The 922,746-nt window shown below is 55.5% G+C and carries 856 protein-coding genes, 5 tRNA genes, 1 other RNA gene, 8 pseudogenes and 1 other annotated feature (2 of these 871 only partly in view); of the genes and pseudogenes, 368 read left to right on the forward strand and 502 right to left on the reverse strand.

Annotated elements, in window-relative coordinates:
• Both ELK40_RS10070 and manA read right to left on the reverse strand, forming a co-directional pair.
• Window positions 1–675 carry the 5' portion of a YdgA family protein gene (locus ELK40_RS10070; protein WP_127730545.1) on the reverse strand. The gene continues 858 nt to the left of window position 1, outside the view, so the window shows 675 of its 1,533 coding nt (coding positions 1–675); its start codon is at window positions 673–675; the stop codon falls past the left edge of the window.
• 98 nt (window positions 676–773) lie between these two features.
• On the reverse strand, window positions 774–1,949 hold the full coding sequence (manA, locus tag ELK40_RS10075; RefSeq protein WP_127730547.1) for a mannose-6-phosphate isomerase: 1,176 nt from the start codon (window positions 1,947–1,949) through the stop codon (window positions 774–776).
• A 199-nt stretch (window positions 1,950–2,148) separates the two neighbouring features.
• On the opposite strand from manA, the gene fumA reads away from it, so the two are divergent.
• A complete protein-coding gene (gene fumA, locus ELK40_RS10080) occupies window positions 2,149–3,795 on the forward strand; it encodes a class I fumarate hydratase FumA (protein WP_024909338.1) in 1,647 nt (548 codons plus the stop codon).
• Between the two features lie 182 nt (window positions 3,796–3,977).
• The gene (gene fumC / locus ELK40_RS10085) at window positions 3,978–5,372 is read left to right on the forward strand and encodes a class II fumarate hydratase (RefSeq protein WP_115874882.1); all 1,395 of its coding nucleotides are present in this window, start codon (window positions 3,978–3,980) and stop codon (window positions 5,370–5,372) included.
• Here the strand turns inward: fumC and tus are convergent, their stop codons facing one another.
• From tus to ydgH, 7 genes are all read right to left on the reverse strand, one after another.
• Window positions 5,373–6,302: a DNA replication terminus site-binding protein gene (gene tus / locus ELK40_RS10090; protein ID WP_127730550.1), complete on the reverse strand. Its 930-nt coding sequence runs from the start codon at window positions 6,300–6,302 to the stop codon at window positions 5,373–5,375.
• Between the two features lie 73 nt (window positions 6,303–6,375).
• The gene (gene rstB / locus ELK40_RS10095; protein WP_127730552.1) at window positions 6,376–7,674 is read right to left on the reverse strand and encodes a two-component system sensor histidine kinase RstB; all 1,299 of its coding nucleotides are present in this window, start codon (window positions 7,672–7,674) and stop codon (window positions 6,376–6,378) included.
• A gap of 75 nt (window positions 7,675–7,749) precedes the next feature.
• Entirely contained in the window at window positions 7,750–8,010 is a 261-nt protein-coding gene (locus ELK40_RS10100) for a hypothetical protein (RefSeq protein WP_115874885.1), read from the reverse strand.
• A gap of 237 nt (window positions 8,011–8,247) precedes the next feature.
• Complete coding sequence (gene rstA / locus ELK40_RS10105) at window positions 8,248–8,964, reverse strand: two-component system response regulator RstA (RefSeq protein WP_021241154.1); 717 nt, start codon at window positions 8,962–8,964, stop codon at window positions 8,248–8,250.
• Between the two features lie 110 nt (window positions 8,965–9,074).
• Entirely contained in the window at window positions 9,075–9,797 is a 723-nt protein-coding gene (gene folM, locus ELK40_RS10110) for a dihydromonapterin reductase (RefSeq protein ID WP_111965687.1), read from the reverse strand.
• A 39-nt stretch (window positions 9,798–9,836) separates the two neighbouring features.
• A complete protein-coding gene (locus ELK40_RS10115) occupies window positions 9,837–11,219 on the reverse strand; it encodes an amino acid permease (RefSeq protein WP_127730554.1) in 1,383 nt (460 codons plus the stop codon).
• A gap of 185 nt (window positions 11,220–11,404) precedes the next feature.
• Complete coding sequence (gene ydgH, locus ELK40_RS10120; protein ID WP_111965689.1) at window positions 11,405–12,349, reverse strand: DUF1471 family protein YdgH; 945 nt, start codon at window positions 12,347–12,349, stop codon at window positions 11,405–11,407.
• A 535-nt stretch (window positions 12,350–12,884) separates the two neighbouring features.
• On the opposite strand from ydgH, the gene pntA reads away from it, so the two are divergent.
• A complete protein-coding gene (gene pntA / locus ELK40_RS10125; protein ID WP_115874887.1) occupies window positions 12,885–14,414 on the forward strand; it encodes a Re/Si-specific NAD(P)(+) transhydrogenase subunit alpha in 1,530 nt (509 codons plus the stop codon).
• Window positions 14,415–14,424: 10 nt separating this feature from the next.
• Complete coding sequence (gene pntB, locus ELK40_RS10130; RefSeq protein ID WP_032668239.1) at window positions 14,425–15,813, forward strand: Re/Si-specific NAD(P)(+) transhydrogenase subunit beta; 1,389 nt, start codon at window positions 14,425–14,427, stop codon at window positions 15,811–15,813.
• A 63-nt stretch (window positions 15,814–15,876) separates the two neighbouring features.
• Here the strand turns inward: pntB and uspE are convergent, their stop codons facing one another.
• The 7 genes from uspE to ELK40_RS10165 all read right to left on the reverse strand — a co-directional run bounded on the left by uspE (window position 15,877) and on the right by ELK40_RS10165 (window position 23,051).
• Window positions 15,877–16,827: a universal stress protein UspE gene (gene uspE, locus ELK40_RS10135; protein ID WP_032640084.1), complete on the reverse strand. Its 951-nt coding sequence runs from the start codon at window positions 16,825–16,827 to the stop codon at window positions 15,877–15,879.
• Window positions 16,828–16,936: 109 nt separating this feature from the next.
• Entirely contained in the window at window positions 16,937–17,119 is a 183-nt protein-coding gene (locus ELK40_RS10140) for a hypothetical protein (protein WP_014883604.1), read from the reverse strand.
• 146 nt (window positions 17,120–17,265) lie between these two features.
• Complete coding sequence (gene fnr / locus ELK40_RS10145; RefSeq protein ID WP_006174991.1) at window positions 17,266–18,018, reverse strand: fumarate/nitrate reduction transcriptional regulator Fnr; 753 nt, start codon at window positions 18,016–18,018, stop codon at window positions 17,266–17,268.
• A gap of 183 nt (window positions 18,019–18,201) precedes the next feature.
• The gene (gene ogt, locus ELK40_RS10150; RefSeq protein WP_115874888.1) at window positions 18,202–18,717 is read right to left on the reverse strand and encodes a methylated-DNA--[protein]-cysteine S-methyltransferase; all 516 of its coding nucleotides are present in this window, start codon (window positions 18,715–18,717) and stop codon (window positions 18,202–18,204) included.
• Window positions 18,718–18,727: 10 nt separating this feature from the next.
• Window positions 18,728–20,254 carry a p-aminobenzoyl-glutamate transporter gene (gene abgT / locus ELK40_RS10155; protein WP_127730556.1) on the reverse strand — a complete coding sequence of 509 codons (1,527 nt, stop codon included), beginning with the start codon at window positions 20,252–20,254 and terminating at the stop codon, window positions 18,728–18,730.
• Window positions 20,255–20,295: 41 nt separating this feature from the next.
• Window positions 20,296–21,741 carry a M20 family metallopeptidase gene (locus tag ELK40_RS10160; RefSeq protein WP_115874890.1) on the reverse strand — a complete coding sequence of 482 codons (1,446 nt, stop codon included), beginning with the start codon at window positions 21,739–21,741 and terminating at the stop codon, window positions 20,296–20,298.
• Complete coding sequence (locus ELK40_RS10165; RefSeq protein WP_115874891.1) at window positions 21,741–23,051, reverse strand: M20 family metallo-hydrolase; 1,311 nt, start codon at window positions 23,049–23,051, stop codon at window positions 21,741–21,743. The genes ELK40_RS10160 and ELK40_RS10165 overlap by 1 nt, the downstream gene beginning before the upstream one ends.
• 175 nt (window positions 23,052–23,226) lie before the next feature.
• Between ELK40_RS10165 and ELK40_RS10170 the strand changes: the two genes are divergently transcribed.
• Both ELK40_RS10170 and smrA read left to right on the forward strand, forming a co-directional pair.
• Complete coding sequence (locus ELK40_RS10170) at window positions 23,227–24,138, forward strand: LysR family transcriptional regulator (RefSeq protein WP_111965698.1); 912 nt, start codon at window positions 23,227–23,229, stop codon at window positions 24,136–24,138.
• Between the two features lie 355 nt (window positions 24,139–24,493).
• A complete protein-coding gene (smrA, locus tag ELK40_RS10175) occupies window positions 24,494–25,057 on the forward strand; it encodes a DNA endonuclease SmrA (RefSeq protein ID WP_127730558.1) in 564 nt (187 codons plus the stop codon).
• 27 nt (window positions 25,058–25,084) lie between these two features.
• On the opposite strand, the gene ELK40_RS10180 is transcribed toward smrA, so the two are convergent.
• Window positions 25,085–26,746 carry a methyl-accepting chemotaxis protein gene (locus ELK40_RS10180; protein WP_127730560.1) on the reverse strand — a complete coding sequence of 554 codons (1,662 nt, stop codon included), beginning with the start codon at window positions 26,744–26,746 and terminating at the stop codon, window positions 25,085–25,087.
• Between the two features lie 144 nt (window positions 26,747–26,890).
• Here ELK40_RS10180 and ELK40_RS10185 point away from each other — a divergent pair, with 144 nt between their 5' ends.
• The 3 genes from ELK40_RS10185 (at window position 26,891) to umuC (ending at window position 29,597) form a co-directional block, all read left to right on the forward strand.
• Window positions 26,891–27,757, forward strand: coding sequence for an aldo/keto reductase family oxidoreductase (locus ELK40_RS10185; RefSeq protein ID WP_115874893.1), 867 nt, complete (start codon window positions 26,891–26,893; stop codon window positions 27,755–27,757).
• 159 nt (window positions 27,758–27,916) lie between these two features.
• Window positions 27,917–28,351, forward strand: a complete 435-nt coding sequence (gene umuD / locus ELK40_RS10190; RefSeq protein ID WP_127730562.1) for a translesion error-prone DNA polymerase V autoproteolytic subunit — start codon at window positions 27,917–27,919, stop codon at window positions 28,349–28,351.
• Window positions 28,335–29,597, forward strand: coding sequence for a translesion error-prone DNA polymerase V subunit UmuC (umuC, locus tag ELK40_RS10195; RefSeq protein ID WP_115874895.1), 1,263 nt, complete (start codon window positions 28,335–28,337; stop codon window positions 29,595–29,597). The genes umuD and umuC overlap by 17 nt, the downstream gene beginning before the upstream one ends.
• Before the next feature lie 12 nt (window positions 29,598–29,609).
• On the opposite strand, the gene ELK40_RS10200 is transcribed toward umuC, so the two are convergent.
• Window positions 29,610–29,879 (reverse strand): hypothetical protein, encoded by a 270-nt coding sequence (locus tag ELK40_RS10200; RefSeq protein ID WP_111965704.1) that lies wholly within the window; start codon window positions 29,877–29,879, stop codon window positions 29,610–29,612.
• A gap of 82 nt (window positions 29,880–29,961) precedes the next feature.
• Entirely contained in the window at window positions 29,962–30,849 is an 888-nt protein-coding gene (locus tag ELK40_RS10205; RefSeq protein ID WP_127730564.1) for a LysR family transcriptional regulator, read from the reverse strand.
• A gap of 97 nt (window positions 30,850–30,946) precedes the next feature.
• Between ELK40_RS10205 and ELK40_RS10210 the strand changes: the two genes are divergently transcribed.
• Window positions 30,947–32,002 (forward strand): SDR family oxidoreductase, encoded by a 1,056-nt coding sequence (locus ELK40_RS10210; RefSeq protein WP_127730566.1) that lies wholly within the window; start codon window positions 30,947–30,949, stop codon window positions 32,000–32,002.
• Between the two features lie 40 nt (window positions 32,003–32,042).
• Here the strand turns inward: ELK40_RS10210 and ELK40_RS10215 are convergent, their stop codons facing one another.
• Complete coding sequence (locus ELK40_RS10215; RefSeq protein WP_127730568.1) at window positions 32,043–33,023, reverse strand: nitronate monooxygenase; 981 nt, start codon at window positions 33,021–33,023, stop codon at window positions 32,043–32,045.
• Window positions 33,024–33,158: 135 nt separating this feature from the next.
• On the opposite strand from ELK40_RS10215, the gene ELK40_RS10220 reads away from it, so the two are divergent.
• A complete protein-coding gene (locus ELK40_RS10220; RefSeq protein ID WP_127730570.1) occupies window positions 33,159–34,043 on the forward strand; it encodes a LysR family transcriptional regulator in 885 nt (294 codons plus the stop codon).
• On the opposite strand, the gene ELK40_RS10225 is transcribed toward ELK40_RS10220, so the two are convergent.
• Window positions 34,015–35,469: a PLP-dependent aminotransferase family protein gene (locus ELK40_RS10225; protein WP_127730572.1), complete on the reverse strand. Its 1,455-nt coding sequence runs from the start codon at window positions 35,467–35,469 to the stop codon at window positions 34,015–34,017. The genes ELK40_RS10220 and ELK40_RS10225 overlap by 29 nt on opposite strands.
• A 96-nt stretch (window positions 35,470–35,565) precedes the next feature.
• Between ELK40_RS10225 and ELK40_RS10230 the strand changes: the two genes are divergently transcribed.
• Window positions 35,566–36,333 carry an arylamine N-acetyltransferase gene (locus ELK40_RS10230; RefSeq protein ID WP_111965710.1) on the forward strand — a complete coding sequence of 256 codons (768 nt, stop codon included), beginning with the start codon at window positions 35,566–35,568 and terminating at the stop codon, window positions 36,331–36,333.
• A gap of 22 nt (window positions 36,334–36,355) precedes the next feature.
• Here ELK40_RS10230 and ELK40_RS10235 read toward each other — a convergent pair whose 3' ends face one another.
• The 4 genes from ELK40_RS10235 to ELK40_RS10250 all read right to left on the reverse strand — a co-directional run bounded on the left by ELK40_RS10235 (window position 36,356) and on the right by ELK40_RS10250 (window position 42,545).
• Window positions 36,356–39,433, reverse strand: a complete 3,078-nt coding sequence (locus tag ELK40_RS10235) for an efflux RND transporter permease subunit (RefSeq protein ID WP_127730575.1) — start codon at window positions 39,431–39,433, stop codon at window positions 36,356–36,358.
• On the reverse strand, window positions 39,430–40,578 hold the full coding sequence (locus tag ELK40_RS10240; protein WP_127730577.1) for an efflux RND transporter periplasmic adaptor subunit: 1,149 nt from the start codon (window positions 40,576–40,578) through the stop codon (window positions 39,430–39,432). Before ELK40_RS10240 ends, ELK40_RS10235 begins: the two co-directional genes overlap by 4 nt.
• Before the next feature lie 78 nt (window positions 40,579–40,656).
• Complete coding sequence (locus ELK40_RS10245; protein ID WP_127730579.1) at window positions 40,657–41,853, reverse strand: ATP-binding protein; 1,197 nt, start codon at window positions 41,851–41,853, stop codon at window positions 40,657–40,659.
• The gene (locus ELK40_RS10250) at window positions 41,850–42,545 is read right to left on the reverse strand and encodes a response regulator (RefSeq protein ID WP_127730582.1); all 696 of its coding nucleotides are present in this window, start codon (window positions 42,543–42,545) and stop codon (window positions 41,850–41,852) included. The genes ELK40_RS10245 and ELK40_RS10250 overlap by 4 nt, the downstream gene beginning before the upstream one ends.
• Before the next feature lie 123 nt (window positions 42,546–42,668).
• Here ELK40_RS10250 and ELK40_RS10255 point away from each other — a divergent pair, with 123 nt between their 5' ends.
• Entirely contained in the window at window positions 42,669–43,454 is a 786-nt protein-coding gene (locus ELK40_RS10255; protein ID WP_127730583.1) for a MipA/OmpV family protein, read from the forward strand.
• A gap of 35 nt (window positions 43,455–43,489) precedes the next feature.
• On the opposite strand, the gene yajD is transcribed toward ELK40_RS10255, so the two are convergent.
• On the reverse strand, window positions 43,490–43,837 hold the full coding sequence (gene yajD / locus ELK40_RS10260; protein WP_023617218.1) for an HNH nuclease YajD: 348 nt from the start codon (window positions 43,835–43,837) through the stop codon (window positions 43,490–43,492).
• Between the two features lie 178 nt (window positions 43,838–44,015).
• Here yajD and ELK40_RS10265 point away from each other — a divergent pair, with 178 nt between their 5' ends.
• Complete coding sequence (locus ELK40_RS10265) at window positions 44,016–45,041, forward strand: LLM class flavin-dependent oxidoreductase (protein WP_127730585.1); 1,026 nt, start codon at window positions 44,016–44,018, stop codon at window positions 45,039–45,041.
• A 25-nt stretch (window positions 45,042–45,066) separates the two neighbouring features.
• Entirely contained in the window at window positions 45,067–46,014 is a 948-nt protein-coding gene (locus ELK40_RS10270; RefSeq protein WP_115874906.1) for a zinc-dependent alcohol dehydrogenase family protein, read from the forward strand.
• 3 nt (window positions 46,015–46,017) lie between these two features.
• Here ELK40_RS10270 and ELK40_RS10275 read toward each other — a convergent pair whose 3' ends face one another.
• Window positions 46,018–47,052, reverse strand: coding sequence for an AI-2E family transporter (locus ELK40_RS10275; RefSeq protein WP_111965717.1), 1,035 nt, complete (start codon window positions 47,050–47,052; stop codon window positions 46,018–46,020).
• A 421-nt stretch (window positions 47,053–47,473) separates the two neighbouring features.
• On the opposite strand from ELK40_RS10275, the gene mdtJ reads away from it, so the two are divergent.
• The 3 genes from mdtJ to ELK40_RS10290 all read left to right on the forward strand — a co-directional run bounded on the left by mdtJ (window position 47,474) and on the right by ELK40_RS10290 (window position 50,398).
• Window positions 47,474–47,836, forward strand: a complete 363-nt coding sequence (gene mdtJ / locus ELK40_RS10280) for a multidrug/spermidine efflux SMR transporter subunit MdtJ (RefSeq protein WP_029739354.1) — start codon at window positions 47,474–47,476, stop codon at window positions 47,834–47,836.
• Window positions 47,823–48,152 (forward strand): multidrug/spermidine efflux SMR transporter subunit MdtI, encoded by a 330-nt coding sequence (gene mdtI, locus ELK40_RS10285; RefSeq protein WP_045910373.1) that lies wholly within the window; start codon window positions 47,823–47,825, stop codon window positions 48,150–48,152. Before mdtJ ends, mdtI begins: the two co-directional genes overlap by 14 nt.
• 83 nt (window positions 48,153–48,235) lie before the next feature.
• Window positions 48,236–50,398, forward strand: a complete 2,163-nt coding sequence (locus ELK40_RS10290) for a bifunctional diguanylate cyclase/phosphodiesterase (protein WP_127730587.1) — start codon at window positions 48,236–48,238, stop codon at window positions 50,396–50,398.
• 1 nt (window position 50,399) lies between these two features.
• Here the strand turns inward: ELK40_RS10290 and ELK40_RS10295 are convergent, their stop codons facing one another.
• The 8 genes from ELK40_RS10295 to puuD all read right to left on the reverse strand — a co-directional run bounded on the left by ELK40_RS10295 (window position 50,400) and on the right by puuD (window position 59,317).
• Window positions 50,400–51,221: a serine protease gene (locus ELK40_RS10295; protein ID WP_127730589.1), complete on the reverse strand. Its 822-nt coding sequence runs from the start codon at window positions 51,219–51,221 to the stop codon at window positions 50,400–50,402.
• 279 nt (window positions 51,222–51,500) lie between these two features.
• A complete protein-coding gene (gene asr / locus ELK40_RS10300) occupies window positions 51,501–51,875 on the reverse strand; it encodes an acid resistance repetitive basic protein Asr (RefSeq protein WP_032668244.1) in 375 nt (124 codons plus the stop codon).
• Between the two features lie 230 nt (window positions 51,876–52,105).
• The gene (locus ELK40_RS10305) at window positions 52,106–53,593 is read right to left on the reverse strand and encodes a carboxypeptidase M32 (protein WP_127730591.1); all 1,488 of its coding nucleotides are present in this window, start codon (window positions 53,591–53,593) and stop codon (window positions 52,106–52,108) included.
• A gap of 151 nt (window positions 53,594–53,744) precedes the next feature.
• Window positions 53,745–55,016 carry a 4-aminobutyrate transaminase gene (puuE, locus tag ELK40_RS10310; protein WP_127730593.1) on the reverse strand — a complete coding sequence of 424 codons (1,272 nt, stop codon included), beginning with the start codon at window positions 55,014–55,016 and terminating at the stop codon, window positions 53,745–53,747.
• A gap of 25 nt (window positions 55,017–55,041) precedes the next feature.
• Window positions 55,042–56,322, reverse strand: a complete 1,281-nt coding sequence (locus ELK40_RS10315) for an FAD-binding oxidoreductase (protein WP_063621496.1) — start codon at window positions 56,320–56,322, stop codon at window positions 55,042–55,044.
• Window positions 56,319–57,812, reverse strand: coding sequence for an aldehyde dehydrogenase PuuC (gene puuC, locus ELK40_RS10320; protein WP_127730595.1), 1,494 nt, complete (start codon window positions 57,810–57,812; stop codon window positions 56,319–56,321). The genes ELK40_RS10315 and puuC overlap by 4 nt, the downstream gene beginning before the upstream one ends.
• A gap of 157 nt (window positions 57,813–57,969) precedes the next feature.
• Window positions 57,970–58,527 (reverse strand): HTH-type transcriptional regulator PuuR, encoded by a 558-nt coding sequence (gene puuR, locus ELK40_RS10325; protein ID WP_111965724.1) that lies wholly within the window; start codon window positions 58,525–58,527, stop codon window positions 57,970–57,972.
• Between the two features lie 25 nt (window positions 58,528–58,552).
• On the reverse strand, window positions 58,553–59,317 hold the full coding sequence (gene puuD / locus ELK40_RS10330) for a gamma-glutamyl-gamma-aminobutyrate hydrolase (protein ID WP_045910614.1): 765 nt from the start codon (window positions 59,315–59,317) through the stop codon (window positions 58,553–58,555).
• Window positions 59,318–59,531: 214 nt separating this feature from the next.
• On the opposite strand from puuD, the gene ELK40_RS10335 reads away from it, so the two are divergent.
• Entirely contained in the window at window positions 59,532–60,950 is a 1,419-nt protein-coding gene (locus tag ELK40_RS10335) for a glutamine synthetase family protein (RefSeq protein ID WP_127730597.1), read from the forward strand.
• 356 nt (window positions 60,951–61,306) lie between these two features.
• A complete protein-coding gene (locus ELK40_RS10345) occupies window positions 61,307–62,698 on the forward strand; it encodes an APC family permease (protein ID WP_008502450.1) in 1,392 nt (463 codons plus the stop codon).
• Window positions 62,699–62,773: 75 nt separating this feature from the next.
• Here the strand turns inward: ELK40_RS10345 and ELK40_RS10350 are convergent, their stop codons facing one another.
• Window positions 62,774–64,027: an MFS transporter gene (locus ELK40_RS10350; RefSeq protein ID WP_127730599.1), complete on the reverse strand. Its 1,254-nt coding sequence runs from the start codon at window positions 64,025–64,027 to the stop codon at window positions 62,774–62,776.
• A gap of 121 nt (window positions 64,028–64,148) precedes the next feature.
• On the opposite strand from ELK40_RS10350, the gene ELK40_RS10355 reads away from it, so the two are divergent.
• From ELK40_RS10355 to bioD, 3 genes are all read left to right on the forward strand, one after another.
• Window positions 64,149–65,081, forward strand: coding sequence for a LysR family transcriptional regulator (locus ELK40_RS10355; protein WP_127730601.1), 933 nt, complete (start codon window positions 64,149–64,151; stop codon window positions 65,079–65,081).
• A 94-nt stretch (window positions 65,082–65,175) separates the two neighbouring features.
• Complete coding sequence (gene mlc, locus ELK40_RS10360) at window positions 65,176–66,396, forward strand: sugar metabolism global transcriptional regulator Mlc (RefSeq protein WP_127730603.1); 1,221 nt, start codon at window positions 65,176–65,178, stop codon at window positions 66,394–66,396.
• Window positions 66,397–66,526: 130 nt separating this feature from the next.
• The gene (bioD, locus tag ELK40_RS10365) at window positions 66,527–67,222 is read left to right on the forward strand and encodes a dethiobiotin synthase (protein ID WP_127730605.1); all 696 of its coding nucleotides are present in this window, start codon (window positions 66,527–66,529) and stop codon (window positions 67,220–67,222) included.
• Here bioD and clcB read toward each other — a convergent pair.
• From clcB to ELK40_RS10395, 6 genes are all read right to left on the reverse strand, one after another.
• Window positions 67,157–68,467, reverse strand: a complete 1,311-nt coding sequence (gene clcB, locus ELK40_RS10370; RefSeq protein ID WP_127730607.1) for a voltage-gated ClC-type chloride channel ClcB — start codon at window positions 68,465–68,467, stop codon at window positions 67,157–67,159. The two genes, bioD and clcB, sit on opposite strands and share 66 nt — an antisense overlap.
• 102 nt (window positions 68,468–68,569) lie before the next feature.
• Window positions 68,570–69,718, reverse strand: coding sequence for an osmoprotectant ABC transporter ATP-binding protein OsmV (gene osmV, locus ELK40_RS10375; protein WP_127730609.1), 1,149 nt, complete (start codon window positions 69,716–69,718; stop codon window positions 68,570–68,572).
• Window positions 69,718–70,365, reverse strand: a complete 648-nt coding sequence (gene osmW / locus ELK40_RS10380; RefSeq protein WP_006808875.1) for an osmoprotectant ABC transporter permease OsmW — start codon at window positions 70,363–70,365, stop codon at window positions 69,718–69,720. The genes osmV and osmW overlap by 1 nt, the downstream gene beginning before the upstream one ends.
• Before the next feature lie 8 nt (window positions 70,366–70,373).
• Window positions 70,374–71,273, reverse strand: coding sequence for an osmoprotectant ABC transporter substrate-binding protein OsmX (osmX, locus tag ELK40_RS10385; protein ID WP_127730611.1), 900 nt, complete (start codon window positions 71,271–71,273; stop codon window positions 70,374–70,376).
• An 18-nt stretch (window positions 71,274–71,291) separates the two neighbouring features.
• A complete protein-coding gene (gene osmY, locus ELK40_RS10390) occupies window positions 71,292–72,002 on the reverse strand; it encodes an osmoprotectant ABC transporter permease OsmY (protein WP_127730613.1) in 711 nt (236 codons plus the stop codon).
• A gap of 275 nt (window positions 72,003–72,277) precedes the next feature.
• Complete coding sequence (locus tag ELK40_RS10395; RefSeq protein WP_127730615.1) at window positions 72,278–73,225, reverse strand: NAD-dependent epimerase/dehydratase family protein; 948 nt, start codon at window positions 73,223–73,225, stop codon at window positions 72,278–72,280.
• Between the two features lie 91 nt (window positions 73,226–73,316).
• Between ELK40_RS10395 and ELK40_RS10400 the strand changes: the two genes are divergently transcribed.
• Complete coding sequence (locus tag ELK40_RS10400; protein WP_045910390.1) at window positions 73,317–73,766, forward strand: MerR family transcriptional regulator; 450 nt, start codon at window positions 73,317–73,319, stop codon at window positions 73,764–73,766.
• Here ELK40_RS10400 and ELK40_RS10405 read toward each other — a convergent pair.
• The 3 genes from ELK40_RS10405 to ELK40_RS10415 form a co-directional block, all read right to left on the reverse strand.
• A complete protein-coding gene (locus tag ELK40_RS10405; protein WP_127730617.1) occupies window positions 73,716–74,453 on the reverse strand; it encodes a YoaK family protein in 738 nt (245 codons plus the stop codon). The genes ELK40_RS10400 and ELK40_RS10405 overlap by 51 nt on opposite strands.
• A gap of 159 nt (window positions 74,454–74,612) precedes the next feature.
• Window positions 74,613–75,236 (reverse strand): glutathione S-transferase family protein, encoded by a 624-nt coding sequence (locus tag ELK40_RS10410; protein WP_127730619.1) that lies wholly within the window; start codon window positions 75,234–75,236, stop codon window positions 74,613–74,615.
• Window positions 75,237–75,379: 143 nt separating this feature from the next.
• Window positions 75,380–75,934, reverse strand: a complete 555-nt coding sequence (locus ELK40_RS10415) for a VOC family protein (RefSeq protein ID WP_244599405.1) — start codon at window positions 75,932–75,934, stop codon at window positions 75,380–75,382.
• A 9-nt stretch (window positions 75,935–75,943) separates the two neighbouring features.
• Between ELK40_RS10415 and ELK40_RS10420 the strand changes: the two genes are divergently transcribed.
• Window positions 75,944–76,504, forward strand: coding sequence for a TetR/AcrR family transcriptional regulator (locus tag ELK40_RS10420; RefSeq protein ID WP_127730621.1), 561 nt, complete (start codon window positions 75,944–75,946; stop codon window positions 76,502–76,504).
• Between the two features lie 54 nt (window positions 76,505–76,558).
• On the opposite strand, the gene asd is transcribed toward ELK40_RS10420, so the two are convergent.
• The 3 genes from asd to ELK40_RS10435 form a co-directional block, all read right to left on the reverse strand.
• Entirely contained in the window at window positions 76,559–77,677 is a 1,119-nt protein-coding gene (gene asd, locus ELK40_RS10425; protein ID WP_127730623.1) for an aspartate-semialdehyde dehydrogenase, read from the reverse strand.
• Between the two features lie 305 nt (window positions 77,678–77,982).
• The gene (locus ELK40_RS10430; protein WP_059365166.1) at window positions 77,983–78,300 is read right to left on the reverse strand and encodes a YebG family protein; all 318 of its coding nucleotides are present in this window, start codon (window positions 78,298–78,300) and stop codon (window positions 77,983–77,985) included.
• Between the two features lie 70 nt (window positions 78,301–78,370).
• Window positions 78,371–78,724 (reverse strand): helix-turn-helix domain-containing protein, encoded by a 354-nt coding sequence (locus ELK40_RS10435; protein ID WP_115874926.1) that lies wholly within the window; start codon window positions 78,722–78,724, stop codon window positions 78,371–78,373.
• 336 nt (window positions 78,725–79,060) lie between these two features.
• On the opposite strand from ELK40_RS10435, the gene ELK40_RS10440 reads away from it, so the two are divergent.
• Entirely contained in the window at window positions 79,061–80,236 is a 1,176-nt protein-coding gene (locus ELK40_RS10440; RefSeq protein WP_115874927.1) for an efflux RND transporter periplasmic adaptor subunit, read from the forward strand.
• Between the two features lie 24 nt (window positions 80,237–80,260).
• The gene (gene oqxB / locus ELK40_RS10445) at window positions 80,261–83,416 is read left to right on the forward strand and encodes a multidrug efflux RND transporter permease subunit OqxB (protein WP_111965742.1); all 3,156 of its coding nucleotides are present in this window, start codon (window positions 80,261–80,263) and stop codon (window positions 83,414–83,416) included.
• A gap of 67 nt (window positions 83,417–83,483) precedes the next feature.
• On the opposite strand, the gene ELK40_RS10450 is transcribed toward oqxB, so the two are convergent.
• From ELK40_RS10450 to ELK40_RS10460, 3 genes are all read right to left on the reverse strand, one after another.
• On the reverse strand, window positions 83,484–83,963 hold the full coding sequence (locus tag ELK40_RS10450) for an Rrf2 family transcriptional regulator (RefSeq protein ID WP_029739386.1): 480 nt from the start codon (window positions 83,961–83,963) through the stop codon (window positions 83,484–83,486).
• Window positions 83,964–84,100: 137 nt separating this feature from the next.
• The gene (locus ELK40_RS10455) at window positions 84,101–85,489 is read right to left on the reverse strand and encodes a HAMP domain-containing sensor histidine kinase (RefSeq protein WP_127730625.1); all 1,389 of its coding nucleotides are present in this window, start codon (window positions 85,487–85,489) and stop codon (window positions 84,101–84,103) included.
• Window positions 85,489–86,166, reverse strand: coding sequence for a response regulator transcription factor (locus ELK40_RS10460; protein ID WP_111965744.1), 678 nt, complete (start codon window positions 86,164–86,166; stop codon window positions 85,489–85,491). Before ELK40_RS10460 ends, ELK40_RS10455 begins: the two co-directional genes overlap by 1 nt.
• Window positions 86,167–86,369: 203 nt before the next feature.
• Between ELK40_RS10460 and ELK40_RS10465 the strand changes: the two genes are divergently transcribed.
• A complete protein-coding gene (locus tag ELK40_RS10465) occupies window positions 86,370–87,206 on the forward strand; it encodes a MipA/OmpV family protein (protein WP_127730627.1) in 837 nt (278 codons plus the stop codon).
• Between the two features lie 107 nt (window positions 87,207–87,313).
• Here ELK40_RS10465 and ELK40_RS10470 read toward each other — a convergent pair whose 3' ends face one another.
• Complete coding sequence (locus ELK40_RS10470; RefSeq protein ID WP_223582071.1) at window positions 87,314–87,862, reverse strand: hypothetical protein; 549 nt, start codon at window positions 87,860–87,862, stop codon at window positions 87,314–87,316.
• 257 nt (window positions 87,863–88,119) lie between these two features.
• On the opposite strand from ELK40_RS10470, the gene ELK40_RS10475 reads away from it, so the two are divergent.
• Both ELK40_RS10475 and ELK40_RS10480 read left to right on the forward strand, forming a co-directional pair.
• A complete protein-coding gene (locus ELK40_RS10475) occupies window positions 88,120–88,545 on the forward strand; it encodes a VOC family protein (protein ID WP_127730629.1) in 426 nt (141 codons plus the stop codon).
• A gap of 479 nt (window positions 88,546–89,024) precedes the next feature.
• A complete protein-coding gene (locus tag ELK40_RS10480; RefSeq protein ID WP_127730631.1) occupies window positions 89,025–90,740 on the forward strand; it encodes a SulP family inorganic anion transporter in 1,716 nt (571 codons plus the stop codon).
• Between the two features lie 40 nt (window positions 90,741–90,780).
• Here the strand turns inward: ELK40_RS10480 and dmsD are convergent, their stop codons facing one another.
• From dmsD to ELK40_RS10500, 4 genes are all read right to left on the reverse strand, one after another.
• A complete protein-coding gene (gene dmsD, locus ELK40_RS10485; protein ID WP_127730633.1) occupies window positions 90,781–91,395 on the reverse strand; it encodes a Tat proofreading chaperone DmsD in 615 nt (204 codons plus the stop codon).
• A 93-nt stretch (window positions 91,396–91,488) separates the two neighbouring features.
• On the reverse strand, window positions 91,489–93,927 hold the full coding sequence (gene ynfE / locus ELK40_RS10490) for a selenate/tellurate reductase subunit YnfE (RefSeq protein ID WP_127730635.1): 2,439 nt from the start codon (window positions 93,925–93,927) through the stop codon (window positions 91,489–91,491).
• A 131-nt stretch (window positions 93,928–94,058) separates the two neighbouring features.
• Entirely contained in the window at window positions 94,059–94,328 is a 270-nt protein-coding gene (locus ELK40_RS10495; RefSeq protein ID WP_021241220.1) for a DUF1161 domain-containing protein, read from the reverse strand.
• A 131-nt stretch (window positions 94,329–94,459) separates the two neighbouring features.
• Window positions 94,460–95,248: a hypothetical protein gene (locus ELK40_RS10500; protein WP_127730637.1), complete on the reverse strand. Its 789-nt coding sequence runs from the start codon at window positions 95,246–95,248 to the stop codon at window positions 94,460–94,462.
• A 63-nt stretch (window positions 95,249–95,311) separates the two neighbouring features.
• On the opposite strand from ELK40_RS10500, the gene ELK40_RS10505 reads away from it, so the two are divergent.
• Window positions 95,312–96,022 (forward strand): YnfC family lipoprotein, encoded by a 711-nt coding sequence (locus ELK40_RS10505; RefSeq protein WP_206529380.1) that lies wholly within the window; start codon window positions 95,312–95,314, stop codon window positions 96,020–96,022.
• Window positions 96,023–96,039: 17 nt separating this feature from the next.
• On the opposite strand, the gene speG is transcribed toward ELK40_RS10505, so the two are convergent.
• Window positions 96,040–96,600, reverse strand: coding sequence for a spermidine N1-acetyltransferase (gene speG / locus ELK40_RS10510; RefSeq protein ID WP_048030664.1), 561 nt, complete (start codon window positions 96,598–96,600; stop codon window positions 96,040–96,042).
• The gene (locus ELK40_RS10515) at window positions 96,600–96,938 is read right to left on the reverse strand and encodes a DUF1283 family protein (protein WP_008502414.1); all 339 of its coding nucleotides are present in this window, start codon (window positions 96,936–96,938) and stop codon (window positions 96,600–96,602) included. The genes speG and ELK40_RS10515 overlap by 1 nt, the downstream gene beginning before the upstream one ends.
• A 152-nt stretch (window positions 96,939–97,090) precedes the next feature.
• Here ELK40_RS10515 and ELK40_RS10520 point away from each other — a divergent pair, with 152 nt between their 5' ends.
• The 5 genes from ELK40_RS10520 (at window position 97,091) to ELK40_RS10540 (ending at window position 102,901) form a co-directional block, all read left to right on the forward strand.
• Window positions 97,091–97,417: a YnfA family protein gene (locus ELK40_RS10520; protein WP_127730641.1), complete on the forward strand. Its 327-nt coding sequence runs from the start codon at window positions 97,091–97,093 to the stop codon at window positions 97,415–97,417.
• Between the two features lie 111 nt (window positions 97,418–97,528).
• Window positions 97,529–98,743, forward strand: coding sequence for a D-mannonate dehydratase ManD (manD, locus tag ELK40_RS10525; RefSeq protein ID WP_127730643.1), 1,215 nt, complete (start codon window positions 97,529–97,531; stop codon window positions 98,741–98,743).
• Between the two features lie 14 nt (window positions 98,744–98,757).
• Window positions 98,758–99,777: a Zn-dependent oxidoreductase gene (locus ELK40_RS10530; RefSeq protein WP_127730645.1), complete on the forward strand. Its 1,020-nt coding sequence runs from the start codon at window positions 98,758–98,760 to the stop codon at window positions 99,775–99,777.
• A 72-nt stretch (window positions 99,778–99,849) separates the two neighbouring features.
• Entirely contained in the window at window positions 99,850–101,217 is a 1,368-nt protein-coding gene (locus tag ELK40_RS10535) for an MFS transporter (RefSeq protein ID WP_127730647.1), read from the forward strand.
• A gap of 220 nt (window positions 101,218–101,437) precedes the next feature.
• A complete protein-coding gene (locus ELK40_RS10540) occupies window positions 101,438–102,901 on the forward strand; it encodes a mannitol dehydrogenase family protein (protein ID WP_127730649.1) in 1,464 nt (487 codons plus the stop codon).
• A 43-nt stretch (window positions 102,902–102,944) separates the two neighbouring features.
• Here the strand turns inward: ELK40_RS10540 and ydfZ are convergent, their stop codons facing one another.
• Entirely contained in the window at window positions 102,945–103,148 is a 204-nt protein-coding gene (ydfZ, locus tag ELK40_RS10545) for a putative selenium delivery protein YdfZ (RefSeq protein ID WP_014883679.1), read from the reverse strand.
• Window positions 103,149–103,435: 287 nt separating this feature from the next.
• Here ydfZ and ELK40_RS10550 point away from each other — a divergent pair, with 287 nt between their 5' ends.
• Window positions 103,436–103,867: a universal stress protein gene (locus ELK40_RS10550; RefSeq protein ID WP_111965759.1), complete on the forward strand. Its 432-nt coding sequence runs from the start codon at window positions 103,436–103,438 to the stop codon at window positions 103,865–103,867.
• A gap of 33 nt (window positions 103,868–103,900) precedes the next feature.
• Here ELK40_RS10550 and ELK40_RS10555 read toward each other — a convergent pair whose 3' ends face one another.
• Both ELK40_RS10555 and ydfG read right to left on the reverse strand, forming a co-directional pair.
• Window positions 103,901–104,587: a GntR family transcriptional regulator gene (locus tag ELK40_RS10555; RefSeq protein WP_014883681.1), complete on the reverse strand. Its 687-nt coding sequence runs from the start codon at window positions 104,585–104,587 to the stop codon at window positions 103,901–103,903.
• A 91-nt stretch (window positions 104,588–104,678) separates the two neighbouring features.
• Window positions 104,679–105,425 carry a bifunctional NADP-dependent 3-hydroxy acid dehydrogenase/3-hydroxypropionate dehydrogenase YdfG gene (gene ydfG / locus ELK40_RS10560; protein ID WP_023292548.1) on the reverse strand — a complete coding sequence of 249 codons (747 nt, stop codon included), beginning with the start codon at window positions 105,423–105,425 and terminating at the stop codon, window positions 104,679–104,681.
• Window positions 105,426–105,567: 142 nt separating this feature from the next.
• On the opposite strand from ydfG, the gene dcp reads away from it, so the two are divergent.
• Both dcp and ELK40_RS10570 read left to right on the forward strand, forming a co-directional pair.
• On the forward strand, window positions 105,568–107,601 hold the full coding sequence (dcp, locus tag ELK40_RS10565; protein ID WP_127730651.1) for a peptidyl-dipeptidase Dcp: 2,034 nt from the start codon (window positions 105,568–105,570) through the stop codon (window positions 107,599–107,601).
• Between the two features lie 316 nt (window positions 107,602–107,917).
• Complete coding sequence (locus ELK40_RS10570; RefSeq protein ID WP_127730653.1) at window positions 107,918–110,500, forward strand: EAL domain-containing protein; 2,583 nt, start codon at window positions 107,918–107,920, stop codon at window positions 110,498–110,500.
• A 60-nt stretch (window positions 110,501–110,560) separates the two neighbouring features.
• Here the strand turns inward: ELK40_RS10570 and ELK40_RS10575 are convergent, their stop codons facing one another.
• Complete coding sequence (locus ELK40_RS10575; protein ID WP_127730655.1) at window positions 110,561–111,232, reverse strand: MgtC family protein; 672 nt, start codon at window positions 111,230–111,232, stop codon at window positions 110,561–110,563.
• A gap of 455 nt (window positions 111,233–111,687) precedes the next feature.
• Here ELK40_RS10575 and ELK40_RS10580 point away from each other — a divergent pair, with 455 nt between their 5' ends.
• Window positions 111,688–112,896, forward strand: a complete 1,209-nt coding sequence (locus tag ELK40_RS10580; RefSeq protein WP_127730657.1) for an MFS transporter — start codon at window positions 111,688–111,690, stop codon at window positions 112,894–112,896.
• A gap of 19 nt (window positions 112,897–112,915) precedes the next feature.
• On the opposite strand, the gene ELK40_RS10585 is transcribed toward ELK40_RS10580, so the two are convergent.
• Window positions 112,916–113,905, reverse strand: coding sequence for a 2-hydroxyacid dehydrogenase (locus ELK40_RS10585; RefSeq protein ID WP_127730659.1), 990 nt, complete (start codon window positions 113,903–113,905; stop codon window positions 112,916–112,918).
• 210 nt (window positions 113,906–114,115) lie between these two features.
• Between ELK40_RS10585 and ELK40_RS10590 the strand changes: the two genes are divergently transcribed.
• From ELK40_RS10590 to ELK40_RS10600, 3 genes are read left to right on the forward strand one after another with little or no spacing between them, the layout of a single operon-like run.
• The gene (locus ELK40_RS10590) at window positions 114,116–116,755 is read left to right on the forward strand and encodes a YdbH family protein (RefSeq protein ID WP_127730661.1); all 2,640 of its coding nucleotides are present in this window, start codon (window positions 114,116–114,118) and stop codon (window positions 116,753–116,755) included.
• Window positions 116,752–116,943 carry a YnbE family lipoprotein gene (locus ELK40_RS10595; RefSeq protein WP_014169918.1) on the forward strand — a complete coding sequence of 64 codons (192 nt, stop codon included), beginning with the start codon at window positions 116,752–116,754 and terminating at the stop codon, window positions 116,941–116,943. Before ELK40_RS10590 ends, ELK40_RS10595 begins: the two co-directional genes overlap by 4 nt.
• Window positions 116,944–116,950: 7 nt before the next feature.
• On the forward strand, window positions 116,951–117,268 hold the full coding sequence (locus ELK40_RS10600) for a YdbL family protein (RefSeq protein ID WP_127730663.1): 318 nt from the start codon (window positions 116,951–116,953) through the stop codon (window positions 117,266–117,268).
• Here the strand turns inward: ELK40_RS10600 and feaR are convergent, their stop codons facing one another.
• Window positions 117,269–118,177: a transcriptional regulator FeaR gene (feaR, locus tag ELK40_RS10605; protein WP_127732775.1), complete on the reverse strand. Its 909-nt coding sequence runs from the start codon at window positions 118,175–118,177 to the stop codon at window positions 117,269–117,271. It abuts the gene before it with no gap.
• Between the two features lie 241 nt (window positions 118,178–118,418).
• On the opposite strand from feaR, the gene ELK40_RS10610 reads away from it, so the two are divergent.
• Window positions 118,419–119,918, forward strand: a complete 1,500-nt coding sequence (locus ELK40_RS10610) for an aldehyde dehydrogenase family protein (protein ID WP_115874950.1) — start codon at window positions 118,419–118,421, stop codon at window positions 119,916–119,918.
• Between the two features lie 39 nt (window positions 119,919–119,957).
• On the opposite strand, the gene ELK40_RS10615 is transcribed toward ELK40_RS10610, so the two are convergent.
• The 3 genes from ELK40_RS10615 to paaZ form a co-directional block, all read right to left on the reverse strand.
• Complete coding sequence (locus ELK40_RS10615; protein ID WP_127730665.1) at window positions 119,958–121,064, reverse strand: GGDEF domain-containing protein; 1,107 nt, start codon at window positions 121,062–121,064, stop codon at window positions 119,958–119,960.
• A gap of 118 nt (window positions 121,065–121,182) precedes the next feature.
• On the reverse strand, window positions 121,183–123,456 hold the full coding sequence (tynA, locus tag ELK40_RS10620) for a primary-amine oxidase (RefSeq protein ID WP_127730667.1): 2,274 nt from the start codon (window positions 123,454–123,456) through the stop codon (window positions 121,183–121,185).
• A 598-nt stretch (window positions 123,457–124,054) separates the two neighbouring features.
• Window positions 124,055–126,097, reverse strand: a complete 2,043-nt coding sequence (paaZ, locus tag ELK40_RS10625; RefSeq protein WP_127730669.1) for a phenylacetic acid degradation bifunctional protein PaaZ — start codon at window positions 126,095–126,097, stop codon at window positions 124,055–124,057.
• 285 nt (window positions 126,098–126,382) lie between these two features.
• On the opposite strand from paaZ, the gene paaA reads away from it, so the two are divergent.
• The 14 genes from paaA (at window position 126,383) to ELK40_RS10695 (ending at window position 138,390) form a co-directional block, all read left to right on the forward strand.
• A complete protein-coding gene (gene paaA / locus ELK40_RS10630) occupies window positions 126,383–127,312 on the forward strand; it encodes a 1,2-phenylacetyl-CoA epoxidase subunit PaaA (RefSeq protein WP_244599406.1) in 930 nt (309 codons plus the stop codon).
• Window positions 127,313–127,325: 13 nt separating this feature from the next.
• On the forward strand, window positions 127,326–127,613 hold the full coding sequence (gene paaB, locus ELK40_RS10635; RefSeq protein ID WP_003857353.1) for a 1,2-phenylacetyl-CoA epoxidase subunit PaaB: 288 nt from the start codon (window positions 127,326–127,328) through the stop codon (window positions 127,611–127,613).
• A gap of 8 nt (window positions 127,614–127,621) precedes the next feature.
• Complete coding sequence (paaC, locus tag ELK40_RS10640) at window positions 127,622–128,368, forward strand: 1,2-phenylacetyl-CoA epoxidase subunit PaaC (RefSeq protein ID WP_127730671.1); 747 nt, start codon at window positions 127,622–127,624, stop codon at window positions 128,366–128,368.
• A gap of 11 nt (window positions 128,369–128,379) precedes the next feature.
• Window positions 128,380–128,877: a 1,2-phenylacetyl-CoA epoxidase subunit PaaD gene (gene paaD / locus ELK40_RS10645; RefSeq protein WP_115874957.1), complete on the forward strand. Its 498-nt coding sequence runs from the start codon at window positions 128,380–128,382 to the stop codon at window positions 128,875–128,877.
• A gap of 7 nt (window positions 128,878–128,884) precedes the next feature.
• Window positions 128,885–129,955 (forward strand): 1,2-phenylacetyl-CoA epoxidase subunit PaaE, encoded by a 1,071-nt coding sequence (gene paaE / locus ELK40_RS10650; RefSeq protein ID WP_127730673.1) that lies wholly within the window; start codon window positions 128,885–128,887, stop codon window positions 129,953–129,955.
• A complete protein-coding gene (gene paaF / locus ELK40_RS10655; RefSeq protein WP_127730675.1) occupies window positions 129,952–130,719 on the forward strand; it encodes a 2,3-dehydroadipyl-CoA hydratase PaaF in 768 nt (255 codons plus the stop codon). The genes paaE and paaF overlap by 4 nt, the downstream gene beginning before the upstream one ends.
• Complete coding sequence (paaG, locus tag ELK40_RS10660; protein WP_127730677.1) at window positions 130,719–131,507, forward strand: 2-(1,2-epoxy-1,2-dihydrophenyl)acetyl-CoA isomerase PaaG; 789 nt, start codon at window positions 130,719–130,721, stop codon at window positions 131,505–131,507. Before paaF ends, paaG begins: the two co-directional genes overlap by 1 nt.
• Window position 131,508: 1 nt before the next feature.
• Window positions 131,509–132,933 (forward strand): 3-hydroxyacyl-CoA dehydrogenase PaaH, encoded by a 1,425-nt coding sequence (paaH, locus tag ELK40_RS10665; RefSeq protein ID WP_127730679.1) that lies wholly within the window; start codon window positions 131,509–131,511, stop codon window positions 132,931–132,933.
• Window positions 132,923–133,345, forward strand: coding sequence for a hydroxyphenylacetyl-CoA thioesterase PaaI (gene paaI / locus ELK40_RS10670; RefSeq protein WP_127730681.1), 423 nt, complete (start codon window positions 132,923–132,925; stop codon window positions 133,343–133,345). The genes paaH and paaI overlap by 11 nt, the downstream gene beginning before the upstream one ends.
• On the forward strand, window positions 133,345–134,550 hold the full coding sequence (gene pcaF, locus ELK40_RS10675) for a 3-oxoadipyl-CoA thiolase (protein WP_127730683.1): 1,206 nt from the start codon (window positions 133,345–133,347) through the stop codon (window positions 134,548–134,550). Before paaI ends, pcaF begins: the two co-directional genes overlap by 1 nt.
• A gap of 27 nt (window positions 134,551–134,577) precedes the next feature.
• A complete protein-coding gene (gene paaK / locus ELK40_RS10680; RefSeq protein ID WP_024908034.1) occupies window positions 134,578–135,894 on the forward strand; it encodes a phenylacetate--CoA ligase PaaK in 1,317 nt (438 codons plus the stop codon).
• Between the two features lie 102 nt (window positions 135,895–135,996).
• The gene (gene paaX / locus ELK40_RS10685; protein WP_127730685.1) at window positions 135,997–136,932 is read left to right on the forward strand and encodes a phenylacetic acid degradation operon negative regulatory protein PaaX; all 936 of its coding nucleotides are present in this window, start codon (window positions 135,997–135,999) and stop codon (window positions 136,930–136,932) included.
• Between the two features lie 9 nt (window positions 136,933–136,941).
• Entirely contained in the window at window positions 136,942–137,538 is a 597-nt protein-coding gene (gene paaY, locus ELK40_RS10690; RefSeq protein ID WP_025757959.1) for a phenylacetic acid degradation protein PaaY, read from the forward strand.
• 102 nt (window positions 137,539–137,640) lie between these two features.
• A complete protein-coding gene (locus ELK40_RS10695; protein WP_127730687.1) occupies window positions 137,641–138,390 on the forward strand; it encodes an SDR family oxidoreductase in 750 nt (249 codons plus the stop codon).
• Window positions 138,391–138,400: 10 nt separating this feature from the next.
• Here ELK40_RS10695 and ELK40_RS10700 read toward each other — a convergent pair whose 3' ends face one another.
• Window positions 138,401–139,642 (reverse strand): serine hydrolase domain-containing protein, encoded by a 1,242-nt coding sequence (locus tag ELK40_RS10700; RefSeq protein WP_244599407.1) that lies wholly within the window; start codon window positions 139,640–139,642, stop codon window positions 138,401–138,403.
• A gap of 136 nt (window positions 139,643–139,778) precedes the next feature.
• On the opposite strand from ELK40_RS10700, the gene ELK40_RS10705 reads away from it, so the two are divergent.
• Complete coding sequence (locus ELK40_RS10705) at window positions 139,779–140,261, forward strand: glutathione peroxidase (RefSeq protein WP_127730688.1); 483 nt, start codon at window positions 139,779–139,781, stop codon at window positions 140,259–140,261.
• A 555-nt stretch (window positions 140,262–140,816) separates the two neighbouring features.
• Here the strand turns inward: ELK40_RS10705 and ELK40_RS10710 are convergent.
• The 3 genes from ELK40_RS10710 to ELK40_RS10720 all read right to left on the reverse strand — a co-directional run bounded on the left by ELK40_RS10710 (window position 140,817) and on the right by ELK40_RS10720 (window position 143,456).
• Complete coding sequence (locus tag ELK40_RS10710) at window positions 140,817–141,467, reverse strand: GNAT family N-acetyltransferase (protein ID WP_127730690.1); 651 nt, start codon at window positions 141,465–141,467, stop codon at window positions 140,817–140,819.
• A 308-nt stretch (window positions 141,468–141,775) separates the two neighbouring features.
• Window positions 141,776–142,213, reverse strand: coding sequence for a VOC family protein (locus ELK40_RS10715; RefSeq protein ID WP_127730692.1), 438 nt, complete (start codon window positions 142,211–142,213; stop codon window positions 141,776–141,778).
• An 82-nt stretch (window positions 142,214–142,295) separates the two neighbouring features.
• Window positions 142,296–143,456, reverse strand: a complete 1,161-nt coding sequence (locus tag ELK40_RS10720) for an MFS transporter (protein ID WP_127730694.1) — start codon at window positions 143,454–143,456, stop codon at window positions 142,296–142,298.
• 130 nt (window positions 143,457–143,586) lie between these two features.
• Here ELK40_RS10720 and ELK40_RS10725 point away from each other — a divergent pair, with 130 nt between their 5' ends.
• Both ELK40_RS10725 and ELK40_RS10730 read left to right on the forward strand, forming a co-directional pair.
• Window positions 143,587–144,123 (forward strand): MarR family transcriptional regulator, encoded by a 537-nt coding sequence (locus ELK40_RS10725; RefSeq protein ID WP_127730696.1) that lies wholly within the window; start codon window positions 143,587–143,589, stop codon window positions 144,121–144,123.
• Between the two features lie 24 nt (window positions 144,124–144,147).
• Window positions 144,148–145,071 (forward strand): LysR substrate-binding domain-containing protein, encoded by a 924-nt coding sequence (locus ELK40_RS10730; protein ID WP_127730698.1) that lies wholly within the window; start codon window positions 144,148–144,150, stop codon window positions 145,069–145,071.
• Window positions 145,072–145,118: 47 nt separating this feature from the next.
• Here the strand turns inward: ELK40_RS10730 and ELK40_RS10735 are convergent, their stop codons facing one another.
• Window positions 145,119–145,589 (reverse strand): hypothetical protein, encoded by a 471-nt coding sequence (locus ELK40_RS10735; protein ID WP_127730700.1) that lies wholly within the window; start codon window positions 145,587–145,589, stop codon window positions 145,119–145,121.
• A gap of 250 nt (window positions 145,590–145,839) precedes the next feature.
• Here ELK40_RS10735 and ELK40_RS10740 point away from each other — a divergent pair, with 250 nt between their 5' ends.
• On the forward strand, window positions 145,840–146,517 hold the full coding sequence (locus ELK40_RS10740; protein WP_127730702.1) for a DUF1963 domain-containing protein: 678 nt from the start codon (window positions 145,840–145,842) through the stop codon (window positions 146,515–146,517).
• Between the two features lie 140 nt (window positions 146,518–146,657).
• Complete coding sequence (locus ELK40_RS10745) at window positions 146,658–147,134, forward strand: WbuC family cupin fold metalloprotein (RefSeq protein ID WP_127730704.1); 477 nt, start codon at window positions 146,658–146,660, stop codon at window positions 147,132–147,134.
• 65 nt (window positions 147,135–147,199) lie between these two features.
• Here the strand turns inward: ELK40_RS10745 and ELK40_RS10750 are convergent, their stop codons facing one another.
• From ELK40_RS10750 to ELK40_RS10780, 7 genes are all read right to left on the reverse strand, one after another.
• Window positions 147,200–147,742, reverse strand: a complete 543-nt coding sequence (locus ELK40_RS10750) for a cysteine hydrolase family protein (protein ID WP_127730706.1) — start codon at window positions 147,740–147,742, stop codon at window positions 147,200–147,202.
• Between the two features lie 284 nt (window positions 147,743–148,026).
• Window positions 148,027–148,626, reverse strand: coding sequence for an NAD(P)H-dependent oxidoreductase (locus tag ELK40_RS10755; RefSeq protein WP_127730708.1), 600 nt, complete (start codon window positions 148,624–148,626; stop codon window positions 148,027–148,029).
• A 74-nt stretch (window positions 148,627–148,700) separates the two neighbouring features.
• Window positions 148,701–149,294, reverse strand: coding sequence for a TetR/AcrR family transcriptional regulator (locus ELK40_RS10760; protein WP_111964699.1), 594 nt, complete (start codon window positions 149,292–149,294; stop codon window positions 148,701–148,703).
• Window positions 149,295–149,328: 34 nt separating this feature from the next.
• Window positions 149,329–152,418, reverse strand: a complete 3,090-nt coding sequence (locus tag ELK40_RS10765; protein ID WP_127730710.1) for an efflux RND transporter permease subunit — start codon at window positions 152,416–152,418, stop codon at window positions 149,329–149,331.
• Window positions 152,415–153,524: an efflux RND transporter periplasmic adaptor subunit gene (locus tag ELK40_RS10770; protein ID WP_127730712.1), complete on the reverse strand. Its 1,110-nt coding sequence runs from the start codon at window positions 153,522–153,524 to the stop codon at window positions 152,415–152,417. Before ELK40_RS10770 ends, ELK40_RS10765 begins: the two co-directional genes overlap by 4 nt.
• A gap of 74 nt (window positions 153,525–153,598) precedes the next feature.
• The gene (locus ELK40_RS10775) at window positions 153,599–154,213 is read right to left on the reverse strand and encodes a TetR/AcrR family transcriptional regulator (protein WP_127730714.1); all 615 of its coding nucleotides are present in this window, start codon (window positions 154,211–154,213) and stop codon (window positions 153,599–153,601) included.
• A gap of 132 nt (window positions 154,214–154,345) precedes the next feature.
• The gene (locus ELK40_RS10780) at window positions 154,346–155,257 is read right to left on the reverse strand and encodes a LysR family transcriptional regulator (RefSeq protein WP_127730716.1); all 912 of its coding nucleotides are present in this window, start codon (window positions 155,255–155,257) and stop codon (window positions 154,346–154,348) included.
• 99 nt (window positions 155,258–155,356) lie between these two features.
• On the opposite strand from ELK40_RS10780, the gene ELK40_RS10785 reads away from it, so the two are divergent.
• The 3 genes from ELK40_RS10785 (at window position 155,357) to ELK40_RS10795 (ending at window position 157,792) form a co-directional block, all read left to right on the forward strand.
• Window positions 155,357–156,472, forward strand: a complete 1,116-nt coding sequence (locus tag ELK40_RS10785; protein WP_127730718.1) for an alkene reductase — start codon at window positions 155,357–155,359, stop codon at window positions 156,470–156,472.
• Complete coding sequence (locus ELK40_RS10790; protein WP_127730720.1) at window positions 156,469–157,188, forward strand: SDR family oxidoreductase; 720 nt, start codon at window positions 156,469–156,471, stop codon at window positions 157,186–157,188. The genes ELK40_RS10785 and ELK40_RS10790 overlap by 4 nt, the downstream gene beginning before the upstream one ends.
• Before the next feature lie 64 nt (window positions 157,189–157,252).
• On the forward strand, window positions 157,253–157,792 hold the full coding sequence (locus ELK40_RS10795) for an ester cyclase (RefSeq protein ID WP_127730722.1): 540 nt from the start codon (window positions 157,253–157,255) through the stop codon (window positions 157,790–157,792).
• Between the two features lie 39 nt (window positions 157,793–157,831).
• On the opposite strand, the gene ELK40_RS10800 is transcribed toward ELK40_RS10795, so the two are convergent.
• Window positions 157,832–158,299 (reverse strand): DUF1348 family protein, encoded by a 468-nt coding sequence (locus ELK40_RS10800; RefSeq protein ID WP_115874983.1) that lies wholly within the window; start codon window positions 158,297–158,299, stop codon window positions 157,832–157,834.
• 103 nt (window positions 158,300–158,402) lie between these two features.
• On the opposite strand from ELK40_RS10800, the gene ELK40_RS10805 reads away from it, so the two are divergent.
• Complete coding sequence (locus tag ELK40_RS10805) at window positions 158,403–158,981, forward strand: TetR/AcrR family transcriptional regulator (RefSeq protein WP_127730724.1); 579 nt, start codon at window positions 158,403–158,405, stop codon at window positions 158,979–158,981.
• 49 nt (window positions 158,982–159,030) lie between these two features.
• Here the strand turns inward: ELK40_RS10805 and ELK40_RS10810 are convergent, their stop codons facing one another.
• Window positions 159,031–159,810, reverse strand: a complete 780-nt coding sequence (locus ELK40_RS10810; RefSeq protein WP_127730726.1) for an SDR family oxidoreductase — start codon at window positions 159,808–159,810, stop codon at window positions 159,031–159,033.
• A gap of 90 nt (window positions 159,811–159,900) precedes the next feature.
• Here ELK40_RS10810 and ELK40_RS10815 point away from each other — a divergent pair, with 90 nt between their 5' ends.
• Window positions 159,901–160,239, forward strand: a complete 339-nt coding sequence (locus ELK40_RS10815) for a winged helix-turn-helix transcriptional regulator (protein WP_115874985.1) — start codon at window positions 159,901–159,903, stop codon at window positions 160,237–160,239.
• A gap of 69 nt (window positions 160,240–160,308) precedes the next feature.
• Window positions 160,309–160,710 carry a VOC family protein gene (locus ELK40_RS10820; protein ID WP_127730728.1) on the forward strand — a complete coding sequence of 134 codons (402 nt, stop codon included), beginning with the start codon at window positions 160,309–160,311 and terminating at the stop codon, window positions 160,708–160,710.
• Window positions 160,711–160,777: 67 nt separating this feature from the next.
• On the opposite strand, the gene ELK40_RS10825 is transcribed toward ELK40_RS10820, so the two are convergent.
• Complete coding sequence (locus ELK40_RS10825; RefSeq protein WP_115874987.1) at window positions 160,778–161,566, reverse strand: hypothetical protein; 789 nt, start codon at window positions 161,564–161,566, stop codon at window positions 160,778–160,780.
• 1 nt (window position 161,567) lies between these two features.
• A complete protein-coding gene (locus tag ELK40_RS10830; RefSeq protein WP_023311615.1) occupies window positions 161,568–161,765 on the reverse strand; it encodes a hypothetical protein in 198 nt (65 codons plus the stop codon).
• A 257-nt stretch (window positions 161,766–162,022) separates the two neighbouring features.
• Between ELK40_RS10830 and ELK40_RS10835 the strand changes: the two genes are divergently transcribed.
• From ELK40_RS10835 to ELK40_RS10870, 8 genes are read left to right on the forward strand one after another with little or no spacing between them, the layout of a single operon-like run.
• The gene (locus ELK40_RS10835) at window positions 162,023–162,457 is read left to right on the forward strand and encodes a nuclear transport factor 2 family protein (RefSeq protein WP_127730730.1); all 435 of its coding nucleotides are present in this window, start codon (window positions 162,023–162,025) and stop codon (window positions 162,455–162,457) included.
• The gene (locus ELK40_RS10840; RefSeq protein ID WP_127730732.1) at window positions 162,454–163,173 is read left to right on the forward strand and encodes an SDR family NAD(P)-dependent oxidoreductase; all 720 of its coding nucleotides are present in this window, start codon (window positions 162,454–162,456) and stop codon (window positions 163,171–163,173) included. The genes ELK40_RS10835 and ELK40_RS10840 overlap by 4 nt, the downstream gene beginning before the upstream one ends.
• A complete protein-coding gene (locus ELK40_RS10845; protein WP_127730734.1) occupies window positions 163,170–164,429 on the forward strand; it encodes an FAD-dependent oxidoreductase in 1,260 nt (419 codons plus the stop codon). Before ELK40_RS10840 ends, ELK40_RS10845 begins: the two co-directional genes overlap by 4 nt.
• 1 nt (window position 164,430) lies before the next feature.
• Complete coding sequence (locus ELK40_RS10850) at window positions 164,431–165,153, forward strand: DUF1365 domain-containing protein (protein ID WP_127730736.1); 723 nt, start codon at window positions 164,431–164,433, stop codon at window positions 165,151–165,153.
• Window positions 165,150–166,370: a cyclopropane-fatty-acyl-phospholipid synthase family protein gene (locus ELK40_RS10855; RefSeq protein WP_127730738.1), complete on the forward strand. Its 1,221-nt coding sequence runs from the start codon at window positions 165,150–165,152 to the stop codon at window positions 166,368–166,370. The genes ELK40_RS10850 and ELK40_RS10855 overlap by 4 nt, the downstream gene beginning before the upstream one ends.
• The gene (locus tag ELK40_RS10860) at window positions 166,367–166,852 is read left to right on the forward strand and encodes a DUF2878 domain-containing protein (protein WP_127730740.1); all 486 of its coding nucleotides are present in this window, start codon (window positions 166,367–166,369) and stop codon (window positions 166,850–166,852) included. Before ELK40_RS10855 ends, ELK40_RS10860 begins: the two co-directional genes overlap by 4 nt.
• Entirely contained in the window at window positions 166,849–167,373 is a 525-nt protein-coding gene (locus ELK40_RS10865; protein ID WP_115874994.1) for a hypothetical protein, read from the forward strand. Before ELK40_RS10860 ends, ELK40_RS10865 begins: the two co-directional genes overlap by 4 nt.
• Window positions 167,370–167,897, forward strand: coding sequence for a DUF3833 domain-containing protein (locus ELK40_RS10870; protein WP_111964680.1), 528 nt, complete (start codon window positions 167,370–167,372; stop codon window positions 167,895–167,897). The genes ELK40_RS10865 and ELK40_RS10870 overlap by 4 nt, the downstream gene beginning before the upstream one ends.
• Window positions 167,898–167,899: 2 nt before the next feature.
• Here the strand turns inward: ELK40_RS10870 and ELK40_RS10875 are convergent, their stop codons facing one another.
• Together ELK40_RS10875 and ELK40_RS10880 are read right to left on the reverse strand one after the other, a co-directional pair.
• Window positions 167,900–168,358 (reverse strand): DMT family transporter, encoded by a 459-nt coding sequence (locus ELK40_RS10875; protein WP_127730741.1) that lies wholly within the window; start codon window positions 168,356–168,358, stop codon window positions 167,900–167,902.
• A 3-nt stretch (window positions 168,359–168,361) separates the two neighbouring features.
• On the reverse strand, window positions 168,362–168,796 hold the full coding sequence (locus tag ELK40_RS10880; RefSeq protein ID WP_127730743.1) for a DMT family transporter: 435 nt from the start codon (window positions 168,794–168,796) through the stop codon (window positions 168,362–168,364).
• Window positions 168,797–168,891: 95 nt separating this feature from the next.
• Between ELK40_RS10880 and ELK40_RS10885 the strand changes: the two genes are divergently transcribed.
• Window positions 168,892–169,824 (forward strand): LysR family transcriptional regulator, encoded by a 933-nt coding sequence (locus ELK40_RS10885; protein WP_127730745.1) that lies wholly within the window; start codon window positions 168,892–168,894, stop codon window positions 169,822–169,824.
• Window positions 169,825–169,828: 4 nt separating this feature from the next.
• Here ELK40_RS10885 and ELK40_RS10890 read toward each other — a convergent pair whose 3' ends face one another.
• The 3 genes from ELK40_RS10890 to ELK40_RS10900 all read right to left on the reverse strand — a co-directional run bounded on the left by ELK40_RS10890 (window position 169,829) and on the right by ELK40_RS10900 (window position 172,455).
• On the reverse strand, window positions 169,829–170,857 hold the full coding sequence (locus ELK40_RS10890) for a methionine synthase (protein ID WP_048030571.1): 1,029 nt from the start codon (window positions 170,855–170,857) through the stop codon (window positions 169,829–169,831).
• A 23-nt stretch (window positions 170,858–170,880) separates the two neighbouring features.
• The gene (locus tag ELK40_RS10895) at window positions 170,881–171,855 is read right to left on the reverse strand and encodes a DUF1852 domain-containing protein (protein ID WP_127730747.1); all 975 of its coding nucleotides are present in this window, start codon (window positions 171,853–171,855) and stop codon (window positions 170,881–170,883) included.
• A gap of 123 nt (window positions 171,856–171,978) precedes the next feature.
• On the reverse strand, window positions 171,979–172,455 hold the full coding sequence (locus ELK40_RS10900; protein ID WP_127730749.1) for a GNAT family N-acetyltransferase: 477 nt from the start codon (window positions 172,453–172,455) through the stop codon (window positions 171,979–171,981).
• 140 nt (window positions 172,456–172,595) lie between these two features.
• Here ELK40_RS10900 and ELK40_RS10905 point away from each other — a divergent pair, with 140 nt between their 5' ends.
• The gene (locus tag ELK40_RS10905; protein ID WP_115875000.1) at window positions 172,596–173,135 is read left to right on the forward strand and encodes a DUF2058 domain-containing protein; all 540 of its coding nucleotides are present in this window, start codon (window positions 172,596–172,598) and stop codon (window positions 173,133–173,135) included.
• Window positions 173,136–173,142: 7 nt separating this feature from the next.
• On the opposite strand, the gene ELK40_RS10910 is transcribed toward ELK40_RS10905, so the two are convergent.
• A complete protein-coding gene (locus tag ELK40_RS10910; protein WP_127730751.1) occupies window positions 173,143–173,829 on the reverse strand; it encodes an RluA family pseudouridine synthase in 687 nt (228 codons plus the stop codon).
• A gap of 90 nt (window positions 173,830–173,919) precedes the next feature.
• Window positions 173,920–174,525 carry an FMN-dependent NADH-azoreductase gene (gene azoR / locus ELK40_RS10915; protein WP_008502313.1) on the reverse strand — a complete coding sequence of 202 codons (606 nt, stop codon included), beginning with the start codon at window positions 174,523–174,525 and terminating at the stop codon, window positions 173,920–173,922.
• Window positions 174,526–174,730: 205 nt separating this feature from the next.
• Between azoR and hrpA the strand changes: the two genes are divergently transcribed.
• A complete protein-coding gene (gene hrpA / locus ELK40_RS10920) occupies window positions 174,731–178,633 on the forward strand; it encodes an ATP-dependent RNA helicase HrpA (RefSeq protein ID WP_127730753.1) in 3,903 nt (1,300 codons plus the stop codon).
• Window positions 178,634–178,703: 70 nt separating this feature from the next.
• On the opposite strand, the gene ELK40_RS10925 is transcribed toward hrpA, so the two are convergent.
• The 5 genes from ELK40_RS10925 to ELK40_RS10945 all read right to left on the reverse strand — a co-directional run bounded on the left by ELK40_RS10925 (window position 178,704) and on the right by ELK40_RS10945 (window position 185,050).
• Window positions 178,704–179,363, reverse strand: coding sequence for an O-methyltransferase (locus ELK40_RS10925; RefSeq protein WP_127730755.1), 660 nt, complete (start codon window positions 179,361–179,363; stop codon window positions 178,704–178,706).
• A gap of 75 nt (window positions 179,364–179,438) precedes the next feature.
• On the reverse strand, window positions 179,439–180,818 hold the full coding sequence (locus ELK40_RS10930) for an efflux transporter outer membrane subunit (protein WP_127730757.1): 1,380 nt from the start codon (window positions 180,816–180,818) through the stop codon (window positions 179,439–179,441).
• On the reverse strand, window positions 180,818–181,897 hold the full coding sequence (locus ELK40_RS10935; RefSeq protein ID WP_111964667.1) for an HlyD family secretion protein: 1,080 nt from the start codon (window positions 181,895–181,897) through the stop codon (window positions 180,818–180,820). Before ELK40_RS10935 ends, ELK40_RS10930 begins: the two co-directional genes overlap by 1 nt.
• A gap of 22 nt (window positions 181,898–181,919) precedes the next feature.
• The gene (locus ELK40_RS10940) at window positions 181,920–183,572 is read right to left on the reverse strand and encodes an MFS transporter (RefSeq protein ID WP_127730759.1); all 1,653 of its coding nucleotides are present in this window, start codon (window positions 183,570–183,572) and stop codon (window positions 181,920–181,922) included.
• A 158-nt stretch (window positions 183,573–183,730) separates the two neighbouring features.
• A complete protein-coding gene (locus tag ELK40_RS10945) occupies window positions 183,731–185,050 on the reverse strand; it encodes an MFS transporter (protein ID WP_127730763.1) in 1,320 nt (439 codons plus the stop codon).
• 328 nt (window positions 185,051–185,378) lie between these two features.
• On the opposite strand from ELK40_RS10945, the gene ELK40_RS10950 reads away from it, so the two are divergent.
• On the forward strand, window positions 185,379–186,173 hold the full coding sequence (locus ELK40_RS10950; protein ID WP_127730765.1) for a YdcF family protein: 795 nt from the start codon (window positions 185,379–185,381) through the stop codon (window positions 186,171–186,173).
• A gap of 55 nt (window positions 186,174–186,228) precedes the next feature.
• Here ELK40_RS10950 and gap (ELK40_RS10955) read toward each other — a convergent pair whose 3' ends face one another.
• Window positions 186,229–187,230, reverse strand: a complete 1,002-nt coding sequence (gene gap, locus ELK40_RS10955; RefSeq protein ID WP_023311641.1) for a type I glyceraldehyde-3-phosphate dehydrogenase — start codon at window positions 187,228–187,230, stop codon at window positions 186,229–186,231.
• 189 nt (window positions 187,231–187,419) lie between these two features.
• Here gap (ELK40_RS10955) and cybB point away from each other — a divergent pair, with 189 nt between their 5' ends.
• Window positions 187,420–187,950, forward strand: a complete 531-nt coding sequence (cybB, locus tag ELK40_RS10960; RefSeq protein ID WP_127730767.1) for a cytochrome b561 — start codon at window positions 187,420–187,422, stop codon at window positions 187,948–187,950.
• Between the two features lie 44 nt (window positions 187,951–187,994).
• Here the strand turns inward: cybB and ELK40_RS10965 are convergent, their stop codons facing one another.
• Both ELK40_RS10965 and ELK40_RS10970 read right to left on the reverse strand, forming a co-directional pair.
• Window positions 187,995–189,062 carry an oxidoreductase gene (locus ELK40_RS10965; RefSeq protein ID WP_127730769.1) on the reverse strand — a complete coding sequence of 356 codons (1,068 nt, stop codon included), beginning with the start codon at window positions 189,060–189,062 and terminating at the stop codon, window positions 187,995–187,997.
• Between the two features lie 13 nt (window positions 189,063–189,075).
• Window positions 189,076–189,819 (reverse strand): DeoR/GlpR family DNA-binding transcription regulator, encoded by a 744-nt coding sequence (locus ELK40_RS10970; protein ID WP_127730770.1) that lies wholly within the window; start codon window positions 189,817–189,819, stop codon window positions 189,076–189,078.
• A 741-nt stretch (window positions 189,820–190,560) separates the two neighbouring features.
• Here ELK40_RS10970 and ELK40_RS10975 point away from each other — a divergent pair.
• From ELK40_RS10975 to ELK40_RS10990, 4 genes are all read left to right on the forward strand, one after another.
• A complete protein-coding gene (locus ELK40_RS10975) occupies window positions 190,561–191,898 on the forward strand; it encodes a TolC family outer membrane protein (RefSeq protein WP_127730772.1) in 1,338 nt (445 codons plus the stop codon).
• A 121-nt stretch (window positions 191,899–192,019) separates the two neighbouring features.
• Window positions 192,020–210,025, forward strand: coding sequence for an Ig-like domain-containing protein (locus ELK40_RS10980; protein ID WP_127730774.1), 18,006 nt, complete (start codon window positions 192,020–192,022; stop codon window positions 210,023–210,025).
• A gap of 177 nt (window positions 210,026–210,202) precedes the next feature.
• Window positions 210,203–212,383: a type I secretion system permease/ATPase gene (locus ELK40_RS10985; protein WP_127730776.1), complete on the forward strand. Its 2,181-nt coding sequence runs from the start codon at window positions 210,203–210,205 to the stop codon at window positions 212,381–212,383.
• Complete coding sequence (locus ELK40_RS10990; protein ID WP_115875014.1) at window positions 212,380–213,555, forward strand: HlyD family type I secretion periplasmic adaptor subunit; 1,176 nt, start codon at window positions 212,380–212,382, stop codon at window positions 213,553–213,555. Before ELK40_RS10985 ends, ELK40_RS10990 begins: the two co-directional genes overlap by 4 nt.
• Before the next feature lie 35 nt (window positions 213,556–213,590).
• Here ELK40_RS10990 and ELK40_RS10995 read toward each other — a convergent pair whose 3' ends face one another.
• Window positions 213,591–214,475: a MarR family transcriptional regulator gene (locus tag ELK40_RS10995; RefSeq protein WP_127730778.1), complete on the reverse strand. Its 885-nt coding sequence runs from the start codon at window positions 214,473–214,475 to the stop codon at window positions 213,591–213,593.
• A gap of 276 nt (window positions 214,476–214,751) precedes the next feature.
• Here ELK40_RS10995 and ELK40_RS11000 point away from each other — a divergent pair, with 276 nt between their 5' ends.
• Window positions 214,752–216,215 (forward strand): EAL domain-containing protein, encoded by a 1,464-nt coding sequence (locus tag ELK40_RS11000; RefSeq protein ID WP_127730780.1) that lies wholly within the window; start codon window positions 214,752–214,754, stop codon window positions 216,213–216,215.
• A 29-nt stretch (window positions 216,216–216,244) separates the two neighbouring features.
• Here the strand turns inward: ELK40_RS11000 and ELK40_RS11005 are convergent, their stop codons facing one another.
• The 3 genes from ELK40_RS11005 to ELK40_RS11015 all read right to left on the reverse strand — a co-directional run bounded on the left by ELK40_RS11005 (window position 216,245) and on the right by ELK40_RS11015 (window position 217,906).
• Complete coding sequence (locus tag ELK40_RS11005) at window positions 216,245–216,517, reverse strand: CsbD family protein (RefSeq protein ID WP_023311651.1); 273 nt, start codon at window positions 216,515–216,517, stop codon at window positions 216,245–216,247.
• 119 nt (window positions 216,518–216,636) lie between these two features.
• Window positions 216,637–217,305 carry an epoxyqueuosine reductase QueH gene (locus ELK40_RS11010; protein ID WP_127730782.1) on the reverse strand — a complete coding sequence of 223 codons (669 nt, stop codon included), beginning with the start codon at window positions 217,303–217,305 and terminating at the stop codon, window positions 216,637–216,639.
• 124 nt (window positions 217,306–217,429) lie between these two features.
• Entirely contained in the window at window positions 217,430–217,906 is a 477-nt protein-coding gene (locus tag ELK40_RS11015) for a GNAT family N-acetyltransferase (protein WP_127730784.1), read from the reverse strand.
• Window positions 217,907–217,996: 90 nt separating this feature from the next.
• Between ELK40_RS11015 and ELK40_RS11020 the strand changes: the two genes are divergently transcribed.
• Entirely contained in the window at window positions 217,997–218,926 is a 930-nt protein-coding gene (locus tag ELK40_RS11020) for a LysR family transcriptional regulator (protein WP_127730786.1), read from the forward strand.
• Window positions 218,927–219,009: 83 nt separating this feature from the next.
• Here the strand turns inward: ELK40_RS11020 and ELK40_RS11025 are convergent, their stop codons facing one another.
• The 3 genes from ELK40_RS11025 to ELK40_RS11035 all read right to left on the reverse strand — a co-directional run bounded on the left by ELK40_RS11025 (window position 219,010) and on the right by ELK40_RS11035 (window position 220,626).
• The gene (locus ELK40_RS11025) at window positions 219,010–219,507 is read right to left on the reverse strand and encodes a surface-adhesin E family protein (protein ID WP_244599408.1); all 498 of its coding nucleotides are present in this window, start codon (window positions 219,505–219,507) and stop codon (window positions 219,010–219,012) included.
• Window positions 219,504–220,127, reverse strand: coding sequence for a hypothetical protein (locus ELK40_RS11030; RefSeq protein WP_127730788.1), 624 nt, complete (start codon window positions 220,125–220,127; stop codon window positions 219,504–219,506). Before ELK40_RS11030 ends, ELK40_RS11025 begins: the two co-directional genes overlap by 4 nt.
• Before the next feature lie 178 nt (window positions 220,128–220,305).
• Window positions 220,306–220,626, reverse strand: a complete 321-nt coding sequence (locus ELK40_RS11035; RefSeq protein ID WP_127730790.1) for a hypothetical protein — start codon at window positions 220,624–220,626, stop codon at window positions 220,306–220,308.
• Window positions 220,627–220,918: 292 nt separating this feature from the next.
• Here ELK40_RS11035 and ELK40_RS11040 point away from each other — a divergent pair, with 292 nt between their 5' ends.
• From ELK40_RS11040 to ELK40_RS11055, 3 genes are all read left to right on the forward strand, one after another.
• Entirely contained in the window at window positions 220,919–221,194 is a 276-nt protein-coding gene (locus tag ELK40_RS11040) for a metal/formaldehyde-sensitive transcriptional repressor (protein ID WP_021242544.1), read from the forward strand.
• 30 nt (window positions 221,195–221,224) lie between these two features.
• Window positions 221,225–222,343: an S-(hydroxymethyl)glutathione dehydrogenase/class III alcohol dehydrogenase gene (locus ELK40_RS11045; RefSeq protein WP_100122611.1), complete on the forward strand. Its 1,119-nt coding sequence runs from the start codon at window positions 221,225–221,227 to the stop codon at window positions 222,341–222,343.
• A gap of 160 nt (window positions 222,344–222,503) precedes the next feature.
• Window positions 222,504–224,198 (forward strand): methyl-accepting chemotaxis protein, encoded by a 1,695-nt coding sequence (locus tag ELK40_RS11055; protein ID WP_127730792.1) that lies wholly within the window; start codon window positions 222,504–222,506, stop codon window positions 224,196–224,198.
• 89 nt (window positions 224,199–224,287) lie between these two features.
• Here the strand turns inward: ELK40_RS11055 and ELK40_RS11060 are convergent, their stop codons facing one another.
• From ELK40_RS11060 to ELK40_RS11075, 4 genes are all read right to left on the reverse strand, one after another.
• On the reverse strand, window positions 224,288–226,669 hold the full coding sequence (locus ELK40_RS11060) for a membrane-bound PQQ-dependent dehydrogenase, glucose/quinate/shikimate family (RefSeq protein ID WP_127730794.1): 2,382 nt from the start codon (window positions 226,667–226,669) through the stop codon (window positions 224,288–224,290).
• 256 nt (window positions 226,670–226,925) lie between these two features.
• The gene (locus ELK40_RS11065) at window positions 226,926–227,849 is read right to left on the reverse strand and encodes a LysR substrate-binding domain-containing protein (RefSeq protein WP_127730796.1); all 924 of its coding nucleotides are present in this window, start codon (window positions 227,847–227,849) and stop codon (window positions 226,926–226,928) included.
• A 180-nt stretch (window positions 227,850–228,029) separates the two neighbouring features.
• Window positions 228,030–228,914 carry an SDR family oxidoreductase gene (locus ELK40_RS11070; protein ID WP_127730798.1) on the reverse strand — a complete coding sequence of 295 codons (885 nt, stop codon included), beginning with the start codon at window positions 228,912–228,914 and terminating at the stop codon, window positions 228,030–228,032.
• Between the two features lie 64 nt (window positions 228,915–228,978).
• Window positions 228,979–229,368, reverse strand: coding sequence for a YdeI family stress tolerance OB fold protein (locus ELK40_RS11075; RefSeq protein WP_045910503.1), 390 nt, complete (start codon window positions 229,366–229,368; stop codon window positions 228,979–228,981).
• Between the two features lie 138 nt (window positions 229,369–229,506).
• Between ELK40_RS11075 and ELK40_RS11080 the strand changes: the two genes are divergently transcribed.
• The 4 genes from ELK40_RS11080 to ELK40_RS11095 are packed head-to-tail and all read left to right on the forward strand — an operon-like array spanning window position 229,507 to window position 232,000.
• Window positions 229,507–230,010, forward strand: a complete 504-nt coding sequence (locus ELK40_RS11080) for a hypothetical protein (RefSeq protein WP_127730800.1) — start codon at window positions 229,507–229,509, stop codon at window positions 230,008–230,010.
• Window positions 230,011–230,019: 9 nt separating this feature from the next.
• Window positions 230,020–230,466: a YetF domain-containing protein gene (locus ELK40_RS11085; RefSeq protein WP_127730802.1), complete on the forward strand. Its 447-nt coding sequence runs from the start codon at window positions 230,020–230,022 to the stop codon at window positions 230,464–230,466.
• Window positions 230,467–230,477: 11 nt separating this feature from the next.
• Complete coding sequence (locus tag ELK40_RS11090; protein ID WP_045910504.1) at window positions 230,478–230,996, forward strand: 2-oxo-tetronate isomerase; 519 nt, start codon at window positions 230,478–230,480, stop codon at window positions 230,994–230,996.
• A 17-nt stretch (window positions 230,997–231,013) separates the two neighbouring features.
• Window positions 231,014–232,000: an SDR family oxidoreductase gene (locus tag ELK40_RS11095; RefSeq protein ID WP_127730804.1), complete on the forward strand. Its 987-nt coding sequence runs from the start codon at window positions 231,014–231,016 to the stop codon at window positions 231,998–232,000.
• On the opposite strand, the gene ELK40_RS11100 is transcribed toward ELK40_RS11095, so the two are convergent.
• The 8 genes from ELK40_RS11100 to ELK40_RS11135 all read right to left on the reverse strand — a co-directional run bounded on the left by ELK40_RS11100 (window position 232,001) and on the right by ELK40_RS11135 (window position 238,539).
• Window positions 232,001–233,626 (reverse strand): alpha-amylase family protein, encoded by a 1,626-nt coding sequence (locus ELK40_RS11100; protein ID WP_127730806.1) that lies wholly within the window; start codon window positions 233,624–233,626, stop codon window positions 232,001–232,003. It abuts the gene before it with no gap.
• An 8-nt stretch (window positions 233,627–233,634) separates the two neighbouring features.
• On the reverse strand, window positions 233,635–234,645 hold the full coding sequence (gene cydB, locus ELK40_RS11105) for a cytochrome d ubiquinol oxidase subunit II (RefSeq protein WP_023292453.1): 1,011 nt from the start codon (window positions 234,643–234,645) through the stop codon (window positions 233,635–233,637).
• On the reverse strand, window positions 234,645–236,048 hold the full coding sequence (locus tag ELK40_RS11110) for a cytochrome ubiquinol oxidase subunit I (RefSeq protein WP_127730808.1): 1,404 nt from the start codon (window positions 236,046–236,048) through the stop codon (window positions 234,645–234,647). Before ELK40_RS11110 ends, cydB (ELK40_RS11105) begins: the two co-directional genes overlap by 1 nt.
• Before the next feature lie 67 nt (window positions 236,049–236,115).
• Complete coding sequence (locus ELK40_RS11115; protein WP_127730810.1) at window positions 236,116–236,988, reverse strand: manganese catalase family protein; 873 nt, start codon at window positions 236,986–236,988, stop codon at window positions 236,116–236,118.
• A 17-nt stretch (window positions 236,989–237,005) separates the two neighbouring features.
• Window positions 237,006–237,512, reverse strand: a complete 507-nt coding sequence (locus tag ELK40_RS11120) for a ferritin-like domain-containing protein (protein ID WP_014883791.1) — start codon at window positions 237,510–237,512, stop codon at window positions 237,006–237,008.
• Window positions 237,513–237,537: 25 nt separating this feature from the next.
• Entirely contained in the window at window positions 237,538–237,741 is a 204-nt protein-coding gene (locus ELK40_RS11125; protein WP_043951627.1) for a hypothetical protein, read from the reverse strand.
• A gap of 23 nt (window positions 237,742–237,764) precedes the next feature.
• Complete coding sequence (locus ELK40_RS11130) at window positions 237,765–238,259, reverse strand: ferritin-like domain-containing protein (protein ID WP_111964638.1); 495 nt, start codon at window positions 238,257–238,259, stop codon at window positions 237,765–237,767.
• Window positions 238,260–238,353: 94 nt separating this feature from the next.
• Window positions 238,354–238,539, reverse strand: coding sequence for a general stress protein (locus tag ELK40_RS11135; RefSeq protein ID WP_004150795.1), 186 nt, complete (start codon window positions 238,537–238,539; stop codon window positions 238,354–238,356).
• Window positions 238,540–239,067: 528 nt separating this feature from the next.
• Here ELK40_RS11135 and ELK40_RS11140 point away from each other — a divergent pair.
• Together ELK40_RS11140 and ELK40_RS11145 are read left to right on the forward strand one after the other, a co-directional pair.
• Complete coding sequence (locus ELK40_RS11140; RefSeq protein ID WP_127730812.1) at window positions 239,068–240,411, forward strand: VOC family protein; 1,344 nt, start codon at window positions 239,068–239,070, stop codon at window positions 240,409–240,411.
• Between the two features lie 43 nt (window positions 240,412–240,454).
• Entirely contained in the window at window positions 240,455–241,960 is a 1,506-nt protein-coding gene (locus ELK40_RS11145; RefSeq protein WP_127730814.1) for a carboxylesterase/lipase family protein, read from the forward strand.
• Here the strand turns inward: ELK40_RS11145 and ELK40_RS11150 are convergent.
• Window positions 241,947–242,789, reverse strand: a complete 843-nt coding sequence (locus ELK40_RS11150) for a LysR family transcriptional regulator (protein WP_127730816.1) — start codon at window positions 242,787–242,789, stop codon at window positions 241,947–241,949. The two genes, ELK40_RS11145 and ELK40_RS11150, sit on opposite strands and share 14 nt — an antisense overlap.
• Window positions 242,790–242,903: 114 nt before the next feature.
• Here ELK40_RS11150 and ELK40_RS11155 point away from each other — a divergent pair, with 114 nt between their 5' ends.
• The 4 genes from ELK40_RS11155 (at window position 242,904) to rimL (ending at window position 247,361) form a co-directional block, all read left to right on the forward strand.
• Window positions 242,904–244,073 carry a pyridoxal phosphate-dependent aminotransferase gene (locus ELK40_RS11155; protein WP_127730818.1) on the forward strand — a complete coding sequence of 390 codons (1,170 nt, stop codon included), beginning with the start codon at window positions 242,904–242,906 and terminating at the stop codon, window positions 244,071–244,073.
• 22 nt (window positions 244,074–244,095) lie between these two features.
• On the forward strand, window positions 244,096–244,869 hold the full coding sequence (locus ELK40_RS11160; protein ID WP_127730820.1) for a transporter substrate-binding domain-containing protein: 774 nt from the start codon (window positions 244,096–244,098) through the stop codon (window positions 244,867–244,869).
• A 242-nt stretch (window positions 244,870–245,111) separates the two neighbouring features.
• A complete protein-coding gene (locus tag ELK40_RS11165; RefSeq protein WP_127730822.1) occupies window positions 245,112–246,767 on the forward strand; it encodes a glucan biosynthesis protein in 1,656 nt (551 codons plus the stop codon).
• Window positions 246,768–246,812: 45 nt separating this feature from the next.
• Window positions 246,813–247,361, forward strand: a complete 549-nt coding sequence (rimL, locus tag ELK40_RS11170; protein ID WP_127730824.1) for a 50S ribosomal protein L7/L12-serine acetyltransferase — start codon at window positions 246,813–246,815, stop codon at window positions 247,359–247,361.
• Here the strand turns inward: rimL and ydcK are convergent.
• A complete protein-coding gene (gene ydcK / locus ELK40_RS11175) occupies window positions 247,356–248,336 on the reverse strand; it encodes a YdcK family protein (RefSeq protein WP_127730826.1) in 981 nt (326 codons plus the stop codon). The genes rimL and ydcK overlap by 6 nt on opposite strands.
• A gap of 133 nt (window positions 248,337–248,469) precedes the next feature.
• Between ydcK and tehB the strand changes: the two genes are divergently transcribed.
• A complete protein-coding gene (gene tehB / locus ELK40_RS11180; RefSeq protein ID WP_127730828.1) occupies window positions 248,470–249,063 on the forward strand; it encodes a tellurite resistance methyltransferase TehB in 594 nt (197 codons plus the stop codon).
• On the opposite strand, the gene pepT is transcribed toward tehB, so the two are convergent.
• Window positions 249,060–250,289, reverse strand: a complete 1,230-nt coding sequence (gene pepT, locus ELK40_RS11185; protein ID WP_127730830.1) for a peptidase T — start codon at window positions 250,287–250,289, stop codon at window positions 249,060–249,062. The genes tehB and pepT overlap by 4 nt on opposite strands.
• 111 nt (window positions 250,290–250,400) lie before the next feature.
• Here pepT and ELK40_RS11190 point away from each other — a divergent pair, with 111 nt between their 5' ends.
• A complete protein-coding gene (locus ELK40_RS11190) occupies window positions 250,401–251,996 on the forward strand; it encodes an ABC transporter substrate-binding protein (RefSeq protein WP_127732779.1) in 1,596 nt (531 codons plus the stop codon).
• A 135-nt stretch (window positions 251,997–252,131) separates the two neighbouring features.
• Entirely contained in the window at window positions 252,132–252,806 is a 675-nt protein-coding gene (locus ELK40_RS11195; protein WP_127730832.1) for a DUF3313 domain-containing protein, read from the forward strand.
• A gap of 34 nt (window positions 252,807–252,840) precedes the next feature.
• On the opposite strand, the gene ELK40_RS11200 is transcribed toward ELK40_RS11195, so the two are convergent.
• The gene (locus ELK40_RS11200; RefSeq protein WP_127730834.1) at window positions 252,841–253,737 is read right to left on the reverse strand and encodes an EamA family transporter; all 897 of its coding nucleotides are present in this window, start codon (window positions 253,735–253,737) and stop codon (window positions 252,841–252,843) included.
• Between the two features lie 173 nt (window positions 253,738–253,910).
• On the opposite strand from ELK40_RS11200, the gene ELK40_RS11205 reads away from it, so the two are divergent.
• Entirely contained in the window at window positions 253,911–254,783 is an 873-nt protein-coding gene (locus ELK40_RS11205; RefSeq protein WP_111964624.1) for a response regulator transcription factor, read from the forward strand.
• Here the strand turns inward: ELK40_RS11205 and ELK40_RS11210 are convergent.
• On the reverse strand, window positions 254,763–255,929 hold the full coding sequence (locus ELK40_RS11210) for a benzoate/H(+) symporter BenE family transporter (RefSeq protein ID WP_127730836.1): 1,167 nt from the start codon (window positions 255,927–255,929) through the stop codon (window positions 254,763–254,765). The genes ELK40_RS11205 and ELK40_RS11210 overlap by 21 nt on opposite strands.
• A 92-nt stretch (window positions 255,930–256,021) precedes the next feature.
• Between ELK40_RS11210 and ELK40_RS11215 the strand changes: the two genes are divergently transcribed.
• The gene (locus ELK40_RS11215) at window positions 256,022–256,549 is read left to right on the forward strand and encodes an XRE family transcriptional regulator (RefSeq protein WP_111964622.1); all 528 of its coding nucleotides are present in this window, start codon (window positions 256,022–256,024) and stop codon (window positions 256,547–256,549) included.
• A gap of 80 nt (window positions 256,550–256,629) precedes the next feature.
• Window positions 256,630–258,594: a U32 family peptidase gene (locus ELK40_RS11220; RefSeq protein WP_127730838.1), complete on the forward strand. Its 1,965-nt coding sequence runs from the start codon at window positions 256,630–256,632 to the stop codon at window positions 258,592–258,594.
• Here the strand turns inward: ELK40_RS11220 and ELK40_RS11225 are convergent, their stop codons facing one another.
• Window positions 258,595–258,825: a DUF2554 family protein gene (locus tag ELK40_RS11225; RefSeq protein WP_115876065.1), complete on the reverse strand. Its 231-nt coding sequence runs from the start codon at window positions 258,823–258,825 to the stop codon at window positions 258,595–258,597. It lies immediately after the preceding gene.
• 244 nt (window positions 258,826–259,069) lie between these two features.
• Between ELK40_RS11225 and ELK40_RS11230 the strand changes: the two genes are divergently transcribed.
• Window positions 259,070–259,432 (forward strand): hypothetical protein, encoded by a 363-nt coding sequence (locus tag ELK40_RS11230; protein ID WP_115875040.1) that lies wholly within the window; start codon window positions 259,070–259,072, stop codon window positions 259,430–259,432.
• Window positions 259,433–259,594: 162 nt separating this feature from the next.
• Here the strand turns inward: ELK40_RS11230 and ELK40_RS11235 are convergent, their stop codons facing one another.
• Together ELK40_RS11235 and ftrA are read right to left on the reverse strand one after the other, a co-directional pair.
• Window positions 259,595–260,131, reverse strand: coding sequence for a dihydrofolate reductase family protein (locus ELK40_RS11235; RefSeq protein ID WP_127730840.1), 537 nt, complete (start codon window positions 260,129–260,131; stop codon window positions 259,595–259,597).
• A 40-nt stretch (window positions 260,132–260,171) separates the two neighbouring features.
• Window positions 260,172–261,179 carry a transcriptional regulator FtrA gene (gene ftrA / locus ELK40_RS11240; RefSeq protein ID WP_127730842.1) on the reverse strand — a complete coding sequence of 336 codons (1,008 nt, stop codon included), beginning with the start codon at window positions 261,177–261,179 and terminating at the stop codon, window positions 260,172–260,174.
• A gap of 73 nt (window positions 261,180–261,252) precedes the next feature.
• On the opposite strand from ftrA, the gene ELK40_RS11245 reads away from it, so the two are divergent.
• The 8 genes from ELK40_RS11245 (at window position 261,253) to zinT (ending at window position 269,272) form a co-directional block, all read left to right on the forward strand.
• On the forward strand, window positions 261,253–261,666 hold the full coding sequence (locus ELK40_RS11245; RefSeq protein WP_127730844.1) for a rhodanese-like domain-containing protein: 414 nt from the start codon (window positions 261,253–261,255) through the stop codon (window positions 261,664–261,666).
• A 156-nt stretch (window positions 261,667–261,822) separates the two neighbouring features.
• Window positions 261,823–262,926: a cobalamin-independent methionine synthase II family protein gene (locus tag ELK40_RS11250; protein WP_127730846.1), complete on the forward strand. Its 1,104-nt coding sequence runs from the start codon at window positions 261,823–261,825 to the stop codon at window positions 262,924–262,926.
• 203 nt (window positions 262,927–263,129) lie between these two features.
• Window positions 263,130–264,401: an urea ABC transporter substrate-binding protein gene (gene urtA, locus ELK40_RS11255; RefSeq protein WP_047958573.1), complete on the forward strand. Its 1,272-nt coding sequence runs from the start codon at window positions 263,130–263,132 to the stop codon at window positions 264,399–264,401.
• Window positions 264,402–264,425: 24 nt separating this feature from the next.
• The gene (urtB, locus tag ELK40_RS11260) at window positions 264,426–266,000 is read left to right on the forward strand and encodes an urea ABC transporter permease subunit UrtB (RefSeq protein WP_127730847.1); all 1,575 of its coding nucleotides are present in this window, start codon (window positions 264,426–264,428) and stop codon (window positions 265,998–266,000) included.
• Entirely contained in the window at window positions 266,000–267,073 is a 1,074-nt protein-coding gene (gene urtC, locus ELK40_RS11265; protein WP_127730849.1) for an urea ABC transporter permease subunit UrtC, read from the forward strand. The genes urtB and urtC overlap by 1 nt, the downstream gene beginning before the upstream one ends.
• On the forward strand, window positions 267,073–267,870 hold the full coding sequence (gene urtD / locus ELK40_RS11270; RefSeq protein ID WP_127730851.1) for an urea ABC transporter ATP-binding protein UrtD: 798 nt from the start codon (window positions 267,073–267,075) through the stop codon (window positions 267,868–267,870). Before urtC ends, urtD begins: the two co-directional genes overlap by 1 nt.
• A 9-nt stretch (window positions 267,871–267,879) precedes the next feature.
• On the forward strand, window positions 267,880–268,578 hold the full coding sequence (gene urtE / locus ELK40_RS11275) for an urea ABC transporter ATP-binding subunit UrtE (RefSeq protein WP_111964612.1): 699 nt from the start codon (window positions 267,880–267,882) through the stop codon (window positions 268,576–268,578).
• Window positions 268,579–268,630: 52 nt separating this feature from the next.
• Window positions 268,631–269,272: a metal-binding protein ZinT gene (gene zinT, locus ELK40_RS11280; RefSeq protein WP_127730853.1), complete on the forward strand. Its 642-nt coding sequence runs from the start codon at window positions 268,631–268,633 to the stop codon at window positions 269,270–269,272.
• A 46-nt stretch (window positions 269,273–269,318) separates the two neighbouring features.
• Here the strand turns inward: zinT and ydeE are convergent, their stop codons facing one another.
• Window positions 269,319–270,512 carry an efflux MFS transporter YdeE gene (ydeE, locus tag ELK40_RS11285; RefSeq protein ID WP_127730855.1) on the reverse strand — a complete coding sequence of 398 codons (1,194 nt, stop codon included), beginning with the start codon at window positions 270,510–270,512 and terminating at the stop codon, window positions 269,319–269,321.
• Window positions 270,513–270,706: 194 nt separating this feature from the next.
• Here ydeE and eamA point away from each other — a divergent pair, with 194 nt between their 5' ends.
• On the forward strand, window positions 270,707–271,612 hold the full coding sequence (gene eamA / locus ELK40_RS11290) for an O-acetylserine/cysteine exporter (protein ID WP_127730857.1): 906 nt from the start codon (window positions 270,707–270,709) through the stop codon (window positions 271,610–271,612).
• A gap of 32 nt (window positions 271,613–271,644) precedes the next feature.
• Here the strand turns inward: eamA and marB are convergent, their stop codons facing one another.
• Genes marB through marR form a run of 3 tightly spaced genes read right to left on the reverse strand, consistent with a single transcriptional unit; the run spans window position 271,645 to window position 272,733 of the window.
• Complete coding sequence (gene marB, locus ELK40_RS11295; protein WP_115875048.1) at window positions 271,645–271,863, reverse strand: multiple antibiotic resistance protein MarB; 219 nt, start codon at window positions 271,861–271,863, stop codon at window positions 271,645–271,647.
• A gap of 33 nt (window positions 271,864–271,896) precedes the next feature.
• The gene (gene marA / locus ELK40_RS11300; protein WP_008502237.1) at window positions 271,897–272,277 is read right to left on the reverse strand and encodes an MDR efflux pump AcrAB transcriptional activator MarA; all 381 of its coding nucleotides are present in this window, start codon (window positions 272,275–272,277) and stop codon (window positions 271,897–271,899) included.
• Between the two features lie 21 nt (window positions 272,278–272,298).
• Complete coding sequence (marR, locus tag ELK40_RS11305) at window positions 272,299–272,733, reverse strand: multiple antibiotic resistance transcriptional regulator MarR (protein WP_111964608.1); 435 nt, start codon at window positions 272,731–272,733, stop codon at window positions 272,299–272,301.
• 255 nt (window positions 272,734–272,988) lie between these two features.
• On the opposite strand from marR, the gene ELK40_RS11310 reads away from it, so the two are divergent.
• Entirely contained in the window at window positions 272,989–273,654 is a 666-nt protein-coding gene (locus tag ELK40_RS11310; protein WP_023335699.1) for a MarC family NAAT transporter, read from the forward strand.
• A 44-nt stretch (window positions 273,655–273,698) separates the two neighbouring features.
• On the opposite strand, the gene ELK40_RS11315 is transcribed toward ELK40_RS11310, so the two are convergent.
• A complete protein-coding gene (locus tag ELK40_RS11315) occupies window positions 273,699–274,895 on the reverse strand; it encodes a sugar transporter (RefSeq protein WP_127730859.1) in 1,197 nt (398 codons plus the stop codon).
• Between the two features lie 177 nt (window positions 274,896–275,072).
• Here ELK40_RS11315 and ELK40_RS11320 point away from each other — a divergent pair, with 177 nt between their 5' ends.
• The 3 genes from ELK40_RS11320 (at window position 275,073) to ELK40_RS11330 (ending at window position 277,254) form a co-directional block, all read left to right on the forward strand.
• On the forward strand, window positions 275,073–275,861 hold the full coding sequence (locus tag ELK40_RS11320; protein WP_127730861.1) for a PhzF family phenazine biosynthesis protein: 789 nt from the start codon (window positions 275,073–275,075) through the stop codon (window positions 275,859–275,861).
• A 27-nt stretch (window positions 275,862–275,888) separates the two neighbouring features.
• Window positions 275,889–276,680, forward strand: coding sequence for a PhzF family phenazine biosynthesis protein (locus tag ELK40_RS11325; RefSeq protein ID WP_127730863.1), 792 nt, complete (start codon window positions 275,889–275,891; stop codon window positions 276,678–276,680).
• Window positions 276,681–276,771: 91 nt separating this feature from the next.
• A complete protein-coding gene (locus tag ELK40_RS11330; protein ID WP_127730865.1) occupies window positions 276,772–277,254 on the forward strand; it encodes a GNAT family N-acetyltransferase in 483 nt (160 codons plus the stop codon).
• On the opposite strand, the gene ELK40_RS11335 is transcribed toward ELK40_RS11330, so the two are convergent.
• A complete protein-coding gene (locus tag ELK40_RS11335) occupies window positions 277,208–278,086 on the reverse strand; it encodes a LysR family transcriptional regulator (RefSeq protein WP_127730867.1) in 879 nt (292 codons plus the stop codon). The two genes, ELK40_RS11330 and ELK40_RS11335, sit on opposite strands and share 47 nt — an antisense overlap.
• A gap of 98 nt (window positions 278,087–278,184) precedes the next feature.
• On the opposite strand from ELK40_RS11335, the gene sad reads away from it, so the two are divergent.
• From sad to ELK40_RS11380, 9 genes are all read left to right on the forward strand, one after another.
• Window positions 278,185–279,573 (forward strand): succinate-semialdehyde dehydrogenase, encoded by a 1,389-nt coding sequence (sad, locus tag ELK40_RS11340; RefSeq protein WP_127730869.1) that lies wholly within the window; start codon window positions 278,185–278,187, stop codon window positions 279,571–279,573.
• Between the two features lie 111 nt (window positions 279,574–279,684).
• Window positions 279,685–281,274 (forward strand): methyl-accepting chemotaxis protein, encoded by a 1,590-nt coding sequence (locus ELK40_RS11345; RefSeq protein ID WP_127730871.1) that lies wholly within the window; start codon window positions 279,685–279,687, stop codon window positions 281,272–281,274.
• Window positions 281,275–281,336: 62 nt separating this feature from the next.
• Window positions 281,337–282,263 carry a glutaminase B gene (gene glsB / locus ELK40_RS11350; RefSeq protein WP_111964600.1) on the forward strand — a complete coding sequence of 309 codons (927 nt, stop codon included), beginning with the start codon at window positions 281,337–281,339 and terminating at the stop codon, window positions 282,261–282,263.
• Window positions 282,263–282,619 carry a DUF4186 domain-containing protein gene (locus ELK40_RS11355; protein WP_111964599.1) on the forward strand — a complete coding sequence of 119 codons (357 nt, stop codon included), beginning with the start codon at window positions 282,263–282,265 and terminating at the stop codon, window positions 282,617–282,619. Before glsB ends, ELK40_RS11355 begins: the two co-directional genes overlap by 1 nt.
• 113 nt (window positions 282,620–282,732) lie before the next feature.
• The gene (locus ELK40_RS11360) at window positions 282,733–284,172 is read left to right on the forward strand and encodes a GGDEF domain-containing protein (RefSeq protein ID WP_127730873.1); all 1,440 of its coding nucleotides are present in this window, start codon (window positions 282,733–282,735) and stop codon (window positions 284,170–284,172) included.
• A 119-nt stretch (window positions 284,173–284,291) separates the two neighbouring features.
• Window positions 284,292–285,257, forward strand: coding sequence for a sensor domain-containing diguanylate cyclase (locus ELK40_RS11365; RefSeq protein ID WP_127730875.1), 966 nt, complete (start codon window positions 284,292–284,294; stop codon window positions 285,255–285,257).
• 82 nt (window positions 285,258–285,339) lie between these two features.
• A complete protein-coding gene (locus ELK40_RS11370; RefSeq protein ID WP_115875056.1) occupies window positions 285,340–285,867 on the forward strand; it encodes a GNAT family N-acetyltransferase in 528 nt (175 codons plus the stop codon).
• Window positions 285,868–285,984: 117 nt separating this feature from the next.
• Window positions 285,985–287,436 (forward strand): tagaturonate reductase, encoded by a 1,452-nt coding sequence (locus ELK40_RS11375; protein WP_127730878.1) that lies wholly within the window; start codon window positions 285,985–285,987, stop codon window positions 287,434–287,436.
• 201 nt (window positions 287,437–287,637) lie between these two features.
• Complete coding sequence (locus ELK40_RS11380) at window positions 287,638–288,552, forward strand: bestrophin family protein (protein ID WP_111964594.1); 915 nt, start codon at window positions 287,638–287,640, stop codon at window positions 288,550–288,552.
• On the opposite strand, the gene ELK40_RS11385 is transcribed toward ELK40_RS11380, so the two are convergent.
• Window positions 288,540–289,088, reverse strand: a complete 549-nt coding sequence (locus tag ELK40_RS11385; protein WP_111964593.1) for a GNAT family N-acetyltransferase — start codon at window positions 289,086–289,088, stop codon at window positions 288,540–288,542. The two genes, ELK40_RS11380 and ELK40_RS11385, sit on opposite strands and share 13 nt — an antisense overlap.
• 176 nt (window positions 289,089–289,264) lie before the next feature.
• Here ELK40_RS11385 and ELK40_RS11390 point away from each other — a divergent pair, with 176 nt between their 5' ends.
• The 8 genes from ELK40_RS11390 to ELK40_RS11425 all read left to right on the forward strand — a co-directional run bounded on the left by ELK40_RS11390 (window position 289,265) and on the right by ELK40_RS11425 (window position 296,301).
• Entirely contained in the window at window positions 289,265–290,227 is a 963-nt protein-coding gene (locus tag ELK40_RS11390; protein WP_032674783.1) for a hypothetical protein, read from the forward strand.
• Complete coding sequence (locus ELK40_RS11395; RefSeq protein WP_023292418.1) at window positions 290,227–290,814, forward strand: hypothetical protein; 588 nt, start codon at window positions 290,227–290,229, stop codon at window positions 290,812–290,814. The genes ELK40_RS11390 and ELK40_RS11395 overlap by 1 nt, the downstream gene beginning before the upstream one ends.
• 11 nt (window positions 290,815–290,825) lie before the next feature.
• The gene (locus ELK40_RS11400; protein WP_126303312.1) at window positions 290,826–291,296 is read left to right on the forward strand and encodes a GNAT family N-acetyltransferase; all 471 of its coding nucleotides are present in this window, start codon (window positions 290,826–290,828) and stop codon (window positions 291,294–291,296) included.
• Window positions 291,297–291,308: 12 nt separating this feature from the next.
• On the forward strand, window positions 291,309–291,749 hold the full coding sequence (locus ELK40_RS11405; protein ID WP_127730880.1) for a GNAT family N-acetyltransferase: 441 nt from the start codon (window positions 291,309–291,311) through the stop codon (window positions 291,747–291,749).
• Between the two features lie 145 nt (window positions 291,750–291,894).
• The gene (locus ELK40_RS11410; protein ID WP_127730883.1) at window positions 291,895–292,890 is read left to right on the forward strand and encodes an alpha/beta hydrolase; all 996 of its coding nucleotides are present in this window, start codon (window positions 291,895–291,897) and stop codon (window positions 292,888–292,890) included.
• A gap of 44 nt (window positions 292,891–292,934) precedes the next feature.
• Complete coding sequence (locus ELK40_RS11415) at window positions 292,935–293,675, forward strand: response regulator (RefSeq protein WP_111964589.1); 741 nt, start codon at window positions 292,935–292,937, stop codon at window positions 293,673–293,675.
• Window positions 293,672–294,973, forward strand: coding sequence for an ATP-binding protein (locus tag ELK40_RS11420; RefSeq protein ID WP_127730886.1), 1,302 nt, complete (start codon window positions 293,672–293,674; stop codon window positions 294,971–294,973). Before ELK40_RS11415 ends, ELK40_RS11420 begins: the two co-directional genes overlap by 4 nt.
• A gap of 137 nt (window positions 294,974–295,110) precedes the next feature.
• Entirely contained in the window at window positions 295,111–296,301 is a 1,191-nt protein-coding gene (locus ELK40_RS11425) for a cytochrome c biogenesis protein/redoxin (RefSeq protein WP_127730888.1), read from the forward strand.
• Window positions 296,302–296,306: 5 nt separating this feature from the next.
• On the opposite strand, the gene tam is transcribed toward ELK40_RS11425, so the two are convergent.
• The gene (gene tam / locus ELK40_RS11430; RefSeq protein WP_127732781.1) at window positions 296,307–297,065 is read right to left on the reverse strand and encodes a trans-aconitate 2-methyltransferase; all 759 of its coding nucleotides are present in this window, start codon (window positions 297,063–297,065) and stop codon (window positions 296,307–296,309) included.
• Between the two features lie 436 nt (window positions 297,066–297,501).
• Between tam and ELK40_RS11435 the strand changes: the two genes are divergently transcribed.
• A complete protein-coding gene (locus tag ELK40_RS11435) occupies window positions 297,502–298,140 on the forward strand; it encodes an acyl-homoserine-lactone synthase (protein ID WP_127730890.1) in 639 nt (212 codons plus the stop codon).
• A 14-nt stretch (window positions 298,141–298,154) separates the two neighbouring features.
• On the opposite strand, the gene ELK40_RS11440 is transcribed toward ELK40_RS11435, so the two are convergent.
• Together ELK40_RS11440 and ELK40_RS11445 are read right to left on the reverse strand one after the other, a co-directional pair.
• Complete coding sequence (locus ELK40_RS11440) at window positions 298,155–298,847, reverse strand: LuxR family transcriptional regulator (RefSeq protein ID WP_127730892.1); 693 nt, start codon at window positions 298,845–298,847, stop codon at window positions 298,155–298,157.
• A 305-nt stretch (window positions 298,848–299,152) separates the two neighbouring features.
• Window positions 299,153–299,737 (reverse strand): GDP-mannose pyrophosphatase, encoded by a 585-nt coding sequence (locus tag ELK40_RS11445; protein ID WP_127730894.1) that lies wholly within the window; start codon window positions 299,735–299,737, stop codon window positions 299,153–299,155.
• A gap of 86 nt (window positions 299,738–299,823) precedes the next feature.
• Here ELK40_RS11445 and ELK40_RS11450 point away from each other — a divergent pair, with 86 nt between their 5' ends.
• Window positions 299,824–300,597, forward strand: a complete 774-nt coding sequence (locus ELK40_RS11450) for a DeoR/GlpR family DNA-binding transcription regulator (RefSeq protein ID WP_127732783.1) — start codon at window positions 299,824–299,826, stop codon at window positions 300,595–300,597.
• A gap of 38 nt (window positions 300,598–300,635) precedes the next feature.
• Here the strand turns inward: ELK40_RS11450 and ELK40_RS11455 are convergent, their stop codons facing one another.
• The 4 genes from ELK40_RS11455 to ELK40_RS11470 form a co-directional block, all read right to left on the reverse strand.
• Complete coding sequence (locus tag ELK40_RS11455) at window positions 300,636–300,998, reverse strand: DUF4406 domain-containing protein (RefSeq protein WP_115875067.1); 363 nt, start codon at window positions 300,996–300,998, stop codon at window positions 300,636–300,638.
• A gap of 149 nt (window positions 300,999–301,147) precedes the next feature.
• Window positions 301,148–301,519, reverse strand: coding sequence for a VOC family protein (locus ELK40_RS11460; RefSeq protein WP_127730896.1), 372 nt, complete (start codon window positions 301,517–301,519; stop codon window positions 301,148–301,150).
• Between the two features lie 94 nt (window positions 301,520–301,613).
• Complete coding sequence (locus ELK40_RS11465) at window positions 301,614–302,057, reverse strand: PACE efflux transporter (RefSeq protein WP_127730898.1); 444 nt, start codon at window positions 302,055–302,057, stop codon at window positions 301,614–301,616.
• A 75-nt stretch (window positions 302,058–302,132) separates the two neighbouring features.
• Window positions 302,133–303,095, reverse strand: coding sequence for an NAD-dependent epimerase/dehydratase family protein (locus tag ELK40_RS11470; RefSeq protein ID WP_127730900.1), 963 nt, complete (start codon window positions 303,093–303,095; stop codon window positions 302,133–302,135).
• A gap of 94 nt (window positions 303,096–303,189) precedes the next feature.
• On the opposite strand from ELK40_RS11470, the gene ELK40_RS11475 reads away from it, so the two are divergent.
• Complete coding sequence (locus ELK40_RS11475; protein ID WP_127730902.1) at window positions 303,190–304,098, forward strand: LysR family transcriptional regulator; 909 nt, start codon at window positions 303,190–303,192, stop codon at window positions 304,096–304,098.
• A 290-nt stretch (window positions 304,099–304,388) separates the two neighbouring features.
• A pseudogene (locus tag ELK40_RS11480) lies at window positions 304,389–304,825 on the forward strand (carboxymuconolactone decarboxylase family protein); the annotation flags it as partial.
• A 28-nt stretch (window positions 304,826–304,853) separates the two neighbouring features.
• On the opposite strand, the gene ELK40_RS22690 reads toward ELK40_RS11480, so the two are convergent.
• The 7 genes from ELK40_RS22690 to ELK40_RS11510 form a co-directional block, all read right to left on the reverse strand.
• Entirely contained in the window at window positions 304,854–305,135 is a 282-nt protein-coding gene (locus tag ELK40_RS22690; protein ID WP_164850606.1) for a hypothetical protein, read from the reverse strand.
• A 2-nt stretch (window positions 305,136–305,137) separates the two neighbouring features.
• Window positions 305,138–305,425: a hypothetical protein gene (locus tag ELK40_RS11485; RefSeq protein ID WP_127730905.1), complete on the reverse strand. Its 288-nt coding sequence runs from the start codon at window positions 305,423–305,425 to the stop codon at window positions 305,138–305,140.
• An 85-nt stretch (window positions 305,426–305,510) separates the two neighbouring features.
• Window positions 305,511–306,242: a GTP pyrophosphokinase gene (locus tag ELK40_RS11490; protein WP_127730907.1), complete on the reverse strand. Its 732-nt coding sequence runs from the start codon at window positions 306,240–306,242 to the stop codon at window positions 305,511–305,513.
• Between the two features lie 396 nt (window positions 306,243–306,638).
• Complete coding sequence (gene silA / locus ELK40_RS11495) at window positions 306,639–309,803, reverse strand: Cu(+)/Ag(+) efflux RND transporter permease subunit SilA (RefSeq protein ID WP_127732785.1); 3,165 nt, start codon at window positions 309,801–309,803, stop codon at window positions 306,639–306,641.
• A 10-nt stretch (window positions 309,804–309,813) separates the two neighbouring features.
• On the reverse strand, window positions 309,814–311,064 hold the full coding sequence (locus ELK40_RS11500; protein ID WP_127730909.1) for an efflux RND transporter periplasmic adaptor subunit: 1,251 nt from the start codon (window positions 311,062–311,064) through the stop codon (window positions 309,814–309,816).
• A gap of 11 nt (window positions 311,065–311,075) precedes the next feature.
• Entirely contained in the window at window positions 311,076–311,414 is a 339-nt protein-coding gene (cusF, locus tag ELK40_RS11505; RefSeq protein ID WP_127730911.1) for a cation efflux system protein CusF, read from the reverse strand.
• Window positions 311,415–311,442: 28 nt separating this feature from the next.
• Window positions 311,443–312,828, reverse strand: a complete 1,386-nt coding sequence (locus ELK40_RS11510; protein WP_127730914.1) for an efflux transporter outer membrane subunit — start codon at window positions 312,826–312,828, stop codon at window positions 311,443–311,445.
• Between the two features lie 162 nt (window positions 312,829–312,990).
• On the opposite strand from ELK40_RS11510, the gene ELK40_RS11515 reads away from it, so the two are divergent.
• Window positions 312,991–313,674, forward strand: coding sequence for a copper/silver response regulator transcription factor (locus ELK40_RS11515; protein ID WP_127730916.1), 684 nt, complete (start codon window positions 312,991–312,993; stop codon window positions 313,672–313,674).
• Window positions 313,664–315,118, forward strand: a complete 1,455-nt coding sequence (locus ELK40_RS11520; RefSeq protein WP_127730918.1) for a Cu(+)/Ag(+) sensor histidine kinase — start codon at window positions 313,664–313,666, stop codon at window positions 315,116–315,118. The genes ELK40_RS11515 and ELK40_RS11520 overlap by 11 nt, the downstream gene beginning before the upstream one ends.
• Before the next feature lie 4 nt (window positions 315,119–315,122).
• Here the strand turns inward: ELK40_RS11520 and ELK40_RS11525 are convergent, their stop codons facing one another.
• On the reverse strand, window positions 315,123–316,028 hold the full coding sequence (locus tag ELK40_RS11525; RefSeq protein WP_127730920.1) for a LysR family transcriptional regulator: 906 nt from the start codon (window positions 316,026–316,028) through the stop codon (window positions 315,123–315,125).
• 117 nt (window positions 316,029–316,145) lie between these two features.
• Between ELK40_RS11525 and ELK40_RS11530 the strand changes: the two genes are divergently transcribed.
• Window positions 316,146–317,561 (forward strand): MFS transporter, encoded by a 1,416-nt coding sequence (locus tag ELK40_RS11530; protein ID WP_127730923.1) that lies wholly within the window; start codon window positions 316,146–316,148, stop codon window positions 317,559–317,561.
• A 31-nt stretch (window positions 317,562–317,592) separates the two neighbouring features.
• Here ELK40_RS11530 and ELK40_RS11535 read toward each other — a convergent pair whose 3' ends face one another.
• The 3 genes from ELK40_RS11535 to ELK40_RS11545 are packed head-to-tail and all read right to left on the reverse strand — an operon-like array spanning window position 317,593 to window position 320,303.
• Window positions 317,593–318,588, reverse strand: a complete 996-nt coding sequence (locus tag ELK40_RS11535) for a DUF2891 domain-containing protein (RefSeq protein ID WP_127730926.1) — start codon at window positions 318,586–318,588, stop codon at window positions 317,593–317,595.
• A gap of 9 nt (window positions 318,589–318,597) precedes the next feature.
• The gene (locus ELK40_RS11540) at window positions 318,598–319,584 is read right to left on the reverse strand and encodes a DUF979 domain-containing protein (protein WP_127730929.1); all 987 of its coding nucleotides are present in this window, start codon (window positions 319,582–319,584) and stop codon (window positions 318,598–318,600) included.
• The gene (locus ELK40_RS11545) at window positions 319,581–320,303 is read right to left on the reverse strand and encodes a DUF969 domain-containing protein (protein ID WP_023327494.1); all 723 of its coding nucleotides are present in this window, start codon (window positions 320,301–320,303) and stop codon (window positions 319,581–319,583) included. The genes ELK40_RS11540 and ELK40_RS11545 overlap by 4 nt, the downstream gene beginning before the upstream one ends.
• Before the next feature lie 200 nt (window positions 320,304–320,503).
• Between ELK40_RS11545 and ELK40_RS11550 the strand changes: the two genes are divergently transcribed.
• Window positions 320,504–321,049, forward strand: a complete 546-nt coding sequence (locus tag ELK40_RS11550) for a winged helix DNA-binding protein (RefSeq protein ID WP_127730931.1) — start codon at window positions 320,504–320,506, stop codon at window positions 321,047–321,049.
• Here ELK40_RS11550 and glgX read toward each other — a convergent pair whose 3' ends face one another.
• Genes glgX through treZ form a run of 3 tightly spaced genes read right to left on the reverse strand, consistent with a single transcriptional unit; the run spans window position 321,050 to window position 327,393 of the window.
• On the reverse strand, window positions 321,050–323,125 hold the full coding sequence (glgX, locus tag ELK40_RS11555; RefSeq protein WP_127730933.1) for a glycogen debranching protein GlgX: 2,076 nt from the start codon (window positions 323,123–323,125) through the stop codon (window positions 321,050–321,052). It lies immediately after the preceding gene.
• A gap of 15 nt (window positions 323,126–323,140) precedes the next feature.
• On the reverse strand, window positions 323,141–325,609 hold the full coding sequence (gene treY / locus ELK40_RS11560; protein WP_127730935.1) for a malto-oligosyltrehalose synthase: 2,469 nt from the start codon (window positions 325,607–325,609) through the stop codon (window positions 323,141–323,143).
• Complete coding sequence (treZ, locus tag ELK40_RS11565) at window positions 325,606–327,393, reverse strand: malto-oligosyltrehalose trehalohydrolase (RefSeq protein WP_127730937.1); 1,788 nt, start codon at window positions 327,391–327,393, stop codon at window positions 325,606–325,608. Before treZ ends, treY begins: the two co-directional genes overlap by 4 nt.
• A gap of 132 nt (window positions 327,394–327,525) precedes the next feature.
• On the opposite strand from treZ, the gene ELK40_RS11570 reads away from it, so the two are divergent.
• The 4 genes from ELK40_RS11570 to ELK40_RS11585 all read left to right on the forward strand — a co-directional run bounded on the left by ELK40_RS11570 (window position 327,526) and on the right by ELK40_RS11585 (window position 330,943).
• On the forward strand, window positions 327,526–328,053 hold the full coding sequence (locus ELK40_RS11570) for a GNAT family N-acetyltransferase (RefSeq protein ID WP_041909946.1): 528 nt from the start codon (window positions 327,526–327,528) through the stop codon (window positions 328,051–328,053).
• Between the two features lie 90 nt (window positions 328,054–328,143).
• A complete protein-coding gene (locus ELK40_RS11575; protein ID WP_127730939.1) occupies window positions 328,144–328,902 on the forward strand; it encodes a 5'-nucleotidase, lipoprotein e(P4) family in 759 nt (252 codons plus the stop codon).
• A 141-nt stretch (window positions 328,903–329,043) separates the two neighbouring features.
• Entirely contained in the window at window positions 329,044–330,030 is a 987-nt protein-coding gene (locus ELK40_RS11580; protein ID WP_127730941.1) for an MBL fold metallo-hydrolase, read from the forward strand.
• A 1-nt stretch (window position 330,031) separates the two neighbouring features.
• The gene (locus ELK40_RS11585) at window positions 330,032–330,943 is read left to right on the forward strand and encodes a LysR family transcriptional regulator (protein WP_127730943.1); all 912 of its coding nucleotides are present in this window, start codon (window positions 330,032–330,034) and stop codon (window positions 330,941–330,943) included.
• Here ELK40_RS11585 and ELK40_RS11590 read toward each other — a convergent pair.
• On the reverse strand, window positions 330,934–331,818 hold the full coding sequence (locus ELK40_RS11590; RefSeq protein WP_008501665.1) for a LysR substrate-binding domain-containing protein: 885 nt from the start codon (window positions 331,816–331,818) through the stop codon (window positions 330,934–330,936). The genes ELK40_RS11585 and ELK40_RS11590 overlap by 10 nt on opposite strands.
• Window positions 331,819–331,931: 113 nt before the next feature.
• Here ELK40_RS11590 and ELK40_RS11595 point away from each other — a divergent pair, with 113 nt between their 5' ends.
• A complete protein-coding gene (locus ELK40_RS11595) occupies window positions 331,932–333,422 on the forward strand; it encodes a UbiD family decarboxylase (RefSeq protein WP_127730945.1) in 1,491 nt (496 codons plus the stop codon).
• A 25-nt stretch (window positions 333,423–333,447) separates the two neighbouring features.
• Here the strand turns inward: ELK40_RS11595 and ELK40_RS11600 are convergent, their stop codons facing one another.
• The 5 genes from ELK40_RS11600 to opgC are packed head-to-tail and all read right to left on the reverse strand — an operon-like array spanning window position 333,448 to window position 337,554.
• On the reverse strand, window positions 333,448–333,873 hold the full coding sequence (locus tag ELK40_RS11600; RefSeq protein WP_127730947.1) for an ATP-binding protein: 426 nt from the start codon (window positions 333,871–333,873) through the stop codon (window positions 333,448–333,450).
• Window positions 333,874–334,212: an STAS domain-containing protein gene (locus tag ELK40_RS11605; RefSeq protein ID WP_023292380.1), complete on the reverse strand. Its 339-nt coding sequence runs from the start codon at window positions 334,210–334,212 to the stop codon at window positions 333,874–333,876.
• Window positions 334,202–335,416, reverse strand: coding sequence for a SpoIIE family protein phosphatase (locus ELK40_RS11610; RefSeq protein WP_127730949.1), 1,215 nt, complete (start codon window positions 335,414–335,416; stop codon window positions 334,202–334,204). Before ELK40_RS11610 ends, ELK40_RS11605 begins: the two co-directional genes overlap by 11 nt.
• A 9-nt stretch (window positions 335,417–335,425) precedes the next feature.
• On the reverse strand, window positions 335,426–336,325 hold the full coding sequence (locus ELK40_RS11615; RefSeq protein ID WP_115876070.1) for a hypothetical protein: 900 nt from the start codon (window positions 336,323–336,325) through the stop codon (window positions 335,426–335,428).
• A gap of 11 nt (window positions 336,326–336,336) precedes the next feature.
• Window positions 336,337–337,554 carry an OpgC domain-containing protein gene (opgC, locus tag ELK40_RS11620; RefSeq protein WP_127730951.1) on the reverse strand — a complete coding sequence of 406 codons (1,218 nt, stop codon included), beginning with the start codon at window positions 337,552–337,554 and terminating at the stop codon, window positions 336,337–336,339.
• Window positions 337,555–337,834: 280 nt separating this feature from the next.
• Between opgC and ELK40_RS11625 the strand changes: the two genes are divergently transcribed.
• The 9 genes from ELK40_RS11625 to ELK40_RS11665 all read left to right on the forward strand — a co-directional run bounded on the left by ELK40_RS11625 (window position 337,835) and on the right by ELK40_RS11665 (window position 350,842).
• A complete protein-coding gene (locus tag ELK40_RS11625; RefSeq protein ID WP_127730953.1) occupies window positions 337,835–339,661 on the forward strand; it encodes a cellulose synthase catalytic subunit in 1,827 nt (608 codons plus the stop codon).
• On the forward strand, window positions 339,648–340,967 hold the full coding sequence (locus tag ELK40_RS11630; protein ID WP_127730955.1) for a DUF3131 domain-containing protein: 1,320 nt from the start codon (window positions 339,648–339,650) through the stop codon (window positions 340,965–340,967). Before ELK40_RS11625 ends, ELK40_RS11630 begins: the two co-directional genes overlap by 14 nt.
• Window positions 340,964–342,511: a DUF3131 domain-containing protein gene (locus ELK40_RS11635; protein WP_127730957.1), complete on the forward strand. Its 1,548-nt coding sequence runs from the start codon at window positions 340,964–340,966 to the stop codon at window positions 342,509–342,511. The genes ELK40_RS11630 and ELK40_RS11635 overlap by 4 nt, the downstream gene beginning before the upstream one ends.
• On the forward strand, window positions 342,496–343,890 hold the full coding sequence (locus ELK40_RS11640; RefSeq protein WP_127730959.1) for a DUF3131 domain-containing protein: 1,395 nt from the start codon (window positions 342,496–342,498) through the stop codon (window positions 343,888–343,890). The genes ELK40_RS11635 and ELK40_RS11640 overlap by 16 nt, the downstream gene beginning before the upstream one ends.
• Window positions 343,887–344,312, forward strand: coding sequence for a globin (locus ELK40_RS11645; protein WP_127730963.1), 426 nt, complete (start codon window positions 343,887–343,889; stop codon window positions 344,310–344,312). The genes ELK40_RS11640 and ELK40_RS11645 overlap by 4 nt, the downstream gene beginning before the upstream one ends.
• 10 nt (window positions 344,313–344,322) lie before the next feature.
• A complete protein-coding gene (locus ELK40_RS11650) occupies window positions 344,323–346,989 on the forward strand; it encodes a response regulator (RefSeq protein ID WP_127730965.1) in 2,667 nt (888 codons plus the stop codon).
• On the forward strand, window positions 346,986–349,160 hold the full coding sequence (locus ELK40_RS11655) for a glycoside hydrolase family 2 TIM barrel-domain containing protein (protein WP_127730967.1): 2,175 nt from the start codon (window positions 346,986–346,988) through the stop codon (window positions 349,158–349,160). Before ELK40_RS11650 ends, ELK40_RS11655 begins: the two co-directional genes overlap by 4 nt.
• A gap of 94 nt (window positions 349,161–349,254) precedes the next feature.
• Window positions 349,255–349,542: a VF530 family protein gene (locus ELK40_RS11660; RefSeq protein WP_023292372.1), complete on the forward strand. Its 288-nt coding sequence runs from the start codon at window positions 349,255–349,257 to the stop codon at window positions 349,540–349,542.
• A 7-nt stretch (window positions 349,543–349,549) separates the two neighbouring features.
• Entirely contained in the window at window positions 349,550–350,842 is a 1,293-nt protein-coding gene (locus ELK40_RS11665; RefSeq protein ID WP_127730969.1) for a glycoside hydrolase family 10 protein, read from the forward strand.
• A gap of 39 nt (window positions 350,843–350,881) precedes the next feature.
• Here the strand turns inward: ELK40_RS11665 and dsbG are convergent, their stop codons facing one another.
• The 15 genes from dsbG to ELK40_RS11740 form a co-directional block, all read right to left on the reverse strand.
• A complete protein-coding gene (gene dsbG, locus ELK40_RS11670) occupies window positions 350,882–351,640 on the reverse strand; it encodes a thiol:disulfide interchange protein DsbG (protein WP_127730971.1) in 759 nt (252 codons plus the stop codon).
• A gap of 41 nt (window positions 351,641–351,681) precedes the next feature.
• Window positions 351,682–352,293, reverse strand: coding sequence for a DsbA family protein (locus ELK40_RS11675; protein WP_127730973.1), 612 nt, complete (start codon window positions 352,291–352,293; stop codon window positions 351,682–351,684).
• Between the two features lie 7 nt (window positions 352,294–352,300).
• On the reverse strand, window positions 352,301–354,325 hold the full coding sequence (locus ELK40_RS11680) for a protein-disulfide reductase DsbD domain-containing protein (RefSeq protein WP_127730975.1): 2,025 nt from the start codon (window positions 354,323–354,325) through the stop codon (window positions 352,301–352,303).
• 48 nt (window positions 354,326–354,373) lie between these two features.
• Window positions 354,374–354,742: a hypothetical protein gene (locus ELK40_RS11685; RefSeq protein ID WP_127730977.1), complete on the reverse strand. Its 369-nt coding sequence runs from the start codon at window positions 354,740–354,742 to the stop codon at window positions 354,374–354,376.
• Window positions 354,743–354,829: 87 nt separating this feature from the next.
• Entirely contained in the window at window positions 354,830–355,390 is a 561-nt protein-coding gene (locus ELK40_RS11690) for an RNA polymerase sigma factor (protein ID WP_127732787.1), read from the reverse strand.
• A gap of 5 nt (window positions 355,391–355,395) precedes the next feature.
• Window positions 355,396–355,815, reverse strand: coding sequence for a hypothetical protein (locus ELK40_RS11695; RefSeq protein ID WP_023327517.1), 420 nt, complete (start codon window positions 355,813–355,815; stop codon window positions 355,396–355,398).
• Window positions 355,816–355,964: 149 nt separating this feature from the next.
• A complete protein-coding gene (locus ELK40_RS11700; RefSeq protein WP_115875124.1) occupies window positions 355,965–356,477 on the reverse strand; it encodes an AAA family ATPase in 513 nt (170 codons plus the stop codon).
• Between the two features lie 117 nt (window positions 356,478–356,594).
• Window positions 356,595–358,145, reverse strand: coding sequence for a methyl-accepting chemotaxis protein (locus ELK40_RS11705; RefSeq protein ID WP_127730979.1), 1,551 nt, complete (start codon window positions 358,143–358,145; stop codon window positions 356,595–356,597).
• Window positions 358,146–358,234: 89 nt separating this feature from the next.
• On the reverse strand, window positions 358,235–359,251 hold the full coding sequence (locus ELK40_RS11710; RefSeq protein WP_127730981.1) for a LacI family DNA-binding transcriptional regulator: 1,017 nt from the start codon (window positions 359,249–359,251) through the stop codon (window positions 358,235–358,237).
• A 28-nt stretch (window positions 359,252–359,279) separates the two neighbouring features.
• On the reverse strand, window positions 359,280–360,686 hold the full coding sequence (locus ELK40_RS11715; RefSeq protein WP_127730983.1) for a sucrose-6-phosphate hydrolase: 1,407 nt from the start codon (window positions 360,684–360,686) through the stop codon (window positions 359,280–359,282).
• On the reverse strand, window positions 360,686–362,056 hold the full coding sequence (locus ELK40_RS11720) for a sucrose-specific PTS transporter subunit IIBC (protein WP_127730985.1): 1,371 nt from the start codon (window positions 362,054–362,056) through the stop codon (window positions 360,686–360,688). Before ELK40_RS11720 ends, ELK40_RS11715 begins: the two co-directional genes overlap by 1 nt.
• Window positions 362,057–362,122: 66 nt before the next feature.
• Window positions 362,123–363,640, reverse strand: coding sequence for a carbohydrate porin (locus ELK40_RS11725; protein ID WP_127730987.1), 1,518 nt, complete (start codon window positions 363,638–363,640; stop codon window positions 362,123–362,125).
• Window positions 363,641–363,813: 173 nt separating this feature from the next.
• On the reverse strand, window positions 363,814–364,704 hold the full coding sequence (locus ELK40_RS11730; RefSeq protein ID WP_127730989.1) for an aminoimidazole riboside kinase: 891 nt from the start codon (window positions 364,702–364,704) through the stop codon (window positions 363,814–363,816).
• Window positions 364,705–364,792: 88 nt separating this feature from the next.
• The gene (locus ELK40_RS11735) at window positions 364,793–366,004 is read right to left on the reverse strand and encodes a diguanylate phosphodiesterase (RefSeq protein WP_115875136.1); all 1,212 of its coding nucleotides are present in this window, start codon (window positions 366,002–366,004) and stop codon (window positions 364,793–364,795) included.
• Window positions 366,005–366,099: 95 nt separating this feature from the next.
• Window positions 366,100–367,581 carry an alpha/beta hydrolase gene (locus ELK40_RS11740; RefSeq protein WP_127730991.1) on the reverse strand — a complete coding sequence of 494 codons (1,482 nt, stop codon included), beginning with the start codon at window positions 367,579–367,581 and terminating at the stop codon, window positions 366,100–366,102.
• Window positions 367,582–367,847: 266 nt separating this feature from the next.
• Between ELK40_RS11740 and ELK40_RS11745 the strand changes: the two genes are divergently transcribed.
• From ELK40_RS11745 to ELK40_RS11775, 7 genes are read left to right on the forward strand one after another with little or no spacing between them, the layout of a single operon-like run.
• Window positions 367,848–368,702, forward strand: a complete 855-nt coding sequence (locus ELK40_RS11745) for a MurR/RpiR family transcriptional regulator (protein ID WP_115875140.1) — start codon at window positions 367,848–367,850, stop codon at window positions 368,700–368,702.
• A 12-nt stretch (window positions 368,703–368,714) separates the two neighbouring features.
• Window positions 368,715–369,290: a D-alanyl-D-alanine dipeptidase gene (ddpX, locus tag ELK40_RS11750; RefSeq protein ID WP_115875142.1), complete on the forward strand. Its 576-nt coding sequence runs from the start codon at window positions 368,715–368,717 to the stop codon at window positions 369,288–369,290.
• Between the two features lie 15 nt (window positions 369,291–369,305).
• Entirely contained in the window at window positions 369,306–370,838 is a 1,533-nt protein-coding gene (locus ELK40_RS11755) for an ABC transporter substrate-binding protein (protein ID WP_115875144.1), read from the forward strand.
• Window positions 370,839–370,860: 22 nt separating this feature from the next.
• Entirely contained in the window at window positions 370,861–371,883 is a 1,023-nt protein-coding gene (locus ELK40_RS11760; RefSeq protein WP_115875146.1) for an ABC transporter permease, read from the forward strand.
• Window positions 371,880–372,773 (forward strand): D,D-dipeptide ABC transporter permease, encoded by an 894-nt coding sequence (ddpC, locus tag ELK40_RS11765; RefSeq protein ID WP_115875148.1) that lies wholly within the window; start codon window positions 371,880–371,882, stop codon window positions 372,771–372,773. The genes ELK40_RS11760 and ddpC overlap by 4 nt, the downstream gene beginning before the upstream one ends.
• Window positions 372,773–373,759, forward strand: coding sequence for an ABC transporter ATP-binding protein (locus ELK40_RS11770; protein ID WP_115875151.1), 987 nt, complete (start codon window positions 372,773–372,775; stop codon window positions 373,757–373,759). Before ddpC ends, ELK40_RS11770 begins: the two co-directional genes overlap by 1 nt.
• Window positions 373,752–374,681, forward strand: coding sequence for an ABC transporter ATP-binding protein (locus tag ELK40_RS11775; protein WP_127730993.1), 930 nt, complete (start codon window positions 373,752–373,754; stop codon window positions 374,679–374,681). Before ELK40_RS11770 ends, ELK40_RS11775 begins: the two co-directional genes overlap by 8 nt.
• Here ELK40_RS11775 and ELK40_RS11780 read toward each other — a convergent pair.
• Window positions 374,678–375,427, reverse strand: coding sequence for an SDR family oxidoreductase (locus ELK40_RS11780; RefSeq protein WP_008501706.1), 750 nt, complete (start codon window positions 375,425–375,427; stop codon window positions 374,678–374,680). The two genes, ELK40_RS11775 and ELK40_RS11780, sit on opposite strands and share 4 nt — an antisense overlap.
• A 114-nt stretch (window positions 375,428–375,541) precedes the next feature.
• On the opposite strand from ELK40_RS11780, the gene ELK40_RS11785 reads away from it, so the two are divergent.
• On the forward strand, window positions 375,542–376,447 hold the full coding sequence (locus ELK40_RS11785) for a LysR family transcriptional regulator (protein ID WP_127730995.1): 906 nt from the start codon (window positions 375,542–375,544) through the stop codon (window positions 376,445–376,447).
• A 23-nt stretch (window positions 376,448–376,470) separates the two neighbouring features.
• Here ELK40_RS11785 and ELK40_RS11790 read toward each other — a convergent pair whose 3' ends face one another.
• Complete coding sequence (locus tag ELK40_RS11790) at window positions 376,471–376,899, reverse strand: OsmC family protein (RefSeq protein WP_023311893.1); 429 nt, start codon at window positions 376,897–376,899, stop codon at window positions 376,471–376,473.
• Between the two features lie 115 nt (window positions 376,900–377,014).
• Between ELK40_RS11790 and ELK40_RS11795 the strand changes: the two genes are divergently transcribed.
• Window positions 377,015–377,974 carry a hypothetical protein gene (locus ELK40_RS11795; protein WP_115875157.1) on the forward strand — a complete coding sequence of 320 codons (960 nt, stop codon included), beginning with the start codon at window positions 377,015–377,017 and terminating at the stop codon, window positions 377,972–377,974.
• Window positions 377,975–377,993: 19 nt separating this feature from the next.
• Here ELK40_RS11795 and ELK40_RS11800 read toward each other — a convergent pair whose 3' ends face one another.
• Window positions 377,994–378,869, reverse strand: coding sequence for a LysR family transcriptional regulator (locus tag ELK40_RS11800; protein WP_115875160.1), 876 nt, complete (start codon window positions 378,867–378,869; stop codon window positions 377,994–377,996).
• Between the two features lie 110 nt (window positions 378,870–378,979).
• Here ELK40_RS11800 and ELK40_RS11805 point away from each other — a divergent pair, with 110 nt between their 5' ends.
• The 12 genes from ELK40_RS11805 (at window position 378,980) to ELK40_RS11860 (ending at window position 392,955) form a co-directional block, all read left to right on the forward strand.
• The gene (locus ELK40_RS11805; RefSeq protein WP_127730997.1) at window positions 378,980–379,831 is read left to right on the forward strand and encodes a Vmh family MBL fold metallo-hydrolase; all 852 of its coding nucleotides are present in this window, start codon (window positions 378,980–378,982) and stop codon (window positions 379,829–379,831) included.
• 232 nt (window positions 379,832–380,063) lie between these two features.
• A complete protein-coding gene (gene bdm, locus ELK40_RS11810; protein ID WP_013096534.1) occupies window positions 380,064–380,279 on the forward strand; it encodes a biofilm-dependent modulation protein in 216 nt (71 codons plus the stop codon).
• 95 nt (window positions 380,280–380,374) lie between these two features.
• On the forward strand, window positions 380,375–380,512 hold the full coding sequence (gene sra, locus ELK40_RS11815) for a stationary-phase-induced ribosome-associated protein (RefSeq protein ID WP_008501714.1): 138 nt from the start codon (window positions 380,375–380,377) through the stop codon (window positions 380,510–380,512).
• Between the two features lie 176 nt (window positions 380,513–380,688).
• Window positions 380,689–382,386: an NAD-dependent malic enzyme gene (locus ELK40_RS11820; protein ID WP_023335794.1), complete on the forward strand. Its 1,698-nt coding sequence runs from the start codon at window positions 380,689–380,691 to the stop codon at window positions 382,384–382,386.
• Window positions 382,387–382,768: 382 nt separating this feature from the next.
• On the forward strand, window positions 382,769–384,481 hold the full coding sequence (locus ELK40_RS11825) for an ABC-F family ATP-binding cassette domain-containing protein (RefSeq protein WP_127731000.1): 1,713 nt from the start codon (window positions 382,769–382,771) through the stop codon (window positions 384,479–384,481).
• Between the two features lie 198 nt (window positions 384,482–384,679).
• Window positions 384,680–385,690, forward strand: a complete 1,011-nt coding sequence (adhP, locus tag ELK40_RS11830; protein WP_032647362.1) for an alcohol dehydrogenase AdhP — start codon at window positions 384,680–384,682, stop codon at window positions 385,688–385,690.
• Between the two features lie 150 nt (window positions 385,691–385,840).
• Window positions 385,841–387,460 carry a TIGR04028 family ABC transporter substrate-binding protein gene (locus ELK40_RS11835; protein ID WP_127731002.1) on the forward strand — a complete coding sequence of 540 codons (1,620 nt, stop codon included), beginning with the start codon at window positions 385,841–385,843 and terminating at the stop codon, window positions 387,458–387,460.
• 10 nt (window positions 387,461–387,470) lie between these two features.
• Window positions 387,471–388,415 (forward strand): ABC transporter permease, encoded by a 945-nt coding sequence (locus tag ELK40_RS11840; RefSeq protein ID WP_127731005.1) that lies wholly within the window; start codon window positions 387,471–387,473, stop codon window positions 388,413–388,415.
• Window positions 388,412–389,263: an ABC transporter permease gene (locus ELK40_RS11845; protein WP_115875177.1), complete on the forward strand. Its 852-nt coding sequence runs from the start codon at window positions 388,412–388,414 to the stop codon at window positions 389,261–389,263. The genes ELK40_RS11840 and ELK40_RS11845 overlap by 4 nt, the downstream gene beginning before the upstream one ends.
• Window positions 389,260–390,867 carry an ABC transporter ATP-binding protein gene (locus ELK40_RS11850; protein ID WP_127731007.1) on the forward strand — a complete coding sequence of 536 codons (1,608 nt, stop codon included), beginning with the start codon at window positions 389,260–389,262 and terminating at the stop codon, window positions 390,865–390,867. The genes ELK40_RS11845 and ELK40_RS11850 overlap by 4 nt, the downstream gene beginning before the upstream one ends.
• Window positions 390,864–391,853, forward strand: a complete 990-nt coding sequence (locus ELK40_RS11855) for a putative FMN-dependent luciferase-like monooxygenase (RefSeq protein WP_127731009.1) — start codon at window positions 390,864–390,866, stop codon at window positions 391,851–391,853. The genes ELK40_RS11850 and ELK40_RS11855 overlap by 4 nt, the downstream gene beginning before the upstream one ends.
• Before the next feature lie 10 nt (window positions 391,854–391,863).
• Complete coding sequence (locus tag ELK40_RS11860; protein ID WP_127731011.1) at window positions 391,864–392,955, forward strand: alkylhydroperoxidase domain protein; 1,092 nt, start codon at window positions 391,864–391,866, stop codon at window positions 392,953–392,955.
• 6 nt (window positions 392,956–392,961) lie between these two features.
• Here ELK40_RS11860 and araJ read toward each other — a convergent pair whose 3' ends face one another.
• Window positions 392,962–394,137, reverse strand: coding sequence for an MFS transporter AraJ (araJ, locus tag ELK40_RS11865; protein WP_127731013.1), 1,176 nt, complete (start codon window positions 394,135–394,137; stop codon window positions 392,962–392,964).
• Between the two features lie 188 nt (window positions 394,138–394,325).
• Entirely contained in the window at window positions 394,326–394,832 is a 507-nt protein-coding gene (locus tag ELK40_RS11870; RefSeq protein WP_127731015.1) for a YbjP/YqhG family protein, read from the reverse strand.
• Between the two features lie 338 nt (window positions 394,833–395,170).
• On the opposite strand from ELK40_RS11870, the gene ppk2 reads away from it, so the two are divergent.
• The gene (ppk2, locus tag ELK40_RS11875) at window positions 395,171–395,989 is read left to right on the forward strand and encodes a polyphosphate kinase 2 (RefSeq protein WP_127731017.1); all 819 of its coding nucleotides are present in this window, start codon (window positions 395,171–395,173) and stop codon (window positions 395,987–395,989) included.
• A 59-nt stretch (window positions 395,990–396,048) separates the two neighbouring features.
• Here ppk2 and fdnI read toward each other — a convergent pair whose 3' ends face one another.
• From fdnI to fdnG, 3 genes are read right to left on the reverse strand one after another with little or no spacing between them, the layout of a single operon-like run.
• Complete coding sequence (gene fdnI, locus ELK40_RS11880) at window positions 396,049–396,705, reverse strand: formate dehydrogenase-N subunit gamma (protein ID WP_032647378.1); 657 nt, start codon at window positions 396,703–396,705, stop codon at window positions 396,049–396,051.
• On the reverse strand, window positions 396,698–397,582 hold the full coding sequence (gene fdxH / locus ELK40_RS11885; RefSeq protein ID WP_127731019.1) for a formate dehydrogenase subunit beta: 885 nt from the start codon (window positions 397,580–397,582) through the stop codon (window positions 396,698–396,700). Before fdxH ends, fdnI begins: the two co-directional genes overlap by 8 nt.
• Window positions 397,583–397,593: 11 nt before the next feature.
• On the reverse strand, window positions 397,594–400,641 hold the full coding sequence (fdnG, locus tag ELK40_RS11890) for a formate dehydrogenase-N subunit alpha (protein ID WP_127731021.1): 3,048 nt from the start codon (window positions 400,639–400,641) through the stop codon (window positions 397,594–397,596).
• A gap of 221 nt (window positions 400,642–400,862) precedes the next feature.
• On the opposite strand from fdnG, the gene yddG reads away from it, so the two are divergent.
• Together yddG and ELK40_RS11900 are read left to right on the forward strand one after the other, a co-directional pair.
• The gene (gene yddG / locus ELK40_RS11895; protein WP_115875195.1) at window positions 400,863–401,741 is read left to right on the forward strand and encodes an aromatic amino acid DMT transporter YddG; all 879 of its coding nucleotides are present in this window, start codon (window positions 400,863–400,865) and stop codon (window positions 401,739–401,741) included.
• A gap of 630 nt (window positions 401,742–402,371) precedes the next feature.
• Window positions 402,372–403,481, forward strand: coding sequence for a porin OmpC (locus ELK40_RS11900; RefSeq protein WP_115875197.1), 1,110 nt, complete (start codon window positions 402,372–402,374; stop codon window positions 403,479–403,481).
• 54 nt (window positions 403,482–403,535) lie between these two features.
• On the opposite strand, the gene ELK40_RS11905 is transcribed toward ELK40_RS11900, so the two are convergent.
• Window positions 403,536–404,480: a LysR substrate-binding domain-containing protein gene (locus ELK40_RS11905; RefSeq protein ID WP_127731023.1), complete on the reverse strand. Its 945-nt coding sequence runs from the start codon at window positions 404,478–404,480 to the stop codon at window positions 403,536–403,538.
• A gap of 170 nt (window positions 404,481–404,650) precedes the next feature.
• Here ELK40_RS11905 and ELK40_RS11910 point away from each other — a divergent pair, with 170 nt between their 5' ends.
• From ELK40_RS11910 to ELK40_RS11940, 7 genes are read left to right on the forward strand one after another with little or no spacing between them, the layout of a single operon-like run.
• Window positions 404,651–405,601 (forward strand): branched-chain amino acid ABC transporter permease, encoded by a 951-nt coding sequence (locus ELK40_RS11910; RefSeq protein WP_127731025.1) that lies wholly within the window; start codon window positions 404,651–404,653, stop codon window positions 405,599–405,601.
• 8 nt (window positions 405,602–405,609) lie between these two features.
• Window positions 405,610–406,716: an ABC transporter ATP-binding protein gene (locus ELK40_RS11915; RefSeq protein WP_115875203.1), complete on the forward strand. Its 1,107-nt coding sequence runs from the start codon at window positions 405,610–405,612 to the stop codon at window positions 406,714–406,716.
• Entirely contained in the window at window positions 406,713–407,480 is a 768-nt protein-coding gene (locus ELK40_RS11920) for an ABC transporter ATP-binding protein (RefSeq protein ID WP_127731027.1), read from the forward strand. The genes ELK40_RS11915 and ELK40_RS11920 overlap by 4 nt, the downstream gene beginning before the upstream one ends.
• Window positions 407,473–408,192, forward strand: coding sequence for an ABC transporter ATP-binding protein (locus ELK40_RS11925; RefSeq protein ID WP_127731029.1), 720 nt, complete (start codon window positions 407,473–407,475; stop codon window positions 408,190–408,192). The genes ELK40_RS11920 and ELK40_RS11925 overlap by 8 nt, the downstream gene beginning before the upstream one ends.
• Before the next feature lie 28 nt (window positions 408,193–408,220).
• Window positions 408,221–409,378 carry a branched-chain amino acid ABC transporter substrate-binding protein gene (locus tag ELK40_RS11930; protein WP_127731031.1) on the forward strand — a complete coding sequence of 386 codons (1,158 nt, stop codon included), beginning with the start codon at window positions 408,221–408,223 and terminating at the stop codon, window positions 409,376–409,378.
• 17 nt (window positions 409,379–409,395) lie between these two features.
• Window positions 409,396–409,878 (forward strand): L-2-amino-thiazoline-4-carboxylic acid hydrolase, encoded by a 483-nt coding sequence (locus ELK40_RS11935; RefSeq protein WP_127731033.1) that lies wholly within the window; start codon window positions 409,396–409,398, stop codon window positions 409,876–409,878.
• Window positions 409,875–411,101, forward strand: a complete 1,227-nt coding sequence (locus ELK40_RS11940; RefSeq protein ID WP_127731035.1) for a Zn-dependent hydrolase — start codon at window positions 409,875–409,877, stop codon at window positions 411,099–411,101. Before ELK40_RS11935 ends, ELK40_RS11940 begins: the two co-directional genes overlap by 4 nt.
• Window positions 411,102–411,136: 35 nt before the next feature.
• Here ELK40_RS11940 and ELK40_RS11945 read toward each other — a convergent pair whose 3' ends face one another.
• Complete coding sequence (locus tag ELK40_RS11945) at window positions 411,137–413,020, reverse strand: KUP/HAK/KT family potassium transporter (RefSeq protein ID WP_127731037.1); 1,884 nt, start codon at window positions 413,018–413,020, stop codon at window positions 411,137–411,139.
• An 89-nt stretch (window positions 413,021–413,109) separates the two neighbouring features.
• Window positions 413,110–414,597: an MFS transporter gene (locus ELK40_RS11950; RefSeq protein WP_127731039.1), complete on the reverse strand. Its 1,488-nt coding sequence runs from the start codon at window positions 414,595–414,597 to the stop codon at window positions 413,110–413,112.
• Between the two features lie 116 nt (window positions 414,598–414,713).
• On the opposite strand from ELK40_RS11950, the gene ELK40_RS11955 reads away from it, so the two are divergent.
• Complete coding sequence (locus ELK40_RS11955) at window positions 414,714–415,307, forward strand: TetR family transcriptional regulator (protein WP_127731041.1); 594 nt, start codon at window positions 414,714–414,716, stop codon at window positions 415,305–415,307.
• Window positions 415,308–415,341: 34 nt separating this feature from the next.
• Here ELK40_RS11955 and nhoA read toward each other — a convergent pair whose 3' ends face one another.
• The gene (nhoA, locus tag ELK40_RS11960) at window positions 415,342–416,187 is read right to left on the reverse strand and encodes an N-hydroxyarylamine O-acetyltransferase (RefSeq protein ID WP_127731043.1); all 846 of its coding nucleotides are present in this window, start codon (window positions 416,185–416,187) and stop codon (window positions 415,342–415,344) included.
• 108 nt (window positions 416,188–416,295) lie between these two features.
• Between nhoA and ELK40_RS11965 the strand changes: the two genes are divergently transcribed.
• Window positions 416,296–416,868, forward strand: a complete 573-nt coding sequence (locus ELK40_RS11965) for a flavin reductase family protein (protein WP_127731045.1) — start codon at window positions 416,296–416,298, stop codon at window positions 416,866–416,868.
• Between the two features lie 35 nt (window positions 416,869–416,903).
• On the opposite strand, the gene fusA is transcribed toward ELK40_RS11965, so the two are convergent.
• On the reverse strand, window positions 416,904–419,003 hold the full coding sequence (gene fusA, locus ELK40_RS11970) for an elongation factor G (protein WP_127731047.1): 2,100 nt from the start codon (window positions 419,001–419,003) through the stop codon (window positions 416,904–416,906).
• Between the two features lie 160 nt (window positions 419,004–419,163).
• Between fusA and ELK40_RS11975 the strand changes: the two genes are divergently transcribed.
• Window positions 419,164–419,466 carry a helix-turn-helix domain-containing protein gene (locus ELK40_RS11975; RefSeq protein WP_111963644.1) on the forward strand — a complete coding sequence of 101 codons (303 nt, stop codon included), beginning with the start codon at window positions 419,164–419,166 and terminating at the stop codon, window positions 419,464–419,466.
• A 68-nt stretch (window positions 419,467–419,534) separates the two neighbouring features.
• Here ELK40_RS11975 and ELK40_RS11980 read toward each other — a convergent pair whose 3' ends face one another.
• Window positions 419,535–419,990, reverse strand: coding sequence for a GNAT family N-acetyltransferase (locus ELK40_RS11980; protein ID WP_127731049.1), 456 nt, complete (start codon window positions 419,988–419,990; stop codon window positions 419,535–419,537).
• Between the two features lie 163 nt (window positions 419,991–420,153).
• Between ELK40_RS11980 and ELK40_RS11985 the strand changes: the two genes are divergently transcribed.
• On the forward strand, window positions 420,154–421,632 hold the full coding sequence (locus tag ELK40_RS11985) for a PLP-dependent aminotransferase family protein (RefSeq protein ID WP_127731051.1): 1,479 nt from the start codon (window positions 420,154–420,156) through the stop codon (window positions 421,630–421,632).
• Between the two features lie 27 nt (window positions 421,633–421,659).
• Here ELK40_RS11985 and ELK40_RS11990 read toward each other — a convergent pair whose 3' ends face one another.
• Complete coding sequence (locus ELK40_RS11990) at window positions 421,660–422,295, reverse strand: helix-turn-helix domain-containing protein (protein ID WP_127731053.1); 636 nt, start codon at window positions 422,293–422,295, stop codon at window positions 421,660–421,662.
• A gap of 121 nt (window positions 422,296–422,416) precedes the next feature.
• Complete coding sequence (locus tag ELK40_RS11995) at window positions 422,417–423,748, reverse strand: 2-hydroxycarboxylate transporter family protein (protein ID WP_045399995.1); 1,332 nt, start codon at window positions 423,746–423,748, stop codon at window positions 422,417–422,419.
• Window positions 423,749–424,154: 406 nt separating this feature from the next.
• Here ELK40_RS11995 and ELK40_RS12000 point away from each other — a divergent pair, with 406 nt between their 5' ends.
• Both ELK40_RS12000 and ELK40_RS12005 read left to right on the forward strand, forming a co-directional pair.
• Window positions 424,155–425,102 (forward strand): AEC family transporter, encoded by a 948-nt coding sequence (locus tag ELK40_RS12000; RefSeq protein WP_127731055.1) that lies wholly within the window; start codon window positions 424,155–424,157, stop codon window positions 425,100–425,102.
• A gap of 32 nt (window positions 425,103–425,134) precedes the next feature.
• On the forward strand, window positions 425,135–426,820 hold the full coding sequence (locus ELK40_RS12005; protein ID WP_115875232.1) for an NAD-dependent malic enzyme: 1,686 nt from the start codon (window positions 425,135–425,137) through the stop codon (window positions 426,818–426,820).
• A gap of 44 nt (window positions 426,821–426,864) precedes the next feature.
• Here ELK40_RS12005 and ELK40_RS12010 read toward each other — a convergent pair whose 3' ends face one another.
• From ELK40_RS12010 to ELK40_RS12065, 11 genes and pseudogenes are all read right to left on the reverse strand, one after another.
• Window positions 426,865–427,866 (reverse strand): Kdo(2)-lipid IV(A) acyltransferase, encoded by a 1,002-nt coding sequence (locus ELK40_RS12010; protein ID WP_127731057.1) that lies wholly within the window; start codon window positions 427,864–427,866, stop codon window positions 426,865–426,867.
• A 184-nt stretch (window positions 427,867–428,050) separates the two neighbouring features.
• Window positions 428,051–428,281, reverse strand: a complete 231-nt coding sequence (gene pptA, locus ELK40_RS12015) for a tautomerase PptA (RefSeq protein ID WP_008501760.1) — start codon at window positions 428,279–428,281, stop codon at window positions 428,051–428,053.
• Window positions 428,282–428,318: 37 nt separating this feature from the next.
• Window positions 428,319–428,936, reverse strand: coding sequence for a glutathione S-transferase family protein (locus tag ELK40_RS12020; RefSeq protein WP_127731059.1), 618 nt, complete (start codon window positions 428,934–428,936; stop codon window positions 428,319–428,321).
• 41 nt (window positions 428,937–428,977) lie between these two features.
• Window positions 428,978–429,865 carry an ABC transporter substrate-binding protein gene (locus ELK40_RS12025; protein WP_127731061.1) on the reverse strand — a complete coding sequence of 296 codons (888 nt, stop codon included), beginning with the start codon at window positions 429,863–429,865 and terminating at the stop codon, window positions 428,978–428,980.
• A 9-nt stretch (window positions 429,866–429,874) separates the two neighbouring features.
• Entirely contained in the window at window positions 429,875–430,648 is a 774-nt protein-coding gene (locus ELK40_RS12030) for an amino acid ABC transporter ATP-binding protein (RefSeq protein ID WP_127731063.1), read from the reverse strand.
• Window positions 430,632–431,558 carry an amino acid ABC transporter permease gene (locus ELK40_RS12035; RefSeq protein ID WP_115875243.1) on the reverse strand — a complete coding sequence of 309 codons (927 nt, stop codon included), beginning with the start codon at window positions 431,556–431,558 and terminating at the stop codon, window positions 430,632–430,634. Before ELK40_RS12035 ends, ELK40_RS12030 begins: the two co-directional genes overlap by 17 nt.
• 9 nt (window positions 431,559–431,567) lie before the next feature.
• Window positions 431,568–432,077: a GNAT family N-acetyltransferase gene (locus ELK40_RS12040; protein WP_032656866.1), complete on the reverse strand. Its 510-nt coding sequence runs from the start codon at window positions 432,075–432,077 to the stop codon at window positions 431,568–431,570.
• A gap of 9 nt (window positions 432,078–432,086) precedes the next feature.
• A pseudogene (locus ELK40_RS22860) lies at window positions 432,087–434,350 on the reverse strand (NtaA/DmoA family FMN-dependent monooxygenase).
• A gap of 16 nt (window positions 434,351–434,366) precedes the next feature.
• Window positions 434,367–435,488 carry an amidohydrolase gene (locus tag ELK40_RS12055; RefSeq protein WP_127731065.1) on the reverse strand — a complete coding sequence of 374 codons (1,122 nt, stop codon included), beginning with the start codon at window positions 435,486–435,488 and terminating at the stop codon, window positions 434,367–434,369.
• A complete protein-coding gene (locus ELK40_RS12060) occupies window positions 435,485–436,486 on the reverse strand; it encodes an LLM class flavin-dependent oxidoreductase (protein WP_127731067.1) in 1,002 nt (333 codons plus the stop codon). The genes ELK40_RS12055 and ELK40_RS12060 overlap by 4 nt, the downstream gene beginning before the upstream one ends.
• Before the next feature lie 110 nt (window positions 436,487–436,596).
• The gene (locus tag ELK40_RS12065; protein WP_115875251.1) at window positions 436,597–437,136 is read right to left on the reverse strand and encodes an AAA family ATPase; all 540 of its coding nucleotides are present in this window, start codon (window positions 437,134–437,136) and stop codon (window positions 436,597–436,599) included.
• A gap of 344 nt (window positions 437,137–437,480) precedes the next feature.
• Here ELK40_RS12065 and ELK40_RS12070 point away from each other — a divergent pair, with 344 nt between their 5' ends.
• The gene (locus tag ELK40_RS12070) at window positions 437,481–439,016 is read left to right on the forward strand and encodes a methyl-accepting chemotaxis protein (protein WP_127731069.1); all 1,536 of its coding nucleotides are present in this window, start codon (window positions 437,481–437,483) and stop codon (window positions 439,014–439,016) included.
• Between the two features lie 435 nt (window positions 439,017–439,451).
• Window positions 439,452–440,948, forward strand: coding sequence for an L-asparagine permease (gene ansP, locus ELK40_RS12075; protein WP_111963662.1), 1,497 nt, complete (start codon window positions 439,452–439,454; stop codon window positions 440,946–440,948).
• 50 nt (window positions 440,949–440,998) lie between these two features.
• On the opposite strand, the gene ELK40_RS12080 is transcribed toward ansP, so the two are convergent.
• Window positions 440,999–442,060 carry a YncE family protein gene (locus ELK40_RS12080; RefSeq protein ID WP_127731071.1) on the reverse strand — a complete coding sequence of 354 codons (1,062 nt, stop codon included), beginning with the start codon at window positions 442,058–442,060 and terminating at the stop codon, window positions 440,999–441,001.
• Window positions 442,061–442,302: 242 nt separating this feature from the next.
• Here ELK40_RS12080 and pqqU point away from each other — a divergent pair, with 242 nt between their 5' ends.
• Complete coding sequence (gene pqqU / locus ELK40_RS12085; RefSeq protein ID WP_127731073.1) at window positions 442,303–444,417, forward strand: TonB-dependent receptor PqqU; 2,115 nt, start codon at window positions 442,303–442,305, stop codon at window positions 444,415–444,417.
• Window positions 444,418–444,536: 119 nt separating this feature from the next.
• Here pqqU and ELK40_RS12090 read toward each other — a convergent pair whose 3' ends face one another.
• The 3 genes from ELK40_RS12090 to ELK40_RS12100 all read right to left on the reverse strand — a co-directional run bounded on the left by ELK40_RS12090 (window position 444,537) and on the right by ELK40_RS12100 (window position 447,142).
• The gene (locus ELK40_RS12090) at window positions 444,537–445,205 is read right to left on the reverse strand and encodes a GntR family transcriptional regulator (RefSeq protein ID WP_111963665.1); all 669 of its coding nucleotides are present in this window, start codon (window positions 445,203–445,205) and stop codon (window positions 444,537–444,539) included.
• Window positions 445,206–445,460: 255 nt separating this feature from the next.
• Window positions 445,461–446,504 (reverse strand): NADP-dependent oxidoreductase, encoded by a 1,044-nt coding sequence (locus ELK40_RS12095; protein WP_206529384.1) that lies wholly within the window; start codon window positions 446,502–446,504, stop codon window positions 445,461–445,463.
• Window positions 446,505–446,566: 62 nt separating this feature from the next.
• The gene (locus tag ELK40_RS12100; protein ID WP_008501301.1) at window positions 446,567–447,142 is read right to left on the reverse strand and encodes a helix-turn-helix domain-containing protein; all 576 of its coding nucleotides are present in this window, start codon (window positions 447,140–447,142) and stop codon (window positions 446,567–446,569) included.
• 148 nt (window positions 447,143–447,290) lie between these two features.
• On the opposite strand from ELK40_RS12100, the gene ELK40_RS12105 reads away from it, so the two are divergent.
• Both ELK40_RS12105 and ELK40_RS12110 read left to right on the forward strand, forming a co-directional pair.
• Complete coding sequence (locus ELK40_RS12105) at window positions 447,291–447,809, forward strand: GNAT family N-acetyltransferase (RefSeq protein ID WP_127731077.1); 519 nt, start codon at window positions 447,291–447,293, stop codon at window positions 447,807–447,809.
• Window positions 447,806–448,255 carry a DMT family transporter gene (locus ELK40_RS12110; protein WP_115875264.1) on the forward strand — a complete coding sequence of 150 codons (450 nt, stop codon included), beginning with the start codon at window positions 447,806–447,808 and terminating at the stop codon, window positions 448,253–448,255. The genes ELK40_RS12105 and ELK40_RS12110 overlap by 4 nt, the downstream gene beginning before the upstream one ends.
• A 3-nt stretch (window positions 448,256–448,258) precedes the next feature.
• Here ELK40_RS12110 and ELK40_RS12115 read toward each other — a convergent pair whose 3' ends face one another.
• Both ELK40_RS12115 and ELK40_RS12120 read right to left on the reverse strand, forming a co-directional pair.
• On the reverse strand, window positions 448,259–448,492 hold the full coding sequence (locus ELK40_RS12115) for a YdcY family protein (protein ID WP_127731079.1): 234 nt from the start codon (window positions 448,490–448,492) through the stop codon (window positions 448,259–448,261).
• Between the two features lie 50 nt (window positions 448,493–448,542).
• Window positions 448,543–450,141, reverse strand: coding sequence for an ABC transporter substrate-binding protein (locus ELK40_RS12120; protein WP_115875270.1), 1,599 nt, complete (start codon window positions 450,139–450,141; stop codon window positions 448,543–448,545).
• A 283-nt stretch (window positions 450,142–450,424) separates the two neighbouring features.
• On the opposite strand from ELK40_RS12120, the gene ELK40_RS12125 reads away from it, so the two are divergent.
• The 3 genes from ELK40_RS12125 to ELK40_RS12135 are packed head-to-tail and all read left to right on the forward strand — an operon-like array spanning window position 450,425 to window position 456,931.
• Window positions 450,425–451,771, forward strand: coding sequence for an SrfA family protein (locus tag ELK40_RS12125; protein WP_127731081.1), 1,347 nt, complete (start codon window positions 450,425–450,427; stop codon window positions 451,769–451,771).
• Between the two features lie 4 nt (window positions 451,772–451,775).
• Complete coding sequence (locus ELK40_RS12130) at window positions 451,776–454,757, forward strand: virulence factor SrfB (protein ID WP_127731083.1); 2,982 nt, start codon at window positions 451,776–451,778, stop codon at window positions 454,755–454,757.
• On the forward strand, window positions 454,754–456,931 hold the full coding sequence (locus ELK40_RS12135; protein WP_127731085.1) for a virulence factor SrfC family protein: 2,178 nt from the start codon (window positions 454,754–454,756) through the stop codon (window positions 456,929–456,931). The genes ELK40_RS12130 and ELK40_RS12135 overlap by 4 nt, the downstream gene beginning before the upstream one ends.
• Before the next feature lie 71 nt (window positions 456,932–457,002).
• Here the strand turns inward: ELK40_RS12135 and ELK40_RS12140 are convergent, their stop codons facing one another.
• The 9 genes from ELK40_RS12140 to ELK40_RS12180 all read right to left on the reverse strand — a co-directional run bounded on the left by ELK40_RS12140 (window position 457,003) and on the right by ELK40_RS12180 (window position 465,521).
• A complete protein-coding gene (locus ELK40_RS12140) occupies window positions 457,003–457,758 on the reverse strand; it encodes an alpha/beta hydrolase (RefSeq protein WP_127731087.1) in 756 nt (251 codons plus the stop codon).
• A gap of 87 nt (window positions 457,759–457,845) precedes the next feature.
• Window positions 457,846–458,019 carry a GhoT/OrtT family toxin gene (locus tag ELK40_RS12145; protein WP_013096478.1) on the reverse strand — a complete coding sequence of 58 codons (174 nt, stop codon included), beginning with the start codon at window positions 458,017–458,019 and terminating at the stop codon, window positions 457,846–457,848.
• A 182-nt stretch (window positions 458,020–458,201) separates the two neighbouring features.
• Window positions 458,202–459,626 carry an aminobutyraldehyde dehydrogenase gene (patD, locus tag ELK40_RS12150; RefSeq protein ID WP_127731088.1) on the reverse strand — a complete coding sequence of 475 codons (1,425 nt, stop codon included), beginning with the start codon at window positions 459,624–459,626 and terminating at the stop codon, window positions 458,202–458,204.
• A 24-nt stretch (window positions 459,627–459,650) separates the two neighbouring features.
• Window positions 459,651–460,457, reverse strand: a complete 807-nt coding sequence (locus ELK40_RS12155; protein ID WP_029741505.1) for an ABC transporter permease — start codon at window positions 460,455–460,457, stop codon at window positions 459,651–459,653.
• Window positions 460,447–461,391, reverse strand: coding sequence for an ABC transporter permease (locus ELK40_RS12160; protein WP_127731089.1), 945 nt, complete (start codon window positions 461,389–461,391; stop codon window positions 460,447–460,449). Before ELK40_RS12160 ends, ELK40_RS12155 begins: the two co-directional genes overlap by 11 nt.
• 1 nt (window position 461,392) lies before the next feature.
• Window positions 461,393–462,406, reverse strand: coding sequence for an ABC transporter ATP-binding protein (locus ELK40_RS12165; protein ID WP_115875285.1), 1,014 nt, complete (start codon window positions 462,404–462,406; stop codon window positions 461,393–461,395).
• 17 nt (window positions 462,407–462,423) lie between these two features.
• Window positions 462,424–463,569 carry a putative ABC transporter substrate-binding protein YdcS gene (ydcS, locus tag ELK40_RS12170; protein ID WP_127731090.1) on the reverse strand — a complete coding sequence of 382 codons (1,146 nt, stop codon included), beginning with the start codon at window positions 463,567–463,569 and terminating at the stop codon, window positions 462,424–462,426.
• A 271-nt stretch (window positions 463,570–463,840) separates the two neighbouring features.
• Window positions 463,841–465,250: a PLP-dependent aminotransferase family protein gene (locus ELK40_RS12175; protein ID WP_127731091.1), complete on the reverse strand. Its 1,410-nt coding sequence runs from the start codon at window positions 465,248–465,250 to the stop codon at window positions 463,841–463,843.
• Between the two features lie 82 nt (window positions 465,251–465,332).
• The gene (locus ELK40_RS12180; RefSeq protein ID WP_028013309.1) at window positions 465,333–465,521 is read right to left on the reverse strand and encodes a hypothetical protein; all 189 of its coding nucleotides are present in this window, start codon (window positions 465,519–465,521) and stop codon (window positions 465,333–465,335) included.
• A gap of 392 nt (window positions 465,522–465,913) precedes the next feature.
• On the opposite strand from ELK40_RS12180, the gene ELK40_RS12185 reads away from it, so the two are divergent.
• The 4 genes from ELK40_RS12185 to hslJ all read left to right on the forward strand — a co-directional run bounded on the left by ELK40_RS12185 (window position 465,914) and on the right by hslJ (window position 469,014).
• A complete protein-coding gene (locus ELK40_RS12185) occupies window positions 465,914–467,314 on the forward strand; it encodes a cytochrome ubiquinol oxidase subunit I (RefSeq protein WP_115875297.1) in 1,401 nt (466 codons plus the stop codon).
• Window positions 467,314–468,324 carry a cytochrome d ubiquinol oxidase subunit II gene (gene cydB / locus ELK40_RS12190; protein WP_115875298.1) on the forward strand — a complete coding sequence of 337 codons (1,011 nt, stop codon included), beginning with the start codon at window positions 467,314–467,316 and terminating at the stop codon, window positions 468,322–468,324. Before ELK40_RS12185 ends, cydB (ELK40_RS12190) begins: the two co-directional genes overlap by 1 nt.
• On the forward strand, window positions 468,324–468,452 hold the full coding sequence (locus ELK40_RS12195) for a DUF2474 domain-containing protein (RefSeq protein WP_008501283.1): 129 nt from the start codon (window positions 468,324–468,326) through the stop codon (window positions 468,450–468,452). Before cydB (ELK40_RS12190) ends, ELK40_RS12195 begins: the two co-directional genes overlap by 1 nt.
• A 124-nt stretch (window positions 468,453–468,576) precedes the next feature.
• A complete protein-coding gene (gene hslJ / locus ELK40_RS12200; protein ID WP_115875300.1) occupies window positions 468,577–469,014 on the forward strand; it encodes a heat shock protein HslJ in 438 nt (145 codons plus the stop codon).
• On the opposite strand, the gene ELK40_RS12205 is transcribed toward hslJ, so the two are convergent.
• Window positions 469,015–469,281: a DUF333 domain-containing protein gene (locus ELK40_RS12205; RefSeq protein WP_115876072.1), complete on the reverse strand. Its 267-nt coding sequence runs from the start codon at window positions 469,279–469,281 to the stop codon at window positions 469,015–469,017.
• Window positions 469,282–469,552: 271 nt separating this feature from the next.
• On the opposite strand from ELK40_RS12205, the gene nifJ reads away from it, so the two are divergent.
• From nifJ to ELK40_RS22975, 3 genes are all read left to right on the forward strand, one after another.
• The gene (nifJ, locus tag ELK40_RS12210) at window positions 469,553–473,077 is read left to right on the forward strand and encodes a pyruvate:ferredoxin (flavodoxin) oxidoreductase (protein WP_127731093.1); all 3,525 of its coding nucleotides are present in this window, start codon (window positions 469,553–469,555) and stop codon (window positions 473,075–473,077) included.
• Between the two features lie 388 nt (window positions 473,078–473,465).
• Window positions 473,466–474,575: a porin OmpC gene (gene ompC / locus ELK40_RS12215; protein WP_127731094.1), complete on the forward strand. Its 1,110-nt coding sequence runs from the start codon at window positions 473,466–473,468 to the stop codon at window positions 474,573–474,575.
• A gap of 147 nt (window positions 474,576–474,722) precedes the next feature.
• Window positions 474,723–474,848: a hypothetical protein gene (locus ELK40_RS22975; protein ID WP_258525023.1), complete on the forward strand. Its 126-nt coding sequence runs from the start codon at window positions 474,723–474,725 to the stop codon at window positions 474,846–474,848.
• A gap of 62 nt (window positions 474,849–474,910) precedes the next feature.
• On the opposite strand, the gene ELK40_RS22865 is transcribed toward ELK40_RS22975, so the two are convergent.
• The 7 genes from ELK40_RS22865 to ELK40_RS12245 form a co-directional block, all read right to left on the reverse strand.
• Window positions 474,911–474,988, reverse strand: a complete 78-nt coding sequence (locus ELK40_RS22865; RefSeq protein ID WP_223239581.1) for a hypothetical protein — start codon at window positions 474,986–474,988, stop codon at window positions 474,911–474,913.
• 68 nt (window positions 474,989–475,056) lie between these two features.
• On the reverse strand, window positions 475,057–475,479 hold the full coding sequence (locus ELK40_RS12220; protein ID WP_127731096.1) for a GFA family protein: 423 nt from the start codon (window positions 475,477–475,479) through the stop codon (window positions 475,057–475,059).
• A 3-nt stretch (window positions 475,480–475,482) separates the two neighbouring features.
• Window positions 475,483–475,680, reverse strand: coding sequence for a hypothetical protein (locus tag ELK40_RS12225; RefSeq protein ID WP_023312007.1), 198 nt, complete (start codon window positions 475,678–475,680; stop codon window positions 475,483–475,485).
• A 90-nt stretch (window positions 475,681–475,770) separates the two neighbouring features.
• The gene (locus ELK40_RS12230) at window positions 475,771–476,802 is read right to left on the reverse strand and encodes a methyltransferase (protein ID WP_127731098.1); all 1,032 of its coding nucleotides are present in this window, start codon (window positions 476,800–476,802) and stop codon (window positions 475,771–475,773) included.
• Window positions 476,803–477,060: 258 nt separating this feature from the next.
• Window positions 477,061–477,510 (reverse strand): hypothetical protein, encoded by a 450-nt coding sequence (locus tag ELK40_RS12235; RefSeq protein WP_127731100.1) that lies wholly within the window; start codon window positions 477,508–477,510, stop codon window positions 477,061–477,063.
• Between the two features lie 100 nt (window positions 477,511–477,610).
• Window positions 477,611–477,958, reverse strand: a complete 348-nt coding sequence (locus ELK40_RS12240) for a DUF1294 domain-containing protein (protein ID WP_127731102.1) — start codon at window positions 477,956–477,958, stop codon at window positions 477,611–477,613.
• 476 nt (window positions 477,959–478,434) lie between these two features.
• Window positions 478,435–479,958: a cyclic diguanylate phosphodiesterase gene (locus tag ELK40_RS12245; RefSeq protein ID WP_127731104.1), complete on the reverse strand. Its 1,524-nt coding sequence runs from the start codon at window positions 479,956–479,958 to the stop codon at window positions 478,435–478,437.
• A 680-nt stretch (window positions 479,959–480,638) separates the two neighbouring features.
• On the opposite strand from ELK40_RS12245, the gene ELK40_RS12250 reads away from it, so the two are divergent.
• The 3 genes from ELK40_RS12250 to ELK40_RS12260 all read left to right on the forward strand — a co-directional run bounded on the left by ELK40_RS12250 (window position 480,639) and on the right by ELK40_RS12260 (window position 484,132).
• Window positions 480,639–481,049, forward strand: a complete 411-nt coding sequence (locus tag ELK40_RS12250; RefSeq protein WP_127731106.1) for an ASCH domain-containing protein — start codon at window positions 480,639–480,641, stop codon at window positions 481,047–481,049.
• Window positions 481,050–481,600: 551 nt separating this feature from the next.
• On the forward strand, window positions 481,601–482,278 hold the full coding sequence (locus ELK40_RS12255; RefSeq protein WP_127731108.1) for an SOS response-associated peptidase: 678 nt from the start codon (window positions 481,601–481,603) through the stop codon (window positions 482,276–482,278).
• Between the two features lie 78 nt (window positions 482,279–482,356).
• On the forward strand, window positions 482,357–484,132 hold the full coding sequence (locus ELK40_RS12260; RefSeq protein ID WP_164850624.1) for an AAA family ATPase: 1,776 nt from the start codon (window positions 482,357–482,359) through the stop codon (window positions 484,130–484,132).
• 33 nt (window positions 484,133–484,165) lie between these two features.
• On the opposite strand, the gene ELK40_RS12265 is transcribed toward ELK40_RS12260, so the two are convergent.
• The 25 genes from ELK40_RS12265 to ELK40_RS12385 all read right to left on the reverse strand — a co-directional run bounded on the left by ELK40_RS12265 (window position 484,166) and on the right by ELK40_RS12385 (window position 508,756).
• Window positions 484,166–485,434, reverse strand: coding sequence for a Y-family DNA polymerase (locus ELK40_RS12265; protein WP_127731112.1), 1,269 nt, complete (start codon window positions 485,432–485,434; stop codon window positions 484,166–484,168).
• 2 nt (window positions 485,435–485,436) lie between these two features.
• Window positions 485,437–485,856: a translesion error-prone DNA polymerase V autoproteolytic subunit gene (locus tag ELK40_RS12270; RefSeq protein WP_045336357.1), complete on the reverse strand. Its 420-nt coding sequence runs from the start codon at window positions 485,854–485,856 to the stop codon at window positions 485,437–485,439.
• A 219-nt stretch (window positions 485,857–486,075) separates the two neighbouring features.
• Entirely contained in the window at window positions 486,076–487,308 is a 1,233-nt protein-coding gene (locus ELK40_RS12275) for a tail fiber domain-containing protein (RefSeq protein ID WP_127731114.1), read from the reverse strand.
• Window positions 487,309–487,353: 45 nt separating this feature from the next.
• Window positions 487,354–488,307: a DUF6453 family protein gene (locus tag ELK40_RS12280; RefSeq protein WP_127731116.1), complete on the reverse strand. Its 954-nt coding sequence runs from the start codon at window positions 488,305–488,307 to the stop codon at window positions 487,354–487,356.
• A gap of 2 nt (window positions 488,308–488,309) precedes the next feature.
• Window positions 488,310–491,528, reverse strand: coding sequence for a DUF1983 domain-containing protein (locus tag ELK40_RS12285; protein WP_127731118.1), 3,219 nt, complete (start codon window positions 491,526–491,528; stop codon window positions 488,310–488,312).
• 53 nt (window positions 491,529–491,581) lie between these two features.
• On the reverse strand, window positions 491,582–492,298 hold the full coding sequence (locus ELK40_RS12290) for a YnfC family lipoprotein (protein ID WP_087822680.1): 717 nt from the start codon (window positions 492,296–492,298) through the stop codon (window positions 491,582–491,584).
• A gap of 53 nt (window positions 492,299–492,351) precedes the next feature.
• Window positions 492,352–492,942, reverse strand: a complete 591-nt coding sequence (locus tag ELK40_RS12295; RefSeq protein WP_087822681.1) for a tail assembly protein — start codon at window positions 492,940–492,942, stop codon at window positions 492,352–492,354.
• Window positions 492,942–493,664, reverse strand: coding sequence for a C40 family peptidase (locus tag ELK40_RS12300; RefSeq protein WP_127731120.1), 723 nt, complete (start codon window positions 493,662–493,664; stop codon window positions 492,942–492,944). The genes ELK40_RS12295 and ELK40_RS12300 overlap by 1 nt, the downstream gene beginning before the upstream one ends.
• A 1-nt stretch (window position 493,665) precedes the next feature.
• A complete protein-coding gene (locus tag ELK40_RS12305) occupies window positions 493,666–494,421 on the reverse strand; it encodes a phage minor tail protein L (RefSeq protein WP_127731122.1) in 756 nt (251 codons plus the stop codon).
• Entirely contained in the window at window positions 494,418–494,765 is a 348-nt protein-coding gene (locus ELK40_RS12310) for a phage tail protein (protein WP_127731124.1), read from the reverse strand. The genes ELK40_RS12305 and ELK40_RS12310 overlap by 4 nt, the downstream gene beginning before the upstream one ends.
• A gap of 54 nt (window positions 494,766–494,819) precedes the next feature.
• Entirely contained in the window at window positions 494,820–495,623 is an 804-nt protein-coding gene (locus ELK40_RS12315) for a DUF6694 family lipoprotein (RefSeq protein WP_059357639.1), read from the reverse strand.
• Window positions 495,624–495,698: 75 nt separating this feature from the next.
• Window positions 495,699–498,611, reverse strand: a complete 2,913-nt coding sequence (locus tag ELK40_RS12320) for a phage tail tape measure protein (protein WP_127731126.1) — start codon at window positions 498,609–498,611, stop codon at window positions 495,699–495,701.
• Complete coding sequence (locus ELK40_RS12325; protein ID WP_127731128.1) at window positions 498,608–498,922, reverse strand: DUF1799 domain-containing protein; 315 nt, start codon at window positions 498,920–498,922, stop codon at window positions 498,608–498,610. Before ELK40_RS12325 ends, ELK40_RS12320 begins: the two co-directional genes overlap by 4 nt.
• On the reverse strand, window positions 498,919–499,230 hold the full coding sequence (locus ELK40_RS12330; RefSeq protein WP_127731130.1) for a phage tail assembly chaperone: 312 nt from the start codon (window positions 499,228–499,230) through the stop codon (window positions 498,919–498,921). Before ELK40_RS12330 ends, ELK40_RS12325 begins: the two co-directional genes overlap by 4 nt.
• 65 nt (window positions 499,231–499,295) lie before the next feature.
• Complete coding sequence (locus tag ELK40_RS12335; RefSeq protein WP_127731132.1) at window positions 499,296–499,967, reverse strand: phage tail protein; 672 nt, start codon at window positions 499,965–499,967, stop codon at window positions 499,296–499,298.
• Between the two features lie 66 nt (window positions 499,968–500,033).
• A complete protein-coding gene (locus ELK40_RS12340) occupies window positions 500,034–500,444 on the reverse strand; it encodes a DUF4128 domain-containing protein (protein ID WP_047652148.1) in 411 nt (136 codons plus the stop codon).
• Window positions 500,441–501,025: a hypothetical protein gene (locus ELK40_RS12345; protein ID WP_127731134.1), complete on the reverse strand. Its 585-nt coding sequence runs from the start codon at window positions 501,023–501,025 to the stop codon at window positions 500,441–500,443. The genes ELK40_RS12340 and ELK40_RS12345 overlap by 4 nt, the downstream gene beginning before the upstream one ends.
• A gap of 1 nt (window position 501,026) precedes the next feature.
• Entirely contained in the window at window positions 501,027–501,377 is a 351-nt protein-coding gene (locus ELK40_RS12350) for a hypothetical protein (protein ID WP_127731136.1), read from the reverse strand.
• Window positions 501,377–501,859 (reverse strand): DnaT-like ssDNA-binding protein, encoded by a 483-nt coding sequence (locus tag ELK40_RS12355; RefSeq protein ID WP_127731138.1) that lies wholly within the window; start codon window positions 501,857–501,859, stop codon window positions 501,377–501,379. The genes ELK40_RS12350 and ELK40_RS12355 overlap by 1 nt, the downstream gene beginning before the upstream one ends.
• A gap of 317 nt (window positions 501,860–502,176) precedes the next feature.
• Window positions 502,177–503,130, reverse strand: a complete 954-nt coding sequence (locus ELK40_RS12360; protein WP_127731140.1) for a major capsid protein — start codon at window positions 503,128–503,130, stop codon at window positions 502,177–502,179.
• 11 nt (window positions 503,131–503,141) lie between these two features.
• Entirely contained in the window at window positions 503,142–503,912 is a 771-nt protein-coding gene (locus ELK40_RS12365) for a hypothetical protein (protein ID WP_127731143.1), read from the reverse strand.
• Window positions 503,913–503,992: 80 nt separating this feature from the next.
• Window positions 503,993–505,090, reverse strand: a complete 1,098-nt coding sequence (locus ELK40_RS12370) for a phage minor head protein (RefSeq protein WP_127731145.1) — start codon at window positions 505,088–505,090, stop codon at window positions 503,993–503,995.
• Window position 505,091: 1 nt separating this feature from the next.
• Window positions 505,092–506,480, reverse strand: coding sequence for a DUF4055 domain-containing protein (locus tag ELK40_RS12375; protein WP_127731147.1), 1,389 nt, complete (start codon window positions 506,478–506,480; stop codon window positions 505,092–505,094).
• Window position 506,481: 1 nt separating this feature from the next.
• On the reverse strand, window positions 506,482–507,789 hold the full coding sequence (locus ELK40_RS12380) for a terminase family protein (protein WP_127731149.1): 1,308 nt from the start codon (window positions 507,787–507,789) through the stop codon (window positions 506,482–506,484).
• A complete protein-coding gene (locus ELK40_RS12385) occupies window positions 507,767–508,756 on the reverse strand; it encodes a terminase small subunit (protein ID WP_127731151.1) in 990 nt (329 codons plus the stop codon). Before ELK40_RS12385 ends, ELK40_RS12380 begins: the two co-directional genes overlap by 23 nt.
• Window positions 508,757–509,409: 653 nt before the next feature.
• Between ELK40_RS12385 and ELK40_RS12390 the strand changes: the two genes are divergently transcribed.
• Window positions 509,410–509,772, forward strand: coding sequence for a hypothetical protein (locus ELK40_RS12390; protein WP_127731153.1), 363 nt, complete (start codon window positions 509,410–509,412; stop codon window positions 509,770–509,772).
• 27 nt (window positions 509,773–509,799) lie between these two features.
• Here the strand turns inward: ELK40_RS12390 and ELK40_RS12395 are convergent, their stop codons facing one another.
• From ELK40_RS12395 to ELK40_RS12475, 16 genes and pseudogenes are all read right to left on the reverse strand, one after another.
• Entirely contained in the window at window positions 509,800–510,093 is a 294-nt protein-coding gene (locus ELK40_RS12395) for a hypothetical protein (protein WP_069719107.1), read from the reverse strand.
• 82 nt (window positions 510,094–510,175) lie between these two features.
• A complete protein-coding gene (locus ELK40_RS12400) occupies window positions 510,176–510,637 on the reverse strand; it encodes a lysis protein (RefSeq protein WP_127731155.1) in 462 nt (153 codons plus the stop codon).
• A 47-nt stretch (window positions 510,638–510,684) separates the two neighbouring features.
• Window positions 510,685–510,756, reverse strand: a pseudogene (locus ELK40_RS12405) (lysozyme); the annotation flags it as partial.
• 2 nt (window positions 510,757–510,758) lie between these two features.
• Window positions 510,759–510,974, reverse strand: a pseudogene (locus tag ELK40_RS12410) (terminase small subunit); the annotation flags it as partial.
• Between the two features lie 450 nt (window positions 510,975–511,424).
• Window positions 511,425–511,838: an Ivy family c-type lysozyme inhibitor gene (locus ELK40_RS12420; RefSeq protein ID WP_127731159.1), complete on the reverse strand. Its 414-nt coding sequence runs from the start codon at window positions 511,836–511,838 to the stop codon at window positions 511,425–511,427.
• 387 nt (window positions 511,839–512,225) lie between these two features.
• Window positions 512,226–512,744, reverse strand: coding sequence for a hypothetical protein (locus tag ELK40_RS12425; RefSeq protein ID WP_127731161.1), 519 nt, complete (start codon window positions 512,742–512,744; stop codon window positions 512,226–512,228).
• On the reverse strand, window positions 512,741–513,277 hold the full coding sequence (locus ELK40_RS12430; protein WP_127731163.1) for a lysozyme: 537 nt from the start codon (window positions 513,275–513,277) through the stop codon (window positions 512,741–512,743). The genes ELK40_RS12425 and ELK40_RS12430 overlap by 4 nt, the downstream gene beginning before the upstream one ends.
• On the reverse strand, window positions 513,277–513,579 hold the full coding sequence (locus ELK40_RS12435) for a hypothetical protein (protein ID WP_127731165.1): 303 nt from the start codon (window positions 513,577–513,579) through the stop codon (window positions 513,277–513,279). The genes ELK40_RS12430 and ELK40_RS12435 overlap by 1 nt, the downstream gene beginning before the upstream one ends.
• Before the next feature lie 197 nt (window positions 513,580–513,776).
• Window positions 513,777–513,944, reverse strand: coding sequence for a hypothetical protein (locus ELK40_RS22705; protein ID WP_164850625.1), 168 nt, complete (start codon window positions 513,942–513,944; stop codon window positions 513,777–513,779).
• A gap of 715 nt (window positions 513,945–514,659) precedes the next feature.
• Complete coding sequence (locus tag ELK40_RS12440) at window positions 514,660–514,851, reverse strand: hypothetical protein (protein WP_127731167.1); 192 nt, start codon at window positions 514,849–514,851, stop codon at window positions 514,660–514,662.
• Between the two features lie 193 nt (window positions 514,852–515,044).
• Window positions 515,045–515,878, reverse strand: a complete 834-nt coding sequence (locus ELK40_RS12445; RefSeq protein WP_127731169.1) for an antitermination protein — start codon at window positions 515,876–515,878, stop codon at window positions 515,045–515,047.
• Window positions 515,875–516,237, reverse strand: a complete 363-nt coding sequence (gene rusA / locus ELK40_RS12450) for a crossover junction endodeoxyribonuclease RusA (protein ID WP_127732789.1) — start codon at window positions 516,235–516,237, stop codon at window positions 515,875–515,877. The genes ELK40_RS12445 and rusA overlap by 4 nt, the downstream gene beginning before the upstream one ends.
• A gap of 2 nt (window positions 516,238–516,239) precedes the next feature.
• Window positions 516,240–516,446: a hypothetical protein gene (locus ELK40_RS12455; RefSeq protein WP_063149571.1), complete on the reverse strand. Its 207-nt coding sequence runs from the start codon at window positions 516,444–516,446 to the stop codon at window positions 516,240–516,242.
• Window positions 516,446–517,048, reverse strand: coding sequence for a DUF1367 family protein (locus tag ELK40_RS12460; RefSeq protein WP_127731171.1), 603 nt, complete (start codon window positions 517,046–517,048; stop codon window positions 516,446–516,448). The genes ELK40_RS12455 and ELK40_RS12460 overlap by 1 nt, the downstream gene beginning before the upstream one ends.
• A gap of 388 nt (window positions 517,049–517,436) precedes the next feature.
• Window positions 517,437–517,661, reverse strand: coding sequence for a DinI family protein (locus tag ELK40_RS12470; RefSeq protein WP_127731173.1), 225 nt, complete (start codon window positions 517,659–517,661; stop codon window positions 517,437–517,439).
• Between the two features lie 365 nt (window positions 517,662–518,026).
• Window positions 518,027–518,476: a VOC family protein gene (locus tag ELK40_RS12475; protein ID WP_127731175.1), complete on the reverse strand. Its 450-nt coding sequence runs from the start codon at window positions 518,474–518,476 to the stop codon at window positions 518,027–518,029.
• A 489-nt stretch (window positions 518,477–518,965) separates the two neighbouring features.
• On the opposite strand from ELK40_RS12475, the gene ELK40_RS12480 reads away from it, so the two are divergent.
• The gene (locus ELK40_RS12480) at window positions 518,966–520,147 is read left to right on the forward strand and encodes a diguanylate phosphodiesterase (protein WP_127731177.1); all 1,182 of its coding nucleotides are present in this window, start codon (window positions 518,966–518,968) and stop codon (window positions 520,145–520,147) included.
• Between the two features lie 850 nt (window positions 520,148–520,997).
• On the opposite strand, the gene ELK40_RS12490 is transcribed toward ELK40_RS12480, so the two are convergent.
• The 6 genes from ELK40_RS12490 to ELK40_RS12515 all read right to left on the reverse strand — a co-directional run bounded on the left by ELK40_RS12490 (window position 520,998) and on the right by ELK40_RS12515 (window position 525,117).
• On the reverse strand, window positions 520,998–521,663 hold the full coding sequence (locus tag ELK40_RS12490; protein WP_127731179.1) for a class I SAM-dependent methyltransferase: 666 nt from the start codon (window positions 521,661–521,663) through the stop codon (window positions 520,998–521,000).
• Window positions 521,664–522,359, reverse strand: coding sequence for a hypothetical protein (locus tag ELK40_RS12495; RefSeq protein ID WP_127731180.1), 696 nt, complete (start codon window positions 522,357–522,359; stop codon window positions 521,664–521,666).
• 291 nt (window positions 522,360–522,650) lie between these two features.
• On the reverse strand, window positions 522,651–523,337 hold the full coding sequence (locus ELK40_RS12500) for a replication protein P (RefSeq protein ID WP_127731182.1): 687 nt from the start codon (window positions 523,335–523,337) through the stop codon (window positions 522,651–522,653).
• Window positions 523,334–524,251: a replication protein gene (locus ELK40_RS12505; RefSeq protein WP_164850626.1), complete on the reverse strand. Its 918-nt coding sequence runs from the start codon at window positions 524,249–524,251 to the stop codon at window positions 523,334–523,336. The genes ELK40_RS12500 and ELK40_RS12505 overlap by 4 nt, the downstream gene beginning before the upstream one ends.
• Window positions 524,252–524,335: 84 nt before the next feature.
• Window positions 524,336–524,887, reverse strand: coding sequence for a toxin YdaT family protein (locus ELK40_RS12510; RefSeq protein WP_127731186.1), 552 nt, complete (start codon window positions 524,885–524,887; stop codon window positions 524,336–524,338).
• Between the two features lie 2 nt (window positions 524,888–524,889).
• Window positions 524,890–525,117, reverse strand: a complete 228-nt coding sequence (locus tag ELK40_RS12515; protein ID WP_127731188.1) for a YdaS family helix-turn-helix protein — start codon at window positions 525,115–525,117, stop codon at window positions 524,890–524,892.
• Between the two features lie 102 nt (window positions 525,118–525,219).
• Between ELK40_RS12515 and ELK40_RS12520 the strand changes: the two genes are divergently transcribed.
• The 11 genes and pseudogenes from ELK40_RS12520 (at window position 525,220) to ttcA (ending at window position 535,037) form a co-directional block, all read left to right on the forward strand.
• Window positions 525,220–525,603: a helix-turn-helix domain-containing protein gene (locus tag ELK40_RS12520; protein WP_127731190.1), complete on the forward strand. Its 384-nt coding sequence runs from the start codon at window positions 525,220–525,222 to the stop codon at window positions 525,601–525,603.
• An 88-nt stretch (window positions 525,604–525,691) separates the two neighbouring features.
• Window positions 525,692–526,432: a HipA family kinase gene (locus tag ELK40_RS12525; protein ID WP_127731192.1), complete on the forward strand. Its 741-nt coding sequence runs from the start codon at window positions 525,692–525,694 to the stop codon at window positions 526,430–526,432.
• Complete coding sequence (locus ELK40_RS12530; protein ID WP_127731194.1) at window positions 526,429–527,247, forward strand: DUF3037 domain-containing protein; 819 nt, start codon at window positions 526,429–526,431, stop codon at window positions 527,245–527,247. The genes ELK40_RS12525 and ELK40_RS12530 overlap by 4 nt, the downstream gene beginning before the upstream one ends.
• A 320-nt stretch (window positions 527,248–527,567) precedes the next feature.
• Window positions 527,568–527,723: pseudogene (locus tag ELK40_RS22875) on the forward strand (hypothetical protein); the annotation flags it as partial.
• A complete protein-coding gene (locus ELK40_RS22710; protein ID WP_164850627.1) occupies window positions 527,716–527,880 on the forward strand; it encodes a YdaE family protein in 165 nt (54 codons plus the stop codon). The pseudogene ELK40_RS22875 and the gene ELK40_RS22710, both read left to right, overlap by 8 nt.
• Before the next feature lie 141 nt (window positions 527,881–528,021).
• Window positions 528,022–531,159, forward strand: a complete 3,138-nt coding sequence (locus ELK40_RS12535) for a RecE family exodeoxyribonuclease (RefSeq protein WP_127731196.1) — start codon at window positions 528,022–528,024, stop codon at window positions 531,157–531,159.
• Between the two features lie 9 nt (window positions 531,160–531,168).
• Entirely contained in the window at window positions 531,169–532,254 is a 1,086-nt protein-coding gene (locus ELK40_RS12540; RefSeq protein WP_127731198.1) for a RecT family recombinase, read from the forward strand.
• A 38-nt stretch (window positions 532,255–532,292) separates the two neighbouring features.
• Complete coding sequence (locus tag ELK40_RS12545; protein WP_126328689.1) at window positions 532,293–532,535, forward strand: DUF4060 family protein; 243 nt, start codon at window positions 532,293–532,295, stop codon at window positions 532,533–532,535.
• A 64-nt stretch (window positions 532,536–532,599) separates the two neighbouring features.
• Complete coding sequence (gene xisR / locus ELK40_RS12550) at window positions 532,600–532,812, forward strand: excisionase family protein (RefSeq protein WP_014884030.1); 213 nt, start codon at window positions 532,600–532,602, stop codon at window positions 532,810–532,812.
• Between the two features lies 1 nt (window position 532,813).
• A complete protein-coding gene (locus ELK40_RS12555) occupies window positions 532,814–534,052 on the forward strand; it encodes a site-specific integrase (protein WP_063149584.1) in 1,239 nt (412 codons plus the stop codon).
• 49 nt (window positions 534,053–534,101) lie between these two features.
• Entirely contained in the window at window positions 534,102–535,037 is a 936-nt protein-coding gene (gene ttcA, locus ELK40_RS12560; protein WP_127731200.1) for a tRNA 2-thiocytidine(32) synthetase TtcA, read from the forward strand.
• Window positions 535,038–535,079: 42 nt separating this feature from the next.
• Here ttcA and dbpA read toward each other — a convergent pair whose 3' ends face one another.
• From dbpA to ELK40_RS12580, 4 genes are all read right to left on the reverse strand, one after another.
• A complete protein-coding gene (gene dbpA, locus ELK40_RS12565) occupies window positions 535,080–536,453 on the reverse strand; it encodes an ATP-dependent RNA helicase DbpA (protein ID WP_127731202.1) in 1,374 nt (457 codons plus the stop codon).
• 27 nt (window positions 536,454–536,480) lie between these two features.
• Entirely contained in the window at window positions 536,481–536,645 is a 165-nt protein-coding gene (locus ELK40_RS22880) for a hypothetical protein (RefSeq protein ID WP_320718313.1), read from the reverse strand.
• A 291-nt stretch (window positions 536,646–536,936) separates the two neighbouring features.
• Complete coding sequence (gene zntB / locus ELK40_RS12575; protein ID WP_127731204.1) at window positions 536,937–537,920, reverse strand: zinc transporter ZntB; 984 nt, start codon at window positions 537,918–537,920, stop codon at window positions 536,937–536,939.
• Window positions 537,921–538,074: 154 nt separating this feature from the next.
• Window positions 538,075–539,217: a methyl-accepting chemotaxis protein gene (locus tag ELK40_RS12580; RefSeq protein ID WP_127731206.1), complete on the reverse strand. Its 1,143-nt coding sequence runs from the start codon at window positions 539,215–539,217 to the stop codon at window positions 538,075–538,077.
• Between the two features lie 457 nt (window positions 539,218–539,674).
• Here ELK40_RS12580 and ELK40_RS12585 point away from each other — a divergent pair, with 457 nt between their 5' ends.
• The 4 genes from ELK40_RS12585 (at window position 539,675) to ELK40_RS12600 (ending at window position 544,125) form a co-directional block, all read left to right on the forward strand.
• Entirely contained in the window at window positions 539,675–541,804 is a 2,130-nt protein-coding gene (locus ELK40_RS12585; protein ID WP_127731208.1) for a bifunctional diguanylate cyclase/phosphodiesterase, read from the forward strand.
• A 92-nt stretch (window positions 541,805–541,896) separates the two neighbouring features.
• Window positions 541,897–543,129 carry a sensor domain-containing diguanylate cyclase gene (locus tag ELK40_RS12590; protein WP_115875325.1) on the forward strand — a complete coding sequence of 411 codons (1,233 nt, stop codon included), beginning with the start codon at window positions 541,897–541,899 and terminating at the stop codon, window positions 543,127–543,129.
• A 74-nt stretch (window positions 543,130–543,203) separates the two neighbouring features.
• Window positions 543,204–543,344: an Ecr family regulatory small membrane protein gene (locus ELK40_RS22715; RefSeq protein ID WP_143345725.1), complete on the forward strand. Its 141-nt coding sequence runs from the start codon at window positions 543,204–543,206 to the stop codon at window positions 543,342–543,344.
• A gap of 217 nt (window positions 543,345–543,561) precedes the next feature.
• Window positions 543,562–544,125 carry a DJ-1/PfpI family protein gene (locus ELK40_RS12600; RefSeq protein ID WP_127732791.1) on the forward strand — a complete coding sequence of 188 codons (564 nt, stop codon included), beginning with the start codon at window positions 543,562–543,564 and terminating at the stop codon, window positions 544,123–544,125.
• 107 nt (window positions 544,126–544,232) lie between these two features.
• Here the strand turns inward: ELK40_RS12600 and ELK40_RS12605 are convergent, their stop codons facing one another.
• Both ELK40_RS12605 and ELK40_RS12610 read right to left on the reverse strand, forming a co-directional pair.
• The gene (locus tag ELK40_RS12605; protein ID WP_127731210.1) at window positions 544,233–544,979 is read right to left on the reverse strand and encodes a hypothetical protein; all 747 of its coding nucleotides are present in this window, start codon (window positions 544,977–544,979) and stop codon (window positions 544,233–544,235) included.
• A gap of 120 nt (window positions 544,980–545,099) precedes the next feature.
• A complete protein-coding gene (locus ELK40_RS12610) occupies window positions 545,100–546,716 on the reverse strand; it encodes a peptide ABC transporter substrate-binding protein (protein WP_115875332.1) in 1,617 nt (538 codons plus the stop codon).
• Between the two features lie 185 nt (window positions 546,717–546,901).
• On the opposite strand from ELK40_RS12610, the gene mpaA reads away from it, so the two are divergent.
• On the forward strand, window positions 546,902–547,615 hold the full coding sequence (mpaA, locus tag ELK40_RS12615; protein ID WP_111965078.1) for a murein tripeptide amidase MpaA: 714 nt from the start codon (window positions 546,902–546,904) through the stop codon (window positions 547,613–547,615).
• Here the strand turns inward: mpaA and ycjG are convergent.
• Complete coding sequence (gene ycjG, locus ELK40_RS12620) at window positions 547,606–548,571, reverse strand: L-Ala-D/L-Glu epimerase (RefSeq protein ID WP_127731212.1); 966 nt, start codon at window positions 548,569–548,571, stop codon at window positions 547,606–547,608. The genes mpaA and ycjG overlap by 10 nt on opposite strands.
• A 107-nt stretch (window positions 548,572–548,678) precedes the next feature.
• On the opposite strand from ycjG, the gene tpx reads away from it, so the two are divergent.
• Window positions 548,679–549,185 carry a thiol peroxidase gene (tpx, locus tag ELK40_RS12625; protein WP_127731214.1) on the forward strand — a complete coding sequence of 169 codons (507 nt, stop codon included), beginning with the start codon at window positions 548,679–548,681 and terminating at the stop codon, window positions 549,183–549,185.
• 275 nt (window positions 549,186–549,460) lie between these two features.
• Complete coding sequence (locus ELK40_RS12630; RefSeq protein WP_127731216.1) at window positions 549,461–550,669, forward strand: aldose 1-epimerase family protein; 1,209 nt, start codon at window positions 549,461–549,463, stop codon at window positions 550,667–550,669.
• A gap of 37 nt (window positions 550,670–550,706) precedes the next feature.
• Here ELK40_RS12630 and tyrR read toward each other — a convergent pair whose 3' ends face one another.
• The 3 genes from tyrR to ELK40_RS12645 all read right to left on the reverse strand — a co-directional run bounded on the left by tyrR (window position 550,707) and on the right by ELK40_RS12645 (window position 554,807).
• Window positions 550,707–552,248, reverse strand: a complete 1,542-nt coding sequence (tyrR, locus tag ELK40_RS12635) for a transcriptional regulator TyrR (protein ID WP_023312028.1) — start codon at window positions 552,246–552,248, stop codon at window positions 550,707–550,709.
• A gap of 112 nt (window positions 552,249–552,360) precedes the next feature.
• Window positions 552,361–553,413 (reverse strand): YcjF family protein, encoded by a 1,053-nt coding sequence (locus tag ELK40_RS12640; RefSeq protein WP_127731218.1) that lies wholly within the window; start codon window positions 553,411–553,413, stop codon window positions 552,361–552,363.
• Window positions 553,410–554,807 (reverse strand): YcjX family protein, encoded by a 1,398-nt coding sequence (locus ELK40_RS12645; RefSeq protein WP_127731220.1) that lies wholly within the window; start codon window positions 554,805–554,807, stop codon window positions 553,410–553,412. The genes ELK40_RS12640 and ELK40_RS12645 overlap by 4 nt, the downstream gene beginning before the upstream one ends.
• Before the next feature lie 155 nt (window positions 554,808–554,962).
• Between ELK40_RS12645 and ELK40_RS12650 the strand changes: the two genes are divergently transcribed.
• Window positions 554,963–555,973: a LacI family DNA-binding transcriptional regulator gene (locus tag ELK40_RS12650; protein ID WP_127731222.1), complete on the forward strand. Its 1,011-nt coding sequence runs from the start codon at window positions 554,963–554,965 to the stop codon at window positions 555,971–555,973.
• A 34-nt stretch (window positions 555,974–556,007) separates the two neighbouring features.
• On the opposite strand, the gene ELK40_RS12655 is transcribed toward ELK40_RS12650, so the two are convergent.
• The 15 genes from ELK40_RS12655 to pspA all read right to left on the reverse strand — a co-directional run bounded on the left by ELK40_RS12655 (window position 556,008) and on the right by pspA (window position 570,442).
• Window positions 556,008–556,922, reverse strand: coding sequence for an OmpG family monomeric porin (locus tag ELK40_RS12655; protein ID WP_127731224.1), 915 nt, complete (start codon window positions 556,920–556,922; stop codon window positions 556,008–556,010).
• A gap of 66 nt (window positions 556,923–556,988) precedes the next feature.
• Entirely contained in the window at window positions 556,989–558,071 is a 1,083-nt protein-coding gene (locus tag ELK40_RS12660; RefSeq protein WP_127731226.1) for an ABC transporter ATP-binding protein, read from the reverse strand.
• Window positions 558,072–558,084: 13 nt separating this feature from the next.
• Window positions 558,085–558,750, reverse strand: coding sequence for a beta-phosphoglucomutase (gene pgmB / locus ELK40_RS12665; protein ID WP_127731228.1), 666 nt, complete (start codon window positions 558,748–558,750; stop codon window positions 558,085–558,087).
• Window positions 558,740–561,019 carry a glycoside hydrolase family 65 protein gene (locus ELK40_RS12670; protein ID WP_127731230.1) on the reverse strand — a complete coding sequence of 760 codons (2,280 nt, stop codon included), beginning with the start codon at window positions 561,017–561,019 and terminating at the stop codon, window positions 558,740–558,742. Before ELK40_RS12670 ends, pgmB begins: the two co-directional genes overlap by 11 nt.
• A complete protein-coding gene (locus tag ELK40_RS12675; RefSeq protein WP_127731232.1) occupies window positions 561,013–562,071 on the reverse strand; it encodes a Gfo/Idh/MocA family oxidoreductase in 1,059 nt (352 codons plus the stop codon). Before ELK40_RS12675 ends, ELK40_RS12670 begins: the two co-directional genes overlap by 7 nt.
• Before the next feature lie 11 nt (window positions 562,072–562,082).
• Window positions 562,083–562,871, reverse strand: a complete 789-nt coding sequence (locus ELK40_RS12680) for a sugar phosphate isomerase/epimerase family protein (protein ID WP_127731234.1) — start codon at window positions 562,869–562,871, stop codon at window positions 562,083–562,085.
• Between the two features lie 17 nt (window positions 562,872–562,888).
• Window positions 562,889–563,941, reverse strand: coding sequence for a zinc-binding alcohol dehydrogenase (locus ELK40_RS12685; RefSeq protein WP_127731236.1), 1,053 nt, complete (start codon window positions 563,939–563,941; stop codon window positions 562,889–562,891).
• A 28-nt stretch (window positions 563,942–563,969) separates the two neighbouring features.
• Window positions 563,970–564,812, reverse strand: a complete 843-nt coding sequence (locus tag ELK40_RS12690) for a carbohydrate ABC transporter permease (RefSeq protein ID WP_127731238.1) — start codon at window positions 564,810–564,812, stop codon at window positions 563,970–563,972.
• Window positions 564,799–565,680, reverse strand: a complete 882-nt coding sequence (locus ELK40_RS12695; protein ID WP_114977065.1) for a sugar ABC transporter permease — start codon at window positions 565,678–565,680, stop codon at window positions 564,799–564,801. Before ELK40_RS12695 ends, ELK40_RS12690 begins: the two co-directional genes overlap by 14 nt.
• Before the next feature lie 22 nt (window positions 565,681–565,702).
• On the reverse strand, window positions 565,703–566,995 hold the full coding sequence (locus ELK40_RS12700) for an ABC transporter substrate-binding protein (RefSeq protein ID WP_127731240.1): 1,293 nt from the start codon (window positions 566,993–566,995) through the stop codon (window positions 565,703–565,705).
• Between the two features lie 14 nt (window positions 566,996–567,009).
• Window positions 567,010–568,707, reverse strand: a complete 1,698-nt coding sequence (locus ELK40_RS12705) for an alpha-amylase family glycosyl hydrolase (protein ID WP_127731242.1) — start codon at window positions 568,705–568,707, stop codon at window positions 567,010–567,012.
• A gap of 196 nt (window positions 568,708–568,903) precedes the next feature.
• A complete protein-coding gene (gene pspD / locus ELK40_RS12710; protein WP_111965095.1) occupies window positions 568,904–569,128 on the reverse strand; it encodes a phage shock protein PspD in 225 nt (74 codons plus the stop codon).
• A 12-nt stretch (window positions 569,129–569,140) separates the two neighbouring features.
• Window positions 569,141–569,500 (reverse strand): envelope stress response membrane protein PspC, encoded by a 360-nt coding sequence (pspC, locus tag ELK40_RS12715; protein WP_127731244.1) that lies wholly within the window; start codon window positions 569,498–569,500, stop codon window positions 569,141–569,143.
• Window positions 569,500–569,724, reverse strand: coding sequence for an envelope stress response membrane protein PspB (pspB, locus tag ELK40_RS12720; RefSeq protein WP_023312045.1), 225 nt, complete (start codon window positions 569,722–569,724; stop codon window positions 569,500–569,502). Before pspB ends, pspC begins: the two co-directional genes overlap by 1 nt.
• A gap of 49 nt (window positions 569,725–569,773) precedes the next feature.
• Entirely contained in the window at window positions 569,774–570,442 is a 669-nt protein-coding gene (gene pspA / locus ELK40_RS12725) for a phage shock protein PspA (RefSeq protein ID WP_023617933.1), read from the reverse strand.
• Window positions 570,443–570,608: 166 nt separating this feature from the next.
• Between pspA and pspF the strand changes: the two genes are divergently transcribed.
• From pspF to sapF, 6 genes are all read left to right on the forward strand, one after another.
• On the forward strand, window positions 570,609–571,586 hold the full coding sequence (gene pspF, locus ELK40_RS12730) for a phage shock protein operon transcriptional activator (protein WP_127731246.1): 978 nt from the start codon (window positions 570,609–570,611) through the stop codon (window positions 571,584–571,586).
• Between the two features lie 87 nt (window positions 571,587–571,673).
• A complete protein-coding gene (gene sapA, locus ELK40_RS12735; protein ID WP_111965097.1) occupies window positions 571,674–573,314 on the forward strand; it encodes an ABC transporter substrate-binding protein SapA in 1,641 nt (546 codons plus the stop codon).
• Complete coding sequence (sapB, locus tag ELK40_RS12740; protein WP_069719064.1) at window positions 573,311–574,276, forward strand: putrescine export ABC transporter permease SapB; 966 nt, start codon at window positions 573,311–573,313, stop codon at window positions 574,274–574,276. Before sapA ends, sapB begins: the two co-directional genes overlap by 4 nt.
• Entirely contained in the window at window positions 574,263–575,153 is an 891-nt protein-coding gene (gene sapC / locus ELK40_RS12745) for a putrescine export ABC transporter permease SapC (RefSeq protein ID WP_127731248.1), read from the forward strand. Before sapB ends, sapC begins: the two co-directional genes overlap by 14 nt.
• A complete protein-coding gene (gene sapD, locus ELK40_RS12750) occupies window positions 575,153–576,145 on the forward strand; it encodes a putrescine export ABC transporter ATP-binding protein SapD (protein ID WP_008501228.1) in 993 nt (330 codons plus the stop codon). Before sapC ends, sapD begins: the two co-directional genes overlap by 1 nt.
• 1 nt (window position 576,146) lies before the next feature.
• Window positions 576,147–576,953 (forward strand): putrescine export ABC transporter ATP-binding protein SapF, encoded by an 807-nt coding sequence (gene sapF, locus ELK40_RS12755; protein ID WP_115875370.1) that lies wholly within the window; start codon window positions 576,147–576,149, stop codon window positions 576,951–576,953.
• Between the two features lie 45 nt (window positions 576,954–576,998).
• Here sapF and ELK40_RS12760 read toward each other — a convergent pair whose 3' ends face one another.
• The 5 genes from ELK40_RS12760 to ELK40_RS12780 form a co-directional block, all read right to left on the reverse strand.
• Window positions 576,999–577,553 carry a hypothetical protein gene (locus ELK40_RS12760; RefSeq protein WP_115875372.1) on the reverse strand — a complete coding sequence of 185 codons (555 nt, stop codon included), beginning with the start codon at window positions 577,551–577,553 and terminating at the stop codon, window positions 576,999–577,001.
• Window positions 577,550–579,925, reverse strand: a complete 2,376-nt coding sequence (locus ELK40_RS12765; RefSeq protein WP_244599385.1) for a fimbrial biogenesis usher protein — start codon at window positions 579,923–579,925, stop codon at window positions 577,550–577,552. Before ELK40_RS12765 ends, ELK40_RS12760 begins: the two co-directional genes overlap by 4 nt.
• Window positions 579,926–580,046: 121 nt before the next feature.
• On the reverse strand, window positions 580,047–580,760 hold the full coding sequence (locus tag ELK40_RS12770; protein WP_127731252.1) for a fimbria/pilus chaperone family protein: 714 nt from the start codon (window positions 580,758–580,760) through the stop codon (window positions 580,047–580,049).
• A gap of 147 nt (window positions 580,761–580,907) precedes the next feature.
• Window positions 580,908–581,567 carry a DUF1120 domain-containing protein gene (locus ELK40_RS12775; RefSeq protein WP_127731254.1) on the reverse strand — a complete coding sequence of 220 codons (660 nt, stop codon included), beginning with the start codon at window positions 581,565–581,567 and terminating at the stop codon, window positions 580,908–580,910.
• 520 nt (window positions 581,568–582,087) lie between these two features.
• Window positions 582,088–582,747, reverse strand: a complete 660-nt coding sequence (locus ELK40_RS12780; protein ID WP_127731255.1) for a DUF1120 domain-containing protein — start codon at window positions 582,745–582,747, stop codon at window positions 582,088–582,090.
• Window positions 582,748–583,028: 281 nt separating this feature from the next.
• Between ELK40_RS12780 and ELK40_RS12785 the strand changes: the two are divergent.
• From ELK40_RS12785 to ELK40_RS12795, 3 genes and pseudogenes are all read left to right on the forward strand, one after another.
• Window positions 583,029–583,180: pseudogene (locus ELK40_RS12785) on the forward strand (peptide ABC transporter ATP-binding protein); the annotation flags it as partial.
• A gap of 1 nt (window position 583,181) precedes the next feature.
• Window positions 583,182–583,295, forward strand: a pseudogene (locus ELK40_RS12790) (peptide ABC transporter ATP-binding protein); the annotation flags it as partial.
• Window positions 583,296–583,552: 257 nt separating this feature from the next.
• Window positions 583,553–584,494, forward strand: a complete 942-nt coding sequence (locus ELK40_RS12795; RefSeq protein ID WP_127731257.1) for an ATP-grasp fold amidoligase family protein — start codon at window positions 583,553–583,555, stop codon at window positions 584,492–584,494.
• Here ELK40_RS12795 and ELK40_RS12800 read toward each other — a convergent pair.
• Together ELK40_RS12800 and ELK40_RS12805 are read right to left on the reverse strand one after the other, a co-directional pair.
• Window positions 584,475–585,539 (reverse strand): ATP-binding protein, encoded by a 1,065-nt coding sequence (locus ELK40_RS12800; RefSeq protein ID WP_127731259.1) that lies wholly within the window; start codon window positions 585,537–585,539, stop codon window positions 584,475–584,477. The two genes, ELK40_RS12795 and ELK40_RS12800, sit on opposite strands and share 20 nt — an antisense overlap.
• Window positions 585,536–586,240 carry a response regulator gene (locus ELK40_RS12805; protein WP_111965101.1) on the reverse strand — a complete coding sequence of 235 codons (705 nt, stop codon included), beginning with the start codon at window positions 586,238–586,240 and terminating at the stop codon, window positions 585,536–585,538. The genes ELK40_RS12800 and ELK40_RS12805 overlap by 4 nt, the downstream gene beginning before the upstream one ends.
• A 270-nt stretch (window positions 586,241–586,510) precedes the next feature.
• Here ELK40_RS12805 and ELK40_RS12810 point away from each other — a divergent pair, with 270 nt between their 5' ends.
• The 3 genes from ELK40_RS12810 (at window position 586,511) to ELK40_RS12820 (ending at window position 591,034) form a co-directional block, all read left to right on the forward strand.
• Complete coding sequence (locus tag ELK40_RS12810; protein ID WP_164850628.1) at window positions 586,511–586,897, forward strand: transporter; 387 nt, start codon at window positions 586,511–586,513, stop codon at window positions 586,895–586,897.
• Window positions 586,898–587,022: 125 nt separating this feature from the next.
• Window positions 587,023–587,934, forward strand: coding sequence for an ABC transporter six-transmembrane domain-containing protein (locus tag ELK40_RS12815; RefSeq protein WP_164850629.1), 912 nt, complete (start codon window positions 587,023–587,025; stop codon window positions 587,932–587,934).
• Window positions 587,935–587,938: 4 nt separating this feature from the next.
• A complete protein-coding gene (locus ELK40_RS12820) occupies window positions 587,939–591,034 on the forward strand; it encodes a multidrug efflux RND transporter permease subunit (protein WP_127731263.1) in 3,096 nt (1,031 codons plus the stop codon).
• A gap of 34 nt (window positions 591,035–591,068) precedes the next feature.
• On the opposite strand, the gene ELK40_RS12825 is transcribed toward ELK40_RS12820, so the two are convergent.
• The 9 genes from ELK40_RS12825 to ELK40_RS12865 are packed head-to-tail and all read right to left on the reverse strand — an operon-like array spanning window position 591,069 to window position 598,596.
• The gene (locus ELK40_RS12825) at window positions 591,069–591,998 is read right to left on the reverse strand and encodes a fimbrial protein (protein ID WP_127731265.1); all 930 of its coding nucleotides are present in this window, start codon (window positions 591,996–591,998) and stop codon (window positions 591,069–591,071) included.
• Between the two features lie 11 nt (window positions 591,999–592,009).
• Window positions 592,010–592,519, reverse strand: coding sequence for a fimbrial protein (locus tag ELK40_RS12830; RefSeq protein ID WP_127731267.1), 510 nt, complete (start codon window positions 592,517–592,519; stop codon window positions 592,010–592,012).
• Window positions 592,516–593,058, reverse strand: coding sequence for a fimbrial protein (locus tag ELK40_RS12835; protein ID WP_164850630.1), 543 nt, complete (start codon window positions 593,056–593,058; stop codon window positions 592,516–592,518). Before ELK40_RS12835 ends, ELK40_RS12830 begins: the two co-directional genes overlap by 4 nt.
• An 11-nt stretch (window positions 593,059–593,069) precedes the next feature.
• Entirely contained in the window at window positions 593,070–593,594 is a 525-nt protein-coding gene (locus ELK40_RS12840) for a fimbrial protein (RefSeq protein WP_127732793.1), read from the reverse strand.
• Window positions 593,594–594,163 carry a fimbrial protein gene (locus ELK40_RS12845; protein WP_127731271.1) on the reverse strand — a complete coding sequence of 190 codons (570 nt, stop codon included), beginning with the start codon at window positions 594,161–594,163 and terminating at the stop codon, window positions 593,594–593,596. Before ELK40_RS12845 ends, ELK40_RS12840 begins: the two co-directional genes overlap by 1 nt.
• A 4-nt stretch (window positions 594,164–594,167) precedes the next feature.
• Complete coding sequence (locus tag ELK40_RS12850; RefSeq protein ID WP_127731273.1) at window positions 594,168–594,920, reverse strand: fimbria/pilus periplasmic chaperone; 753 nt, start codon at window positions 594,918–594,920, stop codon at window positions 594,168–594,170.
• A gap of 27 nt (window positions 594,921–594,947) precedes the next feature.
• Window positions 594,948–597,437, reverse strand: coding sequence for an outer membrane usher protein (locus ELK40_RS12855; RefSeq protein ID WP_244599414.1), 2,490 nt, complete (start codon window positions 597,435–597,437; stop codon window positions 594,948–594,950).
• A 49-nt stretch (window positions 597,438–597,486) separates the two neighbouring features.
• Window positions 597,487–598,005, reverse strand: a complete 519-nt coding sequence (locus ELK40_RS12860; protein WP_127731277.1) for a fimbrial protein — start codon at window positions 598,003–598,005, stop codon at window positions 597,487–597,489.
• 54 nt (window positions 598,006–598,059) lie between these two features.
• On the reverse strand, window positions 598,060–598,596 hold the full coding sequence (locus ELK40_RS12865; protein WP_127731279.1) for a fimbrial protein: 537 nt from the start codon (window positions 598,594–598,596) through the stop codon (window positions 598,060–598,062).
• 360 nt (window positions 598,597–598,956) lie between these two features.
• Between ELK40_RS12865 and ELK40_RS12870 the strand changes: the two genes are divergently transcribed.
• Window positions 598,957–599,694 carry a helix-turn-helix domain-containing protein gene (locus tag ELK40_RS12870; protein ID WP_127731281.1) on the forward strand — a complete coding sequence of 246 codons (738 nt, stop codon included), beginning with the start codon at window positions 598,957–598,959 and terminating at the stop codon, window positions 599,692–599,694.
• A 31-nt stretch (window positions 599,695–599,725) separates the two neighbouring features.
• Here the strand turns inward: ELK40_RS12870 and ELK40_RS12875 are convergent, their stop codons facing one another.
• On the reverse strand, window positions 599,726–601,384 hold the full coding sequence (locus ELK40_RS12875; RefSeq protein ID WP_127731283.1) for a Wzy polymerase domain-containing protein: 1,659 nt from the start codon (window positions 601,382–601,384) through the stop codon (window positions 599,726–599,728).
• Window positions 601,385–601,644: 260 nt separating this feature from the next.
• On the reverse strand, window positions 601,645–602,175 hold the full coding sequence (locus ELK40_RS12880) for a hypothetical protein (protein WP_127731285.1): 531 nt from the start codon (window positions 602,173–602,175) through the stop codon (window positions 601,645–601,647).
• Between the two features lie 886 nt (window positions 602,176–603,061).
• On the opposite strand from ELK40_RS12880, the gene fabI reads away from it, so the two are divergent.
• The 4 genes from fabI to pdeR all read left to right on the forward strand — a co-directional run bounded on the left by fabI (window position 603,062) and on the right by pdeR (window position 609,327).
• Window positions 603,062–603,850 (forward strand): enoyl-ACP reductase FabI, encoded by a 789-nt coding sequence (fabI, locus tag ELK40_RS12885; protein WP_127731287.1) that lies wholly within the window; start codon window positions 603,062–603,064, stop codon window positions 603,848–603,850.
• A 153-nt stretch (window positions 603,851–604,003) separates the two neighbouring features.
• A complete protein-coding gene (locus ELK40_RS12890) occupies window positions 604,004–604,990 on the forward strand; it encodes a CMD domain-containing protein (protein ID WP_127731289.1) in 987 nt (328 codons plus the stop codon).
• An 88-nt stretch (window positions 604,991–605,078) separates the two neighbouring features.
• Window positions 605,079–607,013 (forward strand): exoribonuclease II, encoded by a 1,935-nt coding sequence (locus tag ELK40_RS12895; RefSeq protein ID WP_127731291.1) that lies wholly within the window; start codon window positions 605,079–605,081, stop codon window positions 607,011–607,013.
• 322 nt (window positions 607,014–607,335) lie between these two features.
• Window positions 607,336–609,327, forward strand: coding sequence for a cyclic di-GMP phosphodiesterase (gene pdeR / locus ELK40_RS12900; protein ID WP_115875422.1), 1,992 nt, complete (start codon window positions 607,336–607,338; stop codon window positions 609,325–609,327).
• Here the strand turns inward: pdeR and ELK40_RS12905 are convergent.
• Window positions 609,324–610,193 (reverse strand): crotonase/enoyl-CoA hydratase family protein, encoded by an 870-nt coding sequence (locus ELK40_RS12905; protein ID WP_111965956.1) that lies wholly within the window; start codon window positions 610,191–610,193, stop codon window positions 609,324–609,326. The two genes, pdeR and ELK40_RS12905, sit on opposite strands and share 4 nt — an antisense overlap.
• A 193-nt stretch (window positions 610,194–610,386) precedes the next feature.
• Here ELK40_RS12905 and ELK40_RS12910 point away from each other — a divergent pair, with 193 nt between their 5' ends.
• The 3 genes from ELK40_RS12910 (at window position 610,387) to osmB (ending at window position 611,847) form a co-directional block, all read left to right on the forward strand.
• A complete protein-coding gene (locus ELK40_RS12910; RefSeq protein WP_111965955.1) occupies window positions 610,387–610,569 on the forward strand; it encodes a hypothetical protein in 183 nt (60 codons plus the stop codon).
• A 43-nt stretch (window positions 610,570–610,612) separates the two neighbouring features.
• On the forward strand, window positions 610,613–611,365 hold the full coding sequence (locus tag ELK40_RS12915) for a DNA-binding transcriptional regulator YciT (protein WP_127731293.1): 753 nt from the start codon (window positions 610,613–610,615) through the stop codon (window positions 611,363–611,365).
• 263 nt (window positions 611,366–611,628) lie between these two features.
• Window positions 611,629–611,847: an osmotically-inducible lipoprotein OsmB gene (gene osmB, locus ELK40_RS12920; protein WP_008501216.1), complete on the forward strand. Its 219-nt coding sequence runs from the start codon at window positions 611,629–611,631 to the stop codon at window positions 611,845–611,847.
• A gap of 105 nt (window positions 611,848–611,952) precedes the next feature.
• On the opposite strand, the gene yciH is transcribed toward osmB, so the two are convergent.
• From yciH to pgpB, 5 genes are all read right to left on the reverse strand, one after another.
• Complete coding sequence (gene yciH / locus ELK40_RS12925; protein WP_111965953.1) at window positions 611,953–612,279, reverse strand: stress response translation initiation inhibitor YciH; 327 nt, start codon at window positions 612,277–612,279, stop codon at window positions 611,953–611,955.
• A complete protein-coding gene (gene pyrF, locus ELK40_RS12930; protein ID WP_023335943.1) occupies window positions 612,279–613,016 on the reverse strand; it encodes an orotidine-5'-phosphate decarboxylase in 738 nt (245 codons plus the stop codon). Before pyrF ends, yciH begins: the two co-directional genes overlap by 1 nt.
• Window positions 613,017–613,201: 185 nt before the next feature.
• Complete coding sequence (gene lapB / locus ELK40_RS12935) at window positions 613,202–614,371, reverse strand: lipopolysaccharide assembly protein LapB (protein WP_115875429.1); 1,170 nt, start codon at window positions 614,369–614,371, stop codon at window positions 613,202–613,204.
• A gap of 6 nt (window positions 614,372–614,377) precedes the next feature.
• Window positions 614,378–614,686: a LapA family protein gene (locus ELK40_RS12940; RefSeq protein ID WP_127731295.1), complete on the reverse strand. Its 309-nt coding sequence runs from the start codon at window positions 614,684–614,686 to the stop codon at window positions 614,378–614,380.
• A 148-nt stretch (window positions 614,687–614,834) separates the two neighbouring features.
• The gene (gene pgpB, locus ELK40_RS12945; RefSeq protein WP_115876076.1) at window positions 614,835–615,602 is read right to left on the reverse strand and encodes a phosphatidylglycerophosphatase B; all 768 of its coding nucleotides are present in this window, start codon (window positions 615,600–615,602) and stop codon (window positions 614,835–614,837) included.
• A 197-nt stretch (window positions 615,603–615,799) separates the two neighbouring features.
• On the opposite strand from pgpB, the gene ribA reads away from it, so the two are divergent.
• Window positions 615,800–616,390: a GTP cyclohydrolase II gene (ribA, locus tag ELK40_RS12950; RefSeq protein ID WP_008501210.1), complete on the forward strand. Its 591-nt coding sequence runs from the start codon at window positions 615,800–615,802 to the stop codon at window positions 616,388–616,390.
• A 37-nt stretch (window positions 616,391–616,427) separates the two neighbouring features.
• Here ribA and acnA read toward each other — a convergent pair whose 3' ends face one another.
• The 6 genes from acnA to topA all read right to left on the reverse strand — a co-directional run bounded on the left by acnA (window position 616,428) and on the right by topA (window position 623,913).
• A complete protein-coding gene (gene acnA / locus ELK40_RS12955; RefSeq protein ID WP_115875433.1) occupies window positions 616,428–619,103 on the reverse strand; it encodes an aconitate hydratase AcnA in 2,676 nt (891 codons plus the stop codon).
• A gap of 161 nt (window positions 619,104–619,264) precedes the next feature.
• Window positions 619,265–619,363, reverse strand: coding sequence for a small membrane protein YmiC (gene ymiC, locus ELK40_RS22885; protein WP_032623144.1), 99 nt, complete (start codon window positions 619,361–619,363; stop codon window positions 619,265–619,267).
• A 138-nt stretch (window positions 619,364–619,501) separates the two neighbouring features.
• Window positions 619,502–619,672, reverse strand: coding sequence for a hypothetical protein (locus ELK40_RS22720; RefSeq protein WP_032656727.1), 171 nt, complete (start codon window positions 619,670–619,672; stop codon window positions 619,502–619,504).
• 2 nt (window positions 619,673–619,674) lie between these two features.
• On the reverse strand, window positions 619,675–619,815 hold the full coding sequence (locus tag ELK40_RS12960) for a YmiA family putative membrane protein (protein ID WP_213327741.1): 141 nt from the start codon (window positions 619,813–619,815) through the stop codon (window positions 619,675–619,677).
• A gap of 338 nt (window positions 619,816–620,153) precedes the next feature.
• Window positions 620,154–621,128, reverse strand: coding sequence for an HTH-type transcriptional regulator CysB (cysB, locus tag ELK40_RS12965; RefSeq protein WP_008502814.1), 975 nt, complete (start codon window positions 621,126–621,128; stop codon window positions 620,154–620,156).
• 187 nt (window positions 621,129–621,315) lie between these two features.
• Window positions 621,316–623,913, reverse strand: a complete 2,598-nt coding sequence (topA, locus tag ELK40_RS12970) for a type I DNA topoisomerase (RefSeq protein ID WP_115875434.1) — start codon at window positions 623,911–623,913, stop codon at window positions 621,316–621,318.
• 399 nt (window positions 623,914–624,312) lie between these two features.
• Between topA and ELK40_RS12975 the strand changes: the two genes are divergently transcribed.
• Window positions 624,313–624,564, forward strand: a complete 252-nt coding sequence (locus ELK40_RS12975; RefSeq protein WP_003856804.1) for a YciN family protein — start codon at window positions 624,313–624,315, stop codon at window positions 624,562–624,564.
• Window positions 624,565–624,598: 34 nt separating this feature from the next.
• Here the strand turns inward: ELK40_RS12975 and sohB are convergent, their stop codons facing one another.
• Window positions 624,599–625,645, reverse strand: coding sequence for a protease SohB (gene sohB, locus ELK40_RS12980; protein WP_127731297.1), 1,047 nt, complete (start codon window positions 625,643–625,645; stop codon window positions 624,599–624,601).
• A gap of 251 nt (window positions 625,646–625,896) precedes the next feature.
• Here sohB and ELK40_RS12985 point away from each other — a divergent pair, with 251 nt between their 5' ends.
• A complete protein-coding gene (locus tag ELK40_RS12985) occupies window positions 625,897–626,658 on the forward strand; it encodes a YciK family oxidoreductase (protein WP_127731299.1) in 762 nt (253 codons plus the stop codon).
• Window positions 626,655–627,245: a cob(I)yrinic acid a,c-diamide adenosyltransferase gene (gene cobO, locus ELK40_RS12990; RefSeq protein ID WP_045908891.1), complete on the forward strand. Its 591-nt coding sequence runs from the start codon at window positions 626,655–626,657 to the stop codon at window positions 627,243–627,245. Before ELK40_RS12985 ends, cobO begins: the two co-directional genes overlap by 4 nt.
• Before the next feature lie 35 nt (window positions 627,246–627,280).
• Here cobO and rluB read toward each other — a convergent pair whose 3' ends face one another.
• The 3 genes from rluB to rnm all read right to left on the reverse strand — a co-directional run bounded on the left by rluB (window position 627,281) and on the right by rnm (window position 629,751).
• Complete coding sequence (rluB, locus tag ELK40_RS12995) at window positions 627,281–628,156, reverse strand: 23S rRNA pseudouridine(2605) synthase RluB (RefSeq protein ID WP_127731301.1); 876 nt, start codon at window positions 628,154–628,156, stop codon at window positions 627,281–627,283.
• 96 nt (window positions 628,157–628,252) lie between these two features.
• Window positions 628,253–628,873 carry an L-threonylcarbamoyladenylate synthase gene (locus tag ELK40_RS13000; RefSeq protein ID WP_003856793.1) on the reverse strand — a complete coding sequence of 207 codons (621 nt, stop codon included), beginning with the start codon at window positions 628,871–628,873 and terminating at the stop codon, window positions 628,253–628,255.
• On the reverse strand, window positions 628,870–629,751 hold the full coding sequence (rnm, locus tag ELK40_RS13005) for an RNase AM (protein ID WP_115875441.1): 882 nt from the start codon (window positions 629,749–629,751) through the stop codon (window positions 628,870–628,872). The genes ELK40_RS13000 and rnm overlap by 4 nt, the downstream gene beginning before the upstream one ends.
• 160 nt (window positions 629,752–629,911) lie before the next feature.
• Window positions 629,912–630,006: a sequence feature (Trp leader region), on the forward strand.
• Window positions 630,007–630,029: 23 nt separating this feature from the next.
• Here rnm and ELK40_RS13015 point away from each other — a divergent pair.
• The 7 genes from ELK40_RS13015 (at window position 630,030) to yedF (ending at window position 638,185) form a co-directional block, all read left to right on the forward strand.
• On the forward strand, window positions 630,030–631,592 hold the full coding sequence (locus ELK40_RS13015; RefSeq protein ID WP_063621873.1) for an anthranilate synthase component 1: 1,563 nt from the start codon (window positions 630,030–630,032) through the stop codon (window positions 631,590–631,592).
• The gene (trpD, locus tag ELK40_RS13020) at window positions 631,592–633,187 is read left to right on the forward strand and encodes a bifunctional anthranilate synthase glutamate amidotransferase component TrpG/anthranilate phosphoribosyltransferase TrpD (protein WP_127731303.1); all 1,596 of its coding nucleotides are present in this window, start codon (window positions 631,592–631,594) and stop codon (window positions 633,185–633,187) included. The genes ELK40_RS13015 and trpD overlap by 1 nt, the downstream gene beginning before the upstream one ends.
• A 3-nt stretch (window positions 633,188–633,190) precedes the next feature.
• Window positions 633,191–634,549: a bifunctional indole-3-glycerol-phosphate synthase TrpC/phosphoribosylanthranilate isomerase TrpF gene (trpCF, locus tag ELK40_RS13025; RefSeq protein ID WP_127731305.1), complete on the forward strand. Its 1,359-nt coding sequence runs from the start codon at window positions 633,191–633,193 to the stop codon at window positions 634,547–634,549.
• Window positions 634,550–634,559: 10 nt separating this feature from the next.
• On the forward strand, window positions 634,560–635,753 hold the full coding sequence (gene trpB / locus ELK40_RS13030; protein WP_024907111.1) for a tryptophan synthase subunit beta: 1,194 nt from the start codon (window positions 634,560–634,562) through the stop codon (window positions 635,751–635,753).
• A complete protein-coding gene (gene trpA, locus ELK40_RS13035; protein ID WP_045334893.1) occupies window positions 635,753–636,562 on the forward strand; it encodes a tryptophan synthase subunit alpha in 810 nt (269 codons plus the stop codon). The genes trpB and trpA overlap by 1 nt, the downstream gene beginning before the upstream one ends.
• 181 nt (window positions 636,563–636,743) lie before the next feature.
• Complete coding sequence (gene yedE / locus ELK40_RS13040; protein ID WP_127731307.1) at window positions 636,744–637,955, forward strand: selenium metabolism membrane protein YedE/FdhT; 1,212 nt, start codon at window positions 636,744–636,746, stop codon at window positions 637,953–637,955.
• On the forward strand, window positions 637,952–638,185 hold the full coding sequence (gene yedF / locus ELK40_RS13045) for a sulfurtransferase-like selenium metabolism protein YedF (RefSeq protein ID WP_003856774.1): 234 nt from the start codon (window positions 637,952–637,954) through the stop codon (window positions 638,183–638,185). Before yedE ends, yedF begins: the two co-directional genes overlap by 4 nt.
• 156 nt (window positions 638,186–638,341) lie before the next feature.
• Here yedF and ELK40_RS22725 read toward each other — a convergent pair whose 3' ends face one another.
• The 3 genes from ELK40_RS22725 to ELK40_RS22730 all read right to left on the reverse strand — a co-directional run bounded on the left by ELK40_RS22725 (window position 638,342) and on the right by ELK40_RS22730 (window position 639,719).
• Window positions 638,342–638,551: a hypothetical protein gene (locus tag ELK40_RS22725; RefSeq protein WP_164850632.1), complete on the reverse strand. Its 210-nt coding sequence runs from the start codon at window positions 638,549–638,551 to the stop codon at window positions 638,342–638,344.
• Window positions 638,552–638,696: 145 nt separating this feature from the next.
• Window positions 638,697–639,329: an outer membrane protein OmpW gene (ompW, locus tag ELK40_RS13055; protein WP_127731311.1), complete on the reverse strand. Its 633-nt coding sequence runs from the start codon at window positions 639,327–639,329 to the stop codon at window positions 638,697–638,699.
• A gap of 114 nt (window positions 639,330–639,443) precedes the next feature.
• Window positions 639,444–639,719: a hypothetical protein gene (locus tag ELK40_RS22730; RefSeq protein WP_164850607.1), complete on the reverse strand. Its 276-nt coding sequence runs from the start codon at window positions 639,717–639,719 to the stop codon at window positions 639,444–639,446.
• Here ELK40_RS22730 and ELK40_RS13060 point away from each other — a divergent pair.
• The 4 genes from ELK40_RS13060 to yciA all read left to right on the forward strand — a co-directional run bounded on the left by ELK40_RS13060 (window position 639,612) and on the right by yciA (window position 641,881).
• Window positions 639,612–640,016, forward strand: a complete 405-nt coding sequence (locus tag ELK40_RS13060) for a YkgJ family cysteine cluster protein (RefSeq protein ID WP_021240310.1) — start codon at window positions 639,612–639,614, stop codon at window positions 640,014–640,016. The genes ELK40_RS22730 and ELK40_RS13060 overlap by 108 nt on opposite strands.
• Before the next feature lie 25 nt (window positions 640,017–640,041).
• Entirely contained in the window at window positions 640,042–640,785 is a 744-nt protein-coding gene (locus tag ELK40_RS13065) for a YciC family protein (RefSeq protein ID WP_033145752.1), read from the forward strand.
• Window positions 640,786–640,841: 56 nt separating this feature from the next.
• Entirely contained in the window at window positions 640,842–641,381 is a 540-nt protein-coding gene (locus ELK40_RS13070) for a septation protein A (RefSeq protein WP_025756566.1), read from the forward strand.
• Window positions 641,382–641,485: 104 nt separating this feature from the next.
• On the forward strand, window positions 641,486–641,881 hold the full coding sequence (gene yciA / locus ELK40_RS13075; protein WP_008502796.1) for an acyl-CoA thioester hydrolase YciA: 396 nt from the start codon (window positions 641,486–641,488) through the stop codon (window positions 641,879–641,881).
• 38 nt (window positions 641,882–641,919) lie between these two features.
• Here yciA and tonB read toward each other — a convergent pair whose 3' ends face one another.
• On the reverse strand, window positions 641,920–642,642 hold the full coding sequence (gene tonB / locus ELK40_RS13080) for a TonB system transport protein TonB (RefSeq protein ID WP_127732795.1): 723 nt from the start codon (window positions 642,640–642,642) through the stop codon (window positions 641,920–641,922).
• Between the two features lie 220 nt (window positions 642,643–642,862).
• On the opposite strand from tonB, the gene ELK40_RS13085 reads away from it, so the two are divergent.
• Entirely contained in the window at window positions 642,863–643,159 is a 297-nt protein-coding gene (locus tag ELK40_RS13085) for a YciI family protein (RefSeq protein ID WP_023327637.1), read from the forward strand.
• 793 nt (window positions 643,160–643,952) lie between these two features.
• Here ELK40_RS13085 and leuE read toward each other — a convergent pair.
• On the reverse strand, window positions 643,953–644,588 hold the full coding sequence (gene leuE / locus ELK40_RS13090; protein WP_045404924.1) for a leucine efflux protein LeuE: 636 nt from the start codon (window positions 644,586–644,588) through the stop codon (window positions 643,953–643,955).
• Between the two features lie 110 nt (window positions 644,589–644,698).
• Window positions 644,699–644,872 (reverse strand): YciY family protein, encoded by a 174-nt coding sequence (locus ELK40_RS13095; protein WP_086379783.1) that lies wholly within the window; start codon window positions 644,870–644,872, stop codon window positions 644,699–644,701.
• A 158-nt stretch (window positions 644,873–645,030) separates the two neighbouring features.
• Here ELK40_RS13095 and cls point away from each other — a divergent pair, with 158 nt between their 5' ends.
• Both cls and ELK40_RS13105 read left to right on the forward strand, forming a co-directional pair.
• Window positions 645,031–646,491: a cardiolipin synthase gene (gene cls, locus ELK40_RS13100; protein ID WP_008502791.1), complete on the forward strand. Its 1,461-nt coding sequence runs from the start codon at window positions 645,031–645,033 to the stop codon at window positions 646,489–646,491.
• Between the two features lie 33 nt (window positions 646,492–646,524).
• The gene (locus ELK40_RS13105; RefSeq protein ID WP_006810881.1) at window positions 646,525–646,854 is read left to right on the forward strand and encodes an HI1450 family dsDNA-mimic protein; all 330 of its coding nucleotides are present in this window, start codon (window positions 646,525–646,527) and stop codon (window positions 646,852–646,854) included.
• Between the two features lie 31 nt (window positions 646,855–646,885).
• Here ELK40_RS13105 and ELK40_RS13110 read toward each other — a convergent pair whose 3' ends face one another.
• The 7 genes from ELK40_RS13110 to ELK40_RS13140 all read right to left on the reverse strand — a co-directional run bounded on the left by ELK40_RS13110 (window position 646,886) and on the right by ELK40_RS13140 (window position 654,771).
• Window positions 646,886–647,755, reverse strand: coding sequence for an ion transporter (locus ELK40_RS13110; RefSeq protein WP_181899754.1), 870 nt, complete (start codon window positions 647,753–647,755; stop codon window positions 646,886–646,888).
• Window positions 647,756–647,769: 14 nt separating this feature from the next.
• A complete protein-coding gene (gene oppF / locus ELK40_RS13115; RefSeq protein WP_045404928.1) occupies window positions 647,770–648,774 on the reverse strand; it encodes a murein tripeptide/oligopeptide ABC transporter ATP-binding protein OppF in 1,005 nt (334 codons plus the stop codon).
• Complete coding sequence (locus tag ELK40_RS13120; protein WP_045404931.1) at window positions 648,771–649,784, reverse strand: ABC transporter ATP-binding protein; 1,014 nt, start codon at window positions 649,782–649,784, stop codon at window positions 648,771–648,773. Before ELK40_RS13120 ends, oppF begins: the two co-directional genes overlap by 4 nt.
• A gap of 11 nt (window positions 649,785–649,795) precedes the next feature.
• Window positions 649,796–650,704 (reverse strand): oligopeptide ABC transporter permease OppC, encoded by a 909-nt coding sequence (gene oppC, locus ELK40_RS13125; protein ID WP_008502787.1) that lies wholly within the window; start codon window positions 650,702–650,704, stop codon window positions 649,796–649,798.
• Between the two features lie 12 nt (window positions 650,705–650,716).
• Window positions 650,717–651,637, reverse strand: a complete 921-nt coding sequence (oppB, locus tag ELK40_RS13130) for an oligopeptide ABC transporter permease OppB (protein ID WP_008502786.1) — start codon at window positions 651,635–651,637, stop codon at window positions 650,717–650,719.
• Window positions 651,638–651,721: 84 nt separating this feature from the next.
• Complete coding sequence (oppA, locus tag ELK40_RS13135) at window positions 651,722–653,353, reverse strand: oligopeptide ABC transporter substrate-binding protein OppA (protein WP_008502785.1); 1,632 nt, start codon at window positions 653,351–653,353, stop codon at window positions 651,722–651,724.
• 770 nt (window positions 653,354–654,123) lie between these two features.
• Window positions 654,124–654,771 (reverse strand): YchE family NAAT transporter, encoded by a 648-nt coding sequence (locus ELK40_RS13140; RefSeq protein ID WP_008502784.1) that lies wholly within the window; start codon window positions 654,769–654,771, stop codon window positions 654,124–654,126.
• Between the two features lie 478 nt (window positions 654,772–655,249).
• On the opposite strand from ELK40_RS13140, the gene adhE reads away from it, so the two are divergent.
• Window positions 655,250–657,928 carry a bifunctional acetaldehyde-CoA/alcohol dehydrogenase gene (adhE, locus tag ELK40_RS13145; RefSeq protein ID WP_059446810.1) on the forward strand — a complete coding sequence of 893 codons (2,679 nt, stop codon included), beginning with the start codon at window positions 655,250–655,252 and terminating at the stop codon, window positions 657,926–657,928.
• Window positions 657,929–657,996: 68 nt separating this feature from the next.
• Here adhE and tdk read toward each other — a convergent pair whose 3' ends face one another.
• Window positions 657,997–658,611 (reverse strand): thymidine kinase, encoded by a 615-nt coding sequence (gene tdk, locus ELK40_RS13150; RefSeq protein ID WP_111965933.1) that lies wholly within the window; start codon window positions 658,609–658,611, stop codon window positions 657,997–657,999.
• Between the two features lie 549 nt (window positions 658,612–659,160).
• Here tdk and hns point away from each other — a divergent pair.
• Window positions 659,161–659,574, forward strand: coding sequence for a histone-like nucleoid-structuring protein H-NS (hns, locus tag ELK40_RS13155; protein ID WP_008502781.1), 414 nt, complete (start codon window positions 659,161–659,163; stop codon window positions 659,572–659,574).
• Window positions 659,575–659,776: 202 nt separating this feature from the next.
• Here hns and galU read toward each other — a convergent pair whose 3' ends face one another.
• From galU to rssA, 3 genes are all read right to left on the reverse strand, one after another.
• Complete coding sequence (gene galU, locus ELK40_RS13160) at window positions 659,777–660,685, reverse strand: UTP--glucose-1-phosphate uridylyltransferase GalU (RefSeq protein ID WP_008502780.1); 909 nt, start codon at window positions 660,683–660,685, stop codon at window positions 659,777–659,779.
• A gap of 200 nt (window positions 660,686–660,885) precedes the next feature.
• Window positions 660,886–661,899, reverse strand: a complete 1,014-nt coding sequence (gene rssB, locus ELK40_RS13165) for a two-component system response regulator RssB (protein WP_127731313.1) — start codon at window positions 661,897–661,899, stop codon at window positions 660,886–660,888.
• A gap of 91 nt (window positions 661,900–661,990) precedes the next feature.
• Complete coding sequence (gene rssA, locus ELK40_RS13170; protein ID WP_115875457.1) at window positions 661,991–662,893, reverse strand: patatin-like phospholipase RssA; 903 nt, start codon at window positions 662,891–662,893, stop codon at window positions 661,991–661,993.
• A gap of 114 nt (window positions 662,894–663,007) precedes the next feature.
• On the opposite strand from rssA, the gene ELK40_RS13175 reads away from it, so the two are divergent.
• From ELK40_RS13175 to ELK40_RS13195, 5 genes are all read left to right on the forward strand, one after another.
• Complete coding sequence (locus tag ELK40_RS13175) at window positions 663,008–663,466, forward strand: YchJ family protein (protein WP_127731315.1); 459 nt, start codon at window positions 663,008–663,010, stop codon at window positions 663,464–663,466.
• 46 nt (window positions 663,467–663,512) lie between these two features.
• Complete coding sequence (gene purU / locus ELK40_RS13180; RefSeq protein WP_023312104.1) at window positions 663,513–664,355, forward strand: formyltetrahydrofolate deformylase; 843 nt, start codon at window positions 663,513–663,515, stop codon at window positions 664,353–664,355.
• A gap of 158 nt (window positions 664,356–664,513) precedes the next feature.
• Window positions 664,514–664,598: transfer RNA gene (locus tag ELK40_RS13185), tRNA-Tyr, on the forward strand.
• Window positions 664,599–664,633: 35 nt separating this feature from the next.
• Window positions 664,634–664,718: transfer RNA gene (locus ELK40_RS13190), tRNA-Tyr, on the forward strand.
• 45 nt (window positions 664,719–664,763) lie between these two features.
• Window positions 664,764–664,894, forward strand: a non-coding RNA gene (locus ELK40_RS13195) — RtT sRNA.
• Window positions 664,895–664,990: 96 nt separating this feature from the next.
• Here ELK40_RS13195 and ELK40_RS13200 read toward each other — a convergent pair.
• On the reverse strand, window positions 664,991–665,434 hold the full coding sequence (locus ELK40_RS13200) for an Lrp/AsnC family transcriptional regulator (RefSeq protein ID WP_127731317.1): 444 nt from the start codon (window positions 665,432–665,434) through the stop codon (window positions 664,991–664,993).
• 107 nt (window positions 665,435–665,541) lie between these two features.
• Here ELK40_RS13200 and ELK40_RS13205 point away from each other — a divergent pair, with 107 nt between their 5' ends.
• Window positions 665,542–666,438 (forward strand): DMT family transporter, encoded by an 897-nt coding sequence (locus ELK40_RS13205; protein ID WP_127732797.1) that lies wholly within the window; start codon window positions 665,542–665,544, stop codon window positions 666,436–666,438.
• Here the strand turns inward: ELK40_RS13205 and narI are convergent.
• The 5 genes from narI to ELK40_RS13230 form a co-directional block, all read right to left on the reverse strand.
• Complete coding sequence (gene narI, locus ELK40_RS13210; protein WP_115875462.1) at window positions 666,435–667,112, reverse strand: respiratory nitrate reductase subunit gamma; 678 nt, start codon at window positions 667,110–667,112, stop codon at window positions 666,435–666,437. The two genes, ELK40_RS13205 and narI, sit on opposite strands and share 4 nt — an antisense overlap.
• Window positions 667,112–667,822, reverse strand: coding sequence for a nitrate reductase molybdenum cofactor assembly chaperone (gene narJ / locus ELK40_RS13215; protein ID WP_047741766.1), 711 nt, complete (start codon window positions 667,820–667,822; stop codon window positions 667,112–667,114). The genes narI and narJ overlap by 1 nt, the downstream gene beginning before the upstream one ends.
• Complete coding sequence (gene narH, locus ELK40_RS13220) at window positions 667,819–669,354, reverse strand: nitrate reductase subunit beta (RefSeq protein ID WP_115875464.1); 1,536 nt, start codon at window positions 669,352–669,354, stop codon at window positions 667,819–667,821. Before narH ends, narJ begins: the two co-directional genes overlap by 4 nt.
• Window positions 669,351–673,094 carry a nitrate reductase subunit alpha gene (locus tag ELK40_RS13225; RefSeq protein WP_127731319.1) on the reverse strand — a complete coding sequence of 1,248 codons (3,744 nt, stop codon included), beginning with the start codon at window positions 673,092–673,094 and terminating at the stop codon, window positions 669,351–669,353. Before ELK40_RS13225 ends, narH begins: the two co-directional genes overlap by 4 nt.
• 380 nt (window positions 673,095–673,474) lie before the next feature.
• A complete protein-coding gene (locus ELK40_RS13230; RefSeq protein WP_115875468.1) occupies window positions 673,475–674,872 on the reverse strand; it encodes a NarK family nitrate/nitrite MFS transporter in 1,398 nt (465 codons plus the stop codon).
• Window positions 674,873–675,181: 309 nt separating this feature from the next.
• Here ELK40_RS13230 and narX point away from each other — a divergent pair, with 309 nt between their 5' ends.
• Window positions 675,182–676,978, forward strand: coding sequence for a nitrate/nitrite two-component system sensor histidine kinase NarX (gene narX / locus ELK40_RS13235; protein WP_127731321.1), 1,797 nt, complete (start codon window positions 675,182–675,184; stop codon window positions 676,976–676,978).
• Window positions 676,971–677,621 (forward strand): two-component system response regulator NarL, encoded by a 651-nt coding sequence (gene narL, locus ELK40_RS13240; protein WP_008499531.1) that lies wholly within the window; start codon window positions 676,971–676,973, stop codon window positions 677,619–677,621. The genes narX and narL overlap by 8 nt, the downstream gene beginning before the upstream one ends.
• 3 nt (window positions 677,622–677,624) lie before the next feature.
• Here narL and ELK40_RS13245 read toward each other — a convergent pair whose 3' ends face one another.
• From ELK40_RS13245 to nasR, 7 genes are all read right to left on the reverse strand, one after another.
• Window positions 677,625–679,031, reverse strand: a complete 1,407-nt coding sequence (locus ELK40_RS13245) for a YchO/YchP family invasin (protein WP_127731323.1) — start codon at window positions 679,029–679,031, stop codon at window positions 677,625–677,627.
• A 47-nt stretch (window positions 679,032–679,078) separates the two neighbouring features.
• The gene (locus ELK40_RS13250; protein WP_127731325.1) at window positions 679,079–681,604 is read right to left on the reverse strand and encodes a nitrate reductase; all 2,526 of its coding nucleotides are present in this window, start codon (window positions 681,602–681,604) and stop codon (window positions 679,079–679,081) included.
• Window positions 681,601–685,587 carry a nitrite reductase large subunit NirB gene (gene nirB / locus ELK40_RS13255; RefSeq protein ID WP_127731327.1) on the reverse strand — a complete coding sequence of 1,329 codons (3,987 nt, stop codon included), beginning with the start codon at window positions 685,585–685,587 and terminating at the stop codon, window positions 681,601–681,603. The genes ELK40_RS13250 and nirB overlap by 4 nt, the downstream gene beginning before the upstream one ends.
• 13 nt (window positions 685,588–685,600) lie before the next feature.
• Entirely contained in the window at window positions 685,601–686,389 is a 789-nt protein-coding gene (locus ELK40_RS13260) for an ABC transporter ATP-binding protein (protein ID WP_033145769.1), read from the reverse strand.
• A 9-nt stretch (window positions 686,390–686,398) separates the two neighbouring features.
• Window positions 686,399–687,277, reverse strand: coding sequence for a nitrate ABC transporter permease (gene ntrB / locus ELK40_RS13265; RefSeq protein ID WP_127731329.1), 879 nt, complete (start codon window positions 687,275–687,277; stop codon window positions 686,399–686,401).
• Window positions 687,278–687,279: 2 nt separating this feature from the next.
• On the reverse strand, window positions 687,280–688,527 hold the full coding sequence (locus tag ELK40_RS13270; protein ID WP_127731331.1) for a CmpA/NrtA family ABC transporter substrate-binding protein: 1,248 nt from the start codon (window positions 688,525–688,527) through the stop codon (window positions 687,280–687,282).
• A gap of 227 nt (window positions 688,528–688,754) precedes the next feature.
• Window positions 688,755–689,939 carry a nitrate regulatory protein NasR gene (gene nasR / locus ELK40_RS13280; RefSeq protein WP_127731333.1) on the reverse strand — a complete coding sequence of 395 codons (1,185 nt, stop codon included), beginning with the start codon at window positions 689,937–689,939 and terminating at the stop codon, window positions 688,755–688,757.
• A gap of 72 nt (window positions 689,940–690,011) precedes the next feature.
• Here nasR and ELK40_RS13285 point away from each other — a divergent pair, with 72 nt between their 5' ends.
• The 3 genes from ELK40_RS13285 to ELK40_RS13295 all read left to right on the forward strand — a co-directional run bounded on the left by ELK40_RS13285 (window position 690,012) and on the right by ELK40_RS13295 (window position 692,708).
• The gene (locus ELK40_RS13285) at window positions 690,012–690,365 is read left to right on the forward strand and encodes a DsrE/DsrF/TusD sulfur relay family protein (RefSeq protein WP_127731335.1); all 354 of its coding nucleotides are present in this window, start codon (window positions 690,012–690,014) and stop codon (window positions 690,363–690,365) included.
• Between the two features lie 106 nt (window positions 690,366–690,471).
• Window positions 690,472–692,256 carry a methyl-accepting chemotaxis protein gene (locus tag ELK40_RS13290; protein WP_127731337.1) on the forward strand — a complete coding sequence of 595 codons (1,785 nt, stop codon included), beginning with the start codon at window positions 690,472–690,474 and terminating at the stop codon, window positions 692,254–692,256.
• Between the two features lie 212 nt (window positions 692,257–692,468).
• Complete coding sequence (locus ELK40_RS13295) at window positions 692,469–692,708, forward strand: hypothetical protein (protein WP_115875488.1); 240 nt, start codon at window positions 692,469–692,471, stop codon at window positions 692,706–692,708.
• 30 nt (window positions 692,709–692,738) lie between these two features.
• Here the strand turns inward: ELK40_RS13295 and ELK40_RS13300 are convergent, their stop codons facing one another.
• The gene (locus ELK40_RS13300; RefSeq protein ID WP_061097960.1) at window positions 692,739–693,434 is read right to left on the reverse strand and encodes a gamma-glutamylcyclotransferase; all 696 of its coding nucleotides are present in this window, start codon (window positions 693,432–693,434) and stop codon (window positions 692,739–692,741) included.
• Window positions 693,435–693,611: 177 nt separating this feature from the next.
• Window positions 693,612–693,842: a putative cation transport regulator ChaB gene (gene chaB / locus ELK40_RS13305; protein ID WP_045908986.1), complete on the reverse strand. Its 231-nt coding sequence runs from the start codon at window positions 693,840–693,842 to the stop codon at window positions 693,612–693,614.
• 270 nt (window positions 693,843–694,112) lie between these two features.
• On the opposite strand from chaB, the gene chaA reads away from it, so the two are divergent.
• The gene (gene chaA, locus ELK40_RS13310; RefSeq protein ID WP_039024239.1) at window positions 694,113–695,213 is read left to right on the forward strand and encodes a sodium-potassium/proton antiporter ChaA; all 1,101 of its coding nucleotides are present in this window, start codon (window positions 694,113–694,115) and stop codon (window positions 695,211–695,213) included.
• 89 nt (window positions 695,214–695,302) lie between these two features.
• On the opposite strand, the gene kdsA is transcribed toward chaA, so the two are convergent.
• From kdsA to hemA, 6 genes are read right to left on the reverse strand one after another with little or no spacing between them, the layout of a single operon-like run.
• Window positions 695,303–696,157 (reverse strand): 3-deoxy-8-phosphooctulonate synthase, encoded by an 855-nt coding sequence (gene kdsA, locus ELK40_RS13315; RefSeq protein WP_115875490.1) that lies wholly within the window; start codon window positions 696,155–696,157, stop codon window positions 695,303–695,305.
• 36 nt (window positions 696,158–696,193) lie between these two features.
• On the reverse strand, window positions 696,194–697,003 hold the full coding sequence (sirB1, locus tag ELK40_RS13320; protein ID WP_024907069.1) for an invasion regulator SirB1: 810 nt from the start codon (window positions 697,001–697,003) through the stop codon (window positions 696,194–696,196).
• A 3-nt stretch (window positions 697,004–697,006) separates the two neighbouring features.
• The gene (sirB2, locus tag ELK40_RS13325) at window positions 697,007–697,399 is read right to left on the reverse strand and encodes an invasion regulator SirB2 (RefSeq protein ID WP_111965916.1); all 393 of its coding nucleotides are present in this window, start codon (window positions 697,397–697,399) and stop codon (window positions 697,007–697,009) included.
• Window positions 697,396–698,226: a peptide chain release factor N(5)-glutamine methyltransferase gene (gene prmC / locus ELK40_RS13330; protein ID WP_127731339.1), complete on the reverse strand. Its 831-nt coding sequence runs from the start codon at window positions 698,224–698,226 to the stop codon at window positions 697,396–697,398. The genes sirB2 and prmC overlap by 4 nt, the downstream gene beginning before the upstream one ends.
• Window positions 698,226–699,308: a peptide chain release factor 1 gene (prfA, locus tag ELK40_RS13335; protein WP_021240360.1), complete on the reverse strand. Its 1,083-nt coding sequence runs from the start codon at window positions 699,306–699,308 to the stop codon at window positions 698,226–698,228. The genes prmC and prfA overlap by 1 nt, the downstream gene beginning before the upstream one ends.
• Window positions 699,309–699,349: 41 nt before the next feature.
• A complete protein-coding gene (gene hemA, locus ELK40_RS13340) occupies window positions 699,350–700,606 on the reverse strand; it encodes a glutamyl-tRNA reductase (protein WP_024907067.1) in 1,257 nt (418 codons plus the stop codon).
• A 201-nt stretch (window positions 700,607–700,807) separates the two neighbouring features.
• Here hemA and lolB point away from each other — a divergent pair, with 201 nt between their 5' ends.
• From lolB to dauA, 4 genes are all read left to right on the forward strand, one after another.
• Window positions 700,808–701,419, forward strand: coding sequence for a lipoprotein insertase outer membrane protein LolB (gene lolB / locus ELK40_RS13345; protein ID WP_127731341.1), 612 nt, complete (start codon window positions 700,808–700,810; stop codon window positions 701,417–701,419).
• Window positions 701,416–702,285, forward strand: coding sequence for a 4-(cytidine 5'-diphospho)-2-C-methyl-D-erythritol kinase (ispE, locus tag ELK40_RS13350; RefSeq protein ID WP_111965913.1), 870 nt, complete (start codon window positions 701,416–701,418; stop codon window positions 702,283–702,285). Before lolB ends, ispE begins: the two co-directional genes overlap by 4 nt.
• A 125-nt stretch (window positions 702,286–702,410) precedes the next feature.
• Window positions 702,411–703,358: a ribose-phosphate diphosphokinase gene (gene prs, locus ELK40_RS13355; protein WP_003856663.1), complete on the forward strand. Its 948-nt coding sequence runs from the start codon at window positions 702,411–702,413 to the stop codon at window positions 703,356–703,358.
• A gap of 124 nt (window positions 703,359–703,482) precedes the next feature.
• A complete protein-coding gene (gene dauA / locus ELK40_RS13360) occupies window positions 703,483–705,162 on the forward strand; it encodes a C4-dicarboxylic acid transporter DauA (protein ID WP_115875494.1) in 1,680 nt (559 codons plus the stop codon).
• Here dauA and ELK40_RS13365 read toward each other — a convergent pair.
• Window positions 705,148–706,206 (reverse strand): MerR family transcriptional regulator, encoded by a 1,059-nt coding sequence (locus ELK40_RS13365; RefSeq protein WP_127731343.1) that lies wholly within the window; start codon window positions 706,204–706,206, stop codon window positions 705,148–705,150. The two genes, dauA and ELK40_RS13365, sit on opposite strands and share 15 nt — an antisense overlap.
• A gap of 121 nt (window positions 706,207–706,327) precedes the next feature.
• Complete coding sequence (ychH, locus tag ELK40_RS13370) at window positions 706,328–706,603, reverse strand: stress-induced protein YchH (protein WP_111965910.1); 276 nt, start codon at window positions 706,601–706,603, stop codon at window positions 706,328–706,330.
• 274 nt (window positions 706,604–706,877) lie between these two features.
• On the opposite strand from ychH, the gene pth reads away from it, so the two are divergent.
• Window positions 706,878–707,462 carry an aminoacyl-tRNA hydrolase gene (gene pth, locus ELK40_RS13375; RefSeq protein WP_023336005.1) on the forward strand — a complete coding sequence of 195 codons (585 nt, stop codon included), beginning with the start codon at window positions 706,878–706,880 and terminating at the stop codon, window positions 707,460–707,462.
• Between the two features lie 126 nt (window positions 707,463–707,588).
• The gene (gene ychF / locus ELK40_RS13380; protein WP_127731345.1) at window positions 707,589–708,683 is read left to right on the forward strand and encodes a redox-regulated ATPase YchF; all 1,095 of its coding nucleotides are present in this window, start codon (window positions 707,589–707,591) and stop codon (window positions 708,681–708,683) included.
• 52 nt (window positions 708,684–708,735) lie between these two features.
• Here the strand turns inward: ychF and ELK40_RS13385 are convergent, their stop codons facing one another.
• From ELK40_RS13385 to ELK40_RS13560, 34 genes are all read right to left on the reverse strand, one after another.
• Window positions 708,736–709,029 (reverse strand): YciI family protein, encoded by a 294-nt coding sequence (locus ELK40_RS13385; protein WP_127731347.1) that lies wholly within the window; start codon window positions 709,027–709,029, stop codon window positions 708,736–708,738.
• A 99-nt stretch (window positions 709,030–709,128) separates the two neighbouring features.
• The gene (locus ELK40_RS13390; RefSeq protein WP_244599386.1) at window positions 709,129–709,416 is read right to left on the reverse strand and encodes a hypothetical protein; all 288 of its coding nucleotides are present in this window, start codon (window positions 709,414–709,416) and stop codon (window positions 709,129–709,131) included.
• A 93-nt stretch (window positions 709,417–709,509) separates the two neighbouring features.
• Window positions 709,510–709,890: a hypothetical protein gene (locus tag ELK40_RS13395; protein WP_127731349.1), complete on the reverse strand. Its 381-nt coding sequence runs from the start codon at window positions 709,888–709,890 to the stop codon at window positions 709,510–709,512.
• Window positions 709,891–709,971: 81 nt separating this feature from the next.
• On the reverse strand, window positions 709,972–710,448 hold the full coding sequence (locus tag ELK40_RS13400; RefSeq protein ID WP_127731351.1) for a hypothetical protein: 477 nt from the start codon (window positions 710,446–710,448) through the stop codon (window positions 709,972–709,974).
• A gap of 26 nt (window positions 710,449–710,474) precedes the next feature.
• A complete protein-coding gene (locus ELK40_RS13405) occupies window positions 710,475–710,957 on the reverse strand; it encodes a hypothetical protein (protein ID WP_070533130.1) in 483 nt (160 codons plus the stop codon).
• A 146-nt stretch (window positions 710,958–711,103) separates the two neighbouring features.
• Entirely contained in the window at window positions 711,104–711,349 is a 246-nt protein-coding gene (locus ELK40_RS13410; RefSeq protein WP_126304651.1) for a hypothetical protein, read from the reverse strand.
• A 17-nt stretch (window positions 711,350–711,366) separates the two neighbouring features.
• A complete protein-coding gene (locus tag ELK40_RS13415) occupies window positions 711,367–711,570 on the reverse strand; it encodes an RHS domain-containing protein (protein ID WP_071881494.1) in 204 nt (67 codons plus the stop codon).
• Between the two features lie 943 nt (window positions 711,571–712,513).
• Window positions 712,514–716,992 carry an RHS repeat-associated core domain-containing protein gene (locus ELK40_RS13430; RefSeq protein ID WP_127731353.1) on the reverse strand — a complete coding sequence of 1,493 codons (4,479 nt, stop codon included), beginning with the start codon at window positions 716,990–716,992 and terminating at the stop codon, window positions 712,514–712,516.
• A 3-nt stretch (window positions 716,993–716,995) separates the two neighbouring features.
• Window positions 716,996–717,436, reverse strand: coding sequence for a DcrB-related protein (locus ELK40_RS13435; protein ID WP_127731355.1), 441 nt, complete (start codon window positions 717,434–717,436; stop codon window positions 716,996–716,998).
• A gap of 75 nt (window positions 717,437–717,511) precedes the next feature.
• Window positions 717,512–718,588 (reverse strand): hypothetical protein, encoded by a 1,077-nt coding sequence (locus tag ELK40_RS13440; protein WP_127731357.1) that lies wholly within the window; start codon window positions 718,586–718,588, stop codon window positions 717,512–717,514.
• A gap of 3 nt (window positions 718,589–718,591) precedes the next feature.
• On the reverse strand, window positions 718,592–719,158 hold the full coding sequence (locus tag ELK40_RS13445) for a hypothetical protein (protein WP_115875504.1): 567 nt from the start codon (window positions 719,156–719,158) through the stop codon (window positions 718,592–718,594).
• A 63-nt stretch (window positions 719,159–719,221) separates the two neighbouring features.
• Window positions 719,222–719,719: a hypothetical protein gene (locus ELK40_RS13450; RefSeq protein WP_244599387.1), complete on the reverse strand. Its 498-nt coding sequence runs from the start codon at window positions 719,717–719,719 to the stop codon at window positions 719,222–719,224.
• Window positions 719,712–721,634 carry a type VI secretion system tip protein TssI/VgrG gene (gene tssI / locus ELK40_RS13455; protein ID WP_127731359.1) on the reverse strand — a complete coding sequence of 641 codons (1,923 nt, stop codon included), beginning with the start codon at window positions 721,632–721,634 and terminating at the stop codon, window positions 719,712–719,714. Before tssI ends, ELK40_RS13450 begins: the two co-directional genes overlap by 8 nt.
• A 65-nt stretch (window positions 721,635–721,699) precedes the next feature.
• Window positions 721,700–723,118, reverse strand: coding sequence for a serine/threonine-protein kinase (locus tag ELK40_RS13460; protein ID WP_127731361.1), 1,419 nt, complete (start codon window positions 723,116–723,118; stop codon window positions 721,700–721,702).
• A 24-nt stretch (window positions 723,119–723,142) separates the two neighbouring features.
• On the reverse strand, window positions 723,143–725,758 hold the full coding sequence (tssH, locus tag ELK40_RS13465) for a type VI secretion system ATPase TssH (RefSeq protein ID WP_127731363.1): 2,616 nt from the start codon (window positions 725,756–725,758) through the stop codon (window positions 723,143–723,145).
• Window positions 725,759–725,796: 38 nt separating this feature from the next.
• Complete coding sequence (gene tssG / locus ELK40_RS13470) at window positions 725,797–726,840, reverse strand: type VI secretion system baseplate subunit TssG (RefSeq protein ID WP_127731365.1); 1,044 nt, start codon at window positions 726,838–726,840, stop codon at window positions 725,797–725,799.
• On the reverse strand, window positions 726,837–728,708 hold the full coding sequence (gene tssF / locus ELK40_RS13475) for a type VI secretion system baseplate subunit TssF (protein WP_127731367.1): 1,872 nt from the start codon (window positions 728,706–728,708) through the stop codon (window positions 726,837–726,839). The genes tssG and tssF overlap by 4 nt, the downstream gene beginning before the upstream one ends.
• A gap of 2 nt (window positions 728,709–728,710) precedes the next feature.
• Window positions 728,711–729,274 carry a type VI secretion system baseplate subunit TssE gene (tssE, locus tag ELK40_RS13480; RefSeq protein ID WP_111964760.1) on the reverse strand — a complete coding sequence of 188 codons (564 nt, stop codon included), beginning with the start codon at window positions 729,272–729,274 and terminating at the stop codon, window positions 728,711–728,713.
• On the reverse strand, window positions 729,267–730,079 hold the full coding sequence (locus ELK40_RS13485; protein WP_127731369.1) for a type VI secretion system accessory protein TagJ: 813 nt from the start codon (window positions 730,077–730,079) through the stop codon (window positions 729,267–729,269). The genes tssE and ELK40_RS13485 overlap by 8 nt, the downstream gene beginning before the upstream one ends.
• A 9-nt stretch (window positions 730,080–730,088) precedes the next feature.
• Window positions 730,089–731,087 (reverse strand): hypothetical protein, encoded by a 999-nt coding sequence (locus ELK40_RS13490; protein ID WP_127731371.1) that lies wholly within the window; start codon window positions 731,085–731,087, stop codon window positions 730,089–730,091.
• 16 nt (window positions 731,088–731,103) lie between these two features.
• Window positions 731,104–731,901 carry a protein phosphatase 2C domain-containing protein gene (locus ELK40_RS13495; RefSeq protein WP_014884226.1) on the reverse strand — a complete coding sequence of 266 codons (798 nt, stop codon included), beginning with the start codon at window positions 731,899–731,901 and terminating at the stop codon, window positions 731,104–731,106.
• Entirely contained in the window at window positions 731,898–733,661 is a 1,764-nt protein-coding gene (tagH, locus tag ELK40_RS13500) for a type VI secretion system-associated FHA domain protein TagH (RefSeq protein ID WP_127731373.1), read from the reverse strand. The genes ELK40_RS13495 and tagH overlap by 4 nt, the downstream gene beginning before the upstream one ends.
• Before the next feature lie 81 nt (window positions 733,662–733,742).
• Complete coding sequence (locus tag ELK40_RS13505; RefSeq protein WP_111964764.1) at window positions 733,743–734,150, reverse strand: putative T6SS immunity periplasmic lipoprotein; 408 nt, start codon at window positions 734,148–734,150, stop codon at window positions 733,743–733,745.
• Window positions 734,141–734,683 (reverse strand): hypothetical protein, encoded by a 543-nt coding sequence (locus ELK40_RS13510; protein WP_021240381.1) that lies wholly within the window; start codon window positions 734,681–734,683, stop codon window positions 734,141–734,143. The genes ELK40_RS13505 and ELK40_RS13510 overlap by 10 nt, the downstream gene beginning before the upstream one ends.
• 56 nt (window positions 734,684–734,739) lie before the next feature.
• Window positions 734,740–735,222 carry a type VI secretion system tube protein Hcp gene (locus ELK40_RS13515; RefSeq protein WP_008502640.1) on the reverse strand — a complete coding sequence of 161 codons (483 nt, stop codon included), beginning with the start codon at window positions 735,220–735,222 and terminating at the stop codon, window positions 734,740–734,742.
• A gap of 361 nt (window positions 735,223–735,583) precedes the next feature.
• Window positions 735,584–737,083 (reverse strand): type VI secretion system contractile sheath large subunit, encoded by a 1,500-nt coding sequence (gene tssC / locus ELK40_RS13520; RefSeq protein WP_014884232.1) that lies wholly within the window; start codon window positions 737,081–737,083, stop codon window positions 735,584–735,586.
• Window positions 737,084–737,086: 3 nt separating this feature from the next.
• Entirely contained in the window at window positions 737,087–737,611 is a 525-nt protein-coding gene (gene tssB / locus ELK40_RS13525; RefSeq protein WP_008502644.1) for a type VI secretion system contractile sheath small subunit, read from the reverse strand.
• Window positions 737,612–737,686: 75 nt separating this feature from the next.
• On the reverse strand, window positions 737,687–738,703 hold the full coding sequence (gene tssA, locus ELK40_RS13530) for a type VI secretion system protein TssA (protein ID WP_115875525.1): 1,017 nt from the start codon (window positions 738,701–738,703) through the stop codon (window positions 737,687–737,689).
• A gap of 11 nt (window positions 738,704–738,714) precedes the next feature.
• Window positions 738,715–739,431 (reverse strand): type VI secretion system-associated protein TagF, encoded by a 717-nt coding sequence (gene tagF, locus ELK40_RS13535; protein ID WP_029740102.1) that lies wholly within the window; start codon window positions 739,429–739,431, stop codon window positions 738,715–738,717.
• A gap of 16 nt (window positions 739,432–739,447) precedes the next feature.
• Window positions 739,448–743,068 carry a type VI secretion system membrane subunit TssM gene (gene tssM / locus ELK40_RS13540; protein ID WP_127731375.1) on the reverse strand — a complete coding sequence of 1,207 codons (3,621 nt, stop codon included), beginning with the start codon at window positions 743,066–743,068 and terminating at the stop codon, window positions 739,448–739,450.
• A gap of 3 nt (window positions 743,069–743,071) precedes the next feature.
• Complete coding sequence (locus tag ELK40_RS13545) at window positions 743,072–744,310, reverse strand: DotU family type VI secretion system protein (RefSeq protein ID WP_127731377.1); 1,239 nt, start codon at window positions 744,308–744,310, stop codon at window positions 743,072–743,074.
• Window positions 744,311–744,327: 17 nt separating this feature from the next.
• Window positions 744,328–745,671, reverse strand: a complete 1,344-nt coding sequence (gene tssK, locus ELK40_RS13550; protein WP_127731379.1) for a type VI secretion system baseplate subunit TssK — start codon at window positions 745,669–745,671, stop codon at window positions 744,328–744,330.
• A 28-nt stretch (window positions 745,672–745,699) separates the two neighbouring features.
• A complete protein-coding gene (tssJ, locus tag ELK40_RS13555) occupies window positions 745,700–746,203 on the reverse strand; it encodes a type VI secretion system lipoprotein TssJ (RefSeq protein ID WP_127731381.1) in 504 nt (167 codons plus the stop codon).
• A gap of 23 nt (window positions 746,204–746,226) precedes the next feature.
• Window positions 746,227–746,721: an SH3 domain-containing protein gene (locus tag ELK40_RS13560; RefSeq protein ID WP_111964770.1), complete on the reverse strand. Its 495-nt coding sequence runs from the start codon at window positions 746,719–746,721 to the stop codon at window positions 746,227–746,229.
• A gap of 1,001 nt (window positions 746,722–747,722) precedes the next feature.
• Here ELK40_RS13560 and ELK40_RS13565 point away from each other — a divergent pair.
• Together ELK40_RS13565 and ELK40_RS13570 are read left to right on the forward strand one after the other, a co-directional pair.
• Window positions 747,723–750,011, forward strand: a complete 2,289-nt coding sequence (locus ELK40_RS13565) for an FdhF/YdeP family oxidoreductase (protein ID WP_127731383.1) — start codon at window positions 747,723–747,725, stop codon at window positions 750,009–750,011.
• A gap of 22 nt (window positions 750,012–750,033) precedes the next feature.
• Entirely contained in the window at window positions 750,034–750,930 is an 897-nt protein-coding gene (locus ELK40_RS13570; RefSeq protein ID WP_127731385.1) for a LysR family transcriptional regulator, read from the forward strand.
• Here ELK40_RS13570 and ELK40_RS13575 read toward each other — a convergent pair.
• Both ELK40_RS13575 and ELK40_RS13580 read right to left on the reverse strand, forming a co-directional pair.
• Complete coding sequence (locus ELK40_RS13575; RefSeq protein WP_127731387.1) at window positions 750,909–751,667, reverse strand: PhnD/SsuA/transferrin family substrate-binding protein; 759 nt, start codon at window positions 751,665–751,667, stop codon at window positions 750,909–750,911. The genes ELK40_RS13570 and ELK40_RS13575 overlap by 22 nt on opposite strands.
• A complete protein-coding gene (locus tag ELK40_RS13580) occupies window positions 751,660–752,631 on the reverse strand; it encodes a fatty acid desaturase (RefSeq protein ID WP_127731389.1) in 972 nt (323 codons plus the stop codon). Before ELK40_RS13580 ends, ELK40_RS13575 begins: the two co-directional genes overlap by 8 nt.
• A 149-nt stretch (window positions 752,632–752,780) precedes the next feature.
• Between ELK40_RS13580 and ELK40_RS13585 the strand changes: the two genes are divergently transcribed.
• Window positions 752,781–753,761 (forward strand): helix-turn-helix domain-containing protein, encoded by a 981-nt coding sequence (locus ELK40_RS13585; protein WP_111964774.1) that lies wholly within the window; start codon window positions 752,781–752,783, stop codon window positions 753,759–753,761.
• 78 nt (window positions 753,762–753,839) lie between these two features.
• Window positions 753,840–754,850, forward strand: coding sequence for a type I glyceraldehyde-3-phosphate dehydrogenase (gene gap, locus ELK40_RS13590; RefSeq protein WP_127731391.1), 1,011 nt, complete (start codon window positions 753,840–753,842; stop codon window positions 754,848–754,850).
• Between the two features lie 41 nt (window positions 754,851–754,891).
• On the opposite strand, the gene ELK40_RS13595 is transcribed toward gap (ELK40_RS13590), so the two are convergent.
• Window positions 754,892–756,079, reverse strand: a complete 1,188-nt coding sequence (locus tag ELK40_RS13595) for an MFS transporter (protein WP_127731392.1) — start codon at window positions 756,077–756,079, stop codon at window positions 754,892–754,894.
• A gap of 115 nt (window positions 756,080–756,194) precedes the next feature.
• Here ELK40_RS13595 and ELK40_RS13600 point away from each other — a divergent pair, with 115 nt between their 5' ends.
• Both ELK40_RS13600 and ELK40_RS13605 read left to right on the forward strand, forming a co-directional pair.
• Entirely contained in the window at window positions 756,195–757,151 is a 957-nt protein-coding gene (locus tag ELK40_RS13600; RefSeq protein ID WP_127731394.1) for an AraC family transcriptional regulator, read from the forward strand.
• Window positions 757,152–757,253: 102 nt separating this feature from the next.
• Window positions 757,254–758,939, forward strand: coding sequence for an alpha,alpha-trehalase (locus ELK40_RS13605; RefSeq protein WP_127731396.1), 1,686 nt, complete (start codon window positions 757,254–757,256; stop codon window positions 758,937–758,939).
• A 64-nt stretch (window positions 758,940–759,003) separates the two neighbouring features.
• Here the strand turns inward: ELK40_RS13605 and ELK40_RS13610 are convergent, their stop codons facing one another.
• Together ELK40_RS13610 and ELK40_RS13615 are read right to left on the reverse strand one after the other, a co-directional pair.
• Window positions 759,004–761,106, reverse strand: a complete 2,103-nt coding sequence (locus ELK40_RS13610; protein WP_127731398.1) for a TonB-dependent siderophore receptor — start codon at window positions 761,104–761,106, stop codon at window positions 759,004–759,006.
• Window positions 761,107–761,218: 112 nt separating this feature from the next.
• Window positions 761,219–761,473, reverse strand: coding sequence for a GlsB/YeaQ/YmgE family stress response membrane protein (locus ELK40_RS13615; RefSeq protein ID WP_008502662.1), 255 nt, complete (start codon window positions 761,471–761,473; stop codon window positions 761,219–761,221).
• Between the two features lie 208 nt (window positions 761,474–761,681).
• On the opposite strand from ELK40_RS13615, the gene ELK40_RS13620 reads away from it, so the two are divergent.
• A complete protein-coding gene (locus tag ELK40_RS13620; RefSeq protein WP_023312174.1) occupies window positions 761,682–762,413 on the forward strand; it encodes a flagellar brake protein in 732 nt (243 codons plus the stop codon).
• A gap of 37 nt (window positions 762,414–762,450) precedes the next feature.
• Here ELK40_RS13620 and emtA read toward each other — a convergent pair whose 3' ends face one another.
• The gene (gene emtA / locus ELK40_RS13625; protein WP_024909815.1) at window positions 762,451–763,062 is read right to left on the reverse strand and encodes a membrane-bound lytic murein transglycosylase EmtA; all 612 of its coding nucleotides are present in this window, start codon (window positions 763,060–763,062) and stop codon (window positions 762,451–762,453) included.
• Window positions 763,063–763,168: 106 nt separating this feature from the next.
• Between emtA and ldcA the strand changes: the two genes are divergently transcribed.
• Window positions 763,169–764,083, forward strand: a complete 915-nt coding sequence (gene ldcA, locus ELK40_RS13630) for a muramoyltetrapeptide carboxypeptidase (protein ID WP_127731400.1) — start codon at window positions 763,169–763,171, stop codon at window positions 764,081–764,083.
• 97 nt (window positions 764,084–764,180) lie between these two features.
• Window positions 764,181–765,914 (forward strand): potassium/proton antiporter, encoded by a 1,734-nt coding sequence (locus tag ELK40_RS13635; protein ID WP_111964781.1) that lies wholly within the window; start codon window positions 764,181–764,183, stop codon window positions 765,912–765,914.
• A 47-nt stretch (window positions 765,915–765,961) separates the two neighbouring features.
• Here the strand turns inward: ELK40_RS13635 and dadX are convergent, their stop codons facing one another.
• Both dadX and ELK40_RS13645 read right to left on the reverse strand, forming a co-directional pair.
• Window positions 765,962–767,032: a catabolic alanine racemase DadX gene (gene dadX / locus ELK40_RS13640; protein ID WP_127731402.1), complete on the reverse strand. Its 1,071-nt coding sequence runs from the start codon at window positions 767,030–767,032 to the stop codon at window positions 765,962–765,964.
• 9 nt (window positions 767,033–767,041) lie between these two features.
• Window positions 767,042–768,340, reverse strand: a complete 1,299-nt coding sequence (locus ELK40_RS13645) for a D-amino acid dehydrogenase (protein WP_127731404.1) — start codon at window positions 768,338–768,340, stop codon at window positions 767,042–767,044.
• A 321-nt stretch (window positions 768,341–768,661) separates the two neighbouring features.
• On the opposite strand from ELK40_RS13645, the gene ELK40_RS13650 reads away from it, so the two are divergent.
• A complete protein-coding gene (locus ELK40_RS13650) occupies window positions 768,662–770,194 on the forward strand; it encodes a SpoVR family protein (RefSeq protein ID WP_023293929.1) in 1,533 nt (510 codons plus the stop codon).
• Between the two features lie 44 nt (window positions 770,195–770,238).
• Here ELK40_RS13650 and fadR read toward each other — a convergent pair whose 3' ends face one another.
• Window positions 770,239–770,958, reverse strand: coding sequence for a fatty acid metabolism transcriptional regulator FadR (gene fadR / locus ELK40_RS13655; protein ID WP_023336056.1), 720 nt, complete (start codon window positions 770,956–770,958; stop codon window positions 770,239–770,241).
• Window positions 770,959–771,158: 200 nt separating this feature from the next.
• On the opposite strand from fadR, the gene nhaB reads away from it, so the two are divergent.
• Window positions 771,159–772,697, forward strand: coding sequence for a Na(+)/H(+) antiporter NhaB (nhaB, locus tag ELK40_RS13660; RefSeq protein WP_127731406.1), 1,539 nt, complete (start codon window positions 771,159–771,161; stop codon window positions 772,695–772,697).
• Between the two features lie 143 nt (window positions 772,698–772,840).
• Complete coding sequence (gene dsbB / locus ELK40_RS13665) at window positions 772,841–773,371, forward strand: disulfide bond formation protein DsbB (protein WP_063408593.1); 531 nt, start codon at window positions 772,841–772,843, stop codon at window positions 773,369–773,371.
• Window positions 773,372–773,486: 115 nt separating this feature from the next.
• Here the strand turns inward: dsbB and ELK40_RS13670 are convergent, their stop codons facing one another.
• The 3 genes from ELK40_RS13670 to ELK40_RS13680 all read right to left on the reverse strand — a co-directional run bounded on the left by ELK40_RS13670 (window position 773,487) and on the right by ELK40_RS13680 (window position 775,003).
• Window positions 773,487–773,927, reverse strand: a complete 441-nt coding sequence (locus ELK40_RS13670; RefSeq protein ID WP_024909872.1) for a YcgN family cysteine cluster protein — start codon at window positions 773,925–773,927, stop codon at window positions 773,487–773,489.
• Between the two features lie 93 nt (window positions 773,928–774,020).
• On the reverse strand, window positions 774,021–774,680 hold the full coding sequence (locus tag ELK40_RS13675) for a fumarylacetoacetate hydrolase family protein (RefSeq protein ID WP_127731408.1): 660 nt from the start codon (window positions 774,678–774,680) through the stop codon (window positions 774,021–774,023).
• 47 nt (window positions 774,681–774,727) lie between these two features.
• The gene (locus tag ELK40_RS13680; RefSeq protein WP_029742143.1) at window positions 774,728–775,003 is read right to left on the reverse strand and encodes a YcgL domain-containing protein; all 276 of its coding nucleotides are present in this window, start codon (window positions 775,001–775,003) and stop codon (window positions 774,728–774,730) included.
• 123 nt (window positions 775,004–775,126) lie between these two features.
• On the opposite strand from ELK40_RS13680, the gene minC reads away from it, so the two are divergent.
• From minC to minE, 3 genes are read left to right on the forward strand one after another with little or no spacing between them, the layout of a single operon-like run.
• Window positions 775,127–775,834 carry a septum site-determining protein MinC gene (minC, locus tag ELK40_RS13685; protein ID WP_111964785.1) on the forward strand — a complete coding sequence of 236 codons (708 nt, stop codon included), beginning with the start codon at window positions 775,127–775,129 and terminating at the stop codon, window positions 775,832–775,834.
• Between the two features lie 23 nt (window positions 775,835–775,857).
• Complete coding sequence (gene minD, locus ELK40_RS13690) at window positions 775,858–776,670, forward strand: septum site-determining protein MinD (protein WP_023312187.1); 813 nt, start codon at window positions 775,858–775,860, stop codon at window positions 776,668–776,670.
• 3 nt (window positions 776,671–776,673) lie between these two features.
• Complete coding sequence (gene minE, locus ELK40_RS13695; RefSeq protein WP_008500504.1) at window positions 776,674–776,943, forward strand: cell division topological specificity factor MinE; 270 nt, start codon at window positions 776,674–776,676, stop codon at window positions 776,941–776,943.
• A 74-nt stretch (window positions 776,944–777,017) separates the two neighbouring features.
• Here the strand turns inward: minE and rnd are convergent, their stop codons facing one another.
• From rnd to ELK40_RS13720, 5 genes are all read right to left on the reverse strand, one after another.
• Window positions 777,018–778,145 (reverse strand): ribonuclease D, encoded by a 1,128-nt coding sequence (gene rnd, locus ELK40_RS13700; protein WP_127732801.1) that lies wholly within the window; start codon window positions 778,143–778,145, stop codon window positions 777,018–777,020.
• Window positions 778,146–778,216: 71 nt separating this feature from the next.
• Window positions 778,217–779,902 carry a long-chain-fatty-acid--CoA ligase FadD gene (gene fadD / locus ELK40_RS13705; protein ID WP_072253790.1) on the reverse strand — a complete coding sequence of 562 codons (1,686 nt, stop codon included), beginning with the start codon at window positions 779,900–779,902 and terminating at the stop codon, window positions 778,217–778,219.
• A gap of 203 nt (window positions 779,903–780,105) precedes the next feature.
• A complete protein-coding gene (locus ELK40_RS13710) occupies window positions 780,106–780,687 on the reverse strand; it encodes a Slp family lipoprotein (protein ID WP_111964786.1) in 582 nt (193 codons plus the stop codon).
• Window positions 780,688–780,724: 37 nt separating this feature from the next.
• A complete protein-coding gene (tsaB, locus tag ELK40_RS13715; RefSeq protein ID WP_111964787.1) occupies window positions 780,725–781,420 on the reverse strand; it encodes a tRNA (adenosine(37)-N6)-threonylcarbamoyltransferase complex dimerization subunit type 1 TsaB in 696 nt (231 codons plus the stop codon).
• 66 nt (window positions 781,421–781,486) lie between these two features.
• The gene (locus ELK40_RS13720) at window positions 781,487–783,397 is read right to left on the reverse strand and encodes an ATP-dependent DNA helicase (protein WP_127731410.1); all 1,911 of its coding nucleotides are present in this window, start codon (window positions 783,395–783,397) and stop codon (window positions 781,487–781,489) included.
• Between the two features lie 133 nt (window positions 783,398–783,530).
• Here ELK40_RS13720 and ELK40_RS13725 point away from each other — a divergent pair, with 133 nt between their 5' ends.
• The gene (locus ELK40_RS13725) at window positions 783,531–783,875 is read left to right on the forward strand and encodes a RidA family protein (RefSeq protein WP_008500498.1); all 345 of its coding nucleotides are present in this window, start codon (window positions 783,531–783,533) and stop codon (window positions 783,873–783,875) included.
• A gap of 6 nt (window positions 783,876–783,881) precedes the next feature.
• On the opposite strand, the gene ELK40_RS13730 is transcribed toward ELK40_RS13725, so the two are convergent.
• Window positions 783,882–784,064: a YoaH family protein gene (locus tag ELK40_RS13730; protein ID WP_008500497.1), complete on the reverse strand. Its 183-nt coding sequence runs from the start codon at window positions 784,062–784,064 to the stop codon at window positions 783,882–783,884.
• Window positions 784,065–784,125: 61 nt separating this feature from the next.
• On the opposite strand from ELK40_RS13730, the gene pabB reads away from it, so the two are divergent.
• From pabB to ELK40_RS13755, 4 genes are all read left to right on the forward strand, one after another.
• Window positions 784,126–785,451 (forward strand): aminodeoxychorismate synthase component 1, encoded by a 1,326-nt coding sequence (pabB, locus tag ELK40_RS13735; RefSeq protein ID WP_127732803.1) that lies wholly within the window; start codon window positions 784,126–784,128, stop codon window positions 785,449–785,451.
• Window positions 785,452–785,457: 6 nt separating this feature from the next.
• Entirely contained in the window at window positions 785,458–786,036 is a 579-nt protein-coding gene (locus ELK40_RS13740; RefSeq protein ID WP_127731412.1) for a CoA pyrophosphatase, read from the forward strand.
• Window positions 786,037–786,220: 184 nt separating this feature from the next.
• Window positions 786,221–787,585, forward strand: a complete 1,365-nt coding sequence (gene sdaA, locus ELK40_RS13745) for an L-serine ammonia-lyase (RefSeq protein ID WP_023312197.1) — start codon at window positions 786,221–786,223, stop codon at window positions 787,583–787,585.
• 130 nt (window positions 787,586–787,715) lie between these two features.
• The gene (locus ELK40_RS13755) at window positions 787,716–789,314 is read left to right on the forward strand and encodes a cyclic diguanylate phosphodiesterase (protein WP_127731416.1); all 1,599 of its coding nucleotides are present in this window, start codon (window positions 787,716–787,718) and stop codon (window positions 789,312–789,314) included.
• A 6-nt stretch (window positions 789,315–789,320) separates the two neighbouring features.
• On the opposite strand, the gene yoaE is transcribed toward ELK40_RS13755, so the two are convergent.
• Entirely contained in the window at window positions 789,321–790,880 is a 1,560-nt protein-coding gene (gene yoaE / locus ELK40_RS13760; RefSeq protein ID WP_111964792.1) for a CNNM family cation transport protein YoaE, read from the reverse strand.
• Window positions 790,881–791,343: 463 nt separating this feature from the next.
• On the opposite strand from yoaE, the gene manX reads away from it, so the two are divergent.
• The 5 genes from manX (at window position 791,344) to mntP (ending at window position 795,500) form a co-directional block, all read left to right on the forward strand.
• Window positions 791,344–792,309 carry a PTS mannose transporter subunit IIAB gene (gene manX, locus ELK40_RS13765; RefSeq protein ID WP_111964793.1) on the forward strand — a complete coding sequence of 322 codons (966 nt, stop codon included), beginning with the start codon at window positions 791,344–791,346 and terminating at the stop codon, window positions 792,307–792,309.
• A gap of 47 nt (window positions 792,310–792,356) precedes the next feature.
• Window positions 792,357–793,157 carry a PTS mannose transporter subunit IIC gene (manY, locus tag ELK40_RS13770; RefSeq protein WP_008500490.1) on the forward strand — a complete coding sequence of 267 codons (801 nt, stop codon included), beginning with the start codon at window positions 792,357–792,359 and terminating at the stop codon, window positions 793,155–793,157.
• Window positions 793,158–793,169: 12 nt separating this feature from the next.
• The gene (locus ELK40_RS13775) at window positions 793,170–794,021 is read left to right on the forward strand and encodes a PTS mannose transporter subunit IID (protein ID WP_028018668.1); all 852 of its coding nucleotides are present in this window, start codon (window positions 793,170–793,172) and stop codon (window positions 794,019–794,021) included.
• Window positions 794,022–794,076: 55 nt separating this feature from the next.
• Window positions 794,077–794,535, forward strand: coding sequence for a DUF986 family protein (locus tag ELK40_RS13780; protein WP_111964794.1), 459 nt, complete (start codon window positions 794,077–794,079; stop codon window positions 794,533–794,535).
• Between the two features lie 398 nt (window positions 794,536–794,933).
• Complete coding sequence (gene mntP, locus ELK40_RS13785) at window positions 794,934–795,500, forward strand: manganese efflux pump MntP (RefSeq protein WP_127731419.1); 567 nt, start codon at window positions 794,934–794,936, stop codon at window positions 795,498–795,500.
• Here mntP and rlmA read toward each other — a convergent pair.
• The 7 genes and pseudogenes from rlmA to mgrB all read right to left on the reverse strand — a co-directional run bounded on the left by rlmA (window position 795,497) and on the right by mgrB (window position 800,730).
• Window positions 795,497–796,312 carry a 23S rRNA (guanine(745)-N(1))-methyltransferase gene (gene rlmA, locus ELK40_RS13790; RefSeq protein ID WP_127731421.1) on the reverse strand — a complete coding sequence of 272 codons (816 nt, stop codon included), beginning with the start codon at window positions 796,310–796,312 and terminating at the stop codon, window positions 795,497–795,499. The genes mntP and rlmA overlap by 4 nt on opposite strands.
• 65 nt (window positions 796,313–796,377) lie before the next feature.
• Window positions 796,378–798,084 carry a peptidoglycan glycosyltransferase FtsI gene (ftsI, locus tag ELK40_RS13795; protein ID WP_127731423.1) on the reverse strand — a complete coding sequence of 569 codons (1,707 nt, stop codon included), beginning with the start codon at window positions 798,082–798,084 and terminating at the stop codon, window positions 796,378–796,380.
• A 231-nt stretch (window positions 798,085–798,315) separates the two neighbouring features.
• Window positions 798,316–798,525, reverse strand: a complete 210-nt coding sequence (gene cspE / locus ELK40_RS13800; RefSeq protein WP_001062678.1) for a transcription antiterminator/RNA stability regulator CspE — start codon at window positions 798,523–798,525, stop codon at window positions 798,316–798,318.
• 13 nt (window positions 798,526–798,538) lie between these two features.
• Window positions 798,539–798,683, reverse strand: a pseudogene (locus ELK40_RS13805) (DUF2627 domain-containing protein).
• Between the two features lie 525 nt (window positions 798,684–799,208).
• Complete coding sequence (locus ELK40_RS13810) at window positions 799,209–800,198, reverse strand: MBL fold metallo-hydrolase (protein ID WP_127731425.1); 990 nt, start codon at window positions 800,196–800,198, stop codon at window positions 799,209–799,211.
• A 23-nt stretch (window positions 800,199–800,221) separates the two neighbouring features.
• On the reverse strand, window positions 800,222–800,512 hold the full coding sequence (locus ELK40_RS13815) for a YebO family protein (protein ID WP_127731427.1): 291 nt from the start codon (window positions 800,510–800,512) through the stop codon (window positions 800,222–800,224).
• Between the two features lie 74 nt (window positions 800,513–800,586).
• On the reverse strand, window positions 800,587–800,730 hold the full coding sequence (gene mgrB, locus ELK40_RS13820; RefSeq protein WP_013096124.1) for a PhoP/PhoQ regulator MgrB: 144 nt from the start codon (window positions 800,728–800,730) through the stop codon (window positions 800,587–800,589).
• Between the two features lie 161 nt (window positions 800,731–800,891).
• Here mgrB and ELK40_RS13825 point away from each other — a divergent pair, with 161 nt between their 5' ends.
• The gene (locus tag ELK40_RS13825; RefSeq protein WP_127732805.1) at window positions 800,892–801,131 is read left to right on the forward strand and encodes a YobH family protein; all 240 of its coding nucleotides are present in this window, start codon (window positions 800,892–800,894) and stop codon (window positions 801,129–801,131) included.
• 62 nt (window positions 801,132–801,193) lie between these two features.
• Here the strand turns inward: ELK40_RS13825 and kdgR are convergent, their stop codons facing one another.
• Window positions 801,194–801,985, reverse strand: a complete 792-nt coding sequence (gene kdgR / locus ELK40_RS13830; RefSeq protein ID WP_111964800.1) for a DNA-binding transcriptional regulator KdgR — start codon at window positions 801,983–801,985, stop codon at window positions 801,194–801,196.
• 179 nt (window positions 801,986–802,164) lie between these two features.
• Between kdgR and ELK40_RS13835 the strand changes: the two genes are divergently transcribed.
• Window positions 802,165–803,538 carry an MFS transporter gene (locus tag ELK40_RS13835; protein ID WP_127731428.1) on the forward strand — a complete coding sequence of 458 codons (1,374 nt, stop codon included), beginning with the start codon at window positions 802,165–802,167 and terminating at the stop codon, window positions 803,536–803,538.
• A gap of 50 nt (window positions 803,539–803,588) precedes the next feature.
• Here ELK40_RS13835 and htpX read toward each other — a convergent pair whose 3' ends face one another.
• The 4 genes from htpX to ELK40_RS13855 form a co-directional block, all read right to left on the reverse strand.
• Window positions 803,589–804,470 (reverse strand): protease HtpX, encoded by an 882-nt coding sequence (htpX, locus tag ELK40_RS13840; RefSeq protein WP_127731430.1) that lies wholly within the window; start codon window positions 804,468–804,470, stop codon window positions 803,589–803,591.
• Between the two features lie 193 nt (window positions 804,471–804,663).
• Window positions 804,664–806,712 (reverse strand): carboxy terminal-processing peptidase, encoded by a 2,049-nt coding sequence (gene prc / locus ELK40_RS13845; protein WP_127731432.1) that lies wholly within the window; start codon window positions 806,710–806,712, stop codon window positions 804,664–804,666.
• 19 nt (window positions 806,713–806,731) lie between these two features.
• Window positions 806,732–807,418, reverse strand: a complete 687-nt coding sequence (gene proQ / locus ELK40_RS13850) for an RNA chaperone ProQ (RefSeq protein ID WP_028018656.1) — start codon at window positions 807,416–807,418, stop codon at window positions 806,732–806,734.
• A gap of 96 nt (window positions 807,419–807,514) precedes the next feature.
• The gene (locus ELK40_RS13855) at window positions 807,515–808,012 is read right to left on the reverse strand and encodes a GAF domain-containing protein (protein WP_008500476.1); all 498 of its coding nucleotides are present in this window, start codon (window positions 808,010–808,012) and stop codon (window positions 807,515–807,517) included.
• Between the two features lie 132 nt (window positions 808,013–808,144).
• Between ELK40_RS13855 and yebS the strand changes: the two genes are divergently transcribed.
• The 4 genes from yebS (at window position 808,145) to ELK40_RS13875 (ending at window position 813,897) form a co-directional block, all read left to right on the forward strand.
• Window positions 808,145–809,428, forward strand: coding sequence for a membrane integrity lipid transport subunit YebS (gene yebS, locus ELK40_RS13860; RefSeq protein ID WP_045908227.1), 1,284 nt, complete (start codon window positions 808,145–808,147; stop codon window positions 809,426–809,428).
• A complete protein-coding gene (locus ELK40_RS13865) occupies window positions 809,397–812,030 on the forward strand; it encodes a PqiB family protein (RefSeq protein WP_164850633.1) in 2,634 nt (877 codons plus the stop codon). The genes yebS and ELK40_RS13865 overlap by 32 nt, the downstream gene beginning before the upstream one ends.
• Window positions 812,031–812,101: 71 nt before the next feature.
• Window positions 812,102–813,550 carry a 16S rRNA (cytosine(1407)-C(5))-methyltransferase RsmF gene (gene rsmF, locus ELK40_RS13870; RefSeq protein ID WP_205734053.1) on the forward strand — a complete coding sequence of 483 codons (1,449 nt, stop codon included), beginning with the start codon at window positions 812,102–812,104 and terminating at the stop codon, window positions 813,548–813,550.
• Between the two features lie 107 nt (window positions 813,551–813,657).
• Window positions 813,658–813,897, forward strand: a complete 240-nt coding sequence (locus ELK40_RS13875) for a YebV family protein (protein ID WP_008500472.1) — start codon at window positions 813,658–813,660, stop codon at window positions 813,895–813,897.
• Between the two features lie 34 nt (window positions 813,898–813,931).
• Here ELK40_RS13875 and pphA read toward each other — a convergent pair whose 3' ends face one another.
• A complete protein-coding gene (gene pphA, locus ELK40_RS13880; RefSeq protein WP_127731436.1) occupies window positions 813,932–814,576 on the reverse strand; it encodes a protein-serine/threonine phosphatase in 645 nt (214 codons plus the stop codon).
• Between the two features lie 167 nt (window positions 814,577–814,743).
• Between pphA and ELK40_RS13885 the strand changes: the two genes are divergently transcribed.
• Window positions 814,744–815,685 (forward strand): VirK/YbjX family protein, encoded by a 942-nt coding sequence (locus ELK40_RS13885; RefSeq protein WP_115875582.1) that lies wholly within the window; start codon window positions 814,744–814,746, stop codon window positions 815,683–815,685.
• 173 nt (window positions 815,686–815,858) lie between these two features.
• On the forward strand, window positions 815,859–816,755 hold the full coding sequence (locus tag ELK40_RS13890; protein ID WP_127731438.1) for a benzoate transporter: 897 nt from the start codon (window positions 815,859–815,861) through the stop codon (window positions 816,753–816,755).
• A gap of 442 nt (window positions 816,756–817,197) precedes the next feature.
• Here ELK40_RS13890 and ELK40_RS13895 read toward each other — a convergent pair whose 3' ends face one another.
• From ELK40_RS13895 to yobA, 3 genes are read right to left on the reverse strand one after another with little or no spacing between them, the layout of a single operon-like run.
• Window positions 817,198–817,536: a YebY family protein gene (locus tag ELK40_RS13895; protein ID WP_111964807.1), complete on the reverse strand. Its 339-nt coding sequence runs from the start codon at window positions 817,534–817,536 to the stop codon at window positions 817,198–817,200.
• A gap of 16 nt (window positions 817,537–817,552) precedes the next feature.
• Window positions 817,553–818,422: a copper homeostasis membrane protein CopD gene (copD, locus tag ELK40_RS13900; RefSeq protein ID WP_127731440.1), complete on the reverse strand. Its 870-nt coding sequence runs from the start codon at window positions 818,420–818,422 to the stop codon at window positions 817,553–817,555.
• Window position 818,423: 1 nt separating this feature from the next.
• Entirely contained in the window at window positions 818,424–818,795 is a 372-nt protein-coding gene (yobA, locus tag ELK40_RS13905; protein WP_115875680.1) for a CopC domain-containing protein YobA, read from the reverse strand.
• Between the two features lie 137 nt (window positions 818,796–818,932).
• Here yobA and ELK40_RS13910 point away from each other — a divergent pair, with 137 nt between their 5' ends.
• From ELK40_RS13910 to exoX, 3 genes are all read left to right on the forward strand, one after another.
• On the forward strand, window positions 818,933–819,163 hold the full coding sequence (locus ELK40_RS13910) for a DNA polymerase III subunit theta (protein ID WP_008500465.1): 231 nt from the start codon (window positions 818,933–818,935) through the stop codon (window positions 819,161–819,163).
• A gap of 110 nt (window positions 819,164–819,273) precedes the next feature.
• Window positions 819,274–819,924 (forward strand): carbon-nitrogen hydrolase family protein, encoded by a 651-nt coding sequence (locus ELK40_RS13915; protein WP_115875681.1) that lies wholly within the window; start codon window positions 819,274–819,276, stop codon window positions 819,922–819,924.
• Between the two features lie 24 nt (window positions 819,925–819,948).
• Window positions 819,949–820,611 carry an exodeoxyribonuclease X gene (exoX, locus tag ELK40_RS13920; RefSeq protein ID WP_010432611.1) on the forward strand — a complete coding sequence of 221 codons (663 nt, stop codon included), beginning with the start codon at window positions 819,949–819,951 and terminating at the stop codon, window positions 820,609–820,611.
• Here the strand turns inward: exoX and ptrB are convergent.
• Window positions 820,608–822,668, reverse strand: coding sequence for an oligopeptidase B (ptrB, locus tag ELK40_RS13925; RefSeq protein ID WP_127731442.1), 2,061 nt, complete (start codon window positions 822,666–822,668; stop codon window positions 820,608–820,610). The genes exoX and ptrB overlap by 4 nt on opposite strands.
• 85 nt (window positions 822,669–822,753) lie before the next feature.
• Window positions 822,754–823,401, reverse strand: a complete 648-nt coding sequence (locus ELK40_RS13930) for a DUF533 domain-containing protein (protein ID WP_111964812.1) — start codon at window positions 823,399–823,401, stop codon at window positions 822,754–822,756.
• A gap of 171 nt (window positions 823,402–823,572) precedes the next feature.
• Between ELK40_RS13930 and purT the strand changes: the two genes are divergently transcribed.
• Window positions 823,573–824,751 carry a formate-dependent phosphoribosylglycinamide formyltransferase gene (gene purT, locus ELK40_RS13935; RefSeq protein ID WP_127731444.1) on the forward strand — a complete coding sequence of 393 codons (1,179 nt, stop codon included), beginning with the start codon at window positions 823,573–823,575 and terminating at the stop codon, window positions 824,749–824,751.
• 41 nt (window positions 824,752–824,792) lie between these two features.
• On the opposite strand, the gene kdgA is transcribed toward purT, so the two are convergent.
• The 3 genes from kdgA to zwf form a co-directional block, all read right to left on the reverse strand.
• A complete protein-coding gene (gene kdgA / locus ELK40_RS13940; protein ID WP_127731446.1) occupies window positions 824,793–825,434 on the reverse strand; it encodes a bifunctional 4-hydroxy-2-oxoglutarate aldolase/2-dehydro-3-deoxy-phosphogluconate aldolase in 642 nt (213 codons plus the stop codon).
• A 39-nt stretch (window positions 825,435–825,473) separates the two neighbouring features.
• Window positions 825,474–827,285, reverse strand: coding sequence for a phosphogluconate dehydratase (gene edd / locus ELK40_RS13945; protein ID WP_115875686.1), 1,812 nt, complete (start codon window positions 827,283–827,285; stop codon window positions 825,474–825,476).
• A 233-nt stretch (window positions 827,286–827,518) separates the two neighbouring features.
• Complete coding sequence (zwf, locus tag ELK40_RS13950; protein WP_127731448.1) at window positions 827,519–828,994, reverse strand: glucose-6-phosphate dehydrogenase; 1,476 nt, start codon at window positions 828,992–828,994, stop codon at window positions 827,519–827,521.
• A 356-nt stretch (window positions 828,995–829,350) separates the two neighbouring features.
• On the opposite strand from zwf, the gene ELK40_RS13955 reads away from it, so the two are divergent.
• On the forward strand, window positions 829,351–830,220 hold the full coding sequence (locus ELK40_RS13955) for a MurR/RpiR family transcriptional regulator (protein WP_115875687.1): 870 nt from the start codon (window positions 829,351–829,353) through the stop codon (window positions 830,218–830,220).
• 140 nt (window positions 830,221–830,360) lie between these two features.
• Complete coding sequence (gene pyk / locus ELK40_RS13960) at window positions 830,361–831,803, forward strand: pyruvate kinase (RefSeq protein WP_008500455.1); 1,443 nt, start codon at window positions 830,361–830,363, stop codon at window positions 831,801–831,803.
• A gap of 45 nt (window positions 831,804–831,848) precedes the next feature.
• On the opposite strand, the gene lpxM is transcribed toward pyk, so the two are convergent.
• From lpxM to znuA, 3 genes are all read right to left on the reverse strand, one after another.
• Entirely contained in the window at window positions 831,849–832,820 is a 972-nt protein-coding gene (gene lpxM, locus ELK40_RS13965; RefSeq protein WP_127731450.1) for a lauroyl-Kdo(2)-lipid IV(A) myristoyltransferase, read from the reverse strand.
• Between the two features lie 121 nt (window positions 832,821–832,941).
• Window positions 832,942–834,261, reverse strand: coding sequence for a murein DD-endopeptidase MepM (gene mepM / locus ELK40_RS13970; RefSeq protein ID WP_045326742.1), 1,320 nt, complete (start codon window positions 834,259–834,261; stop codon window positions 832,942–832,944).
• A 15-nt stretch (window positions 834,262–834,276) separates the two neighbouring features.
• Window positions 834,277–835,221: a zinc ABC transporter substrate-binding protein ZnuA gene (znuA, locus tag ELK40_RS13975; protein ID WP_127732807.1), complete on the reverse strand. Its 945-nt coding sequence runs from the start codon at window positions 835,219–835,221 to the stop codon at window positions 834,277–834,279.
• Window positions 835,222–835,298: 77 nt separating this feature from the next.
• On the opposite strand from znuA, the gene znuC reads away from it, so the two are divergent.
• Together znuC and znuB are read left to right on the forward strand one after the other, a co-directional pair.
• Window positions 835,299–836,054 carry a zinc ABC transporter ATP-binding protein ZnuC gene (znuC, locus tag ELK40_RS13980; RefSeq protein ID WP_023312233.1) on the forward strand — a complete coding sequence of 252 codons (756 nt, stop codon included), beginning with the start codon at window positions 835,299–835,301 and terminating at the stop codon, window positions 836,052–836,054.
• Window positions 836,051–836,836, forward strand: coding sequence for a zinc ABC transporter permease subunit ZnuB (gene znuB / locus ELK40_RS13985; RefSeq protein ID WP_127731452.1), 786 nt, complete (start codon window positions 836,051–836,053; stop codon window positions 836,834–836,836). Before znuC ends, znuB begins: the two co-directional genes overlap by 4 nt.
• A 59-nt stretch (window positions 836,837–836,895) precedes the next feature.
• Here the strand turns inward: znuB and ruvB are convergent, their stop codons facing one another.
• The 6 genes from ruvB to aspS all read right to left on the reverse strand — a co-directional run bounded on the left by ruvB (window position 836,896) and on the right by aspS (window position 842,150).
• The gene (ruvB, locus tag ELK40_RS13990) at window positions 836,896–837,906 is read right to left on the reverse strand and encodes a Holliday junction branch migration DNA helicase RuvB (RefSeq protein WP_008500449.1); all 1,011 of its coding nucleotides are present in this window, start codon (window positions 837,904–837,906) and stop codon (window positions 836,896–836,898) included.
• 8 nt (window positions 837,907–837,914) lie between these two features.
• Window positions 837,915–838,529, reverse strand: a complete 615-nt coding sequence (ruvA, locus tag ELK40_RS13995) for a Holliday junction branch migration protein RuvA (protein WP_023617042.1) — start codon at window positions 838,527–838,529, stop codon at window positions 837,915–837,917.
• A gap of 79 nt (window positions 838,530–838,608) precedes the next feature.
• The gene (gene ruvC / locus ELK40_RS14000) at window positions 838,609–839,130 is read right to left on the reverse strand and encodes a crossover junction endodeoxyribonuclease RuvC (protein WP_003859749.1); all 522 of its coding nucleotides are present in this window, start codon (window positions 839,128–839,130) and stop codon (window positions 838,609–838,611) included.
• 34 nt (window positions 839,131–839,164) lie between these two features.
• Window positions 839,165–839,905 carry a YebC/PmpR family DNA-binding transcriptional regulator gene (locus ELK40_RS14005; RefSeq protein WP_008500447.1) on the reverse strand — a complete coding sequence of 247 codons (741 nt, stop codon included), beginning with the start codon at window positions 839,903–839,905 and terminating at the stop codon, window positions 839,165–839,167.
• Window positions 839,906–839,932: 27 nt separating this feature from the next.
• Window positions 839,933–840,376 carry a dihydroneopterin triphosphate diphosphatase gene (nudB, locus tag ELK40_RS14010; protein WP_008500446.1) on the reverse strand — a complete coding sequence of 148 codons (444 nt, stop codon included), beginning with the start codon at window positions 840,374–840,376 and terminating at the stop codon, window positions 839,933–839,935.
• A 1-nt stretch (window position 840,377) separates the two neighbouring features.
• Window positions 840,378–842,150 carry an aspartate--tRNA ligase gene (gene aspS, locus ELK40_RS14015; RefSeq protein WP_111964818.1) on the reverse strand — a complete coding sequence of 591 codons (1,773 nt, stop codon included), beginning with the start codon at window positions 842,148–842,150 and terminating at the stop codon, window positions 840,378–840,380.
• A 263-nt stretch (window positions 842,151–842,413) separates the two neighbouring features.
• On the opposite strand from aspS, the gene ELK40_RS14020 reads away from it, so the two are divergent.
• From ELK40_RS14020 to cmoB, 5 genes are read left to right on the forward strand one after another with little or no spacing between them, the layout of a single operon-like run.
• Window positions 842,414–842,980, forward strand: a complete 567-nt coding sequence (locus ELK40_RS14020) for a hydrolase (RefSeq protein ID WP_127731454.1) — start codon at window positions 842,414–842,416, stop codon at window positions 842,978–842,980.
• The gene (locus ELK40_RS14025) at window positions 842,977–843,795 is read left to right on the forward strand and encodes a DUF72 domain-containing protein (RefSeq protein ID WP_127731456.1); all 819 of its coding nucleotides are present in this window, start codon (window positions 842,977–842,979) and stop codon (window positions 843,793–843,795) included. The genes ELK40_RS14020 and ELK40_RS14025 overlap by 4 nt, the downstream gene beginning before the upstream one ends.
• Before the next feature lie 51 nt (window positions 843,796–843,846).
• Complete coding sequence (locus ELK40_RS14030) at window positions 843,847–844,242, forward strand: MAPEG family protein (protein WP_021240443.1); 396 nt, start codon at window positions 843,847–843,849, stop codon at window positions 844,240–844,242.
• 40 nt (window positions 844,243–844,282) lie between these two features.
• Complete coding sequence (gene cmoA / locus ELK40_RS14035) at window positions 844,283–845,026, forward strand: carboxy-S-adenosyl-L-methionine synthase CmoA (protein WP_111964821.1); 744 nt, start codon at window positions 844,283–844,285, stop codon at window positions 845,024–845,026.
• Complete coding sequence (gene cmoB / locus ELK40_RS14040) at window positions 845,023–845,994, forward strand: tRNA 5-methoxyuridine(34)/uridine 5-oxyacetic acid(34) synthase CmoB (RefSeq protein ID WP_111964822.1); 972 nt, start codon at window positions 845,023–845,025, stop codon at window positions 845,992–845,994. Before cmoA ends, cmoB begins: the two co-directional genes overlap by 4 nt.
• A gap of 205 nt (window positions 845,995–846,199) precedes the next feature.
• Here cmoB and cutC read toward each other — a convergent pair whose 3' ends face one another.
• Window positions 846,200–846,943 carry a copper homeostasis protein CutC gene (gene cutC / locus ELK40_RS14045; protein WP_115875693.1) on the reverse strand — a complete coding sequence of 248 codons (744 nt, stop codon included), beginning with the start codon at window positions 846,941–846,943 and terminating at the stop codon, window positions 846,200–846,202.
• A 77-nt stretch (window positions 846,944–847,020) separates the two neighbouring features.
• Window positions 847,021–847,581, reverse strand: coding sequence for a VOC family protein (locus ELK40_RS14050; protein ID WP_127731458.1), 561 nt, complete (start codon window positions 847,579–847,581; stop codon window positions 847,021–847,023).
• A 239-nt stretch (window positions 847,582–847,820) separates the two neighbouring features.
• Between ELK40_RS14050 and argS the strand changes: the two genes are divergently transcribed.
• Entirely contained in the window at window positions 847,821–849,554 is a 1,734-nt protein-coding gene (gene argS, locus ELK40_RS14055) for an arginine--tRNA ligase (RefSeq protein ID WP_127731460.1), read from the forward strand.
• Between the two features lie 56 nt (window positions 849,555–849,610).
• Here the strand turns inward: argS and ELK40_RS14060 are convergent, their stop codons facing one another.
• Genes ELK40_RS14060 through flhB form a run of 3 tightly spaced genes read right to left on the reverse strand, consistent with a single transcriptional unit; the run spans window position 849,611 to window position 853,222 of the window.
• Entirely contained in the window at window positions 849,611–850,003 is a 393-nt protein-coding gene (locus ELK40_RS14060) for a flagellar protein FlhE (RefSeq protein ID WP_111964826.1), read from the reverse strand.
• Complete coding sequence (gene flhA / locus ELK40_RS14065) at window positions 850,003–852,081, reverse strand: flagellar biosynthesis protein FlhA (RefSeq protein WP_111964827.1); 2,079 nt, start codon at window positions 852,079–852,081, stop codon at window positions 850,003–850,005. Before flhA ends, ELK40_RS14060 begins: the two co-directional genes overlap by 1 nt.
• Window positions 852,074–853,222, reverse strand: coding sequence for a flagellar biosynthesis protein FlhB (gene flhB, locus ELK40_RS14070; RefSeq protein WP_127731462.1), 1,149 nt, complete (start codon window positions 853,220–853,222; stop codon window positions 852,074–852,076). Before flhB ends, flhA begins: the two co-directional genes overlap by 8 nt.
• A 503-nt stretch (window positions 853,223–853,725) precedes the next feature.
• Between flhB and ELK40_RS14075 the strand changes: the two genes are divergently transcribed.
• The 4 genes from ELK40_RS14075 to ELK40_RS14090 all read left to right on the forward strand — a co-directional run bounded on the left by ELK40_RS14075 (window position 853,726) and on the right by ELK40_RS14090 (window position 858,850).
• Window positions 853,726–854,301 (forward strand): fimbrial protein, encoded by a 576-nt coding sequence (locus tag ELK40_RS14075; RefSeq protein ID WP_127731464.1) that lies wholly within the window; start codon window positions 853,726–853,728, stop codon window positions 854,299–854,301.
• A gap of 135 nt (window positions 854,302–854,436) precedes the next feature.
• Complete coding sequence (locus tag ELK40_RS14080) at window positions 854,437–855,129, forward strand: molecular chaperone (protein WP_127731466.1); 693 nt, start codon at window positions 854,437–854,439, stop codon at window positions 855,127–855,129.
• A gap of 9 nt (window positions 855,130–855,138) precedes the next feature.
• A complete protein-coding gene (locus ELK40_RS14085) occupies window positions 855,139–857,673 on the forward strand; it encodes a fimbria/pilus outer membrane usher protein (RefSeq protein ID WP_127731468.1) in 2,535 nt (844 codons plus the stop codon).
• 97 nt (window positions 857,674–857,770) lie between these two features.
• On the forward strand, window positions 857,771–858,850 hold the full coding sequence (locus ELK40_RS14090) for a fimbrial protein (RefSeq protein WP_244599388.1): 1,080 nt from the start codon (window positions 857,771–857,773) through the stop codon (window positions 858,848–858,850).
• Between the two features lie 48 nt (window positions 858,851–858,898).
• Here ELK40_RS14090 and cheZ read toward each other — a convergent pair whose 3' ends face one another.
• From cheZ to ELK40_RS14145, 11 genes are all read right to left on the reverse strand, one after another.
• Window positions 858,899–859,543, reverse strand: coding sequence for a protein phosphatase CheZ (gene cheZ / locus ELK40_RS14095; protein WP_111964828.1), 645 nt, complete (start codon window positions 859,541–859,543; stop codon window positions 858,899–858,901).
• Window positions 859,544–859,553: 10 nt separating this feature from the next.
• The gene (gene cheY, locus ELK40_RS14100) at window positions 859,554–859,943 is read right to left on the reverse strand and encodes a chemotaxis response regulator CheY (RefSeq protein WP_008500431.1); all 390 of its coding nucleotides are present in this window, start codon (window positions 859,941–859,943) and stop codon (window positions 859,554–859,556) included.
• 17 nt (window positions 859,944–859,960) lie between these two features.
• A complete protein-coding gene (locus tag ELK40_RS14105; protein WP_008500430.1) occupies window positions 859,961–861,010 on the reverse strand; it encodes a chemotaxis response regulator protein-glutamate methylesterase in 1,050 nt (349 codons plus the stop codon).
• Window positions 861,007–861,873, reverse strand: a complete 867-nt coding sequence (gene cheR / locus ELK40_RS14110; RefSeq protein WP_008500429.1) for a protein-glutamate O-methyltransferase CheR — start codon at window positions 861,871–861,873, stop codon at window positions 861,007–861,009. The genes ELK40_RS14105 and cheR overlap by 4 nt, the downstream gene beginning before the upstream one ends.
• A 19-nt stretch (window positions 861,874–861,892) precedes the next feature.
• Complete coding sequence (gene tap, locus ELK40_RS14115; RefSeq protein ID WP_127731472.1) at window positions 861,893–863,494, reverse strand: methyl-accepting chemotaxis protein IV; 1,602 nt, start codon at window positions 863,492–863,494, stop codon at window positions 861,893–861,895.
• A 44-nt stretch (window positions 863,495–863,538) separates the two neighbouring features.
• The gene (gene tar / locus ELK40_RS14120) at window positions 863,539–865,206 is read right to left on the reverse strand and encodes a methyl-accepting chemotaxis protein II (RefSeq protein WP_115875701.1); all 1,668 of its coding nucleotides are present in this window, start codon (window positions 865,204–865,206) and stop codon (window positions 863,539–863,541) included.
• A gap of 84 nt (window positions 865,207–865,290) precedes the next feature.
• Complete coding sequence (locus ELK40_RS14125) at window positions 865,291–866,253, reverse strand: spore coat U domain-containing protein (RefSeq protein WP_127731474.1); 963 nt, start codon at window positions 866,251–866,253, stop codon at window positions 865,291–865,293.
• Window positions 866,250–868,634, reverse strand: a complete 2,385-nt coding sequence (locus ELK40_RS14130; RefSeq protein ID WP_127731476.1) for a fimbria/pilus outer membrane usher protein — start codon at window positions 868,632–868,634, stop codon at window positions 866,250–866,252. Before ELK40_RS14130 ends, ELK40_RS14125 begins: the two co-directional genes overlap by 4 nt.
• Window positions 868,610–869,365 (reverse strand): molecular chaperone, encoded by a 756-nt coding sequence (locus tag ELK40_RS14135; RefSeq protein ID WP_127731478.1) that lies wholly within the window; start codon window positions 869,363–869,365, stop codon window positions 868,610–868,612. Before ELK40_RS14135 ends, ELK40_RS14130 begins: the two co-directional genes overlap by 25 nt.
• A 16-nt stretch (window positions 869,366–869,381) precedes the next feature.
• Entirely contained in the window at window positions 869,382–869,930 is a 549-nt protein-coding gene (locus ELK40_RS14140) for a spore coat U domain-containing protein (protein ID WP_127731480.1), read from the reverse strand.
• 12 nt (window positions 869,931–869,942) lie between these two features.
• Window positions 869,943–870,515 (reverse strand): spore coat protein U domain-containing protein, encoded by a 573-nt coding sequence (locus ELK40_RS14145; protein ID WP_115875706.1) that lies wholly within the window; start codon window positions 870,513–870,515, stop codon window positions 869,943–869,945.
• A gap of 430 nt (window positions 870,516–870,945) precedes the next feature.
• Between ELK40_RS14145 and ELK40_RS14150 the strand changes: the two genes are divergently transcribed.
• Window positions 870,946–872,211, forward strand: coding sequence for a dicarboxylate/amino acid:cation symporter (locus ELK40_RS14150; protein ID WP_111964836.1), 1,266 nt, complete (start codon window positions 870,946–870,948; stop codon window positions 872,209–872,211).
• Window positions 872,212–872,315: 104 nt separating this feature from the next.
• Here ELK40_RS14150 and cheW read toward each other — a convergent pair whose 3' ends face one another.
• The 6 genes from cheW to flhD all read right to left on the reverse strand — a co-directional run bounded on the left by cheW (window position 872,316) and on the right by flhD (window position 877,751).
• Window positions 872,316–872,819 (reverse strand): chemotaxis protein CheW, encoded by a 504-nt coding sequence (gene cheW, locus ELK40_RS14155; RefSeq protein WP_023312262.1) that lies wholly within the window; start codon window positions 872,817–872,819, stop codon window positions 872,316–872,318.
• 19 nt (window positions 872,820–872,838) lie between these two features.
• Window positions 872,839–874,878, reverse strand: a complete 2,040-nt coding sequence (cheA, locus tag ELK40_RS14160) for a chemotaxis protein CheA (protein WP_127731482.1) — start codon at window positions 874,876–874,878, stop codon at window positions 872,839–872,841.
• A 4-nt stretch (window positions 874,879–874,882) separates the two neighbouring features.
• On the reverse strand, window positions 874,883–875,812 hold the full coding sequence (gene motB, locus ELK40_RS14165) for a flagellar motor protein MotB (protein WP_109845187.1): 930 nt from the start codon (window positions 875,810–875,812) through the stop codon (window positions 874,883–874,885).
• Window positions 875,809–876,696, reverse strand: a complete 888-nt coding sequence (motA, locus tag ELK40_RS14170; RefSeq protein WP_008500417.1) for a flagellar motor stator protein MotA — start codon at window positions 876,694–876,696, stop codon at window positions 875,809–875,811. The genes motB and motA overlap by 4 nt, the downstream gene beginning before the upstream one ends.
• 123 nt (window positions 876,697–876,819) lie before the next feature.
• Window positions 876,820–877,398 (reverse strand): flagellar transcriptional regulator FlhC, encoded by a 579-nt coding sequence (flhC, locus tag ELK40_RS14175; protein ID WP_013096051.1) that lies wholly within the window; start codon window positions 877,396–877,398, stop codon window positions 876,820–876,822.
• Window positions 877,399–877,400: 2 nt separating this feature from the next.
• Window positions 877,401–877,751, reverse strand: a complete 351-nt coding sequence (gene flhD, locus ELK40_RS14180) for a flagellar transcriptional regulator FlhD (RefSeq protein WP_008500415.1) — start codon at window positions 877,749–877,751, stop codon at window positions 877,401–877,403.
• A gap of 794 nt (window positions 877,752–878,545) precedes the next feature.
• On the opposite strand from flhD, the gene uspC reads away from it, so the two are divergent.
• Window positions 878,546–878,974, forward strand: coding sequence for a universal stress protein UspC (gene uspC, locus ELK40_RS14185; protein ID WP_115875708.1), 429 nt, complete (start codon window positions 878,546–878,548; stop codon window positions 878,972–878,974).
• A gap of 15 nt (window positions 878,975–878,989) precedes the next feature.
• Here uspC and otsA read toward each other — a convergent pair whose 3' ends face one another.
• The 5 genes from otsA to araF all read right to left on the reverse strand — a co-directional run bounded on the left by otsA (window position 878,990) and on the right by araF (window position 884,945).
• Window positions 878,990–880,414 carry an alpha,alpha-trehalose-phosphate synthase gene (gene otsA, locus ELK40_RS14190; protein WP_127731484.1) on the reverse strand — a complete coding sequence of 475 codons (1,425 nt, stop codon included), beginning with the start codon at window positions 880,412–880,414 and terminating at the stop codon, window positions 878,990–878,992.
• Entirely contained in the window at window positions 880,389–881,192 is an 804-nt protein-coding gene (gene otsB, locus ELK40_RS14195; protein ID WP_115875709.1) for a trehalose-phosphatase, read from the reverse strand. Before otsB ends, otsA begins: the two co-directional genes overlap by 26 nt.
• A 176-nt stretch (window positions 881,193–881,368) precedes the next feature.
• Window positions 881,369–882,355 carry an L-arabinose ABC transporter permease AraH gene (araH, locus tag ELK40_RS14200; RefSeq protein ID WP_023312268.1) on the reverse strand — a complete coding sequence of 329 codons (987 nt, stop codon included), beginning with the start codon at window positions 882,353–882,355 and terminating at the stop codon, window positions 881,369–881,371.
• A gap of 14 nt (window positions 882,356–882,369) precedes the next feature.
• Complete coding sequence (gene araG / locus ELK40_RS14205; protein WP_127731486.1) at window positions 882,370–883,884, reverse strand: L-arabinose ABC transporter ATP-binding protein AraG; 1,515 nt, start codon at window positions 883,882–883,884, stop codon at window positions 882,370–882,372.
• Between the two features lie 71 nt (window positions 883,885–883,955).
• Complete coding sequence (gene araF, locus ELK40_RS14210) at window positions 883,956–884,945, reverse strand: arabinose ABC transporter substrate-binding protein AraF (RefSeq protein WP_003859687.1); 990 nt, start codon at window positions 884,943–884,945, stop codon at window positions 883,956–883,958.
• Between the two features lie 788 nt (window positions 884,946–885,733).
• On the opposite strand from araF, the gene ELK40_RS14215 reads away from it, so the two are divergent.
• Together ELK40_RS14215 and ELK40_RS14220 are read left to right on the forward strand one after the other, a co-directional pair.
• Complete coding sequence (locus ELK40_RS14215) at window positions 885,734–886,237, forward strand: non-heme ferritin-like protein (protein ID WP_111964842.1); 504 nt, start codon at window positions 885,734–885,736, stop codon at window positions 886,235–886,237.
• A gap of 157 nt (window positions 886,238–886,394) precedes the next feature.
• Window positions 886,395–887,738: an anaerobic C4-dicarboxylate transporter gene (locus ELK40_RS14220; protein WP_111964843.1), complete on the forward strand. Its 1,344-nt coding sequence runs from the start codon at window positions 886,395–886,397 to the stop codon at window positions 887,736–887,738.
• A gap of 41 nt (window positions 887,739–887,779) precedes the next feature.
• On the opposite strand, the gene ELK40_RS14225 is transcribed toward ELK40_RS14220, so the two are convergent.
• Both ELK40_RS14225 and azuC read right to left on the reverse strand, forming a co-directional pair.
• Window positions 887,780–888,031: a DUF2766 family protein gene (locus ELK40_RS14225; RefSeq protein WP_008500405.1), complete on the reverse strand. Its 252-nt coding sequence runs from the start codon at window positions 888,029–888,031 to the stop codon at window positions 887,780–887,782.
• Between the two features lie 107 nt (window positions 888,032–888,138).
• The gene (gene azuC / locus ELK40_RS14230; RefSeq protein WP_014884364.1) at window positions 888,139–888,222 is read right to left on the reverse strand and encodes a stress response protein AzuC; all 84 of its coding nucleotides are present in this window, start codon (window positions 888,220–888,222) and stop codon (window positions 888,139–888,141) included.
• 234 nt (window positions 888,223–888,456) lie between these two features.
• Here azuC and yecR point away from each other — a divergent pair, with 234 nt between their 5' ends.
• Both yecR and ftnA read left to right on the forward strand, forming a co-directional pair.
• Window positions 888,457–888,795: a YecR family lipoprotein gene (gene yecR, locus ELK40_RS14235; RefSeq protein ID WP_127731488.1), complete on the forward strand. Its 339-nt coding sequence runs from the start codon at window positions 888,457–888,459 to the stop codon at window positions 888,793–888,795.
• A 204-nt stretch (window positions 888,796–888,999) separates the two neighbouring features.
• Entirely contained in the window at window positions 889,000–889,497 is a 498-nt protein-coding gene (gene ftnA / locus ELK40_RS14240; RefSeq protein ID WP_014884366.1) for a non-heme ferritin, read from the forward strand.
• 36 nt (window positions 889,498–889,533) lie between these two features.
• On the opposite strand, the gene ELK40_RS14245 is transcribed toward ftnA, so the two are convergent.
• Entirely contained in the window at window positions 889,534–889,875 is a 342-nt protein-coding gene (locus ELK40_RS14245; protein WP_127731490.1) for a hypothetical protein, read from the reverse strand.
• A gap of 229 nt (window positions 889,876–890,104) precedes the next feature.
• Here ELK40_RS14245 and tyrP point away from each other — a divergent pair, with 229 nt between their 5' ends.
• Complete coding sequence (gene tyrP, locus ELK40_RS14250) at window positions 890,105–891,316, forward strand: tyrosine transporter TyrP (RefSeq protein ID WP_127731492.1); 1,212 nt, start codon at window positions 890,105–890,107, stop codon at window positions 891,314–891,316.
• A gap of 622 nt (window positions 891,317–891,938) precedes the next feature.
• On the opposite strand, the gene ELK40_RS14255 is transcribed toward tyrP, so the two are convergent.
• Window positions 891,939–892,607, reverse strand: coding sequence for a YecA family protein (locus ELK40_RS14255; RefSeq protein WP_127731494.1), 669 nt, complete (start codon window positions 892,605–892,607; stop codon window positions 891,939–891,941).
• A gap of 425 nt (window positions 892,608–893,032) precedes the next feature.
• On the opposite strand from ELK40_RS14255, the gene ELK40_RS14260 reads away from it, so the two are divergent.
• The 5 genes from ELK40_RS14260 (at window position 893,033) to ELK40_RS14280 (ending at window position 898,039) form a co-directional block, all read left to right on the forward strand.
• Complete coding sequence (locus tag ELK40_RS14260; protein ID WP_127731496.1) at window positions 893,033–894,154, forward strand: branched-chain amino acid ABC transporter substrate-binding protein; 1,122 nt, start codon at window positions 893,033–893,035, stop codon at window positions 894,152–894,154.
• Between the two features lie 99 nt (window positions 894,155–894,253).
• Entirely contained in the window at window positions 894,254–895,168 is a 915-nt protein-coding gene (locus ELK40_RS14265; RefSeq protein ID WP_115875715.1) for a branched-chain amino acid ABC transporter permease LivH, read from the forward strand.
• An 11-nt stretch (window positions 895,169–895,179) separates the two neighbouring features.
• The gene (livM, locus tag ELK40_RS14270; protein WP_127732809.1) at window positions 895,180–896,454 is read left to right on the forward strand and encodes a high-affinity branched-chain amino acid ABC transporter permease LivM; all 1,275 of its coding nucleotides are present in this window, start codon (window positions 895,180–895,182) and stop codon (window positions 896,452–896,454) included.
• Window positions 896,451–897,326 carry an ATP-binding cassette domain-containing protein gene (locus ELK40_RS14275; RefSeq protein WP_127731498.1) on the forward strand — a complete coding sequence of 292 codons (876 nt, stop codon included), beginning with the start codon at window positions 896,451–896,453 and terminating at the stop codon, window positions 897,324–897,326. Before livM ends, ELK40_RS14275 begins: the two co-directional genes overlap by 4 nt.
• Window positions 897,323–898,039 carry an ABC transporter ATP-binding protein gene (locus ELK40_RS14280; protein WP_111964853.1) on the forward strand — a complete coding sequence of 239 codons (717 nt, stop codon included), beginning with the start codon at window positions 897,323–897,325 and terminating at the stop codon, window positions 898,037–898,039. The genes ELK40_RS14275 and ELK40_RS14280 overlap by 4 nt, the downstream gene beginning before the upstream one ends.
• 280 nt (window positions 898,040–898,319) lie before the next feature.
• Here the strand turns inward: ELK40_RS14280 and ELK40_RS14285 are convergent, their stop codons facing one another.
• A complete protein-coding gene (locus ELK40_RS14285) occupies window positions 898,320–898,997 on the reverse strand; it encodes a DUF2076 domain-containing protein (RefSeq protein WP_127731500.1) in 678 nt (225 codons plus the stop codon).
• Between the two features lie 273 nt (window positions 898,998–899,270).
• Here ELK40_RS14285 and ELK40_RS14290 point away from each other — a divergent pair, with 273 nt between their 5' ends.
• Window positions 899,271–899,726 (forward strand): hypothetical protein, encoded by a 456-nt coding sequence (locus ELK40_RS14290; RefSeq protein WP_232057351.1) that lies wholly within the window; start codon window positions 899,271–899,273, stop codon window positions 899,724–899,726.
• A gap of 494 nt (window positions 899,727–900,220) precedes the next feature.
• Here ELK40_RS14290 and ELK40_RS14295 read toward each other — a convergent pair.
• The 6 genes from ELK40_RS14295 to uvrY form a co-directional block, all read right to left on the reverse strand.
• Window positions 900,221–900,307: transfer RNA gene (locus ELK40_RS14295), tRNA-Leu, on the reverse strand.
• Window positions 900,308–900,318: 11 nt separating this feature from the next.
• Window positions 900,319–900,392 (reverse strand) — tRNA-Cys (locus tag ELK40_RS14300).
• 46 nt (window positions 900,393–900,438) lie between these two features.
• Window positions 900,439–900,514, reverse strand: a tRNA-Gly gene (locus tag ELK40_RS14305).
• A gap of 152 nt (window positions 900,515–900,666) precedes the next feature.
• The gene (gene pgsA / locus ELK40_RS14310; protein ID WP_008500348.1) at window positions 900,667–901,215 is read right to left on the reverse strand and encodes a CDP-diacylglycerol--glycerol-3-phosphate 3-phosphatidyltransferase; all 549 of its coding nucleotides are present in this window, start codon (window positions 901,213–901,215) and stop codon (window positions 900,667–900,669) included.
• A 56-nt stretch (window positions 901,216–901,271) separates the two neighbouring features.
• Complete coding sequence (gene uvrC, locus ELK40_RS14315) at window positions 901,272–903,104, reverse strand: excinuclease ABC subunit UvrC (protein ID WP_127731504.1); 1,833 nt, start codon at window positions 903,102–903,104, stop codon at window positions 901,272–901,274.
• Window positions 903,101–903,757: a UvrY/SirA/GacA family response regulator transcription factor gene (uvrY, locus tag ELK40_RS14320; RefSeq protein WP_111964857.1), complete on the reverse strand. Its 657-nt coding sequence runs from the start codon at window positions 903,755–903,757 to the stop codon at window positions 903,101–903,103. The genes uvrC and uvrY overlap by 4 nt, the downstream gene beginning before the upstream one ends.
• A 466-nt stretch (window positions 903,758–904,223) precedes the next feature.
• On the opposite strand from uvrY, the gene ELK40_RS14325 reads away from it, so the two are divergent.
• On the forward strand, window positions 904,224–904,448 hold the full coding sequence (locus ELK40_RS14325) for a DUF2594 family protein (RefSeq protein ID WP_008500345.1): 225 nt from the start codon (window positions 904,224–904,226) through the stop codon (window positions 904,446–904,448).
• Between the two features lie 66 nt (window positions 904,449–904,514).
• Here the strand turns inward: ELK40_RS14325 and sdiA are convergent, their stop codons facing one another.
• The 9 genes from sdiA to ELK40_RS14370 form a co-directional block, all read right to left on the reverse strand.
• A complete protein-coding gene (gene sdiA, locus ELK40_RS14330; protein WP_127731506.1) occupies window positions 904,515–905,237 on the reverse strand; it encodes a transcriptional regulator SdiA in 723 nt (240 codons plus the stop codon).
• A gap of 221 nt (window positions 905,238–905,458) precedes the next feature.
• Window positions 905,459–906,211 (reverse strand): L-cystine ABC transporter ATP-binding protein TcyN, encoded by a 753-nt coding sequence (tcyN, locus tag ELK40_RS14335; protein WP_008500343.1) that lies wholly within the window; start codon window positions 906,209–906,211, stop codon window positions 905,459–905,461.
• Window positions 906,208–906,876, reverse strand: a complete 669-nt coding sequence (tcyL, locus tag ELK40_RS14340; protein WP_014884380.1) for a cystine ABC transporter permease — start codon at window positions 906,874–906,876, stop codon at window positions 906,208–906,210. The genes tcyN and tcyL overlap by 4 nt, the downstream gene beginning before the upstream one ends.
• Window positions 906,877–906,897: 21 nt before the next feature.
• Complete coding sequence (gene dcyD / locus ELK40_RS14345) at window positions 906,898–907,884, reverse strand: D-cysteine desulfhydrase (protein WP_111964859.1); 987 nt, start codon at window positions 907,882–907,884, stop codon at window positions 906,898–906,900.
• 106 nt (window positions 907,885–907,990) lie between these two features.
• Entirely contained in the window at window positions 907,991–908,791 is an 801-nt protein-coding gene (gene tcyJ / locus ELK40_RS14350) for a cystine ABC transporter substrate-binding protein (RefSeq protein ID WP_023336163.1), read from the reverse strand.
• Window positions 908,792–908,877: 86 nt separating this feature from the next.
• Window positions 908,878–909,429, reverse strand: a complete 552-nt coding sequence (fliZ, locus tag ELK40_RS14355; RefSeq protein WP_008500339.1) for a flagella biosynthesis regulatory protein FliZ — start codon at window positions 909,427–909,429, stop codon at window positions 908,878–908,880.
• A gap of 54 nt (window positions 909,430–909,483) precedes the next feature.
• Complete coding sequence (locus tag ELK40_RS14360) at window positions 909,484–910,203, reverse strand: RNA polymerase sigma factor FliA (RefSeq protein ID WP_014170714.1); 720 nt, start codon at window positions 910,201–910,203, stop codon at window positions 909,484–909,486.
• A 129-nt stretch (window positions 910,204–910,332) separates the two neighbouring features.
• Window positions 910,333–911,538: a flagellin lysine-N-methylase gene (gene fliB / locus ELK40_RS14365; protein WP_127731508.1), complete on the reverse strand. Its 1,206-nt coding sequence runs from the start codon at window positions 911,536–911,538 to the stop codon at window positions 910,333–910,335.
• Between the two features lie 62 nt (window positions 911,539–911,600).
• Complete coding sequence (locus tag ELK40_RS14370; protein ID WP_111964862.1) at window positions 911,601–912,425, reverse strand: flagellin; 825 nt, start codon at window positions 912,423–912,425, stop codon at window positions 911,601–911,603.
• Window positions 912,426–912,826: 401 nt separating this feature from the next.
• Here ELK40_RS14370 and fliD point away from each other — a divergent pair, with 401 nt between their 5' ends.
• The 4 genes from fliD to amyA are packed head-to-tail and all read left to right on the forward strand — an operon-like array spanning window position 912,827 to window position 916,597.
• A complete protein-coding gene (gene fliD / locus ELK40_RS14375; RefSeq protein ID WP_127731510.1) occupies window positions 912,827–914,251 on the forward strand; it encodes a flagellar filament capping protein FliD in 1,425 nt (474 codons plus the stop codon).
• 21 nt (window positions 914,252–914,272) lie between these two features.
• A complete protein-coding gene (fliS, locus tag ELK40_RS14380; protein ID WP_033145898.1) occupies window positions 914,273–914,677 on the forward strand; it encodes a flagellar export chaperone FliS in 405 nt (134 codons plus the stop codon).
• Between the two features lie 5 nt (window positions 914,678–914,682).
• On the forward strand, window positions 914,683–915,057 hold the full coding sequence (gene fliT / locus ELK40_RS14385) for a flagella biosynthesis regulatory protein FliT (protein WP_033145899.1): 375 nt from the start codon (window positions 914,683–914,685) through the stop codon (window positions 915,055–915,057).
• 52 nt (window positions 915,058–915,109) lie between these two features.
• Entirely contained in the window at window positions 915,110–916,597 is a 1,488-nt protein-coding gene (gene amyA, locus ELK40_RS14390) for an alpha-amylase (RefSeq protein ID WP_111964881.1), read from the forward strand.
• A gap of 102 nt (window positions 916,598–916,699) precedes the next feature.
• On the opposite strand, the gene yedD is transcribed toward amyA, so the two are convergent.
• Together yedD and fliE are read right to left on the reverse strand one after the other, a co-directional pair.
• Complete coding sequence (gene yedD / locus ELK40_RS14395) at window positions 916,700–917,113, reverse strand: lipoprotein YedD (protein WP_127732811.1); 414 nt, start codon at window positions 917,111–917,113, stop codon at window positions 916,700–916,702.
• Window positions 917,114–917,187: 74 nt separating this feature from the next.
• Entirely contained in the window at window positions 917,188–917,502 is a 315-nt protein-coding gene (fliE, locus tag ELK40_RS14400) for a flagellar hook-basal body complex protein FliE (protein ID WP_008500329.1), read from the reverse strand.
• Window positions 917,503–917,730: 228 nt separating this feature from the next.
• Between fliE and fliF the strand changes: the two genes are divergently transcribed.
• The 5 genes in view from fliF to fliJ are tightly spaced (at most 21 nt apart) and all read left to right on the forward strand, a layout consistent with a single transcriptional unit that may run on beyond the window.
• Window positions 917,731–919,410, forward strand: coding sequence for a flagellar basal-body MS-ring/collar protein FliF (gene fliF / locus ELK40_RS14405; protein WP_115875726.1), 1,680 nt, complete (start codon window positions 917,731–917,733; stop codon window positions 919,408–919,410).
• The gene (gene fliG, locus ELK40_RS14410) at window positions 919,403–920,401 is read left to right on the forward strand and encodes a flagellar motor switch protein FliG (protein WP_059346984.1); all 999 of its coding nucleotides are present in this window, start codon (window positions 919,403–919,405) and stop codon (window positions 920,399–920,401) included. Before fliF ends, fliG begins: the two co-directional genes overlap by 8 nt.
• Window positions 920,394–921,101 carry a flagellar assembly protein FliH gene (fliH, locus tag ELK40_RS14415; RefSeq protein WP_111964865.1) on the forward strand — a complete coding sequence of 236 codons (708 nt, stop codon included), beginning with the start codon at window positions 920,394–920,396 and terminating at the stop codon, window positions 921,099–921,101. Before fliG ends, fliH begins: the two co-directional genes overlap by 8 nt.
• Window positions 921,101–922,471, forward strand: coding sequence for a flagellar protein export ATPase FliI (gene fliI / locus ELK40_RS14420; protein ID WP_127731512.1), 1,371 nt, complete (start codon window positions 921,101–921,103; stop codon window positions 922,469–922,471). Before fliH ends, fliI begins: the two co-directional genes overlap by 1 nt.
• Before the next feature lie 21 nt (window positions 922,472–922,492).
• Window positions 922,493–922,746: the 5' portion of a flagellar export protein FliJ gene (fliJ, locus tag ELK40_RS14425; RefSeq protein WP_023312304.1), read on the forward strand. 190 nt of this gene lie beyond the right edge of the window; only the first 254 of its 444 coding nucleotides appear in the window; the start codon lies at window positions 922,493–922,495; its stop codon lies beyond the right edge, outside the window.

Consider the following 922,746-nt stretch of genomic DNA (forward strand, 5'->3'; position numbering starts at 1 on the left):
CATGCGGCTGTTACCGTCGGCTTTCAGGTTATTGAAGGTGAGCTGAACTTTTTGGTTATATTCGTTAACGGCATTGACCAGGCCGCTTTCCGCTTCACCCGTCAGGGAGAACACGTTTCCATCGCGGTCAGCATCGAGTTTGAAGTGACCGCCGCTGAAGGCGACTTTCTCATTCTCTTTCTCGTAGTTCAGCGCTTTCAGAGCAATATCGGAACTCGTGTCACCGGAATAGCTAATGCGGGTATTAATGTCGAAAGGCGATTCATTCTTCGCCAGGTCAAAAAGCGGTTTGGTGACGTCATTATTCACCAGCACGGTATGGACGGACGCCATCGACGGGATCAGGTTAAAGGACTTCAGCTGCGCCAGCGGCAGGGGACCGTGGCTCACCACCTCGTCCAGCACCACGCTCTGGCCCGGTTTCAGCCAGCCGTTTGCAGCACCGGCAACCGGCTTCACTACCAGCTGCATGCGGCTGGTAAACACGCCGCGGTGATAGTTCTGGTAGCTCAGCTCAAGGCCCGCCTCCGGCGCGCTGCGCTTAATCTCTCCGTTAGCCTGCGCCACCATCTCAGCCAGACGGCCTTCCAGCTGTTTCCCGGTAAACCAGGAAGCACCCGTCCAGACCACGCCTAACGCTACAATCACTCCAACCGCTACGACCGATTTTTTCATTGCGACTATCCCTAAAATGAAACCAGGCGGTAAAACCGCCTGGAGATATTAAGCCTGCAACTAGCTTAGCAAGAGTTGTTAAAAAATTCAGTAAGTGGTTAAAGCTTATTGAAAACGCGCGCCAGGCGACCGGTGCCGCTTACGCTAACCGGAGACTCATTGGCTGCAACGAAGGCTGACTCACCGGGCTTAAGCACCAGACGCTGTTCGCCTTTGTGCAGCGTCGCTTCGCCTTCCACGCAGAACAGGATCGCCGCGCTCTCCTGCGCGATGGTGGTTTCGGCCTGGCTCAGGTCGTGCAGGGAAAAGGCAAAATCTTCAACCGGAATCGGGAAGTCCAGCTCTGCGCCGTTTTTCACCGGCTGAGTCAGCAGCTCCGCGGCAGGTTTCGCCACGAACTTCACGTTGGCTACCAGCTCAGGGATGTCGATGTATTTCGGCGTCAGGCCCGCGCGCAGCACGTTATCGGAGTTGGCCATCACCTCCAGCGCCACGCCCTGAAGGTAGGCGTGCGGGGTTTCCGCGAAGAGGAACATCGCTTCACCCGGATTGAGCTTCACCACGTTCAGCAGCAGAGGGGAGAACAGGCCGCTGTCGTCAGGATAGAACTGCGCAATAAGGCGGATGGTCTCCCACGGTTCACCTTGCTGGCTGTCCAGGGCGGCTTTCAGCACCGCCAGGGCGTGGGTTTTCTCTTCATCCTGCATATTCAGCAGGCTGGCAAACAGCTGGCTCAGCGCATCGGCGTTCGGGTTTTCAAGGAAATGCGCGATGGCTTTATGGGCACCCGCGACCGGCTGCAGCAGGGAGATAATTTCTGAAAACTCGCGGAACGCGTTCATCGCCAGGAACGGCGTCAGCGCGAACACCAGTTCCGGCTTGTGGTTAGGATCTTTGTAATTACGCTCGGCAGCATCTAATGGAATACCCGCCGCGTTCTCTTTCGCAAACCCGATTTCTGAGGCTTTCTTGTTCGGGTGAACCTGGATGGAGAGCGGCTGGTCAGCGCACAAAACTTTAAACAGGAACGGCAGTTCGCCAAAGCGCTGAGCGACTTTGTCACCCAGCAGCGCGGCTTTATCGGCATTAATCACGTCTCGCAGGCTGCGTACCTGGCCGCTGGCGTCTTCAATTTTTGAGCTGCTCTTCGGGTGCGCACCCATCCACAGTTCCGCCATCGGCAGGTTGTTCGGGTTCGCGATACCGTAGAGATCCGTTAACGCAGTTTTACTTCCCCAGGCGTAGTTTTGCACTGAGTTAATGAGTTTTTGCATTATCAAGCCCTGATTCAATTGTGGAATTAACTCCGGGTATTAAAGCAATAAACCTCATGGAAGTAACCTGTGGATGTAAAAAGTCGTACTAGTCTCAATTTTTGTTAAAAAATTGTGTAGGATAAGCTGACTCGCTTTTAAGCCGGGCAGCGGAACATCTGCCCTGAATAAACAGACCGAAGCAGTAAGTGAGAGACCAATGTCGAATAAACCCTTCCATTATCAGGATCCTTTCCCCCTCAGTAAGGATCAGACCGAGTATTACCTGTTAACCCGCGATCACGTCTCCGTCTCTGAATTTGAAGGACAAGAGATCCTCAAGGTGGATCCGCAGGCGCTGACGCTGCTGGCGCAGCACGCTTTCCACGACGCCTCGTTTATGCTCCGTCCTGCGCATCAGCAGCAGGTGGCCGATATTCTGAGCGACCCGGAAGCCAGCGAAAACGATAAGTACGTTGCCCTGCAGTTCCTGCGTAACTCTGATATCGCGGCGAAAGGCATTCTGCCAACCTGTCAGGATACCGGCACGGCGATCATCGTCGGTAAAAAAGGGCAGCGCGTCTGGACCGGCGGCGGTGACGAAGCGGCGCTGGCACACGGCGTTTATAACACCTACACCGAAGACAACCTGCGCTATTCGCAAAACGCGGCGCTGGACATGTATAAAGAGGTCAACACCGGCACCAACCTGCCTGCACAGATTGACCTCTACAGCGTCGACGGGGATGAGTACAAATTCCTCTGTATCGCCAAAGGCGGCGGTTCGGCCAACAAAACCTATCTCTATCAGGAAACCAAAGCGCTGCTCACCCCGGGTAAGCTGAAGAACTACCTGGTTGAGAAGATGCGCACCCTCGGTACCGCGGCGTGCCCGCCGTACCATATCGCGTTTGTGATTGGCGGCACGTCGGCTGAAAGCACGCTGAAGACCGTGAAGCTGGCCTCAACCAAATACTACGACGGCCTGCCAACCGAAGGTAACGAGCACGGCCAGGCGTTCCGCGACGTTCAGCTTGAGCAGGAGCTTCTGGAAGAAGCGCGTAACCTGGGTCTTGGCGCGCAGTTTGGCGGCAAATACTTTGCCCACGACGTGCGCGTGATCCGTCTGCCACGTCACGGTGCTTCCTGTCCGGTCGGGATGGGCGTCTCCTGCTCTGCGGATCGCAACATCAAGGCGAAGATCAACCGCGAAGGCGTGTGGATCGAAAAACTGGAAAACAACCCGGGCAAATACATTCCGGAAGAGCTGCGCAAAGCGGGCGAGGGGGAAGCGGTCCGCGTTGACCTGAACCGTCCGATGAAAGAGATTCTGGCGCAGCTTTCGCAGTATCCGGTCTCGACCCGTCTCTCCCTGAACGGCACGATTATCGTGGGCCGCGACATCGCGCACGCGAAGCTGAAAGAGCGCCTGGACAACGGCGAAGGGCTGCCGCAGTACATTAAAGATCACCCGATCTACTACGCGGGCCCGGCGAAAACGCCTGAAGGCTACGCCTCTGGCTCGTTAGGCCCAACCACGGCGGGCCGTATGGACTCGTACGTTGACCAGCTGCAGGCCAACGGCGGCAGCATGATCATGCTCGCGAAAGGCAACCGCAGCCAGCAGGTGACGGACGCCTGCCACAAGCACGGCGGCTTCTACCTCGGCAGCATCGGCGGCCCGGCTGCGGTTCTGGCGCAGGGCAGCATCAAGAGCCTGGAGTGCGTGGAATACCCGGAACTGGGTATGGAAGCAATCTGGAAAATTGAAGTGGAAGATTTCCCGGCGTTCATCCTCGTGGATGACAAAGGCAACGACTTCTTCAAGCAGATCCAGTCGTCCCAGTGTTCGGCGTGTGTGAAGTAAATCTGTAAATTGCCGGGTGGCGCTGACGCTTACCCGGCCTGGATTTTCGTAGGTCGGGTAAGGCGCAGCCGACACCCGACATCAAAAAGAGCGCACAAAGCGCCATAACGTTTCTCAGAAGTCATCAATACTTATCCCTTAAGCATGTGAGCTATCCCTCTTTTGTTATCAAGGAGAAAGTAATGACCACGGTACGCCATGAGAAAGACTCGATGGGCGCCATCGACGTCCCGGCCGACAAGCTATGGGGCGCGCAAACCCAGCGTTCGCTGGAGCATTTCCGTATCTCGACTGAAAAAATGCCCGTCTCGCTGATTCAGGCGCTGGCGCTCACCAAACGTGCAGCCGCGAAAGTGAACCAGGATTTAGGCCTGCTGACGGCAGACAAAGCGACCGCCATCATCAACGCCGCCGACGAAGTGCTGGCGGGCAAGCATCCCGATGAATTTCCCCTCGCTATCTGGCAGACCGGTTCCGGCACCCAGAGCAATATGAACATGAACGAAGTGCTGGCGAACCGGGCAAGCGAACTGCTGGGCGGCGTGCGCGGCATGGAGCGCAAGGTTCACCCGAACGATGACGTCAACAAAAGCCAGAGTTCTAACGACGTCTTCCCGACGGCCATGCACGTGGCGGCGGTGATTGCTATCCGCGAGCAGCTTATCCCGCAGCTCAACGTCCTGAAGTCTACGCTCAACGAGAAGGCGCAGGCCTTCCGCGACATCGTCAAAATTGGCCGTACGCACCTGCAGGACGCCACGCCGCTGACGCTCGGCCAGGAGATTTCCGGCTGGGTGGCGATGCTGGAACACAACCTGAAGCATATTGAGAACAGCCTGCCGCATCTGGCGGAGCTGGCGCTCGGCGGGACGGCGGTTGGGACCGGGTTGAACACCCATCCGGAGTATGCGGTGCGCGTGGCGGAGGAGCTGGCAAACATCACCGGGCAGCCGTTCGTCACGGCGCCCAACAAGTTCGAGGCGCTGGCGACCTGCGATGCGCTGGTCCACACCCACGGCGCGCTGAAAGGGCTGGCGGCCTCGCTGATGAAAATCGCCAACGACGTGCGCTGGCTGGCCTCGGGCCCGCGCTGCGGCATCGGTGAAATCAGCATTCCGGAAAACGAGCCGGGCAGCTCCATCATGCCGGGTAAAGTCAACCCGACCCAGTGCGAGGCCATGACCATGCTCTGCTGCCAGGTATTGGGCAACGACGTGGCCGTCAACCTAGGCGGTGCGTCCGGCAACTTCGAGCTGAACGTCTATCGCCCGATGGTGATCCACAACGTTCTGCAATCGATTCGTCTGCTGGCGGACGGCATGGAGAGCTTTAACGAACACTGCGCGGTGGGGATCGAGCCAAACCGCGAGCGCATCAGCCAGCTGTTGAACGAATCGCTGATGCTGGTGACCGCGCTCAATACCCATATTGGCTACGACAAAGCCGCCGAGATCGCCAAAAAAGCGCATAAGGAGGGGCTGACGCTGAAAGACTCCGCCCTGGCGCTGGGCTATCTGACGGAGGCGGAGTTCGATGCCTGGGTACGTCCCGAGGCGATGGTTGGCAGCCTGAAATAATCAACTCGCTACGTACAGGTGCAGCCGCGGAATAATCAGCTGAAGCGGCTGCGCCTGAGGTCGGTAACGGTGCTGGACATTTTCAGCATCGTAATTCAGCAATTCACCAATATCCGGCACTATTGCCCCCCGATCGTCATCATAGAGCGCAATCAGCGGCGTTGGGCAGGCATACTGCACCTGTTTTTGCTGGCCGGAATACCAGACGCGGGCGATAGGCTGAACCTTCACCGGGCGCTTAATTTTGAGGCGCGTATCCGCCGGCAGCGAGGCGATGCTGTGGTACTCCTGTTCGAGGCGCTCAATCCACTGCTCACGCGACCACGGCGCGACGGTGCGCGGCGTCTTCAGGCTCTTTTCCAGCTGCGCCAGAATTTCATCCCGGGTGAAGTTTTTAATGATGTGCTTATTCGCCCAGCCGAAGCGCAGCGTGGCGGGATGACGCAGTACCGTCAGCGTGCGATAGGCATTCAGGGTAATTAACCCCGGAAGCTGACGGTGCACCCACTCAAACCGGGCGGCGGGGGCCAGGCCCGACTCTTCGGTAACGATTTTCTCAAATACCGCTTTCAGGCTGTTTATATGGGTAATCTGGCTTTCCAGCGCGTCGCGCGCTGCGGCATCGGTTTGCAGGCAGATCACGCCGGGCAGCCGCACCGCCGCTTTGCTGCTGCGCTGTTCAGACTGCTGCTGGATAAAAAAATGGCGATAGTGCTTCATCGCCAGCTCCAGTGCGGCCTTGCCGATGTGCTGCTTCACGTCGATGGTGTCCAGCGGATCGTGCTCGGCTCCTTTGACCACCTCGGGCAGGGTAAATACGCGCGCGGCCAGCAGGCGGCAGGTCTGCAAACGTTCTGTCAGGGTTAGCAGCTCGTGTTCTATTTCCCGGAACGTGCTGTTCAGCCGTTCGATGAGATCGTAGGTCGCCATAAATACTCTCATTAGTTACAACATACTTATCATATAGCACAGCACGCCGGGTCAGGCCAGCGTGCGCTTGAAGTCAGACAGGGACGGGAAGGGCGATGTTATGGTACACCGGCCAGCTAAAGCAGAAGCGCGCGCCGCCGAGCTCGCTCTCCTCGCAATGCACCGTACCGCCCATGGCCTGGGCGATAGAGTAGACAATGGCCAGCCCCAGGCCGCATCCTCCGGTGGCGCGATCGCGGCTGGGATCGAGGCGGACAAACGGTTCAAACACGGTTTCGCGTGCCTCCGGGGCAATCCCCGGTCCGTCATCCTCTACCGTCAGGCTGGCCTGGTTTCCCTGCAAATCCAGCCCAATCTGCAGCGTACTTTCGCTGTAGCGCATGGCGTTGTTCATCAGGTTGTCCAGCACGCGCTCCATCAGGCGCATATCAAGCGCGCCGTAATCACCCGGCGTGACGCGCGTTAACAGCGTGCGCTGCGGGTTTACGCTCTGAACATCGTCAATATGGGTTTGCAGCCACGCGGGCAGATCCGGCGTGCTGAGGTTCAGTTCGTTTTGCGGGCGATCGAGGCGCGCATAGGTCAGCAGCTCCTCAATCAGCGCTTCGAGCTGGCCAATATCGCGGTTCAGAGCCTGAGACTCCGCTTCCGTCAGATTCTCGCTCATCTCCAGACGATAGCGCAGGCGCACCAGCGGCGTGCGCAGCTCATGTGCAATCCCGTCGATCAGCTGTTTCTTACTGGCTATCAGGGCATTAATGTTATCGGCCATCTGGTTAAAGGCCACGCCAAGGCGTTCAAAGCTGGAACCGCTGTCGAAGTGAATACGTTCGGTGAAATGCCCTTCGCCAAAACGCTGCGCGGCGGATTCCAGTTTCAGCATGTCCTGCCAGTGGGGGCGCATCCAGATAAAAACCGGAAAAGCGAGCGAAATGGCGATAAAGGCCATCAGCGCCATGTCCAGCAGACGCATCTGGTGCAGATAATAGAGATAGGGCACCGGCCCGACGGCAAGCACGTAATGGCTGCGAGGAATACGCTGGATAAAGGTGTATTTCTCATCCAGCGCGACGATGTCCCCGTCGCGCAGACGCTGCATGGCGGGCGGGTCCAGATCGAAATCTTTCAACGGCTCGATGCGTAAATCGAATGACAGATTCAGATCCAGCTCTTTCAGGGTTTTCGCCCAGTCGTGTGGCGGGATCTCTCTTAGCTCGCTGCGCATCAGATAGAGCGAGCTTTTCATCAGATCGTCCAGCGACTGCCTGCCCGCACGTTCGGCGGTAAATTTATAAACCAGCCCGACCAGCATGGTCATCACCAGGAAGCAGACAAACAGTAAAAGATAAAACTGCACAAACAGCTTTTTCATTGGATCTCACCGCAAAAACGCTATGTGCAGAATATACATGAAAACCCTTCGAGTTTTTCACGTCTGTCGAGCGTGTTATATGGCTTTCGCGCTGTTTTTTACCTTGGCGATGAGTTTTTCGGTCATCGCCAGTCCTTCAGCAATATGCGTATCAATCACATCCGTCCCGTATTCGCTGATGAGGTCCAGCAGTATTTCGTAAGACTGGATGAGTTCCAGCAGGTCAAAGAGCGCTTTTTGATCGGTTCGTGAGGGGGAGACGTGGTTAAGGGTTGCCTGATTAACAATCCACTCAAGATTGGTTTTTATCGCTTCTACCTGACCGTAGCTATACATATGTCATGGGCTTAAATCCTCATTTCAAGATTTATTGGAGAGATGTCGTGAAAGCTTCACGGCGAAAATGAGTAAAACGATCGCAAGAGCGGGGCGAGCTGAAGAAAGGAGAGTCGAGAAGGTAATTATGGAATAGTTCGCGTGCTTAGCAAGTAAATTGTTGCGCAAACGTAAAAATAAACATACGAAAGAGAAGGCATCGTCGCGCAATGCCTTCATTTCTTTCAGGTTATCTTCTCAGGTTTCCCACGCATGTGGGGCAAACAGATAACCCTTATTACGCACGGTTTTAATGCGGTAGGGCTCGGTGGCGTTATCCTGCAGTTTTTTGCGCAGACGCGAAATCGCCACGTCAACGCTGCGGTCCATTCCGTCATAGCTCACGCCACGCAGGTTTTTCAGCAGCGCGTCACGGTCCATAATCTGTCCGGCATGCGTTGCCAGCTCCCACAGCAGGTCAAAATCTGCGGTAGAAAGGGCGATAAGTTCGCCAGAGAGCAGCACCTGACGATTAATCGGATCAATAGACAGCGTCCCGAAGCGCATCGCTTTGTGCGGCGTCAGAGACGGCGCCGGTGCTTCGCGTTCGATACTGGCGTGCTGGCGTAAATGGAGGCGCAGGCGAGCAAGCAGGACGGCAGGCGGTGTGGTTTTCAGAATGTAGTCATTGGCACCCATCTCCAGCGACAAAATGTGGTTCATATCGCTGTCCAGCGAGGTGAGCAGGACAATAGGGCCCTCCCACCGGGCGCGCAGGTCACGGCAGAGCGTCATGCCGTCTTTGCCTGGCAACATGATATCCAGCAGCACCAGATCCGGGTTTTCACGGACGACCACCTCTTCGGCACGATCGCCGCGAGGTTCAACAATGACGTCCATATCATGTTTACCCAGATAGGCGGCGATCAGCTGCCCGACTTCGGGTTCGTCTTCAACATAAACAATCTTATTCATACAGCGTCTGTTTTCGTGAAAAAAGCCAACATACACCGCGAAACCTTAACCTTCCATTAATCTTTCTAAATTAACGCCGGTTCCGTAATTCTGGCTGTTATTCGCTTTCACTAGCGCAGCGGACGGCCACCGTCCACGGCAAAGGTTCTGCCGGTGACGTAGCAGCTGGTGAGCAGGTAATCCACGAGGTCGATGACCTCTTTCTCGCCGGGGGCGATTTTCATGAGCGACTTATTCAGCGCCTGCTGGCGATACTCTGCATCATCGTTTTCGTTAAACAAAATCATCGCCGGGGCGATGGCGTTCACCTTCACCTCCGGGGCGAGCTTGCGGGCAAACGAGCGGGTCATGTTATCCAGCGCGGCTTTACTGGCCGCGTAGGCGATGTGCTTGTCGCTGCCGCGCTCCACTACATAATCGGTGAAATGAATGATGTCGCCCGCAGCGTGCCCGTGGCCGCGCAGCAGGTCCTGCAGAGCGTGGTTAAGCAGATAAGGGGCATTGACGTGGATCTGCAGCATGGAGGAGAGCGTTTCGCTAAGTGACGTACCGGGTTTTTCGGCACGCCATGCGCTGGCGTTATGGATCACGGCGCGCAGACCCGTCGTGGTGGCTTTTACCGTTTCCGCGAAAGCCAGAATGCCTTCATCGGTTGAAAAATCAGCCTGAATGCAGACCGCCCCCGCTTTGCGTAACCCTTCAATCGACGGGTATTCCGTACGGTAGCTGACAATGACCGGATGGCGAAGGTTGAGAAAGTGATGGGCGAGGGCGAGGCCGATACGGCGGCCTCCACCGGTAATCAGTATTGGGCGAAGCGGTGCATTTCCCATCGTATTCTCCTTTACAGTTCAACAATGGGAAAGGCGATGCTATCCCATTAACATCCAGGTTGCCGGTAGGGCAGCAACCAGTAACAGTCCAATCAATGCCATCTCACGGCGTTTCAGCGCGTTCTCCAGCTGATGCGTGCGGCGGGCATAGATAAACACCAGCAGACCCGGTGCGTACAGCACTACCGACAGTAGCAGATGCATAGGACCGGAAGCATACAACAACCACAGGCCGTAAATACAGGCTCCGACACCCACAACATAATGCGCCGGGCGTGTGGCAATTTTTAACAGATACGCACCCACTAAGAAATAGGGTACCAGAATCATCTCCGAGGCGATGGTCAGCAGGGTGTTATAGTGTGAACCTGTGAGCCAGATCAGCACCAGACAGACCTGAACGCTGATGTTGGTCAGCCAGAGCGATGCCGACGGCGCGCTGTTTTGGTTTTGACGGGCGAACAGGCGTGGAAACGCTTTGTGCGTCGCGGCCAGGAAAGGCACTTCAGCCGCCATGATGGTCCAGCTCAGGTACGCGCCGCAGACGGAGATGATAAGGCCAGCCGCAATCACCACGTCGCCCCAGGGGCCGAGCATTTTCACCATCAGCCCTGCCATTGACGGGTTACGCATTTCAGCCAGTTCAGGACGCGCCACCACGCCCAGCGACAGCAGCGTTACCAGCAGATAGACCCCGAGCGCAGCGAGTACGGCCAGCAGCGTGGCGCGGCCCACATCGCGTTTATTTCGGGCTCGGGCAGAAACCACGACCGCGCCTTCTACACCGATGAACACCCACAGGGTAATCAGCATCGTGTTTTTCACCTGCTCCCAGACGGGGACGCCCAGCGCAACGCCGCTGAAATCAAGCTTAAACACGTCCATACGGAACGCAATGAAGGCCAGAACGATAAACAGGCCGAGCGGAACCAGCTTCGCGAGCGTCGCTACCAGGTTGATGCTGGCGGCCGTTTGTACGCCACGTAACACCAGCCAGTGGACGAACCACAATAACACCGAGGCACCCACAATAGACTGCCATGTATTTCCGTCGCCAAAGAGGCGCAGCTCAGGCGTGTCGGTAAAGAAACTGAGCGCCGAGAAGACGATTACCAGATAGGAGACGTTGGCGATAACGGCACACAGCCAGTATCCCCACGCGGAACAGAAGCCAATCAGCTCGCCGAAACCTTCACGCGCATAGGTGAAAATACCGCCGTCCAGATCCGGGCGAATGCGGGTGAGCAGCAGCATAGCGAAGGCCAGCAGCAATATTCCGACACCCGTAATGCCCCAGCCAATGATGAGCGCAGAAGGGCTCGCGACTGCCGCCATATTTTGCGGCAAACTGAATACGCCCGCACCCAGCATTGAGCTTAAAACGAGTGCAGTCAGAGCACTCAGGCCAAGTTTCTTTTCCATTGGCTTCCTGTTATGAAAGGTCAAAATCCAGAATAATTATTTCGCTCAGGCGCATAAAAATGGTGGATCACACTAAGGCGCGGGATTTTACGGAGTGTAACGAAAGCATGCAATGACGTGAGGCAGAAAATCAAAAAAAGTAACAAAAAAGGCGGCATTGCGCCGCCTTTCGTAAACGACTTTTGTTACTTGTACAGATCGGCGCTGATGGTCACGTTGTTACCACGTTCCTGCCACTGGCGGGTGATGTGGTAGTACTTCGCCCCTTTCTTCGCCGCACGCTTCGCGACCTGGTAAGAGACTTCCGTCATGTTGCCGTAGTTACCGGTAAATTTGATGCTGTCGAACGGCACCATCTGCGCTGCAGTGGCGTTGTTCAGCTCTTCAATTTTGGTACCGTCCGGCAGCGTAACGGAGTAACGGCCACCTTTCGTGGACTGCGTTTCAAAGAAACGACCCACTTCAGCGCTTGGGGCCGCCGTCGTTGCGACGCCTGGAATTTCAACTTTCTTCGCGGCTTCGCCGCCTTTCGCTATCGCCGCGCGACCCGCTTCTGAATTCGCCGGGATGGCATCCGGGCTTTGCAGAACACGTTTTTTCGCATCTTTTTTATAGATGAACGCGGTAATGCGCTGGTTGCCACCCTGGTTAGCATCGACCTGACGCACGATGTAGAAAGAATAAGCTCCTTTCTCTTTCGCGGCTTTGGTGATGGCATCGTTCACTTCAGGCTGGCTGCGGTAAAAGCCCTGAACGGTGACGGTGTCGTAGGGTTCCAGCTCAATCGCCTGATCTTTCGGCAGTTCAACAACACCGTTGATCACGCGGTTTTTCGGTGCGTCAGCTTTTGGCGCATTGTCTTTGAATAGCGCGATGGTCACGCGCAGGTTACCGCTGTTGCCGTAATCGGACTGGTCAACGACATAAAACGAGGCCGCCCCGTTTTTATCAGCAGCTTTTGATGCAGCGGCGACGGCGTCGCCAATAGAATTATAACGACCCACAATGACCGTATGGTCAAAAGGTTTTAACGCTGCCGCTTGCTCCGGCGTTAACTCTGTTGCGGCATTCGCAGACAGGGCGGTCGCGGAAAGAAGTGCGGACGCCAGGAGTGTGTTCTTAAGCTTCATAAAAATGATCCTTCGCCTTGCGCAAACCATGTACTGGTATTGTTGTTAATTTGAGACGGTCCCGATTATTGCATTTAAAACCCGTCGCTGTCTGCGCCATTTTTCACTGCCTGTGCTCACTGAATCACCTTATTCGATAACATTTAGTGATATGTTGAAAAAACACGCGTTTGACAAGTAAAACTGATAAAGCATATGACTTTTGCAAGTTAATTTAATGTTAATAAGTTGTTCTCTTACGGCGCTATATCATGTTTTTACCGCTTCGCTTGCGCGATTTATCGGTTCCGGCGATGAATTTAAGGTAAATATCACTGTCAGTGACGCCGATCGCTTATTTTTCACAGATAAAGTAAGAAATAGTGTTTTCTGGCGGTAGATCACGGGCGCTATTTTCAGTAGGTTATAGACAGTTTGTTACTGTTTTATTTTCCGGGGTTAATCATATCTCGTCGCTGGCGCGATGGTGAAAATTGAAACAAACCGCGGGCATTTATCGATAAACCATCATCAAGAACCGATGGAAGGGAAAACTATGCGTATTGGGGTACCAAAAGAACGGTTAGCCAATGAAACCCGCGTAGCGGCAACACCGAAAACGGTGGAGCAACTGCTTAAGCTGGGTTTTACGGTCGCGGTTGAAAGCGGCGCGGGCAAACTGGCGAGTTTCGATGACGAGGCCTTTATCCAGGCTGGCGCGGAAGTGGTCGACGGTGCTGACGTCTGGCAGTCGCAGGTGATTCTGAAGGTCAACGCACCGGAAGAGGGTGAGATTGCGCTGCTGAATCCGGGGACAACCCTGGTGAGCTTCATCTGGCCTGCGCAAAACCCGGAGCTAATGGAGAAGCTGGCGGCCCGTGGCGTGACCGTAATGGCGATGGACTCAGTGCCGCGCATTTCGCGCGCGCAGTCGCTGGATGCCTTAAGCTCCATGGCAAACATTGCTGGCTACCGCGCCATTGTTGAAGCAGCCCACGAATTTGGTCGCTTCTTTACCGGTCAAATCACCGCCGCGGGTAAAGTCCCTCCGGCGAAAGTCATGGTGATTGGCGCGGGCGTGGCGGGCCTTGCTGCAATCGGTGCGGCAAATAGCCTGGGCGCTATCGTACGTGCCTTTGACACCCGTCCTGAAGTAAAGGAACAGGTTCAGAGTATGGGAGCCGAATTCCTTGAGCTGGACTTCAAGGAAGAAGCCGGCAGCGGCGATGGTTACGCGAAGGTGATGTCCGAAGCCTTTATCAAAGCCGAAATGGAACTCTTCGCCGCTCAGGCGAAAGATGTCGACATTATTGTCACCACAGCGCTTATCCCGGGTAAACCTGCGCCAAAGCTGATTACCCGTGAGATGGTTGATTCCATGAAGCCGGGCAGCGTGATTGTCGACCTGGCCGCCCAAAACGGCGGTAACTGTGAATATACCGTACCGAATCAGGTGACCACGACCGCTAACGGCGTGAAGGTGATCGGCTATACCGATCTGCCGGGCCGTCTGCCAACGCAGTCTTCTCAACTGTACGGCACTAACCTCGTCAACCTGCTTAAGCTGCTCTGCAAAGAGAAAGACGGCAACGTCACCGTTGATTTCGACGATGTGGTGGTGCGCGGTGTGACCGTGGTCCGTGAAGGTGAAATTACCTGGCCTGCGCCGCCTATTCAGGTTTCTGCTCAGCCTCAGGCGGCACCAAAAGCGGCGCCTGAGCCAAAAGAACCTGCTAAACCGGCTTCACCGTGGCGTAAATACGCGATCATGGCGCTGGTAATTATTCTGTTCGGCTGGCTGGCTGACGTCGCGCCAAAAGAGTTCCTCGGCCATTTTACCGTCTTCGCGCTCTCCTGCGTCGTAGGCTACTACGTGGTGTGGAACGTCTCCCATGCGCTGCATACCCCGCTGATGTCGGTAACCAACGCCATCTCCGGGATCATCGTGGTGGGGGCGTTACTGCAGATTGGTCACGGCGGCTGGATCAGCTTCCTGAGCTTTATCGCGGTGCTGATCGCCAGTATCAATATTTTCGGTGGTTTCACCGTGACTCAGCGCATGCTGAAAATGTTTCGTAAAGGCTAAGGGGTAGCATATGTCTGGAGGATTAGTGACAGCCGCATACATTGTTGCTGCAATCCTGTTTATTTTCAGTCTGGCGGGGCTTTCCAAACACGAAACGTCTCAGCAGGGGAATAACTTTGGTATCGCCGGGATGGCGATTGCGCTGATTGCCACCATCTTCGGGCCGGATACCGGCAACGTAGCGTGGATCCTGGTGGCGATGATCATCGGCGGCGCGATTGGTATTCGTCTGGCAAAACGCGTTGAAATGACCGAGATGCCGGAGCTGGTTGCCATTCTGCACAGCTTTGTGGGTCTGGCCGCGGTGCTGGTGGGCTTCAACAGCTACCTGTATCACGAACCGGGTCTGGAACCGATTCTGGTCAATATCCACCTGACTGAAGTGTTCCTGGGTATCTTCATCGGTGCGGTGACCTTCACGGGCTCCATTGTCGCGTTCGGTAAACTGCGCGGGAAGATCTCCTCTAAACCGCTGATGCTGCCAAACCGTCATAAGCTGAACCTGGCGGCGCTGGTGGTGTCATTTGTTCTGCTGGTGGTCTTCGTGCGTACCGAAAGCGTCGGTCTGCAGGTGCTGGCGTTGCTGGTAATGACCATCATCGCGCTGGCATTCGGCTGGCACCTGGTGGCATCCATCGGTGGTGCGGATATGCCGGTTGTTGTCTCAATGCTGAACTCCTACTCCGGTTGGGCGGCAGCGGCGGCAGGCTTTATGCTGAGCAACGACCTGCTGATCGTCACCGGTGCGCTGGTGGGTTCTTCCGGTGCGATCCTGTCTTATATCATGTGTAAGGCGATGAACCGTTCGTTCATTAGCGTAATCGCCGGTGGTTTCGGGACAGATGGATCTTCTTCCAGTGCTGATGAAGAAGTGGGTGAGCACCGTGAAATTTCTGCGGAAGATACCGCAGACATGCTGAAAAACTCGCATTCCGTTATCATCACCCCTGGCTACGGCATGGCGGTGGCGCAGGCGCAGTATCCGGTTGCGGAAATCACCGAGAAGCTGCGCGCGCGGGGCATCAAGGTTCGCTTTGGTATTCACCCGGTGGCAGGGCGTCTGCCGGGCCACATGAACGTGCTGCTGGCGGAAGCGAAAGTACCTTACGACATCGTGCTGGAAATGGATGAGATCAACGATGATTTCGCCGACACCGACACCGTGCTGGTCATTGGTGCCAACGATACCGTTAACCCTGCTGCACAGGACGATCCGGGTAGCCCAATCGCCGGTATGCCGGTTCTGGAAGTGTGGAAGGCGCAGAACGTAATCGTCTTCAAACGTTCTATGAATACCGGTTATGCCGGGGTGCAGAACCCGCTGTTCTTCAAAGAGAATACCCACATGCTGTTTGGCGATGCCAAAGCCAGCGTGGATGCGATTCTGAAAGCGCTGTAAGTTACGCTGAAACGAAAAAACCGCCGAGTTTGGCGGTTTTTTTATTGTCGGGCGGCGCAGGTGTTAATCGTCTTCCGGATCGTCCAGCTCAACCGGCGTCTGGTACTCATCCGGCTTAATGACCAGCAGGTCGCAGCGCAGATGGTCGATCACCTGTTCAGCGGTATTGCCGAGGAAGGCGGCAGAAATACCGGTCCGGCCGATAGTACCCAGCACCACAATCCCCGCCTGCAGGTGTTCCGCCAGGTCCGGGATCACCTCTTCAGGCAGCCCTTTTTCCACGTGGGTCATTTTCTCATCAATGCTGAATTTCTGGCGCAGCGCTTTCATGGCCAGCAGATGCTGACCGCGGATCGCGTCGTTGTACACGCTCGGGTCAAATTCAGGTAGCTCAATGGCAATGTTAATAGGGGTGACCGGATAGGCACCTACCAGGTGCACTTCAGTGTGATTGACCTGGTCGGCAAGCTGGATGGTCTCCTTCACCAGCTTCTCGTTCAGGGAGTTGTGGTAATCCTCTTCGCTAGCGAGGTTTACCGCCACAACGGCTTTCCCGCCTTCAGGCCACGGCTGGTCTTTCACCATCCAGACCGGGCAAGGGCATTTGCGCAGCAGGTGCCAGTCGGTCGGGGTGAAGATCACGGATTCCAGCTTGTCGTGCTGGTGCGCCATCTTCAGCAGCAGATCGTGCCCACCGGCGACAACTTCCTGGATGATGGCTTCGAAAGGTCGGTTGTGCCAGACCACTTTAATATCAATGGGAACACCCGCTTCCAGGTAATACTTCGCCTGTTCTCGGATCCACGCGGTACGCTGGCTGATGACGCCCTGACGCATAGCGGTGCGCTCGTCAGGCGACAGAAGGGTGGTCATCTCATACGAGAAGTCATAGATCGGCAAAAACGCTTTGATTTTGCCACCAATCCGTTGATGTAAATACACAGCACGTCGTAATGCCGGCTGATCGTCCTGGTTCGGATCGATAGCTACCAGCATGTTTTGATACTTGGCCATACAGGTCTCCTTACTACTGTCACCACAGTCTGTAATTAAAAGAGTAACCTATATATCCTGAATGAAACAGAGGGGAGGTTTTGCCAGATCAATATTTCATGAAAATTTATCAGAGGAAAAGTACCGTCGTCGTCACCGCGATAAACGCAATAAACAGCAGCACCATCACTGCTATCGCAAAGGTCGTGGAGTCCTGGACGTAGGTTTTTTCTTCCCCCTTCATTGGGCCGACAAGCATGATCCAGATGAAGATAAAGGTCACTGAGGCAATCACGACTGAAACGAAAAACAAACTTTCTCTCAATTCATAACCTCAACGAGAACCTTTCGGGCGCTGTGTGGGGACGTACTACGGTGAAAATATCTTGAAACGGAAGTGATTACACCAGACCAATAAATCACAAGAATTTATCAGTCTGGTCATCAATATGCGGAGTGTTACGCCACGTTACGGGCGTGCCCGGCAAGAACGGCCAGCGCTTCACCGTTTTCGATAGTGATGTATTTACCCTTAACGGCCAGCATCCCGCTTTTCTGGAAACGACCCAGCAGACGGCTGATGGTTTCCACGGTCAGACCCAGGTAGTTGCCGATATCGCCACGCGTCATCGTCAGACGGAATTCACGCGGCGAGAAGCCACGCTCGGCGAAGCGGCGGGAGAGGTTGTAGATAAACGCGGCCAGGCGCTCTTCGGCATTCTTTTTAGAAAGCAGCAGGATCATGTCCTGATCGCCTTTGATCTCACCGCTCATCAGACGCATCATCTGCTGACGCAGGTTAGGCATCTTGCCGGACAAATCGTCCAGGGTTTCAAACGGAATTTCGCAAACCATCGAGGTTTCGAGTGCCTGAGCAAAGCTCGGGTGGTGGCCCGTACCGATGGCATCAAAGCCTACCAGGTCACCCGCCAGATGGAAGCCGGTGATCTGCTCATCGCCCTGTTCGGTGATGGTGTAGCTCTTGATGGTGCCAGAACGGATAGCATAGAGCGATTTCAGTTCGTCTCCCGCTTTAAACAGCGTCTGCCCCTTCTGAATAGGCTTCTTACGCTCGATGATATTATCAAGCTGATCGAGTTCATGCTCATTCAGGGTAAACGGGATACAGAGCTGGCTGATGCTGCAATCCTGGCAATGGATAGCACAACCGCCAGACTGAATGCGTCGTATAATTCGCTTTTCCGGGATCATAGGTTTGCTCAAGCCTTAATTGATATTGGTCAATTTTAACATCTTTTTGGTAAGTACGTAAGCCTGACAAACCCTCAATAAGGACAAGAGACGACAATGCGTCGCCATCTTCTTGAAATTCCACAGCTTGATTATGGATTTTTAGCCTAACCGGTAGAAAATTAAGCACAAAAAGCCTGGGAACTAGAGCAAGAGATACCCTTCGTGACGCAGCAACCACTCTTTTCGCTGCACGCCACCGGCATAGCCTGTCATGGTACCGTTGCGGCCAATGACGCGATGGCAGGGCACCACGATGCTGACCGGGTTAGAGCCATTAGCGGCACCCACCGCGCGTGCAGCGCCTGCGCGACCTAACTGCTCCGCGAGCTGGCCGTAATGCATGACCTGCCCGCAGGGAATCGACCGCAGCGCCTGCCACACTTCACGCTGAAAAGGCGTGCCAGCCGTGGCGGTCGGCAGAGTATCAATGATGCTGAGATCGCCTTCGAAGTACGCCGCAAGCTTGTCGCTCAGCCCACCCGGGTTGGTGGCGCTGATACGTTCATAACCCTGCAGGCGGTAATGAATATTGAGCAGCTCTTCCATGCGGTCGCTGTGCTCTTCCCACTCAACGGCGCGCAGGCAAAACTGCTCGTCCGCGATCACCCACAGCGGCCCAAGCGGCGTCGCAATCTTATCTTCGAGTAATCTCAGCATCCTCATTCCTTTAGTTCAGCCTCGGGTATATTCCCGGCCCAATCGGCAGGCCGACAAGATACCACGCCACCAGCATCACCAGCCATACCCCTAAAAAGATAAGCGGGTAGGGTAAAACCAGCGAATAGTAGGTACCCAGTTTGGCCTCGGGTTTATAGCGCTGGAGGAAGCCTAAAAACAGCGGAACAAACGGCGAAACCGGTGCCAGCGGTATCACCGAGGAGTCCGCGATACGGAACAGGATCTGGGCAAACGCCGGGTGAAAACCCAGCATCATAAACATCGGCACGAAGATCGGGGCCAGAATCGACCAGATGGCGGAGCCGCTGGCGATAAACATGCACAGCAGGGATGACAGCAGCGCCAGGCCGACAAACGCCGGTACGCCGCTTAGCCCGGCAGCCTCCAGCGCGTCGGTCAGGCCCACGGCCATAAACTTGCCCATGTTGCTCCAGTTAAACATCGCCACAAACTGGGCCAGCGGGAACACCATCACGATAAAGCCCGCCATCTCCTTCATCGGCTCGATCATCAGCTGCGGCAGATCGCCCTGGCGGCGGATTTTACCGGTGGCGATACCGTAGGCGAGCGAGACGACAAAGAAAAACAGAATAATCAGCGGCACGATGCCCTGGATAAACGGCGAAGGCAGGACCGTATGTTTAACCGGATCGCGCAATATGCCGTTTTCCGGCACCACCATCAGCGCCACCAGCGCGATAAAAGCCAGCGAGACAATCCCCGCCACGCGCAGGCCAAAGCGCTGCTCTTTGTTCAGGGTTTCCAGCTTTTCATCACTGCGGCCTTCCCATTTGCCCAGGCGCGGCTCGACGATCTTATCGGTAATCAGCCCGCCGACAATCGTCAGGACAATGACCGAGCTTGCCATAAAGTACCAGTTGTCGATCACGCTGACGTGCATGGCCGCATCAATGGTTTTCGCCGCCTCCGTACTGATGCCCGAGAGCAGCACGTCGGTGGTGACGATCAGCAGGTTGGCAGTGAATCCACAGCCCACGCCCGCAATCGCCGACAGCAGGCCCGCCACGGGGTGGCGCCCGACGGCGAGAAAGATCAGCGCCCCCATCGGCGGCATGATCACCAGCGCGGCGTCGGAGGAGATATGGCTGAAGAAGGCGATAAACAGCACCATATAGCTCGCGTAGCGCGCGCTGACGTGGGAAGCCATTTTCACCATTAACGCGGGCAGCAAGCCCACGCGTTCCGCCAGCCCGGCGCCCAGCACCAGCGCCAGAATGGCGCCCAGCGGGGCGAAACCGCTGAAGTTCTTAATCACGTTGGGTAAAAACCAGTGCAGCCCCTCAACGCTGAGCAGGTTTTTCACCGCCACCAGGCTGCCGTCGGCCGGGCTGCGCACGCTGACGTCAAAGGCGGAGAGCACGGCGGTGGCGACCATCAAAATCACAATCAGATAGATAAACAGCAGGAAAGGGTGCGGCACTTTATTGCCGATCCTTTCAACCCAGCCATAGAGCTTACCGGATGGGGAATGCGAAGGTATGGATGACATACTCATGGGCGTTCCTCGGGAGTGTTGTTGTGTTGTGTTGTGTTTTTTTATTTTAAAGGTGACGGTGTCACGCCCTGTGGGATCGGACACGCGTACGGTTTTTCTTGTATTTGCTGTTCAAACTCTTCACGGCATTTTTTCAGCAGCGATGCGTCCTGCAGCAGATTGAGCGCGGTTGCTCCCATCACTTTTCCGGCCAGCAGCATGCCTTTGTGGGCAATAGAGGTTCGCCCCTGAGACACCAGCTGCCAGGTGTGCAGCGGCGTGCCGACGGTAAAGCAGGGGCTGAAGCACTGGGCCACCGGCATTTTCCAGCTGACGTCGCCCACGTCGGTTGAACCCGCCAGCACGTTGTCGGTGACGGCGTAAGGCGCGACTTCATCCACCAGCAGCGTCGCCTGATGACGACGGGCAAAGGCTTTACCCGCGTCGCCACCCGTGGCGGCAATATTTTTCAGGCTGTTTTGCAGATCGTTGGGCGTCAGCGTGGCGCGGATCTCGCGGGCAAACTCTCGCTCTTCGTCGGTCCACTGCGGCGTGCCGTAGTGCTGCAGGGCGCGATACATCGCCGCCTCGAGCGTGCGGTTCGGCAGGTAGCTGGAGCAGGCTTTATCAAAACGACACTCGACGGTGGTTTCGGTCATCATCGCCGCGCCCTGGGCAATTTTCTCGATGCGCTCGTAGATCTGCTGTGCATCGGCCATCTCAGGGGCGCGGATCAGGTACAGCACCTCGGCCTGCGCCTGCACCACGTTGGGCGAAATCCCGCCGGTGTCGGTAATGGCGTAATGGACGCGCGCTTTCTCGATAATATGTTCGTTAAGGAAGTTGGTGCCGGTGGTCATCAGCGTCACGGCGTCCAGCGCGCTGCGTCCCAGGTGAGGAGAGTTGGCCGCATGCGCCGCCACGCCGTGAAAGCGCCAGGCGGCCTGAATATTCGCCAGCGTGCTGACGTTAAACATCCCGGCAAAGGCTTCCGGGTGCCAGGTGACGGCGGCATCGACGTCATCAAATAGCCCTTCGCGCACCATAAAGGTTTTCCCGGAGCCGCCTTCCTCACCGGGACAGCCGTAAAAACGCACCGTTCCGCTGCCGCCGTGCTGCTCCAGCCAGCTTTTCACCGCCACAGCGCCCGCAAGCGCCGCGGTGCCTAAGAGGTTATGCCCGCAGCCGTGGCCGTTAGCCCCCGGCGTGGCGGTTTGCGCGGTCGCGCAGTGTGCCTGCTGGCTTAACCCGGCCAGCGCGTCGTACTCGCCCAGCAGGGCGATAATCGGTTTTCCGCTGCCGAAGCTGGCGATAAAGGCATTTGGAATACCGCCTGCCTCGCGGGTCAGCGTGAAGCCTTCTGCTTCGAGTTCGCTGGCCAGTCGTTCGGCGGACCAGAACTCTTCAAAGCGGGTTTCGGGACGATCCCAGATCGCGTCGGCAATATCGGTTAACGTCCGACATCGCGTGTCGATCGCATCGGCAATAAAAGCGTAGTTCTCCTGCATTACACACCTCGCGTCCACGGGAAATTAAGCGCAGTTCGCGCCAGCGTTTCGATGGCGACAGGCATCACCTGCTCATCGAAGTCGAATTTTTCGTTGTGATGCCCGGCGCTCAAATCCGTGCCAAACACCATATAGGACGCCATGCCGCCGTTCTGCTGCACGCGGGCCATCATCAGCGTGGCGTCTTCGGAGCCCGCTGGCGCTTTCACCTTATCGATGGCGTGAACAACCCCGGAAACCTGGCTCGCCTGTTCGCGCAGATAATCAACCCAGGCCGGCGTCGGCGCGCTGGAGGTGGCTGCCCCCATCAGGCGCATCTCCGCGCTCACGCCGTAGAGCGCCGCCGCGCCGGTAATCACCGCCTGCGCGCGTTCAAAGACATACTGATTAATCGCTTCGCTTTCGCCGCGGGTTTCAACCTTCATCAGGGCATTCGCGGGGACCACGTTGCGCCCGCTGCCCGCCTGCATCACCCCGACGTTCACCCGGGATGCGCCGTCGCTGTGCGGGGCGATGCTGTGCAGGGCGAGGGCGGCCTGCGCGGCGGCGAGCAGGGCGTTACGACCGTCCTCCGGCTTACCGCCCGCGTGCGCGGCCACGCCGGTGAAGCTCACGTCGAATTTGGTGGTGGCCATAAAGTTATCGCTGCCGCAGATTACCGTCCCGGCAGGTACGCCGGTGCCAATATGGATAGCCGTGAAATGGTCCACGTCATCCAGCGCCCCGGCGGCAACCATGGCGCGCGCGCCGCGCGTTCCTTCTTCGGCAGGCTGGAAGATCAGCTTTATGGTGCCGTTGAGCCGGGCTTCATTCTGCTTAAGCACCTGTGCCAGCCCCAGACCAATCGTGGTGTGGCCGTCGTGCGCGCAGGCGTGCATCATGCCCGGATTGCAGGAGGCAAACCCGTCGCGGAACGGGCGATGGCTGTCGTCAAGCGCTTCGCTTAAATCAAGGGCGTCCATGTCGACGCGAAATGCCAGGGTTGGGCCCGGGCGGCCGGTATTCAGGGTGGCGACAATGCCGGTGAACCCGCCTTCAAAGGGCGCCAGCCATTTCTCAGGCGCGCCCTGCGCCCGCGCGCGGGCAAACTCTCGCGCCAGGGTTGTGTCATCGGGTAACCCCATCCGGCTTTCGGCATCGACCACGTCGCGGCCCATCGCCAGTGCGTAACCCAGCGAGTCCAGTATTTCCGCGACTTTCGCGGCGGTACGAAACTCTACCCAGCCGGATTCCGCAAAATGGTGAAAATCGCGACGCCACGCGCTCAGCTGCGGCGTTAACGTCTGGATGTACTGCGCCAGTGTGTCCATATCTGTTCCTGTCATCATTAAAATATGTGAACTGCTTCACGCTGTGATAGTTTTTACTTATCACTAACCGATTTTTCACAGTTTTAACCGTTCAGGAATTACCCTCGCACATCCCTTTCCATTAATGTAGATGACAGTTTCTTTACTCTGATAAACAACGGTTATCGGTCGGGCTATGACATTCCAGATTAAATTTCATCAAATCCGGGCGTTTGTTGAGGTTGCGCGTCAGGGCAGCATTCGCGGTGCCAGCAGGACGCTGAATCTTTCGCAACCGGCGCTGACCAAATCCATCAAAGAGCTGGAGGAGGGCATGGCGGCGCAGCTTTTCGTGCGCAGGAGTAAGGGCGTCGCGTTGACCGAATGCGGTGAGGGCTTTTACCAGCGCGCCCGGTTGATTCTGGAAGAGCTGCGTGCCGCGCAGGATGACATCCGTCAGCGGCAGGGTGAGCTGGCCGGGCAGATCAACATCGGAATGGGAGCCAGCGTTTCGCGCACGCTTATGCCCGCCGTTATCACACGCTTCCATGCGCAGCATCCGCAGGTCAAGGTGCGGATAATGGAAGGGCAGCTGGTGTCGATGATCAATGAATTACGCCAGGGCGAGCTGGACTTCACCATTAACACCTATTATCAGGGACCTTACGACCAGGAATTTACGTTTGAAAAACTCTTCGAGAAGCCGTTTGCGGTATTTTGTCGCGAAGGGCATCCGGCAACGGGGGCAACGTCGATTAATGAACTTCTGCATTATAACTGGACAATGCCGACGCCGCGGGGAAGTTATTATAAGCAGTTAGAAGAGGTATTTAGCCATCGCTCGCAAATACCGCGAATTGGTGTGGTCTGCGAAACATTTTCTTCCTGTATTAGCCTGGTCGCGCAAAGTGATTTTTTAAGCATATTGCCGCAGGAGTTAGGCTGTGACCCGCTTCTGGCGCACCGCCTGGTCATGCTGCCGGTTGTCGAATCGCTTCCCAAAGCAGCATATTATTTAATTCAGCGCCGTGATTCACGTCAGACGCCCCTTGCTGAATCATTAATTACGCAATTCAGGAGAGAAGCGAGGAAAATAATCGTGGCGTGAAAGTGAGATAATAAAAAAACAGGATCTGCCCGACATCAGACAGATCCTCCAGTACACACAGCAGTGCGTCCTTTCGCCAATCCTGAGTATTATATCCATGAAGCAGGTATATTTAGGTATAACACCTTTTTAGCAAAATGGAAGGGTATTGAGTGCTTGATTTTACGAAAATTTAACACAAATCACTTATTTCATTCTTGCTGAAATTTTAGTTAAGTCATATTTAACTTTATTTTATAAATACTATATATATTCATCAGGTTAATATTTGTTGCGCACGACGCCCGTAACGGTGATTGAGGCCTGTCTCAGGCGCAGGTATAGTACCGTCCTCAGTTGTAGCCGGAGGATATCCATGAACCCTGACGACAAATCCTTTTTTCTTGACGCCATGGAAGATGTCCAGCCGCTGAAGCGTGGCCCGGATATTCACTGGCAGCCCAGCCGCAATACGCGGACGCGCCAGGAGGTGGATAGTGAACAGCTGGATAACTTCCTGACGCTGGATTTTCTTGACCTGCTTCCCCTGGAAGAACCGCTGGCGTTCCAGCGCGAAGGGGTGCAGCAGGGTGTTATCGATAAGCTGCGCTCGGGTAAATATGCCCGCCAGGCCAGCTTAAACCTCCTGCGCCAGCCCGCCGAACGCTGCCGTCAGATGCTCTATTCTTTTATCCGCCAGGCCGGACGTGACGGGTTACGTAACCTGATTATCATTCACGGGAAAGGGCGGGAGCAGAACTCACATCCTAATGTGGTGCGCAGCTATCTGGCGCGCTGGTTAACCGAGTTCGAGGAAGTGCAGGCCTTCTGCGTGGCGCTGCCGCATCACGGCGGCAGCGGGGCATGCTACGTTTCACTGCGTAAATCCGATGAAGCAAAACAGGAGAACTGGGAGCGACACGCCAAGCGCAGCCGCTAGCGGGCGATATTCTCGCCCGCCTGAAACTCAGAAGGTTTCCCAGTTGCTGTCGGTGGCGGCGTTTGCGGTTGCCGGGCGCAACAGCTGGGGCGTTTTCACGCTGGCCGGGCGCGGGGCTACCGCTTTTTCTTTGCCGTTCAGACGAAACGCGGCTACCGCCTGGCGCAGCTGCTCGGACTGATCTTCCAGCGCCGCCGCCGCCGTGGCGGATTCCTGCACCAGCGCGGCGTTTTGTTGCGTCACGCTGTCCATCTGCGAAACGGCCAGGCTCACCTGCTCAATACCGCGGCTCTGCTCGTCAGAGGCAGAGGAAATCTCGCCCATGATATCGGTCACGCGGGTAACGGCGGCGACGATTTCCTTCATGGTGGTGCCCGCCTCGCTGACCTGCTCAGAACCGGTATTCACCCGGCTGACGGAGTTTTCGATAAGCCCTTTGATCTCTTTCGCCGCCTGCGCGCTGCGGCTCGCCAGGGTACGGACTTCACCTGCAACGACCGCAAAACCACGGCCCTGTTCCCCGGCGCGTGCCGCTTCCACCGCGGCGTTTAGCGCCAGAATATTGGTCTGGAACGCGATGCTGTCGATCACGCCGGTAATATGCGCAATTTGCTGCGAACTGTCGGCGATTTCGTTCATGGTGCGAACCACGTTATCCACGACGTGACCGCCGCGCGCGGCCGTTTCAGAGGCGTTTTTCGCCAGCAGCGTGGCCTGACGGGCGTTATCGGAGTTCTGCTTAACCGTCGCGGTCAGCTCTTCCATGCTGGCAGCGGTCTCTTCGAGCGAGGCGGCCTGCTGTTCGGTGCGAGCGGAAAGATCGTTGCTCCCTGCGGCAATTTCACCTGCGCCGGTGTAGATGGAATCCGTACTTCCCCGTACGGCGCTGACGGTGGTCACCAGCGACTGCTGCATCTCATGCAGGCCGGCGGCCAGCTGACCCATCTCATTGCGACCCGAGATAGCGATCTCCTGCGTCAGGTCGCCCCCTGCAATGGCGCGAATATGGTTCATAATGGAGTGGAGTGGTTTTAACAGCAGGTGCTGTAACCCCTGCCAGATGACCACCAGAACCGCGATCACGGCCAGCAGAATAGCCGCCAGCGTCCACTGCATCTGCGTGAAGCTGCTCTGGTTCTCTTCGGTTGCCGCCTTCAGCAGGGTATTGTTTTCGGCGCGCCAGCGGTTATAGACCGCTTCCATCTCGTCCTGTGCCTGCTGGGCGTCCAGATCGCCATAGGCCTGATAGTTGTCGGCGCGCAGATACTCAATTGATAAACGCATGACTTCGTGCATCTGGTTCCAGGATTTCTGCATCTCGTCGGTCAATGCCGCCTCCTGGCCCTTAACCTGCGGCAGTTTCTGCCACTCTTTGTTATAGGCTTCGGCTTTTGCCAGCGAGTCGCCTGCGGTGCCCAGCAGTTTATTGATCGCCGCAAGGGAAGCCGGGTCACGCTGGTTTTTCAGGTAGCGGATCGCCACGCGGGTGACGGTTACGCGCGTTTTCACCAGCGTGTTCACGCTGTCGCTCAGGCTTTCCTGCTGGGCGTTGAGCACGCCGGAATTCTGGAAGTTATGGCGATCGTTGCTGACGGCAGAGTAGAACAACCCTCCCGTGACAACTTGCAGCAGACAGAATATGGTGAGGGCAAAGATAATTCCGGTAATCACGTGCAGATTTTTCAGCATAGCGGTCGTCCGTTAGAAAGGATGCAGAGGTACACCAATACTATCGTCGTATAGAATTTAAACTTTAATTTAACTCGCGCTTAACTAAGGGCTCCGGTGAGGAACCTGTTGTAAATCCGGATCATTTTTATGAGGAAGGTCAACATGAGCAGCATTGATAAAAGCGGGACGTACGCGCTCGGGACGCGGACGGTTAATCGGCTGGGCTACGGTGCGATGCAGCTCGCCGGGCCGGGCGTCTTTGGCCCACCGAAGGATAAGCAGGCCGCGCTGGACGTGCTGCGCGAAGCGGTGACGGCGGGGGTGAACCATATTGATACCAGTGATTTTTATGGTCCTCATATCACCAACCAGCTGATCCGCGAGGCGCTTCATCCTTACCGGGACGATCTGACGATCGTCACCAAGATTGGTGCCCGTCGCAACGACAAAGGCGCCTGGCTGCCGGCCTTTTCCGCACAGGAACTGACGCAGGCGGTGCATGACAACCTGCGTAATCTGCAGCTGGACGTGCTGGACGTGGTGAATCTGCGGATCATGTTTAGCGCACACGGGCCTGCGGAAGGGTCGATTGCTGAACCGCTCTCCACCCTGGCAGAATTACAGCAGCAGGGGCTGGTGCGGCATATTGGCCTGAGCAACGTCACGGCCACCCAGGTTGCAGAAGCGCAGAAGATGGTGCCGGTGGTGTGCGTGCAGAACATGTACAACATTGTGAACCGGGGTGACGACGCGCTGGTGGATCTGCTCGCGCAGCAGGGGATCGCGTATGTACCGTTCTTCCCGCTGGGAGGCTTTACGCCGCTGCAATCTTCCGGGCTGAAGGCTGTCGCGGATTCACTGGGCGTCACGGCAATGCAGGTTGCGCTGGCATGGCTGCTGCAGCGTTCTCCGAATATTCTGCTGATCCCGGGCACCTCTTCCGTGGCGCATCTGCGGCAAAACCTCGCGGCGGGGGAACTGCAGCTGCCGCCTGACGCGCTGGAAACATTGAATACGCTGATGGACTGATCGTCACAGGCGCAAAGCCCGACATGCGCTTCCGGGCTTTGCGCGTTTTAAATCTTCTGACACTTCAACGCGTTTGGGTTCGCTTCCGGAAATGACCTTGATCCTTGTCCACAATCCGTAATACTGTATTTATATACAGTATTCGGCGAGAAAGGCATTATGGACACTCTCTTTTCTTATCAACCAAAACAAATCATTGAATTACCTTTGTTTTTAGAACGTGTTGCCTGTGGGTTCCCCAGCCCGGCGCAGGATTATGTGGAGGATCGTCTCGATCTTAACCGGCTGGCAGTAAGGCACCCCAGTGCGACCTATTTTATCAAGGTGAGTGGCGACTCCATGATTGGCGTGGGGATCGGCGATGGCGATCTGCTGGTGGTTGACCGCTCGTTAAATGCCGAACACGGAGATATCGTCGTGGCGTCGGTCGCCGGTGAGTTTACGGTGAAGGAGCTACAGACGCGCCCGGTTCTGAGGCTGTTGCCACATAATGTCCGCTATCAGCCGATTACCTTTCAGTCCGAAGAGGAGCTGCAGATCTTCGGCGTCGTCACCCACACGCTTAAAACGCATAAACATGTTCGCGCTGGTTGATGTGAACAGCTTCTACGCCTCCTGCGAGCGGGTCTTCCGCCCCGATCTGGAGGGGAAGCCCATCGTGGTGGTTTCCAATAACGACGGCTGCATTATTTCACTGTCGCGGGAGGCAAAGCAGTTCGGCATAAAAATGGGTGAGCCGTATTTTAAATTCAAAGAAAAGCTATATCCGTCAAAAATTTACGTCTTTAGCTCGAATTATGCGCTGTATGCCGATCTCAGCAGTCGGGTAATGCAGACGCTGACCGATCTCGCCCCGGCAATAGAGATTTACTCCATTGATGAGGCGTTCGTGAACGTTTCAGGGGTCAGTCACTGCCTGTCACTGGAAGCGTTTGGTCACCAGATGCGCTCGCAGGTCTTTAAAAATACGGGCTTAACCGTTGGCGTCGGTATTGCCCCGACCAAAACGCTGGCGAAGCTGGCCAACTATGCGGCGAAACGGTGGTCCGGCACCGGCGGCGTGGTCGATCTCTCAGGCCGCGAGCGGCAGCGTAAACTGCTGGAAAAGGTTCCGGTAGAGGAGGTGTGGGGGGTAGGCCGACGCATCACGAAAAAGCTCAACGCGATGGGGATCACCACGGCGCTGGAGCTGGCGGAGGCCTCCTCGTGGGTCATTCGCAAACATTTTAACGTGGTGCTGGAGCGTACGGCCCGCGAGCTTCGCGGTGAGCCCTGCCTTGACCTGGAGGAGTTCACCCCCACGAAGCAGCAAATTATCTGTAGCCGTTCGTTTGGACACCGTATTACGCAGTACGAGGAAATGCACCAGGCGATTTGCGCCTACGCGGAACGCGCCGCAGAGAAACTGCGCGGCGAGCATCAATACTGTCGTTTTATCAGCGTGTTTGTGCGCACCAGCCCGCATGCGGACAACGAAATTTATTACGGCAATCAGGCTTCGGTCACCCTGATGACGCCCACCAATGACTCGCGCGATATCATCCGCGCCGCCACGGAAGCGCTGGGGCGGATATGGCTCGACGGGTATCGCTATATGAAGGCCGGGGTCATGCTGGCGGACTTTTTCAGCAGCGGCGTCGCCCAGCTTAACCTGTTTGACGATAATCGCCTGCGCGCCAACAGCGCGGCGCTGATGGAAACGATCGACAGCCTGAATCATTCCGGCAAAGGGAAGATATGGTTTGCCGGGCAGGGTATTGAGAAACCGTGGGCGATGAAGCGGGAAATGTTGTCACCGGCCTATACAACGCGGTACGCCGATTTGCCGGTGGCGAGGTAGAGTATCGTTGCGTTATTTCTTTTGAATCAACCAGGTTGCCGCAGCCGCCAGCGCGCCGATCAGCGGCATTTCGCCCGCACCGGCCAGGAAGTTATGACGATCGATCTCACTATTTTTACGGATATCGGCAAGGCGAGTAAGCGCCTCTTTTTCATCCGCGGCGCCGATCTCCTCGAACTGTTTTTCGAACCCCTGGGCGATGAGCTGTTCAGCCGCATCGGTGTTTGCGCTTTCGAGTGCTATGAGGTTTGGGCCTTTTTGGAAAAAACAGTACTCCGGCATAAGAGCTCCAGAAAAAGGGGATACGGTAAAAATACTCTATTCCTGGCGGTTGAAAAATGCACGTAATTTACGGGGGGAATCATCAGCATTTCTTTAGTATTTCAGGCAGTAACTGCTCAATCACGCTGACGACCTTTCTGACGCGCTGCGGAATAAAGCGGGCATCAGGATAAACGGCAAAGAGGAAGCGATCGGGTAACCGCCAGTCGGGCAGCACCGGTACCAGCGTGCCCGCCTGCAGCGCTCTGGCCACGAGCGGTCGCTGCATGCCGCCGATACCCATGCCGGATTCCAGCGCCTGCAGCAGCGCGTCGCTGGTGTTGGCACGGAAAACGGTATTCACGTTGACCTCGACCGTTTCCTCGTCAGAAATCAGGCGCAGGGGGGCATCCAGCGGAATGCCGCTGAACCGCACGTGTGGGAGCGTCGCCAGCTCGCTGACGGCGTGTACCGCCTGAAAATCGGGAGCGGCAAACAGCGCGGCCTCAATACGCCCCAGCACGCGAGCCGCATGCGCCTGCGGAGGCTCGCTGCCCAGCCGTATCGCGATATCCACGCCCTCCGTCACCAGATCGGCAAGGCGGTCATCGAGAGAAATCATCAGCTGCAGTTCGGGATGCAGGCGCTGCAGCGCCAGCAGATGCGGTAAAAATATCTGGCCCAGGCCGCTCGGTAACTGGACATGGACCCGTCCCTGAACGCTATGATCGGCAGGATGTAAACGCCTCTCCGCTTCCCCCATGGCGTCCAGCACAAGCTGCATATCACGCCGGTAACGTTCACCCTGTTCGGTCAGCTTCATCGTACGCGTCGTTCGGTGCAGCAATACCACACCAAGCGCTTCCTCAAGCGCCGCGATCTGTTGACTGACGGCGGACTGCTTAATCCCGGTCTGACGGGCGGCCGCTGAGAACGAGCCTGCTTCAGCGACGCGTAGAAAGGTAGAAATGGCGGTGAACTTGTTATTCATTTAATGATTCTGCTTATAAGTGCCATCGATTTCAGGGAGTATTTGCAGAAAAAATAATATATCACACTGTGGCTGTCACCCTTTACGGAGAAACACCATGAGTAAGAGGCAGCAACACAACGTCGCCCTGGTCGCGGGCGCCAGCGGCATTGTCGGCAGGCAGCTGGTCAACACGCTCCTGAACCATCAGTGGGAGGTGATTGGCCTTAGCCGTCATGCCGGGTCGCATCCTGACGGCATTCCGATGGTCAAGGTCGATTTACTGGATGAACAGGACAGCGCCCGGGCGCTGCGCTCCCTGAACGGTGTCACCCACATCTTTTACAGCGCCTGGGCGAACGCGGCGAACTGGACGGACATGGTTGAGCCGAACGTCACCATGCTGCGCAATCTGGTCAGCACCCTCGAAACAGCGGCACCTTTGCAGACGATAAGCCTGATGCAGGGGTACAAGGTCTACGGCGCGCATCTGGGGCCGTTTAAAACCCCGGCACGGGAAAGCGATCCCGGCGTGCCGGGGGCCGAGTTTAACGCCGCACAGCTCACGTGGCTAAGCCAGTTTCAGCGGGGAAAACGCTGGCACTGGAATGCCATCAGGCCGGGCGTGGTGGGGAGCGCGGTGCCGGGCAATGCCATGAACCTTGCGCTGAGCATCGCCCTGTACGCCTCCCTGTGCAAGGCGTTGGGTTTACCGCTGCGTTTTCCCGGTTCGGAACAGACCTGGCACAGCATTGTTGACCATACCGACGCCGGGCTGCTGGCCGAGGCAACGCTGTGGGCCGCCGCGTCGCCTGCGGCACAGAATCAGGCCTTCAACGTAAACAATGGCGATATCTGGCGCTGGAGCGAGCTGTGGCCGCGCATCGCACGCTGGTTTGAACTGGACTCTGCGCCGCCGGTGAGGCTGTCATTTCATCAGCTGTTTAACGACTATCGCAGCGTATGGCGCGAACTTGCCGAAGAGCGGCTGGTGGAAGCGGATATTCTGCAGCTGAGCGACGGGCGGTTTGCCGATTTTGTCTTTAGCTGGGATTACGACATGTTCGGTGACGGGAGCAAGCTGCGCAGGGCGGGTTTTACGCAAATGCAGGCGACCGATGAGATGTTTTTCCGCCTGTTTGCGCAGCTGAGAGCCGCGCGGATTATTCCCTGAGAACACAGGGCGTCCTGATAACCGTCAGGACGCCAGGGGCTTACTCAACCGCTAACATATTGACGATCTCGGCCACGCTTTTCACGCTGTGGATGTTCCCAATCCCTGTGCCGAGCGCGATATAGCCTTCATCGGTGTTATCTTCCAGCATGCCCAGGCGCAGGCCCCGTAATCCTCCCATCGCCTTGCCCAGCGCTTCGTTGCTTGCGCCTGCTTTATCCATCGCCGCCAGTTTTTCCGCCAGCTTTCCGGGTAGAGAGCGGTAGTAATGGGGCACGGTCCGGAAAAGCAGCAGGTCCAGGCCGTTGGCGGCAACAATTTTCTCTTTGACTCCCTGCGGCACGCGGCTTTCTTCGGTGCTGATAAAGACCGAACCGGCAAACACGCCTTCAGCGCCTAACGCATGAGCCGCTCTGGCGGTGCGATTATCGGTAATGCCGCCCGCGGCCATCACCGGGATATGCTTCACGGCATCGGCAATCAGCGGCACGATGGAAAAGGTGCCAAGCACCGTTGCGGGCAATGTTCCGCCCTCGTCAAAACCGGTGGCGACGATAATGTCTGCCCCCATTTCTTCTGCGAGACGGGTGTTTTCCGGCGTTGGGTTGATGTCGCGGTAGATAATGGCAATACCCGCCTCTTTTAACTCACTAAACAGCGCGGGAATAATGCTGCCTTCCCCATAGCCCGTATACACCACGACTCTGACGCCTTCCTCTTTTACCACCTGAAGAATAGGCCCTGTCCAGACGTCATTAACGGCGGTAGGGATCAGGTTCACACCAAACGGTTTTTCGGTCAGCCGTTTGGTTTTACGAATTTCTTCCCGCATTTTTTCGGCGGTCTCTTCCGGCGTGGAGACCGCGGTATCGGCGGTTAACCCAGCGTTGGGCCCCAGCACGCCGAGCCCTCCGGCATTGCTGACCGCAGCGACCAGGCGGGCGTCAGTAAGCCAGGACAATGGCCCCTGAATAACAGGTTTTTCGATACCCAGGACCTGACAAATACGGTTATTTTTCATAGCAGACTCTCCCTTACGTTTGAATGGGGAAGAGTGTAGGGCGCAGTATTGTTAGGAAAAATAGCCAAAAATATTCATCACTGTTATAAGATTAATAACAATAACTTTATCCTGCTCGCGGCAAAAACATCCCTTATGCAAATAAACCTCTTTGAATCTATTCGGATTTTTATTGAAATTGTCGAGTCAGGCAGTCTTACCCAGGCGGCGGAGAATCTGCAGGTCCATCGCCCGGCGGTCACCAAAGCGCTGCAGCTTCTTGAGCAACACAGCGGCACGCGGCTCCTGCAGCGCACCACGCGTCGGATTAGCCTGACGCCGGATGGAGAAGCCTTTTATCGCCGGAGTAAGCCTCTGCTGGCGCAGGCGGACGAATTACTGGAGTCGTTTGGTACGGATCGGGCAATACATGGCCAGCTTAGAGTCGATATGCCGGTCTCGTTTGCAACGCTGCGGGTGATACCCAATCTGCCTGACTTTTATCGTCAGCATCCCGGGATCGACATCATTCTGAGCAGCTCTGACCGCCGTCGGGATATGCTGCGGGATGGACTGGACTGCGTGCTGCGGGTGGGTGAGCTGGAGGACGGCGATTATATTGCGCGTAAAATCGGGAAAATCAAAATCACGACCTGCGCCAGCCCGGCCTGGCTGGCAAAACACGGTGTGCCAGAAACGCCGGATGATTTACGCAAGCATCAGGCCATCAACTGGATTAACACCAGCAGCAGACACATTCATCCGTGGACGTTTACCACGCCAGAAGGCGTCGCGGAGATTACCCTGCCCGGTAAGCTTGTCGTGGATAACTCCGAGGCCTACATCGCGGCAGGCATGGCCGGGCTGGGGTTAATGCAGGGGATGAATCTTTTTCTCCAGCCTTACATAGACCGCGGTCTTCTGGTTGAAGTCTTGCCAGGCTATCGCTCGCCGGACCGCAAGCTGTCACTGCTCTATCCACACCGTCACCTCTCCCGCAAGGTGCGGGTTTTTACCGAGTGGCTGGAGAGTCTTGTGTGAAAACGGCCAGCTCGTGGCACAGCGCACCAATTTGTTCCACGGCGTTCAGCAGGCGGGGCGTGGGTTCGTTTGCGCAGTTCAGCCGCAGAAAGTGCGTTAATTCGGCGGCAGGGGAAAACAGGGGACCGGGGCTGACGCCTATACCCAGCGCCAGCGCGCGACGATGCACCTCCAGCGCGTTGACCTGCTGAGGCAGTTCTACCCACAGCAGGAAACCGGCAGCGGGCACGTTAACGCATGTACCGGGTGGAAAGCTCGCCTTGACCTGTGCCACGACGCCGCGAACGCCCTCTGCTATCCGGCGCTTCAGCCGCCGCAGGTGACGATCGTAGTCGCCGCTCGCCAGGACGTCGCTCGTCGCCGCTTCCAGCAGCGGCGCACCGGCCCAGTCTCCGGCCATGCGGGCCTGCAAGACCTGCGGGGAGTAGCGTCCGGCGGCAATCCAGCCGATTCGCCATCCCGGCGCAAGCGTTTTAGACAGGGAGCTGCAGTAGATCACATTTCCGCTCTGGTCGAATGCCTTGCAGGCCGGAGGGCGTTGCCCCTCGCCGACCAGGTCACCGTAAACGTCGTCCTCAATCAGAGGAATACCGGCTTCTTCAAGCAGAGAAACCAGTTCCTGCTTGCGCGCGACGGGCATGCTGGCACCCAACGGGTTTTGCACGGTGGGCGAGGCCAGAACGGCCGCGGGGCGGTGGCAGCGGATGGCGTCCGCCAGCGGTTCCAGCAGCAGGCCTTCCACAGGGTCGGTGGGGATCGCTAAAGCCTTCAGGCCTAAATCCTCCAGCAGCAGGAGCGTGCCAAAGTAGGCGGGCTGCTCAATCGCCACCACATCTCCCGGCTGGCATACGGCCCGAAGGGCCAGGCGCAGCGCCTGCGTCGCGCCTGCGGTAATAATGAGATCGTCCGCGCTGAAACGGGCTCCCCACTGCGCAGAGCGCGCGGCAATTTTACTTCGCAAATCCCGCCTTCCCGGAGGCAGGCTGTAGCTCTGTCCATGTGCGTCCAGACGACGGCCCGCAGAGTGTAACGCCCGCTGCAGCGCATCTCCCGGCAGCCACGCGGGATCGGGCAGGGCGGCGCCCAGCGGGATCAGCCGGGCTTCTGCACTGCTGAACAGCGACCGGGCCACGGCGGACATCGTGACGGGGACCGGGCCGGGTGGGGAACGCGCGGGCTCCACGCGCGGAGGGAGGCTGGTCTGGCGGATGTAATAGCCTGAACGCGGACGCGCAACGATCAGCCCTTCAGCCTCAAGGCAGCGAAGGGCCTCCAGCGCCGTCGGAAGGCTAACGCGCTCGCGTTCGGCCAGTTTGCGCGCGGAGATCATCCTGTCACCGGCGCGCAGCGCGCCGGACGTAATGGTAAGACGCAGCATATCCGCAATACGGCGATAGTGAGGAGAGGAGTGGTACGGCGCAGACATGGATAACTGTTCAGGCTAATTTTCGATGAAACTGACTATACAGCCAATGATGTGTGCCATCTATAGTGTCCGGCATGTTCAGGACAAGGAGGCATTATGCACAGCGATAATTTCAACATTTCCACCTATTTCAAGCGCATAAACTACACCGGACCGGCGGCTGCCGATACGGCCACCCTGCATGCGCTGATGCGCCATCAGCTCTTTTCCGTTCCCTTCGAAAATCTGGACGTGCAGGCGGGCAAAATTGTCTCGCTGGCGCCAGACGAGATTGCCGATAAGGTGTTAAAGAAAGGGCGCGGCGGCTACTGCTATGAGGTAAACGGGCTTTTTGCGATGGCGCTGGAGGCGTTAGGGATACCTTACCGTTTTGTGGCGGCGCGCCCGATGTTCTACCCCGCGCGGCGGCCGAAAACCCATATGGCGCTCATCGCCGAGGTGGAGAGCCGCCAGTGGCTTTGCGATCTCGGGTTCGGCAGCTACGGCATCCGCGCGCCAATGGCGCTGGACACGCTTGACGTGGAAATCACCCAGGATTTCGACACGTTTCGCCTGAGCCGCAGCGCGGAGGGAGAGTATTTGCTTGAGGCGAAGGTTGAGGGAGAGTGGGCCCGGCAGTACGGCTTTGATCTCACCCCTCAGGAATGGATTGACTTCGTTCCGGCCAACTACCTTAACTCCACGCACCCGGATGCCATCTTTGTGCAGAAGCGGGTGGTGGTGCAGCACAGCCCGGAGGGACGCCAGATTTTACTGGGCGATATGCTGAAAACCATTACGGCGAACGGCACTGAAACGCGGAAACTGGCGGAGGATGAAATCCGCCATGTCCTGAAAGACCGTTTTGCGCTAACCGCTGCGTAATCTGCCGGTGAACGGTAGGGCCTCAGCGCGGTCCGTCTTCTGCGGCTTTGCGCTGAGCTCCCCGCTGTAACAGCAGGCTAAACGACGCGGGTAACACGGTCAGCGTCACCAGCGTCGCAGCCAGCAGCCCGCCGATAATGGCATAGGCCATTGGGCCCCAGAAAACCTGATGAGAGATCGGGATCATGCCCAGAATGGCGGCGCAGGCGGTCAGCCAGATGGGTCTGGCCCTGTGCTCCGCTGCCGCCATAATCGCGGCATCATTTGCCATCCCCTGGGCAAGATTGCTGTCAACCTCGCTAATCAATATTACCGCGTTACGCACGATCATCCCCGCCAGGGCGATAACGCCCAGCAGCGCAACAAACCCCATCGGCGTTCCGCCGGGCAGCATAGCCAGCACGATCCCCGGTAAACCAAACGGGGCCATCAGGAGTGCCAGCAGCATCCGGGAATATCGCCGCAGCTGAAGCATCAGCAGCAACAGCATGATGACCAGCGTTACCGGAAGAACGGTAAAGACGGAGCTGTTCCCCTTATCCGATTCGGCAACCGCGCCGCCTTCTTCAATGCTGTAACCTGCGGGCAGGCTCGCGCGCAGTTTATCCACCGTCGGACGCAGCGCGGCGGATACCGCTTCAGCCTTCAGCCCCGGGGCAAGGTCGGTTTGCACCGTGATAAAGGGCACGCGCTGGCGGCGCCAGATGACCGGATCGTCCACGCCCCAGACCGGCGTCGCGACGGCGCTGAGCGGAATTTTTTTACCGTCATTCCCCTGAATCGTGAGCGAGGAGAGGGTGGCGGTGCTGTGGCGCGCGCTGTCCTCGGCCCGCAGCACCACGTCGACAAGGCGGTCATTATCCCTGACCGAGGTGACGACGCTGCCGGACCAGACGGTATTCAGCGTGCGGGCGAGGCTTTCGGACGATATTCCCGCCGCCCTGGCCGCCGTCTGATTTACCTCAAGGGTAATGACTCTCTCCGGCTCTCCGGCCGTCTGGTTAACGTCGCGTGAGAACGAAGACCGGCCAATCGCGTCCGTGAGACGGTTCGCAAACGCCCGGACCTGCAGATAATCCGGCCCGCTCACCCGGTATTTGATGGGCCAGCCGACGGGAGGCCCCAGCTCAAGGGGCGACACGCGGGTGATGATGTCGCTAAATTGCGTCGCCAGGATCGTGTTGAGCTGTGCGTGCAGACGATCCCGCGCCGCAAGATCCTTCGCGACCACAACCATCTGGGCGATATTTTCATTTTCCAGCAGCACGTCCATCGGCAGGTAAAAACGGATGGCGCCTGAGCCAACGTACGTCGAAAAGCGATCGATATTGCTGTTGTCGGCCAGCGCCTTTTCCAGCTTTTCCACCTCTCTGAGCGTTTCCGGCTGCGACGCGTTGGCCGGAAGCGTCAGGCTGACCAGCAGCTCGGGCCGGTCCGAGGCGGGGAAAAACTCGCCCTGCATAAACGTCGTGCCGTACGCTGACAGCCCCAGCGCGGAAAGGGCGAGCAGCACGGTAGCGACTCGGTGACGCAATGCCAGGCGTAAAAGCCGTCCGTACCCGCGCGCGATCCTTCCGGGTTCTGCCGCGTGATGTCTGATTGTTTCCGGCAGCAGCCACGTACCCGTTAGCGGCGAAAACAAGATCGCGACAACCCAGGAGCAGAGCAGGGCAATGAGCACCACCGCAAAGAGGGAAAAACAGTATTCCCCGGCGCTGGAGGCCGCAAAACCAACGGGAATAAAACCGGCAATCATTACCAGAGTCCCGGTGAGCATCGGGAAGGCCGTCGTTTTGAATGCATAGGTGGCCGCGTGCCGACGGGAATCCCCCGCTTCCAGCCGGGAAACCATCGTTTCGACGGCGATCATGGCGTCATCCACCAGCAGGCCCAGGGCGATGATCAGCGCCCCGAGCGAGATACGCTGAAGGCCAATACCTGCGAGCATCATGCCGGCAAACGTCATGGCGAGCACCAGCGGAATGGCCGTCGCCACCACCAGTCCGGCCCGTAAACCCAGCGAGACAAATGAAACCGCCAGCACGATAACAACGGCTTCGATAAGCACCCGGATAAACCCGCTTACCGCGTCACTCACCACCGCGGACTGATCGGAGACTTTCACCATCTCGATACCGTGCGGCAGCCCGGCGCTGAGGGCCGCCATTTTTGCGTTCAGCGCAGCGCCGAAACGCAGCATGTTGCCCGTTGGCGCCATCGACACCGCCAGCCCGATAGCCGGCTTGCCGTTCACCCGGTAGGCCGGAGCCGGTGGCTCGGCGATTTCACGGGTTACGGTGGCAATATCGGTCAGCGGAATATAGCGATTGTTAACGTGCAGCGTGACGGCGCGTAAGCTCTCTTCGGTGGTGAGCGCTCCGCTGACCTTTATCGCCATGTTCTCCTGCCCGGTTCGCATAACGCCAGCCGGGACAACCGCGTTTTGCGCCCGGAGGGCGTCAGCAACTTCCTGAATATCGAGCCCCATACCGGCCAGGCGTGCCGGAGAAAAGGCGAGAACCCACTGCTCCTGCTGTTCGCCCAGCAGGGTGGTCTTACCCATATCCGGCAGGGACATGAGCTCGCGACGTATTGTCTCTACGCGATCCCGCACCTCCCGCAGGGTAAAACCGTCGGGAATAAAGGCATAAATAGTGCCGAACGTGTCGTCAAACTCGTCGTCCACGGCAGGCCCCTGCACCCCGTCAGGCAGGGACGGCGCGATGTCCTGCATTTTTTTGCGAACCTGATACCAGATATCGGGCACGCGTTGCGGGGGCGTATCGTCACGGAGGTTGACGTGGATAACGGTGCGCCCGGCACGGGTTTCACTTTCGAGATAGTCCAGCCAGGGCGTTTCCTGCAGCTTTTTTTCAAGCGTATCGGTCAGCAGGCGGGTGGTATCCGTCACGGAGGCTCCCGGCCACTGCGCGGAGACGACGGCCGTTTTAATGGTGAACGCCGGATCTTCATTACGCGGCAGCTTCTCATAGCAGAACACGCCCATCGCAAGCACCAGCAGCATGAAAAAGCTGACCATCTGCTGGTTCTTAAGCGCCCAGGCGGAGAGGTTAAATTTGGCTTCCGCTCCGGTACTCATGGCTGAACCTCCCCTGGCACCACCGGCTCGCCGGATCGTAATGTGCTCACGCCCGCCGTAATCACCCTGTCGCCGGGCTCAAGGCCGGAGGCAATCATGACGGAGGTGGCCGTATAGCTCGCGGGCACTACCGCGCGCAGCTGCGCCCGCGACTGTGAAGCGATCACAAAAACGGCCGGTTTGTCGCCGACGCGGGTCAGCGCCGACGCGGGAAGGGTGTACCCGTGCGGGGATGACGATGGCAACGTAACGGTGACACTGGCGCCCAGCGCCATAGCCTCCGGCGGGTTTTGCAGGGTGGCTCTGACGCGCCACGTGCGGGTCTGAGGATCGGCCTGCGGGGTAATATCCCGCAGTACGGCAGAGGCCTGTACCGACGGGTCGCTGAGGAGGGAAACCCGCAAAACCGCCTTATCCAGAGGTGGGATCGCATCGGGCGTGGCAATATCAAACGCCACGTCACGACCTTCTCCGGTCGCCAGCGTCAGCACGGACTGGCCGTCGCTGACAACCTGCCCCGCTGAGGCATTCACGGCCGTGATGACGCCCGCTTGCGGGGCGATCAGGCGCGTCCAGCCGAGGCTTTCGCGAGCATTTCGCCACGCGGCCTCGCTGCTTTTTAAGCGCGCGCGGGCGACAAGCCAGTCCGCACGGGCGCTGTCGAGCTGCGTGCGGGCGATAGCACCCGTTGGCATGAGCTTTTGCATTCGACTAACGTTAAGCGCGGCGACCTGGGCAGAGGCTTTGGCGCTTTCATAGTCGGCCGCGGCGCCGTCGAGCTGGTTTTGCCCGGTCGTATTATCAAGCGTGGCCAGCAGCTGTCCGGCAGTGACCCGGTCGCCAATATCAACGCTGCGCGTCAGTACCCGGCCTCCGGTACGAAAGCTCAGGGTCGTTTCATCGTGGGCATGGATCTCACCGGTTCTTTCCAGCGCGGGAAGGGTTTGGGCGGTGCCAACGACGACGTAGCGTACCTTACGCACTGGGTCAGGTTTGTTTTCGTGTTTATCACCGCAGCCGGTCAGCGGAAAAATCGCCAGCGCAAGCAGGGCCAGGGGAAGAAAATGCAGCCAGGAAAGGGTGCGCGCCACGCCGTACAAATGATGCAGGCAGTGGCGGAGGGAGAGAAAAAATTCGTCTGACATAACGCCGCTCCATAAAGTGAATGGCGTTATTAAATGCGCGGCACGTCGAGAAAGATTCGATGTTCTGTCAAGGCTGTATCAAGAGTGGAAATTTTCATTACCGGACGGGTGCCAGGGCAATACGATGCGTACGGCGAGGCCGCCGGTTTCGGGTAATGACGCGCTAATCTCACCCCCATGCGCCTCGCAAATTGCCCGGGCGATGGACAATCCGAGGCCGCTACCGCCGGAATGCCGCGCGCGGGACTGCTCCTCGCGGCTAAAGCGTTTAAACATTTCCGGTAAAAACTGGGGCGAAACGCCCGGCCCGTCATCGGTGAATTCGAGGATGTAACGCCCGCTGGCGTAACGCAGCGTCACCTCAAGATGTCCGCCCTCGCGCCCGTAGCGTAGCGCATTTTCCATGAGGATAGTAAATACCTGCCCCATGCGGAAAGCATCGCCTCTGAACGGGCACGTACGCGGGTTACGCAGCGTAATCGTAAAATGATGCGCTTCGGCCTGCGGCATAATCCAGGCCGCCCGCTCCTGAATAAGCTCATCCAGAGAAAAGGCCTGCTCTTCCAGCACCAGATTTCCCGCGTCCGCTAACGAGAGAAGGTGAAGCTCATCGGTCAGGCGATTAAGATGCTGAAGCTGTTTCATCACCATGCCCAGCTGTGCCGGGCTGGCATCAAACACGCCGTCCAACATGCCCTGCAGACGACCAATGGCGGCCGTCAGGGGCGAGCGCAGCTCGTGCGCCATCGCGACGTGCGAGGCGCGGAGCTCTTTTTCATAGCGGGCGAGTTGCCCCGTCATGGAGTTAAAGTCGTTTGCAAAGCTGACCATTTCCGCTGGCGCATCCTTGACGAGTTCAGCCTGACGGCCAAACTGCCCTTCGGCGACATCCTTTGCCGCATCGCGAAGGCGGCTGAACTGCAGCGCCAACGGCCGGGCGTGTTTGAGCCCCATCACCACGATAAAAGGGATCATCACCAGCACCAGCAGGGCCACCGTAACCCAGTCCGCAGAGGCGATGGATGGCGTGGAATAACTCAGCCCCCACCAGGTATCCACAATCGAGTGGAAGCGGGCCGGATCGGCCTGTGGGTTCTGGCTGAGCGTCAGAAATTCCTGCCGGACCGCCGGTGGCATCCTGCCCATGATCCAGTAGTTCTGGACCGCATAGCGCAGCCACATGCAGGTGGCAATGACGATCACGCTGCCGATAGCCAGCGCCAGGATGCGCGCGCAAATCCAGCGCCACAGAGAGGAGTGCCGGTTTTTTATCATGGCTGTCTGAACCTGTAACCCACGCCGCGAACGTTGATCAGCACGCCGGAGATGCCCGCCGCTTCGAGTTTTTTACGCAGGTTATAAATATGGGTGTCCACCACGCGCTCCAGCGCCTCGCTTTCCGGCAGACAGTGTTCCAGCAGGTACTGACGGGAAAAGGGGCGTGCGGGAGAGCGCAGCAGCGTTGCCAGAAGCGAGAATTCCGTTGGCGTAAGATCGAGCATCACGGGCGCGTCGTCGCCGTTATCCACGCTCGCCACAATGGCGGCGACATCCACCGCCAGCGTTTGCCAGCGAAGGATCTCGTCGTCTGTCTCTTTTTTACTGCTGCGCCGCAGCACCGCCTGTACGCGAGCCACCACTTCGCCCGGATGATAAGGCTTCACAACGTAATCATCGGCACCGTAACGCAGGGCGCCAATGCGATCGGGAGTATCCCCCATGGCCGTAACCATAATCACCGGCACATCGCTTTTACGACGCAGGCCAGCCAGCACTTCGGTGCCGTTAAGCCCCGGCAGCATCACGTCCAGCAGAATGAGGTCTGGCTTCCACCGCTGTGCCATATCCAGCCCGGAATGACCGTCCCCGGTAATGGTCACGTCGTAATTTTCCCGCCGTAAATAGGCTTCGAGCACGCCAGCCGCATCGGCGTCATCTTCAATAATCAGCACTCTTCTGGACAACATCCGTTCACCTTGACCATTTCTTAACACTATCCCGACGATTCATTGATTCAGCCAAATCATACTGCGCCAACATTGTGTGGCCGTCCTGTATCAGGAGACGCCAGCGTCTGTATGGAGAGCAGTATGATAGCGATAAAAAAAGTCCTGTATATGTCCGTCCCGTTTCTGATGGCCGTGGCTTCCGGCGCGCAGGCGGATGATGGCACCGCTTCCGATTCCCTAACCGTCGGGCTGGGAGGGCAATACGCCCCGCGTTACTCAGGCTCAGACAAGCAGGTGTGGCAGGTGGTTCCTGTGCTGCAGGGACGCAAAGGCGCTTTCTTCGTTGATGCGCAAAAAGGGGTGGGGTATGACCTGCAAAACGACAGCGGCTGGTATTTCGAACACACGCTGGGCTACGACTTCGGAAGGGCTGATAAAAATTCTGGCTGGCGTGAGGGTGCAAACAACCTGAAAGGGATGGGGGACATTGATGCCACCCTGAATACCGGCCTTGCCGTCGGCTGGGAGGCCGCGGCATGGCTGAGTATGGAAGGCAAAGCGACGCTGCCGTTAACCGACAGCCAGGGGGCAAGCTATCAGGCCTCCGTTACGCTGATCCCGGTACAAAATAACCAGGACACGATCGCCTTGCAGTCTGCGGCCCTGTTTGGCGACAGCCGTTACCTGAATACCTGGTATGGGGTCAGCGAGCAGCAGAGCCGCCGCACCGGCTATCGCCGCTATGCTGCGCCGGGTGGATTTTACGGCGTCGACACCAGCCTGACCTGGAGCCATCAGTTCGATGCCCACTGGGGGACGGTCCTGAGCGCGGACTATACCTGGCTTGGCGACCATGCAAATGACAGCCCGATAGTGCTGCGGCGTAATGAGGGGTCTGCAACCGCCGCTATCACCTGGACATTCTAAATTCGTGGATCACGATGTGAGCGAGAGGGAGAGGATTACTTCTTCTTATCCATCATCGCCTTTAAATCGGCAAACGGGTTAAACGTGGCGACGCCCACGTCTTTTTGCGCGTCTTCCCCGGCGACCACGGTGGTGCCGTACCGATCCGCTTCGGTGTATTTCGAATGCTCGTGATCGTGGCAAAACAGGCACAACAGCTCCCAGTTGCTGCCATCTTCCGGGTTGTTGGTATGGTCGTGATCGATATGGTGAACCGTGAGTTCGCGAAGATTGGAATAGACAAACTCGCGCGAGCAGCGTCCACACACCCATGGATAGATTTTTAATGCTTTTTCGCGATAGCCGCTTTCCAGCCGCGCGTAGTTTTTGGGGATCAAAGCCATTGCCGGTTTTACCTGCCATGAAAAGAGTGGGGAAGATTATATCCCATTATGGGGCGGAATGAAGAACCGCGCTATTCTGTCAATTTATTTGATGCTTTCCGTTAAATAAACGGCATTTATTCTTATCGGGTAATGCGTAAAGTGGACAGAACGCAACGTATTATCAGGAAAAATGGTTATGAAAAAGATCGGATTTTTATCCTTTGGTCACTGGACGCCTTCGCCACAGTCGGGCACGCGCTCGGCGGCAGACACGCTGCTGCAGTCCATTGATTTAGCCGTGGCGGCTGAGGAGCTGGGGGCAGACGGCGCCTATTTCCGCGTGCACCACTTCGCCCGACAGCTTAGCTCGCCGTTCCCTCTGCTGGCCGCTATTGGTGCAAAAACGAAAACCATCGAAATCGGCACCGGCGTGATCGACATGCGTTACGAAAACCCGATGTACATGGCCGAGGATGCGGGCGCGGCGGATTTGATTTCCGGTGGTCGCCTGCAGCTCGGCATCAGCCGCGGCTCCCCGGAGCAGGTTATTGATGGCTGGCGTCATTTCGGCTATGTCCCGCAGGAAGGGGAAAACGAGTCGGACATGGCGCGCCGTCATACCGAGGTGCTGCTTGAGGTGCTGCGTGGGGAAGGGTTTGCCAAACCGAACCCACAGCCAATGTTCCCTAATCCGCCGGGGCTGCTGCGCCTGGAGCCGTATTCTGAAGGGCTGCGCGAGCGTATCTGGTGGGGCGCCGGTTCCAATGCGACGGCCGTGTGGGCGGCAAAACTGGGCATGAACCTGCAAAGTTCAACCCTGAAGGACGATGAAACCGGTGAGCCGTTCCATATTCAGCAGGCAAAACAGATCCGCGCGTACCGTCAGGCCTGGAAAGGGGCGGGGCATACGCGTGAGCCGCGGGTGTCGGTCAGCCGCAGTATTTTTGCGCTGATGGACGACCGTGACCGGATGTATTTCGGGGCCAGCCGCAACGACAGCGATAGCGTGGGTTATCTTGATGAGAAAACGCGCGCCATCTTCGGGCGCAGCTATGCCGCGGAGCCGGACAAGCTGGTTGAACAGCTGAAAAAAGACGAGGCGATTGCCGAGGCGGACACGCTCTTACTGACCGTACCGAACCAGCTGGGTGTGGATTATAATGCGCACGTGATTGAGTCTATTCTCAAGCATGTCGCACCGGCAATGGGCTGGCGCGAGTAGTTCCGCTATCAGCCTTGAGATCGTAATGGAAAATCTGGCCCTCTGGTATCGCCGTTTTGGCGAGCCAGAAACCGTTCTGCAACCTGAAACCGCGCCCCCGGGCGCGCTTGCGCCGGGACAGCTCCGCGTGCGGATGCTGTTTTCTCCGGTGAACGCGTCCGATCTTATTCCCATCACCGGCGCCTATCGCCACCGAACCCCGTTACCGGCGATCGCGGGGTATGAAGGTGTTGGGGTTGTCATCGAGGCTCCCGCCTCGTTTAAGCACCTGGTGGGTCAGCGCGTCCTGCCGCTGCGCGGTCAGGGAACCTGGCAGCGCTATGTTGATTGCCCGGCAGAGTATGCGATACCCGTTCCGGACACCGTCGACGCACAGCTGGCCGCGCGGGCCTATATCAACCCGCTGGCGGCGCAGATGATGCTGACCCGCTACCCGCCTCGTGGAAAGCGGGTCTTGCTCACGGCTGCCGGATCGGATTGCGCCATTCTGCTGGGGCAGTGGGCGCGTCAGGCGGGGGCGGAAGCGGTGTACGGCATTCACCGTTCTGCCGTGCATGCTGAACGGCTGGAGGCGATGGGCATCACGCCTGTCGCGCAGCATGACGCAAACAGAATCGGCATCGTCGCCGCCCGTAGCGATATCGTCTACGATGCCACCGGCGGACCGCTTGCGGAAGCGATCCTCAGCGTGATGCCCGAGCAGGGCATGTTTGTCTGCTACGGGCTGCTCTCCGGGCAAGCCTTCACACAGCGGCGGCCTGCGCCGCGCGTGGCGTGGTTCCATATCCGAAACGGTCTGGATGCGCTCGGCGTTGAGGCGTGGCGCGCGGAGTTCGAGCGCATCTGGCTGACATTGCCCGACAGTGAGTACAGCGACGTTACGGTATACCCGCTGGCGGATTGGCAGAGGGCGCTCAGCGCTTATCGTGAAGGTGGAAGGACCCGCAAGCCCCTCCTGTCGATGGAGGACTGAGCGCTATTTATGGCTCATATCGCTCAGCAGCACGGCGATACTTTGCCCGCCGGCCGTCTGTTCCAGACCAATCTTGACGATGATGGTGAGTGGAACGGAGAGCAGCATCCCAACTGGCCCGAGCAGCCAGCCCCAGAATATCAGGGACAAAAAGACCACCAGCGTGGAGAGCCCCAGGCCGCGACCCATCATGCGTGGCTCAAGAATGTTACCGAACACAAGATTGATGACCAGGTATCCGGCAAGCAGGATCAGCGCGTCATAAAGCCCGCTGAAAACCAGCACCTGGAGGATAGGGGGGATCGCCGCCAGCACGGAGCCAATGTTGGGAATGTAGTTGAGCGCAAACGCCAGCAACCCCCAGACAAATGCAAAGCGAACGTCCAGCGCCAGAAGCATCAACCAGACGACAACGCCCGTCACCAGGCTAATGGCGGTTTTCAGCACCAGATAGCGGGAAACGCTGTCCAGCGCGCGTTGAATCGCCCCCATTCCTTCGACCGGACGGACCATCATCTGCTGCAGCTTTGCTGGCAGCTGCGGCACCTCCAGCAGCATGAAAACCACCGTTAAAAACAGCAGGAAAATGGAGGTCATGGCATTGGAAAGCTGCGCCAGCAGGCTGGTGACGATCGTCATCGCCGCGTTGGGGTCGATATATTTCAGCAGTTCTTCCACCGAGACTTCGATACCCGCCCGCTGCAGCCAGGGCTCCAGCTGCAGCAGGGGGATAGCCAGCGAAGAGCGGTATTTTGGCAGCGTTCGCGCCAGTTCATTGAGCGAGGTACCCAGATAAGCCACCAGCAGTACCATCGCCACAATAATGATGCTGATAAGCAGCGTGATGGCCAGCACGCGCGGAATGCGTAGCCGCGTCATGCGCTGCACCAGCGGGTTGAGGATCACCGCAATAAACAGGGCCAGAATAAAGGGCACAATAATGTCGGCGGCGAAGCGCACGCCTGTCAATATGATCACCAGCATGCCCAGCATGATGACAATTTTTAACCCGTTCAGGGTAATGATGGGTTTAGCCATGGTGACTCCGAAATTTTCTTTATATTTATAATAAAGGTGAAAGGCTTTGCAATAAACTAACCAAAATCAAACGGAGTGGGTAAAGAATTGCAAAGACTTTGAGTAAAATCCTGGCTTATGGTACAAATTCGGTGTGTTTAACTACCGAGGACAATTTTCATCCGCAAAGACGAGAAGCAACAACGCGGATAATTGTAATTTTATGGACAATATGTTCAGGACGTACTCTTCAAACAATACTGCTGTATACTCCACTTCTTTCTGCCTGCTTTCCGGTGAGCAACACTGGCGCACCGCACTATAGTCATTTCTTCTGCCTGAGCTGGCGCTAAGCGCTTAGCTGTCTGATTTCAATTCTTATTTTTGGGTTTGCTGCACGCAGCGGGCCACGATGGATTATATTCTCAAGCAGGAGAAAAACATGTTTTACTGGATTTTATTAGCGCTGGCTATTATCGCTGAAATTACCGGCACGCTGTCTATGAAGTGGGCAAGCGTCAGCGATGGCAACACCGGTTTTATTTTGATGCTGGTGATGATTTCACTGTCTTATATTTTCCTCTCGTTTGCAGTGAAAAAAATTGCGCTGGGCGTCGCGTATGCCCTGTGGGAGGGGATCGGTATTTTGTTGATTACGCTGTTCAGCGTGCTGATATTTGACGAAACATTAACAACAATGAAGGTCGCCGGTTTAACGACGCTGGTCGCGGGTATTGTGCTGATTAAGTCCGGTACCCGTAAACCTGGCAAACAGCAGAAGGAGCAGAACCATGCAACAGTTTGAGTGGGTTCATGCGGCCTGGCTGGGGTTCGCCATCGTGCTGGAGATCCTGGCGAACGTTCTGCTGAAATTCTCCGATGGTTTTCGTCGTAAATTCTACGGCCTGATGTCAATTGCGGCGGTTCTGGGGGCGTTCAGCGCGCTGTCCCAGGCGGTAAAAGGTATCGATCTTTCGGTCGCCTATGCGTTGTGGGGCGGTTTTGGTATCGCCGCCACGCTGGCTGCAGGCTGGGTGCTCTTCGGCCAGCGCTTAAATAACAAGGGCTGGATGGGGCTCATCCTGCTGCTTGCCGGCATGATCATGATAAAACTCGCCTGACGGTCATAAAGCCATCCTTTACAGGCAGCGAAATTCGCTGCCTGTATTACGCTTAGAAAAGCAAAACATGAAGAGGATGGCTGATGTATCGCACATTAAGCTGGCGCAATATTCCCAATGCGAGAACGTTGTTTGCCATGGTCTTTATGGCGGGCATCGGCTTAATCATCTCCGTCGTCGCACTCCTCTATCTTTCCCTGCATCTTATCAGCACCAAAACCAATGAAATTGATGAACACCGCACGGCGCTTTCCGTGCAGGGGGCTATTCAGACATCGGTTAACCGCGTCTCATCTCTGGTGCTTGACAACGCTGTCTGGGACGATGCTGTGCGGGAAGCCTACCGTCCCACGCTTAATACCGACTGGCTGTACGACACCTGGGGCACCGGCTTTAAAATTAATAACCTCTATGACGGCACCTTCGTGCTGGATGAACATTTCAACGTCCTCTGGGGATCGTTTAAAAGTCAGCCTTTTCAGGAGACGAATCTCGATTTTTTCGGTAAGGGGCTGAAAGCCCTTATTGCTCAGCACGCGCGCGCCTTATCAGGCGATAAAAATATCTATGCCGGGATCAGCAAAACGCGAAGCGGCGTCGCCTTTGTGGGCATTGGGCTGATTCGCCCAATGGTCGGAAGATTACAGGTTACCGACGGAACGCGCCGCTATCTGGTGATCACCCGTCATCTGAACGCCAGAATCTTATCCGACCTGGGGGCGACCTTTCAGATCGATAACCTTCACTTTACGCCCGATAAAGTTAACGAGATGAGTATGCCGCTGCGCAGTTCGGCTGGGGAGCTGCTGGGCTATCTGAACTGGCAGGCGCGTCTTCCGGGGGCGCAGGCCGCCCGGGCGGCATCCTCTGATATCACGCAGATTGTTGTGCTGGCATCGGCTCTGATCCTGCTCTTTATTCTGGTGAGCAGCGTGGGGCTGTACAAGCTTGCGCGAGGAGAAAGCCAGGCACGTCTGGTGGCCAGAACGGACTGGTTAAGCCATCTGCCGAACCGGCGAGCGCTTATCGAGGCGCTGGATCGGGTGAGCTTACGCGGAGATATCGACGTCAAAAGCGTGGTGTTTATCGATCTGGATGGTTTTAAAGATGTGAATGATATCTACGGCCACAGCGTGGGGGACGATCTCATCGTGGCGATTGCGAAAACGCTGAGTGAACGGGTGCCGCCGGGCGGGATGCTGGCCCGCATGGGCGGGGATGAGTTTGCCATGACAATCGGCGGTGATGATGCAGAGGCCCGAGCCACCGCGTTTGCCGTTTCGGTGCTGGATTACCTCGCCACCCCGGTTCAGCTGGGGGAACGCACCATCCATATCGGGGCCAGCATCGGTATCGCCAGCGGAACTCTGATTGAATGCACCAGCTCAGAACTGTTTCGCCGCGCCGATATTGCCATGTATCACGCCAAAATGAGTGGGAAAGGGCGGATTACCCACTACGATGCGGAGCTGAACAGCGTCCGGGAACGCAAGCTGGCGATTGAAAATCAGATCCGTAGCGGTCTGGAGCGCGATGAGTTTGAGGTCTGGTATCAGCCGATCGTTGACGCCCGCACTCAGACGATGAGCAGCGTCGAAGCGTTGGTCCGCTGGCCGCGTCGCCCGGAAGGGCCGCTGGGCCCGGATACCTTCATCGCCATCGCGGAGACCAGCGGTCTGATTTACAAACTGGGCCAGTTTGTGTTGCAGCGCGCCTGTCAGGATCTCCAGCCATACGGTGACTTAAAGCTTTCCGTTAATATCTCTCCCGCGCAATTTCGCGATCCCGCCTTCGAAGACAAAGTGGCCAGCGTGCTGGAGAGTACCCGTTTCCCGGCCCACCGGCTGCAGCTTGAGGTAACGGAGAGCTATGTGCTGGAAAATCCGGATCGTGCCCGCATGGCAATAGCCAATCTTAAAGCGCTGGGTACCGCGGTGGCGCTGGATGACTTTGGCACCGGCTATTCCAGCATTGGCTATTTGCGGCGTTTTAACTTCGACACCATCAAGATCGATAAATCCCTGGCCGGGCTGGTGGACAACGATGAACAGGCAGCCGCGCTGGTGAGCGGCACGGTGCGGATCGCCAACGCGCTGGGGATGGCGGTGGTCGCCGAAGGGGTGGAAACCGAGAAGCAAATGAAACTGCTGCGGCTGGCTGGCTGCGATCAACTGCAGGGTTTTTGGTTCAGCCAGCCGATGCCGATTGAGTCAATCAGGGCACTGCATCAGGTCAGACGATGCTGATTTATTGCTGTGCCAGCGCTTCCAGCTTGTCGCGAAAACCGGTCACGGACAAGGCCCGGTTATCTGCGCGCCAGCGATCTTTCGCCGCCGGTGCAGAGCTCTGCACGCCAATCAACTGCCAGCCGTTATCTGTTTTCAGCATTAGCGGTGAGCCACTGTCACCCGGCAACGTATCGCACTGGTGCGAAAGTACGCTGTTTTGCGCCCAGCCCGTCACAATACAGTCGGTGTGGGTGTAAAGCGTATCCAGATGGTCGACAGGATAGCCGGACTGCGTCACCTTTCGGTCAGCGGCTTTCAGGGCAGCGGTGAGTGCGTCTTTGTCGCCGTCAAATAACGGCAGCGGCGTAATGCCGGAAGGGGGGTAGCGTAAAACGATCAGGCCAAAGTCCCATGAGGCGGCCGCCGGTGGCACGATCCAGCCGTCACCATCCGGCTTCAGGCGTTTGCCGAGAGACGGATCGACACGGCCTTCAATACCGTGGATTTCATAGCGCCAGGTCCCTTTTTGCGACACAAACCGCAAGGCCACCGCTTTATCCGGCTTGCCGTTTGGCGGCGTTAACAGACAGTGGCCTGCCGTCAGGGCAAGCTGAGGGGTGATCAACGTCGCAGTACATAAGTTACCGCTGGCGGTTTCCAGTTGACCTATAGCATCCCAGGGCGCCTGGGTGGGATCGGTGACGCGCGTGCGGTCGTCATGATTGAAAAAAAGCGTCTTGAGCTCTTTCGCGCTAATGGTGTCATCACCGCCATCATCCGCATGTGAGAATCCAGAAAAAAGACCAAACGTTCCCAGTAACAACACAACAGATTTACGCATATCTCACTCTGGTGGGGGGTAATTATGATTATTAAAAGTGAACCCTATGAAAATACTATAGACGGGACAGCGCTAAAGTGGGAGTAAAATCAGCGTGCTACAATCAGGAAAGATAAAAATGGCTGGCAATGAGCGCGCATAAAATAAGCAGGATCAGAATCAGCTCAAACCGATAGCGTCGCAGCATACGCCCTCCGGATAAAAAAAACGGCGCGGAACCTGTCCGGTTCAGCGCCGGTTTACCAACGTGCCCCGAAGGGCACGGTTAAGCTTGTACTCTTACGCAGCTGGCTGTGCAGCTGGTTTAGCAGCTTCGTGTTTTACTGCTTTTTTGTGATGCTTTTTAGCAGCCTGAGCTTTCTGTTCTACAGCCGGTTTGGTCGCTTTTTTGTGATGCTTTTTAGCAGCCTGAGCTTTCTGTTCTACAGCCGGTTTGGTCGCTTTTTTGTGGTGCTTTTTAGCAGCCTGAGCTTTCTGCTCTACAGCCGGTTTAGCGGCTTTATGATGTTTCTTGTGATGGACAGTTTTTGCTGGCGCCGCGGTGGTCGTTGCAGCAGGTGCCGCAGCAGCCGGTGCAGCAGTGGTTTCAGCAGCGAACGCAGCAGAAGACAGACCCATAGCAGCGGCAACAACCAGAGCTAATACTTTTTTCATGTTCATACCCTCGAATTTGGTTTTTCATTTAACCCCACTGCGGGGCCGTTGAAATAACTATATCCCTGTAAATTCGGGGTTTCCGTGAGTGATTGGTATCGGCGTGTAACCATATGTACATTGCCGGGGTCCTGCACAGACGGCTCCCTCTCCCATGAGGGGGTACGGGCTGGGGTGAGGGGGAACATACGGCTCTTTTACCTGAGGTCCCTCACCCCCGGCCAAACAGATTACAAATAGCGGGAGGTCAGATGCTCGCGGAAGTAACGGATATTCAGATCTTCACCCGTCGCCTGGGTGATTAACTGCGACGTGCTGAAGCGACTGCCGTGCTGCCAGATGTTCTGGCGCAGCCACTCAAAGAGTGCGGAAAAATCGCCCTCAGCGATGGAGGCCTGCAGACCCGGAAGCGCCGTTTTCGCGGCGTGGAACAGCTGTGCGGCATACATGGCCCCCAGCGTATATGACGGGAAGTAGCCAAAACCGCCGTCGGTCCAGTGGATATCCTGCATGCAGCCGTTGCGGTAGTTGTCTTTGGTGGACAACCCGAGCCAGGCCTGCATTTTCTCGTCCCACAGGGCGGGAATATCGTCTACCTCAATCTCGCCGTTGATCAGCGCCCGCTCAATCTCATAGCGCAGCACCACGTGTGCCGGGTAGCTCACTTCGTCCGCATCGACGCGGATATAGCCCGGCTTCACGCGCTGGTTCCAGGCAATAAAGTTCTCTTCGCTGAACGCCGCCTGGCTGCCAAAACGAGCGTGCACCGCAGGGAGAAGATGTTTGAGGAAGGCTTCACTGCGGCCCAGCTGCATCTCAAAGAACAGGCTCTGGGATTCGTGGATCGCGGTTGAGCGGGCCAGCGCAATCGGCTGTCCTGCCCACGCGCGCGGCAGGTTTTGTTCGTAGCGCGCGTGTCCGGTTTCGTGGATCACGCCAAACAGCGCGCTGAGCAGTTCATCCTCGTCGTAGCGCGTGGTGATGCGCACGTCTTCCGGTACGCCGCCGCAGAACGGGTGCGCACTCACGTCGAGGCGACCGCCGTTAAAATCGAAGCCGAGCATCTTCATGGCTTCCAGGCCCAGTTCACGCTGTGTTGCCGTCGGGAAGGGACCCTGCGGGGGAATAAATGACCGTTGAGCCTGTTTTTCCACCACGCTTGCCAGCAGGTCCGGTAGCCAGGACTTCATGTCGCCGAACAGAACGTCCAGACGCGCGCTGGTCATGTCGGGTTCAAAAATGTCCAGCAGCGCGTCGTACGGCGTACAGCCTTTGGCTTCAGCCCGCAGGCGAGCCTCTTCGCGGCTGAGTTTAACCACCTCTTTCAGGTTGGCGGAAAAGCCCTGCCAGTCGTTGGCGGGGCGCTGAGTACGCCAGGCGTGTTCACACCTGCTGCCCGCCAGAGATTTGGCTTCCACCAGCGATTCCGGCAGCAGGGTCGCCTGCTGGTAGTGGCGCGTCATTTCGCGCAGGTTGGCCTGTTCGACGTCATTCAGATCTTCCCCTGCCGCCGCGGCTAACAGCTCGCCGACTTTTTTATCGGTCAGGATCTGGTGCTGCAGGACGCTCATCTCTGCCAGCGCCTCGCCGCGCGCGGCGCTGCCGCCGGGCGGCATCATGGTGAACATATCCCAGCTGGCGATGGAGGAGAGGTGCGAGAAGCGGGAGAGACGCTGAAAGGTTTTCACAAGTGACTGATAGGCTGATGTTTTTTGCAATTCTTATTTCCTCATGCCGGGGTTGTGTTTCAGGGAGCATACAATGAAACCGAGCAAATTCCCCAACATTTCCCACACGGAGGAAATCTGTGCCGATCTCCTCCGTAGAAAACCGTCCCCGGCATTCCGGGAGACGGTTTTCGGTGGGCACTCAGGACTTATCGCGCATAACCTGTTGCAGGATCGCCAGCGCCTGGTTGAACTGGGCATCCGGAATGGTCAGCGGATAAAGGAAGCGGATCACGTTACCGTACTGGCCGCAGATCAACAGCAGCAGGCCCTGGGCGAGCGCCTTTTGCTGGATCGCCTGCGCGATGGCGGCCGACGGTTCACGGCTCTCGGGATCAAAAAACTCCGCCGCGATCATCGATCCTCTTCCCCTTATCGCCACGAGCGCAGGGAAGGTGCCCTGAATCTCCTCCAGCGTGGCTTTCAGCCGATCGCCCAGCTGACGGGCGCGCGCGCACAGCGACTCGTTGTCGATAATCTTCAGCACCGCGTGCGCGGCGGCCACCGCAAGCGGGTTGCCTGCATAGGTCCCCCCCAGACCGCCGGGAGCCGGCGCGTCCATGATTTCGGCGCGGCCCACCACGCCGGACAGCGGCATTCCGCCTGCCAGGCTTTTAGCCATCGTCATCAGGTCGGGTTTGTCCGCGTAGTGTTCCATCGCAAACAGCTTACCCGTTCGGGCGAAGCCGCTCTGCACTTCGTCGGCAATCATCACGATCCCGTGCTCATCACAGATACGACGGATGGCGGCCACCAGCTCTGGCGGGGCGACGTTGAATCCGCCTTCACCCTGAATGGGTTCAAAAATGATCGCCGCCACCTGTTTCGCCTCAATATCCGCTTTGAACAGGCGTTCTATCGCCGTGATGGCATCCTGCGTCGTGATGCCGTGCAGCTCGGAGGGATACGGCACGTGATAAACCGAGCCCGGGAAGGGGCCAAATCCCAGCTTGTAAGGCGCGACCTTGCCGGTTAAGGCCATGGTCATATAGGTTCGGCCGTGAAAGCCTCCCCCGAAGGCAATCACACCCGGTCTGCCGGTGTGGGCCCGGGCGATTTTAATGGCATTTTCCACCGCTTCCGCGCCCGTTGTGAAGAACGCCGTTTTGGCCGGGCTCTGCACCGGGGCCAGCTCGTTCAGCTTTTCGGCTAATGAAACGTAGCTTTCATACGGCACAATCTGGTAGGCCGTGTGGGTGAACTGGTGAAGCTGTTTTTCAACTGCGGCCACCAGTTCAGGATGGCGATGGCCGGTGTTCAGTACCGCGATCCCGGCGGCGAAATCAATATAGTCGTTGCCTTCCACGTCGGTAAGCGTGGCATTCTCCGCCGTGCGGGCAAAGAAATCACACATTACGCCTACGCCGCGCGGGGTGGCAGAAAGTCTGCGCTGATGAAATTCCTGGTTACTCATGTCAGATACCCTTTTGTCGAAACGATCATACGCCAAGACGATCGCGCAGGCTGTAATACGCCGCGCCCATCGCCGTGAATGGAATCCGCAGGCTGCGGCCGCCCGGGAAGGGGTAGTGCGGGAGGTTGGCAAACGCATCAAAGCGCTCTGCGTCACCGCGCAACAGTTCCGAAATCAGCCGTCCGGCCAGGTGGGTGCAGGTCACGCCGTGGCCGCTGTAGCCCTGCATGTAATAGATGTTTTTATCCAGACGACCAAACTGCGGCATACGGGACAGGGTCAGCAGGAAGTTGCCCGTCCAGCGGTAGTCGATTTTGACGCCCGCCAGCTGAGGGAAAGTTTTGAGCAGCTTTGGCATCACCAGGCGCTCGACATCGTCCGGATCGCGCGCGCCATACACTACGCCACCGCCGTACAGCAGGCGGTTGTCGGCGGTGAGACGGTAGTAATCCAGCAGGTAGTTACAATCTTCCACGCAGTAGTTATTGGGGATGAGCGTGCGGGCGACCTCTTCCGGCAGCGGGGCGGTGGTCACCACCTGGGTGCCGCAGGGCATGCTGCGTTTTGCCAGTTCCGGTTCGATCTTATCGCCCAGATAGGCATTCCCGGCGACGATCACGTAGCGGGCCGTCACCTGGCCATGCTGCGTGCTCACCACTGCCGGGCTGGTGTGCTGAATGGCGGTCACCGGGGACTGTTCATACACCCGCCCGCCGTTCAGGCGAATGGCGTCCGCTTCGCCGATCGCCAGGTTCAGCGGATGAATATGCCCCCCGCTGCGGTCCAGCAGCGCGCCGGTATAGCGTTCGCTGTCGACTTCCCGGCGAATGGCGCTGGCGTCCAGCAGCTCCAGCTGCGTGTTGCCGTAGCGTTCCCAGTTGGCTTTTTGCTCCTCCAGCGTCTCCAGCTGCTTATGGTTAAGCGCCACAAACAGCCCGCCGGGACGATAGTCGCACTGGATCTGATAGCGCTGGATGCGTTCCCGGATGATTTCCCCGCCTTCAAACATCATGCTCCCGAGCATTCTGGCGGCATCGGGCCCGTAGTTTTTCTCGATCACGTCGATATCGCGGCTGTAGGAGTTAACCAGCTGGCCGCCGTTGCGTCCGCTGGCGCCGAAGCCGATGCGCGCCCCTTCAAGGAGCACCACGTCGTAGCCCATTTCGGCGAGATGCAGCGCGGAGGAGAGGCCGGTATAGCCGCCGCCCACCACGCACACGTCACAGCTGATCGACTCGTTAAGCGTCGGGAAGGGTTCGTAAGCGTTCGCGCTGGCCGCGTAGTAGCTGGTGGTATGTTCGGTCATGATTGAGGCTCCAGGGCAATCCAGATGGTTTTCAGTTCGGTAAATTTTTCCAGCGCATGCAGGGACTTATCGCGACCGTTGCCGCTCTGCTTATAGCCGCCAAAGGGTACGGTCATATCACCGTCGTTATAGTTATTGACGAAGACCGAGCCTGCCTTCAGGCGGCGGCTCATGCGGTGCGCCCGGGAGAGATCGCGGGTCCATACCGCCGCGCCAAGCCCGTATTCACTGTCGTTGGCCAGCGTTAAGGCTTCCTCTTCGGATTTAAAACGGGTGACGACCAGCACCGGTCCGAAAATTTCTTCCCGGCACAGCGGGGAGGCGGGGTCGATGTCGACAAAAATGGTTGGACCGACTGCGCAAGGCCATGATTGTTCCCGCCCGTCCAGCAGCAGCGTGCCTTTCCGGGTTCCCTCGCGAATGAACGTGTGGACGGTATCGGCGTGCGCAGCGTCGATGAGCATGCCCATCGTGCTGTCCGGGTCGAGCGGATCGCTAGGCTGCCAGTGACGAGCCTGCGCTTTTAGCCTGGCCAGGAACTCATCGGCGATGCTGTCTTCGAGCAGCAGACGGGTACCGGCGATACAGACTTGCCCCTGGTTATAAAAAATCCCGGCGGCGGTCGCGCTCACGGCCTTGTCCAGGTCCGGACAGTCGGCAAAGATAATGTTGGCGCTCTTGCCGCCTGCCTCCAGCCAGACGCGCTTCATGTTACTTTCGCCTGCGTCCTTCAACAGCTGCTTGCCGGTACGGGTAGAGCCGGTAAACGTCAGCACCTCAACCTCCGGATGCAATGCCAGCGCCTGGCCCGCTTCGTGGCCGTAACCGCTTATCACGTTCAGCACGCCGTCCGGCAGGCCCGCCTCTTTCGCCAGCCCGGCCAGCCGCAGGGCGGTGAGGGGCGATTTCTCCGACGGTTTCAGTACCACGCTATTGCCCGCGATCAGCGCCGGGCCCAGCTTCCAGCAGGCCAGCAGCAGCGGGAAGTTCCAGGGGACGATGGCCGCGACAACCCCGATGGGCTCGCGCACGATCATCGCCAGCTCGCCTGGCCCCGTAGGCGCCACTTCGCCGTAGACTTTATCCGCCGCTTCGGCGTACCAGCGAATGGCGCGCGCCGCGCCGGGAATATCGTCGCGCAGGCTGTGGCGGATGGGTTTACCGGTGTCCAGCGTTTCCAGTAAGGCCAGCTCTTCGCTATGGCGTTCCATCAAATCGGCGAGCGTATTTAGCACGGCCTTGCGCTGCGCCGGAGACGCCTGCGACCAGTCACCGCGCTCAAATACCTCGCGCGCGGCCTGAACCGCGCGGTCCACGTCCGCCTGCTTGCCCCGGGCGACGTTCGCCAGCGTCTGCCGGGTCGCGGGATTGACGGTTGCAAACGTGGTGTTATCGGCGGCGTCACAATAGGCACCGTTAATAAATAACCGGGTCTCAATGGCGCTGTTTTTTGCTTTATCCTGCCAGTAAGTCAGGTGCTGAAAATGCATATTCACTCCTTTCTTTCGCAATCAGATAAATAAAGGCATGGCCGTTTCAGGCAATACGAAGCCGTGGGGCATCCCGGGAATTAACCCGTTAAATGCCGACAGCGATCGTTTTTATATTTCCCGGCGTAAGCGCGCTTACGCCGGGACTGAGTGGTAATTAGAACGTGGTGGGGGTGTGGGCACTGATAATGCGGCAGACGCCTGCCGAGGTGTTGCTGAAGCTGTGCGGTATGCCGGTATTGATGGCATAGCTTTGCCCCGCAACCAGGTGATACTGCTGGCCATTAATGGTCAACAATATTTCACCTTCCAGTATCGTACCGATCTCCTCACCCTGATGTTTGATCCTCTCTCCGGTCGTGGTTCCAGGCTGGTAAGTTTCAAAAATCATCGCCAGCGTACGGTTCGGATTTCCGTTATGAACCAGCTTCATCGAAACTCCCTGACTGCCTATTTCGATAAGGTCTTCCTGATTAATAACCACCTGCGGTTCATCAGGTTTTTCCGGTTCCGAAAAGAATTCCGAGAGCGACAGCCCATAGACTTTCAGCAGCTTTTGCAGCGTACTGATAGCAGGACTGACTTTGTCCTGCTCAATGGTGCTGATGGCACTGTGTGTTAACCCAGACAGTTCGGCGGCACGCCGCTGCGAGAGACCCAGCTGCTGGCGGATCTCAGACAGACGTTTCCCTGGCGCCAGTCCGTCATCGCTCATAGTTGCATTTCCTTTACGGTAGTGGTCAAAGCCGCTGCTTCTCGGCAATGTGGCTTTGACAGGCGGTGATAAAACCTTCAAACAACATACGGGACAGGGCGTACTCGCTGCTGTTCCATTCGGGGTGCCATTGCACGCCGAGGGCAAAAGGGTGGTCATGAACGCTGACCGCCTCGACCAGCCCATCCGTCGAGCGGGCCTCCACGCGAAGCCGTGGTCCTAACGTCCGTGCACCTTGCCCGTGTAACGAGTTTACCCAAAATGTGTTACAGCCTGGTATTAATTGAGACAGCAGTCCTCCCTCCTGAACCTGAACTTCATGAGACGGAGCGTATTGTAGCTCAACCGGCAGTTCAGGATCTTCCCGGTGCTCGAGCAGGTCGTTCTGCTCGAACAGGCGGCGATACAGCGTCCCCCCCGTCGCAACAACCAGCTCCTGCAGCCCCCGGCAGATGGCGAAAATGGGGATGCGCCTTTCGAGCGCGGCGGCAATCAGCGCCATACTCAGAAGATCTCGCCCGGGATCGGCGTTAGGCTCATCGCCGTTTTCACCATAAAGGTGCGGCTGCACGTTACTTGGGCTGCCCGGCAGGTAAATCCCGTCCAGGGTGGGCAGCAGAGCGGTAAGGAGCTCTGGCTCTGCCAGCGCATGCGGTAAGGCAATCGGTAAACCCCCCGCGTTAATAATGGCATTCAGGTACTTTTCTTGCAGGGTCTGGGTCTCATGACCCTTAAGCCTGTTTCTACACATCACCACGCCAATAACTGGCTTGTTCATTATATTTTCCATGATCGCCCTCACAAAGTGGACTAAATTTAGGCCATTTTCGCCTGATAAACGGCCTTTTCGTTCAATATTTTCTCAATCTAGCAACGGGATCTGCCTTTTGCAAACTTAATTTAACATTTGACAAACAATTTATTTGCATACAGATTCGATAGGGTGGACATTATATTTGACAGTCCAGAGCAGCGAACGCAAATCCCAAAAACGGTGGTAAATCATGGAAACCAATATCGTAGAAGTTGAGAACTTTGTTCAGCACACGGATGAGAGGCGGGGCAGCGCCTTTACGCAGGAAGTGAAGCGCTATTTAGAAAAGTATCCTGACACCCAGTTTATTGATGTCCTCCTGACCGACCTGAACGGCTGTTTTCGCGGCAAGCGCATCCCGGTTGCCGGACTGAGCAAGCTTGAAAAAGGCTGCTATTTCCCGGCATCGGTTTTCGCCATGGACATTTTGGGTAACGTCGTGGAAGAGGCGGGCCTGGGACAGGAGCTCGGCGAGCCGGACTGTATCTGCGTGCCGGTACCGGGCACCCTGACGCCGTCCGCCGCCGACCCGGAATACATTGGTCAGGTGCAGCTCACCATGGTCGATGAAGATGGCGCTCCCTTTGACGTTGAGCCGCGGAACGTACTCAACCGACTCTGGCAGCAGCTGCGCCAGCGCGGCCTGTTCCCCGTGGTAGCGGTAGAGCTGGAGTTCTATTTACTTGACCGTAAACGCGATGCCGACGGCTATCTGCAGCCACCCTGCGCGCCGGGCACCGACGTGCGCAACACGCAGAGTCAGGTCTACTCGGTTGATAATCTGAACCACTTTGCTGACGTGCTGAACGACATTGACGAACTGGCGCAGCTGCAGCTGATCCCCGCCGACGGGGCAGTGGCTGAGGCCTCTCCGGGCCAGTTTGAGATAAACCTGCACCATACGGAAAACGTGCTCGATGCCTGCGATGATGCGCTGGCGCTAAAACGTCTCGTCAGGCAGATGGCAGAAAAACATAAGATGCACGCCACGTTTATGGCAAAGCCGTATGAAGAAAATGCGGGCAGCGGGATGCATATCCATATCAGCATGCAAAACAACCGAGGCGAAAACGTGCTCGCAGACGCCAGCGGCGAGGATTCCGCGCTGCTGAAACGCGCGCTGGCCGGGATGATCGACCTGATGCCTGCGTCCATGGCGCTGCTGGCACCGAACGTCAACTCCTACCGCCGTTTCCAGCCGGGAATGTACGTGCCGACGCAGGCGTCATGGGGACACAATAATCGCACCGTTGCCCTGCGTATCCCCTGCGGCGATCGCCATAACCATCGGGTCGAGTACCGGGTAGCGGGCGCTGACGCGAATCCGTATCTGGTGATGGCGGCGATTTTTGCCGGCATTTTACATGGCCTGGATAACGATTTACCGCTGCAGGAAGAAGTGGAAGGCAATGGTCTGGAGCAGGACGGACTGCCGTTCCCGATCCGTCAGAGCGATGCGCTGTGGGAATTTATGCAAAACGATAGCCTGCGCGAGCGGCTGGGCGAACGCTTCTGCCACGTCTATCACGCCTGCAAAAACGATGAATTACTGCAGTTTGAACGCCTGATTACCGAAACGGAAATTGAGTGGATGCTGAAAAACGCCTGATGACGTGCCCCGGTAAGGGGCCGCTTTGTTTCATCCCATACGTATCACCAAACGGCCTGCGCGGAGCCTGGCCTAACTGTTTGCTGGCACGCCAGCTATCTCCCGGGAGTCGCGTTATGGAGCGCAGGCGGCACAGGGATTTTCTTAACGACACTGTGTGACGAGGTAGGAAATGATGCAGATGTTCAACTATCCGCAGGGCGAAGGGGGCCAGTCAGGCGCCTGCTGTGAGTGCGAGCCAGAGACGGTGCGCTGGTACGATCGCGTGTGTTCTTTACAACTTCCCCCTTTGCTAAGCAGGTTTGCGTTAAGGACAGCGCGATTGCAAACCACGGTAAGCATGGGGGGGACGGTTTATGGCGACTAACACCTCTCTTGACTCGCCGCGCATGGCCGGAAGAACCCGGCTGCGCAGTTCCCTCAAGCTCTGGCAGGTGGTGATGATGGGGCTGGCTTATCTCACCCCCATGACCGTGTTTGATACCTTCGGCATTGTGTCCGGTATCAGCAACGGCCACGTGCCCGCCTCGTATCTCCTGGCGCTGGCTGGCGTCATGTTTACCGCCATCAGCTACGGTAAACTGGTACGACAGTTCCCGGAAGCAGGCTCTGCGTACACCTACACGCAGAAATCGATCGGACCCCACTTAGGCTTTATGGTCGGCTGGTCATCGCTGCTGGACTATCTCTTCCTGCCGATGATCAACGTGCTGCTGGCGAAGATCTACCTTTCCGCGCTGTTCCCTGAAGTCCCGCCGTGGGTTTGGGTGGTGGGGTTTGTAACGATCCTGACGCTGGCGAACCTCAAGAGTGTGAATCTGGTCGCCAACTTTAACACCCTGTTTGTGCTGGTGCAGATCGCCATCATGGTGGTGTTTGTCATACTCGTGGTGCACGGCCTGCACAAGGGAGAGGGCGTCGGCACCGTCTGGTCGCTCCAGCCGTTTATCAGCGAGAACGCACACCTGATCCCGATTATTACCGGCGCGACTATCGTCTGCTTCTCTTTCCTCGGCTTTGACGCGGTCACCACGCTGTCGGAAGAGACGCCAAACGCGGCGCGGGTGATCCCCAAAGCCATTTTCCTCACCGCTCTGTATGGCGGGCTGATATTCATTGTTGCCTCGTTTTTCATGCAACTCTTTTTCCCGACGATAGCGCGCTTCAAGAACCCGGACGCCGCGCTGCCGGAAATAGCGTTGTACGTGGGCGGCAAGCTCTTCCAGTCGGTGTTTCTGTGTACCACGTTTGTGAACACGCTCGCTTCAGGCCTGGCCTCGCACGCCAGCGTCTCGCGCTTACTGTACGTGATGGGGCGTGACAACGTGTTTCCGGAGCGGGTGTTTGGCTACGTACATCCGAAATGGCGTACGCCGGCCCTGAACGTCATTATGGTTGGGATAGTGGCGCTGTCGGCCCTGTACTTCGATCTCGTGACCGCGACGGCGCTGATCAACTTTGGCGCGCTGGTGGCGTTTACGTTTGTTAATCTCTCGGTGTACAACCATTTCTGGCGGCGTAAGGGGCTGAACAAAACGTGGAAAGATCGTTTCCACTATCTCCTGCTGCCGCTCATCGGTGCCGTCACAGTCGGCGTGCTGTGGATAAACCTCGAAGCGACGTCCCTGACGCTTGGCCTCATCTGGGCGGCACTGGGGATCCTTTACCTGACGTGGCTCACGCGCCGTTTCCGAAAACCGCCTCCGCAGTTTGAAGCCGGTAAGATAGAACAGGCCTGGGATTCCTGAACGTGAAACGGCACCAGTACGCTGGTGCCGTTTTTCTGGATGGCGCGCCTTAACGGACATCAGCCCGCAGGCGTATTATCTCAGACGTTTATGAAGGCTTGCGCCCACCAGTAGCGCGGCGCACAGCATCAGCGCGATAAACCCGCCCACGCCGTTCCAGCCGTAGTTATGCCAGAACACGCCGCCGAGCGTCCCGGCGATGCTGGACCCAAGGTAATAGCTAAACAGATACAGCGACGATGCCTGACCTTTGGCGCGACGGGCGCGCGGTCCAATCCAGCTGCTGGCGACCGAATGCGCGGCGAAGAACCCCGCGGAGAAGAGCAGCATGCCGGCAAAAATCAGCCACAGGGAGGAGAAGAGCGTCAGCAACAGGCCGACCAGCATCATCGCCGTGAAGAACAGCATGACCGGGCCGCGGCCATAGCGTGCGGTCATCGCCCCGGCCTTCGGCGAGCTCCAGGTGCCGGTAAGGTACGCCACGGAAAGCAGGCCGACCACCGCCTGGCTCAGATGCCACGGCGAGAGCATCAGGCGGTAGCCAATATAGTTAAACAGCGTGACGAACGAGCCCATCAGCAGGAAGCCGGTCAGGAACAGGCGCGGCAGCCCCTTGTCGCGCCAGTGCAGGCGGAAATTGATAAACAGCATTTTCGGACGCAGCGAGGTCGGGCGGAAATGACGCGATTCCGGCAGAATTTTCCAGAACATCAGCGCAGATGCCAGCGCAAAACACCCGATGACTGCCAGCGCAATACGCCAGTTAAAGAAGTCCGTGAATACCCCGCTCAGCAGACGTCCGCTCATTCCGCCAATCGAGTTCCCGCTGATGTAAAGCCCCATAGAGAAGGCAACAAAGCTCGGGTGGATCTCCTCGCTGAGATAGGTCATCCCGACCGCCGCCACGCCGCTGAGCGAGAGCCCAATCAGCGCGCGCATCACCAGAATACCGTGCCAGCTGGTCATCATGGTAGAGAGTAACGTACAGACCGAGGCCAGCATCAGCGCGGTTACCATCACCGGTTTACGGCCAATGGCGTCGGACAGCGGCCCGGTAAAGAGCAGGCCAATCGCCAGCATGCCGGTAGAAATAGAGAGTGAAACGCTGCTGCTGGCAGGCGATACGCCAAACTCATGGGAGAGAACGGGCAGGATCGGCTGTACGCAATAGAGCAGGGCGAAGGTAGCCAGACCGGCGGAAAAGAGCGCCAGCGTGACGCGCATAAATTGGGGAGTACCACGTTTAATGAACTGAACCGGCTGCGATGCTGCGGGTAAATCATTGATATCTCTGGCCGGATCGATATCAATAGTAGTTGTACGACTCACACAGTTTCCTTGCTTAAACATCCCCGTGATTTCTGGTGACGGGTATGACCACCTGTTAAGGGTAGGAAAATGTAAATATTCCGTCTAATATATTAATAATCTTAAATGATACTTTATAAATATGAATATCGAGCTGCGTCATCTTCGCTACTTTGTCGCCGTCGCCGAAGAGCTGCATTTTGGCCGCGCGGCGGCACGGCTAAACATCTCTCAGCCACCGTTAAGCCAGCAGATTCAGATCCTGGAGCAGCAGGTCGGGGCGCGCCTGCTGGCCCGCACCAACCGCAGCGTGAGCCTGACGGCGGCGGGTAAGCAGTTTCTGAACGACAGCCGACAAATTCTGAGCATGGTCGATGACGCCGCCGCCCGGGCAGAACGGCTCTATCTCGGGGAAGCCGGAGAGTTGCGCATCGGGTTTACCTCGTCCGCGCCGTTTATCAGCGCCGTCTCGGAAACCCTGTCGTCATTCCGCCGCCATTTCCCGGATGTTCACATTCAAACGCGCGAGATCAATACCCGCGAGCAGATTGCGCCGCTAAATGAAGGTTCGCTGGATTTGGGGCTGATGCGTAATACCCAGCTGCCGGACTCGCTGGCGTGGGAGGTGATCCTGCGCGAGCCGCTGATGGCCATGATCCCGCACGATCACCCGCTGTCGTCGCGTCCGGCGGTTTCGCTGGCAGAGCTGGCAAAAGAGCCGTTTGTCTTTTTTGACCCGCAGGTCGGAACGGGTCTGTATGACGATATCCTGGGGCTGATGCGCCGCTACGATCTTGCCCCGGTGATCACCCAGGAAGTCGGGGAAGCGATGACGATTATCGGCCTGGTCGCCGCCGGGCTGGGCGTCTCTATTCTTCCAGCCTCCTTTAAACGGGTACAACTGCGCGAAATGCGCTGGGTAACCATTGCCGAAGAGGATGCCGTTTCAGAGATGTGGCTGGTCTGGTCAAAACATCGAGAACAGAGCCACGCCGCGCAGCGTTTCAAACAGCAGTTGATGAACGCCTCTGCCGGGCAGCATTTTCAGGCAAAAGTGGGCAAAAATGTGCGGTAAATCACATGGCTAAGTAAATATTTGACGGCAGCCATACAAGTGCTTCACCATAGCCAACAGTTTATTTCGAAGCTCGAAAATAAGGGAGTACGAGGTGGTCGCGGATAGTCAGCCAGGGCATATTGATCAGATTAAGCAGACCAACGCTGGCGCGGTGTATCGCCTGATTGATCAGCTTGGTCCGGTTTCGCGTATCGATCTTTCGCGCCTGGCACAGCTGGCACCTGCCAGTATCACCAAGATAGTCCGCGAGATGCTGGAAGCGCACCTGGTTCAGGAGACGGAAATTCAGGAGCCGGGCAGCCGTGGCCGTCCGGCCGTTGGGCTGGTGGTGGAGACGGAAGCCTGGCACTACCTGTCGCTGCGCATCAGCCGCGGCGAGATCTTCCTTGCGCTGCGCGACCTGAGCAGCAAGCTGGTGGTGGAAGACCGTCTTGAACTGCCGCTCAACGCCGAGGAGTCGCTCCTTGAGGCGATTGTCTCGCACATCGATCGCTTCTTTATCCGCCATCAGCAGCGCCTTGAACGCTTAACGGCGATCGCCATCACCATGCCGGGCATTATTGATACCGAAAATGGTATTGTTCACCGTATGCCGTTCTACGACGATGTGAAAGAGATGCCGCTGGGAGAGGTGCTGAAAAACCATACCGGCGTGCCGGTCTATATTCAGCATGACATCAGCGCCTGGACGATGGCGGAAGCGCTGTTCGGCGCATCCCGCGGCGCGCGGGATGTGATCCAGGTGGTTATCGACCATAACGTCGGGGCGGGCGTGATTACCGATGGACGACTTCTTCACGCCGGGAGCAGTAGCCTGGTGGAAATCGGCCACACCCAGGTCGACCCATACGGTAAGCGCTGCTACTGCGGGAACCACGGCTGTCTGGAGACCATTGCCAGCGTGGAAAGCGTGCTTGAGCTGGCGCAGGTCAGGCTCAGCCAGTCCATGAGCTCCTCGCTGCACGGACAACCCTTAACGGTGGATTCTCTCTGCACCGCCGCGCGCCAGGGCGATCTGCTGGCGAAGGACATTATTACCGGGGTGGGGAATAACGTTGGCCGCATTCTGGCCATTATGGTGAACCTCTTCAATCCGCAAAAAATCCTCATTGGCTCACCGCTGAGCCAGGCGGCGGAAATCCTCTTCCCGGCGATCTCGGCCTGTATCCATCAGCAGTCGCTTCCTGCCTACAGCAAAAATATTGCGGTAGAAAGCACCCAGTTTTCCAACCAGGGCACGATGGCAGGCGCGGCGCTGGTCAAAGATGCCATGTATAACGGCTCGCTGTTGATCCGCCTGCTACAGGGTTAACTCTTTTCCGCTGATGTAAGAAAAATTGCGCTATCTCAAGCCGGGTAGCGTACGCATCCCGTAGACTTCCTCCACTGAATTATTTACCTGGTTTATATTTTCGAAGCATACCCAAGAGGTGGAGTGAGTCATGCTTAAGCGTTTCTTTGTTACTGGTACAGATACCTCTGTCGGCAAGACCGTCGTATCCCGCGCATTGCTGCAGGCGCTGGCAGCAAGCGGTAAACGCGTGGCAGGGTACAAACCGGTCGCAAAAGGCAGTAAAGAGACGCCAGAAGGATTGCGTAATAAAGACGCCCTGGTGCTGCAAAGCGTCTCGTCGCTGGAACTGCCTTATCACGCGGTCAATCCCATTGCGTTAAGCGAAGAGGAGAGCAGCGTAGCGCACAGCGGCCTGATTAATTATCCCCTGTTGTCCGACGGACTGGAGAACCTGAGCGAGAAGGTTGACCACGTAGTGGTTGAAGGGACGGGCGGCTGGCGCAGCCTGATGAATGATTTGCGCCCGCTGTCTGAATGGGTCGTACAGGAACAGCTGCCGGTAGTGATGGTGGTGGGCATTCAGGAAGGGTGCATCAACCACGCGCTGCTGACGGCGCAGGCGATTGCCAATGACGGCCTGCCGCTTATTGGCTGGGTGGCAAACCGCATCAACCCGGGCCTGGCGCACTACGCCGAGATTATTGACGTGCTGAGCACCAAACTGCCTGGACCATTAGTGGGCGAGCTGCCTTATTTGCCACGTGCCGAGCAGCGCGAGCTAGCGCACTACATCGATCTCTCTGCCCTCGGTGGCGTGCTGACCGTAGACAGAGTCGTGGCGTAACGTCCGCGACAATACGGACGCCACCACGCAGGCGACCAGCAGGCCGGGCAGTAAAAAATACTGTCCGGTCATTTCACAGACCATCAGTGCCGACATAATGGGCGCATGCGTGGTCGCGGCGAGTAGCGTTGCCATCCCTGCCAGCCCCAGCAAAATAGCCGTTTCAGAACCCGGCAGCCACAGCGCGAAAAGCTGTGCAAACAGCATGCCCGTCGCCATGCCGACAAACAGCGTCGGCGTGAACACCCCGCCCGGCGCGCCCGACCCGCTGCTCGCCAGCACTGCCAGCAATTTACAGATGAACACCCCGGCAATCACCGACAGCAGCGGCGGCGCGAGCAGAAAAGCCTGCACCACGCTGTAGCCGTTCCCCCACACCTTCGGCGTCAGAAGAGACAGCAGCCCAACGATCGCACCGCCCAGCGCCAGCTGCCACGGCGGCGAAAGCTTGAGGCGCAGGAAAAGCCCGTGGCTGAAGTCCATCAGCCACATCAGCAGCGGTCCGCAAAGGCCCGCCACCAGCCCCATCGCGACGAGAAGAGCATAATCTGCCGCGGTGAGTGTGCCGCTCAAATGGACCGCGTAGAGCGTGCCGGTACCCGGCGCCAGGAGCTGCGTGGTGAGCAGCGCCACCACCGCCGCGATAATGACGGGGCCGAGCGAGGCCAGCATCAGGGTGCCAAACAGAATCTCCGCAATAAACAGGCTTCCGGCTAACGGAGCATGGTAGGCGCTGGCCATCCCGGCCGCGGCGCCGCAGGCGATCCATAACTTCCATTCGGATTTGGGCGTAAAGCGCCGGGCAAAAAAGGAGGCGGCGAGGGCAGCAAGCAGGATCATCGCCCCTTCACGCCCGATGGCGCTGCCGCTGGCAACGACAAGCAGAGAGGCAAGAGATTTCACCAGGCTGGCGCCGTAGTCAAACTGGCCGTCGCCCGTCTCCAGCGCTTCCATGTAATCGGTGGGGGCATGAGGCCGCTGGGCGGTCAGGCGCTGCCATCCCCAGAGCAGCAGCCCGGCAGCCAGCCCGCCCAGCGCGGGCGTCAGCGCGCGCCGCCAGGGCGAGAGCGACGCGGCGGCATTCACCAGGCTGCCGCTGTCGTTGCTGAGAAGCAGCCACTCCAGCAGATACATGCTGTGGCGGAACACCGCAACGGCCAGCGCGGCCAGCACGCCGGTGACGGTTGCAATCAGCAGTCGACGAAACATCGCGCGGATGTCGGGGTAAGTATGAAGACGTTGCATGAGTCGCGAGTAAACGGGGACGATACAATATTGTGGCGGCAAATCGCGGGGTTAGCAAAAGGTATGCGTGCGAAAAAGCCGGGCGATGCCCGGCCAGAAAGGTTAGCTGTCGCTATGAATATTCAGCGCCCGACGCGTACGCCCTGAACTGAGATACTCGGCAATATAGTCCTGAGAAATCTCGCCGTTGTAGCGACCGTCCTCATCCACGATCGGCATCCAGCTGGTGTTGCTCTCATACAGGCGTGACAGGACCACGCGCAGGTTGTCTTCCGCCTTGCCGGTCATGCGGAACGGATGCAGGATGTCGGCGCAGCTTCCGCTGGCGTTACGCGCTTCGCGACGCTTCACAAAGCCCAGCGGTTTGCCGTGCTCGTCAACCACGGTAATCGCGCGAATATCGTTATCATCCATGGTCGCAAAGGCTTCAGGGAGCGGAGTAGAGCCCCGCACCGTAATGGTCGGCTGCTGGTCGGTGACGTCACCCGCCGAGACCAGCAGCAGGCGCTTCAGCGTGCGGTCCTGACCGACAAACGAGCCGACAAACTCGTTCGCCGGTTTCGCCAGCAGTTCGTCCGGGCTGGCGCACTGCACGATTTTCCCCTGACGGAACACCGCAATACGGTCGCCGAGCTTCAGGGCTTCGTCGATATCGTGGCTTACCAGCATGACGGTTTTTTTCAGCTTGCGCTGCATCTCCAGGAACTGGTTCTGGATCACCTCGCGGTTAATCGGGTCAACCGCGCCGAAGGGTTCATCCATCAGCAGCACCGGCGGATCCGCCGCCAGGGCGCGGATCACGCCGATGCGCTGCTGCTGGCCGCCGGACATCTCGCGCGGATAGCGATTCAGGAACTTATGCGGATCCAGCGCCACCATATCCATCAGCTCTTCGGCGCGGGTTTTACAGCGCGCTTTATCCCAGCCCAGCATGCGCGGCACGACGGTAATGTTCTCTTCGATGGTCATGTTAGGGAACAGGCCAATCTGCTGGATCACGTAGCCAATGTTGCGGCGCAGTGTGACGGTGTCCATCCCGCTGGTGTCTTCACCGTTGATGAGGATCGTCCCGCTGCTAGGGGTAATGAGGCGGTTAATCATCTTCAGGGTGGTGGTTTTCCCGCAGCCGGACGGGCCGAGCAGGACGCACATTTCCCCTTCGGGCACGTTCAGGTTGACGTTGTCGACGGCCTTAAAGGTCTGGCCGTGCTTCTGTGAAAATTGTTTGGTGAGGTTTTCCAGTTTTATCATTATCGAATCCCCTTTGGAGTCAGAACCACCTGCAGACGGTGCAGCAGCCAGTCGAGCACAATCGCTAAAAGACAAATCATCAGCGCGCCCGCAATCAACATGCGGATATCACTTCCGCCGATGCCGTTGAGCAGCAGCAGGCCCAGACCGCCCGCGCCGATCACCGCGGCAATCGCCATCACGCCGATGTTCATCACCACGGCGGTGCGGATCCCGCCGAAAATCACCGGCAGCGCCATCGGGATTTCGACCCAGCGCAGGCGCTGCCAGAAGGTCATGCCGATGCCGCGTCCGGCTTCACGCAGTCCCGGCGGCAGGCTGTCGAGCGCCGTATGGGTGTTACGCACGATCGGCAGCAGCGAGTAGAGAAATACCGCCGTGATGGCGGGCAGGGCGCCAATCCCCTGACCGATCAGCGAAAACAGCGGGATCATCAGGCCAAACAGCGCAATGGACGGAATGGTCAGCACGATGGTGGCAATCCCCAGCACCGGCGTTGCCAGCCACTTGTGGCGAACAATCAGAATGCCGAGCGGTACGCCGATGATGATGGCTAAACCTACGGCCAGCGCCACCAGCCACAGGTGCTGCAGCGTCAGGGTTAAGAGGTAATCCCAGTTGTCCAGAATGTAGTGAATCGTCTCCATAGTGCCTCCTACAGCAGCTGTTTGCTACGCAGGAAATCGCGGGCGACCTGCTGCGGTGATTGATGGTCGATATCCACCTTTTTGTTTAGCTCGGTGATAACGTCGTTGTTGAGCTGGGCCGAGAGGGTGTTGAGCGCCTCTTCCAGGCCGGGGTTGGCCTCCAGCGTGTCTTTACGTACCACCGGCGTCACCGCATAGCTCGGGAAGAAGCCTTTATCGTCTTCCAGCACCTTGAGGTCGAAGCCTTTCACGCGCCCGTCGGTGGTGTAAATCAGCCCGGCGTCGACGAAGCCGTCGCGCACCGCGTTATAGACCAGTCCGGGGTCCATCTGACGGATCTGCGGGCGGTCCAGGTCCATTTTATAGGCGGCCTGAAGCGGCTTCATACCGTCGCTACGCCCGGCGAATTCCAGGTCTAAGCCCAGCAGCCAGTTTTTGTCCGGGTTGGTTTTACGGATCTGCTCAATCTTCGCCACCATCTCCGACATGGTGTTGATATGTTCCGCCTCGGCGCGCTTGCGCTGCATGGCGAACGCATAGGTGTTGTTCATGTCGGCGGGCTTGAGCCAGACCAGACCGTGCTTCGCGTCCAGGCGTTTCACCGTCTCGTAAGACTCCTGGGGCGACATGCGCTTGTTGATGTGGTTAAAGATGATTAATGACGTGCCGGTGTACTCCCAGGTCATATCAATCTGCTTGTTGATCATCGCGTTGCGGGAGATCACCGTGGCGATATTGGTTTGCGGCTGCACCTGGAATCCTTTCTTCTGCAGGTACTGCACGGTCATCGCCGAGAGAATGTGCTGCTCGGTAAAGCTCTTGGTTGCCAGAATCAGCGGGGCCGCGATGGTCTGGCCGGTGAACAGCGCCGCGGCACACAGCGCCGCCAGGCCGTATATCAGTCTCATAAAAGCTCCTTGTTATTATTATCGGGGGAGATGGGGACTCATCACGCGACCCAGCGCCGCCAGCAGGGTATCGAGGATCAGGGCGAAGAGGGCGGTGGCCGCCGCGCCGAGGATCAGGGTCGGGAAATCGTTCAGATAAATGCCGGGGAAAATCAGCTCGCCGTAGCTGCTGGCACCAATCAGGAACGCCAGCGGTGCGGTACCGACGTTAATGGCGGTGGCGATGCGGATCCCCGAGAGCATCACCGGCCAGGCGGCAGGCAGCTCAACCTGGCGCAGACGCTGCCATTTGGTCATCCCGATGCCGTTTGCCGCTTCCAGCAGCGACGGCGGGACCGAGCACAGCCCGGCATAGGTATTACGCACGATCGGCAACAGCGAGGCGAGGAACAGGGCGATGATGGCGGGCGTATCGCCGATGCCGATCACCACCATCGCCAGGGCCAGCACGGCCAGCGGTGGCAGCGTATTGCCGACGTTGAAGATTTGCATTACATATTCGGCGATACCCCGCGCGGCCGGGCGGCTCAGCAGAATACCCGCCGGAATACCCACCAGCAGGGCAAAGAACATCGATGAGAAAACCAGAATCATATGCTGTTGCCCGAGATAGATCAGGTCAACCTGTCGCGCTCTGAGGGTCTCCAGCCCGATCCCCCAGACGAGGAGGGCGAGGACCACAATAATGGCGCCGACAAACAGCAGCGAACGTTTGAGTAAAGGGTGCATTGCGGTGTGTCTCCCTGTGCGCATGCGTTATAGCAACCACCGGTTGCCTGTTGTTATGCCATGTTTCGGCAGGGGTATTTCACCTATAGCAAGCGTTTGGGAAGGGTTCCAGCGAAGGGGTAAAATCAGTAACCCTATGAAAATAGTGACAACCTCAGGTTAACCCTTAAGGCGTAAGGGCTGATTGAGGGGCAGGCAGAATAGTCCTAAAGACGAGAAGTGAAAGTGACGTTGTCACGAGTAATGGCCGCACCTCTGTCGGTGCGGCAGTGCATTTACGCTGTTTTGTGCGCTTTTGATCTCCATTCCTGCCAGATGTTTTCAAGACCCTGCCGGTATGAAGTGACGGGAAAGTCGGGAAAATGCCGCTTAAACTTCGTCGAATCAAACAGGTTGTCAACGTCGTATCTGGGCAACAGCTCCCGCATTTCGCGCGCGCCCTGCGAAAACAGCGCCGTCGCGGCGAAGGCCAGCTTGCCCAGCACGGCGTAGTCCGCCTTCTGGCCGAAGATATCGCAGGCGAGGGTAACAAACTGTTGATACGTCAGCCTTTCATCGCAGCAGGGCAAATGCCACGTCTGCCCGTAGGCCTCAGGGGTATTGCCCAGCAGAGCGAGCGCGCGACTGGCATCCGGCGTCCAGATGAGGGTGCGAAGCGTGTCGTCACGCACCGGAACGCGCGGACGCTTATGCTGCTTAAGCCTGTCGATAATGAGCGTATTGGTGAAGCTCTGCGTTTTCTCAGGCCCGTAAAACTCCGGCGCCCGACCGATGAGGACGGGAATGTCGCCCCGTTGCATTTCGTCAAGCACCCGGTTTGCCATCAGGGCGCGCACGTGGCCTTTCCGCCCCCGGGGCGCAAAGTGCGTCTCTTCGGTTTGCGGCACGTTACTCTGGGGGTACATATAGGTGTTGTCGAAATAGACGAATTTTGCCCCCGCCTTACGCGTGGCCTCCAGGGCATTGTCCAGCATGGTCGGAAAATGAAGCTCCCACAGCGCGGAATCAGGCGGCAGACCGGCGGTAAAATAGACCGTATCGCTACCGTTAATCGCTACCTGCGTCTGCTGCGCATCCAGGAGATCGGCTGCAACCGTGCTATCGCTGGCGTTGACTTTCTGCGGATGGCGGCTGACCAGCCTGATCTCGTCGGTATATTCGCGTTTAAGCTCGCGGGCAAGTTCACGGGCAATTTGCCCGCTGGCGCCCAGAATAGTGTGCATTTTAGCTCCTGATGAGATGACGATCCGGTTGACCGCATAAAAAGTTTAAGCTTAAAGTTAACTTTAAGGTCAATATGCCAGAGCGGACGAAATGAAAATTGGCGAGCTGTCGAAAATGACGGGAATTACCCCGTCGCGCATTCGGTTTTATGAGGCGGAAGGCTTACTGCCGCGACCCGTCAGGCAGGGGAACGGGTACCGTACCTATTCCGCTGATGCGGTTGCGCTGCTGAACATTATCGACAATGCACAACGGACCGGGTTCACCCTTGAGCAAATACGGCGCTTCTTGCCGCAGCCGCAACAGCGCTGGGATCATGAGGGACTGATCCAGTCCCTGAAGACACGCATTGCTGAAATAGAGGCGATGCAGAAGCAGCTGGAGGAAAACCGAAGAGAGCTGCTGGACCTGGTCACGAGTATCACCCACAGGCCGGAGGGCATCACCTGTGATGACAACATGCAGCGCCTGCTGGGGCAGTTGCAACCCTCAGACGCCAGCGCGAACCCGTCGAACCCGCGACGAGACGGTGATAATTGAGACGGTGGCGACAACCGCGAGCATCAACCCCAGCGCCAGCATGGCGTTGAAGCCAATCCATCTGAACAGCAGCAGCCCCGCAATACCGCCCGTAATGAATGAAAATAGGGTGGTTAAGTGGGTTTTTAGCTGACTTTTTTGCGCCGCCGTATCTTTGGAGTAATCCCGGCGCAGCATCGCCACCATGACGGAGGCCAGGGAAATCCCCGCGTCCGTTAGCGTGCCGGTAATGTGCGTCGATCTTACCCGTCCGCCGGAAAGCTGCGTGGAGGTGGAATTATGAATGCCCATCAGAAAGCAGAGAAAAAGAATAATCTCGCGATTGCTGGTGAGCGCATGGAAATACATTTCGTAGAAGGAAACGCCGGTCAGTAATATCCCCTCGACAAAAAGGATCTGGCAAAAAACCAGCCTGACGTTATGGATAATACCCCATATGACGATCGTGCGCGCAATAATGGCGCCAGCCACAAAAGAGAGAATTATCGAGCCGAAGAAAATAATATCGCTCAGATCGGTAGAAGAAACTTCGCTGGATAACTGTGAGGTGTTGCCGGTCATGTGTGAGGGAAAAAAACCAAATGCCCCGAGGGCGATGGCGTTCAGCAAACCTGCTGAGGTCGCCAGCCAGAGAGCAAGCCGGCGATCCTCCTTATGCGTTCGTTCTTTCTTGAGCCTTATCAGCAAGAATACCTCCGGGTTGAGCTTTGCCTGCCTATTCAGGCTAGCAAAGCGATTCAACGGGCTGTCCAGGATAGAGCTTAATTATTATTCCCTCTGACGACTTTCAGGGTTTCGTAATTAAATAAAACAGCCTCGTTGCGGTATTCATTCAGGCATTAAGTTTTACACCATGCCGTTATTGCCGTGACGCAAAAATGCCGGACGCTGGTTAAGGCGCTCGAACCACGCCTCAATGGCGGGCACGTCTGGCTTATCAAACGGCGTCATTTTCCAGCGATTCACCGACAGCCCAAGCACCATGTCCGCAAGGGTAAACGTCTCGCCCGCCGCAAAAGCCCCGGTGCGCTGCAGCTGGTTTTCCAGAATGGTGATGCAGTGGTTCCACTCTTTGATTCCCGCTGCAATGCGCTCAGGGTCGTTAAAGTCCGGGTTTTTACCCCCCAGGGCCGGGAAGACATAGCGCCAGGCGTTGTTAAATTCAGTGGCCTGCCAGTCCATCCAGCGCTCAACGTTGGCGCAGGCCTGCGGTTCTGTGGGCAGTAGATCGTGACGTTCGGCCTTGCGCGCCAGATAACGGCAGATGGAATTGGACTCCCATAGCACGAAATCGCCATCAATCAGCACCGGCACCATGGCGTTGGGGTTCAGGGCGCGGAAGGTATCCGTTTCCGTCGAGGCGAAACCGCTACCGTAATCTTCCTGCTGATAGGTTATGCCCGCTTCTTCGCAGGTCCAGAGCACTTTACGAACGTTGATGGAGGTGGTTTTGCCGAGGATGGTGATCATTGCGCAGGTGTCCTTTAGAGGAATGAATTGTTTTGAAACAATACACCCGTTGTGCGTCAGAGGCTGGGGCAAAATTTGGTGGGGGCAGCTGAAGGTAGTAGTGCGAAGCACTTTCGGAGAGCACTTCGCAGTCTAAAACTGATTTAAACAGGCTGTTGGCTACAGTGGCTGGTATAGAAACTTATACCGTTTCCATCCGGATCCTGCAGGGAAAAATAATGATGTCCAAATAGCGTTTCCTGCGCAATTTCCTGAGCTGAATATCCCTTTGCGATGAGGCCAGTTCGATACGTTTCAAGTTCCGATCTGGAATGGCCCGCGATCATGAGATCAATTTTTTCTGCAGCAAAATCTGGCCGCTGACCAACGCGGCTGATATGCAGACTCTGCGTTTCAGGCACATCCTTTCCGGTCAACAATAAATGGGTGCCGCCGCGTAACTCAATAATCGCCATGCCCGGAAATTTGTCGAGCGCACGCAGGCCTAGCCCCTGGTAAAATGCATAGCTGGCATCAACATCGTTCACTTTCATCACAAAATGTGCGAGTGCTGCAGAGGGTAATAATTCATTCATTTTCTTGCCTTTCATAGGTTTATCAGGGAATGAACGCATTGCAATCTTGTCGGGCAAGGCTTGCAGTGCTAATGTGACTGGCCAGTCGAAAACATTATCCGACTGATCAGTCGAATTAAGCAAGGGGAAATCGTGACGCGCAAAAAAGAAATCGATCGGGAGCAGGTTTTAGATGCTGCTGAAAGCATCATCCTTGAGTCTGGAGGGCGCGTATTTACGCTGGATGCCGTCGCGGAACGTGCTGGCATCAGTAAAGGCGGCCTTGTGTATACCTTTTCATCAAAGGATGGCCTGATATACGCCGTGCTTGAGCGCGAAGTGACGCGTTTCCAGCAGGCAGTCGGTCAGCGTCTTACAGCTACCGCCGCAGGGCCACGAGAATTAATTCTTGCGCACATCGAGGAAGCGCTGGAGGAAGAGGATGCTGTAACACAGATGGCGGCGTTTCTTATTACGGCTCTCGTGCATGCGCCAGGTATGCTGGCGCCCGTTCGCAACCTGTATCGCACACTCCTCGAACCGTTACGCGAGGCTGGAGAGGAGATGGCCGATGTCAGGCACGCGTTTCTCGCTGTAGAAGGCATATTCCTGCTACGCGGACTGGGGCTCGCTGATATCCCGGCAGGCGAAATAAAATCGGTATTGCGTCACGCGCGTGAAATGATTTTGGCGGCGTTGGCACGAACCTGCTGAGACAATACAATAAAAGCACCTGTTCAATAGATGCTTTTATTCAGAAAATATGTCTTAGATTTTGCCCAGCAGAATATTCAACATGCGGCGCAAGGGCTCCGCCGCTCCCCACAATAGCTGATCGCCAACCGTCAGAACCGAATATATTGGATCGTTGTTGAGTGACATTTTCTTGTAACGGCCAATACCAACCTGAAGCGAACCGCTGATATAAGCCGGGGTCAATTTACTGACGCTTTCAACCTTGTTATTGGGCACATAGTTAACCCAGGGATGAGAATGCGTCACTAACGCTGCAAATTCTTCTTCGCTGACGTCACGCCTGAGCTTCAGGGTGATTGCGGCGCTGTGGCAGCGTATCACGCCAACACGAATACACAATCCATTTACCGGGATCGCACCAGGAGACAAACCAAGAATTTTGTTTGTTTCGGCTTCACCTTTCCACTCTTCACGGCTATTACCATCCCCTAAATCGCTGTCAATCCACGGTATAATGCTGCCCATTAAAGGCGCGCCGAAATTCTGTATCGGCATGTCAGCGCTGTTAATTAACGCACTGACTTTATTGACTAAAGGCAGCACTGAACCTGATGATGCCAGTTCATCAGAGGACAAATGCTCACTGATCCAGGCACTTTGAACAATTAATTCCCTGACATATTGCGCCCCCGCACCTGATGCAGACTGATAGGTCATAACGCTCATCCATTCGATCAGGTCAGCCTTAATCAACCCTGCCAGCCCCATAAGACTCAGCGTGATGGAACAGTTGCCACCGACAAAAAGTTTAATTCCCTCTTTAACGGCACGATCAATCGTGGGGCGATTGACGGGGTCGAGAATAATGCAGGCTTTCTCATCCATCCGTAGCGCTGAGGCCGCGTCAATCCAGTAGCCTTGCCAGCCACAATTAATCAAAGCAGGATAGATTGCTTTTGTGTAATCACCGCCCTGACAGGTAATGATGATATCCATTTCGGCCAGGTCACTGATGGAATTAGCATCTTTGAGTGTGTAGCTGACGCCGCCAATGACTGGACCGGCGGCCCCGGCGCTTGAAGTACTGTAAAAATGCGCTGAGATATCGTCGAAGTCGTTCTCTTCGACCATTCTCTGTAATAAAACAGAACCAACCATTCCTCGCCAACCAACAATACCAACCTGCTTCATTTGTTTAGCCTTATCAACGTTACAAGAATGTTAATTTCCGCAGCAGGTTATATCTCATCCAAACATGAAGATCACTACGAACTGCAGCTAATTCCTTAATTATTAAAATGTTTCATAAGACATCAGCAATATTTATACCTGATGAAGCCATCAGTTAAAAAACGATCGCAGGCATGACGTGCAATGACTGTCAATTAAGAATGAAAGAGCAATTATTAAGAAGCGAATCTCTGGCAAAGGGGGAGCCCGGAATTGGCTGCCGGGCCTGGTGAATAGTTCAAAATTGGTGATGATTGTTCAGACAATCAGGCCGCTTTCACAGCCCTGATTTTTTTCGTGTCAGCCGCATCGGATTCTGTTTTATCCGCTACCGCTGGAGCAGTGAGATCGGGAAGCTTGCTGGTACGCAGAATATGCTGCACGGTCTCTTTCTGCTCGGCGAGATACAGGCCAAGATTTTCAGCCTGCGTTTCATCCATCTGCATTCCGCTTTGCAACAGCCAGTCGGTGAACGCGTCGGCCATATCAAGCAGCTTGTCGTGAGCGTCAGCCTCTTTCTTACTGGCAAATGTCATTTTCTCTTCACCTTTTCTTACGACAACAAATTTTGTTTCAACAGCCATCGTGCACCTCGCTATACTGTGTTTATATACAGTATAGCAGCACCGGTTCGATGTTGCAGCAAAATATGCATTACTGGCGAAGCTGCTGCGTTTCGGGGCCACCTATACTGCGCCGCCATGCCCCAGGCGCCTGACCATACTGACGCTTAAAGCTGCGGTTGAAGGACTGTTGGGAGTCAAAGCCCAGCGCGATCGCCACGTTCAGAATCGGTTCGTCGCTGTGGGATAACCGCTCAACCGATTTTTGCAGCTTTTGCGCACGAATATACCCGGCGAGGGGATAGCCCGTATGCTCTTTGAACAGGCGCTGGAGGTGCCATTTCGAGTAGCCGGAACGCCTGGCGACGGTCTCAATGTCCAGGCGACTGTCCAGGTTGTTGTCGATCCAGTCGAGTAAATCATGCATAAATGCGCCAGTGTTCATCTGGTTACCCCCACGCAGCGGATGAAAAAGTATCTTTGTCTGTTGCATTTAAAGGTGGCGCGTTTTTTCAGTAATTGCAAGTTTTATTGTTGCATTTAAATCCCTGACCGAAACGGGTCTTTTCACATCCGCTCAAATAGCACATAAAGTGCAACAATTATTCTTGCACTTAGTTAAGCGCCTTCCTACAATCGCCGCGAATAGTGTATTCGCAACTGTTACAGTTTTGTGGCGATGAACGACACAAATGGCCTAAGACAGCCCCCGGACAAAGGAAGTGGCGCGGTGCCTCCTGCTGCGTCTTGCCCGGTGGCGACAATTACTGGAATAAAAATAATGAGCCTGCAAAAAACCTGGGGTAACTCTCCTCTGAGCGCGCTGGGGGCAATATTGCTCTCCGTGCTGCTCGTCGGATGCGATAACAGCGTCGCGCAAAATGCCGCGCCACCTGCGCCTGCCGTGAGTGCCGCTGACGTGGTGGTGAAATCGATTAGCCAGTGGGATAGCTTTAACGGCCGGATTGAAGCGGTGGAGAGCGTTCAGCTGCGCCCGCGCGTCTCCGGCTACATTGATAAGGTGAATTACACCGACGGCCAGGAAGTGAAAAAGGGCGAGGTGCTGTTCACTATTGATGACCGTACCTATCGCGCCGCGCTGGAACAGGCGCAGGCGAACCTGGCGAGAGCCAAAACGCAGGCCAGCCTGGCGCAAAGTGAGGCTAACCGTACCGATAAGCTGATCAATACCCATCTGGTCTCACGGGAAGAGTGGGAGCAGCGACGTTCGGCTGCCGTTCAGGCGCAGGCTGACATTCGCGCCGCGCAGGCGGCGGTTGACGCAGCCCAGCTCAACCTGGACTTCACCAAAGTGACCGCGCCTATCGACGGTCGCGCCAGCCGGGCGCTGATCACCAGCGGCAACCTGGTGACTGCGGGCGACACTGCCAGCGTCCTCACCACTCTGGTCTCGCAGAAGACGGTGTACGTCTACTTTGACGTGGACGAGTCAACCTACCTTCATTACCAAAATCTGGCCCGCAGCGGGCAGGGGGCGTCCAGTAATCACACGGCGCTGCCGGTTGAGATTGGCCTGACGGGCGAGGAGGGTTATCCCCATCAGGGCAAAGTGGATTTCCTGGATAACCAGCTCACGCCGAGCACCGGGACAATCCGCATGCGCGCGCTGCTGGATAACTCACAGCGTCAGTTCACGCCGGGACTGTTTGCCCGCGTACGCCTGCCGGGCAGCGCGGAATTCAAAGCCACGCTGATTGACGACAAGGCGGTGCTGACCGATCAGGATCGTAAATACGTTTATATCGTCGATAAAGAGGGGAAAGCGCAGCGTCGCGACATTACGCCGGGTCGTCTGGCAGACGGTTTACGCATCGTGCGGCAGGGGCTGAATCCTGGCGACAAAGTCATCGTCGAGGGTTTACAGAAAGTGTTTATGCCGGGTATGCCGGTTAACGCCAAAACCGTTGCCATGACCGCCACCAGCGCCCTCAACTGATCCCTTGACCTGAGAATCCAACCCATGGACTTTTCCCGCTTTTTCATCGACAGGCCGATCTTTGCTGCCGTCCTGTCGATTCTGATTTTTATCACAGGGTTAATCGCCATCCCGCTGTTGCCGGTGAGCGAATATCCTGACGTCGTGCCGCCAAGCGTGCAGGTGCGCGCGGAGTACCCGGGCGCTAACCCGAAAGTGATTGCCGAGACCGTGGCGACGCCGCTGGAAGAGGCGATCAACGGCGTTGAGAACATGATGTACATGAAGTCCGTTGCGGGCTCGGACGGCGTGCTGGTGACCACCGTTACCTTCCGTCCAGGGACTGACCCCGATCAGGCGCAGGTTCAGGTACAAAACCGCGTCGCGCAGGCCGAGGCGCGTCTGCCGGAAGACGTGCGGCGTCTGGGCATTACCACCCAGAAGCAGTCGCCCACGCTGACGCTGGTGGTGCATCTGTTTTCGCCAAACGGTAAGTACGATTCGCTGTATATGCGCAACTACGCCACGCTGAAGGTGAAGGACGAGCTGGCGCGTCTGCCCGGCGTCGGCCAGATCCAGATTTTCGGCTCAGGCGAATACGCGATGCGCGTGTGGCTGGATCCAAATAAAGTGGCGGCACGCGGGCTGACCGCTTCGGACGTGGTCACGGCGATGCAGGAACAAAACGTACAGGTTTCCGCCGGTCAGCTTGGCGCCGAGCCGCTGCCGAAAGAGAGCGATTTCCTGATCTCCATTAACGCCCAGGGGCGTCTGCACACCGAAGAAGAGTTTGGCAATATTGTCCTGAAAACGACGCAGGACGGTACGGTCGTCCGCCTGCGCGACGTGGCGCGGATTGAAATGGGCTCCGGGAGCTATGCCCTGCGTTCCCAGCTGAACAATAAAGACGCGGTCGGGATTGGTATCTTCCAGTCGCCGGGGGCGAACGCTATCGATCTGTCTAACGCGGTGCGCGCGAAAATGGACGAACTGTCGACGCGCTTCCCGGCGGACATGAAGTGGGCGGCACCTTACGATCCGACGGTCTTTGTGCGCGATTCGATCCGTGCGGTGGTGCAAACGCTGCTGGAAGCCGTGGTGCTGGTCGTGCTGGTGGTCATTCTGTTCCTGCAAACCTGGCGCGCGTCGATCATTCCGCTGATCGCGGTGCCGGTGTCGGTGGTGGGTACCTTCAGCATTCTTTACCTGCTCGGCTTCTCGCTGAATACCCTCAGCCTGTTCGGGCTGGTGCTCGCCATCGGTATCGTGGTGGACGACGCCATCGTGGTGGTGGAAAACGTAGAGCGAAACATAGAAGAGGGGCTTGCGCCGCTTGCGGCAGCGCACCAGGCGATGCGTGAAGTGTCCGGGCCGATTATTGCGATTGCGCTGGTGCTGTGCGCGGTATTTGTGCCGATGGCGTTTCTGTCGGGCGTTACCGGTCAGTTCTACAAGCAGTTTGCGGTGACGATCGCGATTTCGACGGTGATCTCCGCTATTAACTCGCTGACGCTCTCTCCGGCGCTGGCGGCACTGCTTTTAAAGCCGCACGGCGCGCCGAAGGATTTCCCGACCCGGCTTATCGATCGTCTGTTCGGCTGGATTTTCCGTCCGTTTAACCGCTTTTTCCTCCGCAGCTCAAACGGCTATCAGGGGCTGGTGGGTAAAACGCTGGGACGGCGCGGCGCGGTATTCGTGGTTTATCTGCTGCTGCTTTGTGCCGCAGGCGTCATGTTTAAAGCGGTGCCCGGCGGGTTTATTCCGACGCAGGACAAGCTTTACCTGATTGGCGGTGTGAAGATGCCGGAAGGCTCTTCGCTGGCGCGTACCGACGCGGTGATCCGCAAAATGAGCGAAATCGGGATGAATACCGAAGGCGTGGACTATGCGGTCGCGTTTCCGGGGCTGAACGCGCTGCAGTTCACCAATACGCCGAATACCGGTACGGTGTTCTTTGGCCTGAAGCCGTTCGATCAGCGTAAACATTCCGCTGCGGAAATTAATGCGGAAATTAATGCGAAAATCGCGCAAATCCAGGAAGGCTTTGGCTTCTCCATTCTGCCACCGCCGATTTTAGGGCTGGGTCAGGGGTCGGGCTATTCTCTGTATATTCAGGATCGCGGCGGTCTGGGCTATGGCGCGCTGCAAAACGCGGTGAACACCATGTCCGGTGCGATTATGCAGACCCCGGGAATGCATTTCCCGATCTCAACCTATCAGGCTAACGTTCCGCAGCTGGACGTCCAGGTTGACCGCGATAAGGCGAAAGCGCAGGGCGTGTCGCTGACCGATCTTTTCGGGACGCTGCAAACCTATCTGGGCTCGTCGTACGTCAATGACTTCAACCAGTTCGGACGAACCTGGCGCGTGATGGCGCAGGCCGACGGGCAGTTCCGCGACAGCGTGGAAGATATTGCGAATCTGCGCACCCGCAACAGCCAGGGCGAAATGGTGCCGATTGGCAGTATGGTGAAAATCACGACCACCTACGGGCCGGATCCGGTGATCCGCTACAACGGTTACCCGGCGGCGGACCTGATTGGCGATGCCGACCCGCGCGTGCTTTCATCTGCGCAGGCGATGACGCAGCTGGACGCGATGTCTAAGCAGATCCTGCCAAACGGGATGAACATTGAATGGACTGATCTGAGCTTCCAGCAGGCCACTCAGGGCAATACGGCGCTGATCGTCTTCCCGGTGGCGGTGCTGCTGGCGTTCCTGGTGCTGGCGGCGCTGTATGAAAGCTGGACGCTGCCGCTGGCGGTGATCCTCATCGTGCCGATGACCATGCTCTCCGCACTGTTTGGCGTCTGGCTCACCGGGGGCGATAACAACGTCTTCGTGCAGGTGGGGTTGGTGGTACTGATGGGGCTGGCCTGTAAAAACGCCATTCTTATCGTGGAGTTTGCCCGCGAGCTTGAAATTCAGGGCAAAGGCATCATGGAGGCCGCGCTGGAGGCTTGCCGCCTGCGTTTACGCCCGATTGTGATGACCTCCATCGCCTTTATCGCCGGGACCATTCCGCTGATCCTCGGTCACGGCGCTGGCGCAGAAGTGCGCGGCGTCACGGGGATCACGGTATTCTCCGGCATGCTTGGGGTGACGCTGTTTGGTCTGTTCCTGACGCCGGTGTTCTACGTGACGCTGCGTAAGTTCGTGACGCGCGGGAAAAAAGAGGAAAGGGACGTTTTGCCCGCGTAAGGACGTTGCCGATAATAAAAAACCGCCTTCATAGTGAAGGCGGTTTTTTTTCGCATCAGGTAAAACGTTATGACGTTTTTTGATACTGGGCAATAAGGTCGGGGAGTGGATCCCATCCGCTGCTGTCGGCGTTTTTCACCGCTTCCAGGGCGCTTGCCACGGTATGGCGGGCCAGTACTGCTAACGAAGCCTCTTCGGCTTCTTCAGAAATTGATTTGAAGTACCAGCAGGCGTTGGCGCTGACCACGCAGCGGGCCGGCACGTCAGGGCGGGAGGCCCACAGCTTTTTATCTTCGATGACCGAAAGATAGATGTCGCGCAGGGTGATCTCTTCCGGCGGGCGACCAAGATGAATGGAGCCGTTACGGCCAAGCGTTGAGACGATAATGCCGTCTCGCGTCAGCGGAACCATCAATTTGCGGATGAAGCTCGGGTTCGCTTCCAGGCCGTAGGCCAGAATCGCACTCGTCGAACGTTCACCCAATTGCTCCGCCATCGCTACGCTGAGAACCATCTGCAAAGCTGTCGGGAAGCGGTAATCTAACATTTCTCTGTCCTGGGTTGCGGTGAATCTTGTTCTTTTTGGCACCGCAGAGGTGAATAAGCAATAAACAACAATATAACAAACACGGTAATTTTTTTGAAGCAATCTGCGGCATTTGCGATCAAACCCCCTGTTCTGCTTTAGCTAAACGTGCGGTTCGGGAAGTCTACCGTCACCAGGAGGCCACCTTCTGCAGAGGTTGTCAGGTTTACGCTGCTGTTGTGTTGCTGCGCCACCGCTTTAACGATGGCAAGCCCCAGCCCGCTGCCGCTCTGCACCTGATTGGGATCGCGGAAAAAGCGGTCGAACACGCGCTCCTGCAGCTCGACCGGAATACCAGGGCCCGCATCGGAGACGCGCAGCTGGACGACGCGATCGCCCGCCCGCACGTCGACCTGAATCCGCCCGCCCTCGGGGCTGTACTTCACCGCATTCTCAATAAGATTATCAATCAGCGACACCAGGCGTTCCCTGGCGCCAGGGATCCAGACTTCATCCTCGGCAAAGAATTCCAGCTCGATCCTGCGCGCAGACGCTAAGGGCTCCAGCTCGGCCATGCGCTCCTGGACGAGCGTCGTCAGCGGCACGGGCTCCATGACCGTATCAATACTCGCTTCACTGTGCATCATCAGCAGAAGCTGATTGACGAGACGCGCGGCGCGGCTGTTGCTGCGGATCACGCCGGCAAGCAGCTCCTGCTGGCTTTCGCTGATGACCCAGGACTGCAGCGCCTCCACGTTGATGCGCATCGCCGCGAGGGGCGTACGCAGCTCGTGCGCGGCATCCGCGATGAAAACCCGCTCTCTTTCCGCGCTTTCACGCACCCGGGCAAGGAAGTCATTGATCGCGTCCACCATCTGGCGAAGCTCTCTGTGCTTCGGTACGGCTTTTAAAGGAGAGAGATCGTCCGGCGTGCGTAACGTAATTTCATTGACCACCTTATTCCACGGACGCATCGCAATGCGGATGGAGAACCATGCGGGAAACAGCAGAAAAGGGAAACAAACCAGCAGCGGCAGAATGTAGTATCCGCGCGAGTTCAGGTAGATAAAGAAGTTCCAGCCGCTGGCAGGGGTGAAAAGGGTTACCTCCACGTCGGAGTGGGGCGATTTCAGGGTTCGGCTGGTCCAGATGCGACCCTCACTTTGAACGTGCTCCATTTCACCTTGTCGGGTATTTGTTACCCCTGCGGGTGCTCCGTCGGATGAAAAAATAACGGTATTATTTTTGCGAACGATGAGGTTAATCGACAGCAGGGGATCTTCCCCTCCGCCGTAACCTTCACGCAGCGCCTTGCTGAAGGCCTCCAGCACGGCGGTACGGTCCTGCGGGCGTCCGTCCATACGCTCAGCCAGGGTAAAAACGGTTTCGTACGTTTTGCTGCCCGTGATGATAGGAGGGCTACGCAGGTCCTCCCACAGAATGAAGGTTAAAAAAAGACACCACAGCAGGGTAAGCAGCAGCATCTGGGCGATGATAATTCGCCGTACCAGCGTCGGTCGCCTCAGGTGATACCAGACGTTTTGCATCAACCGGTCACCTTCTGTATTGAGACGGTATCAATAACGTACCCGACGCCCCGGACCGTTCGCACATAGCCGTCGCCGATTTTTCGCCGTAAATTACCCATATGCACGTCGAGCGCGTTGCTGAGGTTCTCTTTGTTGCCGAATATCCTTTCTTCCAGAAACCGCCGGGTCAGCACGCGGTCCGCGCGCAGCATCAACGTCTCCAGCAGCGCGTATTCACTGGCCGTTAAATCGATATGGCGCGCGCTCACCGTCACGCGACGCGTCGGTATATGAAGAGAGAGCCCGCGAATTTCTATCGCCTCATTCTCAAAACCGTAGCTGCGCCGTGCAAGAGCCCTCACTCGCGCCAGCAGCTCGGCGAGAATAAAAGGTTTGACGAGATAGTCGTCCGCGCCGGCATCCAACCCCCGCAGGCGATCCTGCAATGTTCCTCGCGCCGTCAGGATGATGACCGGGATCCCCTTGAGCTGCTGACGCAAACGCGTCATCAGGCTCATGCCATCTCCGTCGGGCAGCCCGAGGTCGAGCAAAATAAGTTCCGGCACGCAGACGTCAAGCTGATGCAGCGCATCCTCTTTACGGCGAACCCATATGACGTCAAACCCTTGATCTGAGAGAGCGATACGTACGCCATTGCCGAGATCCAGGTCGTCTTCGATTAGTAGAATTTTCACATTGGTAACGGTATCAACCGTGAATGAAGAACATCTTAAGAAAAAAACGGTATCAGGAAATCAGCCTGGTATACAGCACCTGCTTGCGCTTCAGCGTTTCTTCATTTTCGGCTCACAAGAACCTTAGGGTGAGTATTCAAAATGGGCGTTCTGGCGGTTAACCGCATGCATCGTCATCATTTGAATCCATAAGGACTTCCTTAATGAGAAACATCAAACTGCGTCATACGTTCCCTCATTTACTTTCGGGCCGCTGCCTGAAAACCATCGTCCCGGGCGTCGTTCTGGCGTTACTGGCTACACCTGTACTGGCGGAAGAACAGCGGCAGGGTAACGTCTTAACCCTGGGGGGCGGCGTGGACGTAGGACCACGCTATTCGGGTTCAGATAAAACCCGCGTCTCAGCGGCTCAGGTAGTGGATTATTCCATGGAAAATGGATTCTTCATCGGTACCACGCGAGGGATCGGTTACGGTAACAACATCGGCAACCTGGACTACAGCGCCGCGCTGAGCTATCGAATTGGCCGTAAGGATAAAGACGTGAGCAGCGATTCGATCGGCTCCGGCAGCGACGAGCTGCGAGGAATGGGGGAGATTAAAGGCTCGGCTATCGTAGTGCCCGGGCTTGAGTACAAGGTGACCGACTGGCTTCACCTGCAGCTGCAGGCTGAGGTACCGGTTTCTGAAAGAGACAACGGTGAAGCGGTACATTTTGGCATTTCCAGCCCGTTCTACACATCACCAAAAAATGAGGTGGCGCTGGCGCTGACCGGCAGTTGGGGATCGGACAAGTATATGCAGACGTACTACGGGGTAAACGCCGCCCAATCGGCCGCATCGGGTTTTGCCCGACATGACGCCGGGGCCGGGATTTATGCCTGGTCGATGAACCTTGACTGGACCCACAAGCTCACCTCGCGCTGGAGCGTACTTGCCTCAGCGGGTGTGACGCAGCTGACGGGGGATGCAGCGGACAGCCCGATCGTGCAACGCAAAACGTCACCCACGGGGAGTTTGAAGGTGACGTATAGTTTTTAGCTTGTGGTTTTGAGCGTGCACCAGCGGTAATTTAAGCCCCTCCGGTTGAGACGGTGGGGCGGTTTCCCTTACAGACAGTTACAGCACTGCACACATGGTTGACGGATTTATCTAAAGCTCCATTGGGCCGTGATGACAAAAACGGAGGGGATGATAATACCCACATCCATACCAAAATAAGACGTAAAATTATACTGAAATCCATGATATATGTAGGGAGAAAAACCTATCCCTGTTACTTTTTTAAAATCATGGTATGAACCATGGTCGCCACAATCATCGAAAGTATCAAAGAAAAATTCGCCTACATATCCATAGATTCCCTTAAAAACCCAACCGTTATTCCATCCAGCCCAGTCTCTTCTTACACCGGCGGCCAGACATCTATCATTAAAGCTGTTTTTCATTGTGCCTAGCACAACACTATATTTCGACGTATCCGAGAATTTCCGCTCCACGGATATAAACTTGTTTTCAAAGTTCTCCGTGTATTGTCCGTGATTATTTGTCAGATGATAAACGTATGAGCCAGTGTTAATTGAATACAGATTTATTTCATCTGCAGAGCAATTCAATGTCGCCAGATAAAAACTTCCGCACCAAAGCCATGCGGGGTATCTTTTCAGGACTATCTGCTTATGTGGAATATTATCCATATTCGCTCGCTTTGGCTAACGTACTGAAATTTTAAAGGGTGATTTTCGATCTGCAGTTGCAAAAATTTTAGCATACATACGGAAACTTGAGATACTCACGTAATGGGGCGGGGGATGAGATCGCCTTACAGAACATGTTCAGCAAACCATTTCGCCCACACGCTTACAATGCTCAAAATCCGCTTTTTTATGGCCCCTTAATTCATAGCCCCAGGTATAATGTCTGCTCAGATAAACGGCAAAGAGGATGTGATAAGATGCTGACATATATCACCATAGGTACAAATGACCTTCAGCGCTCCGTGGCGTTTTATGACACTGTTTTTAACGTGCTTGGCTATTCACGTTTGCCTGCCTGGACAGAGAGCTGGGCAATGTGGGGAGATGAAAATAATCCGGATGAGGGATTCAGCTTCTGTATTTGCCCTCCTTTTGACGGGCATCCCGCAACGGCGGGAAACGGGACAATGTTCGCATTCCGAGCAGATAACGCGGACCTTGTCAGACGTTTCCATGCAGCAGGACTTCTTGCGGGAGGGAAAAATGAAGGCGCACCAGGGACACGAACCGCGTACGGCCCCGATTTTTATGTTGCCTATCTGCGCGATCCTGACGGGAATAAGCTGGCATGTGTTTTTCAGCACTATTCGCCGGAAGCAGATGAAAATTCAAAGGAACAATAGTTACTCCATGGATGAAATTTTGGGATGTTTAGCGGTGACGAAATCAGCCGTGCAATAAAGCTATATCAATAAAGGTGTCTACCGCAAATTGTGAAAATAACGCTGTTGTTCCATAGTTGCTGAAGCAGTTTTGAGCGAGGAGTGGACGCTGGCCTTTTATACTCGCCGATCTGTCTGACGTATGTATCATAGATTCATAGGCTCATGACTATAGTTTTCTCGACTCTATGACATCGCTATTCCAGACGATATGAGAGAAGGTGAGATTGCCAGCGTGCAGCACTGCAGCGTCCGGCCAGGCCAACCCCGGCTAAGGGGTAGTTTATGAACTATGTTTAATACCAGTCAGAAAAGTACGATGGCTGTAGTTTTATCAGGAACTGAGAGGCGGCGGCCTCAGTCCGGAGCATTTGAAAGCCAGAACCTCACTGAGAAGTGTGCCAGCATGACGTGGCAAATATCCCTGTCCGGAGAAGAATGTGTTCGGAAAACTATTGTTAAACTACATGCCAGGTTTACAAAATTTGTTAGCCTACGATAAAAGCTGGCTAAAACATGATGTTAAAGCCGGGTTATCCGTTGCGGCTGTAGCGCTACCCGTTGCGATTGCTTACGCTGAGCTGGCGGGTGTTGGGGCAATTGTAGGGCTCTATTCCTGCGTTTTACCAATGATAGCTTACGCACTGTTTGGCTCTTCACGCCAGCTTATTGTGGGCCCAGATGCAACGACATGCGCGGTGATTGCGGCCGTCGTGTTTCCGCTTTCTGCGGGGAATCCCGAACTGCACTGGCAGCTGACAATTATCATGACATTGATGATGGGCGGGTGGTGCCTGCTTGCCAGTAAATTCCGCCTGGGCGCACTTGCCGATCTGCTTTCTCATCCCATTCTTACCGGCCTGCTTAACGGCGTAGCGGTAACGATTATTGTCGGGCAATTAGGCAAGGTGTTGGGGATTAAGCTTGATGAAGCGCAGGTTATTGAAAAAATAATCGCCCTGCCAGGCCGACTTTCAGATAGCCATTTATTAACCGTAGGGATATCCCTTTTTACGTTAATTATTTTAATGGCGATTAAAATGTATCGCAGCCAGTGGCCAGCACCTTTAATTGCTATTGTGATAACAACGGCGCTGGTATGGGTGACCTCTGCGCAACAGTATGGAATTGCCACGATTGGGGGAGAAGGCTTCCAGCCAGGTTTACCCGTCGTTAACTGGGGGGCGTTCCAGCCAGGTCCGATGCGTGATTTAGTGATCCCGGCGCTGAACCTGGCGTTGGTCAGTTTTGTCAGCCTGATGCTGACCGCCCGCAGTTTCGCCGCGAAAAATGGCTATGAAATTAATGCTGATGCAGAGTTCCGCGCGCTGGGTATTGCGAACATTATGTCGGGGTTATCTCAGGGGTTTGCTATCAGTGGCGCCGATTCCCGGACCGCGGTTAATGATTCGGTTGGGGGGAAAAGCCAGCTGGTTTCGGTGGTCGCAGCTTTGATCATCGGTATTGTCGTGGTGTTTTTCACTCAGCCATTACAATACATTCCGGTATCTGCGTTAGGTATAGTTCTAATGTATGCCTCGTGGTCATTAATCGATTTACGTGGATTATGGAACCTGAGGCGCAGAAATAAGCAGGCATTTCGTCTGGCCTTCTTCACGTTTGGCTGCGTTTTAATTATCGGCGTTATCCAGGGGATTGGCCTTGCGGTGTTGCTTGGCCTGTTACAGTTCCTTCGTACAGTGTTTCGTCCCTCTGAGCACTTACTGGGCACTGACGACGATGGAATGATTCACTCATTAGGAAATACGAACGATATTAAAATGGTCCCGGGCGTGCTGATGTATCGATTTAACTCACCGTTGACCTATTTTAACGTGGCTTATTTTAAACGCCGGGTATTGAACCTGGTTGATGGGGCAGCCTTACAGCCTAAATGGGTGGTCATTGATGCCGTTGCCTGCTTCACCTATTCAGACATCAGCGTTCTGGCAACCATTAATGAGTTAAAGCGCGATCTGAAAGGTCGACAGATTAAATTAATCCTCGCGGGCAGGAAAACGGAGTTAACCCGCTGGTTTAAAGAGAGTCGGCCAACAATGAATGATGATGACATGATTCTGGCGCCAGACCTCTACCTGGCACTTCGGTTCATTCAAAGTAAAGAGAGCGTGAGTGAATCAGGTGGAGAGGTATAAGATAAAGGCTTGCCCGCCAACCGCGAGCAAGTCATATCTCCTAGCGGTACAGCGTCTTTTCCGCAACCGGAATAAGCAGCCTCGATCGCCAGTCCGCGAGCGTCAGCTGCGCAAGCCTGCCCAGCGCGGTATAAAACGGATGCCCGGCGTTGTCGACAAACACGGACAGGAAGCGGGTGCTCCACGGCAGCAGGTGCCACGCCAGAAGCCGATCGCACTCAGCATCGCGACCATTCTCGGCAAGCCACGCTGCCAGCAGCAGCAATGTCCCAAAGTGGTCTTCCGGTTCGTTCTGCTGCATCTCAAACGCGATATTGTTCTCCCGCATCCACTGACGCAGGGCGAGGGTCGAGTCGCCGAACAGCACGGATTCGCGGTCGAGCCAGACGGAGCCCCACGGCGGAGCGGGTAGGGCGTAAGGGCCAATAAACAGCCGTTGCCACGCGTCCGTCAGCGGCTCGTCGGCAGGCGAGGCAAAGGATTCGGCAATGGGCTGCAGCGTTTCCGGCGGCAGAGGCCAGTCCTGAACCCAGTCGCCCGCGGTTAGGGCCTGGACCAGCGGAGCAGCCTGCTCGCTGTCGGGTGAAAAATAAAACAGCGCGCCCAGTACGCGGGCGCTAAACGCGAACGATTCACGCTGTGAGACGTCTTTCATTACATCTTCCTTGCTCGCGCGGATTTCGCCCGCGCGACTGTGTTAAACCAATTTATAGACCATAGAATAAACAACGGTCATGCGCTTCACTTTTTAGACCTTCTCGATCTGCACCAGATTGGTGTGCTGCGGGTTGCCTTTTGCCAGCGGCGACGGGCGGTGCGTGGTAAGCGTGTTGATGCATGAGCCGTGGTCGATACGATCGCCGTTCATGTTGGCGTCGTGCCAGGCACCTTGGCCCATGGCGCTCACGCCGGGCATGATGCGCGGCGTGACTTTCGCTTCAATTCTCACCTCACCGCGATCGTTAAACACGCGCACCGTATCCCCGTTCTTAATACCGCGTTTTTCGGCATCAACAGGATTAAGCCAGACCTCCTGGCGGCAGGCTGCTTTAAGCACGTCGACGTTACCGTAGCTTGAGTGGGTACGGGCTTTGAAGTGGAAGCCAAACAGCTGCAGCGGGAACCGCGCGCGCTCGGGCGCATCCCAGCCGTCAAAGGTCGAGGCATAGACGGGCAGAGGGCTGATGGTCTCATCTTTTTCAAGCTCCCAGGTGGCCGCAATCTCCGCCAGCTTGCTGGAGTAAATCTCAATCTTGCCCGAAGGCGTTTTCAGCGGATTGGCATCCGGGTTTTCGCGGAACTTTTTATAGGCCACAAAATGTCCGTTCGGATCTTTACGCTTGTAAATGCCCATTTTTTTCAGCTCGTCATAGGACGGCAGCTGAGGGTCTTTTTCGAGCATTTTGGCATACAGATACTGCAGCCACTGCTCCTGCGTGCGTCCTTCGGTAAATTTCTGATGGATATCCGGCCCGAGGCGTTTCGCCACTTCGCTCATGATCCAGTAGATGGGCTTGCGCTCAAACTTCGGCGCAGTCACGGGCTGGAGGAAAATCAGGTAGCCCATATTGCCCGCATAATCGTTAGGAATGATGTCTTCCTGCTCGACGGTCATCAGGTCCGGCAAGATGATATCGGCGTATTTCGCTGACGACGTCATGAAGTTATCGATGACCACAATCATTTCGCACTTGCTTTCATCCTGCAGGATATCGTGGGTTTTATTGATATCGGAGTGCTGGTTGATGATGGTATTGCCCGCGTAGTTCCAGATGAACTTAATCGGCACGTCCAGCTTATCCTTTCCGCGTACGCCGTCGCGCAGGGCGGTCATTTCCGGCCCGCGGGCGATGGCGTCCGTCCAGCTGAAGCAGGAGATTTGCGTTTTGACCGGGTTATCCGGCAGCGGCATACGCTCAATGGTGATGGTGTAGGTCGACTCTCGCGCGCCGCTGTTCCCGCCGTTGATCCCCACGTTTCCGGTGAGGATCGGCAGCATCGCGATGGCGCGCGAGGTCAGCTCGCCGTTCGCCTGACGCTGGGGTCCCCAGCCCTGACAGATATAGGCTGGCTTCGCGGAGCCGATTTCGCGGGCAAGCTTAACGATGCGATCCGCCGGAATGCCGGTGATGCGTGAGGCCCACTCCGGCGTTTTAGCCGTGTGATCATCGCCCTGGCCGAGAATATACGCTTTGTAGTGACCGTTAGCGGGCGCGCCTTCCGGCAGCGTTTTTTCGTCGTAGCCAACGCAGTATTTGTCCAGGAACGGCTGGTCGACCAGGTTTTCGTGGATTAATACCCAGGCAATACCCGCCACCAGCGCGGCATCGGTTCCAGGGCGGATCGGGATCCATTCATCTTCGCGTCCGGCTGCCGTGTCGGTGTAGCGCGGGTCGATAACAATCATGCGCGCGTTGGACCGCTCGCGGGCCTGCTCAAGATAGTACGTAATCCCGCCGCCGCTCATGCGCGTTTCCGCCGGGTTATTGCCGAACATCACCACCAGTTTAGTGTTTTCGATATCCGAGGTGCTGTTGCCGTCGTTGCTGCCGTAGGTGTAGGGCATCGCGCAGGCAATTTGCGCCGTGCTGTAGGTGCCGTAGTGGCTCAGGAAACCGCCGTAGCAGTTCATCAGGCGCGCCACCAGCGAAGCGTAGGGGGAAGAGCGGGTGATATTGCCGCCGACAATTCCGGAAGAGTAGTTGATATACACCGCTTCGTTGCCGTATTTGGCCACCACGTCTTTCAGGCTGGCGGTGATAGTGTCGAGCGCTTCATCCCACGTGATGCGTTCAAACCTGCCTTCGCCGCGTTTGCCCACGCGCTTCATCGGGTAGTTCAGACGGTCAGGGTGATTGATGCGGCGGCGGATTGAACGTCCGCGCAGGCAGGCGCGCACCTGGTAATCGCCATACACATCCTCGCCGGTGTTGTCCGTTTCGACCCAGTACACTTCGTTGTCGCGCACGTGCAGACGCAGCGCACAGCGGCTGCCGCAGTTGACAGAGCAGGCGCCCCACACGACGGTATCTACAGGGGGCTGGACGGCTCCCTTCACCGCGCCGGCAGCGCGTTTAAGACCAAATGGAAGCGAGAGCCCACCAGCGGCAAGCGCCAGAGAACCTATCGCCGTAGATTTCACGAGAGTTCGACGGCTAATTCCGCCGTGATGTTCAGCATCGGACATGGCTCACCCCATCATTATAATTGCGTATTATTTTTCCCGAAATGATATCCGGGCTAATGATGGGGTGAGTGTCACTAATTTGGGGGGACTAAATATTAATCCTTATCAAATCAAAGTGGATTGAAGCTCAATTACTGAGGTTCAGCTGCCGCACCGCTGCCTGTGCGGGTGTACAAAATCTTAAACGTGTCGTTAGCGCAGTGGCCTACCACCTGCGTGCCCGGCTGGTCGGCCTGGTCGTTCGGCACGATGTTCAGCGTAAAACCTGACTCAGGCACGCCGTTGTTGACTATCTTCTGCTGAATGTCGCTTTTCACGCGCTCGCAGGAATCCGGTGCCGCCAGCGCGGCCGTCGAGGCACTCATTAACAGCAGGGCGGTAATCCAGGGTAACCGTTTCATCTGTAGCTCCTTTTCTCTGTGTGTTGAGTTAGTGTAGCAGGGGAGGCGTAAGTCTATGTTTTTATCTGTAATTTTCTGATTAATCTTAATGCTGTTACGCGTAGCTGGCTCCCCCGCGCGGCGAGCCGCTATCATTTAATCGAACGAGAATGCTCTGGTGAGACATTCTCAAATATTTCATCAAAAAAACGATGAAACGCATTAAAGCACTCAGCAATCATCTGGCTGGCTTTATTTCTTTCCTCTTCCGTTAAATTCAGGGTATCTACAATTTCATCCTCGCTCCCCATTGAATGTCCAGTCTCATGACTCAAATGTAAATGACCGCAGTATTCCAGCTGTTTATCCGTGCCCTTTGTTATGGATGCCAACGTATCAAATGTCGCATTGCCGGTTGCCTCCATGACTTCAATCACAATTAAACGCATTTTGGCGCTTTGATTGTGAAGGGCCTGAATTAAATGGTAAGTCAGCTTTCGGCTGTTAATCAGGTTATCAGACCACAGAAAGCTCAGGTGTTCTGTGAGGCTAGCGGCGGAATTTTGCCCGCTGGTCTGCAGATCGTTTAGAAACCAGGGCCAGTGTTCGGCATCCTCCCTCGCATGGGTATTCACTGCCCGTTCCAGCGCATTGGCGGGCGTCGCAAACGGCAAAATATATTTATTAATATCGGCAAAGCTCATGACAAAATGTGAAATATAGGGTAAAAACCTCAGGCGCTCATCAAGCGATAATGCATCGTCATTGAGATAATTAAATAACGGATGATTCAGGAAGTTCATTTTGTGATATTCAATCTCTTTTGAAATGCCCGTCATAATATATCCTTTAGCGTTGACCGTTCCCCATAAAATATAGCCTGGTTTCCCGTCTGCGTGGGCGAAGCCGGTTTTCTCCGCGTTCAGATGATTCGTTTTCACTATCGCGTAAGCCGCTGTATTTGCTAATATGATTGGGAATAATCTCCCTGTACGGAAATGAATGTGAAGATATACGCAGCGATAACGCTACTGGCAGCAACACTGGTGGGGTGCGACAACAGCACCGCGCCGCTGTCGTTTACGCCCGAGATGGCGAGTTTTTCAAACGAGTTTGATTTTGACCCGCTGCGCGGCCCGGTCAAAGACTTTACCCAGACGCTGTTCAACGAGAAGGGCGAAGTGTCCAAACGCGTCACCGGCACCGTCTCGACGGAAGGGTGTTTCGATACGCTGGAGCTGCACGACCTGGAGGCCAACACCGGCGTGGCGCTGGTGCTGGATGCCAATTACTATCTTGACGCTGAAACCCAGCAGCGCAAAGTGAAGCTGCAGGGTAAATGCCAGCTGGCCGAACTGCCGTCAGCCGGAATAACGTGGGATACCGACGACAACGGTTTTGTGGTGGCGGCGCACGGCAAAGAGATGGAAGTGAAGTATCGCTACGACGCGGATGGCTACCCGCTGGGCAAAACCACCGTTTCCGGGGATCAGCACCTGTCCGTACAGTCGACGCCGTCTAAAGACGTTCGCAAAAGAATGGATTACTCGGCCGTGAGCATGTTGAACGACAAGCCGCTGGGCAACGTGAAGCAGAGCTGCGACTACGACCGCCACAATAACCCGGTGAGCTGCGATCTGACGATCACGGACGACAGCGTCAAACCCGCCGTTGAGCGCAAGTACATCATCAAAAATACGATTGAATACTACTGAGAATAAAACCGCGCAGGTTACTGCGCGGTCGGTTTCAGCAGGCTGGCGCCAGACGGTTTATGTCCGGCCAGGTGCTGATGCTGGAAAATGCACATGCGAATGGTATTGCGGTATTCACCGTTAATAAAGAATTCGTGAATCAGCTCGCCTTCCACCATAAAGCCCAGCTTGCGATAGATATGGATCGCTTTCTCGTTCTCTTTATCCACAATCAGGTAAAGCTTGTAGAGATTCAGAACGTTGAATCCGTAATCCATTGCCAGCTTAGCCGCCCGTGACGCAAGGCCCTTTCCCTGATGTTCAGGGGAGATGATGATCTGGAACTCCGCCCGACGGTGAACGTGGTTGATCTCAACCAGCTCCACCAGCCCGGCTTTTTCACCTTCACACTCCACCACAAAACGACGTTCACTCTGATCGTGAATGTGTTTATCGTAGAGATCGGACAGCTCGACAAACGCCTCGTAAGGCTCTTCGAACCAGTAGCGCATCACGCTGGCATTGTTGTCGAGCTGGTGTACAAAGCGCAGGTCTTCACGCTCCAGCGGACGGAGTTTGACGTCGCAGGACACCGACATTACGGGGCTACCGTGCGGCCAGTGCGGCGATCCAGGCAGCGCAGGGTGTTTGGCTCCCAGTACGCATTGACGTTTGCACTTTGCTGACACTTATCGCGTGCGTCAAAAGCAACATCTTCTTTGTCCCACTCTTTTTCGGCACGTTTGTTGACCTTCTGGCGAAGGCTACGGGTGTCATTCCATTGTTCTTTGTCCATAGCGGCGTTCTGGCGGCTTTGCGCGCTGTCACCAGACTCAATAATGAGCTTGCTGGTTTCCGCTGTCGCAGAGGCGGCAAAGGCGAACGATGACAGCGCCAGCAGGGCTGTCAGACAAAGGCGTTTGCTTAATGTGGTCATAGCGTTTCCTTTTAAATGGGTGCAGGTAATCAGGTTACCCCGTACAGATTCTACACTAATGCGAAATGACGGCATACCCGCGGGGCAAGTATGGAAAAGTAAAGGGCATCATCAGGTATGATGGTTAAATAAATCCTCACCTGACGTGAAATATGCTTAAAACGACGCTGCTTTTTTTTGTCACCGCGCTATGCGAAATCATCGGCTGCTTCCTGCCCTGGCTCTGGCTGAAAAAGGGGGGAAGCGCACTGCTGCTGATCCCGGCGGGCGTCGCGCTTGCCCTGTTTGTCTGGCTGTTAACGCTGCATCCGGCGGCCAGTGGTCGCGTTTACGCGGCTTACGGTGGTGTTTATGTGTGTACAGCGCTGCTGTGGTTGCGCGTCGTGGACGGCGTCAAACTCAGCGCATACGACTGGGCCGGGGCGCTGATTGCCCTGTGCGGTATGCTGATTATTGTGGTGGGATGGGGGCGCGCCTGAGCCCCCGGTTTTTGTGACCGTTAGCTGATTTTATGATCTTTATACTTGTATGGTAGTAGTGTAGTTGCGTAAATTTCCAGCATCACAACGAGCGATGTAAGGAAAAGAATTATGAAGATTGTCGCGGCTGACGTGTTTGTTACCTGCCCGGGGCGGAACTTTGTCACCCTTAAAATCACCACCGATGAGGGGATTGTCGGTCTCGGTGACGCTACGCTAAACGGGCGCGAGCTCTCCGTGGCCTCATACCTGAAGGATCACCTTTGCCCGCAGCTGATTGGCCGCGATGCGCACCGCATCGAAGACATCTGGCAGTTTTTCTATAAAGGCGCCTACTGGCGTCGCGGCCCGGTTACCATGTCGGCCATCTCCGCCGTAGATATGGCGCTGTGGGATATCAAAGCCAAAGCGGCCAACATGCCGCTCTACCAGCTGCTGGGCGGCGCCTCCCGGGAAGGAGTGATGGTCTATTGCCATACCACCGGCCATACCATTGACGACGTGCTGGAAGATTACGCCCGCCATAAAGAGATGGGCTTCAAGGCGATCCGCGTGCAGTGCGGCGTGCCGGGCATGAAAACCACCTACGGCATGGCCAAAGGGAAGGGGCTGGCCTACGAGCCTGCGACCAAAGGCGACTGGCCGGAAGAACAGCTCTGGTCCACCGAAAAATACCTCGATTTCACGCCGAAGCTGTTCGACGCGGTGCGCAGTAAATTCGGGTTCAATGAGCATCTCCTGCACGACATGCACCACCGCCTGACGCCCATTGAAGCGGCGCGCTTCGGCAAGAGCATCGAGGAATTCCGCATGTTCTGGATGGAAGACCCAACGCCTGCGGAAAACCAGGCCTGCTTCCGCCTGATCCGCCAGCACACAGTCACGCCGATTGCCGTGGGGGAAGTGTTTAACAGCATCTGGGACTGCAAGCAGCTCATCGAAGAGCAGCTCATCGACTATATCCGCACCACCATTACCCACGCGGGCGGGATCACCGGGATGCGTCGCATCGCGGACTTCGCCTCGCTCTACCAGGTGCGCACCGGCTCACACGGCCCGTCCGATCTCTCGCCCGTGTGCCACGCCGCCGCGCTGCATTTCGACCTGTGGGTGCCGAACTTTGGCGTGCAGGAATTTATGGGCTACTCCGAACAGATGCTGGAGGTCTTCCCGCACAGCTGGCGCTTTGATAACGGCTATATGCATCCTGGGGATAAGCCGGGGCTGGGCATCGAGTTTGATGAAAAGCTGGCGGCGAAATACCCCTACGATCCGGCCTATCTGCCGGTCGCCCGTCTCGAAGACGGCACGCTGTGGAACTGGTAAGCGAGGAGCGAACGATGAAAAGCGTAGTGATTCAGCAGCCAAACCAACTGGTGATTGAAGAGCGGCCACGCCCGGAACCAGGCGCAGGCGAAGTGCGCGTCAAGGTTAAACTGGCCGGGATTTGCGGTTCAGACAGCCACATTTACCGCGGGCATAACCCGTTTGCTAAGTACCCACGCGTCATTGGCCATGAGTTCTTTGGCGCGATCGACGCCGTAGGCGAGGGCGTTGATGCTGCCCGCCTGGGCCAGCGCGTCTCGGTTGACCCGGTGATCAGCTGCGGGCACTGCTACCCGTGCTCGATGGGAAAACCGAACGTCTGCACCTCGCTGGTGGTACTGGGCGTTCACCGTGACGGCGGCTTCAGCGAATATGCAGCAGTGCCCGCACAAAATGCCTGGCCCATTCCGGATGACATTCCTGATAAACACGCCGTTATGGTGGAGCCCTTCACCATCGCCGCCAACGTGACGGGGCAGGCCAGTCCCACCGGGCAGGACGTCGCGCTGATTTACGGCGCAGGCCCGATGGGGCTGGTCACCGTGCAGGCGCTGAAAGGCGTCTATCAGGTGAAGCAGGTTATCGTGGTTGACCGCATAGACGAGCGCCTGGCGATGGCCCGGCGCAGCGGCGCGGATTGGGTCTTTAATAACGGCGAGCAGTCGCTGCAGGCCGCGCTGGACGAAAAGGGCATCAAACCGACGTTAATCATTGATGCCGCCTGCCATCCAGCTATTTTGCAGGAAGCGATAACCCTGGCCTCTCCGGCGGCGCGCATCGTGCTGATGGGCTTTTCCAGCGAGCCGAGCCAGATTGTTCAGCAGGGCATCACCGGCAAAGAGCTGGCGATCTTCTCCTCACGCCTCAATGCCAATAAATTCCCGGTCGTCATCGACTGGCTGAAGAAGGGGCTGATCGACCCGGAAAAACTGATCACCCATACCTTTGACTATCAACATGTAACAGACGCCATCGAACTGTTTGAAAAAGACCAGCGGCAGTGCTGCAAAGTCTTACTCACGTTCGGCCAATAATCAAATACGCGGTTAAGAGCCTGCGCAGACAGGCTCTGGTGGTACGCATCTTACCTTTCAGAGATAGCCATTATGACGCAAGCACAACCTCAAAGAACCACCTCCGATCTGGTGAAAGCCGCCGTTTCCGGCTGGCTGGGCACCGCTCTGGAGTTTATGGACTTTCAGCTTTACTCGCTGGGGGCCGCCCTGGTCTTTCATGAGATCTTCTTCCCGGAACAGTCCGCCGCGATGGCGCTGATCCTGGCGATGGGGACCTACGGCGCAGGCTATATCGCACGCATTGTCGGCGCCTTTATCTTCGGCAGAATGGGCGACAGCATTGGTCGTAAGAAGGTGCTGTTCATCACCATCACCATGATGGGGATCTGCACCACGCTGATTGGCGTCCTGCCGACCTACGCGCAGATCGGTATTTTTGCCCCGGTTCTGCTGGTGACGCTGCGCATCATTCAGGGCCTGGGCGCCGGGGCGGAGATCTCCGGGGCCGGGACCATGCTGGCGGAGTACGCGCCAAAAGGGAAACGCGGCATCATCTCCTCGCTGGTGGCGATGGGCACGAACTGCGGGACGCTAAGCGCCACTGCGATCTGGGCGGTGATGTTCTTTGCTCTCGATCGAGAAGAGCTGATTGCCTGGGGCTGGCGCGTGCCGTTCCTCGCCAGCGTCGTGGTGATGATCTTCGCCATCTGGCTGCGTATGAATCTCAAGGAGAGCCCGGTCTTTGAGAAAGTAAACGACGCACAAAGCGTGCAGCCGGATACGTCGCTGGGTTCGATGGTGAAAAGCAAATCCTTCTGGCTGGCGACCGGCCTGCGGTTTGGTCAGGCGGGTAATTCGGGTCTGATCCAGACGTTCCTTGCCGGGTATCTGGTCCAGACGCTGCTGTTCGATAAGGCCATCCCGACCGATGCGCTGATGGTAAGCTCCATTCTCGGGTTTATCTCCATCCCGCTGCTGGGCTGGCTTTCCGATAAAGTGGGGCGCCGTCTGCCGTATATTATTCTCAATATCTCCGCCATTCTGCTCGCCTACCCGATGCTGTCGATCATCGTCGATAAGAGCTATGCGCCGGGGACGATCATGCTCTCTATCATCGTTATCCATAACTTCGCCGTGCTGGGGCTGTTTGCGCTGGAAAATATCACTATGGCGGAGATGTTTGGCTCGCGAAATCGCTTTACGCGTATGGCCATCTCCAAAGAGGCGGGCGGTCTGGTGGCGGTGGGCTTTGGTCCGGTGCTGGCAGGGATCATCTGCAATATGACCGGCTCCTGGTGGCCCATTGTTGCCATGCTGGTGGCCTATTCCGCGATCGGGCTGGTCTCGGCGATCCTGATGCCGGAAGTGTGCGACCGTGATTTGAGCGCGGCGCATGACGCAGCCGAGTCTGCGCCAGAAGAGAGTGTGGGTTACGGTGCTGTCTCTTCGCGACGCTAGTGGTATACAGCCTGCGCGACCTGTCACACAACTTTATTTTTATGTCACACCAGATGAGCAAAAGTTAATATATATCAAAAAATCAAACGGCAGTATCGGTATGGTTGATGGCAGTTCTCTTTTTACTCCAGCTGCCATTCTAGTTGGTGTAGTCAGCAGGCGCTGCCGCTTCAAAAAGAGCGGCAGCGATCCACAGCTTTCTAATTAACGAGTCTTAATCATGGAAAACACGTTATTACAGGCCAACGCGACGCTGCCTCAGTACGATCGCGACAGCCTCAAAGCACGCATTGTACATTTAGGCTTCGGCGCATTTCACCGGGCGCACCAGGCGGTGTACGCCGACATCCTTGCCGCTGAACACGGCAGCGACTGGGGCTATTGTGAAGTTAACCTGATTGGCGGCGAGCAGCAGATTGTCAATCTGAAGGCCCAGGATAATCTCTATACCGTGGCGGAGATGTCTGCCGATGCGTGGACTTCCCGCGTGGTGGGCGTGGTCAAAAAGGCGCTGCATGCGCAGGTTGACGGGCTGGAGACGGTGCTGGCGGCGATGTGCGAACCGCAGGTGGCGATTGTCTCGCTGACCATCACTGAGAAGGGGTACTGTCACTCACCGGCGACCGGGCAACTGATGCTCGATCATCCGTTTATCGTCGCAGACCTGCAAAACCCGCACCAGCCAACATCCGCGCCAGGTGTCGTCGTGGAAGCGCTCGCGCGCCGTAAGGCGGCGGGTCTGCCGGCGTTTAGCGTGATGTCCTGCGACAACATGCCGGAGAACGGTCACGTGATGCGAAATGTCACCTGCGCGTACGCCCGAGCGGTAAACGGTGAACTGGCGGACTGGATCGAATCCCACGTCACCTTCCCGTCAACTATGGTGGATCGCATCGTGCCCGCGGTCACTCCCGATACGCTGGATAAAATCGAACGACTGACCGGCGTGCGCGATCCGGCGGCGGTGGCCTGTGAACCGTTCCGCCAGTGGGTGATCGAAGATAACTTTGTGGCGGGTCGGCCCGCGTGGGAAAAAGCCGGAGCCGAGCTGGTGTCGGACGTGATCCCGTTTGAAGAGATGAAGCTACGCATGCTCAACGGCAGCCACTCGTTCCTGGCGTACCTGGGCTATCTGGCGGGCTATCAGCATATCAACGAGTGTATGGAAGATGAACATTACCGCATCGCCGCGCACGCGCTGATGCTCAACGAGCAGGCGCCCACGCTGAAGGTCAAAGGCGTCGATTTAGGACGTTATGCCGATCTCCTGATTGCCCGCTACAGCAACCCGGCCCTGCGCCATCGGACCTGGCAAATTGCGATGGACGGCAGCCAGAAGCTTCCGCAGCGCATGCTGGATTCCGTGCGCTGGCACCTGGTGCATCAGAAGCCTTTCCCGCTGCTTGCACTGGGCGTGGCAGGCTGGATGCGCTATGTCGGCGGCGTGGACGAGCAGGGCAACGCGATTGACGTAAGCGACCCGCAGCTGGCTGTGATTCAGGCGACGGTGAAGGGCAGTGCGGAAGGGGAAAACCGGGTCAGGGCGCTGCTCGGCCTTGAAGCCATCTTTGGCAAGGAGTTACCGCGTGAAGCCGTCTTTGTTGACGCGGTGATGAAGGCCTACCTGACGCTGCTGCAAAAGGGAGCGATAGCGACCGTGGAGCAGTACGTGTCTCAACGGTAATTCAGCACATGCCGCCGTGCGCGGCGGCATGTCCGCGCACCGTTTAGTGCATACCCAGGCGAATCAGCTCAATCGGTTCGAACTTACCTTCGCATCCTTCCACTTCAACCGTTTTGCTGCGGCGCACCTGCGCGGCATCCAGCCCGTCGCTGTGGATCGCTTTAATCACGCCAGTTTTGCCCGTGCCGCTAATCATGACGCGGCTGCCGGTTGTGATTGCATTGCGGTTACGGTCGTATGTCATCATGGTATTTTCTCCTCTCTAACCTGTTCGTTACGGCGTTATTTCAGGGGTGCCGTTCACGGAGCATATAAATACGCCTGTCTGCATCACATGTTTTTGTTTTTGATCAAACTCACACTTTTTTCTTTATTGTGCCGGGCGCTGACGGTTCACGACAGCAATTGACAAAGCAGACCGTTATTTTCATTAAATGATAGTTTCAGCAGGGAAGCGTTGAGGGTTGGTTTATATTCCTGATGCCATTCTGGGTACAGGAAATAACCCTTTCATCGGAATAAGGAGTCAGGCTTATGTATAAGAAGATTTTGATGCCTGTTGATGTGTTTGAAATGGATTTGAGCGACAAAGCGGTTCGCCACGCGGCAAACCTTGCGAAGGCGGAGGGCGCCTCGATTACCCTGGTCAATATTCTGCCGGCCAGCAGCCGATCCCTGCTGCGTGGATTTAACGCCGATATTAAAAAGTTCGAAGAGTATATGACGGAGGAATCCGGTAAGAAGATGAACGCGTTAAAAAGACTTTTCGATATTTCGCCGGAGAAAATTGACAGCCTGGTTCGCTTTGGCAACGTCCGCGATGAAATCATCAGGCTGAGCAAAGAAGGGGAATATGACGCGATCGTCATCGGGTCGAAAAATCCGGGCATCAGCACCCATCTGCTGGGATCAAATGCGGAATCTATCCTGCGCTACGCCACTATTCCGGTGTTAGTCGTTCGCTAAACCCATCGCCGCGTCCGAAAGGGGCGGCGAATATTACTCTTCGCTAAACCACTCGCTATTTTCCTGACGAATCAGCTGCACTGATTCGCTAATTTCCTGCAGATGCAGCGTCATCGCTTTTTCCACGCCGTCCGGGTCGCGTTTTTCCAGTGCGCTGAAAATATCATGATGCTGTCGAAGCAGCATTTCCGGCGGGGAGACGTGATCGAGGCTCATATAACGCACGCGGTCGATGGTGGCCTTGATGTTTTCGATGGTGTCCCAGGCAAGCTGGCAATCCGCAATCTGCGCCAGTTTCTGGTGGAATTCATCATCAAGCTGGAAGAAATCATTCAGCTGCTTACGGTCAATCGCAATTCGCTGCTGATGCAGGTTTTGCTCCAGCAGATAACACTGGTTGTCGTTGATGAGCGTTGCGGCACGGCGCGCCACCGCGCACTCAATGGCCTGGCGAACAAAACAGCCGTTGCGCACCTGAGAGAGTGAAATTTTGTTCACGTAGCTGCCGCGCTGCGGGCGGATCTGAATCAGACCGTTTTCAGCAAGCTTAATAAACGCTTCACGCACCGGCTGACGGGAAACGTCAAAACGCACGGACACCTCTTTTTCAGAAAGCGGCGTTCCCGGAGGGATCAGGCAATGGACTATATCACGTCGCAAAATGCGATAGATTTGCTGGTTTACGGGCTGGGTGGGGTTGAGTTGCGATTCAGCGGCCATGAGTTGTCATTTCTCAGAGAGTTAGCCTGAACATACTACCATTCTTTTATAGACCGAAACAGACCCGGCCCGCAGGCCGGGAAGGGCTGATTTAGCCGCGATGGACGCTCAGTCCGGCAAAACTTTGGCTGACCGGCATCATTTCTACTGTATTGATGTTGACGTGTTTTGGCAGCGTCGCCACCCACCAGACCGTTTCGGTGACATCTTCCGGCGTCAGGGCGTTAGCGTTTTCGTAGGTTTTGTCTGCTTTCGCGTCATCGCCCTTGAAGCGCACGTTGGAAAACTCGGTGCCGCCCACGAGGCCCGGCTCGATGTCGGTGACGCGAATGGCGGTGCCGTGCAGATCGGTCCGCAGGTTAAGGCTGAACTGGCGCACAAACGCTTTCGTCGCGCCGTAGACGTTGCCGCCCGCATAAGGCCAGCTTCCGGCGGTGGAGCCGATATTGATAATGTGGCCGCGATTACGTTCAACCATGCCCGGCAGCACCGCGCGGGTCATATAGACCAGCCCTTTATTGTTGGTGTCGATCATGTTTTCCCAGTCTTCCACGCTGGCTTTATGGGCGGGCTCCATGCCCAGCGCCAGACCGGCATTGTTGACCAGCACGTCGATGGCGCGCCACTCGGCGGGCAGGTTAGCAATCATCTCTTCAATCGCCGCGCGGTTACGCACGTCCAGCTGCGCGGTCAGGATGCTGTCGCCTAATTCGTCCTTCAGCTCCTGCAGACGTTCCTGACGACGGCCGGTCGCAATAACCTTGTGCCCGTTGGCGACGAAGCGACGCGTGATGCTTTCACCAAAACCTGCCGTTGCCCCGGTAACTAAAATAATCATCTCACTGTTCCTCAACGCTTTTTGTGTTGTACTAACATAGCACGGCCGCAGAGGGTGCGTTAAGGCAACATTTGTATGACGGCGTTGCAGGGGATGGCGGCCTGGCCTACTCTGGGAGGATACCCGTACTCAGGAGCGAAAGATGACGGCCACGAATCCTTTTTTTGAAATCAGCCTGCTGCCTTACCAGGCACCCCATTTTGATAAGATCGACGACAGCCACTATCGTCCGGCCTTCGATGAAGCCCTTCGCCAGAAGCGGGCGGACATTAACGCTATTGTCTCTCAGGCCGCTGCGCCTGACTTCACGAACACCGTGCTGGCGCTGGAGAAAAGCGGCGCTTTGCTCGCGCGCGTCAGCAGCGTGTTCTTCGCCATGACTTCCGCGCACACCAATCCGTATTTACAGGAGCTGGAAGAACAGTTCTCCACCGAGCTTGCCGCGCTGGCAAACGATATCTGGCTGAATGACGTGCTGTTCGCCCGCGTGGAAAGCGTCTGGCAGGACCGTGCCGCGCTGGACGCCGAATCCCGTCGTCTGGTCGAAGAGACGTATCAGCGGTTTATTCTGGCCGGCGCGCGTCTGAATGAGACAGAAAAGGCCGAGCTAAAGGCGTTGAATACCGAGGCGGCCTCCCTGACCAGCCAGTTTAACCAGCGTCTGCTGGCTGCCGATAAAACGGGTGGGCTGGTGGTGGATTACGCGCACCAGCTTGACGGGCTCAGCGCCGGTGAGATTGCTGATGCGGCGCAGGCTGCCGCGGAGCGAGGGCTAAACGATCGCTGGCTGATCCCGCTTTTGAACACCACCCAGCAGCCCGCGCTTTCCGCGCTGCGCAATCGTCAGACGCGCGAAAACCTCTTCAACGCAGGCTGGACGCGCACCCAGAAAGGGGATGAAAACGACACTCGCGAGCTGATCCTTCGTCTGACGGCCCTGCGCGCCCGGCAGGCCCGCCTGCTGGGCTTTGAGGATTACGCCAGCTGGAGTATCGCCGATCAGATGGCGAAATCCCCGGCCGCCGCGCTGGAATTTATGCGCGGCATTGTGCCTGCCGCCCGCGCCCGCGCGGAACGCGAGCAGGCTGATATTCAGAAAGTTATTGACGAGGAACAGGGCGGTTTCACCGTCCAGGCCTGGGACTGGGCGTTTTATGCCGAACGCGTGCGCCAGGCAAAATATGCCCTTGATGAGTCGCAGATCAGGCCCTACTTTGCGCTCAATACCGTGCTGCAGGATGGCGTATTCTGGGCAGCCAGCCAGCTGTTTGGCATTCGCTTCGTCGAGCGCTTTGATATCCCGGTGTATCATCCGGACGTCCGCGTATGGGAAATTTTCGACCACACCGGTGAGGGCATGGCGCTGTTTTACGGCGACTTCTTCGCCCGTGATTCCAAGCAGGGCGGGGCATGGATGGGGAATTTCGTCGAACAATCCTTCGAGTTTGCTTCTCGTCCGGTTATCTACAACGTTTGTAACTACCAAAAACCGACGAATGGCGGGATCGCGCTTCTCTCGTGGGATGACGTGATCACCCTGTTCCACGAGTTTGGCCATACGCTGCACGGTCTTTTTGCCAGCCAGCGTTTCGCCACGCTTTCCGGCACCAATACGCCGCGTGATTTTGTTGAGTTCCCGTCGCAAATCAACGAGCACTGGGCCAGCCATCCGCAGGTGTTTACCCATTATGCGCGCCATTACGAAACCGGTGAGCCGATGCCGGACGCTCTGCGGGAAAGCATGCTCAACGCGACCCATTTCAACAAGGGGTATGACATGACGGAGCTGCTGGCTGCCGCGCTGCTGGACATGAACTGGCACGGCATCGGCGAGGCCGTTTCGGACGTTGAAGGCTTTGAAGCGGCAGCGTTGAAAAAAGAAGGGCTGGATCTGCCCGCCGTACCGCCGCGCTACCGCAGCAGCTATTTTGCCCATATTTTCGGCGGCGGGTACGCGGCGGGGTATTACGCCTACCTGTGGACGCAGATGCTGGCGGATGATGGCTATCAATGGTTTGTCGAGCAGGGCGGCTTAACTCGTGAAAACGGGCAAAAATTCCGTGAGGCGATTTTGTCTCGTGGTAACAGCACGGATCTGGCTGAACTTTATCGCAGCTGGCGCGGGCGCGATCCGAAGATTGAACCGATGCTGGAGAATCGCGGGTTGAGCGAATAGCGACAGTTTCGTCAGAAAAAAGAGCCGGGCTTTACGCCCGGTTTTTTAATTTCATCTTGCTGGTAAATGCTTTAGCAAAAAAGTTTTAACAGGCATTCTTTATAAATAAAAAATGTGAGATTAAAACTCGCTTCTACCGGTATATATAATTTTCCAAGTCTAGTCTGTAAGTGAGTGAATAATTAATACTTTGATCTGGATTGTAAAAATAAAAAATCTTTTAACTGCGAATTTTTAGCTATAAATTTTTATTATTTTGTGCCGATATATGAAAATGGCATAAGAATCGACGCAGTAGCAGTCAAGAAGGCGAAAGATGACCCTACCTCTGAACAATCCGGGCTTCACGGATACCGAGCCTTCTAAAGGCCTGATAAATAAAACTTTTAGCTATATAGTAACGTTGTTGATAAGTATTTTTATTGCAGCAATAATTTCCCTGCTCATAATAAAAGATAATGTTAATGAAATCAGCGACAAGCACGATGAATTTTTGCTAAGGAAGGCCCTGGATACCCGCCAGGAAAACATGCGAAGTCATTTGAAAGACAATGCCGAGTGGGGAGATGCCTACAAACATCTTCATCTGACCACAGACGTTCACTGGGCATGGGATAAGCAGAATCTGGGTAAGTCCCTGTATGACAACTTTGGCTACGAAGGGGTGTTTGTTCTCTCTCCGGAAGGGAGCACGCGATACAGCGTGGTTGACGGGAAACTGAAGCTTCAGGATCTGGAGCGCTGGTTAGACAAATCAACCAAAGACCGTTTACTGCATGAGATAAGCATAAAAAATGGATTGCCGGTTTCTGTACTAACGCTTATCAATTCGGTCCCGGCCATTGTTTCTGCCGAATGGATAACGACCGGCGATGATACGAGCGTGCAACCCTTACCGGGGAAACCTTCGACAATGGTGTTTATAGATAAGTTAACGGCTAAAAAACTCCTCACGATTGGGCAGGATGCCGGCATTCTGAATGTTCGTACCTCACCGGCTACAGTGACTTCTCAAATAAATAATCAGACGGAATTTACCTTAAGTACCCAGAATGGTGATGTGCAAATTATCTGGGACGGTGAAAATCCCGGCCAGGCGTTGATAATTTATTTTTTGCCATTACTCATTCTTTCAGTCGTTCTGACGGTATCAATGACGCTAATATTAATGCGTCATATTATGCACAAGGCGAGAATGCTTGACGAAAATAGCTTTCTCCTTGAGCAGGCGCGATTAAATCTAATTACGAGTGAAAAACGATTCCGGGACGTCAGTGAAACAACCAGCGACTGGTTCTGGGAAACAGATTTATCGTTAAAAATAACATGGCTGTCAGGTCGTTTTACTACAATAACGGGATATGAAAATAGCAAATGGATAGGCCGCAGCCTGGATGAACTCTTTCCGTCGACAAGCGGGTTATCACATGCCTGTGCCAGTCAGCGGGACTTAACTGAGCGCTTTGAATTTAAAAACTGTCCTTATACTCACGCGCAACAAACCACGTCATATTGCACGCTCCTGGCAAAATTTTCTGCTCAGCCTGATGGAACGGTGGTTTTGCGAGGCGCGGCAACCGATGTCTCTCAGGAAGTTGAAGCAACAAAACGTGTGGAGTTCCTGTCACGTCATGATGAATTAACCGGTCTGCCGAACCGTTATCATATTAAGGAATTTCTGGCAGGTCAGCTGGCTAAAGAAGACCTTAACCATTATCCCTTTGCCATGATTTGTCTCGATTTAGACAAGTTTAAACCCGTCAATGATATTTTTGGGCACTCTACTGGGGATGCTCTGCTCGGTGAGGTCGCTTCACGTCTTAAATATTGCGTTCGACGAGGTGATTTTGTCGCACGGCAGGGAGGGGATGAATTTATGATTCTCCTCGGCAACACCAGCCAGCAAGACCAGATTGAAGAGGTGTGTCGCCGCATCGTGCAAGAACTGAACCGACCTTTTTCCATTGAAGGAAATGAGGTAGCGATAGGCGTAAGCATGGGCATCGCACAGGCTCCCCGGGATAGCAGCAGCGCAAACGATCTTCTACGCTATGCAGATATTGCGCTGTATCAGGCAAAGCAATCCGGCAGAAACCGATGGGTCTATTATCGCCCGGATATGTCGGAAAAGCTGACCGAACGCAGGAAACTGGAATTAGAGCTGAAGACCGCGATTCGCGAAGAACAACTCTACCTGGTTTACCAACCCCGTTATAACCTCCGGTATTCTAAAATAGAGGCCGTCGAAGCGCTGGTACGCTGGCAGCACCCGACTCGGGGGACCATAATGCCCGACCAGTTTATTCCGCTGGCAGAAGAAACCGGGCTTATTATTAGCCTGAGCAACTGGGTCATACGCAAAGCGTGTGCGGAAACGAAAGATAAATTGCCGGGATTATCGGTATCCGTAAATATTTCTGCTATCGAATTCCAGGCAAGCGATCTTGCTGAAAGGATAAAAGAGTTACTTCACGAAACAGGGCTTGAATCCAACCGGCTGGAAATAGAAGTGACGGAAAACGTAACGCTTTCCGATCCTGAAAAAACGCTGCAGACCATGAAGTCTCTCAAAAAAATGGGCGTCCGCATTCTGATTGACGATTTCGGAACCGGCTACGCCTCTCTGAGCTATCTGCGGAAGTTTCAGTTTGATGGGCTTAAGCTCGACAAGAGCTTTATTTTTACCCTGGGTGACTCGCCGCAGAACCAGTCAGTCGTGGAGAAAATTATCGACCTGGGGAAAGCCTATTCCATGGCGGTAACCGCAGAAGGGGTGGAGACCGTCGAACAGCTCGCTTTTCTTAAAGAAAATAAATGTGATGAGGTTCAGGGCTACTTGCTTGGAAAACCGGTCGCCATTACGGACTTAAATTTAAACGCAAGCAGAGTAAATCTCTAAAGCGTGCTTTCATTCAGGGAAGCGTAACTGAAAAACCGGGCTTCTCGCCCGGTTGAGTATTTACATTGCGTGACAGCTAACGGACGCGATAATTTTATTCCCGCCCATATTGCCCATAATCAGTTCGAGTAATTTTCGGTATTCCTCACGGGTCATCACCTCAGCCCGAATTTCGGTTTTTCCCTCAGCCTGCGCCGTGGCGGAATAAATCGCTTTCAGACTTAACGTCAACTCTTTCGCCATATTAACGATGCTCTGCCGCACCGCATCTTCATGCTCGTCAGCACAGGTGATTTTCAGAACATAGCTTTTTTCGCCTTCATGGAGCACGGGCAGCTGATTAATCCGCTGCGCGGCTTCGCGAAGCAATATGTTGGCGCAGAGAATAATTAAGCTGGCCATGGCGGCATTCCAGAACTGGCCTAAACCACATAGCACGCCAATTCCGGCCGAGCACCACAGCGTGGCGGCGGTGTTCAGACCACGAATATTCATTCCTTCACGCATAATGACGCCTGCGCCAAGAAAGCCGATACCGGAGACGATCTGCGCTGCGATACGCCCCGGGCTATCAGGAGAGGTGGATACCGAGCTTAAGATGAACACTGCCGCGCCCGTGGCAACCAGTGCATTGGTACGAAGTCCCGCCATACGCTGGCGCCACTGTCTTTCCGCGCCAATAATTGCGCCCAGCAGCATCGCTGCGAGCAGATGAGAGATATAAGGGAACATCAGCCTGTCGCCTGTAAACGTTAATAAATAATAAGCGTCAGTGCTTTGCTAAGCACATCATAACGCCGTTTAAATGCTAAACGTGTCAGGACGACGGTGGCGGAAAGAGTGAATGTGTAAACATGAACATGCGATGCCCCACAAATTGAGTGGTTTTACTATTTCGGGATACAATCGCTTAAAGAGGATTGCTGCCCACCCTTTCAGGTAAGCAGCGAGAAAATTGCGCTAGCTTACCTTCGTATCGACGATAAAATGACTTTCCAACGAAGGTCTCCTGTGAAAATTTATTGCCAGTATAGTCAGGCGAAATAATGAGTAAAGCGAAAAAACAGCCTCCGTTATGAATTGTTTAAGTTCGAAAGGCATATTTTTAAGACGTCATCTGATTTTCAAAAATACCCGGTATACTACATTTCCTTTTTTTCAGGCGATAACAGACAAAGGCAGGAAGTATGTCTCTTCGTTCGCTGCGGGCATTGTGCCTGACAAGTTTTTTCATCGCGGATGTCCGCGATGGCCTGGGGCCTTTTCTCGGTATTTTCCTGACCGAACGCCACTGGACCCCTGATGATATCGGCATCCTGATGACGGCCGGTGGGCTGGCGGGATTACTGGCCACGCTGCCGGCGGGATTCATCACCGACACCTCACGCAGCAAGCGGACCGTGCTGGCGCTGGTGTGCCTGCTCATCACCCTTAGCACGCTCCTGCTCTGGTTTAGCCAGCAGAGCGGCGTTGTCGCCGTGTCGCAAATCGTCACCGGTATCTGTGCGGCGTTTGTCGGCCCGCTGATCGCCGGGATTACGCTGGGTCTGACCGGCCAGAGCGGGTTCAGCGCGCAGATGGGTAGAAACGAAGCGTTCAATCACGGCGGCAACTTTGTTACCGCACTGATTGCAGGCGGCATTGCCTGGTACTGGGGCGTCGGCGGGATTTTCCTGCTGATGACCTGTACCACGCTGTTAACGCTCTGCGCGCTGCTTGCCATTCGCAACCGGGATATCGATAACGACGCGGCGAGGGGGCTCTCTTCTTCAGCGAGCCTGCCGGTCCCCGGTTTTGCAGTGCTGATGAAAAACCGGGCGTTGTTTGTGACAGGCCTGACGCTGCTGCTGTTTCATCTGGCGAACGCCGCGCTGCTGCCGATGCTGAGCATGAGGGTGGCCGCGGCACCCGCATCGATCAACCCCGGTTTGTACGCGGCGGGCACCGTTATCATCTCTCAGGCCGTGATGATCCCCGTCGCCATCTGGGTCGCCCACCGAATAGACCGCTACGGCTACTGGCGCTTGATTATGCTGGCGCTGCTGGTGATGCCGGTGCGCGCCGCGCTGGCGGCGTCTACTGACGCGCCGCTCATGATGATCCCGGTACAAATTCTTGACGGGCTGGCCGCAGGGATCCTGGGCGTCGCGGTACCATCGTTTATCGTGGTGCTGTTGCGCGGGAGCGGGCACGTCAATGCCGGGCAGAGTGTGGTGATGCTGATGCAGGGGATTGGGGCATCCATGAGCCCGGCGTTAACCGGCACGATTGCAGGTCATTACTCATTTGCCACGGCATTCAGTGTCCTGAGCGCGCTTGCGCTGGTGGCCGTCCTGCTCTGGTGGCGCGTTGCGCACCGGAGCTGGGAAACGGACAGTACGCCGGGTGGGCCATAGCCGCCACCCGGCGTCACGCTTATGCCAGTTCGTTAGGGCACGCTTCGCCTTTTTCCAGCTGCTGCAGGTTCCCCAGCGTGGTTTCTGAAATGCTGATCAGCGCTTCGGCAGTCAGAAACGCCTGGTGGCCGGTAAACAGCACGTTATGGCAGGCAGAGAGGCGACGGAATACGTCGTCCTGGATCACATCATTCGACTTATCTTCAAAGAACAGATCGCGTTCGTTCTCATACACGTCCATCCCCAGCGCGCCAATTTTCTGGGTCTTCAGCGCTTCGATAGCGGCCTGAGAATCAACCAGCCCGCCGCGGCTGGTGTTGATGATCATCACGCCATCCTTCATCTGGTCAAATGCTGCCTGGTTAAGAAGGTGGTAGTTCTCCGGCGTCAGCGGGCAGTGCAGGGAGATCACGTCAGACTGGGAGAACAGCGTCGGCAGGTCGACATATTCCACGCCCAGATCCAGCGCTGCGGCGCTCGGGTACGGATCGAACGCCAGCAGACGCATGCCAAAGCCTTTCAGAATGCGCAGGGCAGCCACGCCAATTTTACCGGTGCCGATCACGCCGGCGGTTTTGCCGTACATGGTAAAGCCGGTCAGTCCTTCCAGCGAGAAGTTGGCGTCACGGGTACGCTGATAAGCGCGGTGAATACGACGGTTAAGCGACATCATCATGCCAATCGCATGTTCAGCCACCGCTTCCGGGGAGTACGCCGGAACGCGCACCACCTTCAGACCCAGCTCTTTCGCCGCATCGAGATCCACGTTGTTAAAGCCCGCACAGCGCAGGGCGATGTACTTCACCCCTTGTCTTTTCAACTCTTCCAGCACCGGGCGACTGCCGTCATCGTTTACGAAAATGCAGACGCCTTCACAGCCGTGCGCCGTTTTGGCGGTTTTTTCGGACAGCAGAAAGTCGAAAAATTCAAGCTCAAACCCGTAAGCCTCGTTAACATGTTGCAGATACTTTTTGTCGTACTGCTTTGTGCTATATACCGCGAGTTTCATAAGACTTTCTCCAGTGATTTTGCATTCACGTTAGCATGATTAAAATTATCTTACAATTTCTTAAATATTATTTAATTCAATAAGTTCTATCAATTATTCTAGAGCATCTATCCTTAAAAATGGCATTCCCTTCAACTGACTGGCTAAACATGCGACAATGATCGGCACTGCCGGCTTAATTCTTTCGCTAAATCAGGATATTAACTGCCCATGAAGGGTAAATACAAAGCCGCTCTTGCGCTTTTACTGCTGTTCATACTGTTGCCGCTGACGCTGCTGATGACGCTCGCCCAGTGGGTCCCGACGCTCGCCGGGATCTGGCTGCCCGTGGGGACGCGCATCGCGTTCGAAGAGAGCCCGAAACTAACCCGCCACGCGCTGGTGATCCCCAATCTTCGCTATCTGGTTGAAGACTGCGAAATTGCCCGCATCGATAACGTGACGCTGTCACATCCGAGCCGCTGGAAGCTAGATATCGGCGCGCTGGATTTAAATTCCGTCTGTCTGAGCAAAATTCCTCAGTCAGCGCCTTCAACGGTCGCCCCGAAAACGCTCGCGCAATGGCAGGCAGTATTACCCAATACCTGGCTCACGATTCACCGTCTGACGCTCTCTCCCTGGCAGCAGTGGCAGGGCGAGCTGCGTGCGTCGCTGACCCCGTCCAGTCAGGAGATCGCCTATAAAGGCGAGCAGGTCAGCATTAAAGGCACGCTTCGCGGTCAGACGCTCTCGGTCAGCCAGTTCGATGTACAGCTCCCGGACCAGCCGCAGCCGATTAAGCTGGTGGGCGAATTTACCCTGCCGCTGGTACCGGATGGCGTACCGGTGAAAGGCCACGCGGTCGCGACCTTTAACGTGCCACAGTTGACGTCTCTGGTCGATGCCGATCTGGACTGGGAAGACAATCAGGGACAGCTGGTGGTGATGGCGCGGGACAATCCCGATCCGCTGCTCGACCTGCCGTGGCAGATCACGGCGGAACAGCTGAACATCAGCGACGGGCGCTGGAACTGGGATCTCTCGGGTATGCCGCTGAGCGGGCGGGTGTCCCTTCGCGCCGACAACTGGCAGCAGGGGCTGGAGAAAGCCACCCTGACCGGACGACTGAATGTGTTGACGCAAGGCGATGCGGGTAAAGGCAACGCGGTACTGAATATTGGGCCCGGCAGGCTCAGCATGGAAAACAGCGACATGCCTCTGCACCTGAGCGGCGAGGCAAAGCAAAACGATCTCATTCTTTACGCTAAATTGCCCGCAACGCTGACCGGCAGCCTGTATGAACCGCAGCTGGCCTTTGAGCCGGGCGCGCTGCTCCGCTCGCGCGGGCGCATCATTGACTCACTTGATATCGATGAAATCCGCTGGCCGCTGGCGGGCGTGAAGCTCACCCAGAAGGGCGTGGACGGCCGTCTGCAGGCTATTCTGCGCGCCCATGAAAACGAGATGGGCGATTTTGAACTCCACCTGGACGGTCAGGCCAGCGACTTCTTACCCGATAACGGCCTGTGGCAGTGGCGCTACTGGGGGAAAGGCGGTTTTACGCCGATGCATGCCCGCTGGGATGTCGCCGGGAAAGGCGAGTGGCGCGACAATCTTATTGAGCTGACGGCGCTCTCCACCGGTTTTGACAAGCTCCAGTACGGCACGATGGAGGTCAGCAAGCCTCGCCTGGTGCTGGATCAACCGGTGCGCTGGTTACGTGACCCCGAAAAACCGACCTTCAGCGGCGCGCTGTCGCTTAACGCCGGGCAAACCCGTTTCTCCGGCGGCAGCGTGTTGCCGCCATCGGTCCTGACCTTTAGCGTCGACGGCAGCGACCCGACTATTTTTCAGTTTAAGGGTGACCTCCACGCGGACAAAATCGGTCCGGTACAGGTAAACGGGCGCTGGGATGGCGTACGCCTGCGCGGGCAGGCCTGGTGGCCGAAACAGTCTCTCACCGTATTCCAGCCGCTGATCCCGCCTGACTGGAAAATGACGCTGCGCGACGGGGAACTGTATGCGCAGGTCGCCTTCTCGGCGGCGGCCGATCAGGGTTTTGAAGCGGGCGGGCACGGCGTGCTGAAATCCGGCAGCGCCTGGATGCCGGATAACCAGATTAACGGCGTCGATTTTTTGCTGCCGTTTCGCTTCAGCGACGGAACCTGGTCTCTGGGCACGCGCGGTCCGGTGACGCTGCGCATCGGTGAAGTGGTAAACCTGGTGACCGCGCGCAACATTACTGCCGATCTACAGGGGGACTACCCCTGGACGGAGGACAATCCGCTGCTGCTCACCAACGTGAAGGTAGAAACCCTCGGCGGGAAGATCACCATGCAGCAGCTGCGGATGCCGCAGCACGATCCGGCCCTGCTGCGGGTGGACAATATCTCTTCGAGCGAGCTGATTAGCGCCGTTAATCCGAAACAGTTTGCCATGTCGGGGCCAGTCAGCGGGGCGCTGCCGTTCTGGCTGGACAATGAAAAATGGATCATTAAAGATGGCTGGCTGACCAACCCGGGCCCAATGACGCTTCGCATCGACAAAGATACGGCCGACGCCATCGTTAAAGATAATATGGTCGCGGGTGCCGCGATTAACTGGCTCCGCTATATGGAAATTTCGCGTTCGTGGACGAGAATCAATTTAGATAATCTGGGTGAGTTGACCATGCAGGCGACCATCAAGGGGACCAGCCGGGTGGATGGCAAAAGCAGCTCCGTCAACCTGAACTATACCCATGACGAGAATGTCTTTACCCTCTGGCGTAGCCTGCGCTTTGGGGACAACCTGCAAACCTGGTTTGAGCAACATGCGGCGATACCTGCTCCCCGCAGTTTGACCGGCAAGGAAAGTGAGGAACAACAATGAAAAAGATGGCTGGTGTGCTCACCGTTGCCGTTGCCGCGCTACTGACCGGCTGTACGCCGCGTATTGAAGTCGCTGCGCCAAAGGAGCCGATTACCATCAATATGAATGTCAAAATCGAACATGAGATCCACATTAAGGTCGATAAAGACGTCGAAACCCTGCTTAAATCGCGCAGCGATCTGTTCTGAGGACGCCATGAAACGAGTAGCACTGATTTTACTGGCGCTGGGGATGAACGTGCAGGCGGCTGCGCTCACCCTGAACGATGCCCGGGCGCAGGGGCGCGTGGGGGAAACCCTCAGCGGTTATCTTGCCCCGATTCAGCAGGACGCTGAAACGCTGGCGCTGGTCAATCGCATCAACGCGGCGCGCACGGAAAGCTACCAGAAGCTGGCTGACAGCAATAATTTGCCGGTCGATGAAGTGGCCAAAATGGCAGGGCAAAAACTGGTTGCCCGCGCGCAGCCGGGCGAGTACGTGAAGGGCATTAACGGGAAATGGCTGAGAAAGTAGCTAGCGGTAGCGCCTGCGGTATTCACCCGGCGAAATGCCAAAACGCTGCTTAAACGCCGTTGAAAAATGGCTATGGTCGGTAAACCCCCAGCTGTAGCCAATGCCCGCCAGCTTTTCATCATCCCCGGCCGAGCGCAGCACCTGCGCGCAGAGATCCAGACGACGGTTTTTAATGTACTGCGCGACCACCAGCCCCTTTTCGGCAAACATGCGGTAGAGGCTGCGCACGGACATACCGCTCTCGGCGGCAATCCATTCAGGACGCAGCGATTCAGACTGAATATGGTCGTCAATCAGCGCCACCACATGCTGGAACTGGCGCTCCTTGCGCGGCTGAATGATTTCACGCTGCTGGAAAGCGGGGCGCAGCAGGCAGATCATTGCTTCGAGCGCGGCTTCACTTTCACGATCGCTCAGGTCGGCATTGCTCATACTCTCCATCAACAGGCGATGGCTCAGCTGCACCGTGGGTAAGGTGCGGGAAAGGGCGGTCGCGCAGCTTATCTCCTGGAAACGACACTGCTGCTCAATAATCTGACGCGGAACCAGGAGCGAAATCTGGCGGGATTTTTCCTGCCAGTTGATTGAACAGGGACGCGACGCGTCAATCAGCGTGATATCGCCGGTTCTGAGCAGCGCGTGACGGTCATCCTGCTCAATTTCTGCACTCCCTTCGAGCTGGAACACGGTATAGAACCAGGCATCGTTACTCTGTTTGATCTCCTGACGGGAGCGGAACAGGTTAACGCCACCCGCGGTCACGGTACTGAGCTTCAGACTGCGCGCATAGCTGGTCTCCAGCTCGCCGTAGAATTTACCCCCGGTGGGCTGCGCGTTAAAACGCCCGCAAACCTGGTTAATTTGCGCCAGCCAATGCTGATACTGTTCCTGCTCGCTTGCACACGCCATCGTTTCTCTCACTGCACCGTCAACGTTTTCGCATTGTTGCATTTGTGTTGCATTTTGTCAGAGCTATGAGGCTGACTATAGGAAAGAACACTCACCGGTTACAGCGATATAAGCGGCAATTATCGCGATTTGCGGAGCTTGTCACAGGTGGCAAAGCGAATGTCACAGAGACAAAAGCGAGAATGCAAAACCCCTCTTAGACTGGATGAACACCCTGCGAAGAATAACGAAGGAGTATCCTATGTCTGAATCACAGGTGGCTATTCAGCCTGCCGTGCAGCAGTTTTTAGACCGACAGCATGGCCTGTGGATTGAAGGGCGTCAGGCCGCGTCGGACAGTGAAAAGCGGCTGAACGTCTACAACCCGGCTACGGGCGAGGTGATTGCCTCGACTGCCGATGCCAGCGTCGATGACGTTGATCGTGCCGTCATGTCCGGCTGGCGCGCCTTTGTGGCCCGCACCTGGGCCGGAAAACTTCCGGCGGAGCGCGAGCGGATCCTGCTCCATTTCGCCGATCTGGTGGAACAGCACAGCGAGGAGCTGGCCCAGCTTGAAACGCTGGAGCAGGGCAAATCCATCAACATTTCCCGTATGTTTGAAGTCGGCTGCACCCTGAACTGGATGCGCTATACCGCCGGGCTGACCACCAAAATTTCGGGTAAAACTCTCGATCTTTCTATCCCGCTGCCGCAGGGCGCCCGCTATCAGGCGTGGACGCGTAAAGAGCCGGTTGGCGTGGTGGCCGGGATTGTGCCCTGGAACTTCCCGCTGATGATCGGCATGTGGAAAGTGATGCCAGCGCTGGCAGCTGGCTGCTCTATCGTCATTAAGCCGTCTGAAACCACGCCGCTGACCATGCTGCGCGTGGCGGAACTGGCCAGTGAAGCGGGCATCCCGGATGGGGTGTTCAACGTGGTGACCGGGAGCGGCGCGGTGTGTGGCGCGGCGCTGACCTCGCATCCGCATATCGCGAAGGTGAGCTTCACCGGCTCAACGGCGACGGGTAAGCAAATTGCCCGCGCGGCGGCGGACACGCTAACCGGCGTGACCCTGGAGCTGGGCGGGAAAAACCCGGCAATTGTGCTCAAGGATGCGGACCCTGCGTGGGTGATCGAAGGCCTGATGACCGGCAGCTTCCTGAACCAGGGGCAGGTGTGCGCGGCGAGCTCGCGCATCTACATTGAGGCGCCGCTGTTTGACACGCTGGTCAGCGGGTTTGAACAGGCGGTGAAATCCCTGAGCGTCGGGCCAGGCATGTCGCCGGAAGCGTTTATTAACCCGCTGGTGTCGCGCGCGCATTGCGACAAGGTGCAGACCTTCCTCGATGAGGCGAAGTCGCGCCACGCGGAGCTGATCGTCGGTAACCGGGGGCCGGAAGGCAAAGGCTATTACGTTTCACCTACGCTGGTGGTGAACCCGGATGCCTCGCTGCGCCTGACCCGCGAAGAGGTGTTTGGCCCGGTGGTCAACCTTGTGCGCGTCGCCGACGGGGAAGAGGCGCTCCAGCTGGCAAACGACACCGAATATGGCCTGACGGCCAGCGTCTGGACGCAGAATATCAGCAAGGCGCTGGAGTATACCGACCGGCTGCAGGCGGGCACCGTCTGGGTGAACAGCCATACGCTGATCGACGCCAACCTGCCGTTCGGCGGCATGAAGCAGTCCGGTACCGGACGCGATTTTGGCCCGGACTGGCTGGACGGCTGGTGTGAAACCAAGTCGGTGTGCGTGCGGTATTAAAAAGCAAGCCGGGTAAGCGCAGCGCCACCCGGCTTTTATCTACAGCGACCACCGATCCCGCCCGGCCTCTTTCGCACGATACAGCGCCGCATCGGCACGGGCGATAATCTCGGTGCCCGCTAACCCCTCGGCCATGCTCGCAATCCCCATGCTCACGGTGACATGGTCGCTGACCGTCGAGGCGCCGTGCGGTATGGCTTCCGTACGCAGGCCGTCCTGAATACGCAGGGCAACCTTTTCCGCGATGTTCTCCGGGCAATTAAACAGAATCACCAGAAACTCTTCGCCGCCGTAGCGTGACACCACATCGTCAGGCGTGCGCACGGACTGCTTCAGCACGCGCGCCACGCGCGTCAGACAGTCGTCGCCCGCCTGGTGCCCGTGGGTATCGTTGTAGCGCTTGAAGTAGTCGATATCCAGCATGATCACCGAGAAGGTTTTTTTCTGCTCAACCGCGTTCTCCAGCACCACCTCCATTTTCCGGCGATTGGCGGTTTTGGTTAACGGGTCCTGATGCGCCAGCGCGTCCAGCCGCGAAATAAGCAGCTGATTTTGCTGGTTACGTCGCCAGGCTTCGTCAAACCAGCTCAGCAGAATGAAACGCCCGCAGATCAAGATCAGCGTAAACACGCTCCAGATAACAACGAAGTGTAGGTTGAGGCCATCGTTTCGTATCCAGCTTGCTATCGGCAGGGTGATCCAGAGCGGGAGCACAAAGGCGAGCAGCCCTTCAGGGTAGAAATAGAGCGCCGTCAAACCGGCGAGTAACAGAATAACGCACAGCGGCCAGACGTGCGGGAGCAGCAGCTGGGTGATAAACCAGAAGCAGGAGACCGACCAGATGGCGCTACAGATAAACAACACAACGCTGATACCGGCGATACGCCGCCAGGCCATGAGGATCAGCGCGGCCGAGAGGATGATAATACCGAGCATGGAGGCATCAACCATTCTCGTCAGCTGGGGCGAGTGGGGATAAAGGGGATCGCTGGGCTTAAGCAGAACGTGTCGCAGCAGAATCATCACCGCAAAGCTGATATTGACGAAGGCCAGCCACGGCAGGTTCATCGCCAGCCCGTGCATGACCATGGCATGGCGCGTTGGCCAGGTCGCCCGTTCCAGCGACGGTTTTTTTCTTTTTTCCATAAAGCCCTTTCCCGTCCGGGGGATAAATCATGTCGATGAGATATCTGTAACTATAAGCAAGCCAGGACGATCCTCAAACGTCAGGGCAAAAAAAACCGGGCTATTGCCCGGCGGGTGGTTATTTTTCGTCTTTTTTCTTCCCGAGCGTTGGCGTCTCGTCGAAGAAGTTCCACGGCTTAAGCAGGGTATGCACCCATTCCGTTGGCATGATCGGCCACTCTTCCGCGCGCGCCACGTGGGTGGTGCCGGTGGTCATCCAGACTACGTCGTCCCGATCGTTGAGCGACTCGTTATCCTTGCTGTACTGCCCGAGGCCCGTGTCGTGTACGGAGCGGTTAGGGAATTTCCCTTCCGGGTAGAGCTCATCAGGGTGGTAGCGGGTCACCCACAGCTGTTTGTCCATAAAGCTCAGGCGATGGTAAATCCACTCGTCCGGGGCAAATTTCGCGCCGGTCGCCACCGGGTGCGTACCGCCCGCGTAAGGGATGATCTGGTACGAGACCGGGTTACCCATGCGGTTCTCTTTACTTGTGTTGCTCAGCAGGCGAATCGTGCCCGGGTCGAACTTCTGCGCCGCCTGCTGCTCGGTATCAATATCATACTGATTGATCTGCATGGTGCTGGTGCGAGGTCCACCGGCGGTATTCGGCTTCACCTCCGGATCCATAGCCACCAGCTTGTTGTTGATGCCGTCCACATCCATATCAAGACGGAAGTTGTAGATGTGCTGGTGCGTGGTGCCCACGATGTTGTGGTCGATCAGCGTGCCGTATTTTGTATCGTCTTTGGCGGTGGCATCGTGCATGGTTTTTGCCTGCACGCCTTTCACCGCTTCGATACCCGTCGCGCCGGCGTCAATGCCGATGGTGCCATTTTCATGGAACACCCAGTCGAAGATGTAATCGTAGTTGCCCACGGTACTCACCCAGCGCACCACCAGCTCGCGGCGCTCGGTGCTGACGTTTGGCTGACCCATCTCCTGATGTTTGTATTCCGGCCCCGCGTAGCGTTCGAAAATGGCGATCGCGCGCGGGATCTCCATCGGCGCGCCGGTGTAATCCGGAATGGTTTCATTGAGCATCACGGCGTTGGACGGCACGTCTTTACCGCGTACCAGCGGTGAGGTCAGGGTGCCCATACCGTAGTCGCCGGAGTCGAGATAGGCTTTAAAGTACCAGCCCACGTCCGGATCGCCGTAAGGGACGATCATCCCGCCGAGCGATCCCTGATACATCACCTGGCGCTTTTTGCCGTTGTCGTTATACGTGACGGTTGAAATCATCGGACCGACGCGAGAGTCCAGGCTCAGGTGGAAATCCCAGTTCTGCCAGTGCACCATATCGCCGGTAATGGTGTAGTTCTTACCTTCCGGCTCGATGATGTCGAGCGGTTTTTTCGGCGTTTCTATACGATCGCGGCCATCGTAGGGGCGCGGCGTCATCGGAACCGGAACAACGGCACCTTCCTCAATCTTCTGGATTTTCTTCTGCTCAAGATCGACCACGGCCACCAGGTTTTCAATCGGGTGCGCCCAGTAGTTGCCGTCGCCCACATCCAGATAGCTCACCACCTTCAGCAGGCGATCTTCCTGCTTCAGGCCGTCTTTACCGTCGAAATAGCCGACGGTCAGCGGCGTGGTAATCACTTTTTTCGGGTCGGTGATGCCGTGTTTTTTAAGCACCTCGGCAAATTCCGTACTCTCGTTAACGATCTGCTGTACCGCGGTGAAATCATCCAGCAGCACCATGCCGTGCGCGTCTTTCACCGGCTCCCAGCGCAGGATTTTTTTATCCTTCAGATCCACCAGGCTTTCGATAACGTGCTTTCCATCGAGCATCACAATCTTTGCCTGACGCGGGGCATCCACCGCCGTACCGTTAAGCACAAAGTCCCACACTTTGGCTTTCTCTGGCTCTGCAAGGGCAATCTGGGTAAAGCGGGTATTAGGCTTAAAGTCCGCCGAGGCTTTCACAATCTCAACGGCCTGCTTAATTTCGTCCGCCGTTAGCGCGTTTAACGGGTGAGGGCGTTTTTCAACCTGGAAGGTCTGGTCAAGGCCGGACTGGAAAACATCGTTGATAAAGGTATCGGAAATAAAGGCTTTCTTGCCTTTCATCACCACCGGCACCTCAAGCCTGAGGGTTTTACCGTTGACGATGGCGGTTTTAGCGCCCGGCTTGACCTTCACGAAGGCACCGTCTTTCGCAATGGTGAACATCTGTGCGTAATCATCCCACTGAACGTCGGCGCCAAAGTCCTGCAGCGTTTTGTCCATCGGGACCATATGCGCCTCACTGCCGTGGGCGAAAACAGGGGATTGCCAGGCGCAACACAGCGCAACGGCCATAGCCAGCGCCGTTCTACGGGCAGAAAAAGAAGAATTGCTTCCCATCGTAGACCTCATCTTGTTGTGTTTATTGTGTTGTGACAGCCTTATCCTGACAGGCGCCTGAGAAAAGCGTTTGCCTGCATCTGCCAGATTATTTGCCAGTCTTGCCAGGTTAAAAAAAGAGCGGGGATACATCACATGCCGGGCCATTTCCTCTCCCCACAAATGATGTCAGCACAGGCGACCCCCTCTCCCTTGAGGGAGAGGGCTGGGGTGAGGGGGAACATACGGCTGTAGTGGTCATTCCGTTCACTTCATGTTCCTTGCTACTCTGTCACGACATGACCAGTGAACGTGCCAGGGCGGCTCAATCGCCGCCGCCCTGGCGACCCGGGCTCCCGGCGGTAAATCGCCGCTTCGCGGTGCCCTCAGCTTATTCCTTCAGGCTATCGGGTCGGGCATGAGCCTGCATCCATGCAGGCCACGCCCTCTCGGCGCATCCCTGCGCCTCGCCCCGGCCTTACGGAAACGCTTCGGCGATTTACAGCCGGACCAGGGTATCGCTGTAAGCCATTAATTTTCCTGAAGCAATTTATCGCTTCTGGTTAAAAAAATTACAGGGATTCCTCCCCCTTTGGGGAGAGGGTCAGGGTGAGGGGCGTTAGCTGAAATCTCCCTGCTGGCGCGCCACCAGCGTCAGAATGGAGTAAAGCGCCACGGCCTGCTGGTGCTGGTTGAAGATCTCAACCGCCCATTCCACCACGCCGGTCGGTTTTTCCTCGGCGGTGCGCTGTTTCTTCAGCGTTTTGCGCTTGCAGGTCAGACGCACCTGAATGGTATCGCCCGGTTTGACCGGCTCGATAAAGCGCAGGTTTTCCATGCCGTAGTTGGCAATCACCGGCCCGACGCCCGCATCAACGAATAGTCCCGCCGCGGCGGAGATCAGGAAGTAGCCGTGCACCACGCGCTCGCCAAAGATCGACTCTGCCGCGCCGATCTTGTCCATATGGGCGTAGAAGTGATCGCCGCTCAGGCAGGCAAAGTTCACGATGTCCGCTTCCGTGAGGGTACGGCGCGGCGTCAGCAGGCTGTCGCCCGGCTGTAGCTCCTCAAAGTATTTGCGGAACGGATGCACGCGATCTTCCTGCACCGTTGCGCCACGCACCCACTGCTTGCCGATGGCGGCCAGCATGGTCGGACTGCCCTGAATCGCGGTGCGCTGCAGGTAGTGCTTCACCGCACGCAGGCCGCCCAGCTCTTCGCCGCCGCCCGCGCGACCCGGGCCGCCGTGCACCAGCTGAGGAAGCGGGGAGCCGTGGCCGGTGGACTCTTTCGAGGCTTCCTCGTTGAGGATCTGAATACGCCCGTGGGCGCGCGCCGCGCCGAGAATAAACTGGCGGGCAATGTCCAGGTCTGCGGTGACCAGCGTGCCCGCCAGGCTGCCGCCGCCCGCGCGGGCAAGCTGCATCGCGTGCTGTGCATTGCGATACGGCATCAGCGTCGCAACCGGGCCAAAGGCTTCGGTTGAGTGGACTGCCGGAGTTTCATCCGGCTGCGGGCAGAACAGCAGCGTCGGCGGGAAGAACGCGCCCGCGGCCTGCAAATCCGCTTTGCCACCCAGTCGGACCTGGCAGCCTACGGCGATCAGGTGATCCACTTTCTCCTGCACGTCCGCACGCTGTCCGGCGTTGACCAGCGCACCCATTTTCACCCCTTCCTGCGCCGGGTCGCCCACCAACACCTTTTCCAGCCGGGCAATCAGCGCCTGGCTCACGGCCTCAATCTGGCTCTGCGGGACGATAATGCGGCGAATGGCCGTGCATTTTTGCCCGGCTTTGGCGGTCATCTCGCGGACCACTTCCCGGATGAACAGGGCAAATTCCGGCTGCTCAGGGGTGACGTCTTCCCCCAGCACGCAGCAGTTCAGGGAGTCGGCTTCCATCGTGAACGGAATCGAATTCGCCACGATATTCGGGTGCACGCGCAGGCTTTGCCCGGTGCTGGCGGAGCCGGTAAAGGTGACCACGTCCTGGCTGTCGAGCTGGTCGAGCAGATCCCCCGCGCCGCCGCAGATCAGGCTGATGGCACCGTCCGGCACCAGCCCGCTGTCGAGGATGGATTTCACCATCGCCTGCGTCACCTGGGCGGTGGCGGTGGCGGGTTTGATGATGGCGGGCATGCCGGCAAGCCAGGTCGGGGCCAGCTTTTCCAGCATTCCCCAGCAGGGGAAGTTAAAGGCGTTGATGTGCACCGCCACGCCGGACTTCGAGGTCAGGACGTGACGCGCGGCAAAGCCGCCTTCTTTTGACAGCGGAATTAACTCGTCTTCCGGCCACACGGTGTCATCCGGCAGCTCGCGGCTGCCCAGGCTGGCGTAAGTGAAAAGGGTGCCGATCCCGCCTTCAATGTCCACCCAGCTGTCTGCTTTAGTCGCCCCGGTCTGGGCGGACAGGGCATAAAACGTCTCTTTCTCGCTAAGCAGGTGCTTTGCCACCGCCTTCAGCATGGCTGCGCGTTCGATAAAGGTCATCGAGTGAAGCGCTTCGCCGCCGCGATCAATCGCATAGCGGCGGGCGGCCGCCATATCCAGCCCTTCGCTGGTCACGCTCCACAGCGCTTCGCCACTGATGGCGTGATGAATAGTGCGTTCGCGGCCCCGGCCAGACTGCCAGGAACCGGATAAGAAGCTGGCTAACTGCTGCATCGCTTATCTCCAAATGTTACGTAATTTACTCATTAATAGTTTAATCATGAATCATAAAAATCAAGCGGCGTTTTTAATGAATTGTTAATGATGTGATGTGGCTGGATGAATTTCAGAATACGAAGGCCCGCTTATCAAGGCTTTCAGCAAAAGGCTTGCGAGCAGCGTCACAGAATCAGGAAACAATTCTTGGGGTTATATTTAACCTTTGTGTAACTTTTAAAAAACAAAGTGATTCAACATTACGCTTTAATTTGCAAACTAACGAATCATAAAGGTGATGACGTGACGCAAGAACAACGGTTTGAGCAGCGCATAGCGCAGGAGACGGCGATTGAGCCTCAGGACTGGATGCCTGACGCCTACCGTAAGACGTTGATCCGTCAGATTGGCCAGCATGCGCACTCCGAAATTGTCGGCATGCTGCCGGAAGGGAACTGGATCGCCCGCGCCCCGACGCTGCGCCGAAAAGCGATCCTGCTGGCGAAGGTGCAGGACGAAGCCGGACACGGGCTTTACCTCTACAGCGCGGCGGAAACGCTGGGCTGCGCGCGGGAAGACATCTACCAGAAGATGCTCGACGGCAGGATGAAATACTCCTCCATCTTCAACTATCCGACCCTGAGCTGGGCCGATATCGGCGTGATCGGCTGGCTGGTGGACGGCGCGGCCATCGTCAACCAGGTGGCGCTGTGCCGCACTTCCTATGGTCCGTATGCCCGCGCGATGGTGAAAATCTGTAAAGAAGAGAGCTTCCACCAGCGTCAGGGCTTTGAGGCCTGCATGGTGCTGGCGCAGGGCAGCGAGGCCCAGCGCCAGATGCTCCAGGACGCCATCAACCGCTTCTGGTGGCCGGCGCTGATGATGTTCGGGCCAAACGACGACAACTCGCCGAACAGCGCCCGCAGCCTGGCGTGGAAAATCAAGCGCTTCGGCAACGACGAGCTGCGCCAGCGCTTTGTCGACAACACGGTGCCGCAGGTGGAGATGCTGGGCATGACGGTGCCCGATCCCGACCTGCGCTTCGATGACGAGAGCGGTCATTACCGCTTCGGCGAGATCGACTGGCAGGAGTTTGACGAGGTCATTAACGGGCGCGGCATCTGCAACCACGAACGCCTGGCCGCCAAGCGTAAAGCCTGGGAAGAGGGCGCGTGGGTGCGGGAAGCCGCGCTGGCGCACGCCGAAAAACAGCGCGCCCGTCAGGCCGCATAAAGAGGAAATAACCATGAGCAATGTCTACTGGCCGCTGTACGAAGTGTTCGTACGCAGCAAACAGGGGTTATCCCACCGTCACGTTGGCAGTCTGCATGCCGCCGACGATCGCATGGCGCTGGAAAATGCGCGTGATGCCTACACCCGCCGCAGTGAAGGCTGTTCTATCTGGGTGGTTAAGGCGAGCGAGATTGTCGCCTCCCAGCCGGAAGAGAGCGGCGAGTTCTTCGACCCGGCAGAAAGCAAGGTTTACCGCCATCCGACGTTCTACACCATCCCCGACGGCATCGAGCATATGTGAGGCAAAGAATGAATTCAGTGACTGCCTATGCCCTGCGTCTGGGCGACAACGGTCTGGTGCTTTCCCAGCGTCTCGGCGCCTGGTGCGGCCACGCGCCGGAGCTGGAAATCGACCTCGCGCTCGCCAATATCGGTCTCGACCTGCTGGGGCAGGCGCGCAATTTCCTGACCTATGCCGCGGAGCTGGAAGGCCAGGGCGATGAAGACACGCTGGCGTTTGGCCGAGACGAGCGCCAGTTCCGCAACGTGCTGCTGGTGGAGCAGCCGAACGGCAGCTTCGCCGACACCATTGCCCGCCAGTACCTGATGGATGCCTGGAACGTGGCGCTGTACGAACGCCTGACCCATAGCCGCGACGGCCAGCTTGCCGCCATTGCCGCCAAGGCAATTAAAGAGGCGCGCTACCACCTGCGCTTCAGCCGCGGCTGGCTGGTGCGTCTGGGCGACGGGACCGAAACGTCCGCGCAAAAAATGCAGCAGGCCATCGACAATCTGTGGCGTTTTACGGCGGAGCTGTTTGAAGCCGATGACGTCGAGCTGGCGCTGATTGAGCCCGGCGTTGCGGTTGACCCGCGCGTCCTGCGCCAGCCGTGGGAAAGCGAAGTCTTTGCCGGTCTTAATGAAGCCTGCCTGCAGGTGCCCGCCGAGGTGGCGTACCGCACCGGGGGCAAGAGGGGGCTGCATACCGAACATCTGGGCCCGATGCTGGCGGAAATGCAGTATCTCCAGCGCGCGTATCCCGGTCAGCAGTGGTAAAGGAGAACGCTATGCAACGCCTCGTCGACATCGCGCCCGCGCAAATCCCGCAAATCTGGTCGCTGTTAGGCCAGATCCCCGATCCGGAAGTGCCGGTGTTAACCATCACCGATTTAGGCATGGTGCGCAGCGTAAAGGCGCAGGGGGAAGGCTGGGTCATCGGCTTCACGCCCACCTACTCGGGCTGTCCGGCGACGGAGCACCTGCTGGGGGCGATCCGTGAGGCGATGACCGCGCACGGCTTTACTCCGGTGCACATTGTGCTCCAGCTTGAACCCGCCTGGACCACAGACTGGATGACCGCCGACGCGCGTGAGCGCCTGCGGGCGTACGGCATCAGTCCGCCGGTGGGGCATAGCTGTCACGCACACGCCCCAGCCGAGGTGAGCTGCCCGCGCTGCGCCAGCACCGACACCGCGCTTATCAGTGAATTTGGTTCGACGGCCTGCAAAGCGCTCTATCGCTGCAACACCTGCCGTGAGCCCTTCGACTATTTCAAATGCATTTGAGGCTGCCATGACAACGTTTCATTCATTAACAGTGGCAAAAGTGGAACCCGAAACCCGCGACGCGGTAACCATCACCTTTGCGGTGCCGCAGGCGCTGCAGGAGGCCTACCGCTTCCGCCCAGGCCAGCACCTGACGTTAAAAACGAAGCTTGGCGGTGACGAGCTACGCCGCTGCTACTCCATCTGCCGGAGTGCCGCCCCGGGCGAAATCAGCGTGGCGGTCAAGGCGATTGAAGGCGGGCGCTTCTCCCGCTATGCCCGGGATGAGATCAAAGCGGGCATGGCGCTGGAGGTAATGGTTCCTCAGGGGCAGTTTGGCTACCAGCCGCGGGCCGAACGCGAAGGCCACTATCTGGCAATTGCGGCAGGCTCCGGGATCACCCCGATGCTGGCGATTATCTCCGCGACGCTTGAGACCGAACCGAACAGCCATTTCACCCTGATCTACGGCAACCGCAGCAGCCAGAGCATGATGTTCCGCCAGGCGCTGGCGGACCTGAAGGACAAATACCCGCAGCGCCTGCAGCTGGTCTCCATCTTCAGCCAGGAACGGCTGGACAGCGATCTGCTCTTTGGACGCATCGACGGAGAAAAACTGCAGGCGCTGGCGAAAACCCTGATCAACTTCCGCCAGTATGACGAGGCCTTTATCTGCGGCCCGTCGGCGATGATGGATGACGCCGAAGCCACGCTGAAGGCGCTGGGGATGCCGGACAAATCCATTCACCTTGAGCGCTTTAACACCTCCGGAATCACCGTTAAGCGCGCGGCGCACGTGCAGGTGGATGGACAAAAAGTGACCGTTCGCCAGGACGGGCGCGACCGTGAAATCACCCTGACGGCGGACGACGAAAGCATTCTCGATGCCGCCCTGCGTCAGGGAGCGGATCTGCCGTATGCCTGCAAGGGCGGCGTCTGCGCCACCTGTAAATGCAAAGTGCTGCGCGGGAAGGTGGACATGGCAACCAACTACAGTCTGGAGCCGGACGAGCTGGCGGCCGGGTATGTGCTGAGCTGCCAGTCGCTGCCGTTAACCGCCGACGTGATCGTCGACTTCGACGCGAAGGGGATGGCATGAGCGGACTGATTGTTACCCGTCATGGCCGCGTGCTGCAGCTGACGCTAAACCGTCCGGCGGCGCGCAACGCCCTCAACAACGCGCTGTTGACCCAGCTTGCGGAACAGCTTGAGGCCGCCGCCGTGGATGCCGAGATTTCCGTCTGCGTGATTTACGGCAGCAAGCGCTGCTTTGCCGCCGGGGCCGATCTCAACGAAATGGCGGAGAAAGACCTGCTTGCCACGCTGAACGATATCCGCCCGCAGCTGTGGGCGCGTATCAATGCTTTTCCTAAACCGCTGATCGCCGCCGTAAACGGCTTCGCCCTGGGGGCGGGCTGCGAGCTGGCGCTGCTGTGCGACGTGGTGATTGCCGGTGACAACGCCCGTTTCGGCCTGCCGGAAATCACGCTGGGCATTATGCCCGGCGCGGGCGGCACCCAGCGTCTTATCCGCAGCGTCGGGAAATCGCTGGCCAGCAAAATGGTGCTGACCGGTGAGAGCATTACCGCAGAGCAGGCGCTGAGCGCCGGGCTGGTGAGCGATGTTTTCCCGGCAGCGCTGACGCTGGAGTATGCCCTGAAGCAGGCGGCCCTGATGGGGCGCCACTCGCCGCTGGCTTTACAGGCAGCCAAACAGGCGCTGCGCCAGTCTCAGGAGGTGCCGCTTCAGGCCGGTCTGGCCCAGGAGCGCCAGCTGTTTACGCTGCTTTCTGCCACCGAAGACCGCCGGGAAGGCATCAACGCCTTCCTACAAAAACGCACTCCCGACTTTAAAGGACGCTAATAGTGGAATTTATTCTCAGTCATGTAGAACAGGGCGTGATGACCATTACGCTGAACCGTCCGGAGCGTCTGAACAGCTTTAACGACGTGATGCACCAGCAGCTGGCCGAGTGCCTGAAACAGGCCGAGCGCGATGACACTATCCGCTGCCTGCTGCTCACCGGCGCAGGACGTGGTTTCTGTGCCGGTCAGGACCTGAATGACCGCAACGTCGACCCCAACGGCCCGGCGCCGGATCTGGGCATGTCCGTTGAAACCTTCTACAACCCGCTGGTGCGCCGCCTGGCAAAGCTGCCGAAGCCCGTCATCTGTGCCGTTAACGGCGTGGCGGCGGGTGCGGGCGCCACGCTGGCGCTCGGGTGCGACATGGTGATCGCGGCGCGCTCCGCCAGCTTCGTGATGGCCTTCAGCAAGCTCGGCCTGGTGCCGGACTGCGGCGGCACCTGGCTGCTGCCGCGCGTGGCCGGACGCGCCCGCGCCATGGGGCTGGCGCTGCTCGGGGACAAACTCAGCGCCGAACAGGCGCAGGCGTGGGGCATGATCTGGCAGGTGGTGGATGACGAGCAGCTCTCCACCACGGCACAGCAGATGGCCCTGCATTTTGCGTCGCAGCCGACCTTCGGCCTGGGGCTGATCAAGCAGGCGATCAATGCTTCGGAAACCAATACTCTGGACGCCCAGCTCGATCTGGAGCGCGACTATCAGCGCCTGGCCGGGCGCAGCGACGACTACCGCGAGGGCGTCAGCGCCTTCCTCGCGAAGCGCGCGCCGAACTTTACGGGGAAATAAGATGCTGAACATACGTACGGTCGCCGTGATTGGCAGCGGCACGATGGGTGCCGGGATTGCCGAAGTGGCGGCCAGCCACGGGCATCAGGTGCTGCTCTATGACATCTCCAGCGATGCGATATCACGCGCCATCGACGGGATCCGCCAGCGTCTGGCCTCCCGTGTGACGCGCGGAAAACTCTCCGCCGATGCCGTGAGCCAGACCCTTGCCCGGCTTGTTCCCGTCACGGAGATCGACGCGCTCTCCGCGGCCGATCTGGTGATTGAAGCGGCCTCAGAACGGCTGGAGGTGAAAAAGGCGCTGTTTGCCCAGCTGGCTGAGATCTGCCCGCCGCAGACGGTGCTGACCAGCAATACCTCCTCCATCTCCGTCACGGCGATTGCGGCGGACGTCCACCACCCGGAGCGCGTCGCAGGGCTGCATTTCTTTAACCCGGCGCCGGTGATGAAGCTGGTGGAGGTGGTCAGCGGGCTGGCGACCTCCCCGGAAGTGGCCGACGCGCTGTGCGAGCTGGCGCTGAACTGGGGCAAACAGCCCGTTCGCTGCCAGTCAACGCCGGGGTTCATCGTCAACCGCGTCGCGCGTCCGTTCTATTCCGAAGCCTGGCGCGCGCTGGAAGAGCAGGTCGCGCCGCCGGAGGTGATTGATGCCGCCCTGCGCGAAGGCGGCGGCTTCCCGATGGGGCCGCTGGAGCTGACCGACATGATTGGTCAGGACGTAAATTTTGCGGTGACCTGCTCGGTATTTAACGCCTTCTGGCAGGAGCGTCGTTTTCTGCCTTCGCTGGTGCAGCAGGAGCTGGTGCTGGCTGGAAGGCTGGGCAAGAAAAGCGGGAAGGGCGTGTACAACTGGCAGGGCGACAAACCTGACGTGCAGTGGGTTGAGTCGGTGAACGACAGCTATAGCCCGATGCGCGTGGAAAAGCGACGTGACGGTGTCACGGAAATTGATGATGTGTACCTGATTGAAACGCAGGGAGAGACCGCGCAGGCGCTGGCGCTGCGGCTCAACGGCCCGGTGGTGGTGGTCGACCGCATCGAGCGTGACGTGGCGGTCATTGCCGCCGCCGCCAGCAACCCGCATACCGCGACGCAAAAAGCCATCCGCTACCTGCAGCAGCAGGGACACAGGGTGGTGCGAATTGCCGATTATCCCGGCCTGCTGATCTGGCGGACGCTGGCGATGATTGCCAACGAGGCGCTGGATGCCCTGCAAAAAGGGGTCGCCAGCGAGAAGGATATCGACACGGCCATGCGCCTGGGCGTGAACTACCCGAGCGGGCCGATCGCCTGGGGCGAGCGCCTGGGCTGGCAGCGCCTGCTGACGCTGCTGGAGAACCTGCAGCGCCATTACGGCGAAGAGCGCTATCGCCCCTGTTCACTGCTGCGCCAGCGCGCGCTTCTGGAGAGTAGCTATGAGTCATAACGCCTGGCATAACGCCCGCACCATGTTCGAACGGGACGCCTGCGCCCAGGCGATGGGGATGGACATTGTCGAGATGGACGAGGGCTACGCGGTGGTGACCATGACCATCACCCCGCAGATGCTGAACGGCCATGAAACCTGCCACGGCGGACAGCTGTTTTCGCTGGCGGACACTGCCTTTGCCTACGCCTGCAACAGCCAGGGGCTGGCGGCGGTGGCCTCCGGCTGCTCGATTGATTTTCTGCGTCCGGGCTTCGCCGGGGACACGCTCACCGCCACCGCGCGGGTGAAGCATCAGGGCAAGCTGACCGGCGTATACGACATTGAAATCCAGAACCAACAACAGAAAACCGTCGCCCTTTTTCGCGGAAAATCTCACCGCATCGGCGGCAGCGTGACAGGAGAGGCCTGATGCGTGACGCATTTATTTGTGATGGCGTTCGAACCCCGGTGGGGCGCTACGGCGGCGCGCTTGCCGCAGTCCGAACCGACGATCTCGGTGCCGTGCCGCTGCGCGCGCTGCTGGCCCGCTATCCGCAGCTCGACCTCGAGCGGATCGACGACGTGATCTTCGGCTGCGCCAACCAGGCGGGGGAAGATAACCGCAACGTGGCGCGCATGTCGTCCCTGCTGGCCGGGCTGCCGCAGACGGTATCCGGAACCACCATTAACCGCCTGTGCGGTTCCGGGCTGGACGCGATTGGTTTTGCCGCCCGCACCATTAAAGCGGGCGACGGCGACCTGCTGATCGCGGGCGGCGTGGAGTCGATGTCCCGCGCGCCGTTCGTGATGGGCAAAGCCACCGCCGCGTTTCAGCGTCAGGCGGAGATCTTTGATACCACCATCGGCTGGCGATTTGTGAATCCGCTCATGCATCAGCAATTCGGAACTGACAGTATGCCGGAAACGGCAGAGAATGTAGCTGAATTGTTAAATATCAGCCGTGACGATCAGGACGCGTTCGCCCTGCGCAGCCAGCAGCGTACCGCGCTGGCACAGCAGAACGGCATTCTGGCGCAGGAGATCGTGCCGGTGCAGGTGCCGGGTAAAAAAGGGGCGGTCACAGCGTTCAGCGTGGATGAACATCCGCGGGCGGACACCACGCTTGAACAGCTTGCCGGGCTGAAAACGCCGTTCCGTAAGAACGGGGTGGTCACGGCGGGGAATGCCTCCGGGGTCAACGACGGCGCTGCGGCGCTGATCGTCGCCAGCGAGAAGATGGCGCTGGCGCAGGGGTTAGTTCCGCGCACGCGGATCGTGGCGATGGCGACGGCAGGCGTGGAGCCACGTCTGATGGGGCTCGGCCCGGTGCCGGCCACCCGCAGGGTGCTGGAGCGCGCCGGACTCAGCATTAACGATATGGACGTCATCGAGCTTAACGAAGCTTTCGCCGCGCAGGCGCTGGGCGTGCTGCGTCAGTTGGGCCTGCCGGATGATGCTGCGCACGTTAACCCGAACGGTGGCGCGATTGCGCTGGGCCACCCGCTGGGCATGAGCGGCGCCAGGCTGGTGCTGGCCGCGAGTAATGAACTGCACCGACGCGGCGGGCGCTACGCGCTGTGTACGATGTGCATCGGTGTGGGTCAGGGCATTGCCATGATCCTTGAGCGTGTTTGAGCATAAAAACAATGTGAGTACCCTACAATGACAAATACAACAAAGCTTGATCCGATTGAAACGGCCTCCCTTGACGAGTTACAGGCGCTGCAGACAGAGCGTCTGAAATGGACGCTGCATCACGCCTACAGCAACGTGCCGATGTACAAACGCAAGTTTGACGCCGCGGGCGTTCACCCTGACGATTTCAAAGAGCTGGCGGATATCCGCAAATTCCCGTGCACCACCAAGCAGGACCTGCGGGATAACTATCCGTTCGATACCTTTGCCGTGCCGATGGAGCAGGTGGTGCGCATTCACGCGTCTTCCGGCACCACCGGCAAACCGACCGTTGTCGGCTATACGCAGGGCGACATCGATAACTGGGCCAATCTGGTGGCCCGCTCCCTGCGCGCGGCGGGCGGCAGCGCGAAGGACAAAATTCACGTGGCGTATGGCTACGGCCTGTTTACCGGCGGGCTGGGGGCGCACTACGGGGCCGAGCGTTTAGGCGCGACGGTGATCCCGATGTCCGGCGGCCAGACGGAGAAACAGGCGCAGCTGATCCGTGATTTCCAGCCGGACATGATCATGGTGACGCCATCCTACTGCCTCAACCTGATTGAAGAGCTGGAACGCCAGATGGGCGGCGATGCCAGCACCTGTTCCCTGCGCGTGGGCGTCTTCGGCGCCGAGCCGTGGACGCAGGCCATGCGCCGGGAAATTGAAAAACGCTTAGGCATTACGGCGCTGGACATCTATGGCCTCTCCGAAGTGATGGGGCCGGGCGTGGCGATGGAGTGTATCGAAACCGTCGACGGCCCGACCATCTGGGAAGATCATTTCTACCCTGAGATCGTCAACCCGAACGACGGCACGCCGCTGGATGACGGCCAGCAGGGCGAGCTGCTGTTCACCACGCTGACCAAAGAGGCGCTGCCGGTGATCCGCTACCGCACCCGCGACCTGACGCGCCTGCTCCCGGCCACCGCGCGCAGCATGCGCCGTATGGACCGGATCAGCGGCCGCAGCGACGATATGCTGATCATCCGCGGCGTCAACGTCTTCCCGTCGCAGCTGGAAGAGGAGATCGTGAAGTTCGAACATCTTTCGCCGCACTACCAGCTGGAGGTGAACCGTCGCGGACATCTTGATTCACTTTCCGTGAAGGTGGAGCTAAAAGAGAGCAGTCTGACGCTGACCCACGAGCAGCGTTGCCAGGTGTGCCACCAGCTGCGCCACCGCATTAAGTCGATGGTGGGGATTTCCACCGACGTGACGATCGTGAACTGCGGCAGCATCCCGCGCTCGGAGGGAAAAGCCTGCCGGGTGTTTGACCTGCGTAAAGCGGCGGCCAACGGCTAAGTTTCCTCTCACCCCGGCCCTCTTCCAAAGGGAGGGGGTTAGGGTGAGGGGCTATCCCAGAATCCTATGCTATGATTCATCCAGGACAAAAATAACAACAGAATGAATCACATGAATAAACTCGACGCCTTTATCCAGCACGCGGTCAGCTCCGTTCCCGTCAGCGGGACCTCGCTTATCTCCTCGCTATACGGTGACGCGCTTTCCCATCGCGGCGGTGAGATTTGGCTCGGCAGCCTGGCTGCCTTACTGGAAGGCATGGGGTTTGGCGAACGGTTCGTGCGTACCGCGCTGTTTCGCCTCAACAAAGAGGGCTGGCTGGACGTCTCGCGCATCGGGCGTCGTAGCTTTTACCGCCTGAGCGATAAGGGGCTGCGCCTGACGCGTCGCGCGGAGAATAAGATCTACCGCGCGGAACTGCCCGCCTGGGACGGAAAATGGCTATTGCTGCTCTCAGAAGGGCTGGACAAAACCACCCTTGCCGACGTCAAAAAGCAGCTGATCTGGCAGGGGTTTGGCACGCTGGCGCCAAGCCTGATGGCCTCGCCGTCGCAGCATCTTGCGGACGTGCAGTCCCTGCTTCACGATGCTGGGGTGGCGGAAAACGTGATTTTCTTTGAAGCCCACTCGCCGCTGGCGCTCTCCCGCGCCGCGCTGCGTTCACGCGTGGAAGAGTGCTGGCAGTTAACCGAGCAAAACGCGATGTACGAGTCCTTTATCAGTTCGTTCCGGCCGCTGCTGCCGCTGCTGAAAGAGGCCGCGCCCGAGGAGCTGACGCCGGAACGCTGCTTCCAGATCCAGCTGCTGCTGATTCACTTTTATCGTCGCGTGGTGCTGAAGGATCCGCTGCTGCCGGAAGAGTTACTGCCCGCGCACTGGGCGGGGCAAAGCGCCCGACAGCTCTGCATAAATATCTATCAGCGTGTCGCGCCGGGAGCGCTGGAGTTTGTCAGCGAGAAGGGCGAAACCTCCGTCGGCGAACTGCCCGTGCCCGGCACGCTCTACTATCAGCGCTTTGGTGGTCTCACAAGCGCATAAGGAGGGAAGATGCCTGTTTATCAAATTGATGGCCTGACGCCGGTCGTGCCTGACGAGAGCTACGTTCACCCAACGGCGGTGCTGATTGGCGACGTGATTCTGGGCAAAGGCGTTTATGTTGGTCCTAACGCCAGCCTGCGCGGTGATTTTGGCCGTATCGTGGTGAAAGACGGGGCGAACATTCAGGATAATTGCGTGATGCACGGCTTCCCGGAGCAGGACACGGTGGTGGAAGAGGACGGACATATTGGCCACAGCGCCATTCTTCACGGCTGCGTGATCCGCCGCAATGCGCTGGTGGGCATGAACGCGGTGGTGATGGACGGGGCGGTCATTGGTGAAAACAGCATCGTCGGCGCGGCTGCGTTCGTGAAGGCGAAAGCGGAGATGCCCGCCAACCATTTGATTATCGGCAGCCCGGCCAAAGCGATTCGCGAGCTGAGCGAGCAGGAGCTCGCCTGGAAGCAGCAGGGCACGCGGGAATACCAGGTGCTGGTGGAGCGCTGCAAGCTGACGATGCATCAGGTTGAACCGCTGCGCGAGGTTGAGCCTGAACGGAAGCGGCTGACGTTTGATGAGAATTTAAGGCCGAAGTCGGCGGTGTAGGACGGGAAGTCTGCGCCAGGGCACTAACGGGAAGATGTGACCCCGCCTCATCATGCTATAAATCCTCCGACACAGACTCATCACGATAAAGGACGCAGAGTTATGCTGAGAGGAAAACGCGCTGTTATCACGGGCGGCGGCGGGGGATTTGGTCAGGCGCTTTGCGTCTGGCTGGCGCGAGAGGGCGTTGACGTTGATTTTAGCGCCCGTCGCGAGGAGGATATAGAAAAAACTTACGCCCTCATCGCGGCTGAAGGGGGGGTGGCAAGAGGGTATCTCTGTGATTTAGCCCAGCCGGAATCCGTTTCTCAGTTCTCTTCGCAAGTCTTACATTCAGACAGGCCAATCGATATTTTAATACTGAATGCTGCTCAGTGGCTGTCAGGAACAATAGACGAACAATCGAGCTCTGAAATCGTCAATACCGTTAGTTCAGGCCTGACAGGTTCAATCCTGCTCACCCAGATGCTGCTTTCAGGATTGCGACGCTCAGACGGCGCAGACATCATTGCGATTATATCCGCATGCGGTATTCCGAACTTTACAGATTCCATTGCCCATCCCGCTTTTTTTGCCAGTAAACACGGGCTCAGCGGCTTTACAACAAAACTGTCAGCACACTTATCCAAAGAAAATATTCGGGTAACCGGGTTATATCCGCCTGATTTTGAACTGACCGGTTTAGATGCGCCTGTCGAACGTCAAACAAGAATGGGGGAGCGTCTGGTGAATGGACGGTCCATCTGGGAAACGATGCGTTTTGTGCTGACTCAGCCTCGAAGTTGCCATATTAGTACCATCTACTTTCAGGGGCCGACTCGTGAAGATCTGGCGCATCATGCCTTAATCTGACGGCGGGCACTCACCGTAATTGCTGATAAACGCGTTCAGGCATCCCATTATTCGCAAAACGGTTGCCAGAGATAATAAGGCTGTCTTTTTTCGCCATATCCATCAACAGCGCGATGCCAATGTAATTACTCCAGTTAAAGGTATTTTGCAGCACCACCACCGCATTGCCTTTTTCTTTGTCATAACCGATAAAGCTGGAGTAGCCGCCGATATAGCCGACCTGATAGGTGATTTTTTCCAGACCGATAAAGTCGGTGGTCCAGGCAATACCCTGTACCCCGTCGGGACGTTGAATATCGGTATTTCTGACTTCGGCAAAGACGCTGTCCAGCAAGGGATTGTGGGTCGTCGATACGTGATAGCGCGCATAGGCCGCCAGATCTTCGGCGTTGCTGTATAAGCTCGCTGCCGCCACCATGTTGTTGGAAAAATGCCAGTCCGGCGTGAGCTGTCCGCGCGGGATGAATTTCGGCTGATCGCCCGCGTGGCCGAGGGCGCGCTGCGGGTATCCTTTTAGCTGCTGTGGCGTAAAGCTGCTGTTAGCCATTTGCAGCGGATGGAAAATATAGCGCGAGGCTAAACTCTGGATATCTTCGCCTGTTTTGTGTTTCAGGATATAGCCGATCAGCGCGTAGCCGGTATTGGAGTATTGCGGCACTTTATTCTTTGGCGCTTGCCAGTCGGCGAGGTAACGCAACACGTTATCGCTGTCCAGCTCGCCGTAGAAATTATCGCCCGTGCTTAAATAGCTGATGAATTTTCCAAGCATCGGAACATCCATATTCTGACGCGGCAGGCCGGAGGTGTGGGTTACCAGTTCAAGCAGGGTGATTTTTTGTGCATCCGCGCTAAGCGGGGTACCTGGCGGTAACAATGTTGCCAGGCTATCGTTCCAGTTCAGTTGCCCTTCATTGACCAGACAAGCCACCACTTCCGCCGTGATCCCTTTGCTGAGCGAGCCGAGTGCAAACAGGGTGTCGGGCCTGACCGGATAACGATTGACCGCATCGGTTACGCCCCAGGTGTAAAACTGCGGTGAGCCGTGATTATGAATGACCGCGACCGTCATTCCCGGAACGGATTTTTGCGCCATGTAGTGACGCACCACGCTGTCAACGTCGCCATCCAGCGAATCATGGGTGAGAAGTTCCTGAGTACCTTCCGGGGAGGACATTTGTGAAAGCGTGCCACAACCGCTGAGGAGTGGGAGAGTAAGCAGAAGCCAGCGAAATTTTTTTGTTATGTTCTGCATACCTGATAGCGAGTGTGGTGGTCATGGCGCGCCAGGAATGTATCACAAATAGCCTGCTTGAATGTAAACTTTCTACACGGTGACGGCCCTGCGGGTGGTCACCATGACTTTTCGGCCAGCTTTGAGGGATTTTAGTATGACTCGCTTTTATCAACTTACCGCCACCCGTCTGGATGGACAGCTTACCTCTATGGCCGACTATGCCGGAAAGGTGGTTTTGGTCGTGAATACCGCCAGCCAGTGTGGCTTCACGCCGCAATATGCTGGTCTTGAAGCGCTGTACAAGAAGTACGCCGATCGGGGGTTAGTGGTGCTGGGCTTCCCCTGCAACCAGTTCGGTAAACAGGAACCCGGCGGCGCCGACGAAATCTCGAAAACCTGTTACATCAACTACGGCGTGAGTTTCCCGATGTTCGAGAAGGTTGAGGTTAACGGTAGCGCAGCGCATCCGCTGTTTCGTTATCTGAAAAACGAATTACCCGGCGTGCTGGGTGAGCGAATTAAGTGGAACTTTACTAAGTTTCTTATCGGACGCGACGGTAAACCACTGAAGCGCTTTGCTCCGATGACTACCCCAGAGAAAATGGAGGGGGAGATTGTTGAGGCTTTGCGGAGGTAGGTGCTGTGGTGACTGGAGCATTCCACAAATCTAGTGCTAACGAAAATGAATTATATGGAAGCTGGCAACGGACGCCCCTCGATTGTGGTAGATCTTACTGCCTTTCCTTATGACTGCTTTGTGGCAGAAGCGGAAGTTGAGAGATTTTGGCAAGAACTCGTATCGTGGCAACATTTTGGCAACCGGTTCCCCAAGGTAGAAACCGATTTAGTTAACTATGGCACGTGTGTTAATCAACGGGGAGGAGGTCAGAATAAACAATAAATCCAGCTATATGGTTGTTAAATACTATCTTTCTGATCTTGACGATAATAAAAAGAAGCTCAGTTTTATTAGTATTATTTGAAATTCAACGCAGAAACTATCGTTGTGTTTAGGCTTGAGACCACTCCGCGCTCATAGCAGACCTGATGATTTCCTACCGACTAATGTGTACCAGATAAGGAACATTTCTCATCAAAAAATTATTGGATCATTATTTTACCGGGAACGATTTTATCTAAAAAATTGAGCCGCAGGCAACGATATATTGAATTAACCTGTGGCTCTTTAGAATTAGAGGTACATGCTCATCGGGATGCCCAGTCCTACCTCAAGAGCTGCTTTACCCATCCATGTATCATGAACAACAAATCCATATTTTTCAAAATGCTTTTTGAGTGGTATGTCAGCAGCGGTAAGATATATTTCCTGAATACCTTCTTGCTTACAATACTGTATGGCATTCTCCAGAAGCTCGGCGAAAAGCCCGAGGCCATGATACTCCTGGAAGTCATATTTTTGAGGGATTACAGGTTCATACGGATTGACTAGCAGTACATCGACGATCATTAAAATATTGGGGTAGGTGTGTGCTAATATGAGCTCTACCGTCTCTTTCTCATATAAGTCTGGATCCTGAACTTCTCCATGCACGTATAAAATGTCTTTAATGACATTTTCTTTTATATGCCTTGATACTTTTTTATACAATAACGGGTTGCTAGTTTGACATTCCTTTCCAAATATAAATTTATCTTGGTTAGGATTTGCATTGCAGAAACGGTCCCACGCTGCAATACCTATCTGAAAAAGATCATTTGGCTTATTTCTCGCCAGGTATTCTAGTCGATCAATTCCATACTCTGTGAATTTTACTGGGTTAGTGAATCTTTTGGTTATTGATTCAGAAGGAAGTATTGTGTTTAATTTTTTCTGGCTTTCCATATGTATACCTGTTAATTACCTCATAAAAATAAGTTAATCCTGCACCAAGAAAGGTAACATCGCCATAGTTTATTATCTGATCTATGACGCATATCAAGTATGATCGTATCGGAAGAAGGGTTAGCGAAAGATTATGCCAGTAGATTTGCTACAGATTTTAATAGCAGTTCTGGTGATGCTATGGTCTAGCATCAGGAAAATGATGAACCATGTGTTATGCGGATACGATACTTGATCATAACTACAGCTCCTCGCTCAAAGCAGACATTATCCTCATCCAAGCCTGCATCGCGCCAGGATAAAACCCATTACCCCCGCAGCCACGGCGTAATCGTCAGCCCGGTAAGCAAACCTTCCGGGCTGAGCAGGTGAGTGACGGTTTGCCCCCACGGCTCTATACGGTTAGCCACCAGCAACCGATAGCCTTTTTCGCTCAGAACGCGGGTAGCCGAGTCCAGATCCTGTACTTCGTACTCAATCCATCCCTGCGGTATTGGGTGCTCCGTGGGCCACTGTTCTTCTCCAAAACAGGACGCAGCCGCCTGTGCGAGCGGCCAGACGGCAAAATGCTTCACGCCTTCCAGCTGGCCCTCTTCAGTGAGCAGATATTCGCTGTTCCCCTCCATCGGCCTCAGCGGAAGGCCGAGTGTCTGGACATAAAACGCGGCGCTGGACTCCGTATCCCACGATATGGGCCCGAACCCGGCGACGAACAAGACATTAATACCCGGTAACGTCTGCAACATATCCACTCCTGAATGAGGTGAAATTCACCCTGAAATTATCTCACGATCGGCTGAAGTACGACTCTAAATTCTGGTATCGCATTCACCGTGCCTGAACGTCCACGACGGGTTTAAAATTCAGCGCGATGACGATCAGCAGCACGACTCCCGCACTCATGATCAACCATGCGCTGGTCAGCGAGACCGAACTGTCGCGAACGCTCCCCGCAATTAACGGCATAAGCGCGGCAATCATATATCCACCTCCCTGGACTTTAGACAGTAACTTCCCGGCCTGCGCGGGCGTTCGCGCATGATCGAACGTGACGATAAGCGACAGCGGGAAGAGGGCGCCGATCCCGGTGCCAAGCAGCAGCGTGGATAAGACGGGCGTTGTACCCGGCGAAAAGACCAGGCACAGGAGTCCCGCCAGCAGCAGCAACAATACGGCGATCAGCGGCACGCGGCGATCGGGGAATTTACCGATCAGCGCGGAGACGACAAACCCTGCAACAACCTCGGTTACTGTCAGCCAGGCCAACATGTAGCCGCTGCTGCGTGCGGACCATCCCGCCTGAATATAGAGCGGGGGCAGCCAGGCCAGTACCAGCGTGTAGGCTCCCGTTCCTACGCCGAAAAAGAGCAACAGTAGTGCCGTACGGGAGGACGAGAGCGTAACGGTTTCGCGTGCTGGTTTTTCCCCCTGAGGATGCTTAACCAGAGTTAACCACATTATCAACGCCAGCAGCGCTAACAGCCCTGCCATAGCCAGTGCGGGCTTGAGCGTGAGCCATGAAAACAGCGGCTCGGCGCTGGCGGCGGCGACTGCAGCTCCGGCCATAATGCCCGTGCTGAATAGCGACATAATCGTGCTGGCAGTTTGCGTATACTCCTTTTTTATCAGGGCGGGCATTAACGCCTGGATAGTGCCTATGCTGGCCCCGCCGAGTAACGCGGTGCACATAAGACTCTCCGGTGAGGCGCTAAAACCGCGTAATAAGCAGGCTACCAGCAGGATGAACAGCCCGAACATAATTCCCCGTACGGCGCCGACTGTGGCCAAAAGCCAGGGACCACACAGGGCGGCGAGTCCCATCATCGCCACCGGAAGGGTAGTCAGGAGGCTAAATTGCGTCGCGGTCAGTCCCGGTTCGCGCTGCAGCACGGAGAAAAGTGGTCCGACCGAGGCCAGAATGGGGCGCAGGTTCAGCCCGACGATAAAAGCGATAACGGCGAAGAGTAACGGCGATGTGCGTTTCAACATGGCATCCTTTTCGGTTGTGAATGGCCCGGGCAAATCGCCGCGAGCATTTATCTTAACGTTAAGATAAAATGTGTTTTTGCGTAAGATGTACCGCACAACAGGATAAATACCCACCCCATTAGAGGTGAAAATGAAAGACCATGTAGATTTCGTCGTCGGCCAGTGGGGCCGCGCCATGCCGGAGCTGGACGCCTCGTCGATGAAAATTTTTGGCCGAATGCTCCGGCTGATGAAGCATCTTGGAAAAGAATGGGCGGAGGCGATGGCGCAGTTTGGCTTTCGCGAGGGCGAGTTTGACGTCCTCGCCACGCTGCGTCGCGCCGGGGAGCCGTACTGCCTTTCGCCCACGCAGCTGTATACATCGCTGTTGATCACCTCCGGGGCGATGACGAACCGGCTCAACCGTCTTGAACAACAAGGGCTTATCAGGCGGATTGCCGATCCCGATGACAAGCGCAGCTCGCTCGTCAGCCTGACGCCGCGCGGGCAGGCTCTTATCGAACAGGCGCTGGTCGTGCACACGGAAACGCAGAATGCGCTACTGAGCAGCTTGTCGGACGCGCAGCGCGCGCAGCTAGAGTCCCTGCTGAGGGAATTGCTGCTGACGTTCCCGTCTGAGGAATTGGGCGACAAGTCACTGAGTGCCGATAATACAAAAACTGCATGATTACACCTTACAGAAAGGGAACGTATGTCTTTACCGCCACTGTATGCGCTGCGCGCGTTTGAAGTTGCCGCACGGCTGAACTCCTTCAGCAAAGCGGCTGAAGTCCTGAATATCACGCCGGGTGCGGTCAGCAGGCATGTCCAGACGCTTGAAATGTGGTTCGACTGCGAGCTGTTTAAACGACAGGGACCGAGAGTGGAGGTCAGCGACGCCGGGCGTATTCTGGCCGGTCAGCTTAGCGAAAGTTTCTCGAATATTGAGTGGGCCTGTCGCGCATTTAAAAGTGAAAACCACCTTCTGCGACTCAAAGCACCAAGCTCCCTGACGATGCGATGGCTTCTGAATGTGCTTAAATCCTTTCGCGAGAACCATGCGAAGCCGAAAATCGAAATTGCCAGCGTCTGGATGGACTTCGACACGGTTGACTTCAGCCGGGAACCTTACGATTGTGCGATCCTCCTCGGTAACGGCTATTTCGGCGAGTCAACAGAAAGCAGGCTGCTCTTCAGTGAATGGCTTATTCCGGTTTGTACCCCGTCTTTGCTGGAGTCTGCCCGGCATCAGCTTGCACAGTGCGAGCTTATCCACCCCTCACCGGACCGACGAGACTGGCGACGCTGGCTTAAAAGGACGGGCTTATTCCCCGGACTCGACATGAGTGGCGGGATCGTGTTCGACACCCTGGAGCAGGGAAGCCTTGCGGCCATGCACGGACATGGTGTTGCTATAGCCGATCTTCGACTCACGCTTGAAGCCCTGAAAAGCGGGCTGCTCGCATTGCCCTTCAGGGAAGCCATCGCAACCGGTGACGGCTACTATCTTGTCTGGCCCAAAAATTCGCTCAGAGGAGAGAGCATTGAACGGTTGCTGGCCTGGCTTAACCTTAATGCGCCTGTGGTGCCTTCTTTGGATATCGTCTGTCTTGATTTCAATGAAAAGCGGGTTTAATAAATAGCGGAATATGAATTGCGAGATATTCCGCATATTGAACGTATTTATGCGTAGGGGATATTTGCCATCTTTTTATATCTATCCGGCAGGGCGCTGTTCAGGTTGAGTAATTTATCCAGTATATAAAGCGCAGGCGTTCCCTTTGCGCGTTCAGCTTCGATCAGCGCAGAGCGTAACAGATTGGCAGCCGATGTCATTTCACGGAAGTACTCCTCAGATTCAGCCGTCTGAACTTCGCCTGACGCGGCGTAATGCACCCTTGGCCAGTCCGCAAAGTCAAGCAGCGGAAGGAGACCATCTTCTTTGGGCAAATGCGCTGAGAGCAACTCTTCAGCGTTACCCGGATTGCTTTGGGCGAAAGACAGAAGATGCAGTCGATGAATAAAGGGCGAAAGCATCTCAGCGCTATCGTTTTCTGACGAAAGTAACGTTATTAACGCATGAATATTTTCACCTGCGATGTTTTTTTCAGGTGAGATCATTTTCATTAGATGAAATAAAACATCGAGTGTCATACGTACTCCATATGCATGCAGGTGTATTTATTATTTGAGTTTCGCTCTCTGTTCCAGGTCAGGAAGAGACCGGGAATGAAGGGATGGTATTTCAATGAGATTACGTTTGAAAAACGAGAAATAGTGGGAATCAATGTGAGTTTTACTCAACATAGGTTTTATTATTCAATGAGATTCTCCAGATGTGATGATTAACTTACAATGATCAGCAGAATATCTGTCCGACAACCTTCTACAGAGGCGAGCAGACATGAGATTAGAGAGTGCGTCAGTTTTAGAAGAACTCCGGACCAGGCTAAGACCCGCATCAGTCGCGCAGGTCGGTGGGTTCCGGCCGCCTGAAGATCCCATTACGTCATGGTTTCTGAAGGGCGTTTCTCGTGCAGATGAAGGATTACCCACCTGGAAGGGCAAACCCATGTTTCCACTTCTTCAGATCAGGGTCGACGAGCTTCCTGTTATTCCTGACCAGTTGAAGGGCATAGCCCTTCTGGTGTTGTTTCACAATGTGGAACAACATCCCTTTGACGAACCGCACGGTGAAGGATGGTTAATTCGCGAGTATGCCAGCCTTGATGGGCTTCAGCCATTGCCTGAATTGGACACGCCGTATCGGCCGTTTCCAGTTCAATGGCTGAGTGTCATTGACGATGCTCCTGGATGGGAAGATGCCTGGGATATTATTGATCTCTCTTGCGTAAATGATGATGAGCAGGCCAGTGATAGTTTTTTTGAAGATTTCAATCGCTACAGGGGAACCAAGGTAGGGGGATTTCCGACTGAGATACAACACGGTGTGGGAATCGAAGAGTTTGTTTTTCAGGTTGGGTCAGAAGAAAAAGTAAACTGGATGTGGGCGGATAACGGTATCGGTTACTTTCACCGGTCATCAGAAGGGGAATGGCGGTTTTCATGTCAGTTCTACTGATGAGCTTCCTGCCGGGGGATTGACCACTCGCCCGGCAGTGATTTGTTTCACAAATCCCATCGCTCCTCGACCGTTCAGGATGGTATAACGTCCTGCGGCAACCGGGTTGCCGCAGACAGCCCACATACCTAAAGGTGTATATGAAACAAATTACTTTCAGTGACCTGCAGCAGCAAAGCGAGCAGGCGGCTAATTCCCCTCGCTTACGCGCCCATCGCAATTTACACCCTGAGCTGAGCGACCCGGTGCAGCGCCTGGCCATTGCAATGGAGCCCGGCACCTATGTTCGTCCCCATCGCCATCCGCACACCTTTGAATTGCTGACGGCGCTGAGCGGTCGCTTTCTGGTGCTGAATTTTGACGACAGCGGCAACGTGACCCGGCGTGTGGTGTTAGGCGAAGAGTGTAAAGTCCTGGAGATGGATGCCGGAATCTGGCATGCCGTGCTGTCGCTGGATAAAGGCGGCGTCATTTTTGAGGTTAAGCACGGGGGGTATCAGCCCGTGCCCGAGCAGGATACCGCCCCATGGTCACCGGCAGAAAACGAGCCCGGCACCGGGAAGCTGATGAAATGGTACGCTCAGGCACAGGTGGGTGACGGTGGGTTTACCCTGTAATTATTCTCTAATGTGCCCGGCGCGCGGAAAGGCGAGCCGGGTAAAGAGATAAGCGATCACCTGAGTCAACTCACCGTACTAAAAAGCCAGTCACGAGCAGTCGACAGCGTCACGAACGGACCGGCCAGCGTGCTGTTGTGATGGGCAATAATATCGCTGGCGGATAAATGGGCATTATCCATTGTGGTATGCGCATCAGAAATTAATACCGTCCTGAAGCCCAGCTCCGGTGCGGCCCGGCAGGTCGTATCGACACAAAACTCTGTTTTCATCCCGGCAATGACCAGCTGTTTGATGCCTCTCTGATTAAGTTCTCGCAGCAATACCGTATCCCGAAAACAGCTGGGATAGCGCTTGGTGAAAACCATATCCTGCTCCTGGACGTCCAGCTCGGGTATGAGCTGTGTTAACGGCCCATTCTCTGAGAGCGGTGAATCATCTGGTCCAATATGGCGGGCAAAAAAGACGGGCGCCTGAGCGTGTCGCGCGTTGGTGATTAACAGACGGATATTGGCCAGAACGGCATCGGCGGAACTGGGGGAAACCGGGCCCCGAAAGAGGCCCCGCTGCATGTCGATAATCAAGAGAGCATTGTCAGATGAAACCATTTTCTTTCTCCATTCAAAGGGTGGTGAACGGAGAGAGATTTCCCCGTCCTGGCCGGCGGGGAGTGAGGTTCTGTTTGTCAGTCGTTTGCTACAGATACGCTCGCACCGCCGAAGGTTCCGGTGGTGGTGAGGGTGGTTGTTGGCTGAACTGACTGATACATGCAATGACCTTTGTTTATTTCGCTGTTAGCGTAACTATCGCGTACAGTTATAGCGCTGGTGAGAGATTCTCTTCAATACACCAACATCAGTAGGTGCAACGTTAGCGTTGCGCCTGGCTGATATTATTTAATACTGTCGAGCCCTTTCAGGAAATCCTCAACCTGTTCAGGCGTCGCCGTGTCTGCCTGGTAAAGGATATCGAGCTTGACGTTCTTCAACCCGCAGAAGCCAAATACGCCTTCGATAATCTGCTTCTGAATCGCCGTCGAATAGCCGTGTTTATCAAATCCGGTCAGATCGCTACCGCCAGTGGCAATCAGGCGGACGGGAACATCCCATAAGTTGCCCACAATCCGGCCGTCGTCGGCCACCTTATACGCCCAGTTCAGGGTTAACACGCGATCGAACCAGCCTTTCAACAGCGCGGGAACCGACCACCAGTACACCGGGAAGACGAATACCAGCATATCCGCGCGCTCGACGCGCTGTTGCTCGCGCAGAATATCGTCGGGGAGGGCGCTCGGATTGCCGTGATACAAATCGAGATCGGCGCGGGTCATCGCCGGATTAAACCCTTCAGCATGCAGATCGGCGAACTCAACCTGCGTACCTTCCTCGCGTAATTTCCCGGCAATACGGGCTGCCAGCGTATGGGATAACGAATTGTCGATCGGGTGTGCCGTCACGATCAGCGCGTTTTTAATGGCATGTGTTGCAGACATAGCGACCTCCAGATGGGGGAGAAGTAACGCCTATATTACTATTGGTAACTTATGTGTCAATCCGCCCCCGGCGATCATTTTGTGCTATTCGCGTAGGTCTCCAGCACCCCGGTCATGGCGCCGCTGAGCGTATCTTCCGCCACGTTCCGGGCGAGCACGCCGTTGCCCGCCGCGGTGCTGAGCGCCTCCGCCGCGCCAATAATAGCCGTCAGTACCGCTTCCCCCTGAACGCCTTTTAAGACGATAAAAGGGGAAAGCGCGGTGCGCAGGCAGTCGGCACATTCGGCCACGCATGCTTCCCGAAACGTCTGCAGCGCGCGAGAACCGGACAGCGCCGCGGCGATTGGCCCGGTTTCAGGCCCGGCGGCAATCGCACAGTCGATATAGGCCGCGCTGAAAAAGCGGATCGTCTTCTCCAGCGTTTTGCTGTCGACCGCCAGCGTCTCGCGGAATTTCGCGAGCTGCCGATCGCTATAATCCTTGTACAGCGCCATCAGCAACCCTTCACGATCGCCAAAGTGGTCGTAGGGGATAGGTTTGGTCACGTTGGCCCGCTCGGCCAGGTAGCCAAGCGTCAGCGCCTCCGTGCCTTGCTGACGCACGATCCCTCGCGCAACCTCCAGCAGCTGCACGCGGCGATCCTCTTTTCTTAAGCGCTTAACAACCATGTTTTCCTCAGAAGTGTTATCTACTCATGGTAGTTTACACGTTTTCAGCAACGTGCTGCACGCGTTGTTCCGCGGGGCGGATCCGGAACCAGATCGCATACATCGCGGGCAGGAAGACGAGCGTAATGATCGTCCCGCCCAGCGTTCCGCCGATCAACGTCCAGGCCAGCGTGCCCCAGAATACCGAATGCGTCAGGGGAATGAACGCCAGCACGGCCGCCATGGCGGTCAGTAAGACCGGGCGTGCGCGCTGGACAGTCGCTTCAACCACCGCCTGGAACGGCTCGAGGCCGTCCTTCTGGTTATGATCGATTTGACCGATCAGGATCAGCGTATTGCGCATCAGAATGCCGGAAAGGGCGATCAGACCGACCAGCGCGTTAATGCCAAACGGCTGATTAAATATCAGCAGGGTCGGCACGACGCCAATCAGCCCCAGCGGCGCGGTTAAGAACACCATTACCATCGCGGAGAGTGAGCGCACCTGCAAAATGATGATCAGCAGCGTCAGGGCTATCATGATCGGGAACAGCGGCAACATCGCCTGCGTGGCTTTGCCCGATTCCTCAATCGAACCCGCCATGTCAATACGGTATCCGGCCGGCAGCGCATCAACGATCGGCTGGAGCTGCTTCATGATGGCGACCGACACGTCCGGTGGCTGAAGATTGTCGGCAATATCGCCCCGCACGGTAATTGTCGGGGTGCGATCGCGACGGCGAAGGACCGGGTCTTCCATGCCGACCTCTATCTTGCCAATTTGAGACAGCGGCACGCGCTGTCCCACATTGCCGACCAGGGTAAAGCCTTCGATTTTTGCCGGGTCAAGACGGATATCGCCCGCCGCGCGGGCAACGACGTCTACCGATCGAATATCTTCCCGCACGGAGGTGACAGGCACGCCTGAAAGCAGAAACTGAAGCTGATCGGCAACGGCGCTGGAGGTTAAGCCGGTCGCCTGCAGGCGGTTTTGATCGAGAGTGAAATGCAGGACGGGAACGCGTGACCCCCAGTCGGTGTTGACGGTTCGCATCATCGGGCTTTCCTGGAGCACGGCTTTCACCCGTTCGGCGATGTCCTGCACCTGTTTGACATCCGGCCCCGACACGCGCCAGGCAACCGGGAAGGGCGAGTAGGGGCCGAATACCAGCTGCGTCACCCGCACGCGGGTTTCGGGCGCAAGACCGCTGGCGACGGCCTCCCTGAGCCTGAACTTAAGCGCCTCGCGTGACGTCTCGCTGTCCGTCAGGATCACGATTTTCGCAAAAGAGGGATCGGGCAGTTCAGGCGCCATTGCCAGATAAAAACGGGGCGACCCCTGACCAATATAGGCCGTGACGATTTTGGCTTCCGGCTGCTGGCCCAGCCACGCTTCTATTTTTGCGGTGGCGGCGCTGGTTTGCGCAATCGAGGTGCCGTAGGGCATCTGTACTTCAACCAGCACTTCCGGGCGATCGGAGGTCGGGAAAAACTGTTTTTTTACCAGCCCCATGCCGAGCACGGCCAGAATGAAAATGGCGACCACGGAGCCGGCCACGCGCCACTTTCTGGCGATAACGCGGCCAAGCAGCTGGCGAAAACGGTTATAGCGAGGCGTGTTATAGATGGCGGCATGACCCCCTTCTACTTTGGGGATCGCCGGCAGGATCTTCACCCCAAGATAGGGCGTGAACACCACCGCGACAAACCACGACGCAATCAGGGCGAGACCGACAATCCAGAACATATTGCTGGTGTATTCCCCGGCGGTCGACTGGGCAAACCCATTCGGCATAAAGCCAATCGCCGTCACCAGGGTTCCGGCCAGCATGGGCGCGGCGGTATGGCTCCAGGCGTAGGCTGAGGCTTTGATTCTGTCGTAACCTTCCTCCATCTTCACCACCATCATTTCGATGGCGATAATGGCATCGTCAACCAGCAGGCCGAGGGCGAGGATCAGGGAGCCCAGCGTGACGCGGTCAAAGTTTATTCCCGCGGCCTCCATCACCACGAAGACGACCGCCAGCGTCAGCGGGACCGCCGCCGCAACGACTACCCCCACGCGCCAGCCCATGCTGACAAAACAAACCACCATGACCACAAGCAGTGCGACAAAGAATTTGATCATAAACTCATCGACCGACGAGCGAATATTGACGGACTGATCGGTGACTTTGGTCAGGGACATGCCAAGCGGCAGGCTATCATTAATTTTTGCCGTTTCCGCATCCAGCGCTTTACCCAGCGCCAGACCGTTCAAGCCTTCGCGCATTACGATGCCCAGCAGAAGGGCGGGTTCATGCTGATTGCGTATCAGCATCGTCGGGGGATCTTCGTAGCCTCGCTCAACCGTTGCCACATCGGACAGCTTGAGGGTTTTGCCCTGAGCGACAAAAGGCGTATCGCGGATTTTCTGCAGTTCATCGAACGCGCCGTCAAGGCGGATAAAAATCTGCGCTCCTCGGGTCTCAATCGAACCCGCCGCGGTCAACGCGTTCTGGCTGTTGAGGGCATTGAAAATATCCTGGGGTGAGAGCCCTATCGTCGCCAGGCGGTCGTGGGAGAAGGCGACATAAATCCGCTCGGCCTGTTCGCCGATAATGTTCACTTTCTTCACGCCGGGAACGTGCAGAATCTGCTGGCGCAGGCCTTCGGCATCGCGTACCAGCTGCCGCTGCGGTTCGCCTTTTGCTTTCAGGGCAAAGAGGGCAAAGGTGACATCCGAGAATTCGTCATTGATCATCGGGCCGATGACGCCCGCCGGGAGACGCTGCGATTCATCTCCAAGCTTCTTCCGCGCCTGATAGAACTCCTCCTGCACTTCGGCTGGCGGGGTTTTGTCCTGCAACGACAGCGTGATAAATGCCATGCCGGGGCGGGTATAGGTTTCGGTACGGTCATACCACTTGAGTTCCTGCAGGCGCTTTTCCAGCGGCTCCGCGACCTGATCCTGGATCTCCTGCGCGGTCGCACCCGGCCAGACGGTTATCACCGTCATTTGCTTTACCGTGAAGGGCGGATCTTCCGCGCGGCCGAGCCCAAAGAAGGCGTAAATTCCGGCAATCGTGACCAGAACGATCAGAAACAGCGTGATGGAACGTTCGCGGACGGCCAGCGCGGACAGGTTGAAGCGGCTTCCGCTCATGGCGTGTCCTCCGCCAGGGCGTTATTGCGTTGTTTCGCGAGCCTGACGACCTCACCTTCGTGCAGAAGATGTGCGCCTAGCGCAACAATCTTCTCACCGGGCTTCACGCCGCCCGTGACCTGCGCCGCATCTTCACCCACGCTCAGCACCCTGACGGGCGTCCATGCGACCTTTGCGGGCTGGGCGGAAATGCGCCAGACGCCGGGACCTTTTCCTGCATCATAGAGTGAGGCCAGCGGGACCTGCATGACCTGAACTTCCGCTTTATTATCCTGAATGTTCAGCGTAACGGTCGCCCCCAGCGGCGCGTTCGCCAGCAGGCCATCCAGCACGTAGCGGGCTTCATACGTGCGGGTCGCGGCATCGGCCGAGTCAGACAGCAGGCGCAGCGTTGCGGTGACCGGGTGTTTTTCATTGCCATAAAGCGTGGCCTGCGCTTCGCTGCCGACGGCAGGGCGCAATGTTTCCGGAAGCTGCACGAGCGCTTCACGCTGTCCCGCTCTGGCGAGCCTGATCGTCACCTGTCCGGCACTGACGACCTGACCCGGCTCGGCGAGCGTCTCCATCACCACGCCGTCTGAATCCGCCAGCAGTACGGCATATCCCGTGGCGTTTTGCGCCACGCTGGCCTGAGCGCGGGCGGCGCTGAGATCCGCCCTGGCCGTATCGGCCGCCGCTTTAATCTGATCGTACTCCGAGGCAGAAACGGCGCCGGACGCCACAAGTCCGCGATAGCGCGCCTCATCGCTGGTGGCTTTTCGCGCCCGCGCCTGGGCCGCATCCACCGCGCGCTGCTGCGCCTGAGCCTGTAATTTCAGGTCAACCGGATCCAGGCGCAGCAAGGGCTGACCCTGTTTAACGGTCTGGCCCGTATCAACCAGTCGCTCAAGGATTTTGCCCTGAACTCTGAAACCTAAATCGCTTTGCGTTCTTGCGACCACCACCCCCGTGAAGGTGCGGGCGCTATTGTTCGCAAGCTCGACGGATGCGGATCGGACAAGCGGTGGCTTTGTACGCGGATCGTCACTTGCGGAAATATCGCCGCATGCCACCAGGGCAAACGGCAGGAGACAAACGGCAACGCGGGCTGAAGTGAGCCTGAGCATGGGAAACCTTTTCGACGTAACAGGACGGTTTCCGCATTCTCTGACCAGTGACCAAAAATGTCAATGGTCACAAGTTAGGGGGCAAGGCTTCTTAAAATGAGTGAAGAGAGAAGCACCGCCGCGGTGGGAGCCATTTCGAGATTGTACTGCAGCTGAACGGGATTAATAAAAGGACACATCACCATGTGGATAGCCTGAGTGACCTCATCCAGCGGCGTTTTTCTTTCAAACTCTCCGGCCTGCCTGCCTTCGATAATGATGCTCTCAATCAGCTTCATCAGGCTTTCTGCATACCGCTCTGTCGACGGCCACTGCTCGCGCGCGGCGACGGCGGCGATGTCGTAAAGCTTACGATCGTGGAAAAACAGCTCGCTTCCCGCCTCGGTGAGCGCCTTGAAAAGACGGCGGAGTTTTTCGCTTGCTGACGGCGCATCCTCAATGGCGGAAAGCACCGCCGCCATGATCAGCTCCAGGCGGTTAGCGCAGATCACCTCGCCAATAGCCTGCTTGGAATCGAAGAACTTATAAATGTAGGATTTTGAAAAACCTATGGATTTAGCCAGCTCGGCGACGGTGGTTTTTTCATAGCCGTAGTGACCGAAGTGCTCAAAGGCCGCTTCGACGATTTGCTCTCTGACAGCGTGGTCAAGGGGACCGCGTGCTGATGGGGGATTCATATTTTTAGTCATTATTTAAGCTTAGCGTGACGGGCCAGGGTTGGCAACGAGTGACCATTTTGTACTTTGGTTACCGCCATTCACCATGAGCCGTTCAGATGGGACGATCAACCTGGTGGGGTAAGTGTATCACTGTTTTTTACGTTAATGTTTTTTAAGCCAGTCGAGAAAAAACTGGCTAAACGCCGTGAGCTGAAGCGGCTGCAGTTTGCGCTGGGGGTAAACAAGCTGCAGCCCGACATCTTTGCGATCGTATCGGCTAAACCCGGTGAAGCTGTCGGCAAACAGCACCGTGAGCCTTCCGGTTTCAACGTCGTCTTTGACGTCCCACCACGATTTCCCCGCGATGCCCGCTCCGCTGAGCGCCCACTGACGAAGCAATGCTCCGTCGTCGCACACCATGGCGGGCTCAACGCGAACAATGCTTTCCTCACCATTAGTTTCAAAGCGCCATTCATTCATCACCACGCCCTGCGACTCCAGCGCCAGGCACCGGTGCCGGGCTAAATCGGCAAACGTGGCGGGGACGCCGCGGTCATTAAGATATTCTCCGGAGGCGACCAGCACCCGACGGTTCGGGCGGATGTTTCTGACGACAAGACTGCTGTCCGGCAGGTTGCCAAAACGCACGCTCATATCCAGCCGGTTAGCGACCAGATCCTCAACGTGTTCTCTTAACGAAATGAAAAATTTAACGTCAGGATGGCGCCGGGAAAAATCAATGACGGCGGGGCTAAGATACTGTCTGCCAAAATCCGAGGGCGCGGAAAGGCGAATATTGCCGCTGAGCACGCCCTCTTTTTGCGTCAGTAACGACTCGGCATGATGCATCTCTTCCAGCACGCGCAGCGCGGCATGGTAAAACTCTTCCCCGGCGCGGGTCAGGGTGAGGGATCGCGTTGAGCGGTGAAACAGGCGCGTCTGGTAACGCTCCTCAATCGCCTTCAGCCTGGCCGTCATGGTCGCGGGGGAAAGCGACAGGCGTCGTCCGGCGGCGGAAAGACTTCCGGCCTCGGCAACTTCCACCAGTAAAGCCATGTCTTCGAGTTTACCCATTATTCATATTTTCCGAAAAGTGCATCTGCTTTTAGCGTAATTATCAAAATCAGATGCGGACTGTAAAGTGATTTTATCCAAACCATAAGGGATAAAATCATGCAATGTACCTCACTTTTTGAACGCTACAGGCTGGGTTCGCTGGACCTGAAAAATCGTATCGTCATGGCGCCGATGACCCGCGCGCGCTCCCTTCAGCCGGGAAATATCCCCTCCGCGCTGATGGCAGAGTATTACCGGCAGCGTGCCAGCGCGGGATTAATCATCACGGAAGCCACGCAGATTTCGCCTCAGGGCCAGGGATACTCATGGACACCCGGCATCCATTCGCCTGAACAGGTTTCGGGATGGCAACTCACGACGGGCGCCGTGCATCAGGCGGGCGGAGTGATTTTTTCGCAACTCTGGCACGTCGGGCGAATGTCGCACGCCAGTTTTCACCAGGATGGTCAGCCCGTCGCCCCGTCAGCGCTGGCCCCGGATGCGCTGGTGTGGGTGGTGAATGAGCGTGGGGAAGGCCAGATGGTTGACTGCCCGCAGCCGAGAACGCTCTCGCGCAAGGACATTCAGAACATCGTTGCGGACTATCGCCAGGCCGCTTTGAATGCCGTTCAGGCCGGGTTTGATGGTGTCGAGGTTCACGGCGGAAACGGGTATCTGATAGACCAGTTCCTGCGCCAAACCTCCAACAAACGCACGGATGAGTACGGCGGTACGCTGGTGAACCGCATCCGTTTTGCCCAGGAGGTGTTAAGCGCCATTGCCGAGGCCATTGGTCACGAGCGCACGGGCATCCGCCTTTCCCCATTTATTACCCAGCGCGGGATGAACGACCCGCAGGTCTCTGAAGCCATACTTGCGCTTGCGGCCTGGTGTGAACAAAAAGGTATTGCATTCATCCACCTGGCGGAAGCCGACTGGGATGATGCCCCTCAGGTACCCGAGCGTTTCCGTCAGTCCCTTCGCGAGACCTTCAGCGGAACTCTTATCGTCGCGGGTAACTATGACCTTGATAAAGCTGAAAAGATCCTTGCTGCCGACTATGCCGATTTGATTGCCTTCGGCCGTCCGTTTATTGCCAACCCCGATTTGCCCCACCGGCTGGCAAACCAGCTGCCTCTTGCCCAGGTGCGCGACCCCGCCACGCTGTTTGGCGGTACCGGCACGGGATATACCGATTACCCAACGTACGCTCTACAGGAGGAAACATTATGACCCGTAAAACCTTAATTATCGGCGGCGCTTCCGGCATCGGTTTCGCCGTGGGCAGCCTGCTTGCCGGGCGCGGTGAGGAGATTATTCTTGCGGGACGCGACAGCGCAAAACTGGACGCCGCGCGACAGCGGCTGAGCGCCCACGCCGCGTCCGTTCATACCCTCGTGCTGGACATCAGCCGTGAGGAAGAGCTTGTTGCGCTCGGTGAAACGCTGGGCGAGGTCAATAATATTGTCGTCACGGCGGGTTCACAGGCGCCGGGCGGGTTGCTTTCCGGACTGGATCTCCGTGCGGCAAGGCAGGCCTTTGATACAAAATTCTGGGGAAGCCTCAATGTCGCCCGCTATCTCAGCGGGATTATTGCCCCCCGCGGTACGTTGACGTTCACCAGCGGTTTCGTAGCGCGCCGCACCGTGACGGGCGCCATCGTAAAAACAACGATGAATGCCGCCATTGAAGCTGCGACAAAAGTGCTGGCGAAAGAGCTTTCACCGCTGCGCGTCAACGTCGTCAGTCCGGGGCTGACCGACACGGAAGCGTATGCGGGGATGGACGCCGCCGCGCGGGAAAAAATGCTCGCCGGCGCGGCGGAAACCCTGCCAGCCAAGGCCTGGGGAAGGGCTGAGGACATCGCGCAGGGGTATCTTTTCGCCATTGATAATCCCTTTATGACGGGATCGATTATTGATATTGAGGGTGGGGCGTTAATTAACTGATCCTCATTAAATTGGTGCGCAGGTCTTCGTCTGCGGGTGACGTAATACTCTATTGAGAAACAACATGAAATATACGACGTGTTTTCGTCCCGCTATCGCGGCGTTTATTTTTGCCGGTCTGTCGGGCAATGCTATTTCCTCGCAGGGGGAATGGCTGCAGCCGAAACAGCTTATTGTGGACAACAGTCTGTCACAGGCACAATTAAAGGCGAATGAAGCCGCTGCCAGAAAATATGCCACGTTCTGGAACACCGGTAATGAAACTCTGGCGCGTGATGCCCTGGCAGTAAACTTTATTGATAAAACGCCCCCGGAAGGACGTAAGCAAGGTCCCGAGGGCGCTATTCTAGCTTCCAGGGCGTTTCGGACAGCCGTGCCTGATTTGCGTTGTGACGTTGAGCAAATGATTATTTCAGGCGATCGCGTGGTTTCGCATCTACATTTTCACGGCACCTTCACCGGGACATTTGGCAAGCTGAAAGGACAGGGGCAGAAAATAGATTTTATCGCCACCGATATTTATGAAGTCGCTGACGGTAAGATTGCGGCAAACTGGCACATTGAGGACAACCTGACGCTGATGAAACAGCTCGGCGCGCTGTAAAGTCACCACTCCGGGGCGGCCCGGAGTGATGCGAAAATCCTATAAGCCAAGATCGCTCAGCGAAGGGTGATCGTCCGGGCGTCTGCCCAGCGGCCAGTGGTACAGCCGCTCGGATTCTTTTATCGGCATATCGTTTACACAGGCAAAGCGGCGCTTCATCAGGCCGTCCGGCTCAAACTCCCAGTTTTCATTGCCGTAAGAGCGGAACCAGTTGCCGGAATCATCATGCCATTCATAGGCATAGCGCACCGCGATCCGGTTATCCGTAAATGCCCAGAGCTCTTTAATCAGACGATACTCCAGCTCTTTTTTCCATTTCCGCTCCAGAAACGCCTGGGCTTCTTCACGGTTGGTGGCGAACTCTGCTCGGTTACGCCATTGGGTGTCCAGCGTATAGGCAAGCGCGACTTTCGCCGGATCGCGGCTGTTCCAGCCATCTTCTGCCAGCCTGACTTTTTCGATGGCGCTTTCACGAGTGAACGGCGGTAAAGGAGGACGAGTGTTCATGGCGATTACCTCAGTGTGATTTATGTAGACAGGTCTGTCTACTTGCGGTAATCTATGCCTGAAAAATAACGCTGTCAACACTCTTTTTGAGGCTGTCGAAAAAATGAAAACCGAACCCGCAGGTAACGAGACAAAAATCAGCGTCAGAAATAAAATATTACTCACGGCGCACGATCTTTTTTATTCCACTGGCTTCAGGGCGACGGGGGTGGACACGCTGATTAAAGCATCGAAAGTGACTAAGGTGACGTTTTATCGCCATTTTCCGAGTAAGAGCTTGCTTATTCTCGCCTATTTACACTATCGACATGAAATATGGATTAACTGGTTTGAGGCCACGCTTCGTCGACATCTCGTGGACGGCCAAACGCCTGCAGACGCTCTATCGGCTACCCTTTATGAATGGTTTATTTCGGCCGAGTTCCACGGCTGCGCGTTTATTAACGCCAGCGCGGAAGCCAAATCCGAAGAGATTGAAAGCGAAATAAAAGAGATTTGCCGCGATCATAAAATCGAAACAAAGAAGATTATTGCGTTGCTGACGAAGATTGCTGATGAGCGCGTCGTCAATGAAATCATGTTGCTCATTGACGGCGCAATTATTCATGCGCAAATGGGCATGGATACAGAAACGATAATAAATGCGTTAAAAAGGGTCTTAGCGGAACTGACCGGCCAGTGAGATTCCGGTGCTTAATCAACTCTTGCACCAGGTCGATTAAGCATCCGCGTTACACTGTTGGAATGGTGCCGCCATCAATCACAAATTCAGTACCTGTGATACTCGCAGCATGCGATGAAGCGAGGAAGACGATGAGGTTGGCAACCTCAATCGGTCGGGCAGGGCGTCCGAGCGGTATTCCACCTAACGCCTTCATAATGATCTTTTTGCCACCTTCATAGTCTGTGCCTGCCTGCTTTGCCAGTCTCTCCGCCAGTGCCACTGCCGCTTCAGTTTCGATCCAGCCGGGGGCAACGCGCACCACCCGAACACCTTTCGGAGAGACTTCCTTTGAAAGACTTTTACTGTAGGTTGAGAGGGCTGCCTTAGCCGCCGCATAACCCGTTGTTGAATCCGGTAAAGGCAGTTCGCGCTGGATAGACGTCACGTGAATAATCACCCCATTTCCCTGCTCAAGCATTCCGGGAAGCAGGGCGCGATCTAAGCGTACTGCAGGTAACAAATTAAGATTGAGCTCCTGCTGCCACTCGTCTTCGCCAAGTGCAGCAAAACCGCCACCGGGTGAGGTTGAACCGCCTGCAACATGGATAATTACGTCGACACCTCCCATCTGTTCCTGCACTGCGGATGCGACTGAGGCACATCCAGCGACCGTAGTAAGATCAGCGGCTACGAAAGTATCCGCGATATTTACGTCTGGATCGTGGCGCGCCGTGGTAAATACCGTTGCACCGAGTTGTTTTAAAAGTCCGACGACTGCTTTGCCGAGCCCTTTCGTGCCAGCGGTAACAAGCACGCGCTTGCCTTTAAAATCAATATCTAATGACATGGACTTTCGCTCCCATTATTTACAGTACAGGTATATTCAACATAGACTGAGTAATTGACAAGTACGCACGAAAAAGTGAGTTACTAAATTATGAGTAAGTTATATAGTCCGGAATCTGCCGCAAGCGGCGTGGAGCAAGTATTACGGTTGCTGGAAGGGCGCTGGAAATTAATTATTCTTTTTCATCTTTTCGACGGAAAAGTGCAGCGCTATTCTGATTTCGAAAAACTGATCCCCGGTATTTCCCAAAAGATGCTGGCGCAGCAACTTCGACAACTCGAGTCCGACGGTATCGTTTCGCGGATGGTTTACCCTCAAGTGCCACCGAAAGTAGAGTATCGCCTCACCGATTGGGGGCAGGCATTATGCCCGGCGCTTGATGCCATGCTGAAATGGGCAGAAAAACGTGAGGCTTACGCAAGCCTGTAAGCCTGGCGGTCAGCACGCTTCAATGGAATAGCGTTATCCGTAACCCATTTGTGCAAAGGAAACGAAAAAATGAGAACACAGAAACGATGCCTTGGCTGCGTAGCTATTGTGGTTGATGACTACGATCGCGCCATTGAGTACTACACCGACAAGCTGGGGTTTACCCTCGTAGAGGATACGCCCCAACCGGGAAAACGCTGGGTAGTCGTCTCACCCAACCCGGAAAGCGACTGCAATATCCTGCTGGCTCGTGCCTCTAACGAGAGGCAGGAAGGTTTTATCGGTAATCAATGCGGCGGCAGAGTTTTCCTGTTCCTTCAGACGGATGATTTTTGGCGCGATTACCATGCCATGAAGGCAAAAGGCGTTCATTTCTGCGAAGAACCTCGTCAGGAAGAGTACGGTACGGTGGCGGTGTTTGAAGATATTTACGGCAACCGCTGGGATCTTTATCAGACTGCGCAACCGTGAATACCACCGCAAATAATGTGTCATTCGCCTTTTGTCCTGTACGCTTCCCAGCAGAGCGTACTCAAAATTATGGGGATGTCTCTTTAGGGCCAGGGCTCTCGTCCCGCTGTGCCAGCGACAGCGCGCTGGCGCTTGCGGGATCGAACAGCGAGATGCTCTCAATCTGATTGAGTAAAATCACCTTGCGGAATGACATGGCGCTGCGGGGTTCAGAGTCGAGCGTAATGTCATGCTCCGCATACCACCTGCTGTAATTATTCTCGATGCGCAGGTTCATCGTCTTCGCATCCCGGTACCCGCTCAACATCGGGATCAGCACGATATTGGCCGTTTTTTCATATTCCAGCGTCGCGGTGTGGATCATGCCGACGTAAATCCGTCTCGAGCGGAGCGTGACCTGCGCCAGCTCGCCTTGTTCCATACACTGGTATAGCAGCTGTTCGATACCGCTCGACTGCGCCAGACGTTTGTAGAGCTTTTTCCGGCTTTCGCCGTCCAGCCTGGCGCTGCCTGCCCAGTTAGAGCGGTAGAGGCAAAACAGGATGGCGAACGCCAGCATCACGACAACTGGCGCCTGGATGCCCAAAAAACTCCAGTTCATAAAGTCGATTTGCCAGTCGGTGTATTTCGGTGAGGCAAAGTGAAAAGCGTTATTGGCGGCGGAAAGGGCGAGCAGCAGCAGCCAGAGCAGCCCCGTAGCAATCACCCCCTGCAAAACGAAAATACAGCCGTAAAGTGCAACGAGAAAATAGACATCCCAACCGAAGGAACGCTTGATTTTAAAGCGGGTCGACAGGTCGCGGCTGGTGTACCAGTACCCGCAGACCATCAGCACCATAAATATCGCCGTTCCCATATCAGGCCCTCTTCAGCATGTTGACGTGACGCAGAAAATCCTGCCGCACCTCGTTGCTTTTGTAGTTAACGGAGGCGTTCCCGTCCTGGTCGATAATGATGCGGTCGCCATCTTCGACGGCTTCAATAATTTCCTGCTGGCTCATCACCTGCAGTAAGGATTCCGGGCTGGAGAAAAGGGAGAGAAAGAAACGTTTCATGTCAGGCATCCTTATGAATAAAAAGGATAAGCCTGGAAGATGACCGCTGAATTTGCCTTAAGGATAACCTGAAAGTGAAAGCCGGGTGGCGGCTACGCCTTACCTGGCCTACAAAAACGTCAAATGATTGAGTTATCAAGTTGTTGATATTTATAAGTAATAAAAAATAAATTTGCACAAACTTGGACAAATAACGTTAATTGTGTAAGTTTTAAGTATGCGATTACGCCACGTTGTTTACAGCCAGGATGTGACCCATGAGCACTTTGCCCTCTGTCGTGAGTCGGTTTGTTGAGTACTACGCCGCACTGGATAGCCAGCCGCCGTCCGCGCTGGTCGGGCTTTACCATTCAAACGCCACGCTTGTCGATCCGTTCGGCGAGCATGACGGTATTTTTGCGCTCCAGCGCTATTTCACCCATCTGCTGGCCAACGTCGAGAACTGCCGTTTTTCTATCGATACGCCGCTGTGCAGTGGGAACCGGTTTGTTGTCACCTGGGTGATGCACTGGTCGCATCCGCGCATTGCCGGAGGTGAGCCGCTCGATCTGCCGGGGTGCTCGGTGGTGGAGACGGAAAACGATCTCATCACACGCCAGCGCGACTACTACGATGCGGGAGAGATGATCTACGAACATCTCCCGCTGCTGGGCTGGGCGGTACGCGGCGTGAAGCGGAGGGTTAAATCATGAAGACGGTGCTGATTACCGGCGCAAGCTCGGGCATTGGCGCCGGGCTGGCAAAATCCTTTGCCGCTGACGGCTACCATGTGATTGCCTGCGGGCGCGATCCGGCGCGTCTGGAAGCGCTGCATCAGACCTGCCCCAATCTTACCGTTCGTCTGTTCGATATGACGGACCGGGACGCCTGTCGCCAGGCGCTGACCGGCAGTTACGCCGATCTGATTATTCTCTGCGCCGGTACCTGCGAATATCTCGACCAGGGCGTGGTGGACGCAGCGCTGGTAGAGCGGGTCATGAACACCAATTTCCTCGGGCCGGTGAACTGCCTTGAGGCGCTACAGCCGCAGCTGGTTGCCGGTAACCGCGTGGTGCTGGTGAGTTCGATGGCCCACTGGCTTCCCTTCCCGCGTGCTGAGGCCTATGGCGCGTCTAAAGCCGCGCTGAGCTGGTTTGCCGAAAGCCTGCGCCTGGACTGGGAGCCAAAAGGCATTGCCGTGACGGTTGTTTCCCCGGGCTTTGTCGATACGCCCCTGACGCAAAAAAACGATTTCGCCATGCCGGGCAGGGTGACCGTCGACGAGGCGGTGAAGGCGATCCGTATCGGGCTGGCGGCTGGGAAAATGCACATCGCGTTTCCGTCCGGGTTTGGCTTCATTTTGCGGCTGCTCTCCGGGCTGCCTGCGTTTCTACAGCGCACGCTGCTGCGCAGGATGGTGCGTTCATGAACATTGCAATTATCGGCAGCGGCATTGCCGGACTGACCTGCGCCTGGCGCCTGGCCGGGCATCATCAGGTGACCCTGTTTGAAGCGGGATCCACACCGGGCGGCCATACCGCAACGGTTGACGTGACGACGCCCCAGGGCACATACGCGATCGATACCGGTTTTATCGTCTACAACGACCGCACCTATCCGCGCTTTATGGGCCTGCTCAGCGAGCTGGGCATCAGCGGGCATAAAACGCAGATGAGCTTTTCGGTACACAACCCCGAAACGGGGCTGGAGTACAACGGTCACACCCTGACGTCGCTGTTTGCCCAGCGTCGCAACCTGGTGAATCCGGCGTTCTGGCGTCTGCTTGGCGAGATCGTCCGCTTCAATCGTCTGGCAAAACAGGCGCTGGATGGGGTGGTGGACCCGAACGCCACGCTGCAGACGTTTCTGGACCAGCGCGGCTTTACGCCGTTTTTTGCGCGCCACTATATTTTGCCGATGGGAGCCGCCATCTGGTCATCCTCGCTGCAGGAGATGAAGCGCTTCCCGCTGCCGCTTTTCTTACGTTTCTTCCAGAATCACGGGCTGCTGGATATCACCCATCGCCCGCAGTGGTACGTTGTGCCGGGCGGCTCGCGAGAGTATATCCGTGCGATGCTGGACAAATTAGGCGATCGGCTGACGCTGCATCTCAATTCACCGGTGCAGCGGGTGAGCCGCCACGAGGACGGGGTTACGCTTCAGCTTGAAAACGGCAGCCATACTTTCGATCGGGTGATTTTTGCCTGCCACTCCGCCAGTGCTCTGGCGATGCTTGACGATCCCACCTCCGCAGAGCGCGAGGTGCTGGGCGATATTGGCTGGCAGCGCAACGAGGTGGTGTTGCACAGCGACCCGCGCTGGCTGCCGGTGCGGCCGCGGGCGTGGGCGAGCTGGAACTACCGCCTGAGCGCGCAGGAGCAGGCCAGCGCCTGTGTTACCTACAACATGAACATTCTGCAGGGGCTGCCTGCGGGCAGTCCGCTGTTCTGCGTCACCCTGAACCCTGACGCACCGGTAGATGAACGCTTCGTTCTGCAACGCTTCGTTTATGAACATCCGCTGTTTAACCCGCAAAGCTGGCGGGCGCAGGCGCGGCGCGGCGAGATCAACGGTCATAACCGGAGCTGGTACTGCGGGGCCTACTGGTACAACGGTTTTCATGAGGATGGCGTGCGCAGCGCGCTGGACGTGGTCAATGCGATAGCGGCCGGAGAGGGGAGCTAAGATGAACAGCTGCCTCTACCACGGCGTATTACGCCACCGCCGCCTCCAGCCGAAAAACCACGAATTCAGCTACAGCGTCTTTATGGCCTGGCTGGATCTCGATGAACTGCCGCTGCTGCCGTCCGTCGGCGTACGGCACAATCGCTTTGCCGCCGCCTCGTTCCACGACGCGGACTATCCGCTCGGCACGCCGCTTAAGGAGAACGTGCTCAGCAGGCTGGAGAGCCTGACCGGAGAACGTCCGGACGGGCGGGTCATGCTCCTGACGCAGCTGCGCTATTTCGGCTTTCATTTCAATCCGGTCAACTTTTACTACTGCTATGACGAGAAGGAGACGCTGCGCTGGGTGCTGGCGGAGGTCCGAAACACGCCGTGGAATGAACGTCATTACTATGCCGTCAACGGACAGAATGCACAGCCCACGGAAAAAGCGTTTCACGTTTCCCCCTTCAATCCAATGGACATGATCTACCACTGGCGCTTTAACGACCCGGATAACACGCTGCATATGCACATTGAAAATCATCAGGAAGCGAAGGTCTTTGACGCCACGCTGGCGCTGCGCCGGGAGCCTTTGACGCGCCCCGCGCTGCGTGGGCTTTTGGTGCGTATCCCGCTCATGACCCTGAAAACCGTTTTTGCCATTTACTGGCAGGCGCTGCGGCTCTGGCTCAAGCGCGTGCCGCTGTATAACCACACCGTCAGCAGGAGTGAACGCTCATGACCGATCCCGTCTTTGCGTTAGAACCCGATATCCCGCGCAACGTGCGCATCGCGCGCTGGCTGCTTTTTCGTCTGTTAAGCGGTATCCGCGGCGGCTCGCTCACCCTGCGTGAAGGGGCGCAGACCTTCCATTTTGGCGAGACATCCTCCGCGCTGCACGCCGACGTACAAATCCTCACGCCCGGCGTTTACTGGCGAGTTTTAATGGGCGGTAGCCTTGCTGCCGCAGAAGCCTGGATGGACGGCGAATGGGAAACCACGCACCTTACGCCGCTTCTGGAACTGCTGGCGCTCAACGGCGAGGTGCTTGGCCGTCTGGAAAACGGGTTCCGCCTGTTCGGCAGGCCGCTGGAGCGTCTGCGCCACTGGACGCGACGTAACTCCCGCGCGCAGGCGCGTGAAAATATTGCCGCTCATTACGATCTGGGCAATACCTTCTATGCCCATTTTCTGGATAAAGAGCTGCTCTATTCCAGCGCCTTGTTTACGGAGGACGAGCAGGATCTGACGGCGGCCCAGCAGGCCAAAATGGCGCGCCTGTGTGACCAGTTAATGCTAGAACCGAATGACCACCTGCTGGAAATCGGTACCGGCTGGGGCGCGATGGCGGAATACGCGGCCCGTCATTATGGCTGTCGGGTGACTACCACCACGCTGTCGCGGGAGCAATACGTCTGGGCGACCGAGCGAATTGCGCGCGCCGGACTGCAGGATCGGGTCGAGGTGCTGCTCTGCGACTATCGCGACCTCACCGGACAGTACGACAAGCTGGTCTCGATAGAGATGATTGAAGCCGTCGGTCAGCGCTATCTGCCCACGTTCTTCCGTACCTGCCAGGCGCGGCTGCGCCCGGGAGGACGGATGGCGATTCAGGCCATCACGATTCAGGACCAGCGCTATCGCGACTACAGCAAAAGCGTCGATTTTATCCAGCGCTACATCTTCCCCGGCGGCTTCCTGCCGAGCATCACCGCGATGAACGAGCTGATGACGCGCCACACCGATTTCGTGGTGCGCAATCTGTTCGACATGGGGCCGGACTACGCCCGCACGCTGGCGCACTGGCGGCAGCGCTTTGTCCACGCCTGGCAGGAGATTGAAAAGCTCGGCTTTGATGAGCGGTTTCGCCGCATGTGGCTGTACTACTTTGGCTACTGCGAAGCCGGGTTTAACGCCCGCACCATCAGCGTGGTGCAGCTGACCGCCGAGCGCGTATGAAACGATATCTTCAGGTCTTTCTGCTGGCTGTCGCGTTCGATCTTTACTGGACGCTGGTGGTGCTCTTTCGCGAAAAGGGCCTGATTATCTGGCTCGCGCTGGCGATCCTGGCGTGCCTGCTCTTGCCGTCTGTATATCGTTTTTACGCCATCGGGCTGGCCGCGGCGGGCAGTTTGCTGGATACGCTCTGGGCGCTGACGGGACTGATAGCCTTCACGGGCGAGTCTCTGATGCCGCTATGGATGGTGGCATTGTGGCTGATGTTTGCCACCGTCTGGACGCAGCTTACGCGCACCACCACGTTGCCCGGCTGGCTGCTGACCCTGCTTGCCGCCGTGGGAGGCCCGGTAGCGTACCTGATTGGCGAGCGGCTGGGTGCCATCACGTTTCTGGAGCCAACCTTTATCGTCGTCAGCTGGATGGCGCCGGGGTGGCTGGTATTGATGCTGTTTTTCCACCTGCTGATGGGGAGACAAAAATGAGAGCTGCATTTTTGCTGCTTTGTCTGACGCTGGTTGTTCCCGTTGGCCAGGCCGCCGACTGGCTGGCGTGGCGGAAGGTGGGCGACGCCACGCTTACCTGGGGGCCGTTCACGGTCTATACCTCCCAGTTGCGTACTCCGGATGGGCGTTACGGTCGGGAGGACCAGGATCAGGCGCTGATTATTACCTATGCGCGCGACATCGATCGCGATGAACTGGTCGAGGCGACCCGCGACCAGTGGCAGGCGCAGGGTATCCTGGCGCAGGAAGCGCAAAGCGAAGCCTGGCTGCGGATGCTCCAGTCGCTGTGGCCTGATGTCCGACAGGGCTCACAGCTGGCGTTTGTTCTCAACGATAAGCAGGGGCAGTTCTGGTATCGCGACCCGACCCTTCAGAAAACCTTTATTCCCCTGGGACCACGCCAGTCAGAAGCGTTCAGCACCCGCTTTCTGGCCATCTGGCTCGATCCCCGCACGCAATACCCTGAACTGCGTCAGCAGTTAATCGGAGGCCAAAAATGAAACGTTTCCTGATGATGGCGCTGGCATTGACGATGCTTCTGGCGGGCTGTAGCACGGAGGTGACCGAGTACCGCCAGCAGCAGCCGCGGCTGGATATCTTCCACTACTTCCAGGGTAAAACTGAAGCGTGGGGGATGGTGCAGGATCGCAGCGGCAAGCAGATCCGCCGCTTTCACGTTGAGATTGCCGGGGATGTAATTGGCGATACGCTGACGCTCAACGAGCACTTCGTTTATGACGACGGTGAGAAGCAGCAGCGAGTCTGGCATATCCGGCGCCTGGGGAACGATCGCTACGAGGGAACGGCGGGGGATATCGAAGGGGTGGCGACGGGGCAGGCCGCCGGCAACGCGTTCAACTGGCATTACAGCATGAACGTGAAGGCCAACGGGAGCACGTGGCTACTGAACTTTGACGACTGGATGTACCTGCAGGATGAGAACCATCTGTTTAATAAAACCGAGATGAAGAAACTGGGCGTCACCGTCGCCACGGTAACGCTGTTCTTTACCCGTAAGACATGAGTCTAGTCGCGGGTGCTGTGAATTTTACTGCTCGAGTAGATGAACCAGAGAGCAATACCCAGGCAGACTACCGCCCCCAGACGGCTCGGCGAAAAGGGAATAGCGGCATTACCCAGCCAGCCAAAGTTATCAATCAACATGCTCATGGCGAGCTGGCCGAATATGACCGCCACCGTGGCGACGGCGGTGCCGATGCGCTGTACGGCGAGGACCATTATCACGATATAGGGCACGCCAAACATTGCGCCGAGAAGCTGCCATTTCGGCACGTCCAGCAGGCTGACGGCCTGCTTAGGCTCAAAGAAGAAAATCAGCAGGGCGGTCACCAGCGCGCCGACGGAAAAGGTCAGAAACGCGCTTTTGAATACGCCCACGCTGCTGCCGAGCTGTCCGTTGATTGCGGCCTGAATGCTCAGCGTCGCGCCGCCGCATACGGCCAGAAGAATCATAATCAGTGTCATACGTTACCCCTGCGCGACCAGAACCAGTGCCGCAATAATGAACCCCAGTGCAATAATGCGCTTTGCGTTTATCTTCCTGTGCGGCGAACCCAGCAGACCATAGTGATCAATGATCAGGCTTTTAAAGACCTGGCCGGCCAGAATACCAATCATGGTCATGGCAATGCCGATGGCGGGTGTCGCCACGGTCAGGATGACCACGTATACCGGACCGAGCACGCCGCCGAGCAGCTGCCAGCCGGGCTGTGCGAAAAACGACGGGCTGTTGCGCGGGCTGAAAAACAGCATCAGCAGAAACGTCAGCGCGGCACCCACGCCAAAAATGCTGAACGTCGCCCATAAATCTCCGACTTTTCCCCCCAGCGGTCCCAGCAGCCCCGCCTCGACGGAGAGGCCCATCCCGCCAGCAATCACCAGTAAAATCAAAACAAACTGCATTCTTCTTCCTCCGTTTTCAGGCGAAGAAGATTACGTGGGTTGTCCAGTGAGAAAAATGCCATAATGGTGGAAACACCTTTGCGAGAAATGCATTAATGGTTGACGCCAGCAATATCAACATTCGCACGCTGCTGATCTTCATCGACGTGTATGAAGCGCAGAATTTCTCCGTCGTGGCGCGGCGGCAGGGCATTTCGGCCTCGCAGATATCGCGCGTGATCCACCAGCTTGAGGATGCGCTCGGGCAGCAGCTTTTCTATCGCAATACGCGGGCCGTCATTCCCACGGAAAGCGGTCATCTGTTTATCCGCTACGCCCGGTCAATGGCGGAAAACCTGGAAGAGGCGCGACGGGAGCTGGACGCGCGTGCGGTGGAACCGTCCGGTGCGATCCGCATTAACGGACCGGTGTTTTTCGGCCAGAAGCACATTGCGCCCGGCCTTCCCGGCCTGTCGGTACGCTATCCCCGCCTGAACGTAGAGCTGACGCTGACCGATGATTTTATCGACCCGCACCGGGATGCCGCCGACGTTATCTTCCGGATTGGCGTGCTAACGGACTCATCTTTTCACGCGCGGGTGTTCGGGCAGCAGGTGTATCATCTTGCGGCGTCGCCTGGCTACGTGCGCCGACACGGTGCGCCTGAAGGGCCGGACGATCTGAATCGCAATCACTGTCTGGTCTATCGCGGATCGTCAGGGCCCAACCGCTGGCTGTTGCGCAGGGCGGGCGAGGCGTGGAGACACTATCCCGTAACGCCTTTGATGACCTCGAATAATGCGGAAGCGCTTCTGGCTGCGGCGCTTGGCGGGATGGGGATCGTGCTGTTCCCGGACTGGCTGGTGAGCGAGCCGCTCCAGCGCGGTGAGCTGATTCCGCTCCTGCCCGCGCTGGAGTGTGCCATCAATACGGAACAGCAGGCGATCGCGGCGATCTACCCTGATGCCCGACATCCGCCCCTGAACGTCAGGGCGGTAATTGATTATTACGTTGAGCGTTTTGGTACGCCGCTTTACTGGCAAACGTAAGGGATTACGCGCCAAGCTCTTTGCGGATAATCTCTGCGCCAGCGCTGAGTGCTCTCAGCTTGCCGTTAGCCACCTGACGGGAGAGGGGAGCCATGCCGCAGTTGGTTGACGGATAAAGCTTGTCCGCATCGACAAACTGCAGCGCTTTTCGCAGCGTATCGGCCACTTCCTCCGGCGTTTCAACCGTGTTGGTTGCCACGTCAATCGCGCCAACCATCACTTTCTTACCGCGGATCAGCTCAAGCAGATCCATCGGCACGCGTGAGTTGTGGCACTCCAGGGAGATGATGTCGATGTTAGACGTCTGCAGCTTAGGGAAGGCCTCTTCGTACTGGCGCCACTCGGATCCGAGCGTTTTCTTCCAGTCGGTATTGGCCTTGATGCCGTAGCCGTAGCAAATGTGTACAGCGGTTTCGCACTTCAGCCCTTCAATGGCGCGCTCCAGCGCGGCGATACCCCAGTCGTTGACCTCATCAAAAAAGACGTTAAACGCCGGTTCGTCGAACTGGATAATATCCACGCCTGCGGCCTCTAGCTCTCGCGCTTCCTGATTGAGGATTTTGGCGAATTCCCAGGCCAGCTTTTCGCGGCTTTTATAGTGCGCGTCGTAAAGGGTGTCGATCATGGTCATCGGCCCCGGCAGGGCCCATTTGATCGGCTTGTCCGTGAGCTGGCGCAGGTACTTTGCATCGTCGACGAAGACCGGTTTCTGACGCGCAACCGCAGAAACCACGGTCGGCACGCTGGCGTCATAGCGGTTACGAATGCGCACCGTCTGGCGATTCTCAAAATCAACGCCGCTCAGGTGTTCAATGAAGGTGGTGACGAAGTGCTGGCGGGTCTGTTCCCCGTCGCTGACGATATCGATTCCCGCACGGATCTGCTCATCCAGAGACAGGCGCAGCGCATCCTGCTTGCCCGCCAGCAGTTCCTGATCCTGTAATTTCCAGGGTGACCACAGCGTTTCAGGTTGCGCAAGCCAGGTCGGCTTTGGCAGGCTGCCAGCGGTAGAAGTCGGGAGCAATGTTTTCATAATAAAAGACCTTTTTTAATGTATTAAAGCGTGTAGTTATCAGACCACTGCTCAAGAATGTGTTTGTAAGGCTTAATAAAGTATTCTTCGGTAAATCGACCCTGTTCAATCGCCAGACGGCTTCGCTCTTCCCGGTCATACACAATTTTGGTTAAGGAGTGATCCTGCTGGTTCAGATCCGGTCGGTAGCACAGCCCGGCCGCCGAGTTGGCGTTATAAATCTCCGGGCGATAGATCTTCTGGAACGTCTCCATCGTGCTGATGGTGGCGATCAGTTCGAGATCGGTGTAGTCGCTCAGCAAATCCCCGGTGAAGAAGAAGGCGAACGGCGCCACGCTGTGTTCCGGCATAAAGTAGCGCACGCTCAGGCCCATCTTCGCGAAGTACTGCTCCGTTAGCGATTCGCCGTCCGGCTGATACTCAACGCCCAGCACGGGGTGCTGGTTGCCGGTGCGGCGATAGGTATCTTTGCTGGAGACGCTCAGGCAAATCACCGGTCCTTTTGTGAAGTTCTCTTTGTATTCCGGTGAACTCACAAAATGGCGGAAAATATTACCGTGCAGTTCGCCAAACTTTTCCGGGATGCTGAAGTGCTGCTGGTTCTTGTTGTGCTCCAGCAGCAGGACGCTGAAATCATAATCCCGCACGTAAGACGAGAAGTTATTCCCGACGATGCCAGGGATGCGCAGGTTGTTTTTCTTGTCGACAATAGTGGTTTGCAGTATCTCAATAGCCGGGAACGGCTTTTCCGCGCCAATGTTCAAATCGACAGAGATGATTTCAAGCTCAACCGCATAGCGATCGGCGTTTGGGTTATCCCAGCGCGCCAGAGCGTTGAAGCGGTTGTTGATCATCACCAGCGTATTGCGCAGGTTTTCCTGACGTTTTTCCCCGCGCGCCAGGTTGGCAAAGTTGGTGGTCGTACGCGTATTTTCAGACGGGTTGTAATTCTCATCGAAGCAACTGCGCTTAAGGGTATATGTGAAAGCTTTGCTCATTGTGGTTATGCATCCTAAGTTCATGTTGCTAAGAAGTTACCAATGCATAATTTATGCCTGAGCCCGCGGCGCAGGGGAAGTGACTTAATTTCACTGCAACATGAGGGAAGTTCATGATGTTGATCACAAATTCCCACGACTCCCGTTTAGTGCCAGTTTTTTTGCTAAGCAGACGGCTTCTTGCCTGCCGATGTAGGGACCATAGTTGTCAATTACGCGGTAGCCATTTCGCTCATAGAATTTCACCGCACGAGCATTAACGTGTCGGGTTTCTAGCCAGATTTCGCTATAACCTAAACGCTGTGCCGACGCTTCAAGAAAAGCCAGTAAAACCTTACCAATACCCGGCTCGCTCCTGTCGGAATACATGCGTTTCAGCTCGGCAACCTGTTCGGAAAGTGGTCGTAGTGCGGCACATCCAACGGCATCACCTGTTTCATTCCTGGCGACCAACCACAGGGCGCGTTCGGCCATCATCGAGTCGACGTTAAAATGACGCGTACCGCCATCCCCGGTAATGTTCGCCAGTTCTGATGATAATTTTTCAATCAGACTCAGGGATTCAGAAGAGTGCAGGTCGGCTTTTTGAATCGTTATCATTGGAGTGTTCCATTGTGTTTTATTTTGCAGGCGTCAAATTATCAGACGGTTAAGGTGAACCGTCCTATGTTTTACTTATGTTTCGGCACGCCCTTAATGACGCTATAATCCCCAAATTTCCAACCGGTTTAGAAACAATCATGACAAAACTCACCTTACAAGAGCAGATGCTGAAAGCGGGCCTGGTCAGCAGCAAGAAAGCGGCGAAAGTGCAGCGCACGGCAAAGAAATCACGCGTTCAGGCGCGTGAGGCTCGTGAAGCGGTAGAAGAGAACAAGAAGGCGCAGATCGAGCGTGACAAGCTGCTGAGCGAGCAGCAGAAGCAGGCCGTGATGGCGAAAGAGTTTAAGGCGCAGGTGAAGCAGCTGATTGAGATGAATCGCATCACCGTGGCGAAAGGCAACATCACCTTTAATTTCACCGACGGTAATCTGATCAAAAAAATCGACGTCGACAAGCAAACCCAGGCTCAGCTGATCAACGGTCGTCTGGCGATTGCCCGTCTGGTGATTAACGCCAGCGGCGACTGCGAATACGCAATTATCCCGGCGGTGGTGGCCGATAAAATTGCCCAGCGCGATGCCGACAGCATCGTGTTAAACAGCGCGCTCAGCCAGGAAGAGCAGGACGAAGACGATCCGTACGCGGACTTCAAAATCCCTGACGATTTGATGTGGTAAAACGCGTTCAGAACGGGGCGGCGTGACGGGCGTTAACCGGCTCTCCGCTCACGGGATGAATAAAATTCAGCTCGCTGGCATGCAGCATCAGCCGGGGCGTTCCTTCAGCGCCCGGTACGTCAAGACCACCATACAGATCGCAGCCCAGAATCGGGTGCCCCAGCCGCTGGCAGTGAATACGCAGCTGATGGGTTCGCCCGGTCTCCGGAGTAAGTTCAACCCGCGTTAACGGCAGTCCCGTCTCCTGATAAAACCGTTCCACCACCCGATAGCGGGAGCGGGCGGGTTTCCCGGTGATGGCGCAGATCGACATCAGCGGGAACAGCGCCGGGTCTTTGGCAATCGGCGCATCAATAACCCCTTCATCATTTTCCACGTGGCCACAAAGCAGGGCGCTGTAGACTTTCTCCACGCTACGCTGGCTGAACTGCTGGCACAGTGCCGCGTTGATGGCCTTATTGCGCGCAACCACCATCAGCCCGGAGGTGCCGAAATCCAGGCGGTGTACCAGCGTGCAGCCAGGGAAGGTCTGGACCAGACGATAGTGAACGGAATCAAGGTTTTGCGGGTTTTTGCCCGAGAGGCTGAGCAGGCCGTAAGGCTTATCGATCAGCAGCAGATGTTCATCCTGCCAGAGGATCTGAATGTCATCGTGACACGGTGGGGCTATAAAAGAATCAATAATCGCAGACATCGGGCCGCCCGGCTGGAGAGTGGGAGCGGATGATAACGAAATGCGGGGGAAAAGAAAAACCCTCCCACCGGGCGGTGAGAGGGTGAAGTCTTACGCTGCAACCAGGCTGTCGATAGCGGCTTTCGCGTCGGTCTGCGCTTTGGTCGCCACTTCAGGACCGTAGGCGATGCCTTCAGCGAACACGAAGTTCACGTCAGTGATGCCGATGAAGCCCAGGAACAGGCTCAGGTACGGCGCAACCAGGTCGGTTGGGGTGTCTTTATGAATGCCGCCACGGCTGGTCAGTACGATCGCACGTTTGCCTTTCACCAGACCTTCAGGGCCATTCTCGGTGTAACGGAAGGTTACGCCAGCGCGTGCCACCAGGTCGAAGTAGTTCTTCAGCTGGGTAGGGATGTTGAAGTTGTACATTGGGGCGTTGATGACGATAACGTCGTGCGCCTGCAGCTCGGCAATCAGCTCGTCAGAGAGCGCCAGGGCTTCCTGCTGACGTGGGCTCAGCGGCGCATCGCTTGGGCGCAGCGCGCCAACCAGCTCACCATCCAGCACAGGAATTGGGTTTGCAGCCAGGTCACGCACGGTGATTTCGTCAGCAGAATGCTGTTCACGCCACTGTTCAACGAAGTAATCAGACAGCTGACCAGACTGAGAGTACCCTGCCAGAATACTGGATTTCAAAACTAATACTTTGCTCATGGGTGATTCCTGTTTTTGCATTTGATTGAAGGGGGTTGCCCCGTTGCTTGTTGACACTCTATTCACAATCCTGCCATAGAGATAGCGCAATATATCGAAGCCTATGTTCGAATTTTTTGAATAAGGCGCGAAAGGCGTCATTGTGGTACTCTATAGCAATCATTAAAAAGAGAATTTATCAGGGCGTGTACTGCCCTTTAACGCTATGACAGAACAACAAAAATTCACCTTCCCGATGCTCCTGCAACAGCTCGATTCTCTGATGCTGCGCGACAAACAGCGTTTCGCCCGCCGTCTGCACGGCGTTAAGAAGGTTAAAAATCCTGATGCTCAGCAGGCCATTTACCAGGAGATGGCGAAAGAGATTGAACAGGCGGCAGGGAAAGTCTTGCTGCGCGAAGCCGCGCGACCGGCGATTACCTACCCGGAAAACCTGCCCGTCAGCCAGAAAAAACAGGACATCCTTGAGGCCGTCCGCGACCACCAGGTGGTGATTGTCGCGGGTGAAACCGGTTCGGGGAAAACCACCCAGCTGCCGAAAATCTGTATGGAACTGGGCCGCGGGATCAAAGGCCTGATTGGCCACACCCAGCCGCGTCGTCTGGCGGCGCGCACCGTTGCCAACCGTATTGCCGAAGAGCTGCAGACGGAGCCGGGCGGCTGCATCGGCTACAAGGTCCGTTTCAGCGACCACGTGAGCGATAACACCATGGTCAAGCTGATGACCGACGGTATTCTGCTGGCGGAAATCCAGCAGGATCGCCTGCTGATGCAGTACGACACCATCATCATTGACGAAGCGCACGAGCGCAGCCTGAACATCGATTTCCTGCTCGGCTACCTGAAAGAGCTGCTGCCGCGCCGCCCGGATCTGAAAATCATCATCACCTCCGCGACCATCGATCCGGAGCGCTTCTCGAAGCACTTCAACAATGCGCCGATTATCGAGGTGTCAGGTCGCACGTATCCCGTGGAAGTGCGCTATCGCCCGATTGTGGAAGAGGCGGATGATACCGAGCGCGACCAGCTGCAGGCCATCTTCGATGCCGTTGACGAGTTGGGTAACGAAAGCGCGGGCGACATTCTGATCTTCATGAGCGGCGAACGCGAAATCCGCGATACCGCCGATGCGCTCAGCAAGCGCGACCTGCGCCATACCGAGATCCTGCCGCTCTACGCCCGTCTGTCAAACAGCGAGCAGAACCGCGTCTTCCAGCCGCACGGCGGGCGCCGCATCGTCCTGGCGACCAACGTGGCGGAAACCTCGCTGACCGTGCCGGGAATTAAATACGTTATCGACCCGGGCACGGCGCGCATCAGCCGCTACAGCTACCGCACCAAGGTCCAGCGGCTGCCGATTGAGCCGGTCTCCCAGGCGTCCGCTAACCAGCGTAAGGGCCGCTGCGGCCGCGTGTCGGAAGGGATCTGTATTCGTCTCTATTCCGAAGATGATTTCCTGTCGCGCCCGGAGTTTACCGACCCGGAAATTCTGCGCACCAACCTGGCGTCCGTTATCCTGCAGATGACCGCGCTGGGGCTGGGCGACATCGCGGCGTTCCCGTTCGTCGAAGCGCCGGATAAACGCAACATTCAGGACGGCGTGCGTCTGCTGGAAGAGCTCGGGGCGATTACCACCGACGAGCAGGCGACGGTCTACAAGCTGACGCCGCTGGGCCGCCAGCTCAGTCAATTGCCGGTCGACCCGCGTCTGGCGCGCATGGTTCTGGAAGCGCAAAAGCACGGCTGCGTGCGCGAGGCGATGATCATCACCTCTGCGCTCTCCATTCAGGACCCGCGCGAGCGCCCGATGGACAAACAGCAGGCGTCTGACGAAAAGCACCGCCGCTTCCACGACAAAGAGTCCGATTTCCTCGCCTTCGTGAACCTGTGGAACTACCTCGGCGAGCAGCAGAAAGCGCTTTCCTCGAACCAGTTCCGCCGCCAGTGCCGCGTGGATTTCCTCAACTACCTGCGCGTGCGCGAGTGGCAGGATATCTACACCCAGCTGCGCCAGGTGGTGAAAGAGCTGGGCATTCCGGTGAACAGCGAACCGGCGGAGTACCGCGAAATCCATATCGCGCTGCTGACCGGCCTGCTGTCCCACATTGGGATGAAGGACGCCGAGAAGCAGGAGTATACCGGCGCGCGCAACGCCCGTTTCGCCATCTTCCCGGGTTCTGGCCTTTTCAAGAAGCCGCCGAAGTGGACCATGGTCGCGGAGCTGGTGGAAACCAGCCGCCTGTGGGGACGCATTGCCGCCCGTATCGATCCGGAATGGGTGGAGCCGGTGGCGCAGCATCTGCTTAAGCGCTCGTACAGTGAACCGCACTGGGAGCGCGCGCAGGGCGCGGTGATGGCGACCGAAAAAGTGACCGTTTACGGCCTGCCGGTGGTCGCCGCGCGTAAGGTCAACTACAGCCAGATCGATCCGGCTCTGTGCCGCGAGCTGTTTATCCGCCACGCGCTGGTGGAGGGTGACTGGCAGACGCGCCACGCCTTCTTCCGCGAAAACCTGAAGCTGCGCGCGGAAGTGGAGGAGCTTGAGCACAAGTCCCGCCGCCGCGACATTCTGGTGGATGATGAAGCGCTGTTCGAGTTTTATGACCAGCGCATCAGCCATGATGTGATTTCCGCCCGCCATTTCGACAGCTGGTGGAAGAAGGCCAGCAAAGAGACGCCGGACCTGCTCAACTTTGAAAAGAGCATGCTGATTAAAGAGGGCGCGGAGTCGGTCAGCAAGCTCGACTACCCGAACTTCTGGCATCAGGGCAACCTCAAGCTGCGTCTGACCTATCAGTTTGAGCCAGGGGCAGACGCGGACGGCGTGACCGTCCACATTCCGCTGCCGCTGTTAAACCAGGTTGACGAGAGCGGGTTCGAGTGGCAAATCCCCGGCCTGCGCCGCGAGCTGGTGATTGCGCTGATCAAATCCCTGCCGAAACCGGTGCGCCGCAACTTTGTGCCTGCGCCAAACTACGCGGAAGCGTTTTTGGGCCGCGTCACGCCGCTGGAGCTGCCGCTGCTGGACGCGCTGGAGCGTGAATTCCGCCGCATGACCGGGACGACCATCGACCGCGACGACTGGAACTGGGATCAGGTGCCCGATCACCTGAAAATCACCTTCCGCGTGGTGGACGATAAAAACAAAAAGCTGCTGGAAGGGCGTTCGTTGAGCGAGCTGAAAGAGGCGCTGAAAGGCAAAGTCCAGGAGACGCTCTCTGCGGTGGCCGACGACGGCATCGAGCAGAGCGGGCTGCACATCTGGAGCTTTGGCCAGCTTCCGGAGAGCTACGAACAGAAGCGCGGCAACTATAAGGTCAAAGCCTGGCCTGCGCTGGTGGACGAGCGCGACAGCGTGGCAATCAAACTGTTTGATAACCCGCAGGAACAGCAGCAGATGATGTGGCGCGGGCTGCGTCGCCTGCTGCTGCTCAACATCCCGTCGCCGATCAAGTATCTGCACGAGAAGCTGCCGAACAAGGCCAAGCTGGGGCTCTACTTTAACCCGTACGGCAAAGTGCTGGATCTGATTGACGACTGCATCTCCTGCGGCGTGGACAAACTGATCCACGAGGCGGGCGGTCCGGTCTGGACGGAAGAGGGCTTTGCCCAGCTGCATGAAAAGGTGCGCGCGGAGCTGAACGACACCGTGGTGGACATCGCGAAGCAGGTGGAGCAGATCCTCACCACCGTGTTCAATATCAACAAGCGCCTGAAGGGGCGCGTGGATATGACCATGGCGCTCGGGCTGTCAGACGTGAAGGCGCAGATGGCCGGCCTGGTTTACCGCGGCTTTGTGACCGGCAACGGCTTCAATCGTCTCGGCGATACGCTGCGTTATCTGCAGGCGATTGAAAAACGGCTGGAGAAGATGGCCATCGACCCGCACCGCGACCGCGCGCAGATGCTGAAAGTGGAGAGCGTCCAGCAGGCGTGGCAGCAGTGGCTCAACAAACTGCCGCCTGCCCGCCGCGACGATGAAGACGTGCAAGCGATCCGCTGGATGATCGAGGAGCTGCGCGTCAGCTTCTTTGCCCAGCAGCTCGGTACGCCGTATCCGATTTCGGATAAGCGTATCCTGCAGGCGATGGAGCAGATTTCAGCTTAAAACCCTTGCCCGGTTTTCTCCCTCTCCCTGTGGGAGAGGGTCGGGGTGAGGGCATCAGCCCGCACAATTTTCACCCGTTCACAATCGCCAGCGTAAACCCATCCCATCCCTTAACCCCCACCGTTTGCAGCGCGGTGGCGGTTAAACGCGGATTATCCCCTATCATCTCAATAAAACGCCGCACCCCCAGCACGCGCGCGTCGTCGCTTTGCCCGTTAATGACCTCGCCATCGCGCACCACGTTATCGCCGATAATCACCGTACCGGGGCGGGAATAGTGCAGCGCCCACTCCAGATAGCCGGGATTGTTTGGCTTATCGGCATCAATAAAGATCAGGTCGAACGGGGGAACGTCGCCGAAATTCTCCAGCGAACTCAGCGCCGGGCCCTCAATTAATTCAATGCGTTCGTTTAACCCCGAAAGCTGAATATTCTCGCGCGCAACGCGGGCATGCGTGGGATCGGCCTCAAGCGTAATCAGCTTACCGTCCGGCGGCAGGGCGCGCGCCATCCAGATTGAGCTATAGGCACCCAGCGTCCCGATCTCAAGAACACGTCTTGCCTGCGTCATGCGCACGAACAGCGCCAGCAGCTGCCCCTGATTGGCCGCTACGTCGTGCTCGGGGAGCCCGGCGCGTTTGTTGTTTTCCAGAACCTGATTCAGTACGTCATCGTCAGGGATAAGAGAAGAAATCATGTAATTATCTACGGCAGACCATTTTTGTTGCATAGATTGACTCCTTGGGTTTTCTCCCTCTCCGTGTGGGAGAGGGCCGGGGTGATGGCATCAGCGCCCAAACCGGGTTTACGCGCTATTCCAGCCGCCGCCCAGCGCTTTATACAAATCAATCTGCGCAAGCAGCAGGTTGTTTTTCACCTGCACGACGCTGGTCTGAACCGAGTACAGCGTGCGCTGGGCGTCCAGCACGTCCAGATAAGAGGAGTAGCCGTTGCGATTGCGGTTCTGCGCAATGCGCAGCGTCTCCTGGGCCACCTCCTGCTGGGCAAGCAGCTCCGTCAGCTGTTCCTGATAGCGACTTATCGCATCAAGGCTGTTGTTCACTTCGGCAAACGCGTTACGCACGGTTTTTTCATAGGCGTAGAGCACCTGGTTACGCTGGGACTGAGAAATATCTACCTGCGCATTCAGCGCCTGGCGGTTCAGCAGCGGGGCGAGAATACTGCCCCCGACGCTCCAGAGCTGAAGCGGGTTGTCCAGCAGGCCGGAAAGGGTGCGATCCTGAACCGAACCGGTGGCGGTCAGGTTGATCGACGGCAGCAGGCTGGCGCGCGACGCCGCGAGCGAGGCGTCAGCCGCCACCAGCTGGCGTTCGGCCTGGACGATATCCGGGCGGCGGTTCAGGAGCGTAGAAGGCAGCTGTGACGGCAGCTTCAGGGGCGTCAGCGTCTCATAGCGTTCACTGCGAGCCACCGCGCCAGGATTGCTTCCCAGCAGCAGGCTGAGGGCATTCTCCTGCTGCGCAATCTGATGCTGCAACAAGGGAACTTGCGCCCGCGTTGAGCGCAGTTCGGAATCCGACTGCATTAGCTCCAGGCGTGAGCTGTAGCCCGTCTCAAACTGACGTTTCGCGAGGTTAAACGCCTCTTCGCGCGATTTCAGCGTGGATTCGGTCACGCGCAGCTGTTCGTCAAGCGAGAGCAGGGTGACGTAGCCGGATGCAACGGAGGAGGCAACGGTCAAATCCGCGGCCGCGGCGGCGGCTTTTTGCGCCGCCAGCGAGGCCTCGGCGGCATTGGCCGTGCTGCGGTTGACGCCCCAGATATCCACGTCATAGCTCGCCGTCAGGCTACCTCTGTACAGCGTGCCGTAGACCGGCAGCCCGGTCGCGGCGGACTGCGAACGGGCGCGCGTCCCGGTTACGCCCGCGTCAAGCGAAGGAAACAGGCTCCCGTCAGCTGCATAGACCCGCGCCTGATACTCGTTAATTCGTTCGCGGGCGATCAGCACGTCGCTGTTATTCTTAAGCGCCTGATCCACATAGTGATTGAGGTGGTTGTCATGAAAATTGCGCCACCAGAGCTGCTCCGCCGGGCTGGCAGGGCCGGAGACGGTGCGCCACTGCGCAGGAATTTGCAGCGTTGGCTGCGCCGGTTTTACGTCTGCGGACTGGCATCCGGCCAGCATGACCGCCGCCGCCAGCGCGGCAATCGGGCGAAGGATCATTACTTCGCCTCCCGCGTATCAATGGTCACCTGTACCGACATACCCGGACGCAGCAGCGCGGAGTCCTCAGGCTTACCGAGCACCTCAATGCGCACCGGAATACGCTGGGCGATTTTGACAAAGTTGCCGGTGGCGTTGTCCGGCGTGATGGCGCTGAACTCCACGCCGGTCGCCGGGGAGATGCTCTCCACGCGGCCCTGATACGCTTTGTTGTTCAGGGCATCTACGGTGAACTTCACCGGCTGGCCGACGCGCAGCTCTGCGAGCTGAGTCTCTTTAATATTCGCAATGACCCAGTGCTGAGGCGGCACCAGGGTGGTGAGATGGGTTCCGGCGGTCACGTACGCCCCGAGACGCACGGCGATCTGGCCGAGCTGGCCGTCGCGCGGGGCGATGATGCGGGTGTTTTGCAGGTCAATCTGCGCCAGCTCAAGCGCCGCTTTCGCGTTTTCGACATCCGCCTCCAGCGCGCCGCGGTTCACAATCACCGTCTGCAGATCCTGACGCGACATCTCAAGGGCGGCTTTCGCCTGGTCGATGTCGGCACTGCCCTGGGCGGCACTGGCCAGCGCCGCGTCGCGCTCGCGAATGGAAAGCGAGCCGTCAGAGGTCAGCTCTTTCACCCGCTTTAAATCCGCCTGGCTTTTCAGGCTCTGGGCGCGGGCATTTTTCAGCGCGGCGTCATTTTTGGCGATGACGGCTTCGGCGCTTTTACGCTGCTGCAGGTTGTTATTCAGGGCGGCAATTTTCATCGCCAGCTGCGCCTCGGCCTGATGCACGCGCTGCCGATAGATTCGGTCATCGATCTGCACCAGCAGGTCGCCTTTTTTGACCTGCTCAAAGTCCTGAACCTTGACTTCAGTGATATAGCCGTTTACCTGCGGGCTGATAAACGTCGTCTGACCGCGCACGTAGGCATTATCGGTAAACTGTGCGTGGCGGGTGAACGGCGGCAGCTGCCACGCGTAAAGGATCACCAGCACGCCAACAATACCGATGGCGGCGGCGGTAAAAACGGAAACAATGCGCACATTTTTGCGGGTGTTGGCCTGCTCTTTGGCGGCATCCTGCTGACTCATAAACTCTCCAGAACTCTATCAATTATTTGTTGCCGGTGGCGTTCTTCAGCGCCAGACGGGCAGTGATGCGCAGGCGCAGCAAGCGCCATAAAATCCAGACCAGCGTGGCGGCAGCGATGCTCGCCGTCAGCAGATAAGTATCGTTGTAAGCCAGAATATTCGCCTCCAGCGCGGTGACCGTTTGCAGCTGCGTTATCGCCTGGGTTCCCAGCAGCGCGCTGTCGCCAATCAGGCTTTTGTACATCTGGGTATAAAGCTGAATTCGCTCGTTGACCAGCGGGTTGAGCGTGGTGAGCTGGTCCGCCAGCAGGCTGGAGTGGTACTTCTCGCGCCATGTCTGGAAGGTGCCGAGGATCGCGGAGCCCAGCAGGCCGCCGAGGTTCTGGCTCATGCCAAACATCACCGAGAAGCTGACCAGGTTGCGCGGGTCGGCGATCACGCCGCCAATGGCGGCCAGCATGGCGGGCGCCAGGAAGAAGGCGCTGCCGAAGCCGAGCAGGAACTGGCTTACCATCAGCTGATCCGGGCGGGTCAGGTTGTTAGACTGGCTGTCCAGCAGCGAGGCAACAATCATCAGCGCCAGGGAGGTAATAATTGGCCACGCCAGTTTGGTGGGCTTGATGGTGAGACAGCTGGTGACGATCCCGCAGACGATCCCGGCGAAAATAGACCACGCCAGGTGCGTCATCTGCTCGTTCTGTAAGCCCACGTACTGCAGCCAGCCGATGACGCCGGTGTTTTGCTCTGCCAGCACGATACGGATCAGCAGCATAATCAGCCCCAGGCGGACGATGCTGCCGCTCGACAGCCAGCGGGTATTCAGCAGCGGGTTAGTGCGGTTATGTTCAAAGACGATGGCCGCCACAATCAGCACCAGCGATAGCGCCAGCGACCAGCCAATCCACGGCGCTTCGAACCACCAGTCAAGGCGGCCTAACGAGAGCACGGCGCAGAGCAGGGCCATCCCGGGGGCCATTAAAAAGAAGGTTATAAAATCCTTTTTCTCGAATACCTTGCGCCGGTCGCCCGGCGGCAGTTTTAAGGCTATCACGCAGGCCAGGGAGATCAGCGCCAGCCCCAGCTCGAAGAAATAGAGCCCGCGCCACTCGTCCAGCTGCAGCAGCTCGGTTGAAAACAGGCGCGCCAGCGGGATGGCGAGCGACGATCCGGTTATGCCGATGGTCAGCGCCTTCAGGCGGTGCTTCGCAGGCCAGGCCTGGATTTGATAGTAAATCCCCAGCGAGCTGAGCGCGGCGGCCACCATGCCGTGCGCGGCGCGCACCATCAGCGCCGAGCTGAGATCGTTAACGAACAAGTGGAAAAAGGTGACCAGCACGTACAGCACCAGAAACCCTTCCGTAAAGGCCCGCAAACCGTACTGCTGGCGGAATTTGACCAGCAGCAGGTTAATGGAGATGTTGGTCATCACATAGACCGCGGGCAGCCATGCGATTTCGGTCGACCAGGCGCCGAATGTCCCCTGCAAATTTTGCAGGTTGGCGGTCACCACCGCATTCCCCAGCGCCCCCGTCAGGCAGACCAGCAGGCCCACGACGCCGTAGGCAATGCGTTTTGGCGTACTGTGTTCGGGCGTGGAGGGCGAACCCAGCAGGGCGGGTTTCTCATGTGGCTGCCACTCGCGAGGAGCATAAGGGTCGCGTTCGGGCAGGCGCATAACGTCGTTTACCTTAGAAATGATTGAATAATTAGCGGGCTAGCGATTCTACGTCTGCCGCAAATGATAATTCAAGTGAATATGATTTATGCATGTTAATCAAATGATGAAGGGAAATTTAAGGAAAAAGAGCGGCCCGCAGGACGGGCCGGGAATGGTCAGAGACGTTCGGGCTGCGCCTGGATGAGTGTTGCACGCTTAACGCGGCTGGCGCAGAAAATCGCGATTAAGGAAATGGTTACCGTGACGGCAAGATACCAGGCTACCGGCACCCAGTCGCCGTCGTATTTCGCCAGCAGGCCGGTCGCAATCAGCGGGGCGGTACCGCCGGCCAGCGCGGCACCCAGCTGATAGCCGAGCGTAATGCCGGTGTAGCGCACGTGTGCACTAAAAATTTCAGAGCACAGCGTGCCGAGTACCGCCGTGACAGGGGCCCACAGCACGCCAAAGGCGATGACCGTCGCGAGCACGATGCCCCAGGTTGTACCTGTATTGAGCAGCATAAACCACGGTACGATAAACAGGCCAAGCACGAAGACGCTGATTGCGTACATGCGCTGACGGCCTATTTTATCGGAGAGCAGCCCCATCAGCGGGATCATAATGGTCGCCACCAGGGCTCCCAGCGTCACGGCCTCAAGCGCCTGTGATTTTTGATAGGCCAGCGTGCTGGTGGCATAGCTCACTACAAACGTAGAGAAGATGTAGAAGGGGGCGGTTTCAACCACCTTCAGACCGGCGGCGATCAGCACTTCACGCCAGTGATGCTTCAGCGTATCGCGCAGCGGGGCCTTAGCCACCTGACCGGACGCTTTGACTCTCTTAAAATCGGGCGTTTCATCAATATCCTTGCGGATCCACAGGCCGAGCAACACCAGAACCGAACTCAGCAGGAACGGGATACGCCAGCCCCAGGAGAGAAAATCCTCCTCGCTGAACAGAGTCATCAGCGAAACGATAAAGGTTGCCATCAGCATGCCGATGGTGACGCCCGCCTGCGGAATGCTGCCGAAGAAGCCTTTACGTTTTTCTGGCGCGTATTCATAGGCCAGCAGCAGCGCGCCGCCCCATTCACCGCCGATGCCCATCCCCTGAATGATACGCATCAGGATCAGCAGAGCGGGAGCCCACAGGCCAATCATCTCATACGTGGGCAGCAGACCAATCATGACGGTTGCACTTCCCATTAGTGAGAGGGTTAGAACGAGGGTTTTTTTACGTCCGATGCGGTCGCCAATATGGGCGAAAAGTACCCCGCCAATGGGGCGAATAAAAAAGGTTAATGAGAAAGAGAGATACGAGAGAATGAGACCGATCACCGGATCGACCATCGGGAAAAAGATCTTATTGAAGACCAGCGCGGCCGCCGTACCGTAGAGAAAATAGTCAAACCATTCAATGGCGCTCCCGGTAAGGCTGGCAATTAATACCTTTTTATTTTTTCGTAATACCGTCGTCGTACTTTCATGTTCTGTCATGACCTGAAACCCCGCCACGTTGATGATGAGAGAGAGGTGTCACCTGGCGCGCTTCAGGTGCAACCTGTGATGATGAAAAAGGTTGTGAAATTGTTAAGCAACTTAGGGTTGGATGTTGTTTTTGGCAAGCGAAGGGGGGATAAAACTGGTCAGATCACGGTGAAATAAGCAGCGCCGGGTGCTTTTACATAACGTCTGCACAATACAATGTTTTGTAAGGCTGGAAATCAAAAGCATAATAGGCAGGTGCAACCCGATGATTTTTGGATGTTTCTGGTTATTTCAGAAAATGATAAATTCGGCGCTTCAACAACGTGAGGAGTTCACCATGGTTCAGCCCCATTTTCCCGTTCTGGCGAATGCCACGCTGGCGGCCATCAATACTGTCGGCGTATGGCTGGCGCAGGACGAACTGAGCGTGACGCGTCAGGCCCCGGAGATAGATGCGGTGATTCTGGCTGGAAATGCGGTGATCCCAACCATTGACGTGGCCTGCCGTATTGCCGCGCAGAGAGAAATCCCGCTCCTGATTAGCGGCGGCATCGGGCATTCGACCACCTTTTTATATGCTGCCATCGCCAGTCATCCGCGTTACCACACCGTACCGGTCGCAGGGCGGGCCGAAGCAAGCATTCTTGCCGACATTGCGCGGGCGTTCTGGCAGATCCCGCAGGGGCATCTGTGGGTTGAGGATCAATCCACCAACTGCGGTGAAAACGCGCGCTTTAGCTGGAACATGCTGAAACAGCGTCATCGAACGGCCGGGCGGGTGCTGGTGGTGCAGGATCCGACGATGCAGCGCCGCACGATGGCGACGTTTGCCCGCGTTTGTCGGGATGAGTCCGAGTCACCGGAGTGGACAAGCCATCCCGGGTTTACGCCAACGCTGCAAAACGCAAAAGAGGGCGTGGAATTCGGTGAGGGCAACACCGGGCTGTGGCCCGTTGACCGCTATCTTTCTCTGGTTCTGGGGGAACTGCCGCGCCTGTATGATGACGCCAACGGCTATGGCCCGGCCGGGCGGGATTATATTGCTCACGTTGAATTCCCCGAGGCCGTCATGGCCGCATGGAAACAGCTGCAGCAGGATCCGGTCCTGAAGGTGACGCGAAAAATCATCTGAGCACGGAACAATTCCCTCGCCCCATTGGGGAGAGGGTTAGGGTGATGGGAAAAAATCACAGCGCCGCAAACTTATCCAGCGTCCGCACCAGTTGAGTGACGAAACCGTATTCGTTGTCATACCAGGCAACGGCTTTCACCAGCTGAAGTTCTCCCGCCTCTGACACCTCCGTCTGCGTGGCGTCAAACACCGAACCATAGTGCGAGCCAATCACATCTGACGACACAATTTCTTCGTCGGTATACCCAAACGATTTATTGCCCTGCGTCGCCTTTTTCAGCGCGGCGTTGATCTCCTCAACGGTGACTTTCTTGCCCAGAATGGCCACGAGCTCGGTTACCGAACCTGTTTTTACCGGCACGCGCTGCGCGTGGCCCTTAAGTTTGCCGCTGAGCGCAGGGATCACCAGGCCAATGGCTTTGGCGGCACCCGTGGTGTGCGGAATAATGTTCTCTGCCGCCGCCCGGGAGGCGCGAAGGTCTTTCCCGCGCGGGCCATCTACCAGCGCCTGCGTACCGGTATAGGCGTGAATGGTGGTCATGGTGCCCACCTTAATTTCAAACGCATCGTTCAGGGCTTTCGCCAGCGGAGCGAGGCAGTTGGTGGTGCAGGAGGCGACGGAGATGATGGTATCACTGGCGTCAATGGTGTCGTCATTAACGCTGTAGACGATAGTTTTCATGTCACCCGCAGGCGCAGAAATCAGCACTTTCTTCGCGCCGGCGTCCAGGTGCGCCCGTGATTTCTCTTCAGAAGTATAAAAGCCGGTGCACTCCACGACGATATCCACACCTGCGGCTTTCCACGGAATGTGCTTCGCCTCTTTCTCGGCGTACACCGCAATGGTTTTACCGTCCACAATCAGCGCATCCTCGGTGAAGTCCACGCTCCACGGGAAGCCACCGTAGTTGGAATCATGCCTTAGCAGGTAGGCCAGCACTTTCGGGGAGGTGAGGTCGTTGATGGCGACGACGGTATTACTGTCCTGGGTTTCAAGAAGGCGACGCAGTACAAGGCGCCCAATGCGTCCAAAGCCGTTAATGCCAATTTTACTCATGGTGTTCTCCTGTAAACGTGTCGATGCGACAGTTTGAACTCATCCAGGCTTAGACCATCACGGGCAGGGCGGCAATTGAAGATGCTTCATGCGGGAGGAAGTATTTGAAAAACCATACAGAAAAGTTAATGAATTTTTAAGGAAAGGGGATTATGTTGGCGCGGTAACTGTTTTTAATCGAGAAATCACATGCGCACTAAATATACAAGCCTGCAAATCGGCATCCACTGGCTGGTGTTTCTGTTAATCATCGTCGCCTACTGCGCCATGGAGTTCAGAGGTTTCTTCCCGCGCACCGCGCGCCCGGCGATCAACATGATCCACGTCTCTTGCGGTATCAGTATCCTGGTGCTGATGGTGACGCGTCTTCTGGTTCGCCTGAAGTTCCGCGCGCCACCGATTCAACCGAAGCCAAAAGCGATGGTGACGGGGATGTCCCATCTGGGGCATCTGGTGGTTTATCTGCTGTTTATTGCGCTGCCGCTGATTGGCATTGTGATGATGTATAACCGGGGCAGCGACTGGTTTGCTTTTGGCCTGACGATGCCGCATGCGGCAGAGTCAAATTTTGACCTGGTTGATGTGCTGAAAGAGTGGCACGAAACGCTGGCAAATCTGGGCTATTTTGTGATTGGCCTGCACGCCGCGGCGGCGCTGATGCACCACTATTTCTGGAAAGATAATACCCTTCTGCGCATGATGCCGAAAAAGCGTTCGTAGTCTTTAACGCTTGCCGGGTGACGATGCGCCACCCGGCTTGTTTTTTAACCCAGCAAAGCACGCTCTTCGGCAGTTAACGCCAGCCCCTGAGTTGACCCCGTCTCCGACGACTTCACCGCCGCTTCCAGCACGGCCATCACCGCTAATGCCTCAACAGGATGGACAGGATTGGCGATTTCCCCGCGTAGCGCATCACGCACGTTAATATAGTACTGTCGCTGATCGCCTTTCGGGGTAGGGATCGTCTGCGGCGCGCCGTCAGCGCCGAAGAACACCATACTGTCGCTGTCTTCGCCCCAGGTTTCACTGCCGGGAGTCACCCCTGCGAGCAGCTGTGCTTCCTGCTGATCGATTCTGGCCTTCACCACGCTGCCCTTGTCCCCGTGGACGGCAAAGCGCGCCGTACCGCCTGCCACCAGCATGCTGGCGTGCAGAATCACCTTATGCTCCGGGTAGTTTAAGACCACGTGCGCCCAGTCGTTAACTTCTGCGCCGTCGCGCAGCGTCGCGATATTCCCCTGAACCGACTGCGGCAGGCCAAAGAGCTGCAGCGTCTGGTCGATAAGATGAGGCCCCAGGTCAAACCACAGGCCGCTCCCGGGGACATTCTGCTCGCGCCAGCGCACGCGCACTTCCGGGCGGAAGCGGTCAATGTGCGATTCAAGGTGTTTGACCTTGCCGAGCGTGCCTTGCTCAATAACCTGCTTAATGCCGAGGAAATCGCTGTCCCAGCGGCGGTTGTGGAAGACGGAGAGCAGCAGCTGCTTTTCCTCCGCCAGCGCAATCAGGTCGCGGGCTTCCTGCATGTCGAGGGTGAAAGGCTTATCCACGACCACGTGTTTACCAGAGTTCAGGGCCAGCGTCGCCAGCGGGGCGTGCGTGGCGTTGGGGGAGGCAATCACCACCAGGTCAACATCAGGATGCTGAATAGCCTCTTCAGGGGTGGCGACCACCTGTACGTCCGGCAGATCGCGTTTTACCTTCTCTTCATCGCGAGAAGAGACAACTGCCAGCTTAAGCCCGTCCACAGACTGGATCAGCGGGGCATGGAAGGTTTTCCCGACAAATCCATACCCGATCAGCGCAATGTTGATTGTTTGAACTTTACTCATGACCTTCTCCACGTTAATTCGCGCACACCGTGACCTGCAATGCGCCAGAGTCCCCAAGCTCAGGCCAGGGACGATCTAAAAAGAGTTGTTGAATGTTGGATAACCCGGAAACCAGATACGGCTCGCAGCGGTTAATTTTCAGATGATCGGCGACAATCCAGTGCACGTGGCTTGCGTCGAGCATTGCGCGTTTAACCTCGGCATCCGCTTCTTTACCGGCGCTCAGACCGAGTTCGGCATGAATGGCGCACGCCCCGAGGATGGCGATATCTGCCCGATAACGGGACAGCAAAGATAACGTGGCGCTTCCGGCAAACAGGCGCTGCTGGTGGTCCCATTTGCCGCCGAGCAGGATCAGCTCAACGTCTTCCCGGTCGCTAAAGTGCTGGGCGATATCCAGCGACGTGGTAATGACGGTGAGCGGCCCCTGAAGAAAGGTGGCGACGGCCATCACCGTGCTCCCGGCATCCAGAAAAAGGGTGGAGCCCGGTGGAACCTGCTGTGCGACCTGCTTACCCAGGCGCTGTTTGGTCTCCGGCAGCAGCGTATTGCGGCCCTGACGGTTCATGGCGGAGAGATTCAACACGATGGCTCCGCCGTGGTTCTTCTGCGCCAGGCCCTGGTTCTCCAGGTCGGTCAGATCCCGACGGATGGTATCGGCTGAAACCTGCAGCTTTTCGGCCAGCTCGGAGATGCTGGCCTGGCCTTGCTCGCTCAGGATATCCAGAACGTAGCGTTGACGAGCGGTTTTGTGCATGGGGGTGCATTCCTGCAAAATGTCGCAATAGTTTGCATAATACAGCATTTTAACGCAGAGAGAAGGGCAATGTCGTTTTGATGTCGGGGAGTGAGGTGATGATTCAGATGCGTGATTATTAAAATTTTATTAAACAGGTATAAGCAAGCCGTTCTGAATGTTAATCATAATGTTATTGTTATGTTTTATTTAACAGTTTGGGTTATGTAACCACTGCACCATCATTGTCTGGGTTTTAATTCTGTTAAATGGTGATAGTTCGGTTTTTAATTACTTTAATTAGTTTTTTAATAGCATTAAATTTTAACTGGGTCTGTTTGGCTACTTAAATTGACACTTCTTTGAAAATCTTTGTGTCTGACCCGAGCGGAAATTAACGCAAAAATGTGCAGGGAGCAAATTAAGAATTTTCCTTAAATAACAGTCGGTTTATATGTTTCATCTGAAAGGTCATTTTAAGAGTTTTGTCCAGAAACCCCATATTTTTTCTTAATTGTAACACCGCCTTAACATTGAGGGTGTAGTGGCCTAAAACACATTTTGTTATGCTGCCAACCAGTTTAGGAAATAAGTAAATTCTTAATTTAAATAAGACGCAGGCAGATCTCATCTCCAGAGGAAATGGGTATGGGGGAGTTTTACCTAAAATACGGCAAGGATGCTAAATAAGATATTTGTCTAATTATCTATACCTCTTTTTGGGTAATTGCTTCAGTGTCACTCAGAGTCAGGGAGATAACAATGACGATATTACGAAAGCCTATGTTACGCCGATTTACAGCAGCACTGGCATTCATTTCATTAGCCATAAATACGGCGTACGCCAATAGCAGTCAGGTGGGCATTGCCCCGGTTGCCACGACAACCTTAAAAGAAAGTGTTCTTTTTGCTATCGACCGCGATCCGTCTATTAGTCAGCAGGCCGCACAATTAGGTATTGGCCAGGCACAAATAGATGAAGCGCGCAGCGGCTGGATGCCGCAAATATCGTTGAACGGGAGTACAGGGCACAGCCAGACCACCGATTCCAGCGGGTCGCTGAAGAATTCGGCCGCCTGGGGGCTGAGCCTGACGCAGCTGCTGTACGATTTTGGCAAGACCAATAACAGCATCAGCCAGTCTTCCGCCCAGCGCGATAGCTATCGCTATCAGCTGATGGGCACGCTCTCTGACGTGGCGGAAAAAACGGCGCTGAGCTACGTCGAGGTCAAACGCTATGCCGATCTGCTGCAGGCGGCAAAGGAGAACGTTCAGGCGCTGAAAAACGTTGAGCAGCTGGCAAAGCTGCGCGCCGACGCGGGCGTGAGCTCGACCTCCGATGAGCTCCAGACCCGCACGCGTATTGCCGGCATGCAGGCGACGGTCGCGCAGTATCAGGCCGCCTTAAACAGCGCCCGCGCGCGGCTTGCGGTATTAACCGGTATGCAGGCAGAAAACTATTCGCCTGTACCCGCAAACCTCGCGGTTGAACCTGATTCGCTCAACCGCATTGATTACTCGCTGATACCGGCGGTTATGGCCGCGCAAAACATGGAGCGCTCTGCCCAGTACGGCGTGGAAACGGCGAAGTCCCAGCACTGGCCGACGTTAAGCCTGAAGGGCGGGCGCACCCGTTATGAATCGGACAACCGTTCGTACTGGGACGACCAGATCCAGCTCAATATTGACGCACCGCTTTATCAGGGGGGCGCAGTTTCCGCACGAGTGCGGCAGGCTGAAGGAGCACGAGCGATGGCCTCCTCTCAGGTCGATCAGGCGCGTTTCGACGTCCTGCAAAAAGCCTCCGTCGCGCAGGCGGACTGGACCGGCGCACGGGGAAGAATGGAGGCCGGGAAGCAGCAGCTGGAAAATGCCCTGCGCGCCCGGGATGTTTATAAAAATGAGTACACCCTGAGCAAGCGGAGCATTAACGATCTGCTCAGCGTTGAGCAGGATGTCTGGCAGGCTACTTCGGCGAAAATAATCGCTGAGTATGATGGCTGGAGTTCGGCAATTAATTATGCTTCCGCGGTTGATAATTTAATGCCGCTTATTGGAATAGAGAAAAACGCTGCCGCAAAATTACCCGATTTGAGTTAATAAAAGACGCGCAGTGTTGCGCAAAGTAAGACTGAAAATAATGGGTGTTTTTTCCCAGGGATAGCTACATCCATCTGGTGGACATATCCACAGGAATCCGTACACCTGCAAGGAGAAGAATATGAGTAACATAAAAGTTGTTGATGTCATCATTCGCAAAACGGCGGAGAAAACGAAATTAACCGGCGAAGGAAATCTGTCGGTCTCTATTTCATCCCCGAGCGTGATTGAAATCCAGGGTTCTGCTCAGGATGTGGTGCGCTATGTCCGCCAGGGTAAAGACCTCCTTATTTATATGAAAGATGGCAGCGTTATCCGCTGCAATAACTATTTTGTTGAAGATCCTGAAACGCATACTCAGTCAGAGCTGGTATTCAACGATCGTCAGGAACTGACGCATATTTCTTTTGCCGATGCCGGGGACGCGTCAGGCGCTGCGGTGACCGAGTTAACCGCACAGGCCACACCGATTAGCAGCATTCAACCTTTCCTTGAACAGGAAAGCGTATTAAGCGACGCGCCGTGGGGCTGGATTGCGGGAGCTGCATTAGGTGGCGGTGCCATCGGGGCGCTGCTGGCAAACGGCGGCGACGGCGAAACTAAGACAAAAGTTATTGATAATACGAAAGAGGTGGAAAGCGCCACGCCAACCTTCCTGCTGTCGGATAAAGCGGGTGACAAGCAGGGCGTGCTGAGCGCAAACGAGATCACGGACGACAGCAACCCAACCTTTAGCGGTACCGGTCAGCCGGGCGCGACCATCCAGGTTAAAGACAGCAGCGGCAGCACCATTGCGAGCACGATGGTCGGCAAAGACGGCACGTGGACGGTAATGTTACCGACCCAGACGGACGGGGAGCACACCTGGTCGGTCGTGCAGATCGACGGCAGTAAAACCACCTCTGCGGGCAGTATCACCGTGACGGTTTCAACCGCCGATGCCGCCATTACGCTTGCCACCACGGCGGGCGATAACGTGCTGAACGCCAGCGAACAATCCGCGGGCTTTACGGTTTCCGGAGCCAGCAAAAACCTGGCGCAGGGTACCTTACTTACCGTAACGCTGAACGGCAAAACCTACCCGGCTGAAGTCGGGGCAGACGGCGCGTGGAGCGTGAACGTGCCTGCAGCAGACGCGCAGGCGCTGGGCGACGGCACCTGGACGATTAACGTCAGCGGCAAAGACGCGGCGGGTAATACCGTGAGCGGCAGCCAGACGATCGGCGTGGATACCACCGCACCAACCCTCTCTGTCGATACCCTCGCGCAGGACAACATCATTAATGCGGCTGAGCACAATCAGCCGCTGACCCTGACCGGTAAAACGAATGCGGAAGCCGGTCAGATCGTCACGGTCACGCTGAACGGTAAAAACTATAACGCTACGGTGGGTAGCGACGGCACCTGGTCCGTCACGCTTGCAGCGAACGACGTGCAGGCGCTCAACGAGGGCAATCACACTCTGACGGTTAACGTTAGCGACAAAGCGGGCAACGGTACGTCCGTGACGGGAGATTTCACGGTTGATACCACCGCGCCGGTCGTCACTATTGATACCGTGGCGGGCGACGATACCCTCAATATCAGCGAGCAGGGGCAGGCGCAGATTATTTCCGGGCAGGCGAGCGGCGCGTCGGCAGGCGATGTGGTCACCGTGACCGTTGGCGGACAGTCCTTCACCGGCGTGGTGCTGGCGGACGGCAGCTGGAGCGTAGGCGTTCCGGCGTCCGTGCTGGGCGCGTTGGGAGAAGGTAACCATACAATTTCAGTTTCCGTGACCGACGCGGCAGGCAACACCGGCAGCGCCACGCACGATATTACGCTGAGCGGAAACCCGCCAGAATTTACGATTGACGCCATCAGCCAGGACAACGTGCTGAATGCTCAGGAGGCAATGCAGCCGCTGAGCCTCACCGGCACCAGCAACCTGCCTGACGGCAGCGCTATCACCGTGACGCTGAACAACGTCAGCTATCAGGCCACCGTTGAAAACGGTATCTGGGCGGTCCAGGTGCCGGTTTCCGACGTGCTGAATCTGGCGAACACCCTTTACACCGTTAGCGTCAGCGGTACCGACAGCGTGGGTAACAGCGGTTCTGCCGGGGCGACGCTGCTGGTGGATACCGTACTTCCGCAGGTCATTATCAACACCTTTGCGGGCGACAACCTGGTCAATAACGCCGAAGCGGGCGTCGATCAAACCCTCAGCGGTCGCGTTACCGGCGCGGCGGCGGGCGATACCGTATCTGTCACCGTGGGCGGCAAGAGCTACACCGCAACGGTTGGCAACGACCTGACCTGGAGCGTGAAAATTCCGTCAGCGGATCTTCAGGCCTTCGGCGACGGGGATTTAACCTTTACCGCGTCGGTGACCAACGGGCACGGCAATACCGGCACCGGCGAGCGCGATATCAATATCAATGCTGAACTGCCGGGCCTGCGCGTAAACACCATTTCCGGCGATGACGTCATCAACGCGATCGAACAGCAGCAGGATCTGAGCGTCACCGGCTCCAGCACCCATCTGGCTGCCGGCACGCAGATTACCGTTACCATCAACAACGTTGATTACGTTACCGCGGTTAACGCCAGCGGCAACTGGCAGATCGGCGTCCCGGCGGCGGACCTGCAGGCCTGGAGCGCGGGAGGCATCACGGTTAGCGTCAGCGCGGTAGATGCCTGGGGCAACACCGTTGCGGCTGAACACCCGATTGAACTGGATCTGAACGCCGTGGCGGTCACCATTGATACCGTCTCCGGCGACGACCTGCTGAATGCCGCAGAAAAAGGGGCCGATTTAACCCTTTCCGGCCAGACGCAGGGCGTGGAGGCGGGGCAGACCGTGGTGGTGAAATTCGCCGACCAGACCTTCACCGCGCAGGTGCAGCAGGACGGCTCCTGGAGCCTGACCGTGCCCGCCAGCGCCATGGAAACACTCATCGACGGGCGCGCGCAGGTGAGCGTCAGCGTCACTAACGTCAACGGCAACAGTGCCGACGCGTCGCGCGTGGTCACGGTGGATACGCAGCCACCGGCGATTACGCTCGATAACCTGACCGCCGATAACATCATCAACGCGGCTGAAGCGCAGCAGGATTTACTGTTAAGCGGTAGCAGCAGTGCGGAACCCGGCCAGACGGTTACCGTGACGCTGAACGGCAAAACGTATCAGACTACGGTCCAGACGGACGGTACCTGGCAGCTGAGCGTCCCGGCGGCAGACGTCGGTGCCCTCAACGATGGCATCGTTACCGTGACGGCCACCGTGAGCGACGTGGCGGGCAACACCAGCAGCGCCGACCGCGTGGGGCTGGTGGACGCGACCGTGCCGCAGGTGACCATCAACAGCTTTGTCACCGACACCAACACCGTTAACCAGCTCGCCCATTCACAGGCGCAGGTCCTGAGCGGCTCCGTCACCGGCGCGGCAGCGGGCGATTTGGTGACCATCACCATTAACAGCATCGATTACACCACCGTGGTGGATGCGGCGGGCAACTGGAGCCTTGGCCTGCCGGCGTCCGTCGTGCAGGGGCTGGCTGACGGCACCTGGACAGTTGACGTCTCCGTGACCGACAGATCCGGCAATACCGGAAGCAGTTCGCTGGATGTGGTGGTGAATACCGTGACGCCTGTCATCGGTATCAACACGCTGGCGGCGGACGACGTGATTAACGCGACCGAGAAAGGCGAAGATCTGCAGATTTCCGGCACCAGCAACCAGCCGGAAGGCACGACTATTACGGTGACCCTGAACGGCATTCAGTACACGGCCACCGCTGACGCCAGCGGCAACTGGAGCGTGACCGTACCGGCGGCAAACGTGCTGGCGCTGGGCGAAGCGAATTACACCGTGACGGCGAACGTCACCGATAGCGTAGGCAACAGCGCCTCAGCCTCACACGATGTGCTGGTAGACAGCTCGCTGCCGGTGGTGACGATTAACACGCTGGCGGGCGACAATATCGTTAACGCGGCGGAAGTGGCGGCAGGGCAAACCCTGTCCGGCAAAGTCACGAACGCGGCGCCAGGTGACACTGTCACGATTATCCTTGGCGGCCAGACATACACGGCTACCGTGCAGGACGATCTGACCTGGAGCCTGCCGTTAAGCGAGAGCCAGTTCACCGCGCTCGGCAACGGGGATCTCACCGTATCGGCCAGCGTCACCAACGCGCACGGCAATACCGGTTCCTCTTCGCTCGACTTCACCATCGACGCCCAGCTTCCGGGACTGCGTATTGATACGGTCGCAGGCGACGACGTGATCAACGTGATTGAACACGCGCAGAACCTGATTGTATCCGGAACCAGCACCGATCTGGCGGCGGGCAGCGCCGTGACCGTGACCATCAACGGCAAAGCCTATTCCGCAACGGTGCTGGCGGACGGCACCTGGCAGGCAGCGGTACCTGCAGCGGACGTGTCCCAGTGGGCGGATGGCTCGCTGGATATCAAGGCAAGCGCGCAGGATGCTTCTGGCAACCCGGTAACCATCGGGACCGTCGTGGACGTCGATCTCGCGCCGGTCGCCATCACCATCAACAGCGTGACCGACGACAACGTGCTTAACGCGGCGGAAAAAGGCCAGGATTTGGTGCTGTCCGGCACCACTTCCAGTGTTGAAGCGGGTCAGACCGTGACCATCACCTTCGCAGGGAAAACCTACACCACGACGGTGGATGGCAACGGCGACTGGACCTGGACCGTTCCGGCTGCCGATCTGAGCGGCCTGAAAGACGGCGACGCCAGCGTGCAGGTTAGCGTCACCAACGGCAACGGCAACGCCGCGTCTTCGGCGCAGGCATTCAGCGTCGACACCACCGCGCCGACGGTGACCATTAACGCCATCAGCGGCGATAACATGCTGAATGCGGCAGAGGCGGCGCAGGATCTGACCCTGAGCGGGACCTCTACTGCCGAAGCGGGCCAGACGGTCACCGTGACCTTCAACGGCAATCAATACAGCGCGCAGGTGCAGGCGGACGGCAGCTGGACGCTGGACGTGCCTGCGGCGGATCTGGCGGGCATCACCGACGGCAGTGCCGCGGTCACGGCATCCGTGTCCGATAAAGCAGGTAACCCGGCCAGCGCGGGCTCCTCGGTGCTGGTCGACACCACCGTACCGCAGATTTCATTCAACATCGTTGCGGGCGATGACATCATCAATATTGCCGAGCACGGCCAGGCGCTGATCGTCTCCGGTAAGGTGACGGGCGCGCAGGCGGGTGACGCGATCACCGTGACCCTGAATGGTAAAGATTACACCGCCATGCTGGATGCGTCCGGCAGCTGGAGCGTGGGCGTTCCGGCGGCGGACGTGGGCGCGCTGGTCAACGGTGAGCAGACGATTTCTGCGACCCTCACCGACAAAGCCGGTAACAGCACCACCGCGACGCACGAGTTTGACGTCTCCCTGACCGCGCCGGTCATTGCCATCAATACCCTGGCGGCTGACGACGTGATCAACGCGACAGAGAAAGGCCAGGATCTGCAGGTGTCCGGCACCAGCAACCAGCCGGAAGGAACCGCCATTACGGTGACGCTGAACGGCATCAGCTATACGGCCACCGCCGACGCGAGCGGGAACTGGAGCGTGACCGTTCCGGCGGCAAACGTCTCCGCGCTGGGCGAAGCGAGCTACGTGGTGACGGCGAGCGTAACCGACACCGCGGGCAACAGCGCGGGCACCGGTCACAGCGTGCTGGTCGACAGCGCGCTGCCGCAGGTCACCATCAACCCGGTCGCCACGGACGACGTTATTAACGCGGCGGAAGTGGCTGCCGGACAGACCCTGAGCGGGAAAGTGAGCGGCGCGGCGAGCGGTGACACTGTCACCGTTACCATCGGCGGCAATACTTATACGGCGACGGTTCAGGACGATCTGAGCTGGTCGGTCAACGTGCCGTCCACGGTCTTAACCGCCATCGGGAACGGCGATCTGACCGTGTCAGCCAGCGTCACCAACGGCCACGGCAACACCGGAACCGGCGAGCGCGAAATCGTGATAGACGCTAACCTGCCTGGCCTGCGCGTCGACACCGTGGCGGGCGACGATGTGATCAACAGCATCGAGCACGCGCAAAACCTGATTATCACCGGTTCCAGCGAAGGCCTGGCAGCGGGCGAGGCGTTAACGGTGACCGTCAATGGTAAAACCTACGCCGCAACCGTGCTGGCGGACGGGACCTGGACGGCGGCCATTCCGGCGGCAGACGTCAGCGCGCTGAATGCGGGCACGGTCACCGTGACCGTGGACGGCCAGAGCGCGGCGGGCAATCCGGTTTCCATCAGCCATGACGTGAAGGTGGATCTGGCGGCAGTCGCCATCAGCATTAACCCGATTGCCTCTGACGACGTGATTAACGCGGAGGAGAAAGGCGCGGACCTGGTGCTGTCCGGCTCGACCTCCAACGTGGAAGAAAACCAGACCGTCACCATCACCTTCGGCGGCAAGTCGTACACCGCGACGGTCGATGCCGACGGCAACTGGACGGCTACCGTGCCGTCTGCCGATTTGGGCAGCCTGAAGGACGGCGATGCCAGCGTGCAGGTGAGCGTCACCAACGTGAACGGCAACAGCGCGTCTGCGGGCCGCGAGTACAGCGTGGACGCGACCGCGCCGACGGTGTCTATCGAGATCGTCAGCGACAACAACATCATCAATGCGGCCGAAGCGCAGCAGGATCTGGTGATTAACGGCGTCACCAACGCCGAAGCGGGTCAGACCGTCACCGTGACCCTGAACGGCGTGGACTACACCACCACCGTTGAGGCTAACGGCAGCTGGAGCGTGACCGTACCGTCCGCCGATCTGGGCGCGATTGCCGACGGGAACTACACCGTCAGCGCCGCCGTATCGGATAAAGCGGGCAACCCGGCCTCCGCGGATCGCGACGTGCTGGTTGATACCACCGTTCCACAGCTGACCATTCACACCGTTTCCGACGACGACGTGATCAACAGCGCCGAGCATGCGCAGGCCCTGATTGTCACCGGTTCCGTGACCGGCGCGGCGGCGGGCGATGTGGTCACCGTCACCCTCAACGGCAAATCGTACACCGCCACTCTCGACGCCACCGGCAACTGGAGCGTTGGCGTGCCTGCGGCGGACGTAACCGCGCTGGCCGCCGGGGATTACACCATCACCGCGGCGCTGACCGATAAAGCCGGCAACAGCAACAGCGCCACGCACGGCGTAGAGGTGAACCTGACCGCGCCGGGGCTGACCATTGACACCGTTTCCGGTGACGATGTAATCAACAATACTGAGAAAACCCAGGATCTGACCCTCTCCGGTACGGCTTCCGGCCTGGCGGCAGGCGCGGTGGTGACCGTGATGCTCAACGGCAAAGCGTACAGTGCGCAAGTGGACGATAACGGAAAATGGACCACCACCGTTCCGGCGAGCGAAGTCGGTCAGCTGGGCGAGGCGCTTTACACCGTCACCGCCTCGGCGACGGACGGCGTCGGTAACAGCTCCAGCGCGTCGCACACCGTGAACGTGGAGTCCGTTCTGCCGGGCGTGATCGTTAACACCATTGCGGGCGACGACGTCATTAACGCGGCGGAGCTGGCAGCCGGCCAGACCATCAGCGGTAAGGTGGTGAATGCCGAAGCGGGCAACACCGTGACCGTGACCATTGGCGGTAACATCTACACCGCAACGGTGCAGAGCGATCTCACCTGGTCCGTCGATGTGCCTGAATCTGTTCTGACGGCGCTGGGCAACGGCGATTTGACGGTGTCAGCCAGCGTGACCAACGGCGTCGGCAACAGCGGATCCGCTGAGCGCGATATCACGATCGACGCTAACCTGCCGGGCCTGCGCGTGGATACCGTGGCGGGTGACGACGTGATCAACAGCATCGAACACGGGCAGAACCTGATTATCACCGGTTCCAGCGACGGGCTGATGGCAGGCGCGGCGCTGACCGTGACCGTAAACGGCAAAACCTATCCGGCGACCGTGCTGGCGGACGGCACCTGGAGCGCGGCGATCCCGGCCGCGGACGTCGGCGCATTGAGTGCTGGCACGGTTACCGTGACCGTTGCGGGCCAGAGCAGCGCCGGTAACCCGGTTTCCATCAGCCACGATGTAACGGTGGATCTGGCGAGCGTTGCCATCAGCATTGACGCCATCGCCACCGATGACGTGATTAACGCGACCGAGAAGGGCGCGGATCTGGTGCTCTCAGGCACTACCTCAAACGTCGAAGAAAACCAGACCGTCACCATCACCTTCGGCGGCAAGAGCTACACCGCGACCGTAGGCGCCGACGGCAAGTGGACGACCACGGTGCCAGCGGCCGATCTGGCGGGTCTGAAAGACGGCGACGCCAGCGTGCAGGTGAGCGTCACCAACGTCAACGGCAACAGCGCCTCGGCGGGCCGCGAGTACAGCGTGGATGCGACCGCACCGTCCGTGACCATCAATACCCTGGCGACGGACGACATTCTCAATGCCACCGAAGCGAAGAGCGATCTGACGATTTCCGGCACCAGCACCGCCGAAGCGGGCCAGACGGTCACCGTATCGCTGAACGGCAAAGACTACACCACAACCGTCAGCGCGGACGGCAGCTGGACGCTGAACGTTCCGGCGGCCGATCTGGCAGGATTAACCGACGGCAGCGTCACCGTTACCGCATCAGTCAGCGACAAGGCGGGTAACCCGGCGTCCGTGGATCACAACCTGGCGGTAGATATCACCGTCCCGGCGGTGACCATCAATACCGTGGCGGGCGATGACGTGATTAACATCGCAGAACACGGCCAGGCGCAAATCATCAGCGGCACCGCCACCGGCGCGGCTGCGGGCGATAAGGTCACCGTCACCATCGGCGGCCAGACGTACACCACCGTGCTGGACGCGGCGGGGAACTGGAGCGTGGGCGTCCCGGCGAACGTGATTTCCGGCCTCAGCGACGGCACTGTGACCGTCACCGCGTCGGTTACCGACTCGGCGGGCAACACCGGTACCGGCAGCCATAACGTGACCGTCGATACCGGTCTGCCTTCGGTCAGCTTCAACGCCATCAGCGGCGATAACGTGCTGAACGCGGTGGAGAAAGGTCAGGACCTGAGCGTCAGCGGCACCAGCGCCAACCTGGCGGAAGGCACCGTGGTGACCGTGACCCTGAACGGCAAAAACTACACGGCCACGACGGCGGCAGACGGCACCTGGAGCCTGACCGTTCCGGCGGCGGATCTGGCGGGTCTGGGCCAGGCCAACTACACCCTGAACGCAAGCGCCACCAACGGCGTGGGCAACAGCGTGAGCAACACCGCGAACCTGCTGGTGGACACCGCGCTGCCAACGGTCACCATCAACACCGTGGCGGGCGATAACGTCATTAACGCGGCTGAAGTGGCGGCAGGCCAGACCCTGAGCGGCACCGTGGCGAATGCCGAAGCGGGCAACACCGTGACGGTGACAATTGGGGGCAACAGCTACACAGCGACGGTGCAGAGCGATCTGACCTGGTCCGTCAACGTGCCGTCTGACGTACTGACCGCGCTGGGTAACGGCAGCTTGAGCGTAACGGCGACCGTCACCAACGGCCACGGCAACACCGGTACCGGTGAGCGCGAAATCGCTATCGACGCTAACCTGCCGGGCCTGCGCGTCGATACCGTGGCGGGCGACAACGTGGTCAACAGCATCGAACACACTCAAAACCTGATCGTCAGCGGATCCAGCGACGGGCTGGCGCCGGGCACGGCGCTGACCGTCACCATCAACGGCAAAGACTATGCGGCCACGGTGCTGGCGGACGGCACCTGGAGTGCGGCTGTTCCGTCTACCGACGTGAGCGCGTGGCCGGAAGGCACCGTCAAAATCAGCGTGACCGGCGACAGCTCAGCGGGTAACCCGATTACCATCAGCCACGATGTGACGGTAGATCTGGCGACCGTTGCCATCAGCATCAATGCGATTGCGACCGACGACGTGATTAACGCGGCGGAGAAGGGCGCGGATCTGGTGCTGTCCGGTGCGACCACCAACGTGGAAGCCGGGCAGACCGTGACCATCACCCTGAACGGCAAAATCTACACCACCACGGTGGACGACAGCGGCAGCTGGACCTGGACCGTACCGTCTGCGGATCTGGCTGGCCTGAAGGACGGCGATGCCAGCGTGCAGGTGAGCGTCACCAACGTCAACGGCAACAGCGCCTCGGCGGGACGTGAGTACAGCGTGGATGCCACCGCGCCGACCGTCACGATTAACACCCTGGCGACGGACGACATTCTGAATGCCGCCGAAGCGAAGAGCGATCTGACCGTGTCCGGTACCAGCTCTGCAGAAGCTGGCCAGACGGTGACCGTGTCGCTGAACGGCAAAGACTACACCACAACCGTCAGCGCGGACGGCAGCTGGACGCTCAACGTCCCGGCGGCCGATGTTGCGGCCCTGACGGACGGCAGCGTGACCGTTACCGCATCGGTAAGCGACAAGGCGGGCAACCCGGCGTCGGTTGATCACACTCTGACGGTGGACGTCACCGTTCCTGCGGTGACCATCAATACCGTGGCGGGCGACGATGTCATTAACCTCGCAGAACACAGCCAGGCGCACATCATCAGCGGCACCGCCACCGGCGCGGCTGCGGGCGATAAGGTCACCGTCACCATCGGCGGCCAGACGTACAGCACCGTGCTGGACGCGGCGGGGAACTGGAGCGTGGGCGTCCCGGCGAGCGTGATTTCCGGCCTCAGCGACGGCACCGTGACCGTCACGGCGTCGGTTACCGACGCGGCGGGCAACACCGGTAGCGGCAGCCATAACGTGACCGTCGATACCGGCCTGCCGTCCGTGGCCTTCAACGCCATCAGCGGCGATAACGTGCTGAACGCGGTGGAGAAAGGTCAGGACCTGAGCGTCAGCGGCACCAGCGCCAACCTGGCGGAAGGTACCGTGGTGACCGTGACCCTGAACGGTAAAAACTACGCGGCCACGACGGCGGCAGACGGCACCTGGAGCCTGACCGTTCCGGCAGCGGATCTGGCGGGTCTGGGCGAAGCGAATTACACCCTGAGCGCGAGCGCCACCAACGGCGTGGGCAACAGCGTGAGCAACACCGCGAACCTGCTGGTGGATACCGCGCTGCCGACCGTCACCATCAACACCGTGGCGGGCGATAACGTCATCAACGCGGCGGAAGTGGCCGCGGGCCAGACCCTGAGCGGCACCGTGGCGAATGCCGAAGCGGGCAACACCGTGACGGTGACAATTGGGGGCAACACCTACACCGCGACGGTGCAGAGCGATCTGACCTGGTCCGTGAACGTGCCGGAGTCCGTCCTGACGGCGCTGGGCAACGGTGACCTGACCGTGTCAGCCACCGTCACCAACGGCCATGGCAACACCGGGACCGGCGAGCGCGAAATCGTTATCGACGCCAGCCTGCCGGGCCTGCGCGTTGATACCGTGGCGGGCGACGATGTGATCAATAGCATCGAACATACTCAAAACCTGATCGTCTCCGGCACCAGCGACGGGCTGGCGGCAGGCACAACGCTCACCGTGACCGTCAATGGCAAAACCTATGCGGCCTCCGTGCTGGCAGACGGTTCCTGGAGCGCGGCGATCCCGGCGGCAGACGTCGCGGCCTTCGCAGCAGGTACGGTCACCGTGACCGTTGCAGGCCAGAGCGCGGTGGGTAACCCGGTGACCATCAGCCATGACGTGACCGTCGACCTGGCGTCGGTGGCTATCAGCATCGATGCGATTGCCACCGACGACGTGATTAACGCGGCGGAAAAAGGCGCGGATCTGGTGCTCTCCGGCAGCACCTCGAACGTGGAGGAAAACCAGACCGTTACTGTTACCTTTGGCGGCAAGACGTACACCGCGAAGGTGGACGCCGACGGTAACTGGACGGCCACCGTGCCGTCTGCGGATCTCGCGGGCCTGAAGGACGGCGATGCCAGCGTACAGGTGAGCGTCACCAACGCGCACGGCAACAGCGCGTCGGCGGGGCGTGAGTACAGCGTGGACGCGACTGCGCCAACCGTGACCATTGATACGGTTGCAGGCGATAACGTGATTAACGCCAGCGAAGCGGCTGCGGGCGTTGCCATTTCCGGCACCACTACGGCAGAGGTCGGTCAGACGGTCACCGTGACGCTGGGCGGTAAGAGCTATACCGCGCAGGTGCAGCAGGGCGGCATCTGGAGCGTTAACGTTCCGGGCAGCGACCTCTCCACGCTGGCGGATAACGGCTACAACGTGCAGGCGAGCGTGAGCGACGCCGCGGGTAACCCGGGCAGCGCGGGCAAAACAATTACGCTTGATACCACGCCGCCGACCGTCAGCTTTAACGTTGTCGCGGGCGATGACGTGATTAACAGCGTGGAGCACGGCCAGGCGCAGATCGTCAGCGGGTCGGCAACCGGCGCGAACGTCGGGGATAAAGTAGTTATCACCCTCGGTTCGCACCAGTACACCACCACCGTTGACGCCAGCGGCAACTGGAGCGTGGGCGTTCCGGCCAGCGTGATTTCCGCCCTGACCGACGGCACCGTGACCCTCAGCGCAACCATTACCGACAGCGCGGGTAACAGCAGCACCCAGACCCATAACGTGGTGGTCAACACCGCCTCCGTGGCGCTGACGGTGAACACCGTTAGCGGTGACGACGTCATCAACGCGGCTGAAGCCGGTTCGTCACTGGTGATTAACGGCTCCAGCGCGCAGTTCGCCAGCGGGACCCAGGTCACCGTGACCCTGAACGGCAAGAGCTATACGGCCACCATTCAGAGCGACGGCACCTGGACGACTACCGTACCGGTTGCAGACGTCAGCGCCCTGGCCGATGGCGCCAGCTATCAGGTGTCCGTATCGGCACAGGACAGCGCGGGCAACAGCGCCTCCGCAACGCATACTATCAGCGTGGATACCACTGCGCCGGTGGTGAGCATTGGGACGCTGTCGGTTGACGACATGCTGAACGCCGCGGAAGCGCAGCAGCCGCTGACCGTGCACGGTTCTTCCAGCGCGGAGGCGGGTCAGACCGTTACCGTGACGCTGGGCGGCAAAACCTATACTGCGCTTGTCGGCAGCGACGGCACCTGGACGCTCGACGTGCCGGCGGCCGATCTGGCTGCCCTTAGCCAGGGCGAGCTGACGGTCACCGCCTCGGTCAACGACAAAGCCGGTAACAACGGCCAGACCACGCACACCTTAACGGTAGACACCGTTGCGCCAACCGTGACCATCAGCACCGTGGCCGATGACGATATCGTCAACAACGCGGAGCAGCTGGCGGGCCAGACGATCCGTGGTACGACCACGGCGGAACAGGGCCAGACGGTGACCGTCTCCTTCAACGGGCACAGCTATCAGGCGACCGTCGGGGCGGACGGATCGTGGTCGGTCTTCGTGCCGGGCCGTGATTTCCTCGGCCTGAGCGACGGGGAGTACACCATCACCGCTTCGGTGAACGATAAGGCGGGCAACCCGGGCAGCGCAACGCACGGCGTGACGCTGAACGGCGATGTCCCAACCATCACCATCAACACCTTTGCGCAGGACGATATCGTCAACGCCGCCGAGCACGGCACGCCGCTGGTCATCAGCGGTACCACCGACGCGCCTGCAGGCCAGAAGGTGACCATCACGCTGAACGGTAAAACCTATGCGGCTACCGTCCAGAATGATGGCACCTGGAGCTACACGGTGGGCAGCGCTGACGTGACCGCGCTGGCAGACGGCGGCTCGTACGTCATCAACGCGCAGGTGAGCAACACCATCGGCAACAGCGCCAGCGATAACCATACCGTCACGGTGGATCTCACCGCGCCGTCGATGGGGATAAGTATTGATTCGCTGCAAAACGATACCGGCCTGAGCGCAACGGATTTCATCACCAACGACAGCCAGGTCGTCGTCAACGGCTCGCTGACCGCGCAGCTCGGCAATAACGAGAAGGCGCAGATCAGCCTCGACGGCGGCGTCACCTGGATTGACCTGACCGTGACCGGCACCACCTGGCGCTACGCCGATGGCCGCACCCTGACGGACGGTACGTATCAGTACCAGGTGCGGGTGATTGATAACGCGGGCAACGTGGGGGCAACGGACAGCCAGGACGTGGTGATTGATCTGACGAAGCCTGCGGCAACCACCATTACCGTGGATTCCATTACGCAGGATACAGGCCTGTCCGGCAGCGACTTTATCACCAGCGACAACCAGATCAGCCTTAAAGGCACGCTGGGCGCGGCGCTGGGCAGCGGCGACCACGCGCAGATCAGCCTTGACGGCGGCGTCACCTGGACCGACGTCAGCGTCAGCGGCCTGAGCTGGACGTACGTCGATGGCCGCACGCTGGCCGACGGAGATTACAACTACCAGCTGCGCGTGATTGACGATGCGGGCAACATCAGCGCCACCGCCTCTCAGGTGGTGACCATTGATACCGTTGCGCCGGACGCCAGCAAAACGATCGCCATCGACAGCATCAGCGACGATACCGGCCTGAGCAGCAGCGACTTTATCACTCGCGACACGTCCCTGACGCTGCACGGCTCGCTCGGCGCGACGCTGGCCGACGGCGAATACGCGCAGATCAGCATCGACGGCGGCGTCACCTGGCAGAACGTGATTGTCACCGGCAACAGCTGGTACTACGTGGACGGCCGCACGCTGGGTAACCAGACCTATGACTACTACGTTCGCGTGGTGGATGCGGCCGGTAACGTGGGCGCCAGCGCCCATCAGCAGGTGACCGTCGATACGGTCGCCCCGGATGCGGCGATTACGGTGACCGTGGATAACATCACCGTGGATACCGGCTTCGACAATAACGACTTCCTGACCAGTTCGACCTCGTACACGCTGCACGGAACGCTCGGCGCAGAACTCGGCGCGGGTGAATTCGTGCAGGTGAGCATGGACGGCGGCAGCACCTGGGTATACGCCACCGTGAGCGGCACGCAGTGGAGCTACAGCGACACGCGTACTCTGACCGACGGCAGCCATAACTATCAGGTACGGGTCGTCGATCTGGCGGGGAACGTTGGGGCAACCACCTCGCAGGCGGTGACGGTGGATACCCAGGCGCCGCAGTACGGCGTCACCATCGACAGCATCAGCGAAGATACCGGCCAGTCCGGCAGTGATTTCATCACCATGGACACCACGCTGACCATTAACGGTTCGCTGGGCAGCGCGCTGGCAAGCGACGAGCGCGTCCAGATCAGCCTGGACGGCGGGAATACGTGGCTCGATACCACGGTCACCAACCAGCGCTGGAGCTACACCGATACCCGCGATCTGCCTGACGGCGACTACACCTACCAGGTGCGGATTATCGACCAGGCGGGCAACGTGGGTTCGACCGCGTCTCAGGTCGTCACGGTAGACACCACGCCGCCGACCACGGTCGGTACGGTCGTGAGCTACACCGACGGCGAAGGCGAGCGTCAGGGCACCTTTGGCAGCGCGGTGGCAACGGACGATAACTCGCCGCTGATCAACGGGACGCTGAACCGTGCCCCGGATGACGGCGAGATCGTGCAGCTCTACCGTGACGGGGTTCTGCTCGGCCAGGTGACCATGAACGGCAGCGCGAGCTGGTCCTTCCAGGACAACGGCCTGAGCGACGGGAATCACACCTATATCGTGCGCGTCACCGACAGGGCCGGTAACTACACGGAATCCGACGGCTTTGTGCTGAACGTCGATACCAGCATCCCGACCACCACGGCGGCGATCACCGCGCAGACCACGTCGGACACTACGCCGATCGTCACCGGTACCGTCTCCGCTGACCTGGTGAACGGTGAATATCTGGTGGTGACGGTGAACGGCAAAACCTACACCTCCCAGACCGGCGGTGCGGTGGTGGTCGACCCGGCTCACAACACCTGGTATCTGCAGATCCCGGACGGCGATGCGCTGAGCGTGGCGAGCTACAGCGTGACCGCGCAGGTGAAGAGCAGCGCGGGTAACGGCAATACCACGGGTACGGCGACCGGCAGCCTGGTGATTGATACCACCTCGGTGAATACCGACTGGGCAACTACGGCGGGGAACAGCAACAACTCCACCATGACCCTCGGCATGAACAGCAGCGGTCTGTGGAATATCATCGCTAACGGTCAGTCATACTCCAGCAGCGATAGCTCGACCTATGCCGGCAATACGCTGACCAACACCCGTAACTACTACGTGGTGAGCCAGACCGCCGCCGACTTTGACCGTAACGGCACGCAGGACATTTTCGCGACGGAAAATACCTACGCCGGTTCAACGCAGGTGATGTGGACCTACGATGGCAGCACCTATAACGCCAGCCAGCTGGCAATGGGTACTACCATCTGGTACGGCGGCGTGATTGCGTACGATAAAACCGGCGATGGCTATCTGGATCTGGCCTACGGTGACTCCGGCGCGGACTCCATTACGTACCTGATCAACAAGAACGGCGTACTGTCGCCGGATGGGACCAATGGCGGAGCAGGTTTCTGGGGGCAATTCACCACCATGCGTGAAATCTCCGGCGTCGACCTGAACAACGACGGCACGGTAGATATTGTCCAGCACACCAACCGCAGCGGCGCGTACTCGTTAACCGTGATCAACAACAACGGTAACGGCACGCTCTCCATCGGTCAGAACCTGACGAACGTGTTTGTGGCAAACGCCTCGAATACCACCACGGCGGCATCCATGACGTGGGCGGACTTCAACGGCGATGGCTACATGGATCTGTACCTGGGCAGCAGCTACAACAACAACGGCGGGGTGATCTACTACAACGACGGTACCGGAAAGCTCTCGGCCACCAAGAGCGCGGTAGAAGCCTCTAACGCAGCGGCGGGCTATTTGTCTGTGGCGGTGGACTGGAACGGCGACGGACAGATGGACATCGTCAAGCTCAGCACCTACGGCGGCTCGCAGACGGCGACCCTGTTCACCAACAACGGTTACGGCTCTACCTGGACCTCAAGCCAGCTGGCTTCAGGCCTGGCGAACGTCACCGGCGTGGCGGCTGTGGACTACAACTGGGACGGCGCGCAGGACCTGCTGGTTTCTCAGCAGAACGGCAAGGTGGTGCTGGTGCAAAACAGCAAAACCATTGCTGACGGCACCGCGATGCATCTGCACATTGTCGACAGCGAGGGCATCAACGCCTACTACGGCAACACGGTCAATCTGTACAACGCCGCGGGCGTGCTGGTGGCCTCGCAGATCATCAACGCCCAGTCCGGTATCGGTTCGAACGATACCTCTGCGCTGGTGAGCTTCTACGGGCTGGATCCGAATGAAACCTATTCGGCTGAGATCCTGAAGATCACCAACGGCGTGTCGGATAACGTCACCTGGAGCGGTCTGGAAGCGGGCAACGGCAAAGAGGGCTACGTTCTGACAGCCGAAGCGGCCACCGGTGGCCACAGCGGGACTATCACCGGGACCGGGTATAACGACACCTTTATCGCGGAAAACGGCACCTATACCTACAACGGTTCCGGCGGCTGGAATACCCATTCCGACTATGACACCTGGAGCAACACCGGTGGGATGGACGTGGTGGATTACCGCAATGCGACCTCCGGCGTAACCGTTGACCTGCGCCTCTCAACCGCGCAGGACACCGGGTTCGGCACCACGCGTCTGCTGAACATTGAAGGGATTAACGGTTCGGATTTCGACGACGTCATCACCGGCAACAGCGGTGATAACCAGTTCGAAGGTCGCGGCGGAAATGACACCTTCAACATCGGCAGCGGCGGTCACGATACGTTGCTCTACAAGCTGATCAACGCCTCGGATGCAACGGGCGGTAACGGCCACGACGTGGTGAACGGCTTTACGGTCGGGACCTGGGAAGGGACAGCGGACACGGATCGTATTGACCTGCGCGATCTGCTCTCCGGCAGCGGCTATACCGGCACGGGCTCGGCGAGCTATGTGAACGGCGTGGCCACGCTGGACAGCAGCGCGGGCAATATCAGCGATTACATCCGCGTGGTGCAGAACGGCAGCAATACCGAGATCCAGGTTGACCTGGACGGTACGGGCGGCCAGTTCTCGCCGACCACTCTGGTGACCCTGAACGGCGTGCAGACGGATCTGGCGACGCTGCTGGCGAACCATCAGCTGTTAATTGCGTAAAACAACGCCGCGGGGAGCGATCCCCGCGGCCTTTTGGCATTTCTTTACACGAATAGTCATAACCCTATATTTCACAAGATTATTTTGCGGGCTTGTTTAAAGAGCGTTCGATTTTTAATCACCCCGTAAAGGTATCATTTCAGGGCGAAATTATCGCCCTGGACAGGACGTAGCATTATGAAGACACATCCACTGTACGAACCCTGGCTGCAGGGCATGCTCATCATCGCGAAGCACTACCGGCTGGATTTTTCCGCGGAGCATGTTCGGGTCACAATTAACCATGAAAGCCAGTCTCCGCTCCAGCTGGTGCTGGAGGAGATGGCGCGCCAGCTTGGGCTGGGGATGCGTGTGGTGGCGGCTGAAGCGGTATCCCTCGATCCGTGGCGCCTGCCGCTGCTGGCGGAATTCACCGGCGGACAAATCGCGGTGATCAACCGCATGGACAGCGAAGGCAACGTCAGCCTGCAGTTCAGCGGCGATGCGGGGCTGGAGACGACGCTGACGCGCGAGGAGATCGGGTCGCGGTTAAAGGGCCTGATGGTGCTGCGCCCGCTCGAATCCACGCCGGATGCCCGCGTGGATGACTACATCAAACCGTACGAGAAAAACTGGTTCTGGCAGCTGGCGCTGAAGGACTGGCGACGCTACAGCGACATTATGCTGGTGGCGCTGGTCGCCAACGTGCTGGCGCTCTCAGGCATGGTCTTCTCCATGCAGGTGTACGACAGGGTGGTGCCGTCGCAGTCGGAGGCCACGCTGTGGGTGCTGTTTGGCGGCGTGATGATTGCCATCGTGTTCGAATTCATCATGCGTATGCTGCGGGTGCATATTTCTGACGTAGTGGGCAAGCGCGCCGACCTGCGTATCTCTGAACGCGTTTTTGCCCACGCGCTGCGGATTAAAAACGGCGCGCGATCGAAATCAACCGGATCGTTTATCGCGCAGATCCGCGAGCTGGAGTCGGTGCGCGAGCTGATCACTTCCACCACCATTGCGGCGATTTCCGATCTGCCGTTCTTCCTGCTGTTCGTCTTCATTCTGTGGATGATTGGCGGTCCGCTGGTGCTGGTGGTTCTGCTCGCCGTGCCGCTGCTGCTCATCCCGGGCCTGCTGGTACAGCGCCCGCTGGGGAAACTCTCCAGCGAAGGGATGCGCGAATCCGCCATCCGTAACGCCACGCTGGTGGAAGCGGTGCAGGGCATTGAAGACATCAAGCTGATGCGCGCCGAACAGCGTTTCCAGAACCAGTGGAATAACACCAACGACGTCGCCGCCAGCGTCGGCATGAAGCAGCGCTGGCTGACGGGCCTGCTGCTCACCTGGACGCAGGAGGTGCAGTCCATCGTTTATGCGGTAGTGCTGCTGGTGGGATGTTATCTGGTCATCAGCGGCGATATGACCACCGGTGCGCTGGTCGGGACCTCGATTCTGGCGTCGCGGACCATTGCGCCGCTGTCGCAGATCTCAGGCGTGCTCTCGCGCTGGCAGTCGGCGAAAGTGGCCCGCAAGGGGCTGGACGATCTGATGCAGCGTCCGATTGACGATCCGCAGCACGGCAAGAAGGTGCACAAGGCCCACCTGCGCGGCGACTATTCGCTTGAGGACGTTGGGTTTTACTACGACGAGGAAGAGAAACTCACCGTGCTCAACATCAGCAAGCTGCAGATCCGCGCCGGGGAGCGCGTGGCGGTGCTTGGACGCAATGGTTCCGGGAAAAGCACGCTGTTACAGCTTCTGGCGGGCATGCAGGAGCCGCAGCAGGGCAGCATTCTGCTTGATGATATTGCGCTCAATCACCTCGACCCGGCCGACGTGCGTCGGGACATGCAGCTGCTGAGCCAGCAGGCCCGGCTGTTCTTTGGCTCCGTGCGGGACAACATCCTGATGGGGAACCCGCTCGCCACCGATGACGAAATTCATCAGGCGCTGGTCAACAGCGGCGCGCTGGAGTTTGTGCGCAAGCAGAAAATGGGGCTGAACACCGTCATCAACGAGGGCGGAACGGGCCTCTCCGGCGGACAGCGTCAGGCGCTGCTGCTGGCGCGTGCCCTGATCACCTCGCCAAATATCCTGCTGCTGGACGAGCCTACCGCCTGGCTGGACGAAATGAGCGAGAAGCAGTTTATTCAGCATCTTCACAAATGGCTGGGTAAACGCCGGACGCTGGTCGTGGCGACGCATCGCCTGCCGATTCTGGACCTGGTCGACCGCATCATCGTGCTGGAAAACGGCAAGGTGGTGATGGACGGACCGCGCGACGCTATCCTGCACCAGCACGGTATGGCACCGCAAAAAGCAGCACAGCGCACCGTGACCATGAAGCCGGCGGCGGTTGTCGAGGAGGGCGCGGCATGAATGATTTGTCTCGTTTCAATAGCCGGCTGAAGGAGCCTCGCCTGCCGCGCTCTACCCTGGTGGCATGGTCGCTGTTTGCCCTGCTGGCGGTGTTTATCGCCTGGGCAAGCCTGTTCCATCTGGATGAGGTGACCACCGGCAGCGGTAAGGTGATACCGTCTTCGCATGAGCAGGTCATTCAGTCCCTGGAAGGCGGCATTATCCACAGCCTGATGGTGCGCGAAGGCGACATTGTGGAACGCGGCCAGCAGCTCGCGCAGCTTGACCGGACGAAAACCGAGTCGAGCGTGCTGGAGAGCGAGTCTCGTCTGAATGCGGCGCTGGCAACGGCGGCGCGCCTGAAGGCCGAGGTGAACGACACGGAACTCGCGTTTCCGGAAGAGCTGGATGACGACGTTGAGCTGGTCAAACAGGAAACGGCGCTCTACCAGTCCCGTCGTGAAAGCCTCGAAAAAGGACTGGCCGGTTTGCGTCAGGGGGCCGAGCTGGTGCAGCGCGAACTGTCGTTGACCCGTCCGCTGGTGACCCAGGGAGCGGCCAGCAAGGTGGAGGTGCTGCGTCTTGAGCGTCAGAAAAATGAGCTTGAGAACAAAATCACCGAGATGAAAAACCAGTATTACGTTCGCGCCCGTGAAGAGCTGGCGAAAGCCAATGCGGAGATTGAAGCCCAGCGTTCGGTGATGAAGGGCCGGGAAGACTCTCTGACCCGGCTGACCTTCAATGCCCCGGTTCGCGGGATCGTGAAGGATATCGACGTTACGACCGTGGGAGGCGTCATCCCGCCGAACGGCAAGCTGATGAGTCTGGTTCCGCTTGACGATCAGATGGTGATTGAAGCGAAAATTTCGCCGCGCGATGTGGCGTTTATCCATCCCGGACAGAAGGCGCTGGTAAAAGTGACGGCTTATGACTACTCCATTTACGGCGGGCTGGAAGGGGAAGTGACCATGATTTCGCCGGACACCCTGCAGGATGAGGTGAAAAGAGATGTTTATTACTATCGCGTCTATATCCGTACCGACAGTAACCATCTGACCAATAAGCAAGGTCAGGAATTCCCGGTCTTTCCGGGCATGATAGCTACCGTAGACATCAAAACCGGCAGCAAAACCATTCTGGATTATCTGTTGAAACCGCTGAACAAGGCAAAAGAGGCGCTGCGGGAACGATAGGTTAAGGGCGTTCGGAACACCGAACGCCTGGTGAATTATACGGTTGACGTCATGTTTTGAGCGTGGCGTCGCTCTTTAGGTACGACGTTGATGTAATGGGTAACATACGCAAAATATAATCCGGCATAATTTTCGACAAGTTCGAAAAACGCCGGGTATATCGACATTCGACCATCACCACGATCTTTAAGATAACCCGCCTCTTGTGCCGATTTAATAATTCGGTTGACGTGAATGCGCGAAACAAAAAATTCTTTTGCTAGCGTGCTTGCTGAGTATTCAATGACGGCACCATGGGCAGATTTGTTTTTCATGGCCTGCAGGTAAAGATAAAGCATAATCATACGCCCGCCATCTTTATCGATAAATAATCCCACTTCTGGCAGCACCTTTCGGAACGTTAATCCCCGAAAAAGATATTCAGCCGCACGGCGAAAAAAGTTGTTTCTCAAAATATCATTATCCAGCAGGTTAACATTAATGTTAAATGCTGGGTAAAGAATGCTGACGGGCAAAAAAGCACCGGACATATAACGCTTAAGTTCATTGAGACCTTTTTCAGTTGGCGCGATTCTCGTCTTACGCCGGTCTTCCGTGCAGCGCCAGGTTCTGATGCGCCCGGTGGTTCTGAGTATCGTAATGATCGCAATAACGCTGTTAGGGCTGGCTATCTTATAGCGAGAACATAACTCTTTAATCTCTGAAACTGACTCGGCCTGATTTCCAAAAATAAAGCAACACATGGAGAGAATAATATTGAATCGTGATTCCTGCAGCATTGTCTTGTAGAACAAAGGTTGTTTTTTGTAGATGGTGTCATTAATTGTGTAGTGCTCTAATATTGCCTCACCGAATCGCGGATTGCTCTTTATAACATCCCTTCGATGTAGCAAGGCCCTGGATGAGATATGATTATCCATAGCATTTTTCTCGTATTTGAATGAACCGATAGATGAAGTATCCAGTCTTCTTTTTCGGAATTTTCATTATACCCTGAGAATGAGATGTTTGTCGGGGTTATTTGAAAAGAAAAGTATATTTAAACCGCGGTGATTAACGCAAAGATGTTCCGGTGAGTTCAGCTGATAATTGTTTCGTACCCTGTGGCTGTATTGTAAAATTAATGATTATAAAAGGTGCGGTAAATTTTACGTATTCACAAATGGAAAAGGTGCGTTAGTGCCCAGGAGCAGTTTATGACCCACAAAATTTCTCACAGAAATGGGGCGTGCGATGAACAAAAATTTGTCATTTCAGCCTGCGGTTTTACGTTCCAGGGATATCGTCTGATCCTAAGCCAGTACGAAATAGAGGCTTCGCATCTGCACTTTGAGGGGGATGAGATATCCGAGCGGGATATGGAAAATATCCTTATAAATCAAAATGCTCATATCGTTGTCTTTCTTGGTAAGGGGGTCGTGAATCTCCTGGAAAGCCTGAAGCGTCTGGCATCCGTGCTCAATACACTTCCCGTTATTAGACGCGTCACCCTGTATGGTGACATACCGGATGGCTGGCTGTATCGCACCCTGGGCAGTCTTTTAAATAATAGTTATCAGTTATCATTGATTCGTATAGCCCGCGTTTCAGATATTATAACCTTTATTCATACGCACCATAATGTATTTAAGGACCGTTCGTACTTATTACGCGATCGTTACCGGGATAACTCTTCCCAGGAAAACGTAAAGTGGCTAACAAAAAGAGAGATTGATGTTTTATTAAATTTCTATCGCGGTATGTCAGTAAAAGAAATGTGCGAAAGAATGGGGTTGTCGAATAAAACGGTTTATACCCATCGGAAGGAGGGTGTGCTCAAATTAAACTTAATTAAGCGATGGCTACACGATCCGCATAATTTAAAAGCGGAAGGGCGAATTAAACATCAGCGCCAGAAAACAGAATTCACGGATAAGGAAACAGAAATATTTAATGCGCTACTTAAAAGAGAGATCTTCCCTGCCTATCAGATTATTACCGATCGTGACAAAAAGGGCGTAGGTTTTGAAATACTTATTCGCTGGAATAAAAATGGTAAAATTGTCAAGCCAGCCAGTTTTCTCACGGATATCTCAAATCATGAGATATGGTTAAAAATAACAGCGTTAGTCATCCATGCCGCCGTTTCGGGTATTAATAAGTATAACGGGAAATATTATTTTTCTGTGAACATCCCGCCTCGCCTGGCTTCCGGAAATGCATTGCCTGATATGGCACGCAAAGCCATCGATATGCTGCTCAAACCGCAGTGGGCCGAAAAGCTGGTCTTTGAATTTGCAGAGGATATTGACGTAACGAAGGACAAAAGGATCCCTGAAACCATGCGGCATTTACGTAATACAGGGTGTCGATTGTATCTGGATGACTGCTTCTCAAATCATCAAACCATGTTCCCGGTGCGCCAGGTGCATTTTGATGGACTTAAGCTGGATCGGGACATCGTTGAGCATTTTGTGGCAAACGACAATGACTATAACCTGATTAAAGCGATACAGCTTTATAGCGATATGACCGGAACGGACTGTATTGCCGAGGGGGTTGATAGTGAAGAAAAGTTTGAAAAATTAGTCGCACTGGGCGTCAAGAATTTTCAGGGGTATTATTTATCACGGGCCGTGAAAGAGGAAGAGTTAGACCGTATGATAAGATTGTTTAGTTAGGTAAAAATAAAGCCCCGAAGGGGCTTTTGTTATTTTCGACCCAGCAACAGACCGAGAACAATACCGACAGCACCCGCGGCGACGAGGCCGGTGAGGGGATTATTTCTGACCGCTTCTGTTACATCGGAAACGGCATCGCTGGCCTGCGCGGCATATTTTTTAGCTGCACCTTTTACCTGATGCTTCGGTGAATCAACGAATTCACCAAACTGCTGCTGCGCTGAGCCTGCGAGTTCATCAAATTTATTTTTTGCTTTATCTTCAGCAAACTGGGTGTTTTTATCAGTACCGAAATCAGACATTTTTGCCTCCTTTTGTTGATAATTAAAGGATAGCCGCTCTTTGTGGATACGGGAGACGCAAGGCTAAATTCGGCACCTGAAAGGGCGGTTTTCGGATATATCTCTATATCCGGAACCCGTTATTTCTCATTGTCATCCTGACCGTAAAACAGTTTCCCGATGCGGATCAGCGGGCGGCCCTGTGACTTACGGTGCAGGTTACTGTCTCTGAGCGAATAAACGCAGCCGCAGTATTCCTGCTGGTAAAACTGTTCCCGCTTGCTGATCTCAATCATGCGTGAAGAGCCGCCCTGTTTGCGCCAGTTATAGTCCCAGTAAACCATACCCGGATAGCGCGCGGCCGCACGCTGGCCGCAGTCGTTTATCTGCTGCATGTTCTTCCAGCGGGAGATCCCGAGCGAGCTGCTGATGACGCTGAATCCATTCTCTGCCGCATAGAGCGCCGTACGCTCGAAACGCATATCGAAGCACATGGTGCAGCGGACGCCGCGCTCGGGTTCCCATTCCATGCCTTTCGCGCGTTCAAACCAGTTATCGGTGTCGTAATCGGCATCAACAAACGGCACGCCGTGTTTTTCCGCAAAGCGTATATTCTCCTCTTTACGAATGAGGTATTCCTTTTGCGGATGGATATTGGGGTTATAGAAGAAAATGGTGTACTCAATGCCCGACGCCTGGATGGCCTCCATCACTTCACCCGAGCAGGGGGCGCAGCAGGAGTGCAGCAGCAGTTTGTCAGCGCCGTTTGGCAAGGTGAGTTGAGGGCGGATAAAAGGGGCTATCGTCATGGCGTTCTGCACTATGTTTATGAAATTTATGGAAGGGTAGCATAAATTCAGAATCTGTTGAGACGGGATCGACGCAGGAAAGAGCGATCCCGCGGGGCGGGATCTTCTCGGGTATGACGTGCCGCTATTCGGCAAATTTGAGCAACGCTTCTCCGTCAAGACGGTATCGCACCCATTCGGACTGCGGCAGCGCGCCAATGCTCAGATAAAAATCGATGGCGGGCTGGTTCCAGTCCAGCACGCTCCATTCAAGGCGGCCACACTGTCGTTTTACCGCGAGCTGACCGATATGTTTCAGCAGCGCTCTTCCCGCGCCTTTACCGCGATATTCCGGGGAAACGTAAAGGTCTTCCATATAAATCCCGTTGCGGCCAAGCCAGGTTGAATAGCTGGTGAAGAACACGGCATAGCCGGCGATCTTGCCTTCATACTCCGCGATCAACGCTTCGGTTTTTGTACCTGCGCCAAAGAGCGTTTCCCGGATCTCCTCCGGCGTGGTAACCACTTCTTCCGGGGCTTTTTCATACACCGCCAGCTCGTAAATCATGGCGTAAATGGCCGCCGCATCTTCGGGGCGTGCCTGACGAAGGGTGATGCTCATTGTTTTTCCTGCTTTTTAGCGTGTGTCCTGATTGATGGCGTTAAGCATACGGAGTATTGTCCGAAGAATTAAGTGCAATGAAATCAACATATGATGAATATTATGCATCCGGTCCTGAGACGGCTTGATTTAAACCTGCTGCCCGTTTTCGACGCGATCTACCGCCACCGTTCCGTTCGGCTGGCCGCTGACGAGCTGGCGATGAGCACATCCGCGCTCAGCCATGCGCTGTCGCGCCTGCGTGCCACCCTGAATGACCCGCTTTTTTTCCGCGAAGGGCATCGTATGTCTCCCAGCGTTTATGCCTCTCAGCTCGCACCTTCGATTGCTTCCGCACTCTCGTTCCTTAATCATGAACTGACCCCGCAGCCGGAGTTTGATGCGGCCAGCAGTACGGAGAGCCTGCAGATTGCGATAACGGACTTTACCGCGCTTTGCATTTTTCCGGCTCTGATGCACAGGCTGCAGCTTACTGCCCCGGGGTTACGCTTTGAATTGCGCTATCTGCCGCACAGTCCGGCGCTGACGGAACTGCTGGCGGGCGAGGTGGATCTGGCGCTGGGCTTCAGCACTCAGGATGATATCCGACACCCGGAACTGGAAGAGATCGACTGGTTTGAAGATGAGTATGTGGTCATCAGCAACGCGCGGCGGATGCGTCTGACGCTGGAGGATTATCTCGCGGCCCGACATCTGGTGGTGACCCCATGGAATGAGAAGCAGGGCGTTCTTGACGTACGGCTTGAGCAGTTAGGCTATACCCGGCAAATCGCGATCAAAACGCCGTCAATGCTCAGCGCACCGTTTATCGTAGCGGAAAGCGACCTGCTAATGGCGATCCCTCGTTACGCCGCTGAGAAGCTGGTTGCGGCAGCAGACCTGAGGATTTTTGCTTTACCGTTTTCGATACGCACGTTTGAAGTGAAAATTTACTCGCATAAGCGCAGCGGCCAGCGGGGCGCGACCCGCTGGCTGAAGGAGGAACTGCAGACGCTGGCGCAGGCTGTCAGGGGACGGTAGGCTATTTGTTAGCGGTCAGCCCAGCCCGCGCTTTAATATAGAGCAGAGCGAGTCTGTCCATAGAAGCTTAGGTCCTGAAGATTTTATTCATCCAGTAACGGTTTTCGATTATCTTTCGCTGGCTCTGGCTTGAGTTTTTCAACGGGAATACTGCACATGCTTTCCGCTATTATCCCAAAAAGAGAGTCTTTCGGGTAACTTTCCCATTGTCCCACATCCTGTGTCACATGTACGACATCGCCTTCCGCGAACGGTTTCGAAAAATAGGTTCGTGCCATAATAGCACGCTGGTTTTTGTCGCAGTTAATCACGTCGATTGCCCGGGAGCTCGCTATGTAGACGGGAGGATTTTTTATAATGAGTGTTTTCTCGGCGTAGTTATTGATGAAATAAAAGCGGCGCAAGTGGCCGTTACCCTGATAAGTTGAAATCACCCGAAAATCGATATACGAAGCAATTCTTTTATCTTCAAGGATTTTTATGACGCCTGCCGGTGGCTTAGGGGTAGACTGGGGCTGGGGTTTACTTGTCCCGGTACAACCTGTCAGCATAAGTAATACCAGCCATGTTAGCTTTTTCATTTCACATCCCCTGCGGATAAATCAGGTCGTAATGTCGTCAGCATGTCAGGCGTTACATTTCCCTGAACGGTACAGAGCAATAATGTCCCGTCTTTACCTTTGCTGAGCATTAACAGCTTTTCGGTACTTTCTTTTGCCGGAGCAATACCTGACACCGCCTGCGCGTTGTCTTCCCAGTCACTGTTTGGGTTGATTTTAATCATTGTCTGAGAAACATAATCATCTCCCGCCTTTTTCCAGGATAAATGATCAAGTCTGGACATTACTTCTTCTTGCGACTCTTTGAAAATGAGTCCCCAGTAATAGTACTTACCGTAATTGATTTCATCGAGATTGCTGGTTTGCAGGTAATATCCCGATACCGTCAGATTTAATTCATGCAGCGGTTGAGCAAACCAGATGGTGCGATTGCCGTCTTCAGGGGCTTTGAACCAGGCCTGCGAATGCTTGTTGAGCGTTAAGGGGGCTACGCGGCTGAGTTTGGCTCGCTGATGATAAATCTCGTTGAAAAAGGTTGAGTCGCAGCGGGTTAACGTTTGTGTCAACGTGCTGGCGTGAACCGCGGGTGTGGCTACAGCCATACCTGCTATGAGCCCAATGGAGGAGATGTGTTTACGCATGTAATATCCCTATATTAAAAAAAGACCCTATTTTTATCGGCTTATCAGGATGAGACTTTACGCTTTTTTATTTTGCTTCGTTATCAGGCGTATTGAATACCTAACCTACAGTCAGTTAACCCTGCTCATCGAGCATCTGGCGATGGGTTATTGCCTTCGTTTAAAACCCTGCGAAGTTTTAGTATCCATGAAAGAAGTAGCGAATCTTCAGGCCGATAAACTTCAGTACAGGCCAGACATAATGCTGAATTACATATAAGACAGGTGGCACAACCAATGTCGCACCAGTTGCGCAGATTGCGTATACCGCCGAATCCTTTGCAATTAACCCATAGTTTAGGTTAAGTGTTTCAAGATTAATTGCCTTGGCTGTATTCGAACCTACAAATCCAGAACTAAAAACGACCAGGAACACATAAAGTGATGCTGTTATGAGTTTTAAAATTAGCCAAAAAAATTTCACAATAATCACCTGCTGATTGATGCCACCATTTAACACAAAAACGTCCAGCTTAGCGAGTTTATGGTTTGGGTTGTTCTGAATAGTATTCAGATCATGACACCTCATCATCTTCCAGGAATGTCGCCGGGTATTTAATTCAGGCAGCAGAAAATCACTTTCAGATACCTCGTCACTATTTATCTGATGTCACGAATAGGGCAGAGAGAAAAGAATTGCGTAACGAAACTTTTTACATGTTAAGTAACTGGCTGATAAACGTAGAAAACATAAGGTTTACATAAAGCACCTTTAAAAGATACAATACCCCCCTATAGTATCAGGAGGGCGTATGCCGCATTCACCCGAAGATAAAAAACGTATTCTTACCCGCGTCCGGCGCATTCGGGGCCAGGTAGATGCCCTTGAACGCGCGCTGGAGTCGGGCGATCCCTGTCTGGCCATCCTGCAGCAAATTGCCGCCGTGCGCGGGGCTGCCAATGGCCTGATGGGCGAAATGGTTGAGATTCACCTCAAAGATGAGCTGGTAGCGGGGGAAACCACGCCGGATCAGCGTGCCGTACGCATGGCGGAAGTCGGCCATTTACTGCGCTCTTATCTAAAATAAATCCACATACCTGACAAGAAGGGAAGACATATGAAATCTCGCGCTGCAGTTGCATTTGGCCCTGGCCAGCCGCTCAAAATCGTTGAAATTGACGTGGCACCGCCAAAGAAAGGGGAAGTGCTGATCAAAATTACCCATACCGGCGTATGTCATACCGATGCGTTTACGCTTTCGGGCGACGACCCGGAAGGCGTTTTCCCGGCGGTACTCGGCCATGAAGGCGGCGGGATTGTGGTGGAAGTGGGCGAGGGCGTGACCAGCCTGAAGCCAGGGGATCATGTGATCCCGCTGTACACCGCGGAATGCGGCGAGTGTAAGTTCTGTAAATCCGGCAAAACTAACCTCTGCCAGGCGGTGCGCGCCACTCAGGGGAAAGGGCTGATGCCGGACGGTACTACCCGTTTCTCGTATAACGGCGAGCCGGTTTATCACTACATGGGCACCAGCACCTTCAGCGAATACACCGTTTGCGCGGAGATCTCGCTGGCGAAGGTGAACCCGCAGGCGCCGCTGGATAAAGTCTGCCTGCTGGGCTGCGGCGTAACCACCGGCATCGGCGCGGTGCACAACACGGCAAAAGTTAAAGAGGGCGATACCGTGGCGGTGTTCGGTCTCGGCGGCATTGGTCTGGCGGTGATCCAGGGCGCGGTGCAGGCGAAAGCCGGTCGTATCATCGCGGTCGACACCAACCCGGAGAAATTCAGGCTGGCGGGTGAAATGGGCGCGACCGATTTCGTGAACCCGAAAGATCACGAGAAGCCGATTCAGGACGTCATCGTTGAGATGACCGACGGCGGCGTGGACTTCAGCTTCGAGTGTATCGGCAACGTCAACGTGATGCGTTCCGCGCTGGAGTGCTGCCACAAAGGCTGGGGCGAGAGCATCATTATTGGCGTGGCCGGAGCAGGCCAGGAGATTAAAACCCGTCCATTCCAGCTGGTCACCGGGCGCGTATGGCGCGGTTCCGCGTTTGGCGGCGTGAAGGGGCGTACCCAGCTTCCGGGTATGGTTGAAGATGCTATGGTCGGCAAGATTCAACTCGATCCGTTCATTACCCACCGCTTACCGCTGGAGCAGATTAACGAGGCGTTCGATTTGATGCACGAAGGAAAATCCATCCGTACCGTTATCCATTTCAGCGACAAGTAACTCTTCTGCCAGCGGTTTTTCGCCGCTGGCATTTCTTTAATAATCTTCTCTAAAGTGTGACCAGTGCGGCGTTTTTAGCCGTAATCTAAATCTCTGCCGTGCCGATGACTATTTAACAGGCGTGTTTTTACGCATCTTACCTACAAGAGAGTCGACGGTCATGGACAACACTACTTCGATGCTGGCGCAGCGCAAGCTGGGCTTCTTGCATCACATCAGGCTGGTTCCGCTGTTTTCCTCCATTCTCGGTGGCATTATTCTTCTGTTTGCCTTGAGCTCGGGTCTGGCAGGGTATTTCCTGCTGCAGGCCGATAACGATCAGCAGGATGTCACATCCGAAATTCAGGTGCGTATGGGGCTGTCGAACAGCTCAAACCATCTGCGAACCGCGCGTATTAATCTGATCCACGCCGGTGCGGCTAGCCGAATCGCGGAGATGGATGCGATGAAGCAGAACATCAGCGAGGCGGAAACACGCATTAAGCAGTCTCAGGATAGCTTTACCGCCTACATGAATCGCGCCGTGCGTACCGCCGAGGGCGCAGCGCTGGATGCGGAGCTTAAGACCCGGTATGACGCCTATATCGCGGGCATGCAGCCGATGGTGAAATTCGCCAAAAACGGCATGTTCGAGGCGATTATCAACCATGAAAACGAAACGGCGCGCCCGCTGGACGACGCTTACAACGCCGTACTGCTGAAGGCAATTAAAATCCGTACCGACCGTGCCAATGCGCTAACGGCGCAGGCTCACAGCCGCACGCAGCTGGGCCTGATGTTTATGGTGGGCGCGTTTGCGCTGGCGCTGGTGCTGACGGCGATGACCTTTGTCGTGCTGCGCCGCACGGTAATCAATCCGCTGCAGCGTGCAGCGAAACGTATCGAGAATATCGCTAAGGGCGACCTGACGATGCCGGACGACGTGGCCGGGCGCAGCGAGATTGGCCGCCTGACGCGCGATCTGCAAACCATGCAGCACTCGCTTGAAAACACCGTAGGCACTGTTCGTCAGGGGGCGGAGGAGATCTACCGCGGCACCAGCGAGATTTCAGCCGGTAACACCGACCTCTCTTCCCGCACCGAGCAGCAGGCTGCCGCCATCGAGCAAACCGCCGCCAGCATGGAACAGCTCACCGCGACGGTGAAGCAGAACGCCGATAACGCCCATCACGCCAGCAAGCTGGCGGAAGATGCCTCCGGTAAGGCCAGTCGCGGCGGTCAGATGGTTTCCGGCGTGGTGAAAACCATGGGCAATATCTCCAGCAGCTCGAAGAAGATCTCTGAAATCACCGCCGTGATTAACAGCATTGCCTTCCAGACCAATATCCTGGCGCTTAACGCGGCGGTAGAAGCGGCGCGGGCGGGCGAGCAGGGGCGCGGATTTGCCGTGGTGGCAAGTGAAGTGCGCACCCTGGCAAGCCGCAGTGCGAATGCCGCAAAAGAGATCGAAAGCCTGATCAACGAATCGGTATCGCTGATCGACCAGGGTTCCGGCGAGGTTGTCGCCGCCGGTAACACCATGAATGAAATCGTCGAAGCGGTTAAACGCGTGACCGACATCATGCTGGAGATTGCCGCAGCGTCCGATGAGCAGAGCCGCGGTATCGTGCAGGTGAGCCAGGCGATTTCCGAGATGGATAAAGTGACCCAGCAGAACGCCTCGCTGGTGGAGGAAGCCTCCGCGGCGGCGGCGTCTCTGGAAGAACAGGGCGCGCGTCTGACCGAGGCGGTCGGCGCGTTTCGGTTGAGCAGCAAGACACAGGGGCGTACTCAACCGCAGAACTCCGCAGCGGTAAAACCGGCTGCACTACGTCCGGCGGTTGCAGATAGCGGGGACAACTGGGAGACGTTCTGAGTCGACAGCCGTGTCGGGTGGCGCTTCGCTTACCCGACCTACAAAAACTGACCTACAAAAAAGGGACCTTTCGGTCCCTTTTTCACATCTTATTTCTCATCGGGTAATGCGTACGCGATAACGTAATCACCGCGATCCGGCGACTGGCGGGCGCCACCGGCGTTAATGATGATGTACTGCTTACCGGTTTTCGGCGACACGTAGGTCATCGGTCCGGACTGGCTGCCGACAGGCAGACGGTCTTTCCAGATCTCTTTCCCGGTGGCGGTATCAAACGCGCGCAGGTAGAAATCCTGGGTGCCGGCGAAGAACAGCAGGCCGGACTGGGTAGAGAGCGACGCGCCCAGGGTCGGCATGCCGATTGGGATTGGCATGTGCATGCGAATGCCCAGCGGGCCGGTATCTTCCACCGTGCCGACAGGGACCTGCCACACCAGCTTGCCGGTTTTCAGGTCAACGGCTGACATGGTGCCAAACGGCGGCTTCTGGCACGGAATACCCAGCGGTGACAGGAAGCGTTCGCGCATCGCGCCGAACGGCGTGCCGTCCATTGGGACAATCCCCATCTCGATGCCGCTGGCATTTTTCGCCACGTTCGCGCGCGGCACCATATAGTTTGCCAGGCCCAGGCGCATATCGTTGACGAACATCAGGCTGTTGTTCGGGTCAACGGAGACGCTGCCCCAGTTCATCCCGCCGAGTGAGCCAGGGAACTGCAGGGAACGGTCGAGACCCGGTGGGGTGAAGACGCCCTGATGACGCATCTCTTTAAACTGAATGCGGCACAGCAGCAGGTCGACAGGCGTCGCGCCCCACATGTCGGATTCGGTCAGCGTCTGGTTGCCAATCATCGGCATGCCGACGGAGTACGGCTGGGTCGGGGAATAGCGTTCACCTTCAACATTACCAGCCGGAACGGGACGTTCCTCTACCTTCGCGACCGGCTTACCGGTTTCGCGGTTAAGCATGAAGATCATGCCCTGCTTGCTGGTCTGCACCAGCACAGGCGTGGTGCCGCCCTTACCGTCAGGCAGGTCGTACAGCAGCGGCTGGGAAGGCAGGTCAAAGTCCCACAGGTCGTGGTGGGTGGTCTGGAAATGCCAGCGGACCTGGCCGGTGGCCGCGTCGACGGCGACGATGGAGGAACTGTACTTATCGTCCAGCGCGGTACGCTCTCCCGCCCAGAAGTCCGGGGTGGCGTTGCCGGTTGGCAGGTAGATCAGGTTCAGCCTGGCGTCGTAAGACATCGCTGACCAGACGTTCGGCGTACCGCGGGTGTAGGTCTGGCCTTCCGGCGGCAGGCCGGTCAGGTTCGGATTACCCGGATCCCACGCCCAGGCCAGCTTACCGGTGTGAACGTCGTAGGCGCGCACCACGCCCGGCGGCTCGCCGGTTGAGTAGTTATCCGCGACGCGACCGCCGACGACGACAACGTTCCCGGCAACCAGCGGCGTGGAGGTTTGCTGATAATATCCGGGCTTAATCTCACCCATGCCGACGCTCAGGTCCACGGTGCCATGGTCGCCGAAGTCGTCGCAGACCTTGCCGGTATCCGCGTTGATCGCAATCAGACGGGCATCGGTAGTGGGCAGGAACAGGCGGCGAGGGCATGCCGCAGGCTGCGTTTCTGCCTGTGACGTTGTCACGCTGGAGTGGTCTTCAAAATAGCCCAGACCGCGACAGCGCTGCCAGTTAGGGGCCGTGGCTTTGGAATCGTAGCGCCATTTTTCTTTACCGGAATCCACGTCCAGCGCCACAACTTTACTGTATGGGGTACAGACGTACAGCGTGTCGCCAATCTGCAGAGGGGTGTTCTGATCTTCCGCACCCGAGCCGTTGCTCTGCGGAATATCGCCGGTGTGCGCAACCCACGCGACTTTCAGATCGCGGACGTTTTGCTTGTTGATCTGGTCCAGCGCGGCGAAACGGTCGCCGTGGGTGGTATTGCCCCAGTGCTCCCAGTTCTTTTGCTGCTCGCCAGGGGCGACGGGTTTCACCGGAACGGGCTCGTTGGCAGCCACGAGGGTCTGAGGCTTAAACATCCAGCCCAGGCTGGCCAGCATGGCCACCGCGAGCAGGGCCGCGACGCCAAAGGCGGGCGTCTTGTTCGGTGCAGCGTAGTTTGCCGTGCGCAGGAAGGGCCAGACGATGGCGCACAGGAACGCCAGTACGGCAAAGGTAAACAGGCGGGAGAAGAGCGGCCAGAAATCCCAACCCGCATCGCTTACCGCCCAGAATAGCGAGGCGATAAACGCGATGCCGTAAAGCACAATCCCGCTGGTGCGGTTGAGGAAAATCAGGATCGCGGCAATCACCATTACCACGCCCATTATCAGGAAGTAACTACTTCCGCCCACGGTGGCGAGCTTTAAGCCCAACCCGCCGACGGCCAGACCGATGAGCATCATCAGTCCGGCAAGAAGCCACTGCAGAATACGAGGTATCCCGCGCGGCGCGCTGCCAAATGCCATTTCTGTCTCCTTAGCTCCCCCCGCTGTGTCGGGTATGTACCAGTTGGGTAATAAATGCGGTGGGATTGATGGTTAATACCGGTGAATTCGTTTATATCAAATAATTTGCGAACCATTTGGTGAATTCGCCGCTATGATAAAACTGTTAAATTGTTTTAAGCAATTGTTAATGATTTATTCCGCATTATTTGATTAACGCACAGGTCAACCCCCTCGCCCCTGAGGGGAGAGGGTCAGGGCGAGGGGCAAAAAGGTTCTAAACCGGCATTGATTTACGGATGGCGCTCAGCAGCGTCTGCGCACCCGTTGAGAGTGGGGTGTCGACGCGGGTCAATATGCCGATAGGTTCACCGGGGCCAGGGGAGGTAATCGGCAGCGCGATCAGCGTTGCCTGGCGTAAATCATCTTTTACCGCCCCGGAAGGGACGAACCAGACGTAGTCATAATCCAGCGTAAGCTGGCGTGAAAGCGAGGCTGACAGCGTTTCGATACACCCTGAGGGCAGCGTACACCCCTGCATTTGCAGCAAGGTTTCGGCGGTCTGGCGCGGGACGGTCCCTTTCGGGCACACCACCACCGGCCACTCCATGACGCGGCTTAACGTCACCGTGTCCTGCAGCAGCGGGTGATCGGGACGAACCACCAGCTTCAGGGACTCCAGGAACAGCAGTTCGTAATTGAGACCCCCCATCAGTTCAGGGTCGGACATGCGGCCGATACCGATATCCAGCTCGCCCGATTTCAGCCCCGCGAGCAGCATGGTGTTATTCATGGTGGCAACCTGAATCGTGGTATGCCGTTGCTGCTTGTGGAACTGGCCAATCACCGGCGGAAGAATGCCGAGCGCGGCGGTGGGCAGGGCCCCGACGCGGACGACCTCGCTGGTGTGTTCTTCTTTTCGGTGCAGGGACTGGCCTGCGGTATTGAGCGCATCCAGCACCTTAACGGCGTGCGTAAGGAACTGTTCGCCCACGATGGTAAGCTGCGCCCCCAGCCGACCGCGGTCAAAAAGACGGGCGCCGGTCAGCTGTTCAAGCTCGTTGAGGGTTTTTGAGAGCGCAGGCTGGCTCAGGTTAAGAGTTTCAGCCGCACGCCCCAGCGTTCCCTGTTGAGCGACGGCCACAAATGTATGCAAATGGCGCAAGCGTATGCGCTGACTGAACAGACCATTTTTTTCCATAGGCGATGTTAAAAACAGAGCGATGCGGGTGACAAGTTAAGTTATTTAATTTTGATAACCTGATAGCAAAATATTTTTAACATTTGATCTGTTTGAGTTACAACATGTTTTTCGGCGGGGAATAAGAGCGAACGTCCTTGTTCATTTATTGCTCATTGCTGAGGGGAAAGGGTTAAGCGGTTAGATTACGCCGTCACCGCCGTCAGAACACCACACCTGGCCGGACGTAAACGAACATTCATCCGAGGCCAGCGTGACGTACAGCGGGGCGATCTCGACGGGCTGACCCGGACGTCCCAGCGGCGTATCGCCGCCAAACTCCTTCACTTTTTCCATCGGCTGGCCGCCGCTGGACTGCAGCACCGTCCAGTATGGGCCGGGAGCGACCGCGTTGACGCGAATGCCTTTCGGACCCAGCTGCTTGGCTAAGGATTTGGTAAATACCGCCAGACAGGCTTTGGTCTGGGCGTAGTCCAGCAGCACTGGGCTTGGCTTCACGGCCTGAACGGAGGAGGTATTAATGATAACGGACGAGGCCTTCAGGTGCCGCAGCGCCGCCTTCGTGATCCAGAAAGGGGCATATACGTTGGTTTTAAACGTCGCGTCAAAATCTTCGGTAGTCAGCTCTTCAAGGGATTCACGGAACTGCTGGCGACCGGCGTTGTTGACCAGAATATCCAGCCCGCCCAGCTTCGAGACGGCTTCTTCGACCAGGTTCTGGCAGAAGGTTTCGTCCCGAACGTCCCCCGGCAGCGCGACGGCGTTCCGGCCTTCGGCTTTGATCAGGTCGATGACCTGCGCGGCGTCTTTTTCCTCTTCAGGCAGATAGTTAATCGCCACGTCAGCACCTTCACGGGCATAGGCGATGGCCACTGCGCGACCGATACCCGAGTCACCGCCGGTGATCAGCGCTTTTTTACCGGCCAGGCGGCCATGCCCTTTGTAGCTGGTTTCCCCGTGGTCGGGTACAGGCTGCATTTCGGATGCCAGTCCCGGTGGCGTTTGTGGCTGTTCCGGGAACGGGGGCTGCGGATAAGCGTTCGTACGTTGTTGGGTATCACTCATAGCTGACTCCTTAAGCCAAGGGGTGAGATTTGATGGATAACTGCAGCGTTAACGCTTCGCTGAATTATTTCTGCAAACGATCGACGCGGACGACGGCAGGAGATGATTTTTTATCAAGCGAACCGTTGATGCTGATCATCTGGTCGGGTTTTACCGTTCTGCCATCGAAGACTGCCTGGGGAATAATAACGTCGATTTTTCCGGTTTTATCCTGAAATACAAACTTATCGCCGCTACCGTCAATAAGATTACCGCGCAGTGAAATGGTCGCACCGTCGTGCAGTTGTTTTGCCTGATCGATGGTCATAATACGCGCGTCATCGGTTCCGCGATATCCGCTATCCAGCGCATGGGGTGGCGGCGGAGCTTCACCTTTTTGTAACCCGCCGTTATTATCTGCGAAGGCGGCCGGAACCAGAAATATCATAAAAGCGGAAATAAGCGATAATTTCATCGGATATCCTTCATTTTGGGTGTCTTGACTTATTAAGTATTGTTGCTATTTCTTTATGTGGCAAATGTGATAAGTCCTAAAAACATTCGCGTGAGAAATCAAACTTATCGGATAATAAGCGAAACGGTGACGATGACCATGAAGCGTGAAAATGAAAAGTTGCCCGGGATAGATGAGAGTTTTCGCTTGCTGACGTTTGAATACGCGTTTCGTCAGGTGGGTTTTATTGTTCTGCTGGCTATTATCATCGCGGCTATCGCCGGTCTGTTTTCAAGCGGGTGGGTCAGCGATACGGTCAAAACCAATTCCGCAAAATCACTGACCATAAGCTATGAACGGTTCGGCCGACGGGAGACGGAGACGCGAATGGAGCTGGCGTTCCCGGTGCAATCAGAGGGTAAGTATGTTCTCAGTATGGCCAGCGAGAGCAACGATGTTTACGAGCCTGGCAGCGTCTGGCCGCAGCCTGACAGCATGTTCAGCCGGGGCAAGACCCTCTATTTTGTCTATAACAACCTGAAAAAGTCAGACCGCTTCGCGGTGTTATTCTTCACCACGCCTTCGAGAGCCGGTAAATGGAACACAACCATCCGTATTAACAGCGAGCCGGAGATAACCTTCTGGCAATTTATTTACCCCTAGGAGGCTGATATGGATATGGTCTTTCGTGCGCTGGCGATTTATCTGTTCCTCGTGGTGGTTTTTAAAGTGGCCGGGCGGCGTGCGCTGCTGCAGATGACCAGCTTCGATCTCATTCTGCTCCTGATAATTAGTGAAGCTACTCAGCAGGCGCTTCTCGGGCAAGATTTTTCCGTCACCGGTGCGATGATTACGATTACCACCCTGGTGGTAGTGGATATTATTTTTGGCCTTATGAAGAAGTATTTTTCCCCGGTGGAGAATATTCTGGACGGCACTCCAGTGATTCTTGTGGAAAACGGCGTACCCCTGGCTGATAAACTCAAAAAGGTCGATGTCTCTTGCGATGATATTCTGGTGTCAGCGCGTCAAAATAATGGTATTAACGAAATAAGCCAAATTAAATATGCCATACTGGAGCGCAATGGACATATTTCAATCATTCCATTCGAGAAATAAGAGGCGCAAAGATGAGCAATCTTTTTCACGACAACAATTATACCGTGGGTGAACTGACGAAAAAACTGGCGAGCAAATTAACCGATCTCGGGCTTCGCTTAACCACGGCGGAATCCTGTACCGGCGGAAAGCTATCGGTAGCACTTTGTGCCGAAGAGAACACGGCCGATTTTTATGATGTTGGCCTGGTCGTATTCAGCGACGAAGCCAAAGCACGGATCCTCGGCGTTCGTCCTGAGACGCTCGCGCGGTATACCGCGGTCAGTGAGCAGACGGTGACCGAGATGGCCGCCAGCATCCGCGACATCGCCCAGGCTGATATCAGTATCGCCATCAGCGGCTATGCTGGCCCGGAAGGGGGCGACGATGGCACGGCGGCGGGGACGGTCTGCTTTGCGTGGAACATCCAGGGCGAGACGCAAACCCGCACCGTACTGTTTTCCGGAGACTGTCAGGACGTGGTGGAAAAAGCGGTGCATTTTTCGCTGGCCGAGCTGGTGACAGCATTGTCGGACGGGCATAACGGTTGAGTTCACGTGGAGGTTCTATGGCTGTCATAGTAATTACCGGTGGGACGGCGGGCGTGGGAATAGCCACGGCGCTGCACTTTGCAAAAGCAGGTTACGATGTGGGCCTCATCGCCCGCGATGAAGCAAGCCTGCACTCCACCCAGGAAGAGTTGCGCCGCTTCGGCGTAAATGCACACGCCGTGCAGGCGGACGTCGCCGACAGTCAGGCGGTGGTGGATGCGGCTAACGAGATTGAGTATCGCCTCGGCGCGATTGATGTCTGGGTGAACAACGCCATGGGGGCCGTGCTGGCGCCGTTTCGCACCCTTACGCCGGACGAGTTTCGTCGCGTGACTGAGGTGACGTACCTCGGCTACGTGAACGGCACCCGCGCGGCGCTGGAGCTTATGGTTCCGCGCGACAGGGGCGTGATTATCCAGGTAGGGTCCGCGCTGGCCTACCGTTCCATTCCCCTGCAGTCCGCCTACTGCGGGGCCAAAGCGGCGATCCGCGGGTTTACCGATGCGGTGCGTACCGAGCTGATGCATGAAAACAGCCGGGTTCAGCTTTCGATGGTGCAGATGCCGGGGCTTAACACGCCGCAGTTTGAATGGGCAAGGAACAAGTTCGCGTGGGCAATGCGCCCGGTACCGCCGGTGTTCGAGCCTGAAGTCGCCGCCAGCGCCATCTTCAGGGTGGCGCAAAAGCCGGTACGCGAGCTGTGGGTTGGCAGCAGCACCATTCAGTCGATTGTCGGGCAGTTCCTCTTTCCGGGTTTTCTGGACAGGCTGATGGTGAAGAAAGCCTGGGAAGGCCAGATGACCGACGATCTGAACGCGCCGGACCGTCGGGATTATCTCGACCAGCCGGTTAACGACCTGCACAAAATCCATGGCCGTTTCACTGATGAAGCGAAAACCCGCGCGTCGTCCGTGACCTCCGGTATGCCGGGCAAAGTGGCGTTAGGGGGGCTGGCGTTGGCGGGTATTGTGTTGACGCGTTTGCTAACCCGCCGGAAACCATAATCAGCGCAGCGCGCTGCGGTGCGTCCAGAACCAGCGATAGCCGTAGCCGCCAAGGCTGAGCTCAACGGTTTTACCGCAAACCAGCGCGTCATCGTAGCGTTTGTCCGCAAGACAGGCGGTCCAGGTGGCGTTGCGGATCCCCTTGACGGTGAACCGTACCGGCTGGTCGCTGAAGTTAACAAAGGTCAGGATGCTGCGTTCTTCGGTCTCGTAATAGATTCCCAGCACCGCGTCATTATCGATCGTGAGGAGCCGAAAGGGCGCAACGGCGATTTCGGGGAACTCCGAACGGGTATTGGCGATATCAATGATCCGGTGCAGAAGCGAGTTGCGGTGGAGGAGCGAATCGGCGACGTTGATTTTCTGATAGCGATAAGGGCCGCGGTCGATAATCGGCGCGATAAATTTTTTCGGGTCGGCAGCCGAAAAACCGCCGCCTTGCGATCCCGCCCACTGCATCGGGGTGCGCACAGCGTAGCGCTCCTCCAGATCGAGGTCATCCCCCATGCCGATCTCATCGCCGTAGCGCATCACCGGAACGCCGGGCAGGGAAAATAGCACCGCATGGCAGAACGCCAGCCGCTTCCGATCGCCATTGAGCATCGGCGCCAGGCGGCGGCGGATCCCGCGCTGATAGACGTTCATCTCCTCTTCAGGGGCGAAGGTATCGAGGACAAACTGTTTGTCTTTCTGGCTAATGCCCTCCAGATCCAGCTCGTCGTGATTGCGCAGCCAGTTGGCAAAACAGCATGAATCGGGCGGGACGATCATCTTCTTCACCGCGTTGCGCAGCGGACGGGCGCTTTTGCGGGCCAGGCTGACGTAAAAATACTTGTTGAGCCAGAAATTGAGCACCAGATTCAGGCGGTCATTATTGCCAAAGTAGTCCTGATAGGCCTCCACCTCAACGTCGACCTCACCCAGCAGGATCGCGTCCGGGTTGTGTTGCTCGATAAGACGACGCATATGCTCGAGGATCCACAGGCCCTTTTTTTCATCACCGTTTCCCGCCTGGGTGGTCAGGTGGGACGCGGCATCCAGGCGAAATCCCGACACGCCCAGCTTGAGCCAGAAGAGGATGATGTTCTCAATCTCTTTCAGCACCGCGGGCGAGGTCAGGTTCAGGTCCGGTTCGTGGCGATAGAACATGTGCCGGTAGTATTGTCCCGCCTCGTCGTCCCAGCTCCAGATGCTCTTTTCGACGCCGGGAAACATGGGGGGCGTATCGTCCTCGTCACTATCTGACCAGAGGTAGTAATCCCGGTAGGGTGACGCCGGGTTGCGGCGGGCCTGCTGGAACCAGGGATGCGCGTCGGAGGTGTGCTGGATCAGCAGCTCGATAATGACCTGCATGCCCAGCTCGCGGGCCTGTTCGATAAAGGCGATGATATCGGCCAGCTTTCCGAATCGAGGGTCCACCTGGAGATGGTCGCTGACGTCATAGCCTTCATCAAGAAAGGGCGTGAGGTAAAACGGGGTGATCCAGATAACCGTCGCCCCCATGCGGCGAATGTAGCGCAGCTTGGCCGCTATCCCGGCGATGTCCCCGCAGCCATCGCCGTTCAGGTCATAAAAGAGTGCGGTATCAATCTGGTAAATAATGGCCCGTGTATGCCAGTCCGTCATAGCGTTCCTCAGTGATAGCCTTCAGTATCCGAAACCTTGCCCCGGAACACGTAATAGCTCCAGGCGGTGTACACCAGGATCACCGGAATAATCAGTAACGTCCCGACCAGCATAAACAGCTGGCTGGCAGGCGGGGCCGCGGCCTCCCACAGAGTGATACGCGGCGGAATAATGTTCGGCCAGAGGCTGATGCCCAGCCCGCTGAACCCGAGGAAGATCAGCCCCAGCGTCAGGAGGAAAGGGCGCGCGTGGCTGGCCGGATTGCGGGTCAGGCGCCAGATCAGCACGCTGAAGATCCCGACCAGCAGCGGAACCGGCAGGAACCAGAAGAAGTTGGGCAGGGTAAACCAGCGGTCGGCGACGTACTGCCAGCCGAGCGGCGTCCAGACGCTGACTACCGCGATAACTACCATCAGGGCCAGCAGCACGTGGCGGGTCAGCTCGCGCATGCGCTGTTGCAGCGCGCCTTCGCTTTTCATAATGAGCCAGGTGGTGCCCAGCAGCGTGTAGGCGACGACCAGCCCGATGCCGCAGAACAGGTTGAAGGGGGTGAGCCAGTCCAGCGCCGAGCCGACAAAACGTCGGCCCTCCACGTCAAAGCCGTTGATCACGGCGCCCACCACCACGCCCTGGCTGAAGGTGGCGAGCAGGGAGCCGCCGGCGAAGGAGTAGTCCCAGAATTTGCGGTGTGAGGGGGTGGCTTTGAAGCGGAACTCAAAGGCGACGCCGCGAAAGATGAGGCCGATCAGCATTGCGGTCAGGGGGATCGTCAGCGCATCAATAATGACCGCGTAGGCCAGCGGAAACGCGCCGAAAAGCCCCGCACCGCCGAGCACCAGCCAGGTCTCGTTGCCGTCCCAGACGGGCGCGACGCTGTTGACCATCACATCGCGCTCTTTCGCATCGCCCACGAAGTTAAACAGCAGGCCAATCCCCAGGTCGAAGCCGTCCATAATGATATACATCAGCGTGGCAAACACGATGATGGCAAACCAAATCACCGAGATATCGACGCCCATCAGATTCTCTCCTCTTCCGGAACAGACTCCGCGGCTGACAGCGGACGGGCAGGCGTGCCCGAGGTGTTTGACGTCAGCGTATCGACGGGCTGAGGACCTTTCTTAATCAGCCGGATAAGATAAACATAGCCCACGCCAAATACGGATGAGTAGACGACGAAGAACACCAGCAGGCTAATGCTCATCTGCAGGGTGCTGTGCAGCGATACCGCGTCGATGGTGCGCAGGTAGCCATAGACGACCCACGGCTGACGGCCCACTTCGGTGGTCACCCAGCCGGCGAGCAGCGCCAGCAGCCCCGCAGGCCCCATGCTGAGGGCAAACCAGTGGAACGGACGCGAGTGGTAAAGTCGATGGCGATAGCGCAGCCAGAGGCTGACCAGACCGAGGGTAATCATCAGCAGCCCCATCCCGACCATCACGCGGAACGACCAGAAAACGATGGTCGAGTTTGGGCGATCCTCTTTCGGGAAGTCTTTCAGCGCGGGGACCTGTTTATCCAGGCTGTGCGTCAGAATCAGGCTGCCAAGCGCGGGGATCTCCAGGCCGTATTTGGTGCGCTCTTCCTCCATATCCGGCAGGCCAAACAGCAGCAGCGGGGTGGCCTCACCGGGCGGATTTTCCCAGTGACCCTCAATGGCGGCAATTTTTGCCGGCTGATGCTCAAGCGTGTTCAGGCCGTGCATATCGCCCACCACCGCCTGAATGGGCGCGACCAGCAGCGCCATCCACATCGCCATCGAAAACATGGTGCGAACGGCTGGCGTATCGTTCCCGCGCAGCAGGTGCCAGGCGCCCGACGCGCCGACAAACAGCGCGCTGCTCAGGAACGCGGCGATAGCCATATGAATAAGACGGTAAGGGAAGGAGGGGTTAAAAACGATGGCCAGCCAGTCCTGCGGGATAACCTGCCCATTTTCGATAGTGAAACCCTGCGGCGTATGCATCCAGCTGTTGGAGGCGAGGATCCAGAAGGTCGACATTAGCGTGCCGAGCGCCACCATGCAGGTCGAAAAGAAGTGCAGCCCCGGGCCGACCTTGTTCCAGCCGAACATCATAACGCCGAGGAATCCGGCCTCCAGGAAGAAGGCGGTTAACACCTCATAGGTCAGAAGCGGGCCGGTAATGCTGCCCGCGAACTGGGAGAACCCGCTCCAGTTGGTGCCAAACTGATACGCCATAACCAGCCCGGAAACGACGCCCATGCCGAAGTTAACGGCAAATATCTTTAGCCAGAAGTGGTATAGCGATCGCCAGACGTCGTTTTTGGTGCGCAGCCACATGCCTTCCAGCACCACCAGATAGCTGGCGAGGCCGATGGTGATCGCGGGAAAAAGGATATGGAACGAGACGGTAAAAGCGAACTGAATTCTGGCCAGATGAAATGCATCGAGTTCGAACATGGTCCGTACCTCTGAGACGATGGGGCACGCGACTTGCCGGGCAGTTCAGGACTGCCCGGCAAACCGATTACGGTTTAGTCTTACCGGCACCCAGCTCGGCACCGGTCAGCGGGTCGGAATGTGGATCGGACTTCGTGCGGGCAGACATCGCCTTAACCAGGGTTGCCTGCTCGGTTGTGAGCGTCACGCTGGCACTGCCATCGCCGCCGTCAACCGCAGGCTGGGGGGACTCAACGTAATCGAAATGTTTATCGCTGTTCCAGCTTCCGCGAACCTCTCCACCTTCAGACATATTGTAGTACTTGTTGGTGAATTCCTCGATTGGCGGCAGTTTTCCCGGCGGGAAATTATTACGGATGGACTGCAGCGCCTTCTCAAAGGAGAGCTGATGCGCCGCCTCACGCGTCATCAGAAACGCCAGCGCGTCCTTAACGCCGGGATCGTCGGTCACGTTGATCAGCCGTTCATAGATGATTTTGGCTCTGGCTTCGGCCGCCACGTTCGAACGCAGATCCGCCGTCGGCTCGCCAATGGTGTCGACGTAGGCCGCCGTCCAGGGCACGCCCGCTGAGTTGGTGAGCGGAGTGCCGCCGCCGTAGAGCAGGGAGGTGATGTGGCTGTCATTCCCGTTTTCGGTCATGGAGCGATACAGCTCGGCCTCATTTTCCACTCCTTCCGCCAGCGCCCCCTTGGCACCTTTATTCAGCATACCGACCAGGGTGCCGATAATTTCGAGGTGGCTTAACTCCTCGGTTGCGATATCCATCAGCATATCCTTACGGCCCGGATCGTCATCGTTCAACCCTTGCGTAAAGTACCGGCAGGCGGCGGCCAGTTCACCCTGCGGCCCGCCAAATTGTTCCAGTAAAAGGTTGGCAAGGCCGGGATTCGGTTCGGCGACGCGAACCGTGTATTGCAGCTGTTTGACGTGTCGAAACATGCTCACTCTCCTGTGGATTATTTTTTCGCTTCGACACCCGACGCGTCTGAACGCAGCAGGAACTGTTCCGTCGTTTGCGGGATATGACGAATCAGCCAGTCGGCCATTTCGCGCTCTTCGGCGAGGATCGTCTCAATAGCGGGTATTGAAGCGGTATCGCCCGCTTTTTTCGCCGCCGCGAGCAGGGAGGTATAGCAGGCGATTTCAAACTGTTCGAAAACATAGCCGCTGATCGAGCCCTTCACGATTTCGTCGGAAGGGAACATGCCGCCGATGGATTGTCCCAGCGCCGCCATTTTGCTCATCGAGTCTTTTAAGACCGAACGAGAAATATCATTACGGTCGAGGATTTCCTCCAGCAATGTGATTTGCCGTTTTGTCTCATTAATATGTTGCTCAATTCTGGCGCGAACATCAGGATAATTATCGATACGGCTGGCCATGGATTCCAGCATTGATTCGGCTTGCTTTTCCATTGCATGGGCATCGCGTAGCCAGTCATGGTAGTGTTCTACGTGATTCATCATTGTATCCTCATTAGGGGTTCGCTTATTTGTTCTCACTTTCAGCAGCCTGATCGGCACGTGCGGCACTGTAGCCAGATAAATGGCCGACAATATTGGCATAGATACTGATGATAATGACCCATAGCACGCTGTTCTTCCACCATATTACGGAAGGGATAGCGAGTATGAACCATATTATAGCTGCCGTTAAATGGCACCGTTTAATTGTCCTGGGACTGATGCTCATTTTATTTAACCTGTGTTATAGCGTCATTTCTGCGCTTTTTGGTTAATATTGCCTACGGCCAGGTCGGTGAGTTTCAGGTCGGTCTCTTTTTCTTCTTCCAGCGTTTCGGCAAGAAGCTTAACGGCTTTTTTATAGCCCAGTTGTTCTGCTAATGTGGCAAGGGTACCGTAGCTGGCTATTTCGTAATGCTCGACTTTTTGCGCAGCGGCAATTAAGGCAGCATCACGCACTTCATTTTTTTCGGTGCTTTCGATCACTTCATTGGCTTCTTCAATTAAGCCTTCCATCGCCACGCACTTCATGCGTTTAATCTTAATTCCTTCTTCCTGTTCAACGATCTGGTCGATACGTTCGATCTGACCCTGCGTCTCCTCCAGGTGCGCGGTAAAGGCTGCGCTCAGCTTCTCGCTGGACGCGGCGCGGGCAAGCTTGCTAAGCGCGCGAGTCAGCTGTTTTTCCGCACTGTAGGTATCCGAGAGAAGATGAATAAATACATCCTCAACACTTTTCATATTCATAATAATTACGCTCCGGTAAAATAAAGAAAGGGTACTGCGAGCTTTTCAGCCCGCAGCATGCTCTCTGGTTTTATTAAAAGAGTACTAAATAAGATCAGGAGTTATCAGACTTACGGCCTCCGCCGTGACTGTTCTGTCCCCCTTTCTTACCCGCTTCAGATGCGCGTTGCGGATCGTTTTTAAAATTACCACCGCTGTGCTGGCCACCTTTACGTCCAGCTTCTGATGCTTTTTCACGGTCTTCAGCGAAATTACCGGAACCACCACGATGCTCTGCCATATTAAACCTCATAGTCATATATTGGTTATGTCAGTACGATACGAAAATATTCCGTATCACTCGTCGTTCGAGTAATAACTCTAGTCGCTGTGTGAGAACCGTCAAATGCGTTTTGCTATTTACGGCTGCGTTGTTTTTAAATATTTGTAAATTTGCGCTTCGCTTGCTTTGGAAATATGGATAGACAGGAAGGACTTGTAAACAACCGTTCAGATTATTCCTAACTTTGAGCTAAAAATTTGAAAGGTGAGGATAAAAATAATGACGCGTTAAAATTGGTTAATTTGCAGTCAGAGGAAAATAAAAAATACTCCTTTATAGCTAGAAAGCGAAACCCTAAATAATTATAAGGAAAATCCTGGATAAAAAGCGTCGGGCACGAAAGGGCGGGTTCGTTGAGGCTTGTTCAGAGGCCAGCCGCACACGGTTTGACCACTGTCGTCTTAAGATCACAAATCAGAAATCTTTCCCCCCGGAAGGAACGGGTTTCTCTACACTCCAGGTAATATTCACTGGAGGCATGACATCATGGCGAACACCATCACGGCTGATGACATTCGGGAACACTTTTCGCAGGCTATGTCGGCGATGTACCAGCAGGAAGTTCCGCAGTACGGCACCTTGCTTGAACTGGTAGCGGACGTAAACCTGGCGGTGCTGGAAAATAATCCACTATTACATGAACAACTGGCAAACGCTGATGAGCTTGCGCGCCTGAACGTGGAGCGTCACGGAGCAATTCGCGTTGGCAGTGCGCAAGAACTTTCAACCCTGCGCCGTATGTTTGCCATTATGGGCATGTACCCGGTCAGCTATTACGATCTCTCCCAGGCGGGGGTGCCGGTTCACTCAACGGCGTTTCGCCCGATCGATGATGCGGCGCTGTGCCGTAATCCGTTCCGCATCTTTACGTCGCTGCTGCGCCTTGAGCTGATTGAAAACGTCGCGCTGCGCGAACGTGCGGCGGAAATCCTCTCTCACCGGAACATCTTCACCCCGCGCTGTCTGGCGCTTCTCGATCTGTATGAATCGGAAGGGCAGTTTACTGACGAGCAGGCGCACGAGTTTGTGCAGGAAGCGCTGGAAACCTTCCGCTGGCACCGTCACGCGACGGTCGATCAGGAAACCTATCTTGCGCTGCACAACGAGCACCGGTTGATTGCCGATGTGGTCTGCTTCCCCGGCTGCCACATTAACCACCTCACGCCGCGCACGCTGGATATTGATCGGGTGCAGGAGCTGATGCCGAAGTACGGTATCGAGCCGAAAATTCTGATAGAAGGGCCGCCGCGTCGCGAGGTGCCCGTCCTGCTGCGTCAAACCAGCTTCAAGGCGCTGGAAGAGCCGGTGCTGTTTGCCGGTGAACATAAGGGCACCCACACCGCGCGCTTCGGTGAGATTGAACAGCGCGGCGTGGCGCTGACCCCGAAAGGCCGGGAACTGTACGATAGCCTGCTTGCCCAGGCCGGTACCGGTAAAGATAACCTGACCCATCAGCTGCATCTGCGCGAGATCTTTAGCGCCTTCCCTGACAGCGAACTGTTGATGCGCCGTCAGGAGCTGGCGTATTTCCGCTATCGCCTGACGCCTGCGGGTGAAGCGCATCGCCATGCGTTCCGGCCGGGAGACGATCCGCAGCCGCTGATCGAGCGCGGATGGGTGGTTGCCCAGCCGATCACCTACGAAGATTTCCTCCCGGTTAGCGCCGCGGGGATTTTCCAGTCCAATCTCGGGAATGAAACCCAGGCCCGCAGCCACGGTAACGCCAGCCGCGATGCGTTTGAAGACGCGCTGGGCTGCCCGGTGTATGACGAGTTTACCCTCTACCAGGAGGCTGAAACGCGCAGCAAACAGCGTTGCGGTTTGCTCTGAAATCGTTACTCTGCTGGGGTGTGATGGAAAAAATAAGGTCGTTATGCAAAATCCTTCCGCCCCTGTGGTTGAAACGCGCCAGGGCGCACTCTCTGGTTTAACCGATGAAAATGTCCACGTCTGGTGCGGTATTCCTTATGCTGCACCACCCGTGGGCGAGTGGCGCTGGCGCTCTCCGCGGCATCCTGAGCCGTGGGATGGCGTTCGCGAGGCCACCGCCTTTTCGGCCTCAAGCTGGCAAAGCAGCGAATATTGTCAGGAGCTGGGCGGGGGCGATCCCGGCCAGTTCTCAGAAGACTGTCTTTATCTGAACGTCTGGTCCCCCAAAGAGCGCGCCGGGGCGCTTCCGGTTATGGTCTGGCTGCACGGTGGTGGATTTACCATTGGCGCGGGGGGGTTACCGCCCTATAGCGGCAAAGCGCTGGCTACGCGCGGCGTTGTTGTCGTGACGATCAACTACCGTCTCGGCCATCTCGGCTTTTTCGCCCATCCCGCGCTGGAAGGCGAGGAAGATCGCGTGGTGCATAATTTTGCACTGCTGGATCAGATCGCCGCGCTCGAATGGGTTAGGGACAATATCACCGCATTTGGTGGCGACCCCGCTAACGTGACCCTGTTTGGCGAATCCGCCGGTGCGCGCAGCGTGCTTTCTTTGCTGGCATCGCCCCTGGCGGCTGGCTTGTTCCACAAGGCGATTGTGCAAAGCGGGTACACCTTGCCGGACACGCCGCGCGAACAGGCGCTGCAAAAAGGGGAGGCGCTGGCCGCCCATTTTGGCCTGGAGAAGGCGACTGCTGAGCAGCTGCGCGCCATTCCGCCGGACGCGTTCTGGCCGTTAACCGCGCCGCTGAACGTCGCACCGGCGCCCATCGTCGGGGACTGCGTTCTGCCCGAAGCGATGCTGGACGTCTTTTTCGCGGCCCGCCAGCATCCCGTACCGGTAATGATTGGGTCGAACAGCGATGAGGCCAGCGTGATGGCGGTGTTTGGCATCGATCTCGCCGGGCAAATCCAGAAGCTCCGCCGGGAGCGGCGCTTCGGACTGGGGCTGATTAAGCTGCTCTATCCGGGCGTCAAAGGCGATGAAGAGCTGGGCAGGCAGGTGTGCCGCGACATGGCGTTCACCACGATGGGCTACGTCGTGATGCAGGCTCAGCAGCGCGTCGGCGGATTGTGCTGGCGCTACTGGTTTGACTATGTCGCGGAGGCGGAACATGCCACCTATATCAACGGTGCCTGGCACGGCAACGAGGTTCCCTATGTCTTTGATACGTTAGGTCAGGTGGAGCCTTCACGTCAGTACGTCAACGAACGGGATCTGCAGTTTGCTGCCCACGTGGCCGATTACTGGGTGAGCTTTGCGCGTGACGCTGGTCCTCGCGAGATCCTGCCAGGGCCGACGCACTGGCCCGCATGCCGAAAAGGGCGGGACGTTTTGTTACGCATTGGCGTGAATAAACATGCAGGTTTCAGGCTTGAAAACCGCTTTATGCGCGCCCGGATGAGCCTCTTCAAACGGGTGATGAAGCACCACGTCAGCCTCGATTAAGCAAACAGGCGCGAAACGCCGCCAGCCCATTTTCCTCGCCTGGCGTTTCGCGCAGCACCAGCCGGTAGCTCGCGCCGGTTTTTATGCTGGTTTCATAAGGCCGCATCAGCCTTCCCGCGCGAACATCTTCGGCCACCAGCGTTTCGTCGGCAATGGCAACGCCCAGCCCCTGAATGGCGGCCGTGATGGCGAGATCCATCGTGTCGAAGTGTTGATTTTTGTGCATAGCAAAGCCCGGCCCTTCCTGTTTCGTCAGCCACAGCGACCAGTCTGTCTTATCTCTTGTCGGGTGCAGGAACGTCAGCGATCCCAGCGTTGCGCCCGCCCGCACCGGGCTTATCACCGGGGTGAGCGCCTCTTCGAACAGCAGGTCGCCTGCGCTCATGTGCGTCCCGAACACGATGGCCGCGTCGTAAGATTCGGTTTTGAAATTGACGTTGTGATCGGTAGTGGTGGTCAGGGCGATCTGCAGATCCGGCTGCTCACGCTCCACCTCCAGCAGGCGCGGCACCAGCCAGCGCATGGCGCAGGTGGGTGCCTTGAGCCGGATCACGGTCTGCTGGCTGCGGGCCTGGTCGGCCACGGTCAGCAATTGTTCAAAAGCAGACTGCAGCTCCGGAAGCAGGGCGCTGCCCTGCGAAGAGAGGCGCAGGCCGCGCGCATGGCGTTCAAAAAGCGGAAAGCCAAACCACGCTTCGAGGGACGCGATCTTGCGGCTCACGGCCCCCTGCGTCAGGCAAAGTTCTGAGGCAGCATGGGTTAGATTCAGGTGACGCGCGGTGACTAAAAATGCGTCGATGGCATTGAGCGGGAGCGAACGGCGCGACATGGAAAACCCTCAGCTATGCATTTTACTCATGGCTATTATGACAACAATTCGATTGTCCCGACAACAGAGATGTTGTTTGAATAGTTATGCAATGTCCATGAGAAGGGAAAGAGGATGACTTTACGAACGCCAGTGCAGACGCGCTCCAAACTGCCCGATGTGGGCACCACCATTTTTACCGTTATCGGCCAGCTCTCGGCGCAGCATAACGCGATTAACCTTTCTCAGGGCGCACCGAATTTTTCCTGCGACCCGAAGCTGATTGCGGGCGTCACCCGCGCAATGGAGTCGGGGCATAACCAGTATGCGGCGATGACCGGCCTGCAGCAGCTTAAAGAGCGCATTGCCGATAAAATTGCCACGCTTTACGGCACGCGCTATGACCCGGCCGGCGAGGTCCTGGTGACCGCCAGCGCCAGCGAAGGTCTCTATTCGGCGATTAGCGGGCTGGTGCACCCGGGTGATGAGGTGATTTACTTTGAGCCCTCTTTTGACAGCTACGCGCCGATTGTCCGTCTGCAGGGTGCAACCCCAATTGCCATCAAGCTGACCGTGCCGGATTTTGCCGTCAACTGGGATGAGGTCCGGGCTGCCATCTCCCCGCGCACGCGCATGATTATCATCAATACGCCGCACAACCCGAGCGGTCAGGTCTTCTCCGCCGACGATCTGCAGCAGCTGGCGGCGCTGACCCGCAATACTGACATCATTATTTTGTCTGACGAAGTGTACGAACACGTGGTGTTTGACGGTGAGCCGCACCACGGGATGGCCACGCACCCGCAGCTGGCGGAGCGTAGCGTGATTATTTCTTCTTTCGGAAAAACCTATCACGTCACCGGCTGGCGCGTGGGTTACTGTGTTGCACCGGCGGTGCTGATGGACGAGATTTGTAAAGTCCATCAATTTTTAATGTTCTCTGCCGATACGCCAATGCAGCACGCGTTTGCTGAACATATGGTCGACCCGCAAACCTGGCTGTCGCTGTCGGCGTTTTACCAGCGCAAGCGCGATCTGCTGCACAGTCTGCTGGCCGATTCTCCGTTTACGCTGCTGCCAAGCGCCGGCTCGTTCTTCATGCTGGCGGACTACAGCCAGTTCAGCGACGAGCGCGACAGCGAGCTGGTGAAACGGCTGATCGTTGAGTACGGTGTTGCCACTATTCCGCTGTCGGCGTTTTATGCGGACGGTACGGATAATAAATTGATTCGTCTCTCTTTTGCGAAAGATGAGGCGACGTTACGGGCAGGAGCTCAAGCCCTGTGTCGGGTTAAACCACGCTGAGATAGGCTCTGAGGAGTATGAGATGAAATTACGCGCGTTAGTTGTCGGCATGGCATTGCTGTGTACCTTTTCCTCCTTCGCAGCGTCCGAGCTGCGTTACGGTCTGGAAGCAGAGTATCCGCCGTTTGAAAGCCGCAATGCGGCAGGCGAACTGGAAGGGTTTGACGTTGAGCTGGGGAACGCCATCTGCAAAGCGGCAGCGCTGAAGTGCAGCTGGGTGGAAACCTCGTTTGATGCGCTGATTCCGGGGCTGGTGGCGAAGAAATTCGACGCCATCAACTCGGCGATGAATATCACCGAGCAGCGCCGCAAGAGCATTGATTTTACCCAGCCGATCTACCGTATTCCGTCGCAGCTGGTCGGCAAGGCCGGTACGGCGGTCGAGGCGACGCCTGAAGGGCTGAAGGGGAAAACCATCGGCGTGCTGCAGGGCTCCATTCAGGAAACCTATGCCAAAGAGCACTGGGAAAAGCAGGGTGTCACCGTGGTGTCTTATAAAGATCAGAATATGGCCTGGGGCGATCTGCTGAATGGTCGTATCGACGCCTCGCTGGTCATGTCCGCGGCCGGGCAGGCAGGTTTCCTCAGCAAGCCGCAGGGGAAAGGGTTTGGCTTCATCGGCAAGCCGGTGTCTGACGACGCTATCCTCGGCAGTGGGATCGGCTTTGGGTTGCGTAAAGGTGACGAGGCCACCAAAAAGCAGCTTGACGCCGCAATTGATAAAGTACGTGCCGACGGCACGATCGCCAAACTCGCTGATAAGTACTTCCCGGGTATCGATGTCAGCGTAAAATAACCACCTCATTAGCCCCGGCGAACGATGTCGCGCCGGGGCATTTTTCTACACATTTTCCAGGCTTTCTTTACACCACTTTCGGGCCGTTCTGGTCGACAGAAAATATTTCTCACTTTGTTCATATAATCACCGGCCAACAATTGGATTCTTAACCATTTTTGTTTAGGCTGTGCGTTCTTTCTTGCCGTCATTTCGCCGAGCGCGGAACACATTCACACGACCATAAGGACGTTTTTCCAGGCATGAATCGCAGACGTTTTCTAAAAGGCTCGCTGGCAGTGGCAGCCCTGAGCGGCACATCCGGCCTTGCCTCCCTGTTTTCCAAAGCGGCATACGCCGCCGACTCTGACATTGCTGACGGCCAGAGCCGTCGTTTTGACTTCTCCGTACTGCAATCCATGGCGCATGACCTGGCAAAAACCCCGTGGGGTGGCGCGCCGCGCCCGCTGCCGGAGACGCTGGCGACCATGACGCCGCAGGCGTACAACGCCATCCGCTACGATGAAAAGCAGTCTCTGTGGAACAACATTGAAGGGCGTCAGCTGGACGTGCAGTTCTTCCATATGGGAATGGGGTTCCGCCGTCGCGTGCGGATGTTCTCGCTGGACCAGTCGACCTCTATGGCGCGCGAGATCCACTTCCGTCCTGAGCTGTTCAGCTACGGTGAAACGGGCGTGGATACCAAACAGCTGGAAGGGCAAAGCGATCTCGGCTTTGCGGGCTTCCGCGCCTTTAAGGCGCCGGAGCTGGCGCGTCGCGATATCGTCTCCTTCCTGGGCGCGAGCTACTTCCGCGCGGTGGATGACACCTACCAGTACGGCCTTTCCGCCCGCGGTCTGGCGGTAGACACCTTTACCGACACGCCGGAAGAGTTCCCGGACTTTACCTCCTTCTGGTTTGAAACCGTCAAGCCAGGCGACACGACCTTTACCGTTTATACGCTGCTCGACAGCCCGAGCATCACGGGTGCCTATAAATTCGTGATCCACTGCGAGAAGAGCCAGGTGATCATGGAGGTGGAAAACCACCTCTACGCGCGTAAGGACATCAAGCAGCTCGGCATTGCGCCGATGACCAGCATGTTCAGCTGCGGTAATAATGAACGCCGCATGTGTGACACCATTCACCCGCAAATTCATGACTCCGACCGCCTGGCGATGTGGCGCGGCAACGGGGAGTGGATCTGTCGTCCGCTGAACAACCCGCAGAAGCTGCAGTTCAATGCCTATATGGACAAAAACCCGAAAGGGTTCGGTCTGCTGCAGCTCGATCGCGATTTCTCGCACTATCAGGACGTGATGGGGTGGTACAACAAGCGTCCAAGCCTGTGGGTGGAACCGCGTAACGACTGGGGTAAAGGCGCGGTTGGCCTGATGGAGATCCCGACCACCGGTGAAACGCTGGATAACGTGGTTTGCTTCTGGCAGCCGGAAAAAGCCGTCAAAGCGGGCGACGAGCTGGACTTCAAGTATCGCCTCTACTGGAGCGCGATGCCGCCTGTGCGCTCCCCGCTGGCCAACGTCTACGCCACCCGCACCGGCATGGGCGGCTTCCCGGAAGGCTGGGCGCCGGGCGAAAACTACCCGAAAGTATGGGCCCGTCGCTTTGCGATAGATTTTGTCGGCGGCGATCTGAAGGCCGCTGCGCCAAAAGGCATCGAGCCGGTGATTACGCTCTCAAGCGGTGAAGCGAAGCAGGTGGAGATCCTCTACGTGGAGCCGTTTGACGGCTATCGCATTCTCTTTGACTGGTACCCGACGTCGGATTCGACGGAGCCGGTGGATATGCGTCTGTTCCTGCGCTGCCAGGGCGACGCCATCAGTGAAACCTGGCTGTACCAGTATTTCCCACCGGCGCCGGATAAACGTAACTACGTTGACGACAGGGTAATGCGTTAACGATCGATTCCCTCTCCCTCCGGGAGAGGGTTAGGGTGAGGGGCAATGACCGCAGTAAAATCCGAAATTATCCCGGTATCTGACGCTCTCGAGCTTCGCGCCGTCGAAGAGCGCTATACCGCCGATCTGCACAACCTCGTCGTCAAAAACAGAATCTTTCTGCAAACCGCCTTTGACTGGGCGCAGCACGTAGGTAGCGAAGAGGATACCCGCCGCAACGTGCAGAGTAACCAGATGCTGCACCAGCGCGGCTACGCCAAAATGTTTTTGATCTTCAAGGATGATGCGCTGGTTGGCGTCCTGTCGTTCAACACCATTGAACCGACCAACAAGGCCGGGTACATCGGCTACTGGCTGGATGAAGCCCACCAGGGGCAAGGTATTCTCTCCCGGTCGCTGCAGGCGTTTATGCGCTACTACGCAGAGCGCGGTGAGATCCGTCGTTTTGTGATCAAGTGTCGGGTGGCGAATCAGCACAGCAACAACGTTGCCGTGCGCAACGGTTTTTCGCTGGAAGGGTGCCTGCGGGAAGCGGAATACCTGAACGGCCGCTTTGACGACGTGAATATCTACGGCAGAATTTATACCCTATAACGCACCCAGCAGCGGCGTGCGGGTGATGCGCTGGTCGCCGTTAATCACTTTTTCGCCGCGCAGGTGAATGCTCTCGCCGGCAAATGCTTCAATAACCGCATCGTCGGTGATTTCAACCCGATGTTCGATCAGCACATCCCCGCTGATGCGCGCGCGCCCCTGAATCACCACTTTATCATCCAGCATGATCGGCCCGCCGCGCAGCCAGGCCTGCCCGCCAATCAGGACGTGATGCTTGATGACGCAGTTGCCTTCGACCACGGCATTCTCCGCAATCTGCGAGCTGTAGCGCACCGTCGGGATGGCATCGTCGTCAAAGCCGGCTATCACGCGGGCGTTACCATAGACTTTAGCGCAGTCGCACACCCAGACGTTGTTCAGTTCGTTTCCCTCCAGGATCGCGTTGTCGAAGACTTCGGCCCGGTGTTCAACAAAAGCAAAATTAACCATCGCCTCGCCGTAGATTTGCGCCTGGTGCACAATCCTCGACTGGCTCACCGTCGCCTTGTCGTAGATTTGTAGGATCTGCTCATGGTCCGGCGTCAGCCCTTTGGCAGCAATGACCACGCTGTGATGCAGCACGCGCGCTTCGCCGTAGATATGACACTCGCCCCGCACGCAGGATTGCTGAATGGTGACGTTGTCACTTATTCGCGCCCCGTGGCTGACCTCCGCGCCGTCCAGCCAGCAGCTGTCGCCGATGTGCGCGTCATGGCTAATGATGCACGGCAGGGTAAGACGCGCGTTGCCGGAGACGACTGCCCCCGCAAACACCACGCTGTTTTCATCGTAGATCCAGCAGTCGCCGTCCTGCGCGAGGGCGCGCTCATCGTCAATCCAGCCGCCTCTCGTGCCGACTGTCACGTCGTTAAAGTCCGCCGTGGCGATAATCTGCCGCAGCGTGGTGGCGTGGGTGGTTTCGCCATTTTTCCATTGCCAGAGTCGGGTCTCGTCGCTGAGGCGATATTTGTTCATCTTTATTTCTCTGATAAGCGTCTTAACTAAACGTAGCAAATTTTTCGATTTTCGAGCGGCTGGCAACCAGACGGTAAACGCCTTAAAATAGCATCCAGGATGCACTTTCACTTTATGAGAACGTAGGAAAACAATGACTGTCGATGAGAATTACTTCACAGAGAAATATGGCTTAACCCGTACCCATTCAGAAGTGCTGTACAGCGCGGAGATTGTGAAGCCCGGTAAAACGCTGGATCTGGGCTGCGGCAACGGCCGTAACAGCCTCTATCTTGCAGCTAACGGCCACGATGTCACCGCGTGGGACAAGAACCCGATGAGCATCGATAATATCGAGCGCATTAAGGCGGAAGAAGGGATCGATAACCTCCACGCGGCGATTAAAGATCTCAACAACCTGAGTTTTGACGGCGAGTACGATTTTATTCTCTCCACCGTGGTGCTGATGTTCCTGGAGGCAAAAACCATCCCGGGTCTTATCGCTAATATGCAGCGCTGCACCAGGCCTGGCGGCTACAACCTGATTGTTGCCGCGATGGACACGGTGGATTACCCGTGCACCGTCGGCTTCCCGTTTGCGTTCAGGAGCGGTGAGCTGAGCAACTACTATGAAGGCTGGGAGTTGCTCAAATACAACGAAGACGTTGGCGAACTGCACCGCACCGATGAAAACGGTAACCGCATCAGGCTGCGCTTTGCCACGATGCTGGCGCGCAAGCCCGCTTAACGGGCGGCCAGCAGGCAGATCTGCAGGGCCGTATTGTAAGACGCTTCGAACGACGACAGCGGCAGGAATTCAAACTTCGAGTGGAAGTTATGCGCCCCGGTGAAGAAGTTCGGCGTGAGTAGCCCTTTTGCCGAGAGCGCCGCGCCGTCGGTGCCGCCGCGCATCGGCGTCGGTTTCGGCGTGATGCCGAGCGATTCCATCGCCTCGAACATCAGATCGATAGCGCGCCGGTCTTCACCAATCGCATTGCTGATATTGCTGTAAGTATCTTCAATGCGATAGTCCACTCTGGCCGTCGGATATTGGGCGGCAATCAGTGCGGCCACGTCGGCAATCTGCTGCTTGCGCGCGGCAAAGCTCTCCTTGTCAAAGTCGCGGATATTGGCCTTAAGAACGGCCTCGTTCTGTCCGGCCTGAATGCCGTTAAACCAGATATAGCCTTCACGTCCCTCGGTACACTCCGGCGTTTGCTGGCGGTCAAAATGGCTGATGTAATCAGTCGCCATCAGCAGGGGATTCACCAGCACGCCTTTGGCGGACATCGGGTGCGCCGTCACGCCGGTAAAGCGGATCTCCGCGGCGGCCGCATTAAAATTCTCGTAAACAATTTCACCCAGCTCGCAGCAGTCGATGGTCCAGGCAAAGTCGACATCGAAGCGCTTAAGATCAAGCGCCTTGGCACCGTTCAGGCCGATCTCTTCGTCAGGCACAAACGCCACGACGATATCCCCATGCCGATGCTCCGCCGTGAGGTTTTCCAGCACCGTCATGACCACCGTGACCGCCGATTTATTATCCGCGCCCAATACGCTGGTTCCGTCGCTGAAAATAATCTCCTCATTCGGATAAGCCAGAATTTCAGGGTGCTCGTTAACCCGCAGCCAGATGTCTTTCTCTTTATTCAGACAGAGATCTTCACCGGTAAACGTTAATATTTGTGGATGAATATCCGGTGAAAGTCCCACGTCGACGGTATCAATATGGGTAATAAAGCCGATGCGCGGCGCACCGGGCACGTTGCCTTTTTTTACCGCCGTCACCGTGGCGAATTCATCAATCACAATGTCGTCTAACCCCAGCTGTGCCAGCTCCTGCGCCAGCTCGCGCGCCATGTCATGCTGGCCCGGCGTTGAGGGAAGGGTTTTGACTTTGGGATCGCTCTGGCTGGTGATAGCCAGATAGCGGAAAAAACGATGCGTTAATTGTCTGGAAAGCGGCGAGCCCATAGTGATTTATTCCTTATTTATTTTTCAGGTGTTTGCCACATCACTTTAATGTTATTTATGAAATGGCAAAAGAATTAATTAGCCGTCGAATTAAAAAGACAGGAATAAATGATGACAAGCAAACTCACAACTATAGCGCTGGCGTTCGCTGCACTCACGGTCAGTTCCACCGTTGCTGCGAAAACGCTGGTGTATTGCTCTGAAGGATCGCCGGAAAACTTTAACCCTCAGCTATACACCTCGGGAACCAGCGTGGACGCCAGCGCCGTGCCGGTCTATAACCGTCTGGTCGATTTCAAGCCTGGCACCACGGAGCTGGTGCCAAGCCTTGCGGAGCGCTGGGAGGTGAGCGACGACGGCAAGGTCTACACCTTCTTTCTGCGTAAGGGCGTTAAGTTCCAGAGCAATAAATCCTTCACGCCAACCCGCGACTTTAACGCCGACGACGTGATCTTCTCGTTTATGCGGCAGAAAGACGTGAATCATCCCTACCACAATGTCTCTAATGGCAGCTACTCCAACTTCGAAAGCCTGGAGTTCGGCAGCCTGATAACCGCCATTGATAAAGTCGATGAGCACACCGTGCGCTTTACCCTGGCGCACCCGGAAGCGCCGTTTGTCGCCGATCTGGCCTGGTATTTTGCCTCAATCCTTTCAGCGGAATATGCTGACGCGATGCTAAAAGCGGGCACGCCGGAGAAGGTGGATATGGAGCCCATCGGCACCGGGCCGTTTAAGCTGGCGCAGTATCAGAAAGATTCCCGGATCCTTTTCACGGCGTTTGCCGACTACTGGCAGGGGAAATCGAAGCTGGACAGGCTGGTGTTTAGCATCACCCCGGATGCCTCCGTGCGTTTTGCCAAAATTGAGAAGAACGAATGTCAGGTCATGCCCTTCCCAAACCCGGCCGATCTGCCGCGCATGAAGGCCAACAAAGACATTAATCTGATGAGTAAGGCGGGGCTGAATACCGGCTTCCTGGCGTTCAACACGCAGAAGCCGCCGCTGGATAACGTGAATGTCCGTCAGGCGCTGGCGATGGCCATCAATAAACCAGCCATTATTGATGCGGTGTTCCACGGTACCGGCACCGCTGCGAAGAACCTGCTGCCGCCGGGCGTATGGAGCGCAGACAGCGAGCTTAAGGATTACGACTACGACCCTGAAAAAGCCAAAGCGCTGCTGAAAGAGGCCGGTTTTGCCAGCGGCGTCAGCATCGATTTATGGGCGATGCCGGTGCAGCGTCCCTATAACCCGAATGCGAAACGCATGGCGGAGATGATTCAGGCGGACTGGGCGAAAATAGGCGTGCAGACCAAAATCGTTACCTACGAATGGGGCGAGTATTTGAAACGCGTGAAGGGCGGAGAGCATCAGGCCGCGCTGATGGGCTGGACGACGGCAACGGGCGATCCGGACAACTTCTTCGGCCCGCTATTTACCTGCACCTCGGCAAACGGTGGGTCAAATTCGGCGAAATGGTGCTATAAGCCCTTTGATAAAATTATTGCGGAAGCAAAATCAACGACCGATCGCGATAAGCGCGTGGCGCTATATAAAGAGGCGCAGCAGATGATGCATGACCAGATGCCCGCGGTAATGATTGCGCATTCAACCATTTTCGAACCGGTGCGCAAGGAGGTGACGGGCTATGAAATTGACCCGTTTGGCAAACATCTGTTCTGGCAACTGGATATAAATCAGTAATTTTTCACTGCCCGGCACGCCTCCGGGCAGTCTTTTCGCAATTTGTGCTCTCCGCATCATTTTTTGTCACAACAAACCCGCCGGTCTTTTGCTATAACTTCAAATGCATACTTGCAGATAACATGGAAAACTATCATGCGTACTCAAACTTTTTTTAAAGTTGCAGTGCTTACTGGTCTGTTGGCGTTAGCGGGCTGTTCTTCGAAAGTCGCAGCTCCCGAACAATATTCTGGCTTTTTAAAAGACTATTCAGGCTTGCAGCAGAAAACGTCTGCGACGGGTAAACCAACGCTGCGTTGGGTTGATCCTTCCTATAACGAAGCTAATTACGACAGTATTCTCTGGACACCGATTACGTATTATCCAACGCCAAAACCAACCACGCAAATTGGGCAAAAAACGCTTGATGAGCTGTTGAACTACACCAATACAAAAATGAAAACGGCGATTGGCACGCGTAAGCCGATTGTGACCACGCCGGGTAAACACAGCCTGATTTTCCGCGGTGCAATTACCGGGGTGAGTTCGCAGAAAGAAGGTCTGCAGTTCTATGAGGTGGTGCCTGTTGCGCTGGTGGTAGCAGGTACGCAGATGGCAACCGGACATCGCACTATGGATACGCATCTCTTCTTTGAAGGCGAACTGATCGATGCGGCTACCAACAAACCGGTCATGAAGGTGGTGCGCAAAGGCGAAGGTAAAGATCTGAACAACGAAAGTACGCCGATGACCTTTGCTACCCTGAAGCAGGTTGTTGATGACATGGCGACGGACGCCACCATGTTTGATGTGAAAAAGACCGCGAAATAAAATAAAACGGCCTGCGTAATGCAGGCCTTTTTATTTACGCCATTCGTATGCGTCTGAACCAGGTTTCTGGTTTGGTAAACATCACCATATTTCCCCCCAGAATCAGCAATAACCCCACGATACCGTTGATATGCCAGACGTAGCCTTCATACACCGTAGAGATGGACAGCGCCACCAGCGGGAAGAGCAGCGTACTGTAGGCCGCTTTGCCCGGGCCAATGCGTCCCACCAGCGTGAAGTAGGCGCCAAAGGCAATCACCGAACCAAATACAGCCAGATAGAGCAGCGCGCCAATGTAGCTGATGGTCCACTCTGGCGCGAAGCTATCGCCTCTGAACAGCGCAATGCAGCCCATCACCAGCGTGCCGTAGAGCATCGCCCAGGCGTTGGTGGTCATGGTTTCCAGGCCTCTGCGCTGATGGCGCATGCTGATCATATTGCCCAGCGAGAAGCCGTAGGTGCCGAGCGCGGAGAGGCCAATCCCGGTCAGGAGCGATGCGCTCCAGCCGCTGGCCAGCAGATCGTCCCAGAAGAGGGTGACGATCCCGATCAGGCCCAGCGCCGCCGCCGTCCAGAAGCGCGCTGGCGGACGCTGCCCGAAGAAAATAAAGCTGTTGATGGCGTTATAGAGCACGGCCATGGAGAAGATCACCGACTCCAGCCCGGTATTAATGTGCGAGGCTGCGGTGTAAAAACACCAGAAGTTAAAGCAGAAAACGCAGCATCCCTGAAGCAGGCAAAAAAGGTGATCCCGCAGCGCCAGCTTGCGCAGGCGGCGCAGGGCGATTAACACCGCCATCATCGTGAGGCTGGCGACGGCGAAGCGCCAGAAAATCGACACCGGCGCCGCGACGGGGCCCTGCTGCAGGAAAATCGCAATCCAGGTGGTTCCCCAGATAATGACCACGAGTCCATATAATAATGCGTTCATAGTTCTCTCTTCTCAAACCGCGGAAGCCCGCAGTATGGCGCTGAAACTCGCGACGGGCTTTCACCGGGTTGCGGGTGACTTGCAAAATCTTGCGCTTTTTTCTTCCGGCGGGACTGGCAACGGGGGGCAACTCTTCTTAGACTGATATTCCCATCAATTATGCGCTAACGGTTATGTCTCACGCTTACGATACCTTTGAAACGCTTTGCCAACAGAATGCAGTCCTGCGGGAAACCGTCTCGCTGAATTCGGGTATTCAGCTGGCAGCGTGGTACAACAAGCACGATACGATTACGGTGAAAAGTAACCACCATACCCTCAGCCTGTACGTGGCGGACGGCTACGAAAGCTATCAAAAAACGCCGGGCGGCTGGAAGAACGGCGGGGGGCCGGACCGTTTCTGTCTGATGCCCAAAGAGAGCGAATCGACGTGGGATATCCGCGATGACCTTTCGTTTGTGCATCTCTACTGCACCGATGAACACCTGCGCGACGTGGGGGAAAAAATCTGGGACAAGCGCCCGCTTTCGCTGACCCTGGACGAGCGCATTTTTGGTAGCGATCCGAAGATCACCGCGCTGTATCGGCAGTTTTTGCTCGGCTGTGACTGGCAGCAGCACGCCAACCAGCTCACCCTGAGCACAGCCTCCACGCTGCTGCTGACCCATCTGCTGCAAAACTACTCTAACGTGCAGTGGAAGCTGCCGGTCGTCACCGGAGGGCTATCGCCATTCGTGCTGCGCAACGTGCTGGCCTTTATTGAAGAGAACCTGGGCCAGCCCCTGACGCTGGCCGAGCTGGCGGCGCAGGCCGCGCTCAGCGAATACCACTTTGCCCGCATGTTCCGCCAGTCGACGGGGCTGGCGCCGCATCAGTACGTGATGCAGAGGCGAATGGATAAAGCTAAGGCCCTCGTCCAGCATACGACGACGCCGCTGACGGACATCGCGCTTGCCTGCGGGTTCAACTCCGCCAGCCACTTCAGCAACCGCTTTCGCAGCGCGACGGGCATGACGCCTTCGCAGCTACGTGCGGCGAGTGCGTGAAAACAGGGCGTAGCACATCCCGCCCAGCACCAGTCCCCAGAATGCCGAACCGATGCCCAGGATTGTCACGCCGCTTGCGGTCATCAGAAACGTGACGATAGCCGCGTCGCGCTCCGCTTCATGATTCAACGCCTGATATAAACTCCCGCTGATGGTGCCCAGCAGCGCCAGACCGGCCAGCGTTTGGATCCAGCTGAGCGGCAGCGCGGCCATCAGCCCGGTAATGGAGCCCCCGAAAATTCCCGCCAGCAGGTAAAACCCTCCCGCAGCGATGGCCGCCAGCCAGCGTTTACCCGCATCCGGGTGTGCATCCGGGCTTTGACAAATGGCGGCGGTTATAGCCGCAATGCAGATGGAAAAGACGCCAAACGGAGAAAACAGCAGCGCCAGCCCTCCCGTGACGATGATGAGCGGTGAGACCGCCAGCGGGTAACCGGAGGCTTTCATCGTGGCGAACCCCGGCGCGTTTTGCGATGCCATGGTCACGAGGAAGAAGGGCAAGCCAATACTCACCAGGCTGGTGAAGGTGAAGGCGGGTGCAATAAATTCGGGCATTACCAGAGAAAGGGTGAGTTTATCCGTGACAACGTCACCTGCCGCCCATGCCACAATCCCGCCCACCAGCAGCGTGACCACGATGGCATAGCGCGGCGACAGCGCTTTTGCGATTAGCCACGCCGCAATCATGCTGCCGCACAGCAGAAAGTGCCCCTCAAGATGCGCAAACGCGTGGAGGCCAAACTGCAGCAATACCCCTGCCAGCATGGCGGCAGCAAGCGAATGAGGGATCAGCTTCATCAGACGGGCGAAGAGCCCGGTAATGCCGCAGAGCAAAATAAGCGCGTTAGCAAAGATGAACACGCCGATGGTTTCTGCCAGCGTGATCCCGTGCAGGCTGGTGGCGAGCAGCGCCGCGCCGGGCGTCGACCAGGCGGTCAGTACGGGCGCTTTGTACCACCAGGAAAGCGCCAGCGTGCTGACGCCCATTCCAGTTCCCAGCGCGGTCATCCAGCCCGCAATCTGCTGTGCGCTGGCGCCTGCCGCGGCGGCGGCCTGCCAGATGATGGCGGCCGAGCTGGCGTAACCGACCAGAACGGCGACAAATCCAGCCAGTGCGACCGGAATAAAGTGAGAGGAAGGGCGCATGAAAACTCCATTGTGCGTTATAACGTCCGGAGTAAGGTAGCACTGTGCGCTATAGCGTACAAGTGGTATGCTGATCGTCACCAGGAGGGAACATGGATATCACACTACACCTTGCAACAACGCTGAAAACGCTGCGCCAGGCGCGCGGCTGGAGTTTGTCGAAGCTCGCGGACGAGACCGGCGTGTCAAAAGCCATGCTCGGGCAAATCGAGCGCAATGAATCCAGCCCGACGGTGTCGACGCTGTGGAAAATTGCCACCGGGCTGAACGTGCCGTTTTCCGCGTTCATCACCCCAGAGGCGGACCGGCAGGCGGTATTTGACCCCCAGCAGCAGGCGATGGTCGTCAAGCCGCTCTTTCCGTGGGACGAGACGCTCGGGTTTGATTATTTCTCCATCACGCTGGCACCCGGCGCGCTGAGCGAATCCACGCCGCATGAGGCCGGGGTAATAGAACATGTCGTCGTAGTAAGCGGCGAGCTGGAGATGAAGCTTGGCGGCAAATGGCAGACGATTTCTGCCGATTCGGGCATCCGTTTCGCAGGCGATAAACCGCACGCCTACCGCAACAGCAGCGACCGGACGGTGCATTTTCACTCCCTGATTCATTATCCCCGCTGACGCTACGCAAAACTGTTTCGCTGACGCATACTTCTGACTACAATAGCCGCCATTTTGACCATAACGGATAACGACGAAGTATGCGCCTGCAATCCCATCATCTTGAACTTTTAAGCCCGGCCCGCGACGCCGCCATTGCCCGTGAAGCGATCCTTCATGGCGCAGATGCCGTCTACATTGGTGGCCCAGGCTTCGGTGCCCGCCATAACGCCAGCAACAGCCTGAGCGATATTGCTGAACTGGTGCCGTTCGCCCACCGTTTCGGGGCGAAAGTGTTCGTGACCCTGAACACCATTCTTCATGATGATGAGCTGGAGCCTGCGCAACGTCTGATTACCGATCTCTACCAGGCCGGGGTGGATGCCCTGATTGTTCAGGATATGGGCGTGCTGGAACTGGATATTCCCCCCATTGAACTGCATGCCAGTACCCAGTGTGATATCCGCACGGTAGAGAAGGCGAAGTTTCTCTCTGACGTCGGCTTTTCGCAGATCGTTCTGGCGCGTGAGCTGAACCTGAATCAGATCCGCGATATTCACCAGGCGACAGACGCGACGATTGAATTCTTTATCCACGGCGCGCTGTGCGTCGCCTATTCCGGTCAGTGCAATATTTCCCACGCGCAGACGGGCCGCAGCGCCAACCGCGGCGACTGCTCTCAGGCCTGCCGTCTGCCGTATACCTTGAAAGACGATCAGGGCCGCGTCGTGGCGTTCGAAAAACACCTGCTCTCCATGAAGGATAACGATCAGACGGCCAACCTGGGCGCGCTGATCGACGCGGGCGTGCGTTCCTTCAAGATTGAAGGGCGCTACAAAGATATGAGCTACGTGAAGAACATCACCGCGCACTATCGCCAGATGCTCGACGCCATTATTGAGGATCGCGGCGATCTGGCGCGCGCGTCCGCCGGTCGCACCGAGCATTTCTTCGTTCCGTCGACGGACAAAACGTTCCACCGCGGCAGCACGGACTATTTCGTTAATGCCCGTAAAGGGGATATCGGCGCGTTTGACTCACCGAAGTTTATCGGTTTACCGGTGGGTGAAGTGCTGAAAGTGGCGAAAGATCACCTTGATGTCCAGGTGACGGAACCGCTGGCGAACGGCGATGGCCTTAACGTGATGATTAAGCGTGAGGTCGTAGGCTTCCGCGCCAACACGGTCGAGAAAACCGGCGAGAACCGCTACCGCGTCTGGCCGAATGAAATGCCCGCCGATCTCTACAAGGCGCGGCCGAACGCGGCGCTTAACCGTAACCTCGATCATAACTGGCAGCAGGCGCTGCTGAAAACCTCCAGCGAACGTCGTATCGCTGTGGACATTGAGCTGGGCGGTTGGGAAGAGCAGCTGATTCTGACCATGACCTGTGAAGACGGCATCAGCGTAACGCATACGCTCGATGGCCTGTTCGAGGTGGCAAACAACGCGGAAAAAGCGCTCAACAGCCTGAAGGATGGGGTGGCGAAGCTTGGCCAGACGATTTACTACGCCCGCAACGTTGAGGTCAGTCTGCCGGATGCCCTGTTCGTGCCGAACAGCCTGCTTAACCAGTTCCGTCGTGAAACGGCAGAGATGCTGGATGCCGCGCGCCTGGCGCAGTATCCGCGCGCTAGCCGTAAAGCGGAAGCCGTACCTGCACCCATATACCCGGAGACACATTTATCCTTCCTGGCCAACGTTTATAACCATAAAGCGCGTGAATTCTATCATCGCCACGGCGTGCAGCTGATCGACGCGGCTTATGAAGCGCATGAAGAGAAGGGCGATGTGCCGGTGATGATCACCAAGCACTGCCTGCGCTTTGCGTTTAACCTTTGCCCTAAGCAGGCGAAAGGGAATATTAAGAGCTGGAAGGCAACCCCCATGCTGCTTGTAAACGGTGATGAAGTTCTGACTCTCAAGTTCGACTGCCGTCCTTGCGAAATGCATGTGATTGGCAAGATGAAAAACCACATCTTCAAAATGCCGCAGCCGGGCAGTATTGTGGCGTCCGTCAGTCCGGACGATCTGATGAAAACTCTGCCTAAACGCAAGGGCAGTTAATTACCGAACGTGGGTATCCGGTTTGCGCGATTTCTGCCACAGGTGGTGTTCGCGCAAACCCTCCGCCGACTCTTCCGCAGCGCTTCGTAACTCATCGCTGTCGGCTTCATGACGAAGCTGATGCGCCACATTCTTGACCCATAAATATTCGTGTCCTTTGTGCCCGGCCATAAGCTGGCCTGAAAAGAGTGCACAGATAAGCATGACGAGAGATAAGCCTTTTTTAATCATGAGATCGCCGCCGAATGACATTGCGGGGTAATCATGCCGATTATTTTTTAGTGTTATTATTTAATAATTCAAACTCGTGAAAAGAGATTGTCAAATATTGTGTGTCCGGAAAATTGTCCAGGACATTTCCTAAAAAGTCATGAATGTTTGTAAATTGCCATTTCTAGTCCATAATCGGATATTTGCATTAAGGATAAATCTTATATAATAGTTAATCTCTGGCTAAGGAACGGGTCATTAATAAATGAAAAAAATAATTGCGCTTGCGCTTCTGGCGGTTGCTGTTGGGGCCGTTGCAGGGATTCGTTATGCTGGTGATAACAAACCAGAATATATACAATCAGCAGAAATTCGCGTTGGTTCCTATTTGACCAGCGATTATGGAGCCGTAACCTGTAACAGTAAAAAAATTAACGATGTGCGTTGGGAATTAGACTGCACCCAGCAGACGATAGGAAAAACATTCCAGTTTGCGGCGTACCCCTCTGATAAAGCACCTTATGGAGTGGCGCGGTCATTTTATCTTGAAGCCATAAATGATGACGCAAAACAGAGCGCTGAACAGGGCCTTATGCGTTATTTGCAGATCAATACTCATGCAGGTTAATAAGACTGTTTAACCTTTGTTAAGACAACGGGTGTTAGGTTGTATGGGATCCGCAGCCCGGCCATGGAGTGTCGGGACGTAGAGACCAAAATACAAATCTATCCATGCAAGCATTTACCGCCATTTTTTGGCGGTTTTTTTTGCGCAGTGTTTACCGTCGTTTTATGACAGCAGTCGATAGTGCGACTGTACCAGACCCGAAGGGAAGCGGCGGCTGGATACCAGCGTCAAATCGATATCCTCTGGCAGGGCACCAAACAGCGATTTTCCCGAACCGAGCAGGACAGGAACGGTTGTGATCACCATATCGGCCACCAGTCCTTCTCGCAGGAACGACTGTATCACCTGCCCGCCATCGAGATAGACGCGATGGACGTTCTGCAACGCCAGGTAGTCGAGCACCTCCTTTGGCGTGCACCCTGAAAATTGTACTTTTCCCTTCAGCGCGTCGGGCACGGGCGTGTCGGCCAGCTGTCTGGAGAGCACCAGCACGGGCCGGTCATAAGGCCATGCGTCAAAGGTCAGCACTTTCTCATAGCTGCCTCGGCCCATCACTATCCACTCTTTGTCAGCGATGAACGCCGCATAGCCATGATCTTCAGTCGGATCATCGCGCTGCAGCAGCCAGTCGATATCATCATTGTGTCGGGCGATGTAACCATCAAGACTGGTTGCGATAAAAACGTGTGTGGTGACCATAAGGTTCCCCGTATTCCTGCGAAACCAAAAGACTGACGCCTCAGCGGGCTGTAGCGGAATGAGAAAATTGTTTGCGGTACTGGGCCGGGGAAATCGCGAACTGCTGGCGAAAGTGATGACGGAGCGTCGATGCCTGGCCAAACCCGGTCTGTTCCGCGATGCTGTCGATACTTAAACGACTGCTTTCCAGATAATCTTTCGCCCGCAGCAGGCGCTCATTGAGTAACCAGCGGGCAGGCGTCGTTCCTGTTGCCGCCTCGAAGCGACGAAGAAACGTGCGCTGACTCATACCGACACGACGCGCCAGCGAGTCGACGCTGTGCGGCTCGGTAAGATGCGTGTGCAGAAAATCAAACAGCTGGCCGAGGCGCTGGCTTTCCCGCAGCTGCGCCACCGGGCGGCTCAGCTGTTGCGGCTGAGAGCCATCCCGGTGAGGAGGAATGACCAGCCGCCGCGCCACGCTGTTAGCGGTTTCCATTCCATAATCCCTTCGTACAACGTGAAGGCAGAGATCGATCCCCGCCGCGCTGCCTGCAGAAGTCAGGATATCGCCTTCGTCCTGGTAGAGCACATCCTCGACCACGTCGATGTCAGGGTATCGGGCTTTAAGCGTCTCAATGTAGCGCCAGTGCGTCGTGGCTTTGCGCCCGTTGAGCAGCCCCGTAGCGGCCAGCACAAATACGCCCGAACAGATGGACAGCAGCTGGCATCCTCGCGCGCTGGCCTGACGTAATGCGTTGCAGAGCGCGTCCGGAACCGGCGAGTTCAGCCCACGCCAGCCGGGAACCACAATCAGGTCCGCAGACGCAAGCAGGCTTAAATCCCCATCGGTGACGATACGGATCCCGCCTGTTGCCCGAAGTTCACCGCTATCCACGCTCGCCACCGCAAAACGATACCATTCATCGCCCAGCTCGGGACGTGGCAGACCGAAGATCTCCACCGCTACGCCAAACTCAAAGGTACACAGGCCGTCATAGGCCAGCACCACCACCTGCGGGCGGGCAATTTGTCTTAAGTTTGTCATCTTTTTGCTGTTTTCTGGCATAAGCGAGCGCATTCACGTGCTGAATTTCTGGATAGAGTAGTGTTAACACAAACGCCAAAGATGAGGAAGGATCATGAGCTATGTTACTGAATTTCCGGCTGCCGAGCCGCAGGAAGCCGTCACCCATTTTCTGCGTCGCCTGAGCGTAGAAACAGACTGCGCCGATGTGCATCACGCCATCGCCAATAATGAGCAGGACTTTGTTTTGCTGCACGTGGTGGGGAGCCCGGAGCAGTTTGCCCGTCGCCATGTGCCGGGCGCTCTGCATATGCCGTGGAGCCAGATGACCGCTGAGCGCATGGCCCAATGGCCTGAAGGGACGCTGTTCGTCGTCTACTGCGCGGGGCCGCACTGTAACGGCGCGGACAGAGCCGCGCTGAAGCTGGCGCGTCTCGGGCTGCCGGTCAAAATCATGCTCGGTGGGGTCACCGGCTGGGAAGATGAACGCTACGCGTTTGCAAGCAGCGAAACCACTGCCGCGCTGTGAAGATGAATTTTTTTCAACACCCGTGAAATTTTCTCGTTTGCCGGCACCGGGGAGGTATGACATTGTTTTTGGACATTTAGACATCCAGAAGTCTAAAAGTTCAAATAATGAATTATCACTGCGGGCAATTATTGCCGGCAGACTGAGGAGATTTCCATGCAACGACACCACGCCCCGTACCGCGCCGACGTAGTCGGCAGTTTTTTACGTCCGGATGCCATCAAGCAGGCTCGCCTGCAATTTGCCAGCGGCGAGATTGACGCGAGACAGCTTCGCGCGGTGGAGGACGAAGCCATTCGCCACGTCGTTGAGCAGCAGTGCGCGTGCGGCCTGCATGTCGTGACCGACGGTGAGTTTCGCCGTGCCTGGTGGCACTTCGACTTCTTCGACGGTCTGCAGGGCGTTGAGCGTTACGATTCGCAGCAGGGCATCCAGTTTAACGGCGTGCAAACCAAAGCCCACGGCGTGCGCGTCACCGGCAAACTGGGCTTTGGCGAGCACCCGATGCTGGACGATTTCCGCTATCTGAAAAGCATCAGCGGTAACGCCCAGCCAAAAATGACCATTCCCAGCCCGAGCGTGCTGCATTTCCGCGGCGGTCGCAAAGACATTGATGCGACGGTGTATCCGGACCTGAACGTCTATTTCGACGATCTGGCGACCACCTGGCGCGACGCGATTCGCGCATTCTATGATGCAGGCTGCCGTTACCTGCAGCTGGACGATACCGTATGGGCCTACCTCTGTTCGGACGATCAGCGTCGTCAGATCCGCGAGCGCGGCGACGATGCCGATGAGCTTGCACGTATCTATGCCCGCGTCCTGAACAAGGCGCTGGAGGGCAAGCCGGACGATCTGACCATCGGGCTGCACGTCTGCCGCGGTAACTTCCGCTCCACCTGGATTTCCGAAGGCGGCTACGAGCCGGTGGCGGAAGTGCTGTTCGGAACGGTCAACGTTGATGCCTTCTTCCTGGAATACGATAACGACCGCAGCGGGGATTTCGCGCCATTGCGCTTTGTTCGCCCGGGCAAGCAGCAGGTGGTGCTGGGTCTTATCACCACGAAAAACGGCGAGCTGGAGAATCCGGAGGGAATCAAAGCCCGTCTGGAAGAGGCGGCGAAATACGTGGCGAAAGAGCAAATTTGCCTCAGCCCGCAGTGCGGCTTTGCCTCGACCGAAGAGGGCAACAGCCTGAGCGAAACCCAGCAGTGGGAAAAAGTCCGGCTGGTGACGCAGATCGCCAGCGAAGTCTGGTAAAACCTTCCTCCTCAGCGCTGCATTATAAAAGTGCAGCGCTGTGCCATTCTGAGACGTTCTCTTTACATCCTGCGCTCCCCTCCCGGAAATAGCGCTATCTCCATTCTGGCATTCTTTTTGCTCCTGCTTCGCTGACACATTTATTTCAGCGTCCACGCCGTAACGGACGTTTTCGCACAGCGTTCTTTTTCAGGAGTGAAAATATGCACCGTCGTACCTTATTAAAAGCCTTTGCGTTATCCGCGTCCGTCGTGGCGATGGGAATGAGTTTTGGCGTGCAGGCGGCCGATACCATCAAAGTGGGGATCATGCATTCTCTTTCCGGCACGATGGCTATCTCCGAGACCCCGCTTAAAGATGTCGCCCTGATGACCATCGATGAGATCAACGCCAAAGGCGGCGTGCTGGGCAAGAAACTGGAGCCGGTAGTGGTGGATCCGGCCTCAAACTGGCCGCTGTTTGCCGAGAAGGCCCGACAGCTGCTGAGCCAGGATAAAGTGGCGGTGGTATTCGGCTGCTGGACCTCGGTTTCGCGCAAATCCGTACTGCCGGTCTTTGAGGAGCTGAACGGCCTGCTGTTCTATCCGGTGCAGTATGAAGGCGAGGAAATGTCGCCAAACGTGTTCTATACCGGCGCGGCGCCGAACCAGCAGGCCATCCCGGCGGTTGAATACCTGATGAGCGAAGACGGCGGCGCGGCGAAACGCTTCTTCCTGCTGGGTACTGACTACGTTTATCCGCGCACCACCAACAAGATCCTGCGCGCGTTCCTGCATTCGAAAGGGGTGGAGGATAAGGATATCGAAGAGGTTTACACCCCGTTCGGCCATAGCGACTACCAGACCATCGTCGCCAACATCAAGAAATTCTCCGCGGGCGGCAAAACCGCCGTGGTGTCGACCATCAACGGCGACTCCAACGTGCCGTTCTACAAAGAGCTGGCGAACCAGGGTCTGAAGGCGACCGACGTGCCGGTGGTGGCGTTCTCCGTCGGCGAAGAAGAGCTGCGCGGGATCGACACTAAACCGCTGGTGGGTAACCTGGCGGCCTGGAACTACTTTGAGTCCGTCGATAACCCGACCAACCAGGCCTTCGTCGCGGATTACAAAGCCTATGCGAAGGCGCACAAGCTGCCGAACGCCGATACCGTGGTGACCAACGACCCGATGGAAGCTACCTATGTGGGCATCCATATGTGGGCGCAGGCGGTGGAAAAAGCGGGGACTACCGACGTGGATAAAGTCCGTGCGGCGATGGCCGGTCAGTCCTTTAAGGCGCCGTCAGGCTTTACGCTTACCATGGATGCCACCAACCATCATCTGCATAAGCCGGTCATGATCGGTGAAATCGAAGGTAACGGCCAGTTCAACGTGGTATGGCAGACGGAACAGCCGGTACGCGCCCAGCCGTGGAGCCCGTTCATCGCCGGAAATGACAAAAAGCCCGACCAGCCGATGAAAACCGCCAGCAACTAAGCCATTACCGCAGGGAGAAACGTCATGAACGCCATGCGCATGTTCATCGCTATTGTATGGCTTTCCGGACTGCTGCCAGGGATGGTGCAGGCATCGGATGCCGATCTTTTTGTTGCCGCCAGCCGCAGCCAGCAGGCGGATTTGTTGACGCAGTGGGCCGCCGCGCCGGATGCCGCCAGGCTTCCGCTGCTTCAGTCCCTGCAGAAGGAAAACCTGTATGCCGACAGTCAAAAGCACGCCTTTGCGCAGCGTAACGGGCAAATGGTGTCGCTTGGGGACGCCCGTGCGGCAGAAGCGCCAACCAAAGCCGTTCGTCTGACGAACCGGCTGCGCGTGCTGGCTGCGACCGCCATCGCCACCCATCAGCTGGTGAGTGACAGTGTCACCGAGAGGCGGGCGGCTGCGCGTCAGCTGCAGCGCGATGCCCAGCCCGGTATGCTCGCTTTTCTGGAAAAACGTGTGAACGATGAAACGGACGCCGTGGCGCGTCAGGCGCTGCTGCTGGCGGTCGCGAACCTCCAGCTGGCAAGCCCGCAGGCAGAGGTGCGCCGCAAGGCCGTCGAACTATTAGGTCAGTCCGACGATCCGGACGTACAGTCGAGGCTCACTCCGTTTACCCAGCCTGACACTGAGCCGGATGGCGGCGTGCGCGCGGCCGCAGGAGAGAGTCTTAGCCAGATCCAGCATCGGCTGATGTGGGGCGATCTGCTGGGCCAGGCGTTTATGGGGCTCTCCCTCGGGTCGGTGCTGCTGCTGGCCGCGCTGGGGCTGGCTATCACCTACGGCCTGCTGGGCGTCATTAATATGGCGCACGGCGAGATGCTGATGCTGGGGGCATATGCCACCTGGATGGTGCAGCAGGTGATGGCCGGGCTTGCGCCCCAGTGGCTGGCGCTCTATCCCGTTATCGCCTTGCCGGTCGCGTTCTGCCTGACGGCGGGCATTGGAATGGTGCTGGAGCGCACGGTGATCCGTCATCTGTACGGTCGTCCGCTGGAAACGCTGCTGGCGACGTGGGGCATCAGCCTGATGCTCATCCAGCTGGTGCGCATGACCTTTGGCGCCCAGAACCTCGAGGTGGCGAACCCGGCCTGGCTCTCCGGCGGGGTGCAGGTTTTTGCCAACCTGACGCTGCCGTGGAACCGCATTGTGGTGCTGGGCTTCGTGCTGCTGGTGCTGTTCTTTACCTGGCTCATTCTGAATAAAACCCGTCTGGGGCTCAACGTGCGGGCGGTGACGCAAAACCGCAGCATGGCCGCCTGCTGCGGGGTACCGACAGGGCGCGTCGATATGCTGGCGTTCGGGCTTGGCTCCGGGATTGCGGGTTTAGGCGGCGTGGCGTTATCGCAGCTCGGTAACGTAGGGCCGGAGCTGGGCCAGGGCTATATCATCGACTCCTTCCTTGTGGTGGTGCTCGGAGGCGTAGGCCAGCTGGCTGGCAGCGTGGCCGCGGCGTTTGGTCTGGGGATCTTTAATAAAATCCTTGAACCACAGATGGGGGCGGTGCTGGGCAAGATCGTGATTCTGGTGGCGATCGTGCTGTTTATTCAAAAACGCCCGCAGGGGCTGTTTGCGCTGAAAGGGAGGGTGATTGACTGATGAGCCAGCCGCTGACCTTAACGCTGGCGCGCAAAGCGCCACGCACTACGTATATTGCAGGCAGCCTGCTGGTGGTGTGCTTGCTGATATTGCCGTTTTTCGCCTTACTGCCTGCGACGCATCCGCTGGCGCTGTCAACCTGGATGCTGACGCTGACTGGCAAGATCCTCTGCTATGCCATCGTTGCGGTGGCGCTGGATCTGGTATGGGGCTACGCCGGGATGCTCTCTCTCGGGCACGGCATCTTTTTCGCCCTGGGCGGCTACGCGATGGGCATGTACCTGATGCGCCAGGCCGCGGGTGACGGTCTGCCCGCGTTTATGTCGTTTCTTTCCTGGAGCGAGCTGCCGTGGTTCTGGTGGGGAACCCAGCATTTTACCTGGGCGCTGGTGCTAATTGTGCTGGTGCCGGGGCTGCTGGCGCTGGTGTTTGGCTGGTTCGCCTTCCGCTCGAAGATCAAAGGGGTCTATTTTTCGATTATGACCCAGGCGCTGACCTATGCCGGGATGCTGTTGTTCTTTCGCAACGAAACCGGCTTTGGCGGCAATAACGGCTTTACCGGCTTCACCACGCTGCTCGGGTTTTCAGTAACGGAAACGACCACCCGTATCGCGCTGTTTCTGGCGACCGTGCTGTTGCTGCTCCTGGCCCTGGGCTGCGGATTTGCGCTGGCGAAGAGCAAGTTTGGCCGCATTCTGACCGCCGTTCGCGACGCCGAAAATCGCCTGACGTTTTGCGGCTACGATCCGCGCGGGTTCAAGCTGCTGGTGTGGACGCTCTCTGCCGTACTGTGCGGTCTGGCGGGGGCGCTCTATGTGCCGCAGGTGGGCATTATCAACCCGGGCGAAATGTCGCCGACGAACTCGATAGAGGCCGCCATCTGGGTGGCGCTTGGCGGGCGCGGCACGCTGGTGGGGCCGGTGATTGGCGCGGCGCTGGTTAACGGGGCGAAAAGTTTCTTCACCGTCGCGATGCCGGAATACTGGCAGCTGTTTCTGGGGCTGATTTTTATCGCCGTTACGCTGTTTTTACCGCGCGGAGTCTACGGACTGTTTCGTAAGGGAGAAAAATAATGCAGCCAGCCGAAGGGTTATTCACCCGCCAGCTGCCCGGCGATCGCTACCGGGACCAGACTGATCCTGTACTTCAGCTTGAATCCATTAACGTTAATTTTGATGGCTTTCAGGCCCTGACCGATCTCTCGCTGAATATCGGCGTGGGCGAGCTGCGCTGCGTGATCGGTCCCAACGGGGCCGGTAAAACGACGCTGATGGACGTCATCACCGGCAAAACGCGTCCAGAGAGCGGCAGGGCGATTTACGACCAGTCCATCGACCTGACAGCGCTGGAGCCTGCGGCCATCGCCCGCCAGGGCATCGGGCGTAAATTCCAGAAGCCCACGGTCTTTGAGGCGCTGACGGTGTGGGAAAACCTGGAGATCGCGATGAAAAGCGATAAGTCCGTCTGGGCGAGCCTGCGGGCAAAACTCAACGGCGCGCAGCGCGACCGGATCGATGAGATGCTGGTTTTACTGCGGCTGACCGCCGAGCGCGACCGCCGCGCCGGGCTGCTTTCCCATGGACAAAAGCAGTTTCTGGAGATCGGCATGCTGCTGGTGCAGGACACGCATCTTCTGCTGCTGGATGAACCCGCAGCCGGGATGACCGACGCGGAAACCGAATACACCGCAGAGCTGTTCAAAACGCTGGCAGGCAAGCATTCCCTGATGGTTGTTGAGCACGATATGGGCTTTGTCGAAACCATCGCCGATCGCGTGACGGTGCTGCATCAGGGGCGGGTGCTGGCGGAAGGTTCACTTCGCGAGGTGCAGGCCAACGAGCAGGTGATTGAGGTCTATCTGGGACGTTAAGGAGCGATGATGTTACAGGTTAATGAACTGAATCAATATTACGGCGGCAGCCATATCCTGCGCGGCGTCAGCTTTGAGGCCGTAACCGGCGAAGTCACCTGCCTGCTGGGGCGCAACGGCGTAGGGAAAACCACGCTGCTGAAGTGTCTGATGGGGCTGATCCCGGCCAAAACCGGGGAGGTTATCTGGCAGGGAAAAACGATCACCCATAGCAAACCGCACCAGCGGGTGCAGTCTGGCGTGGCGTATGTCCCGCAGGGCCGAGAGATTTTCCCGCGCCTGAGCGTAGAGGAAAATCTCCTGATGGGGCTGTCGCGATTTTCCGCACGCGAGGCGAAGCAGGTGCCGGAGGAGATCTGGCAGCTGTTCCCGGTGCTCAAAGAGATGAAGCATCGTCGCGGGGGCGATCTCTCCGGCGGGCAACAGCAGCAGCTGGCGATTGGTCGCGCGCTGGCGAGCCGTCCGCAGCTGCTGATCCTGGATGAACCGACCGAAGGCATACAGCCTTCCGTTATTAAAGAGATCGGCCACGTGATCCGTACTCTGGCAAGCAGAGGCGACATGGCGATCCTGCTGGTGGAGCAGTTTTACGACTTTGCCGCCGAGCTGGCCGACAGCTATCTGCTGATGTCGCGCGGCACGATTATTCAGCGCGGGCGGGGTGAAAACATGGAGCAGGAGGGCGTTCGCGGCCTGGTTGCGATCTGAAATGTTATATTATAACATCCTCATTCTTATAAAACGGAATGAGGATGTTATCTTGGCTGCACATATTGGAAAATTTGCCATGACTCTGGGGGCGCTGCTGGTCAGCGGCCAGCTGTTTGCTCATTCGCACGGCCATCAGATGACCGAAGCGGAACAGAAGGCGGCGAACGGCGTGTTTGAGGATAAGGACGTGAAGGACAGAGCATTGTCTGACTGGGACGGGACCTGGCAGTCGGTCTATCCGTTCCTGCTCGATGGTTCGCTGGATCCGGTCTTTAAGCAGAAAGCGCAGAAGGATAAAAGCAAATCCTTTGACGAGGTGAAAGCCTACTACCGCACGGGCTATGCGACGGACGTGGATGCCATCGGTATCGAAAATAACGTGATGGAATTCCATCAGGGCAAAGCGGTCAGCCGCTGTCAGTATGATTACAGCGGCTACAAAATTCTGACCTACGCGTCAGGTAAGAAAGGCGTTCGCTATCTGTTTGAGTGTAAGGACGCCGCTAGCAAGGCGCCGAAGTTCGTGCAGTTCAGCGACCACACCATCGGGCCGAAGGCCTCTTCGCACTTCCACATTTTCATGGGCAATACCTCCCACGAGGCACTGCTGAAAGAGATGGATAACTGGCCGACCTATTACCCGAATGAGATGTACAAAGAGCAGGTGGTGGAGGAGATGTTGCACCACTGATGCTTTTTTGCCGGGTGGCGGCTGCGCCTTACCCGGCCTGCATTCGCTACGCCGCTTTGGGTGACTCGCACCAGGCCTTCACGCTCATCCCACGCAGAATCATCAGCCAGGCCATGACGATGGCGACCATCATGATCGCAAACAAGGACCAGTGCGGCAGGTTGGTCAGGATAATACCGGTGATCATCGGGTTTGCCGCCGCGCCGAGCCAGCCCAGCGCCTGGGCGGAGAAATAGCTCGCCTTCATACCCGGTGGGGCAATGTTGTCGATCAGCATGTATTCACCCGGTGCATAGATAATCTCCCCCAGCGTGAAAATGGCGGCAGCGATGCCCCAGTAAACAAGGTTTTCCCCGGAGAGCATAAAACCGCCCAGCCCCAGGATAAAAAACAGGGTGGCGAGGGTCATCAGCGGGCGAATATTGCTGGCTGAGATCTTGCGGCCCAGCGCATATTGCAGCGTCACCACCACGGCGGCGTTGACGGGCAGCACCACGGCGACCACCTTTTCGGCGAAATCACTGTCCGCATGCGCGGCCAGAACGTATTGCGAAATACAGCTCGCGAACGACCCGCCCACGTACGACGCCAGCAGGCCAGAGAGCGTGTACCAGAACAGCGCGCGGTCTTTCAGCAATACCGATGGCTGCCACGGCGTCTTCTCCTCTGCGGTATCTAACGCCACGCTTTTCTGTACAAAGAAATGGATAAAGCCCAGCGGCAGGGCGGCGCAAAAGGCCGCCAGCCAGAACGGCAGCTGCAGGCTATACATCACCAGCAGGGTGCCAATCGGCGGGCCGACCGTCCAGCCAATGTTCAGGAAACTGTAGTTAAGCGAGAAGACCCGTGCCTTCTGGCTGGAGGTGAGCACGTCGGAGAACCAGGCTTTCAGCACCGTCGAAAAGACGGAGTAGGCGCAGTTGATCAGCGCAAAGAACAGCACCACCAGCGTGACGTTATTGACCAGCGGGATCGCCACAAAGCCGGCGATAAACGCCACGATCGCGATCAGCATGTAGCGTTTTTTATCAAACTTATCGGCCAGAATGCCAAATCCCAGGCTGAATACCACGCCAATGGTCAGCGCCACGGTCAGGGCATAACCAATATTCTCAACGCTCATGCTGTAGACGCGCGTGAGATAAATGGTCATGAACGGCAGCGTTGCCCCTCTACCGATGGTTAACAACAATGACGATGCCAGCAGCGCTGCGGTTGAGCGCCTGAGAGATGGTTTCATATTCCTGCCCGACAGTTGCTTATGCTTTTATTAGATGTGTGTTAACAGGATTACCATGACATAAGGGGCTTGTATAGCGCCTGATTTATCCCTAAGTGCTTCAGCTGCCTGCCAGAATTAATGATCTTCTCGCAGCGTGCTTTTTTCTGTTACCTTGAAGTGTTAACAAATTATTAATAATTCAGGGGCAGGGTATGACGCGTAAAGACGGGCTGCTGGCTTTGCTGGTGGTCGTAGTATGGGGGCTTAATTTTGTGGTCATTAAGCTGGGGCTGCACAACATGCCGCCGATGATGCTGGCCGGTTTACGCTTTATGCTGGTCGCTTTTCCGGCCATCTTCTTTGTGGCGCGTCCAAAGATCCCCTTTAAACTGCTGCTGGGCTACGGTCTGACCATTAGCTTTGGCCAGTTCGCGTTTCTCTTTTGCGCCATCAAGTTCGGTATGCCGGCGGGTCTTGCCTCGCTGGTGTTACAGGCGCAGGCGTTCTTTACCATTATTCTCGGGGCGTTTGTGTTTGGCGAGCGCCTGCAGGGCAAACAGCTGGCGGGGATCACCCTGGCGGTGTTCGGCGTGCTGGTGCTGATCGAGGCCAGCCTGAATGGTCAGCACGTGGCGCTGCTCGGGTTTATGCTGACGTTGGCGGCGGGGCTGAGCTGGGCCTGCGGGAATATCTTCAACAAGCTGATCATGCAGCACGAGGCGCGCCCGGCGGTGATGTCGCTGGTGGTGTGGAGTGCGCTGATCCCGGTTATCCCGTTTCTGCTGGCGTCGTGCATTCTCGACGGTCCGGCGGTGATGCTGAACAGCCTTGTCGACATTGATATGACCACGATCCTTTCTCTTGTTTATCTGGCCTTTGTCGCCACCATTGTGGGCTACGGGATCTGGGGATCGCTGCTGGGGCGTTATGAAACCTGGCGCGTCGCGCCGTTATCCCTGCTGGTGCCGGTGGTAGGACTTGCCAGTGCGGCGATATTGCTGGATGAAACGCTGAGCGCGCTGCAGCTGTTGGGCGCCGTGCTGATCATGGCCGGGCTGTACATTAACGTCTTTGGTCTGCGGGTGCGTCGGGCGACGCGGGTAAGCGAAAAGGCATAAAAAAAGCCCCGCGTCTGCGGGGCAAAAACGAATCAGAAGCCGTGCTGATTATAATAAGGCACGCCTAATTCGTCGGATTTGTCGCTACCAGCACCCATGTGGTTGAAATCATAAGGCGACTGGTCATGTGCTGACGGCAAAATCATCGAATCAGGATTATTTTGCTGCGTTGCACGAGGGGTTTGCTCCGCGAAGGTCTGGCTGGAGAACAGCACCAGCAAGGCGAGGGCGGCGGAGGCGATAGCTTTCATGATTTCCTCGGTTACGTCTGTTACAGGCGATAATTAACTACAGTGTTTTAACGGATACAGGTATCGGGATTCGCCCGGCACGCTGGTGATTCGGTACTTATGAGGCGGCACGTCAAAATAGTTTTTGAAAGTACGCGTCAGGGTTTGCTGCGATTCAAAGCCGTAACGCTCCGCCAGATAAAGGATCGGCTCGTTGCTTTCTTTTAGTTTCTGGGCAATTTCCGTCAGCTTGCGGCTGCGAATATATTGACCTAATGAATGGCCGGTCTCTTTTTTGAACATCCGTTGCAGGTGCCATTTGGAGTAACCCGAACGCTCTGACACTTTTTCAAGGGAGAGCGGCGATTCCAGGTTATCCTCGATCCAGTCCAAAATGCTATGAATGGTGATAGCGTCAGTATTGCGTCTGGACATCGTCATACCTCTTTTTTCTGTTTACGGCAGGATTTTCTTCAGCAGAAGCTCAAGGGTTGCCACTTCATCTGCCGTTAAGTTTTTTGTTAGTTCCTGATGCAGTGTTTGTCCTACTAATTGATGACATTTCTCGCACATGGCCGCGCCATCGCTGGTTAGCTTCACCAGTACGCCGCGTTTGTCATTCGGGTTAGGGCTTCGTTCTATCCATCCTTTGCAGACGAGACGATCGAGCATGCGGGTTAACGCACCCAGATCGACAGAGAGCACCTTTTTGAGCTCAACCGGCGTGATACACACTTCGCAGCGAATGGAACACAGCACTTTGAACTGTGTTGCGGTGATATCCAGCGGTGACAGGTAGTCATTGAGCAGGCGATCTTTTTTCTGATTGACCATATGAATAAGACGACCCAGCGGAACAACGTCGTTAAAGATATCACTGGTGCTTTTCACAATGGTTGCCCTGGCAAGTAGTTAGTCACGGCAGATATTATTGCTCAGGCAAGTATAAGTCAACTGAATGAATCAGCCGATGCCACGAATTGCTAAAACGTTTCATGAACTTTTTTTAAGGTGTTTCAAATCATAGAGATAACTTCCTGTTATCTTTTCAGAAGGAAAATAATCGTTACGTTGCGCCCATGGCTGAATGTCACACTTTCCCCCTATAATTGCTGTGTTAAATATGGATAAGGACGACAACGCACTATGTTGGATTTAATAAAAGCAATCAGCCTTGGGCTGGTGGTCTTGCTGCCGTTGGCTAACCCGTTAACGACGGTAGCGCTGTTCCTCGGGCTGGCAGGGAACATGAACAGCGCCGAGCGCAACCATCAGTCGATGATGGCCTCGGTGTATGTGTTTGCCATCATGATGGTGGCTTATTACGCCGGACAGGTGGTGATGAATACCTTCGGGATTTCCATCCCTGGCCTGCGTATCGCCGGTGGGCTGATTGTGGCCTTCATTGGTTTCCGCATGTTATTCCCGGCGCAAAAAGCGCATGAGTCGCCGGAAGCGACCAGCAAATCGGAAGAGCTGGAAACCGAACCGAGTGCGAATATCGCCTTTGTGCCGATTGCCATGCCCAGTACGGCGGGGCCGGGTACCATCGCGATGATCATCAGCTCCGCGTCGACGGTGCGCGACAGCGCAACCTTCCCGGACTGGGTCCTGACGGTGGCACCGCCGCTGATTTTTGCGATTATCGGGGTTATCGTGTGGGCGTCGCTGCGCAGCTCCGGCGCCATTATGCGCTGGGTGGGCAAGGGCGGTATCGAGGCGATTTCTCGTCTGATGGGCTTCTTACTGGTCTGTATGGGCGTGCAGTTTATTATTAACGGCGTGCTGGAGATTATTAAGACCTATCATTGATGTGATTGCCGGGTAGGCGCAGCGCTGCCCGGCATAAATAAACCTTACCCGTGCTGCCCCTGTTCCTCCAGCGCCACCGGCCACTTACGGAAGATGAGCACTGACCAGATCAGCGCCACCAGTGCCGGAATGGCACCCAGATAGCCAATCGCCGACATCGACACGTGCAGTATGACCTGATTTCCCACCAGCGCACCCGCGCCAATGCCGAGATTGAAAATCCCCGAGAACAGCGACATGGCGACATCCGTTGCATCCGGTGCCAGGGCCAGGACTTTCACCTGCATGCCGAGACCAATAATCATGATCGCCACCCCCCAGAACAGGCTGAGGATTGCCAGATGGCTTTCGCTGCCCGCGGCAGGCATCAGCAACAGCAGGCAGGCCAGCAGCAGAGCAATAGCGCAGCTCACCAGCGTCGAGGCATGCCGGTTACCCAGCTTGCCGAACAGCACGCTGCCAATAATGCCCGCGCCGCCGAGGATCAGCAGTAATACGGTGGCAAAGTTGGCGCTAAAGCCCGCCACCACCTGCACAAACGGTTCAATGTAGCTGTACGCCGTGTAGTGTGCCGTCACGACGATGGCGGTCAGCAGGTAGATGCTCAGCAGCGCAGGGCGACGCATCAGCAGCGGCAGGCTTTTCAGCGAGCCGGAATGTTCGCTCGGCAGCGCGGGCAGAAGTTTAATCAGACACACCAGCGTCACCAGCGCGCCCATGCCGATAGCGAAGAAGGTGGTACGCCAGCCGAAGTATTGCCCCACGATGCGGCCAATCGGCAGACCCAGCACCATCGCCAGTGCGGTACCGGTGGCAATCAGGCTCAGCGCCTGGGCGCGTTTACCCGCCGGTGCGAGTCGAATAGCCAGCGAGGCGGTGATCGACCAGAACACCGCATGGGCAAAGGCAATGCCGATGCGGCTAATGACCAGCACCGTAAAATTCCACGCCATAAACGACAGTACGTGGCTCGCGATGAACAAGACAAACAGGCCGATCAACAGCCTGCGTCGCTCCATCTGGCTGGTCAGCAGCATAAACGGCAAGGACATCAGCGCCACTACCCAGGCGTAGATGGTCAACATAATGCCTACCTGAGCCGTTTCCATCTGAAAACTTTCAGCGATGTCAGACAACAGCCCAACCGGAACAAATTCTGTGGTGTTAAAAATAAACGCGGCAATGGCCAGCGTGACCACGCGTAGCCACGCAACCCTGCGGGAAACTGTGTTCGTTGTCATAGGGATGTCGGAGATTCGTTGCTGAAAAGAAGAGGAGACGATCTTAAAACGTTGAACGGCGAAAACTCAACCATTATGTGATGCAGATCTCAAAATTTACCTTGTGAAAGCGGTAGCCGGGAACGCTGTTTTCATTGAATATAAAAGAACAACACAATAAAAACAGGCGGTAAGACAATGCAGGAGATTGATTTTTATCTGATCGATGCGTTCAGCGATATCACGTTCGGCGGCAACCCGGCTGCCGTTTGTCCGCTCAAGGAATGGTTGCCCGATGAGACCTTGCTGAAGATGGCGCAGCAGCATAATCAGTCGGAAACGGCTTTTTTCGTCTGCACTAAAGGGGGCATTGAGCTACGCTGGTTTACCACGCTTACAGAGGTCAATCTCTGCGGCCACGCCACCCTTGCCGCTGCGTACGTCCTGTTTAATGAACTGGATTACCCCGACTCGCGGATCCACTTTGACACCGCCTCTGGCCGCCTGACGGTAACCCGGGAGGGGGAATGGATGACGCTGGACTTCCCGGCATGTCCAACCCATCAAGAGACACCTCCGCCGGAGATGCTCTCGGCGCTGGGTATCAGCCGCTACGTTGAAGCCCGTAAGGGGCGCGCATGGCTGATCGTGCTGGAAAATCGCCAGCAGGTCGAGGCGCTTGCGCCACACTTTTCGGCGATGACGCCGGGCGAGCATAAGGTGAGCGTGACGGCGCGCGGTGAGGGGGAATACGATTTTGTCAGCCGCTTTTTCTCCCCCGGCGTTTCCGTTCCGGAAGACCCGGTCACCGGCTCCGCGCACACGATGCTGATCCCGTACTGGGGTGAACAGCTGGGGAAAACAGCCATGCTTGCCCGTCAGGTTTCCGCGCGCGGCGGCGACGTGCGCTGTGAGCTGAAAGGCTCGCGCGTGCTGATGAGCGGACAGGCTTCACTTTATCTGAAAGGCACAGTTTTTCTGCGCTAAATACCCATAACAAGAGAGGAAGAGACAATGCAGGAAATTGATTTTTATCTGGTGGATGCCTTCAGCGACAAAACCTTTGGCGGCAACGCGGCAGCGGTATGTCCTCTGGAAGAGTGGCTGCCTGACGAGACGCTGCTCAAAATGGCGCAGCAGCATAACCAGTCTGAAACCGCCTTTTTCGTGCGCACCGACAGCGGGTTTGAGCTGCGCTGGTTCACCACGCTGGATGAAATTAACCTCTGCGGTCACGCTACGCTTGCCGCATCGCACGTTATTTTCGAATACCTCGACTATCCGCACACTGAAATCACCTTCACCACCCGCTTCGTGGGCGAGCTGACGGTGAAACGCAGCGGCGACTGGCTGACGCTGAACTTCCCGGCGTGGTCAACGGAGGTTGTCGAGAACCCACCTGCGCTGCTGTTTAGCGCGCTGGGCATCACAGAGGCAAAAGAGGTGCGCGTCGGACGTGATTACCTGGTGGTGCTGGAGAGCCAGCAGCAGGTGGAAGCGTTAACGCCGGATATTGGGGCGCTGCTTCCGCTGGATAAAATGGTCTGCGTGACGGCGCCGGGAGAAGAATATGACTTCGTCAGCCGCTTCTTCTGCCCGGGCGAAGGGGTGCCGGAAGACCCGGTCACCGGATCTGCCCACAGCATGCTGATCCCTTACTGGAGCGAAAAGTTGGGCAAAACGTCGCTCAACGCCCGCCAGGTGTCACACCGTGGCGGAGATCTGCGCTGCGAGCTGAAGGGCGATCGCGTGCTGATCGCCGGTCAGGCCACCCTGTATCTGAAAGGGCGTGTCTTTTTGCGCTAACAGAGCGGAGCGATAAGTTAATACTATGAAGCACCCTGGCAGGCCTGCGCTATGTTGAAATTTAGCCTCATAAAAAAGCAAGGAGCCTGCCATGTATTCCATTACCTCTGAATCTGCACGTCACCCGGACATCCTCAGTCTGATCGCGGCGCTTGACCGCTATCAGAGCGAACTCTATCCCGCTGAAAGCAATCATCTGCTCGATCTGGCTTCGCTGCCGGAAGCCTCGCTGATCCTGATGGTCATTCGCGACCAGCAGCTTCAGGCCGTTGGCTGCGGCGCAATCGTGCTCAACGGCGACGGAACGGGCGAGATGAAGCGGGTTTATATCGATCCGGCCCATCGCGGGCAGCATCTCGGCGAGACGCTGCTGGCCGCCCTGGAAGATGAGGCCCTGAGCCGTCATTGCCACACGGTACGGCTGGAGACCGGTATTAAACAGCGCGCCGCGGTGCGTCTTTATGAACAGTGCGGATACGATTTACGCCCGGCGTTTGCCCCGTACGTTGACGACCCGCTCAGCCTGTTTATGGAGAAGGCGCTGGTTGAAGACGTTCGTTTAGCAGCGCTATAAAGGCCTCCAGCTGGCGGGTCATCGCCCCGCGTCGCCACACCAGCCAGGTCGTGAGCCACCGCCAGTTTTCCGCCAGCGGCCAGGCTTCAATCTGATGATGCCCGGGCATACTCTCCAGCATTGAGCGCGGCATCAGCGCGATGCCTGCGCCCGCGATAACGCAGGCGAGCATGCCGTGATAGGACTCCATCTCATGAATGCGGCCGGGCGCGGCGCGGTCAGCATGAAACCAGCTCTCCAGGTGTCGACGGTACGAGCAGTTGGCGCGAAAAGCGTAAACGTCGCTGCCGCTAACCTGCGCGGCGCGTGCGACCTCCGCGTGCCCGGCAGGCGTGACCAGCATCATTTCCTCCCGATAAACCGGCATGCCTTCCAGCTCCGGGTGCGACAGCGGCCCGTCGACGAAGGCGGCGCTGAGGGTTCCCTCCAGTACGCCATCGATCATCGTCCCGGATGGCCCGGTAGAAAGGGCAAACTGGATGCGCGGATAGCGCTGGTTAAACTGCGCCAGCGTTTCAGGAATGCGCACGGCTGCGGTACTTTCCAGCGCGCCGAGGGCAAATAACCCCTGCGGCTCATCTCCCGCTACAACCATGCGCGCTTCATCCACCAGGGCGAGGATTTGCTTGCTGTAGCGCAGGAAGTTATGCCCGGCCGGGGATAAGCGCAAACGCTGGTTCTCACGAATAAACAGCTCAACGCCAAGATCGGCTTCCAGCTGGCGAATGCGGGTCGTCAGGTTAGACGGCACGCGATGCACCTTCTGCGCCGCCTGGGTGATACTGCCCGTCAGTGCGACGGCGTTAAACATTTCAAGCTGGGTTAAATCCATAATGTTCTCGTTTCGTGAATAAGGTGGTTAGTATTATTCATTTTTAAGAAATAGCAGAGTGAGCCACAATTAATCAACCGAAACACGTGGAGAACAACATGACTTATTCATCTGCTACACATGCCTTCTCTGTCAGCCCGGCCACGGGTGAAACCCTCTCAACCTGGCCTTGGGCGACGCCGGAACAGGTTGACCGCGCAATTTCTCAGTCCGACGCGGGGTACCGCCAGTGGCGTCGTGAAAGCGTTGCCCACAGGGCGCAAAAGCTGCGCGATCTCGGCGCAGCGCTGCGACACCGCGCGGAAGAGATGGCGCAGACGATCTCCCGTGAAATGGGCAAACCCATCCTGCAGGCGCGGGCGGAAGTGGCAAAATCCGCGGGTCTGTGCGACTGGTATGCCGAGCACGGCCCGGCGATGCTGCGTGCGGAGCCTACGCTGGTGGAAAACCAGAACGCGGTCATTGAATACCGTCCTCTGGGGCCGATCCTCGCGGTGATGCCGTGGAACTTCCCTCTCTGGCAGGTGCTGCGCGGCGCGGTGCCAATTCTGCTGGCCGGTAACAGCTATCTGCTCAAACACGCCCCCAACGTGCTCGGCTCTGCGGATCTTATCGCGCAGATCTTTGCGGATGCGGGTTTCCCAGAAGGCGTGTTCGGCTGGGTGAACGCCACCAATGACGGCGTCAGCCAGGCGATTAACGATCGTCGTATTGCGGCGGTGACCGTCACCGGCAGCGTGCGTGCCGGGGCTGCCATTGGTGCTCAGGCGGGGGCCGCGCTGAAAAAATGCGTGCTTGAGCTGGGTGGCTCAGACCCGTTCATCGTCCTCAACGATGCCGACCTGGATCTTGCCGTGAAGGCGGCGGTGGCGGGTCGCTATCAGAATACCGGGCAGGTGTGCGCGGCGGCCAAACGCTTCATTGTGGAAGAGGGTATTGCGAAGAACTTTACACAGCGCTTTGTCGATGCAGTTGCTGCGTTAAAGATGGGCGCGCCGGAAGAAGAAGAGAACTACCTGGGCCCGATGGCGCGGTTTGACCTGCGCGATGAACTGCATCAGCAGGTGCAGGCGACGCTTGCAGAAGGGGCAACGCTGCTGCTGGGCGGAGAGAAGATCGGCGGTGAGGGGAACTATTACGCGCCAACCGTGCTGGCGAACGTTACCCCGTCGATGACGGCCTTCCGTCAGGAGCTGTTTGGTCCGGTCGCGGCCATTACGGTCGCGAAAGACGCGGATCACGCCCTGACGCTTGCCAACGACAGCGACTTTGGCCTGTCTGCGACGGTCTTCACCGCTGACGCAGAGCTTGCGGATAAATTCTCGCGCGAGCTGGAGTGCGGCGGCGTGTTTATCAACGGCTATAGCGCCAGCGATGCGCGCGTGGCCTTCGGTGGCGTGAAGAAAAGCGGCTTTGGACGCGAGCTTTCCCACTTTGGGTTGCACGAGTTCTGTAACGCGCAGACGGTATGGAAGGATCGCGTGTAATCCTTAATTTCGGCCCTCAGCACGAGGGCCGTTGTCACTAATCTGCAATGGTTCTGTCATTTTCATTTCGTAGACTCGCTCGCGTCTAACGCCTTGTAAATGAAGCTAATTATGAACCTAACGCAAATTTTTCGCCGTATTGCGCAGCGTCTTACTCCCCGTCACTTTGGCCTGTTGACGGGGATCTTTTGTATTATTGGCCTTTTCTCCGCGCTGCAGCTCTCCTCGTCATTTCTGCTTAACGCCTCCCTGAACGACGCCCAGCGCAACGAGCAGCAAAACCTTCTGGCATGGCAGCAGCAGAGCAAGCTGGATCAGGCCCGTGTTTCCCTGCTGGCGGCAAGCGACCTGCTTAACCGGTCCGGCGTCTGGTTTATGCAGGATAAAGAGACCGGATCCGACGGGAGCTGGCATAGCCTGATGGATGATGCGCAAAAGGCGCTGACGGTGTCTCAGCAGGCGTGGAAGGCCTGGCTGGCGCTGAATCCGCCGAAAGACGACGCGCTGGTGAACAGCTATCAACTTTTCTACGGCGCGATCGAAGAGCAGGCTGAAGGTCTGGTCAAAACCAACACCATCGACGCTTTTTTTGCCGTCCCGGCGCAGGCGTTTCAGACGGATTTTAACGACAACTATGCGCGCTATCAGCAGGCAAGCGAGAAGCTGGCCATGCAGGGGCGCCAGAGCCTCATGGCACAGCTATCCGGCCTGCAAACGTTGTTCCTGTTTGCGCCTGTGCTGTTGCTCGCCATCGCGGTTATCGTGTGGTTCGGCATGTCGAGATGGGTGATTACGCCGCTTCGTCGGCTCATCGCGCATATCAACCGGCTGGCAGCAGGGGATATCTCCGGCACGCCGCCCAACGTCATGCGCTTCAACCGGGAGATAGGGCAGCTCAGCGACAGTATCGCCACGATGCAGCACGGCCTGCAGCAGCTGGTGACGCAGGTCAGCCATGCCACCGCCACGATGGTGGAAAACATCGGCTCCCTGGCGGAGGGTAACCAGAAGCTGTATCAGCAGTCAGCGCGTCAGGCGAAAGAGCTTGAGGATGTGACGGCGCATATCGCGTCGCTGGAAAGCCATGTGGAAGGGAATACCGGCTATGCCAGGCTCGCCAGCTCGCGGGCCGATGAGGCGCGCCAGGCCGCCGTGGGCGGCGACCAGATAATGTTAACCGTAAACGCGTCCATGCAGGCGATCGTCGACCGATCGTCTGAGATGCGCGGGATCGTGGCGATGATCGACAGCGTGGCGTTTGAGACCAACATCCTGGCGCTCAATGCCGCCATCGAAGCTGCCCATGCAGGAAACCAGGGACGCGGGTTTGCCGTCGTCGCCCGGGAGGTCGGTCTTTTGGCCAGAAAGAGCAGCCACTCGACGCAGACCATACAGGAGCTGATCAACCGCTCGCTGCAGGGCATTGAAGACGGTTCCCGCGCCGTCACCCTGATGGAAGAGAATCTCCAGCAGGTCACCGGGCTGGTGGGCAATCTAAGCAGTTTGCTTAATGAGATCTCCACCGCCACGCTCAGCCAGGGAGAGAGTATTCACCAGATGACGCGTCAGCTTCAGGCGCTGAATCAGGTCTCCCGTCAGACGGATTTGCTGGTCTCAGACGCCTCGGATGCCTCAGAGCGGCTGCAAAAGCAATCCGATCTTTTATTGCAGGCCGTTTCGCGTTTTCGTCTTAGCGCCTGACGTAATACATAAGCCTCTGTTATACTCGCAGCCCGTTTTAGCCTGAGGGCAAGGAGCAAAGTGTGGCTGCGGTCATCCATAATGAGATGTTGGACGAGATTCTGGCGCAGGTTCGTCCGTTAATTGGAAAGGGGAAGGTTGCCGACTATATTCCGGCCCTTGCCTCGGTAAGCGGGAATAAGCTGGGCATCGCTATCTGTACCATAGACGGACAACGATTCCAGGCAGGCGATGCCACTGAACGTTTTTCCATTCAGTCCATTTCGAAAGTGCTGAGTCTGGTTGCAGCGATGCGCCAGTACGAAGAAGAAGAGATTTGGCAGCGCGTGGGTAAAGATCCTTCCGGCCAGCCTTTTAACTCGCTGCTTCAGCTCGAAATTGAACAGGGGAAACCGCGAAACCCCTTCATCAATGCCGGGGCGCTGGTGGTCTGCGATATGCTGCAAAGCCGCCTCAGCGCTCCGCGCCAGCGAATGCTTGAGATTGTTCGTCAGCTCTCGGGCGTTGACGATATTGCCTATGATGCGCTGGTAGCGCGCTCGGAGTTTGAACACTCCGCCCGTAACGCGGCTATCGCGTGGCTGATGAAATCCTTCGGTAATTTCCACAACGACGTGGCGACTGTCCTGCAAAACTACTTCCATTACTGCGCCCTGAAAATGAGCTGCGTTGAGCTGGCTCAGACGTTCCTGTTCCTTGCGCATCAGGGTCATGCGCCGCATCTCGATCAGGAAGTGGTTTCTCCTCTACAGGCTCGCCAGGTTAACGCGCTGATGGCCACCAGCGGGATGTATCAAAACGCCGGTGAGTTTGCCTGGCGCGTTGGATTGCCAGCTAAATCGGGCGTTGGCGGCGGAGTCGTGGCGATTGTGCCGCACGAAATGGCGATTGCAGTCTGGAGCCCGGAACTGGATGAAACGGGAAATTCGCTTGCCGGTGTCGCGGTTCTGGAGAAACTGACCCAGCGTCTGGGACGTTCCGTATACTGATGTCCGATCTTGATCCTCTTTTTTCCCGCCTGGCGCGATCGACATTTCGCTCGCGCTTTCGCTTAGGCGATAAGGAACGACAGTACTGCTGGGACAAAGGCCCCGAAACCATTGACCAGCATGCCGCGGATTTTGTCGAAAAGCGCCTTGCGCCTGCACACCCTGCAAACGACGGCAAGCAGACGCCCATGCGCGGACACCCGGTGTTTATCGCCCAGCATGCCACGGCCACCTGTTGTCGGGGCTGTCTGGCAAAATGGCATAACATTCCACAGGGTGTGACGCTCACTGCGCAGCAGCAAAATTATATTGTCGGCGTCATTCACCACTGGCTGGTGTTGCAAATGAACGCCTAAATTTGACGAGTTATGCTCCTGTGTTATTTGTGTTATAGATGCATCCTAAGTTAGTCCCAATCGTGCTGACGACCGCAATAATTGCCGTAAGCTTTCATATGGAATGATATTTAATGCGTTCTGCTCTTACTGCCTTCAGGCCGTTCCAGGTTGACACGCCGCTGCGAAATGCATCGACGATCTTTATCCTCACCACCTTATTCTATTTTGTGGGCGCGGAGTTACGGCTCGTTGAGGCCCTCTCTCTGTTCTGGCCGCTGAATGGCGTCATGGCAGGGATCTTCGCCCGCTATGTTTACCTGAATCGCCTGCACTACTATGCGGTATGTTATGTCGCGATGCTGTTGTACGACGCGGTGACGACCAACTGGGGTATCGCTTCAGCGGTGATCAACCTGTCTAACATGATCTTTATCGTTGCCGTCGCCGTGCTGATTCAGCGCGACAAGCGGCTAACGAAGAAAACCCCCGATCCGCTTAACGCATTACGCCTGTTTAACTACTGCCTGATTGCCGCGCTGCTTTGTGCCTTGCTCGGCGCGGTGGGGTCGGTTGGGATTGACAGTCACACCTTCTGGCCGCTGTTTGCCGACTGGTTTAGCGAGCAGTTCTCAACCGGCGTGCTTGTTGTGCCTTGTATGCTCACGTTACGCATGCCCGGGCGTGAACTCAGGTTACGTCTGGAGCAGTTGCTGCCTGTGATTGCGCTGATCGTCTCGGTGGTCGCTTCGGTGGTGATTGGCGGAGCGGGGAGCCTCTCGTTTCCTCTGCCTGCACTTATCTGGTGTGCGGTTCGTTACTCATTGCCTGCGACCTGTCTGCTAACGTTTATCACGGGCGCCACTGAAATTATTCTGGTCGCCAACTCGATTATTAACATTGCCGTGGCGACGCCGTTTACCACCCCAATGATGTTTTCAGCCCGGCTGGGGATCGCCACGATGGCGATCTGTCCGGTGATGGTCTCCGTTAGCATGGCGGCGATTAACTCTCTGATCCGTCAGGTTTCGCTCAGGGCGGATTATGACTTTTTAACGCACGTCTATTCGCGTTCCGGGCTTTATGAGGCGTTAAAGCAGGAAGAAACCTACCGGCATACACGTTTTCTGACCGTCATGCTGTTGGATATTGATTATTTCAAAAGCATTAATGATAACTACGGCCACGAGTGCGGAGACCGCGTGCTGGCGTCGTTTGCCCGACAGGTTCAGCAGGTTGTCGGTGAAGACGGCATGGTGGCGCGCATGGGCGGGGAAGAGTTCGCGGTGGTAGTTAATTCAGGCGACGCGCAGCACGGTTTTGAACTGGCTGAACGTATCCGGTCCACCGTGGCCAGCCATCCTTTTACATGGCGTCACCAGACCCTCTATCTGACGGTCAGTATTGGCCTCGGAAGTGGAAAGGCAGAGTCATGGCAGTTGACCGAGGTCTTCAACAAGCTCATGGCCGAGGCGGACGATCATCTCTATCGTTCAAAAAAAGCGGGTCGAAACCGTACCAGCGCCCGGGTGGCGGACGAGCAAATTGCTACGCCTTCCGGGAGTGAAACATAGCTGCGTTAATCGTCATAAGGCATTGACGTGAATAGTAAGCGGCTTAACAGGACGTCAGAACACTGACAATGTCTCTGTTTAAGCTACGCTTTTAGTAACGCTTTACGTCAGGAGACATTATGAAAGAACCTGCAACCCCTGAAAATGAAACGGAACGTCTCAACTCGCTGCGCGAGTCTGGTTTGCTTGAGATTGACAGTTCCCCGGCGTTTGACCGCTTAACGCGTCTGGCAAAACGCTTTTTCCAGGTGCCGCTGGCGATGGTCAATCTTATCGATGAGCATTCGCTGATCGTCAAGTCGGCTGATGGTCAGGCACCGAGCGCCGTTCCGCGTAACATCTCATTCTGTGGACATACGATCCTTACCGAAGCGCCGCTGGTGGTGGGAGATATGCTTCAGGACGATCGCTTTGCGGATAATCCGCTGGTGGCCGGTGAGCCGCGCGTGCGGTTTTACGCGGGCTTCCCGCTGCGCCTGCGTGACGGCGCGAGCGTGGGCTCGCTGTGCCTGATTGATTACGCTCCCCGTGAGTTTTCAGCGTCCGACCTCGCCGTGCTGGGAGACCTTGGCGCGCTGGCAGAGGATGAATTTGCTGCCATCAGTGCGGCGACCACGGATGAATTAACCGGGTTATTCAACCGTCGGGGCTTTAATCAGCTTGTGCGTTTCACGCTTTCCGTTGCCCGGCGCCGGGCTGAGCCGCTGACGCTTGGCTGGCTGGATTTGGATCGTTTTAAGGAGATTAACGATCGCTACGGCCATGAAGAGGGAGATAAGGCGCTGAAAGCCATGGCGCAACTGATGCGCAACTCTTTCCGTGAAGCAGATCTACTGGTGCGTTTTGGCGGGGACGAGTTCGCCGTGCTGTTTGCGGATACGGATGAGCAGGGGGCCTGGATTGCCATGCAGTATCTCGCTGAGCAGGTGGAACACTATAACGCCCGCAAGCTGCATCCCTGGTCGCTTCATTTCTCATGGGGGCTTAGCGAATTCGATCATAACGGCAACGATCTGCAGCAGTGGTTAAAAGATGCCGATGAAAAGATGTATGCCATGAAACAGCAGCGCCAGCGCGCCCGGTGACATAACAAAAGCCTATGTTCGATCCGTTTGCGTTAAGAAGATGTTAAATGCACAGTGATGGTATTCAACGTAAGGAAAAACAATGAATACCTCACTGCAAATCAAAAACCTCACCCGAGACGAAATTCTTACCCATATTGATGCGCTGGCCGGGATCCTCGAAAACTGTGTGAACGGCGGGGCATCCGTCAGCTTTATGCTCCCTTATAGCCCGGATAAGGCCCGTATTTTCTGGCGCGGTATTGCCGAAAGCGTAGCGCGAGGCGAGCGGCTGGTGCTTGTCTGCGTCGATGCGCAGGACGGCATCATCGGAACGGTGCAGCTGATCACAGACCAGCCGGAAAACCAGCCGCACCGGGCCGATGTGGCAAAGCTGCTGGTTCATGAGAAATCGCGCCGGAAAGGGGCCGCGATGGCATTGATGGAAGCGCTGGAAGCTGAGGCTCGGGCCAGAGATATTTCGGTTCTGGTGCTTGATACCTCCACCGGCAGCGGGGCCGAAACCTTCTATCAGCGTGCCGGCTGGCAAAAGGTTGGTGAGATCCCGCGCTACGCGCTGATGCCGGACGGTGCCATGACGGCCACGTCCGTGTTTTATAAGTTCCTGTAAATATTCTGCACAACTACGCGACGTATTGATCAAAACAGGGTTTCTGGTCGTTAAGTTTTGATAAGTTATCGTACCAATCTTATCAGGCTGTATGACTAATCATAAAAGGAACCCCTTGTGAACACGCTCAACCGTCGTGATTTTCCCGGTGCTCAATACCCAGAACGCATCATTCAGTTTGGTGAAGGCAACTTCCTGCGTGCGTTTGTCGACTGGCAAATCGACCTGCTAAATGAACATACCGATCTTAATGCCGGCGTGGTTATCGTCCGTCCTATTCAGAGCGATTTTCCACCGTCGCTGAGCACTCAGGATGGTCTCTATACCATTATCGTTCGTGGCCTGAACGGGCAGGGGGAAGCGGTGAGCGAGAGCCGTCTTATCCGCTCCGTTAACCGTGAAATCAGCGTCTACGACGACTATGACGCGTTTCTGAAACTGGCTCGCAATCCGGATATGCGGTTTGTTTTCTCGAATACCACCGAAGCGGGTATTAGCTACCACGCAGGTGACAAATTCGACGATGCCCCTGCAGTGAGCTATCCGGCGAAGCTGACGCGACTGCTGTTTGAGCGCTTCAGCCACTTTAACGGCGCGCCGGATAAAGGCTGGATCATCATCCCGTGCGAACTGATTGACTACAACGGAGATGCCTTACGTGAACTCGTTCTGCGCTATGCGCAGGAATGGGCGCTGCCTGCGGCCTTTATCCGGTGGCTAAACGACGCCAACTGCTTCTGCTCGACGCTGGTAGACCGTATCGTGACCGGTTACCCGCGCGATGAAGCGGCTGCGCTTGAAGCTGAGCTGGGTTATCACGATCGGTTCCTGGACACGGCTGAACATTTCTATCTGTTCGTTATCCAGGGGCCAGCATCCCTTGCGCACGAGCTTCGTCTGGATAAGTACCCGTTAAACGTGCTGATTGTCGATGACATCAGGCCTTACAAAGAGCGCAAAGTCGCCATCCTGAACGGCGCGCACACGGCGCTGGTGCCGGTCGCGTTCCTGGCCGGGCTGGATACGGTAGGCGAGGCGATGAATGATGCCGAGGTCTGCGCGTTCGTCGAAAAAGCGATTTATCAGGAGATTATTCCGGTCCTCGATCTGCCGCGTGACGAGCTGGAAACTTTCGCCAGTGCGGTAACTGGACGTTTTCGCAACCCCTACATCCGACACCAGCTGCTCTCCATCGCGCTTAACGGCATGACCAAATACCGCACCCGCATCCTGCCGCAGCTGCTGGCAGGGCAGAAGGCGACGGGGCAATTACCAGCACGCCTGACGTTTGCTCTGGCCGCACTGATCGCTTTTTATCGCGCGGAGCGTAACGGGGAGAACTATCCGGTGCAGGATGATGCATTCTGGCTGGAACGTTATCAGCAGCTGTGGGCGCAGCACCGCGATCGGCAGCTGAGCACCCGTGAACTGGTGCAGTCGGTGCTCAGCGTGAGTGAGCACTGGGAACAGGATCTGACGCAGGTGAACGGTCTTGTCGACCAGGTGACGCTGGATCTGGATGCCATTCTGCTTAAGGGCATGCGCACCGCGGCTAAACCGCTTTGTTAACAGGTTCACCCGGCTTCGGCCGGGTTTGAATACGACATTATTTAGTTACAACATACTATTGGCTTTTTTTTTAAAAAGCACATGCAGCACCGTACGGTTTTCGTTGCTCAGGGGAGAAAATGCAATGTTCCGTTAACATGCTTGCAACGGTGACGGGGATCACGTTTAATAGCCTCGCTCTTTTCTTTCCTGAAACTCACTATGATCGTTCGTCCTAAACAGCACTGGCTACAATTGATTTTTGTCTGGCACGGTTCGGTACTTCCCAAGATCTATACCCGATTGCTGCTCAACTTCCTGCTCTCTATCGCCGTTATCCTGATGTTACCGTGGTATACGTCGCTCGGTATCAAATTTACCGTGGCGCCATTTAGCATTCTCGGCGTGGCGATCGCTATCTTTCTGGGTTTCAGAAACAACGCCTGTTATTCACGCTACGTCGAGGCGAGGCTGCTCTGGGGGCAGCTGATGATAGCGGCACGCTCGCTGTTTCGCGAGGTAAAAAACACCTTGCCTGACGATAAGCACCTGGGCGAATTTGTCCGCCTGCAGATTGCTTTTGCCAACTGCCTGCGCATGACCCTGCGCCGGGAGCTGAACGCCGAGCAACTCTCTCGCTATCTTGCTGCGGATGATTTACGTCACGTGATGAGCGCCAACTCACCGGCGAACCGTATTTTACTGATCATGGGGGAGTGGCTGGCCGTGCGGCGGAGAAACGGGCAACTCTCAGACATTCTGTTCCATAGCCTGAACAATCGTCTGAACGACATGTCTATCGTCCTTTCCGGCTGCGAGCGCATTGCAACCACGCCGGTACCGTTTGCCTATACGCTGATTTTGCACCGCACGGTATATCTGTTCTGCATCATGCTGCCTTTCGCGCTGGTTGTGGACCTGCACTACATGACGCCCTTCGTTTCGGCGCTGATCTCCTACACCTTTATCTCGCTGGACACCCTTGCGGAAGAACTGGAAGATCCGTTTGGCACCGAAGATAACGACCTGCCGCTGGACGCCATCTGCAATATGATGGAACGCGATCTGCTGCAGATGAACGATGAAGAGAACATCCCGGAAAGGCTGATGCCGGATAAACATTATCAGCTGACCTGACGGGCGTTCCACTCTTCGCGGGTGATTTCCCACAGCTCGGAGTCCAGCATCCCGCTGACGTAGGCTTTCTTTTCCGTCCTGATAAGCCGCATGCCGCTACTGTCTGAAATACGCCGGGAGCGGCTGTTGGCGGCGGCTTTCGGTGCGCGCAATACGGGTTTGTTTAGCGTATTGAACCAGTAATCCGTCGCGGCAATACTGGCTTCGCGCATATATCCGTGCCCCTGAAATTCCGGCGCGAGCCAGAACCCGCGGTTGTTGTCCTCGACGTCGTACAGGCAAATAATGCCCATCAATTCATCCGGCATATCGCGTCGCCGGATGCTCCAGAACCAGGCAATCCCTTTTGCCATATCCGGCAGCGCCACGTTGTTGACATAGTTTTCCGCGCCGTTATCCGGGTAGGGCCAGGGCACGGAGGAGACCATATAACGGACAATCTCCCAGCGCGGATATAGCTTTTGTATCTGGACGGCATCTTCCGCTACCAGCGGTTTCAGCAGTAAGCGTTCTGTCGTGAGCGTCGGTATCGTCATGCGCTGATCTCCCTTTTTAGGCGTTATGCTTTTGTTTGCGTTCTGGTATTTTCATCTATATGACGTTCTGTTTAGTTGCGTTGTAACGTATTTACTACCAAAATTTTGCTCTGCTGAGCGTTCGACTACCATCAGATTAGTTGGGCTAACTTACCTACCCACATAAGGAATAATGTATGGTTTTGCCTGGAATGAATCCTGAGACCAATCTCCCCGGTTATGATTATGCGCGAATGGCAGGTTTAGGGGCTGCAGATTTCGATTTCAAAGCACTGGGTTCCGCCATGGACTGTAATCGCGAATTTGCTCAGGCCGGTATCATTTATTCTGATGGTACTCAACGCTACCTGGTTCGCTCTGGTCAGCGTCATCCTAATGGCCAAAGTGGTATTGTAACCCACGTAATTGTAACGAAAGCGAACTCGCAGCCATCCACCTCCAGCGTAGGTAAATCATTGACTGACGCTGTGACATCGACATCCATGGGTACTGAGCTTGCGTCGACTGTACTATCCTGTGGCGCGATGATCATTACTGGAGGTGTAATGCTTGCAGGCACGGCAGCAACACCTCTTACCGCAGGAGGCAGTGGTGTTTTAGTGGCTATCGGCTACGCTGGTACTCTCGCTACCGGATTACAATGTGTTAACGGTCTTTATCGAATTTATGATCTGGTTGAAAACGGTGGCGGAAATGTTGCATGGCTCGATACGCAAGAATGGTACGTCGCCACCTCCACATCACTGGATGTAATTTCGTTAGCAAGTGCAGGTGGGGCATTAAAAGAAGCCGTTACCACCTGGCGTGCAATGAAATCCATATCTTCCTTGAAAGCCACTGAATGGTTAAAAAGCTATCCTCGTCAGGATCGTGCTCGTTTGACCGAATTGATAATTCGCGCGCAAAACCCCGGTATAAGCAACAAAGAAATCAAGGCTCTTATCCGCGCGGGTCTTTATCCGAAACGCTTTCCAACCGGGCCGGTTCAGGTAGAACTCACTCGACAACTTGGGCAAGTGGTAACAAGTGCCGCAGCATTGGCAGGAAGTGCGGTGAGCGGCGTTATTGCAGCGCCCAGTAACTTACCACGGACCGGTAAATACATTATCGGTACCATTCAGTCACTGGCGGTATTCTGATGAAGTTTTTGAGTTTGTTAACCGGACGGGTTTTCCAGGATCTCCTGCAACATGGTAAAGATATAGAGGAGGCTATTGCTCGTCGTGATACCCGCCTTCTGGATAATTCCACTCCCGAGCTGGAACGGTATTTTTCGCGACCCCTCAGTGAGCTTCCGCGTCAAAATCCTTACCCGGTAGCTATGCTGTTACCTCTGTTTTTAGTGGCGTTTGCGCTAAACCTTTTGCCTTTTCTCAGCACGTTGCAGGGTTTGTCACCTTTACATCATGCATTGAGCTTTTTCTTGCCATCATTGACGATGACAGGCGCGCTCATTGTGACAAGCGTACTACTGGCTCGTGGAAAGACGTCGGGATTGTCGGGCTTTATGGCGTTGTTCATCATCCTGCTGATAACGACCCTCGTTCAGGTTCTACATGTCATGCTTTCTCATGATGGAAGCCTCTGGCCACACGTCATTGCATCTTTCGCGCTGTTACTTTGTCGGGTGGTGATGAACGGCAGCGGCTTTGTTCTATTTACGCTCTATTGTCGTACTCAGCGTCTTGCCAGATTGGCACGGGAAATGCGGCTAAAAAGCCGTTAAAGGGGGAGGTTATGACATTACGAAAAGCCACGCCGCAGGAAGCCGAAACACTCTGGAACATTCGCAACCAGGCGATTCGTCACGGCTGTAAAACCAGTTACGATGCCGACGTCATTGCGCGCTGGACGCCGGATCTCATGCCCGAACGCTATCGGCAGATGGTCATTGAATACCCTTTTTACGTGGTGGAAGATGAAAAGGGCGACGTTGCGGCGACCGGCTATCTGGATCTGGATACCCACTGTCTGGAGGCGATATTCACCTTGCCCGCGGCATTCGGTAAAGGCATGGCGACCCGGATTATCGAGGCGCTCAAAAATGAAGCCCGTAGCCGGGGGATAACCCGTCTGAGGCTGGATGCAACCCCTAACGCCCAGTCGTTTTATCAGAAGCTGGGGTTTGTCACGCTGCGCGAAAACTATCATCATTCGCGTATGGCGGGGGCTGATTTACGCTGTTTTGAAATGGCGATCGACTTGTAATGTGAGGAACACATGGCCGTCACGGTAAGACCTCTATGCGAAAACGATTATTCCCAATGGCGACCGCTGTGGGATGGCTATACCCATTTTTATGATTGCTACCTCGAGGAATCCGTCACCGCAGCGACGTGGGAAAGGGCGCTCTCAGCGCATTCACCGATGTTCTGCCGGGTGGTCGAGAAGGACCAAAAGGTCATCGGTTTCGCGATGTGTATTCTGCATGAAGGAACCTGGTCTACCGCGCCCATCTGCTACCTGGAAGATCTGTTTGTTGATGCCGATGAACGCGGGGCGGGAGCAGGTAAAGCGCTCATTGACGCCCTGATTGAGGAAGGCAAGCGCGAAGGGTGGTCAAAACTGTACTGGGTCACCCGGGAGAACAACCCGGCGCGTAAACTCTATGACAAATACGGTGAGGCTGACGATTACGTCCGCTATCGTCTCTCCATCTAAGACTCCAGCACCTGTGTTTGTATCACACTGTATCAAGGTCCCGGATACGTACACAGGCTTGCAATAAACCCGCTTTCGCACATATCCGCTATACACTGCAGTGTTGTTATATCCCCGTGAATTGTAATCAACCGGAGATACCAACATGTTTAGCAAACTCGCGTACTCGACCCTTGCACTGACCATTTCTCTTGGCACCGTGATGTCCTGTCAGGCTGAAGTCACCGGCACGAATATCGCGGCCGCCTTTGATCATCCGCAGCAAATTAACGCCGGCGATCTGAACGTCGGTTATGTCGACCTCGGCCCGAAAGACGGTCAGCCGGTTATTTTACTGCACGGCTGGCCCTATGATATTTACAGCTACGCCGAGGTTGCACCCGCACTGGCGGCAAAAGGCTATCGGGTGATTGTGCCTTCTCTGCGCGGCTACGGCACCACGCGCTTCCTGTCAGCCAAAACGCCGCGCAACGGCCAGCCTTCAGCCATGGCAAAAGATATTGTGTACCTGATGGACGCCCTGAATATTAAGCAGGCGGTATTTGCAGGATATGACTGGGGTGCCCGAACGGCAGATATCGTTGCGGCGCTGTGGCCCGAGCGCGTTAAGTCACTTGTTTCAGTGAGCGGGTATCTCATCAGCAGCCAGCAGATTGGCAAACAGCCGTTGCCGCCAAAAGCGGAGCAGCAGTGGTGGTATCAGTTCTACTTCGCCACCGCGCGCGGTGCTGAAGGCTATGCGAAAAACACGCATGACTTCGCCCGTTTAATCTGGTCTCAGGCATCGCCTGACTGGAAATTTAGCGATGCTGTCTTTAACACCAGCGCCAAATCCCTCGACAATCCCGACCACGTCGCCGTGACGCTCAGCAACTATCGCTGGCGCTTAGGGCTGGAAAAAGGTGAGCGCAAATACGACAGCTACGAGCAGAAACTGGCCACGCTGCCGAATATCACCGTTCCAACGATCACCATCGAAGGTGGGAACAACGGCGCGCCGCATCCTGCACCGCAGGCCTATACGGGTAAATTTACCGGTAAGTACGAGCACCGCACTTTTGGGGCCACCGTAGGGCACAACCCGCCTCAGGAAGATCCGCAGGATTTTGTTAAGGCCGTTGTTGACGCTGACAAACTCTGAAATGTGCTATTTTCAGTACGTTACCCTTCGGTCTGGAGATTTCGGTGGAGCATATTGATCATATCCTTGTCGTCGATGACGACAGGGATATTCGTGAACTGATTGTCGATTACCTTGCTAAGTCTGGTTATCGCGCGACGGGCGCGGCCAACGGCAAAGAGATGCGCATCGTGCTGGATAAACAGCATATCGACCTGGTTGTGCTGGATGTCATGATGCCCGGCGATGACGGCCTTACGCTGTGTCGAGAGCTGCGCGTCGGGAAACATAAAGATCTCCCCATCCTGATGCTGACGGCGCGCAACGAGGAGACGGACAGGATCCTGGGTCTGGAGATGGGCGCGGATGACTACGTGGTGAAACCATTTGTCGCCCGCGAGCTGCTGGCGCGTATCAAAGCGATTTTACGGCGTTTTCGCACGATGCCGCCCAATCTACAGGTGACGGAAGCAGGGCGGCTAGTGATGTTTGGTGAATGGCAGCTCGATACCGTCGCTCGCCACTTAATCGATCCGGAAGGGGTAATTGTGGCGCTCAGCGGCGCGGAGTATCGGCTGCTGCGCGTTTTCCTTGACCATCCGCAGCGCGTGCTGACCCGTGACCAGCTGCTCAACCTGACGCAGGGGCGAGACGCCGAGCTGTTTGAACGCTCAATCGACCTGCTGGTTAGCCGGGTTCGCCAGCGTCTCAACGAAGATGCCCGCATGCCCGCTTATATCAAAACCGTGCGCAGCGAAGGCTACGTTTTTACGATGCCAGTGACCATCAAAGAGGTTAACGAATGAGGCTCTGGCCACGCTCGCTGCTGGCCCGTTTGCTGCTCGTCGTGCTGGCCGGTCTGCTGCTGGCTAACGCCCTGAGCCTGACGCTGGTCATGGTTGAACGCATGCACAGCGCCCGCACGGTGATGCTCGGTAATCTGGAAAACGATGTCGCAACCAGCGTCGCCATATTAGACCGCTTACCGGCGAGCGAACGTGCCGCCTGGCTGCCGCGGCTTGAACGGGGTAACTATCGTTATATTCTGGGCACAGGGGAACCTGGCGCAGCGCCGACGGATAAGCGTTCGCAAGATGCTATCCGAACCTTAAAAGCGACGCTTGCCGCGCATTACCCGCTTAGCTTTACCGCGGTTCCCGGCGCCATTTCGCATATTCAGGCCCATCTTACGTTACGCGATGGCGCACCGTTGACCATTGACCTGATCCCGCGCATGCCGCCCGTCGCCAGCTGGCTACCGGTCGTTCTCATCCTGCAGCTGCTGGTTCTGGCTGTCTGCTCCTGGATAGCCGTGCGGCAGGTCGTGCGGCCTTTTTCACACTTTACCCGCGCGGTGGATGCGCTGGATCCGGCGGCCAGCACGCCAATGACGGAAAAAGGGCCGCTTGAGGTGCAGCGGGCAGCGCATGCCTTCAACGCCATGCAGGCGCGCATTCAGTCTTATCTCCGGGAACGCGCGCAGATCCTGGCCTCGATTTCTCACGATCTCCAGACGCCCATTACCCGCATGAAGCTCCGCGTCGAAATGGCCGGAGAGCCTGAACTTCGCGACAAGCTCCTGAACGATCTTGATAACATGTCTCGTCTGGTACGGGAGGGCATTGCGTATGCCCGGTCATCGGAATCACTGGAGGAGACGTCGCTTAAGCTGGAGCTGAACGCCTGGATCAACAGCATCGCCTGCGATTACCAGGACATTGGTAAAAACGTGCACTTTCAGGCAGGCGAAACCCGCTTGCCCATCGTCACGCGGCCGCAGGCGCTTCGCCGGGTGATGACCAATCTGCTGGATAACGCCCTCAAATTCGGCGAGCATGTTGCGATTTCAATAGACGATTCATCAGACAGCGAGGTCATTATTCACATTGTGGACGACGGACCGGGGATCCCCGAAGCCGAGCTTGAGGCAGTTTTACAGCCGTTTTATCGGGTTGAAACCTCGCGCAACCGCGAGACTGGCGGGACAGGACTCGGACTAGCGATCGCCGCGCAGCTCACCGCTCAGCTGGAAGGAAAGCTCGGGCTGGCGAACCGTAACGGGGGCGGGCTGGACGTCTCCATTACGCTACCGCGCCGTGAGTAAAATTGTACGGCTTTGTATCTCCCTGCCTGGGCGATACAGAGCCAGACAAAACCCTCGCATTTACACATATCCTGAACACATCCGCACGCTGAAATAGCCTCACTGCAGCGTCGCAGGACTTGTATTGTGAGGTTTCTATGTTTCTGGTAATCGCTTTTCTGGGTGGGATGATAAGCCTGCTCAGCCCGTGTACGCTCCCGGTTATTCCACTTTTGTTCGCCGGTTTCCAGGGCCAGCGTCGGCATATTCTGGCCCTGCTAGTGGGGATGATCGTGATGTTTACCCTGGTGGCGATGGCCGTCACCGTCGCCAGCGAGTGGATCGCAGAGGCAACCATCGTCGGGCGCTGGATCGCGCTCGTCATTCTGGCCACTGCCGCGCTAGCCTTAATTTTTCCGTCTTTCGCCCAGCGTATTGCGGGACCGGCCGTCAGCGCGGGTAATGTTCTCAACACCCGAAGCGGGCAAACGCGCGGAATGGCATCGGCTTTTCTGGCCGGGCTTGCTGTAGGACTGCTCTGGTCTCCCTGCGCCGGTCCCATTCTGGGTGCGATTTTCGGCATTAACATTGCGGGGCATTCCGCTATTACCACCGGCGCTCTGCTGGCCGCCTATGGCAGCGGATGCGCAATGATGCTGGGATTACTCGTCATTGGAGGCCGCACGCTGATGGCACCTTTAAGGGCAAAATCGGCGCTAATGGAAAAGCTGCGACAGGGTGCAGGCGTTGTGATGTTAGTGACCGTCGCATTTAACGCGACGGGGATGACTTCGCTGCTTAAAGGGGCAAACGGCGTCTCGGACCGTCTTGAAACCGCGCTGTTAAATCTGACGAAACCCACAGCCACGCCGGTGAAGCTTGAGCCGATAGTGATTACAGAGCCCAGCAGTCAGCTGCCTTCGCTCAGCGGTGGAACAGGGTGGGTGAACGGTGACCCTGTCACGTCTGAATCGTTACACGGGAAGGTTGTACTTATTGATTTCTGGACGTGGGACTGCATTAATTGCCAGCATACGCTCCCCCATGTGCGGGAGTGGGCCACTAAGTACCAACCGCAGGGTCTGGTGGTGATCGGAGTTCACACCCCGGAATACCCCTGGGAAAAACCGCTTTCGTCGGTTAAAAATGCGGTGAATAAATGGCAACTGCCGTATCGGGTGGTCACGGATAACAACTATAAAATCTGGAATGCTTTCGGCAACCAGTACTGGCCAGCGCATTACTTTTTTGATGCCAAAGGGCAGCTGCGCTATACCGCCTTTGGCGAGGGTGACTATGAGCAACAGGAAAAGGTTATCCAGCAGTTGCTCAAAGAAGCTCGGTCATAGCCCGTTCAGGGCTGGCGTTGAGCCACGATAAACAACCGGGGGAAAGCCAGCAGTATCTGCCCGTTTTCCTGAAGCGGATACTGCTCTTCCAGCAGTTCATGGTAGCGTTTCAGGAAACGTTTCTGCTCGCTTTCATTCAGTTCCTGGAGCCAGGGCCGCAGGCCGGTGGCGCTTACCCAGTCAATAATGGCCTGATGAGAGCTCATTTTGTGATAATAGGTCGTCCGCCAGATATCCACGTCACAGCCAGCCTCCGACAGAATATCGTAATAAGCATGTACGCCTGGCAGAGGCTCGCGGCCACGGTCTGGGTAGTCTTGCTCAAGCGCCACTTCACGCATCGCCACATGGGTCGGTTCCAGCCAGTTGTCAGGCATCTGGATCGCCAGTACGCCATTTAGCTTAAGCAGGGAGACAAGATGCGGCAGGAGATCGTAATGGTCCGGAACCCATTGCAGCGACGCGTTGGCATAAATCAGGCCCAGCGGCTGGCCAGGCTTGTACTGACGTATATCGGCCTCAATAAAGTGGCAGTCAGGTAAGGCTGCGCGTGCTTCCTCAAGCATGGCAGGGGAGTTATCGACCCCGGTAATGTGAGCAGAAGGCCAGAGATGCTTCAACAGCGCCGTGCTGTTTCCTGGTCCACAGCCTAGATCAGCGATGGTAGCGATCTCATCCAGAGGAATTCTGGCGAGCAGTTCTGCAGCTGGACGCGTTCTTTCTGCGCCAAATTGCAGGTAAAGAGAAGGGTTCCAGTCGGTCATCATCAATTCTCAGTTTGGCATGCTTCTGCAAGAATAGCACAGGCAGGCGCCTTCAAAGCGGTACGGGAGAGGTTCAGGGCAGATGAATTCCGCAGTTTCTGTGAAATAAAAGAGAGGAAAAAAATAAGAAAACGGAAATATTACCCCTTAAAGGATTAAGGGGCAATGTTTTTATTGTAATAATTTTATGATTATTGTTTTTTAATATTTTATCGGCAAAGTGCTTCTTATGTTCTGTACCCGAAACTTTAAATATTAGATAATAATCGATGGGTATATCCCTGGTGTTTCATAGGTCTTTGACCTCCTGACCGCTTAGTTTTGCGAGAACTTCGTGGTCAGGTACTTTTTAAGTATAGGGAATATGCGGCACAATGAAAGCTGTCCTAAGAGACAGGTGAAACTAGTTTCAGGTGTTATTATCAGGAACATGAGAATGAATTCTGTCATTGAATTTTTTTTACACGACTACGATGATTTACCACCAGCATTAGCGCGCGAACTCTACAGACTCAGAAGAAAAACTTTTCGGGACCGACTCGACTGGAAGGTGGAATGCGTCGAAGGTATGGAAAAGGATCAATTTGATTCCCATAACACGACATACTTACTGGGTATGTATGATGGGCAGCTGCTATGCGGCGCGCGATTTATTAACGCAACGCAGCCGACAATGATAAGCGAGATCTTTCACAACTATTTCGATAATCCCATTGTTTTTCCAGCAGATGTTCCCTGCTGTGAAGTGAGTCGTTTATTTTTAGATAAAGAAACACGAGACTCCGCAAGTCTGCAGGGCGTGCCCGCCAGTAAAGCATTGTTTCTTGCAATGATTATTTATTGCATTAAGAATAAATATCATGGGATGTACGCAGTAGCCAGCCGTGGGATGTATGCCATATTTCGCCATGCTAACTGGAAAGTTGAGGTTATTCAGCGCGGTGTTTCTGAAAAAGGGGAGGTTATTTACTATATTTACATGCCTGCCAGTATAGGCATCATTGAAGACATTATTAGCAAAGATAAATCCAGTCACTGGCTTCGTGAAATGCTCGAGCATCTACACCATTTATAACCAGTGGCTGAGGCTTACTCCTCCAGTAACCGGAGTTCCGTTCCAAGTTTTATTGCGTGTCTGGCATTATTCACACCGAGTTTTTTCATTATATTGCCCATATGGAATTTAACGGTGCGCTCGGCAATAGACAAAATAACAGCAATTTCTGCGTACGTTTTCCCGGCACTGACCCATTTAAGGATTTGGCGCTCACGTGGCGACAAGAAAACATTCTTTTTCTGCTGATGCTGACTATACAGATTGAGTGTCTTCTGATGTAACTGAACAAGGAAACGTAGAAATTGCGGCCGATACTTCTCTATGTCAATGCCAGAATGCTTAGGACTGATGACGGATAAGACAACAAGATTATTCAGATAGTCATGCAGAGGAAACGTCTGTCCCTGGTAAATATCATACTGGACACTTTCGTCGAAAATGCGTGTCAGGTTATAACCATCCGACAGCACGACATCACTTTCCCAGAAAAAATCTTCAACACAGCGCAAAGCCCTAATAATGACAGGGTCAATGAACTGGTATTTTCTTTCAAGGTAGATATTAAACCACTCAGGGCTATTATTGATTATCCTCATCTGTGAAGGATCTTTCTTGTTCATAATAGCGTAGGCGAAGACGATCCCTTTGAAATCCTCAAAAAACGCGTCAAGCTCACTCTGAATTAGCGTATTGATCGTTATGTCGTTGTAATATGTATCCTTCACGTGAGATGCTGCCTCCTGTTTGAATGGAAGAGCAAGTATAATATGCTTCGTTATCCGTAGCGAGTCGCATTTTAATCCAGACAACAGATAAGACAGGCTACCTCAGCGGGCAGCCTTGTGAACGTTTGGCATTTTTGAATGGTAAATGCGGATGACTCAGGGAATTGTTGATGATTTTATCGAATTGCGAAATCGTTCACTAAATATAGTAGGCTGCAAAATTTAGGAGGTTTTCCCTTTTCTTACGCGTAACGTACAAGCATACCGTTTACATACGTCTATAAATCAGGATTTAAACCAGTAGGTTACAGAATACCTTTAAGGGCAACATGATACAGCAGCATGATGGTTTTACCGTCGACAATCTTGCCCGTTTCAATGCTGCGTAAAGCCTCTTCAAGCGTCATTTCCAGCACGTCGATATCTTCTCCTTCAGCCTTGATCCCGCCGCCTGCGCTGGTTCTGTCATGTGGTTGGTACTCGGCAAGATAAAAGTAGAGTTTCTCCGTGACGGAGCCTGGGCTCATATAGGCTTCAAAGATTTTCTGCACGCGCGAAACGTGAAACCCGGTCTCTTCTTCCGCTTCTGCTTTAATGCGGCTTTCGGGATCCATATTGTCCAGCAATCCTGCTGCTGCCTCAATTAAATCGTCTTCATGGCCGTTGATAAAGACAGGGAAGCGGAACTGGCGCGTCAGGATCACCGTCTTTTTCTCACGGTTATAGAGTAGAATCGTCGCGCCGTTGCCACGGTCATAGACTTCCCGATGCTGCCGCTGCCATTCACCATCACGCCGCTGCAGGTCAAAGGTGTATTTTTTGAGGATGTACCAGTTGTCTGACAGGGTTTCACTGTCGATGATGCGCACATCTGCACGTTTTGATTGCACGAATGTCCCTCCTTACGTAGAGTAATGATCATAAACAGCATCATCATGCATGTTCAGGATAAAACATGCAACATCAGGAATTCACCATGCTCACCAGTCAGCGAAAACAATTGATCCTTGAGAAGCTGGGTGCCGAAGGTCAGGTACAGTCAAAAGCGCTCAGCATTCTCTTTGACGTATCTGAAGACACCATCCGGCGCGATCTGCGCGAGCTGGCGGCAGAAGGGCGTTTGCAGCGTGTTCACGGCGGCGCGCTGCCGTCATCTTCCGCTATTGCTCCGTTTGCCGAACGGCAATCCGTGAAGATGGATGCGAAAAAAAGGGTGGCCCGAAAAGGGGCACAGCTAATTTCATCAGGCCAGGTGGTGATTGTCGACGGTGGCACGACAACCTCCGAGCTGATTACGTTTTTCCCTCCTGACTTGCGCATCACCGTGGTGACGCACAGCCCGAGCATTGCTCTGGGGCTCGTTGATCATCCTTCCATTGAGGTGATTTTGATCGGCGGACGCTTGTATAAACATTCAATTGTTGCGGTCGGCGCTGCGGCCATCGAAGGCATAGCGAATATACATGCGGACCTGTTCTTTATGGGCGTGACCGGCATTCATCCTGACGCGGGGCTGACAACCGGTGATTTCGAAGAGGCATGCATCAAACGTGCATTTTCCGGCAGAGCCGCGGAGACGGTCGTTCTGGCTTCTCCGGAAAAGATCAACACCGCGTCTTCGTTTGTGATTGGAGATGTGTCTTCGGTAAATACCATCGTCGTTGAAGACGGTACAGATAAGGACTGGATCCGCGCGGTATCGGAAAAGGGCGTATCCGTCGTGCTGACCTCAGATCGTGACACCCTCTGACAGCCAGCCTTTGACCACGGGCTGGCTGGCGTTCCGGATTAAGCTTCTGGAATGTTCTCAAGCGCGGTATAAACGATGAGACCATATTTTCGGGCTACTTCAATATCCATATCGGCGCCTTTAGACGCACCGGCAATACGATAAATCGCATCGCATTTAGCGATGAGCCGGTGAGCAACGGGGTACAGCATCGCTTCGCTGATTTCATCACCCACCGTTATTGAGCCTGCGGCTTTTGCCAGCGGCAACGCAAGCCATTCACCGATGACCGGAATGTGGCCACGCTGGTATACGGCTAATGCTGCGCTTTCGAGACGCGCCAGATTCTCATCAATTCGTGCCTGAACGCCATCGGTTCCGCTGCGATAGGGACCGGCAATTAAAATCAACTGTTGTGTCATAAATACCTCTGTCAGTGTTGTTGCATGAAAATGCACATTTACAGACGAGACTTTTCGACATCACTGGCCAGAAATACAGCTTTTCGTGCATTATCGTGCAGAAAACCGCATGAGTAAATCGTTTTACGGGTTCTGAAAGACCCGTTGAGCTACTCGCTCTCCGGCGTATGGCACACGGCCTCGATGTTATGCCCATCAGGTGAGATGACAAAAGCGGCATAATAATTTTCACCGTACGAACGCAATCCCGGCCCGCCGTTATCACGTCCGCCAGCGCGAAGCGCGGCATGGAAAAAATCATCAACCTGCTGACGCGTATTAGCCACAAACGCCAGATGCAGGGGCGCTGGTTTGTCATTTGTATGGAAAAGGCAAAGTGAAACGTCCCCGGAGCTCATTTCAACACCATACTCCGGCGCGCCTTCATCGATGATTTTTACCCCAAGCGGGCGAAGCGCCTCGAGGAAGAAAGTTTTACTTTTTTCATAATCGCTGACGCCGAATTTCACATGATCGAACATTATCGACTCCTCAAAAGAGATAGAGAAATGAAGAGTATAGAAGGTGAGAGGAGTCGAATACGATCAAAAGCGTGTCAATGTGACAGGTATCTCTCTACATAGCAGACCGTTTCCGCCCAACAAATGTCCAGCGCAGGTAGTCGTAAATCCAGTTAAACAGTAACGTGTACGGCAGGAAAAACAGTACAAGACCGATCTCAACAAAAAATGCCTCAGTCACTGTAAGATTCAGCATAACCATCGCGACAGGAATTAGGGTGATGATGAGTCCCGTTTCAAAACCTACCGCATGGATCGCTCGAATGAGAAACGTCCGTTGAAAGCGGTATTTTTTCTGCAGCGAGTCGAAGAGTTTATTAAAAATAAAATTCCAGACCGTTGCGGTAAGGGCGGATATCACGGACAACGAGCCCGACTGGAGTATCGACACGTTCATCAGCCAGGCAAGAGATAGCGCGATAATAATGTTGGCCATCACTTCAAAAATAACTGCGTGTAAAATTCTCTCTTTAACACTTTTATTTAATTCAATTTCCATTTGCTTAGGGCTGCGTTTTTCAAAAGCTGAAGTATATCAGACATCGTTCAACCTTTTCTAAACGTACAGGTTATGTTAAATGCAGCCCAGGCCCGCTAATGTGGAATATACAGCTTCAATAAGAGGGGTCTGGGGCTCATGGCCCAAAAAGGAAACCAGTTTTGAATTATCCATTTCTATTGTCTGCTCCCAGAGATAACGCATCTCCTGCATTTCATGCAGTGTGGTATTAAAGGGGCTTATCGCCGAGATAAGCCACCAGGGAAACGATTTCACCTTCGCCTGAATACCGGCACGCTCCGCGACGTGCTTTATGGCGGCAGTCATCGCTGTCCCGTCAGGATCCCAATGCCCGCGCATATGGAAACTGGCAAACGGTTCGAGTTCCTCCCGACGCGACAGCAGTGCAACGAGCGTTTCGGCGACATCCGGCAGATAAGCCCACTGGTGGCCTGCGCCGGTTTTCCCGGGGTTTTGAATTATCTTCGGCGGTTGCCCCGGTTTGACCAATCCCTGCGAAAACCAGTTATTGCCGGCATGGGGACCAAAAAAGTCACCTGCACGTAAAATCAGCACCTTTCCGCCACGCTGCGCATAATCTGCGAGTTCCTGCTCCATTTGCACCCGTATAGCGCCTTTTCGGGTAAACGGATTCTGAGGAGAATCCTCGCGTAAGAGGGGAAAAGCATCCGGGCCGTAGTTATAAATCGTGCCCGGCAGAACGATTAACGCACCGATTCGCTCCGCTGCATTTATGGTGTTATTCAGCATGGGCAAAACCAGCTGTTCCCAGTTTCGATAACCTGGCGGGTTTACGGCATGGACAATAACGCTGCATTCGGACGCCGCTGCCTCAACCTGTTCTGCATTCTGCGCATCACCGCTTATCCACGAAATGCTTTTGTTGCGATCGTCAGTTTTCGGAGCGCTGCGGCGCAATGCACGCACATCCCATTCGTCACGGATCAATTTGCGGGCTATTTCGCCACCGATCCCACCCGTTGCGCCCAGTATCAGTACCTTATTTGTGTTTTTCATCGTTTGCCCCTTATTGGATATCTGCTTGACATCATAATGACCGCACGGGCTAAATGTAATTGCATAATATAAGCCAGCAGGTATTCATTTTTGTATGAAGCTAAATATCCCGTGGGAATGGTATCGCACCTTTCTGGCCGTGATGAGGGAAGGGTCTCTGTCAGGGGCCGCACGCAGGCTTGCCATTACTCAGCCAACCGCCGGACGCCATATTGCGGCGCTGGAGTCAGCCCTGGGCCTTGTTTTATTTACCCGTTCGCAGACAGGATTACAGGCCACGGATGCAGCCGTTGAGCTGAAGGGCCATGCGCAGGCGATGGAAAATACGGCCATGATGATTGAGCGGTCGGCAGCCAGTTTCAGTTCCGGCGCAACCGGATTACGAGGCATTGTGCGCGTCGCCGCCAGTGAAATCATCGGCACGGAGGTTCTTCCTCCAGTGATCGCACAAATAAAGGAAGAATACCCGCAGATAGTTATTGAACTGGTTCTGTCTAATCGCGTTCAGGATTTACTGAACCGGGAAGCGGATATTGCCGTACGCATGGCCACGCCGGTGCAGGAGCAACTGATTGCACGTCGGATGGGCAGGGTTGAAATAGGTCTGCATGCCGCGCCAGCCTATCTGTCACGATGTGGTGCTCCGGAAAGTATTGATGAGTTATTCACCCATACGCTCGTGGGTTTCGATAATACGACTCCCTTTATTTTACAGGCACTTAAACAATATCCACAGCTAAACCGTGAATTGTTTACCGTGCGGAGTGACAGTGATATTGCACAATTAAACCTCATTCGTGCAGGAGCGGGTATCGGTATGTGCCAGGTACAACTGGCCGATTTTTCTCCGCCGTTACAGAGGGTCATGCCTGATTTCTTTGCATTTCATCTCGACACCTGGTTGGTGATGCATGAGGATTTACGCCATAGCCAGGCCTGTAAAACGGTGTTTGATTATCTTGCGGAGGGTTTGCAGGCTTATATCAACAGGACAAAACGGTAAATAATAAGGCTGGGAAGAACAGTACCGTCAAGCTGGCGTGCTATCTGCGTTTTCACGGCCTTTGGTTGAGACGTTGAGCAAAAGCTGGATGCACATAAGATGGTCAGCTAAGACGCTTTAATAGTCCATCGGCATCCAGGCTAACGATGACCACAAAACGCCAGATTTCCCCTTATTCCATATAGGTGCGCATAATGTATATTATGTTAAATTGCATTTATGGTTCTATACTCCATGGTGCTTTCAGGACATTGGTGTCCTCCCTTCTCGATAAAATCCACCTTCGATTACAAACTATTACAGAAGATCTGTGGACACGAGATGCCCTCTCGCCCAGGGATCGTAGTATGGTGACCGTCTCCATGCTAATTGCCAGAAACCAGCCTGGCGACCTTAAGCACTATATAGACATTACCCTTGATAATGGCGTTACGCCAGCGGCATTGTCAGAAATCATTACCCATCTGGCGTTCTACTCAGGTTGGCCAAATGCAATGTCAGCCGTCAGCGTGACCAAAGCAGTAGCAGTATTTGAAACTCGTGGCGTGACGGCAGATGCCTTCTCCGGACCTGCTTCCTCTCAATCAGGAAGCAGAAAAGCAGCGTTCAGAGACAGTGGAAAAATGTTGGCCCAATATCTCCAGGCCTGGTTAAATTCACTGCAGATCCACTGTTCCTGGATCTCTGGCAAAGACCCGCGCTGAAACCCCGCGACAGAAGCCTGATTAGGAGTTATCGACTTCAAAACATGGAACCTAGTTTGATTGTATTTTACCCTGTGCCAAACCTTGCAATATTATTGGTGCGGAGGCTCCAATATGAATTGCTAAAATTTCATTCAATTGAACTTTTAGGATTTGCACATAAAAGAACACAAGTGCACCACCCGTTAAAATCATTACAATAGTAACTATCCAATAAAAAAAGGAAGTTAACCACTTTGGACGCGTACCTTTATCAGCTTCTCTAAGCTTATAAATTGCGATAAGTTCAGGAATCAACCCACCAAATAACCCCCACATCACTAATTCACGCATAGCTATTCCTCGGATGAACCTACTTTGGCACCGCTTATACTTCTAAAGGCCTGCCATGCATCGCCCAATGCTGTCTTTCTACTTTTTAAAACATATAATGATGATCCATTTTTCCCCGGTATAAGTGACTTCCTTATTTCAGGTGTACTATCTAAAATCCTTATAACCTCTCCTTCCGGGAGCTTTACTTTAATTGCTATCCCTTTAGCGGTTCTATAAAGCCATTTTGGGTTGGTCATTTCTCTAATAATTTCAGCTTTAGGGTTTTTTTTAATTTTGTTTCGAGACATTTATGCACTCCATGATATATATTTGTCTTTATACATCGTACTTATTATCAATAGGTTTTTATTAATGGTTTATTTCAATGGTTAATTATGTCGATTGAAAACCCTCTCTTTTATTTTCTTTTGTTTTTTCGTCAGCAAGTTTTTGATAAGCATTTCTTAGAGTTAGAATTGCTTTTTCCTCGCCCCTCAATCTATCAGAGATTTGTGACAGGCTTTCTTCATAGAACTGATTGTCAACACCTGCATTTTTTGCTTTATAATGAAATTCATGAGTAATGTCGGCCCATGCGTCTTGGAGTTTTGTTCTTATCTGAATTTCGCAAGCCATATTTTTAGAGCCTATTATAATTTCATCGCTATCAATATCCCTCGTAATTGCATCATAACTAATGCTACCCTGTAAATGTATTGATCTATAACCTGACTCTTTGGGTTCGGTTATATAATCCTCTATGTTTTTATCAATTACAATGTGCTTTGAAGAAGAAATAAATGATTTAATGCCATAACAATCATCAATAAACCAACAAATAACTCTAGCACCTACAAGATCTTTTATTATGTCTGTTGGGTAATAAAATTGCGGCCATTTTTTATTTTCGAGTTTTTTCAAAAAACTCGACTGAGACTTTACTCTTGTCAATACTCTTATTGCTTCAGGTGGTAGGTTATTTTTAATTGTATAAGCAAGGGCTAATTGTGTTAATCTTATTTTTAACAGTTCACTAATTTGCTCCAGATCTGAACCATATCTGTTGTAAAAACGTGATACTCTTTCTATAAGTTCGAATTTATCTAAAATTTTTGGTCCAGTCATATTAATCCCTTATGTTATCTCATTTATGATCAAACTATCATTAATAGAATGTGATAGATTATTTTTTACTCACTTACTATCTATTCATCGATAAGCCTTAACAACTTTTGCCAGCTATCTCCCTCAGAACAACGATTACTATTAAGATAATCTTGGTTCTGAATGTTATATGAATTTAAATTTTTCTCAATAGGTCAATAAGATAATCCTCAATATTTTTGCAGCATATGCAGAAAATGGCACAGTGCAAGGTATCATGCCTCGTGTGCCAGTTCTCAAGCAGGTCATTACTCGCCTATGAGTCATATATTTTAGAAGTATATTGGGCAGCGCTCAGCGAAGCCTCTTTTTTTCCCCTGTACAATCGAGCCTGGAGTAAACTTATGAGCCATTCTCTTATCGCGTAAAAATCCCGCCACTACAGCGGTTTTTATACCTGCGCAACCAAATCAACTTATACGCCGCAGGGATAATAAACAGCGATAGCAGCGGAGCCGTAATCATGCCGCCGATCATTGGCGCCGCTATCCGGCTCATGACTTCTGACCCGGCACCGGTTCCCCACAAAATTGGCAGCAGACCGGCAATAATCACCGCGACGGTCATCGCCTTTGGCCGCACGCGCAGGACGGCGCCATGATAAAGCGCCTCATCAAGCCCCCGTTCAGTGAATGTTTCCTGGCGGGACAACGCCGGATGTTCTTCAACGGCATGACGCAAATACATCAGCATGACCACCCCAAATTCTGCCGCCACCCCGGCCAGGGCGATAAACCCGGTGCCGGTTGCCACAGACATATGGAAGCCCTGCCAGTACAGGAACCATATCCCCCCGACCAGGGCGAACGGCAGGCTCATCAGGATCAGCAACGCTTCATCCACGCGACGGAATGCCAGATACAGCAGAATGAAGATGATCATCACCGTCATCGGTACCATTAGCTTCAGTTTCTTGTTGGCGTGCTCGAGCAGTTCGAACTGTCCGGAGAACGCGACGCTGGTGCCCGGCCTCAGCTTTACGTTCTGACTGATGGCCGTTTTAATGTCGTTCACTACGGACACCATATCCCTGCCACGGGCATCAATATAAATCCAGCTTGCAGGTCGGGCATTCTCCGTTTTTAGCATCGTGGGGCCGGAAACCACGTTGATATCCGCCACATCACCCAGTGTGATCTGCTGTTTCATCGGCGTCAGGATCGGCATCTGCCTCAACGCGTTCGGGCTGTTTCGGTAGTCCTGAGGATAACGAATATTAATCGGATACCGTGCGACGCCTTCCACCGTTTCTCCCACCGTCGCCCCGCCGATGGCCGTGGAGACGAACAGCTGCACGTCGCCCACCGTCATCCCGTAGCGGGAGGCTTTTTCCCGGTTGATATCAACGTTAATGTAGCGCCCGCCTCCCAGACGTTCAGCCAGGGCTGACACCACGCCCGGCACCGTTTTAGCTACCGCTTCAATGCTCTGCGCCGTGGCGTCGATATCAGCCAGAACGGTACCTGACACCTTGATGCCAATGGGGCTTTTAATCCCGGTTGAAAGCATATCGATGCGGTTGCGGATGGGCGGAACCCAGAGATTCGCCAGGCCAGGTAAACGAACGGTCTTGTCGAGTTCGTCAACGATCTTGTCAATCGTCATTCCGGGTCGCCACTCATTCTCAGGCTTAAGCTGAATGGTGGTTTCCACCATTTCAAGCGGTGCGGAGTCCGTGGCCGTTTCGGCTTTACCGGTTTTACCGAACACCGACGCTACCTCAGGCACGGTTTTGATGAGTTTGTCCGTGGTCTGCAGGAGCGCCGCCGCCTCTGCCGGAGAGACGCCCGGCAATGTCGAGGGCATATACAGCAGATCGCCTTCGTTGATCTTCGGTAAAAACTCGCCACCCACCTGGCTCAGGGGCCAGATCACCGTGAAGATGGATAATGCCGCAATCAGCAGGGTTGTTTTAGGCCAGTGGAGCACCCTAATCAGAAGCGGATGGTAGGCTTTAATAAGCAACCTGTTCAATGGGTTACTGGTCTCTGCGGGGATTTTACCCCGGATCCAGAATCCCATCAGAATGGGGATCACGATGATGGCCAGCGCGGCCGCCCCTGCCATAGCGTACGTTTTGGTGAAGGCCAGCGGACCAAACAGCCGCCCTTCCTGCCCCTCGAGGGTAAAGATGGGAATGAACGACAAGGTGATGATCAGTAGGCTGATAAACAGCGCGGGGCCAACCTCTACAGAGGCGTTGGTGATGACCTTCCAGCGGGTAGCGTTGTCAATCTGCTCCCCTGAATGCTGGTGATCCCACTCTTCCAACCGCTTATGCGCGTTCTCAATCATCACGATGGCGGCATCCACCATTGCGCCGACGGCAATGGCAATGCCTCCCAGAGACATGATATTGGCGTTCAGCCCCTGGAAATGCATAACGATAAAGGCAATACATAGGCCAAGCGGCAGAGAGATAATTGCCACCAGCGCCGAGCGAATGTGCCAGAGGAACAGCGCGCAGACGATGGCCACCACGATAAACTCTTCGAGAAGCTTGCCGCTCAGGTTATCAATGGCCCGGTCGATGAGCTGGCTGCGATCGTAGGTAGTCACAACCTCAACGCCTTCCGGCAGGCTGGCCTTCAGCGTCTCCAGCTTGTCTTTCACCGCCGTTATGACCTCGCGCGCGTTTTTACCCGAACGCAGGATCACCACGCCGCCCGCCACTTCACCCTGCCCGTTCAGCTCGGCAATACCACGGCGCATTTCCGGCCCCGTTTGTACGCGGGCAACATCACGCAGGTAAATCGGCACGCCGTTCTCACCGGTTTTGAGGACGATGTGATTGAAATCATCGATGGTCTGCAGATAGCCGCTGGCCCGGACCATATATTCCGCTTCCGCGATTTCTACGGACGATCCCCCCGCTTCCTGATTAGACGATTCAAGGGCCTGCTTAACCTCCGGCAGGCTGACGCCGAACTGCGCCAGCTTTAACGGGTCAACCTGAATCTGATACTGCTTCACCACGCCGCCGACGGAGGCCACCTCGGCCACGTTCGGGATAGTTTTTAGCTCAAACTTCAGGAACCAGTCCTGCAATGAGCGCAGCTCGGCGAGATCGTGTTTTCCGCTGCGGTCCACCAGCGCATACTCAAATATCCAGCCTACGCCCGTGGCGTCCGGGCCGATTTCCGAGCTCACGCCGGCAGGGAGTTTGCTCTGAACCTGGTTCAGGTACTCCAGCACGCGCGAACGGGCCCAGTACAAATCGGTGCCATCTTCGAAAATGACGTACACGTACGAATCACCAAACTGCGAAAAGCCGCGCACTGTCTTTGCGCCGGGAACCGACAGCATGGTGGTGGTGAGTGGATAGGTCACCTGGTTTTCAATAATCTGCGGGGCCTGGCCGGGATAGCGGGTTTTGATAATCACCTGCACGTCAGACAGATCGGGTAAGGCATCGACAGGCGTGTTAATAATCGTCCATGTGCCCCAGACGCTGAGGAACAGCGCCCCCATCATGACCAGGAAACGATTGGCCACTGACCGTCGGATAATCCATTCAATCATCATCGTCTCCTTAATGGCCAGAATGCGCGTCTTCAGTTGTTTCAGCGTGGCGCATGCGGTTCAACGCACCGGTAATATTGGCCTCCGAGTCAATCAGGAACAGACCGCTGACCACCACCGACTCCCCCTCCTCCAGTCCGCTACCAATGCCGGACTGCTGCTGAGATTCATGCAGAACGCGGATCCTTTTCGGTATAAAATTCCCGTTCGTATCAACGGTAATAACGCGCTGCTCTTTGCCGGTATCAATAACGGCCTGAGACGGAATGAGCAGCATTTCCTGACTGTGGGTATTCAGCTTCAGGTAGGCATTCATGCCAGGTTTCAGCAGCTCATCCTTGTTGGAGACCTGCAGGCGCAGCTGCAGCGTACGGGTGGTTTGATTCACGCTCGGCAGAAGGCTCCATTTTTCAACCGGGAAGGATTTATCCGGATAAGCAGGTACCGAAACAGCAAACTGCGAGGTGTCTTTCAGAAGATAAGCAATGGACTCAGGGACCGCTGCACCGATCCAGACCGGATCCATCCCCTGAATTTGTGCCACCACCTTTTCTTTCGAAATATTCATCCCGGTACGGAGGTCAAAGGCCGTAATCACCCCGTCGATCGGTGCCCTGATGGTAAACCGTGTCTGAATCGTGCGGGTCGCACGCAGCCTCTGAATATCCTCATCCGGCATACCCGCCAGCCGAAGCCGTTCCAGAACCCCTTTGATTTGCGTCGGCGTTCCGCCGGTGCCGGATAACAGCAGAAACTCGCTCTGCGCCTCTACCCAGTCCGGAATGGTAATATCAATCAGCGGCGTTCCTTTCTTCACCTTATCGCCGATCGTCAGCGGGTAGACTTTCTCAACGAACCCTTCCGCGCGCGCCTGCACAATGACAAACTGATAGTCGTTATAGCTGACGATGGCCGGGATCGTCTGGGCATAATTCAGCGTTCCGCGCGTCACCTTTTGCGTTTTTAATCCTAAATTCTGGACCTGGGTCGGATCGATACGGATACCGTCACCGCTTTTATCGTTATTTTCGTCCGCATATTTCGGGACCAGATCCATATCCATAAACGGTGATTTACCGGGCTTGTCGAATTTCACGTCAGGCTTCATCGGGTCATACCAGAAAAGGACCTTTCTTTCCGCAACGCTATTTGCTGTTTTTTCAGATGAATGAAACGCCTGCAAAGCCGTCACGGATATCAGCCCTCCCGCAATAAGGCTGCTGACTATCATGGCAGCATATTTTATTTTGAATGAGGCCATGCCGTTTCTCGCTATTTAATGCTCTTTAGTAAAGAGATATTGCCCTGCTGAACAAATGAAAAATCAACGTGACTGCCGACCTTTAAGGCGTTGATGCTCTCGTCAGCCTGAATAAAGGTGAAACGCATGGTCATCGCGGGCCAGCCAATTTCCGGGATGGCTTCATGAGAAATCGTCACTTTTTTGTTCGTCAGATCAATGTCCTTCACGATGCCGGTCGCGGTGATGAGCTGCTCTGAGGTCGCTTCGCTGGTAGAGTTCATCCCCTCGTGCTGATGAACCTCAGCCTGGAGACTGGCAGAAAACATAATAATTGCACCAAATACAAGAGCCTTAAGAGAATTGCGCATGCTTATTTTCCTGTTTAATTAAATGAGGTTATTCGACCCAACCGCCGCCCAGCGCGGTGAAGAGATTAATTTCATTAACCTGTCGGGCATAAATAAGGTCGAGAATATTTTGCTGTGTAGCGAAAAGAGAACGTTCCGCGTCCAGAACTTCGATATAGCTGACTGCACCGCTGGAATATAACCCTCCTGCACGTTGAAGAGTAATGCGGAGGGAATCAAGGTACCGCTGCTGCGCAGCAAGCTGCTGGTTGATGCTGTCCCGCAGCGCGAGCGCGTCGGCAACCTGTTTGAATGCGGCCTGTATTTTTTGTTCGTAATTAATAACCGACTGCTGCTGGCGAATTTCGGCCAGCTTCAGGTTTGCCTTATTCCTGCCCGCATTAAAAATGGGAATGTCTATTTTAGGGATAAAATTCCACATCCCGCTGCCCGTGGTAAACAGGCTGGATAATTCCGTACTGCCAGTTGAAAGCCCGCTGGTTAATGATATTGACGGGAAAAAGGCGGCACGCACGGCGCCGATATTCGCATCGGCCGCTTTAAGCTGATACTCCGCTTCCAAAATGTCCGGGCGCTGCAGCAGTATCGCTGAGGAGAGATGAGGCGGCAGTTTTACCGGCGCAACGTCGCTGGCGTTCATGCCGCTCTCGCCCGGGAGCGCGCGATACGTGCCGAGGACCAGCTGCAGGGCATTATTGGCCTGCGCCAGCTCTCCCTCTCTTTTGGCAATCTCTGCCTGCGTGCTTTCGATCTGTCCCCGGGCCTGTTCCAGCGCCAGCACGTTCGTACTGCCCGTCACCAGCTGTTGCTCAACGAACGCATAAGACTGCCGGTAATTTTTCAGTGTATCCCGCGCGATACGCAGCTGTTTAAACGCCAGCTGCTGGTTGAAATAGCTCTGTGAAACGTTAGAGACGAGCAGGATATGCACCGCGCGACGGGCCTCTTCGCTGGCGAAATAGTTTTGTCGGCCGGCCTCGCTCATGTTCTTCAGCTTGCCGAAGAAGTCGAGTTCATAGATAAGCTCAAAACCCGCGTCGTACTGCTGCGCGGTCGGTTTGTCACTTTTCAACCCACCGCTGTAGGTGATACCCGAGGAGGCATTCAGCTGCGGATAACGATCCGCATCCGTCACGCTGAACTGCGCCCGTGCCTCTTCAACCTTCAGAGCGGCCATTTTTACATCGCGATTATTGTTCAGCGCTTCCGTAATCAGCCCGGCTACCTGCGGGTCGACGAAAAAGTTGCGCCAGCCGGTGTCCTGATACCCCACCATCGCGGACGTCAGGCCGTTGCGCGAAAGTGAAAACTGCTGGGGTACCGGTGATGCCGGGCGCTGGTATTCGGGGGCCAGCGAGACGCAGCCCGCCAGGATAAATACCGTACTGATGCTGAGTCGTTTTAACAGGAACATAGCGGTTCAAATGAAGTCCAGAGTATTTTTAGGGCTACTCTACTGAACGCTTCCTGTTTGACGGGTGACGGGATAATGACAATGTTGTCATTTTTAACGTAAGTCATTGTGAACGGTTGCGGGCTCCATAGAATGTCATCAGCAGCCAGTCAGGGGAGCAAGATGAAAATACTGATCGTTGAAGATGAAATGAAAACCGGTGAGTACCTCAGCAAGGGGCTCACTGAAGCGGGGTTTGTCGTGGACCACGCTGTTAATGGCCTCAACGGCTACCATCTCGCCATGACCGCTGAATACGATCTGCTGATTCTGGATATCATGCTGCCCGATGTGAACGGCTGGGACATTGTCCGCATGCTCCGCTCTGCCGGTAAAGGGATGCCCATACTGCTTCTGACGGCTCTCGGTACGATTGAACATCGGGTTAAGGGGCTGGAGCTGGGCGCGGATGACTATCTGATTAAGCCTTTCGCCTTTGCCGAGCTGCTCGCCCGGGTCAGGACGCTGTTGAGGCGCGGAAATACGGTGATCGCGGAAAGCCAGCTTCAGGCGGCTGACCTGACGGTTGACCTTGTTTCGAGAAAGGTCAGCCGTGCCGGAAGCCGCATCCTGTTAACCAGCAAAGAGTTCAGCCTGCTGGAGTTTTTCATGCGCCATCAGGGGGAAGTATTGCCCCGCTCCCTGATTGCCTCCCAGGTATGGGACATGAACTTTGACAGCGACACGAACGCGATTGACGTTGCGGTAAAGCGGCTGCGCGCAAAGATCGATAATGACTTTGAACCGAAGCTGATCCAGACGGTGCGCGGCGTGGGCTATATGCTGGAGGTGCCGGATGCGCGTTAAGCCCCTCCGACGCCCGTTCTCGCTTGCGCTGCGGCTGACCTTTTTTATCAGCCTCTCCACGATACTGGCCTTTTTCGCCTTTACCTGGTTTATGCTGCATTCCGTCGAGAAGCACTTCGCCGAGCAGGATATCAGCGACCTGCAGCAAATCAGCACCGCGATGCACCGCATCCTGCAGTCACCGGCCGATCCTGACCAAAAGAAAATCAGCAAGATCAAAGAGTCGATCGCCAGCTACCGCAACGTGGCCGTCCTGCTTCTGGATCCGCAGGGCAATACTCTGTTCAGCTCGGCGCAAGGAGCGGCACTGCGCCCAGCGATGAACACGGCGAACTTTAGCGAACACCGTCGTGCACAGGATGTGTTTCTCTGGACGGTAGAAGACCCGGCCAACCCCATGCACGCCGGGTCCGACATGAAAATGGAAACGTACCGGATTATCGCCTCCTCAGGCACGGCGACGCTGCAGGGCAAAACGCAGGGCTACGTGATGCTGATCGGGCTCTCCATTAATTTTCATCTGCACTACCTTGAGGCGCTGAAAAAAAACCTTCTGGCGATTGCCGCCGTTATCAGCCTGCTGATTATTCTTGTCATCCGCATCGCCGTGCGCCAGGGACATTTGCCCCTGCGTAACGTCAGTAACGCCATTAAAAACATCACCTCCGAAAATCTTGACGCGCGGCTGGAGCCGTCCCGCGTCCCCGTTGAGCTGGAGCAGCTGGTCATCTCCTTCAACCAGATGATCGAAAAGATTGAAGATGTTTTTACCCGTCAGGCTAACTTTTCCGCCGACATCGCTCACGAAATCAGAACCCCCATCACCAACCTGGTGACGCAAACGGAGATCGCGCTGAGTCAGAACCGCACTCCGAAGGAGCTGGAAGATGTGTTGTACTCCAGCCTCGAAGAGTACAACCGGATGACCCGCATGGTCAGCGACATGCTGTTCCTGGCACAGGCCGATAATAATCAGCTCATCCCGGATCGAGTGATGTTTGATTTAAGCGCCGAGGTCATGAAGGTGTTTGATTTCTTCGAAGCCTGGGCGGAAGAACGCCACATCGGGCTGAAATTTAACGGGATGCCCTGCCTGATAGAAGGCGATCCGCAGATGTTCAGAAGAGCCATCAATAATCTGCTCTCCAACGCCCTGCGCTATACGCCGGAAGGGAAAACGGTAACGGTCTCCATCAGAACACAGGATAACGACGTTGAGCTGGTGACAGAAAACCCCGGTACGCCGATCCCGCAGGCGCATCTGTCGAAGCTGTTTGACCGTTTTTATCGCGTCGATCCGTCCAGGCAGCGTAAAGGCGAAGGCAGCGGCATTGGGCTTGCCATCGTGAAGTCCATCGTCACGGCGCACCACGGAAAAGTCCGCGTGGAATCGGATGCGGTGTCGACGCGCTTCATCCTCACCGTGCCGGGAAAGGTTGCCTGAGCGCTCAGCGCACGGAACGGCACACCTCCAGCACTTTCTCTCTGAGCCACCGGTGCGCCGGGTCCTGCTCCATGCGCGGGTGCCACATCTGTGACACCGTGATGGTCCTGGTCTTAAAGGGCAGTTCAAAGACGTGTACGCGCTCGGTCATCGCCTGATTGAGCAGGTACAACGCAGGCACCATGGCAATCAGATCGGAGGCCAGCGCCACGGATAACGCCGTCGGAAAGCCGGGCACCACGCTGGCGATCTTGCGTTTCATCCCCCGTTCTGCCAGCGCGTCATCGACAGACCCATGCAACGATCCGTTCGGAGAGGCCACCACATGGCCCCAGGCGATATAATCGTCAAGGCTGACATCATGCCGTAATGACAGCGGATGCCCCTTGCGCACCGCGCCAACAAACCGATCCTGAAAGAGCCTTTGCAGCCGTATTTCAGGCCCCATATTGTTCTGCACGCCAATCTCCAGATCGACAAGCCCCTCGCGCAAATAGCGCGACGTTTTTTCAGGTTTCGGCGAAAAACGAATACAGACGTCGGGCGCCACCTCCGCCACCGCCGCAATAAGTAGTGGCCCAAATGCCACCACAAAACCGTCGTTGGCCCGGATGGTGAACAACCGTTCGAGATTTTCCACCTTCAGCGTGTCGGTGGAGGGCTGCAGAACCGCCCTTGCCTCGTAGACGGCGCTTCTGGCGCGGTCCCGGGTGGCTTCGGCCCAGGGCGTCAGCACCATATGACGTCCGGCCCGCACCAGGATCGGATCGCCGGTCACCTCCCGCAGCCGGCTCAAGGTGCGGCTCATGGCGGAGGTGCTCAGGCTTAAACGTCGCGCCGCGCCCGCCACGCTGGCTTCTGCCAGCAAAACGTCGAGCGCAACCAGAAGGTTAAAATCAGGATCGGACACGGTTGCTCCTCAGATATGGCGTTATGTGCAATGATTAAGTGCAAATGCTGCGTCTTCCGCCCTGTATACCGCATGATTATAGTTTCGTCATCACGATTCTTATCCGGAGTAACGACGATGACGCTATTTTCAAACCTGCCCGGCGATGAAGGTTTACCCGGGCATGAACGCGCCCGGGTCCTGGCCGCCGTTATGACCACCACGCTGATGGGCGTCTTTGACGGCACCATGATCAACATCGCGCTCCCCTCTATGGCAAGGGCGATGCAGGTCCCCGCGAACGTTGCGGTCTGGTTCGCCAACGGCTATCTGCTGTCAGCGGCGATGACGTTGGCCATCTTCGCGGCGCTGGCGGCGCGCGTGGGCTATCGCCCGATCTTTCTGACCGGGCTTGCCGCCTTTACGCTCACCTCGCTCGGCTGCGCGCTGGCAACAACGCCGGAAATGTTAACCGGGATGCGGATCCTGCAGGGCATCGGCGGGGCGGCGACCCTGAGTATCGCCCCGGCGATCCTGCGTTCGGTTTTTCCTGGCCGACTGCTTGGCCGCATTCTGGGGCTGCACGCCCTGCTTATCGCCTCCAGCACGGCGATTGCTCCTGTGCTCGGAGGAACAATACTGGACGCCCTGAGCTGGCAATGGCTGTTCGCCATTAACCTCATTCCGGGCAGCATCGCCCTGATGCTGGCATGGCGGGCCTTACCGCGGGAATCGGCCGTGGACCGAACTCCCTTTGACGCGCCGGGCGCCGTGCTCTCCGCCGTCCTGTTAGGTTCCGCGATCATGCTGGCCGACAGCCTTCAGCACGTGGCGCAACAGATTAGCGCGCAGGCCATCTTCTGGGGCGTTCTCGCGCTGGTCAGCGCCTTCGCCTTTACCTGGCGGATTCGGCGTGCGCAACATCCGTTACTGCCGCCGGTGATGTTCAGAAACGGGCGCTTCACCCTCGCCGCGCTGACCTCGCTGGCCTCGTTTGTGAGCCAGGGGATCACGTTTGTCGCGCTGCCGTTCCTGTTTCAGAGCGTATATGGCTACAGCCCGGTGGTGTCGGCGCTGCTGTTTACCCCGTGGCCAATTGGCATCGTACTGATCGCGCCGCACGCGGGTCGCTGGGCGGATACCATTTCCGCGCCGCTGATCTCGACCCTCGGGCTGATCGTGTTTGTTGGTGGGTTGGTCCTGCTGGCGATGTTGCCGGCAAATCCTTCCGTATGGAATATCTGCCTGCGCAGCCTGGTTTGTGGGATTGGGTTTGGCTGCTTCCAGAGTCCCAATAACCGGGAAATGCTCTCTAACGTGGCGCGGGAATATGCCAGCTATGCCTCTGGCGTGCTTTCTATCGTCAGGACATTCGGCCAGTGTCTCGGTGCCGCCGCGGTGGGGGTGCTGCTGGCTGTGACGACAGGGTCAGATCATCAAACGCTTGATGACCGGGCCGTGCATCTGGCGCTGTGGATTGCGGTGATTGCCTCAACGGGATCGGTCTTATTTAGCCTGAGCAGGCTGCGCCCTGCGGTTCGGGCATCGGCTTAACAGGCTGCGCCTCACGGCGCAGCGCGTTTATTTACTCCAGCGCCAGTAGCGCAAAGCTCGCCAGCCAGTGCCCGCCGCTGTAGTGGCTGCCAACCACATGCTCAACGCTTGCGGCCAGATGTTTCGTCACCGCCTCGCGCAGCGCCTGCTGCGCCGGATGGTTTGCGGGAAGCGCTTTAGCAATATGCTTCATGCACCAGGCGCGGCTGAGGTTTAATCCGTCCAGATGGGCAATTTTCGGGTCGGTGCGATCGCTCACTTCCGCCGGATTCATCAGCGCCGTAACGGCACCCACCTCCGGCAGAAACGCGTCAAACCAGGCCGGGAAGTCTTCAGACACTTTGCTCATCAGCAGCGCCTCCGTCAGCGCGCCGGAAATATACTCGTCTCCGCCGGGCTCATAATGAGCCGGATAGCGCGTGTCGGCGAGATAAAACCGCTCCGCCGCTGCCACAATCGCCTGTTCAAGCGCCTTGTCTCCCACTGCGCGACCGTAATCGAGCGCCAGCGCGAGGGCAAACGCGGTGTTGTAGTGCGTCCCGACGCGGATCGGATAGGTGAGCTTGCCGAGGTAATCCACCAGCCGGTTGCGAATGTCCTGAGTTAACGGCTCCAGCATCTGATACCAGCCCGCGGCCTGCGGCAGCGACGACTGTTTCAGCTCCTGGGCCAGCGCAAGTAGCCAGCCGTAGCCATACGGCCGCTCAAACGAGGCGCGGAACGGCGCGGTAAAATAGGCGAGCTCCTTCGCCACGTTCTCTTCGGTTATGTGCTCGTCAAAAAGCGCGACGATCGCGTCCCGGCAAGGTAATTCTGGATAGAGCCGCACGCAGCGCAGCAGCAGCCAGTAGCCGTGCACCGCCGAGTGCCAGTCAAAACAGCCGTAGAAAATGGGATGCAGCTCGCGCGGCGGCAGAACGTCACCATCATCATTCAGCAGGTGCATGATGTGGTTCGGGTATTCCTGGCGCAAATAGGTCAAAGGCATGCGGGCAAACGCGTCGGCCTGATCTTGCGTTAATTCCATGACAGCTCCTTAGCGAAACACGAGGAAATACATTAAGAACACGTTCACCACCAGAAGGGTTAACGCGGTCGGGATCTGGATCTTGATCACCTGATATTTGTCCTTCAGCTCCAGCAGCGCGGCGGGAACGATATTGAAGTTCGCGGCCATCGGCGTCATCAGCGTGCCGCAATAGCCCGCGTACATGCCAATCGCCAGCAGCGGCGCCGGGTTGCCGTGATGCACGTTGATGAGAAACGGCAAGGCGATACCGGCACTTAACACCGGGAATGCCGCAAAGGCGTTACCCATGATCATGGTAAACAGCGCCATACCCACGCAGTAAATGACCACCAGCATGAAGCGGCTATCCGGGTTCACAAACAGGCTCACCACCTTCTGCACCGAGTCGCCGGTGTTGGCCACCACGAACACGCCGCCGAGCATGGCCAGCATCTGCGGCAGGATCACCGCCCAGCCGATGGTATCGACAAGACGACGAGACTGACGAACGGCATGCAGCGGCGTGCCTTTGGTCAGCCACCAGCCGGTGAGGATCGCCGCGACGCAGGCCACGCACAGCGCCGCCAGGGTCAGCTGTTTCTGATCGAGCAGAAACACGCCGCCGATCGAAACGCCCTTCAGGAATAACGTGCCCAGCACCGTCACCACCGGGATCATCAGCGCGGGCAGGAACAGCCAGTTTTTAAGCCGGTTTGACGACGCGACGCGCTCCTCCTCGGTCGACATTTTATAGTGTCCTTTCCCGACGAGGCCAAAACCCGCCAGCAGCGCGATAACGATAACGCCGCTGCCGATTATCCGGTACGCCAGCGATTTCCCCAGCTCCTGAACCATCAGATCGCCAAACAGAAAGATCCCGCCAAACAAGAACCAGAACAGCGCGGTGGTAAAACGCTTTGGATTAGCGCGATCGCGCAGGGTCATCACAACCAGCAGCATCACGACAAAGCCAATCAGGTAGTAAACGCGGTTAATGGTGATAAGCGTCATCATTGCGCAGCCTCCTGCGTACCCTGCTCTGCACGCCAGGCCATTACGTCGCGGCGGATGCTTGCATCGAGGCGCAGCAGGCGCGTCATATGAATAACTAATGCCGCAATGGCGGTTGGAATGGCCCACAGGCCGATATGCAGCGGTTCAATGCCCTGAATACCATTTTCTTTCAGGAACGCGTCGATCAGCAGCACCGCCCCGAAGGCAATAAAGATATCTTCCCCAAAGAAGACCGCGATGTTGTCGCACGCGGCGGCGTGGGCTTTGATTTTGTCGCGAATGTGCTGCGGCAGCTCGCCATATTCGTTCAGCGCCGCCCCTTCGGCCATCGGCGCCAGCAGCGGGCGCACCGTCTGGGCATGACCGCCCAGCGACATCAGGCCCAGCGCGGCGGTGCCTTCCCGCGCGACAAAATAGAGCATCAGAATACGCGCCGAGGTGGCGCTGGCGATCTTCGCCACCCAGGCCTGGGCGCGCTCTTTAAGCCCGTAATATTCCAGCAGACCAATTACCGGCAGGATCAGGATGAAGGTGGCCAGCGATCGGCTATTGACGAACTTCTCGCCAAAGGTCTCCAGCAGCATGCCGAAATCCATGCCGACCAGCAGACCCGTCGCCAGCCCCGCCACCACGACCACCAGCAGCGGGTTGAAGCGCAGTGCAAAACCAATAACCACGATCGGTATCCCGATCAGCGGCAGCAGCGTAGTACCGTCCATAACGTTTACCCTATCGAAAGTGAGCGTTGCGCGCCGACGGCTATTTTTTTAATTTGCGGCGAGCGATGTTGTGTTTTGTTGGCAGGCTTCGCAAAACCTGCGCTAAAAAGCTATATCTGAACCTCAAAAACATGTAAACAAATTATCAATAAAATGTTCTTATTTTATCGATGAGTTTACATTTCTGGCTAAGGAACGTTATGACCTCAGAAAAGAGTGCTTCACCCGATCGCGACGATATCAACGATGGCCGGATCGTCTCTTCCCGCCATCTGGTATCCGAGCGCTGCGCGGAGTTATCAGAGCTGGAATATGCGCTGATCATGACCAGCAACGCGTTTAACAAATGGATGGTGCGCTGCATGACGGCTGCCGGCGAGCCCGATATGGGCGCCTTTGACGTTTCGCTGCTGCATCACGTGAACCACCGCAACCGCAAGAAAAAGCTGGCCGATATCTGCTTCGTCCTCAACGTGGAAGATACCCACGTGGTGACCTATGCCCTGAAAAAACTGGTCAAAGCCGGCTACGTGACGAGCGAGAAAGCGGGCAAAGAGCTCTTTTTCTCTACCACCGAGGAAGGGAAAGCGCTGTGCATGAAATACCGGGACGTGCGGGAAGCGTGCCTGATTGCGATCCACGCGGAGAGCGGCATTGCCGGGAAGTCGATTGGCGAGACCGCGCAGCTGTTACGCACGATCTCCTCCCTGTATGACACCGCCGCACGGGCGGCGGCGTCACTGTAACTAAGGACGGCGGAACAGCGTAATGCTCCGTCCGGCCAGCGCGTACTCAACGGTTTCGGTGATCGCTGTCCCGGTGGCGGCGTCATCCGCCGTAGACAGCTCCAGCACCCATCCCCCTTCGCCAAACTGCGGGATCTGGAACGGCACGGTGCCTTCAAACGGATTGAACAGCATCAGCACGTCGTGCCAGATGCCGTCCTCCTGCTGAAGATCCGGCCTGCTGATGGAGACCCCGAGCGTCGAGCCTTCATCCCACTGCTCGGCCTGCTGTGGGCCACCCCCGGCATTGAACCAGCGGATCTCCAGCCCGTCGCGCCAGCTTTCACGGCGCAGCAGCGGCTGTTGCGCGCGAAGGGCAATGAGACGACGGGTAAACTCGCGCAGCGCAGCGTCGTTTTCGGAGAGCCCCTTCCAGTCGATCCACGAGATCTCACTGTCCTGACAGTAGCCGTTGTTGTTCCCCTTCTGCGTACGGCCAAACTCGTCCCCCGCCAGCAGCATCGGCGTGCCGTGGGAGAACAGCAGCGTGGTCAGGAAATTACGTTTCTGCCGCTCCCGGGTAGCAATGATATCCGGGTTCTCGGTTGGCCCTTCCTCGCCGTAGTTGTACGAGCGGTTATCGTTATGCCCGTCGTTATTGTCCTCGCCGTTGTCGGCGTTGTGCTTCTCGTTGTACGACACCAGGTCATTCAGCGTAAAGCCGTCGTGGGCGGTGATAAAATTGACGCTGGCCCACGGGCGACGTCCGCGCAGATCGTACAGATCGCCAGAACCGAGCAGGCGCGCGGCAAAGTCTGTGGAGACATTGTCCCCCTTCCAGTACTCGCGAACGGTGTCGCGGTATTTGTCGTTCCACTCCCCCCAGCCCGGCGGGAAACCGCCGACCTGATACCCGCCGGGGCCGATATCCCAGGGTTCACCAATCAGCTTCAGACGGGATAACACCGGATCCTGGGTCATGGCGTCAAAAAAACCGCCGCGCGGGTCAAACCCTTCGGGCTCGCGGCCCAGGATCGTCCCAAGGTCGAAGCGAAAACCGTCGATGTGCATCGATTCCGCCCAGTAGCGCAGGGAATCCATCACCATCTGCAGCACGCGCGGGTGCGAGGTGTTGACCGTGTTTCCGGTCCCGGTGTCGTTGATGTAGTACCGGTGCTGGTCCGGGAGCGTGCGGTAATAGCTGTAGTTATCAATCCCCTTAAACGAGAGCGTGGGGCCAAGCTCGTTCCCTTCCGCCGTGTGGTTGTACACCACGTCCAGAATGACCTCGATGCCCGCGTCATGATAGGCGCGCACCATATCGCGAAAGCCCTGGATCCCCGCCGGGCCGTAGTAGCGTGACGCAGGGGCAAAAAAGCCCAGCGTGTTATAGCCCCAGAAGTTCTTCAGGCCGCGGTCGAGCAGGTGCTGATCGTCCGGAAACCAGTGAACCGGCAGCAGCTCCACCGAGGTAATGCCGAGGCTTTTGATATAGTCGACCGAGGCTTTGTGCCCCATCCCCTCAAACGTGCCCCGCAGCTCGGGCGGAATGGCCGGGTTCATCTGGGTAAACCCTTTCACGTGGCTTTCATAGACAACGGTATGCGGCCAGGGCACGTTCGGCCGGCTGTTGTCCTGCCAGTCAAAGGCATTCGGGTCGATGACCCTGCATTTCGGCGTAAACGGCGCGCTGTCGCGCGTATCAAAACTGAGGTCCAGTTCATCATGCCCCAGCTCATAGCCGAAATGGGCGTCGTTCCAGTCGATATCGCCAACCATTTCGCGGGCGTAAGGGTCGATAAGCAGCTTATGCGGGTTGAAGCGATGACCATTTTCCGGGTCGTAGGGGCCGTAGACGCGATAGCCGTACAGCGCACCCGGCTTCAGATCGGGCACATAGCCGTGCCAGACCTCATGGGTATACTCCGGCAGCTCCAGCCGGGCGATTTCCGTTTTCCCGGACGGGTCAAACAGACAGAGCTCCACCCGTTCAGCGTGAGCGGAGAACAGCGCGAAGTTGACCCCTTTCCCGTCATAATTCGCACCCAACTGCTGGCCATGACCGGCCCGAATTTCAAACGTAGTATCCTTTGCCATTTTCGTTCTCCACGATTATTCGCAGGTAAGCAGAACCAGTACACATCCCTTTTCTGACGTTAAATCCAGCGTCTCTTGCAGAATGCGGCTCTCACCGCTGAACAGATCCCGATAGCGTTTCCCCGTCAGCTCCTCGGGTATCGCCACCGTGGTATTGACCCACAGCTGATGATTATCGGTGACATCAAAAACCAGACGCGGCACGGCAACAATCAGCGCCTCGTCGTCCTTAACGCGCGCGTAGACAATCAGGTTATCTTCGTGCTCGCCGCTGACCTTAAGCGGCAGCCAGTCGCCGTAGCGGAAAAGCGCGTCGTAGTGCGGTCGAAGCCGCAGCAGCGTGGCGGTAACAAACTGCTTCACCCTGCCGTCCCGCCAGCATGCCGGGTTGTCAAACACCCCGGCATCCGCCGCGCTGAGGCTCTGCACCAGGGCCGGAAAGTCCGGCTCCCGTCGGTTATCCGGGTCAACGAGGCTAAAGTTAAGCGCCTCGCTGCCCTGATAGATATCCGGCACGCCGGGCGCCGTCAGCTTGATCACCGTCTGGCTGAGGCTGTTCATTAACCCGGCGCGGATAAAGGGCTGCATCGCCTCGCTGAAATCATGCAGGAACGGGCTGTTGTCCGGCGAAAGCAGGTGCCGCGCGTAGCTCAACACCACGCTCTCATAGCTCTCGTTGCTGTCGATCCAGTCGGTGCGCTGTTTCGCCTCGCGCAGCGCTTTTTCGAGGAAGCCGAGGAAGCGTTCTTGCAGTGATTTCAGCCCGTCGGCGTCGTCCGGTGACAGCGTGGCGGGCCAGACGCCTGCCAGCGCCTGGTAGATCATCCACGTATCGGCGGCGTTCGGCGCGGTACCGTCATTGAGAAAACGCACCTGGGTCTGGTTCATCTGCCGCCAGCGGGCAAGGTTGTCGCCCCACCGCTCCGGGGCTTCCGTCAGGGTGTAAAGGCGTGCGCGGGCATCCTCCCCGCGCTTGGTATCGTGCGTGGAGGTGCCCAGCAGCGCATCGGGCTGACGGGCCAGACGAATGCGCATTTCCTGGTGGAAGCGGGATAATGAAAACGCGCGCGGCGTCGGGTCGGCGCCCACTTCGTTGAGCGCAAGCTCGAGGTTGTGGCGAAAGAAGAGCGTGTCTTCAACGGACTTCGCCATCAGCGGCCCGGTAAGCTGCTGGAAGCGGGTCCTGAAAAGCGCGGCGCTCTCGCGGCAATCTTCCGGCAGATCGCCGGTAAGAATGCGCACGATCAGGCTGAGCGCCGCTTCCGACGTCTCCACGCTGGCGACCACGCGGTTAAGCAGCGCCACGTCCGGCGGGGTTAATCCTTCCCGGGTGCCGTAGGTGCGGTAGACCGGAAACGCAATAAGCAGTTCGCGCAGCGCGTGACGGATTTCCTCGCGCGGCAGCGCAACCTCATTGCGACGGGCCAGATCCTCAGCAATGTTTAGCAGCGTGGTGAATTCACCCTCAAAATTGCGATCGGCCATCAGGCCTTTGGCATCGCGCAGTTCCGCATGGCGATCGACCGTGATGCCCAGCGTCTCGTCGTGGATTTTCTCCAGACGCCCCAGGCTACTGTCGTCAACCAGCACTTCCGCCAGCGAGGCGATAAACTCGTAGCCGGTGGTGCCGGATACCGGCCAGTCAGCGGGGAGCTGTTCCCCTTTGGCGAGAATTTTTTCGACCGTGATGTAGCAGTCGGGCCCGGCCGCCTGCCGCAGGCGCTGCAGATAGCCCAGCGGATCCGCCAGACCGTCGACATGGTCAATGCGCAGACCATCCACCACGCCCGCGTGGACCAGCTCAAGGATCAGCCGGTGCGTATCGTCGAAGACTACGTCATCTTCAACCCGAACGCCGACCAGCCCGGTTATCTCAAAGAAGCGCCGCCATGAGAGCTGCTTCGGCGCCTCCCGCCAGGACATCAGCCGCCAGCTTTGCGCGTTGTGCAGTTCGGCAATGCTCTTCTCCTCGCTGTAGGTACCCGGGTTGAGCGGATACTCGGCGTCGTAGTAGACCAGCGCGGCCTTTTTCGTGACAGTGTCACGTTTTAGGGTGATAGCTCCCTTCTCCAGCTCCGCCTCAAAGGTATCGCCAAGAAACGGCAGCGTAAGCGGTCGTGACCCGTCGATATCAAAATAGCGAAAATAGCGGCTTTGCTGGCCGTATTCAATCACGTCCCGCCACCAGAGGTTTTCCAGCGAGGTGGACATATGGTTCGGGACAATGTCCAGAATCAGCCCCATACCGGCCTGCTTAAGCGCCGCGGCCAAACGGTCAAACCCGTCTCGCCCGCCGATCGCGGGGTCGATTTCATTCGGGTTGGTCACGTCATAGCCGTGGGTAGACCCCGTCGTGGCAGTGAATACGGGCGACGCGTAAAGGTGGCTGATGCCGAGGTCCTTCATGTACGGCACCAGCGCCACAACGCGGTCAAAGGTCATGCCGTTACGGAACTGAATTCGGTACGTGGCGGAAGGGATCATAACGATGCTTCTCCATCAGCAAAGCGAACGACAATACCGTTCGGGGGTAAAACGTCAGTGACCTCCGGCGAGGCAAAACGCGTCTCCCCCGCCATAGCGGGCAGCGCGACGGGCTTAATGCCGATATTAAGCGCCAGTGAGAGCGTCCCCGACGGAAAGCGCCAGCACACCGCCACCATGCCGGGCGCGGTCTTGAGCACATGGCCCTCAACGGCACCGCGCGAATGCAGAAGCGGAACGATATGGCGATGACGCAGCGTCAGCAGGTGGCGCGTGTAGCGCACCCACGTTTTGCCCTCGTCGGTGGCGATTTTGTTCCAGTCGAGCTTTGAGCGAACGAAGGTGTTCACGTCGTTCGGATCCGGGACGGCTTCATCGTGTCCGGCGTGGCCGGTAAACTCTTTCGCGCGCCCTTCCCGCACCGCCTTTGCCAGTTCGCCGTGAAAGTCGGTGAAGAACAGGAACGGATGCGTTTCACCAAACTCCTCGCCCATAAACAGCAGCGGGATATGCGGGGAGAGCAGCAGCGCGGCAAGCAGCACCCGCGTCTTGTCGGCACCCGCGAGGGAGATAAGCCGCTCGCCCTGGGCGCGATTGCCTGTCTGATCGTGGTTTTGAATAAAATCGACGAAGAACTGCGGCGGCTGCGTGCGGCACTCCACCCCGCGAGATTCTCCGGTTTGCAGAGACACCTCGCCCTGGTAGACAAACCCTTCCGCCAGCGCCCGGGCGAACTTCTTCTCAGGCTCAAAGGCAAAATCCTGGTAATACGCGTGGGTCTCGCCGGTGGCAAATACGTGGGCAGCGTTGTGAAAATCATCGTTCCACTCGCCGGTAAACAGCGGCGCGTTGCCCTGTTCATCGCGCGGATGCAGGAAAATCACGTTGCGGCTGTCTTCCGTGGTCAGGTGAACGTGACGGTGCGGAATGGTCTCGCGGATCCGGGTGGCAATCTCCTCGAGAACATGGGTGTCCGAGCCGTCCTTAATCTGGTCGATGGCATCAAAGCGCAGCCCGTCCAGACGGTATTCCGTCAGCCAGTAGAGCGGCGCGTCGGTGATGTACTGCCTGACCGGCTCGCGCTCGTAGGCGATGCCGTTACCCCACGGCGTCATCCGCTGTGCATCAAAAAACGCGGGCGACAGCAGAGGCAGATAGTTTCCTTCGGGCCCAAAGTGGTTGAGCACGATATCCAGCACCACGGAAAGCCCCAGCCCGTGCGCGGCGTCGATAAACGCGTGGAAATCCTCCGGCGTGCCGTACGCTGAGTGTGGGGCATACAGCAGCACGCCGTCATATCCCCAGCCGCGGGAACCGCCAAACTGGGAGACGGGCATCACTTCAAGCTGGGTAATCCCGAGTTCTGCCAGATACGGCAGCTTGTCGATGGCCGCCCGGAAGGTGCCCTCCGGGGTAAAGGTGCCGATGTGCAGTTCGTAAATGACCGTCTCTTCCCACGGACGCCCTGCCCAGTCGCGGTTGACCGGCTGGTAACGTCGGGGATCGATCACCACCGAGGGGCCGTTAACGTCGCCCTTTTGCGCCCGCGAGGCGGGATCGGGCACCGCCATGCCGTCCTGAAGAACAAACTGATATTCTGCACCGTGCGTGACGCCGGGGACGTCTGCCTGGAACCAGCCGCCGCCTGTTGCCGTCATCGGCACGTCGGTGGCGGCAAGACGTAGCGTAAGTTCTTTCTGTCCTTCTGCCCAGACGCGAAAACGTACAACGTCATCGGAAATAAACTCAGCACCCCACTGCTTTTGAAATGTCCTGAATTCCATTCATTGTCCTCGAATGACCCACATTTTACGCGGAACGAAGTACAAGCTTAGTTCAGGATTAAAAGTGCGTGAGCTCAGCGGATTTAACCGCTTCGTCTATTCTTTATGAAATAACTCACTAACGGGAATACTATGCAGATTCGAAAAGGATTAAATACGGACCTCGTCCGTCTTGAATGTTGTGACTTTTCTTTCACCATTAGCCACATTGCGCGAGAGCCGTTTATCCACTGTGATTTGCATATCGAAGCCGTCGCAGAACCGTGGATAAAAACCTACGAACTCGACATTCAAACCCTTGAAAACCACTGCGTTAATCCGGACGCCATATTTCTTGTGGCGGAAACGGATGACGGTGAATTAGCCGGATTTATTACCGCGTCAATCGGCTGGAATAAGTTTATTTCAGTGGATTATATTGCCGTCGATCGCACCAGACGCAGAACCGGCGCCGCGCAAAAATTAATGGCCGCCGCGCACGTGTGGGCCCGCAGCGTAAACGCGCCGGGATTACGGCTTGAAACACAAAATGTGAACGTCTCTGCCTGTCTGTTTTACCGTAATTACGGATTTACCCTGGGCGGATACGACCGTTATCTCTACAACGCTTTACCAGAAAAGGACGAGGTTGCCCTCTTCTGGTATTACATGCTGGTCTAGCGGAAACACATTGCCACATCGCGGTCATATTTCTGTCACTGAATTTCCTTACGCTTTCGGGATTTTAACCAGGGTGTTGAGGAAAAAAGCGTGAATTCAATGGCTAAGGCATTACTGCTGGCATTACCGGTTTTGAGTGCAGCGGCAACCGCGACGGCTGCCGGGCGCGACCTGTGCGAACCGAAAGCGTACGAAATGGCGCTGCGCTATCAGCAGAAATCGGCAGAGATTATGGCCCTTCAGCTGCAAACCTATCGGTTTGCCACCGAGCGTTTCAACGAAAAGTTAAAGGATCTGAAAACGCCCGAAAACTACGCCGTGGTAATGGATCTGGATGAAACGGTGCTGGATAACACCCCTCTGCTGGTGCGCGACACGGAGCAGTGTCACGACTATACGAAATGGGACACCTGGAGCGACTGGGAAAAACAGGGAAAACCCGGCTTAATTCCCGGCGCGAAAGCGTTTCTTGACCACGTGAATCAAAGCAAGGTCCGTATCTATTATGTCTCGGACCGTATGCAGGAAAATAAAGCCGATACGCTCAGGACGTTAAAAGCCCTGGGACTTCCGCAGGTGTCCGATGAAAGCGTGCTTCTGGACACGGTCAGCAAGGAAGAGCGCCGCCAGAGCATCCTCAAAAAGCAGCAGATCGTGATGCTGTTCGGCGACAGCCTGCCGGACTTCGCCGTGCAGTTTAAAAATAAAAAGCCGAGCGAACAGCAGCGTGAGCTGGTTGAAGCCAGCGCCGAACACTTCGGCAACGACTGGATTGTGCTGCCTAATGCCGCTTATGGCTCCTGGTCCAAAGCCACGCCGGACAGCTGGAACGCGCCGCTGAAAAAATAATGTCTACGGGCCGGGAAAGCTATCGCGCGCCTTCCCGGCCCTTCGGTTTCCTATCCATCCCGTTTATAGGTCCTATCATTTCTGGGCAGGTTCTTATAATTTTACGGAGCAGTAAGATGAGCACTTTCAAAGGAGACTCGTATGCTTACCGTGAAAAAACTTGCTCTTTCCACGCTGATTTCCAGTTCACTGCTTTTTTACCCTGCGCTCCAGGCCTCGGCGGAGACGCCCCAGCACGTCGTTAAACAACCGGCGGGCGGTTACAGCGTGCAGGTCGGCGACGTTCTGGTCACCTCGTTTACCGACGGGACCGTCGCGCAGGATCTGCACAAGCTGCTGCGCCGGACAACGCCGCAAAACATTGATGCGCTGCTCGCGAAAAACTTTCAGACCAACCCGGCTGAGGTCTCCATCAACGCTTTTCTGATTGCGATACCCGGACATAAAATCCTGGTGGATACCGGCTCGGGCCAGCTCTTTGGCCCTGATACCGGCGGACGTCTGGTTGAAAGCCTCGCCACGCAGGGGATAAAACCCGAGGACATTACTGAAGTCCTGCTGACCCACGCCCACTCCGATCATGCCGGTGGTCTGGTGAAGGATGGCAAGGTGGTGTTCAGCAACGCGCGCGTTTTCGTTGGCAAACCGGATATCGACTTTTTCTTTAACGACGACAATCAGAAGAAAACCGGCTACGGCAAGAACTACTTTGACGTCGCGCAGAAGACCTTAAAACCCTATCTGGATGCGGGAAAAGTGGTGCCGTTTAGCGGCACATCGGAGATTCTACCGGGGCTGACCGGCACGGTTCATCCCGGCCACACGCCGGGCTCAGCCTTCTACACGCTGACGAGCAAAGGCGAGAAGATCACCTTTGTCGGCGACATCATTCATGCCGCGGCGGTTCAGTTTCCGCAGCCTGCGGTGACCATCACCTACGATGAAGATGAGTACAAAGCGGCAAGCGTTCGCGAGCATGCGTTCGCTGACTTTGTGAAAAACAAGGACCTGGTTGCCGCCCCGCACCTGACTTTCCCGGGCATCGGCTATGTGACGAAAGGCGAGAAAGGGGGCTATGCCTGGGTCCCTGTGACCTATACCAACCGTGACGCCAGCAGCGCGAAATAAGATGACGCCCATCTCTGATATGGACATAGACCTGATCCTGACCCTGGACGCCCTGCTTCAGGACAGGAATATCACCCATGCGGCCGCGCGGCTGGGCATCAGCCAGCCCGCGCTGTCCGCCCGTCTGGCGCGTCTGCGCACGCTGTTTGGCGAACCGCTGTTTATTCCCTCCCCGCATGGACGCGGGGTATTGCCCACGCCGCGAGCGGAAGCGCTCAGGCCGCAGGTGGCAAGCGTGCTGCGCGGCATCAGCGCGATGTTTGCGCCCACCGCGTTTGATGCGCAAACCAGCAGCCGGACCTTTGTTATCGCGCTGCATGAGAACCCGGCGCTGATGCTCGGCACCGGGCTGCTTAACCAGGTGGGAACCGACGCCCCCGGAATCCGCCTGCGCTTCGCCCTGCCGGAGATGGTTGACCTGCCGCAGCAGCTTGAAAACGGCGATGTGGGCATCTACATCGGCGTGAGCGCGGGCGCCCATGACGGCTGGGTGAGGCGCAAACTCCTCGACGACGCGTTTGCCACCGCCCAGCGCAAAGGCCATCCGCGCGGAACAGGTCCGCTGGATCTGGAAAGCTACTGCGCGCTTTCCCATCTGGTGGTGTCGTCGGCGGGAGATCCGTTTACCGGCTATGTCGACCAAACCCTCGCCGGGCTGGGCTACCAGCGACACGTCGCCATGTCCACCCAGAGCTACGCCGTGGCGCCTGCGCTGGTTGCCGGTACCGACCTGGTGTGCACCCTGCCGGAACGGATGCTGAAGCTGTTTGCCAGCACGCTGGATCTCTTTGCACCACCGCTGCCGCTCCAGCCGATTACCATCAACATGTACTGGCACCCGAAAAACAGCCAGGATCCGGCGAATGCCTGGCTGCGCGAACAGCTGCTGCGGGCCGCCGGACGTCAGGTGTGATCGAGCGTTACCAGAAACTTTTTAAGCACCTCTGAGCGAATAATCCGGTGGCAAACCAGGGTAAGTTCGCTCTCCCGCAGCCGGTCGAGGATGTCCACGTAGACGACATTTTCGACGCTCACCGCCTTTGCCGACGCGGGGAGCAGCGCCAGCCCAAACCCCGCCGAAACCAGGCTTATCACCGTGGGCACGTCGGTCGCATTCTGCACGACGTCCGGCTGAAAGCCCGCTCCGCTGCAGGCATCATAGAAGTACTGCTCCAGCCCCATTCCCTCCGGATCGCGCAGGGAGATCCATTTTTCGTCTTTTACCGACGAAAGCGTCAGCGCGGCGGAGCCGGCCAGTGGATGCTGACGATACAGCGCCAGCACCGTTTTCTCCGAGGCAAACGGGCGGCTTTGCAGATCGTCCGGCAGCGACGGCAGCGGCGCGCGGATGATGGCCACATCCAGCTGGTTGCTCTGCACGGCGGCGTAGAGCGTCTGCACGTTTCCCGTCATCAGGGACATGGTAATGGCCGGCCAGCGGCTGTGCATCTGGCGAAGCGCGGCGGGCAGCCTGCCGTCAAACATCGCGCTCGACACGCACCCGAGGTTTAACACGCCCTGCTCGCCCCGTGCCGTTTGTCTGGCGTCCAGCACCGCCTGTTCGGTCAGCGAGATGGCGAGCCTGGCCTTTACCAGGAACGCTTCGCCCGCGGGCGTCAGGGTTAAGCGGCGATTCGCCCGGCTGAAAAGCGTGACGCCTAAACGTTCTTCCAGCGCCTTTATCTGCTGGCTCAGCGCCGGTTGCGCCATGTTCAGACGCTCGGCGGCCCGGTGCATGTGGAGCTCTTCGGCCACGACGATGAAGTGGCGCATCTGACGAAACTGCACGAGACGTCTCCCTGTATTGATATAAATTTCATTATCAATTTAACAGTAATGATGCAATTGATGCTATTGGTCATTGCCATAAAAATGGAGGGATTCAACCGAGGGAGGAAAATATGGAACACAAGATTAACGATCTCCGCAGCGCCATCGCCTTACTGCAGCGCCACGACGGGCAGTATATTGAAACCGATCGTCCGGTCGACCCCAACGCCGAACTGGCGGGCGTCTATCGCCATATCGGCGCAGGCGGCACGGTCAAACGCCCAACCCGCACGGGCCCGGCGATGATGTTCAACAGCATTAAGGGCTTTCCGCACTCCCGCATCCTGGTGGGCATGCATGCCAGCCGCGAGCGCGCGGCGCTGCTGTTAGGCTGCGAGCCTTCTGAACTGGCAAAGCACGTCGGCCAGGCGGTGAAAAAGCCGGTTGCGCCGGTTGTCGTTCCGGCCGCGCAGGCTCCCTGTCAGGAGCAGGTCTTCTATGCTGACGATCCTGACTTCGATCTGCGCAAGCTGCTTCCGGCCCCGACCAACACGCCGATTGATGCGAGTCCGTTCTTCTGTCTGGGACTGGTGCTGGCAAGCGATCCGGAAGACAGCTCGCTGACGGATGTCACCATTCACCGCCTCTGCGTGCAGGAGCGCGACGAGCTTTCCATGTTCCTTGCCGCCGGGCGCCATATCGAAGTGTTCCGCAAAAAAGCAGAAGAGGCAGGAAAGCCGCTGCCGGTGACGATCAACATGGGTCTCGACCCCGCCATCTATATCGGCGCGTGCTTTGAGGCCCCTACCACGCCATTTGGTTACAACGAGCTGGGCGTCGCCGGGGCGCTGCGCCAGCAGCCGGTCGAGCTGGTGCAGGGCGTGGCGGTCAAAGAGAAAGCCATCGCGCGGGCGGAAATCATCATTGAAGGCGAACTGCTGCCGGGCGTGCGCGTGAGAGAGGATCAGCACACCAACACCGGCCACGCGATGCCGGAGTTCCCGGGCTACTGCGGCGAGGCGAACCCCTCCCTGCCGGTGATTAAAGTGAAAGCCGTGACCATGCGAAACCACGCGATCCTGCAAACGCTGGTGGGACCGGGGGAAGAACATACCACGCTGGCCGGACTGCCGACGGAGGCCAGCATCCGTAATGCCGTTGAAGAGGCAATTCCGGGTTTCCTGCAAAACGTCTATGCCCATACCGCAGGCGGCGGCAAGTTCCTCGGGATACTGCAGGTGAAAAAACGCCAGCCGTCAGACGAAGGACGTCAGGGCCAGGCGGCGCTTATCGCCCTGGCCACCTATTCGGAGCTGAAAAACATTATTCTTGTCGACGAAGACGTGGATATTTTCGACAGCGACGACATCCTCTGGGCGATGACCACCCGCATGCAGGGCGATGTCAGCATCACCAATATTCCTGGGATCCGCGGCCACCAGCTGGATCCGTCCCAGTCGCCGGATTACAGCACCTCGATTCGCGGAAACGGCATCTCCTGCAAGACGATCTTCGACTGCACGGTGCCGTGGGCGCTGAAGGATCGCTTCGAGCGTGCGCCGTTTATGGAGGTGGATCCGCGTCCGTGGGCGCCGGAGCTGTTTGCTGGCAACGCGAAATAAAAACACCGCGCGTATGGCCCGCGGGTCATACGCTGATTTTCTTTTCAAGCGTGGCGATGTTTTCACCCGTCACGCGTTCCACAGTGAAACGATCGACGCTCAGCAAAATGAGCATCAGCCCCCTGCCGCTCTCCAGCAGCGGCGAGATTTCACAAAAACGGTCTCGCCTGGCGGCCTCAAGCCGCTCCAGCGGGAACGCGTCACCCGCGTCGGTAAAAACAATGCAGACATCGCTGCCGCGGATGTCGAACCGTACGCTGAATGCGCGCGAGGCATCCTCATGCAGCGCGTGGCGGATGATATTCGTCGCCACCTCACAAACGGCGAGATCGAGCGCGAAACGCCACTCGTCATCTACGGGAAGCGCCCTCAGCCGCTCTTCCAGCCAGCCGGCCAGCGGCGTCAGGGAACCGAGCACCGCCGGAAATTCTGCCTGCACCGGCGTCTGCATCTACTGCCCCAGCTGCGCAAGCGCGCTGCTTTTATCCGGATAGATACGGAATATGCGATCCATGCGGGTCAGGGTGAACATATTCATTATCCCGGGGTTCAGGGAGCACAGCGCCATGTCGCCTTTCCCGTTCATCAGCTTAAACAACGACACCAGCATTCCCAGCCCGCTGCTGTCGATGAAATCCACTTTGCTGAAGTCGACAATCAAAGCCTTGCGATCGTCGCCAATTTCCTCCGTCACGGACGCTTTAAACGTCGCGGCAACGGAGGCATCCAGCCGCCGGACTGCGGGCGTGAGAATGTTGGCATGCGGTAGTCGTTCGGTGTTAATAATCATTCTGTTCTCCCTGACGCTCGATCACGAGCAGTGAAACGTCATCGGTTAAGGCGGTCGGTTCATCACGATTTGCGTTGCGCCAGCCGGTCAGGTGGTCACCGAACCGCGGCAGGAGCTGGTCAACCGGAAGTCGGGCATGGTCATGAAGCCAGCGTTCGAGACGCTGTGGGCCAAACTGCTCGCCGCTAACGTTCTCACACTCCGTAATACCGTCACTGAATAAGCATAAGCGATCCCCCGAATTGAGGGTAAACGCGACGTCCTCCCAGCTGAGGTCAGGCATCAGCCCCACCGGCGGGCCGCCGTTGCCCACGGACGTGACGGCGCTGTTTGCGTTCACAATGACGGGAGTTGGATGCCCGGCCTGACACAACAAACCCTTCCCACTATCTGGATCAATCACGCCGTAAATGATGGTGAAATAGCTGGTGATGTCGCTCTCTTCACTGCAAAAGCGGCTGTTCAGGATCCTGATCACCTCCGCAGGCGACTGAATGCCGCCCCGATCGGTAAACAAAAAACGGTCTACCACCCGGCCATGTAAGAACTGACGCGCCACCGCGAGGGACATCATCGCGGCCCCCACGCCGTGACCGGACACATCCACGCAATAGAACCCAATGTGAGAATCGAGTGGAAAAATATTGAACACATCGCCTGAGACCCACGCAGACGGCATGAAAAGCCAGTCGGAAAAGTAGTTCCCAAAACGTAAGCGGTGCGAAGGCAGCACCGAGTGCTGAACGCGCGCCGCGAGTTCAAGATCCTGTTCAATCTGATGCAACGCTTCACTCAGGCGCTTGTTGTGCGCCGCGAGGGTCGCCTCCAGGGTCAAAATACGGACCCCGGCGTGGAGCCGCGCCCGCAGTTCATCCTGCTCGACCGGCTTGCTTAAAAAGTCGTCCGCCCCGGCATCAAAGCCCTGCGTTAAATCCCCTGCATTCTCGCGGGCCGTCAAAAGAATGATATACACATAGTGGCCAAACTGACGGTTGCGGATGGTCTGACACAGCGTGAGACCGTCCATTTCCGGCATGTCCCAGTCGCTTATCACCATGCTGATCGGCTGGCTGGACAGTATTTCCAGCGCGGCGACGCCATTTTCCGCCTCGCTCACGATATACCCCCACAGGGTGAGCATTCTGGAGAGTAACCGACGATAAATCAGCGAATCTTCAACGATTAACACGTGCAGCGCCGACATGTATCCCTCCTATAGCGGTAAGAACCAGATGAGGCTCACGGTCCCTTCTCTGAATTTTGCATTCCCGTTTCCGTGCCCCGGATAGCGCGTCCCCGCATAGTTCGCGTACTGGATGGAGAACGAACCCGGCGTATAGCCGGCATAACCGAAGCTGTAGCTGTAATCGCCGTTCCAGGGCTGCTGCTGGCTGCTGTCCGGGAACCAGAATGCCGTCGCGCGAACGAAGAAATGTTGTTTGAAGGTGTAGCCGCAGCCGCCGAGCATGACGTTTTTATTTTTGCGAATGTCATCGCTGCTGAGATCGTAGTAGCGCGGCACCCAGCTGTACCCGACCTGGCAAATGATGGAATCCCCTTTATTAATCAGGAGCGTGTTTTCAACCGGTTTCGGTAGCGAAAACTTATAGGCCAGCGTGAAGGCGCCCTGTTCGAAATAGGTGTGTCGTCGGCTACCCGACGTCCAGAAATGGTTATCGCCGTAGTTGCTGTAAACCAGACTGACGGTGTTGGCGTGCCAGTCATCGTAGCCGAAGCTGTAGCGAAAATCGGCGGTGTAGCGGCTGGTGTCTCTGACCGGCAGTCGGGACGTAATGTTGGCAAACCAGAAGCTGTAGGGGGAATACTGAAGGCTGAGATTTAGCGTCTGGTTAAACTTTTTCTTTTCCGTGGCGGTGTCTGAACTGTTCGGAATGCTCATCCACTGCTCTTTCAGTCCCGAGCTAAAGCTCAGCGCACCTGAGAATTTCTTGTCGTTACCCGAGAACAGGCGCCCCCAGCGGCTGGTAAAGACGCCTGCCTGAACGGGTTCGCCGTTCTTATCGCGCAGGGATTCATTTTCACTGCTTTGTGCCGCCTCCGCGGCGGGTATCGCGGCGAGCAGCACGCCCGCCAGAAGCCATTTTTCGCGCATAACCGCCATCCTTAGTTAGGTATCCAGCGTGCGCCGACGTCGTATTTTGCCATCAGCCACAAAATACCCAGTGCCGCCGCATGCACTAACGTGTTCTCTATCCAGGCATGACGCCATAAGTCGAAGGTGATGAACTGGCTCACCAGCAGCACCACGTACACATGCAAAATAAAGGTATAAAGCGAGTGCTGGCCGAGCGGGATCAGGAACCATCCCAGCAGGCGGTTGAGCGGCGTCCAGCAATACGTCAGCACCAGGTAGACGGTGACCATCAGGGCGATATCGTTTAACACTCTCACCGGGCCCAGCCCGTTCTTCGCCGCCCAGGTGTGATAAAACGAATTGAAGCTGTCAGGAGGGATGACGTGCATCAGCAGCGCGGGCGGCATAAACGGGTTGGTATGGTTCTGGGCGACAAATCCCAGCACCAGCGACACCATGACCAGCGCCACTACCACCCCTTTCCCCGGAGGCGTCCGGGCGAAAGAGAGCAGTTCGGCTTTATACCAGCCGCTGGCCATGCCCAGCACAAAGATGAACTGCCAGGCGAGCAGCGGGAAGGCAAATTCGAATTCCGACGGCGTCAGCCGAAGCGGCCACCGCTGCCACAGGCCGTACACCAGCAGCGACAGCCCCAGCAGCCACCACACTTTTCCTTTTTGCAGCATCCCTAAAAATAGCGGGCTGAGTAGCAGCAAAAAGATATACAGCCCCAGAATTTGCGTCTGATGAGGGCCGATCTGCAAATAGAGGATAATGTTGAACCAGGTCTCTTTAATTTGCGGCGTAACCGGATAAAGCGACCAGCTTTCACCCGAAAAACGGTCGGTAAAATGGGTGACCTCGAAAACGTTAATATGCGGGATATAGGCCAGAAGAATAAACGACACTATGATAATGATATTTACACGATATATTTTCCACGCCCTGAGATAAAGCCCCCAGGAAACCGTGAGCAAAACCAATTTTTGCAAACGCGCGCGGTTCAGCATGCCCAGCATAAACCCCGAGAGAATAACAAAACCTTCTGCACCGGTTGTTAACCCAAAACGCTCCCAGGAGAATATATTAAATACCGACATCACCTCCGTATGCGCCACGACCATCATGACGAGGGCAATGCCGCGCATAAAGTCGATTCTCAGGTCCCTGGCACCTGCAACGGCATACCTCCATGTTGTTGATTTAGCTTCATCTTCTTGCGCTACCGACGGCGCAACATGGCTCATAGGGTGTCCTTTGCCTGAAAACGAAAATTAAGGTCTAAATAAAGTAGATAGCCTAAAGGAATAGTAACCGCAATTTATCGTCAGCAGATGAAAGATATTAAGCAGAATTTAAGCTAAATTAACCACCGCTAAATATTAATAAAAACGTGGCTGGACACTTTTATTCGGCGTTCTACACTTATCTTAAATCTTGTTTAATCGCTATTTTCTTTCGCTTTTGGGCAACTGTCTGCGCAGCAGAATGGGTCTGTATTTTCACGGAATCAGGAACGCCGGAACTATGGATTTTTATTTTTCCCGTTTTGAACATCGTCGTCCTCCGGAACCGTTAACAACACCGCGCTGGGTAATGATGACCTGGCAGGTGTTGGCGGTCGCGGCGCTTATTCTGGGTGCCAATTATATTTACTGGCGCTGGACCGCCTCCCTGAATACTGACGCATTATGGTATGCCATTCCGCTGGTCCTCGCCGAAACCCTGGCGTGGATTGGCACCGTGCTGTTTACCATCAATTTGTGGAAAGAACAGGATCCTCCTCAAAGTCCGCCGCCCGGCGAAATTAACGAATGTCTGTCGCCTGAGGAGGCCGTTGAGCCCCGTCCCGTAAAGGTGGATTTGTTCATTGCCACCTACTCGGAAGACACCGAGCTGGTCAGGCTGTCCATTCGCGACGCCCTGAAGATGACGTACCCGTTCCCGATTGACTACCGGATCCACGTGCTTGATGACGGCCGCCGCCCGGAGATGAAAGCCGTCTGTGAAGAGGAAGGCGTTAACTATATCACTCGCCAGACCAACATCGGCTTTAAGGCCGGCAACCTGCGCAACGGCCTTGAGCAAACCGACGGCGATTTCATTGTTATCTGCGACGCCGATACCCGGGTATTTCCCACCCTGCTCAGCCATACGCTGGGCTATTTTCGCGATCCGGACGTGGCCTGGGTACAGACGCCGCAGTGGTTCTTCGATCTTCCGGAAGGGGAAAACCTGTCGCGCTGGGGCCAGCGAAAAGCCGGAAAAGTGGGCTACGGTCTGGGCTGGCTGATTCAAAAGTGTGTTGGCCCGGTCTCGATAGGCCGCGACCCGTTTTTTAACGATCCGCGCATGTTCTATGACGTGATCCTGCGGCGGCGCAACTGGGCGAACGCGGCTTTTTGCTGTGGCGCGGCGTCCATTCACCGTCGCGAGGCGGTCATGCAGGCCGCGCTGAGAAGCTACGTCTGGTCCGTCGAAGAGGAGATCCATCGTCATACGCGCGACATTCGCGATGAGGAGACCCGGGACGCGCTGCAGAATGCAATGCGTCCGCACGTGGCGTTTGACACCGAGCTAACCCCCTACAAATTCCACGTCTCGGAAGATATTTACACCTCGGTGCTGCTGCACGGTGACGCCGCACGACGCTGGCGCTCGGTTATGCATCCGCGGGTTGAGTCGAAGATGCTCTCTCCGCAGGATATGCTCACCTGGATGATCCAGCGCTTTAAGTACGCCGCCGGCTCGCTGGATATTTTGTTTCATGACAACATCTTCAGCCGTCGCCGCTTCAGGCTCTCTCTGCCCCAGACGCTGATGTATGCCACCACCTTCTGGTCATACATGGCCTGCGTATGGAACACGGTGTTTTTGATTTCACCCATTATCTATCTGTTCACCGGCATTCCGCCGGTGTCCGCCTGGTCGACGCCGTTCTATCTGCATTTTCTCCCGTTTTTTATTTTCTCCGAGCTGGCCTTTATGTTCGGCACCTGGGGGATCTCGGCCTGGGACGGCAGGGCCTCATACCTCTCCTTCTTTTCCATGAACCTGCGCGCGCTCAATACGGTGCTGCGGGGCGAACAGATCAAATTTCACGTCACGCCAAAAGAGCGGCAGACGGGCCGTTTTCTCTACCTGGTGAAGCCGCAGATTGCCATCGTGGTGCTGACCCTCGCAGGGCTTATCTGGGGCGGTATCCAGGTGGCGCGTGGACAGGTGGACGATCCCTCCGGCTACGTCATCAATATTTTCTGGGGAGGGGTGAACATCGCCGCCATGCTGCCGCTGATTTTCGCGGCCATGTGGACGCCCGCTGAAGAGGACGAGGTCCCCAATGAGGATACGTGATGCCCTGCTGCCCGCGCGCAGCTACCTCACCATTTTGCTCGGCTTCCTGATCGGCTTTGCCATTGTGGTCTGGGTGGAGAAACAGATGCCCACGCGCGTGGAAAGCAGCGGCGGCATCGCGCTCAGTAAAGACTTTCCGCCGCTGCCCACAAAACGGGCGCTGACCTATGACGAAGCCATCTGGGCGCGGGTCGCCTGGCAATACTACGTGAATAATACCCAGCCAAACGGCCTGGCGAACGCCAGCGACGGTGAACCGTGGCTGAGCCTCTGGAGCGTGGGAAGCTACCTGTTTGCGACCGCTGCCGCAGAGCAGCTCAACATTATTTCCGCCGATGAGTTTGACGAGAGAGTCAGCACCGCCGTGTTCACGCTGGGGCAACTGCCGCTCAATGACAAAGGTCTCCCCGCCGCCTATTACCATGCGGACACGCTCAAGATCCTGGGCAAGCCTGAGGCCTCCGCAATCGGTCTGAGCCGGCTGCTGACGGCATTACAGACCCTGCTATGGCGCTATCCCCAGCACGCGGCGGCTATCCACGATCTGTTTAGCCTCTGGAACACCGGCGCTCTGATTGAAAATAGCGCTCAAAGTCAGGCAGCCGTGCCGCTCCATCACTGGACGCTGACCGATGACGAACAGCGGGACAGCTTTGGCTACCGTCTCTATGCCAGCCATACGCTGCGCCTGATTGACAGCGCGGCAGGACTCGCGGTGACCAACCCGCCTGAAGGGCAAAAGATGATCGATCTGGATGGCGTAATGGTGCCCGATGAAGGGCTTCGCACGCCCTGGGGCAAGCAAACTTCGCTGATCAGTCTCCCCTATCTGTTAACCGGTCTTGAGCTGGGCTTTGATGCGCAGAGCGCTGAAATTGCGTGGCGAATTATGCAGATCCAGCAGCGGCGCCACGGCCTGCGCGCGCCAAAACCGCCGATCAGCACGGATTATGCCGAACCCGCGCCGGATTACGTTAACGATCTGCCGGACAGGCAGCCGGTACAGGCGCGTAACCTGCGCGACGAGGTGCCGGAGAAAGTGGCGATTACCTCCACCCGCACCGCGTTTGCCTGGTATGCCCTGTTCCGCAACAGCTGGAGCGAAGCGCTGCGCCAGCAGGTTCTGCCGCTTCAGGTGCCGGGTAAAGGCTGGCAGCGCGGGTTAAATCTCAACAACAGCGTCAATGCCGTCGTAGACGCCGATACCAACGCCATTGTGCTGGAAAGTCTGTCTTACATCGCGCATGGCCAGATGCTCTGTCTGGCCTGCCTCTACACTTCCCCCTCAGCAGGAGCAACGCCATGAAGCCACGATCCCCGATCCTTTTTCACCTGCTCACGGGAATAACGATCTGCTGGCTGGCCTTATCGACCGTGCGTGCGGATACCGAGCTCCCTGCATCAGGTTACTCCCCGCGCAGCGGCGAGCTGACCGCCCGGGAGATGACCATCGCGAAAAACGCCTGGCAGTATTTCGTCACCAACTATCAGCCCACGACGGGCCTGGTGAATGCGGTCAACAAATATCCCTCCACCACCATGTGGGACAGCGCCTCCTATCTGGCCGCCCTGACGGCGGCGCGCGAACTCGGGATCGTTGATAAAGCGGAATTTGACCGCCGGATGCTGAAGTTTCTCGCCACGTTAAACACCCTGGTACTGTTCCGCAACGAGCTGCCCAACAAGGCCTATAACACCATCAGCGGCCAGAAGGTGGACTACACCAACAAGCCCGGCGAAATTGGCTTCTCGGCGCTGGATATCGGGCGAATGCTGGTCTGGCTGAAAATCATCAAAGAGCGTTATCCGGAATACGGCAACAGCATTGATAACGTGGTGCTCGGCTGGGATTTCAGCCACGCGATCGACCCCTGCGGCACGCTGTACGGGGCCTATCTGGAGAACGGCCAGCCGAAGTACGTTCAGGAAGGGCGGCTGGGCTATGAAGAGTACGGCGCGGCCGGTTTCCAGCTGTGGGGGTTTAATACCTGCAAAGCCAGCCGTCCGCAGCCTTACGAGCTGGCCGAAATCTACTGCGTGCTGGTCCCGTACGATACGCGCGACCCGCGCAACACGTCGCAGCATAACTACGTGGTGACGGAATCCTACCTGCTCTACGGGCTGGAGTTCGGCTTTGATAAACCGACCGACCGGGATAACGCCCCGCGCGACTACTCCCTGACGTGGATGAAAAACTTTGCCGACCGCGTTTATCAGGCTCAGGAGAACCGCTATACCATTACCGGCGTCCTGACCGCGCGCTCCGAGCACCAGCTCGATAAGGCCCCTTACTTCGTCTATGACACCGTTTTCAGCGACGGGTACAACTGGAACACCATTACCGATAAGGGACAGTTCGTCCCTAACGCTGCCGCGATTTCGCTGAAGGCGGCGCTGGGCATGTGGGTGCTGTGGAACTCCCCTTATACCGACCGCCTGCTCAATACCATTGAGAATGCCAATGAAGAGGGAAAAGGCTACTACGAAGGGCTGTATGAAAACGGCGACGGGCCGATCAAAGAGTTCACCGCGAACAATAACGGCATCATGCTGGAGGCCCTGTTGTTCAAAAAAGAGGGAAAACTGCTGGCCTTCAACACCGACAATCCGAAGAGCAAGGATTTTGCCCCGTCTCTGTGGGATCAAAAGCTGCTCGATCAGTTTGAAGAGAACAACGCGCTGCGCAGCCGTCCGTTCCTGACCAGCACACCGGCCGTAAAAAGCTGGTGCGACCGGACCGGCGTCACGCAGCGCACCAAACCCGCCTGCCAGGCCTGCCAGTGCGCGTCATGCAGCGTGGACGAGCCCGTTAAACTGCCTCCGGTGACTGCGCAATGCTTAAAACCTTAGCCAGAGGGCTTGCGGGATTACTCCTTGCAGGCGCGATCGTCTTTGCGCTGTTTGCCCATCAGGGCGCAGGCTGGCGCTGGCTCATCAATGGCGGCTGGCACTCCAGCGCGCGTATTGCCGCCCTGACGCCGGAAGAGCAGACGTGGGCGGCGATCGCCTGGCGCTATTTCGTCAATAATACCCAGCCGCAAACCGGGCTGGTCAACGGCAGCGACAAACAGCCCCGCGTCACGCTCTGGCAAATGGGCGATACGCTTATCGCCCTGCTGGCGGCCAAAGAGCTTGGGCTGATTGAGGAGGCCGAGTATGACGCTCGCCTGACGCGGCTGATGGGCACCCTCAACCGCATGATGCTGACCGAGGCCCGGACGCCGGGTCGACTCTATTCCAGCCAGACGGCGACGCCGATCGACTTTAGCGGCAAGCCCGTTAAAAATGGCTGGTCCGCACGCGATATGGCGCGTCTGATGCTCGCCCTGCGCCTCACCGCAGAGCGGGAACCGCAGTACAGCGAATACCTGGATAAAATCATTCTGCGGTGGAATTTCTGTCCGGTCATCGACGGCGAAGGCGAACTGTGGTCATCTTCCCTGCAAAACGGCCAGCCGGTGGTGCGCGAGGAGCTGCGCCTGGGCGAGAGCGAATATGCCGCAACGGCGTTTCGGCTGTGGGGGTTTTCCCCGGAGAAAGCGTTTACGCCCCCGGCGCACCACGTCATCATCGCCCAGCGGCGTCTGGCCGTCGATGCCCGGGATCCGCGCACCACGTGGCAACCCTCCCTGATCGCCACCCTTCCCTATATGCTGCCGGGCCTGGAGTTTGGCTGGGAGCCCGAAGGCGTTGCGGCCGATCGGCAAAAGCACCTGCGCAAGCAGGCCGAAAACGTCTGGCTGAGCCAGAAGAGCCGCTGGGAGACCGATAAGATCCTGACGGCCAGAGCAGATTTCTCGCTTCCGCAGGCGCCCTGGCATATCCAGGATACCGTCTGGGGAAATGGCTATGCCTGGAACTCTGTCGGTGACGATGGTCGGGACTACACCCGTTTCGCGCAGGTATCGACCAAGGCGGTCTTTGCCCTGTGGGCCCTGTGGGACACCCCTTACACCGACGTGCTGATGGCGGTGACAAAGCATCTTAACGATCCGCAAAAAGGCTGGTACGAAGGCCGCCAGGAAGCCACGGGCGATACTAACGCTGCGCTCACCCTTTCCACCAATGCCACGGTGCTGGAAGCCCTGTTCTTTAAGCACAACGCGGGCCCCCTGTTTGACGCCCGCCGGGCCAAAAAAGAGAGCTACTTTACGCGCCGTGTGGCAGATGACTATACGCCCGTCGGGCACTGTCTACCGGGCGAAAACGCCGTAAGGAGGACGCCGTGAAATTTTACCGCGATCTGTTTGAATCCAGCCTGAACCGCGTCTTTCCGGATAATGACAAAACGGCGTTTTTCCAGACGTTCTATGACGCCTTCGTTCATATGTCGCCCGAGACGGAGCAGCATTTTTCTCGCCTGCCGGATAGCGAGGGTCAGCAGACCCTGTTTAAGAGTTTCTTCGCCATGCTTGCGGTAGACGGCGCGTTAATCGTGCCTGATTTTCTCGAGCGCCTGGCGCGGGAGCAAGGCGACGACGGTCTCCACCTCCCCCCGCGTTTTTTCGCCCTGTGGCGCGAAGCCATGTTGAACACGGTGAGCCTGCGCGATCCGCAGTGCGACGATGAAATCCTGACGGCCTGGGCCATGGCGATCGCGCCCGGGCTGGAATACCTGCGCCGACAGGCAGAACTTCACTACCGCGCGTAGGAGGATCACGATGAGCGCATTCACGTACGATCTTAACGCGCTGCCGGCGGCCGTCATGATTTATGACCGCGAGGAACGCCTGCAGGCCTGGAATCACAACGTGGCCCTGTTTTATCCGGTCATCACCCCGTGGCTGAAGGCGGGCACAACGCTGGAGTCGCTGGCGGAACGCTTTATCGACGCCGTTTACAACATCGACCCTGGCCTGCGTCAGACGCTGCGCGAGTCGATCGTGCGCAACTGTCGGCAGGATAAACACTGCGAAGTGCGGCAGTCGGGCCAGCGGCGCATCTTCGTCCAGCACCAGCGCCTTGCGGACGGCGGCATTGTCAGCCTGCACAGCGATATTACCGAGCTGGATGAAGCGCAGCGGGCGCGGCACCAGCTGCATGACGATTTTCTGCTGACGGCGGAATCCATCCATATCGGGATCTGGGACTGGCAGGTTTCCGGCGACACGCTCCAGGTCAACGATACCCTGCTTGCCATGCTGGGCCAGTCGCGCACCCAGTGGCGATATCCGGTGCGTTTTTTACTTAACCAGGTTCACGAGGACGATCGCGCAGCGCTGCGCAAGGCTCTACAGGCTTCGAAGCAGGATCATCGCCCGGTCTTTGAATGTGAAATTCGCGTGCATCACCCTACCGAAGGACTGCGCTGGATGCTGCTCTCCGGCCAGGTGGTCACGCTCTCTATTGAGGGAAACGCCGAGCGCGTGATTGGCACGCTGCAGGATATTACGCGCCGCAAGGAGGCTGAAATTCAGGCGTTCGCCTCGGCCATTGAGGCACAAAAAGCCAACGAGGCAAAAAGCGCGTTCCTGGCGAATATGAGCCATGAAATTCGCACGCCAATGAACGGCATTATTGGCATGACCCAACTGTGCCTGGATACGGCGCTCAGCGCCGATCAGCGCGATTACCTGACGCTGGTGATGAGTTCTGCCCAGTCTCTGCTGCACATCATCAACGATATTCTCGACTTTTCCCGAATCGAAGCCGGCAAAGTGGAGCTGGAGGCGGAGCCCGTCCCGGTCCGCCCCTTTATTCAGTCGCTTATTCGCCCGCACATGCCGGGGGCCAGCGAAAAAGGCATCGAGCTGCTGGTCGATATTGCGCCCGACGTCCCCGACGTGCTGCTGGTCGACGGCGCGCGACTGCGCCAGGTCCTGACCAATCTGCTGGGCAACGCGCTGAAATTTACCCATAAGGGAGAAGTGATCCTCATTGTTGAACCCGGCGATAGCGCGGAACACTGGCGTTTTCGCGTGCGCGACAGCGGCATTGGCATACCTTCAGATAAGCAGAAAGCCATTTTTGAAGCCTTCAGCCAGGCGGATAACTCAACCACCCGACGCTATGGCGGTACGGGGCTCGGGCTAACCATCTCTGCGCGACTGGTCGCGGCGATGGGCGGCGAATTAACGGTGTCCAGCGAGCCGGGGAAAGGCAGCGAATTTTCCTTCGCGCTGCCGCTTGCAACCCAGGCGCCTGGCCCGGAGGAACGCCGGCATAGCCATAGCTTTAACGGGGAGCCCGTGCTGGTGGTTGATGATAACGCGACAAACCTGCGGCTATTGGCCGCCATGCTTAGCCAGATGGGGCTGAAACCCACCTGCGTCAACAACGCCAGCGAGGCCATCAACCGGGTTAAAGCGGGAACAGCATGGCCGCTGATCCTGCTGGACGCGCAGATGCCGGATATGGACGGCGTGTCGCTGGCTCTCGAACTTTCGGTGCTGCCGCAGGTTGCTGAGAGCCATATCATCATGCTGAGCTCCATGAGCCGACATTTTGATATCAATATGCTGAAGCGGATCGGTATCCAGAACTACCTGCATAAACCTATCGCCCAGAATGAATTGCATCAGGCGATTGCCGCGGCGTTTGAACGTGCGCCGAAGACGGTGAGTGAAAGCGCGCCCGCACCCACCGTCGCGCCGGACACAGCCGGGCTCAGGGTCCTGCTTGCGGAAGATAATCTGGTCAACCAGAAGGTCGCCGCGCGCCTGCTCGAGCGGCTCGGGCACACCTGTCAGATCGTCGATAATGGCGTCGCGCTGCTGGAACGCTGGCGCGCGGACGCGTGGGACGTTTTGCTGATCGATCTTCAGATGCCAGAGATGGACGGTGAAACCGCCATTCGCCTGCTGCGTGAAGAAGAACGCGCCCGCCCCGGCCCGGCTCAGCCCACCGTCGCCATGACGGCACACGCCATGCAGGGGGATAAAGAGCGCTGTCTTCAGATGGGTTTCGACGGCTACATTGCCAAACCCATCAGCCAGGAGCGTCTCGCTGAAGAGATTGCTCGCGTGCTTCCGCGCCACGATGCCCCTTCCGACTTCCCGGATGAAGCACGCCTGCTGAAGCAGTGCGCTGACGACCCTGCGCTGGTTCAGGAGCTGCTGGCCCTGTTTGGCGAAGGGCTGGAGGAGGCCATGAAGACCATCACCCTGGCTATCGACAGCGACGATCGTGAAGCGCTGCGCCGCGCGGCCCACAAGCTGCGAGGAGAAGCCGTCACTCTGGATTTCGGGCGACTCGCCCGTCAGCTGCAGGCGCTGGAGAGCGAGGCGCACACGCTGGAGGGGCAACAGCTTGCGGCGCTAAACCAGCAGCTTCAAAAGGAATCGCTGCGCCTGATGGCGTGGCTCAACGCGCGCGGGGTAAACGCATGAACGCTCGCAACTGCGCGCTGCTCGTTGCCCTGTTAACCACCCATACGGTGGCGAACGCTGCGCCGGTCAGCTGGTCTCTGGCCGGAGAATGGCAGGTTCAGGACGCCAATGATAGCGCGCATCCTGCCGCATCAGGCTGGCGCCCGCTTCAGGTCCCCGCCAACTGGTACAGCGCCGGGTACGATCATCAGGGCGCGCTGTGGTACAAGCACGCCTTTTCCCTGCCCGTGCAGCCGCCCGACGTAATGAGCACCCTGGTTTTTGACGGCGTCGATTACCTGGCCGAGGTCACCCTGAACGACCAGCCGCTCGGCCAACATGAGGGCTATTTTCAGCGCTTTTCGCTGGATGCCAGCCAGGCGTTACAACGTCACAACCGACTGGTGGTCAGGGTGGACAGCCCTTACGAAGATCCCAATAAGGTCTGGCCGCTGCATAAAACGCTCATGAAAGGGATCCTTAACCAGCATGACACGCGTCCCGGCGGGGCCTGGTCGCCGCAAGGACAGGACGCCAACTCGGGCGGCATCTGGGCACCGGTGAGGCTGCATCTTAGCCGGGGCGCTACCCTGGATGAGACCATCCTGCGACCAGACTGGTCACAGGGGCTGACGCACCCCGCGCTGAAAGCAGATATTCGCTATCGGGCGCTCGGCCAGGGCCCGGCGACCGTGCGGCTCACCGCCACGCCCGCCAATTTCAGCGGCAATCGCTTCCAGGCTGACTTTCCGGTTACCCTCGAAAGCGGCGCCCATTCCGTGCAGGTGACGCTGCCTATGCCGAAGGCAAAACTGTGGTGGCCCGTCGGTACCGGAAAACCGCACCTGTATACCATTCGCGTGGCATTGCGGGATGAAAACGGCCTGATGGATACGGCGGTCACCCGCACCGGGCTGCGCAAGATCGTCGAGCAGCCCGACAATAAGGGCTGGCTCATTAACGACAAACGCCTTTTCATTAAGGGCAGCAATTACATCGGCTCCCCCTGGCTCAGCACCATGACGCGAGAAAAATACCGTCGCGATCTTCGTCTGGTGGAAGCCATGAACGCCAACGCCATACGCGTGCACGGACACGTTGCCGGACGTGCGTTGTATGACGTGGCCGATGAGATGGGCATGATGATCTGGCAGGATGTTCCGCTGCAGTGGGGCTACAACAACAGTGCGGCTTTCACGGAAAATGCGGTTCGACAGACGCGGGAGATGATCGAACAGTTCGGTAATTCTCCCGCCATTATCGTCTGGGGCGGGCATAACGAACCGCCGTGGAACTCGCCCTGGATGGAAAAACGCTTCCCGGACTGGAATAAAAACCTCAACCGCGAACTCACGCAAAAGGTAGCGGATACGCTTGCCGAAGATACTTCGCGCATCGTGCATCGCTTTTCCGCCGTTGAGGAGCATTACTGGGCGGGCTGGTACTTTGGTACCGTACGCGACCTGCTTGCTCCGGCCAAAACGGGGATCATCACCGAGTTCGGCGCGCAGGCGCTTCCCCGCCTGTCAACGCTAAAAACCATCATCCCGGCGGCGTCGCTCTGGCCAAAAACGACCGCCGCTGACGATCCCGGCTGGACCGTCTGGAAATACCATAATTTTCAACCCTTCCAGACCTTTAAGTTTGCCGGTATTCCGCGCGGGAAGAACATTCAGGCGATGATCCGCAATACTCAGGCGTACCAGTCTCAGCTGGTGGCCACGGCGGCAGAGAGCTACCGTCGACAGCGCTACCAGCCGGTGACGGCCCTGTTCCACTTCATGTTTGTAGAAACCTGGCCCTCCATCAACTGGGGCGTGGTGGACTACCTGCGTAAGCCTAAGGCCGGGTTTTATGCCTTAAAACGCGCCTACCAGCCTGTTTTGCCGTCCATTGAGCCGGTGACGGCGCAGTGGCAGTCCGGGGCGGCGGCGAGCGTGCGTCTGTGGGCCATCAACGACACCTGGAAACCGTGCCGCGAATGCCGCCTGAGCTGGCGCATCACGCAGCGCGACAAGGTGCTGGCAAAAGGCACGACAACGATGACGATCGCAGCAGATTCGGGAGCGATGGTTAAAACGCTTACGGCTACGCCCGAGGGCCAGGATGACGTGTCGATTCGGTTTACGATTGAAAACAGCGCGGGAAAAATTATCGGTGAAAATCAGCGCACGGAGTCCGTTATAAGATGAGCGAGGGGAAAAGGAAAATTGCCGCTTCCCCTGCTTTCTTGTACCCTTTCAGCGTTTATCCCAATCACCTAAAAATCGAGACATCCGGACGCCTATGACTGCACATATTTCCAAAGATCCTTTGCATGGCGTAACGCTGGAGATGATGGTCAACGCCCTGGTGGCGAAATATGGCTGGAGCGAATTGGGCGACCGAATCAAAATTAACTGTTTCAGAAAAGACCCCAGCGTTAAATCGAGCCTGAAATTTCTGCGCCGTACCCCGTGGGCGCGCGCGGAGGTTGAAGCCCTGTATCTGGACTCTCTCAGCGATGAGGGAAATACAGAGCAGGCGGCGCCCGCATTTAATCCCTGGGCCAACAGCAGGATTATCAAGAGCTAATACGCAAATGACGCGACACGTAAAACGGATTGGTGCGCTGGCTGCCTGCGCACTTTTACTTGTAAGCTGCTCCTCAAAACCACCCAAATCACTGGTTACCCCTCTCCCCACCGTCAATAAACCGACGCCGCAGGCAAACGAGCCGATGCGCGGGATCTGGCTGGCGACCGTCTCGCGTCTCGACTGGCCCCCGGTGGCCTCGGTGAATGGCCGCAGCGCGGACCAGCGCATCGCGATGCAAAAGCAGGCGCTGATTGCAAAGCTCGACAACCTTAAGCAGCTCGGCATCAACACGGTATTTTTCCAGGTGAAGCCGGACAGCACGGCCCTCTGGTCATCTAAAATTTTACCGTGGTCAGATATGCTGACGGGCAACATCGGTGAGTATCCGGGATACGACCCGCTGCATTTTATGCTTGATGAAGCGCACAGGCGCGGCATGAAGGTCCATGCCTGGTTTAACCCCTATCGCGTATCGACCAACACCAAGCCGTCCACCATCGCCGCCCTTAACCGGACCGCCTATCAGATCCCGTCCAGCGTTTATGTCCAGCACCCGGAATGGGTCCGCATCTCGGGCGACCGCTTTGTGCTCGACCCGGGCATTCCCGACGTGCGGGACTGGATAACCAAAGTGGTGACCGAAGTGGTGGCGAACTACCCGGTTGACGGCGTGCAGTTTGATGATTACTTCTATGCCGAATCGCCGGGCTCCGCGCTGAATGATTCGCAGACCTGGCGGCAGTACGGCCAGGGGTTTGCCTCGAAAGCCGACTGGCGTAGACACAACACGCAGCAGCTGATTGTCCAGGTCTCCCGCGCGATCAAGCAGACAAAGCCCAACGTGGAGTTTGGCGTCAGCCCGGCGGGCGTGTGGCGTAACCGCTCCTTTGACCCGGCAGGCTCCGACACCCGCGGTGCCGCGGCCTATGATGAATCCTACGCCGATACGCGTCAGTGGGTGCAGCAGGGCCTGTTGGACTACATCGCGCCGCAGATTTACTGGCCCTTCTCCCGTGATGCCGCGCGCTATGACGTGCTGACCAGATGGTGGGCCGACGTGGTGAAGCCGACCCACACTCGCCTGTATATCGGCATTGCGTTCTACAAGGTGGGCGAGCCGTCGAGAAACGAGCCGGACTGGACGGTTCAGGGCGGCGTGCCGGAGCTGAAAAAGCAGCTCGATCTCAACGATTCGCTGCCCAACGTCAACGGCACCATCCTGTTCCGGGAAGATTACCTGAACCAGCCGCAGACGCAGCAGGCGGTAAACTACCTCCGCGGACGCTGGGGAAGCTAAATGCCACCAGGCAGAAACGCCCCGTTTCTGCCTGGTCTTTTACGGCTTCGGCCCGAACATCGCCTCAAGCTGCTGGGCATCCGGCATACCCACCACCTGCTGCAGCTCGTTTTCCGCATTCAGATAGTAAATGGCCGGCGTGGCGTTTGCGCCCAGGCTGTCCATCAGCGCCTGATGTTTTTGCAGGATCGCTACCGTTTCGCGGGAAGCGTCCCCTTCAGGTTTTGGCAATTTTTTTCCACCGGAAAGCTCGTATTCGCGCCAGGCCGAAACCGGATCTTTCGCATTCAGAATCGCTGAGGCGTTACGTCCGCTGTTGGGGTTGAGAAACGCCACCAGCAGCGTGTTGAGCTGAACCTTGCCGGCCTTCACCCACGGCTGCGCTTCGGACCAGAACTGCTTGCAGTACGGACAGAACGGATCGGCAAAGACAAAGACCTTACGCGGGGCGTTATCCGCCCCTTCCTTCAGGGGATGCGCCGCGTTGAGGTTCTTCCACATCTCGCGTCCCATCGGGGCGTAGATCTCTTTCTGGAAATAGCCCTCGCTGAGGTTTTTTCCTTTGTCATCATAAAGATAACCTGAGATCACGTGCTTGCCGTCCGGCGTGAGAAAGAGCGTCACGCCCATATCCTGATACTGCCCGAGCCAGGCTGGCGCCCCGCCGGGAGCATCCAGCTTCTTGATGATTTTGATCTGCTGCTGCTCGCTGAACTGCTTCACCACGTCCGGTATGGCTTCAGCCGCCTGTACCAGCCCTGACGTCGCCAGCGCCGAAAGTAACAGTAATTTTTTCATTTCCCTCTCCGGTTTATCGGGGGCATTTCGCCTCCTTCAGGTTAGCGGTTTTTCAGTGCTTCACTGACCATTTCGTCGAACTGTCCGAACGGTACCCAGCCGGGAAGCAGCCCCTCGCCGATAAGCGTGGCGGGCGTGCCTTGGATCCCCATTTTTTCCGCCACAATGAGGCTTCGCCTGATCGTCAGAAAACTCTCCTCATCCGGCGTCGTCACGCTCACGCCCGCCCGCTTTTGCGCCTCCTGAATGCTGGCGTCATCGTGGTACCCCTTTTTCGCCATCAGGGTGTGGTTCAGCTTCATAAACTGCTCAGGATGCGCACGCCAGACGGTTAACGCGTCTCGTGCGGCGGTCAGCGAACTTTCAGAGCGGAAAGGTAAAAACTTAAAGACCACCGCCACGTCCGGATGTTTTTCGACAATCTTCTCCAGGTACGGATCGAATTTTTTACAGTACGGGCAGTTGTAGTCGGTAAACACCACCAGGGTGAGCTTTGGGTTTTTCGCTCCGATGCGCGGGGAGTTTGGATCGTGAAACAGGAAATCAGCGATCGTCTTCTGCGCGCGCTGCTCCTGGTCCGGCGTCAGCGGCTGGGCGGCAAATACCTGAAGCGGGGCCAGCAGGAGCAGCAGCGTAATAAAGAATTTTTTCATGACACAGTTAACCTTTTGCGTTGTTCAGGATGGTGACCAGGGTGCGCTTGTCCAGCAGCGGCGAGAGGATCTCGCCATCAGGCCGGCCGGGGCCATACACCGCGTTAAACGGAATGGCGTAGCGGTTTCGCTTCGCCAGAAAATCCGCGATAAACGCGGACGGCTGGCTCCAGTCTCCGCGCAGGGCCACCACGTCCGGCTGGCGCAGCGCGGCAATCACGTCCGGCTGGCTGAGCACCCGATGCTCGTTAACTTTGCAGGTCACGCACCAGTCCGCGGAAATATCCACAAACACCCGTTTCCCCTGCGCCAGCGCGTTCTCGATAGCCTTTTCACTGAGCGGCTGCCACGGGATAGTCTGCGCAACGTTTTGAGCTGGAGCGTCAGGCGCCGCGTTAAGCAGACCGCGCACCTGATACCCGCCGAACGCCGACAGCGCGATGACCACCAGCCAGAACAGCGGCGAAGATTTTTGCCCCTTTAGCGCAAACAGCACCAGCGCGACGGCAGTCAGCCCCAGCATCACGATCTGGCTGACCGCCTCGCCCAGATGCACGCTCAACAGCGTCGCCAGCCAGAGGCTGGAGGCCAGCATCATCAGGCCCAGGATCGTTTTGAGCGTGTTCATCCAGCGGCCGGGTTTTGGCAGCAGCATGGCCGTTTTCGGCACCAGGGCAACGAACAGCCACGGCAGACTCATGCCCACGCCGAGCATCAGGAAGATCAGCCACAGGGCGTGCAGCGGCGCGCCAAGTGCAAAGGCAACCGCCGTACCGAGGAACGGCGCGGAGCACGGCGTCGCCAGCAGAGTGGCGAACATCCCTTCGCAAAAGCTGCCGCCGATCCCCGAGCCCCCTGCCGTCGCCAGCCGTCCTGCGGCAGAAGAAGGCAGCAGCATTTCAAATGCTCCAAACAGGTTCTGCGCAAACAGGAAGGTCACGGCGACCATCAGGCCGATAAACCACGGGTTCTGGAACTGAATGCCCCACCCCAGCGACGCTCCGGCCAGCTTCAGCGCGGTGACCATCCCGGCCAGCAGCATAAAGGAGGTGAGGATCCCGGCGCTGGTGGCGAAGAAGCGTAGCCGGATGGCACGCCTGTCCGATCCCGCCTGAAGGATGCTGTTAAGCTTCATGCCCATCACCGGCAGCACGCAGGGCATCAGGTTCAGGATCAGCCCGCCCAGCAGCGCAAAGAGCACCATTTTTCCCGTCCCGCCCGGCGCGGAGGTCTCTTCGGGCGTTGTCCCAACGGTCATGGTGGTTTGCTGCGCCCGATCGCCGTTGGTCAGCACAAACGACAGCCTTTTGCCTGCCAGCGAGGCGGGTTTGTCTCCCCATTCGTCGGTCACGGGTACCGTCACCCGAAGCGCAGTGCCGTCATGTTTAATAACCGGCTCGCCGGGCAGAATATCGCCCTCCAGCGGATCAAAGTAGATCCCCGGATTGTCCCATTTCCCATCCGTGGTGCCGGTAATCACCAGCTTGTCGCCAGAGAGCCAGGCGGAGAGATCCGTGGATACGCCAGACGTGCCCGGAACGGCGCGCATCGCTTGCTCGAAGTCGCTGCGGAAGCCCTCATCCACCGGCTGGGTAAAATCGAGATGCAGCGGGTAGTCCGTCAGCAGGCAGACGTTGCTGCACGTAGAGAGCGTCAGCGTCCCGTCGAGCGCGTCGCCCTTCACCCCGTCGAGAACGATCGGGATAGTGACCTTATCGTGATAGCCCTGCGTCGTCATGCCGGAGATATCGAAACGCGACGGAACCGGCCAGGACCAGCTGTCCGTTATGCCGTCCGTCCAGCTGATTTTCGGCGCCACGCCGCCCTCGCCCGGCGATCGCCAGTAGGTTTTCCAGCCGGGCTTTAGCTCAACGGTGAGCAGACCCTTAATGTGCGTTTGTTCCCTCTCCGCCTGAAAGCGGATGCGGGCGTGATCGTTTTGTGGGGATACCAGCCAGCCGGTGTCCGCCGCATGGGCAATGCCGATGCAGGACAGCCACAGGAAGACGAATCCCCTGAAGAGGTTAACCATGTTGTACTCCGTGAACAGTGAAAAATTATCGTGTGGTGACGATGTTTTTCATTCACGGAAAACGCAGTTTTTCAGGTGTATTCGGGGAGGCGGTGCCTGAACGGGCTGTTGCGCAGGAGCCAGTGCCCGCCCTTGCGTAAACAGCTGCAGCAGCGCGAAGAAGATAATAATGGCCGGTAGCGCGCCGTCGAAAAACAGCGGCTGGGCGCAGAGAAGCGAGTGCGCGCCTAGCTGACAGGGCGATGGCCCGGACTGCTCGGTGCTGGTTTGCGTTGGGGCATCAGCACTCAGAGAAATCTGCGGATCCAGTCCCTGTAAAAAATGGTTGAGCATCACCGCACGCTGCACGAGGCAAAGCGCCATCGCGAGACAGGTGATAATCAAAAGCCATTTTCCGAGGAGCTGACGGTTGCGCATAACATTCCAGAGTGACGAGACGCCCCGATCATAAACGATAGTGATGAATCTACAAGTGCCGGAAGTGTAAGGTTTTGTCTGTCGCCGCTATTCGCCCGTCAGCGCGTCATAGACGTCCCGCAGCCGCGTGCGCAGAAACAGCACCGCCTTGTGCTTGCGGGATAACAGCGCCTGCTCGCTGGCGCCGGTCTCCTCTGCCAGCTTTTTAATGCTGTAGCCGTGGAGCTCGGTCTTTTCAAACGCCTCGCGCTGCGGCGGAGGAAGTTCAGACAGCGCCTGCCCCAGCTCTTGCCACAGCAGCGTCTTGAGGTACTCCTCTTCCGGCGTGTGCGGTACGCCGAACAGGGTTTCGGCCAGCTCGTCTTCCGGAAAACCGTCGTCGTCATCGCCCGTAAAATAGCCGGAGAGCGATACCTCACGCTTTTTACGCGCCCGGTCGGTCATCTCGTTACGCGCCGCGCGGAACAGCCAGGCGGCGACGTTTTCGACCGGCTGCTCCACTTTCATCAGCTGATACGTCACTTCCTGCAAAATGTCGTCGGCATCATCGCGCACGGAGGTCCGTCCGCGAATGAAGGCTTTCAGCCGGGCGCGGCAGGCATTGAGCGCCGACATCAGCATGGATCCGCCCGCCTCCCCGGCTTTCATCTCGCTCACTCCGCGTCCGGCGCTTTTGGCGTAGCGTCATCGCGCTTATCGTCACGATGACCGTGCCAGCCGCAGTGACCGCGTCCGTGGCGACCAAACCCTTCGCGACGCTGCTGAATAAACGCCTCACGCTGTTCGGGCGTCATGTTCATCCAGCGCTCGTGCATCCGGCGGTGCGCGCCAAACATCCCGGGGCGGAAACCTAAGCCGCCAAACAGAATGCGGCTCAGCACCAGAATGCCCAGCGCCTGCCAGAATCCGATGGCCTTCACGCCGAGGATCGCCGGGAGCAAGGCGTTCCACAGGGACATCACCAGCAGGCCGAGCACGATGAAAATCACCGCGCCGATGACTAAGCCCTTACCCATGCGGTGGCGACCAAATCCGCGCCCGTGACCTCTGCCGTGCATTTCAAAATCTCTCATGGTGTTTACCTCGTTTACAGTAACTGATTATGGCGTGTGATGAGGTAGACGGATGAGGGAGGGAAATATTGCTTGGGGGAATGAATAATTTTGCGGGGAGCGTATTTTCACACGCCCCGTGAAAGCCATTGCTGGCGCTTGTTCACCGTTTAAGGCCGGTTTAGAGCGTTCTTAATCTCCAGGATTTTATCTGCACACTCTGCAGCTGATAACAGGGCGGTATCCAATATGAGATGTTCTCTTTCCCAGGTTTCGTACTCACGGTTTTTAACCTGTTCCCAGTCAGGAGGCGTGAGCCCTGGGATATCAGAGACTCTGTTCTCTACGCGAAAACGATGTTCTTTTTCGTCTGAGCAGACAATTTCAACTTCCAGGAAAGGCACCTTCAACGACAGAGCAATATTGCGGAAAGCATCTCGCACAAGGTGAATATCATTAACAGAATCGGTCACAACGGTGGAGCCCAGCTTAAGATTTTCACTCGCTAAACCATAGAGGGCAAAATAGCCCTCCGGACCCGTTTTCTGACCGGGTTCAGAAACTGAACGAATGGCCTGCTCAACGGTATCAACCCGCAGGTAGACCGCTCCCAGCCTTTGAGCAACTATTTTTGCAACGGTGCTTTTACCGCTGCCGGGTAGCCCACTAAAAATAATTAACATAATTTTCCCTGGTGATAGTTAGATTAGATTTGTGCTGCCTGCAGAGACCTTCTGAATTATACAGTTACGGTTACGCCAGGTACAAAAAAGGCTCCTTGCGGAGCCTCCTTCATTCAATCAAGCCTGCACCGGCAACCTAAAACTCGAAATACTCCGTGAAAGCTGCTGCGCCTGCTCTTCCAGCGAGGCCGCTGCCGCGGCTGACTGCTGCACCAGCGCGGCGTTCTGCTGGGTCACGCCGTCCATCTCGGTCACCGCCTGCCCGACCTGGCCGATCCCGCGGCTCTGCTCTTCAGAGGCGACGGAGATCTGCTCCATCAGCGTATTCACTTTATTCACCGATGAAATGATCGAATCAATTACCTCGCCCGAGCGGCTCACCAGTTCCGCACCGTTTTTCACGCTGGAAACCGACTGGGCAATCAGGCTCTCGATGTCTTTCGCCGCTACCGCGCTTTTCTGCGCCAGAGTGCGCACTTCGCTGGCCACGACCGCAAAGCCGCGTCCTTGCGTACCGGCGCGCGCCGCTTCAACCGCCGCGTTCAGCGCCAGGATGTTGGTCTGGAAGGCGATGCTGTTAATCACGCTGGTAATGTCTTCGATGCGCTTCGAGTTCGCCGCGATGGTATTCATCGTGTCGATGACTTCACGGGTCACCGCTTCACCGGTGTGGGCATTTTTCACCGCGTCCTGCACCAGTTTACCGGCCTGATAAACGTTGTCGGTATTGTTCGCCACCGTCGCGCTCAGCTCTTCCATGCTGGCCGCCGTCTGGGTTAACGCGGAAGCCTGCTGTTCGGTGCGTGACGCCAGGTCGATATTTCCCGAGGCAATCTCCTGCGCTGCGTGCGTTACGGTATGGCTCGCATCGCGCACCTGGGCGATTGTCGCCAGCAGTGCCTGACGCATCTGCTCCATCGAGTTCATAAGATGATCGATTTCGTTATGTGCGCACCCCTTCACCGGCACCGGAATGTCCAGCTTGCCTGCCGCAATCTGGCTGCAGTGCTCGCGCGCCAGGTTGATCGGCGCAAAGACAAAGCGCTTCATCAGCAGGCTGACGGCGATAATCACCACCACAAACAGGCTGGCGATAGCGGCAACGATCGCCAGGCCAGAGACGAAGTTACTGCTCGCATCTTCGTTCAGGCTTTTGGCGTATTTCTGGTGGACGGAAAGCACCTGGTCGAGAACGATCTCGTACTGGCGGTCAAGGCGGGAGACTTCCGGGATCAGCGCGTTGAATTTAGCCACATCGTGCGCCTCGGCGGCGTCGATCAGCGGCGCCAGCCCCTGGTTGCGGTAGTTTTGCCAGCCGTCCTGATAGGCTGTCACCAGCGGCGCTTCATCCGGCAGACGCGGCGACGCCATAAAGGCCGCAAAGGCGTGGTCCGCTTTGGTCAGCGCCTCTTTCACGGCGGTAAGCTTGGCAGCCTCGCCGGCAGTATTACCTGCTTCCACCATCTTCACATACTCCATAACCCTCACGCGTAGCGTACGGCTGTGGTTGATGGGGTCAATAATGGACAACACAACCTGGATCTCTTTGTTGACGTTATCCAGCGAATTATTACTTTTAATGATGAGGCCAACGCTGGTGACGGTGCTGACAACAAAGAAGAAAAGCAGCGAGAACAGGACAATCAGGGACGACTTTTTCAACGACATAAACCAATACCTCAAGGAGAATTATTCCTTATGGTTATCGGCGCTTCCAAAACTTAAATTAATTAAAGTTATTGAAGTATCCAGTCGGGCTATTTCGATGACTTATAGCGCCGCTGCAGGGTGGCAGCCAGCTTGCGTTGCAACGGTTCCGGGGTCTCCCCCTCGATCAGTTTGCTAATCAAATCAAAGCAGTGCCACGCCAGCTGTCGGTTATCCTGGCGGATGGTATCCACCGGGATCGTCAGCGAATCGTAGAGATAGTGATCGTCAAAACTGGCTAACCTGATATCGCTTTGCAGCAGGTTATGTTGGCCCATATAGCGCAGCACCCCTTCCAGCAGCCCGCAGGCGGCGGCGAACAGCGCTTTCGGCGGACGCCCCAGGCGGGCGCAGAGTTCAGCAAACATCTCGTATCCGGAGCTCGGGTGATAGTTGCCGTGAATGATCCACTCGGGGCGCAGCTCCACGCCGGCCTCACGCAGCCCTTGCTTAAACCCTTCCAGACGGTCGCGCGTCGGGGATAAGCGGGGCTGCCCGCCGAGGAAGTAGAACTCATCAGGATGCTGACGCGCAATGTCGGCCACCAGTTCGGTCGTCGGGGTAATGGAATCGGTGATCACCAGCGGCAGCGCGCTGTCGTTGATGTGACGGTCAAACAGGACCACCGGCAGCTGCTCGCTGAGCTTATGGTAGTCCGCATCGTTGAGCATGCTGGAAGCCACAATCAGCCCGTCCACCTGACGCGCCACCATGTTGTTCACCACTACCGTCTCCTGCCCCGGGTTTTCATCGCTGCAGGAGATCAGCAGCTGAACGCCCGCCTCGCGGCACAGCGTTTCCAGCTCGTGAGAAAAGACGGCAAAACCGTAGTTGGTGATCTCCGGGACCACCAGACCAATGGTGTGGCTGCGGTTATCGCGCAGCGACCGGGCGTGAATGCTGGGCTGATAGTGGTGCTCTTTTGCAATCGCCAGCACGCGCTCGCGCGTCTCTTCCGCCACGCGAAGCTCTTTGCTGCGCCCGTTCAGGACCAGGCTGGCGGTGGCTTTTGACACACCCGCCAGCTCCGCGATGTCTTTAATGGTGACGCGTTTTGTTTTTCTCACAACGACTTAGATCCGGCTGTCAAAACCCTCATTCTATCATGCAGGCGCGCAGCGACCAGTAGCGTAATGTGATATCGGACGCACCTTCGAACCGCACCCGGGCCGGATGGGCAGGAAAATAGCGGCTGCTCATCACCCCTTCGCCGTGGTTAATGAAGATTTCGACGCTGGAGCGGTCGCAGAGAACGCGTAAATGAGTGACGTCGCCCTGCCAGTAGCGGGTCAGCGTTTCACCGGTTTTCAGGCTCGCGCGTTCCAGACGCACGCCCTGCTCATCGACCATGAGACGCAGCGCGCCGGCAAAATCGACGTTCACGCGCGCGGCGCTAAGCTCAAACTCCAGGCACGTCGCGTCCAGCTCAGGCGCCTCGATGGCGCACCCCTGCCAGCGCTGTTCATCTTCACGCAGCGCCGCCAGCTCGCGCGCCGGGGTCTGCCAGAGCCTGCCGTCGCGGTACCGTAGTTCGCGCGGGCAGGTCATCTGGTGCATCCAGCCGTGCGCCCGGGTGGGCTGAAGCATCTCTTCCCCGTCCGGTACGCCCATCCAGCCGATCAGAATGCGGCGACCGTCTTCCGCCAGCGTGGTTTGCGGGGCGTAAAACTCAAACCCCGCATCCAGCTCGTGGAGCTCGCCGTGATCGAATGTGGCGCTGGCGTAATCAAACGCCCCGCTCATCCAGGTAGCCGGATAGGTATTGAGGTAGCGATGCGGCTCGCGCGCAAGCCCCTGCGGGCAGCAGATCAGAACATGCGTTCCGTCGAGGTCAAACAGGTCCGGACACTCCCACATATAGCCCGCGTCCGTCAGGCCGTTAATCCCGTGACCGGCGATCTCCCCGCAGGAAGTCCAGGCGTGCAAATCGGCTGACTTAAAGAGCAGCACCTTGCCGCGCTTTTGTACATCCTGCGCGCCGAGCACCATGTACCACTCCCCGTCGTGCTGCCACACCTTCGGGTCGCGCACGTGGCCGGTGTAGCCTTCCGGCAGCGCCAGCACCGGCCCCAGCTTCGTAAAGGTTCCGTCCGGCTGCTCCACGGCCAGGCACTGCCAGGCGGTGCGGCTGCCGTCATCGAACTTGACGTTGCCGGTGTAGCACAGTGTCAAAACGCCCTGGTTGTCCACGGCGCTGCCGGAGTAGCAGCCGTTGCGGTCATACTCTTCGTCGGGCATCAGCGCCAGCGGCTCATGCCGCCAGTGCACGAGGTCCGCAGAGCTCCAGTGCCCCCAGCACTTGAAGCGATGCTCGCAGTCCAGCGGGTTCCACTGATAGAACAGGTGGTAGCGGCCGGCAAACCAGATAAACCCGTTCGGGTCGTTCATCAGCCCCGTCACTGGCGCGGCGTGCCATTGCGGATAGTGGCTATCCGCCAGCGCCCGCGGCTGACCTTTCATAACGGCCTGCAGGATCGCAGGCCAGCGGGAAGGTAACGTCATTATTCAGAATCCGTTTTATATTTCAGCAGCAGCGAGACGGTAAACGCCACGCCGAAGGCAATCACCATGCCGATAATATAGTTCAGCAGCGAGCTGGCCTGCACGATGGCCATGCCCGGGATGGCGGTCAAGCCGACGGCGGTCATATACACATGCACGGAGACCACCCAGGCACCGCCCACCGCGCCGCCGATCAGCGCGGCGATAAACGGCTTAACGAAGCGCAGGTTAATACCAAAAATGGCCGCTTCGGTGATGCCCAGCATCGCAGAGAACGCCGACGGCAGGGTAATGGCTTTGATTTTGGCATCTTTGGTTTTGAACCACACCGCCAGACAGGCGCCGCCCTGCGCCACGTTCGCCATGGCCCAGATCGGCAGCAGGAAGTTAACGCCAATCGACGGGTTACCCAGCAGCCCTGCTTCGATCGCGTGGAAGCTGTGATGAATCCCGGTGATCACAATTACCGAGTAAAGCCCGCCGAACAGTAGCCCGGCCAGCCAGCCCGCGTGTTCAATTAACGTGCTCAGGATAAAGGAGATGCCGTCGCCCAGCGCGCGCCCCGCCGGGCCGATAATCAGCAAGGCGATAAAGCCGGAGATAACGACGGTGAGGAACGGCGTCAGGATCAGGTCTAGCGCATCCGGGATCGCGAGGCGCAGGTTTTTCTCGACGATGCTCATAAACCAGACGGCCAGCAGCACCGGGAATACCGTGCCCTGATAGCCAATCATCGCAATCTCAAGGCCGAAGAAGTTCATGGTGTGGAAACCCGACGCCACGCCCCAGGCGTTGGTCAGCGCCGGGTGGGTCAGAATGCCGCCCAGCGTCGCGCCGAGGTACGGGTTACCGCCAAATTCGCGCGCGGCGGTGAACCCAATCAGAATAGGCAGAATGATAAACGCCGCCGAGCTGCACATGTCCAGCATGATGTAGATGGCGTTATCCGCATTGACCCAGCCGTAGGTTTTCACCATGCCGAGCAGACCCATCAGCAGACCGGACGCCACAATCGCGGGAATGATCGGCACAAAGATGTTGGAGAGTAAGCGGGCAATGCGCTGGAACGGGTTCAGCTTGCGCGCCGCCAGATCCGCGGCTTCCGACTTGCTGGATTCGCTAATCCCCGCCGCCTGAATAAACGCGGCGTAAACCTTGTTGACCACGCCCGTGCCAAAAATCACCTGCATCTGCCCGGCGTTACGGAAGCAGCCTTTTACGCCATCCACCTTGCCGATGGCCTGCTGATCCGCCAGCGCGTCATCGACCAGCACCAGACGAAGACGCGTTGCGCAGTGCGCCGCGCTGGCGATATTTTCCTTGCCGCCGAGCAGCGGAATAAGCTCGCGGGCGATTTGATTAAAAACCATAGATACCTCTGCCTGACTTCTTTTTATGATGTACGAAACGCTCCCGCCAGGCGGGAGCGTGATGGGTTAAAACCAGGTTTCCATCTGGACCCCAAAGTTCCATTCCCCGCCGGCGTTGAAGCCGCTGCTGCCAAAGGCATCATCGCTGGCGTAATGATCCAGTTTGCTGCTCCAGTCCATCCAGGTGGCAAACAGGCGCAGCTCAGGACGGCTGAAGAAATCGCCGATTTTGCTCGCTTTTAAGGTTGGCGCAAAGGTCAGCTTGTAGAAACTGCCGTTGACGGCGTTGCGGTCCTTATAGCCTTCCGGATTTAAATCCATGTACTGATAGCTTCCCTCAAACGCCAGCGCGAAATTCTGGGTGACCTCTTTAATCAGGCGGGTGTTGAGCGTTACCCACTCATAGCTATCGCCCTTGACGTAGCGATCTTTACTGCTTTGTGCCAGAACGGCGGGCGCAATGCTCCAGCCGCCGCCCACAGGCGTGACACCGTAACTTGCGAAGCGCCAGGTATCCGCCTCAGACAGCAGCGCGCCGTCGGAGCCGATGCTTTTGACTTCCGCCCCCAGACCGTGACCGTACAGCAGCGCCGTTTTTGCAGTCCCTTCGCGAAGGCCGTAGAAGCTCTCATTATGCAAGCCGACCAGGGCATGAACGCCGGTATTGGCAGCATCGGTTTTGATGAGATCGCCGTTAGTGTCTTTACGATCGTCGTTATCTTTCGCCCGCAGGCCGCTCACCATCAGCTGGAACGGGCCAGCGAAGTGGTTCATGCTGAGGATATAGTTTTGAACGTTGTTGTCGGTCTGCTCCACGCTGCCGAAGTTGCGGCCGTAAATGGAGAAGTTACTGCGCAGCGAATCGTTCCATTTTACGTCGTAGACGCCGCCGCCGGTACCGGCCAGGAACACCACGTCGGAGTCCAGCCAGTGAATGTCAAAGTTGTCGCGGTCGAAGCGTTTGCCCGCCCAGAAGGTACTGCCCTTCAGCGCGCCGGTAAAATCAGGCAGATTGCCCAGCTCTGCGAAGGCCTGGCGAATATTGAGGTCGCTGGTATCGGCTGACCAGTCGTTATAGGTTCTCTGACCGTCGGCCAGCATCGCCTTGAAGCGCGTGGTCGCCCCGTTGTCCAGGGTTTGCTTGTGCTCCAGGTTCAGCTCGACGTATGTGTCGGCTTCGTTCCCCAGACGCCCTACCGCGCCGCCGGTTTCTCCGGCTGGCGTCAGGTAAGGGCCGCTTTTGCTGCTGGAGGCCGCATCGTTCATCAGCAGGCCCGAGCGGGCGTAGCCGTGGAACTCAAACCCGCCGGTCTGTTCCGCCTTCTTCTCCAGCGCGCTGGTGCGCTGCGCTACCGCCTGAGTTGTCGTTTGCGTCCGCTGCTGAGCGGCAACCAGCTGCTGCGTTTTTTGTTCCGCATCGGCGGCGCGTTTTTCAGCCACCTGCGCACGCGTTTCCGCCGCCTGGAGGCGCTGCTCCATCGCGGCAAGGCGCGCTTCAATACTGGACATATCCGTTTGGGCAAGAACAGAGGTACTTCCGGCCAGCATGCCTATCATTACGGCAAGTCTGCGTTTTTTATACATTTTGTCGCATCCCTAAAAGAAGTCATTAAACGTGCTAAATTGCTAAACCGGTTTAGGTTGCTGATACTAAACCTGTGAATTTTGGATCGGCAATCTTTTTTGCTAAACCGTTTTAGTAAGTGTGATCGAGGCGACAATTCAGGCCGCCGGATGGCGGCCAGTGAAGGGAGGAATTACAGTTCGTGCTGCCACGGCAAGGCGGTCATCGCCCCTTTGGCCGTGGTGGCTAATGCGCCGCAGCGCTGGGCTAAGGCGATGACCGGCGTCAGGTCCTGCCCGGCAGCCAGCCCGTAGAGCAGTCCCGCCACGAAGGCATCGCCCGCGCCGGTGGTATCGACACACTCAACGGGCGTTGCCGGATAGTGCTCCACGGCGCCGTCATGCCAGGCGATGACGCCCTCTTTACCCTGAGTGACCAGCACCAGACGCGCCGGGCAGCGCTGCATCAGCACCTCCAGACCAACGTTGACCTCCGCGCTGCCGGTGAAAAAGGCCAGCTCTTCTACCGAAAGTTTCACCACGTCGGCACTTTGCAGGGCCTGCTCCAGGCAGCCATGCAGTGCGTTCTCATCCGGCCAGAGGTCCGGGCGAATATTGGGGTCGAAGCTGACGTAACCGCCCGCTTCACGGATGGCGGCCATTGCCTCAAATGTCGCAGTACGGCTCGGCTCGGCGCTTAGCGCGATGGAGCAGACGTGCAGCCACTCTCCGGCGCTAAACTGTGGCAGATCGGCGGGTTCCAGAAAAAGATCGGCGCTCGGGCGCACCATGAACGTAAACGAGCGCTCGCCGTGGTCGTCGAGATCGACCACTACCGTTGAGGTGCGGTGCGCCGGGTCAAGGCGCATCCACGTCACGTCAACCCGCTCGTCAGCGAGCGTTTTCGCCATAAAGCGCCCGAAAGGATCGTCGCCAACCCTGCCGATAAAGGCGCTCTGGCCGCCAAGCCGGGCAATACCGACCGCAACGTTTGCCGGTGCGCCACCGGGACACTGCAGCAATCTGCCTTCTCCATCGGGCAGCAAATCCACTACCGCATCGCCAAGTACCCAGATTTTCTTCATGTGATCCTCTTAGCTAAACTATGTTAAACCGTTTTAGCTATTTAAGCACAGGCCGGGCAAAGGGGAAATAACGGGAGGGAAAATTGGCTTACCGCACCAGATGCGGCCAGTAGATATCGCCGACGCCATTAAGCTGCGGCCGGGCAAACAGGAAGCCCTGGAAACGACGGATACCGGCGGATTCAAGCCAGCACCACTCTTCTATTTTCTCAATGCCTTCTGCTACCAGGGTGATTTCCAGATCGGAGCAACAGCTGATGATGGAGCGCACGATCGCCTGCTTCGGGCCGCTCAGGTGGATGTTGCTGACAATTTCGCGGTCGATTTTAATTTTGTCAGGCTGGAAGCGGGTCAGCAGCGAAAGCCCGGCATAGCCCGAACCAAAATCATCGATCGCCAGGCCAATCCCCTCGCCGCGAAGCTGCTTAATGGCGCTGTTAAACTGGTTGAACCCGGAGATCATCTCGTTTTCAGTGACTTCAATGACCACCTGCTCCGGCTGAAGGCCATGCTTTTTAATCTGATTGACCAGAAATTCCACCGCGCCAGGGACATTAACCAGCGACATGGGCAGCAGGTTTACCGCGATTTTATGGCTGCCAATGCCCAGCTTTTCCGCCAGCGCAAAGGCATACGCTTTTGTCTGGAGATCGACTTCGTAGACGTTGTCCGGGTTGACAGTGCTGAAGAAATGCTCCGGGCTGCCGCCGTCGTTGCCGCGGATAAGCGCCTCAAGGGAGCTGATCTTCCCTTCCGAGGGCTCGACAATAGGCTGCAGCGCAAACTGGCAGGTTTGCCCGACAATCAGGCCCAGATGCTCACCAAAGGGTAACGTTTCGGTCGAGAGCGTCCATTTGTCCGCGGTGTAGCGTGCCCCCGACGGGGCCGGACGTTTACCGGTTATAAAGGTCTGAATAAATTTGAACACCCGATCGTCGGAGGTCAGATAGCTGTCCAGCTTGCTGTAGCGCAGCACCGACTGCAGCACCTCTTTCGGCGACTGCATTTGCAGATCGAACAGCAGCATGCCGACGTTTTCGAAGCGTCTGCGCGGACCATAGTCCCGCAGCAGTTCAACCACCCCGCTGTGCCGCTTGTCCTCACGGATGGTGTGGAACAGTTTGACCACACTCTCTTCCGACCCTTCGAGGATCTGCAGAACGTCGTTCCCTTTAGCAAGGAGGACGCCGGTGATATTCAGTTTTGCATTGCGGCCCCTGGCGCGCTCCACCAGCTCCCGCAGTTCAGTGGTCGGGGGGGATAAATTCAACTGGCTTCGGTAGATCAGAGTCGTCAGCACAAAAATGGGTTCCGATGAGAAAGAGAGGTGCTTTGAAGCTTCTATTTAACATACTTAATCAATGCGACCTAACTTATTCACACCACAAAGGAACGTTACTTTCCCCCGTCGCCAATCCGGCTGTCGATCCTCTCCTGCATATAGTCGTAGAACGGGTTCGAGGTGACCCGCATCAGCGCTTCTTTTCCGACGCTCAACACGGACGTTTCTCCCCAGAGCGCAATCGTCCCGAGGCTGATGCCGTAGCGGTTTTTCACTGCAGGTTCACGACCATAAAGATCGTCATCCGGCGGGAACGGCACCGCAACGTGCGACAGGGAATAGACATCCTGCGGCCAGGACTGCGCAAGCGGCACGACCGTCTCCTGCGTGCTGCCTGCTGGAGTGATTTTCGCCACCGTCGAGAAACTGTGCTCGCCGGCATTGGTGATAACAGTGACACTGTAACGCCTTTGCGCAACCGGCAGCAGCGCCGAGGTTGCCGTCCACGACGACGGTTTGAACAGCGGACGGAAGCTGGCTGCCTGATTGATGTCAAACACCACCAGTTCGCTGCCGTTTGCCGGAAGCTGGTCAAACAGGCCGGTCACCACCGCGCGGGTGCTGACCGTAGAATCCATGACCGACTGGAACGCCAGCACCGGCGGCAAATTCGCCAGCCTGTTTTCCCGCGCCTCACGGCCAATCTGCTCCTGCAGGGCCTTCGTCAGCAGCCACGACTGGCGAGCGGCGTTAACCGGGAAAGAATTGTATTTATACGGGTTATATTCCGGCGCAATATTCAGCCAGGCTGCTTTAGCAAACGCCGGCAGCAGCGCCGGTAACCCGGCGAAACCGGCAAAGCGCGCAAAGGCCGTCACGCCGATCATCGGTGAGAGCAGGATCACCTGCTGGGGTTTACGCAGCGCAGAGGTGTCAAGCGCATCAAGGGTATATTTCATCGCCAGCGCCCCGCCGTTTGAGTAGCCCACCAGATGCAAAGGCACAGCTTCACCCGCCAGGCGCGTGGCTTCCCGCACCGCAAGACGCGTCGCCGCCAGCCACATTTCCCAGTCAACGTCCGTCAGCGCACCGGGAGCGGTGCCGTGTCCGGGTAGACGCGGGACGACGGCCACAAAGCCGTGCTGCTGATAGTTCACGGCAAGACGCCTGACGCTGTAAGGAGAATCCGTCAGTCCATGCAGCAACACCACCGCGCCGCGTGGCTTTCCGGCCGGCATCAGCACAAAGGAGCGGTTGGCATCGGGGGCAAACTGACCGGGCCACACCAGGCTCTGGCGGTAGTAGCGGTTTAACGGGGTTTGTTCCTCGCCCGCTGTTTTCGCCGTCACCGCGTTATCCAGATCGGTGAAAATCGCCTTTTCCCGGGCCTGATACCCGGCAAAGTCGGTGTTGTCCATCTCGCGCGCGGACATCTCATTGGCCCGCCAGGTGTGCCACAGGTGCAGTTCCGGTCCCTGCTGCGAGAGATAGACCCGCACCGCCAGCAGGACGACCAGTACGATCCCCACGACCATTCCTGTTTTCTTTGCAAGCGCGATCAGGCGCACGCTGACTCGCCAGGGCAGATTTGCCATGCCGGGATCCCTTTTATATTCACAGTACATCTATCTTATCAAAAATGTGAACGGACTGACGTATTCACCAAATTCATACCTGCCCGCTCAGCCAGTGCACCAAAAGTGAACTACGCTGCACAAATGTTGATCATTGGTTAACTAAATATTGCATGAAGTTTACTGCTCAGCGGGTTTTCACCCGCCTGTGAATATGGCACGCGTCATGCATTGTTAACCGGGTAACACAAATTCGACCATTGACAGCCTGTTAACAGCGAGGCGGTATGACGACGAAACCTGAGATGCTGAGCCGTATCGAAGCGACGTTCAGCCAGCTCACGCCCAGCGAAAAGCGGGTCGGAAGCTGGCTGCTGGCGCACGCCGCGCAAATCCCGTTTGAAACGGCGGAAAGTGTGGGTCAGGCGAGCGGGACCAGCGGAATTACCGTCGGACGCTTCCTGCGCAAGCTGGGGTACCGCAACCTGGAAGATGCCAAAAAAAGCCTGCGCGATCCGTATCAGCCCTGGGGCATGAACGAGCGGCTCGACTCCTGGCAGCAGCAGCGCCCTCTTTCCAGCCGCCTTCAGCACGCCCTGTCGCTGGAAGTGGACGCCATCACGCAGGTGTACCAGCTGGCGCAAACGGACGCTTTTCGTCAGGTGGTGCACCATCTGGCCCACGCGGACGCGGTCTTTGTGCTGGGGATCCAGTCCACGCGCGGGATTGCCAACGCCTTCTTCAGCCACCTCGAGTACCTCCGCCCGCGGGTGAGCTATTCGGAGGGCGCTTCCGGCAGCTGGGTGGAATCCCTCAACTCGGGGTTTTCGCATCCGTACGTCGTGCTGACTGACACGCGCACCTACTCTGCGATGGCCCGTCAGTACTGCCGCGTCGCCAGCGAGAAAGGCATTCCGCTGGCCTTAATCACCGACATCTGGTGCCCGTGGGCGCGGGATTACCCGATGGATTTGCTGCAGGTGAAAACCGATACCGGTCATTTCTGGGATTCACTTGCCCCCGTGAGCTGCCTGTTCAACCTGCTGCTGTCGGGCGTGGTGGAAGCGCTGGGTGAAGCGCTCCCGGCGCGCCTGGCAGTAAACCGACAATTACAACAAGAGTTTGGTCAATTCGAACGCTAAAGGAGCGGAGCTATGCCCGTAGAGAGTGAACTGATTGATGTGGCGAAGACGTTCCCCACGCTGCATGTCGATCTGAAGTACGCCACCGCCGACAACATCACCGGCCGCCCTATCTATCAGGAGGCGCTGTGCCTGCTGCATACCGATGCCGCTACCGCGCTGGCAAAAGCCATCAGCATTGCCACGCTGGCCGGGCTGAAGCTGGTGGTCTACGACGCCTATCGGCCGCAGCAGGCGCAGGCTCAGCTGTGGGAGGCCTGCCCGAACCCGGAATACGTGGTCGACGTAGCGATTGGCTCCAACCACAGCCGCGGCACGGCCATCGACGTCACCCTGATGGACGAACATAACGCCGTGCTGGATATGGGCGCCGGTTTTGACGAAATGCACGACCGCTCGCATCCGTATCACCCCTCCGTGCCGCCGCACGCCCAGCGTAACCGTCTGCTGCTGAACGCCATCATGTTCGGCGGCGGTTTTGTGGGTATCAGCAGCGAATGGTGGCACTTCGAACTGCCGAACGCCGCCAGCTACCCGCTGCTTGACGACCGTTTTGCCTGTTTTCCCCTGACGCACACCTCTCTTTGAACCTGGAGCACTGCCATGAAAACATCGCTTCTCACGACCATCATTGCCGCCACGCTGGCCCTGAGCGCACCGCTGGCGCTGGCTGCCGTCCCGAAAGACATGCTGGTCATCGGTAAAGCCGCCGACCCGCAAACGCTCGATCCGGCCATCACCATTGATAACAACGACTGGACCGTCACCTATCCGTCCTACCAGCGTCTGGTCAAGTACAAGCCAGGCTCTACCGAGGTAGAAGGCGATCTGTCGACGGGCTGGAAAGCCTCCGACGACCAGAAAGTGTGGACCTTTACCCTGGCGGATAACGCCAAATTTTCCGACGGCACGCCGGTTACCGCCGAGGCGGTCAAACTCTCCTTTGAGCGCCTGCTGAAGCTCAGCCAGGGGCCGTCTGAAGCCTTCCCGAAAGACCTGAAAGTTGATGCCGTTGATGAGCACACGGTGAAATTCACCCTCAGCCAGCCGTTCGCGCCTTTCCTCTACACCCTGGCAAACGACGGGGCGTCCATCATTAACCCGGCGGTGCTGAAGGCCAATGCCGCAGACGATGCGCGCGGTTTTCTGGCGCAAAATACCGCCGGTTCCGGGCCGTTTATGCTCAAAAGCTGGCAGAAAGGCCAGCAGCTGGTGCTGGTGCCAAACCCGCACTGGTCTGGCGACAAGCCGCACTTCAAGCGCGTCTCGGTAAAAATTATCGGTGAGAGCGCGTCGCGCCGTCTGCAGCTTTCCCGCGGCGATCTGGACATTGCCGACTCCCTGCCGGTCGATCAGCTGGCGGCCCTGAAGCAGGAAGGCAAAGTCGCCGTCGCCGAATACCCGTCCCTGCGCGTGACCTACCTCTACCTCAACAACAGCAAAGCGCCGCTCAATCAGGTGGATTTACGCCGCGCGGTCTCCTGGGCGACGGACTATCAGGGGATGGTGAAAGGCATTCTGAGCGGCAACGGCAAGCAAATGCGCGGCCCGATCCCGGAAGGCATGTGGGGTTTTGACGCCGCGGCCATGCAGTACAGCCTCGACGAGGCCAAAGCTAAAGCAGCCCTGGAGAAGGTCAAAGACAAGCCCGCCAGCCTGACCTTCCTCTACTCGGACAACGATCCAAACTGGGAGCCTATCGCCCTCTCAACCCAGGCCAGCCTTGGCAAGATCGGCATTAACGTCAAGCTGGAGAAACTGGCCAATGCCACCATGCGCGACCGCGTCGGCAAAGGCGATTACGACATCGCCATCGGCAACTGGAGCCCGGACTTTGCCGACCCGTACATGTTCATGAACTACTGGTTCGAATCGGATAAAAAAGGGCTGCCGGGCAACCGCTCGTTCTATGAGAACAAAGAGGTCGATTCCCTGCTGCAGGCCGCGCTGAAAACCACGGACCAGGCGGAACGCACCAAAGATTATCAGCAGGCGCAAAAGGTGGTCATCGACGAAGCGGCGTACGTTTATCTGTTCCAGAAGAACTACCAGCTGGCGATGAACAAAGAGGTCAAAGGCTTCACCTTTAATCCGATGCTCGAGCAGGTGTTCAACATCGCCACCATGAGCAAGTAACCGTTTCGCCGGGGGAAAGCGTATGACGTTCTGGAGCATAGTTCGCCAGCGCTGCTGGGGGTTACTCCTGGTGGTGGCCGGTGTCTGTATTATCACCTTTATTATTTCGCACCTGATCCCCGGCGATCCTGCCCGTCTGCTGGCCGGCGATCGCGCCAGCGACGAAATCGTGCAGAACATCCGCCAGCAGTTAGGGCTGGACCAGCCTCTGTACGTTCAGTTTGGCCGCTACGTGGACGCCCTGGCCCACGGTGATTTAGGCACGTCCATCCGTACCGGTCGTCCGGTTGCGGAAGACCTGAAGGCCTTTTTCCCCGCCACGCTGGAGCTGGCCTTTTGTTCTCTGCTGCTGGCGCTGGTCATCGGCGTGCCGCTGGGGATTTTGTCGGCGGTCTACCGCAACCGCTGGCTGGATCACCTGGTGCGTTTAATGGCGATGACCGGGATCTCCACGCCGGCCTTCTGGCTTGGGCTGGGCGTCATCGTGCTGTTCTACGGGCACCTGCAGATCCTCCCGGGCGGCGGCAGGCTGGACGACTGGCTCGATCCGCCGACGCACGTCACCGGCTTTTATCTGCTGGACGCGCTGCTGGAGGGCAACGGCGAGGTCTTTTTCAACGCGCTGCAGCACCTGATTTTACCCTCGCTGACGCTGGCGTTTGTCCACCTGGGCATCGTCGCACGCCAGGTTCGCTCGGCGATGCTGGAGCAGCTTAGCGAGGACTACATTCGCACGGCCCGCGCCAGCGGCCTGCCCGGCTGGTATATCGTCCTGCGCTACGCCCTGCCGAATGCGATGATCCCGTCGATTACCGTGCTCGGGCTGGCGCTGGGGGATCTGCTGTACGGCGCCGTACTGACCGAAACCGTCTTTGCCTGGCCTGGCATGGGCGCCTGGGTGGTGACGTCCATTCAGGCGCTCGATTTCCCCGCCGTGATGGGCTTTGCCGTCGTGGTTTCGCTGGCCTACGTGCTGGTTAATCTGGTGGTCGATCTGCTTTACCTGTGGATTGACCCGCGAATCGGGCGCGGAGGTGCCGAATGATGTTAACGCAGGAAACGCCCGCCCCGGCTAAAACCGCCGGACAACGCATCAACTGGGCAAAGCTGTTCTGGATGCTGCGTCAAAGCCCGCTCACGATCGTTGGCGGCGTCATAATGCTCGTGATGCTTTTCATTATGGTGGCCGCGCCGTGGATCGTGCCGCACGACCCAAACGCGCTGGATCTGACCGCCCGCCTGCAGGCGCCGTCCGCGCAGCACTGGTTTGGTACCGACGAGGTGGGCCGCGATCTGTTCAGCCGCGTGCTGGCGGGCAGCCAGCAGTCCATTACCGCCGGGCTGGCGGTGGTGGTAATTGCGGGCGGCATCGGTTCGCTGCTGGGCTGTCTGTCCGGCGTGCTGGGCGGGCGCGGCGACGCCGTCATCATGCGGGTGATGGACATTATGCTCTCGATACCTTCCCTGGTGCTGACCATGGCGCTGGCCGCCGCGCTCGGGCCGAGCCTGTTTAACGCCATGCTGGCGATTGCGATTGTCCGCATTCCGTTTTACGTCCGCCTGGCACGCGGGCAAACCCTGGTGGTGCGCCAGTTTACCTACGTGCAGGCCGCCCGCACCTTTGGCGCCTCCCGCTGGCATTTGATCCGCTGGCACATCCTGCGCAACGCCCTGCCGCCGCTGATCGTGCAGGCGTCGCTGGACATCGGCAGCGCCATCCTGATGGCCGCCACGCTGGGATTTATTGGCCTGGGCGCGCAGCAGCCGACCGCCGAATGGGGCGCGATGGTGGCCGTCGGCCGTAACTACGTTCTGGACCAGTGGTGGTACTGCGCCTTTCCCGGTGCGGCGATTTTGATAACCGCCGTGGGCTTTAACCTGTTTGGCGACGGTATTCGCGATCTGCTGGATCCGAAGTCAGGAGGGAAACAGTGATGACCGACCCGGTACTCAAGATTGAAGACCTGCACCTGAGCTTCCCGATTTTTCGCGGCGAGGTCCACGCGCTTAACCACGTCTCGCTGGAGATCGGCAGGGGTGAAATTGTCGGCGTGGTGGGCGAATCCGGTTCCGGTAAATCGGTGACCGCCATGCTCGCCATGCGTCTGCTGCCGGAAGGCAGCTACCGCATTCATCATGGTCAGGTGAAATTACTCGGCGAAAACGTCCTGACGGCGTCCGAGAAGCAGCTTCGCCAGTGGCGCGGCGCAAAGGTGGCGATGATTTTTCAGGAGCCCATGACCGCCCTCAACCCGACGCGGCGGATTGGCAAACAGATGGTCGAGGTGATCCGCCAGCATCAGCCGATTTCCCGGCGTGAGGCGCAGCAGAAGGCGATTACCCTTCTGGAAGAGATGCAAATCCCGGATGCGAAAGCGGTCATTGCCCGCTATCCGTTTGAGCTGTCGGGCGGGATGCGCCAGCGGGTGATGATCGCCCTTGCCTTCTCCTGCGAGCCGGAGCTGATTATCGCCGACGAACCGACCACCGCGCTGGACGTCACCGTCCAGCTGCAGGTGCTGCGCCTGCTGAGGCACAAGGCGCGGGCCAGCGGCACCTCGGTGCTGTTTATCAGCCACGATATGGCCGTGGTGTCCCAGCTCTGCGACAGGATGTACGTGATGTATGCGGGCAGCGTGATCGAGAGCGGTGCCACGCAAACGCTGATCCACCAGCCTGAGCATCCCTACTCCATCGGCCTGCTGCAGTGCGCGCCGGAAAACGGCCAGCCGCGCGCCCCGCTTCCCGCCATCCCCGGCACGGTCCCAAACCTCAGCCAGCTTCCGCAGGGATGCGCGTTCCGCGAGCGATGCTTTGCCGCCGGGGCGAAATGCAGCGAAACGCCGCGCCTGCAACCCCATGGCGCAGAAGGCCAACAGGCTGCCTGCTGGTATCCACAACGGGAGAAAGCCCATGTCTGATGTACTGCTGGAACTGGATAGCGTGCACGTGAATTTTGCGGCACGTAAAAACTGGCTGGGGCGTGTGACGGAAAAGGTCCATGCGCTTAACGGGCTCGACCTTGAGATCCGTCGGGGAGAAACGCTCGGTATCGTCGGGGAATCGGGCTGCGGGAAAAGCACGCTGGCCCAGCTGCTGATGGGCATGCTTAAGCCCAGCACCGGCGCCTGCCAGCGGGCGCACCATGCGGGCGGCATGCAGATGGTGTTTCAGGATCCGCTCTCCTCGCTCGACCCGCGCCTGCCGGTCTGGCGCATCATCACCGAGCCGGTTTGGGTACAAAAGCGCAGCAGCGAGCGCGACCGCCGCCAGCTGGCTGAAAACCTGGCGCTGCAGGTGGGCATTCGCCCGGAATATCTCGACCGGCTTCCGCACGCCTTCTCCGGCGGGCAGCGTCAGCGCATCGCCATCGCCCGGGCGCTCTCGTCCGATCCGGATATCATCGTGCTTGATGAACCCACCAGCGCGCTGGATATTTCCGTGCAGGCGCAGATCCTCAACCTGCTGGTGACGCTACAACAGCAGCGTAATCTGACCTACGTGTTGATATCACATAACGTCTCGGTGGTCAGGCACATGAGCGACCGCGTGGCGGTGATGTACCTTGGGCAGATTGTGGAGCTGGGCAGCGCCGCACAGGTGCTTGGGGAGCCGCGCCATCCTTACACCCGCCTGCTGCTCGATTCGGTTCCCCGCACCGGTGAACCGCTGGATGAGACGCTGGCCTTACGCAAAACGGAGCTTCCCGGCAACCGCCGTCTTCCCGAAGGCTGTTTTTTCCGCGACCGATGCCCGATGGCCGCGCAGGGGTGCGAGCGTCCTCAGCCGTTACAGCCCTCTCGCGAGGGCCGTGACGTCCGCTGCTGGCGAAGTCTGGGTTAGATTTGCGCCATCCCGCCGTCCACGAACAGCTCGGTGGCGTTAATAAAGCTGGCCGCATCGGAGGCCAGAAACGCCACCGCTTTCCCCACCTCGCCCGGCGCGCCTAAACGGCCCAGCGGCACCTGAGCTGCCAGCGCGTCGTACAGCCCCTGACGGTGTTCTTCCGGCACCAGATCGCCGAGGCCAGGGGTTTTGATCGGGCCCGGGCTGACCACGTTGACGCGGATCCCACGGCCCTGCAAATCCAGCGCCCAGGAGCGGGCAAAGTTGCGCACGGCGGCCTTGCTGGCGCTGTAGACGCTAAAGTTTGCCGTCCCCTTAATGGAGACCGTCGAGCCGGTCAGAATAATCGAGGATCCGGCGGAGAGCAGAGGCAACGCCTTCTGCACCGTAAACAGCACCCCGCGGACGTTGGTGCCGAAAATCCGGTCAAACTGCTCTTCGGTTATCGCGCCCAGCGGCAGCATATCGCCGCCACCCGCATTGGCGAACAGAATATCGAGGCGGCCTTCTTCTTTGGCTATCCGGGCATAGACCTCGTCCAGATCCGCCAGTTTTGACACGTCCGCGCGAATGCCCACTGCCGTTGAAGCAATTTCTGCGACCGCCGCGTCAAGCTCGGCCTGACGGCGTCCGGTGATATACACCTTCGCGCCCTGCGCCGCCAGCTCCTGCGCCGTGGCAAGACCAATGCCGGTGCTGCCGCCGGTGACCAGTGCGATTTTTCCTGAGAGAGTCGTGTTCATGTCATTTACCTTTTGTTGGGTTTGCGTTGGACAAACTTTAGCCCTTGCAGGATTAGTGAAAAACCGGCAAAAATGAAAATGACTATTCACATACAGAAATAATAAGAGGTCATCATGGACCAGCTCATGGCGATGCGCGCCTTTACGCGGGTGGTGGAATCCGGAAGCTTTACCCGCGCGGCGGACTCGCTGAATATGCCGATCGCCACCCTGAGCAAGCTGGTCAAATCGCTTGAGGCGCACCTGGATATACGCCTTCTGCACCGCACCACTCGACGGGTGGTCGCGACGCCTGAAGGGATGGAATACTATGAAAAAGCGCTGAGGGTCTTGATAGATATCGAAGACATCGACACCGCGTTTCGCATTTCCCGCGCGACGCCAAAAGGGCATCTGCGGGTTGATATAGGCGGATCCACCGCCCGCGACGTGCTTATCCCCCTGCTGCCGGATTTTATGCAGCGTTATCCGGAGATCCGCATCGACCTTGGGGTAGCCGATCGTCCGGTGGATCTCATCAGCGGTAACGTAGACTGCGTCATCCGCGGCGGCCCGCTGAACGACTCGACCCTCATCGCCCGCCATATTGGCAACGCCGAAATGGTCACCTGCGCGACGCCGGGTTACCTGAAAAATCACGGCGTTCCGGCCTATCCGCAGGAGCTGTGCAACGGCCACAAGCTCATTAGCTACCTCTCGCCCGTCACCGGGCGGGCATTTCCGTTTCGCTTCAGAGAGAACGGCGAGGCGCTGGAAATCAACATTCCGCATTATCTCGGCGTAAATGAAAGTAATGCCCATCTGGCGGCTGCCGCGGCGGGGCTGGGGATCGTTCAGACCTTTGAGTATTCGGCAAACGCGTATTTACGGGCGGGAACGCTGACGGCGATTCTGAGCGACTGGCGCCCTGCCGCCTATCCGTTTCATGTGGTTTACCCTCAGAACCGGCATCTGACGCACCGTCTTAAGGTGTTTATTGCCTGGCTGGCGGAGGTGTTTCCCGCCGCGCTGAAGGGATAGCCGGGCGCAAACCCGGCTGCGGTTTAATTAAGCTTATAGTCCAGCGTAATCTCAGCTTTCAGGAGCTGCGATACCGGACAGCCCGCTTTCGCTTTCTGAATAATACCGTCGAACTGCTGGGGGGCGATGCCCGGAACGGTCACCTTGCTTTTAAGGGCAACCTTAGTGATGGCAAAGCCGCCGTCGGTTTTATCCAGAGAGACGTCCGCCGTGGTATCAATAGAGTCAGCGGTATAGCCCGCTTCACCGAGCATCAGCGACAGCGCCATTGAGAAGCAGGCCGCATGTGCCGCGCCAATCAATTCTTCGGGGTTGGTCCCCTTTTCGCCCTCAAAGCGGGTATTGAAACCGTAAGGCTGCTGATTGAGAACGCCGCTCTCGGTGGAAACCGTTCCTTTACCGCGCTTAATGTCGCCAGACCAGTGTGCCGAACCGTGCTTATGAATAGTCATTCTTGCTCTCCTTTTGGCTTACAAAGGGTTAAGTATAGACTACGCATCTGACCCACCCTGGAACACAGACAATTCCAGGACTTTCACCTGCTGTACCAACAAAAAGGATAATGATATGGCGCTAAAAATCAGGATGGCCGTTGCCGTCACCACACTGGCGGTATCGCTGTCTTCACTGGCGAAAACGCCGGAGAATTTTATCTATACCAGCTCCGGCGAGCTCGACGCGGTGTTTCCGCTCGTTGCGCGAAGCGATATCGGCGGCGTGCAGATCGTTTACAACTGGCGCTTGCTGGAACCCGAGAAGGACAACTATGACTTCTCGCGGATTGAACAGGATCTGGCGCGCGTTAAGGCCGCCGGAAAAAAACTCTTTATTCAAATCCAGGATCGTTTCTTTGAGGCGGACGCCCGCTACGTGCCGGACTATCTGATGCACGATAAGCAATACGGTGGGGGGATTGCACCGCAGTTCGATAACCCCGGCGAAGGGAAGCCAGTCGGTTCAGGATGGGTGGCGCGTCAGTGGGATCCCGCCGTGCGTCAGCGCTACCAGGCTTTGCTGGCCGCCCTCGCGAAACGCTTTGATGGTGAGGTGTATGGCGTAAACCTGCCCGAAACCGCCATCGATCTCGACGAAAAAAATCCGCCCGCCGGGTTTACCTGCGACAGCTATTTCGCTGGAGAAATGGAAAATCTGGCCTTTGCGCGAAAGGCTTTTAAGAAATCACACGTGGTGCAATACGTGAACTTCTGGCCGTGCGAGTGGGATAATGACCACAACTACATGGGGCGTCTGTTTACGTATGCCAGCGCCAACAATGTCGGTCTGGGTGGGCCGGATATTGTTCCCAACCGCAAGGCACACATGAAGAATGCCTATCCCTTCTTCCATAAAAATAAACAGACGCTGCCGCTCATCGCCATGGCGGTTCAGGAACCGACCCTGACCTATAAAAATCCTGAGACCGGCAAGCCCTTCACCAAAGCAGAATTTGATCGGTTCGCGGAAAATTATCTCGGGGCGGATATTATTTTCTGGAGCACGTCCTCTCCCTGGCTAAAGGCAAAATAATCACCCGTCAACCCTGCTCTTAAGCCAGGAAGCGGGCCAGTTCGTCGAGGAACACGCGCAGCGCGGCAGGCTGATATTCCCGTGACTGATAAATGCCATGGATGGCAAGCGGTTTCGGCTCCAGCGCCTCCAGTATCGGTACCAGCAATCCCTGATCCAGCGCGGCACGCGCCTCGCGCTCCGGCAGCATGGCAATACCGCAGTGCTTAATCGCCGCGTCCATCAACAGCGAAGAGATGCTGGCGCTCAGGTTGCCGCTGACGGCCACGCTCAGGCCTTCTCCTTCCGGCGTCAGGAAGTGCCAGGACTGCCCGGCAAAAAAGCTATAGTGCAGGCAGTTATGCCGGGCTAACTCTTCGGGGCTGACGGGGATACCGTGTTGTGCCAGATACTCCGGCGAGGCGCAAAGCACCGAGCGGCACTCCCCCAGCCGGCGGGCAATCATGCCGGGTTCAGGGTTATCGGTAATACGTACGGCGACATCAATGCGCTCTCCCACCAGGCTGACCGGGTGATTATTCACGTCAAGCTCGATGCGCAGCTGCGGGTAACGCGAGAGCAGACCGGGCAGCACCGGCGCAATCAGATGCATGGCGGTAAAGTGCGCGCAGGCCACCCGCAGGGTGCCGGACGGAAGATCTTTTTCCGACTGGCCTTCAATTTCCTGCGAGATCTGCGAGAGGGTCCGCGTTTTTTGCAGCACCTTTTCCCCAGCCGCGGTCAGCGTCAGCTTGCGCGTGGAGCGGTTTACCAGCCGCGTGCCCGCCCACTTCTCCATCTGTTCAAGGTACCGGCTGACCATCGGTCGGGAAATACCCAGCGCGCGGGCTGCAGCGCTCAAACTCCCCAGCTCGCATATCCGGTTGTAAACCTGAGCGGCAATAACGCGGTCCATATAAGCTCCATTTGCTCGATTTATGAAACTAAGCATGTCTTGTTTCAGGAATTCTGGCAAATGCAAATAGCCGTACAATAAAGACATTCCTGAACAACCGAGACAACAGCATGAAATTCACTCACCTTGCCCTGCTTTCCACCCTTTTCACACCCGCTGTTTTTGCCGCGCCGCTGAACATTGATACCTATAACCCGCAGGAGAAAGGCATTTTCGCTGTCTCCTCCACGCTGGTTTCCGGCCCGAAAGAAGCCGTACTGTTTGACGCGCAGTTCAGCGTGAAGGATGGCGAAGCGCTGGTAGAGAAAATTCGCCGCAGCGGTAAAACCCTGAATAAGATTGTGATCACCTCCGGCGATCCGGATTTCTATTTTGGCCTGCAGCCGCTGGTTAAAGCCTTCCCGAACGCCAAAGTGGTGGCCACGCAGCACGTGGTTGACCACATCAAGGCCACCAAAGACGCCAAGCTCGCCTTCTGGGGTCCACAAATGAAAGACGGCGCACCGACCGAGCTGGTCGTCCCACAGGTGCTCGCCTCTACCACGTTTATGGTTGACGGTGAGAAGATCGACATCGAACAGCCTGACAGCTACGCGGCCTATGTGTGGATCCCGTCAGCGAAAACCATCCTCGGCGGCACCGGGGTAGCCTGGGGCATTCACGTCTGGACGGCAGACACCCAGACGGCGGAAAGCCGTAAGCAGTGGCAGGAAACGCTGGTGAACATGGCGGCGCATAAACCCGAGCGCGTGATTCCGGGTCACTATCTGGGTACCCCGCCAGCCGGGACAGGGGCGATTGATTTCACCCGCGACTATCTGCAGCATTTTGAACAGGCGTTATCGGCACATAAAGATTCTGCGGGCGTCATCAGCACCCTGAAAAAACAGTATCCAAACCTGGCCGAAGAGAGCTCGCTGGAATTAAGCGCTAAGGTGAATACCGGCGAAATGAAGTGGTAATTTAAATTCTGCTCCTGCTATATTTTCGTGATAGCAGGAGCACCGTTATAATATCCTCTCAACAGCACTTCGATTAACCCCCACATTTCAAAAGCGCATAAAAGCATGCACTTATGTCATTTTTATTTCTAAGATGAATCTGAACCACAACCGGGAAAATATTTGCCATTCTGTTTATGAATTAAATTTTTTGCGAGCCGTACCATTAAACAGAAAACGACACGGAGGCAGCATGTTTACTTATTACCCGGCTAATACCGCAGCAGCACAACCTGAACTCGTTAACGCGATTGCGCAGGGTCTTCACGCCGAGCACGGTGCTGTGACTGAAGATGACATTTTGATGGAACTGACCAAGTGGGTGGAATCCACAGATAATGACATCCTCAGTGACATCTACCAGCAGACCATTAACTACGTCGTCAGCGGGCAAAACGCACCCTTGTAAAAACCTGCTAAGCTGGATCTGCAACCTAAGGGGTTACATTTCGTTTGCGTAAGCAAACTGGTCCTTAAAACTATCAACAGGATTGAGGAGTTAACATGAAATCGAACCGTCAGGCACGCCATATTCTGGGACTGAACTACAAGCTTTCGAATCAGCGTAAAGTGGTGATTGAAGGCGACCACGAAACGCAAGTCACGCACGCCACAGGCAGAAAACGCCACGCCGGCAAGTAAGTTCCAGACTGAGATCCAGAACACCATCGGTAATCCCGGTGGTGTTTTTGTTTATGTGTTGCGGTAATTAATATTTAGCTCCTTTATAATACCGCCGGACCGCACCCCATCGCACAGGCCAGAAAGATGACAAACAGCAGTGTCAGGGACGGATCTTCATAAAAAGAGTGAGTGACATGGACAACAAACTGAAAAAACATCGTTCCTTATACATCCCATACGCCGGACCGGTTTTACTCGAATTCCCCCTGCTCAACAAAGGCAGCGCCTTCAGTATGGAAGAGCGCAGCAGCTTTAACCTGCTGGGTTTACTGCCGGAAGTGGTTGAAACAATTGAAGAACAGGCAGAGCGCGCGTGGATCCAGTATCAGGGTTTCAAAACTGAAATCGACAAACACATTTACCTGCGCAACATTCAGGATACCAACGAAACCCTCTTCTATCGCCTGGTGCAGAACCATCTCGAAGAGATGATGCCGGTGATCTACACCCCTACGGTGGGTGCGGCCTGCGAGCGCTTCTCAGAGATCTACCGTCGCTCCCGCGGGGTATTCATCTCCTATCAGAACCGTCACAACATGGACGATATTCTGCAGAACGTGCCGAACCACAATATCAAAGTCATTGTGGTGACCGACGGCGAACGTATTCTCGGCCTCGGCGACCAGGGCATTGGCGGGATGGGGATCCCTATCGGTAAACTCTCTCTTTATACCGCCTGCGGCGGCATCAGCCCGGCGTATACCCTGCCGGTCGTGCTGGACGTCGGCACCAACAACCAGCAGTTGCTAAACGACCCGCTCTATATGGGCTGGCGCCATCCGCGTATTACCGACGACGAGTACTATCAGTTTGTCGACGACTTCATCCAGGCAGTGAAGCACCGCTGGCCGGACGTTCTGCTGCAGTTTGAAGACTTCGCGCAGAAAAACGCGATGCCGCTGCTGAACCGCTATCGCGATGAGATCTGCTCCTTTAACGACGATATCCAGGGCACCGCAGCCGTGACGGTGGGTACGCTTATCGCCGCCAGCCGCGCAGCCGGGAGCCAGCTGAGCTACCAGAAAATCGTCTTCCTGGGCGCAGGCTCTGCGGGCTGCGGTATTGCCGAGCAGATTATCGCCCAGACGCAGCGCGAAGGCTTAAGCGAAGAGCTGGCCCGCTCCCGCGTCTTTATGGTTGACCGTTTCGGCCTGCTGACCGACGGCATGCCGAACCTGCTGCCGTTCCAGACGAAGCTGGTGCAGAAACGCGAAAACCTAAAAAACTGGGATACCGACAACGAAGTCCTTTCCCTGCTGGACGTGGTGCGCAACGTGAAGCCGGATATTCTGATCGGCGTTTCCGGGCAAACCGGTCTCTTCACCGAAGAGATTATTCGCGAGATGCACAAGCACTGCGAGCGCCCTATCGTGATGCCACTTTCCAACCCGACCTCGCGCGTGGAGGCAACGCCGCAGGACATCATTGCCTGGACCGAAGGTAACGCGCTGGTTGCGACCGGCAGCCCGTTCGACCCGGTGGTGTGGAAGGATAAAACCTATCCGATTGCGCAGTGCAACAACTCCTATATCTTCCCGGGCATTGGACTGGGCGTAATCGCCTCCGGTGCGTCCCGCATTACCGATGAGATGCTGATGTCGGCGAGCGAAACCCTCGCGGGCTACTCTCCGCTGGTCAACAACGGTGAAGGGCTGGTGCTGCCGGAGCTGAAGGACATTCACAAGGTGTCGCGCGCGATCGCGTTTGCGGTAGGTAAAATGGCGCAGCAGCAGGGCGTGGCGGTGAAAACCTCTGCCGACGCGCTGCAGCAGGCCATCGACGACAACTTCTGGAAGCCTGAATACCGCAGCTATCGCCGTACGTCGATTTAATCCGCTCCGCCCGGTGGCACTTCGCTTACCGGGCCTACGGGCCGGGTGTTTTCCCTCTCCCTGTGGGAGAGGGTCAGGGTGAGGGCAACAGACCGCACCATCGAATACCCACTAGCCAAACCCCTTTTCCCCCGCTACACTCCATTCATCCATTAACCCACTGAATATATAAGGAGGCCAATTATGCTGTATCGTGAAATTTTCAATGTTTCACATACATTTGGCGATCGCACCAGCTCAAGCGTTATCGGTATCGTGCTGCGATAACTTCTGCTTGAGCGAAGACACCAACCCCTGAAATCCCTTCTCTCGGGCTTACTGAGTTATCGTCAGCGATGTTTGACGAGGCATAAACATGCCTGTAACTCTTGGGTAAGCAACAATGAGCACTTTACTCACTGCACAATCTTTACGCGTTGATACGGCGTTTGGCACGCTCTTCGACTCACTCTCCTTTACGCTGAAAAAAGGCGACCGCATTGGTCTGCTGGGCGACAACGGCTGCGGCAAAAGTACGCTGCTGAAGGTGCTGGACGGCACGGATTCCCCTGCGGCCGGAACGGTAGCGTTGGCCGGGCACTGCCTTATGGCGCGCGTGGAGCAACATCTCCCGGACGCTATTTTTCCGCTGACCATGCTGGATGCCGTCCTGGCCCAGTTGCCCTCAACTGAACGGGACAGCCTGCGCTGGAAAGCCGAAACGCTGCTGGCAAGCATGGGCTTCACGCCGCAGGATATGTTGCTGCAATCCTCCACGCTGAGCGGCGGACAGCACACCCGCCTGCTGCTGGCGCGAGCGTTGATTCACGAGCCAGACCTGCTTCTGCTCGATGAACCCAGCAACCACCTTGATTTGCCGACCATGCTCTGGCTGGAATACTTTCTACAGAACTGGTCGGGTAGCTTTGTGCTGGTCTCGCATGACAGACAGCTGCTGGATGCCGTCACCAACGGTAGCTGGATCCTGCGCGATAAAACGCTGCACTACTTTGCCCTTCCCTGTACGGCAGCACGGCAGGCGCTTGACGCCAAAGATGAAAGCGACGCGCAGCGCCATAAGGCGGAGCAAAAGGAGATCGACCGCGTAACCGCAAGCGCCAAACGTCTGGCGACCTGGGGCAAGGTTTACGACAACGAAGACCTGGCCCGCAAAGCCAAACAGATGGAAAAACAGGTCGAACGGCTCAAAGAGAGCCAGACCGCGCTCACGGCGGGCAGCCCGTGGACGTTAACTCTGCGCGGCGACGCGCTGCGGGCGGACCGTCTACTGGAGATGGAAAACCTCGGCGTCCCGCCCGCGCCTGGGCTACCGCCGCTGTTTAACATCGAAACGGCGCGGCTGAAAAGCGGCGATCGCGTGGCGATTGTTGGTCGTAACGGCTGCGGCAAATCGTCACTGATGAAGCTTATCTGGCGACATTTTACGGATGAACCGGCGGAAAGCGGGCTGAAAATCCATCCGCGCGTGTCGCCTGGCTACTACGACCAGACGCTTCATCAGCTTGCAGACAACGCCACGCTTCTCGACGCGCTGGAGCCTTTCGCACCGGATCCGCAGAAACGCAAAATGGCCCTGATAAGCGCCGGGTTCCCGTGGTCCCGCCACGGGCAGAAAGTCAGCACGCTCAGCGGCGGCGAGCGTTCGCGCCTGCTGTTCGTGGGCCTGACGCTTGCCCGCTACAGCCTGCTGATGCTGGATGAGCCAACTAACCACCTTGACATGGAAGGCAAAGAGGCGCTGGCGCAAACCCTTCAGCAGTTTGAAGGCGGCGTTCTGCTGGTCAGCCATGACCGACAGTTAATTAGCCAAAGCTGTAACCGTTTCTGGCTGATTGAAGAGGAAAAGCTGAGCGAGTGGCACGATGCAGAAGCGGTCTTTGAGCGTCTGCGTGAAAGCGCGGGGCTGGTGACATCCACCGCACCAGCTATCACCGCTTCGGCGGTTCAATCCTCGCCGTATGACGATCTGCTCGAACGGCTGGTCGCACTGGAAACGCTGCTGGAAGACGATCTGGCGCGTAAGCCTAAGCATCAAAAGCCGCAGCTGCAGGCTCAATGGCGTAAAGAGATTAAGGAGATAGAAGCACAGCTGTAAGTCTGCGCCCGGCGAGTCTCTCTCGCCGGGCCAGTATTTTCCCCCTAAATTATTAGAGGAACGCCGTATTCTTATTCTGAAAATGGATTAAATAATGACATTATGTTGCCGTTGCCTTGCATTACAGCGCCAAACCACTAATCCTTGAGGAGTATTACACCTGCTATGCAGATACTCATCATGAACAAGGAGATACACATGAAGGCTGCTGTTGTCACTCAGGATCATCAGGTTAATGTCACCGAAAAAACCTTGCGCCCGCTAAAGCACGGGGAAGCTCTGCTGAAGATGGAGTGCTGTGGCGTTTGCCATACCGACCTTCACGTGAAGAACGGTGATTTTGGCGATAAAACCGGGGTTATCCTGGGCCATGAAGGGATTGGTATCGTAAAAGAAGTCGGCCCAGGCGTGAAATCGCTGAAAGTCGGCGACCGCGCAAGCGTGGCCTGGTTTTTTGAAGGCTGCGGCCACTGCGAATACTGTAATACCGGCAACGAAACTCTGTGCCGTGATGTGAAAAACGCCGGTTACTCAGTTGATGGCGGCATGGCGGAAGAGTGCATCGTCACCGCAGATTACGCGGTAAAAGTGCCGGACGGTCTGGATTCGGCGGCGGCCAGCAGCATTACCTGCGCCGGGGTCACCACCTACAAAGCGGTGAAGGTATCGGGTATTAAACCGGGCCAGTGGATTGCGATTTACGGTCTGGGCGGGCTGGGCAACCTCGCGCTGCAGTACGCTAAAAACGTCTTTAACGCCAAAGTCATCGCGCTTGACGTTAACGATGAACAGCTGAAGCTGGCGGCCAGCATGGGTGCAGATTTAACCATTAACTCCCGCAGCGAAGATGCCGCTAAGATTGTGCAGGAAAAAACCGGCGGCGCGCATGCCGCAGTCGTCACTGCCGTCGCAAAAGCCGCCTTCAACTCGGCGGTAGATGCCGTGCGTGCCGGTGGCCGCGTGGTCGCCGTTGGCCTGCCCCCTGAAGCGATGAGCCTCGACATTCCGCGCCTGGTGCTGGACGGTATTCAGGTGGTGGGTTCGCTGGTTGGCACTCGTCAGGATCTGCAGGAAGCCTTCCAGTTTGCGGCTGAAGGTAAGGTGGTGCCGAAAGTCACTATGCGTCCAATCGAGGACATCAACGCCATCTTTAAAGAGATGGAACAGGGCCAGATCCGCGGCCGTATGGTGATTGACCTGCGTTCATAATCACCCACCGTTCAATTACCGCTCCTGACAGGGGCGGTTTTTTTATAGCCATTTTCCGGCAATCCTTATCTTAATTCCTTTGTTCCCTTGTTTTCCCCCGCGCCCGATGATGAATCCGACGCTAACAAGAAGATAACAAAGGAATTCACCATGCAAACCCCATTTCGTCTGCCTCTGCTGACGGCGCTGATTCTGACGACCACCGCAGCGTGGGCAGCAGATGCGCCCGTCAAAGGCGGCACGCTAATTTATCTGGAGCAACAGGCGCATACCAACCTTTACCCGCCTGCCGGGGGCTTCTACCCGAACGGCGGCATTCTGAACCAGATCACCGACAAACTGACGTGGCAGAACCCGAAAACGCTACAGGTGGAGCCCTGGGTAGCCGAAAGCTGGACCACCAACGCCGATAAAACCGAATACACATTTAAGCTGCGTCCCGGCATCACCTTCTCCGACGGCACGCCACTGGACGCCAACGCCGTAGCGAAGAACTTTGATACCTACGGCTTAGGCAACAAAGCGCAGCGTCTTCCGGTGTCAGAAGTGATCAATAACTACGATCGCAGCGAAGTGGTCGACCCGCTGACCGTGAAGTTCTACTTCAAAAAACCGTCGCCGGGGTTCCTGCAGGGCACCGCCACGATTGGCTCGGGCCTGGTTTCGCTCAGCACGCTGAAGCGCAACTTTGAAGAGCTGGGTGACGCCCGGCATATCATTGGCTCCGGCCCGTTTGTGGTGAAGGATGAGAAGCTGGGTCGCGAAGTGACGCTGGAAGCGCGTAAGGACTACCAGTGGGGACCGAAAAACCTGACGCAGCAGGGGCCAGCCAATCTGGACGGCATCAAGTTTATCGTGACCCAGGAAGACAGCGTGCGCGTCGGCGCCCTGCTGGCCGGTCAGGCCGACTTTATTCGCCAGGTCCAGGCGTATGACGAAAAGCAGGCGACAGACCAGGGCTATAAAATCTACGCCGCCCCGACCCGCGGGGTGAACGACAGTATTAGCTTCCGCCCGGATAACCCGCTGGTCTCCGATATTCGCGTCCGCCAGGCGCTGCTGCATGCCACCAACGCAAAACAGGTGGTCGAGACCCTCTTCTCGGCCAACTATCCGCAGGCGAAGTCGGTAATTGCCGATTCTGCCGCCGGCTTTGTCGATCTCAGCGATAAATTGACCTTTGACCCGGCAAAAGCCAACCAGCTGCTGGACGAGGCGGGCTGGAAAGCGGGCAGCGATGGGATCCGCGCCAAAGACGGGCAACGGCTGGCGCTGACGGTGTACGAATCCCTGCCGCAGCCGCAAAACAAAGAGGTGCTGCAGCTGGTTGCCCAGCAGTGGCGCCAGGTGGGCGTGGCGCTGAGCGTGAAAGCTGGTGACGCTGGCAGCCGCACGCTGGATAACCTTGATCCGCTGAAAACCCCGTTAACCGTCTCCGAAGTGGGACGCGCCGATCCTGACGTGGTGAAAAGCATGTTCTACCCCGCTAACCGCGACGCGCTGCTGCAAAAAGGCGGCTCCAGCGACAAGGTCAAAAACTTCCGTGACGACAAGCTGAATGAACTGCTGGTGAACATTTCGGCTGAGGTCGATCCGCAAAAACGCCTGCAGCTGACGGGGGACGCCCAGCGCTACCTGCTGGATAACGCCTACGTCATTCCAATTTTCGAGGAGCCGCAGGTCTTTGCCGGTGCGCCGTGGCTAAAAGGCGTCAATTTTGAAGCGGTCGGCCGCCCGTCCTTCTACGGCGCGTGGATTGAGAAACACTGAGGAGCTGACGATGCGCCACGCACTTCTTCAACGCTTTGGGCACGGGCTGCTGGTACTATGGGCCGCCTTTACCCTCTCGTTCGTGTTGCTCCAGGTGCTGCCGGGCGACGCGGTGCTGATTAAATTTCAGAACCCGGACCTGGGCTTAAGCCCGGCGCAAATTGAGGAGATGCGCGTGGCCTACGGCGCGGACAGCCCGCTGTGGCAGCAATACGGCCATACGCTGCTGGCGATGCTGCACGGGGATTTCGGCTATTCGTTACAGGCCGGGGTGCCGGTCAGCGAGCTGATTGCCAGCAATCTGCCGGATACCCTGAGCCTCGCCCTGCCCGCCTTTTTAATCGCGGTTCTGCTGGCGTTTGCGCTGGCCTTTGCGTCGCGTCTGCCGGGTCTGCGCTGGCTGAGTAATACCCTCCAGTCTCTGCCGGTCCTGTTTATCTCCTTACCGACGTTCTGGCTGGGGATTGCCCTCATCCAGCTCTTTTCTTTCCAGCTGCGGCTGATCCCGGTGATTAACCCGACGCCGCTCCAGGGGCTGATCCTGCCGATCGTGACCGTCGCGATCCCGATCTCCGCCCCGCTGGCGCAAATCCTGATGCGCAGCCTCGACCAGGTGGCGACGCAGCCGTTTGTTGCCGTAGCCCGGGCCAAAGGGCTGAGTGAAACCGCCGTGCTGTGGCGTCACGTGACCCGCAACGCCCTGCTGCCTGTCCTGAACATTGCCGGGCTGCTGCTGGGCGAGCTGATTGCCGGGGCGCTGATCACCGAAACCGTTTTTGGCCGCAGCGGGCTCGGGCAGCTGACCCAGCAGGCGGTGAATAACCAGGATATTGCCGTACTTCAGGCGGTAGTGATGATTTCCGCCCTCGGCTTTGTCCTGATCAACCTGCTGGTGGACCTGCTTATGCCGCTGCTGGATCCCCGTCTGCAAACCGTTACCGGAGGTGCATCATGAGCCTGGTCGATTACGCTGCCGCCGCGCGAAAACGCGTTCCCGGCTGGCAGGGCGTCGCGTGGCAGCCCGGACTGTGGCTGGCATGGGCGGTAATTATCATTGCGATTTTCGCCGCCGTGGCGCCCGGCCTGTTAACCCACTACAGCCCGATTGAGGGCATCGCCGGAGCGCAACGTCTGGCGCCGCAGGCGGGACACTGGCTCGGCACCGATCAGCTTGGCCGCGATGTTTACACCCGTATTGTGTACGGTGCGTCCCACTCCCTGAGCGCGGCGCTCGCCGCCGTCACGATGGGGCTGGTGGTCGGCACAGGTCTGGGGGTCATCGCCGGAGCGTTCGCCGGACGCGTCGAGTCTTTCCTGATGCGTTTTGTCGACGTGCTGTTGTCCATTCCGTCTCTGCTGCTCTCGCTGACGGTTATTATTCTGCTCGGGTTTGGCACCGTTAACGCCGCCATTGCCGTCGGCGTGGCCTCCATTGCCAGCTTCGCCCGCCTCGCGCGCGGTGAAGTGGTGCGCATCCGCCATACGGATTACGTCGAGGCGGCGTTCGGCAGCGGCGGGACGTTCCTGGCGGTGCTGTGGCGACACATCCTGCCCAACGCCTTAACCGCCGTCCTTGCCTTTGCCACGCTGCAGTTTGGTCAGGCTATCCTGGCCCTTTCAACGCTGAGCTTTCTCGGCTACGGCACCCCGCCGCCCGTGCCGGAATGGGGCTTATTGATCGCCGAAGGCCGTAACTATCTCTCTACCGCCTGGTGGCTAACCACCTTCCCCGGCGTCGTCGTCATCGCCGTCGTGCTTGCCACCAACCGTATCAGCCAGCAGTTCAGCGGAGGCCTGAAATGACCGTACTCTCGGTAGAAAACCTGACCATCAGCTACCGTACCGCGCGCCAGTGGCGCGAGGTGGTGCATAACGTCAGCTTTACCCTCAGGCGAGGGGAAATGCTGGCGTTTGTCGGCGAATCCGGATCCGGCAAAACGACCACGGCACAGGCGATCATTGGCCTGCTGGCGGATAACGCCCGTCGCGATGCGGGGAAAATCGTGCTCAACGGCGAGGAGATTAGCCGGTGGTCAGCGAAGCGTCTCGATACCCTGCGCGGGGCGCGAATCAGCCTGGTTCCGCAGGATCCGGGTAATTCACTCAACCCGGTGAAGACGATCGGTGGTCAGGTCGGGGAAATTATTCAGCTGCACCAGAAGGTGACTCGCGCCCAACGCGACGAGCTGGTGCTTGCCCTGCTGACAAAGGTCGGCCTGAGCCACCCCGAACAGCGCATGACGCAGTATCCGCACCAGCTCTCCGGCGGAATGAAACAGCGCGTGTTGATTGCCATCGCGATAGCGCTGCGTCCGGACGTCATCATTGCCGATGAGCCCACCAGCGCGCTGGACGTGACGGTGCAAAAACGCATTCTCGATCTGCTGGATATCCTGCGCCGGGAATCGGGTACTGCCGTTCTGTTTGTCACCCACGATCTGGCGCTGGCCGCTCAGCGCGCGGACAGGCTGCTGGTTTTTCGCCATGGTGAGGTTCAGGAGCACGGCGACACCGCCGACATCGTCCGCACGCCGCAGCACGCCTACACCCGCCAGCTGCTGAGCGATCTCCAGGGCCAGCGCCTGACCATCGCCCCGGTAGCCGGCCTGCCGCTCGCGTCACCGGCCATTCGCGCCCGCGCCATCAGCAAACGGTTCTCGCTGGGCAAAGATCATCAGCTTCAGGCGCTGGATCGGGTGACGTTTGACGTCAGGCGCGGCAGCACGCACGCTCTGGTCGGTGAATCCGGCTCCGGGAAGACCACCCTCGCCCGTATTTTGCTGGGTTTTGAACAGGCCGACAGCGGACAGGTCATTATTGATGACATTGATGCCACCGCGCTCAGCCGCGAGGCCCGTCGTCAGCTGCGCCAGAAGATCCAGTTTGTTTACCAGAACCCGTTCGCCTCTCTCGACCCGCGTCAGACGCTGTTCGAGATCATCGAAGAGCCCCTGAAGAACTTTTCCCGCCTCGCGAAGGCTGAGCGAAAGGTCCGGGTGGAAACCGTGGCGCAGCGGGTTGCCCTGCCTACCGAACTCCTGACCCGCACCGCCAGAGAGCTTTCAGGCGGGCAGCGCCAGCGCGTGGCCATCGCCCGGGCGCTGATTCTGGAGCCGACTATTCTGGTGCTGGACGAAGCCACCTCCGCGCTGGACGTCACCGTGCAGGCGCAGATCCTGGCACTGCTTCAGCAGCTGCAGCAGCAGCTGGGATTAACCTACCTGTTCATCACGCACGATCTCTCCACCGTTCGCCGGATCGCCCACAGCGTCACGGTGCTGCGCAGCGGTCAGGTGGTCGAACACGGTGACGTCGAAACCTTATTCACGTCGCCACAGAACGACTACACCCGCGAGCTGATTGCCGCCATTCCCCATTTTTCACCCGCTACGGAGGAGTTCGCATGACGCGAAAACGCCTGGGATTTTTCACCCGCCTGCTTGACGACGCCACGCCGAAGGAGCGCTATCGTCTGGCAACCGAACAGATCCGCCACGCCGAACGCCACGGTTTTGACAGCGCCTGGATTGCGCAGCACCACTTCCATGAGAATGAAGGCGGCCTGCCGTCGCCGCTGCTGTTTCTGGCCCACGTTGCGGCGCATACCGAAACCATTCGGCTGGGTACGGCCATCATTACGCTGCCGATGGAAAACCCGCTGCGTGTGGCGGAAGATGCCGCCGTGCTGGACTTACTCGCCGATGGACGTCTCGAAGTCGGTTTTGGTTCGGGCGGCACGCCGACCTCTTTCCTGCCGTTCGGACTGACGTTCGAACAGCGCGGCGCGGCCTTTGCTGACCATCTACATGTGATCCAGAGCGCCTGGCGCGGGGATTCGCTCACCCATCCGGATAACCACCTGTACCCGCCAGCGCCACAGCTGGCTGACCGGATCTGGATTGCCACCTTTTCCGTCGACGGCGCCGTTCGCGCCGCGCGGGCCGGACACGGTTTGATGCTCTCCCGCACGCAGCCGCGCCCGGCAGACCAGTTGGATTTAACGCTCGACGCGATCCAGAACCCGATTGTGGATGCCTACCTTGAGGCGCTGCCCGCAGGCATCGCACCGCGCATTCTTGCCTCACGTACCGCGTTCGTCGCCGACAGCGATGACTATGCGCTGAAGGTTGCGACGCCGGGCCTCACGAAACAAGCACAGCAGCATCGCGCTGCCGGACACGCGGTTAAAGGTGACACCGTCACAGATTTTCGTCGCCAGTTCGACGCCCACATCGGTTCGCCCGAGACGGTGCTGCGTTCGCTGCAGGCCGATTCCGTTCTCCGGCGCGCCACGGATATCTCATTCCAGGTCCATTCGGTCGAGCCCATCCATCGCGACACGCTGCGCTCTATCGAACTGATCGCCGAACATATTGCCCCCCACATCCTTTGAGGAGATACCTATGTCATTAAGTCACGACATTCTCGCCGAGCTGGCGGAAATTAAACCCGGTTCCCCTCTGGCAGAGGCGCGCGCCACGCGGGACGCCGCCACGAGACACGCGCAGGGCAGCTACGAAATCTTATTTACCCAGCAGGATAGCGATTTTGCGCTGGACGAGCGCTTCGCCGTCGCGGCAAAAGTCGCCAGGTGGCACAACGCGGAGGCGCTGGCCGCACACTATGCGGGGTTTGGCCTGGCGGACCCGACCTCCGACCGTCTGACCCCGGCGCTGAACTTCGCGCGCCTGCTGACCTTCTCCCCCGTTAAAGCTACGCCCGCATCGTTAAAGGCGCTGACCCAGGCGGGATGGAGCAAAGAAGGTATCGTGACCCTGGCGCAGCTGATCGCCTTTGTCAGCTTCCAGAGCCGACTGATTGCCGGGCTGCGGCTGCTGAACGACAGGCCAGTCGCCACAAGCGATGCCCCGGTGGCGGCAGGCGTCTGGCACACGACCGCAACCACGGCCACCGGCAAGGCGGCTCCCGTCGCCTTCACCCAGCAGGAACTGGGCTGGGAACCGTGGATCGCCGCCAAACCGCTGGCGGATTTTCGTGATGACGAGGTTGCGATCCTGGCGAAGTTTGGCCACACCGATTCCGACTATTTCCGCCTGCTGGGCCGCAACCTGCCGGTGCTTGAACAGCGCACGCTAACGGATAAAGGGATTTTTTATACGCCGGGAGGATTGCCGCGCGCCGAGCGCGAGCTGGCCGCAACGGTCGCCAGTAAAATTAACGGCTGCATCTACTGCGCATCTGTCCATGCGCGGAAAGCCAGCCAGCTGTCAAAGGATGACGCTGCGGTAGAGGCCCTGCTGGCCGTGCGTCCAGGACAATCCCTGAGCGAGGGACAACTTGCGCGCTGGCAGGCGGAGATAAATTTTGCGGCGGCGCTGTCGGTTACTCCGCCTGCCGCCACGCCGCTGCACCTTGCCGCGCTTGAAAAAGAGGGGCTGGACACCTTAGCCCAGCTTGACCTGGTGCAGTCCGCCGCGTTCTTCGCCTGGGCGAACCGACTGATGCTGACTCTGGGCGAGCCCTGGCTTGCCTGAATTCGATCAGGCTAGCGCGCGAGCGTTAGCCTGAGCCCGTCTGGCCCGCAGGTAACCGTAGATCAACAGCGCGCTCATGGCCGAGAACGAGAGTATCGCCGCAGGCAGCGTGACGTAGCGCCAGCTAAAGCCGAGGGTAATCATCATCCCGCCAAAATATGCCCCGATCGCGCTGCCGAGATTAAACGCCATCTGCCCGCCCGCGGCACCCAGCATCTCACCGCCCTTCGCATTTTGCAGAAGCAGAATTTGTAGCGGCGCAGAGAGCGCAAACAGCCCGGCACAACAGATAAAACCCATGACCAGCGAGGCCGTTTTCAGTTCGCCACAGGCGAAAAGCAGCAGCAGCGAGGCGACAATCACCATGTCGGTGGTCGCCGCAATGCGCAGCGGGCTAAAGCGTCCCGAGAGCTTGCCGCTCAACAGGTTGCCCAACACCATGCCAAGCCCCATCAGCATCATGATGGCCGTCATCACCCCTTCTGAAAAACCGGAGACGTTGACCATAAACGGCTTAACGAAGCTGAACCACGCGAACACACCGGCATTGCCAAACATGGTGGCGGCAAAAATCAGCCAGGGTTCTGGTTTTTTCAGAAAGTGGAACTGCTCGGTCAATTTAATTTCCGATGTGACGCGGATGTCCGGCACCCAGATCAGCACCGAGAGGATCACCAGCGCATCGAACAGGGCGATCAGGAAAAAGGTATAACGCCAGCTGAACTGATGCCCCAGCCAGGTGCCGAGCGGCACACCCACCAGGTTGGCGACGGTCATTCCGGCGATCATCCCGGCCACCGCGACCGTCACCTTCCCCGGCGGCGCGATTTTAGAAAGAATAATCGCCCCGACGCCGAAAATGGCGCCGTGCGGGAAACCGGAAATCAGGCGCCCGGTCGCCAGCCAGAAATATGACGTAGAAAACGTAAACAGAGCGTTCCCAACCGCGCACAGGGCAACCAGAAACAGCAGCGTAGTTTTTAAGGAGAACCTGCCTGAGAAAAGCGCCACAATCGGGGCGCCAATCACCACGCCGAAGGCGTAAAACGAGATCATATTCCCGGCGGAGGGAATCGAAATACCGGTGTCATGCGCCAGCTCGGTTAACACGCCCATAATGCCAAATTCAGCCATGCCAAGGCCAAATGTGCCAAGCGCCAGCGAAAATATTGTCTTTTTCATGCCTCAACCACGGGTTAATCACTCGCAGCGGGCATTATTGAATAATCTTGTATGGTGAGCCAGTTCAAATCAGATGGCTGACAGGTTAATCCATTAATTCAGGAGTTTTCTCCAACCGCGACACGGGGCAATGGAAAACAAAAAGCCCCGGCAGGCGTCAGGGCTTTAAAGGGTTTAAGGTCTGGCTTTTACGGTGTGCTTTCTGCCGCTGCTTTAGCGCGTGTAATCGCGCCAGCATTGAAAATTGGGTGCTCGTGATTGTTCGTTACGTCACGAACGCGGTAAATTTTCCATGCATCATCTTCACGACGAAGAAATACCTCAAGGTGAATGCTTCTCCCGTTACCCGCCCCTTCAATAACCTGGACTGCTTCACCGTTTAAAAATGGTCTGGCGTTTTCCACTCGTAACGCAGGTATCCATTCGCGAGAATAATCTTGGGTATACGTAAAATAGTCAGACTCTATTAACTCTTGTTCAGAGATTTCCTGAATGGTATTAATGCGAACAATCGTATCAGCAGAAACATATTTACGCAGTTCGTCGGCAGGATAAGGCCTGGTTTCATCGCTGCCGAATACGGAAAGATAGGATTTATAAAATGATTCAGTAGCGTCTTGTGCGCTACGTTCTTGATTGGCAGCCGAACTACATCCCACCAGCAACATAACGAATGATAACAATATCCTTTTCATCAGTGCATCCTCAGCACATTCACTATGAGAGCACCCCAGAGCGTGTGAAGGAGATAAGAGACCGCAGCGTCTTTATTCCAACTCATTCTTAGTTCCTTTAAGTAAATAAGAATGAAATTATCACATTAACCACATATAGAGCGCGGGATTAAATGTGCTGATTTTATTGCATCTGCATAGCGAAACAGGTGCTAAGCACCTTCGTTAATACCTCTGTATCTGCTTAAAAAAGTGTCGTGACATTAATTACCTAAAAACAATACGCATAATATCAGGTGGATTACACTTCATAGTGCGGCCTCGCTTTTTCCGCACCGGACAACCTGAGGATGACAATCATGGGAAGCAAAAAGAAAGCCCCTGTCGCTGTTGATGTCGTATCGAATGCACCGCTTAAGACCAAAGAGTATGAAAAAGAGCTCCGCCGCCTGCACGTCGAACTGGTTAAGCTCCAGCAGTGGGTCGTCGCCAAAGGGTTAAAAGTGTGTATTGTTTTTGAAGGACGCGATGGTGCAGGGAAAGGCGGCACCATTAAAGCGATCACCGAGCGCGTCAGCCCGCGCGTGTTTCGCGTTGTTGCGCTCCCTGCCCCGACGGAAAAGGAAAAAAGCCAGCTCTACTTCCAGCGCTATGTGCCGCATCTGCCTTCGGCTGGCGAAATCGTGATCTTCGATCGCAGCTGGTATAACCGCGCGGGCGTGGAACGGGTGATGGGGTTCTGCACGGAGGAACAGGCGGAGAAATTTTTGGACGGCGCGCCGGTTATGGAAAAAGCGATGGTCGATGCCGGAATTATCCTGCTGAAGTACTGGCTGGAGGTGACGCCGAAAGAGCAGGAGCGGCGCCTGCGCGACCGTATTAACGATGGTCGTAAAATCTGGAAGCTATCACCGATGGATATTAAATCCTTTAACCTGTGGGATGAGTATACCCTTGCGCGCGACGCCATGTTTGAAGCCACCGATACCGCCTGGGCGCCGTGGTTTGTGGCGCGTTCAGAGGATAAAAAACGCGTGCGACTGAACATTATTCCGCATCTGCTTTCGCAGATCCCGTATAAAGAAATTCACGTAGACAAGGTGGATTTACCGAAACGAAAAATCGGCAAAGTCAAACCCACAAAATACCCGTTCCGCTATGTGGAAGAGCGGTTCTGATTTAAAAGAATAGGCCCGCGCAAGCGCAGCGCCGCCGGGCAGAGCCGACGGCGCAGGTCTTACTTCAATCCTTCCGTGCTTTCCTGTTTCGCTTCCAGCCGTTCCACATCACGATACCAGCGCGGATGGTGTTTCTGCGCCCAGCGGCGGCTCACCTTCCCTTCAATCATCCCTTTGATTGACCCTTTTACCCAGAACGCCATATACATGTGGATCAGGATGGCATGAATCAGAATGATGGCAGACGTGGCGTGGATCAGCAGCGCGTAGCGCACCACCTGAATCGGGAAGTAGTGTGCAAAATACGGTCGCCAGATGATTACCCCGGTCACCAGCAGCACAAAAATCATGCTCATGATGGTCCAGAACATCATCTTTTGCCCGGCATTGTATTTCCCCACCTTCGCGACTTTGTGCTCGTTGCCCTTCAGGACTTCGACGATCCCTTTCACCCACGGGATATCCTGCTTGTCCGGGATGTTATGGTGGACGAATCGCACGAACATAAACATCAGCACCACGAAAATCAGCACGCCGAAGAACGGGTGCAGAATGCGCCCCATCTGCGGCGTACCGAAGGTTTCGGTCAACCACTGCAGCGTCGGGAAGAAGAACGAAATTCCCGACACCGCCACCAGGAAGAAGCAGATCACCACCGTCCAGTGACAGGCGCGATCGACAAATTTGGTGCGCACTATCATTTTCGACTTACTCATGGTGTTCCTCCTCGTCCTCGTCCACCTCTTTGTTTGGTCCGATACCGATGTAGTGATAGATCAGCCCGGCGAAGGTGGCGATAAAGCCCGCCGCGGAGAGCGGCTTGAGCGCCCCTTTCCACAGGTTAATGGAGGTATCGATCGCCGCATCCTTCGGCAAGTTGTGGTACAGCTCGGGCTGGTCGCTATGGTGCAGCACATACATCACGTGCGTACCGCCCACGCCCTGCGGGTTATAAATGCCCGCATTCTCGTAGCCGCGCGCTTTCAGCTTGTCCACTCGCGCCTGCGCCACGTCAAGCATCTCTTTTTTAGTGCCGAAGTGGATCGCCCCGGTCGGACAGGTTTTCACACAGGCAGGCTCCTGCCCGACGCTGACGCGGTCCACGCACAGGGTACATTTGTATACCCGGTTATCCTCTTTATTGAGGCGCGGGACATTAAACGGACAGCCCGCGATGCAGTAACCGCAGCCGATGCAGTTGTCCTGCTGGAAATCGACTATCCCGTTGGCGTACTGAATAATCGCGCCGGCAGACGGGCACGCCTTCAGGCAGCCCGGATCCTCGCAGTGCATGCAGCCGTCTTTGCGGATGAGCCACTCCAGCCTGCCGTTCTGGTCGGTTTCGCTAAAACGCATCACCGTCCAGGATTTGGCGCTCAGATCCGCCGGATTGTCGTAGACCCCAACGCAGTGCCCCACCTCGTCGCGGATGTCGTTCCACTCCGAGCACGCCACCTGGCAGGCCTTACAGCCCACGCAGGAGGAGACGTCGATAAGCTTGGCGACCTCTGCCTTGTAGTCCCGCGCGCGGGGCGCGGGCGTTATCGGGTTAGTCGCGGAGCGTTTGATAACGTCTTGTGTTTCCATCGCCATTGAATCGCTCCTTACGCTTTCTCGATGTTGACCAGAAACGCCTTGTACTCCGGCGTTTGCGAGTTGGAATCCCCAACGTTTGGCGTCAGGGTATTGGCGATGTAGCCTTTCTGCGCCACGCCTTCAAAGCCCCAGTGCAGCGGGATACCGACGGTTTCCACCTGCTGGCCGTGCACGTTCAGCGACTGCAGGCGGCGGGTGACCACCGCCACCGCGCGGATAAAGCCGCGCTTGCTGCTCACCTTCACGCGATCGCCGTTGGCAATGCCTTTCGCCTTCGCCAGCGTCTCGCTTATCTCCACAAACTGTTCCGGCTGCGCGATGGCGTTAAGCCGCGCGTGCTTGGTCCAGGTATGGAAATGCTCGGTCAGGCGGTAGGTCGTTCCCACGTACGGGAATTTGTCCTTTTTGCCGAGACGCAGCGCGTCGTCTTCGTAGATACGCACCACCGGGCTGGAGACCACGTTCGGGTGCAGCGGGTTGGTCCCCAGTGGCGTTTCCATCGGCTCGTAATGCTCCGGGAACGGCCCTTCCGCCAGCTTGTTGAGCGCAAACAGGCGTCCCAGCCCTTCCGGCTGCATGATAAACGGCCCGGTGCTGCTGCCCGGCGCGGCGGTGTTGTAGTCAGGGATATCGTTCCCCGTCCATTTCGCCCCGTTCCACTGGATCAGCATGCGTTTCGGATCCCACGGCTTGCCGTTAATATCCGCCGATGCACGGTTGTACAGCACGCGACGATTCAGCGGCCACGCCCATGCCCAGCCCAGGGTGTTGCCCAGACCTGACGGGTCAGCATTGTCGCGGTTGGCCATCTGGTTACCCTGCTCCGTCCAGCTGCCGGTGTAGATCCAGCAGGACGATGCCGTGGTGCCGTCATCGCGCAGCAGCGCAAAGCTGTTCAGCAGCTGGCCCTTTTTCGCCACCAGGTTGCCGCTCGGGTCATACAGATCCGCCAACGCCACGCCGTTGTTCTCTTTGGCGACTTCCTCTGACTCAGGACGATCGGGCTGCTTGTAGCTCCAGCTCATCTTCAGCAGCGGCTCCGCGCCTTTACCGCCTTCGGTGCGGTACATCTCGCGCAGGCGGTGGTAAATCCCGGCGAGGATCTCGCCGTCGTTACGCGCTTCGCCCGGTGCGTCCTGGCCTTTCCAGTGCCACTGCAGCCAGCGGCCGGAGTTGGCAATGGAGCCGTCCTCTTCCGCAAAGCAGGTGGACGGCAGGCGGAACACTTCGGTCTGAATCGACGCCGGATCGACATCGTTTGATTCCCCGTGGTTCTGCCAGAAGGTGGAGGTCTCGGTCACCAGCGGATCGATAACCACCATGTACTTCAGCTTGCTCAGGCTGCGAACGACTTTGTTCTTGTCCGGGAAGGAGGCCACCGGGTTGAAGCCCTGGCAGATATACCCCGTTACGTCGCCCTTATCCATCATGTTGAAATACTTGATGACGTCATAAGCCTGATCCCACTTCGGCAGCCACTCAAAGCCCCAGTCGTTCTCTTTCTGCGCCGCATCGCCGTAAAAGGATTTCATCAGGCTGACGTAGAACTTCGGATAGTTGCTCCAGTAGTTCACCTGATCCGGCAGCGTCGCTTTTGGCGTATTGGCCTCAAGATACGTTTGCAGATCCGTCTGCTTTTCAGACGGTAGCGTCAGGTAGCCCGGCAGGCTGGTCGAGAGCAGGCCGAGGTCGGTTAAGCCCTGAATATTGGAATGACCGCGCAGCGCGTTCACGCCGCCACCGGCCATCCCCATATTGCCGAGCAGCAGCTGGATCATCGCCATGGTGCGGATGTTCTGCGCGCCCACGGTGTGCTGCGTCCAGCCCAGCGCGTACAGGAACGTGGTAGTTCTGTCGGCGGCGCTGGTGGAGGCCAGCACTTCACACACCTTCAGGAAGTCCGCTTTCGGCGTGCCGCAGATGTTCTCCACGACGTCCGGCGTATAGCGGGAGACGTGCTGCTTCAGCAGGCTCCACACGCAGCGCGGATGTGTGAGCGTTTCATCGCGCATCGCATAGCCGTTTTCATCGAACTGATAGTTCCAGGACGTTTTATCGTACTGGCGTTTTTCGGCGTCATAGCCGCTAAACAGCCCGCCATCGAAGGCAAAATCATCCCGCACCAGCAGGTTCGCGTTGGTGTAGTGCTTAACGTATTCCACGTTGATTTTGTTGTTTTCGATCAGGTACAGCAGCACGCCGGACAGGAACGTAATGTCCGTACCGGAGCGGATCGGCGCATAGATATCGGCCACCGATGCCGTACGCGTAAAGCGCGGATCGACGACGATAAGCGTCGCATCGTTGTTGTTTTTCGCTTCCATCGCCCAGCGGAACCCCACCGGATGGGCTTCAGCGGCGTTACCGCCCATCACCACCACGACATTCGCGTTTTTGATATCAACCCAGTGGTTGGTCATCGCACCGCGACCAAATGTTGGAGCAAGACTTGCTACCGTTGGTCCGTGTCAGACGCGCGCCTGGTTGTCTACCGCCAGCATGCCGAGAGAGCGCACAAACTTTTGCGTCAGCATGCCGGTTTCATTACTGGCCGCAGAGGCACACAGCATCCCGGTGGAAAGCCAGCGGTTGACCGTTACGCCCTGCGCGTTCTTTTCAATAAAGTTGGCATCGCGGTCGGCTTTCATTAACGCTGCTATACGGGAGAAGGCCTCATCCCAGGAGATACGCTGCCATTTATCAGAACCCGGCGCGCGGTATTCCGGGTAGCGCAGGCGGTTTTCGCTGTGAACGTAGTCCAGCAGCCCCGCCCCTTTCGGGCATAACGCCCCGCGGCTCACCGGATGATCCGGATCCCCTTCAATGTGGTAAATCGCTTCTCTGGCGTTCTTCGCACCATCGCCCAGGCTATACATTAAAAGCCCACAACCCACGGAGCAGTATGTGCAGGTGTTACGGATCTCTTTCGCGCGCAGCAGCTTATAGTTGCGTGCCTGAGCCAGCGCCATTTTGGGGGCAAATCCCAGCATGGCTGCCGTTGTTCCGGCCATACCGCCCGCGCAGATTTTAAAAAATTGTCTGCGGCTGACGTCCATTGTTGTCCTCGTTATCTGAAAACATTTCGCGCCGCAAACTAACAGCAAAGCCCCTGATTTTTTTGCGTCAAATCAAGGTCATCTGCCTTCCCCCCCTTAATAGTCACCCCCGGAACATTTCATTACCCCTTTTTGATTAACGGTTTAATAGAATAATTCACGACAGCGACAGGCGTAATACGATACATTTTTCCTTTGATTTTTATTGCGATGACGAAGTAATGGACAGAAAGAGAGCAACGCTTATTGGGCTGGCGGCGATATTGTTATGGAGCACCATGGTCGGCCTTATTCGCAGCGTGAGTGAGGGGCTTGGGCCGGTAGGCGGTGCGGCGATGATCTACACCCTCAGCGGATTACTGTGTCTGGTGACGGTAGGATTTCCTGATCTCAGGCGGTTTTCACTCCGCTATCTTATTGCCGGCAGCGTTTTATTTGTCAGCTATGAAATATGTCTGGCGCTGTCGCTGGGCTATGCCGCAACGCGCGCTCAGGCGATTGAAGTGGGTATGGTGAATTACCTTTGGCCAAGCCTGACGATCGTATTTGCGATTTTGTTCAACGGGCAAAAGTCTACCCTGTGGGTGCTCCCCGGCCTGGTCATTTCGCTGCTGGGCGTCTGCTGGGTATTGGGCGGTGAAGAAGGGTTACATCTTGAGGAAATAACCCGCAATGTCGTTTCCAGCCCTCTGAGCTACGCGCTGGCGTTTGCCGGAGCCTTTATCTGGGCTGCCTATTGCACCGTCACCAGCAAATTTGCGAAAGGACAAAACGGTATTACCCTGTTTGTTTTGCTGACCGCGCTGAGCCTGTGGGTGAAATATTTTCTGAGCGATCAGCCCGAGATGGTGTTCACGCTTCCGGTGGTGGTTAAGCTCGTCATGTGCGGGATCGCGCTTGGGTTTGGTTACGCCGCATGGAATATTGGCATTCTGCACGGGAACGTCACGGTTCTGGCTGCCGTATCCTATTTTACCCCCGTGCTCTCTGCCGCGCTTGCCGCCGCGGTGCTAAGCTCTCCCCTTTCATTCTCGTTCTGGCAAGGGGCGCTGATGGTCTGCGCCGGGTCGTTGCTCTGCTGGTACGCAACAAGACAATAGCGCATCTCCAGCGGCCGGGTTAATTTCAACCCGGCAACATAATTAACATAAATTTAAAATGTGATCGCACCTCAGAATATTTATCATAATAATAGAGCGTCTGTTTAAGTTCGGTTTATATTGAGCGCCTTCTGTAAAGCCACCTGAAGCGAGTTGACGTAAACTGACAACCCAGTGAAATTAGTCAGTGATAAATATTAACGCTCTGTATAGCATTACATGCAATAATTCAGCCCTGGCAGCTTTAATGAAATATACGAAATAGACGTTGAAAAATTAAATCAACCCATTGTTTTTAAGGAGAAACAGGCGATATCATCCCCACCAAACCCTCGGAAATTGCGAAATTTAACGCAATAGACTAAAACCATCAGAAATTATCTTAAAAGCAATAATCCCACTGACTAAATAACCATTAATCGTATAAATTCCGGCCATATTGTTTGAATAATCGCCTTCTCGCACGATCGAGATCACACTAATTGAAATTATCTCTAATATTTTGAAACTTATTATTGAAATAAGACTACGAGATTCTTAAAAATAGCATGCCATTGACGAACAGCCTCGTTTAGAAATCGTTCACAGTGGTTCAGGAAATACTGAAAAAAATTATAAGGAATATTTAAGATGAAACTTAAATTAGTTGCAGTGGCAGTCACTTCCATGCTGGCAGCAGGCGTTGTTAATGCTGCCGAAATTTACAACAAAGACGGTAACAAGCTGGATCTGTACGGTAAAGTAACAGGTCTGCACTATTTCTCTGATGACGCTGGCGCAGATGGCGATAAAACCTACATGCGTATCGGCTTCAAGGGCGAAACCCAGGTTAACGATCGGCTGTCCGGCTACGGCCAGTGGGAATACCAGATTCAGGGTAACAAAGACGAAGGCGACAACCAGTCCTGGACCCGTGTGGCGTTTGCAGGTCTGAAGTTCGCGGAAGCAGGCTCCTTTGATTACGGTCGTAACTACGGCGTAATTTACGACGTGACTTCCTGGACCGACGTTCTGCCAGAATTCGGCGGTGACACCTACGGTGCCGACAACTTCCTGCAGTCTCGTGCTAACGGCGTTGCGACCTACCGTAACCAAGACTTCTTTGGTCTGGTTGACGGCCTGAACTTTGCTCTGCAGTACCAGGGCAAAAACGGCAGCGTAAGCGGTGAAAACACCAGCGGCCGCAGCCTGCTGAACCAGAACGGTGACGGCTACGGCGCGTCCCTGACTTACGATCTGGGCGAAGGCTTCAGCGTAGGTGGTGCAATGTCCTCTTCCCGTCGTACCGCTGACCAGAATGCGGCTGGCGTATACGGTGAAGGCGACCGCGCAGAAGTATACAGCGGTGGTGTGAAATACGACGCGAACAACATTTACCTCGCGGCACAGTACTCTCAGACCTATAACGCAACCCGCTTCGGTACCTCTAACGGTAATCGCAGCGACATCTACGGCTTTGCAAACAAGGCGCAAAACTTCGAAGTTGTGGCTCAGTATCAGTTCGACTTTGGCCTGCGTCCATCCATCGCCTACCTGCAGTCTAAAGGTAAAGACATCGAAAACTTCGGCGACCAGGATCTGGTTAAATACATCGATGTTGGCACGACCTACTATTTTAACAAAAACATGTCCACCTACGTGGATTACAAAATCAACCTGCTCGACGACAACCAGTTCACTCGCCAGGCAGGCATCGGTACCGACAACATCGTTGCGCTGGGTCTGACCTACCAGTTCTAAATCTTGTCTGTACAAAAGCCAGCTGCACAAGCTGGCTTTTTTTATCTCCCTCTTTTACCCGCCAGACGACTCACCACCCGCCGCCCGACGCAGCCAGTTTTGCAGCAGCTTGCCGTCTTCAGTCATCTCTGAGTCAGTACGCACGCAGAGGTAATAGTCGCGCCCGTCATCAATCGGCAGGTCAAATATCTTCACCAGTTCGCCGCTCTCAAGATAAGGCGCAATCAGCGGCTCACGCATTAACGCACACCCCAGACCAGCCTGAACGCCCGCCAGCGTCAGCAGACCATCCTCAAACATCGGACCGCTGCGGCGCACGGGGCGCTTCACCCCCTGCTGTACAAACCACTGCGCCCATGTGGTGCGCTCCTCATCGTGCAGCAGCGGCATTTGAAGCAGTTGCTCGGGCGTGTCGATATGGCCGTGAATGCGCAAAAACGCGCGGCTGCACACCGGGACCATCTGACCGGAAATCAGCTTTTCGCTTTGATAGCCCGCCCACTGCCCGTTGCCAAAACGAATCGACATATCCGACGCGTCGCTCAGATAGTTACGATGGTTGGCATACACCACGTTGATCTCGGTTTGCGGATTGGCGCGCATAAACGCAGGCAAACGTGGGATAAACCACCCCATACCAAAAAGTGGGATCAGGCTGATGGTGACCTGACGCGTTTGCGCCTGCTCCGCCAGGTGCTCCGTTGCCTGGCGCAACACGTTAAACGCCGCGCGGATAGAGCGGTAGTATTCCCGCCCGTGCTGGCTCAGCACCAGCCTGCGCCCCTGACGCTCCGTGAGCGGCATTTGCAGATACCCTTCAAGCACCCTGAGCTGATGGCTAACGGCCGACGGAGAGATGTCCAGCTCCTGCGCGGCCAGCGTGACGCTGCCCAGCCGGGCGATGGCCTCGAACGCACGTACGGCCCGAAGCGGCGGATCGTTTGCCAGTCGGCTTTCTGCATACGCCGTCAGGCTCGCCAATTGTTCTGTTTTATTCATATGTTGATTTCTTTAGGCTTTTCACCCAAAAACAGGAATTAACTATTTTCATATAAATCATAAAGATAAAACAATATTTATTTATCATAAGAAATAATAGATGCTTATTTTACAATTTAATTCATTTATTGGATGGTAGCCGCAGAACGAGCACTTTGCGGGTACGGACGTTGGATACACTCATACAACAACTGATCAACGGTGTGATGCTGGGCAGCATCTACGCGCTGATCGCGCTGGGCTATACCATGGTGTATGGCATCTTGCGCATTATTAACTTTGCTCACGGCGATATTCTGATGGTCGGTGCGCTCACCACGCTCTCCGCCATAAACGCCCTGAATACCACCTTTCCACACATGCCGCTGCTGTTGCAGCTTGGCGTTGCCCTGGTGATTGCCATGGCCGTTTGCGCCCTACTGGCAATGGCCGTGGAGCGCTTTGCCTACCGTCGACTGCGCAACGCACCGCGCCTGGCGCCGCTGATCTCGGGTATCGGCGTCTCCGTCCTGCTGCAAACCGTGGCGATGATTATCTGGACGCGCAACCCGCTGATGTTCCCGCAGATCCTGCCGATGGACCCTATCGCCGTCACGTCCGGCAGCGGAGCGCACCCGCCCGCCATCGTGACCGTTACCGGTATTGTCACCGTGGCGCTGGCGTTGGCTGTGATGACCGGGCTGTGGCTGCTGGTGGAATACACCCGTCTGGGCCGCGGCATGCGCGCCGTGGCGGAAAACCCGCGCGTGGCCACGCTGATGGGGGTTAACCCAAACGCCATTATTACCCTGACGTTTGCCATTGGCGGCGTGTTCGCCGCACTGGCAGGCGTAATGATGGCGAGCAACTACGGCAACGCCAGCTTCTCGATGGGCTTTTTGCCCGGGATCAAGGCCTTTACCGCCGCCGTGCTGGGGGGCATTGGCAACATTCGTGGCGCCATGATCGGCGGGATACTGCTCGGCATTATCGAAGCGCTGGGCGCGGGCTACCTGGGTGAACTGACCCACGGCGTATTTGGCAGCAACTATCAGGATGTCTTTGCCTTTATGGTGCTGATCCTGGTGCTGGTCTTCCGTCCGGCTGGCCTGCTGGGCGAGCGCGTGGCGCAAAGGGCGTAAGGAATACCATGACAACACTTCAACTCCAGACTCCGGCGACGACGCGCAAATTCTGGTCAGGCATGAGCCTGTTCTGCCTCGCGCTGCTGGTTGCGCCCGTGGTGGCCACGCAGCTTGGCGGCAACTACTGGGTGCGCGTTATCGACTTCGCCCTGCTCTACATCATGCTGGCTCTGGGGCTCAATATTGTGGTGGGCTATACCGGCCTGCTGGACATGGGCTTTATCGCCTTTTACGCGGTTGGCGCTTATCTCGCTGCGCTGATGGCCTCACCTCACCTGCTGGAGGTGTTTCCTGTTCTCGGCGTCTGGTTCCCGGACGGGCTGCACACCTCGTATCTGCTCATTATTCCGCTGGCTGCGCTCGTCGCTGCAGTCTGCGGCATTTTACTGGGAGCGCCCACGCTGAAGCTACGCGGAGACTACCTGGCGATAGTGACCCTTGGCTTCGGCGAAATTATCCGCATCCTGATGCGCAACCTCGACCGTCCTGTGAACATCACCAACGGCGCAAAGGGCATAACCGGAGTGGATACGCTGAACCTGTTCGGCCTGAAGTTTAGCGGCGTCTACCACTGGTTTGGTTTCAAAGTACCTGCCCTGTGGCTGTGGTACTACCTGCTGATGCTGGTGATTGTGGCGATTATTTTTGTCTGCCTGCGCCTGCAGCATTCCCGTATTGGTCGCGCCTGGCACGCTATCCGCGAGGATGAAGATGTGGCCCGCGCGATGGGCATCAACGTGCGTAACTATAAGCTGCTCGCCTTTGCGATGGGGGCCTCCTTTGGCGGCGTAGCGGGTGCGCTTTTCGGCGCGTTTCAGGGATTTGTCTCCCCGGAATCCTTCACGTTACAGGAATCCATTGCCGTACTGGCGATGGTGGTGCTGGGCGGTATGGGGCACATTCCGGGGGTGATCCTCGGCGCGGTACTGCTTACCGCCCTGCCGGAACTGCTGCGCAGCCAGGCAGCGCCGGTTCAGCAGGCGCTGTTCGGTACGGTGCTGATTGACCCGGAAGTGCTGCGTCAGCTGTTTTACGGTCTGGCACTGGTGCTGGTGATGCTGGTGCGCCCGTCCGGGATCTGGCCGGTACGCCACAAGGAGGCGAAAGCATGAGCCTGTTAACCGTACGCAACATGACAAAACGCTTCGGCGGCCTTACCGCCGTGGATGACGTTTCCATTACCGTGAACAAGGGCGAGATCTACGGCCTGATTGGTCCTAACGGGGCGGGAAAAACCACCTGTTTTAACCTGATCACCGGGCTTTATCCGGCGGACAGCGGCGAATTTTCCATTGCCGATAAGCCCTATTTTCCAAAGCACATTGAGAAAGTCACCGCCGCAGGAATTGCGCGCACCTTCCAGAACGTTCGCCTCTTCAACGAGATGTCGGTGCTGGAAAACGTGATGGTGGGCCGCCACGTGCGCACCCGTAACGGTCTGTGGGCCGCGCTGAGCCGCCACAAACGCGCTCGCGAGGAAGAAAAGCAGACCCGCGAACTGGCCTGGCACTGGCTGGAGTACACCGGCATTGCGCATTTCGCCCACTATCGCGCCTGCGATCTGGCCTATGGTCATCAGCGTCGCCTTGAGATCGCCCGCGCGCTGGCAACGGATCCGCTGCTGCTGGCGCTGGACGAGCCCGCCGCCGGGATGAACGCGGCGGAAAAAGTGGCGCTCGGCGAACTGCTCATCCGCATCCGCGATGACGGCAAAACCCTGCTGATGATTGAACATGACGTCAAGCTGGTGATGGGCATCTGCGATCGCCTGACGGTGCTTGATTACGGCAAAACGCTCGCCAGCGGCACGCCGGAGAGCGTGCGGCGCGACCCGGCAGTGATCGCCGCCTGGCTTGGAGGCAACGCACATGTCTGAATTGCTGAAGGTGGAACGTCTGGACGTGCATTACGGCGGAATTCAGGCCGTACGCGATGTCTCCTTTACCCTGCGCGAGGGCGAACAGGCTACGCTGATCGGCGCGAACGGCGCGGGGAAAAGCTCCACCGTGCGCGCCATTACCGGGCTGGAAAGCTTTAGCGGCAGTATTGAATTCAGCGGTAAAGCGGTGCGTAAACAGAGCCCGGAGACCCTGCTTCGCGACGGACTGGTGATGGTTCCTGAGGGCCGCGGGATCTTCTCCCGCATGACGGTACTGGAAAATCTGCAGATGGGCGCCTGGCTCAGGCGTGACACTGTCACCGTTAAGCGTGAGATGAACGAGGTGTTCGAGCGCTTCCCGCGCCTGGGCGAACGCCAGCATCAGCTTGCCGGTCTGCTGTCCGGCGGTGAGCAACAGCTGCTGGCCCTTAACCGCGCCCTGCTCAGCCGCCCGCGCCTGCTGATCCTCGACGAACCGTCGATGGGCCTTGCCCCGAAGATGGTCGAGAACATTTTTGCCGTCATCGCCGGGCTGCGCGAGCGCGGAGTCGCCCTGCTGCTCATCGAACAAAACGCCCGTCTCGCGCTGGAAGTCACCGACAGCGCGTGGGTGATGGACAGCGGCAGCATTGTTCATCATGGCGAATCGAAAGCGCTGCTCGATGACGACCAGATTGCACAGATTTATTTGGGTGAAATACCCGTTTAACAACACCAGCCAACATCAGGGAAATACCATGAAAACAGTAAAAATCAGTGCGCTCAGCGCCGCTATTCTGCTCGGTAGTTTTGCCTCCACGTCCGCGTGGGCCGCCGACGGTGAAACCGTGGTCATCGGTCTGGCGGGGCCGCTGACCGGCCCGTCTGCCCGTATCGGTAAAGATCTGGAGAACGGCGCGCAGCTGGCAATTGACGACATTAACAAGCAGCACCCGACCATCGGCGGCAAAGCGGTGACCTTCAAGCTGCAGTCCGAAGACGATCAGTCTGACCCGCGCACCGCCGTAGCCGTCGCACAGCGTCTGGTGGACAGCGGCGTGGCGGGCGTGGTCGGTCACTGGAACACCGGCACCAGCATTCCAGCGGCCCGCGTTTATCACGATGCGGGCATCGCGCAGGTGGCACCGGTCGCGACAGGTCACGCCTATACCAAACAGGGTTTTGACACCAGCTTCCGCGTAATGGGCCACGACGATGACGGCGGCCAGCTTGCCGGCCAGTACGCGGTGAATACCCTGAAAGCCAAACGCATTGCGGTGATCGACGACCGTACCGCATTCGGTCAGGGTCTGGCAGACCAGTTTATAAAATCGCTTGAAGCGCAGGGCGTGAAAATTGTCGATCGTCAGTACGTGGATGACAAAACGGTTGATTTCAGCGCCGTGCTGACCGCCATCCGCAGTAAAAACGCCGATCTGATCTTCTTCGGCGGCGTCGACAGCCAGGCCGCTCCGCTGGCCCGTCGCATCAAACAGCTGGGCATGAATGCCACGCTGATGGGCGCAGGCGGATTCGTCAGCCAGACGTTCCTGCAGCTGGCACAGAAAGAAGGAGAAGGCGTGGTCGCTCTGGAGCCGGGCCTGCCCGTTGACCAGATGCCGGGCGGCAAAGCGTTTGAACAGGCCTATCAGGCGCGCTACCACACCCATATCGAACTGCACGCCCCGTTCGCCTATGACGCCACCCGCGTGCTGGTTGCGGCGATGGAAAAAGCAAACTCCGTTGAGCCCTCAGACTATCTGCCAGCCCTGCGCGCCATCAGCTATTCCGGCGTCACCGGACAGATCGCATTTGATAAAGAAGGTAACCTGAAATCGCCGTCGTTCACGGTCTATAAGGTTGTCGACGGCAAATGGCAGCCGCAGACCGTGCTGGGTGGCACAAAAGCGAAGTAACGCAGCGAGGCAATGTGATGAGTGATAATAACGAGCTGGGCATTCTCGCCCGCCGCAAAATTGAAGCCGAAATTATTAAGCCAATTTATGAAATCCTGGTGCGCGAGATAGGGAAAGCCCGCGCCCAGGCGGTGATTGGCGAGGCTATCGAGCAGGCCGCAATTGACGCAGGCAAAGCGTTTGCCAGCAAAGAACCCAACGGCGCGGACGTAAAAAGCTTTATCGCCCTGCAGTATCTGTGGGAGAAAGATAATGCCCTGGAGGTCAAGGTGATCGACGCCGACGACCAGCAGTACAACTACAACGTCACCCGCTGTCGCTACGCGGAGATGTATCACGAGATGGGGCTGGGCGAGATTGGTCACCTGCTCTCCTGCGCGCGCGATGAAAAATTTATCGTTGGCTATGCGCCCGACGTAGAGCTAACCCGCACCACCACCATTATGCAGGGCGGCGCGTGCTGTGATTTCCGCTACCGCAGCAGTAAGGACAAGACATGATCCGCGTCAACGCCGAAAGGCTGTGGTCAACGCTTGAGATGATGGCGCAGATCGGCGGCACGCCCGCCGGTGGCGTCACCCGTCTGGCATTGAGCGAGGAAGATCGTATTGCGCGCAACCTGCTGCGCGACTGGGCGCTGGATGCCGGTTTTACCTGTGACGTCGACAGCATGGGCAATATGTTTATCCGTCGCGCCGGGAAAAACCCGCAGCTTGCCCCGGTCATGACCGGTTCGCACGTGGATACCCAGCCGCTGGGGGGGAACTACGACGGGGTTTACGGCGTGCTGGCCGGGCTGGAGCTGCTGCGAACCCTTAACGATAATAACGTTGAGACCGAGCGTGACGTTGTGCTGGTGAACTGGACTAACGAAGAAGGCGCGCGCTTTGCGCCAGCCATGCTCTCATCAGGGGTCTGGACGGGGCAATTTAGCGAAGCCTACGCCCATGCCCGCGCGGATAACGACGGTATCACCGTAGGTGAAGCGCTGGATAGCATCGGCTACCGGGGTGAAGCCCCTGCCCGCGCGTTTCCGGTTCACGCCTGCTACGAGCTGCACATCGAACAGGGCCCGATTCTGGAAGACGAAGGTTTGGATATCGGGCTCGTCCGCGCGGCCATGGGCCAGCGCTGGTTTACCCTGACGCTGGACGGATTTGCCGCCCACGCGGGCACCACGCCGATGCACAGCCGCCGCGACGCGCTGACCGCCTTCGCGGAGCTGGCGTTGAAGGTGGAAGAGATCGGCTATCGGCATGCGCCGGACGGACGTGCGACGATCGGTATGGCGCAGGTTACGCCAAACTCGCGCAACGTCGTGCCGTCTCGCGTGGTATGCAGCGTGGAGTTTCGCCATCCGGCGCAGGCGGCGCTGGAAGCCATGGAGGCGGCGCTGCATAAGGTGGCTGAAAGCCTGAGCCTGCGCGGCGTGGCGGCTACCGTTGAACGCATTTTTGACTACGCGCCCATCGCGTTTGATGCCGAATGCCTGGCGCGTTCGGAGAAGGCCGTGGCGGAACTGGGCTATTCGTCGAAACCGATGGTCTCGGGCGCGGGACACGACACCTGCTATGTCAGCAAAATTGCGCCCGCCAGCATGATCTTTATCCCCTGCGTGAAAGGCGTCAGCCATAACGAAGCGGAGAGGATCCTGCCAGAGTGGTCGGAAAAAGGGGCGAACGTGCTGCTGCACAGCGTTCTGTCCGCGGCCCTGGAGAGCTAGAACGGCGCGAAAGCAGCCCCTGCTTTCGCGCGACGCTAGACGGCAACGCGGCGGCTGATTTCAACCACCCGATCGCTGGGAAGATGGTAGTGGTTGATGACGTGCGTGCAGTTGCGCTTCATGAAGGCAAATATGTGCCGTTGCCAGGCCGCCATACCGGACCCGCCTTCGCCTGCCACAATGGTTTCATGCCCGACATACCAGGTGGCGTCATCGGTGGCGAAAAGCGCGTTAATCTCGCTAACGCCCTGCAACAAACGCGGGATGTCCGGGTGTTCCATAAAACCATATTGCGCTACGCCGTGCCAGTAGCCCGGCGCGCGCTGCTCCACCCTGATACGCTGCTCTTCTCCGACGTAGGGCACGTTGAGAATATCAATGGTCAGCGACAACACGTCCTGCTGTAGCGCCCGGTTTCGCGCGACATGCCAGCGCATTACCGGTGGGATATTGTTCTGCGTGCGGGTCAAAAAGACGGCAGAGCCCGCCACTCTGGGCACCGTCTTTTGCCGAAGCTGGGCAAAGAACGCATCCACGCTGACGCCCTTCTCGCCCACCGATGCGGATACCGCCTTAACGCCGCGGTGCCAAATCAGCATCACCGTACAAATAGCTGCGGCCATCAGCAGCGGTATATAGCCGCCTTCCAGGACCTTTATCAGATTGGCAAATAAGAAAGTGGCATCGATCGTCAGGAAACAGAGGGCAATAACCGCGCTGCTGGCCAGGCTCCAGCGCCACACTTCCCGCATCGCCACAAACAACAGCCCCGTAGTCATCAGCATGGTTAATGACACGGCAATGCCGTACGCCGCTGCAAGCTTATCTGAGGATTTAAAGAACACCACCAGCCCGATGGTTACTACCATCAGCAGCCAGTTGATTATCCCGATATAAATCTGACCGTAGCTTTCTGCCGCCGTCTGCTTGATGCGTAATCGTGGTAGCCAGCCGAGCTGAATCGCCTGACGCGTCATAGAAAAAGCGCCGGTAATAATCGCCTGACTGGCGATGATCGTCGCCAGCGCGGCAAGAATGATGAGCGGTACCTGCAGGGCTGGCGGACAGAGCGTATAGAATAGATTTTGTTTGCTGTTGGCACCGGCCAGAATCAGCGCTGACTGACCAGCATAGTTGAGCAGCAGCGAAGGAAAGACGATGCCGTACCAGGCAAGCCAGATGGGCTTTTTACCAAAATGCCCCATGTCGGCATACAGCGCCTCGGCCCCCGTCACGCAGAGAAATACGCCACCCAGGACCAGGAAACTGGTGTACCCGTTCGAAAACAAAAACGCGATGCCGTACGCAGGATTGAGGGCCAGCAATACCGAGGGGTGCTGAACAATCCCCCGCACGCCCAGGACCGCAATCGCCAGAAACCACAGCGCCATTACCGGGCCAAATATCTTCCCTATGCGGGCGGTACCAAAAGGCTGGATCAGGAACAGCGCCAGCAACACCGCCACCGTCAGGGGTAATATGTACGGCTGGGACTCCGGAATGACCATCTCCAGCCCTTCCAGAGCGGAAAGCACGGAGATGGCCGGGGTTATCGCGCCATCTCCGTAAATTAACGCGGCGCCGATGAGGGCAGCAAAAATGACCCAGCGACCGCCTTTGCCTTTTTCCACCAGAAGCGACATCAGGGCCATAATGCCTCCCTCACCATGATTATCAATTCGCATGGCGAAGGCGGCATACTTGATGGAGGTCACCAGGATAAGCGTCCAGGTAATAAGAGAGAGCAGGCCCAGGATGACGCCTGGCGTAGGGTCATGCTCTGAGAGCGAAAGCACCGTCCGGAAGGTATAAAGCGGGCTGGTGCCGATATCACCAAAAACGACGCCCAGCGCGCCACCTGCAAGCAGGGTTAACCGGGAAAGCGGTTGGGACGCATCACTGCTGTGGCGAGAGCTCATATATTCCAGCAAGAGTCAGATAATCCTGTAAAAAACATAGCCCATCAGCCCCGCCCGCGCCAACCGCTCGCCCTGTTTTACTGCGCTGTTTACTGCGGATTGACCTTCGCCAGGCTAAACCAGATCCCCACTGCCAGCAACAGCAGCATTCCGCCCGCGCTGCCCAGCGCCACGCTGTGGGACGTAATAAACGCGCTTTTCGCCGCCTCAATCACCGGCTCAGCCAGAGACGGCGTCAGGTTCTGCGCCACCTTCATCGCTTCACCAATCGATGACGAGGCTTTGTCGACGAGCGAGGCGTTCAGCCCCTGCGGCAGCTCAATCGACGCCGAGAAGCTGCGGGTCAACAGCAGGCCAAAAATGGCGATCCCCAACCCGGCCCCCAGCTCATAGGACATGGTTTCAATCGCCCCTGCGGCGGCGGCTTTCTCCTTCGGCGCGGCAGCCATAATTGCCGAGGTCGAGGCCAGCAGCGCGCTGGCGGCACTGAAGCCGAGCAGCACCATCAGCCCCCACGCCTGCCACTGCTGCGTGCTGAAGTCGAGCGTCGACAGGCCGATAAAGCTGACGGCGCTGAGCCCCATGCCGCCGGCCGCGACGATGCGTAGCCCCAAACGCCCAACCAGCACGCCCGCGATCGGCCCGCTGAACCCGCTGGCGACCATCACCGGCAGCATAAACATGCCCGCTTCAAACGGCGTAAAGCCGTGAACAAACTGCAGCTCCTGGGCCATCAGCAGCTCAAACCCGACCAGGGCAATCATGGCGGTCATCGCCATCACCACGCCGCTCATAATGATGCGGTGACAGAACAGGCGCATGTCGATCATCGGCACGCGGGCGCGCAGCTGAATACGCACGAAGATAAACAGCAGCACCGAGCCGGTCACCAGCGCGGAAGCTACCAGCCACGGCGACAGCGCGCCTTTTAGCGCGGTTTTGGCGCTGTAGACCAGCAGCAAAATCGCCACGATCAGCATGATGGCATGGCTGATATTCAGCGGCTGCTCCGGTCGTCCCTGCTGAGGAGGGACAAAACGCGCGGCCAGCGAAACCACCACCAGCACAATCGGCACGTTGATTAAAAACACCGATCCCCAGTAAAAATGCTCCAGCAGCATACCGCCGATCAGCGGGCCAAACGCCGCCCCGCCGGAACCGACCGCCGCCCAGACGCCGAGCGCGATGTTGCGATCTTTCGCGTCGGTAAACAGCGTGCGGATCCCCGCCAGGGTGGCAGGAATGATCATTGCAGCACCGATCGCCAGCGAGGCGCGCGCCGCGATCAGCCATCCTGCTGAAGGGGCAAACGCTGCCGCCAGCGACGACAGGCCAAACAGCGTGCTGCCAATCATGAGCAGTCGTTTAAAACCAATCCGGTCACCCAGGGCGCCCATCGGCAGCACCATACCCGCCATCACCAGCGAGTAGATATCGATGATCCACAATAATTCGTTACCGCTGGCGCCCAGCGTCATGCTCAATGTTGGTGCCGCCACGTGCAGCACCGTCGCGTCAATCGCGACCGGGATATACACCAGCACGATAATCACTAACGCTAACCACTGACGAAACATAAATTTCCTTTTCATTTTAAACCTGGACACATGTCCAGATTGCGATCCTACGTAAAGTTGAACGCGTGTCCAGCTTTTTGTTACACTCGTTTCGTTCCCATTGAGAGTGAGTAACGATGCGATATCTGAGCAAGGATGAACGGCGCGAAGCCATCTTACAGGCCGCCATGCGCGTGGCGCTGGCCGAAGGACTGGCGGCAATGACGGTACGCCGCGTTGCGGCTGAAGCCGGGGTTGCGACCGGACAGGTTCACCACCATTTTACCTCCGGCGGAGAGCTAAAATCGCTGGCCTTCGTACGGTTAATTCGCGAGCTGTTAGATGCGGATGTCGCGGGTAAACAGGCGGGATGGCGGGAGCAGCTTCATGCCATGCTCGGCAGCGATGACGGCAGGTTCGAGCCCTATATTCGCCTGTGGCGCGAAGCGCAGATCCTAGCCAGCCGCGATGCCGATATCAAAGGCGCCTATGTGATGACCATGGAGATGTGGCATCAGGAAACGGTGGCGCTGATCTGTGCGGGAACAGAGGCCGGGGTATTTCGTCCTGGCGATCGGGCGGAAAATATCGCCTGGCGCTTGATTGGCCTGGTATGCGGTCTTGACGGGATGTATATCTTAAACATGCCCGAAATGGATGAAACCGCGTTTAACAATCATCTGGATAAATTAATCACCCTCGAGTTATTTACTCCCCCGTCTCAGAAGTGAAGTTGTCGGGGGCCAACAGCCCCCTCTTTGCGCATTATTTCCCGGCCTGAGGATGTGTATCAAAGCCCGCCATTATCGCCGTTAGCTCCGCCAGGGAAAATCCGTGTTTTGCATCGTCAACGCCCAGTCCAAAGCGTTCCTGCATCAGCTGATAAAGCGCCTCGGCATCCGGCAAATGGATCTGCTCCTCCACATGGCCATTCTGCCAGTGGGTAAAGTTGAAGTTGGTCAGCGTCAGCTTGCCGCCGTCCGGCAAATGGCGACACATCAGCAGATGATGACGGAAATGCGACTGCGGCCAGTGCGCCGACCAGAAATTCCCCATCACGTAATCGCTGAAATACTGCGTAGTCAGGTCAAACTGGTACATCGACTGCCAGTGCTCGTGGTGACGGAACTGCAGCACCCAGTCGTTGCCCTCGCTCAGCAGACGGTACAGGCCGTGCGGCGTCTCCTGTTCTTCATTAGCGAGCAGGCGAATCGGCGCCGTCAGCGTCTGGCCGCCAAACCCGACATCGGCTATCCAGCGCTCACCGTTAAGCTCAACCAGCAGCAGGCGATGCGTGCGCGGCGGCATTTGCGGCGGACTCGCTAATACCACGCGTCCCAGTACGCTGCGCACCGTAAATCCGACCTCACGCAATACGCGCTCGAACAGGCCGTTTTGCTCAAAGCAGTAGCCTCCGCGACGTGCGGTGACCAGCTTGTCAACGAGGCACCGATCGTCAAGCTGGATTTCGCGCGGCAGAACGACATCGATATTCTCAAAAGGGATCGCACAGTTGTGAAGTAAATGCAGCGCGCGCAGGGTATCGATATCCACCCGTGTCGGCTGCGTCCAGCCGATGCGGGCGAAATAGGCGGTCAGGAATGGGGACATGCATCAGTTTCCTTTGATTGTGATGTTCTGTTTATAAACTAATTTTATGCACTCACTTTGATTTACGTGCTTTTTCGCCATAATCATCGGTGTAGATGAGGAGATCCTATGAGCCACTTTCGCCCTGTTGAATTACGTCATGCCAGCCGTCTGCTGAACCACGGCCCTACTGTGCTTATCACCAGTCGGGATGAAAGCCTCGACAGACGCAACGTGATGGCCGCCGCATGGTCAATGCCCGTTGAGTTTGAACCGCCGCGCATCGCGATCGTCGTGGATAAAAGTACCTGGTCACGCGAGCTGATCGAGCGCAGCGGGAAGTTTGGCATCGTCATCCCCGGCGTGGCGGCGGCCAACTGGACATACGCGGTCGGTAGCGTCAGCGGGCGCGATGAAGACAAATTCAACTGCTATGGGATCCCGGTGGTGAACGGTCCTGAGCTTGGCCTGCCGATGATTGAAGAAAAATGTCTGGCGTGGATGGAGTGTCGGTTACTACCCGTCACCTCCGCGGCAGAAAAATACGATACGCTGTTTGGTGAAGTGGTTTCAGCGGCAGCTGATGAACGCGCGTTTGTCGCCGGACGCTGGCAGTTTGACGGGGATAAGCTGAATACCCTGCATCATCTTGGGGCCGGGACGTTTGTGGCGAGCGGGAAGATGGTGAAGGCGCTGGATTGAGAAAACCCTCCCCCTGTTGGGAGAGGGTGACCGTATTACTTCGCACGACGCGCAATAATCTCATCCGCAACATTCCGCGGGGCTTCCGCAAAATGATGGAACTCCATCGTATACGTCGCGCGTCCCTGGGACATCGAGCGCAATGTCGTGGCATAGCCAAACATCTCTGCCAGCGGCACGTCAGCGCGAATAATCTGGCTGCCGTACTGCTCCGCCATCCCCTGCACCATACCGCGACGGGAAGAGAGATCGCCCATGATGTTACCGGCGTACTCTTCCGGCGTTTCCACCTCCACATGCATGATCGGCTCAAGGATCACCGGGTCCGCCCTGCGGGCGCCCTCTTTAAAGCCGAGGATCGCCGCCATGCGGAACGCCATCTCCGAGGAGTCAACGTCATGATACGAGCCAAACGTCAGCGTCGCTTTGACGTCTACAACCGGATAGCCCGCCAGCACTCCGCTGTTCATCGCTTCCCGCAGCCCTTTCTCAACGGACGGAATATACTCGCGCGGAACCACGCCGCCCTTAGTGGCATCTTCAAATTTAAAACCACTTCCAGGCTCCAGCGGCTCCAGGCTCAGCACCACATGGCCGTACTGCCCTTTGCCGCCGGACTGACGGACAAATTTGCCTTCGATATCCTTCACCGTTTTACGCAGGGTTTCGCGGTAGGTTACCTGCGGACGACCAATGTTCGCTTCGACGCCAAACTCACGCTTCATGCGGTCGACGATGATCTCAAGATGTAGCTCACCCATCCCGGAGATAATGGTCTGGCCGGACTCTTCGTCAGTATGCAGGCGGAAAGATGGATCTTCTGCCGCCAGACGCTGCAGCGCAATGCCCATTTTCTCCTGATCGCCTTTGGTTTTCGGCTCAATCGCCAGCGAAATCACCGGATCCGGGAACTCCATGCGCTCAAGCGTAATGACGGCGTTCGGATCGGTGAGCGTGTCACCGGTGGTCACGTCTTTCAGCCCCACGCAGGCCGCGATATCCCCGGCGCGCAGTTCGTCCACCTCGTGACGATCGTTGGCATGCATCAGCACGATACGCCCGATACGCTCTTTCTTCCCTTTCACCGGGTTATACACCGCGTCGCCTTTACGCAGCACGCCAGAGTACACGCGGATAAAGGTCAGTTGACCAACGTACGGGTCGCTCATCAGCTTGAATGCCAGGGCCGAGAACGGCTCATCATCGCTCGGATGACGCTCCGCGTGCTGCCCTTTTTCATCCACGCCATCAATAGCAGGCACGTCCAGCGGCGACGGCATAAGCTCAATCACCGCATCGAGCATGCGCTGCACGCCTTTGTTTTTGAACGCGCTGCCGCACAGCATCGGCTGGATTTCGCCCGAGATAGTGCGAATACGCAACCCTTTGATGATTTCCGCTTCCGACAGATCGCCCGTTTCCAGGTATTTGTCCATCAGTTCATCGCTGGCTTCCGCAGCCGCAGAGACCATTTTTTCACGCCACTCCTGGGCGGTGCTGACTAAATCATCCGGCACGGGCGCATAGGTAAACACCATGCCCTGAGTCGCATCGTCCCACAGAATAGTGCGCATCTTGATGAGATCCACCACGCCGGTGAAACGATCTTCTGCACCTACCGGGATGACAATCGGCACCGGATTGGCCTTCAGGCGTTCCTGCATCATCCGCACGACGCGGAAGAAATCGGCACCCGGACGGTCCATTTTGTTAACGAAGGCCAGACGCGGAACGTGATATTTATTGGCCTGACGCCAGACGGTTTCCGACTGCGGCTGCACGCCGCCCACGGAGTCATACACCATCACGGCGCCGTCGAGCACGCGCATGGAACGTTCCACCTCAATGGTGAAATCCACGTGCCCCGGGGTGTCGATGATGTTGATCCGGTGCGGTTCATATCCTCTGTCCATACCCGGCCAGAAGCAGCTGACGGCCGCCGAGGTAATCGTGATCCCGCGCTCTTGCTCCTGCGCCATCCAGTCTGTGGTTGCCGCGCCATCGTGTACTTCACCCAGCTTGTGGCTCATCCCGGTATAAAAGAGGATGCGCTCGGTGGTGGTGGTTTTACCGGCATCGATATGCGCGGAGATACCGATGTTGCGATAACGTTCGAGAGGGATGGGTCGGGGCATGATATTTCCTTAAGTCTTATGACTTGTCTGTGACGACCAGGATGGTCGTGCATTCGTTCGTTTGCTATAATAGTTCTATTGTACGAGTATTATCGAACTATTTTTTAAGGGTTGACCTATTGTTGATATAGCTCAATCTGACGCCATACGCAGGAAAACGATGATCCCAAACCACCCTGAAACTGAACAAATACTGCTTGAAAATGTGCTGTTTGCCCTCGGCAACCCGCTCCGGCTTGCGATAATTCGCCGGCTGGCAGATGGCAGCGAACTCAGCTGTAACGCGCTGCGCCCGGAAGATGTGGTGAAGTCCACGATGACCCATCACTGGCGCGTACTGCGCGACAGCGGAGTCATCTGGCAGCGTCCGCAGGGACGCGAAAACATGATTTCATTGCGAAGAGACGATCTGGATACCCGCTTTCCGGGGCTGATGGCGATCCTTTTACAGGCTAAATCATAAAGACATGCCTGTTTTCCCCTGAATAATGCCCCGTAACATTTCAAGGGGCATAGCTTCAGCAAAGGGAATTATCTGACGTGCATACGATATTCAATCATCCCGCTTTTTTTCGCAATCCAGTCGTATAATCGTTGCGCGCGATAATTAGCTTCATGCGTATGCCAGTAAAGATGGCTGGCGTGATGTTTTCTGGCCTCTCTCTGAACATATTCTATTAACTGTTTACCGATGTGTTTGCCCCTGGCAGCATCGCAGACATATAAGTCTTCGAGGTAGCAGTAATCGTTCTCAGCCCAAGTCGAGCGATGAAAAAGATAATGCGCAAAGCCCACGACGTCTCCATTACATCGTGCCACCACGCAGAATAGCGGCTCAACGGGGCTGAAAAATCGTTGCCAGGTTCGTTCAGTAATTGCCCCAGACAGATCGACATTGTAAAACGCCTGATATTTTCCCCATAGCGGCATCCAGCTTTCAAAATCACGTTCTTTTACTGCCTCAATTGTTACGCTCATAGCGTTCATAGTGCCTCTTTGCTTATCCGTTATTCGTTTCAGTAAGAGTGTATTCGCTGAATGGCATGTTTTGCCCCGCCAATTCTCATCATGAAGGCAGACCAATTTTTCGTCCTGCTACAGGCACTATTGCTTTAGAATCAAGAGACGCAGAGGAAAAGTGGACAACGTAATGTTTAAGCACGCGCAGCTTGAAACGGTCAAGGCATGGATTATCGACCCCGCTCATGGATCGCTACCGCTTCATGAAAGGATCCAGAGAGCTATACGGACGCTGATACTGGAAGGGATACTTTCTCATGGCAAGGCCCTTCCGGCTTCACGTGCTCTTGCGGCGTCTCTCAGCGTTTCCCGGGATACCATTGAAGCGGCCTACTCCAGCCTGCATGCTGAAGGTTTTATTGAGAGACAAACTGGTAGGGGAAGCTTCGTCTCCTCCAGCGCGCGTTTTTTAAAACCCCGATCCCGACAGCACCAGCCAACCGCTGAGATACGAAAAGCAAAACTCAGCGCCCGTGGAAAAGTCATCTATGAAAGCGGAGGAATCCGCGAGTTTTCCTCACCCCGCCCGCTGGCACCCGGAATTCCTGAAACCCGCATTTTTCCCATTTCAACCTGGGAGCGACTTCAGCGACAGGTACTGAAGGAATTACAACACCAGGCGTTAGAGCAAAGTCCACCCCAGGGTATAGAGCGCTTGCGGCGGGCAATTGCGGAATATGTCAACCTTGAACGCGGGACGCGTGCGAGGGCAGAACAAGTCATCGTTCTGACAAGTTCTCAACAGGCGCTTGCGCTTTGTTCCCACGTGCTGATGGACGCCGGGGATGGCATTGTCATTGAAGATCCCAGCTATCAAGGGGCACACAAAGCGTTCAACGCTGCAGGACTGCACTGTATTCCGGTTCTTCTTGATGAAAAAGGCATCTCGGTTGACGCCTTGAATGCTCTGACCGAGCCTGTCAGGGCTATCTCCCTTACGCCTTCTCATCAATATCCTACCGGGGTGACGCTTTCTCTTGACCGACGACTGGCCGTCATTGACTGGGCAAATCGTCACTCGGCCTGGATCATTGAGGATGACTATGACAGCGAGTTTCACTACGAAGGCAAGCCTATGGCCAGTCTTCAGGGACTTGATAGTTACAACCGGACAATTTATATCGGCACGTTCACCAAATCTCTGTTCCCCGGGCTGCGCATTGCCTACATGATTGTCCCCTCAGAATTGACAGAGCCCTTCACCATGGCGAGGACATTAATGGATGGCCACACCGCCTCAATAACCCAACTGACGCTGGCTAAGTTTCTGGAGGGTGGTCATTTTGGGGCCTATGTTCGCAAGATGCGGAGTATTTACGTTGCTCGTCGAGACACGCTGGCAAGCATGATGGACGCCTATCTTTCCGGGTATGTTACATATGAAACGCCAGCGGGGGGAATGCAAATGCCTTGTCACCTGAAGCATGGAATATCCGAGAAAGAGATGGCCTCCGCCGCCAGACGCGCGGGTGTTGATATACTTGGGCTTACGGATTTGTATGCAGGTCCCCCCGCTTCGACCGGTTTTTTGATGGGATTTGCTGCATACACGGAGAGGGAAATAGAAGACGCTGTAAAAAAACTGGCCGCCATTTTTCGTCATGTTTGATGCTGTCGACTGGTCAGAGACTGAAACTCATTCCGGGCGAGCAAGACTATAAGCCGGGATTCGCCGGCTGGTCTTCGTAAGCGTATCAAAGACCTCAGTCTCCGAAGTCACAATTCTCACGCCCATTTTCCTTAACCTCTGCACATCGGCCGCGATGCGCTGAATGCCAAACCAGAAAAGCCCGTCAAGCGCGGTCACAGACAGCCCGTTTTCCAGCGCCAGCTTGAGGCGCTCCTTTGGCGCTTTCACCTGCTGGGCAATTTGCCGGTAAGACGCTTCCGTCGCACCCGTGGCGTCACTGCGCTGGATACGCGTCTTCAGGTGATAGGTAAACTCGTCAGGTATGCCGTCCAGATCCCTTTTAAGGCTATAGACGCAACCAAAGCGCTTGCCGTTAAACAGAACATTTTTCTGACTGAGCTGAAGCTCTTTTCTGACAGCGTCAATCAGCTGGGGCGCGCGGGTGAGGAGCAGCCTGAACGGCAGCTCGAAGCTGGTGACGTAATCCACATTAAGCAGCGCGAGACGCAGACGATCCTCCGCACCGGACTGTTGCTCACGGCACTCCTCCAGCACCTCCGCCCACTGGCGCGTCAGGCGCTCCGGTTCGGCGGCTTCGGTCAGGAGATATTTTTCAATCTGATAATCAACTCTTCCGGTCATCGTGTGGTATCCCGTCGCTGTGGCTGCGGTAATTCTATACAGCGCGGGGATATTTATAAAGGACTGAACCGCAGCGACACTCTGTAAATGTCGTTGCGATTCAGTATCCTGACGTTTCGGATCAGTGCGCCATAATCCAGCCCATCAGAAGCGTGGCGAAAATCACCGTCGACGCGCCGCCGATGCGGGTGGCGATCTGCGCGAACGGCATGAGCGACATCCGGTTAGACGCGGACAAAATGGCCACGTCCCCCGTTCCGCCCAGCCCGCTGTGGCAGCAGGTCACAATGGCCGCTTCCACAGGATACATATTCAGACGCGACGCAATAACGTAGCCGCTCAGCGCCATCGCAATCACAACCGAACCGCATACCACCACGTATCCCACCGAGAAGACCGACACCACGCTCTCAAGCGGCACGTATAACATCCCGAGGCCGATCATCAGCGGCCAGACCAGCGCAGCCGAGACGAATTTATAGCAGCTATGCGCGCCCTGCTCCATTGAGGCCGGGATCACCCTGAAGTATTTACACAGAACGGCAATCAGGATCATCAGCACCGGGCCGGGAATGTGCACCAGTTTTTCAAACAGTCCGCCGACGATGAAAAACGCGCACACCATCAGTAACCCGCCGCCCATCAGATGAAAATCCGTCTGCTGCGTGCTTTGCGCCCCGGCAAACAGGCTGGCGTCGTCTTTACTCCGCGTGAGCATGCCATTTCCCGAGAGCGCAGGACGTTTCGCGCCGAGTCGCGCCAGCGAGCCCGCACAAATAATGGCGAAGATATTCCCAACGACCGCAGCGGGTGCCAGCTGCGCAACGTAGACGTCAGGCGTCTGCCCCAGTATTGCCGAATAGGCCAGGGACAGCGGCAAAATCCCCTCGCCGATCCCGCCGCCAATGATGGGCACAATGATGAAGAAGAAGGTGTGGTAAGGCGTATAACCAAACAGTGAGCCCACAATGAGGCCGCTCAGCACGGCCATGCATGTTCCCGCCACCAGCGGAACAAACATGCGCATCATCCCCTGGATCAGCAGCACCCGATTCATCCCCAGAATGCTGCCGACTACCAGGCAGGCGATGACAAAATAGAGCAGATTCGCCTCTTTCATCAGCAGATGCACGGTATCAAGGGTATGTTTCCCGAATACGCCAAAATAGACCAGCACGGAGGGGACCATCAGGCACAGGATCGCCGGGCCGCCGATATCTTTCAGTACCGGGATTTGACGCCCCACTTTGGCAAACGCGAAACCAAGGGTCATGATGACCGCGAGACCACCTATCATATTTTTCGGCAGCAGCCCTGCCCAGGCGGACGTCGCCACAATGGCGGCAATCCCGACGAACAGCATCAACGGGACCGTGCCCACCTCGGTATTGTTGAGCCCAAAGGCAAAACGCGAGGTAGACAGCTCAGAAGTCGGTACAGGATTATCTTTCATATAATCACCTGAAAATTTTGTTCGGATATACAGAGAAAGGAATAAACTGGAGCTATTCCTGATACGAATAAATGTTTTTAAATATAAATAATGACTTAGATGGCCTTTTCTTAAACCAGGCTCAATATGAAATTATCACGAGCCTGCCGGGAGAAATGTGAACAATACGGCCCTTTATCTTTAAATAACTTAATTCATCATTAAGTAACTAAAGTTATTTATGATGACCAGCATCGCTTTCTTGCGCCTTATCAATACTTGACGAAAGCATTAGTTATTCAACTAATGCAATCTTTTTGAAATTAATTAAACCAGAGAGAGTGTGACCCTTGTCACTCCTGCCCTGCTTTCTAAGCGCTAGATTAGCGCTGCAATAAAACACATAAAATACCCTACAGGAAATACTATGCCTTCATTACTATTACAGTCACTGTTTCCACTCGTCTTTATTATGTTACTTGGATGGCTAAGTGGAAAGTTGGGATATTCCCGGCGTGAAGATGCAAACGTCATGGCAACCGTGGTGATTCGTTTCGCCCTTCCTTTTCATCTTTTTATTGGTGCATTGCATACCGATCCAAATAAAATTAAGAACCTGACCTTTATGGCCGTTTTGGTGGTCGGTTTAATGGGAGCGTATTTGCTGACCTTATTTATTTCACGCTACGTTTTTCGCCACGATATCAAAACCAGCGCCATTCAGTCTCTGGTTTGCGCCTTTCCTGATATGGCCTACTTTGGCGCACCGGTTCTGGCGGTATTGATTGGGCCGGAAGGATTTATCGGCGTGCTGATCGGCAATATTATTACCAGCGTTATCATGATCCCCCTGACTATCGTCCTGATTCGTATGGGTGATAAAAGCGCTCATGATGGCCTGGAGGCGCTGCATCCGGGCGCGATGATCGTGCAAAACCTCATCAAAGCGGCACGCAACCCTATCGTCTGGATCCCGGTCTCCGGCGTATTGCTCAGCCTGGCCGGCGTGCAAATCCCTGCTATTCTCAGCATGCCTATTGAGATGGTTGGCAAGGTTTCAGGCGGACTGTCCCTGTTTGCCCTCGGCCTGCTGTTTTACGGCGAACGTCCAAAACTGAACGTGCAGACATTTACCAATATCAGTATTAAAAACTTAATTCAGCCAGCAATGATGGCCGCCGCCGGGCTCGCCTTTGGCCTGAGCCATACCTTACTACAGCAGGTCGTAATTATTGGCGCAACACCTTCCGCGATTGCGGCGGGGATGTTTGCGTTGCGCAGCGATACCTATATTGATACCGCATCCTCTTCCATATTAATTGGCACGGCCATCGGGGTCGTGACCGAAGGCATCATGATTTATTTAATCTCTTAATCTGTTTTGTTAAAAAAATTCAGGAGTTAACCATGTCCCGGAAAGAAGTTCTGTACACCCCCTATAACGGTGCCGTATTGCTGGAAAACCCGCTACTAAATAAAGGCCTCGCATTTATTAAAGAAGAGCGTGATAATTTTAATCTGCATGGATTATTGCCGCATAACGTTGAAACCATTGAAGAGCAAACCGAGCGCGCCTGGGTGCAGTTCTGCCATTTTAAAAGCGATATTTCGCGTCATGTTTACCTGCGAAATATTCAGGACACCAATGAAACTCTCTTTTATAACCTCTTGCGTTCGCATCTGAAAGAGACGTTACCGATTATCTATACCCCGACGGTCGGTGAAGCCTGCGAGCATTTCTCCACGATTTATCGACGCGCGCGCGGCCTGTTTATTTCATGGCCTAACCGCCATCGTATTGATGAGATGCTGCAAAGCTTTTCGCGTAACGACGTTCGCGTGATAGTGGTAACGGACGGGGAACGTATTTTAGGGCTTGGCGATCAGGGTATCGGCGGGATGGGCATTCCAATTGGCAAGCTGTCGCTTTATACCGCCTGCGGAGGGATCCACCCGGCCTCTACCCTTCCGATTATGCTGGATGTCGGCACCAATAATCAGCAACACCTCGACGACCCGATGTACATGGGCTGGCGCCACCCGCGCATCAGCGACGACCAGTACGCTGAGTTTATGGATATGTTTGTCAGCACCGTTAAAGCGCGCTGGCCCAACGTTCTCCTGCAGTTTGAAGACTTTGCGCAGAAAAACGCCACGCGACTTCTCCAGCGCTACCGCAACCAGCTGTGCTGTTTCAATGATGACATCCAGGGCACGGCAGCCGTCACCGCCGGTACGCTGATGGCTGCGGCCCATGCCGCGGGTACGCGCATTCGCGATCAGCGCGTGGTCTTTTTGGGCAGCGGCTCTGCCGGGTGCGGGATCGCTGAAAAAATTGTGGCGCTGATGGTGGACGACGGCCTGGCCGAGTCCGAAGCCCGCAGCCGGATCTTTATGGTCGATCGCTTCGGCCTGCTGACCGACGACATGACAAACCTGCTCGATTTCCAGAAAAACCTGCTTACCGCGCGCGATGCCGTTTGCAGCTGGCAGGTGGACGCGAAGAATATTTCCCTTCTGGACGTGGTGAAGAACGCGCATCCCACGGTGATGATCGGCGTTTCAGGCCAGCCTGGGCTGTTCAGCGAAGAAATCGTCAAAGAGATGCATCGCCATTGTCCGCGCCCCATCATCATGCCGCTCTCGAACCCGACCTCGCGGGCGGAAGCCCAGCCTCAGGATCTTATCGCCTGGACACAGGGTGCCGCGCTGGTGGCCACCGGCAGCCCGTTCGCTCCGGTATTCTGGGAGAATACGCACTACGAGATCGCCCAGTGTAACAACGCCTATATTTTCCCTGGTCTGGGGCTTGGCGTGCTGGCCTGCAACGCGCGCCGGGTGACGGAAGAGATGCTGATGGCAGCAAGCCGCAGCCTGGCCGCACAGTCTCCACTGGTGACCACGGAAAGAGGCGGACTGCTGCCGCCGGTAGATCAGATTGAAACGGTTTCACGCCAGATTGCCGTCGCCGTCGCCCGGGCCGCCATTGAACAAGGCGTGGCGCCGTCTTTAGATGATGAAACCCTGATGGCGCGCATTGAGAAGACCTGGTGGCAGGCAGACTATGCGCCGTACCGCCGTTCTGCGCTGTAGCGCTGGTCATGCCCTCACCGCAGGGTGAGGGCATTGCTGAGGGTTTAGTGCTGTACGCCTGAGCGGTCAGAAAATTCGCTGGCGGAGAGAATATCACCCCGTGTAGCCGCCTGTTTCTGGCGAGCATAACGGTCAGGTACACCTTCAGGTCGCGTTTTGAAGCGACGGTGCAGCCACATATATTGTTCAGGCGCCATGCGTACGGCCTGCTCAATTGCCTTGTTCATCTGCGTCGCCACGGCTTCTTTATCGCCGCCCTGCAACGCCTCACTGATATCTTCCAGAATAATCAGCTCGTAGCCGGTGCCATTCGCCCTGCGCCGCGGCACAAAGGGTATGACGGCAGGGTTAGCGCTTTTGACCAGCATATAGCTGCCCGCCGTCGTCGCGGCATCCGGCACCGCGAAGAACGGCACAAACACGCTGTTGGTTTTGCCATAGTCGTGGTCCGGGGCGTACCACAAAATTTCATTCTGCTTCAGCGAACGGATCATGCCCTTTAAATCATGGCGATCGAGCATGGTTTTGTTGGCGCGCAGGCGCCCGCGCGTCTGAAGCCAGTCCAGCAGGGCATTATTATTAGGACGATAAACCCCGATACCGGGGTTAAGCATGCCGAATATCCGCGCGCCCAGCTCAAGCGTCAGAAAATGCATTCCCACCAGCACCACGCCCTTTCCTTGCGCTCTGGCTTTCTCCATGTGCTCATAACCCGTTACGGTAAAGTATTTCCGCACTCGCCATGCAGGCCAGAACCACGCCATCCCGGTTTCGATTACCCCCATTCCTACCGATTCAAAATTACGCTGCAGCAATGACTCTCTCTCCGCCTTTTTCATCTCCGGGAAACAGAGCTCCAGGTTGCGGCGTGCAATCTCGACGCGGCGCGGAAGCAGGCGCATCGCCAGTCGACCCAGGCCATGACCGATTCTGAACAGAAGCGGATAAGGGAGCAGCATGATGAGCCACAGAGCCGCAATGCCGGCCCAGCTTAGCCAGTAACGGGGATGAAGAAAGGCGAATGAAAAACGGGGTAATTTTGTCATCAGAAAATTATCCTTTAACGTGTCTGTCCTTAATTGATTCTGTTGAAGATCTTTCCTAAGGATGAATAATATGCCAGTCAGAAACGTTAATTGTAGCGGATAAGACAAAACGCATTTTTATCGATTTTTGCGAAAAACGTGAAATCGAGCCGGGGAGGATTTATTCGCCCCCCGGCAGAAGATCTTACATCGAATACCCGGGCTTCTTAATAAGCTCCTCCAGCTTCGGTCCAATTTCGGTATCCCAGACCTGCGCCTTCCAGTCTTCAGGCGCGATCTGCTTCAACGCCACCGACACGGAACTGTCTTTACTGTTGAAATGGCGAATAATCACGTCGGCAATATCTGCCGCCAGTGCAGCTTTTTGTTCGTCGTTCAAATCACGGGGAAAACATTTGATATCTACGTGTGGCATGTGCAGGCTTCCGGTTGTGAATGAGGGTTCCACGTTATCAGATAATTTTGTTTGCCTTTAACACCTTGTGCAGTTCCGGTAGCTGACATACGGCGTCCGCAATCGCCGTGAATTTAGGGGCATTTTCGGCAAACCAGGCGTGACGGGGCCCCCAGGTGCGCGCCACCGCAATATACACATCGAGCAGCGTCAGCCGTTCCCCCAGCGCAAACGGGGTAGCCTTAAGCTGGCTTTCGAACCACAAATAGAGGGACTTCCGGTATTCGATGCAGTTTTTCTGCAGCTGTTCGGGCGCATCCGGCACCCAGCGTTCGGGATAGTCTGCATAGGTAAACGTGGGATAGACGTTGGCTACGAACCAGATGAGCAAACGCTGAAACTGCTGACGTTCAGCCTGCCCCACGGGCGGGGCGAGATCGGGACACCGGTCGAGCACCATCAGGGCAATCGCCGCCGTTTCGGTCATGATGGCACCATTTTCCAGCTCCAGCGTCGGCACCTGGCACAGCGGATTGAGCTTGTGCAGCAATTCACGCTGCGGACCGGGCTGGTCAAACCCGTCCACGTTGATAAATTGATAAGGGATATCAGCCAGGGTCAGCATCACCTCACTGATTGCCGAGCCCCAGCCGGGTACGCCATAAAGTTTAATCATGTTGCCCCCTCAGGAGTGAAAATCCTAAGTGTAGAGCACCATTAGTAGGTTATCCCAGGCGGATTGACCTCCGATTGCGTCACCGCTTCGCCCTGCTCGCCCCAGCGCGCCAGCACCTTCTGGTACTCTCCGCGCTCAATCGCACCGTTCAGCGCGGCCTGCAGGGCATAAACCAGTTGATTGCCTTTTTTGGTCGTGGTGGCGACATAAGCTTTCTTCGGCCCTAAACCGACCACGCGGGTTTTGCCGGTGAGCGCCGCTTTGTAAGCTGAAACCGACTGAGGGCCAAAGAACACATCCGCCCTGCCGGACTGGATATAGAGATTGCCCGAGGCATCGTCGTGGAGATAGACCGGCAGCGCTGGCGCCCGCCCCGCCTTTTTGTTCTCTTCGTTCCAGCCCAGCAGGATGCGCTCCTGATTGGTGCCAGAGCCAACAATCACCCTTTTTCCGGCCAGATCTGCCGCGCTTTTGATTGACTGAATCTCGCTGGTCGATTTCACCGAAAACGCCAGCGAATCGACGCGGTAGGTCGCAAAATCAAACTTCTCTTTACGCTGTTCGGTCACCGCAATGTTCACCAGCGCCACGTCGTAGCGCCCGGAAGCGATCCCCAGCGGCCAGTCTTCCCACGCCGTCGGCACCAGCTTCAGCTTCAGCCCCAGGCTGCCCGCCAGCAGGCGGGCGATATCCGGGTCGCTGCCAATCCGCGTGCGGTTATCGCTGGCCAGCAGCGCCAGCGGCGGGGAGTTCAGCATCGAGACGGCGACCGTCAGCGTACCCGGCTCAACGAATTTATAACCGGCGGGGATCTTCGCCACGGCCTGCCGATCCACCGTCACCGGCAGCGGCTGCTCGTTGGCTTTCAGATCGATGCTGGCGTGGCTCGCCGTCGTAAAAAGCAGTCCTGCCAGAAGTCCATATTTCATCTGCGCTCCTTACAGCACTTTTGACAGGAACTGGCGCGTTCGCGCGTGTGACGGACGGTTTAACACCTCGTCACTGCTGCCCTGCTCGACAATTTTTCCGTCGACCATAAACACCACCTGATCCGCCACTTCCCGGGCAAAGCCGATCTCGTGAGTGACCACCACCAGCGTAGTGCCGGAGCGGGCCAGTTTTTTGATAACATCCAGCACTTCCCCCACCAGCTCCGGATCCAGCGCCGAGGTGGGTTCATCAAACAGCATCACGCGTGGACGTAACGCCAGCGCGCGGGCAATGGCAATACGCTGCTGTTGCCCGCCGGAAAGATGCCGGGACCAGGCATCGGCTTTATCCCGCAGTCCGACCACATCCAGCAGGCTGTACGCTCTTTCCACCGCCTCTTTTTTGCTGAGCTTTTTATGCGCGATGGGCGCCTCAATCAGGTTTTCCAGCACCGTGAGGTGCGGAAAGAGGTTGAAGTTCTGAAAAACGTAGCCCACGTTGACGCGCTGCTTGAGGATCTCTTTCTCCTTCAGCTCGTAGAGCTTGTCGCCCTGACGACGGTAGCCAATGTAGTCACCGTCAATCTGAATAAAGCCTTCGTCGACGCGCTCCAGGTGGTTAATGGTGCGCAGCAGCGTCGATTTGCCCGACCCGGACGGCCCGAGAATGACCGTCACGGAACCGGGCGGGATCTCAAGCGAAACGTTGTCGAGCGCCTTATGGCGTCCAAAATACTTGCTGACGCCGGTAATCGAGATATGTCCTTCAGGAAAGGCTTGCATGGATAGGCTCCTGTGCTGTCGTGGTGGTGACGGAACGGGTACGACGAGCGGCACGGTTCTGATTAACCGCAGAGCGACGTTCGCTGCGGGCAAGCGCGCGTTCAACACCGTACTGGATAGCGGACAGGACGGTGGTGATCGCCAGGTACCACGCGGCACCGACCATCAGCAGCGGGATCACCTCCTGCGTGCGGTTGTAGATCATCTGGATGGTATAAAACAGCTCCGGCATCGCCAGGACGTACACCATCGCCGTGCCCTTGGCGAGGCTGATGATTTCATTGAAGCCCGACGGCAGAATAGTGCGCAGCGCCTGAGGCAAAATAATGCGGACCGTGCGGCGCCAGGCCGGCAGGCCGAGCGCGGCGGCGGCCTCATACTGCCCGTGATCGACCCCGAGGAATCCGCCGCGAACGATCTCGGCAGTATAGGCGCTCTGCACCAGGGTTAACCCCACCACGGCGGTAGAGAACTGCCCCAGCACGTTGATAGTTTCAAAGCTGCCCCAGGTGATGCCGGTGAACGGCACGCCGAGAGAGAGCGTGTCGTAGAGATAGGAAAAGTTGTACAGGATAATCAGTACGACGATCAGCGGCAGCGAGCGAAACAGCCAGATGTAGGCCCACGCCAGGCTGCTCAGCAGCCAGGAAGAAGAGAGTCTCGCCAGGGCCAGCATGCCGCCAAACACCACGCTCAGCGCGGTACCGATCAGCGTCAGCAGCAGGGTCTGCCCGACGCCTTCGAGGATCACCGGGTCGAAGAACCAGCGGGCGAACACCGCCCACTCCCAGCGCGGGTTAAAGGCGACTGACTGAATCACGACCGCCAGGACAAACAGCGCCACCGCGGCGCCGACGGCCCGCAGCGGATAACGCGCCGGGACCACCTTAATGGTTTCAACGTTGCTCATCGTCGTTCCTCATGCGGTTTTACTGAACGCTTCGCGTACCAGCGTTTTAGTGAATCGCAGCCGACCGTCAAACGGCGGCTGGCTGTACTCTTCCGGATCGCGGTTCAGATCGAACTGCGCCTGATAGCCCTGGCTGAGATAGAGCCTGACCGCTTCCGGCTGGCGAAAGCCGGTTGTCAGGTAGATCTGACTGTACCCTGCCAGCACCGCCCTGCGCTCAAGCTCCTGCACCACGCGCCCGGCAAGCCCCTGCTGACGCAGGGTTTTATCCGTCCAGATGCGTTTGATTTCTGCGGTGCGTTCGTCGAACGGTTTGTACGCGCCGGTGGCGATAATCTTCCCGTCGCGCTCCAGGACGATAAACAGCCCCTGCGGCGCTAAATACCACTCGGTGAGCTCCACTTCCGCGTCTTTAGAGAAGTAGTCCCCGTAGCGGGCCGCATATTCCCCGAACAGCCCCTCGATAATGGGCTGAAGCTCGGCATCTTCCGGTGAAACATCACGAAATCGTTCGCTCATCACGCCTCCTTAATCGCCCAGGCCTGCCGGGTTCACTTCTGACTGAGGAATGCGCTCAACCCCTTCACCCCAGCGGTTCAGCACTTTGTCGTAATCGCCGTTTTTGATGACGCCGTTCAGCGCGGTTTGCACCGGCTCAACCAGCCCGCTGCCTTTCTTCAGCGTGACCGCGATGTGCGCAGCCTTCGGCCAGCCGCCGTCGACGCTGCCCACCAGTTTGGTTTTTCCGTTCAGCGCCGCTTTCCATGCGCCAATCACGTTCGGACCAAAGTAGGCATCCGCGCGCCCGGACTGCAGCGCCAGGGTTTGGGCCGCATCGTCTTTGGTGTAGATCGGGGTAAAGGGCTTCAGTCCTTTCTTCAGATTTTCAGCATTCCATGCCAGCAGGATGGCCTCCTGATTGGTGCCGGAGCCGACGATAATCCGCAGCCCGGCGATGTCTTCCGCCTTCTGCAGCGACGTAATCGGGCTGGTGGATTTCACATAAAAGCCGAGGGAGTCCTTCCGGTAGGTGGCGAAATCAAACTTCTCTTTACGCTCTTTGGTAACGGTGATGTTGCTGATGGCCGCATCGTATTTCCCGGACGCCACGCCCAGGGGCCAGTCTTCCCAGGAGGTTGGCACCACGTTCAGCTCCAGCCCCAGGCTGTCGGCGACCAGACGGGCGACGTCAACCTCGCTTCCCAGCAGCGTTTTGTTGTCGTCGGAGAAAACCGTCAGCGGCGGTTGATTGAGGCCCGCCACCGCCACGGTAAATTTCCCCGGCACGGCAAAGCGATAGTCTTTCGGCAGCTGTGCCACCGCATCATTGTTTTTGGCGGTATTAATCGGCGTTTTATTGGCCTCAATGCTCACGCCGGTGCCGTTAATATTGACGTTCTCTGCCCAGACGGCAGGGGTAAAAGCCAGCGCGAGCGCCAGAACAAGCGATGATTTCTGCATAGCGGGGTTCTCTTTTATTGTTGTGTGTACTGGTTTTTCGGTTGGTCTAAGCCAAGGCTTTCGCGCAGCGTGGTGCCCGGGTAGTCGGAACGGAACAGGCCGCGGGCCTGCAGAACAGGTACTACCTGGTCAACAAAGCGCGGGAAGGTGTCCGGCGTGCCGCCCTGAATGATGAAGCCGTCTGCGGCATAGCCTTCGAACCAGGCCTGCAGACCATCGGCTACCTCTTCCGGCGTACCGGAAAAACGCGGACGCGGCGAAGCGGCTTCAAGGGCCACCTGACGCAGGGTTAAGTTGCGCTCTCGGGCATTACGCTTAATTTCATCGGTGGTGCTGCGGAAGCTGTTTTTGCCTAAGTCGCCGATATCCGGGAACGGCTCGTCGAGCGGATACTGGCTGAAATCGTGATGTTCAAAATAGCGTCCGAGGTAATTGAGGGCGTCGTTAATCGACACCAGCGCCGCCGTGGTCTGGTACTGATTTTCCACGTCATCGGCGTCTTTACCCACAATCACGCTGACGCCCTGGAAAATATGGAGATCCGAGGCGCGGCGACCGTTTGTTTCCAGCTGCTGTTTTACGTCCTGATAAAAGGCTTTTGCCTCGTCGAAGGTCTCGTGGTGGGTGAAAATGGCGTCGGCATGTTTCGCCGCCAGTTTTTTCCCGTCGTCCGACGCCCCGGCCTGAAAGACAATCGGGCGACCCTGCGGCGTGCGGCCAATATTCAGCGGACCGGCGACCTGGAAGAAGTCACCGTGGTGATCGAGCGTATGCAGTTTGGCCGGGTCAAAAAATTGACCGCTCTCTTTGTTGCGGATAAACGCGTCGCCTTCCCAGGAATCCCACAGCCCTTTCACCACGTCGAGATACTCATCCGCAATCCGGTAGCGCAGCGCGTGTTCGGGGTGTTTTTCTCGGGAAAAGTTCTTCGCCGACCCTTCCAGCGGCGAGGTCACCACGTTCCAGCCCGCACGGCCGTTACTGAGGTGATCGAGGCTGGCAAACTGGCGCGCCGTGGTGAAGGGCTCGCTGTAGGAGGTGGATAAGGTTCCCACCAGTCCCAGGCGCGAGGTGATGCTGGCCAGTGCGGAAAGCACGGTTAACGGTTCAAAACGATTCAGAAAATGAGGGATCGATTTCTCGTTAATATAGAGACCGTCGGCCACAAAGAGAAAATCGAGCTTACCTTCCTCGGCCTTTAACGCCGTCGCTTTCACGAAGTCGAAATTAATACTGGCGTCGGCGATCGCCGCAGGATGGCGCCACGCGGACATATTTCCGGATGCACCATGCAGAATGGTGCCCAGCCGCAGTTGTCGGGTTGCAGACATATTTACCTCTCCTGAATTAAACGTGTTGCAGGGCTTTTTCCGCAAGCTGTGCAAAATAGCGGGCAGCGGGCTCAATCAGCGCTTCATCCGGGTTGAAGGCCGGATGATGTAAACCATACGGGCTGTTGCTGCCAATGCTGACAAACGCGCCGGGAACTGACTGCAAATAGACCGCAAAATCTTCCCCGCCCATATGCAGTTCCGCGTGCCGGGTTTCATATCCGGCGTCACGCGCGACCGAGGTGGCAAAATCGGCCCAGCGCTCGTCATTCACCAGTGCGGTGGGCCCGGCATACCAGGTGATATCAATCTGCGCGCTGAAGGCGCTGGCAAACCCGGCGGCGATTTCACCCACGCGGGCTTTCACATTCTGCTGCACTTCCGTGCGATGGGTGCGCAGCGTGCCTTCCAGCTCGACGCTTTCCGGCAGCACGTTCCAGGTGTTACCGCCCGCGATGCGGGTCACGCTCAGCACCACCGAATCCAGCGTGTTGACGTTGCGGCTGGCGACGCTTTGCAGCGCCGTCACCAGCTGGCTTGCCAGCACAATGGCGTCGTTGCCTTCGTGAGGACGCGCGGCGTGCGCGCCTTTACCGGTAATGCGGATCACAAAGCGATCGACGTTGGCATAGAACGGCCCGCCGCGCGTGGCGAACTCACCGACCGGCAGGCCGGGCTCGTTGTGCATGCCGAAGATTGCGCTGACATCGCGCAGGGCACCGGCGCGCACCATGCTCTTCGCACCGCCAAAGTTCTCTTCGGCAGGCTGAAACAGGATCCGCACCCGGCCGTTTAGCGAGGCTTCCCGCTCTTTCAGCTTTAACGCGGCGCCGAGGATCACGCTGGTGTGGATATCGTGTCCGCAGGCGTGCATTACGCCTGCACGCTGCGAGCTGAACGGCACGCCGCTGCGCTCTTCTATCGGCAGGGCATCGATATCTGCCCGCAGCGCAACCAGCCTGCTGCCCGTCCCGATTTCCGCCACCAGCCCGGTCGACAGGTCGTAAGGCTGCGGGGCGATCCCGGCATTCGTCAGCCACTGGCGCAGGCGCGCGGTGGTTTCGACCTCCTGGCCGGACAGCTCCGGGTTCTGGTGCAGTTCGCGACGCCAGGCAATCAGCTGTTCGCCAAAGCTCATACGGTGACCTCCTTGTTAAGATGCGCCTCGGCAAGCAGGCGCAGCGACGCGACGCGCGTTGCTCCCTCCGCTACCGGCGTGTCGATGATAAATTCGTCAATGCCCCACTGCTGATGCAGCGCGTTGAGCTGTTCCAGAACCGAATCAGCGGTGCCCGCCAGCAGCGACTGCGCGCGACGTGCGATGCGCACCGGCTCGCTGCCCGCCTGCCGCGCAAACGCGTAGGCCTGCTCTTCGCTGGCCACGGTGACACGCTGTCCGTTTGCCAGCTCAACGCCCCACACTTCGACCTTCTGCGCCAGCGCGTCTGCTTCGGCCTGCGTTGGCGCGACGATCGCCTGTACCGCCACAATCACGTCCCGCGCGCTGTGCTTACGCCAGGTCGATACCACCTCGCGCAGCAGGTCCGGATCGCCGTTCAGGTGCGCGGCAAACACAAAGTTCCAGTCGAGCCTGGCGGCCAGCAGCGCGCTATCGATACTCGCGCCCAGCAGGAAACCCTCAGCAGGCGACGGCGGCAGCGGCGTGGCGCGGACGGCCTCTTCATTAGACTGATGCTCAGGACGGATCCAGCGATCGAGCTGGGCCAGCTGTTCTGCAAAGCTGCCCTTTTCCTGTTGATTCAGGCCCTGCTGCAGCGCGCGGGTTGAGAGCGGTAATCCGCCGGGAGCTTTCCCGACGCCGAGATCCACACGGCCGGGCGCCAGCGCGGCCAGCACGTTGAAATTCTCGGCGACTTTATAAGGGCTGTAGTGCTGGAGCATCACGCCGCCAGAGCCAACGCGAATGCGCGTGGTCTGCCCGAGGATCCAGGCAATCAGCAGCTCCGGCGAAGGGCTGGCAAGCTGTGGGGTGTTGTGGTGTTCGGCAATCCAGAAGCGGTGATAGCCCAGATTTTCTGCCTGCTGCGCCAGCGCCAGGCTACGCGCCAGCGCATCGGCAGCCGTTTCGTTTTCAGCGATGGGGCTTTTATCCAGAATGCTGATTCGCCATGACATGTTGCGTTCTCGTTTGACTTAACATGTCGACATTATTAAAGGCGCATTTCACCACTGAGAAACAATTAATTTACATTTAGTTTGCCGGAAATCAGATATATAAAACCATGCTAAGAATAAGACTTTAAGGAGGCGATCAGCGTTTCCACCTGCTCCCGACGGGTAATGCGGACGAAGCGAATATGGCTGTATTGCGGGTTTTGCAGATCGGCTTCATAGCGCGTGCGGTTATTACGCCAGGTTTTGATCGTCCAGATGATAATGGATTCTCTGCTGAAGAACGCGCGCCGGAAACTCTCTTTATTTCCCGTTCCGGGCCAAAGCTCGTGTTTATGCCAGGCCCGTTTTATTGCTCGGGTGACCGCCTGCCTGAGGGTGCGGGCAAACCCATAATCCACCCACACCACCACATCTACATTGCGCCATTTCACCGGTCGCGTACGGTTGTAGTTTCCGTCGAGCACCCAGTCTGGCGAAGCCTGTAGCGCCTGCTCCAGCTTTTCCTGAAACTCATCGTCCGGCGTGCCCTGCCAGTCAGCCTGCCAGTAGAGTCTGTCCATCTCGATACAGGGAATAGACAGCGCGGTCGCAATCTGCTTCGCCAGCGTACTTTTTCCGCTCCCGCTGGTTCCGATGACGTTAATTTTCACCTCAGCCTCACTGTGTTAACGAAAACTGACCAAATGATAGCGTTTTCATCCTGTTAACGAAACGCTATTTCAGCATGACAATTTTTCCACAGTGACGATCTCCCTCTTGCAGTTTGGGTTATGTCATTTATTTGCATCGCCATCCAAAAATGCCCCTGTAAATATTTTCATTTTTATTACATTCGACAACATTAACAGATTAAAAATAATGAAAGATGGGTATTTCGGGCAGTCAGAATTTCAGAGAGAATAAGTACAAGACAGTTATAAAAAATAATCACACTCATATTGCCGGAGCGTTTTCCGGATGTTTTTTATTCTTGCACATCATCATGGAGTTACTCATGAGGCGTAACACTCCCGTTACACAAAACGAGTATTTACTTAACGATGGTTCGACGTTAATGTCGACCACCGATACAAAAAGTCATATTACCTACGCTAATTCCGCTTTTATTGAAGCCAGCGGATATAAAGAAGAGCATCTTTTGGGCGAGCCGCATAACCTCATCCGCCATCCCGACATGCCTGCCGAAGCTTTTGGCGACATGTGGTTTACCCTGCAGCAAGGTGAGACCTGGACCGGGCTGGTGAAGAATCGTCGTAATAATGGCGATCACTACTGGGTGCGAGCAAACGTGACGCCGGTCTGGCAGGGCGGATCCCTGACGGGCTATATTTCCGTGCGAAATAAACCCACACGCGAGGAGATTGCGGCCAGTGAAAAACTCTATACAAAAGTGCGTAATAACGAATTAAAACATTACCGTTTTTATAAAGGATTGCTGGTTCGACGCGGTTTATTTTCATTTATCTCGCTCTTTAAATGTCTCAGCACCCGTAAACGAATCCATCTTGGTATTGCGACGACGGCGTTACTCTCCTGTCTGGCCGTGTATTTATTTCCTGATAAATTTGTGCAATCGGCAAGTCTGGTGCTGCTCTTTACTTCCCTCGGTTATTATCTTCATGCGCAGATCGCCAGTCCGTTAAAATCCATTGTGCAACAGATGCAGCGCGTGGTTTCAGGACGTAAAACGGACTATTACCATTTTGACAGGATCGATGAAATCGGGCTGATGATGCGCCTGGTGAATCAATCAGGTTTGAACCTGAATTCGCTGGTTGACGATGTCGGGGCGCAAATCAGCGGAATTAGCACCATCAGCCAGCAGGTTGCGAAAGAAGGTGCGGCGCTACAGACGCGCTCTGAAGAAACAGCAGACTTTCTGCAGCAAACCGCGTCGGCAGTAGAAGAGATTGCCAGCGCGGTGAAGCAGACGGCCGAAACCGCGAACGAGGCGATCCAGATGGCCGATCGCACCAGCGACAGCGCACACCGCGGTGAAGCGATGATGAAAGAGACCATCGGTATGATGCAGTCCGTGTCGCAGGATAACAGCCAGATCGTTGATATTATCAGCGTTATCGATCGCATTGCCTTCCAGACCAACATTCTTGCGCTGAACGCTGCCGTTGAAGCGGCGCGTGCGGGTGAAGCCGGGCGCGGTTTTGCCGTGGTGGCGGCTGAGGTGCGCAATCTTGCGCAGCACTCCGCGACGGCGGCGAAAGAGATCAAAGCGCTGATCGAGAAAAACGTCGCCAGCGTCAACGCTGGCGTGGAGAAAGTGGAACAGACCGAAACGCAGCTTACGGTTATGATCGACAACGTGCTGCGGGTCTCCTCCCTGATTAAGGAGATCGGCCACGCCACGCAGGAGCAAACCCAGGCGCTGACGCTCATCAACGCATCCATCTCCCACATCGGCGCAATGACCCACAACAATACGGGCATGGTGGATAACGTCACTCACGCCGCGAATCACCTGACGGAGCGCACGACGCGCCTTAAGCAGGCGATTGCCGTTTTTGGCGGTTAGCCGTTCGGGGTCTGTGAAGCCTGAGATTATTTTTGTGCGTTATCGCAGATCCGTCACCCGCCTGTTACCGTTTCATGTTAACGGCGGGTGCTCTGAGGTAACCCCAATTTATACCATCTGGTAATAATTAAGATATTCTGATGATTAAATAATCAACCTCGCGATTGTTTTGACTAAAAACTCATCACGATTCAGCGTGTTGTGATCCCCGTCTGCTCTGACCACACGATTTCCTTCGACGTGCATCACTTTCGGCACGGTTATATTTTGCGTCGCTTATGAATTGCAGGTAGGATGCCTCGCCATGTTTCGCCTTATCCATACGCAGAATGACTGGGAAGGCGACATGTGTTTGCGCAGAAGCAATCGTTTGTATTGCGCTCTGCCAGGCAGGACTATCACGATAATGGTTCAGACAGGCAAACAGGTAACTCAATGAAAACAAGCAATAAAAGCGCAGCCGATCATCACGCTGCTAAACGTCGCTGGTTGAACTCCCACGAAGAGGGCTACCACAAAGCGATGGGCAACCGTCAGGTTCAAATGATCGCCATCGGCGGCGCTATCGGAACGGGTCTGTTTTTAGGTGCTGGTGCACGCCTGCAGATGGCTGGCCCGGCTCTCGCCCTGGTCTATCTGGTGTGCGGGATCTTCTCTTTCTTCATTCTACGCGCGCTGGGCGAGCTGGTACTGCATCGCCCTTCCAGCGGCAGCTTCGTCTCTTATGCCCGTGAATTCCTCGGTGAAAAAGCCGCTTACGTTGCGGGCTGGATGTACTTCGTCAACTGGGCAATGACCGGTATCGTCGATATCACCGCCGTAGCGCTGTATATGCACTACTGGGGCGCGTTTGGCGATGTGCCGCAGTGGGTCTTTGCGCTTGGCGCGCTGGCGATTGTCGGCACCATGAACATGATCGGCGTGAAGTGGTTCGCGGAGATGGAGTTCTGGTTTGCGCTGGTAAAAGTACTGGCCATCGTGGTGTTCCTGGTCGTGGGTACCGTCTTCCTGGGCAGCGGCAAGCCGCTGGACGGCAATGCCACCGGCTTCCACCTGATAACCGATAACGGTGGATTCTTCCCGCACGGTCTGCTGCCTGCGCTGGTGCTGGTTCAGGGCGTCGTGTTCGCCTTCGCCTCCATCGAACTGGTGGGTACCGCAGCAGGTGAATGTAAAGACCCGCAGACCATGGTGCCAAAAGCCATTAATAGCGTGATCTGGCGTATCGGTCTGTTCTACGTCGGTTCCGTGGTGCTGCTGGTTCTGCTGCTTCCGTGGACTGCCTATCAGGCGGGTCAGAGTCCGTTCGTGACCTTCTTCTCTAAGCTGGGCGTGCCTTACGTTGGCAGCATCATGAACATCGTGGTCCTGACCGCAGCGCTCTCCAGCCTGAACTCCGGTCTTTACTCTACCGGCCGTATCCTGCGCTCCATGTCCATGGGCGGTTCTGCGCCAAAGTTCATGTCGAAGATGAGCAAGCAGCACGTGCCGTATGCCGGTATTCTGGCGACGCTGGTAGTGTACGTATTCGGCGTGTTCCTGAACTATCTGGTGCCGTCTCAGGTATTCGAAATCGTTCTGAACGTGGCGGCACTGGGGATTATCGCGTCCTGGGGCTTTATCGTGGTCTGCCAGATGCGTCTGCGTAAAGCGATTAAAGAAGGCAAAGCCGCTGACGTCAGCTTTAAGCTGCCTGGCGCGCCGGTGACCTCCTGGCTCACCCTGCTCTTCCTGTTCAGCGTGCTGGTGCTGATGGCGTTCGACTACCCGAACGGCACCTACACCATCGCGACCATTCCGCTGCTGGCCGTGCTGCTTATTGCGGGCTGGTTCGGCGTGCGTAAACGCGTTCATGAAATTCACAGCACCGCGCCGGTTCATCCTGATGATGAAAAACACGACGCGCCGCTGGTGGAAGAAACCTCGCGTTAAGCATCCGGTAAGCATTAAAAAGGGAAGGCAAATGCCTTCCTTTTTTTATCTTACAGCGCGATACGAATCACGTCGTCAGGCTGGGTAGCTTCCTGCTGGCGAGTCGATTTTTGCTTCACCGTCACGTACAGGGTTTTGCCATCCGCAGAGAGCGCCAGGCTGTTCGGGTAGACCGGCGTGTCGAACGTTTTAGTCACCTTATACGTTTTCGCATCTATCACGCTCACCTTGCCGGCTTCACGGTGCGTCACATAGGCTTCATTGCGGGCCGGGTTAAACAGGACCGCCAGGGATTCCGGCGCGGCGATTTTCGCGATCACGCTGCCGTCTTTCAGGCTCACCACCAGCACTTCCGGCTGTTTTGAATCAGTCAGGAACGCACGCTGACCGGCTGTGTCGAGGCTCAGGTTCAGATAGAAGTGCTCTTTCCCGTCATCCTGCACTTTTTTACGGCTCAGGATTTTGTTCGTGGCCGTATCAATGGTTAACAGCTCGCCGTCCGCATTCGTGGTGTAAAGACGTTTAGCCTGCCCATCCAGCGCAAGGCCGGTGCTGTAAGTACCGGTCCTGGCAATGGTCTCTTTTAGCTTCAGCGTGGCGCCATCCACCACCCAAATCACGCTCTCTTTACCGACACCTGTGATGTAAATGGTGTTGCTCGCGTCGTCCGCCACCAGCTGGCGCGGCTGCAGCGGTTTGACGGTTTCGCTGCGTTGACGACCGTCCAGCACCAGCCGCCCTTTTACGTCACCCGTTTTAGCATCAATCGCGGTTACCGCGCCGTTGATCGTATTGCCGAACCACAGCGTTTGGGTCGCATTGTCAATGGTGGCACCAAAGGGCTTGAGATCGCTATGGATCGCCTGCGTCACGTCCAGCGTGACCGGATCAAGACGGTAGACAACTCCGCCCTTATCGGTTTTACGGCTTTGCGAGGTCGCCACCCACAGCGCATTCTCCTGCTGGCTGACCGCCATTTCATACGCCCCTTTGCCCACCGCTTTACGCAGCACCTCTTCGGCGGCATGCACCTGGAACGTCCCGGCAAGCAGTAAAGTGGCAGACAGCAGTGACAGGCTCAGACGCGGTGAGCACAGATGACGTAAAGACATAACAATTCCTTTTCTGAAAAGTGGGGTTTGGGCTGACATCACTTCCGGCAGACAACGTCATGGCATTGCCTTTTGATAATGAGAATAGTAATCATTAATCAGTTGAATGTGGAGTTTTTCTTTCCCGCTTCGCCTTCCATTAACGCAATGTGCGGTTATAGTTTTCAAAACTTTTACAAAACCTTTAACATATATGGACATGTTCCATTTGGTTCGTTTATACACCACAACCGGTTTTATTCATGAAAATCATTTCTGCCCGTAAGGCTTCTCTCCCGCTGCTGCTGGTTCCTGTTATTTTTGCGCCGCTCACCGCCGTGAGCGCAGAGGAACAGACCATGATCGTCAGCGCCACGCCGCAAACCGTATCGGAGCTCGATACTCCGGCCGCGGTCAGCGTCGTCAATGGCGACGATCTGCGCCAGGCCACGCCCCGCATTAACCTGTCTGAATCCCTTGGCAGCGTACCCGGGCTGCAAATTCAGAACCGTCAAAACTACGCCCAGGATCTCCAGCTTTCGATGCGCGGATTTGGTGCCCGCTCAACGTTTGGCGTGCGCGGTATCCGTATGTATGTCGACGGTATCCCTGCCACCATGCCGGACGGTCAGGGCCAGACCTCCAACATCGATCTTTCCAGCGTGGAGAGCGTTGAAGTGCTGCGCGGCCCCTTCTCAGCCCTGTACGGCAACGCCTCCGGCGGCGTGATTAACATCAACACCCAGACCGGTAAGCAGCCGCCGACCATTGAAGCCAGCAGCTATTACGGCAGCTACGGTACCTGGCGCTACGGCATGAAAGCCACCGGCGCGATGGGTGATGGCACCCACGCGGGCGATGTGGATTACACAGTTTCCACCACCCGTTTCACCACCAAAGGCTACCGCGACCACAGCGGCGCGCGGAAAAACCTCGCTAACGCCAAACTGGGCGTGCGCATTGACGACGTCAGCAAGCTGACGCTGATTTTCAACAGCGTGGACATGAAGGCCAACGATCCGGGCGGGCTGAGCTATCAGGAGTGGCAGAACAATCCGCGTCAGTCTCCGCGCGGCGACCAGTACAACACCCGCAAGACCATCAAGCAGACCCAGGCCGGTCTGCGCTACGATCGCCAGCTCAGCACTCAGGACGACCTGAGCGTGATGATGTACGCCGGCGAGCGTGAAATGACGCAGTACCAGTCGATTCCGTATCAGCCGCAGCTAAAAGCCTCCCATTCCGGCGGGGTGATTGATATGCAGCGCCACTATCAGGGCGTGGATACCCGCTGGACGCACCGCGGCGAGCTGCTGGTACCGGTGACTTTTACCACCGGTCTGAACTACGAAAACCTGAGTGAAGATCGTCGCGGATACGAGAACTTCGCGATGAGCAACGGCGTGCCGGACTACGGGGTCAAAGGCGATAAACGTCGCGACGAACGTAACCTGATGTGGAACGTTGACCCTTACCTGCAAACGAGCTGGCAGCTGACGCAGAAACTCTCTGTTGATGCGGGGGTGCGCTACAGTTCGGTCTGGTTTGATTCCAACGATCATTACGTTACGCCGGGCAACGGCGATGACAGCGGTGACGCGAGCTATCACAAATGGCTTCCGGCCGGTTCCATGAAGTATGCGGTGACGGACGCATGGAACCTCTACGCTGCCGCAGGGCGTGGATTCGAAACGCCAACTATCAACGAACTCTCCTATCGCGCCGATAACCAGGGAGGCCTCAACATTGGGCTGCAGCCGTCCACCAACAATACGTATGAAGTGGGCAGCAAAACCCGAATCGGCAACGGCCTGCTGACGGCGGCGCTGTTCCGCACCGATACGGATGACGAGATCGTGGTGGACTCCAGTTCAGGCGGCCGCACAACCTATAAAAATGCCGGGAAAACCCGTCGTCAGGGTGTGGAAGTTTCCCTCGATCAGCAGTTTGCTGAGAGCTGGAAGCTGAAGATGGCGTGGACGTATCTGGATGCCACCTACAGGACTAACGTCTGCAGCGACGCTGACTGTAACGGTAACCGGATGCCGGGTATTGCCCGCAATATGGGGTTCGCCTCGTTTGGCTGGCAGCCGGAGGAAGGCTGGTACGCGGGCACGGACGTGCGTTACATGAGCGATATCATGGCCGACGACGAGAATACGGCGAAAGCGCCGTCGTATACGGTGGTCGGGCTGAACACAGGGTACAAATTCAACTACGGCAGCTGGGGCATGGACGTCTTTGGCCGCGTCGATAACCTGTTCGATAAAGAGTACGCGGGCTCGGTTATTGTCAACGAGTCTAACGGTCGTTATTACGAGCCTGCACCTGGCCGTAACTACGGGGTCGGGCTGTCGGTCTCTTATCGCTTCGAGTAAGCTAAAAGAAAAGTTTATTTGATTAATGAAATAACGCTCCTGATGGCAATAAACCATCAGGAGTTATTCACCGGATAAATAATTAGGTGCGAAATATAGTCGCCCTGCTAAATAATCTCTTAGTTAAAATATTGTCGCTGTAAAAGCAAATTCGCTTCATCAATCACCTTATCAATCGCCTTCTGGCAGGCAACAACATCTCTTCTCTCAAGGGCGGAAAGGAGTTCGTCATAGTGATATGTCGAGGCTTTGATATCGTTAAGCTCCTGATGCAGATAGTTCATACAGGGCCCGATGCGCACCCAGAGCTGCTCAATTAATGCATTAAGCGTAGGCATTTCCGCATACTGATACAGCGTAAACCGGAAGACGCGATTCGCATGCAACGCCTGCTGGACGTTCCCGTTGCGCATGGCCTCATGGAAGGCCTCCGACAATTTGCGCAACGCCTCCAGTTTGCTATCAGACATATTCCGACAGGCTGCGGCAACCGCCATTGGCTCAAGCTGTTTTCTTATGGCGTTAATCTCGTTATAGCGCTCCAGCGTAACCTCCGGAACCAGAAATGCCTGCGCGGGCGTAGCGTGTAATGCCCCTGATGACACCAGGCGCAAAAGCGCCTCGCGAACAGGGGTAATACTGGTTCCTAATTTATCGGCAATTTCTTTCGTAATCAGTCGTGCCCCAGGTTTGAGTGAGCCTGTAATTAACGCTCCTTTCAAACTGAGTTCAACTTGCATAGTAAGACTGACCCTTTGGGCTTTTTCTAAGTGATCCAAATCAAGCATGTGGAATTCCTGTAGCTAAAACTTAATGCTATTTTTAAACGCCAGTTTTAATAAAACGGCGCTGGTCCGATATATCCTGTATCGTCATGCCTGGTGGTGGGAAGTACGTAAAAACAGCAAAAAAAGCAAATTTTGTTTTTTTATCGTTTTCGGGCTCATCCGGGATGATGGCGCGAAAAACTATGTCCAGTAATTAAAGACAATATATCGTATCTTCACAAATAAATATGGCGGGAAACCCCGCCATATTGCTGTTTATTTATTGTCACTCGCGACGCGAATCACGACTTTGCCGAAGTTTCGTCCTTCCAGCAGGCCAATCAGCGCCTCGGGGGCGTTCTCCAGCCCGTCCGTTACCTGTTCGCGATAGTGGATTTTCCCCTCCTGCACCCAGCGCCCCATCTCTTCCTGGAACTCCTTAATGCGGTGCCCGTAATCCTGTCCGATGATAAAGCCCTGCATACGAATGCGTTTCTTCAGGATGGTCGCCATCAGGAGCGGCAGGCGGTCCGGCCCGTCAGGCAAGCCCGTCGCGTTGTAGCCGCTTACCAGACCGCATACCGGCACGCGCGCGGAGGTATTGAGTAACGGCAGCACGGCGTCAAATACTTTTCCGCCAACGTTTTCATAATAAACATCAATTCCTTTCGGGCAGGCTTGCTTCAGCTGGTCGGCAAAATCGGCCGCGTGATGATCCAGACACAGGTCAAACCCGAGAACCTCAACGGCATGGCGGCATTTCTCTGCGCCACCGGCCACACCAATCACCCGACAACCCTTGATTTTGCCGATCTGCCCGACGGTCGCGCCAACCGGACCGGTTGCCGCAGCCACCACCAGCGTTTCACCGGCTTTCGGTTGCCCGATATCCAGCAGCCCCATATAGGCGGTAAAGCCCGGCATACCCAGTATCCCCAGCGACCAGGAAGGATGAGACGGATTTTCGCCCAGCATCACAAGGCCGCTGCCGTCCGAGAGTTCATACTCCTGCCAGCCGCTGTAGCCCAGCACCCATTCACCCGGTTTGAAATCGGGATGATTTGACTGCTCAACCCGGCTGACCGTTCCCCCCACCATCACCGCACCCAGCTCAACCGGCGGTGAATAGGATGGCGCATCGCTCATGCGCCCCCGCATGTACGGGTCCAGCGACAGCCAGACGGTACGAAGCAAAAGCTGCCCCTCAACAGGGGCTGGAACAGGCTGCGTTTCCAGACGAAAATTTTCCGCCACCGGCGCGCCCTGAGGACGAGAGGCCAGCACCCAGCGGCGATTTTGCGAAACAGGTTGATTCATCAGGATCTCCTTCTGGTACAAATGTTATTACAGCCTGGCTCACGATCGGCGTTATCGCATTAGCATTACGAGCCGGACTGGTTAAGCCGTACAACCAGATAGATGCAGGTTTCATTCGTTTCGTTGATGAACCGGCAGTCATTTGGCGGCCCCAGTTCGAGACAGTCGCCGGCGTGCATTTCGTGGCGAGTGTCGCCCTCCTGAAACACCAGCTCACCGGACTGCAGCCAGATAAGCTGACGCGCCAGCGCGTAAGAAGAGGCAGGCATCGGAACATCGCTGCCCGCAGGCAATTCAACCTGAACAAGGTCGATGGGCAGATCGGTGCGGGGAGAAACATGACGGCGCAGGTAGTGCGTCTGCGGATCGCGCCAGACGGGCTGGTTTGCAAGGCGCAGCAGCTTGCCTTCCTGCATCTCGGCCCGGGCAATCAGCGTGGACATGCTGATGCCAAACGCGCCTGACAGGCGGGCAAGCAAGGTGGCCGTCGGGCTACTGTCCCCACGTTCAATCTTGTGGATCATGGCGCGGGAGACGCCTGCCCGGTCGGCCAGCTCGCTCAGGGACCATCCGCGAGACTCACGCTCCAGGCGAATTCTTGCGCTAATCCGTTGATTCATCGTGTCTGTTATGGTGTTCATGACGTCATACTATAGTGAATGAAGAGCATTTCAATGGGCTTTTGATAACAAAAAAATATGGCTTATGCCGTAGCGTTCGAGCTATACGATTGTGTAATATCGTGGCCACAACGTAATACTATAGTGAACAATACACAGAGGTTTAATCATGATCGTTCGTCATGCCTGCAAAGAAGACTGCGCTGCGATAGGAGAGATTTACAACCACGCGGTGCTGCATACTGCCGCGATCTGGAACGATAAAACCGTCGATACCGATAACCGAATCGCCTGGTTTGAGGCACGCACTCTCGCGGGTTACCCGGTTCTGGTAAGCGAAGAAGACGGCGTGATTACCGGCTACGCCTCTTTCGGCGACTGGCGCGCCTTCGACGGTTTTCGTCATACGGTTGAGCACTCGGTCTACGTCCACCCGGAACATCAGGGAAAAGGCATTGGCCGCACGCTGATGATCGCGCTGATAAACGAGGCCCGCGCCATCGGTAAACACGTGATGGTGGCCGGGATTGAAGCGCAAAACCATGCCTCGATTCACCTCCACGAAACGCTCGGCTTTGTCACCACGGGGCAGATGCCGCAGGTGGGAACCAAGTTTGGCCGCTGGCTGGACTTAACCTTTATGCAGCTGCAGCTGGACGAGCGCAGCGAACCGGACGCAATCCCATGAATCAGTCGCTGACGCTGGCGTTTCTGGTGGCGGCGGGAATTGGTCTGGTGGTGCAAAACACCTTGATGGTGCGTATCACCCAGTCCTCCTCCACCATTCTCATCGCGATGCTGCTGAACTCCCTGGTCGGCATTGTGCTGTTTGTTAGCATTCTGCTGCTGAAACAGGGCCTCGCCGGGTTCAGCGAGCTGGCCGCAACGGTTCGCTGGTGGACGCTTATCCCGGGGCTGCTGGGGTCGTTTTTCGTGTTTGCCAGCATCAGCGGATATCAGAACGTTGGCGCGGCGACGACCATCGCCGTGCTGGTAGCAAGCCAGCTGATTGGCGGGCTGGTGATGGACGTGCTGAGGAGCAATGGCATTCCGCTGCGCGCCCTGATTGGCCCGGTGTGCGGCGCGGTGATGCTGGTGGTCGGGGCATGGCTGGTGGCGCGACGCCAGTTTTGATCGCTAAAGTATGGTGCCGCCTTTCGTCAGCTGTTCCTCACGCGCTTCCATCTCCTCTTTATGCTGCTTACCGTGGTGCGAAATCGCGGTGCGCAGACGCTGCTGCTGGGTATAGCGATCTTCACGACTGAGCTCAGCATCATCGCTTAATTCAATCAGCAGCTCGTTCATGTGGGTAATCACGCTCTCTTCGATGGCGGCATCGACGCGGGCGATAACTTCATTTAAATGTGACATTGTCACTCCTTGTTATGTGCCCGGTAAGCACAGCGCCACCGGGCAAACGATCAGTTCAGCTTTGCCTTAGAGAAATCGCTGCCCATCAGGCTCACGCTGTATCCGGTCACGTTGCTGCGGGTCGCATAGAACGTTTTCCCGTTTGCCAGCGCGATCCACGGCGCCTGCTGGTAGAAGATCTCCTGCGCCTGGCCGTAGAGTTTCGCGCGCTCGGCCGGGCTGCTGGTCAGCTTCGCTTTTTGCACCAGATCATCATAACCCTTATCGCACCAGCGCGCGGCGTTGGATCCGGTTTTAATGCTGTTGCAGCCCAGCAGCACGTCGGCAAAGTTGTCCGGGTCGCCGTTATCGGACATCCAGCCAAACAGCGCGGAGTCATGTTCGCCTTTACGCATTCCGGAGAGATATTCGCCCCACTCGTAGGAGACAATTTTGGCTTTAACGCCGACTTTCGCCCAGTCGCTCTGGATCATCTCCGCGATACGACGCGAGTTCGGGTTATACGGACGCTGAACCGGCATTGACCACAGCGTGACTTCCGCGCCCTTCTCCAGACCCGCCTGCTTCAGCAGGGCTTTCGCTTTTTCAGGATCGTAGCTGTAGTCCTTCAGGTCTTTATTGAAGCCCAGCATATTTGGCGGGATCGGCGATTTTGCCACCGTGCCCGATCCCATAAAGACCGCATTAACGATGGCCTTCTTGTCGGTCGCGTAGTTAAGCGCCTGACGCACCAGCACGTTATCGAACGGTTTTTTCTCTGTGTTGAACGCCAGATAGCCGACGTTCAGCGCATCGACCGAGTGCAGCGTCAGGTCTTTGTTGTTCTTAATGGCATCAAACTGAACCGGGGATGGCGCAGGAATAATCTGGCACTCGTTGGTCTGCAGCTTCGCCAGGCGGGTTTCCACGTTTGGCGTAATGGAGAAGATGAGATGCTTCGTCGGCACTTCGCCTTCCCAGTAGTTCGGGTTTGCGACGTAGCGGATCAGCGAATCCACTTTGTACTGCTGCAGCACGTAAGGCCCGGTACCAATCGGCCAGGTGTCCACGTTCTCAGGCGTGCCCTTTTTCAGCATCGCGTCGGCGTATTCGGCGGAGAGAATGGAGGCGAAATCCATCCCCCAGTCGGCCAGAAACGCGGCGTTGGGTTCGCTGAGGGTGAACTGAACGTGATAATCGTCGACCTTTTTAACGTCCTGGATCAGCTTATCGAGACCCACATCGTTAAAGTATTCGTAGTTGCCCTGCGACACGTTGTGGTACGGGTGTTTAGGGTCTTTCTGACGCATGACCGAGAAAATAACGTCATCGGCGTTAAAGTCGCGCGTCGGTTTGAAGTATTTATTGCTGTTGAACTTCACCCCTTTGCGCAGGGCAAAGGTATAAGTCTTGCCGTCCGGCGAGATCGTCCAGGACTCTGCCAGCGACGGCACCGGGGTGTTTTTCACCGGGTCGAAATTGATCAGGCGGTTGTACAGTACCTGAGAACTCGCCACAAAAGACGGGCCAGAGCTGGCGATTTGCGGGTTGAAGGACTCGGGGGACGCTTCAGAACAGTAAATAAGGGTGTCGTTGTTTGCCGCCCATGCGGCACCGGCTGGTAACAGCGCGCTCAGCGCAAGGGCGAGCAGTGTTTTCCCTGTAGACATGGTTATAACCCTGACAGTTTTATTATATAGGACAGTAATAACAGCACAGGCGTTTTGACCTGGCAAATAACGAAACACTATCAGGTTATTCTAAAGCCGCGTTTTTTGCTGTTTTAACCGCCAGCGCCCAAAAAGATGATTTGCCTTAAGTGCCATTATTCGTCAAGCACAACCGTCACTTTCTATGCCGCAAGAAATCGGCCCTTTTAGCGTCTCTTCCCCCGTTTGGTTGCTTCCTCATTTCGTTAAAGTAACGGTGTGAAGAAGTATATGGGATCAAATCGTGGCAAAAACTCTTTTACGCAGCGGTAACCTGGATGACTTTCAGGCCGTTGGCGGCGGCGGACAAGCCGTTTTTGAATCAGCGTTACAAATCCGGGAAGCGCTCCGGTTGCGCAAACAACAGGCCATCGTCGACTGTCTGGCGATCCCTCAGGTCAACGACAGCGGTGACCGCGTGGACTGGTATTCCCCCGTTGAAGGGAGCGTAACCAGCTGGAAAGCGGCCGATGAAGATGACCGTTATCGCGCCCTGCGCTATCTGGAAAACACGCTCGCCAGCGTTGAGTCGTTAAGCAAGAAATGCCTCCAGTCCCCCAAAACCGCGCAGCAGCTTTTTGGCTCTCTGCTGTCAAAGGCGTTTCAGTTCCCGGGTGAAAACTTCCTCTTCCTGGTGGACGGAAAGCCTGTCATCAGCTTCTGGGGGTTTGTAAACCTGAACGAAAATGCGCGCGACGATGTTCTCGACTGCCTGCGAGAATCGCTGGTCCCTGAGCCTGCCCCCGTTGTGATTGAAGATCCTGAGCCCGAGCCTGAGCCAGAACCGGTTGTAGCCTTTGAACACGCCGACGAGCCGCTGATCGCCCCTTCCACTGTGGTGCGCATCACGCCGGAAGATTTGTATGAGCCAAAGCCAGCCCCGGTGGTTGCGCAACCCGCTCAGGAACCTGCTCTGCCGATCGTCGCGAAAAAACGTCGTGTTCCCCTGTGGACGCTGCCGGTTGCCGTCGCGATCGTTGCCGCCATTGCCGCACCGCTGCTGTGGCCAAAACAGTCGCCTTCCGCTGAGCCCGCACCGGTGCCCGCACCAGAACCCGTCGAGATTGCGCCAAAGCCGATCAAAGCGGTTGAGCCGCTGGCGATGAAACTGCCGCTGCATCAGGCAGAGGTCCTGGCAAACAAAGAAAAAGAGCCTGCTCCGACGCCTGCGCCACAGCCTGCCCCGGTGGTGATTGTCGCCATCCCGAAAGATGCCATGGTGATGGAAGCGAATCAGGTGAAAGCGGGATCGACGCGTTTCCTGAACGGTACCTGGCGTGCGGTTCTCGACGTGAAAGATCCGGTCACCGGCAAACCGCCGTCAATGCGCTATCAGATCCAGAACAATAAAGGCTTCGCCCGGGTTGTCCATGGCGACAACGTCGTCTGCCGCGCGGAGGTCTTCTCCGGGCTGCACAGCAACGGCGAGCTGATGATTAAAAGTCGCGGTACTGCCCGCTGCACCGACGGTTCCCGCTACCCGATGCCGGAAGTTGCCTGTAAAGCAGGCGCCAGCGATATCGCAGAATGTCGCGCCCGTTATGATGCCAATACCGTCGTTCCACTGACGTTCAAGAAAGCAGGTGCCTGATCCTATGCTGGTAAATCTTTGCGACTATAAACAAAGCGTCACGCTTATTGCCAACAGCGGCGTGCAGTTCCTTGATTTCGGTCTGACGCCGCAGGACACCGCCAGCAACGGGCGCTTCGTACGTAAAACCGCGAACGGCCCGCTTTTGCGACTCGATTTCGACCTGGTTAACGGGCGCTATACCCTGCCGGGAACGAACGGCGGGCAGCCTGAAGTGGTTAAGCCGGAAACCACCATCCCGCTGCATCAGTCCCTGGCGGTGCTGGACGGCGTCTGGCTTCCGGTTCCGTTCCTGCGCTTCAACCCGCCGCGAACCTTCGTTGAGGGGCCGGATAACTGGGCGCGCGTTCAGGTGCGCAGGCTGGATACACCCGACACTGCAGGCAATACGCACCGCGTCACTCTCGCCCTTGACAGCCAGATTGCTGAACACGCCACCTCCGCCCTTTCCCCGGTTGAAAACGATATTCTGAACGGGACCCGTTTCGCGCTGGCCTGGCGAGACAAGGAGGTTGAAAGCTTCCTCGACCAGACGTGGATTGACGGCTGGCTGCGCGAGGCGTTTACCCAGTATGCCGACGGCGTCGAAAACCGCTCAGAACGCGATCTCCAGCAGGCGATGCGCGGTTTTGAATATCAGGCCCACTGGCTCAACCTGATGACCATGCTCGGTGAACAGCTCACCGTGCCGGAAGTGAAATTTGTAACCCATACGCTCAGCACGCCTGCCATTCCGGTCGATCTGATCCTCGACGTGGGCAATACCCACACCTGTGGCGTCATTATTGAAGACCACGGCGATGCCAACGATGGCCTGCGCCAGACCGCCGAGCTGCAGGTTCGCTCGCTAAGCGAGCCGCAGTTCCTGAATGCGCCGCTGTTCACCAGCCGTCTCGAGTTTTCGGAAGCGCGTTTTGGCAAGCAGCACTTCTCGGTCGAAAGCGGTCGCGAAGATGCCTTTGTCTGGCCGTCCATTGTTCGCGTGGGTGATGAAGCCCGCAAGCTGGCGATGCAGCGTCTGGGGACCGAAGGCAACAGCGGCATCTCGAGCCCGCGTCGCTACCTGTGGGATGAAACGCCGGTCGTGCAGGACTGGCGCTTTAGCCAGATGAACAGCAAGACCCAGCGTGAACCGCTTGCCACCGCGTTTCCGCTGATGAACCTGATGAACGATGACGGCGAGCCGCTCTTCACGCTGCCGCAGGACGAGCGGCTGCCGGTCTTCTCGCCGCAGTACAGCCGCAGTACGCTGATGACCCACATGCTGTGCGAGCTGCTGGCGCAGGCGCTGGGGCAGATCAACAGCGTCGCCACGCGCTTACGTCTGGGATTCCCGGCGTCGCCGCGCCAGCTGCGCACGCTGATCCTGACGCTGCCCTCCGCCATGCCAAAGCAGGAGCGCGAGATCTTCCGTCGCCGCATGTTTGAAGCCATCGCCATCGTCTGGAAAGCGATGGGATGGCACCCGCAGGATGAGGATTTTGTCACCCGCAAACAGCAGGAAAAAAGCGTGGTGCCGGTACCTGAAATCCAGATGGAGTGGGATGAAGCCAGCTGCGGTCAGCTGGTCTGGCTGTATAACGAAGCCATCTCCCGCTTTGGCGGCCAGACCGAAGCCTTCTTCGCCTCTCTTGCTCGTCCGGACCGTGAACCTGAGCCGGGTAGCCAGCCGGGCCGCGCGCTGCGCGTCGCGTCCATCGACATCGGCGGCGGCACAACGGATATGGCGATCACCCATTATCAGCTGGACGACGGTTCCGGCAATAACGTCAAAATCACCCCTCAGCTGCTGTTCCGTGAAGGATTTAAGGTCGCGGGCGACGATACGCTTCTGGACGTGATTCAGCGCTACGTGTTGCCCGCGCTGCAAACGCAGCTGCAGAAATCCGGTATTGCTGATGCCTCGCTGCTGATGGCCTCGCTGTTCGGCGACTCCGGGCGTATTGATACCCAGGCCGTACTCCGCCAGCAGACGGCGCTGCAGCTCTTTATGCCGATTGGCCATGCCATTCTTGCCGCGTGGGAATCGAGCGACGTTGACGATCCGCTGGCCGGTCTGCATGCCACCTTTGGCGATCTCCTGCCGCAGAAGCCGACGCGCAACGTGATGAACTATCTGCAGCAGGCGATCGATCATGCCCTGCCTGCGGGCTCTGACGCTTTCGACCTGTTCGCCGTGCCGCTGCACGTCAGCTTCCGCGAAATGCAGGATGCGATGCTGGCCGGGCAGTTTACGCTGGCCTCCCCGCTGCACGCGGTGTGTGAGGCGATTTCACATTACAGCTGCGATATTCTGCTGATCACCGGACGCCCCGGCTGCCTGCCCGGCGTGCAGGCGCTCATTCGACATCTGCAGCCGGTGCCGGTCAACCGCATCGTCTGGCTGGATAAATACCAGGTGCACGAGTGGTATCCGTTCAGCCAGCAGGGGCGCATTGGCAACCCGAAATCGACAGCCGCCGTCGGGGCCATGCTCTGCAGCCTGGCGCTTGACCTGCGCCTGCCGCGCTTTAACTTTAAAGCCGCGGACATAGGCGCGTATTCCACCGTGCGCTATCTGGGCGTGCTGGATAACACCGTCAATACCCTGCGCGAGGAAAACGTCTGGTACCAGGATATCGATCTGGATAAACCCGGCGCGAAGCTTGACGCGCGTCTGCACTTCCCGCTGCGCGGTAACGTGACTCTCGGCTTCCGCCAGCTGGCGAACGCGCGCTGGCCCGCCACGCCGCTCTACACGCTCAGCATCAACTCGGCTGAACTGGCGAAAGCCATTGCCGGTGACGGCGTGCTTAACGTGCGGCTCAGGCTCTGCGGCGGCAGCAAGCAGGAGGGGCCGGAGGCCTTCGAGCTGAGCGATGCCTGGCTGCAGGACGGCACGCCTGTTGCGTCTGACGCATTAACCTTCAAACTGAATACTTTGGCCGATCGCCGACACAGCGGTAGCCACTACTGGATCGACAGCGGGAGCGTATACCTGAAATGACAGCGACGACGACCACCACTCAGGCCTTAATTGGGTGGATTAATGAGACGCGCCTGAACGCCCCTGTGCTGGATAACGATGCCGACGCCCTGCTTGCCCGCATCAACGCGGCGCAGGCGCGGGAGCAGGCCATTGAACGCGCCATGACCCGCCAGAGCAGCGTTGGGCTTTACGGCCATTCGCAGAGCGCGAAAGCGCACCTGCTGTTGTCTCTTTGCGGCAGCGGTAATGGACGCCTGAACGTGACGCCGGGCCAGCGCACCTTTGACTATTTTTCGCATATCAATCCGGGACATGCCCTGACCAACATGGCCGTCCGCTTTACCCGTGAAAACACGGAGGTGGCGGATGAGGCGTTCCCGCTGCGTCTGAGTCTTGTCACCGAGGCCGAGCTGGTACAGCTGTTTATTGCCCGTACGACCCTCCATCCACAGATGCGCGCAGTGGATAAAGCGGTCATTGAGACACGTCTGGAGAAGTGGCGCGGGCTGCGCCAGCCGCAGAGCGTGCCCGGCATCACGGCTCAGGAAGTGGGGACGATTGCCCGCTTCTGGCAAAGCACGGTTCCCGCCGCTAAGCAGCAAATTGATGATGCCCTGTGGCATGAGTTTGCCCAACTGGTACCTTCTCTCGATCTCAGCACGCGAGCCAGCGTCTGGTCGCTGCTCTGGGGCGAGCAGCAGGAGTTGACCCAGCAGTGGTTAAAACTGGCCCATGTGCTGCACCAGACCAGCCATGCCGGCGATCTTGCTGCCCCGCTTAGCCTGCTGGTGGACAGCTTTGGGCTGCCGGGTGAAGGGTTCCTGACGCACGACGGCGCGTTAGACCTTCAGGACGCGCAGGAGACGCTGCTTCATCCGCTGAATAGCGGTGAAATGCTTAACGCCATCAGCATCCCGGTCGACGTGCTGGCATTCCTGACCCGCGAGCTGGTGCTGCCGGTTGAGAACGGGGCTCTGGATAACGTCGATATTATTGATATTCCGGTTTTTGAAGATAACCGTGCCGATCCGCTACGCCAGGCAAAATCCCAGTGGCTTCTTGAACATTACCGTCAACAGCTTCAGCCGGATGTGCTGGTGATTTGCAACGCGACGGCACAGCACGAACAGACGGCCAAAAAAGCAAAAGTGTTAATGAACTGGGTGAAGGAGACGCAGCCTGCTGTAGAATCTGCCCTGCCGGGGCTGGTGTGGGCGATCACCCCGCATGACGCCCGCTTTACTACCCGGCAGAATCTCGATGAAGCCGTACAGCATCTGCTCGGAAAGCCGGGTTTACGCTGGGGCACGCTGCAGGCGCTGGACAGCCACAGCATGCAGCGCGTCATCGAATGGCTGTCCCAGGCCACGTTACCCGCGCAGCGACAGAAACGTCTCGGCACGCTGAAAAACGCGCTGCGTCAGGAGCTGTCGGCGCTGATGCAAAGCTATCTGGCCCCGCTGGTTGAGGAACCGGGGACAAGACGCGCTCAGGCGGAAAACATGGTGCGCATGCTGCAAAGCAGCGCCGCCCGCCACGGCGAACTGCTTGAAGGCCTGCTGCCGCCTCTGAAAGCCTTTGAAACGCTGCTCGCCGTTCAGCAGCCTCGCGAGGAGCAGGTTAACGGGCTATTTACGGATACCATTGACCTGTTTGCCGAGAACGCCCAGGAAAGCACTGGCCTGTTCCAGACAAAAGACAAAGCGCGTCTCGCGCACCGAGTCTGGATAAATCATCTGCGCCAGTGGAGCCGCAACGAGGCGACCGCCGCCCGTCTTGGGCTGGATCCTGAGGTGTTACAGCAAATCGCGGATGTGCTGGTCGTCACCAGCTACCGGCTGGATCTGCCTCAACAGCTTCAGCGCATTGTCGAAGCGGATAAAAGTAGCGCGGCACAGCTGCATGCCGTGATGGGCAATTTCGTTGGCTGGCTGGGTTACGACCAGACGCCCGTGGCAACACGTCCGGCAAGCCGCATCCGCAAGGGCCAGGCCATCTTCGTCACGCCGGTGGTCAGCAGCGCCGAGCCTCGTTTGACGCGCCTGGGAGAACAGCCTGTACATGCGGCCACCGCGTACGTGTACGACTGGCTGGTCGCACTCTATAGCCGCGCGATAGAGAACATTGATTACCAGCACCCGCATGATGTTCAGCCTGACGCACGTCAGGCACTACGGGATTTAATAAAGTAGCCGCCCTTCTTGCCGGGTGGCGCTGCGCTTACCCGGCCTACATTTCGCAACGATGATAAATCGCACAATAATCACATCGTCATACATTCGGCTAAGGCCCGCGCCAGCGCAGAGGGGTTTTCCCACGACATCGAGTGCCCCGCCGCAGGGATAATTTTTACCTCAACGCCCTTTTGCTTCAGATTATCCACATCGTCATCCGGCAGAGAGAGCTCGCCAAAAATCGACGTTACCGGGCAAGGGAGTGACAGGAACAGCGCTTCCCACTCGGGCTCAACGCCCGCCACCAGGCTCGATGCGCCCCGCCAGACGGCATACGGCGCATTACTCTGCAGGCACCCGGCCCACGCCGTTTTTTCTGCGCTAAGCATGGCGTCATAACCCTGCTCCAGAAACTGTTGCTCGGTTTGCGCTGCAATAGACCGGCTGAACATGCCCCCACCCGCGTGGAAATTGGGCTCTGACACCATCAGTCCCTTCACGCGCGACCCCAGCAGCCCCGCCGTTTCGATAGCGATACTGCCGCCCATGCTGTGGCCGTATAACCAGAAGGAATCCAGCTCAAGATGGTCAATCAGTTCCGCGACAACGTGCGCCTGGTCAGTGGTTTTATAGCTGTAGTGCTCAGGCTTATCGCTGTAGCCGCAGCCGGGCAAGTCGATGAGAATCGCTCTGCGCGCGCCAAACAGCGGGTCATGTACGACGCGGGGATATTCGTAGGAAGAGGCGCAGCCCAGCCCGTGAATAAACACCACGGGATCGCCGGTGCCGGGCAGGTCATGCCAGCGCACGGTGCAACCGGCCTGCTGCGAGTAAAAACTGTTCATAAGCACTCCTTTTTATGATGCACTGTGTATTTATACAGTCACCACATCAGGAATGCTATGTTCATCTTTTAAAACTGGAAGCGTGCTTCAGAAAAGCGAGACCAGCAGCGCAACGGGAAAGCTCATTGGCCAGGTTGACCCCACCAGAAAAGCGCTGAGCAGGCGGATACGTTTGCGGTCTTTAGAGAGGAACCAGGTGATTAATGCGCAGATGGAAGCCATGATTGCGTAAAAAACCAACATCTTTTGATACAAAGTCATTCTGTATACCAGAGCCGAAAAAATAACCGCACGCAATATGCGTCATATGTTGACACAGATCAAGTTTTTTCGTTACAGAATAACCACTTAAAAATTATGGCTAATAACAATTGAGTATCTTTCGTAACACGTGTGGCGGGCAAGGAGAACGCCTGGCCGCGCATGCGGCCAGGCTGGGAGGATTAGTGTTTTATCATGACATGCCGCACGACCGTATAATCCTCAAGCCCGTAGACCGACATATCCTTCCCGTAGCCCGATAGTTTCATGCCGCCGTGCGGCATTTCGCTCACCAGCATAAAATGGGTATTCACCCAAGTGCAGCCATACTGCAGGCGCGCGCTCAGGCGATGGGCGCGGCCAACGTCTTTGGTCCAGACCGAAGACGCCAGGCCGTATTGCGAGTCGTTTGCCCAGGCCAGCACCTGTGCCTCATCATCAAATTCGGTGACGCTCACCACCGGGCCAAACACCTCGCGCTGCACAATGGCATCTTCCTGTTTGGCCCCCGCCAGCAGGGTTGGCTGGAAGTAGTAGCCCGCCCCCTCTTTTTTGCTGCCCCCGGTCACGACGGTGATGTGGCTCAGGGCTTTGGCCTCATCCACCGCTTTGCACACGCGGGATAAATGTGCCGCCGAACTCAGCGGCCCCAGCTCGGTTGATTCGTCCTCGGGTGCGCCCATTTTCAGGCTCGCAACCGCGGCACCCAGTTTTTCCACCAGCGCGGCGTAAATGCCCTTTTGCGCGTAGATACGACAGGCGGCGGTACAGTCCTGCCCGGCGTTGTAGAAGCCAAACGTCCTCACCCCTTCGACGACCGCATCCAGGTCGGCATCATCAAACACGATCACCGGCGCTTTACCGCCCAGCTCCATGTGGGTGCGTTTAATGGAGGACGCCGTATGGCCGATGATATGTTCCCCGGTAGCAATTGAACCGGTCAGCGAGACCATACGGACTTTTTCATGTCCGGTAAGCGGATCGCCGACCGTTTTGCCCCGACCAAACAGCACGTTAAGAACGCCCGCCGGGAAGATATCTTTTGCCAGCTCTGCCAGCTTAAGCGCGGTCAGGGGCGTAATCTCAGAGGGCTTAATCACCACGCAGTTCCCTGCCGCCAGCGCGGGTGCCAGTTTCCAGGCTGCCATCATCAGCGGGTAGTTCCACGGTGCAATAGAGGCAACCACGCCCACCGGGTCGCGGCGGATCATCGACGTATGGCCGTCAAGGTACTCTCCGGCGGCCAGCCCGTTAAGGCAGCGGGCGGCCCCGGCAAAGAAACGGAAAACGTCAACCACCGCCGGAATTTCATCACCCAGAGCGCAGTGCAGCGGCTTACCGCAGTTGAGGGATTCGAGCCGGGCAAACTCCTCGCCGTGGGCTTCAATCGCATCCGCCAGCTTCAGCAGGCTCTCGGCGCGGGTTTTCGGCGTCGTTTGTCCCCACGCCACAAAAGCACGGTCGGCCGCCTGAACCGCCGCGTCGACCTGGGCCGCTGACGCCTCAGCAATCTCCAGCAGCACCTCTCCGGTGGCCGGGTTATAAACCGGCTGTTTCTCACCCTCTCCGGCAACCAGTTCACCGTTTATCAGCAGATGTTTTTGCATAGCATTTTCCTGTTGAATTCACTGTTATTTCCCGCTGCCGGCAATGTTTTCGCCGTCGCGGGTTAGCCACCAGGCTCCCAGAATGGGGATAGTTGTCACCAGCATCACCAGCAGAGCCACGACGTTGGTGACCGGCACGTCGCGCGGACGCCCGAGCTGGTTGAGCAACCACAGCGGTAACGTGCGCTCGTGTCCCGCCGTAAATGTTGTGACGATTATCTCGTCAAACGACAGGGCAAACGCCAGCATTCCCCCGGCCAGCAGCGCTGAACCCAGATTGGGCAGCACCACATATCGGAAGGTTTGCCATCCGTCGGCCCCGAGATCCATCGACGCTTCGACCAGACTCCAGGAGGTGCGCCTGAACCGGGCAATTACGTTGTTAAACACCACCACCACGCAAAAGGTGGCGTGTCCCACCACGATGGTGAAAAAACCCGGCTCAAGGTCGATCGTTTTGAAGGCCGTCAGCAGCGCCAGGCCGGTGATGATCCCCGGTAACGCAATCGGTAACAGCAGCAGCAGAGAGATCGCATTCTTGCCAAAAAACTCGCTTCGCCACAGCGCCGCTGCAGCAAGCGTGCCAAGCACAAGGGCAATGGCGGTGGAAAGCGCGGCAATTTGAAGTGACAACGTCACGGATTCGATAATATCGCCGCGCCCCGCCGCCACGCTAAACCACTTCAGCGTTAGCCCCTGAGGCGGAAAGCTGAAAGCGGCGTCTTCGGTGTTGAAGGCGTAGGTCGCGATAATCAGCAGCGGGAAGTGCAGGAAGATGACGCCTCCCCACGCTGCCACTTTCAGGAACAGCGGTGCGCGTTCAGAGTGCATCGAATGCCCCCAGACGTTTCACGAACGCCAGATAAAGAGAAATCAGCACGATGGGTACCAGCGTGAACGCGGCGGCCATCGGCATATTGCCGATAGCGCCCTGCTGGGAGTAGACCATGTTACCGATGAAATAGCCCGGCGGGCCGACCAGCTGAGGAACGATGAAGTCCCCCAGCGTCAGGGAGAACGTGAAAATTGATCCCGCCGCAATGCCCGGAATGGCCAGCGGCAGAACGACGTAGCGAAAGGTCTGGCGCGGGCGCGCGCCGAGGTCGGCCGAGGCCTGCAGCAGCGAGGCCGGCAGGCGTTCCAGCGCCGCCTGGACAGGCAGGATCATAAACGGCAGCCAGATGTAAACGAAGACCAAAAACCGTCCCAGCCCCGAGGTGGACAAGGTGTTGCCGCCAATCGCCGGGAGCGTCAGGAGTGAGGTCAGAATCGGCTCCAGCCCGAGATGGTTGAGAAACCATTGCGCCACGCCGTCCTTCGCCAGCAGCAGCGTCCAGGCGTAGGCTTTGACGATGTAGCTCGCCCACATCGGCAGCATGACAGCGATATAGAAAAACGCTTTCCACTTGCCGCGGGTGTATCGCGCCATGTACCAGGCCATCGGGAATGCGAGGATGGCGCTGGCAATCGTCACCGCAATCGCCATCGTTAAGGTTCGCAGGATGATGTCATAGTTTGCCGGATTGAAGAGCGCCTGAATATTCGCCAGGGTCAGGTCCGGCGTGACCGCCATGGTGAAATCGTCAAAGGTGTAAAACCCTTGCCACAGCAGGGTCAGAAGCGATCCTAAATAGATGATGCCAAACCACATGAGCGGCGCGAGCAGAAGCAGGAACAGGCCGAGCGACGGTTTTCGCCAGAACAGCGCCTTCATGCGGCTGAAGCGGCCGTGCGAGGCGGGAGGATGCGCGACACTCATAGACATTTCACCTCTCCTCGTGCAGGCGAATCATCGCCTCGCGTGACCACGACGCCATCACCGCCTGCCCCGGCGCAATGCCGCTCAGCGGCGAGGTTTCACTGAGATTGGCCTGGCTCACCAGCAGTTTGGCGCCATCGGCAAGCTTCAGCTCCAGCCGCGTGGCCGCCCCCTGGTACTGAACGGCCTGCACGATGCCCTGAACCTGAACGTCTCCGCCCTCGTTAAGACGGATATGTTCCGGACGCAGGGAATAGCTGCCTTCCATGCCGCAAATTTTGTGCGCTAGTCCTGCATCAAAGACGTTGGAAGTGCCCACAAAACTCGCGACAAACGGCGTGCGCGGACGCATGTAGAGATCGCGCGGGGTATCCACCTGCTCGATCCGCCCGTTATTAAACACCGCCACCCGGTCTGACATTGAAAGGGCTTCACCCTGATCGTGGGTGACAAAAATGAAGGTAATACCGAGTTCCTGCTGAAGTTTCTTCAGCTCGAACTGCATTTGTTCACGCAGTTTGAGATCGAGCGCACCTAAGGGCTCATCCAGCAGCAGGACGCGCGGCTCATTGACCAGCGCGCGGGCGATGGCGACACGCTGCCGCTGGCCGCCGGAAAGTTGCGAAGGTTTGCGGGCAACGGCAAAGCTCAGGCCCACTTTTTCGAGGGCATCACGGGCCTGCGCATGGCGTTTTTTCTTGTCGATGCCTTTGACCATCAGCCCGTAGGCGACATTGTCGAGGATCGACATATGCGGGAACAGCGCGTAATCCTGAAAGACGGTGTTCACATCCCGCTCCCAGGGAGGCAGTTCGCTCGCCTCTTTGCCGAAGATAGAAATCGTGCCGCCTGACAGCTGTTCAAAACCGGCTATCAGGCGCAGGCAGGTGGTTTTGCCGGAGCCCGAAGGCCCCAGCATGGAGAAAAACTCTCCGTCACGAATCGCAATGGTGACCCCATCCACCGCCCGTACGTCGCCGTACAGACGGGAAACATTGTTAAACTCTACCGCGTACGTCATGTTCTGCTCCCGGGCAATTAACGACCGCCCATGATGGCGATGTAATCCTGCGTCCAGCGGCTGTAAGGCACAAATTTGCCGCCTTCTGCGATGGGGGTTTTCCAGAACATGATTTTGTCGAACTCGTTATATCCGTTTGTTTCACAGCCTTTATAGCCCAGCAGCGTGCTGGCTTTACACCCTTCCGGTACCACGGGCAGGGAGCCAAACCATGCTGCCAGATCGCCCTGAACTTTCGGCGTCAGCGACCAGTTCATCCACTTGTAGGCGCACATCGGGTGTTTTGCCTGAGCGTGCAGCATGGTGGTATCCGCCCAGCCGGTCACCCCCTCTTTCGGAAAGACGGTTGCAATAGGCTGGTTCTCGGCCTTCAGGGCATTCGCCTGATACGGCCAGGCGCTGGAGGCCACGACGCCTTCGTTTTTGAAGTCGCTCATCTGGACGGTGGTGTCGTGCCAGTAGCGGTGAATCAGAGCATGCTGGTCGCGAAGCACCTTAAGCACGGCGGCATACTGTGCTTCGGTGAGCTGGTACGGGTCTTTAATACCCAGCTGCGGCTGCGTGGCCTTGACGAACAGCGCGGCATCCGCGATGTAAATCGGGCCGTCATACGCCTGCACGCGTCCCTGATTGGTTTTCCCGTCCGGCAGATCCTGTTTGGTAAAGACCACGCTCCAGCTGTCCGGCGGCGTCGGGAAGGTTTTGGTGTTGTACATCAGCAGGTTTGGCCCCCACTGGTACGGCGTGCCGTAGACTTTCCCGCCGACGTTAAACCATTCCCCTTTCACAATCCGTTCGTCGAGGGTTTTCCAGTTGGGGATAAGATCGGGGTTAATCGGCTGGACGCGTTTGCCCATGATCAGGCGCAGGGAAGCGTCACCTGATGCGGTGACCAGGTCATATCCCCCTTTCGCCATCAGGCTGACCATTTCATCCGACGTGGCCGCCGTTTTGACGTTCACCGCACACCCGGTCTCTTTTTCAAACTGGGCGACCCAGTCGTAGTTTTTGTCCGTCTGTCCGCGTTCGATGTATCCCGGCCAGGCGATAATATCCAGTCGACCTTCCCCGTCGCCGATGACCTTTGGTGGTTCTGCGGCTTGCGCTGTCATGATAGTCATGCCGAGCGCGCACAGGCTGCTGCGGGCAAATTTTTTGCTCATAAGGGTTACTCCTGTCGCAATGAAATTTAGCGGCAGCCGTGCCGTAAAAATATCTCCCTTATTAAACGTAGACCGTGCGAATGCGCCGCACCGTTCGGCTTAAGGAAATTTCATCAAGGTGTGACCGAGGGCGCATTCCCCGTTAACTGGATTATAGACAAGGAGTTAGCCGCGAGAGACGGTATGCAGATTTCCTATGACAGGTCACCGCGAAATATTCGCAGCGCCGTCATCAGGATAAGAATTGATTATTTAAATAACGGAGAAAAGTTTATTCCAGCATCGTGCTAATTAATTTTCCTAACTGAATGACCGCCTGCTCTTCCCGCTCTCCCCAGGCCCACGACGTATTAAAACGGAAGAACGGCGTCCATGCGTCAGAAGTGGAAAACATCTTTCCGGGGGCAATGCTGATGTGGTGCGTTAAGGCTTTTTCGCTCAGCAGCCCCGCGTCCAGATGCGCCGGAAGCTCCAGCCATAAAAAGTAGCCGCTGTCGTTATGATGGATTTTGACGCCGGCAGGCATATGGCGCAAAAGGGACTGCCAGGCCTGCTGCTTTCGCTCGGCGAGCGTACGCCGCAGGCGGCGCAGATGGGCGTCGTAGCGTTTCGTCGCCAGGTAATCAACCAGCGCCAGCTGCACAGGTGAGCTTGTGGAGAGCGTGCTCATCAGCTGCAGCTGCTGAATACGTCGCGCGTGTTTTCCTGCCGCAACCCAGCCGATGCGAAAACCGGCCACCAGACATTTTGAAAAGGACGAGCAGTGCAGCGTCATATCCTGACGATCCCATGCTTTCGCCGGAAGCGGTTTTTCGCGCCCAAAATAGAGCTCGCTGTAGACGTCGTCTTCAATCAGAGGAACGTTGTGCTGCGTTAACAGGGCGACAAGCTGCGCTTTTTTTTCCGCGCTCAGCGTGAAGCCAAGCGGGTTTTGACTGTTGGTCATTATCCAGCAGGCTTTAACTGGATACTCCTTCAGCGCCTGCTCAAGGGCATTCAGGTCAATCCCTTCACGGACGTCCGTCGCAATCGACAACGCTTTAAGCTTCAGGCGTTCCAGGGCCTGCAGAGCGCCGTAAAAACAGGGGTTTTCGACTATCACCCAGTCGCCCGGCTCGGTCACCGCCTGCAGGCTGAGATTGAGCGCTTCAAGGGCGCCTGCGGTGATCACGATCTCTTCCGGGGAGATGTTCATGCCCTGCTGCGCGTAGCGGCGGGCAATGGCGTGGCGGAGATCGACGTTACCCGGCGGCAGGTTCTCAATCACGCTCATCGCCGTCGCGGTTTTGCTGACGTTCGCCAGCGATCGGTTGAGCTGCTGCAGCGGGAAAAGCCGTGGGTCGGGAAAAGCGGAGGCAAAAGGGACAACGGACGGGTCGCGGCTGGCCTGTAAGACGTCGAAGATGTAGGTGTTAATATCCACTACTTCGTCACGCATCACCTGGGCAGGCGGAGCAGGCTGATGTGCGGTCGGGCGCGAGGCAACGTAATAGCCCGACTGCGGTCTGGCGACAATGCGCCCCTGACTTTCCAGCATCTGATACGCGTGGCCAACGGTCATAAAACTCATGCCGCTGCTCGCCACCTGCTCTCGCAGAGAAGGCAGCTTATCGCCCGGCAGCCATACGCCGAGCTCTATCTGCGAGATAATTTGTTGCGCCAGACGCTGGTATTTTTTCATCAGATTCTCCTTGTGGCTGACAGTGTATATCAGCAGGAGAAAAAGAGAAGATTTAGCTAACTGTTATAGTTCGGGAAACGAATTACTTACGGTACTCGGTAACGTGGCTTTGCGCCTGACGCGCAGCGGCCAGGTGATCGAGCGTTATCATCGACGATTTGCAAAAAATGCATTTCGCGCCGAGTGGGTTTTTCTCAGACACATCAAAGACTGAGGTACGGTACTGCGAGCCATGACAGCATGGGCAGCGGAAATGAATATAAGAAGTCATAGGATTCTCCTGTAAACGTAAAAACGTAAATTACTAATGGGCCGATTGGGCATAATGGTTTTAAACAAAACGAATCGGAATGTAGATAAAGACCCAAGAGAGGCTGCGGAGAGGCACAACGTGATGAGAACTGCTTTATAAAACTACGTCAGATATTTATTTGGACTCAAAACCAGAAGACCATTAACGCACGGCGTTGACGACAAAGCAAGCTGTTTTATGCGTAAAATTCATAAAAACAGTGTTTTTATCCCTCATCCGAGAAGTATATCAGATGGCTAAAGCATGAGAATTATGCCAACTGTTATGGTTAAAAATCACTTTTCTGAGTCTGATAGTCAGATCTTCGCCTCTATACCATAACAGCACACCGTTTGACATTGAGGCTGTGCATGTTTGGTTTAGATGCGTTTCACCTTGCACGGATACAGTTTGCCTTTACCGTATCCTTTCACATTATTTTCCCGGCCATTACCATCGGTCTTGCAAGCTATCTTGCCGTGCTCGAAGGGCTGTGGCTGAAAACAAAAAATCCGGTCTGGCGCTCGCTGTACCATTTCTGGTCGAAGATATTTGCCGTCAACTTTGGCATGGGCGTGGTGTCCGGGCTGGTGATGGCCTACCAGTTTGGCACCAACTGGAGCGGCTTTTCGCAGTTTGCGGGCAGTATTACCGGCCCGCTTCTGACCTATGAAGTGCTTACCGCCTTCTTCCTCGAAGCCGGGTTCCTCGGCGTAATGCTGTTCGGCTGGAACAAGGTCGGACCGGGTCTGCACTTCTTCTCCACCTGCATGGTGGCGCTGGGGACCATTATCTCTACCTTCTGGATCCTCTCTTCAAACAGCTGGATGCAGACCCCGCAGGGCTATGAGATCGTCAACGGTCAGGTGGTGCCGGTGGACTGGTTCGCGGTGGTGTTTAACCCCTCCTTCCCTTACCGCCTGCTGCATATGTCGATAGCCGCGTTCCTGAGCAGCGCCCTGTTTGTGGGCGCATCCGCGGCATGGCATCTGCTGCGCGGGAATAATACCCCCGCCATCCGGGCGATGTTTTCGATGGCGCTGTGGATGACGCTGATTGTCGCCCCCATCCAGGCCATGGTTGGCGATATGCACGGGTTGAACACCTTAAAGCACCAGCCCGCCAAGATAGCCGCGATTGAAGGACACTGGGAAAATCCGCCGGGTGAGCCTACCCCGCTGCTGCTGTTTGGCTGGCCGGATATGGAGCAGGAGCGCACCCGCTTTGGGCTGGAGATCCCGGCGCTGGGGAGTCTCATCCTGACGCACAGCCTGGATAAACAGGTTCCGGCGCTGAAAGAGTTTCCAAAGGAAGACCGCCCGAATTCCACCATCGTCTTCTGGTCGTTCCGCATTATGGCGGGTCTGGGCATGCTGATGCTGCTTCTTGGGGTAACGGCACTCTGGCTGCGATATAAAAAGCGCGTTTATTCGTCGCGCCCTTTCCTGTGGTTTGCGCTGTTGATGGGGCCATCGGGGCTGATTGCCATTCTGGCCGGGTGGATCACCACCGAAGTGGGCCGCCAGCCTTGGGTGGTCTATGGGCTCCAGCGAACGAAGGATGCGGTTTCTGCCCATGGTGATTTGCACATGAGCGTGAGCCTGCTGGCCTTCTTCGTCGTCTATACCTCGGTATTCGGCGTGGGTTACAGCTATATGGTGCGCCTCATCCGAAAAGGCCCGCAGCCGCATGAATCTTTCGCCACCGAGTCCGACGGACGTCCGGCGCGCCCGCTTTCTGCCGTCACAACTGAACATAAGGAGCAGCCATAATGGGTATCGATCTTTCCATTATCTGGTTTGTGATCATCGTTTTCGCCACGCTGATGTATATCGTCATGGACGGTTTTGATCTGGGGATTGGCATTCTGTTCCCGGCAACGCAGAACGCCGACGATCGCGACGTAATGGTCAACAGCGTCGCGCCGGTCTGGGACGGAAATGAAACCTGGCTGGTGCTTGGCGGCGCTGCGCTGTTTGGCGCATTCCCACTTGCCTACGCGGTGATCGTGGATGCCCTCACCATTCCACTGACGTTAATGCTGATCGGACTTATTTTCCGCGGGGTGGCATTTGAATTTCGTTTTAAGGCCACCCCGGCGCACCGTCCTTTCTGGGATAAGGCGTTCATAGGTGGTTCCATTCTGGCGACGTTTACCCAGGGCGTGACGGTAGGCGCCGTCATTAACGGCTTTACCGTCACCGGCCGGGCCTATACCGGCGGCCCCTTTGACTGGTTTACCGCGTTTAACCTGTTTTGCGGCGCCGGGCTGGTGGTGGCCTATGCGCTGTTAGGCTCGACCTGGCTGGTGATGAAAAGCGAAAACGCGCTGCAGCAGCGGATGCGCGAGGTATCGAAAACGCTGTTAATCGTGCTGCTGGCGTTTATTGCCGCCATTAGCCTCTGGACGCCGCTGGCACAACCGGCCATCGCCGCGCGCTGGTTTACGCTGCCGAATCTGTTTTATCTGCTGCCGGTTCCTGCTCTGGTGGTGATTTTTAGCCTGTACCAGTGGCGCTGCCTGAATAATCCCGCCAGCCATAGCCGTCCGTTTATTCTGACACTGGGGCTGGTATTCCTCGGCTTTAGCGGGCTTGGGATCAGCATCTGGCCGCATATTATTCCACCGTCGATCACCCTTTGGCAGGCCGCCGCACCGACGCAAAGCCAGGGCTTTATGCTGGTCGGCGCGCTGTTGATCATTCCCGTTATTCTGGTCTACACCTTCTGGAGTTACTACGTATTTCGCGGCAAAGTTCAGCATGGGGAGGGTTATCACTGATGCAACAACCGGTCTGGAAAAGATTACTGTGGCTGGCCATTATCTGGGGCGGCAGCGTACTGGCACTGGCTGCTGTCAGCATGCTCTTCCGTATGCTAATGACGGCTGCAGGGTTTAAATCGCATTAACATCATTCCGGGCAACCGCTGCGTTGCCCTGTTCCCCCGCACTTTCAGATAAACCCCATTAACGCATGGCAGCGTATCGTTACACTGGAAAAAGATTCACAGTGTTTATAGTTTGAGAAGAAAAATGAAAAAGCTCATCGCGTTAAGTGTTATCAGTCTTGTTCTTACCGGCTGCGTTAATCCGGGTAAAGCCTCCGTTCAGCCGGAGCAACTTCAGAATCACCGCTTCGTGCTGGAAAACGTGAACGGTAAGGCCGTGAAGACCGCGACAACGCCACCTGAGCTCAGTTTTAGCGCGCTGCCTGATATCAGCCTGGTGAATAACATCAGCGTTTCCGGCCAGATGTGTAACCGCTTCAACGGACAGGGGAAATTGTCCGAAGGCGAGCTTAAGGTTAAAACGCTGGCCATGACGCGCAAGCTCTGTACTGAACCGCAGCTGAATGAGCTGGATCAGGCCATCGGCGACATGCTGCGCAAAGGGGCGCAGGTCGACCTGACTGAGGACCAGTTAACGCTGGCGACAGCCGATAAAACGCTGATGTTTAAGCGTGTAGAATAATCAGTAGTTACCGCAGCTTCCAACGGCAAGCGACTGTTCGCTACAGCGTTTGCCGTTTGGCAAGGCGCACATCCCAATAGCAGAACCATCAAGCTGGCGAGCGACAGACAGCGAACCGCCAATCATTGCGCAGTTAGCCTGACCAGCGCTGGACATCGCCGCTTTCATTCCCGGCGCCACGTGGGCTGCCGTTGCCTGCTGAACGGGTTCACTGCTACATGCCGACAACAATAATGCGGCACACCCTACCAAAAACGCTGAGCGCATGCTTTCTCCCCCATAAATGATGCGAAACCTATGCATAATAGGCATCACAGCCCGTGTCGTCGAGAGCGAAAGTGCGTATTTATGCGCTCCGGAAACAATTTTTCGCAATTTTTTCGCCAAAAGTTTGATCTACTCATTGATGGCGAGAATACCAAGGACACAAAAGCGAAAATCGTAAAATCACCCGTTTGCTAGAATACACAGATAATATTCAGGGTTTGTTGCCGTAATACAGACCCCTATTTTTTGCGCAATGTAAGGGTGTTGTCCTATGCAAACTATTGACGGTAATGGTGCAGTTGCCTCAGTCGCGTTTCGCACCAGTGAAGTTATCGCCATCTACCCGATTACGCCAAGTTCTACCATGGCCGAGCAGGCGGATGCCTGGGCGGGTAACGGGTTAAAAAACGTCTGGGGCGATGTCCCGAGAGTGGTTGAGATGCAGTCTGAAGCCGGTGCGATTGCCACGGTGCACGGCGCGCTTCAGACCGGCGCGCTTTCCACGTCGTTCACATCTTCTCAGGGATTGTTGTTAATGATCCCGACGCTGTACAAACTCGCCGGGCAACTGACCCCCTTCGTTCTGCACGTTGCTGCACGGACCGTTGCCACCCACGCGCTCTCTATCTTTGGCGATCACTCAGACGTGATGGCCGTACGCCAGACCGGCTGCGCGATGCTGTGCGCCAGCAGCGTTCAGGAAGCCCAGGACTTTGCCTTAATTTCGCATATCGCCACGCTCAAAAGCCGGGTGCCGTTTATTCATTTCTTTGATGGTTTCCGCACCTCTCACGAAATTAACAAAATCGTCCCGCTGGCTGACGAGACAATCCTGAATCTCCTCCCGCAGGCGGATATCGACGCGCACCGTGCCCGGGCCCTAAATCCGGAACACCCGGTGATTCGCGGCACGTCGGCGAACCCGGATACCTATTTCCAGTCCCGCGAGGCCACGAACCCTTGGTACAACGCGGTTTACGACCATGTTGAACAGGCGATGAATGACTTTGCCGCCGCGACCGGTCGGGAATATAAACCCTTTGAGTACTACGGCCATCCGCAGGCGGAACGGGTCATTGTGCTGATGGGGTCGGCCATTGGCACCTGCGAGGAAGTTGTTGATGAACTGCTGACGCGCGGCGAAAAAGTTGGCGTGCTGAAAGTGCGTCTCTATCGGCCGTTCTCGGCGAAACATCTGCTCTCTGCGCTGCCGGAAAGCGCGCGTACCGTTGCGGTGCTCGATCGCACTAAAGAGCCGGGCGCGCAGGCGGAACCGCTGTATCTGGATGTGATGACGGCCCTGGCAGAAGCTTTTAATCAGGGCGAACGTGAAACGCTGCCGCGCGTGATCGGAGGTCGCTATGGGTTATCGTCCAAGGAATTTGGGCCGGACTGCGTGCTGGCGGTATTCAACGAGCTCAGCGAAGCGAAGCCCAAGCCGCGCTTTACCGTCGGTATTTATGATGATGTGACGAATCTGTCCCTGTCGCTGCCGGAAAACTCCCTGCCCTCGACCGCCAAACTTGAGGCGCTGTTCTATGGTCTGGGCAGCGACGGCAGCGTCTCCGCGACCAAAAACAACATCAAAATCATCGGTAACTCCACGCCGTGGTATGCCCAGGGGTACTTCGTTTACGACTCCAAAAAGGCAGGCGGCTTGACCGTTTCCCACCTGCGGGTGAGCGAACAGCCCATCCGCTCTGCGTATCTTATTTCTCAGGCTGATTTTGTTGGCTGTCACCAGCTGCAGTTTATCGATAAATACCAGATGGCCGAGCGCCTGAAGCCTGGCGGTATTTTCCTCCTGAATACGCCATACAGCGCGGATGAAGTCTGGTCTCGCCTGCCGCAGGAAGTGCAGGCGGTGCTGAACCAGAAAAAAGCCCGTTTATTTGTGGTGAATGCGGCGAAAATTGCCCGCGAATGTGGCCTGGCCGCGCGCATCAATACCGTTATGCAGATGGCCTTCTTCCATCTGACCAATATCCTGCCGGGCGACAGCGCGCTGGCGGAACTGCAGGGCGCGATTGCCAAAAGCTACAGCAGCAAAGGACAGGAATTAGTCGAGCGTAACTGGCAGGCGCTAGCGCTGGCGCGCGAGTCGCTGTATGAGGTACCGCTGCAGCCGGTCAATGCCGCAAGCCCGAACCGCCCTCCGGTGGTGTCCGATGCGGCGCCTGATTTCGTTAAGACCGTGACGGCGGCGATGCTGGCCGGTCTGGGTGATGCCCTGCCCGTCTCTGCGCTGCCGCCGGATGGCACCTGGCCGATGGGCACCACGCGCTGGGAAAAACGTAACATCGCCGAAGCGATCCCTATCTGGAAAGAAGAACTGTGTACCCAGTGCAACCACTGCGTAGCGGCCTGCCCGCACTCAGCCATTCGTGCCAAAGTGGTTTCACCGGAAGAGATGGAATCTGCGCCTGCGAGCCTGCATTCACTGGATGTGAAATCCCGCGATATGCGCGGGCAGAAATACGTTCTGCAGGTCGCGCCGGAAGATTGCACCGGCTGTAACCTGTGCGTCGAGGTCTGTCCGGCGAAAGACAGGCAGAATCCGGAGATCAAAGCCATCAATATGATGTCGCGTCTGGAGCATGTTGAAGAGGAGAAGGTCAATTATGACTTCTTCCTGAACCTGCCGGAAATCGACCGCAGCAAACTGGAACGCATTGATATTCGAACCTCACAGCTGATTACGCCGCTGTTTGAATACTCCGGTGCCTGCTCAGGCTGCGGTGAAACGCCGTATATCAAGCTGCTTACCCAGCTGTACGGTGACCGGATGTTGATTGCCAACGCAACCGGCTGTTCTTCTATTTATGGCGGTAACCTGCCCTCCACGCCGTACACCACTGACGCCAACGGTCGCGGTCCGGCGTGGGCAAACTCTCTATTCGAAGACAACGCCGAATTTGGTCTGGGCTTCCGCCTGACCGTTGACCAGCACCGTGCACGCGTGATGCGCCTGCTGGAGCAGTTTGCCGGGCAGCTCCCTGCCGGGCTCAATGACGTGCTTCATGCGGATGCAACGCCAGAAGAACGTCGTGAGCAGGTTGCCGAGCTGCGTCAGGCGCTTCAGGGCGTGGCGGGAGCTGAGCAGCTGCTGATCGACGCGGACGCGCTGGTCGAAAAATCGATCTGGCTGATTGGCGGTGACGGCTGGGCTTACGACATCGGCTTTGGCGGGCTGGATCACGTGCTGAGCCTGACCGAAAACGTCAATATCCTGGTTCTGGATACGCAGTGTTATTCCAACACCGGCGGCCAGGCATCGAAAGCGACGCCGTTAGGCGCCGTGACGAAATTCGGCGAACACGGTAAACGCAAGGCGCGCAAAGATCTCGGTGTAAGCATGATGATGTACGGTCACGTTTACGTCGCGCAAATTTCGCTGGGTGCCCAGCTTAACCAGACGGTGAAAGCAATTCAGGAGGCGGAGGCGTATCCTGGCCCATCGCTGATCGTTGCATACAGCCCTTGCGAAGAGCATGGCTACGATCTGGCGCTTAGCCACGACCAGATGCGCCAGCTGACCGCGACGGGCTTCTGGCCGCTGTACCGGTTCGACCCGCGTCGTGCTGATGAGGGTAAATTACCGCTGGCGCTGGATTCGCGTCCGCCGTCAGATGCCCTGGCCGAGACCTTAATGCAGGAACAGCGCTTCCGTCGCCTTAACGCGCAGCAGCCGGAAGTGGCCGAACAGCTCTGGAAAGACGCCGCGGCCGATCTGCAAAAACGTTATGACTTCCTGGCGCAAATGGCGGGTAAAGCCGAAAAACCGACCAGCGACTAGTACCTCTGCCCGGCTTGTCCGGGCATATTTTTGCCATAAAAAAGCCCGGCGCATTCACACCGGGCGAATCCAGATAATCAATGAATATCTATTTTGTTTGCTTAATAGCATTCGTGTTAATTATGATTCAATCATCTTAAAAGCATATAACACCATCAAGAAAACAGTAATTAATAACCAATTAATAATTGCTATTTAATATACTCAATTTTAAATCATTCATCCGACCAATGATCATTTCCGCTGATTTATTCAGTTTAGATTTAACTTATTTCGTAACAATTATATTTTATTACTCCCCCACAGGGGTGATTTAGCATGAGACAACTTTCTCATTCTGAAAGTTCAACAGGTAATTAAATAAAAACAACTGCAAAGGAATATCACAATGCAAAGAAAAGTACTGGCCCTGATGATTCCGGCTCTGTTAATGGCTGGCGCAACTCATGCAGCAGAGATTTATAATAAAGACGGTAACAAATTAGATCTGTATGGAAAAGTAGATGGTCTGCACTATTTCTCCGACGATAAAGGTGCTGACGGCGATCAAACCTACCTGCGTCTGGGCTTCAAGGGTGAAACGCAGATCAACGATATGATGACCGGCTACGCGCAGTGGGAATACAACATTCAGGCTAATAATACGGAAGGGTCTGATAATCAGTCCTGGACGCGTCTTGCCTTCGCTGGTGTAAAGGTGGGTGACTACGGCTCCTTCGATTACGGTCGTAACTACGGCGTGCTGTACGACGTGGAAGGCTGGACCGATATGCTGCCTGAGTTCGGCGGAGACTCCTACTCTAAAGCCGACAACTTTATGACCAGCCGCGCCAACGGTGTGGCAACCTACCGTAACACCGACTTCTATGGTCTGGTGCAGGGCCTGAACTTTGCGCTGCAGTATCAGGGCAAGAATGAAGACGCCAGCAACAACCAGGAAGGCACCAACAACGGTCGCGACACGCGTCACGAGAACGGCGACGGCTTCGGTATCTCTACCACCTATGACTTCGGCATGGGCATTACTGCAGGTGCGGCGTACACCTCTTCAGACCGCACCAACGAACAGGTCATGAATACCACAGCGGGCGGTGACAAAGCGGATGCGTGGACTGCGGGTCTGAAATATGACGCCAATAACATCTATCTGGCGGCAATGTACTCTGAAACCCGCAATATGACCCCGTATGGTGATAAAACCGATTCCGTTGCGAATAAAACCCAGAACTTTGAAGTGACCGCCCAGTACCAGTTCGACTTTGGCCTGCGTCCGTCCCTTTCCTACCTGCAGTCGAAAGGGAAGGACCTGGGCAACGGTCAGGGCGATCGGGATCTGGTTAAATACGCTGACGTAGGCGCGACCTATTACTTCAATAAAAACATGTCCACCTACGTTGATTACAAAATTAACCTGTTGGATGAAGATGACAGCTTCTACAAAAACAACGGCATCGGCACGGATGACGTCGTAGCGTTAGGTCTGGTTTACCAGTTCTGATTGTCAGAGCCCGCACCATGGTGCGGGCTCGCTTGTATTTGAAGTTCGTCACAAAAGATAGTTTCAGAAAGGGATTGGTTGAGGGAAAGTTGAAAGAAAGCTGGTTAGACTACGGAGATAGCCCTTTTGTCATTAAGGATAACAGCGTTGTTTGGTCGTGTATCTCTTGCCGTCCTTACCCTTTTAGCATTGGTGTGGATGGCGTTAATTTTTGATTTTGGTGATATTGTCGGGCATCTCGGCGCGCTGTTAAACCATCTGGATGGCAGTTGACCGTTTCCCTGGAAACAAAAAGCCACCAGCTGTGCCGGTGGCGGATATACGCATAGGTCGCGTTATTTTTTCACAGGTTGAGGCTTTTTATCGCCTGATTCAGGGGCCTCACGCGGATCGTCTTTTTCAACACAAAGCATAGTTTCTCCTGTATCAGATAACCATTCTCCACTATAGCCAGGCTGATTAAAGAGTGGCCAGGCGGCAATCATGCCTGCTGTTCACCTTTCTTGCGAAAAGTGAGATAGCCAAATACGCCACTTTCTCCATCCATGGGATGGTTAACCCCGTCCATCACCTTCACCTCAGGAAAATCAAATGGTGAAACGTTTTCAAAACAGGCGACATTCACGCCATATTCGTTTGGGTTAGAACGCCGCTGATGGAACGTGTAAATCCCGCACACCGAGCAGAAGAAATGCCGTGCCGTTCCCGTGTTAAAGCGGTACTCGGTGAGCTTATCCTCACCTTTGGTCACCGTAATCCCCGACAGCGGCGCAGAAACGACGACAGCGCCTCGCATTCGACAAAAGGAACAGCTGCAGCGCCGCGCGGTGTTGAGGCCATCAGTAAGTTCAACGGTGAATGCCACCGCGCCACAGTGGCACTTCGCATTTCGTCTTTCAGCCATGGGCTATACCCCTTTTCTCACGAGCTCGGCCGCTTTAACGAAAACCTCGTCTTCTACACCATCGCCTTTTTGCCTGCCGAGTCTGACCAGTTCATCCACTATACTGTTGCGATGGATCGGTTTTTGCGCTGAAACCAGCCCAATAACGGCGGCCCCAATCGCCAGCCCCACTAATCCGGTTTGTTCATCTTTGTTTTTCATATTCATGCTCCTGGTACAACAAACAAGGGTAGCAGGAATATGGTAAAACGGAATGCCAGACACATGATCTGTGAATAATATTTAAACAGTTCAAACAGGTACGACTTCTAAAATCGACAGATACGAACGGGTGTCTATTATTTTGTTTAGCTTCAGACGAGTCTTTTCAAACAAGGTCTGATACTCAGACTCTGTTCTTGCACGTCCTCCATCAAAGCTTGTTAACAAAAGAAGATCAATTTCAAATCGTCCCTGTTCATTATTTTCTTTTTTAATAAGTGGCTCAAAAATTAATAGCCTGGAGTTTTCTTTCATAGCATTTCTGCAGCATTGAAGTATCTGAATGGCCTTTTCATCAGGCCAGTCCATTAAAATGTATTTAAGTAGATAAATGTCTGCTACAGGACAGGCTTCAAAAAAACTGCCCTCTACGGTCTCCCATCGGCGATGATCATTCAACAGATACAGTCGATTCCGCTCAAGCACGTCTGTTTGATCAAAAAGGATCCCCGTCAGGGTCGGGTTTCGACGTAAAACGGCTAGCAATAAATTACCCAGCCCACCGGCGATATCGGCAACGACAGCGCTTTGAGGGAACGAATAGCTATCTGCGATGACTTCATTCTCCACGGATGACATAGAGGCCATACCGGCATGAAAAATGTTGCTGTCAGCCCCACTATCGTCATGCTGCCAGTATTCGTAAAAAGGCTTGCCAAACAATTGATTAAAGACAGGTTTGCCTTGCAATATCTCATCCATTTTTGCCGCTGGCTGCCAGAATGTCTGGTCTGTCAGCATGAGCACAGCTGCACGCAAGGAAAATTCATGCTCAGAACAGAGCAATTGTGCTGATTGGCTAAGGCTGTATTCGGCGTCAGATAATTCGTTGAAAACCCCACGTGAGGACAATAAACGCATGATTCGATGAAGATAGTCAGCGTGGACATTCAACTCCTTCGCCAGTTGCTTAACGGATTTTTTTCCTTCAACCAGACGATCTGCGACCCCTAATACCGCGACAGCCCGAAGTGCTGCCTGCCAGACAAAACCCATGCTTTGCTCTAATAAACACATTCCTTCTTTACGGCTTAGTAAATCCAGACTATTACGTTGTGACATTTTCTGCTCCTTACCAATAAAGATGTGTTGAACAACTAAAAAGTTGCTAACAAGCGTAAGTCTGGCAGTGAGCTTTATCCATAATTTCAGAAAGGTTTACTTATGCTGCTTCGTATTGGTTTGCATACAGTACATTTAAACACGTAAAAAAACAGGGCCACTTACCCTTCATTTTGATTAGTAATGCGCAGAAACTATTACTTTATAAATGATTGTCTTACATCCAAAAAATCCTGTGAAAACACAGGCATTCTCTGTTTAGAATCTCGGCGTCAGCCCATACTTTGGCGTTTTGATATTTGCAGCCCAAACTTTGATATTGTTTTGCAACAGAATAGTGAAATCTGCTTTTAAATGCGTCACCATTCCATTGACGCTGTCCGCATCAACCACAGAAAAATGTTCAATTCTATTTTGCCCTACCTCAACACAATAATATTTTGCGGGCAGCTCCTTACCATTAACATTTAGCGACTGGTTGTTTTCACCACAACGGCCTTCAGTAATAAATGACACCAGCAAGTTAGCGGATTTCCTCCCTGGCTGAGAAACACTCACCATGACAGGGAAACCTTCCGAGGTCTGTGTCATATCATAAAGGACGGCATTTTTCATATACCAGGTATTATATTCCCGCTCCTGAAAAGCAGACCAGGAAGGCGCAGAAAAGACCACCAGCACTGCCAGTATAAGAGATTCTATTTTCATGGGATGTTGTCGTCCGTTTTGTTGCACGTATTATTCAGATTGTGCAAAAAACAGCAACCCCTTAAGAAAAGCCCTACTACTATTGGCAGTAACGGAGGGATTAATACAAAGAAGAATAAGAAGATAAATGGTAAACCACCGCCATCATGGCGATGCTGACCACGACGCTGATGAAAAAGTACGTTTTGAAAGGCTGCTTTTGGGTTTTATGGCGAAAGAGCTGTTGCCCCACAATGGCGCCAGGCCAGCCACCTGTTACGCCAAATACCAGCAAAGTAGCTTCCGGCACCCTGCGCATCCCTTTCCGCGCCGCCATTTTATCGGCGCCATACATGACTATTGTCAGCAGATTGATCAGCAGAAACCAGATTACCAACGGATTCGGAGTCAACAGGCTAGCAATAGCAGCGAAAATCAGCAGTACATAGCAAAAGCGATTGAGAGTCATTGTTCTGGTCACAGGCTGTTAAACGGTTTTCGACGGCATATGATACCCAAAACAGGTAAAGTTTACTTCTTTAAAACAGGGTGAATGCCTGGCGCTTGACTGATTAACATTTAAACTGTATTAATCAGTCAAGCATCCTTTCATTATAATCGTGCAGTTTACATATTTTTCTTAAAAAAATATTCTGAAACGGCTCACTGCAAAAACACATTGTGCGTGCATCCCTTTAACAAAATAAAAACGAATGCAGTGGCTGTTTAAAAAGACTGGTAAGAAATATTGATGAAGATCAATTTATAAAACAAGCAGATAATTTTTAGCCGCGTCGTGTCATGCCCAGCGTTTAGCATTACAGTTGAACACAATTAATTTGACCAGATGGTCAATGAATAACAAAATATCACCGTAGTTAAAAAAATAATATCTGCATTCCTTTAGGGGGGTGATGTCCCCCCATTTTTCCGATGTGATAAACCTCATTCCACCATTATCTTCACTTTTGGTTTCGACAGAAGGACTTTTACCAGTTCCTTAAACGGCGTGGGTTTGTAGAAGAAGAAACCTTGTAAGAACTTGATGTGGTTATGGGTGAGATAATCAAGTTGCTCTTGTGTTTCAACACCTTCCGCCACAATACTGATTGATAATTTTTTTGCCAGTTCCAGTACCGAATCCAGTATAACGGTTGAGTCCTCACTGGCATTAACCCTGGCAACAAAGCTTTGGTCGATTTTAATGTAATCGATATGCAGATCCTGCAGGTAGGACAGACCAGAATACCCCGTACCAAAATCATCAAGAGCAATGGCAAATCCAATCTCATGTAGCGCATTGAGGGTCTTAACGAGATGGTCATCGATATCGAGAGGTTCACGCTCGGTCACCTCAATGACCAGGTTAAGATCCTGTCGAGTAAAGCTTTGCTTGTAATGGAGACACTCTTCAACGAAGGTGGACGCAACGATATGGGACGCGCTGAAGTTAATACCGACGTGGAACCCTTCTGGCAGCAACGTAGAGATCGAATTCATATGCGATGCAACCTGACGCATTAAGCTCTGAGTTAAGGGAATGATTAAGCCTGATTTCTCCGCGAGAGGAATAAATGAAGCCGGAGAAATAAACCCTGACTGTGGATGCTTCCATCTGGCCAGCACTTCCACACCTCGTAGCCCCCCCTCTTTGCCGCTGACAACGGGCTGGTAATACGGAATAATTTCATTTCTGTATATGGCGGTACGCAGTGACTCTTCCGGTGAAACATCCTTAGAAAGATATCGCTGAAGAATATAAGCAGAAAGAGACGATATTATCAGCAGAAATAACACTACGCCTCCGGCTCGATTGAGTAATCTCTTAAGACTAAAAAGAGGTGGAGAATTAAATTGTACCGAGAAAGGAAAAGCTGAGGCCTTGACCGTTAATACCTCTTTCTTCGTATGGTCTACCGTAGTCACATCGCCTGTCAGGCCTAAAAGGGTATTGCCTACTCTTAGAGAATATTCAACGCCGTTTAATGGCATATCCAGCGCATCCCGGATATGGCTATCACTGATACTAACGATGATTCGGCTTCCGGCGTGGGTTGTCTGGTATAAGAGAACCGGAAGACCGTTGACGGTACTCCCCGAAGGAACCAGGAGCAATGATGACTCAGGCAGCACTGAGCTATTGACCAACAATACGCGGTTTCCCGGTAATGAGGAGCACCAGACCGCGTTATTTTTCAGAATAATGATCGTTCTCAGGTGAGGCTGTAATGCTGCCTCGGTACCCAGCCGATATTGCCCTTCTGCATCACACTCATTCTCGGCAAGTTGCATTGCCATCTGAGTCGCATGACGGGCTTCTTTAAGAATAACGTTCATGTTCCGTACGACGTAGCGCGCCTCTGCCAGGCTGTCAGCACGTGCAGAATACCAAACCTGTAAATTGATGATAAAAACGCCGAGCAAAAACATTGTCGTGGCTGCAGCTAAGGGAATAGATGCATGGCGCATTTAGGGTTCTCGATTTGAGTAAAGTTGCCGCTTCAGCGATCCTGAAGTGATTGAATTATCTTCGTCTTAAGCATGGTTGATAAAGAAATAAATACCATATCAGGCGTCAGAAATTTTCTCGCAAGCCAGATGGAGGGTAAACAAAAGGCCACCGAACGGCAGCCCTGGTGGATAAGTGTTTATTAGTACCGCTTTATTGTATTGATCGGGGTTCTTTCTGACCAGTCAGGTCGCTCGCCAGCCATGATTGCACGCTGTTGCGTTGGCGTCACAGACTGCGTTATTTCTGGCATTGACTTGTATTCGGGTTGCTTAGGTGGATTGAGAACCAGTTCGGAGCTACAGCCTGATATCAGCAAAACCGCCAGTAGGTATGAATTAAGCTTGAACACGTTAAACCCTTCCAATGGGATAAAGTTTTTAGAAAAGCGTGGTGCTGGTTGCATCCCGGTGACTCGTTACTCATATACAAAGCCACGCGCGTGGCTGCAGACAGCAGATTCACCACACAGATAACCCCATAAGGTTATATTTACTCGGGTAATACACGCAACGCTTTGTTTTCGTACCCACCAGAGCAAAAAGGTGGAAGGAAAGCCGACTACGCTTCTAATATCGAGGGGGTTTATGCTAAAAACGCTACTTCGTTTCTTTTGGTCAAGTGTTAAGAAGGAGTTTGAATGGTTAAGGTTGAGGAATTAAAAACGAAGTACCCAGGCGCAGCGGCCTGGCAAATGGGTGACAGCCCGGAACTGGCGAGCAAGCTTGCAGACCTGATTAAAAAAGGAATCAAAACGGCCACCTGCGGATCTTTTGCCTCGTACTCGCAGGATGTGTCTGCACCGCGGGTGGGTAGCTACAACATAATCCTTGATGGACAAAACGTCCCGGTCTGTGTGATCAGGCTGGTTTCACAGCGGCTGGTGCGTTTTTGCGATGTTACTGAAGAATTCGCTCGCAAAGAGGGTGAAGGTGATTTAAGCCTTGAATACTGGCAGAAAGAGCATCAGCGATTTTTCGTCTGCGAAGGCCATTTTTCTGAAGATATGGAACTGATCGCAGAAGAATTTGAATTGGTTGATGTGCTGTAAGCGGAGATTAAGTGGCCAGGATAGTACCTTCGCTGAATTCGTTCCGGTAAAAGACAACGTAAGTTCTCCTCGCGCTGGTCCTCATGGGAGCATCAAAACCTGCGATTTGTTTTTATGCCCAGGATGCACAGGGGCACACAGAAAGCCTGCTACGCTTTTCGCGTATCGGCTCCGGATTTAATGAGCTGTAAAACGTGCTGGTATTCGTCGCCGGAATCCGTACCATACGCGGCATACAATGTTTGCCCCTGCTGGCTCCGAAGGTAGTACTCAATGCAAGAGAATCAAGAGATTAACAAAAAAGAGCAATACAACCTCAATAAGCTACGCTGATTTTGCCAACTCATTGATATCATTTATTTTATCATTTTATTCAATTAGTTATAGCATAATAACTTCTCCCTAAAGCTACCCAGAACTACATTTTTTGTGCCCTTTTTTTGCCCCTATTTCGCATTTTTGCCCCTAAATTTGCCCCTAACTTTAGCCAGTGCGCCTCCCTTCTTCTCCCTGCCCTATACTTTAGATGTGACATCTGTTTCGAGGTTTCTATGTGTGGACGTTTTGCACAAGCTCAAACGCGTGAAGAATATCTGGCTTACCTGGCCGATGAAGCCGATCGCGACATCGCATACGACCCTGAGCCTATTGGACGTTACAACGTGGCGCCAGGTACCAAAGTTCTGTTGCTGAGCGAACGTGACGACCAACTGCACCTTGATCCTGTTTGCTGGGGTTATGCGCCCGGGTGGTGGGATAAACCGCCATTGATTAACGCTCGCGTCGAAACCGCGGCCGCAAGTCGAATGTTTAAATCTCTGTGGCAACATGGCCGGGCAATCTGCTTTGCTGATGGCTGGTTCGAATGGAAAAAGGAAGGAGACAAGAAACAGCCTTACTTCATTCATCGGGCCGACGGGCAGCCGATATTCATGGCAGCGATCGGCAGCACACCGTTCGAACGCGGCGATGAAGCAGAAGGTTTTCTGATAGTGACGTCTGCAGCTGATAAAGGCCTGGTTGATATTCACGACCGTCGGCCACTTGTTCTGTCACCAGAAGCGGCGCGCGAATGGATGCGACAGAATATAGGCGGGAAAGAAGCTGAAGAGATTGTCGCCTACGGCGCTGAGCCATCAGAGAAGTTTACCTGGCACGCTGTTACGCGAGCAGTGGGTAATGTGAAGAACCAGGGGCCGGATATGATATTAAACTTTCATCACTTGTGAGTAACTTACTTAATGAGGTTATTTCTGATATTATGATAAGGTTTAAGTTTATCTTTCAGCCAAAACATGGATGGAATAATGGAAAAATCACAGTATACCTACGCTGCAAGACTCATTAATCTTTTGCAAAAAAAAAGGGATGGATTAATTCTTTTTGATGGGAGGTGGGGTTCAGGAAAAACGTATTTTTTTAAGAATTACTTCAAAAACCTTTATGACACAAAAACCCTCTTCTACATTTCGCTAATGGGCGTAAAATCTCTTGAGGAATTTAAATCAAAACTCATTGAATCGTACCACCTTAGGAATTCTAAAGATTTAAAAACGACACTGGAATCAATCTCTGGCATTTTAAGCGTTGCATCAGGGACACCTGCCAGTGCCAATGTAATCAATGGAATATTCAATGCAATAGGCTCAAGCATAAGAGAGAATATATTATCTACTTTAGATGGATTGTTTGTGCTTGATGATATCGAGCGCATCAACGATTCCAACACCAGATCGGAAATATTAAACTACTGCCATTCACTCTACACTTCCAGTGACAGCCATGCCATTGATTTTATAATCATCACAAATACCAACAAAGAATCTCAAATTGAAATAGCAAACAAAGAGAAAATAATATCAGATAATATCTTATATATCCCTACCATTCATGATATTCTCTCAATTAATGTAATAGAAGATAACTTATCAAGAATTCCAGAACAGGATAGACATGATTTTTCTGATTTATTAAAGCGACACTCTGTAATCAACATTAGATTAATACAACGCATCATCGACAAAATGCTGCCTTTATATGAATATAGTGCCGCGCATCCTAATCTGAATTGGAAACTTCCATCAACAGAGCTACTAAACTCAATTTTTAGTTTTTTCATTCTTCACTATAGCCATGAGGTAACATTAGAAGATATTGAGAATTCATCGTATTTTAGAAGTGCAAACATATCGACAGATACACCTCATTTAATAAAAGAACTTTGGAATGGTTTGAATTCGTACAGAATTCCTAATATCGCAAAACAATATTATCTTGGATACATATCACCATTAGATTTTTTTGAGCATGTTTTCTCACAACACACAATGCTGACCGCTCGACAAATTATCGAAAGTAATTACCCTCAGCAATATAATACAAATGAGAAAGATTTTAATGAATATATATACGCTATAGTATCCCGAAAAGTTCACACTGATTTAAATCACTGGCTTCAAGTTTTAACCACTTATAAAAGATTAAGTCAAGGAAGCTATGTTCTTTCCTACAAGCAATTCACACCCGATTATATCGTAGCCAAATCCGATGAGTTCTCCATAGAAGAAATAAAATGTTATTATATTGAAACCCAAGGCGTTTCATATATCGAGGATGTTAATCCTGGTTCTGAACCTTCAGAACAACCACTACGTCAAATTTATTCAAGATTTGTGAAGTATAGACATAACGTAATAATTAACAAAATCCATACCTTATTAATACAAGAAGGATGGAGCAAGTTTGATATCACACTACTAAAAAAATTAAAGCCACAGGGTCTTTACCAATCAATTGAGCTATTAGGTGCTGATTTTTTAACAACTTGTATTTTACGGAACTGGACCCCTAACGATATTCTTTCATTTAACGCTTACTTAGTTGATTTGTATAATTTTAGCAACATTCAAGATTATTTAAGCGGTGAAAAAACACATTTAATTGACATAAAAAATAAAATGAATTTATATTTAGCATTTCCTAAGGCAACTTTCAAATATGGGGCCATCAAAGAGCTTGGTAATACAATCAATGACATTGTTGTTAGGTTAAGCATTAAAAAACTTAATAATGATGAATTATAACATTTCTTAAGCCGCTTAAAGTTCGCGCATCATTTAACTTACTATTAACAAGTCTTTATATCTTGTGGTATACCGCGGGGAAAGCATTTCCCGCTTCATCTGCCACTGCTGCTGTATGCCCTGCCCGGCAAAGTAGAGCGTGCCTTTTCCATCTTTAGCGTTCAGGTGATCAAGCACCTCCATCAACTTTTCGCTTCCGGCCCGCGGCGCGTTCTCATCGAACAGGTTGAGCTGGGCCACCCCCTGGCTGAAGAAGTCACCCAACATTATTCCGGCTTTCTGATACCGGTGACCATCCTTCCAGATTTTGTCCAGGCACTTTACCGCAGCGTTAATGATGTCGCGGGAATCCTGAGTGGGGGTGAGAAGTTTCATAGACGCACTATTACCATAATACGACTCATTAAGCGCAAAGGGAGAGGTCTTAACGAAAGCCGATATAAAACGGCAATACTGGTGCTCGCCACGTAGTTTTTCAGCGCCACGCGCCGCATAGCTGCAAATAGCCTGGCGCATCTGCTCATATTCTGTGACGCGTTCACCGAACGACCTGCTACAGACAATTTCCTGCTTTGCTGGTGCAAACTCTTCCAGAGCGAGGCATGGTTCGCCACGCAGCTCCCGGACCGTTCGCTCGAGTACCACGTTAAAGTGTTTACGAATAATCCAGGTACTTTGTTCTGATAAGTCCAGAGCCGTTTTAATACCCATGGCGTTAAGCTTCTTACTGATGCGGCGGCCAACGCCCCATACGTCCTCAACCGGCACAATAGACAACAACCGACGCTGGCGATCGATATTGGACAAATCAACCACTCCGCCCGTCTGCCTCTGCCATTTCTTGGCGGCGTGGTTTGCGAGCTTGGCCAGTGTCTTTGTCTGCGCGATGCCAACCCCGACAGTCAGGTGCGTACGCTTCAGAACCGTAGCGCGGATCTCTTTGCCAAATTCCGTCAGGTCCCGGCAGTTGCGAACGCCAGTCAAATCGCAAAAAGCTTCATCGATACTGTAAATTTCGACGCGGGGGCTCATTTCCTCCAGCGTCGTCATTACCCGGTTCGACATATCAGCGTAAAGCTCGTAATTGCTGCTGAAGCAAACAACGCCAGCGCGCCGGAAAAGCTCCTTTTGCTTGAAAAATGGCTCCCCCATGGTGATTCCAGCCGCCTTGGCCTCGGCGCTGCGCGCGATTACGCAGCCGTCATTGTTCGAAAGAACAACCACTGGCCGCCCTTTCAAATCGGGACGAAACACCGTCTCGCATGATGCGTAGAACGAATTCACGTCACAGAGCGCAAACATACTCAGCTCGCCGATTTGACGATGAAAGTAACAACGCCGAAAACGTCCAGCGTATCTTCGCTGCCTACAACAATCGGACTGTAGGCGCTATTCATTGGGATGAGTTGGACTGTCGGGCGTAACTGCAGGCGTTTAACAGTAAATTCCCCTTCCACCGCGGCGATGACAATGTCACCATGCTCAGCAGTGCGTGAGCTGTCCACCACCAGCAGATCACCGTCGCTGATCCCGGCTTCGATCATTGAATCACCCGCGGCTTTGACGAAGTATGTGGAACTCGGGTGAGCAACAAGTAACTCATTGAGATCGATGCGCTGTTCCACGTAATCAGCCGCGGGGCTTGGGAAACCACATTGTACTAAGTCACTGAAAAGCGGGAGAGTGATAATTTCTCGCAGTTCTGCAGGCCTGATAAATTCCATGTTGCACACCTCAAAAACTGTTTTTATATACAGTAGTTTTATTTGTAAGTGTCCGCAAGCTACAGGCCCTATCGTCACTGTTTAAAGCTTCGCCGTTTCGTTTCTAAGTTTCTCACTCGTTTCGAATTATCTCTTTTGTAAATTTTTCGATAATGGCTCTGTGTGAGCAGAATCAAGTCGACCAGAGTACGTTTTTGCAAACGACGAGTTGCAAACTTTTCAGTTTCCTTGTCGCATCGTCTCGACCTTTTTCGTTAATTCTTCAACTTGATTCATTAGTGCCAGGATGGCTTCGTGGTGAAGCGCTGCGGCCGCACCAGCAACATCGACTGCTAATGTCTTCTCCACTATTGTGCCATCCATAAGCTCAGTAGCCCCGCCTTCAAAAACCGCAGTCGGCATTACCTCCATCAGCTCCTGTGCGATAAAACCCTGTCCCGGTGGAGCATTGTCCAGTCGATCCCATGTGCACCCACGTACCATACGCATCTTATCGAGAGGGTTTTCAACTCGCTTAATATTCGTTTTGATATGCTTATCGGAATTATTTATCCATGAACCATTGCTGGCTGTGGCGTTACCACCATCAGAAAAAAGCCATGTGACCCATGTACCGTTAGCTTTATCTATTCCAATAGCCACGTCCTGGATGGCCGTGCTACCACCACGCCTCGCACCGATATACCCGGCATCGTTAAAATACTGGAATGAAGCCCTTCCAATAACACCTCCAACAGTGCCAGTGTCAAATGACTGCATTCCAACTTTATTACCCGCGTTAGCCGAATATGCAGATGTAAAAAGTGATGGGGTTGTCAGCGTTCCCCCGCTCTTTCCGTGCACCGTGCCGAGCCGAGAATCATCCCCAGCGGCGACGGTTCCCGCTGCTGTTCCAACGTCCCTGGTGGAGCTGTTTCCTAAACCGAGGTTTGTGCGAGCGCCTGATACCGTTGTCGAACCGGTACCGCCCTGTTCTACAGATAGCGCTGTCGTAAGTCCGCTGAGAGAGGTGATGTCGCGGTTTGCACCTTTTGCCGCCTTGCCTGAAAGGGATGTGGTAATGCTATTCCAGGCTGGACCCGTCCATGTCGTTCCATCCGGCAGAGTTACCGTTACATTTCCGGTTCCGGAAAAAATGCTTTGCCAGTTCTGTTTGTCGTAATTCAGTCCTCGTAGCGCTTCAGCACTTTGCGCCACCAGTGCAGCAGTGACCATGTTCAGCGCCACGCGGGGAACCGCTGACCAGGCCGCTCCGGATTGTGTCGGCCCGGTAAAGTTACTGACCAGGGTCAGTTGGGTATTACTCTCGACTGATTTCACCGGCAGCGTATAAGGCACACCGCCCACAGTTGAGACAATGAAGTCCCCCGCAGAAAGCTCAGTTGTGAAAACAGTTCCGGAACCGCCAACAATAGCGGACCCGTTTGTCAGGGTTATGGTTCCTGCTGACATAGTGGACTCCTGAATTCAGATAAAAAAACCCGCCGAAGCGGGTTGTCAGTAAATTGCATCAATGATGGGGATAGAGAGGCTTGTCAGCCGTCGCCCTACCACACTGTATTGCGATGTCCATGAAGCGGCATTTCTTCCCCTCCCCGCGCGCACCAGATTGCCGCTGCGGATCAGTCCAGCCCATTTCAGGTAGTCCCAGCCGGTGTAGACCTCACTGTTATAACCATAGCGGCCAAGCAGGATCATACGATCCCCAATGTCTGTATTCCCCCATGACGGAGCATAGGTCTGGTTCCGGTAGACAAACGGCCGGCGCGTGGTGGAAAACACGCAGACACCACCCTTTATGATATTCAGGCCTCTTCCCGGGGTTGGGCTTTCGCCACTGGCAAAAATAGCGATCTGCATGGTAACGGTCGCATCCTGATCGAGACCAGCATGGTCGATTGTCGCAATAATATTCGAGCCGTCAAATTCGATGGTGACGTTATCAGCACTCCATTTTGCAAACACCATATAGCGGTCGCGTGAGATATTTGTCGTCGGCGTCGCCCAGCTCCCGGTGAAGGTGACAGTGCCGCGCCAGACGCAGTAGCCCGACATCGTGGCATCAGTGATTGAGAGGAAATCCGTGCTGTCCTGAATCAGCAGCCCTCTCCCGGACGAGGCAGGAAGTATTTGCCAGATAGACGCGTCAAAGGTTTTTGCGCGCCCCCAGTTATCACTCCACCAGGTATTCATGGTGATGGTGTTACCTGATACGGTAAATCCATCCAGCATGCCGATCGTGGGAATGAGGTTTGTACCCCTGTTAAGTTTGTAAACGGTATTACGCGGGATAACGACGATCTGGCTACCATCCACGCGCTGATTAATCGTGTACTGATTAACATCCCATGCTTCGCTGACGTTCTGGCAAAACGAAGGGCAGCGGAGCCCGGCAGTTATTTCCATTGCCGGGCCACCGTCCGCATAGGTAATACGTAAACCCTTTGGCATAGTTACCACTCTCCAAGAACAATCAGGTTACCGCCGCCGAGGTCGACTTTTACTCCCTTCCCGTCAATGGTGACGCCGTTACCGTTACCGGTGAACGCGAAGTTGCCGCTGGCTGCATACAGCGAGCCACGGAAAGTACCGCTGTTGAATTCCGGAGAACCGTCTTTTGGAATATTCCATCCTTGAACACCAGACTGAAAATCGTTCGAACGGATGTAGTTACCGATTTTGCCATTGGTGATCGTTCCATCCTGAATAAACGCTGAGCTGATAAATACCTGGCCATTTACAACCGCGAACGGTGAATACTGGGTATCACCACTGCCACTCATCAGCACAAACTGGTTAGCGTTGAAACCGACACGGGTAACAATCGGCTGCCCTGCCTGCGCCAGAACTGCAATCGACATCCCGGCGTTATACATGATGCCATTTACCCTCACGCCTGCTTTAAGGGTGTATATTGCCGAAGCGCCGGAGGCATCGACGACGGCAGTAAGCTTGTCCTCCAGTGCTGCAGTTACGTCCTCTATCTGCGCCTGCACCTGTGTCGACATTTCGGCCATTGCCCTATCCACCTCAGCAATAGTCGTTTTCACAACCAGGATATCGGCGCGTACCTCTCCGTATTGCGCCCATTGATGTTCAACTGTTCCGTGGTTGGCCAGCGCGTTCTGCATTGCAGCTTCAAGATTGGTATCAATATCGCTGGTCAAGCGGTCGCCGTCGGCCGAGTTAAGGAAATCGTCTGCGATTTCACCCAGATAATCATCAGCATTATCGTTAGACATTCCCCTGATCCAGTCGGTATAGCCGGACTCGTTACCCGTTCTGTCAACCAGCTGCGCGCGATACCAGAATTCCTGCCCGGCTTTCAGCCCGAGCTGGGTATATTCAGCAGATGGATAAGGTACGTCCGATAGCAGCAACGGATCGGAAAAGTCGCTGTTGGCCGTGTACTGGATTTCTGTTTTGAGGGTATCGCCGGTGTTTCCCGGGAACCCCCAGTTCAGACGAATACCCCAGTTGATGGCCGTAGCCATAAAGCCCACTGGCTTGGGCGGATTGCCCACTTTGCCGGTCAACGTCTTCTCTTCTGAATATCCCCACCCGGAAGAAATTTCCGCTGCGTTGATAGCTCGCACGCGCACCAGGTACCGTCCGGCGTAGATGCCGGAAACGTCAAAGGTAGTGGTTGAGCTGCGAGGCACGTTAACCCAGTTCCCGTCGTTGCGGCGCCACTGCGCCTCATAGGCGATGGCATTTTGTGCCTGGTCCCAGCTTACGCGCATGGTTTCGACGCTGATATTTTGCTGAATCACCGAAAACGAGCTGATCGCGATGTTGACTGGCGGCGACTGATTACTTGGAGGGATGACACTTACCGGCCGCTGATCTATAACGGCACCTGTATCGATACGGGCATATTTATCCGGATCGTGATTTGCCCCCGTGATGGTATATGTCCCGTCATTGTTATCGGTGACACTAATTACCCTGTACTGCTGCGCATAGAGTTCATCAGATTCAATAACCCATACAGACTCAGCCTGCGGATGTTCACTAAAGGCAGTTGTCACGGTAACCATTTCGCCGGACAGGGACTGAATCGTCCGGGATTGGGTAATGCCCGATGGCAGGTTTACCATTATCCTGTCACCGGCCTTAGCACTTGGCACCCGGTCAAGTTTGAGTACACGACCATTAACCGCGGATAATCGACCACCTAAATCTCTCCCTGAAAGATTTCGGTCAGAAACAGCAATTATGTAGCCCGGCTGAGGAATATTGCCGTCCAGACCAACGTCAAACGTTACAACCCTGTCTTTATTGTTGGTCAGGATCCCCCAGCGCCCTTTCCTGTTTGCCTCAGACTGTCGGGTGCACCCGATGGCGGTGATCTCAAGCTGGTTGAAACCATAGCGCGCCACCAGCGCCTGCTCGAAGACGGGCTCCATTGCATCAGCATAGCCATTTGCCGGATCAGACCAGGATACAAGAGCGTTTGTGTAGCGACTTTTGGTTGTGCTGCTGGAATATACGAATTTGCCGTCGACAACGTTAGCATGCGTGTAGGTAAAATCGACATCTCTGGGCATGTCCGCAAGGGCAACAATCTGATCGTCTCCCCAGTAGGTCATGCCTCGAAAAATGGCGGCGAAGTCACGCAGGACGGTGTAAGCGTCATTTCGATCCTGAATGTATACGTTGCAGGTGTAACGAGGTTCAGTTCCGCTACCACCCTTACCATCCGGTACCGGTTGATCACAATATTGAGCGACCTGATAAAGCGTCCATTTGTCGATATTGGCTGCCGTTAGCCGATTACCAAGGCCGAAGCGGTCAGTGACCACCAGATCGTAAAATATCCACGCAGGGTTATCTGTCCATGCCCACTTAAAAGCGCCCGTCCAGATGCCGCTGTACGTTCGTGTTTCGGGGTCATAGTTATTGGGCACACGAATAACACGCCCGCGGGGCTCGCAGGAAATTTGCGGAATTGAGCCATTGAACTGGCTCGAGTTAAATTCGATGTACAGAAGCGCGGTATTCGGATAACGCAGTTTCGCGTCGATTACTTCCGTAAAGCTTTGCAGCGTCATCGTGTCGCCAATCTTCGCGCTATTGGCATCGGCTGTAATCTTGCGCAGCCTGATGGTCCAGGTGCTGCCCGCCTGAGGTAAATCAATACGGTGGCTGCGTTCATAGCCCGAGGTGGTTTTCCCGGTCACGCTGGTATTTAGCACCGTCTGCCAGGTACCGCCATCTGTCTGCAGGTCAATTGCGTAGTTGACCGAATAGCCAACCAGATCGCCATCATCCTCCTGTTTGAAGAGAGAAGGCCATTTTAGACGCAGGCGAACAGCTGAAAGCTGCGTGTTGGTGAACGTGCGCGTCCACGCTATAGAGCTGGAAACTTCGGAACCTACATTGATTTCATTTTCGGTACCCGGGATCCCTTGAATGTATTTTTGCGCCTGAGTTCCAGAACGAAACTCCCACGCCACACCGCTGAAGTTCTGTGAACCATCTGCGTTCTCAAGTGCGGTGCCATCGAGATAAATATCGCGCGCAGTAAGGCCACCAGCAAACTCCCCCTCTCCCAGCGCGAGAAGGATTTTTGCCTTGGCTACTGACTGCAGATCGTCTGGCTGTTCTGTAGGAGTTCTTGAGCTTGAACTGCCGCCCTTGCGGCCTTTAATAGCAGTTGCTATAGCCATATTGCGCCCATAAAAAAAGCCACCCAGAGGTGGCTTATTGAAATGTGTTTAATCTAGTAGAATTCAACTTTCGTATTCGCTGTCATTAGTACTGGCTTCGGCACAGGATTCCCTGCGCTCTGCATTGTTACTTTACATATTTCAGGAACAAGCTTTTCGCTATAATGACAAGTATTCGTTGCTGTATAACCGTCCGAGTAAACTGATGTGTTTATAATTTTATAATCAAGAGGCTTCCTGTCTTTATCAACATAAGATATTTCGTTTTTAGAGAGGACCTTTCCAGAACCATAAAACTCAGAACGTATCAAATTAGAATTATCATCATAAAAATGCTCAGATATTTTCTTACCTAAATAATAGGTATTTTTAATTAAGCCATTCGAGTAAAGACTATATCGCAACTCGTCACCATTTTCATTTTTACTCAAAATATTACATTTTTCATCGAGCTGTATAGAGAAAGGCTTACCATCTCTCTGGCCAACAAGACTTCCATTGCTATTTTTTAGATTTGTTTCATGACCAGACGAAACGTTATCAAGATCTAAGCTTTCGACACAACCATTCTTAGCTAGTCTGATGGCAATTTTATAAGTGACCTTACCATTTTCTTCAACATCAGTATCTAATGATTTGACAGCTCCTTTAACTGGATTGAAATCAAACATAGTAGATAAATTATAGAGGAGAGGTATGTAATGGTTATCAGCTAAAGCCATGCCTGAAAATAAGGAAGTACAAAGGAAAAGAGTAGATATTTTTTTCATTTTTGAATCTAAGCTCAGGTTACCCCAAATTAAGTAAGCCCATTACAGCATGCTTACTGCTGATCTTCAACATAGATACCGGCGGAGATGATCGCTCCACCGATGCGGCGTTTGCCGTAAAGGAGCGGCACAGGATTACCCTGGGCTGTCGTATTGGTTACTCCACCAAATGCGTAGCTGGCCTTATTGTCTGCCGATTGCTTGCTGGCTAGTCCTGTTGTCTGTGGAGAAAGCATTTGAACGACACCGCCAAGGGCCATCGCAGCGCCAAATTGCATTAGAGGAACGCCGACAGCACCACCGCCAAAGTATGACGCCACAGCACCAACTGCGACCAAAGCCACGCCTAAGATGGTCTGGAATACTCCACCACGTTTACTCCCGAGGATAACCGGCGCAATACGGATGTCAGCTGTACTCTGATCCATAGAGAGCTCATCATCGTTCAGGTTACGCTTACCGCTGAAAACAGCGTAGGTTAGGCCGCGCTGCTTGCTGGTATTCAAAAAACGCTCAAAGCCTGGCACGATAACGCACAATGCGCGGATGGCTTCTTTTGGTGAGGCTACCGAAAGTTGGAATTCGCGGCCAAACGTAGTACCCAAAACACCATATAGACGAACAGTACGGACGGATTCGCACATTATCCCTCCTGCATGATTAGGCTTTTATGCCTGACAATTTTCATGGTTCTCTCCATCCAGTAACCTCCATATGGCACACGTTGACTGAGGTGACCATAAAGATGATGGAGAAGCATGTTCCCCTCCAGCAAGATCCCTGAATGGTTCCACTTATTCGATTCCACCTGCATGATGATCAAATCGCCCGGCATTGGTGATCCACTGAATTCTCGGAACCCACATTCGTACCAGCAATCCTGATAGAAATTATCCGGATAGGAGTCCTCCCACCACGGATAATCAACACGGTAATCCTGAAGTTCGACATCATGCTCCTGCCGGAAATAGCTCATCACCAGCCCCCAACAGTCGTAATGTCCGAGCACAAACGTTCGCCCGAGCAGCGGCAATTCTCCGCGGGGAGTAATGGTACGAAAGTCTCCTTCCGGCCAACTGACAATATGCCAGGGCAGCAACGTTGCATCGCATTGAGCCTTGTCCAGTTCGCTTGGTTGGGTTGTCGCGTCAGGGTGACTATGTACGATTCCCGTTATCGTCCCCCAGTCTTCAGCAGCAGCGTAGTCCTCTGGCGAAAGGTGAAACTGTTCCGTTGGTTCGGCAGCCAGGTTACGGCATGGGAAATAGCGTTCAACCCGGCTTTTCTGCGCTATCACGCCACAACATTCGCGGGGATATTCTTTCGCAGCATGCGCCAGGATGTCCTGAATTGTTTTCTGACGCATGTTAACTCCTGATCAAAGATGTTCCCGGAAAACCACCGAAAGGAAGTTCATTGTGTTCACCAAACCGAAGCTTGCAGGCGGTGAGCGTGCCGTTGCATTCATCCAATGAGGGATCGCTTACCGGATTGTTGTTTTTGTCGAAGTAAAGCGTGCCGGCATAATCACACCCATCGCCGGTGCGGTACTTGTTCCGGATGCACCATGTGCAAAGGGAATGCAACTGTCTGGTCGGGATCATCAACCCCTGCAGATCCATCGGGCTGGTAAGAACAAACTCGATACTTTCACCAGGCAGTTCGCTATTTTTACCGTCGATATAGAAAACCCGCTTTCTCACCTGCAAGGGATCTGCTGTTGGATTTCCATCCGGGAAATTGCGCGCATCAAGGTAATGCGCAAAAGTGTCATGAATCGTAACTTTGGCCTGCAGCATATCGTCATAGGCCAGACAGAGCGCAGTGATAGAGCTGTCAATGTTGGCAACGGTGAGCGTCGGCTGGGCGCTACTGCCATCGGTTGACGCTTCCAGTCCCTCGAGCTTATATGGCCAGGCACCATACTCTTCGCCCTGCCACCAGATACTCTTCGCCTTTAACTTTGATTCGTCGCCACCAGCAGCCGAAATTTCTTCTTCAGTATGCGGGAGGTTATAAGCGTGAAAGCGCAGAACGTCGTCCAGACCAAACACAGAACCGTCTACCTCAAGAAGACGTATTTTTTCACCAGGTTCGAGGCGTTGATAATCTTCAGTAATCATGGTGCGTATGCCTGTTTGAAGCTTGCTTTTATGGTCATCACTTTGCTGGATAGCGGCTGGGCTTTAATGGAATCAGCTTCAATCCGGTATAAACCGGTTTCGCCAACAGGAGACGTCCAGATAAAGGATTTTGTGATGTGCTTGCGGCAAAAACTCAGCGCATCGAGCATCTCTGCTTTTTTTCCCGTTAAGGTCATCGGCCATGACTGTTTTTCAGGATTGATCCCTTCACCGGCGATCTGTTCAAAGCCGTCGCCAAAGGATGCAGAGCGTGTTGCGTAAGTGAACTCCCCTTCCATGCCCGCCTGAATCTGGGTTCGCCAGTTAAATATTTCGATCGCCATGTTTCCCCCGGGCATAAAAAAACCCGCCGAAGCGGGTTAAGTAGATACTTCAGCTCAAAGGTATCTTTTCTTTAAATCTTCAAGCCTGCTGTTTTCTTGCTCTGTAAAGCCAGAAGCATCAAACATCGCTTCTTTATTTGCACCATTTACTCTCGTTACTGTAACTGTGAAGACCGCATCAGCTGGAGCATCAACCTGCCCCCATTCAGAAAACTTATTCGGAGCCAATGCCCAAGTAGCTTCTTCCCCCGGTTCAAGCCCGCCAGCAATTTCGTAGTTAAAATCTTTTTCCAGCCATGGAACTGAACGTCCATCGCTGGCTATCACTCCATTGAAGTACACACGGGAAATAGCTTTATCAGTATTGTTTTTCACAACAAGGCGAATAATAGGTTGTGGCTTCCCATACTCTTCAGGTTCCAGGCTAAATCGAGATGATAGAACCTGTACTTTTTTGAGTTCTTCTTTGGCCTTCTCAGAGTCAGCTTTTTTCTGTTCAAGCTCTTTGATTTCCTGAATTGCCTGCTCTTTCTGCTTAAGTTCCCTCTCGGCAGTGACTTGCTGAGCATAAGAGATGATTTCCTCGCCAGTTTTGCCAGACAGCGGCTCGCGCATCTTCTTGCTTAGATCTTCTTTGTCACTTTCTGACGATGCTCGCATTAGGTCAGCCATATTAATGTTACTGAACGCTACGACCTTTAAAGCGCTATCAAATTCCTCCCGTTTATTTTCCGGCAGAGATTCTCTGACCTTGGCTATAGATGATTTCATTGCGTCATCAGTTGATGAGTCAATTTTAGGTTTATCGCACCCGGCTAATAAGAAGGAAAGAAATAACACACCTACAATTTTTTTCATGTCCCTATTCCATCAGTAAAAATTGAGATTAATCCTATCAGGAATTGGCATAACGGCAAAATCTTCGGAGGTACCTTATCTTGATTTCGTTGCATTCCAGATGAGACCTCCAGGCTGGAGCTGTTTGGCTATACCTGCGCGTACTGACTGATCAATGGTCTGCTTGTAAGCCCGAGAAATAGCGTCACTGTCACCAGAAGCCTGCTGCTGAGTGTTCTGGTTATGAACGATCACGGACGTTTGAACGGTTACGCCGCCAGTTGCCGAAGATTGCAGCCCATACATCGGGGCGCGGCCAACATAACCGCCGTTTGCATACCCCTGAGCTCCACGCATAAGCGCATACAGATTGCCGACACCCAGTGCACGGGTCGCTTCCTTCGTAAACACAAACTCACCGCCGTGTACAACGCCTTTCGGTTGGTATTTACCGCCATCTCCCGTGTAGCCGCCTCCATCAAAACCAGGGACCAATCCACCACCTGAAAAACCAAAGAACGCGCCGATACCGGTTCCACCAAACGCTGACTTCATTCCATTAACTAAAGCCAGTTGCGTCAGCATCTGGGCGATGCCCTTGAGGAAAGTAGAAAGGAAATCTGAGAAGTTAGATTTACCTGTGGTGAAGAAATCAGTCAGGGTGCTGGCCATGCCGGTGAACGCGTTGCTGGTAACCGTCTGCACCTGGGAGTAAACATTTGTCGCGCTGTCTTCAAACTCCGCCCAGCCCTTTTTCGCGCCTGTCAGCCAGTCACCCCGCAGCTGATCTTCAGCATCATAGTAATCATTAGCTGCCTTAAGCTGTTTCTGATATCCCTCTTCATCCAGCGAACCACCAGTATTTTTCCAGCCGGCGGCGAGCTGACTTTTTGCCAGCTCTCGCTGCGCCTGGCGGTCACTCATCCCCGCGCCACCCAGTAATGCGGCCTGTTTCTCAGCCATCTGCGTGACGTATTTCTGCGAGGTATCCATGCGCTTGTTCAGCAGTTCCTGCGCGGAAATCTGATCACCCAACAGGGCTTTCTGCCGCGCTAACTGCAGCACCTGGTCTTTACTCGCGAGCAGAGATTGCTCCTGCTTTGTCAGCGAGCGAGATCGGGAGGCCTCTTCCAGCACCTGAAATTTCGCTTCCGTAGTCCAAAGGTCTTTGCGCTGTTGGCTGATAGTGTCGTTCAGCCCTTTATGCTGCTGCAGCGCGCGTAACTGTGCCTGAAGCGCCAGCAGCTCGGCCTGGGCAGCATCCGTGCTGCGATCGCCAGCCGATAAAGTGCCCTGCTTTCCGGTTTGCGTCTTTTTACCAAAAGAAGCGACTCCTTCACGATCCTTCTGGGTGGTTGCGGTACTTATCTTTCTGGTCGTATCGAGGTATTTACCTGCACTGATATCAGCGGCATCCCAGTCTTTTTTCAGCTGAGAGACGCTGTCGCCATAAGCGCCGGCCATTTGTTCGTTGTAGTCCTGCCATCCCTGCAAAGTATCCGTTTTCGCCCAGTCAGGAATGAGATTAATCGCAGCAGCGATAGAGGAAGAAATGATCTGGTTCAGTTTCTGGAAAACTATCGCAACGCTGTAATAAATTGCGTTGAATTCCTTCAGTGTGTTTGATGCCAGCTCAGCTACCCACTGACCGATATTCTGCATGGCCTCAGACGCCCAGTCTTTGATATCCAGCCACAGGCGACCAAACGGTGTCAGCGAGTCATAAGCCTGTTCTCCGCGTTCTGCCATCGTATCACCAAACAGGTCCATAGCCTGTGTAACGGCCGCGGTCTGGTCCTTCTGTTTCACCAGCTCATCAATATGCTTAAGCTGCGAAACAGTCAGGAAGTTGTATTGTTCGTTTAGACTCTGGAGGGCTCTAACCGGATCCTTTTCAATATCCTGATAGGCCTTGATGATGTCCTGCGCCGAAACAATACCGGTTTGAACTGCAAGTGCAGTAGAGCTCGCCGCTTTTTCAAGCTGCTGCTGTGTGAGCGAACCCATGCTAATCAGTTCAGTCATCAGACTCTGAATGGTTTCTACAGTAGCGCCAGTAGAGGCAGCAATCGACTGAGAGGAAGCCATAACCTGGAGCGCTGTAGTGCCAGCAATATTGCCTGTCCTGATAATGGCCTTGTTAATTTCGTCGTAGGCTGTGAAGTAGTCCGCTCCCGCTTTTGCAGCAATCAGAACAGCACCTGCCAGACCACCAATGGCCACTCGGGCAGGAGTCACCATCGACAACATCGCTTTCAGAGCATTGCCTACACCGCCAAACGAATCGCGCAGCTGGCCGCCCTGCTGAATGGCTACCATATAAACCGGCATACCGGACGCTAATGAAGTTACGATGTCGGTCATTTGCATTGGAAGATAACGCATCGCGTTGTGGTATTGCCCCGCGCTGATCGCTCCTGACTTCCACGCTTCTTCCTGCTCTTTCAGTCGGGCGATCATCGGTGCAGCACGATCGGACACGCCAAGTTGGGCTGCTTTTAGCTCAAACAGTTCTGCGCGCGTTTTCCCGATTGCTGTGACCTGCTCTTCCAGCGAATCGATAAAGGTTTTGCCCGCTGCAGCTGCGCGCTGCGCTGCCTGTGCCTGTTCAATGCGAGCCCGCCCCTCTGCGGTCTCAGACTCCATGACCTGCGCCAGTTTAGCTCGGGTCGTCTCAAGCACGCTGTTGTAGCGAGTAAAGTCTTCATCCCCTACCAGCCCTTTGCCGCGAAACTTCGCCAGGCTCTCCTGGATCGTGTCCAGTTCATCCAGCGCCTTGTTTACGGGGCTGATTTTATTCAGTAGGTTCTGCAGTTCCTGCCGCTGTTGCTTGAGGCTTTCGCTGTTTTTCTTCTGGTTATCGATACCGGTGCGGAACGTACTATTCAGGTCATCCGCTTTACCTGCCGCAGCGGACGCGGTCTCCTGAAAGCGATCCAATGCCTGGTTACCACGCTCCAGCTCACTGGTATTTACACGCAGGGAAATAGTGGCGATGTCGTTACTCATTCCGCTCTCTCTTTATGCATAATTTTTAGCGCAGCACTTTCCATCACCCGGATATCCGAAAGCGCGGTTGCCTCGTCGTCGACGTTGTGCAGACGCATCACCCAGGGCAAAACGTTATAGTCGAGCCCGGACGTGCCGCCCATTCCCGTTCGCCATTGCGTGCTAACAGCCCGAAACACCAGGAATGAAGGCCAGATATCGGGCCAGACATCTACGATATTATCGTCATAGTCATCCGGCGTAAGCCCGTAAGGCGCCAGGTCTGCCGCTGTGGGCTCAGGCGTATAGAACGCAGAGGCAACCGCTATCAGTTTTTTTCACGCTGCCCCATCAGCTCGCGGTAGTAGGTTTCCGGGATTGCCTTGATTGCCGCCGGATAGTTTTCCAGCAGCACCGACAGGTTTTCCACGTTGAATGCGTCGGGAAGTGCCCAGCCAGCAATGATTTCCATCAGAAAATCAGTGGCGGTTTTACCTTCGAGTTTTTCGAGGTCAGCCAGTTCTTTAAGTGGCTTGTGGTTGAACGTGAACGTCAGCACGCCATCCTCATCGCCAGCGCGGGGGATCGAGACATTGGCCTTGAATGTAGGTTTGGGCTGAAGGGTGAATTTGGTCGCCATCGATACCTCTTAACGAAAAAAAGCCTCCGTTATGGGAGGCATGGAATAGTGAAAGCTCTGACGGGTCAGGCGGCAGCGTCAGTCACCTTGTAGAACGTCATCGCCGGTGACTGCAGGTTCAGCACCACACTCACTGTCTCTACCTCGTTAACCGCAGTAGTTGGCGTATCGTCAAAGGACGCCGTGGCCGCCCAGTAACGGTTTTCCTTCGCCTTCGGCACGTACATGTAAGCCGCAACCGTCTCTTCGTCTTCATCCAGTTGGCGCAGCAACGGATATACCGGGAGAGTTGAGTCGTGAGCGATCGAGTAGGTCTGAGAGACTGCGGATTTATAGGTATTCAGGTTTCGCTGGCGGTCGTCGCTCAGGAACTGAATCTGTGTGGTGTTCTGATCGCCACCAGATTTCGACACCTCAGTTATTTGCGGCAGCTCGGTCCATTCAAGCACCTTGCGGATCGAGCCGGTACCGCCACCAGCGGCATATTTGTTTTTGTTGGTGGTATTGATATTGCGAAGGGTTACGGCGCTTTCGGCAATCGCATCAATTTTTGCAATGACGTTATCAACACCGGACCAGTTGCAGTTCACATGAACAATATCACCCACCTTGAGTGCGTCCGCTTCACTCACGGTGATCATCATATTTTCGGCGTTCGTCGCCCCGGTGAAAGTAATGGCTGGGCCATAACCCGATGCCAGATAGACGTGAGCGCCGTTAGGCAATGCAAAGCCCATATTGGTTACTCCTTTGGAAACGGGAAAACCGGCAAAGAGCCGGTCAGGTTTAGTAGGTTGTGAGGATTAGCTGGAGATATCAGCTCGATAATTGAGACTAACGGGAACGGTATAAGAGACTGATGTAGTGATACCGCGGAAAACACCAGGCGTTTGATCTATCCAGCATGTAAAACCCCTGCCTTCAATCTCCTGCCCCTCGGGGAACAATTCAGCCACGCGGTCAGCCAGAGCCACAACATCGGTACGGCCAGTGCCGACAGGGGCCACAACGTTAATCTGGTATACACCTGAATAAATGCGGCAGCGCAAACCAAGGTCCAGCGTACGCGGTGTAGCGGGCATGTCATGGACAGCAAGATAGAGCCCATCAGATGGCGGTGTGAAAGGCACGTTTTCCCAGGCAACTGGGATCCCTTCAGCATCAGCCCACTCGCCGAGCCTTGCGGCCAGCGCCGCCGCAATATCGGGAATCATTTAGTCACCTCCCTTACTGCTTCTTCAAAAAATCGCTGAAACTCAGCAGCAGTAATGCGCACCATCCCACCCGGAGCCTGGGAAGAGTGCCCCATCTCCAGTCGATACGCGTAAGGGACGTTGTTGCAGAAATAAATAGCCTTCATCCCGACTTTGAACAGCGACAGCGTGTAATTCCCTGCGGCTTTTGTCAGATTTCCGGTTTTATCTACACGACCCGTTTCATCTGTGGTCGGTGTATCAAAAGACACCTGCCAGTTGCCCCGAAACCGTCCACCGGTATATCCCGGCGGCGCTTTGATATCCATCCCATCCACCAGTCGAGCCTTCTTCTTAAGTCGTCCGGTTTTAGTCAGGTTTGCAGGGTCCGCTTTTTGCGCTTCGTTATGGGCGTATACCGCCTGATTGTAAGAAGCTGCCGTCTGGTTGATGCCCCAGAGTTCGGGGTTGCCGACAGGTGACATCATCACCAGTTGATTAAGGATCCGAATGCCGACCGCTCGTACGACCGCTTCCTGATTCGCTTTGGCTTTGTCCACAAACGCGGTGATGGCAGCCGTGAACGCCTTGTTATCGCTCATGCTATGCCCTCAACTGAGATTTGTAGCAGAGCACCACACCACCCGGTTTCACCGGATTAGGCTTAACCACGCGATGCCTTACGCCGTCCATGTCGATAAGATCGCCTGTTTTAATTTCCTTCTCAGCGGTGAAGACAATCCGAACATCGCCGTTTTCAATGACGGTTCCATCAATTTCGCCTGGCGCGTATTCCGTCTTCACTCCTGTGGCGGTGAACTGGATATCATCGGAACGATGCTCCACACCACCGATGACGATTAACGAGCCCTTACGCGTGACGTTGTATGCAATGCCGTTCTGCTTGAGCATACGAGTCGTTGTCGCCTGCATTCGCTGATAATTGATGGCCATTACGCACGCTCCGCGAAAGCATTGATTGCATATCCACGCCCACCAGCCAGGTCGCCGAGAATAGCCATTACCGCCGGGTAGGATGGTGTGAACACCTCACCATCGGCAACCGCATAGGTCATGGTTACGGCGCCTTCGACACGTTCGGTTTTCACAGCGGCTTCGCGCACGCTGGAGAGTAAATCGCCGTCGATTGCCTCTACCGCCAGCATGCACTGCGCGGTTATAACCTGCCGTGGTACTTCATCCGGCGGGAAATCATGTTCATCCAGAACGACATTCACGCGAGGCCATGCCAGCGGCTGTCGAGGGTCTGCTTTGGAACCTACCCAATCAAGCCCTTCCAGATAGTCCATCGCCTTAATCAGTAACGGCGCGAGCTTTTCAGGCAGCTCAATCCCTCTCAGCCCGGCAAATGACGCCAGTTCATCTTCGCTGGCGTAACTGTTAACGTCAGCGGCGGTGATATCAGTATTAATCATCTGAGCATCCGTTGAATGGGGCTTACGCCCCATCAGTTAGCCTGCAGCAGGCGCGGTGAAGGTGATTTCCTCACTCGATTTAGCAATACCATCAACGGTACCAGTGACTGTGAAAGTACCTGCTGTATCAGAGGTAAGTTTGACCGTCGCCCCACCAGCAGAACCGGTCTGAGAACTGGCAGTGCTGAGCGTGCCGCCGGTTGAATTCCAGGCAACAGTTTTGCCGGAAACACCTGCGCCGTTTAGCGCGTACTTAAGGGAAATGGTGACCGCATCGGTGCTGTCAACGGTTGCGGAGGTTTTATCCGCTGACAGCGTTACTCCCCCGCTGCGGATCCCAGTTTGATCAGCACGCCTGCCGTTGATTTGTTGCTGGTGAAGTGCTTCTTCCAGTTACCTGCAGTGCCGATTTTGGTCAGGTCCGGGTTGTCGCCTTTGGAGGTATCCCAGCTGTAACCCAGCAAATCGACATTCACCACGCCTTCAGCACGGTAGCCGATTGCCAGGTTTTCCTGATCGTTGATGTCGTATGAACGGAACCCCGGAGCCTGAGACTCAGTTACAGTCACTGCCCCGGCCACCAGCCCAAGGATCGCATCAGCGTCCATGGTATCGGTAACCAGCACCGGTTTACCCAGGGTGCCCGGCTGTCCGCCGTAAACCACTATGCCCGCTTCTTCGTAGATTTTGTTGGCGATCGCCTCATCCACGATGTCGAAGTAGGTAGCGGAGTGCATAACGAAGAGCACGACACGGTTGAACTTGTCGCCGTACTTACGCAGGCCACGTGTCAGGGTCTTCTTACCGTCGGTCTCAATGTCGGCAGTGACCACCATATCCGCGTTGGCGCCAATTGCTGCCGTCAGGGCCTTCAAGCCGTATTTCACGTAGCCTTCCAGCGTAGCGTCAGCCACATCAGTGCCGATCACTTCTGAGAACTCATCAACCGAGCGGCCGCGGCGTTTGAACGCTTCTTCAGTAGTTTCGTATGGACCGTATTTCCACGGTGCTTTGACGGATACGGCTTCACCGGCGCCAATCTTCTTACCCGTCACTTTATCGGTGGAGTTAACGTCACGCGATTCGATTGAGCCGCCCACTTTGTAGAAGGCTCGCTTGCGGAAATCGCCTTCAATCAGCTCGTTATCCAGCAGGATCGCACCGTTGGAGGACGCGTTGAAAATAGCCAGGTTGTCCTGACGGCGCTCGAGAAAAGCGGTCTGCGCCAGGTCGTCATAAATGATCAGGTCACTATTAACAGTGGTAGACATGGGTTAATCCCTTATTTTGGAAGTTTGAGGAAGGCCTGCTGGCCATGCTTGCGGATGTAGTCCGCTTTGTCGCTGGCGCTCATTTCGGAACGTTTCAGGCTGCCACCACCGTTTGGTTTATGTCCGCCCGCGCCGGTGCCTTCTGCGCGTGGGAACAGATGCGGAGCCGTCTCCTTAAGAGACTCCGCCCACTCAAGCGGGCTTAGTGGAGTTTTGCCGTCTTTACCGAACAGAACGTCGCCATTTGCATCAACTGCTACGGCCTCGCCTTCGTCGTTGAGCTGGAATGTGCCTTTGGCACGCAGAATCAGATCGTCAGATGCTTCCGGCAGCGCACCAGCTTTTGAAGCTGCTGCACGGATTGCATCGCCCAGAACTCGATCCCGAAATTTGTTGGAGAACGCTTCGGCTTTGTCGGCGCGTTCATTTGCGGCTTTGATTTGCTTATCGACGTCAGCACGCAGACGCTCGGTGCGCTTATCGAGCACCTCATCGATTTTTCCGGCGGCAATCAGCTTTGCCTCTTCGTCGTCGGAAAAACGCTGGAGGATCCCGCGCACTGCATCAGGATCGATACCATCAAAGCGAGACAGGTGTTCTTTTTGCTGCTTAATGGTACCCAGCAGCTCAGAGTTTTTCGATTTCAGGCCAGTGACTTCGTTGGTCACGCGCTCATCAATCAGCTTCTGGATTTCTGGGGTGATTTCGATACCACCGCCGCCGCTGCCCTCGCCGCCGCTTTCTGGTGCATAGAATTTCAGAAGCATGTTTCGAATTAACATATTTTCCCCTCGGGATTTTGCCGGGCCTCGCCCATAAAAAAGCCCCGGCGGATGCCAGGGCGTGGAGTAAGGTGTGATTGTTAGTTGTCTGTGCCAGAGAGCTGCTTCAGACGTTCCAAGCTGATCCATTCGCCTCTGTCAGTGAACATATCAGCCAGGTCGATTTCACCCGCGCGGAACAATCGGCCACGCTCGGCACCCAGAACCTGATCCTGGCGTTGTGCCGGCTGGCGCGCGAGCCATTCCAGATACGAGGTTTTCCCCGGTACCTGTCCATCCATGCTGGCACGACTTCCCTCGTCCATCTCATCGATATCGATGCCAAGTTCGCGCCACGACTTGAGGATTAGGGTTTCGGTAGAACGACAGCAAAAATGAATTTTCCCGGGTCCCTGCAGGTAAGGCACCTTATGCCCGACCGGTTTGTTATCCAGGGTGTAACGCAGCAGGTCACGAATAATGCAGTCGTGGCTGGTTTTATTGTCCAGCGTAGACAGCCACTGTTTGCCTTTCACGATATCGCTGTTGGCACTGGTGAAGCTGTTGCGCGCTGTGGCAGCCAGATGATTCACAGCTGTTTTAGCGATGCTGGCGGCGTTTGCCCTGCTCATCTGCAGCGCCCCGTCGCGATAGTCTTTGTTGGCATGGCCACGAACATTGCGCGCGATAGTTTCTACCGTGTCGCCAGCAAGATAACCCCTGCGGACGGCGTTCACGATACGCGCCAGCCTGTCCGATTCCAGATTCTCCGCCCACTCACTCAGCAGCCGACCCTGAAAGGGTTGCGCCATCGCCGCGGCATACACCATATCGGCGGTGATGCCCTGCAACGGATAGTGAGACAAGACCTGTGATGGCAGAAGGGAATCGAACAGGCTCAGCTGATAACTGGCTTCGTTCTTTGCCAGTGCCACCAGCTCACTCTCGAGCCCTGCCTGCATGGTGGCTACGGCCTGATGGTTAAGCTCACGCACGCTGCCCAGTAAACTCTGCAGACGGCTAACGGTGAAGCTCTCAGGAGGCAATCTGTCCAGCGCATCCAGTAGACGTGCCGACAAGTCAGCATCCGTCTCGTTAAGCAACTTCACCATCCGGTTTGCCACGCCCGTAGCGTAGCGGCTTAACCAGATGGAATGTGCGATCGACTCATCGCTCAGGCGTTCGTTGACGGTTGGCATCTCAACCTCCCGTCAACGTTGGTGCCTGATTGCGAATTGCATCAATCACTTCATCCGGGCTGTCCGCCGGGTCAATGAGATCGAGCTTCTGCAGCGCGCGAATCATATCGCTATCGCGAAGCGCACCGGACTGCCAGGCGTTAACGATCGCCGTCACCATGCCCGACTCAGCAACCTTCGCAATGAATTCCTGATTGATGGTGTAACTCGTCGTTTCGCCCTTGATGCCGAGGTATTTCGCACACCAGCCAAGCGCCAGCGTATAGGCTTCAGAAACGTTTGAAACGCAGATACCGAGCACCGATGTTGAGGATGTTTGCTCACCGCTCGCCTGGGTTGCTGTCTTCGCCGTGGCGTTCTGTTCAATCAGCCGCGCGCCCAGCTGCACCATGTAATCGCGCTTGCTGTCCATGGCCTCTTTAGCAAGCATGTTTGGCTGCGCCTGGGCATAGCCAAACGAGCCCTCCCTGGGAAGTAAAAGCGGTGATCGGGAACCAATTTTCACGCCCTTCTTCTCGAGGTGATCGCGCCAGTTGGTATCAAGACCGGTCATATACGGCTGCACCTGGCCACAGAACCATACGCTGTCTTCATAGTCAGCGCTGTTTCGGTAATGACCATGATTTATCTCCACCAGCGCAGCGAGCGGTGAATCATCGATAGTGGGATCGTTGTTCTGAGCACCGACAAAGGTGAACGGGATTTCGTCCCAGTAGTCCTTTCCTTTCGGCTTCGGTTGATATTCGCTGCTGACGGTATAGGCTCCGCTTGCGGTGCCACCAGCCCGGCGCCATACGCGACATATGAACCGCCCTTCTTCCAGCGCCAGTTCGCGGTACTGGATTTCATCCTTGTAAGCGTAACCATCCGGCTCTTCTACGCATTCACGCAGGACCACCAGCACCAGCTGATCGCGCCCGTTAATACGCTTTGTTCGCCAGTTGATAATGTTCTCTGCCAGATAGCGGAGAATGATCGCCTCATCGGAGGCTTCTGCATAGTCGACATAAAGCCCCTCTCGCGCGACCTCCAGCACGTTCTCAGCCACCAGCTGTGACTGCTGATAGATGCTGGTACCGGCCCCGTCAGCATTGTCCAGCAGGTATTTCAGCTTCTCAGGACCATTAAAGGTAGGATCCTTTCGATATGCCATGCCAAGCATGCCGATTTTCGTGTTGCCGGCAATGGAGTAGAACACCGCACGGCTCAGATAGTCCTCATTACGCTTACGGTTGCGCGTGGATTTATCAGTTGGGTCGAGATAAGGCAGGTACTTATTACCCGCAGCCTTTACGGCCTCAGCGCCTTTGCAAAAGTCCCTGTATTTCCGCCAGGCAGCAGAAGCCGCCCGATGTTCTGGTCGAACCCAGGTGATGTCGTCGTTTGCCATATCAGAAAGTGGTGTCCATGGTGATTGAGTATGCCGGTTTCACAATCGGGTAATCCTTCACGATGAAGTACCCACCAGCATCATTGGGGTGATCGTTATCAGCTGATTTGTCCGGTTCGCCATTGGCCGCCCAGATTTGCTGTTCGAGGCTTTCGGTATAAACCGGGCAGCTCTGGACGTTCACCAGATAGCGGCGTTCGCCGTTGGCGTTACAGAACATGGCATTCATCGAGTTGATACGGTCCTTAACCGGCGGGTTGGCATCATCAACAATGACGCTGAATCCGGCATCGTTGAGCTGAGCAATATCGGTCTTGCTGGCGTTCTGCGATTTGCGTGAGTCACCAGAGGCATCCGGATAAATGTAAATCTCCCGGCTTTTAACGTATCGGCCATCCTCGTAGCGCCAGAACTCTTCCTGGATACGCTTAATCATCGCTGGCGTGTCGTAGACCTTCACCAGCTCACGGACCGCGCGCGGCAGGCCATTACGCTTAACGTGAACAATCGCGGCCATTTTTCCAACGTTGAAGTCCATACCGATAAACAGCGGATCCCCGTCCTGAATCTCGTCAGAACAGTTATTCAGCTTGCGGTTAAAGGTGTGGTAAATGGTCCCGCTGTTAAGGTTGGTGAACTTTCCTCGCAGGTATGCCTGAATCAGTTCGTCAGGGTAAGAACTCAGCAGCGACGGGATGTAATCAGGCGGTAGATTCTTCGCATTGTCGAACGTGCTGGCCTGAATCAGTCCATAGAGCGCCGCAAGCTCTGGCTTTTCACGTACCGCCTTCACGAACTGCTGGTAGACGAACTTGAACCCTTCTGGCGTTGTCGTTACATCGATGCCATTACGTAGCCCATCAACCTTGTAACGCATACGGGCGATGATTTTTCGCCAGGCCTGCTGTGCTTTGGCCGCCGCCATGACGTCCAGCTCATCCACCATCGCATTACCGATTTTGAAACCGACTATCGAGCCGGGCTTCTCCATCGAGCGGCAGATGGTTGTCCCGCGGTAGCGCCGCCCCTCGTAGAAGTGAACCTCTTTGTTCCCCTCATTGATTTTGACGCTCAGCCCCCAGTCAAAGGCCACCTCCTCAATCGTTGGGTAGAAGATGTCACGAATTTGCGGGTACGTTGGCGCGAAGTAGCCTTGGTTAATCTTCGGGTGTTCCCACATGCCCTTACAGATGCCGCCACAACCCACCCACGTTTTACCCGAACCGAACCCGGCAACATAGGCTTTGAATTTGTGCTGCATCGCGAGGAAGCGCGCCTGAGGAATGTTAAGTGTCGGGCTGATCCCCATCGTCTGCCCTCGCATCCACTACGTTGATATTGATCTGCACTGGGGTTGGTTCATCGTCCTCACCATCACCGGCCAGCTCTTTACGGAGTTTCTCGACCTCAAGCTGCCGGCGTTCGATTTCAATCTGCTGCAGGCGCTGGGCGAACTCGCTATCGGCCAGGCCCAGGCGCTTCATTACCGCTTCGAACATTCGCTCGCGGCTGATTGCTGTGATTTCGACGCCATTTTTGCCGACCTTTACACCGGAGTAAGCCAGAGCAGCGTCAGGGGAGAGCTTCCTGGTGTCAGCGAAGTAAGGCTGGCCTATTCCGTCACCATTGCAGCGCGGGCAGACAGGGTTAGGCTCACGAGTGTGGTCATATCCATAGCCGCCCACATCAACTGGCTCACGCTTGTCGCGTTCTTTAGCTTCCAGCTGCTTCTCTTTAAACTCCACGGCATCCCGCCACTGGTAGTGATGGCCAAAGCCCCAGCAATAACGACAAGCGCCGCGGCGGTATTGTGAGAGTTGGTTTGCATCGAAGGTGGCGAGCTGCCACATCTGCGCGAGGACTTCATCGGCACTGCCAAGCGTGCGCATAATGGATGCTTTTTGCTGCTGCGCAATAGACTGCGCAACGTTAGGATTCGCTATGAGCTGACGACCATAGTTTGGATCACTATAACCAGCACGTGCAGCGGCGGCAGTAGCGTTGTTGTCCTTCAGGTACTCCGCGACAAATAAGCGCTGCTGAGTTGTAAGTCCATCATCATCCACCAGCTGCTCTGCGCATTTTTCCTTTTGCGCAGTGCGCATTTTTTTATGAGCAGATTTGTAAGCAATTTGCGCAGAAGATTTTTTGATGTATCGGCGGGCAGTCGCATAGTTCAGTCCCTGCGCTTCACACCATTCCTTCGGGGATACGCCGGTTGCGGCATGTTCGGACAGGAACCGTTGCTGAAGCTCGCCCCAGTCCGGTTTTGCCATTGCTTACTCCAATAAAAAAACTGCCCTGAGGCGGTTAAACTTTGTTGAATGCTACGCACTGTATCCAGAGGTTTTCTCGCAGCCTCTGTTTTTCAGCCATTAAGGACTCGAATATTTCACCTGAGGATTGTCCACCATCGCAACTGTAGACTTCACCATACGAATACGCCGGTAAGTGCTCCCATGTGGTTGCATCGTAAGCATTCCGTGAAAAAAACCACTGCTCTTTCTCTTCCATAACCCCTCCATATGACGAGGAGTTATTGTGCATTATCACAGGCACTCAGTGAATGCCTGCTGTAATGCCTGCCAAACTCTCGCAGTGGCTGCGCTCATGCCCTTGAGTTGCTGTCGCTTCATCGCCGCTTATAACCGATGCGCGTATGGCGTACGTGCTGCTTTACCGGAGCATGTTCCCTTATTTATTCTCACATCGGTCTGCTATAACTGCTCGCCATTACGCGACTCGGGGCAGCTTAATGACTGCTGCATTGCCTTTCGGCTACGGACTATCCGCTTTAGTGCTTCATGGGCTTACCCTCATGTGGGGATATCATTGTCGTTATCCCTTATCATGGATATTACCCTAACGATGGATCTCTCCGGGTGGATTGCAATAATATGCTTACCTTGAAAAAAACCATGGAGGTGACATGTTTTCCTTTCTCAATACATTTAAGCGGCTCATAAGTAAGCAGCAGGAAGCTCCAACCACTCAGCCGGAGTATTCAAATGAACAGCTTTTGCAATGGGCCACAGGATGCATGCTAGAGGGTTTACCCGACACGTTTTACGAAGCGAGGATTACCTGTTTTCGGAGCATTGACTATGACGGGCGTACAGCAATTGCGGCTATACATGACTTCAAGTTAACTAGTGAAAGCGAATATATCTCTTTCACTCCACCAGATGGCCTTTACGCCACACACTGCATAGAGAAAATTCTTGCTGGAAAAGACTGGAACCAAGCCACCATAACTTTCACGCCACAAACGACACGATTCATGTGGCAATAAAAAACCGCCCGTAGGCGGTTACAGTTACTACAGTCTGTCTCGATGTTCCTGAAGTCGATCTGTAATGGTGTTTTCAAAACCTGGATCCGCGTTCATTTTCACAATCGATCGATCACCCACCTGATATCTTGCATTGTATTCAGCACGAGTTATTTGGAACTCGGCAACTTGAGAAATTAAATCTGGTGTTGAAATCCCGTGCTGCTGATTGTCGAACACCTTCACGTGGTAAGTGTCGGAGTCAATACTAATTACGTCGTAACGCATTAAGTTTGCATCAGTCTTGCTGTTGATGTAGTAGGTGGTCACATCATAAATCATTGTTATTGTCCTTTTTTAACATGTGAACCTACATCATGGGGGCGGTCGAAATGCGATCAAGACACAAAAACTTTTTTTATGGCTATTTGAGACATTGCTCACTAATGTAATCCTGCAGATAGCCAACCTGCTTCGTTACAGTAACGATTCGCTTTCTGAGGGTGAAATAATCCCGTTCAGCGGAGTCAGTAAGTCTGGGGCCGGAAGCATTGCCCATGCCGCCGGTGCCGGCCGTTCCGTTCGCGGGACATCTGGCGTTGACGTGCAGCCCACACTTGCCAGAGCTAACGCAACGCTGCAGATCTTCAAGCTGAGATTTCGCATCGGCTAATTCCTTTGTGTATTTAGCATCCAGCGCAGCGACATCTCGCTGGCGGGTCTGCATGTCTTTGATGGTGGCGTTCGCCAGGATGAGTTTCTCAGTGGCTATATCGCGCTGGTCTTTATAAGCGATGGCGTTGTCTCGGTAGTGGTTAATCGCCCATGTCATAGAAACCAGCAGGCAGATAACGACAGCGCAGATGATGGCTGTTATTCGACTCATTTCTGGCCCCACTCGCAGACTTCGCGCTCAATCTCCCGGCGCGTTACTCACCCTTTCCACTGTTTGCCTCCAGCATGAGTCCAGCGCCGCAGCAGATCGCATGCGCCTTTCTGGTTCCCATGTCCACCAGCTCATCTGCGCTTTTTTCTTTCTGCGCAGTGCGTGCTATCTTTCGCGGGTAAATTTTTGTATTTTGCGCAGCAGTTTTCTTGATATAGCGGCGAGCAGTTACATAATTAAGGTTATGTGCCTCGCACCATTCCTTAGGGGATATGCCAGTAGCAGCGTGATCAGACAGGAACCGCTTCTGCAGCTCGCCCCAGTCCGGCTTAGCCATTGTTACCTCTAAATTGAATGAATTTTAGACGTCACTGATAGCTTCATTATTTGAAGCAACGACGTATTTTTCTCAAATAAATCTTGAAATGAGGATTTAAGCTCATGAAATATGTATAACTACGATGACGTACAGAAAATCAAGGCCAATCTCGAGTGGATAGTGCATCAAGCCTCTGCACGGACTCATCTGCACACTGAGCATGACCAAATAGTCATTTCTGATCTAATGGAACTCATCCAGACATATGAAGCTCTTCTTGACCTCGTAAGCAAATTTGGTGCTTCTGTCTTAAATTCGGAAATCATTGCTGGTCTAACGATCACAGAGGAATTCATTGCTAAAGTTAAGCGAAATGATGGTGCAATGTGAGCGACCAACACACTGAGTGACGATTGATTTGTGTTTGAAGCTTCAAACTGGTGGATTACAGTTTGAAGCTTGGGTTATTTAATTGCCGTACAGCCGGTTGAAAAGCGCATTTTTCATCGCATCAGAATCAATCGGATCCACGTTTAACCAGGTCAATGTCTCACGATTCTTTTCTGCATTGAAATCAGAAAACACACCATGGATATCACCGTTATCAGGTGAGTAGAGAACAGCAATATTCTGTTCTGGACAGCTGTGTGGTTTACATCCTGACAGAGCAATATACTTTTTGCCCGCAACTGTTACTTCGGTTGATGGCGTGCTCGTACCACCACTTTTTACCCATGCAGGTAATTTGTTTTTACTAATAAGCTGGGAGTAGCTTTTAGACGTACTTTTTGCACTGGCGAAGTCAGAAAGATACTGCCCCTCATCAGCGACAGCATTGAACGAAACTAAAGCCATAGCAGCGATAATCACTTTACCTTTCATGTTAATCCTCATTCCATAAAGACACCTCAACTTTATACCTTTGCAGTCGCCATGTCAGCCCTATGGATAATCAGAGCATTTGAAGTTACTGCCCGGCCCAAATGATTAGGTAAGGATTATCTTAATCACTAGCGCTTATGCTTGTTGATTACTGCCTGGCTGCCAGACTGTTCAGGACTCTGATGCGGAGAATGCCAACTCCAGGGAAACATCGATAAAAAGAGCAAGTAAAACTGAGACTCCGGTTGCCCTCCTGATGAGGGCTTTTTTTGATTTGCCACTTTTAGTTGTTAAATCTCATGTGTTTTCTAAAATTTAAAGGAGGCTTTGCTATGTCAGGTAAAGCCGTCGTTCAGAAATACCCGTGTGCTCAAGGATGAGCCATCCCTAGTTCTTTCTTTCCTGCTCGATCTGCCTTATGCCAGCGAAATTATTGTTGCCCTTTTCAATTACAGCCAGTAGCGGCTTAATCCACAATACTGCCTGGCAGTACGTCATGGAGCTGGTGGCAACGGCACGATCATCGGCTGTGTCAGGTCCATTGGAATCGGTGTGCATGGCGCTGGCACGTAAACGGTGCGCGTATTTGAGCAGCCCACCAGCAATGTCAGCAGGAACAGGCAGATCACAGGTTTTTTCACGGCGGAGAATCTCCCGGTATTCGATTACGGTTTCTTCGGTGCTGGTGTCAATCAGGGAGTTGAGCCTATTGGCATGTTCTGCAACCTGATTGAATCGATTGAAGTTGAATGCCTGGGTAGCGATAACCTGCCCCTGCAGAGAATTGTCACTTCGCAGAACGTCGTTTTCGCTTTGAAGATTACTGGCCTCCGAGCAGCTCCGAACGAGGGCAACCGAAAGGCCAGCAATAATGACAACGCCGATAATACCCGGATTAATTTTCACTGGTCTATCCCCCAGCACGCCAGCGCACTTTCCTGGTCTCGCCGTTCTACCTGACCGTAGCAGCCGTTCTTCTGACCTTTAGTCATGCTGCAATCGCGACCACCGTCTTTAATCCACCAGCGGATTGCCTCGCATGCCCCGCGGCGGTCACCGGCATTAATGCGCTTATAGAACGTGGACGGGAAGCACTTACCCGGCCCGATGTTGTACGGACAGAAAGATGCGATTCCAGCCTTCTGGGGTTCGGTTAGCGGTACCGAAATATTGCGGTCAACCCATGCCAGAGCCTTATTGCGTTCGATAGCATTCACCTGATTGCATTTGGCCTGAGTCAATTTCATGCCCTGCACAACCGGTTTACCATCAACCATCGTTGCGCCGCGGCAAATAGTCCAGATACCACCGCCATCTTTGTAGGCCGTGAGGCTGTTACCTTCTTTCTCATTCAGAAACTGATCGAGAATGACGGATGCAGGAGCACCAGCCAGTACCAGCCCCAAAACTGCAGTACTCAGCTTTGCTCTGGATCCCATCACTCACCTTCCTTTTGTAATGCCTCAACGACCACGCTTGCAGCGGCAGGACGCTCTTGAAGGGGTTTATCACCAACGCCTTTCAGGTAGTCATTGACCAATTTTGTTCGCTTCTCATCCTCTCTACGCCTACGGTTTGCATCTACCCGCCCGTTAATGTATGAGGCTAGCGAGATAAGCAGACCAGCAGCGCCAAAGAACATGAACACCAGATCCTGAGTGGTAAATCCAATGGCTGACGCCAGAGCTGCTACCCACGCGAAGAACTGCGTGAAGATGTTCCCTGAATCATTCATTTTCATGGTCTCTCACCTCGCTTGGTGCGGGTGCTATTGCTAGAAATAAAAAAGGCCGCCAAATGGCAGCCTTGTGAGGGTTGTAACCTGCTGGAGCGTCCTTCTTCTGAGGAATGCAATAAATTAAATAATCCTTAAGAAGAACTATTTAAAGCTTTAAAACAATTAACTATTCGCATAGTTTTTAGATGTTATCATTTGCGTTAAGTTAAAAACTTATCCTCAAAGGGATATAAGAAATACAAGCGGGTAGCACTGGCATTTTTAATGCGGAGAAGATTGATGTCATTCTCCGCACTTTTTTTGTGCACTGAGCTAGCTATCAAATGTCCACCAGCTATTACATTAGTGCCAGAAACATGATCAGACATTTAGCCCCCTCTTTCTTTGGCTACCCCATTCAGAAAATTTGAATGGAGAGAAAAAAAGCCCGCTCTTTTGAAGCGGGCCAATGAGTTGACTATTTGTAAGGTAGGTGTGAGTAAGACTTATGCTCAGAGGTGAAGCTGTATCGGCTGATTCACTATCGGTCCAGGAGAATCACAGGGCACTCAGTAACTTCTCACGACTTAAAGAGTAGCAGTAGTTTTCCAAGCCATAAAAAAAGGCCTGCGTTTTATGGCAGGCTCTCAAGGAATTTTAATCTTTTATTGTTGTTGTCATGGTGCCGGGTGCCTCCCGGTGACCCTACCCCAGTCAGCAAGGCCGCGTGCATACCTGCAGAGCGCAGTTGACTGGAACGCCCTTTCGCTTAGAAAGGATTCACCACGTGAATAAATTACGATTAATTCATTCACCCGGTCAATACTGTTCACCATTCACAAAAAAAAGCCTGCTCGGACAAGCAGGCATAAATAGCTAAGTTGGCAATAACTGAGGGAGTGGTGCCGGGTGCCTCCCGGTGGAAATGATCACAGCATTCATTTCCGCGCGCTGGTTGGACACTCTGGAGAAATGTCCTGCTGAACCGCCCCTCCGCTTAGGGGGATCCACCACAAAAACGCTTTCAGAAACATCCATTCCGCAGGATGCTTAAGAAGCATATGTGCAGTATGAAGAATCTGCCACATAATCAGATGAATATATTCATCTAAATGGTAGAGGGAGAGGGCCTTCAATCACCTCGGCCTCTCCGTTGTCGCAGATGTCGTCACCCTGTGCCAGATGCCAAATACCATTAAAAGTAAGTCCCGTCTCAAGGTCTTCAGTAACGCCATTGCTGAAGTAAGCAACCTGAATCCTGCCGTTGTGCTGAATCCAGTAGAAACCTTCTTCCATATTCCCTCCTGCGTTGTTGGGGAAATTCTAAGTCACCGCAGGGTTGAATGGTTTTAGATATTCTTAAGTCGCTATTAAGCAAAATAGCCCCACGGTGTAAACCGCAGGGCTTTAAACGAAGGTAATAACCCATCGTTAGAGCAAAATTACCACAGTTTAGGGAAAAGTAAATAGCTCGCGATAAATTCACGCCCTATTTTGTTATCTGCTTGAGCTGCGCATCAGCCCAAGCCTCTTCGATGTCAAACTTGGTGATGAGCTGATCGTAGAATGGCTTAACAGACTTCTTCCAGGTATCGAGGCTGATTGCATCCGTTATCTGACACACCGCGGCGTAAGCCTCAGTTGATGGAATTCGCTCAAACCCTCGCCCACTGCAGCGCTTGCAATCAGCAAGTACCGGAACGCCCTGCTGCTCTGTAAGAGCCTGATTAACAGCTTTCCCGCGTCCATGACAATCTCTACAGGCACAACTAACAACCTTCTTCCCCTTACACTGAGGGCAGAGAACGCGTGCAACCTCCCTGACCTGCCTCCGTACCTCATACTCAGAAGGTCGAATATTTTCGACACCCATACTCAGCGACATCTTCACGAATTTCTTCTCTTTTGCCGGAGTGTGGGACTTCATGCTGAAAACCTCAGCGTCAATAAACCCTTCCCCATTGCAGCCATCGCACTGCTTCACACTGGCGGCGCTGCGGGAATAGTCCTCGAACGCGAAGGTGGCCAGTTGGTGCATTACCAGTGGTTTAACCACTGCATCAAGCTTTCGTAATGCCGCAACCCGATCGCACTTAGTCAACGCGTACTCGGCCAGCAACTCAATCGCCCTCTCCCGGTCATTGTTGCTGATACCCATCTTCCCGAGAAAGGCGCTATAACCCAAGGCAGCCCGTTCCTGCGTCATGCCCATAGCGGCCATGATATCCGTTCCGGTTAATGAGTCTGACGCAGTAGCACGCGGAGAGTCGCTAATCATTGTCGATTTGGCGAAGTGATATTTGAGGGTGTTTTCAAGATTCATGCGGTCTCCAGCTCGGTAATGGTGAGTTCTAACTTTCCGCCCTTAACGACAGGCATTTTCACAACGCGATAGTCAATAACCTGGCAGTCATCCAGCCAGAATCCCGCCTTGGTTAAAGCGTCAAAAGCGGCCTTCTGCAGGTTATCCAGATCGCGGCGCCGGCGGTCGGGCATGTGACAATCGATACGGATTTTAAGTGGTGCGGCCGTGCGGATATTAAGCCGGGCGCTTCGAATGACGCTGGCGACTGCATAGCGGTACGCGACACCATCAGCGCTAATGTGCGTGCGCCCGCGGTTGTGCCGGTAATACCGGTTATTGCTCGGCGGCCAGGGCAAAGTGATTTGATATGTCTTCACGTTCACCCCCACATCCGGTTTCGCCATCGACTATCCGGGCGGGCTGGTGTATTTGAGGTCGGCAGGAATGCACTGACAGTCCAGGTCACGTAATCCTGGTTTAGGCTGCGCTCAACGCGCACGCCGCGCGCTTTGTAACGCTTGACCAGTTCGTCGGCCTGTTCGGTGCTGCAATCGGTGTGGTGGAACCAGGTCTTCTTCATCCCCATTACCCCGCAAAGCCAAGCAGCTGCGCGGCAACATTTTCGGCCTCATCGCGACTGCGGAATGAACGGGACAGAACCCAGCGCCAAAGAACATCGAGCGCAGCTTTATAGAGCTGCTGAAACTCGAGTTCGTCCATGTTGGCGAATGAAATGCTGCGAGGATGCTTTTTGAGTGTGCCGTCAGGTAGCTGAATGGCATCAAAGTGCCCTGCCTCGACGATTACCCATGAGCGGTAAGCATCGAAGGATTTACACAGGCTAATGCCATTTGTGACGCGTCGATAAGCAACCTGCTCAAGATACTGCTCGGCAGCATCGATCAGAGCCCCCTCATTCCCGCCATAAAAAGCCAGGAACCAGGCGTAGCCGGTAATCAGCTTCCGCTCGTTACTCGAGATAGCCCCGCCTGTTGGTTCCCAGTATTCAAAACCGAGATTAAGAAGCGCAAAAAAGCGCCGATGGAATGCCGGGTTACGTACCCGCCTGAACTCGGCAACAAGAACATCGCCGAGCCGGGTTTTGGATTGCAGGATATCGCTGGTCTCAGGCGTAGCCGGGATCAGTATTCCTGAGTGGTGTTTGATAAGTTGTAATTCTAGCGCCATGGTTCTCTCCGTGGCGCATCAGGTATAGGTTGTTCAGGCCTATGAAATAATAATATCAGACGGTGGTGTAACTCGGTACCCCAGTCGTTTTGCAAATTGCATAAACCCGTTGAGAGTGAATATTTCTTCCTCTTCGAGCAACGGTCTTAATGAAACTATTCCATTTACTCGATAAACCAGATATCTGCCCTCAGCCGGGAAGCTATAGATAACTGCTTTATCGGCCCTTCTGACCACGTCGTACCATTGATCATCTGCATTAAAGGCATCTGCACTACACACTATTTCCCCCAGAGCGACTTATTGACGCGGTAAACAGTAATCGGGAACAGCCAGGGGAACGCAAACAGCGATACTCTTTGAAACTGCTCCAGTGAAATTCACGCGATTAATAAAACCACTCGTCGGCGCTTTCCAAGGTCTCCTGCACGATTTGCTCAACCTCTTTCTTGTCGCCCCCGAAAACACTCAGACCATCATTGCTGGCACGCTTGATCGTTAGCTGACAATTATCAAACTGCTTGCTGAGCCTTTTGAGCAGTTCTGACTCTAGTGCAGGTATAGCTCCATCAGGAAGTTTCTTCATGCGATCAATGGCTAACTCGATTTTCATTTTTCCCTCCGCAACAAACACCTGTATGTATATACAGTATATTTATAAACGTATCTTACGGATTTTGCAACGATTAAAGAGTGTTAGAAGGATGGAGCGCTTCCAAGCTTGCAGGTATCGGTTTTAAGAACGATTTGGGACAGATCTCAGATTTGGTGGTCTACACAATAGTTATGTTGAATAGATTTCAGAGGAGTTTAGTGCAGTTTCACTACTAAATTGTGGTTTCGATATGAGATTTATAAAATGAAAATTCGTAAAGGCTATTATGGAGCTTGCTGTTACTAAGCAACAAATTTGTCAGCAAGCTCTAAAACGACATGAAACATTACCAGTCGTAATGTAATCCAACCGGTTATCGAAATTTACTGAGATGCAGGCACTCTATCATCTTGACGGAAAGCCTCGATCCCGACTTTCTGACCATAAGAAAGTTCGAGTGTGTTGCCATCAGGATCAGAGAAGAAGACATAATAACCTACCGGTTCGCCTGCCTGAGCCGGTTCTTTTCGCAAGATGCCTTCCATTCTGGCCATCGCTACTTTATTGTCGATTTCTTCAATGCTTGAACAAGCTACTCCCAAGTGACCAAAATTACCTAAAGGGGTGTCAGTCACAGCATCAACCTGGACAAGGACAAGCGCAAAAGGGCGAGTTCGGTCACTTAACCATGCGACTTTACGTGCCTCCGGAAGGTCAGGCTCTCGCCTGTGTACGACTTCCATGCCAGCATAACGGCCGTAAAAATCGATACTTTTTTCCAAATCTCTAACAACAAACGCAACGTGCGTAAAACCGACATCAATCTCTTTCATTAGGCTAATCCTTTGACTATCTCCAGAATCGCCATCTTAAAAGCTCAAGTTAACTTGAGGTCAAGAGCCTTTCAATCAATGATTTTGCTGGATTTCTTGCACGTATTGTTCAATGTCGTTCAGGGTTGCAGCCTATGCTAACTAACTCCAGCAAAATGAAGATAAGGCCCGCTACACACAGAAGAAAAGATAAAGTTAAAGCCGCAATAAAAACCATTCGAAACTCCATGTAATCATTTTCACTACCAAAATCTTAGAATCAATTTTTACTTTGTCACGTGCGCATACCAGGCAATTTTTATGTTGCAGAGCCAAACATATCTCGCGGGCTTTAACCACGTTTATTGAATGGTTTTTTTGTGAAGCATTTTACTCTTCATAGACAATTTTAAGGTCACAGAACTCTTTTTTGTAAATTTTTTCAGTAAAATAGCACTAACTGTCCTTTCTCATGCTACTTTAGAAGAAAATCCTTAAAAGTGTGCAACTATGCTTACTACTCTCATCTACCGAAGCCACCTGCGAGCTGATGCACCAATTCAATCCATTATTGACATGGTCAGTGAAGCCAATTCTCGAAATGAACGTGCGGGAGTAACTGGTGTTTTACTTTTCAATGGGATTCATTTCTTACAGCTTCTTGAAGGTGATGAAGTAGCTGTTATGCAAATCTATAAAAAGATTTGTCGGGATACACTTCACTTTAACATTGTAGAACTCTTATCCGATTATGCCCCCTATCGACGATTTGGTCGCTCCGGCATGGAATTAATTGATATAAGACTATTCAGTAAAGACGAGTGTCTGGACAGGGTTCTTCAACATGGAACAACCCAACATAAATTGCTTTACAACGACAGAGCTTTAAGGTTTTTCCGTACATTTATAGATTCGGCTGAGACAGATAGCTATTATGTACTTCCTGATAGATTCAGTTGGTTTTTTTCATCCGAGCAAATAGATGTATCATCGGTCGATCCCGCTATAATCCAAGACATGCATGCAGTTATAGATCCTCTCGCTAGCCAGATTCATTCTTTTGTCTTGAGTGCAAAATCAGACAAAGACGATATAAAAGCTAATAATTTATTTTTTGATTTGGAATCGAAGAAAGATTTGTTAAAAATCGCAGGGAAGTTCATTAGCTCCTCACAACGAGTATCAATAACACTCCTGCCTTTAACCTTACTGAGGGTGCCTGATGCGATTGAAATATTGCTCGATTATATCAGAGAAAGTAACTTATACCCAGAACAAGTTATAGTTGAGTTTTCAGAGAGCGAAATAATCCCTGAAATTGATGAGTTCGCGCATTCAGTGCAGATACTCAAAAGTTGCGGATTAAGCGTTGCTATTAATGACTTTGGTATGGGTAATGCAGGTTTATTGTTTCTTTCGAAATTCCAGCCTGAGAAGCTCAAAATACACCCGCAACTGATACACAATATACATAAAGAAGGTTCCAAGCAGGCTATACTCCTAAGCTTAATCCGCTGCTGTGAACTTATGGAAATAAGAATCTGTGCTACAGGAGTCGAGCAGACAGAAGAATGGATGTGGCTCGAATCCGCTGGGATATTTTGCTTCCAGGGCAATCTTTTTTCAAAATATGATAAAAATGGATATTTGAAGATCTTCTGGCCAGAATCTAATGAATTCAGCGAATGTTAAAAAGAACTTGTAGACTTATTACTTTTTCATAGGATTAACGCAGTCATACTCGGTGGGTGTCAAGCCGGAAGCGGGTGAACTAATACATAGGGAAAAGTCAGCGGGCCCGGCGGGTGCAAAGGCAATGCTTCAGTACTCAGTAAGATGCGGTAAACAGAACAGACTTAATTAGTTGGTCTCATTTTCGCTCACGAAGAACCAGTTCATCCCTAACCCTCCAACCGGCTTTCATCCAGTCATATTTGGCTTTTAAAGCTCAGTTGGTATCGACCGGTAAGCGATACTTGGGCAGCAAACGCTGCCGCGCCTATACAGTATTGGCTTACCTTTCCTCAAAAGTGCTCATGCCTTCATCCCCTTTCCCCTTGCTAGGTTGATTCTGTCAACGCATTCCCTTAATGCTTTAACTTGCTCCGGAGAGAGTTCAGATTCATCAATTGTGGCCAGAAGCGCGTTGAGGGAGCGCTCAATATCGTTTTAGTCAACCGTAAACAGATAACCTTAACCCAACGTGGCGAGAACTTGCTTAGGCCGATTGCTCTTGTGATACGTAATTTCATGAGATGCCTCTTAACCGCCAGTGGTGGCGATTTGTAACTCGGTTATAACACACAGTGGAGAAGACTTATGTAATTATTTCGCCATAGAAATTTCTAAGGGTCGTTTAGCCTGTGCAATCAGGCTTTCAGGAAACATCTTAATTAGTTTTCCAGTATGAGACACAAGCGCCGCATCTTAACGAGAATGTTACCAGCTGACATATCTTGTGGGAGTGGCACATGTTGCCCCGCCTCCGGCGAACTAAGTAGTAATAAGTAAATGGCACTTTCTTAGAATTTGTTGCAATATACTAAACCTCTTTATTTTTACCAACAATTACATATGAACTGCCTGCTTTGCTCCATGACTTGATTATTGACAAATTGTTTTCTAAGCAAATTTCACTCACAACCCTTTCATCCAACAGACCATAGTAGGAAGCATTTCGAAAGTTCTGGTATATATATCCATGCAAATGTTTAATTCCACTTTCATACTTCTTGAAATAAGAGCTTTTGTATTGATTAACAATCATTGCCTCGCCATCACTCTTTAACAACTCTCTAATGGAACTGATGATTTTGTAAATTGTGGTTTTACATGGAATTGCGGAAAGCACGTTGGCGCAGAGTATGAAGTCGTATTGATCTGTTATTTTATCTACATTTTCAAAAGGAACAGCATTAGAATTTTTATAGTTATTAGCCACATATTCTGGAATTGTGGTTTTTACACCCCTAATAATTTGAACTCTTTCAAGCTGCTTTCGTGAATCAAGAAAAGTCACAACATTAAATTTATTTACTAATTGTTCTGAATATCTAAGTTTTCCACATCCGAAATCAAGGGCTCTGCCATTTTTTTTAGAGTTTTTAATATAATTGCAAAGATAACCAGATGGCATTGTATGCGGCTTGGCCGCATTTTCTGAACGAATGGTTATTCCATCTATCTTATAGTTCAAAACCAGCTCCATTTAAAAAATATTATTGACATTAAAGAATTCTTTTATTTTTCCATCAGGTATCTGTCTTACTTGACTTTCAGTTCTTGGTTTGACAGATGCTAGGAAAATAAGAAGGTTGAATATTACAAGGAAAATAACCCACAACCAAAGATTATTCAAAGAACCAGTAACAGATAACAAATCAGTTAATTTAGCGAAACTAATCACCAAAACAGTAATAAATGCAATTACTGTATGTTCAAAGAAAACCCAAAAGTAATAAACTTTATTCCAGAAAAGCTCAACGTAATGTTTATCTTTTAACTCTTTGACTTCTGGGTAATACAGTTTACTCATTACCTTATATGATTCATCACTAGTTAATTCTCTCGTCACGCCTGCAACTTTGGCTAATGGTCTAATAATTAGATATTTATCCCAGACCTTTCTTATTCCAAGAATTTTTGCAACGTTATTATGAAGATCTAAGGCCCCACTAATCACGGACCAAAAAATCGAAAATGCAATTGGCAATATACCGAATGTTAAGATCCATTTAATAAACTCTTCGTAGTCTTTGATGGGAGGAATGTATTTGGCATTAATGCCAACCAATGGGATGTAGCCATAAATAACCAATAAAAAATAGAATATAAACGTTGTAATAAAAGTTGCCTTATGTAGCAGAGGCAACATTTCATTATAACTCTTTGGTGGCTCTAACATTTTGGCTCTCCAAGCATAAAAAAGCGCTAATTTGTTATAGTGTACTAACTCAAATAACGCATTTAAAGCTAAACACCACTAGTTTCTTAATTTAACACTGCAATATTATCTAAATCTTTTTGATTAATCTAGCCCTCAGAGAAACCTACTGTACAAATATCTATGCTTACTGCATTCAATTTTATGTATGTAGCACCCACAATAGCAAATGTAATGTTTTAAGTAGCCAAATCCACTATCAGTACCGGCGCTTCGATGTCCCTACCTCGTTCAAAGCGGACCATTTCCTCCCTATGCCCTGCCATCAGCTTTCATACTCTCATATTTCGCCTTAAGCAACTCCGCTGGTGTCGGCCCTTTTGGGGCCACCGGAGCAGCCAACGCTCTACGGACAGGTGGAATTGGCTTCCCGGCCAGCACCCGCTTTTCCCACATTTCCAAGATATCGCTGGCCTCACGCTCTAACTCTTTCTGACTAAGTTGGCCATCCGTTCCGCGGCGCCGCAGTTCAAGGCAAATGTGGTAATAAACCGGCTTTGGCCACGGATATAGCTCGCTGCTCGGGTACCGGAAAACCAGCTTCCTCCACTTCCAGTACTCAGCCATGACGTCAGCGGTGGTGATCCCCAGCACGCAGCGTCCTTCCCTGCACCACTTGATGAACTGGCCAGGCGAAGGCAGGAACGGACGCTCCTGACGGCGTACCATGCGCATACCGGCTTCAACCTGCTCCATGGTGGTTATCCCGTTTTCTTTGAACGCCAGCACCCATTGCCGGCGGATCTCATTCACGTCTTCCTGACTGCGGTTAACCAGGCTTGCCGGGAACGCGGCAGCCAGCTGTACGAATAGCCCGTTGATAATCTGCGCCACCTGCTGCATTTGTTCGCGTTCGGTGTACTGCTCAGGTAGGTTGTGCGCCACGCGGCGAGCCTGTTCCCGGTCAAAATTGCGAATGCTCTCGGCAAGGTTTTTCATTCCAGCACCCCGTCAATCCAGTCGGTGTTATGCAGGTCGATGCTGCCCCGGGAAGGCTTTGCCGTTCCGGTTGCACGCAGCCGTTTGGTAGTGAGCTGATCCCACTGCTTGCGCAGACTGGAAGGGCTCAGGATGTTGTCTTTCCAGAACTCGTCCCTGTTTGCCCACTGGAACAGGTCGCAGATTTCGTAGTGCGTGCGCTTGTCCTGGACGCGCATCAGCCTGATGGTGTTTGCCCATTCCGCCCAGTTTGGCTCAGATAGCGAAGCGTTGACGGTGAGAAGCCTGTCGTAAATCCAGCGTGCGGCCTTGAGGTCGTCAGCGGATCCCCATGATTTACCTGCCGGGGTGTATATCCCGGCGGCAGCTTCTGGATGGCGTGAGAGAAACTTTTGAGTTTTCTGGTTTCGGGATTCGTCAGAATTCCGAGACGAGGATATTTTAATATTGTTCTTGTTATAGTCTTGGGTGTCTACCGTTTCCGGGAACGTTTTTCCCGTTTTCGGTAACACTTTTCCCGATTTCGGGAAGACTTTTCCCGTTTTCGGTTTGTCTAAAATCCAGGCGGAAAGGTCAGTATTTATACCGACCGTTTTCATCACACCCTGCTTCTGACTGAAGATAATTTTGCGTTCTGCGAGCGATTTGAGCGCATCAGAAACGTGGGAATCACTCAGCCCAGTAAGCTCGGCGATCACTGTATTCGTAACGCGGTCCTGTTTCTTGTTCCAGCCGTAGGTAAGCCAGATCACCGCCTCAAAACACTGCCACTCCCGGCCTGACATTCTCAGACGAGGCTTGAGCTGTTGGATCTCGTTAGCGACCTTGGTATACCCATTCGACAGGTCGGCCATACGACCTCCCGGTTGTTCGGTTCTGTGGGGGAAATTGATAATTTCAGCTGTGTTTGACATACTTAGCTCCGCAATTACACTCCGTTTTTGCACCTGAAAGCCGTTGGTGTTCGAGCACCGCGGCTTTCGCCTTTTCTGAAGTCTTCACATTGCCCCCAGCATAGTTGTCACCATCGCCAGCAGCGGCGCAGTAAGGTCCGGATCGACACGGAACATCTCAAAAATCCCCTCGCCTAACTCCTTCAGCTTTTCCTTCTTCGGTGCATCGAGCATCAGAGCTTGCTTCGCCTCACTCACCTCTTTTTCCAACCTGGCCATGCGAAATGCGAACGTGTCATTCTTTACGACACGGTCGCGGTACCGAAGCGGTAATACAGACATGATCGCGGGCACCAGCTGTTCGACGTTCTTTCGGTAAGATGCGGAGTCTTCTTTGTTGTCTAGCCAGCGGAACAGCTTCACGTTCCAGACATCGGACTGGCCAGAGAAATCCACTCCATCAACTTGAAGTTCTTCCGCCGCGTCTTGGATTTGAAGCGCAACAGACACGCGCCCTTCTACCGCAGCCCACGCCCGGACAGCAGAACAAATATCGCGATGATCAACATCCTGCGCTGCCGATTCGCTTTGATGACACGGGAATATCATTGGATTAGAGGAAGCTCTGCTACTCTGTTGAAATGAAAAAGTTTGCATTGTTATGGCTCCTGTTTAGGTAAACCGTCTGTGGGATTTGGGTAGAGATCTGGGCGCAGTTCGTGTGGTGTAACACCTGTCATATTGAAAATTGGAAAGATGTAATTTGGGGGGACTATCCCGTGGTCACGATTCTTCCAATGACTTACAGACATACTCGTCACACCAAGCGCGATGCTGAGTTTTCTGGCTGAGCCAGCGACTTTAATTGCTTTATCGAGTGCGGACATACAATTCTCCAACTGAGTAACAGCAAAAGTAAACCACAGATTTATATTTATAGCAAACCAAGGATTTATTGTGCGCGTAAACCAAATATTTACAATAACCCTATGAGAAAAGAAGAACCCAACCTCGTTCTGGTAGAACGTCTTACTGAGATCACTGATCGCGGCGTTACCAAAGCGGACATGGCACGCATAGCTGGAGTCACCCCTCAGGCCGTAAACGGCTGGTTCAAAAAAGGAGTGATTAGTAAAAAATCAGCACTGGCCATAGCCGAAGCTGTTGGCATTTCTGTCGCATGGCTACTCGGTGAAGACGTTGGTGAGAAAGATGGGCTCAAGCCGGACGAACAGCGCCTACTTGAGCTTTACCGTCAGCTGCCGGAAGAAGAGCAGCAGAACATGCTCCGTATCTTCGCGATTCGCCTGAAGGAGTTGGATGAGTTGTACGATAAGTACATGAAGGGCCGCATACGATCTCAGCAGGACTGATGCAAGATTCAAGGTTACTTTAAGAAGCTCCAAACTCAGTGAAATACGAGAATTTGTTCTTAAATTTGCATAAGGAATGGTATTGCCAATGCCAGGCAACATCTTACATGTGACATCCTATACTCGAAGAATGAATGACGGGATTACTCAACCCTTTCTTTGCGGCTGCGATGATGGTAATTCCTATATCGTTAAAGGGCGTCCCAAGCTGCCTAAGACTGAATTAGCGGCCGAATGGATCTCAGCTTCGTTGGCCCATGCGATAGGTTTGCAAATTCCAGAGCATCGCATTGTTGATGTCGATTCTGAGCTGATAGAGTTTATGCCCGATCTGCGTGGACAGTTAGACCCTGGTCTGGCATTTGCCACTTCTTATGTTGATGGAGCTTCAACAATAAACCTCCAGCAAGCTAGAACATCAGTCAGCGTAAGCGATCAAAAGAAAATTTACTTTTTTGACCGTTGGATTTTGAACACTGACAGGTCTTTGACCGAGCATGGTGGGAATGTCAACATCATCTTTAATGCCTTTAACAATAGGCATTACCTGATTGACCACAACCTTGCTTTCGATCAATCTGTAACTCTTGATGATTACGATGTTCACGTTTACTCACCAAGCAGAAGGCCCTGGACATATGACCTTGTTGATTATGAGGAACTACAGGACATATCTGTAGATGCGTTCAACACGTTAGATTCCATTATCGATGAAATCCCGATAAGTTGGCTTTATGAAGATGAAATGGAAAATAGTGCGTTTTTCGACCAAGTCAGAGGCACTCTCGCGAAGATAACTGAACGTGAATTTTGGAGTAGTATGATATGACCACCCCATGCCTATACAGCATAATTAGGTATGCCCCATATGCGGAAACTGAAGAGTTTGCTAATGTGGGCGTGGTTTTGTGCGCTCCTAAAAAGAACTTTTTTTGTTATCACCTTACACAAAGCAACAACGCCAGAATCAAGAATTTCTTTAAAGATGACATCATATTCCCGTGCGCGAAAGATGCCATTGCTAGGGAACTGAGCTTTGCACAAGAACAAGCTACAACATTACATTCACCTGAGAGATTAGCAAATTTCTTTAACTATCTGATTGCTAAAAAGGAATCTGTTATTCATTTCAGCCCTTCCAGGGTGATAATGTCTGAAGATCCAGAAATTTTAGCCTTAAATTTATTTAACAAATTTGTTAACCATTCTGAGGTTACGAAAGAGTCTCGCGAGTTAATTTTAACGCGTGAACTTAAGAGCCGATTCTCTCATTACAATGATTTGAAGAATGCTCTTAAAAAAGAGACACTTGGCGGAGATCTTACCAAATTTACAATACCATTTGTTGCCAAACAAGCAGGTGAAGTAGTTTGCGCGATTAAGCCAATAACTTTTACCCAAGAGAAGCCTGAAAAAATGATGGAGCATTGTGATTCTTGGACTGCTAAGATTCTCAGAGCTGCGAGTGAGCGTGTTCTGCAATTATCTGACGTACTATTCACAATAGATCCACCAGTTGCTCCTAGCTCATTAGAAGCCAAGGCAATGCAGGAAATAAGAAAAACATTCGAAATCAACGAGATAAATTACGTTGATTACAGAGATGAAAGCTCAATCGTTTCCTTTGCAAGACAGGCAATTTGAAATCAACCCGGCCATAGCGCCGGGTTTTTTCTAACCTTCATGCACTGCCCATATCAAACCCCAACACCATACTTTTCGATCCCGACCTTAGCGTCGGGATTTTTTTGTCTGCGATTCGTCAATCACCTCACAAAAGCTGTTATATAAACCGGAGATTTATATCAGATATAAAGCCTATGTTGACATGCATATAAACCAGTGATTTAATCAATATCACCAAGACGCACTACGAACCACCAAGGCAGGACGCCCACGGAGTAGCCGCCGACGGCATACGAACAGTCGGATGAGGTGGAGAGATTAACGCGCATCAGGTGTAAACGTTCCGCTGGCCGGCGATAAGGCAAACGAGGGTGAGAATGATTGATTTCGCACGCAAACCAGGACGGCAGCAGGCTGTAAAGCTGAACTTCTTCGAGGTGATTATTCGCCGCTTGTGCTACCTGCTGGCGCAAAAGGGGAATCCAGATGTGTAACTCAACGAAATGCGGGTACTGCGGCAAGCCGGTTGAACCGGAGGAAGTAGCCAAAAGTACCCTTCTCTATCGCAACGGCGCGCAGCTGGCGCGCAAAGAAAAAGAATACTGCTCTGAACGTTGTGCTTCGTACGACCAGATGGCCCACGAGGCATAACGTAAAAGCCGCGCAAGGCGGCCCGTACGTCCGGTGCTCCCGACCAAAGTTACACCGGAAAACTACTTAAAAAACCAAAGTTCACCCAATGGGCGCTATCTCTGGCCCGGGGATCTTACATCCAAATAAAGAGGATCTCACATGGAATTTTTCTATGTAGTTAAGGCTACGCAGAAATCTGGCAAAGAAGACGCAGTGATTTGGTTCACTGCTAAATCAGAAGCCCGTGCAAACCTGCAGCTCGATGTTGAGCTGGAAGATGCAGGTATTGAAACCGGTCGCGGTAAGGATTATGCAAAACCTGTTCGCACCGATTTTCCGGTGTTTAACGACCTGCCGGAAGAAAGTGCAGTGGATTACACCTGGTGCAAACGCTACGAGCTGCAGGACGATGGGCGCACCTGGCAGCCAAAGGCTGGTGCTGAGTCTACTGCCGCCATGGACAACACTGCCGCACCGGAAACGTCCGTTAATGTCGAAACTACCGTCGAGAGTGTCCCGCTTGAAAACCGCACTCCAGCGGTCCGTTTTGCCGTCCACCTGACCAGCGACAAATACCAATCACACATCTCTAAAGAGCAGCAGCTGGCTGCCAGCGAAATGTCACTGGATGAAGGTAACACTTATCTCCAGAACCTGCTGCAGGCGAAGAACGACATCCCTGGAATTGCCGAACTGAGCCTGAACGCTGAGTGGAAACTCGTTCAGGCGATAAAGCAGGTCTTCGCGCCAGATGAAGCGCACGAAACTGAAATTATCGCTGCATTCATGGCTGACTGGGCGAGAGCAGATGCCGGCGACCGCAATCAGTTAGTTGAAGAGTGGAGAAGCGGAAAGCTTGCTCTTCTCAAATCAGAAAGCACCAGCGGCGCCGACGTTACAACCGTTCAGGTTCTGGAACCTGATAACGGTATCCAGATTGACGAGAATGATGACGAAACCACTCGTTATCCAGTCGTGCGTATGCCGTTCCGGAAGCAGCTACTCGCCCAGTTCACCGCCAACGAACTGCGCCACCACTTAACCCGCGAAGAATACGAAGGTATCTGCGCGCTGGAAATGGACACTGACAACAGCTATGTCCAGAACCTGCTGTTGGCGGCAGAAAACTGCGAAGAGGTTAAGGGTTACGATACTAAAGACCTGTGGCGCTACACCGACGCCATTCGCAAGGTGTTCAGCCAGGAGAAGCGTCACGAACTCGCTTTGGTTCTCCGTTTCACCAGAATCTGGGCGGCGACTGATTATATCGATCGCGGCATTCTCGTTCGCGAATGGGCTACCGGTAATCGCATCAGTAATATTCAGCGCACTGATTCTGGGACCAATGCAGACGGTGGCTATGTGACGGATCGCGGCGAAGGCGCGCACCACACTCTGGACACTCTCGATCTTGAGATCGCCTGTGCACTGCTGCCTATGGATTTCCATCACTTTGAAATTCCCTCAAGCGTTTTACGTCGCGCCAAAGAAATCGTGGCGAAGAAAGAAGAACCATGGAAATCATGGAGCGCCATCCTGCGTAATCAGCCCGGCGTACTGGCGGTGAACCGTGCGGCAATCTTCAATCTGATCCGCATCGCACCAGAAAACATTCATAACACGCCAGCGGCACATCTTGAGTTTGTGAATAAAACCATGACGGCTGAGTTTAACTCTGCTGTGGAGTTGCTGCCGCTGTCTACTCCGGCTGTTGAGACCGAAGCACCTGTTGAACAATCGCAGGTTGAAAATCTCGGCAGCGGCATGTTCTCCATCGATGACCCTATGGGTGGAAATACCGAACCGGTCGTCGATACCTCCTCAAATGAAGTCGAAAAAACGGAAAACGCAGCGGAGACCACCAGCGATGTGCAGATGGAAGCGGCTAAGCCAGAGAAAGACGAAGATGTTGGTTCGGTACCACCGGGCGAAAGCACTGATGCAGCTAATTCGCAGACAGATTCCATAGCGCCAGAAGAGGAACAGTCAGAGCCAGTAATCGAATACCCTGCTTACTTCGAGCCTGGCCGCTACGAAGGTCTGCCGAATGATGTTTATCACGCAGCAAACGGTATTAGCTCAACCCAGGTAAAAGATGCCCGCGTCAGCCTGATGTACTTCAACGCGCGCCATGTGGCTAAAACCATCCCGCGCACAACATCCAAAGTGCTGGACATGGGGAACCTGGTGCATGCCCTTGCATTGCAGCCGGAAAACCTCGAAGCAGAGTTCAGCGTAGAACCAGAGATCCCGGAGGGTGCTTTCACCACCACCGCAACTTTGCGTGAGTTTATCGACGCGTACAACGCCAGCCTGCCGGCACTACTAAGCGCTGACGAGATCAAAGCGTTGCTTGAAGAACATAATGCATCCCTTCCCGCTCCAGTGCCGCTTGGCGCGAGCCTGGAAGAAACTGGTCAAAGCTATATGGCTCTCCCTGTTGCGTACCAGCGTATTGAAGAAGGCCAGAAGCAGACAGCAACGGCGATGAAGGCATGCATTAAAGAGTACAACGCCACCCTGCCCGTATCGGTTAAAACCAGCGGCAGCCGTGATGTGTTACTCGAGCAATTAGCGATCATCAATCCTGATTTGGTCGCACAGGAAGCGCAGAAACCGACGCCGCTGAAAGTGTCCGGCACCAAAGCAGACATGATCCAGGCGGTTAAATCAGTTAAGCCCGATGCCGTGTTCGCAGACGAGCTGCTGGATGCCTGGCGCGACAACCCTGGCGAAAAGAATCTGGTTACCCGCCAGCAGCTGGCCACAGCGCGGGCAATTCAGTCCGCACTACTGGCGCACCCGACCGCGGGCATGCTGCTGACACATCCAAGCCGCGCCGTTGAAGTGAGCTATTTCGGTTTCGACGACGAAACCGGATTAGAAGTGCGTGTACGCCCTGACCTCGAGATTGAACTGGACGGCGTGCGCATCGGTGCTGACCTGAAAACCATCAGCATGTGGAATGTGAAGCAGGAAAGCCTGCGCGCAAGGCTGCACCGGGAAATCATTGATCGGGACTACCACCTCAGTGCGGCTATGTATTGCGAGACCGCGGCGCTGGATCAGTTCTTCTGGATTTTCGTCAACAAAGACGAGAACTACCACTGGATCGCCATCATCGAGGCGTCCACCGAACTGCTTGAACTGGGCATGCTCGAGTACCGCAAAACGATGCGCGCCATCGCAACCGGATTCGACACGGGCGAATGGCCAGCGCCGATCACTACCGATTACACCGATGAACTGAACGACTTCGACCTGCGCCGCCTCGAAGCACTGCGCGCTCAGGCTTAAGGGGGATTTATGCATAACACTAACGTTACCGTTGCTGACCAGAACACCGTTATTAACTCCAACGTGGCTTTGTTCGATTCCCAGTATCTGAACGCCATCAGCACATTTGCGCAGATCATGGCGCAGGGCACTGCCACTGTTCCTAAACATCTGCAGGGCAACCAGGCCGACTGCATGGCTGTAGCGATGCAAGCGGCACAGTGGCAGATGAATCCCTTTGCCGTGGCCCAAAAGACGCACCTGATTAACGGTGTGCTCGGGTATGAAGCGCAGTTGGTTAATGCAGTCATTTCGCGCAGCGGCGTGCTGGCCAGCCGTTTTGAATATGAGTGGTACGGGCCATGGGAAAAGGTCGTTGGAAAATTCCATATCCGTAAAGGAGACAAAGGCGAGTACCGCGTCCCGGGCTGGACCCTGGCTGACGAAGCCGGGATCGGCATCATTATCCGCGCAACCCTGAAAGGTGAGGATCAGCCAAGAGAACTCGATTTGCTGCTGGCTCAGGCCCGTACCCGAAACTCTACCCTGTGGGCAGACGATCCTCGCCAGCAGCTGGCTTACCTGGCCGTCAAACGCTGGGCGAGACTGTTCTGCCCGGATGTAATTCTGGGAGTTTATACCCCGGATGAACTGGATGATCGCCGTGAAGAACGAGAGGTAAATCCAGCACCGGCGCAGCACGTAAGCCTTGCAGATATTTCAGGTGACAACGTCACTACTACTCAAACGGCTCAGGAATCAGCTCAAAACATCGATGCACTTGCTGATGATTTCCGTGATCGCATCGAGGCGGCTCAGGATGTGGATAGCGCTAAAGCTCTGCGCGCAGATATTGAAACCGTGAAAGTAACGCTGGGTTCTGCCCTGTTCACTGAGCTGAAAAACAAGGCTGTGAAACGTTATTACCTGGTTGATGCACGGAACAAAGTCGAAGCAGCCATCAATTCCTTGCCACCTTCAGATGAGCCCGATGCAGCTGAGCGGTTCGCAGAAGTAGAGCGCGTTCTTGCATCGTCGAAACGCCATCTGGGCGACGAACTGCATGGTCAGTTCAGCATCACCCTGGCGGATATGAAACCGGAATACGTGGACTAACGAGATCGGGAGGGGAAACCCTCCCTCAAGGAGAAGAAATGCGACTGATTAATCGAGGCAGTAAGCAATCCCCTTTAGCTCGCCAGGCATGTGAAATCGCACTCGCAGCCCACCAGCAAAGATATGGTGACTATGGGCGCAGCAATATGAAAGAGACCTATACGGTGAAAGTGGAAGGCGTGAAGGTCTGGGTTGAAGTGGTCAACTGCAAGGCAAGCTACGTGGCCACAGCAATGACCGGCATGCGCCGACTGCGCTCCCTGCCCGGCCAGGCAAACTGAAACTGAAATATCAACGACTACAGACCGGCATATCTATACTCATGCCGGTTACCTGAGGTGAACTATGTCGCAGGTAATTTTTAACGAAGAATGGGTTGTTGGCGCAAGACTCACAGAAAAAACAGGCCTGACCGAACGACAGATTGAGAAGTATCGCCAGGGCTGTTGGGTGGAAGGTGTCCATTTTAAACGGGTTTCTCCTTCCGGAGAAAAAACCTTGCGTGGCACAACCTGGTACAACTATCCGAGAATTAATCAGTTAATAAGGGATGCGTAAGATGGCAGCTTTGCCTACAGGTGTCGAAATCAGAAACAATAAGATTTGTATCTGGTTTATGTACCGGGGAAAGCGTTGCCGAGAAATCCTCAAAGGTTGGATTAACACCCCGGCGAACATCAAAAAAGCCGGGAATCTTCGGGCTGTGATCGTTAGTGAGATCAACCTTGGAGAGTTTGATTACCACCAGCGCTTTCCTTCATCGTCCAGAGCAAAAAAAACCGTAACCACTGTTTCAGTTCAAACCTTTTCAGAGCTGTGCGAACTGTGGACGAGCATTAAAGAAACCGAAATTAGCGCGAATACCATGCGTAAGACGCGCTCACAACTCGGTACGTTAATGCACATCATTAACGGAGATACGCCTGTTTCAACTATACGCCACAGCGACATTCTTAAATACAGAAAGGAGCTGTTGAACGGTGAGACACTTTACCTGGCAAATCCCAGAAGTAACAAACAGGGACGCACTGTGCGTACCGTGAACAACTATATATCGCTTCTTTGCTCCCTTCTTCGGTTTGCACACAAATCAGGCTTTATCAGTGGCAAACCCTTTGAAGGGATCAAGAAACTACACAAAGGGAAAGTAAAACCGGATCCTTTAACGAAGCAGGAGTTTAGTTTGCTTGCGGAATCGGAGCGTGGCCAAAGCCTCAATATGTGGACGTTCGCAGTTTATACTGGTGTCCGTCATGGAGAGCTTGCAGCTCTTGCCTGGGAAGATATCGACTGGGAAAAAGGTACGGCTCATATACAGCGTAACCTTAATGCGCTAGGAATGTTCGTCCCACCCAAAACCGATGCAGGTGATCGAGTTATCACGCTATTAGAGCCAGCACTAGAGGCCTTGAAGGCACAGCGAACGCTGACTTCGTTACAGCCCAAAACCGAGATTGTGTTTCATCACCGAGAGTATGGTGCGATGGAATATCAGAACCTGCGGTTTGTTTTCATGCCCAGGATGCGCAAGGGCATACAGAAGGCCTACTACTCTTTATCGAGTATCGGCTCCAGATTTAACGCAGCTGTAAAACGTGCTGGTATTCGCCGCCGGAATCCGTACCATACGCGGCATACTTTTGCCTGCTGGCTTTTATCTGCCGGCGCTAACCCGTCTTTCATAGCCAGCCAGATGGGGCATGAAAACGCGCAAATGGTTTATGAAGTCTACGGTGCGTGGATTGAAGAAATGAATGGCGAACAGGTGCTGATGCTTAACGATAAGCTGGCACGCTGAAAAATTTTTGCCCCTATTATGCCCCTATTGGCTCCGAAGGTAGTAATAAATGCAAGAAAATCAAGAGATTAACAAAAAAGAGCAATACAACCTCAACAAACTGCAAAAGCGACTGCGCCGTAACGTGGGCGAAGCCATTGCAGACTTCAACATGATTGAAGAAGGCGACCGCATCATGGTTTGCCTGTCAGGGGGTAAAGACAGCTATACCATGCTGGAGATCCTGCGTAATCTCCAGCAAAGTGCGCCGGTAAATTTTTCCCTGGTGGCGGTCAACCTTGACCAGAAACAGCCGGGTTTCCCGGAGCACATTCTGCCGGAATACCTCGAAAAGCTGGGCGTTGAGTACAAAATCGTCGAAGAGAATACCTACGGCATTGTGAAAGAGAAAATCCCGGAGGGGAAAACCACCTGCTCACTCTGCTCTCGCCTGCGCCGCGGCATTCTGTATCGTACCGCGACGGAGCTGGGCGCGACCAAAATTGCGCTGGGCCATCACCGCGACGATATCCTGCAAACGCTGTTCCTGAACATGTTCTACGGCGGCAAGATGAAAGGCATGCCGCCTAAGCTGATGAGCGATGACGGCAAGCACATTGTGATCCGCCCTCTCGCCTACTGCCGCGAAAAAGACATTGAACGTTTTTCTCAGGCGAAAGCGTTCCCGATCATTCCATGTAACCTGTGCGGCTCTCAGCCGAACCTGCAGCGTCAGGTAATTGGTGACATGCTGCGCGACTGGGATAAGCGTTATCCGGGTCGTATCGAAACCATGTTCAGCGCGATGCAGAATGTCGTCCCTTCCCATCTCGCGGATGTGGAGCTGTTCGACTTTAAAGGCATCAACCACGAGTCAGAAGTTGTGAATGGCGGGGACCTGGCGTTCGATCGGGAAGATATTCCCATGCAGCCAGCGGGCTGGCAGCCGGAAGAAGATGACAGTCAGTTTGAAGAGCTGCGTCTGAACGTGCTTGAAGTGAAGTAAACGATTAGCGTCTCAGAAAAACCGTCTGAGACGCTTCATTCTTTATTTCAGCAGACGTACGCGACAGCTTTTACCCTTAATTTTCCCGTTTTGCAGCTGCTTCCATGCCTTATGAGCAACCTTCTGGCGAACCGCGACATATACATGCGCCGGATGGACCGCAATCTTACCGATATCCGCCCCGTCCAGCCCCACATCTCCGGTCAGCGCGCCTAATACGTCACCTGGACGCATCTTAGCTTTTTTACCGCCATCAATGCACAGCGTCGCCATTTCAGCCTCCAGCGGCACAAGGCTAACGCCGGCCGGTGCATTCACCCAGTTCAGCTTAATCTGCAGCATCTCAGAAAGAATATTGGCGCGCTGCGCCTCTTCAGGTGCGCAGAAGCTGATGGCCAGTCCGCTGTTTCCCGCGCGCGCGGTACGGCCAATACGGTGCACGTGTACTTCAGGATCCCATGCCAGCTCAAAGTTCACCACCAGCTCAAGCGATTTGATATCCAGACCGCGTGCAGCGACGTCGGTTGCGACAAGAACTCGGGCGCTGCCGTTAGCGAAACGAATCAGCGTCTGATCGCGATCGCGCTGTTCCAGATCGCCATGCAGCGACAATGCGCTCTGACCGGCGGCATTCAGAGCATCACAGACCGACTGACAGTCTTTTTTGGTATTACAGAACACCACGCAGGACCCAGGCTGATGCTGGCTCAGCAATTTCTGCAGGAGCGGGATTTTACCCTGCTGAGAGGTTTCAAAGAACTGCTGCTCGATGGCGGGCAGCGCATCAACGCTGTCGATTTCAATGGTGAGTGGATTTTTCTGCACGCGACCACTGATGGCGGCGATGGCTTCGGGCCAGGTCGCAGAGAACAGCAGCGTCTGACGATCGGACGGTGCGAAACGGATCACCTCGTCAATCGCATCGCTGAAGCCCATATCCAGCATCCGATCGGCCTCATCCATGACCAGCGTTTGTAACGCATCCAGCGAGACGGTGCCTTTTTGCAGGTGATCCAGCAGGCGTCCGGGCGTGGCGACAATAATGTGCGGCGCATGCTGGAGTGAATCACGCTGGGCGCCGAACGGCTGTCCGCCACAGAGGGTTAAAATCTTGGTGTTGGACAGGAAACGCGCCAGGCGACGCAGTTCACCCGCGACCTGGTCTGCCAGTTCGCGGGTCGGGCACAGCACCAGAGACTGGGTCTGAAAAAGCGCCGCATCGATATGCTGCAACAGGCCAAGGCCAAATGCCGCCGTTTTCCCGCTGCCCGTTTTCGCCTGTACGCGTACGTCACGGCCCTCGAGGATGGCGGGCAACGCGGCCGCCTGAACAGACGTCATCGTGAGGTATCCCAACTCGTTGAGGTTAGCGAGTTGGGCGTCGGGCAGAACATTCAGGGTAGAAAAAGCGGTCACAATTGTCTCTCGTGGTGATCTTAGCGGTCAGATGGCGCGTATCCTCGCAGATCTCGCGGTCCGATGCGACAATTTAATCGGTTCTTCATCGGGCGGCGGGTCGGGCATTGGCTGCGGACGCGGTATGGGATCGGGCATGGGCACCGGATCGGTGGGGATGGGATCGGATTGACGTGAATGTTGCAGTAGCAGAGCGTAAAGGATGCTCATCATTCCCTCCAGAATTGGCTGTCATCCCTTTTAGGGTAGACGCTGAGAATCAGGAGGCAAAAAAAAGCCGACTATGAAGTCGGCGTCGTACGAATCAATTGTGCTATGCAGTAATTCAAAAAAGGAAGTAAGACAATATGGAGCGCAACGCCCATCGCTTGACGTTGCATTCACCTGCGGGAGTAATATTGCACCTTACGGGGTAGATGTTTATTGACTTTGCTCAATTAAAAGAGCGTTTTAATCCCGGAAAAAGAGGAAAAAAGCGTAAATTTACAGCCATTTACTACGATGCAACCACCATGCAACACCCCCAATCAAAACAACTAACATCACGCAAAAGGCCGTAAAGCCGTAGCGATAAGCGCCCCCCGGAATACCGCCCAGGTTGACGCCAAACAACCCGGTCAGAAACGTGCTCGGTAAAAACACCATCGCCATCAGGGACATCGTATAGGTTCTTCTCGCCAGAGATTCCTGCATTACCTGCGCGATTTCGTCCGCCATCACCGCCGTTCTGGCAATACAGGAATCTATTTCATCCAACCCGCGGCCCAGCCTGTCGGCAATATCCTGCATTCTGCGTCGCTGATCGTCATTCATCCAGGCGAGCCTTTCGCTGGCAAGGCGCGCATAAACGTCGCGCTGCGGCGTCATATAGCGGCGCATCACAATCAGCTGCTTACGCAGCAAGGCCAGAAAACCGCGCGGCGGGATCTGCTGATCGAGAAGGTTATCTTCCAGGTCGATGATTTTGTCGTGCAGCTCTTCGATGAACTCACTCGCGTGATCGGTAAGCGCGTCGCACACGTCCACCAGCCAGCTGCCGCAGTCGGTTGGCCCGGTGCCCTCTTTCAGATCGTTGACGATGTCATCCAGCGCCAGAACTTTTCGCTGCCGGGTAGACACAATCAGCCCATCGTCCATGTAGACACGCATCGCAACCAGCTGATCCGGACGTTCATCCGTGCTGCCGTTAATGCAGCGCAGGGTGATCAGCGTCCCGTCCCCCATTCGGCTCACGCGGGGCCGCAGGCTTTCACCCGCCAGCGCATCGCGCACGTTATTAGGCAGGAGTGGAGTCGAGGCCAGCCAGTCAGCGCTGTCCGTATGGGTGTAGTTCAGATGTAGCCAGCAGGGATGCGCGCTATCGATCGCATCATTGTCTTCCAGCGGTCGCGCACCGCCGCGACCGTCCAGCACCCACGCAAAAACTGCGTCTGGAACGTTAAGTTCAGATCCTTTAATGATTTCCACAGCGCCTCCGCCTTTTTAGCTCTTTCGGTGTCAGTCTAGCCTCCATCAGGGCTTAATCAACAACTATGTTTTCCATCGCGCTGAAATCGCTCAGGAAATGAACATGCTGGCAAGAGGCAAAAAAAAGCCTGGCACGCCAGGCTTTGAGGTTTAATCAGAGAGAGTGTTCTGGCCGGTGGAGGAAGGATGGCGAGCCGCCAGGTAATGAGGAAGAAGAGTTCTGATCAAGTCTGAAATTGCGCGTTCTGGCCTGCAGCTCAATCACCTGATTACGCAGTACATCAGAAGAGCCATTGAGTTCCTCTGCCATTGCCACGTTACTTTGCGTGACCCGCTCCAGCTCAGATAGCGCCAGGGTAATCTGAGAAATACCTTTCTCCTGCTCTGACGTCGACGCGGAAATTTCGTCCATTAAGCGGCTGACATTCCCCGAACCCGTTACGATTTCATGCATATTTTTCTCTGCCTGTGACACAACGCTGGCTCCCTGCGTGACGTTACTGCTGGTGACTTCAATCAGCGTTTTGATATTCTTCGCGGCCTCTGCGCTGCGGTGTGCCAGGTTTCTTACCTCTTCCGCGACCACAGAAAAACCCTTGCCATGATCGCCCGCCCTTGCCGCCTCAACGGCCGCGTTGAGCGCAAGAATATTCGTCTGGAACGCAATACCGTCAATGAGCGAAATAATCTCCGTCATCTGCTGCGCACATTCGGTAATGGACTGCATATTGCTGGCGACCTGTCCCATCAGCTCACCGCCTTTGCGCGCCTGCAGCGTCGCCACATTTGCCTGCTCGCTCGCCAGACGCGTGTTATCGGCATTGTTTTTGGTGCTCGCGGCCATTTGCTCCATGCTGGCTGCGGTTTGCACTAATGATGCAGACTGCTGCTCGGTTTTCACCGAAAGCTGAGCGCTACGTTGCGAGAGTTGATCCGATAAGGTCATGGCGGTTTGCGATGACGCCCTGATCTCACGTACAAGCGTCGCAATATTACCGGAAAGGCTATTGATCCCGGGGATGAGTCGGCCCGCACAGTTATTGCCAAATTCAGGGATAGATACACCAAGGTTGCCTGCTGTCACCTCTTCAATACTTTTCTTCACCGTATTGATCGGCGTCACAAGATACTTCGTCATGTAGACCCAGAGCAAAAATAGTGCAACGAAATTGATGGCATTAAGCGAAATAAAGAGAGAGGGATTGCTGGAAAATAGAACAACGACACCTGCACTTACCAAAAAAAGAGATAAAAGGAACCCGATAATAAAGGTCCTGACACTAATATTTTTTAGCATGATAATACCCACGTTTTATATTTAAGTCGGCACTTAGACTTATAGCATTGGCCCAGAAGTTTTTCATCGCAAACAACGCTTGTTTTTTGTTTCGCCGTTAGCATCCTGAGATTTACCTTAAGTCAGATTAAAAGAGCGTATTAGTAAAAATGTTCTACTCAGCATGCTGCAATACTGGTTTCCAGCCATGTTAAGCGATAGTATCGCCCGCGGTGAGACGATACGATCGCACTCATATTTAAGGAGCTTTGCTACTGTTATTCGTTCTTGTTTAGCAATGCTTAATACATTAACAAAAAGAATATATTTTATATTCTTGATGAGTTTTAGAGTATTAATATGACTGGTCATTATTCACGATAAATAACTAATATGGTTTGAATGCGCATGTTCGTTGCCCGATAAAGATGTACCCGGCAGGCGAAATCGGTAACCCTCTCAGGCGTGGGATTGCATAATGCTCAATATATCGTGGGACCCTGTGTTAATCGCTATCTCTTATCTGGTGGCGTTTATTGCCTCATTTGTGGCGCTGGACAGCGCCGGAAAGATCCCTCTCTCCAGCCGAAAGGCTGCACTCTTCTGGCGGATTGCCGGTGGGGTCACGCTGGGTATTGGCATCTGGTCGATGCACTTTATCGGCATGCTGTCGATGCAAATGCCCATGATGATGAGCTACGACCTCTGGTTAACCCTTGCGTCACTGGGCGTCGCGGTGATTGCGTCGACAACGGCGCTTAATATTGCCGTCACGGGTAAAAAACTTTCCCCTTTTCGACTGATCTTTGCCACGACGCTCCTGAGCGCTGGCGTGGTGTCTATGCACTATATCGGTATGGCAGCCCTGATGCTGGATGGCAGCATCATCTGGGATCGACGCATTGTGGGGTTATCCGTGGTCATTGCCGTTGTTGCCTCAGGTACGGCGCTGTGGCTGGCTTTCCGACTGCGCGATAAACATAAATGCGTCTTTATCGATCGAATTATCGCGGCCTTCGTTATGGCTGCCGCGATTTGTGCGATGCATTATACCGGCATGAGCGCCGCGCAATTTCAGGAAATGGCGCATGCCGTCCCCGGAGGGATCGGCGAGCTGGGTTTATCCATCTGGGTTTCAGTCACCACGCTCTGCCTGCTCGGCGTGATGTTAATCATTTCACTTATCGATTCTCACCGGCGCACCAGCCGGCTGACGGATAATCTGCAGCAGCTCAACCGTCAGCTAGAGCTGCAGGCGCGTTTTGACGCACTCACCGGGCTCGCAAACCGCCACCAGATGGATCTCCGCATGCAGGACTGTCTGCGCAGCGCGCTGCTGAGCAAGAAGCCATTTGCGGTTATTTTCCTGAACGTCGATCACTTCAAACGCGTTAACGATACGTGGGGTCACAGCGTCGGTGATGAGTTATTGATCGCTGTCGCCCAGCGCATCACGGCAAGGCTCACGCGTGAGATGACCCTGGCAAGACTGGGAGGAGACGCCTTTATCCTGCTGGTGCCTGAATGTGATGACGACAAGCTCAGCGCCCTGCTCACCGCGTTGCTCGAAGATGTACGACGCCCTCTGTCGATATGCGGGCATACGTTAAGCACGACCATCAGCGCGGGCGTCAGCCTCTATCCTCAGGATGGCGAAACGCTGCATGAGCTGAAACTCAAGGCGGATGCAGCTTTACACCGCGTCAAGGAAGATGGCCGTAACGGCTGGGCGATTTACCGGGCCGAGATGTCAACAGCGATCCCGGCGAACCCCGGCTTTCTGCAGGAACTCTCGCAGGCGCTTGAACGGGATCAGTTTGAACTCTGGTATCAGCCAACCTGGCATGCGGGAGAGAAAACGATTCATGGTTTTGAAGCCCTTCTGCGCTGGCGACATCCAGAGCAAGGCGTTGTATTGCCCAATCTGTTTATCCCCTCGCTGGAACAAACAGGTTTAATTATTCCGGTAGGTAACTGGGCCATTGAAGCGGCATGCCGACAGCTTCATTTCTGGACTGAACAAGGGTTCAGCCAGTGGACATTGTCGCTCAACCTATCCCCCGTTCAGTTCGAACAGCCGGACATTTTCCAGATCATCTCGTCGATGCTGGAAAAATATAACCTGCCTCCGTCCCGTCTGATCCTGGAGGTAACGGAAAGCACCGCGCTTAAAAATCTCGACCGCAGCATTGAGTTGCTTAACGCGTTTAATCATGCGGGGATCGTCGTCTCGATTGATGATTTTGGTACGGGCTATTCCAACCTGCTGATGCTTAGCGTGCTTCCCGCAAAAGAACTCAAGATCGACAGAAGCTTTGTCACATCGATGCTGGGAAATGAAAAAAGCTACAAGCTGGTCGAGACCATAATCAGTATCGCCCGGACCATGGAGATGAATGTGGTGGCAGAAGGGATCGAGACGGAAGAACAGCAGGCGGTCCTCACCCGTCTCGGCTGCGATTACCTGCAGGGGTATCTTTTCTCCCGGCCCTTACCTGCCGAACAGGTACCGTGGCTACTGCTGCAGATAAACTCAGACAAACAGATTATCCCCATTAATAAAATTCAAACGGACCCCGCATTTATTTCACAAAAAAATCATGCCTGACGGGGTTAAGTGGAGTATGTTTCAAAGGAGTACACGCGAGTCAATTCTGGCATGATTGTCAGGCACATGTTGTCGATGAACAGGAAACGCCTATGTCGCAACCTTGTTTTGATGCGTTGAATGTAATTAAAACACCCGTGTGGCTCGTTTCACCCGTGTCGGAAAAGATCATTTTTGCGAATGTGGCAGCAAGGCAGCTCATGGGGGATAAAACCCTCGAGGACCTGCGCAAAGGGATCTATTCTGCCAGGGCGCAAACCCTCCTGACGATGTATGTACCTGAACTGAAAACAGAGCAGGAGATCGTCGAAATCTGGACGGCTAGCCGGGATGGACAGGACACGCCGTTAAGCTGTCGGCTCTCGCTCGCCCACTACGCTCCCTGGGGAGATGTGATTGTTTTCGAAGGCATCTCCCAACAAATGCTCTCAGGATTGAAGGCAAGCCGTTCCGCCACCTATCGACGGAAAAAACAGGGTTTCTATGCGCGCTTTTTTCTGACCAACAGCGCCCCGATGCTGTTAATCGATCCGGCCCGCGACGGGCAAATTGTCGATGCAAATCTGGCCGCACTCAATTTTTATGGTTACTCACATGATGACATGTGCAGTAAGCATACCTGGGAAATCAATACGCTGGGGCGAGATGTGATGCCCATTATGACTGCGATTGCCGCGCTGCCCGGTGGTCATAAGCCGCTCAATTTTATTCACCGCCTTGCCGATGGAACCACCCGCCACGTTCAGACGTATGCCGGGCCCATTGAGATTTACGGCGACAAGCTGATGCTGTGCATCATCCACGATATCACCGAGCAAAAAAGGCTGGAGCAGGAGCTGGAACATGCCGCGTTACGTGACTCCATGACGGGACTACTCAACCGGCGCCAGTTCTACGCAATTACCGATCAAAGCAACCGGAATAAACTTCCTGCGCAGCAGCAATTTAGCCTGCTGCTGGTGGATACCGACCATTTCAAAAACATTAATGACCTGTTCGGTCATCTGAAAGGCGATGAGGTGCTTATCGCCCTTTCCCGAACGCTGGAAGCCTGTAGTCGGGAGGGCGACATGGTGTTCCGCTGGGGTGGCGAAGAGTTCGTTATCCTGCTGCCGCGTACCTCTCTCGATACCGCCCTGCAGATTGCCGAGTTAATCCGTGCAGCCGTTGCACGCATCACGATTCCGGGCTTGCCGCGGTTTACCGTCAGCATTGGGGTGGCGCGGCACAATCAGGGAGAGAGTATTGACGAGCTGTTTAAGCGTGTGGACGATGCCCTGTATCGCGCTAAAAATGACGGGCGCAATAAAGTCCTTGCTGCATGAAACTGGAGTATCCGGAAAAGCCCCGCTACAATGCCCACCTCGAATCAATTAGCTTCAGGTGGGTAAAAGCAGCAATGGGAAAAACTGAAATAATACTCACCTTTATTATTTTGCTCCTTATTATATTTGGCTTCTGGTTTATTTTTAGCGGTGAGATCTGGTATCTCGTAGAATTCCTTGAAAATAGCCTTTACCCGACCTTCGACGCACTGTAACGCACGTTTAATCGCTTGTTTCACCTACCGAATATGTCAGGTATCTGCTTGTCTTACTGCCGCGTAAAATATACGGCGTTATCCTCCAACAACGTTGATAACGAATCATTTATTCATTTGCTTATGTTGCCCGTGCTCTGACGGGCTTTTTTATTTCCGGCAATTCAGCCATGCCAGGCTATATCTTAATCATCTTTATTGAAAAAGGTGAGGAATGATGAGCAAGAAGATCCTGATGCTGGTTGGCGATTACGCCGAAGATTACGAAACCATGGTGCCTTTTCAGGCTTTGCAGATGATTGGCCATCAGGTTGATGCGGTCTGCCCCGACAAACCGAAAGGCGACTACATCATGACGGCAATCCATGATTTTGACGGTGCCCAGACCTACAGCGAAAAACCCGGTCACCGCTTTACCCTCAACGCCGATTTTTCAACCGTAAAGGAGCAGGATTACGACGCGCTGCTCATCCCCGGCGGGAGAGCCCCCGAGTATCTGCGGCTAAATGAGGACGTGTTAAAGCTGGTACAGGCATTTGACGCCGCGCGTAAGCCGATTGCTGCGGTGTGCCACGGCCCGCAGCTGCTTGCTGCCGCGGGCATTCTGAAAGGACGAACCTGTAGCGCCTACCCGGCCTGCGCACCTGAAGTACGTCTCGCGGGTGGACACTACGCCACTATCGGCATCGATCAGGCCCATGTAGACGGCAACCTGGTGACGGCTCCCGCCTGGCCTGCGCATCCGCAGTGGCTGGCGAAGTTTAGTGAGTTGTTAGAATAGCCCACCTCTGCTCCCGCCAGCTCCGCATGGGCGGGAGCGATATCTCAGACGAAGCCAAAAAAATAGTATGTATGGAGCACTGGTTAGCAGGGAATTATTTATTCATTCTAGCGACGCCATTGCGCTTCTCTCTCTCGCTCCTTTCTTCGAGCTTCTTCTTTTTTACGATACAGCGGTGGATAATAAATATTTCCCCAGTCCCATTTGCCGAACCAGACATTCATCAGGGCGCTAAATACAATGATAAGGACGATATAAAATATAACAAAACCCTCATCACCACCCAGATTAAAAAGATCGCTGGCTAAGGAATGCTGAGCGTGACTGAACCAGTGCGGATGGTAATCAAGTATCATGAAAAACAGGATACCAAAAAGTAAATCGCCAACTTTGAATCTTTCAGTGAATTTACTGCGCCAGGCGGAATCATGTTTTTCATAGTAATTAAGTAAAAACTGATTATTCTCTTCCAGTGCTAAATCAAGGACTTCTCTTGAGGGTACCTTACCCGGGTATCTCTCGTAATCGCTCTGCGGGCGAAGAATATCCGGAAAGATGCTGCTGTATATGATCTCATTCAGCACTTGCCTGAAGAGACTGGCGACAAAGGGCATGAGGGTTGTGGCTATCAGCCCCAGAGCCGCCAGTGCGACGCAGAAGAAACCAAGGTGTTCGGTCCAGCTAATGGCCTGTACGGGCCAGGTCAAAATCCCCTGTCCGCTGTAAGCCAGCAGCGCCAGATCGGCGAAAAGGACAATATAGATGAAGCGTATAATCCACTGCCATTCCCAGATTTTATCCATAATACCTAAGCCTGCCGGAAAAGAGGGTTTATCTTTCTTTTCTTCCGTCATAATTTATCCCTGCGATTATATGTGAAACAGACATCTTTTCTGGAATAAAGAAACTGGCGCTAAATGCGCCAGTTCTTAATGTACTCTCATTAACGACAGTTACCGCATAATCCGGGCTCGTCAGTGCTTCTCAATATACATGGTCCGGCTATACGCCACGTCTTCTGGGTTATTAATCGGATATCCTTTCACCCAGGGCTTAATCAGGCGACCGTTGGTGTACTGATAAATTGGCGCGATAGGTGCTTTCTCCATAAGGATTTTCTCCGCCATGTTGTAGTCCGTATTACGCGCTTTCGCCGTGGTTTCCAGCGTCGCCTGGTGAATAATTTTATCGTAGGCCGGATCGTTATAACGCGAGATATTGCCGCTGTGGGTTGAGGTCAGCAGGGACAGGAAGGTCGAAGGCTCGTTGTAATCACCTACCCATGACGCGCGGATCACATCAAAATTGCCGGTGTTGCGGCTGTCGATATAGGTTTTCCACTCCTGGTTTTGCAGTTTGACATCCACACCGAGATTTTTCTTCCACATGGACGCCACCGCAATGGCGATCTTCTGGTGGTTTTCCGACGTGTTGTACAGCAGGTTCAGCTTCAGCGGACGCTGAGGACCGTAGCCTGCGGCCTGGAGCAAGGTTTTCGCCTGAGCGTTCAGCTCCTGCTGCGACATCTGCTCGAACGGTGAAGGGTCAGGGGTGAAACCCGCCGTCACGTCAGGGGTGAAATGCCAGGCCGGCTTCTCGCCGGTACCTAACACCTTCTCTGCCATAATGCGGCGATCGATAGTCATGCTCAGCGCAAGACGCACCCGGGCATCGGCCGTCGGCCCCTTTTGTGTGTTAAACGCGTAGTAATAGGTCCCAAGCTGGGGCGGCGTATACACCTGTCCCGGAATGTCCTTCAGGAGCTTCTGATACATGTTTTTCGGGAACGATTCGGTGATATCAATATCCCCGGCCAGATAGCGCTTAGTGGCGGACGATTCCTGGTTAATAGGAATAAAGGTCACTTTTTGCAGGACGGTTTTCGCGTTGTCCCAGTAATGGGTGTTCGGCACGACAACCAGTTTTTCATTCACCACGCGGTCGTTCAGGACGTAGGCGCCGTTACCTACCAGTGCGCCGGGACGCGTCCACTCCTTACCGCTTTCAACGTTCGCTTTTTGCACCGGATAGAAGGCAAAGTTCGCCGTCAGGTTGCTAAACCACGGGAGCGGTTTGTCCAGCTGGACGCGTAAGGTTCTGGCATCCACCGCCGTCACGCCCAGGGTATCTGGCGCCGCTTTGCCATCAATAATGGCCTGCGCGTTGTTGATGCCTGCCAGCGCCGCAAACCAGGCAAACGGAGACGTGGTTTTCGGGTCAACCAGACGCTGCCAGCTGTAGACAAAATCCTGCGCGGTGACGGGCGTACCGTCAGACCATTTCGCGTTATCGCGCAGGGTGAACGTCCAGATACGGTTATCGTTGCTCTGCCAGCGCGTCGCTACCCCTGGGGTCAGTTCCCCTTTCTCGTTCTGATTCACCAGCCCTTCGAAAAGATCGCGAATTACCTGAATCTCGGGTAATCCCACCGCTTTTGCCGGATCGAGCGAAGCGGGTTCGTCTTTAATATGCCTGACCAGCTCCTGTTTTTGCGCCAGTACCGTGCCCTGTGGCACATCAGCAGCGTACGAGAGTGTAGAGAGTCCGCACAGGTACAGTGCAGCACAGAGACGCGAAACAGGATGCTTCATAAGATCCCCTTTAATGAATTCAGGTAACAATCAGATGCGTAATTATTTGTTTCGAAACAGAGAAATGCAAATACCTTCGTCCGGAATAGTGATTTGAGGCAATTCTCAGCCGTCACGGAAACTATTTGATTAACAGCGGGTTTTGCACAACACTGCCTGTAGAGACTTCTTTATCAGGATTTCGTATGGCAACCACCCGACCGCGAGCGGAGCGCGGCGCCTTTCCGCCGGGCGCCGAGCAATATGGCCGCTCATTTTTAGGCGCATCGCTGATCTGGTTCCCGGCGCCCGATGCCGATCGCAACAGCGGTTTGATCATTGCCGGCACGCACGGAGACGAGAACTCTTCCATCGTCACGCTTTCCTGCGCGCTGAGGACGCTGACGCCTTCGTTGCGACGTCACCATGTGATTCTTGCCGTCAATCCGGACGGCTGTCAGCTGGGATTGCGGGCGAATGCGAGAGGAATCGACCTGAACCGTAATTTCCCGGCGGCAAACTGGCGCGCAGGGGAAACGGTATATCGCTGGAACAGCTCCGCCGAGGAGCGGGACGTGGTGCTGCTAACGGGAGATAAGCCCGGCTCGGAGCCGGAAACGCAGGCGCTGTGCCAGCTTATCCATAAAATCCACCCAGCATGGGTTGTCTCCTTCCACGATCCGCTGGCCTGTATTGAAGATCCGCGCCACTCTGAACTGGGCGAGTGGCTGGCGCAGGCTTTCGCCCTGCCGCTCGTCACCAGCGTGGGCTATGAAACCCCTGGTTCCTTTGGTAGCTGGTGCGCCGATTTGAGCCTGCCCTGCATCACAGCTGAATTCCCGCCGATTTCCTCCGACGAAGCTAGCGAAAAATACTTAAAAGCGATGGTGGAGCTTCTGCGCTGGCAGCCTCAGAGATGAAGCACGCCGCTGGTAAAATGAAGCGCCGGTGAAACGTCAACCGCCAGCCAAGTCGGACCATCCAGATCGGCGAAACGGACCTGATTGACCAGCGGCAGCGCCGCGCCGATCGCCCGGGAGGTGCAAAGCATGCACCCCAGCATAAGGGCAAACCCCTGCGCCCTGGCGTCCGCCGCCAGTGCCAGGGCTTCTGTCAGCCCGCCTGCCTTGTCGAGCTTGATATTGACCATGTCATAGCGACCCTTAAGCTCGCTCAAATTTTCGCGGGTATGGCAGCTTTCATCCGCGCAGACGGGCAACGGATGGATAAAATTCTTCAGCGCCGCATCATCTTTTGCTGGCAGAGGCTGTTCCAGCATCGCCACGCCCAGATCGGCCAACAGCTGGCATCGCGCTGCCAGCCCTTCAGGATGCCACGACTCGTTGGCGTCAACAATCAGCGTGGCTGAGGGCACCGCAGAGCGAATGGCAACCATCCGCTCGCTGATCAGACGATCGTCGAGCTTCACTTTTAAGAGCGCGGCCCCGGCGTCATAGAGCGCTTTCGCACTGGCGGCCATCTGCTCCGGCTCACCAATCACGACCGTTTGCGCCGTCACGACGGACTCAGGCAGCACCACACCCAGCAAGGACGTCAGCGATTTTTGCTGCTGAGCGGCTTCAAGGCTCCAGAGCGCACAGTCGATAGCGTTACGCGCCGCCCCGGTGGGCAAACGCTGCTGTAACGACTCACGCGTGAGACCTTTTTGCAGGTCAGGCACAACGGTCATGATCTGCGCCATCACCGACGCAAGGCTTTCTCCGTAGCGCGGGTAAGGCGTACATTCCCCGACGCCTTTAAACCCCTCTTCTTCGATTTCAACCACGACCACGCTGGCTTCACTTCGGCTGCCGCGGGAGATCACAAACGGGGTATGCAATGGCCAGGCTTCTTCATAGACCTTAACGCTTCTCATCACTGACTCCTTGCGGCCCGGAAAGGCGAAAAATTTGGTTTGCCGTGTTATCCGCTGATGGCATACACTAGCCCCGACGTTAACTATATGTAAACAGGAAGATATCTATGTCACAACTCGTTCATTTCCAGGGCAACCCGGTTGCTGTTGCAGGTTCCATTCCGCAGGCTGGCAGCAAAGCGCAGGCTTTTACTCTGGTGGCTAAAGATCTGTCTGACGTCACACTGGCTCAGTTTGTGGGCAAACGCAAAGTACTGAACATTTTCCCAAGCATTGATACCGGTGTTTGTGCCGCATCCGTGCGTAAATTCAACCAGCTGGCGACTGAAATGGACAACACCGTGGTGCTGTGCATTTCCGCTGACCTGCCGTTTGCCCAGTCCCGTTTCTGCGGTGCCGAAGGCCTGAGCAACGTCATCACCCTCTCCACCCTGCGCAGCGCAGATTTCCTCGAGAAATACGGCGTCAGCATTGCGGAAGGCCCACTGAAAGGTCTGGCAGCACGTGCTGTACTGGTTCTGGACGAAAACGACACTGTCGTTTTCAGCGAACTGGTTAACGAAATCACCACCGAGCCAGATTACACTGCCGCGCTGGACGTGCTGAAAGCATAATAAGTCCTTAGCATTCTATACAACTTATTCTCAACCTCGCTTCGGCGGGGTTTTTTATTACTTTAAAGCTGAATCGTTAAAGCTAAAATGCTCGCAAGTCGCATTAATCATGCAATAACATGAGCAATTTGTAACATGAGCGTGATCAACAACGCATAATAATCGTTAAAACTCCCTATTTTTGGCCGCAGTGAAGCACATCACATTTCCCTTTTTGCCTAAACATTAGATTTGCTTACGAAAGAAAATAATCGTTTCAGCAAAAAGGATTAAATATGAAGATTAAATTCGCTTTTACGCTCCTGGCGGTACTGATTTCTGGCCATGCAGCGGCCAAAACCTGGGTGCTGACAAGCGCTGAAAGCAGCGTAGAAAAAGGAAACTGGAAAATTTCCAGTGATGAGCTGAAAGTTAAGGAGAAAACGTTCAGCATTGAACAAAAAGTCTTGCACGGCGGTAAACAGGAAGGCAGTAAAGTAATCATTATTAGCAGCAAAGATGGCCTGACCATTACCCTGAGCCCTACCCGTGGCATGAACCTTCTGCACGTGGAAGGGTTTGGCACCCGACTGGGTTGGAACTCTCCTGTTAAAGAGGTCGTGAACCCGGCTTACATCAATCTTGAAAGCCGCAACGGTCTCGGCTGGCTGGATGGTTTCAACGAGATGATGGTGCGCTGTGGCTACGAGTGGACAGGTCATCCGGTCACCGCAGATGGGCAAATTTACACCCTTCACGGCAGGGCCGGAAATACACCGGTGTCGCAGGTGGAAGTTGAGGTGGCGGATACCGCTCCGCATGAGATCCGCGTTCGGGGTTTAATCAAAGAGAGCACGTTTAAAAAAGCGGATCTGCAAACCATGACCGAGCTGCGCTACGTTCCCGGAACCAACCGGTTCAGTCTGCACGATGTTCTGACAAACCATGCCGATTACCCTCATGATTATCAAATCATCTATCACAGCAACTTCGGCACGCCGATCCTCGAAGAAGGCGCACGTTTCCTTGCGCCGGCGGCGAGCGTGAGCCCATTCAATGACTACGCCAAAGCGGGCGTAAACGACTGGCAAACCTACGCCGGGCCGACAAAAGGCTTTGATGAGATGGTCTTTAATATTCAGCCGCTCGCCGACAACAACCACGAAACGCTTGCGGCAGTGGTCAATAAAGCCGGCGATAAAGGCGCGTCAATCCAGTTTGATACCCGCCAGCTGCCCGTGCTGACCTTATGGAAAAACACCGACACGCTGAAGCAGGGCTACGTCACGGGCATCGAACCGGGCACTAGTTACGCCTACCCCGTCACGATTGAACGTGAGCAGAAGCGGGTTAAGCAGCTGCAGCCCGGTGCAAGCGCGCAGTTTGATCTGACCTACACCCTGCTCCACAGCCCGCAGCAGGTGAAAGAGGTTGAAAGCAGGATTGCGTCGATTCAGAGCGAGACAAAAACAGAAATCGTTAACACGCCGATGGCGAAGGAATAAACGTAAAGTAAAAAGCCTCTTTGCAGAGGCTTTTTTGTTATTCGTCACCTTTCTTATGATTCAAACCGTACTCACGCAGCTTGTTCGCGATCGCGGTGTGCGAGACGCCAAGGCGTTTTGCCAGCTTGCGGGTGCTGGGATAGCTGCGGTACAGCTGCGTCAGCACAGAGCGCTCGAAACGGCTGGTAATATCGTCCAGCGAACCTTCCATCGCCTCTTCCCCTACCGATACCGTTCCGGCGTCGTAATCCGGCAGCAGGATATCCTGCGGGCGCAGCTCATACCCTTCGAGCTGGGTCAGCGCGCGATAAACGGCGTTTTTAAGCTGACGAATGTTGCCCGGCCAGCCGTAGCGCATCAGCACCGTGCCCAGATCGGCAGACAGCTTCGGACGCGGCACACCCTGCTCGTCGGCAAAGCGTGCGACGAACAGCTCCGTGAGCGGCATGATGTCCTGCGGGCAATCGCGCAGCGGCGGAATGTTGAGCGTCAGGACGTTAAGGCGGTAATAGAGATCCTCGCGGAAGATCCCCTTTTGCACCAGTTCAACCAGGTTTTTCTGGGTGGCGCATATAACGCGCACGTCCACATGCACTTCGTGATCCTCACCGACGCGGCGGAATGTTCCGTCGTTCAGGAAACGCAGCAGCTTAGCCTGCATACGTGGCGACATTTCGCCAATTTCGTCCAGCAGCACGGAGCCGCCGTTAGCCTGCTCGAAGAACCCTTTCTTACCTTCCGGCGCGTGACCAAACAGCTCGCTTTCAACGGCATCTTCCGGAATAGAGGCGCAGTTAAGTGCCAGATAAGGCTTAGCCGCGCGCGGACTCGCCAGATGCACCGCATGAGCCAGGAGGTCTTTCCCTGTGCCGGTGTCCCCGGTTATCAGCAGCGGCGCGGTCAGGCTTGCGAGCTTACGCGCCTGATCAACCACATGGCGCATTTTCGGGCTGACGGCAATAATCTGGCTGAACGCGCCAACGTCCTGACTGGAGAGGTTTTGCAGCTGGCGACCCATGCGTAGCGTCGAGCGCAGCATGATCACCGCCCCGGTCAACACGCGAGTATTCCCTTCCCCTTTCAGATAGACCGGCGTGATCTCCATCAGGAAATTCTGCCCGTTAATCACCACATGCTCGCTAAGCGTGTTCTGCGGATTGCTGTCCAGCCAGCGCTGGAAGTTAAAGCCGGGGATCAGCTGCGCGGCGTTATGATTGCTGAGCTTCTCCTGGCTCTGCGCGAAAAGCTGGCAGCTCGCGTGGTTAACGCGCTCAACTTTGCTTTTCAAATCCAGGGAGAGGAACGGTTCAGGCATGGCCTCCAGCAGCGCGCTCAGCGCTAGGTGCTCACGTTCAGAAGGCATCCAGGGAATGGTGCGTACATCCGTAACGCCAGCGATACGGCGGATTTCCGCCATCAGGCTGCTGAATGTATTAAATTCAATTTCGGCAAAATTGAGGTAAATTCGCCCGACAGGATCGATCTCAATGCCACGTAAATCAATGCTACGTAAAACAAGAAGATCGAGTAATTCGCGGGTCAGACCGAGACGGTCTTCACAGAAGACTTCAAGACGCATGGGAAATTCACCGTTTTAAGCCAGTAACAGTAAAATGATATGTCAGAACACGGTGATCGGGAAGATGGCTGTCAACAAATATTGACAGCCAGCACGATAAGTGAACAAAACCTCACGGAGCCGGTTTCTTATTGAGCGTCTCTTTGAGCTGGCCGATCAGCTCGCGCCTGAAATCCCCCAGTCGCGGCTTATCGCCGTCAATCCAGGGCAGCGGACGGCAGACCTCCATCGCTTTAATCCCCAAACGCGCCGTCAATAATCCTGCGCCAATCCCCTGGGCGGCACGAGCAGAAAGACGCGCCGCCAGATCCTGCGACATCCAGTCCATTCCCACTTCGCGCACCAGCTCACTCGCCCCGGCAAACGCGATATTGAGCAGGACCAGCTTAAACAGCCTGAGCCGACTGTAGTAACCCAGCTCTATGCCGTAAAGGTTCGCGATACGGTTGATCAGGCGCAGATTACGCCAGGCGATAAAGGCCATATCGACCAGCGCCAGAGGGCTGACGGCAATCATCAGGGTGGATTCCGCCGCAGAACGGCTAATCTCGCGCCGCGCCTGGGCATCCAGCACCGGCTGAACCATGTGGGAGTAGAGCGTCACCACTTCCCGATCGTTCTGGGTTTCATGGATGGCGGCGTACCAGCGCTGAAGCGCCGGGTGCGACTGATCGATTCCGGCCTGGCTGGCCAGCTTTTCACAGAAGGCACGACCTTTGCCGGTGCCGTGACTGTGGAGCAGATCCCGCGCTTCATCACGCTCGTGCGCGCGCTGGCGCAAACGCCAGAGCCGACGCCACTCGGTGGTAACCGACCCGATGCCCGCCCCCACAATCAGCGCGCCTGCTGCACATCCGCCGAGCGCCACCCAGTCCTGAGTTTGCCAGGCATTCATCGTCCACTGCACGCCCTGCCCAACCACGCTTACGCCAAACAGCGCCAGACCGGCGGTGACCATCCTGCGCCACAGGCTGCGTTTGGGACGCAGAGCGGCTTCCACAACCGCCTCTGCCGGACCTTCCTCGACGGCGGGCTCCTCTGTCAGGGCCGGGGAAAAGTTATCGGCCTGCGTGCCGCTGAACGTCTGCGCGGTTTTGAACGCCTCCTGAGAGTCGTGCTCAAGCGTTCCGGTAAAGTCTATGCGCGGTTTTAACGGTTCCGTCATCGCAATTTATCTCCAATCAAAAACTCCAGCGCCGCATCCAGACGGATGTGTGGTAAAGGCCTGTCGACACTCATTGCCTGCGGGCGGAAGGCTTCAAACTGGAAGCCCTGGTTCTGCCAGAAGGCCTGACCCGGCAGCCGCGCAGGCACTTCGCCCGGATAGACGGTAAGCGGCTCACCGTCGCTGAGCCGGTTCCCGCGTAATGCCGGTATTTTCTCGCCGTTAAGATCAATCAGCCCGCTTTGTGTCGCCTGCACGGACGCGAGCCCAAGGCAATCCATGCCGATCCCTTCGAAGGCGGCGTTTTGCCAGGCGTCCTGCACCAGCTGCTGCAGCAGCGATACCATATTGGCATGCTGGTCGACCGTGACGTGATCGGCCTTCGTGGCCGCAAAGAGCAGTTTGTCGATCACCGGTGAGAAAAGACGACGGAACAGCGTCCGCTGCCCGTAGTGAAAACTTTGCATCAGCTGCGTCAGCGCCAGGCGCATATCGTTGAAGGCCTGCGGCCCGCTGTTGAGAGGCTGCAGGCAATCCACCAGCACAATCTGACGATCAAATCGCAAGAAGTGGTTTTTATAGAATCCCTTGACCACTTTTTCGCAGTAGTAATTGTAACGCTCGCGGAGCATCCCGGCGTTCGTGTGCTTATCAGCCTGCGCCAGCGTCGACTCGCCCACCCCATCCACATCCGGCCAGGGGAAAAACTGAAGCGCAGGTGCGCCCGCTAAATCACCCGGCAGAACAAAGCGACCCGGCTGAATGAAGTGCAATCCTTCCTGTTTACACTGGTGCAAATACGCCGTCCAGGCGTCTGCAATGGCCGCAAGACGGTTTTCATCTGCTGGCGCAAGCGGGTCCAGTCCTTCGCAAAGCTGTCGCCATTTGGCCGACCACCCTGCGCGTTGCCCCTGCAACAAGCCCGTCATCTGGCGGGACCAGCTGAGGTAATCCTGCGCCAGCATCGGCAGGTCGAGCAGCCATTCGCCGGGGTAATCGACGATTTCAAGGTACAACGTGGAGGTATCCTTGAAGTGGCGCATCAGGGATTCATTCGAGCGAAAACGCAGCGCAAGACGAATTTCACTGACCCCTCGCGTCGGGGTCGGCCACGCGGGCGGATCGCCATACAGCTGCGCCAGCCCTTCGTCATAGGTAAAACGAGGAATACCAAAATCGCGCTGAGGGACGCGCTTCACGCCCAGCAGACGTTCTTCCCGCACCGCGCTGAGCAACGGCAGACGCGCCCCGGCATGCAGGTTCAGGAGCTGGTTTACCATCGCGGTGATAAACGCCGTCTTACCGCTGCGGCTCAATCCTGTTACCGCCAGTCGCAGATGACGGTCAACGCCACGGTTAACCAGTGAATTAATTTCGTTTTTAAGTCGCTTCATCGCCGTCCTTCGTTGCCCGGAAGCCTTGAATGCATGGCTTCAGAATACAATAAATGGGGGCAGATCGTTGATTATCAATTCTTATTTATTGCTATTGCCGTTTTCTCTCCAGTAAGATGAACGGCATTGCTGTCAGTCCGGAGTGAGTAAGGTGTATGTCACCCACCATCTATGATATCGCACGGGTTGCGGGCGTATCGAAATCAACCGTTTCCCGCGTTCTGAATAAACAAACGAATATTTCTCCCGAAGCGCGTGAAAAAGTGCTGAAGGCGATTGACGAATTAAATTATCAGCCCAACAAACTGGCCCGCGCCCTGACCTCTTCAGGCTTTGATGCCATCATGGTTATTTCGACCCGTTCAACCAAAACCACTGCCGGTAATCCCTTTTTCTCCGATATCCTTCATGCCATTACGGCAAAAGCGGAAGAAGAAGGATTTGACGTTATTTTACAAACCTCAAAAAGCAGCGAGGACGATCTGCTGAAATGCGTGAGTAAAATTAAACAAAAGATGATCAAAGGGATCATAATGCTGAGCTCACCGGCAAATGAATCCTTTTTCACCACGCTGGATGCGTATGGCGTACCGGTAGTGGTTATCGGCAAAGTGGAAGGTGAGTATCAAAATATCTATTCCGTCGACACAGATAATTTCCATGACAGCGCCACGCTGACCGAAACCTTTATTAAAAACGGACGCCGTAAAATTGCCTGTCTGCATGCCCCGCTTGATTATCATGTTTCGATCGATCGCCTTGCGGGCTTTAAAGCCAGCCTGGAAAAGCACCATATTGCCCTTAACCCGGACTGGATCAGGGATGGCGGTTATACCCATGAGAGCGCGCTTACTGCGGCTCTGGAGCTGTTGTCTTCATCCACGCCGCCCGATGCGGTATTCGCTACCGACAGCATGAAGTTACTCAGCCTCTATCGTGCGGCGGATGAGTTGAATCTGATGATTCCAGAGCAGGTGGTGATAGCCGGATACAGTGACCCGATGCTGTCTCTCATTTTAACGCCCGCACCTGGCGGGTTTGATATCCCCACCCGAAAGCTGGGGGAAGAAAGCTGCGATCTTCTTTTCAGACGTATAGCAGGTCATCCCGCCCCGCAAAAAGTGCTGGTTGATACCCATTTTATACTGGCGGCCTCGCTGCGCTAAAACCAGGGGCAGTTAGCCCCTGGAATACACACGATCAGAAAGCGTAATTTACGCCAACGCCCGCATAGTGGAAGCGGTCGTTTTTACCCTCGTCATGATTTTCCCATTCATAGGCGTATTCAAGCGTCATGGATAAACCGTTATTGAAGTCATAGGCGTACTGCATACCCAGGCGGTTGAAATTATGTCCTTCACGCTCGGGATCGTCCTGCCAGTCCCAGTTCGACCAGCGATCGAGCCCCAGTCGTGTGTAAGGCGTTAAGGTGGTCTGGCCTAACGAAATAGGCAGATAGGCACGAATTTCCTGGGTGGAGAATTCTCCGTTATTACGGGAACCGTCCATGTTGAACCCGCGTTCTAAATAGTAATTCACTTTAGCGGCAAAGGTGTCGTTAATGGTCCAGGTAAAGCCCGTTTCGGTTTCGACGCGGCTGTCTGAATAGCCGGTTTTTTCCAGATCGTTAGCAAACTGATACATGGCAAACCAGCCGCCAAAACGCCAGTCGTCGGTTAATTTTATATCCCAGTCAGGCTGAATTTTGTAGCGCTGCATATTAGCGCTGCCGTCTCTGGCGCCGTGTTCATCCTTAAAGTGATAGCCGTAATTACGGAAGCCACCGGTCAGACCGAACGTAAAATCATCTGTTCCGATAAAGCGATAGCGTAATTCAAATTCAGGACGATCGAAATAGGTGCCACGGGTCATGCTGCTATAATCAACCGGCCCTTCCTGATACATCGCCAGCGAAATAGTCCAGGCATCCCAGGTCGCATTAAACCACACGGAAGGTTCATATAACCCGTCTTTATCCTCCCCCTGGCCTTCGACGTTTTCTATTTCATACATCGCGCCAATATTAAATTCCCACTTTTTAGCGCTTTCTGTTGCGTGTGCGCAGCTAACCCCTGCGCACAGCACGAGCGCAGCACTTTTTAGTAGAGTACTCATCAAATATTCCCTTTATAAATAACAAACAAAAAAAACGGAAATGGGTATTTCCGGCGAACACCTTTTTTATCTAATAGCCGCTTCGGTTTCAGCGTCGAAGAAATGGCACTTATTCATATCGAACTGGATGTCGATATTATCCCCAGCGGCATAATCATTCGCAGCGCCAGCACGAACAACCAGCTCATGACCGCCAACGGTGGCGTAGAGCATGAACTCCGCGCCGGTCAGTTCGGCTACGCTGACTTTCGCCTCGATATTTTTACCGCTGCTCTGCAGAGTGAGAATATCTTCCGGGCGGATCCCAAAGACCACGGCTTTGCGCTGATACCCTGCGGCATTCAGTGAAGCGAGCTTGTCTTCCGGGATCGCCAGACGCAGCGTTTCCGTGACGAAATAGCGGTCGTCGATAGCACCGCGAATGAAGTTCATGGCTGGCGATCCAATAAACCCTGCGACAAACATGTTTGCCGGTTCGTTATACACCTGCTTAGGTGCACCGACCTGCTGAATAATGCCGTCTTTTAAGATCACGATGCGGGTCGCCATCGTCATGGCTTCCGTCTGATCGTGGGTCACGTAAATCATGGTGGTGTTAAGCTTCTGATGCAGCTTGCTGATTTCAGCCCGCATCTGCACGCGAAGCTTGGCATCGAGGTTTGAGAGCGGTTCATCCATCAGGAACACGCCCGCCTCACGTACGATCGCCCTGCCTAACGCCACGCGCTGGCGCTGGCCGCCGGACAGCGCGCCGGGTTTACGCTTTAGGTATTCACGTAATCCGAGGATCTGTGCCGCCCAGTTAACGCGCTCTTCGATAACCGCAGGCGCAATTTTTTGCATCTTCAGGCCGAACGCCATGTTGTCGTAGACCGTCATATGCGGATAAAGCGCATAGTTCTGAAATACCATGGCGATATCGCGTGACTTGGCGGGCACATCGTTCATACAAACGCCGTCAATCACCAGTTCGCCAGCGGAGATCTCCTCCAGACCGGCGATCATGCGCAGCGTCGTGGATTTACCGCAGCCTGAAGGCCCGACGAAGACGATGAACTCCTTGTCTTCGATTTCGAGATTGAAATCCTTAACCACGTGGACCTGGTTATCATAGATTTTCTGAATGTTTTTCAGAGACAGTTGAGCCATTGTTAATTCCTTATCAATACGTCCGGGATGCCCAAAACTCGGTAAGGCATTTCCAGGTCAGTTCCCGCGTTGAATGAAGCTGTAGTCCCGCATGGTTCAGGCCAGAACCCACCCCAACCGACAGCATGCCCGCCGCGTTGATCGCCGCTACGCCTGCAGGTGCATCTTCGATGCCCATGGCCTCTTCAGGACGCACATTCAGGCCAGCACAGGCTGCAAGGAAGATCTCCGGATCTGGCTTTGAGCGGCGAATACGGGAAGCATCGGCGCAATAATCGAAGGCCTGATAAATGCCCAGCGCGTGCAGGATCCCTGGGGCATTCAGGGAAACGGAGGCGAGTCCAGTTTTGACGTTCGCTTTACGTATATCCGTCAGCACGTCACGAATACCCGGAAGCAGTGAATCTTCCGTCAGCGACGCCAGAGACTGGACATAAAGCGCGTTTTTTTTCGTCGCCAGCGCGAGGCACTGCTCATCGCTAAACATCCCCTCTTTCCCGCCATGCTTCAGGATGCGCTGAAGGGAATCCATGCGGCTAATTCCCTTCAGCTGTTCATTAAACACTTCGTCGAAGGTGATGCCGATTTCGTCAGCCACTGCACGCCAGGCCAGAAAATGGAGGTGTGCGGTATCGGTGATAACACCGTCCAGATCGAATACAACAGCCTTAAGCGTCATGGCGCCCCTCCGTGGTAGCGATCCCATTTACAGGTGCAAGAAAATCCTTATAAGCGCATACCTTGCGCCCCGATACGCGTAACGTCTTGCCCCACAGCGTCAGAGTGACAGGTGTCGTCGTTTCAATGGTTAACACCTCATTTTCATAGGTGAAGTGCAGCGTTGCGTTCCGCCAGCGCAGGGGGAAAGCAAGCCTTCGCCAGTGGGCAGGCAGGCTGGGCGCAAGGTGTAGTTCCCCTTCCACAATCTGCATACCGGCAAACCCCTGGATGACGCCGGACCAGATAGCGCCGGTCGCTGCGGCATGAATACCGTCATCGCAGCTGTGTGGATCGTCCCCAAGGTCAATGGCGACGCCATCACGCCAGAAGGCGTATGCACCTTCGGTGTCACCACAGCGGGCGGTCACAATGCCGTGTATGGCCTTACTCAGCGAAGAGTCATGGATCGTGCGGGGCTCGTAGAAAGCCAGATTGGCGGCACATTGCTGTGGGGTAAACCGCTCCGGCAAGAGGTAGGTAAGCATTACCACATCAGCCTGCTTCAGGATCTGCATGTCGTTGACTTCCGCGCGGGAGTAATCGAGCAGAATGGTCTGCTTCCCTGCTTTTGCTTTATAGCGGCTGAGATCAATGGCCGGTTTCGCCATGAAGGTATCATCCTGCGGGATCACACCGTCTGAATTGGCCTCCGGCAGCCATAAGCGCGTCAGGAACCGCGTGGCATTCTCCGTAAAACGCGTATCTTCACGTCCAAACTGCGCCATAAACCGGCGCGCGCAGGCGACGTTATGCCACGCCAGATAATTGGTATAGGCGTTGTTGTTCACATGCTCGGTGTATTCGTCAGGCCCAATCACATCATGAATTTCCAGGCGCCCGTCTACCTCCGTGGCGCGGCCCATCCAGAACGCAGCCGTTTCCATCAGCAGCGTCAGGCCTTCATTTCGCATAAAGGCATCATCGTGTGTCGCCTGCCAGTAAGCGACGACGGCCCAGGCAATATCCGCCACGATGTGGTGTTCAGCCAGCGCGGAGGCCACCTTCTGGCGCATGCCGGTTCGGATGTTGATAGCCGCGAACTCCGGCGTTTCCTCTTTGCCGCTCGAGGCGCTCTCCCACGGGAAAAGTGCGCCCGGCCAGCCGTTGCGGCGGGCTTTTTCCCGGGCCCCTGCCAGGTTAAGCCAGCGATAGCGCAGAAGATTGCGGGCCACCTGAGGACGGGTGAAAAGATGGAAAGGCAGCAGGAATATTTCGGTATCCCAGAAGACGTGTCCTTTATACCCCTCGCCAGTCAAGCCCTTAGCGGCAATGCTGCTTCGCTCATCATGGGCGGGCGTCATGGTGGTCAGATGCCAGACGGCATAGTCCAGCGCCATCTGATCGTCAGGAGCAGCAGAAGCCACTTCCACCCGGGCGTTACGCCATACGTCTTCCCATGCGCAGGATGAACTCTCCAGCAGCGAGGCATACCCCCTTGCCGCACAAACCTTGAGATCCGCCAGCGCCCTTCGCGCGAACGACTCCTGCGAAAGGGCTTTATCGCTGCGATGGGCAACCCAGACAATCTTATCCAGAGTGACAGTGTCACCTTGCGGTATCGTCAGGCAATAGTGCGCAGAGACCCGACGATTTTTGGCGGTGAAGCAGCTGTCGCTCTTCGCAGAGAGCTGACAAAACGCCGAAACAACAACTTCTGACGCCCGGTTCTGCGTTTCATACACACCCTGCATATAGTGCTGGTCGAACACCCTGACGGAAATTTCATCCAGATGCTGCCGGCCGGTATTGGTTTGTGTCGCATCAATGCCGGTTTTCATCACCACCTGTGAGGCAGCATCAAGCGGGGTGATCGCAAGCTGCATGGCCACCAGCGGCAGCTGATCCAGAGAGACAAAACGGCGACTCTCCAGTCGATAGCGTTTCCCGTCGGGCGAGCGCCAGATGACGCTGCGACGAAGTTCACCATTAGCAAACGCCAGCTCGCGCTGCCACTCGAGAATGTCCCCCGACAGAAGGGTAAAATTTACCCCGTCCAGCTCAACCTCAATACCGGTGATATCGGGCAAATTGACCAGCTCAGTGGTCTCGTTGCGACCAGCACGATGATACAGCCCCCCAAGATACATGCCTCGGGTTTGCTGGGTGTAATCCTCTTCATGCGCAGCGCGGATCCCCATGTAGCCATTACCGCAGGCCATGATGGAGGCGTATTTATTCAGACTGTGCGGACAAAAGCCCGGGTCGGTTAATACTGACACGTTTAGCATAACGTCACGCTTCCCCCTGTTTCTGCTGATTCATACAGCGCGGCGACAAGCTGCTGGATAATCAGCCCCTGCTCCGCATCAGCGATCATGACGGGCTCTCCCTGCACATGGCGCACAAAGGCATCCATACTGCGCAGGTGGCGTTGATCGTCAGCCTCTTCGCGCTGGGTAAGAGTGTGTAAAACACCAGCTTCGTCGTTGTAAATGTGCGCCGGGAACAGCGTGGCACCCGCCTTTTCACCGCAGAATGCGACGTTCATGATCGATTGCTCGCGGATATTGAGCGCAAACGACGTGTCCAGACGCAGAATGCCGCCGTTGCAAAATTCAATCGTGCCAAACAGAGCATCTTCCACGGTAAACTGCGTGGGATCCCACGCGCCAAACTGACCGCTGCTTTTACGGTTGCCCAGCCTCTGATAGCTATGCGCGGTCACCCGTTTTACCGCCGGGAACCCCAGAACATACATTGCTGCATCAAGCATATGGATGCCGATATCAATCAGCGGACCACCGCCCTGTAGCGATTTATTGGTAAAAACGCCCCACCCTGGCACACCGCAGCGACGCAGCGCCTGCGCTGACGTGAAGTAAATTTCTCCGAGCGTTCCGTTCATTACCGCATCGCGCAGCAGCTGAGTATCCAGGGCAAAACGATGGTGAAAATCATACGCCAGCACTTTTCCCGCCTTGCGCGCAGCCAGGCGCATCCGATCGGCCTCCTGCGTCGTCATAGCAGGCGGTTTTTCACACATCACATGGCAGCCTGCTTCCAGCGCTGCCATGACGTGCTCGAAATGAAACCGGTTAGGCGAGCAGACGCTCACCGCATCCGGCTTAACCGCCTCGAACATTTCTCGCGCATCCTGCCATGCCGAGGGAATACCATGACGTTCCGCAAACGCCCGAGCCTGTTCAGGGTGGCTGTCCATGACAGCCACCATCTGAACATCACTGCGCGTGGCGTAATACGAGGCGTGCACTTTATCCGCGACCTGTCCGGCGCCAATGATGGCGACGCGCAGAGGCGAAGGTGTAGAAGCACTCATCACGCTCGTCATCCTTAGCATTTACGCAGATAAGTGAGCGAATCCCGGTATGCCTGAGCCGGATCATCGGCGCGAACACGGCACTCATATACCACGTAACCCTGGTAGTTATCCGCACGCAGCTGATCGAACAGGCTGGCAAAATCGAGGCTGCCGCTGCCCGGCTGGTAGCGGTGATTATCGGCGATGTGCACATGGCCAAGCAGATCGCGGTTCCGATGCAGCGCATCCGTCAGCGAGTCTTCTTCGATGTTCATATGATAGAAATCGCCGATGATCTGCACATGCTTCAGGCCGTTCTCTTCGATGTATCGACGCGCGTCTGCCAGGGTATTAATCATATGATCCTGATAGCGGTTCAGCGGCTCCAGATAGACGGTGGTTCCGGTGCGCGCTGCCACCTCATCCAGCCAGCGCAGCGAAGCACTCACCGCTTTGCGGTCGCCTTCAAGGCTGCGTGGAGAGATCATTGGCGGCAGTCGAAAGGTAAACATCCCCCACGCGGCAGGCACGATAATGCCCTTACCGCCCACTTCAGCCAGCGCTTCCAGAATGCGTTCAATCTGCTGTAATCCGTTCAGACGGCGCTCTTCGATGAAGTCGCCGATCCAGCCATCGTATCCACCGCAGGCCGTCGTCACTGGCAGACCAGTGGCTTTGATGGCCGCTTTCACCTCGGCGAGGTTTTCCACCAGCAGCTTGCCGTCAATTTCGTAGCCATTAAACCCCATCTCTTTGATGTACTCGAATTTCTCCATGATATTGACCGGAAAAAAAGCCTGGTTCTGTGTTGCGATTTTCATGATTTGCTCTCCTTAGCTTAAAAAGTGACGCCCATTTTGATGCTCAGTTCCGGATGCTGGTCCACATATTTCATGTAGCTTTCAGCGCTGGCGGTGAAGGTCACAACCGGGTCGATCAGATCTTCACAATTGATATAACCGTTCATCAGCAGTTCCCAGCAGGTCTCTTCGATACGCTTGCGGCTCCAGCGCGGATAGTCCGGGTTTGGTTCGCTGCAGGCGCGGGAGAAGACAATCTTCGCGTTATTGAAATGCGCCTCGCGGCCGAGGTTAAAGCCTTCAGCGAACGGTTTCGCGAAGGCTACGTAGGAGATGGTGCCGCCGTAGGCGAGCCCGCGCAGCGCGGACTGCAGCGCATCGGCAAAACCACTGGTTTCGATGATCACGTCCGCGCCCTGCTTGCCGGTCAGCTTTTTGATTTCCAGGCCGACATCGGTGCCGATTGGGTTCAGGCAGTGGTCCGCGCCGTGACGACGGGCGATCTCGCAGCGGTGTTCGATTGGATCAACGCCGATAACCACTGACGCACCGGCTTTTTTAGCCAGCTGAATCGCAATCTGCCCGATTGCTCCCAGACCGACCACGACGACAAAGTCGCCCACGCGGACGTTGGCATCACGCACGCCGCTCATGGCGAACTGCGCCGGATCGTAGCAGACGGCGTTCTTCCACGACGCGCCCTGCGGCATTTTACGCAGCTTATAGTTGTTCACCGCGTTGACGACGACCGTTTCCTGCAACGGGCCGTAGCAGCAGACAAGATCGCCGATCTGGTAATCCGTCACGTCCGCACCGCATTCAATAATGTCGCCAACAACCATGTTACCCAGCTGGAACTTACCGAACTCAATACCGCGCGCTGCGCCCTCTTCACGCGGCGTGAACATCTGCCACTCTGCGTTGAATTCTTCATCAATAAACGGGCTGGCGGCGCGGAAATCCACCACTTCTGTACCGTGTTTCGGCGCGCCAAAACGGGCGCGAATTTTTACTTCATGGACTGCAACCGGACGATCTTCATATTCCACCAGCGCCGCCACGCGTGGTGCTGTCGCAACTAATTTTTTCATGACTGACTCCTTGTTAATATTGGCCGCCTCAGCCCTTCACGCCACCGGCGGTCAAACCACTTTTAATAAAACGTTCAGACAGGGCGTACATGATGACCACCGGAAGCGCCGTCACCAGCGATGCCGCCATCATGCGGCCCCAGATATAATCTGGTGTGCTAAAGAGCGTGTTCAGCCCGACCGGCAAGGTGAAATTGCCAGAGCTGGACAGGAAAATTGACGCAAACAGGTAGTCGTTCCACGCCACCATAAAGCAGTAGACAAACACCGATACGAGTCCTGAGATCGCAAGCGGGACGGTGATGCGAAAGATGATTTGCAGGCGATTGAGGCCGTCCATCATCGCGGCTTCTTCGATTTCGTCCGGGATGGTGTCGAAATAGCTGCGCAGCATGAACACCGCTGTCGGCAATGTCTGGGTCACCATGGTGACGATCAGCGCCAGCTCGGTGTCGTAGATCCCGAGGGCGGTGATGATTTTGAACAGCGGCACCACCAGCAAGATCCCTGAGAACATATATACGGTGTAGAAGCTTGCATTGATCGTCGTGCGTCCTTTAAAACGCAGTTTGGACAAGGCATAAGCGCCCAGCGTGCCGAGAAATAAGGCAATCACCGAGGAGGTCAGCGATACCACCATGCTGTTTTCGAAGTAATCCACAAACGGGAAGATCAGCGGGTTAAAGATGTCGATGTAATGCTGCAGCGTCCACTCCTGGGGCAGAATGGTCGGATGGAGCGAGATCGCCTCTTTCGCACTCTTAAACGACGTCATTAGCATCACGAAGAACGGGAACAGCGTGACAACCAGAAACACCGCCAGCCCCAGATAAAAACCAATACGGCTCAGTACGCGTTTATTTGTTGCCATTGAGGTTTACCCTTTTTCTGGTCAGCAGAATCACCGCGAAGATGATCACGAACAGCACGACGGAGATCGCCGCAGCTTTACCCAGGTCATTGAAAGCGAATGCGGTTTTGTAGAGGTAGACGCCCAAAATATCGACCTTGGTAGTCAACAGGTAGACATCCGCAAACATGTAGAACATCCAGATAGTGCGGAGCGTCACCACCGTTGCCAGCACCGGCATAATCGCGGGCAGCGTAACGATTCGAAAACGCTGCCAGGCATTCGCGCCGTCCATTTCCGCCGCTTCATACAGGGATTTATCAATGGTCTGTAAAATCGCCAGGAATGAGATAAACGCGTACGGGAAGTAACGCCAGATGGCGAACAGCACCACCAGTACAAAGCTGCTGCCGGGATTGTCGAACCACAGGGGCGCCTGGTCATACAGATGCAGCAGGTCAACGCCCAGATAGTTCACAATGCCGTAGCCGTTGTTGAACATGTATTTCCATGCAAACACCAGCGAAATGGACGGGGTGACGTAGGATAAAATCACCAGTGAACGTGCCGTTTTCCGCAGACGAAACTCCCGGTTAAAGAAGATGGCGACGGCTAGCCCCAGCCCGGTACTGCCGAGCACGACCAGTGCGGTGTACCAGAACGTCATCCACAGCGAGTGCCAGAAGGCGGCATCGCTGAGGATGCGAATGTAATTATCCAGCCCGACAAACACAGCGCTAATGCGCGGGTTAAGCGGCAGTCGTAAAAAACTGATTTCAATATTGGAAATCATTGGCCAGGCCACCAGGCCCCCCAGCAAAATCAGGCTGGGGGCCAACAGCAGCATGGCGAAAGGCATATCTGAACGACCAGAAAACAACGTCTTCATAATTTCCTTCCGCAGAGCGCTCCTATCGTTGTGAAATAAGATCAGTCAGTCGCTTCTGGCTGCTGCTTAACGCTGTATTAAGGTCCTTCTGCCCCACCGTGACGTTATGCACCATGGAACTGATAATGCCGGAGCCCGTTACATCGCCCATTCGGGTGAAGTTTTTATCCCCAACCGCGCCAAATACCTGCACGTTCGGGAACTGCGCAATCAGTTCATAAGGCAGTTGCCCAAACGCTTTAATCACGTCGTTGTTTTTCCAGGCATCGGTGCCCACCACTAGCTTGTTCACCGGCAGTGCCGCGCCAGGCGACATCATGACCCAGTCCGTCGCGTTTTGAGCCTGTTCCATCCAGGTCACAAACTTCTCGGCCGCTTCGGTCTCCTCTTCAGTTTGTCCGGTGGTGATCGTCAGGGAGGTGATCATGCCGTACACCGCCGATGACTTTTCAGTCGGGACAACGAAGCCCAGGTTAGAGGGGTTTCCGTCCTTGTAGACGGCAGGCAGGATGTAGGTGGAGTAAACCGCCATAGGCGCTGAACCGTTCATGAAGGCGTCTTTGATCTCCATGACATCGTTTGAACCCGGCATGGTGGTCGCGGCCAGCGCTTTATAAAACGCCAGGGCTTTTGCCATTTCAGGGGTATCGATGTCGACGTTCCCTTTGGCATCAAACACGTTTGCGCCGCCGGAAAGCGCAAACTGAGAAAACGACTGCTCGGTCATCACGCTTTCCGCCGTCGGCAGCGCGATGCCGTAATGCTTTTTAGCCGGGTCGTTAAGGCGCTGGCTGGCTTGCAGTAGCTGTTCCCAGTTATGTGGCTCCTGAATGCCCGCCGCGGCCAGCACATCTTTGTGATACCAGACGCCGGAAAGCCAGGCGCTGACCGGCACGCCCGTCCAGGCTGAACCGTCTTCCGTACGAACAACACGCAAGATGCCGTCATAGAAAGTGTTTTCGCCTACCGCGTTAATGGCTTCGCCGATAGCTTTGCGATCCAGCAGCTGTTCCTTGTCCATTACTTTTGCGTAGTCATGGCTGACTTCAATCACTTCAGGCAGCGCGCCGGTTCTCGCCAGCGTAATCACCTTGGTGTTGTAGGCATCCTCTTCCACCGGTACCTGTTTTACCGTGATGCCAGGATTCTCTTTCTCGAACTTTTCGATCAGCTTCGTGATAACCGCCTGACGCTCCTGCTCGACTGATGAGTGCATAAACTCAATAGTGACAGCGGACTTTTTGTCATCCTTACAGCCTGATAACAAAGCGCACGAAACCAGTGCTGAAATCAGCACAATTCTGGGCATTTTCATTTTTAAGGTCCTTTTTAGTTTTCTTTAATCCACAACACCTGCCATGGATGTAGGGTCAGCGTTTTATCTGTAATAACTTCTCCTGAAATCAAATCCGTTCCGGATTGAATATCGGACTCTACCGTTTGAATGCCATCACTGAAATTAAACAGCGCCGTTATTTTCTCGCCACAATCCTCCACACGAACGATTTTTAAAACATGTTCACCTGACGCACTAAAATAAGCCTGGCTGTCAGGGTGGAATGCTTTTTCCGCACGACGCAGCGCGATTAACTGGCTTAACGCACAATAGACCTGATAACGCAGACTGCTTTTATCTTCAAGCGCACTATCAATTTGTCCTGCGGTATATTTCTCGCGATTTATCGCACGGTTATATCCCAGACGTTTAACACCTGCATAATCATTACGGGAGCCGAGAATACTCTGGATATAAACAGCAGGCACGCCGGGGAAGCTTAAGAGGACGGCATGCGCCAGAATAAACCGGGCAATGCGTTCGCTATCATGACTTTCTCGCGTACTCAAAGCATCCAGATAGGTCACATTAATTTCATACGGGCTTCGTGTGCCATCCGGATTATTTTTCCAGTTAACCAACGCACCTTCAGCCTGAAGTTTTTCCACAAGCGAGAGGATTTCCGACTCGGGTAAAATTCCGCGTAACGGATTCAGACCAATCCCGTCATGCGAGGCCAGGAAGTTAAACCAGGTGGTTTTCGTGGAAGGCAACGTCAGCGACGCCGCCCACTGGCTCAGCGTACGGACATCCTGAGAATGCACCGCGTGCAGCACCAGCGGCGGCAAAGAGAATTGATAAACCATCTGCGCTTCATTTTCACCGTCACCGAAGTAAGCAACGTTATCTTTATGCGGAACATTCGTCTCGGTGATAATCACCGTGCCCGGGGCAACAGCCTCGGTAATGGCGCGGAAAAGCTGGATGAGCTGATGGGTTTGCTTAAGATGGATGCAGGTTGTTCCGGGTATTTTCCACATGAAGCCCACAGCATCCAGACGAATGTATCGCGCCCCTTCAATCAGGTAATGCAGCAGCACGTCGACCATCGCAATCAGCACCTGCGGGGAGGCGAAGTTGAGATCAACCTGGTCCTCGCTGAAGGTAGTCCACAGGTATCGCACGCTGCCATCATGCAGTGTGAAAGGCGTAAGAAGCGGTAAGGCACGCGGACGCGTCACCGCGGATAAATCTGTATCAGGATCGACAGAAATAAAGAAATCGTCATACCCTGGCGTTTGCTTCAGGTAATTAGCGAACCATTTGCTTTTGGCTGACATATGGTTGCATACGAAATCAAACATTAAACTGGCTGACTGTTTTAATTCGGCAACGTCTCGCCATGTTCCGGTTTCAGGTGCAACCTCATGATAATCAATAACAGAAAATCCGTCGTCAGAAGACCATGGATAAAAAGGCAAAAGATGGACATGAGAAAAAGAACGAGAAAGCCATTTGTTATAAAAACGTGTAAAAACAGGGAATGCTTTCTCCCCTTTCGCTGAAAACTGGTCGGCATAGGTTATCAGAACGACATCTTTTTCATCCCAGCCCATTTTACGTTTTTCTGTAATAACAGAGGCGGCCTTTCCGATATTTTCCAGCAGCACATTCAAATGGGCTTCAGAAAACGTTCCCCCGTAAACAAGATTAATGAGTTCTTTAATTTTTGGATTCATTTCATTTTCCATGGTAGCGGTCCCACGAGGTGGCAATCTACTCCCATGAAAAATATCTGTCAACGGACCGGGGAGGTGAAAAAGGTGATTGCAAAGCAGCTCAGCACAATATTGTGAGCTGCCGCAAAGAAAGAACGGGTAAAGAGGAAATGCGGTGAGCTATCGCCAGTCCCTCGCCCGTCAGGGAAAGGACTAGTGCCAGCGGGAATTATTGGGATAAGTAGCGGCGAGAAAGCCGTTTTGCCACCTTTTGCAACAGCGGTTCGAGCGCCACGGCCAGCACCATTCTGATCGGCTTGCGGGCAACGGATTTGATCGCCCAGCCCGCCACGCCTGCCGGGCCGAACCGTAACGCGGTCAGCAGGACCAGTTTACCTGCGATTTTCAGGCCGGGTTTTACCTTCTGACCGGCCTGTTGCCAGTGTTGTTTCATCTCATCTCTCTCTTAAAGCTGACGAAAACGACTTCTCAGCGTAAAGGTATCCGACGTGACATAGCGTTCCATTTCCCGTAACCGCTTCTCACCGGCGGCGAGTTGCGCATCAACCTCATTGAGAAGATCGCTGCTGGTTGGGGCACCCTCCGCAGCCAGCTCTCCTTCCGGCATCGGGTCAAGAACAAACGACAGCATGATATAAGCTACCAGGGTGATAAATGCCAGACCAAAGAAAATCGACAGCACCGTCACCACGCGTACCAGCTTAACCGGGACGTCAAGATAATGCGCCAGCCCGGCACAGACGCCGCGCACCATGCCCTGCTGTGGAATTCGCCACAGCTTTTTGTTCAGATTCAGTCCAGACATTAACGGTCCCTCCAGTTTGGATGTTCAGCATCCAGGATTGCTTCCAGCGCCTGAATGCGTTCGCGCATTTTGTTCGCCTCATCGGAGAGCTGTACCAGACGCTGTTGTTCACTCTGGGAAAGTTCGCCCCGTGAAGAACGGTTGCTATAGTGCAGCCACAGCCAAATCGGCAAAACGAACAGCACGAAAATTGTCAGGGGAATGGCCAGAAAAAGCGCGCTCATGTGTACTCCTTGTCTTACGATGCGGCACGTTCAGGTGCCGCAGGAATTATTATTGGTTGTCTTGCTTCATTTTGGCTTTCAGTGCCGCCAGCTGCTCGCTGATCTCATCATCAGCCTTCAGGTCGGCGAACTGTTGATCCAGCGACTTCTGCTTACCGATGCCGTGGCTTTCGGCTTCGGCTTCCATCTGATCGATACGACGTTCAAACGATTCAAAACGGGCCATCGCTTCATCCAGCTTACCGCTGTCCAGCTGACGACGCACGTCGCGGGAGGAGCTCGCAGCCTGGTGACGCAGGGTCAGCGCCTGCTGACGCGCGCGGGTCTCGCTCAGCTTGTTTTCCAGCTCGCCAATCTCTTTCTTCATACGGGTGAGCGTGTCATCCACCAGCGTCACTTCATGCTCAAGCGTCGCGACCATATCGGCCAGCTTCTGTTTTTCGATCAGCGCCGCACGGGCCAGATCCTCTTTGTCTTTACGCAGCGCAAGTTCCGCTTTTTCCTGCCATTCGTTCAGCTGAGCGGTAGCCTGTTCAATGCGACGCGTAAGCTGTTTTTTCTCCGCCAGCGCGCGGGCGGAGGTAGAACGCACTTCAACCAGCGTGTCTTCCATCTCCTGAATCATCAGGCGTACTAGCTTCTGCGGATCTTCCGCCTTCTCAAGCAGTGAGTTGATGTTGGCGTTCACGATGTCGGCAAAACGAGAAAAAATACCCATAATCTAATCCTCATAGTTCTGTTATAGGGTCAGGCCCTGCTGTACTGATAATACAAACATCATGCCAACTTTTTATCTTATTGATTTCACTGACTCTGATTGATTTTTATGCAGTGAAGGATTACTCTTTCCTGGTGAATATCGCTAAGGAGTGGTTAATTTCATCATGCCTGGATACAAAGACAATTTACTCGGCGAAGCAAACAGCTTTCTCGAAGTGCTGGAACAGGTCTCTCGCCTTGCGCCGCTTAACAAACCGGTGCTAATCATCGGCGAGCGCGGTACGGGTAAGGAACTCATCGCCAACCGTCTGCACTATTTATCAGGGCGCTGGGACGGCCCCTTCATTTCCCTGAACTGCGCGGCGCTGAATGAAAACCTGCTCGACACCGAGCTCTTCGGCCATGAAGCTGGTGCATTTACCGGTGCCCAGAAACGCCATCCAGGACGCTTTGAGCGCGCCGACGGCGGTACGCTGTTTCTGGATGAACTGGCCACCGCGCCCATGCTGGTGCAGGAAAAACTGCTGCGCGTGATTGAGTACGGCGAGCTGGAGCGCGTCGGCGGTAGCCAGCCGCTGCAGGTGAACGTGCGCCTGGTGTGCGCCACTAACGCCAACCTGCCGGAGATGGTGGCGGAGGAGAAATTCCGCGCCGACCTGCTCGACCGCCTGGCCTTTGACGTCGTTCAGCTTCCTCCGCTGCGCGAGCGCAAAAGCGACATCATGCTGCTGGCAGACCAGTTTGCGATTCAGATGTGCCGCGAGCTCGGACTGCCGCTCTTCCCCGGCTTCAGCGATTATGCTCGGGAGACGCTGCTGGCTTACCACTGGCCGGGAAATATCCGCGAGCTAAAAAACGTCGTGGAGCGTTCCGTCTATCGCCACGGCAGCAGCGAGACCGAGCTGGACAACATCATTATCGATCCTTTTCAGCGCAGCGCGACGCCGCTGCCGGCACCAGCGTCTTCAGGCGATCTCCCCTCTCTGCCTCTCGATTTACGCCAGTTCCAGCACGACCAGGAGAAACAGCTGCTGGAGCACAGCCTTAAGGCGGCGAAATATAACCAGAAACGGGCGGCTGAACTGCTGGGTCTGACCTACCATCAGTTAAGGGCATTGCTTAAAAAGCATCAAATGCGCTGACAATATCAGCACTTACCATAGACATTTTTACGAAGCAGGCGTAAGTGCGATACACTTTGCAGATCGAACCTAAAAACCTTAAAAATTATGCGTCTGGTTTTATCGTCCTTTTTTGCACTTGGTCTGTTTAGCAGCCTGGCCTTTGCCGCGCCCGGGCAAACGCCGCAGCCTGACATTCGTGACAGCGGCTTCGTCTATTGCGTAAGCGGCCAGGTGGATACTTTCAACCCGCAAAAAGCGGGCAGCGGCCTGATTGTGGATACCCTTGCCGCGCAGCTTTACGATCGTCTGCTTGACGTCGACCCGTACACCTACCGTCTGGTGCCCGAGCTTGCGGAAAGCTGGGAAGTGCTGGATAACGGGGCAACCTACCGTTTTCACCTGCGCGATGATGTCGCGTTCCAGCGTACGCCGTGGTTTACTCCCTCGCGCAAGCTGAACGCGGATGACGTGGTCTTTACCTTCCAGCGTATCTTCAACCGTAATCACCCGTGGCATAACGTTAACGGCAGCAACTTCCCCTATTTCGACAGCCTGCAGTTTGCCGACACCGTGAAAAGCGTGCGTAAGCTGGACAACCGCACGGTTGAATTCACGCTGACGCGCCCGGATGCCTCCTTCCTCTGGCATCTGGCAACCCACTATGCGTCGGTTATGTCCGCTGAATACGCGGCTCAGCTGACGAAAAAAGATCGTCAGGAACTGCTCGATCGCCAGCCGGTCGGCACCGGTCCGTTCCAGCTGGCCGAATATCGCGCCGGACAGTATATTCGTCTGCAGCGCCATGAACACTTCTGGCGCGGTACGCCGCTGATGCCGCAGGTGGTGGTCGATTTGGGTTCTGGCGGGACGGGGCGTCTGTCGAAACTGCTCACCGGGGAATGCGACGTGCTTGCCTGGCCCGCAGCCAGCCAGCTCACGATTTTGCGCGACGATCCGCGCCTGCGCCTGACGTTACGCCCGGGGATGAACATCGCGTATCTGGCCTTTAACACCGATAAGCCACCGTTGAATAACCCTGCAGTTCGACACGCTCTGGCGCTGGCGATTAACAACCAGCGTCTGATGCAGTCGATCTACTACGGCACGGCGGAAACCGCCGCCTCAATTTTACCGCGCGCCTCGTGGGCCTACGACGGTGAGGCTAAAATTACGGAATACAATCCGGCAAAAGCGCGTGAACAGCTGAAAGCGCTGGGTGCGGAAAACCTGACGCTGCAGCTTTGGGTGCCAACCAGTTCCCAGGCGTGGAACCCGAGCCCGCTCAAGACCGCCGAACTGCTGCAGGCGGATATGGCGCAGGTGGGCGTCAAAGTGATCATCGTACCGGTTGAGGGCCGTTTCCAGGAGGCGCGCCTGATGGACATGAATCATGATTTAACCCTGACCGGCTGGGCTACCGACAGTAACGACCCGGACAGCTTCTTCCGGCCGCTCCTGAGCTGTGCGGCGATAAACTCGCAGACCAACTACGCCCACTGGTGTAACCGGGAGTTTGACGCCGTGCTGCAAAAAGCGCTGTCTTCCCAACAGCTGGCCTCGCGCATCGACGCCTATGATGAAGCGCAGAAGATCCTGGCCCAGGAACTGCCGGTGCTGCCGCTGGCCTCTTCCCTGCGTCTTCAGGCCTATCGTTATGATATTAAGGGCCTGGTGCTGAGCCCGTTCGGCAACGCCTCGTTCGCCGGCGTATCGCGTGAAAAAGAACAAGAGGTGAAAAAACCATGATTATTTTTACCTTGCGTCGGCTCCTTTTGCTGCTGGTGACGCTCTTTTTCCTGAACTTTGTCGGCTTCAGCCTGAGCTATTTCACGCCCCACGCCCCGCTCCAGGGGTCGTCGCTGTGGGATGCCTGGCTGTTCTGGTTTAACGGGCTGCTGCACTGGGATTTCGGCGTATCCAGCATTAACGGGCAGCTTATTTCCGATCAGCTGAAAGAGGTTTTCCCGGCCACGATGGAACTGTGCATTCTGGCCTTCGGTTTTGCCCTGATGGTCGGGATCCCCGTGGGCATGCTGGCCGGGATTTATCGCAACAAATGGCAGGATAAGTTTATCAGCGCCCTCGCCCTGCTCGGCTTCTCCATCCCGGTCTTCTGGCTGGCGCTGCTGCTGACGCTTTTCTTCTCGCTGACGATGGGCTGGCTTCCGGTTTCTGGCCGTTTTGATCTGCTCTATACGGTTAAAACGGTGACGGGCTTTGCCATCATCGATGCGTGGCTGTCCGATTCCGTGTGGCGGCATGAGATGATCGTCAGCGCCCTGCGCCATATGGTATTGCCGGTGCTGACGCTGGCGGTTGCGCCAACAACCGAAGTGATCCGCCTGATGCGCCTGAGCACCATCGAGGTGTTTGACCAGAACTATGTCAAAGCCGCCGCCACGCGCGGACTGTCGCGCCTGACCATACTGCGCCGCAACGTCCTGCACAACGCGCTACCGCCGGTTATTCCGCGCCTGGGATTACAGTTTTCCACCATGCTGACGCTGGCCATGATCACCGAGATGGTCTTTAGCTGGCCAGGCCTGGGGCGATGGCTGATTAACGCCATCCGCCAGCAGGATTATGCCGCTATTTCTGCGGGTGTGATGGTGATTGGTTCGCTGGTCATTATTGTTAACGTGTTGTCCGATATTCTGGGTGCCATGGCTAACCCATTGAAGCATAAGGAATGGTATGCCTTACGATAACGTATACAGTGAAAAGAGCACGCCCGGCGTGCTGCGTACCGTGTGGCGTAAATTCTATGGTGACACCACGGCAATGATCGGCCTTTATGGCTGCGCCGGTCTGGTGTTGCTGTGCGTCTTTGGCTCGTGGTTTGCGCCGTACGGCATTAACCAGCAGTTCCTTGGCTATCAGCTGCTGCCGCCGTCCTGGTCCCGCTACGGGGAAGTCTCCTTCTTCCTGGGAACGGACGACCTCGGACGTGACGTGCTGAGCCGTCTGCTGAGCGGTGCGGCCCCGACGGTGGGCGGCGCGTTTGTGGTGACGCTCGCGGCAACGATCTGCGGGCTGGCGCTCGGTATTTTTGCGGGCTCCACGCATGGCCTGCGCTCGGCGGTGCTTAATCACATTCTGGATACGCTGCTGTCAATTCCGTCCCTGCTGCTGGCGATCGTTGTGGTTGCCTTTGCCGGTCCGCACCTGTCGCATGCCATGTTCGCCGTCTGGCTGGCTATCCTGCCCCGCATCGTGCGCTCGGTTTACAGCATGGTGCATGACGAGCTGGAAAAAGAGTATGTCGTCGCCGCGCGTCTGGACGGCGCGACAACCTTCAACATTCTGTGGTTTGCCGTACTGCCCAACATCGCCGCCGGGCTGGTCACTGAGATCACCCGCGCCCTGTCGATGGCGATCCTGGACATCGCGGCGCTCGGCTTCCTCGATCTCGGCGCGCAGCTGCCGTCGCCCGAATGGGGTGCGATGCTCGGCGACGCGCTGGAGTTAATTTACGTGGCGCCGTGGACGGTCATGCTGCCGGGTGCGGCCATTATGGTGAGCGTGCTGCTGATCAACCTGCTGGGCGACGGTATTCGCCGTGCAATTAACGCGGGGGTGCAATAATGCCGCTTCTTGATATCCGCAACCTCACCATCGAATTCAAAACCGGTGAAGGCTGGGTTAAAGCCGTCGATCGCATCAGTATCACCCTCGCGGAAGGTGAAATTCGCGGGCTGGTGGGGGAATCCGGCTCAGGAAAAAGCCTGATCGCCAAAGCCATCTGCGGCGTGGCGAAAGACAACTGGCGCGTGACCGCAGACCGTATGCGGTTTGATGATATCGATCTGCTGCGCCTCTCCCCCCGCGAGCGGCGTAAGCTGGTCGGGCACAACGTCTCGATGATTTTTCAGGAGCCGCAGTCCTGTCTCGACCCGTCCGAACGCGTGGGTAAACAGCTGATGCAGAACATTCCCGGCTGGACCTACAAAGGCCGCTGGTGGCAACGCGTTGGCTGGCGCAAGCGTCGCGCCATCGAGCTTTTACACCGCGTCGGGATCAAAGACCACAAAGATGCGATGCGCAGCTTCCCTTACGAGCTGACCGACGGCGAATGTCAGAAAGTGATGATTGCCATCGCGCTGGCCAATCAGCCGCGCCTGCTGATTGCGGATGAACCGACGAACGCGATGGAACCCACCACGCAGGCGCAAATTTTCCGCCTGCTGTCGCGTCTCAACCAGAACAACAACACCACCATTTTGCTGATCAGCCATGACCTGCAAATGCTCAGCAAATGGGCGGATAAAATTGACGTGATGTACTGCGGGCAAACGGTCGAAACCGCGCCGAGTGAGGACCTAATCACCGCGCCGCACCACCCGTATACGCAGGCACTTATCCGCGCCATTCCGGATTTTGGCAGCGCCATGCCGCATAAAAGCCGCCTGAATACCCTGCCCGGGGCGATTCCACTGCTGGAATCTTTGCCGATAGGCTGTCGTCTGGGGCCGCGTTGCCCTTATGCACAGCGTAAATGTATCGAGACGCCACGCCTGACCGGGGCAAAAAATCATCTTTACGCCTGTCATTTCCCGCTGAACATGGAGAGAGAGTGAAATGGTCGAAACCTTACTGGAAGTGCGTAACCTGAGTAAGACCTTTCGCTACCGCACGGGGCTGTTTCATCGTCAAACCGTCGACGCGGTGAAGCCGCTGAGCTTTACGCTGCGTGAAAAACAGACCCTGGCGATCATCGGCGAGAACGGTTCCGGGAAATCCACCCTGGCGAAAATGCTCGCCGGCATGGTTGAACCGACTGCAGGCGAAGTGTTGATTGACGATCATCCTCTTACGTTCGGCGATTACTCTTTCCGCAGCCAGCGCATCCGCATGATCTTTCAGGATCCGTCTACCTCGCTTAACCCACGCCAGCGCATTTCGCAGATCCTCGATTTTCCGCTGCGTCTGAACACCGACCTGGAGCCGGAGGCACGCCGTAAGCGCGTATTCGAAACCCTGCGTATGGTTGGGCTGTTACCGGACCACGAAAGCTACTACCCGCACATGCTGGCCCCCGGTCAGAAACAGCGCCTGGGTCTGGCGCGTGCGTTGATTTTGCGGCCAAAAGTGATCGTTGCGGACGAAGCGCTTGCCTCGCTGGATATGTCGATGCGCTCGCAGCTAATTAACCTGATGCTGGAGCTGCAGGAAAAACAGGGGATCTCGTATATCTACGTTACCCAGCATCTGGGAATGATGAAGCACATCAGCGATCAGGTGATGGTTATGCACCAGGGTGAAGTGGTCGAGCGCGGTAGCACCGCGGATGTGATGGCCTCCCCGCTTCATGAGCTGACAAAACGACTGATTGCGGGTCATTTTGGTGAAGCATTGACGGCGGATGCGTGGCGAAAGGACCGTTAAAAAAGGCAGGTTGAACCTGCCTTTTTGCTTTTGAGTGGTAGGGGACTATTCCGTTTCAAGTCGGACTTGAATATTACTCTCGATATCGCGGGAATCACGCAAGCTAAGGTCATTCTGATTCAATAACGGTTCAATGGTGAGCATCATCGTAAACTGCTTTCCTGACACCACTGTGCCTGAACTGACAGGTACAATCCCTTCTCCTGCACGGGCGGCGAGTTTATCTGCCTGTTGGCCGTTGGGAATAAACACCCCCGCATCTGAAATCCGATTCAGTTGCACCGGGTTTCCGTCCAGCGTAGCATCGCTCGCAACCATCAGCAAACGACTGTTATCACCGAAGGTAAATAATCTCTGCTCCCCTGCCTTGCCATCAAAAAATAGCGCCATCTTTTGCGCATCAGGACAATATGCAGTGAGAGTAACCTGCCGTTGGGCCAGGTGATTCCACTGCTTATTTTTGTTCGCAATATCAGAAACCCTAATTTTTCCGTAGCTAACCGTTGGCTGTGAAAGAGATACCTGACAGTCTGCCTGTACCAATGGAACCATTAATAACGAACATACAACACAAATCAGCGCTCTTTTTATTAAAATCATTTACATACTCCAACAGCACTTTCGTAGAAAACATTCACATCACGTTCTTTCGGCATCGTGTATTTCAACTGACATTTTCTCTTGCCATTATCATCCGTCGCGTACAGTGTCGACTGATTATCTGCATCGCTGAGGAAAACAAGCCCATTGTCAACAGACGTAACAACGTAGTTATTATCGGCATCTACGATTGTGCTGCCTTTCGCTAACGGTGAACCATCAGGAAGCGAAATTGTTAACATCATCCTGCGGACATCAAGAACACCAAAATTCACATGGCTGACAGCCCCATGACCAACCGCGACGGTGGAAATTCCGTTATTCAGATCGATATTCTTTGGCAGCGATGCACTATTCACTTCGATGTGAGCATTATGATAGGCAGGGAGTGACGGGATAACTGCCAACCCCCAATGGTCTGTCCAGACATCGCCAGATGGCGTGGAAATCTGCACATTACTGACCTTTTCACTTAACGCTGCAACAGCAAACGTGTCATCGATGCGGTATGGCGAGAAAGTGACGCCATCAGAGTGCGCCACAATGCCACCGCTTAATGTAGCACTATAATTTTTGCTGTCGCTTCCGTTCATCCCTGCGCTCAGCCCAAGCTGGGTGTAATGCAGATTGTCGGCGATACTACCGTCAAAACTGTTTTCCTGATCTTTTACATCACGTTCTGCGGCAATCGTGTATGAAAGCTCAGGCGTCAGGTTGTTTCCCGTCTGAAGACCGGCTGTCTCAGACTCACCTTGCTTGCGCCAGTAGCTGTTTACCCGATGCGAACCGATGGGGATTCCGACACTGACATAAACCTGATCGCCGTTTGAATAACGGCTATCGTTATCTTTCTTGTTGACTTGCTTTTGCCAGCTTACAGAAACATTGTAATCACGGTACGATTTGCCCCAGGACAGCGAGACATAGCGGCTATCATCATCCCCTTTTACCCCCTGATTCAGGGTGTAACCCATGTTGAAGGAGCCTAAAAGACTATTACTCCACCCTACGCTGGTCGTGTACTGACCGCTGTAAGGCGTAAAATCATCCTGTAACGTATCGAGAAGTTCACGATAACCACTGCTATAGCGCGAAGCCGAAGCAAACAAATTAATATTGTATTCGGCCCGGTAGTTCGCACTCAACGTTGCACTTGTACCTCGATCGTCATCATGCTGATCGTCAGAGGCTTTCAGTACGGTCGATATCATCAACGGGGCCATCGGGGCGATATCCAACCCAGTAGCAATTGCCTGATACTTTGTTGCGACCATCGCGCCTGCGCTGGCATTCAACCATGAAGTCACACGCCAGCCATCTGAAGCCGTCAGCAGATAAGGTTTTTCCCTGTCGTTGTCGATATCAATATCACGTACCTTGCCTGCGGCGATGGAAAAGCCCTGAGGTCCCCCCAGTTGGTTCGGGTGTAACGACTCAGCAGGGATAACATAGCGATGGGAGGTTCCGTCGGTTTCTTTGACCGTGACGTCCAGATCGGCATTTACCCTGGCAACTGGCACATTCTCAAGCGTGAACGGCCCCATCGGGACGAGCGTGGAATAGATTAATGCGCCCGCCTGACGTACTTCTACCCGGGCCTGTGCGCCTTGTGCAAGACCATTTACCGTGACGCCGCTTTTGCCTTCCGTACTTAACGCATCTTCCGGAACAAACTGCACACCGCTGATGGCTGCGCCAGAAAATAAGGTATTAGTTATATTGATCTGTCCAGCCTGCATCAGTGTTTTCTGATCGACATACGTATGTTGTACATAGGTATAGAGGCTGTTGCTGCTGAAATCCCCCTGATCTTTAGTGAGGATCTGGCGACTTCGCAGCAGCCAGTCGCTGATATTGATGCCCTCTTCGAGCGACGCCTGACCGTAATCATCGTTACCGCCGTCATATTGATTTCGCGTGGTAAACAGGTCATAGTTAAAAATTCCCGCAGTGCCTCCTTGTTGGTAATCAGACAAGGCCGTTTCACCCGTGGCTAACGCCTCCTCGGGCACAACAAGATCGAGACGCTCCTCTCCTGGTATTGGCGTGATAACTGCAGTGGGATAATCCTGGCGAAAATCATAGCAAGCGGGATCTTTGGATTGAGCGCTTTGCTCCGAAGGCGATTTAGCCAACTTTGCTGGCACCTGAAGCCCTGCACTTTGCAAAAAGCTACGATCTACGCACAGCTGTCCTTCTTTGCCGAACAGCGCTGTCACTATTCCTTTTTCATTACCGTTAATTTTTAAACTTACCGGCTTACGACCCGGTAAAAATTTTGCTGAATGGGCAAAATAAGTTCCCAATGAACTATCCAGCCCATTATTTTCCAATACGGATGTATCAAACTCTGCAGCATTCTCCTGCGCCATCGCCATACCTGGCTGAAAAGCGCATACAGCTATGCCGCACAGAGCAGGCAGCATATGTTTTTTTTAGTTTTCATAACTGTCAATACCGACAAATTTCAGAGTTCGTTCGTTGTGTCTTATGTTAATTAGCGTCCAACTGTGCGGTATATTTATCTATCTGAACGCCATAGCGGCTTACCGGGGAAAAACGAATTTGATTATTCCCGGCAACAGATTTACCTGCCTCTATAGTCATCGTTTGGCCGGGCAAAATATAAGCCTTAGATAATTTAAAGACCTCTTTTGAGGGCAGTAATTCAACGGCTGGCTGAAAACGTACGACATACGGACTGGTATTTGAGAGGGTTATCGTATTCCCTTGCGCTTTCCAGGTAATTAAGCGCCATGCATCCTGAACCTGAGGTAAACTGGCTGGGTGAATCAGCACCGGCAAATCCTGGCGGATATTAAACCCAACTTTATTCACCCCTTTCGTTTTCTGAGGAATGCCTTCAAATATCACCCGCATCATATGCTCCGTCTTCAGCGGCCTATCGCTTGTAAGGACAAAACGCACCTGCTGAGTTTGACCCGCTTCGACGCGCGCCACGGGTTGCGTGACTATAAGACGAATGTCTTTACTCTCGTCAGGCAGTGAATTAATGCTGGTATATAACAACTGGGCATTATCATCTGTATTTTTCACGTTCATCGTTGCCCCCTGATCGGTCTCATTGACAAACAGCATAGAGGTTTCAGGCACCATGCCCGAAGCAAATGAAAGAGTAGGCAGCAATGCTAAGAGAGCATATGCAAAACCTAACGCATATGTTCTTTTATTTAACGATGAATACATATCATAGCTCTCAAGAAGAATACTTACATAGGTCAATTAAAACGATACACATCGATATTATTAAACGATATGTATCGTTAATTTATATTTGCCAGAGGATGCGAATATTAGTGGCATCTATGCCGATGCATCCACGTCTGAAAATAGTTACAGATAAATAATCGAGAAGGTCGCCAGGCCATCCAGATTAGTATCATCGGTAATTGCGAGGGTAGTGGTATCCTGTACAGACGCCGTTATACGCAGTGGGAACACCGCTTTCTTAAAGGCTGTTGGTACTTTAGTTGTCGCATTACCTGGAGTGTAAAGGATGTTACCGTTGGTATGGACAAACGAGTTAGAGCCAGCTACGGACCAAGATGGCGTTGAACCAGCAGCGGAATATAATGCCGGAGACACAACGTCATCTACGGTAGGGCTGGTCTGTAACATAATTGTATAAGCACCTAATTTAACACCCCCCGCTGTTTTTCCTAACCCAAAATCAGAATCTGCTGCCCCCGCCTTACTACCAACAAGTTGAACAACGGCGCTATCATTGTGTGCATCCGTTGCTGTAAACGCCAGCGCCGTAGCAGCGTCACAGGTCAACGTCAGGTTAACGTCGCGGTATCCCAACTGGTTAACATCGGTCGCGCTCATTGAGCTCAAGGCGCTTTTACCAAAATCAACTTTACCCCCGTTTGGGAGCGATGGTGTACAGGCTGAGTTCGTCAGGACACCGGCCACCTGCAAATCCACAGTGTTGGCAGCGAATGCATTGATAGCGAATGCACTTAACAGAGTAGCAAGTAATACTTTTTTCATGTATTTATTCCATTAGTCTCGGAATAACGGCCCCTACATTTATATAACCGAAAATTCCATTTGTTTAACATTTGATCAGAATCAGAATTTTCACCTGAACCCTATAACACCAAGCAATAAAAGTTATATCACTTGTGGCGGCATAAGATATCAACACCCTCTTCGCTCCTTCAACTTACTTTTCGTCCAATTGTGGACGGCCTTTAATACATATTAACTCCCTCAGTAAGAGAGGAAATTTCGATATCTGAACAATAAACATTATTTACTACTCAGACCAGGTCCAAAAATCATCCCTGCGCCTGTCATTACCCCCTTCATATAACTTTTCGTTCATTTTCGTTTAAATATATACGGGATATTAATACGCATATAACACATTCAGCCATAAGGAATTATTATAGAAAAAACAGGCATTATCCTTTATTCAGAATAACACCTGCTGTCATCATTGACGCTTAGTAAGATCCTAAGGCCTGCCCGAAACTTAGCGAATACTGGCAGGAAGAAGACTTATACTTTAGAGGTAAATAATCGAGAAGGTCGCCAGACCGTCCAGATTAGTATCATCGGTAATTGCGAGGGTAGTGGTATCCTGTGCAGACGCCGTGATACGCAGTGGGAATACCGCTTTCTTAAAGGCTGTTGGTACTTTAGTTGTCGAATTACCTGGAGTGTAAATGATGTTACCGTTGGTATGGACAAACGAGTTAGAGCCAGCTACGGACCAAGATGGCGTTGAACCAGCAGCGGAATATAATGCCGGAGTCACAACGTCATCTACGGTAGGGTTGGACTGTAACATAATTGTATAAGCACCTAATTTAACATTCCCCGCTGTTTTTCCTAACCCAAAATCAGAATCTGCTGCCCCCGCCTTACTACCAACAAGTTGAACAACGGCGCTATCATTGTGTGCATCCGTTGCTGTAAACGCCAGCGCCGTAGCAGCATCACAGGTCAACGTCAGGTTAACGTCGCGGTATCCCAACTGGTTGACAGCGGTCGCGCTCATTGAGCTCAAGGCGTTTTTACCAAAATCAACTTTACCCCCGTTTGGAAGTGATGGTGTGCAGGCTGAGTCCGTCAGGACTCCGGCCACCTGCAAATCCACAGTGTTGGCAGCGAATGCATTGATAGCGCATGCACTTAACAGCGTAGCAAGTAATACTTTTTTCATTTATTTATTCCCTTAGTCCAGAAATAACGGCTACTAAATTTATATAACCGAAAGTTTCATATATTTAAAATTTAAATAGGATAAGAATTTACACCTGAACCCTATAACACCAAGCAATATAAAGTTATATCACTTGGGGCGGCATAAGATATCAACACCCTCTCCGCCCCTTCAACTTACTTTTCGTCCAATTGTGGACGTTCCTTAATACATATTAATTCCCTCAGCAAGAGAGATAACTTCAATATCTGAACAATAAACATCATTTAAACCCTGCCTTGGCGATTCCGCTGCTGAAATCCCCGTAGATAGGCTGTCATTTGGGGCCGCGGTGTCCCTATGCTCAGCGTAAATGTATCAAGACGCCACGCCTGACCGGGGCCAAAATCATCTTTACGCCTGTCATTTCCCGCTGAACATGGAGAGAGTGTGAAATGATCGAAACCTTACCGGAAGTTTGCAACCTGAGTAAGATCTTTCGCTACCGCACGGGGATGTTTCATCGTCAAACTGTCGATGCGGTGAAGCCGCTGAGCTTTACGCTGCGTCCTAACACCGACCAGGAGTCGGCGTCTGGGTCTGGGTCTGGGTCTGGGTCTGGGTCTGGGTCTGGGTCTGGGTCTGGCACAAATATTGATTTTGCGGCCAAAAATGATCATTGCTGAAGCACCTCTCAATAAGGATTAAATAGCCTTTACACGCTATTTAATCCTTAACTCTTTCATCTCCATCCCTGCTCCATATTTTATGCAATATCAATCAACAGTTCTTCTCCAGAATATCCGGACATTACGGAGGAGAAGAAATGAACACCGCGACCTATGTTCTAAAATACACAGAGTATCTCATCAGAAAATGCCGTTCTTTTTTAATGACGGACCTGCACTTTCATACTATCAGGCTAAAGAAAATATCCGGGCAAAGCCCCGACATTAAATCCCCCACTACGCTGAGTGAAAAAATATGCCATCGTCTGGTCTATGACCATAATAACTTCTACACCATGCTTGCCGATAAACTCGCCGTTCGGGCATACGTTTCCTCCAGAACAACGCGCGTGAAAACGGTGCCATTAATTGGCGTTTATACCCGGGCGTCGCAGATTGATTTTTCAGTACTCCCTGACCAATTCGTCCTTAAGTGCAACCATGACAGCGGCAGCACTATAATATGTACAAACAAAGCGCAATTTAACGTTAGGGAAGCGTGTAAAAAACTGAGTCTCGCGTTAAAGAAAAATCTGTACTACACCACGCGCGAATGGCAGTACAAAAATATTACGCCCAGTATACTCTGCGAGCCGTTTGTCGATCTCTTCGATAATGCTGACAGAAACACAACGCCGGAAATGCTGAGGATCCATTGCTTTCATGGCGTTGCGCACTATGTTGAAGCGGATTTTACGGATGATAACGGCCAGGGTTTTATCAACGTTTACGACAGGCACTGGAACTTACAACCCTTCCAGATGGAATATCCAAATACACCGTTAGCGCCGGGCGAACCAGCCTTGTTCCGAGAGGCGTTGCTGGCATCCCAGGAACTGGCGGATGGCATTGACTACTGCCGCGTTGACCTTATGCTAAAAAAAGATGAAATCTATTTCAGTGAAATAACCTTAAGCCCGAGACGCGGTAAACTGTCGATTACCCCGCAGGAATGGGATGCTAAGCTAGGAAAAATATGGCATTTATCGCCGGCAGGCACATTTGACCTGCCGCTCACGCTCACGAGTCGGGCCAGGTGAGCTTAAATATCGAGTGGTTTTGCTTCGATAAGGTATAGGTAACATCGCCACCATGCGCCAGCATGATGGCTTTTACCACCGACAAGCCCAAACCACAGCCTTCCGGGTTCAACTCTCTGGCACCATTATCGCGCTGAAAGGGCTGAAATAAGAAATCATGAAACTCCTTGGGGATGCCCGGCCCCCCGTCCTGAATAAGGATGTAATTGCCTTTATCAGAAACGCCATTTTTCACGATGAGTGTGCGCGAGGTTGAATAGTGTAAGGCATTATCAAATAAAACGGTCAGACACTGATTGATGCGTAATGGGTCGAATACGCATTGCTGATCCCTCAGTTCTGTTTTGATGGTAAATGCCTTACGGTTGAACTCGGGCATGAAGGTATCGAGCGCATTCTGTATTGCCCCTTTAAGATCCGTTCTGGACTGGCATAACGAGTATCCCGACCCGCCATCCGAACTGATAACCCGGAGATCTTCAATCAGACGGGTTAACCCTTCCGTCTGTTTGAGAAGATTATTAAACAGAACCGGGTCCGGGGTAAAAACACCGTCAACCAGCCCCTGAAGCCGTCCACGTAAGATCGTGACCGGGGTTCTCAGCTCGTGCGCAATCGCAGCATTCCAGGATTTCCTCTGTATATCCAGCGTCTGTAATTTTTCCGCCATTTCATTGAAATCCGTCACCAGGTGATTGATCTCACCCAGCCGGGAGCTGGCGCAGAATGCCCGTGCGTCAAGATCGCCCTGTGAAATCTTTTTCAGGCTGGATGCTACCGCGTTTAGCGGGGTGAGTATTCGCGATGAAAGTTTGACCGTGAAAAAGAGTGCGATAATCAAACTGATCGTCGTCGCGGTCCCAATCCACACCCAGTCCCACATCGTCATCTGCTCGTCATCGCCCGCAGCAGGACCGCCCGGGAGGTGATCCAGAATAAAGGAGTAAAAAAACCAGGAACCCAGTATGGCGATGGCAATTATCGTAAACGTCAGCAACAGCATATACGTTAAGATCTGACGACTCAGGACAGACTCTTTGTTCATTTCTTTTCCCCAAGCCGGTAACCCAAGCCTCTTATGCTCTCGGGAACGCCATAAAGGCCAGCAAGTTCCAGTTTTTTACGCAACTTGCTCATATGGCTGTCGACCGTTCTGTCGAGCGTATCACCTTCTGGCAGGCACGCGTTGAGTAACTCTTCGCGGGAACAGACCTTTCGCGGATATCGTACCAGCCAGGTGAGCAATTTAAATTCGGTCGTCGTTAATACCGGGGAGATAACCTCTTCGCCCACAGTGACTTCCACGTAGAAGTCATCCGGATAGACCGTAATAAAGGGCGTTCTGAGCGGCAGGGAACCCGCCTGCTGAAGCGCGGGTTTTGTCCTGCGCAGTACCGCCTCAACCCGTGCGACAACTTCAGAGGGGTTGAAGGGTTTGATCACGTAATCATCCGCGCCCAGTCTCAGCCCCATGAGCTTATCGACATCCTGATCGAGAGCGGAAACCATAATGACGGGCACAGAACTTTCCTGACGAAGCGTGGTAAGTACGCTCCAGCCGTCACATACGGGCAGATGAATGTCCAGCAAGATGAGATCCGGTTTATGCAGGCGATTGAGGGTTATCGCCTGCTCGCCCTGCCTGGCTCTGAGCGTTTTCATTCCCGAACGCTCTAAGTAACTCATCAGTATCTCGGCAATTTCGTCTTCATCTTCAACAACAAGGATCAGCGTATTTTTGTGCATGTTATCTCCGCGGGTGAAATCCCTTTAAGCACGCTATCAGATATCTTTAGCACAATAAGACACAGCCTCCGCGAAAAAGTGCCATGGTCACGAGAATTTCCCGGTTGATTTAAATGCCCGGTTATTTCTCCACACAACCTACACATTCAGTCAATAAAGACTCGACAATGTCCGTTCAAAATCGCTATTGAGCATAAGCCTTTGTGCATTGAGCGTTGCAAATTACCACTGTTTCTTAAAGACTTTATGAAGTTGGCTGAAATAATGAACATGGAACTTTCAAAATATTTCTCCCCTAAAAAACTGGGCATATATTCCCTGTTTCTGCTGCTGTCGTGGGGATTACTTTATACCTGGCTGGTGCTGGTACACAGAATGGATGAGAAAGTCGCCTCGACACTACCCTCGTCACCCATCATCTATGGCTGTATCGCATTGTCGGTTGTCTCTCTGATAATCCAAAATAAAGCCGGTGCGTTGACTGAGCTGCTTGTCATCGCCTTCTGGCTAATAGTAATTTTTCTTTATCTCATTATTACGTTCACCGTGTTGTTAAACACAATGCCCGACATCGAGGATCTGGTCTTTTACTACGAGTGTTATTTAATCATTTTTTTTGGTGGAGCCCCGCTGTACCTCATTATGAGAATGATTTGAGCCACCGCTCCACACATCCTCCACAAACCGCACATTTCCGCTAAACAGGCGCGCGGTAGGCTCTCCATCACACTATTTTGCACAAAAATAATTCACTAAAAAAAGTCTGACGCGATTTGCCCATAATGATGAACCGTAATAATAATCTTAGTCCTTCTGAGCCTGCCGGAGTGATGCACTCGCTTAAAAAACTTGCGATCCGGCACCGGAAAAAACTGGTTGTCACCTTCTTCCTGGTGGTGGCTGAAAACGTAACGTTTCTACTTTACCCCGTTCTGGCAGGCATCGCGATAAATGCCATCCTCGCAGGGAAGACGCTTAACGCCGCACTATATGGCCTGATGGTGCTTTGTATGTGGTTCATCGGCGCGGCCAGACGAAGCGTCGATACCCGCACGTTTGCACGCATTTATGCCGGACTCGCGGTATCCGTCGTTCTGGCACAGCGCAAGTATCAGCTAAACCATTCGGCAATCGCCGCCAGGGTAACGCTCTCGCGCGAGTACGTGGATTTCTTTGAAATGCACCTTCCCCTTCTGATTACATCGCTGAGTTCACTGTTTGGCGCCGCAATCATGTTGCTGTTTATTGAATTTTGGGCCGGCGTCATGTGCTTTGCGATTGTATTTGTCCTGCTCGGATTTGTCTCCGGATATGCCCGTAAAAATGAATGGCTATTCATGCGCCTGAATAATCGTCTGGAAAAAGAAGTGGATTATGTTCATAAGGCGGGAACGGCCACTCTTCACCGACATTACTCCACGCTTGCGCGTTTACGTATCGCGTTATCTGACCGCGAGGCGTGGGGCTATTTGTGGGTCGGCGTACTTGTTGCCGCGCTTTTTACGCTGACCATCGTCTGGATGACGCGCTCAACCGGCATCACCGCCGGACATATTTATTCCGTGATGACCTACATGTGGATGTTCGCGACGAGCCTCGATGACGCGCCGCAGCTTCTTGAGAAATTTTCGCAGCTCAGGGATATCGGTAAACGCGTATCCACTGATGAAGAAATTCACGTAACTGGACGTTAATTTAATGCCTTATTTTTTTATTGAACGCCCCGTTTTCGCCTGGGTAGTGGCGCTTTTTATCGTGCTGGCAGGACTCCTGTCTATTCCCCGTTTGCCGGTTGCGCAATATCCGGCGGTGGCACCGCCGGGGATCATTATTTCCGTCAGTTACCCGGGGGCGAGCCCCGATATCATGAATACGTCGGTGGTATCGTTAATCGAGCGCGAAATCTCTGGGGTCGATAATTTGCTCTATTTCGAATCATCCAGCGACACAACCGGTTCGGCATCGATTACCGTCACGTTTAAACCGGGTACGGACATCAAGCTGGCGCAGATGGACCTGCAGAATCAGATTAAGATTGTCGAGCCTCGTCTCCCTCAGGCGGTAAGACAAAACGGCATTAACGTCGAGGCCGCTAATTCGGGGTTTCTGATGATGGTGGGGCTTAAGTCCACGACAGGTCAATTTGAGGAAGCCGACTTAAGCGACTATTTTGCCCGAAACGTCAGTGACGAGCTTCGTCGCGTGCCCGGCGTAGGGAAAGTTCAGCTGTTTGGCGGCGAAAAAGCGCTACGGATCTGGTTGGATCCGATGAAGCTCCACACCTACGGCCTTTCGGTGAGCGATGTGCTTACCGCTGTTGGCCAGCAGAATGCCCTCGTTTCGCCCGGTAAAACGGGAGATGAGCCAGCATCAAAAGGACAAGGGGTAACGTATCCCATCACGGTGAAGGGACAACTCTCCTCGGTAGAGGCGTTCAGGAATATTACTCTGAGGTCTGACGCATCCGGCGCCCGTCTGAAATTGTCCGACATTGCACGCATTGAATCTGGCCTGCAAAGCTACGCTTTCGGTATCCGCGAAAATGGGGTTCCTGCAACGGCGGCGGCTATCCAGCTCTCGCCTGGCGCCAACGCAATGAGCACGGCTTCAGGCGTACGCGCGCGCATCGACGAACTTTCCCAGGTGTTACCCGAAGGAATGGCATTTACGGTTCCCTTCGATACCGCCCCGTTTGTGAAACTTTCTATCATGAAGGTTGTTCAGACATTTGTGGAAGCGATGGTTCTCGTCTTCCTGGTTATGCTGCTGTTTCTGCACAAGATACGCTGCACGCTTATCCCGGCGATTGTTGCCCCCGTTGCACTTCTTGGCACCTTCACGGTAATGCTACTGAGCGGATACTCCATCAATATTCTGACGATGTTCGGCATGGTGCTGGCGATAGGGATTATTGTCGATGATGCCATTGTGGTTGTAGAAAACGTTGAACGACTGATGGAGGAAAAAAGCCTTTCCCCGCGTGACGCTACGCGGCAAGCCATGCAGGAAATCACACCGGCGATTATCGGGATCACGCTGGTGCTCACTGCCGTGTTTATCCCCATGGGGTTTGCTGAAGGATCCGTCGGGATTATCTACCAACAATTTTGTATTTCCATGGCTGTCTCTATACTGCTGTCCGCGTTTCTTGCCCTGACGCTGACGCCTGCCCTGTGCGCAACGTTACTCAAGCCGCATAAGGCAGGAAAGAGCGGAGGCGGACGGTTCGCGGTCAGGTTTAACGCGCGCTTCCGCTCGCTTACCGCCTGTTACGAAGCCGGGCTGGGTGCCGTTCTGAAGCGAACCGGGCGTATGCTGCTCCTGTACGTTGCGCTATGTGCTGCACTTTTTTTGGGGATGTCTTCCTTACCGTCGTCCTTTCTGCCTGACGAAGATCAGGGCTACTTTATGTCTTCAATCCAGCTGCCTTCTGATGCAACCATGCAGCGAACCCTGAACGTGGTTAAAAAATTTGAAGAGGAAATTGCGGCCCGGCCGGATATTGAAAGCAACATTATGATCCTGGGGTTTGGATTTTCAGGTTCAGGGTCGAATTCGGCTATGGCCTTCACCACGCTGAAGGACTGGAAATATCGGCAGGGTTCGACGGCCCAGGGTGAAGCCGACCATATACAGGCCAGCATGGCGAACGTCTCTGATGCCGTCACGATGAGCCTGCTCCCGCCGGCCATTTCGGATATGGGCACCTCGTCGGGCTTTACCTGGTACGTGCAGGACAGAGCGGGACTCGGCTACGAGGCTTTAAAGCGAGCTGCCGACGCGCTGGTCCTGCAGGCAAATCAGCGTCCTGAACTGAGTGACGTGTATATAGACGGTCTTCCGGAAGGAACAAGCCTTGCGCTACAGGTGGACAGAGAAAAAGCAGAAGCGATGGGCGTTTCATTTGATGAAATCAACCAGACGCTCTCCGTCACCCTGGGCTCAAATTACGTCAATGACTATACGAACAACGGCCGCGTTCAACAGGTGATTATTCAGGCCGATGCGCCCTACCGAATGCAGCCTGAGCAGATACTGAAATTATCAGTAAAAAACCGGATGGGTCAGATGGTGCCGGTATCTACATTTGCCACGCTTTCCTGGAACGTTGCGCCGCAGCAGTTGACGCGTTATCAGGGATATTCTGCTATTCGCATTACCGGCAATGCGGCGTCGGGAGAGTCCAGCGGCACCGCAATGAAGGTCATGGAGGGTTTATCCAGGAGCCTGCCTCAGGGTATGGCTGGCGAGTGGGCCGGGAGTTCGCTACAGGAGATAAAATCGGAATCTCAGCTTCCGGGCCTTATCGTCCTGTCGATACTGGTCGTATTTATGGTGCTCGCCGCGCTGTATGAGAGCTGGTCTATCCCATTCGCGGTCATGCTGGTCGTTCCACTGGGTCTTATCGGCGCGGTAGTAGCAGTGTCTGTCTCCGGCATGACGAATGACGTTTTCTTCAAGGTGGGCCTGATTACGCTCATCGGCCTGTCGGCCAAGAACGCCATTCTGATTGTTGAATTTGCCAGGCAGCTCCACCGTCAGGGGCAGCCCCTGCTGGCGGCAACCGTTCATGCCGCCTGCCAGCGCCTGCGCCCCATTCTGATGACATCGTTAGCCTTCACTCTAGGGGTTGTTCCGTTGATGCTGGCCAGCGATGCGAGCGAAAGTACGCAGCATGCCATCGGTACCGGAGTATTTGGCGGCATGATTAGCGGCACGCTTCTCGCGATCTTCTTCGTACCGGTTTTCTTTATCGTCATCGCGCGGTTCATCGACAACATCAGAAAAGCGTGAATCCCTTTGAGGGATCACGCTCCTTCTCTGCAAACTATTGAAAAGTTATTACCATCACTGCGCTTGCTGAAAAGGCGCCTGTGGGAATATCGCTAACTTTTACCGTTGGATTGCGCACTAGCTCAAACTTCAGTGACTCTGACTGCGAACCCGTGCTATAAGTGCGTGTGTATGTGTCCGTTGTAGTAACCAACTGATCATTGAATGACATTGCCACCGCTAATCCGTTAGCTGATGTCGTAACAAGTTCATTACCGGATATGTTAATCCCTGTATACTGAAAATTTATTGAGTAAGTAGCAGTACCATCCCCCGTACAAGTAACGTCAAGCTGTTGCTCTAAAGCAGGTGTTGAACCTGGCGCAGCACCGATTTCACTCCGAACAACATCCCCTAAAGAAATATTTAGTGCATTTCCATTATTAAATGAACATTCAAGCTTGCTGGGTTCGGGTGGTAAAGAACCACCGCTTATCACAGTGCAAGATGTAGGCGTCGCGTTAAACTTGTAGAAGTGATTCGTTGTCATGTCTCTTAGCGCGTAACATATATAAGCCCAAGGAACAACGTACTCCATGTAGCTAATGCCGGTCCAGTCAAGCGGTAAATCACTCAACTGCTGATCAGCCTCTATATAAAGTGGGTTGCTCGTAAACGATGCCGCATTATCATAAGTGGCATCGCCCGGAGCATTAGTAAAAAAAGTAACGAGTGAATACTGGCCATTTGCAGGAACTGAATTGCCCGGACCAATATCAAAAGAACACATAGGTGCTACCGTCAAATTATTTCTAAGCTGACTCGATACATCCGTATCTGCTGATGTGGCACAAACATCGTGAGTACTTTTAAAGCCATATCCGCCTGTCCACGTTGCAAGACTAGATTGGGACCATACCCCCATGAACAAAACAATAATAATTAACACTGTTTTAGCGTAGCCGGACAATTGTTTGCGACACATACCAATCCTATTCAAAAAAACTCAGCCATTAACGTTGCTGTTCCTGTAAAAGCCTCAGCATGCAATTCAGAAGCAGGATTTTTCTCAAGCTCGATCTCGAGATTTGGAAGATCGTTAATATCCTTAACATCAAATGGAATATTTAAATTCTGGGGCTTGCCATTATTCATAAACTTAAGCCACAACCCCGTTGCACTTGATCCCATTGCGGCCGGATCACCCGTGACTGGGGTTGCCTTGATTGTCATTTGTATTGTATTACTGCTTGTTGACCCTGGACAGGCCAGCGTATAATCTAACGGCTGAGTTATGTGTTCCGTTGCCACCTTGTCAATGTTCACATTACCAAAACTAACATTAATTACTGCCCCGTTATTTATAGTACATGGCTTTCGGTTAATAAGTCTGCCCGTAAAAGAAATGGACATGGAATCTCCAGTTTGTAATGCAAGTGCCATATTCATTTGCGTCGAGAACAACACAGAAGCAAGTGATAATAAAAGCAACTTAATACGCATCATAAGAACTCCATTACAAGTGTTGCACTGGCCGTAATAGGCGCACCACTAATTAGGTTGCTTCCGTCACCTACTTGTACCAACTCGACTTGTAGTCCTGGTTGAGAAAGCATGTCCACTGCGAATGCAGCATCAATATCCTTCTCCACGCCATTCACCAGAAACCTTATCCCTAATTGCTGCCCAGGGTTCATAGCATTAATGCTTACGGGTAACAGTTTCTGTCCCTGATATTCCACAGTCCCTCCTGCCACCGATTTCAGGGTCATTTGAGCCTTTCCTGAGGTGTCACCAGAACAGGTCATCATGGATGACAACGTTTTTCGGTAGGTCCCATCAAGTTTGGAACTACCGTTAACGGTAGTAATTTCTATATCACCAAAATCCACCGTCAGCGTCTTACCGTTGTTAAAAGTACAGGAGCCATTCGCTACTACCGTACCAGTGATGTTGATGTTTAGTCTTACAGGGTCATCCGCCCCGGCACAAAAGCTAAATGCGAACAAAACGGAACTCACCATGATGTGTAGCCAAACTTTCATTGTAATGCCTCTCATGGATACGCTATTTCGAATGTGGCTGTTGCCGTAAATGCCCCGGCAGTGATGCTGTGCGCGGCAATAGCGGCCGGCTCGGCCTGGACATATCCCTTCAGCGCGATGACATTGTTACCGCTCGTCAAACTGAATACGGGGCTTGGCTTATTCAGCGCCAGCTGCTGTGGGTCTGCGCTATTGGTTTCGATACCGATGGCGATACCCTGCGTATCACCCGCATCAGGCGTTAATAAACCCGGCAAGGCCACGCTCTCGCTCCCCTTAAAGGTGACAGTGGCACTGCTGCCCAATGTCGTATCACAGTTAACCAGCGTAATACTGAACGGTTCACCCGGCGTGCGGTTGCTGTTATAGAAAAAGGTGCTTACCAGGTTACCAAAATCAAGTTGAATATCTGATGATGCTTCAGATAGCGTGCAGGGCTGTGAAACCAGAGCACCGCTGATTTTGACGTTATTATCCCCGGCAAAGGCATGAGGTATGAAAATAAGAAAACCCAACAGCCATAAAAAACGCGTCATCAATCGTACTCCAGAGAAAAATTCACCACAGCCTTATAGGGGCCCAAAACCAACTGTTCAGAGGTTCTCTCAGGCGTGACGTAAAACACGAGGTCGCTACTACCAGGCGTGAGAAACTGTGGCTTACTGCGTTCCCCTAAATGAATGTCATTCTGCCTGGCATCCGTGATACGTAGACCAATGCCTCGAGCCCCGGTTACCTGCACCAGTTCAGGGTTATAGCTATCAGCAGGAGCCAAAAACGTTACGGTGGCGATGGGTTGGATGGCATCCCACGAACGACTGCCGGTGCGTCTGTCCGTAATTGAGCCCTGCATTCTTACGCAATATTTGAGGTGGAGGACTACAGGTACAGGTGCTCCACGGTTACCGACTTTTTTCAGCAGCGATGCAGAAAGAGTACTGAGTGAAATTTCCTGTGATGCTGATTGCATTTCGAGTATGCATGCCCCCTCAACCATCATTCCTGCAACAATAAAAGGAACATCGCCGCTCACGCTCTTTTCATCAGCCAGCGTTGTGGAGCTAACGATCAACAGCAGAAATAACAACATGCATACTTTTTTCATCTGCTTAGCCCGCGTGCGCAGATGTAAGATTGCAACTACTGCCACTGCAGCTGAAGACCAGCTTCGGGCGTCCGCCGTAATCATTGATATAGGTAATAACCGGGTTGTTTCCCAGATTGTGAGTATCACCTTCTAAGCGGGCGCTACTTTTTGGGGCGACCAGCAACGGCTTCACGCTTTTAAGCGGCTCACCTTTCAGCGATGGAGCAACTTCAACCACAGAGATGTAATACGGAGTAGGATTATTCACCGTGTAACCTTCTCCCTGGCGCGTCAGCGTCATTTGCTCCTGCCAGGGTTTGCTGTTCTGCTCCACCGCCAGCGATGCCGGACGATAGAACAGCTTAATGCGGGTTTGTAGCGCTATCTGCAAGGTATTCGGTTTGTCCGTCCTCGGCGGGATTTCACGCAGGTTAAAGAAGAAGAGCGTTTCTTTATCCTGCGCTAACAGATTCATTGCAGGCGTAATCTGAATTTTGATCTGGCTTTTGCTGCCAGGTTCAATACGCTGTACCGGCGGGAGGGCAACCAGCGGATCGCTTACCTTATTACCCTGAGCATCCTCCACCCACGCTTGTGCCAGATAAGGCAGCTCGCGGTTTTGATTATTCACCACCAGGCTCAACGATTTATCACCAGCATTAACGATCGCGCGGGTACGATCCAGCGCAAGTGCAGCATTCGCCTGTTGCGCGATCAGTGTGGTGAATGCCAATGCGAGCAAACAACGATTACGTTTTAAAGTATTGCGAATCATGACTCTTTTCTCTTAAACAAACAGGGTTTAATTGATGCTGTCTGCCGTAGTGCATGGCAACAGCAATTTTTGACTCTCCAGGTCCGGGGGCAACACTGCCGGGAGGTTAATGTGACACTTTTCTGAACCGTCCCAACTCACGCTCATCACCTCTCCAGGCTTTATTCCCGTTAGCCAAACGAAACCGTCTTCGCTGACCAGCCCGGTCTGTTCCTTATCCTTATTAGTCACCGTCGCGCCAAATGGCGGCACGCTATTATTCGTCAGGCGCAATATCGCCATCGCTTTTTTACCGGCAATAATGCCAAACTTGCGATAGCCGATTGCACCTTCCGTCAAGGTGCCCTGCACCACTGAACGGTTGGCGTCCACATCATCACCAAGTTCATCCATATCGATATTCATGCTGTTTCGATAATAGCTGCTCACATCTCCAACCACGGCTTTACCAAAAACATTCGTATGGGTATTGTTTCCGCCTGTTTTAACGGGTACGCCACTTACACCATCGGTGTCCACCATCATGCGCGTGCCACCTGGCACCGACATACGATGGAGCGCCGCACCCTGCGCTGTTGCCGTCATGCCACCGCGTACTGACAGTCCCATCGAACTGTATTTATTACCCTGCTGCGTTGCGGTGGCCGTTACTTCAGAACTATCACCGTCATGCGTAAGATACCCGCTCCCCCCTATAACGCCGTTTTGATCGGAGTTGAGGCTAATCTGATACGAGTTATCCTTATTGATGCGATCGCTGTATGAGATGGAATGACTGGCTCCATCCTCGCTGATTTGATTGCCGTAGTTGAAATAACCTGATTCTCCCCATGGAACGGATAAACTCATGTAGGCACCACGATCGTCAGTCTCGTTATTTGTAGTGCGGAACGCAGATATACTCAGGCTAAGATTCTTAAAACTTCTGAAATCAAAATAGTGCGAAAGCGACACGTTATAGGTTGTGTTCGCTGGACGATCCCAATAGGTTTGACGGCTGTAGTCTAAATAAATACTCATGTTCAACGGCTTTATTTGTTGGTTGAACGTCACCGTATACATTTCTTTGCCGCTGCCATCGTTGTCGTTATCGTGGTAACGCGCATCCAGGTAGTCAGTCATACTCATAAAACCGCGCTCAGAGAAGCGATACCCGGCAAAAGTCACCTGGCTATCAGTGCTGTCAAACCGCTTTGAGTAGCTTAATTTGTACGAGCCACCCTGCCGTGAATCCTGCTGCGGCAGGCGAGCTCGTGATTCAGTTGCATCCAGAGATATTGCCCCGAGAACCAATAAATCTCGCCCGATCCCTATAGACATTGCGTTGTAGTCACCGGCAACCAGCGCACCGCCATACAGTGACCATCCGTTGTTCACCCCCCAGGAGAATTCGCCGGTACCGAAGAAAGGGCCATCGCTGTGATGATAAAAATCTGAAGGTTTCCCTGCCGCTAATTTATATCGAACCAGCCCTGGACGAGTCAGATAAGGAATCGTCGACGTATTCATCTGATAGGTCTGTACAGAGCCATCCTGTTCAGTAATTTTGACGTCAAGCGTGCCAGAGACCGCATTATTCAAATCCTGGATACGAAAAGGACCGGCTGCCACCGTTGTTTCATTGAGCACACGCCCTTGTTGGCTGATCGTCACTTTGGCGTTTGTTTTCGCGAGGCCCGTGACCTCCGGCGCGTAGCCTCGCAGGTTCGGCGGCAACATATTGTCGCTGGACACCAGGCTCACGCCGGTAAAACGGAAGCTGTCAAACATATCTGAGGTGAGGTAATCTTCACCCAACGTCATTTTTGCCCGCATAGAGGGCACTGCCCGGTATAAGTAATAGCGGTTCCAATCAAAATTTTGAGTATTTCGTGCCATGCCCCCTGAATGCTTATCCATTTGACCTTGCCAGTCTGCGCGAAAACGCCATGCGCCAACGTTGATCCCGGTAGTTCCATTACCGCTGAGAGTTTTGCTTTCTTCAGTCATACCACTATCGTGCTGACGTATAGCCTGGCCGTTCAAATTATAGTCAAATAGGATGCCTGCAACCCCTTCATCCCAGCGTGAAGGTGGATCCCAGTTCTCGGCCACGTAATCAAGGTAGGCCTGTGGAAGATTAATAAAAAGCGTATTGCTGGACATGTCAGTCCGCATTACCATGCCCTGAAGTGAAGTCGGGTCGAGACATTCACCGTTATGCCACCAGGATAAGTTTTTACTCGCTGCCGTGGTTAGCCCAAACTGATTAACAATGTCATCAGTCAGGCACGCTTCGCTTCCATTTTTATCATTATCGGGCACCAAAAAAGTGATTTGTTGTTCTGGCAATGAGCTTTTATTAATCTGAATTGATAATGCGTATGTGCCGGGCATAACGTAACCCGCTCGGGAAAACTGGCTTAAATCGATATGGCCACGATCCTGCACATCCAGTACGTCAGTATTGAACTGAATGGTCTTTTCTTCAGCATATGCGTATCTGGTAAATACTGCAATTAATACACTGGCAATAATTGACCGACGAGATATTTGTATTTTATACACTAACATCACCTTTAATCAGTCAGAAATAATCCAGCCTCATGCGCACAACGGCAGCATAGAAACCAGGATGTAGTATTCCCCCATTACCAGTTAATGTAAGGGTGTAGTCCAGGGTATTTATTTCAGCCATCGACTGATTAATATAAGATGGCTCACCAGGTTTTATATGTACTCCATTTGCATCTGTAATACGTATACCTACGCCCTGCGTATTTCCCAGTACATGGAATGTTTCATGATCCTCTTTGGAACCGTAAAATGTTATGTAAAACCGGCGAGCATCTAATTGAGTAGAACATCCCACCAGATGAATTCTGAGCAATGTGCTTCCGGCTTCACCATTCTGCATTAATTGGCCTACAGAAACGGTTTTCATTACAATCACCTGATCCTTCGAAGCCATCTCAATTGAGCAAGAGCTCTCATAAATGCTGCCCGCCACGCTGACGCGGCCGAGATCAGAAGCGTGACATACGAAAGAAAACAAAAAACACACACTAACAGCAAAGCACTGGCGAAGAACTACGGCTGTCAACATAGACCCTCACAATTGCTGAACGGATGTCTACCCTTTCGGGTAGACAGTATTTACTTACTCGTAGGTCATCATGAAGTTAGCGATAGCGCCAAAATTCCCTGGGACGACTGCGCCTGAAGCAGTTGACCCCTGCACGTAGGCCAAAAACTGCAGGTCATTATCCCCATCATTCATTGCTGAGAGAGCCGTTTTGGTACTTGGCTTAATCACTTTGCCGCCCATATCGGAAATTACTACACCTACACCAGCTCCCTGACCGGTTACAGCAAAGGCGCCGTCCAGGCCAGCAGCTTTATCCCCAGCCAGGCCGTTGAAAGTGATGGATGCTTTATTCGCCGTTGCGGAATCACAGTCATGGAGTTGAATATCGAAGCTTACTGGCGTAGATTTACCACCACCAGCGAGCTGGGTTTTTGAAATTGCACCTAACTGAACTGTCTGATCGAGGCTTTTTGCATCGATTGAGCACGGTGCATCAATAACAGAACCAAGGAATGTAATTTTACCGTGTCCCTGATCGGTTGCCGCATGAGCACCTGCGGTTATCAAGGAAGAAAGTGCCATTACCAGCAATTTATTTTTCGTATTCATTGATTAAATCCTTTTCTTTAAATTTAAATTTTATTACAATGACGAGTAATAAGTTGAGCCAGTTCGCGCTTAACAAATTACCTACATCATTACAAATATTAATTTATAAAAAAGAGTGAGCTGACTAAAGAAAATAAATCGTGCACTTTTGGAACCATTGTTGTGATAATGTTAAGAATTAAATATCAAACGATCATTCTTGACGTCCGTCTTTATTCAGCGATAATCCCCTCCCTAAAAAGAACCATATGCGGCCCCCTATCCTCTGTGTTCTCATGAGTGCCCGGGCCATTTCTGCTATCATTAGTACTGATTCTTACTGCAATCATTAGTTCTGCTTCGATACTGAAGGGTGACTCGATGTCAACAAAACCAAAATCAATAAAAGAACATGCAAAAACCACCACAGCAGAAGGGAGCGTATCGCAGGCGATTTCGCCTGATTTTCTCCCCACACAAAGTTATATGGCGATAGATGCCATCACATTTCCAGGCGGGGCATTGCGAAAAATTCATGATGCATTACTCCCCTTTTCAACCCCTTATGAGTCAACATCCAACCGATCCAGCATTAAGTCGCAAAATTCCACGAACATACTTTGGCTCGTGAGCAATGGTTCTGTATCCATTCACAGATCCTATGATGACCTCAAAGTATCAGTAACGTCAGGCCCCATTGTTGCAGGCCTTGGAGATTTATTTGAACCACTTGGTCGTTATTATTTTCGGGCCTCACGTAATTCGAAGGTTTCATACGTGCCAGGTGAATATGCCAAATCAATTATAACTGAGAAACAACTCTGGCAAGATGTCGCAGAAGTTCTCGCCTTTACAGTTCATATGATGATCTACCGGGACGAACATTTGGTGAGTAAAACTTCTTACTCAATAATTCGTGCTAAGCTTATTGAGTATATGAAAAAACGAGAGGTAAGTGATTTAAGTCGAACCGGTATTGTGGCCTATATTCAGGAAACGACGCACCTGTCGCGCAGTTTGATATATAACATCATTTCGCAACTGGCTGAGGGTGGATACATCAAGACCAGAAACGGTAAACTCGTCGAAATCACAAAGCAACTCCCCAAAAGTTTCTAACAAAAGAAGGGCCACAATGGCCCTTCATGATTCAATTTACTTTATGAGCACTCTCGATTGACTGGTAGTAATCGTACCATTGCTGCTGCAACCATGTTGTTGTTGCTTGTTGAGGATACACTTTATTTATCTGCACCATATTTTTAAACACTCTTAAATCATTCCTGTGCATAAGATACTTTTTACCCCAATCAACGTAACTTATTAATAGTTCAGGTTGATGCGTCTGATAGTATTTGAGTAGCATGGATGTATGCGAGTCATATTGCCAGCGGTCCCATTGAGCCCATGGATTGAATACCATGGATGCTGCTGTAAAATCCTGCATTTTATTACGCTCAAATTCCGTAAGCGCCATGCCCGTACGAAACCCAGTTAGCATAAAGAGGACACCCATAACGCCAACTGATAGCAATGCTATTCCATATCGATTACTATTTTTCTTCCGTTTGCTACATTTTTCTGATGTTACCAGACGGCAAATCAGCAATAAAAGCATCCAGTGCGGTGTAGAAAGCAGTAATGGATACTCGACCATCATATGAAACGTTATCGGTAAAGCTAACCCCCACAGCGCAATTCGTGATGGCGAGTACCTGCGTAAAAGATAGAAATAGCCCACAATAATAAAAACCATCCCTGTAATAGCCAGCACCCCGCCCTCTGCCCATTCAAATAAAAATTCATTGTGGGCATTATCGACTCCGTCAAAAAGATAATCAAAATGGTGGAGTGCGAACCTTGAAAGATTAAACTCATAACCTCCATACCCCCAACCACTCAAAGGATGCCGCTGAATCATCGATAAGGTTATAGTAATTATTCTCCACCGTTCAGCGTTCGACCCCATTTTGTCCACCGAGCCAACAAACCGTAAAAAGTGCTCAGCGAAACCTAAATTTTTTAATATATGAATGGTGAATAACGTTCCTATCACTAACATGATATAGACAATAAAGATACCTTTTACTTTCGGGCGATGACGGGCTAGCAAAATCAAGGCTAAATAAAGAATGATGCCATACATTCCAGCTCTGGATTGTAAGATTTCTAAAATTGCCGTAAAAACAACCGTTGCGAAAAGAAGTAAAAAGCAAGACCGCTTTGTTTTTGCCTGAAACAATAGCCACAAGGTACACGCATAACCCGTGGCAACAAAACTCGCCAACACATTAACTTGTTGAAAGATACCGTAAGGCCGTGTACCCGGTATGAACTCCATGAAATTATCTGGTGATGCGACCAGTAACTGCCAAAAACCAAGAAACGCCTGAATCAGTGCACTTATGACAAATACGATAATCAATCGGATTTTCATCGAGAATTGGATTGGAATTTGCAGTAGCGCCAGGTAAAAAAGCACACCCCCCCAGAGACCAGCAAATCTCGGCAACGCGAATATCATCACATCTTTATCACTCCACAATAATGGAAGCGACATTAAACACGCACCGATAATGAAAAAGGCTAAAGCCTCATTTACCTTTATTTTTTTACGCAGCAATATGCAATAACCAGATACCAGAGTTATAAATAACATCACTCCCCAGCAAATTATATTATGCGGCAATCTGAGGCCATCTCCTCCCATGTTAGGAACATAAACTAACAGCGCTGCAAGGAAATATACAGCCAGAATAAAAAATAGAAAAAATGATGGGTTAATATATTGACGGTAAAAGGGCTTCATTTAGCATAGCCAAATTTTTATTAAACTGTTTTTATATTTTACACTTGCACCCAGCACTCTTACATCTACTATATCGTCCAAAAATGGAAAATATACCTATGGATATTGTTTTGTAAAATAAAAAATGCCAGATGCAGAGTGCTCCGCGAATTTTGATCTGCCCCGTTCGCAAGTAACCCCTTTTATCGCCATTTTGAGCCGGCGGTTCCCGACCAGTGCTCAATGACCTCGATTAGCTTGCGAACTGCATTTTTATAGGTTTAACGACCAGGATTATTACTAAACTCTCGGTCCAGGAAAAGCAGAAACTCCTTTCCCGAGCGCAGGTTAAGTTTTGCAGCTGCACTCGCCGTTTGATGATACACCGTTTTTTCACTTAAACCGATTCTACGCGCTATGTTTTTAATCGAGTTTCTCGAGCTGTAGTATTGAGCAAACAAGCGCTCGCCATCAGTCAGTGCAACCAGTCTTCTACACTCGTGAATACGTTCCAGCACGGTTTTCAGGCTATACCCAGTATACATTTGATTTTTCAGCACCGTGAGAGGTGAATCAAGTGAAATGACATTTAAGGGAAATAGTATCTTTGAACCAATATCATCACCTCCCAGCAGAATAACTCGGCGAAAAGATACTAAATCCCTGGTATATATTTCGTATAAAATATCTATAAGTGCACTGAAAGATTCAGTATCAATCACGCAGGTATTTTCTTTTAAATCAAGCTCATCGTAAATAGAGTGGAGCGCAAGCCGCAGGAAATTATTTTTCGTAAGTACAACCAATGACATAAAGCCTCTCAACACCCGACCAGCACAAAAAAATTTCGGAAACTTGTAAAAGTAAGCGATTCAAAATAAAAAAGAGCCCTTTTCATTTATAAAAAGTCTTTGCGCCGCGCAACATATCAGGTATAAGAATTTATTCTTTACGCTGTTTTTACCGCCAGGTTTCCTCATAGACCCGCCGAGAATATACGTACATAAACGTTAATAACAGGGCGAAATTTGTTTATAAATAGACATTATGTTATTCGCCGACTCAACATCAAAACAAATAGTTAACAAATGCAGGGCGATGTTCCGCAACACAGGCTAACTTTCGAAGAAAGTCTCGATCGGGGAAGCTGCCACGTAAATGAAGAGCTGGGTTGGCTTGAGTCTGGATCCAGGTTTCACGAACGGTCAACGAGTGAGCGATATTAATTCGATGGGATTCTATAAAGGATGGTCTGCTTTTCGTGAAACACACCAGGAGTGGTCACTCTTCCCCTCTGGTTGGATGAGGCGAATCAAAGGCTCAATGATATACTGGACGGATGCTGGAAAATATCAAAGGTGCTTACAGCCTTTCTCACTCTCGCAGGCGAGGTTTCCGGCAGTGAATGTTACGACTCACTTTGCCACTGCGCGCAAAGCTACAGGGCTGGTCCGGGAAATGCCTCACCGTCCTTTCAGGAGCTTCGCGTTAGTCTGCCCGGCCAGATGCGAAACAACCTGATTGAGTTCGCCCGGCACCATCTGAGGCATATCTCTCGCGAGAAGTGCGAGAAATATCGTGACACAAGGGGCTGTGAGTGGGCTATAATTTCGAGCTAATTTCGAATAATTTTGAAATACTGCCTGTAACGCTATGAATTACAAGGCAAAATAAGCAATGAATATAAGGATTAAAGCTATGGGTTTTCTTTCCGGTAAGCGCATTCTGGTGACTGGCGTTGCCAGCAAACTGTCCATCGCATACGGCATCGCACAGGCAATGCATCGCGAAGGCGCTGAGCTGGCGTTCACTTATCAGAACGACAAGCTGAAAGGCCGTGTTGAAGAGTTTGCCGCGCAGCTGGGTTCCAGCATCGTTCTGGAATGCGACGTTGCACAAGACGAAAGCATCGACGGGATGTTTGCTGAACTGACAAAAGCATGGCCGAAATTCGACGGTTTCGTTCACTCCATCGGCTTCGCTCCTGGCGACCAGCTGGACGGCGACTACGTAAACGCGGTTACCCGTGATGGCTTTAAAATCGCTCACGACATCAGCTCCTACAGCTTCGTTGCGATGGCAAAATCCTGCCGCGCGATGCTGAACCCGGGCGCAGCTCTGCTAACCCTGTCCTACCTTGGCGCTGAACGTGCTATCCCTAACTACAACGTTATGGGCCTGGCGAAAGCCTCTCTGGAAGCCAACGTACGCTACATGGCGAACGCAATGGGTCCTGAAGGCGTGCGCGTTAACGCCATCTCTGCAGGTCCTATCCGCACCCTGGCAGCTTCCGGTATTAAAGATTTCCGTAAAATGCTGGCTCACTGCGAAGCGGTTACCCCGATTCGTCGTACCGTTACCATTGAAGATGTGGGTAACTCTGCAGCATTCCTGTGCTCTGACCTTTCCGCGGGTATTTCCGGCGAAGTGGTTCACGTTGACGGCGGCTTCAACATCGCTGCAATGAACGAGCTGGAAATTAAATAAGCTGTGACTCTCTTCCCGCACGGGAAGAGAGGTTTCCCCCCGCCCTATCCCTTCGTTATTCCGTTCTGCTATTTGTTATCACCTAACAATATTTTTCCCTTTATCTGCCTTACGCCAGGATATTGATCGCCATTTTGAGATCAAGGAACGCACATGGAACAACGCCGTTTTTCCGGCAAAGGCCACTGGTATCACGAGACCCAGTCAAACCACGCGCAGACGGATGTTCTGCCCCTGGTGCCCGAAGCCGCTAACGTCGACGATCGTTTTTTGCTCGATTTAGCCTTGCCTGATGAGATTGTCGCCGCCTGTTCTGGCTGGCTTGCTCCTGCCAGAGCCTTATGCCACCAGCTGTTTCCGCTCTCGATTCCCGTGAACCGCCTGCATACGCTCAGCGCCTACGATCGGCTCAGTACCGCGCTAACCGTCGCACAGGCCTGCGGCGTTCAGCGGCTCTGTAACCACTATGCCGCCCTCCTCGCCCCGCTTCCCGGCCCGGACTCCTCGCGCGAAAGCAACCGACGTCTGGCGCAAATTACGCAGTATGCCCGCCAGCTTTCCAGCTCTCCAGATGTGATCGATGATAAAGCCCGCAACCAGCTTGACGAGGTGGGCCTGTCCACGTACGACATCGTGGTAATTAACCAGATTATCGGCTTTATCGGTTTTCAGGCGCGCGTGGTCGCAATTTTCCAGGCCCTGCTGGGACATCCTGTTCGCTGGTTGCCGGGACATCATATTCAGCCGCACACGCTCCCCGCGAGCCACGATGCGTGGACGCCGCTTTTACCTGTCGTTGAGCTGCGCTATGCGAATGCGCATCAGCTTGAGTCCCTGTCCCGCTGGCAGGCTGAACCCGCGCTTGAGGCGTTGACGCCAGTTCTTTGTCATGAACCGACGCTGCTCGATCTGACCGGCGAAATCCTGTTAAACACTCGCGAAGAGATCCCACTGACGTCTCCCGCACTTTCAGCGGCGCTCGAACTGCTGACACGCTCTCCGGACCGCTTCAGCGCCGCGCAGTTTACCCCGATCACGGATCAAGGGCTCACGGGCGAACAAGCCATCACGCTGCTTACCCGGAGTGCGTTTGATGGCTGGCTTAATCGTCTGAAAGTCGCGTTTGGTAAAGAGGAATAACCACACTCATTACCCAAAGACCGCTTGCTGAGACAGTGAGAATCGCGTAAAACTGTCAGCCGCTCAATGGCTACGAAAATAGAACATTATGTTTCAGGACAACCCGCTGCTAGCGCAGCTTAAACAGCAACTGCATTCCCAGACGCCGCGTGCAGAAGGGGTCGTAAAAGCCACGGAAAAGGGCTTTGGCTTCCTTGAGGTTGACGCGCAGAAAAGCTACTTCATTCCGCCTCCGCAGATGAAGAAAGTGATGCATGGCGATCGCGTCATGGCCGTCATTCATACCGAGAAGGACCGCGAGTCTGCCGAGCCGGAAGAACTGATCGAACCGTTCCTGACCCGTTTTGTGGGTAAGGTACAGAGAAAAGACGATCGTCTTTCTATCGTGCCGGATCATCCCCTGCTGAAAGATGCTATTCCCTGCCGCGCCGCCCGTGGCGTTGAGCATGATTTTAAAGAAGGTGACTGGGCCGTAGCAGAAATGCGCCGTCATCCTCTGAAAGGCGATCGCGGTTTTTATGCTGAACTGACCCAGTTCATCACCTTTGGCGCCGACCATTTCGTGCCATGGTGGGTCACGCTGGCACGCCATAATCTTGAAAAAGAAGCGCCGAACGGCGTAGCGACCGAGATGCAGGATGAGGGTCTGACCCGTCGCGATCTCACCGCGCTGGAGTTTGTCACCATCGACAGCGCCAGCACAGAAGATATGGATGACGCGCTGTACGCTGAAGAGAGCGCCGACGGCAAACTGCATCTGACCGTTGCCATTGCCGATCCCACCGCATGGATTGCCGAGGGCAGCAAGCTGGATGACGCGGCGAAAATCCGTGCGTTCACCAACTACCTGCCGGGCTTCAATATTCCGATGCTGCCGCGCGAATTGTCAGACGATCTCTGCTCGCTGCGTCCAAATGAAGTGCGCCCGGTCCTTGCCTGCCGCATGACTATCGCCGCAGATGGCGCGATTGAAGACGATATCGAGTTCTTCGCCGCCATTATCGAGTCGAAAGCCAAGCTGGCCTACGATAACGTCTCCGACTGGCTGGAAAATACCGGTAGCTGGAAACCTGATTCCGACGCCATTGCCGCGCAGATCCGTCTCCTGCATCGCATCTGCCTGAACCGCGGCGAGTGGCGTAAAACTCACGCGCTGGTGTTCAAAGACCGCCCGGACTATCGCTTTGTTCTGGGCGAGAAAGGCGAAGTGCTGGACATCGTGGCCGAACCGCGACGCATTGCAAACCGCATCGTTGAAGAGGCGATGATTTCCGCCAACATCTGTGCCGCACGCGTGCTGCGCGACAAACTGGGCTTTGGCATTTACAACGTTCACACCGGGTTTGACCCGGCAAATACCGAAGCGCTGGCGGCCCTGCTGAAGAATCACGATGTGCACGTTGATCCGGAAGAAGTGCTGACGCTGCCGGGCTTCTGCAAGCTTCGCCGCGAACTGGACGCGCAACCGTCAGGCTTCCTGGACAGCCGCATTCGTCGCTTCCAGTCCTTCGCTGAAATCAGCACCGAGCCTGGGCCGCACTTTGGTCTCGGCCTCGAAGCCTACGCCACCTGGACATCGCCGATCCGTAAGTATGGCGATATGGTTAACCACCGTCTGCTGAAAGCGATTATCAAAGGTGAAACCATTGCCCGTCCTCAGGAGGACACCACGCAGCAAATGGCCGATCGTCGCCGTCTGAACCGCATGGCGGAACGTGACGTTGGGGACTGGCTGTACGCACGCTTCCTGCAGGATAAAGCCGGTACGGATACCCGTTTCGCCGCAGAGATCATCGATATCAGCCGCGGGGGCATGCGCGTCCGCCTGGTCGATAACGGTGCTGTCGCGTTTATTCCTGCGCCGTTCCTGCATGCGGTTCGCGACGAAATGGTCTGTAGTCAGGAAAATGGTACCGTGCAAATCAAAGGTGAAACAGTTTACAAAGTCACCGACGTGATTGACGTTAATATCGCCGAAGTCCGCATGGAAACCCGCAGTATTATCGCGCGTCCTGTCGCCTGATAACCGCTTCAATTGTCGGTCTTTTCGTTTCGGAAGGGCCGACAATTTTTATTTTTATCCCCGCCACAAAATCATTATTTTTCCTTACTATTTTCAGTATCCCTTCGCCCAAAACCGCCAGAATTATCTACAGTAAAAGAGTGTTGTTATATTCGGTTGCGTGAATTTTTATACGCTCAGTATCCTTTTTAACCTGACTCGTTTTATTATAAGAAAGCAGGGAAAAACAACAGCTTCACTTCGGTTTTGCCGCTGTTTCTCAACGGAAAAGTCGACAACAAATGAATAATTTGTGCGCTAATGAACAGCTGCGGGAGAAAACATGATGGACGATCTGGAGCAGAATTTGCTGTTTCGCTACATGGGGACTCACAGCCCGTGGTGGCGCTTATCAGCTGACAGCAACGCTCTGCACCTTTCCACCAGCGAAAATGCCGATGTCACTCAGGTCGTGGCGCTGGACGATGAACAGGCCGATCTCATCCGTCATTTAACCGTTATTACCTCCAGCATTTCCATGTCGCTCTCCCTGTACGGAGAAGATGTCCCGGTGCATCTTGTGGGCCGAAAAATTACCCGTAACGAGTGGGCCGGAACCGCTTCCGCCTGGAACGATACGCCCTCCGTGGCGCGCGATCTGGCTCAAGGGCTCTCTTTTGCGGAACAGGTTGTCTCTGAGGCCAACTCCGTCATTGTTATTCTCGATCGGCACGGCAATATCCAGCGTTTTAACCGGCTTAGCGAAGAGTATACCGGCCTGAAAGAGCAGGAAGTGATTGGCCAGAACGTGTTTAAGCTGTTTATGAGCCGCAGCGAAGCGGCCGCTTCAAAGCGCAATATTACCGGTTTTTTTCGCAACGGCAGCTCCTACGAAGTCGAACGCTGGATCAAAACGCGTAAAGGGCAGCGGCTGTTTCTGTTCAGAAACAAATTCGTTCACAGCGGCAGCGGTAAAAATGAAATTTTCCTTATCTGTTCCGGGACAGATATTACCGAGGAACGCCGCGCTCAGGAGCGGCTGCGCGTGCTGGCCAATACCGATACCATCACCGGCTTGCCCAACCGCAATGCGATCCACGATCTGATTTCTGACGCCATCGCCAACCGCGGCGACACGCAGGTAGGCGTGGTGTATCTCGATCTGGATAACTTTAAAAAGGTCAACGACGCTTACGGGCATATGTTTGGCGATCAGCTGTTACAGGCTGTCGCCCTCGCCATTTTGAGCTGTCTGGATGAGGAACAGGTGCTGGCGCGACTGGGCGGTGATGAGTTTATCGTCATGGCCACCAATACCTCACAGGGCTCTCTGGAGGCGATGGCGTCGCGCATTTTAACCCGTCTGCGCCAGCCGTTCCGAATCGGTCTGATTGAGATTTATACCGGCTGCTCTCTGGGTATCGCCCTCGCCCCGCAGCATGGTAGCGACCGGGAAAGCGTCATTCGTAACGCCGATACCGCCATGTACACCGCCAAAGAGAACGGCCGGGGCAAGTTCTGCGTCTTCTCACCCGAGATGAACCAGCGCGTATTTGAGTATCTCTGGCTGGATACCAACCTGCGTAAAGCACTGGATAACGATCAGCTTCTAATCCACTATCAGCCCAAAATAACCTGGCGTGGGGAAGTCAGAAGTCTTGAAGCACTGGTCCGCTGGCAATCACCAGAACGCGGTCTGATCCCGCCGCTGGAGTTTATCTCTTATGCCGAGGAGTCGGGGCTGATTGTGCCGCTTGGGCGCTGGGTGATGCTCGATGTGGTTCGCCAGGTGGCAAAATGGCGCGATAAGGGAATTAACCTGCGCGTGGCGGTGAACGTCTCTGCACGACAGCTGGCCGACCAGACTATCTTCAGCGACTTAAAGCAGGCGCTGAAGGATCTGAATTTTGAATACTGCCCGGTCGACGTCGAGTTGACCGAAAGCTGTCTTATCGAGAACGAAGAGCTGGCGCTCTCCGTGATCCAGCAGTTCAGCAGACTCGGGGCGCAAATTCATCTGGATGATTTTGGCACCGGCTACTCTTCTCTTTCGCAGCTCGCCCGCTTCCCTATCGACGCCATTAAACTCGATCAATCCTTTGTCAGGGACATTCATAAGCAGTCTATTTCCCAGTCACTGGTGCGCGCTATTGTCGCGGTGGCGCAGGCGTTAAATCTGCAGGTAATTGCCGAAGGTGTGGAAAATGCAAAAGAAGACGCCTTTCTGACCAAGAACGGCGTCAACGAGCGGCAGGGTTTTCTGTTTGCTAAGCCGATGCCCGCTGCCGCATTCGAGCGGTGGCTAAAACGATATCAAGCGCGAAATCAACGTTAACTGGCTTTACGCAGACCCGCCGCGTGATGGCGGTTTTGCAGCGTGACCAGGCGCTCCATGTAGGCGATATCTTTCGGCTCCAGGCAGAAAGCAGCATCCACCCAGTCTTCCGTTATGTCCATCAGTTCACTGCGGGGCAATTGCAGAACGCGGGTACGGGCGCGCAGCATCGCCCTTACGCCGTTCAGTTTTGGCCGCAGCGTATCGATGAAGGTTCGGGTGGAGACATAGCTTTGTCCGGGTTCAAACAGGACATCCACCAGCCCATGCTGTTCGTACCATTCAGCCGTATGGGATTCCCCTTTGTAGATGAGTTCTTCCGCCAGCTTCATGCCCGAACGGCGTGCGACCAGGGAATATCCCCCCATACCCGGAAACAGATTGAAGGCAATTTCCGGGAAACCTAAACGGGCATCGCGCTGAGCCAGGGCGAAATGGTGCGCCAGAGCGGCCTCAAAACCACCTCCTAACGCACTGCCTTCGACCATTGCCAGAGTGATGGCTCCCGTATCAAACCCTCGTGAGGCCGCATGGACGCAATCAACGCAGGCGCGCGCGTACGCCCGCAACGCTTCCCGACGTCCGTTCTGAATGCACTCGACGAAGAACTGTAAGTCACCGCCCACATTGTACATCTCCGGAACCAGCGAACCGGTTACCCAAAAATCAACCGCAAAGCCAGACTGGCGAACCAGCCATGAAAAGTTCATGATCTCCTCAATTAACGCATGGTTAAAGCAAGGTCGTGGCTGAGCCCGCAGCATCATCCAGACGGTGTGACGCTCCGCCTCGTAATAACCCGACAGCTGCGTGAACCGTTCAGTGTCGGTAAACAGTGTACAGGTAGGCTGATTGATAACTGTCATAGTCTAATTCCTCTTATAAAAAAGCGCCTTGCGCGCAGTTTTAGACTAATCCACTCATTAAGCCTGCTGCATGAGGGGGAATAAATTTATCACTTACGTTTATGTAATTTAGTTATTGCATTTTTTCCCTTCTCTTTTGACCCTAATTTCTGCATCATTGAAAATATTAACTTTTCGCGCCTGGAGTGAGATTATGTCGACAATTGACGCACAAGCTGTAGCACAACGTATTGATACCGTGCTGGATATCCTGGTGGCAGGCGATTACCACTCTGCTATCCGTAATCTCGAGATCCTGAAGTCTGAACTTCTCGCTCAGAATGGCGCTGACAATACGCCTGAAAACGGACAGCCAAAAGCGCCGTGGGAAGTTTAACCCCACTGTCTCCGACCTCGTTTCGCTTTATTAAATGGATGCTATGAATTCCCGACAACAACTCATTTTGCAGATGGTCATCGATCAGGGACGCGTAAGCGTAGTCGATCTCGCTAAAACCACTGGCGTTTCTGAAGTCACCATCCGTCAGGATCTTAATCTACTGGAAAAACAGAGCTACCTGCGTCGCGCGCACGGATATGCTGTCCCTCTGGACAGTGATGACGTTGAGACGCGCATGATGAACAACTACGCGCTCAAACGTGAACTGGCTGAATTTGCCGCGTCCCTGGTGAACAACGGCGAGACCGTCTTTATTGAAAACGGCAGCAGTAATGCCCTTCTGGCGCGCACGCTTGCCGATCAAAAAGACGTGACCATCATCACCGTCAGCAGCTATATCGCGCATTTGCTCAAAGAGACGCGCTGCGAGGTGATACTGCTCGGCGGAATTTACCAGAAAAAAAGCGAAAGCATGGTAGGCCCGCTGACCCGTCAGTACGTCCAGCAGGTTCATTTCAGCAAGGCCTTTATTGGGATTGACGGCTGGCAGCCGGAGACAGGTTTTACCGGCCGGGATATGATGCGCTCCGACGTGGTGAATGCCGTGCTGGAAAAAGAGTGTGAAGCCATTGTGCTGACCGACAGCTCTAAATTTGGCGCCGTTCACCCTTACACGATGGGCCCCGTTTCACGCTTTAGCCGTGTGATTACCGACGAGCGGTTGAGCGACGCGCACCGTAATAAACTGGAAGAGAGTGGTCTGATCGTCAATATTATTAAAACCAGCGCCTGACTCCCCTCCGCGCCCGAACTTCGGGCGCATACGCCCTTCTTTCTCTGAGATGATTCTTAACCCTGCTTTAAGAGTTTTTACCTGTTTAACCTGCATTAAAGTCGTAAAATTACTGTTAGCGATATAACAGGAAGTGACTATCACCTGCGTGATGAAGTAACGCCTGCGCGACCAGCTTTCACGGGAAAAAGAATTAAGTATTCGATTCGTCTATACTTAATGCGTACATCTTTCCGTGAATCGATAATTCAGGAGAAAGTATTATGACCTTAACCAGCAAAAAATTAGCCGCCGCTGTTCTGGCAATCACTGTAGCAATGTCCCTGAGCGCGTGCTCTAACTGGTCTAAACGCGACCGTAACACCGCTATTGGTGCCGGTGCCGGTGCTCTCGGTGGTGCAGTATTAACGGATGGTAGTACGCTGGGTACATTAGGTGGCGCTGCCGTCGGTGGTATTATCGGTCACCAGGTTGGCAAATAATAATTATCCAAGCCTTCCCCGGTAATGCGATATTTAAACGCATTTCAGGTCTGACATACGCACGTATATAACACGAGCCACGGCATTTGCCGTGGCTCATTTATTTTAGCCGCCTGCCAGTTTGACTTTCATACCTTTGGCTTCCAGCAGAGATTTAATTAAATCACGTTTATCACCCTGGATTTCAATAATGCCGTCTTTCACGGCACCGCCGCAGCCACATTTCTTTTTCAGATCGGCAGCCAGCGCTGTCAGTTCAGCATCATCAAGGTCAATGCCGGAGATTAGACAAACCCCTTTTCCTTTTCGTCCACTGGTCTGGCGCTGGATCCGAACGATGCCGTCCCCCTTTGGACGTTCCACTTTCGCTTTCGGTTCGTCAATACGCCCGCTATCGGTTGAATAGACCAGGCGGCTGTTGGAATCGGTCATTACGCCCCCTTCTTCAGCGATGCGTTAATAGCCTTAAGCGTCTCAGCCGGGTTTGCAGACTGCGTCACAGGACGCCCGATGACCATGTAGTCAACGCCTGCAGCCAGCGCCTGCTCAGGCGTCATAATGCGGCGCTGATCGCCCACGTCGCTGCCTGCAGGACGGATACCCGGCGTGACGAGTTTAAAATCCTTGCCCAGCGCTGATTTGAAACGTACCGCTTCCTGCGCGGAGCAGACGACGCCATCCAGGCCGCAATGCTGGGTCAGACGCGCGAGGCGCTCAGCGTGCTCTGCTGGTGACAACGTCACACCCAGGTCGCGTAAATCGTTTTCGTCCATACTGGTCAGCACGGTGACCGCAATCAGCAACGGTGCATCTTTACCGAACGGCAGGAGCGCCTCACGGGCAGCGGTCATCATTCTTGCCCCACCCGACGCGTGGACATTAACCATCCATACGCCCAACTCTGCGGCTGCGGCAACGGCGTGCGCCGTGGTATTCGGGATATCATGGAATTTCAGATCGAGGAAAACGTCAAAGCCGCGCTGCTGCAGATCGCGAACGATTTGCGGTCCAAACAGCGTGAACATCTCTTTGCCAACTTTCAGACGGCAGTCGCGAGGGTCAATGCCGTCGACAAACGCCAGTGCAGCGTCACGCTTATTGTAATCAAGCGCAACAACAACAGGAGAATCCGTAATTACTCGGGAAGTGGAGGATGTAACAGACGTCATGACCAGCCCTTTTCGTCTATGGGCGCGCAGCGGCGCGGAACAGATAAACGGCCAGCATTCTACCTGCCGTCGTCGCAAATTGACAGAATCCATTTATTTCCCTGACAGGCCAGCAAACCGCACCGTGTTGAGAAAGCGTTAAAAGCCATCAGTATGTTGTAACTAAAATAAAGGCTTTTAAAAAATTACTGCCCGTCCAGGCCACGGATTGGCTTGATAGTGGACCAGGCGCGGCAGGAAGGACAGTGCCAGTAGAGCGTATACGCGGTAAAACCACACTTCTGACAACGATAGCGTGGCTTGCTGCGCACCTGCTCGCCAACCATGTCGCGCAGCACCATCAGGCTCTCTTTGGCGCGCCCTTCTTCCGCGTCGTTAAGGTGGTAATCCATCAGCTTATGGAAGACCCGCATGGTCGGATGACGCTGCAGCTGACGCGTAATGTAAACCTGCGCGGTGTCGCTTCCCTCATACTTCTCCACGACGTCTGAGAGCATCAGTTCAGCGGTGGCGCCGGTGTTCTCTTCCACGCAGCGACGCAGGAATGCTACCCACTCTTCCTGCTTATCCAGCTGCTGATAGCAGGTTTGCAGCATTTCCAGCGTTTCACTGACCAGCTCTTTGTCCTGGTCGATCACCCGCAGCAGGCTTTCAACGGCTTTGGCGTAGTCGCCATTCGCCATAAACACGCGCCCCATCATGATGGAGATTCGCGCGCTGTTGCGGTCCGCGGCAGCACCTTTCTTCAGTAACGCCATGGCTTTATCCATGTCGTCATTGCCCATCTGCTGAAGCGCAAGCTCACAGTAGAAATGGGCTATCTCAACGCGCTGCTTATCTTTCCCCAGCTTCACCAGACGTTCAGCCGTATCAATGGCTTTCTGCCAGTCGCTGGTGGCCTGATAAATCTGCAGGAGCTGCTGCAGCGCGCCGATGCGGAACTCTGTTTCATCCACAAGCTGGGAGAACATATCTTCAGCGCGATCGTATAACCCCGCGGCCATGTAATCCCGCCCCAGCTGTTGCACTGCAAGTAGACGTTGATCGTAGGTCAGAGAGGCGCTTTCCATCAGCGTCTGGTGAATACGAATGGCGCGGTCAACCTCGCCGCGCGAGCGGAACAGGTTTCCCAGGGTGAGATGCGCTTCAACCGTCCCGGTATCCTCTTTCAGCATATCGAGGAACAGGTCTACCGCTTTGTCCTGCTGATTGCTCAGGAGGAAGTTTACCCCCGCAACGTAGTCGCGGGAGAGCCGATTGGCCTCATCCTGTTTTGTTTGTTGCGCACTTCTGCGGCCCATATACCAGCCATAGGCTGCGGCTACAGGCAAAAGCAGAAACAACAACTCCAGCATAGTCGATTATTCCTTCACGACCGGCACGCCAGAGCTTCCCGGGATGTCAGACGCAGGGGCAATGTTATTTTCAAGTCGCTTAATTTTACGTTCAGCGCGCGCAAGCGAAACACGGACTTTCAGCCAGAACAGACCGCAAACCAGCCAGCCAATGGCAAAGCCGGCAGCAAATAAGACCGCCAGCAGGCTCGATACGCGATACTCACCCTGAGCCAGCAGATAGTTAAACGTCACCTGCTGATCGTTTTGTGCACCCAACGTGACTGAAATGACAAAAATCGCCAATACCAGTAAGAAAATGAGTAAATATTTCACATTACTTCCCGTTATGTGGTTCAAGCGAATAAAGTGTGTTCAATTTACCGCAATCAGCCTTATAAACTACCATTTTAGCGACGAGCGCGAAACGGAAAAAGTGACGCGCAGGTCATGGATCTATGGGCAATATACGGAATATCAACCGTCAGGCGTCGGTTTGGTCCCTTTCGGCTATTTCTTCTTTCTCTTCTGGCGGTGGCGTTAGCGGGCCGCAGAATCGTTCAGTGAGCCAGGTCGCCAGCACGATCAGCAGCCATGAGATGAGCGTGGCGACGACCAGGTCGCGCGGCCAGTGCATCCCCAGCAGCAAGCGGCTTCCCATAACCCCCGTCGCCCAGACCAGTAAAATCGCAATCGTAATCGTTCGTCGCCTTGGCCAAAGCAGCCCAACCCCCAGTAACGCCCAGCTGGCCGCAAACATGGTGTGACCCGAAGGAAACGCGAACCCCGTCTCTTTCTGCCAGTGTTTACGCAAGAATTTCGGGATATCCTGCTGTTCCGCAAGCTGTTCTTTTACCAGCGCGCCACGATCTTTACGCTTTAAATTGTAGAACTCATCCACCGGAACATGATGGGTTTTTTCCAGCCAGACGACAAAAGGACGCGGCTCCTGAACGCGATCCTTCACCCAGGACTTCACCCCCTGACCGACAATGATAGCGCCACCGAGGATAGCAAAGAGCATCAGTGCCGCACGCAGGCGAAATCGCAGGCACCACAGAAACCAGGCGCACAGGAGTACGTGGGTAATTATTCCCCACGGCTGGGTGACCGTTTCCGTTATCCAGTATAAGGTTTTCAGCCACATGGCATTATGCCCGGGCTGCCACATCCAGCCTGAAAGCCATACGGTCAGAGGCATAATCAGTAAAATGGCCGCACCTGCTGCCGTACGTCTGGCGATTGAAAGCATGTCTTCTCCTTTTTCGCTAAGCGTCACAATCATAACTGAAATTAATCCTTTGAGTGGATATGTCGGATCGTGCGTTTAACGTTCATATAGCATGGTGCCCATTAGGCGAACCTGCCGAGCTTGTGGCAAAATGAACTGATACAGAAAGCAAAACAGGGCAAAGGCACGAAACGTGTCAGCCTACTCTGGAGAATCACATGCAGCTTAAACGTGTGGCAGAAGCCAAACTGCCAACCCCATGGGGCGATTTCCTGATGGTGGGTTTTGAAGAACTGGCAACCGGACAGGATCATGTCGCGCTGGTGTATGGCGACATTTCAGGGCAGACGCCGGTACTGTCCCGCGTCCATTCAGAGTGTCTCACCGGCGACGCGCTGTTCAGCCTGCGCTGTGATTGTGGTTTCCAGCTGGAAGCCGCCCTGTCTCATATTGCAGAAGAAGGCCGCGGCGTGCTGCTTTATCACCGTCAGGAAGGTCGTAATATTGGCCTGCTAAATAAAATTCGCGCCTACGCGCTTCAGGATCAGGGCTACGATACGGTTGAAGCAAACCATCAGCTCGGCTTTGCAGCTGACGAACGCGACTTCACCTTGTGCGCCGATATGTTCAAGCTGCTGGGCGTGGACGAAGTTCGCCTGCTGACCAATAACCCGAAAAAAGTGGAGATCCTGACCGAAGCGGGGATCAACATCGTCGAGCGTGTACCGCTGATTGTCGGCCGTAACCCGAAAAACGCCCACTACCTTGATACTAAAGCCGCCAAAATGGGCCATTTGCTGAAAGAGTGATGCTAAAAAGCCCGGCACGCGTGCCGGGCTCGTATCATCAATCCAGCATCTTACGAATCACATAATGTAAAATGCCGTCGTTCTGGTAATAGGTCAGCTCGGTTGCCGTATCTATACGGCACCGGCAATCCAGCACCTCGGTTTTCCCGTCTGCACGGGTTAACTTCACCGGCACCGTTTTACCCGGCTGCAGGCTTTGCAGACCGCTAATCTCAATCAGCTCTTCCCCGGTCAGGCCCAGCGTTTTACGCGTCACGCCCTGCGGGAACTCAAGCGGCAGGATCCCCATACCGATCAGATTCGAACGGTGAATACGTTCGAACGATTCGGCGATGACCACGCGAACGCCAAGCAGACGCGGACCTTTCGCCGCCCAGTCGCGGCTGGAGCCGGAACCGTACTCTTTCCCGGCGATCACCGCCAGCGGCGTACCTTCCTGCTGATATTTGACCGCCGCATCATAAATCGACACGACTTCCGTCCCCGGCAGATGACGGGTCATGCCCCCTTCCACGCCCGGTACCATTTCGTTACGAATGCGGATGTTGGCAAAGGTCCCGCGCATCATGACCTCATGGTTGCCGCGACGCGATCCGTAGGAGTTAAAATCGCGACGCTCGACGCCCCGGCTCTGCAGGTAACGGCCCGCCGGGCTATCGGCTTTGATACTCCCCGCCGGAGAGATATGGTCCGTCGTGACGGAATCTCCCAGCATCGCCAGGATGCGCGCGCCGTGGATATCCTTAAGCGGTGCCGGCTCGGCGAGCATCTCATCAAAGAACGGCGACAGACGAATATAGGTCGAGTCATCCTGCCAGCCATAGGTATCCGAACCTGCAACGTTGATGGCTTTCCATTCCGGCGTGCCTTCAAAGACTTCCGCGTATTCTTTACGGAACATCTCGGTAGAAACCTTCTCAACGGCCAGCGCGATTTCACGCGATGATGGCCAAATATCTTTCAGGTAGACAGGGTCATTCTTGCGATCGTGACCAATCGGATCGGTCGCCAGGTTGATATTCATGTTCCCTGCCAGGGCATATGCCACAACCAGCGGCGGCGAGGCGAGCCAGTTGGTTTTCACCAGCGGGTGAATACGCCCTTCAAAGTTTCGGTTACCGGACAGGACCGCGCCTACCGTCAGGTCACCCTGCTTGATCGCCGTTTCAATGGGTTCAGGCAGCGGGCCGGAGTTACCAATACAGGTCGTACAGCCGTAGCCCACGAGGTTAAAGCCCAGTTCGTCAAGGTACGGCGTCAGTTTGGCCTGCGCCAGGTAATCCGATACCACTTTGGAACCCGGTGCCAGCGAGGCCTTGACCCATGGCTGAGGTTTTAGCCCAAGCTCTACCGCCTTTTTAGCCAACAAACCAGCCGCCATTAACACGCTTGGGTTCGAAGTGTTGGTGCAAGAGGTAATGGCTGCAATAACTACCGCGCCATCCGGGAGCTGATACTGATGTCCGTTCAGAACATAGTCTACGGGGCGATGGTCTTTCTGCGCCACGTTCACCTCCAGCGCATTGCTGGCGGCAAAGGCTTTTGGCACGTCACTCAGCGCAACCCGATCCTGCGGACGTTTCGGCCCGGCGAGGCTCGCCTCGACGCTTCCCATATCGAGTTCTAGCGTACTGGTGAAGACCGGTTCATCACCCGGGTTTCGCCACATGCCCTGCGCTTTGGTATAGGCCTCCACCAGCGCGACCTGCTCTTCGCTGCGCCCGCTAAGGCGCATGTATTCCAGCGTGACATCATCAATGGGGAAAAAGCCACAGGTTGCACCGTATTCCGGCGCCATATTGGCAATGGTGGCACGGTCTGCCAGCGGCAGCGAATCCAGACCATCACCGTAGAATTCTACAAACTTGCCCACCACACCATGCTTACGCAGCATCTGAGTGACGGTGAGCACCAGATCGGTGGCAGTAATGCCTTCAGACAGCTTACCGGTAAGCTTGAAGCCCACCACGTCAGGAATAAGCATGGACACCGGCTGGCCGAGCATGGCCGCTTCTGCTTCGATACCGCCGACGCCCCAGCCCAACACGCCCAGACCGTTAATCATAGTGGTATGGGAGTCCGTGCCCACCAGCGTGTCCGGATAGGCGACCCACTCTTTATCCTGCAACTCACTCCAGACGGCTTTCCCCAGATATTCAAGGTTAACCTGGTGACAAATCCCGGTACCCGGCGGGACCACGCTGAACCGGCTGAACGCCTGCTGTCCCCACTTCAGGAATACATACCGCTCGTGGTTACGCTCCATCTCGAGACGCACGTTCTCGCCAAAGGCGTCATCATCGCCAAAGCGGTCAACGGTTACGGAGTGGTCAATGACAAGGTCAACAGGGGAAAGCGGATTCACTTTTGCCGTATCTCCGCCGAGACGCTTAACGGCCTCGCGCATCGCGGCTAAATCAACGACGGCAGGGACACCGGTAAAGTCCTGCATCAGCACCCTGGCCGGGCGATAGGCAATTTCTCTGTCGGCATGGGCATTTTCAAGCCACCCTGCCAGCGCCTTGATATCATCGAGGGTGACAGAGTCACCGTCCTGCCAGCGCAAAAGATTTTCCAGTAAAACTTTCAATGACTTGGGTAAACGCGAAATGTCCCCAAGCGTTCTGGCAGCCAGCGGCAGGCTGTAGTAATGCCAGGTTTTATTTTCTGCCTGTAATGTGTCCTTACTGGCTTCGCGTAGGGTTAACGACATAAGCTCCTCCTTAATCACAGAGATGCCCCGACAATCATCAGGGCCGTAATTAAAGATAACACAAAGATGTCGTAACGTTTTGATAACAACCCAAATTGATAAATTTAGGATTGGTCCCGAACGGGAAAACAAAAAACCCCGCCGTAGCGAGGTTTTACAATTTAGTGGAGGGCCAACCAGATGAGCTGACTCCAGAACAGAATCGACACGGTAAAAACGCCGATCCATGACCAGTATTTGTGAGACGTCATGTTATTCATCATAGGGACACCAGGCATTATTTATAAAAAGTTCCGAGGTTTGTCCTCAGTGCTATATTGCTGATGTGTATTTATTAAAGAGTACAAAAGTGCAGAGTCGATATTCAGACTATTTGCATCATTACGCAATAAACTAAATTATTGTTTTTTGGGTTCGTCTTCTGCGAACACATCAATAAACGCTTGCTGCTGCGGCGTCAGTTTCCAGGACGCGGGTACAACAGTCGCAGGCGCTTTACGCCCTCTGTGGCCGTTGTCACGATGCTGACACATCTGTTTTACCGTTTCTGTACGTACCGTCACTGCCATATTCAACCCCAATATTTCCAGGCCAGGAGAGCAACCACCACCCAAAACAGGGTAGAGACGAGAAAGACCGCCAGCCAGGCTTTACGCTTGAGCGCAGGATCCCTTTGCGGTTCTTCACTTCCTGAAGGCATTGCTAACCTCATACAATCGACATCGCTTATCATTTAGGACCAAACAATTGGTACAATTAATCATCTATTGAGATAAATCCTAAAGAAACTTTAGCCTAAAAGCCAGTGAATTTACGCACCGGAAGGTATGAAATATTCATTCTTTTGACCAGAAATAAATAATTGAAAAGAAAAATTTGCGAAGGCGTAAATTAGTTTCTACTTTTGTCGCCAATTCACGACATTATAACCTTACTGATTAAATGGATAATGACATTATATGACAGGGGATACGTAGATGATGATAATTCTAATTTAGCTTTGAGGCGTTATTTCGGTATCTTTCCCTTAGGGAAAGATACCGGGTGTGATTATTTTTCGGGGAGTTTGATGTCTTTAAACATCTCTTCAATATCTTCATTTGAGCGTAATGCAACGGCGGTATCAACAACGTCACGCGTTAAATGAGGGGCAAAGCGCTGAATAAAATCATACATATAGCTGCGCAGGAAGGTGCTACGACGGAAGCCAATCTTAGTGGTGCTATGACTGAAAACATCGTGCGCATCAAGACGCACCAGGTCAGGGTCTGACACCGGGTCCACCGCCATGCTGGCAATAACACCCACTCCCAGACCAAGCCGCACGTAGGTCTTAATCACGTCGGCATCCGTCGCGGTAAAGACAATTCGCGGCGTTAACCCTGCCCGGTTAAAGGCCGTATCAAGCTCGGAGCGTCCGGTAAAGCCAAACGTATACGTCACCAGGGGATATTGGGCCAGCTCTTCGATAGTGACCGACCCTTTACCTGCCAGGGGGTGATCGGGGGTGACCACGATAGAACGGTTCCAGTGGTAGCACGGGAGCATCACCAGATCGTCATAGAGGTGAAGCGCTTCGGTGGCGATGGCGAAGTCTGCATTCCCCTTGGAAACGGCTTCAGCGATTTGCGTTGGCGACCCCTGGTGCATATGCAAAGAGACGCGAGGATAACGCTCTATAAAGCCTTTGATGACGCCGGGTAACGCATAGCGCGCCTGAGTATGCGTCGTGGCAATATACAGCGAGCCTTTATCAGGCCAGGTATGCTCCCCCGCCACAGACTTGATCGCATCGACTTTAGAGAGAACTTCCCGCGCAATGCGGATGATTTCCTGCCCCGCAGGCGTCACCTGGGTAAGATGCTTACCGCTGCGGGCAAATATCTGGATACCTAGTTCATCCTCCAGCATACGAACTTGTTTGCTGATGCCCGGTTGCGAGGTATACAACCCCTCGGCGGTAGAAGAGACGTTAAGGTTATGATTCACCACCTCAACGATATAACGAAGCTGCTGTAATTTCATGCCAGACCATCCGATTTAGCGCATGCGGTCAATCGCTTAAGACGATTTAATAATAAGAAACAGGTTAACTATAACCACTATATCATTTATAGCCTGACTGTATAGTACGGAACAAAAAATAATAACAAGGCAATAAAAAAGGGCCGGAAATCCGGCCCTTTTACAGGTAAGTTACGGTAAGGGAAGATTATTTCTTGCCTTCAACCCATTTGCCATCGACAAAGAAAGCTGACCATCCCGTCGCTTTACCCTCTTTCTCTGCCGCAACATACTGCTGCTTGGTTTTACGGCTAAAACGCACAACGGTCTTGTTGCCTTCTGGATCCTGCTGTGGCGCGTCGGCCAGATAGCGCAGTTTTTCCGGCAGGCGATCGCGGAAGCGATACAGCTCTTCCACCAGCGGCGCGCGCGTTTCACGTGATTTCGGGAAGGTGTTGGCCGCCAGGAACACACCGGCAGCACCGTCACGCAGCACGAAGTACGCGTCGGATTTCTCACAAGGCAGCTCTGGCAGCGGAACCGGATCTTCCTTCGGCGGAGCCACTTCGCCGTTACGCAGAATTTTGCGCGTGTTTTTACACTCGTCGTTGGTACACGCCATGTACTTACCGAAGCGCCCCATTTTCAGGTGCATTTCAGAACCGCACTTCTCGCACTCAACGATCGGGCCATCATAGCCCTTAATGCGGAACTCACCTTCTTCGATCTCATATCCGTCGCAGGTCGGGTTATTACCGCAGACGTGCAGCTTACGTTTTGGATCGATCAGGTAGCTGTCCATTGCCGTGCCGCATTTTTTGCAGCGACGCTTGGCGCGCAGCGCGTTGGTTTCTGCATCGTCACCTTCCAGCACGTTGAGAACTTCGTTCTCTGGCACCAGGTTGATGGTGGTTTTGCAGCGCTCTTTTGGCGACAGCGCATAGCCGGAGCAGCCAAGGAAGACGCCCGTGGTTGCGGTGCGGATCCCCATCTTGCGGCCGCAGGTTGGGCAGTCGATGCTGGTCAGAACCATCTGGTTAGGCAGCATGCCGCCCTCTTCAGGATCCTTCTCCGCTTTTTCAAGCTGGTCGGTAAAGTCGCTGAAGAAGCTGTCGAGTACCTTTTTCCATTCCGCCTGATGGCTGGCTACCTGGTCGAGGCTGTCTTCCATTTGCGCGGTGAAATCGTAATTCATCAGCTCGCGGAAGTTTGCTTCCAGACGGTCGGTGACGATCTCACCCATTTTTTCCGCATAGAAACGGCGGTTTTCAACGCGCACGTAGCCACGGTCCTGAATCGTCGAGATGATGGACGCGTAGGTCGAAGGACGACCAATACCGCGTTTTTCCAGCTCTTTCACCAGGGATGCTTCACTGAAGCGCGCAGGCGGCTTGGTGAAGTGCTGAGCAGGCACGAGGTCAACCAGCGAGAGTGCATCCCCTTTGTTCACTGCCGGCAGCGTTCGGTCTTCATCGCCTTTACGCAGCGCAGGCATCACTTTCGTCCAGCCGTCAAAACGCAGGATACGACCGCGAGCTTTAAGACGGAACTCACCCGCGCCGACGGTCAGCGTGGTGGAGTCGTACTGCGCTGGCGTCATCTGGCACGCCACGAACTGGCGCCAGATCAGCTGATACAGCTTCTGCGCGTCGGCTTCCATATCTTTCAGCGATTCCGCTAACACCGAAACGTCAGAAGGACGAATCGCTTCGTGCGCTTCCTGAGAGTTCTCTTTGCTGGCGAACTGGTTAGCGCTTTCGGGCAGGTATTTCTTACCGAAGTTGTCACTGATGTAGCCGCGCACCATGTTGACCGCGTCCTGACTCAGGTTGGTTGAGTCGGTACGCATGTAGGTGATGTAGCCCGCTTCATACAGACGCTGGGCCATCATCATGGTCTTCTTCACGCCGTAGCCCAGACGCGTGCTTGCAGCCTGTTGCAGGGTGGAGGTGATAAACGGCGCACCCGGCTTACTGCTGGTCGGTTTGTCTTCACGTTCCAGCACCTGATAGCGTGCCTTTTCAAGCAGCGCCACGGCGGCCATAGTCTGGTCGCGGTTTTCTGGACGGAAAGGCTTATCGTTCTGATGGCTGACCTGCAGCGGCAGAGCGTCACCGCCCGGCGTGGTCACATTGGCGTCAACTTCCCAGAACTCTTCCGGGACGAAGGCTTTAATCTCGCGCTCACGCTCAACGACCAGACGCACGGCGACGGATTGCACACGCCCTGCGGACAGGCCACGGGCAATCTTCTTCCACAGCAGTGGAGAAACCATGTAGCCCACAACGCGGTCCATAAAGCGACGTGCCTGCTGGGCGTTTACACGGTCAATATTCAGTTCGCCCGGCTTCTCAAACGCCTGACGAATCGCATTCTTCGTAATTTCGTTAAACACTACACGGCTGTAGCGTTTGTCATCACCACCAATCACTTCCCGCAGGTGCCACGCAATGGCTTCCCCTTCGCGGTCAAGGTCGGTTGCGAGATAGATGTGGTCTGCTTTTTCAGCAAGCTGCTTCAGCTCGTTAACGACTTTTTCTTTCCCTGGAAGCACTTCATATTGTGCATCCCAGTTATGCCATGGGTTAACACCCATGCGGTTGACAAGCGCGCTACGTTCATCCTTTTTAGGCTTTTTAGCCCCTTTGGTGGAGGTAGAGTCTGCGCTCTTTTTGCTGGCTGAGCCACTGGTCGGCAAATCGCGGATATGACCCACGCTGGACTTAACCACGTAGTCATTACCCAGATACTTATTGATCGTTTTGGCTTTTGCCGGGGACTCAACGATGACGAGAGCTTTACCCATATTCACCTTTACCTAATTTAATTCTTCCAGGAATACGCCGCACGTTGATTTCCCTTCCGCTGACGACGAGCCAATGATATTGCGACTGCGTCAGGAGATATCAACCCCTTTGTCTTACCGGGCGTTAAAGAAAAGACGCCCAGGTGATTGAGTTCTCGGGTATTTTTCTCACATCTCGTGTAATTCGTGACGAATTCCCGGTTGAATGTCAAGCAATTCTGTTGCCAGAATGACGAAAGCGCACACTCTACCTGATAAAATTCGTTACGCAACTTTATTAGCATGCAAAAGCAAATCCCGCCAGCCAGGCCCCTGCAGCTTATCCCCTCACATTACAGGGAAAATTTGCCCCCAAAGCGCCCCCGGCGTAGACTATTGTCACTGTTTAAGGAGTGGATTATGCAGAATACGACCCAACCTATTGACCGAGCCTCTCTGCTTATCGAAGCAAACAAGCTTATCCGGGACCATGAAGATACCCTGGCGGGTATTGAAGCCACCGGCGTAGAACAGCGCAATGGGGTGCTGGTTTTCAGCGGCGAATACTTCCTTGACGAACAGGGGTTGCCGACCCCGAAAAGCACCGCCGTGTTTAACATGTTTAAATATCTGGCGCATACGCTTTCAGAGAAATATCACCTGGTCGATTAACGCAAAACGCGAGGCATGTGCCTCGCGTTTTTGTTTACAGCAGCGGTTTTTGTCCGCGCTGTAGCCAGCGCAGCAGCAGGCGGTCAGCACTTTCTGCCGGACTGTTGGTAAAGCGGTCCATCAGTCGTTTGCGCTGTGTAAAGCGCACGCCAACCAGTTCCCGGCCTTCCATCAGGTTGAGCAGAAGATCGTCGCTGGTTCCGACTTCATCCACCAGCCCTTTCTCCTGCGCCTGAACGCCGTACCAGTGCTCGCCAGTCGCGACCTGCTCAATGTCCAGCGTCGGGCGCATACGGTGCACAAAATCTTTAAAGAGATGATGCGTTTCGTTGAGATCCTCACGGAATTTTTGGCGCCCTTCCTCCGTATTTTCCCCCAGCAGCGTCAGGGTACGTTTGTACTGACCCGCGGTGTGAAGTTCAATATCAATCTCTTTATTTTTCAGAAAGCGGTTAAAGTTCGGGATCTGCGCTACCACGCCGATCGAGCCGATAATGGAGAACGGCGCGGCCACAATTTTGTCCGCCACGCAGGCCATCATGTAGCCACCGCTCGCTGCCACTTTATCTACGGCCACGGTCAGCGGGATCTGTTTTTCACGCAGGCGCTGCAGCTGTGAGGCGGCCAGTCCGTAACCGTGAACCACCCCGCCCGGGCTTTCAAGACGCACGACAACCTGATCCTGCGGTGTCGCCACGGCCAGAACGGCAGTCACCTCCTCCCGCAGAGAAGAAACCTCATGCGCATCCATACTGCCTTTAAAATCGAGCACATAGACCCGTGGCGTGGCCTTATCCTGCGGCGCATTGAGTTTTGCTTTTGCTTTTGCCGCTTTAGCTTCCTGTTTATGCTTTTTCTTCTGCGCTTTCAGCCAGAGTTTCTGTTGATGACTATCAAGCAGCGCCAGAGACATATCATCCTGCATCTCTTTATACTGCTCGCTCAGGCGGGTGATGCGTAACTCTCCACGCTGACGCTTACGCTGCGTCAGGTTGACAATCAGAACGGCAACCACCGCAATGGCAATCACCACCGTCGCGATTTTGGCCAAAAACAACCCATATTGAGAAAGTAATTCCACGCGTTCCACCTTGATTTAACCACGAATCTTTCACGGCAGTGTACAACAGCCCTGCCCATGCGTCTCGCTCGTGACATTACCTCTGCGAGCCGCCTTCAGGAATCCCCGAACTGGAGTTTAAATATTTGCAAATTGTTAATTTTACAGTAATGCGTCCTGTAGACTGATTGAATTATCAGGCGAATTCGGGCATAAAGCCGAAAAGTCATCATAAAGGCGCCATTGCGTCACCGGTCGCCTGAGGAGTTACCGTGCATTATCAACCGCAAAAAAATCTGCTGCAAAACCGGATTATTCTTGTCACCGGTGCCAGCGACGGGATTGGTCGCGAGGCGGCCCTGACATACGCCGAATACGGCGCGAACGTCATTCTGATTGGGCGCAACGAAGAAAAACTGAAAAGCGTCGCTCAGGAGATTGAGTCGGTATCTGGTACGCCAGCTCCGTGGTATACCCTCGATTTACTGACCTGCACGCCCGCAGTGTGCCAGGAATTAGCCCAGCGCATTAGCGCTCACTATCCGAGACTCGACGGCGTACTTCATAACGCCGGCTTGTTAGGTGAAGTGCGTCCGATGGATGAACAGGATCCTGATATCTGGCAGCAGGTGATGCAGGTCAACGTTAACGGCACGTTTTTCCTCACACAGGCATTGCTTCCTTTATTACTCAAGTCCGAGTCAGGGTCCCTGGTCTTCACCTCTTCCAGCGTTGGCCGCGAGGGACGCGCAAACTGGGGAGCCTATGCCGTATCCAAATTCGCGACCGAAGGCATGATGCAGGTACTGGCGGAGGAGTATCAAAGCCGCCATCTGCGCGTAAACTGCATTAACCCTGGCGGTACGCGCACCAAAATGCGCGCCAGCGCGTTCCCGAGCGAAGATCCGCAGAAGCTGAAAACCCCGGCAGACATTATGCCGCTCTATCTCTGGCTGATGGGCGACGACAGCCGCCGCAAAACCGGGATGACCTTCGACGCCCAGCCGGGCCGTAAACCAGGAATTTCGCAATGAGTGAAGAACGTCATCAGCAGCGCCAGCAGCGTCTGAAAGAACAGGTCGATGCGCGCGTCGCGGCAGCACAGGACGAGCGAGGGATCGTCATCGTCTTTACCGGCAACGGCAAAGGCAAAACCACCGCCGCGTTTGGCACCGCTACCCGCGCCGTCGGCCACGGGCAGAAGGTCGGCGTTATCCAGTTTATTAAAGGTGAGTGGCCTAACGGCGAGCGTAATCTGCTTGAGCCCCACGGGGTTGAGTTTCAGGTGATGGCGACCGGATTTACGTGGGACACCCAGAACCGCGAAACCGATACCGCAGCCTGTCTGGCCGTCTGGGAGCACGCTAAAAGAATGCTGGCCGATCCGTCACTCAATATGGTTCTGCTGGATGAGATCACCTATATGGTCGCCTACGACTATTTGCCGCTGGAAGACGTGCTTAATGCACTGAAAGACCGTCCCGCCCATCAGACGGTCATCATCACGGGCCGCGGGTGTCATCGGGATATTCTGGAGCTGGCAGATACCGTCAGCGAGCTGCGTCCGGTTAAACATGCGTTTGATGCGGGCATCAAAGCGCAAATTGGGATTGATTACTAAAGAAAAAAGCCCGGAGTCTTCACCGGGCTTTTACGTTAACCGTTGTTATTACGGCTGCCGGAGCGGCGGCTGCTGCTCACCTGGCTGTGGCGCTTCACGGCGCGACGGATCTGATTCGCCTTCATACGACGACGATCTTTTTCCACCGCCACTTTAGAGGTGGTTTCCGGCGTCAGGCCGACCAGCTCGCGCAGGTAGTTGGTTTGGGTCAGATCCAGTTCGGTATACCCCCCGCGCGGCAGGCCTTTCGGCAGCAGGATGTCGCCGTAACGGACGCGGATCAGGCGGTTAACCTGCACGCCTACCGCTTCCCAGAGACGACGCACTTCGCGGTTGCGGCCTTCGGTCAGGGTCACGTTGTACCACTGGTTAATGCCTTCCCCACCGGTAAACTTGATGGTTTTGAACGCCGCAGGACCGTCTTCCAGCTGAACGCCACGCGAGAGATCGCGCAGTTTATTCTCATCAACCTGGCCGAACACGCGCACCGCGTATTCACGTTCCACTTCACGGCTTGGATGCATCAGACGGTTTGCAAGTTCACCATCGGTGGTAAACAGCAGCAGACCGCAGGTATTCACGTCCAGACGACCAACGGCAATCCAGCGAGCGCCACGCAGTTTAGGCAGACGGTCAAACACCGTCGGGCGACCTTCCGGGTCATTGCGGGTACACAGCTCGCCTTCCGGCTTGTAGTAAGCCAGCACGCGGCAGATTTGTTCAGCGGACTCTTTCACGGAGATAAGATGACCGTCGATACGGATCTTCAGCCCCGGTACGATTTCTACGCGGTCACCCAGCGTGGCGATTTTACCGTCCACACTCACGCGGCCCGCTTCAATAATGGCTTCGATTTCACGGCGTGAACCGTGGCCGGCACGCGCCAGCACTTTCTGTAACTTCTCGCTCATTGAGCTTCCTCAGGTGTCGCCTTCACAGGCGTCGAATCAGGTCAAAAGAGGGCTGAGCCCTGCTTTGATGGCCGCGTAGTATATCTGCTTATACCATTACAAGAAAGGCTTTACGTCACCCACGCCTTCTCGAATCACTTCCGGCGCATCTTCGGTTAAGTCGACCACGGTAGTGGGCTGCTGGCCGAGATAGCCGCCGTGAATAATTAGCTCGACCACCTTTTCCAGACGATCTTTGATCTCTTCCGGATCGGACTCGGTAAACTCGCTGCCGGGCAGCATCAGCGAGGTAGACAGCATCGGTTCGCCGAGGGTTTCCAGCAGCGCCTGCGCTATCGGGTTCGACGGCACGCGCATACCGATAGTCTTACGCTTTTCCTGCAGCAGGCGGCGCGGCACCTCTTTCGTCCCTTTCAGGATGAAGGTGTAGTTGCCCGGCGTATTGTTCTTGATCAGGCGAAACGCCACGTTATCGACGTAAGCATAGGTCGACAGCTCAGAAAGATCGCGGCACATCAGGGTAAAGTTATGGCCGTCCGGCAGCTGGCGAATACGGCAAATACGCTCCATTGCCCCTTTGTCTTCAATTTTGCAGCCCAGCGCGTATCCTGAATCGGTCGGGTAGACAATCACGCCGCCTTTGCGGACGATCTCCACCGCCTGGTTAATCAAACGTGGCTGCGGGTTATCCGGATGGATATAGAAAAACTGACTCATACTTCCCTCTCTTCAATTTGCTGCGGCTGTTCCCAGAGCTGCCAGACCGGCTCAACGCCAGCGGGCAGCCAGAGCTTGCGCCCTAGTTCAATCCACGCGCAGGGCTGATGGAAATCAGAGCCCTGTGACCCAAGCAGGCCGAACTGGCGGGCATAGGTCGCGAGCTGGGCGCGCTCGTTGGGCGCCTGCTGACACTGGGCGACTTCCATCGCCTCGCCACCGCATTCGGCAAAGTGTGCCAGCAGCCTTTTCAGCCATTTAGCAGAAAGATTATACCGGCCCGGATGGGCCAGCACGGCCTTACCGCCAGAATGATGAATCACATCAATAGCTTGTTTTATTGTACACCACTGTGGCGGAACGTATCCGGTTTTCCCGCGCGCCAGATATTTTTTAAAGACATCCGCCATCGTCGTGGCTTTACCCGCCTCTACCAGAAAACGGGCGAAATGACCGCGCGTGACCGCCCCGCCGTTCGCCAGCTTTTGGGCACCTTCCAGCGCGCCCGGAATATGCGCCTTTTCCAGACGCTCGCCGATCATCTCTGCGCGCTGGTTGCGGCGCGTTTTTTGTTCTTGCAAAAAGGCAGTAAGTGCCGGATGGTCTATATCGATGTTCAGGCCAACGATATGAATCTCATGGTTTTCCCAGACCGTCGAGATTTCGACGCCGGACACCAGATTGAGCGCCAGCCCGCTGCGGGCGATCTCGGCGCGCGCCGCCGGTATTGCATCCGTCGTATCGTGATCGGTTATCGCCAGCGTACCGACGCGCATTTCAACGGCACGATGAACCAGGGCTTCGGGTGTCAGCAGGCCATCAGAGGCCTGAGTATGGCTGTGTAAATCATAAATAATAGCGTAGGTGGTATCGCTCAAAGCACTTCCCATAACAGGTTGGAGACATCCGAAACCATCATGATACCGACTTATATCGAAATTCTGAAATCAAGGGTTGACAATACGCCATTGAACTAGTTAACTAGTACGCAAGTTCACACGAGAAAGGTATCTGAAAATGACAGCGCATTTCACTCTGCACGGTTGGTGGCGTACTTCCTGATCTTCGGGCAGTGTCACGCGTCTGCGAAATGCAAACAGATACCCAGCCCGCTTCCAAGCGGGCTTTTTTTTGAACAGAAAATGAGAACAATATAATGCAAACAGCCAAACCTCATCTCGAACTGCTGACCTGCGAGGCGGCCTACCGCCACAACCCGACCGCGCTGTTTCATCAGGTGTGCGGGGCACGCCCGGCAACGCTGCTGCTGGAATCTGCGGACATCGACAGCAAGGACGATCTCAAGAGCCTGCTGCTGGTCGACAGCGCGTTGCGCATTACCGCTCTAGGTGACACTGTCACAATTAAGGCTTTGTCAGACAATGGCGCATCGCTGCTGCCGCTGCTGGATGCCGCCCTGCCGTCAGGCATTGAAAACGAACGTCATCCAGAAATGCGCATTCTGCATTTCCCGCCGGTTAGCCAGTTGCTGGATGAAGACGCGCGCCTGTGCTCCCTTTCCGTCTTTGATGCCTTCCGCCTGCTGCAGAACCTGGTCACCGTTCCACACGATGAGCGTGAAGCGATGTTCTTTGGCGGGCTGTTTGCCTACGATCTGGTCGCTGGCTTTGAAGATTTACCGGAAACCGAGCAGGGCAATCGCTGCCCGGACTATTGTTTCTATCTGGCCGAAACCCTGCTGGTGATCGACCATCAGAAACAATACACCCGCATTCAGGCCAGCCTGTTCACGCCTTCGACCGCTGAGAAAAACCGTCTTGAGCATCGCATCGCGCAGCTTCAGCAGCAGATGACGGAAGCGCCTCCTGCGCTTCCGGTGCAGCGAGTGGAAAAAATGACCTGCGATGTGAACCAGACCGACGATCAGTACGGCGCCGTGGTTCGCCAGATGCAAAAAGCGATTCGCGCCGGCGAAATTTTCCAGGTTGTACCGTCCCGTCGCTTCTCGCTGCCCTGCCCGTCGCCGCTGGCGGCCTACGACGTGCTGAAGAAAAGCAATCCAAGCCCGTACATGTTTTTCATGCAGGACAACGACTTCACGCTGTTCGGCGCCTCGCCGGAAAGCTCGCTGAAGTACGACGCCACCAGCCGCCAGATTGAAATTTACCCGATCGCCGGAACCCGTCCGCGCGGACGACGCGCCGACGGCTCCCTGGATCGCGATCTCGACAGCCGCATCGAACTGGAAATGCGTACCGACCATAAAGAGCTCTCCGAGCACCTGATGCTGGTTGACCTGGCGCGTAACGACCTGGCACGCATTTGCACCCCGGGCAGCCGCTACGTGGCGGACCTGACCAAAGTTGACCGTTATTCGTTCGTGATGCACCTGGTTTCCCGCGTGGTCGGTGAGCTGCGTCAGGACCTCGACGTGCTGCACGCCTACCGCGCCTGCATGAATATGGGCACCCTGAGCGGCGCGCCGAAAGTGCGCGCCATGCAGCTGATTGCCGCCGCCGAAGGGCGTCGTCGCGGCAGCTACGGCGGCGCGGTGGGTTACTTCACCGCCCACGGCGACCTCGATACCTGCATTGTGATCCGCTCCGCCTATGTAGAAGACGGCATTGCCACCGTCCAGGCGGGAGCCGGGATTGTTCTTGATTCCGTTCCGCAGTCTGAAGCTGACGAAACGCGCAGTAAAGCCCGAGCGGTCCTTCGCGCCATTGCTACCGCACACCATGCACAGGAGATTTTCTGATGGCTGACATTCTGCTGCTCGATAATATCGATTCCTTTACCTACAACCTGGCAGATCAGCTGCGTGCGAATGGCCATAACGTCGTTATCTATCGCAACCACGTGCCGGCCCAGACTTTGATTGACCGTCTGGCAACCATGCAAAACCCGGTGCTGATGCTCTCTCCTGGGCCTGGCGCACCGAGCGAAGCGGGCTGTATGCCGGAGCTGCTGACCCGTATGCGCGGCAAGCTGCCGATTATCGGTATCTGCCTCGGCCATCAGGCGATTGTTGAAGCCTACGGCGGCTACGTTGGCCAGGCGGGAGAGATCCTGCACGGTAAAGCGTCCAGCATTGAACATGACGGCCAGGCAATGTTTGCCGGGCTGCCGAATCCGCTCCCGGTCGCGCGCTACCACTCGCTGGTCGGCAGCAACATTCCCGCCGGGCTGACGATCAACGCCTCGTTTGAAGGGATGGTGATGGCGGTGCGTCACGACGCGGATCGCGTCTGCGGGATGCAGTTCCATCCGGAATCCATCCTGACCTCTCACGGTGCTCGCCTGCTGGAACAGACGCTCGACTGGGCGTTACAGAAGCTGGAGCAGACCAACACCCTGCAGCCGACTCTGGAAAAACTGTACCAGGCGCAGACCCTGAGCCAGCAGGAGAGCCACCAGCTCTTCTCCGCCGTGGTTCGCGGCGAGCTGAAGCCTGAGCAGCTGGCGGCCGCGCTGGTGAGCATGAAGGTCCGCGGCGAAAGCCCGCAGGAGATCGCCGGTGCCGCTACGGCCCTGCTGGAAAATGCCGCCCCGTTCCCGCGCCCGGACTATCAGTTTGCCGATATCGTCGGTACCGGCGGTGACGGCAGCAACAGTATCAATATTTCAACCGCCAGCGCCTTCGTAGCGGCGGCGTGTGGTTTAAAGGTCGCGAAGCACGGTAACCGCAGCGTGTCCAGCCGGTCAGGCTCGTCCGATCTGCTCGCCGCATTCGGCATTAATCTCGATATGAACGCCGAACGTTCCCGTGAAGCGCTGGATGACCTGGGCGTCTGCTTCCTGTTTGCGCCGAAGTATCACACCGGTTTCCGCCACGCGATGCCGGTTCGTCAGCAGCTTAAAACCCGCACGCTGTTTAACGTGCTCGGCCCGCTGATCAACCCGGCGCACCCGCCGCTGGCGCTGATCGGTGTCTACAGCCCGGAGCTGGTCCTGCCGATTGCCGAGACGCTGCGCGTGCTGGGTTACCAGCGTGCCGCCGTGGTGCACAGCGGCGGAATGGACGAAGTGTCACTGCATGCGCCGACGCTGGTGGCCGAACTGCGCGACGGTGAAATCCTGAGCTACCAGCTCGAAGCCGATGACTTTGGTTTAACTCCGTATCACCAGGAAGCGCTGGCAGGCGGTACCCCGGAAGAAAACCGTGACATTCTGACGCGCTTATTACAAGGTAAGGGAGAGGTCGCTCATGAGGCCGCCGTTGCCGCCAACGTCGCCATGCTGATGCGTTTGCACGGTGAGGAAGACCTGAAGGCCAACGTTCAAAAAGTTCTGGATGTACTGCGCTCCGGTGCAGCTTACGATCGCGTTACCGCACTTGCGGCAAGAGGGTAAAGAATGCAGACCGTTTTAGCGAAAATCGTTGCCGATAAGGCCATCTGGGTGGAAGCCCGCAAGCAACAGCAGCCGCTTGCCAGTTTTCAGAACGACGTCGTCCCGAGCAGCCGTCGTTTCTATGACGCCCTGCAGGGTGCGCGCACCGCGTTTATTCTTGAGTGCAAAAAAGCGTCCCCGTCCAAAGGCGTTATCCGTGACGATTTCGACCCGGCGCGCATTGCCGGTATTTATAAGCATCATGCCTCAGCCATCTCCGTGCTGACGGATGAGAAATATTTTCAGGGCAGCTTCGATTTTCTGCCGATCGTCAGCGGCATCGCGCCGCAGCCGATCCTGTGCAAAGACTTTATTATCGACCCTTATCAGATCTGGCTGGCGCGCTTTTACCAGGCTGACGCCTGCCTGCTGATGCTCTCGGTGCTTGACGACGAGCAGTATCGCCAGCTCTCTGCCGTCGCGCACAGCCTGAAAATGGGCGTACTGACCGAAGTGAGCAACGAAGAGGAGCTGGAGCGCGCGATTGCGCTGGAAGCCAAAGTGGTTGGCATCAACAACCGCGATCTGCGCGATCTGTCAATCGACCTGAACCGCACGCGCCAGCTGGCACCGCGTCTGGGCGCTGGCGTCACGGTGATCAGCGAATCCGGCATTAACAGCTACGCTCAGGTGCGCGAGCTGAGCCACTTCGCCAACGGTTTCCTGATTGGCTCCGCCATGATGGAACATGACGATCTCAATGCGGCAGTACGCCGCGTGCTGCTGGGTGAAAACAAAGTCTGCGGCTTAACCCGCGAACAGGACGCCCAGGCCGCATATGAAGCCGGAGCGATTTATGGCGGGCTGATTTTTGTGGATTCGTCTCCTCGCGCGGTGAGCGAAGAGCAGGCTCGTAAGGTCATAGCCGCGGCACCGCTCAGCTATGTTGGCGTGTTCCGCAATACGGATATCGCAGAGGTGGTAGTAAAAGCCGACGCGTTATCCCTGAGCGCGGTGCAGCTGCACGGCGAAGAAGATCAGGCCTATATCGATGCCCTGCGCGCCACGCTGGCGCCGCAGGTACAGATCTGGAAAGCGCAAAGCGTTGGCGATACGTTGCCCCCGCGTAACCTGAACCACGTGGATAAATACGTCCTCGATAACGGCCAGGGCGGAAGCGGCCAGCGTTTTGACTGGTCTCTGCTGAACGGCGAAAAGCTGGACAACGTTCTGCTGGCGGGCGGATTAAGCCCGGACAACTGTGTAGAAGCCGCGAAAACCGGCTGCGCAGGCCTCGATTTCAATTCAGGCGTAGAGTCCCAACCGGGTATCAAAGATGCCAGCAAGCTGGCCTCGGTTTTTAAAACTCTGCGTGCATATTAAGGAAGAGAAGATGACGACATTACTTAACCCGTATTTTGGTGAGTTCGGCGGGATGTACGTCCCGCAAATCCTGATGCCCGCGCTGCGCCAGCTGGAAGAAGCGTTTGTCAGCGCGCAAAAGGATCCGGCGTTTCAGGCTGAATTTACAGACCTGCTGAAAAATTACGCCGGTCGTCCGACCGCGCTGACCAAATGCCGCAATCTGACGGAAGGCACGAAAACCACGCTGTATCTTAAGCGTGAAGACCTGCTGCACGGCGGCGCGCATAAAACTAACCAGGTGCTGGGCCAGGCGCTGCTCGCCAAGCGCATGGGCAAAACTGAAATCATCGCCGAAACCGGCGCGGGCCAGCACGGCGTGGCCTCGGCGCTCGCCAGCGCCCTGCTCGGCCTGAAATGCCGCATCTATATGGGGGCGAAAGACGTTGAGCGTCAGTCTCCGAACGTCTTCCGTATGCGCCTGATGGGTGCGGAAGTGATCCCGGTGCACAGCGGCTCCGCGACGCTGAAGGATGCCTGTAACGAAGCGCTGCGCGACTGGTCCGGCAGCTATGAAACCGCGCACTATATGCTCGGAACCGCGGCGGGCCCGCACCCGTTCCCGACCATCGTGCGCGAATTCCAGCGCATGATCGGGGAAGAGACCAAAGCGCAGATCCTTGAAAAAGAGGGTCGCCTGCCGGATGCGGTGATCGCCTGCGTCGGCGGCGGGTCAAACGCCATCGGCATGTTCGCAGACTTTATTGACGACACCAGCGTCGGCTTGATTGGCGTCGAGCCTGCCGGTCACGGCATTGAATCAGGTGAACACGGCGCGCCGCTGAAGCATGGCCGCGTGGGGATCTACTTCGGCATGAAATCCCCGATGATGCAGACCGATGAGGGCCAGATTGAAGAGTCTTACTCTATCTCTGCCGGCCTCGACTTCCCTTCCGTCGGGCCGCAGCACGCCTATCTGAACAGTACGGGTCGCGCGGACTATGTCTCCATTACCGATGACGAAGCGCTGGAAGCGTTCAAAACGCTGTGCCGCAGCGAAGGGATCATCCCGGCGCTGGAGTCTTCACACGCTCTGGCCCATGCGCTGAAAATGATGAAAGACAATCCGGAAAAAGAGCAGCTGCTGGTGGTAAACCTTTCCGGACGCGGTGACAAAGATATCTTCACCGTTCACGATATTCTGAAAGCACGAGGGGAAATCTGATGGAACGCTACGATAACGTATTTGCAGAACTGAAATCCCGCCAGGAAGGCGCGTTCGTTCCCTTCGTCACCCTGGGCGACCCGGGCCCGGAACAGTCGCTGAAGATTATCGACACCCTGATTGAGGCCGGTGCCGACGCGCTGGAGCTGGGGATCCCGTTCTCTGACCCGCTGGCGGATGGCCCAACCATTCAGAATGCGACGCTGCGCGCGTTTGCCTCGGGCGTCACGCCAACCCAGTGCTTTGAGATGCTGGCGGCAATTCGCCAGAAGCATCCGACCATTCCCATTGGCCTGCTGATGTACGCCAACCTGGTGTTCAACCGCGGTATCGATGAGTTTTACGCCGAGTGCGCACGCGTAGGCGTCGACTCCGTTCTGGTCGCCGACGTGCCGGTCGAGGAGTCCGCGCCGTTCCGCCAGGCTGCGATGCGTCACAACGTCGCCCCGATTTTCATCTGCCCGCCGAACGCGGATGACACACTGCTGCGCCAGATAGCCTCTTACGGGCGCGGTTACACCTACCTGCTCTCCCGCGCAGGCGTGACCGGTGCCGAGAATAAAGCCGCCCTGCCGCTGCATCATCTTGTGGAAAAGCTGGCCGAGTACCATGCCGCGCCGCCGCTGCAGGGGTTCGGGATCTCTTCTCCGGATCAGGTCACAGCGGCGATTGACGCGAAGGCTGCGGGTGCCATCTCTGGCTCTGCAATTGTGAAGATCATCGAGAAGAACGTGGACAAACCCGAGCAGATGCTGGCCGAGCTGAAAGCGTTTGTGACGGCAATGAAGGCGGCGACGCGTAAAGCCTGACCCCTCCACCGTCTGGCACCCCTGCCAGACGGTTACCCTTTCTTCCCCGCCTTCAACAAAGTATTACGTCAAAATTGATCCTTTCGATATTTTCGGTGTGAATGGCTTTTCAAACTGTTATGTAAGCGTATGATCTGGACTCTTTTTTATCTTTAATCCTTCTGAGTTCAGAGGCTTATTCATGTCATGGCAATCCTTCAAACAGGCTTACCTGGTTAAGTTCTGGTCACCCGTTCCGGCTGTTATCGCGGCTGGCATTCTCTCTACCTACTATTTCGGCATTACCGGCACCTTCTGGGCCGTGACCGGCGAGTTCACCCGCTGGGGTGGTCAATTGCTGCAGCTCGCTGGCGTGCATACCGAAGAGTGGGGTTACTTTAAACTCATCCATCTGGACGGCACGCCGCTTACCCGCATCGACGGGATGATGATCATCGGCATGTTCGGCGGCTGCTTCGCGGCGGCGCTGTGGGCAAACAACGTTAAGTTGCGTATGCCCAAAAGCCGGATCCGCATTCTTCAGGCAGTTGTCGGCGGTATCATTGCCGGGTTTGGCGCCCGTCTGGCGATGGGCTGTAATCTGGCCGCTTTCTTTACGGGGATTCCTCAGTTTTCGCTTCACGCTTGGTTCTTTGCCGTCGCCACGGCCATCGGCTCTTACTTTGGCGCAAAATTTACCCTGCTGCCGCTGTTTCGCATTCCAGTGAAAATGACCAAAGTCAGCGCAGCGTCTCCGTTAACCCAGAAGCCCTCTCATGCACGCCGCCGTTTCCGTCTCGGAATGCTGGTCTTTTTCGCTATGGTGGCATGGGCGCTGTGTACAGCTCTGAACCAGCCCAAACTCGGTCTGGCGATGCTGTTCGGCGTGGGTTTTGGTCTGCTCATTGAACGCGCGCAGATCTGCTTCACCTCCGCGTTTCGCGATATGTGGATCACCGGCCGCACGATGATGGCGAAGGCGATTATCGCCGGGATGGCGGTCAGCGCCATCGGCATCTTCAGCTATGTTCAACTGGGCGTCGAACCGAAAATCATGTGGGCCGGTCCTAACGCGGTCATTGGCGGCCTGCTGTTCGGCTTCGGGATCGTGCTGGCCGGCGGGTGTGAAACCGGCTGGATGTACCGTGCCGTCGAAGGTCAGGTGCACTACTGGTGGGTGGGTCTTGGAAATGTGATTGGCTCGACGATCCTGGCGTACTTCTGGGACGATTTGTCCCCGGCGCTTGCCACAAGTTGGGACAAGGTCAACCTGCTGAGCACCTTCGGGCCTCTCGGCGGCCTGCTGGTCACCTACGCCCTGCTGTTGGTGGCTTTTTTACTGGTCGTCGCACAGGAGAAACGTTTCTTCCGCCGTGCGGGCGTTAAAACAGAAACGCAGGAGAATGCAGCATGAAAGAAATCGTGCCTGATTATCGTCTGGATATGGTTGGCGAGCCCTGTCCATATCCGGCGGTGGCTACGCTTGAAGCGCTACCGCAGCTAAAGAAAGGGGAAATTCTGGAGGTGGTGAGCGACTGCCCGCAGTCCATCAACAACATACCGCTGGATGCAAAAAACCACGGTTATACGGTGCTGGATATCCAGCAGGATGGCCCAACCATTCGCTATCTGATTCAAAAATGATCCCTAAGGGCCTCGCCAGGGGCCTTTATCGTATTGAATTATAAGACATCTTGATCCACGGCAAAAACGCGATTTTTGACTTAAGTAAAATCTCATTTCCCTTTTGAAGGAGGTTTTCGCGATTTGATGTATTTACGAGCTTTACTGGTTTTCGCCTTATTGATTCCCTTCCATGCGCTGTCCCTGAATTTCTCTTCCACCTTCCTGCGCCTTGATTGTCCGCAAAGAGGACTTGTCGAGGTTATTCTGCACGTCTATGACCATACCCAGGAACGGTGGCGCGGCCATTTTGAAACCGGCGCGGGACATAAACGTGCGGGTGATACCGAAATTATCCCGTTTGCCAACGGCGATATTCTCTTCCATTCCCTGTCCAGCGACGCTTTCAGCTATTTATATGATGGGGAAACGATCCTGAGGCACTGCGTAAAGCTTGATGAGCGGCCGGTTTATCCGTCGTTTTGAAGTGAGCAAAGCAAACTGGCCACCCTGTGGCCAGTTTGACGGGGGATCAGAAACGATAACCCGCAGAGAACATAAACACCCACGGATCCAGTCGCGTGTTGATGCTTTGCTGCTGACCGCCCGCCTTGAAGCGTACGTCCGTATCAATATCCATATACCAGACGGAGGCGTTAATTAACCAGTCGCGGTTAATCAGGTAATCCAGACCGACCTGCCCCGCCATGCCCCACGAATCTTTCAGGCTAAGGTCAGTCAGACCGGCCTCTTTACCGGTATCGTTAAACTTCTCGTCAAAGAAGGTGGTGTAGTTCACACCAGCGCCAATATAAGGGCGCACCTTGCTGCTTGAGTCGCCAAAGTACCATTGCGCCATCAGCGTTGGCGGTAAATGGTGAACCGTTGCAATATCACCGGTTGCGCCCAGACCCACGCGATGACGGAATGGGGTTGCCGCCAGAAGCTCAACCCCCACGTTATCCGTCGCCATCCAGGTAAAGGTTAAACCGAGCTGGGTGTTATTACTGACGTTAAAACCGCCCATACCCAGCACGTTATCCGATCCTTCAGTTGGGCGAACCGTAGCCGAACCGGCACGAATAAAGAATTCGCCTGCTTCATGCGCGTACGCGCCGCCAGAGAGACTGCTTAATACAAGGGCTGCCACCGCTAATTTTTTCATATCCGCTCCATCGTTGTGGTTTTAATCGCGGATGAGAATATACTCACAAAAGGGTAATAAGTGATCTGCCACAGATCACATTAAAACCAGTAACTTAACATTCATTGATCTGGGTTAATTTTTTGTGGCGCGTTCAAAAGCGATAAGTTGTTTACATGTCAATTTTTGGCATTTCACGGTTACAAAATTTTCCCTTTTCCCCCTCTTGCTCTTCCTTTGGCGGCTGGATAATTTATCGCTCTCCCAAATTGATTTGATGCGTTCTTCTTTTGCAGGTGTGCCATGAGTGATATTAACCCGTGCATGACGTGCGGAGCCTGTTGTGCGTATTTTCGAGTCTCTTTCTACTGGGCCGAAGCCAGCGATGGCGGCGGTACCGTTCCGGTTCATCTTACTGAGCCGTTAACCCCCTTTTTGCGCTGCATGAGCGGCACGAACCAAAAGCAGGCTCGCTGTGTGGCGCTACAGGGTGAGCCCGGGGTCTCTACCCGGTGTTCCATCTATGAGGATCGGCCCAGCCCGTGTCGGGAATTTGCCATGTCGGGGGAAGATGGCCAGGTCAACGAAGCCTGCAATCGCGCACGCGCACGCGTGGGATTACCGCCGCTTTACAAAGATATGCTTTTCCATACAAGCCTTGATGCTGCCACAGCAGGTGCATCCGGTGTACAATTGCCGGCTAATTAACACCTGCAATACTCAAGGAGAGTGCATGTCTATCACGGCGAAGTCTGTCTACCGTGACACGGGAAACTTTTTCCGCAATCAGTTCATAACCTTTTTACTGATCGCGTTGCTTTGCGCCTTTATCACGGTGGTGCTGGGTCATGCGTTTTCACCGAGTGAAGAACAGATTGCCAGCCTGAGCCAGGGCGACCATCTTGCCGGTAGCGTGGGGTTGTTTGAGCTGGTGCAAAACATGACGCCGGAACAGCAGCAAATCCTGCTGCGCGCCTCTGCCGCGTCCACCTTCTCGGGCCTGATTGGTAATGCAGTTCTGGCGGGCGGCGTTTTGCTGATGATTCAGCTTGTATCGGCGGGTCACCGGGTCAGCGCCTTACGGGCGATTGGTGCCAGCGCGCCGGTCTTACCTAAGCTGTTTATCCTGATCTTTTTGACCACCCTGCTGGTGCAGATGGGGATAATGCTGGTCGTGGTGCCGGGCGTACTGCTGGCTATCGTGCTCTCGTTTGCGCCTGTGATGGTCGTGCAGGATAAGATGGGTATTTTTACCGCGATGCGCAGCAGCATCCGACTGGCATGGGCTAATATGCGTCTGGTGGCGCCTGCCGTGATCGGCTGGCTGCTCGCCAAAACGCTCCTGCTGTTGTTTGCGCCGAATTTTGCGGTATTAACGCCGAACGTTGGCGCGGTAGTGGCGAATACGCTGAGCAATCTGATTTCAGCGGTGCTGCTGGTCTATCTGTTCCGCCTGTATATGTTAATTCGTCAGTAATCCTGAGGCGGGTGGCATCGCTGCCTCCCGCCCCGCTCAGAAGATGGAATCACAGAATGAAGCAGTTTCTTGATTTTTTACCGCTCGTGGTCTTTTTTGCTTTTTATAAGCTGTACGATATTTATGCCGCGACCACTGCGCTGATCGTTGCAACGGCTGTGGTCCTGATCTATAGCTGGGTTCGCTACCGTAAAGTCGAAAAAATGGCGCTGGTCACCTTCGTCTTGGTCGCCGTATTCGGCGGACTGACTCTGTTCTTCCATAACGATGAATTTATCAAGTGGAAAGTGACCGTGATTTACGCCCTGTTTGCGGGCGCATTATTAATCAGCCAGTGGGTGATGAAAAAACCGCTGATCCAACGCATGCTGGGCAAAGAGCTGACGCTGCCTCAGGAAGTCTGGTCCCGTCTGAATATCGCGTGGGCGGTCTTCTTTATTCTCTGCGGTCTCGCTAACATCTATATTGCTTTCTGGCTGCCGCAGAATATTTGGGTCAACTTTAAGGTCTTCGGCCTGACCGCACTGACCCTTATCTTCACGCTGTTAAGCGGCGTATACATTTATCGGCACATGCCGCAGGACGACAAGCACTGATTAATGACTGACCAGAACGTCAGAGACAGGCGTTCTGGTCTATTCTCTCCGCTGTAAAATCATAGTAGCATCCCGCCTGAAGTCTTCCGTTACGAGTTAAAACAATGACAACAACTAACGCCCCGCAGGGCGAACTGGTTTTACGCACACTGGCAATGCCCGCTGACACCAATGCCAATGGCGATATTTTTGGCGGCTGGCTGATGTCGCAGATGGATATGGGCGGCGCAATTCTGGCAAAAGAGATCGCCCACGGGCGCGTGGTGACTGTGCGAGTGGACGGCATGACCTTCCTGCGCCCGGTTGCGGTAGGTGATGTGGTTTGCTGCTATGCGCGCTGCGTCAAACGCGGCAATACCTCTATTTCAATTAACATCGAAGTGTGGGTTAAGAAAGTCTCTTCTGAGCCGATTGGGCAGCGTTATAAGGCCACTGAGGCCCTGTTTATTTATGTCGCCGTGGACAGCGAGGGTAAACCTCGTCAACTTCCGCAGGCCTGATCGACGAGTAAAAAAAAGCCTCCTTTCGGAGGCTTTTTTTATTCCATCTGCGCCCCGCCGTTCAGGCGGAAAACGATATTCACAATCAATCCGCTGCCCGGCTTGCCTGGCTCATAACGCCATCTGCGCATTGCAGATTTCACTTCGCGCTCAAACATATTGGAAGGCTGAGCGGACAAGATTTCCACGTTATCCACTCGGCCATCCGCAGTCACGTCAAATTTCACCCTTACGCGGCCTTCAATACGCAAAGCCTGAGCTCGAGCCGGATACTGAGGCTGGTTGCGACTCAGCGCGCGAGGACCCGCAGGGGCACTGATTGTCGGCTTAGGCGCGGTTGCGGTGTTATTCATCACCGGACGCGAAGGCGCTGCATTTTCAACCGGCTGGGTCGCACGCGGTTCAACCGGACGTTCCTCACGTTTCGGACGCTCCTCGACCTTCTTCAACGGCTTTGGCTTCGGCTTAGGTTTTGGCTTCGGTTCAGGCTTGTGGATCACCACCGGCGCTTCCTTCGGTGGCTCCGGAACGGGCTCGGGTTCTGGCTCAGGTTCAGCCACCGGCTGTGGTGGTGGAGGGGCAACCTGCGGCGGTTCAAGATCCGTTGGCGAGACCATCGTTACCGAAATCGGCTGCGCGGGCGCGGGCATTTCAATAACCTGATGAACCGAGGTATACAGCAAACCCGCCACAACGGCACCGTGAATCACGACGGAAAGCAGCGTCGACCAGGGAAAGCGGCGAGGTAAATCAAGGGTCATCGAAGTCATATTCATCAACGTTAAAAAACCGAACCATGATTTTAAATGCAAATAGCAATCATATTCAATAAGACACTTTGTTCTGGGGCAACTTTAGCGCCTGAGAGGCCAAAAAAGGCGCAGTCAGATCAGGGTATTAACATTGTTTTTATTTTACATTGCAGTCGTTTGCCCTTTCACATAACGTAACTGACACTTTTACCGGTTAAGGAGCTTCGCCGTGTTTTACGTAATTTACTCTGAAGATGTTGCTGATTCGCTCGAAAAACGCCAGTCTGTGCGCCCTGCGCATCTGGCACGTTTGCAGCTGCTCCAGGATGAAGGCCGATTACTGACCGCTGGCCCCATGCCCGCAGTCGACAGCAACGATCCGGGTGCTGCCGGTTTTGCCGGCTCCACGGTTATTGCTGAATTTGAATCCCAGGAAGCCGCTCAGGCCTGGGCTGACGCAGACCCGTACGTTGCAGCGGGTGTGTATGCAAAAGTGACGGTGAGACCGTATAAGAAAGTGTTTTAAATCAATCGTGTAAATGTAGGGCAGCAAACTAACGTTGCATTGCCCTACTACCTTTTTGAATGAAAAAAGATATAATCCATTCATCTCTTTTACTTAGAAAAGTTTGTTATGGATTATATCTTATTAGTATTATTATTGGCCGTTTGTTTTGCTAATGCTACATTTATCAGAATCAAATCGATTGCGGTGGTTATTGCATTACTGATATTTGCTTTCTGGTTTATATCAAATATGTTTACCGGAAATGGTGTAAATGATGCAGTTTATTATCATCTGAGAAGTAATGTTCACGGGACGTCTATTGATGATATATTGCCTAAAGTTTTTGCAGCCAGCATATTTATTTTGATTTCTATAGCGATAATATTTGCGTCATTCAAATTTCGAAAAAAATTGCCACAGCGCAATGCCACATTCTATAATGTTTTATTTATTTCATCCCTTTTATTTTTCGTTTTTCAATCTAATTGCAGTAAAAAACTTGATTGGTAAAGATAGTTCGACTCTCATCATTGCTTCAAATGAGTCTGTTTTTTGTATCCCTTATGAAACCAGACCATCAGTTAATGAATTATTGCGCGCGAATGCGGCTACTGACCTGGCCCCCAGACAGCAAATAATAGGAACTTATACTAAAAGCGATACTAAGTTCATTTTAGGGAGCCCTGATATCCCATTAGATGTGTTTATAAACAAAACAAATTATAAACTCAACGAGTTATGTACCATTTTCAAAGACTGTAGCTAATTTTTATAATCTGTTGAAAGGCTCCCTCAGGAGCCTTTCAAACCATCAATGCAGCGACGCTAACCTCGCCGCAAATCCGACAAACAGCAGCCCTATTAGCCCGTTCCCCAGCTTTGCCAGCTTCTTTTTTGTTTTCAGATAACGCGTGACAAACGCACCGGAGAAGATCAGGAAGCTCATGTACATAAAGCTTATCAACTCCAGCGTCGTCGCAAGGATCAGGAAAGAAGTGCCGGTACTCTTCGCATTCACGTCAATGAACTGAACGAAGAACGATACGTAGAACAGAATCGCTTTGGGGTTGGTCAGGCTTAACACCAGGGAACGTTTCATGATCATACTGGCAGGTTCGGGGCCGCTCTCATGCGCGTTTTTTTGACGGTTTACCACCGACCAGAGCATTTTGCCCCCCAGCCAGAGCAGATAGAAAGCCCCGAGATAGCGCACGATATTAAACAGTACCGGCGTGGTCTGGATTAATGCCGCGACGCCCGCCCAGGCGAGAAACATCAGCACCGCATCGCCAATAAATACGCCCGTAGCGGCGAGATACCCTTTTTTAACACCGTGACCGATCCCGGTTTTTAGCACGAACAGGGTATTCGGTCCTGGCACCAGAACGATAAAAAACGCGCCAACAACATATGTCCAGAAATTCAGTACGCCAAACTCCGCAAACACTTCTCCCTCCTTTTGCTAAACACAACAGGAACAACGCTGCAAATACGCTATCCCCAAAAAATCAGACGCTATAAAATCAGCGGGCACCAGTTACGGTGCCCTCATGTTTCTCAGATATCCTGGACTGCGAACAGCAACGCATTGCGGTGCCGCGTCAATCCACATTTTCTGATGGCGTGAATACGCATATTGCGGCGGGATTGTGCTTCCAGCCAACGAGCCTTGCGACGACTCACCTGTCGCAACATGCGCCAGCGCCCTACTTCTGTTCTACTGCGCTTCATGTCTACAACTCTTTCTCTAACACTTTTTCTCTAAAAGAAAGGCCATTATAAACCCAACCCGGCAGCAAACCAGCGCTTTTACCTGGCGTTTTTATTTGCCAGATGAATCCTGATGCGTACACTCATAACAATACGCTTTCAAAAGGATTTTTTTACCTATGACAACCTTCTACACCGTGGTGAGTTGGCTGGTCATTCTGGGATACTGGCTGTTAATCGCGGGTGTGACGTTACGCATCCTGATGAAGCGCAGAGCCGTACCCTCTGCCATGGCCTGGCTTCTGATCATTTACATCCTCCCGCTGGTGGGAATTATTGCCTATCTCTCTTTTGGTGAGCTTCATCTGGGTAAACGCCGTGCCGAGCGCGCCCGTGCCATGTGGCCCTCCACCGCGAAGTGGCTGAACGATCTTAAAGCCTGCAAACATATTTTTGCCGAGGAGAACAGCAGCGTCGCCTCCTCACTGTTTAAGCTGTGCGAGCGCCGCCAGGGGATTGGCGGCGTTAAGGGCAATCAACTGCAGCTGCTGACCTCGTCTGACGACGTCATGCAGGCGTTAATCCGCGATATTCAGCTGGCTCGTCATAATATCGAGATGGTTTTTTATATCTGGCAGCCCGGCGGGATGGCTGACCAGGTCGCTGAGTCGCTGATGGCCGCCGCGCGGCGCGGCATTCATTGCCGCCTGATGCTTGACTCCGCGGGTAGCGTGGCATTTTTCCGCAGCCCCTGGGCAGGCATGATGCGTAATGCCGGGATCGAAGTGGTTGAAGCGCTTAAGGTCAATCTCCTTCGCGTGTTTCTGCGCCGGATGGATCTCCGCCAGCATCGCAAAATGATCATGATCGATAACTATATTGCCTACACCGGCAGCATGAACATGGTCGACCCGCGCTTCTTCAAGCAGGACTCAGGTGTAGGTCAATGGGTTGATTTGATGGCGCGAATGGAGGGGCCGATTGCCACCTCGATGGGCATCGTTTATTCCTGCGACTGGGAGATTGAAACCGGCAAGCGTATCCTGCCGCCGCCGCCGGACGGCAATATTATGCCGTTTGAGGAGGCCAGCGGTCATACCATTCATACCATTGCTTCCGGGCCGGGCTTCCCGGAGGACTTGATCCATCAGGCGCTGCTGACGGCAACCTACTCGGCGCGTGAATATCTGATCATGACGACGCCCTACTTTGTCCCCAGCGACGACCTCCTGCACGCCATCTGTACAGCCGCGCAGCGCGGTGTCGATGTGAGCATCATTTTGCCGCGCAAAAATGACTCTCTACTGGTGGGCTGGGCCAGCCGGGCATTCTTCAGCGAACTGCTGGCCGCCGGGGTGAAAATTTACCAGTTTGAAGGCGGATTGCTCCACACCAAGAGCGTGCTCGTCGACGGTGAGCTGAGCCTGGTGGGCACGGTCAACCTGGATATGCGCAGCCTGTGGCTCAACTTTGAAATCACGCTGGTCATTGATGATGCCGGCTTTGGCGGCGATCTCGCGGCGGTGCAGGATGATTATATCTCCCGCTCGCGTCTGCTGGATGCCAGACTGTGGGTAAAACGTCCGCTGTGGCAGAGAATTGCCGAACGACTGTTTTACTTCTTTAGTCCGTTGCTGTAAAACGTGCCCAACGATGTTAAACAGGTAGTCATCATGGAAATGGATCTGAACAATCGCCTGACCGAAGACGAAACGCTCGAGCAGGCCTATGACATTTTTCTCGAACTGGCGGTTGATAACCTCGATCCCGCAGACGTGATCCTTTTTAATCTGCAGTTCGAAGAGCGCGGCGGTGCCGAGCTGTTTGACCCTTCAGAAGACTGGGCTGAGCATGTGGATTTCGACCTGAACCCTGACTTTTTTGCCGAAGTGGTAATTGGGCTGGCAGATGAAGACGGTGGTGAAATTAACGATATTTTCGCTCGCGTCCTGCTGTGTCGAGAGAAAGACCATAAGCTGTGCCATATACTCTGGCGCGAATAATAAAAAAGGCTGCGATTGCAGCCTTTTTTATTTACTCCGGCAATTTATTGCCACAGCGATGACAAAACCGCGCGTCGTGTTCATGTTCACCCTGCTGGCAATGAGGACACTTGCGCTGCTGCTTGCGGCTCTGAAACGCACTGCTCATGTGTGTGGTAATAAGTCCAGTCGGAATGGCAATCACCGAATAGCCAATCAAAATCAGTACGGACGCCACGATGCGGCCCAGCGGCGTGTGGGGAGTAATATCACCATAACCCACGGTCGTGACGGTCACAATCGCCCAGTAGACGGAGGCATTGAGCGTCGTAAAGCCATATTTGGGCCCTTCTATTAAATACATCAGCGCGCCGAAAACAATCATGACGATGGCAATAAACGAGTAGAACAGAATGAGCTGATGCCGTGCGCTGACGATTGCACTCCAGAACACGCGTAATGAGGGCATAAAACGCAGTAATTTCAGAATACGTAATACGCGAATAACGCGCATCGCTCGCCAGGCAAAGACATAGCTCAGGCTGATTTCCGGCCACAGCCACATGACGTAGAGCGGCAGAATGGTTGCTAAATCAATAAATCCCCAGAAGCTGAAAACATATCGGGCCGGGTTGGGCCAGGCTATTACCCGGAGGAGATATTCAGCGGTAAAAACCAGGGTAATCGCCAGCTCAAGCCAGACAAAGATGTGCCATTCGTCAAACGTCAGGTGATATTGCGTCCCGGCACCCGATTCAATAAAGATGACGACCACGCTGAGAAGCGCAAATAAACCGCAAAGACCTTCGAAGCGACGTCCGGATACCGTTTCAGGATCGAATAAAAAATGATAAAGCCGCCGACGGGCTGACGTTAATAAACGCGACACAGTAACCTCGCAAAAAATAAGGGCTGACATCATGTCAGCCCTTGCGATTATAACGGGTCTACTTTCAGGCAGGAAACCGCATGTCGGAAACTGCCTTCCAGAACTGGACGCGTTTTCGCACATTCCGGCCCGGCCATTGGGCAGCGCGTGCGGAAGACGCAGCCCGACGGTGGGTTAATCGGTGAGGGCAATTCACCTTCCAGCAGCTGGATGGTCTTATTCTTTTCCAGATCCGGATCGGGGATTGGCACAGCGGACATCAGCGCTTTGGTGTAAGGGTGCAGCGGATTGTGGTACACCTCGTCATAGGTACCCAGCTCCACGGCGTGACCCAAATACATCACCAGCACGCGGTCTGAAATGTGTTTCACTACGGCCAGGTCATGCGCGATGAAGATCAGCGACAGCCCCATTTCACGCTGCAGCTTCTGCAGCAGGTTAACCACCTGTGCCTGAATGGACACGTCCAGCGCGGAAACCGGCTCGTCGCAGATAATCAGCTTCGGTTCGAGGATCAGCGCACGGGCGATACCAATACGCTGGCACTGGCCGCCGGAGAATTCGTGCGGGTAGCGGTTGATGAGGTTAGGCAACAGGCCGACTTTCATCATCATCGCCTTAACGCGATCGCGCACTTCCTGACGAGACATCTTCGGATGATAGGTCCGCAGCGGCTCGGCAATAATCTCGCCGATGGTCATACGCGGGTTAAGGGATGCCAGCGGATCCTGGAAAATCATCTGGATATCGCTGCGCACCTCGCGCCACTCGTCGGGTTTCATGCCCAGCAGATCTTTACCCAGCCAGGCCACTTTGCCGTCGGTCGCTTTTACCAGACCGATAATGGCGCGCGCAAAGGTCGATTTACCGCAGCCGGACTCTCCGACCACGCCCAGAGTTTCCCCTTCGTACAGGCGCAGCGTAACGCCATCCACCGCTTTCAGGGTCTTCGACGGCTGCCAGAACCACTGTTTTCCGTCTTTAATGTCGAAATGCACCTTAAGGTCAGCAATTTCGAGCAGCACGTTGCGTTTTTCATCTAATGCGTTCATACCAGTTCCTCCTGCGGCTTAAAGCAGGCGCGCAGACGGCCTGGTGCAAACTCTTCCAGCGGCGGAGCGCTGTTACAGATTTCCATCGCGTGCGGGCAGCGCGGCTGGAACGGACAGCCTTTCGGCAGGCGCAGCAAGTTTGGCGGGTTGCCAGGAATGGTGAGCAGGGATTCCCCTTCCGCATCAAGACGCGGCACCGCGTTCAGCAGGCCAATGGAGTACGGGTGAGCTGGCTGATAGAAGACATCGCGCGCTTTGCCATATTCCATCGTTCGCCCGGCGTACATTACCAGCACTTTGTCACAGATGCCCGCCACCACGCCCAGGTCGTGGGTAATCATGATAATCGCCGTGTTGAACTCACGCTTCAGCTCGTTCAACAGGGTCATGATTTGCGCCTGAACGGTAACGTCCAGCGCGGTAGTAGGTTCGTCGGCAATCAGCAGCTTAGGCCGGCAGAGCAGCGCCATCGCAATCATCACGCGCTGACGCATACCGCCAGAGAACTCGTGCGGGAACATGCGCATGCGCTTGCGTGCCTCCGGCATTTTCACCGCATCGAGCATTTTGACCGACTCTTCAAAGGCTTCGGCTTTGCCCAGACCTTTGTGTAGCATCAGGACTTCCATCAGCTGCTCACCAACGCGCATGTACGGGTTCAGCGAAGTCATCGGATCCTGGAAAATCATCGAGATCTGTTCGGCGCGCAGCTTGTTCAGCTCGTGCTCCGGCAGGTTAAGGATTTCACGACCGTTGAATTTCGCGGAGCCCCCAATCACGCCGTTAGCAGCCAGCAGGCCCATTAACGCAAAGGCGGTCTGAGATTTCCCGGAACCGGATTCACCGACGATGCCGAGCGTTTCACCCGCGCGCAGGTTGAAGTTGAGATCGTTCACGGCGGTGACATCCCCGTCCGGAGTCTTAAAGGTGACGCGAAGATCTTTTACGTCCAGCAGAAGGTCGCTCCGCTGCTGCGCCTGTGGCGCGGTTGCCGTTTCAATAATTGTCATGACGGCGCTCCTTAACGGTCTTTCGGGTCGAGGGCATCACGCAGGCCATCGCCGATAAAGTTAAAACAAAACAGGGTAACGACCAGGAAACCCGCCGGATAAAGCAGCAGCCACGGAGACACTTCCATTGAGTTTGCGCCATCGCTGAGCAGCGCGCCCCAGCTGCTCAGCGGCTCTTGTGTACCGAGACCCAGGAAGCTCAGGAAAGATTCAAACAGGATCATGCTTGGCACCAGCAGCGAGGCATAGACCACCACCACGCCCAGCACGTTAGGAACGATATGGCGAACCACGATATTCCCGGTAGAGACACCGCCTACCTGCGCCGCTTCGATAAACTCTTTGCGTTTGAGGCTCAGCGTCTGGCCGCGAACAATACGCGCCATATCCAACCAGGAAACCATCCCGATGGCCACGAAGATCAGCAGGATATTCTGACCAAAGAAGGTCACCAGCAGGATGACGAAGAACATAAACGGGAAGGAGTTCAGGATTTCCAGCAGACGCATCATCACCGAGTCCACTTTGCCGCCAAGGTAGCCGGACAGAGAGCCATAGAGCGTCCCCACGATCACCGCCACCAGAGCGGCAGCAATACCGACCATCAGAGAGATACGGCCACCGATAGCGACACGCACCAGCAGATCGCGTCCGGATGAATCCGTGCCAAAATAGTGGCCTGATTCCATATCCGGCGCGCTGGACATCATGCCCCAGTCGGTGTCGAAATAGGTAAATTGCGACAGCATCGGCGCCAGGGTCACAAACAGCGCGATGATCACCAGAACCACCAGACTCGCAACCGCCGCGCGGTTGTGCATAAAGCGACGGCGCGCGTCCTGCCAGAGGCTACGACCTTCCACTTCCAGTTTTTCACTGAAGTTTTCCAGCGCCTCGCTGTTTTTCTTACTCAACATCATGGCGTGCTCCAGTTAGTAACGGATTTTCGGGTCGATGACGGCGTACAGGACATCAACGATAGCGTTAAAGAGAATGGTCAGCGCACCGACGAGAATAGTCAGGCTCAGTACCAGCGAATAGTCGCGGTTAAGCGCGCCGTTAACAAACAGCTGGCCGATGCCCGGCAGGCCGTAAATTGTTTCGATAACCATCGAGCCGGTAATGATCCCGACGAATGCCGGTCCCATGTAGGAGAGCACGGGCAACAGTGCCGGCTTAAGCGCGTGGCGGAAGATAATCCGACGCATCGGCAGCCCTTTAGCACGCGCGGTACGAATGAAGTTCGAGTGCAGCACTTCGATCATTGAACCACGGGTGATACGCGCGATACTGGCGATGTACGCCAGAGATAATGCCACCATCGGCAATATCATGAACTTCAATGCCCCGCCGTTCCAGCCGCCGCCAGGCAGCCACTTCAGCGTAATGGCAAATATCATCACCAGTAATGGCGCAACAACGAAGCTGGGTATGACTACCCCGGTCATCGCCACCCCCATTACGGCATAATCCCATTTGGTATTTTGTCTGAGCGCGGCGATAACGCCTGCGGTGACCCCGAAAACGATCGCCAGAATGAATGCCGCAGCACCCAATTTCGCTGAAACCGGGAAGCTGGAGGCCACCAGGTCGTTAACGGAATAGTCTTTATATTTAAATGACGGTCCAAAATCACCGTGGGCCAGCTGCTTCAGGTAATTGAAGTACTGGGTAGAGATAGGATCGTTTAAGTGGTATTTCGCTTCGATATTCGCCATGACTTCTGGCGGCAGCGTACGCTCACCGGTAAATGGACTTCCCGGCGCGAGGCGCATCATGAAGAAGGAAATCGTGATGAGAATAAATAGCGTTGGAATCGCTTCAAGACAGCGACGTAGGATAAATTTCAACATTGCCCGTACCTTCTGGCGTGTGCCTATATAATGTGACGTTGGTTAGACACCGTGGGGCGAGCACGCCCGCCCCACTCATTGCCATTAATGCTTGATAATATACAAGTTTTTAACGTAGATATTATCCATCGGGTCTTTACCGGTGTACCCACCTACCCACGGTTTCACCAGACGGGCGTTAACGTAGTAGTAAACCGGAACGATCGCGGAATCTTTATCCAGCTGCTGCTCGGCTTTAGAGTACAGTTCAGTACGCTGTGCTTCGTCAGTGGTTTTCAGCGTGTCGGCGATCAGCTTGTCAAACGCCGGGCTCTTATAGTGCGCGGTGTTGTTTGAGCTGTCACTCAGCATGGTGTTCAGGAAGGAGGTCGGTTCGTTATAGTCCGCACACCAGCCAGCACGCGCCACGTCAAAGGTGCCCTGATGACGGCTGTCGAGGAAGGTCTTCCACTCCTGGTTCTCCAGCTTCACGTTCGCGCCCAGGTTCTTTTTCCAGATCGAGGCGACGGCGATAGCCAGTTTTTTGTGCAGATCGGAGGTGTTGTACAAGAGGCTGAAGGTTAGCGGCTTATCTGCGGTGTAGCCCGCTTCGGCCAGCAGTTTCTTCGCTTCTGCGTTACGCTGTTCCTGAGTCTGTTTGAACCAGTCTGGCTCGGTCAGTTTTGCGCCATCGGTGTATGGAGGGGTATAGCTGTACGCAGGCAGATCGCCCTGGTTTTTCACTTTGTTGACGATGATATCGCGATCCAGTGCCAGCTTCAGCGCGGTACGAACACGTACGTCGGTAAACGGTGCTTTCTGGTTGTTGATTTCATAGTAATAGGTGCACAGGTACGGATCGACGTGAACTTCTTTAGGGATCTCTTTCTTCAGTTTCTGGAACAGCTCAATCGGCATGTTGTTATAGGTCATGTCGATTTCACCGCTGCGGTAGCGGTTAACGTCAGTCACTTCGGACGAAATTGGCAGGTAGGTCACCTGATTAATAACGGTTTTAGCGTTGTCCCAGTATTGCGGGTTACGCTCAAGCACCATACGCTCGTTGACCACCCAGTCTTTCAGCTTATAGGCACCGTTGGTCACGATATTGGCAGGCTGGGTCCATTTCTCACCAAATTTTTCCACGGCAGATTTTGGTACCGGGGAGACGGACGGGTGAACCAGCAGCTTATAGAAGTACGGAACAGGTTCGCTCAACGTCACTTCGAAGGTATTGGCATCGATCGCTTTAACGCCCAGATCGGTGATTGGTTTTTTGCCCGCGATGATGTCATCAATATTGGCGATGTGGCCATATTGCAGGTAGCTCGCATACGGAGAGGCGGTTGTAGGATTCGCCAGACGCTGCCAGCTATAAACGAAATCTTCAGCCGTGACCGGCGTACCGTCGGACCATTTCGCATCCTTGCGCAGATGGAAGGTCCAGACTTTGAAATCTTTGTTTTCCCATTTTTCTGCGACACCCGGTGCCGGGTGGCCGTCTACGTCTGTCACCAGCAGGCCTTCGAACAGGTCGCGGTTAACGTTAGACTCAGGAACACCTTCAATTTTGTGCGGATCAAGAGACTGAACTTCCGCACCGTTGTTACGCACCAGCGTCTGTTTCTCAGCCAGTTGAACACCTGCAGGAACGTCCGCAGCCATTGCAGCGTTGCCCGCGATTAGCGCAGTTAAAATCCCCGCCGCTACCAGATTTTTTTTTGTGATGATGGACATTGTGTTGGTACTCCACTCATTATAATGACTGGCCTTCGCCAGCTGTGTAATCCCCTGTTGGGGCCTGTACAGCGCAGGAGTTTTTTTTGCTGCTGTCAGGTTCTTCTTTTACTGCTTGCTATCACCGACTTTTTTATTACTGACCGCTCGTATGGCCGTCTTGCGTCGATTCTTTACAGGCCTCCCCTGTTTGAGGCCTGGGCTGGATATCTGAGATGAGAACCATATGAAAATAATTCTCATCTGCTTGTTTTATGCTGCAAAATATTAGGCCGGAAAGTATCAAATGGCGTAAACGTGCGCCAATACATTTTGCAAATTTGTTAAGCAATTCTCTTTTACGGTGAGTGCCGTATCGTTGAGGGCAGCCTTGCCGGACATCAAACATCACTAAAAAAACATGACATTCAATAGGATAGAGAAAATTTTCTCTACAAGCGCGTCGCTGCGCTATCATCGAGTGATTTTGTACAAAAATTTAACAACTGGTTATTATTTAGCACATTCATCTAGGGGAATGTTGAAATTACTAATATCATTTCGGTTATCTCTCAGCAAGCCCCAGAGTATCATGTGAGTAAAATAACAGAGCGATCGAAGATTTTCTGTGCAGGCGGGTTTTAGGGGGATTAATAACTTGTTGAAATACAAGCAATGAACATTATTAGTAGAATTTATTATGATATGTGAGCATTTCAACTTTAGTTATAGGATTTACTGATAATGACGTAAAAAAACGGAGCCGTTGCTCCGTTCTTTCATACGAAATATCAGTGCAGCAAACCGGGGAAAATGCTTTTAATTCCCGTCACGATAAATTCAATCCCTAACGCCATCAACAGCAGGCCCATGATACGCGTTATGACGTTAATTCCCGTCTGCCCCAACAGGCGTACAAGCCAGGGCGCCATGCGGAACACTCCCCAACAACAGAGCGCAAAAATGGCAATTGCGACGGAAAAACCGATCAGGTGCATCAGGCTATGGTAACGCGTCCCCCAGACAATGGTTGAACTGATGGCACCAGGACCGGCCATGAGCGGTAAGGCCAGTGGCACCACGCCAATACTTTCGCGGATGGCAGTTTCTGACTTCTCCTGCTTGTTCTGCTTATCCTCGCCGAGCTTACCGCTGATCATGGACATAGCGATGGTTACCACCAGGATCCCACCCGCAATACGGAAAGAATCGATTGAAATCCCGAACAGTTGAAGAATCGTGTCTCCGAGAAAAAGGGAGGTCAGCAATATGATAGCTACCGACAGGTTAGCGGTAAGGTTGGTCTTGTTCCTGGCCGCCGCCGTCTGGTAACTCGTCATACTAATGAAGACAGGAATGATCCCCACCGGGTTGACCAGGGCAAACAAACCAATAAAAAATTTAAAATACGTTGGAAAATCAAAGAGCGTTTGGATCACGTTTTGCTCCGCTTATACACATGCCCGGGACTGACAATTTGTCGTGAGAAATCGCGCTGAAGATACCCTTTTTATCAGCATACTTCACTTGAAATCTGTACCAAAACGTTATCATTTCAGGATGTTAAACATATGTATAATCAATGATAGCGTTGCTTCCAATACTTACTTAATTATTTAACACTGGAAAAATCTCAAAGAAATAACCCTGCTGAAAGGTATCAGCTTGGGGAAAAATTGACACAGATCATGATTTCAGTACTCAGAAGTGAGTAATCTTGGTTACACCCCCAGGGAGGTCACCTGACAAAAAGGGATGATGCTAAGGTAAGGCTCTTTTAGTAAATTAGTGTGCTGACGCAGAAAGTAACTCTTTGTTTTACTTTGTGTTACGCAAGTCGTATCGGCTCTGTCTATACTGTGTGACGTATCGAGCGCTGGTTTACTAAAAGAGTTTAAACATTATCAGGAGAGCATTATGGCTGTTACTAATATCGCTGAACTGAACGCCCTCGTCGAGCGCGTTAAAAAAGCCCAGCGTGAATATGCCAATTTCACCCAAGAACAGGTTGATAAAATCTTCCGCGCGGCCGCACTGGCTGCTGCAGATGCTCGAATCCCTCTCGCTAAAATGGCCGTTGCCGAATCCGGCATGGGTATCGTGGAAGATAAAGTGATTAAAAACCACTTCGCTTCCGAGTATATCTACAACGCCTATAAAGATGAGAAAACCTGTGGCGTGCTGTCCGAAGACGACACCTTCGGTACCATCACCATCGCTGAACCTATCGGCATCATCTGCGGTATCGTTCCGACCACTAACCCAACGTCTACTGCTATCTTCAAATCACTGATTAGCCTGAAGACCCGTAACGCAATCATCTTCTCTCCACATCCACGTGCGAAAGATGCGACTAACAAAGCTGCGGATATCGTCCTTCAGGCGGCGATCGCTGCTGGTGCACCAAAAGATCTGATTGGCTGGATCGACCAACCTTCCGTTGAGCTCTCCAATGCGCTGATGCATCACCCGGACATTAACCTGATCCTGGCGACCGGTGGTCCTGGCATGGTTAAAGCCGCATACAGCTCCGGTAAACCAGCGATCGGTGTTGGCGCCGGTAACACCCCTGTTGTTATCGACGAAACCGCTGACATCAAACGTGCCGTTGCGTCTGTACTGATGTCTAAAACCTTCGATAACGGCGTTATCTGTGCATCTGAACAGTCTGTTGTTGTCGTAGACTCTGTTTACGACGCCGTTCGTGAACGTTTCGCCAGCCACGGCGGCTACCTGCTGCAGGGCAAAGAGCTGAAAGCAGTTCAGGACATTATCCTGAAAAATGGCGCGCTGAACGCCGCTATCGTGGGTCAGCCAGCGTACAAAATCGCTGAACTTGCAGGCTTTACCGTCCCGGCTACAACCAAAATCCTGATCGGTGAAGTGAAAGTTGTCGACGAGAGCGAGCCGTTTGCACACGAAAAACTGTCTCCTACGCTAGCCATGTACCGTGCGAAAGATTTCGAAGACGCGGTAGAGAAAGCTGAGAAGCTGGTTGCCATGGGCGGTATCGGTCACACGTCTTGCCTGTACACCGACCAGGATAACCAGCCAGAACGCGTCGCTCACTTCGGTCAGATGATGAAAACTGCGCGTATCCTGATCAACACCCCTGCTTCCCAGGGTGGTATCGGTGACCTTTACAACTTCAAACTCGCACCTTCCCTGACTCTGGGTTGTGGTTCCTGGGGTGGTAACTCCATCTCTGAAAACGTTGGTCCAAAACACCTGATCAACAAGAAAACCGTTGCTAAGCGAGCTGAAAACATGTTGTGGCACAAACTTCCGAAATCTATCTACTTCCGCCGTGGCTCGCTGCCAATCGCGCTGGATGAAGTGATTACTGATGGCCACAAACGTGCGCTCATCGTGACTGACCGTTTCCTGTTCAACAACGGCTACGCTGACCAGATTACCTCTGTGCTGAAAGCGGCTGGCGTTGAAACTGAAGTGTTCTTTGAAGTTGAAGCTGACCCTACCCTGAGCGTTGTACGTAAAGGTGCTGAGCTGGCTAACTCCTTCAAACCAGATGTGATTATCGCACTGGGCGGTGGTTCCCCAATGGATGCCGCGAAAATTATGTGGGTCATGTACGAGCACCCTGAAACCCACTTCGAAGAACTGGCGCTGCGCTTTATGGATATCCGTAAACGTATCTACAAGTTCCCGAAAATGGGCGTAAAAGCCAAAATGATCGCGGTAACCACTACTTCCGGTACCGGTTCAGAAGTTACACCATTTGCGGTAGTAACAGACGATGCGACAGGTCAGAAATACCCGCTGGCTGACTACGCGCTGACCCCAGACATGGCTATCGTTGATGCAAACCTGGTCATGGAAATGCCTAAGTCACTGTGTGCGTTCGGTGGTCTGGATGCGGTAACTCACGCCCTGGAAGCCTACGTTTCTGTACTGGCATCTGAGTTCTCTGACGGTCAGGCTCTGCAGGCTCTGAAACTGCTGAAAGAAAACCTGCCAGCGTCCTACAATGAAGGGTCTAAAAACCCGGTAGCACGTGAACGCGTTCACAGCGCAGCAACCATCGCCGGTATCGCGTTTGCCAACGCCTTCCTGGGTGTTTGCCACTCAATGGCGCACAAACTGGGCTCACAGTTCCACATTCCTCACGGTCTGGCGAACGCCCTGTTGATCAGCAACGTTATCCGTTATAACGCTAACGACAACCCAACTAAACAGACTGCTTTCAGCCAGTACGACCGTCCACAAGCACGTCGTCGCTATGCTGAAATCGCTGACCACCTTGGTCTGAGCGCACCGGGCGACCGTACTGCTGCGAAGATTGAGAAACTGCTGGCATGGCTGGAAAGCCTGAAAGCTGAGCTGGGTATTCCTAAATCTATCCGTGAAGCAGGCGTTCAGGAAGCTGACTTCCTCGCTCATGTAGATAAGCTGTCTGAAGATGCCTTCGATGACCAGTGTACTGGTGCTAACCCGCGCTACCCACTGATCTCCGAGCTGAAACAGATTCTGCTGGATACCTACTATGGTCGTGAGTTCAAAGAAGGTGATGTTGCCGCTGTGAAAACAGAAGTTCCTGTCATCAAAGCTGACAAGAAAGCGAAGAAAAGCGCTTAATTGACAGCAGCAGATGAAAAACCCGCCTTATTGGCGGGTTTTTTTATGTCTGAATAACAAGACTGACATTATTTTCTGTTGTCGTGCTGAATCGCCGTCAGCGAGCCTACAGACAACGCTTCTTTATAATGCTTACGGCAGACCGAAACATAGCGTTCATTACCGCCTATCACCACCTGCTCACCATCTGCATAAGGTTTACCGGCCTGGTCAAGACGAAGCACCATACTGGCTTTGCGACCGCAGAAGCAGATTGTTTTCAATTCAACAAGTTTATCCGACCAGGCAAGCAAATACTGACTCCCGGCAAAGAGCTCACCGCGAAAATCCGTGCGCAGACCGTAACAAAGAACGGGGATATCAAGCTCATCGACCACTTCTGACAGGGCATATACCTGTTCACGCGTCAGAAACTGGCTCTCATCGACCAAGACACAGTGAATCGGCTGCGCAGCATGTTCTGCATGAATGTCTTCAAACAGATCGGTTTTCGGGTTAAAAAGCCTCGCAGGCGACGAGAGTCCTATTCTTGAGCTCACCTTACCTGCGCCAAAGCGATCGTCAATTTCAGCCGTATAAACAACGGTACGCATCCCGCGCTCCTGGTAATTGTACGAGGATTGCAGCAACGCGGTGGATTTCCCGGCATTCATTGCCGAATAGTAGAAATAAAGTTGTGCCATTGGCCGTAAAACCCTAATCAATGTGTAATATTCCCGATGAGTCATTGTACCATATTTTGTCTGGTCATCAGCGATGTAGCACACAGGGGAAGCGTTTCAGCGCGGAGTTTACAACCTTCTTTTCATGAAAATAACCCGTTAAAACATGTAGTAAACGCCCCCTCCTCGGCCAATATGTTATATGTTCAGCAAAACATAACACTGCTTTTTATAGTGGAATCCCCGTTCATTAAAATTCACTATTTATTAACTATTTCAGTCTTAACATCACGGAGGGGAACTAATACAAAAGGCTGATATTTCTCCGCCGCAACTATAATTCCTGCGGGAAATGTCACAAAAAAAAGACACAATCGACCGGGTTAAGCAGCTTCCGGTGATAACAACCGAGACTGCTGGGTGGTGAAATTTAAGTTAGCGTAATTAATAATAGCGCCATTATTTAGTATTTTTTGAATTCCTTACATTCCTGGCTATTGCACAACTGAATTTATGGCTCTATTATTAGGTCAACAAACCACCCCCCATTATAAGTTTGAGATTACTACAATGAGCGAAGCACTTAAAATTCTGAACAACATCCGTACTCTTCGTGCGCAGGCAAGAGAATGCACCCTCGAAACGCTTGAAGAAATGCTGGAAAAATTAGAAGTTGTAGTTAATGAACGTCGCGAAGAAGAAAGCGCTGCAGCGGCTGAAATCGAAGAGCGTACTCGTAAACTGCAGCAATATCGTGAAATGCTGATTGCTGATGGTATCGATCCAAATGAATTGCTAAACAGCATGGCTGCCGCTAAAACCGGTACTAAAGCCAAGCGTGCGGCACGTCCTGCTAAATATAGCTACGTTGACGAGAACGGCGAAACTAAAACCTGGACTGGCCAGGGTCGTACTCCTGCTGTAATCAAGAAAGCGATGGATGAGCAGGGTAAACAGCTGGACGACTTCCTGATCAAGGATTAATCGAGCCATATTCAGAAAAATCCCGCATATTGCGGGATTTTTTTTAACCTAAATTTGTCGCATACATCCTCTTACACTCTGTCATAAAGCATTATTTAGCAATTTCATCGACTGTACTTTCAGACAGGTTTTTGGGAGTGTTATGGGCATAAAAAAACCGGTGGGCAATGCCTCACCGGTTTCGAACATTTACAACCGTGGCTTATTTCTTAATACCTACGCTCTCTTTGAGCCAGGTTTTAAATTCTTCACCAAGGGTATTGTGGCGGATACCATATTCAACAAACGCCTGCATATAACCGAGCTTATTACCGCAGTCATGGCTCTTACCTTTCATATGGTAGGCCTCAACGGTCTCTTTCTCGATCAGCATATCGATGGCATCCGTCAGCTGGATCTCATCACCCGCGCCTGGAGGCGTTTTAGCCAGCAGAGGCCAGATTTCAGCACTCAGGACATAGCGACCTACAACGGCAAGGTTTGAAGGCGCTACGTCGGCTTTAGGCTTCTCTACGACACCAACCATTGGCACACTTTCGCCCGGCTCAAGGTTAACGCCTTTGCAGTCAACCACACCGTATGCCGTTACGTCTTCAACAGGCTCAACCATAATCTGGCTACTGCCGGTTTCGTCGAAACGTTTGATCATTTCAGCCAGGTTATCCTGAGAAAGATCGGATTCGTATTCGTCCAGAATTACGTCGGGCAGAATTACCGCTACAGGCTCATCACCTACAACAGGATGCGCACACATAACAGCGTGGCCCAGACCTTTAGCCAGGCCCTGACGAACCTGCATAATGGTGACGTGTGGAGGGCAAATAGATTGAACTTCTTCTAACAGCTGACGCTTAACACGCTTTTCCAGCATGGCTTCAAGTTCAAAGCTTGTATCGAAATGGTTTTCGATAGAGTTTTTAGATGAATGCGTAACCAGCACAATTTCAGTGATGCCGGCTGCGATACATTCATTAACGACATACTGGATTAATGGCTTATCAACCAGAGGCAGCATCTCTTTAGGAATCGCCTTAGTTGCTGGTAACATCCTGGTCCCCAATCCCGCTACCGGGATAACGGCCTTTCTGACTTTCGAATTTAGGGCAGCCATTCAAATTCTCCTGAGCTGTTCAAGTTTTGAACTTTTATGCAATAAATAACGCGTTGAGTATATCAGCCTCGCCCCGCAGTCCGGGTCTGAAAAGAACGCGTTGCCGATCAATTAGGACAAATACGCATGAATCTGGGCAGCGATAGTAGCACTCCCCGTAAAACACAGGTAAAGCAATCTTAAAATTAAGATCCAACTGCTTATTCCGTGGACAACATTAAGCGTAGCCGTCCCCCGGCGCCCCAAATTTGGCACTGCCAGGAGGAACAGCGGTGGCTAATTTGATTAAGATAAGCCGTTCCCAATGTCCCAAGCGGCACGCCGTTACTCACCTGAATATGATGTTCACCGGTATTCAGTGAAGCGTTGAGACCTGCTGAGACGAGGATCAGATTTTTTAAACCGCTGTGGTAATAGCCGACCAGCAGCGGGAACTGTCCAGGTAAATTGGCCTGACGAAAAAGCTGGTTTACTTGTTTGAGTAAACTGCCTAACTCCGGTAGCCGTTGTCCCTGATGCGATAACTGTTCCTGCAACAAACCATTAAATAGCGCGCGAAGAAGTAACGCGGCTAATACACCGTTATCCCCTGCCCGGGTGACATCCAGAGAATAAAACGCAAGGTCGGTATCAGATAAAGGTGCGATATCCAGCACCAGTCCGGGCTGGTCAGCCGCTACCAGCTGGCGATAATTTACGCGACAGTGTGAAATAGTTTGCTGTACAGGCGGCTGGAGCTCTTGCAATAGTTTTGCCGCAGCAGGCGGATTACTCACCAGGGCATCCCAGTCCTGGAAAAGACGTTCCTCTTCCTCTACCCGGGAATTAAACATATTGGGATAAAGGCACGCCAGGACCGTTTCACGCAGCCGGTTCAGATCCTTGACCGGTTTAAGCAGAATATCCTGGACGCCAAGACGTAATGCTTTGGCAATATCCGCCATATTCTCTGTGGCCGAGATCACCAGAATCGGCGTCTGGTTACCTTCGTTACGCAGATGTTCAACCAGCTTCAGTCCATTCATGCGCGGCATCGCTATGTCGCAAATCATCAAATCGGGCGTAATGCCGATCATTTTTTCCAGGGCGTCGATGCCATCTTCAGCCAGTGACGTCATTGCGCCCAGCGAGGATAACCACGAATCCAGTAGCGATCGGAAAACGGGCTCGTCTTCAACAATCAAAATGTGTTTTCCGGCCAATGGCTGCGTCATGGTTCCTCCCCTGGCTGACAGTAACTAAATAGTGGCATGCGATCGGCACTATCGCCTGTCAGATTTTGCTGAAGTAGTCAAAAAAAGGTGCTTAACGTGCGGTCTGCACAAAAGGCAACAATTCGTCTATTTTCTTTTCGACGGCTAACGAGCCCGCTGCGATGGCGGCCTCAGCCCGATGGAAATCAAGAGTAGAGATTTGCGGACAGTACGGCTGAATAAGGATATCCGGAGGGTCGCCTGCCATACGGTTACGTTTAAGGCGATTCTCGAGTACCTGTATTGACGTGGTCATGATTTCTATCGCCGTCGGCGCGGTAACCGAGCGTCGCGCGGCCATACGCCCGATTCTGCCGCGCAGGCGCTCGTGCCAGGCAAGTTTCTCGCCCTCAGCATCTTCGCTCTGCAGATTGACCGGCATGAGATCCTGTTGCATCAGGTGGGCATCGTGCTGCAGATCGACGGCAATTACGATGTCAGCCCCCATTGCACGGGTCAGAGAGATGGGAACCGGGTTAACGACGCCACCATCGACAAGCCAGTAACCGTTGTGTGGGACAGGCGCCATGAGTCCCGGCATACTGCAGGAGGCGCGCACGGCAAGATGGATATCCCCTTCGGTTAGCCAGAGTTCGCGTCCTGTACTGAGGTTCGTCGCGACGGCGCCAAAAGGCATCTGACAATCAGTGAAGTCTTCGAGAGGCATAACCTGGCGGAACTGGTTAAAAACGCGTTCGCCGCGCAACAGTCCACCACGCTGCCAGGAGAGGTCCATCAGACGCAGCACGTCCCAGTAGCTGAAGGAACGCACCCAGGTCTCGAGTTCCGTAAGCTTTCCGCACGCGTAAGCGGATCCGACAAGCGACCCGATAGAACACCCTGCGACAATATCTACGTCAATGCCCATCTTGTTTAAGGCATTAATCACGCCGATGTGTGACCATCCCCGGGCTGCACCTGAGCCCAGCGCCAGTCCAATTTTAACCTTTCTCATTAGCCCTGTTTTACTTCCCCTGGATTCCTGACATAGCGTCAACGCAACAGCTCAGTTAACATAGTGCTACCCGAAGCGTTTTACGCCTTTATTTTTTGTTCCAGGAAGAGAATCGTGTCTCAACTCTGCCCTTGTGGTAGCGCTCTGGAGTATAGCCTATGTTGCCAGCGATATCTGTCTGGCGATCAGGTTGCACCAGACCCGTCACACCTCATGCGTTCACGTTACACTGCTTTTGTGATCAAAGACGCAGACTACCTGATTAAAACCTGGCATCCCTCCTGCCACGCTGCCGAATTCAGAAAGGACATCGAAGCCGGCTTCGCGAACACGCAGTGGCTCGGCCTCACCGTCTATGAATCATCTCCAGGCAGTCATGTTGATGAAGGTTACGTCAGCTTTGTAGCCCGTTTTAACGAGAATAATAAACCGGGGGCCATTATCGAACGTTCCCGGTTCTTAAAGGAAAGCGGGCAGTGGTATTATATTGACGGAACGCGCCCACAGTTTGGTCGTAACGATCCCTGCCCGTGTGGTTCAGGTAAAAAATTTAAAAAGTGTTGCGGGCAGTAATGCCTGACAACCCAGACTTCGCAAATACAAACAGGATTTCCCGGCGATGCAATCATTACAACGTAAAGTTCTGCGCACCATCTGTCCCGATCAAAAAGGGCTGATCGCACGAATTACCAACATTTGCTATAAACATGAACTGAATATCGTGCAGAACAACGAGTTCGTTGACCACCGTACCGGCCGCTTCTTTATGCGTACCGAACTGGAAGGTATTTTCAACGACACCACTCTGCTGGCCGATCTGGACAGCGCGCTTCCGGAGGGTTCCGTGCGCGAACTGACCCCAGCCGGTCGACGCCGCATCGTGATCCTGGTGACCAAAGAAGCACACTGTCTTGGCGACCTGCTGATGAAAGCAAACTACGGCGGTCTGGACGTCGAAATTGCTGCCGTTATTGGCAACCACGAGACGCTGCGCACGCTGGTCGAACGCTTTGATATTCCGTTCGAGCTGGTCAGCCACGAAGGCCATACGCGTGAAGAACACGACGATTTGATGGCCCAGGCCATTGAAGCGCATAACCCGGACTACGTGGTGCTGGCGAAATACATGCGCGTGTTAACGCCATCTTTCGTGGCGCGTTTCCCGAACAAGATCATCAACATTCACCACTCGTTCCTGCCGGCCTTTATTGGTGCGCGTCCATACCACCAGGCGTACGAGCGTGGCGTGAAGATTATTGGCGCGACAGCCCACTACGTGAATGACAACCTGGACGAAGGTCCCATCATCATGCAGGACGTGATTCATGTTGATCACACTTACACCGCTGAGGACATGATGCGTGCAGGGCGTGACGTTGAGAAGAATGTGTTAAGCCGCGCGCTGTATCAGGTGCTGGCACAGCGTGTCTTCGTTTACGGCAACAGAACCATCATTCTTTAATCTTTCGGAAAATGAATTGATTAGCTTTGCGCCTTTACGGATAAAAAGCAGGCAAACAGCTTCATTTCTCTAAAGGAATGCTTTACAGGGGCGTCTCATTTGATATGATGCGCCCCGCTTCCAGCAGGAAGCAGGCCAGTAAAAAAGCATTACCCCGTGGTGGGGTTCCCGAGCGGCCAAAGGGAGCAGACTGTAAATCTGCCGTCATCGACTTCGAAGGTTCGAATCCTTCCCCCACCACCATCTCTCAGCACGACCTCAAAATTTGAATTACCCCTGGTGGGGTTCCCGAGCGGCCAAAGGGAGCAGACTGTAAATCTGCCGTCATCGACTTCGAAGGTTCGAATCCTTCCCCCACCACCATCACTTTCAAACGATTCCAAACCTTCAGTTCGCACCAGGCATCATGAATTTCCGTAACGGGGAAGGATGAGAAGCTTCGACTAAGGTTCGATTCGAGCGTAGCGAGAAAGCGTTGCCGCAGGCAACGACCCGAAGGGCGAGGCGCAACGCGCCGAGTAATCCTTCCCCCACCACCATCACTTTCCCGAATAATCCAAAAAATCATTTTAAAACTAAACCGAGTCCGCCTTCGTAGGCCGGGTAAGGCGCAGCCGCCACCCGGCAACAGATGGCTACATCGGCGGCAAACGACGCCTGACCGGTGAACTTTTCACAATCGACGTATTACACTGGGCATGTTCCGCCAGCCCATCCAGCAGCGCATCAAGCTGTTCGATTGACCGCACCACCAGCCTGATGACAAAGCAGTCCTCCCCGGTCACCTTGTCGCTCTCAATACACTCCGGCATCGCCTGAATATACTTATCCACCTTATGCAACAACCCCGGCAAAGGCCGCACGCGCACCAGCGCCTGCAGCGTATACCCCAGCGCCGCCAGGTTCACCCGTGCACCATAACCCTCAATCACACCGCGCTCTTCCAGCCTTTTAAGACGTTCTGCCGTGCTGGGAGACGTCAGACCGATGCGGCCGCTGAGCACCTTCAACGACATGCGCGCATCCTCAACCAGGCAGGCTAAAATTTGCCGGTCGATATCATCGATAAGGTATTCCATCGCTTTCACCTAATTTTAATAAGCCATTGCTGCATTTCACCTTATCTCAACCCTGTAAAACCCGACAGCGATTTTCGACAATAACGTCACTAATCAGGAGGTGGATGATGCGTGATTTACATACAGGCGTCTGGCAAATGAGCCTGGCGATGTTAATTTCCGGCTCTATCGGTGCGTTTGTTTTGCTCAGCGGTCTGCCGGTGACGGAAGTGGTGTTCTGGCGCTGTCTTATCGGGGCAATGGCGCTTTTTATTTTTATCCGGGTGAGTCAAAAGCCCTTTAGCCCCCTCACCCGCACCTCGCTGATGCTGGCTATGCTCGGCGGCGTAGCGCTCGTGGTGAACTGGCTGCTGCTCTTCGCGGCCTATGAACGGATCTCGATTGGTCTTTCGACCGTGGTCTATAACACCCAGCCGTTTATGCTGGTCCTGATGGGGATGTTTTTAGGCGAGCGCGTCAGCCTGGTGAAATGGGGCTGGTTGTTCCTCGCCTTTGGCGGCGTGGTGATCTTGCTCTCCAGCGAGCTGACCGGCGCGCATGGCAGTGAATGGCTCGCCGGAATCGGCCTGGCAATGGCCGCGGCCTTCTTCTACGCGCTGACGGCAATCATTGCGCGCAAGCTGAAAACAATCGCGCCGCAGCATATTGCCTTTATCCAGGTGCTGACGGGCGTCGTGATGCTTTTGCCGTTTGCCAGCATGCCGTCATTTACCGGTGATTTTCCCTGGCCTACCCTGCTGACGCTGGGCATCGTCCATACCGGCATTATGTACCAGCTGCTCTACAGCGCAATTCAGAAGCTGCCGACGCCCATAACCGGCTCCCTGTCGTTTATCTATCCGGTGGTGGCGATCGTTGTCGATAATCGGGTGTTCGGACACGCGCTTAACCTGACGCAGCTGGCGGGCGGCGCGCTGATCCTGTTTGCTGCCGCAGGCAACAACCTGGGCTGGGGCGAAAAAAAACCCCGCGAGTGCGGGGTTGGTATCAAAACGGCGAATTAGCGACGGGCGCGCACAATCTGGTATTTGCGCGTCAGGTACTCTACCGGCGCGCTCCAGATGTGGACCAGACGAGAGAACGGGAACAGCACAAACAGCGTCATTCCCAGCACCAGGTGAACGCGGAAGATAAACGCCACGCCGTCCAGGTGCTCAGACGCTCCGCCGTGGAAGGTCACCACGGATTGCGCCCAGCCGACCAGCTTCATCATTTCGCTGCCGTCCATATGCTGTGCCGAGAACGGAATGGTCAGCAGGCCCAGCGCACACTGCACCATCAGCAGGGAGAGGATCAGAATATCCGCTGCGGTCGTGGTCGCACGCACGCGCGGGCTGAACAGGCGACGTTTCAGCAGCAGCAGGCCACCGACTAAGGTCATCACCCCGCAGGCACCGCCGGCGATCATCGCCATCTTCTGCTTCACCTCAATCGGTAGCCATGCTTCATACATCCAGTGCGGCGTCAGCATCCCCAGGAAGTGACCGGCAAAAATGCCCAGAATACCGATGTGGAACAGGTTAGAGCCCACATGCATCCCTTTACGATCCAGCATCTGGCTGGAGGCCGCACGCCAGGTGTACTGGCCGTAGTCGTAGCGCAGCCAGCTTCCCACCAGGAACACGGTGCCCGCGATATACGGGTAAATGTCAAAGAAGAACATATTCAGGAAGTGCATTAGTGCCGTCCTCCGTTAGAGATATTCAAATATTGCGGGGCAACCGCGCCGGCAAAGCGACGCTGGTGGGCGGAGATTTCAGACTCGCCGCAGTTCTGGTCAGCAAAGAATTTCACCTGCTCTTCTTCCCAGACCGCATCCAGCGCTTGTGGAGTATCGTCCCGGGCTTCATCCGCGATTTTCTCCGCCACTTTTTCGCTGTCGACCGAGGCGTTGGCTAGCTTCACCAGCAGATCGAACAGCACCGCATAGCGGCTCTCGCGCTGCTGAAGGCGCGCGCCGAGCAGCGCGAGGATCGGCGCGATGTCCTGCAGACCACCCAGCGCCTCTTCTTTCGGCAGTTGCGCCAGGTACTCCAGATACAGCGGCAGATGATCCGGCAGCTCGCGGCTGTCGAGCTGCAGGCCGTGCTGTTCGTACTGGGCCATCAGGTCCACCATCGCCTGACCGCGGTCGCGGGATTCACCGTGAACGTGTTCAAACAGCAGCAACGAGGTTGCGCGCCCCCGATCAAACAGCTGGCTGTAGTCCGCCTGGGCATCCAGAAGGTCGCGCGCCAGCAGATCGCGGAGGAAAACGCCAAGCCGCTGGGCATCGTCTTTATCCAGGTTTTCAGATGACGCGAGCGCGTCAAAGAGCTCCTGCTGATGCTGCGCAAGCGCAGCATCCGGGTACTCGAGCAGACGCGAAACAATGACAAGTTCAATCATGAGTGCGGCTCCGTTTTACTGGTCACATCCATGGCGTCGATGCGGCGGCTGTTGAACAGGTTGAATTTACTGTCTGACCCGTGGCAACCGTCGCCAAATGTAAAGCCACAGCCATTTTTTTCCGGGAAGGCTTCGCGGGCCAGCTCTCGGTGGCTGCTCGGCACCACGAAACGGTCTTCGTAGTTGGCAATCGCCAGATAGCGGTACATCTCCTGCGCCTGCGCTTCGGTCAGGCCGACCTCTTCCAGCGCGCGGGTATCGGTTACGCCATCAACGGTTTCGGCACGCTTGAAGTGGCGCATCGCCAGCATACGCTTCAGCGCCAGCAGTACCGGCTGGGTATCACCGGCGGTCAGCAGGTTGGCCAGGTACTGAACCGGGATACGCAGGCTTTCCACGTCCGGCAGAATGCCGTTACTGCCCAGTTCGCCCGCGTCAGCCGCAGACTGAATCGGCGACAGCGGCGGCACGTACCAGACCATCGGCAAGGTGCGGTATTCCGGATGCAGCGGCAGGGCCAGCTTCCAGTCCATCGCCATTTTGTACACCGGAGACTGCTGCGCCGCGTCAATCACGCTCTGCGGAATGCCGTCCTTCAGGGCCTGCTCAATGACCTTCGGATCGTTCGGATCGAGGAACACGTCCAGCTGACGCTGATACAGATCTTTCTCGTTCTCGGTGCTCGCGGCGTTTTCAATCGCGTCCGCGTCGTACAGCAGCACGCCGAGGTAGCGAATACGGCCTACGCAGCTTTCGGAACAGACGGTTGGCATCCCGGCTTCAATACGCGGGTAGCAGAAGATGCACTTCTCTGACTTGCCGCTCTTCCAGTTGAAGTAGATCTTTTTGTACGGGCAGCCGGTGATGCACATACGCCAGCCGCGACACTTGTCCTGGTCGATCAGCACGATACCGTCTTCTTCACGCTTGTAGATCGCGCCGCTCGGGCAGGTCGCCACGCACGCCGGGTTGAGGCAGTGCTCGCACAGGCGCGGCAGATACATCATGAAGGTGTTTTCGAACTGGCCGTACATCGCCTTCTGCATATTCTCGAAGTTCTGGTCTTTGGCGCGTTTCTCGAACTCGCCGCCCAGAATCTCTTCCCAGTTTGGACCGCTGGTGATCTTGTCCATGCGCTGACCGGTGATCAGCGAGCGAGGACGGGCAATCGGCTGGTGTTTGCTTTCCGGCGCGTTGTGCAGGTTCTGGTAGTCGTAATCAAACGGCTCGTAGTAATCGTCGATACCCGGCAGGTGCGGGTTGGCGAAGATTTTTCCCAGAAGCCAAGCGCGGTTGCCCATGCGCGGCTGCAGCTTGCCGTTGATTTTACGGATCCAGCCGCCCTTCCACTTCTCCTGGTTTTCCCAGTCGGTCGGGAAGCCGGTGCCCGGTTTACTTTCCACGTTGTTGAACCAGGCGTATTCCATACCTTCGCGGCTGGTCCAGACGTTTTTACAGGTGACCGAGCAGGTATGGCAGCCGATGCATTTATCCAGATTCAGCACCATGCCGACTTGTGAACGAATTTTCATTTTACGCTCTCCTGTACCTGGTCATTACCTTCGCCGTCTAACCAGTTAATGTTCTTCATCTTACGTACCACCACGAACTCATCGCGGTTCGATCCTACGGTGCCGTAGTAGTTAAAGCCGTAGGCCAGCTGTGCATAACCACCGATCATGTGGGTCGGCTTAGGCGTAATGCGGGTCACGGAGTTGTGGATCCCGCCGCGCTGCTCGGTGATCTCTGAACCGGGCAGGTTAACGATACGTTCCTGCGCGTGGTACATCATGGTCATCCCGGCCGGTACGCGCTGGCTCACCACCGCACGCGCCGTCAGGGCGCCGTTGCTGTTGAACACTTCAATCCAGTCGTTATCTTCAATACCCAGGTCTTTGGCGTCCGTTTCGCTCATCCAGACAATCGGACCGCCGCGCGACAGGGTCAGCATCAGCAGGTTGTCGCTGTAGGTGGAGTGAATCCCCCACTTCTGGTGCGGCGTCAGGAAGTTCAGCGCCTTCTCAGGGTTACCGTTCGATTTCGCGCCCATCACCGCTTTCACGGAGCGGGTGTCGATTGGCGGGCGGTAAACCAGCAGGCTTTCACCGAAGTCGCGCATCCACTGGTGATCCTGATACAGCGACTGACGGCCTGACAGGGTGCGCCATGGGATCAGCTCGTGAACGTTGGTGTAGCCCGCGTTATAGGACACATGCTCGTCTTCCAGGCCTGACCAGGTCGGGCTGGAGATAATCTTGCGCGGCTGGGCCTGAATATCGCGGAAGCGGATTTTCTCTTCCTCTTTATTCGTCGCCAGATGCGTATGGTCGCGACCGGTGAACTCGCTCAGTGCCGCCCAGGCCTTCACGGCAACGTGGCCGTTGGTTTCCGGTGCCAGGGTCAGGATCATCTCCGCCGCATCAATTGCCGTATTCAGCATTGGCTGGCCTTTCGCCGGACCGTCCGCTTTGGTGTAGTTGAGCTTGCGCAGCAGGTCCATTTCGCTCTGGGTGTTCCAGGCGATCCCTTTCCCGCCGTTACCGATTTTCTCCATCAGCGGGCCGATAGAGGTAAAGCGCTCGTAAGTTGCCGGGTAGTCGCGTTCAACCGGAATAATGTGCGGTGCGGTCACGCCCGGGATCAGGTCGCATTCGCCTTTTTTCCAGTCCTTCACGTCCAGCGGCTGCGCCAGTTCGGCGGCAGAGTCGTGCTGGATTGGCAGCGTCACCACGTCGGTCTCTTTGCCCAGGTGCCCCACGCAGACTTCGGAGAATTTCTTCGCGATGTCTTTGTAGATCTCCCAGTCGCTTTTCGATTCCCACGCCGGGTCAACGGCGGCAGACAGCGGATGAATAAACGGATGCATATCCGAGGTATTCATGTCGTCTTTTTCGTACCAGGTCGCGGTTGGCAGCACGATGTCGGAGTACAGGCAGGTGCTGGACAGACGGAAGTCGAGGGTTACCACTAGATCCAGCTTGCCGTCGAGACCGTTGTCTTTCCACTCCACCTCTTCCGGCTTCACGCCGCCCTGCTTGCCGAGATCTTTCCCCTGGATACCGTTTTCAGTACCGAGCAGGTACTTCAGCATGTACTCGTGGCCTTTACCGGACGAGCCCAGCAGGTTGGAGCGCCAGATGAACAGGTTGCGCGGGTGGTTTTTACCGTTTTCCGGCTGTTCCGCCGCGAAGCGGATTGAGCCATCCTTCAGCGATTGCACGGTGTAATCCACCGGTGACATACCCGCCTGCTTCGCCTCTTGTGCAATGCGCAGCGGGTTAGTGCCCAGCTGCGGTGCCGACGGCAGCCAGCCCATGCGCTCGGCGCGCACGTTGAAGTCAATAAGGTGGCCGCTGTAGCGGGATTTATCCGCCATCGGCGACAGCAGCTCCTGCGCGGTGACCGTCTCGTAGCGCCACTGGCTGGAGTGGTTATAGAAGTAAGAGGTGCTGTTCATGTGGCGTGCAGGACGCTGCCAGTCAAGTGCAAACGCCAGAGGCTGCCAGCCGGTCTGCGGACGCAGTTTCTCCTGGCCAACGTAGTGCGCCCAGCCGCCGCCGCTCTGACCGACGCAGCCGCAGAAGATCAGCATGTTGATCAGTCCACGGTAGTTCATATCGAGGTGATACCAGTGGTTCAGACCCGCACCGACGATGATCATTGAACGGCCGTGCGTTTTGTCCGCGTTTTCTGCGAACTCGCGTGCGATACGGGTAATGTGCGCGCGAGGAACTCCGGTAATCTGTTCCGCCCAGGCCGGGGTGTAGGCCTTCACGTCGTCATAGCCGGTTGCGCAGTTTTCATCGCCCAGGCCGCGCTCCAGACCGTAGTTCGCCATGGTCAGGTCATAGACGGTGGTGACCAGCGCGGTAGAGCCGTCGGCAAGCTGCAGGCGCTTCACCGGCAGCTTGTGCATCAGTACGTTTTTCAGTTCAACCTTGTTGAAGTGCTCGGAACCTTCGCCGCCGAAGTACGGGAACCCGACCTCGGCGATCTCGTCCTGGCTACCCAGCATGCTGAGGCGCAGCTCAGTCTCTTCGCCGGTGGTGCCGTTACGTTGCTCAAGGTTCCACTTGCCCTTCTCGCCCCAGCGGAAGCCGATAGAGCCGTTTGGCGCCACCAGCTCGCCGTTGCTGTTATAGGCAACGGTTTTCCACTCTGGGTTATTTTCCTGACCCAGCGCGTCCACCAGATCGGCAGCACGCAGCGTACGCCCTGCGGCATAGTAGCCGTCACGCTCTTCCAGCATGACCAGCATTGGCATGTCGGTGTAGCGGCGGACGTAGTCGGTGAAGTACTGGCTTGGCTTATCAAGATGGAACTCGCGCAGCATGACGTGGCCCATCGCCATCGCCATCGCGGCATCGGTACCCTGTTTCGGTGCCAGCCACAGATCGCAGAGCTTGGCGATTTCCGCGTAGTCAGGGGTTACCGCCACGGTTTTAGTGCCTTTGTAACGGACTTCAGTAAAGAAGTGCGCGTCCGGCGTACGGGTCTGAGGCACGTTTGAGCCCCAGGCGATAATGTAGCTGGAGTTGTACCAGTCGGCGGACTCCGGCACGTCGGTCTGTTCGCCCCAGGTCTGCGGAGACGCCGGCGGCAGGTCGCAGTACCAATCGTAGAAGCTCAGGCAGGTACCGCCGATAAGTGACAGATAGCGCGCGCCGGAAGCGTAAGAAACCATCGACATCGCCGGGATCGGCGAAAAGCCCGCCACGCGGTCAGGACCGTAGGTTTTAACGGTGTAGACGTTGGAGGCGGCAATCAGCTCGTTCACTTCTTTCCATGAGGAACGCACAAAGCCGCCGCGGCCGCGAGCCTGCTTGAAGCTTTTCGCTTTATCCGCGTCTTCAATGATGGAGGCCCAGGCATCAACCGGATCGCTGTGCTGCGCTTTCGCTTCACGCCACATTTTCATCAGACGCTTGCGCATCAGCGGATATTTCAGACGGTTAGCGCTGTAGAGATACCAGGAGTAGCTGGCGCCACGCGGGCAGCCACGCGGTTCATGGTTTGGCATATCCGGGCGGGTGCGCGGGTAGTCGGTCTGCTGCATTTCCCAGGTCACCAGACCATTTTTAACGAAAATCTTCCAGCTGCATGAGCCAGTACAGTTCACGCCGTGGGTCGAACGGACGACTTTGTCATGCTGCCAGCGCTGACGGTAACCGTCTTCCCAGTCCCGGTTGGTATCCAGAACCTGGCCGTGCCCATCGGCAAAAGTTTCCCCCTTCTGTTTGAAGTAGCGAAACCGGTCCAAAAATTTGCTCATCGGGTATCTCCTGTATGGAGCCTGTGGCTCTCTAAATCGACATTGCTGATTTGCAGCGAAGGTAACGCCCTGAAAGAGGGGGAGAATTGATAACGATCAAGACGAGGAGGGACTCTCAGGCGAGGGGTTACACCGAATACCACCAAAGCGGTATCTCCAAAAAAACCATATCAATATGAAAAATAAGGCTAATTTTATTTCATCGTACAAAAAGCCAGTCGGAATTTAACATCTCAGGTATTAAGGGGTAGACCCACCTGCAAAGCGATGGCGTTCGCAGTGCCCCCGCAGGCGTCTGTCGAAAAAGTCGTGAGTATGTTGTAACTATTACTCAGGATAAAAAAACGCGGCCCGAAGGCCGCGTAAACGGATAATCACACTTACTTATTTTTTTTGGTATTACGGCCATATACCAGCCACGTAATCACGACGCAGGCGATATAGAAGACGAGGAAAACTTTCATGGCGCCAGCCGGAGAGCCGGTCAGATCCAGAGAGATACCGAACGCTTTCGGGATAAAGAAGCCGCCAATCGCGCCGATGGCTGAGATAAAGCCCAGCGCCGCAGCCGTATCCGTCGCCGCTTCGCGCATTGCCTGCTCTTCGCTCCCGCCCTGCGCTTTCACGCGATCCATCGTCAGCTTACGGAAGATCACGGAGATCATCTGGAAGGTGGACGCACTCCCCAGCCCCGCCGTCAGGAACAGCACCATAAACACGCCGAAGAAGGCGATGAAGTTACCGCCCTGCCCGTCGGCCGGCAGCGTGAGGAACAGCAGCGCGCAGAACACCGCCATCACGATGAAGTTAACCAGCGTCACGCGGGTACCGCCCAGACGGTCAGAGACCATGCCGCCCAGCGAGCGAGCAAGGGCGCCAATAAATGGGCCGAAGAAGGCGAATTGCAGGATCTGCACGTCCGGGAACTGCGTTTTCGACAGCATCGCGAAGCCCGCAGAGAAGCCGATAAACGAACCGAAGGTGGCCAGATACAGCAGCGCCATCACCCAGAGGTGTCCACGCTTCAGCACCGGCAGCTGTTCGCTCAGCGACGCCTTCGACGCGGACAGGTCGTTCATAAAGAACCAGGCTGCGAGGGTGAAGACCACCAGGAAAGGTACCCAGATCCAGGCGGCGTTCTGCAGATAGAGGGAAGAACCATCCGCCTGCTCAACGCCACCGCCGCCAAAGGCCGCAAAAATAGAAACAGAGATCGCCAGCGGGGCAATCAGCTGCATCACGCTCACGCCCATATTGCCCAGACCGCCGTTAATACCCAGCGCGCCGCCCTGCTTCGCTTTCGGGAAGAAGAAGCTGATGTTTGCCATGCTGGAGGCGAAGTTCGCACCCGCAAAACCGCACAGCAGGGAGATAATCACGAATACGCTGAACGGCGTAGAGGTATCCTGCACCGCGAAGCCGAGCCAGACGCAGGGGACGATCATGATGCCCGTACTGAATGCCGTCCAGCGACGGCCGCCAAAGACCGGCACCATAAACGCGTAAGGCACACGCAGCAGCGCGCCTGACAGCGACGGCAGCGCGGTCAGCATAAACAGCTGATCGGTCGTAAACGTAAAACCCACTTTCGGCAGGTTTACCGCCACCGCGCTAAACAACATCCATACGCAAAACGCCAATAACAAACACGGCACGGAAATCCAAAGATTCCGGCTTGCTACACGATGGCCGCGCTGTTGCCAGAACGCCGGATCCTCTGGACGCCAGTCTGTAATAACGGCACCATTTTCCCTTTCGGGAGCGGATGAGTGACTCATAGACACCTCTGATTCTCGAATGATGCTGCAAACATTAGGGTTTTAGGGCGGCGGTAAGTTGATATAAATCAAAGGAAAAGTGGGAGGATTTGCGGCGCAAAATAAGGTCTCACCCTTAGTGAGTAGGCTAATTCGGTAAAAAAGACGTGGTTTTTCACGGCACTGACGGTTCCTGGCTACTCCCACCTCCTTTCCCCTACTCCGTTGGCAATTTAGGGGTAATCCTTTATTGGTATGGGTATACTCCAGGGTATGCACCAGAATAGCGCCATTCCTGCAAGCAGGCCACGTCAGGAGCACGCCACCTCTATGTTAAAAAGATGTTTATCTCCGCTGACGCTCGTGAATCAGCTAGCCCTGATTGTTTTGCTGTCCACCGCCATCGGCGTGACCGGCATGGCGATCTCCGGCTGGCTGGTACAGGGAGTACAGGGTAATGCACATGCCATCAACGAGGCAGGCTCGCTACGCATGCAGAGTTATCGCCTGCTGGCGTCGGTCCCCCTGACGCAGGACGATCGGCCTCTGATTGATGAAATGGAGCGCACGGTCTTCAGCCCCGAGCTGGAAAACGCCGCCATCCGCGCCGGTCAGCAGTCCCAGCTTAACGCCCTTCAGGGTTACTGGCACACCCAGCTGCAGCCCGGGCTGAAACAGGCTCGCAGCACGGAAACCGTTGCGCAGGACATTGCGGGGTTCGTCTCACGTATTGATGCGCTGGTCTCCGCTTTTGACCAGACGACCGAATTACGCATCGACCGGGTGGTGATGGTGCACCGCGCAATGGCGCTGTTTATGGGGCTGCTGCTGATCTTCACCATTGTCTGGCTCCGCGCGCGGCTGCTGAACCCGTGGAAACAGCTGCTGGCGATGGCCCGCGCGGTGACCGCACGCGATTTTACCCAGCGCACGCACATCAGCGGGCGCAACGAGATGGCCATGCTTGGCCAGGCGCTCAACACCATGTCGGCAGAGCTCTCCGAGAGCTACGCGGTACTGGAACAGCGCGTTCAGGAAAAAACGGCGGGACTGGAGCAGAAAAACGAGATCCTCTCCTTCCTGTGGCAAGCCAACCGCCGTCTGCACATGCAGGTGCCGCTATGCGAGCGCCTCTCTCCGGTGCTGAACGGCCTGCAAAATCTGACCCTGCTGCACGACCTTGAGCTGCGCGTCTACGACGTGGAAGACGAAGATAACCATCAGGAATTTACCTGCCAGTCGGATATGTCGTGCGATGACAAAGGCTGCCATCTTTGCCCTCGTGGCCTGCCGCCGCTGACGTCCGGCGGCACCACCCTGAAGTGGCGCCTGACCGACAGCCACACTCAGTACGGTATTCTGCTGGCAACGCTGCCAGCCGGGCGTCACCTGAGCCACGACCAGCAGCAGCTGGTCGATACGCTGGTCGAACAACTAACGGCCACGCTGGCGCTCGACAGGCATCAGGAAAAGCAACAGCAGCTTATCGTCATGGAGGAGCGCGCAACCATCGCCCGCGAGCTTCACGACTCTATCGCCCAGTCGCTCTCCTGTATGAAAATGCAGGTGAGCTGCCTGCAGATGCAGGATGCAGAGATGCCGGAGAGCAATAAGCAGCTGCTTAGCCAGATCCGCAACGAGCTGAACACCTCCTGGGTACAGCTTCGCGAGCTGCTGACCACCTTCCGCCTGCAGCTGACCGAGCCGGGCCTGCGCCCGGCGCTGGAAGCCAGCTGTCACGAATTTAGCGCCCGGCTGGGGTTCCCGGTGAAGCTTGACTACCAGCTGCCGCCGCGGTTTGTCCCCTCCCATCAGGCCATACATTTACTGCAGATCGCCCGTGAAGCGCTGAGCAACGTGCTCAAGCACTCCGGCGCGACGGCGGTAACGGTCACCGTCAGCCAGCACAACAACCAGGTGAAGCTTACGGTTCACGACAACGGCCGCGGCGTGCCGGAAAATGCCGAACGCACTAACCACTATGGTTTAATTATTATGCGAGACCGCGCCCAAAGCCTGCGCGGTGATTGCCAGGTTCGCCGGAGAGAGACGGGCGGCACGGAAGTTGTCGTCACCTTTATTCCCGAGAAACCGCTTACAACTGCTCAAGGAGAAACCCATGACTAATCAGGAACCGGCATCCATCCTGTTGATCGACGACCATCCGATGCTGCGTACTGGCGTAAAACAGCTGGTCAGCATGGCACCCGATATCACCGTGGTTGGCGAAGCCAGCAACGGCGAACAGGGCATTGAGCTTGCCGAATCCCTCGATCCCGATCTGATCCTGCTCGATCTGAATATGCCCGGCATGAACGGTCTGGAGACCCTCGACAAGCTGCGGGAAAAATCGCTTTCCGGGCGCATCGTCGTCTTTAGCGTCTCGAACCATGAAGAGGATGTGGTCACGGCGCTGAAGCGCGGGGCGGATGGTTATCTGCTCAAAGACATGGAGCCGGAAGACTTGCTTAAGGCGCTGCAGCAGGCTGCGGCGGGCGAGATGGTTCTCAGCGAAGCCTTAACGCCGGTGCTGGCCGCCAGCCTGCGCGCCAACCGCGCCACCTCTGACCGCGACGTCAGCCAGCTAACGCCGCGCGAGCGCGACATTCTTAAGCTCATTGCCCAGGGGCTGCCGAACAAAATGATCGCCCGGCGCCTGGACATCACGGAAAGTACGGTCAAAGTGCACGTGAAGCATATGCTGAAGAAAATGAAGCTTAAATCCCGCGTCGAAGCCGCGGTGTGGGTGCATCAGGAACGCATTTTTTAAGGGCTACTCATCCGGCAGCAGCTTCCAGCGCGGATCGTCGTCAGGCAATGCGACCAGCGGCTGCACCACAGCAAGCGCGATCTCATTGGACGAGACGCGCTGGCCTTTCTCATCTTCCACCACCGCCGACAGGTGCCAGCGGTTTGTCGCCCCTTCGCTGTCATCCCAGGCAGGCATAATCACGCTCCAGCCGTCTGTGCTGTTGCTTTTCGCCGGTGACGTCAGGCTCAATGCCTGCGTATCCCCCTGCCAGTGGATCTGACGAATGCCGTGCGTGCTGCGGACCTGGAGCTTCAGCATGACGGTCTCGCCCCCTTTCAGATCCCACGGCGGCGTTGCCAGCCACACGGACAGCGTTTTGCGCTGACGGAACTCCATCACCGGCAGGCTATTACGCTCCGGCGAGTCGTAGCGGCTTCCGCGCAGGGATCGCGTGGCGGCGACTTCACCGGCGGAAAGCTGTTTCACCAGCGGCACGCCAAAGCGATAGTTGAGCTTCAGCCCGAGGTTATTCTGGCTCTCGCCGCTTTCGCCCTGCTTGTGCCCGGCAGTCAACGTGACCAGCGGGACGGGGGTGTAGTTAAGCCCCAGATTCACCGCTACCGGATTGTGGTAGCCGGTTCCGCTGTTGAAGAGATCGACGTTATCGCCAAAGTATTGCTCGAAGCTGATGCTGGTGTTCAGGTGATGGAACCACGGCAGCCAGGCTTTAGCGGTGACGTCATAGCCGCGCGCCATGCGCTGCTCCTGGACGTCAGAGCGATCGCGCCAGCCGGCAAAGGGCTGATAATAGTTGGCTGACAGGCGCAGATTTTCCCCCCACGCTTCCGCGCCCAGCCCGGCACGCTGCAGGTTTTCATCCAGCAGGTTATCGTAAAAGGTGTTGTAACCCAGCAGCCATTTCCCGGCGACCCAGCGCTGGCCTATACCGGCGTTACTGACCAGGCCATCCGTCTGCTGGGTCAGGCCAAGCTGGCTCCAGCTCAGGTAACGGTTGTTATCGTTCCAGGGGATAAACCAGCTCCCGCTGCTGCCGTTAAATTTGCCATCGTTATCCACCAGTAAGTTCACGCTGGCGTTCCCCCAGGGCGAAAGCCAGGACTCAATCTGCTGGTTCACTTCGCCGCTTACCGCGTCGCGCACCTGGCCAAACGCGAACTGACGCGCCTGCTCGCCGGTCGTCAGTCCATTGTCGGTCATGCTGGCTTCACCAAAGGCTTTCGCCATTTCGGCCAGATGCTTCTCCCCCTCGCCGGTTGGCGCCGCCATGCCGAGGTCGGGCAGGTTATCCCCGTCGTTATCAAAGGGATTTTGTGCCTGCTGGATAAAGGAATTCGGCGCACCGTGAACGGCTCCGACCGTAAGAAGGGGGAGTAAAAACAGCAAACGAATGCGGGACGATACAGCCATCAACGTCGTCAATAAGAACCTGTGTTTATGAATAAACTCTTATTATGTTAACGCGATAAGCCCTGAAATGCAGTCCTGGCGGACATTTCAGGATTATCCTGAAACAGCCCTTTCAGCTCCGGCACGCAGGAACCACAGTTCGTCCCACAGCGCAGCTTCGCCCCCAGCGCGTTGACGGAATCACACCCTCCGACGATCGCCTCCCGTATCGCATTCTCCCCGACGCTGAAACAGCTGCAGATGATGCGTCCCGGATCCGCTTCCTTCCCGACGCTCTGTCCGTTCAACAAGGCGTGGCGTTCTGCGAAAAGCACGGGTGGGGATTGAAAAGCGGCTTCAATTACCGTATGCGCCAGCGCCGGTAACGCGGTGCCCTCCCAGAAGCCCAGCATCAGCTGGCCTTCATGCCAGGCCAGCACGCTGCTGCGTTCGCCGGTTTGGGCAACCTGCAGCTGCCAGCCTCGGACGCCGGCGTATTCCATTACCCACGACAGCAAAGGTTTATCGCACGCCACCGTCAGACGTGAGGCTTTGCGCCACCAGTAAACCGAAGAAGGCATTTCCGGCCATTCCCGGGCATAGAGTTCCCCCTGCCAGGCAGGCTGCCACGGCAGAATTCTGACCGCGGTTTGTTTACTCTCCGGCTGGCCCGAAACCGGATCGCAGCGCCCTTCCACCAGCGCATTCACCTTTCCCTGGCGGGCAAACTCAGCGTTCCAGTGCATCGGGGCAAACGCCTCGCCTTCCCGTATCCCGTCATTGATTCGTACTCTGACGACCATCACGCCGCGCGGCGAGCTAATTCGCGCCAGCTGGCCGTCGCACAGGGAAAGCCGAACGGCGTCTGCGGGGCAAACCTCAACAAACGGTTCGGCGATATGCTGCATCAGTCTGGCTACGTATCCCGTTCGGGTCATGGTATGCCACTGATCGCGGATGCGCCCCGAGTTAAGAATCAGCGGGTACAACGCGCTGACAGTCGCACCGTGCGACAGAGGGTTAACGGGAACAATGTTTCGGCGCGGGAAATCCCCCGTCGGCCACTGATAAGGCCCAAGCTGATCCCACTCCTCACGGGTTAGCGCAGCCAGGTCATGAAGGTTTAACGCACGCGCGCCGTCATTTTCAAAGGCCGTCAGCGCCGCATGTTCGCAAAAAATCTCGTGCGGATGTTGCCAGGCAAAGGCCTCGCCATAGCCCAGCCGCTTCGCCATCTGCGCGACGATCCACCAGTCCGGCTTCGCCTCGCCCGGCGCAGGCAGAAACGCGCGCTGGCGTGAAATGCGCCGCTCGGAATTGGTCACCGTCCCGTCCTTTTCTCCCCAGCCCAAAGCCGGAAAACGGATATGGGCGAACCGGCTGGTGTCGGTATCGTTCATCACTTCAGAGACCATCACCAGCGGGCAGCTCGCCAGCGCCTGACACACCGCGTGGCTGTCCGGCAGCGACACGGCAGGGTTGGTGCCCATGATCCACACCGCCTTCACATCGCCGCGGGCAATAGCGTCAAACAGCTCCACCGCCATCAGGCCCGGCGTCTGCGCCAGCCGTTCCGTTCCCCAGAAACGCGCCACCCGCGAAAGATCGTCCGGCTCAAAGTTCATGTGTGCCGCCAGCTGGTTCGCCAGTCCGCCCACCTCCCTTCCTCCCATCGCGTTTGGCTGTCCGGTCAGCGAAAACGGGCCGCAGCCCGGACGGTTGAACTTCCCGCTGGCAAGATGAACGTTAATGATAGCGTTACACTTGTCGCTGCCGCTGGCGGACTGGTTGATACCCATGGTGTAGAGCGTGATTGCGCGAGGCGCGGTGATAAACCAGTCGTAAAAGGTACCAATGTCTTCTGACGGAAGATCGCAAAACGCCGCCACGCGGGCAATCGGCCACGCCTCGGTCCCCTGAATCAGATTGAGCAATCCTACAAACAGACCGGCGTCGCTGCCGGGGGCGAGCGCCAGATGCAGGTCAGCAATATCACAGGTGGCGGTTCTGCGCGGATCGATGACCACCACCTTCATCTGCGGGTTGTTGCGCTTCGCCTGCACCAGCCGCTGATAGAGCACCGGATGCGTCCAGGCCGCGTTTGAACCCACCAGCACCACCAGATCGCTGTTTTCGACGTCCTCGTAGCTGCACGGCACCACGTCTTCGCCGAAGGCGCGCTTGTAGCCCACCACCGCCGAAGACATGCAGAGCCGGGAGTTGGTATCGATATTTGCCGCACCGATAAACCCTTTCATCAGCTTGTTGGCGGCGTAGTAGTCCTCGGTAAGCAATTGTCCGGAGGCGTAAAACGCCACCGCCTGCGGTCCCCATGTGTCGATAATCTCCCGCAGACGCTCCCCTGCCGCGTTCAGCGCCTGCGCCCAGTCCACCTCAAGTCCGTCAACAACGGGGCGCAGCAATCGCCCCTGTAACCCCGTCGTTTCCGCCAGGGCCGATCCTTTCACGCACAGGCGCCCCAGGTTCGCAGGATGGGTTTCATCTCCCCGAACGCTGACCGCTTCACCTTCCACGCTGGCAACTACGCCGCAGCCGACCCCGCAGTAGGGGCACGTTGTCCGGGTTTCCGTCATGAAGCCTCCGCACGCATTACCAGGGTGTCGCTGCCAACCCATACCTTGCCGTTTTCAATTTTCACCGGCCAGGCGCGCACCGCGGGTTCGCCGTTCTCTACCTGACAGCCGTCGCGCAGGCGAATGCGCTGCTTATACAGCGGTGAAATCACCACGGGCTCGCCCGCTGCATCGCCAAGAATGCCGCGTGAAAGCACGTTCGCATTACCGCCCGGTTCCCGATCGTCGAGGGCGTAAACGGTTTTGCCAAAACGGAAGAGCGCAATCGGCTTACGTCCAAGCCGCGCGCCGATGCCCGCCTGCTCGGGGATATCGTCGATGCCGCAAATTTCCTGCCAGCGCTTGCTTTCATCCGGCGCGGTGTCGTTCACCGTCGTGCGGAACAGCGCCAGACGGTTGGGATCGTTAAGCGTGGTTTGCCATTCGCACTGATAGGTTTCCACCACCCGGGCCATCTCCTGCTCCAGCTCGTGGGCGATACCCAAGCTGTCGTTGAGGATCACCTCCCGCAGGTAGTCGAGACCGCCTTCCAGGTTATCCATCCAGGTGCTGGTGCGCTGCAGGCGATCCGCCGTGCGGATGTAGAACATCAGGAAGCGGTCGACGGTGCGGATTAACGTTTCGTCATCCAGATCGCTGGCAAAGAGATCCGCATGGCGCGGCTTCATCCCGCCGTTGCCGCACAGATAGAGGTTCCAGCCTTTATCGGTGGCAATCACCCCCACGTCTTTGCTCTGCGCCTCCGCGCACTCGCGGGTGCAGCCGGAGACCGCCATTTTGATTTTGTGCGGCGCGCGCAGCCCCTTGTAGCGGTGCTCAAGCCTGACCGCGAGGCCGGTGGAGTCCTGCACCCCGTAGCGGCACCAGGTTGAACCGACGCAGGATTTCACCGTGCGCAGGGATTTCCCGTAAGCGTGCCCGGTTTCAAACCCGGCCTCCACCAGCGCCTGCCAGATCGCCGGCAGCTGTTCCAGAGTGGCGCCGAAAAGGTCGATACGCTGTCCGCCGGTAATTTTGCTGTACAGGCTGTAGCGTTTCGCAATCTGCCCGATGGCGATCAGCCCGTCGGCGGTCACTTCTCCCGCCGGCATGCGCGGCACGATGGAGTAGGTACCGTCCTTCTGGATATTGGCGAAGTAGCGGTCGTTGGTGTCCTGCAGCGGCAGGTGTGCCGGTTTCAGCAGATACTCGTTCCAGCACGAGGCAAGCACCGACCCCACCAGCGGCTTACAAATTTCGCATCCGTGTCCCTGTCCGTAGCGGCTGATAAGCTGGTCAAAGGTGCGAATATGGTTGACGCGCACGAGGTGGTAAATCTCCTGGCGCGAGTACGGGAAGTGCTCGCAGATGTCCTTTTTCACCGCCACGCCCTGCTCCGCCAGCTGGAACTCCATCACCTGCTTCACCAGCGCGCTACATCCCCCGCAGCCGGTCGCCGCTTTGGTGCACTGCTTAATTGCGCCGATATCCGTTGCGCCCGCACTTACCGCCTGACAGATATCGCCTTTGCTGACGTTATGACACGAACAGATTTGCGCGCTTTCCGGCAGCGCCGCCACGCCGAGCGCTTTCGGCGCGCTGCCTGACGACGCGGGTAATATCAGCGTTTCCGGCTCTTTTGGCAGGGCTATCCCGTTAAGCATCATCTGCACCAGCGTGGCGTATTCGCTGGCATCACCCACCAGCACGCCGCCGAGCAGCGTTTTGCCGTCGTGGCTGACCACGATTTTCTTGTAGATTTGCTGCGGGCCGTGCGTCCACTGGTAGCTCAGCGCCCCTGGGGTGCGGCCGTGAGCATCACCGAACGAGGCGACGTCCACGCCCAGCAGCTTGAGTTTGGTGCTCATATCCGCGCCGGCGAAGGTTTTCTCCTCTCCCGCCAGCGCGGCGGCGGCCACCCTCGCCATCTGGTAGCCGGGCGCGACCAGACCGAAGATTTTCCCTTCCCACAGCGCGCATTCGCCGATGGCCAGCACGTCCGGATCGGAGGTCTGGCAACCGTCATCAATGCAAATCCCGCCGCGTTCGCCGATAGCCAGCCCGCTGCTGCGCGCCAGCGCGTCCTGGGGACGAATGCCGGCAGAAAAGACCACCATGTCCGTTTCAAGCTGTTCGCCATCGGCAAAGCGCAGCACCAGCCCGCCGTCCGCCGTGGCGATCTCCGTTGTCGCTTTACTGGTGTGAACGCCGACGCCCAGCGCCTCAATTTTCTTGCGCAGCATCATCGCGCCGTCGTTGTCGAGCTGGACCGCCATCAGGTTAGGCGCAAATTCCACCACGTGGGTTTCCAGCCCGAGCTGCTTCAGGGCATTCGCCGCCTCCAGCCCGAGCAGGCCGCCGCCAATCACCACGCCGCGGCGCGAGCCCGCCGCGTGCGCAGCAATGTTGTCCAGGTCGTCAAGGGTGCGGTAGACAAAACAGCCCGGCAAATCGTTGCCCGGCACGGGCGGGACAAACGGATAGGAGCCGGTCGCCAGCACCAGTTTATCCCAGTGGGTCTCATGCCCGCTGGCGGTACGCACCACGCGCGCGTCGCGATCGATAGCGACGACCTGCTGCGACAGGCGCAGCTCAATGCCGTTGTCGGCAAAGAAATCCCCCTCCACCAGCGAAAGCGACGCCGCGCTGCGGCCGCCAAAATATTCCGACAGATGCACGCGGTCGTAGGCGGCATAGCGCTCCTCGCCAAAGACAACGATCTGATACTGCTGGTGCAGATTGCGGTTAACGCAGTCTTCGAGAAAATGATGGCCGACCATACCGTGCCCAACCACCACCAGAGTAGGTTTTGTCATAGCATTGTGTCCTGCAACCTGCGGTTGCGTAGTGAAACGATCGAACAGCCAGTCCGCGTGGGCGGGCGCAGCCGTTGCCAGTAAATCGGTAAATGTTGCCGCGCTGCGGCAGTCGCCCATCAGCAGTACGCCAGCCAGCGCCCCCTGATTGATCAGTAAACGGCGATAGTGACGGGTCAGCGGATCCCATGCGCTCCAGACCACGTCGCCCTCCTGCTCTGCCGCGCGACCGAGGCTGAACAGCTCCACGCCGGTCACCTTGAGGCGTACGCCGCTGTCAGTCAGGACAAACGGCGCGGTGACGTCCCCGGCCAGCCGCGCGGCAAGAATATCCGCCTGCGCCAGACAGGGGGCGACCAGGCCAAACGTCTGGCCGTCAATTTCGCAGCACTCGCCAATGGCGTAGACGTCCGGCTCGGAGGTTTGCATCTGGTGATCCACCACGATGCCGCGCGCGCAGCGTATGCCGCTGGCCTGCGCCAGCGCGACGCTGGGCTGCACGCCCGTCGCCAGCACCACGCGCGCGGCGGCGATACTGCGTCCGTTTATCAGCGTCACGCTATTTCCGTTCACCGCTGCGATGCCAGAGACGAGCTCACAGCGCACGCCCCGCGCCGCCAGCGCCTCTTCCAGCAGCATTCCCGCCTGCCGATCCAGCTGCTGCTCCATCAGCCACGGACCGCGATGAACAAGCGTGACCTCGTCACCTGAACGCGCCAGCGCTGCTGCCGCCTCAACCCCGAGCACGCCGCCGCCCAGCACCACCGCCGGACCGACGATCGCCTGAATGGTCCGGGTATCTGCCAGGGTACGGAACGTGAACACATGCGGCGCATCGCAGCCGGGGATTGGCGGAATAAAGGGCGTTGATCCGGTGGCAAACACCAGCGCATCCCAGTCCAGCGTGCGGGCGGCGGTTTGCACTTCCCGCGTGTCCACGTTTACGGCGATCGCCTTTTCGCCCCGCAGCACCGTCACGCCGCGCGCCTGGTACCAGTCGTCATCCTGAAGACAGATGTCTGCAGCCTGCTTTTCACCGCCCAGCACCGGCGAAAGCTGGATGCGGTTATAGGCATGTTCCCGCTCGTCACCGATGACGGTGATAGCGAAACGACCTGCAGCACGCCCGGTGAGCGAGGCAATCAGCCGCGTAGCCGCCATGCCATTTCCGATAATGACCAGTCGCATCAAAGCCCCCTCGCTACGCCGCTTTTGGCTGCTTTTCATAGAGGAAATGAAGGATCTGCTGGCGCATGTGGTGATAGCGGCTGTCGTCCGCCAGCTGCACCCGGTTGCGCGGGCGCGGCAGATCGACGCGCAGGATCTCCCCGACGGTCGCCGCCGGGCCGTTGGTCATCATCAGCACGCGATCGGAGAGCAGCACCGCCTCGTCCACGTCGTGGGTAATGAGCACGATGGTGGTGTTCAGCGCCTGCTGGATCTGCATTACCGAGTCCTGCAGATGAGCGCGCGTCAGCGCATCGAGCGCGCCGAAGGGTTCATCCATCAGCAGCACTTTCGGCTTCATCGCCAGCGCGCGGGCAATACCGACGCGCTGCTTCATGCCGCCGGAGATCTCCCCCGGACGCTTGTGCAGAGCGTGCCCCATCTGCACGCGGTCGAGATTGTGTTCAATCCACTCCCGGCGCTCAGCCTTGCTCATGCTGTGGCGAAACACGTGATCTACCGCCAGGGCCACGTTGTCGAAGCAGGTGAGCCACGGCAGCAGCGAGTGGTTCTGGAACACCACCGCGCGCTCCGGCCCCGGCCCGGCGATTTCGCGGTTGTCACAAATCAGCCCACCTTCGGTCGGCAGGGTAATACCGGCGATGAGGTTCAGCAGCGTCGATTTGCCGCAGCCAGAGTGCCCAATCAGGCTCACGGTTTCGCCCTCGTGGATATCAAAAGAGACGTTCTGCAGCGCCAGAAACTCGCCGCTGGCGGTGGAAAAACGCTGGCTCACGGCCTGGACCTGAATTAATGGTTTCATGTTCGCTCCTTATTTTTCCTGCCAGCTAAAGCGCCGGGCGATCAGCATCAGCCCCTGCTCCAGCAGCAGCCCGACCACGCCAATGATGACGATGGCGATGAGAATGTTTTCGACGTTGAGGTTGTTCCACTCGTTCCAGATCCAGAAGCCGATCCCCAGCCCTCCGGTCAGCATCTCGGCGGCGACAATCACCAGCCAGGCGATGCCGATGGAGAGGCGCACCCCGGTCAGCACCGCGGGCAGCACCGCCGGGAAGAGAATGCGGCGCAGGATGGTCCACTCGGAAAGCTGCAGCACCCGGGCAACGTTGAGGTAGTCCTGCGGAATGCGGCGCACGCCTTCGGCGGTGTTGATCACCATCGGCCAGATAGAGCAGATAAAAATGGTCCAGCTCGACGCGGGCTCCGCTTTCTGGAACAGCAGCAGGCCGATGGGCAGCCAGGCCAGCGGGCTAACCGGGCGTAACAGCGCGATCAGCGGGCCGAACATGCGCGAAAAAAAGGTGAAGCGGCCAATCAGGAAGCCGAGCGGGATCCCGGCGAACGCGGCCAGGCCAAAGCCCACCGCCACGCGCTGTAATGAGGCGAGCACGTTCCAGCCGATGCCCATATCGTTAGGCCCGTCTCGATAAAACGGATCGGCAAACAGAGTAATGGCGGAATCAAGCGTGCTGAGCGGCGTCGGGAAACCTTTGCTGTTAATCGCCGCCAGCTGCCACAGCACGACCAGCAGTCCCAGACCGATTAACGCCGGAATGATGCGTTGAATGATCGCGTTAATCCGACGCGCAAACGTCGGCGTACGGCGGCGAACCTGCACCGGAGGGAGGACAATCACCTCCCCACTCTCTGGCGTATCTGGTGATTTCGTCTTTTGCAGATGCTGCATAATCAGGCCCCTTTACGATGAATGGCGAAACGGCTGGCGTATCCTTCCGGGTCGGTACCGTTCCAGACGGTGCCGTCCATCAATGTGCTGCTGCGTAATGGTGAAGTCGGTGTGGTGATGCCCCCCACCGCCGTGGCGGCATCCTGCCAGACAGCGGTCTGGTTAATGCGCTGTGCAATAGCCGCGTAGTCCGGCGCGGTTTTGAGCAAGCCCCAGCGGCGGAACTGGGTTAAGAACCACATACCGTCGGAGAGATATGGGTAGCTGACGGCCCCCTCGTTGAAGAAACGGATCGGGTGCGCGTCCTGCCAGCGCTGGCCCAGGCCGTTGTCGTACTCGCCGAGCATTCGCCCGGTGAGAAACTGTTCCTTGCAGTTGAGCCACGCCCGGCGGGAGAGGATCCGCGCGGTCTCGCGCTTGTTTTCCGCGGAGGCTTCGATCCAGCGTGCGGCCTCCAGCACCGCGCTGACCAGCGCCCGCGCGGTGTGCGGGTTTTTCTCCACCCAGTCGCGACGCGTGCCGAGGATTTTTTCCGGATGGTCGGCCCAGACAGACTGTGACGTCGCGGCGGTAAAGCCGATGCGGTCGTTAATCGCCCGCGCGTTCCACGGCTCGCCGACGCAAAAGCCGACCATGTTGCCAATGCGCATGTTCATCACCATCTGCGGCGGCGGCACCACCACCGTGCGCACGTCGTCAAAGGGGTTAATGCCCGCGCTGGCCAGCCAGTAGTAGAGCCACATGGCGTGCGTCCCGGTCGGGAAGGTGTGCGCGAAGGTGTAGGTGCCGGGCGCCTGCTGACCAATTAGCTTTTTCAGCCCGTCAAGGTCTCGAACGCCCTTCTCCGCCAGATCGCTGGAAAGCGTAATCGCCTGGCCGTTCTGATTAAGCGTCATCAGGTTTGCCATCTGCTGCGGCTTGCCGGCAATGCCCAGCTCTAGGCCGTACAGCAGGCCGTAGAGAATGTGCGCGGCATCAAGCTCGCCCGCCACCAGCTTGTCGCGCACCGCCGCCCAGCTCGCCTCTTTGGTGGGCACGATGGTAATGCCGTATTTTTTATCAAAGCCTTTCAGCGCCGCGATAACCACGGGCGCGCAGTCGGTCAGCGGGATAAACCCGATGCGCACTGTTTCCTGCTCCGGTTTATCCGAGCCTGCCGCCCATGCGGCCTGCATGATACCCGGTAACAGCATTGCACCACTCGCCAGCATGCTGGCCTGCAAAAAACGCCGTCTCGACAAATCCGCCATGACCACTCCTGAATAAAAACCAAAAAAAAGCGCCCACGATGCCGAAGCACCAGTGGACGCCTTTATCCCGAAGACGAATGCACCGCCGTTGGCGCATCGTCAAAAATGGTTAATCTGATAATGCAAAGCGAATGCCAGGTATTAACACGCGGTTTTCGCGGTGTATCCCGCTTTACCCTCAGGTTTACGCACCTCAATCAGGCACAAAATGCCCGCTGACCGTGCAGCTACTCCTTTGGTATTACCTGCCACAAATTCTTCACCATGAGCAGCGCGCGGGCGATATCCACCATCCTTTGGTTCTTGTCCATCGCCATTTTGCGCAGCGCCGTCCAGGCCTGTTCCTCACTCATATTCTGGTGGGTCATCAGCACGCTCTTCGCTTTATCAATGATTTTGCGCTCTTCAAGCGTATCGCGCAGCGACGCAAGCTGGCGCGAGAGCTGTTCTATCTCGCGCGCCTGCTGGCGCACCAGGGTGAGCAACGGTTTTTCCGGGTACTGTATCAGCGGATCGTCCTGCTCATCGGCGGGAGGCACGTACTCATCGTTACGGTAAATACGCTCGTCCACCGCCGTCATCAGATCGGCGATGAGCGTCTCCTCCAGCGCGCGCAGATGCTCAAGGCGCGCGGTTTGCAGAGCAAACCAGGTCAGTGCGGTAAGGCCGTTATCGGCGGCGGGCTGGCGGGTACAGGCCACCCTTCGTAGCTGCTCCGTTTCACGATCGGGCTGGCAGTTTAAGGCAAAGGTGGCCTGTACATCAGCGTGGCTGTGTGAGAGAAAGATTTCAAAGCAGGCCTGCTGCCCATCGATGCGGTCAACCAGCCTCTGGCGAGTCACATCATCGAAAAAACCCTGCGTGAAGCCAATCGCCCCCAGCGCCCGCTCCTGTCCCGCCAGCTCTTTCCCCTGCATCAGGCTATACAGGGCGACAAAACGCCCGGCTATTTGCGGATCGTCAATGCTGTCATTAAGCTGCGGTACGATACTGAGCAGATGGCGAAGCATGCGGGAGTAGTGTTCCATCGCCTGTGGTGCCGTTACCGTTTGCTGAATAACTCCTTCGCGCAGCGCGGGAAGCATATCCAGGCTCAGGAGCGCGCCGCCGATGCGTTCACAGACCGTACTTCCCGGGATCGGCGACTGTTTTTCAAGAATCACATAAAGTGCAGCGAGGTTTTCATCCACCAGCGCCCGGCTGGCTTTGCATTCGGGGGCGTAAAGCTTACCCTGTGAGCAGAGCCAGACGTTGGACGCCCCACGCTCGCACTGTAACATGTGCACCAGTTGGCTAATGCCGTGCACAAGCTCGCCAAGCTGTGCCAGCTTGCTGAGCTGCTCCCGGCGCATCATCTTTGCGCGCTCGAGCCATTCGGCAGCGCCTGGCGAAATGCCAGCCATTAATGTCATGCTTTCTCTCCGGAACAGCGAAACTCGGGAAAGCTAAGCAATATTCGTGCCTTTATAAGAACAGGAGTCAACATGCAAAAGATTGTGATCGTCGCCAACGGTGCGGCCTACGGCAGCGAATCCCTTTTTAACAGCCTGCGCCTGGCGATTGCGCTGCGTGAAAAAGAGAGTGACCTCGCGTTACGACTCTTTTTAATGTCGGACGCGGTCACCGCGGGGCTGAAGGGACAAAAACCGGCCGAGGGCTATAACATTCAGCAGATGCTGGAGATCCTGACCGCGCAAAACGTGCCGGTGAAGCTGTGCAAGACCTGTACCGACGGCCGCGGTATTACCGGTCTGCCGCTGGTTGATGGCGTAGAGATTGGTACGCTGGTTGAGCTGGCCGAGTGGACGCTGTCCGCGGATAAAGTATTAGCTTTTTAATAATAAACCCGTAAAAATATTATTTTCTTATGGACGCGGTTTCAGCATCAAGTTTACCTGCGGGGATGCCGATAGGCATGGAAACAACACAGCAGGTATTTCACTTATGTTCAGATCGATTCGTGCACGCATCATCGCGACGACGGCAGGCTGTCTGGTCGTCGCACTTCTCCTTAATACCGTTATTAACTTCCAGGTCACGCGCCAGGATAACCAGCAGTCCCAGCGCGATATTCTGACCAGCACCAGCGCCAGCCATAACATGGCGATTGCCGACTGGGTAAAAAGCAAGATGGCGGTGATCGCCTCAGCGCAGACCGTTGCGCTGAGTGACGATCCGGTTCCGGTGTTTAAACAGCTTGCGCAGGCGGGTGGCTTCACCAACGTCTATGTTGGCTACGCCAGCAAAACGGCGAAATTCTCTGAACCGGCGGGTGTCCCGGCGGACTATGACCCGACTATTCGCCCGTGGTATCAGCAGGTGGTCAGCACGGACGGCCCGGTCGTCACCGCGCCCTACGTTGACGCGGGAACCGGCAAACTGGTGGTAACCTTCGCCGTGCCGGTAAAAGAGAATGGTACGCTGAAAGCGGTGGTGGCGGGCGATGTGGCGATGGACAGCGTGGTGGCTAACGTGCGCGGGATCCATCCAACCCCGGCCAGCAGCGGGTTGCTTCTGAACAGTGACGGCAGCGTGATTGCCGCTAACGATCCGGCGCTCACGCTTAAACCATTCGCTGAGACGATCAAAGGCATTGATTTTGCTGCGCTGAAAAGCGGTAACCTCGTCGACGGAACGCTGAACGACGCTGAAAAAACCTTCGTGGCGACAGCCGTGCCGGGCACAAACTGGCTGTTAGTCGTCGCGCTCGACAACGGTGATGCCACCTCCGGCATGCGTTCCCTACTTAAAGCCTCGGCGATTTCGCTGGTGATCCTGGCACTGCTTAGCGCGGCCATTGTGCATTTCCTGATTGCCCGCCTGCTCAAGCGTTTGTCAGACATTCGCGACGCGATGCACAACATTGCTAACGGGACTAACGATCTGTCCCAGCGCCTGCCGGACAACGGCGAGGACGAGGTTGCGCAGATTGCGCATGCCTTTAACGCCTTCAGCGATAAGCTGTCGGTGGTGATGGTGCAGCTCCGTGATGCCAGCGAGTCGGTGAAAAACGCCGCTCAGGAGATTGCGGCGGGTAACCAGGATCTTTCCGGACGTACCGAGCAGGCCGCATCCAGCCTGCGCGAGACGGCCAGCGCCGTGGAGCAGATCACCGCCTCCGTGACCCAGTCGAACGAATCGGCGGCAGAAGCGAATGACCAGGCGAGCAAGGCCTCCGCGGCCGCTGCGCGCGGCGGCGAGGTGGTATCCCAGGCGATCAGCACCATGCAGTCCATCGAAGTCGCGTCGGCTAAAATTGGCGATATCACCAGCGTGATTGACGGCATCGCGTTCCAGACCAACATTCTGGCGCTGAACGCCTCCGTCGAGGCGGCCCGTGCCGGCGAGCAGGGACGCGGGTTTGCCGTGGTGGCGGGCGAAGTGCGTAACCTGGCGAGCCGCAGCGCCCAGGCGGCGAAAGAGATCAAATCGCTGATCGATTCCACCACCGACAGCGTGGCGACCGGCTCCCGCTACGTGCATCTGGCTGGGGAAAGCATGGATGAGATCCGCTCCAGCATCGGCAGCGTCTCCGGCATCATGCGCGAAATTTCCATCGCTACCAGCGAGCAGATGAAAGGCATTCACGAGATCAACCACGCGGTGACCCATCTCGACAGAATGGTCCAGCAGAACGCCGAGCTGGTCGTGCAATCCGCCGCCGCTGCGGGCGCCCTGCAGAGCCAGGCGGGCGACCTTGCTGAAACAGCCGGTCATTTCCGCATTTAATTTTCTCGCGGTGCGCGTTTAGCGGGTAAAACGCGCGCCAGCTGAAATTTTGAGGGATTTTGTCATTTTTGTTTAATCGTTATGCCATTTTTTGATCAAAATCAGCATCCCACCCCCTCCCCTTTGGTGTTATGCCATGAGTGAATTGTGAACAACATCACGCTCGGATATGGCTGCAGGGAGAGCGTTGTTTAAGACTACGGGGGTAAAAAATGGCACTGGTAAAAACAAGTTTGAAGCTGTTTGGCGGGGATACGGTGGTGGTGCGTTGCTCAGAACGCTGTCGTATCCATCTGATGAGTGCGAAAGCACAAAAACAGTCCCAGGCGGATATTCTCACCGTACAGGATGATAAGGCCTGGCTTACAGTGCCCTACACCGGCACATGGGATGTGCTGATTGACAGCCACAGCCAGTCTCTGGAGCATTCCATCAGCTACGTGGCAGCATAATATTAAACGCCCGGCAAGCCGGGCGTAATATCAGGCAAAACCCGGTCGCAGCGTGCCGTTGAGCGGGTTCCCTTCCAGCAGCGCCTTCACCTTCACCACCAGTTCATTCAGACAATCGTCCTGCATGCCGAGGCGGGTCAACTCCTGATCGAGGGAGAAGAGATACTGCGCGTTGGTACCCAGCGGTCCGCTGGCGGCGGCAATTAACGGAGCAATCACCTGCGTGCGGGTATCCGCTTCATACAGCGGATGGCGGGGGTCCATGATAAACACCAGCGCATTGACGGTGCGTCCGTCGTCCAGTTCCAGCTTGCACCAGCTTGGCATGTAGCAGCCGGTGATCATCTCGCGCTTCCAGAGCAGCGTAAGCTCCTCTTCCAGCGTGGCATCCGGCAGGCGATACGCCACGCCAGTGGTGCGCCCGCCCTCTTTCAGTGCAAGCATGCGCCCGGGCTGGCACGCGCTGCCGCGTCCGGCCGTCAGACGCAGGCAAAATGCGCGGTGCCAGCCAGGCAGCGTTCCCGTTGCCGATTCGACAAATTCCAGAGCCGGGTTCCACATCAGGGAGCCGTAGCCAAAAATCCATACCGGGCCATCATCCGGGCGGCAGGCAAGCGTGGCAGCGAGCGACGCCGCACGTTGTTCAGCTGACCAGAGAAGCGATTCCTCAATAGCACCAAATGCCGTCTTACAATCTGCCTTCATTAAGAAATCACGCGTTAACACTTTCCACCTCCGCCACTGCATGCTTCCTTGCGACATCTGTAATTCGCCTTCCCGGCCTTAGGTGCTGGTCATTTTGCCAGCAGTTGAATAACGATAAGCAATTAGCGGACCAGTTGCAATACAACGGCAGTTCAACCGCCTGAAAAGTCAAAATGAAGGCAGCGAATTATTTCAGGGCTATTTCTTTTTATGCCATTTATCGTCGTCTCCTTTTTCATATTCATGTTTTACGGCGGCCCAGGCGACTTTGTGGGCAGTCTCTTCACGGCTGGCATCATCCCGGCGATCTTCCTTGTCTTTGTATTGATCCCAGGCGCTGTTAAACGCCTCTTTATAGATATCCTGCGCGTGAGCGGGCAGCACGTTTTGCACGTTATCGGGTAATTCGCGTTTCGTTTTATATGGCATCACTCACCTCTCTTTTGCTTAAAGAGATAAGTGTGGACGACGATATAGCATGGTGCCATTCGGACTTAATTTATGCATTGATTAAAACTCTAATTTATTGTTATTTAAAATCTATTTTAGAGATAAAGTAAATTATATGGGTCAGGCGCAAATTTCAAAGAAAAGGGTAAAATTAAGTAAAAAATAAAGGGTATTTAACAGAGATCTGTTAGTTTAATGCCCTTAAAAATCTATCTATAATTACAAGCACCTGCATTGATGGAGAAGCACATGACAGCAACACACGAGGCGGTAAAGACCCGCCACAAGGAGACGTCACTCATTTTCCCGGTTCTGGCACTGGCTGTGCTGCTCTTCTGGGGAAGCAGTCAGTCACTGCCAGTGGTGGTTGGTATCAATATTCTTGCCCTGGTCGGCATCTTAACCAGCGCATTTAGCGTCGTTCGCCATGCGGACGTCCTGGCCCACCGTCTGGGCGAGCCGTACGGTTCTTTAATTCTCAGCCTTTCCGTTGTTATTCTCGAAGTTAGCCTGATTTCCGCGCTCATGGCGACCGGCGATGCAGCGCCGACGCTGATGCGCGATACGCTTTACTCGATCATTATGATTGTGACGGGCGGTCTGGTGGGCTTCTCTCTGCTGCTGGGTGGGCGTAAATTCGCGACCCAGTATATGAACCTGTTTGGCATCAAACAGTATCTGATTGCCCTCTTCCCGCTTGCCATTATCGTGCTGGTCTTCCCGATGGCGCTGCCGGGTGCAAACTTCTCCACCGGTCAGGCGCTGCTGGTCGCGCTGATTTCCGCCGCCATGTACGGCGTGTTCCTGTTGATTCAGACCAAAACGCACCAGAGCCTGTTTGTGTATGAGCATGAAGACGACGGCGACGACGATGATCCGCACCACGGTAAGCCGTCGGCCCACAGCAGCGCGTGGCATACGGTTTGGCTGATCGTGCATCTGATTGCGGTGATTGCCGTTACCAAGATGAACGCTAACCCGCTGGAGACGCTGTTAACCGAGCTGAACGCGCCGGTGGCGTTTACCGGCTTCCTGGTGGCGCTGCTGATCCTGTCCCCTGAAGGGCTGGGCGCGCTGAAAGCGGTGTTGAATAATCAGGTGCAGCGCGCAATGAACCTGTTCTTCGGCTCCGTGCTGGCGACGATTTCACTCACCGTACCGGTGGTGACGCTGATTGCCTTTATGACCGGTAACGAGCTGCAGTTTGCGCTGGGTGCGCCGGAGATGATCGTGATGGTAGCATCATTGCTGCTGTGCCAGATTTCGTTCTCCACCGGGCGCACCAACGTGCTGAACGGAGCGGCGCATATGGCGTTGTTTGTTGCGTATCTGATGACGATATTTGCGTAAGACTGGGCCGGTGCGGGCTGATGCCCCCACCCCAACCCTCTCCGCCAGGGAGAGGGTGGCATAAAAAACCCGCCGAAGCGGGTTTTTTATTATTTGCTGGTATCCAGCTCGTCGAAGCTCTTCACCAGATCGTCAATCGCTTTGACCTGTTTCAGGAACGGCTCAAGCTTATCCAGCGGCAGCGCGGATGGACCGTCGCATTTTGCGTTATCCGGATCCGGGTGCGCTTCAATGAACAGGCCAGCCAGACCGGTTGCCATACCGGCGCGCGCCAGTTCGGTCACCTGAGCACGGCGGCCGCCGGACGCGGCGCCAAACGGGTCGCGGCACTGCAGGGCGTGGGTCACATCGAAAATCACCGGAGACTGGTTAGAGACGTTCTTCATTACGCTGAAGCCCAGCATATCCACGACCAGGTTGTCGTAACCGAAGTTTGCACCACGGTCGCAAAGGATGACCTGATCGTTACCACCTTCGATAAACTTATCGACGATGTTACCCATCTGACCTGGGCTGACGAACTGTGGTTTTTTCACGTTGATCACGGCACCGGTTTTCGCCATCGCGGCCACCAGGTCGGTCTGGCGAGCCAGGAATGCCGGGAGCTGAATCACGTCCACCACGTCTGCCACCGGCTGCGCCTGGGAGGCTTCATGCACGTCGGTGATCACTTTCACGCCAAAGGTCTGCTTCAGCTCCTGGAAAATTTTCATACCCTCTTCCAGGCCCGGGCCACGGTAAGAGTTGATGGAGGAGCGGTTGGCTTTGTCAAAAGAGGCTTTAAACACGTACGGGATGCCCAGCTTCTGGGTCACGGTCACGTAGTGTTCGCAGATACGCATGGCGAGATCGCGGGATTCCAGCACGTTCATGCCGCCAAACAGTACGAACGGCAGGTCGTTTGCTACCTTGATATCACCAATGCTAACCACTTTTTGTTTCATAGGATCGCCTTATTCAGGTGTGAATCGGAATTAAGATTAATGCAGTGTAATTTGTTTGTGCGAGATCGCGTTGATCTGCGCACGAATCATTTCGCTAATGGGGTCTTCCGGGCACTGCTCGACGAAATAGCTCAGATCGTTCAGCGCCACGTGCTCGCAGTCGAGCTGGGCATAAATCAGCCCTCTGTCGCGGATTTCGTACGGATCTTCCGGGTTGAACTGCAGCAGTACTTCACTGGCGCGCAACGCCAGCTCCATCTGACGCTCTTCCATTAACGCGGACTTTAGCGTGTCCAGCAGCTTACGAATGACCTCTGCGTTATCCGCCTCGTCGAGATCTTCGTTGAAGAGTTCAGCCACCGGGCTAATATTGCCTTTCAGCCATACGTCCAGCGTATGTTCATCCAGCGTGTCGCCGTTGAAAGGATTAATGAGCCACATTTCGCCGTCCAGCCACTCAGCACGCAGGATCATCTGCGTCGGGAAAATGACCGGGACCAGCGGAATATCCAGACGGTGCGCGACCCATAGCAAAATAGAGCCCAGCGCCACGGCGCTGCCCTGACGATTTTTTAAGACCTGGTCCAGCCATAATGCGTCAGACAGGCGATACACGCCCCGCGTGTCGCAAAAACCCCATTCGCCGTAGAAAAGCTCCAGCAGCTTCTCTAATTGCCAGTCTTGCGGGCGAGCCTGATTAATCTCTTCACGCGCCAGGCTGACCAGATTCTCCAGCTCATCGTAGACAAACTGCGACGTAAAATCGTCGCGAATCATCTCTGAAATCAGGATCATGCCATCGCAAAGCGGCACTTTGTTAAATTCGAAATCGGCTAAGGACCTCATGACTTACCCCAGTAACGGTATTCTTGTGGTGGCGAGTTTAATGATGATGTACAGCACCACCAGACCCAGCAGAAAGGCGATAAACCCGACCTGCTGGCTGCGCGGACGACGACGCCCAAGCGCGATAAAACCCAAAACGATGTAGATGATAACGCCAAACAGCTTTTCAGTCAGCCATGCGCCTTTATCAGTAAATGGCAGATAGCCGGTCTTCCACATAAGCCCGGCACCGGAAAGGAGCAACACCGTGTCGATACAGTGTGGCGCGATACGCACCCAGCGGGCATCCATCAGCGGATTGTTGCTGTAGCGCCACCAGTAACGGACGATGAAAAAGGTGATGGTCAGCGCAACGGAAATCAAGTGGACGGTAATAAGTACGGTAAAAAGGCTCATAACCACTGCCCCAGCGTCAGGCGCTCGTTGCCGCCGTAGTCGCGGCAGGTTTCGACAGCGGCGTAGCCTGCTTGCATAAACAGCGCTCGCACGGCTTCCCCCTGCGTCCAGCCATGCTCCACGAGCAGCCAGCCACCGGGAAGTAAATGTTTTCGTGACGTTGTCACAATGTGATCAAGATCGGCTAATCCCGCGTTGGCAGCAACCAGCGCCGTGAGCGGTTCAAAGCGAACATCTCCCTGCGCAAGGTGCGGATCATGTTCGTCGATGTAAGGAGGATTGCTGACAATCATCGCAAATGAACGATTCTCCAGCGCGGCAAACCAGCTGCTTTGCAGCACTGTTACGTTGCTGAGCCCGAGACGTTCCACGTTACGCAGCGCCAGCGCGACCGCATCAGGCATCACGTCCACCGCCGTAACGGTGCAGTCCGGCCGCTCGCTGGCGAGCGCCAGCGCGATGGCCCCGGTACCGGTACCGAGATCGAGAATGCTGCAGGCCTCCGCAGATAAACGCGCCAGCGCCTGCTCAACCATACACTCGGTGTCCGGACGCGGGATCAGCGTTGCCGCCGAAACGTACAGCGGTAACGACCAGAACTCGCGCTCGCCGACAAGGTGCGCCACCGGCTCGCCGGTTTTACGACGGGCAAGCAGCGCGACGAGCTGTGCTTCCTGTTCCGCGGTCAGTTCAGTTTCGCCGAAGGCCAGCAGGTACGTGCGGGCTTTACCCGTCACATGCTCAAGCAAAATTTCGGCATCGCGTTTAGGGCTTTCACTTTCGGAAAGCTCACCGGCAGCCTCACGTAACCAGCGCTGAAAATCCATTATTCCTGCTCGGACAGTGCCGCCAGCTGGTCGGCCTGGTATTCCTGCACGATAGGCTCAATCAGCATGTCCAGCTTGCCTTCCATCACCTCGTCCAGACGGTACAGCGTCAGGTTGATGCGGTGGTCGGTTACGCGCCCCTGCGGGAAGTTGTAGGTGCGGTTTCGGTCGCTGCGATCGCCGCTGCCCAGCAGGTTACGACGCGTGGATGCTTCCGCCTGCTGGCGTTTCGCCATTTCGGCCGCGTGGATACGCGCGCCCAGCACCGACAACGCTTTGGCTTTGTTTTTATGCTGGGAACGCTCGTCCTGACATTCGACAACTATACCGGTTGGCAGGTGGGTAATACGAATGGCGGAATCGGTGGTGTTAACGTGCTGACCGCCCGCGCCAGAGGAGCGGAAAGTATCAATACGCAGGTCCGCCGGATTGATGTCCGGCAGTTCCGCTTCCGGCAGCTCCGGCATCACCGCCACCGTACAGGCGGAGGTGTGAATGCGGCCCTGAGATTCGGTGGCCGGTACGCGCTGCACGCGGTGACCGCCGGATTCAAACTTGAGACGTCCATACACGCCGTCGCCGCTGATCTTGGCGATAACCTCTTTATAGCCACCGTGTTCGCCTTCGTTGGCGCTCATGATCTCCACGCGCCAGCGACGCGACTCGGCGTAGCGGCTGTACATGCGGAACAGATCCCCGGCAAACAGCGCCGCTTCGTCACCGCCGGTACCGGCGCGAACTTCCACAAAGGCGTTACGCTCATCGTCCGGATCTTTCGGCAGGAGAAGTACCTGAAGCTGCTGCTCCATCTCTTCAGAACGCGCTTTCGCATCCTGCAGCTCTTCCTGCGCCATCTCGCGCATTTCAGGATCGTCGAGCATCATCTGCGCGGTTTCGATATCTTCCTGAACCTGTCGCCAGTCGGTAAAGCATTTAGAAACATCACTTAGCTGCGCGTATTCACGTGAAAGCGCGCGAAAACGTTCCTGGTCCGCAATGGTCCCGGCATCCCCGAGCAGCGCCTGTACTTCTTCATGGCGCTCGTGCAGAGCTTCCAGTTTAGCGACGATAGAAGGCTTCATAGGCGTAAGTGCACCTTGTCTTAGAAAATGGGTATAGGGCGCTATTCCAGCCCGAGGCTGTTGCGCAGAATAGTCAGGCGTTCATCATCCCCGTCACGGGCGGCCTGCTGAAGAGATTTGGTTGGTGCATGGATAAGGCGGTTGGTCAGTTTCCACGCCAGATCCTGCATAATTGCGTGCGCGTCACCGCCCTGTTCAAGGGCCGCTAACGCTTTGGCAGTCAGGTCGTCACGCACCTGCTCCGCCTGTCCGCGATACTCGCGGATGGTCTCGCTGACGCTTTGCGCGCGCAGCCAGGCCATAAACTCACTGGTTTCCTGCTCAACGATGGTTTCCGCCTGAACCGCCGCCGCTTTACGCTGGGCAAGGTTGTGCGAAATGATGCTTTGCAGGTCATCCACGCTGTAGAGGTAGGCGTTAGGCAGCTTGCCCACTTCCGGCTCTACATCGCGCGGGACGGCGATATCCACCAGCAGCATCGGCTGATTACGACGGGACTTCAGCGCACGCTCCACCATCCCTTTTCCGATAATCGGCAGCGGGCTGGCGGTAGAGCTGATGATAATGTCCGCCTCTTTAAGGCGTTCATCGATGTCGCTCAGGGCAACCACCTCTGCCCCCACTTCATCCGCCAGCACCTGCGCGCGTTCGCGGGTGCGGTTAGCGATGATCATCTTTTTCACTTTATGCTCGCGCAGATGGCGCGCCACAAGTTCGATGGTTTCGCCCGCGCCCACCAGCATCACGGTGACGGTAGAAAGGGATTCAAAGATTTGGCGTGCAAGGGTGCAGGCCGCGAAAGCAACAGAAACCGCACTGGCACCAATGTCGGTTTCGGTTCGCACACGCTTCGCCACGGAGAACGACTTCTGGAACATGCGCTCCAGCTCGCTGGCCTTCAGATGCCCTTTTTGTGAGTCGGCAAACGCTTTTTTCACCTGACCGAGAATTTGCGGCTCGCCCAGCACCAGCGAATCCAGACCGCTGGCCACGCGCATCAGATGGCTGACGGCATCGTTATCCTGATGCCAGTACAGGCTGTTGCGCAGCTCGTCTTCGTTGAGATTGTGGTAGTCGCATAGCCAGCGGATCAGCGCTTCGTGCAGGTTGTCCTGCTCTTCCACGCTTAAATAGAGCTCGGTACGGTTGCACGTCGAGAGCACCACGCCACCCTGCACCATCGGCTGTGCAAGCAGGCTGTCCAGCGCCAGGTCAAGCGTATCCGGCGAAAACGTTACGCGTTCTCGCAGCGAAACCGGGGCTGTTTTGTGGTTGATACCGAGTGCTAATAGGGTCATGTTGAGCGGGAGTAGTACCAGCGTTAATAAGGTTAGCAGAACGCATCATACAGGATGCGCGAGATCAATAAAAGAGACAGCCCCCTTTCGGAGTAATAGGTTACACAGCGCTTTGAGATAATTTGAACGTAGACGGTAGCCCCCTTCGACGCTAGCATTAACAGTCATAACTGCAACGTATCTCAAGGATTTGTCCTCATTATGACCCGACTGATTCGCCTGCTGCCGCTGGCAGCACTGGTTCTGACCGCCTGTACCGTCACCCAACCAAAAGGCCCGGGCAAAAGCCCTGATTCACCGCAGTGGCGTCAGCACCAGCAGGACGTCCGTAATTTGAACCAGTACCAGACCCGCGGCGCTTTCGCTTATCTCTCTGACGAACAAAAGGTTTATGCCCGCTTCTTCTGGCAGCAGACGGGGCAGGACAACTACCGCCTGCTGCTGCTGAACCCGCTGGGCAGCACCGAGCTGGAGCTTATCGCCAAACCTGGCGAAGCGCAGATCACCGATAACAAAGGCCAGCACTATACCGCGCCCGATGCCGAAGAGATGATTGGCAAGCTGACCGGGATGCCTATCCCGCTCAACAGCCTGCGCCAGTGGATCCTGGGCCTGCCGGGTGACGCCAGCGACTACACCCTGGACGACCAGTACCGTCTGAGCCAGGTGAACTACACCCAGAACGGCAAAACCTGGAAAGTGGTGTACAGCGCCTATGACAGTAAGAGTAAACCGTCGCTGCCATCGAATATGGAACTGACTCAGGGAAGCCAGCGCATCAAGCTGAAAATGGACAACTGGATCGTTAAATGATGACCCACTGGCCCTCTCCGGCAAAGCTAAATCTGTTTTTATACATTACCGGCCAGCGCGCTGATGGCTATCACACGCTGCAGACGCTGTTTCAGTTTATTGACTATGGCGACACAATCTCCATTGAACAGCGCCAGGACGGGCAGATTTGCCTCCTGACCCCGGTCGAGGGCGTGGCGCATGAGGAGAACCTGATCGTGCGCGCCGCGCGTCTGCTGATGAAAGCCGCAGCGGAATCGGGCCGTCTACCCGCGGGAAGCGGCGCGGAAATCCGTATCGAGAAGCGGCTGCCGATGGGCGGCGGTCTGGGCGGTGGCTCATCCAACGCTGCAACCGTGCTGGTTGCGCTGAACCATCTCTGGGGCTGCGGGCTGTCGAAGGATGAACTGGCAGCACTGGGCTTGACGCTGGGGGCTGATGTCCCGGTATTTGTGCGCGGTCATGCGGCTTTTGCCGAAGGCGTGGGGGAAATCCTCTCCCCTGTAGAACCGCCGGAAAAATGGTACCTGGTTGCCCATCCTGGCGTAAGCATTCCGACCCCGGTCATCTTTAAAGATCCTGACCTGAAAAGGAATACCCCGGTTCGGTCAATAGAAACGTTATTAAATTGTGAATTCAGCAACGATTGCGAGGATATCGCAAGAAAACGTTTTCGCGAGGTTGATGCGGTGCTTTCCTGGCTGTTAGAATACGCGCCGTCGCGCCTGACTGGTACAGGAGCCTGTGTCTTTGCTGAATTTGACACCGAATCCGCCGCTCGTCAGGTGCTTGAGCAAGCGCCGGTTTGGCTGCATGGTTTTGTAGCACGTGGGATGAACACCTCCCCCCTACAGCAGGCCATTCTGGCGCAGACTGAGTTTCGGTGACAACGTCACCCTGTTCCAGACGTTGCATCGCGCTCTTTAATACACCGCCTGGATAGCCTTTGCCTGGCCCGCACAGTTTACGGCGAACGCTATCCACCACTGGACGCATGCCTGAGGTTCTTCTCGTGCCTGATATGAAGCTTTTTGCTGGTAACGCCACCCCGGAACTAGCACAACGTATTGCCAACCGCCTGTACACTTCCCTCGGCGACGCCGCCGTAGGTCGCTTTAGCGACGGCGAAGTCAGCGTACAAATTAACGAAAATGTACGCGGTGGTGATATTTTCATCATCCAGTCCACCTGTGCTCCAACGAACGACAACCTGATGGAACTGGTTGTTATGGTCGACGCTCTGCGTCGCGCTTCCGCAGGCCGTATCACTGCTGTAATCCCTTACTTCGGCTATGCACGTCAGGACCGTCGCGTCCGTTCCGCGCGTGTGCCAATTACCGCTAAAGTTGTCGCTGACTTCCTGTCAAGCGTCGGCGTTGACCGCGTACTGACCGTTGACCTGCACGCTGAGCAGATCCAGGGCTTCTTCGACGTCCCGGTTGATAACGTATTCGGCAGCCCAATCCTGCTGGAAGACATGCTGCAGCTGAACCTGGATAACCCAATCGTGGTTTCTCCGGACATCGGCGGCGTGGTACGTGCCCGTGCTATCGCTAAGCTGCTGAATGATACCGACATGGCGATCATCGACAAACGTCGTCCGCGCGCTAACGTTTCTCAGGTGATGCACATCATCGGTGACGTGGCTGGCCGCGACTGCGTGCTGGTCGACGACATGATCGATACCGGCGGTACGCTGTGTAAAGCAGCTGAAGCGCTGAAAGAGCGTGGTGCCAAACGCGTGTTCGCTTACGCGACTCACCCGATCTTCTCCGGTAATGCGGTAAACAACCTGCGCAACTCCGTCATTGACGAAGTTGTAGTATGCGATACCATCCCACTGAGCGACGAGATCAAGGCACTGCCAAACGTGCGTACCCTGACCCTGTCCGGGATGCTGGCCGAAGCGATTCGTCGTATCAGCAACGAAGAATCCATCTCTGCAATGTTCGAACACTAATCGAACACGGCCGAAAAACCCGCTGCGGCGGGTTTTTTTGTCTCCAGGTTTTATTTGTATGATTAATGCCTCCTTCACCTGCCATTCATATGACAGATGATGCGCATACGGATGATAGATAATTGTGAAAAACGTAGCCTCCTCACATGTTCTGCCCTTTCGCGCCCTCATCGACGCCTGCTGGAAAGAGAAGTACACCTCGTCACGCTTTGTCCGTGACCTGATTGCCGGGATCACCGTCGGCATTATCGCCATCCCGCTGGCGATGGCGCTGGCAATTGGCAGCGGCGTTGCGCCGCAGTACGGTCTGTACACCTCGGCCGTTGCCGGGATCGTCATTGCCCTGACGGGCGGCTCGCGCTTCAGCGTCTCCGGCCCGACTGCCGCCTTTGTGGTGATCCTCTACCCGGTTTCGCAGCAGTTTGGTCTGGCAGGCCTGCTGGTCGCCACCCTGATGTCCGGCGTCTTTTTGATTCTGTTTGGCCTGGCTCGCTTTGGTCGCCTGATAGAGTACATTCCCCTTTCCGTGACGCTGGGGTTTACCTCGGGGATTGGTATCACCATCGGAACCATGCAGATTAAGGATTTCCTCGGCCTGCAGATGCCCCACGTACCGGAGCACTACCTGCAAAAAGTGGGGGCGCTGTTTATGGCGCTGCCGACTGCTAACCTGGGCGACGCCGCCATCGGGATTGTGACGCTGGGCACGCTGATCGTCTGGCCTCGTCTGGGGATCCGTCTGCCGGGTCACCTGCCCGCGCTGCTGCTGGGCTGCGCGGTGATGGCCATCGTCAATATGTTCGGTGTTCACGTCGCGACTATCGGCTCGCAGTTCCACTATGTTCTGGCGGACGGTTCACAGGGTAGCGGCATTCCGCAACTGCTACCGCAGCTGGTGCTGCCGTGGGACATGCCCGGCTCCAGCTTTACCCTAAGCTGGGATTCCCTGCGCGCCCTGCTTCCCGCCGCGTTCTCGATGGCGATGCTGGGAGCGATTGAATCCCTGCTCTGCGCCGTCGTTCTGGACGGCATGACCGGCACCAAGCACAAAGCTAACAGCGAACTGGTCGGTCAGGGTTTGGGGAACCTCGTCGCGCCGTTCTTTGGCGGTATTACCGCAACGGCAGCCATCGCCCGCTCTGCGGCCAACGTGCGCGCGGGTGCAACGTCACCTGTTTCGGCGGTTATCCACTCCGTGCTGGTGATCCTTGCCCTGCTGATCCTTGCCCCGCTGCTCTCCTGGCTACCGCTTTCCGCCATGGCCGCCCTGCTGCTGATGGTGGCCTGGAACATGAGCGAGGCGCATAAGGTCGTGAACCTGCTGCGCCGCGCGCCGAAAGACGACATCATCGTGATGCTGATCTGCATGTCGCTGACCGTACTGTTCGATATGGTTATCGCCATCAGCGTCGGGATCGTGCTGGCTTCCCTGCTGTTTATGCGCCGTATCGCGCAGATGACGCGCCTTTCCCCGGTAAACGTCGAGGTGCCTGACGATGTGCTGGTGCTGCGCGTGATTGGCCCGCTGTTCTTCGCCGCGGCGGAAGGTCTGTTCAGCGATCTGGAGTCCCGCATCGCGGGCAAACGGGTTGTGGTGCTGAAATGGGATGCCGTACCGGTGCTGGATGCAGGCGGCCTGGATGCCTTCCAGCGCTTTGTGACACGTCTGCCGGAAGGCTGCGAGCTGCGGGTGAGTAACCTGGAATTCCAACCTCTGCGCACCATGGCGCGCGCGGGCGTGCAGCCTATCCCTGGCCGACTCTCCTTCTATCCTAACCGTGAAGCCGCGCTAGCGGATATGTGAGTTATCTGATGCAGAGAAACGTCTCTGCATCATCACTCCGATCGCCTGCTGGAGCCATGCAAGCACGGCAGGCGTCATCCAGGTTCCTTTCATCAGGTGCGGCTCCTGCTGCATGGCAGCGCGAAACTTTTGCTGAGTTTCCGGGCTGGTGCCCGCGTAAGACTGGAACAATGCCAGCCAGTTTTCAGCCAGCTTTTGCGCCTCCTCCGAGGCAGGATCGGTATTTTCCCGCTGCGCCTGATGCAGTTTCGCCACCAGCGGCGGCCACTCCATCATACGGTCAAAATAGTGCTTCCGGGTAAAGGCCATCTCCTCGGCAGAAAGATATTTCTCCCAGATAATCAGCTTCGACTCGGCAAACGCCCGCGTAATGTAATCGGTCATCTCCGGCGTGATGCCGGTCTGCGCCTGCATCTGCGGTTCAACGCTGTGCATCTCGTTCAGCCGGGTGAGAAACTCCGGCTTGCCCGCCGTGTCCTGCTCCAGGCGTTCCATCCAGCGCGTCGCCAGATCCATCGCCCGCGCGTCCGTAGCGGGTATGCGCTGCTCCAGCAGCGTGTTGGCCTCTGCAACCAGCCCTGACCAGATAGCCGCCAGCGCATCCTTCTGCACCGCAAACGGCAGCTGCTGTAACTCTTCTTTGCTAAACCAGCGATCGTACATATTCATTAACTCCAGAGTCTGTAGCCAGGATTCCAGATCAGGCGTCGCATCGTCGAGAAGCCCGGCTCGCAGCTCCACCAGCCGGTCGCGCAGCGTATGTATGCTGCGCAGCTGTTTATCCAGCAGCGTGATTTGCGCATCGAGTAACTCAGTTAACGACAGCGACTCCTGCTCCAGGAAATCCCTGATTTCAGCAAGTTCCAGCCCCGCTTTTGCCAGCGCCTGGATCATGTGCAGACGCTGGACATCCGCCAGGTTGTAAAGCCGGTAACCTGCCGCGCTTCTGGCAGAAGGCAGCAACAACCCTGTTTGCTCATAGTGGTGCAATGTCCGCACGGTGATCCCGGCACGTTTCGCCAGCTCACCCACCTGAATCAACATAACTGCTCCTTTTTCTTTGCCAGTAGCGCCACTCTGGAGCCTTACGTTACGTGAGGGTCAACCCCTGATGCAAAAAAAAACGACTCCCTCGGGAGCCGTTTCGGTGTTCTTTATCGCAGCACTAGCTGTGCTTATGCTGGTCGCGACGACAGCGTTTGTCGTAGTGGCGCACCCACCAGTATTTATCGCACACTTCCTCATGTCCGCTCATGCGCGCCCCGGCGAGCCACAATACCGCACCGAGGAAGATGCTCAGTATCGCGCCATGGGCGAAGTATTGCGGGAGATCAAGCTGCGGCAATTGGTTCAAAATGGAATAACCCACGCCGCCTACCATCACGAACAGCCCCAACCCCATCAGCACGTTACCGAGTAACGAAGCGTTTTTGCGTTTCATGTGTCACCTCCGGAACTTTGGGTTGTCAGGGGAAAAGCCCCTAATCCTTGTGTGTAAAGTATAGACAACGCCCCTTTTATGAGTTGCGTGAATGATCACAATTACAGATAACTCCCAAACAAAAGTTTACAAATAAGACTTTGAACAGCTTGAAATTCTAATTGTTCAAATCAGAAATTATTCGTATTTCGCCGAGAAGTTCGCAGAATTTTGTCAAGCGGCGCGCCAGACAGTAAACTACGCGCCAGATCTGGAACCCATTAGGAATTGAATCGTGACGATTAAACTGATTGTCGGCCTCGCCAACCCGGGCGCAGAGTATGCGGCTACCCGCCATAATGCCGGTGCATGGTACGTCGATCTGCTGGCCGAGCGGTTACGTGCTCCCCTGCGTGAAGAACCTAAATTCTTCGGGTATACCTCACGTATCAACCTTGCAGGCGCGGACGTTCGCCTGTTGGTACCCACCACGTTTATGAACCTGAGCGGTAAAGCGGTGGCGGCGATGGCAACGTTTTATCGCATCAATCCGGATGAAATTCTGGTCGCCCACGATGAGCTGGATCTCCCCCCTGGTGTGGCGAAATTCAAGCTGGGCGGCGGCCACGGCGGCCACAACGGTCTTAAAGACATCATCAGCAAGCTGGGCAATAACCCGAATTTCCACCGTTTGCGCGTGGGAATCGGCCATCCGGGCGATAAAAACAAAGTTGTCGGTTTCGTGCTCGGTAAGCCCCCGGTTTCCGAACAGAAACTGATTGACGAGGCGGTAGACGAAGCGGCGCGCTGCACTGAAATCTGGCTGAAAGACGGCTTAACCAAAGCGACAAACCGCTTGCACGCTTTTAAAGCGCAATAATCCGCCCGATACGGCTTTTTTACCGCGCGTCATGCGGGTTACGTGTATAATAGGCGTAGTTATTTACTTTTCATCAATCGGTTATAACTAACGGATTGATTATCAAGATATTAAGGTGATTTAGAAATGGGATTCAAATGCGGTATCGTCGGTCTGCCAAACGTGGGCAAATCCACCCTGTTTAACGCGCTTACCAAAGCGGGTATCGAAGCGGCGAACTTCCCGTTCTGTACCATCGAACCTAACACCGGCGTGGTGCCAATGCCGGACCCGCGTCTGGACCAGCTCGCGGAAATCGTTAAGCCGCAGCGCATTCTGCCAACCACCATGGAATTCGTGGACATCGCGGGCCTGGTAAAAGGCGCATCCAAAGGTGAAGGCCTGGGCAACCAGTTCCTGACCAACATTCGTGAAACCGAAGCGATCGGCCACGTTGTGCGCTGCTTCGAGAACGACAACATCATCCACGTTAACAACAAAGTGGATCCGGCTGACGACATCGACGTTATCAACACCGAGCTTGCGCTCTCTGACCTCGACACCTGCGAACGCGCGATTCACCGCGTGCAGAAGAAAGCTAAAGGCGGCGACAAGGACGCGAAAGCGGAACTGGCTGCGCTGGAAAAATGTCTGCCACAGCTGGAAAACGCCGGCATGCTGCGCGCGCTGAAAAACCTGACTGACGAAGACAAGGCGGCGATCAAATACCTGAGCTTCCTGACACTGAAGCCAACCATGTACATCGCCAACGTTAACGAAGACGGTTTCGAGAACAACCCTTACCTCGAAAAAGTGCGTGAAATCGCCGCGGCGGAAGGTTCTGTGGTTGTTGCCGTGTGCGCTGCCGTTGAATCCGACATCGCCGAGCTGGACGATGCTGACCGTGAAGAGTTCATGGCCGAGCTGGGTCTGGAAGAGCCGGGCCTGAACCGCGTGATCCGCGCAGGCTATGAGCTGCTGAACCTGCAGACCTACTTCACCGCTGGCGTGAAGGAAGTGCGTGCCTGGACCATCCCTGTGGGTGCGACTGCGCCTCAGGCGGCCGGTAAGATCCATACCGACTTCGAGAAAGGCTTTATTCGTGCGCAGACTATCGCGTTTGAAGACTTCATCACCTACAAGGGTGAGCAAGGCGCGAAAGAAGCAGGCAAGATGCGTGCGGAAGGGAAAGATTACATCGTTAAAGATGGCGATGTGATGAACTTCCTGTTTAACGTTTGAGTTGTCTTGAATGAAAAAAATCCACGCTTTGGCGTGGATTTTTATTGCGGGGTTAAAACACATTTTCCAGGAGTTCTGTTTTCATGCTGGGTTCAAAGGGAATGATTTCAACAGTCGCAAGCTTTAACGTCTGAAAAGGATCCTCGCGTAAGCACTCTTCAAGAGAGGTAAGACTCTCGCACTTAGCGAGAATGACACCGCCATTTCTTGGGATCCGTCTACCGGACGCCAGGAAAATCCCCTCTGCATACCCCTTTTTTAGCCACTCCACATGAGCAGGTATCGCTGCGTCAACCTCTTCAAGGGGTTTGATATAGGTCAATATGACAATGTAAACCGTACTCATCCTTTGCCTCTTAGCTCTGTTTTAAACCGCTTGTTGGAACTGCTTATTCGGCCCTCTTTGGCTACCGGTTATTGTTATCGTTTTTTGGCGCTTTTGATGTTAATACGCTGGGCCCAATTGAGACAAAGCATTACGCTTCATATCCCAGGAATAAAACCACTCATGCCAGCCGTTTTGCTTTTCCGCATAGCTACAGACCACAACCACTTCCTTTGACAGGTTGAAAGTTAAGTAATAGAAAAATGCGCCTTCAGGAGGTGCAGACCAAAATAGTTTTTCGCCCTGCGCATTGAAGATGGTCAAAACGGTTGGTAATGGCTTTGGCTCGCTTAACGTAAAGACTAACTGGCGAGTTGAGTCGACCATTGCATAGTCTAAAAACGGCATACTAACCAGTATGTTACTTGCACCACATACCCATTGAACCAGGTCATTTTCTTTAAAAAAATGAGATTTTTAATCATTGGTAAACCTCAACGTTTAAAGTTTGATCTGTTTCAAATTACCTTCAAAAAGCCCCACAAGATATACCCGGTATCGGGCTGGCTGCACTTCTTTATACGTTAATACAGTAGTAAATTCTTTTAAACAATTTGAACATGCTTTTTTCGAAACATGTAATTGGCTTTCATCATAGCTAAATTCATTATGATCGCTAACAAGCTTCACTCCTCTCATTTTCTTAACCAAAAAGTATTTTACCTCTTCAGAGAGCGAGTCAAACTCATATGAGTTTACGATGGAATAGACTATTACACCCTCGCATTCAGGGCATGCTATTTTTGCGCCATAATCTATAAAGTCATTATCAATGCCATCCAGGACTAATATCTTATTTTTCAGTCGATTAGTTATTTTCATTTTTTTAGATTTTAACTTTATTAATAAAAAAGTAATGCGAGAAGAAAATGAGGGGTTTTATTAATTAATAACATTGTTTAATCAAACATTCCATTCGATATAAATACCACAATCGAAGCTTTTTTCATTAGACTGTACAACAATACTTCCCCATTCATGCTCCCATTGAATTCCATATGGGGGGGTTGTAATTTTAAGTTTAGGCTTTGAGGTTATTTCACTCTCAACCCAGGCTGTCAAGCGTTGCTGCTCATCCGATAAATTACTCAGACTAGCCCTTTTATCCCAATCCTCTAGCGTTTTATAAAAATTTCCATCCTTACTAGTAAGGAATAATGATGGAGTAAAAGAAAATGCTGAGGGCCTCAGTTCCAAAATGAAAACTTGATCTTTCCATTTAATATTATCGATAGCGAAATAAAAAGGACCTATTTTAGTCAATGGCGAGAAGAACTTGTAAAATGCGGAATTTTTAAAAGTATCAACATCTTTTAATTCGATTGGGTAGTTGTTAATTGCTACAAATCCAGTATGAACATCAAGTTTCATTTCTAACATATCTAAACAACCTTGTCTGGAAGTGACTACGTTATATTCCAAACTATATATATCCCATGATTAAACGACTTTGTCTCATATGAGACTGAAACCCGCCCCCACGCAAAGTTCCACCTAATGATGTCTGTTTCCATGGTATCAGGCGTGTCCAGGTTTAGTGATTCTTTCAGCCAATCAGACAAACTTTTTACTGATTCATTTAGTATGTGAATATTAGTTCGAGCATTCCAATCATTTAATGCTTTATAGTATTGACTGTTTTTATCAACAAGATGAAGCATAAAAGGAAAACCATAGCACACTGGGCGTATAGTAACTTGAAATTCTTTATCGGAAAACACTGCTGAGTCAACAAGGTAGTGATTTGGCATGGTTTTCTTAACGGCTTTGTGCTTTACTAATTCGCGGTATAAATCACACTTACAAAAGCCTTCTTCAGTATCAATTTCCAAAGGCAGATCATCAAGATTTAGTTCACCTGTAATCGGTTTAAATTTTAATTCAATCATTTTGTCCTAATTGACTTTTTATTGTCTGACAAGTTCTTAATAATATAATCGACTCAACATGAGAACATCCATATGAGGAGCATTTTCCGCGTACAAATTATATTTATTATAACCATTTACAATGACACCCGCATAACAATAAAGTCTTATTGCCAATGGTGCAATAAGTCAATCCACATTTCTTTTTCCTCAGCGTTAATTTTTATGCCATCACTACTTTGTTTTACATACTGCATGTACGTTTCATAAATTGCTCTTATTATCACCGTTTTTTCAGTGCGAGATCCTTCAATCAAAGTCATTAGTTTTTCTAAATAAATTGATGAATCCACTCTTTCGTTGAAAAAAAACCTCAGATAATCAAGTACTTCATTATATGAATCGTAATTCATGATAGGCATCCCTGATTTCATACACTGGTTTGTTTGGCACATCCAATTCTGGAGATACTCGGATATCTGCGTCTCGCTTTCCAGCAGTAGCTTACGCAGGCTCCGTTCGCCCCTTCCCAGCGCTTCTGCCCTTCGATATCCATTATCCGCTCTGGCGTGCCGTTGGGCTGGCAGTGGAACCAGAAGATCTCTGGGGCATTAACGTCGTCAGCATGTGCCAACGGGTCATCACTGTCTGGTCGCAGTATACTTAGGTCATCGGCACGTCCCCGTGCACCTCCTGCAGCAGGCGGTTATGGGTAATTTTCTCAATCGCCCTTCGAACGGATTATCATCAGCGGCGAACAGGTTTTGAATAAAGTTAAAACAAGGAAATCAGCATAATGCGTGATATATAAAATAAAATCTGTAATTAATATATTTCTAATGTCCCTCATAGGGGAGGGTAAGGATTGGGACGACTCAAGAGTCATTTACCCTTCCCCATGCATCAACCTACTCACCTCCCATAAAAAAACTAAAAAAACAAACATAATAAACAACCTGAAAAAATCAATTCCCCGTATAACTATTAGTTAGCAAAAATAAAAGTAAATATCACGTATCAAATCTCCATCCGCTTCATCAACGGTTCTTGTTTTGACTTTATTAAAGTCAGCTAAAATACCTTTCACTGGCACATCAGACTTTGATATGTCATCATAAAATGCTTCCCGTTGACTTTCCCGAACATATTTTTTTATTAAAAAAAACAAGATTCTTTCGTAACTTTTCCACTGTCATTCATTTTACTCCTGAATTTTAATAACACATTCGAAAAAAACAGATTACCTCCTGACACCGATGGTAATAGCATAACCTTAGCAAAATAATACGGGATATTAAGTAAAAACCCACCCAGCCATTTTTATTTAATATTTTACTGCCATATATTGAACAACTGTTTCCATACCTCCTGTTCCTCATGAGTAGGGACTCTATAATCTTGAGTCTTTCGCCTATATTCCATAAAACATGAGTCTATAGCTCGAATAGCCACCATTTTTTCTTTTCGACAATCATCTAAAATAGATTGCATATCCTGCAAACAATTAGAATCAAGAATATATTTTTGAAAAAACAGCTCCAGGAAATCTAACACTTCATTATAAGATTGTAAATTTATCATGGTTCCTCTGGCAGAATATCAATCTTGTCGAAATTAATAACTCTATTTTCAGCATGCAGCTGTTGAACATTACCTTGGCCGTATTCAGGGTATGCCTTAGTAAACGGTTCAAGTGGCGCTCCTGGTCTATCGCCGAACATTCTCGGGGTTCGCACTTGCGGAACACCATTTTCATATAATTGAAGCGTATCAAACTCAGCTCTAAGACGTCCATCACTCCATGATTTATCCAAAGGATCAAGTGGATTCAATTTATCTGCTCCTTTGATCTGGAATGCATCTCTTACTGTGCGGCCGGAGTCTAATTTATCAAAACCAAAATAAGTGACTGGTGCGGATTTGGATTCAAATGTTTTAGGCACCCATACATTAATAGTACCGTCATCCTCAAGATACCTCATATAGCGATAGGCTGTAGAAGGCATTGTAGCGCTTGGCCCCGCTGGACCGACGTAGAAATCAGGTTTCGTTTTACCGCTACACTCACGACTCAACCCCCACGGATCCACCCACCCCAGCGCATTCGGCGCATACTGGTAAAGGTTTATCCCCCCCGCCAGCCCTATCGGGTCCTGCTGCGTAAACCTTCCGCAGTCCGGGTCGTAATACCGGAACAGATTGTAGTGCAGCCCTGTCTCACGGTCCAGGTATTGCCCCTGCATGCGCAGGTTCTGGGAATATCCTGATGCCTGCGTCTCGCTTTCACGCAGCAGCTTACCCCAGGCGCTGTTCACTCCTTCCCAGCGCACCTGCCCTTCGACATCCGTCATACGCTCCGGCGTGCCGTTCGGCTGGCAGTGGAACCAGAAAATCTCCGGCGCTTCCACACCGTCAATACGCGCCAGCGGGTCGTAGCTGTCCTGGTCGCTGTAGACGTAGGTCAGCGGCACATCTCCGTGCACCTCCTGCAGCAGGCGGAACCCTTCCCAGACAAACCGGGTGGTGACCGGCTTGCCGGTTGGCTGTCCGCCCAGCATCTGGCGTCGCGTTTTACTGATGCGTCGCCCGAGCGGATCGTAGCGGAAGCTGACCTGCGTCTGCGGCTTGTTGCGATCCCGCGGCTGGCTGATGACTTCCGTCAGGCGATGTTCGCCGTCGTAGCGGTAGTGCCAGCGCGTCTGGCCGTTATCCTTCTCCACGGTGCGGCCGTGGATATCATACCGCCAGCGAATGCCGTTCAGCTGCGTCAGGCGGTTGTGCGTGACCTTCTCAGCAGATCCTTCCAGCGGGTTACCGGCAGCATCCCAGCGCCACTGCTCCTGGCCGGGCAGCGTGCCGTCCTGAACGAGCAGGCGCCCGGCGCTGTCGTACTGCCAGCGGTACCAGTTGAACGGGTTATCGTCCCGCTCTTCCCGCACCAGGTTATTGCGATAGTCGTAGTCCCAGCGGCGGGACCAGCGGCGCGGCGACGGACGCTGGGCATTACCGGTAAAGACGTCCCGGCGATGCAGTCGGCCAAGACGATCGTATTCGCTGCGGGTGGTCAGCAGCCCCTGGGTGCGGCCGGTCTCCCGGTGGAGTTCGTCGCGGGTAAAGTCGGAGACCGACAGCTTATCGAGAGCAATGCTGAGCAGATGCCCGCTGCCGTAGTAAAACTGCTTGAGCTCGCGACCATCGGGCAGCGTGACGGAGGTGCGGTTGCCCAGCGTGTCATACTCCCACGCCAGCTCGCCGTGCTCGCCCGCTTCGCGCGTCACGCGACCGAGCGCGTCATACTCAAAGGCAAGCTCCTGCTCTGCCTCGGTGGTCCACGCGTCGGCTGCAAGTGCAGGATGCAGCCCAATCCGGCTTAAAAGCCCGGACGGCGTGTAGTGGTAGCGGGTCTGCCCCTCCGGCGTGGTGCGGGCGACCAGCTGGCCGCTCGCGCTCCAGGCGAAGGCGTGGGTGATGGCCTCCGGATGACCGGCGGCAAAGGTGCGCGCAATCGTGCGCCCGCAGGCATCATAGCGATACTGCGAGGCCACGCCATCGAGCCCCACCTCTTCCAGCAGCAGCGAGTCTGGCCCCCAGCGGAACTGATACGCTTCGCCGTTCTCGTTTTCCATGGCAATCAGACGCCCGCGGCTGTCCCAGCGGCGGCGCACCTCTTCACCCTGAGTATTACGGGTGGCGGTTAAGCGCCCCGCCTCGTCGTATCTGAACTCACTTTCTTTCCCGTCGGCGCCCGCATGCTTCACCGGCAGACCGCGTTCGTTCCATTTGAGCGATTCCGTCCAGCCTTCCGGGCGATCGAGCTGCACCGGACGCCCTGCGGCGTCGTAGCGGTAGCGCGTCTCTTCCCCGTCGGCGCCAGTCTCAGCCTCCAGCCAGCCTAGCGGATGATAGCGATAGCGGGTAATACGCCCGGAACAGTCGGTCGAACGTACGATCTGCCCGGCCTCGTTGTACTCCTGGTAGCGGCTGTTTCCGGCGGCATCGACCTCTTCAACGACCTGACCGAACTCGTCCCGGCGCAGCTGCGTCGTCTGCCCCATCGGGTCCACCACGCGCTTGAGCCCGTGATGTTCGTCGTACCAGAACCGGGTGGCGCTGCCGTCGGCTTCAATAATGGCCGCAGGAAGCGCGCGGTGCTCCAGCCAGGTGGTGGTGCGGGTATTGCCGTCGGCGTCGATCTCCTGAACCCGGTTGCCCATTTCGTCGTAGACGAAGGTAACGGCATTGCCGAGCGGATCGATGCGGCGCGTCAGAAGCTCGTTCTCGTCCCACTCGTAGCGCCAGTTTTCACCGCGCTCGTCAACGTAGCGGACGATCAGATTCTGCGCGTTCCAGTAGTGGCGGCGCGTCTGGCCGTCGTAGTGCTCGACGGTCGTCAGCCCGGCGGCTAAATCGTAGCTAAAGCGGCACCCGTCGCCGGTGCTGGTGCGGTTTTCCACCACGCGCCAGTGGTCGAATTTTTGCCACCGGTATTCGCTCTCCAGACCGCCCGGCATCCGGTGCCAGACCATCAGGCCGTGGTCGTTGTAACGGTATTCACGCGTCACCACGCCGGAGGCATCCGTCGCGCTCGCCAGCTGGCCGCGCGCGTCGTAGCCCCACTGCATCAGCGGCCAGGTCTGGTTGCCGTCGAAATGGCTAGCTGCGGTCACGCGCTGCGGGAAACGTTCATCTTCATAGCGCAGGGTGACGTCGATTGCCCGTGGCTCGTCGTGAATACCAGTCAGCCTGCCGTGCTCGTCCCACTCCGTCAGCAGCGCGTTGCCGTATTCGTCGCTGAGGGAGGCCAGACGCAGGATGGAGGGGTTCGCCCGGGTTGGTTTATACAGACGCCACACCGCGCCGTCATCGTCAGCAATCGCCACGTCGCCGCTCTCGTTGCGGCGGATAATAATGCCTTCGCTGATGCTGTAAAATGCCCGGTTAACCGGCGGCAGCTCGAAGCTCAGCTCGCGCCCGGTTTCGTCGAACCAGGTCGCGTTGTCTTCTTCCAGCGCCAGGTAGCTGTCAAAAGTGGTTGCCCAGCCCAGACCAAACAGCCCTTCGCGGGTGGTCAGGCTGTTGTAGCTGCGCTGCCAGCGAAGCGGGAAGCGCCCCGGCAGCGAGAAGTCGAGTTCGTCGTCGTCGTTCAGCACCTTCACGCCGGTAGCGGCGTGAACCGGGTGCGAGGAGCCGAACACGGCGTTGACCGCCATATCGGCCAGCATCCCGCCGCCGGCCGCGGCCAGCGCGCAGGGCATGTTTTTCAGGATCTTGCCCGGACGCCCGCGCAGCAGGGAGAGCGCAATCATCCCCAGCGCCAGACCCGGCGTTTTACCGCTTTTGATATCGCGAACCGTGAGCGTATCCCCGCCGATGATTACGTTCGGGGAAACATCGTCGGACACGGTACCTTCGCAGGTGGTGCGATCTTTCGCACGCACCGCGGGCTGCCCGTTGATGAAGACGCTTTTAGAGCCTTCCGCCAGATACTGCGGCCCGGAGTGCTTTTCGCACGCCACCTTGTCTTCTTCCAGCGGCGAGGTTCCGGCAGCGGCAGAGGCCACGCTCGGCTGCCACATTTCGCTGCCAAACTGTCCGGCGGCAGAAAGCAGCATGCCCGCGTAATCGGCAAAGCTGCCCGGCGACTGCGGCTCAGGTGAAGGAGTATCTGCGGGCGTCAGCGTGCCCGCCGCGCGTGCGGCGGGGATTGCGTTGGTGAGAACGTTACTGGAACCGGTCGTGATTTTACCCGCAGGCGACGGCGGGAAAAGCGCATTACCTAACTCCTCAGCGGCGTTGCTGATATCGTCGGTGATCCCCGCGACGTTCGCCAGCACGCCGCCAATGATGCCGCTTAACAGACAGCTGGATCCAATTGCTGCCACGCCTGCAGCTGCTGCCCCCGCCCCCAGCAATGGCGCCGCTACGGTTGCTGCTGCGCCTACCGCCGCGCCGATCACCGCATAGGCGGCACCTTCCGCCACAATGCTGGTGATGTCAGCAAAAATGCTGGAGTGAATAATCTCGTCGCCCTTACGGGCCGCGTTGTTATCGCTCATGCCTTACACATTCCGGTTGTCGTTTAGCGTCAGACTCTGCTTAAGCGCGCTCCAGCGCACCTCGTCCTCTTCGGTAAAGGCTCTGAGTGCCGAGAGGGTAAAAATCATCAATACCGGTTTGCCCGGCGTCTGCACGGCCAGCTGTTTTTGCCACAGGCGCTGCCCGTTACGGTCAAACGTGGTCTCAACTTCCAGCCCGTTAATGTTGCCGTCAGGCCCGGCCTTTACGTTCCTAAATTCGCTCTGGGCGATCTCACCCATCTGAGGACGCAGTACATCCCACTGGCGGTGGAACTCATGTTCATAGTCGCTGCCATCGGGGATCACGCCGCGGCTGACCACCACGGACAGCCCGCTTTCGTCATCGCGAATAATGTTCATGCTGTTATCCTGCCAGGCAGCAGGAAAAAGGGAAAACGAACCTTCCTGGAGGGTGTATTTCATAAGTGAACTCGGGATGATTGATATTGAGAGAAACAAGAAGGCCAATCCATGCTGGCCTTTTGGCTGGCTGTATAGTTATTTAAGCCACTGGCCTGACTGCTCGACTAAAACATGGTTGCCTTTGCTGACAACCAGATTCACGGGGGCGTACGTCACGGTATAAGCGACCTCGCCATTCTTGTACGTTGAGCCGATTATTTTACCTGCGGAGTCGCGTAACGTTTTTCCCTTTAAGGAGATCGTACTGTTATCGCTTTTTCGCACGCCGAGATAGACCATCTCGTCACATTCGCTCTCAAAATGACCGCACCTGTTTATCAAAGAAATAGCGAACTTTTCGGTATCCAGTTTTCTGGTTTCAGCGTGATGAACCGAAGCGGCTTTACGTAACGTATAGCGCTGTGGAGCATAATCATTTCCTTTTTGAGGAGGCGTTACCAGACGCCATTCCATTTCACTCCCCTTTATTTCCAGAACAGCCCGTCCGCCTGCGCCGCCAAACGATGAGTTAAACGCTACGCTGGCACGATTGCCAGCGATGGTACCGCTAAGATTACGCTCATCATTTTCCGGGCAATCTATGCGGTTGCCTCTCCGGGATATATAGCAATAAGAACCGGTGATGCGGTTGCCTGATTCAGCTAACCGCAGGGTTAACGTCGAGTCGTCGCCAGCTCCGCCTGCCCAAACCCCGTCAAACGCAGGTCTCGACTGGCTGTTCGTTGCAAACTGCATCGTATTGAACCTGGCGGCCCATTGCTGGATATCAGCATTAATACCCGGGCTATTATCAGAGGATTGGTAATGGATTACGTCCGACTCCGGAACCACCCAGGCCGCGAAGATTTTGCCGCCAGGATTGATAACCAGCGCTGAGGCATTCTCCTGGTAGAGATCCTCTAGCCAGCCCTCAACAAACAATCCTCCACCTGTGGTGGTATGCGGTTCGCCGAAGACGTCAAAGTTATCAATAAAGGTCTGGTAATGATTTCCCAGCAGCGTCCTGAGATTGTCTGTCACTTCACTGTCGTTAAGGATGCGACCTACCGTATCGAGCTTATTATATTGCGATAATTCAAGTGCCGATGACGTTTCAACGACGCCTGTCAATAAAGCCGTGAACAATGCGACTGCCAGATATTTTTTGGTCATAAATTATTCTTGAGAATCATTGTTGTAATTCATCGTTATTTTTATAACGTTGCCGCCTTTTATCTCAAAAGAGAGCAATTCTTTATCCAATTCGTAGGTAATCCACTGCTCCCCCGCATCATTGTCGACCTGACCGGTACCGTATGCGCTGTTCAGTTCCTTTCTCGTTGAACCCACATGGACACCACGCGGCGTTGCGAATTCTTCGGCAGTCAGCGTAATCTGCGACACGATATAATCATCAACGCTTCGTTCAGCTTTATCCCACCAGAGATTGGAAGTGAATATCTCTACTCCAGCGTTTTGATGCTGAAAGAATTTATATTGGACTCCATCAAAAAGAACCTCACCGGTAAAACTGCCTTCCACCGGCACGCCAATTTTACGGGCAATATCAGGCGTCCATCTGTCGCCCAATGCGACAGGCTGGTCTTTGATCTGCACAGAAAAATCCCGTTTTGTCAGAACGGGAGGCATCACCTGAGCCAAAACCACATTGCTGCCGAGACAGGTAAACATCAGGGCAGAAAAAAGAAATGTCGGCGTGTGTTTTTTCACGTTAATCGTCATTTATTGAATGTGTATTGCAATTATTATCCAGAAGAAACCGCCAGGACATGAGTGCAGTATTTCTTAGTCTGCGCTAATGACGACTGAACCCAGACAGTGAGGATTTTTCACGGTGAAGCTGAAGCTCACCTTTTGTCCATTCATATCTTTTAGGGCTGTATAGCTGGTCACTTCGTTCTCCGAACGGCCGCGCGGATAATCAGTTAACCTCAGCTGCGGATAGTGCTTTTTAACGGTATCAAGCGTTATGCATTGACCTGAGGAGGGTGAAAAGTTCAGTAAAGGCGCCATGCCGTCGTTATCTTTGCTTAAACGTAACTCAATTGTGGTTATGTTCGTTCCATCCGCCAGTTTGATATCATCGGCATTGTAGAAATTGATATATTCATTTTGCCTGGTCATCTTAAACGATAACGGCGCGTTACTAAGGGTTGTAACGGATAACGTCTTAAGCGATGCACTCATCCCGGAAATAAACATCCAAAGATCCTTTTTCTGCGCATCTCCTCCAGCCATTCCCGTCGTTAGTAACGCGATAAGCACCGCACCTGCCTTACTCATCTTTGGCCGTAAATTTTGCCTGCACCGCCGCATCAATATCCCCTTTATGCCCTGACCCCGGCGCCGTTGTGCCCGGCTTGGTGCCAGAGGTATTCAGATGCAGCTTACCGCCCGTGGTGATATAACCATCCCCTTCCACGAAGAAGTTAAACTCTTTGCCGATCAGGTTAATCTTGCCGTTAGCGTTCAGCTCAATGGCGCTCTCACCGGAGACCAGCCGCAGCTTCGTCCCGGAAGCAATGACGTACTGCTCCACCGCCGCATCCAGCTTGCCTTTCCCCGTCAGGATCTCGGTTCCACCTTTCACGGCCTGGGTTTGGTTCGCTTCCACGCGGTGCAGTTCATTTTTCTTCACGTAATGGCTGCGCGCCCCGCCGACGCTGTGCGTTTCATCGTTTTTAACGCTGGTGTCCATGTTGCGCTCGGCCTGGATCCACACCTGCTCTGCGCCCGCTTTATCCTCAAACCGCAGGGCGTTGGCGTTGTCCACGGAACCGTCTTTCGTGCGGCTCATAAAGCCCATCTGCGTCGCCGCAGCCGGTAGCGCCCACGGCGGCATGCTCGCGTCGTTGTACACGCGACCGGTAATGATCGGACGGTCCGGGTCGCCGTTGATGAAGTCCACCACCACCTCGTCGCCGACGCGCGGGATCTGCACCCCGCCGTAGCCCTGGCCCGCCCACGCGCTCGACACGCGCACCCAGCAGGAGCTGGTGTCATCGCCCTTCGCCAGGCGGTCCCAGTGGAACTTCACCTTCACCCGACCGTATTTGTCCGTCCAGATGCTCTCGCCCTTCGGCCCCACCACTTTTGCGGTCTGCGGACCGTAGGTGCGCGGCCACGCCGTGGCCTGCGCCGGACGGTAGACCACCGCCGACGGGATGACCGTGAAATCGGTGCGGTGAATAGTTTCACCCTCGCCGCTGGCGTAGCGGTTCTCTTCGAGGTGGTAACCCGCCGCCGTGACCAGATACTCACCGTTGTCGCTGAAGAACGGCGCGTTTGTTAACGTGAAGGTGTGCCCGGGCGCAATCCCCGCCGCCGTGGCGGTGGCCTGAATCTGCTGATGCTCCACCTGCCAGCGCTCCTGACGGATACGGGCATAGAACTCCCCGTGCCCCTTGTCAACAAAGCGTCCCGGCCAGTCGTACACGTCAATGCTGCCCGGCTTCGGCGACGCCGGGTTCTGCTGGGCCTGGAACAGCCACGCGTTCGGCTTGCGGAAGTCATAGTCGTCGAGGCTGTAAATCCCCGGCGTCACGCTGTCCTCCAGCGCCCACTGGCTGATGCCCTCTTCGTCCGTACTGCCGCCCGACGGCGTCTGGTGGTAAGGAATGACCTCATAGCCGCTGAACGGCTGATGCTGCGTGGCGGCATCGGTCAGCACCAGGGTGTGTTTGTCCGCCTCATGGCGGAAGTGATAGGCAATCCCCTCCAGCTCCATCAGGCGGCTGATGAAGTCCAGGCTCGACTCCTGATACTGCACGCAGTAGTCCCACACCCGGTAGCTGCCGGTGAGTTTATCCTCAACGTTGACCTGATGCTCACCCAGCAGGGTTTTCACAATCTGCGGCACCGTCTGGCCCTGGAAAATACGCAGGTTACGGTCGCGCTTCATCGGCCACAGGTCCGGCTCCACCGTCAGCTGGTACACCGCATAGCGGGTACCCGTCAGCTCGACGGCGCTGACCGCCACGCGGGTAATTTTGCCGTTAACATAGCGGGACGTCAGCAGGTTCTGCGTCGGGATGGTCACCGTGACCGGCTGGCCCAGCAGCTTACTGCGGTCAATGCGCGCGTCCGTGCCGAGCACGGTCAGCGTCAGCGCGAACGACTCGGACATCGCCTCGCGGCCCGTCAGTTTCCAGAACAGAAGCCCCTCCACCGGGAGCTGAACGGTAATTCGGTTGAGCATAATCTTTATTCCATCTAGCTTATGCGATTCAGAAAAGAGGTTCGCATCTGTGACTGAGCGTAATTCTACGGATTCACCAGCCAGGTGCCCGGCCTGGTGATATCCAGCGTCTGGCCACGCGTTCTTCCGTTGCCCTGCAGTTCAATCTTCACCTCACCGGCCGGCAGCTTGAGCGACGCATAACCGTTGGTCGCTGGACGGAGCGCTTTTTGCTCGCCGTTCACTTTCAGCGTTTCGCCATCGAGGATGCGGATATAGACCAACGCAATCGGGCTCTCGACAGGCGGTGGCGTCTGCTGTGCCGTCACCTGCTCGCTCACCTTCGCCGTTTCCGGCTTCACGTCTGGCGTGTTCGCGACGGTTTCGGTTGGACGCGTCTCGCCCGGTGTCTGTGCAGCCTGCTCAGGGGCATCGTTACCGCCGCTGAACAGCATCGCCCCGGCGATAACCCCTACCAGCACGCCTGCGGCAACCATGCCCGGGATCTTGTAGCGGCGCCAGTCGAGCAGCGAAGCCGGTTTCTCGTCTTCAACCGGAACCAGCATCGTGCCGGGCTTTTTCGCCGTCAGCACGTCGTTGATCCCGGCGACCGGCATCTCTATCAGCGCGGCGAACTCGTCGATTGACTGCGGACGATCCTCCATGTGCAGCGCCAGCGCACGGTCGATGGCCTGCAGCAGCGGAATGGAATAGCCCTGCGGCATGATTTCCACCAGCGGTTTGCAGGTATCCTGAATAGAGCGCACCACGCTGACCGGCGGCGGAGAACCCACAATCAGCGTACGCAGCACCGCGCCAAGGGCGTAAATGTCCGTCCACGGGCCCTGCTCGCTTTCGTTGTCGTCGGTGTACTGCTCGATCGGCGCAAAGCCCGGGCGCAGCATGGTTTCCGTTTCGTCGGAGAGATTACCGATGGTGCGGCGCGCGGAGCCGAAATCAAGCAGCACCGGCAGGCCGTTATCCTGGATCTGAATGTTATCCAGAGAGATGTCGCGGTGCAGGTAGCCTTCGTTGTGGATAGTCTTAATCGCGCCAAACAGCATCGGCAGCGTGCGGCGGATCCAGGCTTCGTTAATCAGCTCCGGCTTTTGTTCGCGCAGGCGCGAAAGCGTGGTGCCGCTGTAAAACAGCGTCCCCATGTAGGCCGTGTCGTTTTGCACCCAGAAGCGCAGGACGTGCAGCAGGTTCGGGTGGTTAAAGCGCGCCAGCAGACGGGCTTCCTGAATGAAGCTGTTCAGGCCTGCGGAAAACGCTTTGCCAAAGCGCTCGCTGCGCAGCACCAGGGTCATGTCGTCGCCGCGCACGGCGAGCGAGGAAGGCATAAATTCTTTGATAGCGATAGTGCGTTCGAGCTGGTGATCCCACGCGCGATAGACAATGCCAAAACCGCCGCCGCCGATCACCTCTTTGATTTCAAACTCGTTGAAGCGGTACCCGACCGGGAGCGCGTTTGGGACAGTCCGATTGTTATCATTATCCGTCATCTTTTACAGTTCTCTTGATGATTATTACGCGGCAAACTGACAGTGAAACTCGCCCTGCTCGCAGGTGACGTGCAGACGTCGGTACTGCTCGTCGCTGCGGCTGGCGGTAAGTAAGATCTGGCTCATCTGAGGCAGCAGAGTGTTGGTCAGAATAGCGTCCACCATGCGTCCCCCGGACTCCACCTCGGTACAGCGCTGAACGATCTGTTCCACCACGCTGTCGTCAAACTCAGAAATTATGCTGTGATTCTCTTCCAGACGACGCTGAATGCGCTTGAGCTGCAGGCGAACAATCTGCCCCAGCATCTCGTCGCTGAGCGGGTAGTAAGGCACTACCAGCAGGCGGCCCAGCAGCGCCGGAGGGAAGACCTCCAGCAGCGGCTGGCGCAGCGCGCCGCTTAACGCCTCAGGCTCCGGCATCAGGTCCGGATCGGCGCACATGGCGCTAATCAGCTCGGTGCCGACGTTGGACGTCAGAATAATTATGGTATTGCGGAAATCGATGTGGCGTCCCTCGCCGTCTTCCATCCAGCCTTTATCAAACACCTGGAAGAAGATCTCGTGGACGTCCGGGTGCGCTTTTTCAATTTCGTCCAGCAGCACCACGCTGTAAGGACGGCGGCGCACGGCCTCGGTTAAAACGCCGCCTTCACCATACCCTACGTACCCCGGAGGCGCACCTTTTAAGGTGGAAACGGTGTGCGCTTCCTGGAACTCACTCATGTTGATGGTGATGACGTTCTGCTCGCCGCCGTAAAGGGATTCGGCGAGCGCCAGCGCGGTTTCAGTTTTACCGACGCCGGACGGTCCGCAGAGCATAAAGACACCCACCGGCTTGTTGGGATCGTCCAGCTTCGCCCGCGAGGTTTTCACGCGGCGGGCAATGAGATCCAGACCGTGACGCTGGCCGATAACGCGCTGGTTGAGCGTGTCTGCCAGGTTAAGCACCGCGTCGATCTCGTTTTTCACCATCCGGCCCAGCGGGATCCCGGTCCAGTCGGAGACCACCGCGGCGACCACGTTTTCATCTACAGCCGCAAACAGCAGCGGTTCATCGCCCTGAAGGGCGTTCAGCGCCTGCTGCTGCTCCGCCAGCTGGCTGCGCAGATCGGCGCTATCTTCATCACCCGCCGCGAACAGCGCCGCGCGCAGGCGAATAATTTCCTGCACCAGGCTGCGTTCTTCTTCCCAGCGCAGGGCCAGGGCTTCGCGTTTTGTTTCATACGCGTCGCGTTCTGCGCGTAACGTCGTCACGCGCTCGGCGTCACCGGCCCCCACGCGAGCTTCGCGTTCAGCAATCTCCATTTCCACGTCCAGCGCGGCAAGGTGGCGCAGGCAGTCTTCGAGCTGCGCAGGTGGCGCGCTCTGGCTGACCGCGACGCGGGCGCAGGCGGTGTCGAGCAGCGCAACGGCTTTGTCCGGCAGCTGACGCGCCGGGATGTAACGATGCGACAGCTTCACCGCCGCGCTGACCGCCTCGTCGAGCAGCAGGACCTGATGGTGCGTCTCCAGCGGCGACACGGTGCTGCGCAGCATCAGAATAGCTTTCGCTTCATCCGGCTCGTGCACCTGCACCGTCTGGAAACGACGGGTCAGCGCCGGGTCTTTCTCAATGTACTTTTTATATTCTGCCCAGGTAGTGGCCCCGATGGTGCGCAGCTGACCGCGCGCCAGGGCTGGCTTCAGCAGGTTCGCCGCATCGCCGGTCCCCTGCTGGCCGCCAGCGCCAATCAGGGTGTGGATCTCATCGATAAACAGAATAATCGGCGTGGCGCTGGACTGGACTTCGTTAATGAGCGCCTGCAGACGGGCTTCAAACTCGCCTTTCATGCCTGCGCCGGCCTGCAGCATGCCGATATCCAGCAGCCACAGCTGAATATTTTGCAGCGGCTCCGGGACGTCGCCGTCGGCGATGCGCAGCGCCAGCCCTTCAACAACGGCGGTTTTGCCGACCCCTGCTTCCCCGGTCAGCAGCGGGTTGTTCTGACGGCGACGCATCAGGATATCCACCATCTGGCGGATCTCCTCGTCGCGCCCGACAACCGGGTCAATCTTCCCTTCCCGGGCGCGGGCGGTCAGGTCCTGGCCATACTGGGCCAGCGTCCCCTGTGCAGCCGGTACCGCACCCGCCGGTGCGTCGACGGCGGCAGCGGCCTGCTGCGTCTCTTTGCTGTTGGCGCAGATGGTATCGAACTGCTCAATCAGCACCTCGACGTTAAGGCGGGTAAACTGCGCCGAAATGCTTTTCAGCACGTTGGCCAGGTTCCAGGTTTTCAGCATGCCGATCAGCAAATGGCCGCCGCGAATGCGGCTGACGCCAAACTTCAGCGAGCCGAAGACCCAGGCGCGCTCCACGGCGCTGTCGATATGCTCGGAGAGATCGGAAACTGAACTGGCGCCACGCGGAAGGACATCCAGCGCGGCCACGATATCGCGCGTCAGCTGCTGTTCGTCGAGGGCAAAGTGGCGGATGACCTGCTGCAGATCGCCATCCTGCTGCTGCATCAGCTGATGCAGCCAGTGCACCAGCTCAACGTACGGGTTACCGCGCAGCTTGCAGAACGCAGTGGCGCTTTCCAGAGAGGTAAATAACAGCGTATCCAGTTTGCCGAAAAGCACGGCACGGCTAATTTCTGACATGTTAGTTTCCATTAACAATGATTCGGTATACGGAAGGATTACCGCTCTGCGCGATACACCAGATCGCCACGCGGGACAGGATGCGGCTGAATGCCCAGCCAGGTGTTATAGCCTAATCGCCCATTGCTGCCGAGCGTGGTGCCCTGAACCGCGTCTTCACGCAGGATCACCCGCGTTTCCCATTCAAACTCCACCCCGGCGTACTGACGCACCCAGTCGCGCAGCTCGGTCACCCACGCTTCACCCGGCAGAAAGCGGTTGTACTCCTCCGCGCTCAGCGGGCCAATTTCGATGCGAAACTTATGCTGCACGTCGCGGACGGCGACGCCGAGAAAGGCCGATTCACCCATGCGCGGCATGCGGCGTCCTGCTCCCAGCTGCGCCTGCTCGCGCGTGGAGAGGGGCATCCACTGCGGCACGTTGCTGACCAGTTTGACCGGCGCGTTAAAATAGCTGCGCAGGATCTTCTCCAGCCCCTCGGGATCTCGCCCGTGGCGGGTCAGGTGCCCGGCGTGGGTAAAGCGCGCGTGCGAGCTCAGGCTGCCTTTGTTCATCTGCCCCGGCTGGCCCATGCCAATCAGCGACGCCAGATAGCCCTCAAAGCGCTTGTTATCGGCGCGATCCAGGGAGACGGTAGGCTGCGCATCCGCCCAGGCGCGGTAAAACAGCAGCGCAAGACGGTGATGGAACAGATCGGCAAACGCGCTGAGGCTGGTGTCCTGATGATGATAAATACGCTCGCGGGCGTACTCGGTCATATGGACCGGCAGCGGGCCGTTCGGGCCAAACAGGCCGAAGCTGAGGATAGACACCTCGTGCAGCCCGCTCTCTTCCCGCTGACGTACGTGGGCCAGCGTCGACGGCGCAAAGCTCATCGACGGCTGCTGGCCGATGCGCAGCGGTTCAAATTTCGGCAGCGGCGCGCGTCCCAGCGGGTAGCGCTCGCCGCCCTGGGCATCAATGCGCCTTAAAAGCTGAAACAGATCGTAGCGCCAGGGCGTCTCACGGACGCCGTGCCAGAACGCGTCCGGCAGCCTGGTCAGGCGATGCACGCGCAGCGGTGCAGTGGCAGCGTCACTCATATCAGCGCCCTTTTACCCATGCGCGGCGCCCAGTAGCCAATCTCGCCGCGCTGCTGACTTTTCAGGGTGAACTCGGTGAAGCTGTTGATAGAGACCAGACGGGCAAAGAGGCGCTCCATCACGCTGCCGAAGAGCCACGGGCTGGCGCCGGAAAAGGCTCGCTCATCCACCGTCAGCGTAATGCCGATCCCGCGGGCGAACACGACCGGACCGGGTTCAGGCACGCGGCGGTGAACCGGCTCCAGCACGCAGTGGCGAACGCCCTCCACCTGACGCGCAACGGGCGTTTCGGCCAGGTTGGCATAAAGCCCTAACAGCTGGCGCAGCGCGGCCGCCCCCTCTTCGTTTTCGCTGTCCATCAGGCTGAGGTAGTTCATCTGCAGCTGGCTGATAAGCCGCCAGGTGCTGAACCCTTCCGCCAGCGCCGGACGCGGCGGCGTCGGCCCTTTACGCAGGGTGAGGGATTTCACCGGCATGGAATCGGCCACAATGAACTGCCCGAGTTCCTGCTGCAGCATCAGCGGCAGGTCGCGGCTGGTGCAGAGCACCTCGGCAGAGATATAGCGCAGGTTTTCCTGCCAGGGGGCATGCTGTTCATCCACCAGCGAAACAAACACCTCCGAGCCGATATAGCCGGTACGGGTGCCGTAGCGCAGGGCGTGCTCGGACAGCACGCGCTGCTCGCGTCGCAGCGAAAAATAGGCTCCGTAGTTGCCCGCATCGCCGCTCCAGGTGCTCCAGAATGGACGAAACGTCTGGTCATCACGCTGACCGTCAGCGCTGCCATAAATTTTTTTGACCGCGTAAATTTCATAATCCAGCGGACGAATGTTATCGACCACCAGATGGTATTCATGCTGGCCTTCATTCAGCTTCTGACGCGCCGCGACCTTTGGAAACAGGTTGATGACCGGCGTACAGTGCAGCGCCAGATGGCTGGCATCGACCACGCGCTCCAGCTGTTCATCCGACTTATCCAGCAGAATGAAGATGTCGAAGGCTTTTTCGCCTTCACAGCGCTGGATCAGCGTGCTCAGACCGCTCAGGCTGATGAAGCGGAAGCGGGCCGGAAACGCAAAGTACTCCTGAAGCAGGCGATAGCCGTCAAAGTTGCGCAGATCGTCCGGCAGCAGCGCCTGGTCAGGATCAAAGCCCTCCTGGCGCAGCGCATCTGACGCCAGCAGCTGCCGCTGCGGCTGCGGGCTGACCGTCTGACAGACGATCCCGGCGTGGTGCTCCATCACCAGCTCCAGCAGCTTCAGCGCTTCAATATCCGGACCGCCGAGGAAAAATTCCAGGCGGTCGAAATCCAGGTGCCCGAGGTTTTGCGGGCCGTCGCAGGCAATGCGGATCCGCAGGGCGCTGCCGATCCCCCGCTGGCTCAGTCCCAGCTGCGCCAGCGGCAGATCGGCGGGGACGCCGCCCAGTTCGACCTTATCGATTTTCAGCGGCAGCAGATTGACCTCGTGCGCCGTGGTATAGCTGCAGGTCACGCCGGTTTTTTTCAGCGCCAGGCTGTCCATCATGGTGCCACGCGGGACAATAAAGCCTTTGCTCAGGTCGCCCCGGCTGCTGTCGGGCTCAATCTCCGCAATCGCCATCGACGGCGTGGGCGCGAGATAGTTAGGCGCGATCATCTCCAGCAGACGCTGGGAGAAGCGCGGAAACTCCGCGTCCATTTTCATCTGCACGCGGGAAGTCAGGAAGGCGAAGCCCTCCATCAGACGTTCGGTATACGGGTCCGCCACTTCGATGCCGCGCATGCCCAGCCGTCCGGCGACCTTCGGATAGCGTTCGGCAAACTCGGCCCCCATTTCGCGCAGATAGGCCAGCTCACGGTTGTAATATTCGAGCAGTTTACTTTCCATGATTACCCCGCATCCTTCAGTTCAAAATGGCCGTTTTCCAGATCGACATCGGTACGAAACAGAAACTCCAGCGGGTACGGCACGCACCATAAACGCCCTTTGATCTCGATGGAGAGCACGTTGTGCAGATCCAGCGAGGAGGTATCCGACACGCAGCGAACCTGCAGCCCCTGCGGCAAAATGCGCGGCTCAAAATTAATGATGGCCTCGGTGAGCTTGCGCTGAATATCGTGCCATTCGATGTCCGACATTCTTTTCCCGGCCAGCGGCGCGACGCCGAAGTTGACCACCGAGCGGTTCACGTGCGGCAAGGCGCTCAAATCGCCGGAGGCATCGTGGTTGATGGTGTTAAACAGCCACTGCAGATCGCGCAGGACGTTGCGGCGCAGGGCGGCGTGGGTGATCAGATTGCTGTTGGCCGACTCGCGCTTTTTTTCCGGGTCGTCATCGGTAAGGCGATCGAGCAGCGAGGGCTGCATTTTGTCGCGCGCCCCCACCTTCTCCTGCTTGCTGCGGGCTTGCCAGCCGCTGCGCAGCAGATCGCCTTCGCCAGCGGGATTACTCATCGGCTCCATCCGTCACAAACGTCACGAGGCTCAAGGACAGCAGCGGGCTTTCGCTTTGCTCGCTCAGCCAGGCTTTCTGGCCCCTGCCTTCGTAAAGGGTACCGTCTTCGTCGAGCGCCTGCCATTCGGTGGTGCGGCCTAATTTGACCGCATCAGCGGCATCGGCAGCAAAAGGATAACGCGCCGGGATCTGACACACCTGCTCCGTACCGTCGGTCAGGCGCACCAGCGCGTGACGCCAGACCAGATCGGTGACGCTGGCAGGCGCCTGGAAACGGATCTCCGCGATAGCGTTAAACGGCAGCCAGAAATAGCGGCCGTTCACTATGGTTTCGCAGACCGGGCCGAGACGGGCATCGCCGTCCATCAGCCAGTCAAAAGCCTGCGTCTCCTCGTTTTCGAGTGTGATGTGACCCGCAGTGGCCTGCGCCTGTTCAAGGGCTTCAAGACGCAGCGCATGCGCGCGCTCGCCGTCCTCGCTCAGCGCCGCGGCAAGAGTAGTCAGCCACGGCCACTGGGTTTCAGGCATGGCCGGTCGCGCCTGTCCCGCCATTACCTGCGCGCGCTGCTGCTCGCCCTGAATGGACTGCTCCAGCAGCGTGACGGTAGGTTTCGCCTGAGGCTTCAGCGCCAGCCAGCTTTTCAGCTGGGTCAGGGCGCGCGTCCAGTTGCCGCTGAGGGTTAAAAACTGCACAAACGCAGCGCGAAGGTCGGCATCCGCCGGACGAGCTTTGATTTCAGCTTCCAGACGCGCCAGCGCATCGTTGAGCGACTCGCCCGCCAGGTGTTGATAAAGCGTATTCATAGCCATTCCTTAATTCGCCGCGCGCCATGCGCCGACTGCCGGATCGCGCAGTTGAGGACGCAGGGTGTCAATCAGAACGATATTCAGCGGAGTACCCGGTGCGACCCAGGCGCTCCACGTTTTTTTCACCGCCGCGATACGCGCCTGCAGTTTTGCGTCATCGCTGGCGATTTCACGGGAAATCTCCACCGCTACGGTGCCGTTGCTCTTCCAGCTGTTCAGGCTGTTATCGTAAGGCAGGATCATCCAGCTCTGGTCGCTGTTTGGGGTGCTGAATACCATGCGCTCTTTGTTGACGGAGGTGATCAGCGCGTTTTCCGGGTCGGCGCTTTGATTTAGGCCGGTCACCGGGAAACCGTGGATGTACGTCACCGCCATCTCTTTCTGTCCGCCGTTGCGGGACTGCGAAACTACGGTGTGTCCGCTCAGCCAGCTGCCGTTGCCGCAGCGGGTGGTGTCAGAATCCGGAATAAAGAGCGCCGGAGCAGAGGCGCCCCCTTCCCAGAAGATGCGCAGGTGGCAGCCGTCCTGAAGCGTAAACTCCTGCCACGGCGTACGGTCGGCGGGAACGGTGCGGGAAGCCACATTTTGATCTGGCGGCATTAACGTGTCGCTGGCTGTGGCAGCGGTGACGGTTGCGGCAGGCGTGGCCTGCTCCTGTTTCACCACCAGCGCCCAGTCCTGCGCTTTGCCTGCGGTGCCCTGCGCCAGCGTGGTACCTGCCGGATCGTTGAGCGTCCAGCTGAGTTTATTCACTTTGCTGCACTGGTGTTCCAGCAGTGAGCCAAGACGCGGTACAAAGTTCTCCAGCACGGAGACGTCTTTCTTGCCGTTCGCCACAATGCGCAGCGCCACCTCAGGCTTACACCAGCTCTGCGGCGTGTTGTCTTTGATGTTGTCGATCCAGATATCCAGCTTCTGCGCAGGAGACTGCACGATGCGGAAATTTTCAGCCTGCGCGGTGGAGGTGACCGCCAGAAGTGCCAAACCCGATAGCCAAAGTTTCATATCGTTCCTTGTGTGTCTAATCAGTTCCGCAGGGAAGAAATTGTGCTGCGTCAGAGAGGGTGTGCAGCAAAGTGGTGTCCTGAGGGTTGCCCATCCATACCGCCAGGGCAGTATAGTTATCCTGAGCATTCCCCTCCTGCTCGCCATTCTTTTGAATGATTTGGTTCATTAAGGTGAGCCACTCCTGCGGCGTATTCACCATGTGCAGCGACTGCTTCATTTGCTCTTCGCTGACGCCGTGCCAGAATCCGTCGGTGCAGAGTAAGAATGCATCGCCGTCTTCAACCTGCACCACGTCGCTGTAGCTCGCTTCCGGCCCGCCGTTTTCAATCCCCAGCGCAAGATAGAGCAGGTTGCTGTTCAGGTTGTCGGTCTGGTGTCCGGCATCTTTCATCTGCTGCACCAGGCTGTGGTCGGTGGTCACATGCCACAGCCATCCCCGGCGGAACAGGTACAGGCGGCTGTCTCCGGCATGCGCCCAGTAGGCCAGGCCGTAATCACGGTCAATGAACAGACTGACCAGCGTCGTGCCCATCCGGCGATAATCCTGAACGGCCTGCTGCTCGCTGAGGATGGTGCGGTTCGCCGTCTGCACGTAGTCGCGGATGTGCTGCGCATTAAGATGTTTGTCGCCATCGAAGCGGGAGATAATGCTGTTGCGTGCCAGCTCTGCAGCTACCTCACCGCCCGGCAGGCCCGCGATGCCGTCGCAGACGACAAAGCAGGCTGAACGTTCCCCTATGGTTTCTCCCGTCTGATCCTGGTTGCTGGCGCGCGTCCCCTGGCGGGAGAGAGAAGCCGTTGCGATATTCATTTGTCTTCCGATCCGCTCTGTGAGTCTTTGTACTGATTCACCTCCATGTCGTACGCATGAAGGAAGGCCTCGCCGAACAGGGTGTGGAAGTCATCCTCAATCTCGCCCGCCGTCTCGCCATAGCTGCGAACAAAATAGTCCCACAGGGCGGCTTTGCGGCTGCCCGGCAGCGCCAGACGTGAGGTCATGCCGTTCTGCTTCGCCTGCTCTTCCAGCTGCTCCGGGTTAAAGGACTGCAGCATCGCGGCAATGATGGCGCGGATGCCGGAGATCATACCCAGCTGGTGCGCCTGCAGATCGATCAGCGCGTCGCGCACGGATTTGGTCGGCGGCATAAAGCCCGGCATCGGGGTGCCGAACATCTGGATCAGCACGGTTTTGCCGGTCGGCAACAGCTTGAACGGGTTGTTGGCATCGTCCAGCACCATGGTCATATCGGCTTTTACGCCGCGCTTGAGGATAGAGCGCGAGGAGAGCAGCGCCACGGTCCCCTGAGAGAACATACCGAGGATCTGTCCCAGCTGACGCATATTTTCACGGTCAAACTGCGGAACGGGCTGCATTTCGCTCAGCCCCATGCCTTCCAGCAGCGCCTCCAGAAGCTCGCCCTGCAGCACTTCGCCCTTCTCACCGCTGTTTGCCGTGGCGGCTGGCGAGGCGGCGTTATTGACCGGGTCGATGCGCAGACGGCCCTTAGGGGCCTGGGCACTGCTGCGCGCAACGGCCTGCGGCGTAGGCATGGTGAAGCCTGCGTAATCCGGTCGCGCGGGCTCTTCTTCAGCGCGCGGTTCTTCCTGCGGCTCAGGGGCGAACAGCGGAGAATCGGCCAGCACGTCCTCTTCCTGCTCAGGCTCCGGCACTGGCGCAGGCTTTTCGTCGACTATGTCATCCGGATGGGTTAACGGCGCGCCGCCCATCAGCCCGAGCGGGTCGTCATTACGCGCGGCTGGCGCGCTGGCCTTGCCGCCAAACAGGGCCAGCGGATCGAGCTCATCCGTCGCCTCGTCTTCTGGCTTAGCGGGGCTCGTCTCTCCCGGCGGCACCAGCGTTGACGGGGTGACGTCGTCAAAAATACTCTCTTTCTTGAACAACGCTTCGTCGCTGAACAGCGTTTCCGGGTCAACGTTCTTACGCTCAAGCTTTGGATCGCTGTCGTTGAACATCGCCAGCGGATCTTCAGCGTTACGCTCCGGGGCCGCTGGCTGGGAGAATGGATCGTGCGATGCAGCTGGCTGCGGTTTTGTACGGTTGCTGGAGATGCTGTCGGAGATGGAGAACTCCTGCATCAGGCTATCCCATATTTCCGTTGGCACGGCGGTCGGCTCGGCCTTCCCGCGCGGTGCGGTGCTCGCCGGCTTCGGGTGCGGAGCGGGCGCGGACGCGGCTGCCGGACGCGCCTGCTGATGCATGCTGGCCGCCATGCGGCTCACGGGCTGCGTATCGTGGATCAGTTCGGTCACTTCGATACGGTAGTCATCAATACCGAGAATGTCGCCATCCTGCAGCTCAACCTGACGCCCTCGCTCCAGCGGAATGTCATTTAATACCACGCGGGTGACGCTGCCACGGTTGGTCACGCGGCATTCGCCCTGGGCGTCAACGTGAACAATGGCCTGCAGACGAGAGATGGTGCGGTCATTGTCCGGCAACACCAGATTGTTATCCGTACCGCGCCCAATGGTGCCGCCCGGGGCGTAAAAATCACAGCTGCTTTGCGGCGGCTGATGACCGGGTTTTGTAGAAATAATCGTGAATCGCATGGCGTATTCCTGCTGGTATGATTAGCGCTCAAACGCTGCCGCTCTCGGGGCGAGAACGGCGGCGTTTGGGGTTAACACATTCTATTCAGTCTGCGTAAGCTTAAACTGGCCTGAAGGACCTTCCTGTAAGGTGAAGCGGGCCGCATAGCGAACAGAATCGTTTTTCCCTGACACTTTCAGAGCAACATCATATTCTCCGGCTTGCCACGCAATCCCCTGCCACTGGTGACACTGTTGGGTCGTTAACGTCACTTCAGGGCTAAACGTTGACGGCGGCGATACCGCTTTCCACTCATTTCCCGCGCGTTTCATTATGGTGGGCGAATGGCTGGTGACAGGCGCGTCTAACCCGGAGTTAGCGGGAATAGCAAAGCAGGGTTCGTTGTTCTTTAGCGTAACCGAAAGCGACTGATATTGTGCAGGATGAGATACACAGGCACTCACCGTTAATGCGATTGCTACAACACTGAGTAACTGTTTCATAACCATACCCGCCGGTCTTTAGGATTTTGAATAAACAACGATAATACCTGCAGGTATTTATCCTTCAGGTCGGGCCCGATAATTCCCTCAAAACCTGCAATGTTTCGGAAATCACCCAGACCGTAATTTATCAAATAATAAAAATCAGAAATGATAGAAGCCTGCTGCTCCATACCAAAGTCCGATAGTTTTTTATCGGGGGGCAGAGAATAATTATAACTTGCTGCCCAACTGAATGCGCCTCGGGTTCGAACATTCATTCCAATCTGATGCTGCAATACATGCACCATTTCGTGAATAAACCAGTGTTTATATCGCGGAACCTCTATTGAGAAGTCATCCCGATAATGCGGCTCGCGAAAATAGAGCTCACCATTGGGGGTCATCGCGACATCTGTCGACTGCATATTAAACGGCAAATAGCTTTTATTATGGACTTTAACTTCTGAATACTTTATTGCGTCACCAAAAACCGAGCGCGCCAGTGCTATTTCGCCAATGGTGAGAGGACGGGCGCCTCCTTCCTGCAAACTTGCCATGCTATCTTCCTTCCCGGTTGATAATGACCGGGGAAACTCCCCGGCCACATACGCAATTACGCTTCTTTGTTTTCTTTGATGTTCCAGCCAGCGCTGCTTTCAGCACCTTTACCACCAGACGTGGTCTGCTCCCAGTACTGCTGTTTCACTTTCGCAGCCTGGAACGCATAGGTCACACCAACGGTATCGCCGTTGTCTGCACCGGTGTACTGAACAGAGGTGACCAGCACATCTTCCAGCGTGATGCGGGAGTATTCCACCTGCTGACCGCCGGCTTTACAGACGGACAGCTCAACTTTAGTCAGGTGTTTACCGCTGGCGCAGTGTTTCAGGATAGCGGTGGTGGATTTGTCGATCAGCGCGTTAACGTGCAGGTCGTTAAAGTTGACTTTACCGGCACCGCCGCCACCGCCAACGCTCATATTACCTGGCTGGGAAGCACCCCAGGAGAAGGAGGTAATATCAGTCCAGCCGGTGTGGTTAGAATCTTTAGATTCGCCCGTAACACCCTCGACCTTCAGAAACATATCAATAGCCATAATATCTACTCTTCGTGGATGAACAATATTGCTTTCGAAAAAGCACTTATATGGCAAACAGGAAAGCATGGGGCTGAATAAAACCGTCCATATTTTACCTCTGCCTCATATCAAATGACCCGTGTCATTTGACAGTCTTACATTCCCCCTGAATGAACGGAAAGAATGTGAAGTCATTATTACCGTGCGTTATTCTGGAACTTGTTAAGGACGGCATTAACAACTTAGCCGTCTTTCTTGCCGGGTGGCGCTGTGCTTACCCGGCCTACATTGAGAAAAAATATCAATGGGTTGCACGTTTCATCGTAGGCCCGTGCAAGCGTGGCGCCGCCGGGCGAAACTCACAAAACGCATGTTGCTCTTACGCGTCTTTCGTCTTCAGCGACGGCAGTTTAGATACCAGACGCAGAGAAACGGTCAGACCTTCCAGCTGGTAGTGTGGGCGCAGGAAGAACTTCGCGGCGTAGTATCCCGGGTTGTCCTCAATCTCCTGCACCTGCACTTCTGCAGCCGCCAGCGGTTTACGGGACTTGGTCTCCTGGGAGGAGTTAGCCGGGTCACCGTCGACGTAGTTCATCACCCAGTCGTTCAGCCAGCGCTCCATCTCTTCGCGCTCGCGGAAGGAGCCGATTTTGTCGCGCACGATGCACTTCAGGTAGTGGGCAAAGCGGCAGCAGGCGAAAAGGTACGGCAGGCGTGATGCCAGGCGCGCGTTGGCGGTGGCATCCGGGTCGTGGTACTCCGCCGGTTTCTGCAGAGACTGCGCGCCGATGAAGGCGGCAAAGTCGGAGTTTTTGCGGTGAACCAGCGGCATAAAGCCGTTTTTCGCCAGCTCGGCTTCACGACGATCGCTGATGGCGATCTCGGTCGGGCACTTCATGTCTACGCCGCCGTCATCGCTCGGGAAGGTGTGGCACGGCAGGTTTTCCACCGCCCCGCCGGACTCCACGCCGCGAATCGAGGTGCACCAGCCGTACTCTTTGAAGGAGCGGTTGATGTTGGCGGCCATCGCATACGCGGCGTTCGCCCACGAGTAGCTGTTGTGGTTCGCGCCGTCGGTCTGCTCTTCAAAGTCAAAGCTGTCGACCGGGTTGGTGCGAATGCCGTACGGCAGGCGCGACAGGAAGCGCGGCATCACCAGGCCCAGATAGCGGGCATCTTCGGATTCACGCAGCGAACGCCAGGCGGCGTATTCAGTGTTCTGGAAGATCTTGGTCAGGTCGCGCGGGTTGGCCAGCTCCTGCCAGGACTCCATCTGCATCACGCCCGGTGCGGTGCCGGTGATAAACGGACAGTGCGCCGCAGAGCCGATGCGCGCCATTTCCCCCAGCAGCTCAACGTCCTGCGGGCTGTGGTCGAAGTAGTAGTCGCCGACGATGCAGCCAAACGGCTCGCCGCCGAACTGACCGTACTCCTGCTCGTAGATTTTTTTGAAGATCGGGCTCTGGTCCCAGCCCACGCCCTTGAAGCGCTTCAGGGTACGGCCCAGCTCCTGCTTGGAGATGCTCATAAAGCGGATCTTCAGCATCTCGTCAGTTTCAGTGTTGTTCACCAGATAGCTCAGACCGCGCCAGGCGCTCTCCAGCTTCTGAAACTCTTCGTGGTGAATGATCTGGTTTACCTGCTGCGACAGCTGCTCGTCGATACCGGCGATCAGGTTCTGAATGGTACGGTAGGTGTCGTTCGAGAAGGTGACGGTATTTTCCAGCGCCTGCTGCGCCAGGGTTTTGACCGCGCTTTCTACGGCGGAACGCGCCTGGTCGGTTTTCGGGCGGAACTCTTTGTTCAGCAGCGCGCTGAATTCATCCTGGCTGAACGCCTGACCCGCCTGCTGCTCGTGTTGTTGAGTCTGGTTGCTCATCGATTATTCCTCGCTACCTTTCGCGCTTTCGTCATTTTTCGGCAACTGGCTCAGGGATTTGAGCAGCGTCGGATCCTGCAGAATTTTAGCGATCAGCTCTTCCGCACCGTTTTTACCGTCCATATAGGTCAGCAGGTTGGAGAGCTGGGTACGCGCTTCCAGCAGCTTGTTCAGCGGCTCGACCTTGCGGGCCACCGCATCCGGCAGGAAGTCGTCCATGCTGTCGAAGGTCAGATCCACGTTGAGCTTACCTTCGCCGGTCAGGGTGTTATCCACCTGGAACGCCACGCGCGGCTTAAGCGCCTTCATGCGTTCGTCAAAGTTGTCGATGTCGATTTCGAGGAATTTACGCTCGTCGACGGCCGGCAGGTTTTCAACCGGTTTGCCGACCAGATCGGCCATGACGCCCATCACAAACGGCAGCTGAATCTTACGTTCTGCACCGTAGATCTCTACGTCGTACTCGATCTGCACGCGGGGGGCACGGTTACGTGCGATGAATTTCTGCCCACTGTTACTCATTGCCATGATGTTCTCCATCAAAGATGCGCGGTGAAGGTGAAACGGCAGGCTCCATGCCTGTCGTCATAATGCCTGGACGCGTTATTCGCGGCGCCCAAAGATGTTTTCCAGTTGGTTAACGCCGTCTGGCGCCAGGTCGCGAATAATGTCCATAAAGTTGAGTTCTGACAGCCGCTGCACCCGTTCAATCATCAGCGGTGCGGGGTGGCTCGGTTCGTACTGCGCAAAATACTGTTTTGCTTTTTCCAGCATCAGCTGCGCGTCGGCGCGGCTGGTGACCTGCACGCTGCGCCAGTCGGTGACCGGCTGAGCGGGCTGCGCTGCCGACGACGGCTGCTCTGCCTGTGGTTCTGCATGCGCCTCACGGTTCGGCAGCAGCTTGCTGATGTCGGTTACCTGACACGCGCTGGCTACCAGTCCGACGGTTTTAAGCAGCTGCTCCATCTCGGGCACGCCGCTTTCACCGAGATGTCCGGTGAGCAGCTCGCGAATGGCCAGCAGACGTTCGTTAATGACGATAACCGCGGCGGTTCCCGGCTGGTCGCCGCGGGCCAGCTCGTCAATCAGCCGCGGACGCCCGCCGGGATAGTCCGGGCATTCGGTTTTACTGCCGTCCAGCAGGGCCTGGGCATCCCGGAGCGAAATTTCGTCGCCGTTTGAACGCAGCAGCGAGGCGTTACGCACGGCGATGGTGAGGTCGGACTTATCGCTCAGCCCTGCCAGGGCGTTAATGCGGTAGAACGGGTCGGTTTCGCCATACTCTTCCAGCAGCGGATAGAGCGGCTCCCAGTAGCGGGCGATCGCCTCCTGCACCAGCAGCAATCCGTCCGCGTAGCCTGCCAGCCCGCGACGGCGGGTCCAGGCATGGGTTAACGCCAGCAGGACGCGAAGATCTTTGGTGCGGGTCAGCAGGCTGATGGCGTATTTTTCCACCGTGTTCCAGTCAGCTGGTTCTGCCGGAATAATGGTGTCGCCAAACTGCTGTTCCGCTTTCCCAAGACTTGCCTGATTCATGCTCTGGAATTCGGCGTCGTACTCCAGGTTTTCGCCACAGGGTTTTTCGGGACTTATTGGCGCGAGAAATTCTTCGATATTCATGAGATCCCTGCTTATTCAAACATAGGCGGATAGAGACCGTGACGGCCCGGACGAGCGCCCCCTGCCGGGTCGAACAGCAGGGTGAAAAGCTGCCCGGTAAAGTTACCGCTGTGCACGTGGGTGTACAGCGGGTAGCCGTCGCAGCGGTTGGTCCACCAGTAGCTGGTCTGACGCAGAGGATCAAAACATTCAGCCGCCTGAGGCCAGCCCAGCGTGCTCTGGCCGTCCTCGTCATAGCCAATCACATCAAGTATGTCGGAACGCTTTTGCGGCTCGACCGGCTGCGGCGCCGGAATGGTCATCAGCATTTCGTCGAGCTGCGAGGCGGAAAAACTGTTGCGCACCGCGTGCAGCCCCAGGCGCCCAATCTGCTGATACCAGCTTTCTGCCTGGCTGAGCAGGCTGGTCGACCATTCGGACGGCGCGAAGCTCAGCTGAAGGCAAACAGGATACTGTCGGCCAACGCTGTCGCGGCCGGGCAGCAGACAGCCCATCTGGATCATCTGGCTGCCCAGCATGGGCGGTACCACAAAATTCCAGACTGGCGCTTTCTGAAACTGGCGCTCGCCGCTGCGCTGCTCTTCCTGCTGCCAGGCCAGCAGACCGACCTGGAACCAGTGTGACCACTGGCGCTGTAAAGTGTCAGGAAAGCGACGCTGCAAAAAATCTCCGGCGCTGGGTAACTTGCCATACCAGCTGTAGCGGTTCATCGCAGGGGTATTCGTCATACGGCTGTCCTTGCGGTTATGGGCATGAGAAACGGGGAAGCTGGAACGGGTTACGAATGCTGTTTGGCGCAAACTCCAGCGTGACCTGATGTCCGTCGACGTTAAAGGTGGCCTGACGGCTGAGGCTACCCGCCCCCGGGCTGGTGCTCGCTTTATCAAAGAAGCGGTTCAGCGCCCAGGAACCGTTGGTCACCAGCGTCGCCGTGCTGCCGTTAGCCAGACCCAGCTGCATGCGCACCTGGTTGGTGCCGCCCGGCCCCGGCCAGTTCATGATCTGCACGGCCTGCGGGCCGTGGCTGTAGCGCAGCAGCTGGCCGTCAACGTCCAGCGTCAGGTTCAGAATGGAGTTATCCATTCGCACGGTGCGAACCGTCACCTTAAAGGACGGCGTGGTTGCGCCGTTAGCAAAGAAGGCGTCGCGAATCGACTGGGCCTGCTGGAACGGTCTCAGCAGCCCTTCACTGCCCGGCAGCGTTTTACCGTCGATGCCCGGCATAAAGCGCCAGTTTGCCTGGGTGGTGTCCACTTTGCTGGTCAGGTTATCGCGAAAGAAGGTATCCATCAGCCCGGTCCCCGGCGCAAACATGCGCGCGAGATCGTCAGGGGTGACCTCGGTGCTGGCGCTGCGCACCAGCGGGTAGCGACCGGCAATTGCCTGGCGGCAAAAACCGCCCACTTCAACGTTAATCCGCTTCCGTACGTTTTCCAGGTCACGACGCTGGGTATCGCTGCTGGCGCCCACAGCCATGTTGCTGAACATGGTTTGCAGCCCGCCCGGCAGACGACCGGCGCTGGCCTGCAGGCGGCTGATCGCCTCCCCGCCCGGCGCCGGCATGCCGCTGTTGGCCGCATCCTGAACGGCGGTCAGGTAGCGATACAGCTCATCCACCTGCTTGAGAAAATCGTCAAACACGATGGTCTTCCCGCCCTTCTCCAGCGGCTGGGCCAGCTCAATCATCGGCGCGTAGTGGTCGGTCACCAGCTGCTCCGGCGCCTGGGTAACCGCGGCGGCCTGCGTCGGCGCATTGTCATTATTACTGAACAGCGCTTCCAGCGTGCGGGTGGCGCGGTTGCTTTGCGCCTGTGCTTTACCTGCATCTTCCGGCGCTGGCGTATCGCGGGAGAGCGTCAGGACCTGGCTCAGGTTCTGCACCAGACGGCGCAGCGGCGAGTTGGCTCCGGAGAGCAGGCGCGCGGTGTTGATGCGCTGGGAAAGATCGGCGCTGTTATTGAGCTGAATGTCGGCGAGGAAGCGATCCCAGTTCGCGATAAAGTCGCGCATGTAGAGCTGGCGCACGGCGTTGTCGATCTGCTGTTTATCCTCCTGCGCCGTCGCGGCCCCCAGCACCCAGGCGTCGTCCTCGTGCAGAGCGGTGGTTACGCTGTCAATCTGGCCGTTAAAGCTTTTCCAGTAGCCGTCCGGCGTATAGAGCCCCGGTACGCCTTCGCTGATCGGCTTGCCGCTTTTACGGGAAAATACCAGCTCGCTCTGCGGCCCGCCCAGGTCGGAAAGGGAAACCGGCTTCAGGTTTTCATCATGCTCCAGCAGGCGCTTGAGGCGACCGTACACCCGCGTGGAGAGCGGCTGCTGGCCGATCATCGCCCTTTCGCGCGCAACCAGAGATTCATCCTGCGCGTACGGCGAGGCCTGAATCTTCGGCTCCAGCAGCTGGGTCAGGTGCCATTCAAGCTGCTGCAGCTGCGCCTTCGTGACGTTCTGCGGCAGATTCCGCTGCAGGTTGAGCATCACCCACGAATGCAGGAATTTACCGTCGTAGTGCTTCGGCTGATAGAGCATCTGATAGGCTTTCAGCGCCTCATAGCTGTATTCCACATCGCTGCCGTTGTCGTTACGAAGCCAGGTGGTGATGTGCATGGCAACGGCAGGGAGCAGCATCTGATCCAGCGCTTTCTGATACAGCGACTGCGAGGCGTCGCTGACGTCATCCCCGCGATAGAGTCCCATACGGCGGGATACGGGCGGATCGTTGACATCAAACGCGTCGCTTTTCGGCAGATCCACCAGGCTATTCAGCAGCGGCAGCAGATCGAACAGGTCACGCTGGGTCTGGTTCTGCAATACTTTGCTCTGCTGGTCCAGCAGCGGCACCTTCGCATCCACCTCTTCCAGATAGGCCTTGTTTTTGGCATAGCTGGTCAGCCACAGACCGCCCAGGATCACCAGCAGGGCCAGCAGCGCCGCGTAGCCGGACCATATCACCGCCCGGTTGCGCAGTTCCCACCAGCGGTTTTCGCCTGCGATCCCGGCTTCCTGGAAGATGACGTTTTGCAGCAGGTTCTTAATGAAGAAACTCTGGCCTTTTGCGCCCGGGATTGGCGCTTCTTTGCTGACCGAATCCCAGTTATCCGCCTCTCCCCCTTCCGGCAGCGACAGCGCGCGGTTCAGTTCGCCCATCACGCGGTCGAACGGCATGCCTTCCTGCGTCCCGCTGGCGAAGTAGATCCCGCGCGGAGAGAACTCGGTTTCGAAGTTGGAGCGGGCGAAGACCGTGCTCAGGTAGTCCGCCAGCAGCGGACGCAGCGCGGCGAACTCCTGCGGGAAGAGATACGCTTCTGCGCGGGTTTTCGCGTCATGCTCTTTCAGCATGGTTTCCGGCAGCCCGGCATCGAGGCGCTGCTGCAGCAGAGAAAACTCCTGCTGGAAGTTGCCCATCAGGTCGTAATCGGCGTGTTTGGTTTGCTCCCACGGCAGCGTAAAGCCCCAGATCTGGTCGCGCTGCGCTTTATCGTAGTCGGCAAACCAGGCGCGGAAGCCTTTAAGCAGGTCGGCCTTGGTCACCATCACGTAGACCGGGAAGCGGATACCCAGCTGTTCATGCAGCTCGGACAGGCGCTGGCGCAGGTTCACCGCCTGCTGGCGGGACGCCTCGGCAGACTGGGTCAGCAGGTCCGAAATGCTGATCGTGACGATGACGCCGTTAATCGGCTGGCGGCGGCGGTACTTGCGCAGTAACCCCATGAACTGCAGCCACTCACCGGCGTCCTGCACCTGCTCGCTCTCCTGAGTGGTATAGCGGCCCGCCGTGTCCAGCAGCACCGCTTCATTGGTAAACCACCAGTCGCAGTTACGCGTGCCGCCAATACCCCGCAGCGCGGTCTTACCGAAGCGGTCGGCCAGCGGGAACTGCAGCCCGGAGTTGACCAGCGCCGTGGTTTTGCCGGAGCCCGGCGCGCCAATAATGACGTACCACGGCAGCTGATAGAGATATTGCGTGCTGAAGCGCTGCGTCCACTGGGCGCCCTGGCCCGCTTTGCTGAAGTGCGCTTTTTTAAGCATCTGCGCGGCTTCATCAAAGCGGCTGGCGAGGATCTGCTCCTCGCTGTTCAGTCGCTTCTGCGGATCCGCCGCTTCCGGGCTGGTGGTGTTCTCATTGAGCTTGTCCATCAGCTTGCGGTTCAGCCAGGCGTTATAAAGACGCGGCAGAATGTGGCCCTGCGCCCAGAGCAGATAGACCACGGCAATGCTGATAATACGGTTCTGTTCAGATTCAAGCGGTCGGGTGTCCACGATGGACAACAGAGGACCAATCATCCAGATCACCGCCGCCAGCGCCGTTACGCCGAGGAAGCTCCACAGAATGCGGTTGGTCAAAATGGAAAGAAGTGTAGTCAGCATTCCTTAGTTTCCTTGCGGCAATCCGTTCAGCTCGGCCTGAGTGTTTTCAGGCGACACCAGCAGAGTAATTTCCACACGGCGGTTACGGGCGCGGTTTTCAGGCGTCGTGTTCGGCGCCACCGGGTTAATCTCGCCCCGCCCTTCCGCTTTCACGCGGCCAGGCTGAGAGAGGCTTCCCTGCAGCATTTTTTGTACCGAGCGGGCGCGTTCCAGAGAGAGTTCATAGTTGGAGGCAAAGCGCGCGCTGCGGATCGGCACGTTGTCGCTGTAGCCCACCACCAGAATTTTGCCGCTGACGTTATTCATCGCCTGCGCAATGCGGTTGATGACCGGTTCATAGCGGTCGCGCACGACGGTCGAGGCAGAGGCAAACAGTCCGTCGCCTTTCAGGATAACGACGCTGCGATCCGCTTCGTCTTTCACCGTCACCAGGCCAGCCTCGATTTCAGGCTTCAGGAAACCGCGAAGGTTCAGCACCGCCGGTAGCTGACGGGCCGGTTGCTGAATAGTGGTTTCCGGCAGCTGGGACTGGTAAATCTTCGCCAGCACCGGGTTGGTGCTGTCGCCAAGACGCCAGTTAAGCACGATATAGAAGAGACAGGCGATAAACCCGGCCAGCGCCACGCAGGCCCACAGGGGAACCATCGGCCGCCAGAGCTTACGCAGCACGGGACGATCTTCCGGATGGGGAGAAAGCGGCGGCGGATAGCTGCCGCGCACGCCGCGGATCATCTGCCACAGCCGCTGCTTGATGGTCTCAAGCTGGGTGCGGCCGTTATCCAGCACCCGATAGCGCCCTTCGAAGCCCAGCAGCAGGCAGTAGTTGATCATCTCCAGCAGCAGAATGTGCTCGCGCGGGTTCTGCGACAGGCGCGCCAGCAGCTGGAAGAACTTCTCGCCGCCCCAGGTTTCGTTATGGAACGTCACCAGCAGACCGTTGCTGGACCAGACGCCGCTGCTGCCCCAGGGGGTGAGCGCGGCGGCCTCGTCGAGCGCCGTACACAGGCAGTAACGTGCCCCGACGATCACTTCGTAGGGCAGCCCTGCCTGCTGGCAGCGGACTTCAAAACGGCGAATTTCATCGATCAGGCGCTGGCGTAACGCCACCTGATCGTCATGGGAGACCGAATGACGGATCTGCGGAATCGCATTGAGCAGCGGATTGGCGGCCGCCACCAGCTGATTGTTGCTACTGGCCCCGGTAAACGCGGCATCACTGCCGGTGTCCTGTCGTTCCTGCATATTAAGCGCTCGCTTTATTATTCTGTCGGGCTACGGATGGCCCAAAACTCCATATCCAGCCCCGGGAACTCCCCTGCAAGGTGCAGGGCGAATGCGCCGGACTTATCCATCTCGTGCCACAGCTCGCTGCCCTTCTCGAGCTCGAAGTAGCTGTAGCCGGCATGCCACGGGATCTGCGGCGGCGCGACCGGCATGGCCCGCAGCATAATGCCCGGCAGCTGAAGCTGAACCAGATCGCGGATTTTCGACACCGGTGCGACCTTCATCTGCGCCGGGAAATGGGTTTGCAGGTGTTCGCCCGGCACGTTGGCTTTTACCGCCAGCACGAAGCCGAACTCACGCACCATGCTGGTTTCAGGCACCGTGGCGATGTTCAGGCCGTGAGAGCGTTCGTTAAGCGGGATCTGAATCGCGTGGTCTTCCATCACCAGCGACAGCCCCTGACGCAGCATCAGCATCAGCTTGCTGAAGCAGTTTGCCAGATCGTCATGATCGTAAATCGGCAGCACGCTTTCGGCGGTCCGCTGCGACGTCCAGGTGGCAAGTTCGGTCGCAAACGGCAGCCAGCTGCGCCAGAGCGTTTCCGGGTGCAGCAGCGGGAGGGTTTTTAAATGAGACACCTCGCCCAGATGACGATTAACCAGCGACAGCAGCGTGAACTCAATCAGTTCAGAAGTATTAAAGCGACCGGGCTGGCGCAAACGACCGCCAATTTGCTGGCTGCGCTGTACCAGCAAGCCGTGCAGATCGTTGATCATGCTGTAGATCTGCGGGCTGTTGTTGGCATTGAGCATCGGCGGGATGTAGCTGATGTCGAGCCGCACGTGGTTGTCGTTACGTTTCTCCGTCACAAACGCCACGCCGATGGCGGTCCATTCTGCCGTGAGGTCTTTTTCCAGCATCAGGGTCAGACGCAGGCGGCCAAACTGAACGGTGGCATCTCCCACCGACATGGCGTTGTCGTCTTCCACCTCTTGCTCGAAAGCGATAAAGCGCGCCAGCGAGGCAGGCTCTTCGCTGAAAATCACCTCTTCTCTCTCGCCACGACGAACCGGCAGCGCGAGCACCACCTTTTCGTTAGTGAGATTGTCAGGAATTTTCAGCGGTACAGGGCCGTTGCGCCCGTTACGGACCTGGAAAAAGGTGCCGTCCGGCAGCAACCCACTGCAGTAGCTCAGGGCTATGCATCCCTGACGAAGCATCGCTTCATCCAGTTCAACGTCAAGAAAGCCCCAGAGATACGATCGCTGCAGCGCGCCCCATTCACGAACATGGTTGAGCAGATAGCTTTCAGTCCGCTGAAAATGGTGTGGACGCAGGAACATGCCTTCGGTCCAGACGACCTTTTCTGCTTTCGTCATGATGATGTATTTCCTGTTTTGAAGCGCGTTACTGGCTGATGACCCGAATGCCGTTCACGTCGAGAAAAACGTTGGCCTGGAGTTCATCTGCGGACCATTTCCAGAACTGGTAGATATGATTTTCGCCAGGCACGGGCAGAGGAAGTGAAACGCGCCATTTTTTGCCATCCAGCACCTGATACTCCGCCATCACGCCGATGTAGCGGGCCTCCGGAGAGCTTTGCCCGCTGAGGGTTTTGGACAGCTGTCCCGGCATCAGGAAGAACACGTCGCTGTTCAGCAGATTCGCGCCAAGCGTGGCTGACGCGTTGTTCTGCAGGGAGTAAAAGTCGCTGGACATGAAATCCGCATCGGATTTCAGCAACAGCACCCGAACCTTAAGCGGCGCAGATTCATTGATTTGTGGATGAGCCTGAAACTGCAGATTGTAGCGGGAGGGGTCGCTGTGTGAAGACGACGTACAACCACTGACCATGGCGAAAATCACCGCGTAAAAGAATAACCACAGCTTATGAAAATTTTTATTATTCATAAAAATGCGCTCATGAAAGCCGTTTAGTTCAGGATCCAGGTACCGTTAGCGCTGTCTTTGCAGGCTTTGCTGTTACCATCGACATCGACACAGGTCGCTTTTTTACGCGTCTTCGGACGAATAGCCTGTTTACGCACGGCGGCGTCGTACAGGTCGGCCTTGATCACGGCGCGCATCGGGACGTAACCAATCAGCTGCTCGTTACCTTCATCGGCAAGCGCCATCCAGTAGTGTTCAACCTGACCCAGCACCACGTACGTTTTTCCGGTATCAAGAGTGCGGATAACTTTACCGCCGAAGTCAGGACGGCTCATCAGAGAGGCCGGATACATAGCACGATACGGCTCGTTGACCGGCGTGAACTCCGCCGGCGGGGTAACAGCGTGACGGTGGGTTAAGGTGACGCCGTTGACCTGACTGGTCTCGATAGTATCGTCGTTGATCACAGGTTTCTGCGGCGCTTTACAGCCCGCCACCGCCATTACAAACAGAAGTGAAAACAGTACGCGCATTTTCATATGCTTTTCCGTAGCGATATTTCGATGATGAAGATAAGGGGGTGAAGTTTGACTTAAGTGCTATTGTTAAAATAGCCAGGATATTTTCGGGGCGTTACTATTTTAAGGGCATAGCTACCGCACGAGCCCTTCAGAATAAGGCCCAGCGTCTTCCTGACATATTTTGACAAACGGTAAGCAAGTTTACATGAGCTTTGCCTCAATTCAATATTTACCGTTGCGTAACTGTTGCTAAATGAAGCAGTCGGAAAATTATAGGATTAATCCTATGAAAAAACCCGACATAGCCCAAACCCTCTTATTTTCCTACCAGAACACACTGCAACTTAATGTTTTATATACCAAAAATACAAAAGAGAAATACTTTCATTAACGCAATACCACTATTATCGCCACTACCATAATTAGTAGAATTTGCGTATTGATGAGGTCAGCAGAATATATCAACGATGAATTATTTGTTGCACTAACAGGGTATCTTTAATATCGATCGGACTCTAAGAGTCGAATGTAACTATTTCACTTAGGTTGCAGAATGTTAATTTCACGACTAAAAATAACTTTATATTTCTCGTTATGGCATTTGTCCCGTCAGGCCTAAATTTTATCCATTAATCATTAAGCCTGAATTAACCTTCCTGACCTTATCTCAGCCGAAAATGCCCGCGATAGCCCGCCAGCTGTGAATGTTTTTTATTGTCACCGCTCAAACGCTTCATTCGAAACTTTATTGGTGCTACATCTTCTCCTGCTCGCCCCATCTATCTTGCTTACCGTGCGATAGATAAGATTTATTATTAAAATGATAAAAAATCGTTATAATTTCTTTAAATGTTTCAACACCAGACCCTATAAACAACTGTAATAAAAAAAATTTAAGTTAAAGCATCTTTTCGTACCGCACGCGCGTCGCCATCCGGTCGTCATTGCTTTCGCTTATCGCTCTTTGCAGCGCTTTTAGGGGTTCAGACGTTGTGTGACCGAACAAATCAGGAGTGGGTATGAACAAGAAAAGACGCTCGGTGCCGGGTATCAGACACTATGACGGTCCTGCCGGCGGCTGGGGCGCATTGAAAGCGACGGCCATTGCAGTACGTACCCAAATGGATACCCTTGATGCCCCCGCGACGCTGCTGCGCACCAACCAGCCTGACGGCTTTGACTGCCCGGGCTGCGCGTGGCCGGATAAAGAACACAAATCGACCTTCCAGTTCTGCGAGAACGGCGCCAAAGCGGTGACCTGGGAAGCCACCAGCAAACGCGTTACCCCCGCGTTTCTGGCCGAAAACAGCGTCTCCTCGCTGCTGGCAAAATCGGACTTTGAGCTGGAAGGTTACGGTCGACTCACGCATCCCCTGCGCTATGACCCGGCAAGCGATACCTTCCGGCCCGTCGCCTGGGACGAGGCGTTTGAACGCATCGGCGAAGTGCTGCGCGGGCTCGAACCGGACCAGGTTGAGTTCTATACCTCCGGGCGGGCCTCTAACGAAGCGGCGTATCTGTTCCAGCTGTTCGCTCGCGAATACGGCACCAACAATTTCCCCGACTGCTCTAATATGTGTCACGAGGCCACCAGCGTCGGTTTGCCGCGTTCGATTGGCATCGGGAAAGGCACCGTCTCGCTGGATGATTTCGACAAGACCGAGCTGGTTATCTCCATCGGTCACAACCCCGGCACGAACCATCCGCGAATGATGGGCACCCTCCACGAGCTGGCCCGCCGCAACGTGCCGATTATCGTCTTTAACCCGCTGCGCGAGCGCGCCCTCGAACGTTTCGCCGATCCGCAAAGCGTGATTGAAATGGCAACTTACGGCTCTACGGATATTGCCTCAACCTATTTCCAGGTGAAGGCCGGAGGCGATGCCGCCGCGCTGAAAGGCATTGCCAAACACCTTCTCGAAATGGAGGCCGAGCGCGGTGGCATGCTGGATCATGCATTTATTGCCGAACACACCCAGGGCATTGAGGACTTCGCCGCCGATATCGCACAGACCCGCTGGGACGAGATCGAGCGGGAGTCAGGTCTCAGTCAGGCGGCCCTCAAAACGGTAGCCGACGCCTATGCGAAATCAAATGCCACCATCATTACCTACGGGATGGGCATTACCCAGCACAATAAAGGCACGGCGAACGTCCGCCTGATCGCCGACCTGCTGCTGCTGCGCGGGAATATTGGCAAGCCCGGTGCGGGAATATGCCCCCTGCGCGGTCATTCAAACGTTCAGGGGAACCGTACCGTCGGGATTAGCGAGAAACCCACGCCGGCCTTCCTGAACCGTCTAAAGGACGTTTTCGGCTTTGAGCCGCCGTCTCACCATGGACACGATGCGGTGCAGGCCACGCAGGCGATGATCGACGGCCGCGCGAAGGCGCTCATCTGCCTCGGGGGTAATTTTGCGGTGGCGATGCCCGATCACGAACGTGGTTTTCCGGCGATGGGTAACCTGGACTTGAGCGTGCACGTCGGCACCAAGCTGAACCGTACCCATCTGCTGGTGGGCAAAGAGACCTTTATTTTCCCGTGTCTTGGCCGTACCGAGCTGGATGTTCAGGCTACCGGTCGTCAGTCCATTACCGTCGAAGACTCGATGTCGATGGTCCATGCCTCATCCGGCAAGCTGAAACCCGCCTCACCGTTACTCCGTTCGGAACCGGCTATCGTCGCCGGCATGGCGAAAGCCACACTGCCGGAAACCCGCGTGGACTGGCTGATGCTGATTGAGGATTACGACCGCATCCGCGATCTGATCGAGCAGACCATCCCGGGCTTTGAGAACTACAATGCGCGGATCCGCGTTCCCGGTGGCTTCCGCATGCCGCTGCCGCCGACGCAACGCATCTGGCCAACGGCGACGGGGAAAGCGATGTTCTCGGTGTTCGACGGTGTTCACGAGAACGCCAGCGGCGAAGGTGAGCATGTTATGCGGCTAATCACGCTGCGCAGCCACGACCAGTACAACACCACCATTTACGCCCTTGACGACCGCTACCGCGGCGTGTTTGGCCGCCGCGACGTGTTGTTCATGAACGAGGACGATATGGCGCAGTCAGGGCTGGAACACGGCGACCGCGTGGATATCGAAACCGCCCTCCCCGGCAGCGTTCAGCGTCTGAAAGATATTACCGTGGTGGCGTACAACATCGCGCCGGGCACCGTCGGCGCCTATTATCCGGAGGCCAACGTGCTGGTACCGCTGGATTATCTGGATAATGACAGCGGTACGCCGTCGTATAAATCCGTTCCGGTTCGCATCACCCTGCGCTCTAAAGAGATCCGCATGCTGTAAGGTAGTTCGCGCAGAGAAAAAGATGGATATTAAACAGTTAAAATATTTAATCGCGCTCGACGAGACCCGCCATTTTGGCAAGGCGGCCTCGCAGTGCAACATCACCCAGCCGACCCTCTCCATGCGCATCCGCAGCCTGGAAGAGGAGCTGGGGCTGGTGCTGATTGTTCGAGGACAGCGCTTTGAAGGGTTTACGCCGGAGGGTGAACGCATCCTCGCGTGGGCCCGCGCGCTGCTGGCCGCGCACGACGGGCTGCAGGCGGAAGCGGCTCTGTGCAAAGGCCAGGTGGTGGGCGAACTACGTCTCGGGATGGTGCCGCTGGCGAGCGTGGATCCGATGATCTTTATTCGCCTGCTGACCCAAAAATATCCGGAGCTGACCTACAGCCTCTATTCCATGTCCTCCGCGCAGATTGCCGACGGCGTCAGCCGCAATCAGCTTGAGCTGGGAATTTGCTACCTCAACAGCATCGACACCAGCCTGTTCGATATTATCCAGCTACCCAAAACCAAGATGGGCCTGCTGCACGACGTCCGCCATTTCCAGCTCGGCCAGGAGACGTTGACCTGGCGCGATCTGACGGATTTTCCGCTGGGGTTTCTGACTAAAGGGATGCATTACCGGGCGCATATGGAGGCCAGCTTTAAGTCTGCAGGCATCGAACCGGCGTCCGTTTTCGAGAGCGACTCCACGTTTCAGATCATCCAGGCGGTGCAAAGCGGCGTATGCTGCGCCGTGATGCCGCTGAATAACGGTCTGGAAGATCTGAACAGTAATTTCAGGATTGTCCCCATCGCCGACGCGAACATTGAGGCCCCTGTCGGCCTGATTATGCGCAGGCAGAAGCCCGTCTCCTCGCTGGCGCTACGCTGTTTTACCGACGCGCAGGAGATTTATCACGCCAACAATGAGGCGTAGGCCTGGCGCGTCACCACGCTAAAACCATCAATCAGCACCGCGCCGCACACGGCCCGATATTCCGGCAAACTCACCAGCGCGCGGAGCGCATCGCGAAGGGCATCAAGGGTGTCAGGCGAGGTGTGGTGCGAGGTAATGAGCGGCAGCCCCGGCGTCAGAGGGGTATGGTCAATCACCGCCAGCCCCGTCAGTCTTTCCGGCTCGTGACGCTGCAGCAACGCCCATGTCACGCAGTCGATGGCCGCGATATCCCCTGCCCCGCGTTTGACATCGATCAGCGACTGGCGATGGCTGCCGCTGAAGGACGTTTGCGCGAAAAATGGACCGTTGCTCACCAGGGGAGCGACTATTTTTCGCAGCGTATTGTAGCCGGACTGCGAATCCGGAGAATTACATACCGCACGACGTCCGCGAAAATCCGCCAGCGTGAGATGCCGATCCTCCTCGCGCACCACCAGAAAGCTGCGGTACTGGATCCCTTCGCAGCCAGGTGCCACGTAGTGAAAACAGCCGACCACCTGCACGTCCGGAAGCTGGGTAACCAGCGGATAACCGCAGGTCTGGCTGAGGACAAGCGCAGGCTGTCGCCAGTGGGTCAGCAGATCGGACTCCGGCCAGCCGGGATCGCGATCGACGGACACACCGCGCGCAGCCAGCAGCCCTTTTACCGCCAGCCAGAGCGCAAGGGTGTCGGCGCGATCCACAGCATACATGGGAAACGCCAGCAGGTTACTCATACCCTTCCCCCTGTTGTTTTCCTGGGTGAACGGTGACGTCAACGGGCCTGCCCCAGAACTGACGCAGCCATTCACCATAGCCTCTGACGAGAAAACCGTGGTTTCGCTGCTGGTACGCCTCCCGGTTTTGCTGGTAGATGGCCTTCAGCCCGTACCAGGGCACGCCCGGCAGATCGTGATGTACTGAATGGTAGTTGAGATTCAAAAACAGTACCCGCCAGAACAGCCCGGCCTCGTTAATGACGGAGCGCGCCAGCGGATCGTCCGCCGCGCGATGCTCGAAAAACGATCGGACCTTGGTCAGCGCCAGCGCCGGATAGCTGACCGCCAGCACGAACCAGAAGGGAGAAAAACCGACGTGCGTCATCCAGGCGAAGAGTGCCACCAGCAGCAAAAGGTGAACCAGCCACATCGTCATTGCGCGCAGGTGAAGGTGACGAAATGCCGCCGCGGCGCTGCCCAGCGTCTGAAGGATATCCAGCAGCGGTGCCAGCATCAGCCGTCCGGCAAAGGTATTCCGGGCCCTGATAAGCCGTTTCTGCCAGGGAGAAAAGCGCGCCCAGCTCTCGTCGGTAAAATAGTACGACTCCGGATCATCCACCGGATGGGTCAGGCTATGGTGCCGATGATGGGCGAGATGGGAGTCCCGGTACAGGCCGTACGGATACCAGACCGCCAGCGGGAGCGTGCCAAACAGCTGGTTCAGCCAGGCAAAACGGGTGGGATGCCCGTGGATCAGCTCATGCTGCAGCGACATGTACCAGGCGGTAAACCCGATGAGCAGCAGCGTGGCGGGCAGCAGGCCCAGCGTTTGCCAGAACGCCAGCGTGGTAAACCAGCCTGCATAAATAGTGATAATCAGCAGCCACGTGGGCAGTTCGCTTCGCCATAAAAAACCCGATGCGAGGTGGCGGATTTGTTCGCGTTGTTGCGGATGTAAATAGAGGGAGCTTCGTTGACTCATTCCTTCAGACGCCGTTTCGCCAGAGATAATTCTCTGACGATCGGGGAAAACGCCTGAAATAACAAAGAACATTAATCGCTTTGCTTTGCCAGAAACGTGGGGGTCATTCGTTCCTTGACTTATTCTGTAATAAAGGTACTTTTCAGGACATGAAAAAGATCCTGATTATTGTTCCCGACGGCGGCATGCTGTTTGAAGCCGCCGGTATCGCCGACATTCTGATGCAGGCCAACCGGCTGCATCCGGAAGGGCTTGCGCAGCCCCGCTACCGGATTATCATCGCCACCACGCAGCCTCACCAGGTGATCCACGGCCAGTCCGGCCTGAATTTGCTGGCGGACTATCGCCTGCCGGAGCTGGATCCGCGCGAGCCGCTGGACACCATTATCATTACCGGGCGCGGTATGAACGAGCAGGAGAGCACGGCCGTTGTGGACTGGCTGCACCTCGCTGCGCCGCACGCCCGGCGGGTAGCCTCTATCTGCGGCGGCGCGATGCTGCTGGCCCAGACCGGCCTGTTGGACGGTCGCCGCGCGACCACCCACTGGCGGCTGCTGGAGACAATGCAGACACAGTACCCGTCAATCCGGGTCGAAGGTGGCCCGCTGTACATTCAGGACGGCCCCATCTGGACCTCCGGCGGCGTCAGTTCCGGGTTCGATCTGACCCTGGCGCTTGTCGAGGACGATTACGGATTTACCCTCGCCCGCGACGTCGCGCAGGATATGGTGATGTACCTGCGCCGTCCCGGCGGGCAGCTGCAGTTCAGCCGCTACAGCCTTCAGCAGCCCGGCACATCCGGTCCGATAAGCGAACTGCAAACCTGGATCCTGCAGAACCTCACCGCCGATCTGTGCGTGGAAAATCTGGCCGAGAAAGCGGCAATGAGCCCGCGTAATTTCACCCGCGTGTTTACCCGCGACGCGGGAGTTTCTCCCGCCCGCTATGTGACCGAAGCGCGCCTGGCCGCGGCCCGTCAGCTTCTTGAGCAGACCCATGACTCCCTTGAGCGCGTTGCCGAGCAAAGCGGGTTTGGCACCAGCATTAACTTGCGCCGCATCTTTGAGAAACAGCTTCACCTTACGCCCGGCGAGTACCGCCAGCGCTTCCACTGCCGCAAAATGGCGTAATCTGATCCTTTTTTGTCGTTTACGCCAACCTGCCCGACGCCTACAGTGACTCCAGACAACAGAGATAAGGAGTGCACCATGGTTAAGGTCGGTATTAACGGTTTCGGCCGTATCGGACGTAATTTCCTGCGCGCGGCGCTGGGCAACCCGAATCTGCAGATTGTGGCCATTAACGATCTGACGGACAGCAAAACCCTCGCCCACCTGCTGAAACATGATTCCCTTCTGGGCACGCTGCCCGCGCCCGTTGAAGCAGCTGACGGCGCGCTGCAGGTAGACGGCCAGCGGATCGCCGTATTTAGCGAACGCGATCCGGCGAATATCCCGTGGCGTGAAGCTGGGGTAGACGTGGTGATTGAGGCCACCGGCTTCTTCACTGAACGGGAGAAAGCGGCGGTGCATATCACCCACGGCGGCGCTAAGCGCGTCATCATTTCCGCTCCCGCGAAAAACGATGATCTGACGATTGTGATGGGCGTCAACCATGAGCAGTACGATCCCGCCAAACACGCGGTGGTAAGCAACGGGAGTTGCACCACGAACGGTCTGGCGCCGGCCGCTCAGGTGCTGCACCAGCAGTTCGGGATTGAGCATGGCCTGATGAACACGACGCACGCCTACACCAACAGCCAGGCGCTGCACGATCAGCCGGAAAAAGATCTGCGCGGCGCTCGCGCGGCGGCGCTGTCGATTGTGCCTTATTCAAGCGGTGCGGCGAAAGCGCTGGGGAAAGTGATCCCTTCCCTTGACGGCAAACTGACCGGGTACTCCCTGCGCGTGCCGGTGCCGGTGGTGTCGATTGTGGATTTAACGGTAACGCTGAGCCGTAACGTAACCGCCGAAGAGGTGAATGACGCGTTCCGCAACGCGGCCGCCAGCGGGCCTCTTAAAGGCATTCTGGGCTATAGCGATGAACCGCTAGTCTCCAGCGACTACCAGGGCGACCCACGCTCCTCAATTATCGACGGGCTTTCAACGCTGGTGATTGGCGGGAACATGGTGAAGATCCTGGCGTGGTATGACAACGAGTGGGGCTTCTCTAACCGCCTGGTGGATCTGGCGGTGCTGATGGATAAGAAAGGGCTGTAAACCTGAGGCCGGGTGGCACGAACGCTTACCCGGCTAAAAAATCACTCCGCTTTAACTTTCACACCCATAAACACAATCACCATCGCCGTCACCAGCAGGAAACCGCTTCCCGCGAACACGCCGCTGGCGCCGTTAAGATCAAACACTGCCCCACCTCCGGCCGCACCGGCGCTTATCGCCAGCTGGATTGAGGCCACCAGCAGCCCCCCTGCACTTTCGGCTTCATCCGGAACGGTAGTGGCAAGCCAGGTTGACCAGCCCACCGGAACCAGACCAAATGCAAAGCCCCATAGTGCGACAAGCAGCCCGTCCAGCATCGCCAGATGACCAAAGGCGACCATCATGAGCGCGAGAACGCCCATCGCAAACGGCACCAGCGCCAGCGTCAGGCGCAGATTGCGTGCCAGCAGATGCCCTGCAACAGAAGTGCCCACAAAGTTGGCAATACCAAAGCCCAGCAGGATCAGCGAAATGGTCTCCACGCTCGCCTGCCCCACCGTCTCCAGGAACGGACGCAGGTAGGTAAAGAAGGCGAAATGGCCGCTGAAGATCAGAATGGTCGCCAGCATGCCGCCGATCATTCCCGGACGACGCAGCACGCGGAACAGCGTACTCAGGCTGCCGCTGCTCTCCGGCTTCATGGACGGCAGCACCCAGAGCTGCCACAGCAGCGCCAGCATGCTCGGCAGAATGCAGAGTATAAAGACGTTGCGCCAGCCGATCAGGCTGCCCAGATAGCTGCCGAGCGGCGCCGCGACCACCGTGGCAATTGATACGCTGGAGAAGATCACCGCCAGCGCTTTCGGCACTTTATCTGCCGGAACCAGACGCATCGTAGTCGCCGTCGACATCGCCCAGAATCCCCCAATGGCTACCCCCAGCAGCAGACGCCCCATCAGCAGGACGTGCAGGTTGGGCGCAAAGGCCACCAGCAGGCTGGAGATAATTTGCAGCACCGAGAAAAACATCAGCACCCAGCGGCGGTCAATACTTTTGGTGGCAGGCGTAATCAGCAACCCGGTGACCAGCGCCACCAGCGCGGTGGCGGTGACGGCCTGTCCGGCCATTCCCTCGGTCACGCCCAGGCTCGCGGCCATAGGCGTTAACAAACTCGCCGGCAGAAATTCTGCCGTAATCAAACCAAATACCCCCAGCCCCAGTGAATAGACGGCCCGCCAGGCGGGTTTTGCAGGCGCTACCGCCTCGCTCGCCGCGACACATGAACTCATCTGTTGATCTCCCGTTATAAAAATGTGACTACTGTCGCAAAAGAATAGAAGGTTCACCCTGGACGATCTATGACATATAATCTCCACTTATTGATTATTCGTCCGGAGTTGTGCCATGACCGTACAGTCACCCGATCTGATCAGCGAACTTTTACGCGGCATGCGTCTTTCAGGCGTGAAATATCGGCGGATCCAGGCCAGCGCGCCGTTTGGCGTCGCGTTTCATCAGGCGCCCGGCCGGGCACAGTTTCATTTTGTGAGCCACGGTAGCGCCCTGCTGCGCATGGAGAGCGGTGCAACGTTCGAACTGAGCGGTGGCGACGCCCTCTTTATTCCCGGCGGGAATTCCCACGCCCTGCTCTCTGACGAGCAGGCCACCATTACGCCCATCAACGCCTTCCCGAGCGAGCCTATCTGCAGCTCGGTGTGTGCTATCACCTGCGAGCCCTGCCCGGAAAGCGAGAACATCCTCATCTTCAGCGGGTGCATGGATTTTGAGCTGGGCGGGATGCAGCCGCTGATCAAAGCGATGCCGGAAGTGATGATGGTCAGCCGGCTGATGTCCACCTGGCCGGAAATTCATCCGCTGCTGGCGGCGATGGAGCGGGAATCCGCGGCGCGTCAGGCCGGGTATGCCGGGATCCTTGCGCGCCTTGCCGATGTGGTGGCGGCATTAATCGTGCGCGGCTGGGTTGAAGGCGGCTGCGGTAAAGCCACCGGCTGGGTGCAGGTTCTGCGCGACCCGCGCCTGAGCCGTGCCATTTACGCCATGCACCAGCAGCCAGGCCTGAACTGGACCGTCGCGGATCTGGCAAAAGAAGCGGGCACGTCCCGCTCCGTGTTCGCCGAACGGTTTCTGGCCGCGACGGGAACCACTCCGGCAAAATATCTCAGCGAGCTGAGAATGCGGCTGGCGATTCAGTACATTCGGCATGAAAATCAACCCATTGAAACCGTCGCCCTGCGGCTGGGATACGGCTCTCTGGCGGCCTTCAGCCGGGCATTCAAGCGCATTATTGGACATGCGCCGGGCACGCTGCGGGAAGCCAGCCAGACCGCGGAAGAGGTCTGAAAGACCGGCAATATTTAACGCGAAGCGGGCAATATTCGTCTAAGGTTTTCAGGTGATTGACAACAGCGGTCACGCTGTTTAGTGAAGACAGGAGACGAACTGATGATAAGACCTCGTACACTACGCCCCGCGTTTTTGCCCCTTGCGTTAGGCGGCGCGCTGCTCGGCGTAACGACACTGGGATATGCCGACGATAGCCCCGCAGCCCAGACAACCTCACCCGATATTTTGCTGGGCCCTCTGTTTAACGATGTGCAAAGCGCCAAACTGTTTCCCGATCAGAAAACCTTTGCTGATGCCGTCCCCAAAAGCGACCCGCTGATGATTCTGGCGGACTACCGAATGCAGCACACGCAGTCCAGCTTTGACTTACGCCACTTTGTCGAGATGAACTTTACGCTCCCTGCGGAAGGGGAAAAATATGTTCCGCCTGCTGGACAAAGTTTACGTGAGCACATTGACGATCTCTGGCCCGTGCTGACGCGCACCACCGATAAAGCCAGCAACAAATGGGATTCCCTTCTGCCGTTACCGAAACCTTACGTTGTGCCTGGCGGACGTTTCCGCGAGGTTTACTACTGGGACAGCTATTTCACCATGCTGGGCCTGGCAGAGAGCGATCATTGGGACAAAATCAGCGACATGGTGGATAACTTTGCCTATGAGATTGACACCTTCGGCCACATTCCCAACGGCAACCGCAGCTATTACCTGAGCCGATCCCAACCGCCGTTCTTCTCGCTGATGGTGGAACTGCTGGCAACGCACGACAGCGATGCGCTGAAGAAGTATCGTCCGCAGATGGAAAAAGAGTATGCCTACTGGATGGACGGCGTCGACGCCCTTCAGCCGGGCCAGGCCAACAAGCGCGTGGTGAAGCTGGACGACGGCGCTGTCCTCAACCGCTACTGGGACGACCGCGATACCCCGCGTCCGGAGTCCTGGCTTGACGATGTGAATACTGCCAAAAGTAACCCTAACCGACCCGCGACCGAGATCTATCGTGATTTACGTTCCGCCGCGGCCTCGGGCTGGGACTTTAGCTCCCGCTGGATGGACGACCCGCAAAAGCTCGGCACCATCCGGACCACCAGCATTGTTCCCGTGGATCTGAACGCCCTGATGTTTAAGATGGAAAAACTGCTGGCGCGGGCAAGCCAGGAGAGCGGCGACGCCGCCAGCGCAAGTAAATACGAAGCGCTGGCTACGGCGCGTCAGAAAGCCATCGAGAGCCACCAGTGGAATGATAAAGAGGGCTGGTACGCGGATTACGATCTGAAGAGCAAGAAGGTACGCAATCAGCTCACCGCCGCAGCCCTGTTCCCGCTTTACGTGAAGGCGGCGGCGCAGGATCGTGCCGATAAAGTCGCCGCGGCAACCTCGTCGCGCCTGTTGAAACCGGGCGGGATAGCGACCACCACCGTAAACAGCGGCCAGCAGTGGGATGCGCCAAACGGCTGGGCTCCCCTGCAATGGGTGGCTGCGGAAGGGCTGCAGAATTACGGGCAAGAGAAGGTCTCGATGGACGTGACCTGGCGCTTCCTGAAGAACGTTCAGCATACTTATGACCGGGAAAAGAAACTGGTTGAGAAGTATGACGTGTCGACCACCGGTACGGGCGGCGGCGGCGGCGAGTATCCGCTGCAGGACGGCTTCGGCTGGAGCAACGGCGTGACGCTGAAAATGCTGGATCGGGTCTGCCCGAAAGAGAAACCGTGCGACAGCGTGCCGGAGAATCGGCCTGCGGCGAATGATGAGGCTGCGCCGGTGAAAGCGACGGCGCAGTAAGGGAGTATTGCCGGGTGGCGGCTACGCCTTACCCGGCCTACATTTTGAACTTACAGGGAGTTACCTAGAAGCTGTAACTCGCCCCTAGCTGATACGTCCTGTCACGCCCAATCCAGCAGTTGGTCGCATCGTAGCAGGTCAGCGTCTCTTTGTTGGTAATGTTCTGCGCGCTGGCCTTAAGCGTCAGCCCTGCCAGCGAAGGCAGGATCTCGCCCATCCGATATGAAGCCGCCAGATCGTACTGGGTGGAGCCGCCCAGCTTACCCGCGTCGTTTGCCGGAGAGATTTCCATCGGACCGGTGTAGCGGGCGCCTGCGCCCAGCATCAGCCCTTTCAGCGCGGTGTTCTCAAAGGTGTAATCCCCCCAGAGGTTAAAGGCATTCTCCGGCACCTGCGTCGGACGTTTACCTTTGTACTTGTCATCTTCCCTGTTGATCGCGTGGGTGTACGCGTAGTTGGCAATCAGCGTCAGGTTGTCCGTCGGACGGCTAATGGCGGAGAGCTCTGCCCCTTTAGATTCCACTTCCCCGGTCTGACGATAGTTCAGGAAGCCCGGATCGGAGGTGACGACATTTTTCTGACGGATGTTAAACACCGAGGCGGTAAAGGTGGTGGCGTAGTCGGCCAGCAGATATTTCACCCCACCCTCCACCTGCTTGCTGGTGGTCGGCTTAACGTCTTTCGCCACGAGCGTGCCCTGCGGCGACACCGGCGCAAAACCTTCGGAATAGCTGATAAACGGCGAAATCCCGCTATCGAAGGCGTAAAGCGCACCCAGGCGCTTGGTGACGCGATCCTGCGACACCCAGGCTTTATCACCGTTTTGCAGGTAGTTGGTGGTGACGGAGCGGTAATCGTCGTAGCGCAGGCTGCCCAGCAGGTTGAGACCGCCAAACTCTACCTGATCCTGCAGGTAGTAACCGTTTTGCTGATAGCTGAGGCGGTTTTTCTGGGCGGTATAGAGCCCCAGCGCGCTTTCCTGGATTTGCGAATAGTCAGGATGCCGCATATCGATACCCGGCGTGGTCGACGCGTAGCGGTAGTGGAAGTGGGAGTTCAGCTTCTGGTAGTCAAACCCGGCCAGCAGGTGGTGTTTCCACTCGCCCAGCGCAACGGTTTTGGTCACCTGGTTATCAATGTTGAAGCTCTGCAGATCTTCATCCGTGGTGTAGGCAAAGCGGTTGAGCTGATAGACCTCGCTTCCCGTCCCCGTTGCATAGACGCTGCGCTGATGGGTATCGACATCAAAATAGCGAGCCTTCTGATTAAAGCCCCAGCCGCTGTCGAACTCATGTTCAAAGCTGTAGCCCAGCATCCACTGACGCTGCTTAAAACCGCTCCACTCATCACCGGCGTAGTCGCGCTTGCCCGCGTATTTTGAGCGCAGGTAGGCGAGCGGCAGCGGGTTAGACGGCGTCAGGCTCGGGGTGTTTTGCGCCAGCGCGTCCAGGGTGAGGCGGGTTTTGCTGTCGGGTTGCCAGGTAACGGACGGGGCAACCAGGTAGTTTTCATACCGGGTGGTGTGCGGCTGATCGTCGTTTTCCGTGGCTTTGCCCAGCAGACGGTAGTTCCAGTTGCTGTCGGCAATCTGCCCGGTTGAATCGAGATAGCCCTCTTTCAGATTACGGTTTCCGGTGTTAACGCCGATTTCGGTTCGGGCTTCACGCTGCGGTTTTTTGCTTTGAATATTCACCAGCCCGCCCGGCGAACCGCCGCCGTAAAGTACCGATGAGGGGCCTTTCAGGATATCAACGCTGTCAATCAACAGCGGATCGATTCGCGCTTTGGTATTGCCGGTAACGTTATAGGGCAGCTGCAGCCCGTTGTAGAACTCCTGGTCGACGGTAAAGCCACGAATTTTGTATTCGCTCATGTATGACGTATTCCCCCGCACCTCGGTTGAGACGCCCGGAGCATAGCGCAGGATTTCATTCACGGAATTCGCATGACGCTTTTCAATTTCCGGCGCAGAGACGGCCGTGATGACCTGCGGCGTTTTACTTTCGGCAACGGCCGATTTCGTGGCGCTGTTCGTCCAGGCAGGCAGCGCGCTGCCCTGCTCTGAGCCGGTGACGACGATAGTGGATTCTTCGGCTAATGCCGGAACATGCAGTGCGAGCGTGACGGCGCCTGCCAGGGCGCATAGCGTAAAACGTGAGGTATTCATAATGTCGTCTTGTTGTCAGATGCGATACGGAACGACAATTATTATCATTTAGATTAACAAATCAATACGCAGGCAAAAAAACGGCCCTCCTCAGAGAGCCGTTTATGTGAATTTATGCTCGTCGCAGTAACCTGAATATGCCCAGCACCACAATGGCACCCACGACAGCGACCAGAAAACTGTGCAGGTCGAAACCACTTATGTTGCCTCCAAAACCAAACATCGTCGCCAGCCAGCCGCCCACAACCGCACCAACGACCCCGAGTACACAGGTCAAAATAAAACCGCCGCCATCGTTTCCCGGCATGATCAGTTTAGCGATAGCGCCAGCAATAAGACCAAAGATAATCCAGGCGATGATACCCATAGCGATGCCCTCTTGCAGGTTTAACGCATGCGCAGAAAACCTTCTGCACAGCTAATTTAAGTATAGGTCATCGCCGGAAAACCATTTTCATCTCACCGACTTATCTTTGGTTAAACAGACAAAAAAAACTCACCGGTTTGTATTAAGTTTCATTGCAGATTGCCGATAACGCTAAGACAGTCTGTCATCAATCAAGGAGCCATCCGGCGTGAGTCATTACAGTGAGCAGTTCCTCAAGCAAAATCCGCTGGCTGTATTAGGGGTATTACGCGACCTGCAAAAAGGTGAAGTGCCGCTGCGCATCAGCTGGTCGAATAATCAGTTCATCAGCAAGATCCTTGACGCCTCGCAGGATCGGCTGGTGATTGATTTAGGCAGTCAGGAGTACGAAAACCGCGCGGCGCTGAAAGCGGAGAACATCGCGGTGATGGCCGAAACGCAGGGGGCCAAAGTGGAGTTTGTCCTGTCGCGACTGGAACTAAGCGAATACCAGGGACTTCCGGCTTTTGTGACCCCCCTTCCGACCAATCTCTGGTTTGTTCAGCGTCGTGAATATTTCCGCATCAGCGCCCCGCTCCATCCCGCCTATTTTTGTAAGGCCAAAATGCCGGACAAAAAAGAGATCCGCTTTCGCCTCTTCGATCTGTCGCTTGGCGGCATGGGCGCACTGATGGATACGCCGAAACCCGACGGGCTGGTAGAGGGCATGCGGTTTACGCAAATTGAACTGGATATGGGTGGCTGGGGTCGCTTCTATTTCGATGCGCAGCTGATTGCCATCAGCGACCGCACCGTCGTGGACAGCAAAAACGAAACCATCACCACGCCGCGTCTGAGCTTCCGTTTCCTGAACGTCGGGCCCGGCGCAGAGCGTGAGCTTCAGCGTATTATCTATTCCCTGGAGCGGGAGGCGCGGGAACGCGCAAATAAAGTCCTGTGAAGAAATCGGGCAGCGTGACCGCCGCCCGTCTGCGGCATTACATGGCATCCATCGCTTTCTGTACCTTCCAGATATAACGAGGCGCCTGTGGTGCCGGATGATTTTTCGCCACGTGTTCAAAGAATTCGTCTTTGTCCATGCCGTTAATCTCTTCAATCGCCTCTTTGCGGTCAGAAGAGAAGGTTCTGAGCAACGCGCCGGCACCGTTAACGTAAGACACCACCAGCGCGTACTGCATCACCTCCGGATCCTTAATGCCCTTCAGCACGCCATGCTCCATGATACTCAGATAGGCCGTGCCCATTGAAATGTTGCGTTCCGGGTTTTTCAGCTCGCTGGTCGACGGCTGGCCGCTCCAGCCCATATAGCGGTAAACTTCTTTCCCCGCCGTTGACGCTTTAAGCTGCATCAGGCCCACCGCGTTGGATTTGCTGACGAGCGTGGGATTACCGCCTGACTCCACCGCAATGATCGCCGTGATGAGGCGCGGACTGACGCCCCATGCCTTCCCGGCTTGCTCACTGATCGGCATCCACTGCATGGCCCGCTTCACCGGCACTTCCGGGTTCCAGGGTGGGTTTTGATAATCATGTTTTGAACTACAGCCAGCGAGCAACACAATCAAAAAAGCAAACCATCTCAATTTCACGTCATCTATCCTTATAGCCGGTCATTGCGGTGCGCCGCTCTTGAAGCAGGCGGCGAATAAGCGGCATGATATAGACAATTAGTTTCTCATTCAGCAAGGATTTGCCATGTCTCAGTTTCATCTCATCGCGCCGTCGGGCTACTGCATTAACCAGGACGCGGCGCAGCGGGGCGTTCAGCGTTTACTGGAGTCGGGCCACCAGGTAGAAAATCAGACAATTATCCCCCGCCGCCAGCAGCGTTTTGCCGGTACCGAAGCGCAGCGGCTGAATGATATCAATAGTCTGGTGAGCCTGACGGGCGAAAACCGGATTGTGCTGGCGGTGCGCGGCGGATATGGTGCGAGCCGGTTACTGGAGAGCATTGACTGGCAGGGGCTGGCACAGCGTCAGCAGCAGGATCCGCTGCTGATCTGCGGCCACAGCGATTTCACCGTCATCCAGCTTGGGCTGCTGGCGCTGTATGACATTATCACCTTCAGCGGCCCAATGCTGGCCGGTAACTTCGGCGCACCGGAACTGGATGCGTTTACCGTGGAACACTTCTGGCGTGCGCTGCGCAATTCCACCTACAGCGTGGAGTGGAAAGGCAATGGACCGCACTGGGAATGTGAAGGTCAGCTCTGGGGCGGTAACCTGGCCATGCTGGTCTCGCTTATCGGCACGCCGTGGATGCCGCAAATCGAGGACGGCATTCTGGTGCTGGAAGACATCAACGAACATCCGTTCCGCGTCGAGCGCATGCTCTTGCAGCTTTATCATGCCGGTATTCTTGAACGCCAGTCCGCGATTGTGCTGGGCAGCTTCAGCGGCTCTGCCCCGAATGACTATGACGCGGGTTACTCCCTGGAAACCATGGTTGAGTTCATTCGCTCGCGGCTGGATGTTCCGGTCATCACCGGTCTGGATTTTGGTCATGAGCAGCAAACCGTGACCCTGGCGCTGGGGGCGCACGCCTCCCTGATCCACAATGATTCAGGCAGTCGGCTGACCATCAGCGGCCATCCTGTCATAAAGGCATAAAAAAGCCGTTATACCCCCTTAATAAAACGCTGTTGCCGTCGTTAATATGTTAGGGTTTTAGTAACAGCGTTAACATTGAGGTGGGAGTAAGAGAACATTGGATGCCGCAGCGATAATCAGCCTTTTCATTCTGGGTTCGGTCCTTGTAACCAGCAGTATTTTATTAAGTTCATTTTCATCGCGTCTCGGCATACCTATTCTTGTCATTTTCCTCGCCATCGGCATGCTGGCCGGCATTGATGGTATTGGCGGTATCCCATTCGATAACTACCCTTTCGCCTACATGGTGAGTAACCTTGCGCTGGCGGTGATCCTGCTGGACGGCGGGATGCGCACCCAGGCAAGCTCCTTCCGTGTGGCGTTAGGGCCCGCGCTGTCGCTCGCGACGGTTGGCGTGTTGATAACCTCCGGCCTCACCGGAATGATGGCCGCATGGCTTTTCCATCTCAACATCATGGAAGGTTTGCTGATTGGCGCGATTGTTGGCTCAACCGATGCGGCAGCGGTGTTTTCCCTGCTCGGCGGAAAAGGGCTTAACGAACGCGTCGGCTCCACGCTTGAAATTGAATCCGGCAGTAACGATCCGATGGCGGTGTTTCTCACCATCACGCTGATTGAGATGATTCAGCAGCACGAGACGGGCCTGAGCTGGATGTTCGTCTGGCATATCCTGCAGCAGTTCGGGCTGGGGATTGTTATTGGCCTGGCGGGGGGATACCTCTTACAGCAAATGATCAACCGCATCTCCCTGCCCGCGGGGCTTTACCCCCTGCTGGCGCTGAGCGGCGGCATTCTTATTTTTGCCGTTACCACCGCGCTGGACGGCAGCGGCATTCTCGCCGTCTATCTCTGCGGTTTCCTGATGGGCAACCGACCGATCCGTAACCGTCATGCCATTTTGCAGAACTTCGACGGCCTGGCCTGGCTGGCACAAATTGGCATGTTCCTGGTGCTGGGCCTGCTGGTTACGCCTTCGGACCTGCTGCCGATCGCCGTTCCGGCGCTGCTGCTGTCCGCGTGGATGATCTTCTTCGCCCGTCCGCTGTCGGTATTTGCAGGACTGCTGCCGTTTCGCGGCTTCAACCTGCGCGAGCGGGTCTTTATCAGCTGGGTGGGCCTGCGCGGCGCGGTACCGATTATTCTTGCGGTCTTTCCGATGATGGCCGGTCTGGATAACGCCCGGCTGTTCTTTAACGTGGCGTTCTTCGTGGTGCTGATTTCGCTGCTGTTCCAGGGAACGTCCCTCGGGTGGGCGGCGAAGAAAGCCAAAGTTGTGGTGCCTCCCGTGGGCTGGCCGGTCTCTCGCGTGGGGCTCGATATTCACCCAGAGAATCCTTGGGAACAGTTTGTTTATCAGCTGAGCGCTGACAAATGGTGCGTGGGGGCCTCGCTGCGCGATTTGCACATGCCTACTGAGACGCGCATTGCCGCCCTGTTCCGCGATAATGTCCTGCTGCACCCTACAGGCAGCACCCGCCTGCGCGAAGGGGATATTCTCTGCGTGATTGGCCGCGAGCGCGACCTGCCCGCGCTGGGCAAACTGTTCAGCCAGTCGCCTCCGGTGGCGCTGGATCAGCGTTTCTTCGGCGATTTTATTCTGGAAGCCAGCGCCAAGTTTGCCGATGTGGCGCTGATTTACGGCCTGGATGAAGGGCTGGAGTACCGCGACAAGCAGCAAACGCTGGGGGAAATCATTCAGCAACTGCTGGGGGCGGCCCCCGTCGTCGGCGACCAGGTGGAGTTCGCCGGGATGATCTGGACGGTTGCGGAGAAAGAAGATAACGCGGTCAGGAAAGTCGGCGTCAGGCCGATGGAAGATGAAGCGGAGTAGCGGTTTTTTTGCCGGGTGGCGCTAGCGCCACCCGACACTAATACTCGTTACACCGTCACAACCGGCACTCTCGGTGCCAGCGCGCACATCAATTCGTACCCCACCGTGCCCGCAGCGGCAGCAACGTCATCAATCTTAATTTCGTTACCCCACAGCTCGACCGGTGAACCGATGCCCGCCTGCGGGCATGGCGTCAGGTCAACGGCCAGCATATCCATTGATATGGTGCCCACCGTTCCCGTGCGAACCCCATCGACCCACACAGGCGTGCCGGTCGGCGCAATGCGTGGGTAGCCGTCGGCATAGCCGCCCGCCACGATACCAATCCGCTGCTCGCCCTTAGCCCGGTAGCGGCTACCGTAGCCCACCGTGTCGCCAGCCTTCAGGGTTTGCACACCAATGATTTCGCTGCGCAGGGTCATCACCGGCTTCAGGCCGCTGTTGGCGATATCCTGCCACTGGCCCGAGGGCGACGCGCCGTACAGAACGATCCCCGGACGCACCCAGTTGTAGTGCGCCTCGGGATGCCAGAGCGTGGCCGCCGAGTTGGACAGCGAGCGCGGGCAGTCCAGCCCTTCTGCCGCCTGCTCAATGCGGACCATGGCATCGGCAATGCCGTCCGGTTTTTCCGCGTCGGCAAAATGGGCCATCAGCGTCATTTCGCCCACGTTTTTCATGGCGCGCAGCTGCTGCCAGACCGTATGCACGCGCTCAGGCTGGAAGCCCAGGCGGTTCATGCCGCTGTTCACCTTGAGGTAAATATCCAGCGGCGCGTGGAGTTTCGCATCCTGAATCGCCTTAATCTGCCAATTGCTGTGAACGCTGGTGGTCAGCCGGTACTTATCCAGCAGCGGCAGATCGTCGGCGTGGAAGAAGCCCTCCAGAAGCAGTATCGGCCCTTTCCAGCCGCGCTCGCGCAGCAGAATGGCCTCTTCCAGGTTCAGGAGCGCAAAGCCGTCGGTGGCGCTCAGGGCGCTCCAGATACGGTCAATACCGTGGCCGTAGGCATTCGCTTTCACCACAGACCAGACGCGCGAACCAGGCGCCGCCCGGCGAACAATTTGCAGATTATCCTTCAGGGCCTGCAGGTTCAGCTGGGCCAGAACAGGACGGGACATAACAACTCCTTAGCTATGCGCGCCGTGCAGGTGCTGTGGACGCGACGGCGTAAACCCCGATTGATAGCGCGCGGCGCTTAAATCGTCAAACGGAATTGCCGGCGTGCGCCCGGAAATCAGGTCGCTCAGCAGCTGGCCCGATCCGCAGGCCATCGTCCAGCCAAGCGTGCCGTGTCCGGTATTGGTCCACAGGTTTTTAAACGGCGTGCGGCCCACGATCGGCGTGCCGTCCGGGGTCATCGGACGCAGGCCGGTCCAGAACGTCGCCTGCTCAACAAAACCTCCTCGCGGGAAGAGATCGCCCACGACCATCTCCAGCGTTTCACGACGCGGTTTCAGCAGTTCGGTGTTGAAGCCGACGATCTCCGCCATGCCGCCTACGCGGATGCGGTTATCGAAGCGGGTAATGGCGATTTTGTAGGTTTCATCCAGAATGGTCGACACCGGAGCGCCGCTCTCTTCTTTTACCGGAATGGTCAGCGAGTAGCCCTTCAGCGGGTAGACCGGAATATCGAGAATACCTTTCAGCATGGCGGTGGAGTATGAACCAAACGCCATCACGTAGGCATCGGCTTTGATCACCTCCTCGCCGCACTTCACGCCGTAAATTTTTTCCCCTTCCGACAGCAGCTTGTCGACAGAGGTGTTAAAACGGAATTTCACCCCCGCCTGTTCGCACATTTGCGCCAGACGCTGCGTAAAGAGCTGGCAGTCGCCGGTTTCGTCATTCGGCAGGCGCAGGCCGCCCGTCAGCTTATGCGCAACTTCCGCCAGCGCCGGTTCAACCTGGCCTAGCTGGCTGGCTTCCAGCAGCTGGTAAGGTACACCGGCATCTTCCAGCACGGCGATATCGCGGGTGGCATTTTCGTACTGCTGCTCGGTGCGGAAAAGCTGCAGCGTCCCGCCCTGGCGGCCTTCATACTCAATACCCGTCGACGCGCGCAGCGCTTTCAGGCAGTCGCGGCTGTATTCCGCCAGGCGCACCATGCGCCCTTTGTTCTCCATGTAGTGGCGGGTGTCACAGTTACGCAGCATCTGCCACATCCACTTGAGCTGGAACTGCGTGCCGTCAAGGCTGATGGCCAGCGGCGCGTGGCGCTGGAACATCCATTTAATCGCCTTCAGAGGAACGCCCGGCGCTGCCCACGGTGCCGCATACCCCGGAGAGATTTGCCCGGCGTTCGCCGCGCTGGTTTCAAGCGCAGGACCGGACTCACGATCGATAACGGTGACGTCATGTCCCGCCTGACTTAAATACCAGGCGCTGGTTACCCCAACGACACCACTTCCCAGTATGACAACACGCATAGCCACTCCATTATGTGCAAAAGAACAATCTTCTAATTACAGATTGATAACCTAGTTGAAAATATTATTCAACATACGACTTTTTTATGGTGACTTACCTCACACATCCCCCAGCATCAGGGGATAGTGCTAATTTGGGATCTCCTGCTGCGCGTTATTTTTAACCAGCATAAAATGCTGAGGGGCACCGTTTTTTTGCCGTATCAAAAACGCGAAATCGCAAAGAAAAAATTTCTGCCCCAGCACGCTTTTTAACACGGTGATCTATGCTTGAAAGGAGGCTCTCCAGACAGAGAGAGCACCCACAACGAGGGCGCGCTAATGGCTACTATTGATTCCCTGAACAAGGACAACACACGTCTGAGCGATGGACCCGACTGGACCTTCGAGCTGCTGGATGTTTACCTCGCCGAGATCGACCGGGTCGCAAAACTGTACCGCCTGGATACCTATCCCCATCAGATTGAAGTCATTACGTCCGAACAGATGATGGACGCCTACTCCAGCGTCGGGATGCCGATTAACTATCCGCACTGGTCGTTTGGTAAGAAATTCATTGAAACGGAGCGGCTGTATAAGCACGGGCAGCAGGGTCTGGCGTATGAGATCGTCATCAACTCCAATCCCTGTATCGCCTATTTAATGGAAGAGAACACCATTACCATGCAGGCGCTGGTGATGGCGCACGCCTGCTACGGGCACAACTCCTTTTTCAAGAATAACTATCTGTTCCGCAGCTGGACGGATGCCAGCTCCATCGTCGATTATCTGATCTTCGCCCGTAAATACATTACCGACTGCGAAGAGCGCTACGGCGTGGACGAAGTGGAAAAACTGCTCGACTCCTGCCACGCGCTGATGAACTACGGCGTAGACCGCTACAAACGTCCGCAGAAAATCTCCCTGCAGGAGGAGAAAGCCCGGCAGAAAAGCCGCGAAGAGTACCTGCAGAGCCAGGTGAACATGCTGTGGCGTACCCTGCCGAAGCGTGAGGAGGAGAAAACGATCGCCGAAGCGCGTCGTTATCCGTCCGAGCCGCAGGAAAACCTGCTCTATTTTATGGAGAAGAACGCCCCGCTGCTGGAGCCGTGGCAGCGTGAGATCCTGCGTATCGTGCGCAAGGTGAGCCAGTATTTTTACCCGCAAAAACAGACGCAGGTGATGAACGAAGGCTGGGCGACCTTCTGGCACTACACTATCCTCAACCATCTGTACGACGAGGGGAAAGTCACCGAGCGGTTCATGATGGAGTTCCTCCACAGCCATACTAACGTGGTGTTCCAGCCGCCCTACAATAGCCCGTGGTACAGCGGCATTAACCCGTATGCCCTTGGCTTTGCCATGTTCCAGGACATTAAGCGTATCTGCCAGTCGCCGACGGAAGAAGACAAGTACTGGTTCCCGGATATCGCCGGGTCAGACTGGCTGGAAACGCTGCACTTTGCGATGCGCGACTTTAAGGATGAGAGCTTCATCAGCCAGTTTATGTCGCCGAAGATCATGCGTGACTTCCGCTTCTTCACCGTGCTGGACGACGATCGCAACAACTATCTGGAGATTTCAGCAATCCATAACGAAGAGGGATACCGTGAGATCCGCTCTCGCCTTTCCTCCCAGTACAACCTGAGCAACCTTGAACCGAATATTCAGGTATGGAACGTCGATTTGCGCGGTGACCGCTCCCTGACGTTGCGCTATATCCCGCACAATCGCGCGCCGCTGGATAAAGGGCGTAAAGAGGTGCTGAAGCATGTGCATCGCCTGTGGGGCTTTGACGTGCAGCTGGAGCAGCAGAATGAAGACGGCAGCGTCGAGCTGCTGGAACGCTGCCCGGCGCGGTTGAACACGCTGTAGCGCCACCCGACGAAAAAAAACCTCTCATACGAGAGGTTTTTCTTTTAGCGGGTCTGAATCGCTAAATCACCCGGCAGCGTTTTCTGCATACGGTGCCAGATTTCACCGGAATCGTGACCGTAGCGGCGCACCGTCTCATAAACCTGATCGTGCAGACCTTCAGTACAGAGCTTGCTCAGCTTATGGTAGAAGCCCAGCGCCAGGCTGCGCGCTTCCGGATTGGCAAAGTAGTGGCGGCCAATGCGGGTGTAAAGCCCTTTCATACCGTTGAGGATCAGGCCATAAACCGGGTTGCCGGAGGCAAACGCCAGGCCGCGAAACACGTTGTAATCGAGGGTGGCAAAGGCATCGGCATGATCTTCCACCTCGTTCGCGCTGGCCAGCACCGCAAGGGCGTCTTCCGGATGCTGACGGAAAGCTGTACGAATAAAGATCGTCGCGATGTTGGTGCGAACGGAGAGCAGATTATCAATGAGCTGCGGCACGCTTTCATGGTCGAGACGCGCCAGCGTTTCAAGAATGTTCAGCCCGGATGTTTCCCAGAAGTTGTTTACTTTCGTAGGCTTACCATGCTGGATCGTCAACCAGCCATCGCGCGCCAGCCGCTGAAGCACTTCACGCAGCGTGGTGCGAGTGACGCCAATCAGTTCAGAGAGTTCGCGTTCAGCCGGAAGAATGGACCCCGCAGGGAAACGATTATTCCAGATGCTTTCAATGATGTACTCTTCCGCGAAACCCGCCGGGCTCTGCGCCTTAATGACCATAGTGAGATTTCCATTACACAGCTTTAGCAAATTGGACTCATCATACCAGAGGCAGCCAGTGGCAGGTAGCGCGGCAAAGAGAGAAAAGAGGGATCGCCGTTTCATTTTTGTGAAATTTACAATGCCGCCTTATCCGCCTCCAGGCCGCATTTTTTGCGTATACTGATGCTTTGTCTTACTTGACGGGAAGGACGTCTGTTGTGGAAATTTCTTTTGGGCGCGCGCTATGGCGCAATTTTTTAGGTCAGTCTCCTGACTGGTATAAGCTGATACTGCTGGTTTTCCTGGTCGTTAATCCCATCATTTTTAGTGTGAATCCCTTTATCGCCGGCTGGCTGCTGGTGGCAGAGTTTATCTTCACCCTGGCCATGGCGCTAAAATGTTATCCCCTGCTGCCGGGCGGATTGCTGGCGTTTGAAGCCGTCGTCATCGGCATGACCAGCGCCGAGCATGTCAAAGCAGAGCTGGCGTCAAATCTCGAAGTGCTTCTGCTGCTGATGTTTATGGTGGCGGGCATCTACTTCATGAAACAGCTGCTACTGTTTATCTTCACGCGCCTGCTGCTCAGCATTCCGTCAAAAATGTTCCTCTCGCTGGCGTTTTGCCTTGCCGCCGCCTTCCTGTCGGCCTTCCTGGACGCGCTGACAGTGGTCGCGGTAGTGATAAGCGTAGCGGTGGGGTTTTACGGGATTTATCACCGCGTGGCCTCCTCTCGTCCGGGTGAAGATTTGCAGGATGACAGCCACGTCGATGCGCATAACCGTGACGTGCTGGAACAGTTCCGCGCGTTTCTGCGCAGCCTGATGATGCACGCTGGGGTCGGTACCGCGCTGGGCGGCGTGATGACCATGGTGGGCGAGCCGCAAAACCTGATCATTGCCAAAGCGGCGGGCTGGCACTTCGGTGATTTCTTCCTGAGAATGGCCCCGGTCAGCGTACCGGTGCTGATCTGCGGGCTGGCGACCTGTCTGCTGGTGGAAAAATTTCGCCTCTTTGGCTACGGGGCCCAACTCCCGGAGCCGGTACGTCAGGAACTGCATAAATTCGATCTGCAAAGCCGACGCCAGCGGACCCGCCAGGAGACGCTGCGCCTGATTGCTCAGGGGATCATCGGCGTCTGGCTTATCGCCGCGCTGGCGCTTCATCTTGCCGAAGTGGGGCTGATAGGCCTGTCAGTCATTATTCTCGCCACCACCTTTACCGGCGTGACGGACGAACATGCCATCGGTAAAGCGTTTACCGAAGCCCTGCCGTTTACCGCCCTGCTGGCGGTGTTCTTTGCGGTCGTGGCGGTGATTATCGACCAGCATCTCTTCGCGCCGATTATTGCCTTTGTATTACAGGCGTCACCGGATGCTCAGCTGTCGCTGTTTTACCTGTTTAACGGCCTGCTCTCGTCAATCTCAGATAACGTCTTTGTCGGGACGGTCTACATCAACGAGGCCAAAGCCGCTATGGAGCAAGGCGTTATCAGCGCCGGACAGTTTGAACTGCTGGCCGTGGCGATCAATACCGGCACCAACCTTCCGTCGGTGGCGACGCCAAACGGCCAGGCCGCCTTCCTGTTCCTGCTGACCTCCGCTCTCGCGCCGCTCATACGTCTTTCTTATGGCCGGATGGTGTGGATGGCGCTGCCCTACACGCTGGTGCTCACGATCGTGGGATTGCTTTGCGTCAAAATTACCCTCATTCCCTGTACGCTATGGTTGATACAAGCGGGTATACTTGCGGCGCAGTAAACTATGCATCTCGGGCAGTTCGCTGCCCGTTTGCCTTTTCGCACGATAAACATCCAATTACGTTTTATTTCGCCAGGTACAGGTGGCGCGAAAAACGAATTCGTTTACACTGCGCTTTCTAAGCATGTTCCAGGGAAATGATTATGTTGAGATTTTTAAACCAGTGCTCCCGCGGTCGCGGAGCGTGGTTGTTAATGGCCCTGACCGCCTTTGCGCTGGAAATGGTCGCGCTGTGGTTCCAGCACGTAATGGGACTGAAACCTTGCGTGCTTTGTATTTATGAACGCTGCGCGCTGTTCGGCATTATGGGGGCGGGCCTGGTGGGCGCAATTGCGCCGAAATCCCCGCTTCGCTATGCCGCTATCGCGATCTGGCTGTACAGCGCCTGGAAAGGGATTGAACTCTCCTGGCAGCACACCATGATGCAGCTGCATCCGTCGCCGTTTATGACCTGCGATTTTGCCGCCCGCTTCCCGAGCTGGCTGCCGCTGGACAAATGGCTGCCGCAGGTGTTCGTTGCATCCGGTGACTGCTCCGTTCGCCAGTGGGAATTCCTGACGCTGGAGATGCCGCAGTGGCTGGTGGGCATTTTTGCCGCCTACTTCATCGTGGCGCTGCTGGTGCTGATTGCCCAGCCGTTCAAACCGAAGAAACGCGATCTATTTGGGCGCTAAGTTGCCCGGCGGCGCTTCGCTTGCGCGGGCCTACGGTTTTGTAGGTCGGGTAAGCGCAGCGCCACCCGACACACCCGCGCATAATAAAAAACCCGCTTTGGCGGGTTTTTTAATCTCAACGGGTCGGGTGATTCATGATGTGATCTTCCCAGTCCCGCACCTCGGACTCTTTCACCGCAATGTGGCGCACAGAGATACGCTCGCCGTGCATCGCCGCTTTTGAACCGGTTAACAACGGATGCCAGTCAGGCAGACCTTTCCCTTCCGCCAGCAGGCGATACGCGCAGGTATGCGGCAGCCATTCAAACGTCGGCAGATTATCCCGGGTTAACTTTATGCAGTCCGGCTCAAATTCAAACCGGCGCTCATAGTTGCGGCACTGGCAGGTTTTAATGTTTAGCTGCTTGCAGGCAACGTTGGTGAAGTAGATTTCATCCGTATCTTCATCCATCAGCTTGTGCAGGCAGCACTGCCCGCAGCCGTCGCACAATGATTCCCATTCCGCGTCAGTCATGTCGTCGAGAGTTTTGCTTTGCCAGAAAGGGATGTCGTTCATCAGGATGTCCACACGTCAAAAGAAAGCGCACCTTATAACGAGTCTGGCACGTTGTTGCAAGTTTTGCCGCCCTCTTCAGGCGGCAAGAGGAGATTACAGCACTCGGGTTTTCAGCGACAGACCGTTAAAACCGACCTCTAGCTCGTCACCGCTCACGAGCGGGCCAACGCCTTCCGGCGTGCCGGTCAGGATCACATCACCCGGTTTCAGGGTAAAGAAGCGGCTCATGTAGGCGATCAGCGGCACAATCTTATGGATCATGTCTGCCGTAGTACCCTGCTGGCGGATCTCGCCGTTAACCTTCAGGCTGAGCGGGGTATCCTGCGGATCGCCGGTAAATTCGCTCACCGGCACAAACGCCGAGATCGGACAGGAATTATCAAACCCTTTGGCTTTTTCCCACGGCTGCCCTGCTTTCTTCATTTTTCCCTGGACTTCACGCAGGGTCAGATCCAGCGCCACGCCGTATCCGGCTATCGCTTTCTGAACATGTTCTTCTGAGGCCTGGCGAAGCGTTGCACCAATCAGCACGGCAAGTTCCACTTCGTGATGCACTGAGCCGAGCCCCTGCGGCAGCGCCAGCGGCTGGCGGATATCGCAAAGCGCCGTTTCAGGCTTAATAAACAGAACCGGCTCTTCTGGCGTCGCGCTGCCCATCTCCTGAATATGTTTTGCATAGTTGCTGCCTACGCAAACCACTTTGCTGACGGGATAATCCAGTAATGCACCTTGCCAGTTATGATGTTGATACATGGTCGACCCCTAAACGGTTGATGTGTTGTGCGCAAAAACAGTTGAGGCTATTTTTTACCGTTCGCCTCAAGATGCTGTTTTAATAAATTCTCGGGTGGCGGTGGAAGCTGTAAATAATAGCCCTGCTCGGCTAAGGCCGTTTTCACTTTATCCAGATCGGCATTAATCAGTTTCTTACGACCATCAAGCGGCAGCAGCATAGCCAGCTGTGGTCGGCCAAAGTTCTTCATTAATTCTTCAGGCACGCGTGAAAAATCGTCTTTCTTTTCGACATAAAGATAGGTCTGGTCACGGCTTGTACTTCTGTAGATCACACAAAACATGTTTTTACTCTGAATTAATGGGTGGTTGCTTGCCTCAATATACTCCTGACTATAACATGCCTGATACTCTTCGGAATATCGCAGCGAGTGGTTGCGGTTAATAGCAAATTGAGTAAGGCCAGGATGTCAAACACGCCCATCGAGCTTAAAGGCAGTAGCTTCACCTTATCAGTGGTACATTTGCATGATGCAAAACCCGAGGTTATTCGTCAGGCGTTAGAAGACAAAATCGCCCAGGCTCCCGCCTTTCTGAAGCACGCTCCTGTTGTTATCAACGTCAGCGGTCTTGAGGCTCCGGTTAACTGGAAACTTCTCCAGCAGGCCGTCTCCTCCACCGGACTGCGTATCGTGGGCATCAGCGGCTGCAAAGATTCTGAGCTGAAAGCGGAAATTGAGCGTGCGGGGCTGCCCCTTCTGAATGAGGGCAAAGAAAAAGCCTCGCGTGCGGCACCCGTTGCCGTCGAAACGCCCCCTCCTGCGGTGCAAAACGTTACTACCGTCACAAAAACGCGAATGATTGATGTGCCGGTTCGTTCCGGTCAGCGCATTTATGCACCAAACTGTGATCTGATTGTTACAAGCCACGTCAGTGCTGGCGCTGAGCTGATTGCAGATGGCAATATTCACGTATACGGTATGATGCGTGGACGTGCGCTCGCAGGTGCAAGTGGCGATCGAGATGCGCAAATATTTTGTACTCACCTGACGGCGGAACTGGTGTCCATCGCAGGTGAATATTGGCTGAGCGACAAGATCCCAGCCGAATTTTATGGCAAAGCGGCTCGCCTGCTTCTGGCAGACGACGCGTTGACCGTTCAACCGTTGAATTGATCCCTTTTTAACAAGGAATTTCTATGGCACGCATTATTGTTGTTACTTCGGGTAAAGGAGGCGTTGGCAAGACCACCTCCAGCGCGGCCATCGCTACTGGTTTGGCCCAGAAGGGAAAGAAAACCATCGTTATCGACTTTGATATCGGTTTGCGTAACCTCGACCTCATCATGGGATGTGAGCGTCGCGTCGTGTATGACTTCGTGAACGTCATTCAGGGCGATGCCACGCTGAACCAGGCGATGATTAAAGACAAGCGCACCGAGAACCTCTACATTCTCCCGGCATCTCAGACGCGTGACAAAGACGCCCTGACCCGCGAAGGGGTGGAAAAGGTGCTCGACGATCTGAAAAAAATGGATTTCGACTTCATTGTCTGCGACTCCCCTGCCGGCATCGAAACCGGTGCCCTGATGGCACTGTACTTCGCTGATGAAGCGATCATCACCACCAACCCTGAAGTTTCATCCGTGCGTGACTCAGACCGCATTCTGGGGATCCTCGCCTCTAAATCCCGTCGTGCGGAAAATGGCGAAGACCCGATTAAAGAACACCTGCTGCTCACCCGCTACAATCCGGGCCGCGTGAACAAAGGTGACATGCTGAGCATGGAAGACGTGCTTGAGATCCTGCGCATTAAGCTGGTCGGCGTTATCCCGGAAGATCAGTCCGTGTTACGCGCCTCTAACCAGGGCGAGCCAGTGATCCTTGATACAATGGCAGATGCAGGTAAAGCTTACGCCGATACCGTTGACCGTCTGCTGGGAGAAGAACGTCCTTTCCGCTTCATTGAAGAAGAGAAGAAAGGTTTCCTCAAACGCCTGTTCGGAGGATAAGTTATGGCATTACTGGACTTTTTTCTCTCGCGGAAAAAGAACACCGCCAACATCGCAAAAGAACGTCTGCAAATTATCGTTGCGGAGCGTCGTCGTAGCGACGCCGAGCCTCACTACCTGCCGCAGCTGCGCAAGGACATCCTGGAAGTGATCTGTAAGTACGTGCAGATTGACCCGGAGATGGTGACGGTGCAGCTGGAACAAAAAGACGGGGATATTTCGATTCTGGAGCTGAACGTGACGCTCCCGGAAGCGGAAGAGTCGCGTCCGTAGGTTTGTGATTTCATAGCCCCGGTAAGCGCAGCGCCACCGGGGGAATATGCCGGGTTTATCACCCGGCATATTTTTTATCGAGGATAGCCTTCCAGCAGCGTATTCAGGCGATCGGCCATCAATTCCCCGCGCCATCCTGCCATCATTTCCGGCACGCCATTCTGCGGCTTCAGCTTCCAGTGCCAGTTCAGCAGCTGGTTAATCTGACGACGTGAGGCGAGCAGTTCCGCGCTCAGTTTGCTTTCGGTTGCAACTGCCTGCACCAGCGCTTTGATGTCCTTGAAAGCCTTGCGATAGCCCGGCATGTCCATCAGGTTCAGCAGCGGTTCCGGCAGCGCATCTTCCGGCAGCTCTTGCGCTTTTGCGACCAGCGCCAGCAGGGTTTTACCGTGGAAACGGATCTCGCTGCCCGAAAGCCCAATGCTGTCAAGCTCGCCGAGGCTGCCCGGCATATAGCGCGCCACCGCCCAGAGATGCTCTTCGCGAACCACAAAGTTAACGGCCAGGTCGCGCTCCCGCGCTTTACGCAAGCGCCAGTCTGCCAGCAGCTGCAGGCATGCTAGCTGACGCGTGCGCAGCTGCCAGGCGTTGCTGATATCGCGCCATGCCTCTTTAGGATCCACCACTTCCTGGCGGCGCTGCTGGGTCATTCGGCACTCGTCCAGCGCAGCAGCGAGCCATCCGGAGGCTTCCGCCTCTTTCATCAGCTGTCCGGCGATCGGCAGCAGGTAAAACACGTCTGCCGCCGCATATTCCAGCTGGCGTGCGGTTAGCGGACGCGCCAGCCAGTCGGTGCGGGATTCACTCTTATCCAGCGTCAGGCCCGTATATTCCTCCACCATGGCGGCAAAACCCCACGACAGCGGACGACCGCTGAACGCCGCGAGGATCTGCGTATCAATCAGCGGCTGAGGCATGATGCCAAAGGTGTTCAGAAAGACTTCCAGATCTTCACTGCCCGCGTGCAGGTATTTCGTCACGGCGGTATCGAGCAGCAGGTCACGCATCGGCGTCCAGTCGGTAATGCCGAGAGGGTCGATCAGCGACACGTGTTTACCGTCGTACATCTGAATCAAACCCAGCTGCGGATAATAGGTTCGGGTACGGACAAACTCGGTATCCAGGGCAATGGCAGGAAAGTCGCGCGTCACTTCGCACAGCGAAGCCAGCTCGTCGTTGGTCGTGATCATCTGGTAATTCAAATCGGATTCTCTTTTGTTTGCGCCCATAAAAAACGCCGGCTTAACCGGCGTCTGGACGATTAACGTGAAGCTCAGGCCTTATTGTCTACTTTGGCACGGGCTTCGTCACGTAATTCTCGTCGTAATATCTTCCCGACGTTGGATTTCGGCAGCTCGTCGCGGAATTCCACCAGCTTCGGCACTTTATAGCCCGTCAGCTGACGACGACAAAACGTTATCAGCGCTTCCTCGGTGAGAGAAGGATCTTTCTTGACCACAAATATCTTCACCGCTTCACCGCTGCTGCCGGAAGGCACGCCGACCGCTGCCACTTCGAGTACGCCGCTGTGCTGCATAACCACGTCTTCGATCTCATTCGGATAGACGTTGAAGCCGGAGACCAGAATCATATCTTTCTTGCGATCGACAATACGCAGGAAGCCTTCCTCATCCATCACCGCGATGTCGCCGGTATGCAGCCAGCCGTCTTTGATGATTTCGTCGGTCGCGTCGGGACGCTGCCAGTAGCCCAGCATCACCTGCGGACCTTTAACGCACAGCTCACCCGGCTCACCCGGCGCAACTTCATTATCGTTATCATCGACCAGTTTCGCTTCAGTGGAAGGAACGGGCAGACCAATGCTTCCGCTGTGATAGTCGATATCATGCGGGTTAACGCTGACCAGCGGCGCGCATTCCGTCAGGCCATAGCCCTCCAGCAGATACTGACCGGTGAGCTTCACCCAGCGCTCGGCAACCGCCTGCTGGACCGGCATGCCGCCGCCCGCAGAGAGGTGCAGCGTGGAAAAATCCAGCTGCTGGAACTCTTTGTTATTAAGCAGCGCGTTGAACAGAGTATTTACCCCGGTCATGGCGGTGAACGGGTATTTCGCCAGCTCTTTCACCAGCCCTGGAATATCGCGCGGGTTGGTGATCAGCACGTTTTGACCGCCGAGCTCAATAAACAGCAGGCAGTTCATGGTCAGTGCGAAAATGTGGTACAGCGGCAGCGCCGTAATGACCAGCTCTTTGCCGGGATGCAGCAGCGGCCCGTAGGTTGCGTTGACCTGCTCAAGGTTCGCCAGCATGTTGCGGTGGGTCAACATAGCGCCTTTCGCCACGCCGGTGGTACCGCCGGTATACTGCAGGAAGGCGAGATCTTCTGAGACCACTTCCGGCTTGACGTACTGCATACGATAGCCCGCATGCAGCGCCCTGCGGAAGGAGATAGCGTCCGGCAGGTGATATTTTGGCACCAGACGCTTGACGTATTTGACGACAAAGTTAACCAGCGTGCCTTTGGCGGTGGAGAGTTGATCTCCCATGCGCGTCAGGATGACGTGTTTCACCTGGGTTTTGTCGACCACTTTTTCCAGCGTATGGGCAAAGTTGGACACAATGACAATCGCAACCGCGCCGCTGTCGTTCAGCTGATGCTCAAGCTCGCGCGGGGTGTACAGCGGGTTGACGTTGACGACAATCATCCCGGCTCGCAGGATACCGAACAACGCCACCGGGTATTGCAGCAGGTTTGGCATCATCAGCGCGACGCGGTCCCCTTTTTGCAGCCCCAGCCCTTCCTGAAGATACGCCGCAAACGCCCGGCTACGCTCTTCAAGCTTACGGAACGTCATGACCTCGCCCATATTCACGAATGCGGGCTGGTCCGCGTAGCGCCTTACCGAGTGCTCAAATAATTCCACCAGGGATTGATAACGGTCAGGATTGATCTCAGCAGGAACATCTGCGGGATAACGGTTAAGCCAAACCTTCTTCAATGCATCACCTCTGAAATGAGTGTTCGTCGTCATCACAACCCCGATAATAAACAGTTTGTTAACATTATATTAACTCAGCGTACCAGTTTATTAATTGTTCAGATTTAAGGTTGCGAAGCGCGTCACTCTTTTTTTTCGTTTTATCCGTAAAAAAACAGAGACAGCGGCTGAGCCGCTGTCTCTTTTCTAACAATAACAGTAAGTTACTCAGTAACGATCGTCTGTACCTGTGCAGGTCCCGGGTTATACCAGCCCCAGCCCGGGTAGCCGTAACGATAAGGATGCGGACCCCACATCCACGGATCGATCGGCTGAGGCGGCATGATCACCTGCTGTGCTAACCGCCAGCGCTTATATCCGTTGACCTGCATGGTCATAAATTTATACGGCGTGCTGCCGATTTTGCCCTGTACGGCGCCGGTAATCGGCCCGACAACGGTCACCAGCTGTCCGCGAAAATCGACCGGATCGAGGAAACCACTCACGTCCGCGTAGATACGCCCGCGAGAGGCCTCGCCCAGTACAGGCCGCGCGCCGCTGTCCAGCGGAACGGTTGCGATCTCCAGGCGGGTTTTCCCCTGCTGGTTTTGTACGTCTATCACCTTACCGCCAAAGCGCGCTTCCTGGCCGACGTACAGCTCAGGGGCATTCATCACCCGAACCAGATCCTGCTGTGGCGTCGGGCTGGTGCCCTTAATCGCATCAGGAACGGAAACGCATCCGCTCAGTGCTATGGCAACTGCGCCTGCCATAATAAGGCGTACTACTTTAGTCTGGACCGCCATGATGCGACTCCTTTTTCTCAGTTCCTGTTACTGAGATTCACTCGCGGCCCGGAAGTTTCTTCCACGCAACGGTGTTTCGCAAATAAACCGGCTCCGCGTGTTCAACGGCAACGGTTTTGCCTGCTGCGAGCAGCTGGCTGGCAATCGGAAGCATATCTTCCGCAGCAGGCAGCAGCATGTTGCCGTCCACCAGCGTCACCCCGGTGTCGTTCGCCATCTCTGGCCACGCCGGCCAGCCGGTGCCGACGGTTGCCCACTCGCCTGACAGCTGCTTCAGTCGTTCAGTGACCGCTTCCGGCTTAAGCACGGCTTCCGTCTCTTCACCGTGCCACACGCCCTGCTCGTCGCGGGTGTATTCGGCCCAGTAAACTTCGCCCATGCGGGCATCAATCGCGGCCAGAACGCGCGTTGCCCCGGTCATGCGCCATGCGCCCTGCGCCATGGTGGCGAGGGTAGAGACGCCGATCATCGGCAGTTCGGCGCCCAGCGCCAGGCCCTGCGCAATGCCAATCCCGATACGTACGCCCGTAAAGCTGCCGGGGCCGCGGCCAAAGGCCAGCGCGTCGAGGTCGGTTAAAGAGGTGTTGCCCTGGGTTAAAATGGCTTTTACCAGGGGCAGAATGCGTTGGGTGTGTTCCCGGGGGCACTCTTCGAAATGGGCAGAAACAGCACCGTCGTTCAACAGAGCGACAGAGCAAGCCTCTGTCGCGGTATCAATAGCCAGAATTCGCATCAGTCGTCGCGCTCTCGCAAGGGTCAGTCACAAAATGGCGCGCATCTTAGCACACTCCGGGGTAAATTACTCCGCCGTTGGATTTGCCAGGAAACGCACCGCGCGTTTTATGTCCCGCGTCCGCGGCGCGGGCGGCAGGCTTGCAAGGAAGGTTGCCCCGTAAGGACGCATCACCAGCCGGTTATCGCAAATGACCAGCACGCCCCGATCGGTGACGTCACGGATTAGGCGCCCTACCCCTTGCTTAAGGGTAATGACCGCATCCGGGAGCTGAACCTCATCAAACGGATCGCCGCCGCGCAGGCGGCAGTCTTCCATCCTCGCCTTGAGCAGCGGATCGTCCGGGGAGGTAAACGGAAGCTTATCAATGATCACCAGCGAGAGCGTATCGCCGCGCACGTCCACCCCTTCCCAGAAGCTGCTGGTGGCTACCAGCAGGGCATTTCCGGCGCTGACAAACTGCTGGAGCAGCTGGCCTTTGCTGGTTTCGCCCTGCAGCAGCACCGGCAGCGTCATGTTGGCGCGGAACTGCTCGGCGAGGTCGCGCATCATAGCGTGAGAGGTGCAGAGCATAAAACAGCGGCCGTTGTTGGCCTCGATCATCGGTTTTAACATCGCGGCCAGATGGCGCGCCGCACCCGGCTGGTTCGGCAGCGGCAGATTACGGGGAACACAGAGCAGCGCCTGCTTTTCGTAATCGAACGGGCTGGGCAGGAGCAAGGATTCCGCCTGCTCAATGCCGAGACGCTCGGTGAAGTGATGCAGATCGTCATTCACCGACAGGGTTGCCGAGGTGAAGATCCAGCTTCCCGGCTTTTGCGCCATCACCTCTTTAAATTTATCCGCCACCGTCAGCGGCGTGAGCGCCAGCGTGAAATGCCGCGAAGTGCATTCATACCAGTAGCTGTACCCCGGCTGATTGATCTCTTTAAGCCGTTTGAGCCGCCCGCGATACAGCGTGGCGCGCTCGAAGGCCGCGTCCAGCAGGGCGGAACGTCCAAGCGACAGTTTCGCCACGTCGTAGCAGAGTTCAAGGGCATCATCGAGCAGCAGCAGCGCGCGCTGGATGTTTTTGTCCGCCAGCAGCTCGCGCAGGTTGCCGCGATAGCCCGGCTCGCCGAGCTGTAAACGGAAATCCTGCGCGCTCTGCGCCAGACGGTCGGCGCACTTCTGCAGCTGCTGGGTATCTTTGAGTTCGGTCCGGTAGGCAATGGTGAAATCTTTCGCCAGATCCTGCAGCTGGCGGCTGGAAAGCGACTGACCAAAGTACTGGCTGGCGATGTCCGGAAGCTGGTGGGCCTCGTCGAAGATCATCACGTCCGCCTCCGGAATCAGCTCGCCGAAACCGCTATCCTTGACGACCATATCCGCGAGGAACAGATGGTGGTTCACTACCACCACATCCGCATCCATCGCCGTTTTGCGCGCTTTCACCACGAAGCAGTCTTTATACAGCGGACAGTCGCTGCCGAGACAGTTGTCGTTAGTGCTGGTCACCAGCGGCCAGGCCGGGGAATCTTCCGGCACGCTCGCGCAGGTGCTGATATCGCCCTCTTCCGTCTGGTTCGCCCAGGCGCGAAGAATAATGACGTCGCTCAGGGTTTGCACCGGCAGGTCGCCGCCCGCCAGCGCCTGCTGCTCAAGACGTTCCAGGCAGAGATAATTAGAGCGTCCCTTCAGCAGGGCCAAACGGCCTTTGTATTTCAGCGCCTTGGCCACCGTGGGCAAATCGCGGCTGTAGAGCTGATCCTGCAGCGCCTTCGATCCGGTGGAAATGATCACCTTTTTTTTGGCCCGCAGCGCCGGAGCAAGGTAAGCATACGTTTTACCCGTGCCGGTTCCGGCTTCGACCACCAGCGGCTGAGCCTTATCAATGGCGCGTGCAACGGCATGCGCCATCTGGCGCTGAGGTTCACGGGGTTTGAAGCCGGGAATAGCCTGCGCTAATTGACCTTCAGGGGAAAAATCGTCTGCCACGGTGCTCTCTCACTGTATTTTTGCACAGGGATTATGTCAGCCCATCCTCTCCTGTGCCACCCCAAATAGTGACGACACGAGAACAATATGGCAGTCTTGCCGCCTGACGACGAAAAATAACGAGGAAACGTTTATGACAATTGTGCGCATTGATGCCGAAGCCCGCTGGTCTGATGTGGTTATCCATAACCAGACGCTCTACTACACCGGCGTACCGGCTAACCTGGATGCGGATGCGTTCGAGCAAACGGCTAACACTCTGGCGCAGATTGATGCGGTGCTGGAAAAACAAGGTAGCGACAAATCCCGCATTCTGGATGCGACGATTTTCCTGGCAAACAAAGATGATTTCGCGGCAATGAACAAAGCCTGGGATGCGTGGGTTGTGGCGGGTCACGCGCCTGTACGCTGCACCGTACAGGCCACGCTGATGAAGCCGGAATACAAGGTAGAGATTAAGATTATCGCGGCGGTTTAAGCACGATTACTCTTCATCTTCATCCTCGAAACGCGCCACGATCCGCTCGCCGGTATGCGTGGCGCGCAGTTCTTCCGCCACCTGGGAAATCGCCTGTCCGCTGCTCATCCCCTGGGACATCAGTTCCTGAATTCGCTCAACCGCTTTCTGCTGCTGTTCATGGCTCAGAGAAGGTAAACCTGCAAACATCGTCAACTCCTGCTAAATTATTCGCGCTAATTATTTCACGCTGCCCGGTAGTATGCCACACATGAACATGCGCTTCCCCACTGTTATTACCCTGCCCTGGCGAACAGACGCCGCTGAATACTGGTTTGCCCGCCTGAGCCATCTTCCGTTTGCGATGCTGCTGCACTCCGGTCATGCGGACCACCCCTACAGCCGCTTCGACATTCTGGTGGCCGATCCGCTAAAGACGCTGACAACCGATGACCTGTCCTTAACTGGCGATCCGCTGGCGCAGCTTCAGCAAGCCATTAACGCGCTGGGCCTATCCGCTACGCCAAACCCGGACCTTCCCTTTCAGGGGGGCGCGCTGGGCCTGTTTGGCTACGATCTGGGTCGCCGTTTCGAAGCGCTGCCCGAGCATGCGCAGGCTGATATTCCCCTGCCCGACATGGCCGTGGGGCTGTACGACTGGGCGTTAATTGTCGATCACCTGAAAAAAACGATTTCCCTGCTGAGCCATCGTGACGTGCAGGCGCGTCTGGCGTGGCTTGAATCGCAGCAGCCTGCACCGGCACAGACGTTCACATTGACCTCCGGCTGGCGCTCAAATATGAGTGCAGCGGAGTATGCCGAAAAATTCGCTCGCGTTCAGGCGTACCTGCATAGCGGCGACTGCTATCAGGTTAACCTCGCCCAGCGTTTCCAGGCGACGTATCAGGGGGACGAGTGGCAGGCGTTTTCCCGTCTTAACGCCAGCAATAAGGCGCCGTTTAGCGCGTTTGTGCGTCTGGAACAGGGTGCAATACTCAGTCTGTCACCCGAGCGATTTATTCATCTGGCCGAGGGCACGATTCAAACCCGTCCTATTAAAGGCACCTTGCCGCGTCTTGCCGATCCCGACGCCGATCGCCAGCAGGCGGAAAAACTTGCCGCCTCGCCGAAAGACCGCGCCGAGAACCTGATGATTGTGGATCTGATGCGTAACGACATCGGCCGCGTCGCCGAACCGGGCAGCGTGCGCGTGCCGGAACTGTTTGTCGTCGAGCCTTTCCCGGCAGTCCATCATCTGGTCAGCACCATAACCGCGCGTCTGCCCGCCTCTCGCGCCGCCTGCGATCTGCTCCGCGCCGCGTTTCCGGGTGGCTCCATCACCGGCGCGCCCAAAATTCGCGCCATGGAAATCATCGACGAACTGGAACCGCACCGCCGCAACGCCTGGTGCGGCAGCATCGGCTATATCAGCCTGTGCGGCACCATGGATACCAGCATCACCATTCGCACGCTGACCGCCTGCAGCGGAAATCTCTACTGTTCGGCCGGGGGCGGTATTGTTGCCGACAGCCAGGTCGACGCGGAATATCAGGAAACCTTTCATAAAGTTAACCGTATCCTGAAACAACTGGAGTAATCACGGGTGGAAAAAGAGAACCTGACGCTGGATGATTTTTTATCTCGATTTCAGCTACTAAGACCGCAGGTCAACCGCGAGGCGCTGAATCAGCGTCAGGCGGCCGTGCTGATCCCGGTCGTGCGTCGCGCGCAGCCGGGCCTGCTGCTCACCCAGCGTTCTCCCCATTTACGCAAGCACGCGGGTCAGGTCGCCTTTCCGGGTGGCGCAGTAGACAGCTCCGACGCCTCGCTGATTGCCGCCGCGCTGCGTGAAGCGCAGGAAGAAGTTGCCATTCCGCCTGAGACGGTGGAGGTCATTGGCGTGCTGCCGCCCGTAGATAGCGTCACCGGTTTTCAGGTCACGCCGGTGGTAGGTATTATCCCGCCGGACCTGCAGTATCACGCCAGCGTCGATGAAGTCTCTGCAGTGTTTGAAATGCCGCTTGAAGAGGCGCTCCGGCTAAGCCGTTATCATCCGCTGGATATTCCTCGACGAGGGCATGACCATCGGGTCTGGTTGTCCTGGTATCAGCATTATTTTGTCTGGGGCATGACGGCGGGCATTATTCGTGAACTGGCGTTGCAAATCGGCCTGAAGCCTTGACTATACTTTACATTCCATCCTTTTTCGCAGGTTTGCGATCCGCGTCGCGCTATTAGCAAAACCCATCGTCAACCATTAGTTTAATTCATGTGAATAGTTAAGCCGAGGTCGGTGTTCCCTCTTACACTATGCGCAGTTATAACATCGTTACTGGAACCCCGGTAACCCTGTCAGGAGTGTGAAAGTGATTAGTATATTCGACATGTTCAAAGTGGGAATTGGCCCTTCGTCTTCCCATACTGTTGGCCCGATGAAGGCCGGTAAACAGTTCGTCGATGATCTGGTCGAAAAAGGATTACTGGAAAGCGTTACCCGTGTCGCCGTGGATGTTTACGGCTCGCTGTCATTAACGGGTAAAGGCCACCACACCGATATCGCCATTATTATGGGTCTGGCAGGCAATATGCCGGATACCGTTGATATTGATGCCATCCCGGCATTCATCCGCGACGTGGAAACACGCGGCCGCCTGCTGCTGGCAAACGGCCAGCAGGAAGTCGATTTCCCGCAGGATGACGGCATGCGTTTCCGTAGCGACAACCTGCCGCTGCATGAAAACGGCATGACCATTCACGCTTACAGCGGTGAAAAAGAGATTTACAGCAAAACGTACTACTCCATCGGCGGTGGCTTCATCGTGGATGAAGAGCATTTTGGCAAAGATAGCGTCGGCGACGTCAGCGTACCGTACCCGTTCAAATCGGCTACCGAGATGCTGGGCTACTGCAAAGAGACCGGTCTTTCACTGTCCGGCATGGTGATGCAGAACGAACTGGCCCTGCACAGCAAGAAAGAGATTGAAGACTATTTTGCCAACGTCTGGCAAACCATGCGCGCCTGTATCGATCGCGGGATGAACACCGAAGGCGTTCTGCCGGGTCCACTGCGCGTGCCGCGTCGTGCCTCCGCCCTGCGCCGTATGCTGGTGACCACGGACAAGTTTTCCAACGACCCGATGAACGTGGTCGACTGGGTAAACATGTTTGCCCTGGCGGTTAACGAAGAAAACGCCGCCGGTGGACGCGTCGTGACGGCGCCAACTAACGGCGCGTGCGGTATCGTTCCGGCAGTGCTGGCGTATTACGATCACTTTATTGAGCCCGTGACGCCTGATATCTACATCCGCTATTTCCTGGCGGCAGGTGCCATCGGTGCGCTGTACAAAATGAATGCATCCATCTCCGGTGCTGAAGTAGGATGTCAGGGTGAAGTTGGCGTTGCCTGCTCCATGGCGGCGGCGGGCCTGGCAGAGCTGCTGGGCGCAAGCCCTGAGCAGGTCTGCGTGGCGGCTGAAATCGGTATGGAGCATAACCTCGGTCTGACCTGCGATCCGGTCGCGGGCCAGGTGCAGGTGCCGTGCATCGAGCGTAACGCGATTGCCTCGGTGAAAGCCATCAACGCCTCACGTATGGCGATGCGCCGTACCAGCGAACCTCGCGTATCGCTGGATAAGGTGATTGAAACCATGTACGAAACCGGTAAAGACATGAACGCGAAATACCGCGAGACGTCCCGTGGTGGCCTGGCCATTAAGGTGCAGTGCGACTAATACTGCCTTTCGCCCATCTGCAACGGATGGGCGAATTTCCCTCTTCTTTCTCGTCTCCTTCTGCTTTCCCCACTACACTTTCACTGTTGCGTCCGGCTTTTGTGGCTGGTGGCTTATCAGGCGACCGTTCATGCAAACTGCACAAACGATCATTAAAAACTATCGCCGAAAACGCGTTATCGTCTGTGTCACGGTTGCGCTCCTCACGCTCATCCTGACGTTAGGCATTCGCTTTATTTCGCAGCGCAATGTTAACCAACAGCGGATCCTCGATTTTACCAGCCACACCGTTCGCGCCCTTGATAACGTCCTGCTTTCTTTAGAGAACCGCCGCAGCGTGCTGCAGCCCCTGGTGGGGCAGCCCTGCCCGCAGGCGCACCTCGCGCTGCGAAAGCAGGCAGCCATTTTGCAGACGGTACGCTCCATCGCCCTGATTAAAGACGGTATTCTGTACTGCTCGAGTATTTTCGGCAGCCGCAATGTGCCCGTTCGCGACTTCCTGAAAGAATTACCCGCCAGCACAGCGAAGCTGATTTTATCGAGCGACCAGTGGCTGCTTAAGGGTAGCCCGATATTGATCCAGTGGTATCCTGTTTCTCAGGACGGTGAAGCAGGCGTCATCGAGATCATTAATATCGATCTGATCGCCAAAATGATTCTGGAGCCCCAGCGCCCGCTCATCAATGACGTGGCGCTGACCGTAGGCGATCGCTTTCTGCGCTATGGACAACGCGTCAGCGACAGCCTGACGTTTGATAAGGAAGGCTCGCTTTTCCAGCAATCATCAACCCGAAATCCTTTCACCATTACGGTCAGCGGGCCAGGCCCTGGAGAGTTAGCCTTAAAAAGCCTGCCAGCCCAGCTGCCTCTCGGGCTTATGCTGAGCCTGCTGCTGGGCTATCTCGCCTGGCTGGCAACGGCAAACCGGATGAGCTTCACGTGGGAGATCGATATGGGGATTGCGGGGCGGGAATTTGAGCTTTTCTGCCAGCCGCTGGTGAATGCCCGTACCCAGGCGTGCACTGGCGTGGAGATCCTGCTGCGCTGGAATAATCCGCGTCAGGGATGGATCTCCCCGGAAGTGTTTATTCCTCTGGCAGAAGAACATAACCTGATTGTCCCCCTGACCCGCTATGTGATCGCCGAAACGGTGCGCCAGATAGGCTACTTTCCCGCCAGCGCCGGTTTTCACATCGGCATTAACGTCGCCGCCAGCCATTTCCGTAACGCGGTGTTGATACAGGACCTGAACCGTCTATGGTTCAGCGCCAGTCCGCGCCAGCAGCTGGTGATAGAACTCACGGAACGGGATGCGCTGCTGGATGCGGATTATCGCATCGTGCGCGAACTGCATCGCAAAGGGGTGAAGCTCGCCATCGACGATTTTGGTACAGGAAACAGTTCCCTATCCTGGCTTGAAAAGCTGCACCCGGACCTGCTGAAAATCGACCAGTCCTTCACCACCGCCATTGGTACAGACGCCGTGAATTCAACGGTGACGGATATGATTATTGCGCTGGGCCAGCGGCTGAATATTGAACTGGTTGCTGAAGGAGTCGAGACAGAGGAGCAGGCGCGCTATTTGCGCCGCCATGGCGTGCCTGTTCTGCAGGGCTTTTTCTATGCGCGGCCTATGCCGCTACGGGATTTTCCTAAGTGGCTGGCGGGAAGCGCGTCCCCGCCAGCGCATCATAACGGGCACATCGTGCCCTTAATGCCGCTGCGCTAAGCCGGCTTACTCATCTTCGTCGTGGGCAGATTGTTCTTTAACAATACGCACCATATCAACGCGATAATCGTTGGCTTCAACGATCGTAATGTGCAGCGGCGAAAGCTCGATCACATCTCCGACGCGCGGGATTTGCCCGTTAACCGCGATAACCAGACCGGCAACGGTCGCGATGTCTTCTTCATCGTTGATGACGTTTTCCAGCCCCAGCGTATGCGAGAGCGCGTGCAGGTCGGTGGTACCTTTAACCAGCCAGCCTTCACCGTCGGCAACGATCTCTGGCGTTTCGTCTTCATCCGGGAATTCACCGGCAATCGCTTCCAGCACGTCCAGCGGCGTGACCAGCCCCTGCACCACGCCAAACTCGTTGGTAACGATAACAAAGCTACCGCGAGCGCGGCGCAGCACCCCGAGAAGGTTGATCGGATCCAGCGTTTCCGGTACGACAATCGCAGGCGATGCGGCAGCAACGGCTTCCACGTTGACGCCCTCTTCCAGGGCCACCAGCATCTCTTTCGCCCGCACGACGCCGATGATCTCATCCAGCTCACCGCGACAAACCGGGAACAGGCTGTGCGGTGAAGAGAGCAGCTGCTGGCGAATTTCATCCACGCTCAGGTTAGCATCGACCCAGCTGATTTCACCGCGCGGCGTCATGATGCCGCGCAGCGAACGGGAGGCCAGAGAGAGCACGCCGTTAATCATGTAGCGTTCCTGTTCCACAAACGCCCCTTCAGGCACCGGAACCGGGTTGTGGTTTTCGGAATCAGACTGAACGTTCACCTGACGGCGACCGCCCATCAGGCGCAGAATGGCATCTGCGGTACGGGCGCGCAGCGGCTGATTCGACTGCTGCTTAATAAAGTTACGACGCGCAATCTGGTTGAACAGCTCGATCAGGATCGAGAAGCCAATCGCGGCGTACAGGTAGCCTTTCGGAATATGGAAGCCAAAACCTTCGGCCACCAGGCTCAGGCCGATCATCAGCAGGAAGCTCAAACACAGCACGACCACCGTCGGATGCTGGTTCACGAAGCGCGTCAGAGGCTTTGAGGCCAGCAGCATGACCGCCATCGCAATGACGACAGCCGCCATCATTACCGGCAGATGATTCACCATGCCGACCGCCGTGATCACCGCATCCAGCGAGAAGACGGCATCAAGCACCACAATCTGCAGCACTACCACCCAGAAGCTGGCATAACCTTTACCGTGCCCATCATCGTGCTGACGGTTTTCCAGCCGCTCATGAAGCTCCGTCGTCGCTTTGAAAAGCAGGAATATCCCCCCGATCAGCATGATTAAATCACGCCCTGAGAAGGTGTAATCCATGACGGAGAACAGCGGTTTGGTCAACGTGACCATCCAGGAGATGACGGAGAGCAGTCCCAGTCGCATGACCAGCGCCAGCGAGAGACCAATCAGACGCGCTTTATCACGCTGTTTTGGCGGCAGTTTGTCCGCAAGGATGGCGATAAACACCAGGTTATCAATGCCGAGAACAATCTCGAGCACTACCAGCGTGAGCAATCCCACCCAGATTGACGGGTCCATTAAGAATTCCATGACAAGCTCCTGCTAAAGGAATGACGAAACGGTGCCCCACTCAACGTGGGCAAAACAGAGGTAGACAGAGTCGATACGTGGCGAGGATCGCCGGTGAATAAGGCGCGAAATGGCCTGGCAGATGACTGACGTCGGTGACGGTCCATATAGTGGGCTGTAGCCCTATACTCCTGAACAATTAAACGGAGGCTAAACATATCAGAGACAATGTGTTTTTAGCAAAGATTTACGTTCCTTTGCAAAGTTCTGTAACACAGCGGCTTTACTCTACGGATAAATCTCTAACGCGAGGCTAAATTACGGATCTTCATCACATAAATTATTTTTTCACTATCTAAAATAATTCGCGGAAGTCTTAGTTTTTTTGAACTCTAACCCTTATCTGAATCGATTCGGTTCGCCAATACGATTCTCAGTACGGCTGCCTGGCAGGCGTATTAATGATAATAAAAGGAGGTAGCAAGTGACCATTGCTATTGTCATAGGCACACATGGTTGGGCTGCTGAGCAGCTACTCAAAACGGCAGAGATGCTGTTGGGCGAGCAGGAAAACGTCGGCTGGATCGATTTCGTTCCCGGTGAAAACGCCGAGACGCTGATAGAGAAATACAACGCTCAACTCGCGAAGCTGGATACCAGCAAAGGCGTGCTGTTTCTCGTTGATACATGGGGCGGCAGCCCGTTCAATGCCGCCAGCCGCATTGTCGTCGATAAAGAGCATTATGAAGTCGTCGCCGGGGTTAACATCCCCATGCTGGTGGAAACCTTTATGGCGCGCGACGATAACCCAGGCTTCGATGAGCTGGTGGCGCTGGCCGTTGAAACCGGTCGCGAAGGGGTAAAAGCCCTGAAAGCACAGCCGGTTGAAAAACCTGCCCCTGCGCCTGCTGCGGCACCAAAAGCAGCTGCACCGGCAAAACCAATGGGCCCGAACGATTACATGGTGATCGGCCTTGCGCGTATTGATGACCGCTTAATCCACGGTCAGGTTGCCACGCGCTGGACCAAAGAGACCAACGTTCGACGCATCATCGTGGTCAGCGACGAAGTGGCCGCTGATACCGTACGTAAAACCCTTCTGACTCAGGTTGCTCCTCCTGGCGTTACCGCGCACGTCGTGGATGTCGCCAAGATGATTCGCGTTTACAACAACCCGAAATATGCGGGCGAACGCGTGATGCTCCTGTTCACTAACCCGACAGACGTTGAGCGCATTGTTGAAGGCGGCGTGAAAATCACCTCCGTTAACATTGGTGGTATGGCATTCCGTCAGGGCAAAACGCAGGTCAACAACGCCATTTCAGTCGATGCGAAAGATATCGAAGCATTCAACAAGCTGAATGCGCGCGGTATTGAGCTGGAAGCCCGTAAGGTTTCCACGGACCAGAAACTGAAAATGATGGATTTGATCGGCAAAGTTGGGAAATAAGCCCGCGCCGGTTTTTCACATAATGCTTATGTAATAGGAGAAGTACAATGGAGATTACCACTCTTCAGATTGTGCTGGTGTTCGTGGTCGCATGTATTGCGGGTATGGAATCCGTACTTGATGAATTTCAGTTCCACCGTCCTCTGGTGGCCTGTACGCTGATTGGGGCCGTTCTGGGTGACATGAAAACCGGTATCATCATCGGTGGTACCCTGGAAATGATCGCCCTGGGCTGGATGAACATCGGCGCGGCAGTTGCGCCCGATGCCGCGCTGGCCTCTATCATTTCGACCGTTCTGGTTATTGCCGGTCACCAGAGTATCGGTGCAGGTATCGCCCTGGCGATCCCGCTGGCAGCCGCAGGCCAGGTGCTGACTATCATCGTTCGTACTATCACCGTTGCCTTCCAGCACGCGGCGGATAAGGCGGCCGAAAACGGCAACCTCACGGCACTGTCGTGGATCCACGTTTCATCCCTGTTCCTGCAGGCGATGCGTATCGCGATCCCGGCGGTTATCGTGGCGATCTCTGTCGGTACCAGCGAAGTGCAGAGCATGCTAAACGCCATTCCTGAAGTGGTCACCGGCGGTCTGAATATCGCGGGCGGTATGATCGTGGTCGTCGGTTATGCGATGGTCATCAACATGATGCGCGCAGGCTACCTGATGCCGTTCTTCTACCTCGGCTTCGTGACCGCTGCCTTCACCAACTTCAACCTGGTTGCACTGGGTGTGATTGGTGCGGTAATGGCGATTCTCTACATCCAGCTCAGCCCGAAATATAACCGCGTCGCGGGTGCCCCAGCGCAGGCTGCTGGTAACAACGATCTCGATAACGAACTGGACTAACAGGTGAGCGAAATGGTTGATATGACAAAAACTACCACCGAGAAAAAACTCACTCCGGGTGATATTCGTGGCGTGTTCATCCGTTCTAACCTGTTTCAGGGTTCATGGAACTTCGAACGTATGCAGGCGCTCGGCTTCTGCTTCTCCATGGTTCCGGCGATCAAACGCCTTTATCCGGAAAACAACGAAGCGCGCCGTCAGGCGATCAAGCGTCACCTGGAATTCTTTAACACTCATCCTTACGTTGCGGCTCCGGTTCTGGGCGTAACGCTGGCGATGGAAGAACAGCGTGCAAACGGCGCAGAGATCGACGATGGTGCCATCAACGGTATTAAAGTCGGCCTGATGGGTCCGCTGGCCGGTGTCGGTGACCCTATCTTCTGGGGTACCGTGCGTCCGGTCTTCGCAGCGCTGGGGGCAGGTATCGCGATGAGCGGCAGCCTGCTTGGCCCACTGCTGTTCTTCATCCTGTTTAACGCCGTGCGTCTGCTGACCCGTTACTACGGTGTGGCCTACGGCTACCGTAAAGGGGTGGACATCGTTAAGGACATGGGCGGCGGCTTCCTGCAGAAACTGACTGAGGGGGCGTCAATCCTGGGCCTGTTTGTCATGGGAGCACTGGTTAACAAGTGGACGCACGTGAACATCCCACTGGTGGTATCGACCATCACCGGTCAGGATGGTCAGACCCGCGTCACCACCGTGCAGACGATTCTGGATCAGCTGATGCCGGGCCTGGTGCCGCTGCTGTTAACCTTCGCCTGCATGTGGCTGCTGCGTAAGAAAGTGAACCCGCTGTGGATTATCGTTGGCTTCTTCATCATCGGTATCGCGGGCTACGCTGTCGGCCTGCTGGGTCTCTAAGTTTCAACGCTATTGGCCGGGGGCTTGCCCCCGGTTTTTTTTATCTGGAGGATGAATGACTGTCACGGACATCGTACTGGTTCTATTTATTGCTGCCCTTCTGGCTTACGCGATCTATGACGAGTTCATCATGCCGCGCCGTCACGGCGAGACGCTGCTCTCCCTTCCCCTTCTGCGACGCGGGCGCGTGGATGCGTTTATCTTCGCGGGTCTCATCGTTATTCTTATTTACAATAACGTCACCAGCCATGGTGCAATATTAACCACATGGTTATTATGTGCGCTGGCATTAATGGCTGTTTATCTGTTCTGGATCCGTACGCCGAAAATCATTTTTAAATCACGCGGATTTTTCTTCGCCAATGTATGGATAGAATATAACCGTATTAAAGAGATGAATTTGTCGGAAGACGGCGTGCTGGTGATGCAATTAGAACAACGCCGCCTGCTTATTCGGGTGAAGAATATTGACGATCTGGAAAAGATATACAATTTACTCCTGAAAACTCAATAGTTTAGATATATAGCAACGGCTATATTCTGCGTTTGCCTTGCGCAAGAAATATAGCCGTTGCTATATCCCATTCGTTAATTTGATCTCTATTTGTTAACGATATCTTCACGCTTAAAGACAAATGAAAATCGTTATCAACAAACGTTTTAAATAATGCCTCCTCATTGTTGTTTTATATTCTCAAAATATGTTAAGGTTGCGCCCGTCGTTGGGGAGTAGCCGATTTCCTGTTTACAGGAAATGTACGTGTCAACATACTCGTTGAAAAACGTGGCGCGTACGGATCGCTTACTGCACATCTTATGTGCATTGGGATCAGGCGAGACCATAGATACATCAACTGCTGTTTACTGGGGGCAGTGATGTGTCATATGGATATCCCCGGTCTGGACGCTGTTATGAATATCTCCGCTACGATCCTCCTCGCTTTTGGCATGTCCATGGACGCATTTGCTGCATCCATCGGAAAAGGCGCCACGCTTCATAAACCTAAATTCTCAGAAGCACTGCGTACCGGCCTGATTTTCGGTGCTATCGAAACGCTGACCCCGCTTATCGGCTGGGGACTTGGCATGCTCGCCAGCCAGTTCGTGCTGGAGTGGAACCACTGGATTGCCTTCGTCCTGCTGGTGTTCCTCGGAGGCCGAATGGTCATTGAAGGTTTTCGCGGCGGTGATGAAGATGACGAGGAGCCGCAGCAGCGCCACGGATTCTGGCTACTGGTCACCACGGCAATTGCCACCAGCCTTGATGCGATGGCCGTCGGTGTCGGTCTGGCATTCCTGCAGGTCAATATTATCGCCACCGCGCTGGCCATTGGCTGTGCAACCCTGATTATGTCCACGCTGGGCATGATGGTCGGACGGTTTATCGGCCCGTTGTTGGGTAAACGCGCAGAGATCCTGGGCGGGATTGTGCTCATTGGCATTGGTGCCCAGATCCTCTGGGCACACTTCGCCGGTTAATCTTCGCGCTGCCAGACGTGGATGCTGAAATCCGTCTGGCAGTGAAATATTGTGTGTGCAGCTAACGTTCCCCATACTTCCGGTTTTGCCCGCCATGCGAACGGCGTCATCTGCAGCAACGCGGTGGCCTCTTCCCCTGTGAGCGACATATCATACGCCACGGTTTGCTCCTGCTTCAGGCTAAAACCGGCCAGCTGTTCAGAATGAGGGGCATGCAGACGTACTTCGTCGTAGATCAGACCTTTCAGCTCCATCAGATGGCGCGGGCCCGGCGTCACGGTGATAACCCATCCGCCCGGTTTCACCACGCGAGCCAGTTCTTCCGCTTTGCAGGGCGCGTAAATGCGGATAACAGCATCCATGCTGGCATCATCAAACGGCAGTCGGTGGCTGGATGCCACGCAGAACATCACGTCCGCGTAACGCTTTGCCGCCGCACGAATGGCCACTTTCGACACGTCCAGACCGAATGTGTTTAGACCCTTATCACGGGCAACCTCTGCAAATCGTGCGGTGTAGTACCCTTCCCCACAGCCGATATCCAGCACGGCGGTGGCTGAAGCAGGCAGTATGTCATTCACCATATGCGCGACGGCCTCCCGCAGCGGCAGATAGTGCCCGGCATCAAGAAACGCGCGACGCGCCTGCATCATCTCTGCACTGTCGCCTGGATCGCGGGAACGCTTATGCTGCACCGGCAGAAGATTCACATAGCCTTCTTTTGCCATATCAAACTGATGCCCCTGCGGACAGGTATAACTTTTATCTGAGTGCGTCAGGGGCGCGTGGCAAAGAGGACAGCTGAAGGACATGGTGACTCCGGAGCATAATCAAAGGGCGAAGTGTACCGCTATTCGCCCTGGTTATAAACGCCCGGTTAACGCATAACGATTAGGTGATCGGAACCCGCCGGTAGCCCGTCAGGTTTCACATTTTCCAGACGCAGCACGTTACCCATAATTTCACTGAAGACAGGCGCGGAGACGGCCCCGCCGTAGTAGGCGCCATTTTGCGGATCGTTAATGACCACCACCAGGGCAAATCGCGGATCGCTGGCAGGCGCAACGCCGGCAGTATAGGCGACGTATTTATCGACGTACTTCCCGCTATCGTCAATTTTCTTCGCCGTACCGGTTTTAACCGCCACCCGGTAATCACGCACGGCAGCCTTAACGCCACCGCCGCCCGGCAGCGCAACGCTCTCCATCATGTGCTCCACCTCGTGCGCAATCTCTTCCGGCATGACGCGGTGCCCGATAACGGGTGGATCGATACGCGTAATCGAAAGAGGTCGCTCGAGCCCGAAGCCGCCAATCGTGGCGTAGACGTGAGCCAGCTGGAGCGGCGTTACCATCAACCCGTAGCCGAAGGCAAAGGTCGCCCGGTCGAGCTGGCTCCAGTATTTACGCTGGGGCAGCAGCCCCGCGCTTTCCCCCGTTAAGCCAAGCCCCGTATTCGTACCAAAACCAAAGTTTCGATAGGTATCAATAAGGTGCTGGACAGGCATCGCCAGCGAAAGTCGGGACACGCCGGTGTCGCTCGATTTTTGCAGGATCCCGGTCATCGTCAGTTCAGGATAGTAGCCCACATCGCGGATACGATGCCCGTCAAGGGTATACGGATGAGTGTCAATCACGCTGTCGGGCTGAACCAGACCCTGCTGCAGGGCCGTCATCAGCACCAGCGGCTTGACGGTCGAACCGGGCTCGAACGTATCGCTGATCGCGCGGTTGCGAAAATCATTTATCGTCGCACCTTCTCGATTATTGGGATTGAAATCCGGATAGCTCGCCATCGCGAGTATTTCCCCGGTTGGGATATTAATGAGCACCGAAGCACCCGACTCGGCCTTATTCCAGGCCACGGCATTATCGAGCGCATCTTCAGTAATGGTCTGCAGCCGCTCGTCAATACTCAACTGAATGTTATGCGCTGGCGAGGGTGCCACTTCCGTCAGGTTTTCAACCACGCGACCGTAGCGGTCTTCCCTTACCTGCCGAACTCCGGCCTTGCCGGTCAGCTGCGCGTTAAAGCTTTTTTCCACGCCTTCAATGCCCTGCCCGTCAATATTGGTGAAGCCAATCAGGTTCGCTGCCACATGGCCTGCAGGATAAAAACGGCGGGATTCATCGCGTAAATTGATGCCGGGCAGATTCAGCTTATCGATCCACTTTGCCTGTGCGGGATCGACCTGGCGGGCAAGATAAATAAAACGCCCCTGCGGGTTGGCGTTAATTCGCGCCGAGAGTGTGCCCAGGGAGAGATGCAGCGCATTTGCCAACGCCTGCCAGCGTTCATCAACGCCAACGCCTCCTTTTGCCAGCACCGCTTTAGGATCGGCCCAAACGGCCTGGACGGGCACGCTCACCGCCAGGGGTCGACCTGCGCGATCCATTATCATGCCGCGCGGCGCATCAATCGTCAGCTGGCGGAGGGATCGCATATCTTCCTGCTTTACCAGATTGTCAGGCTTGATGATTTGCAGCCAGGCAACACGGCCCAGCAAAAAAGCCAGACTACAAAAAATCGCTAAGCAGAGCAGTGCAAAACGCGCCGGCGTGAAATTGCCAGCGGTCGTAATCATTTTCTTCTTCACCTGAACCCCAGGACTGTAAAACAACGTGCTGATTTAACGGGAAAAGATGCGTTATGGGTGGCAAAACAGTGCTACTAACCTCGCAGCTTTGCAACAAGTTACTAACAAGACCGCGAATGGTAATATTTTGAAAGATAAGGGACATAAAAAAGCCCCGCGGTATGCGAGGCTTTATGTCTGAGAGTGAAGTGCTAAGCGCTTCAGTCAGCAGCGGTTCGATCAGATAGCAGTTACGTTAACTGCAGCTGGGCCTTTCTGGCCGTCCTGAATTTCGAACTCAACGTTCTGGCCTTCAGCCAGAGTTTTGAAGCCGTTACCCTGGATTGCAGAGAAGTGTACGAACACGTCTTTGCTGCCGTCAGCAGGAGTAATGAAACCAAAACCTTTAGACTCGTTGAACCACTTAACTTGACCTTTAATCTTTGCCATTTTGCAAAATTCCTTAGAGTGTTTTCTTAGCCCGCAGGCATTAACTGAGATAAAACTGAGACATTACTGCATGAGGCACTAATATAAGGTTCGGCAGAGAAGCGGTATTCAACGACAACGTGTTTACTCAGGACTTCTTTACTGAAAATGCCACACATAAACAGAACTGTACCTCGTTTGACCCAAAACGTGTTATCACACACTATGTTTAATATGGCAAGCCATTTTTAAACATGTCTCGATCCGCCGCACAAATTCGAACAGTGCCTGTCAGGTTTTGCACAATTATGCGCATCACGTACAGACAGCCCTGCTGCGTAACAAAGACCCAGCATTGCTTGCACAACCGCTGTAATCTAAGACTTTTTTAACATAGCTCAATCATTACGAACCGTCCAGCAACCGGGAAAAGAAATCTTACGTCTTGATTGAGTTAGAACAATTTGTGAAAACTTATGCTTAAATCATTGTAACGCGACCAAATTGTTTCAGAGAAAAAACACTGTTAAAAAACCACTTCCGTCTGTATTTAAATGCACCAGTTAATAAACAGCGTTATGCACCAAAATAATGAAATTTTTATGACTCTGCATCAAAAGAAGGCAAGCAAAACGTTTCGATAAAAATAAAACATTCCTGCGAGCGTTTACATCAAGAATATATGCAACAATTTAACGCTTCGTTTATAAGGATAAATATTCACCAATTTTCAGTATCCTGAAAGAATGATTAACTGGTGCTAAATTATCGAGCGCGTTAGTTAACTCCTGCACAGGTTCATCTAGCGCTTCATCTGCCAGTTCAAATACGCCCCAGTGGATGGGAAACGTCAGTGGACAGCCCAGCTGCTGCCACAATGCCACCGCAGATTGCGGATCCATATGATGGACAGCCATGAACCATCGTGGGGCATAGGCACCAATCGGTAACGCGGCAACATCTATCTGGCCCAGGCGTTCAGGAATCAACAGCAGCTCAGGTGAATAGCCTGTATCACCGCTGAACCAGAAACGGTGATGCCGTCCTTCCATCACCCAGCCGCACCACAAGGAACGATTGCGGTTCCATGGCGTGCGCATGCTCCAGTGCTGTGCCGGTACGGCGGTCAGCGTCATCCCCTGCCAGGTGAAACTCTGCCACCAGTCAAGCTCAACTACGCGTTTTGCTCCCCGACGACGAAACCAGTCGGCCAGACCCAGGGGAACAAAAACACTAACGTCGGGAAAGCGCTTGAGAATTCGGCGAATGGTCGCGTCATCAAGATGATCGTAATGATTATGGGAGATGACGACCGCATCAAGCTGATGAAGTTGCTCGACAGACAGTACGGGAGGCGTTTTGCGCTGTGGTCCCAGGAAAGGGAGCGGAGAAGCGCGCCGTGAAAATACCGGATCGGTAAGGATAATATTACCGTCCAGCTGCAGCAACACGCTCGCGTGTCCGAGCCACCATACCCCATCTCCATGAGGTTGCGTGAGCTCTACAGGTTGCCACCAATGTTGGATAAAATCTTCATAACCCAGCGCAGGTGGTTTCGGTAAACCGGCCTCTTTACGCGCTTTACGCCAACGGTCAATGTCGCCGGGTTGATGTCCGACAGGGAGGGTATTACGAAAACCGTTCGGGGTATGATGTTTCAGGGAGGGGTCATACCAGGGGTTTTTCCAGACCACAGCCACCTCCCAGGACAAAAAGATTAACGCTCAGCCACCAGGCGGATAAAGTCATCTTCGTCTTTGTTTTCTTCGGCAACCGCGTCTTTCGGCGCGTCTTTCTCTTCCGGTTCGTTAGCCTCACACAGACGGCGTAGCAGCGCATTCTGACGTTTTTGCTGATCGAGCAGCGCTTCAAGCAGCTCGATCTGCTCGTTAGTCCGGGAGCTGGCTCGGTTCACGAAAAACCAAATGACCAGACCCACGAGCAGAACAACCAAAGAAATCATCAGGGATGCTATATTCAGCAGCCCTGAATTCAGTAACTCACCCATTTCACCACCTCAATAAAAACGTCTATTTTACCACTGGCGCGAAGGAAGGAAATCACGTTGAGAAAAAATGTCTCTTACCACGGAATAAACTTGTTGATTGCGCAAACGCCGCTAAAAAACTGTACATCCTGATCGCACATCACATTGATCGTCTGCGTCCATAACACCACGCACGCTATCAGCACGATAACCAGAATCACCCAGCGTATTTTTTTCACTCCACACTCCGTCTTAAAACCTGATGTAGCGAGGTTATCACGCTTATCTTAAACAAGGACTAACTGTGCCTCTATCACGCTTTTTTTCAGAATCATGCACTTGTTTCATCACGTAAACACATTACGCTAGCATTACGATAACAACGATAAAAGAGGTAATGATGCGCTTTATTGTTCGAACAATTATTGTACTCGCCCTTGTCTGGATTGGCCTTCTGTTATCGGGCTATGGCGTGCTCGTGGGGTGCACCGAAAACGCAGCCGGGCTAGGCATTCAGTGTAAATATTTAACAGCACAAGGAATGAGCACAGCCCAGTATCTGCATACTGACAGCGGGATCGTTGGCTTAACCCACTGCCCTGTACTGCGTAAAACATCCGTCGTGATTGATAATGGCTAATCAGTCTGATTATGATGAAAAAAAAACGCCGCATCAGATGCGGCGTTTTTTACGAAGAGGGATTAAAACGGGTATTCGTGATATCCCATCTGTGCAGAAATTTTACGTGCGGCAGTGTGCAGAATAGCCACATACTCATGCAAACGCTCTTCAGAGAAGCGTAAAGTCGGGAAGGAGATACTTAAGCCCGCAATCACCACGCCAAAGCGGTCAAACACCGGAACGCCGATGCAGCGCAGCCCTTCTTCCTGCTCTTCATTATCTTCGCCATACCCCTGCTCGCGTACGTGATCCAACACCGTTAACAGCGCGTCTGTGCTGGTAATGGTTCGTGAGGTACTTTGCTTGTATTCCACCCCTTCGAGGATCTGCTTCACTTCCTCACGATCGCGCCACGCCAGCAGAACCTTACCAATCGCGGTACTGTAGAGTGGGTTGCGACGACCAATGCGCGAATACATGCGCAGATTGTACATGGAGTCGATTTTATGGATGTAAACAATACTGTCTTCATCCAGCGCACCGAGATGGATGGTCTCTTTAGTCAGACGAGAGATTTCGCGCATCTGAATATCAGCGCTGCGGATCAGGTCAACATTTTGTAGCGCGCGGGCACCCAGTTCAAACAGCTTCAGCGTCAGAGAATATTTTTCAGATTCGCCTTCCTGGGCGACATAGCCCAGCGACTTCATGGTTTGCAAAAAGCGATATACGGTGCTTTTAGACATCATCACGCGCTGCGACAACTCTGTAATACCTATTTCACGCTCTTCTCCCAGTGCTTGTAAGATGCCAAACACCTTCAGCACGGAAGAAACAGAATCTGGCTGTTTATCCAAATCCGCAATAGCCATTTACCACCTCATAGAGAGTGTTTTATAAAAATCAGAACCGGTTTTTATTATAAGTTCCCGTCATGTCACCTGCAATCAATCCGCGTTTACTTCGTTACAAATCTGCGACATATCGCGGCTGTAACAATGCTAAAATAGTTATCCTGAGAATAATTTCACACTGAGCTTTTTTAATCTTAATGGAAAAGACCCTTTCCGATGGCCTGCCTTTACCCCAGCGGTATGGCGCGATAGCCACCATCATTATCGGTATCTCAATGGCCGTCCTTGACGGCGCAATCGCGAACGTTGCCTTGCCAACCATCGCCAGCGACCTGCACGCCTCTCCCGCCAGTTCGATATGGATAGTTAATGCCTACCAGATTGCGATCGTGGTTTCCCTGCTCTCGTTCTCTTTCCTGGGCGATATGTTCGGCTACCGTCGGGTGTATCAGTGCGGTCTGGTGGTTTTCACCTTTACGTCCTTGCTATGCGCCCTTTCAGATTCGCTGCATACCCTGACGCTTGCCCGCATTGCGCAGGGTTTTGGCGGCGCGGCGCTCATGAGCGTAAACACGGCGTTGATCCGCTTAATTTATCCGCAACGCCATCTGGGGCGCGGTATGGGGATAAACTCTTTTATTGTCGCCGTCTCTTCCGCCGCCGGACCAACCATTGCGGCGGCGATCCTTTCCGTTGCGTCATGGCAATGGCTGTTCGCCATTAACGTGCCGCTGGGTATTGTCGCCATCTTCTTTGCCCTGCGCTTTCTACCCGCTAACGGTCCCAAAAGCACCATGCCGCGCTTCGACGTGGCAAGTGCGGTGATGAATGCCCTGACCTTTGGCCTGCTGATTACGGCGCTGAGCGGCTTTGCGCAGGGACAGTCCCTGATGCTTACCGGTGTGGAGCTTATCGCTCTGCTGGCGATCGGCTTCTTCTTTGTTCGCCGCCAGCTCACTCTCCCCGTGCCTTTACTGCCCGTTGACCTGCTGCGTATCCCCCTCTTTTCCCTCTCCATTTGCACGTCCGTCTGCTCCTTCTGCGCCCAGATGCTGGCCCTGGTTTCTCTGCCCTTCTTTTTGCAGAGCGTGGTAGGCCGTTCAGAAGTGGAGACTGGCCTGCTGTTAACCCCCTGGCCGCTGGCGACAATGGTGATGGCGCCGCTGGCAGGTTACCTCATTGAACGCGTCCATGCCGGTTTATTGGGCGCTTTGGGGCTGGCGGTGATGGCGACAGGCCTTTTCGCGCTGGCTCTGCTGCCGTCATCGCCAACCGATCTGGACATCATCTGGCGCATGATCTTCTGTGGCGCGGGGTTTGGCCTTTTCCAGTCCCCTAACAATCACACCATCATCACCTCCGCGCCGCGTCATCGCAGCGGGGGTGCCAGCGGCATGCTGGGGACCGCTCGACTGCTGGGGCAAAGCAGCGGTGCGGCGCTGGTCGCCCTGATGTTTAACCTCGCAGGCCAGAACGGCAACCATGTTGCACTCCTCACCGCCGGTGTACTTGCCACCCTCGCAGCTATCGTCAGCGGCCTGCGGGTGACCCAGCCCAGGGTTCAGGCATAAAAAAAGCCGGGCGGAGTGCTCTCCTGCCCGGCTTAGTAGGGTTCTTTGCCTTACTTCAGGTATTCCCCACTGCGCAGCGCTTCAATACGTTTATCCAGCGGCGGGTGAGACATAAACAGCTCGCTCAGCGATTTGGACTTACCGTTAATGCAGAAGGCCATCATGCTGTTCGCTTCCTGCGGCTCATAGCTGGTTTTCAGGCGCTGCAGCGCGGCAATCATCTTCTCACGACCAACCAGCTTCGCCGAGCCGGCATCCGCGTGGAATTCACGGTGGCGGGAGAACCACATGGTGATGATGCTGGCCAGAATACCAAAGACCAGTTCCAGAACCATCGAAACGGCGAAGTAGATCAGCGGGTTGCCGTTGCTCTCTTCACCTTCGTCACGGTTTCCGCCCATAAAGCCTGCCGCGATCTGCGCCAGAATACGGGAGATGAAGATTACGAAGGTGTTTACCACGCCCTGAATCAGGGTCATGGTCACCATGTCACCGTTGGCGATATGGCTGATTTCGTGGGCAATAACCGCTTCGGCTTCATCACGGCTCATGTTCTGCAGCAAGCCGGTGCTGACGGCCACCAGCGACGCATCGCGACGGGCGCCCGTGGCAAAAGCGTTGATGTCCGGGGCATGGTAAATCGCCACCTGCGGCATGGCGATCCCGGCCTGACGGGATTGCTGAGCCACCGTATTCAACAGCCACTGTTCCATATCGTTACGCGGCTGTTCAATAACCTCACCACCCACCGATTTCAATGCCATCCACTTCGACATCAGCAGGGAGATGAACGAGCCACCAAAACCAAACAGCAGCGCCATAATCAACAGACCCTGAACGCTGCTCGACTGAATTCCTGTCAGGCTTAGCACGAGCCCGAAAACCACCATAACCGCCAGGTTGGTGAGCAGGAAGAGCGCGATTCGCATCATAATTTTCTTTTTACCTCAGTTTAACAAAACGCACTATGCGATTACCCACATCGTATGGGTATTGCGGCTATTTTCAAGCATCAGACGGGCGTAAGTCACCAGAAAGACACAACTTTACACAATTGGAAATCTGACTGACGGAAGGATGCAGAACAAAAAGAAACAGGCACAATTTCTTGTGCCTGTCAGGAGGTTATTTTGCCGGAGCGGGCTGTACGGCAGGTTTCTCTTTTTCCTGATTCGCCAGGTCGAGAGCGATATGCACCGTCTCGTCCAGATACGGATCCGGCTCCTGGTAATCTTTTGGCAGATCGTCCAGTTTCTTGAGCAGAGGCTTACCTTCGCGCTTGAAGCGATCGTTGATACGCGCAAGGCGAGTTGCATCGTCTTCGTTGTTCTCTTTCTCACGCTGTGCGTAATTCAGAGAAACAATATTCCGCTTATCTTTCAGGGCATTGAATCGTGCAATATCCTTCATGATGTACTGGAATTCCGGATCCTTCGCGATGCGGTCGTTATGCGCTTTCAGCAGTTCAGGGCCAAACTGGGTCATATCACCCGCCTTCACGTAAGTCGCGGCATTGATGCTGTCCCACGGCAACGCGTTATCTTCAAACTTCTCGCCGGTTTCCGTCTCCTGGGTGCCAGTCGGCATGATGATGTCCGGCGTGACGCCCTTACGCTGCGTACTGCCGCCGTTCACGCGGTAGAATTTCTGAATGGTGTACTGAACCGAGCCCAGCGCAGGCCATTCCGGACGCAGCATCTGATCGTAAATACGATTCAGAGAGCGGTACTGCTGAACGGTGCCTTTCCCGAAGGTTGGCTCACCGACGATCAGCGCGCGGCCATAGTCCTGCATTGCAGCGGCAAAGATCTCAGACGCGGAGGCACTGAAGCGGTCAACCAGGACCACCAGCGGGCCTTTGTAGTAGACCACACCGTCGTTGTCGGCATCTTCACGGACTTTACCGTTGTTATCTCGCACCTGAACCACCGGGCCAGATGGGATGAACAGGCCAGAGAGTGAAACCGCTTCCGTCAGCGCACCGCCGCCGTTACTGCGCAAGTCGATGATGATGCTGCTAACGTTCTGCTTTTCAAGCCTCTGCAGCTGAACTTTCACATCGTCCGTCAGCCCCACGTAGAAGCCAGGAATATCCAGGACACCAACCTTCTCTTTACCCACGGTTTTCACCGACATTTTCACCGCGCGGTCTTCCAGACGGATACGCTCGCGGGTCAGGGTAACGATACGGGTTTTGGTGCCTTTACCGGCAGGCAGAATTTCCAGACGTACCTTGCTGCCTTTCGGACCTTTGATCAGCGCAACCACGTCATCGAGACGCCAGCCGATCACATCGACCATGTTCTGGCCGGTTTGTCCAACACCCACAATGCGATCGCCTACGCTAATCGCTTTGCTTTTGGATGCCGGGCCACCCGCGACCATTGAATTGATCACCGTGTAATCATCGTCCATCTGCAGCACCGCGCCGATACCTTCCAGAGACAGGCTCATTTCGGTATTGAACTGCTCAGTGTTGCGCGGAGAGAGGTAGTTGGTGTGCGGATCGATTTCGTGCGCAAAGGCGGTCATCGCGAGTGAGAAAACATCCTCGCTGTTGGTCTGCGCCAGACGACGAATAGCAAATTTATAACGACGCGTCAGCGTGTCGCGGATCTCTTTTTCGTCTTTGCCGGTCAGCTTAAGGCTCAGTTCGTCGTATTTAACTTTGCCGTCCCAAAGCGCATTCAACTCGGCTTCATCTTTTGGCCAGGGCGCTTTGCTGCGATCCAGATTAAAGGTGTCGTTGCCGGTGAAGTCCATTGGACGTTCCAGCACTTTCAGCGCGTACTGATAGCGTTCAAAACGACGCTTTTGCGACAGGTTGTAGAGATCGTAGAACAGATCCAGCTTGCCTGAACGCAACTCGTCACCCACCTCGGATTTGCGCTTAGCGAACTGCTCGACATCGCTGGCGAGCAAAACGTTATGGCTGTAATCCAGCAAGTTCAGATAGCGGTCAAAGATTTTGGCCGAAAAGGCCTGATCGAGATCGAACTGACGATAGTGCGAGCGGGTAAAACGTGAGGTCACGCGCTCGCTCACCGTCGCGTGCTGCGTCTCTTCCTTGAGTACCGGAATTTGATCAACACGCGTGATATCGTCCACTGCAAAAGCGTGACCTGTTATAGCAAACAGACCCGCCAGCGCGGTGAGCTTAAAAAAAGTGTTCATGCCAGGCTTGGCCTCCGTTTCAGAACAACAAGTGTTCTGCGCGTACAATCATTGACATACCAGAAGTCAGCTGTACACGAACGCCATCTTTGGTGATTTCCAGTACGGTGGCGTCCATAGCATTGTTACCCGCTTTTACCTTCAGCGCCTGACCCACGCTCAGGGCGTTAATGTCAGAAACCGGCGTATGGCGCGGCTCTTCACGAGGGGCACGCGGGGCTTTTGCTGCTGGTTTGTCTGCACGCGGTTTGCGATCGTTATTATCGTTACGGCGCGGCGCAGGGCGCGGTTTACGCTCACGACGAGGCGCTTCTTCCTGGCCGTTTGCCGCGGCGGCTTCGCGTTTTTTCGCCTGCTGTTCTGCACGTTGTGCCTGAACGCGTGCTTTGGCTTCTTCAAGCTGCTTGCGCGCGTGCTCAACGTGCTGCTCGTCCAGCTCACCGCAAGGGTTGCCGTCGAGGTCCACGCGGGTAGCGCCTGGTTTGATACCGTACAGGTAACGCCAGCTCGAAGTATAAAGACGTAAGGCGGAACGCAGCTGAGTTTTGCTGAGGTTCATTTCCCCTTCAACACGCGCCACCAGATCCTGAAAAATACCGACTTTCAGGGGACGAGCTTCACCTTCCGCGCTGAAGCACTGCGGGAAACGCTCGGCCAGAAATGCGATAACTTCTTTACTGCTATTCAACTTAGGTTGATTTTCCATGAAATTTCCTGATTACAACGGACGTTGCCAACAAGCGCAGGCATGAACAGGCGTCATTATAATGACGCTATCAGTAAATGCTACGTTATCCGTTGATTATCCTGCGACGCTCGCAAAGAATTTTTGATAATCGGTTGCAGCGAGTACGTTTTCCAGATTCGCCACCAGCTCGCGCAGCCCCTGTTCGTCCTCGGTTGTAAAGCGACTGAAGACCGTACTGTCGATATCCAGAACGCCAATAATCTGATTTTTGACCACCAGCGGCAAAACGATTTCAGAATTACTGGCGGCATCACAGGCAATGTGTCCGTCAAACGCATGGACATCTTCCACACGCTGGACCTGATTCTCTGCTACCGCCGTGCCGCATACGCCACGCCCTACCGGAATACGCACGCAGGCCAGTTTGCCCTGGAACGGACCGAGCACCAGCGTTTCACCTTCCAGAAGGTAAAAGCCGGCCCAGTTTACGTCAGAGAGACGTTCAAACAGCAATGCGCTAGTATTTGCCAGAGTGGCTAAGAAGCTGGTCTCACCCGCCATCAATGCCTTAAAATCGCGGTTCAGATCCGCGTAGAATTCTGTTTTGTTCATTATTCAATCACTTAGTTGTCTTACAAATTTACCGCATAGCCTATTAAAATAAGCATTAAATGCGCTCATGCTCAAGATGAATCCGTTCATGAGTTATTATAACTTTCAACAATACTTATTTGTGCGCAGCTGATGGCCTTAAAAACAACCAAAATTACGCCGACGAGAAAGATAACTGTCCATACGGTAAGCGAAGCTTTGCCTCGTGCACATTATCAGCGTTGCCCCCAGTGCGATACGCTTTTTATGTTGCCGAAGATGAAATCGCACCAAAGTGCCTTTTGTCCTCGCTGCGACGCTAAAATTCGCGATGGTCGCGACTGGTCGTTGACCCGCCTCGCCGCCATGGCCGTCACCATGCTGCTGCTGATGCCCTTCGCCTGGAGCGAACCGCTGCTGAAACTCTACCTGCTTGGCGTGCGCATTGACGCCAACGTGCTGCAGGGTATCTGGCAGATGACCCGTCAGGGCGATCCCATCACCGCCGCCATGGTGCTGTTCTGCACCGTTGGCGCGCCGCTGGTGCTGGTCGCCGCCATTGCCTATCTTTGGTTTGGCAATATTCTCGGCATGAACCTTCGCCCGGTGCTGCTGATGCTGGATAAACTCAAAGAGTGGGTGATGCTGGATATTTATCTGGTCGGCGTGGGCGTTGCGTCAATAAAGGTACAGGACTATGCCTTTTTGCAGCCCGGCATCGGACTCTTTGCCTTCATCTGTCTGGTATTGCTGAGCATCCTGACGCTGATACACCTGAACGTTGAGCAGCTCTGGGAGCGATTTTACCCGCAGCGCCCCGCCACCCGTCCCGATGAAAATCTGCGCGTCTGTCTGGGTTGCCACTATACCGGGTTACCCGACCCGCGCGGACGCTGCCCGCGGTGCCACATTCCATTAAGGCTGCGTCGAAACAACAGCCTGCAAAAATGCTGGGCGGCGCTGATCGCCTCCCTGGTGTTTCTGATCCCCGCCAATATGCTGCCTATTTCCATCATTTACGTGAATGGCGGACGTCAGGAGGATACTATCCTCTCCGGGATTATCTCCCTTGCGCACAGCAATGTCGGGGTGGCGGCGATCGTTTTTATTGCCAGTATTCTGGTTCCCTTTACCAAAGTGGTGGTGATGATTACCCTGCTCATCAGCATTCACTTAAAGTGTGAACAAGGCTTACGAACCCGCATTCTGCTTCTGCGATTCGTCACCTGGATTGGCCGCTGGTCAATGTTAGATTTGTTCGTAATTTCGCTGATGATGTCTCTCATCAATCGCGACCAGTTACTTGCTTTTACAATGGGACCCGCGGCTTTTTATTTCGGCTCTGCGGTGATATTGACTATTCTTGCTGTGGAATGGCTGGATAGCCGCTTACTTTGGGATGCACATGAGTCAGGAAACCCCCGCTTCGCCGACTGAAGCGAGAATTAAAACAAAACGCCGCATTTCGCCATTCTGGTTGCTGCCCGTCATCGCCCTGATGATTGCAGGCTGGCTTATCTGGACGAGCTATGAAGATCGCGGTAGCACCGTCACCATTGATTTCCAGACCGCCGACGGCATCGTCGCCGGGCGAACGCCCGTTCGCTTCCAGGGGGTTGAAGTGGGTACGGTTCAGGACATCTCTCTTGGAAAAGGGCTGAACAAGATTCAGGTGCGGGTCAGTATTAAATCTGACATGCAGGATGCCCTGCGCAGTGAAACGCAGTTCTGGCTGGTGACGCCAAAAGCCTCTCTGGCCGGTGTGTCCGGGCTGGATGCGCTCGTGGGCGGTAATTATATTGGCATGATGCCGGGTAAAGGAGAGCCGCAGGATCACTTTGTTGCCCTGGATACACAGCCGAAGTACCGCCTCAATAACGGCGATTTAATGATCCATCTGCAGGCGCCGGATCTCGGTTCTCTGAACAGTGGCTCACTGGTCTATTTCCGCAAAATCCCGGTTGGCCGTGTGTACGATTACGCGATCAACCCAAATAAACAGGGCGTCACCATTGACGTGCTGATCGAGCGTCGCTTCACCAATCTGGTGAAAAAAGGCAGCCGCTTCTGGAACGTGTCCGGCGTGGACGCGGACCTCAGCCTGAGCGGTGCGAAAGTGAAGCTGGAGAGTCTGGCCGCGCTGGTTAATGGCGCCATCGCCTTTGACTCGCCGGAAAACTCAAGCCCTGCCACCGCTGATGATTCATTTGGATTGTACGCTGACCTGGCGCACAGCCAGCGCGGCGTGATCGTCAAACTCGCCCTGCCCGATGCTAAAGGGCTAAAAGCGGGTTCAACACCGCTGATGTATCAGGGATTGCAGGTTGGTCAGCTCACCAAAATGACGCTCAACCCGGGCGGCTCGGTCACCGGCGAAATGACGGTCGACCCGAGCGTGGTCGATCTCCTGCGCGAGAAAACGCGTATCGAAATGCGCAGTCCAAAGCTCTCTCTGAACGATGCCAGCCTCAGCACGCTGTTGACCGGCAATACGTTTGAGCTCATCCCCGGCGAAGGTGAACCCAGCAATAGCTTCGTGATTGCCCCGGCTGATAAAGCCCTGCTGCAAAAGCCGGGCGTAGTGACGGTCACGCTGAATGCGCCAGAAAGTTACGGTATCGAAGCCGGACAGCCGTTAATTTTACACGGCGTGCAGGTTGGTCAGGTGCTGGAGCGTAAGCTCTCAGCGAATGGCGTGACTTTCTCGGTCGCTATCGATCCGCAATACAGCGACCTGGTGCATGGCGACAGCAAATTCGTGGTGAACAGTCGCGTCGACGTGAAGGTGGGTCTGGACGGCGTGGAGTTCCTCGGCGCCAGCGCCAGCGAATGGGTTAACGGCGGTATCCGCATTTTGCCAGGGAATAAAGGCCCCGTGCGCGACAGCTATCCGCTGTATGCCAACCTGGAGAAAGCGGTTGAAAACAGCCTGAGCGATCTTCCTACCACCACGCTGACCTTAAGCGCCGAGACGCTGCCGGACGTACAGGCGGGTTCCGTGGTGCTGTATCGCAAGTTTGAAGTCGGGGAAGTGATCACCGTTCGCCCGCGTGCGGACGCGTTCGATATCGAACTGCATATCAAGCCGGAGTACCGCAAGCTGCTGACGCCAAACAGCGTCTTCTGGGCCGAAGGCGGCGCGAAAGTTCAGCTTAACGGTAACGGGCTAACCGTACAGGCCTCTCCGCTGTCACGCGCGCTGCGGGGGGCGATTAGCTTCGATAACCTCAGCGGTGCGGGCGCGAATCTGCGTAAAGGCGATAAGCGTATTCTCTTCCCATCCGAGACCGCCGCCCGCGCGGTGGGTGGGCAGATTACCCTGCACGCCTTTGATGCCGGCAAGCTGGCGGAAGGCATGCCAATCCGCTATCTGGGCATTGATATCGGGCAGATCCAGAAGCTGACGCTGATCACCTCGCGCAACGAGGTGCAGGCCACCGCCGTGCTCTACCCGGAATATGTGCAGACCTTCGCCCGCACCGGCTCGCGCTTCTCGGTGGTCACGCCGCAGATCTCGGCCGCTGGCGTTGAGCACCTCGACACCATTTTGCAGCCGTACATCAACGTTGAGCCAGGCCAGGGCAATGCCCGCCGTGATTTCGAGCTGCAGGAAGCCACGATCACCGACTCGCGCTACCTTGGCGGCCTGAGCATCGTGGTGGAAGTGCCGGAAGCGGGCTCGCTGAACATCGGCACTCCGGTACTATTCCGCGGTATTGAAGTGGGTACGGTCACGGGCCTGACGCTCGGTACGCTCTCCGACCGCGTGATGGTGGCATTACGTATTAGCGAACGTTACCAGCACCTGGTTCGAAATAACTCGGTATTCTGGCTGGCATCCGGCTATTCGCTGGACTTTGGCCTGACGGGAGGCGTGGTGAAAACCGGCACCTTCAACCAGTTCATTCGCGGCGGTATCGCGTTTGCCACGCCGCCGGGAACGCCGCTGGCGCCAAAAGCGCAGCCGGGTAAACACTTCCTGCTGCTCGAGAGCGAACCAAAAGAGTGGCGCGAATGGGGAACCGCCCTGCCGCGTTAATCTGACAGGCTCCGGTGTCAACGCACCGGAGCCTTTATGCTACACTGCGCACCTGAATTTTTCCCTGTGGTGTGCCCGTGGCTCAAAACTCCGTATTTCTTCCCGAACAATTCCTGGCGCAGATGCGCGAGGCGCTTCCTTCTCACCTGTCGTTAGACGATTTTATCGCCGCCTGCCAGCGTCCGTTACGCCGGAGTATTCGCGTCAACACGCTGAAAATCAGCGTCGATGATTTTCTGGCGCTGGTCGCTCCGTACGGCTGGCAGCTTACGCCGGTACCGTGGTGCGCTGAGGGGTTCTGGATAGAACGCGATGACGAAGCTTCACTGCCGCTGGGCAGTACCGCTGAACATCTGAGCGGTCTGTTCTATATTCAGGAAGCCAGCTCGATGCTGCCGGTTGCCGCCCTGTTTGCCGATGGCAATTCGCCAGAGCGCGTAATGGATGTTGCCGCCGCGCCCGGCTCAAAAACCACCCAAATTGCCGCCCGTATGGGTAATCAAGGGGCGATCCTCGCCAACGAGTTTTCCGCCAGCCGCGTGAAGGTGTTGCATGCCAACATCAGCCGCTGCGGTATTCATAATGTTGCCCTGACGCATTTCGACGGACGCGTGTTTGGCGCCGCCCTGCCGGAAGTCTTCGACGCCATTCTGCTGGACGCCCCCTGCTCAGGCGAAGGGGTGGTGCGTAAAGATCCCGATGCGTTAAAAAACTGGTCAGTTGAGAGCAACCTTGAGATCGCGGCCACGCAGCGAGAGCTGATCGACAGCGCATTCCATGCCCTGCGCCCCGGCGGCACGCTGGTTTATTCGACGTGCACCTTAAACCGCGATGAGAACGAAGATGTCTGCCTGTGGCTGCAAGCGCAATATCCGGATGCGGTCGAGTTTCTGCCGCTCGACGATCTGTTCGCCTCAGCACAGGAGGCTGTCACCCCGGAGGGGTTCCTCCATGTTTTCCCGCAGATTTACGACTGCGAAGGGTTCTTTGTGGCGCGTCTGCGTAAAACGCAGGTGGTGGCTCCCCTGCCCGCACCTAAATTCAAGGTCGGTAACTTCCCGTTTTCCCCCCTTAAAGGTCGAGAAACCGCACAGCTTGAAGCCGCCGCTAAAAAAGCGGGACTGGTCTGGGATGAGAGCCTGCGCCCCTGGATGCGTGATAAAGAGATATGGCTGTTCCCGGCACAGATCGAGCCGCTCATCGGAAAGGTCCGTTTTTCCCGAATCGGGATCCGCCTGGCGGAAGTGCATAATAAAGGGTATCGCTGGCAGCATGAGGCCGTAATCGCCCTTGCCGGACGCGACAATACCTTTGCCCTGACGCATCAGGAAGCCGAAGAGTGGTACCGTGGTCGCGATGTCTATCCGGAGAGCACGCCATCAGGCGATGAAGTGATTGTAACGTATCAGGGATACCCGCTGGGCCTGGCAAAAAAGGTCGGCTCAAGGCTGAAAAACAGCTATCCACGCGAGCTGGTTCGGGACGGTCGGCTGTTTACCGGTAACGATCGCACGGATTGATAAAAAGCGCATTTTTTTACTGGCGATTTTGCTCTCTTTGTCTACGATCAAAAATGGGTGGCCACACTGGTCATACCAGATTTTTGACAACCGACCCGGAGAGCACTATGACGAAAACCAGCGTGCGTATTGGCGCTTTTGAGATCGACGACGCAGAGCTGCGCGGCGAAGCACAAGGCGATCGAACGTTAAGTATTCCCTGCAAATCCGACCCGGATTTGTGCATGCAGCTTGATGCATGGGATGCAGACACCAGCGTCCCGGCAATACTTGATGGCGAACATTCAGTCCTTTACCGTGAGCATTACGATAGTAAAACCGATGCCTGGGTCATGCGTCTTGCCTGACCTAAAGAGAACCCGCCCGAAGGCGGGTTATTTATTACTGCAGCTGCGCCAGCGTAAAGTAACCGTCAAATACGGCACCCGTATCAATGTAGTGGAGATTGTCAAAATCATACCTTCTGTCGACGGGCGTATGTCCGAACCAGAAATGATCCGCGCCGCTGATGCCCTCTCCTTTACCCACCATAAACCCCATCAACCGATCGCGGTTCCATAAGACGCGCTGGTCACTGACCGGTTTTTGCCAGCGGTATTCCGCGGCCGGATAATCAGCATGGGCAATCACATTAAGACCGTTCGCACAGGTTATCTCGATGACATGCGGTAAGTCGCGACAGGCGTCGAGCAACGACAGCGCAAGCTGTTGCCGATCGCGTTCAAGATGCGAAAACCACATTCCGCCATTCATCATCCAGAGAGAAAAATCGTTATTATCCAGACCGTCGAGCGCCATTTGCTCATGGTTTCCCCGCACGGCACGAAACCATTTTTCATTAATTAACTGCTGGCATTTAACGCTATCAGGGCCACGATCGATCATATCCCCGACAGAAATAAGTAAATCCTCATACGGATTAAAATGACGGCGTTTAAGTTCATCCATAAGCCACTGGTAGCAACCGTGTATATCGCTGACAACCCAGACGTGACGCCACATTCCACCTTCAATTCGCTGATACATAGCACCTCCTTTAAACAGTATAGCTGCCGCAGAAAAGTCGACGGACAGGCGTGGTCATCACGAAATCAAACAAACGGTAAACCAAACAGAAATAAAGATCCTCGCGCTATTAATCCCCTTTTCCTGGCTCTTTAGAATAAGGGCAGAAAAAAAAGAGGGGTCTTCACGTGTCTAATACGCACCTGCATAACGATGTTTTCTATCCGCATCGCACAAATATTATTTCCGAGCTGGTGAACGGCAAACGCGTTCCGGGGCCGATCTGGCGCAAACGCGAATATCGCCTGAAGTTCCTGTTACGTTCGCTGGTGTTCTGGTCTTCTACACATCGCATGCTGGAAACCCTTTCGGGTCGCGACGATTTTGACAGGCTGCTGGCCTCTCAAATTACATTGCCGAGCAAGACCCACCGGCAGTACCTGATGCGCGGCCTGACGGCTAACGATCGCGCCGACGCTATCGTTAACCATTATTACTGGATTGACCGCCTGAAAGAGAGCGGTCTCGCCCAGGCCCTGACCAGCCCGCAGGAACAAGCCGTTGCGCAGTTCCATGCAAAAGACGGTGTAACCTATACGGTCAATGCGTCCTCTGCTGGGAAAGCCGAGCGCGAAGGCGAAAGCACGCTGTGGCTACGCGACAACGAGGACACGCTGCTGGCCAGCCTGACCTTTAGCGTCGCGCGCAGCAACGGTCAGCAAGTCATGGTGATTGGCGGGCTTCAGGGACCCCGCCGCTGCGTATCGCGAGACGTCATTAAACAGGCCACCCGCGCCTGTCATGGTCTTTTCCCCAAACGGGTGTTGATGGAAGTCCTCTTCCAGCTGGCTGCGCAGTCATCCGTCCGGGCGATTTTTGCCGTCAGCGATGAGGGTCACGTTTTCCGCGCGTTGCGGTATCGCCTGAGTAAAGGTCGCCATTTCCATGCCAGCTACGATGAATTTTGGGCATCGCTGGACGGTAAAAAGCTCTCGGCCTTCTGCTGGCAGCTGCCGCTACAGATGGAGCGTAAATCGCTTGAAGAGATCGCCAGTAAAAAACGTGCCGAATACCGCCGCCGCTTTGAGCTGCTTGATGAAATAGAGGTATCCGTTAAGTCCCACTTTTAGCCTGGCTGGCGTCTTCGCTCACTGCATAGTGGATGCAATCTATTTATAGGATGAATAATAAAGCAGTGTACTATTGCGCAGGGCGAGTGCGCTCAGTTAGCATTGCGCGAAATGATACCGGCGAATGCGTTGGGAAAAGCGCAATGTGGGCGCAAAAATGAGGGACTTCGGTAATGATCTATGACTGCTTCTTATATTACGATGAAGATATGCTTCTCGAAATCAGGCTGAACACGCTAGCGGACGTTGTCGATCGCTTCGTTATCGTTGAGTCAACGCATACCTTTACCGGTAAAAAGAGGCAGCTGCATTTTGACATTAATAAATATCGTCAGTTTAAAGATAAAATTATCTACGTTGTGCATGATAAAGAACCGATTACGAAAGCCGCTGAAGAATCACATCCGGCCCGAGAGGTGATCCCGGGTTTGCCAGAGGGAATGGTAGTGGATGCGTGGGCAAATGAAGCCGCGCAGAGGAATGCCATCATGCAGGGTTTGTCCCATGCCAGCGATGATGATTTGATTTTAGTTTCCGATGTGGACGAGATATTTTCACCTCAGGTAGTAGCATCGATAAACCTCAAAAAGCTCTGCACTACTATTTATCAGAATTTTTATAATTATCAGTTTAACCTGCAGGTTTTTAATACAGATAACACGCCAAGAAAATGTAAATTACCGAGAGCCACCCAGTATAAAAATCTCGTTAACTTCTTTGGCGGTGAACCTGAATCATTCAGGAATCTTAAACGCACCCGAAGTGTTAAAAACTGGTCCTGGCTAAAGTGGAACTGGTTCAAGATTAACAACCGCATCATTGAAAATGGTGGGTGGCATTTCTCATGGGTGATGACACCCGAGCGCATCTCAGAAAAAATGTCGACCATTTCCCATACTGAATACGATCTCCCTGAGTTTAACAACCCGGAACACATCATGAAGGTCATTAAAAACGCGGAAGATATCTGGGGGCGGGATAGGACGTTAATCAGGCAAGAGCTAACGGTTGAAAACTTCCCTGAGTACATTGTCCAACACAAAGACAAATTCAGCGCGTTCATTATTTAACTTAAGGGTTGCCCTTTCGAACGTCAGAAGGCGTTTGCTCAGCGGTCGCTCGGCCACAAAATTTTAACAAAGATCCCAAAAAAACCCTGGACGCACGCGGTCCTGAGTATGTTATGGTTTAGACAGGATATGGAAAGTTCGAGAAAGTTTCGGATGATGTCGAGTCAGCACCGAAAAATGCTTTAAAAAACATACAGATAAAAAGAGACCGAATACGATTCCTGTATTCGGTCCAGGGAAATGGCTCTTGGGAGAGAGCCGTGCGCTAAAAGTTGGCATTAATGCAGGCTAAGTCGCCTTGCCTTTTAAGAATAGATGACGACGCCAGGTTTTCCAGTCCACAGCTAAAGCGGTCGGAAAAAAAGCGCCAGAGCATCATTAAATGTGAAAAACCGCAGTGCTTTCGCAAGCATCTGCGGTTTTTTTATTGGAAACCCGAACGTTAGCAGAGCTTGTCGGCGCGCTCGATAAACGGTGCCAGACTCATTTTTTGTCCCGGATGCGACGGGTCATCGATCTGAATAATGCTAATCGGCTGTCCGCTGCTCTTTCCGCTGGCTACCTGCTGCTCTGCGATATCATTCAGCGGATATTGCACCAGCGTGCTCGGGTTGATCGCATACAGCGCATGGCCCGGACGGCAGGTCAGCATCACCTCTTCGCGATTGAAAGCCCATTTGTCCTTACCCACTTCAAAACGGCTGACGGTGATAACCTGCGGTGCGGCAAGCGCGCTCCCCGTACAGGCCAGCAAGATGAGAGAAAGTACTGTCTTTTTCATATGATATTTAACCTTATCAGAAGGGTTCCCAGGTGGCGAACAGACTGACCGTTGCCAGCACCAGCGCTCCCAGCACCACTTCTGCCTGCGTCATCCTGATAAAAATCTGTTGTGCTCGCCCGCTCTCCGGACGAAACCGTGGCACCAGAAAATACCGATTTGCCAGCGCAATTACCACCATCAACGCCACCAGCGCACATTTGAACAACAAAAACTGTACGTAACCAGCCTGCCAGGGAATATGGACACCCAGTATCATGAGCGCATTGATCGCTCCGCTGAGCAGCACGCCCGCGACGGCGTAATGGCCCACGCGCGAAAAGCGCATCATGGTATAAATGGCGGCATTCTGCCAGCGTCCTTTGGCCAGACGCATGCAGAACAGCAGAGGCAGTAATCCGCCAAGCCAGGTTGCGGCGCAGATCATGTGAAAAGCATAATTAAGACGCTGCAACGCCCCCATCGGACCGTCGTTCATTGCCGCGTGCCCTACCCCAGCCAGCAGGATAAGCTGGCCCATCGTAAGCAACAGCAGCCGCGAACCTTTCAGCGGTGCGAGCCATGCTGCGCCGACCGTGGTCGCAGCGAGTATGATTTGCCACAGCCAGACGCCGCCAAACTGCGTCCTCATTACGCCGTACCAGACCTGCGGGGCAAACACATCTCCCCAGCCGTTACCCATCAGTCCGCCCTGAAGCATAAACATCAGGAGCGCTGCCGCCAGGCTCATTAAGGCCGCCACTTTCTGCTGCAGTTGAAATCGCCGGGACATCAGGCGGTGGAGAGAGGAAGGCGCAAACCAGACGCTGTAAAGCGCGTTGCCAAAAACAAGCATCAGCGCCCCGAAATGGATAAAGCGCAACCCGATATAACACAGCGCCAGCATGCTATTTCACGCTAAAGTGATAGCTGCCTTTGGTTTTATGGCCGTCTACGGAGACGACATGCCAGTCTACCTGGTACGTCCCTGACGTCAGCGTTTGTTCCAGCGGAACGGTGAGTTGCGCCTTGTTCTTTTCGTCGCGCGTGGCGGTTCCCGTTTTGATGACCTGCTTTTGCGCATCCGTTACCACCACACCGCTAAACCCCGGTTCGATGCCTTCTGAAAAATTCAGCGTAAGTGCCTGCGGAGCGCTCACCACGCTGTCCGCTGCCGGGCTCTGCTGTTTAAGATGTGCATGTGCCAGCGCGGAGGGCGCCATCATTGTCGAGGCCACAAAAACCAGTGCGCATACCGCGCGAGAGGCGGAGAAACCCATCGCAATCATTCCTTTTTGTTATGTCTGTATGCTAAAGAATAACGCTGTATAATAAACGAGTCGAGGATCATCCTGCCTCCGCTTGTCATCGTCGTGCAATCGCGGTAACGTTGCCGCCGCAGAAAAAGGAGAAGGTAATGAAGATCAATCTGGCCGCCCTTCCGCAGGACGAGATGGATAAAGTGAATGTCGATCTCGCTGCCGCTGGCGTCGCGTTCAAAGAGCGTTACAACATGCCTGTCGTGGCTGAAGTCGTTGAACGGGAACAACCCGCCCATCTGCGCGACTGGTTTCGCGAAAGATTAATCGCCCATCGTCTCGCCTCGGTTAACCTCTCCCGTTTACCGTACGAACCTAAAGTTAAATAAGCTTAACGAGTCGTTACACTTCCTTACACGGAATCTGGCAGGATAAGAAAACCCTGATAAATTTAGGTGTATTCTTAAATCCCTGCGACTCAGTGTATAAGGAAGTCACGATGTCACATTGGAACATAGCGGCAGCCCAGTATGGCGGGCTGCATCAGAGTGTGAATGACCATGTTACGCACCACCTGCGCTTCATCGCCGAAGCCGCACGGCAGGGGTGCGATCTGCTGGTCTTCCCTGAACTCTCCTTAACGGGCTCTGGCGCGCCGACGCTACCTCCCCCACCCGATGACGCGCAGCTGGAGCCGCTGCTTAACGCGGCACATTTTTACCAGATTACCGTTATTGCGGGACTCCCCCTGGATCAGGATGGGCAGAGACAGAAAGGTCTTGTGCTGTTTTCGCCCGCCCGCCATCGCATTTTGCGCTATCCGCAAGGGCGCGGAGCCAGCCTGGTGCCGGGGGACAAGCACCTTAGCATCATTGATGCACATCCCGATTCTCCCAATCTCGATCCCAGAGCAACGCTTGTTACCAGCTGCCAGTCGGTGGGGGATAATCGCTGGCGGCAGTCCATCAGTAACCTGCAGCGCTTCGCGCATAAATATGCTATTGCGGTGCTAATGGCGAATGCCTGCGGCGGCAGCGCGCTATGGGATGATAAAGGCCAGCTGATCGTCCGCGCGGATAAGGGCGAGCTTCTGGTGACCGGCACGCTCGGCGGAGAGGGTTGGCAAGGCGATATCATTCCTTTAGGCTAGGCGTTTTAAGCTCAGGAGTTTTCAATGCTGCGCGTCATCGATACCGAAACTTGCGATCTTCAGGGCGGAATAGTGGAAGTGGCCTCTGTCGACGTGGTTGATGGTAAAATCGTCAACCCAATGAGCCATCTGGTGCGTCCCGATCGCCCCATCAGCCCCCAGGCGATGGCTATCCATCGCATTACAGAATCGATGGTGGCGGATAAGCCCTGGATTGAAGAGATCATTCCGCACTACTACGGTAGCCCGTGGTACGTCGCGCATAACGCCAGCTTTGACCGCCGGGTGCTACCTGAAATGCCGGGCGAATGGATTTGCACAATGAAGCTGGCGCGTCGTCTCTGGCCGGGCATCAAATACAGCAATATGGCGCTGTACAAGTCCCGCAAGCTCAGCGTTCGTACCCCTGAGGGGCTTCACCATCACCGCGCCCTGTATGACTGCTATATCACCGCCGCGTTGCTGATTGATATTATGAATATCTCAGGCTGGACACCGGATGATATGGCGACGATCACCGGACGCCCCGCGTTACTGACCACATTTACCTTTGGTAAATATCGCGGGAAGCCGGTGTCCGAGGTAGCGGATAAAGACCCGGGCTATTTGCGCTGGCTGTATAACAACCTCGACAGAATGAGTCCGGAACTGCGCTTAACGCTGAAACATTATCTGGGCGACGCTTAACCCTCCGCACGGCCTGGCAGCGTGTCCTGCGCCAGGCCAATCAGGAAGGCATATTCCAGGGCAACCCCTTCGTACGATTTAAATCGTCCCGATTTCCCGCCGTGTCCGGAGTCCATATCGGTACACAGCAGCAGCAGATTGTCATCGGTTTTCAGCTCCCGCAGCTTTGCCACCCATTTTGCCGGCTCCCAGTACTGCACCTGAGAATCATGCAAACCGGTGGTGACCAGCATGTGCGGGTAGTCTTTCGCCTCCACGTTGTCGTACGGGCTGTACTCTTTCATATAGCGGTAGTACATCTCATCCTGCGGATTTCCCCACTCCTCAAACTCCCCGGTGGTAAGAGGGATAGATTCATCGAGCATGGTCGTGACCACATCGACAAACGGTACCTGCGCGACAATCCCCTTAAAGCGGTCGGGACGCTGGTTGATAACCGCCCCCATCAGCATGCCGCCCGCGCTGCCGCCCATGCCAAAGCAGAGTTGCGGATCGCCATAGCCCTGCTCAATCAGCGCGTCGCAGACGTCGAGATAATCATTGAAGGTGTTTTTCTTTTTCAGGAATTTCCCGTCTTGATACCAGTGTTGGCCCAGCTCACCGCCGCCTCGAATATGGGCTATGGCGAAAACAAAGCCGCGATCGAGCAGGCTTAACCGGCTGCTGCTGAAATCGGCGTCCATGCTTGAGCCATACGACCCGTAGCCGTAAACCAGGATCGGGTTTTTGCCTTTCTGGAAATGGGCTTGGTGATAGACGAGCGAGACGGGGACCTCAACGCCATCCCGGGCGGTGACCCACAGGTGCTCGCTGCGGTAGTTTTCGGACTCAAACCCTTTAACCTCGGTCTGTTTAATCACCTGGCGCTGTCCGGTATCCATGTCCAGCTCAAACAGGGTGTCCGGTGTGGTCATGGATGAGTAGCCGTAGCGCAACCGCGATGATTCGGGTTCGGGATTGAATCCAATCCACGTCACATAGGCCGGGTCGTCGAACGCAATCCCGACCACTTCCCGCGTTTTGCGGTTGATTTGCCGGATACTGGTCAGCCCGCGCTGGCGCTCTTCCACCACCAGCCAGTCGGTAAACAGGGTGAACCCTTCCAGCATCACCTGATCACGCGCGGGGATAAGCACCTCCCACTTGCGCTCATCGCGCACTTTGGTTTTATAGAGACCAAAGTTTTTGCCCTCACGATTGGAGCGCAAATAAAAGCTGTGCTGGAAATGATCCAGGCTGTACTCGTGATCCTTGCGGCGCGGCAGAAAACAGAGCGGCTGGGCGTCAGGCAGTTCGGCATCCAGCAGCAGAACTTCCGACGTCGTCGCGCTGGCAAGGAAGATAATCACATAGTGGCGCGAGGAGGTTTTATGCAGGCTGACATAAAACGTTTCGTCTTTCTCTTCATAAACCAGCTCGTCGTCAGCGGAGTCCGTTCCCACGGTATGCCGCCATACCTGATAAGGCAGTAGCGTCGAGGCGTGCTTTTTGACGTAGTAAACCGTCTCGGAATCATTCGCCCAGACAAAATCCGGGGAGACGTTTTCCAGCATTTCCGGATACCAGTTGCCGGTCTCCAGATTGCGAAACCGCAGGCCGTACTGGCGGCGGGAGAGATAATCCTCCGCCAGTGCCATCACCGCATTGTCAGGCGAAATGGACATGCCACCCAGGGTATAAAACTCGCTGTGTGCAGCGCGCTGGTTGGCATCCAGCAGAATATCCCACTCGTCCCATTCGGCGCTTAACACCGACTGACGCTGATAGATGGGATACTCATTGCCGGGCTCGTAAATATGGCGATAGCGATAGCCGTTTTTGGTCCAGGGCGCGGAGATATCGCGCTGAGGAATACGCTGCACCATTTCATTCAGCAGCTGGTCCTGAAGCGTCTGCTGGCTGGACATGACCTTGCGGCCATAGTCGTTTTCCTCGTGCAGATAGTCGAGCACATCTGGCCGGGAGCGCGAATCGTCCCGTAGCCAGTAATAATTGTCTATACGCGTATCGCCATGCGTGGTGATCGCATAAGGTATACGTCGGGCTTTCGGTGGCATGTCATCATTCTTTTTCGTTTTACACCCTATAAGGTTGGCAAAACCCACGCATGATGCAAGCGAAACAGGGTCGCAACGGCGAGAACTATCCCTGTAACGCCTGTTTTTGTTCCCGGATATCCCGCTCAATGCCTTCGCGCACGTCTTGTGGGATCTTTAACGCATCGCCCAGGGCGTTAAGGTAGCTCCGCTCCATAAAGTGATCGATATCGATGGCGGCACAGCTGAGGAAATAGAGTTCAAGCGCCTCTTCCTCATTTTTCACGCTTTGTGCCAGACGCTGCGGCTCCAGAGGCTGTTCGATGGCCTGCGCCACCAGCGTTCTGCCCTTCTCTTCAACGCCGGCTTCACGCAGCTGCTGCTCGATCGCCAGTCGTTCCTTATCGTCGATATGTCCGTCACTTTTCGCGGCAAAGACCAGCGCCAGGATCAGCCGTTCGGTACGCAGATCCAGCGGCGAGGTGTGCTCGCCGTAATGCGGTTCATCGCTGTGCGCGGTCCTAACCCTGTCCTTGTATTTGTTCCACAGGACGGTACCCGCAATGGCGCCCCCACCGGCCAGCAGTGCGCCTGTCCCGTACTTTGCCAGCAGCTTGCGCGAGGATTTATTCGCGACCAGCAGGCCTGCCAGCCCGCCGAGCGCCCCGGGTACCAGCAGTTTGCTCAGGTCCCGCTCGCCAGACGATGTTTTCTGCCCTAACAGGGATTGCAATTGATTTAGCCAGCCAGACATGATTTCCCTCACTTAACGGTGAACATGATCCACAGCGTAAGCGAGCAGGCGTCAGGAAATGTCTGGACGGGCTAAAGAAGCGCAAATTTCTTCTCCCCTCACCTGGCCGTGTACAAGACAGACGCAAACGTTTTCGTTTATACTGCCCGCAACTTTTTCAGGGGGATTGTTATGATTCGTTTAGGAACCGCGCTGCGACCTGCGGCGACGCGAGTGATGCTGTTGGGATCGGGCGAGCTGGGGAAAGAAGTCGCCATTGAGTGCCAGCGTTTAGGCGTGGAAGTGATTGCCGTGGACCGTTACGCCGACGCCCCAGCCATGCACGTCGCCCATCGTGCTTATGTGATTAACATGCTGGATGGCGATGCCCTTCGCGAGCTGATTACGCGCGAGAAACCTGATTTTGTCGTGCCGGAAATTGAAGCCATTGCCACCGATACGCTGATCGCGCTTGAGCAGGAAGGCCAGCGCGTGGTGCCCTGCGCGAAAGCCGCAAAGCTGACCATGAACCGCGAAGGCATTCGTCGCCTGGCGGCAGAAGAGCTGGGATTGCCCACGTCGAGCTATCGTTTTGCTGGCGATAAGGCGGCATTCCTGCAGGCTGTAGACGAGATTGGTTACCCGTGCATCGTTAAGCCGGTGATGAGCTCCTCCGGTAAAGGACAGAGCTTTATTCGCGACAGCAGCACGCTCGAGAAGGCGTGGGAGTACGCCCAGCAGGGCGGCCGCGCCGGCGCCGGTCGCGTCATCGTCGAAGGCGTCGTGAAGTTTGATTTCGAGATCACCCTGCTGACCGTCAGCGCCGTTGACGGCGTCCATTTCTGCGACCCGATTGGCCACCGCCAGGAAGATGGCGATTATCGCGAATCCTGGCAGCCGCAGCAGATGAGCGCCCTGGCGCTGGAACGTGCTCAGGAGATCGCCCGTAAAACCGTCCTGGCGCTGGGCGGCTATGGCCTGTTCGGCGTCGAGCTGTTTGTGTGCGGTGATGAGGTGATTTTCAGCGAAGTCTCCCCTCGCCCGCATGACACCGGCATGGTGACGCTGATTTCGCAGGATCTCTCCGAATTCGCTCTGCACGTGCGTGCCTTCCTCGGCCTGCCCGTCGGGGGTATCCGTCAGTACGGCCCGGCCGCCTCGGCGGTGATCCTGCCGCAACTAACCAGCCAGAACGTCACGTTTGATAACGTCGACGGGGCGGTGGGTGCCGGGTTGCAGGTACGTTTGTTCGGCAAGCCGGAGATTGATGGAACCCGGCGTCTTGGCGTGGCGTTAGCCACCGGGGATAACGTTGACGACGCCGTGGCGAGAGCCAAAGCGGCCGCAGCAAGCGTTAAGGTAACGGGATAAAAAAACGGGCCGAAAGGCCCGTTTTTCATGCGACGAGAGACTTACTGCTTCGCGCCTTCTACCGCTTCGCGAGCCAGTTTGGTGATGCGATCCCAGTCGCCCACTTCCAGCGCATCCGCCGGAACCAGCCATGAGCCACCGATGCACAGGACGCTTTTCAGTGCCAGGTAGTCACGGTAGTTGGCAGGAGAGATGCCGCCCGTCGGGCAGAAGCGTACCTGAGAGAATGGACCCGCAATCGCCTGCAGCGCTTTGGTGCCGCCGTTCGCTTCAGCCGGGAAGAATTTAAACTCTTTTAGACCGTAGTCCATGCCCAGCATCAGTTCGGAGACGGTGCTGATACCCGGGATCAGTGGAATAGTGCCTTCGGTCGCGGCTTTCAGCAGCGACTCGGTCAGCCCCGGGCTAATGGCAAACTGTGCGCCCGCTTCGGTCACTTCAGCCAGCTGTTTTGCGTTCGTCACGGTACCCGCACCGATGATGGCGTCCGGCACTTCTTTGGCAATCGCGCGAATGGCATCCATCGCGCAGGCGGTGCGCAGGGTCACTTCCAGAACGCGAACGCCACCCGCAACCAGCGCTTTCGCCATCGGTACAGCGTGCTCCAGCTTGTTTACCACGATAACCGGCACGACAGGGCCAGTGGTCAGGATTGATTCTGCACTTGTTTTCCAGTTTTTCATCAGAGTTTTCTCTCGCCAGATCGTTAAAATCAAGTCGTCTTAAAACGTAATACAGGTAGCGCCCTGCTCCGCACCGGAGAGTTTCTCACGCAGCGCGCTGAACATTTCGCGTCCGGTCCCCACGCGCGATGCGCTCAGGTCAGGAATATGGGGCTGACGTGCCGCCAGCTCGGCGTCATCGACCAGCAGGGTTAACTCACCTGTCTGACCGTTCACGCGGATCGTGTCACCGTCACGCACTTTCGCCAGTAAACCGCCGTCGTAAGCTTCAGGCGTCACGTGGATGGCTGAAGGCACTTTACCGGATGCCCCTGAGAGGCGTCCATCGGTTACTAACGCAATTTTGAAACGGCGGTCCAATAATACACCAAGTGGTGGCATAAGTTTATGTAATTCTGGCATCCCGTTAGCTTTAGGCCCCTGGTGACGCACCACCACCACGCAGTCTTTATCAAGCAGGCCGGCGTCAAAGGCAGGTAATACATCGTGCTGGCTTTCAAACACCACCGCCGGCGCTTCGATAATCTGGTTCTCTTCCGGTACGGCAGAGGTTTTCATCACCGCGCGACCGAGGTTACCGCTCAGCACTTTGGTGCCACCGTGAGGAGAGAACGGTTTGTCGATAGTGGCGATAACCTGCGCATCAAGAGACGCGCTCGCCCCATCACGCCAGTCCAGCTCGCCGTTGTTCAGCCACGGCTCCTGGGTGTAGCGCTGCAGGCCAAAGCCAGCCACGGTATTCACGTCTTCATGCAGCAGACCGCCCTTCAGCAGCTCGCGCATCAGCAGCGGTACGCCGCCAGCGGCCTGGAAGTGGTTGATGTCCGCCGGGCCATTCGGGTACAGGCGTGCCATCAGCGGCACCACGGAAGAGATCTCGGAGAAGTCATCCCAGTTAATCAGAATGCCCGCCGCACGCGCCATAGCCACCAGGTGCATGGTGTGGTTGGTTGACCCCCCGGTTGCCAGCAGCGCGACAATCCCGTTGACGATGACTTTTTCATCGACCATTTTACCCATCGGCATCCATTCATTGCCGTTTCCGGTCAGACGCGTGACCTGACGGGCCGCGGCCTCGGTCAGCGCCTTGCGCAGCGGCGCATCCGGCTGGATAAAGGACGAGCCCGGAAGCTGCATCCCCATAAACTCCACCACCATCTGGTTAGTGTTAGCCGTACCGTAGAACGTACAGGTCCCCGGCGCATGATAGGACGCGGCTTCCGCCTCCAGCAGCGCCTGACGGTCTGCTTTCCCTTCCGCGTACAGCTGGCGGATACGCACTTTTTCTTTGTTCGGCAGGCCGCTTGCCATTGGACCGGACGGCACGAAGATAGCAGGCAGATGCCCAAACGACAGCGCCGCCATCACCAGACCCGGGACAATCTTGTCGCACACGCCGAGATAGAGCGCGCCATCAAACATGTTGTGTGACAGACCCACCGCCGCGGACATGGCAATCACTTCGCGGCTCAGCAGGGAGAGCTCCATACCGTCCTGACCCTGCGTTACGCCGTCGCACATGGCGGGTACCCCACCCGCGACCTGGCCCACCGCATTCACGCTGTGCAGCGCTTTACGGATGATATCCGGGTAAACCTCATAGGGCTGGTGCGCGGAGAGCATATCGTTATAGGCGGTAATGATGGCGATATTGTTACGCAACATGCTTTTCAGCGACGCTTTATCGTCAGGCTGGCAGGCGGCGAAGCCGTGCGCCAGGTTACCGCAGGCCAGCTGGGAGCGGTGGACGGTGTTGCTCTTTGCCTGCTCAATTCGGGCGAGGTAGGCCGAACGGGTCTCTTTCGAGCGCTCAATAATGCGCTGTGTTACGCGTAACAATGTCGGATTCATAAAAGCTCCTCTCATTTATCTGTCCGGGCTCGGGAGTTTACAAAGTCGCTGGCAGTTGTTAACAACGCTGAAACGCTTGCTGTCCGGAGCTCAGGGGCAAAATCACTTCCGGCAGTGTAATAAAAAAAGCTCCGCGGGTGAATCCACGCGGAGCTTAAAAGTTGAAAATTGTGCCACTAGCTGTGTTAGATCATGTTACCGGTAAAATAACACTTTCGGGCTAGCGGATTATCTTACTCAAACTCGTTCCAGGAGCGGCCATCGCGGGTGATCATCGCCACCGACGCGACAGGTCCCCAGGTGCCCGCCTGATACGGTTTTGGCGCATCCTGATCGGCAGCCCAGGCTTCGGTGATGGAGTCGACCCATTTCCATGCTTCTTCCACTTCATCGCGGCGCACGAACAGCGCCTGAATACCGCGCATTGTTTCCAGCAGCAGACGCTCGTAAGCATCGGCCAGGTGCGTCTGGTTGAAAGTTTCGGAATAGCTCAGATCCAGCTTGGTGGTCTGCAGGTTGTGTTTATGATCCAGGCCCGGCACTTTGTTCAGGATCTGGATATCCACGCCCTCGTCCGGCTGCAGACGAATGGTCAGTTTGTTCTGCGGCAGTTCCTGCCAGGACTCTTTGAACAGGTTCAGTTCCGGGTTTTTAAAGTAGACAACCACTTCGGAACATTTGGCCGGCAGACGCTTACCGGTGCGCAGGTAGAACGGAACACCCGCCCAACGCCAGTCGTCGATATCCACGCGGATCGCCACGAACGTCTCGGTGTTGCTGGACTTGTTCGCGCCCTCTTCTTCCAGGTAGCCTGGCACTTTTTTGCCTTGCGCAAACCCGGCGGTGTACTGGCCGCGAACGGTCTTCTCGCGCACGTTGGAGCGGTCGATGCGGCGCAGCGACTTCAGCACTTTCACTTTGGCGTCGCGGATGCTGTCAGCCGTCAGGTCAGACGGAGGAGACATGGCAATCATGCACAGAATCTGCAGCAGGTGGTTCTGGATCATGTCGCGCATCTGACCGGCCTGGTCAAAGTAACCCCAGCGGCCTTCAATCCCCACCTCTTCCGCCACGGTGATTTCCACGTGATCGATAGTGCGGTTGTCCCAGTTATTCACAAACAGGGAGTTAGCGAAACGCAGCGCCAGCAGGTTCAGAACCGTCTCTTTACCGAGGTAGTGGTCGATACGGTAGACCTGGCATTCTTCAAAGAACTCGCCCACCTGGTCGTTGATTTCGCGCGAGGTTGCCAGCGACGTACCCAGCGGCTTCTCCATCACGACGCGCGCCGGTTTGGCGTTCAGTTTGGCTTCCCCCAGACCTTTGCAAATGGCGCCGAAGGTGCTTGGCGGCATGGCGAAATAGTTAATGGTGACACGGTTTTTCTGATCCAGCATCGCGCCCAGGCGGGCGAATGCGCTGACGTCATTCACGTCCAGGTTGCAGAAATCGAGGCGTCCACTCAGGGTATCCCACAAACTTTCATCAATTTTTTCTTTCATGAAAGTTTCGAGCGCCTCGCGGACGACTTTGGTATAAGCGTCCTTGTCCCAGTCGGCGCGCCCTACACCCAGGATACGGCTATCCGGATGAATTTGGCCCGCTTTCTCCAGTTGATACAGGGAAGGCAGCAATTTTCGGCGTGCAAGATCGCCTTTCGCGCCGAAAATGACCAGGTCACATGCCTGGGCTGTTTGCGTTACCGCCATGTCATTCTCCTCAGTTGGATCACCTGGTGCTTCTGCCAGGTATCGTTGTAATTTTATTACAATGCACTGTACTGCTTTTACGTCATTCCCGAAACCATTAGCGCTTATCGTCGCGTGCGATACCGCGATTTTTCACCCTTCGGATGATTTCGACGGTTTAATGACGCAACAACCGTCGTTTCTTTGCGCAACAGGGTCATAGCAAAACCCGACACCGATCAAGTAATGAAAAAAAACAACAACATTATCTTGTCGATTGTTACCCTTAATGGAAGCCACAAGGGTAATATCGGCTAAATCGAATCTCGATTTCATCAATTTATGAAATCGTTTACACCCATGAGCGTCCTGTTAACATGAACATGCTGGAAAAAATCCAGTTTCAACTGGAACACCTTAGCAAATCCGAGCGTAAAGTGGCCGAGGTCATTATGGCCTCCCCCGCTCAGGCGATTCATTCAAGCATCGCCGCTCTGGCACAGGAAGCGGGTGTTAGCGAACCCACGGTCAATCGCTTTTGCCGCAGTCTGGAAACGCGCGGCTTTCCTGATTTTAAACTGCATCTGGCACAAAGTCTGGCTAACGGCACCCCTTATGTTAATCGTAATGTGGATGAAGACGACAGCGTTGATGCCTATACCACGAAAATTTTTGAGTCGGCCATGGCTTCGCTTGACCACGTCCGTCAGTCTCTGGACATGAGCTCCGTGAATCGCGCGGTGGATTTACTCACCCAGGCCAAGCGAATTGCGTTCTTTGGGCTCGGGTCGTCGGCGGCCGTCGCGCATGACGCCATGAATAAATTTTTCCGCTTTAACGTTCCGGTTATTTATTCCGATGACATTGTGCTGCAACGCATGAGCTGTATGAATTGCAGTGAAGATGACGTCGTGGTACTGATTTCGCATACCGGCCGCACCAAAAGTCAGGTAGAGCTGGCGCAGCTGGCCCGTGAAAACGATGCCATGGTGATTGCCCTCACTACAGCCGGCACGCCGCTGGCGCGTGAGGCAACGCTGGCAATAACCCTCGACGTGCCGGAAGACACAGACATTTATATGCCGATGGTCTCCCGACTGGCCCAGCTCACCGTGATTGACGTGCTTGCGACCGGTTTTACCCTACGTCGCGGGGCAAAATTCCGGGATAACTTGAAGCGGGTCAAGGAAGCGCTGAAGGAATCGCGTTTTGATAAAGAATTGCTTATAAAGAGCGATGTTCCCTGATAGTTGATAACGAATACGTCACGAATAATGACGATGTAACGATTTACGGCATTCGGTCCCCTCGCCGCTGCCTTGCAGCAGATGAAGGCCGATTCAATGTTCACGCAACACCAAAGTTGTTTCAGTCAACGGAGTATTACATGTCCAGAAGGCTTCGCAGAACCAAGATCGTAACCACCTTAGGCCCGGCCACCGATCGCGATAATAATCTCGAAAAAATTATCGCCGCCGGTGCCAACGTGGTGCGTATGAACTTCTCTCACGGTACGCCAGAAGACCATAAATTACGTGCCGATAAAGTGCGTGAAATTGCAGCAAAACTGGGCCGCCACGTTGCTATCCTCGGCGATTTGCAGGGTCCAAAAATCCGTGTATCGACCTTTAAAGAGGGTAAAGTTTTCCTCAATATCGGCGACAAATTCCTGCTTGATGCCAACCTGGGCAAAGGCGAAGGCGATAAAGAGAAAGTTGGTATCGACTATAAAGGCCTGCCGGCTGACGTGGTGCCTGGCGATATACTGCTGCTCGACGACGGTCGCGTACAGCTGAAGGTGCTGGAAGTTCAGGGCATGAAAGTGTTCACCGAAGTCACCGTTGGCGGCCCGCTCTCCAACAATAAAGGCATCAACAAACTGGGTGGCGGCCTCTCAGCAGAAGCGCTTACCGATAAAGACAAAGCGGACATCGTAACTGCCGCGCTGATCGGCGTTGACTACCTGGCCGTCTCCTTCCCGCGCTGCGGCGAAGATCTGAACTATGCGCGTCGCCTGGCACGTGATGCAGGCTGCGATGCTAAAATCGTCGCTAAAGTTGAACGCGCGGAGGCCGTTTGCGATCAGGATGCCATGGACGATGTGATCCTCGCCTCTGACGTTGTCATGGTTGCGCGTGGTGACCTGGGCGTGGAAATCGGCGACCCTGAGCTGGTCGGTATCCAGAAAGCGCTGATTCGTCGCGCACGTCAGCTGAACCGCGCGGTGATCACCGCCACTCAGATGATGGAATCGATGATCACCAACCCAATGCCAACCCGTGCGGAAGTCATGGACGTGGCCAACGCCGTGCTGGACGGTACGGATGCGGTGATGCTCTCTGCGGAAACCGCTGCGGGCCAGTATCCGGCAGAAACCGTGGCCGCCATGGCGCGCGTCTGCCTGGGCGCTGAAAAGATCCCAAGCATCAACGTCTCTAAACATCGTCTGGACGTGCAGTTCGACAACGTGGAAGAAGCGATTGCGATGTCTGCGATGTACGCGGCAAACCACCTGAAGGGCGTTACCGCGATCATCACCATGACCGAATCTGGCCGCACAGCGCTAATGACCTCTCGTATCAGCTCTGGCCTGCCAATTTTCGCCATGTCCCGTCACGAACGTACCCTGAACCTGACGGCGCTGTACCGCGGCGTGACGCCGGTTCACTTCGACAGCACCAATGACGGCGTAGCTGCAGCGCACGATGCCGTAAACCTGCTGCGCGACAAAGGCTATCTGGTGTCCGGTGATATCGTCATCGTGACCCAGGGCGATGTGATGAGCACCATCGGCTCAACCAACACCACGCGCGTTATGACCGTCGAGTAATAACGTTTGTGTTAAAAAGCCCTCTCCGTCTGGAGAGGGCTTTTTTTATTTCCTCGGATAAAGCTCTTTGCGTTTGTAGGGCTCTGTTTCACCCGGTTTACGCGTTTTAAGCAGCTTCAAAATCCACGTGTACTGTTCGGCATGCGGCCCCACCAGGATCTCCACCTCTTCGTTCATTCGACGCGCGATGGTGTGGTCGTCCGCGGTGAGCAGATCGTCCATCGGCGGACGGACCTCAATACTCAGGCGATGCGTTTTGCCGTCATAGACCGGGAATAGCGGGATCACGCGGGCACGACAGACTTTCATCAGTCGACCAATCGCGGGAAGCGTCGCTTTATAGGTCGCAAAGAAATCGACAAACTCGCTGTGCTCTGGGCCGTGGTCCTGATCCGGGAGATAGTAGCCCCAGTACCCCTGACGTACCGACTGAATGAAGGGCTTAATGCCATCGTTACGCGCATGCAAACGTCCGCCAAAACGACGACGCACCGTGTTCCAGACAAAATCGTAGATTTTATTTCCCTGGTTATGGAACATTGCCGCCATTTTCTGGCCCTGAGACGCCATGAGCATCGCCGGAATATCAACGCCCCAGCCGTGGGGGACAAGGAAAATCACTTTCTCGTCATTGCGGCGCATCTCCTCGATGATGTCCAGCCCTTTCCAGTCAACGCGATCGACGATTTTATCCGGCCCTTTCAGCGCCAGTTCCGCCATCATCGCCATTGCCTGCGGGGCAGTGGTATACATCTCATCAATAATTACCTCACGTTCGGCGTCGCTTTTCTCAGGAAAACAGTAGTAGAGGTTAATCTGCGCGCGGCGGCGAGCGCTCTTGCCTAAACGCCCGGCCAGACGGCCAATTTTCCCCAGAACCGGGTCTCGGACGGAAGCCGGCAGCAACGCCATCCCCGCAAAGGCGTAAACACCAAGCCAGGCGCCCCAGTTGCGCGGATGGCGGAAGGATTTTTCAAACTCAGGAATGTATTCAATATTGTTTTTTTTGGTTTCCATGCTGGATCCAGGGTCTGATGACGCAAAATTTTATTCAGATAGTGTAGCGAGGCAGTCGTCCCCGCACAAAAGAAAAAGCCGGCGTCAGTGTGCGCCGGCTTTTTTAACAAAAACAGAGGGCTTAGTTCAAGCTCAGCTGCGGTATCACCTCTTTCACCTGCGCCAGATAATCAGTACGATCTTTACCTGTCAGGCCTTCGGTGCGCGGCAGTTTCGCCGTCAGCGGGTTCACTGCCTGTTGGTTGATCCACACTTCATAGTGCAGATGCGGGCCGGTAGAGCGTCCGGTATTGCCGGAAATCGCGATACGGTCACCACGCTTCACCTTCTGGCCCGGTTTGACCAGCAGCTTGCGCAGGTGCATGTAGCGGGTCGTATAAGTACGACCATGACGTACCGCGACATAATATCCGGCGGCACCGCTACGCTTGGCCACCACCACTTCGCCATCCCCTACCGCCAGTACCGGCGTACCCTGCGGCATGGCAAAGTCAACGCCACGGTGCGGCGCGACGCGCCCGGTTACCGGGTTCAGACGACGCGGGTTAAAGTTAGAGGAGACGCGGAACTGTTTTGCCGTCGGGAAGCGCAGGAAGCCTTTCGCAAGGCCCGTACCGCTGCGATCGTAGAACTTACCGTCTTCGGCACGAATCGCGTAATAATCTTTACCCTCAGAGCGCAGTCGGACGCCCAGCAGCTGGCTTTGCTCGCGCTTGCCGTCCAGCATCTCGCGTGACATCAGGACGGAGAACTCATCGCCCTTCTTCAGCTTGCGGAAATCCATCTGCCACTGCATGGCTTTGATCACCGAACTGATTTCAGCGCTGGTCAACCCTGCATCGCGCGCGCTGGAGACAAAGCTCGCGCCCACGGTGCCTTTCAGAACGCTGTTAACCCAGTCGCCCTTTTGCATTTCGCTGGTCATCTTGAAACCGTTTGCAGTGCGATCGTAGGTGCGGGTTTCGCGGCGGGACATTTCCCAGGTCAGACGCTGGAGATCGCCATCCGCCGTTAATGTCCAGGAGAGCTGCTGTCCGATTTTCAGATTACGAAGATCTTTATCCGCAGCCGCCAGCTGGCTGATATTGCCCATGTCGATGCCGTACTGGTTCAGCACGCTGCTCAGCGTGTCACCGGTAGACACTACATATTCGTGGATACCCGCTTCGTTCTCGGTTTTATCGTCCAGTTCATCCTGCGGGATAGCTTCATCTTCCTGTGCCGCCTGGTCGATAGGCTCACTGGCTTCAGGCAGCAAAGAACGGATTTCGCTCTTTTCAAGCTCAATGGTTTTGATAATAGGGGCAGAACTCGGGTGGTACACATAGGGCCGCCAGACGGCGACCGCTAAGGTGAGTACTGTAAGCGACCCCAGCATAACGCGGTGGGGTCGAGGCAGATTGTTAAATGCCAGGGCGACAGAGCGGGCTATCTGTTGCACGTATTCACTTCCTCGTTATTCTCCTTTCAGGCAGCTCGCATACTGGTTCGCCAGTTGGCTGAGGAACTGCGAATAGCTCGCTTTGCTCAACTGGATATTCGTACCTAGCGGGTCAAGGGTTCCCATGCGCACGGATGTTCCCCTGGCCACGGCTTCTACGACCGCTGGCCTGAACTGTGGCTCAGCAAAAACGCATGTCGCTTTCTGCTCAACCAGCTGTGTTCTGATTTCATGTAAACGCTGCGCACCAGGCTGAATTTCAGGGTTGACGGTGAAGTGGCCCAGCGGGGTCAAACCGTAGTGTTTTTCGTAATAGCCGTAGGCGTCATGAAAAACGAAATACCCTTTTCCTTTCAACGGTGCGAGCTCATTACCCACCTGCTTATCGGTTGCGGCTAATTGTGCCTCAAAATCCTTCAGGTTGGCGTCTAGTTTGGCTCGACTTTGCGGCATAAGTTCCACTAATTTGTCATGGATTGCAACCGCTGAAAGCCGCGCTATCTCTGGGGATAACCAAAGATGCATGTTGTACTCGCCGTGATGGTGATCTCCATCACCTTTTTCACCGTCTGCAGCATGGTGGTCATGTTCGTCGCCGTCGTCATCCGCCCCTTTCATGAGCAACGGTTTCACGCCGGGGAGGTCGGCAATCGCGACCTGTTTTTCACCCGCCACCTGTTTTGCTGACTTCTGCATGAACGCTTCCATTTCAGGACCAATCCAGACGACTAAGTCCGCGTTTTGCAAGCGTTTTACATCTGACGGGCGCAGGGAATAGTCATGCTCAGATGCACCATCAGGGAGCAGAACCTGGGTCTCCGTTACGCCGTCTGCAATGGCTGACGCGATGAATCCAAGTGGCTTAAGCGAAGCGACAACCGCAGCGTTAACATCTTGTGCGGTTGTCCCCCAAAGGGCAGCAGATAATGCTGCGAAAAGAAGCGTATTTTTATGTAACATAATGCGACTAATCATCGTAGTGAATGCGTGGAATGTGATATTATAACATTCGTTGACTTCTTCAAGCTTAAAATGACATGACGACATTGGTTTCTCTTGAAAATATTTCGGTCTCATTTGGCCAGCGCCGCGTCCTCTCTGACGTGTCGCTCGATCTGAAGCCCGGCAAAATTCTGACGCTTCTCGGCCCCAATGGCGCAGGTAAATCCACCCTGGTACGCGTGGTGCTGGGTTTAGTCGCACCCGATGAAGGCGTGATTAAGCGTGAGGAAAAATTGCGTATTGGCTATGTGCCGCAAAAACTTCATCTCGACGCCACGCTGCCGCTGACGGTCAGCCGTTTCCTGCGTCTGCGCCCCGGCACGCGTAAAGCCGATATTCTCCCGGCACTGAAACGCGTGCAGGCGGGCCATCTTGTCGATGCGCCGCTGCAAAAACTGTCCGGCGGTGAAACTCAGCGTGTTTTACTTGCCCGCGCGCTGCTGAGCAGCCCGCAGCTTCTGGTACTGGATGAGCCGACTCAGGGTGTGGATGTGAATGGTCAGGTTGCGCTTTATGATTTGATCGACCAGCTACGTCGAGAGCTTGATTGCGCAGTGCTGATGGTGTCACACGATCTCCATCTGGTAATGGCAAAAACCGACGAAGTGCTGTGCCTCAACCATCATATCTGCTGCTCAGGTACGCCTGAAGTCGTCTCCATGCATCCGGAATTCATCTCTATGTTTGGCCCTCGCGGCGCCGAGCAGCTTGGCATTTATCGCCATCATCATAATCATCGCCATGATTTGCAGGGACGAATCGTACTGCGTCGGGGAAATGGACACTCATGATTGAACTGTTACTGCCCGGCTGGCTGGCCGGGATTATGCTTGCCTGCGCCGCGGGCCCGCTCGGCTCGTTTGTGGTATGGCGCAGAATGTCTTACTTCGGTGATACCCTGGCGCATGCGTCCCTGCTGGGCGTGGCTTTTGGCCTGCTGCTGAACGTCAACCCGTTCTACGCGGTGATTGTGGTCACGCTGCTGCTGGCGGCCGGTCTGGTCTGGCTGGAGAAGCGCCCTCACCTCGCCATCGATACCCTGCTTGGCATCATGGCGCACAGTGCCCTGTCGCTGGGCCTGGTGGTGGTCAGCCTGATGTCGAACATCCGCGTGGATCTGATGGCCTACCTCTTCGGTGACCTGCTGGCCGTGACGCCGGAGGATCTCATCGCTATAGCCATTGGCGTGCTGGTGGTGCTCGCTATTCTGCTCTGGCAGTGGCGGCATTTACTGGCCATGACCGTCAGCCCGGATCTGGCGTTTGTCGACGGCGTGAAGCTGCAGCGCGTTAAGCTGCTGCTGATGCTGGTGACGGCGTTAACCATTGGCGTAGCGATGAAGTTTGTCGGCGCGCTGATTATTACGTCCCTGCTGATCATCCCTGCCGCTACGGCGCGTCGTTTTGCCCGTACGCCTGAGCAGATGGCCGGCGTAGCCGTGATCGTCGGGATGATTGCGGTAACGGGTGGACTCACCTTCTCGGCGTTCTATGACACGCCTGCTGGGCCGTCCGTGGTGCTGAGTGCTGCGGTGTTATTTATTTTCAGTATGATGAAAAAGACCGCAAATTAATATGGAGGGCACTGATGCCCTCACCCTGCCCCTCTCCCACCGGGAGAGGGAATTAAGGATTACGGCATCGCCGGTGGCGTAATGCCGAAATGATTCCACGCCCGCACCGTTGCCATACGTCCACGCGGGGTGCGCTGCAGGAAACCCTGCTGAATCAGATACGGCTCCAGCACATCTTCAATCGTCTCACGCTCTTCCCCGATTGCCGCCGCCAGATTATCCAGCCCGACCGGGCCACCGAAGAACTTGTCCAGCACCGCCAGCAGCAGCTTGCGGTCCATGTAGTCAAAACCTTCGGCATCGACGTTCAGCATGTCCAGCGCCTGGGCGGCAATCTCGGCGGAAATCGAACCGTTGTGCTTCACCTCAGCAAAGTCACGCACGCGGCGCAGCAGGCGGTTGGCGATACGCGGCGTACCGCGGGAACGCTTCGCCACTTCAAACGCGCCCTCTTCGCTCATTTCCAGCCCCATATAGCGGGCGCTGCGGCCAACGATGTGCTGGAGATCGGCCACCTGATAAAATTCCAGACGCTGCACGATCCCGAAACGGTCGCGCAGTGGGGAGGTCAACGACCCGGCTCGCGTCGTTGCGCCAATCAGGGTAAACGGCGGCAGATCGATTTTGATGGAGCGCGCGGCCGGACCTTCGCCGATCATGATATCCAGCTGGTAATCTTCCATCGCCGGATAGAGCACCTCTTCTACCACCGGTGAGAGACGGTGGATCTCATCGATAAACAGCACGTCATGCGGTTCGAGGTTGGTCAGCATCGCAGCGAGATCGCCCGCCTTCTCCAGCACCGGGCCGGAGGTGGTGCGCAGGTTAACGCCCATCTCATTGGCGACGATATTCGCCAGCGTGGTTTTGCCTAAACCGGGAGGGCCAAAAATCAGCAGGTGATCGAGCGCATCGCCGCGCAGCTTTGCCGCCTGGATGAAAATCTCCATCTGGGAACGAACCTGCGGCTGGCCAATGTACTCATCAAGCAGTTTTGGGCGAATCGCGCGATCCACCACATCCTCTGCCTGAACAGTGCCTGCCGAAACCAGGCGGTCTGCTTCAATCATCCTTTACCTCACAATGCAGCGCGCAGCGCTTCACGAATCAGGGTTTCACTGCTGGCGTCCGGTTTGGCAATTTTGCTCACCATACGGCTGGCCTCCTGAGGTTTATAGCCCAGCGCCACCAGCGCGGCAACCGCTTCCTGCTCGGCATCATCATCCGTCGCAGGCGCACCTGGAGAGGTCAGTACCAGATCGGCCGCCGGCGTGAAGAGATCGCCATGCAGGCCTTTAAAGCGGTCTTTCATCTCGACAATCAGACGCTCTGCCGTTTTCTTACCGATGCCCGGAAGCTTAATCAGCGCCGCAGGATCTTCGCGCTCAACAGCATTCACAAACTGTGGTGCAGACATGCCGGATAAGATCGCCAGCGCCAGCTTCGGCCCGACGCCGTTGGTTTTAATCAGCTCGCGGAACAGCGTGCGTTCCTGCTTGTTGTTGAAGCCGTACAGCAGCTGGGCATCTTCACGCACCACAAACTGAGTAAAGACAATCGCCTCTTTGCCCGCGTCCGGCAGCTCGTAGAAGCAGGTCATCGGCATATGGACTTCATAGCCCACGCCACCCACTTCCAGCAGCACTAACGGGGGTTGTTTTTCAATGATGATGCCTCTGAGTCTGCCTATCACGTGACGCTCCTGCGTTCTGAAGAAATTAACTGCCGACATAATAAAAAAAGGCTGGATAAACATCCAGCCTGATTTGTCATTATCGTAACCTGCCTCGCGCCAGATTGAGCCGTGACTCGCTCATTTGCATCGCGTTCTGGCTCACGTGACAGTGGGTAATCGCAATCGCCAGCGCATCCGCGGCATCGGCCTGCGGGTTAGCAGGCAGCTTCAGCAGGGTACGCACCATGTGCTGCACCTGACTTTTCTCCGCGCTACCAATACCCACCACCGTCTGCTTAACCTGACGCGCCGCGTATTCAAATACCGGCAAATCCTGGTTCACGGCAGCGACAATGGCAACGCCACGCGCCTGGCCGAGCTTCAGCGCCGAATCGGCGTTTTTCGCCATGAAGACCTGCTCGATGGCGAAATAGTCCGGCTGAAACTGGGTGATGATCTCCGATACGCCCGCATAAATGAGCTTCAGGCGCGACGGCAGATCGTCAACTTTGGTGCGGATACAGCCACTGCCCAGGTAGGTTAACTGGCGTCCCACCTGACGGATAACGCCATAACCGGTGACGCGTGAGCCTGGGTCAATCCCGAGAATAATCGACATCACGCGTCTCCTGTAACGGATTTACGCGCTCTCATCAGAGAGTCGCTGCAACCTCATCAGAGATTTCACCGTTGTGGTACACTTCCTGCACGTCGTCACAGTCTTCGAGCATGTCGATCAGACGCAGCAGTTTTGGTGCGGTTTCCGCATCCATGTCCGCTTTGGTGGACGGGATCATGGAGACTTCAGCGTTGTCCGCTTTCAGGCCTGCCGCTTCCAGCGCGTCGCGCACGGCACCCATCTCTTCCCACGCTGTGTAAACGTCGATAGCACCGTCGTCGAAGGTCACTACGTCTTCCGCACCGGCTTCCAGCGCCGCTTCCATGATCGCATCTTCGTCGCCTTTCTCGAAAGAGATGACGCCTTTTTTGCTGAACAGGTACGCAACGGAACCGTCAGTGCCCAGGTTGCCACCGGTTTTGGTGAACGCGTGGCGCACTTCCGCAACGGTACGGTTACGGTTGTCGGACAGGCACTCAACCATCACCGCCGTACCGCCAGGACCGTAACCTTCATAAATGATGGTTTCCATGTTCGCGTCTTCGTCACCGCCCACGCCACGTGCGATTGCACGGTTCAGGGTGTCACGCGTCATGTTGTTAGACAGCGCTTTATCTACCGCCGCGCGCAGACGCGGGTTAGACGCCGGGTCGCCGCCGCCCAGACGCGCTGCCGTCACCAGCTCGCGAATGATTTTGGTAAAGATCTTACCGCGCTTGGCATCCTGTGCCGCTTTGCGGTGTTTGGTGTTGGCCCACTTACTATGACCTGCCATAAAAATATCCTCAAAGAGCGCGCCTTTTCAGGCAGCGTTAATTACAAATTCTTCAATCGCCTGCCGGTTGCTCCACGACTTGGTCAGCGCGGCGGCATCCGCCGCATTCACCCAGCGGTAGGTCAGGTGTTCGGTAAACACGATCTCCCGTTCATGGGGGAGCGCGAGACAGAACCACGATTCCGTATTGCGCTCGGTACCCGGCGCGTAGCGATGACGTAAATGGCTAAAAATTTCGAACTCCACCGTGCGCTGACAGTCCTTCAGGGTCAGTTGCTCGCGGGCAACGTCAATGGCGACCTCTTCCTTTACTTCACGCGCGGCGGCCTGCGGCGCGGTCTCCCCCTCTTCCAGACTGCCGGTAACCGACTGCCAGAATTCAGGGTCATCGCGCCGCTGCAACATCAGCACCCGCTTCGTGTCTTCTGCATAAATGACCACCAGGACCGAAACGGGGAGCTTATATGTCATATCAGTTTTTCTCTTCCTTCTTCACCACCTCAATGCCCAGCTCAGCCAGTGCGGCCGGGTTGGCAAAGCTTGGCGCTTCGGTCATCAGACACGCTGCGGCAGTGGTTTTCGGGAAGGCGATAACATCACGGATGTTATCGGTGCCGGTCAGCAGCATGGTCAGACGGTCAAGACCAAAGGCCAGACCCGCGTGCGGAGGCGTACCGTATTTCAGCGCGTCCAGCAGGAAGCCGAATTTCTCGCGCTGCTCCTGCTCGTTGATGCCCAGGATGCCGAACACGGTCTGCTGCATTTCACCGCTGTGAATACGCACGGAACCGCCGCCCACTTCGTAGCCGTTAATGACCATATCGTAGGCGTTGGCGACGGCCTCTTCCGGTGCCGCTTTCAGCTCTGCCGCCGTCATCTCTTTTGGCGAGGTGAATGGGTGGTGCATCGCGGTCAGGCCGCCTTCACCGTCGTCTTCAAACATTGGGAAGTCGATAACCCACAGCGGCGCCCATTTGCTCTCGTCGGTCAGGTTCAGGTCTTTGCCGAGCTTCAGACGCAGCGCGCCCATCGCATCCGCAACAACTTTCTTGTTATCTGCGCCGAAGAAGATCATGTCGCCGTCCTGCGCGCCGGTGCGCTCAAGGATCGCTTCCACGATGTCAGCGTTCAGGAATTTCGCGACCGGGCTGGTGATACCTTCCAGACCTTTCGCACGCTCGGTCACTTTAATATAGGCCAGACCTTTAGCGCCGTAGATCTTGATGAAGTTGCCGTAATCGTCGATCTGCTTACGGCTCAGTGCTGCACCACCCGGTACGCGCAGGGCCGCCACACGGCCTTTCGGATCGTTAGCCGGGCCGGAGAAGACGGCAAACTCAACGGCTTTCACCAGGTCTGCAACGTCCACCAGCTCCATCGGGTTACGCAGGTCTGGTTTGTCAGAGCCATAACGACGCTCGGCTTCCGCGAAGGTCATGATTGGGAAATCGCCCAGCTCAACGCCTTTAACGTCGTTCCACAGGCTACGCACCAGGGCTTCCATCACTTCACGCACCTGCTCAGCGGTCATGAAGGAGGTTTCCACATCGATCTGGGTAAATTCAGGCTGGCGGTCAGCACGTAGGTCTTCGTCGCGGAAGCATTTCACGATCTGATAGTAGCGATCGAAGCCGGACATCATCAGCAGCTGTTTGAACAGCTGTGGAGACTGCGGCAGCGCGTAGAATTTGCCTTTATGGACGCGGGATGGCACCAGGTAATCGCGCGCGCCTTCCGGCGTGGCTTTGGTCAGCATCGGGGTTTCGATATCGAGGAAACCGTGGTCATCCATAAAGCGACGCACCAGGCTGGTGATTTTCGCACGGGTTTTCAGGCGCTGAGCCATCTCCGGACGACGCAGATCCAGGTAGCGGTATTTCAGACGCGCTTCTTCAGTGTTGACGTGGTTGGAGTCCAGCGGCAGCGCTTCAGCACGGTTAATGATCGTCAGATCGGACGCCAGCACTTCAATGGCACCCGTCGCCATGTCGGCGTTAACGTTTTTCTCGTCACGCGCACGCACGGTGCCGGTGACCTGAATGCAGAACTCATTACGCAGCTCAGAGGCCAGCTTCAACGCATCAGCGCGATCCGGATCGAAGAACACCTGAACGATACCTTCGCGGTCGCGCATATCGATGAAGATAAGGCTACCAAGATCACGACGACGATTGACCCAACCACACAGGGTTACCTGCTGTCCGACGTGGGACTGACGCAGCTGCCCGCAATATTCTGTACGCATGAGATATCCCTTAATTAGCCGCAGGCTAAATGTCGCCTGGTATGCAGGCTACTATGTCGCAGCTTTCTGTATGTCACAACTGGATGAAAAAAGGCGGCTATTATACTGGAAATTCCGCCGGACGATAAGAGCGAACCACGGCCTGGCGGTCGTTTGCTGCACTCTTATTGCGCATTCTCACAAAAATTAACAAAATTATGCGCCCAGGAACAGGCCATCACGTCGTATGGTGTCCGGAAGTGATTCATTTAACGGGAGTAACGATGTTAACACTTGATGCCAGTAAAACCGCGCTTGTAGTCATTGATTTACAGGAAGGCATTTTGCCCTTCGCCGGCGGTCCGCATACCGCGGACGATGTAGTCAGCCGCGCCGCCCGCCTGGCGGAAAAATGCCGAGCCAGCGGAGCGCCTGTTGTCATGGTTCGCGTCGGCTGGTCTGCTGATTACGCCGAAGCGTTAAAACAGCCCGTTGATGCCCAGGCTCCTGCACGCGCCCTGCCGGAAAACTGGTGGACGTATCCGGCCTCACTGGGTAAACGCGACAGCGATATTGAAGTGACCAAACGTCAGTGGGGCGCATTCTACGGCACCGATCTTGAGCTGCAGCTCCGCCGTCGCGGCATCGACACCCTCATCCTGTGCGGTATTTCCACTAATATCGGCGTGGAGTCTACCGCCCGCAACGCGTGGGAGCTGGGCTTTAACCTGGTGATCGCTGAAGATGCCTGCAGCGCGGCCTCCGCGGAACAGCATCAGGGCAGCATGACCCACATCTTCCCGCGCATCGGCCGCGTGCGCAGCACGGATGAGATTGTCAGCGCGCTATGATGTATGTCGGTTTACCCCAGTGGTCGCACCCGAAATGGGTGCGCCTTGGCATCACCAGCCTTGAGGAATATGCCCGGCACTTCAACTGTGTCGAGGGTAACACCACCCTGTATGCGCTTCCGAAAGCCGAGATTGTTGCACGCTGGCGGGAACAAACGACCGATGACTTCCGATTCTGCTTTAAGTTTCCGGCGACCATTTCTCACCAGGCCGCGCTGCGAAACTGTGGTGAGTTGACTGACGAATTCTTTGCCCGGATGGCGCCTCTGGCAAACCGCATCGGCCAGTACTGGCTGCAGCTTCCGGCCGTCTTTGGCCCGCGCGACCTGCCCGCGCTGTGGACGTTTCTGGACGCCCTGCCCCGGGAGTTTACCTACGGCGTTGAAGTCAGGCATCCTGAGTTTTTTGCTAAGGGCGAAGCGGAAAAAGCGCTCAATCGCGGCCTGCTTGAGCGTTCCGTTAACCGGGTGATCCTCGACAGCCGTCCGGTGCACAGCGCTATCCCGCATAGCGAAGCCATCGTTGAAGCTCAGCGTAAAAAACCGAAAGTGCCGGTCCACGCCATCGTGACCGCACAGAACCCAATGGTCAGGTTTATCGGCAGCGATAACATGCAGCAAAACCAGGCGCTGTTCACCGTCTGGCTGGAAAAACTGGCAGCGTGGGAACACACCACCACGCCGTATCTCTTTTTGCACACGCCGGATATTGCCCAGGCCCCCGAACTGGTCGATGCTCTATGGCAGGCCTTGCAGGCTGCGGTGCCGTCCGTGGGAAGCGCCCCTTCCATCCCACAACAATCTTCTCTTTTCTGATATCACCCCCTATCATAGTGAAGTGCCATCTGCCAAAAACAGGGAGTTTGTATGGTCAGCGCGCTGTATGCGGTGTTAGGTGCATTACTGCTGATTAAGTTTTCATTTGATGTTGTGCGCCTCAGAACGCTCTACCGCGTCTCCTACGGTGACGGCGGGTTTTCAGAGCTACAAAGCGCTATCCGCATTCATGGCAACGCGGTCGAATACATCCCTGCAGCCTTAATCCTGCTGCTGTTTATGGAGATGAATGGCGCAGAAACCTGGATGGTGCACATCTGTGGCCTGCTGCTTATCGCTGGCCGCCTGATGCATTATTACGGCTTTCACCATCGCTTAATCCGCTGGCGTCGTTCCGGCATGAGTGCAACCTGGTGTTCACTTTTGCTGATGGTGCTGGCTAACCTGTGGTATATGCCGTGGGAGTTGGTTTTCTCCCTCCATTAGCGCACAATACGCCACTTTATTTTTCCCGGATTTTTACGTTATGTCAGATCGCGACACGCTTTTTTCCGCGCCTATCGCCAGCCTGGGCGACTGGACCTTCGATGAACGGGTAGCCGAAGTCTTCCCGGATATGATCCAGCGCTCTGTTCCCGGTTATTCCAATATTATCTCTATGATCGGCATGCTGGCTGAGCGCTTCGTTCAACCCGGCACGCAGGTCTATGACCTGGGCTGCTCGCTCGGCGCGGCAACGCTGTCGGTTCGTCGTAACGTTCACCACGAAGGCTGCCGCATTATTGCCGTCGATAACTCCCCGGCCATGGTTGAGCGCTGCCGTCGCCATATTGACGCGTACAAAGCTCCTGTTCCGGTAGACGTGGTGGAAGGTGATATCCGCGAGATTGAGATCAATAACGCGTCGATGGTGGTGCTGAATTTCACGCTTCAGTTCCTGGTACCGGAAGACCGCCAGCTGCTGCTGGACAAAATTTATCAGGGGCTGAATCCTGGCGGCGCGCTGGTGCTCTCGGAGAAATTCAGCTTCGAAGATGCCGAGGTTGGCGAGCTGCTGTTCAATATGCACCACGATTTCAAACGGGCGAACGGCTACAGCGAGCTGGAGATCAGCCAGAAGCGCAGCATGCTCGAAAACGTGATGCTGACGGATTCCGTAGAAACCCATAAAGCGCGTCTGAGCAAAGCCGGTTTTGAGCACAGCGAACTGTGGTTCCAGTGCTTTAACTTTGGTTCGCTGGTGGCGCTGAAAGCGGGGAAACCGGCATGATCGAGTTCAGTAACTTCTATCAGCTGATTGCCAAAAATCAGCTCTCCCACTGGCTGGAAACCTTGCCCGCGCAGATTGCCGCCTGGCAGCGGGACCAGCAGCACGGCCTGTTAAAGCAGTGGTCAAATGCAGTGGAGTTTCTGCCCGAACTGACCCCGCATCGTCTGGATCTTCTGCACAGCGTCACCGCAGAGAGTGAAGAACCGCTTCCGCCAGGTCAGATCAACCGCATCGAAACGCTGATGCGTAACCTGATGCCGTGGCGCAAAGGGCCGTTTTCACTTTACGGCGTGAACATCAATACCGAATGGCGCTCTGACTGGAAATGGGATCGCGTTCTGCCCCACCTTTCCGACCTGACCGGGCGCACCATTCTGGACGTGGGCTGCGGCAGCGGTTACCACATGTGGCGCATGATTGGCGCGGGCGCGCATCTGGCGGTAGGTATTGACCCGATGCAGCTGTTCCTGTGCCAGTTTGAAGCGGTACGTAAGCTGCTGGGTAACGATCAGCGCGCGCACCTGCTGCCGCTGGGCATTGAGCAGCTGCCAGCTCTGAAAGCGTTTGATACCGTGTTCTCCATGGGCGTGCTTTATCACCGTCGTTCCCCGCTTGAACACCTGTGGCAATTGAAAGATCAGCTGGTCAGCGGCGGCGAGCTGGTGCTCGAAACGCTGGTGATTGAAGGCGATGAACACGCCGTTCTGGTGCCGGGCGATCGTTACGCGCAGATGCGCAACGTTTACTTCATCCCTTCCGCGCTGGCGCTAAAGAACTGGCTGGAGAAATGCGGGTTTGTGGATGTGCGGATTGCCGATGTCAGCGTGACCTCAATCGAAGAGCAGCGCCGCACCGACTGGATGATCACCGAATCGCTGGAGCAATTCCTCGACCCAACCGATCACAGCAAAACCATCGAAGGCTATCCGGCCCCGATGCGTGCGGTGTTAATAGCGACTAAGCCGTAGTCTTTTAGTCGGGTGGCGGCTGCGCCTTACCCGGCCTACTCGTAGCACGTTTTCTCCGAAATAGTTCAAGTTGCAGCAAGGCGGCCAACGCAGCTGCGGCTTGAAATATGAAGGAGAAAAAAAGGCCCCTGTGTAATTGGCAGGGGCCTGGTACAAGCAAGCATCATATTGGGCGACATGATGCGCGGTAAAAATCGGTACGTTGCTACACGTGATGGCGCTCAATCAGCGACTTCATTTCCGCAACCGACTCTCCCTCTACGCCATAGCGTGAATACTCATCCGCTTCAGCATCCGTCGACATTGACAATCCTGTATTGCGATAACGCATGGGCGAAGGTATCCATTTCCCCGCGGAGCTGTGCAGCTCTTCTACCCCGGCGTTTAAAAACCGTTCCAGATTGCTGGCGCGGACTCCCGCACCCGCCATTATTATTGGAACACCAGAATGTGCTTTTAGTTCCGTAATTAATTGCAGTCCTTTTTCAGCTGACGCCTGCTGACCCGATGTCAGGATGCGCGCCACGCCAAGTTCTCCAAGCGTTTCAAAGGCATGAAGCGGATCTTTGCACATATCAAATGCGCGATGAAAAGTGACGGACATCCCCTGCGCGGCGCTCATTATCTGACGCATACGCGGTATATCGATATTGCCGTCTTCATCCAGCAGCCCGGTCACCAGCCCTGGAAACCCCAGGTCCCGAACGAGGGCGATATCATCAAGCATGGCACTGAACTCGCCCGCCGTGTAACAAAAATCACCGCCGCGCGGACGAATAATTGGGTGAACGGGAATAGTGACGGCCTGACGGGCTGACTTCAACACGCCGTAAGACGGCGTCAACCCGCCCTCCTTGGGTGCCGCGCACAGTTCAATGCGGTCAGCCCCGTGCTTTTGCGCGGTCACGGCACACTCCACGCTGTAACAACAAATCTCCAGCAGCGCCATTTAATCCTCCTGAATTCCACTAAGCGAAACATCATGACACGCCGTTCGTTTTCGGTCCCGGCGTGAACTCACATCTCTTATGCTTCACTGGCAACGATCTGCTCAATGGTCCACGGATGAAACTTCACCGTAACCTGTCCGTCAGTAACGGCCAGCGTCGGGTTAGGTAACCGCTCGCGCTCGCCTTTGGGAGAACTGGTCTTCACAAAAATTCCCGGCTGGCTTAAGCCTTCGTCCGCTAACAGGGCCAGCGCGCGCGCGTTTAACGTCTCCGGCTCACCCGGCAGGACAATCTCGATATGTTCCCAGCCTTCGTGCGGATAGCGTTTCTCGCCCGGCCACGGCAGTTCAACCACGCTGAACTGCCAGTGCGCCACGTTCACCGGCTCATGCAGTTTGAACAGGCAAATGGGGCGGCCATTAATGATATTCTCGGACAGTAACTCGCCGCACTGTTCGAACCCACGACGCCAGCGCTCGGCGGTGGCATTCTGATGACAGCGCAAAGAGATATGATCGGCCTCAAGCGGCGCAATATCCAAACCCAGACGGGTGGCAAGTTCTGTGAACGCCTGGGTGAAGCGCGGTAAATCTGCGGAAATATCATGCAGTTCGTCAATGGATTGCCAGTTCGCCATAAGTCATTCTCTTTTCATGTCGCAAAGCCGCTAATTTACTCTGTTGCCCTGTTTTGACCAACCTCAGAAACCGGCTTTTTGCGACTGCATGATTATGCACACCTTCACTGCCTGGATTCTGAGCAATCTTCAGGCCCCGCACTGCTGACGTCAGAAGGCATTTGCAGTATACTCCCGCCCTAAATTCTTTAACTGGCGCGGGCGGTTGTAAGCCCGCATCAAAAACGTAAGGTATCCAGGTGAATATTCAGGCTCTTCTCTCCGAAAAAGTCAGTCAGGCACTGATTGCCGCAGGTGCCCCTGCGGATTGCGAACCGCAGGTTCGTCAGTCAGCAAAAGTACAGTTTGGCGACTATCAGGCTAATGGCGTGATGGCAGTGGCTAAAAAACTGGGCATGCCGCCGCGACAGCTCGCTGAGCAGGTACTGACGCATCTGGATCTTTCCGGCATTGCCAGCAAAACCGAAATCGCCGGTCCGGGCTTTATCAACATCTTCCTTGAGCCTGCATTCCTGGCAAGCCACGTTGACGCGGCGCTGAAATCCGATCGTCTGGGAGTGTCCCAGCCGGAACCGCAGACCGTCGTGATCGACTATTCTGCGCCGAACGTGGCGAAAGAGATGCACGTTGGCCACCTGCGCTCCACCATCATCGGTGATGCCGCAGTGCGCACGCTCGAGTTCCTCGGTCACAAGGTGATCCGCGCGAACCACGTGGGCGACTGGGGCACCCAGTTCGGCATGCTGATCGCTTACCTGGAAAAACAGCAGCAGGAAAACGCGGGTGAAATGGCGCTGGCGGACCTGGAAGGGTTCTATCGTGAAGCCAAAAAACACTACGACGAAGACGAAGCTTTTGCCGAACGTGCGCGTAGTTACGTGGTTAAACTGCAGGGCGGCGATCAATACTTCCTCGAAATGTGGCGCAAGCTGGTTGACATCACCATGTCCCAGAACCAGCTGACCTATAACCGTCTGAACGTCACCCTGACCCGCGATGACGTAATGGGTGAAAGCCTGTACAACCCAATGCTGCCCGGCATTGTGGCTGACCTGAAAGCGAAAAACCTGGCGGTGGAGAGCGAAGGCGCAACGGTTGTGTTCCTTGATGAGTACAAAAACAAGGAAGGTGAACCGATGGGCGTGATCATCCAGAAAAAAGATGGCGGCTATCTCTACACTACGACCGACATTGCCTGCGCGAAATACCGTTACGAAACGCTGCATGCCGACCGCGTGCTGTACTACATCGACTCCCGTCAGCACCAGCACCTGATGCAGGCGTGGACGATCGTGCGTAAAGCCGGTTACGTGCCGGACAGCGTTCCGCTGGAACACCACATGTTCGGCATGATGCTGGGTAAAGACGGCAAGCCGTTCAAAACCCGCGCGGGCGGAACCGTGAAACTGTCTGACCTGCTGGACGAAGCGCTGGAACGCGCCCGTCGTCTGGTGGCCGAGAAGAACCCGGACATGCCGGCCGACGAGCTGGAAAAACTGGCCAACGCCGTGGGTATCGGTGCGGTGAAATACGCGGATCTCTCCAAGAACCGTACCACCGACTATATCTTCGACTGGGATAACATGCTGGCGTTTGAAGGTAACACGGCGCCATACATGCAGTACGCCTACACCCGCGTGCTCTCGGTATTCCGTAAAGCCAGTATCGACGAAAGCGTGCTGGCGGCTGCCACCGTGACCATCACTGAAGCTCGTGAAGCACAGCTGGCGGCGCGTCTGCTGCAGTTCGAAGAGACGCTGACGGTTGTCGCGCGTGACGGCACGCCGCACGTAATGTGTGCTTACCTGTACGACCTGGCGGGTCTGTTCTCCGGCTTCTACGAGCACTGCCCTATTCTTTCTGCGGAAAACGAATCGGTTCGCAACAGCCGCCTGAAGCTGGCGCAGCTAACGGCGAAGACCCTGAAGCTGGGTCTGGATACCCTGGGTATCGAAACCGTAGAACGCATGTAATACAAAAAACCCGGCAATCGCCGGGTTTTGTTTTTGCAGTCCTGGTAATCCAACCGTCAGCGATAGTTCACGATGACGGAATTGCTCTGCACCTTCAGAGCCGGAATCAAACGCCCCCCACCCGGCACTTCCCAGATGAAACGCAAAGGTTCAATAGCCGGTACGCCGTTGAATGCCTGCGTTGTCCCATTTTCGCCGTCGATTTCGGTACAGCGCGTCTGAGAGCAGAGGCGCACCCGCAAGCCCGCTGGCGTAGGGCCAATCAGCCGGTAATTCCAGACCACAAGGCCCATCTGACCGGAGACCTCTTCTGAAGGCGCCAGCGGGTTAGACGACATGGCAACACCGCGGTTGCTGAGGGTCACCCCCATGCTGCTCGCCTGCCAGGTGCCTCCCCCGGCAGCCTGCGCCGCCAGCGGGAAGAGCAACATCCAAAGCCATTTACGCATTATTTTCCTCCAATCGTCGCGGTCATGCGGATATGACGGTTATCCGACAGCTCCAGATTCGACAGCACGACCAGCTGGTTCAGGCTACGACGCAGGAAGCGGGACAGCAGCGGACGCAGCGCGTGGTTCACCAGCAGCACCGGCGGCGCGCCGAGCATCTCCTGACGCGCCAGCGCCTCCTGCGTTTGCGCCAGCAGACGGTCCGCCAGGCCCGGCTCCAGACCGCCTCCGCCCTGCAGAGCCTGCAGCAGCAGACGCTCAAGCGGCGTATCGAGGCCGATCACCTGCACTTCCCCGGTTCCCGGGAACCACTGCTGGGTAATGGCGCGTCCCAGCGCCACGCGCACCACCGCCGTCAGCTCGTGCGGATCGCTTTGTATCGGCGCGTGTTCGGCAAGGGTTTCCAGAATGGTGCGCATATCGCGGATCGGCACCTTCTCGTCGAGCAGGTTTTGCAGCACCTTGTGCAGCGTGGTTAAGGTCAGCACGCCCGGGACCAGATCTTCCGTCAGCTTCGGCATCTCCTGCGTGACGCGGTCCAGCAGCTGCTGCGCTTCCTGACGGCCAAACAGCTCCGCCGAGAATTGCCCAATCAGGTGATTAAGATGGGTCGCCACCACGGTACTGGCTTCAACAACCGTATACCCCTGGATCTGCGCCTGCTCTTTCAGGGCGCTTTCAATCCAGATAGCGGCCAGGCCAAAGGCCGGATCGATAGTTTGCTCGCCCGGCAGCGTGCCTGCGGCGGTGCCGGGGTTAATCGCCAGCCACCGGCCCGGATAGGCATCACCGCTGCCAATTTCGACACCTTTCATCAGGATGCGATAGCGCGCGGGCGGCAGGTCCATATTGTCGCGGATGTGTACCACCGGCGGCAGGAAGCCCATATCCTGCGCGAATTTTTTACGGATACTGCGGATACGGCCGAGCAGCTCGCCGTCCTGCTGGAAATCGACCATCGGGATCAGGCGATACCCGACTTCCATTCCCAGGGAATCTTCCAGCTGAACGTCGTTCCAGGTCGCTTCGACGGCCTGGGTATTCTCCGGCATTTTGACCTGAACAGGTTCCGCTGCCGGTTTGGTTTCACGGCCACGCATCCACCACGCAAGCCCCAGCAGCCCCGCCGTAAACAGCAGGAAGACGAGGTTTGGCATCCCCGGCACCAGGCCGAGCAACCCGAGAACCGCAGCGGCCAGCAGCATCACGCGCGGGTTGCTGAACAGCTGGCCCACCATCTGCTCGCCAACGTCCTGATCGGTGCTCACGCGGGTCACAATCACACCCGCCGCAGTGGAGATAACCAGCGCCGGGATCTGCGCGACCAGACCGTCACCGATGGTCAGCAGCGTATAGCTTTCCGCCGCGTGGCCCATGTCCATGCCATGCTGCAGCACGCCCACCAGCAGGCCGCCGACCACGTTAATCACCATGATCAGAATGCCCGCGATGGCGTCACCGCGCACAAACTTACTCGCACCGTCCATGGAGCCGTAGAAGTCCGCCTCCTGCGTCACCTCCGCACGGCGTTTTTTGGCTTCATCTTCGGCGATAAGACCGGCGTTCAGGTCGGCGTCGATCGCCATCTGCTTGCCTGGCATCCCGTCGAGCACAAAGCGCGCGCCCACTTCCGCAATACGCCCTGCACCTTTGGTGATGACCATAAAGTTGATGATCACGAGGATGACGAACACCACGATACCGATAGCGAAATTGCCGCCCACCAGGAAGTGGCCGAACGCTTCCACCACTTTACCTGCCGCTGCCGCCCCGGTGTGACCTTCCATCAGGATGATACGCGTGGATGCCACGTTCAGCGCCAGTCGCAGCAGGGTGGTAAACAGCAGAATGGTCGGGAACGCGGCGAACTCCAGGGTACGCTGGGTGAACATCGCCACCAGCAGCACCATAATGGACAGCGCAATATTGAAAGTGAAAAGCAGATCGAGGATGAACGCCGGGAGCGGCAGTACCATCATCGACAGAATTAGCAGGATCAGAATCGGCCCGGCAAGGATTTGCCATTGGGTCGATTTCAGGTTGCCGGGCAGGCGCAACATTGCCACCAGATTAGCCATCAGTGTCCTTCTCGTTCATAAAATCCAGCGCGGCAGGCACCGGAAGGTTCTCAGGTTTCACAGGCCGTTGACCGCCGGCCAGACGCCAGCGCTTCAACTGCCATACCCAGGCCAGCACTTCCGCCACGGCGGCGTAGAGTTGTCCTGGGATCTGTTGTCCAATATCCGCATGGCGGTACAGGGCACGCGCCAGCGGAGGGGCTTCCAGGATCGGCACGCGGTGTTCCGTGCCAATTTCCCGGATGCGCAGCGCGATCAGCCCTGCCCCTTTCGCCACCACTTTCGGCGCGCTCATTTTGTTTTCGTCATAGCGCAGCGCAACGGAATAGTGCGTCGGGTTGGTGACGATGACGTCGGCCTTCGGCACATCTTCCATCATGCGGCGACGGGCGGCGGCACGCTGCATCTGGCGGATACGCCCCTTCACGTGCGGGTCACCTTCCATCTGTTTATATTCGTCACGGATGTCCTGACGTGACATGCGCAGCTTTTTGAAGTGGGTATAAAGCTGGAAGATCACGTCAAAACCCACCATCGGGATAATGCTGAGCACCACCAGCAGTGCGCACAGCCCGACCAGATTCAGCGCGTTGCTCATCGCGGTGAGAGGCGATTCGCTGATGAGACGCATCATTTCCGGCCAGTGGTACCAGAGGTAAAACCCCGCGGAACTGCCCATCAGCACCGATTTGAGAATGGCTTTGAGCAGCTCGGCCCCGGTCTGGGCAGAGAACATTTTCGCAATGCCCGGCAGCGGGTTCAGTTTGGAAAATTTCGGCTGCAGCGATTTGGCACTAAAAACCAGACCGCCGAGCATCACCGGCGAGCCCAGCGCGACCAGCACCACCCCGGTAATCAGGGGCAACAGCGCGACCATGGCCCCTTTAATAAGCTGAATAATCTGGCTGAGGATCAGATTCGGATCGTTGACCATGCTGTGGTCAAAACGTAAGCCGGTTGACAGCATTCCCGCCAGCTTGCGGGCGAGCGACTCCCCACCCCACCAGATAATGCACACGCCTACGATAAGGATCAGCAGGGAGGTCAATTCTCGGGATCGGGGGATTTGCCCTTCCTCACGCGCCTTTTCTAGTCGGTGGGGTGTGGGGGCTTCCGTTTTGTCGTCGTTCTCTTCTGCCACAGTGCATGCTCAGCCCATTATGTCACGGGTATCATGCCAGCACCGCCTTTCATCAATGGCCTGAAAAACCCCTATAACCGGGTCTTTTTATCCAGTTTAAGACCACCCTACGCGCCTTGAGTGAGCGAAGAGAGGGCAAGTCATGACTGAACAAATAGGGACCAGCTTTTATGATGCGTTTCATATCACAAAAGGAATTAAGCTCAGATTTAAAGAACGTTTACTCAAAAAAATATTCAGAAAGAAAATTAACATAGCAGTCGATTTTATCCACCAGATATTGCAGGATTGATGCAGCTATGTAAATCCAATAATCCAGAGCAATTGAAAGTATATAAGCCATTACTACAGACAATCCAAAAATGGATTAATCTCTATAACATTAGCTTTGTTTCTCCCTTACCAGAAGAAATTTAAATGTTATAATTTCATGCGACATAACTTACCTTTCACCAGAAAGCAAAATGTATGCCAGATATTTTTTAATTAAAGGGACATTTAAGATGGATTTCAAAAAGAATATTTTTGCGGGCTTAACCCTTGCAACACTGTCGATGAATGGTTTCGCAGCAGAAATGAATGCCGGCGCTATTCACTTCACGGGTGAAATTATCGAATCAAGCTGCACGATTGAGGGTGACAATGACACGGACAGTACTGTCCCATTGGGTACCTATCCTGTATCATTATTTACTGATATTGGGACGGAAACCTCACTCGTGCCGTTTTCCGTAACGCTTGCAAACTGCCCGTTAAAAAGCGATGGGCTGCCAGCTGTACAGTTGACCTTTAACGGCCCAACAACCCTGACCGGGGCCAAAACATTACTCGACGTCAGTACAATTACCACTAAGGGCGATACCTCGGCCACCGGCATCGGCGTTGCCGTCAGCCTGGCGGGTAAAGATGATAAACTCATTACGATGGACGGCGCTGAAGGGCAGGTCTACATCGAACTGGCGTCAAAATCCTCAGATACCATTAAGGCTGATTTTAATGCCCGCTATAAATCATTTGCAGCTGCGGTTACCGCCGGTCCAGCAGATGCTGATATGACAGTAAATATTCTTTACCGTTAACAGACGCATTACTAATATTCACAATATATATATTTAGCCGTCATGACATTTAAGGAGTCATGAACTGATAATAGTCCGGATCCGGATTCGGACTATTATCAATTCCTCTCAACCTCCTTTATTAAAGGTTTCACCATGCGCATATCACTCCAGGTATTATTATGTATTCCTGTTATTGCGAGCACCGTTTGTAACGCATCTGGTGTTCAGATAGGCCGCACACGCATAATCTACGATGCCACAAAAAAGGAAGTTGCCCTGCCCTTACAAAATAATGATAAAGAGCTTCCATGGTTAATACAGTCATGGACAGATACGGGTGATGGTAAAACGCACGGACCGTTTATCGTGACACCACCGCTCTTTCGACTCGATCCGCAAAAAGAGCAAAGCCTGCGCATTACCTGGAACGGGACAACCTTACCCGGGGATAAAGAGTCTCTGTTCTATATGAACGTGCGAACCGTTCCTGCCACGGCATCGGATGAGGATGACAAAAACGTCCTACGGTTAATTTATAAAACACGTCTGAAACTGTTCTGGCGCCCTGCCGGACTCAGCGGTACCCCCTCTGAATCCTGCAAAAACCTGCGCTTTGCTCGTCATGGTCAGCAGCTCACTGTCATCAATGCGGGGACGTTCTACAGCGTCTTTGATTCACTTGCTTTGGGCATGCACAAAGTGGAGAAGGCCGACATGGTTGCCCCTAAATCCCGCGTTGAGATTCCTCTCCCTGCCAATGCACAGAGTACTAGCGTCACCTGGCGCTGTATAACCGATTACGGGAACGCTTCCGAAAAACACACCTCCACCCTGGCGCAGGATTAAAAGACGGCGATGATGACAGGACGTAATGATTTGTCATACGTGCGGCTCTTCAGAACGAATCCGCTTCTTCGCTGCCTTGGCGGTATTTTACTCTTCGCAAGCGTTTCGACGCTGGCCCGTGAGTATCGTTTTTCTCCCTCATCGCTTGAAGGGAATATGCTGGCCCGGCAGGATATCGACCTTTCACTCTTTTCAAAGTCGAATGCTCAGCTACCCGGCACCTATTCTTCACGAGTGCAGGTGAACGAGCGCCGCCTGAGCAACACCAATATCGCTTACGTCAGCTCCTCGGAAGGGGCACTGATACCTCAGCTCACCCCGGATATGCTGCGGGCATGGGGGATTGCTATTGACCGTTATCCCGCCTTGCTTACATTACCCGCCAATAAGGCTTTGCCTAAAGATATAGGCAACTATATCCCCCAGGCCTCTGCGCGGCTTGATTTTTCAACCATGACATTAGCGTTGAGTATTCCTCAGGCCGCGCTAAGTGGTACCGGTCGCGATTACATCGATCCCTCGCGCTGGGACGATGGTGTCCCTGTGTTGTTCAGTGACTACGCTTTTTCAGGATCAATAAATAAGGACAGCGGCGACGGTAGCGCCACCAATCAGTATCTGAATTTGCGCACCGGCGCCAACCTGGGTGGCTGGAGAGCGCGCAACTATTCAACGTGGAGCAATTCAGATAATGAAAACCTGTGGGAAAACATCAATACCTTCCTGCAGCATGACGTTGACGCCCTCAAGGCGCAGTTCACAGCCGGAGAAAGCAACACGCGGGGCGATGTATTTGATAGCTTACAGTACCGAGGCGTCAACCTTGCGTCGGATGAAGAGATGCTTCCCTATAGCCAACGCGGCTATGCCCCTGTCATACGCGGCAACGCCAGTTCAAATGCGGAAGTCTCGGTGCGCCAGAATGGCTATCTCATCTATCAGCAAAATGTCGCGCCGGGAGCGTTCGAGATCAACGATCTCTACTCCACTACCAACAGCGGCGATCTGGACGTTACGGTGAAAGAGGCTGACGGCACCGAGCATCACTTTACGCAGCCCTATTCCAGCATCGCGGTTATGCTGCGGCCTGGGCGTATGAAGTACGAAATTACGGCAGGCCGTTATCGTGCTGAAAGCGGGAGCGACCAAAAGGAACCCGACTTCTTCCAGGGAAGTATGATTTACGGCTTAAATAATCTTCTCACCTGGTTTGGGGGGCTGACGCTCTCGAAAGACTATAACGCAGCCAATACCGGCACCGGTCTGACACTCGGACCGCTGGGCTCATTTTCGGCTGACGTTACCATGGCCGACACCCGGCTAGACGATAAGAGCCAGCATGCCGGCCAGTCATGGCGTTTGCTTTATACCGGTAAACTGGATTCGACCGATACCAACTTCAGCCTCGGCAGCTACCGATACAGCAGCCGCGGATATTACAGCTTCGCTGACGCCAACCAAAAGCGTGAAGGCCACGAAGACGATCTGCTGTTTCGTTACAATAAACGCAACCGCATTCAGGGCAGCGTCAGCCAAAGCGTTGCTGGGGCGAGTCTGTATCTTAACGGTTATCAGCAGGATTATTGGGGCACATCTAAAAAAGAGCGCAGCCTGTCGGTTGGATTTAATACCGTCGTTGCCGGCACGAGTTATCACATGGCCTATACGTACAGCAAAACCAACGACGAAGAGCCTGACAGGATGGTCTCTTTGGGATTTAGCATTCCTCTCGCCAGATGGCTACCACGCGCCTGGAGTAGCTATAACATCAGCAATACTAAAAATGGCTATACGCGGCAAAACGTGGGCCTCAGCGGCACGCTGCTCGACGACGAGCGTTTGAGCTACTCGTTACAGCAGAGCCATTCCAACCACGACGGGGATGATATCAGCAGCGTCTATGGCAGCTACCACTCGCAATACGCGAACCTGACCGCAGGCTATTACACCTCCACTGATGACACTCAGCAGCTTAACTATGGCATTAGCGGCGGTATTGTTGCCCATCCTCAGGGCGTCACGCTGACTCAACCTTTAGGCAGCCAGTTTGCTATCGTGAACGCCAACAACGCGCCCAACGTCCGTTTCCTGAACCAGCGTGGTATTAAGACCGACTGGCAGGGTAACGCAGTCATTCCATCGCTCACTCCGTATCAGGAGAACAATATTCGTATTGATACCTCGAGCCTGCCGGAAAATGTGGACAGCAGCGATACCGCCATCACCGTGATTCCCTCGCGCAACGCGGCGGTGCTGGCCAGATTTGACGCACACACAGGCTACAGGATGCTGGTCACCCTGAAGCGTCCAAGCGGCCTCCCCGTTCCGTTCGGCGCTATCGCGACCAGTAGCGCCCCGGTGATGAGCGGCATCGTCGATGATACCGGCACCGTCTATCTGGCAGGCCTTGGAGAGACCGCACAGCTCACCGTGAAATGGGGCAACGGCACAGGGCAACAGTGCCGCGCCAGCATTACGCAACAGTCAACTAACCAAACCGAAAGCCCTAACGGTATTCGCTCGGTTAGCGAGCTTTGTCAGTAGGAATAAAGACATGAGAACTATATTCAAGAAACAGGCCGTCTGGGCTTCCCTGGCCACGGCATTGAGCCTAACCACAGCCAGCCCGTGCAGGGGTGCCGTGACTATACTTCATAACTGCTTCGGTGCACCGCAAACCTACACCACTTCGTTCGATCATGAGTTTTCGTCCAGCGAAAATATTGCCAATCATGACTATGATGTGCCAAATCATCTGGTCGGCAATGGCCCGGTGATAGTTGCCAACTGCGACTGTCCCGGAAATATGTTTTCTTCGAGCATGGTCTATGAAAAAACGTTTGCCGGGAGCCCTCTGAGTCCGGGTACAAACGGTTACGGCTATTTGACCGAAAAGATCGATGTCGATATCACCGCCTACGCTGACGCAATCAACTCTCCGGACGGCAATTCTTTGACCCCGTTAGCTATCAATGAATACCCGACGACCCGAGGTAATATGCGTAGCACTACCGAGAGTGCACTCGCCAAAACGGAAGGAGATGCCAACGTTTGCAGTAGTAGCACCCAGCCCAGCAATGCCGCTGCAATAAAGCGTAATTTCCGCTGGAACGTCGTTGCTATCATGCTTCACATTAAAAAACCCATCCTGGGCCAGGAGGTGATCCCTTCGATGATTGTCGCGCAAAACTATGCCTGTCTTTATTTCGGCACGGGGGGAAGCTGCGATCCCGGGCAGGCAGATCAGGTTTCTGATATCTGGTTTAGCGGCACGCTTTCTGCGCCGCTAAGCTGCACCATCAACGCAGGCAGCACTATTGAGGTTGAGTTCGGTAGCATTGTCAGCAAGCAATTCGTCAGCAAGGGGCAACCGCCAAAACGATATGCCCTCAAAAACGTTGATATTGCCTATCATTGTGATGATAACGCAGTGGGAAACACGGATCGGATAAAACTTACACTCACAGCAGATCAGGGCGTGGCGGATAGCAGTACGCCGTACATTGCAAAACTTCTGGAAAGGGACGATCTCGGGGTGCGTGTATATGATGAAAACAGTCAAAACGTCGCGCTGGATGGTACCTATGAGTTTCCGGTGACAATGGACGAGCAGGGAAACGGAGTGGTCAAAATTCAGGCCGCGCCGGTTGGCACGACTAATGTCCCCCCTGCCCCGGGCCATTTTGAAGGTAACGTGACAGTGAAGATGGATCTTCGCTAATCGAAATACCCTCAGGTTGACGCCGCAGCCTGAGGGTAATCAGAACAATCAGAAGCCGAGGCTGTCCAGCAGGTCGTCTACCTGATCCTGGCTTGCCACAACGCCTGCCTTGGTAGCGTCGAGCTGTGGACCATTGAGCAGGCTTTCGTTCTCACGTTTTGGACGGGCTGCAGGTTCCGGAATGTTCTCCAGCAGAACCATCAGCAGCTGGCGCTCAATCTCCTGGATAACATCCATCATGCGCTTGATGACCTGACCGGTCAGGTCCTGGAAATCCTGCGCCATCATGATGTCCAGTAGCTGGGCGTTGGTGAAGCTGGTGTGGCCCGGCACATCGCCAAGATACTGACGAGTATCCGTTACCAGCTCGCGGGCATCAGCCAGCTCGATAGGGTTTTCAAACCACTCGTCCCAGCGTTTGCTCAGGGCTTTCGCCCCCTTTTCCATCGCATCCTGGTGCGGCTGTGATGCTTCAACGCTGTTCAGCGCACGTTCCGCAGCCTGAGCGGTCATCTGCACGACATAGTCCAGACGATCGCGGGCATCAGGAATCGCTTCCGCCGCTTCGGCAATTGCCTGATCCAGACCCAGCTCGCGCAGGCTGTCACGCAGCATGCGCGTCAGGCTGCCGATGCGGACGATGATATCGCTCGGCGAGTGTTCTTCAACGGGTTTCATAGCAGGTTGCAACATTTCCATCACCTCACATGCCGAGTTTCTCGAAGATCTTACCGAGCTTCTCTTCCAGGGTTGCCGCGGTGAATGGCTTCACCACATAGCCGCTTGCGCCCGCCTGTGCAGCGGCAATGATGTTCTCTTTTTTCGCTTCTGCAGTGACCATCAGAACCGGCATAGAGGCCATTCCCGCATCGGCACGAATGGTTTTCAGCAGTTCCAGACCGTCCATGTTTGGCATGTTCCAGTCGGAGATAACAAACCCAAACCCGCCAGCCTGCAGTTTGTTCAGCGCATCAACGCCATCTTCTGCTTCTTCAACGTTGTTGAAGCCCAGCTCTTTCAGCAGGTTGCGTACGATGCGACGCATGGTGGAAAAGTCATCCACAACCAAAAACTTAAGCTCTTTATCCGCCATAAAATAATACTCCTGAGTCAAATACGTATTGCCTGTCCGGCACTGATTTTCGCCAGCATCTGCTGGCTTACCTGGCTAAGATCGACCACTTCGCTCACGCCACCCATATTGATGGCCTCGCGCGGCATGCCGAACACCACACAACTTGCTTCATTCTGCGCAATCGTCCAGGCGCCAGCCTGGTGCATTGCAAGCATTCCGGCGGCACCGTCGTTGCCCATCCCCGTCAGGATCACCCCAACGGCGTTGCGCCCCGCATGTTTCGCCACCGAATGAAACAGCACATCCACCGACGGACGGTGCCGGTTGACCGGCGGTCCGTCATGAATTTTGATTTGATAGTTAGCGCCGCTGCGCGCCAGCTCCATATGCTTGTCGCCCGGCGCTATATAGGCATGCCCCGGGAGCACGCGCTCGCCGTCTTCCGCCTCTTTCACGCTGATCTGGCACAGCTTGTTCAGGCGTTCGGCGAACGAACGGGTAAAGCCAGGCGGCATATGCTGAGTGATCAGAATACCCGGACTTGAAAGCGGCAATGGCTGGAGTACATGACGAATTGCCTCTGTTCCTCCGGTTGACGCCCCAATGACCAGCAGTTTTTCCGAGCTGAGTAATGGACCGGCCTTCAGGGTCGCCGGCGCGGCCATCGGCGTGTGGGCGGCAAGCTTCGCACGCGACGCGGTGCGGATCTTCTCGGCGATCATCTCGCTGTAGGCCAGCATCCCTTCACGAATGCCGAGCTGAGGCTTGGTAACAAAATCCACCGCCCCCAGCTCCAGCGCGCGCAGGGTGATTTCCGATCCTTTCCCGGTCAGGGAGGAGACCATCACCACCGGCATAGGCCGCAGCCGCATTAATTTTTCGAGGAAATCGATGCCATCCATGCGCGGCATCTCGACATCCAGCGTTAGCACATCGGGGTTATATTTTTTAATTAAATCCCGCGCTACCAGCGGATCGGGCGCGGTTGCCACCATCTCCATGTCGCTGTGGCTATTGATAATTTCAGTCATGATCTGACGCATCAGCGCTGAATCATCGACAGACAACACCCTGATTTTACTCATGCTTTTTCCTTACTCAGCGCATATACCGTTTGCCCACGCAGGCTAAACTCACGCACGAGGTTGCTGAAGTTTTCCGAGTGCCCGGCAAACAGTAAACCGTCAGGCTTGAGCAACGGAACAAACCGACGCAGAATGTCCTGTTGCGTCGTTTTATCAAAATAGATCATGACGTTACGGCAAAAAATGGCGTCGAACGGCCCCGGCACGTTGTACTGCTTATCCAGCAGGTTAACGGGCGCGAATTCGACGCAGTTCGCCAGCTCCTGGCGTACGCGCACCAGGCCTTCATGCGGGCCCGTCCCGCGCATGAAATAACGCTGCAGCTGCTGCGGCGACAGCGTTTTCAGTTCATCCTGGCGATAAACGCCGTTACGCGCCTTCTCCAGCACTTCAGTATCGATATCGCTGGCGTAGACCTTCCAGCGTCCCGGCGCCATTCCCAGCGTATCGGCAAGGGTGATCGCCAGCGAGTACGGCTCTTCACCCGTCGAGGCGGCCGCACTCCAGACGCGATACTCCCCGGTGCGACGGCGCGCATGCTCGGCCAGAACCGGGAAGTGGTGAGCTTCACGGAAAAACGCCGTCAGGTTGGTGGTTAACGAGTTAATAAAAGCCTGCCACTCGGCGCTGTTCTGGTTCGCCTCGAGCATGCTCAGATAGCGGCCAAAATCATCCAGCCCCAGCGTACGCAGGCGCCGCACCAGACGGTTGTAGACCATGTCCCGCTTATGATCCGCAAGCACGATCCCCGCACGCTGGTAGATTAACTGACATATCCGACGAAAATGCGCGTCGGACAGCGCGAGGCGCTGTGTCATCTGCAACAATAATGACGTTTGCCCAGGGGGCATTGGTGATGTCATAGCGCCTTCTTAATTACATTCAGGATACAACTTGCACGGCCTGCGACCGCCCGACTTCTGTTACTGCTTCAACGTGCTCTTTCACATTAAATACCGCGACCAGTCCGGTCAGACGATCCGCCTGGCTGGCCAGCTGATCGGTTGCCGCTGCCGCTTCCTCAACTAACGAGGCGTTCTGTTGCGTCACCTGATCCATCTGGCTGACCGCCTGGGCTACCTGCTCAATGCCGCGACGCTGTTCATCCGACGCCGAGGCAATTTCGCCCATAATGTCGTTAACCCGCGTCACGGAGGTGACGATCTCGTGCATGGTTTTCGCCGCCGTATCCACAAGCGTTGAGCCCTGCTGAACGCGCGAGACCGACTCTTCGATCAGGACCTTGATTTCTTTCGCCGCGTTGGCGCTGCGGCTCGCCAGGTTACGCACCTCACCCGCCACCACCGCAAACCCGCGCCCCTGCTCCCCGGCACGCGCCGCTTCCACAGCGGCATTCAGCGCCAGAATGTTGGTCTGGAACGCGATACCGTCAATCACGCTGATGATGTCACCAATTTTCTGCGAGCTGGTGGCAATCTCCTGCATGGTGCTGGCGACATGGGACGCCTGGTCACCGCCTTTCTTTGCCGTCATCGCCGCCTGTTTTGACAGGTCAGACGCCTGGCGCGCGTTATCGGCGTTCTGGCTTACCGTCGCCGTCAGCTGCTCCATGCTGGCCGCCGTCTGCGCCAGCGAGGCCGCCTGCTGCTCTGTGCGGGATGAGAGATCGTTGTTACCTGCCGCAATCTCTGAGATCCCGGTGTGCATGGCATAGCTGCCCTGCCGCACGTCGCTCACCGTTTCCCGCAGCGATCCCTGCATCGCCTTCAGGCTGGCAAAGATCGCCGAAATTTCGTTTTTACCGAACACCGCCACAGGACGCGCCAGGTCGCCTTTTGCAATACTGTCGAAGTGGCTGCTGATAATCGCCAGCGGCTGCACAATCATTCTGCGCGACCAGAGCAGCGCCCCGCCGGTCAGCAACCCTGCCAGAATCACCACCACGGCGAAGATGACGCCCGACATGTGATAGCTTTGACGGCTCTGGTCACCGGCACGCTGTACAGACTGGTTAATATCCTGCTGCCAGGCGTTAAAGCTGCCGTCAAACGCTGCCTGAGACGCCTGGACCGGTGCGGTCATAAAGTCCGACAGCTGGTTGTTCTCAAGCCACGTCGCCTGGTGGTCCAGATCGCTGTACCACTGCTCAAAGTTCGTCTTCATGGCGGCCTTCAGCGCTTTCTCTTTCTCGCTGTCGGCGGCCTGCGCCGTAAAGGCTTTAAACTGTGCGTCAGCCTGTTTCAGGCTGTCGCGCGCGGTGGCCATCAGCGCTTTAATGTCATCCGGCGGATAGCTCAGCGCGGTTAAGGTTCCCGCCTTGTTCAGCGCAGTGCTTGCCTGCAACAGCACGGCACGCGTTTGTGCCAGTGCGGAGCGCTGCTGATTACTCGCCTCAACTTCCTGCAAATTCTGATAGCCATCGCGAAACGCCCAAAAAGACAACCCGTTACTGCCAACCTGCAACACACCGCAAAGGATCAGAATCAAAAACAGTGTGGTCGAGATACGAATACGATTTAACATCCACGCTCCCATCAAGCGGCAAGCAGCCGCGGTTTAATTGTCAGTCAAAATGTTTCCCAGTTTTCATCTTGTCCGGTCGTCGCGGTACGCGTACGGAGTGCAGCCTGTTCAGCGGCTGGCGCGCGGTACGTCGCCTGCGGGGTGACCGTGTTTCCAGCGAGTGAAGCGAGACGAAACGCCGAGACGGCCATCTTCAGACGGCTCGCCTGGTCTTCCAGGGCAGCGGCCGCCGCAGCGGACTCCTGCACCAGCGCGGCGTTTTGCTGTGTCACGCGATCCATTTCCGATACCGCCAGGGCAACCTGGTCGATACCACGACTCTGCTCATCAGATGCAGAGGCGATTTCCCCCATGATGTCCGTCACGCGGGTAACGGCATTCACGATGTCATTCATGGTCTCTCCGGCGCTTTCCACCAGCACGGAGCCGGTATCCACGCGGGAGACAGAGTCTTCAATCAGCGACTTGATCTCTTTTGCCGCGTTGGCGCTGCGGCTGGCCAGGTTGCGCACTTCCCCGGCCACCACGGCAAAACCGCGTCCCTGTTCGCCCGCTCGCGCCGCTTCCACGGCGGCGTTCAGCGCCAGAATGTTGGTCTGGAAAGCAATGCCGTCGATAACGCTGATGATGTCGGCGATTTTCTTCGAGCTATCGGCGATTTCGTGCATGGTTTTCACCACGCCATCCACCACGCGTCCGCCGCGCTGCGCCGTCTCGGAGGCGCTTTCTGCCAGCTGAGACGCCTGGCGAGCGTTATCGGCGTTCTGCTTCACGGTCGCGGTGAGCTGCTCCATGCTGGCGGCCGTCTCTTCCAGGGCGGAAGCCTGCTGTTCGGTACGGGATGAGAGATCGTTATTCCCCATCGCAATTTCGCTGGTGCCGGTATAGATGGCCTCCGACCCGTTACGCACGTTGGCGACGGTTTCGATTAACGAACGCTGCATATGGTCAACGCTGTTTGCCAGCTCGGTGATCTCATTGCGCCCGGAAACGGTCAGCGTTTTAGTCAGATCGCCTCCGGCAATTTCACGAATGTGGGCAATGACGCGCCCAAGAGGATTCAGCAGAATATGGCGAATGCCGTACCAGACCGCGACCAGCACGATGACCAGCGCCAGCGCCATTACGGCCATCTGCCATTTCGCAAAGCGGTAGTCATTCTGACTTGCCGTAAAGGCCGAGTGATAGAGATCGCCACTGGCCTTCGCGTATTCCCCCAGCGCCGCGCCGAGTGCGTTTTGCATCCCCTGCGTCGGCTGCGCGAAATAGGCGTCCATATTTCCGCTCTCCAGGAACTGAATGAGCTCTGTCAGACCGGTATGGTAGGCATTGTATTTTTCATCGATATTCTGGCTCACCTGCTCCATAGCAGGCTGCGGGGCGATCTTTTTGAAGGCGTCGTAATGTTTCGCGGCGTCAGCGAGGGTGGCACGGGCATTTTTCAACAGATCGGTTTTCGCGCTGCTCTGCTGATTGTTAGGGTCCATCATCATGCGCGCGGACGAGCGGCTCAGGTTGATACGCGTTTGCAGCATCAGATCCCACGTCGACGTGAGTTCACTCTGCTGCAGGCGGAGATCGTTCGAGGCCGCGAAACTGTCCTGGTTCTGTTTTAATGACGAGAAAAAAAGCCCGCCGGAGATGAGCTGAAGAAGTGCGAAAATGACCAGCACCATCATGAGCATTGTGACAACGCGGATACGGTTCAACATACAACACCTTCTCATAGATTTATTAACGGTGTTATCGGCACAGCCCACAGGAACTTTACATTTGCGAAAGGGAAAAGCGCGGGGTTAAAACGCCACGTCGACAATCAGCGTGTCGGTGTAGGTTCCGGCAGGAGGCGTGGCCTGACTGGTCAGGACTTTCGCGGTGTAGTTGTAGGTGCGCAGTAAACCGTCGGCACTCACCTGCGACGACGTCGCGCTGGACCACCGCTCGCTGCCGCTGCCGCCCCAGCGGTTACCGGTGGCTTCCTTATAGATGTCGTAGCTCATGGCGTTACTGCCGCTCACCATGCGCCGCACGTTGTTCAGCGCGTTGGCACCGTTATTAATGCCGATGGTATACGTACTGCCTTTGGTACAGGTGACGGCAATCGCCTGCGAGACGGTAGGGAAACTTTGCACCAGCGGCGCGCTGTTGAAGTTGACGTCCGGCGTGGTCATGGCGCTGCAGTCGTTGGTGACGGTCATATCTAACAGGATGGTGGTTGTCGCGGTACCCGTCTGATTGATTGAGCAAAGGCCGAGCGCGCCCACGGAGCAGACGCTGTAGTTAACGTTGAAGGTTAACTGCACCTGATATGGCCCGGCAGTCACGTTTTGCCCGGCGACGGTGCGGAAATAAAGCGGAATGTTGTACTGCTTTGACCCCAGCAACCCCAGCAGGGTATTCCCGCTCCAGGTATATGATTTACTTATCTGTACCTCGCTGCTGCTCGCGCACCCCGATAGCCCGCACAGCCGGGTGGGGATCACGTCCGTGATGGCCGCATTATCCGTGCGTTTCATGGTGGCCCGACTGTTGCCCGAAACCGATGCCGCGGTGTAGGTCAGCGTTACCGAGTCGCTGGTCAGCAGATTCAACACGGCATCGCAGGCCACCACCAGCGTGCCGGTAGTTTGAACTTCCCCGGTTCCGCTGAGCGCGAACGAAGTGACGCTGCCAAATGACGCATTAACCGTACTGACGGTACACGCCGCCCAGCCGCCGCCGGAGAAAAGCAGCAGGATCAACAGCAGCAGGCGCGTCATGGCTCCTCCCGACAAATCAGCGGCCCGTAGGTTTTTAGCTTGTGCTCCGGATTGGCCCCCACGGTTAGGGTGGCCTTGCAGAGTTTTCCGTCAGGTGCGATCACCTCGAGCGGGTTCACATCGCTGAGATTTTCCAGCCATGCGATGCCGTCATACCCCACCACCGCATTGCTGCGCGAGACCCGTCGGACCTGGCTTCCCACCGGCAGCGCCTGGCCGCGCGCATCATGCAAAATGACGCTTGCCACCCGCTCCTGCTCCATCGGGAAATCGACCAGATAGCCGCTGTGGCGGCGGATCGCTATCCGCCGTTCGGTCTCTTTCAGACGGGTATCCGCCGGCAGATTCAGGGTATCAATCCGGTAGCTTGCCGGATAATACGCCGACACCCCGCTGATCAGCAGGTAGCCATTATTATTGGTTTTACCGACGGGCTGGTTCTCGTAGCTGACGGGCACATCCGGGTGGCCGTCGGTACTGATAACCACAAATGCATCGTTGATCTTATTCGCTGCAAACAGCTCGCCGTCCATCAGCACAATTGCGCCCATCGCCTCGCCCCACCAGGTCATGGTGTCCTTTTCGCCATAGCCGCCACCCTGCAGCTCTATGTTGTTATTGCGCCAGCCCAGCGTAGCCTGTTGATAATCGCTGGATCTTGACTGGTTGGCCCAGGCCATGTTCCAGCTGAAACCGCCGTCAGAAGGCATAGAGTGGTTGTAGTTAATGCGCTGGGTACTGCCGGCATCCGGGGTATTTTCAACGGTGACGGCAGCGCTGTCGCGTGCTCCCAGCGGCACCTGCAGCGACAGCGCGACCGTCCAGTCTCCCCGCTGCTGGTCCCGGCTGCCGGCTAGGTAAATGCTGCTCGCCCCCCACAGGTTGCGGCTCCAGGAGAGATTGAGCAGCTCGGTTTTTTGACTGTCAAAACTCTCCACCCCAATCCAGGCCGCGCCGATATTGCCGTACCGTCCCAGATTGAAGGTCAGAGAATACTGATCCGTATTACGGCTAAAGCTGGCGATGGGCTTATCGTTTTCGTCATACACCGTCGGCTGATCGTAGAGGGCCAGATTGCCAAAGCCGCGGTCGCGACGCGTGTGTTGAGTGGCGACGCTAAATTCGCTGGTACTGTACTGGTAACCCCAGTTGATTTGCCCGCCCGCATCCCCGCGCATGCGGCTCTGGGAGTAAGAGGTATTTACCACGCCAAACTGGCCGAGTTTTATTACCGTTCCCGCGCCACCCAGCGCCAGCTCCTGCGCCCCTTCTGCATGCCCTTCCAGCGTTAGCCAGTCCGTCACCCCGTAGCGATACGATCCGCTGCCTGCCGCCGAGCCGTAGTCAAAATTCTTGATACCGTAATTACGCCGCAGGCTGCCGAGCGTCACGGCGCCGTCGCTCAGCCCTTGTTTAAGTAAGTCACTGGTGACGTAAAACGGGAGCGTGGTGCTTACCTGGCGTCCCAGCGCATCCGTTGTGACCAGTACCGCATCCCCGGCGCCGTTGATATAGGGTAAATTAGTCAGGGTGAAGGGGCCGGGCTGAAGCTGGGTCGAACCGGAGCGATAGCCGTTGATAAAAAGATCGACCGAGGTGGGTACCGCGGCTTCCCCTGCGAACTCGGGCAGCGGCCATGTCACCAGGTCAGGTCGCAGGGAGAAATCCCGCCCTACGCTTACGCCCCCCATCCGCACGCTGGAGCTCCAGCTCAGGGCATCGCTGATCACGTCCCCGACGCTCCAGCTCATCGCGTCATCTTCGTGAGTGAACAGCAGGGTCGTATCATAGCGGACATACCCTTCCTGCTGGCCGTCATTACCGGTGAAATTTTCCCGCGCGTAACCGGTGGAGGAAAACGAGCCGTTCTCGTTGAAGTAGCGGAACTCATGCCAGAGCGACGCCTGACCGCCGATATGCTCCGCGTGGTTAGTGTAGAGATCGTAATTCAGCAGCGCCCCGCGGCCAAAGTGCGGTTTGGCCTGCGCCGTTTGCCCGCTAAAAGACGTCACGCGGGCCGTCACCCAGTCACGGGGCACGGTCAGCAGCAGGCGCTGCGCGGCGCTGTCATACTCGACCCGAACCTGAGCAAGCGAGGAGAGATTCACCTCTCCGGTAGGAACATGCGCCGGGGGCAGCCCCGCGCGCAGCAAATCGGCGCTTGATATAAAGAAAGCGCCTTTACGCTGCGTCACGGGCACGACCAGACCGGTATCGTAGTGGTTCAGCACGAGGGCAAGCTGGAAAACCGCTTCATCATTTATCGCCTGCGCCTGGGGAGGTGGCGGCAAACTGTCGTCGCCGGGCCCGGCCAGGGTCGCGTAACTGACGCAAAGCAGTATCATCATCGCCGGCTTCAGTTGACGGGCGTCGACTGCCATTGTGCGTCCCTGGCATTAATCTGTGCGCTCATCCGCTCTGGCTGACGAACGCCAGCGGGTATGGGCCAGCTGCGGGTGCTGCCCGGGAGGACGTAACCCAGTAGTCCTTCCGCTACCGTGCGTTTCTGCCCTCCCTGCTCCAGCGTCACCTGGCTCAGCCTGACATGGACATCCCCCCGATTTCTGACCTCCAGCACAGGCTGCCCCTCCGCGCGCGTCACACGCCAGCTCAGGTTTTGGGTTTCCGCCAGCGCGTGATGCGCGCCCTCTTTGATGGTTCGGACCCCCTGTCCATACACGAACAGAGGGATGGAGTAACGCATCTGCAATTTGAGGCCGATGGCGGGTTCGGCTTTTGCATCTGGCTGGGGGATTTCATCTACGATAATGCGGTAAGCCTGTTCGACGCCCGCGGGAACCGCAGCCTGTTTGATAAGGCGAATAAGCTGCTTGCTGCCTGTGCCAATCGTGACGATGGGCGGGCTGGCGACCACGTCCTGCTGCGAGGTATATCGCTCGTGTCCGTCCTCCTGCTTCCAGCGCACGATGCGGACCTGCATCGTCGTGGCGCTGTTCCCCTGGTTCTGGATCCACAGTTCAGTGGCGTTGGCGTCAGCTGCAAGCCACGGGTCGATAGGCCAGAGCAGAATGGTGGCTGCCGCCTGCGCCTGGCCGGCAACCGCCATTCCCAACGCGCCCGCCAGACAAACGGGTCTGAAAAATGGCTTCATCAACACTCTCCCTTTATTACCATGACAAGGTCACGGTGAGCTGATCGGAATAGGTTCCCGCCGGGCTAAACCCGGTCAGTAGCGCCACGCCAAAAAGCGGTAGCGCGATGTTATTGCTGTTGGTATAGGTCACCGGTATCGCCTGGTTGACGCCAATTTCACTGTTTGCGGCCAGCGAGCTGCTGCTGTAGAGCCGGTATGGCACCAGCTCTGTTCCACCGGACCGCTTCATGCGGCGAACGGATGAATAATTCTGGCCGCCATTAATGCTCATGCTCAGCGACACGCCCGGCGTACAGGCGATAGACAACGCCCCGTTTGGCACAAAGCTGGTGCTGACCGGCGCGCTCTCGACGCCGTTATGGCTGCCAAAATCCAGCGTACCGAGAAGCCCTCCGCTACCGGTGGCCACCGCGCACCCTGGAACAATCGTCGCGCTGACCTTAAAGGACTGGGATGTCACCGCATCCGCTGCGGGCATCATGAGCAATCCGGCGATCAGCGCGAAAAAAGGCTGCACGATTCCCTCTGCGCGATTGCGCAGACCAGTAAGAGTTGCCCTCATGGCGGTGCAGGACTAATAGGTGACGCTGACGTTTATCGTGTCGGTGTAGGTGCCCGGGACGACCGTCACGCTGTTACCGCCGCCGGTAATCCGTCCGTAGAGGGTGTAACTGTCCACCCCTCCGGCCGTTGAGGCGATCGGCAGCGCGGCGTTATTGGCAATCACGCTGTTAAACCCGCTGTCGCTATACAGGCTGTATGCCACACCCTGAGCCGCGTTGGCGGTGTTAACCAGATAGCGCGCAGGTGTTCCCGGGGTGCCGACAACGGTGCCGGGGGCGGTAGAGTTGGTGTTGCCGGTGATCGCCACCGTATAGCTGGCGGTTGTACATTGAATGGTGAAGGTGTTTCCGCCGCTGGCGCCGGTTAGCTGCGTGGTCAGAGTGGAAAACGTTGCGGGATGGGTGCCGAAATCCAGTGTCCCGAAGTTAATGCCGTTTTGCGTGGGCGATCCGTTTATCAGACAACCATTCGTGAGCGTCAGCGTCGCCCCGATGGTGCCGCTGCTGGTGACGGCCAGCGCCTGATGGACCGTTGCCGCAGTCAGTAAGGTGCCTGCGCAGATCAAAAGGAGTTTTCTTTTCATTTACCGCCCTCCAGAAGACGTCTCCGTTCCCTTGCCACGTTTTATTTTTGTCGTTCAAGATGTTAGCCCCGCTTAATGTTCCTCTGAGGGGGGTTATTGAGAATTTAGTTTACGGATATCGCTTCGACCACCTGCCACACAACGCATAAGCCATATGTCTTATTGACTAATTTTCCCTATAAATAACAGAGAGTTAAATTAAAACAGGCAGCAATTTTGTTATATCTGAGGAGAATATATCCATTAAAGTGTGACGATGATCACAATATATCGTCTGCACATTAACAACAAAATTAATAAAACTTAAAAAGGAGTTGTATCCCCCTACACTTTGCGTCAATTTATGTGCCGAATAATTTCCTGCGTCGTAATAAAAAATTTATATGTATCGACGCGGGCTACATCTGAAGCGCATAGAGGGTCTTTTTTCGTGGCAAGTGCAAACAAACTCACACTCTTCATCGTGATATTCATGCTGGCGGGTATTCTTTCAGGGGCAGCAATTCATGAGTATGCATCTGCGGATGCCATCAAAGCCTGGTCGGATAATATTACCCTTCTGACCGATATTTTCCTCCGTCTGATTAAAATGGTCATTGCACCGTTGGTCTTTAGTACGCTCACCGTTGGCATTATGAAGCTGGGCGAAACTTCCACCATTGGCCGCGTCGGCGGTAAAGCGATGGTGTGGTTTATCAGCTCATCCGTGCTCTCAATTCTGGTCGGACTGTTTATCGTCACGCTGGAGCATCCGGGGAGCGGTCTGAACCTGACGATCCCTACCGAGGCGGTAGATACCGGTCTGGCCGTTGGAGGCATGACGCTGAAAGCGTTCCTGTCGCACACCATTCCAACCAGTATCGCAGGGGCGATGTCAAACAATGAGATCCTGCAGATTGTGGTGTTCTCGATGTTCTTCGGCATTGGCGGCGCGTCGCTGGGACAGAAATTCAACGCCCCGCTGGTGGCCGCGCTGGATGTGGTTTCCCATATCATGCTGAAGGTAACAGGTTACGTGATGTACGTTGCGCCGCTGGCTATTTTCGCGGCGATTTCCTCCGTCATTGCCACGCAGGGTCTGGGCATTCTGCTGAACTACGCCTCGTTTATTGGTGGCTACTATGTTGCCATTCTTCTTACCTGCATGGTGCTGCTGGCCGTGGGTTACATGGTGCTGAAAAAAGAGGTGTTTCGCCTGGTCAGCATGCTGAAAGACCCTGTTCTGGTGGCGTTTACCACCAGCAGCTCTGAAGCCGCCTATCCTAAAACGCTGGAACAGCTGGAGCGCTTTGGCTGCTCGCGCAACATCGCCTCTTTCGTTCTGCCGATTGGCTACTCCTTCAACCTGGTGGGTTCGATGGTGTACTGCTCATTCGCCTCGATGTTTATCGCGCAGGCATACAACATTCACCTGAGCTTCTCTGAAGTGACGGTGCTGATGCTGACCCTGATGCTGGCGTCGAAAGGGATTGCAGGCGTACCGCGTTCTTCCCTGGTGGTGCTGGCAGCAACCATTCCGAGCTTTAATATTCCGGTGGCGGGTATTCTGCTCCTCATGGGGATCGACCACTTCCTGGATATGGGCCGTTCCGCAATTAACGTTCTGGGGAATGGTATTGCGACCGCGATGCTGTCGCAGAATGAAGGTGCGCGGGAAGCGGACGCTGAAGCTGAACTGGTAAAGCAGGAAGCGTAAGGTGAAAAAAAGGGTGAAGCCTGATGGCCTCACCCCAGCCCTCATCCTGTGGGTGAGGGAGCAAATACAAAAAACGGCAACCTCGGTTGCCGTTTTGCATTTACTTACGCGACGTGACTCGCGGCGATGTCCAGCAGCGCCATCTCATCGCTGTTCAGCAGCTTCTCAATGTTCACCAGAATCAGCATACGCTCGCCGAGCGCGCCCAGTCCGGTCAGATATTCGGTCGACAGCGTGACCGCAAACTCCGGTGCAGGACGAATTTGGTCAGAGGTCAGGGAAAGCACATCAGATACGCCATCCACCACGATACCTACCACGCGCTGCCCCAGATTCAGAACGATCACCACGGTGTTGTCGTCGTAGTCAACGTCGCCCTGGCTGAACTTCACGCGCAGGTCCACGATTGGCACAATGACGCCACGCAGGTTAGTGACACCTTTAATAAACGCAGGCGTGTTAGCGATGCGGGTAACCTGGTCGTAACCACGGATTTCCTGCACTTTCAGGATATCGATGCCGTACTCCTCATCGCCTAAAGTGAATACCAGGAATTCCTGCCCTGATGGCTCGCCCGCCAGTTTCGTTACATTACTCATACCGGTCATGTTATTACCTTCTACTTAATCAGGCGGCTGTGTACGCCACACGTTGTTCACGATTTAATCCCTGAAGCGCCGACACGTCGACGATCAGCGCCACGCTACCATCACCCAGAATGGTGGCGGCAGAAATACCCGGCACTTTGCGGTAGTTGCTTTCGAGGTTCTTCACCACCACCTGGTGCTGACCAATCAGCTGATCGACCAGCAGCGCGTAGCGTCGCCCCGCGCTTTGCAGGATCACAACGATGCCCTGCGTGGCCTCGGTCTTCGCCCCGTCCACTTCGAACACTTTCCACAGTTCCACCAGCGGCAGGTACTCACCGCGCACTTCGAGGACGCGCTCACCGCCCGCCAGCGGATGCAGATCTTCTTCACGCGGCTGCAGGGATTCCATCACGGCGTTCAGCGGCAGGATAAAGACTTCGTCCGCCACTTTGACGGACATGCCGTCGAGGATCGCCAGCGTCAGCGGCAGCAGGATGCGAATGGTGGTGCCGGAACCCTGTTTAGACTGGATCTCAACGTGGCCGCCCATCTCCTGGATGTTACGTTTCACCACGTCCATGCCAACGCCGCGTCCGGAGACGTCGGTCACCTGCTCCGCGGTAGAGAAGCCCGGCGCGAAGATCAGCATGCCCACTTCTTCGTCGGTCATGTTTTCATTGACCGCCATCCCCTGCGAAATCGCTTTTGCCAGGATGCGCTCGCGGTTAAGACCCGCGCCGTCGTCGGTCACTTCGATGCAGATGTTTCCGCCCTGGTGTTCCGCAGAGAGGATCAGGTTGCCGACCGGGGATTTACCGGCGGCAATGCGGTTTTCCGGCAGTTCGATCCCGTGGTCGAGGCTGTTACGCACCAGGTGCGTTAACGGGTCAATAATGCGCTCGATCAGGCTCTTATCCAGTTCGGTTGAGCTGCCCATCAGGGTCAGTTCAATCTGTTTATTCAGCTTGCTGGCAAGGTCGCGGACCAGACGCGGGAAGCGGCTGAAGACATATTCCATCGGCATCATACGGATGGACATGACCGATTCCTGCAGGTCGCGGGCGTTACGCTGCAGCTGACCCATGCTGGTAATCAGGTCGCCGTGCGTGACCGGATCCAGTTCGTTAGAACGTTGCGCCAGCATCGACTGGGTGATCACCAGTTCGCCAACCAGGTTAATCAGCTGGTCAACCTTCTCAACGGCAACGCGGATGCTGGTTGACTCGCTGGAGCGAGCGGCTGGTTTCTCACCACGTCCACCGGGTGCCGCAGCCTCTTTTGGCACGGCCTTCAGCGCCGGGGCCGCAGGTGCCACAGCCGGTGCGGCGGCCTGAGCCACAACAGCCACCTCTTCCGCAGCGGCAGGGGCGTCAACCGCAGCAGTTTCGGTTTCGAAGGCAATCTGGTCAGCTTCAATCACAAAGCACAACACCGCTACGATATCGTCCTGGCCAATACCGTCATCAAGCGTCGCGGCCAGGCTGTCTTTGCCTTTTACCACGTTGCTTAACTTCGCCAGGTTGCCCAGCTCTTCTTCCAGCAGGTTAACTTCATTCTCTTTGAGGCGTGACAGCACAACGCGCAGTTTTCCCGCCTGTGCAGCGGCTGGCGCGGCCTCATCGACAGCAACCGCATCGACAACGCTCAGTTTCGCCGCAGGGACAACGGCTGCAGCGACCTCACCTTTTGCTTCCAGGGCGAGCTGGCGCAGCGCATTGCAGATGTATTCAAAGCTGGCGGCATCAGGCTCTGCCGAACTTTTATAGGCGTCGAGCTGTTCCTGCATAATATCTTTGGTTTCCAAAAACAGGTTGATAATGTCGGTATTGAGCTGCATCTCACCGCGTCGCGCTTCATCAAGCAGGTTTTCCATTAAATGGGTCGTTTCCTGCAGGATGGTAAATCCAAACGTTCCGGCTCCGCCTTTAATAGAGTGCGCCGCACGGAAGATGGCATTGAGCTGCTCGGAGTCCGGTGCTTCGGGCACCAAATCGAGCAAGTGTTGCTCCATATCGGCCAACAATTCGTCGGCTTCATCAAAGAATGTCTGGTAAAAATCGCTAATATCCATGCTCACGCTATCACCTCGGATTGGCTGGTGGCGATGTTGGAACGGCAGCCGAAGGAACGGCCCCAGGCTGTTTTAAATCGTCCAGTGACTCATTCTGACTTTCGGCGTTTTCATGCAGGATGGCCTGCTCCGCCTGCTGGTTCAGCACTAAAAGACTGATACGACGGTTGATGGCATCATCCGGCCCGCGGTCGGAAACGCGCATGGTTGCGGCCATGCCGACTACGCGCAGTACCTTGCCATCATCAAGCCCACCTACCACCAGCTCGCGACGCGAGGCGTTGGCACGATCGGCAGAAAGCTCCCAGTTGCTGTATCCCTTCTCCCCACTGGCGTACGGGAAATCGTCCGTGTGTCCTGACAGGCTGATTCGGTTAGGAATGCCGTTCAGCACCGGTGCAATGGCACGCAGAATGTCGCGCATGTACGGTTCGACTTCCGCACTCCCGGTTTTAAACATTGGGCGGTTCTGGCTGTCGATAATCTGAATACGCAGCCCTTCCTGCACCAGGTCGATCTTCAGATGCGGGCGCAGCGCGCGCAGTTTCGGATCTGCTTCAATCAGCTGATCGAGATCGCCACGCAGTTTCTTCAGGCGCGCCTGCTCCATCTTTCTTTTCAGCTCGTCGATGTTCGGCTCTTTTTTAACCTCACCCTTCTGCTGGGTGTAATCATCGCCGCCGCCCGGGATCGGGCTGTCGCTGTTAGAGATACGCGGCCCGCCGGCTACCGCCGTTGCCAGCGGCGTGCGGAAATATTCGGCAATCTGGATCAGTTCTTTTGGGCTGGAGATGGAGATCAGCCACATCACCAGAAAGAACGCCATCATTGCCGTCATAAAGTCGGCGTACGCAATTTTCCACGAGCCGTGTGCGCCATGCCCGCCGCCCTTGTGCTTGCGTTTTTTTACGATGACGATCGGATGGGACTGGTTTTTCATGCGTCCTCAGTTGTCGTCTGTTGGTTTGGGTTTTTCACCGCACGCACGTGTTCTTCAAGCTCGATAAACGACGGACGCTCGCTGGAGTAAAGCGTTTTACGGCCAAACTCAACCGCGATCGGTGGCGCGTAACCGTTGAGGTTAGAGAGCAGCGTAATCTTCACGCACTGCATCATTTTGGTGGTTTCGGCGCTCTTCTGGCGCAGAACGCTTGCCAGCGGAGAGATGAAGCCGTACGCCAGCAAAATACCGAGGAAGGTTCCCACCATCGCGTGGGCAATCAGCGCACCGAGCTCGGCTGCCGGACGGTCTGCCGAGGCCAGGGCGTGAACCACCCCCATCACCGCTGCAACGATACCGAATGCAGGAAGCGAGTCGCCGACCAGCGCCAGGCTATTGGCCGGCACTTCTGATTCGCTTTCGTGGGTTTCGATCTCTTCGTCCATCAGCGCTTCGATTTCGAAGGTATTCATGTTGCCGCTGATGATCAGTCGCAGATAGTCGACGATGAAATCCAGCATCATGGCGTCAGCAAGAATGCGCGGATAGCTGGCAAAAATTTCGCTCTCTTTCGGGTTTTCGATATCCCGTTCAAGCGAGAACATGCCCTGCTGACGCGACTTCGCCATCAGGCGATAGAGCAGTGCCAGCAGATCCATATACATGCTTTTCGTGTATTTCGAGCGACGGAACAGCAACGGAATTGCTTTCAGCGTGCCCTTGATCGATTTACCGTTGTTACCAACGATAAAAGCCCCTACCCCTGCGCCGCCGATGATAATAAGTTCAGCCGGTTGATAGAGTGCTCCAAGGTGCCCGCCGGTCATCATGTAACCGCCGAAAACTGTACCGAGAACTACCAGGTAACCTAATAAGATAAGCACGACATCATCCTTCCGCTAGTGACTATGGCAAGGATGTCCAGCTCGCAGCGTTGACCGATTGCGGGGTAAAAAAAAGCAGCGGTAATTGCTTACCGCTGCTGGAATCTTTCCCACACGTTCGGGTTAAACAGCCTGTTCGATCTGTTCATCCAGCAGTTGTGGAATAATATCGGCAGCATCCCGGGAAAGTTTACGTCTTTTTACTGCGCGGGATGGAGGCTGACATAAACTACAGGCGAAGCTGCCTGCAGGTTGATGAGCATGGGTAATAAAATTGCCATCGCAGCAGTTGCAGCGCGACAGTTCAAGCATTCCGCTCTCAACAAAACGCACCAGCGTCCATGCGCGGGTCAGCGCCAGCAGAGGGCCTTCTTCCTGCTGTGGGCATTGTTCAAGGTAAAGTTTGTATGCTTTGATCACGGCGTCAACGCCGCTACACAAACCGGTTTTGAGAAGATACTGCCAGGCATTACAGAACATGGAAGCGTGAATATTCTGCTCCCACGTCATAAACCAGTCGGTAGAAAACGGCAGCATGCCTTTCGGCGGGGGACTACCACGTAACTCTTTGTACAGTTTGATGAGACGACCACGGCTCAGCTGAGTCTCGCTTTCCAGCATTTGTAAACGAGCACCCAGTGTAATCAGCTCCATGGCCAACTGTATGTCACGCGCTTCCTGAACAATGCTTTTCTCGCTCATTGCTAGGCCCTTTTCTTACGGGCTACGTCATCAGGCTGGCTGATTTCGTTAAGCAAGCGAGTGGAAAGAAGAATACCGGTATGGATCTGTTGAAGATCGTCTACACGGGACTCCTGCGTCAGACGCGTTATTGTCTGTGAATCATCGAAACGGAACTGGCAAACCAGTTGATTCGTTTCAGCCAGTTTAACCATCTGCGGGAGGGTTAAGCCGCCCAGCATGGTTGCCATTTCTTCGTTAATACCCAGACGAAACATCGCGGACGCCTTGTCCTGACTAATCAAACGCTGCGCGAGCAGTAAATACGACAAATTGATGTCATAGATATGTTTTAGCAACTCGGATGTATGCATTGTTCCCATCCCGAATAACCAACTATTATTTTTATGCGGAAAGACCGCACCCCGTGATGTCGCCGGGAAATCACCCGGTATAAAAAAGAAAAGGCTAAATGCATAGTTGAATTTAGGTTTGTATTCACTGAAACCGTAAGAGAGAAACCGCGGATGCGTCTCTTACGTGTTTTATCATTTCTTACAAATAACTAAGATTTTTCCTAATTCGACGCAAACTCTACTCGTCAGTTTTGCCACATACAATCCAGCCACCCTCAAATTTAAAAAAAATGTGACACACATCACATAATTTAAGCGAATATGACCCATAAATCCATCAGTATGACTTGTAATTTGCTCACTTATTAGCCAATTGGAACTGTTTTGTATTCTTAAATGACGAATACTCATGCAGATGGCTTAAAAGAACTGGCACGTTACATGCTTGCTCTGTCATGAACCTCTGTCTGAAACATTCACGCCAGTTGACTCTGCGTAAAACATTTTTCTTACCGTGAAAAAACAGAGAGTTATGAGGACAGTCTCAAAGCACTGTTTCACACTGAAATTATTAGAAATGACTTTGTAACGCTTATGAAGGATTAAACATTGAAAACATGCATTTGTGTGATGTTCGTTAAGTTGTTAATTTTTTTCATTTAGGCGCATTTTTCAGTTATTCTTCTTATAAGAATAATTAATGAATAATTATGATAAGCTTCACACTAATGTCGCATTCAGCTCTTGCAGAAGTGGAGATTTCGCGGTAAAGGTGGTTAAACGCTGTCTTTCAGACATCTAAGGAGTGCGCCATGAGTTACTCCCATCTTCTTGTTTCCGTAGCAGTTTCTCCCGAAAGCCATCAGCTCGTCGCCAGAGCCGTTTCCATTGCCAGGCCCCACAATGCCCGCATCAGCCTCATCACACTCGCCGCAGAGCCTGAGATGTATAATCAGCTGGCCGCGCCCATGCTGGAGGATATTCGTGAGGTTCTGCAGGAAGAAACGCAGCAATTTCTGCGTGAATTAGTGGAAAAGGCACAATATCCGGTTTATGAGACAATTATTGCGACCGGGGAGCTTAACGCCCATATTCTCGACATGTGTCGCAAACAAAATATTGATTTAGTGATTTGCGGGAATCATAACCACAGCTTTTTTTCGCGCGCAGCCTGCGCGGCGAAATCTATTGTCGCATCAAGCCAGGTCGATGTTCTGTTAGTACCGCTTGGGGGGAATTAACCCCCCAGCGGAAAATCAGGCAAGTTTAGGGAAGGTCGCGATCTTTTTTTGCAGATCGCCTTCATGGCTTTGCGGAGCGATATCCCGGAGATCCTGAATAAAACGCGCCTGCCAGTGGTTAATGTCGTTCTTCCGGATCGTCTCCATCATGTCGGCATGGCGTGAAATACGTTCCGTGAGCGGCATTGTCAGGGCACGATTCAGCGCGTTAGCTACGTCATCCCTGTCGTAAGGGTTAACAATAAGCGCAGACGTGAGCTCATTTGCAGCCCCGGCAAACTGGGAAAGCACCAGAACCCCCGGGTCGGCAGGATCCTGGGCCGCCACATACTCTTTCGCCACCAGGTTCATCCCGTCGCGCAGCGGCGTGACCAGCCCAACGTCCGCATAGCGGAAAACCTTCATCAGGATCTTACGATCAAAATGCTGATTCAGGTAAAAGAGCGGCGTCCAGCCCAGCTGGCCGTAGCGGCCATTTATGCGCCCTGCCTCTGTTTCCAGCTGGTGGCGAATATCCTGATAGGCCTGAACCTCACCGCGCGACGTCGGCGCGATCTGGGTATAGCGGATTTTACCGTGGTGCTGCGGATATTTATCCAGCAGCGTTTCATACGCCAGGAAGCGTTCCGGCAGCCCTTTGGAATAATCAAGGCGCTCAACCGAGAAGATATTTTTCACGTGCTTAAGTTCATTCTTAAGCTGCGCAAGCTTCGGCGGCAGCGGACCTGAGGCCTGCTCCGCGATCTCGTCTGGTTCAATTCCTATTGGATACACCTCAGTGTGGAAGGTTTTCCCCCAGGCCGTGTGAGTTTTCCCGCTTTTTGTCACCAGACGCGCTTTCCCTGATACGGAGTCAAGGAATGCCAGGCGGTCATTTTCCGTCTGGAAGCCCAGCAAATCGTAGTCACACAGCGCCTCCAGCAGCTCTTCATGCGGCGGCAGCGCGGTAAAAATTTCCGGCGTCGGAAAAGGAATGTGCAGGAAGAAGCCAATCCGGTTATTCACCCCCCTCTTTCGCAGCTCTCTCGCGAAGGGTAGCAGGTGATAATCGTGGATCCATAAAATATCGTCTTCTTCTATTAATGGCAGCAGTTTATCCGCCAGCAGCGCATTCACGCGCGAGTAGCCTTCGAAGGATTCACGCTGAAATTTGACCAGGTCAAGACGATAGTGAAACGCGGGCCACAGGACGGCATTCGAGAACTGCGAGTAATACTCGTCATAGTCTTTCTCTTTTAATGCAAATGAAGCCCACGTAATGTTTCCGCGCGTCACCTTTTTAAGCGGCTTCTCTTCTTCACTGATTTCCCCACTCCAGCCAAACCACAGCCCGCCAGCGGCTTTCAAGGCACCTAACACCCCTACCGCCAGGCCACCTGCACTGGCTTTTTTGTCATCAGGCGGTGCGATTCGGTTAGAGACGACGACTAAGCGACCCATAATGGTTTCCCCCTTTGCTTTGCGCTATTTGTTGTTGTTGCTGGTTAGCGATGTCAGATATCCACTGCCAGACGCTGGCGACATCCGCCAGTCGCCATTCGGCAACGGTGTCACCAGGCCCCACCTTGACGGCGATACCTCCGGCCTGATTCACCACGCGAAACCCGGCCTCATCGGTCAGGTCATCCCCTAAGAAAACAGGCGTCCGGCCCTTAAATGGTGCCTCCGCCATAAATGCGGCGATGGCTGCACCTTTATTAATCCCCTTCGGTTTTAACTCGACTACGCATTTGCCCGGCTGCAGCGCCAGCTGTGGATGCGCATCCGCAACCGTATGAGCAAGCGCGAGCACGGCATCTTCGTGCTGCGGCGCCTGACGATAATGCAGGGCAAAGGCCATGCCTTTGGCTTCCAGCTCGGTGCCGGGCAGTACGGCCAGCGCTGCAGAGAGCTGCTTATGCAGCGTTTGCGTGAGTGCGTCGGGGAGTGAAACGATATGCGTGTGATCATGGATGTCGCGGCGCTCCGCTCCGTGTACACCGGCCAGCGGAAAGTGGTAAGGACTGGCGAGCATATCCAGCTCGGCCATTGAGCGCCCTGATATCAATGCCAGTGCTCCCTCGTTCATGAGCGAGAGCTGATGCAAATCCTGTAACACCGCCTCCGGAATAGACACCTGATCGGGGTGCGGTTTTATCCCGGCGAGCGTGCCGTCGAGATCAAAAAAGAAAGCATAATGTCCGGGCAGTACAGGCGGTGCGGTTAACATGTCAGCCACCCTTTTCCTCCTTACGGTTTACGAGAGGTAAACGCCTTTACCTCTTTCATAGCCATGTAAGTATAGACAGTGTGACGTGGCTCGCCATTTGACAACCGCCCCGCCAGTTTTACTGGCGGGGCGGTTCAGGGGTCAACTATGGTTATAAGTTGAGCAATAAAAGACGGAAAAAAGAGTTACACGGTACGCTTCGCTTTTTGCTTGTAACGGTCGAAAATCACCGCTGCCAGCAGGATCAGGCCACGTACCACGTACTGAGAGAACGGCGAAATATTCAGCAGGTTCATGGCGTTCTCCACCGTGCCTAAAATCAGGATACCGGCCACAACATATGAGATTTTTCCGATGCCTCCCTTGAGGGAAACGCCCCCTAAAACGCAGGCCGAAATGACGATCAGCTCATAACCGATAGAGGTCATCGGCTGGCCGCTGGTCATACGCGAAGCAAGAATAATCCCCGCGGCGGCAGAAACCAGCCCTGAGAGCACAAAGATAATAATCTTGGTTCGCACCACCGGTACCCCTGCCAGGCGTGCCGCCTCTTCATTACCGCCGATCGCCAGCGTGTTACGGCCAAAGGTGGTCCGGTTAAGCAGGAAGCCGAACAGGATCAGGCAGGCCACGGTCAGCCAGATAGGCGCGGGCAGACCCAGCCAGTTGGCGTAACCCAGGGTAAAGAAGCGCTCGTCTTCAATCCCCACGGCTTTACCGTCGGAGATGATGTAGGCCAGCCCGCGGACAATTTGCATTGTCGCAAGCGTGGTTATCAGGGCGTTAATCTTCAGGCGAGCGATAACAAAACCGTTCACCAGACCGCTGATGACGCCGAGCAGCAGCCCGGCCAGGACGCCAATCCACAGGCTCTCCGTCATGTTGATTACCACGGCCGTCGTGACGCCCGCACAGGCAATCACCGACGCCACCGACAGGTCAAAATCGCCGGAGGCCAGACAGAACAGCATACCGCAGGCCACCATCCCGGACATGGAAATAGCCAGCCCCAGCCCCTTCATATTAATGAAGGTGGCAAAATTAGGGACGAAAATAGCACAGGCGAGGAACAGCGCGGCAAAGACGACCAGCATGCCGTACTGATCCCAGATACGCCCAAAACTCAGCGCCGATTTCGATTTCGGCGCCCCGGATGTAGTAACAGAGGACATCATTAACTCCTTACTCAGGCGACAGCCTGGCTGACTTTAGGCATGGCGAGGTTCAACGCCTGTTGTTCATTCGCCTGTTCATGAAGTAATTCACCGGCAATTTCGCCTTCACGCATCACCACAATGCGGTCGGCCACGCCAAGCACCTCCGGCAGATCGCTGGAGGCGAAGAGCACCGCCACGCCGCGCTTTGCCAGTTCATAGATCACGTTATAGATCTCGTGTTTTGCCCCCACATCGATACCGCGCGTCGGCTCGTCCAGCAAAATCACCTTCATATCCTCTGACAGCCAGCGGCCTAAAATGGCTTTCTGCTGATTTCCGCCGGAAAGATTCATGATCAGCTGTTCCGGACCCGGCGTTTTGATATTCAGCGAGCGAATATGGTGGTCGGCGTTGCTCGACTCCCAGCTATCGTTTATCAGGCAGCCTGCGCGAATAAACTTGCGGCGGGCGGAAATATTGATGTTGTCGCGTACCGAGTGCACCGGAATGATCCCCTCTGCTTTACGGTCTTCCGGGCAGAGCATCATGCCCGCCCCGATCGCGTGGGCCGGTTTCTGAATATCTACCCGTTCGCCGTCAATGGAGACCTGGCCATCGGTAATACGGGTACCGCCAAACAGACCTTTCATCAATTCGCTGCGCCCCGCCCCCACCAGACCAAACAGGCCGACGATTTCACCGCTGCGAACGGATAACGAAATCGGTGTTCTGACGCCCGGCGCTTTGACGTTATCCAGGCGCAGGCGTTCCGGGCCGTACGGGCGCGGCTGCCAGTGATAAATATCGCCCAGATCGCGTCCGACCATTGCCTGAACCAGCTGGTCATGGTTCACCTGCGCCATGTCGGTAAAGGTGCGCACATAGCGTCCATCTTTAAACACGGTGATGGCATCGCTCAGGGCAAAAATCTCTTCCATTCGGTGCGAAACGTACAGGATCGTACGGCCTTCCTGACGCAATTCGCGGATCACGCGGAACAGATTTTCGATTTCACGCTTAGAGAGCGAACTGGTGGGTTCATCAAAGGCAATAATTCTGGCGTTACGCGCCAGCGCCTTGGCAATTTCAACCATCTGCCACTGGCCGATGGAGAGATATTTCAGCGGCGTCTGGGGATCGACGTCCAGACCCAGGTGTTTAAGCTGCAGCCCCGCTTCATAATTGAGTAGCGAACGATTCACCACGCCGCCTTTATGCGGGAGCTGTCCTAGATAGATATTTTCCGCCACGGTCATCTCGGGAATGAGGTGCAGCTCCTGGTAGATGATCGCCACCCCGGCATTGAGCGCCGCCGTGGTATCGGCAAACGCCATCTCTTCGCCGCGAATGGCCAGCGTGCCGGTCGTGGGCGCGTAGTTGCCGCTGAGGATCTTCAACAGCGTGGATTTACCCGCGCCGTTTTCCCCCATCAGGGCGTGAACCTGGCCGGCATAGCAGTCGAAGCTGATATCGGTCAGCGCGTTCACACCGGGGAAGGTTTTCCCGATGCCGCGAAAAGAGAGATACGGATCAGACTGTTGCATAACGTCTCCGTGATTCCTGTAGTGTGTACGTCTGGCCCCTCACGATGTATGAGGGGCGCAATCACAGCGTATTACTTACCGCCCAGTCCTTTTTTCGCCAGCTCCTCTTTGAAGTTGTCGCGGGTGATCAGCACCACGTCGGTCACTTCGGTAAATTTCGGCGGTTCGGCCCCTTTGGTGACCCAGTTGTAGAGCATCTCACTGGATTTGTAGCCGTGAACGTCCGGGCTTGGCAGCAGAGAACCGTAGAAACCGGTAGCCTGCGCTTTGGACAGCTCGCTGACGGCGTCAACGCCGTTGATGCCAATCCCGATCACGTCAGGCGCTTTGAAGCCCTGGCCTTCCGTCGCGCGTACCCCGCCCAGCACGGTGTTGTCGTTCATGCCGACCACCAGCCAGTGTTTGACCTCCGGATGCTGGACGAGCATAGAGTTCGCGGCGTCGAAAGCGCCTGGGATATCGTTGGATTTGGTTGGGACCTTATAGATCTGTTTTTCCGGGAAGCCGGCTGCTTTTAGCGCATCCATTGAACCGGTAGTACGACGACGTGCGGTGTCCAGCTCGTCAGCCGTGATAGCCATCACCGCGGTCTCTTTGACATCCCAGCCGCGCTTTTGCATCTCTTTATAGAGCTCCTGGCCCTGGCGTTCGCCAATTTTTGTCGCCGCCATCATGACCAGCGGGACGGTATCCATCGGCTTGCCTTTAGCGTTGACGAACTGATCGTCAACCGCGATGACCTTCATGTCGTAACCGCGCGCCTTCGCCGCAATCGCCGATCCCAGCTTTGGATCAGGGGTACAGATAACGAAACCTTTTGCACCGCTGGCCGCAAGGCTGTCGATGGCGTTCAGGGTTTTTTCGCCGTCAGGCACGGCGATTTTAATGACTTCAAAACCTAAATCTTTCCCGGCTTTATCTGCGAATTTCCACTCAGTCTGGAACCAGGGCTCTTCGGGCTGTTTTACCAAAAAACCGAGTTTTAAATTCTCAGCGATAGCGGATTGTGACATAACGGCAGCCAGACCGATGGCCGCCAGCGCTTTAGTAAATTTGTGCATGGTAAACTCCAGCTTTAGCATTCTTTTCTGTAGGGAATATATGCGTGCTTCTAATTTAATCGGACTTAAAACAAGGCATTAGCGCTTACCTCGTCATAAGCGTTATTGCTGGTGATAGTTTTAGCGGGAAATTAATCATCCATAAGAGAGCCCCATCACACCGCAGAATTACAGTAATTGCGTACATAAATTCAGCGAAAAATGACATAAAAAAGGCAGGATTTGTCAGACAAATGGAAGGAGGTTAAGCAGAATTATCCATAAGATTAGCTAAGATATCCCTGATGCTCCTCAGCGGGCAAAACGGCGCCTGGCGTTAAACGGGTTCACATACTGTTTTATCAAGAATGTATAACGCACCAGGAAAAACGTTATTCCGCAGAATTTGATTTAGCGCAATTTTATTGGCACATCATATATTCGAAACGATTAAGCCGTATTTCTCTTTTTCACGGAGCATTATTCCAACTTAATAATTTCGAAAGAGTAACAGTGTGTCACCTCAGTAAAAAACCTTAATATTTAGATACTTAAAAAGCACTCACTTCATGGCGAGCTAATTGCTTTTCTGTACTATATTAAGCTTTGTAATGTATGGTAAACACAGCCTAATTAAGAGTTTTCTTAGACCACAGACAAGGGTATGCTTATTTATATCGAACACAGGAAGTGTATTTCGGTCGACTTCGGTCACGGCAGAATGTGTATTTCTGCTCTTTTCTTCATATTTGCCTGGCGCTCAGGTTAAGCAACGGACATCACGTCCCACAGTCAATAAGGATATGAGTATGGCTACCCAAACGATGATGCAAAAACTTAACGCGCAGATGAACCTTGAGTTCTACGCCTCGAATCTGCACCTTCACTTAAGTGCATGGTGTGCCGAGAATAGCCTCACGGGATCTGCCACATTCTTTCGCTCTCAGGCGCAAAGTAACGTCACTCATATGATGCGTGTCTTTAACTTCCTGAAAGCCGCAGGGGCAAATCCTGTCGTTAAAGCTCTTGATGGGATCAACGAGAACTACTCTTGCCTGGAAGAACTGTTTCAGAAAACGCTTGAAGAGTATGAACAACGCTGCAGCACCCTCAGCAAACTGGCCGATGAAGCCAAAGCGCAGCAGGACATTACGACGCTCAGATTCTTACGCGATATGGATAAAGAGCAGCAGCAGGATGGTCTTCTGCTGAAGACGCTGGCGGATGAGATCCATAATGCGCAGCAGGCGGGTTTATGTCCTGAGCAAACCGACCGTCATCTGCTCGACATCGTGGCGGTGCAGCACCACTGAGTTTTTTGGCCTGCTCCCATCCGGAGGAGCAGGCTCCCTTCACGTCTCCAACCTTCTGCTTTTGCTGAAATTTAACAAATCAGATCTGGCTCCCAATGATTAACCACACAACGTGTGATGATTTATTTAGTTACATAATCATTGACGAGGGAGCATCATGATCACCATTGAGTTTGTTGTCATTCTCCTCTGCCTGCTGACGGGTACGCGTTTCGGCGGAATGGGGCTTGGGTTAATCAGCGGCATTGGTCTTTTTATTTTATGTTTTGTCTTTGGTCTGCAGCCGGGTAAACCGCCGGTTGACGTTATGCTGACCATCCTTGCGGTGATTGGCTGTGCCGCTACCCTGCAAACGGCGGGCGGTCTCAACGTCATGATGCAGTTTGCTGAACGTCTTCTGCGCAAACACCCGCAGCACATCACCCTACTCGCCCCTTTCACCACCTGGATGCTGACCTTTCTGTGCGGCACCGGTCATGTGGTCTACACCATGTTCCCCATCATTGCGGATATCGCCCTGAAAAAAGGGATCCGCCCGGAGCGCCCTATGGCCGTGGCATCGGTCGCGTCGCAGATGGCGATCACGGCCTCCCCCGTTTCCGTTGCCGTCGTGTCGCTGGTGTCCATCCTGGCGGCCCAGCATGGGCTCGGCCACGCGTGGGGGATCCTGGAAATACTTGCCGTCTCGGTTCCCGCTTCACTTTTTGGCGTGGCCATAGCGGCCCTGTGGAGCTTACGCCGCGGGAAAGATTTGGCAGACGACATGGAGTTTCAGGAAAAGCTGAAAGATCCTAAGCAGCGAGAATTTATCTACGGCGGAACGGAGACGTTAATGAATCAACGTTTTCCTAAACAGGCCTACTGGTCCACGTGGATTTTCTTTGCCGGTATTGCCGTGGTCGTTTTGCTGGGGGCATTCCCTGAACTGCGCCCTGCCTTTGAAGTGAAAGGTAAAATGACGGCGCTGTCGATGAACCTTGTCATTCAGATGATGATGTTAATTGCGGGCGCGGTGATGCTGATGGCCTGCAAGGTCAATGCGTCGGCCATTTCCAACGGCGCGGTGTTCAAAGCCGGTATGGTCGCGATCTTCTCGGTGTTCGGCGTGGCGTGGATGAGCGATACCTTTTTTCAGGCACATCTCGAGGAGTTAAAGCTGGCGCTGGAAGGCGTGGTGAAAAGCCACCCGTGGACGTATGCCATTGTACTATTCCTGGTGTCAAAACTGGTGAACAGCCAGGCGGCGGCGCTGACGGCCGTTGCGCCTATGGGCCTCATGCTGGGCATCGACCCGAAAATGCTGATCGCCTTTTTCCCGGCATCATACGGCTATTTTGTTCTGCCAACCTATCCAAGTGATTTGGCCTGCATCGGCTTTGACCGGTCAGGCACGACCCGCATCGGGAAATTTATCATCAACCACAGCTTCATTTTGCCGGGGCTGATTGGGGTAAGCTGCGCGTGTGCCGCGAGCTACCTGCTGGTCCAGACGTTCTTCTGACAGCATCAAAGGGCGACACGTACCGTCGCCCATTTCCCTGCTTAGTGGGATTCACCCTGCGGCGTGAATCGCAGCTCGATCAGCGCGATGGCTTTCTGGATCGCACGAAGCGTTACCGGATCAGCGGCAGCAGGATGGCTGGCGAAATCGATGTTTTTGAGCTGGGTAGACATCTTCTCGCGCACTTCAACCGGCGCAATCACGTCCAGAACATCAAGGATTTGTTTGATAACCAGCTGACAGGCGACAACGTCAGAGACCAGTTCCTGATCGGCGCTCAGGTTTTGTGACATGGGGCTTTCTCCTTATTTAAAGGCCGCCATATTAGCAAAACACGCCCCCTGACATCTCCCCTTCAACGCCTGCAGGTATAAAAAAACCTGCCGAAGCAGGTTTTTTATCAGAACATGGCGCCCGGCGGCACGTCTTTGAACGTGCGGCAGTAATTGGCCCACATGCTTTTCAGGATTTTGCGCAGTTTCACGATGAGGCTCCATTAACTTGTTATACAACTTTATTGTCAACGTGCCTATAATATGACCATTGTCACAAAAATCAATATTTTTGTGACATGCATCACAATTTAATCCGCATGTGGCCTGACAGCGTTCATCCCGGACCCGTTGCAAAGAGTGAGGGCAGATTGTCCGGCTATTCCAGGCATTGCAGCGGGCATCTGCGGGTACGATAACGTATTTCCATCCACTCAGAGCGAACCATGAAAAGAGTCATTGTAGCCGGCACAATCCTGCTGCTCGCGGGGTGTAGTATTAACCGCCAGGCTGAAGTCAGTAGTCTCGATGCCCCAAACGGAATCGTCCGCCTCGACTACGGCCAGGCAGCGCTGCAAAGTGCATATTCCGATGAGTATGTGAATAACGGCACGGCGGCAAAAGCGTGTCAGAGCATGGGGTATGCTACCGCCTCAGCCTATGGTCAGCCCATTAAAACCTGTACCCTGACAAGCGGTTCTCTGTGCCTGAACGAGAGCGTGACTATCCAGTACAAATGTATGGGTTACGCCGTTAATCCTAAGTCAAATAATCCGTGGTATTAATCGAAGCTGCCAGCGTGTGCTGGCAGTTTATTTCATTACGAACAAAAATAATTCTCATTAATAGATTATAAAAATCGCCAATGCGTTTTATTCCCATTCGTGTTTTGAATAAAGAAAATAATAATTTTACGTTTTGCAAATAATTAAATAAAAAATTATAGTGTCGCTCATTGTGGACCAGAAATAATAATCCGGAGCGTCACCATGCTGAAAACTGAAATGATCGACAAGCTCAACGCACAAATGAATCTTGAGCTTTTTTCATCCCTGCTCTACCAGCAGATGAGCGCCTGGTGCAGCTACCACAGCTTCGAGGGCGCTGCCGCGTTTCTGCGTCGTCACGCTCAGGAAGAGATGACCCACATGCAGCGTCTGTTTGATTATCTTACGGATACGGGCAGCCTGCCGCGCATTGAAACCGTGGCCTCACCGTTTGCTGAGTATAATTCCCTCGATGAACTGTTCCGCGCCACCTACGAGCACGAGCAGCTGATCACCCAGAAAATTAACGAACTGGTTCATGCTGCGATGACCAGCCAGGATTATCCAACCTTTAATTTCCTGCAGTGGTACGTCGCTGAACAACACGAAGAAGAGAAGCTGTTTAAATCCGTGCTGGATAAATTATCGCTGGTGGGGAAATCTGGCGAAGGTCTTTACTTTATTGATAAAGAACTTTCCACGCTTGATACGCAGAATTAATATCAGCGCGGTGCGGGTTCCCTGCACCGCGTTAATTTACATACACCCGGCACAGCTGGTGCAGCGCCAGTCGTGGGGATTCACGGCCTGGTAAAAATAGCGGTAACTGGCCGTCTCCAGCGGAATCCCCCTCTCGTAGAACATATCCGTCAACCAGTCGACATTCTCGATTATCCACTCATCTTCCTGTAAGCCTTGCGCAAAAGTTTCATCTTCAGGATCAATAACCGAATAGATTGCCCAGGTGCCCATATCCTTTTCGCGCCGGGATTCGGGAAGGTTCAGGGGCTGGTTTTGCCAGCTGATTATCCAGTGGCCATGGCACAACAGGTTACCTCCCCGACTCCACGCCGCGGTAAAAGGATTCTCACCTGCCATAAAACCCTCACTTAATTTGATAATTTATACTTAGTGTTTACGTTACGCCGGAACGTCGCGCAGCAACATTGCCCTTATGAAGTAGGGAGAGGCCTATAAAGGATCAGAGGGTCATCATTTCGTAAACCATTCATTACACTAGTTGTAACGGTGATTTGACGAACTACGGCTTTTCCCTTACTCTGCGCCGCAGATTTTGTCGCGGTTAAGCATCGTTGTAGAGGAAAGCGTGAAAAACAGAACCCTGGGAAGTATTTTTATCGTCGCCGGAACGACGATTGGCGCAGGAATGCTGGCAATGCCACTGGCAGCCGCGGGCGTGGGATTTGGCATGACCCTGCTGCTGCTGGGAACGCTCTGGGCGCTGATGTGTTACACCGCCCTGCTGCTGCTTGAGGTTTACCAGCACGTGCCCGCCGACACCGGTCTGGGTTCGCTTGCGGCGCGCTATCTGGGACGCTACGGCCAGTGGATAACCGGCTTTAGCATGATGTTCCTGATGTACGCCCTGACCGCCGCTTACATTAGCGGCGCCGGGGAATTGATCGCCTCCAGCGTCAACGACTGGTTTGGCTCTGACATTACCCCTGCAACGGGCGCCATCTTCTTTGCACTCATCGGTGGCGGCGTGGTCTGCGTGGGAACGTCGCTGGTCGATCTGTTTAACCGCTTTCTGTTCAGCGCCAAAATTCTCTTCCTCATTATCATGCTGGTGCTGCTGGCCCCGCACGTGCACAAGGTCAACCTGCTGACGCTGCCGCTGGAAAAAGGTCTGGCGCTCTCCGCTATCCCGGTCATTTTCACCTCGTTTGGCTTCCACGGCAGCATGCCGAGCATCGTCAGCTATATGAACGGCGATATCTGCAAGCTGCGCCGCGTTTTTGTTATCGGCAGCGCGATCCCGCTGATCGCCTATATTTTCTGGCAGCTGGTGACGCTGGGCAGCATTGACTCTTCAACCTTTATTGGGCTTATGGCGCAACACGCTGGCCTGAACGGTTTTCTGCTCGCCCTGCGCGAGGTCGTCACCTCCCCGCACGTTGAGCTGGCGGTACACCTGTTTGCCGACCTGGCGCTGGCAACCTCGTTCCTGGGCGTGGCGCTCGGCCTGTTTGATTACCTGGCCGACCTGTTCCAGCGTCGCAATACCGCCGCGGGACGGTTACAGACGGGCGCAATCACCTTCCTGCCGCCGCTGGCGTTCGCGCTGTTTTACCCACGCGGGTTTGTGATGGCGCTGGGGTACGCAGGGGTAGCGCTCTCGATCCTTGCCCTCCTCCTCCCCTCCCTGCTGGCATGGAAAAGCCGTCAGCAGCATCCTCAGCAGGGGTACCGCGTGGCGGGCGGAAAACCGCTGCTGTGCGTTGTGTTTGGCTGCGGGGTGGTGATTATTCTGGTGCAGGTGTTGATTGCAGCAGGGATGCTGCCGGAAGTGGGTTGAATTTATATCTCAATGGCAAGTCCATTTTCTATGTAATAGCGGGGGATAATTCCGTTCACTAATACTCTTCTGCTACCTGTTTTGCCCGCTGCGGTGAACGTGTTAAGGGGGCTATCGCCGCCCCCTTAACAATCCCGGCTCCCGGCAAGAAAATCGCCGCTTCGCGGTGCCCTCATCTTATTCCTTACGGCTTTTCGGGGACGGGCGGATGCAACGTCCCTGTAAAGCCGCCCTCGCCGCGCATCCGTGCGCGTCGCCCCGGCCTCCAGGAAACGATTCGGCGATTTTAGCCGGACTCCCGCTCCCTCCACCTTCTTCATCGTCTGCATGGGGCACGGGTGTTGCATCCCCGCTAAAATCGGCGAACCGGAGACCGGGGGACAAGGGCTGGACGCCATGGATGGCGGCCAGAGGCGAAGCGAGACAGGATGTCGAGTTGAGCCGACCGCAGGCAGACGGTCGTGAGGTGAGCGCAGTGCGAAGCACCGATTTTCCGCGGGGCCGCGGGGATCGATAAGGGGGCCGCGGTGGCCCCCTTATCTCGTTCACAGGTAAAGATCGTATTATTTTCTACTGACTGGAGGTGAACGAAACAAATCCACCTAAGTTAATAAAAAATTGATCAGTGCAAACAGCAGCTCTTAAACTTCTTCCCGCTGCCGCAAGGACACGGATCGTTACGCCCGACCTTTGTGCCGTTCACAATCGGCTTCTTCGCTTCCGGCTGCTGCGGGTTGTTTACCCAGTAATTATACAGGCGCAGCGCCGCAGGCTGGATGCTCTCGATGCTGGCGATATATTCTTCTTCGGACAGTTCATCCAGCTTTTCGCTGTTCTCTTCCGCCCCGTGCAGCGCAATCACATCAAGATCGGCCTTCAGGGCTTCCGGCAAGGCAGACCAGTCCGTCAGCGCCACGCCGCGCATGTAGCCATAGCACCACTCTTCCACCACGGTATAGCTCTCGCCGTCCACGTCGTTATAGCCAAACATCGGTTCGAACTGATCCGGGTATTCGCTCAGACGCTCGGCAATATCGTTCATGTGCTTAAAGCAGAGATCGATAAAACGGTTCATCTCACGATCGTTTTTCCAGCGCGGAATGTACTTTTCGCCACCCCACACCGCCACCAGCCAGGCATCTGGCTCAACGACAACAGGACCGGAAAGCACTGCGGTAAGCATGCCGTCCAGTTCGGACACGTCAATCACGGACGCGTCATCATGACCGTAAGACGTTAACGTCTCTTCAAGCCACGCCATTTCGCTTTCATTCAATGGGCCTTCAGTCATCGCTGATACTCCTGCAAAAAAGGAAACGATCCTAACACATATCTCCCCCCTCTCCGGGCTGAAGTTTAGGTCTTTATTGCTGCAAAAACGTGCAAACCGTGACCTTTGCACAACTTATGGGCTTTATTGTTAACGATATGTGATCTCCGCTGTAATTTCTTCTCCTCCCCTAAGGCGGCATAACGCGGCGCTCTATACTCAAACATGTCACATGCCCGTCAATGGGTTAACCATTCTGGCAACGTTTTTGCTTAACGTTCTTCGCGCGTCTCTGCGCAGGGAAATCTCGCCGTAATATGCAGGATGCCGTCTGTATCTTGTTCGTTTAGTGCATTTTGTTCTTGCTCGTGTTTCGGATTGGCTGCGCCGTCGGGCGTTCGGGTTTACGCCGTGGTGCAAAAACCTCTTTGCTAAGGAACATAATAATGTCGCTGAAATTTATCAGAACTCCTCTTTCTCTTGTGTTGGCCGGTTGCCTGGTGACGGCGTTTTCCGCCCGGGCAGATATTGTGATTGGCGTGGCCGGGCCGTTCACGGGTCCGAATGCCACCTATGGCGATCAGTACTGGCACGGCGCAACGCAGGCCGCTGAAGACATTAATGCCGCAGGCGGCATTAATGGCGAGAAGATCAAACTGGTTCAGGGGGATGATGCCTGCGAGCCCAAGCAGGCCGTGGCCGTCGCTAACCGTTTAGTTGACCAGAATAAAGTCAACGCCGTGGTCGGCCATTTCTGCTCCTCTTCCACCATGCCCGCCTCCGAGGTGTATAGCGACGCGGGTATTATTGCGATTACCCCCGGCTCCACTAACCCGCTGATTACCGAACGCGGTATGAGCGACATGTTCCGCATGTGCGGCCGCGACGACCAGCAGGGCCAGGTTGCCAGCGACTTCATCATCGACAAGCTGAAAGCCAAGCGCGTGGTGATTATTCACGACAAAGACACCTATGGTCAGGGTCTGGCTGACGCTACCAAAGCGGCGCTGGCGAAACGCGGGGTTCAGGATGTGATGTACGAAGGGTTATCCCGCGGTGAAAAAGACTTTAACGCGCTGGTCACCAAGATCGGCGCGCAAAAACCGGACGTCGTATTCTTCGGTGGCTGTCACCCGGAAGCCGGTCCGCTGGTTCGCCAGATGCGTGAACAGGGCGTGCAGGCCAAATTCTTCTCCGGTGACTGTATCGTCAACGAGGAGATGGTGACCGCGGCGGGCGGCCCGCAGTACACCAACGGCATTTACATGACCTTCGGTAAAGACCCGCGCCTGATCCCGGACGGTAAAGCGGTAATCGAGAAATTCCGCGCCGGTAAATTCGAGCCGGAAGGTTACACCCTTTACTCCTATGCCTCCGTACAGGCCATTGCCGCGGCCTTCAAGGCCACCAGCGGCAAGGACTCTGCCAAAGCCAGCGAGTGGCTGAAGGCCAATTCCGTCGACACGGTGATGGGCAAAAAAGCCTGGGACAGCAAAGGCGATCTGAAAGTGTCTGACTACGTTGTTTACCAGTGGGACGACAAAGGAAAATATAAGGAAGTGCAGTAACGGGACGGAGTCACGCTCAACGTCGGCGGACCTACCCGTCGGCGCGTAATAAACATCAGGCTGTGCGTCTCGCGCGGCCTATAAAACGAGCGCGCTAAGATGAGTACATTCTTCCTGCAACAGTTAATCAATGGCTTAACGCTGGGTTCCGTCTACGGCCTGATCGCCATCGGCTATACCATGGTGTACGGCATTATCGGCATGATTAATTTCGCCCACGGCGAAGTGTATATGATTTCCGCCTATCTCTGCGCCATTGGCCTGGCGCTGCTCTCGTTCTTCGGACTGCAGTCCTTCCCGCTGCTGATCCTCGGGACGCTGGTGTTCACGATTGTGGTCACCGGGGTGTACGGCTGGACCATCGAGCGTATCGCCTACAAGCCGCTGCGTAACTCCACGCGCCTGGCGCCGCTGATCTCCGCCATCGGGATGTCGCTTATCCTGCAAAACTACGCGCAGCTGAGCCAGGGCCCGCGCCAGCAAGGGGTGCCGACCATGCTGGACGGCGTGATTCGCCTGCATCTGGGCGACGGGTTCGTGCAGATAACCTACACCAAAGTGTTTATTCTGTTGGCCTCGTTTGCCGGCATGCTGGTGCTCACCTGGATAATCAATCGTACCCGGCTGGGACGAATGTGCCGCGCGGTCCAGCAGGATCGTAAGATGGCCTCCATTCTGGGGATTAACACCGACCGGATTATTTCGCTTGTCTTTGTTATCGGCGCGGCGATGGCGGGCCTGGCGGGGGTACTGATCACCATGAACTACGGCACCTTTGATTTCTACGTCGGGTTCGTGATCGGCATTAAAGCCTTTACGGCGGCGGTACTCGGCGGCATCGGCTCCCTCCCTGGCGCCATGCTCGGTGGCCTTATCCTGGGCGTGGCGGAAGCCCAGTTCTCGGGCATGGTGAACTCGGACTATAAAGACGTCTTCTCGTTCGGCCTGCTGGTCATGATCCTTATTTTCCGTCCCCAGGGACTGCTCGGGCGCCCGGTTGTGGCCAAGGTGTGAAGGAGAGAATGATGACATCACACGGCTTTTCACTTAAACGCTGCATGCTGGACGCGATTTTTTCCGGGCTGATTGCGCTGATTATCTTCGGTCCCATTGCGGGCGTGGTGCTGGACGGGTACAGCTTTACCTTCGCCGGGCAGCGCCTGGCCTGGATGGTTGGCACCGTAATGCTCGGACGTTTTCTGTTGAGCGCCTTTTTAGGTACCGCCGCGGGCGCCCGTTTCCAGGCACGCTTCGAAGCCGATAGCGCAGGCGTATATGTCCGTCCACCGGAATACAAAAGCCGCATGCGCTGGATTATTCCTCTGGTGATTGCTCTTGCGATTTGCTTTCCGTTTGTTGCCACTAAATATGTGCTGACCGTCGCCATTCTCGGGCTGATCTACGTGCTTCTCGGTCTGGGGCTGAACATCGTCGTGGGTCTGGCCGGTCTGCTGGATCTGGGATATGTCGCGTTCTACGCGATTGGGGCGTACGGTCTGGCGCTGGGGTACCAGTATCTCGGCTTAGGCTTCTGGAGCATGCTGCCGCTGGCGGCGATCATGGCCGCCGCCGCAGGCGCCCTGCTCGGTTTCCCGGTACTGCGCATGCACGGTGACTATCTGGCCATCGTCACCCTCGGGTTCGGGGAGATTATTCGCCTGATACTGAACAACTGGCTGACCTTCACCGGCGGACCCAACGGCGTGGCGGCCCCTCCCCCCACTTTTTTCGGCCTGGAATTTGGACGACGCGCGAAAGAAGGCGGCGTGCCCTTCCACGAATTTTTCCACCTGACCTACAACCCGAACATGAAGTTTATTTTTATCTACGCGGTGCTGTTCCTGGTGGTGATGCTGGTGCTCTACATTAAGCACCGCCTGACGCGAATGCCGATTGGTCGGGCGTGGGAAGCGCTGCGTGAAGACGAAATTGCCTGCCGCTCAATGGGGCTGAATCATGTTCTGGTTAAGCTTTCCGCCTTTACCCTGGGCGCGTCGACCGCGGGCATTGCCGGGGTGTTCTTCGCCACCTATCAGGGGTTCGTGAATCCTACCTCGTTTACCTTCTTTGAATCGGCACTGATCCTCGCCATTGTGGTGCTGGGCGGTATGGGCTCTACGCTTGGCGTGGTGCTGGCCGCCTTTGTGCTCACGGTAACGCCGGAACTGCTGCGCAGTTTTGCCGAGTACCGCGTCCTGCTGTTTGGCATGCTGATGGTGGTGATGATGATCTGGCGTCCACGCGGTTTGATCCGCATCAACCGCAGCGGGTTTGCCGTGCGTAAGGGCGTCGCACCATGAACGGAACGATACTACGCGTTGAACATCTGATGATGCACTTCGGCGGGATTAAAGCGCTAAACGACGTCAACCTGGACGTGCAGCGTGGCTCCATTACCGCCCTGATTGGGCCAAACGGGGCGGGAAAAACAACCGTGTTTAACTGCCTGACGGGCTTCTACAGAGCCTCCGGCGGTAACATTTTATTTAATACCCGCCATAAAACGACCAACGTCATTCAGGTCCTCGGGCAAAAATTCCAGCCCGGCGACTGGATTAACCCCGCGCAGCTCGGGCAGCGTCTGTTCTACAAAATGTTCGGCGGCACGCATCTGGTCAACCGTGCCGGGCTGGCGCGCACGTTTCAAAATATCCGTCTTTTTCGCGAGATGTCGGTCGTTGAAAACCTGCTGGTGGCGCAGCATATGCGCGTTAACCGCAATCTGCTTGCCGGGATCCTGAATACGCCGTCCTACCGGCGGGCAGAAAGCGACGCCCTGGATAGAGCCTTCTACTGGCTGGAAGTGGTAGATCTGGTGGAGTGCGCCAATCGCCTGGCGGGAGAGATGTCCTACGGCCAGCAGCGGCGACTGGAAGTCGCGCGAGCAATGTGTACCGGGCCGGAAATGATCTGCCTGGATGAACCCGCCGCCGGACTGAACCCGGTTGAAACGCATAAGCTGAGCAGCATTATTCGCTTTCTGCGGGATCATCATGACATCACGGTATTGCTGATTGAGCATGATATGGGGATGGTGATGGAAATTTCGGACGACATTATCGTGCTCGACCACGGCGATGTGATTGCCAGGGGGAAACCCGAGCAGATCCAGCATGATGAAAAGGTCATTGCCGCCTACCTGGGCACGGATGAAAGCGAGGTCTCCCTATGAGCGAACCGCTGCTGGCTTTTCGCGAAGTGGATGTCTTTTACGGCGTCATTCAGGCGCTGAAGCAGGTCTCCCTCGAGGTGAATAAGGGGGAAACCGTGGCGCTGATTGGCGCAAACGGCGCGGGAAAATCGACATTGCTGATGTCCATCTTTGGCCAGCCGCGTATTCGCAGCGGGCAGATCCTTTTCGGCGGTGAAGATATCAGCCATAAATCCACCCACTACGTCGCGTCCGGCGGCATTGCGCAGGCGCCGGAAGGCAGACGAATTTTTCCGGATATGACCGTTGAAGAGAATCTGCTGATGGGGACCATCCCCATCGGCAGCCAGTTTGCGGCTGAAGATATGCAAACCATGTTTGACCTTTTCCCTCGCCTGAAAGAGCGGCGCAAGCAGCGCGCGATGACGATGTCCGGTGGCGAACAGCAGATGCTGGCGATCGCCCGAGCGCTGATGAGCCGTCCGAAGCTGCTGCTGCTGGATGAACCGAGCCTCGGTCTGGCGCCGATTGTGGTGAAACAGATCTTCCAGACTCTGCGCGAGCTGGCCCGTAACGGCATGACTATCTTTCTGGTGGAACAGAATGCGCATCACGCGCTGAAGCTCTCTGACCGCGGGTATGTGATGGTAAACGGACAGATCAGGTTGACCGGCAGCGGCGAGGAGCTGCTGGGGAATCAGGAGGTGAGGAAGGCGTACTTGGGCGGGGTGTGATTTGATACCTGCCGAATGCGCTTTTACAGTGATGGACCATTTCGGCACATACGGAATAGAAGAACTGGAGGATACCTTAGTCGATATCGCCTCTTTATTTAGATTGCTTCCGGCAATTCTTACAGGTTTGCTAGTAAGGAAAGTAGTAAAACGAATCTAATTTATGAGCCTTCAGGGGTAGCGTCGAAGGATTCTTTTGACCCGGAAACGCAAAACCCCTAATCGTTGGATGTCCAACTTTCGGGGTTCACTTCATTTCGGTGGTCACACGATAACGTCGTTAAATAAAACTGTCGTCGTCATTGCTGTAGTCGTCATCTACATCGTCGTTCAGCCAGGCGTCGTTATTATTGCCGAGCGGATCGTTCTGGTTGAGGAAACGGGTGTCAGAGACGTTATTGAAGTCGCCGTATTGATTATCGACAAACGGTTCACCACTGACGGGTATTGTCGGTTCTTCGATGATGTTCACTATCTCTTCCGGCCGCGACTGATGGAACATGCTGGTAAGCATCTCGGCCAGCGCGATGCCACCGGCCACGCCAGCGGCTGTCTGGAGCGCGCCAGCCATAAAACCGCCGCCGCGAGTAGCCGGCGCTGGCGCCCGAGAGTAATCCTGCGCCGGCGGCTGTTGCGGCTGGGAATTCCAGCTGTTGTCAGGCTGCGGGTTACTTTTCCCGCCACCAAACAGGCCGCCGAGGAAACTGCCGCCCGTCGAGGATTTGTTTTTTTGCGCGGCTAATTCGCTTTCAAGCTCCTGAACCCGGGCCTGCAGGCGTTTCAACGCCGCTTCCTGAATCAAAATCGACTGCGCCATATAGTAGGGGGCCGCAGGCTGCTGTCTGACGAATTCAGCGATCTGACGCTCCGCATCTGCATCCCGTTGGCTGTTTTGTTGTCCGGCCTGTTTAAGACGCTCGAAAAGGCCGTTGATAAGCTGCTGTTCTTCATATTGCATGACAATAACCTTCCGCTCTCCGGGGTGGATACCAACCAGTTTATCAGCGGCGGCAACCTGTGTCTGACGAGTGAAATGTTTGTTTAAGATTGGTTGCAGGTTATCTGAAAATCGCCCTGCTTTCCGGGCTTGATATTAGAGAATTCCGGCTTCCTGGTTTCTGTAGCGCAGGGAATGCTCTCTTTTCCGGTTAGCATGTATTACCTCGGTTATGACTTCATAGACACGGCTCATCGCCATGCTAATTTTGATGATCGTGTGAGGATGGCGAACATGCTCAAACGAGGCATATCGGTTAATCAGGAAGCTCAAAAAATAGTTAACGCTGTTATCAGAGAGTTCATGTCAAAAGTGAACATTGATAATATTCAGGGCATTGCACAAAATTTTACTGGCGTAATGGCTGGTAAATTCATATTCGCTGAGTTAACCGGAGTAAAACTAGGCGCTGCCGTATCGTCACGCATTATGACCTCGTTCGCCGCTGGCGTGGTCATCGGAAGCGCTCTCACGATTGGTGCAGAAACATCGAGAGCTATCTATACGGCTAGAAAGCTTGAAAACCAGAACCCTGTACTCTACTACCGACTTAAGAGTATGGGTGATTTAGATCTTCTGTATTTTCTTGTTGAAGAAAAATTGAAACCTTTTCTTGACGCATGCAGCGTAGCAGATGTAAACAAGCATGAATTTAACGAAGTATGTAAATACTTTTTTGGTGGATTATGAACACTCAGGACATTATCAAATTAATAGCATCCAGAATTCTGCGCGGGTTGGGGATGGGAATTGCTTCTGCGGGCCTATTGTCCTGTATTTATTTCTTTTCATTTTCAAAAGACGAATCCCGTTTTATCTGGGGTGCAGCGTCTGGTGCTCTCATTGTCCTTGGTTACTTTATATACCGAATCGCGATACTCAAGGTTTTTGACGAACGTTGAAGACCTCAATTGCTCATACTCCATCAAAAAACCCACCGATTGGTGGGCTTGATGTTAAAGACTTAGGCTTAACGTCTTCCTGTCATAATAGAATGACGGAAAGGCATCAAATAGGATGAAATCAACCGCAACTTTTCGCGTGGTCCACATTTAAGTGGTGGTCGCTGGGCAGTAGTGCCCTCTTGTTGTGGCGAAGTTGAATGGCGAAAGATAGGCACAAAAAAACCACCTTTCGGTGGTTTCACGACACTGCTTATTGCTTTGATTATTCTTTGTTTCCCATGGTAGCCGGAGTGGGACTTGAACCCACACAGCGCGAACGCCGAGGGATTTTAAATCCCTTGTGTCTACCGATTCCACCATCCGGCCAGGGAAGAAAGTGGAGGCGCGTTCCGGAGTCGAACCGGACTAGACGGATTTGCAATCCGCTACATAACCGCTTTGCTAACGCGCCGTAAAACTTTTCAAACTGACACCCGCTATTGCGCATGTCTTTAATCTGGAGCGGGAAACGAGACTCGAACTCGCGACCCCGACCTTGGCAAGGTCGTGCTCTACCAACTGAGCTATTCCCGCATGTCATCAAGTAAATGTCTAACCACTTGATTTCATTATCGTCCGGCTGACTGTGCCGCCGTTCGATGCGTTGCATTCTACTGATATGACGTTATGAGTCAACGTTATTTTTTGCATCCCCGGATCGTTTGCTGAAAATTACGGCGAAACGATCACTGATCAAGCAAATCCCCTCGGGCAGCGTTCAAATATTGCAGCATTGACCACAGCGTCAGCACTGCCGCTACCCACAGCAGGCCAATTCCCGCCCACTCAACCCAGGCGTTCGGACGCCAGAGCATCCAGACCAGCGCCGCCATCTGCGCCGTCGTTTTCACTTTACCAATCCACGAGACCGCCACGCTGCTGCGTTTTCCCAGCTCCGCCATCCACTCGCGAAGCGCAGAGATAATAATCTCACGGCCAATCATGGTTGCCGCAGGCAGCGTCACCCACCAGGTATGATAGTGCTCGGCCACCAGCACCATGGCAATCGCGACCATCACTTTATCCGCCACCGGATCGAGGAAGGCGCCGAAACGGGTGCTTTGATTCCAGCGGCGCGCCAGATAGCCATCAAACCAGTCTGTTACCGCTGCGATAAGGAAGATCAATGCGCACGCAAAGGGTGCCCAGACAACCGGCAGGTAAAACGCCAGCACAAAGAACGGGATGAGTACAACACGAAAAAGAGTGAGCAACGTAGGGATATTATATTGCATAGTGACGGTAACTATTTGTTGTCAGTAAAATTTAGCTCTATGTTGCTACAGAGCCCTCAATGTTTCAACGAGTAGTAGATCTTTTCTGCCAGCCCTTGCGAAATACCCGGCACTTTTGCAATTTCCTCCATGCTGGCGTTGAGTAATCCTTGCAATCCGCCCATATATTTCAGCAGCATCTGGCGACGTTTTGGCCCCACACCTTCAATCGTTTCCAGGCTACTGGTATTTTTCACCTTCGCCCGTTTTTTGCGGTGACCGCTGATGGCATGATCGTGTGATTCATCGCGAATATGCTGGATGACGTGAAGCGCCGGCGAATCCGGCGGCAGGCTGAAGCCCTCACCTTCCGGCTCGAAGAACAGTGTCTCCAGCCCGGCCTTACGATCGGCCCCTTTTGCGACACCCAGCAGCAGCGGATGGTTTTTATCCCAGCTGACATCAAGCGATTCAAATACCGCTTTCGCCTGCCCGAGCTGCCCTTTCCCACCGTCAATCAGGATCACATCCGGGATTTTGCTCTCCTCAATGGCTTTACCATAGCGACGACGCAGCACCTGATTCATCGCCGCATAGTCATCGCCCGGCGTGATGCCGGTGATGTTATAGCGACGATACTCGGCGCGCAGCGGGCCGTTAGCATCGAACACCACGCAGGAGGCCACCGTCTGTTCCCCCATCGTATGGCTGATGTCGAAACACTCCATCCGTTTCACTTCCGGCAGCTTCAGCAGCGTTGCCAGGGCCGTTAAACGCTGGTGCACCGTCGACTGCTGCGATAGCTTAGTGGTGAGCGCCGTCGCCGCGTTGGTGCGTGCTAGCTTCAGATAACGCGCACGATCGCCGCGCGGTTTGGTTTGTACATTGACCCGACGGCCCGCCAGCTCAGAGAGCGACTCGCCCAGCAGGGTTTTATCGTCAAGATTAAAATCGAGCAGGATCTCAGAAGGCAGCGTGCGCATCTGGCTCCCCTGCAGATAGAACTGGCCGACAAAGGTTTCCACCACTTCACCCAGTTCGGTACCGCCAGGCACTTTCGGAAAATAGCTGCGGCTGCCGAGCACTTTGCCCTGGCGAATAAACAGCACGTGCACGCAGGCCATCCCGGCGTCAAAGGCTACGCCGATAACGTCGAGATCGTCACCGGTATTCGAGACAAACTGTTTCTCAGTGACTCTGCGCACCGCCTGGATTTGGTCGCGGATCCGTGCGGCCTCTTCGAACTCGAGTGCGGCACTGGCTTTTTCCATCCGCGCGATAAGCTGCGTTAAGACCTGATCGTCTTTTCCTGCTAAGAACAGGCGCACATACTCCACCTGCTGAGCATACTCCTCTTCACTCACCAGCCCGGCTACACACGGCCCCAGGCAGCGACCAATCTGGTACTGAAGGCACGGGCGCGAGCGGTTACGGTAAACGCTGTTTTCACACTGGCGGATTGAGAAGATTTTTTGCAGCAGCGCCAGCGTTTCACGCACGGCATAGCCGTTAGGGAACGGCCCGAAATATTCACCCTTTGCATGTTTCGCACCGCGGTGCATGGCGAGGCGCGGATGGGTGTCGCTGCTCAGAAAAATAAACGGGTAGGATTTATCATCACGCAACAGGACGTTATAGCGCGGCTGGTAGAGCTTAATATAGTTGTGCTCTAACAGCAGCGCTTCTGTCTCCGTGTGCGTGACGGTGACATCAATATTCTGGATGAGTGAGACCAGCGCTTCGGTCTTACGGGAGGCCAGGTTGCTGCGAAAATAGCTGGAGAGACGTTTTTTAAGATCTTTTGCCTTCCCCACGTAGATAACCGTACCGCCAGCGTCATACATGCGATAGACGCCAGGCTGGCTGGTTACGGTTTTCAGAAATGTTTTTGAATCGAACACATCACTCACTGACTTAACAACGTCTCCGCATTACACAAACCATGCCGGATGGCCAGATGCGTCAGTTCCACATCACCATGAATGTTCAGTTTACTGAACATACGGTAACGATAGCTGTTGACCGTTTTCGGGCTGAGATTCAGCTGTTCCGAGATCTCATTCACCTTCTGACCTTTAGTGATCATCAGCATAATCTGCAATTCACGCTCGGACAAACTGGCAAACGGTGATTCGGTTTTCTCGGGCTCGATCTGGCTCAGGGCCATCTGCTGTGCGATGTCGGAAGCAATGTAACGCTGTCCGGCATACACGGAACGGATCGCATTGACGACCTCCTGCGGCGCAGCACCTTTACTCAGGTAGCCCGCGGCGCCCGCCTGCATCACTTTCGCGGGCAGTGGGTTTTCGGTATGCACGGTCAGCATGATGACTTTTGTATCAACAAAAGTACGCGCGATTTTGCGTGTTGCTTCAAGACCACCGATACCGGGCATGTTCATATCCATCAGTACCACATCTGCCGAGTTTGTGCGGCACCATTTTACCGCATCTTCGCCACAGCAAGCCTCACCGGCAACTTTAATACCTTTAATATCTTCAAGAATGCGTCGTATCCCTGCGCGCACCAGTTCGTGGTCATCAACAAGAAGGACGTTGATCAAAGGAAATGTCTCCAGAATAGGGATAACGCTACTGAGTGATAATTTGGTTTATATTAACGGTTTTCCTCACAAGATTAAAACGTTAAAAAACCGGCTATTCGATTTTGCTCTCGTTTTTGGAAATTAGGCTGTACAGTCCGTGGAAACAGAGACCATGCAGTCAGGGCTTTTGCAGCTTTTTTTAAGCATCTGTATTCAAAAAGTTACAAAAAACTTGCAGGCTTTTCCTGCAAAAAAACAGTTCTCAAATTTTTGTAACAATAATTAACGGCAAGCGAACCGGGCATAAACAATTAATAGCCTTTAACGGCGGTTAAGTTTACCGGTACGTTCTGTTTACGCAATTAAACATCCACGTAAAAGTACAAAAAACAACCACTGCATTTTTTGCTTCAGCTTGTGGTATACTCCGCCGCCTTGACTTTCGTCGTCGCGCTTTAGCGCCGTTTAATAATGAGGAAAATAAATGAGCACACCTGAATTTGCCACTGCGGAGAATAACCAGGAACTGGCACAGGAAGTAAACTGCCTGAAAGCATTGCTAACGTTGATGCTGCAGGCGATGGGCCAGGCTGATGCCGGTCGTGTGATCATTAAAATGGAAAAACAAATCGCGGAGATGGAAGACCAGGCTGAATCTGCGGTATTTGCTAACACCGTTAAGCAAATCAAACAAGCCTACCGCCAGTAACAAAAAACGGCTGGATGCAGTGCATTCAGCCGTTCCCTCGTCTGTCACGCAGAACGTATTATCCTGTCAGATCAGCCCCGTTGCCGCCGCGTAACACGCAATCTGGGTTTTGTTAGGCGCATTGAATTTCTTCTGCATATTTTTCTGATGGAAGTTAACGGTATTCTCTGAGATAGAGAGAATGATCGCTATTTCCGCTGACGTCTTCCCTTCCGCAGTCCATTTCAGAATTTCGCGCTCGCGTTTACTGAATTTCATTTCTGGCGGCATGACCATCTCATCTTCAAAACGCGTCAGAGACGTTAAAGCCATTTGCACCAGCATTTGCAACCGCAGTTCTATTTCCTCACGGGCAAATGGCCCTTCCTTAAGACTCGTACGAGATACTGACAGGAAGCCAAGCGCGTGGTTAGGCAGCATCAGGCACTGCGTTATTCCCGCGCGTAAACCGTGGTCCTGGGCGCTATGCCATAATTCCTGCGCCTCGGCAAATAATGCGTCTGTCCAGGGTAGATGACCCTGGATGAAATTTTCTGCTTTTAAAACCGGATCGATAGCGAAATAGTTCGCGGAATGATATTGCGCCATCCACGGCTTTGGATAAGTAGTCTGCAAAGAGATTTTAGGGCGCGTAAAGGGCACGGGATGCCGCACGCAGAGCGCGTAATAATCGAATTCCAGCGCCTGAGTTTGCCGCTCTAGCTCCTGATATACCTCATCGGTACTCGTCAATTGCTGAAACCGGAGTGAGCAGTCCCGTCGCCAGTTGAAAAAGTCTGAATCCTTCATACTTACTAAATGAAGCCTCTGAAAAGATAATCATTATTATGGTGAATATAAACTAACACATAAAACTTTTTTCTAACTGCAAAATATCGGCAATAGCCCAATTAACTTTAGTATTCATAAGGTTTATCCGAGCTGGGCGGAATAAAAAATCAAAGGACGGCGCCCGTAGGGAGAATAATTTGCTCCAGCCTAAATTTCTGGAGCAAATTAGTGCATAAATGCTACTGCATAAGGAATTTTTCAAGGAACTGACGGGTTCGCGGCTGTTGAGGATTGGCGAACAGACTTTTCGCCGGCCCCTGCTCAACAATCCGTCCCTGGTCCATGAAGATGGCTCTGTCAGCAACATCGCGTGCAAAGCTCATTTCATGCGTTACGATCACCATCGTCCTTTTTTCCTGCGCCAGCTGGCGAATGGTGTTCAGCACTTCACCCACCAGTTCAGGATCGAGCGCGGAGGTCGGTTCATCAAACAGGATCACGTCAGGACGCATCGCCAGCGCGCGCGCTATCGCCACGCGCTGCTGTTGGCCGCCCGACAGACGGCGCGGATAGCTGGTCTCTTTCCCCGCCAGCCCGACTTTGGCGAGCAGTTCGCGCGCGCGCGCCGTCGCTTCCTCTTTTGGCTCACCTTTAACGATAACCGGCCCTTCGATAATGTTCTCCAGCACCGTACGGTGCGGGAAGAGATTAAAGTTCTGGAAAACGAAACCGACATGCTGGCGCAGGCGGCGAATTAAACCTTTCTGCTGGCTAATGGATTTCCCGGTATCAATCGTTATCTCGCCTACCCGGATGGTGCCGCCTTCCGGCTGTTCAAGCAGGTTAATGCTGCGCAGCAGCGTCGTCTTTCCCGAACCGCTTGGTCCGATAATCGCCACCACTTCCCCCTGCTCTACTTCCAGATCGATCCCGTGGAGCACCGTTTGACCGTGGAATTTTTTCACCAGGTTTTTGACGTCGATAGCACTCATTTTGGATCACGCTCCTGGCGGTTAAGCTGGTTTTCGAAGTAGTTTTGCAGAGCAGACAGTACCGTCGCCATCACCCAGTAAATTAGCGAGGCGGCCAGATACATGGTAAAGACTTCAAGCGTGCGCGAAGTAATAAGCTGTGCCTGACGGAACAGTTCCGGAACCTGAATCGTTGCTGCCAGGGAAGTATCTTTCACCAGGCTAATAAAGCTGTTGCTGAGCGGCGGTAGCGCCACGCGCGCCGCCTGAGGCAGAATGGCCCGGCGCAGCGTCTGCCATGGCGTCATCCCGATACTGGCTGCTGCTTCCCACTGCCCTTTGTCAATGGAGGAGATGGCCGCACGCAGGGTTTCAGAGGTGTACGCCGCGGTATTGAGAGACAGACCAATCATCGCTGCCGGAATCGGATCCAGCTCGATACCAAACTGCGGCAAGCCGTAGTAGATCATAAAGAGCTGGGCGATGAGCGGCGTACCGCGAAACACGGAGATATAAAAACGCGCCAGCCAGCGCACCGGCAGGATGGGCGACATGCGCATTAAGGCCAGCACAAATCCCAGAACCAGCCCAAAGAACATCCCGCCGATACTGAGCTGTAACGTAAATACCGCACCTTTCAGCAGATACGGCAGAGAATCAATAACCAGTTGAATACTTTCTTGCATTATTATTTTTCGACCTGACTTTTAGACATGAGGATGGTAGGCAAACAGCGCAGGCGCCCCGCCGGTATGGACAAATAAAATCGGCCCTTCATCCTTAAAGCGTTTCTGCGCAATGCCGTCAATCAGTCCGGCCATCGCTTTGCCGGTATAGACCGGATCGAGTAATATCCCCTCGAGGCGCGCCAGCAGCTTCACCGCTTCCATGCCCTCTTCGTTAGGCGTACCGTAACCCGGCGCAAAATAGTCATCCCAGAGCAGAATATCGGCCTTTGCCTTCAGCTCCAGCTGCTCTGCGACCGCCTGCTGTAACGTAACCACTTTTGGCTTCTGATCCGCTACGCTGCGGGACACCGTCACCCCGATAAGCTCGACGTCCGGCAGCAGTTGTTCGAGCCCCACCGCCAGCCCGGCATGCGTGCCCGCGCTTCCGGACGCGACAACCACGGAGGAGAGGCTCACTGCGCCCTCGCACTGCTGCGCAATTTCCAGCGCACTTTCCACATACCCCAGCGCGCCCAGCGCGTTCGAACCGCCGACGGGAATAACGTAGGGGCGGAACCCCTGCGCTTCCAGACGCGTCGCCAGCTCGTCGAGCTGGGCGGCCGGATCGGTCAACGCATCCACCATTTCGACCTGCACATTAAACAGATCCAGCAGCAGGCGGTTACCGTTGGTGAGATAGTTTTCTGCCCGCGTGCCAATCGGGTTTTCCAGCAATGCCACGCAGTGGAGCCCAAGCTTTGCCGCCACGGCCGCCGTCTGGCGAACGTGGTTGGACTGGATGGCCCCGGCGGTAATGAGCGTATCCGCGCCTTCGCGCAGGGCGTCAGCAGCCAGAAACTCCAGCTTGCGCAGCTTGTTGCCCCCCATCGCCATCGGCGTCACGTCATCACGCTTAATAAAAATATCGCGCCCTAAATAATCAGAAAATCGCGGCAGGTACTCCAGCGGCGTCGGCGCGCCGATGAACTCCAGGCGGGGAAAGCGCGTTAAATTCTGTAGTGACATGGGTTCTCCGGTAACTCTGACAAAATGTGATATTTTTCATTATGCACGCAGACGCGAAAGAAATAAAAAAGGCGCTTTTAAAAGCGCCTTTTTTTACGGCAGAAACTTATTTCGTGACGTCTGCACCGAACCACTTCTCGGAGAGCGCTTTCAGGCTACCGTCTTTTTGCATGTCAGCAATCGCTGAATCAATCGCTTTAACCAGGTCTTCGTTACCTTTACGAACGGCAACGCCTGATTCCTGACGAGAGAACGCATCACCCGCTACCGCCAGGGTATTGTTGGTTTTCTTCACCAGATCCAGCGCGGCCAGGCGGTCAACCAGAATGGCGTCGATACGGCCCACGCGCAGATCCTGGTATTTCGTCGGGTCATCATCATAGGTGCGGATATCAACGCCCTGCACGTTCTGGCGCAGCCACTCTTCATAGTTAGTACCCAGACCAACACCGACTTTCTTCCCTTTCAGGTCCGCGGCAGTTTTAATTCCGCCTTCGTTGCCTTTCTTCACCAGCGCCTGAATACCGGACACGGTGTACGGGGTAGAGAAGTCATATTTCTTCTTACGCTCGTCAGAAATGGTCACCTGATTGATCACCACATCAATACGTTTGGAATCCAGCGACGCCAGCATACCGTCCCACTTGGTCGGTTTCAGGGACGCTTTCACGCCGAGGTGCTTCGCCAGCTCTTCAGCAAACTCCACTTCAAAACCGGTCAGCTTACCGTCATCGCCCTGGAAGCTGAACGGAGGATAGGTTCCTTCCAGCCCGACCAGCAGCGTACCGCGCTCTTTTACTTTATTCAGCAGGTTTTCTGCGGCGAACGTTTTCACGCTCATGCCCGCAACCAGCGCAACGGCCATAACACCCATCAGCGCCTGACGACCCAGAAGTGCAAATTTCATAAATACCCCGATATAGTGGAATTTTTACGTAGTGTAGAGAAATCGCCTGCAACGTCAAAGGCGACTGCGCTACATCTTATTCTTTTTTAATATATATCAGAAGTTGTTCCGGCGTGGGCTTTCTGCTTTATGGCACCCGGCATTTGTACCTTGTATTGCGCATACTTGCGCAGCGCAATTCGGTAGTTGTTGGTGCTGGTCGCAGGCAGCCACGGCTCCAGATTTTCATCCAGATAACCGGTTTTCAGCAGATCGCGAGAAATATTGTTTACGGTCAGATGTTGCCCAAGGCGGCGCAGGCGAACGACATATTCGCGAACGGTGCCGTGGCTCATCTCCGTTTGTTCAAACAGGAACTGCTTGAAGCCGATAATATCGAAGAAGTCGCTTTGCTCTTTGCAGTGGAGATCCCCACAGAAACGGCAAAGCGCCACCCACTCTTTTTGCTCTTCGAGCCATGCTGCTTCGTCCATCAACGTGTCGAGACGCGAAATCGCAATCTTATTGACGATTTCGCCCCGGCGAACCAGCGTGATACGATCGAGTAACTTGTTACAGTGGGCGCAATGCGTCTGGCTGTGTTTAAAGTCTTTCAGGTAGCGGCTTAAAGGCCGTCTTTTAGATTGCTGCACCGTCATGATAACTCCTGGTTGTCAATACGTTGTGCGGCATTTTTAAGGTGAATCAATCACCTATAACTTACCCAGCTTGGTTCGTAAGCGTTTAATGGCCTGGCTGTGCAGCTGGCTCACCCGCGACTCTCCCACCTCCAGAACAGCGCCAATCTCTTTGAGGTTAAGCTCTTCCTGGTAATAAAGGGTCAATACCAGCTGTTCGCGTTCAGGCAGAGCTTCAATAGCCTCCATGACGCGCTGGCGTAAATTCCCTTCCATTAAATGGTGTAACGGGTTCTCCTGCTGGTGCTCGTCCGTCACCAGCTCGATGCTATCGCCATGCTCTTCGCGCCACTCATCATAAGAGAAGAGTTGGCTATTATTGGTATCGAGCAACATCTGACGATACTCTTCAACAGCAATCCCAAGACGTTCCGCCACTTCGGTTTCCGTTGCGTTACGTCCCAGTTCCTGTTCCAGCTGCCCCATCGCATGCGCCACTTCGCGCGCGTTGCGGCGAACACTGCGCGGCACCCAGTCGCGGCTGCGCAGCTCGTCCAGCATCGCACCACGAATACGCTGAACTGCGTAAGTCGTAAATGCCGTTCCTTGCAGAGCGTCGTATCGGTCAACTGCATTCAATAACCCGATACCGCCCGCCTGTAGCAGATCGTCGAGTTCCACGCTCGCCGGCAAGCGCACCTGGAGGCGCAATGCTTCGTGACGCACCAGCGGGACATAACGCTGCCACAGCGAGTGTTTATCCATTACACCTTCAGCGGTATAGAGTGAATTCACGATAAACAGCCCTGCGTTAGTTGAGTTATCGGCATGATTATCCGATTCTGCAGGGCGTTCAATTGGATGAAAAAGGGGGATAAAGTGAGGTTATTCTGAGGTTGCCCACAACAGGGGCAACTTTTCTGCCTAAATTAACAGTTGTAACAATGAAAGATCGTCGCCCAGTTTGACGCTATCTATATGTTGATGAAAGAGCTTTCCTGCTTCCTGATTATGCTGGCTAAGGGAGTGGAAGCTGTAAATAACATCAATGATATTATCTTGTTCAATTTTCCCCGCCACGAGTGCCTGACCGGCAAGTAACGTTTTAAGGAAATAGAACTCCGCAACGATTAAATAAAGGTTATTCAACATGCTGCGGCCGTTGTTCTGCGGGAAGCCCTGCTCCCACAGTTTGTATTTAAAAAAGTTCTTGAATAAATGGTCATTGGTCGCCAGATAACTGCCCGCCACATCGCGCCAGACGGACTCGATGTTTTCCATGACCTTCTCTGCCGGCACGGTGTCACCCGCAGACTCAAATTGTTGATAAAGCTGGGTAAAATAACGGTTTAATACCTCACCGCCGCGGGCTGTTACTTTCTTCGTGAAGTAGCTCTGGATGAGCGAAATTAACGCGAACTTCAGGCTATAGTTCTGATTAAAGCCGCTTAATTCCGTTTTGATTTTACCGCTCACCAGTTCGTTAACCAGTGAGAAATAGACCGTTTCGAGCGTGCCGATATTCTCTGCGATATTATCGAGCTTTTCCGCCACCATGAGGAATTTCACTACGGCGTAAACCTGTTCTTCAACGCTGACGCCCTCAACGCTAAAAATATTCTGGCAGAAGAGATTGATGACCTTGGCCTTCAAATCAATCATCGGCGCATTATTGACGTCCTGCTGAACAATGACAGATTCCATCAACGACATAGACTCCCGATCGTTCAACAGAAGTCGGGTCACTTCCGGACACGACAGGTTCAGCGATTTTTCGATTTCATTTTTATAGACCCGGCTTGTCCGTGGAAATGTCGAACAGGTTGGGCTTAAGGCCTGGACGCCCATGGCGCCATGAACAGAACAGAGTTTTTCCGTATCCATAAACGGGCAGTTTTTACTTTCCGTATGGAAAATCACTTCACCCCAGTGGTCATAGTTTTTTTTGGTGACTTTTATCGCCGTTTTCGCCGTCTGACGAATAGCGGCATTTTTACTGTTCAGATAGCGATTAACGGAGGATTTATCAAACGCGATGGTCCAGCCCTGACAACAATGTTCACGGCATTCCCCACCGACACATGAAAAATCTGCGACCAGCTTTGGTTGAGTGACACTGATTTGTTTCACAGGCGGATTCTCAAATAGCAGAGATAAAAAAACCCCGCCGAAGCGGGGTTTCACGCGTAAAATTAACGCAGCAGAGACAGAACGGTCTGTGGAACCTGGTTTGCCTGAGACAGAACAGAAGTACCAGCCTGCTGCAGGATCTGCGCGCGGGACATGTTGGAAACTTCAGTTGCGTAGTCAGCGTCCTGGATACGGGACTGAGCAGCAGACAGGTTGTTAGAAGTGTTGTTCAGGTTGTTGATTGCAGAAGTGAAACGGTTCTGCACAGCACCCAGGCCAGAACGTGCTTTATCAACTTTAGCGATAGCTGCGTCGATGGTGCCCAGGTCGGTAGCGGTCATAGTTTTCAGGTCGATAGCGTTCACGCCCAGAGTGGTGGTGTCAGCTTTAGCACCGCTCAGGTCCAGATCGATGGTGTCGCCGTCGTTAACGCCAACCTGAATTTTAACTACGCCAGCAGTACCAGCAGTGCCGTCCAGCAGTTTGATGCCGTTGAAGTCAGTTTTGCCCGCAACGCGGTTGATTTCAGCCAGACGAGCGGTAACTTCATCCTGCAGAGAAGCCAGGTCAGAGGTGCTGTTGGTGCCGTTGCTTGCCTGAACAGCCAGTTCACGAACGCGCTGCAGGTTGTTGTTGATTTCGTTCAGAGAGCCTTCAGCAGTCTGCGCCATGGAGATACCGTCGTTGGCGTTACGTGCTGCCTGGTTCATACCTTTGATCTGAGCGGTCATGCGGTTTGCAATCGCCTGGCCAGCAGCATCGTCTTTCGCGCTGTTAATACGCAGACCGGAAGACAGACGCTCGATAGCAGTGCCCAGAGAAGACTGAGATTTGTTCAGGTTGTTCTGAGTGGTCAGGGACAACAGGTTAGTATTGATAACTGCCATAATTTTCTTTCCTTCAAAAATTGGGTTTTAGGTCCGGTGCCTAACACTCACAGCGTCTCTCACCGTCAACAAGGTTATCGACGGGTCCCCAAAAGACTTTAGAATCAATTTTGAAAAAATTACAACCAGCTGATTATTAACAGATTTATTTTTAAAAAATCAATTAAGGTCCAACAGAGCGTTATTATTTATGCTTTTTTAACGCGCAAAGAGATGACTAAAAAGGCACACACTTATTCGTGTTTTCAAAGCGCAGATAATGATCCTAAAGTGCAATCCTTTCATTTACCCCGCCAGGACGCGTCTATTCTTTGGATTATTTTTTTCTCACCATCGTAAACTTTTACGTTGAGAGGCCGATAAGAGTCCTGAACTACTTTCGTATTTTAAGGAAAATATGCATGGCTACTATCAGTAACCTCGGGATAGGTTCTGCAGGACTCGGGGATTTATATAATCAGTTGGATGCAGCAGAAAGAACCAAGCTGACGACGATTACTTCCCAGCAATCAACGTATAACGCGCAGTTAAGCGCTTACGGCAAGCTGCAGAGCGCCATGACATCGCTGCAGACCGCGACCGCTGCGCTGGGTAAAGCAACCACCTGGAACTCAACGTCCGTTAGCAGTACCAATACGGCCTTTACCGCCACGACAACGGCTGACGCATCTGTCGGTTCCTTTGTTGTAAACGTCAACCAGGTTGCCAAGGCACAGGCACTCACTACCGGCTCCTATGCAAACAACACGGATCTGCTGGGCGATACGACAGGTACAACGCGTAAAATCACCATCACCCAGCCGGGCACGAAAACGCCTTTAGAGGTCACCCTGGCGGATGGCGATACGTCTCTGGCCGGGATCGCGAGCGCCATTAATAAAGCGAACGGCAACGTCACCGCCAGCGTCATTAAAGCGAAAGACGGTGATTACCGCCTGATGCTGTCATCTAAAACCACCGGTACGGATGGTGCGATGACGGTAAGCGTCACTGGCGACGCCAAGCTGCAAAGCGCCATTGGCTACGACTCAACCACCAAAACGGGCGCGCTGACGGTGAACACCGACGCGCAGAACGCGATTGTGGTAGTGAACAACATCTCCATCGAGCGCCAGTCGAATACCATTACCGATGCCCTGCCTGGCGTGACTTTCTCGCTGAAAGCAGAAAGCAAGGCAGATGAAACATTAGAGGTGACTCGCGCAACGGATGCTAACCAGAAAGCGATCACGGACTGGGTCACGGCGTATAACTCGCTGCAGTCCACCATTAACAGCCTGACGAAATATGTTCCGGTTGATGCTGGCTCCGGCAGCCAGTCAGCCAGCAACGGGGCACTTGTTGGTGATGCGAACGTGCGCGGGATCCAGTCTCAGCTGCGCGGCCTGCTGACCGAAGTGCAGAGCGGCTCGGTACAGATCATGGCCCAGCTGGGGATTACCCAGGACCCGGTAAAAGGTTCTGACGGTACCGTCGGTAACCTGAAAGTCGATACCGATAAGCTGAAAAAAGCGCTGACCGATAACCCGAACGCCGTACAGCAGTATTTTGTCGGTGACGGAAAGAAAACCGGTATGGCCACCCAGATGAACAACACGCTGACCACCATGCTCAGCACCAGTACCGGTAGCGCCGGGGTGATCCAGAACGCGAAAGACGGGATCAACAAAACGCTAAAAACGCTGGGTGAGCGTTACGATGCTATGGAAGCCACTATTGATGCCACCATGGCGCGTTACAAAACCCAGTTCACCAGTCTGGACGTATTAGTCACCAAAATGACCAGTACAGCCAACTACCTGACCCAACAGTTCTCACAAAAGTAGTCGTAGCCTTCAGGAGTGGATATGTATAAGACCTCTGGTGTTCAATCCTATCAGCAGATAGGAGTCGAAAGCGCAGTCATGAATGCCAGTCCACACCAGCTGATTGTCATGTTATTCGACGGGGCGCATAGCGCCCTTGTTCGCGCGCGTTTGTTCATGGAAGCCGGACAAATTCGTGAGAAAGGCGAAGCGTTAACGAAAGCCATCAACATCATCGACAACGGTTTAAAAGCAGGACTGAACATGGAGGTTGAGAGCGAGTTGTCCGGTAATCTTGCCTCCTTGTACGAATATATGGTTCGACGTTTGTTGCTGGCGAATGTCAGTAACGACGTAGACGCAATTGTTGAAGTCGAGGGTTTATTAAACAACATTGCGGATGCGTGGAAGCAAATCGGCCCCAATGCGTCCTCTATTTCAGGATAATTTTGATGAATAATCCCAGCGCAGCGCTTAGCCACTGGCAGGCGTTACATGCTCAGAGCATTGCTATGCTCAATCTCGCACATTCTGGTCAATGGGATGCGCTTATCGAGCAGGAAATGCATTACGTTCAACTGGTGGAAAAAATTTCGCAAACACCCATCATGTCATGCCCTCCGGCTCAGGTTGAGCAAGCGCGTGCGCTGCTGGAAATGATCCTTGAAAATGAGAATGCGCTAAAGGCTCTGCTGAAAGTCCGGATGGACGAACTGCGTAATCTGATTGATCAAACCGGTAAACAGCAATCCATCACGTCTACCTATGGAAAGCTGTCCGGGAATATTCTTTATCCAGAAAGTTTGACCCGCGACACACAACTATGATTTCTTCATCCATACTCCAGAAGTCTGCCAACTGGCTTCTGGAGCAAGGATGATGAAAAACCCCACCCTGTTACAATGTTTTCACTGGTACTACCCTGCTGGCGGTGAATTGTGGCGAGAGGTCACGGCGTTAGCTCCCAATCTTAACGAAATCGGCATCAACATGATCTGGCTGCCGCCCGCCTGTAAAGGGGCATCCGGCGGGTATTCTGTCGGCTATGACACCTATGACCTGTTCGATCTTGGCGAGTTTGACCAGAAAGGCAGTATCGCCACGAAATATGGCGACAAAGCACAGCTGCTGGAAGCCATTGATGCCCTCAAGAGCAACGACATTGCCGTGCTGCTGGACGTGGTGGTCAACCACAAAATGGGCGCCGATGAAAAAGAGCCCGTGCGCGTTCAGCGCGTGAACGAGCAGGACCGCACGCAAATTGATGACGAGGTCATCGAGTGCGAAGCCTGGACCCGCTACACCTTCCCTGCCCGCGCCGGGCAGTATTCACAGTTTATCTGGGACTACAAATGCTTCAGCGGCGTCGACCACATTGAAAACCCCGATGAGGACGGCATCTTTAAAATCGTCAACGACTACACCGGCGAAGGCTGGAACGATCAGGTTGATGATGAGATGGGTAACTTCGATTATCTGATGGGCGAAAATATCGACTTTCGCAATCACGCCGTGACCGAGGAGATCAAATACTGGGCCCGCTGGGTCATGGAACAGACGGGCTGCGACGGTTTTCGTCTGGACGCCGTCAAGCATATTCCCGCCTGGTTCTACAAAGAATGGATTGAGCACGTCCAGGAAGTTGCCGACCAGCCGCTGTTTATCGTGGCGGAGTACTGGTCCCATGAGGTGGATAAACTTCAGGCCTATATTGACCAGGTCGAAGGCAAAACCATGCTGTTTGATGCCCCCCTGCAGATGAAATTCCACGAGGCGTCACGTCAGGGTCGGGATTATGACATGAGCCAAATCTTCACCGGTACCCTGGTAGAAGCCGATCCGTTTCATGCGGTCACCCTCGTCGCGAACCATGACACCCAGCCTTTGCAGGCGCTGGAAGCGCCGGTCGAAGCCTGGTTTAAGCCACTGGCTTACGCGCTGATCCTGCTGCGGGAAAATGGCGTGCCGAGCGTCTTTTATCCGGATCTCTTCGGCGCCAGCTATGACGACGCGGGAGGTGACGGTGAAACGTACCATATTGATATGCCGGTCATTGAGCAGCTTCACGAGCTGATTCTCGCGCGCCAGCGTTTTGCCCACGGCGTGCAAACGCTGTTTTTCGACCATCCAAACTGCATCGCCTTCAGCCGCAGCGGTACGGAAGACGATCCCGGCTGCGTGGTGGTGATGTCGAACGGGGACGACGGTGAAAAAGTGATTTGTCTTGGGGAAAACTACGGCAACAAAACGTGGCGGGATTTTCTCGGCAATCGCGAAGAAACCATCACCACGGCGGCGGATGGCGAAGGGACGTTTACATGCAAAGGCGGAAGCGTGAGCGTGTGGGTAATAGAGGAAGCGCTGTAGAACGGGAAACGTGCGGCCTGATGCCCTCACCCCGTTCCTCTCCCACAGGGAGAGGGCGTAAAAACCAAAAACGGCAACGAGGTTGCCGTTTTGCTTTTACCCTTAGGGCAGTTTACTCTCCAGCGGATTCTTGCTCAGGTAATCGGCACACTCAACCGTTGGGCCATCGACCTTCTGCAGCTCCAGCCCGTCGTACTCAAGCGTCGAGCCATCGCGCTCCAGCGGATAGATATCCAGCTTACGCGTCACGTTGTAATAACTGTCTGAACGCAGCATGATTTTACCCGGCACGGCAATCACGCGCTGCCACTGACGGCAGTCCAGCGTATCGCCCTCCTCCGTCACCACCAGCGTGGCAATCGCCTTCGGACTGACCATGTTGCTCTGCGGCCCTTTCGACTGCCAGTATCCCGCCAGGTGCGCCGGGACAGGGTGCTTGATCACGTCTTTATAATTATCGACCTGAACGCACCCGGTCAGTGCCAGCAGCGCGCCAGCAATTGCTATTTTTTTCATCATCTTTCCTGCATTCGAAGAAAAAAATATTGTGGCATTAAAGCGCTGCGGCTGCCAGCGGAGATCGACAGGTCTTAAACCTGCATCCCCATCACTTCCTGATAGGCCGACACCAGCTTATTACGCACCTGGATCCCCATCTGCAGGGAAACCGAGGCTTTTTGCAAATCGGTCATCACATCATTCAACGCCACGCCCGGCTCGCCGAGGGTGAACTTCTCGGCCTGAGTGCGCGCAGCGGTCTGGGTATCACTGATACGGTCAAGAGCGGCATGCAGTTGCCCTGCGAAGCTGATGCTCGGCTGCTGATCTGCCACATTCTGATTACGGGCCGTCATTGCCGTTGCCTGCAGCTGACTGATTACCCCTTCAATGCCCTGTATAGCCATGACTCTCCCCTGGATGGTTTTTTACGCGGTCAAGACTAACAGCTTGTCAATAAGATAATGGCGGTAAATAGCATGAAAAAACCAGGTTATTTGACGCATAGAAAATCACGAATCATCAAATAATGGCAGGGCCATCAATATGGAACTTTTGTCGTGTTTGCCGACCCGGGAGTCAGTTTTGTTTCTCTACACGAATAACGTAAACCACCAGGATTTAAGAGGTGCGCAATGAGTGCAACAGCATCGACAGCGCCGCAGAATAAATCACTCGAGTGGATGAACCGCCTTCGCGCGAATCCTAAAATCCCGTTGATCGTGGCAGGCGCTGCCGCAATTGCGATCCTTGTAGCGATGGTCCTGTGGGCGAAAAGCCCTGATTACCGGACGCTCTACAGCAATCTTTCCGATCAGGATGGCGGCGCCATCGTCACCCAGCTTACCCAGATGAACATCCCTTATCGCTTTGCCGATAATGGCGGTGCGCTTGAGGTACCGGCAGATAAGGTGCACGAACTGCGTCTGCGTCTGGCTCAGCAGGGTCTGCCGAAAGGCGGCGCGGTGGGCTTTGAGCTGCTGGATCAGGAAAAATTCGGTATCAGCCAGTTCAGCGAGCAGGTGAACTACCAGCGTGCGCTGGAAGGTGAACTGGCCCGCACCATTGAAACATTAGGCCCGGTGAAGAGTGCCCGCGTGCATCTGGCGATGCCTAAGCCTTCCTTATTTGTCCGCGAACAGAAATCACCTTCGGCTTCCGTGACCGTGAACCTCGAACCCGGCCGTGCGCTGGACGAAGGGCAAATCAGCGCGGTGACGCACCTCGTCTCCAGCGCCGTGGCCGGTCTGCCGCCGGGTAACGTGACGCTGGTTGACCAGAGCGGTCACCTGCTGACGCAATCCAATACCGCCGGTCGCGATCTGAATGACGCGCAGCTGAAATATGCCGCCGATGTCGAAAGCCGTCTCCAGCGTCGTATCGAAGCGATCCTGGGCCCGGTAGTGGGCAACAGTAACGTGCACGCGCAGGTAACCGCCCAGATCGACTTCGCGAATAAAGAACAAACTGAAGAACAATACAGCCCGAACGGCGATGCGGCTCAGGCGGTGATGCGTTCGCGCCAGATCAACACCAGCGAGCAGATTGGCGGTGCAAACCCGGGCGGCGTGCCGGGCGCGCTGTCTAACCAGCCTGCCCCGGCTAACGCGGCGCCGATCACTACGCCGCCGGCCAATCAGCAGAACGGTCAGCAGACTAACCAGCAGACCACCTCAACGGCGAATAACAGCGGCCCACGAAACACCAGCCGTAATGAAACCACGAACTACGAAGTGGATAGAACGATTCGCCACACTAAACTGAACGTGGGCGATATTCAGCGTCTTTCCGTTGCGGTAGTGGTGAACTACAAAACGCTGGCGGATGGCAAACCGTTGCCGTTGACCGCCGAGCAGATGAAGCAGATTGAAAACCTGACCCGTGAAGCGATGGGTTACTCCGAGAAGCGCGGCGATACCCTCAACGTGGTGAACTCACCGTTCAACTCGGTTGATGAGACCGGCGGCGAACTGCCGTTCTGGCAACAGCAGGCGTTTATCGATCAGCTGATGTCCGCAGGACGCTGGCTGCTGGTGCTGATTGTCGCGTGGCTGCTGTGGCGTAAGGGCGTTCGTCCGCAGCTCCAGCGCCGTGCTGAAGCCGAAAAAGCGGCTCGCGAGCAGATGAATGCGCGTCAGGAAACGGAAGAAGCAGTTGAAGTGCGCCTCAGCAAAGATGAACAGATGCAGCAGCGTCGTGCTAACCAGCGCATGGGCGCTGAGGTCATGAGCCAGCGCATTCGCGAAATGTCAGATAACGATCCGCGCGTCGTGGCGCTGGTCATCCGCCAGTGGATGGGTAACGAACATGAGTAATACGCTTACGGGCACCGATAAAAGCGTCATCCTGCTGATGACCATTGGCGAAGATCGTGCGGCAGAGGTGTTTAAACACCTCTCCCAGCGAGAAGTGCAAATTCTCAGTGCGGCCATGGCCAACGTGCGTCAGATCTCCAACAAGCAGCTGACCGAAGTGCTGGCAGAGTTTGAACAGGAAGCCGAACAGTTTGCCGCGCTGAACGTCAACGCCAACGACTACCTCCGTTCCGTGCTGGTCAAGGCGCTGGGCGAAGAGCGTGCCTCCAGCCTGCTGGAAGACATTCTGGAAACCCGCGATACCGCCAGCGGTATCGAAACGCTCAACTTTATGGAACCGCAGAGTGCCGCCGACCTTATTCGCGACGAGCACCCGCAGATTATCGCCACCATCCTTGTCCACCTCAAACGTGGTCAGGCGGCCGATATTCTGGCGCTGTTCGAAGAGCGTCTGCGTCACGATGTGATGCTGCGTATCGCCACCTTCGGCGGCGTCCAGCCGGCCGCGCTGGCGGAGCTGACCGAGGTGCTGAACAACCTGCTCGACGGCCAGAACCTCAAGCGCAGCAAAATGGGCGGCGTGAGAACGGCGGCGGAAATCATCAACCTGATGAAAACGCAGCAGGAAGAGGCCGTCATTACGGCGGTTCGCGAATTCGACGGCGAGCTGGCACAGAAAATCATCGACGAGATGTTCCTGTTCGAAAACCTCGTCGAAGTGGACGATCGCAGCATCCAGCGCCTGCTACAGGAAGTGGATTCCGAGTCGCTGCTTATCGCCCTCAAAGGCGCCGAGCAGCCGCTGCGCGAGAAGTTCCTGCGCAACATGTCTCAGCGCGCGGCCGATATCCTGCGCGACGACCTTGCCAACCGCGGCCCGGTTCGTCTTTCTCAGGTGGAAAACGAACAGAAAGCCATTCTGCTTATTGTTCGTCGTCTGGCGGAAACCGGCGAGATGGTGATTGGCAGCGGAGACGACACCTATGTCTAATGAGCTGCCGTGGAAACGCTGGACGCCGGACGATCTGGCACCTCCCCTCTCCGAGTTCACGCCAGCCGTGATACCGACCGAGGAGCTTGACCCGGACGTCGAGCAGCCCGAGCTGAGCGAAGAAGAGCAGCAAGCTCAAATGCTGGCTCAGCTGCAAATGCAGGCGCACGAGCAGGGTTACAATGCCGGTCTGAACGAAGGCCGGCAGAAAGGCCACGAGCAGGGATATCAGGAAGGTCTGGCGAAAGGGTTAGAGCACGGTATCGATCAGGCGCGCCAGCAGCAGGCGCCGATCCATGCCCGCATGCAGCAGCTGGTCAGCGAGTTCCAGCACACTCTTGACGCGCTGGACAGCGTGATTGCCTCACGACTGATGCAGATGGCGCTGGAAGCCGCGCGTCAGGTGATCGGCCAGACGCCCGTGGTGGATAACACCGCACTTATCAAACAAATTCAGGGTCTGCTTCAGCAGGAGCCGCTGTTCAGCGGGAAACCTCAGCTGCGCGTCCATCCGGACGATCTGCAGCGCGTGGAAGAGAGCCTGGGCGCGACGCTAAACCTGCACGGCTGGCGTCTGCGCGGTGACCCGTCGTTACATCATGGCGGCTGCAAAGTCTCTGCCGATGAAGGCGACCTGGATGCCAGCGTTGCTACCCGCTGGCAGGAACTGTGCCGCCTGGCGGCACCGGGAGTCGTCTAATGACCGCTCGCCTCACCCGCTGGCTCACCACGCTCGACAACTTTGAGACGAAGATGGCGCAACTGCCATCTGTTCGTCGTTATGGACGACTCACGCGCGCCACCGGGCTGGTTCTCGAAGCCACCGGCCTCCAGCTGCCGCTGGGTGCGACCTGCGTGATTGAGCGTCAGGATGGTCTGGAAACGCGCGAAGTTGAAAGCGAAGTGGTCGGGTTTAACGGCCAGCGCCTGTTCCTGATGCCGCTTGAAGAGGTGGAAGGCATTCTGCCCGGCGCGCGCGTCTATGCCAAAAACATTTCTGGCGATGGGCTGCAAAGTGGGAAACAGCTGCCGCTTGGCCCTGCCCTGCTGGGCCGCGTGCTGGACGGCAGCGGTAAACCGCTCGACGGCCTGCCCTCCCCGGACACCACCGAAACCGGTGCGCTGATCACCCAACCGTTCAACCCCCTGCAGCGTACCCCTATCGAGCATGTGCTTGACACCGGCGTGCGCCCGATTAACGCCCTGCTCACCGTGGGACGTGGACAACGTATGGGCCTGTTCGCCGGGTCTGGCGTGGGTAAATCCGTTCTGCTCGGCATGATGGCGCGCTATACCCAGGCCGATGTGATCGTCGTGGGGCTGATTGGCGAACGCGGTCGTGAAGTAAAAGACTTTATTGAAAACATTCTGGGTGCGGAAGGCCGTGCCCGCTCGGTGGTAATCGCCGCGCCGGCGGACGTGTCGCCGCTGCTGCGTATGCAGGGTGCCGCGTACGCCACCCGCATCGCCGAAGATTTTCGTGACCGCGGCAAGCACGTGCTGCTGATCATGGATTCCCTGACCCGTTACGCGATGGCGCAGCGTGAAATCGCGCTGGCCATCGGTGAGCCACCGGCAACCAAAGGCTACCCGCCTTCGGTATTCGCCAAACTTCCTACGCTGGTGGAACGCGCGGGGAACGGCATCAGCGGCGGCGGCTCCATCACCGCGTTCTACACGGTTCTGACGGAAGGCGATGATCAGCAGGACCCGATTGCCGACTCCGCGCGCGCGATCCTTGACGGTCACATTGTGCTGTCGCGTCGTCTGGCCGAAGCCGGGCACTATCCGGCGATAGATATTGAAGCCTCTATCAGCCGCGCAATGACGGCGCTGATTACCGAGAAGCACTACGCTCGCGTGCGTAACTTCAAACAACTGCTTTCCAGCTTCCAGCGCAACCGCGATCTGGTCAGCGTGGGGGCGTATGCCAAAGGCAGCGACCCGATGCTCGACAAGGCGATTAGCCTGTGGCCGCAGCTGGAAGCATTTTTGCAACAAGGCATTTTTGAACGCGCCGACTGGGAAGATTCAATTCAGGCACTGGAGCTGATTTTCCCGCAGGTGTAACACAGGTGGAGGGCGAAGGTCATGGCGCAAAACAGCGCGTTATCAACGCTGAAAGATCTGGCTGAAAAAGAAGTTGATGATGCCGCATTGCAGCTTGGCGCAATGCGACGCGGGTGCCAGCAGGCTGAAGAACAGTTGAAAATGTTAATCGACTATCAGCATGAATATCGCACCAACCTCAATACCGATATGACACAGGGCATTGGAAGCCAGCGCTGGATTAACTATCAGCAGTTTATCCAGACGCTGGAGAAGGCGATAGATCAGCATCGCCA

The organism is Enterobacter sp. N18-03635 (assembly GCF_004006055.1).
Taxonomy (GTDB): Bacteria; Pseudomonadota; Gammaproteobacteria; order Enterobacterales; family Enterobacteriaceae; genus Enterobacter; species Enterobacter vonholyi.

Coding starts and splice junctions, on each gene's coding strand:
- manA (WP_127730547.1), bottom strand. CDS start 1,949: ATGCAAAAACTCATTAACTCAGTGCAAAACTACGCCTGGGGAAGTAAA.
- fumA (WP_024909338.1), top strand. CDS start 2,149: ATGTCGAATAAACCCTTCCATTATCAGGATCCTTTCCCCCTCAGTAAG.
- fumC (WP_115874882.1), top strand. CDS start 3,978: ATGACCACGGTACGCCATGAGAAAGACTCGATGGGCGCCATCGACGTC.
- tus (WP_127730550.1), bottom strand. CDS start 6,302: ATGGCGACCTACGATCTCATCGAACGGCTGAACAGCACGTTCCGGGAA.
- rstB (WP_127730552.1), bottom strand. CDS start 7,674: ATGAAAAAGCTGTTTGTGCAGTTTTATCTTTTACTGTTTGTCTGCTTC.
- ELK40_RS10100 (WP_115874885.1), bottom strand. CDS start 8,010: ATGTATAGCTACGGTCAGGTAGAAGCGATAAAAACCAATCTTGAGTGG.
- rstA (WP_021241154.1), bottom strand. CDS start 8,964: ATGAATAAGATTGTTTATGTTGAAGACGAACCCGAAGTCGGGCAGCTG.
- folM (WP_111965687.1), bottom strand. CDS start 9,797: ATGGGAAATGCACCGCTTCGCCCAATACTGATTACCGGTGGAGGCCGC.
- ELK40_RS10115 (WP_127730554.1), bottom strand. CDS start 11,219: ATGGAAAAGAAACTTGGCCTGAGTGCTCTGACTGCACTCGTTTTAAGC.
- ydgH (WP_111965689.1), bottom strand. CDS start 12,349: ATGAAGCTTAAGAACACACTCCTGGCGTCCGCACTTCTTTCCGCGACC.
- pntA (WP_115874887.1), top strand. CDS start 12,885: ATGCGTATTGGGGTACCAAAAGAACGGTTAGCCAATGAAACCCGCGTA.
- pntB (WP_032668239.1), top strand. CDS start 14,425: ATGTCTGGAGGATTAGTGACAGCCGCATACATTGTTGCTGCAATCCTG.
- uspE (WP_032640084.1), bottom strand. CDS start 16,827: ATGGCCAAGTATCAAAACATGCTGGTAGCTATCGATCCGAACCAGGAC.
- fnr (WP_006174991.1), bottom strand. CDS start 18,018: ATGATCCCGGAAAAGCGAATTATACGACGCATTCAGTCTGGCGGTTGT.
- ogt (WP_115874888.1), bottom strand. CDS start 18,717: ATGCTGAGATTACTCGAAGATAAGATTGCGACGCCGCTTGGGCCGCTG.
- abgT (WP_127730556.1), bottom strand. CDS start 20,254: ATGAGTATGTCATCCATACCTTCGCATTCCCCATCCGGTAAGCTCTAT.
- ELK40_RS10160 (WP_115874890.1), bottom strand. CDS start 21,741: ATGCAGGAGAACTACGCTTTTATTGCCGATGCGATCGACACGCGATGT.
- ELK40_RS10165 (WP_115874891.1), bottom strand. CDS start 23,051: ATGGACACACTGGCGCAGTACATCCAGACGTTAACGCCGCAGCTGAGC.
- ELK40_RS10170 (WP_111965698.1), top strand. CDS start 23,227: ATGACATTCCAGATTAAATTTCATCAAATCCGGGCGTTTGTTGAGGTT.
- smrA (WP_127730558.1), top strand. CDS start 24,494: ATGAACCCTGACGACAAATCCTTTTTTCTTGACGCCATGGAAGATGTC.
- ELK40_RS10180 (WP_127730560.1), bottom strand. CDS start 26,746: ATGCTGAAAAATCTGCACGTGATTACCGGAATTATCTTTGCCCTCACC.
- ELK40_RS10185 (WP_115874893.1), top strand. CDS start 26,891: ATGAGCAGCATTGATAAAAGCGGGACGTACGCGCTCGGGACGCGGACG.
- umuD (WP_127730562.1), top strand. CDS start 27,917: ATGGACACTCTCTTTTCTTATCAACCAAAACAAATCATTGAATTACCT.
- umuC (WP_115874895.1), top strand. CDS start 28,335: ATGTTCGCGCTGGTTGATGTGAACAGCTTCTACGCCTCCTGCGAGCGG.
- ELK40_RS10200 (WP_111965704.1), bottom strand. CDS start 29,879: ATGCCGGAGTACTGTTTTTTCCAAAAAGGCCCAAACCTCATAGCACTC.
- ELK40_RS10205 (WP_127730564.1), bottom strand. CDS start 30,849: ATGAATAACAAGTTCACCGCCATTTCTACCTTTCTACGCGTCGCTGAA.
- ELK40_RS10210 (WP_127730566.1), top strand. CDS start 30,947: ATGAGTAAGAGGCAGCAACACAACGTCGCCCTGGTCGCGGGCGCCAGC.
- ELK40_RS10215 (WP_127730568.1), bottom strand. CDS start 33,023: ATGAAAAATAACCGTATTTGTCAGGTCCTGGGTATCGAAAAACCTGTT.
- ELK40_RS10220 (WP_127730570.1), top strand. CDS start 33,159: ATGCAAATAAACCTCTTTGAATCTATTCGGATTTTTATTGAAATTGTC.
- ELK40_RS10225 (WP_127730572.1), bottom strand. CDS start 35,469: ATGTCTGCGCCGTACCACTCCTCTCCTCACTATCGCCGTATTGCGGAT.
- ELK40_RS10230 (WP_111965710.1), top strand. CDS start 35,566: ATGCACAGCGATAATTTCAACATTTCCACCTATTTCAAGCGCATAAAC.
- ELK40_RS10235 (WP_127730575.1), bottom strand. CDS start 39,433: ATGAGTACCGGAGCGGAAGCCAAATTTAACCTCTCCGCCTGGGCGCTT.
- ELK40_RS10240 (WP_127730577.1), bottom strand. CDS start 40,578: ATGTCAGACGAATTTTTTCTCTCCCTCCGCCACTGCCTGCATCATTTG.
- ELK40_RS10245 (WP_127730579.1), bottom strand. CDS start 41,853: ATGATAAAAAACCGGCACTCCTCTCTGTGGCGCTGGATTTGCGCGCGC.
- ELK40_RS10250 (WP_127730582.1), bottom strand. CDS start 42,545: ATGTTGTCCAGAAGAGTGCTGATTATTGAAGATGACGCCGATGCGGCT.
- ELK40_RS10255 (WP_127730583.1), top strand. CDS start 42,669: ATGATAGCGATAAAAAAAGTCCTGTATATGTCCGTCCCGTTTCTGATG.
- yajD (WP_023617218.1), bottom strand. CDS start 43,837: ATGGCTTTGATCCCCAAAAACTACGCGCGGCTGGAAAGCGGCTATCGC.
- ELK40_RS10265 (WP_127730585.1), top strand. CDS start 44,016: ATGAAAAAGATCGGATTTTTATCCTTTGGTCACTGGACGCCTTCGCCA.
- ELK40_RS10270 (WP_115874906.1), top strand. CDS start 45,067: ATGGAAAATCTGGCCCTCTGGTATCGCCGTTTTGGCGAGCCAGAAACC.
- ELK40_RS10275 (WP_111965717.1), bottom strand. CDS start 47,052: ATGGCTAAACCCATCATTACCCTGAACGGGTTAAAAATTGTCATCATG.
- mdtJ (WP_029739354.1), top strand. CDS start 47,474: ATGTTTTACTGGATTTTATTAGCGCTGGCTATTATCGCTGAAATTACC.
- mdtI (WP_045910373.1), top strand. CDS start 47,823: ATGCAACAGTTTGAGTGGGTTCATGCGGCCTGGCTGGGGTTCGCCATC.
- ELK40_RS10290 (WP_127730587.1), top strand. CDS start 48,236: ATGTATCGCACATTAAGCTGGCGCAATATTCCCAATGCGAGAACGTTG.
- ELK40_RS10295 (WP_127730589.1), bottom strand. CDS start 51,221: ATGCGTAAATCTGTTGTGTTGTTACTGGGAACGTTTGGTCTTTTTTCT.
- asr (WP_032668244.1), bottom strand. CDS start 51,875: ATGAAAAAAGTATTAGCTCTGGTTGTTGCCGCTGCTATGGGTCTGTCT.
- puuE (WP_127730593.1), bottom strand. CDS start 55,016: ATGAGTAACCAGGAATTTCATCAGCGCAGACTTTCTGCCACCCCGCGC.
- ELK40_RS10315 (WP_063621496.1), bottom strand. CDS start 56,322: ATGACCGAACATACCACCAGCTACTACGCGGCCAGCGCGAACGCTTAC.
- puuC (WP_127730595.1), bottom strand. CDS start 57,812: ATGCATTTTCAGCACCTGACTTACTGGCAGGATAAAGCAAAAAACAGC.
- puuR (WP_111965724.1), bottom strand. CDS start 58,527: ATGAGCGATGACGGACTGGCGCCAGGGAAACGTCTGTCTGAGATCCGC.
- puuD (WP_045910614.1), bottom strand. CDS start 59,317: ATGGAAAATATAATGAACAAGCCAGTTATTGGCGTGGTGATGTGTAGA.
- ELK40_RS10335 (WP_127730597.1), top strand. CDS start 59,532: ATGGAAACCAATATCGTAGAAGTTGAGAACTTTGTTCAGCACACGGAT.
- ELK40_RS10345 (WP_008502450.1), top strand. CDS start 61,307: ATGGCGACTAACACCTCTCTTGACTCGCCGCGCATGGCCGGAAGAACC.
- ELK40_RS10355 (WP_127730601.1), top strand. CDS start 64,149: ATGAATATCGAGCTGCGTCATCTTCGCTACTTTGTCGCCGTCGCCGAA.
- bioD (WP_127730605.1), top strand. CDS start 66,527: ATGCTTAAGCGTTTCTTTGTTACTGGTACAGATACCTCTGTCGGCAAG.
- clcB (WP_127730607.1), bottom strand. CDS start 68,467: ATGCAACGTCTTCATACTTACCCCGACATCCGCGCGATGTTTCGTCGA.
- osmV (WP_127730609.1), bottom strand. CDS start 69,718: ATGATAAAACTGGAAAACCTCACCAAACAATTTTCACAGAAGCACGGC.
- osmW (WP_006808875.1), bottom strand. CDS start 70,365: ATGGAGACGATTCACTACATTCTGGACAACTGGGATTACCTCTTAACC.
- osmX (WP_127730611.1), bottom strand. CDS start 71,273: ATGAGACTGATATACGGCCTGGCGGCGCTGTGTGCCGCGGCGCTGTTC.
- osmY (WP_127730613.1), bottom strand. CDS start 72,002: ATGCACCCTTTACTCAAACGTTCGCTGCTGTTTGTCGGCGCCATTATT.
- ELK40_RS10395 (WP_127730615.1), bottom strand. CDS start 73,225: ATGCACACTATTCTGGGCGCCAGCGGGCAAATTGCCCGTGAACTTGCC.
- ELK40_RS10400 (WP_045910390.1), top strand. CDS start 73,317: ATGAAAATTGGCGAGCTGTCGAAAATGACGGGAATTACCCCGTCGCGC.
- ELK40_RS10410 (WP_127730619.1), bottom strand. CDS start 75,236: ATGATCACCATCCTCGGCAAAACCACCTCCATCAACGTTCGTAAAGTG.
- asd (WP_127730623.1), bottom strand. CDS start 77,677: ATGAAGCAGGTTGGTATTGTTGGTTGGCGAGGAATGGTTGGTTCTGTT.
- ELK40_RS10430 (WP_059365166.1), bottom strand. CDS start 78,300: ATGGCTGTTGAAACAAAATTTGTTGTCGTAAGAAAAGGTGAAGAGAAA.
- ELK40_RS10435 (WP_115874926.1), bottom strand. CDS start 78,724: ATGAACACTGGCGCATTTATGCATGATTTACTCGACTGGATCGACAAC.
- ELK40_RS10440 (WP_115874927.1), top strand. CDS start 79,061: ATGAGCCTGCAAAAAACCTGGGGTAACTCTCCTCTGAGCGCGCTGGGG.
- oqxB (WP_111965742.1), top strand. CDS start 80,261: ATGGACTTTTCCCGCTTTTTCATCGACAGGCCGATCTTTGCTGCCGTC.
- ELK40_RS10450 (WP_029739386.1), bottom strand. CDS start 83,963: ATGTTAGATTACCGCTTCCCGACAGCTTTGCAGATGGTTCTCAGCGTA.
- ELK40_RS10455 (WP_127730625.1), bottom strand. CDS start 85,489: ATGCAAAACGTCTGGTATCACCTGAGGCGACCGACGCTGGTACGGCGA.
- ELK40_RS10465 (WP_127730627.1), top strand. CDS start 86,370: ATGAGAAACATCAAACTGCGTCATACGTTCCCTCATTTACTTTCGGGC.
- ELK40_RS10470 (WP_223582071.1), bottom strand. CDS start 87,862: ATGGATAATATTCCACATAAGCAGATAGTCCTGAAAAGATACCCCGCA.
- ELK40_RS10475 (WP_127730629.1), top strand. CDS start 88,120: ATGCTGACATATATCACCATAGGTACAAATGACCTTCAGCGCTCCGTG.
- dmsD (WP_127730633.1), bottom strand. CDS start 91,395: ATGAAAGACGTCTCACAGCGTGAATCGTTCGCGTTTAGCGCCCGCGTA.
- ynfE (WP_127730635.1), bottom strand. CDS start 93,927: ATGTCCGATGCTGAACATCACGGCGGAATTAGCCGTCGAACTCTCGTG.
- ELK40_RS10495 (WP_021241220.1), bottom strand. CDS start 94,328: ATGAAACGGTTACCCTGGATTACCGCCCTGCTGTTAATGAGTGCCTCG.
- speG (WP_048030664.1), bottom strand. CDS start 96,600: ATGTCGGTGTCCTGCGACGTCAAACTCCGTCCGCTGGAGCGTGAAGAC.
- ELK40_RS10515 (WP_008502414.1), bottom strand. CDS start 96,938: ATGACCACATTAAGCAAACGCCTTTGTCTGACAGCCCTGCTGGCGCTG.
- ELK40_RS10520 (WP_127730641.1), top strand. CDS start 97,091: ATGCTTAAAACGACGCTGCTTTTTTTTGTCACCGCGCTATGCGAAATC.
- manD (WP_127730643.1), top strand. CDS start 97,529: ATGAAGATTGTCGCGGCTGACGTGTTTGTTACCTGCCCGGGGCGGAAC.
- ELK40_RS10530 (WP_127730645.1), top strand. CDS start 98,758: ATGAAAAGCGTAGTGATTCAGCAGCCAAACCAACTGGTGATTGAAGAG.
- ELK40_RS10535 (WP_127730647.1), top strand. CDS start 99,850: ATGACGCAAGCACAACCTCAAAGAACCACCTCCGATCTGGTGAAAGCC.
- ELK40_RS10540 (WP_127730649.1), top strand. CDS start 101,438: ATGGAAAACACGTTATTACAGGCCAACGCGACGCTGCCTCAGTACGAT.
- ydfZ (WP_014883679.1), bottom strand. CDS start 103,148: ATGATGACATACGACCGTAACCGCAATGCAATCACAACCGGCAGCCGC.
- ELK40_RS10550 (WP_111965759.1), top strand. CDS start 103,436: ATGTATAAGAAGATTTTGATGCCTGTTGATGTGTTTGAAATGGATTTG.
- ELK40_RS10555 (WP_014883681.1), bottom strand. CDS start 104,587: ATGGCCGCTGAATCGCAACTCAACCCCACCCAGCCCGTAAACCAGCAA.
- ydfG (WP_023292548.1), bottom strand. CDS start 105,425: ATGATTATTTTAGTTACCGGGGCAACGGCAGGTTTTGGTGAAAGCATC.
- dcp (WP_127730651.1), top strand. CDS start 105,568: ATGACGGCCACGAATCCTTTTTTTGAAATCAGCCTGCTGCCTTACCAG.
- ELK40_RS10570 (WP_127730653.1), top strand. CDS start 107,918: ATGACCCTACCTCTGAACAATCCGGGCTTCACGGATACCGAGCCTTCT.
- ELK40_RS10575 (WP_127730655.1), bottom strand. CDS start 111,232: ATGTTCCCTTATATCTCTCATCTGCTCGCAGCGATGCTGCTGGGCGCA.
- ELK40_RS10580 (WP_127730657.1), top strand. CDS start 111,688: ATGTCTCTTCGTTCGCTGCGGGCATTGTGCCTGACAAGTTTTTTCATC.
- ELK40_RS10585 (WP_127730659.1), bottom strand. CDS start 113,905: ATGAAACTCGCGGTATATAGCACAAAGCAGTACGACAAAAAGTATCTG.
- ELK40_RS10590 (WP_127730661.1), top strand. CDS start 114,116: ATGAAGGGTAAATACAAAGCCGCTCTTGCGCTTTTACTGCTGTTCATA.
- ELK40_RS10595 (WP_014169918.1), top strand. CDS start 116,752: ATGAAAAAGATGGCTGGTGTGCTCACCGTTGCCGTTGCCGCGCTACTG.
- ELK40_RS10600 (WP_127730663.1), top strand. CDS start 116,951: ATGAAACGAGTAGCACTGATTTTACTGGCGCTGGGGATGAACGTGCAG.
- feaR (WP_127732775.1), bottom strand. CDS start 118,177: ATGGCGTGTGCAAGCGAGCAGGAACAGTATCAGCATTGGCTGGCGCAA.
- ELK40_RS10610 (WP_115874950.1), top strand. CDS start 118,419: ATGTCTGAATCACAGGTGGCTATTCAGCCTGCCGTGCAGCAGTTTTTA.
- ELK40_RS10615 (WP_127730665.1), bottom strand. CDS start 121,064: ATGGAAAAAAGAAAAAAACCGTCGCTGGAACGGGCGACCTGGCCAACG.
- tynA (WP_127730667.1), bottom strand. CDS start 123,456: ATGGGAAGCAATTCTTCTTTTTCTGCCCGTAGAACGGCGCTGGCTATG.
- paaZ (WP_127730669.1), bottom strand. CDS start 126,097: ATGCAGCAGTTAGCCAGCTTCTTATCCGGTTCCTGGCAGTCTGGCCGG.
- paaB (WP_003857353.1), top strand. CDS start 127,326: ATGAGCAATGTCTACTGGCCGCTGTACGAAGTGTTCGTACGCAGCAAA.
- paaC (WP_127730671.1), top strand. CDS start 127,622: ATGAATTCAGTGACTGCCTATGCCCTGCGTCTGGGCGACAACGGTCTG.
- paaD (WP_115874957.1), top strand. CDS start 128,380: ATGCAACGCCTCGTCGACATCGCGCCCGCGCAAATCCCGCAAATCTGG.
- paaE (WP_127730673.1), top strand. CDS start 128,885: ATGACAACGTTTCATTCATTAACAGTGGCAAAAGTGGAACCCGAAACC.
- paaF (WP_127730675.1), top strand. CDS start 129,952: ATGAGCGGACTGATTGTTACCCGTCATGGCCGCGTGCTGCAGCTGACG.
- paaH (WP_127730679.1), top strand. CDS start 131,509: ATGCTGAACATACGTACGGTCGCCGTGATTGGCAGCGGCACGATGGGT.
- paaI (WP_127730681.1), top strand. CDS start 132,923: ATGAGTCATAACGCCTGGCATAACGCCCGCACCATGTTCGAACGGGAC.
- pcaF (WP_127730683.1), top strand. CDS start 133,345: ATGCGTGACGCATTTATTTGTGATGGCGTTCGAACCCCGGTGGGGCGC.
- paaK (WP_024908034.1), top strand. CDS start 134,578: ATGACAAATACAACAAAGCTTGATCCGATTGAAACGGCCTCCCTTGAC.
- paaX (WP_127730685.1), top strand. CDS start 135,997: ATGAATCACATGAATAAACTCGACGCCTTTATCCAGCACGCGGTCAGC.
- paaY (WP_025757959.1), top strand. CDS start 136,942: ATGCCTGTTTATCAAATTGATGGCCTGACGCCGGTCGTGCCTGACGAG.
- ELK40_RS10695 (WP_127730687.1), top strand. CDS start 137,641: ATGCTGAGAGGAAAACGCGCTGTTATCACGGGCGGCGGCGGGGGATTT.
- ELK40_RS10700 (WP_244599407.1), bottom strand. CDS start 139,642: ATGCAGAACATAACAAAAAAATTTCGCTGGCTTCTGCTTACTCTCCCA.
- ELK40_RS10705 (WP_127730688.1), top strand. CDS start 139,779: ATGACTCGCTTTTATCAACTTACCGCCACCCGTCTGGATGGACAGCTT.
- ELK40_RS10710 (WP_127730690.1), bottom strand. CDS start 141,467: ATGGAAAGCCAGAAAAAATTAAACACAATACTTCCTTCTGAATCAATA.
- ELK40_RS10715 (WP_127730692.1), bottom strand. CDS start 142,213: ATGTTGCAGACGTTACCGGGTATTAATGTCTTGTTCGTCGCCGGGTTC.
- ELK40_RS10720 (WP_127730694.1), bottom strand. CDS start 143,456: ATGTTGAAACGCACATCGCCGTTACTCTTCGCCGTTATCGCTTTTATC.
- ELK40_RS10725 (WP_127730696.1), top strand. CDS start 143,587: ATGAAAGACCATGTAGATTTCGTCGTCGGCCAGTGGGGCCGCGCCATG.
- ELK40_RS10730 (WP_127730698.1), top strand. CDS start 144,148: ATGTCTTTACCGCCACTGTATGCGCTGCGCGCGTTTGAAGTTGCCGCA.
- ELK40_RS10735 (WP_127730700.1), bottom strand. CDS start 145,589: ATGACACTCGATGTTTTATTTCATCTAATGAAAATGATCTCACCTGAA.
- ELK40_RS10740 (WP_127730702.1), top strand. CDS start 145,840: ATGAGATTAGAGAGTGCGTCAGTTTTAGAAGAACTCCGGACCAGGCTA.
- ELK40_RS10745 (WP_127730704.1), top strand. CDS start 146,658: ATGAAACAAATTACTTTCAGTGACCTGCAGCAGCAAAGCGAGCAGGCG.
- ELK40_RS10750 (WP_127730706.1), bottom strand. CDS start 147,742: ATGGTTTCATCTGACAATGCTCTCTTGATTATCGACATGCAGCGGGGC.
- ELK40_RS10755 (WP_127730708.1), bottom strand. CDS start 148,626: ATGTCTGCAACACATGCCATTAAAAACGCGCTGATCGTGACGGCACAC.
- ELK40_RS10760 (WP_111964699.1), bottom strand. CDS start 149,294: ATGGTTGTTAAGCGCTTAAGAAAAGAGGATCGCCGCGTGCAGCTGCTG.
- ELK40_RS10765 (WP_127730710.1), bottom strand. CDS start 152,418: ATGAGCGGAAGCCGCTTCAACCTGTCCGCGCTGGCCGTCCGCGAACGT.
- ELK40_RS10770 (WP_127730712.1), bottom strand. CDS start 153,524: ATGCTCAGGCTCACTTCAGCCCGCGTTGCCGTTTGTCTCCTGCCGTTT.
- ELK40_RS10775 (WP_127730714.1), bottom strand. CDS start 154,213: ATGACTAAAAATATGAATCCCCCATCAGCACGCGGTCCCCTTGACCAC.
- ELK40_RS10780 (WP_127730716.1), bottom strand. CDS start 155,257: ATGGGTAAACTCGAAGACATGGCTTTACTGGTGGAAGTTGCCGAGGCC.
- ELK40_RS10785 (WP_127730718.1), top strand. CDS start 155,357: ATGCAATGTACCTCACTTTTTGAACGCTACAGGCTGGGTTCGCTGGAC.
- ELK40_RS10790 (WP_127730720.1), top strand. CDS start 156,469: ATGACCCGTAAAACCTTAATTATCGGCGGCGCTTCCGGCATCGGTTTC.
- ELK40_RS10795 (WP_127730722.1), top strand. CDS start 157,253: ATGAAATATACGACGTGTTTTCGTCCCGCTATCGCGGCGTTTATTTTT.
- ELK40_RS10800 (WP_115874983.1), bottom strand. CDS start 158,299: ATGAACACTCGTCCTCCTTTACCGCCGTTCACTCGTGAAAGCGCCATC.
- ELK40_RS10805 (WP_127730724.1), top strand. CDS start 158,403: ATGAAAACCGAACCCGCAGGTAACGAGACAAAAATCAGCGTCAGAAAT.
- ELK40_RS10810 (WP_127730726.1), bottom strand. CDS start 159,810: ATGTCATTAGATATTGATTTTAAAGGCAAGCGCGTGCTTGTTACCGCT.
- ELK40_RS10815 (WP_115874985.1), top strand. CDS start 159,901: ATGAGTAAGTTATATAGTCCGGAATCTGCCGCAAGCGGCGTGGAGCAA.
- ELK40_RS10820 (WP_127730728.1), top strand. CDS start 160,309: ATGAGAACACAGAAACGATGCCTTGGCTGCGTAGCTATTGTGGTTGAT.
- ELK40_RS10825 (WP_115874987.1), bottom strand. CDS start 161,566: ATGGGAACGGCGATATTTATGGTGCTGATGGTCTGCGGGTACTGGTAC.
- ELK40_RS10830 (WP_023311615.1), bottom strand. CDS start 161,765: ATGAAACGTTTCTTTCTCTCCCTTTTCTCCAGCCCGGAATCCTTACTG.
- ELK40_RS10835 (WP_127730730.1), top strand. CDS start 162,023: ATGAGCACTTTGCCCTCTGTCGTGAGTCGGTTTGTTGAGTACTACGCC.
- ELK40_RS10840 (WP_127730732.1), top strand. CDS start 162,454: ATGAAGACGGTGCTGATTACCGGCGCAAGCTCGGGCATTGGCGCCGGG.
- ELK40_RS10845 (WP_127730734.1), top strand. CDS start 163,170: ATGAACATTGCAATTATCGGCAGCGGCATTGCCGGACTGACCTGCGCC.
- ELK40_RS10850 (WP_127730736.1), top strand. CDS start 164,431: ATGAACAGCTGCCTCTACCACGGCGTATTACGCCACCGCCGCCTCCAG.
- ELK40_RS10855 (WP_127730738.1), top strand. CDS start 165,150: ATGACCGATCCCGTCTTTGCGTTAGAACCCGATATCCCGCGCAACGTG.
- ELK40_RS10860 (WP_127730740.1), top strand. CDS start 166,367: ATGAAACGATATCTTCAGGTCTTTCTGCTGGCTGTCGCGTTCGATCTT.
- ELK40_RS10865 (WP_115874994.1), top strand. CDS start 166,849: ATGAGAGCTGCATTTTTGCTGCTTTGTCTGACGCTGGTTGTTCCCGTT.
- ELK40_RS10870 (WP_111964680.1), top strand. CDS start 167,370: ATGAAACGTTTCCTGATGATGGCGCTGGCATTGACGATGCTTCTGGCG.
- ELK40_RS10875 (WP_127730741.1), bottom strand. CDS start 168,358: ATGACACTGATTATGATTCTTCTGGCCGTATGCGGCGGCGCGACGCTG.
- ELK40_RS10880 (WP_127730743.1), bottom strand. CDS start 168,796: ATGCAGTTTGTTTTGATTTTACTGGTGATTGCTGGCGGGATGGGCCTC.
- ELK40_RS10885 (WP_127730745.1), top strand. CDS start 168,892: ATGGTTGACGCCAGCAATATCAACATTCGCACGCTGCTGATCTTCATC.
- ELK40_RS10890 (WP_048030571.1), bottom strand. CDS start 170,857: ATGAAAACATTGCTCCCGACTTCTACCGCTGGCAGCCTGCCAAAGCCG.
- ELK40_RS10895 (WP_127730747.1), bottom strand. CDS start 171,855: ATGAGCAAAGCTTTCACATATACCCTTAAGCGCAGTTGCTTCGATGAG.
- ELK40_RS10900 (WP_127730749.1), bottom strand. CDS start 172,455: ATGATAACGATTCAAAAAGCCGACCTGCACTCTTCTGAATCCCTGAGT.
- ELK40_RS10905 (WP_115875000.1), top strand. CDS start 172,596: ATGACAAAACTCACCTTACAAGAGCAGATGCTGAAAGCGGGCCTGGTC.
- ELK40_RS10910 (WP_127730751.1), bottom strand. CDS start 173,829: ATGTCTGCGATTATTGATTCTTTTATAGCCCCACCGTGTCACGATGAC.
- azoR (WP_008502313.1), bottom strand. CDS start 174,525: ATGAGCAAAGTATTAGTTTTGAAATCCAGTATTCTGGCAGGGTACTCT.
- hrpA (WP_127730753.1), top strand. CDS start 174,731: ATGACAGAACAACAAAAATTCACCTTCCCGATGCTCCTGCAACAGCTC.
- ELK40_RS10925 (WP_127730755.1), bottom strand. CDS start 179,363: ATGCAACAAAAATGGTCTGCCGTAGATAATTACATGATTTCTTCTCTT.
- ELK40_RS10930 (WP_127730757.1), bottom strand. CDS start 180,818: ATGATCCTTCGCCCGATTGCCGCGCTGGCGGCGGCGGTCATGCTGGCC.
- ELK40_RS10935 (WP_111964667.1), bottom strand. CDS start 181,897: ATGAGTCAGCAGGATGCCGCCAAAGAGCAGGCCAACACCCGCAAAAAT.
- ELK40_RS10940 (WP_127730759.1), bottom strand. CDS start 183,572: ATGCGCCTGCCCGAACGCGACCCTTATGCTCCTCGCGAGTGGCAGCCA.
- ELK40_RS10945 (WP_127730763.1), bottom strand. CDS start 185,050: ATGACAGAACATGAAAGTACGACGACGGTATTACGAAAAAATAAAAAG.
- ELK40_RS10950 (WP_127730765.1), top strand. CDS start 185,379: ATGGTTCAGCCCCATTTTCCCGTTCTGGCGAATGCCACGCTGGCGGCC.
- gap (WP_023311641.1), bottom strand. CDS start 187,230: ATGAGTAAAATTGGCATTAACGGCTTTGGACGCATTGGGCGCCTTGTA.
- cybB (WP_127730767.1), top strand. CDS start 187,420: ATGCGCACTAAATATACAAGCCTGCAAATCGGCATCCACTGGCTGGTG.
- ELK40_RS10965 (WP_127730769.1), bottom strand. CDS start 189,062: ATGAGTAAAGTTCAAACAATCAACATTGCGCTGATCGGGTATGGATTT.
- ELK40_RS10970 (WP_127730770.1), bottom strand. CDS start 189,819: ATGCACAAAACCGCTCGTCAACGCTACGTTCTGGATATCCTGAGCGAG.
- ELK40_RS10975 (WP_127730772.1), top strand. CDS start 190,561: ATGACGATATTACGAAAGCCTATGTTACGCCGATTTACAGCAGCACTG.
- ELK40_RS10980 (WP_127730774.1), top strand. CDS start 192,020: ATGAGTAACATAAAAGTTGTTGATGTCATCATTCGCAAAACGGCGGAG.
- ELK40_RS10985 (WP_127730776.1), top strand. CDS start 210,203: ATGAAGACACATCCACTGTACGAACCCTGGCTGCAGGGCATGCTCATC.
- ELK40_RS10990 (WP_115875014.1), top strand. CDS start 212,380: ATGAATGATTTGTCTCGTTTCAATAGCCGGCTGAAGGAGCCTCGCCTG.
- ELK40_RS10995 (WP_127730778.1), bottom strand. CDS start 214,475: ATGGATAATCATATCTCATCCAGGGCCTTGCTACATCGAAGGGATGTT.
- ELK40_RS11000 (WP_127730780.1), top strand. CDS start 214,752: ATGACCCACAAAATTTCTCACAGAAATGGGGCGTGCGATGAACAAAAA.
- ELK40_RS11005 (WP_023311651.1), bottom strand. CDS start 216,517: ATGTCTGATTTCGGTACTGATAAAAACACCCAGTTTGCTGAAGATAAA.
- ELK40_RS11010 (WP_127730782.1), bottom strand. CDS start 217,305: ATGACGATAGCCCCTTTTATCCGCCCTCAACTCACCTTGCCAAACGGC.
- ELK40_RS11015 (WP_127730784.1), bottom strand. CDS start 217,906: ATGAGCATCACCCTTCGTCAGGCACGCCCCGAAGATGCGGCGGCCATT.
- ELK40_RS11020 (WP_127730786.1), top strand. CDS start 217,997: ATGATGAATATTATGCATCCGGTCCTGAGACGGCTTGATTTAAACCTG.
- ELK40_RS11025 (WP_244599408.1), bottom strand. CDS start 219,507: ATGAAAAAGCTAACATGGCTGGTATTACTTATGCTGACAGGTTGTACC.
- ELK40_RS11030 (WP_127730788.1), bottom strand. CDS start 220,127: ATGCGTAAACACATCTCCTCCATTGGGCTCATAGCAGGTATGGCTGTA.
- ELK40_RS11040 (WP_021242544.1), top strand. CDS start 220,919: ATGCCGCATTCACCCGAAGATAAAAAACGTATTCTTACCCGCGTCCGG.
- ELK40_RS11045 (WP_100122611.1), top strand. CDS start 221,225: ATGAAATCTCGCGCTGCAGTTGCATTTGGCCCTGGCCAGCCGCTCAAA.
- ELK40_RS11055 (WP_127730792.1), top strand. CDS start 222,504: ATGGACAACACTACTTCGATGCTGGCGCAGCGCAAGCTGGGCTTCTTG.
- ELK40_RS11060 (WP_127730794.1), bottom strand. CDS start 226,669: ATGGCATTTGGCAGCGCGCCGCGCGGGATACCTCGTATTCTGCAGTGG.
- ELK40_RS11065 (WP_127730796.1), bottom strand. CDS start 227,849: ATGGAAAAAAATGGTCTGTTCAGTCAGCGCATACGCTTGCGCCATTTG.
- ELK40_RS11070 (WP_127730798.1), bottom strand. CDS start 228,914: ATGAGTGATACCCAACAACGTACGAACGCTTATCCGCAGCCCCCGTTC.
- ELK40_RS11075 (WP_045910503.1), bottom strand. CDS start 229,368: ATGAAATTATCGCTTATTTCCGCTTTTATGATATTTCTGGTTCCGGCC.
- ELK40_RS11080 (WP_127730800.1), top strand. CDS start 229,507: ATGAAGCGTGAAAATGAAAAGTTGCCCGGGATAGATGAGAGTTTTCGC.
- ELK40_RS11085 (WP_127730802.1), top strand. CDS start 230,020: ATGGATATGGTCTTTCGTGCGCTGGCGATTTATCTGTTCCTCGTGGTG.
- ELK40_RS11090 (WP_045910504.1), top strand. CDS start 230,478: ATGAGCAATCTTTTTCACGACAACAATTATACCGTGGGTGAACTGACG.
- ELK40_RS11095 (WP_127730804.1), top strand. CDS start 231,014: ATGGCTGTCATAGTAATTACCGGTGGGACGGCGGGCGTGGGAATAGCC.
- ELK40_RS11100 (WP_127730806.1), bottom strand. CDS start 233,626: ATGACGGACTGGCATACACGGGCCATTATTTACCAGATTGATACCGCA.
- cydB (WP_023292453.1), bottom strand. CDS start 234,645: ATGGGCGTCGATATCTCGGTGATTTGGTTTGCCATCATCGTGTTTGCC.
- ELK40_RS11110 (WP_127730808.1), bottom strand. CDS start 236,048: ATGTTCGAACTCGATGCATTTCATCTGGCCAGAATTCAGTTCGCTTTT.
- ELK40_RS11115 (WP_127730810.1), bottom strand. CDS start 236,988: ATGTTTCGACACGTCAAACAGCTGCAATACACGGTTCGCGTCGCCGAA.
- ELK40_RS11120 (WP_014883791.1), bottom strand. CDS start 237,512: ATGAATCACGTAGAACACTACCATGACTGGCTACGCGATGCCCATGCA.
- ELK40_RS11125 (WP_043951627.1), bottom strand. CDS start 237,741: ATGAGCATCAGTCCCAGGACAATTAAACGGTGCCATTTAACGGCAGCT.
- ELK40_RS11130 (WP_111964638.1), bottom strand. CDS start 238,259: ATGAATATGAAAAGTGTTGAGGATGTATTTATTCATCTTCTCTCGGAT.
- ELK40_RS11135 (WP_004150795.1), bottom strand. CDS start 238,539: ATGGCAGAGCATCGTGGTGGTTCCGGTAATTTCGCTGAAGACCGTGAA.
- ELK40_RS11140 (WP_127730812.1), top strand. CDS start 239,068: ATGGCGAACACCATCACGGCTGATGACATTCGGGAACACTTTTCGCAG.
- ELK40_RS11145 (WP_127730814.1), top strand. CDS start 240,455: ATGCAAAATCCTTCCGCCCCTGTGGTTGAAACGCGCCAGGGCGCACTC.
- ELK40_RS11150 (WP_127730816.1), bottom strand. CDS start 242,789: ATGTCGCGCCGTTCGCTCCCGCTCAATGCCATCGACGCATTTTTAGTC.
- ELK40_RS11155 (WP_127730818.1), top strand. CDS start 242,904: ATGACTTTACGAACGCCAGTGCAGACGCGCTCCAAACTGCCCGATGTG.
- ELK40_RS11160 (WP_127730820.1), top strand. CDS start 244,096: ATGAAATTACGCGCGTTAGTTGTCGGCATGGCATTGCTGTGTACCTTT.
- ELK40_RS11165 (WP_127730822.1), top strand. CDS start 245,112: ATGAATCGCAGACGTTTTCTAAAAGGCTCGCTGGCAGTGGCAGCCCTG.
- rimL (WP_127730824.1), top strand. CDS start 246,813: ATGACCGCAGTAAAATCCGAAATTATCCCGGTATCTGACGCTCTCGAG.
- ydcK (WP_127730826.1), bottom strand. CDS start 248,336: ATGAACAAATATCGCCTCAGCGACGAGACCCGACTCTGGCAATGGAAA.
- tehB (WP_127730828.1), top strand. CDS start 248,470: ATGACTGTCGATGAGAATTACTTCACAGAGAAATATGGCTTAACCCGT.
- pepT (WP_127730830.1), bottom strand. CDS start 250,289: ATGGGCTCGCCGCTTTCCAGACAATTAACGCATCGTTTTTTCCGCTAT.
- ELK40_RS11190 (WP_127732779.1), top strand. CDS start 250,401: ATGACAAGCAAACTCACAACTATAGCGCTGGCGTTCGCTGCACTCACG.
- ELK40_RS11195 (WP_127730832.1), top strand. CDS start 252,132: ATGCGTACTCAAACTTTTTTTAAAGTTGCAGTGCTTACTGGTCTGTTG.
- ELK40_RS11200 (WP_127730834.1), bottom strand. CDS start 253,737: ATGAACGCATTATTATATGGACTCGTGGTCATTATCTGGGGAACCACC.
- ELK40_RS11205 (WP_111964624.1), top strand. CDS start 253,911: ATGTCTCACGCTTACGATACCTTTGAAACGCTTTGCCAACAGAATGCA.
- ELK40_RS11210 (WP_127730836.1), bottom strand. CDS start 255,929: ATGCGCCCTTCCTCTCACTTTATTCCGGTCGCACTGGCTGGATTTGTC.
- ELK40_RS11215 (WP_111964622.1), top strand. CDS start 256,022: ATGGATATCACACTACACCTTGCAACAACGCTGAAAACGCTGCGCCAG.
- ELK40_RS11220 (WP_127730838.1), top strand. CDS start 256,630: ATGCGCCTGCAATCCCATCATCTTGAACTTTTAAGCCCGGCCCGCGAC.
- ELK40_RS11225 (WP_115876065.1), bottom strand. CDS start 258,825: ATGATTAAAAAAGGCTTATCTCTCGTCATGCTTATCTGTGCACTCTTT.
- ELK40_RS11230 (WP_115875040.1), top strand. CDS start 259,070: ATGAAAAAAATAATTGCGCTTGCGCTTCTGGCGGTTGCTGTTGGGGCC.
- ELK40_RS11235 (WP_127730840.1), bottom strand. CDS start 260,131: ATGGTCACCACACACGTTTTTATCGCAACCAGTCTTGATGGTTACATC.
- ftrA (WP_127730842.1), bottom strand. CDS start 261,179: ATGCCAGAAAACAGCAAAAAGATGACAAACTTAAGACAAATTGCCCGC.
- ELK40_RS11245 (WP_127730844.1), top strand. CDS start 261,253: ATGAGCTATGTTACTGAATTTCCGGCTGCCGAGCCGCAGGAAGCCGTC.
- ELK40_RS11250 (WP_127730846.1), top strand. CDS start 261,823: ATGCAACGACACCACGCCCCGTACCGCGCCGACGTAGTCGGCAGTTTT.
- urtA (WP_047958573.1), top strand. CDS start 263,130: ATGCACCGTCGTACCTTATTAAAAGCCTTTGCGTTATCCGCGTCCGTC.
- urtB (WP_127730847.1), top strand. CDS start 264,426: ATGAACGCCATGCGCATGTTCATCGCTATTGTATGGCTTTCCGGACTG.
- urtC (WP_127730849.1), top strand. CDS start 266,000: ATGAGCCAGCCGCTGACCTTAACGCTGGCGCGCAAAGCGCCACGCACT.
- urtD (WP_127730851.1), top strand. CDS start 267,073: ATGCAGCCAGCCGAAGGGTTATTCACCCGCCAGCTGCCCGGCGATCGC.
- urtE (WP_111964612.1), top strand. CDS start 267,880: ATGTTACAGGTTAATGAACTGAATCAATATTACGGCGGCAGCCATATC.
- ydeE (WP_127730855.1), bottom strand. CDS start 270,512: ATGAAACCATCTCTCAGGCGCTCAACCGCAGCGCTGCTGGCATCGTCA.
- eamA (WP_127730857.1), top strand. CDS start 270,707: ATGACGCGTAAAGACGGGCTGCTGGCTTTGCTGGTGGTCGTAGTATGG.
- marB (WP_115875048.1), bottom strand. CDS start 271,863: ATGAAAGCTATCGCCTCCGCCGCCCTCGCCTTGCTGGTGCTGTTCTCC.
- marA (WP_008502237.1), bottom strand. CDS start 272,277: ATGTCCAGACGCAATACTGACGCTATCACCATTCATAGCATTTTGGAC.
- ELK40_RS11310 (WP_023335699.1), top strand. CDS start 272,989: ATGTTGGATTTAATAAAAGCAATCAGCCTTGGGCTGGTGGTCTTGCTG.
- ELK40_RS11315 (WP_127730859.1), bottom strand. CDS start 274,895: ATGACAACGAACACAGTTTCCCGCAGGGTTGCGTGGCTACGCGTGGTC.
- ELK40_RS11320 (WP_127730861.1), top strand. CDS start 275,073: ATGCAGGAGATTGATTTTTATCTGATCGATGCGTTCAGCGATATCACG.
- ELK40_RS11325 (WP_127730863.1), top strand. CDS start 275,889: ATGCAGGAAATTGATTTTTATCTGGTGGATGCCTTCAGCGACAAAACC.
- ELK40_RS11330 (WP_127730865.1), top strand. CDS start 276,772: ATGTATTCCATTACCTCTGAATCTGCACGTCACCCGGACATCCTCAGT.
- ELK40_RS11335 (WP_127730867.1), bottom strand. CDS start 278,086: ATGGATTTAACCCAGCTTGAAATGTTTAACGCCGTCGCACTGACGGGC.
- sad (WP_127730869.1), top strand. CDS start 278,185: ATGACTTATTCATCTGCTACACATGCCTTCTCTGTCAGCCCGGCCACG.
- ELK40_RS11345 (WP_127730871.1), top strand. CDS start 279,685: ATGAACCTAACGCAAATTTTTCGCCGTATTGCGCAGCGTCTTACTCCC.
- ELK40_RS11355 (WP_111964599.1), top strand. CDS start 282,263: ATGTCCGATCTTGATCCTCTTTTTTCCCGCCTGGCGCGATCGACATTT.
- ELK40_RS11360 (WP_127730873.1), top strand. CDS start 282,733: ATGCGTTCTGCTCTTACTGCCTTCAGGCCGTTCCAGGTTGACACGCCG.
- ELK40_RS11365 (WP_127730875.1), top strand. CDS start 284,292: ATGAAAGAACCTGCAACCCCTGAAAATGAAACGGAACGTCTCAACTCG.
- ELK40_RS11370 (WP_115875056.1), top strand. CDS start 285,340: ATGAATACCTCACTGCAAATCAAAAACCTCACCCGAGACGAAATTCTT.
- ELK40_RS11380 (WP_111964594.1), top strand. CDS start 287,638: ATGATCGTTCGTCCTAAACAGCACTGGCTACAATTGATTTTTGTCTGG.
- ELK40_RS11385 (WP_111964593.1), bottom strand. CDS start 289,088: ATGACGATACCGACGCTCACGACAGAACGCTTACTGCTGAAACCGCTG.
- ELK40_RS11390 (WP_032674783.1), top strand. CDS start 289,265: ATGGTTTTGCCTGGAATGAATCCTGAGACCAATCTCCCCGGTTATGAT.
- ELK40_RS11395 (WP_023292418.1), top strand. CDS start 290,227: ATGAAGTTTTTGAGTTTGTTAACCGGACGGGTTTTCCAGGATCTCCTG.
- ELK40_RS11400 (WP_126303312.1), top strand. CDS start 290,826: ATGACATTACGAAAAGCCACGCCGCAGGAAGCCGAAACACTCTGGAAC.
- ELK40_RS11405 (WP_127730880.1), top strand. CDS start 291,309: ATGGCCGTCACGGTAAGACCTCTATGCGAAAACGATTATTCCCAATGG.
- ELK40_RS11410 (WP_127730883.1), top strand. CDS start 291,895: ATGTTTAGCAAACTCGCGTACTCGACCCTTGCACTGACCATTTCTCTT.
- ELK40_RS11420 (WP_127730886.1), top strand. CDS start 293,672: ATGAGGCTCTGGCCACGCTCGCTGCTGGCCCGTTTGCTGCTCGTCGTG.
- ELK40_RS11425 (WP_127730888.1), top strand. CDS start 295,111: ATGTTTCTGGTAATCGCTTTTCTGGGTGGGATGATAAGCCTGCTCAGC.
- tam (WP_127732781.1), bottom strand. CDS start 297,065: ATGACCGACTGGAACCCTTCTCTTTACCTGCAATTTGGCGCAGAAAGA.
- ELK40_RS11435 (WP_127730890.1), top strand. CDS start 297,502: ATGAATTCTGTCATTGAATTTTTTTTACACGACTACGATGATTTACCA.
- ELK40_RS11450 (WP_127732783.1), top strand. CDS start 299,824: ATGCTCACCAGTCAGCGAAAACAATTGATCCTTGAGAAGCTGGGTGCC.
- ELK40_RS11455 (WP_115875067.1), bottom strand. CDS start 300,998: ATGACACAACAGTTGATTTTAATTGCCGGTCCCTATCGCAGCGGAACC.
- ELK40_RS11460 (WP_127730896.1), bottom strand. CDS start 301,519: ATGTTCGATCATGTGAAATTCGGCGTCAGCGATTATGAAAAAAGTAAA.
- ELK40_RS11465 (WP_127730898.1), bottom strand. CDS start 302,057: ATGGAAATTGAATTAAATAAAAGTGTTAAAGAGAGAATTTTACACGCA.
- ELK40_RS11470 (WP_127730900.1), bottom strand. CDS start 303,095: ATGAAAAACACAAATAAGGTACTGATACTGGGCGCAACGGGTGGGATC.
- ELK40_RS11475 (WP_127730902.1), top strand. CDS start 303,190: ATGAAGCTAAATATCCCGTGGGAATGGTATCGCACCTTTCTGGCCGTG.
- ELK40_RS22690 (WP_164850606.1), bottom strand. CDS start 305,135: ATGCGTGAATTAGTGATGTGGGGGTTATTTGGTGGGTTGATTCCTGAA.
- ELK40_RS11485 (WP_127730905.1), bottom strand. CDS start 305,425: ATGTCTCGAAACAAAATTAAAAAAAACCCTAAAGCTGAAATTATTAGA.
- ELK40_RS11490 (WP_127730907.1), bottom strand. CDS start 306,242: ATGACTGGACCAAAAATTTTAGATAAATTCGAACTTATAGAAAGAGTA.
- silA (WP_127732785.1), bottom strand. CDS start 309,803: ATGATTGAATGGATTATCCGACGGTCAGTGGCCAATCGTTTCCTGGTC.
- ELK40_RS11500 (WP_127730909.1), bottom strand. CDS start 311,064: ATGGCCTCATTCAAAATAAAATATGCTGCCATGATAGTCAGCAGCCTT.
- cusF (WP_127730911.1), bottom strand. CDS start 311,414: ATGCGCAATTCTCTTAAGGCTCTTGTATTTGGTGCAATTATTATGTTT.
- ELK40_RS11510 (WP_127730914.1), bottom strand. CDS start 312,828: ATGTTCCTGTTAAAACGACTCAGCATCAGTACGGTATTTATCCTGGCG.
- ELK40_RS11515 (WP_127730916.1), top strand. CDS start 312,991: ATGAAAATACTGATCGTTGAAGATGAAATGAAAACCGGTGAGTACCTC.
- ELK40_RS11520 (WP_127730918.1), top strand. CDS start 313,664: ATGCGCGTTAAGCCCCTCCGACGCCCGTTCTCGCTTGCGCTGCGGCTG.
- ELK40_RS11530 (WP_127730923.1), top strand. CDS start 316,146: ATGACGCTATTTTCAAACCTGCCCGGCGATGAAGGTTTACCCGGGCAT.
- ELK40_RS11535 (WP_127730926.1), bottom strand. CDS start 318,588: ATGGAATTAACGCAAGATCAGGCCGACGCGTTTGCCCGCATGCCTTTG.
- ELK40_RS11540 (WP_127730929.1), bottom strand. CDS start 319,584: ATGATGACGCTTATCACCATTAACCGCGTTTACTACCTGATTGGCTTT.
- ELK40_RS11545 (WP_023327494.1), bottom strand. CDS start 320,303: ATGGACGGTACTACGCTGCTGCCGCTGATCGGGATACCGATCGTGGTT.
- ELK40_RS11550 (WP_127730931.1), top strand. CDS start 320,504: ATGACCTCAGAAAAGAGTGCTTCACCCGATCGCGACGATATCAACGAT.
- glgX (WP_127730933.1), bottom strand. CDS start 323,125: ATGGCAAAGGATACTACGTTTGAAATTCGGGCCGGTCATGGCCAGCAG.
- treY (WP_127730935.1), bottom strand. CDS start 325,609: ATGATCCCTTCCGCCACGTACCGAATTCAGTTCCGTAACGGCATGACC.
- treZ (WP_127730937.1), bottom strand. CDS start 327,393: ATGGAATTCAGGACATTTCAAAAGCAGTGGGGTGCTGAGTTTATTTCC.
- ELK40_RS11570 (WP_041909946.1), top strand. CDS start 327,526: ATGCAGATTCGAAAAGGATTAAATACGGACCTCGTCCGTCTTGAATGT.
- ELK40_RS11580 (WP_127730941.1), top strand. CDS start 329,044: ATGCTTACCGTGAAAAAACTTGCTCTTTCCACGCTGATTTCCAGTTCA.
- ELK40_RS11585 (WP_127730943.1), top strand. CDS start 330,032: ATGACGCCCATCTCTGATATGGACATAGACCTGATCCTGACCCTGGAC.
- ELK40_RS11595 (WP_127730945.1), top strand. CDS start 331,932: ATGGAACACAAGATTAACGATCTCCGCAGCGCCATCGCCTTACTGCAG.
- ELK40_RS11600 (WP_127730947.1), bottom strand. CDS start 333,873: ATGCAGACGCCGGTGCAGGCAGAATTTCCGGCGGTGCTCGGTTCCCTG.
- ELK40_RS11605 (WP_023292380.1), bottom strand. CDS start 334,212: ATGATTATTAACACCGAACGACTACCGCATGCCAACATTCTCACGCCC.
- ELK40_RS11610 (WP_127730949.1), bottom strand. CDS start 335,416: ATGTCGGCGCTGCACGTGTTAATCGTTGAAGATTCGCTGATTTATCGT.
- ELK40_RS11615 (WP_115876070.1), bottom strand. CDS start 336,325: ATGCGCGAAAAATGGCTTCTGGCGGGCGTGCTGCTCGCCGCGATACCC.
- opgC (WP_127730951.1), bottom strand. CDS start 337,554: ATGAGCCATGTTGCGCCGTCGGTAGCGCAAGAAGATGAAGCTAAATCA.
- ELK40_RS11625 (WP_127730953.1), top strand. CDS start 337,835: ATGGATTTTTATTTTTCCCGTTTTGAACATCGTCGTCCTCCGGAACCG.
- ELK40_RS11630 (WP_127730955.1), top strand. CDS start 339,648: ATGAGGATACGTGATGCCCTGCTGCCCGCGCGCAGCTACCTCACCATT.
- ELK40_RS11635 (WP_127730957.1), top strand. CDS start 340,964: ATGAAGCCACGATCCCCGATCCTTTTTCACCTGCTCACGGGAATAACG.
- ELK40_RS11640 (WP_127730959.1), top strand. CDS start 342,496: ATGCTTAAAACCTTAGCCAGAGGGCTTGCGGGATTACTCCTTGCAGGC.
- ELK40_RS11650 (WP_127730965.1), top strand. CDS start 344,323: ATGAGCGCATTCACGTACGATCTTAACGCGCTGCCGGCGGCCGTCATG.
- ELK40_RS11655 (WP_127730967.1), top strand. CDS start 346,986: ATGAACGCTCGCAACTGCGCGCTGCTCGTTGCCCTGTTAACCACCCAT.
- ELK40_RS11660 (WP_023292372.1), top strand. CDS start 349,255: ATGACTGCACATATTTCCAAAGATCCTTTGCATGGCGTAACGCTGGAG.
- ELK40_RS11665 (WP_127730969.1), top strand. CDS start 349,550: ATGACGCGACACGTAAAACGGATTGGTGCGCTGGCTGCCTGCGCACTT.
- dsbG (WP_127730971.1), bottom strand. CDS start 351,640: ATGAAAAAATTACTGTTACTTTCGGCGCTGGCGACGTCAGGGCTGGTA.
- ELK40_RS11675 (WP_127730973.1), bottom strand. CDS start 352,293: ATGAAAAAATTCTTTATTACGCTGCTGCTCCTGCTGGCCCCGCTTCAG.
- ELK40_RS11680 (WP_127730975.1), bottom strand. CDS start 354,325: ATGGTTAACCTCTTCAGGGGATTCGTCTTCCTGTGGCTGTCCTGCATC.
- ELK40_RS11685 (WP_127730977.1), bottom strand. CDS start 354,742: ATGCGCAACCGTCAGCTCCTCGGAAAATGGCTTTTGATTATCACCTGT.
- ELK40_RS11690 (WP_127732787.1), bottom strand. CDS start 355,390: ATGAAAGCCGGGGAGGCGGGCGGATCCATGCTGATGTCGGCGCTCAAT.
- ELK40_RS11695 (WP_023327517.1), bottom strand. CDS start 355,815: ATGAGAGATTTTGAAATGCACGGCAGAGGTCACGGGCGCGGATTTGGT.
- ELK40_RS11700 (WP_115875124.1), bottom strand. CDS start 356,477: ATGTTAATTATTTTTAGTGGGCTACCCGGCAGCGGTAAAAGCACCGTT.
- ELK40_RS11705 (WP_127730979.1), bottom strand. CDS start 358,145: ATGTCGTTGAAAAAGTCGTCCCTGATTGTCCTGTTCTCGCTGCTTTTC.
- ELK40_RS11715 (WP_127730983.1), bottom strand. CDS start 360,686: ATGACGTTACCTTCCCGCTGGCCTGCGATCCTGCAGGCCGTTATGAAA.
- ELK40_RS11720 (WP_127730985.1), bottom strand. CDS start 362,056: ATGGTTTTTAATCAAATCGCCCGCGAGCTTATTCCGCTGCTCGGCGGC.
- ELK40_RS11725 (WP_127730987.1), bottom strand. CDS start 363,640: ATGTATAAAAAACGCAGACTTGCCGTAATGATAGGCATGCTGGCCGGA.
- ELK40_RS11730 (WP_127730989.1), bottom strand. CDS start 364,704: ATGAAGAAAATCTGGGTACTTGGCGATGCGGTAGTGGATTTGCTGCCC.
- ELK40_RS11740 (WP_127730991.1), bottom strand. CDS start 367,581: ATGGCAAATCTGCCCTGGCGAGTCAGCGTGCGCCTGATCGCGCTTGCA.
- ELK40_RS11745 (WP_115875140.1), top strand. CDS start 367,848: ATGACGACGAAACCTGAGATGCTGAGCCGTATCGAAGCGACGTTCAGC.
- ddpX (WP_115875142.1), top strand. CDS start 368,715: ATGCCCGTAGAGAGTGAACTGATTGATGTGGCGAAGACGTTCCCCACG.
- ELK40_RS11755 (WP_115875144.1), top strand. CDS start 369,306: ATGAAAACATCGCTTCTCACGACCATCATTGCCGCCACGCTGGCCCTG.
- ELK40_RS11760 (WP_115875146.1), top strand. CDS start 370,861: ATGACGTTCTGGAGCATAGTTCGCCAGCGCTGCTGGGGGTTACTCCTG.
- ddpC (WP_115875148.1), top strand. CDS start 371,880: ATGATGTTAACGCAGGAAACGCCCGCCCCGGCTAAAACCGCCGGACAA.
- ELK40_RS11770 (WP_115875151.1), top strand. CDS start 372,773: ATGACCGACCCGGTACTCAAGATTGAAGACCTGCACCTGAGCTTCCCG.
- ELK40_RS11775 (WP_127730993.1), top strand. CDS start 373,752: ATGTCTGATGTACTGCTGGAACTGGATAGCGTGCACGTGAATTTTGCG.
- ELK40_RS11780 (WP_008501706.1), bottom strand. CDS start 375,427: ATGAACACGACTCTCTCAGGAAAAATCGCACTGGTCACCGGCGGCAGC.
- ELK40_RS11785 (WP_127730995.1), top strand. CDS start 375,542: ATGGACCAGCTCATGGCGATGCGCGCCTTTACGCGGGTGGTGGAATCC.
- ELK40_RS11790 (WP_023311893.1), bottom strand. CDS start 376,899: ATGACTATTCATAAGCACGGTTCGGCACACTGGTCTGGCGACATTAAG.
- ELK40_RS11795 (WP_115875157.1), top strand. CDS start 377,015: ATGGCGCTAAAAATCAGGATGGCCGTTGCCGTCACCACACTGGCGGTA.
- ELK40_RS11800 (WP_115875160.1), bottom strand. CDS start 378,869: ATGGACCGCGTTATTGCCGCTCAGGTTTACAACCGGATATGCGAGCTG.
- ELK40_RS11805 (WP_127730997.1), top strand. CDS start 378,980: ATGAAATTCACTCACCTTGCCCTGCTTTCCACCCTTTTCACACCCGCT.
- bdm (WP_013096534.1), top strand. CDS start 380,064: ATGTTTACTTATTACCCGGCTAATACCGCAGCAGCACAACCTGAACTC.
- sra (WP_008501714.1), top strand. CDS start 380,375: ATGAAATCGAACCGTCAGGCACGCCATATTCTGGGACTGAACTACAAG.
- ELK40_RS11820 (WP_023335794.1), top strand. CDS start 380,689: ATGGACAACAAACTGAAAAAACATCGTTCCTTATACATCCCATACGCC.
- ELK40_RS11825 (WP_127731000.1), top strand. CDS start 382,769: ATGAGCACTTTACTCACTGCACAATCTTTACGCGTTGATACGGCGTTT.
- adhP (WP_032647362.1), top strand. CDS start 384,680: ATGAAGGCTGCTGTTGTCACTCAGGATCATCAGGTTAATGTCACCGAA.
- ELK40_RS11835 (WP_127731002.1), top strand. CDS start 385,841: ATGCAAACCCCATTTCGTCTGCCTCTGCTGACGGCGCTGATTCTGACG.
- ELK40_RS11840 (WP_127731005.1), top strand. CDS start 387,471: ATGCGCCACGCACTTCTTCAACGCTTTGGGCACGGGCTGCTGGTACTA.
- ELK40_RS11845 (WP_115875177.1), top strand. CDS start 388,412: ATGAGCCTGGTCGATTACGCTGCCGCCGCGCGAAAACGCGTTCCCGGC.
- ELK40_RS11850 (WP_127731007.1), top strand. CDS start 389,260: ATGACCGTACTCTCGGTAGAAAACCTGACCATCAGCTACCGTACCGCG.
- ELK40_RS11855 (WP_127731009.1), top strand. CDS start 390,864: ATGACGCGAAAACGCCTGGGATTTTTCACCCGCCTGCTTGACGACGCC.
- ELK40_RS11860 (WP_127731011.1), top strand. CDS start 391,864: ATGTCATTAAGTCACGACATTCTCGCCGAGCTGGCGGAAATTAAACCC.
- araJ (WP_127731013.1), bottom strand. CDS start 394,137: ATGAAAAAGACAATATTTTCGCTGGCGCTTGGCACATTTGGCCTTGGC.
- ELK40_RS11870 (WP_127731015.1), bottom strand. CDS start 394,832: ATGAAAAGGATATTGTTATCATTCGTTATGTTGCTGGTGGGATGTAGT.
- ppk2 (WP_127731017.1), top strand. CDS start 395,171: ATGGGAAGCAAAAAGAAAGCCCCTGTCGCTGTTGATGTCGTATCGAAT.
- fdnI (WP_032647378.1), bottom strand. CDS start 396,705: ATGAGTAAGTCGAAAATGATAGTGCGCACCAAATTTGTCGATCGCGCC.
- fdxH (WP_127731019.1), bottom strand. CDS start 397,582: ATGGCGATGGAAACACAAGACGTTATCAAACGCTCCGCGACTAACCCG.
- yddG (WP_115875195.1), top strand. CDS start 400,863: ATGGACAGAAAGAGAGCAACGCTTATTGGGCTGGCGGCGATATTGTTA.
- ELK40_RS11900 (WP_115875197.1), top strand. CDS start 402,372: ATGAAACTTAAATTAGTTGCAGTGGCAGTCACTTCCATGCTGGCAGCA.
- ELK40_RS11905 (WP_127731023.1), bottom strand. CDS start 404,480: ATGAATAAAACAGAACAATTGGCGAGCCTGACGGCGTATGCAGAAAGC.
- ELK40_RS11915 (WP_115875203.1), top strand. CDS start 405,610: ATGACAACACTTCAACTCCAGACTCCGGCGACGACGCGCAAATTCTGG.
- ELK40_RS11920 (WP_127731027.1), top strand. CDS start 406,713: ATGAGCCTGTTAACCGTACGCAACATGACAAAACGCTTCGGCGGCCTT.
- ELK40_RS11925 (WP_127731029.1), top strand. CDS start 407,473: ATGTCTGAATTGCTGAAGGTGGAACGTCTGGACGTGCATTACGGCGGA.
- ELK40_RS11930 (WP_127731031.1), top strand. CDS start 408,221: ATGAAAACAGTAAAAATCAGTGCGCTCAGCGCCGCTATTCTGCTCGGT.
- ELK40_RS11935 (WP_127731033.1), top strand. CDS start 409,396: ATGAGTGATAATAACGAGCTGGGCATTCTCGCCCGCCGCAAAATTGAA.
- ELK40_RS11940 (WP_127731035.1), top strand. CDS start 409,875: ATGATCCGCGTCAACGCCGAAAGGCTGTGGTCAACGCTTGAGATGATG.
- ELK40_RS11945 (WP_127731037.1), bottom strand. CDS start 413,020: ATGAGCTCTCGCCACAGCAGTGATGCGTCCCAACCGCTTTCCCGGTTA.
- ELK40_RS11950 (WP_127731039.1), bottom strand. CDS start 414,597: ATGTTTCGTCAGTGGTTAGCGTTAGTGATTATCGTGCTGGTGTATATC.
- ELK40_RS11955 (WP_127731041.1), top strand. CDS start 414,714: ATGCGATATCTGAGCAAGGATGAACGGCGCGAAGCCATCTTACAGGCC.
- nhoA (WP_127731043.1), bottom strand. CDS start 416,187: ATGTCCCCATTCCTGACCGCCTATTTCGCCCGCATCGGCTGGACGCAG.
- ELK40_RS11965 (WP_127731045.1), top strand. CDS start 416,296: ATGAGCCACTTTCGCCCTGTTGAATTACGTCATGCCAGCCGTCTGCTG.
- fusA (WP_127731047.1), bottom strand. CDS start 419,003: ATGCCCCGACCCATCCCTCTCGAACGTTATCGCAACATCGGTATCTCC.
- ELK40_RS11975 (WP_111963644.1), top strand. CDS start 419,164: ATGATCCCAAACCACCCTGAAACTGAACAAATACTGCTTGAAAATGTG.
- ELK40_RS11980 (WP_127731049.1), bottom strand. CDS start 419,990: ATGAACGCTATGAGCGTAACAATTGAGGCAGTAAAAGAACGTGATTTT.
- ELK40_RS11985 (WP_127731051.1), top strand. CDS start 420,154: ATGTTTAAGCACGCGCAGCTTGAAACGGTCAAGGCATGGATTATCGAC.
- ELK40_RS11990 (WP_127731053.1), bottom strand. CDS start 422,295: ATGACCGGAAGAGTTGATTATCAGATTGAAAAATATCTCCTGACCGAA.
- ELK40_RS11995 (WP_045399995.1), bottom strand. CDS start 423,748: ATGAAAGATAATCCTGTACCGACTTCTGAGCTGTCTACCTCGCGTTTT.
- ELK40_RS12000 (WP_127731055.1), top strand. CDS start 424,155: ATGCCTTCATTACTATTACAGTCACTGTTTCCACTCGTCTTTATTATG.
- ELK40_RS12005 (WP_115875232.1), top strand. CDS start 425,135: ATGTCCCGGAAAGAAGTTCTGTACACCCCCTATAACGGTGCCGTATTG.
- ELK40_RS12010 (WP_127731057.1), bottom strand. CDS start 427,866: ATGACAAAATTACCCCGTTTTTCATTCGCCTTTCTTCATCCCCGTTAC.
- pptA (WP_008501760.1), bottom strand. CDS start 428,281: ATGCCACACGTAGATATCAAATGTTTTCCCCGTGATTTGAACGACGAA.
- ELK40_RS12020 (WP_127731059.1), bottom strand. CDS start 428,936: ATGATTAAACTTTATGGCGTACCCGGCTGGGGCTCGGCAATCAGTGAG.
- ELK40_RS12025 (WP_127731061.1), bottom strand. CDS start 429,865: ATGAAATATGGACTTCTGGCAGGACTGCTTTTTACGACGGCGAGCCAC.
- ELK40_RS12030 (WP_127731063.1), bottom strand. CDS start 430,648: ATGCAAGCCTTTCCTGAAGGACATATCTCGATTACCGGCGTCAGCAAG.
- ELK40_RS12035 (WP_115875243.1), bottom strand. CDS start 431,558: ATGAGCAACGTTGAAACCATTAAGGTGGTCCCGGCGCGTTATCCGCTG.
- ELK40_RS12040 (WP_032656866.1), bottom strand. CDS start 432,077: ATGAGCGAACGATTTCGTGATGTTTCACCGGAAGATGCCGAGCTTCAG.
- ELK40_RS12055 (WP_127731065.1), bottom strand. CDS start 435,488: ATGAGCTTTGGCGAACAGCTGATTGCCTGGCGTCGCGAACTGCACCAG.
- ELK40_RS12060 (WP_127731067.1), bottom strand. CDS start 436,486: ATGTCATGGCGAATCAGCATTCTGGATAAAAGCCCCATCGCTGAAAAC.
- ELK40_RS12070 (WP_127731069.1), top strand. CDS start 437,481: ATGAGGCGTAACACTCCCGTTACACAAAACGAGTATTTACTTAACGAT.
- ansP (WP_111963662.1), top strand. CDS start 439,452: ATGAAAACAAGCAATAAAAGCGCAGCCGATCATCACGCTGCTAAACGT.
- ELK40_RS12080 (WP_127731071.1), bottom strand. CDS start 442,060: ATGTCTTTACGTCATCTGTGCTCACCGCGTCTGAGCCTGTCACTGCTG.
- pqqU (WP_127731073.1), top strand. CDS start 442,303: ATGAAAATCATTTCTGCCCGTAAGGCTTCTCTCCCGCTGCTGCTGGTT.
- ELK40_RS12090 (WP_111963665.1), bottom strand. CDS start 445,205: ATGCTTGATTTGGATCACTTAGAAAAAGCCCAAAGGGTCAGTCTTACT.
- ELK40_RS12100 (WP_008501301.1), bottom strand. CDS start 447,142: ATGAACACCATAACAGACACGATGAATCAACGGATTAGCGCAAGAATT.
- ELK40_RS12105 (WP_127731077.1), top strand. CDS start 447,291: ATGATCGTTCGTCATGCCTGCAAAGAAGACTGCGCTGCGATAGGAGAG.
- ELK40_RS12110 (WP_115875264.1), top strand. CDS start 447,806: ATGAATCAGTCGCTGACGCTGGCGTTTCTGGTGGCGGCGGGAATTGGT.
- ELK40_RS12115 (WP_127731079.1), bottom strand. CDS start 448,492: ATGTCACATTTAAATGAAGTTATCGCCCGCGTCGATGCCGCCATCGAA.
- ELK40_RS12120 (WP_115875270.1), bottom strand. CDS start 450,141: ATGTCTACAGGGAAAACACTGCTCGCCCTTGCGCTGAGCGCGCTGTTA.
- ELK40_RS12130 (WP_127731083.1), top strand. CDS start 451,776: ATGCTGGTAAATCTTTGCGACTATAAACAAAGCGTCACGCTTATTGCC.
- ELK40_RS12135 (WP_127731085.1), top strand. CDS start 454,754: ATGACAGCGACGACGACCACCACTCAGGCCTTAATTGGGTGGATTAAT.
- ELK40_RS12140 (WP_127731087.1), bottom strand. CDS start 457,758: ATGAACAGTTTTTACTCGCAGCAGGCCGGTTGCACCGTGCGCTGGCAT.
- ELK40_RS12145 (WP_013096478.1), bottom strand. CDS start 458,019: ATGACTTTGTATCAAAAGATGTTGGTTTTTTACGCAATCATGGCTTCC.
- patD (WP_127731088.1), bottom strand. CDS start 459,626: ATGCAAAAACATCTGCTGATAAACGGTGAACTGGTTGCCGGAGAGGGT.
- ELK40_RS12155 (WP_029741505.1), bottom strand. CDS start 460,457: ATGCACTCTGAACGCGCACCGCTGTTCCTGAAAGTGGCAGCGTGGGGA.
- ELK40_RS12160 (WP_127731089.1), bottom strand. CDS start 461,391: ATGTCTATGAGTGTCGCGCATCCTCCCGCCTCGCACGGCCGCTTCAGC.
- ELK40_RS12165 (WP_115875285.1), bottom strand. CDS start 462,406: ATGACGTACGCGGTAGAGTTTAACAATGTTTCCCGTCTGTACGGCGAC.
- ydcS (WP_127731090.1), bottom strand. CDS start 463,569: ATGAGCAAAAAATTTGCCCGCAGCAGCCTGTGCGCGCTCGGCATGACT.
- ELK40_RS12175 (WP_127731091.1), bottom strand. CDS start 465,250: ATGAAAAAATACCAGCGTCTGGCGCAACAAATTATCTCGCAGATAGAG.
- ELK40_RS12180 (WP_028013309.1), bottom strand. CDS start 465,521: ATGACTTCTTATATTCATTTCCGCTGCCCATGCTGTCATGGCTCGCAG.
- ELK40_RS12185 (WP_115875297.1), top strand. CDS start 465,914: ATGTTTGGTTTAGATGCGTTTCACCTTGCACGGATACAGTTTGCCTTT.
- cydB (WP_115875298.1), top strand. CDS start 467,314: ATGGGTATCGATCTTTCCATTATCTGGTTTGTGATCATCGTTTTCGCC.
- ELK40_RS12195 (WP_008501283.1), top strand. CDS start 468,324: ATGCAACAACCGGTCTGGAAAAGATTACTGTGGCTGGCCATTATCTGG.
- hslJ (WP_115875300.1), top strand. CDS start 468,577: ATGAAAAAGCTCATCGCGTTAAGTGTTATCAGTCTTGTTCTTACCGGC.
- ELK40_RS12205 (WP_115876072.1), bottom strand. CDS start 469,281: ATGCGCTCAGCGTTTTTGGTAGGGTGTGCCGCATTATTGTTGTCGGCA.
- nifJ (WP_127731093.1), top strand. CDS start 469,553: ATGCAAACTATTGACGGTAATGGTGCAGTTGCCTCAGTCGCGTTTCGC.
- ompC (WP_127731094.1), top strand. CDS start 473,466: ATGCAAAGAAAAGTACTGGCCCTGATGATTCCGGCTCTGTTAATGGCT.
- ELK40_RS22865 (WP_223239581.1), bottom strand. CDS start 474,988: ATGCTTTGTGTTGAAAAAGACGATCCGCGTGAGGCCCCTGAATCAGGC.
- ELK40_RS12220 (WP_127731096.1), bottom strand. CDS start 475,479: ATGGCTGAAAGACGAAATGCGAAGTGCCACTGTGGCGCGGTGGCATTC.
- ELK40_RS12225 (WP_023312007.1), bottom strand. CDS start 475,680: ATGAAAAACAAAGATGAACAAACCGGATTAGTGGGGCTGGCGATTGGG.
- ELK40_RS12230 (WP_127731098.1), bottom strand. CDS start 476,802: ATGTCACAACGTAATAGTCTGGATTTACTAAGCCGTAAAGAAGGAATG.
- ELK40_RS12235 (WP_127731100.1), bottom strand. CDS start 477,510: ATGAAAATAGAATCTCTTATACTGGCAGTGCTGGTGGTCTTTTCTGCG.
- ELK40_RS12240 (WP_127731102.1), bottom strand. CDS start 477,958: ATGACTCTCAATCGCTTTTGCTATGTACTGCTGATTTTCGCTGCTATT.
- ELK40_RS12245 (WP_127731104.1), bottom strand. CDS start 479,958: ATGCGCCATGCATCTATTCCCTTAGCTGCAGCCACGACAATGTTTTTG.
- ELK40_RS12250 (WP_127731106.1), top strand. CDS start 480,639: ATGGTTAAGGTTGAGGAATTAAAAACGAAGTACCCAGGCGCAGCGGCC.
- ELK40_RS12255 (WP_127731108.1), top strand. CDS start 481,601: ATGTGTGGACGTTTTGCACAAGCTCAAACGCGTGAAGAATATCTGGCT.
- ELK40_RS12260 (WP_164850624.1), top strand. CDS start 482,357: ATGGAAAAATCACAGTATACCTACGCTGCAAGACTCATTAATCTTTTG.
- ELK40_RS12265 (WP_127731112.1), bottom strand. CDS start 485,434: ATGTTTGCGCTCTGTGACGTGAATTCGTTCTACGCATCATGCGAGACG.
- ELK40_RS12270 (WP_045336357.1), bottom strand. CDS start 485,856: ATGGAATTTATCAGGCCTGCAGAACTGCGAGAAATTATCACTCTCCCG.
- ELK40_RS12275 (WP_127731114.1), bottom strand. CDS start 487,308: ATGTCAGCAGGAACCATAACCCTGACAAACGGGTCCGCTATTGTTGGC.
- ELK40_RS12280 (WP_127731116.1), bottom strand. CDS start 488,307: ATGCCAAAGGGTTTACGTATTACCTATGCGGACGGTGGCCCGGCAATG.
- ELK40_RS12285 (WP_127731118.1), bottom strand. CDS start 491,528: ATGGCTATAGCAACTGCTATTAAAGGCCGCAAGGGCGGCAGTTCAAGC.
- ELK40_RS12290 (WP_087822680.1), bottom strand. CDS start 492,298: ATGAAAAAAATATCTACTCTTTTCCTTTGTACTTCCTTATTTTCAGGC.
- ELK40_RS12295 (WP_087822681.1), bottom strand. CDS start 492,942: ATGTGCGAATCCGTCCGTACTGTTCGTCTATATGGTGTTTTGGGTACT.
- ELK40_RS12300 (WP_127731120.1), bottom strand. CDS start 493,664: ATGCGTCAGAAAACAATTCAGGACATCCTGGCGCATGCTGCGAAAGAA.
- ELK40_RS12305 (WP_127731122.1), bottom strand. CDS start 494,421: ATGATTACTGAAGATTATCAACGCCTCGAACCTGGTGAAAAAATACGT.
- ELK40_RS12310 (WP_127731124.1), bottom strand. CDS start 494,765: ATGGCGATCGAAATATTTAACTGGCGAACCCAGATTCAGGCGGGCATG.
- ELK40_RS12315 (WP_059357639.1), bottom strand. CDS start 495,623: ATGAAAAAAATTGTAGGTGTGTTATTTCTTTCCTTCTTATTAGCCGGG.
- ELK40_RS12320 (WP_127731126.1), bottom strand. CDS start 498,611: ATGAGTAACGACATCGCCACTATTTCCCTGCGTGTAAATACCAGTGAG.
- ELK40_RS12330 (WP_127731130.1), bottom strand. CDS start 499,230: ATGGCGACCAAATTCACCCTTCAGCCCAAACCTACATTCAAGGCCAAT.
- ELK40_RS12335 (WP_127731132.1), bottom strand. CDS start 499,967: ATGGGCTTTGCATTGCCTAACGGCGCTCACGTCTATCTGGCATCGGGT.
- ELK40_RS12340 (WP_047652148.1), bottom strand. CDS start 500,444: ATGATTCCCGATATTGCGGCGGCGCTGGCCGCAAGGCTCGGCGAGTGG.
- ELK40_RS12345 (WP_127731134.1), bottom strand. CDS start 501,025: ATGAGCGATAACAAGGCGTTCACGGCTGCCATCACCGCGTTTGTGGAC.
- ELK40_RS12350 (WP_127731136.1), bottom strand. CDS start 501,377: ATGGCCATCAATTATCAGCGAATGCAGGCGACAACGACTCGTATGCTC.
- ELK40_RS12355 (WP_127731138.1), bottom strand. CDS start 501,859: ATGATTAATACTGATATCACCGCCGCTGACGTTAACAGTTACGCCAGC.
- ELK40_RS12360 (WP_127731140.1), bottom strand. CDS start 503,130: ATGTCTACCACTGTTAATAGTGACCTGATCATTTATGACGACCTGGCG.
- ELK40_RS12365 (WP_127731143.1), bottom strand. CDS start 503,912: ATGTTAATTCGAAACATGCTTCTGAAATTCTATGCACCAGAAAGCGGC.
- ELK40_RS12370 (WP_127731145.1), bottom strand. CDS start 505,090: ATGCCAACCGTCAACGAACGCCTGAGCGATGAGTCGATCGCACATTCC.
- ELK40_RS12375 (WP_127731147.1), bottom strand. CDS start 506,480: ATGGCAAACGACGACATCACCTGGGTTCGACCAGAACATCGGGCGGCT.
- ELK40_RS12380 (WP_127731149.1), bottom strand. CDS start 507,789: ATGGGGATCAGCCCGACACTTAACATTCCTCAGGCGCGCTTCCTCGCG.
- ELK40_RS12385 (WP_127731151.1), bottom strand. CDS start 508,756: ATGGCAAAACCGGACTGGGGCGAGCTTCAGCAACGGTTCCTGTCCGAA.
- ELK40_RS12390 (WP_127731153.1), top strand. CDS start 509,410: ATGTTTTCCTTTCTCAATACATTTAAGCGGCTCATAAGTAAGCAGCAG.
- ELK40_RS12395 (WP_069719107.1), bottom strand. CDS start 510,093: ATGATTTATGATGTGACCACCTACTACATCAACAGCAAGACTGATGCA.
- ELK40_RS12400 (WP_127731155.1), bottom strand. CDS start 510,637: ATGAGTCGAATAACAGCCATCATCTGCGCTGTCGTTATCTGCCTGCTG.
- ELK40_RS12420 (WP_127731159.1), bottom strand. CDS start 511,838: ATGAAAGGTAAAGTGATTATCGCTGCTATGGCTTTAGTTTCGTTCAAT.
- ELK40_RS12430 (WP_127731163.1), bottom strand. CDS start 513,277: ATGGGATCCAGAGCAAAGCTGAGTACTGCAGTTTTGGGGCTGGTACTG.
- ELK40_RS12435 (WP_127731165.1), bottom strand. CDS start 513,579: ATGAAAATGAATGATTCAGGGAACATCTTCACGCAGTTCTTCGCGTGG.
- ELK40_RS22705 (WP_164850625.1), bottom strand. CDS start 513,944: ATGTCTGATCATGTTTCTGGCACTAATGTAATAGCTGGTGGACATTTG.
- ELK40_RS12440 (WP_127731167.1), bottom strand. CDS start 514,851: ATGGAAGAAGGTTTCTACTGGATTCAGCACAACGGCAGGATTCAGGTT.
- ELK40_RS12445 (WP_127731169.1), bottom strand. CDS start 515,878: ATGAATCTTGAAAACACCCTCAAATATCACTTCGCCAAATCGACAATG.
- ELK40_RS12455 (WP_063149571.1), bottom strand. CDS start 516,446: ATGGGGATGAAGAAGACCTGGTTCCACCACACCGATTGCAGCACCGAA.
- ELK40_RS12460 (WP_127731171.1), bottom strand. CDS start 517,048: ATGGCGCTAGAATTACAACTTATCAAACACCACTCAGGAATACTGATC.
- ELK40_RS12470 (WP_127731173.1), bottom strand. CDS start 517,661: ATGAAAATCGAGTTAGCCATTGATCGCATGAAGAAACTTCCTGATGGA.
- ELK40_RS12475 (WP_127731175.1), bottom strand. CDS start 518,476: ATGAAAGAGATTGATGTCGGTTTTACGCACGTTGCGTTTGTTGTTAGA.
- ELK40_RS12480 (WP_127731177.1), top strand. CDS start 518,966: ATGCTTACTACTCTCATCTACCGAAGCCACCTGCGAGCTGATGCACCA.
- ELK40_RS12490 (WP_127731179.1), bottom strand. CDS start 521,663: ATGGAGCTGGTTTTGAACTATAAGATAGATGGAATAACCATTCGTTCA.
- ELK40_RS12495 (WP_127731180.1), bottom strand. CDS start 522,359: ATGTTAGAGCCACCAAAGAGTTATAATGAAATGTTGCCTCTGCTACAT.
- ELK40_RS12500 (WP_127731182.1), bottom strand. CDS start 523,337: ATGAAAAACCTTGCCGAGAGCATTCGCAATTTTGACCGGGAACAGGCT.
- ELK40_RS12505 (WP_164850626.1), bottom strand. CDS start 524,251: ATGTCAAACACAGCTGAAATTATCAATTTCCCCCACAGAACCGAACAA.
- ELK40_RS12510 (WP_127731186.1), bottom strand. CDS start 524,887: ATGCAAACTTTTTCATTTCAACAGAGTAGCAGAGCTTCCTCTAATCCA.
- ELK40_RS12515 (WP_127731188.1), bottom strand. CDS start 525,117: ATGTCCGCACTCGATAAAGCAATTAAAGTCGCTGGCTCAGCCAGAAAA.
- ELK40_RS12520 (WP_127731190.1), top strand. CDS start 525,220: ATGAGAAAAGAAGAACCCAACCTCGTTCTGGTAGAACGTCTTACTGAG.
- ELK40_RS12525 (WP_127731192.1), top strand. CDS start 525,692: ATGCCAGGCAACATCTTACATGTGACATCCTATACTCGAAGAATGAAT.
- ELK40_RS12530 (WP_127731194.1), top strand. CDS start 526,429: ATGACCACCCCATGCCTATACAGCATAATTAGGTATGCCCCATATGCG.
- ELK40_RS22710 (WP_164850627.1), top strand. CDS start 527,716: ATGTGTAACTCAACGAAATGCGGGTACTGCGGCAAGCCGGTTGAACCG.
- ELK40_RS12535 (WP_127731196.1), top strand. CDS start 528,022: ATGGAATTTTTCTATGTAGTTAAGGCTACGCAGAAATCTGGCAAAGAA.
- ELK40_RS12540 (WP_127731198.1), top strand. CDS start 531,169: ATGCATAACACTAACGTTACCGTTGCTGACCAGAACACCGTTATTAAC.
- ELK40_RS12545 (WP_126328689.1), top strand. CDS start 532,293: ATGCGACTGATTAATCGAGGCAGTAAGCAATCCCCTTTAGCTCGCCAG.
- xisR (WP_014884030.1), top strand. CDS start 532,600: ATGTCGCAGGTAATTTTTAACGAAGAATGGGTTGTTGGCGCAAGACTC.
- ELK40_RS12555 (WP_063149584.1), top strand. CDS start 532,814: ATGGCAGCTTTGCCTACAGGTGTCGAAATCAGAAACAATAAGATTTGT.
- ttcA (WP_127731200.1), top strand. CDS start 534,102: ATGCAAGAAAATCAAGAGATTAACAAAAAAGAGCAATACAACCTCAAC.
- ELK40_RS12580 (WP_127731206.1), bottom strand. CDS start 539,217: ATGCTAAAAAATATTAGTGTCAGGACCTTTATTATCGGGTTCCTTTTA.
- ELK40_RS12585 (WP_127731208.1), top strand. CDS start 539,675: ATGCTCAATATATCGTGGGACCCTGTGTTAATCGCTATCTCTTATCTG.
- ELK40_RS12590 (WP_115875325.1), top strand. CDS start 541,897: ATGTCGCAACCTTGTTTTGATGCGTTGAATGTAATTAAAACACCCGTG.
- ELK40_RS22715 (WP_143345725.1), top strand. CDS start 543,204: ATGGGAAAAACTGAAATAATACTCACCTTTATTATTTTGCTCCTTATT.
- ELK40_RS12600 (WP_127732791.1), top strand. CDS start 543,562: ATGAGCAAGAAGATCCTGATGCTGGTTGGCGATTACGCCGAAGATTAC.
- ELK40_RS12605 (WP_127731210.1), bottom strand. CDS start 544,979: ATGACGGAAGAAAAGAAAGATAAACCCTCTTTTCCGGCAGGCTTAGGT.
- ELK40_RS12610 (WP_115875332.1), bottom strand. CDS start 546,716: ATGAAGCATCCTGTTTCGCGTCTCTGTGCTGCACTGTACCTGTGCGGA.
- mpaA (WP_111965078.1), top strand. CDS start 546,902: ATGGCAACCACCCGACCGCGAGCGGAGCGCGGCGCCTTTCCGCCGGGC.
- ycjG (WP_127731212.1), bottom strand. CDS start 548,571: ATGAGAAGCGTTAAGGTCTATGAAGAAGCCTGGCCATTGCATACCCCG.
- tpx (WP_127731214.1), top strand. CDS start 548,679: ATGTCACAACTCGTTCATTTCCAGGGCAACCCGGTTGCTGTTGCAGGT.
- ELK40_RS12630 (WP_127731216.1), top strand. CDS start 549,461: ATGAAGATTAAATTCGCTTTTACGCTCCTGGCGGTACTGATTTCTGGC.
- tyrR (WP_023312028.1), bottom strand. CDS start 552,248: ATGCGTCTTGAAGTCTTCTGTGAAGACCGTCTCGGTCTGACCCGCGAA.
- ELK40_RS12640 (WP_127731218.1), bottom strand. CDS start 553,413: ATGACGGAACCGTTAAAACCGCGCATAGACTTTACCGGAACGCTTGAG.
- ELK40_RS12645 (WP_127731220.1), bottom strand. CDS start 554,807: ATGAAGCGACTTAAAAACGAAATTAATTCACTGGTTAACCGTGGCGTT.
- ELK40_RS12650 (WP_127731222.1), top strand. CDS start 554,963: ATGTCACCCACCATCTATGATATCGCACGGGTTGCGGGCGTATCGAAA.
- ELK40_RS12655 (WP_127731224.1), bottom strand. CDS start 556,922: ATGAGTACTCTACTAAAAAGTGCTGCGCTCGTGCTGTGCGCAGGGGTT.
- ELK40_RS12660 (WP_127731226.1), bottom strand. CDS start 558,071: ATGGCTCAACTGTCTCTGAAAAACATTCAGAAAATCTATGATAACCAG.
- pgmB (WP_127731228.1), bottom strand. CDS start 558,750: ATGACGCTTAAGGCTGTTGTATTCGATCTGGACGGTGTTATCACCGAT.
- ELK40_RS12670 (WP_127731230.1), bottom strand. CDS start 561,019: ATGCTAAACGTGTCAGTATTAACCGACCCGGGCTTTTGTCCGCACAGT.
- ELK40_RS12680 (WP_127731234.1), bottom strand. CDS start 562,871: ATGAAAATCGCAACACAGAACCAGGCTTTTTTTCCGGTCAATATCATG.
- ELK40_RS12685 (WP_127731236.1), bottom strand. CDS start 563,941: ATGAAAAAATTAGTTGCGACAGCACCACGCGTGGCGGCGCTGGTGGAA.
- ELK40_RS12690 (WP_127731238.1), bottom strand. CDS start 564,812: ATGGCAACAAATAAACGCGTACTGAGCCGTATTGGTTTTTATCTGGGG.
- ELK40_RS12695 (WP_114977065.1), bottom strand. CDS start 565,680: ATGAAGACGTTGTTTTCTGGTCGTTCAGATATGCCTTTCGCCATGCTG.
- ELK40_RS12700 (WP_127731240.1), bottom strand. CDS start 566,995: ATGAAAATGCCCAGAATTGTGCTGATTTCAGCACTGGTTTCGTGCGCT.
- ELK40_RS12705 (WP_127731242.1), bottom strand. CDS start 568,707: ATGGAAAATGAAATGAATCCAAAAATTAAAGAACTCATTAATCTTGTT.
- pspD (WP_111965095.1), bottom strand. CDS start 569,128: ATGAAACAACACTGGCAACAGGCCGGTCAGAAGGTAAAACCCGGCCTG.
- pspC (WP_127731244.1), bottom strand. CDS start 569,500: ATGTCTGGACTGAATCTGAACAAAAAGCTGTGGCGAATTCCACAGCAG.
- pspB (WP_023312045.1), bottom strand. CDS start 569,724: ATGAGCGCGCTTTTTCTGGCCATTCCCCTGACAATTTTCGTGCTGTTC.
- pspA (WP_023617933.1), bottom strand. CDS start 570,442: ATGGGTATTTTTTCTCGTTTTGCCGACATCGTGAACGCCAACATCAAC.
- pspF (WP_127731246.1), top strand. CDS start 570,609: ATGCCTGGATACAAAGACAATTTACTCGGCGAAGCAAACAGCTTTCTC.
- sapA (WP_111965097.1), top strand. CDS start 571,674: ATGCGTCTGGTTTTATCGTCCTTTTTTGCACTTGGTCTGTTTAGCAGC.
- sapB (WP_069719064.1), top strand. CDS start 573,311: ATGATTATTTTTACCTTGCGTCGGCTCCTTTTGCTGCTGGTGACGCTC.
- sapC (WP_127731248.1), top strand. CDS start 574,263: ATGCCTTACGATAACGTATACAGTGAAAAGAGCACGCCCGGCGTGCTG.
- sapD (WP_008501228.1), top strand. CDS start 575,153: ATGCCGCTTCTTGATATCCGCAACCTCACCATCGAATTCAAAACCGGT.
- sapF (WP_115875370.1), top strand. CDS start 576,147: ATGGTCGAAACCTTACTGGAAGTGCGTAACCTGAGTAAGACCTTTCGC.
- ELK40_RS12760 (WP_115875372.1), bottom strand. CDS start 577,553: ATGATTTTAATAAAAAGAGCGCTGATTTGTGTTGTATGTTCGTTATTA.
- ELK40_RS12765 (WP_244599385.1), bottom strand. CDS start 579,925: ATGGCGCAGGAGAATGCTGCAGAGTTTGATACATCCGTATTGGAAAAT.
- ELK40_RS12770 (WP_127731252.1), bottom strand. CDS start 580,760: ATGTATTCATCGTTAAATAAAAGAACATATGCGTTAGGTTTTGCATAT.
- ELK40_RS12775 (WP_127731254.1), bottom strand. CDS start 581,567: ATGAAAAAAGTATTACTTGCTACTCTGTTAAGTGCATTCGCTATCAAT.
- ELK40_RS12780 (WP_127731255.1), bottom strand. CDS start 582,747: ATGAAAAAAGTATTACTTGCTACGCTGTTAAGTGCATGCGCTATCAAT.
- ELK40_RS12795 (WP_127731257.1), top strand. CDS start 583,553: ATGAACACCGCGACCTATGTTCTAAAATACACAGAGTATCTCATCAGA.
- ELK40_RS12800 (WP_127731259.1), bottom strand. CDS start 585,539: ATGAACAAAGAGTCTGTCCTGAGTCGTCAGATCTTAACGTATATGCTG.
- ELK40_RS12805 (WP_111965101.1), bottom strand. CDS start 586,240: ATGCACAAAAATACGCTGATCCTTGTTGTTGAAGATGAAGACGAAATT.
- ELK40_RS12810 (WP_164850628.1), top strand. CDS start 586,511: ATGGAACTTTCAAAATATTTCTCCCCTAAAAAACTGGGCATATATTCC.
- ELK40_RS12815 (WP_164850629.1), top strand. CDS start 587,023: ATGATGAACCGTAATAATAATCTTAGTCCTTCTGAGCCTGCCGGAGTG.
- ELK40_RS12820 (WP_127731263.1), top strand. CDS start 587,939: ATGCCTTATTTTTTTATTGAACGCCCCGTTTTCGCCTGGGTAGTGGCG.
- ELK40_RS12825 (WP_127731265.1), bottom strand. CDS start 591,998: ATGTGTCGCAAACAATTGTCCGGCTACGCTAAAACAGTGTTAATTATT.
- ELK40_RS12830 (WP_127731267.1), bottom strand. CDS start 592,519: ATGATGCGTATTAAGTTGCTTTTATTATCACTTGCTTCTGTGTTGTTC.
- ELK40_RS12835 (WP_164850630.1), bottom strand. CDS start 593,058: ATGAAAGTTTGGCTACACATCATGGTGAGTTCCGTTTTGTTCGCATTT.
- ELK40_RS12840 (WP_127732793.1), bottom strand. CDS start 593,594: ATGACGCGTTTTTTATGGCTGTTGGGTTTTCTTATTTTCATACCTCAT.
- ELK40_RS12845 (WP_127731271.1), bottom strand. CDS start 594,163: ATGAAAAAAGTATGCATGTTGTTATTTCTGCTGTTGATCGTTAGCTCC.
- ELK40_RS12850 (WP_127731273.1), bottom strand. CDS start 594,920: ATGATTCGCAATACTTTAAAACGTAATCGTTGTTTGCTCGCATTGGCA.
- ELK40_RS12860 (WP_127731277.1), bottom strand. CDS start 598,005: ATGTTGACAGCCGTAGTTCTTCGCCAGTGCTTTGCTGTTAGTGTGTGT.
- ELK40_RS12865 (WP_127731279.1), bottom strand. CDS start 598,596: ATGAATACGAAAAATAAATTGCTGGTAATGGCACTTTCTTCCTTGATA.
- ELK40_RS12870 (WP_127731281.1), top strand. CDS start 598,957: ATGTCAACAAAACCAAAATCAATAAAAGAACATGCAAAAACCACCACA.
- ELK40_RS12875 (WP_127731283.1), bottom strand. CDS start 601,384: ATGAAGCCCTTTTACCGTCAATATATTAACCCATCATTTTTTCTATTT.
- ELK40_RS12880 (WP_127731285.1), bottom strand. CDS start 602,175: ATGTCATTGGTTGTACTTACGAAAAATAATTTCCTGCGGCTTGCGCTC.
- fabI (WP_127731287.1), top strand. CDS start 603,062: ATGGGTTTTCTTTCCGGTAAGCGCATTCTGGTGACTGGCGTTGCCAGC.
- ELK40_RS12890 (WP_127731289.1), top strand. CDS start 604,004: ATGGAACAACGCCGTTTTTCCGGCAAAGGCCACTGGTATCACGAGACC.
- ELK40_RS12895 (WP_127731291.1), top strand. CDS start 605,079: ATGTTTCAGGACAACCCGCTGCTAGCGCAGCTTAAACAGCAACTGCAT.
- pdeR (WP_115875422.1), top strand. CDS start 607,336: ATGATGGACGATCTGGAGCAGAATTTGCTGTTTCGCTACATGGGGACT.
- ELK40_RS12905 (WP_111965956.1), bottom strand. CDS start 610,193: ATGACAGTTATCAATCAGCCTACCTGTACACTGTTTACCGACACTGAA.
- ELK40_RS12910 (WP_111965955.1), top strand. CDS start 610,387: ATGTCGACAATTGACGCACAAGCTGTAGCACAACGTATTGATACCGTG.
- ELK40_RS12915 (WP_127731293.1), top strand. CDS start 610,613: ATGAATTCCCGACAACAACTCATTTTGCAGATGGTCATCGATCAGGGA.
- osmB (WP_008501216.1), top strand. CDS start 611,629: ATGACCTTAACCAGCAAAAAATTAGCCGCCGCTGTTCTGGCAATCACT.
- yciH (WP_111965953.1), bottom strand. CDS start 612,279: ATGACCGATTCCAACAGCCGCCTGGTCTATTCAACCGATAGCGGGCGT.
- pyrF (WP_023335943.1), bottom strand. CDS start 613,016: ATGACGTCTGTTACATCCTCCACTTCCCGAGTAATTACGGATTCTCCT.
- lapB (WP_115875429.1), bottom strand. CDS start 614,371: ATGCTGGAGTTGTTGTTTCTGCTTTTGCCTGTAGCCGCAGCCTATGGC.
- pgpB (WP_115876076.1), bottom strand. CDS start 615,602: ATGCTTTCAATCGCCAGACGTACGGCAGCAGGTGCGGCCATTTTACTG.
- ribA (WP_008501210.1), top strand. CDS start 615,800: ATGCAGCTTAAACGTGTGGCAGAAGCCAAACTGCCAACCCCATGGGGC.
- acnA (WP_115875433.1), bottom strand. CDS start 619,103: ATGTCGTTAACCCTACGCGAAGCCAGTAAGGACACATTACAGGCAGAA.
- ymiC (WP_032623144.1), bottom strand. CDS start 619,363: ATGAATAACATGACGTCTCACAAATACTGGTCATGGATCGGCGTTTTT.
- ELK40_RS22720 (WP_032656727.1), bottom strand. CDS start 619,672: ATGGCAGTGACGGTACGTACAGAAACGGTAAAACAGATGTGTCAGCAT.
- ELK40_RS12960 (WP_213327741.1), bottom strand. CDS start 619,815: ATGAGGTTAGCAATGCCTTCAGGAAGTGAAGAACCGCAAAGGGATCCT.
- cysB (WP_008502814.1), bottom strand. CDS start 621,128: ATGAAATTACAGCAGCTTCGTTATATCGTTGAGGTGGTGAATCATAAC.
- topA (WP_115875434.1), bottom strand. CDS start 623,913: ATGGGTAAAGCTCTCGTCATCGTTGAGTCCCCGGCAAAAGCCAAAACG.
- ELK40_RS12975 (WP_003856804.1), top strand. CDS start 624,313: ATGCAGAATACGACCCAACCTATTGACCGAGCCTCTCTGCTTATCGAA.
- cobO (WP_045908891.1), top strand. CDS start 626,655: ATGAGTGAAGAACGTCATCAGCAGCGCCAGCAGCGTCTGAAAGAACAG.
- rluB (WP_127731301.1), bottom strand. CDS start 628,156: ATGAGCGAGAAGTTACAGAAAGTGCTGGCGCGTGCCGGCCACGGTTCA.
- ELK40_RS13000 (WP_003856793.1), bottom strand. CDS start 628,873: ATGAGTCAGTTTTTCTATATCCATCCGGATAACCCGCAGCCACGTTTG.
- ELK40_RS13015 (WP_063621873.1), top strand. CDS start 630,030: ATGCAAACAGCCAAACCTCATCTCGAACTGCTGACCTGCGAGGCGGCC.
- trpD (WP_127731303.1), top strand. CDS start 631,592: ATGGCTGACATTCTGCTGCTCGATAATATCGATTCCTTTACCTACAAC.
- trpCF (WP_127731305.1), top strand. CDS start 633,191: ATGCAGACCGTTTTAGCGAAAATCGTTGCCGATAAGGCCATCTGGGTG.
- trpB (WP_024907111.1), top strand. CDS start 634,560: ATGACGACATTACTTAACCCGTATTTTGGTGAGTTCGGCGGGATGTAC.
- trpA (WP_045334893.1), top strand. CDS start 635,753: ATGGAACGCTACGATAACGTATTTGCAGAACTGAAATCCCGCCAGGAA.
- yedE (WP_127731307.1), top strand. CDS start 636,744: ATGTCATGGCAATCCTTCAAACAGGCTTACCTGGTTAAGTTCTGGTCA.
- yedF (WP_003856774.1), top strand. CDS start 637,952: ATGAAAGAAATCGTGCCTGATTATCGTCTGGATATGGTTGGCGAGCCC.
- ELK40_RS22725 (WP_164850632.1), bottom strand. CDS start 638,551: ATGGAAGAGAATATCGCCGTTGGCAAACGGGATAATTTCGGTATCACC.
- ompW (WP_127731311.1), bottom strand. CDS start 639,329: ATGAAAAAATTAGCGGTGGCAGCCCTTGTATTAAGCAGTCTCTCTGGC.
- ELK40_RS13060 (WP_021240310.1), top strand. CDS start 639,612: ATGAGTGATATTAACCCGTGCATGACGTGCGGAGCCTGTTGTGCGTAT.
- ELK40_RS22730 (WP_164850607.1), bottom strand. CDS start 639,719: ATGAACCGGAACGGTACCGCCGCCATCGCTGGCTTCGGCCCAGTAGAA.
- ELK40_RS13065 (WP_033145752.1), top strand. CDS start 640,042: ATGTCTATCACGGCGAAGTCTGTCTACCGTGACACGGGAAACTTTTTC.
- ELK40_RS13070 (WP_025756566.1), top strand. CDS start 640,842: ATGAAGCAGTTTCTTGATTTTTTACCGCTCGTGGTCTTTTTTGCTTTT.
- yciA (WP_008502796.1), top strand. CDS start 641,486: ATGACAACAACTAACGCCCCGCAGGGCGAACTGGTTTTACGCACACTG.
- tonB (WP_127732795.1), bottom strand. CDS start 642,642: ATGACCCTTGATTTACCTCGCCGCTTTCCCTGGTCGACGCTGCTTTCC.
- ELK40_RS13095 (WP_086379783.1), bottom strand. CDS start 644,872: ATGAAGCGCAGTAGAACAGAAGTAGGGCGCTGGCGCATGTTGCGACAG.
- cls (WP_008502791.1), top strand. CDS start 645,031: ATGACAACCTTCTACACCGTGGTGAGTTGGCTGGTCATTCTGGGATAC.
- ELK40_RS13105 (WP_006810881.1), top strand. CDS start 646,525: ATGGAAATGGATCTGAACAATCGCCTGACCGAAGACGAAACGCTCGAG.
- ELK40_RS13110 (WP_181899754.1), bottom strand. CDS start 647,755: ATGATGTCAGCCCTTATTTTTTGCGAGGTTACTGTGTCGCGTTTATTA.
- oppF (WP_045404928.1), bottom strand. CDS start 648,774: ATGAACGCATTAGATGAAAAACGCAACGTGCTGCTCGAAATTGCTGAC.
- ELK40_RS13120 (WP_045404931.1), bottom strand. CDS start 649,784: ATGACAATTATTGAAACGGCAACCGCGCCACAGGCGCAGCAGCGGAGC.
- oppC (WP_008502787.1), bottom strand. CDS start 650,704: ATGATGTTGAGTAAGAAAAACAGCGAGGCGCTGGAAAACTTCAGTGAA.
- oppB (WP_008502786.1), bottom strand. CDS start 651,637: ATGTTGAAATTTATCCTACGTCGCTGTCTTGAAGCGATTCCAACGCTA.
- oppA (WP_008502785.1), bottom strand. CDS start 653,353: ATGTCCATCATCACAAAAAAAAATCTGGTAGCGGCGGGGATTTTAACT.
- adhE (WP_059446810.1), top strand. CDS start 655,250: ATGGCTGTTACTAATATCGCTGAACTGAACGCCCTCGTCGAGCGCGTT.
- tdk (WP_111965933.1), bottom strand. CDS start 658,611: ATGGCACAACTTTATTTCTACTATTCGGCAATGAATGCCGGGAAATCC.
- hns (WP_008502781.1), top strand. CDS start 659,161: ATGAGCGAAGCACTTAAAATTCTGAACAACATCCGTACTCTTCGTGCG.
- galU (WP_008502780.1), bottom strand. CDS start 660,685: ATGGCTGCCCTAAATTCGAAAGTCAGAAAGGCCGTTATCCCGGTAGCG.
- rssB (WP_127731313.1), bottom strand. CDS start 661,899: ATGACGCAGCCATTGGCCGGAAAACACATTTTGATTGTTGAAGACGAG.
- rssA (WP_115875457.1), bottom strand. CDS start 662,893: ATGAGAAAGGTTAAAATTGGACTGGCGCTGGGCTCAGGTGCAGCCCGG.
- purU (WP_023312104.1), top strand. CDS start 663,513: ATGCAATCATTACAACGTAAAGTTCTGCGCACCATCTGTCCCGATCAA.
- ELK40_RS13200 (WP_127731317.1), bottom strand. CDS start 665,434: ATGGAATACCTTATCGATGATATCGACCGGCAAATTTTAGCCTGCCTG.
- ELK40_RS13205 (WP_127732797.1), top strand. CDS start 665,542: ATGCGTGATTTACATACAGGCGTCTGGCAAATGAGCCTGGCGATGTTA.
- narI (WP_115875462.1), bottom strand. CDS start 667,112: ATGCACTTCCTGAATATGTTCTTCTTTGACATTTACCCGTATATCGCG.
- narJ (WP_047741766.1), bottom strand. CDS start 667,822: ATGATTGAACTTGTCATTGTTTCGCGTCTGCTCGAGTACCCGGATGCT.
- narH (WP_115875464.1), bottom strand. CDS start 669,354: ATGAAAATTCGTTCACAAGTCGGCATGGTGCTGAATCTGGATAAATGC.
- ELK40_RS13225 (WP_127731319.1), bottom strand. CDS start 673,094: ATGAGCAAATTTTTGGACCGGTTTCGCTACTTCAAACAGAAGGGGGAA.
- ELK40_RS13230 (WP_115875468.1), bottom strand. CDS start 674,872: ATGAGTCACTCATCCGCTCCCGAAAGGGAAAATGGTGCCGTTATTACA.
- narX (WP_127731321.1), top strand. CDS start 675,182: ATGTTAAAAAGATGTTTATCTCCGCTGACGCTCGTGAATCAGCTAGCC.
- narL (WP_008499531.1), top strand. CDS start 676,971: ATGACTAATCAGGAACCGGCATCCATCCTGTTGATCGACGACCATCCG.
- ELK40_RS13245 (WP_127731323.1), bottom strand. CDS start 679,031: ATGGCTGTATCGTCCCGCATTCGTTTGCTGTTTTTACTCCCCCTTCTT.
- ELK40_RS13250 (WP_127731325.1), bottom strand. CDS start 681,604: ATGACGGAAACCCGGACAACGTGCCCCTACTGCGGGGTCGGCTGCGGC.
- nirB (WP_127731327.1), bottom strand. CDS start 685,587: ATGCGACTGGTCATTATCGGAAATGGCATGGCGGCTACGCGGCTGATT.
- ELK40_RS13260 (WP_033145769.1), bottom strand. CDS start 686,389: ATGAAACCATTAATTCAGGTCCAGGCCGTGAGCCAGCGTTTTTCCACC.
- ntrB (WP_127731329.1), bottom strand. CDS start 687,277: ATGCAGCATCTGCAAAAGACGAAATCACCAGATACGCCAGAGAGTGGG.
- ELK40_RS13270 (WP_127731331.1), bottom strand. CDS start 688,527: ATGGCGGATTTGTCGAGACGGCGTTTTTTGCAGGCCAGCATGCTGGCG.
- nasR (WP_127731333.1), bottom strand. CDS start 689,939: ATGACATTAATGGCTGGCATTTCGCCAGGCGCTGCCGAATGGCTCGAG.
- ELK40_RS13285 (WP_127731335.1), top strand. CDS start 690,012: ATGCAAAAGATTGTGATCGTCGCCAACGGTGCGGCCTACGGCAGCGAA.
- ELK40_RS13290 (WP_127731337.1), top strand. CDS start 690,472: ATGTTCAGATCGATTCGTGCACGCATCATCGCGACGACGGCAGGCTGT.
- ELK40_RS13295 (WP_115875488.1), top strand. CDS start 692,469: ATGGCACTGGTAAAAACAAGTTTGAAGCTGTTTGGCGGGGATACGGTG.
- chaB (WP_045908986.1), bottom strand. CDS start 693,842: ATGCCATATAAAACGAAACGCGAATTACCCGATAACGTGCAAAACGTG.
- chaA (WP_039024239.1), top strand. CDS start 694,113: ATGACAGCAACACACGAGGCGGTAAAGACCCGCCACAAGGAGACGTCA.
- kdsA (WP_115875490.1), bottom strand. CDS start 696,157: ATGAAACAAAAAGTGGTTAGCATTGGTGATATCAAGGTAGCAAACGAC.
- sirB1 (WP_024907069.1), bottom strand. CDS start 697,003: ATGAGGTCCTTAGCCGATTTCGAATTTAACAAAGTGCCGCTTTGCGAT.
- sirB2 (WP_111965916.1), bottom strand. CDS start 697,399: ATGAGCCTTTTTACCGTACTTATTACCGTCCACTTGATTTCCGTTGCG.
- prmC (WP_127731339.1), bottom strand. CDS start 698,226: ATGGATTTTCAGCGCTGGTTACGTGAGGCTGCCGGTGAGCTTTCCGAA.
- prfA (WP_021240360.1), bottom strand. CDS start 699,308: ATGAAGCCTTCTATCGTCGCTAAACTGGAAGCTCTGCACGAGCGCCAT.
- hemA (WP_024907067.1), bottom strand. CDS start 700,606: ATGACCCTATTAGCACTCGGTATCAACCACAAAACAGCCCCGGTTTCG.
- lolB (WP_127731341.1), top strand. CDS start 700,808: ATGACCCGACTGATTCGCCTGCTGCCGCTGGCAGCACTGGTTCTGACC.
- ispE (WP_111965913.1), top strand. CDS start 701,416: ATGATGACCCACTGGCCCTCTCCGGCAAAGCTAAATCTGTTTTTATAC.
- ELK40_RS13365 (WP_127731343.1), bottom strand. CDS start 706,206: ATGTTGATTCAGGTGGGTGAGCTGGCGAAACGTGCCGGGATCACCGTG.
- ychH (WP_111965910.1), bottom strand. CDS start 706,603: ATGAAACGCAAAAACGCTTCGTTACTCGGTAACGTGCTGATGGGGTTG.
- ychF (WP_127731345.1), top strand. CDS start 707,589: ATGGGATTCAAATGCGGTATCGTCGGTCTGCCAAACGTGGGCAAATCC.
- ELK40_RS13385 (WP_127731347.1), bottom strand. CDS start 709,029: ATGAGTACGGTTTACATTGTCATATTGACCTATATCAAACCCCTTGAA.
- ELK40_RS13390 (WP_244599386.1), bottom strand. CDS start 709,416: ATGCCGTTTTTAGACTATGCAATGGTCGACTCAACTCGCCAGTTAGTC.
- ELK40_RS13395 (WP_127731349.1), bottom strand. CDS start 709,890: ATGAAAATAACTAATCGACTGAAAAATAAGATATTAGTCCTGGATGGC.
- ELK40_RS13400 (WP_127731351.1), bottom strand. CDS start 710,448: ATGTTAGAAATGAAACTTGATGTTCATACTGGATTTGTAGCAATTAAC.
- ELK40_RS13405 (WP_070533130.1), bottom strand. CDS start 710,957: ATGATTGAATTAAAATTTAAACCGATTACAGGTGAACTAAATCTTGAT.
- ELK40_RS13410 (WP_126304651.1), bottom strand. CDS start 711,349: ATGAATTACGATTCATATAATGAAGTACTTGATTATCTGAGGTTTTTT.
- ELK40_RS13430 (WP_127731353.1), bottom strand. CDS start 716,992: ATGAGCGATAACAACGCGGCCCGTAAGGGCGACGAGATTATTCACTCC.
- ELK40_RS13435 (WP_127731355.1), bottom strand. CDS start 717,436: ATGAAATACACCCTCCAGGAAGGTTCGTTTTCCCTTTTTCCTGCTGCC.
- ELK40_RS13440 (WP_127731357.1), bottom strand. CDS start 718,588: ATGACCAAAAAATATCTGGCAGTCGCATTGTTCACGGCTTTATTGACA.
- ELK40_RS13445 (WP_115875504.1), bottom strand. CDS start 719,158: ATGACGATTAACGTGAAAAAACACACGCCGACATTTCTTTTTTCTGCC.
- ELK40_RS13450 (WP_244599387.1), bottom strand. CDS start 719,719: ATGAGTAAGGCAGGTGCGGTGCTTATCGCGTTACTAACGACGGGAATG.
- tssI (WP_127731359.1), bottom strand. CDS start 721,634: ATGCTCAACCGAATTACCGTTCAGCTCCCGGTGGAGGGGCTTCTGTTC.
- ELK40_RS13460 (WP_127731361.1), bottom strand. CDS start 723,118: ATGACGGATAATGATAACAATCGGACTGTCCCAAACGCGCTCCCGGTC.
- tssH (WP_127731363.1), bottom strand. CDS start 725,758: ATGTCAGAAATTAGCCGTGCCGTGCTTTTCGGCAAACTGGATACGCTG.
- tssG (WP_127731365.1), bottom strand. CDS start 726,840: ATGAGTGACGCTGCCACTGCACCGCTGCGCGTGCATCGCCTGACCAGG.
- tssF (WP_127731367.1), bottom strand. CDS start 728,708: ATGGAAAGTAAACTGCTCGAATATTACAACCGTGAGCTGGCCTATCTG.
- tssE (WP_111964760.1), bottom strand. CDS start 729,274: ATGAGTAATCCCGCTGGCGAAGGCGATCTGCTGCGCAGCGGCTGGCAA.
- ELK40_RS13485 (WP_127731369.1), bottom strand. CDS start 730,079: ATGAATACGCTTTATCAACACCTGGCGGGCGAGTCGCTCAACGATGCG.
- ELK40_RS13490 (WP_127731371.1), bottom strand. CDS start 731,087: ATGAAACTTTGGCTATCGGGTTTGGCACTTCTGGCGGTCACCTCCACC.
- ELK40_RS13495 (WP_014884226.1), bottom strand. CDS start 731,901: ATGAATATCGCAACGGCTTCTCTCTCCCGCCAGGGGACGCGCGCCAGC.
- tagH (WP_127731373.1), bottom strand. CDS start 733,661: ATGCGATTCACGATTATTTCTACAAAACCCGGTCATCAGCCGCCGCAA.
- ELK40_RS13505 (WP_111964764.1), bottom strand. CDS start 734,150: ATGGTTATGAAACAGTTACTCAGTGTTGTAGCAATCGCATTAACGGTG.
- ELK40_RS13510 (WP_021240381.1), bottom strand. CDS start 734,683: ATGGCAAGTTTGCAGGAAGGAGGCGCCCGTCCTCTCACCATTGGCGAA.
- ELK40_RS13515 (WP_008502640.1), bottom strand. CDS start 735,222: ATGGCTATTGATATGTTTCTGAAGGTCGAGGGTGTTACGGGCGAATCT.
- tssC (WP_014884232.1), bottom strand. CDS start 737,083: ATGAGCAACCAGACTCAACAACACGAGCAGCAGGCGGGTCAGGCGTTC.
- tssB (WP_008502644.1), bottom strand. CDS start 737,611: ATGGCAATGAGTAACAGTGGGCAGAAATTCATCGCACGTAACCGTGCC.
- tssA (WP_115875525.1), bottom strand. CDS start 738,703: ATGAATATCGAAGAATTTCTCGCGCCAATAAGTCCCGAAAAACCCTGT.
- tagF (WP_029740102.1), bottom strand. CDS start 739,431: ATGACGAATACCCCTGCGATGAACCGCTACAGCTGGTATGGCAAGTTA.
- tssM (WP_127731375.1), bottom strand. CDS start 743,068: ATGCTGACTACACTTCTTTCCATTTTGACCAACCGCATTCTGTGGAGC.
- ELK40_RS13545 (WP_127731377.1), bottom strand. CDS start 744,310: ATGCAGGAACGACAGGACACCGGCAGTGATGCCGCGTTTACCGGGGCC.
- tssK (WP_127731379.1), bottom strand. CDS start 745,671: ATGACGAAAGCAGAAAAGGTCGTCTGGACCGAAGGCATGTTCCTGCGT.
- tssJ (WP_127731381.1), bottom strand. CDS start 746,203: ATGAATAATAAAAATTTTCATAAGCTGTGGTTATTCTTTTACGCGGTG.
- ELK40_RS13560 (WP_111964770.1), bottom strand. CDS start 746,721: ATGAAAATGCGCGTACTGTTTTCACTTCTGTTTGTAATGGCGGTGGCG.
- ELK40_RS13565 (WP_127731383.1), top strand. CDS start 747,723: ATGAACAAGAAAAGACGCTCGGTGCCGGGTATCAGACACTATGACGGT.
- ELK40_RS13570 (WP_127731385.1), top strand. CDS start 750,034: ATGGATATTAAACAGTTAAAATATTTAATCGCGCTCGACGAGACCCGC.
- ELK40_RS13575 (WP_127731387.1), bottom strand. CDS start 751,667: ATGAGTAACCTGCTGGCGTTTCCCATGTATGCTGTGGATCGCGCCGAC.
- ELK40_RS13580 (WP_127731389.1), bottom strand. CDS start 752,631: ATGAGTCAACGAAGCTCCCTCTATTTACATCCGCAACAACGCGAACAA.
- ELK40_RS13585 (WP_111964774.1), top strand. CDS start 752,781: ATGAAAAAGATCCTGATTATTGTTCCCGACGGCGGCATGCTGTTTGAA.
- gap (WP_127731391.1), top strand. CDS start 753,840: ATGGTTAAGGTCGGTATTAACGGTTTCGGCCGTATCGGACGTAATTTC.
- ELK40_RS13595 (WP_127731392.1), bottom strand. CDS start 756,079: ATGAGTTCATGTGTCGCGGCGAGCGAGGCGGTAGCGCCTGCAAAACCC.
- ELK40_RS13600 (WP_127731394.1), top strand. CDS start 756,195: ATGACCGTACAGTCACCCGATCTGATCAGCGAACTTTTACGCGGCATG.
- ELK40_RS13605 (WP_127731396.1), top strand. CDS start 757,254: ATGATAAGACCTCGTACACTACGCCCCGCGTTTTTGCCCCTTGCGTTA.
- ELK40_RS13610 (WP_127731398.1), bottom strand. CDS start 761,106: ATGAATACCTCACGTTTTACGCTATGCGCCCTGGCAGGCGCCGTCACG.
- ELK40_RS13615 (WP_008502662.1), bottom strand. CDS start 761,473: ATGGGTATCATCGCCTGGATTATCTTTGGTCTTATTGCTGGCGCTATC.
- ldcA (WP_127731400.1), top strand. CDS start 763,169: ATGTCTCAGTTTCATCTCATCGCGCCGTCGGGCTACTGCATTAACCAG.
- dadX (WP_127731402.1), bottom strand. CDS start 767,032: ATGTCCCGTCCTGTTCTGGCCCAGCTGAACCTGCAGGCCCTGAAGGAT.
- ELK40_RS13645 (WP_127731404.1), bottom strand. CDS start 768,340: ATGCGTGTTGTCATACTGGGAAGTGGTGTCGTTGGGGTAACCAGCGCC.
- ELK40_RS13650 (WP_023293929.1), top strand. CDS start 768,662: ATGGCTACTATTGATTCCCTGAACAAGGACAACACACGTCTGAGCGAT.
- fadR (WP_023336056.1), bottom strand. CDS start 770,958: ATGGTCATTAAGGCGCAGAGCCCGGCGGGTTTCGCGGAAGAGTACATC.
- dsbB (WP_063408593.1), top strand. CDS start 772,841: ATGTTGAGATTTTTAAACCAGTGCTCCCGCGGTCGCGGAGCGTGGTTG.
- ELK40_RS13670 (WP_024909872.1), bottom strand. CDS start 773,927: ATGAACGACATCCCTTTCTGGCAAAGCAAAACTCTCGACGACATGACT.
- ELK40_RS13675 (WP_127731408.1), bottom strand. CDS start 774,680: ATGTATCAACATCATAACTGGCAAGGTGCATTACTGGATTATCCCGTC.
- ELK40_RS13680 (WP_029742143.1), bottom strand. CDS start 775,003: ATGTTTTGTGTGATCTACAGAAGTACAAGCCGTGACCAGACCTATCTT.
- minC (WP_111964785.1), top strand. CDS start 775,127: ATGTCAAACACGCCCATCGAGCTTAAAGGCAGTAGCTTCACCTTATCA.
- minD (WP_023312187.1), top strand. CDS start 775,858: ATGGCACGCATTATTGTTGTTACTTCGGGTAAAGGAGGCGTTGGCAAG.
- minE (WP_008500504.1), top strand. CDS start 776,674: ATGGCATTACTGGACTTTTTTCTCTCGCGGAAAAAGAACACCGCCAAC.
- ELK40_RS13710 (WP_111964786.1), bottom strand. CDS start 780,687: ATGGCGGTCCAGACTAAAGTAGTACGCCTTATTATGGCAGGCGCAGTT.
- tsaB (WP_111964787.1), bottom strand. CDS start 781,420: ATGCGAATTCTGGCTATTGATACCGCGACAGAGGCTTGCTCTGTCGCT.
- ELK40_RS13725 (WP_008500498.1), top strand. CDS start 783,531: ATGACAATTGTGCGCATTGATGCCGAAGCCCGCTGGTCTGATGTGGTT.
- ELK40_RS13730 (WP_008500497.1), bottom strand. CDS start 784,064: ATGTTTGCAGGTTTACCTTCTCTGAGCCATGAACAGCAGCAGAAAGCG.
- pabB (WP_127732803.1), top strand. CDS start 784,126: ATGAACATGCGCTTCCCCACTGTTATTACCCTGCCCTGGCGAACAGAC.
- ELK40_RS13755 (WP_127731416.1), top strand. CDS start 787,716: ATGCAAACTGCACAAACGATCATTAAAAACTATCGCCGAAAACGCGTT.
- yoaE (WP_111964792.1), bottom strand. CDS start 790,880: ATGGAATTCTTAATGGACCCGTCAATCTGGGTGGGATTGCTCACGCTG.
- manY (WP_008500490.1), top strand. CDS start 792,357: ATGGAGATTACCACTCTTCAGATTGTGCTGGTGTTCGTGGTCGCATGT.
- ELK40_RS13775 (WP_028018668.1), top strand. CDS start 793,170: ATGGTTGATATGACAAAAACTACCACCGAGAAAAAACTCACTCCGGGT.
- ELK40_RS13780 (WP_111964794.1), top strand. CDS start 794,077: ATGACTGTCACGGACATCGTACTGGTTCTATTTATTGCTGCCCTTCTG.
- mntP (WP_127731419.1), top strand. CDS start 794,934: ATGAATATCTCCGCTACGATCCTCCTCGCTTTTGGCATGTCCATGGAC.
- rlmA (WP_127731421.1), bottom strand. CDS start 796,312: ATGTCCTTCAGCTGTCCTCTTTGCCACGCGCCCCTGACGCACTCAGAT.
- ftsI (WP_127731423.1), bottom strand. CDS start 798,084: ATGATTACGACCGCTGGCAATTTCACGCCGGCGCGTTTTGCACTGCTC.
- cspE (WP_001062678.1), bottom strand. CDS start 798,525: ATGGCAAAGATTAAAGGTCAAGTTAAGTGGTTCAACGAGTCTAAAGGT.
- ELK40_RS13815 (WP_127731427.1), bottom strand. CDS start 800,512: ATGGGTGAGTTACTGAATTCAGGGCTGCTGAATATAGCATCCCTGATG.
- ELK40_RS13825 (WP_127732805.1), top strand. CDS start 800,892: ATGCGCTTTATTGTTCGAACAATTATTGTACTCGCCCTTGTCTGGATT.
- kdgR (WP_111964800.1), bottom strand. CDS start 801,985: ATGGCTATTGCGGATTTGGATAAACAGCCAGATTCTGTTTCTTCCGTG.
- ELK40_RS13835 (WP_127731428.1), top strand. CDS start 802,165: ATGGAAAAGACCCTTTCCGATGGCCTGCCTTTACCCCAGCGGTATGGC.
- htpX (WP_127731430.1), bottom strand. CDS start 804,470: ATGATGCGAATCGCGCTCTTCCTGCTCACCAACCTGGCGGTTATGGTG.
- prc (WP_127731432.1), bottom strand. CDS start 806,712: ATGAACACTTTTTTTAAGCTCACCGCGCTGGCGGGTCTGTTTGCTATA.
- proQ (WP_028018656.1), bottom strand. CDS start 807,418: ATGGAAAATCAACCTAAGTTGAATAGCAGTAAAGAAGTTATCGCATTT.
- ELK40_RS13855 (WP_008500476.1), bottom strand. CDS start 808,012: ATGAACAAAACAGAATTCTACGCGGATCTGAACCGCGATTTTAAGGCA.
- yebS (WP_045908227.1), top strand. CDS start 808,145: ATGGCCTTAAAAACAACCAAAATTACGCCGACGAGAAAGATAACTGTC.
- ELK40_RS13865 (WP_164850633.1), top strand. CDS start 809,397: ATGAGTCAGGAAACCCCCGCTTCGCCGACTGAAGCGAGAATTAAAACA.
- ELK40_RS13875 (WP_008500472.1), top strand. CDS start 813,658: ATGACGAAAACCAGCGTGCGTATTGGCGCTTTTGAGATCGACGACGCA.
- pphA (WP_127731436.1), bottom strand. CDS start 814,576: ATGTATCAGCGAATTGAAGGTGGAATGTGGCGTCACGTCTGGGTTGTC.
- ELK40_RS13890 (WP_127731438.1), top strand. CDS start 815,859: ATGATCTATGACTGCTTCTTATATTACGATGAAGATATGCTTCTCGAA.
- ELK40_RS13895 (WP_111964807.1), bottom strand. CDS start 817,536: ATGAAAAAGACAGTACTTTCTCTCATCTTGCTGGCCTGTACGGGGAGC.
- copD (WP_127731440.1), bottom strand. CDS start 818,422: ATGCTGGCGCTGTGTTATATCGGGTTGCGCTTTATCCATTTCGGGGCG.
- yobA (WP_115875680.1), bottom strand. CDS start 818,795: ATGGGTTTCTCCGCCTCTCGCGCGGTATGCGCACTGGTTTTTGTGGCC.
- ELK40_RS13910 (WP_008500465.1), top strand. CDS start 818,933: ATGAAGATCAATCTGGCCGCCCTTCCGCAGGACGAGATGGATAAAGTG.
- ELK40_RS13915 (WP_115875681.1), top strand. CDS start 819,274: ATGTCACATTGGAACATAGCGGCAGCCCAGTATGGCGGGCTGCATCAG.
- exoX (WP_010432611.1), top strand. CDS start 819,949: ATGCTGCGCGTCATCGATACCGAAACTTGCGATCTTCAGGGCGGAATA.
- ptrB (WP_127731442.1), bottom strand. CDS start 822,668: ATGCCACCGAAAGCCCGACGTATACCTTATGCGATCACCACGCATGGC.
- ELK40_RS13930 (WP_111964812.1), bottom strand. CDS start 823,401: ATGTCTGGCTGGCTAAATCAATTGCAATCCCTGTTAGGGCAGAAAACA.
- purT (WP_127731444.1), top strand. CDS start 823,573: ATGATTCGTTTAGGAACCGCGCTGCGACCTGCGGCGACGCGAGTGATG.
- kdgA (WP_127731446.1), bottom strand. CDS start 825,434: ATGAAAAACTGGAAAACAAGTGCAGAATCAATCCTGACCACTGGCCCT.
- edd (WP_115875686.1), bottom strand. CDS start 827,285: ATGAATCCGACATTGTTACGCGTAACACAGCGCATTATTGAGCGCTCG.
- zwf (WP_127731448.1), bottom strand. CDS start 828,994: ATGGCGGTAACGCAAACAGCCCAGGCATGTGACCTGGTCATTTTCGGC.
- ELK40_RS13955 (WP_115875687.1), top strand. CDS start 829,351: ATGAACATGCTGGAAAAAATCCAGTTTCAACTGGAACACCTTAGCAAA.
- pyk (WP_008500455.1), top strand. CDS start 830,361: ATGTCCAGAAGGCTTCGCAGAACCAAGATCGTAACCACCTTAGGCCCG.
- lpxM (WP_127731450.1), bottom strand. CDS start 832,820: ATGGAAACCAAAAAAAACAATATTGAATACATTCCTGAGTTTGAAAAA.
- znuA (WP_127732807.1), bottom strand. CDS start 835,221: ATGTTACATAAAAATACGCTTCTTTTCGCAGCATTATCTGCTGCCCTT.
- znuC (WP_023312233.1), top strand. CDS start 835,299: ATGACGACATTGGTTTCTCTTGAAAATATTTCGGTCTCATTTGGCCAG.
- znuB (WP_127731452.1), top strand. CDS start 836,051: ATGATTGAACTGTTACTGCCCGGCTGGCTGGCCGGGATTATGCTTGCC.
- ruvB (WP_008500449.1), bottom strand. CDS start 837,906: ATGATTGAAGCAGACCGCCTGGTTTCGGCAGGCACTGTTCAGGCAGAG.
- ruvC (WP_003859749.1), bottom strand. CDS start 839,130: ATGTCGATTATTCTCGGGATTGACCCAGGCTCACGCGTCACCGGTTAT.
- ELK40_RS14005 (WP_008500447.1), bottom strand. CDS start 839,905: ATGGCAGGTCATAGTAAGTGGGCCAACACCAAACACCGCAAAGCGGCA.
- nudB (WP_008500446.1), bottom strand. CDS start 840,376: ATGACATATAAGCTCCCCGTTTCGGTCCTGGTGGTCATTTATGCAGAA.
- aspS (WP_111964818.1), bottom strand. CDS start 842,150: ATGCGTACAGAATATTGCGGGCAGCTGCGTCAGTCCCACGTCGGACAG.
- ELK40_RS14020 (WP_127731454.1), top strand. CDS start 842,414: ATGTTAACACTTGATGCCAGTAAAACCGCGCTTGTAGTCATTGATTTA.
- ELK40_RS14025 (WP_127731456.1), top strand. CDS start 842,977: ATGATGTATGTCGGTTTACCCCAGTGGTCGCACCCGAAATGGGTGCGC.
- ELK40_RS14030 (WP_021240443.1), top strand. CDS start 843,847: ATGGTCAGCGCGCTGTATGCGGTGTTAGGTGCATTACTGCTGATTAAG.
- cmoA (WP_111964821.1), top strand. CDS start 844,283: ATGTCAGATCGCGACACGCTTTTTTCCGCGCCTATCGCCAGCCTGGGC.
- cmoB (WP_111964822.1), top strand. CDS start 845,023: ATGATCGAGTTCAGTAACTTCTATCAGCTGATTGCCAAAAATCAGCTC.
- cutC (WP_115875693.1), bottom strand. CDS start 846,943: ATGGCGCTGCTGGAGATTTGTTGTTACAGCGTGGAGTGTGCCGTGACC.
- ELK40_RS14050 (WP_127731458.1), bottom strand. CDS start 847,581: ATGGCGAACTGGCAATCCATTGACGAACTGCATGATATTTCCGCAGAT.
- ELK40_RS14060 (WP_111964826.1), bottom strand. CDS start 850,003: ATGCGTAAATGGCTTTGGATGTTGCTCTTCCCGCTGGCGGCGCAGGCT.
- flhA (WP_111964827.1), bottom strand. CDS start 852,081: ATGGCTAATCTGGTGGCAATGTTGCGCCTGCCCGGCAACCTGAAATCG.
- ELK40_RS14075 (WP_127731464.1), top strand. CDS start 853,726: ATGGATTTCAAAAAGAATATTTTTGCGGGCTTAACCCTTGCAACACTG.
- ELK40_RS14080 (WP_127731466.1), top strand. CDS start 854,437: ATGCGCATATCACTCCAGGTATTATTATGTATTCCTGTTATTGCGAGC.
- ELK40_RS14085 (WP_127731468.1), top strand. CDS start 855,139: ATGATGACAGGACGTAATGATTTGTCATACGTGCGGCTCTTCAGAACG.
- cheZ (WP_111964828.1), bottom strand. CDS start 859,543: ATGTTGCAACCTGCTATGAAACCCGTTGAAGAACACTCGCCGAGCGAT.
- cheY (WP_008500431.1), bottom strand. CDS start 859,943: ATGGCGGATAAAGAGCTTAAGTTTTTGGTTGTGGATGACTTTTCCACC.
- ELK40_RS14105 (WP_008500430.1), bottom strand. CDS start 861,010: ATGAGTAAAATCAGGGTGTTGTCTGTCGATGATTCAGCGCTGATGCGT.
- cheR (WP_008500429.1), bottom strand. CDS start 861,873: ATGACATCACCAATGCCCCCTGGGCAAACGTCATTATTGTTGCAGATG.
- tap (WP_127731472.1), bottom strand. CDS start 863,494: ATGTTAAATCGTATTCGTATCTCGACCACACTGTTTTTGATTCTGATC.
- tar (WP_115875701.1), bottom strand. CDS start 865,206: ATGTTGAACCGTATCCGCGTTGTCACAATGCTCATGATGGTGCTGGTC.
- ELK40_RS14125 (WP_127731474.1), bottom strand. CDS start 866,253: ATGACGCGCCTGCTGCTGTTGATCCTGCTGCTTTTCTCCGGCGGCGGC.
- ELK40_RS14130 (WP_127731476.1), bottom strand. CDS start 868,634: ATGGCAGTCGACGCCCGTCAACTGAAGCCGGCGATGATGATACTGCTT.
- ELK40_RS14135 (WP_127731478.1), bottom strand. CDS start 869,365: ATGAAGCCATTTTTCAGACCCGTTTGTCTGGCGGGCGCGTTGGGAATG.
- ELK40_RS14140 (WP_127731480.1), bottom strand. CDS start 869,930: ATGAGGGCAACTCTTACTGGTCTGCGCAATCGCGCAGAGGGAATCGTG.
- ELK40_RS14145 (WP_115875706.1), bottom strand. CDS start 870,515: ATGAAAAGAAAACTCCTTTTGATCTGCGCAGGCACCTTACTGACTGCG.
- cheW (WP_023312262.1), bottom strand. CDS start 872,819: ATGACCGGTATGAGTAATGTAACGAAACTGGCGGGCGAGCCATCAGGG.
- motB (WP_109845187.1), bottom strand. CDS start 875,812: ATGAAAAACCAGTCCCATCCGATCGTCATCGTAAAAAAACGCAAGCAC.
- flhC (WP_013096051.1), bottom strand. CDS start 877,398: ATGAGCGAGAAAAGCATTGTTCAGGAAGCGCGTGACATACAGTTGGCC.
- flhD (WP_008500415.1), bottom strand. CDS start 877,751: ATGCATACATCCGAGTTGCTAAAACATATCTATGACATCAATTTGTCG.
- uspC (WP_115875708.1), top strand. CDS start 878,546: ATGAGTTACTCCCATCTTCTTGTTTCCGTAGCAGTTTCTCCCGAAAGC.
- otsA (WP_127731484.1), bottom strand. CDS start 880,414: ATGGGTCGCTTAGTCGTCGTCTCTAACCGAATCGCACCGCCTGATGAC.
- araH (WP_023312268.1), bottom strand. CDS start 882,355: ATGTCCTCTGTTACTACATCCGGGGCGCCGAAATCGAAATCGGCGCTG.
- araG (WP_127731486.1), bottom strand. CDS start 883,884: ATGCAACAGTCTGATCCGTATCTCTCTTTTCGCGGCATCGGGAAAACC.
- araF (WP_003859687.1), bottom strand. CDS start 884,945: ATGCACAAATTTACTAAAGCGCTGGCGGCCATCGGTCTGGCTGCCGTT.
- ELK40_RS14215 (WP_111964842.1), top strand. CDS start 885,734: ATGGCTACCCAAACGATGATGCAAAAACTTAACGCGCAGATGAACCTT.
- ELK40_RS14220 (WP_111964843.1), top strand. CDS start 886,395: ATGATCACCATTGAGTTTGTTGTCATTCTCCTCTGCCTGCTGACGGGT.
- ELK40_RS14225 (WP_008500405.1), bottom strand. CDS start 888,031: ATGTCACAAAACCTGAGCGCCGATCAGGAACTGGTCTCTGACGTTGTC.
- yecR (WP_127731488.1), top strand. CDS start 888,457: ATGAAAAGAGTCATTGTAGCCGGCACAATCCTGCTGCTCGCGGGGTGT.
- ftnA (WP_014884366.1), top strand. CDS start 889,000: ATGCTGAAAACTGAAATGATCGACAAGCTCAACGCACAAATGAATCTT.
- ELK40_RS14245 (WP_127731490.1), bottom strand. CDS start 889,875: ATGGCAGGTGAGAATCCTTTTACCGCGGCGTGGAGTCGGGGAGGTAAC.
- ELK40_RS14255 (WP_127731494.1), bottom strand. CDS start 892,607: ATGACTGAAGGCCCATTGAATGAAAGCGAAATGGCGTGGCTTGAAGAG.
- ELK40_RS14260 (WP_127731496.1), top strand. CDS start 893,033: ATGTCGCTGAAATTTATCAGAACTCCTCTTTCTCTTGTGTTGGCCGGT.
- ELK40_RS14265 (WP_115875715.1), top strand. CDS start 894,254: ATGAGTACATTCTTCCTGCAACAGTTAATCAATGGCTTAACGCTGGGT.
- livM (WP_127732809.1), top strand. CDS start 895,180: ATGACATCACACGGCTTTTCACTTAAACGCTGCATGCTGGACGCGATT.
- ELK40_RS14275 (WP_127731498.1), top strand. CDS start 896,451: ATGAACGGAACGATACTACGCGTTGAACATCTGATGATGCACTTCGGC.
- ELK40_RS14280 (WP_111964853.1), top strand. CDS start 897,323: ATGAGCGAACCGCTGCTGGCTTTTCGCGAAGTGGATGTCTTTTACGGC.
- ELK40_RS14285 (WP_127731500.1), bottom strand. CDS start 898,997: ATGCAATATGAAGAACAGCAGCTTATCAACGGCCTTTTCGAGCGTCTT.
- ELK40_RS14290 (WP_232057351.1), top strand. CDS start 899,271: ATGCTCAAACGAGGCATATCGGTTAATCAGGAAGCTCAAAAAATAGTT.
- pgsA (WP_008500348.1), bottom strand. CDS start 901,215: ATGCAATATAATATCCCTACGTTGCTCACTCTTTTTCGTGTTGTACTC.
- ELK40_RS14325 (WP_008500345.1), top strand. CDS start 904,224: ATGAGCACACCTGAATTTGCCACTGCGGAGAATAACCAGGAACTGGCA.
- sdiA (WP_127731506.1), bottom strand. CDS start 905,237: ATGAAGGATTCAGACTTTTTCAACTGGCGACGGGACTGCTCACTCCGG.
- tcyN (WP_008500343.1), bottom strand. CDS start 906,211: ATGAGTGCTATCGACGTCAAAAACCTGGTGAAAAAATTCCACGGTCAA.
- tcyL (WP_014884380.1), bottom strand. CDS start 906,876: ATGCAAGAAAGTATTCAACTGGTTATTGATTCTCTGCCGTATCTGCTG.
- dcyD (WP_111964859.1), bottom strand. CDS start 907,884: ATGTCACTACAGAATTTAACGCGCTTTCCCCGCCTGGAGTTCATCGGC.
- tcyJ (WP_023336163.1), bottom strand. CDS start 908,791: ATGAAATTTGCACTTCTGGGTCGTCAGGCGCTGATGGGTGTTATGGCC.
- fliZ (WP_008500339.1), bottom strand. CDS start 909,429: ATGACGGTGCAGCAATCTAAAAGACGGCCTTTAAGCCGCTACCTGAAA.
- ELK40_RS14370 (WP_111964862.1), bottom strand. CDS start 912,425: ATGGCAGTTATCAATACTAACCTGTTGTCCCTGACCACTCAGAACAAC.
- fliD (WP_127731510.1), top strand. CDS start 912,827: ATGGCTACTATCAGTAACCTCGGGATAGGTTCTGCAGGACTCGGGGAT.
- fliS (WP_033145898.1), top strand. CDS start 914,273: ATGTATAAGACCTCTGGTGTTCAATCCTATCAGCAGATAGGAGTCGAA.
- fliT (WP_033145899.1), top strand. CDS start 914,683: ATGAATAATCCCAGCGCAGCGCTTAGCCACTGGCAGGCGTTACATGCT.
- amyA (WP_111964881.1), top strand. CDS start 915,110: ATGAAAAACCCCACCCTGTTACAATGTTTTCACTGGTACTACCCTGCT.
- yedD (WP_127732811.1), bottom strand. CDS start 917,113: ATGAAAAAAATAGCAATTGCTGGCGCGCTGCTGGCACTGACCGGGTGC.
- fliE (WP_008500329.1), bottom strand. CDS start 917,502: ATGGCTATACAGGGCATTGAAGGGGTAATCAGTCAGCTGCAGGCAACG.
- fliF (WP_115875726.1), top strand. CDS start 917,731: ATGAGTGCAACAGCATCGACAGCGCCGCAGAATAAATCACTCGAGTGG.
- fliG (WP_059346984.1), top strand. CDS start 919,403: ATGAGTAATACGCTTACGGGCACCGATAAAAGCGTCATCCTGCTGATG.
- fliH (WP_111964865.1), top strand. CDS start 920,394: ATGTCTAATGAGCTGCCGTGGAAACGCTGGACGCCGGACGATCTGGCA.
- fliI (WP_127731512.1), top strand. CDS start 921,101: ATGACCGCTCGCCTCACCCGCTGGCTCACCACGCTCGACAACTTTGAG.